Genomic DNA, 922,746 nt, shown 5'->3' with positions numbered 1-922,746 from the left:
CTACGGGGCGGATCTAACACTGCGTATCGCCCCGGAGCTATACCTCAAACGCTTGGTGGTGGGCGGCATGGGTGCCGTATATGAGCTGGGCCGTGACTTCCGCAACGAGGGTGCAGATAACACGCACAACCCCGAGTTCACAGTGCTTGAGGCATACCGACCCTACGCCGACTACACCGATATGCGCCACCTAACGGAGCGGATCATTAAAAACACGGCGCAGGCGGTGTACGGTCAGTGCGTGCTGCCGTTGGGGGCAAAGGGCAGCACAGACCGTACGCTGGATGATGTTTCAGGTGCCTGGCCGGTGGTTTCGGTGTGTGAGGCACTCTCAGCGGCGGTGGGCACCACCATCACCTTAGACACCGATTTTGAGACGCTCCTGGCCCTGGCTCGTGAGCATGAGATTCACGTACGGGACGATATGGGTGCAGGGGCGGTCATTGAGGAACTGTATGGTGAACTGGTGGAAGCAAAAACCGTGTTCCCCACGTTTTACACGGATTTCCCGGTGGAGACCTCCCCCTTAGCTGGTGCGCACCGCAGTGTTTTGGGGCTGGTGGAGCGCTGGGATTTGGTGATTAACGGTATGGAGATGGGTACCGCCTACTCCGAATTAGCCGATGCGCTGGTGCAGCGTGAGCGTCTGGTAGCGCAGTCACTGAAAGCGGCCGCCGGAGACCCCGAGGCCATGCAAGTGGATGAGGATTTCCTGTACGCCCTGGAGACGGGGCTGCCGCCTACCGGCGGGCTGGGGATCGGTATTGACCGGCTGGTCATGCTCATGGCGCAGACCCAGATTCGCGGGGTGCTTTCGTTCCCCTTCGTAAAACCGTTAAAGCACGATACGCGCTACCAGTGAGCCTTCTCCCCCGCTTCTAATTACTGCTAAGCCGAGGGCGCTTTCGGCGGGGGTGGCACACGCTGCGGTGTGCGTTAATTATTCGTTACAAATTCCCTGAAACCACTTATTGAGCTTGCTCACACGGGTACTGTACCGCAACAATAGTTACCTGTAACTTCCGGAAAAATATCTTTTTCCGTATGCGGGTGCTTAAGCCCCGCCCCTCCCCCGCAGTGACGCCTCGTACCGGGGGATTACTGTGTTCAATAACCCGATGGGAGCGCCCGTGGAGGGATTCGTACATTTTATTCAAGACGTCAACACCTATACCTCTGGCGCCACCAGCGTGGTTGACTCTATTCAGCAATGGGTATGGGAGAACTTCCTCTTCGTGGCGCTGATTGCCGCTGGTTTGTTCCTGACCATCCGCACCCGTGCGGTGCAGTGGCGTTCTCTGCCCGAGATGCTGCGCGTGCTCACCGACCCGTCCGGTCACGAAGCTGACGGCCGTAAGAGCATTTCCTCATTCCGTGCGTTCACGGTTTCGGCGGCATCCCGTGTGGGTACCGGCAATATTGCGGGCGTGGCGATCGCTATTGCGATGGGCGGCCCCGGTGCGGTGTTCTGGATGTGGCTTATTGCGGCGGTGGGCGGCGCATCCGCTTTCGCCGAGTCGCTGCTGGGTCAGCTGTATAAGGAGCGCGGCAAGGACTCCTATATTGGTGGCCCCGCCTACTATATGCAGCGCGGGCTGAACGCACGCTGGCTGGGCCTGATTTTCGTGGGCTTTATTGTGCTGACCTATAGTTTTGTGTTCTGCGCGGTGCAGACCAACGCGATTGTTGAGGCGGGCGCGAACTCGTTCAACATCAGCATTGAAGGCACGGACGGTATGGGGTTCCGCATCCTGGTGGGTGTGATTATTACGGGCCTGACGGCGGCCATTATTTTCGGCGGTATTCGTGCGATCTCCTCGGTAACCGAGTTTCTGGTGCCGTTCATGGCGGTGCTGTACATGGTTCTGGGCCTTCTGGTGGTGGGCTTGAATATTGGAGAAATTCCGAACGTTCTGCTCATGATTTTCGAGGGCGCTTTTGGTCTGCGTGAGTTTGTGGTGGGCGGCACGATGGGTGCCGTTATTTGGGGTATGAAACGCGGCCTGCTCTCAAACGAGGCCGGTATGGGTACCGCCCCGAACGCGGGCGCAACCGCGACTATCTCGCACCCCGCCAAACAGGGCTATGTGCAGGCGCTGGGTGTGTATTTCGATACGATGCTGGTCTGCTCTGTGACCGCGTTTATTGTGCTTCTGTCGAATCCTGTCTATGGCGATAAGACCCGCGGTGCGGGCCTGACTCAGGATGCGTTGGCCGCCCAGTTGGGTGGTTGGGCCACGCACTTCTTAACCTTCGCTATTTTCCTCTTCGCGTTCTCCTCGGTCATTGGCAACTACTATTACGGTGAGTCGAATATCCGCTTTGTGACCGAAAAGCGTTGGGCACTGACGGTGTTCCGCCTGGTGGTGCTGGGGTTTGTGTTCTTTGGCGCGATTGCATCGCTGAGCCTGCTGTGGACGACGGCGGATATGCTGAACGCGGGCATGGTGATTGTGAACCTGGTGGCGGTGCTGTGGCTTTCACCGAAGGTGGTTGCGGTTCTGAAGAACTATGAGACGCAGCGTAAGGCTGGGCTGGAGCCTATTTTCATGGCATCCGATATGCCCGAGATTAAAAACTTGGCTGCCTGGGATGGCACGGATGAGGTGACCACCCGCGAGTTCTGGGCTAAACGAGACTCGGATGCTGCCGCTAAGCGGGCACAAAAGACGGGTGTTTAGCTTAGTCTCCTCACTATGAAGCGGAGTTTTTACCGGATAAGTGCTACTCTCTGGTGAAAACTCCGCTTTTACTGAAAACCTTGGAGGGCCCCTCATGCCTAGCGGCGTGCTTGATGTACTGTGGACCGCGGTGTTTCTCGTGGGTATCGCATTGGCGCTGTACTGTCTGCTCACGATTCACCGCAGCCCGTACTTTAGTGAGGTGCAGAAGCTCAAGTGGCTCCTGTTCACCTTGGCGCTACCGTTTCTTGGCCCTATCGCCTGGATTTTACGTTCACGCGCCGAGAAGCGGGAGGCTGCGCAGCGGCCCTCACCCGATACGCAGAATACTCAGCCGCCCAGCAATGACGCCCCATAGGATACTAAACGCCGCAGGGCGTACATCACTGTTCGGTCTTGCTGGATGTTTATGCTGATGTTTGGCCCGCCGGGTGCTGCAGACACACGGGAAAGACGGGTATGACGGGTATAAAAAATCCCCGGTTCAACTGAACCGGGGATTAGTTGGTGCGCGAGGGGGGAGTTGAACCCCCACGCCCTCACGGGCACACGGACCTGAACCGTGCGCGTCTGCCTATTCCGCCACTCGCGCAAGTGTCTTACAACCTGTGGTTGCAGGCAACATATAGAACTATACGCACCCCTTGGCCCCCTGTCCAATCCAATTTTAGTAACCTTATTCACATCACATGACGGATTTTTACGCCCTATTATCGGGGTGTAACGGTATGGAACATCCACGCATGGTGCACCAGAATTCACCGTAGTGCCTCTTCAGCCCCCGGTTTTACTGCGAAAATAACCCCGATTCTGCATTAATCACCGCCTATCGCATAGAATAGCGTTGGGTGTGTGTATCTAACACACGCACAGCATATGCACAGTTAAAATCGCTAGACTGTACCTTTCGCGGGCCCGCGCGGGCTCACGGCAGTACAATCGGCACGGATCGTTAGGAGGAGGCGGCAATGAAGTTTATGGACAGGCTTGAGCGGCTAGAACAAGGCATTGGGCAGGCCGTTGGCTTCTCCAAAGGCTTCGGCACCTTCGAAAAAGCAGATATTGCAAACCGTATTCGCACGGTCATGGACGATGAATCCTACATCGATCCCAACGAGATGCTGATGGCCCCCAATATTTATGCGGTTAATTTCTCCCCCGCAGATTTTGACAGGATACGGGAGTGGGGCAACCCGTTTGCTATTGAGCTCTGCGACCTCGCCATTTCACACGCGCGAGCGCAGGGATACTCGCTCATTGGGGCGGTGCGCATCACCTTCCATTCCTTACCGGAGGTTCACCCCGGTGATTTCCAGGTGGTGCCCACGTTTGAGTACTTTTCCACCCCGCCCGCTCAGGGTGCCCTGCCGGTGCAGACACCGGTCAATGACGCCCCACCGAGCCCGCATGGGGCACCCTCCTACAGCCCGGTGCGCCCGCCGCGTGCACGGTCGCTGCCGACGCGCATCACCAAGCCGCAGGCCGCACCGGCGCAGCAGCCTCCGCAGGCTGCTCCGCCCGCCCCCGCCCCGCAGCCGCTGGTACCGCACCTTGAGATTGATGGGCAGCCCATTGAGCTGACCTCGTTCCCGGTAGTTATTGGGCGTGGCAGTGTGGCTGATATCCGTGTGGATGGTAAGAGTATTTCCCGCCGCCACCTGCAGATTTCGCACCAGAGCGGGGCGTACATTGTGACCGATTTGGGCTCCACTAATGGCACGATGCTCAACGGCACCGCCCTGCGCACCCCCGCAACTTTGCACGACGGTTCTCTCCTGCGACTAGGCGATACGAGCATCTTCTTCCGTATGATGCCCGCCGGGGGTGCTCTCTAGTGGCCTCTGAGCTTACCGTCATTATCCTGCGCTTCGCGTTTTTGGCGTTGCTGTGGTTCTTCGTGTTTCTGGTGTTGGCCGCAGCACGCCGCGACTTGGGGCTGGGGAAGAATTTCCGCACAGTCTCGGTGGATGCGTTCGCCTCCCCTGCCCTGCCGGCGGCTGAGCAGGCCCCTGTGGCTGCTCCCCCGGCGCGCCCGTCCCAGTTGGTGATCACTGAGGGCGCGCAGGCTGGTGCCATGATGCAGCTGGGGGATGAGCCCATCACGATTGGACGCGCAAACGATATTGAGGTTTCGCTTCAGGATGACTACGCCTCGGGACGCCACGCGCGCCTGTTCCCGCAGGGCTCCCGTTGGTTCCTTGAAGACCTTGGCTCAACGAACGGCACCTATGTGGACGGCCAGCGCCTTAGCCGTGCCACCGTCATTGAGCCGGGCACCGAATTTAGGGTGGGTGGCACCACCATGCAGTTGAGGGGGTAGTCGGTGAAGATTGCCTTCCGTTTCGCGGCACGCTCCGATGTGGGTGTGCGCCGCAGCAAAAATGATGATTCCGGCTACGGGGGCCGGTATCTTGCCGTGGTTGCCGACGGCATGGGCGGGCACGTGGGCGGTGACGTCGCGTCCGCCACAGCTGTACTTAACCTGACCCCGCTGGATCACCCCGATTTTGACGGCACCGCGGGCGTGTACCTGGCGGATGAGATTCAAAGCGCGAACAGCATCATTAACGATCTGGCGCATGAGGATTCGCGGCTGGCGGGGATGGGCACCACCTGCACCGCCCTGCTCATTGACGGTGACAAGATTGAGCTGGCGCATATTGGCGATTCCCGAGCCTACCGTTTGCGCCCGGGCCCGGACGGGCAGTTCGAGCAGATCTCGACAGACCACACGTTTGTGCAGCGCCTGCTGAATGAGGGGCGCATCACCCCGCAGGAGGCTGTGCACCACCCGCACCGCAACGTCATTATGCGTGTGCTTGGTGATGTGGACGCCTCACCTGAGCTTGAGCTGCAGACCCTTGATGCGGTGCCGGGAGAGCGCTGGGTGTTGGCTTCTGATGGGCTGGACTCGGTTGTTCCCGATTCCGATATTGAGGCGGTTTTGCGCTCCACCGACGATCTGGAGCAAATTGCTGATGTTCTCATCCAGATGACCCTGGAGCGCGGTGCGCCCGATAACGTGACGGTAGTGGTCGCCCAGGTGATTGACCGCAGCGTGCTGCCTGAGGATGAGCCGGTGGGCGAGTCTGCCGTGCCGGATGCGCCCAGCCTGCCGGCTTCTATTGCCCCGGCCGTGCCCAATGCCACCGGGGATGAGGATACGATGCGTATCCCTCCTGAAGACCCCACCGAGGTGAACCCCGCCGGTGGCGACAGCCCCGGTTCGGCGCATATTCGCCGCCGGTTCCGGCGTGCACGCGATTTAACCGGGTCTTTGCTGCACGAGGAGGAACTGCACAAACGCGGCGCGGTTGAGGTGATTCATACCTCCGCTGAGATTCTGCGTGGGCAGCTTGGGCAGCGCCCGCACCAGCTGGTGGGTTCAGCCGCTTCGGCGACAGAGACGGGGATGATCCCGGCCGTGGTGGACCGCACCCTGGAGCACCGCGCCACCTTGGCGCAGCGGGTGCCGCTGACTACTGAGGGTGAGACGGCACAGCTTCCCGAGGAGCTTGAGGCCATGCTCACCGTGGATGCGGCTAAGCACCGCCCACGCCGCTGGCCGCTGCGCATTTTCGTGCTGCTGCTGGTGGTTGGGGTGCTCTCGGCTGCCGCGTGGACGGGTATGCGCTGGATTAGCGGCCGCTACTATGTGAGCGACAGCAACGGCAAGGTGTCAATCTATAACGGTATTCCGCAGACCCTTGGGCCTATCCGGTTCTCGCATGTGGTTGAGGAAAGTAACGTGTCGGTTAATGACCTCTCGGACCATAACCGTGCGCTGCTGAAAGACACGATTTCGGCCGACAATATTGATGAGGCGCGCGTGGTGGTGAACCGTCTGCAGACGCAGGCGAACCTGAACGCGCACCCGAGTCCTTCGCCTTCATCTTCTTCTTCAGCCAGCCCGTCTGGGAGTGCGAAGCCTTCCGAGAGCCACAACCCGTCGGTGACCCCCACTCCCACCCCGAGCGCGGAGGAATCCGGTAACGCCACGGTTCCGTTAATGCCCGGCACCGAGGGTGCCGCTACCACGGAAGGGGACGTGGGTACCGTAACTGGTGAAGGGGGTGCGCATCATGGCTAGTTCCCTCTTCTCCCGACGCGACCCGAACGCCCCGAAGTCACGCCGGTTCATTGAGATTGTACTGCTGGTTTTAGCGGTGGGCATCAGCTCGGGCGCGCTGTACCTGCGGAACCCTGAAGAGGCATTTGGCAGCTCGTCAAGCGCCTGGCTCATGGGCACCGTTGTATTAGGCGTGGGCGCGCTGATTCTGCATGTGGTGCTGGGGCTTCGGGCACGGTACGCCGACCCGTTTATCTTACCGATCGTGATTGTGCTCAACGGTGTCGGTTTGGCCATGATTTACCGTATCGACTCGGATTTGAAGTACCCGGTGGGTGACTCGCAGCTGTTTTGGACGGGCCTGTCGATGCTCGCCTGCGCCGTGGTTATCTACTTCCTGCGGGATCACCGGGTGCTGCGTAAGGTCACCTACATTTCGTTGGCGCTGTCCCTTATTTTGCTGGTGCTGCCGCTGCTGCCGATTATTGGTCAGGAAATTAACGGTGCGCGCATCTGGATCTCCATTGCGGGCCGCACCTTCCAGCCGGGTGAGGTTGCCAAGATTACCCTGGCGATTTTCTTCGCCGGGTACCTTTCGACCCACCGTGACCTGATTCTTGTGGCGGGGCGGCGCATTGGGCCTATTCAGCTGCCCCGGTTCAGGGATTTGGTGCCGGTGTTTTTGGCGTGGCTGGCGAGCATTGGGGTGCTGGTGTTCCAGCATGACCTTGGGTCGTCAATCCTGTTCTTCGGCCTGTTCATGGCGATGCTGTACCTTTCAACGGGTAAAACCTCGTGGCTGGTCACCGGTGGTATTGGTGTGGTAGCTGGTGGGTTCTTGGCGTACCACTCCATTTCGCACGTCCACGACCGTATCTACGCGTGGGTGCATGCCTTCGACAACGATATTTACAACAGCTCCTACGGTGGTTCTCGGCAGATCCTGCAGGGTGTCTTTGGACTCTCCTACGGCGGGCTGTTTGGCCGCGGCTGGGGGCAGGGACGCACCTACCTGGTGCCGTACGCTAACTCGGATATGATCATCACCTCCCTCGGTGAGGAGCTGGGCCTGCTGGGTTTGGGCGCGATCCTCATGATGTACCTGGTGCTGGTCTCACGCGGGTACCGTGCCGCGCTGGGTACCCGCGACGGTTTTGGGAAGCTGCTAGCGGCTGGGCTGTCCACCGTTATGGTGCTTCAGCTGTTTGTGGTGGTTGGCGGTGTGACTCGACTGATCCCGCTGACCGGTTTGACCACCCCGTTCATGTCTGCTGGCGGCTCGTCGTTGGTGGCGAACTGGATTATTGTGGCGCTGTGGCTGGCGATTTCGCATTCGGCACGTGCCCCGCACGGCGTGGTCGATTTTGATGCCCCACGGGGTATTGACTACGGCAGTAACGATTACGAACCTGAAGGTGCGACCAGTGTTCTGGCGCGTATTTCTACGGCATCAACAGAAGGGAGCCAACGTGGATAGGGCGATTCGCCGCATGTGGATGTCTGCCGCGTGCGTCTTTATCTTGCTAATGGGCACCCTGAGCTATATTCAGTTCTTTGATGCGCAGATGCTCATGGAGCACAAGTGGAACACCCGTGCCCTGTACGATAACTACGGTTCGCAGCGTGGTTCGATCGTGGTGAACGGAACTGAGATTGCTTCCTCAGTGAAATCTAACGACGAGTACAACTATCAGCGCGTATATTCCGAACCTGAGAAGTATGCTGGTATTACCGGCTACTTCTCGTCGGTGTACGGTTCGACGGGTATTGAGTCGGCTCTGGATAAGGAGCTTTCGGGTACCTCGGACAGCCAGTTCTATGATCGTGTGGCGCAGCTGTTCTCAGGTAATTCCACACGCGGGGCCAGCGTTGAGCTGACTGTGGACGATAAGCTGCAGACCCTCGCCTACCAGCTGCTGCAGGGCAGGAAGGGTTCTATTGTGGCGATGAACCCGAAAACAGGGGAAATTCTGGCGATGGCATCCTCGCCTTCGTATGACCCGAATAAGTTGGCTGCGCATAGTGAGCAGTCGGTGATCGCCGACTACACGAAGCTGACCCAGGATCAGCAGTCCCCGCTGTTTAACCGTGCGATCGCGGGTAACACCTACTCACCGGGTTCGACGTTCAAAATTATTGATGCCGTGGCCGCGCTGGAGTCGGGGAAGTATGACGAGAAGTCTGTGATTGATAACCCGGCGCAGCTTCCGCTGCCGGGCACCAATGTGACCCTGCCGAACTTTGTGAATGGTCAGTGTGCCACCCGCACGCAGGCGACGATTGAGTGGGCGTTAGCGCAGTCGTGTAATACTCCGTTTGCGAATATCGCCCTCGATTTGGGGCAGGAGAAGATTTCTCAGACCGCCTCAAAGTTCGGGTACGGCCAGGATTTGTCGATCCCGTTGAAGGTCACCAAGTCGGATTTCCCCTCCGATATGACGAAGAGCCAGCTGGCTCAGGCGTCGGTGGGCCAGTATGACGTGAAAACCACGCCGCTGCAGGTGGCGATGACTTCCGCGGCGATTGCGAACGGTGGTGTGCAGATGAAACCTAATCTGGTTCGTTCGGTGAAGACCAGCAACCTGAGCACGTTGTCTGAGTTCTCTCCCGAGAAATTGCGCACCTCAACTTCCCAAAAAGTCGCCGATCAGGTGAAACAATGGATGGTGAACTCGGTCGATAATGGTATTGCGTCCGGTGCGGGTGTGTCGGGCGTGAAGGTGGCGGGTAAGACCGGCACCGCCGAGATTGGCACGACCGGGTTGAACAATTCCTGGTTTACCGGTTTCGCCCCGGCGGATGACCCCAAGATTGCTATTGCGGTCGTCTATGAGGATATTGATGTGTCCACGGGCGCGAAGCTTTCGACTAATGCAGGTAAACAACTCTTTGAGGCGGTGTTGAACAAGTGAGGCCTTCGGCTGATGTCACCTTGGGCGGTCGCTATACCCTGACTGAACGTATCGCTGTAGGCGGTATGGGTGAGGTCTGGAAGGCGCGCGATAAGGTTCTTGGGCGCATCGTCGCAGTGAAAATCCTGAAAGAGGAGTACACGGGTGACCCCGGGTTCTTGGAGCGGTTCCGCGCGGAGGCGCGCCACACCGCACTGCTGAACCACCCGGGTGTGGCGAACGTGTTTGATTACGGCGAGGAGGATAACTCGGCGTACCTGGTGATGGAGCTGGTTCCCGGGGAGCCGCTATCGAACATTATTGAGCGTGATAGCACTATCCCAGCGGATCGTATCCTGAACATTATTGCGCAGACGGCGCGCGCGCTGGCGGCAGCACACGCGCAGGGCCTGGTGCACCGCGATGTGAAGCCGGGTAACCTGATTATCACCCCGGATGACCGCGTGAAGGTAACCGACTTCGGTATCGCCCGGCTGGCGAACCAGGTTCCGCTCACAGCCACGGGTCAGGTGATGGGTACCGCCCAGTATTTGGCCCCTGAGCAGGCGACCGGGCAGACCGCGACCCCCTCATCCGATATGTATTCGCTGGGTATTATCGGGTACGAGGCGCTGGCGGGGCACCGCCCGTTTACGGGCGAGTCGCAGATCGCTATCGCTTTGGCGCAGGTGAATGATACCCCGCCGCCGCTTCCTGACAGTGTCTCACCGACGGCGCGGGCACTGATTATGTGCCTGCTGGCGAAGGACCCCTCAGAGCGTCCCGCGAGCGCTACAGCACTGGCGGCGGCGATTGACGCTATCCGCCGTAACGATGTGCGTGCGGCGTTGAAGGCCGTGCCCGCACTTAAACAGTTCATGCCGAAGTCGGCGACAGCTGCGACGGCGACGCAAACCCAGACTCAGGTGCAGCAGAGCGCTGCTACAGGTGCTACGGGAGCTATCACTGCCGCGGCTGCGCCCCGGTTCGGTTCAGGCGGGCGGTTCTCACCGAATCCGACGACCGCGCCCATCCCGCCGGTCGCTGGCACCGGTGCGCAGCCGGTGCAGCATGTTGATGATGAGGACGAGCCGGAGCAGAAGCGTTCAGGCATCGTTAAGTGGGTTGTTATCGGTGTGGTAATTCTGCTGGTGGTTGCCCTGGCCCTGTGGGCTGCCACTGCGCTGCAGGGTTCCCCTAAGAACGACCCAAGCGGCAGCCCGTCGGTGAGCGCCTCGGCGTCCCCCTCGGAGCAGGAGCCTTCGAGCAGCCCGGCTACGAATAACCCGGATACGCAGAAGCAGAATAATGTGACGGTGAACCCTGCCGAGTTCGTGGGCCGTAGCCTGCTGGAGGTGACGAACGAGCTGTCCCAGATGGGTCTGCAGGTTAAACCTGAGGGTGTTGACTCGAACGAGGCGAAGGACACGGTACTGTCGGTTTCCCCGTCAGGTTCGGTGGAGAAGGGTACAAGCATTATTGTGAAGTACTCGAATGGCCCGAAGACGGCGACTATCCCCACCGGGCTGATTGGCCAGGATAAGGACACCGCCTCTGCGGCGATCGTGAAATTGGGCATTAATGTGAATCAGATATCGGAGCATTCTGATACGGCGGCCCCGGGTACGGTGCTGCGCATTACCCCGCTGCCTGGCACTCAGGTTCCCCTTCATAGTAGTGTAGATGTGTACATCGCTGATGCCTCTTCCGGTCAGGGGTCCGGAGGAGCAGCCCCATCAGCAAATACCTCTACGAGTGCGAGCGCAAGCGCGAGTGCAAGTACACCACCGAGGCAGCCTACTTCCGCTCCCGCGAGCACAAGCGCTACCTCCTCCGCCAGCGCGGCTGCTGCTGCCACGCCGTCAGAGTAGTGAATGGTGCCCAGTATGTCGTGTCGCGCATGTATGAGCTAAGAGTTTAACTTCTGACCCTAGACCAGGAGATTGTATGGACCTGTTGGTTCCCGATATGGTAGATGATCGCTATAAGGTGCTTGATGTTATTGGCACCGGGGCGATGGCTACTGTCTACTCGGCGGAGGACACCCGTTTGGGCCGTAAGGTCGCGATGAAAATTCTTCGACCGGAGCAGGCCCAAGATCAGACGTTCCGTATACGTTTTAAGCGCGAGGCCGAGGCTGTCGCGTCACTGAACTACCCCGCTATTGTGGCGGTGTACGATACCGGTGCCTACTCACCCACCCCGACCACACCCCAAGAGTATGGTTTTGAGGGGGCCCAGCCCGGCGCTGAGGATGGGAGCATCCCATATATTGTGATGGAGCTGGTGAACGGCCGCACCTTGCGTGAGGTGCTGTCGTCAGGGGCGCATCTTCCGGTGCGTGAGGCTATGGCGTACGCCGATCAGCTGCTGGGTGCACTGCAGTACAGCCACGATATGGGCATTATTCACCGCGATATTAAACCCGCGAACATTATGGTTCTGCCGCTGACTGATGAGGATATTTCCTTGGGCCAGTCAGGGAAGATTAAGGTGATGGATTTCGGGATTTCGCGCGCCCTTGAGGAGGCAGGCGAGGCCCTGACGAAGGCGAATGTGGTGCTTGGTAGTGCCCGGTATATGTCGCCGGAGCAGGTGAGCGGCCACGAGGTGGATACCCGCAGCGATATTTACTCCGCTGCGTGCGTGATCTATGAGATGGTGGCCGGACGTACCCCTTTTGATGCCGAGTCGAATGTGGATTTGGCGGCTAAGCACCTGTCGGAGGCTCCTCAGCCGCCGAGCGCTTTTTCTCCGCTGCCGGTTCCGCCGCAGCTGGATGCTGCGATTATGCGCGGGCTGGCGAAGAACCCGAATGAGCGGTACCAGTCGGCGGATGAGTTTGCCCAGGCGCTGCGTGCGGCGTTCGGTTCTGCCGATGATGATGCTACGGTCGCCCAGCCTGCCTTGGGTGCGGCTGCTTTTGCACCTTACCAGGGTGAGAATACCGGGACGATGGAGCCGCCGCCTGATGAGGAGGCGGGGCTGAATGATTTCTTTGAGCAGGATTATTATGACGCCTGTGAGGAGGTTGAGCCGGAGACTCCCCGCAAGCGCGCCTGGCTGCAGGTGCTGATCGGTTCGCTGATTGTGGCCCTGCTGGCCTTTAGTGTGGGCTCGGTGCTGTACTACCAGAATAAGCTGAATGAGGTGCCGCAGGTTGCGGTGCCGTCGGTGGCTAACGTGTCGAAGGATGAGGCGGACACCCAGCTGCGTAACCTGGGTTTCACGCTGGAGTATAAGAACGCCTTCTCGGATACCGTGAAGAAGGGCGACGTGATTAGTGTCGACCCGACTGCGGGCACCATGATTGATAAGGGCGCAAAGGTGACTCTGACGGTTTCCAACGGCCCGAAGAAGCTGGTGATTCCGGATAATTTGCAGGGTCAGAGCGAGGCGTATGTGCGTAACGCTCTGAAGGAGATGGGCGTTGTGGACGGGCGTGTGACGACCGTTGAGAGCGCGACTGTCCCTGCGGGTATGGTGGTGTCGCTGACGAATCAGTCCGGTGAGGTTCTTGAGCCGGGCGCGGCTGTTGAGGCGGGCCAGACCGTCGATTTGGTGCTTTCTTCCGGTAAGGTGAAGGTCCCGTCGCTGGTGGGTCTGACGAAGGATCAGGCGGTGGCTGCCTTGACTGACCCGAATACGCACCTGAGCACGAATGTTGAGGAGGTGCAGACGAGTGCTTCCCCGGCGGGTACTGTGATCGCTCAGAGCGCTGCGGCGGGCACCCTGGTGGAGCAGAACAGCACCATCACTATCCGTGTGGCGAAGGCCCCGGCGCAGACTGCTACGGCGGCACCGGTTCCCTCGGCGTCGGCACGTTCGGGCACGTCCGGTAGCGGCAATACGTCCGGCGGCGGTGCCAATAGCGGCACCGGCACCGGCGGGAATACGTCTGGCGGCGGCGCGAATGCTGGCACCGGCACCGGCGGTAACCAGAACCAGCAGCCGACTGCTGCGCCGACGAGTGGCGCCTCAGCATCTGCGGCACCGGCGGCCCCGTCAGCACCTGCAAGCAACCCGGCAAATGGCGGGAATAATAACGGTAACCGCGGTGATACCGGGAACAACGGGAACAACAATAACAACGGGAATAACAATAATAATGGCGGGAATAATAACGGAAATAACAACAATAACCGCCGGTAGCCGCCCGGGCGTGTAAACGCTGAACGGCTAGTGGGGTGGGTTCTCCGGTTATCCGGGAAGCCCACCCCATTCCTATTCCTTTGCACCACACATACACGCATACGAAATGCCCCCAGCAGCCTGCTGGGGGCATTGTGGTGTTTGTATATTGGCCGGGTTAGCTAATGAGTGGAGAAAGCGTTTTTGCGTGCTGCGCGGCGCCTTGTACCCCGATTTCTTCAAGCCAGTTGCCGAGCATGAGGTAGCCGCCTTCTGTGAGCACCGATTCTGGGTGGAACTGCACACCGTGCATGGGTGCTTCGCGGTGGCGCAGCCCCATAATGATGCCGTTTTCGGTGGTGGAGGTAACCTGCAGCACCTCGGGCATGGTGTCGGGGACTACGGCAAGCGAGTGGTAGCGGGTCGCCGTGAAGGGGCTTGGGACGTCTTTGAACACCGAGTCGTTTTCGTGCACCAGGGTGGAGGTTTTACCGTGCATGAGCTCGGGGGCGTGGGTGACGGTGCCGCCGAAGGCTTCAGCGATTGCTTGGTGTCCCAGGCACACGCCCAGCAGGGGTTTGTGGGTGTTGGCGGCCCACTTGATGGTGTCGATAATGACTCCGGCGTCTGCAGGGGCACCGGGGCCGGGTGAGATAAGCACCCCGTCATGCTCTGCTGCGAGTGCGAGCACGGTGTCGAGGTCGTGTTCATCGTTGCGGATTACGGTGGTTTCGGCACCGAGCTGCTGCAGGTATCCCACAAGGGTGAAGACGAAACTATCGTAGTTGTCGATAACGAGGATGCGTGTCATGGTTTTCTTTCGGGTGGGGCTGCTAATGGTTAATGGTGACGTCGAGGTTGAACGGGCCGTACTGCGCGAAATTGGGGAAGATGAATTCCATGAGCACATAGACGACCAGCAGGATCAGCAGAATGGCGGTAATAATACGAACCCAGAGAGGTCCGGGCAGGTGGCGGAAGATCCATCCGTACATTGTGTGTTTTCCTCTCTTAAGCAGGGTTGTTGTTGGCTACTTTGGCGATTTCGGCGGGTGCCCCGGCGGATGCGGGCTGCCAGGACTCAAATTTGGCGTGCACAATGTACCGTTCGGTGTCGCCGTAGCGCGGGTGGCAGGTGGTGAGTGTCATAATCCGCTCGGTGGGGCTTTGCCCGGGATGCCCGGGCACGGGTTCAATGACGTCCACCTCGTGGGGCTGCACGATTTTCTGTTCGTACACGGTGTACGTGTAGTAGCCGTCTTTGGTGCGCACATAAATGTGGTCACCGTTTTGGAGCAGGTCAATATCGTTGAGCACTTTACCGCGGGTTTGGCGGTGCCCGGCGAGTGAGAAGTTGCCGACGCCTCCGGGCATGGCGGAGCCTTCGTAGTGGCCCAGCCCGAGGGCGTCGATCACGTCGTTGCTGCTGCCTTGGGCGGCGGGGCGCTGATAGTCTTCCCCGAAGCGGGGGATGTAGACCACACCAAACGCCTGCCCGTGCGCGGGTTCTGCGAGCGGTTCGGGCGGGTTTTTGGGGTCCCAATCGGTAACGGTGCGTGATTCACCGAATTCTTTAACGAGGGAATCGACGGCTTGGGCTTGGGACCGGTCGGCGGCGATATTGGTCCACCAGAGCTGCCAGGCCACGAAGAGCAGCAGTATAAACCCTGCGGTGATCAGTAGCTCGCCGAGGATTTGCACGGTCCATTGTAGGCGTGTTTTACCGGGCGCGTGCGCCTTGGTGGGGGTGTGACTCATGCTGTCCTTTGTGGTTTATGTCTTCCGTGTTTCTTTAGGCTCAACGCGGGTGAAAGGTGAAATCATCCCGGGAGTCTGCAAAGATAGTTTCTAAGGTACATAATAAGGCTACCCACTGAGTGTTATGCGGAGGAAATTATGTCTGGTTCGGCCAAGGCAAAAAAGAAGAAGGGCAGCGCTTCTAAGAGCAGCGGCGCTAAGGCTAAAGACGCTAAGAAGAAGCAGAAGGCGGAGCAGAAGAAAGTAGTCGCCCGGGATACGTTGAATGAGGAGCGTCTGCGCAAGGTTGCGGAGGAGATGGAGCAGGGTCAGCCGTTGAGGGACCAGACTCCGCTGTGGTACCGGGTGATTATGTTCTCGTTTTTGGCGGTGGGCCTGCTGTGGATTGTTGTGTACTACATTTTTGAGGGTCTTTACCCGATCGCAGGCATTGGCATGTGGAATATCACAATCGGGATTGGTGCACTGATGGTGAGCATGCTGATGATGACGCGTTGGCGGTAGCCGGTATGGGTGAGCAGCCGTCTGACTCCGCTGAGACCCCCAAGCCGGAGGTGACAAACCCCGCGAACCTGGCGCCGGTGGATCCGCAGCAGCCACGGGAGAAGCGTGAGGATATTCGCGCCGCCATTTTTGAGACAAAGCTGCGACGGTGGGCGCTTATTGGGTTTGTGGCTGCTGGCGCCTTGTTTTGGGTGGTGACTTTGCTGCTTCAGCGTTAGGGCGGGGCAATGAGGCCTCTCACCGTTACACCGCAGGCTGGTTGAGGTTGCCGCACACGGTTCCACGCTGAAAGATACTCATGAGCATGGTGAGCATCAGGAGCTCAGCCATGGTGTGGGTGAGCGCGACGGCGGGCGTACGGCGTGCGGAGTATGGACGGTGCGCAGCGTGTCTGAAAACGCACTAATGATGGGGAAGATTGTGAAGACAATTCGGGTGATAGTGCTTTCCAATGGCCCTTTCCAGTAACATCCAAAACCATTATTTTATAATATTCCAATATATACATAAATACTGGTCAATATGAATATTAAGAGTATGTGAACTCTATATAGTCATAGAGGTATAGATAAGCAGACTACAGTAGTTGCTCCCGTGTACCTGAGAAATCACTACATAGTGCAACATGGGGGCAAGCAGCACAATAGCCGCTGTGACTCCTACCGGGATCCTAGATGTACCGCTTAGTGTTGCGGCACATGCACCGAAGTAACGACATGCGCATATACAGTCCGCTTTGATGCCCGACACCCAGCGGTCATTTATGAGCTTAAAAGTCCTGTTTTGGCGGCCTCAGCGACCCTGCGGCTCACGGTTTCTAATACGGGTGAGTTAATGTTCCAGTGCTGCCAGTACAGGGGGAATTCAACAGGTTTGGTGGAAAGCTTCACCAGCGTATTGGTGGCAAAATGTTCACTGCACTGAGCTTGCGGTAACAGTCCCCAGGCAACCCCTTCATAGACCGCGCGGGCATAATCAGGTGAGGAAGGAATATATATGGTGGGGCTCTGTTCAGGTTCGAGGCTTGGCGGCAGTTTCATATCTTCCTCTATGAGGACACGCGCCGCTTCCTGCACAAAGTCTTTGCGGTCGTATTCCACCACAGGGGCACGGTTGAGTTCTTCACGAGTGGTAGCGGAGGGGAAACCTGGCAGGTAACGGCTCATATATTCCGGTGCTGCGACGCACCAGTAGCGTGCCACACCCAGGTAGTCGACTGAACATCCGGGGATTTTTCCGGGCCGTGAGGTAATAGCAGCCATAACCTCCCCGGATCGAAGCAAGGCCGATGAGTGGAATTCACCTTCACGGCGTAAGTCGCAGAAGATTTCGTCTTCGTGGGCGAGCATACGTACCGCCTCCAGGAACCATGTTGCGAGGGAATCGGCGTTCAGGGCTATGGATACAGCCTGAAACCCGCCCTCACCCACCAGTTCCCGTTCTAGTTCCAGCTGCAGAAACTCGCTCTGCCGGGCAATGCGTAGTACGCTTTGCCCGGCCTGGGTTGGGGTTACCGGGTTGGTGCGCCGCAGCAGAACCTTGCCCGCGAGCTGCTCCATGACTTTGATGCGCTGTGATATTGCGGAGGGGCTTACTCTCAAGGCTTCAGCTGCCGCATCGAAGGTACCGTGCTCAATGACTGCTGCGAAGGTTGTGAGGTGGTCGGTCGTAAAACGTTTCATAAGCATATCTTACGTAAACCCACATAACTTAGATAGCCTTATGAGGCTGCCGGATCTTTAATGCCTAGCTTCATGCCCGTGTTCTATTTGGTGCACACCATTTTCACCATGGACACTCACCTCTAAGATAAAAGCAGTGGGGCTGTCGCCCTCCACGCCCTCCAACGTGTCTATGCTGTCACCTACCTGCCCGAAGGAATCTCACATGGTCAAGCCACCATTCATTGAAATCACATGCCCCGTTTGTTCTAAGCCTGTGAAGACTTTAGAACGTTACCCTCGCTCGCTCTGTTCCCAATGTTCTGCACGGGTGACCGATCGGTCTGGCCGCCCGGTCGTTTTCTACGATATACAGGCGCTGCCGGCTCCCAATAGCTCGGGTGTAACGCTGATTGGCGGATTTTATGGATATTACGCCAATACCGGACTGCAAGAAATCTACCCCAGTTCAACCTGCTATGTTGATGGAATAACCTGCGAGGCGAAGAATGCCCGTTTTGGAGGTATTGTGATTGAGGCGCTCACCGCCCAACCCTCGGAGGACGATGAGCGGTAATTTGTGTTCGGTTTCCCAGGTGTACAGCCGCTCCCCAAACGGAGAAGCCTCTGGGAAGCCATCACAGACCCCCATATAGTACAGACCATATAATTGGCTTCTCTGGCCCCTTATTGCTCTCTAGGGGTGTGTACGTATGCTTAGCACCCAAAAACATAGCTGTGGAACCGAGCAGGAATATGTGCGCGTTGCCATTCGAGTTCTTCGGTCAAGAGTTTCCCCGAAAGCGCTTTGCGCGTGTAGCGCCCAATATTGCGTGCATGGGCACCCATATGGGCCGTTGCCACCGCTTGCCCACAGGCGCGGGCTACAGCCTGAGCGGAGCGATCTGTGCACTCACGAGCCGCAGCGTGGCAGAGGAAAGCCTGCTGACGCATAGCACCAACAGATAGTGTTCCTCGCTGAAAATACTCAACCGCTTCAAGTGCATCATGAAGTCGACGGTCTAAAGGGCGATGCTTCTCAAAGATAGGAAGGAGCCGACGGACGCAGCGTGCGGCCCAGCCAATGAGTTCTTTCCGGTCTTCTTCTAAAAGCGTTAAGTCATTCATGGATGGGGCTGTTTGAGAAGTAGTCATACTCTCAACGTACCAGCAGACCCCACAGCAGAATAGTGCATCGAGGAAGATCTTCGGGTGAGCAGAAATATGACGGGTATGAGGCGAATCCCTTCCGAGTATAGATAAACCATAGGATCTCTTTCGCGGCAATACCAATACCCTATTAAACAGAAAAAGACCCCGAAGGGTCTTTTACCTGTTGCAACCTACCCTCTTTACGGGGATTACCCCCGTAAAGAATGGTTTGTTGCCTCAAAACTGTACAGTGAACACAAACACACAAAAATGACTATATTGTAAGCCTTCGGTCTATTAGTACCAGTCAACTCCACACCTTACAGCGCTTCCATACCCGGCCTATCAACCCCGTCATCTACAGGGAACCTCACACACCCAAAAGGTGCCAGGAGAACTCATCACGAAACAAGCTTCCCGCTTAGATGCTTTCAGCGGTTATCCCTCCCGAACGTAGCCAATCAGCCATGCACCTGGCGGTACAACTGACATACCAGAGGTTCGTCCGTCCCGGTCCTCTCGTACTAAGGACAGCCTTTCTCAATTCTCCAACGCACGCAGCGGATAGGGACCGAACTGTCTCACGACGTTCTGAACCCAGCTCGCGTACCGCTTTAATGGGCGAACAGCCCAACCCTTGGGACCGACTCCAGCCCCAGGATGCGACGAGCCGACATCGAGGTGCCAAACCATGCCGTCGATATGGACTCTTGGGCAAGATCAGCCTGTTATCCCCGAGGTACCTTTTATCCGTTGAGCGACAGCGCTTCCACACGCCACTGCCGGATCACTAGTCCCTGCTTTCGCACCTGCTCGAGCCGCCACTCTCACAGTCAAGCTCCCTTGTGCACTTACACTCAACACCTGATTGCCAACCAGGCTGAGGGAACCTTTGGGCGCCTCCGTTACACTTTAGGAGGCAACCGCCCCAGTTAAACTACCCATCAGGCACTGTCCCTGAACCAGATCATGGCCCGAAGTTAGACGCTCAGATTGACCAGAGTGGTATTTCAACAACGACTCCACCACCACTAGCGTAGCGGCTTCACAGTCTCCCACCTATCCTACACAAGCCAACCCAAACACCAATACCAAACTATAGTAAAGGTCACGGGGTCTTTCCGTCCTGCTGCGCGAAACGAGCATCTTTACTCGTACTGCAATTTCACCGAGTTCATGGTTGAGACAGTAGGGAAGTCGTTACTCCATTCGTGCAGGTCGGAACTTACCCGACAAGGAATTTCGCTACCTTAGGATGGTTATAGTTACCACCGCCGTTTACTGGGGCTTAAATTCGCAGCTTCGCCCCCAAAAGGGCTAACCACTCCTCTTAACCTTCCAGCACCGGGCAGGAGTCAGTCCGTATACCTCGTCTTACGACTTCGCACGGACCTGTGTTTTTGATAAACAGTCGCTTCCCCCTGGTCTCTGCGACCCCTACACGCTCCCCACCGCACGGGCAGATCACGCTCAGGGCCCCCCTTCTCCCGAAGTTACGGGGGCATTTTGCCGAGTTCCTTAACCATGATTCTCTCGATCGCCTTAGTATTCTCTACCTGATCACCTGTGTCGGTTTCGGGTACGGGCAGCTCAAACCTCACGCCGATGCTTTTCTCGACAGCATAGGATCACCAAATCCCCCAACAACGGGGTCCCATCACGTCTCAGACACACAGCTGGCGCATTTAACAACCAACCATCCTACACGCTTAGACCACGACAACCACCGCGTGGCTTGGCTACCTTCCTGCGTCACACCTGTTAACACGCTTACCTCCAAAGCCTGGGTCCCACACACCCCACAACACACCACCCAAAAGAGCAGCACACTGTGTTCGGCATGGTTAGCATCACAATATCAGTATGGACGGTTCTTCACTGGTACGGGAATATCAACCCGTTATCCATCGACTACGCCTGTCGGCCTCGCCTTAGGCCCCGACTAACCCAGGGCAGATTAACTTGACCCTGGAACCCTTGATCATCCGGCGCACGGGTTTCTCACCCGTGATTCGCTACTCATGCCTGCATTCTCACTCCCACACAATCCACCACACACTCCCGTGGCAGCTTCACCTCATGCAGGACGCTCCCCTACCCAACCAGCCACAAGGACTGATTGCCATAACTTCGGCGGTGTACTTGAGCCCCGCTACATTATCGGCGCAGAATCACTTGACCAGTGAGCTATTACGCACTCTTTCAAGGATGGCTGCTTCTAAGCCAACCTCCTGGTTGTCTCAGCAACTCCACATCCTTTCCCACTTAGCACACGCTTAGGGGCCTTAGTTGATGGTCTGGGCTGTTTCCCTCTCGACAATGAAGCTTATCCCCCACTGTCTCACTGCTACACTCTCACTTACCGGCATTCGGAGTTTAGCTAACGTCAGTAACCCTCGCGGGCCCATCAGCCATCCAGTCGCTCTACCTCCGGCAAGAAACATGCAACGCTGCACCTAAATGCATTTCGGGGAGAACCAGCTATCACAGAGTTTGATTGGCCTTTCACCCCTATCCACAGCTCATCCCCCCAGTTTTCAACCTAGGTGGGTTCGGTCCTCCACACGCTCTTACACGTGCTTCAACCTGGCCATGGATAGATCACTCCGCTTCGGGTCTAGATCCTGCCACTACAACGCCCTATTCAGACTCGCTTTCGCTACGACTACCCCACACGGGTTAACCTCGCGACAAAACACTAACTCGCAGGCTCATTCTTCAAAAGGCACGCCACCACCCCACACAACGGGGGCTATAACGGCTTGTAAGCACACGGTTTCAGGTACTCTTTCACTCCCCTCCCGGGGTACTTTTCACCATTCCCTCACGGTACTGATCCACTATCGGTCACTAGAAAGTATTTAGACTTACCAGGTGGTCCTGGCAGATTCACACGAGATTCCACGAGCCCCGTGCTACTCGGGACAAACGCCACGCGGTCAGAACAATTTCAGCTACGGGACTCTCACCCACTCCGGTCGGCCTTCCCAGACCATTCACCTACCATCCTGAACATCACGCCAACAGCCGGTCAGAACTGCCACGACGCCTCCCACAACCCCCATGATGCAACCCCCGACCGGTATCACACACCACAGGTTTAGTCTCTTCCGCTTTCGCTCGCCACTACTAACAGAATCATTATTATTTTCTCTTCCTGCGGGTACTGAGATGTTTCACTTCCCCGCGTTCCCCCCAACTGGCCTATACATTCAACCAGCGGTCACTCACCATAACAATGAGCAAGGTTTCCCCATTCGGACATCCTCGGATCAACGCCCAGTTATCGGCTCCCCGAGGCTTATCGCAGATTCACACGTCCTTCATCGGCTTCTAGTGCCAAGGCATCCACCGTGTGCCCTTAACAACTTACAAACAATCAAAGAAAAAATCACAGAAAACTCACCACACACCCACACACAAAACAGGCGGGTGCACAGCACAGCTTCCAGAAGATGCTCGCGTCCACTATACAGTTCTCAAACAACAAACCACACCACCACCAGCACCAGAGAAAACCCCCAGCACCAGCACCAGCCAGTCACACAGACCACACAGCGTGCAGCCCGAAAACCCAACAGCGCACCTCAATGGCCCCACCACAAACCAGGAAACATGACATTCCACCCATGAGCAAACCACCCATCCGACACTCGCAGATGGCATGGCCAACCAATATAGTTGAGCTCCTTAGAAAGGAGGTGATCCAGCCGCACCTTCCGGTACGGCTACCTTGTTACGACTTAGTCCCAATCGCCAATCCCACCTTCGACGGCTCCCCCCACAAGGGTTAGGCCACCGGCTTCGGGTGTTACCAACTTTCGTGACTTGACGGGCGGTGTGTACAAGGCCCGGGAACGTATTCACCGCAGCGTTGCTGATCTGCGATTACTAGCGACTCCGACTTCATGGGGTCGAGTTGCAGACCCCAATCCGAACTGAGACCGGCTTTAAGGGATTAGCTCCACCTCACAGTATCGCAACCCTCTGTACCGGCCATTGTAGCATGCGTGAAGCCCAAGACATAAGGGGCATGATGATTTGACGTCATCCCCACCTTCCTCCGAGTTGACCCCGGCAGTCTCCTATGAGTCCCCGGCCGAACCGCTGGCAACATAGAACGAGGGTTGCGCTCGTTGCGGGACTTAACCCAACATCTCACGACACGAGCTGACGACAACCATGCACCACCTGTACACCAGCCCCGAAGGGAAACGCCATCTCTGACGCGATCTAATGCATGTCAAGCCTTGGTAAGGTTCTTCGCGTTGCATCGAATTAATCCGCATGCTCCGCCGCTTGTGCGGGCCCCCGTCAATTCCTTTGAGTTTTAGCCTTGCGGCCGTACTCCCCAGGCGGGGCACTTAATGCGTTAGCTACGGCGCGGAAAACGTGGAATGTCCCCCACACCTAGTGCCCAACGTTTACGGCATGGACTACCAGGGTATCTAATCCTGTTCGCTCCCCATGCTTTCGCTTCTCAGCGTCAGTTACAGCCCAGAGACCTGCCTTCGCCATCGGTGTTCCTCCTGATATCTGTGCATTCCACCGCTACACCAGGAATTCCAGTCTCCCCTACTGCACTCTAGTTAGCCCGTACCCACTGCAAAACCGGAGTTAAGCCCCGGCCTTTCACAGCAGACGCGACCAACCGCCTACAAGCTCTTTACGCCCAATAATTCCGGACAACGCTCGCGCCCTACGTATTACCGCGGCTGCTGGCACGTAGTTAGCCGGCGCTTTCTCTGCACCTACCGTCACTTTCGCTTCTTCGATGCTAACAGAGGTTTACAACCCGAAGGCCGTCATCCCTCACGCGGCGTCGCTGCATCAGGCTTGCGCCCATTGTGCAATATTCCCCACTGCTGCCTCCCGTAGGAGTCTGGGCCGTGTCTCAGTCCCAGTGTGGCCGGTCACCCTCTCAGGCCGGCTACCCGTCGTCGCCTTGGTAAGCCATTACCTCACCAACAAGCTGATAGGCCGTGAGCCCATCTAAAACCACTCCATAACGCTTTCCACCAACACCCCATGCAGAGATTGGTCGTATCCGGTATTAGACCCAGTTTCCCAGGCTTATCCCAGAGTCAAAGGTAGGTCACTCACGTATTACTCACCCGTTCGCCACTAATCCACGGTGCAAGCACCGCTTCATCGTTCGACTTGCATGTGTTAAGCACGCCGCCAGCGTTCGTCCTGAGCCAGGATCAAACTCTCCGTTACAAAACAAAAAGCCTGACAACCCGATCTCAAACACCAACACAAACCGTACACGGGGGTGCACGATCCACGCTGACACAATTGAAACCACAAACGGTCATCAATCAAAAAATAAATAAAATAATTGGTATCACATTTCCAAACAAAAACAATTTGCTCGAAACCAAAAAAGCACACTATTGAGTTCTCAAACAACACACCACCCCAGGACACCACCACACACCCACAACAGGCACGCAGAAGCCCCCCAGACAGTCATCATTCAGAGCCAACCACAACATCAACAGCACCCCTTCAGGGCCCCTCGCCGCGGCGACTCATACAACTATACACACCCCCCACACAACACGCAAATCCACACACCATGAACTACACCACACATAACAGCTGCAGTCTGGGAGCCCTGGTGTACCCGCGTCAGCACGGTCGTTTACCCGCACATAAAGCGCCAGTGCTACCCCTCGTACTGCGGGGGCGCATCGCTAAAGGCCATATTGGCAAACCGCGAATACTTACCGCTAAACGCCAACGGAATCGTGCGGGTCGGACCGCCACGGTGCTTAGCGATCATCATATCCGCCTCACCCACGCGATCGGTATCGGGGTTATACATATCCTCACGATGCAGCAGAATCACCATGTCTGCATCCTGCTCAATTGACCCCGATTCGCGCAAATCAGAGATCATGGGGCGTTTATCGGTACGCTGCTCCGACCCACGGTTCAGCTGAGACAACGCAATCACCGGAACCTCAAGCTCCTTCGCTAAGAGTTTGAGACTACGAGAAAACTCCGACACCTCCTGCTGACGCGACTCAACCTTCTTTCCCGAGCTCATCAGCTGCAAATAATCCAGCACCACCATCTTCAACTCATGGCGCTGCTTCAGACGGCGGCACTTCGCCCGGATCTCCATCAGAGTCATATTTGGAGAATCATCAATAAACAGAGGCGCACCATTAATCTTGCCCTGCAAATTCGCCAGCTGGGTCCACCCGTCCTGGTCAAGATCACCCTTCTTCAGTCGCGACATCGAAATAGTTCCCTCAGCCGAGAGGATACGCATCGCAAGTTCAGTGCGGCTCATCTCCAGCGAGAAAAATACGGTGCACTGGTTATGGTGAATCGCTGCAGAACGCGCAAAATCAAGAGCCAACGTAGACTTGCCCACACCCGGGCGGGCCGCAATCACAATCATCTGCCCCGGATGCAAACCACCGGTGAGCTCATCAAACTCAATAAAATCCGTGGGAACCCCATACACCCCGTCGGGGCGGTTAGCGTTCGCGTCAATCTCATTCACGGTCGCCTCAAGCGCCTCAGAAAACGTCACATAGTCTTCGGCAGTATTACCATCAGAAACCGCATATACCTCGGCCTGCGCCTTATCAACAAGCGCATCGACCTCACCATCGCTCGAATACCCCAGCTGCGCGATCCTTGTGCCTGCCTCAACCAGGCGACGCATAATCGCGTGCTCCTTCACAATATCCGCGTAATACTGAGCGTTTGCTGCGGTAGGGACGGCGGCGATCAACGTATGCAGGTAGGTGGCCCCACCCACGCGAGTCAGTTCCCCACGCTTCTTCAACTCGTCAGAGACAGTAATCGCATCAGCAGGCATACCATGCCCATACAGCGAAATCACCGCCTCATAGATAATCTCGTGGGCTGGCTTATAAAAATCGGTGGACCGCAGGGTCTCCACCACATCCGCAATAGCGTCCTTCGAAAGCATCATGCCACCCAGCACAGACTGCTCCGCCACATCATCATGCGGTAGGGTGCGGGAACCATAATCAACGGGTGTTTCAGACACGTCTCTCCCTGAACGTTGAGGACAACCTTCTGCCTCTTGACGGTTACGCGCCAAGCGCCAGCTCACTCAAACAGTGTACGAGAGAGTACGCTCAAGATGCACCTTACACTCAAAGACCCTGAACCTGGGTGCGGTAGAAATCAAGCAAACGATGGGTGCCGGTCGTCTCTCCCACACAATCATGCGTTAAGCCCCACAGCATAAACGATAAAGTATCGGCCACGCGCGGTTTGATAAGTCCGATCCCCTTCACTGCACCATCTGCTAACCGGGGCGGAATAACCGTGATCTTCGTGGGGCGCCCCACCGCCTCAAAAGCGTACTGCGCCACCTCGCGCCATGAGAGGACCTCGGGACCGCCAATATCGTAGGAACCTTCCTGGCCAGATTCCACCTTATCAAGGCAGTATGCGGCAACATCCGCCCCATGAATGGGGTTTACCTGCCCCTGCGGCCGCAGCAGATACACCCGGCCACGGCGCGCCATCTGTGCTATAGAGCTCATATCCGAGAAGTACCCGCTCGGGCTCACCACCTGATGCGCCAGCGGCGACTGGATCAGCGCCTGTGCGAAAGCCGTCTTCGCCCGCGTGAGCTGTGAACGAATCAACTCGGCGTGTATGGCGTTCACATAGCAAAAACGGGTGACATTATGGGCGCGCGCAGACTCCAAAATATTCAGGTTCGCACGGTAGTCAATATCCCACGGGTCGGCCTTCTGCCGGGTCACCCCCAGTGCCGAAATAACCGCATCAGCGCCATCGCACACCCCTGCCGCCCAGGAACGGTCGGTTACATCACCAACCGCCCATTCATCTACCATGTTCGTCAGCGATGGTGCACCCCACGCCCCAGCACTCTCGGCCCGAGCCTTATCGCGCACCACGGCACGTACCCGATGCCCGCGACGATGTGCCTGCTCCACAATATGGCGCCCCGCATAGCCCGACGCTCCAACAACCACAATATTCATCGTTTCACCTCGCTGTGTGTTCTGTGCATAAAGTTTCGCTGTTTTACAGGGGATGACGATTTCTCAGATAGTCCTCAATCACCTCAACGGCGCAGGTTGAACCGTCCATGCCGCGCATTGCCTCGCCAAGCTGCCGTGCCTTGGCACGCATGGCCTCGTCTGAGAGCAAACGGTTCAGGATGTCGCGCATCTGGCCTCGGTGCACATCATGTTTTGTAAAGCGCAGGGCGTTGCCGTACTGCACACATTCCTCAATATTCCAGCGCTGTTCGGCCTGCATGGCGATACCAGCGAACGGTACCCCCGCCAGGCACGCAGTCTGTACGGTTCCTTCACCACCGTGCGTTATTGAGGCATCAATGTGCCCGGCGAGCAGATGAGCCGGAACAGTTCCCGCGCGGTGGATATTATGACCCAGCGAACGCGCATCCACATCCGATAACAGCATCCCACCGCCGAGCAGCACATCCACCGGTGCTGAGGAAAGCTGCCGAAGCACCGCCGCCAGGATGTGCGCAGACCCGGACGAGCCCATCCCCACGTAGATCAGTGGTCGCTTTTTAGGTTCCCGAACAATCGGCGGAAGCCCGCCGGGGGCACGGTAGAAGATCGGCCCCACGCTGACATCCGGTGCCCTTAACGGGTCGCCGCGCAGCTCGGTAAAAAGAGAACAGATAAGGTTTACGTCGGCGCTGAGCATATCGACGGTACGGCGCGGCAGTTTCAGCCCGTACTCACGCGCCACGGCTGTAAACGACGCCGGTTTATAAGAAATTACCTGCGCCAAGGCACGCACCCACCCCGGTGCCGCAGCCCTCTCCCTCTCGGGGGCAGCCGAAAAATAGGTGGTGGAGTATGCGTAAGGGCGCGCATAGAATAGCGGTACCCCTGCCACACGCGCGGAGATGAGCATCGTCAGGTTCGAACCAATCACCACAGCATCCGCTTTAAAGGTACGAATGGCCACAAGTTCAGCGGCAACCCTGCGGCGCACCTTCTCGGTAGTGAAAGGATGCCGCACTCCCCTGCCCTGATCCAGCGCCATGAGCTGATCCGCTTCGGCCTCAGACATGAGAGGTTCGCTCAGGCACACCGGCAGTTGGGCGTCCTCTATAAGTTTCAGGTGTCGGGGTGAATAGACGTGGAAAAGAACCTCATGTCCGTGTTTTACAGCGGCGCGCGCTATTTCGATCCCCCTGGTGGTCTCGCCCATATTGAAGCTTTCAGGCGAGAAGAGGATACGGCTCATCGTCCCACCTCCCGTCATAACCTATAGTTCACCGCGCCGCAGCAGGCACGCGCTGATGAAGTAAATATGAGGGTGAAGCCGGGCCCGCCTTTACCGTAGTGAGTATTTAAAGACTCCCCGGCCCCACCATATGTGTGTGAATCTTGCGGAGAGGAAAGACCGCAAGCTTCACTTTTATTTCTTACGCAGAATCAGCCCAATAGCGCCCATGTGGTCGGCGTGGCGGCGGAATACGCTGCGCATCCCCAGCACACGTTCGCGAATCTGCGGTTTGCGGGCAAGGTTAAACATAATCTTGGCAACCCCACCAATACCTTCGTCGGCGATCATGCGTTTGGGCTCTAGCAGCGCCATCTCGGTCTGGTACACATCCAGCACCTCAAATCCGGCTTCTTCTGCGATTCGTGTCCATTCCGCAACAGTCAGCGGGCGGGCATTCACGCGAATGCTTCGTGCCAAGTCCTTCTGAATTTCTTCCTGCACTTCGGGACGCAGGTAGTCGGGGGTTAGCGACAGCTCGTGAATGGCGTAGTAGCCGCCGGTGCGGAGGATGCGGGCGGCCTCCTGCATAATCTCAAGCTTGTGCTTATCGGTCTGCATGGTCAGCATGGCCTCCCCCACCACCACGTCGTAGCTGGCATCGGGCAGCCCGGTCTCCTGAGCCCCGGCGTTCACGACCGTGTAGTTGGGGTTATCACCAATGCGTCCACGCACGATCTCGGCCGCTTTGGGGTCAAGATCTACGCCGGTGTAGGTCTTGGGTTGACGTTTAATGATTTCGGCGGCGGTAATCCCCAAGCCGGGGGCGAACTCAACTACGTCAATCTGTCCACCGAGCGCGCGTCGTAATAGCCAGTTAGTGGTTTCGCGTCCCCCAGGGCGCAGCACTTTCTTGCCAAGCTGCGCAAGAAGCCAGTGTCCAGCGGCTTTTTCAGCGGGACGATCAGTACCGGGAACATTCGGGGTCTTGGACACAGCATTTCTCCTTAAAGCCTTTATTTCGCATTAAATACGCAATATTTATATGACTTTATTCTACACCTGTCATCGTATCCTATGGGCCACACATTATCCGCAGACGATCTCCCCTCTTGCCCTTGCGTCTTACGGCAGGGAACAGCATGTTAAAAAGTTTGGGCGGCGCCCAAAGGTACCGCCCAAACTAATCACACACATACATACGAAAATCAGAGCCACTTCCGCAAGGAAATTCCAACTTTCAGTTAGTCCTCTCGAACCAACTATTACAACTATGGGTTACAGCCCTTTATTCCCCGTTAGCCAGAGCTGAATAAAAACTGTGAATCAGAGAGTTAGCGGTGCACCTACTTTATCCGCAGGTGAGTGGGACGATAAAGCGTACAGTCACCGGACATATGGGTATTTCAGGGAGACTTTGAACTAGAACTGAAAATATCAAAAAGTTGAAAATTATTCATAAGGATGTGATTTTTATGCACAACCAACAAAGGCCCCCTGAGCCTCACCTAAAAACTAATACTATTCATAAAGATGTATATATCACCACTTCCGGTGTTCTCTTCAACGCACCGAAACCTTCAGCACACTGAGAAGTCTTCATGATGCTGACATACAGGGCTGTGCGACTCATTTACCCCACCACCGTATCCGCGGCAGGAACTCACAATCCCGGCGTTGTGCATACCGGTGCTTTACTCAGTATTTTCCCCAGAAAATAGCGGCCAGAGCTCTTCATAAAGTGTTAAAAGAAAATTGGCGAGACCGCCATGGTCTCGCCAATTTCTTTTCCGATATAGCGGTTCAGCATTCCCGCTATAACGAAACACACACATTCACATCGCAGTCCTCTCGAACCAACACTTAATAGTAAACACTAGCAACCTTGGCAGACCATGAGGTTTTTCTGAAAAAATGCTGTGAACCGGCCCGGCGGTTGCTGAGAAATATAAACCGTCAAATCGTTAGCTGTTCTGCGAAGTAAGAATAAACCCTAAAGTGAGAGGGTTAATAACGATCGACACCAGCGCCAAAATAATATTGACAATACGGTACCTGGCAAATTTAAAAAACCCGACCATGGCACAGATAAAGGCGATACTGGCCGTAATAATCCCCAGCACATTTGCCACCAGGAAAAGTGCAAGAGCCGTCTCAAAAGAGCCGATTGGAGCCCATGAAAGCACCAGCAGGCAAACAGTGGCAACCTCCAGAAACACGGTGGTCATAAGCAGCTGGGTGCTAGGGAACAGTTTTTTACGGACGCGCGTCTTCGTTTCAGGCATAGTTCTAGGGTATATGAAATCCTCACCATTCAAGCCACCACGGGCGAAGCCGCACCCCGTGCGGGTACATAAACTGGTTGCCGCGACCCGTGATAAAACACCGGGTACGCGGCAACCAGTGAGGCACATACAGCACAGAGAGCTCCACAGTACTAGCTCGGGAATACTTCGTATTTACCCGTCGGAGAGTTTAAAGCGTATCCAGCCCGCCAGCAGCGGAACAATACCCCACAAGCTAAGAATCAGGCACCGCACCTCATAACTGGGGTCACCCTTAATCTTGTCCTTGTGGTAGATCATCACATCGTTACTGAGTGAAGACGGCAAATACTTCATCGCGTCATCTACCCAGTCCTGGCCCGTTACCTTAAAGATGCCCAGCACAATACTCGCCACAAAGAGGATGGCAGCCACCAGCACGATAGCCCCAGCGCTATTACGCAAAAGCGCACCAAAGCCAAAACCCATCCAGGCCAGTACCACCAGGTAGAAGCCAAGCATCAGGCTAATACGCAGCACCCCGGTATCCATCGAAACACGCAACTTTTCCGTAAGCATCATCTGCCCTAAGAAGAACGCGACAATGCCACCCAGCGTACCAACCAGAAAAGCCACAACAGAGGCCACGAGCGCTTTAGTGAAATACAGTAGGGACCGGCGTGGCACCGTCAGCTGAGTAATCTGGATGGAGCCAGTAGCGTACTCGGTAGCGATAAAAACAGTCGCCATTGAGGAGAGGATAATACCCGCCAGTGAGGCACCCACAACCCCAATAGAGTACGAAGACTCCTTAATCTGGTTCACAACCTCAGAGCCGCTCACCACCTCACCGTTTACAATTTGCTGGCCAGCGTGCTTCTCATAATCCGCCAGCTGCAGGTTCAACATGGGCGCCAGAAGCATCGTAAGGCCCAGAAGAACAACGATGGTTACCACAAACAGAATCTGTTGTGACCGCAAGGAACGCATTTTCAGCCACTCCGAACGGGCAACCCCGATAGGCGATAAATTCTTAGCCACCGGGGCGGTCTTTGCTGTACTCATGGGTATTATTCCCTCCCTATATTCTCGGCGCCATTACCGTTTGCGGGCGCAGACGACCACGGAGTGTTCGCTGGGGCTTGCGTGTATTGGGGTTGCTGCTGAACGAATTGTTGCCCCATCTCCGGGGCGGTGTACGGGGCTTGCGGTGCCCCACCAGTGGGATCCATAGCAACGGGCTGCTGACTGTTCACCGGTCCGGAACCAGCAACAGCAGTTGATGCATACTCCACCTCAGAACGAGTAATCTCAAGGTACACATCCTCAAGGCTTGCCTCTTGCGGGGCGAGAGTGTACAGCAGAATATGCTCATTAAAGGCCAGTTCTGCTAGGGCGCGCGCATCCGCGCTCACCAGCAGCCCGTCGGTATCGACGGGAGTATGCTGAATGGAATAGTGGTTCAGCAATTGCGCGTACCGTTCCCGCTCGTCGGTGCGCACCAGAACACGGTGCCCTCCCACCCGGGAAAGCAGCTCACTCAACGAAGTGTGCTCCAAAAGGCGACCGCGGCCAATAATAATAAGGTCATCGGCAGTCTGCGCCATCTCACTCATCAGGTGCGAAGAAATCAGTACCGCCCGACCCTCGGAAGCCAGGTGCTTAGCAAGCTGACGCACCCACACCACGCCTTCCGGGTCAAGGCCGTTCACGGGCTCATCCAAAATAACATTGTGCGGATTGCCCAGCAGCGCCACCGCTATTCCCAGACGCTGCCCCATACCGAGAGAGAATCCGCCCACTTTGCGTTTAGCGACCGCGTTCAAGCCGGTCATTTCAATTACCTCGTGCACGCGAGCGAGCGGAATATTATGCGTGTACGCGATAGAACGTAAATGGTTGTATGCGCTGCGGCCGGGATGGGTTTTCCCTTCCAGAAGCGCACCCACAGAACCCAGCGGGGATTTAAGGGAAGTATATTGCGAACCATCCACCAGCGCCGTACCGGCAGTGGGGCGGTCAAGCCCCACAATCATGCGCATCGTTGTGGATTTACCGGCTCCGTTTGGTCCCAGAAACCCGGTGACTTTACCGTCGGGAACCGTGAAGGAAACATCATTAACGGCAGTCTTTTCGCCGTACCTCTTGCTGAGGTTTTGAACTTGTAGCATGCGCCACCTGCCTTCCGCAGAGTCAACTATGAAAACCTGCACTTTAAGTCTAGGGTTTATAGAAGAAGATGTGTAGGATTTATTTACCCTTTAACAGCTGCAGAGACTCTCTCCCACAGGCCTGCTCGCAACGCAGCTTTTGCTATGTTTCACGTGAAACATTGGAGAAATATCCTGATAAATCAACTTTTTAACGTTGAGGAAAAGGGCTAGTAATTGAGTAGCGGTGAACCACTCGGCGCCATAACACGGCACGAACCGCTACGAGAACAACGAAACAGCTCAGCGAACCCTCAATCCCGAAGGAGCCACCAGTTATTAGCCAATTTCCCTGCTCTGTGTGCAGCGTCAAAAGGTGAACAGGTTGAGTGGTTCCGCTAACCACCCCGCCCAGGATAATACCCAATGTAAAATTCCAGGCCGCATGTACGGCACTCACCAACCACACATTTGCACTCAGCCAGTACAGCGATGCCAGTACCGTACCCGCTAGAAACAGGTTAATAAAAGCAATAATGCTAAACCCCGCATTGAAAGTATGGGACAGAGAGAAAAGCGCAGAATTCACCAGAATACCTGCCACCATGCCCCACCGAGAACTCATGACATTTAGCAGATACCCCCGAAAAACAACCTCTTCAGATAGTCCTTGTACGGCATACACAAGAGCGCCTAAGAGAATGGGGGCAGCAGAAGATACGCCGCCCCATGAGAGATGAGCGGCTCCCAACAGGATCAACCCGACTAATACCACTGCAATAAGTCCTGCCCCACACAGGGAACCAATCACCCAGGATACAAACACTTTCTTCTGCGTCAGGCCCAGGTCTTTAAGCGAGAGTTTATCCATAGTCCGCGCCCACACAAGTATCCCCGTAATGGTTAATGCGGAGGGCAACAATAATCGGGCACTGGAGAACAAAGGATGATCACCGGCACTAACGGAGGGGTACAGGGTGAAAATACCCTGTGTAATCAGGGGCGAGATCACCAGAAGGATAAGAAAAGCAATAAACATACTCACCCAAGGATTCACCCTCAGGCGGTAGAATGATGAGTATTTTTCGGAGTGTTTCACAAAAAACACCGTCCTTACTATTTCCGTGTCACACGGTGATACGGAGAGCTTCCGCTCACCGTTGTTCCTCAGCCTAACACTGAAACCGGTGTTGCGGGGACGTCAGTGGATTACTGACTTCAGAAAAGACCGCCTGCACACCAATGCCTATTCGGTTCTTTTGGGGTGGTGTACCGGTACAGGCGGCGCTATTGTTGTATGAAGCAGGCAAGAGAGTTAGGGTACTCATGGGTGGCGATTTTAGCACCTCATTAAGGCGGCAGACAGGTTCACAATGGGGTAAACGTATTCTCGGTGGAATGGCTCTCACCACCGCTGCATACCTGGGAGTTCAAGGCATACGATGCTACCGGGCGGTACACAAGGCCGCAGCCAAACTAGCATCATATCCGGTACAGGTGGCACATCTTAACTACGGCGAGATGGCATACCTCAATATTCCACCTGCAACTACTTGCGCGAACACGTCTGCGCCGATTATCCTCTCCCTTCACGGACTTTACGGAGGATACGACCAAGCCACTGAAAATGTGAAGGATTTCTCTAAACCCTACAGGATTATCGCCCCATCACGTTTCGGCTATCCAGGCAGCAGTATCTCCAAAAACGGAACTCCGAAGGAACAGGCCGCCGCACTTCTTGAACTTCTAGATACTTTAAATATTGAAAAAGTCTATGTTCTGGGAGCCTCAGCCGGAGGAACACCCGCTATTCGCTTCGCCCTTGATTACCCAGAACGTGCCTCAGGCCTTATTCTTCTCAGCTCCGCCCCTGTCTGGGATAAAAAGCCACAAAAGCTGCCCGGGCGCATGGGGCCTGCCTCTGTAGTAAACCGCAACTACCTAATGTGGTTGCTGTCCCCCTTCTTTCAACTGATCTTTGGGCTGCCTTCAAACACTATTTATGGGATGCTCCCACTACGTGAACGGCAGGCAGGAATAGATATTGATGCCACGATCACGAATCCAGATATGGCGGTACATTATGAACATTACCCTGTTGAGACGCTAAAACCACCCGTTCTTCTTCTCCACGCAAAAGATGATCGGGTTGTTCCTTTCGCTCCCCCACAGGGGCAGGTACAGGCGTCTCTGCACCGATACCCGAATCTCACCACGGTCCTCTTTGACACAGGTGGTCATATGATTCAGGGACATCCCGGGAAGGTACATCACGCCATTACTCAATTCATCCGCGAAACATCGTAATGGTGAAGATGTTTCACGTGAAACATTCACCCACAACCTATGGTGGGCACTCATTACAGGTGTTTTACCGGGATTTTAGTTGACGGACCGCTTATTAAGGTGCGGGTGGTTACAATAGACTATGGATGTCTTCACCGCAGCGCAGCAGAAAAGTTTCGACGACTTCATGACCGTCTATCGTAGCGGAGACGAACATTCTCACTACGGCGGACATTCACTTCTCTTCTATGCGCTCGCTAATTCCAATAGCGAATCTCGCTACCGTATAGCTACTTTTCTGCTTAATCAGCATGCCGACCTTGGTGACGTAGATAGTCATAAAAACAATCTTTTACATATTCTTTTTCGTGGTTTTAACCAGGAACATCATGTTGCAGAAGATATCGAATTGGCGCAACGCCTCATCAACCGGGGAGTGGATGCAGCAGCTCCCAATAGGGCCGGAACAGTTCCATTGATGCACGTCCTGGCCGCCAAAGATTTTAAACCCCAAGACCATGAGCCCCTCATAGATCTGTGGCTGGAGCAACCACACCCCGGACTCAAGCATTATTCAACCGAATACGGCGGTACCGCTTTAGATATTGCGCTACGTAGACCCTACTGGCTTGATACCGCAAGTCGTATTAAGGGGCGCCTCATGCTCGCTGACGGTTTGGTAGCTACCGTGTCACCCCATCCTGTGCTAGCCCAACTGGTGTTTATACTGACAGATGCGGGAATTGGTGTAACCATTAAAAATAGGGTCTTATCTATTGGCCGCGAACAAAATGTGCGCAGTGTACTGTTCTGGAGTCAGGACGAGCTGTGGCATGTGGGGTATCACAGTACCCGGTTCACCGATGGGCACACTGAGAACCTAAAAATTGCTACGCTCTCCACCCCGGATATTGAGGTGGCCTTGCGCTGGCTTATCTGCCGCACCGCTAACCAGTACCGCACTCACTCAAAACGCTGTTGGGCACAGCTGCTCCCCCTACGAACGGCAGGTAGGTTTGCTTCAGGGTGGAGTGCCGAACAGGTGAGCGTGAAGGATTCCCATGCTGGCACGGTTGAAGCGCGCCTTATCCAACCTAACGGGCTCCCGCTGCACATGCGCATGGCTACCGCCCTTCCACATACTATTGAGCTTGCGGCCCTTTCCCACCTCATGGAGTTCTCTCCCCAACAGGTACTGGATGCTTATCTCGACCCTGATGGCAACCCACTGCCGGTGCATCTTCTGGAACGGGGAACCCCAGACCGGACTATGGGTGATGATTTCTACCGTTTGGTGACGGCACGAGGCAAAGCCTGGCATTACCTGGACGATGAGATACAGCCACCGGGCAGTTTCGATCGAGTCCCTCATTTCTGGTGTGAAGACGGATGCTGGCACTACGGCCATACGGAGCGCGGCGAACTTCGCTCCCCCGATGTATCAAGCCCGCATTTCGCGGTGATACTGCGCTGGGCCGCGTACGATGTACTGAATGATGCACGTGCGGATAACGGGTGGCCGATGCTGCTCACCAGCTACTGGAAACCTCAGCTGGCCCCCGGATGGGCCACACACTCTCCACAAGAACACCCTGGCTGCGTGTGCCTGATAACTCCCACCGGCTCCATTCTCAACACGGTAATTCACAGCGCAAACGAGAAAAATGCCGCAGCACTCTCCCATCTCATGAGCCTTAGCCCAACAGAGGTGATTGACTGCTTTATTCAGGAGACCGGCGGAAGGTTTCATAAACAGCTCGATCCGGGTCCATCTTCAACACCAAGCAGAACGTAATCAGCGATGTTTCACGTGAAACATTATTGCAACACATTCAGTTTTTATTACGAAAATCAACCTTTATAATTTATTGGTAGGGATAAACTGACGAACGGAGGAGCCCCATGAAGTACATGCACAAGAATAAACTTGTTCCCCCAACCAGCACCTACGGACAAGGCAATCATGCCCCTACTGTGGAGGAAGCAACTGATGTATTCATTGCCTGGCTAAAGCATCGCAACCCCACACGGGAATTAGGCAACACCCCAGATAACTGGTCCATTCACCCCTACGAAAATGCGTTTACTGTCGTTCCCAGCGGCGGGCGGAGGAGCAACTACATGTACATCCTACGCGGCGATATTTGTCTTGGCTTTACACAATCTATGGTGTCGTTTAAGACGGCTTATGCCGAGGCTCAGAACGATACTGGGGCAATATCCTGGGAGGATCAAAAGAGTTATGAGGTTCGCGGCGACTAACCCCCCTCATTGTTGAGTTCTTAGCACAAAAATAACGATGTTTCACGTGAAACATCGCTCACAAATACCGCCGCCTTACAAACTAACAGTCATCTCGCAACGGTCAAGATCTAAACTATGGGTGGCAGCTCCTCCGAAAGGCCATAAAGCACAAAGGCAAAAGGCGCCACTCCCCTCCCCCATCAAGGAAGAAGAGAAGTGACGCCTTCCGGGCCTCTTATAGAGCCCTATAAGCCTTGTTTAGGCAGCCGCTACAACATCAAGGGTAACGTTAGCGACAACATCCTGGTGCAGGCGAGCAGTCACCTGATACTCACCGGTGCGCTTAATAGCGGAACCCAAGTGGATGGTGCGCTTATCGATCGAACCAATGCCAGCAGCCTCAATGGCATCGGCAATGGCATCTGCCTTCACGGAACCGAACAGGCGGCCATCAGCACCAGCCTTGTGGGCAACAACCACCGGCTTAGCCGACAGTGCAGCAGCAAGAGCCTGTGCTTCTTCGAGGGATGCCTTAGCGCGCGCCGCACGGGCTGCACGGATGGACTCAACCTGCTTCTCGCCACCAACAGTCCAGGTGACAGCGAAACCGCGGGGAAGGAGGTAGTTACGTGCGTAACCGTTCTTCACGGTGACGATATCGCCAGCGGCACCCAGACCGGTTACTTCCTGAGTGAGAATAATCTTAGCCATGGTACTGTACTCTCTCCTTCTTTTTAGCGGCCAGCGCCGGAGTAGGGCAGCAGTGCAACCTCGCGGGCGTTCTTAATAGCCTGAGCGATCTTACGCTGCTCCTGAACGGTCACACCGGTCACGCGGCGGGCGCGGATCTTACCGCGGTCGGAGATGAATTTACGCAGAAGCGCGACGTCCTTGTAGTCGATAACGGTGACGTCAGCAGCCTTAAGCGGGTTCTGTTTGGGTTTGGGCTTACGGATTTCAGCCTTAGCCATCGTGGTGCTCCTTCAAGTTTGGGAGCCCGCGGTGAGTAAACCGCGGGATGGATGAATAGTTTTATTGGGTGAGAAGGCGAGCGGTTTAGAACGGGGGTTCGTCGTCGCCTGCGGTACCCCAATCATAGTTCCCACCAGCCTGCGAGCTCCACGGGTCAGCCGAAGGAGCCTGCTGCTGTTGCTGCTGGGACTGGGCCGGTGCCGCACCAGCGGCGGGCGCGGATGCGCCGTAACCGGAATTATTGGAGTAGCCGTTGCCGCCGCCGGAGTTACTGTTGTACCCCTGCTGAGGTGCGGCATTATAGCCGCCAGCCTGCTGCTGACCACCGAAGGTATTGCCACCATAATTATTGCCCTGCTGGGCTCCCCCACCGGAGTTACGGTGTGAGCGGGTGACCTGTGCGGTAGCGTAGCGCAGCGCGGGACCGATCTCATCGAGATCAAGTTCCATTGAGGTGCGGCGTTCGCCTTCTCGGGTTTCATACGAGCGGGACCGCAAGCGGCCCTGAGCGATGACACGGGTACCCTTCTTCAGGGTTTCCGCAACGTTCTCTGCGTACTCGCGCCAAATAGACGCACGCAAAAACAGTGCCTCCCCGTCTTCCCACTGGCCGCTATTACGGTTGTAGGTGCGCGGAGTGGATGCGATCGTGAAGTTAGCAACGGCCACCCCGGCGGGGGTGAAACGAAGCTCAGGATCGCTGGTGAGATTACCGATGACAGTTACAACGGTTTCGCCGGCCATGAGATGCCTCCTCGTATGGGTATCAAGTATGTTGCTTCTAGTGAAACACAAGCCCCTGACAATTTAAGGGCTGCATTCCGCCTGGAGGAACTACTTGGCGGAGATCTTCTGCTCTTCCGGGCGGATGATCTTGGTACGCATGACGGACTCGTTCAGGTTCAGAACGCGGTCAAGCTCAGCGGAGGTCTCGGGGGTTGCGGTGAAGTTAACAACCGCGTAGATGCCCTCGGACTTCTTCTGAATTTCGTATGCTAGGCGGCGTCGGCCCCAAATGTCCATATTGTCAATAGTGCCGCCAGCGTTGGTGACGATCTCAAGGAACTTAGACAGGGACGGCTCAACCGCGCGATCCTCAACCTCGGGGCTGAAGATCACCATCAGTTCGTATGCACGCATGATTAGACCCCTCCTCTGGGCTAAACGGCTATGGTATTTCCATAGCAGGAGATTCATGGTGTGGTCCGGGCCCACTCGGGGTGAGCGCACAGACTTTCTAAGTTTACACGAAACCAATACCGGCACAACAGTTGCTTTATCTTATTTTTTATAAATCGTGCCGGGATGCTATAACACCGTGTTCCCTACACCTTCTTACCAAGGTATAGGGAACACGGCCGTATTTCTACTGAAAAAGCTAGAACTACTTACATGGGCCGGGTTGGTGCTACAGCCACCACACCGTTGAGCTCATTAATCCGGTTGGGCATAGTGCAAGCGTCAATAATCCACAGTACGATCCAGGCTATAAGCATGGGAACACCAATGAGCGCACCAATCAGGGTAGCTGATAGTATTATGCCCCCGATCCACAGAACCAGCATTACCACGCCCATAACCGCTTGCTTTAGATAAAATTTATGAACGCCTAAACCACCTAAGAAAAACCACAGTACATAGGCGACTCCCACGGATACGGGTTGCTGAACCATAACTACCGCCGGTGTAGCTACTACGGGTTGAGGCTGTAGCTGACCGGGCTGAGAGGGGTACTTGTTGGCCTCGTGGTTCTGCTGATTTACATGAGGTTCCTGAGACATCTGAGGTCCTTTCGGTGACTGTGCTATAAGGAGCAAAACACGCTCACAGAAAATTTTACGCGTAAATCCCGCATTATGATGCTATTTCAGGTTGCTACGCAAAATTTTTATGCGCTCTGTTGCTCTTTCCACCAGGTCAGTAACCTCTCCGTGACTGCTTCCCGACCCAGTTCCCCCTCGTCCAAACGCACATTGAGTAAGAACCGGTATGCCTGCCCCACCACCGGGCCAGGTTTTACCCCCAATACCGCCATAATCTGCTCACCATCCAGCTCGGGACGCATTGCATCCAGCTGCTCCTGCGCGGCCAGCTCTTCAATACGCCGCTCCAAATCGTCATACGCCTGCGCCAGCGAACGCGCCGTACGCTTATTGCGGGTGGTCACATCCGACCGGGACAACCGGTGCAGGCGCTGCAGCTGCTCCCCCGCATCCCGCACATACCGGCGCACCGCAGAATCAGTCCAGCCAGCCTCACGGTAGCCGTAGAAACGCATGTGAAGCTCAACCAGGCGCGCCACCGCACTAATAGTGTCGTTGTCAAAACGTAGGCAGCGCATGCGCTTCTTCACAAGTTTCGCACCCACCACCTCGTGGTGCAGAAAAGACACCGACCCGTCTTTCTCAAATCTGCGGGTTTTAGGTTTACCAATATCGTGCAGAAGAGCCGCAAACCGCAGCACAAAATCAGGTTTCGGGCAGGGACCATCAGCACCGGTTTCTTTCTCAATCGCCTGCTCCATCACCTTCAGCGAATGCCCGTACACGTCCTTATGGTGGTGCGCCGGGTCGATCTCCATACGCAGCGCGGGCAGCTCTGGGAGCACATAGTCTGCAAGCCCACTTTCTACCAGCAGGTTCAGCCCAACCCGCGGGTAGTCGGCACAGATGAGTTTCACCAGCTCATCACGGACTCGCTCCGCCGAAATAATCTCAATACGCGACGCCATCTGCCGCATCGCCTCAAACACGTCCGGCGCCACCTGCAGATTAAAACGTGCCGCAAACCGTGCCGCACGCATCATCCGCAGCGGATCCTCCGAAAAAGAATCCTGAGGCGAGCGCGGGGTACGCAGAACACCCTCCGCCAAATCTTTAGCGCCACCAAAGAGATCCACCACCTCACCTGAAGGCAGTGAAGCTGCCATTGCGTTCATCGTAAAATCACGCCGCACCAGATCGGCGCGTAAATCCGTGCCAAACTCGACCGTGGGTTTGCGGGAGTCAGAGGCGTACACCTCCGCCCGGTAGGTGGTCACCTCGTACACGGCCCCATTCTTACGGGCGCTTATAGTGCCGTACTCCTTACCGATATCCCACACGTGTTCACCCCACACTCGCAGGATCTGTTCACTTTCGGCGGGGGTGGCGTCCGTGGTCAAATCAAAATCCGTAAAATCACCGGGGGTATCACGCAACTGGTCACGCACAATACCGCCCACCAGGTACAGTTCAAAACCCGCCCGGCGGTACAGCTCACCCAGCTGCGCGGCATCCGGGAACTTCGAAAGCACATCAATTTTCTGCGACATAGTCTCTTAATCCTGCCAGATAAACCGCCTCACCGCCTCACCGCGGGCGCGAACAACCCAAAAAGCCCCCGTATCGGTTAAGGTAGAACCATGAGCTTTCCCGTACCGCGCGCACCCAAGATGCGAACTCTGTTAACCGCGTCTTACACGCCGGTACACCGTGAAGTATCCGCTGGAGGCATCATCATAGACTTCGCGCGCCAGAGTCTGCCTGCTGCCATTATTGCGCGCATTAACCGTGCCGGACGCGTCGAATGGTGTCTGCCCAAGGGGCATATTGAAGAAGCAGAAACCCTTGAAGAGGCTGCACAACGCGAAATTGAAGAAGAAACCGGGATACGTGGTGATATCCTGCACTCACTCGGTAACATTGAATATTGGTTCACCTCTTCCGGGCAGCGCATCCACAAAACGGTGCACCACTACCTGCTGAAGGCAACCGGAGGGGAAATCACCATCGACAACGACCCCGACCACGAGGCCGTAGATGTGGCCTGGGTACCGTTCACGGATCTTAACCGCAGGCTATCGTTCGCTAACGAGCGGCATATTGCCGACCTCGCCCGCGAATTCATCCAGTCACGGCTCTAAACCTACGCTACGCACAGGAGGCACCAGTTGGCACGAACAGACGCGCTCGCAAGCGCGATCATGGCTGCCGGAACGCTCGTATCCCGAGTGCTCGGACTAGTCAGGACGGTTCTTATTACCGTCGCCATCGGCTCCCTCTCAACCGTCGGCGACGTGTTTGAGGTCGCCAACACCCTCCCCAACCTCATTTACGTGCTGGTTGCCGGGGGCGCGTTTAACGCCGTGCTCGTGCCGCAGATCATTAAAGCCGCCAAAGCCCAAGACGGTGGGGCGCTGTACATTTCGAAGCTGGTAACACTCACCGTCACCGCTATTGGGCTGATTACGGTCATTATGGTCGCCTGCGCGTGGCCCATTATTGATGTGATGGGCTCCACCTGGACACCGGAGCAGAAACAATTAGGGGTCATTTTCTCGCTCTGGTGTTTGCCGCAGATCTTCTTCTACGGCCTGTATACCGTCATCGGGCAGGTGCTGAACGCTAAAGATGCGTTCGGAGCCTACATGTGGTCGCCGGCGCTGAATAACGTCATCTCCATCATCGGCCTGCTGGTGTTCATTGTTATGTTCGGGGCGCAGAACACCACCATTAACCCGCCGCTGCACTCGGTTGAGAACTGGACCAGCGCCCAAACGGTTGTGCTTGCAGGTACTACTACCCTCGGCATCGCCATGCAGGCCCTCGTGCTGTTTATCCCCCTACGCCGCCTGGGGATGCATCTGCGCCCCAATTTCGGGTGGCGCGGCATTGGACTACGTGAACCCGCTAAACTCGCCGCTTGGACGCTTGCAGCGGGCGCTGTGGCTAACCTTTCCTTCATGTACATGAACCAGGTTGCTGCATCTGTGGTTGGTGAACGTGCCCGCTATGCGGAGATGGGCATCCAAATCCCCGGCCTGCAGGCCCTCAACTACGCCTCAATGCTGTATATCCTCCCGCACGGTGTGATTGGTATGTCCATCGCTACCGTGCTCTTTAACCGGATGAGCGCCTCCGCCAGCGCCGATGATAGGGACAGCGTCATCCACGCCGTCTCTCACGGGCTGCGTACCTCCGGGGTGGCCACCATTTTCTGCGCCGTGGCGCTTATTGTCCTTGCCGGGCCGGTCGCTATCCTGTTCAGCGGCGGCGACCGGGTGGCGGCCACTATTATTGCCAAGCTCATTGTCATTATGGCGTTAGGCACCCCCACACTCACCGTCACATTCCTGTACGGGCGTGTACTTTACGCCCGTGAAGACGCCCGCACCCCCTTTAAAATCCAGTTGTTCTCGGCCTCCATCATGGTAGTGATGAGCTTCAGCGCCTCCCTGTTGGATGCCCAGTACACCGTTTACGCGTTGGCGTGTATCTATCCTGTGCACAATATTTTGCTCACCGGTATTAGCCATTACCTGGTGAAACGCCGCCTTGGCTATTACGGGCAGAAACGTATCTTGAGCGTGTACGCCCGCGCCACCTTCGCAGCTGTTTTCGCTGCCGGGGTGACCGCCGGGGTCCTGTGGCTGCTGGGCGGGTACAGCGCCAGCGGTTTCGCCTGGGCATCGAAAATCAGCGCCATTATTACCCTGATTGTGTGCGGGCCGGTCATGCTCGGCTCTTACATGGTGGGGTTGCGGGTTTTCCGGGTGAAAGAAGCCGACGCGCTTTTCGCACCCATCACACGTAAACTGGGAAGATTAGCACGCCGTTAGGTCGGCAAAACCGCTGAAAACCCACAGAACCCGTTAAGCCGGGTAAACTTTTGATAGAGAACAGCCCTGAACTGGGCGTACGAGCGAAAATTCGGGAGAGCACTTGTCTCAGCAGATTCCGGTAGGCACGGTACTCGGTGGCCGCTACGAGATCACCGCACAGATTATCGTTACCGCCGAGACAGATATGATTCTCGACGGCATGGATCAGATTCTCAGCCGTAAAGTGTCGGTGGTCGTTGCGTCCCCGGCACGCAGCAACCTGCTTGAGAACAACTCGCGTGTGCTCAATGAGAGCAACCCCTACAGTTTCCAGATGCTCGATATGGGTATCACCCCCGAAGGCAGCAAGTACCTCATTACGTCGTACACCGCCCCCTCAGTGCTGTTGGATGCGCTGTTGACCGAGCAGCGCTCACTTTCGGACGTGTACGATGATGAAGCCGCCTTGGGTACCGAAATTTTTGGTGCGACCGTGCCGACTCAGCCCGCCGCAATGGAGGTTATTGGCGCCATTAAAAGCTGGGATGGTAACCCTATTCAGCCGGAGATGGGCGGCGGCATGTACCCCGGCGGGGACCTGTACGACGATGATGAGGACGATGAAGATGACGGCCGCCGCGGTACGTGGGTGATCGTTCTCGCCGCCGTACTGCTGCTGCTGATTGTGGCCGGTGCCGTGCTGATTTCGCTCACGGGTATTGGGTCGTCTAAAACCGCGGAGCCAAAGCCAGCCAAGTCTACATCCGCCTCAGCCTCGGCCAGTGAGGGTGGCGAGAGCCCCTCCCCCACTCCCAGTCCGGAAACCACCTCAAACGCCCCAGCGAAGATCGCCACCGTGGCCCGCCTAGTGCCGAATAACCCCACGTTCATGTCTGAGACGGATGCGAACCTACCCAAGCTTGCGGACAATAACCCCGCTACCGTGTGGATGAGCTACGGCTTTGGGAGCGGTAAGCTGGCTGTTCCGTTCGCGCTGTCTGCCAAACTTCAAACTCCCACGGTTGTTTCTAAGGTGACGATGCAGCAGAACACTGGTACCGGCGGGGCGTACACCGTGTACGTGAACAACCAGAATTCCCTCAACGGGGCCACCGAGGTGGGTAAGGGAACGTTTAATGGGAAAGACGCCGTGGTTGAGCTGGATACTTCCAAGCAGAGCGCAGATAAGGGCGGGTATGTGATTATTCAGTTCACTGAGGCCCCGAAGCTTTCACAGCCCATCTCAATCTACCCGTACGGGCTGCGTCTGGCCGAGTTGAAGGCTGAGTAGCCCAGTCTCTTTTCTCTCCCCTTATGCCCCGCAGGGATGCTCACACCGTTGAGCGTCTCTGCGGGCTTTTGTATGCGCCGTAGTGCCCCAGTGTGGTGTTGGCGGGCTGAGATGCCTAAGTCTGTTAGAAAACGTAACGTATGGCATACCGAGGCCCGAAATGGAATAATCAAAGGAACTATCACGTTTATGTGGCACGATATCAATAATTGGGACGAAAGAGAGAAAAATGAGCACCAATACAACAACCGGTGGCCTTTTTGGTAATGCCGCGCTTGGAGGTGTACGTCTTGGCGCCGCATCAACGAAACCTGAGGGTGCGAGCACATCTGCCGCCGAGCAGGGCGAGCAGACGGTGCACAATGTCATTATTGTGGGTGCGGGCCCCGCAGGGTATACGGCGGCAATTTATGCCGCCCGCGCTAATCTCTCACCCGTGCTGTTTGCCAGCTCCGTATCCCCCGGTGGTGCTCTTATGAACACCACCGAAGTTGAGAATTTCCCGGGTTTTATTGAAGGTATTCAGGGCCCCGAACTCATGACGAATATTGGTGCACAGGCTGAGCGTTTCGGCACAGATATTCGCTACCAGGATGTTGAGAAACTTGACCTTACCGGCGAGGTGAAAAAAGTAATCCTCGCGGATGGTTCGGTGCATCTGGCAAAGACTGTAATCCTCTCAACCGGTTCGGAATACCGCAAGCTCGGCGTTGAGGGTGAGGATCGTCTTTCCGGCTACGGCGTATCCTGGTGCGCAACCTGTGACGGTTTCTTTTTCAAAGAAAAGGATATTGCCGTGGTAGGCGGCGGCGACTCAGCACTTGAAGAGGCACTGTTTTTGACCACCTTTGCCCGGAAAGTCTATATTATTCACCGCCGTGATTCGTTCCGCGCATCCGATATTATGCAGAAACGTGCTTTTGAGAACCCGAAGATTGAGGTCCTATGGGATTCTGAGGTCAGTGCCATTGACGGTGATTCGAACCTTGAGAAGGTAACTCTGAAGAACACGAAAGATGGTTCTGAGCGCGAGCTGCCCTTGAACGGGCTCTTTATAGCCATCGGTTCAGACCCCCGTGTTGATATGGTCAAAGATCAGCTCACGCTCAGTGAGCAGGGCACGATTGAGGTTCAGGGACGTTCTTCAAAGACTTCTGTCCCGGGCGTATTTGCTGCCGGGGATGTTATCGACCCGACATATCGTCAGGCAATTATCGCTGCGGGCTCCGGTGCCGTGGCGGCGCTTGATGCGCAACACTATATTGAAAATATGTAAAGAGGAGGCAGAACAATGAGCTCGGTTAAGCAGGTTACTAACGCTACGTTTGACGCTGAGGTGCTCAAAAGCAGCAAGCCCGTAATTGTGGATTTCTGGGCTGAATGGTGCGGGCCCTGCCGCCTAGTGGCTCCGGTTATTGAGGAGATTGCCGCTGAATATGAAGGTAAAGTAGATGTGGTGATGGTAGATGTAGAAGAAAATGGTGATATTGCACTGAAGTACAATATCACTTCCATCCCCGCAATTCACCTTTTCAAGGACGGCGAACTCGTCAAACCGACCGTAGGTGCTAAGGCTAAAAAAGCTCTGCTCGCAGAATTTGCAGAGTACATCGACTAAATCTCTTCGCACGTTGGGGGCGGATGTTTCACGTGAAACATCCGCCCCCATTGTGTTTCTAGCACTTTACCCACACCTATTCAGTTCTGGGCACATGATATGCACAGGGGATAGATATACGGTCTACTGCAACAGGAAGCCCCCATCCCCCGCTTCTCCCGTTCTGGCAAGGACTGCACCCTGCAGAAGGCCAGAGTGATCAGGTGTGGTTATCTTCTGCCGATATTGTTCTTAGCTATGTCCAGTTCACTCCGGTCTGACACGTTAGCGGAGGTAATCTCAGAAGCACCGTATCAGCACGACGATTAAAAACAGAGGTGGTGATGTTTCACGTGAAACATCACCACCGGCGCTGACTACACCTAGTTTTCGAAGTTAGTATCCAGCGTCTTAATAATCCGGTTCAGATCATCGACATTGGCGAATTCGATTGTCATCTTTCCCTTACGTGCACCCAGACTTATCTTTACCGAGGTATCCAGCTTATCGGCAAAGGCATCGGCGATATAGTCCAGACGCTCCCGATGTTTCTGCGGGCGAGGTTCCTTCCGCTGTTTCTTGTCCTCTGCGCCGGATGCTGCGGCTACCAGTTCTTCAACAGCACGCACCGATAGGCCCTCATTAACGATCTTCTGCGCCAAAGTTTCGATCTGTGCTTGATCTGTGAGCATGAGCAGAGCGCGGGCATGACCGGCTGATAAAACGCCGGCCGCTACACGACGCTGTACCAATGCAGGAAGCTTAAGCAACCGGATGGTGTTGGAAATCTGCGGACGTGACCGACCAATACGCTTAGCCAGCTGATCCTGGGTGGTACCAAATTCCTCCATCAGCTGCTGGTAGGCGGCTGCCTCTTCAATGGGGTTCAGCTGGCTCCGATGCAGATTTTCAAGGAGGGCATCACGGAGCAGATCGTTATCCTGGGTATCGCGCACAATCGCAGGAATTGTAGGAAGTCCCGCCCGCTGGGTTGCCCTCCAGCGACGCTCCCCCATCACCAGCTCATATTTCTCGTGGCCTTTTTCCCGCGATGGACGCACGACTATGGGCTGTAAAACCCCAATCTCTTTCACCGAATGAACGAGTTCATCCATATCATGTTCGTCAAAATCAACGCGAGGTTGTTTGCGGTTTGGATGAATATCCGAAATATTGAGGATCGCGAACTGCGCACCCGGAACAGGTACCAGGTCCTCAGAAGAGCTGGGGGTCTTCACTTCTTCACCAAAGAAGAAGTCAACAGGACGGCGGGTAAGAGTCGTATTACGAAGTGCCTGTCCCATATCGAGACGCTGTTTCTTTTTCAATGTTTCACGTGAAACATCCTTTGTATCGGCCGCCGGTTGAGGCGTTTCCTCAGTTGGGGCTGATTCCTGAGAAACAGCTTGGGAGGGTACCGGCCGTTCTGATTCTGCGGGCAGTTCATCGAAAAGATCATGCTCTGACGCCGATTTTTTCCCCAACGAATATGGTGCGGAGGCGGTTTTATCCTCAGCAGCTGGCGCCTTCTCCCCTGCCGCCGTGGTGTCTGCAGCAGCCTTTTTATCCGCCAAATCTGCGGCTGCTGCCGAAATTTTGTCCTTAATAGCAGACTGTGCTTTGGTGCCCTTTTCCTTCTCTTGCGTGTTATGAGGCGCCTCTTCCATCTTCTGATCGGTTGGCACAGGCAGCACTTCTTGATCGAGAATATGTTTACGGCCCAATCCGCCGCGCACCGATGAGGACTTTTTAGGAGCAGGAAGCTTCGCTAAAGAGGGTGAGGATTGTTGTTCCGTGGTCTTCTTCTGGACAGTACCGGTCTCTTGACGGCCCATACCTGCAGCCCGTTTTTTTCCTGCGGCTGCTGAGGGGCTCGTGGATCCACCTTTTTGTGTACTGGATACTTCCTTCTGCTCGGATGCGGGTTTGGTGCTATTGGGGATAAGCGCCCCTAACCCCCTACCGAGGCCCCTTCGTTTTTCAGCCATCTTTCCTCCTCATTAACGTATTCCCTCGCATATGTTCGGCAGGTTTTGGGTTACTCACTGGGTGTGCCCTTTTACTTTCCACACCGCTATTTCTGCCGTATATGAAACATACAATCAACCTTAATCGTATGTTTTTATGTGTTTTTAGTGTGCCTATCGCATGGCTACCTCGCGCGCAGCTTCCCGATACGCCTGCGCACCTGTCGATGCCGGGTCATAGGTAATAACGGTCTGCTGGTAGCTGGGAGCCTCAGAAATACGAACTGACCGAGGGATGAGGGTCTGCAAAGTTTCTGTAGGAAAATGCTCGCGCACTTCATCAGCCACCTGTGCTGCAAGATTAGTGCGCCCATCATACATGGTAAGCAGAATGGTGCTAATCCTCAGACGCGAATTCAAGTGTTTCTGAATCATCTCGATATTCTTCAGAAGCTGGCTCAAGCCTTCCAGCGCATAGTATTCGCATTGGATGGGAATTAGAATCTCGTCAGCCGAAACAAATGCATTGACGGTAAGCAGCCCCAGGCTCGGCGGGCAGTCGATTAATACGTAATCAAGGCGCGGCAGGTTATGGGACTCACGCCACGTGCTGTAATCTTCCAGGGCACCTTTAAGACGGGTTTCACGCGCCACCATTGAGACCAGTTCAATTTCAGCCCCGGCGAGGTCAATATTGGCCGGGGCGCACCACAGCCCTTCTAGATCGGGGCAGGTCTGCACAATTTCATGTAGAGGTTTGTCATCAATCAGCACGTTATACATGCTGGGGGTTTCCACATCGTGTTCAATACCGAGTGCGGTCGAGGCATTACCCTGCGGGTCGTTATCAATGACCAGCACATTCATTCCAGCCTCAGCGAGCGCTGCCGCCAGATTCACGGCGGTACTGGTTTTACCTACGCCGCCCTTCTGGTTTGAGATAGTGAGGATGCGGGTGTGTGCGGGCTTCGACAGGGTGTAAAGCGAACCGTTATCGGTTGCTTGTTCGGTCATTTTTTCTCCTCGGCGTCATGCAGTCGGGTGCCGTTTAGGGATGCGTATCGGTCGATGTTTCACGTGAAACATTCGGATTATTCCCCTTTTTCAGGCGCCGTGTGCGCGCCTGAAGGTGGGTCTCCGTCTTTTTCACTCTCTATAAGATTACCCGTAGATTTCTTTCAACACCACGCGCAAGGGGTTAAACACCGAGTATTACCCGTGAAAGTTTCACGTGAAACATCGAGGAATGGTGAAACCTGCACTCGTGACCACAACAGACAATAAAAATGGCCCCTCCCACATTGGGGAGAGGCCATCAAGTTGAGAAACAGTACCCGACTATAACTGGATGCGTACCACGGTGGTGGGCTCGTCTAACAGCCCCTCCCCCACCGTAAGAATCTCGGTCTGCCTGGCACCATAACGGTTGAGTTTTTTCTTCGTTTTTGCCACTTCCTCAGCAGCTGAACGTCCCTTGAGAGCCAGCAGCTCTCCAGTGCCGCGCAGGATCGGTAGAGTAATATCAACCAGTCCCACAAGCGCAGAGACGGCGCGAGCGGTTACCACATCGGCTTCCACCGCACCCACAGCCTGTTCAGCGCGGGAACGAAACACCGTTACGTTTTCAAGTCCCAAATCTTCCACGACCTCATTGAGCCAGTTAACGCGGCGTTCCAACGGCTCAATGAGAGTCAGTTTCAAATCGGGCCGGGCAATCGCCAGACACAGCCCCGGCAAGCCCGCACCAGAGCCAACATCCACCACCGAAGCGCCCTCGGAGATAAGTTCCTGTATTACGGCGCAGTTCAACACGTGACGCTCCCACAGGCGCGGCACCTCACGCGGGCCAATGAGTCCGCGCTCAATACCGCTGGTGGCCAGATGCTCTACGTAACGCTGTGCCAGCGGCAAACGGTCACCAAAGATTTGTTCAGCGGCAACCTGGTTTTTCCCATCCAGGGGTGTGTGCTCCATTTATACCTCCGGGAGCGAAATAACAACGTGACGGGACGGGCCCTCCCCCTCAGACTCACTGTAGAGTCCCTGCTCAGCCACAATATCGTGCACAATTTTGCGCTCATAGGCGCCCAGCGGGTTCATATGGTAGTCTTCCCCGCTTTCACGCACCTCTTCCACGGCCTGGCGGGCCGCATCAGCCAGCTGTTCACGGCGTTCTGCACGGTACCCTGCCACATCAAGGATGAGGCGGGAACGGTTACCGCTGGCGGCTAGCACCGACAGTCGCACCAGTTCCTGCAGGGCCTCCAGCACCTGCCCATTACGGCCAACCAGTTGGCGGAGTTCTTCATTGTTATCTTCGTCGTTAAGAACCGCCAGGTACGTGCGCTGGTTACGCACCTCAATATCAATATCACCGTCAATATCGGCGATATCCAGTAGTTCCTCCAAGTAGTCGGCGGCGATGTCGCCTTCTTCTTCAATATTTTCGAAGGTATTGGGACGTTCGGTGGGGGTTTCTTCGTAGGTTTCGTTTTCTTCAGTAACGTCAGTCATGGATCGGATGTCCTTTACGTGGTTGTGCGGTGGTGATGCGATGCGGCGGCTAACTCGATTTTGGCTTCTGTGAGCCGCCCGAAGAGCCTTTCTGCCCGCCCTTGCCTTTAGCGCGCTGCTGCTTTTGACGCTTCTTACTCATCGGCTGCTGACGCTGGCCTGCATTGGCACGTTCACGTGCCTCTTCCAGCTCTTTCTCGTGCTGCTCTTTAGTCTTGCCGACCGGAGGCAGACCCTTAGCGGCACGGCGCTCATTGAGTTCCTTTTCAGCCTGAGAACCTGGGGTGGGGTTATTGCGGATCACCCACCACTGCTGGCCCAGTGCCCAGAAGTTTGAGACGGTCCAGTAGTACATCACACCAAGAGGGAAGTTAATGCCCGTCACCGCGAAAATAATGGGGAAAATGTACATCATCATCTGCTGCTGACGGAACATCGGAGAGTTCAGCGCTGCCTCCGACATGTTCTTCACGCTCAGCTGCTTCTGAATAAAGAACTGGGTACCGCTCATGAGCAGAATCATGACGATTGCCTGAATTACGGTGGCGGTGTGGTTACCGTCGCCGGGGTTCATCATGGTCGAGAAAATGGGGGCGCCGAAAATGTGGGCTTCGCTGAACTGTTTCACCAGATCGGCAGGAAGCATGAGGATGCCTTCATTCGCTGCTGCCGCCCCGGAAACTCCCATGAGCACCTGGTACAAACCGAAGAAGATAGGCATCTGGGCAATAATCGGCAGGCAGGAGGCAAACGGGTTGGTGCCGTGTTTTTTGTACAGCGCCATCTGCTCCTGTGCCATCGCCTGGCGGGACAGCTGGTCTTTCTTCCCCTTGTATTTGGCCTGAAGCTTAGCGATATCGCCCTGCATGGCGCTCATACCGCGCATCGCTTTAATCTGTTTGACGAAGAGAGGGATGGTGAGGGTACGCATAACCAGGGTCAGGCAGATAATGCACAGCACCCAGGTCAGGCCTGAGGACGGATCCATACCAATGGCGGTAAAGAGGGAATGGAAAACCCACAAAACCGCCGACACTGCCCATTTAAAGGGCCAAAGAATAAGGTCAAAAATATTTGGCACGAGAGTTTTTCTCCTTTTGACTCGGCTAAGTCAGCGAAGGCCCTAGTCAGCCTTGTTAGGGGCTGGTGGGCGGATGGTTCAGAAGTACAATTTTAGGTTCTTCACCCGGGGTGAAAACGCGTTTTCCGGGTGGTACAGGGTCGATTCCGCCGGTCGCCCACGGGGTGCAGCGTAGAATGCGCCGCACTGTCAGGGAAAGCCCACCAATGGCCCCGTGGGTGGTGAAAGCTTCCAGCCCGTAGGCGGAACAGGTTGGGTAGTACCTGCACACGTCCCCGTAGAGCGGGGAGATTACTTTACGGTACGCCTTAATAAGCCCAATAAAAATATTTTGGGGCAGCGTGTACAGAGCGTGCAGCACAGAGACAGGCCGCACGAACTCGTGGGGTGCGGCATGTAGAAGAGCATCCGGGTCGCTGTGTGCGTGGTGCGTGGCGCTGCTGTGCTGGTGGAACCGTTCGTCGCGGCGGTTTTTACTCATGGTTTTGCCCCGCCCCGCGTGGTTTATGTTCTCCCGCTAGTTTCGTCAGCGCCGCTGTGAGCGCCTGCGTGTAGTCATGGTGCAGCTGCTGGTAGGTGGCGTTTTTGGATGCGGGTAGTGCCCGCACGGCAATGTAGTAGCCGTGCGGGTGGGTTTTCACGGTATCGGAAGCTGCTTCACGCAGACGACGTTTAACGCGGTTGCGGACGACGGCATTTCCCACGGCTTTTGAAACGATAAAACCTATGCGGGTTGTTTCTCCGTTTTGTTTTGCCGCAGATAGAACAATGTTCCGACGCCCTGAGCGGACACCGGAACGGATTGTCTGCGAGAATTGGACGCCCGTACGCATCCGGTGCTGTAAGGGCAGCACGTGATTCCCTTCGTTGTGGCAATCGCCCGCTAACGCTGGTGTGCGGTAGCGGGCGATTATATGGTTCGTTAGGCCGAAAGCTTTGCGCGGCCTTTGGAACGACGGCTCGCCAGGATAGCGCGACCAGCGCGGGTGCGCATACGCAGACGGAAGCCGTGTTTTTTGGCGCGGCGGCGGTTATTCGGCTGGAAAGTACGTTTGCTCATACTTTTCTCCTTGTTCTGGTGCGGGATAACCCAACATCATGCAGGCGGGTTTCCCTAAGATTTTTGTGTACAGGGGTACCCTGACTCTTCGGGGTAGGCGGTACACATATAACAGAACAACTTTAGAAGAGCTGGCGGTGTCGGTCAAGTTAATGCGGGCGTGCCTCAGGTGCGGGTGTGCATGATGCGCGCTCTGTGTATACAGTGGATAGAGGGCATCCACAGAATGTGACTTTTCAACAACCCGCACGGGTTGTGGATTTTTTCCACAGCTTTCGTATACACCGGTTTTCTCCCGTATTTTCAGGGTTTATTCCGGTTCGATATATTTTGTCCACACATAAAACCACTGATTCTACACAGGTTTTCCACACTGTGGATAACGCCTGTGGATATTGGTGTTAATCTGTGTATAGTGTGGGTAAAGTCTTAATCACCGATCGGAAGGAACCACCTGTGGGCGAAACAAATAATGATATGGTGCAGCGGTGGGCTCATGTAGTGAGTCTGCTTCAATCCGATCATCAGGTGGGGAACCGGTTACGCGGTTTCGTACATTTAGCTCATCCGCAGGCGTTGGTAGGGAACGTACTCCTTATAGCGGTGCCGAACGAATACACACGGGACACATTCCAGTCGAAACTGAAAGAGCCGTTGAAACGAGCGCTACACACCGCTTACGGGCCCGAAATTTCTGAAGCTTTTCTGATTGATGAGTCGCTCTCAGCTACCGCGGAAACATCCCCTGAAGAGGCACCTTCAACTGTTGTTAGTGCCCCGCCCGCGCACCCTCTTCCAACTGTTTCCGGTTCGTCCGAACATAGCGAACATACTTCCGGCTCTGCCTCCCCATCCCACGGGGCAGCAGAGTACGGTATACCGTCGTATGATTCTGTTTCCGGTGCTGCGCCGCGACATGCTCAGGTGCCAGCCCCCTCTGGACAGCATGTGCACACTTATGAGGCGCACCCCTATAAAGCCCCCGAGCCAAGCGGTTTTGCGGAGGTCTCCACCACTCCCCCACTGCACGAGGTAGAGGCGGAACGGGTGGGCTCAACCGATACGGCTTCTCATCACGCCACTACTGACTCGTACGTCGCAGCACCTGAGGCGCCCGCTGCTGTGCCGAATGCTGGCGGCGGTATTTTTCCGGACCAGTTACCGGCAGATCAGGCTATGCCGGATCCCTCAGCGCCTCCCGCAGCCGGTTGGGAAAGCTCAGCGCGGCTCAACCAGAATTACACTTTTGATACGTTCGTTATTGGTCAGTCCAATCGTTTCGCACATGCAGCTGCGTTTGCAGTCTCGGAGTCCCCAGCGAACGCCTATAACCCGTTGTTTATTTACGGGGATTCGGGACTGGGTAAAACCCACCTCCTGCACGCGATCGGACACTATGCTAAACACTTATACCCGTCACTGCGTGTGCGGTACGTAAATTCTGAGGAGTTCACGAACGATTTTATTAACTCGATTCGTGACGATGAGGGTTCCTCTTTCAAACAGATTTACCGCAATGTCGATATGCTTCTGATCGACGATATCCAGTTTTTGGCGGGTAAAGAGCATACGCAGGAAGAGTTCTTCCATACTTTCAACGCCCTGCATAATCACCAAAAGCAGGTTGTGATTACTTCTGATTTGCCGCCGAAGCAGCTCACCGGGTTTGCCGAGCGGATGCGTTCACGCTTCGAGTGGGGCCTGATTACTGATGTGCAGCCTCCCGAGTTGGAGACTCGTATCGCTATTTTGCGGAAGAAAGCACAGAGCGAATCGCTCAACGTTCCCGACGATGTGATGGAGTATATTGCATCGCATATTACGGCGAATATCCGCGAGCTGGAGGGCGCGCTCATTCGTGTAACGGCGTTCGCCTCGCTCAATAAGCAGCAGGTGGATTTATCGCTTGCTGAGGTGGTGCTCAAAGACCTGATTACGGATGCTGGGGGTGCCGAAATTACTGCGGCGCAGGTTCTGACGACCACGGCGGCGTATTTTGATGTGTCGATTGATGATTTACGCTCAAAGTCACGCACCCGTACGCTTACAAATGCCCGGCAGATCGCCATGTATCTGCTGCGTGAGCTAACAGATATGTCTCTGCCACGGATTGGGCAGGAGCTGGGCGGGCGCGACCACACGACGGTCATGCATGCGGTGCGGAAGGTCAGTGCACAAATGCCGGAGCGGCACGTGACGTTTAATCAGGTGACGGAGCTGACGAACAAAATCAAACAGGATCAGCGGCAGAACCGGTAAAAACAGGGATTTTCGCCTGTGGATAGGGTGTGTTTTAAACACCGCTACACTGTGGATATTAAGTGAATGATTATTCCGTGGGTGTGGAAGACCCAGAATGTATAAATATCCATGCACAATGCATCCTCAGTGTGGCATCGATTCGTCCACGTTTCATCCACAGGGAATTTCCTTGGATTTTCGCGGATTTCTAGGTTTTTCCACGATTTCCACAAGCGTTATTAACACTACTGTACTTTAAGAAAAATCCTCTTCACACAACATGATGTTCCCGTCCATCACGAACACTGCCCAACGGGTGTGACTCGAAAAACGGGTCACTATGTTCTGAGGACTTTCCGTCAGCTTACAAAAGATGTAATTACAAAAATCCTTGAGTCTTCTACCTTCTTCCACTGTTCCCGGTACACCTCATCTGAGCTTGTAATTACATCTTTTCCGGTAGGATGGAAGAGGTGCCCTTATCGGGGACCACCGCACTTGTTTAGGACTTTCTTCAGCTACTTCTGAAAGGCGCCTCATGAAATTCACCATCGACCGCGATGTATTGGCCGAGGCCGTAGGCTGGACCGCACGTTCACTACCGGCACGGCCCACCTCCCCAGTACTCAGTGGGCTACTGATTACTGCAGAAAACGGTGAGGTAGCTATCGCGGGATTCGATCATGAAATCAGCGCCCGTCAGGTAGTTGAAGCGGATATTGAGCAGGACGGCACCTGCCTAGTGCCCGGTAAGATGCTCGCCGACATCTGCCGTTCTCTCCCCAGCGCACCGGTTGAGTTCGCCGCATCTGACTCCAAGGTGTTTATTTCATGTCGTTCAGCAAAGTTCCAGCTGGCTGCTATGCCGCTGGTTGACTACCCAGAACTGCCGGAGCTGCCAGAGGTCTCGGGTACCGTTGACGGTACTGAGTTCGCGCGGGCGGTTTCCCAGGTTCTGGTGGCCGCATCAAAAGATGAAACTCTGCCGATCCTTACCGGAATTAGGCTGGAGGTTCAGGGCGACACTATGACCCTGTTGGCCACCGACAGGTACCGCCTGGCGATGCGTGAACTCACCTGGTCGCCCACCAACCCGGAGATCTCAGCACAGGTACTCATCAAATCCAAAACACTTGCCGAAGTAGGCCGTACTTTGGCTGGTTCAGGTGAACTATCGATTGCCTTACCAGATGCACATGAACTCATCGGTTTTGAGGCTGCTTCACGCCGCACCACAAGCGTGCTCATGGATGGGGATTACCCAAATATTCGTGCCCTATTCCCGGAAGAAACACAGATTCACGCTGTTATTCGCACCTCTGACCTAGCTGAGGCGGCCCGCCGTATTTCTCTGGTGGCCGAGCGTAACACTCCCCTGCGGCTGGCTTTTAGCGAGACGGGTGAGGTTGTAATTGATGCAGGCCGCGGTGACGAGGCTCAGGGGTCTGAGACGCTGCAGGCACATCTTTCGGGGCAGGAAGTGACTGTTGCATACAACCCGGCTTATCTTTCGGAGGGGCTGGGGGCATTCACTACGGAGTTTGTGCGGTTCTCATTTACCGAACCCACTCGCCCGGCTGTGCTTTCGGGACAGGACGAGATTCTGGGCGATGACAGTACCGAATACCGGTACCTGCTCATGCCGGTACGGCTGCCCGCCGACTAGTAGTGAGCATCGGGCCACTATAGCGGTGTGCCACTGTAACCGTGTGAGGGGGTAGAGATGTTTATCGACCACGTTTCGTTACTCGATTACCGCACCTACCCCCTGCTGAGTCTGCCGCTGTCATCCGGGGTGACGGTATTTTTGGGGCCAAATGGTGTTGGTAAAACCAATATTGTGGAGGCCATTGATTACACCGCGAATTTGTCCTCTCACCGGGTGAGTAATGATGCTCCGCTGGTGCGCGTGGGTGCTTCACGGGCCTATATTCGCACCCGCACTGTGCGCGGATCGCAGCAGACCGTCACAGAGTTTGAGGTGGTTCCAGGGCACAGCAATAGGGTGCGGATTAATCGTGCAGCCCCGGTGCGTGCCCGTGAAGCGCTGGGCATTGCCCGTACGGTACTGTTTTCACCCGAAGATTTACAGCTGGTGAGGGGAGAACCAGCGGCTCGCCGTCGGTTCGTGGATGATCTGGCGGTATCGCTGCGGCCCGCTGTTGCCGGGTACCGGAGCGAGTACGAACGTATTCTGCGGCAGCGGAATTCTCTGCTGAAATCAATGCAGCGCCGTCGTACAGGTGCCGCCAGCGCCGATGAGAACGCAATGAGCACCCTCGCAGTGTGGAATGAGCAACTTGCTGAAGTTGGTTCTCAGCTTTTAGCTGCTCGTTTCCGGGTGCTGCGTGTCCTGCTCCCCCAGCTTAAACGTGCCTATGCAGGACTCACCGATGGTTCTAAAGACGTCTCATTGACCTACGAGTCCACCGTTTTCCCGTCTGTGACTGAGCGGGGTCTGGAACATGCTGCACGTATGCGCCCTGAGGAGTTTAAAGTGGCGATTCTGCGCTGCTTTGAGGAGCGCCGCAGCGAAGAAATTGAGCGGGGAATTACCCTGGTGGGGCCGCATCGGGAAGATATAACCCTGCTGTTAGGGGGCCTAGCTGTTAAACAGTTCGCCTCACATGGGGAAAGCTGGTCGTTTGCCTTAGCCATGCGGTTGGCATCATGGTTTGTGCATTTGGAGGATGACCCGTCGCCAGGCTCCTCGCCAATACTTATCCTTGACGATGTGTTTGCTGAGTTGGATGCGGCACGCAGGCACCGGTTAGGGGCTTTGGTGCGTGAAGCGGAGCAGGTACTTATTACCTGCGCAGTACTCAGTGACATTCCCGAAGAACTTGGCGCATACCGTATCGTCACTGTCTCACCCGGTACCGCAGGATATGCGGGTGAGCAGAATCTGTCGGACGGGAAAACCTATGAATAAGGAACACCCCCGACTCAATCTCTGGGAAAAACAACCCTTTGACAGTGATACAACAGATGTTTCACGTGAAACATCGGAAGTTTACGGTGAATATTATGTGGATGAGGTCGATGCCCCCGCAGCGTTATTAGAGAGGATGCGCGCCGCCGCCAACGCCCGTGGTGAAGGGCGACTTAATGCCTACTCCGCTAAGAAAATTATGCGTGAGTTTGGTGCTGCCATGAGTGCCGAGCCGGGCCAACGCAAGAAGTCTCAGCGTGCTCAGGGGTGGGATCCGCGAGTCATGGGCGGTTACACGGGACCGGGTGAGAGTACCCGAGATCCTAAACCCCTGGGGGGTATTGTTGGGCAGTTGATTCGCTCACGCGGGTGGAAAGAACCCGTTGCGGTTTCCAGTGTGCTTGCGCGATGGGACGATTTGATGGGGCCCGAAGTCTCAGCTCACGCACAGCCGGTTCGGTTTGAGAACTCTATAGTGGAGGTACGCTGCGACTCAACTGCGTGGGCAACCCAGCTGCGTCTGATGCAGAGGCAGATTGTGCAGATGTTTGACCGTGAACTGGGTGCCGGTGTCGTTAGCTCAGTGCGTATTTTTGGCCCCAATAACGGGCGATGGAGCTCGCGCGGGCCGAAACGAGCGCCGGGTGGTCGCGGGGTGCGCGATACCTATGGGTAGCAGGCCGACAGAGAATGAGCTGACAAGCGTTTTTGCCCGATAACCGCTTCGGGCCTATGGTGGGTATCCCCTCACTAGGGTTGGGGGTGTGAAGCCCCCGCGGCACCTTAGAAGGCCGTAGAGCGGAAAATACTCCCTGAAAACGACGGAATAATCTCCGTGATGGCGAATATTTCGGTAGAATATTAAAGAATATGTGCCGTCCGCACCCCAACGGATGCGGAACCCGCGACAAGCAGCACGGCTCATACCAATTCAATCCGAGGAGTTTCGCACCAGTGGCAACTGAACAACCCCATGAGTACGGCGCGTCCGACATTACAGTCCTTGAAGGGCTAGAAGCGGTACGTAAACGCCCCGGTATGTATATTGGTTCCACCACTGAGCGTGGCCTGCACCATCTGGTGTACGAGGTGGTCGATAACTCTGTCGATGAGGCCCTTGCGGGGTATGCCAGCCGCATTGAGGTAACCATCCAGGCAGACGGTGCGGTACGTGTTAAAGACGATGGCCGCGGCATTCCGGTGGATGAGCATCCTACCGAACATAAATCCACCGTTGAGGTGGTTATGACCGTGCTTCACGCAGGCGGTAAATTTGGTGGTGGCGGGTACTCCGTCTCAGGTGGTCTGCACGGTGTGGGTATTTCTGTGGTGAATGCACTGTCATCCCGTGTAGTAACCGAGGTGCACCGCCAAGGTTATTCCTGGCATATTTCCTTTGCCAACGGTGGTATCCCCGACGGTCCGCTTCGTCGGGGCGATACGTCAGATATTACCGGCACTATTCAGACGTTCTACCCCGATCCCCAGATTTTCGAGACTGTAGAGTTCGATTTTGAGACCCTGCGGGCGCGGTTCCAGCAGATGGCGTTCCTCAACAAGGGGCTGACCATCACCCTCACCGATGAACGGGATCAATTTGAGGGTGATGAAGTAGCTGCCGAAGATGAAGAGAAAAAGCCTCTGCCGCTGAACCAGGTCGGGGCCAACGAAAATGGGCACCGCACCGTCACCTACCGGTACGATAATGGTCTTTTCGACTATGTGCATTTCCTGAACGCGGGGGCTAAGACCGTGGTGAACGAAGAAATTATCTCGTTCGAAGCCGAAGACACCGACCGCAATATGACCCTTGAAGTGGCAATGCAGTGGACCGGTGCCTACCGGGAGTCGGTGCACTCATACGCGAATACTATTAACACTCACGAGGGCGGCACCCATGAGGAAGGTTTCCGTGCTGCACTCACCTCCCTGGTGAACCGGTATGCCCGCGAGAATAAACTGCTGCGTGAGAAGGATGATAACCTCACCGGTGAAGACGTGCGCGAGGGTCTGACCGCCGTCATTTCGATTAAGATTTCTGAGCCGCAGTTTGAGGGCCAAACGAAGACAAAACTGGGTAACTCGGAAGCAAAATCCTTTACTCAGCGCGAGATTAACGATCACTTAGCGGACTGGTTTGACCGTAACCCGGCAACCGCTAAGGACGTGGTGCGCCGTGCAATTACCGCAGCGCAGGCGCGTATTGCTGCACGTAAAGCGCGTGAAACCACTCGGCGTAAGGGTCTGCTGGAAACCAGCTCAATGCCCGGCAAACTCAAGGACTGCGCCTCGAAAGATCCTTCAATTTCCGAGATTTATCTGGTGGAGGGTGATTCTGCGGGTGGTTCGGCGGTGCAGGGCCGAGACCCGAATACGCAGGCGATTCTGCCTCTGCGCGGCAAAATTCTTAACGTCGAGAGGGCTCGGCTTGATCGTGCCCTGTCGAATGCCGAGATTCAGGCTATGATTACTGCTTTTGGTACGGGTATTGGCGACGAATTCACCATTGATAAGGCGCGTTACCACAAGATTGTGCTCATGGCCGACGCGGACGTGGACGGCCAGCATATTACGACCCTGCTGCTGACGCTGCTGTTCCGCTTTATGCGTCCGCTGATTGAGGCAGGGTATGTATATTTGGCACAGCCTCCGCTGTACCGCATTAAGTGGTCAAACGCCCCGCACGATTATGTTTTCTCGGATGCTGAACGCGATGCTGCCTTGGAACGCGGTCAGGCAAATAACCAGCGCCTGCCAAAGGAAAACGGCATTCAGCGGTATAAGGGTCTGGGCGAGATGGACTACACCGAGCTGTGGGACACTACGATGGATCCGCAGCGCCGCACCCTGCTGCAGGTAAAAATGGAAGATGCCGCAGCTGCGGATCAGATTTTCTCGGTGCTGATGGGCGAAGATGTTGAGGCTCGCCGTGAGTTCATTCAGCAGAATGCAAAGGACATCCGATTCCTCGATATTTAGCAGAAAAGAAATATTTCTAATACGGAATATTCTTGAATGGTTATATAACCGAGTGAGTCTTTGAGGAACGAGAAGGTAATGAGCGAAGAAAACCAAAGCGAAAACCCTGACGTCGATATCGAAATTGACACCAACCAAGGTGAGATCGTGGTCGATAACCCGCACGGAAATATCGAACAGATTGACCTGCAGACCGAGATGCAGCGCTCCTATCTGGACTATGCAATGGCGGTTATCATCGGCCGTGCACTACCGGATGTGCGAGACGGTCTGAAGCCCGTGCACCGCCGCGTTATCTACGGCATGTACGATGGCGGTTACCGCCCCGACCGTTCCTTCAATAAGTGCGCGCGCATCGTCGGTGATGTGATGGGTCAGTTCCACCCGCACGGCGATAGTGCTATCTATGACGCACTGGTGCGTCTGATCCAGGGGTGGACAATGCGTTACCCCCTCGCACTTGGGCAGGGCAACTTTGGTTCTCCCGGTAATGATGGGGCTGCTGCGCCGCGTTATACCGAGACGAAGATGGCCCCTATCGCCATGGAAATGGTGCGGGACATTAACGAAGACACCGTAGATTTTCAACCGAACTACGACGGTAAATCTATGGAACCAACTGTGCTGCCCGCACGTATTCCCAACCTGCTGGTCAACGGTTCTTCGGGTATTGCGGTGGGTATGGCCACCAATATTCCCCCGCATAACCTCACCGAAGTTGCTGAGGGCGTGAAATGGTTCCTGAAGAACCCGCAGGCCACGAACGAGGAACTGCTGGATGCGCTGATTGAGCGTGTCAAAGGCCCAGATTTCCCCACGGGTGCCACAATCTTGGGTACGAAGGGAATTGAGGACGCCTACCGCACCGGACGCGGCTCCATTACAATGCGCGCCGTGGTGAATGTTGAAGAGATTCACGGCCGTACCTGCCTGGTGGTGACCGAACTGCCGTATCAGGCGAACCCGGATAACCTGGCTATTAAGATTGCCGACCTGATTAAGGAAGGCAAAATCACCGGCATCTCGGATTTGCGGGATGAGACTTCGGGCCGTACCGGTCAGCGCCTTGTGATTGTGCTTAAGCGCGATGCTGTGGCTAAAGTGGTGCTGAATAACCTGTATAAGCACACTCAGCTGCAGGAGAATTTCTCGGCTAATATGTTGGCTATTGTGGATGGGGTTCCGCGTACCCTGTCGCTGGATGCGTTCGTGCGCCACTGGGTAAACCACCAGATGGACGTGATTGTGCGCCGCACCCGCTACCGTCTGCGTCAGGCGGAGGAAGAGGCACATATTCTGCGTGGGCTGCTCAAGGCCCTGGACGCCTTGGATGAGGTCATTGCCCTTATCCGCCGCTCCCCCACCGCTGATGATGCGCGCACGGGCTTAATGGAGCTGCTGGATATTGATGAGGCGCAGGCGCAGGCTATTTTGAATATGCAGCTTCGTCGTCTGGCGGCTCTGGAACGTCAGAAGATTCAGGACCGCCACGATGAGCTGATGCGTCTGATTGCCGAGTACAACGCGATTATTGCTTCTGAGGATCGTCAGCGCGAGATTATTTCCGAAGAGCTGGGTGAGATTGTGAATCGGTACGGCGATGAGCGCCGCACCAAGATCCTGCGCGGTTTTGACGGGGATATGTCGATGGAGGACTTGATCCCCGAAGAGGAAATGGTGGTTACCATTACTCGCGGTGGGTATGTGAAGCGCACCCGCAGCGACCAGTACCGCAGCCAGCATCGCGGCGGTAAGGGTATTCGGGGCGCCCAGCTGCGTGGGGATGATGTGGTGGAGCATTTCTTTGTGACCACCACCCACAACTGGATTTTGTTCTTCACCAATATGGGCCGTGTGTACCGTACAAAAGCTTACGAGCTGTTGGAGGCCGGGCGTGATGCGAAAGGCCAGCATGTGGCGAACCTGTTGGCTTTCCAGCCGGGTGAGACTATTGCGAAGGTCATGGAGCTGCGTTCCTATGAGGATGCTCCGTACCTGGTGCTGGCTACTAAGGGCGGTCTGGTGAAGAAGACCCGCTTGAGTGATTACGATACGAACCGTACCGCCGGGCTGATCGCGATTAACCTGCGTGAGGGCGATGAGGTGGTTTCCGCTTTCTTGATCTCTCCCAATGAGGATATTCTGCTGGTTTCCCGCCAGGGCATGTCTTTGCGGTTTAACGCTAATGATGAGGCACTGCGCCCGATGGGCCGTTCCACCTCGGGTGTGACCGGCATGAAGTTCCGCGATGGAGACGAGTTAATCTCGGCGAACGTGGTGACTGAAGATTCATTCGTGTTTGTCGTCACTGAGGGCGGTTATGCTAAGCGCACCAGTGTCAATGAGTATCGCGTTCAGGGCCGTAACGGTTACGGTATTAAGGTCGCTAAACTGGTTGAAGACCGCGGCGCTCTTGTCGGTGCTCTCATCGTGGATGAGGACGACGAGGTGCTGGTTGTTATGCAAGGCGGTAAAGTGGTGCGTACCGGGGTGAGCGAGGTTCCTGCTAAGGGCCGAGACACGATGGGCGTGATTTTTGCAAAGCCCGGCAAGGGCGATAGCATTATCGGCGTCGCCCGAAACCAGGATCGTCAGCTTGACGAACCAGATGAAGCGGACACGGACGCTCCCGGTGGGCAGTCCGCAGACCCTCAAGTGAATGAGAACCAGGACGGTCAGCAGGCTGTCACCGATACTGCTGAAGCACACGGAGGTAAGTAATGAGCATGAACCCACAGGGGCGGGTACAGGTCGGGCAGGGCGCGAGGCGTCAGGCCCCGGCGAGGCGTGCCGCGCCCGCTAACCGCCCCGGCGCACGGTCTGGTTCGAACCAGCGTCGCCCCAGGCGTAGCGCCCCGCCGCAACAGCAGCAGGGCCGGCGTAAACGTCAGAATCTGGTGCGTCGTACGAAGGTGCGTCGCGCTGACCTTGTCATCGCTAAGGTTGATACCTGGTCGGTGGCGAAGCTGGTGTTCTTGCTGTCCATTGCCGTTGGTATTGTGACCGTGGTGGCCTCTATGATCCTGTGGCTGTTTTTGCAGGCTACAGGCGCCTTCAATGGCTTGAACCAGCTGCTGAGCTCCTTGGGTACCGGTGGTAATAGCTCAATTGATATTGCGCAGATGGTTTCGCTGGGTCAGGTGGCGTTGGCGACGACCGTTATTGCGGTGATTAATACCGTGATTTTCACGCTGCTGGGTATGATCAGTGCGATCCTGTATAACCTGGCGGCGAAGCTGGTGGGTGGTATTACCCTCACCATGAAGGATGAGTAATCCCGGTTAAACTCCGCCACCAACAGCGAAATATGTGTGTTATAGAACACCTTATGAAGATTTGGTTATGGGGGCAAGTGTCTGTATAGTTATATTTCGTCCTAAGGGGAAAGCCCCTTGGAGGCGGTGAGGGCGTATAGCTCAGGCGGTTAGAGCGCTTCGCTGATAACGAAGAGGTCCCAAGTTCAAGTCTTGGTACGCCCACTGCACGATGGGAAGGAAAAACGATGAAGAAACTACTGATTCTGCTCCTCCTTTCGGGTGCTGCTTTCCTGGGATTCAAGAAGTTCCAGGGGAACCAGGTTCGTCAGGCCTGGCAGGAATCCACGGATTCTATTTAGAATTACATAGCGATTTTCCGCTGATGCGGGGGCGTGGCGCAATTGGTAGCGCATCTGCTTTGCAAGCAGAGGGTTAGGGGTTCGAGTCCCCTCGCCTCCACGTTTCGGTGATGATAGTGAAAGGGAAACGCCTGGTTCCATTCCGAACCCAGTAGCTAAGCCTTTTTGCGCCGATGGTACTGCACTTTGATGGGTGTGGGAGAGTAGGTTGTCGCCGGACTAGTTTTTACGGAGGGGTTTCAGATTAGCCTGAAACCCCTCCTTTTTGTATTAGTGTTGGGCGGGTAGGTAAATATACAGACCGGGTAGGCACAGAGGCAAAAGATGTCTGTTTGAGAGAACCAATATGCCACGATATAAGTCTTGAAATCATCGACTGGGTACTTTCGTATTAAGGTTCATTAACCCCTATCCAGCTTTGAAAATGAACAATAGATGAACGTCCTATAAATCCCGTATTTCGCACGTCCTGACGGTGTGCTAACTCGTGAGATAAAACCACATGAAGCAATAAAAAATGGTCTGCTTCTATCATGAGAACCGAGCTTGGAAACCCCTAAAAATAGCGGTTATCCCCGTTAAACCAGTGAGACGCTTAAACTTCTGCTGTGAATCACCTATTTAAAAATGTGGTTTTATGTGTTATTCATGATTTGCTACGAACACTTTAGATTTCGCCCCATCCGTCCCATAATCATGGTGTGACTACAGAACTGATTATCCTCGTGATCGTGGTGTTGACGGCGCTGGCCTTTGACTTCACGAATGGTTTTCACGATACCGGTAACGCGATGGCTACTTCCATCGCCACGGGCGCGCTTAAACCTAAAACAGCGGTTGCCCTGTCGGCATCGTTGAACCTCGTCGGTGCTTTCCTCTCCGTCGAGGTCGCTAAAACCGTTGGTAAAGGGCTGGTAGATCTAGATCAGATAGACATCAAAAAAGACGGTTCGGCGCTTATGCTCATAGTGTTCACCGGGCTTGTGGGTGGTATCCTCTGGAACGTGCTGACCTGGCTATTGGGCTTACCATCTAGTTCTTCGCATGCGCTGTTTGGCGGGCTGATTGGTTCGGCGCTTGCCGCTCTAGGGTTTTCAGGTGTGCAGTGGGGCGGTGTGCTCTCTAAAATCGTGATTCCGGCAGTTATGTCACCTCTGGTTGCCGCGCTTGTCTCAACTGTGGGCACATGGTTGGTATACCGTATTGCCTCCCCCGTCTCGGACGAGAGGAAAACCCGTGGCTTCCGATGGGGGCAGGTGGGAACCGCCTCCCTCATGTCGCTGGCGCACGGTACGAATGACGCCCAGAAAACTATGGGCGTGATCTTCCTGGCGCTGGTTGCCTCCGGTAGCGTGAACGATAACGACGCTATCCCCTTCTGGGTCAAGGCATCCTGTGCTATTGCCATTGCTTTGGGCACCTACCTGGGCGGCTGGCGCATTATCCGCACTCTTGGCAAGGGTATTGTCGAAGTTGACACCCCCCAGGGTGTAGCGGCAGATGGGGCATCCGCAGCCATTATTCTTACTTCTTCACACTTCGGTATGGCGCTCTCTACCACGCATGTTGCCACCGGGTCGATTCTTGGCACCGGCCTAGGCCGTAAAGGTGCCGAGGTGCGCTGGGGTGTGGCCGGGCGCATGGTGGTGGCCTGGGTGATTACACTCCCCGCCGCCGCAGCAATTGGTGCCACCACCTGGATGATTGGTGCGGGGCTGAATTCCCTAACCAACACCCAGTTCGTGGGCGAACTGGTGGTTTTCGCTATCCTGGTTGTCTTCTGCCTCTGGATGTGGCGCCACTCCCAGAAGGACGCTATTGATGCTTCCAACGTGACCAACAGCTGGGACGGTGAAGCCGTAGCCGCTGCTGAGGAATCCTTGACCGCAGATGAGGCACCGATGGATGACTCCGCTAAGAACCATCAAGAAGCCCTCCCGCAGAAGGCAGGTGCATAATGTCCCTGATTGAACTTCTCGAAAAAATCATTCCTGTTATTCTTGCGGGCTTGTTCTTCGGGGCCGGTCTGCCAGCACTTTACGCCTTTGGGATGCGCCTTTTGTCTGGGACTACCGAGTACACGGCTGATGGGCAGCTGATCGAAATTGAGCCGCCATCAACGGCTTCACGGATGGCTGCCACCGTAGTATTTGCTATTATCGTAGGAATCGTGTTTATCGGTATCCTCTGGGTCGCCAAAGATTTCATCTACCACACCTTCGGCTGGAATGTTTTCGGTGTAACCGGTGGAGGGCACTAGAATTATTAGGACAGCTCATAACCTATGAATGTGTGAAGGAGGTGTTAGATGCCCGATAAAAACATCATATCCCGCGTAGTCGACTGGCTTAGCGTCGGCTACCCTAAAGATGTGCCCGTGCAGGATCGTGCTGCCGTGATGGCTATTTTAAAGATGCGCCTAAACGATGAGCAGCTGCAGGAAGTGGTGCGCCGCCTCATGCAGTCCCGTGCCGCCCGTGGTGAGGCGTACGTGAGCGACCAGCGCATTAACGAGTACATCCGGCGTGTTGTGGACCATGCGCCGACCCCGCAGGATATTGACCGAGTAGCTAAAATCCTCGGTGCGCACGGCTTCCTCATCTCCGAAACCCACGTGAACGACGACGTGGATGCTGACGGCCACCCGGAGTATGTGGCCTATGAAGACCCCACCACCGGGGAAATCAGAATTGCTGAGCTTGCGGCGGCGGGTGTTACCTTGCCGAATGAGGCGCTTGAGAATGCCGCAGAGAAGCAGGAGACCGAGAAAATCACCGAACAGGCCAGTGACTCGGCGTAGGAGCCTCAGAGAACACATGGTGGGCGGAAACTAAGATGTTTCCGCCCACCGTGTGTTAACCGGCTTATACCGTACTGTATGTAGCGGTGCACTCGGTGCACTCTTGAACGATCTTCAGATTCTGAGTGGGCTATCACGCCCATTTCTGCCGCGCTGAAAAGCGTAGTTCTCATACAATGGAACCGTATCACCTGCGGCGATTTTTACCCTCATGCAGAGGGGATTGCCGACACTATGCACCGATTCTCACACCTAGCCTTCCGCTGGGTGCCTGACCGAAGGGAAACGGCCTGTGCCTTCCACCCCGAAAAACCGTCCACGGCGTATGAGCCGCCGCTCCCTGCTGTTGGGAGGCGGGTGTGTGGCTGCGGCCGGATTCGTTGTGTTTTTACCCGCGATTGCTTCCACCGGGGTGCTTGGTGAGGAAGCCGCAGCTACCGCATCAAACAGTAAACGTTTGGCTAAGTGGGAGCGTGAGATCCGCGGGAACATTAACACCGAATACCTGGTGCTTGAAGACATCGGTCGTATCTACATTGGGGAGAGCGAAGATGAGGATTCCCAGCGTTTAGTGGCGCGTATTGGGCTGACCGATGCCGGGCAGGACGATATATCTGCTGCTGCGGCCGCACTTGCCGCCTTAGGCGAGTATGGGCGTCCGCATCGGGTGAGTATTGTGCAGGACGAGGAAACCCCTGTCATTGACGTGTACCGGTTTGCGAGCATCACCGAGACCGAGTGGGGTAAGATCCTGCGTGCGGCACAGTCATATAAAGGCAAGTCATCCGATGCTTTAGAAGCCACCACCTCCACCGAAGAAGGGGTGGTAGTGACCGCCCGTATCACTACCGGGCCTTGGACGGAAGGCATCAAACGGTTTAAAGACCTCAAAACCGTGAAACTACCCGAGCAGGTTACCGCCCGGTACCGCCTGAACCTTAAGGACACTCCCCTGCCTTCGGGGGCAAACGCAGAGGTTCGGGTAGATGTGGTGGGTACCGAGCATGTTCCATCGGTAGCAGGCGCTTTAGAAGCCGCCGCGAAACGGGGTGATTTCCGCACCCTCACCAGTTTCTCCTTCGTGTGGCTGGGTGATACGGCGCAGCAGAAGGACCGTGCATTGCGGCTAGATTTTAGACGCGATAATGAGCCGAAGAACCTCGCTGCAGGGTGCAGAAAATACTTGTCAAAATGGCTCTCAAAACTGCCAGCTGGTACGGAGGCATCCGCCTACCACGGCGGTGCGAAGATAGACAATAACAGTGCACAATAGCCGTAAAAACCGCATTACACCAAGGAAAACGGCCTCTGCGGGGGTACGTTTTGCATCGGTACGCGCAATAGTATATAGTTGTAGAGCACCGCGGGGGCGTGGCGCAATTGGTAGCGCATCTGCTTTGCAAGCAGAGGGTTAGGGGTTCGAGTCCCCTCGCCTCCACGTTTCGGTGATGATAGTGAAAGGGAAACGCCTGGTTCCATTCCGAACCCAGTAGCTAAGCCTTTTTGCGCCGATGGTACTGCACTTTGATGGGTGTGGGAGAGTAGGTTGTCGCCGGACTAGTTTTGTAGGAGCCTCAGACACAGCATGTGTCTGAGGCTCCTTTTTTGTGGCATAAAAATATGAGAGCACAAAAGCTGTTTCAAACATTAAAAGCCGCTTTCTAACCTGAAACCACCTACAGGGCGGTAGTCGGCCAGAAAGCGACTTTTAGCCAGATACAAAAGAAAAGAACCTAGGCGCTCTTCCAGGGATCCTCCACCGGGCGTGCCGCATTGTAAGCAGCCACCACGGCAACCCCCAGAGCCAATGCTAGGCCAAGAAGAGCCAGAGCCTTACGGGGGCGGCGCTTACCGCCACGACGCTCAATCCCCTTCAGCTCCTTCTGCGCCTTACGGGCGGTTTTCGCGGCCACCTTACGTGCTTTCTTCATCGCCTTGCGATCACCGGTGAGCTTTTCTGCAAACAGCTCAGCCTTCTGCGGCACATTCAAATCATTAGCCTTCTCGGCAACAGCCATAGCTGCCACCACGGCCGCATTTTTCGCCGCTTTACGAGCCTTGCGTTTCTTGCAACAGAACATAGGTATCTCCCATAAATAGAGCCACGGGCACCCACACACAGCGAGAGCACCGCAACAAAAAGAATATTTACCTTTCAGCATAAAGAGTTTTACACCAAAAATCTTGTTTAAAACCGCCTCAACCACTAAAAAATAGGTTTTACTATACGGTTTTTCTCAACCGGCTAAATTTACTGAAGACCCACGCCGCGCGCCGTCCTAGCGCACAAGCGCGCGCCATGCCAAAATAGAGACATGACTAACGCAACCGCTAAAGCAACTATTCACACTAACTACGGTGACATCGTCGTGGACCTCTTCGGTTACGAAGCTCCACTAACTGTTGAAAACTTTATTGGTCTGGCAGATGGAACCCGCGAATGGAAACACCCGCGCACCGGTGAGCTGCAAAACGGCCCCCTGTACAAGGATGTTATCTTCCACCGCATCATTAAGGGCTTCATGATCCAAGGCGGCGACCCCCTCGGTATTGGTGTGGGCGGGCCTGGCTACCAGTTCAAAGACGAAATCCACCCCGAGCTGACCTTCTCCAAGCCCTACCTGCTGGCCATGGCAAACGCAGGTCCCGGCACCAATGGTTCGCAGTTCTTTATCACCACCGACGAAACCCCCTGGCTCAACGGCCGCCACACCATCTTCGGTGAGGTCGCTGACGAAGCCTCCAAGAAGGTCGTCGACGCAATCGAGAGCGTAGAAACCGGTCCGCAGGATCGCCCCACGCAGGATGTGGTCATCTCCTCCATCGACATTCAGAAGCTCTAAAAACCTCTGAACCGAACCAGGAACCCGCTCGGGAAACCGAGGGGGTCCCCTTCGCGTATATAAACCGCTTATCCCCTGGTGCGCCCAACGGCTTATAGGCGCCCCGAAAGGACACCCCATGAGCGAACCACCTATCAGCCACTCCCTCGGCCAACAGCAGGAACCCGTGTGCCCCCGCCACCCCGAAAGGGCCAGCTACGCGCGGTGCACCCGGTGCATGCGCCCAGCCTGCGGGCAATGCCAAATCCACCTGGAAGTCGGCATGATCTGCCCCGACTGCTACCGCGACGTTACCGGGCACTCCCGGCCGCAGCGGGCACGTACCAGCAATAACCCCAATATCACCTACACCCTCATTGGTATTAACGTGGTGGTATACCTGCTGCAGTGGATCATCCCTAACTACTGGGTCTATAACGAATTCGCGTACAAGGCCGACTGGGTCGCATACTCCCACGAATACTACCGTGCCATTACCAGCGGGTTCTTACACTCCCAAAACGACCCCAGCCACCTGCTGCTGAATATGGTCTCCCTGTACCTTTTCGGTGCCGCCATCGAAAAAATGATCGGGAACTGGCGGTACCTGCTGGTGTACCTCACCGCCATCCTAGGCGGTTCAGCAGCCGTGTGGGTGTTAGAACCACACGCCGTGGTGGTAGGCGCATCCGGTGGTATCTTCGGGCTCATGGGCGCCTACTTGACCATTATGGTTGCCCTCAAAGAACGCGATAATGTGCGCTCGGTGATGGTGCTGATTGGTGTGAACGTCATCTACGGGTTCATAATGCCCGGCATTTCGTGGCAGGCCCACCTGGGTGGTTTCATTGCTGGTGCAATAGCGACCCTGCTGTGTATCGCCCCGCAGCTTATGCGCTCACGCGGCCGCTAAACGGGGTGAACTGAGAGTACTGAATATAGCGGCTCTTCTGGGTGCTCCCGCCGTGGAGAAAATCAGCGGCGGGAGCACCCGAAAACCCTTTAAACACGCGGCAGAACCTATCTATCCACAGATGTTATCCACACTGTGAATAACTACAATGATGTAATTCCATCGGTGGTAGTACCCCATTATGGCCTGTGGATAAAAGGCTTAATCATCTCGAAATTACAGACATGTAGGGTTTTCCCCATGTTTATCCCCACCTGTGGAAAACTTAAGTCCCAGGGTGTGCAATGCATTATCTGTAATTACAAAAAATGGGTGCAGTCCGAACAACGAACTGCACCCAGAGGAATGCCTGTACAGACTAGTTCGCCTGCGCCTCAGCCTGAGCAATGTCATCAGGGCTAAGCGTGACACCCGTATACAGCCGGAACTGTTCAGCCGCCTGCAGAGCAATTACCTCGCCGCCTGTGATAACCTCACGACCGGCAGCGCGAGCGGCACGAATCAGCGGGGTTTCCACAGGCATCGCCACAACATCGAATACCACCGATGCCGCCTCAATCGTGGGTTGCGGGTACGCCAGCTGTTCGCTCTCGGCACCGCCAGACATACCGATCGGGGTAACATTCACAATCACCGGGGCGGTAAGATCGCCGGGTTCAGGCGCCCACGCATACCCGTACCGGTGTGCAAGCGCCGTGCCCGCAGCCTCATTGCGGGCGATAATAGTGCCTGCCCGGAACCCAGCATCATAGAAGGCACCCGCAACGGCTGCCGCCATGCCGCCCGAACCGCGCAGAAGAAACGGCAGCTTAGGATCAACAGCATGTGACTTCAGCAAGGAAGCTACCGCAATCACATCGGTATTGTAGGCGTGCAGGTACCCATCCGTATTGACGATAGTATTAACCGCCCCAATGACCTGCGCCGAATGATCGACCTCGTCCATGAGCGGAATAACCGCCTGTTTGAAGGGCATAGAAATGGAGCACCCGCGAATACCCAGGGCGCGCACACCCGCGATAGCACCCTCAATATCCGTGGTTGTCATCGCCTTATACAGGTAATCAAGGCCGTGTTTCTCATACAGGTAATTGTGGAACTTGATGCCGTGGTTTGACGGTCGCCCCGACAGGGAAATGCAGACGGTCGTGTTCTTATTTAAAGCCGGACGCACCGGAGCCTCCTTGTAAATGGCGGGCCAAAGGGTGGCTACGTGGCTACTGCACAGCCCCTTCCATGGCATTCCTAATCAGCTGAGCCGCCTGATTACGGGACTTCACATCGGCCACCACAAAGTGCACATCCCCCGTGTCAAGGGTAGGTACGACGGCGTTACCGTTGTTGAGGCTTTTCACATGCTCCTCAGCCTGAGGATCCTCCCAAATATTCACCCACGTGGCGTGATCGCCCAGCTCGCCCAGCTTAGAATCAAGACGCTCACAGAACGGGCACCCGGGGCGCCAATAAATCACCACACCACCATCGGCCATAACCTGCCGTGCCTGCTCCTGGGTGGACTGCTGACGTTCAAGCATTAAAGTTGCTCCTCAAAAATAGTTCTCAAAACCGGTGAAGCCACCATTGTGACCCTCCCATCCGTACCGCACGGACCAACATAGAAAACACGGGGCGAAACCTAAAAATTCCGCCCCGTGTCCCCAATACAGTTTACTTACCGAACTTATCGGTCAGCTTCTGCACGTTCTCGTTCACAGCCTCGCTAGCCTTATCGACGTGCTCATCGGTGACAACTTCCTTGCCAGCCTTATCGTTCACAACGTCCTTGGCCTTATCCAGGCCCTGATCAACGGTGCCCTTAATATCAAAGCCCATCGTGAGGCTCCTTTCTGTGCGGTGCCGCCCCTCGGTGTGAGGACGGTGCGGTACATAAGTACCGTGGATTATTCTACCTTCTCAGCTACCGAAAATCTTCAGCGCAGTGCTTTAGCCCGCTAACGGGTACAACACCCGTGCAGGCTGGCGGCTAACCCCCGCAGGAACAGCCTTTGAGAGTATCCCCCTCACGCCCTAACGCGCTGCTGTGCTCAGGCCAGTCATGATCCGCCGCGAAACCAGCCACCATCGGCAAAAAACGCGGCTCGGCGAACCCATGCTCAGCATACGCCTGCGCGACCGCCTGGGCCGCCTCCCCCAGCCGGTCGGTAGGTATTAAAGCCATCACCGCTCCCCCAAAACCACCGCCGACAATGCGTGCACCAAGCGCCCCATGTGCCAGGCACGCATCCACCGCCACATCAATCTGCGGACGCGAAACCCGCAGCTCATCACGCATCGATACAAAAGACTCCGTGAAAATACGGCCCGCCTCACCAAAAGCCGCCGCACCCAGAGAATCCGCATTTTTCAGCAGGTAACTAGCCCGCCCCACAAGGGCCATATCGTGAAAGGCATGCCGCACCCACCCGCGCGGGAAATCAGCTGGGGTGCCGCGCTCCTCAAGCGCCGCCAATGCACGGTTCACCGAAGAATCCACCAGATCCAGGCGCCACTGTTTCGCTGCACGCTCCCCCAGCCCGGCACACGACAAATCCTGCGGTAGGGCATCCCGCAAAAAACGCAGCCCCAGCGCCTGGGCACACGATTCGGAGGCGGCACGCCGCACCGCGAACCCGCCGTCAGTCAGTTCGTGCGGGGTTTTCGTATCAATCACCAGAAAGCTCAGCCCATTCTCGGCGGCATTTACCCGCACTGGGTCAATCGAAAAATCACGGAAATCCACCACCAGCGCCTGCCCCGGCTTAGACCGCAGCGACGCCGTCTGATCCAAACCCCCAGTATGTGCCCCAGCCACCTTATTCTCGGCGGTAATGCACACCTGTGCTAGACGTGCCCGAAGTGCATCATTCCCCGGTGAACGGTCTGAAGGGAGCTCATCAGCCTCCGGGCACCCCGGCCGTAAAGGGCATGAAAGATCCAGCAGCGCCAGCGCCGTTGAGCACTCCAACGCCGCCGAGGAAGACAGCCCGCCGCCCACCGGCACCCGTGAATTAATCAGCAGGTCAGCACCGAAATCGGGTGGGAGAACAATATCGCGCCCACCCTCATGGTTCATTGCCCACGCAACCCCCGCCACGTATGTGAACCATCCCTTGAGGTGACCCGGCTGAATATCACGCACCACCACGGTTCGTTCATCACCGGGCATCTGTAATGATGAGGCCCGCAGCACGCCGTCACGCCGCAGTGACCCCGCCACATAGGTGCGGTACGGCAACGGCATGGGCATGCACGAACCGCCCAGAAAATCAATGTACTCCCCCAGCAGGTTCAGTCGTCCCGGTGCCGACCACACTCCGTCAGGTTCTCTGCCGTAGGCTTCAATAAATGCCTCACGTACGCGGCGCACCTCCTGAGCGTGAACCGGAAGAGTGTCCCATTGGGGGGCAGCGGTGGTGGTCATAGAACCTCCGAGACGGAACTGAGTAGGAATGTGACTGGGATGTTAAACATTGTAGGAAAACAAATGGTTCTTAGTGGGGCACACGGCACTTCTGCTGCCACCGTAGTGCCGCCCAACACCCCACCAATATATATTATTTGATGCATACATACTGGTCGGGGTGGTTTTGCAAGGGTAATTAGAGAGATTTAGGAACTATAAGCCAATTATAGAATCCACGGCACACTGCATATCCTCTCTGTACCGTTCCAATGCCTCAGAATATGTGTGTGCCCCCTCAGGATCCAGCAGCGGCAGAGTTTGCGCCTCCTCAATGAGGCTCAGCACAAGATGAGCTAATAGTCGGGCCTGACGCTGAGCCCGCTCCCCCGAAAAACCCAGCAGGTGCAGATCCGCGCTCAGCACACGCACCAGAACAACCGAGCCCGGATGCAACGTGAGAGCCAACCGGATCACTTCCGGGCACTCCCGAATAGGGTACAGTACTGAAAACAGGATCTCTCCGCGACGCATAAGACACGAACGCACCGCATCGGCTGAGCCAGCAGAACATGGAGCGTGTAACTGGTCTGGGGCGTGCGCTAGAATATAGTCGGACAGCAACACCAACAGATGCTGCTTCGAGCGCACATGATAGTACAAGGCGCCGGGTGCCACCTGCAGCTCGGAGGCCAATCGGCGCATCGACAAATCCGCCAAACCGTAGGTTGCCAGCACCTCGTAGGCGGTGTGAAGAATCTTATCGCGCGAAAGAGCCACACCCAATATTCTACGGGCCCCACACCCGCCGTTGAAGCGAATCATTCGCGCCTGAAGGTAATATTCGACAAATGAGCGGGAGAATAATCGCCGCTGGTGGCGTAACCCGGTGGGCACACACACTGAACGGGTGTTTAATATTCGGTATGAGCACTACATATTCCGAACTTGCCGAACGCATTATGTCCGGGCAAACCCTGAGCCGGGATGAAATACACGAACTAATCGTCACCAGCGACGGGCAAGACTTCGCCCTTATTGAGGCAGCCTCAGCTATCCGACGCCACGAATTCCGCAATATGATCGCGGTGCATACTGATGATGAAGAACTAGCGGCCGCGCTCGGCACTCGTTCTATCGCCATAGGCGGCTACGAAACACTGGATTTAAGCGCCGATATTGACTCTGAGGTGCTCGCGGATAAACTGGCGGAGCTCGGCGCGGGCAGCGCCACAGGTATTACCGTGAAACTCCCCGCTAACGCCGTACCTATGACCCTCATGCGGGTGCTTGCTATTACCCGCATGGCCGCCCCCGATAAAGTTCTTCATCTGCCCGACGGCTATGAAGAGGCGCTGCGTTCCCTCTCGTCACTGGCTATGCATATTGTTAGTGCCATCACGATTAGTGACGATATTGAGCGTTGGCCCATTATTAACGAAACCCTTAAAGCCATCAAACACGGCGGTATTGTGATTGCTGGTGCCAGCGGGCAGGATGCGCTCGCTGGGTACCTGCGGTATCTCTCTGAGCTGGGGGTGGATTTAATGGGGTACCGTGAGGCCCGCGGTTCCGCGTGCGGCTCTGTCGATGGTGGCGGGTGCTGCGGTGGGCATGATCATGCTGAGTCTTCCGCCGAGTCTTCTGCGGGTGGTTGTGGCTGCGGCTCTGAAGGATGCGGGTCTTCCGCTCAAGCCTCTGAATCTGTTGAAGAGCCGCAACCTGCTGCGGCTAGCGCATCGCATGGGTGCGGCTGTGGTTCTGGCGGGTGTGGGGCGTAGGGGCAGTATCACACACAATAAATAGCTAAAAATGCATATATTTCCCCTCTGGATTAGGTATACTAATTTAGAGGGGAATAGCTATATTTTCAAAAAGCCATTTTTAGTATATTTCTAGCAAGACATATTTAGCTTGTGTGTGGGTTTGACTCAAGCGTGCGAGGCGGCAAAACCTTCCGCTGAACCTCCTGTACGCTTGAGCTAAGCACACACTTTAAACTCAAGGGGTTGATACTCGGGCCGATGCTATATCTATCCATCATTGTGCTGATCCTACTCGCCACCGTCATTATGGTGGGCGTTGGTGATCGGCTTAATTTGCCTTGGCCCGTTATGATGACAATCCTCGGAGTGGGTGCCCTGCTGCTACCTGACAGGCCGCACCTTGAGATTGACTCCGAAATTATTCTTCCGATCTTTCTGCCCCCGCTTCTGTGGGCTATTGGCGTGAAATTCTCGTGGGGAACTCTTAAACGCCGCTGGCGTTCGGTGCTTCTGTACTCGGTTTTGCTGACGACTGCCTCCGCCCTTGCTGTCGCCGGCAGCGCCATGTGGTGGGTTCCCGGGATGACCGTTGCGATGGCCCTGGCTATTGGTGCCGCAATCGCCCCGCCGGATCCGGTTGCTGTTGAGGCTGTAGCCGAGCCTGTTGGCATCCCCCGCCGCCTGATTGGCACTCTGCAGACCGAGGGTAGTTTTAACGACGCCATTTCTCTGGTGCTTTTTCACGCGGCAATTCACGCCATTGACCACCATGAGAAAGTGGACCCGCTGAAGGTTCTGTGGGATTTCTCCTTTGGTGCTGTGGTTGCTGTTGTGGTTGGCTATATTTTTGGTTGGCTTGGCGGATATGTGCGGCAGAAGGCTCACGGGACTGTGGCCCGCAGCGCTGTTACTCTCGTTATTCCATTTGGTGTGTACCTGGTTGCTGAAAGCGTGCATGCCTCGGGCGTGATTGCCGTTGTGATCGCCGCTGTGCAGTTTACGAGCACCAAGTATCTGGTGGCTCTGGAAGCCGAAGATCGCCTCTCAAATGCATCATTTTGGCAGGTTATTGAGCTGCTGCTGACCGGTTTGGCGTTCGGACTTATCGGTCTGCAGGCGAGCGAAATTATTTATCAAGCCGACTCCACCCGGCTGCTGAACCTGTTCTGCTACGGAACCCTCATTTCTCTGGTTGCTATCGCGGTGCGTCTGCTGTGGTTTGCTGCTGTTTGGATGCTGGGAAACCTGAAGAAAACCCCTGTGCATGAAGGGGCGCCGGGCACATTCGCTGAGGTTATTGTGATGACCTGGTCGGGGATGCGCGGGCTGGTAACCCTCATTTTGGCTCTTTCTATCCCCACTGTTGCGGGCACCGAGGAACTTCGTGCCGATTCGATTGTGGTGGTCATTTCGGTGCTGTTCTTCACGATGGTGCTGCCAGGCCTTACCCTGCCGTTCGTGGTGAATGTTTTGGGTGTTAAGGCGGATCATTCCGAAGATAACGCGGTCCCCGAGCTGTTGGAGCTGGCCCAGCACGCTGCCCTTGAGGTGCTGCAGGAGGAGGCCCGCGCGGCAAGCCCTGAGACATACCGACGGGTGAAAGATATGTGCACCGCAATCACCCGCCGCGACGACATTATTGAAAACCTGCCGGACGAATATAAGCCGAAGATGCAGGCGCTGAAGAACAGTCGCGAGGAGTACACGAGGCTGCGCGATGTGGCCATGACTGCCGCCCAGCACGAGGTGCTGTCCGCACAAGACCGGTACGACCCGAACGATGTGTACCGCGTGATTCGTAAGCTTGATATCCTCTCGCAGGCCGATACCATCCGCTCCAACAATAATTTTGTGCTCCCGGCGATGCCCGCCGGTGCGGTCGCTTTGGAACGTTACCGGCTTCTGCGGGAACATTTGGGCACCTCATCCATTCCGTTGGTTGAGAATGCGCCGTCATCACCACTGGTGACGAGCGTGGATTCCCGCGAGAAAAACTAGGTGGGGAACCGGCCAGAACCTCCCCCGGCGTCTTTTGGGCTACGCCCACGGAAATATTGAGGCGTCAGGGGCGATTTAAGCATTCAGAATCACATAGAATGAGAGAGTACGGTATGTCACCGAGTACCGTTGTAGCCCCGCTGTGAAGTTTGTGGAAAGTAGACATGGATTTTAAGAACCTCTCACCCGCGTACCTTAGCTCACTTGGCGCCGTCTTGGTGAGTGCACTCATGATTGGTTCCGGCGTCTCCTGGATGCTGTGGGTGGGGTGGCTTCTGCTGTTGCTGGCTGTGGGGCTGAATGTTTTTGCGCACCTGGTGACGGTTTCAAAGATGAAGGGTGAGCCAGCACCCGCGATGCTGACCAACCTTGAGCAGCGTTTTGAGGCGATGCGGGAGAAAGCCGCCGAACGCAGCGAAGAGCCGATTGAGGGGGAGCCCGATTTTGACGGTGACCCGCTGGATTCGGAAGCCACGGTTGAGCTGGGCTCTGAGACTCCAAAGAAGAAAAGCGTTTTGCCGTCGAAGATTGAGGATTCTCAGTCGTCGTCCCGCCCCACTGTGCGTTAGGGGAGCGGCGTGAACACTAGATTCCTGATTTCTCCCGCATATCTGCTCTCTATTGCATTGCTGGTTGCTGGTGCGGTTCTGAGCGGCAGCAGGTATATGCTTATCGGCTGGATGCTGTTCCTAGTTGGTGTGTTCCTGAACGCCATGACCCTGGTGATTTTGACAAATCGTGAGCAGCTGCGCCAGATTCGCCAGGCGCACCAGCATCAGAAGGAGCAGGCAGAGCGTGAGCAAACGGGGGAGAGCCCGCGTGAACCTTCTGCTAAAGAACTTGATGTTGATCCAGAGTCTCAGAAAGAAGATGCGGCCGAGCAGGATAATACACCGCAGCAGGGGAGTGAGTCTGAATCTGCATCTGATGTTAGCGCCGTAGCGGATGAGCCGCAGGATACCAACGCCGCGGATCATGAAGAGACCTCGCCACAGGAAAGCACTGCTGCGGCACAGGAGCAGGCTGATAGCCCAACTGACCGTGCGGCTGCGGCAGAGCAGAGAACAGCAGGTAATGCTCAGTCAGCACAGAATATGAGACGGTTAAAGAGCTCCCGCAAATCCCGTAAACCCCGGAAGAAATCGAGACGGTAGCAGGGGGCGGTCAGTAAAACCCCTTATCAAAGCACATATATTCTTTGTATTGAATTAAAAAATTAAAGAAAGAAACGGTGGGTGAGATGAGCGTGGTTGCTTATTTCACCCACCGTTGTCTGTGTGCTGGCGGCGGCTCTAAAAACTGGTGCTGCATTTCTTCCGAGGGCTGATCGATCCACTAGGCGGAGTGGCGATTGAGGGACAGGGGGAATCCCCATTCTTGCTGTACAACTGTAAAAGTATTCGTTATTGTGGTTCTTTTTTGTAACTGCTCGCGGTTATGCAGCTGTTGGGGCTACTCAGTACCTGAACCCTGGATTATGGGTGAGCTTCTCAAAACCAGGATTGAAACACGTGTTTCTGTGCATCCGACCTTGGATTCTTATCTGGAATCTAGCGAAAAGCTGAAGCTAGAACTCCCAGAATAGTTGCTGCAGTTATTACATATATGTAATATATAAAGTATGGTATGGCTGGATGTTGAGAAACTTGCGGGTGAGCAACACGGACTGTTCACTTCGGCTCAAGCTGTCAATCTCGGGGTAAATCGCGCCATGATAACCCGTAAAAAGCAACAGGGTGCTATAGAACAAATACGGTACGGAGTGTATGCTCTAGCCTCTGCGCCCAGTGACCCTCATCAAGAGATACGTGCCGCGTGGCTATCTCTTGAACCCTCGCAAACAGCTGTTCAACGCATTGTGAATCATGAAGGCCCCATCCTATGCGGCACCGTTGCCGCTGAGATTTATGAGGCGGGAGTTTTTTATACCGAGCGATACGATTTTTACTCTTCAACACGAAAACAGAGCCGCGATGAACATATCCGTGTACGACTCCGTAATCTTGAGAAGGAAGATACAGAAACGGTTGATGGGATGCTGGTGGTCTCTCCAACCGTTCTTGTCTGTGATTTTCTCGAAGAATACTACGACCTCAATGATGTCACGACTCTCATTCGTGACCTGGTGGATTCTCGGCGGAAAATCAACTGGAATCGTGTAGAAGAGACTGCACAGAAGGTCTCAGAAGGATACGGTATTCCTACAGAAGAAATATTTGAGCAACTATTTGCTCCTGCTCTTGAGGTTTCTTCTGCGATAAAATCTACGGACCCTAATAATGAGCAATATCTTCCTGTGGAAATGAATAAATACATCGTGGAAAACTGGAGTCAGCGTATGCAGGAAATTAATAGGTCTCTTCGCGAGTCTCTGAAGCCAATTATTCAGATGCAGATACCTAAAATTAATGTGGATGTACGCGCCCTTACTGAGACACGAAAATCTCTTGATGGTATGGTTAAAAATCTTGCTCCTCAACTTTCAGAAATAAGTAAAAGGAGTAAAGAAATTCAGGATAATATGCATCCCACGTTAGTACGCATGCAAAAGAGTGTTGAAAATAACGCATTATCTACTTCCAGTCCTAATAATGCTAATTCGTCACGTAAGGATGTTAAAGTATGATCCGTGGTTATGAACCCGGAAAATAATCAGCTGTGAATGGCAAAGCGTACAATGGTGTTCCTAAGGAACATCGTGTTGATCAGTATCATCGAGATATTGTAATGGCGCGAGCTACGAGCGGTGCCAGCGGAATCTGGTTTCTCAAAGGCGGTAACGCCTTGATCTGGCGAGACCCAGCAGCTCGTGCAACAAAAGATCTTGACTTATATAATCGGGCATCTCAAACTATCCAAGAAGCTATAAAAGCTTTTATAGATTCTGTGGAGAGTAATCCACAAGATATACCACCTCTCGATGTTCAGATGAGGGTAGAGATTCTTGGCGAGCCTCATCGAGAAGGTAAACGTGAATCGCAAGCTTTACGGGTATTTATAATACCTCCACACGGCGAAGGCCAGGTGAGAGTGAATATTGATTTAGTAGTAGGATGTTGTATTACCGGTATTCCTGACCTAAGAGATAATAGGTCACTGGCTGATGTCCTCGGAGTTGATATTAGTAACCTTCCTCAGGTGAATCTATATCCAATCGTTGATCATATTGCAGATAAAGTTTCTGCAACTATGCAGTCATATTCCAATAATCGCATGAGTTCTAGGGTAAAAGATCTTGTGGATATTATTATTTTATCTAGGCAAGGGGCTATCAATAATATACAATTTGTTGATTTGTTTACAGCAATAGAATCGGAACGTCAGCAGCGCAATATAAAACCTTATCATCATGGTTTTGTGGTGCCGGAGAATTGGACAGAAAAAATGTATCACAAGGAGAGTAAAAAAGTTCAGGGAATTCCAAATAAACTTGCAGATGCAGTGCTTGAGGCTCAGCAATTTTTGAACCCGGTTATTTCTAGGGAGGCTCAAGGAAAATCCTGGAACGGAAAGAAATGGGTGTAATATCTGGTGAGCTGGATTGATGTTATGAAATTAGCAGGGGAGTAAGAGGGGCTATTTACAATTGCTCAGATCCTGGTACGAGGTATGACGCGTTCAGATATAAACCGCAGATAAACAGGGGTACATAACGCAAGTACGTCATGGGGCGTATCTTCTCATTAGTGCCCTGCTGACATGTATCAGGAAGTACTCGCCGCCTGGATTTTGTTTGACCCCGCAAAGACTGCACGGTAAAGGTTGCAGAACAAAAAACAGTGCCTAAGAAGCATCGTGAAGCATACGAAACACTCGTCGGAGTGCCCATGAAGACATGCTAGCCGTCTTAGAGAGATTGTGAAACGGGGAAGCGTGGGTTTGAATTAGGAATCAATACTGCATTTATTACATATATGTAATAAATGCAGTATTGTAATCGGTGAGGAGTCATGAAAGTATCCTGGGGTATGCACTTTAGCAGGGCAGAATTCGTGGGTTACGCTTCTACCGAAAGCAATATGCGGATGAGGTGGTCAAGCGTATAGCAGCCGATGTTTTCTTCAGAAAACACGAAAGGAAAGCCCTATTCCCTCTACACCGCAGAAGCACTTTCTGTTGGCGACGCGCGCAACGGCCAAGCATACCTTGCCGACCGCAGCATCGACCTCAAAATGTCCGTACCCAAAGAAATGGGTGGCGCGGGCGACGGTATAAACCCCGAATAGTTCTTTGCACTCGGTTACACCGTATGCTTCCACTCGGCACTAAACTGGTTGCGGGTAGAGCCAAGGCAAACACCACCGATTCCACCGTGGGTGCTCGCGTCTCCCTCGGTTCCAACGATAACGGCGGGTTCCAGCTCGCCGTCGTTCTTGAAGTTTCCATCCCGAACGTCTCTCTGAACTAGGCGCAGGAACTTGTGGATGCGGCACACAGGTGTATCCCTACTCCAATGCAACCTGCGGTAACATCGACGTGCAAGTCAAGGTCGTTGAAGACTAAAAGCTAAAATTTTTTCTCTAGACCAGCGAAATATCCCCAATCGAAATTACGTAAGAGCTAAATTTTCGATTGAGGATATTTATTTTGGGAGGATTTTAACCCTAACAAGCTTCCTGAACCTCTTGGAGTAAAGGAAGGATTTGAGCCTGAATCCCCGGAGAAATCATCTTGACATAGTCATTAAGAGACAGTGCTGTGAGCGGTTTAAACTGGAAAACATACCGTCCGGCTACTGCACCGAGAAGCTGGACGCCGATAGCAGCCGCTTGCGCACGCATTGTTGGGGTAATGTGCTGTTTGGGTAAAATCTCTTCCAGGAGCCCGCCTTCCATGAGTCGGTGCAGCCTATCTGAAGCACTTGCACCAGTAGCTGCCGACAGGTACATCGCCCTCAACTGGGGACCGCTGGTTGGATCTTCCCAGGCTAAAAACCAAGCTTTTGTTATATGCTCTGCCTGCTCCTGGAGGGGCGCCTTCAAGGCGGTGCGGAACCTCTCAACCATCCCTTCCGGTATTTCCAAGCACGCATCGAAGAGGTCTATCTTAGACCCAAATAATCGGATGACAAGCGCTTGATCAACACCCACATCACCCGCAATCTGAGCGATCGTTGTACCCATGTAGCCTTGGGTTGCGAAGCGCTCCCGTGCTGCAGCCAGGACTTTAGGGCGGTTAGGGCTTCGTAAGGCACGCCGCTGGCGCGGTGGCGATGCCGCTTTCTCTGTGTCGGATGATAAAGTGTTTGTGTTATAGTCAATGTTCATTGACGTTAAGAATATCATAAAAGTGGATATCTCGTCTTATAGGTCTGCGAGAAACGAATGTTGTGAGAATGAGGCCAGTAGAAGGGAGCCAGTTATGCTTCAGGCGTGGACGCATAAAGGGTGGGCGTATGTTTTTTATGCTCTGTCGGCTGTCAATACCGTAATAACATGTGCCGGTTGGGGCGGATGGGACTGGGATAGGCGCCTGATTGGAATAGCCTTTATAATTTTGGCGGTGCATGTCAGCGAAGAATGGTACTTTCCCGGAGGATTTCATGTACAGTACAACACGATGAGGGGTTCCAGCCGAGTCGATCGTTATCCCATGGACCGGTTGACCGATTCCACCACTGTATTGGTAGCGATGGCCCTGGGACTGGTATTTATACCACTTGGCGGTGGCATCATCATGATTGCCATAATGGCTTTTGCCCTGTTTGAGGTTATCGGTCATACCCTTATGGGGATCCGTATGTACCGGGACCTGGCTATCCATGGAAAGAAAACAATATATGGACCTGGAACGACGAGCGCCTACGGACTCTACTTGCCGTTAGCGATAATTATTGCTTGCTATGCAGTGCATACCGGAATGGGAGTGGGGGAGTGGATTCTTGGAATTCTGTGCGGCTTAGCCTGTGTGGCCGCAGCTGTTATTATCCCCGAACTGGCTATGCGCAATGAAAATAGTTTGTACCCTTACACAGATCCTGGTTATTATCGACGTTATCCTGAGGCCCTCCGCGGGGCTGCTTATCCGCTGAACTCCTGAGTATATTGTCGGCAAGTTTATATGCGAGACGAAGCGTATTCGGCGTATTCCTGCACACGTTTGCGCGCATCCTTGGTCAGCGCCTTATTCTCCCTCAGGATGCGCCCGGCATTCTCCGCCATAAACTCTAAATACTGCTTATCGCGGGTTTTGCGCCAGGCCGTGCACGCCGCATCCAGCTGCTCAAAATCGCGGGAAATCTGCCGCTGCATGGTGTAACGCACCCACATGAGCACCAGCACCACACCCAGCGGAATCAGGCACAACCAACTATTCCACAGAGCGTAAATACCTATAGCCAACGCGGCGAGCGCCAGTTGAATCGGGGCAATAGAAACAATATCGCTGGAACGCTCGCGCTGATTCTTCACCAAAGACTCACGGGCAGCCTGCCGAAAAGCACCGCCAAAACTCTCGGGATTGCGCCCTTTATTCGTTGAAGACATTCGCCATCTACCCCATTTTAACAATCTATAGACGTTGTTTTCGCAAAAAGTTTCACGTGAAACGCAGAACCTACGCACCCAATGAAACGTCGATAAATTCCCACGCACGATCCACCGAAACCTCGGTGCGCGCCTTCACATCATCCGGGGAATAGCTGAACGACGCCGCATGATCCGCCCACTCGTGCATGGGTACATCGTTCCAGGAATCCCCAATCGTATAGGTTTCATACTCGACAGGTTTCAGATACTCCACAAGCCACGCCAGCCCGGTCGCTTTTGTGCACCGCTGGGGCACAATATCCAGAAAATCCTGGTTCTTGTGACAATCCACGGCATCACCGAACTCTTCAAGAATCCAGCGGTAGGCGCGCTCGCGGGCATCATCCTCAGGAATCCATAGGGGTACACCCACATAATCTTGGGTATCAATCTCGGACTCTGCCAGCGGCAGGAACTCGGGCAGAATATTAGTTGAAGACCCCACATTATCCGCCAGACGATAGTCATGGGTTAAAGTCGTGGCAAAAAGAGCGACCCCTGGCTCCTTTGTGAACCGCTCATAGCAGGCGCGCACCACCGCAAACGAAAGAGTCTGTGCATGGAGGATATTGTACTCGGCATCGGTCACAACCGCACCGGTGTACAGCACGTTGTAATCGAAGGTAACATCAGCTGTATCAAGGGCAAGTTTCGTGGCGAAAATACTTTTCCCGGTCGCGCACACCGCAATATTCCCGGCCTGCTGCCAGCGGTGAATAGCCTGCACATTCGCGGGCTCGATCTCCCGGTCAAAGAGCAGAGTTCCATCCAAATCGAATGCCATCAGTTTTTTCATGGGTGTCCTTCGGTCTGGGGGCTAAAAATCACGGGATGCACGCCCGGTACAAAAGTCTACCGGAGCGCGCATCCCGCTGGTTGGCTTGTGGTCACTCGGGTTTACTGGGGGAGTGCTAAGAACCCAAGGTAGGCACCAGCAATACCGACGGCGAAGAGGCCGAAGATAATCCAGATGGCGTTAACCCTCTTGCGCAGCAGCCACATGCACAGGAAGCATAGGCCCAGTGCCGCAAGTCCCGGCAGCAGCTGGTTGAGGATAGACTGGACGGTCACATCCACGTGTGTACCGTCAGCTTGTTCGTATTCCGTGAGTTTGAGCGGAATGTTGATGCTCGTCCACCGGTACACCAGTGCACCCATCACGAACAAGCCCATGACCGATGCGCCTTGAGTAATTTTCTGCAGCGTGTTTCCGCCTGCATCGCCCACGATTTGGGTGCCCTTTTCGTAGCCGTACTGGAAACCGTACCAGCGGGTGGCCCAGCGGATCGCGGTCATTCCGAAGAAGAAGATGAGCGGCCCCAGAATATTGCCCGAAATTGCGAAGGAGGCGCCGATAGCTGCCAGCACGATGCGCGCGGTACCCCAGTAAATCGGGTCGCCTACGCCCGCGAGCGGGCCCATCAGACCAACCTTCACGTTGGTGATGGCGGCATCGTCAATGCCTTCTTTACCGGCTGCTTTTTCACGTTCCATTGCGGCAGTCACACCGATAATGGGGGATGCCACCCACGGCTGGGTGTTGAAGAATTCCAGGTGACGGGTGAGCGCTTCCGCCTGGTCTTCTTTCTTGGTGTAGAAACGCTTAATTGCGGGAATCATGGAGACCGCGAACCCAATGGACTGCATGCGTTCGAAGTTAAACGAGCCGAGCAGGAAGGTGGAGCGGATGTACGTATTAATCTTGTCGCCTTTGGTGAGGTCGGGAACCTCGGTGGTGACTTTTTCTTGAGTGTTCTCAGTCATGGTTCTCTCCTACTCAAGCTCGTTGTCGAGGTCGTTAGCTGGGCGTGCGGCTGCCGGTGCCGCCTGGCTCTTATGAAATATGGGGTTGAGCTGGGTGTACAGCAGCCCCAGGCACGCCCCGATAATGCCGATAGCCACCAGGTCAAGCTGCGCCTGGCCGGTGAGAGTAGCGGTGAGGTTTCCCATGACGTCGGTATTGACACCATTGAGTTTAACCGTCTGAGAGACGGGGATAGCGGCCGCTGTAATGAACCCGAGGAAGAAGAACGGCATGAGGGCTTTTGACCTCATCATATTAATAACCATGGCGAAACCAACCACCGTAATCATGCCGCCAGCGATGCGCAGGCCCGTGGTAATTTCACCCGGGATGGAATCCAGCCAGCTTTTAATAGTGTCAGCGTTAATGAGAGAGACCACTGCGGTGGGAATAGCCACACGCAACCCTTGCAGCGCCATGCCGCTCATGTGCATGAGCTCAATACCGCGGAAATTCGCTGTCTGCGCGAACCTGTCGGCTTGGTGCTGAAAGAACACGGTAATGGTGCGCACGAAAATGGTGAGCACCTGCCCGGTTGCGGCGATCGGAACGGCAACAGCGATACCTTGAGCCACATCAAGGTGACCGTGAATCACCACAACTGCTGCGATGGTGGAGGCTAGGGCTGCATCGGGTGCCATTGCCGCACCCACGTTCATCCACCCAAGGGCGATTAGCTCAAGGGTGCCGCCCACGATAATGCCGGTGCCCGGGTCGCCCAGCACAAAACCCATGAGGGTACATGCCACTAGGGGACGGTGGAACTGGCGTTCATCCACCACGGATGCGACACCCGCAATGAACGCCACCACAATGACGAGAATAAATGCGAGGGGACTCATGAGGCGAGGCCTTTCTCTTTCAAAATTTTTGCCATATCGACGGGGGAGTGGTTAGGAAGCTGCTGCACGTACAGCTTGACGCCGCGTTTGAGAAGCTCACGGTACGCTTCGAGGTCTTCTTCGGATGCGTAAACCGCCTCAGAAAGCTGCGTCATACCGGTTTTGTAGGTTACGCCGCCAACATTGACCTCTGGAATTTCAACGCCTTCATCTAGCAGACGCACCACATCGACCGGGGATTCGAGCACAAACATGGTCTTCATACCGGTGTACTTGGGGTTGTTGTATACGCGCCCCGCTTTAGCAATATCGAGCACATTAGTTTTAACTCCGGCGGGCGCCACCTGCAGCAGCAGACTCTTGCGGAGCTTGTCGTGGGCGGCTGCGTCCGAGGCGGCAATAAAGGTTTGCGGTGCCACATAAGGAACCCAGGTGCCCGCGACCTGCCCGTGAATCAGGCGGGAGTCGATGCGCGTGAAAATAGCGTCCATATGCCCGCCTTCAACCTGCTGTTCTGCGGGTATTTCCGGTGCCACCGGTGCTTCGGCGGGTTTTGTCTCTGCGGCAGGTTTTTCGTCCTGTACCGGTTGGTTGGCCTCTTGAAAGGAACGAATACCTTTCACGCCCGCCTTATGGGCTTTGGCGACCAGGCCCTTGAGAGTCGCATTTTTGCGACCGGCGCCGCTGATGACTTCGATGAGCATCGGCACGTTGACGCCCGCGACAACATCAATATTTTCGTGCTCCGCCGCGAATCGGGCACCCGCATTGTAGGGACTGCCGCCGAAGAGATCGACGAGAATAAGGGTTTCTTCAGATCCTGCTTCCGCAACGATGCGCGTGTACTCTTCGATCAAATCTTCCGGACCTTGCCCAGGAAGAAATGTCACCGGATACACGTTATCGAGGTTTCCGAGGATCATGCTGGCGGTCTTCAGAAGAGCGGGCGCTGACTCCCCATGTGCCGCCACAATGATAGTGACCATGATAGCTTTCTTAATTGAACGAACAGTGTGTGTTGTGCCCCTTGTGAGGGCAAGACCCTTTCAGAATATCACGGCATATCATCAAAATGAGAGATATAGCATAGTGGTACGCCGGTATTTTTAATGACATAATGTCACATATTTAATAATAGTCTTTTAGACTGGAAGACGGGGCCTCTAGCCCGCCGTGTAGGCGATGTTGCTGGGGAGCATGGGCCTGTTGGTATTTATCTCTACACCCACTTCACCGTAGATATAAAAGTAAAATATACATTTTCTATATCATTTCTTATAAGTTTAATAAAATCTATCTAATTAATAATATTGTTTCTCGAAATAAGCTGATTATTATCCGTAATGTATAGAGTTTTATTCATTGGGAAACAGACCTTGCCCATATAAATCACCGTTCTGTTCATTCTGCTGAGTAACAGCTTGATGTTGGATAACCCCTGACCCACCCCTCACGCCCGCTCTTGCACAGTAGCCCTGAAGGCTATGCTGCTCTATCTGCTGGAATCTGAAGAAAACCTCAACCTGAGCGCTTCGGGGCCTGACCGACCAGTTAGCTGTACTATACGAGGACTGATACAGCACCGCTGAAAGTTTTAGGTTCTTGGGAGGATCATACTGTGCTACACAGTTCGTATATCCTTTAGTTATTACCCTCTTCAGCTTCACCAACTAGTAATAGGTCTATTTTTATTCTTCCAAAAGGGTAATAAAGACTGATCGAAAAAATATATAGTTTTCATATCGTGAGTAATAGCAAGACCTAAGTCAACAAAAACATACCCCATAGTTCTCTCTATATATTTTTCATTTTTTATTAGCTCGCCTAAAACATCTTTAGAGAATAATTTTAAGTCATTATAAAGTATAGAAGTGTTTTTATTACTTATCACGACTTGAGTTAATTTATTTTTGTCAAATCTCACTAAAATATTTTCATCAAACTCAATAACTTGTTTTGCTGAAATTTCTTTTGGAATATTAAAATTATTTTCTTCTGAAAATAGTTGAGGATCTGTTCCAAATTTAAAATTTCCCACAGCTGTATATGGAATAAAGTATAGGTTATGAGCAGCTCTTTTTGTCGTTTCCCGCTGATTCTCTTGGATTTTTTCATACGTTAAGAACGAACTTTTTTCATATTCTCTTTTTAATGTCTTATCATAAATTAGAACTTCGTTAAATATTTTCCTCTCCCAGTCTATATATAAACTTAGATTATACTGAGGAAATATATAAAATGAGTTATCCTCAACCAATGGGTTTTCATCCTCTAAGAAAGAAATTAGGCTCTCAAATGATACAACCTTGCCGTTTATATCAAAAGATTGAACCTCCCTCATAGAGACTGTAATGAGTATTGACTCTGACAATACTTTATGTTTTCTATCAAACTCCAAAAAATATACGGGATCATTAATTATTGATTCTGCTAAGTCCTTCTTGTTTCGTCCTACCTGTATGCTGTTTAAAGTATTTTTCCTGATTTTTAACATTTTGTATACTGCCTTTTTAATTGATTGCACTCTTTAAATACATTCTCATTAATGGTGCAATAAATTATCTATATTATACCTTGGCTATATATTTTCCAAATTTTCATTGAATATTGCGAATATTTAATTTTATGGTCTTTACAAATTTACTTTTCTTTACGCACATCAACTATATCAAATTTCAAATTAATTCCCTGTATTTTAAAACCTTTGTTTAAGAAACTATTAATTACTTCTTTGGTAGATTCTAAAAAATAGTCCTCTAAATCTGTAAATCCCTTAGTGCTAAATTCAGTAAGAAAAAAATTATTAGGATTCGCTTTAGGCCTATGAAGGTACCTTTCCTCCGGTAGCCCCCAAGATATTTGATTGCTATTAGGAATTGGTATGATAACTGAAAATATTTTCCTCTTTATCTTGGGGTAGGTAATACCTCTTTTATATACCCCAAGAAAGCTCTTACTATATTCTTGAGTTTCAAGCCAATAAATATTAGTCGGGTTTATGTGAAACTCTATGACCCAATCATCTAGTTGTTCGTGAGATAATCGTGGTTTAATGTGATTAAAAAAATTCTGAAGGTTCTGCTGTAAGATATGACTATACGGAAAGTCAATAATGGTTCCTGTAACTGAAAATTTTAATTCCACAATATAAATAATCCTTATCAATAAAATTAAAAGATACATTGTAATTAGTTCTTAAGCTACAGTTTGCTTATTCACGAGGATAATTTACTCAAGTAATTTAGACATATTATTAATAAGGTCGGCAACATAAGGTACGCAAACAATTTCAGAATGAAACGTATCACTATTTTTCAGGTGGCAGGTAATTTGCTTTCCATCAAATTGGACATCAGCGACTTCATCCCTCTGCCACGGTCGGTCAGGTTCCGAGACAATTAAATAATAACGGCCTTGTTCTTCAAATAAATCAATAGCAAAAAATGAATCATTATCTCTTGTTCGGTACAACTCAAAACTTCCTAATTTGTCTCCATTGGTTACTATTTTTAGTTTGTCATCTCCCCAATTACGTGCATTAAACTTTTTAAAATCTCCAATTATCTTTTTAAACAGGTAGTTACCTGTTTTAAAGTGGCTTATCACATTAACAATGTCTCCAGAATTCAACCAAACCTTCAAAGAATTTTCCGCTAATAACTCAATACTAGATACCAGATAATCTTCCGCTTCAGGATCCATGTTTTCAACATACAATATTCCTTCCTCAGTTAAAAAAGGTAATTCACATATAATATGCATATAGCCCATTCGTGGCACATACTCGATTGCAACGCCATCTAATAACATTATTTCTTCCATAATTTATTCCCGTCTAACACTTGCTATATTTAATAACAGTAATGGTTTTCTGTACTTTGCCCTCTATAAATTCTCGATAAAATTTATCTGATTAGTAATATTGTTCTTCGTGAAAATAAGCTGATTATTATTTTTGTCTGTAACATGTATAATGTCTTTGATTTTTGTGCTGGGCTGACCTAAATCTCCAATAATAAAAAATGTTAAAATATTAGTTGTGTAAAGATCTTCATTCGTTAACTCCCACACCATCTCAGACCCCGAGACATGGAATATGTCCGATCCGGCGGTATTTCGGATTCTCCACCCGTGCTCCAAGAGAAGATCCATGAATCTGTTCATCTCTTCATCATTCATAGTTAGTAACCTTTATTTCTATGGCAACTGGAGGGAAACAAGTGCTAATGCTTATTCCTTATCATCCACAGCGAATGCTTGATAAAAATACCGGAGAAAACAAGTTCAGCAATGGGTACAGCGAATACAAGCACAAGAATGAGTACTTCACCGGCGGCACCCGTCGGGAGAGTTGAGTTAATGTTATCCAGAGTTGGCAGTATATAAAAAATAATCCCCAGAAGAGAAAAAATAAACCCAAATATATTAATAATACAAACCCACACAGGGCGCAGATTATTTTTTACAGATTTCCATCCAAAAATATGACAGAAAGGATACAACAGATATATAAATAGTATTGCGGCGGTCACAAATACCATAAGGTACTCTAGCGAATAGAATAAATCATCGGAGTACTTACTGTTGCTATAGGATTGCACATCGTTCATGAACGCCAGCAGCAGTATAATAGCGCCCACTATGTGCAATACAATAAGAGGTCCCACGGTGCAAAGGCGCACGAGATAAAAGCGGGAGTATTTTTGAACTATCGCAGCATACGTTGACGGCTGTGCCTCAAGGGCAGCCGACGCTAAAGGCTGCGAAAAATTTGGTGACGGGGCCATATGCTGCGGCGGGTCTGTGTTCATTCTGTGTGCGCTCTTTCATCCAGGTTCTCCCGCTACTAGTGTATACAAAAAGGTGAAACCAAACTATAGATTTGGTTCCCGCCGAATAGCCTCTTGACCTGCCTATACACCGCCTGTACAGTCACAGAATAACCGTGCTCACTAATTGTAAGGAGTCTTTATGCGTGCAGACTACTCTCAGCTTGCCCCCGAATCTTTCAAAGCAATGATGGCCTTGGAAGGTACTCTGACCCTAGATACCACCATTAAAGAACTCGTTAAACTGCATATCTCACAGATTAACGGGTGCACGTTCTGCACGGATATGCACGCCAAAGAAGCTAAACTTCACGGCGAGCGGGAGCTGCGCCTGTACCATCTGCCGGTTTGGCGCGAATCACCGCTTTTTACGGATAAAGAACGTGCTGCGCTGGAGTGGGCCGAGAAACTCACCCGCCTTGAAGGTTCACATGTGAGCGATGCCGACTACGCACAGGTGAGTGCACAGTTTGACGAGAAGGAACTGGCGGAGCTGACCTTTGTTATTACCGTTATTAATGCGTGGAACCGCCTCGGGGTGGCCTATGCGACCGACCCCGGAAGCATGGATAAGATGATGGGCCTTGACAAAGCCGGGCTGCAGTAGCCCACACCCTATACGCTCAGGTACACGCTAAAAGACCCGCAGGGTCGTAGGGCGAAAGAATGAAACATGAATAACCCACCCGGGCTATGGAGGAACTTGCCCGGGTGGGTGGGTCTATATAAGGGGCGTCGCAGCAGAGAATGTTGCAGAGGCCCGGTTGTTATCGCACCAGTACTTCCCGTGAAGGTAGGTTAGTGCTGCTGGGGTGCGGGGGCGGCATACGGCACGATTGCGCGCACCGACGTTGGTCCTTCCGCTGGGCTGCTGACAAACATTTCCCCGTCGAAAGTGGCGAGCCTGCGGCGAATGCCTTCCAACCCGCCGGATGCTTTGCTGCCCAGCGCATCCTGAGGGATACCGCCGGTGCCGTCATCCTGCACTTCCAGCATAATGAGCGATTCACCCTGCGTAATACCCACGGTAATCTTCTGGGCGTTCGCGTGTTTGACGGCGTTCGTGACCAGCTCCGCCGCAGCGAAATACAGCGCGGTCTCCAGCGGTTCGGGCAGACGCCCGGTCAGCGTGCTCGTGAACGTGGTCGGAACCGAGGTGCTGGTGCACAGCGAGCGCACTGCCTCATTCAGCCCGCGATCCGCCAGCAGCGGCGGGCGAATACCCCGCACCAGTCCGCGCAGCTCCTGCAGGGCCGTCACCGAACTGTTCTGCGCCTGGGAGAGCATCTGCTGGGCGCGTTCGGGGTCTTCTTGCATGAGCGCGGCAACCTCGTTGAGGGTCATGCCCATGGAGACCAGGTGCGCCTGAACCCCATCGTGAAGGTCACGTTCGATGCGTGAGATTTCGTCCTGCTGAAAGTCCAGGGCATCGTTGCGGGTGTCGGTCAGGTGGCTGATGCGCTCACGCAGCACCAGTTCGGAAGAGCGGCCCAGCACAAGCTGAACCCAGTAGCCATAGGTCCGTAGCAGAGGTCGGGCAATGATGAACGCCAACAGGATCTGGATAATACCCAGGGTTCCGGCATACCAGTACGCATTGGGGGTGCTCATATCAAGGAACATGTAATGTGATCCGCCGGGATCCATGTAATGTGATCCGCCGGGATCAACAACAAATACAGGGACGAAATAATGCTGCCCCACCATAAGCGCAACGCCCCACACGCCGCTGAGAAATAGAGATGTTGGTATAACCCCAAGGAATGTACCCACGAAGACATTCACAAAGTGCCAGAGAATATCGCGCAGCACCAGGCTGTCACCCAACCGGGCGAGGTTCCTTGCGGGGCTCAGCGGGTTTTTACCGTCTTCTACGGGTTTGTACCCTCCGATCACCTCGACCCCGGCGCGGTGACGTGCGGTATTGCGCTCTGCCTCCGCATCGAACTTCATCAAGTTCAGGATGAACGGCAGGAACACGAAACCAATCCCCATCAAGCACAGGCTGATGACGATGCAGAACAGGGCGAAAACATAAACCTCGTAGATGGCGCGAATGTAAATGCCCGCCATGAGAAGAATAGTTTGGCCGCGCCCGGGTGGGTTGTAGTCCTGCCCGGAGTTCTGGGTGCTCAGCGGCTTGAGGTGGGAAGGCCGCGAACTCATCGGCTCCGGGCTGATTGGTCCCGGGTGCGTGGGTGCGGGACCGGGCTGAGGTACAGAGCTAGGTTGAGGTGCGGAACTCGACTGCGGGTCCGTGTACATCCGCAGGATTGGTTCGGCGACGTTTTCGGTGGGCATCGTGCCGTCTCCTGTCGGTAATCCGTGGTGGTGTGGTTGCGTTTCCATATAATTAATAGTGTCACCGAAGGGCTGGCTCCGTCATGGGTGCTGGCACCACCTTTTTCCGCAACGTTGCATCGGAGGGCGGATGCGCATCGTCATAGCCGAAGACCAGTTTTTGCTCCGGCAGGGGCTTGAGAACCTGTTTACCCGCCACGGTTTTGAGGTTGTTGCCGCCGTGGATGATGGGCCGTCGCTCACGGATGCGGTGCTCATCCACCGCCCGGATGTTGCGCTGATCGACATTCGCATGCCGCCGACCTTCACGGATGAGGGTTTGCGTGCGGCGGTTCAGATTCGCAAGCAGATTCCGGGGCAGCCGGTGCTGATTCTTTCGCAGTATGTGGAGCGCCTGTACGTGGACGAGCTGCATATGGACGGCGGTTTGGGAACCGGCTACCTGCTCAAAGACAGGGTGTTTGACGATGCCGGGTTCGTGCGCTCGGTCAAAGCGGTTGCCGCAGGCGGCGTGGTGGTAGACCCGGAGACCCTCAAGGAGCTGATGGAGCATCGGGCGGTGCAGCAGCGCTTGGAGCGGCTGACCTCCCGTGAGCTTGAGGTGCTGACCCTCATGGCGGAGGGCCTGCCAAACGGCGATATTGCTGAGAAGCTGTTCGTGGCGGAAAAGACCGTGGCAAAGCACATTAACACCCTTTTCGCGAAGCTCGACCTGCCCGATACGAACAGCAACGCCCGCCGCGTGCAGGCCGTACTGCACCTGCTGCGGAACGGGTGAGGCGGCTGCCCTATGCGGGGGCAGCACCCCACAGGTCTTTCGCCAAGCGGTCAATATGAATCGTCAAATAGGTCAGCTCATCCTGGGTGAGCGGCTGCTGAAGCTGCATCTCAAGAAGCAGCAGCACCTTCTGCGCGCACGCGTAGGCGCGTGGCGCATCCGCGCGTAAAGCCGCCAGCAGGCTCGGCTGCGAAATCCCGGCACCTGCCGCCCCGATCTTGCCCTGATCGGCGCGCACAAACAGGTACCGCAGGTGCGTAATGAACCGTGCCGCGGACATGGAGGCCGGGTCGATAGCGCGCCTGTACGCAACCTCAATCACCTCAAAAACCTGCGCAAACACCTCCGTCATACGGAATGCCCGCGACATGTCGGCGGTCGCAAACTGGGCGTTTACCAGGTGCAGCGCCAGCGGGATCGCCTCGTTCGTGTTCAGCTCCACGCCCATGCGCTTGCGCACCAGGTTCAGGGCACGGTGGCCGTAGGTCACCTCGTGCGGGTACAGCAGGTTCACCTCGGGTGCGAGCGGGTAATCCACGCGCAGCCCGTCACGGGCGCGTATGACCGCGTAGTGCAGGTGGTCTGCGAACGGGATAATGAATGAGTTTGAGAGCTCAATCTCGGTGTCGTTGCGGGTGTCGCCCTCTATTTCGGTGGCTATCGCCAGAATATCGGCAGGAATTTCGGACAGCGACCAGCTGAGCCGCTCCGCCGAGATACCTTGTTCAGGGACGAAGGTCTGCTCAACTTTCGCGGGGTCAACCATGTCCCCTTTGCGTTTACCAAACGCCAGCCCGCGGCCGATCACCACCGCCTGCTTACCGAAAGTATCGACGGTGAGGGCCACATTATTGTTGTAGATGCGGCTGATGCGCATGGTCCTCTCCTTCCGTCGGCTCTCGGGTATTTCCTCAAATTTTACCGTCACCCTCAGCTATAAGAGCCTGCCGCAGCGGTTCATTCCCGCAAAAAGGCGGAAAGTTCAGGGGGAAGGTGCCGAAAACCGGCAGCGTGCGACGCGCTGAAGGGGCGTAAGCACCGGTACTAGGTGGTGAAAGGTGCGCGTTACAATGAAACAAGGGTGACCAAAACGTCACCACCATGATTACCGATAAATAACGAGGGAGTTATATGTTTAAATCCCGCCGAATTGTGGCGCCGCTATGTGCCGGTGCCTGTCTACTTCTGGGGTTGAGCGCGTGCTCTTCGGCATCTAATAGTTCACCGCAGGCGGGTGCGTCGTCACCTGCTTCGGCGAGCGCCTCCGCCACTACACCGGATGCTGCTGACGGGAAGCTCCCCCTCGGTTTAACTGAAGATAATAAAGCTGGCGATAGCCGCCCCCGCTCGAAGGTGAAAGATGTTGCCACAGGTGCGACAGTGAACCCGGACGGGTCGTGGACGTACACCGCCTCCAACGGCACCGTTATGACCACTAACGCCGACGGCACCTGGACCTGGAAAAACCAGAAAGAAGGTACTGAGGCCACCCTGCACGCTGACGGCTCGTGGGATCACATTATGAATAATGAGATGATCCACCGGCAGGTGCATGTTAACGCTGACGGCACCTGGACTATGGATGACAGGAAAGTGGGGCATTTCGAGACGCACACTGACGGCGGCTGGAAACACACCCACGGCACCACCGAAAACACCGGCAACGCCGACGGGACGGCGGTAAGTAAGAGCGCGTCGGGTCAGCGTCAGCTCTCCCGTAAGGAATGGCCCGTGGTGCCTCCCGCCCCCGCAATGGTGGTCTCTGAGGACGGGGTGGGCGGTGAGAGCGTGCTGCCGTTGCAGCCCCGTAAGGGCCTGAAACCGGGTACGAAAGTGATTTACGTTGTCCCCGGCTCTGAAGAAGACCTGAAAGCCACCGCCGAGCAGGAGGGGCTGCTGCTGACCGACGACAATAAGGCGGGCACCGAACGCCCACGTTCAAAGCACAAGCTCAAAGCAAATGCCACGGTGAATGAGGACGGATCGTGGACGTACTCTGATGCTAAGGGCGTCACCATGACGGTTGCAGCCGATGGCACCTGGACCCAGAAGGACGCTAACGGTAACACCTCCGCGTTGCACGCTGACGGGTCGTGGGATGAGTATATTGCCTCCCGTGATGAGACTGTGCACGTTAAAGCCGATGGCGGCTGGAGCTGGGAGTATAAGGGCGGTGCCGAAGACCTGGTGAAAGGTAACCATAAGATCACGGTGAACGCGGACGGCTCGTGGCGTAATGAGACCGATTCGTTCGTGCTGTACGGTACCGCAGAGGGCAAGGCGTACCAGGAGAAACCTGTTGCGCGTGAGCTGTCGAAGAAGGATGCACCGAAGGGCATTCCTAGCGCCCCCACCGTGCTTGAGCCGAACGGCCCGGGCGGCGGCGGTGTGGTGCCGCTTAAACCGCGCACCCCGTTGAAGGCCGGGCAGAAAGTGAGCTCGTAGCCCGGCGGTTCCCTGATAGCCCCGGCGGGGCGGCGCCTTCACGCGACGTTTCGCCGGGGTTCTTCTACGATTGCGCGGGAGACACCGTGATGCGTGCCCTCACCCTCAAAGGTGGCGCACGATAAAATTTAAGGGAACAGGTGCCCTACCTTCCGGAGGCTGCCGTGGCGCCTGAAACTATCGCCGGTGAAAGAGAGAACACATGTTTACGCCCCGTTACCGTGTGGCGCCGTTATGCTCTGGTGCCGTCTTATTGGTGGTGCTAAGCGCTTGCACCGCCAACCCCACGTATGAGGAGCGGGCCGCCACTCCGGCCCCGTCCACCTCAACAAGCTACACCGTGCCTGTGGGCCAAGTGGACGAGTATAAGGCGGGCAGGCCCCGGCCGAGCGCATCCGGTGGGACTACCCCGGCGGGCGCAAAAATTAATGGTGACGGGTCGTGGGAGTATAAGGACGCGAATGTGAGCATGCACGTGCACCCGGACGGCACCTGGGAGTGGTCCAATAGCGGCGGGGATAAGGCGAACCTGAAAGCTGATGGCACGTGGGAGAGCTATATCGCTAAAACTAAGGAACGCACCCGGGTGAACCCGGACGGCAGCTGGATTCGGGTGGTGGATCATGTGAGCTATGACCTGGTCCCGTCTGGGCGGGGGATGGCGGTGAACACGGACGGTTCATGGCGTCAGCAGGCTGAGCATGTGACCCTGTACGGCACATCGGACGGGAAGGTGTACCAGCAGAAGCCGGATATGCGTGAGGTTGGCCCGGACCGAATACCCGATGAGACCCCGGCGGTGCCCACCATTTATGGGCAGGATGGTGTGGGGGATAAGAGCATCATCCCGCTGCGCCCGCGCACCCCGCTGAAGGCGGGTCAGAAAAACGTCCCCTAACTGGTGATAGGACATTACAAAACGCATAAACATGTAAAACTATGCATAGCGGGTATTGGGTGAAGATATGGCTGGTTTAGCCAGCAAGGTACACTTAAAGATGCTGCACAACCCACACTGCTGCATATTCACTGAAGTGGTGTTGTGGGGCATTATTATTCACCGTTGAAAAGAGAATGCATATGTTGACGCCCCGTCGTTTCGCCGCGCCACTATCGGCCAGTGTTGCCTTGGTTTTGGCGCTGAGCGCCTGCACCACTAGCTCCGTGAAATCGCAGGAAAGTTCCCCGACTATGAGCGAGTCTTCCGCAGCCGCCGCTACGAGCGAGTCCTCCCCGGTGAACACGGCGGCTGCCTCCGAATCGGCGGACGATAAGCTGCCCGTGGGCCTGACCGACGACAATAAAGCCGGTAAACCGCGCCCGCGCTCATCCATGAAAGACACCCTCAAAGGTGCAACCATTAATGAGGACGGATCGTGGACATACGATAAGCCCGACGGCACAGTCATGACCACTAACGCGGATGGCACCTGGCACTGGAAGGACGAAAAGAACGGGCAGGAAGCCACCCTGCACGCCGACGGCTCATGGGATTATTCCACCCACAACGAGTATGTGAAGAAAACTATTCACATGAACGCGGACGGCACATGGAGGCAGAAAAACGAGAAGACCGGTGACTCCACAGAAACTCGTGCCGATGGCAGCTGGGAAAACCACGAAGGCGGCGGTAAGTACGTAACCACCGGCACAACGGAGGGAACCGCGACGAAGAAGAACACGGCCACCGGGGAGGAACGTGAAATCCCTAAGGAAGGTTTCCCCGTGGTTCCCCCAGCGCCCCATACGCAGGTGACGGAGAACGCTGTGGGCCCCAATAGCGTGGTTCCGCTCAAACCCCGTGCTGGCCTCAAGCCCGGTTTGAAAGTCACCTATGCTGTCCCCGGATCTGAGGAGGATAAGCAGGCCTCAGCTGAGGCGGACGGTACCGCCCTGACCGACGACAATAAGGCCGGTAAACCGCGCCCGCGTTCCACCGATAAATACCCAGAATCCAACGCCACCATTAATGAGGACGGCTCATGGACGCACACCACCGTCGGTGGCGTGGAGGTCAAGGTGAACGCCGACGGCACCTGGGAGTGGAAGAGCACAAAAGACGGCTCGTCTGCCGCCCTGCACGCTGATGGTTCCTGGGACTTTGACGACGTGAAATATCAGCAGAAAATTCATGTGAACGCTGACGGCTCGTGGACCTGGGAGGATCAACGGAACCAATCCGTTACTGTAACCCACGCGGACGGCTCGTGGCGGTACGAGGACGACAGGTCACTCGATACCGGCCTGGCAGATGGCACCGCCCACCACGTGGATAAGCAGCACAGCAACTTTAACCGGGAAATCAAGAAAGAGCACTTCCCGGCGAAAGTACCCGGATTCCCCACCTCTTACGTCTCAAAGAACGGCGTGGGCCCCAATAGTGTGGTTCCGCTCAAGCCCCGCACCCCGCTGAAAGTGGGGCAGAAAGCCGTTTCGTAGCTGAGCCGGTTCGCCACTGGGGCCGCGTGCGGTACCTGCTGTGGGCGAGAAATACCCGGCACCGTGCAGGCCGGATACCCCCGTTGTGTGGGGAGCATCCGGCCTGCACGCGTCTTTAAAGCTGGGGGTTTACTGGGGGAACGGTGGGAGCTGGCTACGGGTTCTCTGTACATCGTAACGAGCACCGGTGAGGTGCCGCCGCAGCCACTGCCCCGGTTCATATACTGAGGGTAACGGCGCCCGGTGCGCCGCACACCGACATACGTTATGAAGAAGGAAAACTCCAATGAAGAAGACCAGCCGCAACCGTATGGCAGCCCCCGTATCGGCCTCATTCGCCCTCTTGCTGGCACTGAGCGCCTGCTCATCATCCGGGGTGAACCAGGGAGGGGGCGCCAATAACTCAGGGTCGTCAGAGTCCGCATCCGCCCCAACAGAGGACGGGCGGCAGATAGTTGGTCTGGGAGACGACAATAAGGCAGGAAAACCCCGCCCCCGCTCCGAACGTGAAACTCGTGGTAATCAGAACCAGGTGAAATCTGATGGATCGTGGACAGAGAAAACCTTGTCTGGCCAGGAAAAAATAACTGTGAATGCTGACGGCACTTGGGTGAATAAAACTGGTGAGAAGGAATTTACGCTTCACGCCGACGGCTCGTGGGAATCCACCGAAAAACTGTCTAATTCAAAAACTGTAATCCACGTTAACCCTGATGGCTCGTGGAGCATTCAAGAGCAAGGCAAAGAAAATAAAGAGCCTTCAAATAAGGCAGAGGTTCGCGCCGACGGCACCTGGGAGGTAGACGAGCTCGGCGTTAAATATGTTGGTAAGGCTGATGGTACAGCCACCAAGAAAGACTCCAAAGCAGATGAAGAGAAACCTATTTCTCGCAGCGAATGGCCTGATATTTTCCCCAAGTACGTGGCATCGCTCTACAAGGAAGATGGAAGCTTGGTAACTTCCGTCCCGAAAGACGGTGTTATTCCCCTGAAACCGCGTACCGCCCTGCCGTTGGGCGTCTCCGCTAAAAAAGCTGTACCCGAAACTGATGAATACCGCAGGGACCTTGCTGAGCTTGAAGGCACACTTCTGACAGATGAGAATAAAGCCGGTAAGCCGCGCCCGCGCCCTGAACGTGAAGTAAACTCGCAAGCCAAGGTTAACCCTGACGGCTCATGGAGCTGGAACAAAGGGGACACTGAGCTGACTGTCGCCACCGATGGCACCTGGGTTCAACATGAGAAAGCGGTGGGGCAGAAAACAACGACCCTTTACGCCGACGGCTCGTGGGAAGAGAAAGAAACTAAGAGTGGCGGTGAGGAAGCTGTCACGCACGTTAACCCTGACGGCACTTGGCGTACGACTGAGGGTTCTAAAAAAGAAGAACTGCATGCTGACGGGACGTGGCGCTCAGAGAGCAGCGGCGGGTTCGTCACCTACAGCGATGTCAACGGCAAAGTGTACATGGAAGGCTCAAGCGGTAAGCCGTTCGAGATTACGAATGAAACGTATACAACTGTGCGCACCCCCAGTGTTCCATCACCCAGGGTGGGGTATGGTCTCGGCATTGGTGGGGGAGGCGTCCTGCCTCTGACCCCGCGTAAACCGCTGTACCCCGGTCAGCAGGCCGTCTCATAAGAGGTTATAAGGAGGTTGTACAATGAAAAACTTTCGTTATCACCGTGTTCTTGCGTCCATCTCGGCAGGTGCCGCGTTAATGCTGGTTTTAAGCTCGTGCACTACGTTCTCTGCGAAGAAAGAGGACTCCCCGGAGCACCCGTCGGCCTCCAGCTCGCATAACTCGTATAACAGCCACGGGATGCCTGAGAAGCCGGAAAAATGCCCGGAGCCCGGTAAATTTCCGGCTGAGGCTACTTCATCGTCATCGGTTTCACCTAGCGCCACCCCGTCAGCGTCTGGCGGCGAGGTACGCACCGTTGGTTTGACCGATAATAATAAGGCCGGTAAGCCCCGCCCGCGCCCTCAGGGGAAGGTTATTAACGATGTGACGGTGAACGAGGACGGCTCCTGGAAATATCACGCCGGCAGCGATGATCTGACCGTGAATGCGGATGGTACTTGGTCGTATCGATCAAAGACCTTTGGGCAGCGGGAAGCTACACTTCACGCCAACGGGTCGTGGGATATTACAAATAACGAGTACAGCAAACAGGAGAAAATGCACGTTAACCCTGACGGGTCGTGGGATAAAGTTACTAAATACGAGGCCAAAGAGGGGAAGGCGGCCGAAGAGCACCATGAGCAGGTGCGCTCTGACGGCAGCTGGGAGCAGAAAGGCCCCTACCAAACCATTGTTGGCAGCGCGGACGGCACCGTCACGCTCACATATTCGGATGGAAAGCAGGGCAGCACCTTCTCAAGCTCCGAATGGAGCCTTGTGGAGCCTTTCGACTACAAGGAATTAATTTTTGTGCAGAAGGACCATAACATTAAGTACGGTGTGGGAGACGGCGGTGTGATCCCGCTGATGCCACGTGCGCCCTTGCCCAGGGGTGTAAAGGCTGCGCAGGCACCCGTTGGGTCGGAGCAGGAACGTATTGCCCTGGCACAGCAGCAGCGGCTTGTCCTCACCGATGATAATAAGGCGGGTAAAGAGCCGCGCCGCCGGAAAACAGAATCCTATGACCAGGGTCTGGACAACGTAGACCTCAAAGATGATGGGTCCTACTCGTATTCCACTAAAGAAGGAGATGCAACCGCTGAAGTTGCCGCCGACGGTACGTGGAAAGCCAAAAGTAGTGACGGTAACACCGCAACATTGAACGCGGACGGGTCATGGGACTCCTACACCGAAAAACCCACGGTGAACACCAAAGAATCCAAGATGAATGTGCACGTGAATTCGGACGGCACGTGGGTGAAGAATTTTGGGAAAAACGTAAGGGCGCAGATGTTTGCCGACGGCTCATGGTGCTACGATCTCAGGATCGGCGACGGCGAATCATCCGCCTACTACGGTGCCTACTATGGCACCCCCGAGGGTAAAATCTACGGGCTCGGTACGGACGGTGAATGGCATGAAGCCGATTATAAAATGTGGGATGAACGGCGCGACTATGAATACATAGAACCCCCACACGCCGCCACCGTGGTGTCCCCTGTTAAAGATGGTGTTGTTCCCCTGATGCCGCGTGTCGCTGTAGCCGCCGGGCAGAAGGCCTTCTCGTAGGAGAGAGTGTAAGGAATCTGGCAATGACAATCTTACGCTATCACCGTGTTCTTGCATCCATCTCAGCAGGTACCGCGCTGACACTGGTTTTAAGCTCGTGTGCCGTGTTTTCCGCAAGGAAAGAAGAAACAATACCGCGCGCCCCAGAACGCCCGGTGGCTTCCAGCTCATACAGCCCATACAGCAGGTACACCGAACCCGAAATGCCAGCCTGCCCGGAGCCCGGCAAATTCAACCCGGCTGAGGCCACCTCATCCGCCACAGCCTCTGCGTCCGTGTCACCCAGCGCCACCCCGTCAGCATCTGGCGGCGAGGTGCGCACCGTTGGTCTGACCGACGACAATAAGGCTGGTAAACCCCGCCCGCGCTCGCAGGGGGGAACCAGCAAGTATGTGACGGTGCATGATGACGGCTCTTGGAAGTATTCCCCTGATAAAGACCGGGAGCTGACCGTGAACGCTGACGGCACCTGGTCATATCGATCAGACGGTTATCGTCATCAGGAAGTTACACTTCACGCCGACGGGTCGTGGGATACCGTGGTAAATAGCAAATCCACGCAGGAGAAAACGCACGTCAACCCTGATGGGTCGTGGGATAAAGTTACTAAATATGAGGCCGAAGAGGGGAAAGAAGCTGTAGAGGTCCGAGAGCAGGTGCGCCCTGACGGCAGCTGGGAGCAGAAAAACCGCTACCAAACCATTGTTGGCAGTGCGGACGGAACCGTCACAATCACCGATTCGAAGGATGGGCAGCAGAGTACCTCAGTAAGCTCCGAGTGGAGCCTCGTGAAGCCCTTCGACTACGAGCAATCGTCTATCGTGCAGCGGACAGAAGATATTAAATACGGTGTGGGAAGTAACGGCGTCATCCCGCTGATACCGCGTACACCCTTGCCCAGGGGTGTAAAGGCCGTACAGGCACCCGTTGGCTCCGAACAGGAACGCGTCGCCATAGCGCAGCAGCAGCGGCTTGTCCTCACCGATGATAATAAGGCGGGTAAAGAGCCACGCCGTCGGGAAACGGAGTCCCATGATTGGGGGCTAAGCAATGTTCACCTCAAAGATGATGGGTCCTACTCGTATTCCACTAAAGAAGGAAAAGGAACCGCTGAAGTTGCCGCCGACGGTACATGGAAAGCCAAAAGTAGTGACGGTAGTACCGCAACATTGAACGCGGACGGGTCATGGGACTCCTACACCGAAAAAACCATGGTGAATATGCATGTGAACCCGAACGGCACGTGGGTGAAGAAAACTGGGGAATCCGCAAAGATACAGATGTTTGCCGACGGCTCATGGTGCTATGAATACAAGGACAGCGAAATCACCTACGGCACCCCCGACGGCAAAATCTATGAGGGTGTTTCGGATAAGAAATGGAGGGAAGTTGCACAAAAAACTTGGGAGAGCCGGGGTGGAGATAAAAGCATAAAAGACTTGGACACCCCCCGCGCACCATTAACTGTTAAAGATGGTGTTATGCCCCTAAGGGCGCGTAACCCCATAGCCGCAGGGCAGAAGGCATTCCCATAAAACACAGCACCGCTAACACTGTAACCGGTGAATACAGCAGTACCCGCCCGCTACGGTTCGCTCCGTATGCGGGCGTTGCTGTACCCGGCTGCGCTGCCTCCGGAAAGGGCCTTCGCGTTAAATGTTAAAACGCCTGGCGTTAAATAATTACCCGACAGGGGATTCTGAAAACCTTGAAATATCAAGGGAAAACGGCTATCACCGTTAAATATCAGATTTGTGCCTGTTAAATAATGCTATTTGGGAAGTCTCAGCCGGTGACGTGAAAGACCTGCTTCCCGGCTCCTCCGCAGTGCGCAGTAAACAACTGAAAAGCCTGCTTGACCGCGACCTGCTCTACCGGCCTGAAGGCACCCGCAAATACAGTTCACGGACGTGGGGTAACGACCTGAGTATCCACCTGGTGCGCAGGCTCGACGAGTTGGGGATGCTCCCATCAATCCTGCGGGACGGGCTATAGACAAAACCCACAAAGCCGCAATAGCGGATGGGATGAGAGCACAGCGAAAAGGATCCTGCATCCAGGGGCGTGTTTTAGCGGCCTCAAAAAAGTCTAAAGGGTATATTAGAAGAGGAAAACGCCCATAAACCCATAATATTCACCGGTAAGGAATTACTATGCATAAGCTTCGCATACTTTCCGTAGGCGCGGTCATGGTTCTCGCACTCAGCGCCTGCACAGCAGCCTCCACCTCAAGCTCATCCAGCTCAAAATCACAGTCCGCCAGCAGCAGCCGAGCCTCAAGCGCAGCATCATCAAGCTACACGGCATCCGCCACCCCCACCCCAAAAGAACAAATTGACGCCAAAGAACTCATTGAACACCCCGAAAAAGCGCGGGAATATAACTTCTTCACCGACGTAAAATTCCCCATCACCTGCCCAGCCCATGAAGTCGGCAAAAACCCCGACAAAGTTCCCTTCGAAAGCCATAGTGCCCCCGGCGGCTCAGCTGCTCTCACCGATGATAATAAGGCCGGTAAACCGCGCCCGCGCCCGAACGACCCCATCAGCAGCTCCGACAAACCCTGGGTAAAAATTAACGACTCCGACGGCTCCTGGACCTACATTAAGCGCGGCAGTGACCATATTGAGGTAAAAGCCGACGGCACCTGGACCGCAGAAACAGGGATGAAAAACATACAGCTGAACCCCGATGGCTCCTGGGACATGACCGTTAAAGAAAACGTGGGATACGGTACTAGGCAGGTGATCCACGTGAACCCCGACGGCACCTTCCGGTACATGAAAGACAAAGAAGTAAAAACCGTGACCTGTGCAGACGGATCGTGGGTTGAGATTACCCCCGACAGCGTGAGTGTGGGGGATAGAAATAAAGAGATTACCACCACGGTGTCCTCCGACGGGAAGATCAAGGACGAAGGATTCTCCGGCCCACGAAATACCCGCAACGATTTGAGTGTATCCGGCTACGGAGCCCCAGGTGCTGGCGGGGTGAAACCGCTGGAACCTCGCCGTATCCTCAAGGGCGGGGTGCGCCTCTAACAGGGTAGGGCCGCAACGCCTGACCACTACTCGCCCACATCCCTAAGACACTGTGACGCCAAGGGAACTCCATTCCTCATCTGGCGTCACAGTGTCATTATTATGCGGCCCTGCCGGTAAGCACACAGGGGCGGCATCTTTGAACGACCCCAGGATGCGGGATACTGTGCTGTTGCTGTGCGCGGCTTATGCATCCACTATGTTGTGCGAGAAAAACGGGAAAAACCGCCACTGCACCCCCAAACTCCCGCTACCCTTTAAAACATGAGTAGCAAAGCAACCGAAATCGCTAAAAATCTTCCCACCCTTGAGCACCCAGACGGCAGCCCCATCCGCGCCCTTGTCGCTGACGACGAAGAGATGCTGAAAGAACTCGTGAGCATGGGCCTGAAAATGATCGGCTGGGACGTGCGGTCTGCCACCGACGGGCCCACCGCGCTCGCCATTGCCCGTGACTGGCGGCCAGACGTGCTGGTACTCGATATTATGATGCCCGGCTTTGACGGCCTGGAACTGCTGGAACGCATCCGCAAATTTTACCCCGAGGTGCCGTGCCTCTTCCTCACCGCTAAAGACTCCGTTGATAACCGTATTGAAGGGCTGGCGGCGGGTGCCGACGATTATGTGACTAAACCATTCTCAATGGAGGAGGTGATGATTCGCCTGCACCGGCTGGTGCAACGCTCGGGTGTGGCTGCGGTTGATGACGCCGAACTAGTGGTGGGGGATTTGATCCTGAACCAGGACACCCGTGAGGTGAGCCGTGGCGGCGACCCCATCACGCTTACCGCAACTCAGTTCGATTTGCTGCGCTACCTCATGGAGAACGCTAAACGCGTGGTCTCTAAAAGCCAGATTCTTGATAACGTGTGGAACTATGATTTTGGCGGGCAAGCAAATATTGTGGAGCTTTACATCTCGTATCTGCGTAAGAAGATTGATGTGGGGCGTGAGCCTATGATCCATACAGTACGCGGCGCAGGTTATGTTATACGTCCAGCTGTATAAAAACAGCAGTAAAATTTTAAAAATCAAGGATTAATCCTCGCAAATACTGCATATAATAAATTCCGAATGTGGCATGGAAGGGTGGTTGAATGAACGTAGCGCAGAGCACGCACACAGCACCACCCCAACCCCAGGTACCCGCTAAACGCGCACGACGAAACAAAAAAGTGCGTTACTCCCCGCGTCTGCGCACCCGCCTTATTGCCATCCTCGTAAGTATGCTCGGCGTTGCCTGCATTATTATCGGCAGCTCAAGCTACGTTGCTATTCATAACTCGCTACTGGGTCAGGTTATAGCTAACCTCAACGGCACCTCCCTGCGTGCGGGTGGCGGCCCCGAAGGGGGAGAATCCAGTGGGAACCTCGCGTGCCCCACCTCGGACAATAATGCCACCGGCAAAAACCCGCTACTCATTCCCGGGCAGGTGCCTGGCACACTCGGCATGTGCTTTGACCGAGACGGGCAGACCACTTTCGCAGGCATCCTCGACAGCAAAGCGCATACTCAGGGGATCTCAGACTCCGATAAGAACCTGCTCTCTGCTATCCGCCTGGGTGCCCAAGACGGCGTACCCGTGGAGGTTGAGTTGGAAAGCGGAGGCCACTACCTGGTGCAGGTCTCAAAAGGTAAGCCAGGCTCAGGAAACCTGCTGGTTGGTGTACCCATGGGCGATATGCACCAGACCCTAGCCGCCACTATCACTGTGATGGTGATCGGATCCGTGGCTGTTATGATGCTGGCCGGGATGCTTGGCTCCTACATTATTCGCCGCACCATGCGCCCGCTGGAGCGTGTTTCGGCGGTTGCCACCGACGTGGCGAACCTAAACCTGGGTGAACACACCATCTCCCAGCAGGTGAAGGTCATGCCCAAAGACGCCGACCCCAGAACCGAGGTGGGTGCGGTCGGGTACGCTCTGAACCAGCTGCTCGATAATGTGAGTTCGGCCCTTGAGGTGCGTGAACGCACCGAACAGCAGATTCGCGCTTTCATTGCGGATGCCTCCCATGAGCTCCGCACTCCCCTGGCTGCCATTAAAGGCTACTCAGATATGATGCGCTGGACAGAGGCAATGAGTGAGAATGGGCAGTCGTCGCTGGCGCGCATCGACTCGCAAACGGTGCGCATGTCGCGCCTTGTTGAAGACCTGCTGCTGCTGGCACGTTTGGATGAGGGGCGTGAGCCGCAGTTTGAGCTGATTGACCTGACGGAACTGCTGATTGAGTGCCTGTCCGATATGCAGGCGGCGGCCCGCACTCACGTGTGGCGGCTGGATGTGCCGGATGAGCCGGTTGAGATGATTGCTGACCGCTCACAGCTGCAGCAGGTGATTCTGAATCTGCTGTCAAACGCCCGTAAACACACGGATGACGGCACCACTGTGATTGCCGGGTTGCGGGTTTCAGCGGATCGCAGCCATGCCCTAATGACCGTGGTGGATAACGGGCCGGGGATTGACCCGCAGTTTGTGGATAAGATTTTTGACCGTTTCGCGCGCGCCGATAAGGCACGTTCCGGTTCGGACGGAACCACGGGGCTGGGGCTCTCGATTGTGCAGGCGATTGTGCGTGTGCACGGCGGCACGATCTCGGTTAAATCCCGGCCAGGCCGCACCGAGTTCATGGTGCGTTTGCCGTTGGCGAGTGCGGCACCTGCGCAGGCTCGGCTGAGCGTGCAGAAGGGGACAGGCGGACACTAGCGGGCTGCTGCTTCTTCTGATACGGCGGGCATCCACAAGGATGCCCGCCATTTGTGGGTAGCGTGAAGGAACCGTGTGCTCAATTTGCTGGTTACCGTGTGCGTCCTGTGTTGGTTCTTGGGGTCGAACACCCCTGCATATTTGCACTCAGTGCAAAAATATGGGCGAGCTCACAGTGCTAAAACTTGCACTTAGTGCAATATTGCACTTAGTGTAATAACTGTGTGTATTGCCCAAAAGATTGTAGACAAACGCTCCGCGCGCAAAGCCGAGAACCGCATCGCCATTATGGATGCGGCCGAAAAGCTCGTACTTGCGGGCGGCCTTAAAGCGCTTACGGCGGATACGCTCGCCAAAGAATCCGGTGTATCCCGGCGTACCATCTTCAACCATTTTTCCTCGGTTGAAGCCGCCGCCGTTGAACGCCTGAACGAGTACCTGGACCGTATTTTTGAGGTCATCCCTGACTTCTGCACCCCCACCGGCCCGCATCTTGAACGGGACATGCTCGACGGGGTGCGCGCCGCATTCACCACTGAACGCCTCGCCGAACATGTGGAACCCCACGCGCGGCTGCTATTCGCCCTCCACGACTACTCGGTTGACAATAAGTTCAACGAATACAGCTCAACCTCCTATTTGAACTCCATCGAAATGGTCGTTGACAAGCTCTGGCAGCAGCGCCAAGACATCCCGCGGATGCGCATCGCCATTTTTGGGAACCTTATCGCCTCCGCCGTCTGTGAGGGCATCGCGGCGTCCTTCTATGACGCCGAAGGCAACCCGCAGCCCCCCGAAGACGCCGAGAAAATGCGGGACAGCATAGAACACTGCCTTGGCTATGTTGAAAAACTGCTTGGCGGTCAATACGCATAGGCGCAGCGAATACGCGCACCATATCAATCAACACAGAGATTTTTGAGGAGGACCGCAGTGGCTAAATGGCTTTACTCTATCGGTAGCTTTGCCGCTCGCAAAGCCTGGGCAGTGATTGCTATCTGGGTGCTTGTTATTGCCGGTGTTGCCGGTACGTATAGTGCATTCCATGGGCAGCTAAAGACCACGTTCACCATGCCCGGCACTGAGACGCAGCGGCTCACCGATGAGCTGGCCTCACGCTTCCCGGACGCTAACCGAGGAACCGGCCAAGTAATCGTGACCACCGGTGACGGTTCACGCATTACCGATGAGCAGAAACAAGCCTTCGTGAACAAGCTGAATAGCCTTAAGAACGAGAATTCGGCGGTTGACGATGTGAGCGACCCTTTCGCCACCGAGCAGCAGATTGCCGACGGCAAGAAGCAGCTTGAAGAGGGTAAGCAGAAGCTAGATGCCGCCCCGAAGCAGATCGAGGATGGCAAGAAACAGCTGCGGGATGCTCAGAAGAAAGCAGATGACGGCAAAGCGCAGCTGGAGGCGGCACAGAAGCAGCTGGATGCGGCCCGCGAACAGGCTCGAGCAGCTGGTGCTCTAGAGTCTATGCGTGAACAGCTTGGCTCCCAGCAGGCGCAGATTGACGCTCAGCGTGCTCAGCTGGCCGAATCCCAGAAGCAGCTGGATACAAAGGCCGCTGAACTTGCCAACTCTGAAAAGAAGCTTCCCGAACAGCAGGCGGAGCTCGCCCGCAAATCGGCGCTTCTGGATCTGACGAGCGACTATCGTACGGTCTCTGAGGACGGCTCGACCGCGGTCGCCGGGGTTTTCTTCAAAATGAAAAGCTCGGAAGCCCCGCATGCTGATAAAGAAAAGCTCATGGAGCATTTCAAAAACGCGGATTTGAAGGGCCTGACGGTCAACTTTGACCAGAATGTCGCCGAATCTCCCGATGTGGGTATGGGTGTTGGCGAGATTGTAGGTGTTGTGGTGGCCCTTATGACGCTCATCGTTTTGCTCGGCACCCTCATTGCCGCTGGACTGCCCATTCTCATGGCGATTGTGGGCGTGATTGTGGGCATCCTGGGCACCCTCTCATTCTCGTCCCTGGTTGATATGAGCTCAACCACCTATATGCTGGGCATGATGCTCGGCCTAGCGGTGGGGATTGATTATTCGCTGTTCATCCTCAACAGGCACCGCTCCAACCTCATGGACGGCATGCCGCTGCGAAAATCTATCGCGGTCGCTAACGGCACCAGCGGTAACGCGGTGGTGTTCGCGGGTGCCACCGTGATTATTGCCCTGCTGGCCCTGAATGTGACTGGTATTCCGTTCCTGGGATACATGGGTGATGCTGCGGCGCTGTGCGTGTTTGTGGCTGTACTGATTTCGGTGACCCTAACCCCCGCCATGCTCTCGCTGATTGGCCGTAAAGTCATGTCAAAGAAGGCATGGGCGTCCGTTGATACTCCTGAGAAGATCGCGGCACGCCACACCGAACAGGAACAGCGTGAGGAATCCCCGCACGGCTGGCTGAAAATTGTGCTCGCCAAGCCTGTGGTGACCATCCTGCTCTGCGTGGTGGCGTTGGGTGCTATTGCCATTCCGATGGGTCAGATGCGCATGGGCCTGCCTTCGGCTGAAAGCTCACAGACTGAAAGCACTGAATATAAGGCCTACCAGATTGTTAAAGACAAGTTTGGTGAAGGCATGAGCGGCCCCGTACTGGCGGTGGCGCACACCCCCTCAGGCATGAGCGAGGCGCAGGCTGAGCAGGCGCAGATCGATATTGCTCGTGCGATTGAGGCGAAAGACCCCGACAACGTGAAAACCGTGGTTCCCGCCGGGCAAACCGACGATCACACCGTGCAGATTTTCCAGGTGATCCCCAAACACGGGCCGAGCTCGGTTGAAACTGTGAACCTGGTTGAGCAGCTGCGTGAGGTTCACGTGAACGTACAGGGCACTGACGTGAAACTGGGCGTGACCGGTCTGACCGGCGGCAACATCGACGTCTCCAATACGCTGGCGCAGAAACTGCCGCTGTACTTGGCGGTCGTCATGGGTCTGTCGTTTATCGTGCTGATTCTGGTGTTCCGTTCAATTCTGGTGCCGCTGGTTGCTTCGGTCGGGTTCCTCTTCTCGATTCTGGCAAGCTTCGGTGCGGTGGTTGCGGTCTACCAGATGGGCTTCATGGGGTCCCTCTTCGGGGTGCACGACCCCGGTCCGATTCTGGCGTTCCTGCCCACCCTGATGATCGGTATCCTCTTCGGGCTGGCGATGGACTACCAGGTGTTCCTGGTCTCTGGCATGCGCGAAGCGTATGTGCACGGTAAGGACGCGAAAACCGCTGTAGTTGCCGGGTACAACCATGCGGTGCGTGTGGTGATCGCCGCCATGATCATTATGATCTCGGTGTTCGGCGGGTTCATCTTCGCCGAATCCGCAATGATCCGCCCCATCGGTTTTGGCTTGGCGTTTGGGGTGCTGGTGGATGCGTTCGTGGTTCGTATGACCATCACCCCCGCAGTGTTGACCCTGCTGGGCGATAAAGCCTGGTGGATGCCAAAGTGGCTTGATAAGCTCGTTCCAAATATGGATGTGGAAGGTGCAACCCTTCTGGACACCCTGGAAGAAGAGGCCGAACAGCCCGCCGATCACGATGAACAAGCCGAGACGGCTAAAAGCACCGTGGGAGCATCCTCCTAGGCGGCGCGTGCATGATGCCGCACAGTATGCTGGGATAAAACCCAACAATACATACTGTGGCTGATACAACACACATTAATATGTAGCTCCGCACCAGTGACCCTACTGGTGCGGAGCTATTTTCTTTCACCCATGAATTTTTATCCGCATAATCTGTGGGTTTTATAAGAAACCCACAGATGCTGCATTTGGGTAAAACCTGCTTCTTGGGCGGAAAGACAGGCTAAAAACGCTCTGCGGGGTGGGTGCGGCGCATAATAATTTAGCGTAAAAGTGGGGTTCAACATAGTATTTCTTTGCATATTAAGGGGTTTACAACAGCGCTAAAAGATGAAAAAATGCGCCTAAAAAATAGTGGAGCAAATAACCTGAGATAATATTTTTCTTAGTCCTAAAAACCTGCACCTTTACCGCATATCAACCAAGGGAGAACCACAGTGGCCAAATGGCTCTACTCCATCGGCGACTTCGCAGCCCGCAAAGCCTGGGTAATTATCGCCATCTGGGCCCTTCTCATTGGCGGGGTGAGCGCCAGCTACGCCGCATTCCACGGGCAGCTGAAGAACACGTTCACCATGCCCGGCACCGAAACCCAGCGGCTCTCCGACGAGCTGTCCTCACGCTTCCCAGATGCCAACCGGGGCAGCGGTCAGGTGGTTGTCACCACCGGTGACGGTTCACGGATTACCGATGAGCAGAAACAGGCGTTTACAGCCTCCCTCAAGCGCCTTAAAGGGGAGGTGAGCTCTGTAGATGCCGTCAGCGACCCGTTCGAGACTGAAAAACAGCTCACCGACGGGCAGAAACAGCTGACCGAAGGTAAACAGAAAGTAGGCGGTGCCCCCGAGCAGCTCGAAGACGGTAAAAAACAGATTGCCGACGGTCAGCGGCAGATCGATGAGGGTAAAAAGCAGGTTGAAAGCGGGCAGCAGCAGGTTGATAACGGTAATAAGCAGGTAGAGGCCGCCAAAAAAGATCTCGATAGCTCCCAGACGCAGGTAAACCAGGCGAAACAGCGGGTAGAGGATGCGCAGAAGCAGCTTGATGTGAGCAAAAACCGGCTGGCCGAAGAGCAGGCGAAACTAGATGCATCGTTCTCCCAAGCCGAGGCGCAGGGGTCTCAGGCCTCCGTCATGGCCCCGCTGAACCAGCAGCAGGAGCAGCTGAACGCCCAGCGCTCCGAGCTGAACGAGAAACAAACAGACCTGAACAATAAACGTGCCGAAGCCGACGCATCACAGGCGAAACTAGACGCCACCCGTGCCGAAACCACCGCTAAACAGGCGGAACTTGAAAAGAACCAGGCGGCCCTGAACGCCAAAAAGAAAGAGCTCGAAGACGGGCAGAAACAGCTTAACGAGAAGAAAGCCGAGCTGGCGAAAGCTGAGAAGGACTTTCCCACCCAGAAAGAAGACCTCGACCGCAAAGAGGCCCTTTTTAACCTGACGAGCGGCTACCGCACGGTCTCCGAGGACGGTTCGACCGCTATTGCCGCTGTAACCTTCAACGCCAAGAACGAGGAAGTCTCTGCCGCAGACACCACTAAGCTCATGGAGCACTTCAAAAACGCGGATTTGAAGGGCCTGAAAGTCTACTTTGACCAGAATATTGCTGAGACCTCCAGCGGGGGAATGGGTGCTGGCGAGATTGTAGGTGTTGTGGTGGCGCTTATTGTGCTGCTTATTATGCTCGGCACCCTCATCGCCGCCGGGCTGCCCATTCTTATGGCCCTGGTGGGCGTGGTGGTGGGTATTTTGGGTACCCTTTCGTTCTCGTCCCTGGTTGATATGAGCTCAACCACCTACATACTGGGTATGATGCTCGGCCTAGCGGTGGGGATTGATTATTCGCTGTTCATCCTCAATAGGCACTGTTCTAATCTGATGAATGGGATGCCCATGCGCGCCTCCATTGCACTGGCTAACGGCACTAGCGGTAATGCGGTGGTGTTTGCGGGTGCCACCGTGATTATTGCCTTGCTGGCCCTGAATGTGACCGGTATTCCGTTCCTGGGCTATATGGGTGATGCTGCGGCGCTGTGCGTGTTTGTGGCTGTACTGATTTCGGTAACTCTAACCCCGGCGGTGCTTGCCCTTATTGGTCGCAAGGCGCTACCGAAAAAGGCGTGGGAGTCGATCAGCACCCCGCAGAAAATCGCGGCCCGCCGTGCTGACGAGCAGAAGCGTGAGGAATCCCCGCACGGCTGGCTGAAAATTGTGCTCGCCCGCCCTGTGCTGACCATTATTGCCGGTGTGCTGGTGCTGGGTGCTATTGCTATTCCGATGGGCCAGATGCGCATGGGCCTGCCGTCGGCTGCAAGCTCGCCGGTTGAGAGCACACAGTACCAGGCGTACAAACTGGTGAAGGATAAGTTCGGTGAGGGTGTGAGCGGCCCCGTGCTGGCGGTGGCGCACACCCCCTCAGACATGAGCGAGGCGCAGGCTGAGCAGGCCCAGATCGATATTGCCGACGCCATTAAAGCCAAGGGCGGCAATAATGTGAAAGCCGTTATTCCTGGCGGGCAGACTGATGACCGTACCCTGCAGATTTTCCAGGTGATCCCCACCCACGGGCCTAACTCTGCCGAGACCGTCGCACTGGTGGATCAGCTGCGCCAGGTGGATGTGAACGTGCAGGGCACCGATGTGCGCCTAGGCGTGACCGGTGTGACCGGCGGCAATATTGATGTTTCAAATGTGCTCGCGCAGAAGCTGCCGCTGTATCTTGCGGTGGTGATGGGCCTGTCGTTTATTGTGCTGATTCTGGTGTTCCGTTCGATTCTGGCGCCGCTGGTCGCATCTGCGGGGTTCCTCTTCTCAATTCTGGCGAGCTTCGGTGCGGTGGTTGCGGTCTACCAGATGGGCTTCATGGGCACGCTTTTTGGGGTGCACGACCCGGGGGCGATTCTGGCCTTCTTACCGATTCTGATGATCGGTATTCTCTTCGGGTTGGCGATGGACTACCAGGTATTTTTGGTCTCCGGTATGCGTGAGGCATATGTGCACGGTAAGGACGCGAAAACCGCTGTAGTTGCTGGCTATAACCATGCGGTGCGTGTGGTGATCGCCGCCATGATCATTATGATTTCGGTGTTCGGCGGGTTTATTTTCGCTGATGATGCGGCAACCCGCCCCATCGGTTTTGGCCTGGCGTTTGGGGTGCTGGTGGATGCCTTCGTGGTGCGTATGACCCTCACCCCCGCAATAATGACCCTGCTGGGTGATAAAGCCTGGTGGATGCCGAAGTGGCTCGATAAGCTCGTTCCGAATATGGATGTGGAGGGCGCAACCCTTACCGGCCCCCTATCCGAGGGTGAAGTGGAGAATGAGTCACCAAAAACGGTGCGTTCAGCCACCAAAGCGGAGGGTGCTAAACTGCTGGCGGGCCGCACCAAGGACGTGACCCGCGTGGGCGGGGTGGCTGTTCTTGACAGCTCCACTTTCACCGGTGCTATCCCCATTGTGAAGCCCGCAACCGACGGCAGCCGTGCGGCAGAAACGGGTAGTGATAGTGCGGATAATGCAGATGATACCGCCACCACCATAGTGGACACCCCCGAACAGGCTGACGGCCCCGAAATCACGGAGGTTGTGGACTTTGAAGTTGCCGCAGGCAAACCCGCCACATCCACTATTGAGGGTGCCGCTGAGGATAGCCCCCACGCCGATGAACCTGCCTCAGCCGATCAGACCGTACCGGCAAGTGTTGAACTTGAAGCTGGCGGGCCCAGCGACGGTACCTACGAGATAGAGATATTCGTCGCCAAGGACATTAAAGCCGCTGATGAGACGCCCGAGGCTACGACATCACCCAGCAGCTCCGTGGCTTCCGAACCGGATGCTGCGGCTGCCGCCGAAGCTGAACCGGAGAACCTCGAAACACCCGAGAGGGCGCAGGCACCTGCACACGAGAACGCCCCGGTGGTTACCAAGGATATCGAGGTTCTCAATGAGCCTGAGGTGCCCGGAACCTCTGATGAGAACCAGGAAGATATCACTCGTAAAACCGTTGAGACAGGTGAACTGGCCACTGCTGTAACCGATGAGCCCGCAGAACCTGAAACGGCAGCGGATATCACCGTCACTGGTGGGGTTAAAGAGCCTGCCGTCACGGATGATTCTGCGGAGGATAACGCGGAAACAACCGAATGTGAAGAGCCCGCCACGGGTACCGCCAGCAGCCCTGTGACAGCAACCTCTGCCGTTAGGGGCGTCCGCCCGCACACGCTGCTTTCCGATTTGGGGGTGAAGCGTCTGGTCGCCGAGAAGCTTGGGCGCAGGGGCGGCTCTGATAAGTCTGAGCGTGCCGCTGCCAAACCCAGTGAGAGTGCAGCCGATGCAGCCGCCTCCGGGGCCGCTCCAAAGGGGAACGACGATAGCGTCAAAACTAAAGGGGCGCTGAAAATGAACCTGTGGAAGAGGCGGCGCGGGCCAAAAATCGATAAATCCGAGATCGGCGAGTACAAACGCCGCGGCTAGCTGCCGATCAACGGAAGGCAGGGAACCCGCGCGGGTAGTACGGTGAGAGCAGGCTACCCGCGCGGATTTTGCCTTAGACAGGTGAGGGGGCGTTGGTGCGGTTAGTGGTGTTCGGAGTATTCTACGATAGTAGTTCTGTACCGATTAGGATTTTGTGCGCACCATGGCGCGTAATGCGAGAGGGGGCTGAGTGTCTGCGAGGCGTTCCTCAGCACTGAGCAGAATCCCCGCGCCGCTGCTGGTGTTTATAGGCGGCGGGGTCGGCTCACTCTGCAGACTATACACTCCAAGTTATATTTATGTTGCGAATGTGCTGGGTGCGTTTGCGCTTGGGGTACTTACCGCATGGTGGTCCCGGCGCGCCGCCCGGTACGGAGATGAGGCGGTACGCCCACAGCGGCTACTGTTCGGTACCGGCCTGCTGGGCGGATACACCACGTATGCTGCCCTCATTGCGGCACTCAATATTTTCGATGAACATAACGGTACTGGTGATGCGCTCATAGCGCGCCTGGTGTGGGCAGCCATGCTCGTGTGTGTTGCAGGTTTGGCCGCCAGCGGTGCCGGGCTGTGGGTGGGGAGCAAGATTCCCAGTGCACCCGGCGGGCGTCAGCGGATATAGGGGTATAGATGGAGTGGATGAGCGCGGCAGCCGTTTGTGTGGGCGGCGGCCTGGGAGCGGTGCTGCGTTACTATCTGGAGCGGTTCTTGGCACCGCGCCGCACCTCCGATGCGCTCATCAGCGCGGTGTTTGTGATTAACGTTCTGGGTTCTCTCGCGCTGGGTATTGTGGGTGCGGCGGTGAACGTTTTGGGTGGGCAGGATGCCGTTGCCTATGCGGGGCTCTCCCTGGGACTGTTGGGTGGTTTCACCACGTTTTCAACCGCTATGGTTGAGGCGGTGCAGGCACTTCTTGCGGGCAGGTACGCGCGTTTTGTGATGCTGTGGCTGGTGCAGCCAATGCTTTCACTGATTGCCCTCATCGCGGGGTATACGGCTGCGGCGGCTGTGCTCTAGGCGGTGTTTTCGGCGAGGTGATACGCATACAGCCATTAAGATTTCTGGGTGTGCGGGCACACCTTATGCACGTGCGATTGTCATTCACTGGGAATTCTCAGGTTATCTCGGGTGGGCAGCGTAAATTTGCCGGGTATCCTTATGAGAACAGCATAACGCAAAATATTTTATTCGGGGAATATTTCCAAAAAGGTATATTAGGGGTTGGGTGTGAGAAACCTCGTATTTAACGAGCAGATGGCCGCTATTTTCGCTGCGGAAATTGGTATTGCCCTGCTCGTTCTTTTTACGGTCGGGGTGATCGCCATGCATCTTCGGGTGCGCCACCTTAACCGCCCCGTCACTATCCGCCACTACCTTGTCACGGGCGCATTCTCGGCGTTTATTGCGTGTATTCTTGCGTTCACACTTACCCCCATCCGGGTGGATGGGCAGCTATGCAACCCCAACCTGTACTATCCGCGCCTGTATGCGGGCTGGAGCTGGGGCCAAGCCCTGGAGCAGACAAAAGGGATGGGGCTGAGCCGCTTCACCACCGGGGTGTTCGCTCAACTATTTTTCAATATTGCGATGTTCATTCCGTTGGGGGTGCTCACCGCCGGGTGCCTGCGGTGGGGACTGCGCGCATCCACCCTGGCGGGGTTTGGTCTTTCACTGTTCATTGAGCTGAGCCAGCTCAGTGGTAACTGGGGGCTGGCACCCTGCCCGTACCGTACCTTCGATGTGGATGATTTGATTAATAACACCGCTGGGGCGCTCATGGGGGCGCTGGTGGTGATGCTGTGGCGCCTGCTTCGTTCTCGCCTCCGCGCCCGCCGTGCCGCCCGCGTCGCCACAGCGAACTGGTAGCAGCACTGCGCCCTCTGCGGTTCAGTGGATGGCGGGTAGCTGTACGACGTAATGCCCGAAAACGCAGGAGCCGCCCGTTGATTGTTTATCAACTGGGCGGCTTCGTGCCGTGCGGGCAGAAGCTACTGCTGGTAGGTTCGCTTCTCGATAATCGGGATGGAACCGGTGGCGGTATAGGTTGCCGCAGCTTTTGCCGCCGTCGCAAAAGTATCCTCGCCTTGGGGAATCACTTCAGCACTGGGTGCACGGTACAGGTGGCTATTTGCCCAATACGCGAACCCTAAAAGCACGGCGGCGCATGCCGAGGAGATAACAACCCAGAGGGTGAACTCACTCTCGTAATAGAGTTTGAAGAATGCACCGCCCATAAAACCGCCCACAAGCGGGGCAAAGATAGGAACCCACGAGTAGAACCAGCGTGAGGTTCCCTTGCCATGAATAGGCAGCAGAGCGTGCATAATGCGCGGACCCAGATCGCGCGCCGGGTTCAGGGCGTACCCGGTCTGCCCGCCTAGCCCGACCACGAGCACAGCCACCATAAAACCGAAGGCGAGGGGCTTGAGCACATCGTTGAGGTTCAGGGAGAGTTCCACGCTGCCGGTGGTAATCGTGGGCTTGAAATTCACGCCGGTGTACAGCGCCGAGAAGACGAGCATGAAGGTGCCAATAATTTCAGAGAGCGCGTTCGTGAAGTAGTTGTGAATGGCGGGAACCGTGGAGAACACGCCAAGCTTAATCTTCTGGTCGGCGGTGGCCTTCCAATGCGGCAGGTAATTCAGGTACACCAGCCCCGCGCCCGCCATAGCCCCAAGAAGCTGGGCGATCACATACCCGGGGACCTTGGCCCACTCAAATTCGCCAAAAGCCGCCAACCCTACCGAGACCGCGGGGTTCAGATGCCCGCCGGAATACGGATGCGAGGCGTAGACACCGAAAGCTACGGCAAAACCCCAGCCGAAGGCGATAGTGAAGAAGTTATCGCCGTGCCCTTTGGAGCGTCGCAGCTCGACGGTGGCGATGGAGCCGCACCCGATAGCGCACATAATGAGCGTGCCTAAGAATTCGGCGAGGTAGGGGCTGATGGTGTGCACGGAACCCTCCGCTTGTGTTTATGTTGGAATATTTGGTTTTGTCTGTGATTTATATAAGACGTGATACGGCGTAAAATAGCAATACTTTGGGATAAGGTAACCCAAAGACATAAGCGGTATTCATGGGTTTATGTGGGAAAATGGGGTGTGTATCACACGCGGTTTTTACGTGCTGATACGGCGCTGGCTATAAGGGGTGGCTTAACCCGAGTATCAGGGGAAACTTGCTTGAGAGCATCGGGGGCGGTTCATTACGGTGGCGTTGAAGGAGTATACGCAGATTGGAGTGGACACTATGAGCCAGCGACTTCCAGCAGAAGAACTAACGGGAATTCCCGGTGGCACCCTCATCACCAAAACCCCCGAAGAAGGGCGGCAGCTGGCGATGCTTATCGCACGGCACACCATCCACCAGATTCAGCCTAACCCGGATGCCCTCAAAGCGGGACGCCCGGAATACGCGGTAGACCCGGACTCACTGACCGCAGCCGCCCAGGTGGTAGCCATCGAGTTCCAGACTATTGCGGCAGCCAATAACTACTGGCGCTAACTCTCACCTGGATTGACCCGATAAAAAGTGCCTTTATGCGAATAAAGCGGATTTTTTAACGCTTTATTCACATAAAGGCACTTTTTACGCGGGATGCTAGAGAATAGAAAATAAGGATGCATGGCACATGGGACCCTCTTCCATATTCGCGTCCTGACTAGCTATAAAAATCAGGAGAAACAGGTGAGCGCCACATGCCCCGCACGTCGGATCGTCTGGTCGAGCAGATCCCTAGTCCCCATGGCGCTCGCCATGATTGCTGCCGGATTTGATTTCTATGTGCCGGTCAGCGCGTTCTTCCTGGAAAGCCGTGGGTTATCGCTCACCGATATTTTCATGCTGGAAAGTGTTTTGGTCGCTAGTATTTTGGTGGCTGAAATTCCTGCCGGGGTTATTGGCGACCGTTTCGACCGCCGGAGACTCGTAGGTGCCGGTTTTGTGTTCAACGCGATTGCTGAGATTCTTTTTGCCACTGGCACAAATTTCTCCATTTATGCTCTTTCATTTGTGATGAGTGGGCTGAGTATTGCCATGCTTACGGGGGTGCAAGACGCCTATATTTATGATTCCCTTGGCGATGATGCTGATGCGAAAGCGGTTGGCGCGTGGGGGCATCTTAGCGCCCTGATGCTCACCGCGGGGGTAACAGGTTCCGTGGTGGGTTCTGCGTTGGGGTCCGTCGATATTTCACTGCCCGCTCTGTTATCGGCGGCAATGGCCGTAGTTGCGGCAGTTTGTGTGGCGTTTTTGCCGCAGCAGAACCCGAAAACTCACGATAAACACCCTGAAACTTCGTGGGTTTCGCTAAAAATAGGCGTGAAACTACTTTTTACCTCACCGCTTCTGCTGTACGTTGCGGTAGGTTCGAGCGCATCCTTTGCACTTTTCAACGCGGTGTACACGCTGAACCAGCCGCTTTTTGCCGCACAAGATGTGCCTATTGCAACATGGGGTGTGATCGCTGGTGTCGGTCAGCTCCTTGCGGCAGGGTATAACTATGCGGCGGGGCGTATCGAGAAGCGGGTAGGGCGCAAAACCGCGCTTCTGCTGGCCATGGGGTATGGTGCTGCGGGCTTCTGCCTGATGGCGGTGCCGCATGTCCTTGCCGTAGTATCGGGGTTCTTACTCGTGGTGGTGGGTATTCACGCGCGCGGGCCGATCACCTCTGCTGTAACCAATAAACTGATTCCTGCACATCGCCGCGCCACAGTGCTGAATGTGGCAAGCTCTGTCGGGAGCCTCGTGGGTATTGTGGTGAACCCGCTCGTAGGTCTGGGTGCGGAAACGAGCACGCGCCTCACCGTGCTGGCGATCGGCGGGGTGTTGCTGGCACTAACCCTCACCTGGATTCCAATTGCTAACCGTTACTTGGGGGCAGATGAGGATGCTGACATGACGGAAGCCCACGTTTTGTAGGCTATTGCGCATGCGGTGACTTAATAACCCGCGAAATGCACAATAGCTCGCCGAATAGACAAGCGGGGGAGGGGCCTACTGTGAGGCCCAGCCCAGGATTGCCTCAAAGAAGCGCTCGCAGTCCCGTAACTGTTCAAGCTCAACCCACTCGTTCGGTGAGTGGGCTTGGGCAATATCGCCGGGGCCGCACACGATGCTCTCAACCCCGGCGCGCTGGAACAGCCCCGCCTCCGTGCCGTAGGTGACCTTCTGCGGTGCCTCGGTTAAGCCTAATAGTGTATTTGCCAGGCGCACCAGCTCAGCATCGTCCGGGGTCCCCAGACCGGGGACGGCCGCCAGCAGCTCATGCTGCACCTGCACCTGTGCCGTCAACGACCCCGGTTCGGCGCCCGCGAGCTCCTCGGCGCGGGCCGCGCGGGCGTGCATCCTCGGCAGGATTGCCCCAAAAAGCTCGTCCTCAAGACGCTGCACCACGGACTCCGTGGTCATTGACGGTAAGATGCGGAAATCATACTCCAGCACGGCGCGTTCGGCCACGATATTGTACTGCACGCCGCCGCGCGCGAAATTCACCCCACCGGTTGCGTGCGGCACCACGAACGCCTGATCGAACGGGCCTTCCTGCTCCCAGCTATCAGCCAGGCGTGCGAAGAACGTAATGAACTCCCCGGCGGCATTGACGGCACTCACCCCGTGCGTGGCCAATGAGGCGTGTTTGGCGACCCCGGTGATGCTGACCCTGCCGCGGTGCGCACCCTTGTGGGCTGAGATGACGCGCATTGAGGTGGGTTCACCCACCACGCAGAACTGCGGGTGAACGCCGCGGTGTGTGAACTCCTCAATGAGGGCGGGCGCCCCAACACACCCGACTTCCTCGTCGTAGGTGAACGCAAAGTGCAGGGGCACACGCAGTCTATCCTGCCGGATGCGTGGCAACAGCCACAGTGCCGCCCCCAGGTAGCCTTTCATATCGCACACACCCCGCCCGTATGCGCGGGTTCCCTCAACACGCACCGTGAACGGGTCAGAGTCCCAGATTTGCCCCTCCACGGGTACCACGTCGGTGTGCCCCGAAATAATAATGCCCCCGTTCACCGTGCCGTCGGCTGCCGGGATGGTGATGAAAAGGTTGGCCCGTGTGCCGTCTTCACTGTAGCTGCGGTGCCCAGTGTGCCCGTGGCGGGCAAATTCGGCCTCAATGTAGTCAATAATGTCTAGGTTGGAGGTTTGGGCGATACTGGGGAACGCAATCAGGCGGCGTGTGTACTCCAAAGATTCAGGCAGCAGCGGGGCGGAGGCGCTCTCTGCGGGTGCGGCGGCGGCGGTCACGGGGGTTCTCCTTCAGGTGTTGACCTGTGTGGTTTTATGTTGTTCTACCTATTTAACCCTAGTGCGCCTCGTAATCCCAGTGCTTTTGCCCGCAGGTGCCGGGCGTCTCTTAATGGTCGGCAAAACGTGGCTTTTCAGCGCACATCAGCGCCCTATGCGCCGCTTCTGGGCCGAAAAGCCACGTTTGACGCCTCGCAGCGGCGTATTTTAGATAGCGTAATTGACGGTGGAGTGCTCCCCCAGCGCATGGAATTCCCGTGAATGGTACACGAGCGGGGTGCCGGTGAGGTCGTGGCGTACGAACTCTTCCACCTGGGCGGTGAAGACTAGGGCCGGGCCAGCTTCCACCCGGCTGAGCGGGGTTGCGCGCAGTACCCGGCGGATATCGTGCACCAGCGGCTCACCGGTTGCAATGAACTCCCAGGCGGAGGTGTCCGCAAAACGAGGGTAGCCGTGCGTGGCGAAATTACGTGCTATCTGCACGTTTTCGGCATCCAGCAGGTGGATGAGGAACGAGTCGGCGGCGGCGATTTTCCCGGCCGACCCGCTGTCTGCCTTGAGAGAGAACGCCACAATGGGCGGCTCTGCCGCAATGGAGGTGACGGAGGAGGCGGTGAAACCTGCCGGTTCGCCGTTCTCATCGGTTGCGGTAATGACGGCGACACCTGCGGGGTGATGCCCGAACGCCTGCTTAAAGAGCTCGGTGGTGTCTACAGTTCGGTAAGCGACCTCGGTCATAGTAGGTTCTTTCTCTGCGGCTGCACTCGGTTTAATCTACCTTTAGGGTAAATCTCGGGTGGGCGTAGCGCCTGTTTTATGTCCCAATATTTCTAAGACTTACTTTTTGTGAAGCGCCGGGCGCAATGTTACGTAACATTGCGCCCCCCTGAGGCGGGCGCATCCGGTGAATACTGCGCGGCGCGCTGAAGGCAAGAGTCGCCGGGATGCGGGCCCGCACGGGGCGCCAGAAAAGACGAGTGGGTTCGGGGCTCGCTGACGGTGCGGGCAGACCCACGCCCCACGGTTAGGGTGCGCTACTCTTTGCGGTTAATGGCGGCCGCCATGGCCCCGAAATCACGCAGCAGCTGCGGCATGTCATCCCGGTCGGTGACTACCTCAATAAATACCGCCTTATCCCGTGTTTCGCGGGCGGTTGCGCAGGCGGTGGCCAGCTCATCCACGGTCGCCGCCCGCAGCACCAGCACCGTCTGGTCGGTGCCCCCGAACGCGGCCGGGATTTTCTGCCAATCATAGGTGGCGATGTCGTTATAGGTGGCGTTAGGGCCGTGGATGGAACGCTCAATCGTGTACCCGTCGTTATTAATAAGAAAGATCACCGGGGTGAGCCGGTGCCTGAAAATGGATCCAAGCTCCTGCACGGTCAGCTGCGCCGAACCGTCACCAATGAACAGCACCCCGCGTGCCTGCTCATCCGCCAGGGCCGTCCCGAGCAGGGCTGGCAGCGAGTACCCGATCGAACCCCACAGCGGCATACCAATAAACCTGGTCTGGGCGGGGAATGACTGCTGCGCCATACCGAAGAACGACGTGCCCATCTCAACCACCACATTATTGCGGGAATCCAGGTGCGAGGGGATGATGCTCCACAGCGCCTGCTGGGTGAGCGGCCTGTCGCCGCAGGCTGGCACCCCGGTAGGTTCAGGCTCACCGTAGTCGGGCAGGGTGGTGCCGTGCGCTGGTACGGTGTGCTCGGCTGGGCGCACCCCGGCATCCAGCGCGGCTTCTTTAAGGATGCGCAGGGCATCCGTGAAGGCTAAGGGAGCGAAAATTTTACGCCCAATCTGGGTTTGTTCGGCATCAACGGTGATGGTGCGGGCCGCGTCAATCTGGTGGGTGTACAACCCCGAGGTGGTGTCGGTGAACTGCACACCCGCCAGGATGAGCGCCTGGGCCTCTTCAACGGTGGCGCGGGTGGTGCTTGCGGAAAGCCCGCCAATGTAGACACCGGCGAACTGCGGGGAGGTCTCATCCAGGATGGACTTGCCCCAGATCATGGTGGCGAAGGGCAGCCCGGTGCTTTCCACAAGGTCACGCAGGTTTTCGGTGGCGCCAAGGCGTTCGGTCATAATGTCCGCCAGCACGGCGGCCTTTTTGTCGCGCAAAAACTCGGTGGCAGCGACCCGGAACTCATGCTCAACGCTGGGGGAGGAGACGCGCAGGTTTACGTTCAGTGGCGCGGCGGGCTTTGCGGCGGCGGCAACAGCCACATCCACGGGCAGCATAATGTACCCCGGCTTGTGGTGCAGCACGGCATCACGCAGCACCCGGTCAATGTCGCTGGCGGCGGTGGCGGGCTGCAGCACCGCCGTTGCGGCTGAAACTTCGGCGGCCATGCGCACAAAATGCTGGAAGTCGCCGTCGCCGAGGGTGTGGTGCATGCGCAGGTGCGCATTTTGGGCGGCGAGCGAGGGCGCACCCACAATGTGGATGACAGGCACGTTTTCGGCATATGAGCCAGCGGTGGCGTTAATAGCGGATAGTTCCCCCACCCCGTAGGTGGTCAGCAGCGCGCCAACCCCTCTGATGCGGGCGTACCCGTCGGCGGCGTACCCGGCGTTGAGCTCGTTGGCGTTACCCACCCAGCTAATATCCGGGTGGGCGAGTACGTCGTCGAGGAACTGTAAGTTAAAATCGCCGGGCACACCAAAAAGGTGGTTCACGCCCAGTTCAGCGAGGCGGTCAAGCAGGTAGTTTCCAACGTTATAGGTCATGAGGGCCTCGCTTTCAAGATGCAGTGCTGTGCGCGGTGACCGCGCACCTTGCGCACCTATTGGTGGGGGGAACGGGGGTGCTGTATCAGCTGTCGTGCCAATATTGCAGTTTTATGTGTCATAAAACATAGTTGTCTTTCATCATAGCTTGCCGTCCCAGCTTCACGCACCAGATACCCTTCATACCGCGCCATACCGGCGATTTCAGCCCCTGCAGCACAGCAGAATATGCGCCCCTATATTGTGACTTCATATATTCCCACTACTATTGAGAGGGAGAACCGTCTGATTCCCACCAGAACGCAGACACCCGCAGAGTAAGGCTTAACGGCTAGGAGAACACCGAATGGAAACGACCTGGGCATCGCTCACTATTCCGCTGATAGTGGGTGCTCTGATACTTCTCATCCCGGGTCTTATCGTTGCCGTAGCCTTACGGCAACGCGGCGTGGAGGCGCTGGGTCTAGCCGCGCCTATCTCCGTCGGAATTTTTGGTGTGAGCGCAATTGTGGCCTCTAAAGCGGGGATACGTTTCTCCCTGCTAGTTCCCCTGGGGTTCGCGGTTATTGTGGCGGCCATCCTGTACGCGCTGTGCTGGTTTTTGGAGCGCCGCGGCTGGCTGGATGCGCCCGCATCCGCTCACCCGGTAGATAGCGGCCGGACGGCGGACGGCGGGGCCTCAGAGAAACCGTTGAACCGTGTGATTCGCGGCTGGTTCTCGCGGGAGATGCTCATCTGTTACGCCGGTGTTCTTATCGGTTTTGTGCTGCTGTACTGGAGTATTGCCCGCGCCATTGGGCGCCCCGAATATATTTCACAGACCTACGACGCGAACTTTCACCTGAACGCCATCCGCTACATAGCGGATACGGGCGATGCCTCCTCGCTGACTATTGCCAGCATGACCTCCGGCGGTGAACCCCCGGCATTCTACCCCGCGGCGTGGCACGGCGTCGCAACAGTTATCTACCAGGCGACGGGTGTGAGCGTGCCAGCTACCGCGAACCTGGTGAGTGTGCTGGTGGGGGCCGTGATCTGGCCGCTGTCGCTCATGTACCTGGTGCGTTCCACGGTGCGGGTGAGTGCCCCAGCTCTTCTGAGCGTGGGTATTATTGCCGCCTCATACACAGCGTTCCCGATGCTTCTCATTAACTTCGGGGTGCTGTACCCCAATAGCCTGGGTATCGCGGCGCTGCCGGTGGGTCTGGGGCTTTTCGCCCAGCTGCTGCGCACGGTGCAGATCCGGCGTATTGAGACCGTGCCCGCCCTGTGTGCAGGGTTTTTCGTGGCGCTAGGTATCGCCTTGGCGAACCCCAACGTTGTTATGGGGATGCTCGCCTTCGCGCTGCCGATCGTGCTGGTGCGCATTGTGTTGCAGGTGCGCGCCGTATGGCGCAGGGAGCTAAAACCGCTAATATTCGCGGTTCAGCTGGTGCTGCTGGCCCTATTCCCCGTGATTCTGAACTTTTTGTGGGGTGTGGTGCGCCCGCCTAAGGCTGCCGGGGGCTGGGAGCCGGCCACACGTGATAGCACCGCTATCGGTGAGGCACTGTTCAACGGTCAGATTTATAACGGGCTGCTGTGGACTGTTTCGGTGCTCGCGCTTATTGGCGCCTACTACCTCATAAGCCGCCGCAGCGTGGGTATTTGGCTGGTGCTCAGCTGGGTGTACGCCATGTACTTTTACGTTGCCAGCCGCTGGATGACTTGGGATGAGGGTCGCGACTGGGTGCTGGGCATCTGGTACCACGACCCGTTCCGTTTGGCCGCGAATGTTCCCGCGCTGGCAGCCCCCGTAGCGGTGATGGGTGTGCACGCCGCCTACCTGTGGTTACGTGCAGCCGTGCGCCTTGTGGGTGAGCGCATCACCCCGGTGGGGGAGCGCCACGCCATTATTTCGCCTCTGCTGGCGATTGTGCTGTTGGTGCCTTTGGGGTTCAATACGCAGACGGACCCCAATATGCAGCGGTATATTGAGGTCACACAACAAATGTACCTGCCGAAGGATCATGCGCTCCTAATATCGATTGATGAGCGTGATGTGATCAACCACCTGCACGAGTATGTTCCAGCCGGTGACACTGTGGTTGTGCAGCCGTGGACCGGCGGTTCGCTCGCGTACGCTTTGACCGGTTATAAGGTCACTGCCACGCACCCCCAGTACACTGCCACCTCAAATGCTCAAGAAATATATCAGCACCTTAATGAGGCTACCCCCGATTCAGCGGTCTGCTCGGCAATCCGTAGCGAAAAGGCGTACTATTACCTGGATTTTAAGGGCGCTGAAATTAATGAGCATATTAGGGGAGACCACCGCGCACAGTACCCCGGCCTGCAGGACCTTAAAGATAAGAATGTAGCGGAACCGGTGTATTCAAAGGGGGACGCAACCCTGTACCGTATTACGGCATGCAACTAAGAAAACCGGCCTGTATAAAGATACGCAATCTTATGATGAGCTAACTCTCAGGTCTATCTTGTATTTTTAGATTGGCTAAAAAGTGACTGATAGAATGTAAAAAATCACACGCTCAGTCTCAAGTTTTTGACGCCCGGAAGGAATGCCCTGCATGGCCCAAGAGAGTTCGCCGCACGAGCCGCGTACGCTCATCATTATGCCCGCGTGGAATGAGGAAGAAGTGATCGGTGGCACTATCACCGAGCTGTTCCGCATGATGCCCGAGGTAGACCTTGTGGTGGTCAACGACGGCTCTACCGACCACACCTCAGAGATTGCCCGCGCCGCCGGGGCGTTCGTCATTGACCTGCCCTACAATATGGGCATTGGCGGGGCGCTGCGCACCGGGTATAAGTATGCGCGCCGCATGGATTATGACCGCGCCATTCAGGTGGATGCAGACGGCCAGCATGACCCGAAGGGTATCCGTACTGTCTTGGCTGGTCTGGAAGACGCCAATATTTCGATTGGGTCGCGGTTCGCTCAGGCAACCAACTATAAGGTGTCGGGGCCGCGTAAATGGGCGATGGTTGTTCTGGCGCGCATGTTCACCATGATTTCGGGGGAGAAGTTCACGGATGCCACCTCCGGGTTCCGTGCCGCCGACCGCCGCGCCATTAACCAGTACTGTGAGCACCTGCCCGCCGAATACCTGGGGGACTGTATTGATGCCTGTGTGATGGCTGTCCGTGCGGGGCTGACCGTGAAACAGGTTCCCGTTGAGATGCGTGAACGGCAGGGCGGCACCCCCTCGTCAAGCCCCATTAAATCCGCAATTTACCTGGTGCGTTCGTTCTTCTCGTTCGGCATGTCGATGACCCGTAAGAAGACTTCGGTGGAGGGTAACTAGACGTATGGCTGCAAATATTTTTTTCCTCATCATCGTCATTTTCATGGTGTGCCTGGTGCTCATGCAGGTGCGCAACCAGAACATGAAAGAGAAGTACGCGGCGCTGTGGCTTAGCGTCGGCGGCGTCATGATTGTGCTGGCGCTGTTCCCCAAGTTGCTGGACTGGTTCTCGTCCCTGGTGGGTATTGAAACCCCCGTGAACCTGCTGTTTTTGATTGCCATTGTGATGCTCATGGGCATTAGCCTGCACCTGACCCTTGCCATCTCAAAACTCACTGATGATGCGCGCACTATCGCCGAAGAAGTGGCGATTATGCGCGCCCTGCAACGCCAGCCGGAGGGTGCCGCAGGGCGCGGGAACACCCCGGCCTCCGAAACGAACACCCCCAAATCCTCCAACTAACTTTCCCCCTCACACTCACACCTGGGAGCCACTATGACCGTAGATATTCTTTTCCCCTACTATGGCGATGTTGAACTCATGAAGCAGGCCGTCCGCTCGGTGATTGGGCAGAGCAACCCCGACTGGCGCCTGATCGTGGTTGATGACGGCTACCCGGACGAATCAATCCCCGGCTGGTTCGCCTCACTCAATGATGAGCGCATCACCTATATGCGCAACGAGAAGAACTTGGGCGCGAACGGCAACTACCGCAAATGCCTCACCTTCGTGGAGAACGAGCTGGTCACGGTCATGGGCGCTGACGACGTGATGCTGCCTAACTATGTGCAGTGGCTGGTTGATGCGGCGGCGGCCCACCCGCAGGCGAGCGTCTTCCAGCCGGGCGTGGTGGTGATTGACGAGCATAATGCGGCCTCAAACACCCTGGTGGAGAAAACGAAGGCGTTCTACCGGCCGAACCATTCCACACTGCTGCAGGGTGAGGACCTTGCGCTGTCGCTGCTGCGCGGCAACTGGTTCTACTTCCCCTCCCTGGGCTGGCGTGCTGATGCGATCACCCAGACCGGGTTCCGGCAGGGGCTGAACGTGGTGCAGGATATGGCGCTAGTGCTCGATATTGCGATGAACGGCGGCGCCCTGTTCTACGATAAGACCCTGGCGTTCATGTACCGCCGCCACGGTGGTTCTGACTCTTCGTGGCGTGCCCTTGAAGGGACCCGTTTCGACGAGGAGCGCACCTATTTCACCACGATCGCCGCCGAACTGGAGGCCCTGAGGTGGAAGAAGGCAGCGAAGGCGGCACGCATCCGGTTCTCATCCCGTGCGCACGCGCTGACTCTGCTGCCGAAGGCTGCGCTGGCGAAAAAGTGGCGGGGCGTGAAAAACCTTGCTGTTCATGTGGTGAAGTAGCTGGGCTGCCGGTGATGACGCATAGCGATAACACCCCGACCAGCGGTGCCGTGAGCACCGAGAAGGAGGCGGAGCCTGACGGCACCGTCACCCGCTACCAGTCTTTTGCGCTGCTGGGGGCTTCTATTCTCGCGGCGGTGGCGACGCTGGGGGCCACCATGATCGCCCAGCGTTCTTTAGGGAGCGAACAGCTGAAGGAGTTTCTGCTGTTCTGGGCGGCGCTGTTTATGGTCACCGGCATTATTACGGGTATTCAGCCGGAGGTGACGCGCGCAGTTGGTGCGGCTCGGCGTGATGGCGTGTACCGGGTGCGTGTGGTGTATGTTGCTGGCGCGTTCGGTGCGCTCGCCGGGGCGCTGGTTGTGTGCACCGCCCCCTTGTGGGCGTCTAAGCAGGTTCCTCTCAGCACCCCGTGGGCGGTGGGCGCTATCGCCGCCGGGGTGTTTTTTTATGCGTTGCAGGCCATGATGAGCGGCGCCAGCGCTGGGCGGGATAGCTGGTACCTGTTCGCCAGCATTGGCGGGCTGGAATCGGTGGGTCGTCTTACGCTGATGCTGGCCGCCGCGTTCACGGTGCCCACGCTTGTTGGTCTTGAGGTGGCCACCGTCGCCCCCATGATGCTGTGGATACTGTTGGCGCTTTTCGTCCCGGGCGGGCGTAAGGCGTGGTCTGCGCGGGCCGACATTGACGTCAAACAGCTCAGCCTGAACCTGATCTGGTCTTTTCTTTCTTCAGCCGCGGCGGCGGTGCTCATGATGGGGTTCCCCAATATTCTCAATGAGAGCGAGCCGAACCAGGACGAGCACACTAAACTGGTCATGGCGGCACTGATTCTGGCTATTTCTATTACCCGCTCACCGATTATGATCCCCCTGCAGGCGTTTCAGGGGGTGGCCGTGTCGGCGTTTTTGAAGCAGCAGCACCGCCCGGCGGCGGCGTTCGTTAAACCTGCGGCGGCGGTTCTGGGCATTGGCGCGGTGGGTGCCGCGGCGGCGTACCTGATTGGCCCCCTGCTGTTTAAACTCATATATCCGCCTAAGGGTGATGCGCAGGCAGCCTACGCCGAGGTAGTGACCGGCACGGTGCTGGGGGTGCTGGTGTTTGCCTCCGCCCTGCTGGCGTTAATGACGCTCTCAGGGAATATGGTGCTGGCCATTAACCGGCACCGCGCCTACGTGGCGGGCTGGGCCGCGGCGGCGGCGGTTGCTGTTGCGGTTGCGTTCTTCGCGCCGCTGCCTCTGGTGCCTCGCGCTATTGCGGCGCTGTGCGTGGGCCCGGTGTGCGGGTTCGCGGTGCACCTGGCGGCGATGATGGTTCACGCCCGCTCGGTGCAGGCCCTCAGTGAAGGCGAGGCGCTGCGTGAGATGCTGGTTGAAAACACCGTGCGGGGCGAAACCCACTAGCGCCTTGGCGCGCGGGGAGCCGGGGCCTCCCGCTAAGAAGAGACGCACCTGTGTGCCGTGAGTTTTTGCTCAACGATAACCTGTCCCTAGCCGATGAGCTGAGGCACCCCCGTGCCGTGAGCTTTTCTTACCGGATAGGGGGCAGTACGGGGTGCGCTGCGGGTTTTACACGGTTCGTATCAGCGGTTGCCGGGGTGCCCTGCGGTTCAGGTTCAGGGGTTTTAGGCGCACAGGGTGCGGCGGCGGACTGCGGTGCGGCGCGTTTGGCCCCCGTAACCACGGGGTGCCGTGCCAGGTTCATGGCGGGTTTCTCCACGAGTTTCCACGAAAGCCAGGCAACCCCGAAAGTCAGCACCACATCCAGCACAATATTGGCGGCAAGACCTAAGGATACGCTGCCTAGCAGAACCAGGATCTGCTGCACCGGCCAGGCGTAAACGTACACACCGTAGGAGATATCGTTGGTGCGCCCCAGTGGAATGTTCATGACGCATCCGAGGGTTATCACACCGTACGCGAGAATCAGCTGGGTCCACTGCATGATGTTGGCGTGCGGCACCAGCCAGGTGAAGTAGAACCCGGCGGCGGTGCACACCACGGCGGCCACCGCAGAAATAATGGGGTAAATTTTGATGCGCCGGCTGAGCATATAGAGCAGAGAACCCGCAAAGAAGAAAGGGTATAGGCGCGCTGAAGCGTTCAAATCGCGCGGGTGCATACCGAACGCCTGGCTCATGAAGTCATACCCCAAGTACTGGTTGCACAGGTAGTAGCTGAGGCTTATGGCATACGCCAGCGGAATAAAAACCTTCAGGTGCTTGCGAACAAACGGCAGGTAAAACAGCGGAAGCAGAAGCAGGTAGCAGAAAAACTCGTATTCTAGGGTCCAGACTGAGCCGTTCCAGGAGGGGCTGTCAAAGGGAACATTGGCGGGGCCGCCGAAGAGCGGGTACTGCAGCGCCATCAGGTCATAGTTTCTGCGGATGTAGCTGATAGCGTCTGCCCAGTTCCAGCCGGTTGCGGCGTGCCCGGTGAGTATTGAAAGCGGCCCGCCGATTGCGACCACGAAAAGCAGCGAAGCCCAAAACCCCGGAAAAATGCGGAGCACACGTTTCACAAGGTACGACCCGGCGCCACTGCGGTAGGCGCTGTGGGCGATTAAGAACCCCGAAATGCAGAAGAAAGCGTTAACCGCGAAATCTCCGAACACATAGAACTCGTGCAGCAGCGGGTGAGCATCAACCTTCGCCCCCATCACAATGTACGGTGTGTGCGAGAGAATAACGAACGAGGCGAGGACTAGTCTTAGGAAGTTGAGCGAATTCGCACGCTCAAAGACCGCTTCATAGAGCGTGGGGTATCGTCTGACGGCATGATGATGCGGCACGTGGTTACTCCTGAGCTGAGATTGGTCTACTGTGACCGTGTGAGTGAGTGCTTCCACCTAGAGTTTATCGCAAGGGGTAGCTATCAGCGGGTAAGGTGAGCCCTTATGACGAAAGATAAAGAAAATAAACGGGCGGTTCTGCCTCATGTGCCAGCTGTGTTAGACAGGGTGTGAAGAGGCGGGGCCGCACACTGCCCCCTAATGGCGGCCCCGCTCCGTCGTGTTGCGTGGCTGACCTGTCGACTCAGGTCTGCATATTTATCAGCAAGTTCCCGGCGCCTCAGGTTGTGCTTAGGCTGTACCGGGGCTATGGTGGGCGGGGTAAAACACCTAGTCAGAGCCTAGTATGCGGGGAGCTGGGGTGCCAGTAATGAGTGTTCCACTGCCTCTTGGAGTTTTTCTAATTTTCAGGTTAAGGTTTAAAAATAATGTATATGTTCACGCCGAAGGGGTAACTGCACAGTATTCCTGGCACGCTTTACCACTGTAATCTTCTCTGGCGTTGTGGGGGTACTGGGGCTGACTTTATCTAGGCGAGGTGGCGTATTAATGACTAATGTGATGAAAAAGGACAACGGTTCTTCCCGTGCGGCTTTAGGCCTAATGGCCGTGGCCATTGTGGCGTTGGCTGCTACCGGCTGGATAGCCGCAGTTGTCACATCGGATGATCCTGGAATCAGTCGGTTAGAGCCATGGTGGCGAGGATTTTCTGCTATTTCTGTGCTGCTGGCCTTGTTGTGGGCTGCGCATATCTTTCTATCGCGCCGTGTTCCGCTCATTGGCTCAATAGGTCTGGCGGTCGCATCCATGATAATCATGGTCTACGGTGTTGCGTTCTTCCGGCCTCTCGGCTGGGGGGAGCTCCTGTGGGTGGTGGTGGCGCTATTCCTGTTGATTGCTCTGGTGAAACTCCTAGAGCCTGACGCGCCCGCCCGCTGATCGTGCAGCCCCTGTAGACGCCATGTTGGGTTCTGGGCTGGCTCAGCATTTACCGTGTTCTAGAAAGGCCGCATCGATCAGGGCAGGATCCAGCGGCGTACCGGCGGGATAAGCCGCAGCGCCCAGACAGTCACCACGGATAGGGCCCACACGAGGAGCGTGTAGGGAATCTCCCACCGCACATCGGTGAGAGGGAATTGAAGGGTGTGCAGTATCTGGATGAGCAGCAGGTGCACCAGGTAGATCCCGAAGGTGAGCGCGGCAAGCTTCTTCAAAATGCCCTGTGTGGTGGGTGAAGCCCGGTTGATACGCGAATATTTACAGAACACTAAGACTGCGCTCGCCCACAGGATGAGCGGTATCGACAGGTACTCACGCGCCAATGGTTTAAGGGCGGGGTGCTCCGCAATCAGGTAGGCGCCGCCAAGAATGTAGCCCGCTAAACCTGCCGCGCCCAGCGCATAAATGACCAGACGCCACCTGCGGGAAAGTTCCGTGTGGGCGAGCGCGTACCCGAGGAGGCAGAACCCAAGATACCCGGTGAGAGGCGCAATAAATTCGGGCATAACCCGGGGGTTTATGAGGTGGGCGGCGTGGGTGAGTACCGGAAGGAGCAGACCCAATACCGCCATGAGCCACAGGAACTTGGTGCGTGAGGCGGGTGCCTGGTTCTGCCAGGCACCGTGTATGGCGTAGGAGAAAATTGGGAGCGCCAGGTATACCCCCACCAGGGCCTCAAGATACCAGAAGGTGGCGGCTTCAGAGCTGGGGGCCAGCAGCGTTCGCAGAATCTGGTGGGCATCAGGGAATGGGGTGGAGTCCGTCCAGATGTGGGCAAATAGGTAGATTTGTGCCCACAGAATCATGGGGATGAGGATCTTGGTGAACCGTTTACGGTAGAACGTGCCCACAGATTCGCGGCGGGTAAATTCGAGCAGGTTAATGCCGGTTGCCATGAAGAACAGCGGGACGGCCGCACCCCCGAAACCAGAAAGAATGTTTTCAACCCACCACGCCGAAGAGGATGGGTTATCCGGGATGATAAAACGCACATGCAGCAGCACCACCCACACGATTGCGACCGTGTTAATGAGGTCTAGGTATACGAGGCGTTGCCTTGGAGCGGTTTTGCTTTCAGATGTGGTTGTTGGGGGGTGCACGGCAGTGACCATTGAGAGGCTCTCCATATTCACGGCGGGGCATATGTCATACCACCCTATCAAAGGGGCGGTTAGCACGTCCCGTGAACGCGCTGAGCCGAACTATATCCCGTTAAAAAACCACTCGGTTGCCTTAGAGAACGCAAATACCGCCACACCTGTGCTGCTCAGCATCCCAGCTGAGGCCGCGTGCTCTATAGCCCGTAGGTTCGTTTAACGTATGCCCCGTACAGCACCCGGTAGAGAGCCGGAGAGATTTTCAGGAGCGCGCCAGCAGCCCCATATATCACGCGGGTTTGTACGGTATCAAAAACCTGCGACCAGGAGAACTCAGACCTGCACTTTTTAATAACAGCTTCCGCATCAGGGCCACCAACGATGAGCGCCTGCTGAGCGTTATTGAGGAAAGTGAGTACATGGGAGGTAGACATGGCTTTTCGGCCGCGCGGGCTGGATGTCAGCCCACCAGCGGCGTCCCGCAGGTACGCAACAAGCCGCACGCTCTCGTCAACGGGGGTGATTCGACCCCAAGTGAGGCCACCGGCATCAACTGTGTAATCGTACAGAAAGTCGCTAATGGTCACTACCTGTTGCGCGTTGGTGAAGGCCGCCGTGACAAAGTAGGCGTCTTCGGCGCGGTGAATATCGTGAGGGAACCGCGTTTTGGCAATAGTGCTGGTGCGAAAAATCTTATCCCACAGGTAGGGGGTCATGCGGTCTTCAAGAAGTTTAAGCGCGGCCTCTTCGCCCCTGAACGCCCCGAGAGGAAAACGCCTTCTGGGGGTGCGCCCTGTGTTTGGGTCAATCAGGGTATGCCCGCACACTGCAATATCGGCATCGTGGGTGCGTGCCGCCTCGTGAAGTTTTTCGAGGAATTCGGGGTGGTAAGCATCATCTGAGTCGATGAACGCTACCCAGGTGCCGTGAGCGTTGTCGAGTCCTTGGTTGCGTACAGCCGAGACGCCCTGGTTATTGGGGTTATCGAAGACTCGGATGCGTTGATCGGGGTGCTGCGCCACGTAGTCATTAATGACTTGGGCGGAGTTATCAGGGGAGCCGTCAATCATGACGAGTAGTTCGAAGTCAGGGTCTGTCTGCGCAAGAACAGATTCAATAGCGCGCACAACGGAATCAGCGGTGTTGTAGACCGGCATAATAATACTGGTGTGGGGGGTGGTCATAAAGCTCTCTGTCATAGTAGATGATTCGCTACTCATGCTACCGCATCCTGTGGTGGCTCTATCTAGAAGACTTTTTTGCATTCAGAAGCGTATATCTCTTCTGAATGCAAAAAAGTCTTCTAGATAGAACGTGGAGGAGGGGGCAGCCCGGGCTGTGTGCATGCACAGGGGAAGTCACCTTTTCCCTCGCTGTTCGGGACAAGAAGGGCTGTTATCTGTACGGGGGGTTTGCGTGGCACGTTGTTGTAGCCACACCCGCAGCACAGTTATTGCCAGGGCGACCCAGGCGTTTACCTGCTCCCCGGTCAGTATTCCGTACGCCTGCAGGACAGTTATCAGTGCAGGAAGAAAAGTGACGAGGTGGCCCACCCATCGCAGACGGTGAGGGGAATGTTGAGATGTGTTGTTTAAACGTGACATATTGCTCTCCTTGGTGATTGACATAGTGCGTTCTCTGGAAGGGGGCGGGGCGAACCGGGTGCTGATGAGCCGCGGGGTGTTGGGCAGGGTGCTGGAGCCAGCATCCAGCATACCCGACTTGAAAGAAAAAGTCATGCATTGCGGTAGAAAAATTCTTGCATAAAGGGGTGAAAGTCTCAAATATTCGGGCGGTATGCCTGAAAACCCAGGGTGTATGACACGCAAAATGAACCACTCTGTTACACTGGTGGCATGGCTATCGGTGACTACATTAAATACAAGACAGGACTCTCCCAGCGGGCGCTCGCCGCCGAACTCGGCATGAACCACAACGCTATTCAGCGGCGCTTCTCTGGCGCGGGAGTTATGGATGTGGAAACCCTCGTTAAAATAGCCGACCGCTACAGCCTCGACCTGCTTGACCTCATGGTAGAAAGCGGGCTCATCACCGCCGACCGCGCCAACTCCCTGCGCGTGGGCGGCTCTATCCGAGACGTCTCCAACGAAGACCTCATGGGCGAAGTCCTGCGCCGCATGAACACCACCCCAGTATCACCCGCCACGCCGCAACCCGCCGCAGTACCCGCCAGTGCGCAGCCCACACCCCCAGCCCCCACCGGCGGCGGTGCACCCACCGCAACAGAGAACGAATACACCGCCGACAACTACGCCCTCGCGGCAAAACGCGGCGAACCCTACGACAGTGAGGAGGGATTCTTCGGTGCCTAACTATGACCCCTACACGCACGCACACGCGCTCGGGGTAGACATTATCTGGGGAACCCCAGGGCAGGGGATACTCGGCCGTTACGATCACGCCAGCCGCACCATTATCCTGCGGGAAGGCATGCTCACCCGGCAAGAACGCTCCGTACTCGCCCACGAACTTGTGCACGCCACCCGCGGCGACGAACACGACGCCTGGGACGCCTTATACAGCGCCCGCCGCGAACGCGCCTGCGACCTGAAAGCCGCCGAAAACCTTATCGACCCGGTTATACTGCGCCGCGCCGCCGCGTTCTACCCAGATAACCTCTCCGCGCTCGCCTATGAGCTGGACGTGACCGACGAACTGCTCGCCATCTACCTGGATGCGCACCCGTTCACCGCAGCCCACGCCTAACACCCACCTGCCCTGGTTGAGGCACCCTTCACCCTGCCCTATCTTCTTCACGGGCAGAGGATAGTAGCCCGAAAGAGGGTATTTTCTTCGCTGCTCGGACCAAATACCCGCTGCCTGCGGAATCTGGCTCGTTGGCCCACACCTCAAGTAGGATATAAAGGACGACGATTGGGGCTAACCCAACTTATTTCAGAAAGAAACTAAAAACCCATGCTTATTCTTGTTGTGAACGCAGGTTCCTCATCTCTCAAATACCAGGTGCGTGACACCTCCGCCCCCGAAGCAGAGCAGATGCTCACCTCCGGTCTCATTGAAAACATCGGTACTGACGTTCCCGACCACGAAGTCGCCCTGCATATGATGGCTGACAAGCTTAAAGACGTTTTGCACGGCCGCGAACTGCAGGCTATCGGCCACCGTGTGGTGCAGGGTGCCGAGAAATTTACCCACCCCGTGCTGCTCAACGAGCAGGTGATCGACGAGATCGATGCGCTGTCCCCGCTCGCGCCGCTGCACAACCCCGCGCACGTGAAGGGTATGCGTGCCGCCTTCCACACCTGGCCCGACCTGCCGCAGGTTGCCGTGTTCGATACCGCGTTCCACTCGACCATGCCTGAGCACGCCTGGCGCTACGCTATTCCGTACGACCTGGCTGATAAGTACAGCATTCGCCGCTACGGCTTCCACGGCACCAGCCACGAATACGTCTCCCACGTTGCCGCAGACATGCTCGGCATTGCCCGCGACGAGTTCAACGGTGTGGTGGCGCACCTGGGCAACGGCGCATCCGTGACCGCTGTGAAGGGCGGAAAGTCCGTGGATACCTCAATGGGCTACACCCCGCTGGCTGGCCTAGTGATGGGCACCCGCTCGGGCGATATTGACCCCTCCGCGCTGACCACGATTCTCACCCGCGACCCCGAGATCGACGCGGAACGCCTGGATACCATCCTTAACAAGGAGTCCGGTCTGCTGGCACTGGCGGGTTCCAACGATATGCGTAAGGTGGTGGAGTCAGCGCAGTCGGGCGATGAGCGCGCACAGTTGGCCCTGGACATGACCGCATACCGCCTGATGAAGTACATCGGCGGCTACAACCTGGTGGTTGGCGGCGCGCAGGCGCTTATTTTCACTGCGGGTATTGGTGAGAACTCCGGCGACTTCCGCAAGCTGGTGCTGGACCGCCTGGCACCGTTGGGCATTCGCTACAACGAGGAAGAGAACATGAAGCGTTCCCCCGAACCGCGCCTGATCTCAACCGAGGATTCGAGCATTGCCGTGTTCGTCATCCCCACCAATGAGGAGAAGGCGATCGCCGAAGCCACCGAAGAACTGGTACGCGCATAACCGTAACCTTGTAGCACACGTATAAGCTGCTGACAAGCGAAAGCTGCCGCAGTGTAGCGTGTGCGGCCCCGGCTTGAAGCCCGGTGTCTCCCCGCAGAAGGGGAGGCACCGGGCTTTAAACGTATAAAGTTTTAGTGAATACCCCCGCACTATATTCCGTGGCAACTATGATTAAATATTCTTGAGAATGCTATTTTTATTTCTAAAAAATGAATACTTTATGGGTAAAATATTCCATTTTTTACGGTATTTTGTGGTGTAAAAGTAATAAATATTCTGCATATTTACACATTCTGTATGTTTCGTTATTCCGACTGGGGTGGTTCCCCTAAAGTCGCGGTATGACGGGGGAAAGCCGCCCAAAGCCCCCGCGTGAAGGCCCTCTAAAAATATTTAGTGATACCGCACATAGAATGCACAAAACGCAAAAAAGCGAAGAATTATACTGCTAGACTAAAGGGGTCAGATGCGGCAGATAATGCACTAGGGCAGTATCCGCAAGAAAGCGGAACCCCCGACCTCGTTACACTTCATGTATTATCAGCGGCCGCAATAAAAAAAGTAGCGCCGATAGATAAGAGAATACGGATGAATAACAATATTTCACGCCGCAAACTTGTGGCAGGGGCAGCGTGGTCAGCTCCGGCAGTGCTAGCCACCACCGCAGTCCCGGCGTATGCATCATCTACCGAGTGCCTGCCCGACCAGAGCAAAGGCGGGCTGAAAAAACACGAAAACTACGCACAAGAACTCGTGTGGGACGTCCCCGCAGACGCCAAAGAACTGCACTTTGAAGTCACCGGAGCCGCAGGCGGCTCATTCAGCGACGACTCCACCGGCATCACCGGTATAGGCGGTGCAGGTACAACCATTAAAGGCATCGTGCGCCTTAACGGCACCGGAAAATTCACCTTTATTGCTGGCGAAGGCGGAGGCTACAACCGCGGCAACAGCGTAAACCCCGGCAAAGGTTACGGCAACGGAGGCGCCCACGGGCCCTCCCTCACCGACAGGGCCGGTGAAAACGCTAAAGAATTCTTTGGCCCCACCGGTGGCGGCGCATCCGCCATCCTCTTCAATAACGAGCCCCTCGTGGTTGCTGGTGCCGGTGGTGGCGCTGGCATCCTCATTAACCAGCGCTCAAACGACAACCAAGACCTGTACTGGCAGATGAACGAGCCGATCTACGGCGGCTCGGGCGGTGAGAAAGCAAACGCAGCAGCCAGTACGGCAGCAACCTTCGTCAACGACACCTCGGCAGCCATCCCCGCCAACGGCGGTCAGGGCGGTGAGCCCACCGGAGACGGCGGCCAAGGCGGCCCCAACCCGACGCTGCGACTCCCCAGCGGCGGGGCTATCCACGCCGAATCATCCCAAGGGGTGAGCATCGTCAATAACACCATTGCGGGCCAGAAAGGCGGCAAAGCCGGCGACGACCGCAAAGCTGACGGCGCGCAAAGCTCCGCACAGTACTCCAGCGTGACCCTCGGCGCTGAAACCCTCGCCACCATTGTGCACTCCGGCACCGGTGGAGGCGGCTACGGCGGCGGCGGGTCAGGGTCAGTGGCCGCACTGGCCGCATACCAGGGCGAAGGCGGAACCGCACCCGGCGTATCGGCCCCCGAAGAAACTAAAGACTCGGCGAAAAGCACGCCCACAGAGGACCACGCCAAAGGTGAAACCAGCAAAGGTATCACCCGGCCCACCGGAGCGTTCAGCGCGGGCGCATTCGGCGCAGGCGGCGGCGCGGGCGGCAGCTACGTGGATAAAACAGTCGAAAAAGGCGTGATCGCGCCCGGAGAAAACCGGGGCGTGGCCGGCCAGCGCATCCACGGCGCCATTAAGTTCTGGTACTGCTAAACAAGCAGGACCAGAAGTTATGGGGGTGTAATGGAGCGAGTGTTGTAGTAGAGCGAGAGTGGTACAGGGTTGTAAGGTGCCCTGTATTCTTCGGAACATCCCCATAACTTAAAGGCTAGGGGCGGTTCCCGCCGGTGAGGTAACGAGCGCCGGCGGCGGGCCGCCCCTTGTGCTGTTCATATGCGGCCGCACCACACGCTTGAAACCGCGCACACCTAGTCGCACGGTACGCAGTGGGAGGCAGCGAATGCGTGCAGCTCACCCGAAGCTGCCCCTGCCCCAATGAGTGAAAGGCACCGCAGCTGCGTGGCGTACTCGCGGGCTAGCGCGGCATCTGACGCCGCCTCACCCTGCGGGTAGTGCAGAAGATCCACGCTCTCTGCGAGCTTATCGCTGCAGTACAGCGCGTACACGGGGTTAGGGTCAAGCACAAAATCGTATAGGTACGACAGCGCAATCAGCGCGTTCTGGGCCAGTACCGCCGCATCATCCGGCACATCGTCAGTATCGGGAATGAGGGCGAATATTTTCTCACGAATACGCATATTCTCTGGTGGGGATGAGAAGCTGCCGTGCTCAAGATACCCAAAAATCCTGCGCAGGAACGCATCGGCGTGCTCATAGCACCCCGGTGCCCGCCCACAATCAGCCAATAACCGGTCATAGGAGGCCACGCACCGAAGCATCCGCTTCACACAGCACGCACCAAACAGCAGCTGCTGTTCAGGGGCCACGGCGCGCAGGCGGGCCTCTACGCTGATTCTCTGAGCATCCACCCTTCTACCCTACCCGAGCGGCCGCACCCACCGCGCGGTCATGGCCGGGTAACACGCCCCGGTGCGGCCCACCCTAAAGTGCCGTGAGAGAGCCGCCAACCGTGTACCCGCCCTCAAAGAAACACGGTACAGTTGGGATAAAGACAAAAAGACACCAAGAACTGGACTACTGCATGACCCAGCACGGACCGGACCAGCCGAACCCCGCCAGCGGGGGCGGCCTGCCCAACGACCTCAGTCAAGGGTGGCTGCCCGAAGACAAACGGCAAACCCCCACCAGCCCGCTACCCGCCCCTAAATTCTGGGGATTTCAAAGCCTGCTGCCGTATAAGGCTGTCAACGGTTTGCGGCACCCCGGTGAGCTGCCCTGGCTCATTGCCGCCTACTCGTTTACCCTCATCTCGTACATTGGTCTGATCGTTTTCATTATCGAATCCTTCCTGCTCGTGATAGACAGCAGGGACTCCCTGAGGGATTTCGGTGATTACCCGCGTACCGGATCCGCCGAATACTACATGCAGGAGTACCTCCAACAGTTCGTGGTGCTGCTGGTGCTGGGGCCGCTGCTCATCTACATTGCGCGTGCCATACTCTACGCACAGCAGCGCGTGCGCGGCATCCGCATGTCTCCCACCCAGTTCCCTGAGGGGTACCAGATGGTCGTTGAGGCCGCCCGTGCCGCCGGCCTGCGCCGCGTCCCCGACGCCTACGTTATTAGCGGCAACGGCACGCTGAACGCCTTCGCCGCCGGCCACGGGTTCCGCCGCTACATTTGCGTATACTCCGACATGTTCGAGGTTGGCGGTAAAACCCGTGACCCCGAGGCGCTGCGCTATGTCATCGGGCACGAGGTGGGGCATATCGCCGCAGGCCACGTGAGCTATTTCCGGCTGCTGTTCACCAATAGTTTCATGCGGCTGCCCGTTGTTGGGCAGGCGCTTTCACGCGCGCAGGAGTACACCGCCGACAACTTTGGTTACCGCCTCTCACCCGATGGCGCCAGGGGAGGCATGAAAGTGCTCGCCGGCGGTAAGTACCTGAACAAGCAGGTGAACTTTGACGAGTTCGCCGACCGCGCCGTCACCGACGGGGGACTGGCCGTATGGTTCGTTAACCTCATTTCTTCCCACCCGGTGCTGACCTGGCGCGCCCACGCGATCCGTAACCGCCAAGAACCGGGGCGTCTCTTCTGGCGGCCCACCTACAACCCGCCCTCGGTGCCCGCGCTCATCCCCTCCTCCGAGCCGGTGCCGCTGTGGCCCGACCCGCTGCAGGCGGATGCGTTTATGCAGGAACAGAAGCCTGCCTGGGAGAACTACAGCCTGGACACCGTGCAGCTGCACACCCCACCCAACCCCGAGGGCGCACCGAAGTTCGAGGGCACCCTATACACCGGGTGGCAGGATGCGGCTGCCCGCGCCGCCTACGCCTCCCGGTGGGAACAGTACGCCGCCAGCGGCGGGCAGCAGCCCATGTGGCAGCCGCCCGGGTACGGCCCAGCACCGCAGCCGGGGCAGCCTCAGCCGTACCAGCCAAACCAGGCACAGCCGCAACCGCAACAGTACCCACAGCCTCACCAACCCGCACAGCCCGGGCCGCAGCAGGGCACCTACGGATACTATGTGCAGCCCGGGCAGCAGCCCGGCGGTGCTCAGCCGGGTACTGCACAACCAGGTGCACAACCAGGCGGCGCTGGGCAGATGCAGCAGCCGTACGGCTACGACCCCGGTTCGCAGGTTGCCCCGAGTCGCCCCGGTCAGCCGCAGCAGCCTCAGCCTGGGCGGGGCTACGGGTACTATGTGCCAACGGGGCAGGATAGCTCAACGGCACCGCAGCACGATAGTGAAAGCGCACAGCAGCAGGCCCACGTTCCGTACGGTATTGACCCGCAGGCAGGCTCTGGACCCGCCGAACCAGAAACCCCAGCTGAACAAACCCCGGCTGAGCCTGATGCCACGTGCTCAGGCACCGACGCGCCCGCCGATACCGGCGACTCTGCGGGGGACTCCTGCGCAGGCTCTGCCGCAGATTACGATTCAGGGTCCAGCTCGGACGTCAGTACGGATAGCGGGTCAGACTCCGGGACGGATTTCGGCTTTTCAACGGATTTCGGCGGATCCTCCACCGATTAAATATTCTAAAAACTGAATATAACGTTTTGCCCTGATATTGCGGGGCAGCGCGTGGCCGCCTTGCAGGTATTGTGAGGCGGCCGCCGCGTACCACAGCGCATAAACGCCTCGGGTAACACCGGGGCGCTCGGTGCGGTATACACGGCTGGGAAAGCGCCGTGTGAAGGCGCCGCGATGCAGACACACCGGTGCGTTCAGGAGCTCTAAGGCGCCTGGGGTGCGAGTAGAATGGGGTCATGCTCAGCAAACTCAAGGGAAAACGCCCCGATGCGCTTATCGTCATGCTCATCACCGCCGTGATACTGGCAATTTTTATCCCGGCACGCGGGGACTTCGCCGCATGGTTCAGCACCGGAACCAAGTTTGCTGTGGCGCTGCTGTTCTACCTGTACGGTGCGCGCCTTTCCACCAGTGAGGCCCTCAAAGGGCTGGCGCATTGGCGGCTTCACGCCATGATTCTCACCTGCACCTTCGTGCTTTTCCCCCTGTTCGGGCTGGCGCTTTACCCGCTGCGGTTCGTGCTTGGTGACGGGCTGTACCTGGGGCTGCTGTTTCTGACGCTCGTGCCCTCAACGGTGCAGGCATCAATCGCCTTTACGTCCATTGCCGGTGGGAACGTGGCGGCGGCGATTGTCAGCGCGTCCCTCTCAAGTATTGTGGGGGTGCTTGCCACCCCGCTCTTAGCGATGCTGCTTATGAACAGCGACCATGTGGCGATCTCCGGCAGTGTGTTCCTTGATATTGCTATTCAGCTGTTCCTGCCGTTTCTGCTGGGGCAGCTCACCCGACGGTGGGTGGGGGAGTTCGCGAAGAAACCCACCACCAAGTGGCTCGATAAGTTCTCGGTCATGATGATCGTCTATTCAGCGTTTTCAGCCTCGGTGGTGCAGGGGGTGTGGACGCGCGTGGACTGGTGGCAGATTGTGCTGCTGGTGGTTATTACGGCGCTCATGGTTGCGTTCATGCTGTGGGCGACCGACGTAATCGCCCGAAAGCTCGGGTTTAACCGTGCGGACCGCATCACCATCCAATTTTGCGGGTCGAAGAAGTCACTGGCGGCGGGCCTGCCCATGGCGATTATTATTTTCGGTTCCGGATCGCTCGGGTTATTGATGCTGCCGCTGATGGTATTCCACCAGGTGCAGCTGATGATGTGCACCTGGCTCGCAACCCGCTACAGCCGCACCCTGGGGCTAGCCTCCTCATAATTATGGGCACCCACGGCGTGGATTCCACCATGTGAGAGGCTGGCGGTGCACTGTATATTTCGGAGCTGAAATATGGTGCTGTTCTTCGCCCTGAGCTAGAAAATTCGGGGACTAGTCGTGCATTTTGCAGAGAATACAGGCAGAATAGGTATAAGCTTGAGTTAGGTTACACGCGCAAGCGCAGATAACAGACACACCGTCACAGTGAAGTGATAGAACTTCGGAGGCATACCTTGTCAGTGAGTGACAACGCTATGGGACGCTACTCTGGCGCCGATGCATGGATAGAGCAATACTTCCACAACAGCCCGGACACCGACCGCGAAGGCTACACCTCGGCGCAGTTGGAGGCGCTGGCCCGCACGCATCGTGAGCTGGCGCAGACACGCGCACCCGGCACCCCCCTGATTGAGGTGCACGATACCGAACATTCCACCATGGTGCTCATCGTAAATGACGATATGCCGCACCTGGTAAGCTCCATCACCGCCTATGTTTCCTCTGAGTTCGGCGGTATCGAGTCGATTTTCCATCCCCTCTTCGTGGTTGAGCGCGGCCCTGACGGTAACCTGCTGGTTGTGCGCGGCACCGGAGTTGATAAGCCCGTGGCCAGCGGCGACACCGCCACCTTGGGGATCCCCGCCCTGAAACTCTCAGAAGACGCCCCGCCCGGTTCAAGCGTGGCCGTGGAGTCGTGGATTGCGTTACGGCTGACCAGGCACCTGAGCGCCGAACGGGTTCAGGCGCTGCGTGAGGGCGTGACGAAAACCCTCTCCGACGTGCACGCTGCTGCCCGCGATAACGAGAAAATGGTCCTGCAGGTCAATAACATCATCACCTCCATGGATGCCCTGCGCGGGGTCACCCTTGGTGACGGGCAGGAATCGTTCAACGCCCACCCCGGCGGGAACGAGCCAGCCGCGCGGGTTATTGCCTGTCAGGAGTTCCTGCGCTGGCTGACCCGCGGGAATTTCCTGTTCCTCGGCGTGAAAGAGCGCGTGCTCACCTCGGGCGCTGCAGGGTTTGAGCTTGTTGACAAGCCCGGCAGTGCCTTGGGTATTCTGCGCTCCACCGAGGGTAAGCACAGTATCCCCCTCTCCGGGAAGGCGCTGGACCGCGCTCTTATGCCCCGCCCGCTGTACGTGACGAAAGCGAACACCCGCTCCACCGTGGGGCGCACCGACTACCTCGACTATGTGGGGGTGCGCCGTTTCGATGCCACCGGCCGGGTGGTGGGCGAGTACGTCATCCTGGGGCTGTTCTCCCGGCAGGCGTACTCACTGCCAGCTGTTGAGACGCCGCTGATTCGTGAGCGGATCGCCATGGTTCGCCGCCGTCTAGGGTTCCACCCCGGCTCCCACTCCGATAAGGCGCTGATTGGCGCTATTGAAGACTACCCGCGCCTTGAGCTGATACAGGCGTCGGTGGATTTCCTCACCGAAACTTTCAAAGGGATTATGGGGCTGGAAGAGCGCCGTAAAACCCGGTTGTTTTTGCGTGTGGACCGGTTTGAGCGGTTCATTACCGCGGTCGTGTACCTTCCGCGTGATCGGTTCAACACCACCGTGCTTAACCGCATCCAGCAGGTGTTCCGTGAGGAGTTCGACCTGCAGGCCATCGACTACCAGATTTACCTCTCGTCGTCGTCGCTGGCCCGTATATTTTTCCGTATCCGGCTCACCGACCCCACGGCTGTGCCGGAAACGGATATTAGCGCTCTCGAAAAGCGGCTGCAGACGGCCACCCGCTCCTGGGCGGAAGCCACCGCCGCCGCACTTGAGACGCTCAAACCCGGCATTGAGGGCCGCCGCCTGGCCGCCGCGTGGGCGGAAGCCGCACCCATGGCCTACCGTGCCGAATACGAAGTAGAAAATGCAATTGAGGATATCGTGACTTTTGAATCTCTAATGGCTGAGACCACTAAGCCCGCCGCTATCAAAGTTGAAAACGGCGCAGGCAACGTCACCCGCCTGAAGACCTACCTGACCAGTCCCCACACCCTCACCGAGCTTCTGCCCGTCATGCAGAACATGGGCCTGATCGTCGCCGATCAGAACCCCTCCGAACTCACCAGGGAAGACGGTTCACGCGTCTACCTGTACGACTTCGGTGTGGAATTCCCCGAGGGCGTGGACCCCGAGGAAGTCGCCTCGCTCTACGAGGACGCGCTGAACGCCTACCTGCTGGGCCAGCGCGAATCTGACACGCTCGATAGGCTGATCTTGGTAGAGGGCCTCACCTGGCAGGAGGCGAGCCTATTCCGCGCCTTTAACCACTACCTGATTCAGCTGGGCCTGGGGTACACCCCCTCGTTCATGTCGAACACCCTGCTGGCGAACTCCGCCGTCACCCTGCTGCTGGTGGACTTCTTCCACACCAGCTTTAACCCGAAGAACGGGCTCACCGATGAGGCCCGTGAGGCTAAGCGCGCCGAGCTGATTGAGCGCCTGCGTGAAGAGCTCAATAAGATCCCCACCTTGGACGCCGACCGCTACCTGCGGTCACTGACCCGCGTGATCCGCGCCGTGCTGCGCACCAACGCGTACCTTAACCGTGAATCCTTGGCGTTTAAGGTCGCCTCCGAGGAACTCATTTTCGCGCCCCTGCCGCACCCCAAGTACGAGATTTTCGTGTACTCCCCGCGCGTGGAGGGCGTGCACCTGCGCTTCGGCGACGTGGCCCGCGGCGGCCTGCGCTGGTCGGATCGCCGCGATGACTTCCGCACCGAGGTGCTGGGCCTGGTGAAGGCGCAGATGGTGAAGAACGCCGTGATTATTCCCACCGGCGCCAAGGGCGGCTTCTACCCCAAGCAGCTGCCGGATCCGGCCGTGGATCGTGACGCCTGGATCACTGAGGGCCGCGAATCCTACAAGGTGTTCATCCGCTCCCTGTTGGATGTGACTGACAACCTTAAGGTGTCTGCTGACGGCACCGAGACCGTGGTACGCCCCGAAGGTATTGTGGCCCGCGACGGGGACGACTACTACCTGGTGGTCGCCGCCGATAAGGGAACCGCCGCATTCTCCGATACCGCGAACGCGATCAGCGCCGAGTACGGGTTCTGGCTGGGCGATGCGTTCGCATCTGGCGGCTCGGTCGGGTATGACCACAAGGCGATGGGCATTACCGCCCGCGGCGCGTGGGAGTCCGTCAAGCGCCACTTTGCGGAGCTGGGCCATGACTGCCAGGCGGAGGAATTCACCGCCGTCGGTATTGGTGATATGTCCGGCGACGTGTTCGGTAATGGCATGATGCTCTCGCAGAAGACCCGCCTGGTTGCTGCCTTCGATCACCGCGATATTTTCCTTGACCCGAACCCGGATGCGGCGATTTCGTTTGAAGAGCGCGTGCGCCTGTACAACCTGCCACGCTCCTCATGGCAGGACTACAACCGTGAGCTGATTTCCGCTGGCGGCGGCGTGTACTCGCGCAGCGCCAAGTCGATTGAGATCACCCCGCAGGTTCGTGAAGCCCTGGGCCTGGGCGAGGACGTGACCGAACTGGCGCCCCCGCAGCTGCTCGCGGCGGTTTTGAAGGCACCGGTTGACCTGCTCTACAACGGCGGTATCGGCACCTACGTGAAGGCATCCACCGAGGACAACCTGCAGGTGGGCGATAAAGCCAACGACGCGTTGCGCGTGAACGGCAACGAGCTGCGCGCCAAGATCGTGGGTGAGGGCGGCAACCTGGGCTTCACCCAGCTGGGCCGTGTGGAGGCCGCCGAGAACGGCGTCATCATTAATACCGACGCCATCGACAACTCCGCCGGTGTGGAGACCTCCGACCGTGAGGTGAACATTAAGATCCTGGTGGATCGCCTGGTGACCGGCGGTGAGCTTGCCGCTGAAGAGCGCGCCGACTTCATTGAGTCCCTGCGGGACGAGGTGGGCGCTAAGGTGCTTGAAACCAATATTGAGCAGAACGTGCTGCTGCAGGGTGAGTTCCACGAGACGTTCCTGGGCATTAACGTGTACAAGCGCCTGATGCGCCACCTGGAGGCGAACGCAGGGCTGAACCGCAAGGTCGAATTCCTGCCCACGGACAAGCAGCTGCAGGCGCGTTTTGAGGCGACCGGGCTGGGCCTGACCCGCCCCGAGCTGTCGGTGCTGGCCGCCTATGTGAAGATTTACCTCACGCACGCCCTGGAGCAAACCGATTTCGCGGACGACCCCTACCTGAGCGGGGTACTGCACGAGTACTTCCCGGCAGCCCTGGTGCAGCGTTTCGGCGAGTACCTGGAATCACACCCGCTGCGTAAGGAGATTATCTGCACCCGCGTCGCCAACGAGATGGTGAACCTGGGCGGTATTACCTTCGCCTACCGTGTGACGGAAGAGACCAATGTTGGTGTGGACGCTGTGGCGCGTGCCTTTATTGTGGCTCGCGAACTGTTCGAGCTTGGCAAGGCTGCCGCGCTGCACCGTGCACTGCCGGCCACCACCGCCCTGGAGGCATGGTACACGGTGCTGCGTGATAACCAGCGTGTGCTGGACCGCGTGGTGCGCTGGCTGATTGCTGAGCGCGGCGTGGTTGCCGGCATCAGCATCGGCCAGATGCTGCAGAACTTCGGTGAGGTCGTCTCCCTGCGCCACAACCTGCCCGAATACCTCTCGGAAGCTTCCCGTGAGCGGGTGCGCGCTAAGCGTGTACTCGGTGAAGAGTGGGGCCTGCCGGAGGATCTTATCGTCATCTGGATTCGCGGGTTCGAAGGTTACGCCCTCATGGACGTTATCCGTTCCGCACGGGACAACAGCCTGGGTGCAACCGAGCTGGCGCCGATCTATTTCGCATCCTACGACCGGTTCAAGGTGGATCAGCTGCTGGGCCTGATCAGCGAGCTGCCGCGTAATGACCGCTGGGAGACCCTGGCACGTCAGGCGATGCGCGGCAGCCTGTACGAGACCGCCGCCGAGCTGGCGATCTCTGTGGCCTCTGAGAACGGCAAGCATGAGACGCACACCCCCGCCGGGGCGCAGCTGGCGCTTCAGGAATGGGTTGAGAACCACCCGACCCGTGTGGGTAATATTGACCGTGTTCTCGCTGAAATCCGTGAGGCTGAACCGGCACCAGCCGGGCACCCGCGTCTGGCCGTGATTTCGGTGGCTCTGCGCACGCTCTCTAGCGCATCCTAGGGGCGTTACCGCCAGATAAGGCTGAAAAGGCCCGGTGCTCCCACTCGACAGGGCGGGGGTGCTGGGCCTTTCGCTGTGCTCCGCGCCCAGTTTAAGGGGTTTGAAAGTGCACTGTGGGCCGGGAAGGCACCCCGCGCCCGCCTTCGGGTGGTGCAGGCCATAAAAATGTGGTTTTTAGTGTGAAACCCCACACATAGTGAGGGATTTATTGGTAATCTTAATTTGACGTACCACGGGGGTATGGGGGCATTATTAAACGTCTGGAGATTGTTGCCGCAGGCAGTTAGCACGGTGTTTTACACAATACGTCAAACAAACGTGACGCGAATAATATTTCATTTTATTCGCCGTTAAGCGGAGATTTAAATACACCACGCCGAAGGAAAAATACTCTAGAAGTCAAGGTAAAACCCGCAATTACGCGGAAATAACCCCGACGATAAACGCGCGCATTTATACCGGTTAATGAATACCATCCCGGTGTGCGCTAATATCATGTACAGACTGAAAGTTAACGTAAGCCTATACCTTGAGGACAACATGATGGAAAGGCCCGCCCGCAGCTGGCTCAGACGCAGATAAAACAATATTTAGGCGAGACAAGCACCAGCCGCCAACACTACACACATTGCACGGTGCACCCACCCCGCACGGGGTGTGAAGGTCTCGCTCACAATCACCGTAGACTAGTACTATAACCAGCCACACCCAACCACTACCCCAACCACAAAGGCATATTCCCTTGGCACCCACCGACGCACAAGAGGACGCCACGCGTAAAAAACTGCGTCTTCTTTACAACTTTTTACTCTACGTATCGCCCGTCGCCCTGCTGATGGTCGTCTTCCCGGTTGTCACACCAGAGCTGGGCAGGTACCGTCTCGGCGACGTACCCCTCGTACACGTTATTCTTGCAGCATCCATTACCGTGCCCTGGCTCAGCCAGGCCGCCTGTATGCCCATCTACCGCGCCATCGAACTAGAACACAAGCGGGTCGCAAAAAACCGTCAAGAACTCACCGAAAGACTTGAGACGGAACTCAAGGAAGGTACCGTCGAAAAAGTTCGCCAGCTCAAAGCCCTCCTCAAAACCCCCGCATACCAGCGCGTGAGTGACGTAGCCGCGTTCGCCCGCAACTGGCCATACATTTACCTGACCACCCTGCCCCTCATTATCCTCTTTGCGCTGCCGCTGATCTTCATCATGCACTGGAGCGCATCCGCTGTTGCCTCCTACCTCATACTCAGCGTGCTTAACCTCGCCTTCGCGCAGCTGCTCGTGCTGCCGAGCCTGGCTAAAAACCAGGTGGACTGGTTCTTCGCCTGGCTCGGGTACGCGGCGGCGCTGCTGTTCTTCCCCATCTTCTGGTTCCTGCCGCCCACCGCAGGCATTATTGTGCTGCTGCTGTGCCTGCGCAAGAACATTCGCCAGCTCAAAGTATTCAGCCGCACCCCCATTATTCATGTGGCCCAGGATGCGCTGCGCGGGTTCCTCACCGGCTCGGTGCTGTGGGCCGATAAGTACGTGCTGTTCGTCGCCGCCCACGGGCAGATTAACGTGGTCGCCATCTACATCAGCCTCATCCCGTGCGTGCTGGCCTACAACTACTTCTTCGTGGCCGAAGCAGACCGGGTGAACCTCGTCATTAAGAAACTGTGGAGCACCTTCGAAGAGAAACCCTTCGCCCAGGTCACCAACACCGCCAAAGAAGCAACCCACGTGTCGAACTACGCGATGGTTCGCAGCCTCACGGTCGCCATTTTCGCCTCGGTCATTACCGGGCTGATCATGCTCGTCGCCATCCCGCACGTGTTCCCCGTAGGGTTCGCCGGCATTATTGCCGCCGGGCTGTTCTTGGTGGTTACCCTGTGCAACTACCAGATCGAATTCATGGGCCTGTACCGTATCTCTCAGCTTATCGGTGTGGCGCACCTGGTGCTGGTATGCATCATCTTCGCCATTATGCCCAACGAGGGCGGCTACTTCCCCCTTATCCTGGGGGAGGCCATACTCGCCATTATCGCCTACACCTTCTACCGCCGCGCGTGGGCTTCGCCGGAGCATTCTCTCTTCTGGCGTCGCGCGCTCGCCTGGTAGCTTTCCCACTAGGAACACCACATGCGAAACGTCTATGAACCTCTGCGCCGCCCAGCACCGGCGCCGCGCACCCCAGACCCCGACTACCCGGATGTCGATGTCGCTATCGTCATGGAGTCCACCTACCCGTACCTTAAGGGTGGAGTGTCGTCGGTGGTGCACGACATTGTCTCGGAGAACCCGGATCTGACGTTCGGGATTATTCACATCGCCTGGGACTCAAACTCCCCCCAAGAAGACCTCTACGGCGTGCCGGAGAACGTTAAATGGGTGCGTGTGATCTACCTGAGCATGGAGGAGTTTAAGGAAGAATTCGCCCACGACTGCGACCCCACGCACCTGCGCATGAACGCGCGGCAGCGGAAAAAGCTGGTGCGGCGCATCCTTGAGGCGTTCTCCGCGCTGGTGAAGGGGGACATGAACCCGCTGTGGGACCTGTACGATGAGGGGATTAACCCGCGCACCCGCTCCTTCCCGCTGTTCTCGGTGGTGGGCAGCCGCGAGTTCATGGAGGCGATGGGCACCTGGGGGTTCCTCTCCGAGATTCCGCTGACCGAACTGTTCTGGAAGGTCCGCGATTTCACGTCTTTGCTGTACGCCCTGCTGCGCCAGAACATGCCGTACGCCCGCGTGTACCACGCGCACACCACCGGGTACGCTTCGCTCATTGCGGCCGCCGCTGCGCGCGACTACGGGTCGAAGTTCCTGCTGACCGAACACAACCTGTATGTGCGCGACACGGCGAATACGAAGCTTGAACGCCCAATGGATAAGCCGGTCACGGCCGACTATAAGCTGTTTATGGAACGCCCGGTCACCTTCGACGAGCGAGTCTGGGTCACCTGGTTCGTTGAGATGGGCAGGTTCTGCTACCCGAGCGCCGACATGATCACCTACCTGTACCCCAAGGCCCTGGAAGAGGCGCGCGGTTTGGGTGCGCCCATCGACCAGCTGAACCCCGGCGATCGTGAAGATCACGCGATTATTTTGCCCAACGGTATGCTGATTGAGAGCGTGCACTCGGCCCTTGAAGCCCGCATGGCTGCGCGCATGAAAATCTTTGAGGACGCCCGCAACCACGTGTGGCGGTTCGTGTTCATTGCGCGCGTGGTGCCGATTAAGGGCTTGGCGGATCTGATTCGTACCCTGGCACAGATGCGTGATGCTGGCATCATGAACTTTCACCTGGACGTGCTGGGCCCTACCGACCACCGCATCGACTACTACCAGCAGTGCCTGAACCTGATTGAAGACTTGGGGATGGGCCAGTTCATCACATTCCACGGGACGGTAAAGGTGCGCCAAATGCTGGCGAACTACGACCTGCTGCTAATGCCTAGCTATAATGAGGGGCAACCCGTCGTGGCGCTGGAAGCGATGGCTGCGTCCATACCGCTGGTGAGTACCGATGTGGGCGGCATGTCGCAGTTGATCGACGATATTTTGGACGCCTCCGACGGGAAAGAAATTGGTAACTGTGGCATCTTAACTGTTCCGGGGGATGTGACCGGTTTTGCCCGCGCCTTGCGCATCATTATGGAAACCCCTGGGCTGTATGAGCAGTATAGCCGTAACGCGTATGCGCGCGTGGAGAAGTTTTTCCAGTTGAGCCTGGTGATGGAGCATTACAACCGCATCTACCGTAAGCTTGGTGGGCTGCCCGCACGACCGTCAAAATATACTGAGGAATGATTAATAATACAGCTCTGCGGGCTGGTGTGCCCGGCCGTTTTGGTGCGTGGATACGCTACGGTGGGGACCCGATCACCCGGAAACAGCTAGAGTTTGCTGTGCAGAACTATTCGGTTGCTATTCTGCAGCCCTGGGAGCAGGACGCGGCACTGTACCTGAAAAAGAATGCGCCGGATATGGTGGTACTGGCCTATAAATGCCTCTCCTCCACCCGCTCCTACGAGCCGGGGCCCATCTACTCCTCCGGGGTCTCCTGGGATACGGCGCAGCAGGCGCTGCAAAACGGCAAAGACCTGTACGCCCGCCGTACGGACGGCTCACTCATTGAGTGGCGCGGCTACCCCCAGCACTACCAGATGGCGGTATGGGACTCCGACTACCGCTGGTACTGGATGGACTCGGTCGTCAAAGAACTGCGTGACTCGCCATTTGACGGGGTGATGGGCGATAACGATATTGAGAGCGACTACTACGGGCTGAACCTGCCTATCCGCAACGTCGACTCCATGGCGACTGTACGCGCGGGCCTAGACCACCTGATCGAGTACGCGGGCGCCGAGCTGAACAAGGCCGGTAAGATTCTGGTGCCAAATATTGCCGAGGCCCGCCTGCGGTGGGGCAAATGGGAGGCGCACAGCGCCTACGGCGGCGGTTTTGAGGAAGTCTGGTTGGGCTGGGGCGCCCAAGAATTTCTGGACTCCACCTACGCCATGCTGCAAAGCCGCCACATTGGCCGCGGCGCCCAGGGGCAGGTGCGCCTAGCCTACGACGAGGGGCTTCAGCGCGCCGATCGGACAGCGCCGAAAGTGACGATCCTGCGCACCCCCTCCGGCGGCCCGAAAGCACCGGTGACGGGCACGGACGAGAACCTGCTGTACGGGCTGGCGGGGTTCTGGATTTTCGGCGGCGGGCGGTTCACGGGCATTGCAGTCACCGAGCATGATAGCTACAACGGGACCCCGTTCTCCCCAGAAATGTCGTACGATCTGGGCACCCCCGCCGAGGCGGTGAAAAGCGACGGGGCGGTGCATGCGCGGGCGTTTACACACGGCTGGGCGGCCATTAACCTGGGCACCACCTCCCGCATGGTGCGTGTGCCCAGCGGGCTCAAAGACGCCGCCGGCAATACCCCGCCCAGCACGCTGACACTTCAGGCACACCGCGGGGTTCTCTACCGCAAGTAGGGGTCATGCGCGAGCGCTGCCCGACGGAATTATGCTGCACTCAGCGGGGTGCTGGGCCGCCGGGCACACCCGGTCATTGAGGCCCCAAGCGGGGTGCTGCGGTTAGGCAGGTTAAGAAACGGGTCGTTTTTTGCGGTGCGCATCGGTAGGCTGTTCAGTGAGTACCGGTTTGAGCGATTAAGGAGCGAACACGTGAATATCCTACTTTTGGACGGCGGCAAAGCATTCGGCCACTCGGCGGGCCGCCTGAACCACACCCTGCATCAGACCGCCCGCAGTGCCCTGCAGGCTCAAGGGCACCACACGCGTGAAACCGTCATTGATGAGGGGTACGACCTGCCGCAGGAGGTAGATAAGTTCCTGTGGATGGATGCGGTGATCTGGCAGATGCCCGGCTGGTGGATGGGCCCACCGTGGACCGTCAAAAAATACGTGGACGAGGTGTTCACCGCTGGCGCGGGTATGCTGTTCGCCAATGATGGCCGCAGCAGCGCCAGCCCCACCGAGGGGTACGGCACCGGCGGTCTGCTCACAGGCCGTCAGCATATGCTCTCACTCACCTGGAACGCACCCCTTGAGGCGTTCACCCGTGCCGGTGATTTTTTCGGCGGTGCGGGCGTGGATGCCGTATACCTGCCGTTCCATAAGGCTAACGAGTTCATCGGCACCTCGCAGCTGCCCACCTTCATCTGTAATGACGTCATAAAAAACCCGCAGGTTGAACAGTATATTGTGAACTATATAGCCCACCTGGAGAAGGTGTTCGGCCCGGCCTAGCGGTGCGGCCGAAAGACTGCGGGCGCCGCCAGTATTCCTGCAGCCCGGCGAGATTCTGCGTATTCAGCGGGTCAACCCCTGAGATAATGGAACGGTCACAGTTTTGACCGTGTAGAGGACATGCCATGGACGCCGCACAGTTCGGTGAGTACCTTCACCTGATAGGGTTTAAGCCCACCCGGTGCGACCTTACCGCACTGAAAACCCTGCTCACCCGGCACATGGCGGCATTGCCGTTTCAGACCCTGAGCACCGTCCTGGGCGAGCCCGTGCCGATTGATAGCGGCAGCATCTTCCGTAAGCTCGTTGCGCAGCGGCGCGGCGGCTACTGCTACGAACTGAACCTGCTGCTGCTTGATGCACTCACCCTGCTCGGGTTTGAGGCCCGCCCGCTCACCGGCAGCGTCATCCCCAATAACCGGCTGGAGGAGGCTGGGGCGCGCACCCACATGCTGCTTCAGGTGACGCTTCAAGGACAGCCGTGGCTGGTGGATGCGGGGTTCGGCGGGCTGGCCCCAACCGCCCCGCTGCTGCTTGAGAGCGAAAAGACGCAGCTAACCCCGCACGGGCAGTACCGCCTAAAACCGCACCGGGACGGCCTGGTTTTATGCGCTGTCACCGGTGCCAAGCAGCAGCTGCTGTACACCTTTGACCGCCAGCCGCAGCGCCGCATTGACCTTCAGGTGGGTAACTGGTTCGTGTCCACGCACCCGCACTCGCCGTTCCGCACCCGCCTCATGGCGGCCCGCGCCGTCCCGGACGGCAGCCGCCACACGCTGCTGAATACCCGCTACACTCTGCACCGCCCGGACGGCTCCCGCAGGGTGCGCACCATCACCGACGCCGCTTCGCTGCTGGATGTTCTGCGCTCATGTTTTACTGTGAGCCTGCCGCAAACGGACGGGCTGTCCCGGCGCCTCCAGCAGTTTTTAGACACCCACAGCGATGGTGACGCCGGTACACAGTGCACTAGGGGAGAAGGGCAGGTACAAGAGCCGCATGTTTGATTTTTTCGTGAAAAACCGGTTGAGTCCGCAGGAATTAGCGGCTTTTATCGCCGTCGCCCTGGGCTGCCCGGCAAAGAACGTGCTGGTGGTCACCTCCAGCGAGCTGCAGGGCATCCCACCGGTGGAGCTCAACGCCCTGCGCTGCCTGTGCCTGTACTGGCATGTAACGGGAGACGCGGCGCTGCTGGTGAGCCTTTACCGGGTGGAGGCAAGCCCAGAAGAGATACAGGAGAAAGTGGTCGCTGCATCACGGGCCGCAGGGGTTGTGTGCTACGTGCCGAACGATAACTTTAACGGGTACCTGCTATGCGGTGAGGCAGAACCCGTGCAGGTTTACGAGGATGAGGCGGCATCATCCGATGAGGGCCTGCACCATATTTTCCGCAGGTGAAGGCGTGAACGTCTGCTGGTGCAACGTGCGTGCCAGCCTACCGACAGGAAACAGCGGCGTTCCCAGGTCTTCCTTGTTCCCGCCGCCAGATAACTGCGTTCCCGCTCCCGAAGGTGACCTCATGAACACCAGCAGGCACACTGAACTCACGGTCAAAACTGCCCGAATACACGCCGTTTGAAAGCCTCTGGCGCAGAATAATATTGACGCGACCGCCGTGGGTACGCACCGTCACCGCGCAAATCCCCAGTGCACTATTGCCCAGCAGCCCCGACAGCCTGATGCGCGCCCCGCCGCTGCCGTCTGTGACGGCCACACGGAAATCGTTGAGTTCTTCCTGCCTAACCTCCCGCGACACCCACCGGGTGCATGACGAAAGCAGCTTGCGTATCCTGCCCGTCACGGGTGCCTCCGGGTGCCCTGCAGCAGCGCCAGGTAGTCATCCTCAATATCCACCAGCTGCCGCCCGAGCGTGCTATCGAGCGGCCACGAATCAACCACCATCCGGCTCATGAGGGCGTGTGCGCCCGCGGCGGGTGCGGTGCGGTGCCGCAGGTGGGAGGCCATGCTGGTCAGCTGCTCCCGCATAAATATCAGCTGGTCCCGGCTCGTATAGTCGCGGATGCTGCCCGCGTCTAAGATGCCGTCAATAAGGTCTATGGCGTTCACGATTCTGCCCGTGAGCGTTTCCGCCCCCATAGTTGACCTCCTTCGCGCGCCGCAGCGGATACCCGCAGAGAACGCTGCGGCGTCAAAAGAGCAGCCTAAGCCGTCTTTTGACGCCGCAGCACTTATGCCGCTACTCGCCGGTGTGCCGCCGAGTGCGCAGGCCGCAACCTACTGTGCGGGGTATGACGGTGCCTCTTCACCCACCAGGCGTTCGAGCACGCGCACCACCTGGCAGGAGTACCCGAACTCGTTGTCGTACCAGACGTACAGGATTGCCGAGTCGTCGGTGACGACGGTGGCAAGCGCATCCACCACACCCGCGTTGCGGGAACCCACAAAGTCGGTGGAGACGGCCTCATGCGAATCGGAGTAACCAATCTGGCGGCGAAGCTCACCCTTGAGGGCAACCTGGCGGAAGACCTCGTTCAGCTCATCCTTAGACCCGGCGGGCTTAGCCAGCTTCACGTTCAGAATAGCCATCGAAACATCCGGGGTGGGAACGCGAATAGCGTTACCGGTCAGCTTGCCCTCCAACTGGGGGAGTGCCTTAGAAACAGCGCGCGCCGCACCAGTTTCGGTAATCACCATGTTCAGCACCGCCGAACGGCCGCGGCGATCACCCTTGTGGAAGTTATCGATCAGGTTCTGATCATTCGTGAAAGCGTGCACGGTCTCCACGTGACCGCGTTCCACACCGTACACGTCATCAAGAACCTTCAGTGCGGGGGTGATCGCGTTGGTCGTGCAGGATGCCGCCGAAAGAATCTTATCGTCGTCGGTAATGATGTTATCGTTCACGCCGAAAACAATATTCTTCATATCGCCCTTACCGGGGGCAGTCAGCAGAACGCGCGAAATGCCGGGGCGCTCAAGGTGCTGGGTCAGGCCCGGAACATCGCGCCAGCGGCCGGTGTTATCGACCAGAAGCGCATCCTCAATACCGTACTCGGTGTAATCCACAGTGGTTGGATCCGAGGAGTAGATGAAACGAACCGGAAGACCGTTAGCAATAATGGTGTCGTTCTCGGCATCTACCTTAATCGTGCCCTTGAACGGGCCGTGCACCGAATCGCGTGCCAGCAAAGAAGCACGCTTCTCAAGGTCGTTCTCGGTGTTCTTACGCACCACCACCGCACGCAGACGCAGGTTTGCACCCAGCGATGAGGAACGCTCCAGCAGAATACGCGCCAACAGGCGGCCAATGCGTCCGAAACCGTAGAGCACCACATCCTGCTGCTTGACGGTCTCGCCCTTCTTGCCAACCGATGCGCCAACCTGCTCGGGCAGCCACATGGAGAAGTCGGGGGAACCCGCATCAACATGCTGACGGTGCAGGGACGCAATATTAATGGAGCAGGGGCCAAGGTCAAGGTCGGCCAGGGCCCGGACCAGCTCAAGGGTGTGCGCGGGATTCAGGGGCGCGCCGTCGATCTTCGCGGCACCATCATGCAAACGCAGCATCTGAATTACGGATTTATTGACCAGGCTGCGGCCGTGAATATTCAGCACCACGCCGTTCTCACGGTTAAGCTTACCGATGAGGGGGATTAGCTCCTCAGCCTCGGTCTCGCGGGCAATCCACTGTGCGTGAGTGTTTTCGGGAGTCGTCACTCTTGACCTTCTTCCTAGGTGGACATCGTCGTCAGTAATATACTCGCCGCACCCCGGGATGCCAGGGGCGGTTCGTGCCGGTCTGTGCTGACCGCTTCACCTCAAGTCTAACGGGTAATTCTGGTTTGTGCGCTCAGAACCGCCCGGGAATACGCGCACGTCACACGCCCATTTGTGATACGAGCGCAACAACCCAAACAAACCCTCGCAAAGGAGGAAGAATCCACGGCAAAAACCCACAAAAAGACAGGTAAGAAGGTGGTGTGCGGACCGCGATGCAGGCCCGCCCGCAGGTAGAATTGAAAACATGCTAACAGTGATCGGTGAAGCCCTCGTAGATGTCGTCCACAAACAAGGCGAACAAACCCACACCTACCCCGGCGGGTCCCCCATGAACGTGGCGGTCGGGGTGAGCCGTTTAGGCCACCCCACCCAGTTCGTGGGGCACTACGGCGCCGACGACTATGGCCGTGCCATCAGTGAGCACCTGGAGGCCTCCGGTGTGAACGTGCCATTTGCCCCCACCGCTGCGCGCACCTCCACCGCACAAGCCCACATTGGGCAGGACGGTGCCGCAGAGTACGAGTTCAATATTGACTGGTCGTTGGATGCGCTCGCCGACGAGCTGGTGGAACTTGCCCGCACCTCCCAGGCGCTGCACACCGGATCCATTGCGGCGATGCTCGAACCCGGTGCGCATGTGGTCGCTAACGCGCTCACCGCCGCCCGTGAGAGCGCGCTCATTAGCTACGACCCGAACTGCCGCCCCAGTATTGTCAGCGACCGCGCTGCCGCACAGGAGTGGGCTGAACGGTTTGTGGGGCTCGCCTCTGTGGTGAAGGCCAGCGATGAAGACCTCACATGGCTGTACCCCGACCGTTCCCTTGCGGAGACAGCACGCGCCTGGGTAGCACTTGGGGCAGAGCTGGTGGTACTGACCCGCGGCGAGAGAGGGCCAATCGCCTACACCCGCACCTACCCTGAGGGTATTGAGGAGCCTGCGTACCGTGTGCAGGTAGCCGATACTGTGGGCGCGGGCGATTCTCTCATGGCGGCGCTCATCTGCGGCCTGCTCGATCGCGGTATCGCTGGCTCAGGTGCGCGTGCGAAGGTGGCGGCGCTTGAGCGTGAAGAGATTTCTGAGCTGCTGCGTTTTTCGGCGACCGCAGCCGGTATTACAGTTTCCCGATCCGGGGCGAACCCGCCAAACCGCCACGAACTGCTTGCCGTGCTCAACGGCTAAAGATCCGCGTTATAGCGGGCTAAAAACCTTCATTCCGAATACAGAATATAAGGAGAGTAGCTATGCCCGACTACACCCCCACCAGCCACGCACCCCTGCCCCGCGACCCCTACGAGGGTTTGACGAAACTGCCCGAATTTACGCTCACCTCCACCGACATTACTGATGGCGGCACGGCGCCGACAACAATGCTGTCGGCGCTGTTCGGCGTGCCCGGCGGGCAGGACCTTTCCCCGCAGCTGTCGTGGAGCGGCTTCCCCGCAGACACTCAGTCGTTCGTTATCACCTGCTACGACCCGGACGCCCCCACCCCCAGCGGGTTCTGGCACTGGACCGTATCAAACATCCCGGCCGCTGTTACCTCTCTTGAGGCGGGCGCAGCCGCACCGCACGGTGCGCTCACCCACCGCAATGACGCCGGTGTTCCCGGGTTTTTGGGTGCGGCACCTCCGGCGGGGCACGGGCCGCACCGGTACATTTTCTGCGTGACCGCCGTGGACGTACCCGAACTTGAGGTAGACGAGAACACCTCACCTGCCGTCGTGAACTTTAAACTCTTCTTCCACGGCATTGCGCGCGCCTTTTTGACTGTCACCTACGAGGAAAACTAGCCGTTACCGCATGATTAGACTAATCGCCAGCGACCTTGACGGCACACTCATTGGGAAGGATTTCCGGTTCCGCCCCCGCACCCTGCACGCCCTTCAGGCTGCGCGGGCGGCGGGCATCCAGATCGTGTTCGTGACCGGGCGCCCCAGCCGCTGGCTCACACCCATTAGGGAACAAACCGATTTCGACTCCTACGCCATCTGCTCGAATGGGGCGGTCATCTATCACCTGGGGGCTGACGAGGTGGAAGCTGTGAACGGGGCCCCGGCGCACGCTATCCGCAGCGCCCACGAGCTGCTGCAGCCGGTTTTTCCCAACGCCACATATACCCTTGAAACCGTCGATACCGTCTACATTCAGGGCCCGTATGAGGGCGGGGAAGTGCTTGAGGGTGCGCGCGTGGTGGAGCAGCATCTGCTGGGCGTGCTAGACGGGTTTGCGGGGGAGCAGGTGATTAAATATTTGGTGCACGTGCCCGGCATGGACCCAGATATTCTGCAGGCGCGCGTGGCGCAGACCGTGGGCGAGCTGGTGTCGGTCACGCGCGGGGTTGTGGGTGAGCCGCTGATTGAGATGGGCTCGAAGACCGTGAATAAGGGGTACACTCTCGCCCAGTTTGCCGCACGGCACGGTATTGAGGCGCACGAGGTGATGGCCTTCGGCGATATGCCGAACGACGCCGAGATGCTGTGCTGGGCGGGCCGCGGGTATGCGATGGCATCCGGGCAGCCCGCACTGATTGAGAAGGTGGGGCGCACCTGCCCGCCCTTCGGGGAAGACGGCGTGGCGCAGGTGATCGAGGCAATGCTTCAGGAACACGAAGAGGCAGAGCCCCGAACGGTGTAGCCTTCGCGCGGCTGCGCGCCGTGCGGTCTCATCCAAATCCTCATCTAAATTTTGCCTCTCATCTAAAAATTTTTGGATGAGAGACAAAAATTTAGATGAGGGAATCCCCGAGAGTGCGTACTGGGCATAAAACTTTCATCTATATAGAAATAATTCTTTCTATTATCACCTATAAGAGAAATAGTTCTTTCTATATGAGGGTATAAAGATTATGGCGTATATTCCCACCAAGGTGCGCCGGGCCGCGCGGACGATAGGCGAGCAGCTGCGCATCCAACGTAAACTGATGGGTCTGACCGCGCAGATGGTTGCGGAGCGTGCAGACATTACGACCGTGACCCTGCGGCGCATTGAGCAGGGCGAATCGGTGCGTACCGACGTGCTTTTTCGTGTGCTGCGGGTGCTTGGCATGCTGGATGCGGTCGTCACCGCTACCGACCCGTACCTCACGGATGTTGGCCGCCTGCGTGCCGGTGAAAAACTCCCCAAGTCGGTGCGCATCCCCAAAAGCGAAATGGGCTGGTAACTATGAGTGAAACAGTTAATTAACTGAATTTATAGTGCTGTTGCGCATTTATCAATGCCCAAGAGCTGACCCGTCACATCTAGCGGTTTTGCTGATTATCTTCTGTGCCGTTCCCTTTAAAGATAGTGAACAATTTGGGGAAAACGATCAGCATGATGATGAGGATTATTGGAACCGTTATATATTCGATTTTCATGTGCCGATCCAACACGTCCACACCGAAGGTGATAATCAGAAAGACCATAAGGTAGTTCGATTTTGTCTTCATCTTTCCTGCTCTAACATTGCCGAGTGCAAGAATTCTTGCACCCTATCAGCTTTATAAAGCTATATAAAGCTGATAGGGTGGTGTGTATAAGGGAAGGAGCGCATCATGCCTAAGAGTTTAGCGACCGAAGAGTTCATCACAGGTGTTCTGCACGATACTGAGCGGCGCATCCGTGAACAGATCGATCGGGGTGAAATCACTCCCACTGCCGAGTCTATGCAGGAGCTCTCGAACGCGCTCTCGCATACGGTTGAGGTGCGCAAGGGCGCGCGGGGGTCTGGGAAATATATTGGCAAGGTGAAAGATAGCCGCAGCACCCGCGAATACCTTGGCGGCATCAGTCTGCAGGCCCTCAACGATAGGGTGCGCAAGAACAATATTCTGCGCCTCAAAAACAAGGCGGGGCGTAACGGATATCCGGTTTTTCAGTTCAAAGACGGGGCAGTGGATCCGCAGGTTCGGCAGATTATTAAAACCCTATTAGACGGAAAACTGACTGAGTGGGAAGTTGCTTTTTGGCTCGCTGTACCGTCGAATTTCTTTGATGGCCGCCCCGCAGTTGAGTACATGAAGGATTCGGAAGAGAACTTCAAGTTTGTGCTGGCATGTGCAGTTCAGGATGCTGCTGACCGGAGGGCAAACTACTGATGCCAACAGAACGTCATGAATCAACCCTGCTCCCACCGAATCGTCCCTTAGATCTCTCTGGGATTCCTGCAATTTCAGTAGGGTACGGGGGTGAAGAACCTGGCACATGGTACCGGTCGTATCAAAAATATGTAGATGATACTGAACGAGATTGTCGATATTTTTCTCCCGAAAGGGGCAGATTCGATCTTAATATGCCTAACGGGACGCTTAATCTTGCAAGTACTCCTGAGGCTGCACTTCGAGAACGCTTAGGTCCTCGACTTATTGGTCTTATAGCGCTCCCCATGAACAGGTTCGACGGCGTTTATGTGGCTCGTGTTCAGCTCCCGCGTGTGTTTAAAGTTGCTGATTTTCGTCAAGCATTTGGTGGCTTTGCGCCCGGGGATATTTCTTCTGCGTTGTCCCACGCTGAGGGCTATTCTGTTACTCAACAGTGGGCAGAAGCGGTTCGGGAAGCAGGGTTAGAGGGGATTATTGCACGTTCTAGGTTCAGCAGTGGAAGTGCTCTATACCTTTTTGGAGCCAGTGGCGAAAACCGGGAGTTTGGCAGCATCGGCGGCGAAGAGACAGCACTCAGCGTAGCGCGCGCTATACCCTTCTTCCCTGAGATCGTGAGTGTTGAAGAGGAAGAGTTCGAATTCGAGTAATGAGTACGGGCTGCATCTTCATACTCATATGACATCTAAAAATGCCTTGGCGCACATAGCGTGTTATGTGCGCCAAGGCATTTTGGCGTCCTCGGAAGGAAAACTTTTGCCGGTCTAGTGTCCTAGCTCGTCGTGGTCCTTGTCGGTAAAGGGGTCGAGCGGATCGCCTGCAGCCTTCGTGCGTTTGGCGATGAACGTCATCAGGTGGAACACAATCAGGGTCGCTGCCGTACCGAGTGCAATACCCGCGAACGACAAGCCTGAGAATTCCCAGGTGTAATCCGCAATGCCCACAATCAGTGCCACAGCTGCGGTCGTCAGGTTAATCTGGTTTGAGAAATCCACGCGGTTTTCGCTCCAAATGCGCACGCCGAGCATCCCGATCATGCCGTACAGCACGGTTGCGGCACCTCCAAGAACACCCGCCGGAACGGTCGCAATCGCCGCGCCGAAAGCCGGGAAAAGCGAGAGAGCGATCGCGAAAATCGCAGCCACCCAGTATGCCGCCGTCGAATACACCTTGGTTGCCGCCATGACACCGATATTCTCGGCGTAGGTGGTCGTACCGGAACCGCCGCCAAAACCGGCGACGGTGGTCGCCAGACCGTCCGCCATGAGAGCGCGACCCGAGTAGTTATCCAGGTTCTCGCCCGTCATGAGCGCTACCGACTTCACGTGCCCAATATTCTCGGCAACCAGCACCAGAATCACGGGGATAAACAGCCCGGCAAGCTCCCAGTGGAACTCGGGGTTCTGAAAATGCGGCAGGCCGATAATGCCCTGCTGCTGCACGGTCTGCTCGATGGTCGAGAAGTCTACCTCGCCCCGCACAACCGCAGTCACATACCCGATGATCACGCCCAATAGAATCGAGAGGCGGCCAATAATACCCTTGAACAGCACCGAAATCAGGATAATCGAGATAAGGGTTACGAGCGCGGTGATGGGCGCCTTCATGAAGTTTGCTTTCGCGCTCGGTGCCAGGTTGAAGCCGATGAGCGCCACGATCGCGCCGGTTACCACGGGCGGCATGAGTTTCGTCAGCCAGCCGGTACCCGCAAACTGCACAATAACGCCCACCAAGAAGAGCGACAGACCCGCCATGACGATACCGCCGAGCGCACCCGCCGGACCGTGCTGGTTTGTCGCCGCCGCTAGGGGTGCGATAAACGCAAAGGAAGAGCCTAGATAAGAAGGCACACGCCCGCGCGTGATCAGCAGGAATAAGACGGTGCCCAGGCCCGAGAAGAACAGCGTGGTTGCGGGTGGGAACCCGGTCAGCAGCGGTACGAGGAAGGTTGCGCCGAACATCGCCACCACATGCTGGGCGCCGATGCCGATCGTAATAGGCCAGGCGAGGCGTTCGCTCGGTGCCACGACCGAGCCGGGTTTAATGCTTCTGCCGTCGCCGTGCAGACGCCAGCCGAAACCGGATTTCTGTGTGCTCATGGGATGCGATCTCCAGGTGAAGGTGAGGATAAAATTCCCAGTAATTCTACACCCGTTGAGCCTGGTGTGCGCGTTGTAAAAAGGCTCTTTATGTGAATAAAGCGTTAGAAAATCTGCTTTATTCGCATAAAGAGCCTTTATTAGCGGGGAGGGGAAGCCACTACAGTGCCGCCTGCAAACCCTCCGGGTGGTCATGCTTCGCCAGTTCGTACCGCAGGTGCCCCTCGGTTGGCGACTGCACCGGCAGGAACGTGACCTCACGCACTCGGCGTGCCGTGGGTGAGCCTGCCACGTACCCGGCCCCGCCCACGGTTTGCAGCTCACAATGGGTTGCCGCCGTCGCCAGGTGCGAAACATCCAAACGCAGCTGCAGCAAGTCACGTTTTTGGGCGTTCTCAGGTTCAGCTGCTAGACGCAGCAGAGTGTCCCGCAGGGTACGGTACGTACCGAGAAGCCCCTCAAACTCCTGTTTAAAGATGCCGCCCGACACCTGAAGATGCTCCGCCGCACTCTGTAACGCCCCGGCGGCAAGACCCAGGCAGAACGCGGACTGCACCAGCAAGAACGGTGCGGTTATTTTCGCTAAGAACCCCGCAAAGTCCTTGGTCAGGATATCCTCGGTCGGCACAAAAACATCCTCAAAAATGATCGTGCCAGACTCGGTTCCGTTGAGCGCCAGCAGGTTACGATGGTAGGCAACCTTCAGCCCCGGAGTATCTTGGCGAACCGTCACAATATACCGGTTCGGATGCCCCTCCTGCGCATTCTGCACCGCCACCGGCAGCACAATCACACCATTCGGGTACAGGTTAGAAGCCCACGACACCGTGCCGTTAAGCTTCACACCGCCTTCTACCAGGGTGCCCAGTACCTTGATCGGGCCGATACCTGCGGCCTCTTTATAGGCGGCGGCCATTGCGGTGGTGCCGCTTGTGGTGGCCTCAGCCAAACCCTCGGGCAGCTCACGGTTCACCGCATCAAAGAACGCAATCGTGGAACGATGCGCCCACAGCGAGAACCCGGTGGAGGCATCCTGCGAGGCAAGATCATACGCCACCGCAGCCTGCGGTACGAGGGAGCCGGTGCGTCCCAGAGTCAGCAGACCATCCTTCGCGATCTCGCGCAGATTCTCAAATGGGGAACGCTCACCGGCATCGACGGCATCTGCGTGTTCGGCGGCAAGGGCAAGCACGCGCTCACGTTCGGGATAGCTGTGGAGAGGCTCAATCGTCACATTAGACATAGCAGGCTCCTTGCACGTTTATGCGTGTAGCTTGAACAGGCGGTCGATGGGGGTGCTCACGGCTTCGCGGGCGCGCACCACCGCATCCTCATCGGGTGCGTCGTAGAAGCACAGGCATTTGGCGGTATCCTCACGCACATAGGTGCGCAGGAAGGAAACCTCGGGTACCTCGGCGTACTTGGGTGCGTTCGCCTTCTTACGGGTCAGGTACTGCTCCATCGTGATTTCGGCGGGAATATCCCACTCGACCAGGTAGTCTGCATCTTTCTTGAGTTTCTTGATGTCGTCGAGTTCTGCGCCCACCAAGCGAACCTCGTCGGGACCAACCACGGATGCGCGCTCGCCAATAGCCGCGGTGAGGGCGGGTGCGAACGCGGTGTTTTCAGATTCGATGATGGCGAAGATCAGCTTGTGATCGGCGGAAACCTGGGTTTCGATGAGCTCCGCGCCTTCGCTTAGGGAGTTGGAAACGGTTTCGATGAGCGCGGTTGCCTCATCCTTTGAGGCGGTCGTGGGGGTCAGCTCGATCAGGTACAGTGCCATGTCTGTTTTCTCCTTAGATAGAACGTTGTCTTTTACCCGCCTGTGCGGCGGGTCTGGCATATACCCTAAACCGGTCGCGGGCACGGCACCTAATGTTTTTCGCTATAAGTCCTAAAACGAAGGTTTAAGAACTTTTAAAGCGTCACATGAGGTCACGAATCTACATAAATCGTCATCTTGCCGGTGGCGGGAATATTCATCCGCCCCTGGTGTTCGGGGAAGGTTTTGGAGGGTAGCGGGTTAGGAGCACTGAGGAGCAGAAACTGACTTTTGGTAGCGTAAACACCTGACTTTTGGTAGCGTAAACACCTGACTTTTGGTAGCGTAAACACCTGACTTTTGGTAGCGTAGGTGTATGAGCTACTTGAAAAGAAGCCTAGATTTAGAGCTTGATGAGCTTTTCCCCTTCGTTCCTGCCATTGCAATTGATGGACCTAAAGCAGTTGGGAAAACTGTTACTGCTCTCCGAAGGGCTGATCAAGTCTACTACCTCGATAACGCAGCGCAGAGAGAATTCCTACAGGCTGATTTCCTTCTTGCGTCGTTACCTTCTGGAACAGTTCTGTTGGATGAATGGCAACAGCTACCTGAAATCTGGAACTCAGTTCGCCGCAATGTAGATGAAGGAGCTCCCTCGAAACGTTTTCTCCTGACTGGTAGTGCTACTCCCGTTGACCAGAGCGGAACCCATAGTGGGGCGGGCAGGATTTTATCGGCTCGCATGCGGCCTCTAACGTTTTACGAGCGATACCGACCTTCAAATCCGGTTAGTCTCCGCAGTCTTTTGAAAGGCGAACAACCTGTTATAGAAGGCTCTACGGACGTATCGCTCAATGACTATGTGAAGGCCATCGTTGAAGGGGGTTTTCCCGCTACGTTAGGCCAGCCTGATAGGGTCTGCCGTGCCTACTTAGATGCTTATGTGCAACGTATTATCGATAGGGACATACCCGAGCTTGGGCGTTCTGTGCGATACCCCGAAACTTTAAAACGTTGGATGCAAGCGTATGCAGCTGCCTCATCTAGCACCGCATCGTATTCACGAATTTTAGATGCTACAACGGCCGGGGATGGTGTACAGCCTGCTAAGACCACTACTAATTTGTATCGTAATTTCCTCACAAAACTGTGGATATTAGATCCAGTACCAGGATGGGCTCCCGCTAGCAACGAGTTTACTCGTCTTACAGTATCTCCCAAGCACCAGCTGGCTGATCCGGCCTTGGCTGCACGTCTTCTGCAGCTTTCGGCATCAACACTGACCTCTTCACAGGGAGCGCATATGTTGGGGCCGCTCTTTGAGTCTTTGGTTACTCTCAGTGTGCGTGTTGCTGCGCAGGCTGCAGAGGCAACGGTGAGTCATCTGCGCACTAAGAACGGTGATCACGAAGTAGATTTGATTGTGCAGGGTCCCGAGGGGGAGGTCTTGGGCATAGAAGTGAAGCTGGCGCCAGTTATTACCGACACTGACGTACGGCACCTGCTGTGGTTGCGGGATAAAACGCCCGATAGTGTTACAAACTTGGTGGTTATTACAACGGGAGCCCAGGTGTATCGGCGTGCGGATGGGGTGCTCGTTCTGCCCTTGTCCCTGCTGGCTGAATAGCGTGCAGTAGCTTGCCTTAGTGAGAAATAAGGACTCTATGCTCTCAATAAGAGCCTTATTGAGAACATAGAGTTCCAGATTCTCATCAGCTGCCTGTACTTTCCTCATTTTTAGGGTATTCCCTTACGGTACAGATGGTGGAGCAGAATACGTCTGTGGCACCGAATGGGCGTTCTAGTTCACTCCGCGCATGAGTTTCTGCACGGGTGCGCGGCAGAGGAAGAGGACAATACCAGCAATAACCGAGACGGCACCCACATAGGTGAAGTAGGGAACCTCGGTGTCTTGGCTGTAGAACTGTGCGCACCAGCCCGCAAATGCGTTCCCCATCGCCAGAGAGGTCCAGTAGAGCGCCATCATGTTCACCTTATAGGTTTCGGGCGCGAGCCGGGTGGTCAGCGCCATGCCCGTAGGCGAAATCGTAAGCTCCGCAACAGTAAAGATAAACATGATGATGACCATCCAATAGACCGCCACTTTAGGGACACCCACCTGTGTGAGGAAAACCCAGTATGCCGGGCCGATAGTCACGAGTGCGAGCGAGAACTTGGTGGTTGTGCGTGGCTGTCGGTCGCCCAGCTTGGTCCACATGGCGGCGAACCCTGAGCCTAGAAGAATCACGAAAATGGGGGCGAGAGAATTGACAAGGGTCGGGGGCAGGTCACTGCCCAGAATATGCCAGTCGAGCCGCTTTTCGGAGTATACGGGAATAAACGTAAACTGCTGCTGGTAGAGCGCCCAGAAAATAGCATTGGCAATCCAGAGGGGAATGAACGCCCACACCCGTGAGCGTTCGTCGCTGGTCACGTTCTTGGCGGTGAGCAGCTGAACGAAGAGGGCCACCGCACCAATGCCAACGGCGCTCACCACCCACGTGGAGATGTTGCTGGTGGTGATCCACCCCATGGTGACCAACAGGAATATTATGAGAGCTATACTCAGCAGGGTGCCCGCTAGAATACCGTTCTGACGTGGGGTGAAAGGGGCAGTCACTTCGTGCACCGATTCGGGCAGGTTCTTGCGGGTGAACGCATACTGGATGAGTCCTGCCGCCATGCCGATAGCCGCAATTCCGAAGCCGAAGTGAAAGCCTAACCAGCCCCACCCCCAGCCGGTCAGCGCCGGGCCTAAAAGCGCACCGATGTTGATGCCAATATAGAAAAGCGTGAACCCTGCTTCGCGTTTGGGGTCGTCTTTGTTGTAAAGCGAGCCGACCAGAACCGATGCGCTGCTTTTGAGGCAGCCTGAACCGATCGCGACCAGAAGAAGGCCTATGAGTACGCCAGTTGCCCCGGGTATGGCGGCGAGGGCAATATGGCCCGCCATAATACCAATCGCGGAATAGAAGAGGGTACGTTCGGGGCCCAGGACGCGGTCGCCCAAAATACCGCCGAGGATTGCCATGAGGTAAACGGTTGCCCCGTACGCTCCCATAGCGCCGGTTGCCGCTTCTTCGGGTATCCCTAACCCGCCTTTATCAATGGAGTAGTACAGGTAGTAAATGGCAAGGGCCTGCATGCCATAGAATGAGAATCGTTCCCACATCTCCACGGTGAAGAGGCTGGCAAGCATCGGTGGATGCCCGAAGAATGTTCTATTGTGCTGCTGATGTTCTGTGACGGGTGCAGTGGCTGACATGGCTCACCTCCCGAATAGGTTCCCGGTCACAACCGGCTCTATTACCTGAATTTTAGAGTATGCCTTAGAAAATGTATATAGTTTCGAGAATAAAAATTCTGCTGCTCACAGTACAAATATACCCCTCCACAAGGGGATTTACAGGCTGCGAGCGGGGGTGGAGTAATGTTGCTGGAAGAAGTATTTTTTACCTAAAAATAGCTTGGAATATACTCCTTTGCACAAAAGCATTTTTTCGCGCAACCCCAATTATCAGGAGTAGAATAGATAAATAATTGAAATACAATCGACACCGGAAGTTAAGGAGAAAATCATGAGTGATGTACCCCAGGTAAACCCCACTAATGTGCCCGCAGGAGCCACGATTATTGATGTTCGTGAAGACTACGAATGGGAAGCTGGCCATGTTGCGGGTGCGCAGCATCTTGTGCTCAACGAGCTCCCGGAACGCTTGGATGAGCTTCCCAAGGGTGAGGACTTCTACGTTATTTGCCACGGTGGTGGGCGGTCCAACCGGGCAGCAGAGTACATGCGTGAGAACGGGTATCAGGCAAACAATATTGCCGGAGGAACGACTGCCTGGTTTGAGGCAAACCTGCCCATGGATAGTGAAAACGGGAAGGATCCCGCTGTCGTTCACTAATGACGCTATATCATAAAAGTTTGGAATATATGCGGTTTGACTAGTGTATATAGCTAAAACTGTATATAAGGATGCGGTGCTCCCAGCCCCCGAAACGGCTGCCGGTGCCGCATCCTTTGTATTTGGGTCAAAGCCACACCGCTCAAGACCAACGGCAACGCACTCTACAATAGGAAACGTGATTCTTCAGCCCGATCAATACCCAACATTGCACGTGCGTGCCCTCGACTTTGAGATAACGCCCGAGGCCGCATACCCCGTGATTGCTGCGGGTGCTCGGTACGCCTATTGGCTTGATTCTGCACGAGAAGAATCGCCTATGTCCCGTGTCTCGTATGTGGGTGTCGTCCCGCACTGGGCGGCTGTGCTGCGCATCGAAAACGCATGCGAGGCAACAAACACGACTCCCTGGGATGCTCTCGATACTGCGCTTGCCAGTATGCCTGAACCCGATGACATTGCCGAGCTGCCTGAAGGTTTGCGCGGTGGTTACGTGGGTTATTTCGGGTACGAGGCGCGCGCCGCCCTGCACCCCGGGCGTATCGGATACACGCCCCGGCACACGGCGCAAACCCCGGATTCTCTCTGGATGCCCGCCGTGCGGTACCTGGTCTATGAACATGAAACCCACCGCGCGTGGCTGCTGGGTGATAAACCCTGGTTTGAGGAAATCGAGCCGCGTTTGCGCGAATTGGCGCGGGATTCTTGGCGTGAGATACCGGGCGATAATGCACATGACGGCGATAAACCGTTGAGTCAGCATGTGGAACATCTGCACTTTGAAGCCCCTGAGCGCGAAAGCTATTGCGCAGATATTGAGCGCGCACAATGGCATATTTACGAGGGGAATAGTTATGAGGTCTGCCTGAGTGCTGAAAGCACCGCGCGGGTAGAACATCCTCTCACGCCAGATCAGCTTTTTGAGCTGTACCGCACTCAGCGCAGGCACAACCCCGCACCTTACGCCGCCTATTTGCGGTGCGGTGACTTCTCGGTGCTTTCTTCGTCTCCTGAGCGTTTTCTGATGGTTGATATACAGGGGAACGCCGAAACGAAGCCGATTAAAGGGACGTGCCCGCGCGGTGCGAATCCTCAGGATGACGCCGCTGCGGCTCACTGGCTGCAGCACGATGCGAAAACCCGTGCCGAGAATCTGATGATCGTCGATCTTTTGCGCAACGACCTTTCGACGGTGAGTGATCCCGCGAGCGTTCAGGTTCCTGTACTCATGGGGGTGGAAAGTTATGCAACGGTGCATCAGCTTGTTTCGACCGTCACCGCGCGTCTTAAACCCGAAATTTCCGCGGTGCATGCCAGTGCGGCGTGCTTCCCTGGCGGGTCTATGACCGGCGCACCTAAGCCCTCAACAATGAATATTATTGAGGATCTGGAGGCGCGCCCCCGCGGCGTATACTCGGGTGCTCTCGGATTCTTCTCGGCGGATGGCGGCGCCAATCTCTCTATTGTCATACGCACCTTGGTCGCGCACGATAACGGGCTTATAACCCTCGCCGCCGGCGGCGCTATTGTCGCCGATTCAGATCCGAACACCGAGTACGAAGAAATGCTGACGAAACTGCGTGCGGCGCTTCCACCGAGCGTGGGGCACATCGTTGAAAAGGGCGTGCGTAAGCAGAACGTTGCCGCAATAGCCGACCGAGAAAGCCCAGGAATATTATGAATTTTGTCTTCGATATTGACGGCACCACCAGCTTTAACGGCATGGTGATCGAACCCGCCATTGAGCGCGAAATTTATGCGCTGCTGCAGGCGGGACACCGCGTAGTTTTTGCCTCTGCCCGACCGGTGCGCGATATTCTGCCCATGCTCTCTGAGGATGTGCGCACGCATAGCGGGTTGGCGCTGATCGGTGCGAACGGTTCACTGTTGTATCGGGACGGGCAGCTGCGGGCGCGGGAACACCTAGATACGCATAGTTATGCGAAAATTCGGGACCTTATCAAACGTCACGGGCTGCACTATATCGTAGACTCCCTGGATTCTTACGCCTTTGATTTGCCCGATGCGCATGTGCTCGTGGAACGGTTAAACCCCGAGGGAACGGACCGCCTAGTTTCCTTGAAAGACCTGGATAATCCGGTCAAAATAATTCTGCTCGACATCAATAATCCGCATCTTTATACCGAGCTCGAAGAGACTATTGCGAGCCTAAACCTGCATGTGACTAAGCATCAGGATGCCACCACGAGTATTGACCTGGCACCCGGGGGAGTGCATAAAGTTTCGGCTCTCCCGCAGGCGCTTGGCGCGCACCCGGGCGAAAAACCCGACCCCTATATCGCGTTCGGCAACGATATGAACGATGCAGGGCTGCTTGAGGGTGCTCAGTATGCGGTCGCGGTGGGCTCGCATGAGGCCCTGCTGCCGCTCGCAGATCTGACGGTGGACCCGCATCCGGATGCGGTCGCCGCCGCCATCCGCGCCCTTGCGGAGGATTTCTGATCTTCCCGTATCAACCCTAAAAAACAATTATCTTCTTGTATAAAGGGATAATGATTGCAGGGAAATGCATGATGTACCATCATATGAACCTAATGTAGGTTATGCTCAATATGCGACTTCATTACAGCGAATAGCTGTTATACATCAAAAGGAGCATCACCGATGAGCCAATATCACCTACCCGATCCTGCGGGGCAGCCAAGTTATCCGGCGCCGCAGAATTCCCCTTACTACAATCAGGCCCCTGCACACCAGCCCCCTGCATATTCGCAGCCTCCTGTTATGCCCTATGCTCCGGTGTATGCGGGTGTGCTTCAGCCTGCTCCGGTGGCCCGTCCTAAACTCACGATCACGCCCATTATCACGCTGATTATATGTGCCATATGCATCGTTCTGCGGGTGTCGGAGCTTATTGCATCCACTCGGATGGTTAACTCTTATAACAACCTCATGCATCAGCTCTTCACAGATTTACATATGCAGCAGGATCATGATATTACCTCTTTTACTAATGGTATTAACCACGTTCTGCAAGTTCTGAATATCTTATTGCTGATAAGTGTTGCCATATACTTTACACTTGGTATTTTTGTCTACCGTGGGCGTAACTGGGCTCGTATTCTGATGGCTATTATCGCTATTTTTGGGATGCTAGGTAGCACCTTGCACCTTCTCTACATGTTGAACATTCAGCACTACATGGTTGAGGAGGGAAAAGAATTAATTCAGCCAGGGCTGCCGGTGCCCCACTTTGAGTTTGAGTCTATGATTCCTGTCCTAGTATTTATCTACGCATCACTGATTATCACGAATTTTTTCCTTCTGGTATTTTTGTGGCTGCCCGGCACTAACGCCTTTATTCGCAACTCTAAGATATACCGCCTGGTGCAGAAATCTATGGCTTAGCCAGAGATGAGGCAGCGGTGCAAATAATGGTTCACAGGCTCCCAGCGGCGGCAATTACAAAACATGGATGTGTGGCCATGATGTTCTTTGCTAGCGTTAGTTTCGGCTATGCTTATGTGCAATGACTCGATGCCCGAGTTTCTGTGTGCCACTACATCTATGAAGGAATGTACACCATGAGTGAGAGTGCGACTACCGACCACCAAGACCCGCAGAAATCTGTACTTCTGAAAATATACACATTACCTCAACAGACTCAGGCTTTTACTCAACAATCCACACCGGCAGTGTATGCGTTCGCAGTACCGGCACCGACTGCACGCCCTAAAATCACGGCTACGGCCAAGACCGCTTTTATCACCACACTGCTATGTGCGCTGCTGCGCATTGTGGAGTTCACGATCATAATAGTCACCATAAACTCTCTGCACTCCGCAGGCGAGATGACTGATGATCGGTATAGAGGTCTTGGGTCGTCTTTAATCTTCATGTCTACCCCATTGTTCCTCAGCGTTATTCTGTATATTGCGTGTGGTTTCTATATTTTCCGGGGCTACGACTGGGCGCGCGTGGTCGTGAGTGTTATGGTCTTTCTGGCTTTTACCAGCGTTTACATATATATACTTTACATACAGGGGTTGATAAGCGGATTGAGGGAAGAACGGCTGGCAAGGACGCCCGGAATTTCCGCTATTCTATACACGCTCCTGATAATTTACATAACGCTGTTTATTGTGAACATCGTTCTGTTTGTGCTCCTGTGGCTGCCCGGAACCAATGCCTTTATGTTCAACTCTAAGGTGTATCGTCTGGCACAGAATCCCTTCGTTCAGCCGGTAATTGTGCACCCACAGCATGTTCAACCTCAAAAACCGCACCAGGAGTAACACATATATACCCTTCCCTGTTAGAGGTCTTTGCAGTACGGGGCGGAGCACGACGCAGCGGGTCTGCCCCCAGCACACCCCTGAATCGTAGGGTCACCCGCTAAACTTGGAATATGACTAAACTTTCCGAAACCCTGCCTATTGAAGAAGCCCGCGAACGCCTGCGCCAGCTCATCTCCGAGCTTGCCGTGGTGCGCGGTAAAGTGACTCTTGCCTCCGGGAAAGAAGCCGACTACTACGTCGACTTGCGCCGTATCACCCTGCATCACGAAGCGTCGCGCCTGGTCGGTCAGGTGATGCTCGATCTGCTCGACCGCAACGGCATCGAGTTCGAGGCCGCCGGAGGTCTAACGATGGGTGCCGACCCCGTTGGATCCGCAATTATGCGCGCGGCGGGCGACCAGGATCGCGCTATCGATTCGTTTGTGGTGCGTAAGGCGCAAAAGTCCTACGGCATGGGTCGCCAGGTTGAGGGGCCCAGCGTTGAGGGTCGCCGCGTGGTCGCCGTTGAAGATACTTCCACCACCGGCGGGTCCGCGTTAACCGCCGTGGATGCGCTGCGCACAGCGGGCGCCGAGGTCGTTGCCGTCGCTGTCATCGTAGACCGTGCAACCGGGGCGAAAGAACATATCGAGGAGGTTGCCGGGGTCCCCTGCTTCTACGCCTACTCCAAGGATGATTTAGGGCTCGACTAAGGCTTTGTAGATGCCCGCGCGTGCTGGCAGTTAGCGGCGTGCGGGCATTTCCGCACCGCCCCGCCGCCCAGATTCCTTTGCCGCGCATCCGGCACTATATGTACGCGCCATCAGAAAGAAACCATGAGTTCCCCAAGCCGTCAGACACCCCTTGACCCCTCAGATTCCGGGCAGGATTCCCGCGTGAACGAGTCTGCAGAGCCGCAGAATACACCGCAGGAGTACCCCGAAAGCGAGGCTTTCGGAACGCCCCGGTTTGAGGTTGGCGTCGGCCCCTGGGAGGGCGAGTGGCCCGAGGGTGACCATTGGGATGAACAGCTTCTGCGTGAGGGTGACCGCCGCAATGTGGTGGATAAATACCGTTACTGGAGCATGGAGGCGATTATCGCCGACCTTGATACGCGCCGCCATGATTTTCATGTCGCGATCGAGAACTGGCAGCACGATCTGAATATCGGTACCGTGGTGCGCACCGCGAACGCCTTTTTGGCGAAGGAAGTGCACATTATCGGTAAGAAACGCTGGAACCGACGCGGCGCTATGGTGACCGACCGGTACCAGCATGTGCGGCATCATCCCACGATTGAGGATTTTGTGGCGTGGGCGCAGGGCGAGGGCCTGGACATTATCGGCATCGATATTTTTCCGGATTCGGTGCCGCTTGAAACCTACGATCTGCCGAAGAACTGTGTGCTGGTCTTTGGGCAGGAAGGCCCAGGGTTGTCGGAGGAAATTCACGCCGCCGCACGCGATACGCTCTCGATCGAGCAATTCGGTTCAACCCGGTCGATGAACGCGGCAACTGCCGCCGGGATCGCGATGCACGCCTGGGTACGCCGCCATGTTTTCGGACAGAAACCTTAAAGCAAATACACCGCGAGCAGGTAGGATTTTGCCGAAAAGGTAGGAAAATCCTACCTGCTCGAACCAAAAACCACCTGCTCGCGGTGTTGTGTAGAGGAGTAGACCCTAGCCCACCGGAACGTTCACGTTCACGAGCGAGAAAAGATCCTTCGGATCGTCCGGATTCGCCACCAGGTCAATGAACTGCTGCAGATCGGTGCCCTGAGTTGCCGCGCGCGCATAGCGCAGACCTGAGAAGTCGGCGATCGCAAAGCCCACCGAATCGAAGAGAGTAATCTGCTCATCCGAGACGCGCCCGGGCTCCTCGCCGGTCAGAACCTTCCAGAACTCCACCACCGGGAAGTCCGGGTCCTTCTGCTGAATTTCACCCTCGATGCGGGTCTGCGGTGGGAACTCCACAAACACAGTCGAACGATCCAAAATCTCGCTCTCCAGCTCGGTTTTGCCGGGGCAGTCGCCTCCAATAGCATTCAGATGCACACCGGGCTTCACCTGCGAGTTCAGAAGCACCTTTGCCTGCTGTTTATCGGCGGTGCAGGTGGTAATAATATCGGCGTCTGCAACAGCCTCGTCCACGCTGGATGCGGCATGAATCCTGAACCCTAGTGGCTCCAGATTACGGCGGAACTTCTCAATAGCGGCGGGATCAACATCGTACACCGCAAGGTCCTCAATGCCGAGGACGGCGCGCATCCCAAGGGCCTGGAACTCGGACTGTGAACCCGTGCCAACCATCGCCATCTTCCGCGAATCCTTGCGTGCCAGATGCTTAGCCACCATGGCAGAAACAGCGGCGGTACGAAGGGCGGTCAGCAGGGTCATCTCTGCAAGGAAGACAGGGTAACCGTTATCTACATCAGCCAGCAGGCCGAACGCGGTCACGGTCTGGTACCCGCGTGCAGGGTTTGAGGGGTGCCCATTCACGTACTTGAAGGAATAGGTGACGTTATCTGAGGTGGGCATTAGCTCAATCACGCCGAAGGGGGTGTGGGATGCCACGCGCGGAATCTTATCGAAGCTCTGCCATTTCTTGAAGTCTTCTTCCAGGAAATCCACCATTCCGGCGATGATGTTCCCAACACCGTCTTTCTGAATCCACTGTGCCATAGCTGCAACATCCACGAATTCAACTTTGTGATCGCTCATTAATTCTCCTTTATTCGGCGGTAGTAGCGGGTGCTCGTGTCATTATAGCAATGCATTTTTACCCGGCGTACGCGGCTTAAAAGTTTTCCCAATCACAATGATGATTTTATGTCTAAAGCTTATAAAAGTAATTCACATCATGTGATTGTATTGTTTTATGTTGGGAGTGTTGGGGTGGGCGGCGTGCTGGGTAATCCCGCAGAATTGGCCGTTGAACACACCGCCCGCCCCTACTACAGGCTGCTACTTATCGTTGTCTTTCGGCTTGTCATCATGCCGGTGGCTGCGCGGTGTATCTTCAACGCCCAGTCCCTCAATATCAACGTGTATGCGCGGCTCGTGCACGAGTTTGCGCACCACAGGGCGCTGAGCCACGATCGGCGCCGAACCGGTGTAGCCCTCACGCACACGAGCAATTTCGTACACGCGCTTACGAACCGTGAACCACCCAATAACCAGTAAGGGAATAAGGATGGTCAAGGATGCGAAAGTGTAGGTACCTACAGGGTAATTGATCGCTAGGAGTACGACCACAAATGCTATGAATGCTATGACTGACCAGTCAGCAAAGCGCCCGCCGGGGGCTCGGTAGCTGGGACGTTTGTACTTGCCTTCTCCGACCAGTTTGAGAAATTTCTGGTGGGAGAACGCGATGGCTGCCCACGAAGCCATGGTTCCGAATGAGGCGATATTGACAACCACAGAGAAGGCTTCTTCGGGGATAAAGAAGTTTAGTACCACACCGAAAAGCCCTACTACGCCGGTCAGTAGAATACCCGCCACCGGAACGCCGGATTTAGAGACCTTGGTGGCAAATTGGGGTGCCGAGCCGGCAACACCCATGGAGTGTAGAATGCGTCCGGTTGAGTACAGGCCTGCGTTCAGTGAGGAGGCGGCTGCGGTAATCACAACCAGCTGCATAATCGGGGCTGTTCCTGCCACGCCGATCTTGTCGAAGAAGGTCACGAAGGGGGATTCGGTATCACTGTAGACGGTGTAGGGCATGAGTAGGCATAGTAGTGTAATCGATCCTACATAGAAGATGGCGATGCGCCACACCACAGCATTAATGGCACGCGGGATGACCTTTTGTACGTCTTTTGTTTCGCCGGAGGTGGTACCCACCAGTTCAATACCGGCATAGGCGAACACCACACCCTGCACCACGATGAGTGTTGTGAGGGCATCATGGGGGAATAGCCCATCGCTACTCGTGATGAGAGGCAATCCCGGCTGCACGCCATCAATAGGCTGTCCAAAGAAGAGATACCAGATACCAACCGCCATAAAGGTCAACAGTGCCAGAATCTTAATGAGGGCGAACCAGAATTCAAGCTCACCAAAGATCTTGACCGAGATTAGGTTGAAGCTGACGGTTATAATCACCACAATAAACGCGGTGAGCCACTGCGGCAGGTCATAGAAAAACTGGTTGTACCGACCAAACCAGTTGACGTAGATAGCAATTGCGGTGGCGTCTGCCACGGCGGTTACTGCCCAGTTGAGCCAGTATAACCAGCCGGAGACGAACGCTGCTTTCTCGCCGTAGAATTCGCGGGTGTATGAGACAAAAGAACCTGAGGACGGTCGGTGCAGGATGAGCTCGCCAAGGGCTCGCAGAATTAGATATCCGAAGAAACCGCAGGCTGCGAAGATAAGGGCCAATATGGGGCCTGCCTTTTGAAGACTTTCTCCAGCGCCCAAGAATAGACCAGTGCCAATAGCCGATCCGATGGCGATCATCTGGAGCTGTCGTGCCCCTAGCCCCTTGTGCAGTCCTTCCTGCTCATGGGCGAAGGCGTCCTCTTGGGGAGGCGCTGTGGTTGGTGCGTCCGTAGACTTTTGGGCGCTCATTGAAACCTCATTCCTATTTGGATTGCGCAGTGCGGGGTCGGTGATCCCCGTGCGGCTTTGCAACCTGTGCAGCGCAACGCATAAGCAGCGGATCGCACCACAAGTTTGTGGCGCAACCCACGAGATAGTATGTCAATGACTATAACAGAAAAATTCTTAGGATGTAATTGAGGACACCTCTGATGTAAATACATAGAATATTCATTTTGAGGCGTGAATCTCAGCCGAATATATTGGTCGATAAATTACGCAAAACCATACCACAGGTGACCTTGAATGGCATGATATGTCGGAGAAAGCGAGGGCGTTTAATTGCGCTTCGCGCGCTTGCTGATTTTGTTCTCCAGGCTTTTCTTGCGGCGGTTTAACCACCACCAGCTGGGCAGGTGGAGCACAGATTTACGGCCTACATCCACCACTGACGGCAGTTTTTTCTTGTGGAGGGTGGTGTCTATCTCATGGTCGGTAGCGCCTTCGGCACGCATCTTCTCGATAATCGCCAACGACTGTGCCATGGGGCCACTACCGAAAACGTGCGCGTCAATACGTGCCTGCACCGTGTTTAATTTGTGGTGAAGCGGCGACGGGGGCTGGGTGTTACTGTCTTGGGTACCCATAGTGCGGGGTCTCTCCTTAAGGTGCGATTACACCTTACTTTACCTGTGTTTGAGCGGAAAAACCGCCTATTTTGCTCTCTGAAAATCGGGCTGCCCTTGCTAAAATAGAGGGTGCAGGTGGCGCATGAGTGCGCCAACAATATGAGCCGCCCCTGAAGCGGGTGGTCGAATCCTAATCAAGGAGTCAGCATGGCTATTGCAACCCCCGAAGTCTACGCAGAGATGCTGGAGAACGCGAAGGCTAAAGGCTTCGCCTACCCGGCAGTGAACGTCACCTCTTCTCAGACTCTTAATGCCGCTATTCGTGGTTTCGCTGAGGCTGGTTCTGACGGTATTGTTCAGGCATCCACTGGTGGCGCAGCGTACTGGTCGGGTGCGTCGAAGAAGGATATGGTTGTTGGCTCCCTGGCGTTCGCCGCATACGCTCGTGAGGTTGCAAAGCAGTACGACGTGAACATTGCGCTGCACACTGACCACTGCCCCAAGGACAAGCTGGACGGCTTTGTTCTTCCGCTGCTCGCCGAGTCTGAGAAGGCTGTGGCCCGCGGCGAAGACCCCATCTTTAACTCCCACATGTGGGATGGTTCCGCTATTGATCTTGACGAGAACCTCAAGATCGCAGCTGAGCTGCTGGAGCGCACCAACAAGGCAAAGATTGTGCTTGAGGTTGAGATCGGCGCCGTCGGTGGCGAGGAAGACGGCGTTGAAGGCGCTATTGACGACACCCTGTACACCACCGTTGATGATGCCGTGAAGACCGTTGAGGCTCTGGGCCTGGGCGAGAAGGGCCGCTACATTGCGGCGCTGACCTTCGGCAATGTGCACGGCGTGTACAAGCCCGGTAACGTGCACCTGCGCCCCGAACTGCTCAAGCAGATTCAGGACGAGATCGGCGCTAAGTACGGTAAGGAGAAGCCGTTCTCGCTCGTGTTCCACGGTGGCTCCGGTTCGACCGCCCAGGAGATTGCGGATGCGGTTTCCTACGGTGTGATCAAGATGAACATTGATACCGATACCCAGTACGCTTTCACCCGCCCGGTTGCCGGTCACATGTTCAGCAACTACGACGGTGTGCTTAAGGTTGACGGCGAGGTCGGCAACAAGAAGACATACGACCCCCGCGTGTGGGGCGCTAAGGCTGAAGAGGGCATGGCAGCTCGCGTGGTCGAGGCTTGCCAGCAGCTCGGTTCGGTAGGCACCTCACTGAACAAGTAGGTAATTCTCAGCCGGATTGCCCCGGCATCAAAAGGCTCTTTATGTGATAGCTGTAATGCCTCTATCACATAAAGAGCCTTTTTAGTATGTGCGGAGAATTTGTTGTACGAGTCCTGCGAAGAGGCAAAAATAGTGGGACGTGAAAGATATACATGGTAGTTTTGAATTTATGAGCGAGCAATCATCGAAAGACAACTCTGTCGAACAGAACCCGCAAGATGCGGTAAAACCTTGGGCGACGTCGCAGTCTTCCGGTTCTCAAGCTTCGACGGTGCCGGGGCAGTATGCATACCTGGGAGCCGCGAACCAAACGGAAGCGCCCATAGCCGTGACAACGGTATACCCTAAATTTCCGCTCCGTTGGCTTTATGGGGTGCGTATTGCGTTCATGATGGTGAGCCTGGGGTTGTCCGTGTGGAGCATATATAACATTGTGGAGTTTATCGCTGAGTATGGATTCAAGTATTGGGACGCAGAATATTTTCTGCACGTAGTGTTGACATGTGCATTTCTGGTATATCATAGCCTTCAGATACTCGCCGCTATCTTCTATCTCAAGTCTAAAGCGCTGGGATTTATTCTGAGCATCAATATTATTGGTCTGATCCTTCAAGCTCTAGAAATAACAACGCTAATTAATGTGATCACCCATATGGATGACTTCTTCCGGTACGCCATTGGCTTGACGTACCTCTACTGGGCTCTATATTTCATAGACATAGCCCTCTGCATCGTCTTTATCTTCGTGACGGTTCGAGAATATTCTCGCCGTCGGACGAATAAAACGGTTTGGGTGCAGGGAGGAGCACAGGCGCAAACCGCACAATCTCAGCCTGTACGGCCTCAGAACCCGCCTGAGCAGCCCCTAATGTAGCCGATACTCGCAAGCTGTGAAAATACATGAGTGCCCCGAACTATGGACGGTTCGGGGCATACGTATTTTAGCTACAACGGGCCTTCTTGATGCTGCTTTCCGCTTTTTGCGCCTTTGCCCGGAGAACTGCCAGCAAATACAAAGACTGAAGCCTTCAAAGCGCGCCTGTTTTTAAGTCATCCTTCAGATCTGCAGAATACCCTGAAAATATCAGCTCATCGTAAAAGCTGCAGACTGGCAAGGAGCGCACATGTCAAAACATAATGAGGAATTACACGCTGTACCTTCACTGCTTGAGCTGGCTGAGCAGCTTGAGAACAAAGCCGCTGAGGAAAAAATATGGAAGCAAACGCAGGACAAAGAAGACGAAGAAGAAGCTCGAACTGCGCAGCAAACAGGGAAGGGCACCCAGCCAGAAGACACGGACAAAAACGATCAGGCGCCTCAACCTGCGGATGAAGATACGCGCCGCAACGACCATGCGGAGCAAAGCACACACGGGGAGCCGGATGAGACCTCCGAAAAACCCGCACCTGCTAGCGAGGATGCTAAGCAGACAAACCGCGTGTCTGCTGGTGTTGCATCCACTGGAGGTGCGTCAGAAACCTCTATCGTTCCTCCCAAGACTAAGGCTGAGGCGTACACGCTCGCCAAGACCGCACGCACCTTTAAAGTCGTCTTTATTGGAGTTCGGTTCTTTTTTCTCCTGCTCCCGCTTCTTGCACTATTGGTTGCTACGGTATCTGGGGTGGTGTTTCCTGCACCTACAGTCTTCGCGTACCCGATTCTGCTTTTACTGAGCCTAGGCCAACTTGATAAAGGACGTGTTGCCGTAAACGTCGCGGCTAATATCTTAACGTTACTGAGCCTGCCCTTTTTGTGGGGAATCACCATGTCGCTCTACAAAATATTTATGACTCCGGGCATTATGCTGTGCGCCTTCGAGCTATTTTGCGCTGTATACAGCTTGGCGCAGGCGCCCAAAATCTCCAAAGGTTATATCCAGTTGGGGGAGGGCGGTCGGCATCTCTATGAGAAATACTTAACTGCTGAGGACTTACCCCGTGAAATGTCGTTAAGCAATATAACGCCCCCTGCACACCCGGATACCCCAGAAAAACCTGTCGAAAACCCTGAAGGAGGCGCCAAATCCTCCAGTAATACTGTGCCTGAAAGCACGGAATCGACCAGTACCGATGCTCCCACAGAGACGACAGTGCCAGCCGTCACTCAGAGCGATGAGCCTGAGACAGAGATTCCGGAAACCCATGATAAAGAACCCGCCTCGAGCGACTCGGGCGAACATAACAGCCTTCTCCCCGGTATCCCGGTTGTATCTGAGCATCTGGTGCAGCAAGCCCAAAGCTCTCAACTGCGGCCGCAATCCCACCCAAGTTCCAAGCAACATAAGACCCACGATCACTAAACGCCTGCATATCGCATTGTGCGGGTGAGCACTGGTTGGCACCGGCCCGTTGTAAAACCTTGGGAAACAGCACATCATGCCACCCGTGTGTTAGTAATCTAGTGGAGGGGTAGCGGGTTCGGAGAAGACGCAAATTTCTCACTATTTGATATTTTGGGTTGATATTTGATGTTTTTTAATAATTCCACGCCAGATTGTCAGCTTACCTTCAGGTTGGGTGTTTAGGATGCCTACATGAGCGCCGATAACATATTTCAGCAACGACACACTGAAGAGTCTGTGTACGATGTAGATCACCTCCCCTACTCGCTGTTATACGAACAGCCTCAGGCACCGGTGCAATCATCGCATACGGTGCACCCTTATGGGCCAGTCAATCAGCAGACTCAGTATCAGTTTGTATCGCAGGGAGCCGAGATACCGCCTCCCGCCTATGCTCCACCTGCTTTTCCAGCCGCACCGCTGCCGCCGCAGGGAGCTATGTCGCCGCCTGTTGTAGAGGTCTCACCGCTTAAATATGTTGCCTTATACTGGGTGCGTGCTTATGTACCAATGGTTATTATGCTTCTGGGCTTATGGTGTATATATTTTAACTTTCTTCGCGGTGCAGAAGAATATTACTTTATTGTAACCATCCTGTTTGTTGTACCCAATATAACATATATGGTGAACATCATATTGCAGGCTTTCTGTGCTTATTTTTATAGTAAAGGAAAGTTGTTAGGTGTAGTACGGGCCATTAATATTTATGGATTCGTGGCCTGTGGGTTACCTATGGTTGTAGCTTTTGCGATAAACCCGTTTATTTTACCGTTCTTGGTGTTTGACATTGCTATGGGAATCTTTTACATGTTAGAAATAGCAAGCCATCAGCGGCAGGAAGAGGCGGAACGTATGTTCGCCTCGCAGCCGACGTACCCCAATAACGGCGTGGTACCGCCGCAGTTTGCCTATCCGTCCGCTGCCCCCATCCCGCCAACTCAACAGGCGGTGCAGGCTCCCTATCCGCATCCACCCGCTGTCCCGGACGTACACCTTAATAATTGAGGAGCGCACCCAATAGATAACACTGTCATAGTGGCTGGTAGTGCATAGTTGCAGTTTTTTAAAATTTTAAGGATACAGACCGTATGAATAATTCTGGATTCCCACAGAATCCTTACATGGGAGTGCCCCCTCAAGTGCCCCCGACCGCCGCAGTGCCGTATGGGCCGAGTGCGCAGAAGCCCAATACTATATATATTGTTTTTTACTGGCTGCGTTTTATTGTGCATGCAGCACACATTGGTTTCTGGATTTTTATAGTCACAACTCTTAGATCAGGGTCGACCGACTATGAACAAGGTTTGGGCATGGTCATCGGTATCATGCTTTTGATCTTAGGTACCCCCTATATTTTGTATATTATCCTGCAGATTATTAGCGCTATTATGTATCAGCGCGGAAAACTTTTTGGCCTGGCCATGGGTATAAATATTTACGGTGCGGTACTTGCGGGAATCGCTGTTTTCTTCCTTTTATTTTGGGGGATTGAGGGCGGAGAAGTGGAATTAATTAGTGGTGGTCTTATGTCTTTGTTGGGGATGACGGTCTGCATTCTCTACTCGGTAGACTGTGCACGGCATATGCAGGACATTAAGAGGCAGCGTGAATATCAGCGGCTAGCCATGCAGCAAGCAGCTGCAGCCTACCCTGCATATGGGGGCGGGATGGTGCCGCAATACACCCAGGTAGGGTACGAGCAGCAGCCACCGCATTACTACCAGTAGCAGTGTGGGCCTCACCCGTGAAGGGTGAGGCCCACGTTTTGGTGTTAAATATTTAGCTGCTGGTTGATGGTGGGCTACTTGCTGCCACACCCGCAGCCACCGCATCCGCAGCCGCCGGACTTGATGGCAACAGAACCCTCTGTAGGAATGCCGTCACCGGTATCCCCGCCCATGAGATTCACGCGGTTACCAATATCGGGACCACCCACCACCTGTGGCTTCTTCCCGGCAAGAGTGGCCGCGAACCCGGCGGGTTCACGTAACCCGCCCGGCGATAAGTCAGGCACCGGGCTGCCTGCGCCCCCGGTTGGTCCACAGGCAGCAGCAGCCGCATTAACCTTCGGATTTTTGACCGTGTGTGCTTTTGCAAAACGTTTCAGCTGCTCAGCGGTGGGGTACATGAATGATACTTTTACTTCGCCATTCACCAGCATAATAGGCAGAACCTCAAGGCCGCTCATAGCAATCTGCTCCGCCACCGGTTCGCACTCCTCAAATGCTGAGGGGTAGGTGTCGGTGGCAAACACCTCAATATCAACCCCGTCATCCAAAGCCTGCTGCGCTGCGCCTAAAAAGGCGCTGCGTTCCACATCGCCCGGGTCGTTGGGGTTCTCTCCTGGACCCGGGATGAAGACCTCAAGAATAGTGCCTGTTGGCTGCTCTTCGCTCATACCCACTCCGCTGTTGTTTATCGATGCACCATCATGTGCCTGAACTTGCTCCTAAGTTTACTCGCGTTGCATCTGTGCTGACAGGGGGATGCAGCAAGGATGCGCGCACGGCTTAACCGCCCTAACCCCAGGCAGGGAAACCTATAAAAACGAGTGGTGCGGCACATCTTCCACAATACGTCATGGGGTTTTGGCCACACCCCTCACCCGCTGAATACGGTATCCTTGATGCAGAAACGTGTTCCAGATCGCCACTGGGGATCGCATCGGTTTCATGACCACCCCACTGAAGGAGATTATATGTTTGGATTCGGCAAGAAAAAAGAAGCTGCAGAACAGCCTGCCGCCGAAATTTATGTAGCACCTGTCAGCGGTGAATACCTGCCTCTCGCCGAGGTTTCAGACCCTGTTTTTTCGCAGGGCGTGATGGGTGATGGCTACGCTGTGGACCCCACCGATGGTGTTATCTGCGCCCCCGTGAGCGGCGAGATCGCACTCATTCAGGACACCCTGCACGCATTTATGATTCGCACCCCTAACGGTGGTGAGGTGCTGGTGCACATCGGCATTGACACCGTAGACCTTGGTGGTGAAGGGTTTGAGGGTCTGGCTAAAGTCGCCGATAAGGTTGATGCGGGCGACCCCATTGTGAAGGTGGACTGGGCCGCAATTGAAGGGCGCATCCCCTCAAAAGAAACCATGGTGATGATTACTAATACCGCGAAGTTCAATATTTCTAAGGAATCTGACGCTCGCCGCACCGTTCAAGCTGGCGACCGCGTTGCTGAAGCCACCAAGAAATAGTAAATTTCACTTTTCCGCACCTAATCTCGCCCGCCGTCGCGTGTATCGGGACCCTCCGATACCCGCCCGGCGGGCTATTTTTATGCGTACTTTGTGTATTTATGGGGTATTGAAGGCCCCGTTAGCCGCGTAATGCTCTGGATAGAACGGCTGCTACCCGAAACCATTTTATGCTCCTGACTAGGGGCTTTATTTTCTGCTGCAAAAAACACGCATAAATCTTTAGAAAACAGAGACAGACAGCTTAAAAATAGATATGCTACTTAAAGCATAAGTTCACTACAAGTAGGGCTTAATGCACACACATAACACACGTAAAACTGAATTAACAACGAATGAACGAGGGAGACTACCCGATGACAACATTCAACTTTAACTTGAACCGTCGTGCCTTTATTGGCGCCGGAACACTAGGAGCAGCCGCAAGCGTCTTTGGGACGGCAAGCAGTGCATCTGCCGCAGAAGCGAGGCAAAACGCCGCCCCGCAGGCGCAGGGGACACTCCCAGGTGCCGTATCAACTGCTGCACACAACTTTATCCGCCGTCAGGAATTCTTCATCGCCCACCGTGGCGCAGGAGATGTAAACCCCGAACACACCGCCTACGCTTACGCAGAATCCGTGCGGCGCGGCGCGGAAGCTGTCGAAATCTCAGTGCGCACCACCTCCGACGGCAGGCTCGTGTGCATGCACGACGAAACCCTGCAGCGCACTACGGGGTCAAATATGGTAGTGCGCCACAATACCTACGTGCGGCTGCGCAGCGTATACGTGAACATGCGTGAAACCCTCGGTGAAGGTGCCCCGCTTGAGCTGATTCCCACCCTGGATGAGGCACTGGATTCCATCGATGCCATTAACCGCAACACCATTCTGTTCATTGAAGCGAAAGACGGCCAAGGCCAGCGCCTGCTGCTTGAGACGATTAAGCGCCGCAATCTTGCCGCCCGCACCGTCGTAAAAATCTACCGTGACGGCAATGGCAAATACGACCCCAACTCCCGCTTCCTCACCCAGGCCAAAGCAGCAGGATGCCAGACCTGGTGCTACTTCGACGCCAATGACAGCCAGCCTGGAATCCAGCGCATGGCTGCCTCCGCCACTGTGGACGCTATTGGGGTACCCTTCTATGAGAACACGCGCGGTACCGCATCCGGCACCATGTCTGTGGAGAATGTGCGCAAGGTGGTAGGTTACGGCAAGCCCGTAATTGTGTGGGAGATTCACCGCCGCAGTGTGCACCAGCGTTTCCGTGCCCTGGGTGTGCGCGGGTTTATGTGCCCGGACCCGTACTGGATTACCGGCGGTAACCTCGACCCCAACCTAAAGCTGGGGGAGGGGCGCCGCCTGCACGGGATGATTCCGGCTGAAGTTACGAACCCACGCGATATGCCCGACTATTCCCGTGGGGCTCTTGTGCACAGTCAGCCCCATGACGAGTCGGTGCTGCTGGGCCCGCTGGTGAGTATGACCATGCGCCAGAACTACACCCTAGACTTTTCGATGCGTTGGGAAAACAGGCTGCCCTCCACCACCTGGCAGTACGGCTACTTAGTCTTTGGCCGCGAGCACGACGGGCCGTTCGGCATTGCCTCAAAATTCCGGGGTGAAGCCACCGATGGGTGCTATATGCTGACGCTGCGCCCCGGCGGCCGTGTGCGTGATGAAAACGGCAAGTACCTCAGTGGAGATATTGCACAGGTGCTCCGTTATGATCCGGCCAAACGTGGCAAGGAGCCGGTGGTGCTGCACACCATGAAGCTGGAGAAGCCTCTAGCGGCCAACCGCAATATTGACGGGAAGATTATTGTGAAGAAGGATTTCTTCTACTACGTGATTAATGGCCAGTACTCGCCGCGGCTGAATGACACCGCATACCGCGGCCCTTATGTGCACTTCGGCCGGTACCACGGTAATAGCAACGGTGGTCCGTTGGCGCTGACCAGAATGGTTGCGCGCGAATCGTGGGCGTAACCCCTGACGGTTGGACAGCATCTGCTGTAGCTAATCGGTGAATGTTTCACGTGAAACAGCAAAAAAGTAGTTGTTAGCGGTTGCTTTTTGGGGATATAAAGGATGCGGGGTGCCGCCTAAGGTGTAGGCGGCACCCCGCATTTGCATGCTTTGCGCAATATTTTCTGCACGGTATTCTCTCGTATCACTAGGTTATTGTGTGCGAAGTTATGATGCCTACTGGTGTGACGAAACCACGAGCCAGCACACAGCAGAGCTTGTACACTGAGGGCATGAGCCAAGAAATTACTGAAGAAACCGCTACCACTTGGTATAACCATTGTCTTACCCTTGACCCACCCGTGCCCGCCGAATGGGGCGTCGATCAAGAAACGCGTGAGGCGATTGAGGGAAGCATTCGCTCCCACCTTGCGATGGGAGTGGGGGACCCCGAACAGTACACAGAAATGATCCTAGATAGTATCGACTATCTGCCTGATGACGATCGGGATACTGAAGAGTCGTCTTGCCCCACTGAAGAAGCCATTAATGCTTATGCGCGCCAAGTGATTGAACGGCACCGCAACCTGGCTCAAGAGCTCGGCATTACCCGTGAAGACGGCAACCTCGAGCGTGCCTTTGCACAGCTGGCGGAAGAAGGAATTCTGGGGCGCAGCAACTTCACCTGCTGCGGCACCTGCGGCAACTACGAAATCGTTGATGAGCGCGATAGTTCCCGCACCTGGTACGGGTATGTGTTCTACCACCAGCAAGATGCCGAAGCCATCCCACAGGGACGGGGTGTTTTCCTGGGGTATGGCATATTTTGGCCTGCTCACTGCACGAAAGAACAGTTCGAAGCAATGAGCGAGGAAGAAAAAGACGAAATATACGAGCGTCTGTCTGTCGCTATGATGCGCGATAAAGTGGTGCCTGTTTTAGAGCGAAACGGGATGCAGGTGGACTGGAATGGTGATTTCAGTCGCCGCCCCTATATTCATAATGTGTGGGCATTTGAGGTGCCCTAGAAGCTGGTGTGATACGCCTATAGTGGCTGAGGCGCAGCGAATACCGCGCCCGGGCAGGTGGTTTCCTGCCCGGGCGCATACTGTTAACTATCGAACCTAAAACCCCGTAAACAATCTCTGTAGATTGCTTTTCTATTCAGGCAGCAGGTTCAGTGCAATGTTGAAGAGATGCTCCCGATTGGTTGAGGCTGACAGGGTTGAGCGCACCATAAACCCCTGGAAAGTGAGGATGAGCGCATCCGCTGTGTCGCTGACGAAAGAATGCAGTTCGTCGGCAGAAGGTTTGCGTTTATTTTTCGCCTTGAGATACTGCTGACCCCAAGGGGTGAGCGACTGGGCAACAATATCGTGCAGGGTAGTAAAAAGCGTGTTGGTGGATTCTTGCACCTCGGGAACAGTAAAAGCTTCCAGGCGGATACGCAACATTGAGGTGAAGTTCGCTTCGACGGCTGAGGTGCTAAAAATCATGCGCATAATATCGCGTGGTGAGGGAGTATTGAGTTCCTGGTAAGCAGCGGTGATCATATCGATACGCTGTTGAACAGTGGCATGCAGAATATCGCCTTTGCCGTCAAAGTGCGAGTAGATGGAACCCGAGGAAAGCCCAGATTCTTTAATAATGTCGCTCATGGAGGTATGGGTGTACCCCTTGGCGGTAAAACACGTGAAGGCGGCGTCGATAATTTGGCGTCGACGTGCCTGTTTAGTGGCTTCGGTCAGACGTGGCATGCCTTAAGACTATACCTTTCCGAGGAGTTTGCGCTAGATAAAAATAGAATGTTTATTCTCTGTTGTGAGATTATAAACAAAATGATTATTGTGTTTGCATCTGGTCTTTATGCAGAGTAGAGTCTTAGGTGTTAATAAACAAAACATCTATTTTGTTTGGAGAGTTTCATGGCACGCACACCGGAGGCGATTACGCCCTCATCCTGGCGTAAAGTTATCGCCATCGCCACGCTGGCATCCGTCATCGTCAGCATCGTGATTCTCGCCTTCACCTGGCCCACTAAAGCCATGGAGACGAAAAACCTACCCGTCTCCATCGCGGGACCGGAAGCAGCCGTCAGCCAATTCGAACAAGGACTCAAAGACCGGGGTGTGGAAACCTTCGAGTTCAAACAGGCATCCTCGCGCGAAGACGCCGAACGGCAGATCAAAGAACGTGAAACCTACGGCGCGATCGTCTTCACCGAAGGCGCAGCACCCGAAGTCATGACCGCGCCCGCCGCAAACGCATCCGCAAACCAGATGCTCACCGGCGTAGCCCAGCAGATGAACGCTCAAGTACAGCAGCAAGCTACCGCAGCCAAAACTCAGGCACTGCAGCAGGCCGCCCAGGCGGGCGGGCAGCAGGGCGCTATCGCCACCCAGCAGCTCGAACAGCTGAAAACCGAGCAGGAAAAACTGCAGCAGGCGCAGGTTAAAACCACCGCAGTCGTACCACTCGGCGAGGGTGATCCCAACGGTATGGGTCTGGCGGTTGCCGCATTCCCGCTGGTGATGGGCGGCATAATCGGCGGGGTTCTCAGTATCTCTCTTGTCAAAGGAACCGTGCGACGCTTCGCGACTGCAGGACTCTACGGGATTCTTGGCGGACTCTTCATGACCCTTATTCTAGGAACCTGGTTCGGGTTTGTTCCCGGCGATTTCGGGGCACTGTGGGCGACCTTCGGCATGACTGTTTTCGCGACGGCCTCCTTCATGATCGGAATGTCCGCGTTGTTTGCCGACGCCGTCGGTATCGGTCTTGGCGCCGTGATCTCCATGTTCATCGGCAACCCGCTCTCCGGGGCAAACATGCCGCGGCAGTTCATCCCCGCACCCTGGGGCGCCCTCGGGCAGCTGATGGTGCCGGGCGCATCCAACACGTTGTTGCGGAATATCGCCTATTTCCCGGACGCTTCAAACTCCCTGCCATGGGCTGTACTGTTGGGATGGGCAGGGTTTGGCCTTCTCGCCGGGGTGATCGGCTGGGCGTGGAAAGAACGCCGAGCAACTCACATGAGCGCAGAGGATGATACCGCGAGCGTTCGCGCGAAAACCGAGGCGAACGCAGATGTGCCGGACAACGTTGAGATTCCCTGGAAAGCGGCAAACGTATAGCGACCTCGCCCCCAAGTAGATCCGCGAGCAGATAGTATTTTCAAAATACTATCTGCTCGCGCCGCATGGGGGAGATTCCTAGAATGGGAAGTATGAGCGAAGAGATCACCAGCGCCCGCATCGACGTCTGGCTGTGGTCGGTGCGCATCTTCAAAACCCGCGCACTCGCAGCCGACGAATGCAAAGGCGGGCACGTGCGCGTGAACGATGCATCCGCAAAACCCTCACAAAAACTCAAACGAGGCGACATTGTGCGGGTGCGCTACCCCGGCTGGGAACGCGTGTTTAAGGTCGAAAAACTCATCACCAAACGGGTGGGCGCGCCGATTGCCGTCACCTGTTACGAAGACCTCTCGGAGCCGCGCCCCGCGCACCTGTCGATGCCGCCGGTCGCCAAACGTGAACGCGGCACCGGGCGACCCACCAAGAAAGAACGCCGTGCCCTAGACGAGCTGCGGGGGCGAAAAGGCTAAACCCAGTTCCGCTTTCTCTCACCCCGCGGGCGTCGTTAAGAACCGCGAGCAGGTAGGATTTGGTCGAACAGGTAAGATTTTCCTACCTGCTCAAACCAAAAACCACCAGCTCGCGGAATAAGAAGCGGTCATAGCATGAGACAGATAAACACATCGCTGACGTGCCATACGTGCGGGAGTAGGCTGTACCTATGAGCAACAAGGCCTCAGAACCCAACACATCAGGCGCCGCGAACACAGCCGACGGCACCGCCAGCACGCACGAACCCCAAAACCTGCTGGATGCGACCCCGCGCACCGGCAGCATCCCCCTTCACCTGGGGGAAGGCGAGGCGGAATCCGGGAAAACCCAACCCGAAAAATCGCTCAACAGGCGTATTCTGGCGCTCGCCGTACCCGCCTTCGGCGCACTGATTGCCGAGCCGCTGTTCGTGCTCGCCGATTCCGCACTCGTGGGGCAGCTGGGCACCGAAACCCTGGCGGGCATGAGCATTGCGGCAACCCTCATCACAACCGTGGTGGGGCTCATGAACTTCCTCGCATACTCGGTGACCCCGGCGGTTGCGCGCGCGTTCGGGGCGCATCGGCTGGCGCACGCCTACCGCATCGGCGTGGACGGCATGTGGGTTGCGCTTGGACTCGGCCTGCTCATTATGGGTGTGGGTTATATCTTTGCCGACCCTGCGCTGCGCGGCATGGGCGCGAACGACGCAACCATCGGCTATGCGCGCGACTACCTGCACCATTCGCTGTGGGGCATTCCGCCCATGATGATGATTCTGGCGCTCATGGGCACCCTGCGCGGGCTGCAAGACACCGTGACCCCGCTCAAAGTTGCGGGTGTGGGCACCGTGGTGAATGTGGCGCTGAACTGGGTGCTGATATACCCAGTCGGCTGGGGCGTGGCCGGTTCGGCGACGGGCACATCGCTCACGCAGTGGGGCATGGCGCTCGCACTCGGTATATTTATTCATCTTAAGATGCGCCCGCAGGGCGTGACGTGGCGACCCGATATTGCGGGGATGCGCGGCGTGCTATCCCTCGGTTCCTGGCTGATGCTGCGCACCCTCTCGATGCGCCTGGCACTGCTGTCTACCGTATTTGTGGTGGCTCGCCTGGGCGACGAGCAGACGGCGGCATATCAGCTGGGCATGAGCGTGTTCAACCTGCTGCTCTTTGCCCTAGATTCTCTTGCAATAGCGGCGCAGGCACTGCTGGGCAAGGAACTTGGAGAACGCGACCTGACGGCTGAATCCGGGCGTGCGAAAGTGCGTGAGCTCAAGAATCGCCTGGTGCGTATGAGCCTGGTGTACGGGGTTGTCACCGGCGTTGTTGCGCCCGTGATTGGCTTCTTCGGAAACTGGATTTTCACGCAGGATGCGCCCGTCGCCACCCTCTTTGCGTGGGCTACCCTCGTGATTGGCGTGGGGCAGCCGATAGCCGCATATGTATTCGTTCTTGATGGTATCCTCATGGGTGCTCAGGATGTGAAATACCTGGCAATTGGCTCATTTGTGATGCTGGTTGTTTATGCGCCCGTCATTTTCGGGATCTACTGGGCGGTTTCCGGTGGCCTGCTGAGCGCCACGGTGGGGTACCTGGGGCTCTGGGCGGCGTACATCCTGTGGTACCAGGGCGTGCGGGCGTTCATCTTCGGCCGCCGTGCCGCCTCGGACGTATGGATTAAAGCGTAATTTTTCCGGGGTTTACGCAGAATTCAGGCGTTGAGGACACAAGTTTTTTCACGGTCTTCTAGCTCACGCATCGCGTTGGCATGACTGGTGGCCCCACGGCATCTATGGCGAACGGACTATACCCTTAGTGGTATGTGTGCCCCTGAAACGGAGACGGTTCTGCGATGTGCATCGTTAGATAAGGGACTGTACTCGCACCCTCACCTGAGGCTGGGGCTTGGAGCCTGACCCCGAAGCGCCACCCTCTCGACTTGCTTGCGACAGTAAGCGCAGAACCGCCTCTTGAACATCGCGGACAATTTCTTTGACCGCACGAGAGCCGTCGATTCCAATCTCGATAATGACCTTCTGCCCGCCCGACTCGATGATAACCCCGAATCGAGCGGCCGCAGGGTCGCCGCTCATACGGCTGCCGATAGCTTTCAGCGTGGAGCCGATCCCCGGCTCAATGCCGCGCACTCCAGGAACGGCCGTGACTACATGAGTCAATTCGGCTGCTGAGAGGTTAATCGTCATCGTGCAGATCCTCAATATGAATATTGACGGTTGGGGACAACTCTAGGTTCTCATAACACGCCTGGCGCACAGCATCACGAACCTGCTGCGCAAGCTGGGGGAGGCTACTGGTTGTAACATGTGCAGAGATACGGCAGAAGATCGTATCCGGCATTCCCAGCCCCCGATGACCTTCAGGGGCTGGGGCATGTTTGAAAGAAGACCGCAACGCGCGAGCGCCGGGTACGGAGTCTACGCTGCGTCGCACTAGGGCGCGTAGGGAGAACTCAGACATGCTATAAGGCCCTAAGTCGGTCGGCGGCATCTCTATCTGAGCGCCATGACGGGTTTCGGCGATTACCGCATCCATCATGTGACGCTGAGGCATCACCGATGCGCTCGACTGTGATTCCAGTGTGTCCCAAGTCTTGTGGAGAGAAGCAATTAGACGCAGATATTCCCGTGTGGAGGCCTCATCAAGCTCATGAGCCTGAGACAGCGAACCGGCCGACTGTGCGTGCTGCGGTTCTGCGTGTGGGATGCGGGTGCTGGAACTCATTCCCACTCCTTCATGTGGCGCATCACGAGGGAACGGGCGCGTGCCAGCCTCCCCCGGACTGTGGATTCGGTTAGGTTCAGGGTTTGGGATATCTCCTCGTAGGACATGTCATCAACCTCTCGAAGCACCCAGACGATACGCAGCTCTTCGGGAGCAGATGCCAACAGTTTGGCTAATGCTTCCATCTGGGCGTTGACTTCGCTGGACTGCGCCGGATCACCGGCCGCTGTCGACGTTGTGTCAGGGAGGATGCTCGCGCTCTCAAGACCCTCTGAATCGTAAGGGTCAGTGGCCCGGCGCTGGCGCTGACGAATGCTGCTGGTGGCCTTATTCGTACAGATGCGCATGAGCCAGCCCCGGAAGGCATCAGGATCCCGAAGCAGATGAAGGCTCCGCCACGCCTGAACAAGGGTCTCTTGGACGATGTCCTCACTGTCGTGGCGGTTGCGCACGATCATGTAGGCGGTGCGAAACAGGCGCCCCTGATAACGTTCAACGAGCTTTCCGAAAGCGTCAATGTCGCCGTCCTGAGCTCGCAGCACCAGGTACCTGTCTTTGCCCTGGGACGCAGTGTTCGGATGAGGCACATGCTCGGTGGGCGGACCGGTGGACTGCCCTGCATCGCTGCGCTTTTCATCGGTCATGATTATCAGAACCGCCGCTTTCTAATGAGTGTTTGCCAGCCACAGTGTGGGCTGCACTCTGGGGCTTGGTGGCTTGTTCTAGGCGCAGCAGTACGTCGATCTGACGAGCGTGCTTTCCCAGAGAGGAACTAACGTCTTGGTCAAGTCGGTTCCTGAGCTCGCTCACGGTCCATGCAACCTCGCTGTTCTTTGCTACGGTGACGGTTGCCTGCACCCACAGGTTGCTGGGTGAACCGGTGACCCATACTGAGCACCGCTGAACCCCCGGGACGTCTTCGGCCCGCTCAGACAGCGCTTGGGCTATGACATCGGGGCTGAGTGTGGCCAGAAGTGTGCCGTCGGAGCCTGTCAGACGCAAGGGGGACGCGGCAGCTTTACGGGGCACCTGCTTAATGAGCAGAACCAAGCCAAACGCGATGAGAAGAACCGACCCGAGGGCGGCGGCTGGCAACAGCCAGTGCGCCTGGGGCCCGGCCCAGGTACCGACCCGGGTGTCAGCTTTGGCGAGAACTGAGCTAAGCGTGGGCCATGATTGATCCAAACTTATGCCGGAAGCCACAACCCAGAGGGCTGCCGCGGTGATCAGTAAACCGCATACCGCAAGGACTATCCTATTGAGAATTCCAGATACTGAACGCATGGTTTTCTCTCTTTCAGCTCGTGTGCTGGATACGCACTCGGCTGTGTGCGGTTCCGACGGGTTTCAAGGTTTGTATAGCCTGCTCAGCTGCCTTCTGTGCTGCCTGTCGCACAGGTTCGAGGTCATCCAGGACGCTGAACACTGTCACATTCACGCGCGTTCGACGGACTCGAACCTTGGTGCTGTGAACACCATCGACCCGCTCGACATGGGCTTGTACCAGCCTTGCTAGGTCACGACGTGAAATGGCTGTCTGACCGGGTACGTTATCTGCAAGAACCTCAGTGCGTTCAAAAGCCCCCGGCCACAGGGCAAGAAGAATCATGAACAGACCACATACGGCCACAAAACAGGCCGTTGCTAGTACCGCTGGCGACCCGATGATCGTGGAGTCGAGCCTGCTGACTGCTGAGGATATTTCATTCGGCCATGCTCCGTTCAGGAGCCGGTTTCCCAACGCCCAGATTCCCAGCCCTCCTACGATGAGAAGCAGTAACGCCAGGACAATGACAGGTGCACTCCGCGACGGGCGCCGGATGAGATTTTGTACGGGGGTTTTCATCGCAGAGCCCTCCTTGCCTGGCTGCTCGGATTGAGCCAGGAGATCTCAATGTTGATCTTCTCAACCTTCAACCCGGTGAAGTGCTCGACACGCTGGCTCACATGCTCACGCAGCTGTTGCAGGGTTGAAACCAATGCTGTGGGGAAGGTCAGGCCGATATCCAGGTGCAGGACTGCAACCTGACCGTAAATATCGCACTTTGCCTCGGGGCGCGAGTGGAAATTTCGACGTGCCCCGATCCCGAGCAGCCCCCCGGCGTTCGAGCCCACATTTGCGCTCTCGTAGGCGGCTTGGGCCGCGATCTGCGCAACAACCTGGGCGGGAATGACGGTGACGCCACGCTGCTCCTGCCAGGAACTCTCTGCACCGGCAGCAGCGGGCTGTGTGCTGGTCTCCGTCATTACTTCCTCCATCGATTAAGGATGCTTTGGACATCGACCCGGCCCTCCAGGTAAAGACCCACCACCGTGCCAACCAGGCCGCACAGTGCCACCAGGATGAAATCGGTGAAGGAACCGAAAGCAAGAATTGTTCCCAGGAATAGGCCCACCAAGAGGGCCAGGTGTGTTGTCTTCATAAAAGATCCTCAGATCGTGGCTGGTTACTTGAGGTCGGCGGAGTCAGCAGAATTGGAGTCGTCGTCGGGCAGGTGAACGTCGGTGACGTCGATATTGACCTCTACTACCTCTAGCCCCGTGGTCCCCTCAATCTGTTCGATAATGTTGCGGCGGATAGCATTGGCTACTTCCACAATGGAGACTCCATATTCGACCACGACGGTGACATCTACGGCTGCCTGGGTCTCGCCCTTCTGGACGCTAATACCGCCAGCAACATTGGTCTGGGCGTTGGGGATGCGGTCGGTCACGGCGCTGAAGGCGCGGCGTACAGCATTGCCCATATCGTACACACCGGGAACTTCGCGGGTTGCCATGCCAGCGATTTTGGCAACAACGTTCTCTTCAATGGTGGTTACACCGTGTGAAGTCTGCAGGGGGCCGCGAGGGGTTTTGTCCTGTTTAGTCTCCTTGTTGTTTTCGCGCTCGCGCTGCTGGCCGGTTTGGGGGATGGAGTTGTCGCTCATAGGAGCCTCGTTTCATGTGTTTTTCCGCTGCGCGGATTATGATGTTTGATATGTGCGGCACGCATCGACGGCTGGGGGAGTTTGGGCGCTACCCACGCCCTTTATCCGTTCTTGCAGTCGATGGTGACGCTACTATAAAGACGCTTGAGGTACCGAATTCCTCACGAATTAAAATAGTGGTATATATCACATTATATTGGCGGGTGTCCGCAACCACGACTGTTGCCCGTGTTTGCTCGGCTCAGCTGCCTATCGCGCGAGTAGTCCTCATATGGAACTAAGCGGTTTATGCAGAAATTCCGAGTTTCTGCATAAACCGCTTAGTTTTGTTTCTGCGATGCTGAAGCGACGCAAGGATATGGGCTACTGGTTCTTCCTGCCGGTCACGCTTAGGTATACGGAGATTGCGATAATGGCGGCAATAACGGATAGGATCCAGCGAATCCAGTCGATACCGGCGGTATCTGCAACACCGAAGAAGCTGGCGATTCCTCCTCCTACGAATGCGCCAACAGCACCCAGGATGATGGTCCACAGCACCGAGATGTTCTGGTGGCCTCGCATAATGAGGCGGGCCAAAGCGCCAATAATGGCGCCAGCAATAATCATTCCGATGAGTCCAAGCATGATGTTCTTCCTTTGTGAGTATCCGCCATAGCACGGGCGCGCCTGAGCGGATGTTGGTATGGGGTCTTAGCGCGCAGATCGGTGAGTTTCTGTCTGAAAGTTCAGTGGTAGCCGGGGTTCCAGTTGCCGTTACTGCCACATATTGTGTGATCCGACAGGGCTGTCGCCGCCTGCCGTCGTCTCTCAAAACTTGCGGCGCTGATATGAAGACGCCATGGGCACGCAAATCCTCACGTACTTAACAAGTGTTTTGCATCACGTATGTGTTGGCGGATTTTTCTTCTGCCGCCGCGCCGCCCCAGACGTGTGGACCAAAAAGTAACCGGTGCCTTCAGAGAATCCGGCCGCATGTCCTAAAAAGATGTAACGGCCACCCTCTGTTAGGCTTGAAACTTCCAGGAGTTTTAGGACCCCGAGGAGGAACCCGCATGTACATAAATCACCTGTACTATCACAGCAGCTCTGCAATCACCCACACGCTCACGCATATCCTAGCGAACGCCGTTAAACATGCTGATGTGCGCGCTTACCTGTTTTTCAGTGCAGATCGTGAAGCAGAATTTGAGGAAACGGCTGCGCGGATTTCGGGAAAAGTGGTGTGGGTCCACAGCGTCGCAACAGGACCTATGGGGTTTCTTGCTGAACGTGCCTTCATTGGGCTGATCGAATTTAATGTGCCAGCTGGTGGTGCCGGTGCGGTAAGTGCCTTCTTTGAAGAAAGCGGTATTGCTGAGAAGGACGGCCAGGTGCTGCTTGTCAAAGACCCCGCCTCACCCGAGAATCTTCGTGACATCCTCCTGCGTGAGTATACGCCGCATGACGAGAGGGCGAACACCAATTTTCCTTCGGTGGATGCACTCATGAATGCGGGTACCGCCTTGTTGTATTACCGCGATCTTGCAGGTGCCGCCTACGATAGCGATTCCGGGGAGACTCTCTCCTGCTGTGAGGTGTTTGTTGATGCTGAGTGGGAGCATCTTGTTCCTGAACCGCCGCAAGATGCAACCACCAATGAAGGGTCTTTTGACACCGCAGCTGGTGAAGTAAAGTTTACCGTCATAGAACACCTATAGGGCAGCAGACCCAAGGGCGCTTTGGCGGGGCAGCTTGTTCGGCTGCCCGCTAGAGCTATGCCTTCACCGGGGGAACACGGCTGATAAAAAGCTGAAAATTAACCTTTAAAGGTTGTTTTTGTTCAATATTCTGTTTCGTTGCAGACCGTTCTCGCACCAAGAAAAAGACCCGAATAACGCATCATTAGGCGTATTACCCGCCCCTAGAAGGTATGTAATACGCCTTTTGGTGCGTTATTCACCGAATATCTGAACCGCTACATCTCACCACGTGCTCGTTCAGGGACGTGATAATGGTTTGAAGCTGCACGCAGCTGCTGGATCGCCTCAAAGAAACTCGGGTCCAACTCTCCCAGCTCATCAAGCCAAAACCAGTCGTCAGAGCTGAACTCATGCTTATAGGTCATAAGTTCTCCTCTTTTAGAAGACATATAAAGGTGGGTTGGGATCCTTCACTTCGGCCCGCCAGACTCTAAACCCTACGGTACACCTCGTTGAAGGGCAGGCGGAAGCGCTCGCCCCAGATACCGTGGCCGGGTTTGCGGATACCGCAGGCGACCACCATGTTAATCTCAACATTGCGCGGTAGGCCGAGGAGTTTCTTCACGCGATGGCTGTCGAAGCCTTCCATCGGGCAGGTATCGTACCCCGCCTCGGTCATCGCGAGCATAAACGTCTGCGCCACCAGGCCGCAGCTCTTGTGCACAACCACGCGATAATCGTGCTCCGAAACCTCACGCATCATCGGAACGAATAGGCCCGCACAATTCGCCATTGCCGCGCGGGATGCGCCCAGCAGACCAAAGCAGCGCGCGTACACGAACGGCATAGCCTTGGTGTAGTACATTTCCCAATTCTTAATGCGGTCTTTCTGCTTCTCAGGCGGGCTGTTACGCTCAACATTGCCGCGCTCAAACTCCAGCGCGGCTTTCGCGCGGCGGCGGTGCAAATCCTGGCGGGTCACGAACACCACCATCTGCTGCGCGGTCTTGGCGGCCTGCTGGTGCATGCACGCAGCGGCGAGTTTATTCAGGACGGCGGGATCAGTCACGTGGTAGAGCTCGTACAGCTGCATATTCGAACTTGTGGGCGCCAGCTGAGCCGCACGCAAACACTCTTTGACAACATCGGCATCAATAGGCTGGTTCTCGTCGTAATGGCGCACCGAACGGCGGCGGTTCAGCAAATCTAGCAGGGACATTATGCAGCTCCTCTTTCACGGCGGCGTTTCGAAGGTGTGTCAAAACAACCCTCACCTTTAAGGCTAGCGTTCGCGGGCGCGGAATTCACGCATAATTTTTCGGCAGTAATACTCAGCAGGTCAATAGCCGCACTTATGTATGGAAGCTATCGGGTGAGCCAGTCCGTGGAGGGCAGGCTACTTGGCCCACACGACGAGCTCATCGAGCGGCTTGCGCGGCTTCGGGTCGATCTCGCGTGAGCGGTAGCCAAAGGTTGCGGCAACGGATACGCCGTAATCCTCAGGATCGAGAAGCCCTTCCTCGGTGAGGAGCTGGGTGACCACATCGTAGTCCATGCCTTCAACGGGGCAGGAATCGATGCCGAGCATCGCTGCACCCGTAAGCATATTCGCCAGCGCAATATAAGTGTTCTTCCTAGTCCACTCGAAAAGGGAACGCTCGTCGTCGGCGATCTTCATATCGTGTACCTGGAACTTTTTGTACCTGTCCAGCGCCATCTGCATCTGGTCTTCGGGAAGGTTGCGCTTCGCGAGCGCCTGCAGCAGGAAATCGGAATCGTAGCGGGCGTTCTTCTTCGCCACAATAATCACCACGTGGCTGGCGTCATCGAGAGTGTTTGCCATACCCCAGGCGATAGGCTTGAGCTTCTCGCGCAGCTCTTTATTCTGTATCACAAGGAATTTCCACGGCTCGGAACCAACCGAGCTGGGGGAGAGACGCCCAAACTCAAGGATTGTGTTGAAGTCTTCATCGCTGATTGTACGGGCAGGGTCGTAGGAGCGGGTAGAAACGCGACGCTTGAAAATTTCGAGTGCTTGTTCACGAGTGAGAATCATGGTTTTCCTTTTCTGTGCTGGGGTTTTATGACGGAATTTAGTATATCGAGCAGGGATGCGCCTCCCGCTGGTTTTTTCGCACAGCGTGACTGTGGGAGAAGCCCCGTCCTTTTTAACTTACCCTTCAAACTGGTGTAGCCATATCGGTAATTACGCCACTTTCACGGTGTATTCCAGGGCCTTGTGCGGTCGCAGAGTCGTTGAGACGTATCCGTTGGCGGGGGTGCGCACATAGTCGAGGTAATCCTGCATGGACGGGCTGAACCCCTCAACATCATCTACGGCAATCACGGCGCGGTCGGCAAGATGCGGCTCCAACAGCTGAAAGACGGGATGCACCAGGTCAGGCCACCCGTCGAGAAGTACAAAATCGGGGCTGAAATCCAGGTCTTGCAGGGTCTTCAGCGCATCGCCTTCGCGCAGCTCGATATAGTCCGCAAGCCCCGCCCGCTCAAAATTTTTCCGCGCGGCCTCCGCCTTATGAGGCACGTATTCGCAGGTGATCACGCGTCCGCCATTGCGTTTTGCGGCGGCGGCAAGATACAGCGTCGAGATGCCGTAGGATGTACCGAACTCAACGATATTCCGCGCGCCGCGCGCCAGCGCCTGCATATACAGAAACTCTCCCTGCTGCGGGGTGATGGGGATGTATTTATCGGCGTAGAAGTCCTCATCTTCAGTCCTCCAATCGATCCCCTTACCTAAAAGCTGGTGGATTTTCGGCAGAAAATGCAGGAACATGCGTTTGCCCTGCTTGAGCGTGGCGTCGTAGAGATCATAGAGTGTGTCTTCGACCGGCGGGTCGTTGAGGAACGTGAACATTTGCGGGGTTAATTTGGGCATGTGAATCTCCCGGGTGCTTCGCTGCGCAGCATATCTTTGCGCCGCAGTTTCAGGTGTTTCTCTGAAGGGTAGCGCGGGTATCTGGATTCTTTTATCATGCCAGCGTCAGCAGGGGAGAACAAGAGATTTGTACGAAGACACACAGAAGCCGAAGCTCGCCGCCGCAAACCGGGCTACCGCTCAAATCGGGTGAGGCGCATCGAATTGAGTACCACAAACACCGAACTGAACGCCATGGCCGCGCCCGCAATCATCGGGTTCAGCAACCCTGCCGCTGCGACCGGCACCGCGATAGTGTTGTATGCGAACGCCCAGAACAGATTCGACTTGATGGTGTGCAAAGTCGCTCGTGAGAGCCGCAGCGACGTGGGGATTGCGTGCATATCCGAGCGCATCAGCACAATATCCGCCGCCTGTACCGCAACATCCGTACCCGAGCCCATCGCCATGCCCAGGTCCGCGCGGGCCAGGGCAGGCGCATCATTCACGCCGTCGCCAACCATCGCCACCCGGTAGCCTTCATCCTGAAGCTGCGCAATAACCTCGGATTTACGTTCGGGCGTGACCCCCGCAAAAACGTTCTCCGGATTAATCCCCACGCTGGATGCAATAGCCTGGGCAACCTCGGGGGCATCACCGGTCAGCAGTACGGGTTCTAAGCCCAGTTCGTGAAGCTCGGCGATAGCCTGCGCCGACTCGGGTTTGGGGGAGTCTGCCAGTGCGATGAGCCCCACAGGCTGCGGATCCTTCGTGCCGGTCGCGCGAGCTACAGCCACGGTGGTCAGCCCTTCCGAGCGCGTTTGCTCAAGCATCTGATGCTGCTTCTCGGTGAGTGCAACGCCCGCCTGCAGCAGGTATTCGGGGGTGCCCACCAGCACCAGGCGGCGGGACTCCCCGTCGGTATCGGCGGGCACAAGCTCACCGCGCACACCTCCGGGCACACCCTCAAAACCCTCGACGGACCCCAGAAACGCCCCATAGTTTTCTGTCGCAAAACGCGCAATAGCGCGGGCTATTGGATGCTCACTCAGTGCCTCCACGGCTGCGGCATCGCTCAGAATAGATACAGAACGTTCGCTCTTTGAAGAGGCGTTGTCGTCTGTGACTTTGGTGAAATCGTCGAAGGTCCCGAAGCGCGCCACGCGCATTGTGCCTTCGGTGACGGTCCCGGTTTTATCCAGCACGATGCGGTTCACCGCATATGTAGTTTCCAGCACCTGCGCGTTGCGAATCAGTATGCCCAGCTGCGAGCCACGCCCGGTACCCGCCAGCAGCGCCGTGGGGGTCGCCAGACCGAGCGCACAGGGACAGGCGATCACCAGCACCGAAACCGCCGCATTGAACGCACGCGGCACATCGTGCGATACAACCAGCCACCCGATGAGGGTCAGGAGCGAAATCACCAGAATCGTTGGCACGAAAATCGCAGAAACACGGTCGGCAAGGCGCGCGATGGGTGCCTTCGTTTCCTGGGCGGCGGCAACCAGCTCACCCATTTTCGCGAGCGTCGTCTCAGACCCCACGCGGGTTGCGCGCACCGTCAGCGACCCGGAGGTGTTCAGGGTTGCGCCGGTGACCGCATCGCCCACCGAAACCTCGACAGGCACCGATTCGCCGGTCAGCAGGGAGGCGTCCACGGCGGAAGACCCCGCAATAACCGTGCCGTCAGTGGCGATTTTTTCACCCGGGCGCACCAGAAATTCGTCTCCCGGAAGCAGGTCCTCAACCGGAATCTGCACCTCGCGCGTGGTTCCCCGCTTATCGGTACGAAGCAGGGTCGCGGTGCGTGCCCCCAGGCTCAGCAGGGTGCGCAGAGCCTCGGAAGAGCGGGTTCGTGTGCGGTGCTCAATTGCCCGCCCGATCAGCAGGAATAAAGTCACCATAGACGCCGAATCAAAATACAGCGGCGCATGGTGCCCGCTCAAGAACATGTCGAGAATACTCCCGTGCACGGGGTGAACATGCTCGGTCAGCCCGGGGTTCATGAACAGCTGCGCGAGCGAATACAGGTAGGCGACAATCACGCCGAGAGAAACCAGCGTGTCCATCGTGCTGCTGAAGTGGCGTGCGTTCGTGAGAGCGGCGCGGTGAAACGGCTCGGCGCTATAGACCGCAACCGGCAGCGTGATAAGCGCAAGCACCCAGCCCCAGTGCGGGAACTGGAATGTGGGGAACATTGAAATCAAGAAAATCGGCACACTCAACAACAACGCCACAACGATGCGCCATCCCAAGCCCCCGCTGCGCGCGTTGGTCGTCTCTTCGGACTCTGTCTTGTGGCCCTTGGTTTTGAGCGATGCCGTATACCCGGCGTTATTGACCGTTTCAATGATCTGCTCATCGGTAATATCGGCGGGAACGATCACGCGCGCAGACTCCAGCGGCAGGTTCACGGCGGGATCAACCCCCGGGATTTTGCGGAGTTTACGTTCCACGCGGCCCACGCAGGATGCGCACGTCATGCCCTGAACATCCAGGTGGATAATGCGCGTCTGCCCGCCATTAGCCGAGGAATCGAAAAGAGAACGCTCGTTCTCAGTTGTGGTGGATGCTGTTTGAGTTGAGTTACCCATGTTCTTCGCCTCTGTTCTTAATGCTCACGATGCTGTGCTGTCTTCTGGCTTTGCCTGCCGCAGTCCGCCCTGATCTATACTTCGCCTTCGTCCGGCAGTCCATCGGCACGGTTGCTGCGCGGTCGCTGCCCGGTTAGTTTCGGGCCTCGATCGTTCACCCCGCGAACCCGCGTGACGGCAGCACGCCTGAATGTGCGGCGTTGAGCGAGGGCGTCGTATGCGGTGCCGTGCACACCGGGATGCAGATTATCGCCGGTGCCGTCTGCGGGGGTATTCGCCGCATGATCCTGTGAGGAATGTATACGCGATGCGCCCCGCCGCTTCAGCCCGCGCTGATCCTCGCGCGCCGTGTAGGGGGTGGAGTCGCGCACCCACGCATCCAGCAGATCGGAGTCGAGTCCCATCTGCCGTGCCACGCGGGAAATCGCCTCGGTCAGGTGAATGTTCTCGGTGCCTACGAGTGCGCGCACTGCCCCGACCGCCATTGCCTGGTACTGCGGAGAATACGCCATGATTAGACGGCGGGAGTGAAGCCAGCTTCGACGATGGCGTCCGCTACGGCTTGCGTGTTAAGGGTGCCTTCGTGCTCGATGGTGACGGTCGAAACGCCGTCTTTGACCACGTCTACGTTCACGCCGGTGACGCCCGGAACTTCGCCGACTTCTTCACTCACGCTCATGGCGCAGTGGTTGCAGGTGAGGCCGGTTGCTTTGACGGTGGTGATTGCCATGATGTTCCTTCCGAAAATTTTTGGAATTAAAAAACTTGTGGATGCGCCGCCCGCGTGTCAGCTGCGCATCATGCGGGATATAGCGGCGGTTGCCTCTTTGATTTTCTCATCAACGATCGTCGCATCACCTGTACGTTCGGATTCAATCGCGGCGTTGGTGACGCAATGCCCCATATGTTCTTCGAGCAGGTTGAGAGAGACCGCGTGGAGTGCTTTGGAAACCGCCGCGACCTGAGTAAGCACGTCAATACAGTACTTGTCTTCCTCGACCATGCGGGCGATACCGCGCACTTGCCCTTCGATGCGGCGCAGGCGCTTCAAATGCGCCTCCTTATTTGGGGTGTACCCGTGTGGCTGTGCTGAGGAATCATGCTTTGTCATAGATTCAGTGTATACCCTAGGGGGGTATATCTCAAGAGGTGGTGAAAGTGATTTGATATATTGGCTTTATGCGTGCACCACACCCTCAATCGGTCTATACGCTTCCGCACGAGCAAACGGTGCTCAATACCCTGCGGAAGTATGGGGTGGTTAAAGCGCACCTATTCGGCAGCGCGGCACGCGGCGAGCTTACCCCCGCCAGTGATCTTGATTTTTTGATAGAGATGAAAGACTCCCCAGATTACGGCGTATTACTGCGGTTATCTGAGGAGCTTGAGCAGATTACAGGGTACCCGGTCGATGTGCTGACCTCTATTAAGCCTGTTTTTCGCCCCTACATCGAACCCGACTTGACGGAGCTGCCGTTGTGAAAGTTCCAGACCCCTACATCATCGGTTGAAACAGAAAAACCCCGGGGCGCAGAAACACTGCTGCACTCCGGGGTTTTATCTGGTTTTTGCTGAAGCGTTCGTGGTGTTTAACCGCGGCTTACATCCCCTGCGCCTGGATGGCGGTGATCGCCACCGTGTTAATGATGTCCTCCACGGTGGTACCGCGCGAAAGGTCGTTCACAGGCTTGCGCAGACCCTGCAGCACAGGACCAACGGCGGGGGCACCCGAAGACTGCTGCACAGCCTTGTAGGTGTTGTTGCCGGTGTTCAGGTCGGGGAAAATAAACACGGTCGCCTGGCCCGCCACCTGGCTGCCGGGCAGCTTAGTGGAAGCGATCGACATGTTCGAGGCCGCATCGTACTGAATCGGACCCTCCACCGCGAAATCCGGGTTAGAGGCGCGCACAATCTCGGTCGCCTCACGCACCACATCCACATCCGCACCAGAGCCGGAAGTACCGGTCGAGTACGAGAGCATAGCCACCTTCGGGTCAACCCCGAACTGGCGCGCCGTCTCGGCGGAAGCCTTCGCAATATCCGCCAGCTGCTCGGCGTTCGGGTTCGGGTTCACGGCACAGTCGCCGTACACCAGCACGCGGTCTTCCATGAGCATCAGGAACACCGAAGACACAATCTTGGTGCCCGGGCGGGTCTTAATGAACTCCAGCGAGGGACGAATCGTGTTCGCGGTCGTGTTAATAGCGCCCGAGACCATGCCGTCCGCAATACCCTTGTACACCAGCATCGTACCGAAATACGAGGGGTCGCTCATGCGTTCACGCGCGGCCTCAATGGTCATGCCCTTGTGGGCGCGCAGTTCGGCGTAGGTTGCTGCGAAGTCTTCACTGTACTCGTTGTTCTCAATGTCGATAATACGGATTGAGGCGGGCAGGTTAATGCCCTCAGACTGACAGATCTCCGTAATCTTATTGGGGTTGCCCAACAGAATCAGGTCACAGAAATCGCGGCGCGCAATCATCTCGGCGGCACGCAGAATACGCACATCGTACCCCTCTGGCAGAACCACGGAACGGCGGTTTGCGCGGGCGGTCTCAATCAGGTTGTGCAGGAACCGCAGCGGAGTCATCGAGGCCGGGCGCTCAAGCTCAAGGCGCGAGAGCAGCTCTTCCTGGTTCACGTACTCGTCCCAGCCGCCGAATGCGCTCGCAAGTTTGCGGGCCTGGCCGCTGATCACACTGCCGTGCACACGGGAGACGGCGCGCGCCGACTTGAAAGTGTCACGCTCGGTAAATAGCACCGGGAAGGGGGCGTTATCGAGCAGGCTGCCCACGGCGGTGTGCTTCCCGGGAAGCTCGTTGAGCCCGCCGGTGAGCAGCAGACCCGACGGTGCCGGGAACGTGGGGGAGAGCGCGGATGCGAGGGTTGCGGCCACAACGTCGGCGCGGTCACCGGGAACGATCACGAAGTCCCCGTCGGTGAACTGGTTCAGGAAGTTTGAGACGGTCATTGCGGCGATCTTGACTTCGCTAATATCGCGGTCAAGGTCTTCCTTCTTCAGGTGCGAGCCGTCAAGTTTGAGGGCTTCAACAACTTCCGCGATGGTGGGCTTACCCAGTTCGGCGATCTCGGGCAGAACGTAGACGGGGAACTTGTGCTCGCCCAGCTTGACGTTCTTCTCAATGCTCTCACGCAGCTCGGGGTCGGCGCGGTTGACGATAATCGAGAACAGATCAACCTTGGCCGCCTTAAGCTCGGAGCGGGCCACCTCCACGGCGTTGGTTGCCTCTTCGAGGGATGCATCGTTTGCACCCACAATAGCGATTACGGGCAGGCCCAAATCGCGGGAAACCTGGGCGTTGAGGTCGAACTCGACAGCGAGCGCGTTCTGTGCGGTCAGGTATATGCCGTCCACGACCACAACATCGCTGTGGGCGGCGATTTCTTCGTAGGCGGAAACCGCGCGGGCCGAAATTTCTTCGGTGTTGCCTTCCGCGATGAACTCTAGCGCCTCGGTGAGGGAGACGCCGCCGCCTACCTGCTTGTCGGAGAGGTTGAAGTGCTCCTTCATGAGGCGAATCATGGGGTCGTCGTGGGCGGTTTCGCCCTTAAAGATGGGGCGGAAGAAACCTACCCGGTCGGCGCGTTTTACGAGGGAGTCGGCGAGGCCTAGGGCGATCAGGGATTTGCCTGAATCCTGGGTCATCGCCGAGAGATAAATGCCGGTGGTCATAGTGCTCCTTTGGCGTTGAACGTTCGGCGGGGGCGGCCCGTCTATGGGGTGTGGGCGACTCTCGTCGAGTTTGTGTTGTCTTTTCCATTCTAAGGATGCTTCCGGGGTGTGGCACACATTATATGTTGTGGTGTGTGGTATTTCATGGGGTGTTGTGGGTGTGGGTTGTGTTCGTGGCTAGGTTCGGGGCCTGCACGGGGTGCTGCCGGGGGGTGTTCCTATCTTCTGGGTTCGCACTACCATGGGAGTATGTTGTTTGCTTTTTCTGTAGCCCCCACTGTTAGTGACCCTGACGGGTCGGTTCACCGTGCTATCGCCGATGCGGTGGCGATTGTGCGCGCATCCGGGCTGCCGCATCAGACCGGGCCCATGTTTACCACGATTGAGGGGGAGTGGGACGAGTGCATGGATGTTATTAGGCGCGCCACGGAGGTTGTGGGCAAGCATGGCCCGCGCGTTTCGCTGGTGATTAAGGCGGATATCCGCCCCGGCCATGACCACGGGGAGATTGAGGGGAAGGTGCAGCGGCTTAATGCCGCCATAGAGCAGCTGGATTCGGGGAAGTAACCACTCTGCGAGGGTTCGGCGCACCTGCTTCTTTGGGGCCTGTGAGCCTCTATGTCGGCCAGTGATGCGACGAGGGGCAGCTATAGCTATGCGTGCACCCCGCCAGCCTGTAGGGTTCACGCGGCTGCTGCGGGGTCTCGTATCTAGGCTTCTTGATGGTTGCCCACCCGGGTGTTGCCTGAACCTGGCGTAGGCTTATGTGCATGGCGAAAAAGAAAACCCGCAGCGCTGCCTCACGCCGCGCTGAGCGCTCCGAGTATCCGCACACAACAGGTGCAGTCGCCGGTGTGTACCCCATTTCGACCGGTGAAGCTGAGCTTGTGCCCGATGGCTACCACGCTGATGGTTGGCTTCTGCTCATTAACGGTGTGCAGTCTTCGCATGTGATAGTGGGGCAGCCGCGCATGCTCGATTTTGAGTACATGCGCTGGATTGCTGCGGTTCTCGACTCGCATATTCAGACTCACCTTAATCCCGACAAGCTGCGTATCACCCATCTGGGCGGCGGGGCGTGTTCTCTAGCGCGCTACTGCGTGGACGTATACCCAAATTCACGCAATACCGTTGTGGAGCTTGATGCCAAACTGGCCGAATATGTGCGTGAGTGGTTCGATATTCCTAAGTCGCCGCGCGTAAAAATTCGGGTGGGCGATGCGGGCACTGTCACTCGCTCGTTTGCGCCGGCATCGCGCGATGTGGTTATTCGTGATGTGTTCGCGGTAGATAAAACCCCAGCGGAACTTACAAGCGTGGATTTCGTGCGGACGGTTGATCACTCTCTGGCGCCTGGTGGGCTGTATATTCTCAACTGCGGGGATGGCCCCTCATTGGATGGGGCGCGTGCTGAGGTGGCTGCCCTGTTTGAGGTGTTTGAGCAGGTGTGCCTGGTGGCTGATGCCGCGATGCTCAAGGGCAGGCGGCGGGGCAATATTATTATTGCCGCATCGCACAGTCCGCTGCCAGCGGCAGGCTCAGCTGAGGCGGCGGCTATCTCGCGAACGCTCATGGGCGGCGGTGTGCCGGCGCAGTACCGGGATTCGGCACAAACCCGGCAGTTTGCCCGCCTGTAGCTTCCACTGATAGGGCATCGGCCGCTTACGGCCACATAAAATAGAACGCACGCTCTACTATGGAGGTTTCGCCCCGAGCCATCCTGCGCTTATGAGGCGCCTGCCGCAAGGGTTGCTGGTGGGGATGGGGCTACGCCGAATCTTGGGGTATCCCGCATCCCGAAATCACCTGCCTGCCCGGTTCGCGCTGCGGCGCCTCGCGCTAAGATTGAACCCATGCGATACACCTACCTTGGACCCTCAGGCACCTTCACCGAATCCGCCCTGCTTTCCGTGCCCGGCGCGGTCGGTGCCAAACGCATCCCCGCCACCAGCGTGCCTAATGCGCTTGAACGTCTTCGCAGTGGCGACGTGGATGCCGCCATGGTGCCGATTGAGAACTCGGTCGAAGGCGGGGTGAGCGCTACTCTTGATGCGATCGCGGCTTCCGAGGGAATGCGCATTATCCGCGAGGTTCTGGTGCCCATCAGGTTCGTGCTGGTCGCGGCGCGTCCGCTCGCGATTGATGAGATTAAAACCGTTTCAACCCACTCGCATGCCTGGGCCCAGGTGCGGCAATGGGCAGATGAGACTATCCCCACCGCCGAGTACCTGCCCGGTTCCTCCACCGCGGCAGCAGCCGTGGGTCTGCTTGACCCTTCCTGCGCGTATGATGCCGCGATTTGTTCCCCCGCACTTTTGGCAACTCACCCCAACCTGCATGTGCTTGCCGAAGACATTGGTGATAACAAAAATGCCGTCACCCGGTTTGTGCTTATCAGCAGCACCGCAGATATTCCAGATCCTACCGGTGCCGATAAGACGACGCTCACGATCCCTCTGCCCGAAAATCGAGAGGGCACTCCCGAAAACCGTTCGGGTGCGCTCTTGGAACTGCTCGAACAGTTTGCATCGCGCGGCGTGAACCTCTCACGCATCGAATCGCGCCCCACCGGCAGGCAGATGGGATCCTATATGTTCAGCGTGGACGCAGACGGGCATATTTATGAGGCTCGAATGCGCGATGCCCTGCGCGGCCTGCACCGCATAGCACCCGGCATTAAATACCTGGGATCGTACCCGCGTGCCGACCGGCAGCCCACCGTTGCGCCGCGCATCCACTCCGAGAATTCGTTCGATGCTGCCCACGCCTGGGTGGAATCGCTCTTCCCAGGTGGGCGACCGGCGCATCTGAAACGCTAAACCGCCCCCCGCGACCGTATAAAAAGAACCTTTATGCGAATAAAGCGTTGGGAATCCCGCTTTATTCGCATAAAGGCTCTTTTTACGGCTGGGGGCGACTGGGTACTATTGATATGTGATTGATATTAACCTCCTCCGCGAAAACCCCGAGATTTTCCGCGCCTCCCAGCGAGCACGCGGCAAAGACGAAGCCCACGTAGACCGTATTCTTGAGGCGGATGCCGCACGCCGCGCCTCGATCGGCACCTACGAGAACCTGCGCGCCGAACAGAACGCCTTCGGTAAACAGGTGGCGAAGGCACCCAAGGAAGAGAAACCCGCCCTCGTAGCCCAGGCGAAAGAACTCGCCGCCCGAGTCGCAGAGGCAAAAGCGGAATCTGAGGCGAAAACCGCCGAATATGAAGAGCTGCTAAGCTCCATCGAAAACCTGATTATCGACGGCGTACCCACCGGCGGCGAAGACGACTTCGTGGTGCTCAAAGAAGTCGGCACCCCCCGCGATTTCGCCGCAGAAGGTTTTGAACCGCGCGACCACCTGGAAATCGGCGAACTCGTCGGCGGTATCGACATGGCACGTGGTGCCAAGGTCTCCGGCTCGCGCTTCTACTTCCTCAAAGGGCAGGTTGCCCGCCTGGAGCAGGCGCTCATGTGGATGGCACTCGATCTGGCGACAGCCAATGGCTTCACCATGATGACAACCCCCACCCTCGTGCGCCCCGAAATCATGAACGGGACCGGGTTTAACGTCAAGCACGACGATGAAATATACCGCCTTGAACGTGATGACCTGTACCTGGTCGGCACCTCGGAGGTGGCGCTTGCGGGCTACCATATGGACGAAATACTCGACCTTAGCGACGGACCCAAGAAATACCTGGGATGGTCATCCTGCTATCGCCGTGAAGCCGGTGCCGCAGGTAAAGACACCCGCGGTATTATTCGCGTGCACCAGTTCAACAAGGCCGAAATGTTTGTCTACTGTCAGGTGGAGCAGGCGGAAGAAATACACGAGCAGATGCGCGCCCTCGAAGAGGAAATGCTGCAAAAATGCGGCCTTGCGTATCGCGTGATTGATACCGCCGCAGGGGATCTGGGCACCTCTGCCGCACGCAAGTTCGACTGTGAGGCGTGGGTTCCCACCCAGGGCACCTACCGCGAGCTGACCTCGACCTCGAACTGCACCACCTACCAGGCACGCCGCCTGAACATACGCGAACGTACCGCAGACACCGTAGACGATGCGGGCAATGTGCGTAAGGGGCGCACCCGCGCGGTCGCAACCCTCAACGGCACCTTGGCGACTACCCGTTGGGTTGTGGCGATTCTGGAGACCCACCAGCAGCCCGACGGTTCGGTGCGTATTCCTGAGGCGCTGCGTCCGTATATGGGCGGTGCTGAGGTTATTCCTGTGGTGTAAAAACGGGTGCTTCGCCGAGCTGCTAAGCCTGCCGTTTCATCGTGTGGGAACCCACTAGCAGCCCAAGAGCGGTGTGTTAACATGGGGATATTACTGAAATGGAAAGCTACATATTTTATGTATGTAGCGGAGAGGCTCGGCGGCTTGCAACGACCGAACCTCCCCTTGCGAGTTGATACTACTTCAGGTTGCGGACAACAACCTTGAGAGTATCAAGAGCGTTTGAAACAGCCTGAGCTGATCCATCGGTAAGGATGAGACTTACCAGGATTGCTTGGGCTGTTTCCATGAGTTCGAAGAACATCATGGCTCTACTCACCTCCCCTCTGCCCCAAGAGTCGACCGCAGGGATTTACTGAAATGGATGTGCTGCGGCGCACCCCGGGAAGAGGGCAGTACTAACTACCGTACAGTGTTATTTCAGCTTCTAGTGTGCGTTTAGGTCTCTAAAAAGCGTTACTCTTAAAGTATGTCCATTTCGCGTTCTAAACTTATTGGCGCATCAGCCTTGGCTGCAACAACGGCTGCGCTGGTGGCGCGTGCCCGTTCACATGCGCAGAAAATTGTGGCCCCGCTTGGTATCTGGCGAACAATCCCCACCGGCGATATGCGTCGCGTGGGCGTGGTGTACAACCCAAGTAAAGGCGGGGCTAGCGCCGCTGTTGGCATTATTGAACGCACCATTAGAGCGAACGGCTGGCCCGCACCTATTACCCGCACTACCCGCATTGACGAGCCCGGTGGGGAAGCCACCCGTGAGGTACTGGCTGAAGGCGCGGATACCGTGATCGCCGTTGGCGGAGACGGGACGGTTCGTGCCGTAGCCACGGCGTTGCAGGGGTCGCAGGCGACTCTTGGTATTATCCCGTTGGGCACCGGTAACTTGCTCGCCCGCAACCTGTACCTGCCGGTGGGTGATGTTGCCTCCTGCGTCAATATTGCGCTTAACGGGGTGCAGCAGCCGGTAGATGCTATTAGGATGGTGACCGACCCCGGCAGCGACGAAAAAACCGAACATACGTTCTTTGTTATGAGTGGTGCCGGGTTTGACGCGCTGGTGATGAACGATACCACTGAGGAGCTTAAAGCTCGTATTGGGTGGCTCGCCTATGTGCGCACGGGGCTGCGGCATATGATGGGGCATTCGCATATGGTGCGGCTAAAAATGGATGATGAGCCAGTGATTGAAACCCGCGTGCGGTCGGTACTGATCGCTAACTGCGGGCGGCTTCAGGGTGGGCTGCAGCTGACCGATATGACCGATTTGGACGACGGTAACCTTGAGGTGATTGTGGCGTCTCCGCGCACGGTGCTGGAGTGGGGGCTGCTCACCGCAAAGGTTATGCGCCGTACCCTGTTGGGGGCACCGCGTGTAGAAATGCCGATGATCCGCCATTTTGTGGGGCACAAGGTTGAGCTTGAGATGCTGGACGAGCCTCAGCCTGTGGAGGTTGACGGCGACCCGGCCCCGTCCGCGTCGCATATATGCGCGCATATTATTCCTGCCGCTATTCACGTTAATATTCACCCGGATGCGCACCGGCTGACATAACTTACTCGGGGGTAGGGCTTGTGGCCCGATATGCGGTTAGTCTGGGTAATTTATGACGGCAGCAGTGCCGACGGTTTACACGATAGCTCCTAGAAATATATGGGCGAAGGTCAAAAAATCTCTGTATACGCCTGCCTTGCCATGAGAAAACCGATAATTGCAGCTATCCATAGTATGGCTCCATCGGCGTTACGGGTTGCTAAGCTAACAAAATGGTCAAGCTTAGGTGTGATCCATGATGAAGCAAGACGGCGTATTACCAAGAGAGTAACAGCAGGGATGAACATTATGAGGCAATAACCCATCAGCACTATGAGCTTAGTGATAATAGTGGAATCCCAGGTGTTAAGCATGCTGATGGCGGCGAGGTAAGGGAGCATAGTTGCAGCTTCGAGAACCCCAGCGAGAAGCGCGATAAAGATTGCTGCGCGCGGATTGGTGACTTTTTCGAGACGGGTGCGCCATTTTATTTCGCTGGCGCGGCTGTCAGGGCTGGGTGAGAGGATACCGTATGCGAAGAGGATAGCCCCTAGAATCAGCTGAATCCAGTAGCGTCCTTGGGATGAAAAGATAGGATGGTTCCAAGTGATAGCTTCTACACCAAGTAGAAGAAGGGTGCCGAGTGCCGTGTAGAACAGCCCTAACGTGAAGCAATAAAGGGCTAGTGTGCGTACCTGAAATCGTGGTTGCGCCAGAAAAATAAGCGGTATAACTAGTGTTCCTGTGCTAAGGGAATCAAGAAGAGCCAAACTGAGAAGTGTCATGAAAAACAAGAGCAACCTCCTAAGAGCAGAGTGATGGTTTTAGTACGACTGTGTTATTAAAATTAGCATACAGTTTAGACGGAAGACGTAAGATAGACATGTGCCGAAAAATGTTGATCATCAGCAGCGTCGAGATGACATTGCGCAAGCTACCTTTGAACTCATTGCTCGTAATGGTCTGATGAACGCCAGTGTTCGAGCTGTCGCCGACTATTCTGGGTATTCAGCTGGATCAATCCGACACTATTTCCCTGTGCATGATGAGCTTCTGCGTTACGTCTCAAGCTACCTGACGCGACAAATCGGAAATCGTATTTCAGCTATTGCACAAGATAAAAAACTTACGGTACGGCAGCGTGTGGAGCAAGCCTGCGAACAGCTTCTTCCGCTTGATGCTATGCGTAAACGGGAGATCGTTGCCTATGCGGAGTTAGGCCGTCTTGAACGTGCTCGACCAACAGGTCGCCTAGAGGAAGGGCAAGAAATCGCTAAGGTCTGTGAGGCTTCGCTCGATGCTTTGGACGTGCATCGCGTCCTTGATAAAGCACGTCGCGCACAACTGGCACGTCGGTTACACTGGGTGCTTGACGGATTGGCTGCGCAAGAAATTATCTATCCTAGTTACATAAACCCTGCGGATATTCAGGAAGAATTGCGCCAAACTCTTGACGATATCGAGCGTGAGATTGCTGATTTAATACCACAAAAATAATTTGGAAGTCTAACAGGGGAGCACACGCAGAAGAGCGTCAATGTCACGTTCGCGTTGTAGGATGCGTTGCTGGGCATCAACGATGTCAGTGGTAGCAACGTAGAAGAGCTGATGATCACCCACCATAAAGTCCGCAGTGTAAGTGGAGTAGCCTTCGAGGCGTCGGGCGAGTTCAGTGCTCGCGGCAGCTTGTCCGCGTTCACGAAAAATGCTCTTGAGAGTACGATACTTTGCAGGTTGTGATGCGCCAGCCGAGGCCATCGAGTGTCCCTAAATAGAAAAAATAGCGATTTTTTCCATTTACAGGCCTTTGCGCAGGGGCATATTGGAAGAAACAGCCGTTTTTTCCAATATGCTGTGTAAAGAGTGCTCTCCGCTCCAGCTTCGGAAGGGCGGTGCGCGGCTCGTCAGATCCGAGTCATTTACCGGCGAAACTTTCACCGTTGCCTGGCAGGGCGCACACGGTAAGCTGGTGTACATGAAGATTGCTACCTGGAACGTGAACTCCATTCGCGCCCGCGCCGACCGCATCGAGGACTGGCTCGATAAAACCGAGGTCGATGTGCTCGCCCTACAGGAAACCAAAACCAAGGACGAAACCTTCCCCTTTGAGCTCTTTGAATTCCTGGGGTACGAGGTGGCGCATTACGGGCTGAACCAGTGGAATGGGGTAGCAATCGCATCCCGCGTGGGGCTAGACAGCGTCGAACGCGCCTTCCCGAACCAACCCGCCTTCGGAAAACCCGGAGACCCCGCCGAAATTGAGGCGCGAGCCATCGGTGCCACCTGCAACGGCGTGCGTATCTGGAGTCTATACGTGCCGAACGGGCGCGGGCTCACCGACCCTCATATGCCGTACAAAATGGAGTGGATGCGCCAGCTGCGCACCAACGTCAACGGCTGGCTGCACGCCGACCCCGCCGCACAGTTTGCGCTCGTCGGCGACTGGAATGTGGCGCCCGAAGATACCGACGTGTGGGATATCGACTTTTTCCGTGAGAACGACCTCACCCACGTTTCCGCCCCCGAACGCGAGGCATTCTATGCCCTGCTCAATGATGAAGGGCTCATCGATCCGGTGCGCCCCTACACCCAGGGCGAGTACACCTACTGGGACTACAAAGCCGGGCGGTTCTCGAAGAATGAGGGGATGCGCATCGACTTTCAGCTGTGCTCCCCGGCGCTCGCCGCCCGTGTGGAAAACGCCTGGATCGATAGGGAAGAGCGCGAAGGGGACGGTGCGAGCGACCATACCCCCGTGGTGATTGAGCTTGCTGACTAGAGGCTAAACATGTGATGTGAGGAGACAGTATGAGTCGGAACCTTACCTCTGAACCGGTGGCGACGGGCAGCGCAGAAACCCGAATCGGTCTGCTTCGCTGGCGTGAATACGGTGGTCCCCGTGAAGCCGCAGGCGAGAGGACCCTGTTGTTTGTGCATGGGCTGCTGACAAATTCGGATGTCTGGGGCGAGGTGGTGCAGAACCTCTCCCAAGATTTTCGGTGTATAACCCTCGATATTCCCTTGGGGAGTCACACTATTCCCGCCCGAGAAGATGCAGCCCTCAACGTTGCCGAGCTGGCGCAGGCCGTGAACGAAGCGGCAGAACAGCTATGCCCACACGGGTTTACCCTCATTGGCAGCGATACCGGCGGAGTGGTTTCTCAGCTGGCGGCGGTGCAGGAACCCACAGGGCTCAAGCGCCTAGTGCTGCTCTCGTGCGATACCGAGAAGAACTTCTTGCCCCTGCCGTTACGCTACCTGCAGTATGTGGCGTACATTCCGGGAACCATGCAGGCGCTCCGAGCTGCCCTGCATCTGGGGTGGGTGCGCCGCCTGCCGATTGCCTTCGGGTGGCTAGTGAAACGTGAGCTTGATGCTGCCGAGTGGAACAGCATTATTGCGCCGCTGAAAAATGCCGGAGTCCGCCGTGATTTGGCGAAAGTGCTGAAGGGTATTTCTGTGAAATATACGGTGCAGTCCGCGCGGGATTTGGAGCGGTTTGAGCATCCAACCCTGTTTTTGTGGGCCGATACCACGAAGCTGTTCCCGATCGAGAATGCGCGCCGTTTAGCCACCCGCATGCCGGATGCGCACGTGGTTCCCGTGCCGGAAAGCTACGCATTCAGCCAGCTGGATCAGCCCGAATTTGTGGCGAACGCCCTGCGGGAAGAACTGGCCGGGTAACCCGTACACTCCCCCAACCCTGCACTGAAGAAGGAGGAATAATGACGACCGTTTTTTATCGTGGTGAGCGCCGCGACGTTAAGTCGTTTACTCCCGAGGAGCGCCAGGATTACCTGGATAAGAAGCAGCACACGATTAATGAAGCCAAAGAAGCCATTGCAGGTATGAAGGCTCGTATTGCCGAGTTGGAGCGCATTCAGGCGATGAACCCAATACGCCGCTGGTTCTACAAAACCTTCCATATCTAACAGGTTTTTTAGCAGAATGCCCGCACGGGCCGCCAACGATGGCGCGTTTCGTGCGGGTTTGTTGTGTGCGGATGACCAACCAGCTACTTCTGAGCTGCCGGAACGCCTATGCTGGAAGGGAATAACCCGCATTAACGCAGAAAGAAGCATCTGTGAAAGCCTACGATATTGTTTTCGACCACACTCCCGAAGGCGCGACGGAGCGCGTGTGGTCATATGACGCGATGAACCGCGACATGGACTCCACCCCTGATAAAGTAACTGAGAGCGGCTGGTTGGGAAATGCTGGCCCGAATATCCCAGATAACCAGTGGCCGCGCAGCTCCCATTCGGGGCTGCCCATGCAGCATATCTTTACCCTGCACCTGCCCGAGGAGTACCGCACGCAAGGCCCCGAATATGTGGCCGTCTCATTTTTCGCTGGGGATGGGCAGTTCGCTGAGCTAGGTGAACGGGCCGTACCCGACCCGCATAGTGACGACCCGTTCCTGGTGCAGCTTGCAGAGTACACCCCGCACCCGAAGTGCCGCATTCTCACCGATATTCTTGATAGTGAGTACGCGACAATTTTCCTTACCGAGGCTGAGTTTTCGGGGCGTTCGCATGGCCCGGAGGATGTGCGCCGTCAGGGTGAGCACCGGGAGGACGCCGAGAGCTATAGTGCCTACAGCACGTATACGCGGCAGAAGTGTGAGCGCACCCTGGGGCTGGTGGAGCGTATCGACCCGAACGCCGGGATTGCGCCGGTGTATGAGTACACGTCCGATCCGGACGGTGAGATGACCCCGAAGGATGTCTGCTCTAACGGGTACGAGGATCCTTACGACCCAGACACGCGCGATGACAAGCCGTGGGCAGAGCCGCTGTACGGGCGGTGCCACTTGGGCGGTACCGTGTTCTGTGTGCAGAACATGCCGGAGGGGCTGACTGCTTGGTACATTGAGTTCGAGGAGATGGACGTCATGAATTTCGGCGGCGGAAACGCTCAGCTTGACCTTGAATCCAATACCTTCGACTGGGCGTGCGGTTAAACATTCACCCGTTACAAACGCCCCGCGCATCCACCGTAAAGGTGAATGCGCGGGGTGTTACCGCGTCTGAAACCGTCGCACTGACTAAACGGTACGCCTAGAACTACTGTGCCAGCAGCTCCGGGTCGGTGGTGACGAGGATCTTCACAGCGGTCTCGTTGTGGTTAATCAAGGTGTCGAAGCCCTTATCAATCAGGTCTTCCAGGGCGATCTTGCCGGTAATGAACGGCTTCAGATCGAGCTTGCCCGACTCGACGAGAGCGATGCTCTCGGGGTGGTTATTCACGTAGGCGATGGTGCCGCGCAGGTCGATCTCTTTCAGCACCAGCTTCTGCACATCCAGCGAGGCAGGCTTGCCCCAGATGGAGACCACCACGACCTTACCGGTGGGCTTAATGGCATCCAGGATCAAATCGAGCGCGGGCTGAACAGAGGTGCACTCGAAGGCAATATCCACGCCACGGTCATTGGTGAGCTTCTGAATTTCAGCGAGCACATCGGTCTCGGCGGGGGAGAAGGTGTAGTCTGCAACCCCGGAGTCGAGCGCCTTCTGGCGACGCAGCGGTGACAGCTCGGAGATAATGACCTTAGCGCCCTTTGCCTTAAGCACTGCGGAGGTGAGCAGGCCGATCGGGCCTGCGCCGGTCACCAGCGCGTAATCGCCCTCATGGATTTCGCCGGCGCGCTCAACAGCGTGCACACCCACGGTGAGCGGCTCAATAAGTGCCGCCTCGTCAAGGGGAATGTTCTTGGAGATCTTGTGGACCCAGCGGCGCTTGACGCTCACAACTTCGGAGAGCCCGCCGCCACGGCCTGCCAGGCCAATAAAGTTCATGTTCTTTGACAGGTGGTAGGTCTTTGAGTCGGGGCCAACATCCACTGCGTCATCAATGATGTAGGGCTCAACAACCACATGGTCGCCGACTTCCAGGTCGGTGACGCCTTCGCCGAGTTCTTTCACGACGCCAGAGAACTCGTGGCCCATGGTGACGGGGGAATCCTCACCCGAGATGGGGTGCGGGTGCCCGTGCTGGGGGCAGAAGATGGGGCCGTCGAGGTATTCGTGCAGGTCGGTGCCGCAAATGCCGCACCAGGCGACCTTAACGAGTACTTCACCGGGGGCTACTTTGGGGGCCGGGATGTCTTCGATACGAATATCGTTGCGGTCATAGAAACGAGCTGCCTTCATGGGAGACTCCTTAATCTGGGGCGCTGGCCCCTGTGAGTGGTTGGGGTGAGAATCGCATGCTTCTCACCTTTTTAAGGTACTCCGATGTGTCTAAAAAGCCTAGATTTTAGGCGTATTTTTGCGTATATGACGCGCAATGATGCTATTAGGAATTATTCTCAATAGATTGTGCAGTTCTGTGTTCTATAGCGTTCTGTAGGCTTTTTCTTGACGTTGAGTGGAGCCTTAATTTTTTCCATGCCATGCCGCCTAAGTTGTAAAGTTCGCCTAGGCGAACTAATGTTAATAGCATCCACAAAGTAGGTGGTTTTCACAGTCGCAGAACCACCCGCGCAAAACGCAGACACTACGAAGTATCAGCACATCATATAGAAAGACAACCGATGTTTACTCCACTGGCTTTCATTACACGGCATAACACCCACAATGCCGCCCGACGCATCCGCATCGCAGCCCTTGCAATGTTCAGCGTGTTCATTCTCTTATTAACCGCCTGCTCAGGTGCGGGCCCCGCATCGTCCGGAAATGGTAAGAAGACCGTGCTCACCACCTTTACCGTGCTGGCTGACATTGCTAAGAACGTAGCAGGCGACCACCTAAACGTGGAGTCACTTACCAAACCAGGGGCTGAAATCCACGAATACGAGCCCACCCCCAGCGACATTAAAAAAGCCCACAGCGCCAATTTAATCCTCGACAACGGGCTTAACCTAGAAACCTGGTTCGCTAAGTTCGTGCAAGAAGCTAACGCCCCGCACGCCACGGTCTCTGAGGGCGTTACCCCCATGAATATTTCTGAGGACGCCTACGCGGGCAAACCCAACCCGCACGCCTGGATGAGCCCCAAAAACGTACAGAAATACGTGGATAATATGGTGACGGAGTTCAGTAAACTCGACCCCGACCACGCCGAAGATTTCAAAAAGAACGCCGAAAACTATAAGCGGCAGCTGCAGGACGTACAGGACGAACTGTCCAATGAGGTGCGCACCCTGCCCGAGAACCAGCGGGCGCTTGTCACCTGCGAAGGCGCCTTCTCGTACCTGGCCGCAGACGCCGGGCTGAAAGAGAAATACATTTGGGCCGTGAACTCTGAGCAGCAGGCAACTCCCTCCCAGATTAACTCCGCTATTGACTTCGTCAAAGCCAATAAAGTGCCCGCCGTATTCTGCGAATCCACTGTCTCGGACAACCCCATGAAACAGGTGGCTGACGCAACCGGCGCAAAATTTGGCGGGGTACTCTACGTGGACTCGCTCTCAGACGCTAACGGGCCGGTACCCACCTACCTGGAGATGATCCGCCACGACGCAAAAACCATTGTGAAAGGCCTGACCGGTAAGCAGTAATGGGTGTAGGGCAGAGTATGGAAACGCTACTGAACGTCGAGAACTTGGGTGTGAACTACGGTTCGGTACAGGCCTTGCACAACGCCACATTTAGGCTTGGGGCAGGAAGTATCTGCGGGCTTATTGGCATGAACGGCTCGGGAAAATCGACCCTGTTCAAAGCGATTATGGGCGTTACACCCGCCCACACCGGATCCGTTGAGATCGCCGGAGGTGACCCTGCCGCCGCCCGTAAAAGCGGTGTTGTCAGCTACGTGCCGCAAAGCGAGGAGATCGACTGGAGCTTTCCCGTATCGGTGCGCGATGTCGTGGCGATGGGCCGCTACCGTACCCTGGGGCCCACCCGCCGTCTGCACAGTAAGGACAAGCAAGCACTCGCTCATGCGTTAGAGCGTCTGGAGCTCACCGACCTGGCAGCGCGGCAGATCGGGGCACTATCAGGTGGGCAGCGTAAGCGGGCCTTTGTGGCCCGCGCTATCGCCCAAGGCGCACGGCTGCTGCTGCTTGATGAACCGTTCGCTGGGGTTGATAAACGCTCCGAAGCGATGCTCATTGACGTTCTCAAACAGCTGCGTGATAGCGGCGCCTCGGTGCTGGTGTCAACCCACGACCTTGCGTCGCTTCACTCCTTCGCTGATGAGGCGGTGCTGCTGCGTAAAACTGTGCTCATGCACAGCACCCCCGAGGCGGTACTCGCCCCAGAAAACCTGGTGCAGGCGTTTGGTATGCACATTAATACCGGGCACAGCCCGTCCACACCAGAGAAAAACACAGCGAACAATACCGACGAGCAGGTGAAAAGGGTAAATAACAAATGAGTATTCTGGATTATTTGACGGAGCCCCTCACCCTGCCCTTTATGATGCGCGCCGTCCTAGTCACCGTGGCCGCCGCGGCTGTCTGTGCACTGCTGTCCTGCTGGCTTATTATGCTTGGCTGGTCGCTAATGGGGGACGCGATATCCCACGCCGTGCTGCCGGGGGTGGTGCTCGCCTATATCGCCGGTGCCCCCTTCGCCGTGGGGGCGGTTATTGCAGCCCTCGTGGCGGTCGCGCTCATTGGTGCGGTACAGCGCAGCGGGCGGGTGCGCGAGGATGCCGCGATCGGTATCGTTTTCACCACCCTCTTTGCTTTCGGGCTGATCCTTATCTCTGTAACGCCCTCAAATACTGACCTTAACCACATTCTTTTCGGGAACGTGCTGGGGGTATCGTGGCTGGACGTGTGGCAGGTGCTTGCCCTTGCCGCAGTGGTGGGGGCTGTTCTGCTGGTGAAGCGTCGCGATTTTGTGCTGTACGCCTTCGACCCAGGTTTTGCGCACGCAATCGGTCTGCGGCCGCGCCTGCTGGGCGGTATGCTGCTGGTCATGTTGGCGCTCACCAGTGTGGTGGCGTTGCAAATTGTGGGAGTGGTGCTGGTGGTGGCGATGCTGGTGATTCCAGGCTCAACCGCGCGTCTGCTCACCGACCGGTTCTCCATGATGCTGGCGATCTCGGTGGGTGTTTCGCTATTGGGCACCCTTATTGGCCTCTACAGCAGCTACTACATGGATGTTTCCCCCGGTGGTGCTGTGGTGCTCACTCAGGGGGTGCTGTTCCTGCTGGCGTACCTATTCGCCCCGCATCACGGGGTGTTGGGACGGGCCCGCGCCGCCCATCGTGCGCAGCAGAGCCCTGCCGTACACGGGTAGCAGGCGCGCATCGTTGGGCGGTTCTTCAGGGGCGGGAGATGAAAAGGTCGGTTGCGGCAGCTGCCCCCAATGGCACGGTGGTCTGCGGCGGGGCAGCAGGGGTTTGGGCGGATGCAGTGCCTGCATCCGCTGGTGCGACAACACGCACATTAATGGCCTCGGAGAACGGGGCGCCTTCTTCGATCGCCAGGTGCGCACCGGGAGTGAAACCATGCTCGGACAGGTAGCGCAGCAGCTTGGGGTCACTGTCGTTAATGCGTTCCAGTACAACGGTCTCGCCCGGTTCGCACTGGCTCAGCGGCACCGTATGCGGGAATGAGATGCGCCCCGAGGCGTCTGGGATGGGGTCGCCGTGCGGGTCGCGGCTGGGGTGCCCAAGTACCGTGTCGATGCGTTCAATCATGAAGTCTGAGACGGCGTGTTCGAGCACTTCGGCCTCATCATGCACCCGGTCCCAGGTGTACCCCAGGGTTTCGACGAGGAAAGTTTCGATAAGGCGGTGGCGGCGGATCATCGCCACCGCATAGGTGCGCCCCAGTTCGGTGAGTTCGATGGTGCCGTACCGCTGATGTTCAATGAGGTCAGCTGCCGCCAGGCGTTTAAGCCCGTCCGAAACTGAGGATGCCCGTAACCCCATGCGTTCGGCGAGCGCTGATGCGGTGGCAGGCATATTGGACCATTCCTCAAGGCTCCAGATAGCTTTGAGGTAGTTCTGGGTGCTGGCGGACAGTTCTGACAATGGCATAGGTCAAGTTTACCTAAGTTGGTGTTTGTGGTGCGCTGCGGAAAGTCATATGGGGGTGCTACTGCTGTGTTTACGCCCTAATAAAAACATTCAGAAGGTACCTGTTGAATTTTTCAGAAGGGTCCTGTAGTATTTTCTTACAGGGTCCAGTAAGAAACTTGGGGCCCGTCATTGACGCCCGGTGAAAACCGTAAAACCCCGGGCTATTCGCCCGCTGAGGCGCATATGGGCGGTAGAACTCCGGCCCGTAACTCACCAGGGCTCACAGCATGACACAACACAATATGGAAGGTGCAGCCATGAACGCACAGAATAATACGGGCGATAATACCTCCCAGAACGAACAAGAACACCGCAACCACCCTTGCGGGGAGCCGTCGCCCACCCGGGAGCTCTACAAGAAGCTGGGGCATATTGGTCGCCTCACTCACCTGTGGGCAGCTCAGCAGCGCGAGCGTACGGGCCTTGGGCGCATCGACACCACCCGTGGGCAGGGGCGCATCCTCGCAGCCTTGAAACTCAAAGACGGCATCGCAACCCGCGAACTCGCATACGTGCTGGGAATTCGTGTTCCCTCGCTGAATGAGGCACTGAGCAAGTTAGAGAACGCCGGGTATATTGTGCGGGAGCCCGATCCGCGTGACCGCCGCGTGCAGCTGATTACGCTCACTGATTCGGGGCGGGCTCTCACCGGGCAGCTGGGGGAGGGGGAACCCGAGGGTGACAATATTTTTGAGGTGCTGACCGAGCAGGAACGCGCGAACCTGAGCGACTACCTGGATAAGCTGATCGCCCGCATGCACGAAGATTTGCCCGACCTTGAAGCCGACCGTCAAGAGTGGGAGAAGGCTGCCCGGGAACGCATGGGGGATGATGCGTTTGAAGCGTGGGCAGCACAAGCCCAAGAACGCGGCGGGTTCGGTGCCCTGGCTGGCTTCGGTCCGCTGGGTGGGTTTGGCCCCGGTTTTGGACCTCAGGGCTTTGGCCCCCGTGGTTTTGGCGGCCCGGGCGTTGGCCGTGGCCGCAAGCGTCGTCGTCACGGTGGCCCCAAATCTCGTGGCGAGCGTGGCGAGTTCCCCAAGGGGTTTGAAGGTAAGCATCACCGCCACCCTTCACCGTGGGCATCTTGGATGATGTGGTGACAATAGAATACCGGTAAAACCAAGCGGGGCGGCACCTGGGAACCTGTGGTGCATAATGGGGGCGTGAGTACTTCGCCCTCCTACCACTCTCGCGGCACAGATGAACCGGTGCTGCTGTATGACCCTGACTGCGGTTTCTGTGCGGCAGCCGCAGATATGCTTGCGCGTCTGGGGCCGCAGGTGCGCATTATGGCCGGAACCCCCGCGGCTCTTGAGTACTACGGGGTGTGCGCTGATAGGTTTGCGCACGCCATTCCGCTGGTGAATGCGCGCCACCACGCCATTTTCGGGTCGGATGCTATAGCGCTGGCCCTGCGCACCCACCGTGCACCCCTGCTGCGGCTGACCGGCTGGATGCTTTTGCGGGCGCCGGTTCGGCCGCTGGCACACCGCGCCTACAGGTTTATTGCGGAGAACCGCCCGCTCATTTCCCGGGCAGCTGCGAAGGCCGGTGCTCGCTGGGGTGAATCATGCTCCATTTCACCCCAATAGAGTCCTGAAATAGCAGGGAATAAAAGAATATATTTACATTATGCGCATATTATGCTTCTTTTATTGCCGCTGCCATTTCGGGATATTAGATATGGGGCAGCCAATAACCGGATAAATAAAGTGTATATATGCATTCACTCCGCGGAAAACCAAGAGAATAGTAATGCAAAAATATGCGAACCATCGGGCGGGTGCAGTAATGGGCCGAGCATTAGCGGGCACACAAAAATGAGGGCACCGAGTACCCATAACGCTCTAGATAAACCGCGAGAAAAAATAGACTACTCGGCTGCAATAACCGAGGGCTCAGCAACATCCATACGGTCCAGCAGGTTCACCACCGTGGCCCGCGCCGCCTGCTCCTCATGCCACAGTGAACGCACAAGGGCGCGGCTAACCGCCTGGGTAGTAATACCAAGAGCCGCTGCTGCTGCCTTCTGTTGGCCCCGCACCCCCGGGACGAGCAACCGTACCACGCGCCATTCAGCCTCCGTACGGTCAGCACATACCCGGTACAGCAGCCGCGCAGACCCTGTAGCCATCTCGGCAAGAGATCGGTCCCTGGCCATCACCGCAATACCGCGTGAGGGTGCGCCCCCACGGGCGTACTCAACCGCCAGCCGTGAAAACTCCAGGGCGTCCCCCGTGCAATCCGTAATGTTCAGCGCACCCAGCGCCCCGGCAAAACGAGGGAAAGTAAGCTCACCAGCGCCAATGCCCACCCAAAAACCGTGGGCATGTGCCGCTAAAAGAGCCGCATGCAATGCATCAGAGGCGCTCTCAAAAGCCCCCTGAGCCTCATCAGGATATGTTTGTGCGAATGTGACCTGCGGATTAAGCTTCTCTAGCGATTCAAGAAGACTTGGAACTGATGCAGTATCAGATCGTTGTATAAAAGTTAGGACGAACACACTACCATTATGCCGCATACCCCTCCGGAAATGCGGGAGCTCGAAGGCCCAAGATAACGACATAATGATTTCGTAATATTTCGCCAGACCGAAAATATGCATAAAACCCACATACCACGCGGAAAGAACGGCCGGACACCTCATCAGAGTCATTCGCCACAGAAACCCAGATGCCCAGATGCTGGAACACGTCAACGCCCCAAAAACGAAACTCTAACCTTCCACTTGAGAGCTAATAATCACTGAGGTTGCACAACACCATGAAATCACCAAGAACCGCCAGCTGCTGCGCCGTGGCGGGCACAAACCGGTGGATCGTACTCGAACACACCAGCACCGAACACCACTGCCCGCGTGAAATCGCCACATTCAGCCTGTTCGGCGACAGCAAGAACTCCGCCCCACGCCCCGAAGCCCCAGCATTAGAAGCCGCCAACGACACCACCGTCACCGGCGCCTGCTGACCCTGAAACTTATCAACCGTACCCACGCGCACACCGTGCCCCTGCGCATCCCGCAAACCGGCGCGTTCCAGATGCTGCACAATCGTATCAACCTGCGCATTGTAGGCGGCGACCACCACAATATCATCGCCCGTTAACGCCCGGACAGCCCCATCGCCAGCATCCCACCTGGCACCCACAAACTCCTGCGCCAGGCGCACCACCTCAGCTGCCTCGACCTCCGAACGCACCGTACACCGCCGGTGAGACACCGGAACCACCTGCAGCCCCGGATCCCGACCCTCAAGATGCCGCAGCGCAGCAGCCGGTGCCGAGGCCAGGCGCCCACCATAGCTGAGCCGAGACACCGGCGCACACAGCTGCGGATGCATCCGCCAGCTCACCGGCAAAAAATACCCGAAACGCTCATCCACAGTGGGAGCATCACCCGAAAGCCAGCTGAGAGTCGAAATATCCACCGGGTACGGGTGCGGGGCAGACGACACCTGCGGCAGCTGCTGCGGATCCCCCAACAGCAGTAGGTTACGGGCCGAACGGGCAACCGCCAGCGTATTCGCCAGCGAAAACTGTCCCGCCTCATCAACCACCAGAAGATCCAAAGACGCCTGCTCAAACAGAGAAGCATTCGAAAAATTCCAGGCGGTACCACCGAATACGAAACCCTCCCCGTTAGCGCCGCCCGCGCACCGCTGCTGAACCGTGGCGCGAGACCACTCAGCCCACGGAAAATCCGGCCTCTGGGAAGTCCCCGCCAATTTAGCGACCCGCTCAGCAGGGAACAGCCCGCGCTCAACCACTGCCGCGAGCATATTCTCAACCACTGCATGCGACTGCGCCACCACGCCCACCCGCCAGCCAGCAGCCACCAGAGACGCAATCACATGCGAACCCAAGAACGTCTTCCCCGAACCAGGCGGGCCCTGCACCGCCACATACGAAGAGTCCAGCGCACACACCGCCGCGTGCACCGCCCGCACCATCGGTAAATCCTCACCCGAAAAATCAGCCTCAGTCGGCAGAGAACCGCCAGTCACAAGGCGCGGCGGGCGGCGATACAAAATATCCAACGCCGCCGCCGAGACGCCCCCAGTCGCAGGCTCAATAGCCTCACCCGGTGAACCCTCAACCCCCACAGCCTCTGAGGCTGGAAGCACATCCGGCAGAGACGCATCCACAGAACGCGCAAAATCCTGCAGCGACTGCTCCAACGCCACCGTAGGAACCGTCGCCGCAGGAGCCAAAGCCACCGGCAGTGCCTCATGCGGTTCATCCTTCACCCGAATGCGCTCCTCAACCACGAGCACCACCCGGGCCAAACCATCCGCGCTCACAGGCTCTTCGGCAGGGGCCGCCTCCAGCAGGTGCGCCCCGAAAAACCCCACCCGCGCCACAGTGCGCGGCACATACGCACCCGGGTTAGCGTGCCGGAACGTGTTTACCTGCGACTCCATCGCATCCACCGCCCGGGCGGGTGCGTGGGCGGCCTCATACATCACATACAGCGCCTTATCACGCCCTACTTTGAGTGCGCTGCCCTCACCCACAAGAGCTACCGCACGCAAAACCCGCACCTGCCCTGAACCGACCGTGGCCTTCTGCCAATCAGAAGTCACCTGAACCGACTCAAATACCGCACAATCCCGCGAACCAGCCCACGACGCCACCGGCTCATACAGGCGCCGCATATGCTCACGCCAGAACGGGGCGCGCTCACGGCGGTGATAGTTCGTCGCAGCCAGGGCAAACGCCAGAGTACGCTCATCCTCCGTGAAATGGGTTGGCTCTTTCGCTCTTTCCAGCGCCTGCAGGCGCTCATCCAGCTGCTGCTGGATCAGGTGCCACTCATCCTCCGACTCAACCGGTGCGGGTACCGGGTAGCCGCCCTCGAGAGCCTCAGTGGTGCGATCGGGTTCTGCCGTGTCGGGTTCGTCTGCCTCAACCTGCTCAGGGGCGGGCAGCTGAACCTCGGCGCCTTCCAAACGGGCGCAGGCATCACAAGTGCCGCAGGCAAACACATCCGGGATATTTTTTGAGTCTGCACCCTCACGAATGGCGCGGGCCAGCTGTTCGAGACGGGCGAGCATCCCACGAAATATCGGCAGGATACGCGCCGCCGCAACGCTCTGTCCCGAACCGTCCTGATCCGCAGCGTGAATCTCAAAAGTATGCGGGGCCGGGCGGCTGCCCAGCTCGGGGGCGTTACGCAGTAAGTGCAGCAAGGATGCGGCACCCAGCAGGTCACGTACCTCGTCCCCGCTGTGCTCAAGACGCAGCACGTCGCCCGGTTCCGTACCCAACACCCGGTTCACGGCCTCGAAGGTTTCATGTTTGCGGCGGGCGAGCTCATCCGCGCCCGGTGCGGGGCGTGCCCGTATGTCCTCATAAAGCGCGATTTCGCAGATATGGGTGCGTATCGCATCGTCCAGAGAATACGTAAATGGTTCACTCGCTGCGGAGAACAGCCACAGGCTCACGTGCTACTTCCCCTCCGTCGGTGCCGGTTCGCCAGCGGGCGCCAACGTAACAGGAGCGTTCGAGGTGGACGTATCGGTGGCCTTCGGGGACTCTGCGGGCTTGGCGGACTCAGAGGGTGAGTGCTCCCCAGCGGAGTGCGAAGAATCCGAAGGGGACGGGGAAGGCTTAGGCGCCCGGTCGCTAATGACCGCAGCGGCAGCATCTGCCACCTTCTTCGCCTGCGGCAGCCCACCGATGCTGTCTGTATCGTTCAAAATCAGCGCAAATATAAGGCGCGTACCGTCTGGGCGGGTAGTGTACCCCGCCAACGCAACCACCGTGAACAGGGTGCCGGTTTTTGCCCGCACATGCCCGCGCGCATCCACAGCGTCGGGCTCAGTAAAACGTTCTTTGAGGGTGCCGGTTTTACCCGCCACCGGCAGCCCCTGCAGCAGCTCCTCGTGCCGGGGATGCTCTAACAGCTTGGCCAACGCCTGAACCAGCATGCGCGCCGTCACCCTATTCTCCAGGGACAGCCCGCACACATCCGCCTGTTTCAGATGCTCGGTAGTCACCCCGGCGGCCTCAATTTTTTCACGCACCAGCTTCTGCGCCTCCTCAGCGCTGCCCTGCCGGCCCGCCGCGATCGCCGCGTTCCGGGTGAGCGCCTCAGCGAGGGTATTATCGGATTCGAGCATCATGTGCTGCGCTTGCTGAAGAGCCGTCGCCGATTCGACGCTGGCAATTTCGGTGGCATCCGATGGTTTAGTCCGCTTATCTTTACGCTCAAACGAATAACCATGCGGTTCGCCCGCTTTATTTAGTGCATCCACAAACGCCTGCTGCGCCGCCGAGGCCGCATCGGTAGGCCGTGCCGGTGTGCCGTAGGGGCCAGACTTGCCGGCAATAGTGTGAGAATCCAGCGCAATTGGCGAAATCCCGGTTATTTGACCGGAATCAATATCTGGTTTCTCCCACCCCGGGTTCAGTTCAGGACCCGTATAGATGGAGGTATCCAGAAAGACCGGGAACTTACCTTTTTCGGTCTTGGCAGACCGCAGGCTCTCAACGCACGCCCCCGCGAGCGTCCCCAGCCCCGCATAACCATTCACTGCATCCTTTTTGGAGTCACCCGCGCCCAGCATCGTATCCCCGCCCGCGATGAGAGTAAGCTCGTTTCCGTTACGCGCCACACTTGTTTTAAAACGCGTCCCCAGATCTATGCTGTGCGCCAACGCCAGATACGTGAGAACCTTCATAGCTGATGCGGCCGCACGCGGCTCGTTCTCGCCCTCGCCGTACACTATGTTCCCGTCGGTGTGTGTGACCAGTGCCGAACGATGCGCCCCGGCACGATCCGCTAAAAGCTTCTGCAGCTGAGGAAACTCCGGGGCAGCGGCGGAGGCCTCAGGGGCAGCCGACTCCGCGGTGTTTTGAGGCGACTGTTCGGGCTGCTCCTCACGGGCGCATGCCGCCAGGGCTGCCAGCGGCACAAGGGAAAAAAGAACGGTGCGGCGGGTAGGGTGTGAACGGAGTGTTTGACGAAAGCGCATCTTTAGAGCATAACGCGCGCGGTACAATAGGTACGATTCCGGCGCACCGAGCGTGACGGAAAACAGCAAGAACACAGTAAGAGAGAGGTTCCCATGGAACTCGACGTCACCATTGAAATCCCCAGCGGCTCGCGCGTGAAATACGAAATAGACCACGAAACCGGCCGCCTGCGCCTGGACCGTGTGCTATTTACCTCAATGCAGTACCCCACCGCATACGGCTACTTTGAGAATACCCTCGGCGAAGACGGGGATCCGCTGGATGCGATGGTCATGATTGATGTTGACGTTCTGCCCGGTGTGATTGTTGAGGCGCGCCCCGTGGCCGTGTTCAATATGACCGACGAAGCCGGTGGTGACGCGAAGGTGCTGTGCGTGCCCTCAGATAAGCGCTACGACCACATTAAAACCCTGGCGGACGTGCCCGAGCAGCTCAAAGCCGAGATTCAACACTTCTTCGAACGCTACAAGGACCTGGAACCCGGCAAATGGGTCAAGGGTGAAGGTTGGGATGATTTGCCTGCCGCGGAGAAGATGGTTCAGGAGGCAATCGACCGCTTCGCCGCAGAGTGCCACTAGGTCTCACGCGCGTTCCTCATAACTTCGGGGGCGGAAATCTGCAGTCGCTAAAGGGCACGCCCGCTGCAGATTTCCGCTCCTGCTTTTGTGCGGGTGTTTTCCATTTGCCACACCTTGCATTTTTCCGAAGAATAGTTCGGATTTACTGTATTTTTAGTCTTCTCGTGGTGTAAAATTCTTAAAAACCGAACTATTATTCGTATTTTTAAGGGGGCTGCGGCCATCACGCCGCACACACGATGGCTTTCCACGCAGAAGAGTTTGCTCAGAACTTCGGGCAGCGAGTGCGGCGCATCCGTAAGGAAGAACGGCTGACCCAGCTGGAACTTTCCTATATGGTGGGTGTAAGCGATAAAACGATTCGTGATATTGAACGTGGTAAATCGGGACCATCTTTTGGGTCTGTGCTCAAAACCGCTGAAGTGCTGGGTATATACCTCGTTGTAGAAGGTGCAGATCATGCTTAATCGCGAGCTCCTCAGGGCAGACATCTATAAAGCGGGACATCTAGCCGCGCGGCTCACACGGCACAGTGATTATTCTGTTCACTTCGCTTACTTGCCGGGATATACAGGTGAACCTCTTGCTTGGTCTTTACCTTTAGGCATAGAGCGGGTGACACCTCAGAGCACTCTTCCTAATTTCTTTACTAATCTCTTGCCGGAGGGATACCGCCTGAACGCCCTTGCAGCGAGCCTAAAAACCAGCAAAAGCAATGAGTTAACTCTTCTGTTAGCTCTGGGATCTGATGTGCCAGGGGACGTTCAGATTGTTCCCGAGGGGAAGCCCCCTCAAGAAGTTCCTGCCACGCTTGTCGAGGATGTTGAAACAGTATCATTTCACGACCTAATGGGAGTTATAGATCGTAAAAGTTTACCTGGTGTGCAGACAAAATTCAGTGCCCGCGTAAGTACTTTAATGCGGACTCTGCCCGTGAATTGGCGCAGTGAAGAAGCTCTTCTGAAGGTAAGCCCTGAGCGTATACCTTACCTAGTCGAAAACGAGTATGAACATTTACGTGCCGCCTCCAACCTCAAAATCCCTGTGGCTCAGAGCACTCTCATCTATGATCGGGAGAATACACCAGGGCTTCTCATCTCGCGGTTTGATCGTGGCCCTCAAGGGGAACGTTATGCTTTGGAAGACGCAGCTCAGATTCTTGATATTCCTCCCGCCGCCAAATATAGTGCAGACGGTGACGTTACCAGTGAATCTCTTCTGACAGCAGTGTCAGAACGCGCGGCATCCCCTGCGCTTGCTGCCCGTAATATATATGTGCAATTTCTATATGCCTGGCTTACCGGTAATGGGGATTTGCACGCCAAAAATATTTCTCTGCTCAAAACACCAGAGAAAGGGTGGCATGTCTCTCCCATGTATGATGTGCCAAATTCGTGGGTTTATTTCAAAGACGATATGGCGCTCAGCGTAAATTCACGTGTTAAAAACTTGAAGAAACGCGATTGGGATGCACTTGCTCACTGCGCAGGAATCCCCGAAAAGATGCAGCGGTCTCTGCACAAAACCGCTCTGAAAGCGGCAGCTGGAGTGTTGTGGGACCGGCTACCGTTTACCGGCTCACAACGGTATGGGGTGGAACGGGAATTGAGCCATCGTCGGTGGGAACTTGAGAAGTATCTATGATGCCTCGGGCGTGCGCTCAATAGGCTAACCTGTGAGCAGATAAGATTTTCCTACCCCCGAGTTCAGTTTTCTTGCTCACCATTGTTAGGGGAGCGGGGCGTGTTGTTGCTTCCTGAGAAAAACACGCTCGCCGTGAAACTGTTGGCACCAGCACCGCCGCAACCAGCGGCGGCAACTACACTGTGCATATGAGTGAGAACAGCATCCAAGACCTGTTGAACCCCGAGGCAGTCACCAAAATTGTAGGCACCCTAGCACCCGCCGGGCCGCGCATCGCCCCCGACAAGATGCGGCAGGCGGTAGAATCTATCCGCGCCGCAGCCGAAGTGTCCGTCGATCACGTGCATCGCATCACCGGGCTTGAAGCTGCTCACAACCTACGCGACTCGCAGGTGCTCGTGACCGACCGCAGCACCTGGGCGAAAGCTAACGCGCAGGCGTTCTCGGTCATGCTCGAACCCGTCTTACGTGCCCCGCTGGAAAAAATAAGGCAGAAAAACCCTGCCGCGCTCAGCATCACCAGGTACGGTATCGCCACCGAAGTCGGCAGTATCCTTGCGTACCTTTCAACCCGCGTGCTCGGACAGTACGAGCCGTATGCGGCACTCGCCGGGTATGGTGCTGCGGGCGGGCGTCTGATGCTGGTGGCACCGAATATTCTGGCGGTTGAAAAAGAGCTCAATGTTGAGCCCGAAGATTTCCGTCTGTGGGTGTGCCTGCACGAGCAGACGCACCGGGTGCAGTTCGCCGCCGCGCCGTGGCTGCGTGACTACTTCCTGAACAAGATCGCGCAGCTTGGTGATAGCGTGAGCACAGGCTTGAGCATTAAAGACGCGCTCGTCGCCTCCAAAGGCGCCCGCACCGATGAGGCTGATAACGAGCCGCAAATTGGTGAGCAGCTTGCCGCCCTGGCAAAAACACCCGCCCGTGCCAAACAGATCGCCAGCGAGATCACTGCCGTCATGAGCCTCCTGGAGGGGCACGCGAACGTGATCATGGATGCCGTTGACGCCGAGATAGTGCCGACCGTCAAAACAATTCGCCGCCGGTTCAACCGGCGCTCCGAGACGCAGAAACTCGTAACCCGCCTCATTTCGCGCCTGCTTGGGCTGCACCGCAAAGCCGCGCAGTACCGCGATGGGCAGAAGTTCGTGCAGCATATTGTGGATGCGGTCGGCATGGAACGCTTCAACGTCGTGTGGGAGCGGCCCGAGAACCTGCCGACCGAGCGGGAGATTCACAACCCGGACGCCTGGATGAAGCGCGTGCTGGATGAGGGGTCAGAGGTGACCAGTGCGGTTAAACATGGAGAAACCACCGAGTAGTCCCAGGGCGGGTTATGCGACAAAACCGCGCGACATCTCAATATACCGGCGTGCTTGATAATGCGTAATTCGCTGCTGCGTCTGCCGCGAGGATCAAAGGGATTTGCGAATAGATTTTGTCGTAGCGGCATGTACAACAGAGAAGGACAACACATGCAACATGGACGGCAGGGGCGGCTGCATCCGGGGGTGGGGAAGGCTCGCCGGGAACTGGCTCGCGCGCTGACGAACCTGCTGGGTGAAGGCACCATCAAGGGGACCGGGCGTGCGCGGCGAGACTCGACCGTATCGCAGCAGGGCGCAGAAACCGAGAAACCCCTCGTGCTGGTTGCATGCAGCGGTGGGCCAGATTCGCTCGCGCTCGCCTGCATTGCTGCGCATTTTGCGCGTCGTTCCGATGTGCGTGTGGGCGCCGTCGTGGTCGATCACGGACTGCAAGCCGACTCCGCCGAGGTTGCCGCATCCACCGCAGAAACCCTCACGAACCTAGGGCTGCACCCTGTGCTCACGGAGCGCGTGCAGGTTCCGCAGGGCACCATGGGCCCCGAAATGGCGGCGCGAACCGCCCGGTACGGCGCCTTAGAACGCGCGGTGCATAATACCGGCGCACGGGCTGTTCTGCTGGGTCACACCCTTGACGACCAGGCGGAAACCGTGCTCCTGGGGCTTGGGCGCGGTTCGGGCACACGCTCCCTCGCAGGAATGCCGCCCGTGCGCATCGAAAACGGGGTCACTTACCTGCGCCCCTTCCTCGCGCTGCGCCGCGCCGACATGCTGAATGTTTGCGAAGCCGAAGGTGCCGCCCCCTGGAACGACCCCACCAACACCGACCAGACGCTCATGCGCGCGCGTATTCGGCACACTATCCTGCCGTTCCTGCAAGAGCATCTTGGCGGGGATGTGGCACTCTCCCTGGCGCGAACCGCTGCAGTTGCCGGGCCTGATGCCGAATATTTGGATGCGCTCGCCGCGGCCGAGTACGCCCGCCTGAAGCTGCCCAACGGGGTTCATCTGTCGGATATTCCCGGGGCTGATACGGTGCCCGGCGACCACTCCACGGAGGCTGTCTCTGAGAAACCTGCTCCCACAGTTATTGCCCTGAACCGTGCGGAAACGGCAGCACTGCACCCTGCCCTTCGGATGCGCGTGCTCGCCCTGGCGACCCGCGCCGCGCAGGGGGAGAACCCCGGGTTTGAGCGGCTGCAGGCGCTTGACCAGTTCGTCGCCGAGCACGCCACCGCCGGTCCAGTGCAGCTGCCCGGGCATGTGAGTGCCTACCGCCGCCGTAGGGTACAAGACCCCCGCACCGGCACCCGCGTGGATGCGCTCGTGCTTCTGGGGCGAAGCGCCTTGTGAGTGGCTCATCGGCCCCGCCCAGGTAAGGCTTTTCGCTGCGGAGGTTGGGGAATTTGTACACCCTGAAGATCATGAGTGGTTATACCTTACACTTTGCTGACGGTGGCCCTACCAGCCAAGCCCTGGTACTTGGCGTGTTTGGCGAGGTGTGCTTAACCAGTAGGGTTTAAGTAATACTTAAAGCGAACCAAGAAAATATACCCACCTTGGGGTGCAACCTCCGGGCGGGTGCGGCGTGAAGACGCCCCGGCGAGAAAGAAGAATCCGTGCAGGCTCAAGACGTGCAGGACGATCTGAAGAACGTACTCTTCACCAAGGAAGAGATTAATGCGAAAGTTGCCGAGTTGGCGGCGCGCATCGACGAAGATTACGAAGGCAAAGACGTGCTCCTTGTGGGGGTTCTCAAGGGTGCCATTATGGTGATGGCAGACCTGTCCCGCGCGCTCAAGGGGCACTACACGATGGACTGGATGGCGGTTTCCTCGTATGGGTCCGGCACGAAATCCTCAGGTGTGGTTCGTATCCTCAAAGACCTTGATACCGATCTGACCGGTCGGAACGTGCTGATTGTTGAAGACATTATTGATTCCGGGCTGACGCTGGCGTGGCTGCAGCAGAACCTGATGTCCCGCGGCGCCGCATCCGTTGAAATCTGCGCCCTGCTGCGCAAGCCGAAGGCGGTTAAGACCGACGTAGAGGTCAAATATGTGGGCTGGGATATCGACCCCGAATTCGTGGTTGGTTACGGGCTTGATTTCGCTGAGAAGTACCGCAACCTGGACTGCGTGGCGACCCTGCACCCGCACGTATACTCCTAAACCCTGATCGTGTGCGGCGTGCGCACAAGAGCTTTTGGTGCCCGCGCATCCTAATGAAATTCTGGATGCGCGGGCACGCTTATGTCTGCACGCAGAGCTTCTTGAAACTGTGCGTCACCGCTTAGCCAATCCGCAGCCAGGGGTAAAGGTCTCCCTTGATGAGCTATGAGTTAGAGTTCGACCCGCGTGCTCTTCAAGAATGGCGGAAATTAGATTTCGTGTTTGTGCGCATACCCCATCCCCGAGCCCTTTTAGCCTTGAGGGGAACTGCCGCTGATGCGGGCGTTCCTTGACGGGGGTACGGTACATTTAAAGTTGCATCTTTTTACCGTCACGGAATGCTCCGGTATGCTGTGGCGCGTACACGGCAGCCCTAGCACATGTAAGGATTAAGCGTTGGCGCAAAAACCCAATAATTCCCCTGAGAATCGGGACGGCTGGCTTAATAAGCTGATCTTCACCCCATGGTTGTGGGTGATTGTTGGTGCCCTCATTCTTGTCGCGATTTTCGCGCCGTCAACCTTCGGCTCGGGGAGCCGGCAGGTTGATACGAACGTGGGTATTCAGCTGTTAAACGAGCACAAGGTCAAAAGCGCAAAAATTTATGATGGCGACCAGCGCGTAGACCTGCAGCTGCATGAGGACTACAAGCAGGGCAGGGATAACTACGGTAAAACCGTCAAGTTCTACTATGTGCAACCGCGCGCCCATGACGTAGTGAACGCCATGAACGGTGCCGGGCTGGAAAGCTACACGGACCAGCCGGTGGAGAGTAATTTCTTCGGTTCTCTCCTCTCCCTGTTCGCGCCTCTGCTGATTTTTGGTTTATTCTTCTGGTTCATGGCTGGGCGCATTGGCGGCGGCTCATCGGTGCTGTCGTTCTCAAAGTCGCGCGCGAAAAAGTTCAACAAAGACAACCCGACCGTGCGTTTCTCCGATGTTGCCGGTGTTGATGAGGCACTGGCCGAGCTTGAAGAGGTGCGCGAGTTCCTTGCAGAACCCGAAAAGTTCACCCGGCTAGGCGCTAAGATCCCTAAGGGTGTGCTGCTGTACGGCCCTCCCGGCACCGGTAAAACCCTGCTCGCGAAAGCTGTTGCGGGCGAGGCCGGGGTGCCGTTCTACTCGATTTCCGGTTCTGACTTTGTGGAGATGTTCGTGGGTGTGGGTGCATCCCGTGTGCGTGACCTGTTCAAGGAAGCGAAGTCTAACCCCGCTGCGATCGTCTTCGTGGACGAGATCGACGCTGTCGGTCGCCGCCGCGGCGTCGGCATGGGCGGCGGCAACGACGAGCGAGAGCAGACCCTTAACCAGCTGCTTGTTGAGATGGACGGCTTCGACGGCAACTCCAGCGTGATTGTGATTGCCGCGACTAACCGCCCGGATGTGCTCGACCCCGCCCTGCTGCGTCCGGGGCGTTTCGATCGCCAGATCGGTGTGGATGCGCCCGATATGAAGGGCCGCCAGCGCATCCTTGAGGTGCACGCCGCCGGTAAGCCGATCGACCGTCGCGTCGATTTGGGGCAGGTCGCTAAACGTACCCCCGGTTTCACGGGTGCAGATTTGGCGAATGTGATGAACGAGGCGGCCCTGCTGACCGCCCGCGATAACGGCAACGTGATTGATGACCGCGCTATTGATGAGGCTATCGACCGTGTGATGGCGGGCCCGCAGCGTGCTTCGCGCATCATGAATGAGCACGAGCGTAAGGTGACTGCGTACCATGAGGGCGGTCACGCACTTGTGGCTGCCGCCCTGCGCAACTCCGCGCCGGTTACCAAGATTACGATTCTGCCGCGTGGCCGTGCACTGGGTTACACGATGGTAATGCCGCAGGATGATAAGTACTCGACCACACGCCACGAGCTGCTGGACCAGATGGCCTATGCGATGGGTGGCCGTGCGGCTGAGGAAATCGTATTCCACGATCCTTCCACGGGGGCTGCGAACGATATTCAGAAGGCGAGCGATACCGCGCGCAAGATGGTGACCGACTACGGTATGAGCGCCCTGCTGGGGTCGGTGAAGCTCGGCAGCGACGACACCGAACCGTTCATGGGCGGCGACCCTTCGGCGGCACGTAACTACTCTGACGCGACCGCCTACAAGATCGACACCGAGGTGCGTAAACTTCTGGAAGAAGCTCATGATGAGGCTTTCCAGATTCTCGTGGAAAACCGCGATGTGCTTGACCGCCTGGCGTTCGCCCTGCTGGAGAAAGAGACCCTGCTGGAGAACGAGATCGCGGAGATTTTCAAGGATGTGCGTAAGCGCCCTGAACGCGAGCACTGGTACTCCAAGGAAGGCCGCGAACGCACCGACATTCCGCCGGTGAAAGCCCCGAGCGAGCTCAAAGCCCAAGCGGAAGCACAGCAGAAGCAGCAGGAACTTACCGGCTCTGCCCAGGAGCCTCCCACCGCCCCCACCAAACAGGCGGCAGCAGGCGACACGCCGGTGACTTCAACCGCGCCAGCAGACACCCCCGGGCCGGATAGCTCACCGGAAGAAGACCCGACCGTGGCCATCCCCCCGCAGCGTGGACAGGGCCGGGGCGGGGTGTCTCAGCAGCCCCCGTACCGCAGCCCGTACAACCCGCAGAACCGCCCCGGACAGAACGGTCCGAACCGGCAGAACCCCCACGGAGGCTCAGATGAGCGAGGCTAACGGCTCGGCTGTGGATAAGCCGCGCATTGAGGCGGCGGTGCGGGAAATCCTGCTGGCAATTGGTGAAGACCCGGATCGTGACGGTTTGCAGGACACCCCGGCGAGAGTGGCTCGCGCCTACGAGGAGTTTTTCTCGGGTCTGCACGCCGACCCGGCCGATGTGCTGGGTACGACCTTCGATATTGCCCATTCCGAGATGGTGCTGGTGAAGGATATCCCGTTCTATTCCACGTGTGAGCATCACTTGGTGCCTTTCCACGGGGTGGCGCATGTTGGGTATATTCCTGGGGCTGACGGCAAGGTGACGGGGCTGAGCAAGCTGGCGCGGGTGCTTGAGGTGTATGCGCGTCGCCCCCAGGTGCAGGAGCGGCTGACTACGCAGGTGGTGGAGGCGCTGGAGGAGCACTTAAACCCGCGCGGTGCGATCGTTGTGGTTGAGGCCGAGCATATGTGCATGTCGATGCGCGGTGTGCGCAAACCCGGTGCGAAAACCGTCACGAGTGCGGTGCGCGGGCAGCTTAAGAACGCGGCAACTCGTGCCGAGGCGATGAGCCTGATCTTCTCGAAGCAGTAGCTTTCGACCCAGCTGCTTCGCTCATACGCGGGCAGGTGAGGTGCTCCGAGCCTTTCGGACACACCTTACCTGCCCGCGTCAAACTTTGGTGGGTTGGTAATCCCAGCTGTGTCGGAATATAAAACATGGGTGGGCATCTTCGGAGTATGTGACGATGTGGAGGGCACACACCCTAAAAATCCTTTACTATTAGGGAGTGAGTTCTGAGGTATGGTCTGAGGAAGGAGGAACTTATGGCTACTACTGATAAGAAGGATAAGGATAGAGAAAAACTTCGAGCGTATAAGTTCCGTCTTGACCCAAATCAAGCTCAGACTACCGCTCTCTATCAGGCAGTCGGTGCGGCTCGGTATACATACAATATGCTCACCGCATATAACTCAGAAGTGAATAGACTTCGTGATGATTATTGGAAGAAACGCCATGACGAGGGTATCTCCGACGCAGATATTAAAAAAGAACTTAAAGCGCTTGCCAAAGAAGATAAACGCTATAAGCAGTTAAAATATGGAGCGTTTAGCACCCAGTACTTAACACCTGAAAGAGATCGTCATAAAGATGCTGCTCTCCGTATCAAAAATGGCGAAGATCCGTCAGTTGTGTGGAACCAAGAGACGGAGCGATCGGCTAATCCGTGGCTTCACACCGTAAATCGCAGGGTGCTGGTGAGCGGTCTGCAAAATGCGAGTGATGCTTGGGACAATTTCTGGGATTCCCGTATGGGTAAACGCGCTGGGCGTTTGGTGGGTACACCGCGTTTCAAGAAGAAAGGTGTTTCGCGGGATTCTTTTACGGTTCCAGCAGCGAAGGAAAAGGAAAAGATGGGCGCTTACGGCGCCGCGTATCTGCGAGGGGAACCTGCCTACAAGCAGGGGCGACGTAAGATTACAGACTATCGTCATGTGCGGTTATCTTATCTAGGTACTATACGCACCTTTAACTCGACCAAGCCACTAGTGAAAGCGGTTGCAGCTGGCGCTAAGATTCGTAGCTATACGGTCTCCCGTAATGCTGACCGCTGGTATGTATCTTTCTTAGTGAAGTTTTCGGAGCCTATACGTCGTTCTGCAACAAAGCGTGCTCGTGCTGCTGGTTCTGTAGGTGTTGATTTGGGAGTTAAGTACCTGGCGTCACTTTCAGATTCTGAGGCTCCACAACGTTTCCCGAATCTAAAATTTGTCGAAGGACTGCCTAGCCTTGAGAACCCGCGCTGGAGTGGGACAAGCTCGCGACGGCTGCGTAAGCTACAGCGTGCTCTAGCACGTTCTCAGAAAGGGTCGAATCGACGTTCCCGTTTAGTGAAGCAGATAGCTCGGTTGCACCATATGACGGCGTTGCGTCGTGAGTCGAATCTGCATCAGCTGACGAAAAAACTTGCTACCGGGTATACCCTGGTAGGGTTTGAAGATTTGAATGTTTCCGGTATGACCGCCTCTGCGAAGGGGACGGTTGAGAATCCGGGGAAGAATGTTGCCCAAAAGTCTGGTTTGAACCGGGTAGTTTTGGATGCGGCATTCGGCGTGTTCCGTAACCAGTTGGAGTATAAGGCTGTCTGGTATGGTTCTGCGTTTGAGAAGGTTAACCGTTATTTTGCTTCGTCGCAGACGTGTTCGGAGTGCGGGAGGAAAGCGAAAACCAAGCTGACTCTGCGCGACCGTGTCTTCGACTGTGTGTACTGTGGGAATATGATGGATCGTGATTTTAATGCGGCCGTCAATATTTGCCGTGAGGCGCAGAGGCTTTTTGACGAAAAACTCGCCTCAGAAGATGGGGAGAGTCTAAACGGACGTGGAAGTCGAGGCGCTCTTCGGGGTGCTAAGACTGTAGAAGCGTCAAGACCACCTGCGAGTCATCGTAGAGGGTCACCGTAGATGAGTAATCGTCTACCCATCCATTGCATTATGCACGCAACTGAATAGAGTTTTGCAGACATGCGGACGTTATACCTAGTCAGCAAGCGTCTGCCCCGCGTGTGCATGGGTGGTTCCATAAAGCCCGCTTGGGATTTGGCGCTCAATGCGTCTGCCCCGCGTGTGCATGGGTGGTTCCTCATCAACGGCCAGCAACCAGGGCGCTTCGGAGTCTGCCCCGCGTGTGCATGGGTGGTTCCTAGAGGCTAAGGTTCCTGGGGGGCCGGGCGGCGTCTGCCCCGCGTGTGCATGGGTGGTTCCGGTCGCCGCTGCCGCCAAAACTATAGCAATTTGTCTGCCCCGCGTGTGCATGGGTGGTTCCTTCCAGACCGCAGGCACCAACTACGAGGCTGCGTCTGCCCCGCGTGTGCATGGGTGGTTCCCCTCTCATCAGTGACCATCTCAGGAATTTTGAGTCTGCCCCGCGTGTGCATGGGTGGTTCCGAATTCACGGCCTGCTTTCCACAGGTCAGAGTGTCTGCCCCGCGTGTGCATGGGTGGTTCCATCTACGTTATCCGCGGAACACGTCAGCAACGGTCTGCCCCGCGTGTGCATGGGTGGTTCCAAGCCGCACGATCATCCGGGCGGTTTCGCGTTTGTCCTTCGACATCCGACCCTCACCCCCCTTCCCGCTATAAACCCCTCACGCGACTAAACAATAGGAACGTGAGATGCGGGGGTATTTATGGTGTACAGCGGCTAAGGGTGCAGGTGTGCGGGCAGCTCACGAACGTAACAACCCGCGCATCCAGGCGATGCGCCTAATCTTCTCCCTGAGCTTTCGCGTAAAATGAGGTAGGTAGAAGATAGGTGTTGGGGGAGTGCTGATGTCTCAGAGCGATATGTTTGATCTTGATAAGCGGTGGCCTGATCTTTTTGACAGGCTTGACCCCGCGCAGCGCCGCTCAGTAATACAAACCTTGGCGAGTTCCTGGCTTGAAGGTCGTAGGCCAGATCGTCAAGAGGTCGAAAATTTAGTGGATGAAGCATGCGGTGCCATCAGTGAGGAAGAATACCTCCGGCGAGCACTGGAAAAAGCGCGTGGCCTTGAACCCGAGAATAAAGTAGAGAAATTGTCGTGACAGTCTTTGACAGCTGGGAATCCTACTTCTACCCACCACCCAATAATGAGACGTTAAGGAATCTTAAGGGGATTCTGAACCCGCGTGATTTAGCAGCCTATGAGTACGCGGCTACAGATTTACGTAATCGACAGCTGAAAACTGACCCCTCCCTCATTGAGCACACCTATGATGCTGACCATGTGCGCGCTATCCATAGGTACCTTTTTCAGGATGTGTATGAGTGGGCTGGGGATTACCGCACACAGAACATGTTTAAGGGTGGGCGGTTTGTCCCGTTCGCAAGCGTGAACGGGGGAGAAATAGACCGGTATCTCAACACAACGCACCACATTGTTACCACAACTGACTGGGCCCAGCTAGATCGTGACGAGTTCAGCCACGCAGCCGCCGCAGTTTTTGCGAACCTGAACCAGGCGCACCCTTTTCGGGAGGGAAACGGCCGAACGTCACGGGTTTTTATGGACCATGTGGCGCAGAACTCTAAGTTCGATTTGGACTATTCGCGTGTGAGCCCTAAAGACTGGAATATGGCGTCTATGTTGAGCGGCCCCGACTTGGGTAAGTATGAGGTGGTGCCGGGATCACTGGTTCCTGTTTTTCAGGCGATAGCTACTAGGCGCGAGCCGGAGGTTTCCGCACCGTCCGAGACGAGCACCGTAATGCGGCAGATGCGCTCGAAAATAGGTGAGGTGAAGAAAGGGTATGCCCCATCACCTCAGGGCCAACCGCAGAAAAACCAGCAGCGCCAGACCCCGCAGCAGCCGTACCGGCCTAAACGCGGGTATGGTGATCGGCGTCCAGGGATGGGGCTATAGGAAATAGGGGCCTAGGGGTCGAATAAAGGGCACTTTAGAGGTGTTTTAGGCACGCGATCAAGGAGGTCTTATGAATCAGAAGCTAGATGAGCTGTACGGTTATATTCAGGTGTCAGCTCCTGAGGTGTTTCACGAGCTGTTCCGTGCTGAAGAAAATCCTGAGAAACGGGAATTCTATTTGGCGTTGTTCAACTATAGTTTGCAGTCGCGTCAGCGGCGGATTATTGCTGAAGAAAAGTTTGTAATATAGTACGGTAAGCCCACAGTATATTATTGTTGCTGGCGTTAATGGAGCTGGTAAGAGTTCTCTATATCGTGTGTACCCTCACCTGTTTTATCAAACCCGTCGCATAAATGCTGATGAGCAGCTACAAGCTAACAATGGCGATTGGCACAACCCTGCAGATGTCGCAAAAGCTATGCGCGATACTCTTCAGGATTTGCAGCGATCTCTCGCAGATAGAGAATCTATCCACCAAGAGACCACCTTGGCAGGCTCGGCAAAATCGCTGGAAATAATCGGCGATATAGCCACAGTGAGCAAGTTACGCCAATAAGGGCGGGCACAGCTTAGAGGCAGATAGCCATTTCCTGCTCATGTAGCTCCGGCCCAAAGGACCGGTCTACCTTTGTTTCACCCGTTAGCTGCCAGCCCTGCCGCTCGTAGAAGCTGCTGGCGCGGGAATTTCCCTCTAAAACCCAGAGATGCGCGCGCTTGCATCCCCACGCGGTAAAGGTGCTGAGCGCATGGTTCATGAGGGCGTGTCCAATACCCTGGCCGAGGGCATCCGGACCCACATAAAGCGAGTGGAGTCTTCCGACCATCTCCCCGCCCGGAGTAGTCCTTCCGGGGCGGTCAGCATTGTTGGGTGCCGCACTGAAATGGCAGAACCCTAGCACCGCATCGTCGCGTACCGCGAGCATAAACGACCGTTTTTCACCGTCGTTCGGTCCCTGCACGGACGCTATATTATTGGGCGGCAAGTTTTGGGGAAGCTGACTGAGGTACCCGCACATCCGCTCGGTGTCTTCCGCGACGTTGAGCGAATCAAGGTAACCCTGCGGTACCAAACCCTGATAAGCGAACCGCCACCCCAGAACACGGATGCGCGCTACTTCTTGCGCATCGTTAGGGGCGGCGGGTCGAATTGTGAAGGCATCCGGCATGGCTTAATCCTAACGGATGTGAAGATCCGCCTTCCCAAGCTGCCATAAAATGAAAGGCCCCAAGATGCCGAATAAATCACCGTGCCCGGGGCCGTCATCAGTGCTTAATAATTGCATGATTTATACGGATTTAGTTTTGTTGTTTCTGCGGTGAGAGTATGCTGGGATTATTCGCGCCCGGCGCGGGTTTTCCGCTAACCGCGCCGGGGTGCGCATCACATGTGTACGTACAAGGGAGAATGCTGTGACTATGAAGACCGGCGCCTGGGTTTTAGCTCTATTCGCTATTGCGGGGCTGATCGCTGTTGTGCTCATTGACGGGCCGCTACGCTGGCTTGCGTTCGGGGAAACCCTCATGACCGGGTTTATTGCCCTGGGGCTGGTAGTGGTTTTGGCGCTCGGCTGGGGCGAGAATAAGCCCGCAGAAATCAACGATTAAGCGCTTGTTTAGGCCGCGAGAGGCGGATATTATGCCGATAGAGGTGGTCGGCTGCATCCGCTTCTCGCATGATAGCTGAAAGCGGGGGGCGGTTGGTGCGCATCCGTTAGGATTGAATCATGCACGCAATGATGAGCCCGCAGCCCCCCGCACACCTGCCCTGCGACGCCGCAGCCGCAGAGCGAACCCTGGTGATGGGAATCCTGAATGTCACCCCCGATTCTTTCAGCGACGGCGGTGAACACTACACCGCGAACGACGCTCTCGCCCACGCGCAGCGCATGATCGCCCAGGGCGCAGACATTATTGATGTGGGCGGCGAATCCACCCGGCCCGGTGCGGTGCGCATCAGTGTTGAGGAGGAACTTCGGCGTATTCTGCCCGTGATCGAGGGGCTTGCCGAAACCGGTATCACCATCAGCGTAGACACCATGAACGCAGCGACCGCCCGCGCCGCCGTAGCCGCCGGGGCGCACATCATTAACGACGTTTCAGGCATGAGCGTGAGCGATGAGATGATACAGACCGTCGCCGAGCTGGGCGTACCCTATATTCTGATGCACGCGCGCGGCACCTCAACCACAATGGATGCGCTCGCCGCCTACCCGCGCGGTACCGTCACCGAGGTGCTGGACGAGCTTGCCGCCCTGCGTGATCGCCTAGTTGCCGCCGGTGTTCATGGCGAGAACATTATTCTTGACCCCGGGCTGGGGTTTGCGAAGGGCGGTATGCAGGATTGGGAACTGCTCGCCGCCCTTGGGCAGCTGCACGCGCTGGGGCACCGGGTACTAATCGCCGGTTCACGTAAACGTTTTCTGGCGAATGCGCTGAACGCGGCGGATGCGGCGCGCACCAAAACCCAGAACCCCGCCGCGGGCGCGAACACCGCGCCCGACCAAATGCCGCCAGCACGCGCCCCCGAAGACCGTGATGCCGCATCCGCCGCTCTCTCTGCACTCGTGGCGGCCCAGGGAGTGTGGGGGGTTCGGGTGCACAATGTGCCCCCCACGGTGGATGCCGTGACCGTAGCGAATACTTTACGCACTGTTATCCGCACCAAACAGACCTAAAATTATGTACCAGTATTCACATCAGCTAAGGAACACCATGCCAAACCAAGCCCACGCTTATGCCTCCTGCGACCGTATTACCCTGACCGGTGTTGCCGCCGTGGGGTTTCATGGAGCGCTTGATTTTGAGAAACGTGAAGGTCAGCCCTTCATCGTAGATACGGTTTTATACACCGACTTCACGCAGGCTGCCGCAACCGATGACCTCGCCCAAACCACGAACTATGCGGAAGTTGCCGAGATTATCCGCACGCATATTGTGGGGGAGTCCCTCGATCTGATTGAGACTCTTGCCGTGCGTATCGCCCAGAACGTTCTGGACGAATGCGCATATGTGCATGCGCTTGAGGTGACCGTCAACAAACCGAAGGCCCCGATTGAGGTGACCTTCGGGAACGTGGCAGTGACCGTATTCCGGGAGCGCGAAGGCACGCAGTCTCAGGGCGGAAAGGGTGCAGGCGCGCGTGGGTAATGTACCGAACACGAACCAATCGCACCACGCGCCCGGCATGGACGCGTTAGCGCATACGGCGGTGCTGGCCCTGGGGTCAAACCTGGGCGAGAGCGAAACCACCCTAGAGCAGGCCGCCGCCGACCTCGTGCATCTTAGCGGGGGTGCAGTGCGGCTAGTAGGCGCCTCCGGGCTGTATGTGACGGAACCGGTAGGCGGTCCCGCCGACCAGCCGGACTATATCAACGCCATCCTTGAAGTGCGCACAAGCCTTGACCCCTACGCGCTGTTAGTGCTGTGCCAGCAGGTGGAGGCGCATCATCACCGGGTGCGGCTTGTGCGATGGGGCCCGCGCACTCTCGATATTGACGTTATTACCTATGACGACCTCGTCAGCGACGACCCGGTTCTGACGCTGCCGCATCCACGTGCGCATGAGCGTGCTTTCGTGCTGGTTCCGTGGGAGCAGGCAAACCCGCAGGCGCAGCTGATGGTGCGCACCGCATCCGGCTGGGCTAATAGGGCGGTTGCGGAGCTGGCGCGTGAGGTGAGTGCGGCTGACTCGCACGCCAACGTTAATGCTGTCAAACTGCTGCGGCCCATGAATTTTATGCCGGAGGAAGCCTGAACCCCCTCAGACGGGCTACCCTTAACTAAGGAGAGTCGCCGCCTAGAGATGAAAGTGAGGGTCTATGAAGCCTATCCCTCTGCGGATTATTCTGCTGTGCGCGGCGCTGGGAGTGATAGCTGCCGTTGCTGTGAACAGCATGCTTGTGAGCTCCGGCGGCGGTGAGATTGTGATGTCGCCGGTGGTGATCGTGGTGTGCCTGTGCATGGGCGGCGGCGCCCTGTGGCTGGGGTTTCAGGTGGCCCGCTGGCGCAATATTGAAACCCGCGCGAAAGCGAAAAACATGAACCCGGTGGCGGCTGCCCGGGTGCTGGCGTACGCGCAGGGCTCAATTCTCACGGGTGCCTCTCTCACCGGGTGGATGCTGGGGCTTCTCATCTATCAGCTTTCGCTGGTGAGTGCGCGCGGGGTGACGGGCGTTTTGTGGGTGACGGGCGCGAACCTTGTGGGCGCCGCAGCGCTTTTAGCGATGGGTATTTGGGCGCAGTACCTGTGCCGTATTCCGCCGGATGATCCGGACGGTAATTCGTCTTCGGGCGGGTCGAATTCGGGTAAGCTTGCCGCCGACGGGTACTCCCGGGTGAGCGATCAGCAGTAGAGGGTATGTATGGCGCAGCTTCCGCACTTTGAGAGCGATTCTTCCACGCACGAGGGCGAAGGAATGGTGACCGCGACCGAGGGCGAGTAGGCTGGTGCGTCTGACGATCTGCACCGCCGGGGTGGCCGCCTCCTCAGCGCCTTTGAGCCGCCAATAATGTGTGTTTAGGAATATCACTGGCACACCGTAAAAATCAGTGAATATACTTGATAGTGTGACCATGAACCATCTCAAACCCGCACGCTTGGGTATCGGTATTGTCAGTGCCGGCAAAGTTGGTGCGGTGCTCGGTGCTGCCCTGCGCTCGGCGGGGCACGCCATTGTCGGTGTGCGCGCCGAGTCTGATGCGTCGGCTGAGCGCGCCGAGAACCTGCTGCCGGGCATACCCGTGCTGCCTACTGAGCAGATTATTGAACGAAGCGAACTTGTGCTTCTGGCTGTTCCTGATGATGCGCTCCAACCTGTTATTGAGGGTATCGCCACGGGGGGCATGGTCAGCCCCGGGCAGCTGTTTGTGCACACCTCCGGGCGGCACGGTGCCGGAGTGTTTAAGCCACTCACTGAGCAGGGGACTATTGGTCTTGCCGTGCACCCAGCCATGACGTTCACGGGGCTTTCCCTCGATGTGCAGCGCCTCAACGGGGCCAGTTTTGCGGTGACCGGCCCGGCTCCTTTTATCCCTATCGCCCAGGCGCTCGTCGTTGAGATGGGCGGTGAACCCGTGCATATTGCCGAGGCTGACCGTGCCCTCTACCACGCCGCTTTAGCGCACGCCGCAAACCACCTGGTGACCATTATGGGGCAGTCCCAGCAGGCGCTGGCATCTATCGGTGTTGAAGACCCATCCCACTATTTGGGGCCGCTGGTGCGTGCCGCCCTTGATAATGCGCTCGCGGCGGGTGAAACTGCGCTCACCGGGCCTGTTATTCGGGGCGACTCGGGGACCGTTACCGAACATTTGCGGGCCCTGCGGGAGTACGCTGAACAAGAAAATACGCGAGATATAGCTGACTCTTACGCGGAATTGGTAAAATCGACCGCAAAAAGGGCGCATAATAGAGGTTTGTTAAACGATGAACAACTGGGGCGGGTTGAAAGCACCTTGACTGAGCATACCTCGTTCATGGATACCACCGACCCCGCCCCTCAGACAAGGAGTTCTCGTCATGACTGAGATAACGAAACCCCTGGTAGTGAAGACCATTGCAGAGTTTCGCGCCGCTATTGCTGAGGCGCTGGTTGCTGCGCAAGAGAAGCTGGATGCGCAGGCGCGGGCCGCGGCCGCCGAAAATGGTACTGTGGTTGAGTACACGGATGCGTCGCTGGGCTATGTGCCGACCATGGGTGCCCTCCACCACGGCCATGCTAATCTGATGCGCCGTGCCCGCGAACAGAACGAGGTGGTCGCCATCTCCGTATTCGTGAACCCACTCCAGTTTGGCCCGGACGAAGACTACGAGAAGTACCCGCGAACCCTGGAAGCTGATGTTGAGCTTGCTGCTCGTGTAGGCGTCGATATTGTGTTCGCCCCTGAGGTTGAAGAAATGTACCCGGATGGTGAGCCGCTGGTTCGTATTTCGAGCGGCGAGCTGGGGTCACGGTTTGAGGGCGCGACCCGCCCCGGCCACTTTGATGGTGTGCTGACTGTGGTTAATAAGTTCTTCAATATTATTGGTTCAGCGACCGGCGGCCACAGAGTGAACGCCTACTTTGGTCAGAAGGATGCGCAGCAGTTCTTGCTGGTTCAGCGTATGGTGCGCGATTTTAACCATGATGTGACCCTGCGGGCGGTCGCTATCGTGCGTGAGGATAATGGTTTGGCACTGTCCTCCCGGAATGAGTTCCTCTCGGATGATGAGCGTGAGGCGGCCCTGGTGATTTCCCGTACCTTGGCACTGCTGCGTGAGCACTCGCTCAACCGCGGGTTTGAGGGTATTGACCTTGACGGTGCCCGGGAACGCATTAACGCGACCCCCGGGGTGCGGCTGGATTATTTGGAGCTGGTGGATCCGAATAACTTTAACGCCCCCACCAGCGAGTCTGAGCGGGTGCTGGCCCTAGTTGCCGCATATGTTGGACAGACTCGCCTTATCGATAATATGGATTTACGGTAGTTCAGTTTTTACCGCATCAGCCCACACAGCCCGTGTGGGCGCTTCGCGGTTTAAGACGCAATATTTTCAGCAGAGATACAACAGGTAGGTATTCCCCTTGAGTAACGAGCAGAACGCCGCACCGGCGATCGCAGATATGTCAGACCAGATGCAGATTCGCCTTGAGAAGCGCGCTAAGCTGCTCGAATCCGGGCGCCAGGCGTACCCTGTGGGCCTGTTGGATGCTCAGGGCGGGCGTATCGCACCGGACCATATTGCGGATGTGCGCGCCGAGTACGACCCGAAATTAGAAGCCGGCGAGCTCACCGCAGGGGACGAGACCGACCACGTAATGAACGTTGCGGGCCGTGTGGTGTTCGTGCGCAATACCGGTAAGCTCTGCTTCGCGTCCCTGCAGGCGGGTACGAATGGTGACCGCATTCAGGCGATGCTCTCGCTCAATGAGGTTGGTGAACAGTCGCTTGCCGACTGGAAATCCCTGGTGGATTTGGGCGATCACGTGTATGTGACCGGTCGTGTGGTGGTCTCTCGCCGCGGCGAACTGTCGATTATGGTGCGTGAGTGGAGGATGGCCGCGAAGTCGATTCGCCCCATGCCCGTGCTGCACAAGGATTTGAACGAGGAAACTCGGGTGCGCCGCCGCTACCTGGACCTGATGGTTCGTCCCGAGGCACGTGAGCTGGTGAAGAAGCGCGCCCTGATTACCCGCACCGTGCGCCGCGTACTGGAAGATCACGGCTATATTGAGCTGGAAACCCCGGTGCTGCAGCTGGTGCACGGCGGCGCGACGGCTCGCCCGTTCCGCACCCACCTGAATGCCTTCGACCAGCCTATGACGATGCGCATCGCCACCGAACTTCCGCTCAAGCGTGCCGTGGTGGGCGGTATTGAGCGCGTCTACGAAATTGGTCGCGTATTCCGCAACGAGGGCGTGGATTCAACGCACAGCCCCGAATTTACAACCCTGGAATGCTACGAAGCCTACGCCGATCAGTACGTGATGGCCGAGCGTATGCAGGAGATTATCGTTGCGTGTGCACAGGAGCTTGGGGTTACCGCGATTGAGACTGAGGACGGCACGATCGACTTGGGCGGCGAGTGGGCGTGGCTGAGTGTCTACCCCGGACTGTCTGAGGCCGTGGGTGTTGAGATCACCCCGGATACTCCTGCTGAGACGCTGCGCGAGATCGCCGCCAAGCATGATGTTGAGGTGAATCCCGCCTGGGATGCAGAGAAGCTTGTGATTGAGCTTTTCGGCGAAATCGTGGAGCCGACCCTGCTGAACCCGACCTTCGTGTATAACTACCCGCCAAGCGCCCAGCCTTTGGCGCGGCCAAACCGCGATGGTTCCCGCACGATTGAGGCGTGGGATCTGATTATTGGCGGTATGGAGCGCGGTACCGCGTTCTCAGAGCTGATCGACCCTGTGATTCAGCGCGAGCGTTTGACCGAGCAGTCCCATAAGGCCGCTGCGGGCGATGACGAGGCGATGGAACTTGATGAGGACTTCTTACGCGCCCTAGAGCACGGTGCACCGCCGATGGGCGGTCTCGGGCTGGGTGTTGACCGTCTGATTATGCTTTTGGCCGGTGAACAGGACCCTGAACGCCCTGGAACCGTGGTGCGTCAGCCGGGTATTCGTGAAACTATTCTGTTCCCGCTCATGAAGCCCGAAGCTTAAATTATAACTTTAGGTTTAATATTTGATTGAGCTCACATTCAGGGCGGCATTAATCCTGGAATGAGCGTTCTTAAACCGCCCGCACGAAATTTTGAAGACGTGCGGGCGGCTTTTTCTTGTGTGTGCGGGTATTCTGGACTCTAGAAAGCCAGATGAAGGGAGAGGAAATATGGATATTTTGATTGCGTTGGTTCCCCCGATTTTCGCCGGGATTGCCCTGTATTTTATATTGCGGTGGATTAATCGTGCGGACCGTTCGGAGCGCGCAGCGCAGCGTGAGGCCGAAAAAGATGCCCAGCTTTGGTATGAGCAGGTAAAAAGTTCACGGGGGTCTGTTAACCCATTTACTGATGATAAACCGTAGTTGTATAAAATATTTCCCGCGAAAGTATTAAAATATATTTCGGAACCTTTATCTTTAGCGTTAAAGTCTGTTACTATGTATGTGCGATAGAAAATGTTTCATATAGAATTCTTTATATTTGAGTTTTCTCTAGCGCGTTCACATAACTACTAAGGAGATAACTACATGGCACAGAAAGTGCGCATCATTCTTGAAGACGATCTCGACGGCGGCCCCGCAGACGAGACCGTACGATTTGGCCTTGATGGTGGCCAGTATGAGATTGATTTGTCGAATGCTAATGCCGCTCGCTTGCGTGATGCTATCCGCCCGTTCGCGTCGAAGGCTCGCCGCGTACAGAACACTTCGGGGTCCGGCCGTGCAGGTCGTGGCTCGCGTGGCGCAGCAACTGCTGTGAAGCGCAACCCCGAGACCGCTGCTATCCGTAAGTGGGCTAAGGAAAACGGTCATGAGGTTTCCGACCGCGGCCGTATTCACCAGGAGATTCAGGATGCGTACTACGCAGCACTGAAAAAGGAACAGGCATAAGCTACGTTTCTTAAATAAAAGACGGGAAGGCTTTTGAGCCTTCCCGTCTTTTATTTATGTCATTTTTCTGTCAAAGTGAATCTTGCCAGGTTGATTTGTGTATTGTGGTGGGCGGAGCGATAGGGTGAGGCTCTAAAGTGTGGTGGTGAACCCCCGTAAATTTGGTGTGACGAGGTGGTCTCCAGGGTGCATATATTGGTCTGTCCACATCAACTGTGGAATGTACGGCACATGTTAGTTGTGTAGGTTAATCTCACGGTCATAATCGGTTGTTGTGAAGATGTCGAGAAAATATCCGCGATACCCCATCTCTATTTGGTATATTTCATGCATATTTTGATAGTTGCATTTTTGGAAAATTGTTTGAAGTGTTTTATTTCCTGCCCTTTGAAATGGATAGTACAGGGCGGGCTATTGGGTGGCGTAAGGAATAATTTCGGTGTGCCGAAAACATGCATATGGTTACCACTTAGAGAGAATTCATTCTATATTTTCCTGGTAAATAGTTGCAGTTTCTATAAAATAAATCAAGCCCTTGAGGTTTATTGTCGGGATTAAACGAAAGTTAAACTTTATTTAAGTCTCGTATATACATAAGGGTTACCGAAAGGTAAGCATTAGGTTTTCATAATCCCTCAGAATCCTCGTGCCACCGAGCTCGCTGCGGCAGATGATGCGCACGTGACCCCAGCTGCGGGCCGGTGCGACCTTCGTCTCGCTAGTTCTTTCGATGGCGAACAGTCCCCACGCGAGGGGTAATACCGCGTAGTCTTGTATCAAGTAGAAAATCCTAGGAGTACGCAATGTTTGAACGCTTTACCGACCGAGCTCGGCGCGTAGTGGTGCTTGCCCAAGAGGAAGCACGCATGCTCAACCACAATTACATCGGTACTGAGCACCTACTGCTCGGCCTAGTTCACGAGGGGGAGGGCATTGCGGCCCGAGCCTTGGAGTCGCTGGGTATTACGCTCAACAGCGTACGTGAACAGGTGCAAGACATTATTGGCCCGGGGGCAAACGCACCCAGCGGGCATATTCCCTTTACCCCGCGCGCGAAGAAAGTGCTGGAGCTTTCGATGCGCGAGGCTATTCAACTTAACCACGGTTACATCGGCACCGAACATATCCTGCTGGGTATGGTGCGCGCGAACGAGGGCGTGGCAAACCAGGTGCTGGCCAAACTCGGTGTGGAACCGGCTGCCGTGCGCCAAGCCGTAATGGACCTTATCTCTGGGTACCCCGGTAATGGCGACTCGAAAGAAACAGCCGGTGTTGGCGCGGGCAACTCCCGCGAGGGCACCCCGGCGGGCTCGACGATTCTCGACCAGTTCGGGCGTAACCTCACCGCCGCTGCACGCGAAGGTCAGCTTGACCCGGTGATTGGCCGTCACCACGAGATGGAGCGTGTGATGCAGGTGCTCTCACGCCGCACCAAGAACAACCCCGTGCTTATCGGTGAACCCGGTGTCGGTAAAACCGCCGTTGTTGAGGGCTTGGCGCAGGCCATCGTACACGGCGATGTTCCCGAAACTCTTAAAGATAAGCACCTGTACACCCTGGATTTGGGTTCGCTGGTTGCGGGCTCCCGGTACCGCGGTGACTTTGAGGAACGCCTCAAGAAGGTGCTCAAGGAGATTCGCACCCGTGGCGACATTATCCTGTTTATCGACGAGATTCACACCCTTGTCGGGGCCGGTGCCGCAGAGGGCGCTATCGATGCGGCTTCTATTCTGAAGCCGATGCTGGCTCGCGGTGAGCTGCAGACCATCGGTGCCACCACCTTGGATGAGTACCGCAAGCACATTGAGAAGGACGCCGCCTTGGAGCGCCGCTTCCAGCCGATTCAGGTGGACGAGCCTTCACAGGAGCTCGCTGTGCAGATTCTTAAGGGTGTGCGCGATAAGTACGAGGCTCACCACCGCGTGACTATCTCGGATGAAGCAATTGAAACTGCCGTAAACTTGGCGGCGCGCTATATCTCTGATCGTTTCCTGCCCGATAAGGCTGTTGACCTGATTGACGAGGCGGGCGCACGCCTGCGTATTAAGCGGATGACCGCCCCGCCCGAGATTAAGGTGCTGGAAGAGAAGGCAGGTAAGCTCAAGCGCGCGAAAGAAGACGCTATTCGGGAGCAGGACTACGAGAAAGCTGCCGGTCTGCGGGACGAGGAACAGAAGGTTCTTCAGGAGAAAGACCAGAAAGAGAAGGCATGGCGTGAAAACGGTGACGCCTTCGGTGAGGTGACCCCCGAGGTTATTTCAGAGGTTCTGGCGTCTTCAACCGGCGTTCCGGTGTACAAGATTACCGAAGAAGAGTCCTCGCGTCTGCTCAAGATGGAGGACGAGCTGCACAAGCGTGTGATCGGGCAGGAGCACGCTATTAAGGCGTTGGCCCGCTCGATTCGCCGTACCCGTGCCGGGCTGAAAGATCCGAACCGTCCGGGCGGCTCGTTCATTTTCGCTGGTCCGACCGGCGTCGGTAAGACCGAGCTTGCGAAGGCTTTGGCAGAGTTCCTCTTCGGCGATCAGGATGCACTGATTACTCTGGATATGTCGGAGTACCAGGAGAAGCACACCGTTTCACGCCTGTTCGGTGCCCCTCCCGGGTACGTGGGCTATGAAGAAGGCGGTCAGCTGACCGAGAAGGTACGCCGTAAGCCGTTCTCGGTGGTGCTGTTCGACGAGGTTGAGAAGGCGCACGCCGACCTGTTCAACTCGCTGCTGCAGATTCTTGAAGATGGCCGCCTGACCGATTCGCAGGGTCGTGTGGTGGACTTCAAGAACACCGTGATCATTATGACCACGAACCTTGGCTCACGCGATGTGAACCGCCGGGTTCCTGTGGGCTTCCAGGCAATGGACGATAACGCCGCTGACTACGAGCGTATGCAGGCCCGCGTCATGGAGAACCTCAAGGAGCACTTCCGCCCCGAGTTCCTGAACCGTGTGGACGATATTATTGTGTTCCCGCAGCTCTCCGAGACCGAGATTCTGCAGATTGTGGACCTGTTTGTTGGTCGTTTGGCAAAGCGTCTGGCGGATCAGGATATGTCGATCGAGCTGACGAATGCGGCGAAGGTTCTCATGGCTTCGAAGGGCTATGACCCGGCGATGGGCGCCCGTCCGCTGCGCCGCGAGATGCAGCGCAATATTGAGGACGCCTTGTCGGAGAAGATCCTCTTCGGCGAAATTAAGCCCGGTGAAAAGATTACCGTGGACGCTGAGGGTGAAGGGGATGACGCGAAGTTCACCTTCTCCTCCCAGCCGATGAAGGAATTATCCAGCGAGTACCTGAAGGATCTGGATTCGCAGTCGGTCGCTGAGGAAGAAGCGGTTGAAGAAGCCGAGCAGATCACCAATAACGCTGCCGAGTAGCTTTCAGCCTCGGTTAGTGATCAGGCTCAAATGAGCGCAGAGCACCCCCAGTCTCCCGTATGGGAGGAGCTGGGGGTGTTTCTTTATGGCCTGTGCCCTGCATGTTTGCCTGGAAGGGGCGCGCTGGTGTCGGGCGGGATGCGGCGGAGGGATAGTATGCTTAGTACATGCCCGCATCATCGAAAAAAACTCAGTCTTCATTGTCTCGTTCACGACCGGAACGGGGGCAGGACGCCTACCGTGCCGAGGTTCAGGCGCGGCTGGGGTTTTCCATTAAACGTGCCGAGCAGGCGATGATGGTGGCAAAATCTAAAGCTTTGCGGGAGTACGATCTGAGCGTCGCACAGTATGCCGCCATGCTTTCGCTCTACTATGCTCCCGGACAGTCAGCGGCGCAGCTGGCACGCGCTGCGGCGGTGACCCCGCAGACAATGGCTACTGTTCTTGCGCGTCTGGAGGCAAAAAAACTGATTACCCGCGTGCCTTCAGAAATCCATAGTCGCGTGAATGTGGTGACCCTAACCCCGGCGGGGGAGGAGCTGGGGCTGAAAGCTGATGAGAAGGCGCGTGCCGTTGAGGACCTTATGAGCAGTGAATTCACCCCGCAGGAGCAGGAACAATTACGCGATTTGCTGGGCCGACTCGTTGAGGTTCTTGAGGGGTAGATTCTGCCCCGTTGACGTGCGGGTGTTTATAGGCGCCCGCAAATAATCCGCTGCCTGAGGCCCGGGAATAACACTACCCTTAATAGCAGATGTCTGTTATAGTTCAGTGTGCGACTATAATTAAGGAGTATGATGATGAAGGCTGTCCAGATTACCAGCTACGACGGGCCCCTTGGCACCTTAGAATACGGTGAAACATCCGACCCAACCCCGGCTGCCGGACAGATCGCTATTAACGTTCACTACGCAGGCGCTAGCTACGTGGAAGCACTGTTTGCAGGCGGATTCGTACCGACTATCCCTGTGCCCTGGGTGCCGGGGCTTGAGGCATCCGGCACGGTTCGAGCCCATGGCGAAGGGGTCACGGAGCACGACGGCCTTGAGATTGGCACTCCTGTTGCCGCCTTTACGGTCACTGACAGCGGAGGGTACGGGCAGATCGCGGTCACTAACGCCCACCTGGTTGCGCCAATACCAGAGGGGCTAGATGCTGCCACCGCAGCCGCTGTACCCGCAAACACTACGGCTGCGCTCATAGCCCTGGAACGGCTGGCTCAGGTGCAGTCGGGGCAGAGCGTGCTGGTTCAGGCCGCCGCAGGTGGCCTTGGGTCTCAGCTTGGGCAGGTGGCACGGTATCTGGGTGCTTCCCGCGTGGTGGGCGTTGTTGGTTCTGAACAGAAGCGGCACGCGGCATTAGAACTGGGGTATGACGAAGTAATCTTACGCGATGATCTAGCAGAGCAAGAGCCCGACCAATTCGATATTATTGTCGACCCGGTGGGCGGCCCAACACGCGCTCGGTGCGTGGACCTGCTCCGTGTAGGTGGTCGCCTGCTTGTAGTAGGCGACGCTGCTCAGGCGGGGGATCAACTCATAAGCAGCAATGACCTGTGGCTCGGCGGTAAAAGCGTCATGGGATTCAACCTAGGGGCTTTAACGGCAGCACAGCCTGAGCTTGTGGGAACATACCTCCGGCGCGCGCTGCAGCTGGTCGCCGATGGGGAAGTGAAGGTGCAGGTGACGGACGTCGTGCCTATTACCCAGGCCCCCAGCGTCCTGGCGAGGCTGCGGGCCGGAAGCACCGTCGGTAAAACCGTCCTTAAACACGAAGCGCTATAGCGACGCGCTAATAGTGAGACCCTCCCTCCCGGCTGATTAAGGGCCGGGAGGGAAGGAAAGCCGGGTGATAGATGGGGCTTATTCAGTGGTTAGCCAGTCATTGAGTGTGGTGGGGTCGGTACGGTCTGCTGGGTCAGGGATTAACCCGCCTTTAGCGATAGCCGAACCAAGGTATGGCAGCTGCCACACCAGCTTGGGGTGTTTGCCGCCGATTTCACCGCGCGCCGCGAGGATACGCTTCACAAACTCGGCTGCCGTCCCTTCTTCGGCGCCGCGAATCGAAATAACGCCTGAATCGGGGATATTCATCTGCCCCTCAGCAATATCGCAGGCTAGCTGAGCCACCGGCGCAGCCGGTAATGGCGACATCTTCATAGTGGGCAGCACCGATACGGGCCCAAAAGTGACCTGCTTTACGAGGGTGGGCAGAATCTCGAACCACTGCGCGGAGTGAATAATCACAGTTTCCACCGGTGAGGCCTTATAAGTGTTTTCCTGCACGGCCTTGCCGCTGTAGTAGCCGTATCCGCGGCATACTGCCGCATCCTGCACACCGGCAATCGAAATGCACACAATGCGCTTCACCTGGTTCTCTGCCGCTGCCTGCGCAATATTGCTGGCGGTGAGCTTAAAGAGTTCCTCGGCCTTGCGACGATTCATGACCGTGTGGTTCAAGGCATCAATGACCACATCCACCCCGGCGAGAGCTGGGGTGAGGCTCTCAAGCACTGAGGCATCTACCCCGGTGGAGCGGCTCAACGGCACCACCTGGTGCCCTCGCTTCTCAAGTTCGGTGCAAATTTTCGTGCCAATGGTTCCGGTTGCCCCTGCAACTGCTATTTTCATGAGTATCCCTCTTGAGTGAATAGTTGGTATTTCAAATACGTATTTTCTATTCTTCCAAAAGTTGGAAGCGAAAACAATAAGTTTCTGAATAAAGTATCTAAAAAATTTATATACTAAATTGTTATAAAAGCATAAAATATGTCTAATACTTATGCGCTATAGTGAAACTAAATCATCTTTTTCACTCGCCAGACCGTCAGCAAGTAGTCCCTCATAGCAGCGTTGGATCTGCTCTTGAGAAGAGCCTAGCGTACGCAGCGACTTCACCACTGTTGACAAGTTTTTGGGTGCCACAATATCGGGGGAGAAGTTGGTAATAAGTTCCTTAGGGATGGGGTGGTGGGCTTCTCGAAGAACCGCCATCATTGCCCCGCGTAACTGCCGGTCTGTGCCATGCCAGCTTTGACCCTGAGGGGTGTACTCAGCCTCTGGTTTACCAGCAGCAACCCAGGCACATAAATGCCTAATTGGGCATATACTGCAGGTTGGAGATTTTGCGGTGCACACCAGTGCCCCAAGCTCCATTGTGGCGGCATTCCATAGGCAGCTAGCCTGCTCATCGGTGGGCATCAGCGCCTCGGCGAGGCGAGTTTCAGCCGCATTAAGCGACTTGTTCGGCAACCCTTTGCCGCTGATGGCACGCGCGTGTACCCTGCGAATATTTGTATCTATTACAGTTGCACGCCGCCCAAATGCGAAGGAAGTAATCGCTGCTGCAGTGTAAGAGCCAACCCCCGGTAAGGCCAGCAGCTGCTCATAAGTGCCGGGAACATCACCATGATGCTCTAACACAATAGCCTGCGCCGCCGCATGAAGGCGCTGCGCCCGACGCGGATACCCCAACCTGCCCCAAGCACGCACCGCCTCGGCGGACTCTTCAGCTGCTAAGTCTTTGGGGGTCGGCCAGCGGCGCATCCATTCTTCCCACACTGGAAGAACACGTTTAACCGGAGTCTGCTGAAGCATAAACTCGCTCACCATCACACCCCACGCGGAGCACTCTGCGCGGCGCCACGGCAGATCGCGAGCATTGGCGATAAACCAGTCACCCACCAGCTGGTGCAGCTGCTCTGTCTGTGCACAAGATACATGGGGTGCTGTAGAAACGGCCCTTGGGTGGGGAGTGCGTGGTGAAGAGGTCATTGAACTAGGGTAAAACACCCGCAATATATTCCAAAAATAATATATATGCATAATTCCCGTTAAGGAATAAAACGCTGTATTCTTATATGTATGTCAGAAGATATGGATTTGCCCCCTGAAGTATATCGCCGTCGACGCATTATTGCGGCAGTTGCGGCAATTATTATTTTGATACTTCTTATAGTAGGTATTACCTGGGCTGTTAATACCATTCAAAACCGTAATACGAATGAAGCAGTCCCCAGTGCTACAGCAACAGCAGAGGCATTCCAAAACTTCAGCGCCCGAGCGGATGTGACCGCCTCACCCACCGGCTCGGCAAGCGCCAACCCCTCACAAGCAGCCGACCCCAGTAAAAGCCCCGACCCGAGCGCATCCACCACCTCGGCTGCTGTAGCTGCCTGCTCCGCACAGAACCTTAAAGTGACCGTAGCTCCCTCCAAAAAGCAGTATGCTGCGGGGGAGGCACCTTCTTTTACCGTCACCTACACCAACACCTCTAAAACCCCCTGCGCCATCGGCGGAGATAAAGCAGAAAACGGCATAGAGCTGAACATTACCTCCGGTGCGGCACAAACCTACTCAAAGAACAAGTGCGCCCCTGCGCCGTTGAAAAAAGCTGAGCTTGAGCCGGGGAAAGAAGCCACCGGTGAGATAGCCTGGGACCGCAAATCCAATGCGTCAGGGTGCGAAAAAACGAAAGACGCCGAGAAGGGCACTTATTCGGTGGTTGCAAGCGTGAACGGTGTTGCCTCACAGGCGGTAAACTTTACCCTCGCCTGATAGTAACTATCGCGGCATCTGCGGTGCTGCCCTGCGGGAGGGGGCTATAAGCCCGCTCCCTCCCGGCCGGGGGAGGCCGGTAGTTTCCCGTACGTGAAGCCGCCTCCAACAATGCTTTGTGCAGGCTGGTGCGTGGCTTACAGGTACTTTTCGAGGGTGCTCTCAGCCATGCGGGAGAGCGACTCACGCAGGGTGCGGGCGCGGTTGCCGCCGACCCCCTCCACGGCCCGCAAATCCTCAAGGGTGGCCGCCATAAGCGCCTGTAAAGTGCCGAAACGTTCCACTAGGCGCGAAGAGATAATATGCGGGATGCTTTGAATACCATCCAGCAGACGGTATCCGCGCGGCTGAAGCGGAGTGTCTAGATCATACCCCTCAAAGCCGACCACCTGCGCAATAACCTTCAAATCGACAATGTTCATATCGTCCAGGTTCTCCAGAGCCTCAACAGCATCCCCAATGTTCCTCGGGTTGGGGTTGGGCAGGTAGTCGAAGAGAATAATCTCGCTGCCGGGCATGTCGGGACTGCGCAGTTCCTCAAGCTGAAGCGCCACCAGGCGGCCATGCACACCCAGCTCAAGCACATAGTGGCTAACCTCGGAAATAATACGACGCACCATCTCCATGCGCTGAAGGGTGGCGGCCACATCTCCCAGGGTCACGTGCGACTCAATTTCTAGAGTCGAGAGCGTCCCCAGCACTTTACGCAGACGCTTCTTGTAGCTTTCAAGAGTCTGGATGGCCTGGTTAGCGCGGCTCATGAGGTACTGGGTGTCCTGCACCGTGTAGCGGGTGCCATCCACATACACCGAAATCACAGACATAGAGGCGCTGACCGAAATCACCGGAAAACCAGTCTGGATAGCGATACGTTCGGCGGTGCGGTGGCGGGTACCGGATTCATTCGTCTCAATGAACGGATCAGGCATGAGCTGCACAGCGGCTTTGAGGAGCCGGGTGGCATCCCTATCGCAGATAATAGCGCCATCCATTTTGGCAAGTTCGCGCAAACGGGTGGCCGAGAATTCCGTATCAATATCGAACCCGCCGGAAGAGAGCGCGGCAACGGTGCGGTCTGAACCGAGCACAATGAGTGCGCCGGTACGTCCGCGCAGGATGCGCTCCAGCCCCTCCCGCAGTTCGGTACCGGGGGCGATGCGAGCGATCGTTTTGAGAAGGAGTTCGCTATAGTCTGTTTGCACGTGCTCCATTGTAGCCTGTTTATAGTGTTATTTCGCCTTTGAGGGTTGAGCGCAGGGGGCGCGTAGTTACACGGAAAAATGCATAAATAAAGAGTATTCGTTCTGTTTTAAGCGGTGGTTTGCCGCCAGCGTACGCCCTGACCGGGGTGCATCGTCGGTATGGTGCCTTATGGGCAGCTGCAGGTCTTAAACCGTCAGGGTCGCCCGTACAATAAAAACCATGGCTGCACGCACAAAAACCACTAAAGGAACCCCCGCCTACCGCTGTACCGAATGCGGCTGGACTACCGCCAAATGGGTGGGTCGATGCGGTGAGTGCCAAACCTGGGGGTCTGTTGAGGAATCCGCCGGGGGTACCGTGGCGCGCACCCGTACCGCATCCAGCGTGCAGAAACCGGCGCAGGTGATCGGCGAGGTAGACTCGACCGTCGCCGCCTATATGAGCACCGGCAACCCCGAATTCGACCGGGTACTTGGCGGGGGACTGGTGCCTGGTGCCGTGATTCTGATGGCTGGCGAACCCGGTGTGGGCAAATCTACCCTGCTGCTGGATGTTGCCGCCACCTTCGCGCGCGGATACACCCCGCGAACCCCCGCCGCTGAGCGTGCCCGCGCGAAAACCCGCGACGTGCTGTATGTGACCGGTGAGGAATCCGCCGCGCAGGTTAAGCTGCGTGCGGACCGCATCCACGCCGTTGCCGACACCCTGTACTTAACGAGCGAAACCGACCTGGGGACCGCGCTGGCGCATATTGAGCAGGTAGACCCGGCGTTGTTGGTGATCGACTCGGTGCAGACCCTTGCGTCCGCAGATGTTGAGGGCAGCGCCGGGGGTGTTACGCAGGTGAGGGAGGTTGCCGCATCGCTGATTGCCGCCGCGAAAGCACGCAATATGTGCACCCTGCTGGTGGGGCATGTGACCAAAGAAGGCACGATCGCCGGGCCGCGACTGCTGGAACACCTGGTCGATGTGGTGTGCCAGTTCGAGGGCGATAAACACTCCAATATTCGTATGCTGCGCGCTATCAAAAACCGGTACGGGCCCACCGACGAGGTCGGTTGCTTCGATATGCACGAGGACGGGATTGCGCCCGTGCTCGACCCGTCCGGCATGTTTGTTTCGCGCACGCCGCATCCGGTGGCGGGAACCTGCGTGACCGTGACGATGGAGGGGCGCCGCCCGCTCCTTGCCGAAGTTCAGGCGCTCTTGGATCAGGCGGTGGCACCCGCGCCCAGGCGCACGGTGGCGGGGTTGGATTCGGCGCGCATCCAGATGCTTTTGGCGGTTTTGCAGCGCCGTGCCGGGCTGAACGTGGGCAAACTCGACTGCTATGTTTCCACAGTGGGAGGCGCTAAAATCGCCGAGCCTGCCGCCGATCTGGCGTGCGTGATGGCGCTGGCATCGGCCGCGCAGAATAAGCCTCTGCCGCGTAAACTCGCGGTGTTTGGCGAGGTCGGCCTGGCCGGGGAGGTGCGTGCCGTGCCGGGTATTCGCCAGCGTATTGCCGAGGTTGGCAGGCTGGGGTTCACGCATGTGCTGGTGCCCGCATCCCCAACGGGCGTGGGGCAGGTGCCCGATGGGGTGACCGTGCGCGAGGTCGCCACCTTAGGCGAGGCGCTGAACCTGCTCTTCCCGCAGGATAAATAACTGCCGCACATCGTGACGTGAACCGCGAGCAGATAATATTTCGGCGAGCAGACAGCAATTCGTTGTCTGCTCGCCGAAATATTATCTGTTCGCGCAGACTAGGCAGTTAGCTCTGCACTTTCTCCTCCGCACGCACACGCACATGCTTGGGGAGGAAAAAGGCAGCAAAAGTTCCCAGCATCATTACTGCCGCACCGGTCAAAATGGCTGGGGAAGCTGCCTCCGTAAACCCTGTGGGCGTAAGGGTGCCGTCAAGGGCCGTAAAAATTGCGGTGAGAGTGGCAATCCCCAGCGCGATTCCTATTTGCCGCACGGTCATATTAGTTCCCGAGGCGGTTGCCCTGTCTTCAGGTGCCATGCCTTGCAGGGTTGCGGTGGCGATGGGAGCAAAAACCATGCCCATACCCACACCGGCAGCCATGAAGGGAGGCACAAAATGGATGTATTCAACACTGGGATCGAGGATTGCACCGCTCCAGAACAGCCCAATACTCATGAGTGCCATGCCGACCGCAATCACCGGGCGCGTGCCGATCCTGGATGTCAGCAGTCCTGTAAGCGGTGAAACAACGAGGGGCGCAAGAGTCCATGGCATGGTCATCAGCCCGGCTTCAAGTGGGCTTGCCCCTTGGACCACCTGCAAGAACTGAATCAAGATAAAAACAACCCCAAAGATACCGAAGAAAAAGAGGAACCCCACAATATTCGCCATACTAAAACTTCGGTTGCTAAAGAGACGCAGCGGAAGCAGCGGTGCGGCGGCGCGTGATTCCCACCAGATGAAAGAGACTAGGATGAGTACTCCACCGATTAGGGCGGTGAGGACTTCTAGGCTAGTCCATCCGGCATCATTGCCGCGCACGATGCCGTAAGTTATGCCGAACAGCCCTATCCCCACGAGGGCCAGCCCAGGAAAATCAAGCGGTTCGGGGCGACCGCGGGATTCCGGGATCGTGGTCCATACCAGGGGGATACAGAGCAACCCGAATGGTACGTTAATCCAGAAAATTGCGTGCCAGTTCATGCCTTCTACTACGGCACCACCGATAAGGGGGCCGAGTGCTACACCGAGTCCAGCGACTCCTCCCCAAATACCAATAGCAGTAGCACGTAGCCGCTCGGGTACGGAAGTGCTCAGCAATGCAAGGGAAAGAGGCATAACGGCAGAGCCGCCGATTCCTTGAAGAGTACGGGCCGTGATGAGGGCGCCGATATTATCGCTGATACCGCACCACGCAGAGGAGGCAGTAAATATAAAGACTCCAAGTAGGAAGACGCTGCGGCGTCCAAACCGGTCGGCCAGTGCCGAGGACATGAGAATGCAGGATGCAAAGGTCAGGGTGTAGGCGTTTACTGTCCAGGTGAGCTCTTCCAGTGTGGCTCCCAGATCTGCCCGAATGACTGGAAGAGCATTGGTGACGACGAGGTTATCGAGGGAAGCCATAAACATAGGAATGGACAGCGAGATGATGATGAGCCATGCGGGATGGGTGCGGGGTTTTTCTGCCTGTTGGGTCTGTTTCATGGGAAGGTCCGTTTCGTCTAGCTTTAAGTAATCAATTGATTACTTAAAGCTAGGTTATCGGGTGATAACATGTCAATATGGCTGAGAAAAAACCTGCACCTGGGCAACGACTCCCCGCCGCCGAGCGTCGTGAACAGATGCTAAACGCAGCCAGTATTGTTTTTGGTGAGCGCGGCTACACCGGAGCTACCACAGATGCCGTTGCCAAAGCGGCTGGAGTAAGCCAAGCGTATATTGTGCGCACCTTCGGCTCTAAAGAAAATCTTTTCGCAGAAACAGCCAGCCGTGCTGTTGATAAAACTATTGACGTGTTTCGCACAGTCGCTCAAGGCGTAGAAAGCCCTCAGGAACTCTTGAGGGAGATGGGGCATGCCTACGTAAAACTTGTAGCTGACCGGGGAATTCTGCTGACCATGATGCATCTCTTCACGATGGGGCATCATGAGCGGTTTGGTCAGCTCGCTCGCGACGAATTTATGCGTATATACCGAGTACTGCACCACGAAGTAGGGATGAGCCCTAAAGCAACCGAAAAGTTCTTGGCAAAAGGTATGCTCATCAACACAGTTTTAGGGATGCGATTAACCGATGTCATGAAGACCGACCCCGATATACAAGGATTCTTGGCATGCACATTCACGCAGGAGGAAGCCGAAAGCCTGGCGGAACTCGCCAAACACCACACACCGCTGCCTCCTGCGGCACGGGGACGCACATCATCCTAGCGATGCGCGCAGCCGCCGCCTGATTGTCTTCCGGTGAGGCTACTCGGGGTGCTTCTCAAGCTCCTGATCATGCAAGATAATGTTGATCGTGCGGCTCCGCAAATCTTCCTGCTCATCTTGGTTGCTATTAGCCTGCACGATTGGAATTTCGGAGGTGCGCGGTGCGTGCTCCGTGACGGCTTCACCCAGCTTCACCAGTGCTGCGGATGCCTGCTCGTGCCCCAGGCCGGTGGCTTCAAGCATATCCACCGTCATCAAGCGCAGCATGAGCACCAGCGACTCACCCTCAAATGAGGCCACACCCATCTGCCTCGGCTCCAAGGTGCCAGCGAGATCCACCAGACGTTCACGCGCAACCTGCATATAATGCGCCCGCTCCTGCTCGGTACCCGAATACATGCCCAACCCCACGCTCTGGGTGGCAAGCGCCAACGACTCCAAGGCCGCCGCTAACGACTCCAGGGCGGCTGGGCGCAGCTGCACGTGTGCAATCGTTGAGGCCATACGCCGGTTAAACACGCGGTCGTTACGGATCGCTAAATCAACGGCGTTGAGGGTCTGCGCCAGCCGGTCAAGTTCAGCCCGGCTCTTCTTACCCACCCACGAGAGCTGAGCCATGCCACGCGCCGTCACCAGGTCGTTGCGGCACGCATCGTAGAGCGGCTGCAGCTGGCGGGCGTCCCGTAAACTCTGGTACGCCTTCTCGTAGTTATACTCGCGGATCGCGCTTGCAGACAGAAAAAACACGTCAGAAAACGCGCCCATGAGCGCTTCGGCACGCTCCCGGGGGCTATTGCGGGGGTCCTTAGGCATGAGGAACATCATCAGAAACGCCGCCACGCCGCCCACCACGCCATCCAGGCTGCGGGTAAACGGCAGATCGGAGGTTGGCGGCAGCAAAATCACCAGGCACGACTGGGCGCTCATCTGAATCGTAAAAATAATGCCGTTATCAATAAAGCGGGCCAGAAGCACCGACAGGAACAGCGCCACCGCCGCCTGCCACGGCCCGCGACCCAACGCCATCAGCAGCAGTTCGCCCACCAGAATGCCGCACGTGACCCCCAGCGACACCTCCAAAATACGGCGGGAATGGGTGGACCCGCTCACATACCCCAGGGACACAATGGCGGCTGTCGCAGCGAAAATGGGTTCCTGATGTCCCAGCACATAGAACGAGAAAAAGTACGCACCAATCCCCGAGATCGTAATCTGCAGGGACTGAAAAAACCCCGTGCGCACACGGCGGGCACCCTCACTCAAATAGCTGCGGGTGTGCTTTCTCGCTGAGGTATACATGCCGGCCATATGTTTAGTGTACCGGCGTGCGGCCTGCTGTACAGGCCCACAAGGGGGTGGGTGTCTCATTCTGCACCCACCCTCGGCCGGGCTAACCTACCTGCGCAGGATACGCTTCAGCAGAGACCCCTGATACTCAGCCAGCTTACGCTCGGCAGCCTCAGCGCGCTCACGCAGCCCGGCTATCTCGCGGTCTTTCTCCTCAATCTCGCGGCGGCGGGCGTCCTCCCACGAGTGCATACGATCTGATAAGGCCCACTCATTTCCGGCCTCTAAAGAGGTGCGCCTCAGCAGCCGCCGCGCCGCACGGTTCACCCCGCGAAGCGGCTCGTTCAGCGCCTCCACCTGGTGCACCTTCGGCAGGTTCTGCGGCTCGCGTGCCTCGTCGTTGCCGCTAATACGCTCCCACACGTACTGGCGCCACTCGGCCAAAGCGCCCAGCACCTCGGCCCGGCGCGGTGCCTGCAGCTCGGTGAAGGTGGCCCCCAGCTCGGGGTCGTTCAGCTGCACCGCCGCATCCAGCAGCAGGGAAGGGATGGCGGTGCCGAGCATTTCCAGCGGGGTGATGAACTCACCCACACCGTAATGTTTCATCACACCGGTGAGCCGCATTTCGGTGAACGCATCCGGTACCAATGCCACCACGGGCACCCCCACTGCCAGGCCGAAAACTGCCGGGTGGTAGCGGCTGGTGAGCGTTAGCGCAGCCCCCCGGTGGATGCGCACGGCGGCGTCTGCGTGCGTGATTGGTACTAGGGTCGCGGGGGTGTGCATCTGTTCGGCGATGCGCGCATGCACCTCATAGTCCCCGCGCTCACCCGCAACGGCTGCCTGGGCGGGGTTGCCCATGTGGCTGAGGAACACGGTGCTCAGGCCGTGCTCCTGGTAGGTGTACTCCAGCAGCTCCGCGAGGTTCTGGGCCTGCTCGTCGTCAGCATCATTAATGGTGACGCACACGTACCGTTGGGGCAGCTCAGGCACAGTCACTGACTCGGGGTATTCCAGCGTAAGTTCGGGGGAGTGCGGGGCGTAGTCGGTTGCGTCGTCGGCGCCAGCTAAGGCCTCAATGCCGCGTTCGGTGCACCAGGCGTATGAGCCGCGCTCACGTACCGCCACCGCCACCGCGCTGCGGAGCATACGTTCAAGCACCTCGGCATCGGTGTTCGAAAGTACCGGCCCAAGCGACTGGCCCGAAATAAACAGCGGAATCTTACGGTATTCGGCGACGAGGGCGATAGCCGCCCGCTCGTACAGCAGCCACCCATACCGCGAGTTGAGGTTGCCGCCGCCGGAGATCACCACAGCATCTACCGCGCAGACCCCCTCAACGAAAGCCCGTATTTTCGTGGCATCCGGGGCGAACTCGGGCAGTGTGGGCATTACGCTGCTGCGCAGGTACTCTTCCAGTAACTCTAGGGTCTGCTCCCGCTGCGCCGGTGCCCACGGAAACAGCAGGTACGGCAGGTACTCGTACTCTTCACCCGCCGTCCCAGCGCCAATGAGCTGACGAGAATGCTCCTCATCGCGGGTTGCCAGGACGATGCGCGCCCCGCGTCCGGCAAAAAATGTGGCGGACGCTACCGTCATTGCTTCGTCGCCCACATGGTAGACCGGCTGGCCAATATCGCCAGCCACCAGAACCTTAGTCATTATGCACTTACCTTATTGTTGGTGTTTTTAACCGCGCTTAAAATATTTGGTGATGCGTTCGGCCCGTTCCCGCCACGATAAGGCCCGCTCGACCCGCAGCAGCCGCTCGTTCTGCTCCTGCTGGGCGGCCTCAATACGTTTCAGCTGTTCGCCCTGTTCCCGCTGGGTTGTCTCGATACGGCCTAGTGTTGCCAGCACGTCCCGGAGCAGGTTGTGGTTTTCAAGAATACGCCCGTCTAGTTCGTTCGCCAGGTGCGCCTGGTACAGGTAAGGGCCAGCCGAGGAGCCGGAGGCAATATCCTTACGGATCTCTTCGGCGCGCACCTTCGAATCGTAGTAGCGGTGCTCAGCTTCACGGCTCACACTATTGGCGGCGGCGCCAGTGGCTTCGGGGCGCTGGCACCAGTACGCCAGCGGTTCGTCAATCGTGATGATTTCGCCTTCTGCGGCGGCGCGCATATTAAATTCCCAGTCGCCTACCACGGCCAGATCGTCCCGGTAGCCACCAAGCCGGGTGTGCAGGTCGCGGCGGTAGATCACGCCAATGGGTACGGCACGGTTGGTGCGGTATAAAAACTGCAGCCCAACAATGGGCAGCCCCTCATGGAAGATACGTTCGTTGAGCACCTGGAACCCGTTGTCGGTTTCACGTTCGAACCGTTCAACAATGCGCACGGTGCACATATTCGCCCCGGTCGAATCGAGGGCGGCGACGGTGTGTTTAAGAAATTTGGGGGCCCACAAGTCGTCGTCATCGTGCACGGTCACGTAGGTTGATTCGCTTTCACGAACCCCCAGGTTGGAAGCGGCTTCCATGCCGATGCCGTCGGTGTGCAGGAGCGTGGTTTTATCGGCCACCGGGCTTGCGGTAACAATGCGTTCCGCCTCGGCCCTGTCACCACCGTCGTTGACCACGTACACGGCGTAGTCCTGGTAGGTTTGCTCCGCAATATTGGCTAGGGCGCGGGTCAGAAATTGTGGTCGGTTTTTGGTGCGCACAATAATGGCGACAGTGGGCGTCATTATTCTCCCATTCTCCCGGAAAGTGAGGCCGTAAGGCGCACATGCGCACGGCATGGTTGAGGCGTACCTAATTATTGTACGGGCTTTTTGCTACGCACAGTTTTAAAGCTGTTGGTTGGGCGGCAAATCCGCTGGTTTTCACTCGAAGAATAATCCGGTGACGCTCATCAGAGCCACCGCCAGCAGGAAACAGGCGGGAAAAGTAATCACCCAGGTGAGCAGGATTTGCCGCACCACGCGGGCGCTGACGGATGCGTGCCGCTGGTTCACCCCCGCTCCGAGTGCTGAGGCGACCGCCAGATGCGAGGAAGAGAACGGCAGCTGCAGCACGAACTGCCCTGCCGCGAGCACCGCTGCGGTTGTTCCCTGGGCGATAGCCCCGCGGAGCGGGTCAAGGCGCACCATACGGTGGGTGAAGGTATACCCGATTCGCCACCCGCCGGTCAGGGTACCCGCCGCGAGAATGGCAGCTACCAAGACGGCGCATACGATCATGAGAGTTGCCGGGGCTTTATCGAAACTGACTGCGGATGTGAACGGGGCGAGCACCCCGGAAAGCAGCAGAAGCAGCAGGTAGCGCTGGCCGACCTGCAGCCCGTGTAATAGCGAGATGCCAGCAGTTGAGACGGCGAGAACTTCGCGGGAGGTACTATTGACCCGGTGCGGTGCGGTGCGTAACGCCAGCCGGTAGAACGGGAATACGAGCACCCAGGAGAGCAGGAACGTCAGCGGCGGCAGCAGCAGTAGCGGGGCAAGGGCGGTGGTGAAGATGGTGTGCACAAACCCGTAGTTTTCGAACCCGTCGGTGTGGGCGTACCAGGCCACCCCGGCGAGCGCACCAATGAGCGCGTGGGTTGCGGAGGAGGGCATGCGCATCGCCCAAGTGATAGTGCCCCACGCCGCTGTGGTGGTTAGGGCGCACACGATACCAAGGAGGGTGGGTGTTCCTCCTGGGACAACAAGCCACGACGCCTCATATTCTTTTATCAGCATATACGCGAGGATGACCCCAGCACCGTTAAAAAGCGCACTCACCACCAGCGCCGCCACGGGTGTCATGGCACGGGTACGTACCGGCACCGCGATCGCATTCGAGGCATTATGCACACCGGTGACAAAGATCGCGGCACAAAACGCCGCCACGCACAGCAGATACAGCAGGGTAGGCACGAGCTAGGACTCCTGCACAATAATGCGCCCAATTTCGGCTGAGACGTCGCGCATAGCGTTCGCGGCGGCGCTGAGGCGCGTAATGAACTTGGTGTAGCGGCGGTACCGTTCCATAGGGTAGCGGGCGGCCAGCTGCGCGTCGTACTCTTCGGCGGTGCGCACCGCTTGGCGGGATATGCGCAGCATGTCCATCCAGTAGGTGTCCAGCCCCCTGACGTCAATAAGTTTAGGGATCACCGCTTCGGTGAGTACCGCCTGCCGCTGAATAATGTCGAGAATGGCGGTGCTGTGCGTGGCGAACCCGTCAATACGGTGTAGATAGAGGATGTGCGCGGCACTGGTGAGCTCCTCCACCGCACTGGTGAGTTTACGGGCGAGCGTGTACAGGTCTTCACGCGGTAAAGGGGTGGCGAACGAGCTGCGCACAGAGGTGAGGGTCATAAAAAATAGTTCGGTGCAGCTGGCCTCGTGGGCGAGCATCCGCTCGAATAGGTCAGGGTAGTCGCTGGTGGGGGTGCCGACCATTTCCGAAAGGAGCGCCGCCGCGCCCGCAACCTGCGCCGAAATCTGCGCCAGTGACTGCAATGAACTGTTTTCTTGCGGGAAGAGGCGTTGAAGCATATACCGATTCTATCTCTGTTGTGAACTTCGGTGGCTGGGTGTGGGTGCAAAAGAAGAGGCCAACGAATCCGCTGACCTCTTCGATACGTATGGGATGTCGGGTTGGGAGCGCCTCTCGGCGGAAGGCCGCTCGAAGCGGCAAATGATTTGGAGCCCGGGGCTACCTATTAGCAACCCGACATCTTGTAATCATTATCCCGCCCGTGCGGGGGCCTGTCAATGCCCAACACCGGTTTGCGGCGCATCGGGAAGTCTTACCTTTTTATGCTGCTAGCACCGAAAAATCAGCGTGCACGACCCGAAAAATATTAAAATCCTTCAAGTCCCCCATGTTGACGCCACAGCAGGGCCACAGCTTCTAAATCTTCAGCGATTTGCCCCAGCCTGCGCACTCGTTCGGGGATGCTTAACATGCGGTTCACGCCCTCGCGGCGCACCTCATGGCTGGGGGCGAGCGGCACATGCACTCCGGCGGCACGGGCTATGTCACCTGCGGCGTACTCGGCCTGTAAACCGAGCGCCACCACCCGCGCGAACGCGGCGAAACGCTCCAGGGCTATATCAACCTCACCTTCGTACACCCCCGCTAGGATACTGTCTGCTGTGGCCACTACCTCCCAGGCGCTGGGCGGGTCGGGCACGCCCGCGAGCACGTGTGAACGGTAGTCGTCCTCGAGCCCTTTGGCGAAGGCGCGGCTAACCGCTGGTGCGTCACGGTGCACCGCATCCCGTAGCGAGTACATGCGCCACAGCGCCCCCGGCAATGACTGGGCGGGGGCTGAGGCCCACATGAGCGCTAACGTTTCAAGGCCGTACTCGTCGGTGAAGTCCACGAGGCGTTGGGCCACCTGCGGGTCTGTGTTGGCGCGCCCACGGGCCAGTAAGACGCGCGCTGAGGCGTACGCCGCCTCATGCTGGGCGGCAGGGTTTTCACCACCGGCCTGGCGCTCAAAAATTTCGTGAGAAGCCAATACGGGCCGATGATAGCTGCGGGGTGTTGAAGGAACCATAGGTTCCTCAGTCTAACGCCGCAGCCACCGTGCGAACAGGGTCTTCGCTGACTGAAAACCTCACCCGGGGCCGTGTTTAGGGTTCGTCTGTGTGTAGTGTATAGTTGTACTGGAGCGCCTTTAGCTCAGTTGGTAGAGCTACGGACTTTTAATCCGCAGGTCGTGGGTTCGAGCCCCACAGGGCGCACTCTTCACCAGAGATAGTCTGGCAGGTCGCCCCTTTCGGTATGAAACTGATAGGGGCGACTTTTTTCTTGTTCTTTCCTCCAACATAGGAGGGAGTAGGCGGCTTCATGCTGGCAATAGCCGTTGCCCGCAGGCTCACCCAACACACAGTTGATAATGTCCTCGGTCTTTCTGTCATGTTCATAGACTTGCGCCATAGCGAGGAACCTTTGACAAAATGTGCATGCGAACACTACGGTTACAGAACAGATAAAACGTCGCGATAGGTACCAGAGCAGATCATCCGGTTGGGTGCACGAATGGAGAAGCCGCTCGGGCGGGCCTCAGGACTAATGGCTATTGCCAGTTCTGAGGCATCTTTTTATTTATGTGTTTAGTAATACAGCTAGTGCCAAACCTAGACGAGTTCTTTTTAGGGGGCGGCAAAAACTTTTTTGCTGTTTTTGTTGCGTTTTTCGCCTCCAAAAGCGGATTACTTATGAGACCCCCATCAGGGGTATTCACAACATTCTCCGAAAATCCCGCGGGTGGGGCAGACACACTCGCGCCTCCCCACCCGTCTAAAAACAGGTAGAAAGGAAAATTTTTGTGATGCTCAACCTCCACATACGGCAACCTTCACGCAGCGAGAAGAACTGCAAGTTCCTGTTACTGAAGTTTTCCGGCTTGAAGCAGATAGCCCCTACGGAAAACTTCAAAAACGCTTGGGAAAGGCACTGTTGCTTGAACGCATATTTTTCTCGCTCTTCTTGTAAGCGTGAGTGTTGAATTTTGTTCAGCTGCCCCCAACACACTACAAGCTACTAGATCTTTTGAAAGGCCGGAAAGGAACTCTAATGGAAAAATATTCCGCAGGCCGAACCACAGATACTGCTGGGGAAACTTCCTCGCACTCCCGAAAACTTTTTAGCGCAAAATATGGTGGGAAGGGCTAGAAACCAATGGAAATCTTAAATCTTGTGTGGTCAGACCCCAGGTTGATTTTGTGCGTTGGTATTATCGCCTTTTTATGGCGGCCCATCGGGAAGGAACTTCGCTGTTGTGCGGCTGTTGTGTGAATGCGTAGGGTGTATGTGTAGAGCGCAGATCTTGCCATTCAGGTTCTTTATAATGGCTTCAGCCCTACCCGACTACGACGCACCGGCAGGAGAGCCTTGTGAGCAGCATCAGAAACCCCGAAAAAGTGACTATTCTGGCCACTGGCGGCACGATCGATAAATTTTATTCAGTTGCGGGTACCCTCGATATTGGTGCACCGGCGGCCCAGGACCTTCTGGATCGGGTGATTACTGATATTAAGTTCGAGATCCGCCCGCTTATCGGTAAAGACAGCCTGGATATGACGGACGCAGACCGCGCGGAACTTGCCGCCGCCCTCAACGCGGTCCGTGGTGAGCAGGTGATCATTACCCACGGCACCGACACGATGAGCGAAACCGCCCGTTACCTTGCGGAGCATGCGGATGTGGGGCAGAAAACCGTGGTGCTTACCGGGGCTATGCAGCCAGCCGTTATGGCCCGTTCGGATGCCGGTTTTAACCTGGGTGCGGCACTGTCTGCCGTGAACCTGCTGCCGCCTGGCGTGTACATTAGTATGAGCGGACGTATTTTTCCCGCCGCGAGTGTGCGCAAAGACCGGGCCCGCGGAATTTTTGAGGGTTAAACCGCCGCACCGATGAGGCACCGGTAGGGAGGACCATGGCTGAGAACCCGCCAAGAATAACCCCGCCACAGGGAAACCCCGGGCGTACCTCACTTGATGAGGGGCTGTACGTGTTCCGGGTGGTACTGTTAGCTGGCCCGGCCCTAATCATGGCGTGGCAGGCCATCCGTTTGGCTGTGCCCATTATTGCTGCTATTCCGTTAGCGTACCTGGTGGGTCAAAGCTGGTGTGCGTGGGCGTACCATAAGGGGCGTTCGCCCAAGATCATTATGGTGGCGAACTATTTTAGTATTATTGCCGCTCTTGTCCCCATGGCTCCGGTGGGGGCTCTGCTGCTGTCTCCTTCCGCCACGCAGGTTGTTCTTAACTACCTGTGGAGTTCGCCGCTGCTGGTGCCTTTGACAGTGGTGTGGATTCTTATAGAGCTGCCTATTGAGACCGTCTTTTCGTTATTTTATGCCCGCCGCAGCGGGCGCAGGCTGAGCATTATGGCTGAAGCGTCGGCTGCGTAGATTCGGTTGTTCAGGGGACGTGAACTCGGGGCTGTGCCGCGCCTCAAAGGTTGCTGTGTGTGGCCGCAATAGTGCCACGTTAAGGATACTGCCCGTGGTAGGGTAATGAGCATACGACGGCCTAGCGCCGTGTGAGGATGCTATACGAAAGGGGCGAGGGTGAGCGAAAACCCGCATTCCCATAATGATGAGGTTCAGGACTCCTCAGCCTCCGCCCCTGTGCATTCTACTGAGTATTCCCACGATGAGCAGACCGATGCGACCGTGCCGTTAACCCCCGAGTATGCTGCTGAGCTTCGGGAACCTAACGTCCCGGCCGATGCGGACGCTGCCGAGGTGACGGTCCCATGGGGCACCCACCCAAGCGCCGACACCGCCGAGCGTAAGGGGGACGAGGAGCCGGGCAGTGAATCCGCTGAGCTGGATGCAACCCGCCCGATGCCTCCGCTGCTGGATGATCCGCAGTCTGGTGAACGTGACGAGCTGGAACCTACCCGTGTTCTTCCCGCCGATACGAGCCTTGAGGACGTTGAGGCTGAGGCAACCCGGGTGCTTCCTGCGGACGGTACCCAGCCCCCGACGGACGCCACGAGGCCGCTGCCGCCGCACGGGCACCCTGACAGCACGGTAAACGGTGAGCTGGAGGGGCCTGCCGTAACGGGGGATCAGAATCAGGCACCTACCCGCTATCAGGCGCCGGTGCGTCTGACGACCCCGCCACCGTTGCCGCAGCTGCCAGCGCCGATCCCGCCGCACCAGGCGCCGCCGCCACAGCAACCGTATGTGCAGCATCCAGGGCCGCCGCAGTATATTCCGATGGTGCCGGTCATACCGGTGGTGCCCGTTATGCCTGTGGCGCAGTACCCTGCGGCGCTGCCGAACGTGTCCCCGCAGGCGCTTGCCCGCGGGCAGCGGGGGTTACGGAACACCCTGTGTGTGCGCCTGCTGGTGCTGGCCGTGATCGCCCTGATTGAAACCTCAATTATTGCCCAGTACACGCGTGAGATGGCAATGGCCTTTGGGGTGCTTGCCGTGCTTTATGCCGTGGTGCAGGTATGGCCCCTGATACGCCCGCCCCGCAATAACTCTGATGCCTCCGTATATATTGCGTGGGGTGTTTTCTCAATGATTAGTTTTGTGGGGGTGGGGCTGCTGCTGGCGCCCATTACGCTGATGCTTTTAGTGCTTGACTGGAGGGGTATTTCGCTGGGAATGGACCCCATGCTGATACTGTGTGTCTTGGCCGTGCTGTGGCTTCTTGAGGTGATCCTGTTATCGGTAACCCTCTACCGTTTCGGGAGCCTGCGCATGATGCTCACCCAGCAGGCGCCGCTCATGGACTACCTTAATACACACGGGCGGTAGATGCGTGCTCGGGAATCTCTCAAGTTATATAGTATTGAACACAACATAGTGCATGAATCCGTATTTTCGGATGTCTCTTGTTCTGTAGCCGCACTCTGTTAGAGTGAAAAGGTAATCATCTATAGGATGTGAGACGTATTCTGTACTCTATAAGAACCACGTCGGGATCGGACAGATCCCACACACCGCGAAAAGCACCGAGAAACCGGGGCTAAGGAGAACAACACCGATGAGCGAACAGTACGGCCAGGGCTCTGGCTCCCAGCAGTATGGGAACCGGGGCCAGTATGGGCAGCAACCATCTCAGTATGGGAGCCAGCCCCAGTACCAGCAGCAACAGCAGCAGGGGAACCAGGGCGCAAATAGTGGGTACTCCCCGTACGCCGACCAGCCGACAGTGCCGCTAAGTTCCTTCATGTCGCAGGGGAACCAGGGGCAGCAGCCCCAGCCGGGTTCTGGCCAGCCCCAACAGCAGGGCCAGGGGTATAACGCGTACGCATCCGGTGCGGGCGCCAATAACACTAATAAGCCGTACCAGCAGTCTCAGCCTTCGTATGCGGGGAACCAGCAGCAGGGCTACCAGCAGTCTCAGCAGGGGTCTGGGCAGCAGCAGAACCAGCAGGGCCAGTTCGCAGCCTCAGCTTACAATGCTTCTCCCGGCGCTTCGGCTTCCCCGACGGCACCGCCGCCGTCAATGCCCGGCAGCGTGAAAATGGCACGCACGTTTGGGTTTGTTGCGGCTGCCCTGGTGCTGGTAGACATTATTTTGGGTGTTGTGCTCAATACGATGTCTGCTTCATCAATGTTCATTGTTTCGCTCCTTCTGAATATTGTGGCTTTGGGCGGCCTCGTTGCTATGGCCGTGATGCTCCGTACCGCTAACCCGCTGATTCGGATCGGGTTGAGCGTGCTCTCGGGTATTATCGCGGGCGGGAGCTTGGTGAGCCTCATCATGGCGTTCATGAAGATCGGTGAGGTCAGCAACGCCTCGAATGAGGGGTTGCTCCCTGATGGTTATATGGCCGTGGCATACGGCAGCCTGGGTGTTGCGGTGCTCATTGTTTTGGCGAACATCGCGGTAATTGCGATGCTGTGGGTTTCTGGTTCTAGCGAGTTCTTCGCCCAGGGCGCGGCACAGAAGGCCCAGGCCCAAAACGCTGCGCAAGCTCAGAACGCGGCACAGCCTCAGCCGGGTTACCCCAACCAGCCGGGTGCCCAGTACGGTCAGCAGGGCCAGGCTTCTTCGCCGCAGGGCGCGCAGGGGCAAAACCAAAATGCGGGTGCACAGAGCCAACAGAGTTCCGCTCAGCAGCAAGGTTTTGCTGCTCAGCAGGGCACCGCGCAGCAGCAGTATGGCCAGTCGGGTGCAGCGTCGTCGGCGCAGCAGTCTAACCAGGCTTCACAGCAGTACGGTCAGCAGCAGAACCGCTACCAGGCACCTTCTCAGGGGGCCCAGCAGTACGGTCAGCAGTCATCATCTTCCCAGTCTTCGCAGGGGCAGTACCAGCCGCAGGGTCAGGGTGCTCAGTCGTCCCAGTCTTCTTCGCAGAGCGGGTACGCTGGCGGTTATGGGCAGGGTTCCTCCGGGCAGTCTCAGAATGCTCAGAGTTCCTCTTCTCAAAACACCCAGTCGCAGGGGTACGCTTCCCAGGCGCAGTCCCAGCAGCAGTATGGCCAGCAGGGACAGTACTCGGGGTACCAGAAGCCGCAGACTTCTTACCAGCAGTATCAGGCTCAGCAGGCGCAGTCAGCTTCGTCCTCACCCGCCGCTTCAGCCCAGTCAGCTGCCGCTCAGGACGATCCGGACGCGACCGTCCCGCTGAGCCAGAAATCGTATGAGGCGTACACCTCTCCTCAGCAGTCGTCCTCTTCGTCCCAGCCGCAGGATAAGAACCCGTCCAAGCCGCAGGCTGCTGCCGAGTCGTCTTCCTCCTCATCGGCGCAGCAGAGCCAGGGTGAGGATCAGCCGTTGGATCCGGAGCCGGAGACTTCTCAGGTGCCGCTGCTCTCCCAGGGCTCCTCATCTTCGCAGAGCTCTGAGTCTTCCCAGAGTTCTTCGCAGTCGCAGCAGTCCCAGCCGCAGCAGCCACAGAAGGACTCAGTATCTGCTCTGGATGCTGACTCGGATGCGACCGTACCGCTGAGCCAGAGCTCCTATGACGCTTATAACTCCATTACCCAGCCGCACGCCGCTCCCCGGCAGTCAGCGGGTTCTTCGCAGGGACAGTACCAGCCGCAGGCTCAGAACCAGGGTTCGGCCCAGCCGTCGCAGAACGCTCAGAGCCAGAGTTCGCAGCCTCAAGCTGCTCAGGGGCAGTCTTCTCAAGGGCAGCCGCAGCAGCCTTCGCAGAGCGGCTATCCTGCCGGTTACCAGCAGCAGGGGTACGCTGCTGCACAGCCTCAGCAGAATATGCAGGGCTACCCGGCGGGTCAGCAGGGTGCGCAGCATCAGCAAGGCTATGCTTCGGCGGCACAGCCCCAGCAGCAGTATGGCCAGCAGGGGCAGTACCAAGGGTATCAGCAGCCGCAGCAGTACCAGCAGCAGGCCCAGGCGCAGGCTGGTTACTACCAGCAGCCGTACCAGTACCAGGCACGCCCTCAACAGGGTCAGTTCCAAGGGTACGGCTACCAGCAGCCGCAGAATCCGCAGCAGCCCGGTTCCCAACAGGAGCAGAAGAGCGGTGACACCAACCAGTCACAGCCCCAGCAGCCTGGGCAGACCTCTGCGCAGAACAACCAGTCGCAGGGTAAGCCTGAGAACGGCTAGTATGCGCGAAATAGCGTAGCGTCTTACTTTCCCCGCCCGTCGGATAACCGATGGGCGGGGAAATTTCGTGTTGTTAGGCAATAAAAGTATCGATAGTAGACATCGAATTGGTACCCTAACTAACAGTCAGGGTATACAGAAACCTTAAGGAGTGGAGCGGTGCCGAATACGCAACCGGCTCAGCAGCCGGTGAACCCCAGCGGTGGAGGTCTTGAACGAGTCTACGCTTTACTTCCCGCGCAGCGCCCGGCACCGCTGATCCCCGTGTACCTTGCTGCAGCACTCATCGCCTGCCAGGTGGTGATGTGGCAGGTGCTGGCCTGCAATATTCTTTTCACAGTGCAGTACCCCATTAATGCTCTCTCCGAGAGTCAGGCGAAGGCCATGGAGCAGATCCAGCAGTATTACCCGGCACTGGTGACCGGGCTGGGCATTATGTTTATCACGGGCATGCACATGTTTCTTCTGCTGAAGTACCTGCAGGGTCACCGCTGGGCTGCTCTGGTGCTTACGGTTCTTGAGCTGCTCGGTATGCTGTGTGCCCTGTCGATGGTGCTCATCGTGGGTGTGCTCATGTCTCAGCTTAACGGTGCCTCGTCTGAGCAGGTGGATTATTTGCTGGGGTCTTCGTCCCCGCTGTACCTGCCCGTGTACGCCGGGATGCCGTACCTGGTGATGAGCGTTATCGCGCTTGCGCTGCTGTGGAGCAGGGCCAGCCGCGCTTACACCGATGCCCGTAGTGCCTGGCGGCTGCGTCACCGGCTGCGTGAGCTGGAGGAACAGTGCGACCTTCTGATGCAGGCGCAGGCTGCTCAAGCTGAGATAGCTAAAGATACGTAAAGATTTAAAACTATTTCAAACAATAACGTTAATATTCATGTGTTTAGAATCTCTCTGGTGGTAAAGTAAAGAAGAACGTACCGCCCGTTGTGACTTTGTGCGGTATGCCCAACCAAGGAGAAAATACATGAGCGATCAATACGGGAACTTCCAGGGGGTGCCGCAGACCCCGGCACCCGCACCCTACCACAAACCACCGCACGGCAGACTGGATCAAGGCTACCCTGCAGCTGCGCAGAAGCCGCGTCCTGGTATTACCGTTATGCTGGCTCTTGCGGCCATACTGATCTTGGTTGCGCTGCGAATTGTGGACTTCTTCCTTGCTGCGTCTATAGATTCTCTTGACGCATCAAGCTGGCGCTCTCTTCTATTCACAATTTTTTACATAGCATGCGGTTGCCAGGTGTATCTGGGGAGGCGTTCGGGCTCTATTGTCCAGACAATATTATCGGCGCTTGCAATCGCCGTGAATTTAGCCTACCTGCCTGATGCGATAAAGGCTAAAGAAGCGATAGACATGCTCGCTCCCAAATATTCCGGCACGGTAAATATGGTTATTCTGCTGACGATTGTTTCTACGGTGTTCAGCGTTATTGCCATTGTTTTGCTGTGGCTTCCGGGTACCCTTCAGTACTATAAAGAGACTGCTTTGTACCGCCAGGCCCAAGCTGGGCAAGCAGCCCCGCAGTTTCCTGTGCAGCCGCAGCAGCCAATGCCTCCGCAGCAGGGGTATATCCAGCAGTACGGGCAGCAGCACCCGAACCAGCCGCTTCAGTATCCTCAGCAATAATCTCACTATACAGGTGTGTAATATGCTCACACGTGGGCGCCGCCCTCATGCACAGGGCGCCCACGTGTGGGGCTATGGCGGTGTGCACAAGCATAGGGTGATATGCAGGGGTGCAGCTGACATAATGAGAAGAGAATCCCCTGCTGCCGTTGTGCACGAGTGAAAAGGAAAACTTTTGGAACAGCACCCTCCCCAGCCATCGGAATATCAACAGTACGCGCCGCAGAATGTTTACGGGTACCAGCAGGTGGTGACCGAAAAACCGGAGCGCAATAAGACCGTTAATATTGGGCTGATGCTCCTGTACATCTACATAGGGATAACAGTTCTAAGCACCGCTCTTGAGGTAGTTATCTCGTTCGCCACCAACAGGTATGAGCATCTGGCTGAGCTTCAGAACTATGACAGTTATAGCAGCGGCGTCACCATTGATACTGGCACCTATACAGCTATGGTAATTACTATAACCATCATTATGCTGGTCGTTAAGGTCAGCCTGATGGTTCTGTTCACTCTCATGTACCGTGCTGGGCGCACATGGGCGCGCATATTGAGCGCTGTCCTTGCGATTCTTGCCGCATTGCAAAGCTTGTGGGGGTTAATCTCTATCCCATTTCTTGCCGCTGTTGACCCCGGCATTGTACCGGACTACATGCATTCTGCGGTGGTGGCGGCTAGGGACACTGCTATTTTCACTTTTGCTTTCAATGCTGTGGGCGGTGCCAACGCAGTCGCAATCGCCATTTTCCTGCTGAAGAAAGAAGCCTCTGAGTACACCGCACAGTACGCAGCATGGCGCACCTACCGCAGGAGCGCCACCGAGCGCGCTATCTACGGGTCGCAGCAGATGCGGTACTAGCAAGCGCCGAGTCTTCTGCCGGTAACCGGCGGAAGGAGCTTCGCAGCTTTTTCGGTGCTTAAGAGAAGCACTGCGGATGCTGGCTGCGCACATCTTGGCGGCAGGTACCTGCCTGGCCCAAGAGGCAGGGTTTGGTACGGTGGTAGGGAGAGAACCTGTAGCACGTTCATAAGGAGAGAGTCATGAGCCACGACTTTCCCAACCCGCAGAATCCTCACCCCCAGGCTCAGCACCACAGGGGCGCAGCGCCCCACGGTGCTGCCGATTTAAGTGCTCTAGGCCCGCACGGGACACCGGAACATTACGAGACGCATCAGGTTTATGAGCACCTGCCCACTGAGCCTTCGCGGCCTTCCGCCCAGGTGCGGCTGGGCATAAAACTCATCTATGCGCATGCTGTACTCATAGTGGTGCACGGCGTGGTGAGTTTCTACCGTGACACGATCCCCACCAGCACTACAGTGTACGCCCAGCACGGCGCCGCAGCCATGGACGTCACGATTGGGAAGATTGCCGTTTTGTACGCGGTCATCACCCTCGTGCTGGTGGCCACCAATATTCTGGTGGGAGTGTTCTACTCGCGGGGGTACACGTGGGCGCGTATTACTGCGGCGGTGCTGGCCATACTTGGTGCCATGAATAACCTCCTCCTTGGCCTGCTGACCCTCATTGGCGTGTTCGAGCTTTTTGCGGCGCTTTCGCGGGCGTCAGATTCGGCAGACCCCGGGTACATTGAAGCGTACCGTTACGCCACCATTTTTGTGGTGGCTTCGGCGGTACTGTACTTGGTGGGGCTGCTGCTGTGCATCATTATCGCCGTGTACATGTTCAAGCCGCAGGCGGCGGCATTTACTACGAACTGGGGCATGTGGCGTGCCTACCAGAAGAACCCCAGCATGTACGTTCAAATACCGCCAGCGCACTTCTAATACCTGGCGGGGCGGCAGCTAGGTGGGGTGTCTTCGACCCTGCTCTCACGGTGGCTGCGGTATCTGGTTTATGCATATGGGGCGTTATTTCCCCTTAGCGCGGCGGTATTTTTGGTAGGGTGGAGACGACAGTCACTACATTTACCCCGTGAAGGAATACACCATGAGCCAGTACCCGCCGCCTTCCGGTCAGCCTCAACAGCAGCTGCCGAGTTATGCTCAGCCCCCCGGGTCTTCCGGGTATTATGGGGCACCGATCGGGCAGCAGCAGTTTCACATGCCTGTGCCGGATGAACCGCCGCAGAGCAATAAGAAGGTGAACTTCGGTGTGCGCCTTATCTATATCTATGTCGGGTGTCTGGTAGTGGGCCTGATCGTGGATTTTCTGCCCGGCTACCAAAACGATGGTGACCGGGTGGGGGAAGTAATATCACGCGGGGCGCCGCTCGTCGTTAATATGCTGATAACTGCGGTGTCGATTACAGTGGCGATTGTGGTCGCCACGTTCTATAAGAAAGGGTATACGGCGGCGCGGATCACAGCCGGAGTGCTCGCTATTGTGCAGGGGCTTTTCCTGCTTATGCAGGTAGCATTGGCTACAGTGGCGATTCTTGTGGCGTGGACGCTCATCTCTGACGCAGATAAAGACAATGTATTTAGGGTAGCATCCGAGAACCCCCTGGCTGTTGCTGCCTTCATAGCAGCGGTACTGCTGATGCTGATAAAACTGGTGCTGTGCATCATGATTACCTGCAGCGTGTTCAAATCTGAGCCCAGCAAATTCACTGCCGACTGGGGCGCATGGCGTAACTACCAGAACAGTGTGGCGCTCACCCAGCAGGTTCAGGCATACGCTCCGCAGCAGCCCACCGCACCCGGGTTTTCTGCCCCTGCTGCGGCAGCGCCTAACCACTATGAGGCGTACAGCCAGCAGAACAGCCGTCATGAGAGTGACAAGAACGAGGGCCCTAAGCTCAACTAGTGCTTGTACGCCTGCGGGTTATCGCAGGTGAGGTGTACCGCCTCCACACCCGCAACCGCTGAGTGGCTGGAAAAGGCATCAAAAAGGTGGCCTATATCGCCGGTGAGCACCCACTGACGGCCCAGATGACCGCACAGTTTAAGAAGCCCATACACGTGGTGCTCCCAGCTGTGTATGGGTTGCTGAATTTCAAAAATATTCTTATCCCGCGCGGTGACAGTCAGGTTCAGCTCCGTGAGTTCTCGCCGTACCCTATTCAGCACGCGTTCGGCGGCCGCATCGGATGTGGCCGCTAGGAAGAACGTCAGCCGGGTAGTCGCTATCATCAGTGGCCTTACATCTGCGCGCGGCCCCCCACTGAGGAAATAACGAGAAAGTAATTCCCAATAGGGACCGCCGCAAGTACAGCAGCAGCGAAAACTATTCGCTCAGAGCCTTCTGCTCTTTCTTACGGCCACGTATGTACTCAATAGCCACCGGAACCACCGAGACCAGCACAATAATCACGGCCAGAAGCTCAATGTTCTTGTGCACAAACTCGATACCGCCCAGCAGCACCCCAGCGGTCCCGATCAAGCCGATCCACAGTACCGCACCCAGAATATTCCACAGATTAAACTTACGGCGCGGGTACGAAGAAATACCGGCCGCCAGCGACACGAACGTGCGCACAATCGGCACGAAACGCCCCAACACCAGCGCCACCCCGCCGCGCTTAGCGAAAAACTCCTCAGCCGCGTGCAGGTTCTTAGTGCTCAAAAACTTCGCGTCATCCTTGAACAGGTTACGTCCGTAACGGGCGCCCAACTGGTACCCCACCTCGCCGCCAGCGACGGCGGCAACAATCAGCACCGGGAACGCCAGCCACAGCGAAAGCCCCATACGGTCATGCAGCATGCCGAGAGCAAAAATAAGCGAATCACCCGGCAAAACCGGGAACAGCACGCCGGACTCAATAAACACGATGATCGCCGAGACCACCAGCACCCACGGGCCGGTGCTAATAAGAATATCCTCAAGATTAAAACCGAGAAGCGCCACGGGCATATGCGCAACCAGCGCAGAGGCGAGAAGAGACATCACAATCCTGAAACGTAAATAGGTCTATAAAAGTCAGTGTGCGCGGTGCGCAATAGCAACAGCCTAACCCCCGCACCTGAGGAACGGGTAACGGCACACTATGCGGAAGCTGTGTAACACTGTGCCCAATTCTACCTGTAGCGAGCAGGAAAACACATAACCAGTGTCCTGCCGCCACCGTGATACGCACCGCCTCAGACACAGCCAACCAGCTGACCCCCGAGCGGTAAAGACTGGTGGTGCTGGAAGCAGAACCCCGCACCAGCACCAGCCCATCAGCAAGATGCTGCCCTGCGCCCAGCAGACAGTACCGGGCACCAATACCACTACAATAGAAGCCTTTTCTGACATGATGGAAAGACAACCGTGAACCCGCACCCCAAGAAGGCACCGTGAACAGTAACCACCTTGCGAGCCCACAGGCGCAGCCTCTGCCCACGCGCGCCCGCACCCTCCTAGCTGCGCTCACCAACAACCCACACGCCGCCTTCCATACCGGGCAGTACCAGGCGATCGAAGCGCTCGTGGCACACCGCCGCCGCGTGCTCGTCGTCCAACGCACCGGGTGGGGAAAATCCGCCGTCTACTTCATCGCCGCCCTGCTGCTGCGAGAACAAGGGGCCGGGCCAGCACTCATTATCTCCCCGCTGCTCGCCCTCATGCGCGACCAAGTAGCCGCCGCAGAACGCGCCGGGGTGCGCGCCGCCATGCTTAACTCCTCCAACGTGACCGACTGGGACGACATCCACACCCGCCTAGAATCCGACCAGATCGATGTGCTCCTCATCAGCCCCGAAAGGCTCAACAACCCCGCCTTCCGCGACGAATGGCTGCCGCAACTCGCCCCCCGCCTCGGGCTGCTCGTAGTGGACGAGGCGCACTGCATCTCAGACTGGGGGCACGACTTCCGCCCCGACTACCGGCGCATCGGTCGGCTCATTGACGACCTGCCGCCGCGCATACCCGTGCTCGCCACCACCGCAACCGCCAATGAGCGCGTGGGCGCAGACATCGCAGAGCAGCTTGCCGCGCATCCGCCAACCGGTCGCACCCCAGACCCAGACAGCTCCGAACCGCAAAAAGTACTCACCCTACGCGGCCCCCTCACCCGCGACTCCCTCCGGCTGGGGGTGCTGCACCTGAAGGAGCCCGCAGAACGCATCGGTTGGCTCATCGCGCACCTGAATACCCTGCCCGGCTCCGGCATTATCTACACCCTCACCGTATCGGCGGCGCAAGACACCGCCCGCGCACTGGCTCACGCCGGGTACCGGGTTTTGCCCTACACCGGCGGTATGGACGCTGAAGAACGCATTACCGCCGAAGAAGCACTCAAAAACAACCAGGTGAAAGCCCTCGTGGCGACCAGCGCCCTCGGCATGGGGTTCGACAAACCCGATTTGGGGTTCGTGGTGCACCTGGGGGCGCCCTCCTCCGCGGTCAGCTACTACCAGCAGGTAGGGCGCGCCGGCCGCGGGGCCATTAACGCCGACGTGCTGCTGCTGCCCGGCCCCGAAGACACCGCCATCTGGGAATACTTCGCCACCGCCTCAATGCCGGACGAAGCCAACGCCCACGCCGTGCTCACCGCCCTCGCTGAAGAACCTGAGGGGCTCTCAATCCCCGCCCTGGAATCCCGCGTGCAGCTGCGCCGCACCACCCTGGAGCTGCTGCTTAAAGTGCTCAGTGTTGAAGGGGCCGTACACAAAAATAAGTCGCGGTGGGCCAGCACCGGTACGTCCTGGGCGTACGATGCAGCCCGCTACGAGGCGGTGGCACGCGCCCGAGTGGCCGAGCAGAAAGCCATGCTCGCCTACGAAAACACCACCACCTGCCGTATGGTGTTTCTCGCCCGTGAGCTTGACGATAACACCGCAGAACCCTGCGGCACCTGCGATACCTGCACCGAACCCTGGTATCCGCGCACCGTCCCGCAGGAGGCGCTCACCGCCGCCACCGGCTCCCTCACCGCAGCAGGGGTAGAGATCACTCCGCGTAAACAGTGGGCTTCTGGGCTGAGTAAGCTGGTGGGGGATACCGCACCCGCCGGAACCCGCATCCCCGCCGATGAGCAGGCAAACACAGGGTATGCGCTGGCCCGCCTGAGCGATCTGGGGTACGGGGCGCAGCTGCGTGAACTGTTCACAACCGACGCCCAGGGCACCCCGCATGATGCCCCCACACCCGCGCCCCTCGGTAAGGCGTGCGTGAATGTGCTCGCCGCCTGGGACTGGGGCGACACGGGCCGCCCCGTCGCTGTGCTGACCGTGCCCTCACCGGTGCGCCCGCAGCTTGTGCGTTCACTGGGGGAAGGACTGGCAGGTGTGGGGAAACTAGCCTACCTGGGAGAGGCCGTGCTCACCGATGCTCCACGGTTTTTCGGCGGCAATAGTGCGTTTCGGTGCGCGGATGCCCTGCGCTGTTACACGCTGCCAGACCGGGTGCGTGACTACCTGCATGAGCATCAGGTGCCGGTGCTGCTGGTGAGCGAGCTGGTGGATTCGCGCTGGACCTCCACGGTGCTTGCCCGCGAACTGCGGCGTGCGGGCGCGAGCGCGGTGTACCCGTTTGCGCTCGCCTACAACGGGTAAAGCCTATCGGATAGGGGAGTATGAGCTGTTATGGATGATGAAGAGTACGCGGTAGATGCCGGTGATTCCGCTGTTCTTAGCGATGCCCCGGCCCTGCCGGAGCATCAGCGGTGGATGCACCTGGCCCTGGATGAGGCCCGCGCCGCAGCCGGTGAGGGTGAGGTGCCGATTGGGGCGGTAGTTATTGACCCTGCCGGGCGTGTTATTGGTTCGGGGCATAATATGCGTGAGCGGCACCATGACCCCAGCGCGCATGCTGAGGTGCTTGCTATTCGTGCTGCCGCCCAGCAGCTGGGCACGTGGCGGCTGCAGGGGTGCACCCTGGTGGTGACTGTGGAGCCGTGCCTCATGTGTGCTGGGGCGGTGCTCATGGCGCGTATCCCCACCGTGGTTTTTGGGGCTTGGGAGACGAAGACGGGCGCGGTGGGGAGCCGGTATGATGTGCTGCGTGATGCTCGATGTGCGCCGCCGGTGCGGGTGTATGCGGGGGTGCTGCGGCAGGATTGTGCGCGTGTCATGAGTGGTTTCTTTGCCCGTAAACGTGACTAGTGCGCGGGGCGGCTGGGGGAGCGGGCCTCACGGTGGGGCTGCTGCGGTTCGTGTGTGGGCTTTGAAGCAGTTAGCCCCCACGGTAGCAGTCTAATAGTATAGAGGTAATAGTACTCACAGGAGGGGAGGGCTTAGCGTTGCAGCGTCCCGTTGCCGAGGCCGCGACTCGTCGCCCCGGCCGCACCAGCAAAACCCAGCTGAAGCTTTTTAACGCGGCCATGGAAATCATGGGACAGCGGGGGCCAGAGTTTGCAACCGTTGAAGAGGTTGCGCAGCTTGCTGGCGTTTCGAAGGGCACCGTCTACTACAATTTCGGGTCGAAGAAAACGATGATCGACCAGCTTTTGCAGTACGGAACCGACCTGCTACTGCGCCAGATGGAGGCCGCCGCTCAGATGCATAGCGACCCCCGTGAGGCGCTGAGGGCCAGCATCTACACGGCACTGAAATACCTTGAGGACCGACCGGGGTACGCCCGGCTGTGGATCGCTGAGGTGTGGAAGAGCATGAACGACTGGTCGGAGAGCATGATTGATAGCCGTCAGAGCCTGCTGGACTTCATCGAGGCCAGGGTGGCTGCCCTGAGCAAACGGTACATGATTGACAGGGCCCAGGATGTGCGTTCCACCTCGGTCGCTATTTTTGGTGCCGCCTATATGCTGTCAATGGACCGGGTGATTCACAGTTCGCCCCGCACCGCTGAAGACGCCACGCGCGCGGTCATGCAGGTGGTGGACGGGTACATCCGCCGGTAGCCAGAGAGCCGCCCACTCGCAGGCGCAGCAGGGACGAAAAACAGACCGCTATAGCGCGGCCAGCCCCATAGGCCCTGGCAGCTGTGGGGGTCTGAGGGGGTTTTGCGATGCCCCAGACGGTGCGTTAGAATAGCTTAAAGCTGGTGGTGTGTCCGAGCGGCCGAAGGTGCATCACTCGAAATGATGTTTGGTGTAAAAGCCAACGGGGGTTCAAATCCCTCCACCACCGCTTCTGAACCCGCCGGGTGTCTCGCACTTATGCGAACCCCGGCGGGTTTCTTGTACAGAGTGTCCTCCCGGGAAGTTTGGTGGGCACCGTGTTTCTACACATGCCTTTGTGGCAGCAGAAGACATGATTTTAATACCTGAAAAATTTGTTTGCATGGGTGAATCAAGGCTTATTGGAGAGAATGTAACAGTCTCTCCCCCCCGTCTCTGCGCCACACGATGTATGCGCCCTGAAGGGTCCCTCTTAGTTTGGTAAATTGATACGAGTGGCTTAGATGATGATGTGAAGTATGTTCCAAATAAATCTGGATACAGAACAATTTAAGCCTCTAAAAGAATGGCCTTAGAAAGATATAAGCAGGCCTTTGAACTTCTAAGACGTAAGCCCACAAAAACGGATTCAATAATGCTCAGTGATTATGATAAAAAATTATTATCAGGAATAATAAAAAATCAGGAAACATCTCTATTGGAGATTAAGGAGTATCTAATTAATCTGCAAAATAAGAATGTATCCCAAGATGAATTATATTCATTTCTAGAAGAACTTCGCTCCGATGCAAAAACAGAAAGCGAAGAAGACCGCATTTTAGAAATAATGGATTTAGTATGCGGATGGTGTTCTTGGGGTTTACAAATTTATCCGCAAAAATGATTGAGTTGAAAATTTGGAGGCTCTGGTTCGCAAAAATAACCCAGGAATACCTGGCGTATGCTCAAACTGGCATATTAATATACAATAGTTCTGGACTCAGATGCTATAAAATATTGACCACACACATACCTGGAGGCTTCTATGGATTTATCTCAAATAATTAAACACTATAGAAACTGTTTGTCCGCACTGCCTGACGCCCCTTTATATGGAAATATTCCTCAAGGGGCTGATAAAGTGAGTGGGCAATTAGACTCTTTTTTGACGTTGGAACATAAACAGTTTTTATTATTGTGCAACGGAGGGTCTTTTGGGGATATAGAGTTGTGGAGCGTGGAAGAAATATTGGATAAACAATACAGGGTGCCAAAAAATTTACAAGATTCTATGTATGAAGCGGGACAAGTTTTATATGAACCAATTTTTTTAAATAGAATCAATAACCAGGTAACATTTAATATTGATGGCGAAAAAAGCGTCCCTTTCTCTTCGTTCATTGAGGAATACGTGTTTGGGGAAAAATATAAATATATATTTGATGATGCTGATATAGATGATATGTGGTACTTCTTCCTGCAAGGCAACCCTATTTAGAATCTAATCGCTCAAGCCATAGTCCTCATCCCAAAAAGGCAGTGCGTGCGGAACACACGCACATGGTTTCCTGCTTTTCAGGCGGCTTCCCTCCCTCTATGGGCCTCTGAAACCGAAACAAAAGACGATTTCCGACATGCTGAATGGGCGAGCAGTAAGGCGAGGAGCGAGACGCCGTGTCATAAACCGACACAAACGACACATTGCTACGCGCACTTGGCACGCCCCTGCCTGCTGGCACAGTATAGGGTTGAGTACCTCTGTTCCTCGACCTTGGCGCATCATTCGGCTGCGCTAAGCCAACCAGGAGTCATGCATGGCTGAACATACTTTCGGATTCCGCACCCGCGCCCTGCACGCGGGCGGCACCCCGGACGCTGAACACGGCGCCCGCGCGGTTCCTATCTATCAGACCACCTCGTTCGTTTTCAAAGACACCGACGATGCGGCCAATCTCTTCTCACTGCAGAAGTACGGCAACGTCTACTCGCGCCTATCGAACCCGACCGTTGCCGCGCTGGAGGAGCGCATCGCATCCCTAGAGGGCGGTATTGGGGCGGTGGCGACCGCATCCGGCATGGCCGCCGAGTTCATCACCTTCGCCGCGCTCTGCCAGGCGGGCGACCATATTGTGGCATCTTCCCAGCTGTACGGCGGAACAGTCACCCAGCTGGATGTCTCCCTGCGCCGGTTCGGCATCGAAACAACCTTCGTGGAAGGCACCGACCCCGCAGATTACAAGGCGGCGCTGACCGAGAACACCAAGGCAATCTACACGGAGGTTGTCGCCAACCCCTCCGGCGAGATCGCAGACCTTGAAGGGCTCGCCGCTGTAGCCCATGAGGCGGGAGTCCCCCTCGTTGTGGATGCCACGATCTCAACCCCGTACCTGATTCGCCCGCTGGAACACGGGGCTGACATTGTGATTCACTCCGCCACCAAATTCCTGGGCGGGCACGGAACCACCCTCGGCGGCGTGGTTGTTGAGAGCGGACGGTTCAATTGGGCGAACGGCAACTTCCCGCTCATGACCGAGCCGGTGCCTTCGTACAATAACGTCTCGTGGTGGGGGAACTTCGGCGAATACGGGTTCCTCACAAAACTGCGCTCCGAGCAGCTGCGCGACTTCGGTCCCGCACTCTCACCGCAGTCGGCATTCAACCTGCTTCAGGGCGTCGAAACCCTGCCGCAGCGCATGGATGCGCACCTCGCCAACGCGAAAAAGGTCGTGGACTGGCTGGTTGAGGATGCGCGCATCGCCTACGTGAACTACGCAGGCTTGCCGGGGCATGCGCACCACGAACGCGCGAAAAAACTGTTGCCGCTGGGCGTTGGGTCTGTATTCTCCTTCGGGGTGAAGGGCACCGAGAAGGCGAGCGGCCGCGTGGTTGGCGGCGAGTTCATTAGCGCGCTCGTGCTGGCATCGCATCTGGCGAATATTGGCGACTCGCGCACCCTGGTGCTGCATCCGGGTTCGACCACGCATCAGCAGCTTTCCAGCGAGCAGCTTGCTGCTGCGGGCGTGGGCGAAGACCTGATCCGTATTTCGGTTGGGCTTGAGGATGTTGAAGACATTATCTGGGACCTTGACCAGGCACTCACCCACGCGACTGGCCTGAACCACGCGGGTGAGCGTGTGGGTGAATCCAGTGCCGATAAGCTCGTTGCGGCGCAAGAGGCTCTCGCCGCCGAAGAGGCTGACCCGCAGCAGGGCGCCGCCTGCGCACTGCCGAAGAGCACCGCAGCTTCGGGCGCCTCAGAGTCCAAGGATGCACCCGCGAAGGAGGGCAACTAATGACTGAGAAACGTACCTGGGTAGGCCCGAGCGCCCCCGAGCGGCTGAACATTCTGCGCAATACCCGCACTATCGCGATTGTGGGGATGAGCGATAAGATTTCGCGCGCCTCAAACTTTGTGGCAACTTACCTGCTGTCTTCGTCGCCGTATACGGTGTATTTTGTGAACCCGATTCTTGCGGCGAAAGGTAAGACCGTGCTGGGGCAGCCGGTGTACGCCTCGCTTCAGGATCTACCAGAAGTGCCCGATCTCGTCGAGATTTTCCGCCGCAATGAAGACCTCCCGGGTGTGGTTCAGGAGGCGGTTGATCTGGGCGCGAAGACCGTGTGGATGCAGCTGGGCTCGTGGAATGAGGAAGCTGCCGCTATCGGTGAGGCAGCTGGGCTGAACGTGGTTATGGACCGATGCGTGAAGATCGAGCACGCACGCTTCCATGGTGGACTTCACCTTGCGGGCTTCAATACTGGTGTGATTTCCTCGAAACGCCAAGTCACGGCGTAACTCGGCGACTGTCACAGGCCTAATCTTCACAGCGGCGGCTGTTTGGGAGTAATAAGCTTCCGAACGGCCGCCGCTCTCGTGTGATAAGGTGCGCATCTTCCTGCCCTACAGAAATGGGGGGCGGTATGTTCCGCATCTGGGGTGCTTGGCTGGTCATCATCACAACATCTTCACAGCATCATTACAAAAAGTTGTGATGATACTGGGATGACCGAACAGCCGCAAAAACCTTGAAATATCAGGGGTTTTGTCTTTTAAGAGGCAGCGAAAACAAGCGTCATAACAACATCTTCACAAAAAAGTTGTGATGATATTGAGAAGATATTGTGATGATGCTGTCCCTCTGCCAGCGGAAGAAGGCTGGATAGGTCAGGAGGGCAGAAAATAGGGCTGGTTGGGGTGTTTTAGTACGGTCGTATCGCTGCCGCAGCGGAGCCTATCCTTAGAAAATGGTGGGCATACGGGGTATGCTAATACGAGTACCTTGCGGCTAAAGGATTTCGCGGCGGTCGCAGGGTACTTCTGTGGCGGCGGGGCGTTTGGCACACATGAACACCCCGCCGTCTTTTAGTTTTCGGGGCTTAATATGACGGTGTGCCTCTTCACGGCGTAAAGGTTTACGGTTTACCGCCGGGGCTTTGAGCGGATCGGTGGCTAGTCGCCGCGTTGTTCCCGTTCACGGTGCAGCTGCTCGCGGTACGCCTGAATCTGGTCCTCTGTAATCACATCCAGCTGGTTTGTGAGCGGCGTGCCCGGCGCCCAGCCTTCGTTCTCAAGATGTTCGTGGTCGCGGCGGAATACATCCAGCAGGCGCGGGCGCTGAACCTTCAGCGTGGTAGGCATCGGCAGCCGCCAGTCGCGCCACCGCGCCACAATCCCCAACACCGTGCAGGTGAGCACAGACACTGCGACCGCCACGTTAGGGCGTTCCAGTATCTTGAAACAGATCGCGGTCTCGGCGGCACCCACGAACGCCACCGTGGCGTAGAGCGAGTTCCCGCCGAAGATCGCCGGGATGCGGTTGACCATAATGTCACGGATCACCCCGCCGCCAACCGCCGTGGTCACACCCAGCGCAATAGCCGGGAGCCAGTGCAGCCCCAGGGTAAGGGACTTGATGGTGCCGGTAGCCGCCCAGCAGCCCATGCCCAGAAAGTCCACGACCACTAGGGCGCGGGTGGCCCAGTTCGAGCTCAGATCCAGCACATACGCCAAAGCCGCCGAGGTGATGGCACCCACCCAGTACCAGCCGTCGGTGAGCGCTATCGGAAGCCCCGCGTTCAGCAGCACGTCACGGATCATGCCGCCGCCCATGCTGCAGACGACCGCCAGCAGCAAGAAGCCGACCATGTCAAACCGCAGGGCGCGCGCCACCGCGCCGCCGAGCAGGCCGTTGGCCACCACGGCTGCAATATCTACGACGCGGAACAGCGTCTCGGGCTCGATGGTGCTGAGCACGGTCTGACTCCTTTCGGGGTGAGGTACGGGGAATAATATAGGTCGCATAAGGACGGATACGGCCCGCAGTTTTAGGCGCAACGTCTGCTATCTTACCGCGTGTGCTGCCGCTACGATACCCGCAGGTTTGTGGCGTGCCGCATACACCAGAGCCGTGCGAGACAATGGAAGAAAGTAAACGCAGGTTGAAAGTGCTGAGAGGAACGCAATGGCGGTTTCACGTGAGCAGGTTTTTGAGGTTCTTCAGCGGGTGCATCAGGCACTAGAGCATGGTCTGCCTGGCTGGTCGGTGCGCCCAAATATTACGGGAACCGGCGCGGTGGGACTGTATCTTGACGGCCCCGAGCTGCCGCTGATGGGCGTGAATCTGGCGGGCGAGCCCGTGGCACGGCATCTGTGCGGGACGGTTCAGAGTGCCGATCGTGGGCTTCCCGGCGAGCTGGATCAGGTGCGGTATCAGTACATTTTGGGCGTGAGCGTGACCGAGCGTGACGAGGAATATCCCGAATTGACCGACCTGCCCAAGACGGGGGAGCCCAGCTGGGTTGATGCTCTGCGGGTGTTGGAACGGCAAGTCATCGCAGAAGCCCGGGACGAGTTTTTCATCAGCCGCGGCGGGTATGTGCCTGGTCGTCGGGCTTTGGGGAAACGCCGGGTGGCGCTGCGGCGCGAGTTCTTCCCCGGCAAACCCTGGCTGGGCTTGGGCACGATTGACTGGTGCGCGGGTGTGCGGTCCACTCCTGTCTACGCCGGTGAGCTGGATGCGCTCGCCACCGCCGCGGTTCGCCTCGCCTCCACCTGGGATGCGGCGCTCCGGTCGGCCTAAAATGCACCTGACAAGAGGTTTTATACGTGACATGCTCACGTTATACATAAGATTCACGAATTAGGCATATTGCCCACAGAGGGCAGCGGGCGAGTCTTCCGCACTCAACGCCCACAGTTTTCACCTGTGTGGATAACCGATAACCCCTAAAGCGCTCTTAGTCCCTTCCCGTTCTGCGGCGTGTGCTAGTTTCTAAAACACATACTTCGCGAGGGTCACATATCCTACGCCCGCGCACTAAAAGGCTCTTCTCCCATTAGCTTGCGTCAAAGACGCCGGTTGGTTCGGGAGAAGAGCCTTTTAGACGAGATATCTGCGCTGTGAGGCCTGTGGGGGACCTGTGTGCTTAGCCCAGCGCTTCAGCCAGCTGGATACCCTGCGCCACGCCGCCCAAGGTTGCCGCAATGCGGATCAGGTCATTAACCTGCTCCTTGGAGGCGCCCTCCTCGCGGATGGTGTGCTCGTGGGCAGCCACGCAGTGCGAACAACCGTTCACGGCAGAAACTGCGAGCGCCAGCATCTCAAAGTCGAGCTTGTCGATACCGCCATTTTTACCGATGATCTGCATGCGCAGGTTTGCGCGCTGATCGTCGTAGGCGCCGTCGAGGAAGCCACGGGTGCGGTAGAAGATGTTGTTCATCCCCATGATGGTTGCCGCGCCGAGTGCCGCATCGAAGGCGGTGTCGCTCAGGTGCTCTTTCGCTTCTGCTGCGATCTCAACGATAACGGAATCAACCTTGGTTGCCGCCGCGGTGGCCAGGATTGCGCCCCAGAGCTGCTGCTCGGTGAGCGAGGTGATGCGCGGCAGCGAAGACAGGTTCAGGTTCATGTCCTTCGCGTAGGAAGGCAGCGCGTTACGCAGGTTCTCGATGCTCATTACTTCATCTCCTTGAAGGCGTCGATGGTTTCTGCACCCTTCTTCCAGTTGCAGGCGCACAGTTCGTCGGACTGGAGCGCATCCAGCTGGCGGAGCACTTCGTCGGTGTTGCGGCCGACGGAATCTGCGGTAATGGACACCGACTGGATGGTGTTGTGCGGGTCGATGATGAAGGTTGCGCGGTCTGCCACGCCGTCCTTGTTGAGGATGCCCAGGGCGCTGGTGAGCTCGCGCTTGAGGTCGGATGCCATGACGATGGGCAGATCTACGAGCTCTTCGTGGGAGCGGCGCCATGCGTAGTGGGTGTATTCGTTATCCACGGATACGCCGATAACCTGGCAGTCGCGTGCCTCGAATTCGTCGGCGAGCTTGCCGAATGCGGCGATTTCGGTGGGGCAGACGAAGGTGAAGTCCTTGGGCCAGAAGAATACGACGCGCCAGGTGTCTTCGTCCAGACCCTCGGAGGAAACGGTGGTGAAGTAATCTTCGGGCTTGTTTGCCTCAATCTCGGCGAGCTTGCCGGGAACAACGCCGGTCAGCTCGTAAGCGGGGAACTGGTCGCCAATGGATAGTACAGCCATTTATGCCCTTTCAGGTTGTGGTGTGAAGCTCCCGAACGATAGTGTGCGGTCTTTCGGAAACTGTATTTTTGGTGCCCTCGAAGGGGAAGTAACTCCATATTATTATGAGTAATTCATAATTACAAGGTGGCAAGGGCCTCTGAGTATGTGTTTTGTATCACTCTATGGTGTGTGTATACTCGTGCCATGAAAATTCCTGAACTCATCACCGAAAAATTCACCCTCAGGCCCCTGCGTGAAGCTGACCTCGACGAACTGGTGCAGATCTGCACCGACCCCGAAACCGTGCGCTGGACCACCGTCCCCCTGAACTACACGCGCGACGACGCGCAAACCTTCCTCACCTTCACCCAGCGCGCCGCAGCCGCCGGGCGTGAACTCACCTGGGCCATTGATGACAGCGGGGTGCTCGCAGGGGCTATCTCCCTGCGCCTGCCCGAAGGCTCCGCAAACGCGCCCGGAACATATGCAGACTTAGGGTTTTATACGGCTGCCCAGATGCGCGGGCGCGGCATTATGACCGATGCGGTACGCACCGTCCTCGGCTTCAGCTTCGACCCGCTCGGGCTGGGACTAGACACTATCGGATGGGCGGCACTGGTGGGAAACGCAGCATCCGAACGGGTGGCGGTAAAAGCCGGGTTTACGAATATTACCGACGAAACCAGCACCAGCGCGGCCCGCCCCGATAAGTACGGCAACCGGAAGGCTGTCGCCGTGCGGCAAGCAACCATGACCCGCGCCCAATTCGCCGAAATCTGGCGTGATTAGGCGTTGGGTGTACGTATCCTGGCCTCTCTCGCCGTTTCCGCCGCGTAAAAAGGCTCTTTATGTGAATAAAGCGGAGTTTCTAATGCTTTATTCACATAAAGAGCCTTCTTATCATTGTCTACTTTCAGCAGGGCGGCGTAGGAGCACCGCCCACAGCACAACCAACACCACGAGCGCCAATGCTGGAATTGAGGTCACAAACATAACCGGCTGCTCATCCGCCGCCCGCAGAAGCAGGGTATGCGCATCCATCCCCGGATACCTGCCGGTAAATGGGTAAAAATCGACACGCCGCCAGAAGCGCACCACGAGCTTTCCCCAGTCCAGAAGCGTATTAATCAGCATGAGAGAACTCAGCGCATAGCACAGATAACACAGGATGCGCCCCGCACGAGAACGCCACCGTGCCACCAGCGGCAAGAAATCGACCGCCGCGCACACCATAAAAATCGGCAGAATCACGGCGTGATGGAACCAGCTGATTGGTGAGATAAACACTGGCACAAGAATCGCCAACGAGATCTGCGATAGATAGAGGTTGTGCTGCTCCATCTTCCGCAGGGCGTACCCTATCACCGCAATTAGCGCGATTGCCGCGATCCCGTACAGCGCCTTCAGTACGGTACCATCCTGAAAGGTCATGCGCCCTAAAACGCCTTGAATCGCCATGCTATTGCTCGATATCGGGTTGCCCACGCGTGACGGGTCCCAGATGACGCTGCCCCAATAGGTGAGAGACTGCTGCGGAAGCACAGCAAACCCCGCCGCAATGGTTCCCGCAAACGAGACCCCCAGTGCAATAATGGATTTCCACTCTTTACGCACTAGAAAAAGAACTCCTATGGCGAGCGGAGTAAGTTTAATGCCCGCAGCAATACCGATAAAAACGCCGCGCGGAATCCTGGTACCCGGCCGCAGAAGATCGTAGAGAATAAGCACCAGCAGATACGGATTTATTTGACCGTACAAGAAATTATTGCGCCACGGCGCTGAAAGTAAGATAAGCGCGGCACACAAAACAATAAAGGAAAAAGGCGAAAGATATTTCTCAAAAAGCAGCCGAGAATTGCGCTTTGCCAGATAGTCACGCAGAACCTTGGCGCAATAGAAGGCAATAGGTACGAAAAATGCCAGATGAAGGCCAATTGCCACCCGCAGGGGCAAGAACGATGCGGGAATAAAGAGGAGCGAGGCAAACGGCGGGTACGTAAACGCAAGCCACAGGCCGCTGTCGCCGAAAATATATCTAAAGTTTTCTGCCCGCACAGTTTCACGAAGAATATCGAGATCATAGAGGTTACTGGGGTAATCAAGAAACCAGTTAACGCTTTTACCCCCGGCATAATAGACAAGATAATCATATGCCAGAAATTCGCGCAGGTTATAAACAATAACTCCAGCTAAGAAAAGAATGCAGGCACCGGTTATGCCCCAGCGATAGCGTGTCATCAAGGACCTCCATGAACTACGTGAATGATATGAGTGCGTAGACCATTATTCCACGTTACCGGGTATTTGGGGGCATACTGCGGGGTGCATCGGGAGCATAAAGAGCCTTTTTAGCATGGGGAGTGGAGGAGCGCTACCGGATCCCGAACCCCTTGAACGTGCCCTGCGGATCGCTGAAGGTGGCATCCACAAAGTCCACATGCCCAGCCGTATCACCCGAGTTGAGCGCATCCAGCAGGTGCTCGCAGGAGGCGCGGGTTCCCTGCGCGATAACCTTCACACGGCCATCGTCCAGGTTCTCGGCGTACCCGCTCAAACCCATCGGTTTGGCGGTGCCAGCGCACCACCAGCGGAACCCCACCCCCTGCACCCGCCCGCTCACGTACGCGGTGAGCTGCGCCTCGGCAGGTTCGGGAGCTGTTTTATCGGTGAAATAGCTGAAGAAGCCCATACGGACGCCCCTTTACCGGTCATTACTCGTGCTCATAGCCATTATCTAAAACTGCGGCCCGGATTGCACGAATCCGGGCCGCCGCCTGCCACACATACGGGGACTGTACTAGCGCAGCTTATTGCTGTTAGGCGCCGATGCGAGAGCCTGAGCGATCGGGGTGGGCCCGCCAATAAACGGGAGCGCCTTCCCAACCGTGGACGGGTCCTCAAGAACCGCCGCCAGCACCTGGGCAACGGTGGCCCGCGGAGTATTAGATTCGGCGCCGGGCGTGTGGGCGGGCTCAACCCCCAGGGTAATACCGCCTGCCTCCTCAAGGGTGAGCATCCCCGGCCCCAGGATCGTGTAATCCAGCCCTGAGCCGCGCAGGTGTTCATCGGCGATCGCCTTCGACTCGGCGTAGGCGTAAAAACTGTTATCAGGGTCGATGCCGTGCCCGGAACCCGCGCCCAGGTACGATACCATCACGTACCGTTTAATACCGGCCAGCCGTGCCGCGTCCATCGACCGGATCGCGGCGTCACGGTCAACCGCGTAGGTGCGTTCCGGCCCGCCGACGCCGCCCGCACCGGCGGACCACACCAGCACCTCGGTTCCCAGCTCAGTCAAAAGCTTCACCATCTCCTCGGTGCTCAATGCGGTAATGTCAGTGACCACCGGGTTCGCCCCGCGCGTGACAATATCCTCTGACTGCTCCGGCCTGCGAATAAGCGCATTGACCGTGTGCCCGCGCTCCACCAGCAGCGGCTCGGCCAGAAGCGCAACTTTCCCGTGCCCGCCAATAATCGTTACAACAGCCATCGTCTCCTCCGTATGTTGGTGAAAATAGCCTACATATTCAGGCTAGGTGCGCTGGGTAGTGATGTCTACACGCGCGTCTTCCGCGTAAAGAGAAAACGGGCGGGTGCGGCCTGCGCACATTGGAACAGCAGACTCGCTGCCGCGGGCGCGGCACGCCAGAAAGCACGTCTTCACCGGGAAGGCACAGCTGCGAGGATCACCATCGCCTACTCGTTCGTGAACGCAAACAGAGCTATGATGAAGTGCTAGGTTTTTATCGCTCGGCGGTACCGCACAGAAGATGAGGCAGGGGATTTATGGCTGAAGAAGCCGCGCCGAAGAAGCGCCCACACACACCATCCATCGAACACGCCGCCGAGAAACCGTGGGTTGCCATGTGGTCACTCGTGATCGGGTTCTTTATGATCCTGCTCGATACCACTATCGTCACCGTGGCGCTGCCCCATATGCAGAATGAGCTCAACGCCTCGCTCTCCGCCGTGATCTGGGTGACCAGTGCTTACCTGCTCGCCTATGCGGTGCCGCTGCTGATTACCGGCCGCCTGGGCGATAGGTTCGGGCAGAAGCAGATGTACCTGCTTGGTATGGTGGTTTTTACCCTCTCCTCGCTGTGGTGCGGGCTCTCGCCCAATGTGGAGATGCTGATTGTTGCGCGCGTGGTGCAGGGGATAGGCGCCTCCCTGATGACCCCGCAAACCATGTCGATTATTACGCTCATGTTCCCGCCGCATAAACGTGGGGTGGCGATGAGCGTGTGGGGTGCGGCGGCCGGTATCGCATCGCTCGTGGGCCCTATCGCTGGCGGTCTGCTCGTGGATGGCCCCGGCTGGACGTGGATCTTCTTCATCAATATCCCTATCGGCGTGATCGGCATCTATCTGGCGGTTCGGAATATCCCGCATTTTCCCTCCAAACAGCACAACTTCGACTGGCTGGGCGTGGTTCTTTCCGCTATCGGCCTGTTCCTGATGGTCTTTGGTATTCAGGAGGGTTCTACCTACGACTGGGGCATTATCACCGAGTCGCTGTGGGGAACCGGAATCCCGGTGAGCGTATGGGGCATGATTATCGCGGGCATCATCGTGTTCACCCTCTTTATCGTGTGGCAGGCTGTTAACCGTAAAGAGCCGCTGGTGCCGCTGGGACTGTTTAAAGACCGCAACTTTTCGGTGTCTAATATTGCTATCGCGGCGATGGGCGCGCACACCCTGACGCTGGCGTTCCCAACCACTATTTATTTCCAGCAGGTGCGCGGTATGAGCCCCACCCAGGCGGCACTCATGACCGCCCCGCTCGCCCTGTTCTCGGGTGCTCTCTCTCCGCTGGTTGGTAAACGTTTGGGCACGTCAAACCCCAAATGGTACGCCGTTTCGGGGTTTGCCCTGCTGGTGGTTGGATTTATTGTTCTGCGTGCTTTGATGACGGCGGATCAGTCCCTCGCGCTTCTGCTTGTACCCTTTGCAATTTTGGGTATTGGCAACTCCATGATTTGGGGTCCGCTGGCGGTGACCGCAACCCGCAACCTGCCGCCTCGTTTAGCGGGTGCCGGGTCGGGCGTGTATAACGAGACTCGCCAGGTTGCCAGTGTGCTTGGTTCGGCGGGTATTGCCACGTTCATGGGCGGCCTGATTACCGAGCAGGTTACACAGGCCATGCAGCGGATGCGTCCCGCAGGTGCCGGTGCAGGCGGAGGCGCTATGAGCGCCCCCGCCGTCAGTGGTGAAGGGATGTCCGGCGGTCAGGTTCCCGATTTCCTGCGTGAACCTATTGCCACCGCGATGAACGACTCACTGATTCTGGCGCTGGCTCTGGCCGCCGTGGGCATGGTCGCGTGCCTCTTCTTCGCCAAGCCGGTGGATAAAGGTGCGTGGGCATCCGGGCAGAACGTTTCGGATGCGCCCAGCAGCGAAAACACCAGTACCAAAAATAGCAGCGCCGAAAACCCCGGCGAGGTCTCCAGCGCGGAAGGCTCTAAAGCCACCGGCGAATCGGATCCAGAGCCCTCTGATAAAGGGGCAGAAACAGGCTCAAAACCCTAACGATACGCAACAAGACGAAAGTGGGAGCGGTTCCTCCATCAAGAAACCGCTCCCAATATGTAATGCGCTCGTTTCTTATCCAGTATGCTCTCGAAAGAGGGTGCATACCGCTTGGCGATGCGCTCCCTACGCTGCCGCCTGCTCTTCGGTGAACGCATCCGGGTTTACTCGCCCGGTGTCTACGAGTACCTGTGCGATAGCGCCGAGCGCCTCCTCATTCTGAAGCGAAGAAATATCGCCCAGCTTATGCCCCTGGTAGAGCTCGCCCAGCAGGCGGCGGGTAATCTTCCCTGAACGAGTCTTAGGAATATCGGCGACCGCGACCACATCCTTGGGTTTAGCGATAGGACCAATATGCTCGCGCACATGCTCGGTGAGTGCCGCCTTCAGCTCATCTTCGGTCAGTGCCCGGCCTTCGTCGGTGAGCGTCACATAGGCGACTGCCTGGTGGCCGGTTAGCTCGTCCTCCACGGGGCACACGCCAGCCTCCACCACGGCCGGGTGCGTCACGAGCGCAGACTCAATTTCGATGGTCGAAAGGCGGTGCCCGGAAATGTTGATCACATCGTCGATGCGCCCCAAAATATACACGTTGCCCTCATCATCGACCTTCGCGCCGTCACCGGCGAGGAACCAGCCGCGCGTACCGTAGTGCTTCCAATAGGAATTCAGGTAGCGTTGCGGGTCGCCCCAGACAGTGCGTGCCATGGAGGGGCCGATCTTATCGACCACAATGAAGCCCTGTTTGCCGGGCTCAACGAGGTCACCGTGCTCGTCCACCACGCGCACCGAGACGCCGGGGACTTCGCGGGTGGCGCATCCGGGAAGGGGAGTGCAGTGCGGGGTGCCTTCGGGGAAGGTCCCTTCGGGTGCGAAGGCGGGGTCGTGTGGTCGCGGGGAGCAGATGGTCGAGCCGGTTTCGGACTGCCACCACGTATCGATAAACGATGCGGTACCCCCGCCCACGTGCTTGCGCAGCCACTTCCACGCCTGAGGGTTAATGGACTCGCCCACAGACCCGAGCAGACGCACAGTTGAGAAGTCGTATTTTCCGGGTTCGGGGCCGTCAGGAAAAGCCCCCATGAGGGAACGAATCAGGGTGGGCGCGGTGTAATAGTTGGTGACGCCGTAGCGTTCGATAACCTCGAAATGACGGCCGTAATGCGGAGTATTGGGGGTACCCTCGAAAATAACCTCGGTCACCCCATTCACAAGCGGACCATAGATTTCATAGGTGTGTGCGGTCACCCACGCGAGATCGGCGGTACACCAGTGCACAGTCGATTCAACCTTCGCCGGGTCGTTCACGGCAGACAGTTCATCGGGGCGCAGCACCCCGTCGTCATCCACATAGTCCGGCAGCAGATCGTACAGCAGTGCGTGGGTGTATGCGGTTTGCACCAAATACCCCGCCATTGTGTGCACCAGGCCTTTGGGTTTGCCCGTGGTGCCGGAGGTATAGATGATAAACAGCGGGTCTTCGGCATCGTGCAGCTCGTACTCGTGGGTATCGGGCTGATCGTCCACCAGGTCGTGGTACCAAATATCGCGCCCGGCCGTCCAGGGAACCTGCGCGTGCGCCACGGGGTCTGCGGCGCTTGTACGGTCCACCACGATCACATGCTCGATATTGTTCTCACCCGAGCATGCTTCATCGGCGTTCACCTTCACGGGCACGACCTTGCCGCGGCGGTTCTGCCCGTCGGTGGTGATCAGAACCTTCGCGCCGGTGTCTTCCACCCGGAACTTCAGTGCCTCCGCCGAGAACCCGCCGAACACGAGCGAATGAATTGCGCCGATCCGCGCGCACGCAAGCGTGAAAATAATGGTTTCGGGAATAACCGGCAGGTAGATTACTACACGGTCGCCTTTACGCACGCCGAGTTTGAGCAGGCCGTTGGCGGCGCGGGCGATGCGTCGCTGCAGTTCGGCGTAGGTGATAGCTTCACGATCGCCGGGTTCACCCTCGAAATAGAGGGCCACTTTGTCGCCGCGGCCCGCCTCCACGTGGCGGTCCACGCAGTTGTAGGCGACGTTAAGTTTGCCGCCCTCGAACCACTTAATCTCGGGTACGGAGTATTCTTCGATGCCCTCAGCATCGGTTCCGATAACCTGCGGTTTCTGGAAGGTATGTGCGTTGTCCCAGGCCTTGCCCCAGCTTAGGCGCTCGGCTTGTTTTTCCCAGAACGCTACCCGTGCCTCATCAGATTCATGCGCGGGGTTGGGGGTAGGGGCTAGCGGGTTTGTGAACGAGAAGGGGCTGGGCAGTCCCACAGTATCTCCCATCGGTTGCTGGCGTTAGCACCTTCGGCGTTATGAGGGCGCATGATGCGCCACCGCAGGCGAGGTTGCTGCGACGTCGTCGAGCCAGGTCTCTCGGTCGCTCTAGATGGATTACCAATCTAGTAAACCCTGTAGCTGGCGCAGGTGCAAAGACACCCCGTCATATTGCGCGTGTGCACACCATGTTCGTAACATTCCGCAATATTTGTTTGATCCCGCACCCAGAGATTAGCTCTCGCGTCGCATACACCCCAGGCGTACAGCCGGCCGGGCGGAGAAACTCTAACCCGCAAATCTAATGAGCTTTAGACTTAAACCCGTTCTTAATCTTGCCCCGTAGGCTTGCATCTCTTGATAGGCTTCATCGTAAGTGCCTGAAGATTGAGCCAAAATAAAACACTCACGGAAGGGGCGTCTGATGGCTGTTAAGCGTATCGTTACTAATCTTGCCGCTGATAAACCTGAGTCAGCTGCTGCTTTTTACCGGGACATCCTGGGCCTGGAGCTGCTCATGGATCACGGATGGATACAGACTTACGGCAATGCGGAAACTACGACTGTGCAGGTCAGCATAGCTAGTGAAGGCGGATCAGGTACCCCGGTGCCTGATTTATCGGTTGAAGTAGATAATCTTGATGAAATCCTCGCCCGCATTCATACGGCAGGTATTACGCTTGAATACGGTGTTGCTGAAGAGCCCTGGGGCGTGCGGAGGTTTTTTGTTCGCGATCCGCTGGGGAACCTGGTGAATATTTTGCAGCATATGTAGCGGATATCATCAAAACTATCACCAGAAGATGGGTTATTAGACTGCTATAAGAGCTGCTGGAAGCGCAGGGGCAGGCATTATCCTACAGAGATAAATATTTGCAGCCTATAAAATTTGCGGGTAAATAATTGTTTTTTGAACTATAAAATAATGTAAAAACTCTTGTGTGGTGCAGGGAATTTAAGCTACGCTACACCACAGTAGGCTAGAAGAGCCTATGTCCAAGAAATTTGGGCTTATGATGATTGGATAATGCAATGTACACCAAAGCAACGTTCACTAAAATTACCTCTTTCCAGGCCGCTACTCATGGATGGTACTGGGGGAATCGTCGTGATATTTACGGAGCCCTCCGGTACGCTAATAAGTAGCATCTTTGCCTTTGGGTAGAACCGGAATAACATACATTTTATTTAGAAACTTCTGGAAATTCATGCACAGTTGTGTAATGCAATATATTCCACATATTGTTTGAGGGGCATAATGTATATTAAGCCAGAATTTAAAAAGATTTCCTCTTTTGCGCATATTACCCGTGGCTGGCTCTGGGGAAGTTACCGTGATGTTTACGGGGTATGGCATGGCCCCAGGACTAATTTCAACGGTGCCGGAGGCTCAAGCGAGTGGTAATAGAGGATAGGTTGAGGTGAAATTCTATGTACACCAAAGCGCAACTTACTAGGCTTGGCTCCTTCGAGGAAGCTACTCACGGCTGGTTCTGGGGAAGCTATCGAGATATTTTCGGTGCGCTCCGTGGACCTAACTCTGGGTTCGAAGGCGGCGGTGGCTTCACCGGCGGAGGCGTCAGTGGAGGCTCATGGTAGCTTCCCGCCAAGGCTTAAAGTGGGTGCCTCTTCTGAGGCACCCACTTTTCTATTGAGTTGCCAACCAATGTTTGCAGAGCCCGTGCCATTCACAGCCCACCTTTTCACGCATCGGGTATCTGCTATGACATTAATTGCTTCTGCTCATATGCGGGAATTACCGGCGCTGCTGGTGGTGGGCAGTTCGTGTAAACCTGCTATTTTAAGCAGAAATACTTTCAGGAAAAATTAAAATAATCGTGAGAATCCCTTGCAAACCATGCAATTTACGGGTTAGGGTAAATCTGTGTAGATAATATATGTAATTTGAGAATTTTAAAATATTTAAGAAAAGGGGAAGAATATGTATATTAAGGCACGTTTTATGAAGATGAACTCTTTTGCAGATTGCACTCACGGCCTTATATACGGGAAATACCGGGATGTTCTCTCCGGTGCCCGGCTTGTGACTCCCCCTGAAGTTGCTCTATAAATAGCGCCCTGCGCGCCAGGTGACTTGTTTATTATTCGCAGAAATCCGCATAAAAGTGGGATGCGGTAAAAACAATAATTAAACGAGCCCATATTTTTAATGTGGAAAGTGACGATAAGGAATCCTGTGGCAGAGCTATACACAACATCCGGTAACGTGCAGAAGATTTCTCACTTTCTTCGTAGCAGCTCGAATAATATAACTGTTCGCCCGTTACCCACTCATGAGGCTTCCGCATCAAACACCGACTCCACCGCAGGTAGCGAGCTGGTATCTTCCGTCTCGCGGCACCGCAGCGTGTACCGTTCAAAGCTGGGGCCGGTGGATCTTCTGAGCACATCAGTAAAACCCCTAGTGGATGCCCTTAATCCCGCTATTAATATGTCTCGGGTGGCCCTCGGGCTATGCCGTAACCCGCCGGGGTGGGTGCGCCGCGTCTCCTACTGGGAGAACATTATGGCGCTGCCCCCAGCCACCACCGTATGCGAAGACGAGCACGGGTCTGTGCAGAACACCTCGTACTTCGCAGATGCCCTCAGCCTGCAGGACAGCACCCTATCTTTTTCCGATGTGTCACAGCACGTATACACCGTTTTGAACTCGGTTCTGAGGCGGCTGGCTGAAGGGCGCACCCACGTATCTGCCGACCTGTCCGGCGGCGTGGACTCCACGGTCATATCCGTGCTCCTCGCAGCGCAGAATGTTCCCTTCACCGCGTTTCACGCCGGGACGGACGATAAAGACAACCGCGATACGCAGCTCGCCCAGAAAATAGCCGAACACTTCGCCATAGACCTCATTAAGCTTGACTCATTTACGAAAAGCACCGCAGGTTTCACCATCCCGGACGAGCTTCGCGGGTTTTCCGAGGCGCCCCGCGCATGGCACGCTAACCTTCCGCACCTTACCGCCCTTGTGCGCAGCGCGCGGGAACGCGGCTCCAGCATCCACTGCCTGGGAATTGGCGGGGACGAGCTGTTTGAGCCCATGCCTGTTCAGGCGCTGCTCTACTTCAAACAGGGTGAGAAAATGCGGGCTATTAAAGCCATTAGCTCCGTTGCGGCCGCCGCCCGCTGGCCGAAAGTATCGACATTACGTGCCGCTTTCTCCCCAGAAACGAAACAGCGTGAGCTGCAGCGGCGCCTGACCCGCCGGGGCCAGAACATCCCTGAAAACATCGATGCTTTCTCCTGGTTCCCGAACTTTACGCTGCCCTCCTGGCTATCCGAAGAAGCTACCGAGCAAGTCATTGAGCTCATGAGGGCGACCCCCATCCCGCCGGAGGAAGAAGAACTGGATAAATACCGGTTCCACATCTACGGGTCCCTGGAATTTCAGGGGGAAGTGCTTCGGGGCATGAACGAGTATTTCAGCGAAACCGGCCTGGAATTTGCCGCACCCTACCTTGAGGACGACATGATCCGCTCCTCCCTGGTGTACCCGGGTGTTCTGAGCGGGCACGGGATGAGCAAACCCGTCATCCTGGAAGCCATGAAAGGCACCCTGCCCGAGTTCTTCTACCGGGACATCTACAAAAGCGACTACAGCTTCGACCTGTACCAAGACTACGAACGCAGCAAAGAAAACTTCCTGAAAATGATCGGCGACAGTCTCCTGGCGGAGCTGAACCTTGTGGATATAGACACTGTCCGCACGATCGCAAACAGCCCCCTGGGCAGCTCAGAGACACTCTACGATTTTGAACGTATGACCCACATGGAGGTATGGCTACGTGAAAACTATGTATAAACGCTACGCGTCACTGCCCGAGAGGTTCTGCATCGCCGATGGCGTCAAAATTTCGGGCACCGAGTCCGGCATCGTGGTTTTTGTGCCCACCCGAAGCGCCTATTTTCAAGGAAACAGCACCACAGAGCACATCTTGGACCTCGTGGAGCAGGGGCGCCGCAACTCAGAAATCATTGACTCTTTCATTCGCCAGTACACACAATCCGACCCGGACGAGATTCGGGAGGACCTTGAAGGCACCCTGCGGGAACTGTGGACGATGGGTGTCCTAGAGAAAGGCGAGGACCATGGGTGATAACCCCACCACCGCAACAGACGCGCACACCGTCAGCAGTATCAAAGCGCGCCTGGCGGTGTGTGCGGCAAAGATTATTGCGCGCCTGCCGGTCACCGTTATTGTTCGCCTGCTGAAAATGTTCCGGCCCCTGCAGAAAAGCTCATCCATTCAGCAGGCGCTCGCGGTTGATGCGAAAGTGCGTGAAGTTTCCCCGCTGTGCCGTGGGGAGCGGGGGTGCCTGGCACGGTCCATCTCAACCTACCTTTTGCTTTCTCTCATGCGCCGGAAAGTGGTGTGGGCTTCCGGGTTCCGGGTGAAACCGTTCCTTGCGCACGCATGGGTCACCGTCGAGGGGGAACCCATTAATGAGCACCACGATGTGCAGGGGTTCGTGACTGTCGCATCCACCAACCCAGAAGCCCGCTAACGCCGTAACCATTCAGGCAAAAACAGGGTGAGGGCGGCGGCACCCAAGAAGTGAGGCGCATGAGACTATGGTGAAAGCTAAAAATAATGGGAAGTCATCCTGGGGGGTAGTTTTTTCGTATCTATCCCCCTTTAAAGGGCTGCTGACCGTTATCTGTTTAATGAGTCTCACAAGCTCAGCCGCGTCGCTTTTGCAGCCGTTAATAGTGAACGATCTTGTTGATTCCGCAGGATCCGCCCAGGGTATTGGTTACCTGCCGGTTCTCATTATTCTGGTGCTCATTATCGGGGCCATCCTCAACGGTGTTCAGCAGTACTTTATCCAGAAAGTCGCCGAATCGGTGGCCCGTGACGCACGCACGCAGCTTGTGCGGAAAATACTCCGCATCCCCCTGGACGCCTTAGAGAAATACACCAAAGGAGACGTCCTTTCCCGCGTCATTAATGACACGATGCTGCTGCGCCGCTGCCTCACGGAAGGGTTCGTGCAGTCGTTCGTGGGTGTTTTCACGCTCATTGGGGCGGTGATCGGGATGTTCTTCATCGACCCCCTGCTGCTCGCTATTTCCGCCGTCATATCCCTGCTGGCGGTCGTGTCCGTCACGATGGCAACCTCTAAGGTCGAAAAATCCAGCGCGCAAATGCAGCAGGCGGTGGGTGAGCTGAGCTCGGATGTGTCCAGCGTGTTGGAGGCCTCCTCACTCGTTCGGACGGAGAACGCGGCGGGGCACCAGTTTAAGCGGCTGCAGCAGAAAGTCGATAATGCGTGGCTTAAGGGGATCGGAGTGGCACGGCTTGTCGCCCTCATCACCCCCATCTCTGCGGTGGCCATGCAGATCACGTTCCTAGTGGTTCTTGGCGTTGGCGGGGTCAGGGTCGCGAACGGGATAATTACCGTCGGCAACCTGGTCTCGTTCGTCATGTTCCTGGTTATGATGATCATGCCGCTGGGGTACATTTTCGGCACCATGAGCAATATTGCCGAAGCCAGCGGAGGCATTACCCGCATCCAGGAGATCCTGGGCATCCCGGACGAGTACCCCGAACAGCTGGACACATACCACGAAAACCGTGATATCCGCTCCATCCTGCTGGATAACGTCAGCTTTAAATACGGTGCCGAACCTGAGGAAGGGGCCTCACCCTACCTGATTTCCGGGATGACGCTCAGCATCGCCCCGGGGGAGAAGATCGCCATCGTGGGACCCTCCGGTTCGGGCAAGAGCACCCTGCTGCGGCTCATCGCCCGGCTTTACGAAATCTCAGGCGGGAACCTCCTCTACTCCGGCACCGCAAGCTCAGACATTTCCATCCCGGCTGTGCGCGCCAAAATCGGCCTGGTGCAGCAGGAATCCCCCCTGATTCTGGGCACGCTCCTCGATAACGTCTACATCTCGGGGCGCGGCACCGATAGCGCTGCCGCGCACCGCATCCTCAAAGATTTGGGGCTGGAAAAAGTGCTAGAACGTTCAGGGCACGGCGTGGACCTGAACATTGGCGGCAGCGGCACGTCCTTATCCGGGGGTGAGAAGCAGCGGCTGGCCATAGCCCGCGTGATCCTGAAAAACCCGCAGGTGTACCTGCTGGACGAGTTCACCTCCCAGCTTGACGGCATTAGCGAAGAGCTGGTGGTGTCTGTGCTGAACAATAACGCCGCCCCCGAATCAACCATGATTATGGTTGCCCACCGCATGTCCACCGTCGTTAATGCGGACATGATTTACGTGATGGATCACGGCAGGATCGTCGCCCAAGGCACGCACGACATACTCATGGAGTTCTCACCCCTCTACCGGGAGCTTGTCTCTAATCAGCTCATCCATTAGCGGCGTGCGCAGGGCCTACGCGGGGGAGTGGGTGATAGTGGCACTGGCGGAAAGCCCCGCAATATTCTGCTCGGACGGGGCCGCACTGTTCACCGGCTCCAGCAGCAGGGTCGCATCCACCACGGTCACGGTTGTTCGCAGGCTAAACGACTCACCCACCTGGTCGTAGTACACGGGCACCTGGCTCAACAGCACCTGGTTAAACACCTGCATCCCCTCAGCTGAGGCCACCGCGTCCTCAGCGGTGACAATGTCGAGGGTGCCGCGCCACTCCGTCCCGTAGCTGTCTGATTCCCGGAATACCGCGGTGAAACCGGCCCCGTTGAACGCCGCAAGCCGCGGGTTGTTCGAGCGGGCACCACCGGCGCTTTGAGCGAGCGCAGCCACCTGCTGCTGTTCCCCGTCCTCCCACAGCAGGGGCGGGCGGGTCTGTATCTCGTCGGCGAACGTGAACGTGTACTTGATGCTGAAACGTGCCCCGGTGCGCAGGGTGGTGGTTCCCGTGTATTCGCCGGATGCTGTGTGCGGGGCGGCGAACCATAGCCCGGCACCCCCGTAGAGGCCGTTGCCGACGCTGCCGCCGGGGGTGAACGTGCCCCCGCCTGCGGCGAGCAGGCCCTCCCACTTGGTGGTGCGGGATGCGCGCGTGTCGGTGAGCTGCCCGTGGTACGAGTCGAGCCCGAAGAAGGTGCTGTTGGGGTTATCCATGGTGGTGTTAAACGCCTGAGTGAATACCCCGTAGTCGACGGCAACTACTTGGTCCGAGGCTGCGTAGGCTGGGGCCGTTGCGGATGCGGCGACGGCGGGGGCGGACCATGCGGCGCCAGCGAGTGCGCGGCGCCGCGTGAGGCCGCCCCTGAAGGGTACGTGGGTCACGTGGACTCCTGTATGTATTTGAGAGAGTGTGAATGTATGCGATGTGAGTGAATACGACCTATCCAGTGTAGTAGACAAGTGTGCCTGCGCGCTGTAATGGCGCTATTATGTGTAGGAAATATTTGAAAATTTGTGCACTTCAACCCCGGACATAGCGGATTTTTATGCATTTTCGTGCTGGTGCGCGTCGCAGCGCGCCGCGCGTACCGCGTGTCGGGGGTGGTTGTGGTGCGCCAATTAGCTGTATTTCATTCACTCAATTCACAAGCATCCTAGGAGCCACAGTGGCATTCATGAAATCTGCGCGCCTTTTTGCCGCGACCGTAGTTTTAATCGCAGCCGGTGCCGTCCCCGCCAGCGCAAGCACCATCAACACGTATGATACGGACGGTGACGGTATCCCGAACGCATGGGAGATCAGCGGCTATGACGCCGATGGCGACGGCACAGTTGACGTTGACTACCCGGGTATGGGGGCCAACCCGTACCGTAAAGATATTTTTGTTGAGATGGACTACATGCCCGGTGAGCTCGCCACCGAAGCCGACCTTGACCGCATTACCGAGGTGTTCGCCTCCCTGCCGCTACGTAACCCTGACGGTACGCGGGGTGTGAGTATCCACCTGGATGCCGGGCCCGCCCGCAGCGCGAAGTACAACCTGGGCGGCGGGAACGAGATTCCGCATCAGAAGCTTAACGGTATGGGGGACTGGGCGGCACTGAAAAACCGTCATTTCGCCTCGGCCCGTGACGCTGGTTTTCACTACATGATCTGGGGCGACTATTACGGCAATACGAGCTCTTCGGGGCTGGGTTTCACGGGCGCTCGCGGATTTATTGTGACCGTTGGGCACACCTACTGGCGGGGTGCCAGCAGCGATATTAGGGTGGGCACATTCATCCACGAGCTGGGGCATAACTTGGGGCTGCGGCACGGTGGGGCCGATGAGGAGAACTACAAGCCGAACTATCTGAGCATTATGAACTACGAGTACCAGCTCAGCGGCGTGCCGCGCGCCGGGGGTAAGAACTACTTCGGGTATTCAACGCACGAGCATATGCCGCTGGATGAGAAGAACCTGGATGAGCGGCGCGGGCTTGGGGCGAACGCCTACGGGTACTTGTGTAAGGGCAAACCTGCGCACCGTAACGTGGATTTTAACAAGAACGGCGTGATTGATGCGCAGCCGGTCGCCGCTGATGTGAACGGTAACCGGCGCATGAGCACGCTGCGGGCGAAGAGCGATATGAAGACTCTACGGTTTGCGGCCAGCGCGACGTCCCAGGGTGTGACGAGTACCCCGCGGACGGACCCCGATGAGGTTGAGGTGGACTATAACGAGGTAACCGCTGAATTCGCGCGGGAACGTGGCCTGCTGCCCTAACTGCTGTAGAGGATAGGCAGCTGAGTGGCGCCCCGGAAGGAATATCTTGGTCTGTACTTCACCAAGGTTTCCTTTCGGGGCGCCGCACGGCTAAGGCGCCTAGTTGCTGGGGTATTTTGCCTTCACCCAGCGCTCAAACACGCCAATGAGCGCATCTGTGAGCTTACCCAGCACCGCCAGCAGCACAATTGCCAGCAGCAGACGGTCGGTGCGCCCGTTGTTCTGCGAATCTGTGAGCAGGTACCCCAAGCCCATGGAGGCCCCCAATAGCTCGGCAGCCACCAGGAACAGCCAGGCCTGCGCTAACGCCAGGCGCAGACCCGACACCACAGACGGCAGCACGGCGGGCAGCTGGACGGTAGTGAAAAGCTTAACGCCCCGGTACCCGAAGGCGCGTGCAGCCTCTACAAGTTTAGGATCCACGTGTGCCAGTGCCGCCGAGACGGTGGTGTACACGGGGAAGAACGCGCCGATTGCCACAAGCGTTACTTTAGAGTTCTCGCCGATGCCGATCCACAGCAGCAGCAACGGAACCCAGGCGAGCGAGGGCACGGCGCGTAACGCCCCAATGGTGGGCGCTGCGGCGATGCGCGCGGGCCCCCACAGCCCGATAATCGCCCCCAGAAACAGCCCCAGCACCGCGCCGATGCTGAACCCGAGCACCACCCGCTGGGTGGAGATTACCAGGTGGGTTGCTAGCTCACCGCGCTGGGCCAGCTCGGTTCCGGCGGCTATGACGCGGGTGGGGGCGGGCAGCTGCACCGCGGTGAATACCCCGGCGGTGCTCAGCACATACCACAGCATGATGAGCGCTGCAGGCAGGATAAGCCCCACATAGTGTTTAGCACCCAGGGGCAGGGCGCGCCTTGGCCGGGGCTGGCCGCGGTGGGAGCTCGCCAATTGGGTGCGCCCGGCAGCGGTGCTGGCAGCTGCCGTGCGGGCTGCGGCGGTTTCTGCGGCTGCGGATTTCGTGTGTTTGGGGGTATCTGAAAGTTCCGGGGCGTTGGAAATTTTGTCGAGGGTTACACTCATGGCTAGCTCACCGTCTTCTTCACGTTCTCAACGGCGGCGCTGTCGGCTTTCTTGGCGTATGTGTCGTCCACGATGCTGCTCAGCGCCTTATCAATGTCTGACTGGTTGGGGACGTCCCCGGATTCGACGAGGATCGGGCCAACACCTTTGAGCACCTGCACCTGCTTGTCCCCTGGGATTGGGTCAATATTCAGGTGGGTTCGTTCCATCACGAGTTTGGCGGTTTCTAACTTAATACCGGACTCGTCGGCGAGAATCTGGGTTGCTTCAGCAGTGTTTTCCAGCGCCCATTTGCGTGCATACTCATACACGTTCACGATGGTTTGCGCCGCGTCCGGGTTGTCTGTGAGGAACTGCTCGGTGGCGTTGAGGAACCCGTACGTATTGAAGTCTAGGTTGCGGTAGAACAGTACGTCGTGGCTTTCGATTTCCGCGCTGGCCATAATCGGGTCGAGCCCGCTCCAGGCGTTGACCTGCCCGTTATCGAGGGCGGTCCGCCCATCGGCGTGCTGCAGGTTCTGGATGGTTACCTCTTTTGCCGCGATGCCTTCCTGCTTGAGCGCTTGGAGCAGCAGGAAGTACGGGTCGGTTCCTTTGGTGACCGCCACCGACTTACCCTTTAAATCTGATACTGCATGAATATTCGAGTTTTTGGTGGTGACCAGCGCCGACCATTCGGGCTGCGAGTACAGGTCAATCACCTTAATGGGTGAGCCGTTCGCGCGGGCCAGCAGCGCGGCAGAACCGGCAGTTGAGCCCACATCAATGTTTCCCGAACGCAGAGCCTCATTGGCTTTGTTTGACCCGGCTGATTTGACCCATTCCAGTTTTTTACCTTTTTCCTGAAGGGCCTTCTCTAACCACCCTTTCTTTTTAATAACAAGGGAGAGCGGGTTGTAGGTGGCGTAATCCACGGTCACAGTGTCTTTGCCTTTTGCGGATCCCGCGCCGGGGTTTCCTGCGCCTTCTCCGGCGCATCCGGCAAGAACGGTGGTGAGGGCGCTGAAGGCCAGCAAGCCCTTAAGAGCTTCAGCTCTGGTGATGGCTGTCATGGGTAATCCTTGGGTATCTGATGGGGTGAGAAAAACAGTAAGAAGATGAATAATTATTCACCAAGAGGGGGTGAAGGCGTGCGGCGGCCCTAGAGCACGCGGGAGTCAGCGCCCTGTTCTAGGCGGGAACCAAGGCGGTATCGGCTTTTTCCACGCCGAGCTCTGTCAGCAGCTCAGCCCGCAGGGCAGTTAGCTCTTTGCTGGCCCTATCACGCGGGTGGGCGTCGCTAATGGTGACTACACGTGTGATCGTTGCGGACGCATCGGGCGCGGGCTTACCAAGCACAATCACCCGGTCTGAGAGGTACAGCGCCTCTTCCACATCGTGGGTGACCAGCAGAACCGTGGTTGGGTCCTGTCTGTGAATATCCAGCAGCAGATCCTGCATTTTAATGCGGGTCAGCGCATCAAGCGCCCCAAACGGTTCGTCCAGCAGCAGCACCCCGGGTTCACGCGCCAGCGCCCTCGCCAAAGAAACCCTCTGAGCCATTCCGCCGGAGATTTCTTTGGGACGGTGCGTGGCGTAGTCGGCGAGCCCCACCAGGCGCAGCAGCTCGCGGATGCGCTCCTGCGCTCGTGTCTTTGGGGTGCCCTGCGGCAGCCCAAGCGCTACATTATCGGCGACGGTGCGCCAGGGCAGCAGGCGCGGCTCCTGAAAACCGATTGCCACCCGCTGATCAAGCCCGCTCACCGGGGTGTTGTCGATGCGCACCTGCCCGCCCGTAATGCGGTTCAGTCCGGCGGCGGCCCGCAACAACGTTGACTTGCCGCATCCTGATGCGCCAATGACCGAAATAATTTCTCCCGCGGCGGCGGTAAAACTTACTTCGCGAAGCACCTCGTGCGTGTTCTTGCCGGACTGTGGGAACGACTGGCTGACGGCGTCGAAAGTGATCGTCTGGGCGTTGGCGGGTAGCTGGGTGTGGTGATTCTGTGTCATGTTACTTCCATCGGTCCTGGCGTTAGCACCCGCTAGGGGTTGCTGCGACGTCGTCGAGCCAGGTCTCTCAGTCGCTCTGGATGGGTTACGCCTATAACCCTAGAGGAGGGCGCCATTGCAGCGAAAACACATGACGTACCGTGACTAACGGTGACTAAATATTGCATGATTCATGCGAAATATTACGGTGCGGAGTCACAAAAATTAATGTTCGTCATATACTGTTCACCCCATCTGCGAGGGGATACACTCAGAACGCAAGGATTATGAGTCCCGGCGTAAAGCTCTGGCTAGCCGGGCGGCAACCCTCTCCCGTAGCGGGGTGCCCCAGATGATGATCTGGCTTCAAGGAACACGAAGCAAGTACGGCGCGAATGCGCCACCTGCACAACTTGGAACACCAAGAAGGCCACCACCTATAAGGAGGCGGCGCGCGGGGTGCAGGAACACCCGAACATTCGCGAAAGGAACGTAGATGGCTGAGCAGAAGAAGCGCATCGCAGTTAACGCATTCGACATGACCTGTGTGGGTCACCAAAGCTTTGACCTCTGGCGCCACCCCCGCTCCCGCGCTACCGAGTACAACACCATCAAATACTGGACTGACCTGGCACAGATCCTTGAGAAGGGCTTCTTTGACGGCGTATTCTTAGCCGATGTTGTGGGCATCTACGATATTTACAAGAACTCCGCCGCACCTGCTATCGAAGGCGGCGCTCAGGTGCCCGTGAACGATCCGTTTATGCAGATCTCCGCAATGGCCGCCGTGACCGAGCACCTGGGCTTTGGCGTGACCTCAGCTGTCACCTACGAGCAGCCTTACACGCTTGCCCGCAAGTACGCTTCTCTTGACCACCTCACTAACGGGCGTGTGGGCTTTAACGTGGTGACCTCATACCTGCCTTCCGCCGCCGAATGTCAGGGCCTCGAAACCCAGATTGAGCACGACACCCGATACGAACTCGCCGAAGAGTTCCTGGACGTCTGTTACAAGCTCTGGGAAGGCTCCTGGGAAGACGGCGCGGTCGTCAAGGATCGCGAGAAGGGCATCTACGCCGACCCTGCTAAGGTGCACCCGATTCAGCACAAGGGCAAGTACTTCAGCGTGCCTGGCGCGGGGCTGACCGAGCCCAGCCCCCAGCGCACCCCGGTGATTTTCCAGGCGGGCGCATCCAGCCGCGGGCAGAAGTTCTCGGGCAAGCATGCCGAGGTTGTGTTTATCGGTGCGCTGCGCCCCGATCTGACCCGCATTATTACCGACCGCATTCGTGACCGCGCAGAAGAGAACGGCCGCGGCCGCGACGAAATCAAGGTTTTCGCGATGCTCTCCATTATTGTGGACGAGACCGAAGAGAAGGCGAAGGCAAAGTACGAAGAGTACCGCAAGTACGTGAACCTGGAATCTTCGCAGGCCATTATCGGCGGCTGGTCTGGCGTGGATCTTTCCCAGTTCGACGAGGACGAGGTTCTCAACTATGTGAAGACCGAGTCGATTCAGTCCTTCCTCACCCCCTTCACCCTGCAGGCCAAGGATAAGCAGTGGACGCGTAAGGATATTGCCGAGCACTGCACTATTGGCGGTATGGGCGAGGTTATTGTGGGCGACCCGCAGCAGGTGGCTGACGAACTCGAACGCTGGATTGATGAAGGCGGACTGGACGGTATTAACCTGGCATACCACGTTTCGCCCGGCTCCTTCGAGGACTTCATCGAGTTCGTGGTTCCTGAGCTGCAAAAGCGTGGACGCTACCGCACCTCCTACGAAGGTGAGACCCTGCGCGAAAGCCTGTTCGGTAAGGGACAGACTAAGGTTGCAGACTCCCACCCGGCCGCGAAGTACCGTGGCGCCTACGTGGGTAAGCCCTCCACGGCAGATACCCCGGCACGCGCTATCGCAAACTAAACCCGCTGCGCCTGTGCGCATGGTTGCAAAATGTCCCCTCCTAGGGCAATAAAAAGAGCCTTTATTTGAATAAAGCATTAAAAATGCCGCTTTATTCGAATAAAGGCTCTTTTTCACGCACGTTTAGAATGGGGTGCATGAGCGAAACAATCCTGTATGATCCTCAAACCCGCTGCTCCTGCACAAGCGGCGAGATATACGGTGCCTGCTGCGGGCGGTACCTGGGCGAGTTTGCCGCATCCGGAACCCTGAACGCGCCCACACCGCTGGCCCTGATGCGCTCGCGGTTTACCGCTTTCGCCCTGCACGATGCTCCCTACCTGCTGGCGAGCTGGCACCCGCATACGCGCCCCGCAGAGTTAACGCTGGATGAAACGCTGCGCTGGTACCGGCTGGATATTCTGGGCTCTTCGGGCGGTCCCTTCGATGCGGCGGGCACGGTCGAGTTTGCGGCGTACTACCGCTCGGTTCCCGGCACGCCCGCCAAAGAACATGTGAAAGGCACCATGCAGGAAAAGTCCCGCTTCGAGAAAGTCAACGGCACCTGGTACTACCTAGACGGCGAGGTCGGGTAGGTAAATTTTCTACATAAACTATATAAATCTGTGATACTGTAGTATGCGTATCATTCTATTTGAAAATTTCTGTGAAAGGGTTTTTATGTCTTGGTTTGGTAAGAAGCAACCTAACAGTAAAATTACGTGGGAGGGATTGACAGAATTTAGTGTTCCTGGAACAAATACTGGTTTAGATCTTCACCCGCACTTTTTAGCAGCACAAGTTGCTGAGAATCGGGGATGGCGATTTGATTATAATGGCAGTATATATGAGGAACAAGACAATGGGAGTCCACTTCTTGTTGCGGAAGATATTCATGAATTAGCTTCTTTCGGTGAGAAAAATAGTTGGTTTAAATATTCGGATCGCGGGAGCCGCTTTATACATTGGTCTCTTGTAAGTGAATCCTTGGAAGCGGCTAAATATCCTCTAAGTTGATGTGAGCTTTGAGGATTATTTACGAAGGTAGCTTACTATCCTTAACTTATATGTGAAAAAAGCTTTTTATATATGCTGTTATAGCGGTATGAGTTACAAAATTTACGCCAGTAATCTGTTCTAATGGAAATGCAGCTTGGTATTATTATCTTCGTAAACTATACTTTTAAAAGTTGATTATAAATCAATGTACTTATTTTATACATGTTGCAAGACCCAGCCATGACTCAAGCTCCGGTCCGCTGGCATCAATTCTAATGATGCGGCTCATGCAGAACCTTCCCTAGAAGCCGTTCAGCCTCGGACCGACTGCGTGCATCGCGTAAATCCAGGAGATCTAACGCGATGTGAAGGCTATAAATATGAGGCAATTCTTCAACTTCACGGAGTAGCACGTTCGCTTCTCGTACCGATAAACGCGGCTCTAACCTGTATTTGTAGACCACAGTTTCAAGATCCCACGTCTTAACATAGGCATCAGTAAAAGATGAATAAACCTCCGAAATGTCGTGGCTTACCCCCGTCATTTGCAGCGCAGATTCATGGCGTAATTTCTCAAGATTGCTAGGATCTGCACGGAAGTAATGAACTTTCATCCCGCTACGTTCTTGGTACCGCTCTAAAGCTTTAAGACCAGTATGGGCGAGGACCTGCGCTCGCTCTTTAGCGCGACGTCGAGCATCTGGAGAAATAGCGATCGTACGATCGTCGATATAAGCCGCAAGTTGGTTGAAAGAGTTCATAGAAATCTTGCGTCCGCTCAAAGAACGATGGTTCCGAGGACTATCCAACACCATCCAGCGACCAGCAAATTTTTCTCCGCTCAAAGACCCACGTTCAAGGCGCGCCCGAACGCTACGAGAACTAACCCCAGCATGTTTTGCGTAATCTGATACCGACTGCATGGCAAAATAATACCGAAATAGGATTATTTTTGCCATATATGTCGATCGTGAGAGGTAAAGCAACCACGGATTATTCTGTGTTTGCTATGTTTATGCCATGAGTGACGTTATCTCGCAGGAATCTTTCGACGAGCTCGCCCTCTATTTCAACGGGGGAGGGCACCTGCTTACCCCGGATGCGCGCCGCATTGCCGCCGAACGCGCCCGCATCCTCTGCGCTTGCGGGCTTGATACACTCCGACAGTACACGCGCCGCACCGGGATGACCGTGCACTACTATGTGGCACCCTACGATACGAGCGACTTGCTGCGAACGGGTGCGGATGCGCTCGCGCTCACCGGGGTTCGGCACGAGCTTTCAAGGATAAAAACCCCTCTAATAGACGCCTATATTCTGTCCGGTGACCTCACAAAATTTGCCCCGAGTTGGGGTTTGGAACCTGCTCCACCCACGCGGGCGAATGTGATTCTGCGTGAGGTTTCTGCCCTTCCGCGGGTGCTGCGCCTGCATGTGGCGGCAGATGCGCTGCACGCCTATGAGGCTGGCGCCGCTGGCGAGAGCGCCCGAAAAGCAGCCCAGCGCATCCTGAGCGAGCTGTGCAGTTCTTGAAAGCTGCTGTCGGTTTTTGGCGGGCACCACCGGGTAAATAGGGGGATTTACCGCGGAAATAATGATTACCCCGCGAACCTGCTTCGGCTCTGAGAAAAGTTTTGGAAATTATGATGAGGACCTATTGCATACTTCCCCGGTGGTTTGATACAGTTGAGGGGCTAGCCAGAGTCGCAATAAGTTTATTACAGGGACGAGAACTTATTGTGGGTGTTCTATTGAGGATGCAAAGAATGGATAGCATCGAGAGCTTCCGAAAGCTGATATTGGGCTCCTATTGTGTGATAGGAACAGTTTTACACTCTCACATATCCTAAGTTTCCATTTGATGTCGCACCACTTTGTGATGTGGTGGCCGTAGTATAGCGCTATTAATGCACAGAGCAAGTGTATTGTGGCGTGGTAGCTAGGTGATAGGCATCATCGTAGAGGAAATATACTTTGCTGACAAATATAGAGAGCTTAACTTTTTCTAGCGAACTCATTCTTCAAGTCTTTTAAAGATTAAGCGGCAATTATTTTCTGCTGCAATTTTTAATAGCGGAATATTTTGGGGAACTGCTGGCTAGGTCTCTATTCTCGACCACCCAAAATGGTCATTAAAAACTCTATAAGTTTCCTTTTGAGGGGGGTGCACCCCTGCAATAAAGGAGGTGGGTTCCAAGCTGTCACCTTTGGAACGTTGTCATCTTGGAACCCAGCCAAAGTTTGATGGAAAACATCAAACTATTGATTAACCACAATCATTCCTGAGGCTATTCAGGAATTCATAAGGAGGATAACCATGGCTAAGGATACCATGTTCATGGAAGAACTGACCGACCAGGAGCTGGAGCAGGTTAACGGCGGCTGTTACAGCAGCTGTGGATACTACGGTGGCAGCTATGGCGGTAGCTACGGTGGCAGCTACTGCGGCAGCGGCAGCAGCTACTACGGTGGCGGCTACTACTACGCTGCTGTTGGGTACGGCTACTCCTGCTAATAACAAAACATAGACAAGGGGAATACTGAGTGCTAATCAGGGAACTTCTTCCTGAGCTGGATGATGAACAGTTCCAGCAACTGGTGTCAGATGTGTCAGACGTTTCTTTACTCGACCGGTTAGACACCACCTCAGATTCCCCACCTGTTGGGCGGCCGTCAGCTCCAGTGCCTTCAGCACTGGGGCCGACGGCCGAACCTGCTATGTTTTACACGCTTTTTGCGTGGCTTTTTGAGAGTGAATATAAGCGCGTAGTACAGGCTGTTCGTGCCTCACACTATGTTGATAAAGAACACTTCCCAAACATTGTTGGTGGGCTCCTTGATGAGTTCACGGTGCGCCTGGCGAATTTCTATATTCGGCCGCTGGTCGCCCATATTAAGAAAGTTTCCTCTGAAGGGCTGCTGCAAGGGGACACCCCGGAAGAGCGGTACATAGACTACTGCCGCCGCTGGCCTAAAGATTTCATGGATGGTTTCTATACGAACTATCCTCTTCTGCGGCGGGTCCACAGCATTATTGTGCACCAATTCCACGCTATAGCGGCGGAGCTTTTTGAGCGAATCCAGGCCCAAGAAAGCGGCATTCGTGAGCTTTTAGGGGCGCAAAATGCTGAGCCCCTCACCCTTGAGTCCCTCACCATGGCGGGTGACTACCATAACGGTGGACGCACCGGCTGCCTGCTGGTGTTTAGCCAGGGGACGGTGGCTTATAAACCACGTAGCGTTGATGGCGAACGGGCGTTCTACAGGATCGTTCAGAAACTTGCGGAACAGGGCGCCCCCCGCATGCGTGCCGCCCGGGTCGTTCAGGGTGAAGACTACGGGTTCATGGAGTTTATTGAGAGAGAAGACGTAGACTTCACGGCCGAAAAATTCTTAGAGTCTTCGGGGCAGCTGTCAGCTCTTTTCTACGCTCTGCTGGGCAAAGACATGCACGAGGAGAACCTCATCCCAACGAGCGAGGGCGCTGTCCCTATTGACCTCGAAACAATACTGCACTGCTCACACCTTCTGAACGATGGTAAAGCAGACATACCCGACAACAGCGCTTTGTTACATAAAGAACGCGGTATTTGTACCAGCGCTTTACTGCCCACCCGGCTGGTACGTAAAGACCCCTCAAAAGGGTATGTTGATATTGGCTTTATCCGGGGTGAGCAGGGGGCAAACCCCTTCAAAGGTACGGTCATTGAGCAACCTTTCCGGGATGACGCTATTGTCCGGTCTGTCCGGTACTCTGACCTCGGCGGCCCCCAACAGGGCACCGATCCGGATACCCACACCCTTGAGAAACGGCGCGCCACGGAAGTTGCCCGTGCCCGCGGGTTTGTGCGCGGGTTTGAGCAAATGTACCGGTGGGTGTGTGAGCACCGTGACGCTATGCAGGAGCTGGTACGCAGCGAATGTGCTGCGCTGACTCTTCGGGCCGTGCTGCAGCCCACCATGCAATACGAGCAGCTGGTACGGATGCTCGGCAGCCCCGAGGCATTATCCTCTAAAAGTGTTTTTGCGACAGTGGCGCTACGTACCGCAGCCTTTGACGACGATCGTTCCCTGGAACTGGTCTTAGCAGAAGTAGAGTCACTGTGGCAGCTCGATATCCCGTTCTTTAAACATCGGGCCGATCGTACCGCGATCATGACACCCGACGGGCAAGAGGTGGGCTTGGGCATTAAAACCAGCGCTCTTGAGGAGACTCTTAACCACATTTCCCACATGGATGAAGACGACCTTGACGAGCAGCTGAACCAGATCTGGTCTGCTTTTATCTCCCCGTACCCCGCGAATACTCTAGCGGATGAACCGGCAGACATCCGACAGGGCCGTGGGGGAGAGCGGGAAGAGCGTGAACTCAGCACCGCGATCGCCGACCGGCTGGCGGCTACGGTTCATTCAGGCACCGCCCCGGAGGATCCGTGGACGTGGGTTAGCCCTGTCCCGAGCAGTCAGCAGCACCATCATGGTATTTGGAATACTGATGTTTTGCAGACGGATCTCTACGGCGGCTCAGTGGGTATTGCGTTGGCGTTAGCGCAAGCAGCACACGTGCTGGGGCACCAAGAATATGCTGAGACTGCTCACCGCGTATTCGACCCGCTAGCTGAGACTATTCTTTCGGGGGAAAAATCGCTTAAGCTGCCTGAGTATATACGCGACATGGCTTTTGCCGGTGAACCCGGTATCGCTTTCACTCTTGCCGGTGGCGCCCGCTACCTTGGTGACACGCGGCTAAAAGATGCCGCTCTTGAGCTGGGGAACCAAGTGGCTGCACGTATAGCGAAGGTGGAGCACCCAACCCCCGGCTATCTGAGCGGCCATGTGGGCGCGGCAACTCTTCTGCTGGGGCATGAACTGGCCACTGACCGTCAGGCGCCGCTGGCCGTGTTAGACCGGCACGCCCAGGACATTATTGCTGGCCGTATTGATGATGCGTGGTGGGCACAGAGCGGGTTTGCCACCGGCATGAGCTCGTCAATTTTCGCCCTCAGCCGGTGGAGCCAAGACATGCCCTCACCAGAGCGTGCCCGGCAGGCAGTCGCCACTTTGCTGAACCGCTTGGATGAGCTTGATAACGGGGAATACTGGCAGATGCGGGTACCTATTGGGGAGAGCGCCCACGACGGCACCTGGTGCCACGGTAGCGCGGGTGTCGCCTTAGCCTTAGCGGCTGTGCACTGTTGGCTCCCTGAACTTTCTAACCGCGCGAGCCTTGACCGTGCAGTCCGGCGTTCCCTGCAGGAGGGAACCAAGCGTAACTTCACCTCTTGTCATGGTGCCCTGGGAACCCTTGACGTCCTTGAATGGGTGGTCTCGCACGTTCCCGATGTGTCCAATGCAGAGGCTGTCCATGATGCCGTCAAGAACGGTTATAACGTTTCCCTGCTGCGTGAGACGCTGAACGATAAATCTGTTCGTTACTCTCTGACGCCTTCTCTGATGGTGGGCACCTCCGGGGTGCTGTTGTGGTTGACTCGCCGGGCAGGGGATACCCACCTATATACCCCCATAGTTCCTGACTCGGCCGAGGCTCACTAATAGGCAGTGCTCGGGGTTATTTTGGTGTAACGGATAACACCTCTCATTGAGGGTGGAATACTCTGATTTTCCCAGAAAATCTATTGCACCTACCCCGGGGATTTGTTATAGTTGAGTAGCTAACCAGAAACGCAATAGATTTATTACAGGGACGAAAATTTATTGCGGGTATTCTATTGAAGATGCAAAGAATAGGTAGCGTTGAGAGCTTCCGAAAACTGATATTGGGCCCCTAAATTTGATAGGGAAAGTTTTACACTCTCAAGCATCCTAAAGTTTCCACATGACGTAGCGCTACTCTACTGTGTGGCGGCCATGTTGTTGCGCCAAAATAGTGCAGACAGCATGTACGACGCAGTGTGTGGCGTGATCTGAAATTGGACTTTGCCTTACTGACGAACACATTTACAGATCTTTAGAATACCTATTTCCGCTGCACATTTCTTTAGCGATGAAATGTTGTCAGAGGTGACTGGTTAGTTTATACCTTAAAACCCCACTGGGGAATTAAAACTTTACAAGTTTCCTTTTTGATTGGGTTACCTAACACCCAGATGAAAAGGAGGTGGGTTCCAACGTGGCGCCTTGGAACGTTGTCATTGCGGAACCCAGCTAGAGTTTGATGGTAAAACATCAAACTGACACCGATAATACTATTCCTGAAATTGGTTCAGGAATACATAAGGAGGATAACCATGCCCAAGGATATCACGCTTCTGGAAGAGATCTCCGATCAGGAACTCGGTCAGGTTAACGGTGGCGGCTCCCACGGTGGCGGCTACTACAGCTCCGTTGGTGGCGGCAGCTACGGTGGCGGCTACTGCGGCGGCGGCTGCGGCGGCTACGGCTACGGCTTTGGCTTCTGGGGCGGCAGCTTCTCCTAAATCCAGAGGATAAGTAAATACGATAGATAAGGAGAATTCAGGTGTTAATCAGGGAACTTCTTCCTGAACTGGATGAGGAACAATTCCAACGCCTAGCATCTTACGTATCTAGCACTTCGTTACTAGAACGGATAGGCACCACCGCATCCGAAGCGCCTGACTCCGATTTTATTGTACGGTTGTCGGCTCCGGTGTCTTCGGCACTGGGGCCGACTGCTGAACCCTCCATGTTCCACGCGCTCATCGCCCAGCTGGCGGAGAATGAACGTGGAAACGTCGAACACGCCATCACCTCATCGGGCTACGCTGTAACGTCGCAGATCCACCGTTTAACCAACCAATTCTTGGATAACCTAACGGCGCGTTTAAACAATTTCTACCTCAGACCACTGGTTGCCCACATCAAAAAGGCCTCTGCGCAGGGGCTATTGCAGGCAGACACACCGGAAGGGCGCTACGAAGACTACTGCCGCCGCTGGCACGAAGAACTAAGCGATGACTTCCACGCAAGCTACCCACTTCTGAACCGTATCCACCAGGTGACGGTGCAGCAATTTCACGCGATGATCGCCGAGATTTTCGAGCGTGTCCGCACCCACGAAAACGATATCCGTGAGCTTTTGAATACCACGGATGCCGCACCACTTCAGCTTGAATCTTTCGGGCTGCCCCGAACTCGTTACGGCGGCGGGCGTGCTGGCTGCCTCCTTAAGTTCACGCAGGGCACAGTGGTCTACAAATCACGCAACGTTGAGGGCGAGCGAGCATTCTGGCAGATCGTTCAAGACCTTACTCAGCAGGGGGCACCCGCTATGCGTGCCGCCCGGGTAATCCAGGGTGAGGGTTACGGCTTCATGGAGTTTATTAAAGCTGAGGAGGTAGATTTCTCAGGCGAAGACTTCTTAGAAGCCTCCGGCCGGCTAGCGGGTTTGCTCTACGCATTGCAGGGCAAAGATATGCACGCCAAGAACCTGATCCCCCTGGCCACCGGGCCCGTGCCGATTGACCTTGAGACGGTGCTTCACCCCATATACATCCTCGCCGATGACACCCCTCAACCGCCTGAAGGCAGCGCCCACCTGCGAAAACTCCGTGGGATTTCCAATAGCGCGTTTCTGCCCACCCGTATTACGCGCCGCGACGCCTCCCTGGGGTACCGTGACGTCGGCTTCCTCCACGGGGAGCAGGGGAATGACCCGTTTAATGAGGTCATTGTTGAGCGTCCCTTCCGGGACGATGCTGCCGCCCGGATGAACCGCGAACCGGCCCCAGCCCCAGAGGAGAACCAAGAAGCGGCAAGCATGGTGGCACTCGTCGGCGACGAATCTAGTGTTGAGGTGCTGGAAGAGCGGCGTCTCTATGAAGCTGCCCGTGCCCGTGCCTTCGCCCGAGGGTTTACGCAGATGCACCAATGGATCTGTGAGCACCGCGAGGCGATGCTTGAGGCGGTTCGCGCGAACTTTACCGGGCTGATGCTTCGCGCCCTGCTGCAATCAACCAGGTTTTACACCCAAATCCTTAAGATGCTCAGCAGTCCCGAGGCGCTCGCATCCCAAGAAGTGTTCGCCACGGTAGGGCTGCGCGCCGCCACCCTAAGCCACAACCGCCCCCTGGATATGGTTGCGGCTGAAGCGGAAGCTCTCTGGCGGTTCGACGTACCCTTCTTCATGCACCAGACGGATGGCTCTGACATCGTATCGTTTGAGGGCAAACCGGTGGGGCTCAGCATTAAAGGCAGCGCCCTGGAAGAAACCCTGCGGCATATTGCCACCCTTGACGAGAATGACCTAGAGGAGCAGCTCCAACAGATCTGGGCCGCCTTCATCTCACCCTACCCGGCGAACACCCTGGCCAATAGCCCGGCAGAATTACTCTCCGCCGGGGAAGACGAACAGCACGAACGGGAGCTTTGCGCCGCGATCGCAGACCAGCTGACGGGCACTCTGCGCCTAGGAGGCAGTGAGCAAGACTCCCGGACGTGGCTCGCACCTAACCCCGGGCTCTGGCAGCAGCATATTGGTGCATGGCAAACCACGGTTCTTGGGATAGACCTGTACACCGGGTCGGTCGGGCCTGCGATGGCCCTAGCCCAGGCAGCACACACGCTAGGAAACGCGGAGTACGCTCAGGCTGCGCACCGTGTGTTAGACCCGATAGCGCAGGATGTCTTCGATAAGAGGCTCTTTAGCATTCCCCCGGAGACCTGCGACGGTGTCTCAGGCGGTGAGGCGGGTATCGCGCTCTCACTTGCCAGCGCCGCAGAGTACTTGGACGACCCCCGGCTGAAAGAAGCCGCCATTATGCTTGGCGACCGGGTTGCCGCCCGTATGGAGCAGGTGGAGCATCCGATGCCGGGGTACCTGGATAACCAGGTAGGCGCCGCCACACTACTTCTGGGGTATAACCTCGCCACCAACCGCGCCGCCCTGCTGGAGGTGCTCGAAAAGCACGCCCTGGATATTGTTGCTGGCCGGGTTGAGGAGAACTGGTGGAATGTGAGCGGGTTCGCCTACGGTGTGAGCGGGTCAATTTTTGCTCTGGCCCGCTGGGGACAGGAGATGCCCACACCTGGGCGCGCTCAACATGCCGTGAAGATTCTCCTGCAGCGGCTGAACAGTTTCAGGTGCGCGGAAGGCTGGCGGGCCCAGCTCTCCGAACGCAGCGGCACTGGCGACGCACACACCGGCGGCACATGGTGCTCTGGCTCTGCGGGTATCGCTCTTGCACTCGCAGCCGTACACGTGTGGATGCCGGAGTTCTCCCCGCGTACTGAGCTCGACCGGGCGGTGCAGTACGCGTTCCGTACCGGAACTAGGAGTAACTTGACGTTGTGCCACGGGGACTTAGGAACCCTGGAGGTGCTCAACTGGATTATTGCTCGCGTTCCCGATGTGCCCGACGCCGAGGATATCCGTGCAGCCGTCAAAAACGGGTACGGCCCCTCAGTTATTCGCGCGACACTTGACGATAAGTCTTCACGGTACTCACTGACCCCGTCACTGCTGGTGGGTACCTCCGGGGTGCTGTCGTGGCTGGCTCACCGTTTAGGGGGAGGGCGTTTATACACCCCCGTCATTCCTGACGTGAGTGAGGACCGGTAAAATATGGGGTTTCCAGCGGTTCTCCAAGCGGCTGCTACTGAGTGCGGGCTAGGTGTCGGCGCGTCCGTATTGCAGCATTACGGGCGGTATCAGACGATATCTGATCTGCGCCTCATTGCCGAACCCGGGCGTGAAGGCCTGAGCATGCTCCAAGTGCGCAACCTTCTCATGGCAGAAGGTATGGACGTCGGGGCGTACAAAGCTAACTCGCTGGAACAGTTGCGCGATATCGGCAAGCCAGCTATCCTGCACTGGAACAACTCCCACTATGTGGTGCTGGTACGCATCCGTAAAGACCGCGTACATATTATGGACCCCGCAACGGGGATGAAAGTTATCCCCCTTCAGGAAGCTGAAGGCTCTTTCTCCGGTAGCGTGCTGGTTCCCACCCCCCGGAAAGACTTTAAAAAGAAATCCCGAAAAGTCTTCCAAGACTGGCAGCTGAACACGTTCTTCACGAAAAAGATGTTCGCCCAGTACGCGGTTTTCGTGGTGCTGCTGGTGATTACCTACAGCGTTACGTTCGCCGTGCCGGTGGTGATCCAAAGCGTGGTGGACGCCCAACTCAGAGGCCATGAAGACGCCATCCTCGTCGCAACTATCGGCGTGGTTGTTGGCGTGGCGGGCTACTACCTGGTGTCCATCGCCCGTGCCGCGGCTTTGGCTAGTATCGTCTCGTCCATCGGGTACCAGCTGCTGGGCGGGATGTTCAAAAGGCTGCTGAAGCTGCCGCTGACCTACTTTGCGCTCCGCTCCCCGGGCGATATTCTGTACCGTCTTTCCAGCGTCAATACGCTGCGGAACTTTCTGTCCACGAACCTGACTGAGCTCGTGATTAATATCGGTACGATGATCGTGATTCTCGTCTTCATCGCCCAGCAGTCACGCGAAATCCTCATTATCACCTTCGTGGTACTCGCCGTGCTGATGCTGATCTGGTTCGTGACGGCACGCCCCACCTCCCAGGCGCTCGACGCCGAATATGCGCACGCCTCAGAAGCCCAGGTGGTCGAACTTGATGCCATTAACACCGTGGCATCCATGAAAATGACTGGTTCGGCAAGCTCCACATATGAGACGTGGCGTGAGGCGTACAAACAGTCGCTTGCCTCAATGCGCCGCCGCATGGTGCTGCAGCAGGGTGTGCTTGGTTCCGCAGCTTCCGTGGTGCAGCTGGGCGGGCCGCTGATTCTGCTGCTGGCTTCGCTTCCTCTGGTGAATCAGGGCGTGCTCACGCTCGGGCAGGCTATCGCCACCGAGGGTATTTCTGCCATGCTGTTCTCCTCTATTTCGTCAACGATGTTCGGCATTATGAACATTATTGCCGTGGACCGGGCGGTGGCGCGTATCGTTGATATTCAGCGTTACGACCCTGAGCAGGATGGCGGCACCATCACTAAGCTTGCCAGCAGCGATATTGAGCTTGAGAACGTGAACTTTACTTACCCCGGCGGAACGCAGCCCGTGCTTTCTGAGGTGTCTATTACGGTGCCAGAGGGGCATGACATAGCCCTTGTGGGCTCATCCGGGTCGGGCAAGAGCACGCTGGCTATGCTGCTATGTTCGCTGTACAGCCCGGTGTCCGGCACTATTCGGATGGGCGGGATCAATGTGCAGGATTATTCCTTGGATGCGCTTCGCTCCCACATTGGGTATGTTCCGCAGCAGCTGCAGACAAGGGGCGGCACCCTGTACGAGAATCTCACGGCGGGGCTTGATGATGGCCGAACCCGCGAGGAGATCGAAGCGGATGTGCTGAGCATGGGTATTCTGGATTTTGTGAAGGGTCTGCCCATGGGGTTTGACACGATCATGTCCAGTGATGGTGAGAACTTCTCAGGCGGGCAGCGTCAGCGCATCGCCATTGTGACGGCGCTGCTGCGGCGCCCGCGCATCCTGGTGCTGGATGAGGCAACGAGCGCGTTAGATACCACCACTGAGCGTCAGGTGACGGAGCTGATTGCACGGTATAAGTGCACGAAGGTTGTGGTGGCGCACCGTCTCTCCACTATTCGCAACGCCCAGCGGATTATTGTTTTGGAGGGCGGGCGCATTATCCAGAGCGGAAGCCATGATGAGCTGATCCGGGTCCCTGGCCGCTACCGGGATCTGTACTACCTGGAGGACCCTGAAAGCATCGCACAAGAGATCCGTGCCCATGAGGCACCGCAGGCTCAAGGGAAGCCGCAGGCCCAGGAACCCCAGGACGAGCAGCGGGAATACGAAGAAAGCCTGTATGACCATATGGCGTGGGTGGGGGTTGAATCTGCCCCGCGGTTTAGGTGCAGGACCTCATTCTGGAGCAGCGGCTCCAGGTACCGGGAGGCTACTGCGGCCAGGATGCATAAGGCCGCCGATAACTCCCGGTGGCTGGGGTAAGCCTGCCTTCCGGCGAAGAAATCGGTATGTGCAGGAATCTGCGGGGCATGTCAGTGAAACTTAACGATACAGCTGCCATGGCATGACGGGTAAAACATGACGGCACATGCTCTCTAAACTGTGGTGAACAACCTCTATGGGGGGGGGTATTTCTGTAGCTTGGTCGTGTCTTCATGCAGCTTAGTCGATACCCATCCTGCATAGGTTCGCCGCATGTTAGGCTGTGCATGAGGTGATGTGGTGAAGCTGAGATTATGCGAGGATCCTGCCTATCAGGAACCCGAGGTGAGTATCGTTTATGCCCAGAAGGATGTGCGGGTCAGCCGCATCGTCGATTTTGTGGAATCGGTGGAGCAGCGGATTAAATGCGAAAACGGAAGCACCGACATCATGGTGAACGCTTCAGATATTTTCTATTGTGAAAGCGTTAAGAAAACAACGTTTGTGCACGTAGCAGGAAATACGTATAGGACCGACCATAGGCTCTACGACCTTGCGGAGAAACTTCAAGATTGTGGATTTGTGCGGGTGAGTAAGTCATGCATTCTCAACATTAACGTTCTTGAGAGTGTTAAACCGCTTTTTAATAGCCGCATGGAAGCCATATTAACAACCGGCGATAAAGTCTATATAAATCGCACATACCTCAAAAACGTCAAACAAGCGTTGAAAGGATACGGTGCATGAGAAAACTTGCTGTTAATATTTGTGCGACCACGGGTATCTCCCTCATTTTACTGGCCGTCATCGGTCTGTTATCAGGTGGAACGTATCTTTACCTTGTGGGAGTCTTCCAAGTTCTCGCGACCAATATGATGATTCATGTGGGTATGCTGCTGGTTTCGCGCATGGCACTGAAATATCCCCTGCTGGAGGCGCTTGTCGATATAGCCCTTATCCTCGTCATGATCTGCGGCAGCGGGCTGGCGTTCGGCTGGTTTTCCAGCACCCCGCTCTGGATCCTGTGCATTCTGGGAATCGTGATGTATGGCGCCTCAACCGCCCTGAATATTTTGCATATGCGCCGGGAGGTTCAGGAAATAAATATGCTCATTGTTCGACGAAAATTTACTTAAAACCACTATCTCTGAAAACAAAATATTATTTTTGCGGTAATTTTTTGCGCCCTAAAACCACTATATTTTGTGGAGTATTTCGTATGCGTCTTGAAAAAATTAATGTTTTATACTGTGTGCTGGCCGTGTATTGTGTATGCTTTATTTTTCGTATATATGAGTATTTTGTGCTTCGTACCGATCAGAGTTTTTGGGGTGAAGCCTTCGTTCATAAGCTGATCGGTATAGGAATTTTAGGGTTGGTGATGCAGGCCTGCTCTCTTGGAGCCCGCAGCATTGGATTTACCCGTGAGCACATAATGCGCCCTATCCTTGCTGGGCTGGGTTTCGGCGCAGTAGTTTTTGCGATTGCCTATGTCGCTGAGATAGCGCTTTTACCGCCCACCGAATTTCGCTCCCTTGACGTTTATGTGAGCACTTACGCGGTCAGCAGCAATACGGGGCATCAGACAGCGCTCATATTCTTTGTGATCTGTCTGGCGGGGAACGTGATCAACGTGGTCATGGAAGAAGGAGTTTTTCGCGGGCTTTTTCAGAAACTTCTGGGATTCCGTTACTCGTTTATGGGTGCTGCAGCCATTTCTTCGGTGCTCTTTGGTCTGTGGCATGTGATCGCTCCCGTACGGAACTATACGGACGGAACCTCAAGCTTGGGCGGAGCGGTCATGAATGCTCTGATCCTGATGCTGACATCAGCCGTGGTCGGATTTAAATTTGCGCTGATGACGCGCCTGACGGGCAGCCTCTATATGGCGATGGCAAACCACTGTGCAAATAATGTGATCGTGAATCTTGTGCATGTAACGTCGGTTTCCGGGGAGGATACGCTGATGTTCGTGCGGATCTCCATAGCGCAAGGGCTATCATTTCTCGTGGTGGCAGTATGGTACCTGGTGGCTTCACGCCGCGGGAGTCTTCCTGCGGCAGGGATTGAGGGGGCGCCCGCGTCACATCCGCAGCCGTGAAATTTCTGACGTTTTCGAGCGCATATCTACCCCCCCATAGGTGTATAAAAGGCTCTTTTCGAATAAAGCGTAGTTTTCCGCCGCTTCTCTTCAAAAAGAGCCTTTTTACACCCGATATATACCCGGGATTTCAGTAAACGCTAGTGCGTGAAACCGTTAATAATACCCATGCCGAAGTAGATGACGAACACCGCCGACACCACGTACATGAGCCAGTGCACCTCGCGCCCGCGGCCCTGAACCAGACGGATGAAGGCGTAGGAGACGAACCCTGCACCAATACCGTTAGCGATCGAGTACGACAACGGCATGAAAATGATGGTCATGAACGCCGGGATACCCAGACCCCAATCTTGCCAGTCGATATGCACGGCCTGGCGCACCATCAGGAACCCAACAACCACCAGAGCGGGGGCGACGGCCTCAAAGGGAACAATCGTCACCAGCGGCGAGGCGATAATCGCCACCAGGAACAGCACGCCGGTGACGATATTCGCCAGACCCGTGCGGGCACCCTCACCAATACCAGTTGCCGACTCCACAAAAATCTGGTTCGCAGAGCCGGATGCGCCGCCGCCGACCACGGAACCGACCGCATCCACGAGCAGCACCTCGTTAATGTTCTCGACCTTGCCGTCCTTATCGATGGTGCCCGCTTCGGTTGCTAAGCCCACCGAAACACCCATGGCATCAAAGAAAACCGAGAGCAGAATAGCGAACACCAGCAAGGATGCACCCAGCACGCCGATAGCGCCGAACGCGCCGAATCGTGCAGACCCGATAAGCGAGAAATCGGGGGCTGAGAAGGAAAAATTATTGAGCGCGGGAACGTTGAGCGACCAGCCGGTCGGGTTCCCTTTGCTGCTGCCAATATGGAAAACAGCTTCTAGGATGATCGCCAGTACGGTAGATGCCACCACGCCAATGAGGATAGCGCCGCGCACATTGCGAATAAACAGGGCGATGGTGAGGAAAAGGCCGAAAATAAACACGAGAGTAGGCCAGCCAAGTAGGTGACCGCCCACCCCGAGCGAGACGGGAACGGTGGTTCCTGCGGCATCCGGCATGCGGCGGATAATCCCGGAATCAACCAGCCCGATAAAGGCGATAAAGAAGCCGATTCCCGCCACGATCGCGGTTTTGAGGCTCTCGGGGACCGCCTCGAATACGGCGGTGCGGAAGCCGGTGAGCACCAGCACGGTCATAATAAGACCAGCGATAATCACCAGGCCCATAATATCTGCCCACGTCAGCCCGGGAGTGGTTGCGATCGTGGAGGCCAGCAGTGCGTTCACACCCAGCCCCGCCGCCATCGCGAAAGGTTGCTTGGCTATAACACCCATCAGGATGGTCATTACGCCGGCGACGAGTGCGGTGACCGCGGCGACCTGCGGCACGCCAAGGGTATTTCCCGCCGAGTCTGCGCCGGTGCCGATCACCAGGGGGTTGAGGACGACGATATAACTCATAGCGAAGAACGCGGCGAGACCGCCACGAATCTCGGCTGAAATAGATGAGCCTCGTTCAGTGATTTTGAAGTAACGGTCCAGTGCGCCGCCCGATGCGTTGGGCTTGTGTGCCTGGGGAGCCGCGGTGTTCTCAGAAGACATTTCGTTGAATCCGTAGATACTCTCGTGGGACGTGGGCGCGGGTTTGCGCCACAATAAGAAAAGCGCCGAACCCCGGCGGGATTCAGCGCTGGTGTTACCACCCTATTCTAGGTGTTTTGTTTTTCTCCCGCATCCACCTGCCGAAAAGCCGCCGGGGCGCCTAAGCCCCCGTAACGGACTTTCCGGCAGATGGAATGCTGGGAAGCTGCCTTTACCCGTGGGTGAAACCGTTAATGAGTCCGGTGCTGAAGAACACCAGGAAAACAGCCGATACCACGTACATGAGCCAGTGCACCTCGCGCCCGCGACCCTGCACCAGGCGGATGAAGACGTAGGAGATGAACCCTGCACCAATACCGTCGGCAATGGAGTAGGCGAACGGCATGAAAATAATGGTCATAAACGCCGGGATACCCAGGCCCCAATCCTGCCAGTCGATATGCACGGCCTGGCGGATCATGAGGAACCCCACGAAAACCATGGCGGGGGCGACCGCCTCGAAGGGGACGATGGTCACCAGTGGAGAGAGGAAGACCGCGCCCACAAAGAGCGCGCCGGTGACCACGTTCGCCAGGCCCGTGCGGGCGCCAGCACCAATACCGGTTGCCGATTCCACAAAAATCTGGTTGGCCGAGCTGGAGGTGCCACCGCCCGCAACTGAGCCGAGCGCATCCACCAGCAGCACACGGTCGATGTTCTCAATTTTGCCGTCTTTATCAATGGTGCCAGCTTCGGTGGCTAGGCCCACGGTGGTGCCCATCGCGTCGAAGAACGCCGAGATGAGGATGGTGAAGATCAGCATCGTGGCGGCCATACCGCCGATGGTGCCGAACGCCCCAAACATATCTGCTGAGAACAGCAGCGAAACATCGGGTAGGGCGCTGCCGCCGCCCCATGCGGGTACGTTCAGTGACCAGCCGGTCGGGTTGTCTTTGCTGCTGCCAATGTGGAAAACGGCCTCTAGGATTATTGACAGCACGGTGGAGGCAAGCACACCGTATAGGATGGCCCCGCGTACTTTCCGAATAAATAGGGCAATGGTGAGGAACAGCCCGACAAGGAACACCACGGTGGGCCAGCCAAGCAGGTGCCCGCCCACGCCGAAGGTGACGGGGACGGTGGTGTGCGCGGCGTCTACGGTGCGGCGGATAATACCTGCGTTGACCAGCCCGATAAAGGCAATGAAGAAGCCGATACCCACCACAATTGCGGTTTTGAGGCTCTCGGGGACCGCCTCAAAGACGGCGGTGCGGAAGCCGGTCAGCACGAGGGCAGTCATGAGCACACCCGCCCACACGACCAGCCCCATAATTTGCGGCCAAGTGAGATTGGGGGTGCTGAGGATAGTGGTTGCCAGTAGTGCGTTCACGCCCAGCCCTGCCGCCATTGCGAAAGGCTGTTTCGCGTAGATACCCATGGCGATCGTCATGATTCCGGCGATAAGCGCGGTGACAGCGGCCACCTGCGGCACGCCGAGCGCGTGGCCGTTGGCGTCTTTCACGAGGCCGATAATGAGGGGGTTTAGCACCACGATATAGCTCATGGCGAAGAAGGTCGCTAAGCCGCCGCGAATCTCGGCGGAGATAGTTGAGCCTCGTTCTGTAATTTTGAAGTAACGGTCCAGGGCGCCCTGCGTTGTGTTGGTTTGGGGTGCCTGGGGAGCCGCGGTGTTCTCAGAAGACATTTCGTTGAATCCGTAGATACTCTCGTAGGGTGCGTGCCCACCGGTCGGGGGCGCGCATAAGAAAAGCGTCAGCCGTGCGGGGCGTGACGCTCTTGTTACCTCATTATTCTAGGGGGTAGCAGCGCGTGTGCGCTAGTTGCTTGATGAGGGGCGGTAGTACAGCCTGTGAGTGGGCGCGCGGTGGAGGTTTTGGGCTTTACCGCAGTGGGGTAGTGAGGGTGAGGCGGGGCCTGGGCTGGCTGGTAAGATGAGGAATACCTTAACTTCCGTATTGGTAGGGCTACTACCGAGAATTTGAGAGGTGAATTGTGAGCGAGTATCCTCCCGCTGAGTCTTTGCCTGTACGCCAGCGTGCCGTGGTTGCTACTGAACGCCCAGCCCGTTATGTGAAACAGCTAGGTTCGCATATGGGCCGTAAGATTGATACCGCCGAACTGCCGGGCGGTCTGCGGCTGACGTTTAACCGTGATGGTATTTTTCGTGGCTATGGCGATCTGCTGATTGATGAAGCTAATAACGCCCTCATTATGGAGGTGCGTGCTGAGGATGAGGAGAAGGCCACTAATATTGCGGGTGTGCTGGATCGCCACCTGGTGCGCTTTGGCGAACGTGACGAGCTGGTGGTTGAGTTCCGAAGGGTGTAGGCAGACGTTTTATATACTGCGGCACCTCCGTGGAAAAATGAGGGCGGATACCCCAGATATTTTCCCTAGTGCACTTCACATTCGCTATTTTCTTTGCGGTGCTCTACTGTGTGGTGGCTGAATATTGGCCCAAGATTAAGCTCTGGCAGGGTGTGGCTTTCGGCATTGTGCTTGATATTCTTTTCCACGTCATCATTATGCCCGCAATGGGAGTTGTGCCCGCCCCGTGGAACCAGCCTTTTGGGGAGCACTTCTCTGAGTTCTTTGGGCACATCCTCTGGTTGTGGTCGATTGAGCTGGTCCGCCGCGACCTGCGTAACCGCATCACCGGTGAACCCGATGCAGAGTACCCGGTGACTGCCCGCTAAATCACTGAGTGTATCGTAACCGGTATACGGCTGTGCCCCGCATGAGCGTCTCATGCGGGGCACAGCCGTATTGCCATATATAAGGAATAAAAATATATGAGCTATTGCTCGCTTTCCCTCTTTTTAGCCCATCCTAACCGCTGTGCCCGGTAGAATGAACGAGGACTAAAAAGAGAGCTCGCCGCCGCACCAGCCTGAACCGTGTACCGGGGCGAACTTTGAAAGGAAAAATACGTGTCTGAAGCTACCCGCCCCCTGCGCGTCGCTGTTATTGGCGCAGGCCCCGCTGGCATTTACGCCGCTGACCTCATCACCAAATCTGAGGAAGTACGCTCTGGAGCCGTTGAGGTTTCTATCGACATTTTTGATCGTTACCCCGCTCCCTTCGGGCTGATTCGTTACGGTGTGGCGCCCGATCACCCGCGTATTAAGGGCATTATTACCGCCCTGCACAAGGTGCTTGACCGCGGTGATATTCGATTCTTCGGCAATGTCGAATACGGTAAGGATTTGAACCTTGCCGACCTGCGCGAGCACTACGACGCCATTATCTTCGCGACCGGCGCTATTCATGACGCGCCCCTGCCCATTAAGGGCATCGACCTGGATGGTTCCTATGGTGCCGCCGATTTCGTCTCGTGGTATGACGGTCACCCCGATTACCCGCGCACCTGGCCGCTGAACGCGAAGGAAATCGCGGTGCTTGGTAACGGTAACGTGGCGTTGGATATTGCGCGTGTGCTCTCTAAGCACGCCGATGATCTGCTCGTCACCGAAATTCCCGAGAATGTGTACGAAGGGCTGAAATCTTCGCCCGTGACCGATGTGCACGTCTTTGGCCGCCGCGGCCCCGCGCAGATCAAGTTCACCCCCTTGGAGCTGCGCGAGCTTTCACACTCCCGCGATGTCGATATTGTGCTCTACGAAGAGGACTTCGAGTTCGACGAGGCTTCGGATGAGGCTATTCAGACGAATAACCAGGTGAAGACCATGATGAAGACCCTCACCACCTGGCTTACCGACCAGGAGGAGGGCGAGCAGACCGCATCGCGCCGCCTGCACCTGCACTTCCTGCAGTCCCCGCACGAGATTCTGGGTGAGGACGGCAAGGTTGTGGGCATCCGCATGGAACGCAATAAGCTTGACGGTAAGGGCGGTATCGAGGGCACCGGCGAGTTCGTGGACTACCCCGTGCAGGCTGTGTACCGCGCGATTGGTTATTTCGGATCTGAACTGCCCGAGGTCGGCTACGACGCTGATAAGGGCGTGATTACTAACGTTGAGGGCCGTGTGGTCGATGAAAACGGCGAGCACGTGCCCGGCCTGTACGCTACCGGGTGGATTAAGCGCGGACCGGTGGGTCTGATTGGCTCCACCAAGGGCGATGCGCTTGAAACCATCACGCACCTGTTGGAGGACCGCGAGAACCTGTACACCGCTGCCGAACCGGATGCTGAGACCTTCAGCGATTACCTGGACTCTAAGGGTATTCGCTACACCACCTGGGAAGGCTGGCACCGTCTGGACGATCACGAAAAGGCGCTCGGTGCGGCATCACAGGATGCAAAGGGTGAATCGCGTGAGCGTGTGAAAGTCGTTGACCGTGATGAAATGATTCGCATTTCACGTGGTGAATAGTTAACGGTAAACCATAACAATTCCCCCGCCCCTCAAATGCTGAGGATGTGGGGGAATTTTATGTTAAATATACGCTGCACATGCATAAAATATCGACTTATGGATACAAAAAACCCCGCATTTATCATAAAATGCGGGGTTCCGTTGCAGTTGGTTTTATATTGCCCACTGGGAAATGATGCTCGCAAGGAGAGCAGCATTCTAAGCGTGCACCTGGCAACTACGCCTAGGTTTTATGGTGAACTTACCATTCCTAAAAGTCCCGATATGCTCCTGAAGTTTTTAGTTACTTCGGTAGCCTCATCGGTAGCGTCCCGGCTGGGAGACGCGCGGCCCTTGGCGCGCCTTTTGAGGACGCAAACAGGGGGATTCTTCAATAGAATCGGTGTGTTCACTTATCGGTGATATATATGTGCGGTGACATTACCTCAAGGGGCGGAAGATCCCCTCTTTTTTGGTTCCCTGGAGAACCTCACATCCCATATCTTAGGCGCTTTTTTAGGCTGATTTCAAGCGAATTTAAGGGGGTTTTGAAGGGCTTTCATATAATCCCTAGTCAATCCGATGAGGTATATGAAATCTTTATAAAACTTTTTCTGAAGGCTATAAAGCTACTCTTGCACCTTCGAAGAGAATCCCAATAAACCCACAAAAATACCCATATGCACTCAATATATAGAAGATAAAAAGCATAAACATAAGATGCATAATTATTTCGACACTCACATCTCAGTGCCTGCCGGCCCCGTGTTTATATCTGTACGTCGCAGGGCGTCGCTGGCGGTCCTCCTGCTCTTGAAGGTGCCTGGGCGTGTGTAAAAAGCCGCTGCAGTGAATAATAAACCCACATGGGTTGTTGGAGGGGCCTTGTTGAGATGGGGCTGGGGGTATTGCCAGCGAAGAAAAGGCCTAGCTGGGTATACATTCATAAAAATATTAAAATTTTTCTACCGCATGGAAACCCTTTGTATAATGCTTTGACAAGGAAAAACACTAGTGATGTACAACCCATTAAGGGGGTTTGTGAGACCCCGGGCACGCGGGAATCTCAAAACCGGTTTGCGCACCCCTCAAATCTGTCATAGACTAATTGAGGTTCGAACAACGGGATGAGAAATGAACCCGTTCGCATCGACTAGGCCCCCATCGTCTAGCGGCCTAGGACGCCGCCCTTTCACGGCGGTAGCACGGGTTCAAATCCCGTTGGGGGTACTTGCAAACCTCATGTTTGCAAAGCCAAGTTGAAGAAGCAGATACCTGCCGAATCCAACAAGGCCCCGTAGCGCAGTTGGTTAGCGCGCCGCCCTGTCACGGCGGAGGTCGCGGGTTCAAGTCCCGTCGGGGTCGCACAGGCCGCGTATTCAGATGATTTATCATCACGAAGCACGCGGTCATTGCGTATCTAATACGCAAGGCTCTGTAGCTCAGTTGGTAGAGCGTGCGACTGAAAATCGTAAGGTCACCGGATCGACGCCGGTCGGAGCCACAATCCGCCCTCCAGGCTTCTACAGTGGGGGCGGATTTTTTCTTTAACCACGGGCTGCTCCCAGTCCACGCACCCTATAGTCTGATGCCCGCCCTCGTACATGGGCCCGTGCCCTTCACCCTCAGCTCACAAGGTTCTTTATCTGAACGACACGGCGAAAATACGCCTCATCCTAAGGCTCTTTTGCCCCGAAGAGGGGAGAACCGCGCCAGGCAGACGGGTAAACACGCCGATTCGTTTCAATTTCCCGGAATTTTCGTTAGGGTGGAAACGTTGTGTTAGTTAGACAACACTTATACACACGGCGGCAAAACCGGCGCATACGGAAGAGATCGAATGCCAGCATCCACTCCCCAAGACACCATACCGTCGAACTCCGCGCAGGCAGCATGCACTGCGGGAATCGAATTCTCCCAGGTCACCAAACGCTACGGCGCTAACACCGTGGTCAATAACCTGACTCTGAGCATCCCCGCCGGTGAAACCACTGTTTTCGTCGGTTCCTCAGGATGCGGTAAAACCACCACCCTGCGCATGATCAACCGCATGGTAGAGCCACAGGAAGGCACAATCACCATCGGCGGGCAAAATATCGCAGACCAAGACCCCTACAAGCTGCGCCGATCCATCGGGTACGTCATGCAAAGCGGCGGGCTGCTGCCGCATCGTACCGTGCTTGAGAACGTTATGACCGTGCCCCTGTTGAACGGCACCCCCAAACCGCAGGCGAAAGAACGCGCCCTTGACCTTCTGGGTACCGTGGGTTTGGATGCGTCCCTAGCGCAGCGCTACCCGGCCCAGCTTTCCGGCGGGCAGGCACAGCGCGTGGGAGTCGCGCGGGCGCTCGCGGCGGATGCCTCCATTTTGCTCATGGACGAGCCATTTTCTGCGGTCGATCCGATCGTGCGCACCGAACTGCAGGAAGAACTTTTGCGCCTGCAGGGCGAGCTGCATAAGACCATTGTTTTCGTAACCCACGATATTGATGAGGCCCTATTCCTCGGCGATAATATTGCGGTCTTCGCCCCCGGCGGCAAGCTTGCCCAGTACGGCGCTCCCGAAGAGATCCTGACGAATCCCGCCAATGATTTTGTGGAATCTTTCGTTAGCCAGTCTGTGGGTGCCTTGCTGCCTGCCGATGTGATGCGCCAGGTGCGGTATATTCGCCGCGAACGCTACCGCCGCACACGCGAAGCCGCAGCATCGGGCGAGGGCGCCGCATCGACCTCTGGGCGGGGATAGTATGAACCTGTTGCTGGCAGATTCGATGCACTGGGACTGGTTGGGAAATAACATCCAGCGCGTCCTTGATTTGACCCTCAATCACCTGTACCAGGGTATTATTCCGGTACTTGTGGGAACCGCCCTGTCGATTCCGGTGGCGCGGTATGCCAGCCGCCGCCGCGCACGGGAAGACGGCGCGAAAACTTACCGGAGTGGTGCGCACGCCCTGGTGCACGGTTTCGGGCTGCTCTACACAATCCCGTCGATCGCGCTTTTCGTGCTTATGCCGCTGATTCTGGGGACCAGCATTATTTCGCCGGTGAACGTGCTCGTGGCCCTTACGATCTACACGATGGCGCTGATGGTGCGTTCCGGGGTAGACGCTTTTAACGCGGTTCCCGAGCACGTGGTGGAGTCATCGCGCGCCCTGGGGTACACCCCGGCTCGTGCGTTTTTCACGGTGGAATTACCGCTCGCTTTGCCCGTGCTTTTTGCCGGTATCCGCGTGGCGACGGTGGCGAATATTGCGATGGTTTCCGTGGGCGCGGTTATTGGTGTTTCTTCGCTCGGCACGCTTTTTACCGACGGGCTGGCGCGTAGCATCCCCGCCGAACTTATCACGGGCGTGGTGCTCAGCGCCGCCTTAGCCTACCTCGCCGATGCGCTTCTTGCCTTCACGGCACGGCGCCTGACCGCCTGGAGGACCGCATGAATGTTATAGAACGTACCTTCGCTTTTCTGGGTGATGGCGCCAACTGGCAAGGGGCTCAGGGCATTCTTGCGCGCACTGTCGAGCACCTGGGCATAACCGTGTTTGCGGTTGCGATTGCCCTGGTGATTGCCGTGCCTTTGGGGCTGTGGGCTGGGCATACTCGCCGCGGCGGGCACGCTCTGCTGGGGTTTACCGCCGCTTTGCGCGCCCTGCCTGCTCTGGGTCTGCTGACCCTGCTGGCTCTCTGGTTTGGGGTTAACGCGATTCCGCCGCTCGTGGTGCTCGTGATTATCGCGGTGGCGCCCCTGCTGGCGCATACCCTCGAAGCCGTGACCGGGATTGACCCGGATGTGGTGGATGCGGCACGCGCCCAAGGCATGACCGAAGGGCAGATTCTTCGCCGGGTTGAGATTCCTCTGGGTCTTCCGGTGTTTATGGGTGGTCTGCGCAGCGCGGTGCTGCAGGTGATCGCGACCGCAACTATTGCCGCCTACATTAATGGGAATAACCTGGGCCGGTACCTTTTTGATGGGCTCGCGGTGCGGGACTATCCGCGTATGCTCGTGGCAACCCTGCTGGTAGCGATACTCGCCTTCGTGGTGGATGCGATCATGGCCCTAGCGCAGCGAGCCGTGACCCCCGTGCCCTTGCGGGGTGGAGGCGCATCCAAACCTCATGGGCAACCGAAACACGAGAGCGCACTGGATGCGGCAAACTCGCACACGGAAGGGGCGCACGCATGAACCTGGTACATCGCCGAAACACGAACGATCGTTCTTTTCTATCCGGAAAGAGCGCGAAAAGCAGCGGAACGGCCGAGACTGGAATGGCACGCGGTGTTACCAGGCGGCGGGCATTGGGTGTCGTTGGTGCCCTTGGGACGTTAGGAGCGTTGAGCGCCTGCGGGCTGAGCGGCGAAAACGTTTTCGGCGGTGAACACGACGGTATTATCGTGGGGTCAGCAGCGTTCGCAGAGTCGCAGATTCTCGCCGAAATATACTCCCAAGCGCTAAATAAAAACGGGTTTAAATCGAGCACCCAGCTGGGGATTGGCGCGCGTGAAGCCTACCTGGGGGCGCTCACCTCCGGGGCTATCGACGTGATCCCCGAATACTCGGGCAACCTGCTGCTGTATCTTGACGAGAACTCCACAGCGCAGACCAAACAAGAGATTCTGCAGGCGCTCGGTAGGGTGCTTCAGGACAACCTCAAGGCACTGGACGCCTCGCAGGCGGAAAATAAAGATACCTTAGTCGTCACCCAGCAGACCGCCCAAAAATACAATCTGCGCACTCTGGATGATATGGCGAAGGTCTGTACCGAACTGAAGATTGGGGCCGCTCCCGAATTTGCCGAACGCGCCTACGGAATTCCGGGACTCAAAGATAAGTACGGGTGCGTTCCGGCGGAATTCGTCTCGCTTGCGGACGGGGGAGGGGCACTCACCGTCAAAGCCCTGCAGGATAACACCGTGCAGGTTGTAGATTTGTACTCGACCACCCCGGCAATTACGCAGAACAATTTTGTGATGCTCGAAGACCCGAAAAACATGATTCCGGCGCAGCAGGTACTCCCCATCATCAACACCAAACGGGTTCCCGAGGATGCGCATGCGGTACTGAACCGCATCAGTGCGGTGCTGACGACCGACGATTTACGCTCGCTCAATGACGAGGTATCCGGCGATAAGAAACTGGACCCATCCACGGCAGCGACAAATTGGCTCAAAGATAAGGGGCTGTTGTAGCCTTTCTTCCTTTTCTGCGCTGGACTCTGAATGCCGCTAGGTTCTGGTGCTCAGCATATGCGGTTGTGGAGATGAACGGAGAGGAGTCTAAGCGACCGGGAGTTCCGTGAGGGAAAGGCCCACCCGCAGGTCACCGAGCGCATCCGTCAGGTATTCGATGCCAGCCTCTAAGGAATCCAGCACATCCTCGCCCGCGCTAGAGACTACCACCGACGTCACAATGCGCCAGCCCGCCTCACCCTTCGATGGCACGCTGAACCTGCCTGAATCAACAGTCTGTGCTCCCTCATGGATCCCGGCGAGCGCCACCCTGCCCCGCCCGGATGCGGGCACCACGCCCACCGTAAACCCGCCCGCATAGTAGGGGCGCGCAAACCCCAAATCTGGGTCAAGCGTGAGTCCATCAGCGGAGTCGTCACGAGTGAGGGAGCACAAGAAGGAGCGTACTGCATCCAAAATCTGCCGTTGGGATGCGCCGCCCGGCACCCGCGCCACGTCAATCCGCACGCTCAGAAGCAAGTCAAGGTCGGCACGTTGGAAGGTTTCGGAGGGCATGTAATCAAAACTCATGCTCCCACTTTAACTGCGTTTTAAACCGCGAGCAGGTCGTTTTTTGCCGAACAGGTGGAAAAAACACACCTGCTCGCGCATGTAACCATACCTGTAAATGCCCATGTAACCGAGCAATTAATCTGGCGAGCTAAGAAGAAACGATGGGCTCTTCCACGATCAAAGCCAGCGATTCGTAGGGACGCAGCGTAACCTCAACCTTGCCAGGATCGGAGCCAGAAACACTGGAAGCACCGCTACTTTCCGACGTCTCAGAAACACCGCTAACACAACCGAGCGGATTCTTGTAATTACACAAAAGCACCCGCGCAGACTGCGCTTCCGCTGGAACTCGTGAGCCTTCACTGCCAGCGACTGCGTCCAGAACCTCGCCCGGCATGAACTCGGCAGGAACACCCACCGCCGTCTCGTCCCCAAAGAAATTATTGAGCACCAACAGCCGCGTGCGCGTGCCTTTAGCGATATGTTCACGCAGGTACCCGAAGACCCGCTCATGGTCGAGCGTATAGGGCGCGTAACTGCCTTCAGAAATCACCGGGTACTGCCCGCGCAGGCGAATCAGCTCGCGATAGTACGGCAAAATAACGCCGTCACGTTCCTCATCCGCCACCGAAATACCTGCGCCGGTTGCCGCATCCACACTGGGCGCGGGCGCCAGCCAGGGGGCGGCGGTACCAAATCCAACCGTGCCGCGTTCCCCACCGGAACCAGACTCCCACTGCATGGGAACACGCGAATTATCCCGTGCCTTGGCGCGCACAACCTCAAGCGCCTCGACCTCCGAGAGACCCCGCGCACGCAGGGTCTTAAAAGCGTTATGAGCCTCAACGTCCACGTAGTCGTCAATCGAAGAATACACCGGGTCAATCATGCCGATCTCTTCGCCCTGATAAATATAGGGAGTGCCGCGCAGCAGGTGAATCACGGTCGCCAGCATGGTCGCAGATTCCGCCCGATACCGCTGAACGTCACCAAAACGGTTGAGCGCGCGCGGCTGATCATGATTATTCCAAAACAGCGCATTCCACCCGCCGCCCGCCTGCATACCCAGCGCCCAATCGTTGAGCAGCCCCTTCAGCTCAGCAAAGCGGAACGGCACCTTCGACCACTTCTCGCCGTCCTCATAATCCACCTTCAGATGGTGAAAACTAAACACCATGTCGAGCTCGCGGTTCTCGGGGTTGGAGTAGCCCACGCAGTTCTCGATGCTCGTCGAGGACATTTCACCCACGGTCACGGTATCCCCATACCGCCCGAACGATGCGCGGTTCAGCTCCCGCAGACACGTATGCACAATGGGCGTATCGGTATACAGGGTCTTATCGACAACCCCAGCGGGCGCATCCTCAAGCTCCTCGGACTTGCCGATCACGTTAATGACATCGAAGCGGAACCCGCGAACACCCTTGTCATACCAGAAATTGACGACCTTATAGAGTTCCTCACGCACGGCGGGGTTGTACCAGTTCAGATCAGCCTGTGTGACGTCGTAAAGGTGCAGATAGTACAGCGGTGCCCCCGATTCGTCCCGATAAACCTCACCCGCCGTATCGGTGAAAGGCTCCCAGGCTGAACCGCCGAATTTCGATTCCCAGTTCGTGGGCGGAACCACCGTGCCGTCAGGCTGAACCCGCCCCGGGCGAAGATAGAAATAATCCCAGTACTCGCGCTCGCCCGCCTGCGCCCGCCTAAACCACTCGTGCTCAGTCGAAACATGGTTGAGCACCATATCGAACATGACCCCGATGCCGTGCTCCCCGAAAGCGGCGATCATCTCCTCAACATCTTCCATCGTGCCCAGCTCGGGGTTAATGGCGTAGTAGTCGGAAATGTCGTAGCCGTTATCGTGCTGGGGCGAGGCGAAGAACGGGTTGAACCACACCATGCCCACCCCCAGCGATGCCACATAGGGCACTTTCTCGATAATGCCGCGAATATCACCGGTTGGCCGCCCGTGCGTGGAATAGAACGACTTCGGGTAGATCTGGTAGATCACGCTGTTACGGAATGACATGACGCCTCACGTTATTATCTGCATTAGAAGGCGGGGTGCTGAGCCTGGGCACCAATTTCGCCGGATTTAAGGGGCTGCGCGTTCACCCTGTGAAAACTCTGGTGCCCACGATTTTCCCCTACCAGCTTAGGGGGCATAATAGGTAAACATCTGAGAAATACGGGGTGGTACCCGAAAATGGGGAAATCTGCCGCAGATCCGGCATCGCCTCACCCGCACACCAGGGCACCTACCGCGCCCGGTGTGCAGATGCGCCCCACGCCCGCTCTGGCTGCAAACCAAAGCTACCCTTCGCTGAAGAGACGTGCAGTGCGGGCGTAAAATCTATTGATGCATCACAACGGAAGGTAGAGACAATGCCCGAATTACGCTCACGCACCTCAACTCACGGTCGCAATATGGCCGGTGCCCGTGCCCTGTGGCGCGCAACCGGCATGGGTGATGATGATTTCGGCAAACCGATTATTGCGATTGCCAACTCTTACACCCAGTTCGTGCCCGGTCACGTGCACCTGAAAAATATGGGCGACCTGGTGGCTGGCGCTATTCGTGAGGCTGGCGGCGTGGCGAAAGAATTCAACACCATCGCGGTTGATGACGGCATCGCGATGGGCCACGACGGCATGCTCTATTCCCTGCCCTCACGCGACCTCATTGCCGACTCGGTCGAATACATGGTGAACGCTCACCGTGCGGATGCGCTCGTATGTATCTCGAACTGCGACAAGATCACCCCCGGCATGCTCTTGGCGGCAATGCGCCTGAATATCCCCACAATTTTCGTGTCGGGCGGTCCCATGGAATCCGGCGAGGGCATTGAAGGCGTTGTGGAGCACCGCCTGGATCTGGTGGATGCGATGGTCATGGCGGTGGACGATTCCGTGAGCGATACCGCGCTCGCCCAGATCGAGAAGAACGCCTGCCCCACGTGTGGTTCCTGTGCGGGCATGTTTACCGCAAACTCCATGAACTGCCTGAACGAGGCGATCGGTCTGGCGCTGCCCGGCAACGGTACCACGCTTGCGACCCAGATCGCGCGTAAAGAGCTGTTTTTGCAGGCGGGTAAGCGCATCGTTGGCCTGGCGAAGCGCTACTACGAGCAGGATGACGAGTCTGTTCTGCCCCGTTCGATCGCCACCAAGGAAGCCTTTGAGAATGCTATGGCGCTGGATGTGGCGATGGGCGGTTCCACCAACACCGTGCTGCATATTCTGGCGATTGCCCACGAGGCGCAGGTCGATTTCACCCTGGACGATATCGACCGTATTTCGCGGCATGTGCCCTGTCTGGCGAAGGTTGCACCGAACTCTACGAAGTATCACATTGAGCATGTGCACCGGGCAGGCGGTATCCCTGCGCTGCTGGGTGAGCTGGACCGTGCCGGGTTGCTCAACAAGAACGTTCATTCTGTTCATGCGGATTCGCTGGACGAATGGCTTGCCGAATGGGATATCCGTTCCGGTACCGCGAGCGAGCAGGCTCGCGAACTGTACCTTGCCGCACCCGGCGGGGTGCGTACCACGCAGGCGTTCTCGACCGCGAACAAGTACGAATCACATGAGACGGACGCCGAAAACGGGTGCATTCGTGCTGTGGAACATGCCTACACGAAAGACGGCGGTCTGGCGGTTCTGCGCGGCAATATCGCCCAGAACGGTGCGATCATCAAATCCGCCGGTATTGATGAAGAACTTTTCCACTTCGTGGGTAAGGCATTTGTGGTTGAGTCGCAGGATGAAGCTGTGTTTGAGATTCTGTCGAAGCACGTGAAACCCGGCGATATTGTGGTGATTCAGTATGAGGGCCCGAAGGGCGGCCCCGGTATGCAGGAGATGCTGTACCCCACCTCGTACCTGAAAGGCCTGGGTCTGGGCAAAAGCTGCGCACTCATTACCGACGGGCGTTTCTCGGGCGGTACTTCGGGCATTTCGATTGGTCACGTTTCGCCGGAGGCTGCCGCCGGTGGCGCTATCGGCCTGCTGGAAACCGGCGACGAGATCGAGATCGACGTACACAACCGCATCCTGCGGGCGAATGTGCCGGATGAGGTTTTGGAGGCGCGGCGCAAGGCGAAGGGCGCCCTTCCGTGGAAGCCCACTAAGCCGCGTGAACGTCAAGTCTCGAATGCGCTGAAGGTTTACGGGATGCTGGCCGCCTCTGCCGATAAGGGCGGGGTACGTATCCTCCCGGAGGGGTACTAAGTCCCTTAGGCGTTGGATAGGATTACCACAGAATAAACAACGTAGAGGGGGAGTAATTTCTAGGTTCTAGAAATTACTCCCCCTCTACGTTGTTTATATTTTAGATTATATAAATAAGGGGAATAATCATAATAAGTATTTTTACCGCTTATATGCGTTGGGAGGGAGTTCTCCAGATTGAACAACCTGATGAGTATTACTATCCCAGGTGAAATAAGCAGTAGCTACGCCAGATGCTTGAGCACTTGACTCACCTTCTTTAGGGTATATATACCGCACCTCAATTTTATTCTTAGAAACGCGTGATATCTTGGGCATAGCGCCAATCTCTTTAGATGTTGCAGTCCCAACATATTCACCATGGTGGAAAAGTAAGATTGGAGTCGGTTGCATAACTGTGCAACAGGGGCCCTCAGAAATAGTAATCCAAGACAGTTCTGCACATGGAGAGTAGTTGTCTCCGTTTGTTGTGACTTCCTGCCAAACGGTTTTACGATTTTGCATGCTTATAGCCAGATCTACGGCTTCAGCTCTTGTTTTGGATGTGCAGCTAGTATTTGGGGTAGCTGATACGGTAGGTGATTGCTGTGTTGGCTCTACAGTAGACACAGTAGGGGTAGAAATGGTGCTAAGAGTAGGTTGTGGGGATGCGTAAACAGTAACAATTGATTGTTGTGGCGCAGGACTGTTTGTTGTTGCGTGTGTTGCGCTTGGCGAAGAAGAATTTGATTCTCCTGGCTGAGCACATGCAGATAAAGCGATAGTTACTGTTACCAGGAGTATAATTATTTTTCGAATTCCCATGGGCTATCTATAACTCCTTAAATCTTTGCCAATTAGTGTTTGTGATCAAAGAATGTATTTAGGTCTGTTTTGTTTATATTGTAAGTGAGGGAGCTTATGATAGATTTTTCTATATCTTGCACAATTGATATATCTCGTGAATCTATTCCAAGTATTACGGGTTGTGTTCCAAATTGTTGTATTGAAAGGGTTGCCTGCAAAGATTTCATAAGTATCATAATTCCTAATGAAAATAAAATTAGATGTAGTGCAGTATATCCTGTGGTTGAAATAAAAAGTTGTATAAGTATATAGAATGCAAGAGATATAAGGATTATGTATTTTATTCCAGGGGGATTTAGCTTAGAACTTGAGAAGGAATGCCCGTATATGAATACAGCTAAGAGAAAATAGATTATTGCTACGAAACATAGCGTAAGGGTGGTGGTTAGTGAAATCCCGTATGCTAGAGTTTGTAGTCCCGGAATGGTGGTTAGCACAGACAGTAGTAGAAAAAATGCTCCTTGAATAATAGAATTCCTGCGATATCGAAGCCCAGAAGAAACTAACGACAGAGTTTGTAGAGGAAGGGTCTGGTTCTGTTTTCTTATGCGGAATATACCAAAGAGGAAATTGGATCTTTGTATAGTAATAAATCTATTATCTATAGTGATGGTTCCACTTTGTGTTTTTGAGTTAAAAGTATATTGGGTGGACATGTGTCCTCCTGTTGAGAGTGATGCTTGTGTGTACCTTCTAGACTAACCATAACTAATATGAAGAGCAAGCATATGAGGGGTATTTATCAGAGGAATCGCCTTACATAACACGACGATCCCTAATTTGCAAGGTACATGATGGTGAGAAGCCAACCACCGATCACTTGCACAGGTAGAAACTAGTGTTTGCTCACCGTAGAGCTGGACTTAACGCAACACAGTTCGCACCTTTTTGGATAACGTTCTTCTCTGGAACCGGCTCAATATTAAGCCCATGCTCTTACGGCGCAAGGCGAAGGGCGCCCTTCCGTGGAAGCCCACTAAGCCGCGTGAACGTCAAGTCTCGAATGCGCTGAAGGTTTACGGGATGCTGGCCGCCTCTGCCGATAAGGGCGGGGTACGTATCCTCCCGGAGGGGTACTAAATAGCCTCTCCCGATTGGACATAAAAAGAGCCTTTATGTGAATAAAGCGGCGAAAAACTCGCTTTATTCGTATAAAGGCTCTTTTTAGCAGGGGGAGCGGAGTTACATCTCGAAGATGCGCACATCCAGCTCTGCGGCGAGCAGCGGCTCCCAGGTTTTCACGGCGGTCCCGAAATGCTCGGTCGCCATATGCGCTTCGAGTGCCTGCTGTGATTCCCAACGCTCAATAAAAGCGAAGACGCGCGGTTCGCCCGCAGGGGTCTCACCGGTGGCGGGGCCGAAATCGTAGCTGATATTGCCCGCATCCTTGCGTGATGCCTCCACCAAAGCGGGGGTAGAAGCCAAAAACTCTTCAACATGCTCAGGCTTAACGGAAACACCTGCGTAAACACCAATCATGGGGTTCTCCTTCATGTGATAGCACAAAGTGGTTGTCCCTCAACTGTACCCTGTTTACGACATTGAAGCTGTTACCCCCAGGCATAGATGAGGGAAAGACACTTCGGATGTTTTCTATGGGGAGTCCCTAGTATAGGTAACTCATATTAGTTCTAAACCTTCAGGCCATGGGTGGGGTAATTATCTGTGAACACCTCCAGGCCCGATTCGCTCACCGTAAAACCCTGCCCTGAACGTTTGCGTGCCCGAATCGGGCGACGATATAAAGGAATAAAGATACACGAATACCTGAGGGGAGAATCATGAGTTTAGGGGGTGTGGGCACATGGCTATTACACCAGCGAACATTAAGCGGTGCACATTAACGTGGGATGCGCCGGATTACAGTACGTCGTACCCCGCAGGGTACACAGAGCGCGGGGTGGCGGTGATCGCTGTTGCGGAAGAAGCCCAACAGGCGCAGGGGTTTTGTTACAGCTCAACCGCGACCTTAGTGTATGTGTCTAAAGAGAGCGGGGAACGTATCCCCCTGAATACTGAACCGATCTTGGGTGAGCACGCCCATTCCCTCATGGAACCTTGCGAAGTGGTGCACACCAAAATGCTGGGCCGTGCGGTGCTTGAGGCGTGGGAGCTGATCCCCCCGCCGCTGACGGAGAACCTGGTGACGGTTGCAGCGGAGAGGCGCTACCTGAAGCAGCTATTCCGTCAGTTTGACCACCTTAAATGCATCCTGGAATACCGTGCGTTTGAGAAGGTTCTTGACCCTTACGATAACCACTCCTTAGGGGAGGTTCATGTGCGGCTCGCGGGCACTGCGGCGGGTAAGCTCATGGAGGGCTTTATTGAGGTGGCCAGGGGCAATACGGAGCGTATGCTTACTGACGCGCTCACCGAGAAACCGGAAGAGCAGCTGGTGGAGTATAACGTTTTCACGGACTGTTCGTTCCGTTCCACCCATAATAAGAAGTACTCGCGCGGCGGCCGGATGGGTATTGCGGGCGTTAGTGAAGACGGCTTCTATTTTCATACTCATTATGACGCGGTGAACATTATGACCGGGGAACTTTCGGCGATGCTCACCGCGTTTCACGTATTTTATACGGGCGGACGCCGCCTGGTGATTAATACTGATTCACTGGGTGCGCTCACGTTTGTGCTGCGGCTGGCTCATAGCCGCTGGAGCTTCGAGAGGTGGGCCCGTGAGGGGATTCAGGATGAGCGGGTTATCACTGAGATGACGCGCCTGACTGAAGCGATCCGCTCACGCCGGGTGATTGTGAAGCACGTGCCGGGCCATACGGGTCATGGGCTGCAGGAGAGCAGCGATTCAGTGTCGAAAATGCACCGGCATTTTCCGGGTCAGGTGGTTGATAAGCGGCATATCCTGGAGTTTAACCAGCGGTGCGAGTCGATCATTACGGCCCTGTCTGGGTGCGATAAGGCTGTACGTCTGCCCAGTCCCGAATGGCTGTACGTGCGCCCTTCAACTATTCACATGGGTAACCGCTTGTGGCGTTAAGCTGACACGCCGTGCAGAACGGGAAATCGGTGTGGCGGGTCTGTGCTGCGGTGTGATTACAGCAGCGATGACCAGAGTCGGCAGATATTTTCGGTGACCTTAATGCGCTGAGGGCGTGAGGACCACGGGCCGTAACGCAGTTCCGTGCAGATACTTTCGTAGGTTCGCGCGACGTCGGCGAGCGCATCCACCATAGCGGCGTCTGCGATAAAGGTTGATACTTCGAGGTTGAGCGAGAATGAGCGGGGGTCCATATTTGATGAGCCGATAAACGCCATTTCGTCATCTACGTACATGAACTTGGAATGCAGTACTGTGGGGCTGGGGTATTGCAGAATGCGCACCCCGGATTGCAGCAGCGTCTCGTAGTAGGAGCGCTGCGCCATATTGGGGAGGAACTGGTCGCCTTTTTCGCAGACGATCACGGTGGTTTCGATGCCTGAGAATGCTGCGTTGGTGAGTGCCTGCAGCAGGGTTTCGTCGGGTACAAAGTAGGGTGAGCAGATGGTGATGCGTTTTTCTGCGTTGTAGATCATGTAGTTGATTAGGCGCAGGTTGTTTTCCGTCTCGAACCCGGGGCCGGAGGGAACTACTTGGGCGCGCATCGATCCTGGAACGTAGGGGATTTTCGCCTCAATTTCTTCGAGGATCAGCTGGTTTGTTTCGGAGTACCAGTCGGAGACGAATACCGCGTTGAGCTCTTCGACGATGGGACCGGTGCATGAGAAGGTGAGGTCTTTCCACTCCAGACTTTTACGCACGTTTTCTTTGAGGTCGTAGGAGCGGTGAATGGCGTTTTGCGAGCCTGAGAATGCCACTGCGCCGTCTATCACGAGGACTTTGCGGTGGTTGCGCAGGTCGGGGCGCTGCCATTGTAGTCGCCAGGGTTTGATGGGCAGCATCAGGCGCCATTCGATACCCGATTCGTTGAGCATTTTTGTCAGCTGCCGGTATGAGGGATATTTGCGCGAGCCGATATGGTCGATGAGCACACGCACCCGCACGCCACGTTTTTGGGCGGCGAAGAGGGCATCCCAGAGTACTTTGGAGGCTTCGTCGTAGGCGGTGATGTAGAACTCGAAGTGAACGTACCGCTGGGCTTTGTTGACTTCCTGCGCCATGATGCGCATGGCTTCATGGTTGTCGTTGTGCAGGGTGAAGGAGTTTCCGCCGACGAGGGGGAGCGAACCGAGCTTGTAGTTGAGTTGGCTGGCGACCAGGGTTGCTTCGTTGAGCCCGTCGGAGTCGGTGAGCTGTGGGGTGCCGCCGGTGGTCTCGCGGATCAGGTCGTTCATGGCGTGCTGCCGGGCTCGCCGGTATTGCGGAAGGTGTGAGGACCCGAAAATCAGGAAGGCTAGGAACCCGATGAACGGGATGAAGAAGATAGCCATGAGCCAGCCGAGTGCGACCACGGGCTTGCGGTTGTAGGGCAGCCAGAATAGGGACAGCACACGGATGCTCAGGTCTGCGAAGAACAGAATAATCCTGAGCCAATCGGGTAGGAAGTCGAGGTATCCGGTTGAAAAAAAGTTCACCTTACCTATTATGCCTAGCATCTTGTCTTCTGTGGGGGAGAGGCAGGACACGCTGCATCGCCCGCATAGTGCAGTTGTGCAAAAAATGCAGAAATGCAATAATTGCAGTTATGCAAAAATCTGAGCCGAGTCGCACCGAGACAAGCCTGCGTGAACGCCGCCGTGAACGCACCTGGGTGAACATTCACGAAACCGCCCTGCGCTTAGCCCGCCAGCACGGCATGCGCGGCAGTACCGTCGAAGACATCGCGGCGGAAGCCGGAATCTCGCCCCGCACCTTCTTCAACTACTTCGGAACTAAAGAGGATGCGGTGCTCGGCCTGCGCGCCCCCGCCATCACCGACGAGCTGCTCGCCAGCGACCGGGCGCACGAGAACGACAACCTCATCGTGCGTATCACCCATCTGCTGCTGTACATCGTGCGGCACAGCTTCAACTTTGCCAATCACGCGAAATTCCGGGAGCGCATCGACGAATTCCCCGAATTCAGGCACCGGCTGAAGGTGCACCATATCAACTGCGAACAGGTGCTCATCGACTACCTCAATACCGTCGATTGGGATGCCTTCAATGCCGCAGGAAGGCGCGGCCCTTTGATAACCCGCCCCGAAAATATGCCGCTGACAGAAACTGCCGAAGAACGCACCCGTGCCACAGTCCAGCTTGCATCCGCGGTGCTGCGGCAGCTGCACTTCGCCAAGGATATTGCCGACGACAACGAGGTCGAGCGGCGCATCCACAACACCGTCAAAACTTTTCAAGCCCTGCTGAAGGAAAACTAGGAATGACGTCGCACTCAGACAAACCCGCTGAAGCCGCCACGGCTGAAGCTAAAAAACATCAAATAGCGCTCATGTTCTCCGGCCTGGTCATCGTGATGCTCATGTCGGCACTGAACCAAACCATCCTCGCGCCCTCCCTGCCGACCATTGTGGGCGAACTGCATGGCGTGGAGCATATGAGCTGGGTGATTGCCACCTTCATCCTGCTCTCCACCATCACCATGCCGGTGTACGGCAAACTCTCCGACCAGTTCGGGCGTAAACCCTTCCTGATTTTTGCCATCCTCTCCTTCATGACGGGATCTATCATCGGTGCGCTCGCTCCCGATATGACCTGGCTGATCGTCGCCCGCGCGCTCCAGGGAGTCGGCGGTGGCGGCCTCATGATTCTCTCCCAATCCGTGGTCGCAGATGTGATCCCCGCCCGCGAACGCGGTAAATATATGGGTATTATCGGCGGTGTCTTCGCCTTCTCCTCGGTTGCTGGGCCGCTCATCGGCGGGTGGATCACCGAGGGTCCCGGCTGGCGTTGGGCATTCTGGCTTAACCTGCCGCTTGCCATACTGGCAATCTTTGCCGTCATTTTCCTGCTCCCGCACACCGCGCTCAAAGACCGCGAAAAGCGGCAGATCGACTACCTGGGCAGTATTATTCTCATGGCAGGAACCAGTGCGCTCGTGCTCGCCACCATCTGGGGCGGCAACCAGTACGCCTGGAACTCCCCGCAGATTATTGGGCTTCTCATCGCATCCGTCGTCGCGGTTCTGATCTTCATCCCGGTTGAAAACCGCGCCGCAGAGCCGATCATGCCCATGTACCTCTTCACCAACCGCAACTTCCTGCTCACCCTGGGCGCATCTCTCGCCCTCGGTGTTGCCATGTTCGGGGCCGTCGAGTACATCCCCACCTACCTGCAAATGTCCCTGGGCGTGAGCGCAACCGTGGCGGGTCTGCTCATGATTCCCCTCATGGGCGCCCTGCTCGTGGTCTCCATTATTACCGGGCGACTGGTCTCCGCACGCGGCAAATACAAGGCATACGTGGTCACCGGCACCGCACTCGTGGCGCTCGGGCTCTACCTCATCTCCACCATCACCCCGAGCACCCCCACCTGGATCTTCTGCAGCTACATGGCGGTCATGGGTGCGGGCCTAGGCATGTCGATGCAGTTCCTCACCCTCATCGTGCAAAACGCCTTCCCCGTCACCGTCGTAGGAACCGCCACCGCGGCAAACAACTTCTTCCGCCAGGTCGGCTCAACCGTGGGTGCATCGCTCGTGGGTGGTCTGTTTACCTCACGCCTGAGCAGCCTGCTCAGTGAACGCCTGCCCGCGCAAGCGGCAGCCTCGGCGGGGGAACACGGAACCTCCTCCCTGACTCCCGAGCTCGTCAGCCGGATTCCCGAGCCGATTCACGGCATTATCGTGAACGCCTACAATGACGCTCTGATCCCGCTTTTCCTCTACCTGGCACCGCTCGGGCTAATCTCTGCGCTTCTGCTTCTCTTCATCCGTGAGGACGCGCTCGCCACCACCATCGAAACGCACCCCACCACCGATGTGGCGCGTTCGGCAACCGGTGCTATCGCCGTGATTACGCCTGAAATGGCGGCGAAAGATGCCGAATGCCTGAAGAAAATGCAGGGTGAAGCGCACACCGTGATCGACCCGGAACTTGCTGATAGCACATCCGATGCACCGGCGAAAACCGAGCTTCGTACCGAGGGACAAAAGAATACGGATGATCCTTCGCGCGGCACCAAGCCCTAACGGCTTCTTAGGTAACCCTATACAGTTATTCCCCTCTCACGCTATGCTGGAGGGGAATAACTGTTAACCCCCTCACACGGGATGCGGGTCGCCTTCGTCGCTGAACGCCAGCCCGCATGCGCCATCCACAGGAGGACCTATGAAGATTCTGCTCCCTACCTCAATTACGCTCGACGAAGAGAAACTAGGGCTTGAACCCGGCGATATTGTGCGGCACTACAACCCCACGGAGCCTATCGCCGAGGAAGATACCGATGCCGAAGTTCTGATTGCCTGGGCGAATACTGCCGATCAGCTCGCGGATTCCGCCCGCCGTATGAAGAATGTGGGGCTTATCCAGGCACTTCTTGCGGGGCCAGATGCGGTACGCGCGGCGGGATTCACCCCTGATGCCGCCATCTGCGCAGGTGTGGGTCTGCACTCGAAGACCGTTGCGGAACATGCGCTCGCACTGACCCTGAACTTCGTGCGCTTCTTGCCGACACTGGCGCAGGCAACGGTCGAGCATCGTTGGGCTGAGGAGCTCGGCGGCGCGCAGGAACTTCACCCGAAAGACCAGGTCACAACCCTGCTTGATGCCAATGTGCTTGTGTGGGGATTCGGCTCGATTGGCCAAGAGACAGCGCGGCTCTTCAAGGCTTTCGGCGCGAACGTAACCGGCGTTGCGCAGAGTGCGGGGGAGCGATCCGGATTCCCGGTGATTGCGACCGAACAGATCGATGAATACCTGCCAACTACGGATATTCTCGTGATGGTGCTTCCCACCAGCAATTCGACCTTCAAAGCGCTCGATGCCCATAAGCTGCAGCTGCTGCCCAAGCGCGCCTACCTGATTAACGTCGGGCGCGGTACCACTGTCGATGAGGATGCACTCGTCGCCGCCCTAAACTCCGGCTCGATTGCGGGTGCGGCACTGGACGTGACGGCAACCGAACCGCTCCCCTCCGATTCTCCTCTCTGGGATGCGAAGAATATCGTGATTACCCCGCATGCCGCCGGTGGGCGCCCCGTAAACCCGGAGGAGCTGATCGCCCACAATATTCGTGCCCTCCGCACCGGTGCTGCTGCGAGCGAGTACCGTAACCGGTTCTGAGTTCACTGCTGGGAAGTACAGCCCCGTAGACTCTGCCCTACACCGATGATGAAGAGTTTACGGGGCTTCCCATATCTTAGGTTCTCCTAAATTTCAAGGGGTATGCTGTTACAGTGTCGTGGTTTTTCCCTTTTTTAAGTGGGAATCGGTGGATTTTTGGGGTGTTTTGGACCTTAAGACACGCTTTATGACGGCCGAAAACCCGCAATATGCATTATTGTGTAAATTTTTCGTAACAATTTTTAACTCCGCTAGTTCTGTGGGGAAAATCGTTGCTGCATCACCCGAAGAAGCCTCCGAACACTGCGGTGGCGGTGTAAAACACAAATGTGGGTTTGGTGGATAGATAGAGGACTATATAAGATAAAGTAACTGTAATCCTAGTGACAACAGTCACGGGGTTATTTTGACATTGGAAGTCATTACACACATGCCTACGACACCGAATATTCGAGGAGGGGAGCCGTCCCATGTTTAGGTACGTCCTCCAACGCTCGCTCACATATCTCGTCATGGTGTTCATTACTACCACGATGGGCTATTTCGCGGCGGTTATTACCCTTCAGCCTGCGCTGCTTGAACAGGAAAAAATTCCCAGGCCGACCCCAGAACAGGTTCAACGTAACTTTGCCTCTTTAGGCCTTGACCCGAGCAAAAGCGCTTGGGACCGTTATATCGAGTGGTTGACCAATGTTGTGACCAAATTCGATTGGGGCCGCAGCCCCAACGGCGCGTATGTGAACGAAGAATTCGGCCAGCGCGTCTGGGTTTCTTTCCGCCTGATGATTGCCGCAACCATTTTGACGATTGTTATTGGTGTGGCACTTGGCGTATTCACGGCAGCTCGCCAGTACAAGCTCTCTGACCGTGTGATTACCAGCTACTCCTACCTGGTGTACATTATTCCCGCGCCTGTGGCGTACTTTTTGGTGCAGACCGCTGCGATTCAGATTAACCAGTCCGCAGGGGAGACCATTTTCTACGTAACTGGTATTTCCTCTCCCGGGGTGACGGGCTTCTGGAATACCACCATTGATTTGGCGGAACACTACGCGGTACCCACCTTCTGTATGACCGTGTTGGGCTGGTCAGCCTACCAGATCGCTCAGCGCCAGTACCTCTTGGATAACGTCAATGCCGACTTTGTCCGTACTGCACGCGCGAAGGGTTTGACCCGTAACCAGGCGATTACCCGCCATGCCCTGCGTGTGTCGTTTATTCCCGTCGCACAGTCCATCGCCTACCAGGTACCCGCGATTTTTGCCGGTGCTTTCTTCGCCGAGACAGTCTTTGCTTGGCCCGGTATTGGTAAATGGTCGATTGACGCCATTAGTCAGCAGGACGTGAACGCCGCAACCGCGACGTTGGCTTACGGTTCCGTTCTCTTCGCCATCGGCGCTATTATTGCCGATATTGCCACCAGTATCGTTGACCCCCGAGTGAGGATCTCATGAGCCAGGTAACTGAAACTCACGCCATTCCGGTGGTGAAAGGCGATGACTTTAAAGTCATCAATAAGAAGGTCATTATTCTGCGCCGTTTTATGCGGAACAAGCTGGCGGTGTTTGGCCTGGGGCTTTTCGTGTTGATGTTCCTGTTCGGAATGTTCGGTCAGTACTTCACCTCGTACACTCCCACCCAGATTGACTATCTGGCTTTGGGGGAGGAGCCCAGTACTACCCATTTCTTTGGCACCAACGCAGCTGGCAACGACCTCTACGCCCAAATGGTTGAGGGTGTTCGTGTTTCGCTCTTAATTGGTGTGGTTGTGGGCACTACCTCTATCGCTATTTCTGCAGTGTACGGCTGTATTATGGCGTACTTTGGCGGTTGGATTGATAAAGTCATGCTTTTCATTCTGGAAGTCATGATTATGGTTCCTTCGCTGCTGATTCTGGCAATTGCGATGAACAGTGGTATCGGTAAAGAGATCCAGAAAAATGTTCCCGCGTGGATCGTGCTCTCTGCTGTGCTCATTATCTTTAACTGGATGTCCCCGGCTCGTCTGATTCGTGCAATGGGCCAGTCTTTGATTGGGCGTGACTACGTCAAGGGCGCTCGTTATATGGGTGTTCATCCATTCAAAATTGTGATGCGCCACCTCATCCCGAATATTGGTTCGCTGCTGGTGCTCGAATTTACGCGTGGCATTATGTACGCTGTGCTGGCTGAGGTTGTTTACTCCTTCATTGGTATCGGTATCCGTTACCCCAACTACTCATTGGGTTCACTCATTTCTGAGGCATCTCAACAGATTAATACTCTGCCGCACATGTTCTGGTTCCCCATTATTTTCTTCTTCCTCATTGTGGCCCCGTTGGCGTTCATGAACGACGGTTTGCGTGATGCCTTCGACCCGACCTCCATGTCTGTCGGTTCGATTAAGAAAGAGAAGAAAAACAAGAAAGCTAAGAAGGTCGAAACCGTAAAACCGGCTGAGTCCCTCACCACAGCAGAACCCGATGCTTCGGAGTCTGAGGCCAAGAAAGAGGAGGTAAAGAACTCATGAGCATCTCTCCCGTTCTGAGTGTCAAAGACCTCAACGTCCGTTTCAATACCGAAAACGGCGTGGTGCACGCGGTACGCGGCGTGAATTTTGACTTGTATGCCGGTAAAACCCTCGGTATCGTGGGTGAATCCGGTTCGGGCAAGTCGGTCGCATCAATGGCGATTATGGGCCTGCACCCTACAACAGCTGATATTACCGGGTCTATTAAGTACAACGGCAACGAGCTGTTGGGGCTGAGCGATAAGGAAATGTGTGAGTACCGTGGCAAGCACATCTCCATGATTTTTCAGGACCCGCTCTCATCGCTCACCCCGGTGTATACCATTGGGCAGCAGATCGCCGAGGTCCTGAAGATCCACAATAAGGGCATGAGCAAGCAGGCGATTAAAGATCGCTCGATCGAGCTGATGCGTCTGGTGGGTATTCCTTCCCCGGCAGATCGTCTGCGTTCGTACCCGCACGAGTTTTCGGGCGGTATGCGCCAGCGCATTATGATTGCAATGGCTATTGCGAATGACCCGCGTGTTCTGATCGCCGATGAGCCCACCACTGCACTGGATGTGACCATTCAGGCGCAGGTGCTTGAGGTGATAGATAAGGCGCAGGACGAAACGGGCGCAGCAACCATTATGATTACCCACGACCTGGGTGTCGTTGCCGGTATGGCGGACGATATTCTGGTGATGTACGCGGGTAAACCGGTGGAAATCGCGAAGGCCGAGGACCTGTATAAGTACCCCAGCCACCCGTACACCATTGGCCTGCTGGGTGCGGTCCCACGTGTAGACCGTTCGCAGAAGATGTCGCTGGTGCCGATTGAGGGCACCCCGCCGAACCTGATTAACCCGGTGGAGCGTTGTTCGTTCCGCGACCGCTGCCCTGTGGCTAAAAGTGGGGGCCAGTGCTGTAAGGATGAGGCTGGCGAGCCCGAGCTGATGCCGCTTGACGGCGCGGGTGAGGGGCACCTATCATCGTGCAGCATATCCCAGGATCTGATCAGTAAGACAGCTGATGAGCTGTACTCGATCCCTGAGACCCCCGTGTCGAAGTTTGACGGTGTTCCGCGTGAAGAGCGTGTTCCGGTGCTTGAGGTACGCAACGTGAAGAAACACTTCCCGCTCATGAAGGGCTCACTTATTAAGAAACGTGTGGGCACCGTGAAAGCGGTTAACGGCGTTACCTTCGATATCCGTGAAGGCGAGTGCTTCTCTATTGTGGGCGAGTCGGGGTGCGGTAAGACTACCACCCTGCTGGAAATCATGGAGTTCAGCAAGAACACTGACGGCGAGATCCTGATTAACGGCACCTCCACGAAGGATAGTAAGTCGGCTAATGAGATCCTGAAACTGCGTAAGAACCAGCAGATGGTGTTCCAGGATCCCACCGGAGCACTGGATCCGCGTTTTACGGTGTACGAGGTGCTCGCTGAGCCCCTTGAAAACCAGGGGATGAAACGTGCGGATATTAAGAAGCGCGTGATTGAGCTGATGCGGACTGTGGGTCTACAGCCAGACCATGTGAACCGCTTCCCGAACCAGTTCTCTGGCGGTCAGCGTCAGCGTATCGGTATTGCCCGTGCGCTGGCGGTGAACCCCAAACTGGTGGTATTGGACGAGCCTGTTTCGGCGCTGGACGTCTCAGTGCAGGCAGGTGTTATTAACCTGCTGGAGAAGCTCCGTGCCGAGCTGGGGCTCAGCTACCTGATGGTGGCCCATGACCTTGCGGTGATCCGCCACGCCTCTGATCGTGTTGCGGTCATGTACCTGGGGCGCATTGTTGAGATTGGTAGCGTGGATGAGGTGTTCGATAACCCGGTTCACCCGTATACCAAGGCTTTGCTGTCGGCTATCCCTGTGCCAGACCCAGAGGTTGAGGCGAAGCGTGAGCGCACCATGCTGGAAGGCGATTTGCCGACTCCAGTGAACGCGCCGGTGGGCTGTGGATTCTCTAGCCGTTGCCCTGTCTTCAAGCTGTTGCCTGAGGATAAGCAGAAGGTGTGCCTTGAGAAACTGCCTGAGCTTGAGCCTATCGAAGGTCAGGACCACGCATATGCTTGCTACTTCCCCGAGGGCGTTTCTCAGGTATCTCCTGAGGACGTTGCTCAGGCGGCGTAGCTTTAGAGTCGGCTTTGTCGTAAGCCGCATGTGAGCCGAGGGGCGGCCACCATCTGGTGGTCGCCCCTCGGTGCGTTTTCAGCCTGAGAAGGGAGGAGACGCACAGAAATGATGGTGCTGTGACGATGATTGAGCGTTCCTTAGGCCCGCTGCGAGCACCACAAAGCAGCAATAATTACATCATAAATGCTGATAAAACAGGATTCTTGTGAATATATATGCGTAATGAATATTTTTTATCTACTAAAATGCAATCCTTGTTCCCTCAGAGCAAAAATGTGGTGTAAGATACTAGACTAAGACCAGGTACTGTAGTTCAGCACACAGAACGTGCATCTGGTTGATTCATCAGGCACTTGATGGTACGAGTGCATTAGTGAAAGTTGGGCGATAGCTATGGAGAAGCAGTATATCTTCAACCGCCGCACCCTGTTGAGCGGTGCTGTAGCAGTCACTACTATTGGCTTGCTGGCAGCCTGCGGTGGAGGTTCAAAGAAAGAAGATAAGGTTAAAGCACCCGGTAAGGGGGCTAAAGCCGAGGAACTGTATAACATCAATTCGCATCCGGTGTCCGACTTGAAACAGGGCGGAGAGCTCCGTATTCCGGTGACCGCTATTGGGCCAGATTTCAATATATGGAGTCAAAGCGGTAGCAGCTACTCTACCGCCAAGGTACTTAGCACCATGCGTACGGCTCGCCTTTATAAGGTCACTGCTGATGGTGCGTATACACTTGATAAGGACTATTGTGAGAAGTTCGAGGTTGGCAAGAAAGGCAACAAAGTAGCTGTTGCTATTAAGATGAACCCAAAGGCCAAATTTAATGATGGTACCCCCATCGATATTAAGGCATTGCGTGCCACCTGGAAGATCCACCAGGAACCCGGTGGTAAATACAATATCGTAACAGCGGGGCCTTACCCTCACATTGAAAGCATTGAGCCTGAGGGCAAGGATGGTGTCATTCAGGTTGTCTTCAAGAATCCCTACTACCCGATTGAAGATCTTTTTGCTTACATCGCACACCCTGCGTTAGAAGATCCGGAGGTCTTTAATAAAGGATTTGTTGATAAGCCACGCCCAGAGTACAGCTCGGGCCCGTTCACTGTAAAAGAAGATGGATGGAATTCCTCATCTAAAACTTTCACGGTGGTAGCAAACGAGAAATGGTGGGGTGAGAAGCCCCTTCTAGACCGTATTATTTTCCGTGCGCTTGAGGCAGGCGCTTCTCGCGCGGCATTTAAGAACGGTGAAATCGATGCCGTTGTTGCCTCTACTCCTACCGCATATGCTGAACTTAAGGATACTAATGGGGCGCAGATTCGTCGCGGACAGCGTTTGTTCTCTGGTGGTCTGAATCTGAATCCAAAGCATATTAAGGATGCGAAGGTCCGTAAAGCAATTTTCGTTGGCACTGACCGGCAGGCTCTGGCAAATGTTAACTTCCAGGGGCTTCCTTACGAAGAAGATGTTCCCGGTTCAATGGTTCTTATGCCGTTCTCTCCGTTGTATGAGGATAACTTCCCGAAACCTGAAGGCGGCGATCGTAAGGCTGCTGCCCAGAAGATCCTGGAGGAGGCTGGGTACACCAAAGGATCTGACGGTTTCTACGAAAAGGACGGTAAGAAGCTTGAGTACCGTGTAACTGTTTTCAGTGATGACCCCACCAGTAAAAATGTTGGGCAGAACTTCGTCGAAATCATGAAGAACATCGGACTGCACATTGAGCTGAACCCTGAGGCTGGTCTTAACTTCAACAAGGTGATTAGCAACAAGGAATATGATATTACGTTCTCGGGCTATAGCGTGGGTGCAGAACCTACGGCGGGAACCCAACAGTTCTACTATTCCAAGGATAACGATGGTGTAGGTACCCCCGAGATTGATAAGCTGATCGAAAAAATTCTAGTTGAGCCTGACCCTCAGAAGCGTGCCCAAAAGTGTAATGAGGTTGAGAAGAAGCATATGAGTGAAGTGTGCACTCTGGGCACTGTGTATAACGGACCTCTGTACACAATGTGTAAGGAAAAGCTGGCAAATTACGGCACTTTCCTTTATGACGAAAGCAATATCGACTGGGCAAAGGTTGGCTGGCTGAAGTAAACATCTAATAGCCCTATCTTATAGAGGGTGTGGTTTCCCGTTTTCTGGGAATATCACACCCTCTTGTGGTGTCTTGAACGTGTACTTTCTGCAGAAGTGTGTGCGGGAAGAAGGCGGTTCTTCGGTTGCCCGGAGGGCAGAAAAGTCAAAATATGCATACAATGAATATTGTAAATAAAGGAATATTACGTATAAATATTCATATACACTGTTAAATATCCCACAAAATCTGCTTTTTCTGCCACAACCATAAAATGCGGGTGTAAGGTACTGAGATATAACCTGAACTTATAGCTTAACTTTGGATAAGTCCAAACCCGTAAAGCGTATAAGCCGGGTGACGCACCGGAGCACTTGGTGCAGCAAATGAACTTGTAGACGTGAGGCAATAGCTATGCAGAAGCAGTACATCTTCAACCGCCGCACCTTGCTGGGCGCTGCAGCCGCAACGACTACCGTGGGCCTGTTAGCTGCCTGCGGCGGCTCGAAGAAAGAGGATAAGGTTAAAGCGCCCGGTAAAGACGCTAAGTCTGAGGAACTGTACAATATCAATTCGCATCCGGTGTCTGACTTGAAGCAGGGCGGTGAGGTGCGTATCCCCCTGGGATCCCTTGGGCCGGATTTCAATACCTATTCAACAAGCGGAGATTCCTACGACACGCAGATTGTGATGAGCTCAATCCGTGCAGCGGGACTGTGGAATATTACGCACCTAGGAAAATACGAGCTGAATAAGGATTTTGCCCTCTCCTTCAAACCTGTAGAAGAGGGTGGTAAAGACGTCGTTTACATTGAGCTGAATCCCAAGGCAAAGTTCAACGATGGCACCCCTATCGATTACAAAGCGTTGCAGTCCACCTGGAAGATACGCAAGAGTTCCGACGGTGACTACAATATCATCAGCTCAGGTATCTATGAGTATATTGAGAGCGTCGAAAACAACGGGGGTAACTTTAAGGTAAAGGTCACTATGGCCAAACCATACTACCCGTTAAACGAGATGTTCGATGCGATTTTCCACCCCGGCATGGAAGACCCGAAAGTTTTCAATGACGGGTTTGTGAATAACCCGCACCCTGAATTTGGGTGTGGTCCGTTTAAGCTGGCTGATAAAGGCTGGAACTCTACCGAGAACACCTTCACTATGGTGCCGAATGAGAAATGGTGGGGCGAGAAGCCCGTGCTTGACCGGGTGATCTTCCGGGGCTTGGAGGAAAGCGCGAAGGTTGCTGCCTTTAAGAACGGGGAAGTAGACGCGGTTGAGTCACGCACCTCCACATCATATGCCGAACTGAAAAATACTGCGAATGCTGAGTTGCGCAAAGGTCAGCTGCTGTATGCGGGTGGTCTGAATTTGAACCCCAAGCGGATTGAAGATGCAAAAGTGCGGAAAGCAATTTTCCTGGGTATTGATCGGAAGGCTCTTAGTAATATTGCCTTTCAGAATTTGCCGTACGAGGAAGACCCATCCGGCTCAATGTTGCACCTACCGTTCGAGGAGTATTACGAGGATAATTTCCCGAAGGCAGATGGGGACGCAAAATCTGCTGCCCAAAAGCTCTTAGAAGAAGCCGGATACACGAAGGACGGCGAGTACTATGCTAAGGGTGGTAAGCAGCTGCGGTATAAAATCACCGTGTTTGGCGATGACCCCAGTAAGAGCAGCATGGCGCGTAGTTTCGCTCAGACGATGAAGGAGATCGGCATTAACTTTGAGGTCGAAACTCGCGGTTCTGCGGAGTTCTCGAAAGTTACCGGCTCTAAAGAGTACGACATTATAGTATCGGGCTTTAGCCTCAGCGGCGCGGATGGCACCGCTGCCACCAAGCAGTTCTACTACTCTAAAGAGAACGACGGTGTGGGTAATGCCGAGATCGACGCAATGATCGAAAAGATGGCGGTCATTAAAGACGACGCGGAGCGGAACAAGATGTGCAACCAGATTGAGAAGAAGCACATGGCTGAGGTCTCGACCATCGGCACGGTGTTTAACGGCCCCGACCTGATGGTGTGCAAGAAAGAACTGGCGAACTACGGGCCTACCCTTTTCAAACCCATTGAATGGGAAAAGGTCGGTTGGCTCAAGTAACAAGCTGTGTATTGCTTTTCCTGTAGGGGCGGGCTCTTCACCCATAGAAGCAGTCCGCTCCTACAGGTTTAACCTTTAGGCAGCTAGCAGTTACTGAGGTGCAGCCCATTGGTGCGGATGCGGTTCCACATTGTTTCATTCCAAAATCACCGAAGCTACTCTCATTAGCTTCTGGCGGGAGGGGCCTCTCAGTGCCGTGTGAACAGCGGTGTGCGACCCATACGGTATATTAATATGCGCCTTGCTATGAACCTAAAGTAAACATTAAGAAAAAAGTTTCTTAAACAAACCAAAACACAGTAAAGCGTATTTTATGCCCTTAAGATATGCATGGTTGTGTGAATAAATCGGCAGCCTGTGTGCGCCACAGGTCACTTTACGGCTAAAATTGCCGCTATAATTAACTCCAAGAACTCTACTTCTTTGGGGCACCCCGCCCCACATCAGGCTATCTGTGTCCTCAATGATGACAGGCTCAAAGTAGCTAGCAGATGCCTTGCCCTATTTCGAACGCTAGGAGATTCGATGACGAACATGTCACTCAATCGGCGCACCCTGCTCACCGGCGCGGTTGCGCTGGGAACCGTCGGTTTGCTTGCCGCATGCGGTGGTAATAAAAAGAACGAGACTAACTCTGCGCTTGGTGCTGGGGACGATATCTCGAAGGCCGTATCATTTAACCCCAAAGACCGTTCGGAACTCAAAGAAGGCGGCGAGCTACGTCTTGCTTTCGAGGGAATCCCTAAAAATTTTAACCCCTTCAACACCAACGGCTATACTTCAGGCGCCATCGCTATCCAAGCCGCTATGAACTCAGCGTACGCTGGCGGGTACAAGTATGACTATACGGGTAAGCCCAGCTTAAACACTGATTACATTACGGAGTACAAGGCTGAAACTAAGAACGGCGTTCAAACCGTTACCTTCAAGATCAACCCCAAGGCAAAGTTCAACGATGGTACCCCCATTGACATTGAATCGGTGCGTGCAGCCCACAGGATCTTTACAGCCCCTGCTGGTGAATACCAGGTAACCGACGCTCCCATGTGGAAGCAGGTAAAGAGCGTTGAAGAGAACGGTGACAAGTTCTCGGTCAAGGTCACTATGGAAAAGCCCTACTATCCTATTGACGGGGGATTCGTTATTTCCACCTTTATTCACCCTGCGCTGGTGGATAAGAAGCTTTTTAATGACGGGCTCGTCGACAAGCCTCTCGATAAGTACTGGGCAGGGCCTTTTAAGGTTGAGAACTGGGATGTTTCTCAGAACTCCTTGATCTTGACACGGAACGATAAGTGGTGGGGGCAGAAGCCTCTGCTGGAGAAAATCTCTATTCGTTCTCTGGGTGAGGCAGCCTCTTTGGCAGCATTCAAGAACAGCGAAATTGACGTAATTTCTGCCAGCTCGCATAATGTCTACGCCGATGTATCAAAGATGTCAAATATTGATATCCGTAAGGGTACTGCGCTGGGTGTTTCAGACTATGAACTTAACCCGGATAAGATTCCGCTGCCCGTCCGCAAAGCAATTGTGGCGGGTATTAACCGTGAGCAGATTCAGAAGATCCGATTCGAAAAGATCGGGTGGAACGAGAAAGCCCCCGGGTCTATGTGCTTCCTGCCCCTGCAGGAAGGCTACAAGGACAGCTACCCCACGGAGATTGGTGAGGACGTGGCAAAGAAAATCCTGGAGGACGCTGGCTATAAGAAGGACGGCGATTTCTACGCTAAGGACGGCAAGAAAGCGTCGTACGAGCTGTTCACCTTTGGGGATGACCAAGACGTCAAGACGACCTCACAGTTCTTCTCGGATCAGATGAAGAAGATCGGTATTGAGCTGAAGATAGTGAATCGTGCCAATTCTGAGCTGACGAAGGTCTCAACCGAAAGGTCCTACGGTATTAAGTCTGCCGGGTACGGCATCACCACCAACCCGGTAGATTCCGCGTACTATTTCTACCGGTCCGAGATTAATAACGGACACGGTAAAGAACTCGATTCCCTTGCCGATAAGATGATGGCTACGGAAGATTATAAGAAACAGCTTGAGATAGCAACCGAGCTGGAGAAGCGTCACCTCGCTGAGGTCGCTATCTACATCCCTGTCTCTAACGGCCCCAACTACCAGGCGTGCAAGAAGGGGTTGGCAAACTACGGGCCTCGCCTGTTTGCTACTTCTGCATATGACCCGGATGTATGGATTAACGCTGGTTGGGAGAAGTAGCCTTTAGGCTAAGCACCTAAAACCGGCCAAGCGGGGTTCCACCATGTGTACATGGTGGGACCCCGCTTTATAGTGGGCCATTATATTCTAAGGAGGGCACTAGCGACCTTCTGGGATTTCTTGAACGATCTCCACCCACGAATAACACCTTGTAAACCAACCCCGTGCGGCACAAGCACTTCCGTATCCTGCGTTGTGTGAGGTGGGAACCTCGGCTGCGATATGATAAGGATTTACTGCACATTCGGTTATCGATTCTCTGGGTGCTTCACAAGGCCTAGTAAAAACAGAAAAAGCCCCCGGCCCTCCCCAACGGTAGGGGAAGGCGGGGGCTTTTATCGGGTCCGTAGGGCTACTTTGTAGTCACCCGAATAACTGTAGACTCAGGCGTTGCTGCGCCAGGCAAGCCCTCAACATCGGCGAACTTATTCGTATTCGTGATCAGTACCGGGGTGATGAGCGGATAGCCCGCCTCTTTAATGACGGCCGGGTCAAAGGTCAGCAGCTCTTGGCCAGCCTTCACGGAATCGCCCTTAGCAACTTTCACCTCAAAGCCTTTACCGTCAAGCTGAACGGTATCCAGGCCCACATGAACGAGCATCTCAACACCGTTCTCGAACTTCAGGCCCACGGCGTGGCCCGACGGCAGAGTGGCGCTCACCTTTGCATCAGCCGGAGCCACCACGGCGGTACCGGTCGGCTCAATGGCCACACCCTTACCCAGCTTACCTGAGGCAAATACCGGGTCAGGCACCTCTTCCAGCGCCACAGCCTTACCCTCCAGGGGGGCAGTCAGCTCATACACAGTGCCGGACTCAACCGCAGGCTTTGCCGGGGCTGCCTTTGCGGCAGCTGCTGCTGCGGTGTCAGTCTTTTTCGCGGTGTCTGACTCATCGGCGCCAGCGGCCTTAGGTTCACCCTCAGACCCGGTCTCGGCAGCGGCCTGCCCGTCTTTCTTTGAGCTCGACTCATACCCAAACAGCAGCACGCCGGTCATTGCACCGAAGAAAGCAATTGCCAAGCCCAGAGCATACAGGGCGGAAGGCTGCATCGCGGGGATCGACAGGAGCGAGGTGAAGGCGAAAGCGTGCGACTTGACCCCCAGCAGTGAGATGGTAGCACCGCCGACCACAGCCGGTACCAGAATGAGGGGGATAACCCGCTTGTAGCGCAGAACCACACCGTAGAGGGAAGGCTCGGAAATACCGCCGAGCAGACCGGACATAGAAGCACCCACCGCAGTCTGGCGAAGCTCCTTATTCCGTGAAGCCCGAATAGCAACACCGGTGACCGCGCCGAAGACGGCGAAGTTGTACGCGCCCATGGGGGACTGGATGAAGTCGGTGCCCAAGGTCTGCAGGTTATTAATCATCACGGCGTTCAGCGGCCAGTGCAGGCCCAGCGGCACCATGAACAGGTACAGACCCGCGATCAGCGCACCCACAGCCCCCGGAGCTACATCGTTAACATTCTTCAGGAAGTCAGAGATGCCCATAGCCACGCCAATACCGATGGGGCCCACCACGAAGGCAGTTACGGGCACCAGAATAATAACGGAAAGCATGGGGACGAAGACCATCTGCAGCATATTCGGGATGATCTTCTTCAGCAGACGCTCCAGAGGTGCCAAGAGGGCAACCGCCAGCAGGGGCGGGAACACCTGGCCGGTGTAATCATAGGCGTACAGTGGCAGGTGCAGGCCCATAATGGGCACATCAAGCATCTTAGTATGCTCGTCAGCAAGTTTGGTGAGGTTCTGGAAGGTACCGGTCATCAGCGCCGCCGGAATAGCAGCGCCAACCCACATATTCGCGCCCAAACGCTTTGCGGCGGTTGCGCCAAGCATAATGGGCATGAAGTTCAGTACCGACAGCGCGGCCGCCTTGATGATATACCAGAAAGCGAACTGCTTCATCCATTCGGCTTCGAGCGCCTTAATGGCGTCTTTATCAGAAAGGCGCGGCCCGTTCACAATATCGATGTTCACACTCTGACCGGTCAGGTCAGTGTACTGACCGAAGAAGCCGAACTGCTGCAGGAACACGATCAGGGTCAGAATCATGGAGGTGCCCAACAGCGCCCACAGCAGGGGACGGAAGGAATCGGAGAGCACATCGAAAACATTCGTCAGCCAGCCAGCCTTTTTACCGCCGGATGATTTAGCCTTGGAGTCATCATCCTCACCCAAGTTCTTCATACCCGGTAAGGTCAGCATCTCGTTATAGACCGCCTCAACGCGGTCACCAAGTACCACCTGAGTCTGACCAGACTGCTCAATAATCGACAGCACCCCGGGCAGGTTCTCAATCTTGGTGCGGTCCACCTTCTCATTCGAAGATGGGGTAACACGCAAACGTGTTGCGCAGTGCGTAAAATGGGCGATATTCTCGGGGCCGCCTAGGCCCTGAAGAATCTTCTCGCCAAGCTCGTGGTTCTTCACGGTTCATCCCTTGGATAATTAGCGATATTGTCTGTGCGGGCTGTTGTCAAAAGATGCAACCTGGAAAACAAAAAAGACCCGAGTCAGCTCCTTCACCGTGCGCAACACCCGTATAAGGGTGCCCGAATACACGGGTGCCACCAACGTAAAATACGCCCAGCAGCGGAGTAACTCAGGTCTTGCCTGCCAAACCAGTAACAACCCTGTGCTAAAGGCTGTTCAAAACAACCTTAAGTTTTATTCAGTACTGTAATCGGTTTTGCCTCAGAAAGCAAGAAGAACCAAAAACTACACACAGACCCACAGGCGCGGCAAAATCCAGACACGCCGTGCATCCGTGCACCCGCTAAGATGCACAAACACACGGCGTGCTCACCAAAGCCCCAGTTGCTACTTCTGCGGGAAGAACCGCAGAGGCGCCACCTCAAGGTCTGGGTAATGACGCTTCTGCCAGCGGCGCGAGCGGTGCGCATTCACCTCAATCAGCACCGCCCCTAAAACACCAGCACCCACCGACAGCCACAACAATAGCGCCGACGGAGCCTCAAACTGGTGGTACCGCACCAAAACCGGAACCAATAACGCCGCAAAGAATACGGCAAGCAGCGCCCCAAACAGCAGGATACGTGCCTTGTTAAACGGCCTAGCCACTGCCGCAAGGTTCCACAATCCCATAATCACCAGGGTGATAAAAGAAGCAGTCTGCACCTGCCGCATATCGGTTCCCGGGAACACCAGAAGCGCCGCCAAATTCACGGTCAGAAGCATCGCCACCACGATAATAGAGTTCGGAACCGTATAGTTCAGAACACGGTGCAAAAACCCCGGAACATAGCGGCGTGAATTCGGCAGCAGTGCCAGCGCGAAAGAGGATGCCCCAACAATCAGGAAATCCGCGGTCGAGTATTGGCGGGGTAAGAACGGGAAGATCAGGCCCATCAGACCGAAGACCACACCCAGCAGGATCGCAAAGCCCGTCTTGGTCAGGAACAGGTTCGCCACCATTTCAATGTTCGCAATCACCTGGCGGCCTTGCTCCAAGGCGGCGGGAAGTGAAGAGAACTTGCCGTCCAGAAGCACCAGGCGCGAGACGGCTTTCGTCGCGGGTGCCGCGTTACCCATCGCAATACCAAGGTTGGCGTGTTTGAGGGCAAGCGCATCGTTAATACCGTCGCCGGTCATTGCCACGACGTGCCCTTGCTCTTTGAGCGAGATCACCATGTTCTTCTTCTGCTCAGGCGAAACACGGCCAAAGATATTATGGGTTGCGGCAGCCTCGGCGAGTTCGGGACCGTCTTCCGGCAGGGTAGAGGCATCAATCGCGCCCGCAGAAATATCCATGCCGGCGGTCTTCGCAGCTGCCTGCACGGTGTACGGGTTGTCACCGGAGAACACTTTGAGGGTTACGCCCTGGCGCCCAAAATACTCCACAATCTCGGGGGCATCAGCGCGCACATTCTCACGGAAAATCACGAACAGCACAGGCGTGTGATCGGTCGGTATGCGCTGCACCGGGTTGCCGTCATCGTTACGCACCACTGCGGAGGCATGCGCCAAAACCATAGTGCGCAGCCCCAAAGACGCCAGCTCAGCGGCGCGCTCACGCTCAATAGTGCCCTGATCCAAAAGCGCCTCGGGGGCGCCCAGCAGCCACGCCCCTGATGAGGTGAACTCAACCGCGCTAAAACGTAGCGCCGAAGAAAACGGAACCACTCCGCTGGTCTTCTCAGCAGGCGCATTCGCAAAACCGCCGGTGAGCGCTTTTGCTGTAGGGTTCGCGTTCTCGTCGGCACCGAACCATGCCAGCGCCTCATCCCAGCCCTTCGGCAAGGACTCGCGCCACTGGTCGCCCTCCGGTGCCTCGGTCTGGGCCGGGGTGCTCAACGGGCGCACCGAATCGAAAATCACGCCGCCCTCAGTCAGGGTCCCAGTCTTATCGAAGCACACCGTATCCACGCGGGCGAGCACCTCAACAGCTGGCTGCTCCTGCACCAAAATATTGTGTTTACGTCCCAGCGCCACCGCCGCCGCCGCGAACGCCAGGGTGGTCATGAGCGCCAACCCCTGCGGAATCATTGACGCCACCGAAGAGACCACCGCGATAGCGACGTTCTCCCATAGCCCATCACGGTTCACAACTTCAAGGCCACCTGCGGCACGCACCTGGCCCCACAGCACGATCGGGATAATGACGGCAAGGCCGAAAGTAATCCACCGCACCACGCGGTCGAGCGCATCACGCAGCTCAGACTGGATGCGGGAGAACTGGCGCGCCTCATCAGAGATTTTGCTCGCCCGCGACTGAGCCCCCACAGCCTGCAGCAGCACGCGGCCGGTACCGGCCAACACACTGGATGCTGAGAGGACCATATCGCCAGGACGTTTAGCAATCGGGTCATTCTCGCCGGTGAGCAGAGACTCATCCAGCTCCATCGAATCAGAGGTCAGCACCACCGCATCTGCAGGCACCTGGTCTCCACGTTTGAGCACCACCACGTCGCCCTCAACCAGGGTCTCCATAGGGACCTCGGACAGCTTGCCGTCACGCACCACAGACACCGGGGCACGATCCAGCAGAGAAATCCGGTCAAGCTCAAGTTTTGCCTTGTACTCCTGCACAAAGCCAATAATGACGTTCGCTACCACCGCGAATAAGAACAGCAAATCTGCCCAACGTTGGTACAGAATCACGACCAGCCCGCACAGCCCCAGCACCAGGTTAAACACCGTAAACAGGTGCGCCCGCATAATACTCCACAGGGTGCGGGAAGACTTATTGTTCTGTGTGTTTACCTTCCCTGCTGCGACGGCACGTTCAACCTCGGCCGTGCTCAGCCCACAGGATGCAAGCTCCGCAGAGCCATTATGGGCATCCGCCGAGTACTCGGGAACAAAACCTGCGGTCGCAGAATCCGCTGTTGATGTACTCTGCGGCTTGGAACTCATGAACCAGTACTCTCCTTCAAAGGCCACGGGCCTCTACCGACCCGCTACTCAGGCGGCAAAGCTTATTTTTCAGTCTATCGGTTCAATGGGCATAAAAGGTAATCCCGCTCCCTGTGTGTTTCCTGAAAACACGCGGGAAGTGGGGGATATTCCTTATGCAGAATAGATAATGTGGGGTGGGCTCCTGCTACCTAAGCGGCAGAATCAACAAACGCCCCGTCACAGGATGCTTCAAAACCTCAATCGGATATCCATAAACCTCACTCAACCGCTGCGCCGTACACACCTGCTCAGGGGAACCAACACACACCACCCGGCCCTGCTGCAAAAGCACAATACGGTCAGAATATGCAGCGGCAACATCCAAATCATGCAGCACCGTCAACACCCCGGCCCCTTCCGACGCCAGGTCACGAGCACTTTTGAGAGTCTGCTCCTGATGCCTAATATCCAGTGCCGCCGTCGGCTCATCCAAAAGCAGCAGGGGAGTCTGCTGCGCAAACACGCGCGCCAGATGCGCCCGCCCGCTCTCACCGCCAGAAAGAGTCGTAATATCCCGCTCAGCGAACTGGGCCACCTCTGTGCGGATCATCATCTGCTCAATAACAGCTTCGTCCTCATCAATGCGGATGGTGCCGCGCCACGGAGTGCGGCCCATCGCCACCACCTCACGCACCGTATACGAAAACGCCACCTGAGTCTTCTGCAGCAGCACAGCTCGGCGACGCGCCAGATCCCGTGGAGAATACGAACTCGTCAAGGCGCCATCAAGCTGCACCACCCCAGAATCCTGTTTCACATCCCCAGCAATTACCGACAACAAGGTAGACTTACCCGCACCGTTCGGGCCAATTAGTGAGACCACCTCGTTCGCGTGCACCTCAAATGAAATATCCTCAAGGATGCGCCGAGACCCCACCGAGTACGAAATGTTTTCGACCCGCAGCATCACACACCGCCCTTACGCATCGACCGGCGGAGCAAGAAAAAGAACGTAGGCCCACCCACCAGTGCCGTGAAAATACCGATCGGCATATCGGAGAACGGGATAAGCGTGCGCGCCACCAAATCAGAGAGAGACACCAGCAGCGCCCCGCCCAGTGCAGAAGCCGGCAGCAGCACCCTATTCGACGGCCCCAACAGCAGCCGCAGCAGGTGCGGAATAATCAGGCCCACAAACGCAATAATGCCCGAATGCGCCACCGCCGCACCCGTCAAAAGAGCTGTTGCCGCGATAGCCAGCATTCTCAGACGCTCAACATTCACCCCCGAATGCTGTGCTGCGCGCTCGCCCAGCGCCAAAAGGTCAAGTTTCCCGGAGATCATGAAACAGGCCAGTAGCGCCGCGACCACAACAAACCACATATTCGATAATGATGTCCAGCTGGCTCGGTTCAGCGACCCCATCTGCCAGAATACGATCTCGTCACGGCTGGTGCTGTCAGCAACATAAACACAGAACGCGATAGCCGCGTTCGCAACCGCTGTTACCGCAATACCGGTTAGGATCATTGACACCACCTGCGAGCGTCCACCCGAGCGGGAGAGAACATACACCAATACTGTGGCGGTTAGCGCCCCAACGAAGGCGAAGGTCGATACCGCAAACGTGTCCCTCAACTGGGGGCCCAGCACAATAGCCAGGCAGGCACCCACAGCTGCACCTGAAGAAATACCAACCACTCCCGGCTCAGCCAGCGGGTTGCCAAACACCGCCTGCATAACAGCCCCCGAGCAGCCCAATGCAGCGCCCACGAACAGGGCTAAAAGCACGCGCGGGAAACGCACATTCCACAGGGTGCTGTCAGCGATCGCCCACTCCTGCTGTGGCGGGATGAAACCCCATTTGCGGGCGAACGAGGCAAGCACCTGGTCGGTGGGAATATTATATTGGCCCAGCCCGGCTGACACTATGGTGACAGCCACGAGGGTCACAACCAGTACCGAAAGCGTCACAACCGCGCGGGTACGTCGGGGGTTCGTGTATTTTGGGGCCCCAGCACCCACGGGTTTCTGCACCTTGGTGAGGTCCACTTCGTCGGCTGGCCGCTGCCGGGCTGTTTCTGAGGTAACCGCTAAGTCCTCTGCTACGTGTTCCACTACTGTCCTTCTGGGGCGTAGATGGCTTTCGCCAGCGATAGCAGGACTGCTGGGGTGTTCGGGCCAAACGAGAGGATCTGACCGTCATCCATATCTACAATGCGCCGGTTCTTACCTGCGGTGGTCTGCTCCACTCCCGGGCGGGACACCAGCCCGTCCACGCCGCCAGTGGATTTAAGGCCGCGGCTCATGACCAGAATAAGGTCTGGGTTCAGCTTTACCAGTGCCTCAGCGTTGGCCATTGTCATCTCTTTAATCCCGTTCTCGGCGGCAACACCTCGACCGCCTACGGCAGTGATCAGCTCATCTGCGCCGTAGCCGTCTCCAAGCACGAAGAACACTCCCGAGTTACCGCGCACATACAGAAAAGCCATCGACAGGCGCTGATCTCCCTGCGGCGCGACTTCCTTCAAAGTGGTGGTTGCGTAGTCAAGGTCTTTTTGGATGCGTTCAGCCACCGTATTCCCCGCCTCCTGCACGCCGAGGGCCTGCGCCACCAGCTTGAGCTGGGGAATAATGAGGTTCATTTTACGATTCGTGTCGGTCAGTACCACCGTAATACCGGAGCTTTCCAGTTTCTGCGCCGCATCACGTGAAGAAGCTGACGAGTCGAGGAACACCACGTCTGGTTTGGCGGAGAGAATAGCCTCAACGTTGAGATCGTGCCCGTTCTGAGTCATAACCGGAAGCTTCGAGAGCGACTGCTCCGTGTTAGAGACTGTACGCCCCACCAGTCGTCCGCCCAAGCCGAGAGCTATCACATCCTGTGTCAGAGTCCCGTACGTATCGAGGGCCAGGATGCGTTCCGCTGACTTAACAGTCACCTCTTTACCGGTGTAGTCCTTAAAAGTTACCGGCAGCTGCGGGGTGGGGGTGTCCACCATTGCCTGCACCTCGGGGGTGTTCTTTGCGCTTGAGGGGCCGGTCACTTCTTTCGGGTGAGCGGCCTTGCCGTCTTTAAGTTGTTGGGCTAGTTCAGCGAGGACAGCGCTGCTTTGTTCCTCACTAACTATCGTCTGTGATGAGGCGGCATTATTCGGGTTCTGGGTACCGATGCCGCACGCGGATAGGGTGAAAAGCAAAGCCGCCATCATGAGGGCAGCAATTTTCTGTGAGAAACAGCTGGGGGCTTTGATGCCGCTCACTAGTGAATGGATAAACATACGAGTTCACTCTCAAAAATATTGCGAATAGTGTGAATAATGATGCGAAATAAGTTGAGGGGTGCGGCGGGCTTCTTCACCTTCACCGCACCCCAAGCAGTGCACGCTACGCCCTAGTTATCGGATGTCTGAGCACGTGAACGACGCACATAGAACAGCGCACCCACCCCGGTGAGCAACGCTGAGACGCCACCGGCAACACTGCTCTGCACGCCGCTAGCACCCGTATGAGCCAGAGGCTTCTTATCGCACCCTTCACCCTCATACACGGTTTCGGTGATGGTCTTCTCGGTCGGCTGTGCTGCAGCGGGTGTGCTCAACTCACCGCTCTTTGAGAGCGAAGCGTTGAAGCTCAGCGGGGACATGTCCTGCCCAGCGGAGTAGAAACCGGCGAATGATTTAGCCCCCGCCTCCGTCAGTTTGGTTGATGCACCCTTGACGGAGACCGACCCGTTAGAGGTCTGCAAACCGCTCAGGTCAACATCCAGTAAGGCAACTTCCCCGTAGCTGTTGGATTTGCCTTCCATATTGTTGCTGGTCAGGGTCGCGTACAGGACGCCCTTAGAGCCGTTAATGTCAAGGCGCGGGTTGGCAATTGTGCTGTCGAGTATGCCATGGTGGCCGGTGAAATGGATCGAACCAGTAAACGATACTGAGCCCTTACCGTCTTTCACCGTTCCGGAGCCGCTTGACCAGTTGAACGTATTATGAGCAAAAGTGGTTCCGCTCAAATCCCAGTTACCGTTGGCGATACCGCCGCGCACATAGGAACGGAAAGAATCTTTCACACCCCAGCCCAGTTCAGCCGTGACGACCTTACCGTCTGAGGCGGACGCCACGTCTTTTGCTGCGGTCGTTGGGGCGACCGCAACCTTACGGGTTCGGGTGACGGGCACGCATACCGGCTGGGCCGGGTTGGTGGAGACGGTTGTGCCCGAGCCTGAGCCGCCGCTGCTTAGGGTACTACTGGAAGAAGCGTCGCCACTACTTGAGGAGTCGGAAGAAGATACCCCCGAACCGCCACTGGCTGTGCTATCGCTATTATCACCAGCACCGGGTAGCTGCGGGGTATTGCCGCCGCCCTGATTAGCTTTGGCGATGTCAGGCTGACTTACGTTAAGATCCGTCAGCTGCTCCCCAAGCTTCACCGACAGGTTCAACGGTGCCATGGCGCGCTTATCAGCGTCGCTGTACTGGCCCGCAAAGAGAGCATTCGAACCGGCAACAGTCACGGTTACGGCCGCGTTTGAGAGCTTAAAAACGTTGTTCTCGTAGGAGGCACCGCTCAGATCCACCTCGGCCATTATGAGGTCTTTGAACGTATTGTGTTCGCCCTTGAGGTTTAGTGCCTCGGCATCCACCACCAAATAGCCCTTGCCGTTGACAGCGACAAGACGGGTGTTGCTGAATGTGCTGTCGAGCTGCCCGTGATGCCCGGTGATATGCACCTCGCCAGCGAACGAGATCTGGCCGGTTTGGGTGGCCGGATCGAAGGCCCCGGATGCCTTGGTCCAGTTCAGCCCGCCAGCATTGGTTTTCTCCATACCGCTGACCTGGATGCTGCCGCGTGCGAGAGTTGACAGGTAACGCAGGAAGGAATCACGGATACCCCACTGCATGGAGCCGGACTCAACCACATGCCCTTTGGCGGTGTTCGTGCTGTTATTGGGCAGGGCCGGGGCTGCGGGTGCTGTGGGCGTTGGGGCTGCGGGTTTCTCTTCGGCCTTGGGGGCATCGGCAGCCGGTTGCTGGTCGGTTTTTGGCGCTTCCGGCTGAACGGTGTTCGTCTTAGGAGCCGGTGCCGGTGTGGTGGGCTTCTCGCTGGGTGATGGCTGGGCGGGAGTCTCTGTGGACCCCCGAGCGATACGCCCACTGAACGAGATAGCGTCTAGTTTCTGCCCTGCATCATAGAAACCAGCAAAAACAGGGGTAGCCTCTTCGGCGAGGATTACTTTGGTTTTGTCGCTGGCGGCAAGAGAAATGTTATTGCCGTCGTGTTTGAGGTCTGAAGCGTCGAAAGTGCCCAGTTTAATATTCTGGTATGACTTCAGCGGCTGCGGTGTTGTGCCTTCGTAGGGGCGGGACTGAACATTGGCGCGCACCTCACCCTTGCCGTCTTTGCTGATAATGATGCTGAAGTCGGTGATGATGGTTTCCAGCACGCCGTGGTGCCCGGTGTAGTGGATTTTGCTTCCGGTGTAGACGATCTCATAGCCGTCGTCGGTGACTCTGCTCTTGGAGGCGTCAAACTCGCCGAAAGTGTATTCACCCTTGGGGTTAGTGCCGACTCTGGCTAGCTTTTGGGTGCCTTGGGCGACTCCTCTCAGCAAGTAGTCGCGGAAGGAATCTCTGAGCCCCCATGTTGTTTCTGCTTGGCTGAAAGAATCTGCGGCGTTGTGCACCTGCGTTTGAGAGGCTACGGATGTGGTTGTGGTATCTGCGAATGCGACGGGTGTGGAGACGATACTGCCAAGGCCGACGACGGCACTGGCTAAGAACGCCCAGGAGCGCTTGGCACTGGGTGAGACAGACATGTGACTACTCTCTTTTCGAAAGGGTGATGTGATGTTCGCTTCCAGTCTAGACCTATTAGAGAAGATTTGTGTAACGTAATAGGTGTCTAGGGCGGCATGCGAGCTCTCTAAGGGTTACCTTAGCAGAAATTTTGGTAGGAGTATTGCCAAAACCAAGTTTTAGTGACAATATGTCATTAGCGAAACTTGATGACACGGTGTCAGTAAAAAATTTGGCGCCGCAAACCCTCAAACTCAACTAAGGAACCCGCTATGACTACTACCTGCGCACCCGAAACAACCAACGAACGTTTCTCTGCCCGCCTCAAAGCGGGCACCAAAAATGTGCACGACAATGCCGAGCACTCCACCTTCATGGAAGACCTCATGGGAGGTAAACTCGATACCGCCGCCTACCTGCGCCTGATCAACCAGTACACCTACATTTACGAGGCTCTGGAAGCGATCTCCGCAAACCTGCGTGAGGCAGGCAACCCCATCACCGACCCCTTCACCATTGAAGGGCTCGACCGCGCCGCGAGCATCCGCAACGACATCCGTGCACTAGGGCAGCAGGATATTGACGCGCCCCTGTCGGCAACTATCGAATATGTGGAACGAATTAACGCCACCGCCAACGTTCCTGAACGCTTCCTAGCGCACCACTACCTGCGCTACTTGGGGGACCTGTCGGGTGGTCAGGCAATCGCTGCACTGGTGGCGCGGCACTACGGCATTCCCGCCAAGGCGCTGAGCATGTACCGGTTCACTGAACTGCCCAAGCCCAAAATTTTCAAAGATGGTTACCGGGAACTGCTCGATAACGCGCCCCTGACCGAAGAGCAGCGGCAGGCCCTCATTGACGAAACCGTCGAAGGCTTCCGCATTAATGCATCACTCTTTGCGCAGCTGGGCCGCCTGTCTTAGCGGCAGCTAATAAAACAGCCTCCGCTGAGCCCATAAAATACCCGCCCTTCACGGGGCAGTTCGGGCTCGTGCGGCACCGCCGGTAGTGCGCTAGTTCGCGGGCGCGCCACCGGCGTATTTCATACCTGCAATGCTCCATCTTCTGCTCCACACCATTGCATAGCCCACCGGCAGATAGGTTATTAAAAACACGTCAGAATTACGGTTCCCCGCCGAAATATGACATAAAGACATGCTGCACATTGAAGGCTTGAGGGCCGTCCACAAGATAGGGTGTCGTGGTGTATAAAGTCAGTGCGGCTATAGCAGGGACCTGCGCCGGTTCTTCAAAACTTTGAGAAGCTCCTTCATGTGGTGTGAATCGAATGGCAACTCTTCACGTGCTTGTTCGGCTAGGTGTTCGGTGCCTGTAAGAACTTCTTCAAGCACATGCTCGGCAACCCTGGATGACACACCTATATTATGTGCAAATGTCAGAAACCTACGTCGCGATAAACCATCTTTTTTCCCGCTTAGAAGAAGCGCCATGCTTGTGTCCCCGTACGGGGCGGTTGAAGGGATATCGTAGATGGGGGATAGCTCATACTGCCCTTTACGATTCTCCACAATTGACAGGTTTTTGGCATGCAGATCGCCGTTTCCGGTAAGCCACGCATAGACAAACTGGCGGAAAACCTCGGGAGCTGCAATGCGGGGTGAAAACACCTGGGTCAGTAGGGCTTCAGAACATTGTTCTGCGGTTAAAAGGTATTTGTCGGAGGGGTAACGATTACTGAGTTGACATGCGTCTTCGGCTGCAAGACGATGCGCTATACCATGCTCATCAATATAACGGTCAAAACGGCGTATTAGAATTCCTGAGCGGCCCGTTGCATCATGTACAAGACGGTGAGAGACGACTTGAGGAGAAGCGTGAATGCGGCTTGCTGCTTTTAGAAAGAAAGACTCATTTTCAGCTACTTGAGGGTATTCTGGAGGAGAAATTTTAAGAAGGTAGAAATCCTCACTGCTACGTAGTGGAAGAGTAAGCATCTTTCCAGAGACCTTGTCTTGAACTCCCGGTATGGCCGCAGGGTCAATAATACTATGCCGATTTATTAGTATAGCGAATGAAAAGCTGGATTTTTTGAGTCAATCGGTAAAATATTGCCGATTTCAAGGTATGGGGTGACTGGCAGGGAGGCTAAAGCAGGTTTTCGGTAATATTCTGCCGTTTTTGCAGGGGCGTTGAGGAAAGTCTTTCTCCGGCACAGACTAAAGAAGCCCCTTGAGGCTCAAGGCAACGGTGCAGCCCGGCGCTATGAGCCCCAAGGGGCATGTTGCAGGTGCTCTAGCCCTGCGCCACCTCACCAAAGTGAGCTGCCATGGTGCCTTCGTGAGCGGCACGCAGCTCATCAAGGTTGATGGAGACTTCGTTTTGGAAGTCCAGCGCGTTCGAGAGCGCATCCACTACGCCGATGCGCGCGAACGGGAACTGCCGGGCGGTGCACATATCCTTGAAACGTACCTCCTCAGAGCGCGGTACGGAAACTACCACGCGGCCTAAGGATTCCGAGAACAGCAGGGTGAACAAATCGAGCCCGTCGCGTTCGGCAACTTCGCCCAGCCCGATGCGCGCCCCGGTGTTGAAACGCAGGCAGGCTTCCGCGAGTGCTGCGGCAAGACCACCGGCGGCAACGTCGTGTGCCGCATCGATCATGCCGTCACGCGACATATTCACGAGCATATCGCCAAGCTGACGTTCAACCGCCAGATCAACCTTCGGGGGCAGACCACCCAGGTGACCTTTGAAACGCGCCCATTCTGAGCCGTCCAGCTCATCACGCGTGGTACCCAGCAGGTAGATGGCCTGACCGTCGTGTTCCGGCGCCCAACCAGAGGGGGTGCGCCGGGTAACGTCGTCCATTACGCCCATCATCGCGACCACAGGGGTCGGATTAATGGCCTTACCGCCGGTCTGGTTGTACAGCGAAACATTGCCGCCGGTGACCGGAACACCCAGCTCCATGCAGCCGTCGGCAAGACCGCGCACGGCTTCGGCAAACTGCCACATGACGTCCGGATCTTCGGGGGAACCGAAATTCAAGCAGTCCGAAACCGCGACCGGGCGGGCACCCACGGTTGCCACATTACGGTAGGCCTCCGCCAGAGAAGCACGCGCACCCTCATACGGGTCAAGGTAGGTAAAACGTGGTGATGCGTCAGTCGCCAGCGCGACCCCCAGGTTGGTGTTCTCGTCCACACGCACCACGCCCGAATCGTCCGGCATAGAGAGGGCTGTGTTGCCCTGCACGTAGCGGTCGTACTGGTTGGTAATCCAGGACTTGGAGCACATATTCGGGGACGCCATGAAAGCCTTGATAGCCTCGCCCAGCTGTTCGCCGCGCGGGCGTGCATCGTCGGCAGCGGAGCCTGTGAAATGGTCTGCCTGGAGTGCATCCTGACCAGCCGGGCGCGCGTAGGGGCGCTCATAGGTGGGACCATCGTGCGCCACAGTACGCGGGTCTACATCAACGATCACCTGGCCGTCCCACTCAATGATCAGACGGCCGGTATCGGTCACTTCGCCCAAGAAGGAGTACTCCACGCCCCACTTCTTCATAATCGCCTCAAAACGCTCGACGTTCTCGGGCGAAACGACCGCCATCATGCGTTCCTGCGATTCCGACATCAGAATTTCGCCGGGGGTTAAGGTGGGGTCGCGCAAGAGTACTTTGGTAAGGTCTACGTGCATGCCGCCCTCGCCGTTGGAGGCGAGCTCACTGGTTGCACAGGAAATACCGGCAGCACCGAGATCCTGAATGCCTTCGACCACGGAACCCTTGAAGAGTTCCAGGCAGCATTCGATCAGAACCTTCTCGGCGAAGGGATCGCCTACCTGCACTGCGGGTCGCTTGGATGGCTTGGTATCGTCAAAGGACTCTGAAGCTAGTACGGATGCGCCGCCAATACCGTCGCCGCCGGTGCGTGCCCCGAAGAGTACTACCTGATTGCCCACGCCGGATGCGTTTGCCAGGCGAATATCTTCGTGGCGCATAATACCGACTGCCAGGGCATTGACGAGTGGGTTTGCCTGGTAGCAGGCGTCAAATTCGGTTTCGCCGCCAATATTGGGCAGACCTAGAGAGTTGCCGTAGCCGCCGATGCCCGCAACCACACCGCCGACCACGCGGGCGGTATCCGGGTGGTCGATAGCGCCAAAGCGCAGCGGGTCCATAACCGCGATCGGGCGTGCACCCATCGAAATAATATCGCGCACAATACCGCCCACTCCGGTTGCCGCACCCTGGTAAGGCTCAACATAGGAGGGATGGTTGTGTGACTCGATCTTGAAGGTTACCGCCCACCCGTCGCCGATATCGGTTACGCCAGCGTTCTCGCCGATGCCGACCATCAGGTCTTTTTTCATCTCATCGGTAACCTTGGCGCCGAATTGCTTCAGGTGCACTTTCGAGGATTTGTAGGAGCAATGCTCGGACCACATGACCGAGTACATGGCCAGCTCGGCCGCGGTCGGGCGGCGGCCCAGAATCTTCTTGATGTCTTCGAACTCGTTTTCCTTTAACCCCAGCTCTGCCCAGGGGAGTTCAGTATCGGGGGTTTCCGCCGCGTGCTCGACGGTATCGAGGTTAAACTGCTTCTCGCTCATCGCTTGTGTCTATCCTTGTCGTCGTGCGTTTAGCGGGCGTTGATCAGGTTGGAAAGAACGGAGGTGAAGACGCCCAAGCCGTCGGCACCGCCTCGTAGTGAAACATCACCGAATCCGGAGGATGAGGGACCAAAACCGGGCTCAACCGCGTGTTCTGGGTGGGGCATCAGACCGACGACATTTCCGCGTTCGTTGCTGATACCGGCAATATCGTGGCGTGAACCGTTCGGGTTGAAACCCACGTATCGGAACACGACGCGATTCTCGGCTTCGAGCGCCTCTAGGGTTTTGGCGTCCGCCACATATTGACCGTCCTGGTTCTTGAGCGGAACCACAATCTCTTGCCCAGGTTCGTAAGATCCGGTCCACGAGGTGGCGTTATTTTCAATGCGCAGGGTTTGGTCACGGCAAATGAACTTGCGGTGATCATTCTTAATCATGGATCCGGGGAGCAGATGCGACTCGGTAAGAATCTGAAAACCATTGCAGATACCCAGCACCGGCAGGGGAGCAGAGCCCGATGTCCCCGCCGCGTTTGCTGCTGCGATGACCGAATGCATGACGGGTGCTTTCGCGGCGATAGCGCCCGCACGCAGATAGTCGCCATAGGAGAAACCGCCGGGAATGATGACGGCATCAACGTTTTTAAGGTCTTCGTCGTCATGCCAAAGTTCGACGACGGTTCCGCCCGCTAACCGTACTGCACGCGCCGCATCACGGTCATCAAGGGTGCCGGGGAAAGTAATAACGCCGATGCGCGCATCAGCAAAGTCGGGGTTGGATGCCGAGACGCTGAAGTCACCAACAAGGGGAACTTCGTGTGCTGCGAGTGATTCTGCCATGCTCTTAGTCCTCCAGAACCGAGACATTCACAACGTCTTCGATGACGGGATTTGAGAGCAGCTCTTCTGCCGCTTGGCGTGCCTGCGCAAGATGCTCTTCGGTAGCTTCGCCTTCGACGGTCAGCTCAAAACGTTTGCCTTGGCGAACGTCAGTGAAGGAATTTAGACCGATACGGGGCAGCTCGTGAGCGATAGCTTTACCCTGCGGGTCAAGAATTTCGGGCTTGAGCATAACATCAACAACAATACGGGCCATGTGTGGGCACTCCTTGGGTGCGTGAGTTTTGGTTGAGCCGTCTTTAATGGTACCGCAAGCCTTGAAGTGCCGCCGTGAAAAAGCGCGCGACATAACTCTATTTCACGGGCTGGTACGGCACGAGAACACCGGCAAAACTGCTTTCACAACAATGCCTGGCAGGCACCGCCAACACACGGGGCCGGGATGCAGCTAGATGTAAACGTGTAATTACAAGAATGTATTTATGGTGGTCAGCAGACGTCGCCGCAGCGCCACTGAACGTTCCGACAGCTCGCGTTGATACTGCACATACTCGGCTTTACCCTCGGGGGTCTCTACCTTAATAGGCTCATAGCCCCAATCGAGAAGGTCGTACGGTGCGGCTCGCATATCGAGTTCACGCGCATCCCAGGCAAGCTCAAAACAGTCCATCACGAGTGCTGAATCGATGAGCGGGATCAGCTTATACGCCCACTTATAAATATCCATATTGGCGTGCAGGCAGGCGGGCTGCTCCATGGTGCGCTGTGTTTCACGGGTGGGCTGCAGCTCGTTCATGGGTGCCGCCTGAGGCATGAAAAACCGGAACGCATCGAAATGCGAGCAGCGGATGCGGTGCGACTCAACCACCCGGTCGGTGCCTTCAGCACCCAAACGCAAATCCAGGTAGTCGTGACGAATATTGTTCTGAACCGATTTATACGCCATCGCCCACTCGTGCATACCAAAGCACCCGAAGAATGCCTTCTTATCGGCTGTGTTACTCAAGATTTCGCGGGTGAACGTGAGAGCGGTACCGCGTTTGTCCACGAATTGAGGTATGTCCACGAGAATCGCGTCACCGCGTTCGGCATGGGTGTGTGCATCGTCGGGGGAGAGTCCGGCTAAGACGAGCTCGTCTTCGGTTGCCGCACGGTAGAATTTCCAGCTGACACGTTCGGCGGCCTCCAGCAGAATGACACCAGCCCCAGGATGCCAGCGTTTGAACTGACCGGGCTTGAGCGTGTAGTACGTAAACAGAAAATCCTCAACCGGATGCGCCTGCCCCTGCTCGCGCCGCCGCACAAACGGGTCAGCAAAACGACCCGCCCGGCGCTCATGCACCCTCGCATAAGTACGCCACTGCGGGCCATTAAGAACCTTCAATACCTCAGCCATCCTTCTAGATTAAACTATCCGCTAAATACGCTACAGACAATACAAAATTACTGGCTATAAAAGGCAACGCTCACCAAGTGTCGTGTATGGGGGTGTACTGCATCCAGAGGAATTTCGACTGAGAGTCTTCGGATGCCTGAGAGAACCTCGGAACAGGATAAAAATAGAGATGCTAAGAAAAACTTGAAGTTTTTCTTAGCATCTCTATAGATCGGTAGAACCCAGGTTAGCGCCCGGTCCCGCCGTAGACGGTGGCTTCTCCTTCGGTGTCTAACGCGAAGGCGGTGTGCACGGCACGCACCGCATCATCAAGCTTCGACAGCTCAGTAATCACCGAAATACGGATCTCGGAGGTGGAGATCATCTCGACGTTCACACCCGCGTTGCTGAGCGCCTCAAAGAACGTGAACGAAACACCCGGGTTGGTTTTCATGCCCGCACCCACGAGTGAAAGCTTGCCAACGGCCTCGTTGTAGATGACCTCTTCAAAACCAATCTCTGCCTGCGCCTTCTCAAGCGCCTGCAGGGCCAGCGGCCCGTGCGCCTGGTCCAAGGTGAACGAAATATCGGTCACGTTCGGGCGGTCCGTAGAAACGTTCTGCACAATCATGTCGATATTGATCTTCGCCTCGTTAATCAGGCCAAACACGCGCGCCGCCGAACCGGGCACATCCGGTACGCCAACAACGGTAATCTTGGCCTGCCCGCGGTCGTGGGCGACACCAGAAATCAAGGGCTGTTCCAAGGGGATCTCCTTCAGATGGGTGGGGGTGAGCTCCGCCGAGTTCTCCGGGATAACAATAGTTCCTTCAAGCTCAGAGAACGACGAACGTACATGCAGTTTCAGGTTAAACCGTCGCGCATACTCCACACTGCGCAGGTGCAGAATCTTCGCCCCGTTAGCAGCCATCTCCAGCATTTCTTCGCTAGTGACGGTGTTTAGTTTATGCGCTGTAGGGACAATACGCGGGTCGGCAGTGAACACGCCGTCCACATCCGAGTAAATTTCGCACACATCGGCGTTTAGTGCGGCCGCCAAGGCGACAGCGGTCGTATCTGAACCGCCGCGGCCTAAAGTGGTAATATCCCTGCTTTGACGGTTCATGCCCTGGAACCCTGCGACAATCGCAATGTTCCCGGCCTCAAGCGACTCGCGGATGCGGTCCGGCTTCACCTCAACCAGCCGCGCCGCACCGTGCACGCCGTCGGTGATCATGCCAGCCTGCGAGCCTGTGAACGATTTCGCCTGAACACCAATATCGTTGATTGCCATCGCCAGCGCCGCCATTGAGATGCGTTCCCCGGCGGTCAGGAGCATATCAAGCTCGCGTGAGGGGGTGACTGCGCTGGTTACTTCTGCGGCGAGGTCAAGCAGCTCATCGGTGGTGTCGCCCATTGCGGATACGACCACAACCACATCGTGCCCTGCCTTGCGGGTGTTCGCCACGCGGCGCGCCACACGCTTAATGCTTTCGGCATCAGCAACGGAGGAACCGCCAAACTTCTGGACGATCAGGCTCATTAAAACTCCCCGGGTGAGGTATGCAGTGTAAACGCCGGGGTGGTCCCGGCTCCTAATCCATAGTAGACGCGTGCGGGACGCCATGTGAATTATGTGGGTATGTGTATTAGAACATGAAATATGACGCAGTGTTACAGGCTGGGGGTCCATAAACACTCCTGTGCCTACCGTCACCTTTAAAAAAGTTTATACCGCAGCAGTGAACGCACCGTACGCCCCACCACTGGTAGTGGTTGTGTACGTGATGGCTGCGCTCGCCATGTTCTGCGCGTGGGTAGTAATGCCTAATATTTGGGGTCTGCTGGTGGGGCAGGCGGTGCACGGGGTGATGTACGCGCACATGATGGTCGCCATTGTCACAGCTGAGGGCGCTAAGAATAAGTCTGCTGAGCTGAGCAGCCACCTGGGGACCGGGCAGCTTCTCGTGGTGGCGATGTTCCTGATCTGTGCTGTGGCCGGGGTCCGGCGGATCCGCGCGGTTACGGTGGAGAAAGCCTCGGCATAAACACCTGCGTGCGCTGCTCATTCATAGAGACTCTTAATTTCACGGGGTGTCTTCACTGCAGCTTATGGGGCTGAGAGCAGGCTACTCCCACGGGTTAACATATTTAGTGCCCGGCAGAGGCGGCACCTGAGGGGTGGGGGTGCGCAGTGGCTCCTCCTGGATTTTGCGGATACGCTCCTCATAGTCCGCTGAGCGGTATGCGTCGGCACGTGTTGTTTCGACAGGAATTTCGGAGGTGCCACCCTCTGGTTTGGGGGCATGATTCTCGGCGGAGTCTTGCAGCACCTGCTCTATGAGAGCCTCATTAACGGTGGCCTGCTCGCCGTGCGATGGAGGGGCAGCCGACAGAGAATTATTGTTTTCTCCCTGCTGTTCATCAGCATCTTCAGGGTTTGAGGGGCCCGCCCCGTCCTGAGTATTGTCAAGGTCGTCGAACATGCTCCCGCTCCAGCGTTTACGCGGCGCCTTCGGCTCAGCAGCCGCACGCTCACGCTCCGCCTGCTCTTCTTCAACCACCTGCTCAAAATCTTCAGCAGCATTCGCCTGAGCGATACCCGCGCCCTCACTGATTACGCGGCGCCCCTCAAGCGCGCGCCCGAGCGTAATCTCATCCGCATATTCCAGGTCGCCGCCAACGGGCAGACCGGAAGCCAGCCGTGAGAGGCGAATGCCCAGCGGAACCAGCATCCGTGAAAGGTAGGTTGCGGTCGCTTCACCCTCAAGGTTGGGGTCCATCGCCAGAATAATCTCTTGAACACGCTCATCCGCCAGGCGCGAAACCAGCTCGCGAATACGCAGCTGCTCGGGGCCAAGCCCCGCCAGCGGGTTAATAGCCCCGCCCAGCACATGGTAGCGCCCGGTAAAGGAACGGGTGCGCTCAATTGCCACCACATCCTTGGACTCCTCAACCACGCAAATCACGGCCGGGTCACGCCGATCATCGCGACAGATAACGCACTGCTTCGTCTCCGAAACGTTGCCGCATGTTTCGCAAAAGCTCACGCTCGATTTGACTGTTGAAATCGCCGTGGTCAGGCGCGCCATGTCTGAGGCGTCAGAGTTGAGAATATAGAAGGCGATGCGCTGCGCCGACTTGGGGCCCACCCCCGGTAGGCGACCCAGTTCATCGATGAGGTTTTGGACTGCGCCCTCGTACATGTTTCTCCTCTTATGACGCGCGTGGCAGGGGCAAAAACGCGCCCCGTAAACCCGTACCCGTACAGCATAGGGGATATGCTGCTGCTGGTGCCCGCTTAACCGTCATTCTTCGCCGCAAGCTTTCCCTATCGTGCGGGAGCTGCCACCGCTTTCATCTGGTCAGTTTGCGGGCTTTGGCAAGCTGGGTGCATCTATAGCGGCGTTTCGTCGATTAGCTTACCGCCCAAGATTTTTTCAACCGCTTTGAGACCCACATGCACACTGGACTCTACCTGCTCATCATCCGCTGAGGTTTCAAAGTTTTCTTCCTCCTCAAAGGCGGTCGTAAATACGCTTTTAGATGCCGGGGCCGTCGAATGCTCAGGCTTGCTGGGCTGCCCGTTGGTGGTTTCATCCTCTGAAGGCTCGGAGGCCGCCCCGCCGGGGAGGGTCTCGGCACCTACAGGGGCCCAATCCTGCCCGGGCTCGGGGGTGGAAAAAGAACCGAATGCTTCTTCTTTTTCTTGTTCTTCTGCCCTGTTTTCCTGAGGTTCATCGGCTTTCTCGGCGTGCACACCAGCAGGGGTGGAGGAGGCGAAAGAATCACGCTCCCCGAACGGCTGCTGCGGCTCTTGCCCGGTATCCTCGGGCGGGGTTTCAGCCGGTTCCTGCGGCCCCTGTTCTTCAGAGGGGTCTGAGAGCGGGGGTACTGCGGCATCGCCTGCGCTGTGAGCGCCTGCACCATGCACGTCAGGGTCGGGGGCTGGCGGAAAGTAAGGGTCTTCGGGGGGAACATCGTGTTCGTTGAGCACGGGGTATTCCGCCGGGGAATCAGCGTAAGCTGACTCGGTGAAACTCTGAGAGGCCCTTTGAGCAGCCTGCTGGGGAGTAGTTCCCTTAGCGGGGTTTTGAGTCTCTTCGCCCCGCATACTCGTGGAGGCTGCGGTGGTAGGGGTCTGCGTATGTGCTGCCCGGTTTGGCGCGGTATTGCCCGTATTCTTGGGGTGTCCCTCTGCCGCACCGGGCTCTTTAGGGTTCTCAGGCTCGGGGGCGGGGCTTGCCGGATCCTCCTGTGGGATGGGCGCCACCTGCCATGCCGATAGAGGGTCGTCTACGCTGGTTGCCGCCGGCTGGTCTTGTCCGTTGCCCTGCGGCTGCACGGGCTGGCCGTGGCGGCGCCAGGCATCTTCACCCCCGCGCGGGCCGTCAGCAATCGCAGAGGTATCAGTACTTGTGGGCGTCGCAGACGGCACAGCGCCTTGGCTGCTGGGCGCAGCAGGACTGTTCCCCGTTTGGTTGCCAGCCGGTTTTACATCGTCACGCGGCGTTTTCTTGGCGACCTCAGCCCGCACCCGTACTTTCACGCGAAGGAATTCACTCACGCGCTCACTGAGCTCAGTGACCGAAGCTTTGACGGCACGCAGAGTGGGCATATCGGCGCGCACATACAGCTCCCCATTGGTGTAGCGCACCGGTTCGAGGCGCAGCAGCTGTTCGGTTACGGAGCGGTCACTCACACGCCCCACGATCACACGCCAGTTGCCGCGAACCGATAGTAACGGGTCGGATACACCCTCACCGTTACGGGCGGTCTGACGCTGCTGGGGGGCACCCGTGGTACGGTGGGCGGTTCCTTGATCACCCTGCGCCTGCATAGGACGTGGGGGTTGTGGGGTATGCGTAGTCTGTTGCTGATGCTGCCCGTGGGATGGGGCGCTACCCGCCGTGTCCGCACCATCATGTGATGTGCCGGGCTGGGGCTGTTCATCGCTCGGGATGGGGCTGCTAAAGACCGGGCCGGTGTGAACCGGTGCCTGCGGAGTGGCGGGCTGAGGGCTCGTGCCAGATGGGCTGTTTGCTTGCTGTTCGGTGGAACCCGCGGTGCGTCCTGTGTTGTTCTGCCCGGGGGGCATAGCCCGGTTGGGTGAAGGGACAGCGCCCCGCTGTGCGGCGGGGGAGCTGCCGGTACCGCCTGCTGCTATGCGCTGTTCCAGGGATTCAAGACGTGCTATGAGGCTGGTGGTATCTTCTGCAGGAACCAGCAGCCGCGCGCATAGCAGTTCAAGCTGCAGCTGCGGGTTGGTGGCACCGGTCATAGAATTAAGCACCTCGTTAACGGTGCTCGCCGCGCCGGTTAGCTGAGCCGTGGCGAAGGCTTGCGCCTGCGTTTTGAGGCGTTCTATCTGGTCGGCGGGAACGCCCTGCAGAATCTGCGCGGCATTCTGCGGTACCGCCTGCACCACAATCAAATCACGCAGGCGTTCGAGCAGGTCTTCGACGAAACGTCGAGGGTCTTGCCCGGTCGCCACCACCCGCGAGACCGCCTCGAAGAGGGAGGGCGCATCCTGGGTGGAAAACGCATCAATCACGTTGTCGAGAAGCTGGGCGTGCGTGTACCCGAGCAGGGCGACCGCGCGGTCGTAGCTAATGCCGGATTCGGTGTTGGCACCGGCGATAAGCTGGTCAAGAATGGAGAGCGAGTCGCGTACGGAGCCGCCACCAGCACGGATGACGAGTTGAAGCACGCCGGATTCGACGGGCACGTTCTCTTCGCCGCAGAGCTTTTCGAGGTAGGGCAGAAGAACTTCGGGCGGTATCAGCCGGAACGGGTAGTGGTGGGTGCGTGAGCGGATGGTTCCGAGAACCTTATTTGGCTCTGTGGTGGCGAAGATGAATTTGATGTGCTCGGGCGGTTCTTCCACGATTTTGAGCAGGGCGTTGAATCCTTCGCGGGTGACCATGTGCGCTTCGTCAATGATGAAGATTTTGTAGCGGTCGCGCACGGGTGCCAGGGTTGCACGTTCACGCAGGTCACGGGCGTGGTCTACGCCGCCGTGGGATGCCGCATCCATTTCGATGACGTCGAGGGAGCCGCCGCCGTCGCGGGAGAGCTCGCGGCAGGAGTCGCATACACCACAGGGGGTAGGGGTTGGTCCTTGGGCGCAGTTGAGGCAGCGTGCCAGGATTCGTGCGGAGGTGGTTTTGCCGCATCCGCGCGGGCCTGAGAAGAGGTAGGCGTGATTGACGCGGTTATTGGTGAGCGCGGTAATGAGCGGTTCGGTGACGTGTTCTTGCCCGATGACTTCGGCGAAGGTCTCGGGGCGGTAACGGCGGTAGAGTGCTGTGCTCACGGGTGACCTTCTGGTTGACGATGCGGGGTTCTACACTATTTTAGTTCACGGATGCACGCATGGGGCCTGGTTTCGTTACCGGCGTGGGACTGAAGCCGCGAAGCGTGGGTGCGCTATGACGGTGTGTTTCTGCTGCGAATGTTTTTGGGCATAAAAAACCTCTTACGCACCCGTCATAGCTCGAATACCCTTGCTACCTTCCGGTCCTGGGGGAGTTTTCCAAGATAACGCCACGTAAGAGGCACGTACCAGTCTACCTGATTTTGCGGTGCTTGTGAATTTGGGTGTGTGGGGCTGGTGTGGAGGAGTTGAGGTTTTCGTTGTGGGTAGTGTATTCTATTATCCGTTCGCCTTTTTGTAAGGTGTTCAGCTGGAGGATTCGCCTAGCGGCCTATGGCGCACGCCTGGAACGCGTGTTGGGTTCACGCCCTCGGGGGTTCAAATCCCCCATCCTCCGCTCTTCCCCCGGTCTCGGTTTTCGAGGCCGGGGATTTTTCTTTCTGGTGCTTGGGCGCGGCAGCTGTAGGAACCGCAGCTTTTCCTTGTGAGTCTTTGTCGTGGGCCGGTGCGAGTTGCCATGCTTGTTGCGGGGCAGTTAGGGGGAGAACGAAAACGGACTGCTGTTCCGTGCCATTGGCGTAACGCACAGCGAACACACAGTATTTCCCCGTAAAATAGTGGGTATGATTTTCAAGAAAGTGGGTGCCCACCGGCCTTACCCCCAGCACGGTATGTCGAATGCCGACTGGGGGAGTATTCCGCCGCAGCAGGTGAGATTGGATTGGCTGACCACTACTCAGAAAACACTTGATCTTGAGACTCTGCTGGCGGAGGATTCCACCTATTTCGGTGACTTGTTCCCGCACGTGGTTAAATGGCAGCAGGAGCTCTACTTGGAGGATGGCCTGCATCGTGCTTTGCGCACTGCGTTGCACAGCCGGTCTGTTATGTACGCGCGTATCCTTGACTTGGATACGCTTGACCCCAGGCTGTTGCCGCAGGGTGCTAATGCGCAGAACGGCTAGGCGACTAGCTTCCCTATAGACTCAAAGAACCCCCGAGACCTTGCGGCGGGGGTTCTTTGCTATCTGCTGTCAGTAGGCCGGAAAACCTGCGAGGGGTTTACAGCTCACGGTTCGGCTAGGCTAGGCAATACTTAGGTGTATCGACTCACTGCTTGGCTCGTCGTCAGAGTGAGCGTTGGCGGGTGCCTGGGGTGCACCGTCTAGCTTGATGGGTCGGCCGTCTGTGTCGAATCGTGCACCCAAGCCCATCTGGATGAAGCGGATGGTGCTTTGGATCTGCCGTTCACGGGTGTCTTCGTCGGGGGCGTCTTCGGTGCGCCCTGCACTGGAGGAGAGCGAACCGTGTACGAGCATCGCTAGTTCCCTGATGTCGTTTTCGGGGATGTAGTGTTCGGCGATGGCCGCTGAGAGGATATTTGCCAGTACCATCTGCAGCTCCCGCACGTGCTTGCCGAGTTTCGCGTAGGATTCGGGGGAAAGCATGGAACGCATGGCCGGCCCGGGGGGTAGGTGGCGGCGTGCGAGGTCTTCAATCTGCAGCCGAATATAGACGGCAAGCTGGTCGATAGGGTTGTCGACGCCTTCGAGCCCTTCATCAAGTTCTTTAATGAACCTTTCGGTCTCGTCTAGGGCGTAGGCTACCAGCAGTTCGCCCATGTCGGCGAAATAGTTATAGACTGCGGTGCGGCCAATGCCAGCATTTTTGGCGACATCGGTCATGGTGAGGCCCGGCAGACCGCGCGAGTATAGGAGCTTGCCAAAAGATTCGAGGATGGCACGTTTGGTGTTTTCACGCTGGGCGGCGTTGGTGGCTGCAGAAATACGAGGCATAGTGACACTTTACCGCAATGCGTCAGTAAATAGCGAATGGGTGAAGGTTTTTAACCTAAAAAGTTTAAAAAACCAGCAACTTTAGGGTAAATAACGGGAGTATTACGTTCATCATCTGTGTCCTGTAAAGCTCGCGACACACCATGCGGGTGAGCCGCACAATGAAATCAGCAGCGGGCTTGCGGACAAACTATGAGGGGCTACAGGTACCCCAGGCGGGTAGCCATCGCCAGGTCATTGCGCACCAACTGGGTGATGGGGTAGTTCCGGTGCCCTTGCCCCGGCATAACGTGCAGGGCAGTGCGCGCACCAAGCCTCGCATAGAACTGGCCGCCTTCTTGCGCTGCAACCTGTGCCGACCACAGCCCACCGGATCGCGTGTCGTTCAGAAGCCTGGGGGAGCGGCCGTCCTTATCGCCCACATGCCAGCTCAATAATAGGCGACTGAGGGATATATTGGGGGCGCGGTGCTGGGTTGGGATGCCGTCCGCACCGCCGCCACCAATGAGGGTGGCGCCTCCTCCTACCATTGCGTCGGCGGCGTGTAATAGCAGCTCGTAGGCAATGAACTCTGCGCCACCGGAGTAACCGGCAAGCCACACGCGGGATCGGTCGTACCCGTATCTCTCATGCAGATCTGCAGCGAGGGCGCGGAATACCCGGCCGTTTGCGCGGGCACGCACCCACCAGTTCGTGGTTGCCTCACGCAGCACACCCTCATTAACGGTTCCCGGTGCCAGCACGGGCACCAGAAGCATGCGGTGCTGATACGCGATATCCGATAGTTCTTCTCGCAGGGTGGAGGTGCGCCGCAGCAGGCGGCTGCCGGAGCGCAGCAGATAGTCGCCATCAAAGAAGAAAAGCACACCGGGAGAGGAACCTGCGCCTTCCAGACGGTGCGCATTCCCCACCCGGTAGTGCAGGGTACGCCCGTGCGCAGTAAACGGCAGATATCCCACCAGTTCGGAGGAAGAAAGCAGAGCTGGCTCAAGCATACGGCCCGCACGGCGTGCGGCGCGCATAGCGGCACTTAGAGAGGATGGCAGACGGGGGATATGCGCGGTATTTGTGTGTTTGCGCGGTTCCCTCTTGCTCATACCCCTATTTTACCGGGTGAATTGGAGGCATCGGCCAGAGTGCACTCCACGTTCGTGCCCTGCGTTAGGGGCCGTATCAAACCGCTGAACTTTCGCGCGGATTCTGAGGTTTACCCCCTAAGATTGGTGTGTAACACCTGCGATGCCGGGTGAGAACCCGTCCACTCTTGCTGCTCGCGGGCCCTGTCGGAGAGCGAATAGAACCATTTAATGTGCTCACATACGCGCTCATAGGCGGACTCTTCATCACGAGTGGAAATCGCCTCATAGATTCCCCGGTGCTGATCTTGCAGAGTCTGCTTAACCGTAGCCCAGTCCCGCAGCAGCGGAACCGCCTCCTGCACGTAACTGATAGTGGCCATATGCAAAGAATCAATGACCGTATCGAGCACAATATTGCCGCTCAAGCGGGATAGCTCGTAGTGAAAACGTGTGTCGCAGAAATGGAACCGCTCATTGGAAATATCTGGCGAATCCATCTCCGCCAGGTGCTCGCGGGCGTTCTCTAAGGCGAGGTCACGCTCAGCAGAATCCGGGGCGTTCGCGGCGGCACGTGCAGCAGGCCCCTCCAGCAGTAAACGCGTGGAAACCACGTCTTTAACGGGCAGGTTGCGGGTGGCAATGTGCATGCGAAGCGCCCAACTGAGCGCATCTGAGGGCTCAGAAATAACGATAGCGCCGGATTTTGGGCCCGAACCGGTGCTGGAACGAATCAGCCCCAAAGCCCCCAAAATACGCAGGGCCTCACGCACCGATGGGCGTGAAATACCGTACTGTTCGGCTAGGGTGCGTTCGGATGGTAACCTATCGCCCACACGCAGCTCCCCCAGACGCAGCCTGCGTTCAAAGTTTTCGAGCAGGATGCTGTAACTACGCTCTTGCATGATCGTCCCTGAGCCTGTTGTGCGCGTCATGAGTATGTCCCATTTCGTGTGAAATCTGAAAGTGACTTTTAGCTTGTGCAACTCTCCAGGGTGCAAAACCCTGTGGGTGGGTGCCTGAGGGCGTGTACGCCGCCTGGGTGGGTTCGTCACAGAACCACGCCCAATGTTGTGCTCTGCAAGCCTACAGTATTTTTATGATGCCCGCACTGCCTTCCGGTAGTGCAGCGGCGGGGCGGCGCACCCTGTGGCGCCCCGCCCCGCCAGCTCTCGCTCGTTACGGAACCCTAAGGGCTAGGGAACGAGGAACGAGAGGATATTGGTCTGCAGGAAGACCAGCAGGCAGACGACCACGAGCATCGCAAACGACCAGGGAACCACGGCCTTGAGGATGTCGGATTCCTTGCCCTCCATATCCACAGAGGTGGCTGCAATAGCCAGTGACTGCGGCGAGATCATCTTGCCGACCACACCACCGGTGGTGTTTGCTGCAAGCATCAGCTCGGGGGTAGCACCGCTCACACCAGCATGCTGCAGATTCTCGGCAGCAGATACCTGTAGCTTGGAGAAGAGCGCGTTTGCGCTGGTATCCGAGCCGGTCACCGCAGTGCCGATCCAGCCCAGCACCGGTGCCAGTACTGCGTAGATGGTACCCAAGCCCGCCAAGAAAGTACCCATTGCGACGGTCTGACCCGAGAAGTTCATGACGTATGCCAGTGCCAGCACCGAGGCAATGGTCAGAATCGTCCAGCGCATACGGTAGATGACCGAACCGAACTCGGCGAAAACGGCTGGGAACTTGAAACCATACCGCCCCTTCTCGTTGAAGAAGAAGTAAACAACCGCAACGATCAGGCCCGAGATAATCAGCAGAGTACCGGGGTTTGAAAGCCAGGTGAAGGTGTAAGGGGCGTCCTTGACGGGTGTGCCGTCCTTGGTGACCAGACGGGAGCTGAGCGCGGGGATATTGATTTTAATAGCCACGGTCTTCAGCCATGCCTTCAAACCGGCATTGAGGTTCACGATGCCGAAGATAGCGACCACAATCAGGTAGGGCAGCAGAGCCATCCACACGCGCACTGCGGGCAGTGCCTCTTTCTCCTCAGACTGTGAAGGCAGGCCGTAGCGTTCACGCACGCCCTCAACACCGCGCGGCTTCCAGAAGCGCAGGAAGAGCACCGCAGCACCCATCGAAACGATACATGCCACCACGTCGGTGAGGTTGTAGGCGGGAGTTGCGGCGGTAATCCACTGCGCAACAGCGAAGGAAATACCGATAACGAAAGCCGGGAGCCACGCATCCTTAACACCCTTCATACCGTCAAGGATGAACAGCAGAATGACGGGGACGAACATCGCCAGGAACGGTGCCTGGTGACCGACGATAGTTGCAATAACGTGTGGGTCTTTGCCGCCAACATCGCCTGCAGTCACAATCGGGACGGCGACGGCGCCGAACGCCACGGGCGCGGTATTAGCAAGAAGCACGGTAATAGCGGCCTTGAGCGGCTTCACACCGAGAGCAAGAATCATGGTCGCGGTAATTGCCACGGGGGCACCGAAGCCAGCCAGAGCCTCAAGCAGGCCACCGAAGCAGAACGCAATGAGGATTGCCTGGATGCGCAAATCACCGCCGCCGAGACGGTCAAAGGTGCGGCGCAGATCTTCAAAACGCCCTGAGAGCACGGTGATCTGGTAGAACCAAATAGCCCCCAGAATCACCCAGCAGATCACCAAACCGTAGATAGCTCCACGCAGGGCGCTAAGACCGGCCAGATCGAACGGCATCGTGAAGCCGAAGGAGGCAACAAGAATGGATGCTGCTAGCGCGACAAGGGCCGACCAATGGGCGCGAGCTTTGACGACCAGAAGCATAATGAAGAACGTAAGCAGCGGTATGGTCGCCACAAGCGCGCTCAGTGCGAGGCTTCCTCCCACGGCATCGGTGACGGCAGTGAACTTATCCACTGGTAACTCCTTTGGTACAGGAATAGATGTGTGGTCAGACCATTACCCGGTAAGGTAGCCCGCTGCTGTTCTATAGACCGCAGGGGTATGTGGTCAGACCAATAAAGTGCTAGTTTGAAGGTTACATGATGCTGCTCACGTGGGGCAAGTAGGGTGGGGTGGTTGCAGGGTGTAAATGCTGGTAAAACTGCGCTATGAGAAGCATATGGAAAATATTTCACGATTCGGCACGCGGCTTAATGTGATTGCAAGGGGCGGGGGAAATACCCTCGTTAGTCTGGGGAGTGCCTGTTTCAAGACGCTGGCAGTCAGGAAGAAGCGGTAGGGGTTTAGGCCCCGCTGGTGCGTTTGGGGGAGAAAATCTTAAGTCCCACCCTCAGAGGTAGGGGTGGCATGACCTTAAAAAGGGTGTGGCAACCCTAAAAATAAGGTAAACCTTAAAAATAATTTGGTGAAAAAAATGTGCGGTATTTAAATTAAAGAAATGCCCGACCGATAGTGTTAAATGTACTGTAAGAAAGAAAAGTTTAACACCTAAATTTTTCCGCCCCGCCTGCCTCTGTGACCCGGCATATCAAGGAACGCTAACACCTAGCAGCTATGCTGCCGCGCTGGTGCGAAACCGCCGCTGCAACAGCAGGCGTCTTCCCACTTAAAGAGGCGGCGAGAAAAATTTAATTAACCAGGAAAGGAGCGGACAATAAACATGCGCATCGCACTTTTCTCAACATGCATTGTAGACGGCATGTATCCGCGCGTGGCACGTGCGACCGTTGAAATCCTTGAACGTCTGGGGCACGAGGTGGTATACCCTCCCGGGCAGACCTGCTGCTCCCAGATGCACGTGAACTCCGGCTACTTCGACGACGCCTACCCCATTGTCAAGAACCATGTTGATGCATTCTCCGCCTGGGACTGGGACGTAGCTGTGGCGCCGTCTGGCTCCTGTGTGGCTTCTCTGGGGCACCAGCAGCCCATGATCGCTCGCCGCAAAGGTGATGAGGCGCTTGCTGTCAAAGCCGAGCAAATTGCAGCCCGCACCTTTGAACTGTCCCAGCTGCTGATTGACGTTCTGGGCATTACCAACGCCGCCGAGCAGCTTGGTTCTTACTTCCCCGAGCACGTGACCTACCACAGCTCATGCCACGGTATGCGCCTGCTGCACCTGGGAACCCGTCAGCAGGATCTGGTGCGCACCGTTGAAGGCATTAAGTACACCGAAATTGAGGACCTCGACCAGTGCTGCGGCTTCGGCGGAACCTTTTCGTTCAAGAACGCCGATGTTTCCGGTGCGATGGTTGAAGACAAAGCAACCAACGTTGAGAAGACCGGCGCATCCGTATGCACCGGCGGCGACTGCTCCTGCCTGATGAATATTGGCGGCGCTCTCTCCCGTAAAGGCTCACCCGTAAAAACCATTCACTTTGCCGAAATCCTCGCCTCCACTAAAGCGAATCCGCTGAAGATTGACGGCAACGTAGAACTCGCCTTCGCATAGAAAGTAGGTTGATGATGACTTCCACCGCAATCCCCCTGGGTATGCCGAAGGTCGTGCACTACGGCGAAGGCAATATCTTTGAGAACGAACCGTTCCCCGAATACGCCAAGCGTGAGCTGAAGAATGACCAGCTGCGTAATAACCTGCGTTTCGTGACCCACGCTATTCGCAATAAGCGTGCCCGCGTCACCAGTGAGCTGCCCGACTGGCAGGAGCTGCGCACCACCGGCGAAATGGTGAAGAACTATGTGCTCTTCAACCTGCCCCAAATGCTGGAACAGTTCGAACGTAACTTTACCGCGCGCGGCGGCCATGTGCACTGGGCGCGCGATGCTCACGAGGCAAACCAGATCGCCCTTGAGCTGATTCGCGAACAGGGTGTGGACGAGATTATTAAGATCAAGTCCATGGCAACTGCCGAGACCGGTCTGAACGAGTTCTTGGAAGAGAACGGCATTAACGCCATTGAGACCGACCTTGCGGAAGAAATTGTGCAGCTCGGCGAAGATCGCCCCTCGCACATCCTGGTTCCGGCAATTCACCGTAACCGCCGTGAAATCCGCGATATCTTCCTCAAGAAGATTGAAGGCATTAACCCGGATATTACCGATGAACCCGCCGAGCTTGCGGAGGCATCGCGTAACCGTCTGCGCGAGAAATTCCTCTCGACTAAGGTCGCCGTTTCGGGTGTGAACTTCGGTATCGCTGACACCGGCACCATGACCATCGTAGAATCCGAAGGCAACGGCCGTATGTGTCTGACCCTGCCCGATACCCTCATCTCGTTCATGGGTATTGAGAAGCTGCTGCCCACCTTCCAGGACTACGAGGCATTCCTGCAGCTTCTGCCGCGTTCCTCCACCGGTGAGCGCATGAACCCCTACACCTCCATGTGGACGGGTGTAACCCCCGGTGACGGCCCGCAGAACCTGCACGTAATCCTCATCGATAACGGCCGTACCGCCGTGCTGGCCGATGAACTGGGACGCCAGGCGCTGCGCTGCATCCGCTGCTCCGCCTGCATGAACGTGTGCCCCGTGTACGAACGCGCCGGTGGTCACGCCTACGGCTCCACCTACCCCGGCCCGATCGGTGCGATTCTTTCGCCCCAGCTTTCCGGTATTGAGGCGGCGCACAATAACTCGCTGCCGTACGCATCTTCGCTGTGCGGTGCCTGCTACGAAGTGTGCCCCGTGAAGATTAACTTCCCCGAGGTGCTAGTGCACCTGCGCGGCAAAGACGTGGACGCCAAACACGCTGCGGGCGAATTCGCGGGCCGGAAGAAGCACGCACCCACCCAGATGGATGCCATGATGTACGGCGCTAAGAAGCTGTTCTCCTCGGGTAAGATGATGGCAGTCGCCGAGCGCGGCTTGCCCATGTCACGCCTGATTACCGGCAAGAAGCACAAGATCTCTAAACTGCCCGGTATTGTGGGCGGTTGGACCGAATACCGCGACATCCCCGAACCGCCCAAGGAATCGTTCCGCAACTGGTGGCGTAAAGAAAAGTCAGGCGCACCCGCCCGCGACAGCGCCCAGCGCGTGGATATTGCAGCCCTCATTGAAGCGAATAAGGGCAAGGCCGCTGAGGCTGCCGCTAACGCCAAGGCCGCGATGGACGCTCAGGCAGCGCATGACCCCAAGGAGAGTGCATAAATGTCATCAGCTAAAGAAGACATCCTCGCCCGCATCCGTACTTCCCTCGCGGATGCGCCCGTGGCGCCGGAACCCCAGCGTAACTACCGCCGGGTGAGCCACCTGAACCAGGAGCAGACCATTGAGATGCTCGTGGACCGCCTCATTGATTACAAGGCGAACGTGTTCGAAGCGACCGAAGCGAATATTGCGGATGTGATTGCTGAGCGGCTGGGGGAGACCTCGCACTATGTGGTTCCCGTGGGCCTGAACCGGCAGTGGCTGCCGGAAGACACCCCCACCCGCACCTGTTTCACCGACTCCGGCAGCACCCTGGAGCCGGGTGCCCTGACGGTGCACCAGCTGGATGCTGTGGATGCGGTGGTCACCTCCTCAACCGTTTCTTGCGCTGAGACCGGAACGATCTTCTTGAACTCCAACCAGGACGAGGGGCGGCGCGCAATCTCGCTGGTACCGGACCACCATATTTGTGTGGTGCCCCGTTCTACCGTGGTTGAGCTGGTGCCTGAGGCGATTGATCGCATCACCTATGAGCGCCCGGTGACCATGATTTCCGGCCCTTCGGCAACCAGTGATATTGAACTGATCCGCGTGGAAGGTGTGCACGGCCCGCGTACCCTGGACGTGATTATTCTCGACCAGTAAGCCCACAAGGGACACTCAGTAAAGTGCTTGTCATCCCCCTGCACCGTTCGGGTGCAGGGGGATGACTCGTACGCATATTTATACTATGCGAATGGTTATCGGCAGACCGTGTTCGCGCTGTGCATGGATAGCTAAAGTGAGTGGGAGAGACCTCGAAACAACAGCATAAAAATAAACTGTTATGAGTACAGAAGTGTCTCGAAAACCGCTACATTGACAGAAGAGTACCAACAAGAATATCCTGTTATGTTCCACAAAAACGTGGAACGTGCACCCCCGTACACCCGTAATCCGGTATGGGCGCGGGGGAAGCGCCAGCCACCTCCAGCAAGGACTGGGGTCCAGTAGAAAGACAGCACCAATGGCACAGTTGCAGCAGGTCATCCTCCGCCGTACCGGCATTTACCCTCTTAATAGCGTCCTCGCGTCCGACCCTGTTCCGCAACATGAGCTGCATCAGCGTGTGCGTGTGCTCGCCGAGCTGGGGATGGTCCTCTCCACCGAAAGCCAGAAAACCCTCATGCGCATGAGTGAGCATGAGTTGGCCGATCTTATTGCAGATTGGAAACACCTGCACGGCGGTGACCGGGGTGGGTGCGCCTTCCGTAAAGACTTCGATATTATCGAGCCCACCCTCACTGATACACAGAGGTACACGGAGCAGATGCTTCACTACGTTACCCGGTTTATGGGCCGCAGAGAAATGGCGAAACACTTGTGCCTGTACACCGTTGCCTGCCCCTGCTGCGACGCGATCTGGTGGTTTGCCAATAACCAACCCTACGGTGATATTCCCGATGCGCAGGTCATTACCGATTTCCGCCCATACGACTGGCAGCTGGCGTGCGAGCGTGGGGAACTGTCCCACAGTGAACGGGATCAGCGTGAGGTGGTGCTGCTGCGCGGTGAAGGGCGCATCGTGCCGCTAATATGCTCGCTCTTCACCGAAATTGCAACCCAGAACCAGGTGTACAGCGAATTTGACCGGGCCGATCTGCTTACCCTCGCTACCCACCTGGTGTTTTATGATGCACTGCCCACCCTAGAGGGACCGTTTGCATTCCGTGAGAACCTGGCGTTTCTGGCGGCCGCAATATCCACCGATTACGCCCACCAAGCGCGCACCCTCAATGAGGTGCTGCGCATTGCGGTGGCTCTTAGCAACATTAACCTGCTGGGGACTGAAGGAGATCTGGGCCTGAGCGAACCCAGCCGGTTTAAGCTACGCCGCCATCAGCGCACGTTCATAGCCCGGCTCATTAATACCCTCTGCGAGCGCGACTATGAGGCCGCCTGCTACGACACCGCCACGCACGCGGAGCGTTTTAAACGGCTGGCGCGCACTATCCACCCCGGGGAATACCCCTCCCTCGTGTACCTGAATGTGTGGGCTGATGCCCTCTACAACGGTGAAATGCGCAGTTATGAGTCTGAGGTGGATGCCGCCTACCGCAGCTGTGACGTGGATGAGGTAACGCGGGTGCTGTCCCGCCGCCCCGGGGTGTTTGCGCGTCAGCTCAACCGGGCCTTGCGGTACTTCAGCGGCGATCAGCAGCAGGTGGCTGACGCGTTCTGCCAGGTGGCGCCGCGTGTGGCTGCGCCTCTTCTGGTGCAGATGCACAATATGTACACGAATATAGCTGCTGGTTCGGGGCAGCACCGCCTCGTGATTGATAAGGCAGGGGTGGGGTCGGTGGTCCCCGCTGGCTCGTACACCCAAAGGCAGCTTGAGTTGGGTCTGCACGCCGTGAAGAGCGGTTTGTCGGGGCGGCTGAGTGGGGTTCGTGTGCATGTTCCCCACGATGTGGGTTCCTTAGCCATGCCTCTGGGTAACCGTAACGCCAGCGAGTCTCTGCTGGGGCTGAGCCGCTACAACCGTGTGCGGCTTGACCCCCAGGCGATGCAGGCGAAAAGTCCCGCTAAGAACAGTGTGATTCGGTTGTTCACCTACTGGAACTCACCCGCCGATGTTGACCTTTCGGTGCTGCTGTACGACGCGAAAGGTGCGCTGCTAGACCGCGTGTGGTATGGCAGTCAGCGGGCTAAAAAGTACTGCTACCATTCGGGGGACGTGACAAACGGAACCGGCGGCGCGTGGGAGTTTATTGACCTGAAAATTGCGCAGGCCCGTGAGGACCGGGTGCGGTACGCGGTGCCCACCGTGCAGCTTTACGCAGGGCACAGCGGGGAGAACACTCTTGCGGATGTGAACGACCTGTTCGCCGGGTTCATGCTTTTACCGCGTGTTGGCGTGGGTAAGAATGTGCATGAGGTGAGTCAGGTGCGCACCAAGTTCACGCTCACGTCGCGGGCGCGCGGTTCGCTGCCGCTGATTTTGGATCTGAAAGAGCGCACCATGACGATTACGGACGTGGGTATTCGTTCCGGGGCGAATGTTATAGAGTCTGGCCCCGTCGTGAAGGCCATGTTCGAGCTGTTCGCCCACTATGCACCGTTTACGGTGGCTGACTACCTGAACCTGACCGGTGCCACCGTGGTGGGGGAAGATGAGGAAGCCGATATTGTGCTTCAGCCGACGGTTGCCTCGCTCAGCCAGCTCTACCGGTATAAAGGGCTGTAACACAATAGCCCATGGGTCATACCGGGACTTCCCTGTATGGAGCGAAAGCTGCACATAGTGAGCGAGTTTCGGGGGTATTGAGTACACACAAGATCTGCTGATGACCGCGTGAAAGCGCCCCGTGTGCCGGTACTGTGACCGGCGCACGGGGCGCATTATTTTCACCCAGTTGGGTGCCTGCCATGGAACAAGCAGCAGGTAATATTAGGCGCGTGCGTCGAAGTGCTGCAGGCCGGAGTCTTCACGGCTACCGCCCTGGCCGTCGCCAACGTCGCGGTAATCGCTGATCCATTCGACCTTCTGCACCCACTTGACCATCTTGTAGCCGTGCATGGAATCTGCACGCAGGCGCAGGGGGCCGCCGTACACATCCGGCAGGGGCTTATCGTTCATGCCCCACGCCAGGATGGTTTCGTCCTCCATTGCCATGGAAATGTCCAAGCACTCGTAGTAGGGCTCGGTCGGGCGGCCATCGTAGGTGTGGCCCACGTGCCCGTAGGAGGTGACCATCACGTACCGGGCGTTCTCGTCTTTCTCCACGAGGGCAAGTACGTCGCGTAGGCGCACACCTTCCCACTTGGCGATGCCCGTCCACCCCTGCATGCAGGTGTGCATCGTAATGTTCACTTCTTTGCCGAGAGCCTTCAAGTCGTCGATACTCAGCGACTTCGGCTCCTTCACCAGCCCGCCTAGCTCTAGGCGGTAGTCCACGAATTCGTTCTCGCGCAGGCGGTTCCATTCGGTGCTTTCACGCTCTGTTGGCGGGCGGGTGTTCACCCAGTGGAACGGCGAAATATCGGCATCCGTGAAGGTCTTCTTCTTTACCTGCCGGGAGGTGATGCGGTCAAGGAATACGTTACGGACCGGCTGGGTCAGGCCCCAAATGAAGGTCTGGGTGAACCGCAGATCACGCAGCGACCAGTACGAGGCGCCTAGCCACAGGGCCACGGCTGCGACCACGCCAACGATCAGCATGGTGACTGCCTGGGCGAATTGGGCGGCGTCAATCTCGTTGTAGCTCTTATTCAGCATCATGTGCGCAATGTTGTATTGCGGGTGCACGATGAACACCAGTGCTACGTGCATGACTGTAAAGACGCAGTAGAACGCCATGCCCAAGAAGTGGATGGAGCGGGCGGTCTGGCGGTTGCGGAACAGCCTGACGTAGCCGGGGAAGCGGCCGCAGAACGCGGGGCTCATAATGGGCCCGGTGGCGATCATCAGCGGCGCCACAATGAACACCACGGTGAAGTACATGAGCTTCTGAAGGGCATCGTACGGCTGGAAGTGCTCAATGGAGGGCACTTGGAAGCCCGCGTAGATTGTGAGCGAGTGCCATGCCTCGGGGAAAATCTCCCAAGAGGTGGGTACGATACGCCGCCACTGCCCGGTTGCGAACAGCAGGGTCACATAGATCAGGCCGTTCACCACCCAAATAACCGTGGCTAGGGCGTGCCATGCGCGTCCCAAACCGATCTGAGCCTTACCGGGTAGCGAAATAAGAGGGGAGAGGCTTCGTTGATCGTCGCGAGCGGTGTATTCGCCGGGGACGGTCGAAACCTTGTCTTTTGTAAAACGGAGCCATTCGGAGCCCGGGGTGCAGTGATTATTCCAGTAAAAGCGCGGGTGGGAGGCGATAACTTCCCAGCCTGAGCGGATGAGGAACCCCATCATCAGAAAGTTAATGAAGTGCGTGATGCGCAGCCAGGCGGGAAAGTCCAGCTCAACACCACTCGAACTCACCATTAAAAGAGTGGTATGCATTTTTCTTCCTTCGATAAATGTACGTGTGTGCAGTGGTGTACAGGTGCGAGCGAGGGAACGGGACGGGGCTTGGTGTGCCCCGGAAATCTGTTTGTGTACCGCCTCCTTTCAGCCGGTGTTCTGCCTTGAACTTTATGTGGCCTGGGGAGGGTTCCTGCGCGGGGTGCGCGATGTTTAGGCGCACCCCCGAACTGGTTATGGTGCAGGTCACAAAACCCGTATCGAATAATAGTACGATGCGGTTTTTATTCCCCATGTGCCCTTACATCCATATACTAACTGACAGGTTGTCAGTTACGGAAGATAAGCGTCGTAACACGCCGTAAAATTTGCTTTTAAGACGCGAATTTTTAGAATTTTTATAGGGTTATAGAGACATTAAGGCAGATTTATTAAGGATATCCTTATTGTGTGAGATAAGGTATTTTTATATTTACTTCATAAACTATTGCAAGTGTAAGTTTTTAATATTCCTGTGGTTTCTTGTGGACTTGAAACTTTATTCAGAAAATATAAAGATATGCTTTATTCTATAGCAGTAAAAATGTATATATTATTATATTTCTTGCCCATAACCCACAGTCAGAGAAGACACCCGCACGCCCTAAGCCACAGGATATACGCCGCCTACAGCCCCGGGCAGGAGGAGCCTGCGTCAAGCCACACAAAACACCACAGGTTCGGCAGCAGTGACCGCCCCCGGCGTATCCAGGCGAGCTGAACCCTATAATGAACGAGACACCGCCCCGCCCACCCTCTAGGAACAATAAATGAGCAGCGAAAAAGACCTCCGAGCTTCTTTCAAAACCTTCATACAGGACCTGCCCCAGCTTGTTGCAGAAAAAGGCCTTGAACAGGTATACGACCTCTACAAAGCCAACGGTTATGACAGCTTAACCATAGGGGACAGCCCCCAAAGCCAAGTGGACCTTCTGGCAGGGGCCATGATCCACTGGCACAATAACGGGTTCTTCCGGCTGGCCGAGCTCTACGACGGGGTGCAGCTGGAACACAACGACGACTACTTCCTGGCGCTCATGAACCTTAACACCCCACTGCGGCAGGCACTGCTACGCCACGACCAGCAACTACGCGACGAACTGCTGTGGCAGCTGCTCACCGTAGAAGGCACCCCCGAGAACTCGCTCACGAATATAGATAAGTTCATGCCAGGAACCACCTGGCAGGAAGATTTGCTCACCGCCACCCACGAAGGGCTGATCCCCAAAGAACGCCTTCTAGATGCCTGCCTTGACGCATTAGCGCGGGACTTCGCCGCCTACCGTGCCGGATGGTTCTCCCGCATGTACACTGCCCTGACCCCCACCGCCGCAGAATCAGCCCAGCGGCAGGGTGCGCTCGTGAACCTGCTCGGCTCATCTGTGGGAGCGACCGTCACCCTGGCGGTCAAACAGCTCTTAGCGGTGCACCGGGCAGGGCTTCTTGACACGGATCGATTCATCCACGGATGCGCCCCGGCGCTTTTAACAACCAAAGCGAACGCATTAGCGGTACTAAAAATCCTGGAATCCGCATGCGCCACAGGCGGGGACGGGCCGGTCACCGAACTGGCCCTTACCGCGCTGGGACACACCCACCCGCAGGTGCAGGTGGCCGCCGCACAACTACTGGTACGGTGCAACGCAGCCGAAACACTGCACCAGCACGCGCAGAGCCTCAGCCCGGTGGCCCGGCAGGAGCTGGAAGAGGCCGGGCTGCTGACAAACACAGAAGAAGAAACCGCGCAGCATACGGCGGGTCTCGAAGAATCCTATCCGGTGCCTGCCTCACCCGCGCAGCCAGTAACCCCATTCAGCCAGCAAGACGCCTACGCGCGCACCCTGCACGCCATGCAAGAGGCTGTGCAGGGGCTGGAGAGCGAGCTGCTGTTCCACTGGCTCATGAGTGAAAACCGCGACACCTCAGTGCTGAAACCCCTCACCCGGCAGGCGGAAGAGAGGATACGCGAGCACCGTGCAGGGCATCAGATCGCATACCTCATCCTCAGCGCCCTAGAGCCGGAAAACTCAGCTGTACAAGAATATGAGCAGCACCTAGCGCATGAAAAAACACCCGTGAACCAGCGCATCCGGGAAATCGGTGAGCGCCTTCGCCAAAAACGCCCATACGCCCTGCTGGCCACCCCCACAGACACCCACGGGTGGGTAGACCCCACAATATTTATGCAGCGGCTAACCCACAATATTTCTACCGGCGCAGACATCCTGGAACAGGATTTTACGCAGGCAATGCTGCGCCTGAACCAGGGCGATCAGGCGACGCACCAGACGCTCATAAACGCCCTGGAAGAAATCAAGCGCACCGCCGATGCTGCGGGCCGATACGCACCATACTTTGCCCGTGCCCGTACCACACTCAAAGACGCGGGGAAGCCTCCTCACATTCTTGAGAACATCAAGGTGAGCTGGAGCTACCGTGAAAGCGACACGAAACGCCCCAGCGGCAAACCCGAAGTCGTGTGGTGGAGCCCCACCGTACACCTGCCCAAAGTACGCGAAGAGCACACACCGGAAGAAAAATATCTGCTCACCCTGCACTACGCAGTCATGAGCTGCGAACAGCTGGCCCTCACCTGCCCCTCCTCCACGGCACCCGTGGCAGTCGGCCTGCTAGAACAGTGGGTCTTCTTCGACGAAGAAGACCACTATATGCACAATATGGCGCGCCTTCTGAGGAGCCACCCGGGCACATGGGACTCTTTGAGTGCGCAGGCGCTTGCGGTACTGGCCAACTCAAAACACCAGGTAGACCGTGCCGGAGCCGCAGAGCTGCTGGCGGACACCCTCGGCGACCGGCTCTCCTATCAAGACGCCATTGCGGGGTTCGCGCAGGCGGCCCCGGCGCTAATGTTCACCCGGTGGGCGCATACCTTCGAGGACATGGCGGCGCTAACCCCGCGCATCACCCTGCGGTTTTTAGACGGGCTGCTGCCGCACTGTGAGCGCACCCAGCACGGGATGGGGAAGCTGCTGGGAGTATACACACAGGAATACTTACGCGTTCACGGCGCGAAGCATAGCGCGAATAAATCCCCGCAGCTAAGCCCCGAGATGATCGCATGGTTAAACGGTTTTAAGGGTTCCTCGCAGGCGGCGAAACACGCGCGCACAATCCTTAAAGCTGCTGACTCATAACCCCCGCCTTGCGGAATGAGGCGCAGCCGCGTGCCGTAGATTAGCCCGCCGACGGTTGTTGTGCGGCACCGGGGGACCCGTCCTTTGGTGCGGTGCTTTTAGCCTCCTGTGCTGGCGGCACCACCGGCAGCATACCTGTTGTCAGACGCACCTGCGCCGTTTTCCGGGCCTTTAATGCTGCGATCTGCTCCTTCTGCGACGGCTGCTGATCAGCCGATGCGCCCTGCCGCCGGAACGCCCTCTTAATGGCCGCCGCCCACAGCGGGAACAGCAGCACCGTAAACGCCCCACCGGCCACCAGCAGGGAAGCGGTCGCATCCTCAAGCAGCCCACTACCGGTAGCAATAGTTGTTACCGCCACAATAATGGGCAGGCCCGCCGCCGAATACAGGGCCAGCTCAATCTTCTCACTGGTAGAACGCAGCTCCGAACCGGTATCCGTGAAACGCTCAGCCACAAACACCGGCAGCCCGCGGGCCAGCAAAATACCCGCCACAACCAGCAGCAGCACCAGCGGGAAACGCGCCACCACCGACGGGTCAATTGCCATGCCGCTCACCACAAAAAAGAGCGGAATCAGAAACGAAAACCCCACCGTCTCAAGGCGGCGCGTCATCAAATGTAACGCCCCCACCGGCGTGAGCGAACGCAAAATAATGCCCGCCGCAAAGGCCCCGAGCACCGCATCCAGCCCAAAAAGCGCCGCGAACATGATGAGGGTGGCCAGCAGAAACATGGCCAGACGCAGGATCGTCTGGCTGGTCGTATTCGCCTCAGCCGCCATAATCTGCCGCAGCCCCGGCACCTTCTCAAACAGGCGGTGCGGAACAATGGCAGTCACCACCGCAACCGCCATAAACCCCAGCAGAATCAGAATCGCCAGCCCCGGTGAATGAGAAGATAACAGCAGCGACATCGCAAAAATAGGGAAAAGCTCGCCAACGGCACCGTGCACCAGCACCGCATTACCCACCCGGGTACCCGCCGCACCATGCGACTTAAGCATAGGCAGCAGCGTACCTAAAGCCGTGGAACTCAGCGCAATACCCACCGCAATATAGGTGTTAAAACCCTTAGTGAAACCGGTAATAAGCGCCGCCCCCAGCACCCCCAGCCCAAAACACACGCACCAGGTGGTGATAGCACTGCGGCCCTGCCGACCGCGCAACGATTTCACATCAATCTCAAACCCGGCAATGAGGAACAGCATCCCCAACCCCAGCTCTTTCAGCAGCGGAATACCGCCGTCACTGCCGGAAGCCAGACCCAGCACATTAGGGCCGATCAGCATCCCAAAAATAAGCAGAAACACAACATCCGGGATGCGTTTGCCAATCAGCCGCGATATAACCGGGGACACCAGCGCCACAAGAGAAACCCAGAAAATAGAAACATACTGGGCGGTACCCTCAACACTGGTGCTTTCGGCGGCGGCACCAGAAGCCACCAGCACCTGCGAAGCACCCGTGACGCCGTGCGCAGCAACACCGGCGGCGAGCGAACCGACCGAGCCAAGCAACCCAGTAACGCCGAACAGCACAGACATGAAACCTCACAAGAAATAGGGCAGGGGGCAATCAGCCAGCCTTAAGTGTGGCACAGCCCCGGCGAGCATGCATATTTACGGGTGCCCCACAGCAGCCTTGCGCATCCGCTGAGACGCGGATATGCCTCAGGATGCTGAGCTAATATATCCTGACTAGTATCTTTAACCTTTAACCCGACGCGCAGCACACACAGCGCACCGGGCTGGGCTGAGGCTCAGCATCTACGTTCTGATTCGACTACGCAGGCACACAGGAGGCAATATGCCCGCAGAAACCACCGCCAAACGCGAGGCTGGTGTAGATTTAGCTCGCGCATTCGCCCTGCTGCTGCTGGTGATGCCCGTGAGCGTAGCACTGAACCTGGTGCCGGAGAACCGGCTGCACTGGCTGGGCAGCGTGCCGCCCGCCGCGAATACGCTACTCGCTGCACTCCTTGGCATTAGCGCATACCTGTACGCCAGGAGGGTGACGTTTCCCCAATTTTTTGCCAGCACCGTGGTGCGCGCCATCGCATTCTTCGTGCTCGGGTGGCTGCTCGCCCAAGGACGCGCCTACCAGCCGATGGCAGCCCACGCCGAATTCCCGATCCTATACGACCTGCTCATCCCGTTCGCCGTGCTGACCCTGCTCACCACACTGTTCGTATACTCGCCGCTGTGGGTGCAGGCTGCGCTGACAGCACTCGCCAGCCCCGCCATTCCCTTCACCTACGAGCAGCTGGTAAACCGGGGCTGGGCCGCCGACGACTGGCTGAGCCGCACCATCCCCGCCCTGTTTAACGAGTACACCGGCACCGTGCTGCACAGCGGATTGAAGATGCTCTGGCAGGTGGGGCTGGGCATACTGCTGTGGCGCGCCTACGAGAAGCTGGGCCCTAAAATTGGGGTGCCCGTCGGCCTGCTGGGGCTGGGTGCGGCAGTGCTGTTCTGGGTGAACCCGAAGGCACAGTCGGGGGTGCTGGCGTGGCCTACAACATTGAGCATTGTGGGGGTGGCCGGGGTGCTGTACGTGTGCGCTGAGGCGGCTCGGGTGCTTGCCGGGCGCGGTGCGATACTTGAGCCGTTCGCACGGGTGGGGCGCATGAGTCTGAGCGCATCCATTGTGATACTTCTGGCGGCAGTGCATGGAGGCACCTACCTGGTGCAGCTAGTCGCCGGTGCTGAATACCGTGCCCCGCTGGAAGGCACATGGCTGACATACCTGTACTGGGTGGGGTTCCTAGCACTGGCCTGGGGTGCGGGTGCGCTTTTCACCTGGCTGTGGCAGAAGCTGCTGAGCAACAGCACGCTCTCACGCGGACCGATTGAATGTGTGCTCGCCCTCATGAGCGGGCGGGGGTAGGGTCCGAACTCGGCGGCTACAGCCCCGACGACCTCAGCCTCGTTCGCACAGACTGACCACACGCGCCCTCGACCCACAAGAGACCGAACGCCTCGATTCATCTGGATGGACGCCCATACAGCGAGGCCACTACGAGCACACCGTTACCCTCCGCCCAGGGCGATGACGAGCGTTGCTGCTGCCAGCAGGAGGCAGGTCGTCAACCTCGCCGAAAATAGGCGGCCCGAGATGTGTCGACGAATGCATAAATATCTCGAACACGGCCCATCTCAACGGCCCAATTTGCTGTAACTTTCAATATTTTTAGCGGTTCAAGGCCAGCGCAGCACAAAAGGGTTATTCACGAGGTGTAGGTGAAGATGTGTCCCGCGACAAATGGATCTGTCCAGATGCCGTAGAACCCATCCCAACACCCTTAGTGCCAAGGCTACGGAAGCCTGGCACCATCGACACCACATATTGTGAACGCTTCACCACACCGATAACCTAAAAGAAAGATAAATGATCGAAGCATCATCCCGAACACACCTTGAGGGACACGAGAAGTTGATGAACGCATTCACACGTGACGATTTTGTGGCGTCGTTCAATGCCACGCTCAAGAATGAGAGGGTCCATCGGATGGTGTACCTCACGAAGGATAAGGCGGTTAGGGATATTGCCTCGTGGATAGAGCTGAGATACAACCATGTCTGCCTTCACTCAGCCCTGGGATATCGCACCCCGAACGAAGTCGAACGCGATTTCCTGGACCTGAAGAAGGCAGCCTGAAGCACAAAACAAGCACCGTCCGAAAAACACCCAGCAGTCCATATTGTGGGTCACCAGTTCGGTGGGCCACCGGAAGAGATCAACATGGTCGCGATGCTGAAAGAGGTCAACCAGAATCCGCGCCACAACACAATGGAATCTTACAAGAAGTTCGAGCAGGAAGTGGCGGACAACCCAGACGGATTCAATAACCTGGTTATTGAATTCCAGTACCCAGACCCCGCTGACCCCACGAAGCTCACCAAAACCGAACGAGTCCCAGAAAAGTTCGAGGTAAAATGGACGACTGCCGCTGGAGAGGCGGACTCGAGGCCATTCGAGAATCTTCCGCCACAGAAACGGGTAGGGGTAAACTGATGTCAATTACGCAGGGTAACCAGGGCAATTCGGTTGTTTTGAAATTTGAGGGTTTGTTGCGTGACTGGTTAGTAGATGAAGGTGGAGTCCGGGTCGATATTGATTATCATGCGACCCACCGGACGGGCCGTGTGAAGGTGTGGCTGATGTGCGGAGAAGAGCGAAAGTCTGTTCATCTCCCTCGTGAGGTGAGTTTCGCGATGCATGATATTCGTGGTTCTCAGGTGGATCAGCATCGGGGTGCGTGGTTGTACTCGCATTTTTGGATGGAGGCTGCTGAGGGGGTGCTGCATCAGGACGCGGACTGGATGCGTGAACCGGTCATTAGTGCGAGTCCGATTGTTGGTGCGGATGCGGTTGTTGAGCTGGAGTACTATCCGCGGGATCCGGAGTGGATTCCGGAGTGGATGACAGCCAAGATAGCGGAGTATCACGAGGAGGAGGCCCGGGAGTGCCAGAAGACCGACACTGAGGCTGCCCAGGCTGAGGGCAATGGCGCTGGTGAGCCGAGTTCGGGTAGGGGCGGCCGCTCTGCTATTGAGTGAGCGGGAGAATTACGTGAGTGAGGCGCGGGAGCCCGATGCCGTAGCGTCCTCGGGTGATTACTACACGATGCTGGAGTCGGCGCCGGAGGTCGATCCCGCCAGCGGGGTTAGCCTGGCGGCGTGACGAATACGCTGGCACACACGGTGTCTCTCCGATAATCTGGTGCCTACCAGCCACCAACAGAGAGAAACCAGCCCGTGAAGTACTTTGCATACATAGTAGTGGGAAGGACTGGATATGACGGATTCGATGTCCCCCAAACTCCGCAGTCTTTCGCCGATGATACCGAGCAGCGCCTTACTGAGCCCGACTTTTTGGAGGGTTATAAACGTTATGCCCTCGTGGTGTGGGCGCTGCCTGAGGGTGTGGATCATGTGGATGATGTTCCACGTGACTCTGTTGCGCTCTCCAACTATATGCAGTGCGGCGGTTCCACGCAGGCGATGACGGTTGAGGTGCGTGTGACCCAGGAAGACGGGTCTTATGAGCATTATGTGGTTGCGCGCAAACCCGTGGCAGACCCGGATGCGTGGACCACTATCACGTATAACAATACGCCCTTACAGGTGCACCCTGAGGAGGTTTTCACCGGCGAGCAGGCGGCACCTGTTTTCCGCGCCTATATTGAGGACGGCGTGATTCCGCCGCGCGAGTTGCTGCGTACACTGGATATTTAGACTTTCGACTCGGCCCAGTGGGGACCCGGGCAGAAGGCACATACAGCAAACCCCCTGAAGATTACTCTCAGGGGGTTTAGGGTTGGTCGGGATGACAGGATTTGAACCTGCGACCTCGTCGTCCCGAACGACGCGCGCTACCAAGCTGCGCCACATCCCGGGGTTACTTCTCGGTACAGCACCGTAAGCAACTCAATAAGGATAGCCCATACCCTCGTCAAGCGCAAACAAAACAGCAACCCCAGGACGTGAGACAGCGTGAGGCTACTTCATGCCGCGAAACCGGTACACAAACGCCGCCATTGCGTCGCGGTGAATCGGCTCAACCGGGCGGAACGTCCCATCACCCCAGCCGCGCGTAATACCTTTCGACGCCAGCCACGTAATCTCCCGATAGAACGGGTCGGAGGGGCGGACATCCCTAAACGGTGACTGCTGCGGGGCGTTAAACTGTGGCGAGTTGGCGTAACGGTAGAAGAACGCCGCCATCGCCTCACGGCTCACCGGCTCGTGCGGGCGGAACGTCCCGTCACCCCAGCCGCGCGTAATACCTTTTGACGCCAGCCACGTAATCTCCCGATAGAACGGGTGTGACGGGTCCACATCCTTAAACGGAGACACCACCGGAGGCGTGAAATCGGGTGCCCCCGCCATACGGTAGAAGTAGGCGGCTATCGCTCCACGCTCAATATTCTCCCCCGGGCGGTAGGTGCCATCCGGCCAGCCCCTGGTGATGCGCTCAGCAGCCAGCCACTCAATCTCGGTGTAGAACGGGTGGGCCGGGCCCACATCCCTAAACCGGTGAGAAGCCGGTGGGGCGGGGGCGGGGTTTGACGGCCCAGCCGAGCCGCTCCTCGCCTCAAGAACCTGCGCCCGCTGAACCCGGGCGGAGGCCACCTGCGAGGTGTTCTGCGCCGCGGAAGTCGAGGGGTTATGCAGATGCAGCAGCAGCATCTTCGCGGAGGTGCCGCTGCGCAGGTGAGCCGTCACGGGCGCATCCGGTGAGTCCACGAACAGGGACGGGCCGGTGCCCTGCCCGCCGTCAAACCACAGGTTAGGGGTGTACGGGTTAAAACTCACCCAGTCGGTCTCGGAGACCGTCTGCCCCAGCAGCGGCAGGCTCGTGAGCACCCGGTACTGAAGAGGTTCAGAACCCTGCCGGGCCAGCCCCAGTGAAGAAGCGGCAACCGGTATGACTGCAACATTCGTATCGAACGTATTGGTGTCGATATCGCCCCACACACCATTGACCGGCAGCGCATCCACCTCACGGCTGGCACCCGCGCGGCGGGAGGAGAGCACCGCCACCGGGTAGTCCAGGCCTATCTGCCGTTTCACCTGAACCGAGTAATCCGCGTAGCCGTCGCTGTCCGTGTCAATCTCAACCTCAATACCGTAGGCCGGGGTGAGCGCATCCCAGTTGCCTCTTGTGGCCACGCCGAAAGAAATGACACCCCGGCCCTGGGAACTGCCTGAGGCACCCAACGCCGGAAGGTTAGACGAGGCACCCACGTACTGTACCGCCATTGCCCGCGCAGATGAGCTGCTGGGAGCCGGGCCAGACTCCTCATACCCCAGTTCGAAGGCGCCCAGCTGCGAAACGTACCCGTTACGTCGTACCGGTGTGCCCTCCGGCTTAATCCGGGCCGTCTGGGAGGTGCCAAACGTTAAGGAAGCTGAAGGGACCATGAGTTCCGACACCGGTTTTGGCGCGGCGTGCAGCGGCACCACCACGGTGGAGGAGCTGTCGGTGAGCGTCACATTGCCGCTGACTGAGCTAAGGTACTGGCGGTACCGGCCGCCCTGGTCCCGGGCCGTGCCCGCATCAAGAGTCTTCGCCAGTTTCTCGGGGTCAACCGTCACCGACACCCTAAACGTGGCCTTGGCGCCAGCGGCAACACTCACGCTTTCGGGGGTTTTGACCTGCACCCCGGCCGTGGTGGTGCGCGCATCAAAACCAACCCGGAACGTGCGCTGCTGCCCGCCTGCGTTCTCCACGGTCACCTCTTTCGTGACTGTTTTCGCCCCGGTCCCGGGGGCCACCTCAATCACCCCAAAAGATAGAGAGACCTGCTGGGGGTTCTGGGTGTTGTATGCGGTGGTTCGCTCATTGACGGCCGCCTGCGCATCCACCCGGCCAGCACCCACACGGTCCACACCCAGCCGTTCGCCCGAGATGGTGCGCACCTCCTGCGAGGCGGTGTTCATGATGCGCGCCTTCACCTGCTGCTGAGACAGAAACGGCTCTTTGCTCAGGATCTGCGCCGCAATACCGGCCACATGCGGGGTTGCCATGGAAGTACCACTCAGACGGAACGGCTGGTTGCCGCTACCCGCACCTGCTGAATAAATATTCGTTCCGGGGGCGGCAACATCGGGTTTCACGAACCCGTCAGAACCGTGCACCCCGCGGGCGGATGAGGCCGCCAACATATCCGGGCCCTTCGCGGTAAGAGCCGTATTACGCCAGGCCGCCCCCAGCTCAATCTCCAGGGTTCCCGCCTTCACCGCCGGGTATAGTGTCTGGGCTGTTGCACGGCTTATCAGCACCCCCGGTATGGTGGTGCTTCCCGCGATGGGGCGGTCATCATTCTCTGGGGCCACCATGAGCACGCCTTTACCGTTAGCGGCGGCAACATTCGCGAACCGGCGGGCGGAATCGCATGACGGATCGGAGCCGGAAGCCTCCCAGTGAAGCATCACCCAGCGGCCGCCGAAATTCGTGCCCGTGAACGGTGCGCAGCCGGTCTTATTCGACTCGGGGGCCGCCGTGACGGTGCCGCTCACGCGCGCATTATTGGAGGCAAACGTATACAACGTGGAGTAGCTGCCCGCATAGGCCCCGGCAACAGCGGAGGGCCCCTTCACCTCAAACCTGTCAGAGCGGGTGAGGGCACTCTCCGAATTCGCCACAGTTAACGCCGAGGGGTTGTTCGCGGGCGCACCCATAATCGAGTACACGTCCCCCTGACTCAGATTCGCCTGCGCGTTACCGGCGGCAACCACCGCCAGCACCCCCTTATCAATCAGGCGCTGCAGCATCGTGTTTTCGGGGTCATCCACCGTTGAGTAGTCGCTGCCGAGGGAAAGGTTCACAATGTTCGCACCATCCGAGAAGTCCCCGTCATTATTGGGGTCCAGGGCCCTATCTAGCGCCTGGCCGGTCATGGAGGAGCTGCCGCTGCACCCAAAGATACGCAGCGGCATCAGGCGCGCCTCGGGTGCGGAACCTGGCCCGATGTGCAGCCGCTGCACATCCGCAGATGAAAGCTTGGAATATTCGCCCCGGAACGTCTTGCCGTCCGCACCCACACCGTACCCTGCGGCGGTGCCCGCCACATGCGTGCCGTGCCCAGACTCGCTGCAATCCATGGGGTTACTATCGGGTGCGGGGGCGTTATACCCGTTATAGGCATCGCCGACCAGGTCGTAGCCGCCCACCACTTTCTGCGGGTCGTAGGAGCCTGCGGGCATCGTGGGGGAGGATTTTGCTTTATCGTAGGCCGCCTTGGTGCCTGGGCCGCCAAAATCGGCGTGCGTATAGTCCAGGCCGGTGTCAATCACCGCGATCGTCACGCCCTGTCCGGTCGCCCCCGTGCTGCGCCACGCCTCAAGCGCACCTGTGCCCACCACGGAGATTGCGTTCATACGCTCCTTCGGCACGATACGGGAGATACGCACCACATCCGGGTGCCCGGCGAGGCCCCTGATCGCCTGCGCATCACCGGTGAGCGCCACACCCCGCTGCAGGTTATGCGTAGTGTACAGCACCTGCGAATTAGAGGAAGCGGCTAATGACTGTGCGTTTGTCACCACCTGCGACTGCACGTGGTGTGCCGCAGCAACACTCTGCGCGGTGGGGGACGCCTGGCTCATCGGGCTCACCCGGCGCCCACCCCCATCAAGAGCTAACCCGTAGGCACCCTGGCCAGCCAGCTCCACATAAGCGGTGACGGTTCCGGTGGCCTCTTTCATGGAGGCGGTGACCACCTCACCCTGCCTAGCCCCCTCCACAGTGTCCTGAGTGGCGGGGCCCGCGGAGGCGGGGGCGGGCTGTGCCGGGGCCGCTAGGGTGGCTGGTGTGCCCAGCAGGGCGGTGCATACGCTGAGCGCGGCCACGCCCAACATGCGCGCACGGTGCGCGCCGTGTGGTTTGAACATCATGGTCCTTGTGAATAGGTATGAACTGGGTGAATGATTGGGGGCCAGCATGTTGTTGCGAAAATTCTACGGTGAATACCCCCGATAGAGAAGATTACTCCGCCCGCCTCCAAAATGCATCCGCGCGCCCGGTACCACCCGATAATGCATAAATATGTGAGCAGGGGGGGGGCAAGGGCAATGCACCACACACGCTCTTCGGTACGCCCCAGCTGGGAGACTATTGTTCGTTATTGAGTTCGTCCCATGAGGCGCGCATCGTCGCAAACCGCCCGCCAGTGGCCGTTAGCGCCTGCGGGGAGCCGTCCTCAACCACCTCGCCAGCATCAATCACCAGCACCCTGTCGGCGGCTAGCACCGTCGATAACCGGTGGGCAATAATAAACGCGGTACGCCCCGACAGCAACGTATTCAGCGCCCGCTGCACCGCCCGCTCACTCGGAATGTCCAAGGAGGCGGTGGCCTCATCAAGAATCACCACATTCGGGTCCGCCAAAAACACGCGCGCAAACGACACCAGCTGCCGTTGACCCGCCGACAGGTTCGTTCCGGCGCGGCCCAGCATCGTCTGGTACCCCTGCGGAAGGGCACTAATAAACCCGTGCGCGCCCACCGCCTGCGCCGCCGCAACAACCTGCTCATCGGTGGCGTTCGGGTTACCCAAACGAATGTTCCCGGCGATCGTGTCAGAAAACAGGAACACTTCCTGAGTGAGCATCACCACTTCCTGCCGTAGCTGAGCGTCTGAGAGCCTGCGAATATCAACGCCATCAAGCAGTACCCGCCCATCACTCACATCATAGAACCGCGACAGAAGCTTAGCGATCGTAGACTTGCCCGCGCCCGTAGCACCCACCAGCGCCACCCGCTGCCCCGCCGGTACGCTCAACGATGTGCGCTGCAGCGCCGGAGTGCCCTCCACATAGGCGAACTGGGCGTTTTGAAACTCGACCGCCCCGCGCGCGGCACCCTCAAGAACCTGCCGCTGCACGGGGTGCTCAGCCTCACGCACCTGCGGACGCTCCGCCAAAAAACCGGAAATCTTCTCTAGTGCCGAGAACGCCGACTGGAACAGGTTATAGAACTCGGAGAGCGTCATAATCGGCTCAAACACCCGGTTCGCATAAATAATGAGCGCCAGCAGGGTGCCCACCTGCATAGTCCCGCCCAGCACCGCATACCCGCCAATCACCAGCGCCGCCGCCACAAACACATTCCCGAAAAGCATGAGAGTGGGGGAGTAGATGCCGAACATCTTAATAGAGTCCATCACGCTCACCCGGTACCGTTCGGCCACGGCGGCGTACTCTGCACGCGCCGCCGCTTCCGCGCCGAACCCCTTGACCGCGCGAATACCGGTGAACGTCTCAACGAAGCGGGTGGTCAGCTGCGCAGACTCGTTCCGTAAAGACCGGAAAATACGCGAAATACCGCGCTGAAACCAGCGGGTCAGCAGGTAAATCGGTACGCCCGTAAGCAGCAGAAGAACCCCAATACGCCAGTCCAGCACAAAAATGGCCACCACCGAGAACAGCATGTTCAGCAGGGTAGTCACCAGCTGGCTTAAACCGCTGCCCAAGAACGTGGCGATCGTCTCAACGTCGTTCGTCAGACGCGATATGACCCTGCCCGAAGTGTACGACTCGTGAAAAGAGACGCTCAGCGCCTGCGAATGTTTAAACACTCGGGTGCGTAAATGCAGCAGCACCCCTAAGGAGACGCGCACCGTATACGCCACATTCGCCCATGTGGCGCCCGCATTTACCAGCACACTCACCGCAAACACCGCTAAAAGTGTCAGCAGCGGGCCGGTGTCGCCGTGCGTGACCGGGGCAATCGCCGTGTCGAGCACCCGCGCTATGAGCACCGGCTGGGCTGCTGCCGCAACAGCCGCCACCAGCACCGAGACGACCGAAGCCGCCAGCGCCCCCATGTACGGCCGGAGCATCTGCCGCAGCAGCGCGAAGGAGCGTTTCCGCGCCTGCTTCTGCTCCTTAGGGGTCAGGTCCGTGCGCTCGTGCGGGGCTTTAGCCCCGGTTAGTTTCATTGGGTGCCTCCGCCCTCCCCGGTGGGGGAGCCCTCACGATTCTGCGTGCTCTCAGCGGCGGCGGATACCTCACTCTCGGCAATCCCAAAGAGCATGTCCGCAATATGCGCCAGAGACGCGGGGGCCTCCGGTTCGGCGCTCATTAACGCACGGTATGCAGGGAGTTTCATCAGCTCGGTGTGCGTCCCGTCGGCAACGATTTTCCCGCCCTCAAGCAGCAGAACCCGGTCTGCTAAGGCCACCGTGGAGGGCCGGTGAGCCGTCAGCAGGGTGGTTGCCCCGCCCAAGTTCCCCTCACCGCCGCGCAGGTTCGTGATGATGCGCTCCTCCGTACCCACATCCAGCGCCGAGAACGGGTCATCCAGCAGAAGCACCGCCGGGCGTGCCGCCAGCGCACGCGCCAACGAAAGGCGCTGCCGCTGACCACCCGAAAGGCTCAGCCCCTCCTCGCCGATGACGGTATCCACGCCCTCAGGCAAATCCGCCACGAAATCGCAGGCGGCAAGTTCAAGAGCGCCCGTTAGGGTCTGCTCCAGCTCCTCATCGCTGTATTCACCGCGCACACCCATCAGCACATTCTGGCGCACCGTACCCGAGAACAGCACCGCCTCCTCAAACACGAAAGCGGTCTGTGCGCGCAGCACCGGCAGGGGCATGTCGGCAATATCTTCACGCCCCAAGAGGATGCGCCCGCTGGTGGGGGAGTAGAAACGCGGAACCAGCGTCAGCGCCGTGGACTTGCCGCTGCCGGTGGCACCCACCAGCGCAACCACCTCGCCCGCGAACGCCTTAAAACTCAGCCCCTCAAGCACCCCGCCCGGTGCGGGCGCATCGATGGCGTGTTCTTCGGGGCTGTGTTCTTGGGAGCTGGGCTCTTGTGCGGGGTCGTAGGTAAAGTGCACGTTATCGAACGTCACCGATAAAACACCGCCGGAAGGGATAGGAGCCTGCTCGGCTGCCTCGTCGGTGAGTACTACTTCTTCATGCCCGTTTTCGCTCATTACTTCAACATGCCTTTCCATAGCTACCCGGTAGTTCAAATACGAAGAAATCAGTGTGGTTGAACGCAGAACGTGCCCCAGCACCACGGTCAGCACCGCAAAATAGGCGGTGAGCGACCCTAACGAAACCTCCCCCGAGGCCACCTGCGGAACCCCCACCCACAGGGCGATGAGGGTGCTCACCCCAACAATAACCCGCTGATAAAACGCCACCAGCGCCACCAGCATAGACCGCCGGTAATCCAGGGAGTTCAGCTCCTCAACGGCTGCGGTGTACTTCTGAATTTCTTCCTGGGAACGCCCTAAAGCTTTAATGACGCGGATGCCGCGCACCGACTCCTCAATACGGGTTGATACATCCCCGGTGAGCTGCTGAAGCTCCTTAGTGTACGCATTGTATTTACGCACATAGCTCACCAGGGACACCAAAAGCACGGGTACGGTCACCACGAACACCACCGCCAGCTGCCACGAGGCACCGAACATGAATGAGCTGCCCACCAGGAACATGACCGCCACCGAGATCAGCTGCACCAGCGCGAAGGAGAGCCACCGGCGGATCGTCCCCAGGTCAGACATTGACCGGGTGAGCAGCTGCCCGGATGACCAACGGTCAATCATTGACAGGGGCGCGCGCAGCAACTTGTCGAAGAAGTTCATGCGCATCCGCATTTCCATCGTGGAGGTCGGATCCACAATCAGCCACCTGCGCCAGTAAGCCAAGGATGCCTGCCCCACACCGATGAGCAGCACCAACGACCCGCCAATCCAAATGCCTGTCTCGGTGGCGTTGCGGGTCAGCTCATCAACAATGAACTGAAGCATCTGCGGAACCGATATTTCAAGTACAGCAGCGCCGATCGCAACCACCAGACCCACCGCCCACCGGCCGCGTATGGGCTTCGTGTACGGTGCGAACTTTAGGGGTGCCCGCTCACCGGCCGCGTAGTCTACGGGCGCCGGGATGGGTTCGGGAGCGGTCTCAAGGAACGGGTTGCGCCGCCGGGAGGTGCTGGTGGCATGTGTGCGAGTCGTTGCCGGTTCCTCCTGATCGGTTGCGGGGTTGTTACCCCCTGCTGTTTATGAGCGGATGCGCCGCATCGGGCGCTATTGGTGATGTGAGCCTGAGGTTTCTATTATAGACAGCGGCCTCTTGCCGTCTGCCGCGGGCTTGCTCTGCTGTGGGGTGCCCGCCCGAGATCCCGGCCGACAGCTGGGTGTTTATTCGCTCTTGGCTGTGAGGGTGACCAGCACCGCCTCTGGGGGGCAAAAAAGCCGCACCGGCGCGAACCGTGAGGTACCCAACCCCGCCGTGACCTGCACCGGCACATCCTGCTGGTAGCTTACGCCCTTAGCGCGTGAAGGCGGTAAATCGCAGTTGCTCACCAGTGCCCGCCCACCCGGTAAACACACCTGCCCGCCGTGCGTGTGCCCGGCGAAAATTGCTTGCGCGCCGTCAGCGACGAACCGTTCAAGGGTGCGCATATAGGGGGCGTGCGCAACCCCGATACGCACCCGCGGGGTGGAGCCGGTATCAAACGCTTCAGGGGCGAACCCGGGGTGCTGATCGTAACGCAGGTGCGGGTCGTCAACCCCCGAAAACTCTAGGCGCAGCCCGCCGATGCTAATACTGTCATACCGGTTAATAAGTCCCGTCCAGCCGCGTGACTCAAAAGCATCATGCATTTTCCCAATAGGAAGCGGCACGCGTGAGCCTTCCTCAATTTCTTGGGGGGTGCGTGCCTGCCACAGGTACCGGGCCGGGTTCTTGAGCACAGGGGCGAAGTAGCAGTTCGACCCCGGCACGAATACGCCCGGGAAGTCCATGAGCGGGTCTAAAGCATCCAGCAGGGGCGGCAGCCCATTAATATGTGAGAGGTTATCACCGGTATTGATCACCAGATCGGGGCGTAACCCCGCCAGCGAATGCATGAACTCTCTTTTACGTGCCTGCCCCGGAATCATGTGCATATCCGAAATGTGCAGGATACGCAGATCTGCCGTCCCCGCTGGGAGAACCGGCAGCCGCTCGTGGCGTACCACAAAATTATTCAGCTCAATAAAGTGGCCGTACGCTGCTGCGGCGACCCCCAGAACAGCACCGGCGGCAACGGTCTTTTTCAGTACCGAACCGGTGCGTGCTGCAGGAGCCGCCGCTCGGAGCATACGGCGGGACGGGGCGGAATCACGCATTCCATCCAGCCTTTCGCTCATTCAGTTGTATGATTCACTCACCCGTAACCTTAGTTGGCGGTTGAGAGCACCTTCGCGCTGGGTTGGGTGAAGTTGTCGGTGTTGTACTTCGGTGCGACCGCCTTCATGTACGTCTGCCATTGCGCACCCGCGTAGGTTGCGCCGTCCACGTACTCACGTACCTGACCGTTAATTGCCAGCCCGTTCATGGAGCGGAAGCCCTTTGCCACGTTACCAACCCAGGAGGTGGTCACCAGGCCGCGGGTGTAACCGGCAATCCAGGTTTGTGACGAGTTATCGTTCGTACCGGTTTTCGCAGCGGACCCTTCGGGCAAACCAATCCCTCGGGTGGGGGCCGAGCCTCCCTGTTGGATCACGCCTTTAAGCACCCAGCTCACACCGTTAGCGATGTCCGGGTCAAGAACCTGTTCACACTTGGCCTGGTATTCCTTGAATACCTCGCCGTTGTTCTTGGTGACCTTGTTCATCGGGCGCGGCTCACAGTACTTCCCCTCGTTCGCAAAGACCGCGTAGGCTGAGGCCAATGTCAGCGGGGACACACCGTTTTTGGTACCGCCAATGTCAGTACCCAAATCGGGGATGCTGTGAAGCGGCTCTCCTGTGCCGTCGTACATGTGCAGGGTTTTAGACATTTCGTGCACATCGCACAAATCCAGCCGTGAGAGCATACCGTACAGGTATGAGTTCAGCGACTGCCGGATACCGTATGCCGCCGTGTTGTACCCCAGACCGCCGTTTACGGCGTTCTTGAAGGTCCACCCTTCCGGCTGGTTGCGGTAGTAGTATTTGCCGCCTGTCTCGTCGTAGCATTTGGCGTTCCACGCGAAACTGGTGGGGTACGACAACTGCGTACCATTGACCATGCCGTTGACGCCCTTGCCGTCCTTAATCCACTGGGCAAGGATCACCGGTTTGAACGTTGAACCGGGCTGGAAGCCATTGGTGCCGCCGTACTTGGCATCAACGTTGTAGTTGAACTGCGAGACCGAATGGTCATTGGCGTCCTTGGGGCTGCCCCATTCTGTGTTCTGCGCCATCGCCACCACATTACCGTTGGAAGGCTCGATGCTGGTCAGTGCGGTGTTAATGTCATTAGTGTTGGTTGCCCCAGGCTGAGTGGATTCAACTGCCTGCTTCGCAACCTTCTGTGCCTCCGTGTTCAGGGAGGTGTAAATCTTCAAACCACCGCGCTGCAGCATGGCATTGCGCTGAATATCGGTGGCACCGTAGGACTCATCCTGCAGGATATTATTCACCACGTAGTTGCAGAAGAAGGCGTACTCGCCAGCGTTGCTGCACCCCTTCTTCACCGGGTGAATGTCCAGGTTTACTTCGCTGGCCACTGCCTCGTCGTACTCTTGCTGAGAGATCTTCCCGTCACGCAGCATGGTGGAGAGCACCACGTTACGGCGTTCAACTGCGTTATCGGGGTGCTCGTCCGGCCGGTAGGTGTTGGGGGACTGCACCAGCCCGGCCAGCAGCGCTGACTGGGCAACGTTCAGGTCCTTCGCAGGAATACCCCAGTAGTACTGGGCTGCGGCCTCAACACCAAAGTTTGAGCCGCCCATGTTCACGATGTTCAGGTAGCCTTCAAGGATCTCGTCCTTGGACTTGTTCTGCTCCATCGAAACGGCCAGCTTCATTTCTTTGATCTTGGCGAAGTAGTTCTTGTTCCCGCCCAGGGTGGCGTTCGCGTCCTCACCGTTCTGCTCAGCAGCGTTAACGATCAGGTTGTTCACGTACTGCTGGGTGAGGGTGGAAGCACCCTGACGTTTGCCGGGATTCATCGCGTTATTGAAGAACGCACGTCCAATACCGACGGCAGAGACCGCGCCGTGGCTATAGAAATCACGGTCCTCAACCGAAATGATGGCGTTCCGCATATGCGGGGAGATCTGGTCGAGCTTCACCTGTGTACGGTTCTCTTCGTAGAAGGTGGCCAGCTCGGTCTTACCATCTGCGGCGTAGATCGTTGAGGGACGTGCCAGGGGGCCCTCTGAAATCTCATCCGGTAAGTCTTGGAACCAGCTCATGGATGCGTTCACCACTGAGCCAGCGCCTACGACGGGCGGCACAACAATGACCGCCACCAGAAAACCTGCAATGACGCTGTAAGCAATAAACTGCAAAAGGTCGCGGCCGCGACGTTTCTTAGGAGAAGCCATTCCCCCAGTTTAGCGGATATAACTGGGAACTGTAGCCGCCCACGTCAGCCCGCTTTTCATGCCCGGCATGCCGCCGAACAACCTCCTTAGGGTGTCTTAATATTTGGTGTTAAACATGAAGGTGCCCGCTGTATTCTGTCACGTACCCGTGAAATGACCGGTGATATTGTACAGTACGCCCCCGAAGGACTACCCTAGGTGTATGAAGAAATGGGAATACGCAACTGTGCCTCTGATGATCCATGCTACTAAGCAGATCCTCGACAGCTGGGGCGAAGATGGCTGGGAGCTTGTGACGGTACTCCCCGGTGCCTCCGCACCTTCCGGCCCGAACCCTGCAGGTAATATGGTCGCCCCCACGCAGGGCAACCCCATCGCCTACTTTAAGCGCGAAAAGGCGCAGTAGTATACGCACCGCCCGGTGACCGCCCCATCTAGGGGTCGCGGCACCGGGTTTAGCGTCTTTTGCTTGTGCGGCTGCGGACAACCCCGCGAAAATATACCGCTTAAGGGCATCCTTAAACCAATCGCCGATCCCTTACCCACGGAGAGAGCATCATGACCGAACCCCGTATAGAACAACGTATCCGAGACCTTGGCTACGAGCTGCCTGAGGTTGCTGCGCCTGTGGCCGCTTATGTTCCGGCTGTTGTCTCCGGCAGTTACGTGTACACTTCCGGGCAGCTGCCTTTTACGAAGGGGGAACTGCCGGCTATTGGTAAGGTATCTGCCAGCGGGCAAGCAGGCTTTGTGGCACCTGAGGACGCTAAAAAATACGCCGCCATTTGTGTGCTTAACGCCTTGGCTGCCGTAAAATCTGTGATTGGCGATCTTGACCGGGTGCGCCGCATTGTGAAGGTTGTCGGTTTTGTCTCTTCTGAACCGAACTTCACCGGTCAGCCCGGCGTTATTAACGGTGCATCCGAGCTGCTGGGCGAGATTTTCGGTGAGGCTGGGCAGCACGCCCGTTCGGCGGTCGGCGTACCCGTGCTCCCGCTCGATTCCCCCGTAGAAGTTGAGATTATCGTCGAATATGCGTAGCGAACTGTACACCGGCGCTATCCCCGTGGCGGGTTCCCCTCGCGTTTATTCCGGCAGGAAGAGCGCCCCCGCCCCGCGTACCGAACAGGTGCAGCGGCTGTACACTATCCCAGACTTTATGCGCACCGCCGCGGAGACGTGGGCGAACGAGCATTCCGGGGAGGCAGCCGGTACTGCCGAATCCACCGGGTGCGCCCTCAAGCATGCGGCCTCCGTCATTTTTGTGCGTGATGGCGACGACGGGCTGGAAACTATCCTTACCTACCGGCCCGGCTGCTCTCCTTTAGGGATTGTTGCTTTTCCCGGCGGTATGGTCACCGCAGAAGATGCACAGAATATCCCCTGGTGTGGCGCTGATGCGGAGCATTGGCAGCGCACCTTCGCGTTCGGTGACGCAACGATAGCCCATAAGGTGGTGGTCGCTGCGGTGCGTGAAACCTTTGAAGAAACCGGGCTGTTATTGGCTGGTGAGGACGAGGGGAGCGTAGCTGAGTACACCGCTGGCAGCGACCAGATGAACCACCGGGAGGCGATCTCGGACCGCGACGAAACCCTCAGCAAATACCTGGCGATGAGCGGACTAAAAATCCGGGCTGATCTGCTGCGCCCTGTGGTGCGCTGGCAGTCGCCGGACTTCTGCCACAAACGGTACGATGTCGCGTATTTCACCACCGCCGTGCCTGTCGGCCAGCAGGCAAGCCTGCTGAAGGATAAAGGTATTTGGGGTGACTGGGTGAACGTGCGGGAGCTGCTTGCAGGCCGGGCCACCAGCGACCTCGGCGACCGTATTAACCAGCCCGATACCGCCGGTAAAACCCTTGATGAGCTGGTCACCCCCGGGGTCATGTGTACCCTTGAATCCCTGGCGAAGGTCGGTACGAGCGTGGCCTGGTTGGCTAAGAAACGAACGGTTGAGGTGAAAAAACCCATCCTTGTTAAGAACGACGGACAGTGTATGCTCTCATTCACTGAGGTGGTGAAGGCTGCCCCACGCACCGGAAAGTTTGGTGCGGTGGCTGCACCAGCAACCTCAGCCATTCCTACAGTCACCCCTTCATAAAAACGTGGAAGGCCGGATTTCCGCACAGCGCGGAAAATCCGGCCTTTGTTGTAGGCAGATAATCACAGTGAAAGGAGGAACCTCATGATTCGCAAAATTCAGCATAACGCTTATGGCGATCCCAGCGTTCTAGAAATGGTTGAGACAGATGAGCCTACACCGGGCGAAGGTGAAGTCCGTGTGAGTGTCAAAGCGGTCAGCCTGAACCCCGTGGATCTGAAAACTTTTGAGGGGTATAAGCCGCTTCGTATCGCAGAGACGAGCAACCGTTTGCGTCACCCGTCCTGGTGGTTTGGCCGCGGTCCCGCACGTTTTCCGAAGGGCGTGGGGCGTGACTTTTCTGGTGTGATAGATGCCCTCGGTCCCGGTGTGAACAATATTGCTGTGGGCGATGCGGTACTGGGAACCCTGCGCAGCGCTCCCGGCTCCGGCGTGACGGAAGGCTCCCTGGCTGAGAAACTGGTGACTTCTGCCCAGAATATCGTTGCGAAACCTGAAAACCTGAACTTTGAGGTTGCCGCAGCCTTGGGCGTCGCCGGGGAGACCGCGTGCGGGGCGTTCCGTGCAATCGATCTGAAACCCGAGGATGTGCTGGTTATCAGTGCCGCATCCGGCGGTGTGGGAGCCGTGGCGGTTCAGCTTGCGGTGCATCGGGGAGCAACAGTTATCGGTATCGCATCGGAGAAAAACGCGGAGTTCGTACGCTCTCTGGGGGCTATTCCGGTTGCATACGGTGACGGTTTGAAAGAACGTATTCTCAAGGCAGCACCGACCCCGGTTACGAAAATACTTGACTGCTACAACGGTGACTACATCCCGTTAGGGGCAGAGCTCGGCCTGAAAAAGGACGCGATGGGCACACTGATTCCTACGCCGAAGGCAATGATAAAAGGCGCGCAGTTTACGGGGGCGCGGCATGCGCAGCCCGGTGACCTGAAAGAAGTCGCCGATCTGGTGGCATCGGGAGATATTGACGTGACCTTAGCGCATGTGTACCCGTTCAAACTTACTTCCATCCGTGACGGCTATAAGGAACTGGGCACGGGGCATGTGCGCGGTAAACTTGTGGTCACTATTCCCTAACAAAAGTCGAAAACTATGAAAATTTTAGTATCCGGTGCTACCGGAAACGTGGGCCGTTTGGTCGTGGAACAGGCACTTGCGCGTGGCCATGAGGTAGTTGCACTTGCCCGAAACCCGCAGAATCTTCAGCGTGAACACCCGAACCTCACCACGGGCGCTGTAGATATTCTTGATGCTCAGGCCCTCAAACCCTGGCTTCAAGGCGTAGATGCGGTCATTAGTACCGTAGGGATTGGCACCTCGAAAACGCCGACAACCCTTTACTCTGCCGGGACAAAGAATCTTCTGGACGCCATGCAAGAGCATGGGGTATCACGTTTGGTTGTGATCTCTTCGGAGGTCGCCGAACATTGGGCTCATCAAGGGCTCTTCAAGCTCTGGGTGGTATTGCCGCTGCTGCAGCACTTTTTGGGTGCAACCTACGATGATATGCGGCGTATGGACGTGGTTTTGTGGGAAAGCACCGCGCAGTGGACGGCGGTGCGTGCCCCTCGCATTCAGCCGATGAAACCCAAAGGCTCTTATCGGCTAGATGCCCACAAGCCGCTTCGACGCGGCTGGATGATTACCCCGGCAGATATGGCGACTGCGTTGCTCGATATTGCCGAACGTGAGGATCTGAACCGGCAGCACGTCTACGTTGCTAACTAGGGGATACCTCACGGAGAAAAGGGCACCTGTTATCGCATGCGTAAATGTGAGGGGGAGCGGGTATACAAAAACCGCATCCGAAACCGTCGAATAACACGACGTATCGGATGCGGTTTTGTGTGTGAAGACTTCAGATGTCCTCAGAGAATTTAGCGTGAACGCTGACGCAGACGCGGCAGGTCGAGAATGACGACCGCGCGTGCCTCCAAGCGAATCCAGCCGCGGGAGACGAACTCGGCCAGAGCCTTGTTCACGGTCTCACGGGACGCACCCACCAGCTGCGCAAGCTCTTCCTGAGTGAGCTCGTGGGCCACGAGGATGCCGTCGGTTGCGGGGCGACCGAAACGATCCGCCAGATCCAGCAGGGCCTTAGCGAGACGCCCGGGAACATCCGAGAACACCAGGTCTGCCAAGGCCTCATTTGAGTGGCGCAGACGGCGTGCCAGGGTCTTGATGACCTGGTCCGAGATGCTGGGGTCCTGCTGCTGGGCGCGTTTGAACGACTCGTGCTTAATAGCAGCCAGGCGGGTCTCAGAGACAGCCACGGCATTGGTAGAACGCGGGGAGGGATCAAAAAGTGCCATTTCGCCGAAGACATCGCCGGGGCCCATGATAGCGATCATGTTTTCACGCCCATCGGCGGCGGTGCGGCCAAGCTTAACCTTGCCGGAGAGTACGGCGTAGAGCTGGTCGCCGGGGTCTCCTTCGTAGAAGAGCACGGCGTTACGGGAAAGGTCGATTTCGGTAATATCGTCGGTGAGCAGCTTGAATGCGGCGTCATCGAGGGTCGCGAACAGCGGCGAGCGGCGCAGGATATCTAGATCCATTGTTTTGTTCTCCTTGAATATGGGTGGGGTGCGAGCACCCCCTTGTGTGAGCATTCCGGCTGGTGCACCTGCTCGAACCTATGAGCTGAGGGGCCCAAGAACCGGATGTGATATATTCAACTTACTGTTATTGAGATTACCTCAAAAATCTTATTTATGCATCTGAAAACGGTTGGCCGAAAGCAAAACTTCCCTGGGAATTTTTTAAAAAACTAAAGATTTTCACAGCTTAACCCTTTAGCATCAGTACATGAGTGCGGCGTTTTCCACGCCATCATTCATTATTTCTTTATATTTCAAGAGAGGAACGCTTGTGTTTGCTAACCTGAGCCCCCTCGACATTATTATTCCCATCATCCTCGTGCTGTATTTCCTTATGGGCTTACGAAGCGGGTTCTTTACCACGCTCGGAACGTTCTTAGGGTTGGCACTGGGTGTGTGCGCCGCCGCATGGCTGGTGCCGCTGGCGGTTGCCGCCGTCAGCCCGCAGTGGATGCTTCCCACCGCTATCGGGCTTCTTTTGCTATGCCTGGTGATTGGGCAGTGGCTGGGTGTCATTGCTGGCAGGAGTATCCGTAAAGTAACAGATGTCACACCTATAAAGGGTGTGGAGAGGTTCTTCGGCGGCGTGCTGAACGTAGCCGCCTGCGCCCTCGTACTCGTCGTCATCACCCTATCCATGCGCACGGTGCCCATCCCGTCAGTAAACACGGCGCTGGGCGAATCGAAAACCCTCACCTGGATGGTTGAAGCAACCCCATCTGCCGTGAAAGACCGCATCGACAGCGTCCGCAACGATGTACTCACCGCAGGCAGCATCCCCGAAGTCAAACAGCTGCTCTACCCCGAGACGAACGCACCCACCCAGCAGGTTCAATCCGATGCACTTGAGAACGCCTCATCCTCGGTAGTGCAGATCCTGGGTGCCGCTGAGCAGTGCGGATACACCTCCACCGGCTCCGGGTTCGTCGCTGGGCAGGACCTCGTAGTCACCAACTCGCATGTGCTTTCCGGAGTTACCTCACCCACCGTGCAAGACTCACGAGGACGCACCTACCCCGGCACCGTGGTCTACAACAACCCGGCGCAAGATCTAGCGTTCATTCGTGTGCCGCGTTTGCCTATCCAACCGCTGCAGGTGGCCAACACTAACTCCGAATCCGGCGAAACCGTGACCTTCATGGGCTACCCGAAGGGCGGCCCGTTCGCCGCGAAACCCGCCACCGTACAGGGCGTGGGCAATATTCAGACCATCGACTCTGAAACCGGTAAAGCCAACCCCACCCGCCAGGTGTACCAGATCGCCGCAGACGTGCAGCACGGTAACTCCGGCGGCCCGATGCTCACCCAAGACGGCACCGTAGTGGGTGTGGTCTTCGCAAAAGCAACCGAAGGCCAGACCGGCTATGCGATAACCGCATCCACCCTGAAACAGGCGTTGGCTGCCAACGGCAATAACACCACGCCTGTCTCAACCGGCCAATGTAAAGCACGCTAGGGTGATCAGCACACCCTCATAACCCGCGTACAGCGGACTAAAACGGGGCGCCCGGTACCGAAAAGGTACCGGGCGCCCCGTTCGCTGGTGCGAGGCCCCGTTAAATATCGTCTTTAAGGTACTCGGCAATAAAATCAATAGCCATCACATACCCATAAGCACCCGCACCACTAATCACGGTGGTTGCCTGCGGGGACACATACGAGTGATGCCTGAACTCCTCACGCCGGTAAATATTCGACAGGTGCACCTCGACGACGGGCAGTTCGGCGGCCTCCAGCGCATCGTGAAGCGCCACCGACGTGTGCGTGTACGCTGCCGGGTTAATCACAATCGCAGCCCCACGGGTGCGGGCCCGCTGAATCTCATCCACCAGCTTCCCCTCATAGTTTGTTTGCATAAACTCCACATCAAACCCGTGCAGGGCGGCACGTTCACGCACCGACAACTCAATATCAACCAGGGTGGTGTGCCCGTAAATTTCGGGGCGGCGGTGCCCCAGCAGGTTCAGGTTAGGGCCATTCAGCACAAAAATAGTTGCAGACATGCTTTTAGTGTGGCACATTGAAGCGTCCCCGCGCAGGATGCACGCCCACCAAACCACCCCGCCACCACTATTTAGGTTCGTGAACCAGCCGCTTCGGCATCCCTAGCTGGGAAAAGCAGACAAAAAACGGTAGGCTCGCGCTATGAGCGCATCCGCACCGAAAAGCACCACCGACACAGCCCCAGATCTACAGCTCACCGAGGAAGAACGTGAGCTGCTAAGCATCCGCACCGTGCCCGAGTTTGAGGCGGCACAGGCGGCACGCCGCCGCGCGAAAGCACTCACCAAAGCCCCCGAAAGCCACCTTGCCACCGTGCGCCGCGCCCGCAAAATCAACCGTATCCTGGGTGAAACCTACCCCTACGCTGTGGCTGAACTCGACTTCACGAACGCCTTTGAACTGCTGATCGCCACGGTGCTCTCGGCACAAACCACCGATGTGCGCGTCAATCAGGTAACCCCGGCGCTCTTCGCCCGCTACCCGGATGCGCCCGCCCTCGCCGCCGCCACCGAAGAAGAGGTCGAACCCTATATTCAATCCCTCGGGTTCTACCGCGCCAAAACGAAATCTATTGTCAAACTCGCCCGCCAGCTCACAGACGACTACAACGGAGAAGTGCCCGGAACCCTCGATAAACTGGTGAAACTGGCAGGAGTCGGGCGCAAAACCGCAAACGTGGTACTCGGCAACGCTTTCGGGGTACCCGGGCTGACCGTCGATACCCATTTCGGCAGGCTCGCACGCCGCATGGGATTCACCACCGAAGACGACCCCGTCAAAGTCGAACACGACGTTGCCGAACTGATCGAACCGCGCGAATGGACCAACTTCTCACACCGCATGGTCTACCACGGGCGGCGCATCTGCCACGCCCGCAAACCCGCCTGCGGAGTCTGCCCCATCGCCGACCTGTGCCCATCCTGGGGTGAAGGCGAGACGGACGAAACCAAAGCGCGTAAACTCATGAAATATGAAATGGCACCCGGTCGTGAACGCCTGCACCTGCGCTTCCTCACCGGTGCCACACGCCGCCAACTGCACGCCGAAGGATACCCGCTGAGTGCTTAACACCCTGAACACCGCCGCCGAACAAGCCCGCGATGCACTCGCGAACCTTGCCGCAGGAAAACTCGATTTCAAGATAGACTCCCTCATGCGGTACGCGTCCAACAGTAAGCTCTCCAAAGAGGCGGCAGTGCTCGTTCTCTTCGGGGTACTCGATGATGAACCGAGCGCATCCGCAGACTTTGACGGATGCCCAGAGTGCGTGGGAGAGAACCTGGACGTTCTGCTTCTGGTGCGGGCGGATACTCTGCGCTCACACGCCGGTCAGCCTGCATTCCCGGGCGGCAAAATCGACCCCGAGGATTACGAACTGGCGCGCCAGCAGAGAGTTCCGGTGGGGCGCATCGCCGCCCTGCGTGAGGCCGTGGAAGAGACCGGGCTTGACCCTGCGGGTGTTGAAATTCTGGGGGAGCTGCCGACCCTGCCGCTTGCCGTGAGCGATTTCAGGGTGACCCCGGTGCTGGGGTGGTGGGCTTCACCCACGCGGGTTGGCGTGGTCGATACGAACGAGTCTGCCCTGATTGCGCGGGTGCCCGTGCGAGATTTGCTCAACCCCGCCAACCGGCATACGGCATATGTGAAGCGCGGGCGCATAACCCATAAAACCCCGGCGTTTGAGGTCGTGCACTCTAGCGGCGATGCGCGGGTCGAGTTCACCGTGTGGGGATTCACTGCGATCGTGCTCGATAAGATTTTTGATGCGCTCAGCTGGACGGTCCCGTGGGATGACTCGGTGCTTAAACCTGCGCCCGCCTTAAAATAAGCGGGCCGGGTACGCAGAAGGGCCTGCTCCCCAGAACCGCACAATGCGGGGAGCAGGCCCTAGCTTATGAGTATTCGCAGCCGGTATTAGTGGCTGGGAACCACCGGAGCGGGAACACCCGGGTCATCCGGGTAGTCCTTATGCGAACCGCTCGGGTCGCACCAGATCACCTTAATACGGCCGTGGCCGTTGGTGTCATTGGTGCCGAAAGTACGGTTATTGTGTGCCCAGAACTTCTTACCGTTGGAATCCCACATTTCGATTCCCGGTGCCAGGTAGCTGCCGCCGGCACCGCCAGCACCAGCGGATGCGAAAGCACCCGAGTACCGGAACTTGTTCGAGCTGCCCTCAATATCCTGTTCCTGATCCGGGGCAGTAACACGCACACCCTGACCAATGACGCTGCCGGAGCCGCCGCCGCCGTAGCCGCCGCCACCGCCGCCGGAGACCGCGTACACGTAGTAGTTGGCGTTGTCGTACCCATCGGCGTAGTGACCGTCGTAGGTCTGAACCGCACCCCAGGCACTCACACCGTCAGCACCGTTAACGGGCTCGGTGGGGTTGGAGGTGCTGTTGCCCTCTGCGCCTTCAAAAGCGGAAGCGAAGATATTGCCATCGTCTGAGTAGTTAATGTATGCACCCGTCGGTTGATCGAATTTGGCGTAGCTCAGGTATTCCTGGGTGACCCGGTCCTGATCTGCTGCGGGTGCTTCACCGCCAGCGCCACCGGTTCCGTTGCTGCCGCCTTCTGCGGTGCCGCTGCCCTTACCGCCGTAGACGGTCTGCTCGTAGTCGGGGTAGTTCTCCAGGGAGGTGCTCGCGTCGCCGCCGTCCATGCTGTCCACATGCTGCACTACTGTGACGGTCTGGCCCTCAACGCTCTGGGGGCTCTGCTGCACCTGCATACCGCCGCTGCCCTGCTCACCGATGGTGAGGGTGGCAGTCTTGTAGCTGCCTTCTTTGGTGCGGGGGTAGTCGTTGGTGTTGTGCTGCACGGTAACACCCGCGCCGCCGCCGCCGCCAGCAATAGCGATAACTTCCTTAATGGTGAACCCATCGCTTTCCATACGAACAATAGCGGATGCGCCACCACCGGAGCCACCGTACTGGATCTTTGCGGGCTTCAACTTATCAAGGATGAACTGCGCCTGGTTATTGCGAATACCTACCTGAGAGTCGGTGGGAAGAGCAGCTGAGGAACCGCCGTCACCAAATCCTTTACCGCCTTCAGCGGGGGTACCGTCGAAGTTTGCGGTACCAGCTGCGCCGGTCACGAAGGTAAGGGTTTCGCCGGGGGTCACATCAAGGTAGCCGGCTACCTCGGCGCCAGCGCCGCCGAAGCCGCCACCGTACTGGTCTTCGTGAGTGGAGCCACCGGCGGCACCGCGCACATAGAACTTGATCTGGTGCACGTCGGCGGGGACTGTCCAGTGGTCGTAGACCTTTTCGCGGGTGTTGCCGCGCGGGGGCTTAGCGTAGTGCTGCGAGTTAAACGTTTTATCTGCTACACAGGGCTCGACCGGCGATGTGGCGAACGCCGGGATGGAGCTAGAAGCCATGACCACGGGTGCCGCCCAAGCCGCGCCGGTAACAAGCGTGCGGCGTGAGAGTTTATTCTGCATGTTTATATCCTTGCGAAGTACTGATATACACACGCCGGTGCCCAGTACCGTGCCCGCCCCTAGCGGAAAAAGGGCGGGGTACGTGAACACAACGAGCGTATATTGAGTGTTGTGATGCGCAGTAGAACCGCGTATACGGTGAATATTCTACTCGTAAAGTCTTTCATCTTCCATATATTCATGCATGTACTGAATGCCTTGCTGTAACCCTGAATCTCAAGCTATAGCTCAAAATTTACCGCGCGGTTCCCACATCAATAAGTGAATAATTATTCTATAAATTATGTATTTTGATGCATTTTAATCATTTCGTAATAATTGGGTCATGCGATGCACCGCAGAAATATACGCTCACCCGGCACTCAGGCACTCAAGCACCCTGGAAAGAACTCTAAGGCACCTTCTGAAACTTAATTGAAGCGTTAAAAATGCCAAAATATTTTTAAGAGGCCCAAATCATAAAACGACACAGAAACTAAGTTTAACCTTATAAAATACTCACCTAAGACTCAGTATCTCTTCTCTTTAAGAAGACACTACTTCGCCTCCGCATAGTTCCTCGTAACCGTCACAGACACTGGAAAGTCCACCGGGACCCCGCCAAAGAGCAGCTGCGCAGCCTGCTGAGCAGACTCCCGCACGATCGCCTCAACACGTTTCGCCTCAACAGAGGGGCCGCACAATACAAGCTCATCGTGCAGAAAATACACAATCTTTGTGCGCATCGGGCTGCCGAAAACTGTTTCACTCAGCAGGCGCGAACGCACCCTGCCCATCCAGCACAAAGCCCACTCCGCCGCCGTACCCTGCACCACAAAATTACGGGTCATACGGCCCCACGCACGAGACGCAGAAACCGCCCGGGCCTCCGCAGCACCCGTTGAACGATCCGCCACCGTGCGCCGCCACGCATCGGAAGGGGCAGGGGAGGTGCGACCTAAAAACGTGGTGACCTGCCCGCCCTGCTCGCCAATACGCGCCGCCCGCTCCGTAAACTCCATAGCGCGCGGAAAAAGCTGCGCAATATGCGGCAGCAGCGCCCCAACCTCGCCGCTGCGGCCCCCATACATAATGGCCAGCAGCCCCACCTTCGCCTGCGCCCGCTCAGTCAGCGCCAGCCCGTGAGAACGGCTCAGCTCGGCAATGCCCTCGTACAAGTCGGTGCTGTGCCCCGCAACGCCACGTCCCGCCGCAGCCAACGCCTCATCCCGGCTGAGCGCCGCCAGAATACGCGGCTCAATCTGTGACCCATCGGCCACCGTAAACACTTGATGCTGCGGGGCTATTATTGCCGAACGGATCTCCGCAGGCAGCTGCAAAGCACCCCCGCCGGAAGCACCCCACCGTCCGGTTGCTGCACCGCCCACCTCAAGATGCGGGCGGAAACGCCCCTGGTGCACCCACGTATCAGCCCAATTCCAGCCGTTAGCAGTCCATATCCGGTACAGCTTCTTATACCGCAGCACCGGGTCGATCATGGCGTGCCTTTCCTGGGCCCGCGCCGGGTTCTGCTGCGCCCACGCCTTCAATTTCCATGAACGGGTGCTCTCAACCTGCGCGCCCGCACGCTGAAGCGCCCGCAGCAGATCCTGCGGGGAATCCGGGTTCAGCTGCGGAGCGAACAGCACACGCCGAATATGCTCAGCAAGCTCAACCATTTTCGCCGGATGCTCGCCCTCACCAGGGCGCGGCCCCAACAGCTGCTCCAGATTTTTATGGTGCTCCTGCGCATCGAACGGGATGCCCCAGTGCCCGATCTCCGCGGCAACAAGAGCACCGGCCGACTCCGCATGAGCCAACAGAGAAAGCCGGTCAGGGTGCGCGGCAGCGGCAATAGCGTGCAGCTGCGCCGCGAACTCGCCGAACGTCGCGGCAATAAGCGGGGTACGTGATGCTGGGGAACTCGCATCATCGGAACGCACGGCTGGGCTGGCAGAATCCGCTGAAGACTGCTGGGCAGCGGAAAAACTCAGATCATCAAAGAGCGCCTGCTGATCGCTCACCTGCCGAGCGGGCGGCAGGTACCCGCGCGGTGGTTCGTGGTGCGGTTCGTGCATCAGCTCAAGCACCGGCGAATAACGAACATACCCGCCGGGGTGGGTTGCGGCAGCACTGAGAATACGCTGCACCAGCCGCAAATCATGGCATAGATGCACCCGTACCTGCGCCTCTAACAGGAGGGGGCCAAGCACACGTGTATCGGCCCACACCCACCGCACCCGCGCACTCTTGCGCGCATCAGCGCGGGACTCAACCTCACGCACATAGGCGGGCAGGTTCTCGGCGCTCACCCTGTGCCCACGCACAATACGTGGGGCCGTACCGGGGGTGCTGGAGGTGACCGTTTCTTCCCCCGCACTGGCTGGCGCATCAGCAGAGTCGTTGGCGTGGGCCTCGGCGGCAGTCTCCACATGGAAAACACCCCAGTATGCGGTGGATGAGCCTCCCGCAGGGTTCTGAAAATGCACAGGTTCCCCGCTGTTTGCAGCATCGTTCACTGTGTTGCGCACAGAGGTGGCGCCGGGGTTCTGGGCGTCGGCGTTATCTGCGGGAACAACGAGAATGTACACACTCCTATTATCGGTGAGAGAACCCCGAATATGCGAAGGTGACGGTGAACGAACCTGCATGTCAGGGCGAATTCGATGACAACAATCTATGTCCAAACCCCGCCGCGGCAGATATTCTAAGAAGATAGAAAAGCGCTTTTCCGCTGAGACTGGATAAGGCGACAATCGGCACGAAGCACGATTAAGGCGGTGATTGGGCGATGACAACCCCACACAAACAAGAGACGACCGCGTTCATATCCTGGTTCCGGCGAGGTCATCCCTTCGGGGACGCTCAGGTAGTCAGCGTCGGCGGCAAGGGCGCCAACCTTATAACGATGCATCGCGCCGGTCTGAACGTGCCGCCAGGATTTTGCATGACAACCGACGCCTACAGGGCAGCCGTCGCACCGATTGCTGAAGATATTATTCACGAGGCAGCCGGTACGAACTCTCACGCTGCACGAGAGCTGATCCTGAAGCAGGAAGTCCCGCGTGCCGTGCGAGATGCCGTCGTAGGGGCTTATCGGGCGCTGGGATCGCCGGTTGTGGCGGTACGTTCATCAGCGACAACGGAAGACCTGGACAGCGCGAGTTTCGCGGGGCAGCAGGATACCTATCTCGGTGTGCAGGGAGAAGACTCTGTTGTCGATGCCCTAAGGCGATGCTGGGCATCCCTCTGGACGGATCGAGCGGTGGCATACCGCACAGAAGCCGGGTTCTCCCACGAATCGGCGGAACTTGCCGTGGTGGTGCAGGAAATGGTCGCTGCAGACGTGGCGGGCGTCTTATTTACGGCAGATCCTATCTCTGGCATGACAGACCGGATGCTCATCAGCGCCTCCTACGGTCTTGGCGAATCCGTCGTCGCCGCCCACGTCAACCCGGATACATTTACGCTGGACTCACAGGGGCACGCCGTCGAGACGATCATCGGGGATAAAGAAACGCGCATCGACCTCGACCACACCGGCGGGACTAAGAGAAGCCCGGTTCCACCGGATGATCGTACGGCTTCATGCCTGTCAGACTCCGATCTTCGACGACTTCACGCTCTCGGGCGGCAGGTATCCGCCTATTACAACGCACCCCAAGATATCGAGTGGGGTATATGCGGCGATGAGCTCTACCTCTTGCAGACTCGACCGATTACATCTTTATCGAATCCGTCGAAAACCGACTCGGGACACGGACCTGCACAGTCAAAGATTCTACAGATGATGCGTGATGACCTGATCGAGCATTATCCCGCTCCGTATCCCCTGGATATCATGCCCGTGCGCAAGGTACAGCAGGAAGTTCAGCAAGTTCTCGGTTCTCTCGGGGTGGATACACCACCCGTTGATCGTGTTATCCGCATCAGCGATGACGGGATTGCGAGCATACATGCAACGTGGCCACGTGTTTCGCCGCGCATCGTAACGCACTTGCCGCGCACGATTCGACAGGCTTTTTCGGCGGCGAATCCCGACTGGGATGCAGACTCGCTGGATTGGAAACATGAACTTGAAGCATTCCAGGCGGATAATCGGGCACTTGAGAGTATCACCAACTGTGATCTGATTGCGCGGAGCCACCGGGCGGTTGACGCGGCAGCTGAGCTTACGCGCGCTCGCTTCTCGCGCTACCTCATACCGCTAATGTTCAAACGTGCTGAGGCGGATATGATGATGAAAATTGCGCGGCTCGGCCCGAGCGTCACCACCGAGGATTTATTCGCGAACCTCGATTTTGTGACGGCACATATCGACCGTGAGATTTCGCGTCTCTGCGAGCGCGCCCGCGAACTCGGTCTCGATGACGTCCTTGTGGACACGGATAACGCGGTTGAATCTCTCTCGAAGCGTCCCAATGGGTCGACGTTTCTCGAAGAGGTTCAGCAGACGCTGTCGCGGATTGGGGCGCGCACACCGCGCATGTACCTGCCCTATTCAAGCAGGTCTTGGGGCGAGAACCCCGAGGCATTTTTCACGCTGATTGCCGCCGGTATTCGCGGCAGGCACACCATGGATGCGGAACGGGCCGATAAACGTCAGCTTGTGCGCAGCCGACTGCCACGGTTCCTGCATAAACGTTGGGATAAGACGGTCACCGCGCTGCGGGCTCTGCATGTCGCACGTGAAGGCTCTCTGTATCTCATCGAAGAATGGTTTGTTGAGGCTCGTAGGGTCATGGACGAGATCGCACATCGACTCGTTGAACGCGGCGTCTTGGCGAATCCCTCAGATGTAACCTATGCGCTGTTTGATGAGGTGGAATCTGCGCTGCTTGCAGAAGAACCATCCTCCGATCTTCAGCAGAGGATTTCGCGCCGAAAGCAGAAGCGCACAACCGCTGAGACTCTGTGGTGGGACCGGGGGAATCACCGGTCTGAGACGGACGGCATCAAAGGAGTTGGCGCGAGCCCAGGGGTGACGATGGGCACGGCACGGGTCATCCACGGGCCGGAAGAGTTCGGGCTGTTGGAACCGGGCGAAGTGCTCGTGTGCCGGTACACCGATCCCACCTGGACCCCGCTGTTCAATGTGGCTGCCGCCGTGGTGGCTGATACTGGAGGTCCGCTTTCTCACGCGGCTATCGTTGCGCGCGAGGTCGGGATTCCCGCTGTACTCGGCACTCAATCCGGTACGCAGGATATTGTGTCGGGTCAGACGATTCGGGTCGATGGGAACACAGGACTGGTTACACCGGTCGAAAGTGAGTGAGGGCAGATGAATCGTCGTCACTGGTGTCTGGCAGCCGTGCTCATTGGTTCTGCTTCGGCTACGCTGATGCAGAACTTTATCACGGTCAGTTTGCCGACGATTGCCTCCGAGCTCGCTGGTCACAGCACCGTGGGGTGGGTTGTGGGTGCCTACATGTTAGCGTCCACCGCTGTGCTTCTGAACAGTGGTCGCTGGGCCGACCGCCAAGGACCGCGAAAGGTTTATGTTGTGGGTACCCTGCTGTATGCGGCAGCTACAGTGTTGACTTCGCAGTCTCAGTCGATGGTGCAGCTCATTATGTTCAGGGTTATTCAGGGGCTTGGCGCTGGCATTATTGTGCCCGCGAGTATGGCGGCTGTGACCCGGTACTGGCGTGATAAACGTCTTGGTAGGATTATTGGTCTGCTGGGCTCAATGCAGGTTGTTGCGACACTGATCGGGGCACCTCTTGGGGGCTGGCTGACCTCAGTTCTCGGCTGGCGTGTGGCGTTCGCAAGCCCCGCTCTTCTATCTATCACGGCTCTTGCCCTCTCGTTGAGCCTCCCCGGAAGCCGGCTGCCGAGTGAACCCGCTGAAGCGCGAAGCCTCCTGTCTGTACTGGCTGAGCCGGTACTCGTGCGAGGACTGATCAGCACGGCGGGTTTGTCGAGCCTTGCCTTCGGTGCCGCCGTCTATCTGCCCATGTCAATGGCCCATACGCTGCAGATGGATGCCGCAACTTTAGGATGGCTGGTACTGCCTCTGGTGGCGGGAAGCGGAATCGGCTCCGCAATCGGCGGACTGCGCGCGCATCATGCACGCACAGAGGTAATCGGGTGGCTGACGGCGACTATCGGCGTCCTGACGTGCCTGGTGCCTCATATCTGGTCGCTGACTGTGGGAGGCGCACTCGTGGGAATTGGTGTCGGCATCGGTATGCCCGCGATCTTCGTGAGGCTCCAGGGTGCGATCGGCGGCGGAAATGAGGCCGTGACAAGCGGGTTTGTTCAATTCGCCAGGAACGCCGGTGGTGCTTTGGGGGTGCCCCTCTACGGAATCGGGTTGATGCTGCCCGTGGTTCTCTCCGTCTCTCTGCTGCTGACCTTCTCGTTCATGTCTGCCGCCGCGATTGGCGGACTTATCCTGTGCTGGGCGGGAATCATTGGTGTTTCTGCATGCAACCCGGTACATGAACCGTTACGTAAAGACAGGGTAACAGAGTAAGGCGATAAGAACCCTTTCTGGTGGTAAGGGCACTGTACCTTTATTTCTTTCGCAGCAGTACCTATAAACAGTAAAGAATACTAAAAGTATGATAAAAGAATTTATGACTACTTAAACTCACAATACACTGCTTCATAAAAAGTCATAGAAGAGCTTCATATGTGAATAATACGTATGAAACACTGTGAAAAAACGTGTGGAAAGCCGGGGGCACGGCCCAAAATGAAAAGTTATCCACAATATCGCAGAGCCCCGCCCCGCGTACGCGCAAAACCCGGTGAAATAGTGCCATGAACACCGCGCACCCCATGACAGCACCGAGTAACACCCCGGCACCGGCCCGGGCCGCTACCCACGCCGGTCACCCCGCGGCGGCCCCCACACCCCGCCCTCACAGCTTCGCCGCCCCTGCCGCACCAGGTGCGGTAGGTATCCACACAAGTAATGACCTATCGCCCCTCGCCCCGCTTCTGGTAAGCTCAGCCACCAGCGACCCCAGTACGGCCGCACCCGCTGGAACCATTACAGCCGCCCAGCCCACTACCCAAAACCCCGAAGAACCGGCGGCAGAATCCCGCAACATGCCCGCCATCATAGGCACCGCCGAAAACCCCACCGCCCGAGAGATAGCCCTACGGGCAATGCGTATCCTACTGGGCGAATCCTCAGAATACGGACGTGAAGCCTGCGAAAACGCGCTGCAGACCGCCATTGACGAGCGGGAAGAAAGCATTAGCGCCACCGTGACGCTCGCACCGGAACGCCCCGCCTCTTCCGAGACAGCGCAGGAACCAGCGCCGTCAGCCCACCCCGAAAACCCGGACGATACCCCCAGCAGCACCCTGCACGACACCGCCCTGCGCTACCTGCACCACGAGCTGCACGGCATGGGGGCACTCGAAAACCTGACTGGCATACCCCACCTGAGCGATATATACGTTAACGGCCCCGCCGACATTTGGGTGCAGGCCGCCGGGCAAACCCAGCCAACGGCACTCACCCTCGGAAACGAGGCGCGGGTGCGTTCCCTCGCCCAGCGGCTTATCCGCGCATCCGGCGGCAGGCTCGATGCGGCCCACCCCGCCGCCGATGTACAGGATACCCACGGGCGGCGCATCCACGCCGTTATACCTCCGCTGGTGCCCCGCACCCATCTGTCGGTGCGTGTGGCGGCTTCTCGCAGGCAAACCCTTGAAGACCTAGAGAAAACGGGTATGTTCGACGCCGGCACAGCCGCAGAACTGCGGAGCATTATTGCCGAGAAGAAAAGCTTCATCATTAGCGGCGGCACCGGAACCGGAAAAACCACCCTGCTCAACGCGATGCTTGCCCTCTGCCCGGCTAATGAGCGGCTTCTCACCCTCGAAGACACCCCCGAATTAGCACCCTCCCACCCGCACGTGGTGGCTATGATGACCCGTGCCGCAAACACTGAAGGAACCGGAGAAATCAACCTGGGGGAGCTGATTGTTCAGGCGCTGCGCATGGCCCCAGACCGTCTTATCGTGGGGGAGTGCCGCGGGGCAGAAATCACGCACCTGCTCACCGCCATGAACACCGGGCACACCGGTGCAGGTACCAGCCTGCACGCCAACTCGGCGCGTGCCGTACCCATGCGACTAGCCGCCCTTGGGGCGCTTGCCGGGCTGGACGCCCGCACTGTTGCTCTTCACGCGGCCACCGCATTCGACCGTATTATCCACTTGCAGAAAGACGGGCCCACCCGCCGGGTGGAGGGGATCTACGAGCTCGCGCTCGACCGTGAAGAGCTTACCGTCCGGCCTGTACCCTCCCACGCGGTACCAAAAATACAACTTTCAGAGTTTGAACTTCCGCAATACACCCCAGTCGGTATTCCTTCACCTGCCGGTGCAGACACTACCCCTCACCTGAAACTTGCCACCGCCGAAGACCTCGCTCCATCCGAGCCTGTTATGGAAAGGCGCCTCTATGTTGCCTAAACAGCCCACCCCAGAAGAACTTCGCCTCTGGCCTGATGCCCTGCGTGCCATTGCCGTTCAGCTTGATGCCGGGCTGAGCCAAGCCCAAGCTATCGCCGGTGCTCTCACCCGTATTGCCTCCGACCGCGCAGAGCACTCACCGGCCGCCCCCGCTCAGCTGTCCTGGTTTGCACGCCGCGGATACCGGCAGGCGACACAGGATATTGCCACTCTATTCACCGCCCTGGGGGCCAATGCCGAACTGGGGCTGCCTCTATCTCAAGCCTGTCAACAGTGGGTTCACACCCACACCGGCACCGCCCGCCAGCACAGTGTGCAGCGTGTTAACGAGCTGCTGGTATGTCTGCATTTGAGTGAGGCAACCGGGTCCGCACTGTCGGCCACCCTGCGCCGTGCCGCCGAGCACGCTGAAGAAAGCATTGATGCGTTGCTGGGGCGAGAAAGCGCGCTCGCCGCACCTCGGGCCACGGGCCGGATCCTCTCACTGCTGCCCTTTATTGGGTTGGGGCTGGGGGAGTTAATGGGCACTTCACCGGTGAGTGTGCTGACTGGTTCGATTGCCGGGGCGTGTGCCGGATTAGTGGGGGTTGGGCTTGCGCTTGCCGGAAGACGCTGGACGGCGGCCCTAGTGCACGCCGCAGAAACTGAGACCTTCTAAAACACCAAAGAACTGCCGGAAAACCGTGAAAGGAGTGAAACATGGATGATCTGCTGATAACCGCCAGCCTATTCGCCCTGTGTGCGGCCTGCGCCCTGTCGATTGCACGCCGTATTATCAACCGCAGAAATGTTCAACGTGAAACAAAAAAGAATAAGCATTCTTTATTTTCTGCTGGGGTTTCCCGCTCTCACACTACGGCGCATCTGGACTCGCAGAGTGTAAAAACCCGTCTGCCGTTACTCACTAAACGCACCGGGCAGACTGCCGCAAAAAGCGCAGGGCCCCGTATCGACACGGCTCTTGCTCTCGAAATACTCGCCGCTCAGCTCGACTCCGGGCTGGGACTACACCAGGCACTCACCGCCTTAGCCGATGCGCTGCCTGACACCCCTCCGCAGACTCAGCGAAAACGTAAACAGCGTTCTGATAATGCCGCACCATCGCAGCCTCAGGGAACGCCCGGGCGGCTGCGCAGCATATGCGCTGCCCTCACCCTGGGGGCAGACTGGGATACCGCGTGGGCACCGCACACTACCGACCCGCTCCTGGGTGAATTGGGGCGCATCCTCGCACCGGGTTACGCCTCCGGGGCACCCAGCGCCACCCTGCTCAGGCACCAAGCCGATGCGCACCGCACCGGCAACCGCCGTGCCGCCGAACGCGCCGCAGGGAAACTCTCCGTAGCTCTCGTGCTGCCGCTGGGGCTGTGCTCGCTACCGGCATTTATCTGCCTGAGCATCATACCGATTTTGGTGTCGCTGCTGCCTACCTTGGCAGGGTAAGACACCGCAACCTAATAAAAATCCATGAAAGGAAATAACCATGACCGCCGTATACCCCTCCCTTACCGCACTGGCAAACCAGGAATTTTTGGCGACCCACGACACCGGGTGCACCACCGAAATGTGCACACCCCTGTGCCGCCAAGCCTCCCAGTTCGCCCAGCTGCCAACCGGGATGATCGACACCGACCGTATTACCGCCGCATACACCGCCACCGGGGCTAACACCGCCGCCCACGCCCCGGTGGGCGACCCTGAAGAAGGTGCCAGCACTGCAGAATACGGTATTGTGATGCTCGCCGCCGTCGGTTTCGCGGGGCTGCTGGTGGCCATCCTCAAATCAGATGAGGTACGTGAAATGCTGCTGGGGGTAATCCGTAATGCCCTCTCCATTGGGTAGAACTATGCGCCGCCGCCCGGGTGTTCCCCCTTTAGCTGGTGCACCCGGGGCGGTGTGTGATTTCCTGCTCTACCCGGTGGGAATTGCACGCCTTGGCAGCCGTAATACATCAGTAAAGAGTGAATAATCATGCGTATATATTCGCCGTGGCGGGTGCGTGAACCCTCCTCAGCACCCGGCCCCTCAAAAATACGTTCCGCAGACCCCTCTGACGCTGAGCACGGGGCAGTAACCGCCGAATTCGCGGTGGTGCTGCCGGGGGTAACCCTCGTACTGGCCCTCTGTTTAGGTGCCGTCGCAACAGGGGCGGCACAGGTTCGGCTAGAGGACGCTGCGCGGGCTGCCGCACGCGCCGCCGCCCGGGGAGATACCGAAGCCAGCATCCACACGGCCGTCTCCCAAACGGACCGGGATGCCGCCGTGAGCATTGCCCGCGAAGGGAACACGGTGCGTGTGAGCGCCGAACGGAAAGCACCTGGGGTTATCGGCGCAACCACCGGCTGGACGCTCCGCGCGCAGGCAACCGCCAGCGTCGAAGGATCCGAGGGGCTGCAAGATACTGGGGAAGCCGCACACCATGAAGAATAAACATTCTGTACTACGTGCTAATGCTCCCACACCCCGCACCGCCTCGGCTGGGCGTGCCACAGAAGAAGGCAGCGGCACCGTGCTTGCCCTCACCATTATCGCCGGGGTGCTTATCCTCACGGTACTCACGCTCGGAGCGGCGGGCGCCTACGCCGCCCACCGGCGCGCCGCCACTGCGGCTGACCTGAGCGCTCTCGCCGCCGCCGACACGCTCAGGGGCCTAAGCGAAGGAGAACCGTGCGCGAATGCTGCGCGCATCGCCCAGGAAAACGGGGCGAACTTAGCCGCCTGCACCGAACCTTCCCGCCCCGACACGATGGATGTGCGCGTCAGTGTTCCCATTACCGGCCCCTTCGCGTTCCTGGGCGACGCAAAAGGCCAGGCGCGAGCGGGGGCACCCGATGACACCGGTGACGAGTAGCCATGTGCGGGCCATAACGGACCCTGCCGCAAAGTGTTCACGGCACCTCGGTGCTGTATCAATAATGGCGGCGCTAGGGTGAACCACCACCCCAAAACGGCACCTAGTAAAGGGCACGTCTGCCCTCACCGCGCCGGTGCCGCTACCCGGCCTCATCGAGTGAGTGCAGCATTGCCCGCAGCAGGTTTTGTGCGCCCGCCTTGGAGAGCGGTTCGTTGCGGTTGCCGCATTTGGGGGACTGCACGCAGGAGGGACAGCCACTCTCGCATCCGCAGGAATCAATAGCATCCAGAGTTGCGCCCAACCAGGTGCGAACCGCCTCAAACCCGCGCTGGGTAAAGCCTGCTCCGCCGGGTGCTGCATCGTACACGAAGATGGTGGGGCGTTCCGTATCGGCGTGGTACAGGGTGGAGAGTCCGCCTAAATCCCAGCGGTCGCAGGTTGCAATCAGTGGTAGTAGGCCGATGGCGGCGTGTTCTGCGGCGTGCAGGGTGCCGGGTGCATCAGGCTCAGCCACGCCGGCGGCAAACAGGTAGCTCGGGTCAAAGGTAAACCAGATAGCCTCGGTCATCAGGATGCTCGGCGGCATCTCCATCGGCTCATCGCCCAGGTACTCACTGCCGTACACCGAAAACCGTTGAAAGCCCATAACCTGATCGGTCACCTGAACCCGCCCGCGGTGCATCGTCAGACCAGCAGCACCGGGCTGGGCGCCGTCGAACCCGTACCGCACACCCGCCTTTTCCTGCAGAATCTTCACCTCGGTCGCCTCAATCGCCCGCGTGTAATAGTCGGGGTACACTCGCGAGAGCAGGATAACGCGCGCCGCTTCATCCAAGGACTCCACCAGGTATTGGGCGTTCTGGTGAATATAGATAGCTCCCGGGTGTCCCTGAGTCATTGCCTGCGCCGAATCCATCGTGCCGATTAGCGAACCATCCTCGGCATCAATCAGCTGATAGGGACCACCGCCGGTGGCACGCAGATCCACCAGATTCGTGGCCGACTCCGCGTGCGTCCAATACCAGCCGTCCGCCCTGCGGCGCAGATAATTCTGCTGCACCAGCCGGTTAAGCAGAGCCTCAGTATGCTCGCCGAACAGGGAAAGCTCCTCGGCACGTAGCGGAGACTCCGCCGCGGCAGCGCACAAATGCGGCGAAAGCACGTAAGGGTTCGTTGGGTCGAATACGGTAGCTTCCACGCTCTGCCCGAAAATCGCCTGCGGATGATGCACCAGGTACGTATCCAACGGATCGTCCCCGGCGATAAGCACGGCGAGCGCATCCTGACCCCCGCGACCGGCGCGCCCAATCCGCTGAATAAAGGATGCGCGGGTTCCGGGCCAGCCCGCCACGAGTACCGCATCCAGCCCGGAAATATCGATACCCAGCTCAAGCGCAGAGGTACTTGCCAGCCCGAGCAGTTCGCCGGTGCGCAGCCGATGCTCAAGCTCACGGCGTTCCTCGGGCATATACCCCGAACGGTACGCCGCCACCCGATGCGCCAGCCCCGCCTCCGTCTCATCAAGGTAGCGCTGCGCTCTCTGAGAGATCAGCTCGGCACCGCGCCGCGACCGGGTGAAGGCAAGCGTGCGGGTGCGTGAGAGTACCAGGTCGGTGAGCATCTGCGCGCCCTGTTCGATAGCGGAGATGCGCTGTGGTGCCTGCTTTTCTGCCTCGGAACGGGTGTCGAAGGCGCTCGCACCGGCGGCGAGTTTATCGGTCACCTGCGTATCGGGCAGGAACTCCGGTTCCCACAGGATGACGGTGGATTCTCCGCGGGGTGCGGTCGATGCGGTAATCGCGTCAACGTTCCCCTCGGGCACTCCAATGAGCTTGGCGAAAGACTCGGCAGGGTTCGCGCTCGTGGCGGATGCCCCATAAAACACCGGATTTACGCGGTAGAGCGCGCAGACTCGGCGTAGGCGGCGCAGCAGATTGGCGATATGCGCGCCGAACACGCCGCGGTAGCTGTGCACTTCGTCAAGCACCACATAGCGCAGCCCGCGCAGGAAGTTCGCCCATTGCCGGTGGTTGCCCAGAATTCCGTAGTTGAGCATATCCGGGGTGGTGAGCACAAAATTAGCGTGTTCGCGCACCCACCGCCGCTCCTGCGCCGGGGTGTCGCCGTCATAGGTGGCGGCGTTGAGCCCGGGAAGATGATAGGCGGTGATGGCGTTGAGCTGGTCGGCTGAGAGTGCCCGCGCCGGTGAAATATATAGAACGTTCGCTCTCTGATGAAAACCTGTGGAACCTGCATTAGTGGCCGTGGCGCTGAGCGGTTCACGGCGCGCCCCGCGGTAGAGGGCATCGAAAGCGGGCATGAGGTAACTCAGCGATTTTCCGGATGCGGTCCCGGTCGCCACAATCACATGCCGCGCCGTTGTACCCGACTCATCGTGCCCCTGCCCGGAAGCTCGCCCGAAGGAGAGCCGGTGCGCGTCTTCGGCGAGTGCAGCATCGAATGCACAATGCGCTGCCTGTGCCGCCTGCACCTGGTGGGTGTACGGTTCGTGCACGCCCAGCGACTCGAAAGCCTCAATCACGCGCGGGTGCAGCCAGTGCGGCCACGGCGAATACTGCCCTTCACGTGCGGGGATGCGGTGCACATGGGTGATTTGCGGGGGCAGCAAGCCGTCGCCGGGGAGCTTGGGCATAAGCCTGCTCAGCTGTTCGCGAAGGTTCTCGTCGGGGCGCGAGGCAGAGGGGAATCCGGGGTGCTCATCAGCCGGGGAGTCGCAGGAAGGTTCGGGGCGCATCACACCATTGTAAAACCTCGGGTACGGTAAACCGGCGTGGGCAATCGCAGGGCGCCCGGCATGTTCCACTCGCCCCGGCAGGCAGGTCTTCGCCGTGAGAAAACGGCGAAATCAGCCGGTGCAATGGGGCAGAAAAACGACGAGACATACCTCATGGTGAAGAAACCACATGCACCCCATCATCGCGGGCGCATCTCGCAGGAGAACAAGGATTATCGGCCACATTACGGGACGAGCGCTACCGCCACGGCACACACGATGTACCCAGAAAGCGTAAAATAGGAGGGTGGCTCAGAATCGAATTATCTTGTATTACCAGTTTGCCCCCATAACCGACCCCGTGGCGGTCATGCTCTGGCAGCGTGCCCTGTGCGAGAAGCTCGGTTTGCGCGGGCGCATCCTCATTTCCAAACACGGCATTAACGGCACGCTCGGCGGCGAAATCAGCGCGGTTAAGGCGTACACCAAAGAGACCCGCCAGTACCCCGGTTTCAAGAACATGGAGTTCAAATGGTCTGAGGGCGGTGCCGAAGATTTTCCCCGTCTGTCGGTCAAAGCGCGCGATGAAATCGTGGCGTTCGGCGCTCCCGACGAGCTCACAGTAGACGAAAACGGCGTGGTCGGCGGCGGCGTGCACCTCAAACCCGAAGAGGTGAACAAGCTTGTAGAAGAACGCGGCGATGAAGTCGTCTTCTTCGACGGACGCAACGCATTCGAGGCTAAAATCGGTAAGTTCAAGAACGCCGTGGTGCCCGATGTTCGCACCACCCACGACTTTATCCGCGAGATCGAATCCGGTAAGTATGACGATCTGAAAGATAAGCCTGTCGTCACCTACTGCACCGGCGGCATTCGATGCGAAATCCTCTCCGCCCTTATGAAGAACCGCGGATTTAAAGAGATCTACCAGATCGACGGCGGTATTGTGCGCTACGGCGAAAAGTACGGCGATAAGTCCCTGTGGGAGGGCTCGCTCTACGTGTTCGACAAGCGCATGCACATGGAGTTCACCCCGGATACCGTCACGATCGGCCAGTGTGAGCGCTGCTCGGCGCCGTCCAATAAGTTCGAGAACTGCTCGAATGAGAGCTGTCGCGAACTCGTGCTTCTGTGCCCCGAATGCGCCACCGATGATGCGAAACGCCGCTGCGTGCCCGAATGCGCGGTGGACCGCCAGAGCGCCCACGCGGGTATCTCATGAGCGAGTCCGTACAGGCGCCCGTGACTGTTTCACCCGCGCGCATTGAAAAACACGGCTCTTTGCTGGTGGCGGGAGTATCCCAGGTGTATAAGCTGGGGGACGATTTCACGCCGCTGTGGGATGAGCTGAATCAGAAGGCATCCCCGGCGATGCTCGATATTCTGGCGGTCACCCAGTACATTGGCGTGTGCACCCAACCCAGTACCGATGGTTTCGTGCGCTACACGGCCGGTATTTTGGTTGATGACCGCGCCTCGGCGCATAAACTTGGGCTGGGTCTGCTGGAACTTCCCGCGAGCACCTACGCGGTGGTTGAGGTTACCGGGCCGATTTCGCGGTCTATTCCGGCAGGTTTTGAGAGCTTTGAGCGTGAGTTCTTCCCGTCGCATCCGCAGTACCGCCCGTTAGGCGGCCTGGAGGTGTACGGTCGCGGCGATATGCAGGCGGCAGACTACACGATGGAACTGTGGGTTCCGCTGCTAGAGGTTCCTGCCTCAGCATAAAGCGCTCCGACTAGAACTCCTTAGTCTTCTCCCAAGCCTCTATTTCGCCGGGGACTACCTCGAACACGGGGTGCACCGCGGGCTTACCGGCCTGGGTGAATTTCGCGAGACGCTCGGTAAGAATAGGCTCCCAATCGGCATCTCGCCCGGCAACTTTGTGCGCCAGAAAGCTCAGCTCGTAGGCAAGCTGGCCCTCGGTCACGGCAATAGGCTCCAGGTTCTTACCCCGCTCAGCGGTAATCAGCGAACGGTTGAAGGAGTACCCGCGCAGCTGCGCCTCATCGGCGAGCCCGTGCAGATAAGCCCCAATAGCCTCTACCGGCTGAGAATGCGCACGAAACCGAATGAGCTGCGGATGATTCGTGTACCCTCGGGTGAGCCCGCGCAGCACTTTCTGCGCAAGCAAGCTCTCACGCCAGCACGCGATCAGGGCGCGACGGTCAAGAAGGGACGGGTGGGCAGACCAAATACGCATCCATCCACTATACAGCCGCAGACCTGCGCTCTTAGGTAAAACAGCAGCGGTCTGCCCAAAAATATTGAGGCAGAATGCACCTGTGGGGCGCTCGCATCTGAACAGGATGCGAGCGCCCCACATTAGTGTAGGTACCCTCTATGCTACGAGTTCCGCGCCATCCATTCTGGATCTTCGGGCGAGGTAGGCTCCGGATCGGGCTGCTTATTCGGATCTGAAGGGCAGAAAGAATACCTAATCATACCGTCTGTGGTTGATCCCACCACTACGGATGAGCCGCCTTCAGCGGTAATATAGGGATCGATTACGTCAGGGGAAACAAAGTTTCCGCCGCCACCGCCACCACCGGAGGCAACACCCACAAACGCGGTATCAGACTTGAGACTTTCGGATGCGACAGCCACCGCCGAACCTGACCCGCCTCCACCGTAGCCCGCGCCACCGCCGCCGGAAACAATGTACCCGGTAGCATTGCGGTCATCACTCGTGTTGCCTACGGTACTGAGCGCGTACCCATAGGCGACAACGCCGTCAGCCCCGTTGCCGTTGGGGCCTGAGCCACCAGATTTGCCCGCAGAGTTTCCGGTACGAATCTCTGTTCGCGCAGTAGAGTCAAAGATCAGCTCTTTATCTCCCGTGACGGTAGCTAGGGCACCGCCAGAGCCACCGATCGCGCTGCTGCCGTTCGATCCGGAGGGAATTAGAACCTCGGCGTCGTAGTGCTGGTGGTAACGTTCCTGCCCCGAGAATCCCAAGCCTTCTGGCACATAGTCATCACCTGCGGAACCGCCCCGACCAATATGCAGATTAGGGCTTTCATAGAAGGTTGGGTCGTCTGTTATCCATGTTCCTCCCTCCTGGGTAGCGTGTGTGAATCCGCGTGCGCCCGCGCCTCCACCGCCTCCGGCAACGGCGAGTACGGTTTCTTGGGAGGTTTGTGCATCGACCATGACGATTGCTGAAGAACCGCCGCCAGAGCCCGAATAGACCGTAACCTTATTGCTGTGGCTGTTCAGTTTACCCTGTACGTCTGACCCCAGTTCGGTGGGCAGTGCCGCAGACGAACCGCCATTACCGTACCCTTCGCCGCCTTTGGCGGGGCGGTCATAATATCCGACGCCGCTGGTACCCACATAGAATTTGATGCGCTGCCCGGGTGTTACCTTGACGGTTCCCTTAATGTAGCCGCCGCCGCCTCCAGTACCGCCGGTTCGGTTAGGTCCTGTGAACTCCGAGTATGGTGCAATAAGGGTACCGCCTACACCGCCGAGTAGATCAAAGCGCATATATGAGGCATAGTCGGGAACCACAATTTCTTCATAGCCTTTTTCACCGGCTGCACGATTTTCCGCCGCCATGCGCATATCCTTGGCAAAAATCTCGTAGCTTTTATCGGGGTCTAGGCAGGGGCCGTCGTCGGCAGATGATGATGCATACGCCGGAATAACGGCGGTGCTCAGCACAAGCGGCGCAGCCCATGCGGTTCCGGTCACCAGATCTCGGCGAGAAATGCCTCGTCTCATAGAAAATATCCTTGTGTTTGAAATTGTTGTGAGTGTTTACCGTGCACAATGATCCCCAAGGAACAATGCGCTGCACCGCCAGGTTAGGGCTGATGAGGCTTCACAATGCGGGCGCGATGTCATAGCCAGCGGGGCTATCGTGACAGAGGCAGATACGACGGTGGAGGTGAGGACGGCTGGTGCCGCCCACGCCGCACCGGCGACGAGTTTTCTGCGTGAGATACCCCGTGTCATGTGTGATGTAGTCCTTGGGTTGGTCTTGTGTTTGAGCTGAGAGCACCCGGCGCTTATGCGCCTCTCCCACGTAATGGGGGAGAGGCGCAATGGGGCTAGACTACTGTAGCTGAGTGAATACTTGAGTCTGCCGTACTGCCGCAGCAATGCGACCGGCGCTCCTTCATAAGTATGCCACATAAGCCCGATATTTAAGAATATATATGCATTTATAGTGCGGTGTGATGTTGACTTACTAAACTGTAAAGTCTAGCTTTATAAAGACCTTTTGGGGTGTTTAAGAGAAAATTAAGCCACTGGTCTTCGAATGCATTTTTATCCACCCAAGGTGGTGGGAAGGGGTAATAAATAAGCCGCACGGCACCGCGAACACCCAAGAGATAAACCCTAAAATAATCCCGGGTGTCCGCGCCGCCGTGCGACACGCTTATATATTTTTAGGCTAACCGGCCGATACGGGGACCGGATCAGCCGCTACTTGGAGACGCAGAATGCGTACTGGCCAATACCGTCACGGGACTCGCCGCGAACCGTGCCCTGCCCGCTTGAGCGCTGGAAGGTGGGGTTGATGACGTCGGCAGCGACAAAGCTGCCGCCACCGCCACCGCCACCGGCGACCACACCTGCACTCACTGAGTAGGCATCGCTTACGGTCTTCCCATCTCCCAACACGTTAATAGTCTGTGCGCCAATAGCTGCTGCTGCGCCTGAACCGCCGCCGCCGTAGCCGCCACCGCCACCGCCAGAAACAGCGTATGCGGTTACGTTGAACTTGTAAGGGCTTCCGCCGTCGGGCTGGTCGGTTTCTTTGGTACTGATCGAGTAGGAGTATGCCACCACACCGTCGGCACCACTAGCTTTCGCGCCTGAACCGCCCGCAACACCTGCTACGGTGCTGGTGCGGATATTTGACTCGGTGGTGCTGGAGAAGGAAAGGTCCTTAGCGGTGCTGTAGGTGGCTTTGCTGCCGCCTGCGCCGCCGTTTGCGCCGCTGCCGGGGTTACCGCCGCGTACAGTTACTATTGCGGAGGGGTATTCGCTGTACACCTCGGTGCCGTTACTGCCAGCCTGCGGGAAGTCGCTCGCATCGCCGCCATTACTGAGTACCGGGAAACCACCGTCAGTCTTCCAGCCAGCCAGCTTGGTGCCGTTCAGAGTCTCACGTGCTGCCTGGGTCATAGCGCGGGTGCCACCGCCGCCACCGCCGCCAGCGACGGCGAGCAGTTTTTCTTCCGAAGATCCCTTATCGCTAATAAGCACGGCGCTTGCGCCACCGCCTGAGCCCGAGTACACCACAATGTGGTTGTAGGTGGGGCTCTGCATTTCATCCAGGTCAGATACTTCTACGCCGGTTTCAAGAAGAGTGTTGGAGCTACCGCCGTTCCCGTAGCCTTCACCACCTGCGGCAGGCTTGTCGTAGAGGCCAAGGCCGCCAGCGCCCACATGGAACTTCACGGTCTGTCCGGGGGTGACCTTAATGGTTCCCTCAATATCTGCGCCTGCGCCGCCATCACCGACGTTGCGGTTAGCATGGTCGACGCCGCCGCCGTAACCGCCCTGGATCTTAAACCACATGTAGGTGGCACCTTCGGGGACAGTTATTTCTTCGTAGCCCTTTTTATTATTTGCACGACCTGGGGCAACTGTCTGGCGTGCTTCGAAGTCATTGAGGTTTTGGCAGGGGTTAACTGAAGATGCATACGCGGGTATAGCTGTAGATGTCAGCACTGCGGGGGCGGCCCAAGCGGCGCCTGCCACGAGCGACCTGCGGGAAATATTCCTGGTCATGGTCTGCATGTCCTTGAGTGTAGTAGTTCGAGTGTGAACGTGTCACTGCGTGGGTATTGGGCGCGTGGTAGCCACAAGAGGGTGAATACTGCGTGCGGGAAATCAATACCTACTGATGACAGTTGAAAGCTGAGCGAGTACTACGGCACCTGAGAAGGCACCTCCCCTCAGTGTGCCCGCAGGACTCATAAAACTCAAGTAAATATTGACGATTGGGTAGATTTTTTCTTGAAAATATGATAAACAACCTATCCAGGTTGCATATACTCTACTTTTTGGTTGTACTTATTCCACCCCTTGATACGTTTTAATGTTTTACCGGTGTAGTAAACCGGTGACAGGTGGCTATTTTATGATGCGCATCGCATAAAAAACAGGTTTTTCGTGATGGAAAACACCTTAAAAATAGTGTCTTGGGAGCCATGAAAAGACAAAAAACGAACCCTCTCATTTGAAAGTTAAACATTCAAACGAGAAAGTCCGTTGCTCCAACTATAGGTTTATATAAAGCTTTACCAGAAGCTCTATAGTCCGCTGTATTTCAGGGGAATCAAGGGGTGGGTGAACCCCAAGTAAGCAGCTGCATTATTGCTGCTGTGCATCTGTTGCTAGGTGTGATGCTCCTGCTGTGAGGTGGGGTGGAGAATATGCACCGCTCCACTATTGACCGCGCCACCGCTAAATGCATAAATATAGGCTGTTCCAATCATGCAATCAGCTGCAAAAACACTAGCCAACACCGTCCGCCGGCAGTGTGAACATCGGTACTGATGGCGTAGAACACGTCATTGGTGTATACCCGTATTTCATGCCATTGGCAGGGCATGAAATACGGGTAGGATTGAGAGCTTCACCTGTGTGCGGCTGGAAGCCGCAGCTAGGGGTGCGCAGAGAGGCCTATAACCTGGTTTTATGACATAAGTTCATCATTAGACCTAGGCGGGGAAACAGAAACCATATTCCAGGTACCCCGGCTCAAGATCAGTAGATGCTGTAAAGTAGGTTCCACCTATGTCTGGAGAAATATAAGAATCGCCGCCACCGCCGCCACCCATCGTGACCCCCATGCCAATGGCGTACACTTCGCCGCTGTGCTCATCATACTTTTGCATTCCAAGTGCGAGAACACCACCTGAACTGCCACCGCCCCAGCCAGCTCCACCACCGGGTGAAACCGCATACCCAGAGACGGCATGCACATATTCTGAAGCATTAGCGTCATCACCATAAAACTTATGGGTGCTGTAGGCATACCCATACGCTGCCACGCCGTCCGCTCCGTGAGCACGCAGACCGTCGCCTCCAATGCCCCCGGTGGTGCTCATGGTGCGGATGGTGACAGGTGTCTGTTCGACGCTCTTGAAAACAAACGGGTCAATAGTGGGGAGTTCGGCGGGTTCTGAGCCTTTACCCCCTATTCCACCGTATCCTCTTTTGCCTCCATGTACGAATAGTTGTTTCCCCTCGTAGAATCCGTAGTAATTACGGTAGCCGTAAAAGTTTCCGTCAACGGACCAACCATCTCCACCGTAGTGTAGTGGATGAATTGAGTCTCCTCCCATCCCCATGTAGGGGGAACCGTAATTCTCCCATGAGGCATCCCTCTTATGATCAGATGTATTTCTGGAATCATCTGCGGTACCTCGGAGACCGGCGCCTCCGCCGCCGCCAGCAACAACAAGAACTGTTTCTTGTGCAGGATCAGCAGGATCAACCCTCACAATTGCTGATGACCCGCCGCCTGATCCGCCGTATATCACTACGTTGTCTGCTTTAAGGTCTGTCAGGATCTTCTGTTCTTCGGCAGGTATAACCGATGAGGGAGAAAGCTTAGAAGAACCGCCTTTACCGTATCCGGCACCCCCTTCTGCCGGTCGGGTACCGAAAGCCTCGCCAGAGGAACCCAAATAAATTTTAAAGATCTGACCGGGGGTCACCTCAAGAGCCCCCGAGACCTTTGCTCCATGTCCGCCGATAGCATACGATTCCAGGTACCCGCCTGCGCCTCCAACAAGCTCGAAGTACAGACTGGCTGCCCCATCAGGTACAACAATCTCGTGATAGTTTGTTTCTGCGGCGGTAATCCTACTGCTTTTAGGGCAGATGAGACGTGTCGATGATGCCGCATAGGCGGGTACTGCTGTGGAAGCTAACACTGCAGGTGCCGCCCAGGCGGTACCAACCACGACTCTCCGGCGTGAAATCTCTTGGGTCATCGTATGAAATTTTCCTTGTGTTTAGGTGAATGTGAGTGAGCGTCCCGCCCAAGGCGCACAACACGCTGTGCGCAGCATATACAGCAGGTCATGCGGCCCGCCACGCAGCGGAATGCAAAAATATTCTTGCCCGTATGATAAGTCGGTCACGTAAGAAACGCCTTGAAGAGACCTGTTTATTATTCCACAGCAGAGGCAGTATTGAATATTTTCTAAAACTCAAGTGAACCGTGAAAGATACCCCTATATGCTGGCGCTTAAACCTGCCCTCTGAAAGCCATTGGCGCCCAAGAGAAAACCACCACTAAACCTACCTATTTGGGGATAAAAATTATCTGGGCCCCACACGCTACACCCACAATTAGCGTATGGGGCCCAGATAAGTCTGTGTGCTGATCGCTCGTAAACCTTGGTTAAGGCCAGGGATACATTTTCCCGTCATGGTCGATCTGGTTGTTGCGTGACGGGCAGAACGAGTACTGTGCCGTACCGTCCGTGAACTCTTCACGGTTCTTGCCTCGGCTGTACCCAACCATCTCAACATGTGCGTCAAGCACATTGCTGTTCACATAGTTGCCGCCCGCGCCGCCAGCACCAGAAACAGCACCGGCGCTCACCGCGTACGTTTGCGGTTTGGAGTTATTCGCAAGCTGGTCGGTGGTTTGTGCACCAACCACCACGGCCGCACCCGAACCGCCGCCGCCATAGCCGCCGCCACCGCCACCAGAGACAATGTACGCCGCCACGTTATAGTCGTAGGTTTGTGCGTTTTCCGGCAGGGTAGCGGCAATATTCGTGACATACCCGTAGGCGGCCACACCGTCACCGCCGTGCCCGAAGTCGCCGGTGCCACCAGCGGCCCCTGCGACACCACGTGAGCGGATCTGCGACTGCGGTGTGTTTGTGAACGAGAGCCCGCGGGCGCTTCTGAACGTGGGGTTGCTGCCGCCGCGTGCGCCTCGGCCGATGTTCCTGCCTGCGGTAGCTCCTGAGGGGGCAATAATTCGGCCGGCGCCGTACTGGGCGTATACCTCTTCAGCGTTTTTGCTGGGTTTGCTGGCCTTTGATTCACCGCCGTCGCCGCCGTTACCCAGGTAGGGCGGGCTGTAGCGCGGAGCCCATTTGGGAACATCGGGGTCGAACTGCCGCCAGGTGGGCATTTTCGCCCCATCGGGCAGGTTCGTGCGGGAAGTGGCGATAATGCCGCGTGCCCCGCCTCCGCCGCCTCCGCCGGCAACGGCAATGAGGGTTTCCGCGTCACCATCAAGCAGCACCAGCGCCGATGAGCCGCCGCCCGAGCCTGAGTAGATGATCAGGCGGTTGTAGTCTGCGCTGGTCATGCGCTCCTTATCGGAGTCTTCGTACACGTACTCCGGCATGAGCGCCGATGAGCCGCCGCGGGTGTAGCCGTCACCGCCGTCGGCGGGCTCATAGTAGTGGCCGATACCGCCAGCCGCCAAGTAGAAACGGTACTTCTGCCCGGGGGTGACTGCGATAACTCCGCTTACTTCTGCGCCGTAGCCGCCTGAGCCGCCGGAGTAGTCGTCCATATCAACCCCGCCGCCTTGGCCGCCTTCAATGTAGAACCGCATGTACGAGACACCGTCGGGGATGGTGATGTCTTCAACTGCGCGCTCGCGCGGGGCGCGTTCTGGGGCGACTTCGTGCATGTACTGGCGCAGACCGTAGGCGGAATCTTCACCGGGTTCGAGGTCAAAATGCAGACAGGGAGCGAGGTCCATGATGGAGGCGGAGTACGCCGGGATCGCGGTAGAAGCTACCACCGCGGGGGCAGCCCAAGCGGCCCCTTTAACAAGATTTCTGCGAGAAAATCCCCGGGTCATGGCATGTGTCCTTGAATATGAGCGTGAGTGATATGAAGGGTGTGAAAACTCAACACATTATTGCTGGCGCATATCTATACGCAACGTCGATAGTGTTAATAGGCGCGTGCTCTTCGGCGGGCGTCTGAGTATTCACCCGTCATTCTGCCATACGAAGGTGCAGAACTACTATTTGGTGACATTCAACTAGACATTTATTTTTATTTCAATATTTATGCGCAAATCCTTGAAAATCAACCGCGCAAAGTTGTATAAAAATAAGTAGTGTGATGAATATTTCGCGGAATATTTTTACTGTGGACACAAACCTTCATAAATACTTGACTTGTAAAGTAATTGGGTTTAGGGTAGGTGGGCATAACCGAGAATTAGACATCCTGTGATAACAGCACACGGAACACACGGAAGGCAGCGAACAATGAATGCTCACAAAACAACTCCCACCCTCGAACACCTCCAACCGGCGCCCGGCACCAGCAAGAAGCTCGGCTTCCTCTCCTTTGGGCACTGGGCCGAAATTCCCGGCTCGCGTGTGAACAGCGCCTCCGACTCGCTGCACCAGGCTATCGATTTGGCGGTAGGTGCCGAAGAGATTGGTTTGGACGGCGCGTTCTTCCGCGTGCACCATTTTGACCAGCAGCAGGCCACCCCGTACCCGCTTCTGTCGGCGATCGCCGCTAAAACCAGCCGCATTGAGCTGGGCACCGGCGTGATCGATATGCGCTACGAAAACCCGCTGTATATGGCCGAACTCGCCGCAATGTCCGACCTGATTTCCGCCGGGCGCTTGCAGCTGGGGGTCTCACGCGGCTCGCCCGAATCCGTTATCCGCGGTTTCGAGAGCTTCGGCTATTACCCCGCCGAAGGTGAAGATGAGAGTGCGATGGCACGCCGTCACCTCGACCTCTTCATGAAAGCAATTCAAGGTGAGGGCATGGCACCCTCTGTGCGAGTACAGGGCAAGTACGCCCCCGTGCAGCCGCAGTCGCCCGGCCTGAGTGAGCGCATCTGGTGGGGTGCGGGGACCGACAACACCGCCGTATGGACAGCGCAGCAGGGCCTGAACCTCATGTCTTCAACGCTGATGCTCGAAGATAAAGGCATGCCCTTCGACCAGCAGCAGGCCGAACAGATTCGCCTCTACCGCGAGGCATGGGTCAAAGCGGGGCATACCCGCGTGCCGCGCGTGTCGGTCTCGCGTTCGGTGATCCCCATTATTGATGCCGAGTCGGCGCGTTATTTTGGCCGCCGCGCGGAGGAAGATTCGCAGGATTACACCGGTATTATCGACAACACCTTCTCCCGGTTTGGGCGCAGCTACATTGGCGACCCCAACCTAATCGCCGAAGAACTAGCACGTGACGCGGCCGTTCAGGCAGCAGACACCGTGCTGCTGACCGTGCCGAACCAGCTGGGCGTGGACTTCAACCTGCGGCTGCTCGAATCCATTGTGAAGGACATTAAACCCGCGCTGACGGTGAAGGCGTAACGCGGCTGAACGGTTGAACCCCCTGCCTGTGTGGGCCCCCGGCCTGCCCCGGCAGGGCACGGCTGGATAGTAAAGGATGGCTAGATAACGCCTTTGCGGTGGAGCTTACGCTCCACCGCATCGGGGCGATAACGCACATCCGCCCAAGTGAGATGCACAAAATCCCAGCCTTCGCCACGAATCGCCTCTTCGCGGGCTTTCTGGGCCGGGGTATCTTGCGGTGAAACATCCTGCGGCGGGGCGTGCCCCGGTGCGCCAACAACCTCAACCACCACACCGTGCTCAACGAGTGCCGCACCCACCCGGAACGTCTGCAACGGGGTAGAAATCTGGTACTGCTGCACCGGCTCCAACCCGAGGTTCAGAAGCGCCACCCGTGCCAGCGTCTCGGCAGGTGAAGCGGATAAGGAGCTCATAGCAGCCGCCACACGGTGCGCATTCTTAGACCCCCGGCTTCTGCGCACCGCCATGAGGCTATCGTGCAGCTCAGTATGCGTGAGCTCGGGGAAGGAACGCAGGGCGCTTTCGGCAATCACCATGGCCTCCGCGAAATTCGTATCGCGCACGCTCCCAATGGTCGCGGCCACGGGGTCAACCACCCGCAAACCGCCGGGTCCGGTCAGTATGGTGGCGCGGTGGCTGGGCTCATCCTGCCGGTACTGCAGGCCACTATTGGTTGCCCCGCCGCTTCCTAGTACCTGGAGCTTATCGGGGACGCTCAGCGTTTGTATACCGTGAATAATGGCTGCGCTGCGGTGACTAAAGACGGGGTCACGCAGCACGCGGGCGTGCGCAATAATACGCGCCAAATGCTTATCAGCAGGGTTCAGCTCAGCCCACTCGGGGGCGCTCATGTACTGCCCCTGGGCGAGCCGAACCGTATCGCCGCCGCGCTGCCCACCGTGAAAAAACTGGGGGTCAGGCCCTTCACTAAGACCAGTTTTTATATTTTTTATTTTATTAGATAGTATTTCATGCTTTTCCATACTGTTTATAAAAGCATTATGGCCTAAGGTTCGCTTCCCGGCGTACCCTAGCCTGTGGATAATAGCGGTTTAAACGGAAATATCCACAAGCTGAGCATAAAAACCCCGTCACGGCGCGTCACATAATCCGCCCGCACAAGACACCCGACCCAGACACACCAGCCCCGGGGCAACTAATAGAAACCCAAGAGAAAAGCACCCCATCTGCGCCCGCAGCATTTTATAGAATGGGGAGCATGGCTGATGAACTGTACTCCCGCATCCCCGACACCCCCATAAGCGACGATACCGCCCGGCTTGAACGCATCCGGGGTGCCCTTGAGAAGCTTAACTACAGTTACGACGGGGTGCGTGAACTGCTGGGGGAGCGCGCCTTTGAAGCGATGGCGCGCGACCAGGTTGTGCCCGGCACCTGGCGGGTACAGAACATCCTTGATGATGCGCACACCACCGACCCCGACCGCCGCCTGGCGCGCATAATCGGGTTTTTCCTGTTCGCACGCACCCTAACCCGCACGGAACTTGCCGATGCGCTCGGCGGCGAACCCGCGCTGAACGACCTTATCGCGGCACACCTCGTGGAACCGACGGAGTCAGAAAATACCCACACCCCCGAGAATCCCGGCGAAGAACCGCATTACCGCGCCGTGTTTGACCTGCGCCCGCATTCGGCTGATGACGGCACCGAGCTGTGGGTGGCCTCCGATTTGGGGGCGCATCAGCGACCCGGGGTGCTGCGCAAGGACCACGTGCTGGGTATCGGGCAGGCATCCCTAACCCTGGCGCAGATTACCGAGCGCACCCCCGTGGCGCGTGCCCTCGACGTGGGAACCGGGTGCGGTATTCAGACCTTCCATCTGCTCGCCCACGCAGACCACGTAACAGCCACCGATATTTCGCCGCGCGCCCTCGCCTTCGCCCGATTTAACCTGCTGCTGAACGCCCCCGCCCTGAAACTCGACCCGCAGAACCTTGAAGCACGCGTCAGCCTCCGACAAGGCTCTTTGCTGGAACCCGTGGCGGGGGAGCAGTTCGACCTTGTGGTCTCAAACCCGCCGTTCGTCATTACCCCGCGCCGCGCAAACGAAAGCAGCGACGACCAGTTCACGTACCGCGACGGCGGGCTGCCCGGTGATGATATTGTCAGCACGCTTATTCGGCGCATCCCCGAGGTGCTGGTACCCGGCGGGCGCGCCCAGATGCTCGGCAACTGGGAAATTCACCGCGACAACACAGGCGAAGCGCAGCCCTGGGATGCGCGCCTGCGCACCTGGTTCGCCGAATCCGCCACCGGCACCCCGAGCGAAGCGTGGGTAATTCAGCGCGAAGTGCTCACCCCCGAATCCTATGCGGAAACCTGGCTCAAAGACGCGAGTGAAAACCGCGACCGTGACCACTACGAGAGCACCTACCGTGCCTATCTCGACGACTTTAAAAACCGGAACGTTCATTCTATTGGGTTCGGGATGCTCTGGCTCCGCCGCCCGGCACACACCACCGAAACCGTACCCCTGAACCGGTTCGAAGACATCACCTACCCCATAGCCCAGCCCATCGCGCAAAGCATCACCGAGGCCGTGGCACGCTTCGACCGCCTCACCGCCCTGACCGATCAGGCGCTCACCGAAACCCACCTGGTGGTCGCCGAAGACGTGACCGAAGAACGTCACGGTCGCCCCGGCGCCGAGCATCCGAACGTGATCCTGCTGCGCGCCGGATCCGGGCTGTGCCGCACAATCCTGCTCTCAACCGAAACCGCCGGATTCGTCTCCGCATGTGACGGCGAGCTGAGTATCGGGCAGATTCTGGGGGCGCTCGCCATGCTCCTGGGCTGGGAAGACTACACACCGGATGCGCACGCCGCCTTCGGCACCGAGAACGAGCATCCGCGCGACACCCTGCTGGTCGCTGTCCGGGAACTCATCGAAAAAAGCTTCCTACACTTCGCAGACGAAAACGGCTAACCCCACCTGCCCCATGCTAAAAAGGCTCTTTATTCCAATAAAGCGTTAAAAACACCGCTTTATTGGAATAAAGAGCCTTTTTATGCCCCGCCCGGCACACCCCCTACACTAAAAGAATGAGCATACAAGAGCACAACCAGATGATGAGCACCGAATCCTGCTGGGAAACAATACGGGAAAACACGCTCGGGCGCCTCGTCATCACCGACGGCCAGTTCGTAGACGTACTACCAGCCTTCTACGGGGTCACCGGCGACGAAATCTACCTGCGCACCACCCGCGGCGACAAACTCTCCTCCGTGGTGGTCAGCCGCCGCGTAGCATTCGAAATCGACGAACCCCTGCCGGAAGGCATACGCACCGTCATCGTCCAAGGGGTGGCGCACTGGCTGCCCAACGAAATGACCCCGGATGTGGTGCACACTCTAGGGTTGCGTCATTTTAGCGACGGCAATAAGATGCAGTGGGTGCGCATTGAGCCGCGCAAAGTATACGGCCGCGAATACCGGCTGGTTGAAACCGACAGCGGGCAGTAGACACAGCCCACACCACGGGCACCAGCCCGCAGGGCGAACCCGGCGCGCTGCCCCACCGCACCCTAACTTGCGCCCGCCACATTAATGGCTTTACATAGAGGGAACACCCGGCGCGTTGCGCCGCCAATGGGAGTTTCGGGCGCACTATGCGCTATTGTTGAATCGCATCTAGACTGAAAACCACCCCACACGAGGAGAGCCGTGCCCACCAAGGCAAAGAACGGAAAAGCCCTACTGATCGTTGAGTCCCCATCGAAGGTGAAGACCATCAGCGGTTACTTAGGCGGCGAATTTCTGGTGGATTCGTCCATGGGACATATCCGCGACCTGCCGCAGCCTTCCGAACTGCCCGAAAACCTGAAAAAAGGCCCGGTCGGCAAGTTCGCGGTCAATATCGACGACGATTTTGACCCCTACTATGTGGTCAACCCCGACAAGAAGAAAAAAGTCGCCGAACTCAAACGCAAACTCAAAGACGTTGATGCCCTCTACCTCGCAACCGATGGTGACCGCGAAGGTGAGGCAATCGCCTGGCACCTCAAAGAGGTTCTGAAACCCAAGGTTCCCGTCTACCGCATGACCTTTCCCGAAATCACCCGCGAAGCCATTGAACGCGCCTTCGGGGAACTGCGCGATATTGACCTGCACCTGGTCGATGCCCAAGAAACCCGCCGTATCCTTGACCGTATCTACGGTTACGAAATCTCACCCGTGCTCTGGCGCAAGGTCGGCCGCGGGCTATCTGCGGGCCGTGTACAGTCCGTAGCAACCCGCCTCGTTGTTGAACGCGAACGCGAACGCATGGCCTTCGTCGCCGCCAACTACTGGGATCTGACCGGGCATTTCATCACCACCAGCAACGAGGGCTTTGACGCCAAACTCGTGGCGGTTGACGGCACCCGAGTTGCCACCGGCAAAGACTTCGCCGACGACGGCACCCTCACCTCCACTAAGGTCACCCACCTCTCAGAGGCGGATGCGCGTACCCTCGCCGAAGCCCTCACCGCCGCCCCCTTCGCGGTGCGCTCGGTCGAAACCAAACCCTATAAACGCCGCCCCGCCGCGCCGTTCACCACCTCAACCCTGCAGCAGGAGGCGGCACGTAAGCTGCGCTTCTCATCGCGCGTAACCATGCAGGTTGCCCAGCGCCTCTACGAGAGCGGCTACATTACCTACATGCGTACCGACTCGGTGGCACTCTCAGACCAGGCCGTGAAGGCGGCACGCCGCCAAGCATCCGAACTCTACGGCACCGAATACGTGCCCTCCGCGCCGCGCACCTACGCCTCCAAGAGCAAAAACGCGCAGGAAGCGCACGAAGCAATCCGCCCCGCAGGCGACGCCTTCCGCACCCCCGACGCCGTGCGCGGCGCGCTCTCCAACGACGAATACCGGCTGTACGAGCTGATCTGGAAACGTACCGTCGCCTCGCAGATGGCAGACGCCACCGGTTCGACCGCATCCGTGCGGTTGGGAGCAACCGCATCCAACGGGCGCGACGCCGAGTTCGCAGCATCCGGCACCGTCATTACCTTCCGAGGCTTCCTCGCCGCCTATGAGGAAGGGGTGGACGCAACCCGCCTGGCAGAACGCGACGCCAAGAACGCCGAGAAACGCCTGCCCGCGCTCGCACAGGGTGACCCGCTCACCGCCAAGAAACTTGAAGCCGCCGGGCATGAGACCCTGCCCCCGCCCCGCTACACTGAGGCTTCGCTCGTGAAAACTCTTGACGAGCTGGGCATTGGACGCCCCTCCACCTACGCCGCCGTGATTTCAACGATTATGGACCGCGGCTATGTGCAGGTGCGTTCCGGTTCGCTCGTGCCTTCGTGGACCGCGTTCTCGGTGGTGCGGCTGCTTGAAAACAGTTTCGGCCCTTACGTGAACTACGAGTTCACCGCGCAGATGGAAGAAGACCTTGACCGTATTGCCCGCGGCGAGGAGTCGCGTGTGGAGTGGCTGGGTGCCTTCTACTTTGGTGGCGGGGCGCAGAAAAAGCGCGGGCTCAAGCCGATTGTGGATAATCTGGGCGATATTGATGCTCGCGATATTAACTCGATCCGCATTGCTGACGGCATTGTGTTGCGCGTGGGTAAATTCGGCCCTTACCTTGAGGCTGAAGGCACCGTCAATACCGAAACCGGTGAAGTTTCTGACCCCGTGCGCGCTAATGTTCCCACCGATTTGGCGCCTGATGAGCTGACCGCTGAGAAGGCGAAAGAGCTGCTTGAGCAGGGCAAATCCGATGGGCGCGTGCTCGGCACCGACCCGGCCTCCGGGAACCAGATTATCGCCCGCGACGGGCGCTACGGCCCGTACGTTACCGAAGTTATCGAAGAGATGACGGAGGAGCAGATTCAGGCGTACCTGGATGCGCAGCCCACCGAATACTACAAGAACGGCAAACCCAAGCCGAAGAAGAAGCCTAAGCCCGCTAAACCGCGCACTGCATCGCTTTTCAAATCTATGGATTTGGCGACCGTAACTCTAGAGGATGCGCTCAAGCTCTTGAGCCTGCCGCGCGTGCTCGGTACTGATGCGGAAGGCAACGAAATTACCGTGCAGAATGGGCGGTTTGGGCCGTACCTGAAGAAGGGTACCGACTCGCGGTCGATTGGGTCTGAGGAAGAGATCTTCACGATCACCCTTGAACAGGCGCTCGATATTTATGCACAGCCTAAACAGCGCGGACGTGCCGCCGCTAAGCCCCCGCTCGCCGAACTCGGGGTAGACCCGAACAGCGAAAAGAATATCGTGGTCAAAGACGGGCGGTTCGGGCCGTACATTACCGACGGCGTTACCAACATTACGGTGCCGCGTTCGGAAACCATCGAATCGCTCACCCATGAGCGCGCCGTCGAACTGCTGGCCGAGAAGCGCGCTAAGGGGCCTGCGAAGCGTAAGACCGCGGCGAAAAAGACAACCGCCAAGAAGAGCACCGCGAAAAAGACAACCGCTAAAAAGTCCACTACTGCAAAGAAGACTGCGGCTAAGAAGGACTAGTCCGTCTGACGCTGGATGAGTGCGCAGTGTGCCAGACTTAACGGAGTTGTATATTATCTCGGCACCTGCCGGGGGATAGGAGCGCGCTGTGCGCCTTGGAGTTCTTGACGTGGGGTCGAACACCGTTCACCTGCTGCTTATTGACGGGCACCCGGGTGCCCGCCCCGAACCATACGCTTCGCATAAGATTCCGCTGCAGCTGGTGCAGTATTTGACGCCGTCAGGTGATATTTCTGACGAGGGCCGCGCCGCGCTGACCGAGTTCGTGAAGTCTGCCCGCGATTTCGCCATTGAAAACAACGCCGAGGACCTGCTCGCCTTCGCGACCTCCGCTATTCGTGAGGCCGGTAATGGTGCCGAGGTTCTGCAGCATGTGCGGCGGAAAACCGGGGTGAGCCTGAGCGGGATTTCAGGCGACCAGGAGGCGGCTATCACCTATTTCGCGGTGCGCCGCTGGCAAGGGTGGGGTGCGGGGCGCATCCTGAATTTTGATATTGGGGGCGGCTCGTTCGAGTTTTCCACGGGCACGGATGCCTTACCGGATGCGGCAATGTCGGTGCCGCTGGGCGCTGGCCGCCTGACCCGCGAGTTTTTTGAGGAGCAGCCGCCCGCACCGAAGCAGACGAAGCGGCTGCGCGGGTATGTGCGTGAGCAGATTGAGCCGGTGGCGCAGCAGCTGCTGGCATTCGGTGAGCCGAACATGGTGGTGGGCACCTCGAAGACGTTCCGGTCGTTGGCGCGTATCTGCGGGGCAGCACCGTATTCTGCGGGGCCGCATGTGAAGCGTGAGATGCATGTGACGGATTTGCGCCTGTGGACTCGCCGCATGGAGGCCATGGCCCCCGCCGAGCGCGCTGATTTGCCCGGTGTTTCCCGGATGCGCGCCGACCAGGTTCTTGCGGGTGCGATGGTGGCTGAGGCCGCGATGGAGATGTTCGGCGTGGAAACGATGCGTGTTTGCCCCTGGGCGCTGCGTGAGGGCCTTATTTTGAGGCGCCTGGAGCACCTGGCGGAGGGCACCAGCACCCCGCTGGACCCGAAGACCCTGGTGGGGGAGTAGCGGCGCACTGCGGGCCACGAAGCGAAGGCTACTGCGCAGCCGGGCTAATGAGCCGCTCCACGAGGGCTACCATAAGGTCCTTTTCTTTCGGGCTGCTCATGGCGACCATTAGGGTCATTGCCGCTAGGGCGTTGTTTGAGACGAGCGGTGTGCCATCGGCCGAAAACAGCAGGTTATTCTGGGCCAGAAACTCAATGAACAAGGCCGCGGCGCTGCGTTTATTCCCATCAACCAGCGGGTGGTCTTTGACCATGAGGTACAGTAAGTTCGCTGCTTTCTGCTCGGTGGTTGGGTAGAGGTCTTCGCCCGCGAAGCTCTGGTAGATGGTTGCGACAACCGACTTGAGTTTATCCCCGTTTTCGATCCCGAACAGCCTATCTTGCGGGAATTCGCTGCGGGCGCGGGCAATGATCGCCTGCGCTTCGGCATGAGTGAGCTGCCACACCGGCGCGTTCCCGGTGGATTCGCTGGCAGAGAGCGTGCCTTCGTCGTAGTCGCGCAGGGCTTGCAGGCTCGGTAGATAGGCTGCGAGTACTTCACCGGTACCGGCCACAAGATGGTTATCTGCCCGTGCCATGACTTCTACGATCTGCCCGAGCTGTTCAAGCCGCTGTTGGTTAATGCTGTACCCCTGCACCAGGTATTCGCGCAGGCGCTTGGTGGCCCAGATGCGGAACTGCGTGGCCGTGGCTGATTTGACCCGGTAGCCCACGGAGATAATGGCATCAAGGTTGTAGTGGCGCACTGATCGCCGAACCTGCCTGGTCCCCTCTTGACGAACTACCGAGAAATCCTCGGTAGTTGCCTCTTCTAGGAGCTCACCCTCAGCATAGATATTCTTCAGGTGGAGCCCAACATTGTCTGAACTGGTATTGAATAATACCGACATCTGCCGCTGGCTGAGCCACACAGTTTCGCCTTCTATCTGAACATCAATAGCGGGCTGATCAGTATTTGGCTGGTAAATAATGATGGAGTTATTAAATTCGTTCATGTGGCACTAATTGTAGTTAAAGTGGATTTATATTTAATTATTGCATGAATTCAGCCGGAATTGAATACGCATAATCTGCCCGTACCTCAATGACCGCCAGGATAGAAACAGTTACGGCTGTGCAGTAGCATGTAAAAAGGCTCTGTGCTGACTTGTGAACTGGACTATATCTATATTGAGGAGTTTCTGTGCCTATCTATACACCTGAAGAATACCTGGCCGTGATCGAGCGTATTAAGACTAAAATTGCTCAGAAGAATATCAGCATGGGGCCTACCATTTCGGAGACGGAAATTGCTGCTTTTGAGAGTGCCTGCAACACCCGCCTGCCGCAGGCGTACCGGCTGTTTCTGCTGGAGGTTGGTGACGGCTGGAACGACCCTGCGGCGGAGAGCATTAGCGCCAGTCCCATTCACCGGCTCGCAGAGATTGAGCACAAAGACCTTTCCCTCCCCATGACGCTCACGGACGGCTGGGTTTGGGAGGATGAGGAGGACGAAGAGCAGCTTAGCGACGAGTCCTTTGAACGTAAGCTGGGGAACCAGGGTATTGAGCTCATGGATGAGGGGTGTGGCATGACCTATGAGCTGATTACCGCCGGGCCGTGCGCCGGTGAGGTGTGGAGCTTCTCGGATGTGGGTGTTAGCCCCTGCTGTGAGCGCCAGGACTTCCTGGGCTGGTTTGAGCTCTGGATAGACAGCGACGGTGACCCTGACTATTTCAAGGATTATGTCTACGAAGAAGACGAATAGCATATGCCGCAAGGTTTTACTGGGCCCTGTGTGAGGGGGCAGGTTTTGATGCGGTTGGGGCGCCTGGTAGAGGCGCTAAGTACGCCGCTGAACCTGAAAACTTTGGCGGGTAAGTAAGGAGGAGCAGCTGCATAAGCTGCCGGTACTTTCGTTCAATAAAGTTTAGAACTGTAGAGTTTTGGGATATTTGTCGGTTATAAACTATCCTAGAACACCATGATAGGTTGGTTAGTCTTCTATACTTTCTATTGTGCTGTTTTCTAATTTATACTGTGGTAACTTCCTCCCGCCATTTGTGGAGTTCTTCGTTTAGAGCTTGCAGCTTTTTCGAAAGTTCTTCCTTCTCTTTGAGATCTTTCACCTCAAAAAGTTTATTATTTATTTTTTCTATTTCTTGGAATTTACCTTCAAGGTATTCTTTCTGTTCCAAGGTGAGAAATTTGCATTTTAGAGGTATACCTTCTGGGTTTAGATAAATAGGATGACCTTTATCATTATCTACCGTAAAATTATTATTAATTGAACCAAAAAGTGTTTTCTGATAATAATTTTTTTGATAGAAATTAGGGGTGTATTTTGTGAAACAGGAAGAGCTACCGTTTTCATTATTTTCGCCAAAAGAAACGTCACTATAGAAAATAGACCCGATGAATACAGTCCTGCCTTTGTAGGTGGAGCCGTTGAAGATAGCCTTACTCTGGTAGGTAGAGTTGCGGAAGTAAGCCTCGCCCTTGTAGGTAGAGCCGCTGAAGTCAGCCCAACTCGTGTAGGTGGAGCCGCTGAAATTAATAGGTTTTGCGTAGTAAGAGTTCGTAAGGTCTATTGGGTAGAAGAAGGTGCTTCCCGAGAAATCGTATTCAAAGTCTGACCACGCCCCCGGTGTGTTTTTGTCTGAGTCTTGTAGACGGTCGTGAATTTCTTTAATAATTCCTAGACGAACGTCTGTTTCAGAATCTAATGTTGCTTTGTCTGCATAGAATTTTTCTTTTTTATCTTTATATATTCCTTTAGGCGTGGGGTTAGATAACTCATTATAATGAGAAGCGAGAGTGAATGGGGAGCGTATATAAGCGCAGAGGTTATTGATAATAACCTGTCCTTCTTTGAGCCTGTCCTCATATTTGTCTATAGACTCGTCTTCAAGCCATTCATCCACGAGTCCAACGAGTGTGTACACGCCGCCCATACGAATAGGAGCTTTCTCATCACCTAGCTGTTCTACCGCTTTGGTGTACCGTTCTCTGCGTCCTGCCCTCACCTGTCGCAGATGGTCTCTGTCATTTTTCTCTTTTTCCTGATCGGTCTTGAGTTTTTCGTTATTGTTTTTGCGAAAAGTTTCGATAAGACCCATCACCGCGATAGCCCCACCGGTGATATAGAGAAAAGCTAACCGGAGGTTGCTCTGAGCTAGTAAGACAGGGGCGCTCTTATCGTTGGCTGGTTCTCTAGGGGTTTCAAAAACTCGTTGCGGGATAGATAGAGCACACGCTAGCCCGGCACTAGTAATCAGCAGAATAGCAATAGGCAGCCACCACCGTTTTATCCATAACCATATTTTATGCGACCGCCTAGGCTGTTCTGCTTCCTGCTGTTTTTTATCGCTCATAGGTAAGTAGACTCCTTACGGTGAGTGTGCGCAAGTACCACCCTACCGCATCTTCAGCTCGCCTTTCAGGTTTTCCTGAATTTTGGCTCAAGGTTTACCTGCAAATCTTTGCTGAGCAGGCAGATAACAGCCCGGCCCTGCGCATATTCAGAGGTCGTTGCGGGTTAAATCCTGTGGTCGAAACAAACCTGCCACGTCAGAGCAGGGTCAAACTCATAGGGGTAAACAGCACCGTAGAATCTTAGTGCTCTTATACGGCAGGAGGTGGAGACCGCGAATCCTTTGGGGCGGCTAGTTATTAGTTATCTTCCTCTTCGGGCGCTGTATCCTCCGCTTTTACCGTGGTGGCTTCCTCCCGCCATTCATAGAGCTTTTCGTTAAGAGCTTGCAGCTTTTTCGAGAGTTCTGCTTTCTCTTTGGGATCTTTTACCTCACGAATTTTATTCTTCGTTTCGTCTATTTCTTGGAACTTATCTGTAAGGTATTCTTTCTGCTCTGCGGTGAGAAAAGCACAGCCAAGAGGTAAGCCGTCAAGGTTGCGGTAAATGGGGTAGCCCCTGCCGTTTTCGACGGAGAAGTCATTATCAGGTGAACCAAAAAGTGTATTTTGATGGCTATTCTCATTATAAAACTGAGGGGTGCATTCTGTGAAGCGAGAAAAGTTACTGTTGTATCTATCTTTGCCATAATAAACGTCACCGCAGAAAATAGACCCACTGAAGTTGGCCTTATCTTCGTAGGTGGAGCCGCTGAAATAAACCTCATTCTGGTAGATGGAGTCGGTGAAACCAGCCCGACCCTGGTAAGTGGAGTTGCGGAAGTCAGCCCAGCCTCGGTAGGTGGAGCCGCTGAAATGAGCCCACTGGTAGGTAGAGTTGTTGAAGTAAACCTCACCCTGGTAGGTGGAGTCGGTGAAACCAGCCCGACCCTGGTAAGCGGAGTTGCGGAAGTCAGCCCAGCCTCGGTAGGTGGAGTCACTAAAGTCAGCCTTGTCCTGGTAGATAGAGTCGCTGAAGTCAGCCTCACTCTGGTAGGTGGAGTAGCTGAAGTAAACCTCATTCTGGTAGGTCGAGCCGCTGAAGTCAGCCTTACCCTTGTAGGTAGAGTCGCTGAAGTAAACCTCACTTTGGCAGGTAGAATTACTGAAGTCAGCCCAGCTTTGGTAGGTGGAGCTCATGAAGGTAGCTCCGTTCTGGTACGTGGAGGCGCTGAAGTCAGCCCAGCTTTGGTAGGTGGAGCAATTGAAGCCAACCCAACCTGTGTAGGTGGAGCCGTCGAAGGTAGCCCAACTCTTGTAGATGGAGCTACCGAAGTCAGCCTCGTCCTTGTAGACAGAGCCGTCGAAGCGAACCTCGTCTTGGTAAGTGGAGCCACTGAAATTAACGGGTTTTTTGTAATAGGAGTTTGTGAGGTCTATAGGGTAGAAGAAGGTGCTTCCCGAGAAATCGTATTCAAAGCCTGACCATGTTCCCGGTGTGTTTTTGTCAGGGCTTTGTAGGCGATCGTGAATTTCTTGAATAATGCTCAGGCGAATATCTGCCTCAGATGTGAACTCTGCTTTATCAGTGTAGAATTTCTGCTGATTATCTTTATAAAACCCCTCAGGTGTGGGGCTGGCCTGAGATAACTCATCATAATGAGAAGCAAGAATAAACGGGGAGCGAATATAGGCGCAGAGATTATTAACAATAACCTGCCCTTCTCTGACTTTTTCAGGCTCAGACAGATTTTCTTCTTCAAGCCATTCGTCCGCGAGCCCAATGAGCGTATACACACCACCCATACGAACGGGGGCACTCACATTACCAAGCTGTTCTACCGCTTTGGTGTACCGTTCTCGGCGTTCTGCTTTACGTTCTTTGAAAGCATTTTCGTCGAATTGCCGGATTTGTTCTTTGAGAACTTCCGCTTGGTGCTCTTGGTTTTTAAGGGCGGCTTTAATGTCTGCATTCGCTTTAGCGCGGTCGTTAGTATTCTTGCGGTAGGTTTCAAGTAGGACAAGCGCTGCCCCACCAGCCAGCAGCCACGGAAAAGCCTTCTCAAACCGTGCCATAAACTTGGTGTGCCGATATACCTCCGGGCTAGCAGATAATCTAGACTCTATAGTTTTGCGTTCTTCTGGCATTGGCGTTCTGCTCCTTAAAGTGATGGTGCGTGTTCCTTTTTACCCTACCGCATCTTCAGCTTAACCGGGCGGCTAGTTATCTTGCTCTCCGGATGTTGTGCCCTCCGCTTTTACCGTGGTAACTTTCTCACGCCAAACACGGATCTCACCGTTAAGAGATAGCGGAGTGTTGACAAATATGGCGTTCCCCTCGGTATCTTTTACCTCACGAAATTTATTCTTCGTTTTTCCTATTTCATGGAACTTATCTTCAAGGTATTCTTTCTGTTCTGCGGTGAGAAAAGCACAGCCAAGAGGTAAGCCTTCAAAGGCACGGTAAATGGGGTAGCCCCTGCCGTTTTCGACCGTGAAATCATTGTTATGCGAGCCAAAGAGCGTGTTTTTATGGTTTGTCTCGTCATAAAACTGAGGGGTGCAGTCTGTGAAGCGAGAAAAGCTACTGTTGTCTCCGTCTTGGCCAAAATATATTTCACTACAGAAAATAGACCCGCTAAAGTTAGCCTCGCCCCAGTAGATGGATCGGCTTAAATTGGCCCCTTCCTGGTAGATAGAGTTACCGAAGCCAGTCCTGCCCCGGTAGGTAGAGCCGCTGAAATCGGCCCCACCCCAGTAGACGGAGTCATTAAAGGCAGCTTCGCCCCGGTAAGCGGAATCGCGAAAGACAGCCCAGCCTTGATAAACGGAGCCGCCGAAAACAATCTTGCCCCAGTAGGTAGAGTTGCTGAAATCAGCCCCGCGCCGGTAGGTAGAGCCACAGAAATCAGCCTCTTCCCGATAGGTAGAGCCATTGAAAACAACCCAGCCCCGGTAGACGGAGCCACGAAAGAAAACTTCACCTTGATAAGTGGATCCGCTGAAGTTAGCCCCATCCTGGTAGGTGGAGCTGCTAAAGACAGCCTTGTCCTGGTACGTGGAACCGGTGAAGTTAGCCTGACTCTGGTATGTAGAACTGAGGAAATCAGCCCCACGCCAGTAGATAGAGCCGCTGAAATCTGCCCCGCCCTGGTAAGTGGAACCGCCGAAGCGAACCTCGTCCTGGTAGGCGGAACCACTAAAATTAACAGGCTTTGCGTAGTAAGAGCGTGTGAAATCTATGGGGTAGAAGAAGGTGCTTCCCGAGAAGTCATATTCAAAATCAGACCATGCCCCCGGCGTGTTTATTTCAGGGCTTTGTAGGCGATCGTGAATTTCTTTAATAATGCTCAGGCGAATATCTGCCTCAGATTCCAGCGCTGCCTTGTCAATGTAGAATTCTTGTTCTCTATTTTTGTAAAGACCTTCAGCTGTTGGGCTTTCCTGAGCCAGCTCATCGTAGTGAAAGGCGAGAGCGAAGGAGGAACGGATATAGGCACAGAGGCTATTGATAATAACCTGTCCTTCTCTGACTTTTTCTGTGTAATCCAGGTTTTCGTCTAGTAGCCACTCATCCACGAGCCCAACAAGCGTGTATACGCCACCTATACGGACAGGGGCTTCTTTGCTTCCGAGTTGTTCCATCGCTTTGGTGTACCGTTCTCGGCGTTCTACATTATGTTTTTCTGGCATTGCTTATCGGGTCCTCTGCGCTGTGGTGACTTTTTCACGCCATTCATTGAATTCTTTGTCAAGAGGTTGCCGCTTTTCTATGAGCCCTTTTTTCTCTTCATCATTTTTCACGGCAAGGATTTTATCGCTGGTTTCTTCCATCCTGCGGAGAATACTCTTCAGGTATTCCCCCTGATCGGGTGCCAGGAAAGCACAGTTGAGGGGTAATCCCTCAGGCGTGAGGTAAATGGGGTGGCCCCTACCGTTTTCGACCGTGAAATTATTCTTATGCGAACCAAAAAGTGCGTTTTGATGGTTTGTCTCGTCGTAGAACGCGGGGGCGTACTGCGTGAAACGGGAGGAGCAGCTGCCGTCTATATCTTCACTAAAATAGATTTTGTCGTCAAAAATAGACCCGTTAAAGGCTGCTACACCCTCATAAGTGGATCCGCTGAGATTAACCCAGCCCTGGTGCATAGACTCGCTGTAGTCAGCATTTCCCTGGTAGGTGGACTTACTGAAATCAGCCCAGCTCCCATAGGTGGAGTCAACAAAGTTAGCCCACCTCTGGTAGGTGGATCCGCTGAAGGTGGCCCATTCCCGGTATTCTGAGCCGCAGAAGTCAGCCCCAGCCCGGTAGGCTGATCTGCGGAAGTCAGCTGCACCCCGGTAAGTGGAGTAGCTGAAGTCAGTGAGGGCTTGGTAGGCGGAGCCACTGAAATCAGCCTCTTGGTAGGTGGAGAAGTAGAAGTGAGCCTCATCCTGGTACCTGGAGCCGCTGAAATTAGCCTTGCCCTGGTAGGCGGCACGGCTGAAGATAGCCCGGCCCCTATAGACGGAATCACTGAAATCAACTGTACCCGTGTAGCTGGAACCACGATGATACGCCTCACCGGCGTAGGTGGAGGCGCGGAAATCAGCCCTACCCTGATAGGTGGAATAGCTGAAATCGGTATCATCCCCATAGTCTGAATTGCTGAAATCAGCGTCACTTTTGTATGTGGAGGGAGAAATGAAATCGCTAAAAACAGCTTTTTGCATGTAGGTGGAGCGGCTAAAGTCAGCCCGACCCTGATAGGCGGACTCCCGGAAGTCAGCTTCACCCTGATACGTGGAATAGCTGAAATCAGTATCACCCCCGTAGTCTGAGTAGCTGAAATCAGCGTCACCGCAATAGTGGGAGCCGCTAAAATTAGCCCAGTCTTTATACACGGCATTATCGAATGCGGCAGGTTTTGCGTAGTAAGAATTTGTCAGATCTATGGGGTAGAAGAAGGTGCTTCCCGAGAAGTCGTATTCAAAATCTGACCATGCCCCCGGCGTGTTAATCTCAGGGCCTTGTAGGCGGTGGCGAATTTCTTGAATAATGCTCAGGCGAATGTTTGCCTCAGATTCTAGCGCTGCTTTGTCAGCGTAGAATTCTTGTTCTCTATTTTTGTAAAGGCCTTCGGCTGTTGGGCTTTCCTGAGTCAGCTCATCGTAGTGGAAGGCGAGAGCGAAGGAGGAACGGATATAGGCGCAGAAGTTGTTAATAATAACCTGTCCTTCTCTAACTCTTTCTAAGTATTCCAGGTTTTCGTCTAGTAGCCACTCATCCGCGAGGCCAATAAGCGTATACACACCATCCATACGGACAGGGGCTTTCTCATTGCCCAGTTGTTCTACTGCTTTTACGTACCGTTCTCGGCGTTCTGTATTATGTTTTTCTGGCATCGCTTATCGGGTCCTCTGTGCTGTGGTGACTTTTTCACGCCATTCATGGATTTCTTGGGTGAGAGACCGCAGCTTTTCTGAGAGTTCTTTCGTCTTGTCTGGGGTGTGCGGGGTATGAATTTTATTGCTGATTTCTTCCATCCTGCGGAGAATACTCTTCAGGTATTCCCTCTGATCGGGTGCCAGGAAAGCACAGCCGAGGGGTAAGCCTTTAAGGTTGCGGTAAATGGGATAACCTCTGCCGTTTTCGGCTGTGAAATTATTGTCGTGTGAGCCAAAGAGCGTGTTTTGGTGGTTTGTTTCGTCGTAGAATTCAGGGGCGCATTGTGTGAAACGGGAAGAGCTGCCGCTGTTTGTGCTCTGGCCACAATAAATTTCGTTGCGAAAGATAGACCCGCTAAAAGCAGTTTCGTCCTCATAGGTGGAGTTGCTGAGGCCAACCTGACCCTGGTAGATGGAGCCACTGAAATTAGCTTTACCCCGGTAAGCGGAGTTGCTGAACCCTATCCCGCCGACGTAAATGGAATTGCTGAAATCAACCTCACCCTGGTAAATGGAGTTGCTGAACCCGCCCCCATTCCAATAGGCAGAATCACTGAAACTAACCACTTCCTGGTAAGTGGAGTCGAAGAAGCTAACCATATCCAGGTAGGTGGAGTCGGTAAAACTAGCCTCATCCTGATAGGTAGAATCGTAGAAATCAGCCCAGTTCTGGTAGATGGAGCGGTCAAAATAAACAAAATCTTGGTAAGTGGATTTATTAAAACAAACCTCACCCCTGTAAGTTGAGTCACTGAAGTAAACCACATTTTGATAGGTGGAGCTATTGAAATCAGCCCGACCTTGATAGATTGAGCCGCGGAAGTCAGCCCAGTTCCGGTAGGTAGAATCGTTAAAATCAGCCCGACTTTGGTAGATAGAGTTACTGAAGTCAACCCAATCCTGGTAGGTAGAGCCGCTGAAATTAACGGGTTTTGTGTAGTAGGAGTTTGTGAGGTCTACGGGGTAGAAGAAGGTGCTACCTGAGAAGTCATATTCAAAATCAGACCACGCCCCTGGAGTGTTTTCATCTGGGCCTTGTAGGCGGTGGCGAATTTCTTTAATAATGTTCAGACGAATATCTGCTTCAGATTTTATGGTCGCTTTGTCTATATAGAATTCTTGTTCTCTATTTTTGTAGAGACCTTCGGCTGTTGGGCTGTCTTGAGTTAGCTCATCATAGTGGGAAACAAGGGCAAACGGGGAGCGAATATAGGTACACAGGTTATTAATAATAACCTGTCCTTCTCTAACTCTTTCTAAGTATGCCAGGCTTTCGTCTAGTAGCCACTCATCCGCGAGACCAACGAGCGTATATACGCCACCTATACGAACGGGGGCACTCGCATTACCAAGCTGTTCTACCGCTTTGGTGTACCGTCCTCGACGCTCTGCCATACGTTGTCTGAAAACGCTTTCAAGGCATTGCTGGGTCTGTTCTGCAAGAATTTTTATCTGGTTTTCATGGCTTTCAAGAATATCTTTAATAACTACATAAATCTTGGCGTGATCATTGCCGTTTTTTCGATAGTCGTCAAGTAGGGAAAGCGCTTCTCCACCTGCTGAGAACCATGGAACCTCCTCCTCAGCCCGTTTCAACTTGGTCTGCTGAGGTGTTCCTGTATTATTCGGCGAGTTGGGCGGTAATGCGGTAACTTTTTCACGCCAGTCGTGGAGTTCTTGGGTGAGAGACCGCAGCTTTTCTGAGAGCTCTTTCTCCACTTCATGATTCTTCGCGGCAAGGAACTCATCATTCGTTTCTTCTAGCCTGTGGAGGGTATTCCCCAGGTAATCCTTCTGGGCGGTTGATAGGAAGCGGCAGTCAAGGGGTAATTCGTCAGGGGTAAGGAGAATGGGGCAGCCCTCGCTGTTTTCGGCGGAGAAGTCATTATTGGGTGCGCCAAAAAGTGTGTTTTGCTGGTTTGCCTCGTCATAGAACGCAGGGGCGCATCGTGTGAAACGGGAAGAACCGCCGCTGCCTGTATCTTTACCAAAATCGATTGTGTCCTGAAAGATAGACCCGCTAAAAGTAGCCTCATCCTCGTAGATGGAACCGCGGAAGTTGACCCTACCCCAATAGATGGAGCAGCTAAGATCAACCCCCTCCTGGTAAGTGGAGCCGGTAAAACTAGCCTCATCCTGATAGGTAGAATCGTAGAAATCAGCCCAACTTCGATAAGCAGACTCGCTGAAGTTGGCATCACCCCAATAGGTGGATTCGTGAAAGTCTACCCAGTCTTGATAAACAGACTTGCTGAGATCAACCTCAGCCTGGTAGATGGACTCGTGGAAATCGGCCCCGCCCCGATAGGTGGAGCCGCTAAAATCAGCCCGACCCCGGTAGGTGGAGTCGCTGAAACCAACCCAGGCCCGGTAGGTGGATCCACTGAAATTAGCCGAACTCCAGTAAACGGATTCACTGAAATGAACGGGTTTCGTGTAGTAAGAGCGTGTGAGGTCTACGGGGTAGAAGAAAATGCTACCTGAGAAGTCGTATTCAAAACCTGACCACGCCCCTGGGGTATTTTCGTCTGGGCCCTGTAGGCGGGCGTGAATCTCTTTAATAATGCTCAGGCGCACATCTGCTTCTGCTTGAAGCTCTGCCTTATGAATATAGAATTCTTGTTCTCTATTTTTGTAGAGACCTTCAGCTGCTGGGCTGTCCTGAGTCAGTTCATCATACTCAGAGGCGAGGGTGAAAGGGGAGCAGATGTAGGCGCAGAGCTTATTAATAATCAACTGCCCCTCTTTAATTTTTTCGTCTTCAGATAGGTTTTCTTCGTGAAGCCACTCATCCACAAGCGTAACAAGTGCGTGTACGCCGCTCACGCGCGCAGAGGCGTCCTTGCTGCGAAGCTGTTTTACCGCTTGAAGATACCGTTCCTAACGCTCTGCCTTATGTTTCTCAAACGTGGTTTGGTGAGATACCTCTGAATTGTTCTCTACATTTTCGGGTGTATGCGGCATTGCTTTTAACGGTTCCTCACAGGTGAGTGGAGCGGCGTTTATTTCCTCCCCATCCTACAGCAGATACCCCGTATATGTAGGGGAAAGCGTCATCTGCTAGTTGCCACCAGGCAGAGCAGTAGCTTCTTTCCTCCACGCTCGTATATCTTGGCTTAGGCTCTCCATTTTCTCCCGAAGGTCTTGCCGCTCCTGCGGCACCTGCGAGTCATGAAGATGGGTCCACGTCTCGTGTATCTTTCGGAACTTTGCCGCGAGATAGTCTGCCTGTTCTGTAGACAAAAAGCTGCATCCCAGCGGAAGACCGTCAGCGCCGAGAGCTATAGAGTAGCCGCTGTTCGCAACCACAAAATTATTGCTAGACGAGCCAAATAACGTTGCCCGCGCATTCTTTTCAGCAACAAAACAGGGCGCACTCTGAACAAACCGCGAAGGATACGATTCCCCGAAAAAGTCGGTACCAAAATTCAGGGCACCGCAGAAAACAGACCCGTACAGGGAAACCTCGCCAGCAAAGACAGAATCATTCACAAAAACTGAGCCTTGGTACAGAGAGCCGTCGAACCCGGCCTCGCCCCGATAAGTAGAGCTATAGAATAAAGCCTCATCGTAGTAGAGAGACTGGTCGAAGAAGACCGATCCACCGTAAACAGAATCGTGGAAGGAAACCTCACCATAGTAAACAGACCAGTTGAAACGCGCCGAATCATGGTACGTAGATCCGCTCCACTGGGCTTCACCACAATAGGTTGAGTTGTTGAAGAAAACCCAATCGTAGTACGTAGAATCGCAAAAATAGGCGCTTCGTTCATAGGTGGAACCGTTGAATTCGGCACTGGTGTAGTATGTGCACCTGCTGAAATCAACGGAATTCTGGTACCAGGAATCCTTCATATCAACCGGGTAGAAGAAAACACTATTCGAGAAATCGTACTCAAACCCAGACCACGAGCCTTCTACATAACTCCTTCTGTCGTCCTGAGGAAAATGGCGCAACCGGCGGTGAATTTCCTGCAAAGCCTGCTGACGAACCTTTGCTTCTGCCAGAAGCTCCGCTTTGTGCATATAGAAATCTTGGTGGTTGTCCCCGTATACGCCGTGCTGGCTGGGCTTATTCTGCGAGAGTTCATCGTACCGAAATGCCAGCTCAAAAGGGTCGCGGATGTAGGCGCAGAGAACATCAACGATGCGCTGGCCCTCCGTGTGCTTTTCTTCTGCGGATAAGGATTCATTGGCAAGGTATTCATCCGCCAGCCCCACGAGTGCGTGCACCGCGCCCAGCCGTGTGTATGAGTGGGCAGAGTCAAGCAGCTCGACGGCTTTTAGATAGCGATCCTGCCGTGAAGCATTCAATGTGCTCTTGTTGCTGGCGGTCATGGCGGGTGACTCCTTGCCTGGTGGTTGGAGGCGTGCCCCTTCACCCTACCGCAGCCGATCAGCAATACCAGGGATTTCTTGGTGCAGAATGTGAAAACTAGGCGTGTACCCGTAAACGTGGTTGAGCACCCGGCGGAACCAACAAACACCGGGTGCTCAACTTTTCTCTATGGGATTATGGAGGACTCTACCCAATCCTCCGTGCGGTGTACACGTAGTATCCAATGCACGCCGCGAATTCCAGGGGAACACCAATCAGCGCCCACAACGCATCTGGCGAATTAGCCCCTGACATTATCAAGTTCACCCACAGGGGAGAGACCGCCACACACAGCACCGCGCCCACACCATTTACGGTGCGAACCAGGGCGCCGCCGCGGCGGAAGTTGAAACAAATATTGGCGGTCACATGCGCCAGTGCATACGCCAGCATGAACTGCCCAATCGGGTGGAACATCACGTGTGCCCACTGCGAATAAAGGTCTCCACCCAGCACCGCTGCAAACGTAAATACGTACGGTAATGCCAACCCAATCACGCGCGCCGTGTACAGGACTGACAGTATCTTGGGGGAGGTGGTACGGTGACCCGCCGAAACCTTGGAAGCGCTGAACGAGGCTCGCAGGTTCGCCGGGCCGTCGCTGATACGGCCACCACCGATCTGGGCTGTTCTTACCTGTGTTGCGCTATTGCTCATTGCGTGCTTCCTCAGTTAGTCGAATTTCCAGCATACTCTAAGGTTTTTTGAAAACTGTCATACTTTCGGATTATTTATCAAATCTTTATATTGCTATGACGCGGAACAACACGAAAAAGCGAATAGGTTGCTGTGTGGGATAAGCCAAAAATGGGCCTTCTTTTTCTACCCGGTAAGCGCCAAGAAGCCCCAACTGTCTAATAATGACGCCAAAAACTGGGGGTTAACCCTCAAAACTTTGAACGTGTTTTGACGGGAAGGCCCTCCAAGAGGGCAGAAAGAGGTGTCCAATATATGAACAATATGCTGGGTTATATGACGATATGTTACAAACCAACCCTTCACGGGTGCGTTACATCAAAGAAGGCGGAATCTGCACCAGCAGACCCTGTGGGTGGGTTGGCTGCCTGGCAGAACTCCGCCTCCTGCGATGGGCGCAGAACGACCTCTACTCTTCCTCTTCGTCCTGCCAGAACTGTGTATGCTCCGGGGCTGCGGCTGTCTTTGGAAAATTCTTAAACGTCAAATAGAACAGGAACCCGCTGGTAATCAGCTCGGCAAACGGCACGGTGATCGTCCACCACCCCACAAAGGTTTCCCGCAGGTTCTGCGACCACGGCATGAACTGGAGCACAATGCTCATAAACACCACGGAGAGCACAACACCAGCCAGGTAGCGGCCCAACAGGGCAATAAATGCTGGCTGCTTTCCGCTGTTAAACCACAGCACACTCAGTATCTCAAACAGCACATACAGGAGAAGGAAAAGCCCCACCGGGGAGAGCAGATCGGGGAACGCGTCAATAGTGATAGCGCGGCGCTCAACCAATAAAAAGAAAAGTGCCAAAGGAATAACCGTGTAGAGAGTTCTGCCCACCGCCAGGTATTTCACCAGGTTTTGGGTTTTACGTTTTTTAGCTGCTGCTTTTTCCGCCGCCGTTTGAACGCCCGGCACCCTCACAATCGGAATCATATTAGTGGGTGCGGGCAGGGTTGACGGTGTGCTCTCGCTTGGATTTTGCGGCTCCATCGCAACTGGCCTCTCTACTTGTCGGGTATAAGTAAGTATACCGTTGCCAATGGGGGAAAAGCGCTAGCTGAAGGAACGCTGAGGTTTATCCGCAGCTTGCCCAATGCTGCATCCCAAGGAATATGCGAGTGCACATAAAACCGAAGTAAAGATTTTCTATGCAGATAAAACTTCATTTTATAGGGGTGACTATGGATATATATAGAATTTTTATGCTTCAAATATTTATGAGATGGGCAGAATGAAACCGGTCATTCGTCACTGTTTTTATCCGATAACACATACTCACAGAGCATTAGAAAAGGCTGCACCGTCACCCCGTGGCACCATCCGGGCCGCCCCAACCGTCAGGGCACGATCAGCTCAATAGGCGCAGAAACCTAACTATGCGTCCTATTAAGGACAGCCAGCCAAACCGGTACCGTACCCAGGAACGGCTGGTACCCTGGGGCACACCCGAATCCGCTTCCACATAATAGGGAAAGCCATGAACGTAGAGTACCCGAGTGAAAACGACTGCTCACGGCTACTGACTGCCGCTGCACGCGCACGGCTGCAGCTGCAGCATATGGCGGAATCACCCCTGCAATCTGCCATTATTGAGAGTTTTTTCCCCGAGGTTATGGAGCACACACAGATTAAACGGGTAGTAGCCAGCGGATATATAGACTACTATCGCATTTTTGTAGACCGTCCTGTTTTCTCTGATCCCCCCAGCCTGCTAAAAGCCATGAGAAAAGTGGCCCACTGCCTGGGGTCCGCCCTGACAGTCTTAGACGGTATGCGCGCTGTCCCACCGTTTGGTGGGTCATCCCAGCGGGACAGTATTGCGCGGGCATGCGAGAAACAAACACACCGTGCGCAGCAGCTAACAGAGGACGCGCGGGCGCTTCAGCATCGAGTGGCGGGGGCGAGAACCACCGCAGCTGCCCTCGGGCGCGCAGGCACCCCGACTGCTACAGTGCCGCCGACATTCATTACGTACGCTGCGGCAGCCCAAGAGCTCGCCCACCGCGCCCTCACCCTCAGCGAGTGGGCAGACAGAAGGCTGGATGAGGAAAAATACGGCAATGGCGCATCCGGCCAGACGGAGCAGCTGTGGCACCTTTGTCTTCAAGCTGATATGTACTCCGATGCCGCCGCGCGCCTTATAAAACCAGCGCTACAGTACGTAGAGGAGATGGAAAAACATCTGACTGCAGAAACATATTTCAGCTGGTATGAGTACGCGCAAAAAGTGGTACGGACAATACGCACAAACCTGACGCACCGTAACATTCCGATCATGGACAGGGTGTTAGAAAAACTTAATGCATTAGAGGCATCCTTATCTTTGAAAGGTGCCAATGCGGTGCCCGCAGCCGTACTTGTTCAGGAAGCAATCCTCCTAAGCGACGATGTATGCTACTGCATACTTCCCGATGACCCGTCCGACGCCCTCATTGACTATATCTTGGATTCTTGCGCTGAGGACGATTCTGACTCTTTACAAGCCAAAGAGCGAATCACCTACAGGGCGAACGATTGGTTGCCCCTGCCGCCACGATATCAAGGGCGTTTAGAGTGGCTTCGTCAAACCGCCTTTGACCGGCCTGTACTGCCTATTCTATTTCAAAATGTTTGTGAATACCGGCTAGCGGACCAACAGATACGTGAAAGCCTTCACGCTGCCTACCCGCAGATACACGCCAGCGGTCCAGACTCCCCGCAGGCCGTGCAGGCCCTCACCGAGGCAATACAAGCCCATATTTTCTGTCCGCTAGAGGCCCTCCGCCATGAGCACCTCCGGTTTATGCGCAAGTACAGCTAATCCTCACCAATAAGCTCACGCGCCCAACGGGCGAACTCTTCCACCGCCTCCTCAGAGACCTGGTGCGGCAGGTGCGCATACTCCGCAGCCGGGCCGGGGCTGGCCGGGGCCACAAAAGCCGTGGGGTGAAGCACCTGCCGGTGTTCCTGGAGCTCATCAAGTTCATCAAACTCCAGCGCGCGGGCACCCAGCGGAAGTTTCCCACTAAACCGGACAGGGGACTGGGCAGCACCCCGGCCGGTAAAAACATTCCGGGACGACGGGTTAAAGACGCAGCCCGTAAAAGAGACAGAAGCATTCCCCCAGCCAACACTGGTGAAGAGCACACCATCGAAGAAACCCGAGGCATCAAAAATAACGGAGCCGGTGCTCTCGCCATACATTGAGTTACTAAAAGACACCTCTGCCGCATATATGGAGCCAGAATAATTGACCGTACCGCCAGTAAAAGAACAGCCCGAAAAATGCGCGGCACCATAATATTCACACCCGGTAAAACTGGTTCCCTGAGCAAAAGCGGAGCCTGAAAAATCCGCATCAGCCCAGCAGACAGAATAGCTGAAATCGGCTGCAGCCGCGTAGGAGCACCCATCGTGACGAACCGTATCAGCGTACCGGCCAAACCTAAAATATGCGGCGCCCTCAAAAACGGACCCGCTGAATATGGCCGGGCAGTCATACCCGGCACCGCCGAACTCGGCACCCGCACAATACACACTATTACTGAAATCAGCCACCGTACCGCTGTAGGTGGACTCATCATACAGGGCCAGCCCCTTATAGGTGCACCCCCTGAACAAGGCATCACCACCGTAGTAGGTGTCTGTAAACTCAGCCAGCGCCCCGAACGTGCACCGGTCAAACCGCGCCCCGCCCTTAAACGACGAAAAACCAAAAGAGGCGTCACCATAATATGCTGCACCAGAAAAATCGGTGCACTGAGCAAAATACGCATGGCTAAAGCAGGCTTCTTCCAGGAAAATACAGTCCCTAAAAGCCATTTCTCCCATGCAATATGACGCCTTCAACAGCACCGGGTAGAAAAATACGGCACCCGAAAAATCATAATCCAGCCCCGACCACCGGCTGCCCTCCGCCTCCTGCAGATCGGGGGTGCCCCCGGTGCACGGGGGAGTGCCGTAGTCTGACTCCTGCACGAATCGGTCATGGATAGCCTCAAGGATGCACCCGCGTACCAGCGCCTCAACCGCCAGGGCGGATTTCTCCGCCTGAAACTGCTCACGCTGCGTGCGGGACAGGCCTTCCGGGGCGTCACCGAGCAGACGCATATAGTACTGCGCCAACTCTGTGCGGCTTGAGGCGCTACCCGCCGGGAAAGGGGAGCGGATATAGGCGCAGAGCTCATGAATAATTGCTTGCGCCTCACGGGCAGGCTGGTTTGGGTTGGGGTGCTTGCTGGTGATCTGGTCTGCGGCTGGGGTGGTGAGCCATTCATCAGCCAACTCTATGAGGGCCAGTGCCCCAGCCAGCCGGGTATCGGCATCAGCACTACTGAGCTGGCCGGTCGCCGCGATGCGCCTCTGCCCGCGCCCCACACCCACACTCTGCACGCCCGAGGGCTGGGCTGATTCGGGATACTGAGCTGATTCGGGATACTGGGCTGCGGGTCTCATACGGTGCCTCTCTCAACAGGTCGGGCAACCCGGCAACGGGGAGCAAACATTTAGCATATGCGTGCACAAACAGCAGGCGCTCGCCCATCACCGGCACAACAGACACACACCCACATATTCACATGCGGGCGCATACACGCGGTGCACCTGAGGCTACACCGCTACCGGCTGCGCCTCCTCCTTCGGGGAGTTAAGGCCGCGCACCCACCGCGTGAACCCTTTATCCTCCGGGCCCACATTCGCTAGATGCTCCAGCTCAGAGACAGTCAGCACCCGCGCATTCTCGGGGTAGCCGTCCACCAGTTTAATGCTGTACTCGCTCTCGTCAGCGGTCGTAAAATCATTCGCCCGATCCGGGTTAAACACGCACCCGGCAAACGAAGGGGCCTGCTCCGAGAACCGTGCGCCCGCCACCGTCACATCCCCAAAATATGCGGCGCTGCTAAAATCCGGGTACTTCTTATACACGCACCCGCCCAAATTCGCCTTACCGCAGTAAATCGACTCATAAAAATTCGTGTAATTCGCGTAGGTGGAGCCGCTGAACGAAACAAACCCACGGTGCAGGCACTCGTTAAAGTAGGTGTACCCCTGGTAGTCGCACGCCTCAAACACGGCCGAGCCCTCATAGGTGGACTCGCTAAAATCGGCGTCGCCCCGGTAGCAGCAGCGGCTCAGGTTCACATTACCCCGGTAGGTATTTCCCGAAAGGTACGCACCCATCAGGTAGGTGCACCCGCTCAGGTTTGTCTGCCCGCCGTATACGCTATCACCCAGCACAACCGCCTTGTGGTAGGTGGAGCCGCTGAAATCGGTGTCCCGGTTAAATGTTGAACCGCCAAAATCGGCGCGCTCACGGTAGGTGGAGCTGGCAAAGTTCACGTTCTTGAAATACATGCACCCCGTCAGGCGGGCCTTACCGTGCCACACCGACTGCGAAAAATCGGTGGCACCCTCATAGATAGAGCCCGCCAAATCGGCGTTCTCACGGTACACGCACCCGCTGAAATCCGCGATATTACCCCGGTACTGGCACTCGCGCAGGCTCACATCCGCCGCATACACGCACCCGCTCAGAAGCGCCTGGTCACGGTACACGCACCCGCTCAAATCGGCGTGCAGGCCGTAAGTGGAGCCGCTCAGGCGCACCCGCCTCTCATAGGAGGCATTGGCGAACGTGACGCTGCCACGGTAGGTTGAGCCGAAGAAATCGACGTCCCCATCGTACTGAGAATCCTCAAACCGTGCTTCACCCCCGTAGGTTGAACCGGCGAAGCTCACATACCCGCGGTAGATGGAGTCGCTAAAACGCACCTGCTCACCGTACTTAGAGCCGCTAAACACAGCATCGGCGGCATACAGGGACGCCCCGAAATCTGCGTCAAAACGGTACGTGCACCCACGGAACGACACCTTCTCACCCCACGCCGACTCGCTAAAATCCACGGGGTAGAAGAACGTGGCACCCGAAAAATTGTAGGAAAGACGCGACCAGGCGCCGGTGAGCATATCGGCCTCAGCCGGAACCCGATGGGAACCGCCCGCACCGTCCCGCAGCTGCCAGCGCACCCTGTCATGAATCTCAGAGAGGATACGTTCACGCACCTGAATCTCGGCCTCAAGCTCGGCCTGCTCCGCACGGAACCGACGCATCTGCTCCAGGTCTTCGGGGGCATCCCCCAGCAGGCGTTTCTGCTCAGCCGCCAGGGGGAACGGGGAACGCACATAGGAGCACAGCATGTCAATGACGGTCTGCGCTTTGCGGCGGCGCTGGGTTTTCGTCAGGTGCACCGCCTGCAGCCACTCATCGGCCAGCTCAATAAGCGCCAGTACGGCGCTCATGCGGGTAATGGGCTGAACATCCCCAAGCTGGCTTGCCGCCGCTGCGTACCTATCGTGCCGCAGCGCATCCTCAAGAAGGCGAGAGTCGCCAAGCGACGAGCTGGGTGTATTCATGGTTTACTCCTGCGTAAAAAGATGCGTGGCTGGGTGTAGGCTTTCAGCATACCCGAGGCGTGCCGGGCAACGCACACACTAATAACGAAAATAGATGAGTATAATGCGCAGCGAATATCTGCAGAAAACAAATAATAGACAGCCGGTGCGGTGACCAGAACAAAGCTTTTACTATTTAATACGGGGGCGGTTTCTGGCTGTTGACATGCCGTATTTTTAGGGTTGTTCAAGTGGGCGGGTGTAGTCTGCACGGTGACTGGTGCGGGCGCGCCGTTGGCCTATCGGCGAGCATATTATGCGCTTTTTACCCCGATATTATCACGGTACGGCGGGTGTGCTCGTGGGGTGCGGTGGCGGCAGAACAGCTGCCGCGGGCCGGTGACGGGTGCGGTGGCAGAGCCATCACCGAATACGTTTATTAAAAGTTATGGGGAAAATATTCAAAAATATGAGGGGTAAAATGTATTTTTTATCAATGGTGAGAATACTAAAATAATGTTTTATGATATGTGCCACTGGCGGCCGGGGTGAATGTAACACTCATGTAAAGATTGTGGTATAGGACACTGGTATTACGGGTGTTTACGCGTGTAGGGGCGGCAGCGGGCAAGCATGGGTGCAGTAAAAAGCCGTTAGTGAAGTACTGCATATGAAATATGGGATCAATGGTTGGGGTTTTAGAGGCTCATTCTCTATCGAAGAGTTAACCGCCCAAAAGGCATAACTGTATACCCGGTATCAATAATGTAATGGATATTTCCCAATATCACAGGCATATTCCCAAGTCACCGTATTGATAACCTGGGTCGGGCGGTCGAGAGCACAGCTATATTCCTCTGATCTTTTCAAACCCGGGATGCTGGTAGCGCGGGTCTTGCATGGCGAAAACCCAGGCGTGCAGCTGCTTCTTGAGAACCCGCACCCGCTGGCGGGCAGCCTCAAGCACCTCCGGGTCATCAACCGCCGGGTGGGTGAACGCCTGAACCTGCTGCCGGAAATAGTCGAGCCTGCGAACTTCCCAGAGGGCAAGCACCCGCGACCCCGCCGGGGGAGAGGTCACCGGCTGCGGGAAAGCATACTGCTCACCCGGGGTAAAGATACACTCCGTGAACCCCGGAATCCTGCCGCTAAAATCGGCGGCACTAAAATCCGTCGAGGCTAAAAACGCGGACTCATCAAATATGACCTTCTTGCGAAACACCGTCCCGGTCAGCGTCACAGGCCCTGTAAACACCGAGCTGGTGCAGTACGACTTTTTACCGCACTTCGAGCCGCCAAAATTAACCGGGCCGTGGAACGCCGACCCCGACACCGACAGCCCGCGCCGGTACACGCAGCCTCCAAAATCAGCGCCACCGTAATAGGCGGAGCACGTAAAATCCGGGTGATAGCAGAACACCGAACCCGCATAGTTCACGTCCCCGTAGTACACGCTGGCATCGAACCGCGCCTGCTCACCCGGGCACTCAGTAGCCGCAGCCCGCCCGTAGTAGGTGCAGCCGCTCATATCGGCGTCCCGCTCATACACGCACTCCCGCATGAACGCCGCCCCCTCATAGGTGCAGTGATCCAGCGCCGCCCGGCCACCGTACCGGGACCCCTGAAACATAGCATCCCGGCGGTAGAGGCAGTCGCTAAACACCGCATCAGCACGGTACGTGTTATCGGCAAAACTGGCCCACCCACGGTAGATGCTGCCACTATAATCAACCGTATTCTTATGCGTTGAGCCGTGAAGCCACGCCTCATCAGCATAGGTGCAAAAACGCCGGTTAACCGGCCCCTTATAGTGCCCCTGGGAGAAATCCGCCACACGGTTAAACATGCACCGCTCAAAACTCACTTCACCCCGCCAGGCGCACCCGGCAAAGCGTGCCTTCCGGCGGAAAAACCCGCCCGAAAAATCGGCGGAACCATAAAACACACACCCCTCAAAAACCGCCCTCCGGCCCCAGTACGCCCCCGAAAAATCAACCGGGTAGAAGAACACCGCACCGCTGAAATCATAGGTGAGCGCCGACCACGAACCCGGCGCACCCCCGTGCTGCTGCGGCGTTTTCCCACCCGATACCGGTGCCACCGTATCGGGGGTGCGCAGGCGCGCAGCAATGGCCCTCAGAATACCGCCCCGCAGGTGCGCCTCGGCTCGGAAAGCCTCCAAAGAGGCCTGCAAGCGGCGCTTCTTCTGTGCAGACCATGAACGCCGCACCGTACCGTGGGTGAGGCGCTGATACCGTTTAGCCAACCGAAACGGGGAACGAATATACATGCAGAGCGCATTAATGGCGGCCTGCGCCTGCCGGAGGCGCTGCTTTCTCGGCACCGAAGCATCAGCCAGCCACTCATCGGCCACCCCAATGAGTACTTCTGCAGCCTCCCGCCGCGCCGCAACCTGCGCATCCTGTAAGGCAGCGGCGGCGGCCGTGAACCTAGTGAGGCGGTCAGCCTCCACGGAAGCGGGCAACACCATAATGGAGCTAAGCCGCCTCAGTAAACACGCCCGCAGAATCTGCCTCAGCCTCATCCGGGGCGCTGGCTATCTCATAGCGAACCCAGCGGATCAGCTCAGAGCGGGGCTGCTCAAACTCCCGCGCATTGGTCTCACGCCCCGCCCCGGCAGCCTGCAGCCGCTCAGCAAGCACCTGCCTCTCGGCGGCGGTCAGGGCCCGCGCCCCCTGCGGGACCCCGTCCGCTAAAGGAAGCGGCTGCTTGCTCTTCGCTGAAACCTCAAACACGTTCTCTGCGGCAGCGTTAAAAACACCGCCAGTGAACGCCGGAACCCGTGCGAAAGATGCACCCGAAAAATCGGCGGCCCCCAGCAGGCGAGCCTCCTCAAAATCGGTTTTCTTCTTAAACTTCACTCCCGAAAAGTCGGCCCCGCCGAACCATACGCTGTTATCCAGCCACGCCTGCCCCGCAAATACGCACCCGCCAAAATGCGCCGCACCCCAGTAGACGGTGAACGCCAGGTTAGCGGTGCGGCGGAACGCCGAATCCCCCAGGTACGCGGCACTGTGGTAGATAGAATCCTCAAACCTCGCCCCCCGAGAATAGGTGCAGTGCTCCAGGTTCGCGGTGCCGTAGAAAGTGCTCTGCCAAAAATCGGCGTCCCCACGGTACACGGAATCAGCCAGGTACGTGTACCCGTAATAGGTGCAGTCGCTCAGGTACGCGGCGCCCTCCCACGTGCAGGCGCTCAAATTAACGTTCCCCTCATACACGCAGCCCACCAGGCGCGCATCAGCACCCCAGACGCATTCGCTCAAGCCAGCCCCCGCACGGTACACCGAATCGCTCAGAAACGCCTCACCGTGGTACACAGAACGGTCAAACAGGGCATCGGCCCCATAAATGGAGCGGGTAAAACGCGCCTGGTCGCGGTACGTGCACCCCCGAAAATTCGCGCCCGCACCCCAATACGACTGGGTGAAATCCACGGGGTAGAAAAAGACAGCCCCCGAAAAATCAAACCTCAGGTGCGACCACAACCCGGCGGTAACCTTCTCCGGGTCCGGGGCCGTGTTCGTGGCGGGCTGCCCGCCATCAGACGGCTCCCAGCGCACCCGGTCGTGAATCTCAGTCAGGATGCGCCCACGCACCTGCGCCTCAGCCGCCAGCTCGGTTTTCTCAGCCCGGAACCGGCGCGCCTGCTGCGGGGGCAAACCCTGCGGCTGATCGCCCATAAGCCGCTCATAGTCGTGGGCGAGCTGGAACGGGGAACAAATATAGGCGCACAGGGTGGTGATAATCGTCTGCGCCTTGCGGCGCCCGTACTCCTGAGGGTCGGTCTCATCGGTGAGCCAGTCATCAGCCAGCTCCACGAGGGCGAGCGCCCCACCCAGCCGGATAATCGCCTCAGGGCTGCCCAAAAGAGCGAGGGCAGCTGTGTACCGGTCATGCCGCTGCTGGTGGCTCACAGAAGGGTGCGCAGTTGCTCCGGGGCGAGGACTCGACGGGGAAGGCGTAACAGGGTGCATGATGGGGTGTTCTTCCGGTGAAAGGTCTGTGTCTTGTTATGGTTCGTGCAGTTCTTGAGACGGTATCGATAAATCTATGTAGGTTGATTGCTTTAGTGTACCCCGGTTTGCTGTGCCGCATCAGTCTGCTGTGAGCCCGTGTGCCCACCTGGCGAATGCCTCATGCGCCTGCTCCAGTCGCCGCGCCGCCCGCCGGTGCGCGGCCGAACCGACCGGTTTATCCGCGAGCTGTTCGCGCCGTTGCGTCACCTTCTGCCGCAGTTTAGCGAGCCGGGCCAGCTGGCCCGGGGTGAGCAGATGCGACCCCACCGGGAGGCCGCCTTCTAACACAATGGGGTGCCCCTGCTCGGGGGTGCGGGTGAACTCCTGCACGCTGTGGGGCGAGAAAACGCACCCGCGCAGCGATGGGGCGCAGTTCACAAAAACTGCGTCGGTAAAAATGGCGTCCGCCAGGTACGCGGCGCCGCTAAAATCAGCCGCACCCTCAAAGACTGACCCCGAAAAGACGGTGCGGCCACCCCACGAGCCGCCGCCAAGCCACGCATCCGCGAGGAACACACACCCGCGCAGGCTAGCGGGACCGTAGTATGCTGAAGAGCTCAGGTCGGCATCCCCAGCAAATGTGCACCTGGTGGCGGTAAACGCGCCGCGGTAGGCGCTGTACATCATCACCACGGTACCGGCGAAAGAACAGCCGGTAAAGACGGTATCTGCCCCGTAGCGGCACCCCAAGAAGTAGGCGCCAGCACGGAAAGTACATCCCGAGAAGTTGGCGGCCCCACCCCATGTGCAGCCGCCAAAATACGCCGCGTCCTGGTAGAGGGACTCGCTGAAATCCGCCAGAGCGCGGTAGGTGGAATGGGCGAAGTTAGCGGTACCCGCAAAGGTGGAACACGAGAAAAGAGCGTCACGCATAAAAATACAGTCGCTGAAATCTACCTCATGCTCCCAGCGTGAACCGGTGAAATTCACGGTGCACACAAAAACCGCGCCCGAAAAATTGAACGCAAAACCCGACCACGCGCCCGCCAGGGAAGCGCCCTCAGCGGAAGCTACCGGGTGCTGCACCCGGCGGTGAATCTCCTCCACAATAGCCTGCTGGATGCGCCCCTGCGCCCCGGCACTCTCACCAGCAGGCCCATTGTCGGCTGCAGTATTGAGCGGGGAACGAAGATACGCGCACAACCGGTTAATCACCCCCTGAACGTGCCCGCGGCGCACGCCCACCGGCAGGGACGCTTCACCCAGCCACTCATCCGCAAGCTCCACCAGCGCATACACTGCACCCAAACGCCCCGCCAAATCACCGCCCGTCAGCGCCGCGTACGCTGCATCCCGCCGAGCTTCACGGCCCCTGCCCAAAGCCATACGCATCCCTTTGCCTCCCGCACCAGCTGCTATGACGCCATCACATCGTGCGCCGCCCACGCACCCCAAAACCACCGCCTAGCATAACGGAAACCAACCGCCAGCCACCAACAGCCCCGCAACTCCCGAACGCTACGCCCCCGCAAGCACCCGGGCACGGTGCGCCTCCCACAGCCTCTTCACACCCCACGCCACCCCAACAGCTACCGCGAGCGGCACATACGCACCCCAGCTTTGCCCCGTAAAACCAACCACCAGCGCCACAGAACTCAACGGAGCATCCATCGACAACGCCAAAAACACTGCGGCACCCAGCACCCCCGCCGCGCTCAACAACCCCGTCACCCCCAACGGAAACCCCGAAACCCACGGGCAAACACACACCAGCGTCCCAGCCACCACAAACCCGCCCGAGGCGCCCAACGCCACCCCCGGGGTGAGCGTGCCGCCATACGACCCATGCCGCAAAGCAGCCACCACCAGCACCCCCTTAGCCACAAACAACCCCAGCGTGTACAACAAGGCGGGCACTGTGAACGACCCCACCAGCTCAGCCCGGTTAAACGTCTGCTGCACCAGCGCCCGGCCATTACCCATCACCTCCGGCAGCACCATTGACACCACACCCACCGCCGCAAACACCAGCGGAACCCGCCACAGCACACCCCGGTTTGTGGCCCTACCCCGCTGCGCCCACCCCAGAAGCCGCCGAAACCACAAGGCGCCAGGGGCCAACACCACACCCAGCAGCACCGCCAACGCAAGCGACTCCCAGCATGTTTGCACCAGCACCACCGGGTACGTAGCCTGATCAGAAATCGTCAGATGCGCCGTCGCAGTAGCCACCCCAACAGTGAACGCACCCACCAGAACATTCTTCACCGACAGGCCCAGCCCCAGCGCCTCAAACAAAAACACCACACCCGCAACCGGAACCTGATAATCCGCCGCCAAACCAGCCGCCGCCGCAGAAGCCACCAGCGTGCGCCGCGTACCCTCCGGCAGGCGCCCCCAATCCGCAATACGCCCCGCAAACAGCGCACCCAGCTCACGCGGGGCAACCTCCTTACCCACCGGCGAGCCCGCACCCACCGCCACAATCTGCACCAGCGCATGAACACCCTGCCGCACAAACCCCGGGCGGCGCTCAGCCAACGACTGCGCCCGCACCATAGACTCCACCGAAGCCAACGGCCCGCCACCCCACCGCCGAGACTGCAGCACATACCAGGTAACAGCAACACAAAAACCCACCACAACCAGCGCCACCACGCGCCGAGGAGTAGAAGAATAATACGTAATAATCGGGTGCAGCGTCTCATCATGGCCGAACGCCACAACCTCAATAACCCCCAACACCCAATGCAGCACAATAGCCCCGCACCCCGTGGCCACACCAACCAGCACAACCCACGCCAGAAGAACCGTATAACGCCGAAATGCTCTCATCATTCTCTTGCCGCCGCGCCTCATAACCACGTTGTGCACAAACGCCCGCAGGTCCCCGCGCACCATAGCGCTCAACAACCCGCCGGTTGGGGCAACCCGCGCCCCCACAGCCCGGCACACAGCACCTCGTGCGCACAAGCTTCTTCGGATGCTCACGGCGTCGATTCGGGGCGTAAACCCAAGAACCACGTACACGCGGGCTCCCTACCCCCATTTTACTCTCGCGCAAGCCCACCACCCCTCCCCAGTAGGGCGCAGGTGGCTCATAATAGCCGGGCTGTATGCTAGATAACAAACCCTGTGGCGCGGGCGGCATGCGCCCCGCGACACGAACGAAGCAGACAGTAAGGATCGAAGATGACCGAACATATAGCGTTCCTCGGCACCGGCTCCATGAACGGTTCCATCGCAGCCGGGCTCATCGCGGGCGGGTACCCCGCAGAAGCTATCCGCGCCACCGTGCGCAGTAAAAACTCCATAGACCGCCTGCGCCATCAGTTAGGGCCTAACGGGCGAGATGCCGTCGTGATCGGGTGCGAGCTCAATCCCGAAGCCAACCGTGAGGCGGTCAGCGGCGCATCCGTAGTGCTTCTGGGGGTTAAACCCTATGGAATCGTCGAGCTGGCGCGCGAAATTTCGCCCGCTCTCGCCCCGGATGCGCTCGTCATTTCGGTGGCGGCAGGAGTCACCCTCGATACGCTGCAGAAGGCTCTTCCTGCGGGGCAGCCGGTTATCCGCTGCATGCCCAATACGCCCTCAAGCGTGGGTAAAGGCGTGCTGGCGATCTCAGTGAGTGAGGCCGTGACCGAGAAGCAGCTTGCGCTCGCCGAGAAGATCCTAGAAACCGTGGGTCTGGTAGTGCAGGTGCGAGAAGACCAGATGGATGCGGTCACCGCCGTTTCGGGATCCGGCCCCGCCTACGGGTTCCTGCTGGCGGAGACTATGGCGAGTGCCGGTGTGAAGCTCGGTCTGGATGAAGAGACCGCACAGAGGCTCGCATCCGCAACGATTGCGGGTGCCGGGTACCTGCTGGATAGTAACCCGGATGCCGCCGCTCTGCGCAAAGCGGTCACCAGCCCGAACGGAACCACTGAGCGCGCCATCAATACCTTTATTGACAAGGGACTTTTCGATCTCACCGAGGATGCAATGCGCGCCTGCGCCGCCCGCTCCGCAGAGCTGAGCGAACAGTACACGGCTGACTAGCCCCCGCCTCCTGCTTATTCCTCCCCGCGCTTTCCCTGCGTCACCTGCCGGTGTTCACCCCACCCCCTCATAAAAAGAGCCTTTATTTGAATAAAGCTTTAAAAATCCCGCTTTATTCAAATAAAGGCTCTTTTTGTAAATGGGGCGGGGAAGTACGAGGACGCGATAACTATATAAGGCCAAAGTTGCGAAGCGATTGTTCCAACACTTTCGGGTTTCCGCCATTTACATGCTCCCATCGCAGCCTGATAAGCCGCCACCCGGCACGCATTAACGCGTTTTCCCGCTCTTTCTCGCGGTCAATCGCCCAGCCATCAGGATTCATCACCCGGCTTGTTTGCTTCACGCGCCCGTCGAACTCAACAATCACCCGCTGAGCTTCAAACGCGAAGTCACCTAAAAATTGACCCATCTCCGTCGTAATCGGGTATTGCTCAGTGGGGGATAACCCATACTCGTAGAGCCGCAACCGTGTGAGGGTTTCTCCCGGAGAATCAGATTTATCGCTCATTAACCGTGCCACCTCGCGCGCCTTTGCAGCACCTTTTCGCGGAGAACTGAGAAGCGCATCCTGAACCTCAGAATAGTCCAAACGCGCGCCTTCCTGCTGACGGCTCAGAGCGCCATCTGCAATAACAACCGCATCATCAAGCGGAAGCGTGCGCGCGCATCCAACAACCGTCTCTAGCCGGTTCACAGCGAATACCTTGGATAACACATGTGCGTGAGGGGCTTCCTTCGTGTATCGGTCTTCGTGTACGCGAATATCCGGATGCTGAATGCCGCCGCCAGAGCGCATATGCACTTCGCGAGGGTAATGCAAAACCGGAATGCCGTAGGCGCAGGCTGCGCTTTGGTGACTGAATACGGCAGACTTCAGGCGGCGTGAGAAGGCGGTGATACGTGCTGCATGCTGCTCTGCCGGATTAAGGGCACTCCAATCTTGGGCATATATGTACTGGTTTTGAGCCAAGGGAATGAGTACACCAGACGCATACATTTACTTAACTTTTCTGGCGCTGATTCCCGTATCGGTAAGTTCGGCAAAACTTTTAATGAGCGGATATACCCGCTCCAGAGGCTTCATGAGAGACATAATGGCAGTACATCATGAACGAGGCCCCTGCCAGACTGCCTATGCTACTTTCTGTGGATAAAATAGCGTACCAGGACACTCTGCATAGTTATCCACAGGCCCCTCCCTGTATAAAAAGGCTCTTTATTTGAATAAAGCGGGGTTTTTAACGCTTTATTCAAATAAAGAGCCTTTTTATGACGGAGAAGAGGGGGAGGGAAGCGGTAGGGCAAAAACGGCAAGGAGCGAGAGAGGCGCGAGGGAAACCGCAGAACCTACGGGCGGGCAGCAAAACGCTCGATCAGCTCCACCTGCCCCGAGACGATAAGAATATCCCGAGAGTGAATGCGCGTGGAGGGGTCTGCGTAGGTGAATTCCTCCCCGGGGGATTTAATGCCCACCACAGACACCCCGTATTTAGCGCGGATATCCGACTCCGCTAGGGTGAACCCGTGAGTTTCCTTCGGCGGGCGCATCTTAGCGATGGCGAAATCGTCGTCGAACTCAATGTAGTCCAATAGCCGCCCAGACACCAGGTGTGCGGCGCGGCGGCCCGCATCCGCCTCCGGGTAGACCACATGGTGCGCACCGATACGCTCCAGGATTTTGCCGTGTGAAGGGGTGATTGCTTTCGCCCAGATACGTTCAACCCCCAGGTCAACGAGGTTCGCGGTGATAAGCACGGACGCCTCAATCGAGGTGCCGACGCCCACAACCGCGGACCCGAAGTCGTTTGCGCCCAGCTGCCTGAGCGTATCAATGTCGGCGGCATCGGCGGCTACCACGTGGGTGAGCAGGCCCGACCATTTCTGCACCAGCTCGGGGTCTTTTTCAACGGCGAGCACCTCCTGGTTCTGGGCGTGCAGCTGCGCGGCGGTTGAGGCACCAAACCGGCCCAAACCGATCACGAGCACGGGCGCATTGTGTGTATTAGCCAATGATGGGCCTTTCTTCGGGGAACTTGTAAAGGCGGCGGCGGGAGCGCAACGCCAAGGCGGTGGCGGCGGTGATGGTGCCAATACGCCCAATGAACATGAGCGCGCTGAGCGTGTAAATACCGGCGGGTGACAGCTCGGCAGAGAGGCCGTCTGAGAGTCCGCACGTGGCGTAGGCTGAGATCACCTCAAACAGCACCCTGCTCAGGGGCTGGTCGGTGAGCATCAGAATAACACCGGCCCCGGCAACCACGATACCGGCGCTCATCATGGTCACCGAGATGGCGATGCGCAGCACCGTGTCAGGGATAGTGCGGTTGAACGCCACCACAAACTGGTCGCCGCGCGCTTCCGCCATAATCGCCAGCATAATCACTGCAATGGTGGTGACTTTAATACCGCCAGCTGTTGAGGCTGAGCCACCACCAATAAACATGAGCACGTCGGTAATGAGGCTGGTCACGGGGCGGATATCGTTCATATCAACCAGGTTGAAACCGCCTGAACGGGTCATGACGGAAGCAAAGAGCGCGCTGAGTATTTTATCCCCCGGGTTGTTCCCTCCGATAGTGCGTGGGTTATTCCATTCGGCCGCACCCCACGCGGCAGCGCCCAGTACGAAAAGCACGCTGGTGGTGACGAGTGTGAGCTTCGCGGTGAGCGTCCACCGGCTGGGTTTAAGCGGGTGCTGCTGCAACGCCATGAGCACCGGGAACCCCATAGCCCCCAGAAATACGGCGATACACACGGGGATAATCACAAAAAAGTCGTGGCCGTACGGCACTATCCCGTCGGAATGCGGCGTAAACCCGGCGTTATTAAACGCCGAGATCGCGTAGAAAATACCGTACCACAGGCTGGTGAGCGGGTCTTCGCCCAGCATCAGAAAACGCGGGGTCAGCAGTAACGCTATGAACGCCTCAATACTGGCGGAGGTGTAGGCGACGGTGCGTACCACGCTACCGACCTCACCTAGCCGCCCAATATTGAGTTCTTCTTGGGCGATGAGCTTGGACCGCAGCCCCATTTTCCGCCCGGTTGCCAGGGCCAGCAGCGAGGTGAGGGTAAGGGTTCCCAAGCCACCAATCTGGCAGGCGCACAGGATAATGACCTGCCCAAACATCGACCACTGTTCGGCAGTTGAGACGGTGGTGAGGCCGGTGACGGTCACGGCGCTGGTGGCGGTGAAAAATGCGTGATGCAGCGGTGCCATTTGCCCGTCATTTGAGGCGATCGGCAGTAAGAGCATGAGCGTGAAGAACACGATAACCAGCAGGAAGGTGCTGATGGCGGTTCGTGCGGGGGAGGAGAGCACTTTCGCGTCGATAAAATCGCGCAGGTTCTCGTAGGTGCGGGCATCAAGCAGTCGCGGCTGGTGCGTGCTTGCCCCCGGTGCGGACGCCTCAACGGTGAGTGCCCCGCGCCGGGCGGTGCCGGTGTGGGTGCTGCGCGCATCTGTGGTTTTTCGGCCCGGCAGCAGACTATCGAACAGACCGTGTTTTGGGGGCGCGGGGGTGGTACGGGAACTGGGTGCGCCGGTGAACGGGGTGATGTCGCTGCTGTTCTGCTTGGGCAGGCGCCACCTGCGTAGGGTGTGCTGGCGTTTGAAGAACTCACGGGAGGTGCGCAGGGCCTCGCGTTTACGGTGGCGTTTGCGCCAGTGTGCGCGGATGCGCCGGGCGAGGCGTCCCATGGGTTCCTCCCTTCATGGTGTGGGTGGGTGCCGGTGTTAGGTGCGGGGTTTGGTCCGTGTAGTTTATGTGGTTGGTGCAGGCCCCTGAACGTGATGGTACGGCCTCCTCTAGTGTATCCCCGATGGTGGTATTCGGTGGTGGTGTGGGGCGGTTTTTTCGCCCGCAACCTTCAACATGCAGTAAAACACATATTCTGTTTCAAGAATTTAATGGGCCGGGGTTGATAATGTCCAGTTAAGTGTGTGGTTTGGCGGCTATTGGGAACTGGCAAACTAGCGTATATATGACATAATCGATATATGCATGCAGATGTTTTTTCAGTGATTGCGGATTCGACCCGCCGCCGCATCGTGCGGCTGCTCGCCGAACAGACCCACACTGTTGGTGCGGTTGTCGAGAAACTGGGCATGAGTCAGCCAACTATTTCTAAGCACCTGAAAGTGCTGCGTGAGGCCGGTGTGGTGTCGGCCGTGGTTGAGGGGCAGCGCCGACTGTATTCGCTGAACCCCGAGGTTTTCACTGAGATTACAGACTGGGTGGATGAGATTTTGGAGGCTGCCCGCGCCTCAGCGGCAGCTCACGCCCCTGTTGCGCTTCCCGGTGGGGAGAGCTTTTCCCCCGCGTTCCCGGGCAGTTCCGTGGTGGTGGGCGGATTTACCGGTGCGCACCAGCATGAGGTGGTTGAATCCAGCGAGAAACTCGACATTCCAGCCGAACTGCACATCCCATCCGACGCTGAGGAAGACAATGATGAGGAACCCAGCGCGGAAGATAATGACGATACTGCCGCAGGCGGAAGTGAAGAGCTTCAGCGCCGCGTTGTGTCGTTGAGCTCGAATAACCCCAATACCCTGGCTGAGGACGAGCCCGCTGTGGAAGAAGGTGCTGACTCGCACCCCGATCCGGCTGTGGGTGTTGTGCTCAGCGCGAAAGCCCCCGAAGAGCCTGCCGAAACGGCAGAATCTGAGGGCCTGGATGAGGAGTTGGCCGGGAGCGAACAGAACGCCAGTGCCACATTTGCTGGCACCGGTGAAGTGAGCGAAGGCGTGGTGCCGATGCGCCCCTTCACCCCCTCCGCCTTTGCCTCTGACGAGGTGTCGCAATCTGATGAGGATAAAACACCTGTTGAAACTGCTGCGAAGGATTCCGCGAACGAGACCCAGTCGGTGGCTCCTGTGGGGCAGGGTGAAGACGATGAGGCAACTGAGTCCTCTGCTGGCGTGAGCCCCTGGAGTTCGGCAGGTGACGCCTCAGTCAAGCCTGCTGTATCGAATGAGCCTGCCCGCGGTAAGCATGAGGCTATTGACACCGACCCCGCCAATGAGCAGCCTGCCAAGAGTGAGCCTGTAAACGTTGAGTCTCAGGATGCCGTATCGGCGGCAGCTGACATGACCTCCACCACCGAGGATGCGCCCACGAAGAAGACGCACCACCACGCGGGTGAGGACACGGCTGCCAGCGCCACCGAGTCTCGGAGTGAGCAGAAGACCGCCGGACTATCCGAGGCAAAGACCTGGCAGGATGCTTCCGATAGCCCGCGTACCGAGGCATCAACGGCGGAAGCAGACCGGGATGCCTCATCCGTGGAAGCCGCCGCCGTGTCTAAGACCGTGAAGAGCGATGAAGCAGCCCTGATGGCTGCCCCCGCTGACGGCCCGGACGCTGATGAGGATGTTGCAGCTCATGCGGATGATGCTGAACCCAAGAAGACTTACGCGGAGGGGAAGGGTGCCGACCCCGAAGCGTCTGAGGACACCGAGGCAGCCGACACCGACGGCGCCTCAGTAACCGATACAGCCGATGCGGGTGCTGAACCCGAAACGGCCCAGACCGTAGAGCCCAAGGAGGCTCCCGAACCCACTGAGGAGCCGGTGTTCCGGCCGATCCCTCAGCCTGCACCGTATGAGCAGGTGACCGTTAAGGAGGAACCTCGTGGCCTTCTGGCGCGTGTCTTTGGTCGCCGACGATAGCGTGCCGCACCGGCGGCACGCTGAGAGATAGCGAATGGGGCGGGGCGTGCGCCCGTGTTCGCTTGATCATCAACTCATACACCTACCCTGATAAACCCTAATTTCCCGAAAGACGGAATCTACGTTGGCTATTCACCGTAAAATCCTCCGCTGGCTCGAGAACGAGCTCACTGAGGGCAACCTGCAGCTTGGCCAGGACTTGCCCGACGATCAGCGTATTGCCCGCGCGATTGGCTTGGGAAGAAGCCGTACCCGCGAGGGCTTGAAGACCCTCGAAGACATGGATCTGGTGCGCCTATACTCCGGTAAGGGCAAAGAGATCATCGCTCACCTGAATGAGGAGCCGGCGATGGCGGCAGCCGAGCCTCTGCGCCTGCACATGGCTGTTTCGCGCTACCCGAAACGTGACCTGGTGCAGACCCATATGCTTCTTGAAGGCTGGAGTGTTGCCAATATTGACCCCGGCGTCGCTGATTTCGGTGAAGTGGATGAGCTGCTGGAGGAGATGCAGGAGGGTGGGCACCCTATCCGGGAGTTCCTTGACCTGTACCTGGACTTTCACCTGGAGCTGAGCCGCCTCGCCAATAACGAGCTGATCGCTGGGCTGCTGATCGCTATCCGTCAGCCAACCTTCGATGCTCTGCTGTCGCTGGCGGGGCGTGTGCCGCTGTGGAGCAGCACCATGGAGCGCCTGAACGCTGAGAACCGCGCGGTTCTTGAAGCCGTGAAGGACGCCGATTCCGCGACCGCCCGCAACCTGATGATGAACCAGATGCGCGGCCTGTTCGATGAGGCCGGGGTGGATTTGGACGAGTCGGCGGTGGCGCTTACGGGTATGCCCGGAACCTCGGATCTGCGCATGTTTGAGCCGGTTGATATTGAGGACGATTTCGGCCCGTTCCCGGAGGAAGGCCCCAGTTTCGGGTGGGGCTTCGGTGCGGAGCGGTTCGGCAACGCCCCCGGCGGCGCGCCGGTGCCTTCGTCCGGCTCTCAACAGGCTCGCCGTGATACTTCGCAGCAGTCTCAGCAGCACTATGACGGGCAGCAGGGGCAACAAGAGCAGCAGTCTAATCTGCCGTTGAGCTTTGGTACAGCCTCCGGTCGTGCGGCGGCGGCGTTTACCCGCCCGTCTGAGGGTGCCCCCGCTGCTCAGACCGGTAACAATGGTGCTTCGCAGCCCCCCGAGAACACATCCGGGCAACCGTATGAGGCTGATAATGCTGCCTCTGCACAGGCGCCTGACCAGTCAATGCAGCACGGCCCTGTGCCGGGTGGTGAGGAGCAGGGCGCAGCTCAGCCTACACCCGCCCAGGAGGTGCTGATTCAGGCCACCTCCGCGCTTCCGCTTCCGATTCAGCCGTTGCCAGTCGATCCTGATGCGTCTCAGCCGCTGCGTTTGACCGATGATGAGCCGCTGATTCAGGCCACGGCCGCTATTCCGCTGGATATGCGGGTGATTCCTGCTCAGGGTCTGCCCGAGAAGAAGCCTCAGCCCGCGGCGTCGGGTGAGGACGCCTCGAAGGGGGCTGCTAAGCCCGGCGAGACGCCCGCAAAAGCTGAAGGTGAACAGGCCGATAAGGTATCTGAGGATTCCCAGAAGCAGGGGTCTGCGACGAAGGACGCGGGCAAGAAAGACGCCGAGGACGTTCAAGCTCAAAAGGCTAAGGGCGGGGCGCAGCCCGCAGCCGGTGATGCTCCGGCTCAGCCTACCCCCGGTGAGGACAAACACACCGAGGGGCAGAGCGGTAAGGACCAGCAGGCCCAAGATCAACAGTCTCAGGAGCAAGACCAGGCTAAGCAGCCCCAGAGTAAGCAGACTGGCGGCAAGCCGGGCGGCTCACCAGCGGGTTCCGGGCAGAAGGCCGATGCCGCTAAGGACGAGCAGAAGAGCTCGGCTGAGGCTGCCCAGTCGCAGCCTGCACAGGGTGAGCAGAAGGGGCAGGGTAAACAGTCTGCCGATTCCTTGCCGCAGGGTCAGAAGAACCAGTCTGACGGTGCGCAGCAGGCTGATAGTTCCGCGCCGCTAAAGGATGGTGACGCGCCCAAGGATGCAAAGGCTTCGGCGGCCCAAAAATCCGCTCAGCCCGATGCCCAGAAACCTGATGCTCAGACGTCTGAGACTCAAAAGGCCGAAGCGAAGTCTCCCAAGCAGGGTGCTCAGGACGATCAGCAGAAGGCCCAGGACGCTCAGAAGCAGAGCGGTTCCGTCCCCTCTAAGGGCAAGGACGGGCAGAACGGTCAGCAGGCAACCGACAAGTCGGGCGGTTCGTCTGCTGCGCAGCAGAACTCTAAAGGGCCTGGTGCTGCGCAGAAAACACCGCAGCCGGATGCTTCAGGGGTGAACGGCTCCGCCGGTAAGGATGCTGCTTCCCTCAAGAGCAGCGAGCAGAAGGCCGAGAAGGCAGGCGAGAAGGCCCAGGGAACTTCAGCGCAGGAAAGCTCAGCACAGGAGACCCCGGAACAGGGGGCATCAACGCCTGCAGCAAACGGATCTGTGAAGAATGCAGGTTCTGCCCCGAACTCTGACTCAGCCGCACCTGTTCAGGGTCCGGCACAGCAGAAAGAGCCAGCGCAGAAAGATTCGGTGCAGAATAAGCAGGACGCTAAAGCTGCACCCCAGAAGCCTGCCGGACAGGAACCTGACGCGCAGGGACCTAATAGTGCCGCACCAAAAACTGATAATGGTGCGGGCGACAACCGTGCGGATACTGCCGCCCAGAACGGTGTGAAGCACAACCCCGGCCCGCGCGATGAACAGGGCAGTGCTGAAAAAACCGGTGCTGCGCAAACTGATGCCGCTCAGGCTAATACTGCGCAGGGCAGCTCTTCACCGCAGGGCTCCGCCCAACAGGGCGGTCAGGCCCAAGAGCCGCAGTCCGCTCAGCCTGCTCAGGCCGGGAATCCTGACGGGAAGCCGCAGGAGTCTGCCTCGGGTAATGCCCAGCCTGCCCCCTCACCTGCTGAAGACCCGAACGGTCACGCTGGTTCCGCAGGCACGGCTAATACCCAAGGGCCCGCTGCGAACGAGCAGACCGGGCCGCACCCTGTAGCGGGTCAGGGCACAGCGCAGGAGCAGCCTCAGCAGGAGGTGCTGGGAGCTGTGCAGTCGCTTGATGGGCAGCAGGCGCGCCCCATTTCGTCGCTGGAGAATCCGCAGGCTATACCCGCCGCACCGGATAACGGTAACGGGCAGGCTCAGCCGGATGTGCCGCAGCAGGTGCAAAACCATGCCCCCGTTCAGGAGGCACAGGGCCAGGAAACCGCACCGGACGCGCACAACCCGCAGAATCACTGGGATAGTGCTGCCCCGCGCACCGGTTCCACACCCGCCCAGCAGCCCCATAGTGGGCCTCACACCGGGCAGTTTGGGGTAAGCGGGCCTGCCTCGGCTGGTATCCCTATTCAGGGGCGTACCGGTCCGAAGCCCAAGCTTCCCGAAAACCCTGTGGAACGTAAGGATGCTGAGCAGCGCCGAGTGGCTGAGGAAAACTTGGCGCGCGCCGCTGAGGAGCGGGTGAAGGTGATTCGTGCCCATTCGCCCTCAGGGGTGGGCCGCCGTCACGGCCAGATCATTACGCCGGTGCGTGCTGCTGTGGCGTCTCCCTTTAGCCGCCCGGCCACTGGGCTGCAGTACCCGAGCGCGGTATCGTCACAACCGCAACCGCAGCCGCAGCCGCAGCCTCAACCCCAGCCTGGCCCCGCAGCTCCGGCTGCTGCCGACACCGGTAATGCTGAGGCCCCGAACGGCGCTGTGAACAGCACGCCAGCTGATGCTCTTGGCGTTGAGCACGCTCCGGAGGCTCTGGCGGAGCGGCCGCTGCCGCCGGTTGAGGTGCTGGCGACCACTCCGATTCGTATCGTTCCCGCGAATACGAGCGGAACCCCTATGGTGGTCAAGGATGAGCGGTCCACGGATGAGCGTGCGCCTGAGGAGCACGCCAGCGCTGAACGTAAGCAGGGCTGGCTTAGCCGCATGACCCGCTATTTGGGGTTGAGCTCGCGCGAGCAGGAGCAGGCTCTTCAGCAGCAGAATAACCCGCAGGATTCGGCGCATCAGCAGAACACTGCGAACCACAATCAGCATGTGTCTGCCTCCCCGCAGGGGGCTGCGGCAGATAACTCTGAAGGCGGCGCCTCAGATGCCGCTAACCCTGCTGATGCGGGCCAGCACAGCCAGCAGTAGCTGGCGCAGGCAATAACGCAAACACGCGGGCGTACCCTCAGACTGGGTGCGCCCGCGCAGCGCGTTAATGCCCGGGCATACCGGCATATTCTGGGGGGGGAGGTGCGGGCGTGCGGGAAAATCTTCTTGCGTGTGCGCAGGGGGTACCGCCTCTGCGGGGTCTTTGGGGGATGGCTCCTCTTCTTTGGGTGCGTCGGAATGGTGCAATGCGGTGTTTCCTAGTACTCTAGGAAGGTAGCGTTCTCAAAACGCTGGGGCACTGCTGTGCCTAAAATGCCTTTTAGAGCGTTTATACCGGTATAAACACCCCGGGTAGCTACCGCACCGAATGGGTGCGGCCGGGTCTAGCAAAGTGAGGAAATCCTATGGGTTCCGTTATTAAGAAGCGCCGCAAGCGCATGTCCAAGAAGAAGCACCGTAAACTGCTTCGTAAGACTCGCCACCAGCGCCGCAATAAGAAGTAAACAGTAGCTTCTGTGCCCCGTGCCCGGTAAGGGTTGCGGGGCATTGTGCGTTAATGAGGGCTGACGTGGGCTATTAGCGGCGGCTGTTGAACGCTAGTAGACTGGGAGCCATGCCCCCAGCTACACCTGAACCACCCGTTATTGAGCTTTTGACCCGCCCCGGCTGCCACCTGTGCGATGCTGCACGGCACACGGTGGCGCAGGTATGCGCCGAATTTGGGGTGCCCTACACCGAGCTGAACATTGAGCTGTACCCGCAGCTGCTGCAGCGGCACGCCACCGAAATCCCGGTGCTGCGCATTGACGGGCAGGCGAAGGATTTTTGGCGTATTAACCCTAAACGGATGCGTAAGCTCATTGCCGCACGCATGCCTTAGTATCGGCCGCCCCCGCTTCTGGCGAATTAGGGGCTATATGCGGCGCCCCTCGTTTTGGGGTAGCGTAGAAAATTTGAGAGACTGAGAGAATGACTACATCGGCTAAGGTCACGGTTCACCTGATGCGCCACGGCGAGGTGCATAACCCCGACCGCATCGTCTACGGGCGGCTACCCAACTACCACCTTTCGGAGAAGGGGCAGCAGATGGTGCGCATGAGCGCCCAGGAGTTTGCCCGGCGTCGGGGTGAAGGCGCGAACATTGTGCACCTGGTATGCTCCCCGCTGACCCGCACCCGCGAATCGGCCGAGCCGATCACTGAGCTTCTGGGGCTTCAAGCGCACCCCGATGCGCGCGTGGTTGAGGCCGATAACTATTTTGAGGGCCTGCACGTGAACCGGCAGGAGCTTCTGAACAACCCGCGCCACTGGACGAAACTGTACAACCCGCTGCGCCCATCCTGGGGCGAGCCGTACATTGTGCAGGTGCGCCGCATGGCTCAGGCCATTAAGGATGCCGCCCGCACCGCGTACCAGCAGGGCGGGGACGGGGCCGAGGCCATCATTGTTTCGCACCAGCTGCCCATCTGGGTGACTCGCCTGGCGCTTGAAGGTAAGCTATTGCAGCACGATCCGCGTGCGCGCGAATGCAACCTGGCGTCGATTACTTCGCTCACTTTCGATAACCTGTTATCGGGGAACCCGCCGCAGGTGAGCGGCTACACGGAGCCCGCATCGCCCCTGTATTCGGGAGTGATTCAGCTGCCCGGCAGCTAAGACGCGGGTGTCTGCCGTTCAGCACCCCCTTCGCACACACCACCGGAAGGAACGCATGACTCCCACCCATAACCACACCCGCCGCACCGCCCTGCGTGCGGGTATTGCGCTGTGCGCGTCAGCGGCCGGGGCGGGCCTGCTCGCTGCGTGCTCTGAAGACACCTCCCTGTCAAAGCAGGCGAATTCGGGTGATAATAAAGGCTACATTGCCGGGGACGGGTCGGTGACCGAGTACCAGGAGGCTGAGCGCGGCGAGCCCGTTGCGTTCACCGGTGAACTATTCGACGGCACCAGCGTGAACGCTGAGTCGTTGCGCGGCAAACCTACGCTCTTGAACTTCTGGTACGCTGGGTGCTCTCCCTGCCGTGCCGAGGCCAAAGACCTGCAGAAGCTCTACACCGACTATAAGGACAAGCTGGGGTTCTACGGTGTGAACGTGCGGGATGAGAAAAGCACCGCCGAGGCGTTTGAGCGTAGCTTTGAGATCACCTACCCCTCGTTTAAGGACGCCTCGGGTAAGGTACTGCTGTCATTGAGTAAGTATGTGCCCGCTCAGGCGGTACCGACCACCGTAATCCTGGATTCGCACGGTAGGGTGGCGGCACGCATCCTGGGTCAGGCGAACCCGTCGGTGCTGAAAACCCTGATTGAGACCGCTGTGAAGGGTGCCTAGCGTGCCTGCTGGAACCGGTATGATGCTCACCCCCACCGCTGCGGCTGCCACGGCGGGCGCTGCGCCGTTGGCGAGTATCAGCTCAACCGTGCTGGATGGTTCCCTGTGGCTCTCCATCCCGTTGGCGGCGCTGGCGGGGCTGGTGTCGTTCGCTTCACCGTGTGTGCTGCCGCTGGTGCCCGGCTACCTGGGGTATGTGGCGGGTCTTGCAGGCTCGCAGCCGCAGGCACCCGAAGGCTCCGCGGCCGCATTGTTCCAGGGGAAGAAAACGGCGGCGGCACATAACCCCACACTCCAAAAAACCGCAGAAAACACCAAAAACCCGCCCGAGGCAACATCGGGGGTGGCTGTGGCGGCCGCCCCCACCGACCCAAAACCCCCAGGTTCGCAGCCCGGTAAGGGGCGCCTTCACACGCAGCAGACCCGCCGCCACACCCGCCGGATGCTCGCCGGGGTGGCCCTGTTCGTACTCGGGTTCTCCGCAGTTTTCGTCACCCTATCGGTGCTGCTGGCCCAGGTGGGTGCCGCCCCCTGGCTGAAAGGGCAGGCGTGGGTGAATATTCTGCTGGGTGCACTCGTGATCCTCATGGGCGTTGTGTTCATGGGGCGGCTGAGCATCCTGCAGGTCGATAAACGGTTCCACACCCGCCCCGGCACGGGCCTGTGGGGTGCACCGGTGCTGGGAGTCACCTTCGGGCTGGGGTGGGCGCCGTGCATTGGACCCACCTTCGCCGCAGTGCAAACCCTCGTGTTCACTGGCGGGGCCGCAACCTTCAAGGCTGTGGTGCTCACCTTCGCCTACTGCCTGGGTTTGGGTGTGCCGTTCCTACTGGTCGCCTATTTCGCGGCGCGCGGGGTGAATACCACCGGGTGGGCGAGCACGCATAAACGCGGGATTCAGCGTGCGGGCGGGGCGATGCTCATCCTGATCGGCATCCTTATTTTGACGGGCGCCTGGAACCACCTCATGGCCTGGGTTCAGGCGGCGCTACCGGTTTACGAACTACCAATCTGACGGGGTACATATGGCACGCACACACACTGACGCCCCGGCGCTGGGAATCACCGGGATGCTCCGCTGGGGCTGGACGCAACTAACGAAAATGAACACCGCCTTGCTGCTGCTTCTGCTGCTGGCGGTTGCGGCAGTTCCCGGGTCGATGTTTCCGCAGCGCATTCAAGACCCCGCGAAGGTGACGGACTACATTAAAACCCACCCCGGCTGGGGCGAGTTCGCCGATAAGATACAGCTGTTTGATGTTTTCTCCTCCGGGTGGTTCTCGGCCATCTACCTGCTGCTGTTTATTTCCCTGATCGGGTGCGTTACCCCGCGCGCTATTAAACATGCCAAAGACTGGCGTAAACCGCCTGCGCGCACCCCCAAGAACCTTTCCCGCATGCCCGTGCACCGCACGATCGATATTGACGCGGATGCGCTCACCCCCCAGGCCGCGATAGAGGACGCCGCGGCGATCCTTCGTAAACGCCGCTACCGGGTGCAGATCCGGGATGAAGGAGGCGGGCAGTACTCGGTGGGGGCCGAACGCGGCTACCTGCGTGAGGTGGGGAACATCCTGTTCCATGTGGCGATGATTGGCATCCTGGTTGGGGTGGCGGTCGGCTCGCTTTTTGGGTACCGTGGCCAAAAGATCCTGGTGGAGGGGGAGACGTTCGTGAACTCCCTGATCGGCTACGACTCGTTCACCCCCGGCACGAACTATAACCCCGACTGGCTGAGCCCGTACGCCGTGACGCTCAATAACTTTCAGGTGCGCTACGACAGGCAGCGCGACAGCCACACCTACGGGCAGGATCTGGACTATAACGCCCAGCTGACCGTGCAGAACCCCGGCAGCAGCCCCGAGCAGAAAACCCTCAAAGTGAACGAGCCGGTTGATGTGGGCGGCACCAGTGTGTTCCTCTCCGGCAACGGGTACGCCCCCATTGTGAAGGTGACTGACGGTGAGGGGAAAGTGGCGTATGAAGGCCCCGTGGTGGCTCTGCCAACTGACGGGAAGTACACCTCGTCGGTGGTGCTGAAGGTGCCCGATGCCCGCCCGGCCCAGCTGGGGTTTATGGGCATGTTCCTGCCCACCGGCAGCTATGAGCGTGGGGCGGGCATCCCGCATTCGGTGGATTCAGCCCCGGCGAACCCTATGCTGGTGTTGCAGTCCTATTCGGGGGATTTGGGTTTGAACTCAGGCCAGCCGCAGAACGTGTATGTGCTGGACACCTCTAAGCTGACCGCGTTGAACAGCATGGCGAACCAGAACGGTATTGTGCTGGATGCGCAGCACCGCACCGCCACCCTGCCGGAAGGCAACGGCACCATTGAGTTCATGGGGTATAAGCGGTACGTGGGGATGGAGGTGCGTCACGACCCGGGGCAGAATATTGTGCTGTACTCGTTTGTGGTGGCTTTCGTGGGGCTGATTGTGTCCCTGTTTGTGGCGCGCCGCCGCGTGTGGGTGCGTGCCAGCACCGATGAGGGGGTGCTCACCGTAGAGTACGGTCTGCTTGCGCGCGGGGAGGACCCGCGTCTTGCCGCCGAGGCTGAGCGTATTACGGATGCTTTCGCCGCCCGGTGGGGGCTGGAATTTGCTGAGGAGCCCTCATCCGAGGAGCCGACTGAGAAAACCGAGGGGAAGTAGCCCATGCTGAACGAGACATTAGCGCGCTACAGTGAGCTATTCATGTATATTGCCGCGCTGATTTACACCGTGGTGTTCGTGGCGTTCACCTGGGATGTGGTGAAGAATTCGCGGGTAACCCGCCGCCTGGAGGGTGCCGCGGCGCCTCGTGAGGCGGAGTTAGAGGAGGAACAGGCGGCTGAGCCTGTTACCGCGGGCGCGGCCAGCTCCGTTGCGGGTGCGGAGAAAACCGGCGGGAAAACCGCCGCGAAGTCGTCGGTTAAGATGAGTGCGAAAGCCACCCGTGTTGAGCGCACCGGCGGCGCTGAGACCGGCACGGGCGAGCGGGGCGCCGGGTACCGGGGCGCGGCGGCACGCGCGCTTGAGGGCCATGTGGCGGACTCATCAATGCTGTACACGGGCCAGAGCCGCCCGGCGGCGCGCATCGCCGTGATCGTTATGCTGATGGGGGCGTTGGTGCACGCGGCGGCGGTTATTATGCGCGGCGTGGCTGCGCAGCGTGTGCCCTGGGGGAACATGTACGAGTTCTGCACCACGGGCGCGCTGGTGGTGGTGGCCGTGTACCTGGTGGCGCTGATTTTCCGTGACCTGCGGTTCGTGGGCACGCTCGTGTCTGGGCTGGCGCTGATTATGATGTGCGCCGCCACCATTAGTTTCGCCACCCCCGTGGGGCACCTGAAACCGGCGTTGCAGAGCTACTGGCTGGTGATTCACGTGTCGATTGCGGTGCTTGCCTCCGGGGTGTTTACGATTACGTTCGCGATGGCGGTGCTGCAGCTGGTGCAGACCCGCCGCGAGCAGCGCATCCTGAACGGTAAATCGGGCGGGTGGGCGTTTATGCGCCTGGTTCCGAGCGCCCAGGCTCTTGAGAATTTTGCGTTCCGCCTGAACGCTTTGGCGTTTGTGATGTGGACGTTCACGCTTGCCGCTGGCGCTATTTGGGCGAGCCAGGCGTGGGGCCGCTACTGGGGCTGGGACACTAAAGAGGTGTGGACTTTCGTGATCTGGGTGGTGTACGCGGCGTATCTGCATGCGCGTGCAACCCGTGGCTGGGCTGGCCCGCGTTCGGCGTGGCTGTCTATTATCGGCTATTTGTGCATTATTTTTAATTTCACGGTGGTGAACATTTTCTTCTCGGGCCTGCACTCGTATTCGGGGCTGTAAACCCGCCCCGTAGAACTGCCTGCGTCCCTGTGCCTGTGCGCGCCGCAGCGGCCTAAAGCTAACACGCAGCCACAAACGGTTCAGCCATAAACATGTGCTGGTGCAGCCAGCCCAGGGAACGTGACGATAGGGGGCCGCCCACAGTATGTAGACGCTTTCCCGCCAGGGAAGCGAGGGCAAGCGCACACAGTGGGGGAGTGCCTGAGGTTACCCGGGGAGCTGCCCAGTGGTTGATGGTGTCTGCCAGGCCGGGGCTATTTCTCGCCGTCAGTGTCGTCTGTGGCGTCGTCGCGGGATTCTTGCCGCTGCCTGTCTCGTTTTTGCCGTTCTGCTTTGGCTTTGAGCCAGCGCAGGTACTCTTCATCGTCGTCGGGGGCTTTCGGCGCGGGAGGCACAGCACCCCGCCTGCCTTTCAAACCCCGGCCCGTGTCCGCAGCGGGCGGCTGCTCGGCTGCACTTTTTTCGCTGCGGGCCCTGCCGAAGAACAACCAGAAAACCGGCCCCACAACGGGGAAGAAGATGATGACAATAATCCACAGCCACTTGGGGAGGGTGCGCGCATCGGCGGCCGGTGTGCGGGCGGCATCCAGCAGGGTGTACAGGCTCAACCCAATCACCAGCGCGAACGCGCCGATTATCATCATCGCTCGTGTCATGCTCTAAGTCTGCCACAGGAATCTTGGGGGCGCATCCATGCTGCGGCTAGACTGGTGGGTATGAACTTCTTCAAGTACACCCTGGTGCGTTTCGGCTTGCTCGTGTTCTTCTTCTACCTGTATGAGCTGCTGGGGGCTGGGATTCTCGTCTCGGGGGGTTGCGCGATTGTTTCGGCTTTTGCGGTGGCGTATATTTTCTTTCCGCGTCTGCACGCGGCCGCCAGCCAGGATACGGCCCGGTTTTTTAAGCGCACCCCCAAGGTGAAAAATAAGGAAGAAGAGGAAAACCGCGCCATTGAGGATGAGCTGGTGGAGTCGCAGAAAAAAGAATCTGGGGAAGACTTCTAAACAGCTCCCGGCCTCTGCATACGTGACGGGCCGGGCCCGCCGCGTCCTTGCCAGCAGGTAGTGTGTACCCGCTGCTGCGCCCAGTCCACAGCACACGCAGAAGGCCAGGTCTCTTATTCTGCTTAGAGAACCTAGCCTTCTGCGGACGGTGCGCCAGCCTACCCCTGTGCCAGGTATTCCAAGAACTGGTGGGTCAGCTGCGCATCGTGCGCCAGGGCGGTCCCGTTAAGCCGTGTGACGGGTGCGAGCAGCCGCACCGAGGATGAGAGCCACACCCCGTCAGATTCAAAGAGGTCCTGCGGGTACAGCGGGCCGTAGCCCAGCTCCCAGCCGTCGCGCCTGGCCGCCTCAAAAATAGCGCCCTGTGTGGTGCCGGGCAGTATCCCGTGGTTCGGTTCGGGGGTGTACAGCATTTTCTTCCCGTGCTCAATGCGCGCCATGAGCACCGATGAGGTTGCCCCTTCCAGAATGCGGCGGTTGTCGGTCATAAAAATCGCGTCGTCCGCGCCGTGGGAGTGAACGTACCGCAGCACCGCCATATTCACCGCGTATGAGAGGGTTTTCGCGCCCGCCAGCAGCCACGGGTATGCGGTGTTGTCGGCGGGGTCGTGCCCGCGCGGCAGCAGCATGGCCTTCACCCCGTTCTGCCGCTGGTTCACGGTAGTTTCGGGTACCGGGGACGCGATTAGCAGCGTGTACGGCCCGGCGGGCATTCCCGCAGAGGCATGCGGCAGCCCGCGCGAGATAATGATTTTGACGATATGCTCTTCGCCGATTTCCGTGTGGGCGCCGGGCACGGCCTGGTCGAGGAGGCTCGCCAGCGCCTCCCGCAGCTGGTGCAGGTCGGGTTTGGGCAGGTCGAGCATACGCGCGGAAGATTCAAACCGGGTGAGGTGCATATCAAGTTTTCGCACCCGCCGATTGACGGCGAGCATGGTCTCAAAAACGCCGTCACCACGGGTAAATCCTTGGTCTTCCACGCCGATAAGCGGCTGGGCGGGGTCTACAGCAACGCCTTGCGGGTTCTCTGAATTTAGGAGTATCACGGAACTAGTCATGTTTCCAGTGTAGTGGCTCACGTGCCTTCACAGCAGTGTACGCCGAGCGGGCCCAGCTCCCAGGTGGCGTTTTCGGCGATAAAGTATATGTCTGCTTCGGCGATGTCCTCGAAGGTTTCGGGGTTGTCGTTGTCCCCCTCGATGTCGAGCCCGATTTTGCCGTCCCGTTCGAGAACATGAACTCCGCTGCATATGCTGATGAACGGGCCTTGCACCCGGTAGTCCGAAATATCTTCCAGGGTTACGGTGACGTACCGCCAGACGTCGTCGGTAGCGGCCTTCTCCCAGCCGCCGTCTACATGGTTCCGGTCCACCGCGCAGAATCGCAGACGAACAGCTGTTCCCTTTGCATAGGTTATGGTGATCGAATCCAGCCAGCAGTCGTAGAAGTGGTTGAACCGTTTGATGATCTCTGCACTTGTGAGGTTTTCGTTAGTGCTCACGGTCAGCCTCCTTAAAATCTTAGGATTTATCAGGATACCAGCAGCTAGGGTGATTACGAGGAGAAGCGGATTTTCGCTCGAAAAGGTGATATTTTCTCATCTTCTCGGCAAAACCCGCTTCTCACGCATCAGCGTGTTAACACGTGCAATGTAAGGAGAGGGCTAGTGCCCGCCCGCGCCGCCGTCTGCCGCGTAGTCGGAGTCTTTGCGTGGGGTTGAGAAGAGGGTGATCCCGGTCAGTACCGCAAACCCCAGAATTGAGAACGCCATCGGCAGGTAGGCGCCCTCACCGCCCAGCGACACTAAGGGCGCCGCAACCCCGCCCAGAAGCGCCTGAATCGTGCCCATCACAGCGGATGCGCTGCCCGCCATGTGGCGTGCCTCGTTCAGTGCCAGCGCCGAGGCGTTACCGAACACCAGGCCCACCGAGCAGGTGAGGCAGAACAGCAGAACCAGGGTGGGCCACAGCGAAATCCCAATGAGGAACGAACCGGTGAGCAGCACCGAAACAACCAGCAGGGCGCTCACACCAACATTCACGATGGTGCGCTGGGCGACCTTCCCCACCAGCGCAGTCGCCAGCGAGCTCATGGCCACAATGCCCAGGGAGTTCACACCGAACGCGAGAGTGTACTGCCCGGCGTCAAGCCCCAGGATTTTCTGCAGCACAAAGGTTGAGCCCGAAATATACGAGAAGAGCGCCCCGAACGCGAAGCACATGGTCAGTGAGAACCCCATGTACCGGCGGATCCTGAATACTTTAGGGATTTCGGAGTACACGCTCAGCGCGGTGCCTTGGTAGCGTTTTTCGGCGGGCAGGGTTTCACGCAGAATAAAGATGACGGCGAGCATAAGGGCACCGGTAATAACAGTCAGCACGTTAAACACTGAACGCCACGTACCCCATGAGAGCACCCACCCGCCGAAGAGCGGCGCCAGCACGGGGGCGAACCCGTTAATCATCATCATGATGCCCATGAGCTTGGCGGTGGCCAGCCCCTTCGTGGTGTCGGCGACGATGGAGCGGGCCAGTACCGCGCCAACTGAGCCGCTGAAGCCCATCAGAAAACGTGCCGCAATGAACACCTCAATGGTGGGGGAGAAGGCGCATAGCGCCGTGGCGGCGAAGCACACGGCTGAGCCGATCAGCAGCGGGGAGCGGCGGCCGGTTTTATCGGAGAGCGGGCCGATTATAAGCTGCCCGAGCGCCATGCCAACCATGAAGGCGCTGAGGGTCATGGAGGCGGCGGCCTCGGTGGTGTGCAGCTCCTCGGCAATGGTCGGCAGAGAGGCGATATACATGTCGATGCCCAGCGGGGCGATGGCGGTGAGCGCCGCCAGGGTGACAATAGTTGCCGGGGAAAGCCCGAATGAGGGCTTCGCGTGGTTGGGGTGCTGAGTATTGGTCTGTGACGTAGACACTGGTGTACTGTATGCTTTCTAAATTTTGGGGATGCGTAACGGCGCCGGGGCCTGCCTGCTGCTTCGTGGGGCGGGCGGGTGCACCCGGCTAGAAACGCACTCATCCAGTCTAGCGGCGGTCACTCATGCACCGTAAGCCAGTGGATGCGTGACCTGCACCTCTTCCGGCGTGGGGGGTAGAGGGCGGAACCAGCCTAAGCCGGTTCGCTACCCGGTGCGGTACACCCAGTTGGGCCCCTCAGCCCAGCCGGGGCTGGTGATGTAGTACGAGCCGTAATCCTCGAATAGTTGTTCTTCTTGCGCGGCCCACATGTTCCAGTAGGGCCGGTAGGTTTCCCCGTCGCGCGCCATCGCCCGCTCATACCGCACCCCGGTATCGGCCTGCACCAGCACACCGTAGTTGAACGCCCCGCAGAGCGCACCCACCCCTTCGCACACGATCACCGGCGCGGCATCCGGGGGCACAGTGACTGGTGAGGCCGGGCGGTTCTGCTCCCAATCCCAGGGGGTGTAGCTGCCGGGCGTGTGCTCGGCCAGGCTGGCGCTGAGCCGCACCCACTGCTCCACTCCGGCCTCCAGACCGTCCCAGCCGGGGTACATGTTCTCAAGGGATAGCTCCAGCACCGTCAGCGGCCCGCCCTGCGCCGGGTGCTGCCGCAGGGTGGCGGCAAGGCGCCGCGCGAGAGTGGTTTTACCGCTGCCGCTGCGCCCGTCCACAGCAATAATGTACGGGCGCGGGCCGCTGACGATGCGGGGCAGCAAATCATCCGTGAGGCCCCGGAACTGGTCGCTCACGCGGCGTCGCCCTCGGCGGCAAGACCCGCGATTAGTGCCCGCGCCGCGGTGTCGATAAGCTCGGTCGTGTATTCGAAGTCGCGCATCTGCCCATACCAGGGGTCGTAGATGCCCAGTTCGTTCAGGTTTTTACCCGCCATGGCGGGGTCGAAGGAGCGCATCATACGGATTTTGGCTTTGTCGTCCTCGGTGCGCGCAAGCTGTTTCAGGTGCAGGTAGTGCGGGGTGTCCATCGCCAGAATCAGGTCGTAGCGGTCAAAGTCTTCAGCAACGAATCTGGATGCGCGGTGCCCGCTGGGGTCGATGCCGCGCGCGGTGAGTATGCGGCCGGCGCGGGTGTCGATGGGGTTGCCGATTTCGTAGTCCGTGATAGCGGAGGACGCGACCTCAACCTCAAGCCCCGCCTGGCGCGCGTGCTCACGAATCAGGTACTCGCCCACGGGGGAGCGGCAAATATTTCCGGTGCAGACAGTCATGATGCGGTACATAGTTTTAAGTGTATGCCAGCGGCACCGGAAAGGCAGCGGTATGAGGGCTGCCTGCCGAAGCGTCGTTTCTATTCAGAAGAGTTTTTTGCATTCAGAAGAGCTTATCGCTTCTGAATGCAAAAAAATCTTCTAGATAGGCAGGCAAGTTTTGGCTTTTACACCTCAAAACGGGTTTTAGCCTCGCGCAAGTACGCCTCCCACAGAGCATAAAGTTTGTCGATGTTCTCTTGACGAGTGTACGTTGAAGGGTCATAGTCGGTCGGGGGCATGTATCGCACGAATGGGGTCACGTCCTCGGGGTAGCCAAAATCGGCGTGAAGAATTTCTACCTCGCCCAGCGGGTCGTCAAAGTTCTTGCGGTGCTCATACACATGTTTGAGCAGCAGGTACAGCCAGAGTGCGTGGCGGGGGTCGGTGCTTCCGGGGTCGGGGTCGGTGAGTTCAGGGGAGTCTTCGTGTTGCGCGAGTTCGGCCAGAATCCCATCAATCCGGTAGGTGTGGTCGGGTTTGCACTGGTAGAGCTCGTATTCCAGGTCGCTGGAGTCTTCCTTCAGCCGGTCGGAGGCATACCGCAGAATGTCTGCGCGGCTGATGTATCCCTGCGCGAGTCCCCAGCGTAAACCCTGCCAGGTGAGGGCACTCTTTCTGATACCTTCATAGCCTATGTAATACGTGCCCAGCATCATAGCGTTCACCTCCCATCTTTGTAGCCCCACGAATAACGCAGCATCTGGCGTATTACCTAACCCGAGAGGGTGGGCGATACCCCTAAAGGTGCATTATTTGAGTGAGTCCTGTGACGTACCCGAAGAATCCTGCCCTGGCGCGGAATTATCCTTCAGCTTGGGCCAGAAAATGTAGGTGAATATGGCGCAGATGGTTGCAACAGCCGCGCCTGCCGCGAACCCCCGCCCGGCGCCAAAACCACCGAACAGGAGAGTGCCAATCGGCAGGGCGAACATGAACACGATAACGGAAGTGTAGTAGCGGGTCATGGTGATTCTTTCTTGGTGTGTGCAAGGGGGTGTTGTATGATCGGCGTTACCTCAGATGGTACTAGACATCCCGCCGCGCCGATAGCCTTAGCCGCCACTTCGGTACCATCGCATATTAGCGCTCGCCCAATATCCGCCTGTACCCTAGCTCCGAACGCACAAGCCCCAAGTGTAATAGCCAAGGTACGTTAATTGAGGAGATCCGTCTCTGATGGTTTAGTGGATATGTTGCAAGGGAGAAGTAATAGAAATAGGTAAGTATTTTATTTATAGAAATACTCGGGAATATGTGTCATATGTTACAATTGGAAAGAGGTGGTTTTTATGGCTGTAACAATATATATTATAATATCTATTATATTTTTGGTGATAGTAATGGCAGGTGTGGCGCGTTCTTATGTGGAGGAAGAAGATGCTCCTCAAAGGTATAGGTCACGTTGGTTTCCAAAATACTTATGGCTTATTATATCACTGTTCTTAATTCCTATTAATATAGGAACTGCTGTGTTGGTATTCGATGGGAGTGGTAGGCAGAATATATTTGCACTAATCATTTTGATGATAATTACTTGTCCAATTGTCTACACTTATCTATCGGAAGAATTTAGTTATTTTGAAGTTTACGATACATATATCATAGTTAATGATTTAGGGTATCCTAAAAAGATTATATATTATCAAGACGTGGATGGTTGGAAGTATTTAGGATATTCAAGTAGTAGCCGTTCAGAACAAATTCAGTTTTGTGGATCAAATGGTGAGTACTTATATAATTTCTATATGTATTCAGATGATAAATATGTTTCTAAGCTGCTGTCTCCAATTATTTATCGCATAGAGAAAGGTGAGTTTCCCTCTTGGGATATTCAGGAAGAAATATATGGTAGCCTTTGTGCAGATCACCCTGAGTATGCTGCTTGTGAGACAGATGCTGAGATTGCCATTGAGTATCTAAAGCGACATCCTGCAGTATCAGGTCTTACAGGAGAGGGCACATGTGTATCGCACGATGAGGCCGAAGGCGAGAAGCAGTAATATTTTAGGTATTATAGCTCTGCCCACGCAAAAGGATTATCCGGATCAAAAAGCATTGCGCCCTCAGGGATGATGAACTTAACGCCGTTATGTTCTTGTTCCCTAGTCTCAATTTTGTAGGGGCTTTTTGCCGCTGTCTTAAAGCTATAGTCCGCTGGGGCAGCCTTGTGAGAGAACTTCGCTTTATAGTTTTTATCCGGGGTATTTGCGAATTCTGGCTTACTGTGAAAAATGGTTATAGAAAAATTAGTGGGTCCGTTGAATTGTGCCCCAGAGAAGCGTGTTTTCTCGGCAAATTTTGTTTTGAAAAAGTTAGCGCTGCTGGAGAATTTTACTTCGAAGAAACTAGCGTGTCCGCTGAATTTTGAGCCGGAGAAGTCTGCTTCCTTGGTGAAGACCGTCATAAAGAAGTTAGCTTCTTTACCGAATTTTGCTTTGGAGAAGGTCGCGTTTCTCATAAAGAGCGCCCTGGAGAAGAGAAGGGGGCCATTGAATTTCGCTTTGTAAAAGGTTCCGTCTCCGGTGAAAGTCGCCTTGAAGAATTCGGTACCTTCGGTGAAATTTGCCCGGGAGAAGTTTGCGTCCCCGGTGAATTTCACTTCAGAGAAGTCTGCTCCCTGAAGGAACGCCCCATCATAGAAAACAGCCTCCCCGTCGAAGGATGCCTTACAGAAATCAACGCGCTTGGTGAATTTTACGCCGTAGAAATCGGCATCCTGAATGAAAGCCGCCTTGGAGAAGTCAGCCTCTGCCGCAAATGCCGCCATGAAGAAGTCAGCTTTCTCCGTGAATGTCGCTTGAGTGAAATCTAATGAAGCACCAAAATGGCTGTCACTAAAATCTACAGGGTAGAAGAAATATGCGTTTGAGAAGTTGTAATCAAAAACCGACCAGGTGCCTGGTTCTTCGGCATCGAGTAAGTGCTCGCACATCTCTTTAATAATGTTTTGGCGTATCTGGCGTTCTTCTTCTAACACGGCTTTATCTCGGGTAAAAGCTCGCTTGTCTGCATCAAATTTTTCTGTATCCCCACGGAAGTCGTTCTGCAGGTCTTTTGTGTATTCCCCATCTAGCTGTTCGGCGCGTTCTGCAAGGGGAAACGGGGAGCGGATATAGGCGCAAAGACTGTTAATAATGACCTGGCCTTCTTTGCGGCGTTCCTTATCGGTGAGAAGGGCACCATCTGCGAGCCATTCGTCAATCAGGCCAATAAGCGCATAAACACCACCGAAGCGGGTTGTGGCGTTTTCCCTGTTGGAAAGCTGCTCGATTGCTGCGATGTACCGGCTGCGCCGCTCAGCATGTACCTGCCGTATATGGTTCTGCTCGTTTTTGGCCTTGTCTGCCTCGATTTTTTCGCGCTCTTTTGCGATGGTTTCATTGAACTGACGGGCTTGTTCGCTGAGTGCTTTAGCCCTGTCCGTCGTATTTTTATGGCGTGTTTCCACGAGCCCCAGAACGGCAATAGTGCCGCCAGTAACGTAGAGGATGTGGAGGCGAAGATTCGTATCGGCCTCACCAGTTATACCTGCAATGTAGAGCAGCCAAGGTACAAGGAATGCTAGAGCTCCGCCTACAGCGGCGATCCCCACTAGAATCCGTACAAAGTGCTCACTGACAAAATTCTCAAAGGAACTAACAGGGGCAGAAGAGCCGACTCCCGTATTGTTTCTTGATGCTTCCGCCATACTTGGGATGCTCCTTTACACAGGCAACCAGGTTTCTTTGTTTGCAAGTATAGAGGCTCTAAAGCGTCATTTTGCGTCTAGGAAAATTTTAGTTGCCGCCGTTGTTGCCCTACTCGGAAGATTCGTCGGGGTCAAAAAGTTCTGTGCCCTTGGGGATTATGAATTTAGCTCCGTTATGCTCTTGTTCTTCGGTTTCGATTTTGTAGGGGCTAGCAGGCGAAACTTCGAAGTTATAATCTTCTGGGTTAGCCTTACATGAAAACCTCGCTTTGTAGGTTTTATCGCCTAGCGCGCGTTCAAATATTGGTTTTTCTTCAAAGGTTGCTCCGGAGAAGTTAGCGCTGGTGAATTCCGCCCCGGAGAAGTGAGCGTCCCCGGTGAATTCCGCCCAGGAGAAGCTAGCACTATCGGCGAAAATTGCGCTGGAGAAATGAGTGCTCCCGGTGAATTCCGCCCCGGAGAAGCTAGCACTATCGGTGAAAATTGCGCTGGAGAAATGAGTGCTCCCGGTGAATTCCGCCCAGGAGAAGTCAGCGTGCCCAGTGAATTTCGCCCAGGAGAAGTCGGCGTTCTGGGTGAAGGTCACCCCATGAAAGTATGAGAAAGCGTCAAAGTGGCTAAACATAAAATTGGTAGAGTAGAAGAAAAGGGTGTTTGAGAAATCATAGTCAAAATTTGACCAAGGGCCTGGTGCGCCGAAGCCTTGTAATCGTTCGCGTATCGCTTTGATAATACTTTGTCGTACCTGACGTTCTTCTTCTAATGTAGCTTTATCTTGAGAAAAACCCCGCTTGTCTGCATCAAATTTTTCTGTATCGCTACCGAAATCCTTCTTCAGATCTTTAGCGTAGGGCCTATCTAGTTGTTCAGCGCGTTCTGCAAGTAAAAAAGGGGAACGGATGTAAGCACAAAGATTGTTGATAATGACTTGCCCCTCTTTGCGGCGTTTCTCAGGACTAGGGGTAGTTTTTTCGTCTGATAACCATTCATCCACCAACCCTACGAGAGTGTAGACACCGCCAAGACGGATAGAAGCTTTATCACTGGACAGTTGCTCAACTGCTGTTGTGTACCGGCTGCGCCGCTCGGCGTGTACCTGTCGTAAATGGTCTTGGTCGTTTTTGGCCTTCTCAAGACTATTCTTGCGGTGATTTTCACCTAAGGTAATAACACCTAAGACTCCACCGGTGGTGTAGATAAGCATCTGGCGCAACGCTGCGCCGTCACCGTCCTTACCGAAATCAGCATTAATAGCTAGTGGAAAGAGGAAAGCCCAAGCCCCACCAAGAACGGCAAGTACGCCAATCCAGACGTAGAACGATCTTACTTTTTTGAGCCCAAACCATCTAAATATCAGGCAAAGAACAGCAATTATTGTAATAATTCCCAGAATAAAAGCAGGCACACACTGAATGTCCACTGTAATCAACTCTTCCAATAGTCTAAACCAAACACTCACCCTCCATCATAGGGCGAGGATGACCCTATGTATCGGATTTTCCGTTGTTAACCTCACACACTGCGTGGGGTGGGGCAGAAGAACCCCTAGTGATCGCGCGGATTATCACCCGCAAATCCCTTAGTTTTCCTGTCTTTTCGCCCCAGAATCATCAGCATCTCACTCCTTGCCATCCACCCCTAACTCCCACCCACTACAAAAAGTTGAGTCTTTTTCGCTTAACTCTGTTGACATTCATCTATCCATGTGTAAAACTTGAGTACATGAGGCTCAAGGGGGTCACTCGCTGGGCAGCAATCCAAGCACACTTTCTACCGTGCATGCGCTCGGCCTAAAACCTCTCACGCCCCGAAAATCTAACCAAGGAACCCGCCTCGCCAAGAAGCGGGGCATAACACTAAGGAGTACAAAAACATGGCACGTGCAGTCGGTATTGACCTCGGCACCACCAACTCGGTCGTATCCACCCTCGAAGGTGGCGACCCCGTAGTTATTGCAAACGCTGAAGGTGCCCGCACCACCCCCTCCGTCGTCGCATTCTCCAAGGACGGCGACGTTCTGGTCGGTAGCGTGGCAAAGCGCCAGGCGGTCACCAACGTTGACCGCACCATCTCGTCCGTCAAGCGCCACATGGGCACCGACTGGACGACGGAAATCGACGGCAAGAAATACACCCCGCAGGAAATTTCTGCACGTATTCTGCAGAAGCTCAAGGGCGACGCCGAATCCTACCTGAACGACAAGGTGACCGATGCGGTTATCACCGTCCCCGCATACTTCAACGACGCTGAGCGCCAGGCCACCAAGGAAGCTGGCGAAATCGCAGGTCTGAACGTTCTGCGTATCGTGAACGAGCCGACCGCAGCAGCACTGGCTTACGGCCTGGACAAGGGTAAAGAAGACGAACTGATTCTGGTCTTCGACCTTGGCGGCGGTACCTTCGACGTCTCCCTGCTTGAAGTTGGTAAGGACGAAGACGGCTTCTCCACCATTCAGGTGCGCGCAACCAGCGGCGACAACCGCCTGGGCGGCGACGACTGGGATCAGCGCGTTGTGGACTGGCTGCTTGAGCAGGTCAAGTCCAAGACCGGTGCAGACCTCTCCAAAGACAAGATCGCTCTGCAGCGTCTGCAAGAGGCAGCTGAGCAGGCTAAGAAGGAGCTCTCCAGCGCATCCAGCACCAACATTTCGCTGCAGTACCTCTCGGTAACCCCCGAAGGCCCCATTCACCTGGACGAGAAGCTCACTCGCGCAAAGTTTGAGGACCTCACCAGCGACCTGCTGGCACGCACCAAGAAGCCCTTCCAGGACGTTATTGCGGAAGCAGGCATTAAGGTGTCTGACATTTCCGAGGTTGTGCTCGTGGGTGGTTCCACCCGTATGCCCGCCGTGGCTGAGCTGGTGAAGGAACTCACCGGCCGCGAACCCAACAAGGGTGTTAACCCCGATGAGGTTGTGGCAATGGGTGCAGCCCTGCAGGCTGGTGTGCTCAAGGGCGACCGCAAGGACGTTCTGCTGATCGACGTGACCCCGCTGTCCCTCGGTATCGAAACCAAGGGTGGCGTGATGACCAAGCTGATCGAGCGCAACACCGCTATCCCGACCAAGCGTTCTGAGACCTTCACCACCGCTGAAGACAACCAGCCTTCCGTGTCGATTCAGGTGTTCCAGGGTGAGCGCGAATTCACCCGCGACAACAAGAACCTGGGTACCTTCGAGCTGACCGGTATCGCCCCCGCACCGCGCGGCGTACCCCAGATTGAGGTCACCTTCGATATTGACGCCAACGGCATTGTGCACGTCTCCGCGAAGGACAAGGGCACCGGTGCTGAGCAGTCCATGACCATCACCGGCGGCACCTCCCTCTCGAAGGACGACATTGACCGCATGGTCAAGGATGCCGAGGCTCACGCAGAGCAGGATAAGGCACGCCGCGAGGCAGCCGACACCCGCAACGCCGCCGAGTCCGTGGCATACTCCGTCGATAAGCTGCTGAAGGAGAACGGCGAGAAGCTGCCCGAAGACGTCAAGACTGAGGTTCAGGGCGATGTCGATGCTCTCAAGAAGGCTCTTGAAGGCGATGACGACGATGCCGTGAAGTCCGCGCTGGAGAAGCTGCAGGCATCCCAGACCAAGCTGGGTGAGGCCCTGTACGCTTCCGCACAGGCAGAGGCTAACGCAGACTCCGCTTCTTCCTCCAAGGATGATGAGGACGTTGTAGACGCCGAAGTTATCGACGAGGACGAAGACGAGAAGAAGTAATCATGGCTGAACACGAAAACACTGCGGGCGACCCGCTGGAGGAGGCATTCAACGCCCCCGCCGCCGAAGGTCACCCCGAGGCCGAGGAAGCCCCTGCCGCAACCGATCAGGCTGCGGCGGGGGAAACCCCCGAACCGAGCGAGGAAGCACCCTCAGAGGATGCGAAACTCGCGGCAGAACGCCTGGACAGCCTGCTTCGCCTGCAGGCGGAGTTCACGAACTTCAAGAACCGTGCCGCCCGCGAGAAAGAGCAGCTTCGGGAGTTTGTAGCGAGCGATATTGTGAGCCTGCTTCTGCCGGTGCTCGACGATATTGACGCCGCACGCAAGCACGGCGACCTGAAGGAAGGCCCCTTCGCTGCGATCGCCACCAAGCTTGAGGAATCCCTCAAAAAAGAAGGCGTGGAACGCTTCGGCGAGGTGGGCGAGCCCTTCGACCCGAATATTCACGAAGCGGTCATGCAACAGCCGACCAGCGAGGTAGAACCAGACCACATTTCGATGGTTCTGCGCTACGGGTACCGCGTGAAAGAGCGCGTGGTACGCACCGCCCAAGTTGCGGTGGCTGCCGCCGAATAAACACTCCGTAGAGCACACAACGGGCGGGTTCTTGAGAAATTGAGAACCCGCCCGTTTGCCGCATATTTCCGCGGATTTTCTGGGATTTCTCTTCCAAAATTGAGTCTAGTAGACTAAACTTTATATAGGATTAAAAACTAAGGTTGTGCCCCTTTGGACGGGGCGTTACAAGAACCCCGGACGACGGGAAAGGAGAACTACATGGCAAGCGAAAACTGGCTGTCAGAAGACTTTTATAAAACCCTCGGCGTGAAAGAAGACGCCTCCGACTCCGATATTAAAAAGGCCTACCGCAAACTCTCGCGCAAATACCACCCCGACCTGAACCCCGGGAACGAGACAGCCGAGAAGAAATTCAAGGAAGTCTCCGAAGCCTACGACGTGCTCTCGGATAAGAAACAGCGCGAAGAATACGACCAGATCCGCAAATACGGCGCCGCAGGGTTCGGCGGCAGCGGTTTCGGAGGCGGCGCATCCGGGTTTGGTGGCGCTGGCGGCGGCTTCGGCGGCCAAAACGTGCACTTCACCACCGGCGGCGGTGGCGAAGGCATCAACATTGAAGACCTGCTCGGCGGGCTCTTCGGTGGTGGTGCTGGCGGCGCTGGCGGTTCACGCCGTACCGCAGGGTTCACGAGCGCCGACTTCAGCGATGCCGGGTTTGGCGGCGGTGGCTTCGGCGGTGGTGGGCGCAAACGCGCCCCGCAGGATAATAACCTTTCCACCAGCACCCGCATTACCTTGCCGCAGTCGTATACAGGCACCACCGCGACCGTGTTCCTGCCGGACGGCACGAGCACTGAGGCGCGCATCCCGGCGGGCGTGAAGGACGGGCAGAAAGTGCGTGTGCGCGGCAAGGGGCGCCCCGGAACCGGCGGTGACCTGATCGTGACCGTGCGCGTCTCGGATGACCCGCACTACAGCCGCGAAGGAAACAACCTGGTGCTGCGCGCCCCCGTCACCCTGGATGAGGCAGTCAACGGCGGTGTGCTGGAGGTGCCCGTACCCGGCGGTAAAACCGTCAAACTGCGGCTGACCCCCGGCAGTGTGGGCCGTAAACTGCGTGCGAAAGGACGCGGGTTCACAACCAAGTCGGGCACCGGCGACCTGCTGGTGATCCCCGAGGTGCACCTGCCGCAGAACCTGAGCGATGAGGCGAAGGAAGCCTTCGAGAAATTCATTGCCCTGGCGCCGCAGGAGAACCCCCGTGAGGACCTTTTGAAGAAAGTTAGGTAGCTTATGAGTGCCCATAATAAGCAGTCGTCGGCATCTGCCTACAGTGCCGACCGGCCGGTTTTTGTGATTTCGGTAGCGGCGGAGCTGGCGGGCATGCACCCGCAGACGCTCCGCCAATACGACCGCCTGGGGCTGGTGCAGCCTTCGCGTGCGCCGGGCAAGGCCAGGCGCTATTCGCAGCGCGACGTTGATTTACTTCAGCGTATTCAGCAGCTCTCGCAGGAAGGCGTTTCGCTTGAGGGAATCCGCCGGATTATTGAGCTTGAAGAGATGGTGGAGGAACACCAGGAGCACATCGCCCGCCTGCAGGCCCAGCTTGAGGATGCGCACGCCAAACTGGGCCTGGCGGAACGAGTGTTCGCAGCCAGCACCCGCGGGGATGTGGTGAACATCCAGAGGGGGCAGCGCCCGGCGCCGCGCAAACGCTCCTCGGCGGTGGTGCTGTACCGGCAGAAATAGGGCTGACCGCCCCAATACCTGCCGCTTTAAAACGGCAGCTGCGAGTATTTACTTACGCCTATACGTCAGGTCGTGGGCGCGCCTTCCTGCCTCCCGGGCCTTCCTCTCAAAGCTGGTCAGGATGCGCCCCTCCCAGCGTGGTGCCCACCCGCCCACGGGGTCGTCCTCGGTAGCGCCTTCACCGGCGTGCAGATTCTCGAAATCGGGGTGCGCCTCCATAACATCGCGCATCACGTGGGCGTATTCTTCCCAGTCGGTGGCGAGGCGCCAAATTCCGCCGGGTTTGAGCACGCGCGCGACCTTATCGGCAAAAGCGGGGGAGACTAGGCGGCGTTTGTGGTGGCGTGACTTGTGCCAAGGGTCGGGGAAGAAAACCCAGAGCTCATCAACCGAGTTTTCGTCCAGCATGTTATCGAGCAGTTCGGGGGCGTTGGCCTGAGCGACGCGCACATTCTCAACCCCGGCCTGCCCCATCTTAAGCAGCAGATCCGCAATGCCGGGGGTATAGACCTCAACGGCAAGGAAGTTTGCCTCGGGTATTTCGGAGGCGCGGTGCACGATTGCTTCACCCAGCCCGGAACCGATCTCGACCACCTGGTAGGCTTCGCGCCCGTAGATTGTAACCGGGTCGAAGGTGGCTTCGGGGGCTACAGAGGTATCTGCCCGCAGCCGGGGTATGTCGAGCACATGGGTGGGGGAGTAGGTGTCCCATGCTTTTTGTCGGCGCGAGGTCAGGCGGTCGCCGCGGCGCACGAAGGAGTAAGGCTGGCGGAAGAACTCGGGTGGAACCTGCTTCTTACCGGGATCCTGCGAAGTTTCGGGTTCTAACGATGCGCCTGCGGAGGTGTTCTGCTCTTGAGATGACATACCTATCAGGATAACGTAGCGGCGCGCGGCGGCGGGTACTGTTAAAAATTCTGGGGACTAAAAGTTTCGGGGGCAGTTTCTTCATGCGAATGAAGAAACTGCCCCCGTTTGGCCTTTATGACCGCGAATTCGCCGTGCAGGTTACTTTTTCTTGCCGGAGAACAGCAGTGCCAGACCCGCGCCGAGCATCACGATATTGTTGGCCAGCTGCTGCCCGTCCTGGGTGGGGCGGAAGGCTTTATCGTGCATGTCCGGGTTGCGGAAGTACATGGTCATGAGGTTTGCGCTGAAAGCGGTTAGCCCGGCACCCGCCAGGCGGCTGGGGATGAAAGGGGTCAGCAGGGTGGCGCCGAGTGCGGTTTCTGAGTATGAAATAAGTTTGCCGAAGGTTTTCGGCTCCAGCTTGGCGACGGCGGGCACACCGGATGCGGCCATCTGCTGTAAGAATGCATAGGCGTTCTCGTCTGCGCCGAGTTTCTTAACGCCTGCATCAAGAATGAGCGCGCCAGCGGTCAGGCGCAGTGCGGTGTTTGATAGTTTACCCATGAGTGTGTGTTCTCCTGATGTCTGTGATGGTGTGAGTGATGCGGTGTTTCCGCACCGGGTATTGCAATTGTAGCGGCAAAGAACAGAAAAATTTGTTGATTTGTAAAGTTTCTACATATTTTTGCCGTAAGCATTATTCTTCAGTGCTATAGCAGGGGAGAGGGTGCGTTGGGAGGGGTGTTATCGGCATGTTGCAGCCCCCTCCCGGAAACCTCAGGAACAGTCAGTTTATGCCGAGAGCGACGAGAGGTGAAAAAGATCCAGCGGTGCAGGTGAAAATGAAGGGGCAGTCAGTGTATTGCTGCTGGCAGTACCGTGTGTGGGTACTGGGGCTGCCTCTGGGGTACTCATTAGGTTGAAGTTGCCCCAAGAAAGTGTATTATTATTCTGATGAACGAATGAATATTTTTAAGTGTGCCGCAGGTTAGCGTATCATGTGAACCTTCCACTTGAATGTCTAATGTATCTCAATGTGTGGAATTACCTCAGGGTCCCCTTGCTTTTCGCGGCACTAAAGGCTGTCTGTGAAATCCTTGCCATGACTTGCGACACCCCGCATCGTACCGTGTATGATATAAGACATAGATTTATAACACTCAACTTAAAAATAACTACTACATGCCGAATTAGTTATGTAGAATATATATTCAAAACATTTGGTAGTTTCCTACACATCATGGGTTGTAACACCAAAGTTTGCCCCGAAAGTCGGGGCTGTCCCACGCCGAACCGGGATCCAACCACGAAAGAGGAACTGTGATGCAGCAACCTCACGAAAACGCCGCACCGGCGGCAGAGAGTACGGGCCAAGCTGAAGAACTGCACCGCGGGCTGAGCAACCGGCATATTCAGCTCATCGCCATTGGTGGTGCCATTGGTACCGGCCTATTCATGGGCTCGGGCAAGGCAATCTCCAAAGCCGGGCCCTCTATCCTACTGGTTTACATTGTTATTGGCGCCGCCATTTTCCTTGTGCTGCGCGCGATGGGCGAGATCCTTCTCTCGAACCTCAAGTACAAATCATTCTCCGACTTCACCGCCGACCTCGTGGGGCGACCAGCAGGGTTCTTCCTCGGCTGGTCGTACTGGTTTATGTGGGTGGTTACGGCGGTGGCGGATATTATCGCTATCGTAGATTACAGCCAATTGTGGTGGCCTAATTTACCTAAAGCAGTACCTGCACTTATCGTCATTATCGCGCTGCTGGCACTGAACCTGCCCTCGGTGAAGAACTTCGGTGAGATCGAGTTCTGGTTCGCCATGATTAAGATCGTCGCTATCTGTGCACTCATACTGGTTGGTATCGTGATGGTAACCACCAGCTTTACCGCGCCCAACGGTTCTCATGCACAGATCGCTAACCTGTGGGAGCACGGCGGGTTCTTCCCCAACGGAGTCTTCGGCTTCCTCGGCGCCTTCCAGATCGCTATCTTCGCGTTCATGGGCTCGGAGCTAGTGGGCACCACCGCCGCAGAAACCCAGAACCCCACCGTAACCCTGCCCAAAGCCATTAACTCGGTTCCGGTACGTATCATTATCTTCTACGTGGGTGCACTTCTGGTGATCCTCATGGTGAACCCCTGGAACGAGATTGATCCTGCGAAAAGCCCCTTCGTGACCATGTTCAGCCTAGCTGGGATCGGCATCGCCGCCCACATAGTGAACGCTGTGGTGCTCACCTCGGCAACCTCATCGGCGAACTCGGGTATTTTCTCCACCTCACGCATGGTGTACGGCCTGGCGCAGGAAGGCGACGCCCCCAAGTCACTGGGTGTTCTCTCAGCCCAAGGCGTGCCCCGCAACGCACTATTCCTCACCTCCACGCTGCTGCTCTCAAGTATCGTGCTGCTCTACGCGGGCGACTCCATTATTGGGGCGTTCACGCTGGTGACCACTATGGCGGCTGTGCTCGTGATCTTCGTATGGTCCATGATCCTCATTAGCTACCTGTGCTACCGCCGTAAGCGCCCCCAGCTGCACACCCAAAGTGTGTACCGCATGCCCGGCGGCGTGGTGATGTGCTGGGTTGTGCTGGCGTTCTTCGCATTCTCCGTCTGCATTCTGGCAACCGCCGAAGATACCCGCGCAGGGCTTATGCTGATGCCCATCTGGTTCGGCGGGCTCGCGATCGGTTGGTTCGTGAAGAACCGGCTGCACCCGGAGGTCCCCGAGACCAGTATCACCCAGTCCAACCCGATCGTGGATCTGAAACAGACTTCAGACGGCAAGAAATAGGGTTATAGCGCTCAAGCGCTCATAATGGCGGGGCTCGCGTACCTATCAAGGGATGCTCTGGCCCCGCCATTAGTGTGCTCTGCAGCCGCCGCTCACCCCCGGTGCACCGCAGAAACACGCCGAACACGCCGCCTCAAGTGGCAGAGAACCCCGCGACGGTGCGAAACTAAAAGAATGAGCGCACAACGCCCCCATCCGAAACCCGCAAACAGCAGCAACCGTGACGGTGATGCCGCACCCCGGCCCGCACCTCACAACCCGGCGGGCGGTCAGGGGACAACACCGGCACCAGCACCGGGGAACCGCAGCCACCCACACAGCCCCCAGCCCCGCAACGGCACCCCGAACACATCCGGGGCAGGGGAAGAAGCGGAAAGTATCGCCGCAGAACTGCACCTCGCCCCGGCGAACGTTAACGCCGTTATTGCCCTGCTCGACTCCGGTGCCAGCGTGCCCTTCATCGCCCGCTACCGTAAAGAAGCCACCAGCGGCATGAGCGACACGAACCTGCGGGCCCTTCACACGCGCCTCACCCAGCTGCGCGCACTCAACCAGCGGCGAGAAGCCATCCGCACCGCCCTCACCGAACGCTACACCGAAGGGGCTATCGACCCGCTCACCTACGAGCAGCTGCTCGCTGGGCTTCGCACATCCCGCACCAAAACCGAGCTGGAAAACCTCTACGCCCCCTACCGCAGTCAGCGCATCACCAAAGCCCAGCAGGCACGCGCCGCCGGGCTGGACGCGCTCGTTGAAGACCTGCTGGAGGTGCCCCTCGCCGGTGTGTACGATATTGCCGCTGCCTACGTGAACGACACCGGGGAAGGCGAAGAATACGCCGTTACCACAGTTGAAGAGGCGCTTGAAGGGGCACGCGCCATTCTGATCGACCGCGCCGCCACAGACCCCGCACTCACCGGGCGGCTCTACGACAAGCTAGTCGCCACCGGCACCATCTCAACCCGGCTCATCGCCGGTAAAGACAGTGAAGGCGCAAAATTCGCCGACTATTTCGACTTCTCAGACCGCATCCGCAGCATCCGCTCCCACCGTGTGCTTGCGCTGCTGCGCGCACGCCAGGCGGGAATCGTGAAACTCAGTATTGACGCAGCCACACCCCCGCCGCCGCTCAGCCACCTCAAAGGCGAACAGCGTGAAGCCGCCCGTGCAGCCGCCGAAAACTACAAGAACGCACGTTCGGTATATGAGCGGGAAGTAGCCGCAGCCCTGCGTATCCCCGTGCAGGTGCTCAACACCGTCGACAGTGAAGACCGCGTGCTCGGCTGGCTCGCCGCCACTGTACGCGCCGCCTGGCGCAAACGCCTGCACCCACGCCTGGCCGAGCGCATCCGTGAAAACCTCTTTGAAACCGCAGAACGTGAAGCCATCGACGTATTCACCTCAAACCTGCGCGACATTCTGCTTGCCGCACCCGCCGGGCAGCGCACCACCCTGGGCCTAGACCCCGGCCTGAAACACGGCGTTAAATGCGCCGTCATCAACGGCACCGGGAAAGTGCTTGACGCCTTTACCATCTACCCGCACGCACCCCGCCACGACTGGGATGCTGCGCTCACCCGGCTTAAAAACGCCGTGCGCACCCACGGGGTTGAGCTTATTGCCATCGGTAACGGTACCGCCTCACGCGAGACGGACAAACTCGCCGCTGAGCTGCTGGCCCGCCTGCGTGCTGGCGGGTACGAGAAAGCACAAAAAATCACTGTCTCTGAGGCGGGCGCATCCGTCTACTCGGCCTCCGCAACCGCCAGCGAAGAACTCCCCGAACTGGATGTGACCCTACGCGGCGCCGTCTCTATCGCCCGGCGTTTACAAGACCCGCTCGCTGAACTTGTCAAAATCGACCCGCAATCCATCGGCGTGGGCCAATACCAGCATGATGTGAGCGTTACCGCCCTGCGCCGGGGGCTTGATGCGACCGTCGAAGACTGCGTGAACGCCGTGGGTGTGAACCTCAATAGCGCCTCAGCCCCGCTGCTGGCTCGCGTAGCCGGGCTGAACCGAACCGTCGCCGAAAATATTGTTGCCTACCGCAACGAGAACGGCCCCTTTACTTCCCGAACCGAGTTGCTTAAGGTGCCCCGGCTGGGTCCTAAAGCCTATGAGCAGGCGGCCGGGTTCGTGCGTATCACAGGCGGGGTGGAGCCTCTGGACGCCTCCGCCGTGCACCCCGAATCGTACCCCATTGCGCGGCGTATTATTGCGGATGCCCTCGCCCGCAACGGCGCCGTGTGGGCCGCCGGGGCGCTCACCGTGCCGGGAACATCAGAGAACGAGAAAGCGCTGATGGGGATGCGCCCTGCCGACTACATCACTGATACAGCGGGCGACTACACGGTGCGTGATATTTTTGCGGAGCTGCTGCGCCCCGGCCGTGACCCCCGCCCGGAATTCCGCACCGCACAGTTCTCAGAAGCCATCTCACGTATCGAAGACCTCGCCCCGGGCATGGTACTTGAGGGTGTGGTCTCTAACGTGGCGGCGTTCGGCGCGTTTGTCGATATTGGGGTGCACCAAGACGGGCTGGTGCATATTTCGCAGATGAGCCGCCGCCGCGTGCACAACACCCATGATGTGGTGCGCAGCGGCGACATTGTGCAGGTTCGCGTGGTTGAGGTGGATGCGCCCCGTAAACGCATCTCGCTCTCGCTGCTGGTGGACGATACCCCAGATACCGAACCCGGCAGGCAAAAACAGAAAAAGAATAAGCGTTCTCGATAGGGTGGGTTTTGCCGTAGGGGTACGGGCTGTCTCCAGAGCAGAAGGTTCCCTTGCTGTGAGAGGCCATGTACCCTCTCAGCGCAAAGGAACCTTCTACATGGGGGTGCGATCATTGGGGCTGCTAACCCCAGCTGCTAAAACTCAGGGTTCTGCGGGTCGGGGCCTATGCGACCATCCTTCCGCGTAAGCCCATCAATCGCCGCAATGTCTGCCGCATCCAGGGTGACATTAGCGGCTGTAAAGTTCTCGGCAATGCGCGCAGGAGTAACCGACTTCGGGATCGCCACGATCCCCTTCGCCAGATGCCAGGCGAGCACAGCCTGCGCCGGAGAGATACCGTGCTTACCCGCAATCTCAACGATCACCGGGTCCTTCAGAATCTCGCCACCCTGACCAAGCGGCGACCAAGCTTCAGTCACAATACCAAGCTCTTCGTGCACCTTACGCAGCTCTTCCTGCGAGAAATATGGGTGCAGCTCAATCTGGTGAATCGCCGGGGTCACGCCAGTGTCGGCGATAATTTCGCGTAGCTGAGCCTGCGGAAAGTTAGAGACACCAATCGAACGCACCTTACCCTGTTTTTTCAGTTCGATGAGCGCCCGCCACGACTCCAGATAGGTGCCCTGCTGCGGCATAGCCCAGTGAATCAGATACAGATCCACATAATCGGTGCCGAGCCGCTCTAGCGATGCATCAAGCGCGGCAATAGCCTTCTCAAAACCCTGATCCGAGTTCCACAGCTTGGTGGTGAGAAAAATATCCTCACGCGGCACGGAGCTGGTCACAATACCGCGCCCCACCCCAACCTCGTTCCCATAGATGGACGCAGTGTCGATGTGACGGTACCCCGTTTCGAGAGCCGTGCCCACAGCATCGGCGGCACCATTATCTTCAATCTGCCACACACCATACCCAAGCTGAGGGATGCTGTTGCCGTCGTTGAACGTGATGTTTTTGACCATTACTTCTCCTGAAATTTAATGGGGACTGACGCTTTCAACGGTACTCCCGGATGCGCTCGCACGCTAGAGCAGTGGGCGAATCCAGTCCAGCGCGAAACTGGGAATCCCCTCCCAGGAGCGTAAAAAGAGCCTTGATGTGAATAAAGCGTGAAAAATCCCGCTTTATTCGTATAAAGAGCCTTTTTAGTGAGAGGAAATTAGGAACCGGTCGGGGAGAACAGCTGTCGCACCTGCTCAGCGCTGACCTTCGTTGAAGCAAACGAGCCGTCATTGACGACCGCCTCAAACAGGGCGGCCTTTGACTCTTTCAAATCCATGACCTTCTCCTCAATGGTGCCCTGCGCCACCAGCCGGTGCACGTGCACGTCACGCTCCTGCCCAATACGGTGGATACGGTCCACCGCCTGCTGCTCCGCCGCCGGGTTCCACCACGGGTCCATAATGAAGCAGTGATCTGCCTCCGTCAGGTTCAACCCAAACCCGCCAGCTTTAAGCGAAATCAGGAATACCGGTGCCACACCGTCAGCAAAATCCTTCAAAACCTGCGGGCGGTTGCGGGTTGCCCCATCCAGGTACAGGTGCTCTATGCCTTCAGCCTCAAGCCGCCGCGAGATAGTGCGCAAATACCCCGTGAACTGGCTGAACACCAGCACCCGGTGCCCTCCCGTCAGCAGGTCGGGCAGCTGCCCCAGCAGGTACTCCAGTTTGGCCGAGCCCACCCCCTCATACTCCACCGGGTCGATCAGTGCAGCATCCAACGCCAGCCGCCGCAGCAGCGTGAGCGACTGAAAAATAGTGAACCGGTTTTTATCCATGTCCTCCAGCAGGCCCAGCACCTTCTGCCGCTCACGCTGAAGCCGCGTATCGTAAATACGCCGGTGCGTGGGATTCAACGGAATATCAATGCGTACGTCGTTCTTCTGCGGCAGCTCAGCAGCCACCACCTCCTTGGTGCGCCGCAGCATGAGCGGGCCCACCCGGCGGCGCAGGCGCGGCACCGCATCGGTGTCCTCCCCAGACTCGGCCGGGCGTGCGTACAGGTCACGGAACGCCCGGGCGGACGGGAACAGCCCGTCAGCCACAATCGCCAGGATCGCCCAGAGCTCCATGAGGTTGTTCTCCATGGGGGTGCCGGTGATCGCCAGCTTAAAATCGGCTGGAAGTGCCCGCGCCGCCTTCCACGCGCGGGTGGCTGCGTTCTTCACAAACTGCGCCTCATCCAAAACCAGCGCGCCCCACCCGGCGGGCGGCACGCTGGCGGTTTCTTCGGTGGCAGCCTGCCCGCTGCGTTCCTGCAAGAGCTGCCCGTACTCGGTGTAGCCCGCCTCATCAATCCGAAAGAGGGCGTAACTGGTGACCACCAGGTGCGCGCCAGCAACCATTTCAGCGATGCTTTTCCCGCTTTTCGCGGTGGACGCGCTCACCACTGCAACCTTCGCGTCGGGAACGAACCGTGCTGCCTCATTCGCCCAGTTACCCACCACGGAGGTGGGTGCGACCACCAGGAACGGTGCGAACGGCGGCTGCTCGCCATCCTGCGACCGGCCTGCCGTGGCCTGTTCGGCGTGCTCCTGCATGGCGTGGGCTAAAAGCGCGAGGGTCTGCACGGTCTTGCCAAGGCCCATCTCGTCCGCCAGGATGCCGCCGAGGCGGTGCTGCCGCAAAAACGCGAGCCACCGGAACCCCTCCAGCTGGTAGGGACGCAGGGTCGCCTCCAGCCCGGCGGGTGCCTGAAGGTTCAGCGCCGAGAAGGCGTATTCCCGCACCGCCCCGGGTGTAGAATGCTCATTCTTTTTCTGGCTGTTCTGCGCTGTTTTTTCGGGGTTTTCCGTCCCTGAGAGGTCTTCTGGTGTATCCGTTTGGGCCTCGTCTAAAAGGCTGAGCAGGTTACGCACCTGCGCATCCCAGGAAGCCACCGTATTCACATGCGACGCCAGGGACTCAAGCTCATCCCACAACCCCACCTGGCGGCGGTTAATGCGCAGCTCAGTGCCGGAATCGTTGAGGGTGCGTGCCTCAGCAATGAGCGCCCGCAGCGCCGTGAACTCCGGGCGGTTCAGCGAAAAATAGGTGCCGTTACCCAGAAGAATCCTGTCTTGGGCGCGATCGAGCGCCTCAAAAACCTGCGAGAACGGAACATTCCAGTCATTCACGCGGATAGCGATACCCAGCCCGAACCAGTCCCGTGAATTCCCCTCGGTCACATTCACCTCAATGAGTGCGTCGGTGGCCTCTGTAAACTCGGGCACAGTGCCCAGCAGCCGCACCCGAACCCCGGAAATCCGCCGCAGGGCGGGCAGCACGCGGGTGAGAACATCGCGGGTTTCCCAGCCCTCGGTACGTCCGCGCGTCAGCTCAATAGTGCCGGGCAGCGAGCGCACCTTACGCAGCACCCGCGCCTCAAACCGGGCGTCACGAATGTCCCCGCCGGGTTCACCCGCATAGCCAAACACCGGCAGGCGCGTGTACTGTTCACCGGTGCCCGTTTCGCTGTCGGGCGCATCTTCGGCGGTGGGGGCACCGAGCGGGTTCAGCGGGTATTCCCAGTACCAGTCGGTGGTTGCATCGTGTGCCACCTGCTCATTAAAGGCCATCTCAAACACCAGGTGAGGCGAACGCACCTGCGGCAGGTTCAGCGCAGGGTCCGGGGTCAGCGCCGGTACTGTACGCGCTAGGGCGGGCAGGTATTCGCGGTGAAAATCTTCACGGGAAGCCCCGGGGACCTCAATAGCGCCGGTGGTGATGAACGAGTCGGTGGCGGCATCCAGCGGCTCAGTGAGGGGGATGAAGGCCAGCTGCAGTCCGTCTGGAATCTGCGGTATGTCGTCGTGGTGCTCCGCAGGTGCGGCACCGGCAAGCTCGGGGATCAGCTCACCCGGGGTGGGGCTGCCTGCCTGTGATTGTTCCGCCGCCGCAGGCTGCTCCGCCCCGGCGGCTGCGAATTCGGCGCGGCACACGCGGTCGAGTGCGCCCTCGCGGGTTGTTTTCCACCGCACCTGGGCTGCTGCCTGCTCGTACACCTGCTGCGCCAGCCCGCCAAGGGCGAAGAACCCAATGCAGCAGGTGCCCGCCCCGGCCCCGTTGTAGCCGCTGTTCGGGGTGCCCAGGGGGTGAGAGTTCGCCGCATCCACCCACACCTGCCGGACGCGCCCGTCCTGGCGGGTTTCCCAGCCGAGCGTCGGCTCAAGACGCAGCCCGCCCTCCGCCGGGTCGCTCAAGGAGGTGCCGGGGAGCGTTGTGGCACGCATTTTTACGGTGGCTGGCGGCAGCACCGTCAAGTTTATTTCGCGCCCTTCAAGCAGGATCGGCAGCCCGATGCGCTGGGCGCGTGCGAGCACATCCCACAGCAGGGCGCTGCCGGATGCGCTGAGTGAGACCCAGTCTCGGTGCGAGGTGTACATGGACTGCCAGGGCCGTACCACCGAGTAGAGCTCAGCAAACCACCGTTCGTGTTCGGGGTATATTTCGTGGCGCAGCACCGGCCCGCCTACGGATGAGGCGAATGTTTCCCAGCTGAGGCCGCCCTTGACCCAGCGCCCCGTGTTGGAGCGCATGAGGGGGCGGGCGAGCAGGTTAATGCGGGCGGCGGTTTCTGTGCTTGATGGGCCGAAAGACCGGGCGGGTGCCACACTGAAAGATAGATCTAATGCCCCGGATACCCGGGCGGAGTCAATACCGGTGGGGGTGCCGCCCGCGGCGAGCACATGGGAGAGGTCGCGCCTCCAGGCGGGGATGCGTGAGGGCGCACTCTGCGGGGTGTCGTCAGGGTGAGGGCTGCCGGGGCGCTGTGCCGCCCGATGGGTGCGGGTGCTGTGCTGTGGGGTGCGGCTTTCACCCTTGACGTCGGTTATTTTTGGGTCAGTCTCACCCATTGTGGCTGCGGTGCTCACCTCAAGCCCGAGCCCTTGCAGGTCTCGCACAAGGTCTTTAACCTGCTCGGGCACCTGCGGCCCGTTATCTTCGGATTCTATCCCCAGGGCGATACGGGATTGTTCCGCCCGGTCAATGGCGGTGAGCATGAGCGCGGCGGCGTGCTTACAGTTGAGGTCTACCGGGCAGGTGCAGTGCGAGACGAAGTGATTATTGGTGGGGCCTTTGGGTCGGGAGAAGCGAACATATACTTCGTAGGGGGAGGGGGTGTTGCCGTTGACGAGGCCGTGCAGCTCGTTGGCGGCCGCGTCGTACCGGTAGCGTACAACCATGCCCTTGGCGGCGTAGGTGCGGGCGCGTTGGAAGGTTCGTCCGCCGACTTGTTCGAGTATCTTGTCTTCGGTGATGGGGATGCTGGGGAAGGGATTCGGCTCGATCACCGTTCCATTATCTCAAGGGTGTCAAAGCCTTGAGGCTGTTTTCGTCACTGCTGCTTTTCGGGCGGCTGCTTGTGCTGATCTGCCCTGAGTCGCCTGAGCTGTTCTTCCCGTATTTTCTTGTCTTCACGCACGGAGGTAATGATTTTTAGAAGCGCAGCAATAACCCCTAGGGGGATACCAATGCCCAGGCACCGGTAGCTAAGGTCAGTAGTTGCTCGCACCAGCGGGCTTGTCCCTCCGGCGTCAATACTGCGCCACTCAAAAGCATGGTATTCCACCAGCGACCCCCAGCCCCCAAGGACAAATAGAATAACGCCAGCACCTAGGAATATAAGGGCTGCTATTCCGATAATACGTAGGGTGAGCTTCATATATAGCACCCAGCTTTCTGCCGAATCTTTACTGAAATAAAGGTAGAAATAGTCCCTTAAAATCCCAGCCTATAAGGTGCTGCCCCGTCCGTCCACTATGAAATTTGGAATTCTTAACTGGCGAGAAGACAGTGAAAGTATTGCATACGGGTGAAATACTTAAAAAGTAAAGTAGGAGAGATAGGTGGCTGTCAGCTTGGGGTGCTGTGCAACCACAAGAATAGTGCACGCGACCAGTGACCGCCCGTTGGTGCGAAGAGCGGTCCGCACGGGCTATCCCATGCGCTTGCTACTCAATATCCTCAATATTCATATTGGCTGACATGATGCCTTCTTGTGTCTCTTTAAATAGCTCACCAGTGTCACTTACAATATAGGATTCTCCCCGTGAATATATTAGATTATAAAGCCCCTCGTAAAACTTACCTCCAACATAATAAATATCGCCGGAATCGGGGATCTCATAGATTCTTCCCAGCTCATCAATTAAAATATCTCGACCCTCTTTAAAACCAAAATTTCTTATCTTTTTATCAATGAGATGTGGGCAGAAGTAGTCCGAGCTATTTTCCTCTAACGAGTAATCTATTAATTCTTGGGTTGTTTCCCCAAAAGTATAAACCTCATTGTCAAACATAAACATTTCATATTCAACCGGAATGTACATATCCTTGGCTACTGAGATATACCATATCTCCCGCAAAAATTTCTTCACCAGATCAGGCAGCTCTTCCAGGTGAGGCGGTAATTTTTCAAGCAGCACATCTCGTTCAAAATACCAGCCGGAAGATGTCATCTTTTTGAAAAAATCAGAACTTATCTCATACGGTTGCTTCATTCCAATACCTCAAGTCTCCTAATATTACCTATTTACTTTTAGTCTTTCCGGGGTACGGGTGCCCACCCCATATCCACAGCTGTTTCTGCAAACGTGTGGGGTGATAGAGCTACCAGCCCCTACTCATCATACGGACAGAAAACGGGGGAGAAGGGCCTCCTCTTGGCGTATAGCAAAAGAAACAGAACACTTTGTATGTAATGTAAATCACTATAGCTTCCTTGGGGTGGTCGTTTACAGCCGCGCGGAATCTGCTGTAAGCTGTACTCAGCTTCAAGAGTTTCGACTGATAAGCTCCGACTATGGTCGAACGCCAACCCCATGTTCACGGGTGGCTCGGATGACGAAGCGGTTTGTATTCACCGCCCCGCACACGCGGGTCGGCAACCGGTACAGGCAAGAGCAACGCGAAAGGAACGCGCATCGGCGCATGGTTGTCAATGTACAACAGCTCTGCAGCATCTAATCACCTCACCCCCACCCGCACCTACCAGGAAAAACTGCGCGCCGCCGCAGTGCCAGCACGCGGAGGGTACACCGCGGTGAGCATCCAAGACTACACGCGTATCTCATCCCAACGCGATGAATTCCTCAACTTTCTGCTGCTGCCCAACCCCGAAGGCATCCCCGCCGTTGAATATGCTGGTTTGCGCGTAGCATAGAGCGTATGAAAACCTCAGGCATACTCCTCGATTCGGATGTGCTCGCCGAAATACGCAAAGCCACCCCAGACCCCAGGGTCGTCGCTTTTCTGCGCCGCCGCGCCTGGAGGCACATGTACATTTCCGTGCTGAGCGTGGGCGAACTTAAAGGCCTCTACCCCTACCCGGAGACCGACCGGTGGATTGCTGAGCTCCTGGAACGATTCGCGGATCACGTGATTACTATTGACGCGAAAGTCAGCCTGGAATGGGCCGGACGTAACGCCCCAATCGGCTACCACAGTGTGGGCAGAGCCGACGCCGCGCCGCTGCCAACTGCCGCCTTAGAGGGCCTGATCTGTGCCAGTGCCCGAGCCTATAACCTTGAAATTGTCTCTTCTAAAGCCGAGGTGTACCGCAGGTGGGAAGCGGTTGCCACCAACCCCTGGACCGAGGAATAGAGCGGCGAAAACACATACCGTGCGGGGGCCGGCCCAGGCCAGATATAGGGGCGTAATGGGGCTTGACTAAGATTCATGGCATGATTGAAGGATAATGAAAAGCTTCTCCCCCTTCTCACGGTACTCGGTCCCCATGCCCCTGTGGATGCAGGGCGCGGTTGAAATGCTCATCACCGCCCTCATCTCATTCGGTGCGGTATTCGTGCTGCTGCTGGCCGTCTGGCTTAATAACGGTTTCGACAGCGTCGATATTGCGGCGCTTTCCCGCCTGTCGGTGCACCTGTGGCTGCTCATCCACGGGGTTCCGCTGCATCTTTCCCAAGCATTCGGGCCCGCCGCGCCGCACGGGCTCATGACGTTCATACCATTGGGGCTCAGTATCGCCCCGGTGCTGCTGTGCTTCAGGGCGGGGCGGCGGCTGGCCCGCGCCTCCTACGAGGGGGAGTTCTTTATCCCGGTGGGGGCGGGGGCAGCCACCTACAGCCTGCTCTCTGCGGGCGCCTTCGCTTACGCCAGCGCCGAACACAACCCACTCAGCCTGCTCGCGGCGGCTCTCATACCGCTGGGATTCGTGCTGACGGGGCTTATCTGGGGCGGCTACTATGAGGCGCGGTCACTGGCCCGCATGGTCGGGGTTGATACAGCTGAACAAATCTCCCGCATGAGCCAGTATTCCCGCTGGGCTGGATCCTACGCGTGGGCGGTGGTGCGGGCATCCGCGGTTGCCGTTGTCGCCTTCGTAGCAGGCGGGGCGCTGCTGCTGTTCGCCTCAATTATGGTGAACTGGGCGCGGATTGTGAGCATCTACCAGAGCCTGCACGCCGGGGCGGTGGGGGATTTCGCGGTCACCATGCTGCAGCTGGGGTATATCCCCAATATGGTCATGCACTCCATGGCTTGGTCCACCGGTTCCGGGCTGTCATTCGGGGCGGGAACGAACGTGGGGCTGGCGCATTCAACCGTACAGGCGCTGCCCCTGTTCCCCTCGGTCGGAGCCATACCCCAGAACCTTGGGCTCATCGGGTACGGGGCGCTTATTGTGCCGGTGGGGGCAGGATTTTTGGCCGGGCTGTGGTTCTTGCGCGAAGGTGAAGACCACTTTGACGAGTGGGTGGCCCTCAAAATCCGGGTGCGCGCTCTTTCCCTGCCAGTATCCGCGATAGGGCTGGGGGTGCTCGTTGGGGTGTTCACCGGCTTCGTATCGTTCATACTGGGCTGGCTGTCCAGCGGGTCGCTAGGGGCCGGGCCGTTCACCGAGATCGGGCCGCACCCCGCTAAATTCGCAATGTACACCATGATCCTGGTTGGTGCCGGTACCGCAGCGGGGAACATGATATCGCGCCTATTTGTCTCTGACAGCAGCCGGGAGCTCTCACGCTTTGCCGACGAGAAACCAGCGGTAAGCGAGCGCGTCAACGCCTACTTCGGGTTTGGGGCGCATAAAACCCGCGATGTAGCCCGGCAGGATTCCGCAACGGATAGCCACGAGCCGCGCGCCGACAACCCGCGCCCGAAAACCCGGCGCAGCTGGGCTCTTTTCGGGGACGAATCTGATACCGCTTCCCGCCCCTCTGCCAACGATGAACCTGCTACCGGTGGGCAGCCGGCAGGCAAAGCGGCCAGCACCGATGAAGAGGTCCCCGAGCAGGAGAGTAAGGCCGCTGCGACGGTTGAGGACGCCGTCGCCGAGCCCAGCGCCGAACCCAAGAAAAAACTGTTTGAGGTTGATTATTCGGCTCATGATGCTGCAGAAACAACCGAGGTCATAGAGCCGGTGCGGGACGAAGAGGCCGGTGAATCCGGTGACCAAAACCACCCGCATAGTTCACCGATGGCCGCAATGAACCGCATCTTGGGCCGCCATAAAGACAAGGGTCACCACAAGAGCTAGGCGGGCTCATGGTGCCATTGGTTCTCCGCTCCGGGGGATACCCCGGAAGGAGGCTACGGGGATTGAGTGCCCAGCTGGGTGGCCTGCCGGTAATAGGTGTCCTGGCAGGTCTGCTGGTCGCTAACGGTCAATGACTGGTGCAGACAGTCCCGGTACTCCCAGTACGCGGGGGAGATCAGCATTACCAGGCACATGATGAGCAGGAAAAACTCGGTCAGAATCCCGAAGCTGGCCAGAACATAGAACACAATGGGGGAGCGTGTGAGCGCGGTGCGCACAATCACCACAATATTGAGCGCCAAACCCGCCAGCAGCACCACGGGCGCCAAAAGGAAAAACGGCATGGGGTAGGTCAGGCACACCAGCCCCAGGAAGGTGGAGACAACGGCTAAACCCTGGGCTCGGGCGATGCGCATTACGGTGCGGCGGCGTTCTTCGGGGTCTGGCGGCTGAGGCGCCCCCAGACGGTTCGGGTGTTGAGGGGCCGTGGGCTGCTTAGTTGGCTGGGGCGGGTTCTGCATACCCTTAAGGGTACTGCTTCTTCCGGTGGTGTTTTCGCTGGGCGCGTATCCTACATGCCCCTGTGGCGGTGCGCTAAACTATTGCTGTGCGAATTGTGATAATGGTCTCCGGGTCCGGTACTAACCTGCAAGCTATTCTCGACGCCGTGAAGGCGGGCGAGCTGAATGCAGAGATCGCCGCCGTAGGCGCTGATAAGCCCTGTACTGGTCTTGATCGAGCCGCCGCAGCCGGGGTTGAAACCTTTCTGATCGAACCGGCAGACTATGCTGACCGTGAGCAATGGAACCGCGCTCTCGAAGAGAAAATCGCCTCCTACACCCCCGATTACGTTGTATTCGCCGGGTTCATGCGTATTGTGGATGCGCAGCTGGTCGCCCGCTTCGAGAACCGGATTATTAACACTCACCCCGCGTTGCTGCCCGCATTCCCCGGGGCGCACGGTGTGCGGGATGCGCTCGCCCACGGCGTTAAAATCACCGGGCTGACGGTTCATTTCGTGGATTCCGGGGTTGATACCGGCACGATTATCGCCCAGGCTGCGGTGCCCGTCGAGGCTGGTGACACCGAAGAAAGCCTGCATGAGCGCATCAAGGTGCAGGAACGCTGGCTCTTGGTGCGGACCCTCGCAGAATTCGCCGCACTTCCTAACCCCCAAAACCCCTAGAACTTCCTGCCCGCACGGCGCCGCATCCCGGCGTATGCGGGCAGTATTAATACCCCGCCACGGGGTACCACCCATTCACCGAGCAAGAAGCAACGGAGTAATTAGTGTCTATGAAGAAGCTCGATCGTCTGCCCCTGCGCCGCGCCCTCATTTCCGTGTACGACAAGACTAATCTGGCGGAGTTCGCCCGCGGTCTGCACGAGGCGGGCGTGAAGCTGGTGTCTACCGGTTCGACCGCATCCACGATCGCCGCCGCCGGTGTGCCCGTCACCGAAGTCACCGAGGTTACCAACTTCCCCGAGTGCCTGGAGGGCCGCGTGAAGACCCTGCACCCGCGCATCCACGCCGGTATTTTGGCCGACCGCCGCAAGCAGGAGCATATCGACACCCTTAACGAGCTCGACGTTGAGCCCTTCGACCTGGTGGTCGTGAACCTGTACCCCTTCGCAGAGACCGTGGCATCCGGCGCCGACCAAGACGCTATTATCGAGAAAATCGATATCGGCGGCCCCTCAATGGTGCGCGCCGCCGCGAAGAATCACGATGCGGTCGCCATCGTCGTAGACCCCAAAGACTACGAGCGTACCGTAACCGCCGCTCAAAACGGCGGGTTCTCCCTGGAGGAGCGCCGCCGCCTGGCTGCTGGCGCCTTCGCCCATACTGCCGCCTACGATACCGCCGTCGCTACCTGGACCGCCGCGCAGTTCCAGCAGGATGAAGACGCTAACTTCTGGCCCCCGTACGCCGGTTTGGGCTTTGAACGCAGCGAGACCCTGCGCTATGGCGAGAATCCGCATCAGCGTGCGGCTCTGTATGTAGACCCCGCAGCAGCCCCCGGTATCGCCCAGGCTGAGCAGATCCACGGCAAGGCGATGAGCTACAACAACTATGTGGATGCCGACGCAGCCCTGCGCGCAGCCTACGATTTTGACGAGCCCGCCGTCGCCATCATCAAGCACAACAACCCCTGCGGTATTGCAGTTGCAAGCCCTGATGCCGCAGACCCGATTGCCGATGCGCACGCTAAGGCTCACGCCTGCGATCCGCTGTCCGCCTATGGCGGCGTGATTGCCGCGAACCGCCCGGTCACCAAGGATATGGCGCAGGCCGTTAAAGATATTTTCACCGAGGTTATCGTGGCACCCGGATACGAACCGGAAGCCCTCGAAATCCTGGAAACCAAGAAAAACCTGCGCCTGCTGGTACTTCCCGACGGGTTCGGGCGTGAGACTATCGAGTACCGCTCGATTTCCGGCGGCGCGCTCTTCCAGGAAGCCGACCGACTTAACGCCGAGGGTGATAACCCGCAGAATTGGCGGCTGGTCGCCGGTGAACCTGCCGACGAGACCACTCTGCGAGATCTTGAATTCGCGTGGCGCGCCCTGCGTGCCCCCAAATCGAATGCGATTATGCTCGCCCATAATGGTGCCGCCGTGGGTATCGGCATGGGGCAGGTTAACCGCGTGGATTCGTGCAAACTCTCGGTTGAGCGCGCCAATACACTCGGCGGAGAAGGCCAGGAGCGTGCCCGCGGTGCGGTTGCCGCATCCGACGCTTTCTTCCCCTTCGCAGACGGCCTGCAGGTTCTTCTCGACGCCGGTATCCGCGCGGTCGTGCACCCCGGCGGCTCGATCCGTGATGACGAAGTGATTCAGGCCGCGAAGGATGCGGGCGTCACCATGTACCTGACCGGAACCCGCCACTTCTTCCACTAATCTTTGACGTTTCCCGCGCCATACTGGGGTAAAAACCGGGTCAAGCCGCAACAATAACGAAGCGCACTTTATGTGAGTCATATCATATAAAGTGCGCTTTGTGGCGATAACCCACAATGCGCCCTCAGATTCGATAGGATTAAGACGTGCCTAAAGTCAGCGAAGAATACAAAAAGAATCGGCGCTCGCAGATTATTGACGTAGCTCGCGAGTGTTTCATTAAGCATGGCTACCAGAAAACTTCGATGAACGAGATTATCGCCGCCACGGGGCTCTCGGCGGGCGCAATCTATAACCACTTCGGATCTAAAAACGACATTATGCTTGAGGCGGCACGCCTGGATTTAGCCCCCTTCACGCGGGTACGCGCCGATAAGCCCTGGGACTATGTGCTGGGGTGTCTGCGGCTGCTGGATGCCACCAAAACCCGCAGGTTCCTGCTGGCCACCTGGGGTGAGGCTGTCTCATCCCCCGATATTTCCGCCGTCGTCACGGAACAGCTCACCGACCTGCGCGATATGGCACTTGACCGCTACCGTGAATGGGGTTCACGCGAACTAGACTTCACCGAAGAAGAACTCGACGGGTGGCTTGATGTTATTGGCGCGGCGGTGCTGTCCGTACTGACGGGGTATGTGGTGCAAACCCAGCTTCTGGGGAAAGAAAAACGCGACGCATATCTTGAATACGCCTCCGCTATTCTCACCCAGTCATAAACATATGTACCCGGTGCAGGCGCGAAACCAATGCCCACACCGTGAATACACCCGCAATATTATCTGCTGATGCGCCCGCTATCCGGTACTATGAGAGGCACATCATAAATATCTAGACAGTGGTGCACAGCACCGCACCCCTAGGAGAAAAAGCATGACCGAACGCGCAACCGTGACCCTTGAGGTCCCCCTCGCCGAGCTTGACCCCGAGGTCGCCGAAGCACTCGATTTGGAGCGTAAGCGCCAGCAGAACACCCTGGAAATGATCGCCTCCGAGAACTTCGTGCCGCGTGCCGTACTCCAGGGGCAGGGGTCGGTGCTGACCAATAAGTACGCGGAAGGCTACCCGGGCCGCCGCTACTACGGCGGTTGCGAATTCGTCGATATTGTTGAAGACCTGGCTATTAAGCGGGTCAAGGAACTTTTCGGTGCCGAGCACGCCAACGTGCAGCCCCACTCCGGCGCCCAGGCGAATAACGCCGTCATGCACGCCCTGCTGAACCCCGGTGAGAAGATTATGGGCCTTTCACTGGCGCACGGCGGGCACCTCTCGCACGGTATGAAACTGAACGTCTCGGGTAAGCTCTATGAAGTTGTCGCCTATGAGGTGGGCGACGACGGTCGGGTTGATATGGAGCAGGTGCGGCAGCTTGCGCTCGCTGAGCGCCCCAAGGTTATTATTGCCGGGTGGTCGGCATACCCCCGCCAGCTGGATTTCGCGAAATTCCGTGAGATCGCCGATGAGGTCGGCGCCTACCTGTGGGTTGATATGGCTCATTTCGCCGGTCTGGTGGCGGCGGGCCTGCACCCCAACCCGGTGCCGCACGCCCACGTGGTTTCCTCGACCGTGCACAAGACCCTAGGCGGCCCCCGCTCCGGGTTTATCCTGTGCACCGAAGAGCTTAAGAAAAAGATCGACTCGGCGGTATTCCCCGGGCAGCAGGGCGGCCCGCTCATGCACGTGATTGCCGCGAAAGCGACCGCCTTCAAGATCGCCGCAACTGAAGAGTTCAAAGACCGCCAGAAGCGCACAATTGAGGGGGCGCGCATCCTGGCTGAGCGCCTGACCCGCCAGGATATGCGCGATGCGGGCGTTTCCATCGCCACCGACGGCACCGACGTTCACCTGGTGCTGGTCGATCTGCGCCACCACGAGCTCACCGGTAAAGAGGCGGAAGACCTGCTGCACGATGCAGGTATTACCGTTAACCGCAACGCGGTGCCGAACGATCCCCGCCCGCCGCTGGTGACCTCCGGGCTGCGTATCGGCACCTCAGCCCTGGCAACCCGCGGTTTTGACGCGGCAGGCTTTACCGAGGTCGCCGATATTATTGCCTCAGTGCTGCTGCCGCAGCACGATATTGCGGCCCTGCGTCAGCGCGTGAGCGTACTGTGCGAAAAGTACCCGCTCTACGTGGGAAGCGAAAACTGGTAGACCTCTTAAAGACCCCGCCACGGCAACTCGCCGGGTGGGGTCTTTGAGCACGCACACACAACCAGCTCGCCCCGGAGTCACCCGGGACGGAACAAATAACCAAGGCACCGGCCTGCAGGCTGGTGTATAACACCGAGGAAGGAACTCATCATGCCACAGATTCTCGACGGCAAAGCCACCGCCGCGGCCATTAAGAATGAGCTGACTGAGCGCGTTGAGGCGCTTAAAGCTCGCGGCATCACCCCCGGTCTGGGAACAGTACTCGTGGGGGACGACCCCGCCTCCCACTCCTATGTGGGCGCCAAGCACCGCGACTGCGCCGAGATCGGTATTAACTCGATCCGCGTGGATTTGCCCGCAGACATCACCCAGGAACAGCTTGAGGCCGAGATTGATAAGCTCAATCACGACCCCGCCTGCACCAGCTACATTGTGCAGCTTCCCCTGCCTAAGCACCTGGACACTAACCGTATTTTGGAGAAGATCGCGCCCGAGAAAGACGCAGACGGGCTGCACCCCACCAACCTCGGCAAGCTGGTGCTGAACGTCTCAGAGCCTCTGGACTCGCCCCTGCCGTGCACCCCCAACGGCGTGATTGAGCTGGTGAAGCGCCACGGCATCGACTGGAACGGTAAGAACGTGGTGGTGCTTGGACGCGGTATTACCGTGGGCCGCCCGCTGGGGCTGCTGCTGACCCGCCGCGAAATCAACGCCACCGCAACCCTGGCGCACACCGGTACCCAGAACCTTGACGAGGTGCTGCGCCAGGCGGATGTTATTGTCGCCGCCGTGGGTGTGCCGCATGTGCTCAAAGCGGACCAGGTGAAGGACGGTGCAATCCTGCTGGATGTAGGCGTCTCCCGCGCCGAAGACCCCGAAACCGGTAAGAAGAAACTCTTCGGTGACGTTTCCCCCGAGGCAGCCGCGAAGGCGTCCTGGGTGTCCCCGAACCCCGGTGGCGTGGGCCCCATGACCCGCGCGGAGCTGCTCGTTAACGTTGTGGAGACCGCAGAACGTCAGGCAGGCTAACTGCCTCGCCGCATCACTCAACAGTTGTTCCTGCGTAATACTCCCACGGCCGGGGTACACAGCCCCCGGTAACGGGTGTTACGCAGGAACAACGTGTGTGAGGGCTCTGCCGCCTACAAGCTGCGGCTGCGAAGAAGCTAAAGAATCATCTCGTAAAAATACGCTGCGGACTCATAGAGGGTCACGCTGTACTCTACCGGTTCGCCTTCACCGGTGTAGCCGGTGAGCGTCACCTGCAGCGCAGCGGCACCCACCGTGGGGAAGCCATTAAAATCTGCGGCATCCTGCTCCGAGAACAGGGACGCCTCAATGCGCATCCGCCCGTGCTCCACCGTGTACTCCGAGCCTTCCTCCTGCGGGGAACCTCCCGCAAACGCCTGCGACACCGTCGGATCCAGCACCGTGCTGGCGGCATCAGGCACCAGGTAGACCCGCTCAAAGCCGATCGGGGTGCCATTGGCCAGCCGTAACCGCCGCGCATACAGCACCTGTGAACCGACCGGCACCAGCAGATTAGAAGAAATCCTCTCATCAGCCTCAACCCAGCGGGTAGCGATCATGCGCGTAGACGACTCCATGCCGCGGCGGCTCATATCTTCAGCGTACGAGCAGATACGCGGGATAAAGCTGGCCTGTGAATGGTCCGCCACATACGTGCCGGAACCCTGCTGGTTGTAGATCAGGCCCTTATCAAGCAGGTATTTGAGGGCATTACGCACCGTCTGACGGCTCACCCCAAACTGCAGCTGCAACGCCCGCTCAGTGGGCAGCTTATCGCCGGGGCTGCCGGGGATAATGTAGCGCTGCTCCAGCAGACGAATCACCTGCTCATACTTCGGCCCGGGCACGGGCGGCAGTGCCTGAGCCAGCAGGCCCGCCTCGTCGGGGTGTACAGGGTGCTCAGCCTCATCCACCGGGTGTGTGGTTTCGCTGTCGTGGGGGTCTCTGCCTGCGCCGAGGGTTTCGTTGGCGTCAAAGCTGCTGCCGGAAGGGTTAATCGGGATCATAAAACATAGTCTACCCTCCCGGGCAAATATTTACCCGTACAGCATCACGACAAAAATTGCTGCCCGAACCGGATGCACCGGTGCATTCCTGGCATAATGAATACTATGCTCACACACGACGCTCACCCCGATGCTGCCTCACAGGCATCTGAACGTAAAGCCATGATCGGTGCGGGGGCGGGTATGCTCATCCTTGTGGTGCTGTTGGGTGCCGCCATCGCAGCCGCCGATTCCGTGCTCGGCTGGGTACTTGCCGGGCTGATTCTTGGGTGGCTGGGGCTGGCATGCTACCTGGTGGTGGGGGTTCTCTCCGCGGTACGGGCGAATCGTGCCAGCTATAAGGCGCTGGCACACGCTCGCGCTGAGGAGCAGGATGGGATGCTCGCCGATAAACTGTCACATAGTTTTCAGATTGTACTGGTACAGTCCCGAGAAATCAGCAAATACCTGAACGAAGACGGGGAACAGTCCCGCGCCATGATTGAGCGTGCGCTGGATACTATTAACACCACAGCATCCAACGGGATGGGAATGGTCAACGACGAAATGAGGGGTGAAGAATGAGTCGCGCCGCTAAAACTCTGCGCGTCGCCAGCGTAAACGTCAACGGTATTCGTGCCGCCTACCGGAAAGATATGGCCACATGGCTCGCTGGCCGCGACGTTGATATTCTCTGCCTGCAGGAGGTTCGTGCCCCCGATACGATCGTGCGCGAACTTCTCAACGAAGACGACTGGCATATTCTGCACGCCGAAGCCGCCGCCAAAGGACGCGCCGGGGTGCTGGTGGCAACCCGCAAACACCCCAACGCGAACGGTGAGCTTCTGAAGAACCAGCCTGTCGCCACCCGCTCCACGATCGGCGACGACTATTTCGCGGACGCTGGCCGCTGGGTTGAGGCGGACTACACCCTGCCCACCGGCGAAACCCTCACCGTCGTAAGCGCCTACGTGCACTCCGGCGAGGTTGGAACACCCCGCCAGGATGACAAATACCGCTTTCTCGACCGTATGCTCGTGCGCCTGCCCGAACTCGCTCAGCACTCAGATCACGTGCTCATCGTGGGAGACCTCAACGTGGGGCACACCGAGCTCGACATTAAAAACTGGAAAGCAAACCAGAAACGCGCCGGGTTCCTGCCCGAAGAACGCGCATACTTCGATAAATTCTTCGGCGACATCGGCTATGAGGACGTGGCGCGTAAACTCGCAGGTGAAGTGCCCGGGCCCTACACCTGGTGGTCCTACCGCGGCAAAGCCTTCGATAATGACGCCGGGTGGCGCATCGACTACCATATGGCTACCCCAGCGCTCGCCGCGAAAGCCGTGGAAGCGACGGTTGATCGTGCCGCCTCCTACGATGAGCGGTTCAGCGATCACGCGCCGCTGGTGGTAGACTACCAGCTCTAACCCTGTACCCGAACCCCGCATTTTCACCCCAGAAAGCTACAAGGATGACCATGGAAAACCTGCCTGAGGGCGCCACGCCTCATACAACCAATATCCCCAACGCGTCTGCAGGACGCACCCGCGTGTTTTCGGGGGCGCAGCCCTCAGCGGATTCCCTGCACTTGGGCAACTATATTGGTGCGGTCGGTAACTGGGTGAAAATGCAGGAAGACCCGAAGAACGAATGCCTGTTCTTCATCCCCGATATGCACGCGATTACGGTTCCGCAGGACCCAGCGGCGCTGCGTGAGCGCACCCGCGTGACCGCCGCGCAGTACATTGCTGCTGGCATCGACCCCGCGCGGTCCCCGTTCTTTGTGCAGTCCCATGTGCCTGAGCACGCCCAGCTGGCGTGGGTGCTGAACTGCATTACCGGCTACGGTGAGGCATCCCGCATGACCCAGTTCAAAGACAAAGCGCAGAAACAGGGGACCGACAACGCCTCGGTGGGGCTGTTCACCTACCCGGTGCTCATGGCTGCGGATATTCTGCTGTACCAGGCGGATGCGGTGCCTGTGGGTGAGGATCAGCGCCAGCACCTTGAGCTCACTCGTAACCTGGCGCAGCGGTTTAACTCGCGGTTTGGGGAGACGTTTGTGGTGCCCGAACCGGCGATTCTGAAAGAGACCGCAAAGATTTACGATTTGCAGGAGCCCACCTCAAAAATGTCGAAGTCGGCAACAACGGAGAAGGGCCTCATTAAAATACTGGATGACGCTAAAACCACCACGAAGAAAATCAAATCCGCCGTCACTGATGATGGTTCCGTGATCGCCTACGATCGTGAGACGAAACCCGGTGTGTCGAACCTGCTGTCGATCTACTCTGCACTGACCGGTGAGAGCATTGACGCGATTATTGCCCGGTACGAGGGGAAAATGTACGGCCATCTGAAAGTCGATCTGGCTGAGGTGGCAGTTGAGAAGCTATCGCCTATGCGTGAACGCACCCTTGAACTTGTGGCAGACCCCGCTGAGCTGGATCGTCTGCTGGCTATTGGGGCGCAGAAGGCGCGTGAGATAGCGACCGTTACCCTTGAGAATGTTTATGACCGCGTGGGATTCCTGCCCGCGCTACGCGGCTAACCACGCAACCGGTTAATACGTCAGAAACCGAAGGAGCCCGACCGTGACCGCCGAATACACCGCCAGCTTGAGGCGTCCCTCACCGACGCTGAAAGAGGGGCAGCGCTACCTGAGCCTTATTGCGCATGTGCCCGACCCCTTGGCATCCCGCCTGCTGGGGTGGAAGCGTGAGCAGGACATCGCCGTGGGGCTCAGCGCACACGTGACCGTGTATGTGGGGCAGCTCAGCGAGCAGGTTGAGGCCGGGTTGCGGTCGGTAAAGTTTGCGCAAGCCCTGGGTGATACCGGCACGGTCAGACTGCAGGTGGGTGGGGTGAGTACTTTCCGCCCGGTGACTGAGGTGGATTACCTGTCGATTGACTACGGCGCGGATGCGCTGCACCAGCTTCATCAGGTGTGCGTGCGGGAGCTGGGGGAGTGTGCCACGCCGTTCCCGTACGTGCCGCATATTACGCTGGGCCAGAACTTGTGCCCCGGGCAGGTGGCTGAAGCAAAAACTGTTTTTGATGCGCTTCCTGCTGCTGAGCGTTCTTTCGCGGTGGATGCGTTGCACGCCTACACCTATGACGGGGCGGAGTGGGAACTGCTGGGAAGTATTGACCTGGCCATAGAATAACGGCTTCTTAGAACGTGGCGTAAAGAGCGGAAATATATTAGTCAGGCACGGGCGCATGCGCCCGTGCCTTTTTGGTGCCTTACCCTACAGCCATTTATGAGAGAGGTGGACCACTGTATAACCGTTTAGAAGAATGGTTCTCATTTATGTTATGGTGGTTCACATGCGCAACACACGTACAAAATTTTTAACATCCCTTAGTTGTTTCGGGGCGCTGTTTACCCTGGTAGTTAGCGGATGCTCCTCAGGTGCTAGCTCCACTAGTACCAGTGCCTCCAGCTCGGAAAGCTCATCGGCAAGCGCCAGTGCCTCCGCAGCCCCCATCGTCGAAAGCAAAGGCCCCTCCAGTCGTGTAGCTATCACCTATGACGGCGGCGTACTCGTATACGACGCTAAAGATATGAAGCTGCTGCAGGACATTAAAAAAGACGGGTTCCTGCGTCTTACCCCCGCCGGGGATAACCGTCACCTCGTGGTTGCTGATGGCAACAGTTACGCGTTCTTAGACACGGGGGCATGGTCGGTGCCGCACGGGGACCACTCGCACTACTACACGACTACCCCCACCCTCAGCTCCCTGTCGTTGGCTGCGGATCATACCGGGCATGTGATCACCGATAATGGTAAGAGCGCCGCTTTTGCCGATGGCACCGGCACCTTCGAGGTGTATAGTCCCTCCGACTTGACCGTGAATAAACGCACCGCCTCCGAGCTGAAAACCCAGCAGGTGAAACTGCCCGCACCGCATCACGGGTTCGCCATTCCGCTGCCGGATGGGCATTACCTAGTGTCGGTAGGGGATGAGAAGACCCGCACCGGTGCGGCTGTGGTAGACGCTCAGGGCAAGACTATTACTGAGAATAAAGAATGCCCGGGTGTTCATGGCGAGGCTATTGCCAAAGACGGTGTGATTACCGTTGGGTGCACCGATGGGGCGCTTATTTACCGGGATGGCACGTTCACTAAGGTGAACAACCCTGAAAACCCGTACTCGCGTTCCGGGAACCAGGCAGGCTCGGCCGACTCGCAGTATGTTTTGGCGGACTATAAGACCGATAAAGAAGCCAAACTGGAACGCCCCGAGAAGTTTGCCATTATCGACACTGTGGCGAAAAAACGCACCGTATACTCCCTGCCGCAGGGGGTAAGCTACACGTTCCGGTCATTGGGGCGCGGGCCTCAGGGGGAGGCGCTGCTGCTAACTACCGACGGTAAACTGCGTATTTTTGACCCGGCCACCGGCTCTGAACTCGGGTCGGTACAGCTCATGGATGCCTGGAGCGAATCTGAAACGTGGCAGGATCCGCGCCCGGCCCTGTGGGTGGATGGTAAGACCGCCTATGTGAGCGACCCGGCAACGAAAAAGCTGCACGCGGTGAATATTGCAGATGCTAAGGCCCCCAAAACCCTGGTGAGCGTTGAGCTGCCGCAGACTCCAAATGAGCTAAGCGGTACATCATCCTCGAAACCGGCCCCGACTCAGGACCACGGGCACGGTGAAAGCCATGAGGGCGATCATGGCCATTAGCCGCGAAGGCACTGACTGAACACAATAAGCTGAAGGCTCCCGCATCGGTTGATATGACCGATACGGGAGCCTTATGCATGTGCCGCTGGCAAAAGCGCGCGGGCACCCCGCACTGCTTTTCGGGGGGGGGTACCTGGGCGTGTTTTACTGAGTACGCTTTAGCCGGGCATACTTTCCCCGCGCACTTTTGCCGGTGAGATTTTAGAGCAGCTCGGTGAGTCCGCGCTCCTTGAGCTCGCTCACCGCCTCCTTGACTTTCTGCGCCTGCGAACGCGGGGCGACCAGCAGTGCGTCATCGGTGTCTACCACCACAATATCGTCCAGCCCAATCACCGAGATTTTACGGTCCGTTGTTGAGACGACAATACCGCTGCAGCCCTGGTTAAGAACATTCTGGTTATCGCCAAGGATGGTGAGATCCTCACCGGTTTTCTCCTGGTTAAGGCGCGCCACGGCGTCGAAATCTCCCACATCATCCCAGCTGAATGAGCCGGGTACCATGGCAACATCGCCTGCTGCGGCTGCGGGTTCTGCCACCGCGTAGTCAATAGCGGTTTTCGGCAGGGTGCCCCACACTCGTTCCATAATGTCTTCGCGCTCCGGGCTGTCCCAGGCGTTAGCAATCTGCATAATACCCGCATGTAGTTCGGGCTCGTTGGCTGCAAGGTGTTTGAGCATTAACTCGGCGGGGGCTACGAACATGCCCGCGTTCCAGGCGTATTCGCCGGAGTCCAGGTACTTCTGGGCGGTTGCCGCATCAGGCTTCTCAACGAAAGAATCCACGGCGAGGGCGTGGGGTGCCTGCTCAATCCCCAACGACTCCCGGGCGTGAATATACCCAAAAGCGCTTGAGGGGTGGGTGGGGGTGATGCCAATGGTGACAATTTTGCCGGTCGCGGCGGTCTCTACCGCTTCAATGACGACCCGTTGGAACTCGTCGACGGGGCTGATCACGTGATCAGCGGCGAAGGAGCCAATGATCGCATCAGGTTCGCGGCGGTGCAGGATAGCGCAGGCTAACCCAATGGCGGCGGCGGAATCGCGCGGGGAGGGTTCAAGAACCAGATCGGCGGCGCGGAGCTCGGGAATCTGCTGAGTGACAGCGTTTGCGTGGGCGACCCCAGTGACCACCATGAGCGAGCCATTGCTCAAATCAATGAGTCGGTCATATGTTTCCCTTAAGAGGGAACTACCCGAATCCGTTAAATCGAGCAGAAATTTTGGGGCGTGTGCTCTGGAAAGAGGCCAGAGACGGGAACCGACGCCCCCGGCTGGAATGAACGGTCGAAAACGCGAAAGTGTAGTATTCATCAATTACAGAATATCGCGGGATGCGTCATGTTCTCGTTTCTTAAACCTTTTTGCCAGCTGCTGATAGTAGATTTTTATCACATAAGGTTAAGGTTAGTTCCGCATGAACTCGCCGCAGAACAGGATATCGCTAAAGAGATATGACCTAATTAACCTGTCTAATATAGTCGACATTGTGTCAATAAGCCCTGCGCGAACCTGGTATCTTGTAAGCAACAATATGATTTCACGGTTGTCGCTGGGAGCGCTTCCCGCTGAGGTTTCACACAGACCCCGATGCTCTCCAGCGGTCTACAGGAGGTTATTCAGTGCCGAATATGTCTAAGGGCACCCTATACCGCGGCCGCTATGGAATGTGGTCGTGGGTGGCCCACCGCGTAACGGGTATCGCCATTTTCTTCTTCCTACTGGTTCATGTGCTCGACACCGCCGTGGTGCGTATCTCCCCTGAGGCATACAACAGCGTGCTGAGCCTATACAAGAACCCCATCATGGGTTTGGGGGAGATGGCCCTCGTTGCGGCTATTGTCTACCACGCGTTCAACGGTATCCGCATTATCCTCATTGACTTCTGGGGCCCGGCCACCAACTCGAAGGTTGAGCACATTCAGAAGCCAAACAAGGATGGGATTATTGAGACCTCCGAGAAAGCAACCTACAACCACATTAAAATCCTGTGGGTTGTGCTGGTGCTGTGGGTCATTTTTGTTGCCGGTTTTGCAGTACGCCACCTGCCGAACGTTTTCGCCCACATTGGAGGTCACTAAGCCATGGCTACCCCGCTAAAATCCCGCGTTGCCATCCCGCGCATCCGCGATAACAAGATTGATGGCGTCAAGTACAACCGCTCCTCCTCTAAACGCAATAACTTTGAGATGTTCGCCTGGTTGGGGATGCGCCTCTCAGGTGTTCTGCTGGTGGTGCTGATCTTCGGCCACCTGTTTGTAAACCTCATGGTGGGGGAAGGTATCCACGCCATTGATTTCGGGTTCGTGGGCGGTAAATGGGCCAACCCGTTCTGGCAGGTCTGGGACCTGCTGCTGCTGTGGCTGGCGATGCTGCACGGCGCCAACGGTATCCGCGTGGTGATTGATGATTACGCCGAAAAAGACCGGGTGCGCGTGTGGCTGAAGATTATTCTGTTCCTCGCCTCGGCGTTCGTGCTTCTGGTGGGAACCCTCACGATCTTCACCTTCGACCCCTGCCCCTCGGGCGCGGCATCCCACCTGCTGCCCAGCTTCTGCGCCGCCCGCTAACGACGGCCAGCACACGTACAGAGTTTTCGATACAAGAAAGAACATCATGCAGGTACATAAGTACGATGTAGTGATCGTCGGCGCCGGTGGTGCCGGGATGCGCGCCGCCATCGAAGCGGGCCAGCGAGTTCGCACCGCCGTGCTGACCAAACTATACCCCACCCGCTCCCACACCGGCGCCGCCCAGGGCGGTATGTGCGCCGCACTGGCTAACGTCGAGGAAGACAACTGGGAGTGGCATACGTTTGACACCGTCAAAGGCGGTGACTACCTCGTCGATCAGGACGCGGCAGAGATTATGGCGAAAGAAGCTATCGATGCTGTGCTCGACCTTGAAAAAATGGGTCTTCCCTTCAACCGCACCCCCGAGGGGCGTATCGACCAGCGCCGGTTCGGCGGTCACACCCGCGACCACGGTAAAGCAGCGGTACGCCGCGCATGCTACGCCGCCGACCGCACCGGCCACATGATCCTGCAGACCCTCTACCAGAACTGCGTGCGCCACAATGTGGAGTTTTACAACGAGTACTATGTGCTCGATTTGGTGATGGTCAAAGATGAAGAAGGCCGCCCCCGCCCCGCCGGGGTTGTCTCCTACGACCTGGCAACCGGTGAAGTGCACGTCTTCCAGGCAAAATCTGTGGTGTTCGCCTCCGGCGGCTGCGGCAAGATCTTCAAGACCACCTCGAACGCGCACACCCTCACCGGTGACGGTATGGCAATCGCCCTGCGTAGCGGCCTGCCGTTGGAGGACATGGAATTCGTGCAGTTCCACCCCACCGGGCTGGCCGGGCTGGGTATTCTGGTGACGGAAGGCGCCCGCGGTGAGGGCGGCATCCTGCGTAACTCTGACGGTGAGCGTTTCATGGAACGCTATGCACCCACCATTAAAGACCTGGCTCCCCGCGATATTGTGGCTCGTGCAATGGCGAATGAGGTGCGTGAAGGCCGCGGCTGTGGACCCAACAAAGACTATGTGCTGTTGGACCTGACCCACCTGGAACCCTCCCACATTGACGAGAAGCTGCCGGACATCACCGAGTTTGCCCGCACCTACTTGGCGGTTGAGCCGCACCACCAGCCGATCCCGGTGTTCCCCACCGCGCACTACGCAATGGGCGGTATTCCCACGAATAACGAGACCGAGGTGTACTTCAACAGCGAAGAAACCGTACAGGGTCTGTACGCTGCCGGTGAGGTGGCCTGCGTGTCGGTGCACGGCGCGAACCGTCTAGGCACCAACTCGCTGCTGGATATTAACGTGTTCGGTAAACGTGCGGGCCGTAAAGCGGCAGAATACGCCGCATCCGCAGAGTTTTTGCCGGTTCCCGATGATGCTGCTGACCGCGTGCTGGGTCTGCTGGATACCCTGCGTGAAAACAAAGGTACCGAGAAGGTCGGCGCTATCCGTGCAGACCTGCAGAAGACCATGGACGCCGACATGCAGGTGTTCCGCACCGAAGAGACCATCCGCCGCGCCCTGAAAGTCATTAGTGAGCTGGAGGAGCGCTACGAGAACATCTCCATCCAGGACAAGGGCAAACGCTTTAACCTTGATCTGCTGGAGGCTGTGGAACTGGGCTTCCTGCTGCAGCTGGCGAAAGTCATGTCGGTAGGGGCCCTGCACCGCCAGGAATCCCGCGGCGGCCACTACCGCGAGGACTTCCCCAAGCGTGACGACATGAATTTCATGAAGCACTCCATGGTCTACCTTGACCCCGAGTCTGAGTTTGAGGGCGTGAAGGGCCTGCGCTTCGACACTAAGCCCGTCATTTACACCCGCTACGAGCCCAAGGAGCGTAAGTACTAAAATGGCTGAAAACGAACTTCCTGAACCGGAATCCGTCAAGCTTTTTGAAGGTATGACCGGCGGCGACGGCGGCGCTATCCCCACCTACGACGTGACTATTCGGGTGCGACGCTACAACCCCGAGGTCTCCGACGAGGCGTACTGGGACGACTTTAGGCTGCAGATGTACCGCACCGACCGTGTGCTGGATGCGCTGCACAAAATCAAGTGGGAACTGGACGGATCCGTCTCATTCCGGCGCTCCTGCGCGCACGGCATCTGCGGTTCGGACGCAATGCGCATTAACGGGCGTAACCGTCTGGCGTGCAAGACCCTGCTGAAAGACCTCGACATGACCAAGCCGATCACGGTCGAGCCGATTAAGGGCCTGCCCTGCGAGAAGGACCTGATCGTGGACATGGAGCCTTTCTTCCAGGCATACCGCGAGATCATGCCGTTCTTCATTAATGACAGTAACGAGCCGGAACGTGAGCGTCTGCAGACCATTGAGGATCGCGCACGGTTTGACGACACCACGAAGTGCATCCTGTGCGCCGCGTGTACCTCTTCGTGCCCCGTGTTCTGGACGGATGGTCAGTACTTCGGTCCTTCCGCGATTGTGAACGCGCACCGGTTCATCTTCGATTCCCGTGATGACGCCGGAGACCTGCGCCTTGAAATCCTCAATGACAAAGAGGGCGTGTGGCGCTGCCGCACCACCTTCAACTGCACCGAGGCATGCCCGCGCGGTATTCAGATTACTAAGGCCATTGCTGAGGTGAAGCAGGCCATTCTGGCACGCTCCCTATAGGCGCCCTCACCCAGTCCGATGCGCGGCACCGGGTGGGAAGAAACAGCCCCGCTGCGGGGTGAAAGTTCTTCCTACCGGTGCCGCGAGGTGTTTAATAGTAAGTATGGTTTTCGCTAATTCACGTTACGATCTTTCAACCCCGGTGTTTGACGAGTGGGTTGCGCGCATGATGCCCACCCTGACCGAATTCCGTCGGCAGGTGCACCGCAACCCGGAGCTTTCGTTCCGTGAAGTGAAAACAACCGAGCGTATTATGAATCACCTGCGTGGTGCGGGCATGAGCCCTGTGGCGTGTGAAGGAACCGGCTGCTATGTGGATATTGGCAACGGCCCGTTCGCCTTAGCGCTGCGAGCCGATATTGATGCCCTGCCCATTGAGGAACAGACGGGCTTGGAGTATGCCTCAGCCGTGCCGGGAGTGATGCACGCCTGCGGGCACGATATTCACCAAACGATTATGCTCGGGGTGGCGCTTGCTCTGCACGAACTGAACGAGCGCACCCCGCTGGGCCGCAGCGTGCGCATCCTATTTCAGCCTGCCGAGGAGCAGCTGCCGGGTGGTGCGGTGCAGATGATCGACCAGGGCCTGCTGCGGGGTGTGCCGCGTGCTTTTGCACTGCACTGTGATCCGAAAGTTGATTTGGGGCAGATCGGCACACGTATCGGGGCGATCACCAGTGCCTCGGATACGATCAAAATTCATTTGAGCGGCCACGGCGGGCACACTTCACGGCCGCATCTGACGGAGGATTTGATCTACGCGATGAGTCAGATCGCGGTGCAGGTGCCCGCAGTGCTGACCCGCCGCACCGATGTGCGTTCGGGGGTTCTGGTCGCCTGGGGGCAGGTGAACGCCGGGGTGGCCCCAAACGCCATCCCCGCCGAAGGGTATTTGGCGGGAACTATGCGCTGCCTAGACGTTGAGGTGTGGCGCCACGCCGGGCAGCTGCTGGATGAGGTGATTGAGCAGGTCGCGGTGCCTTTCGGGGTGAACGCCCGGGTGGAGCATATTCGCGGGGTGCCGCCGGTGGTGAACACCGACACTGAGACGACCATGATTGAGAACGCCGCCCGGGCTGAGCTGGGGGAGGACTCAATCGTGCTGGTGGAGCAGTCTATGGGCGGAGAGGACTTCGCCTGGATGCTGCAGGAAGTTCCGGGCTCAATGTTCCGGTTGGGTACCCGCGCCCCCGAAGACCCGACATATGACCTGCATCAGGGGGATTACAACCCCGATGAACGCGCTATCGGCGTGGGCGTGCGGGTGATGGCTGCGACCGCTTTGCGTGCGGTGCGTTTTGAGCTGGCAAAAGCCGCGAAGGCCGCAAACCCGGTACGGGATGAGGCCCGGTAGAGTATATCCACTTGTCCTAGTGGGCGGGCGTTTTAACGGTGAGGATGCCCCACTGGATTCTCTCACGGAACCAAGAACATATCAGAAAATAATTGCGGTTAATTATATTTTATGATGAGCTTTACCTTGCGCCGAAAAATAAATTATTTAAAAATATTTAATGAATTTAATTTTACTCAAGAGATTATTATATATACTCGGGGAGCGGCGGGGAAAACACTCATCTTTACTTAAGTCCTGAACACATTAAACTAATTGCTGACATTGATACATGTTTATCAATAATTCATTATAATTAAAACTGGTATTGTAAAATACCCTGGTGCTATGAAGGTTATCCGTTAGAGGGTAGGCTTCTGCACATGCACCGGTCAGGAACCCACAAGTGACCTGCACAGATATATGTTGAGCTCCGGATAGGGCGGCATGTTCGTCTTATGGACTCTCATATGAAGGGGTAATGGGTGCAGAGAATATTACTGAATAAGCATGGGATGTGTCAGGGCTACCCGAGTTTTTATTAAGAGGGTGAATTGACCAGTTAGCTTTTTGCTATTTTCCCGCGTGATAAAGGTGAACTATTTAAGGCTCGTGATAGTGACAGCACGGTAATAGCAGAACGTATCATAAGTGCCGCAGGTGCTGGGTCTGTAATGTGCGGGAGTACGATGAATGAGCATGGGTGCGGCAGAAGATGCTGGCCTCCATGTAGCAAGAGATTCTCAAAACCCTGCCAAACGGCACATGCCCCAAGGATATGATGATCTTGAGATCAGACACTCGGCCCGTAAGGAGCTAAAGTGTTTACACGCTCAACTGCTTGAGTAGGCAAAGCTGCGAAGCGCCCTTTTCTCAGCTCTAGTCTAAAGACAATGAAAACTTACCGGTTTTGAGAATAGCTTCAGGCAGTTGCCCGACCGTCATTATGCTGAATAACAATCGTGAGGCGGTTTTTGTTCGTTTCATAGTGATGAACGCGCTGTCAAATTTGCTTCGGTGTGCATGGAGGCGGGTACTCCAGGTATGGTTTAGGTATTCCATTTATTGTATAAAATCCCACCCGGGGCGTGCCTCATAAACGGCATGTGCCGCACCATTGAGCGGTTTTGCCCGCAGAAATACGGCGGTTCACCCGCATTTCTGCGGCCCTGATATACCGGGTAGGCGATAGAATGGGATGCAGACACACCAGACACACTCAGCTCTCGCCGTGTCCGCCGGGAGCGCCGACAAGAACTAGTGGAGGGGACCACAGTGGGAATCTTTGGAATCGGCAAGAAAAAATGGGAAGCACAGGTGCGCGCAGCTGAAGAAGCAGCCGCGGCGGAGGCGGAAGAGCGAAGCCTGAGCGAAAAAGTGATGGAACAGCAGCAGTGGGAGGAATCCCTCCGGAAATTTGTGCGCACCGAAAGCCAGCGGTCCCAGGGTCAGCGTGTTGTCGAAGAAAACGCACGCCACACCGCTGCATCTGAAGACTTCTTCGAAGAACACGACCAGGACTCCACCGACAGCGCGAACCTGGTGCACCCCGGCGCTGAGGAACAGGAACTAGAAGCCACAACCAGTGAATCCAGCACCCAAACGCAGGAACCCGAAGACGACTACGACACTGATGACGCGCCCGCCCAGGATCCCTACGATGATGAGGGATACGACGCCTCAGCTGAGTACGAAGACGACTATGATGACGAAGACGATGACTACGATGATGAGGACGAAGACGAAGAGACCCGTCAGGCGCGCGTAAAAGACTATATGACCCGTCTCGGGCTAACTAACGATGATAACGACCCCGAGCAGAAGATTGAGCTGGTCACCGACGAGACGGTGCTGCTGCACCTGCCCGACACCCCGGAAGAAGACGCCCACACCACCGTAACGGAACCTGAGACGTACGCGGGGGCGCTGCCGGTTATCTCGGCTCAAGATACGGGGGCGTCGGTGCAAGAAACAACCGATACCGGGCAGGTTGCTGAGGCGGACGATAGTGAGAACAACCCCGAAGACATCGAGCACTATGTGCCTGCAGGGCAGGAATCAGTAGCTGGTACAGGCGCAGCACACCAGAGCCCCAGCATCGCCGATGAAGTTGCCTTTAATGCATCGGATAGCCCCGCCGAGGCCCCTGAGGGAGCCGTGGACAATCATCGTTCGGCGCGCCCGGAGAATGAGGTTGAGCGGTTCGAGGAAGTCCCCATGATCGAGTTTGCCCCGATTCAGAACTCCCTCAAGAAGCCCAGTGAGAACCCCGTAGCGAGTGCTGAGGAAGAATCGTGGGAACCGCATCATGATGATGCTGAACCTCACGAAGAAGACACCCGAACCCCGGAAGATTCAGCCGCTGAGGCTGCTGGTGCAGACCCGTTAAGCAGCACCCCCACCCCTGAGCCTGCTGCCGTGGCCGCAACAACGGGCGCGTCTGCGGCTGTAGCAGACTCTGCGGGTCTTAGCGGCACCAGTGACGACACGCATCACGCACCGGAGCCGATATTTGATGCTCCTGATGCTGAAGTGTTGACTCCTGACAACCCGCTCTACACGCTTATTGAGACCATGCGCGAGCACGGTCATGGGCAGCTCACCTTTGACCTGCACCAGGTTAATGACGATATGAACTACCGCCTGTACTACCAGGGGGATGAGATTGAAAAGGGCGTCGTAGTGCCCGGAACCATCTGGTTCGATTCTGTAGCGGCGCTTTATGTTGCGGCACAGGACTCGGGTACGGTGTGGACCCGCGCCCTCGTGGCGGCCAGCCCCAGCCTGGGCGGGCGTGTGGCGGTGCAGGCCTCGTACATGAGCGCTGCGGATTCCACGAACTGGGATAAGAACTATATTTTCCCGGCAACGGAGCAGGATAACGACGCTGCGGACACTATAGCGGAGGCAGCACCCGCCACGGCCTTTGCGGAGGGCACCGAACCCGGTGCCGCCCCTGAATCGACGCACGACTACGACGCTGACCCGCTGATGCGCGCCAACGCCGAAAGTGAGCGGGACGAAGCACCCGGCGAGAAGACGCAGGATGGCTTTGAAACCGCCGATGAGGCAGAGCCTACGCATGATGCGGTGTCGGACGAAACGGCAGACGCTGCGCCTCTGGCGGGCCTTGATGAGACTCAGGCGCCGGAAGAGCAGGAGACCGCGCTCCGTGAAAACACCCAGGATGAGCCTCTGCCGTTGGGTGGACACCCCCTCAACCTGGTCAAGGCAGATGAGGGCAGCGATGAGTCTGATGAGGCTATGGAGCTGCTGAGCGAGGCTTCCGAGCGTGATGAAATGCCTCAGCCTGCAGTCGAAGATGCTGTGCTCTCCACCGAAGAGCCTGCGGACTCCTTCACCGAGGACCTCTCCGGTGAGGATGTTTCCCGTCAAGACACGCAACAGGACAGCGCCGAGCTGGATGACACCGAGCTGGATGACACCGAGCTGGATAATGCCAAACTGGACGGCACCGAGGAAGACAGTATTGCAGCCACCACCGATACCGACACGTCTGGGGACCGCAACCAGCCGGGTCAGGCGGGCCACGTCAGCCTTACCGCACAGAGTCTAGCTCCGCACACTGACACCACTGCTGAAGCTGAGAACACCTCTGAAGCCGCAGACTCCGGGGCCGAAGAGGAAGACATTGATGGGATGGCCGCTGCGCTCGCGGCGATTGTGGCCAGCGCCGAAAGTAAACTTCAGAAGCCGCAAACTCAAGCACCTCTCGCTGAGGATTCTGCGAAGGACAGCACCCCCGCCCCAACGGTGCACGAGACGGTTGCCGCCCTCAATGAAGGTGCTGCGGCCCCTGACCTGGGCGAGGACGAGCCGGTACAGGCCCCTGACGACGGTGCGGCAGTTAACGACGATACCGGCCCTCTGCCCGCAGTCTCTTCCGACGCCTCTTGGCAGCAGGACGAGCTTGAGGACACCGCGGCAGGGGAGAAGGATAAGGAAAACACTGCCGCTGGTTCCAGCAAGATTGTGAACGTCACCTCTGCTGTTGCGGCAAATGATGCTTCAGCTGAGGCCGCCGCCGGGTTCTTACGCCCCGCCGATGCGCACACGACGAATCTTGTCGATGCTGCCGCTTTCACCCGCGCAGCGGATACCGGTGATGCTGGTACCGAAGCGGACCATACTGTTGATCCTGAAGCACAGGCCCCCATGACGGGCGCTGCGGACTTGGATACTGTGACTGCCGCAGCCAGCGAGGGCACGGCCCATCGCGGCCCTGAACTTCCCGAGCATGTGGATGATGAGGAGCTGGTACCTGCGGTTGAGAAGGAGTCTTTACTGGCTCCCGTGCAGCAGACTGCTGCTGAGACGGAGACAGAGCAAAAGCCTGAATCCACGTGCTCGGATCCCGATACGCCCACGGTCTGCGCTGATCCGGATACCCCCACCGTACAGCCTGCCGCAGATGTGAGTGTGCTCTCCGATACGAAGCTCGCCGAGGGGAACCTGACTCTCACCGAGGCGCAGGTGGCGCATCGTCTGGCTCCCGTGGTTGAGGCCTTGTTCGGTGAGGGCGGCACGGCTACGGATGCCACTACGGTGCTGATTCGTGTGCGTGCCCTTGGCTCGTACTATGACGCCCTGACGCATGTGCGCCGTAACGGGTTCTGGGAGCAGGTGCGCACCTTCGACTTGGTGCCTGAGGAGACCCTGGATATTCCGCGGCTGAAGACCGATTCGTATAGTGAGGGTGAGGGGTCGCCACTGGCGATTAGTCTCACGTTCACCCCGGGGGTTCCGGTACAGGCGGCGTTCGATTATTCGAGTGAACAGGCGTTTGTGCGGTATCCGCGCCAGCTTGAGGCGGAGCGTTATGTGGAGGAGCTGCGCATGTTCCCGCGCCTTGGCGCTAGGATTCCTGCGCATATGGCGGCTGCGCTGGCGCACTGGAACCTGTAACACCCACTGAAATCTATAGGAGAATCTGCCTGTGAATGAAGATAAAGCGTCCGAGAAGGACGTAGCTGAGGTTGCCGCACGTGCGGGGAGAGCCTTCGAGCGTTTAGTGCACACGATGGCGACCCTGCGCGCGCCCGGCGGGTGTCCCTGGGATACCGAGCAGACTCATCAGTCCCTCATCCGGTTCCTGATTGAGGAATCCTATGAGGTTGTGGAGGCTGTCGAAGCACCCGAAGGCACAAACCTGCAGCTTTTACGTGAAGAGCTGGGCGATGTTCTGCTTCAGGTTCTCTTCCACGCCGATATTGCGGCAGCAGAACCGGGCGGCTTTACGATTGAGCAGGTGATTGAGGGCCTGGACACAAAACTTCACGATCGGCACCCGAATGTTTTCGGTGATTCTTCGGGCGAGTCCCGGATGACCGCCGCCGAGCAGCAGGTTTTCTGGGATGAGCTTAAGAAGAAGGAGAAATCCGATCGGGGTCCGCTTGACGGCATTCCTCCTCATCTGCCTGCGCTGGCCTTAGCGGCGAAGGCGATTGCTAAGGCTCGCAAGGCCGATATTGTGTTGCCGCCCGAGCCTACCTCCTTAGACGACGATCTTCCGTTTACCTATAGTGAAGAAGATTTTGGTGAGCTGCTTTTCTCCCTGGTGTGCCGCGCACGGCAGAATGGGCTGGATGCGGAACGCGCCCTGCGTACCTACACCCGTAAGTTCATTGAATACAATTCGTAGACTGTGGTAGAGCGAACGACCCGTCTGCGCCGCGTAAGCGGCAGCGGCGGGTTGTTCTGTGCTGCCATGAGCACTTTCTGCAACGTACCCCCCACTAAAGGTGTTGGATACCTTCATGAATCGCAAAAATTCCTGTTGTAACCGGTGTGTTTATGTGGGAGTTTTGCTAAAATTTTAGTTGTATACGACTTGAGCAGGCCGCGCCTATCCCGGGCGTTGACGCCGAGTGAGCCGTCCACATCCTTTACATTTTCAAGGAGCATTTTCATGGCTGTTATTACCGCTGTTCACGCCCGACAGATTCTAGATTCCCGCGGCAACCCGACCGTTGAGGTTGAGGTTCTGCTCGAAGACGGCGCTTTCGCACGCGCTGCTGTGCCTTCGGGCGCATCCACCGGTGAGTGGGAAGCGGTTGAGCGCCGCGATGGCGACAAGTCCGTATACTTGGGCAAGGGTGTTCTGGGTGCTGTCAAGTCTGTCATTGAAGAGATTTCGGAAGAAATTATCGGTATCGACGCCGCCGATCAGCGCACCGTCGATCAGGCCATGATTGCTCTGGATGCCACCAATAACAAGGGGAAGCTGGGCGCTAACGCAATTCTGGGCGTTTCTCTGGCCGTTGCTAAGGCTGCCGCAGAGTCCGCAGACCTTCCCCTCTACAAGTACCTGGGCGGCCCCAACGCCCACGTGCTTCCCGTTCCCATGATGAACATCCTCAACGGTGGTTCTCACGCAGACTCCAACGTTGATATTCAGGAGTTCATGATTGCTCCCATCGGTTTCGAGAACTACTCGGATGCGCTGCGCGCCGGTGTCGAGGTCTACCACTCGCTCAAGTCCGTGCTGCACGACCGTGGCCTTTCCACCGGTCTGGGCGATGAGGGTGGTTTCGCACCGAACCTTGAGTCCAACGCTGCGGCTCTTGACCTCATTATTGAGGCAATCGAGAAGGCTGGCTACAAGCCCGGCGAGCAGGTTGCTCTCGCACTGGATGTGGCATCCTCCGAATTCTACAACGACGGCGCCTACGAGTTTGAAGGTAAGAAGAAGTCCGCCGAAGAGATGAGCGCATACTATGCTGATCTTGTGGCGAAGTACCCGCTGGTTTCCATTGAGGACCCGCTGGATGAGAACGACTGGGCAGGCTACAAGACCCTGACTGAGCAGATCGGTGAGAAGGTTCAGATCGTCGGTGATGACCTGTTCGTGACCAACCCCGAGCGCCTTGAGAAGGGCATTAACGAGGGTGCGGCAAACGCTCTGCTGGTGAAGGTTAACCAGATTGGTTCGCTCACCGAGACCCTGGACGCTATGGAGTTGGCACAGCGCAGCGAATACCGCTGCATGGTTTCCCACCGTTCCGGTGAGACTGAGGACGTCACCATTGCCGACCTCGCTGTGGCAACTAACGCGGGTCAGATCAAGACCGGTGCACCCGCACGTTCCGAGCGTGTGGCCAAGTACAACCAGCTGCTGCGCATTGAGGAAGAGCTGGGCGATGCCGCTGTTTATGCTGGCAAGTCCGCATTCCCCCGTTTCAAGAAAGCATAAGTGCTCGGTAGCTTATAGGCTCATGTAGTAAGAGGGTGGCTATTCCCCGTGCGGGGGTGGCCACCCTCCGCCGTTGCCTGCACGGTTACTGCACGTAGCGGCGGGTACAGGATGCGGTGCCCGCCGGTAGAATAGAATGGTTACGGTCAGCGCGGTGAAGGGAGAGAGCAATGTCAGAACGGGACCGACAGAAGGATTCAGCTGCCTCGGCTTCTCGGGGCACACGACGCCCCGCTGGGGCACGTCAACACGCGGCGAAAAACCGGCCGTCCCGTTCCGCCCATACACCCGGCACCCCAAAAAACCGTGGACTGCGTAAACGCACCAAGTCGTCTCAGGCGAAGGGAGCAGGAACCTCCCGGAATAAGCAGGAGCAGCAGGACACGCAGCGGTCTCCCAGCACGGTAGGCACCCTCACCAGCGCCGTCATTGGGGCGGGCCGTTCTCCTCGGCGCGGTAAGGAAAGCCCGCAGTTAGCGCGCCAGAGGCGTATGATTCGTGAAGGCAGCAGTGATCAAGACCCGGATGAGCTGACGCCGATTGCTGCGCGCGGTTTTTCGGGTCAGTTCCTGGTGGGGGCGATTATTGTGGTTGCCCTGCTGGTGGGAACCTACCCGACGCTTAATAACTATTTCACGCAGCTGCGGGAGATCGAATCAACCCGTGAACACATCTCGCAGCTGCAGCGGGAGAACGCCCAGCTGAAGGTTGAGAAAACCTGGTGGGATGACGAGAACTATGTGCGTCAGCAGGCCCGCAGCAGGCTGTTCTACGTGAATGAGGGAGACACCCCATATGCGGTGACCGGCATTGACTCGAATAACACGCAGGTGGACGACACCTCTGCCTCGGCGAAAAACGCCCCCGATGATTCGTGGACAAATAAGATGTGGAACTCGGTGGAGAACCCGCAGGGTGCACAGAAGAAGCGGCAGTAGATTTTTAGTATTGAGGATAAATGAGCACTAAAGAAGACCTGATGAACCGTGTCCCTGAAGGGGTTGGGGTGACGGTTCAGACCCTCGTCCCCACTGAGCAGGATGTGCGGGTGCTATCGGCCCAGCTGGGCCGTAAAGTGCGGGATGTGGTTGAGGTTCCGGCACGGTGCGTGTGCGGTAACCCGCTGGTGGCAGCCACCGCCCCGCGATTAGCAAACGGCACCCCATTCCCGACCGTGTTCTACCTGGCCCACCCGGTCATTACTGCGGCGGCCTCTCGGCTGGAGGCTGGCGGTCTCATGTACGAGATGACCGATGAATTGGCGCAGAACCCGCAGCTGGCGCAGCAGTACCGTGCCGCGCATGAGAATTATCTGGCCGAGCGTGAGCGTATCCGCATTATTAGCGGCACTGACGAGGTTCCGGAGATTGATGGGATTTCGGCGGGGGGTATGCCTACCCGCGTCAAGTGTCTGCACGCCGTCATCGGCCACACTCTTTCGGTGGGGCGCGGGGTGAACCCGATGGGGGATAGGGCTTTGGATGCGATCTCCCCGTGGTGGACCCCCGATACGTGTGCCTGCGACCCCGCGTGGCGGCACGCTGATTAGCCGCCAGCTGCTGTGCATACCACCTGCAACGCTCAAACCCGGCAAAACCTAGATTGGAGCCTGAGATGCGCATTGGCGCTATAGACTGTGGCACGAACTCGATCCGCCTGCTGATCGCGGACGCAGCCGTCGAAACTGATGAAAACGGCAAGGAAACCACCCGCCTGAAGGATGTGGTGCGGCAGATGCGCATCGTGCGGCTGGGCCAAGGGGTGGACGCCACCGGCTGGTTGGCGCAGGAGGCGCTGGACCGCACTTTTGAGGCTGCCAGAGAGTACGCTCAGTTGCTTAAGGAGCACGGTGCAGACCGGGTGCGGTTCGTGGCGACCAGTGCCACCCGTGATGCCGGTAACCGTAAGGTTTTTATGGAGGGTATTCAGCAGATCTTGGGTATTGAGCCCGAGGTGATTAGCGGCACTGAGGAGGCCTCACTCTCATTCGCGGGTGCGATGCGTGCCGTTGGTGCGGGGGATAAGAACACGCTGGTGTTTGACCTAGGCGGTGGCTCTACCGAATTCGTGCTTGGCGGCGGCAGGGGAGCTGAGGCTAAGGTGATTTCCTCCCGAAGCGTGAACGTGGGGTGTGTGCGCCTGACCGAGCGGCATATGGTGTCCGCGCCAGTCACCGATGAGCAGGTGCGGCGGGTTGAGGCCGATACGGACGCCGCCATCGAAACCGTTGTAAGCTCTGTGCCGTTGAGCACCGCCACCCGCGCTGTGGCGGTGGCCGGTACCGCGACCACTCTCGCGGCTGCGGCATTGGGCTTAGAGACCTACGATTCCGAGGCGATTAACGGCACCTCATTGTCTCTTGAGACTGTTCAGTGTACCGCCCAGATGCTCCGTAGCATGACCCGCCAGGAGCGCGCCGAGCTGGGGTATATGCACCCCGGGCGGGTGGATGTGATCGGCGCTGGGGTGACTATTTATGCGAGGATCCTCACGCGTCTGAATGAGATTACTGACGGTGTGATTAATTCCGTAACAGTAAGTGAACATGACATCCTTGACGGCATTGCGCTTTCACAGTTATAGAGTGCAGAATACTTTACAAGGAGATCTAATTATTTAGGGAGGGACAATGGCGACTCACTGGAATAAGCGGCACGATGCGCAGCGGCTGGGCGCGGCACAACACGCCGAGACTCCCGCCTCAAAGGCACCGCTCCGGTTAGCGCACAGAGCTTTCGCCGTTGTCGCCTCCCTCACCCTAAGCGTTGGGGTGGCTGCCTCCGGCGGGTTTAACCCGGCTTTGGCGGCCCCCACACCGGGTTCCTCTGCAACCGCGTCCCCAACCCCTTCGAAATCGGCCCCAACCGCGCCTGAGGCCTCCGCACCGGCGGCCATAAACAGCACCAGCGCGGGGGATGATGTGCGCCAGCGCGAGTACTGGATTAACGATTACAAGTTCCCTGAGCTCTGGAATCAAAGCACCGGGCGCGGAGTGACTGTGGCAGTGATCGACACCGGCGTGGACGGCACACACCCTGACCTGGAAGGGAACGTCCTGAAAGGCCATGACGCCTCCGGCGTTGGCAGTTCAGACGGCTGGACAGGTTTGGGAACCGAGCCGATGCACGGTACCGAGGTTGCCTCCCTGATTGCCGGGCACGGGCACAACACCACAGGTGTGGCCCCTATCGCCGGGCAGCCGGGTAAACCCGCCGGCATCATTGGTGTGGCCCCGGAGGCAAAAATCCTGCCAGTATCCCTGAGCATGGGCACCGGCGGCGGTAAAAGCATTGATGAGCAGCTGCCGGAGGCGGTACGCTACGCCGTGGATAACGGGGCGCAGATCATTAACCTGTCGATCGGCTCTAATAAGGCGAGCTGGCCACGCAGCTGGGATGACGCGTTCAAGTACGCTGAGGAGAAAGGCGTGCTGGTGGTGGCTTCTGCCGGTAACCGCGGCAGCGGCATCACCCAGGTGGGGGCGCCAGCTACTATTCCGGGTGTGCTCACTGTTGGTAGTGTTGATAGCTCCCGGCGGGAATCATGGTCTTCTTCCTCTCAGGGGATTTCAATCGCTGTTGCCGCGCCCGGGGTGAATATGATCGCTGCCGCCCCGAACAATAAGTACATGCTGTGGTCGGGGTCGTCGGCTTCTGCGCCGCTGGTGTCGGGTTTGGCTGCGCTCATTAAAGCGAAATACCCTGAGCTGTCGGCCGCCCAGATTATTCAGCGTATTATTACCAGCGCCGATGATGCCGGGCCTGCTGGCCGTGACCCGTTGTACGGGTTCGGCATTATTAACCCTACGGCGGCGCTCGCAGAGGGTACGTCGTCGAATGCTGCGGAGAACCCCCTGGGGTCGATTAGTAACTGGATTGCGATCCACCGCAAGCAGGAGGTGAGCGCTCCGGAGCCGACGAGCTCCGAACCGGTGCACGAGGATGGGGAGAATATTCCCCAGGCTAAGGTGCCTGAACCGAGTGTTCCTCCTGAAGATTCGGGTGTTGTTCCGCCGCTGATTGTGGGTGGGCTGGCGCTGTGGTTATTGGCGATTACCAGCTTCACGGTGCACCGTCTGCATAAGATGCACCGGCATGTGCGTCGGCCGCATGTGCGGGATGAGAACTAAAAGTCGTCATAATTTTTTCGATTTGCCGTTTATTACAGGTTCATAAAGTGTGTGTTCACCTTATCAACCGCGTAGAATGATAGGTAAGTACAGAGCGCAAAATACGTACACCCGCAGGTTCTGTATTGTGATCCTGCGCTGTTAGGTGCATGTGTTTTTGGCTTGTCTCGTGCGATGCGCTATGCGGCGTGGCGTACGGGGTCTTTTCGTAGCCAGACCGCCTGCGCGCGGCGGCAGAATATAACCTAGGAAGTAGCATAATATGGCATTCACTAAGTTGGCTCAGGATCGTCCGCGTATCCTCATTGTCGGTGGCGGCTACGTCGGCTTCACCGTGGCGAAGAAGATTCAGAAAGCGGTCAAAGCCACCGGCGGGGTAGTGACCATCGTTGAGCCTAACCCCTACATGACCTACCAGCCGTTCCTGCCCGAGGTCGCTGCAGGTTCAATGGAGGGTCGTAACGCAACTGTTCCCCTGCGTCAGCATCTGCGTGATACTGAGATCATTCCCGGCCTTGTGGTTTCTGTGAACCATGCGGCGCGAACCGCTGTAGTTGAGCCCATTGATAGTGGTGAACCGTTCGAGCTGCAGTATGACGAGATTATTCTTGGTGCTGGTTCCGTCACTCGTGCTTTCCCGATTCCCGGCTTGGCTGAGGTCGCTATCGGTATGAAGACCGTTGAAGAGGCCGTTTCGGTGCGTAACTGGGTGCTGGAGCGTATTGAGGTTGCCTCCGTTCTTGAGGACGCGGATGCCCGCCGCCGCGCCCTGACGTTCGTTATTGTCGGTGGTGGTTTCGCCGGTGTTGAGACCATTTCTGAGCTTGAGGATATGGCGCGTGAAGCGGTCAACCGTAATGACCGCCTGACCCCCTCAGACCTGCGCTTTGTGATGATTGAGGCAGCCCCGCGCATTATGCCCGAGGTACCTGAAGACCGCGCTGAGAAGGTTGTGGCCGAGCTGAGGGCCCGCGGCATTGAGATTCTGCTCAATACCTCCCTCTCGGATGCTACTGGCGGTAACCTGCAGCTGATTAATATGGCTGATAAGTCTCCCGCTGGTGAGATCGATACCGATACTTTGATTTGGACCGCTGGTGTTGCTGCTTCCCCGATGCTGAAGAACACCGACTTCCCGATTGATGAGCGCGGCCGTGTGCGTGTGAACGCAGACCTGCGTGTTGCCGGGGACGCTGGTGTGGTTGAGGGCGCTTGGGCTGCTGGCGATAACGCCGCCGTACCTGATCTCTCCGGCGGCGGTGTGGGCGGTTTCTGCGTGCCGAACGCGCAGCATGCCTCCCGCCAGGCGCTGGTGCTGGCTAAGAACATTCTGGCGGCACGGCGCGGTGAGCCGCTGACTGACTACTACCACGAGACGATCGGTGTGGTGGCTGGTCTGGGCCTGTGGAAGGGCGTGGCGAACTTTAAGGGTAAGACCTTCGCCGGCCCGTTGGCGTGGATTATGCACCGCGGCTACCACGGCTCTGCGATCCCCACGACTGAGCGTACTGTGCGTGTTATGACTACTTGGGCACTCAACCAGCTCTTTGGCCGTGATACCACTACGATCCGCCGCCAGCGCACCCCGCGCCTGGCGTTCCAGGAGGCAACCGGTACCGCCCCGGCAAAGACGAAGGCCCACCTCTAATACGGTTTTCGGCGCCTAGGATTTGATACTGGCCCTCACTTCGTGCGAAAGTAGTGAGGGCCGGTTCAGGCCCCTATAGCCCAATTGGCAGAGGCAGCAGACTTAAAATCTGCCCAGTGTGGGTTCGAGTCCCACTGGGGGCACTGCTACTATGCAGCACATAAGCCCCACACGTACCGCGGTTTACCGTAACGTGTGGGGCTTTGCTGTACCCGGTCGGGGCCTGACCTGAGCCGTCTTTATGAATCAGTTTCTGCCCGGTCAAGATATACTGGGATGCTTGTCGTATCACCAGGCCTCTTGTATACGCTTTGGAGGCATAGCAGCGCCCTGCCAGCGGTGAGCGGCAGGGCGCTTTTAGGTAATAAAAGTGGTTTGTGAAGGTTGGTGGGTGTGCCTTGGCGCACCCGGCTTAAAGGGGGCTAGCTCTTCTTGGTGCCGCGGTGGGGCAGGAGCGCATCAATGGAGTATTTGCCGCCGCCGACGAGGATAAACATAATGGCCGCCATGCCCAGTACAAAGACGTACTCAAAACCGGCTCCGGTTTTCGGGTCGATGATGAAGGGGGCATTGACGTGAACAAAGATGTAGGCGCCCGCCATGGCGATGGTGATGGCTGCTGCTGCGATGCGTGTTCCGATACCCAGCAGCAGCATAATACCGCCGATGAGTTCGGCACCAATAGTGAAGTAGGCCGATAGTTCAGGGGCTGGAATACCCATTTTGGCGAAGATTGCTCCTTGCGCGGTGGGCCCATTGAGGAAGGCTTTTTGGAAGCCGTGCATGATGAATGTGAAGCCTAGTGCTAGGCGGAAAATAAGAAGACCGAGTGATGCAGTGCTGTCTTTAGTCATGAGAGTACCTTGCCAGAAATTTACTTTCCTTATCAAGTAAATATGAAAGAAAGGCCTCTGAATACAGATTATTCACAGCTAAATCACAGGTTTAGCGTGATGTGTATCTCAAAAATGGTGCGTGTATGAAGAAGCATGACATTTCATGAATAGTCACTCATGAGAGGCCGGTTCATACACGCACCAAAGAAGCAGCCGGTACTTTAGTGTTTCGTTGTCACCTCACAGGCCACACCATCACCATCTCGATCCAGCGCCGCCCGGTATCCCGGCTGTCCACGCCGAATAGGAGCTGCCCCGGCAGCCTGCGCCTCCGCACAGGTCTTGTAATACGTTCCTGCAGAATCGGGTTCCTGTGTAGGCGCTTGCACCCGAGCCTGCGGCGTACCCCGCGTGGGCTCAGTAATAGGGGAGGCCACGGGAGTGTGCTCAATGGTGCCTGAGTTTTCCGAGCTCACACAGTCATTGAGCATCCGTACCATTGCTTCCTTTTCGGCTGCCTTAACCCACAGCCCATACTTCGCCTTAATGCGCACCTGCTTCTCCACATAGATGCACCGGTACGCCTTATTAGCTGGCAGCCAGGTAGCCGCGTCCGCATCGCTCTTCTGCTGGTTGGCCGCCCCATCTACAGCGAGCAGATTATCGGGGTCATTTGCGAGTTCAATGCGCTGCTGCTTCGACAGCTCTTGCGCGCCTGTCTGCCACGCGTCAGACAGGGCTACTACGTGATCGATCTGCACCGCGCGGGAGGTGTCTTTTCCGCGTCTAAAGTGGATGCTTACCCCCGTATACGGATCCTCCAGGGTGCCGCTGAGCACTGTGCAGGCGCGTGTGCCTGGTTTAACCGTCACCTCGTACAGATCACGGCGCAGAATATCGTTGCGGGTATCGCATCCGTTACGGTCGGTGTCTGTCCAGGCATGCCCGAACTGATCCCGCGAATACCCGGTTTTGGGTGCGCGGCCCTTGACCGGTAGGGACTGCAGGGTTGTTAAGGCGCTGGCTGCATCTGATACATTCGCAGCTGGCAGTGCGGTTACGGGGTTGGTTTCCTGCTCGGGAGAGATTCCGGTATCGTGCGTCTGTTCTTCGGCGTCCTCTTCCTGGGTTTCAAAGGCCGCGGCTGGGCTGACATAGGGGGTGCTGCTGGGTGAAGATAACTGGTTGTGGGTACTTGCTGCAGTGGGTGAAGCGCTTGATGCTGTGGGTCCCTCCACTGTGACAGTTTCGGTGGAACACCCGCTTAGTATCAGTGCACATAGTACAGCGAATGAAGATATGGCTATAGTGGCCGGTTTTTGTGTGCGGCGAAAGCGCGCAGGCATAAGTTTTCCTTGAGTGAGTGAGCTATTGAGTGAGAGTGAGCTGGATGCCGTTCGCACCTGCGTGAGTTATCGGGTGATACAACAACGTATCGGTGCTAAAACATCCACATATATTATATAAAACCGACCCCGGCCCCACCGGCGAATTCGGTCACATGCGGAAGCTATTTTGCGTGTATCTGAACACGCATGAGTACCGTAGTGGGGAGTGCGTATAAAGCAGCGGTGCACAAATGACGAAACGGGATGTTTTTAGCGGGCTAAAGTTCTGATGGTAGCTTTCTTCATCGGCGAGAAACGGGTTATATGTATGTTTTACGCGGGGGTCCAGGGGCGGGGTGAGACTCCCTGCGGGCACGTAAGAAACAGGGCAAAAGCACCGGGTTTTGGTATCGCCGCTATTAGCCGTTGGTGGTGGTGATGTGAGAGCCTTAAACTTATCCACCCTTCATGGAACGGAAGAACTAGTATGCCCGAAATCTTTGCTGCCTCCTCGTCCGCGAACCCCAGAGTCACCCCGCGTCTAATTGCTGTTGATATGGACGGCACTTTCCTGACGGACGCTAAAACCTTCGACACCGACCGGTTTGAACGTATTCTGCCTCGCTTGCAGGCACACGGTATCTATTTTGTGGTGGCCAGCGGTAACACATACACCAAACTCATCGACTATATGAAAGGGTTTGAGAACCGGGGCATTATCTATATTGCTGAGAATGGCGCCTACCTTGCCGATGATTCGGGAGAGCTGGCCGTTCACCCTTTCAAAGAGGCAGATGTACCGCATGTGTATGAGGTGCTGGATACCCTGCCGCAGATTGGTGTGATTCTCTGTACAACTGAGGGTATTTTTATACCGCGCAACCGGCAGGGCGCTGTCACCAGTATTGTGCAGGACTATTTCGCTGCTCAAGGTCAGCCGGTTCCGCAGGGGCTTGACCCCTATTCTTTTGTTCTCATGTTCTACCCGAGTGCTGAGCGCATCACCGACTACTCTCAAGTGCGTGGGGAACTTATTAAAATCTCGGTGCAGACTGTTCGGGCTGATACCTACAGTGTGCTTGAGACTCTTCAGCGTGAGCTGCCGCCTCAGGTTATCCCTCTGGCCAGTGGCTTTGGCGCTATTGACCTAGTGCGTGAGGGAGTGAATAAGGCCGGTGGTCTGCGTGATCTATGCGAGCGTCTGAACGTACATCCGCAGGAAGTTCTAGCCTTTGGTGATGGCGATAATGACCGTGAGATGCTGGCTTTTGCCGGCACAGGGGTGGCGATGGGTCACGCGTCGCAGGCGCTGCGGGCGGTAGCAGATGAGGTTATCGGCTCGCATAATGACGGTGCTGTGCTGACCTACTGCGAAGAGCTGCTCGATGTTTTAGATGTGCAGAGTCTGCCTCAGGCTCCCAGCTCATGAGCATAATTCTTGGGGGGTGATCCCGCCGCCTCTTAGGAGAGGCAAGCTCTTATTACTCTCTTTGAATTCGCCCAGAACGTACTATCTGGTAACTTCGGGGAAGCTATTGGTAGGTTCTTTAGGTAAAATAGAAAAAATCTATATTTACCGGAGGGAAGAACATGGCGGGTAACCCGTTCATTAACTCAATTATTAAGAAAAACCGGCAGGGCGGTGACCCCCGCTTTGGCCGTTTTGGTGCCGGTGGGCAAGCTGCGCAGCAGAACCAGTACCCGCAGGGCCAGTACCAGCAGAACCCGTACGGGGCGCAGTATTCTAGCGAACCCCAGCAGTACCAGGGTGGCTACCCGCAGGGGTACGGCCAGCCTGAATACCAGAACCAGCCGGGATACGATCAGCAGTACGCTCAGCAGCCGGGCTACAGCCCGGTTATTGAGGGCGAACGCCTGACCATGAATGATGTCATCATGAAGACCGGGCTGAGCCTGGCCGTCGTGGTGCTTGGTGCAGCGGTGGGCTGGTATATGCCCATTCTCCTGGTTGTGGGCCTTATCGGTGGTCTGGTTCTTGGGCTGGTTAACGGTTTCAAGCGTAAGGTGTCGCCGGTTTTGGTGCTGGCATACGCTTTAGCTGAGGGTCTGCTCCTTGGCGGTCTTTCCGGCCTGCTCAATGCGCGGTACCCGGGTATCGCTCTTCAGGCTGTGATTGCCACCGTCGTGGTGTTTGGCACGCTTCTGGCACTGTTTGCAAACGGCAAGATTCGGGCCACCCCTAAACTCACCAAGATCTTCTTGGGCGCTTCGCTGGGGTACCTGGCGTTCTTCGTTGTCTCGTGGGGTGTCTCGCTCTTTACACACACCTCCCTCATGAACACCAGCGTTGCTGGCCTGCCGCTGGGGCTCATCGTGGGCGTGTTTGGCGTGGCTCTGGCATCGTACTCGCTGGTGCTTGATTTCACTAACACCACTGAGGCTGTTGAGGCGGGCCTGCCCGAGCGTGAGTCGTGGCGTTTGGCTTTCGGCCTGACCGCCTCCCTGGTGTGGCTGTACATTGAGATCCTGCGTATCCTCATGTACCTGGCAAGCATCTTTAGCGATAACTAAATAAGATGTTCAACCGGCGGTGCTTACCCCAAGCGCCGCCGGTTTTTCGTCTAAAGAACCCTGGTGGGGTACGGTTTATGGGGAGGGCACACCGTTCCATGATGTGCCCCGCTTGCGCTTTCGTGTAGCGAAATAATTGAGGAGAGCCGATGGGCCAAACACCCGATACGAACGATACAGCACCTACGAAAAATACTACGGTTCCTTTTGCCCTCGAGACCGCCGCCGCCTGGTCGTGGCGGCTGCTGGTGGTTGCCGGGGCAGGATGGGTTCTCTGGCAGGGGCTGGCGAAAGTATCCCTGCTCGTTATTTCGCTCATGGTTGCGGCTTTGCTGGCGGCCCTGCTAAGCCCCGCCGTGTACGCCCTGCGTAAACGCGGCGTACGCGCAGGTGCGGCTACCGCCATCGCCGAAATCGGCATGATTGTGGGTCTGCTGGCGCTGGTGGCGCTTACCGGGCAGCAGCTTGCCCAGGGGTTCGTCTCGTTATGGAGCAAAGCCCTCGAAGGGTACAACGAGCTGGTGCACTGGCTCGATAATATGGGGTACTCGCTTGGGGCGGAGCAGCTGAACCAGCTGCTGGAGCAGGGCAGGAAACTAGCCTCTGAGAACCCCAGCTCCATTGTCCGCGGGGTCTCTGAAGTGGGCAGCACCGCCGCCGAAGTGGCGACTGGAACTCTTATCACCCTGTTCACCCTCGTGTTTTTCCTCATGGAGGGCGAACGCATCTGGCTGTTTATTGTGGGACTTCTCCCGCGGCGGGCACGCGACGCTGTTAACGGTGCAGGGCGCGCTGGGTGGAAGTCCCTGGGCGCGTATGTGCGGGTGCAGATTCTTGTGGCCGCTATTGATGCGGTAGGTATCGGCATTGGTGCCGCAATCTTGGGCGTGCCGCTGGCCATACCATTGGGTGTGCTCGTGTTCCTGGGGTCGTTCATCCCCGTGATTGGTGCTTTACTCTCTGGAGCGGTGGCGGTTCTTCTGGCGCTGGTGGCCCTGGGACCGGTGCAGGCGCTCATTATGATCGGCATTGTGCTGCTGGTGCAGCAGCTTGAGTCGCACATCCTGCAGCCGCTGATTATGGGCAAGGCGGTGTCTTTGCACCCGCTGGCCGTGATCTTCGCGGTGGCCGGTGGGTCCATGATTTTCGGGGCTACGGGTGCGCTGTTCGCGGTTCCTGTGCTCGCTGTGGTCAATTCCGTGGTGCGGTACTTGGCCTCTCGCGGCTGGGAGAACGATCCGCAGCTACGTACCGAAGAGTTCCTTTTCCCGCACGAAGTGCGCCGTCGTGAAGCTGCCAAACGCCGCCGCGGTGCGGTTGAGGACGCTGCTGAGCGCGTTCGGGGGCGGGCACGCACAGCTGCTGGCCGTGACGAAGAACCCGCCGAGGAGCCTGCACTTGCAGAGCCTGCCTCCGCAGAAAATACTGATTCGCCCCAGGGTAAGAAACCCTCCCGGAAGCAGGGCAATAAGTAGCCGCTATTGTCGTGGTGTGGTGAGGCTTGTTCCAGTACTAAGCTGGGATGGGCCTCACCGTTTTATGCGGCGCAGGGCACGGTTTTATGTTCTCCGAATACGGTATGCATCCACTAAAATAGTCAATAGATGTGCCCACCTGCGAATGGAACGGACTGAACGTGAACGCACCCCTTGATGACCTGCCTGTAACCCTATCTGAGATTGAGTCAGCAGCTGAACTGCTCACGGGGGTTATTGAGCGCACACCGGTGGCGCATTCGCGGGCTTTAAGCCTCAAACTCGGTTCTGAGGTGTTCTTCAAATGCGAGAACCTGCAGCGTTCCGGCTCGTTTAAAGCACGCGGCGCGTATGTTCGCATGGCTAAACTTAGCGAGGCTGAGAAAGCACACGGTGTGGTGGCTGCATCGGCGGGAAATCACGCTCAGGGGGTGGCGATGGCGGCCGCTAAACTGGGCATTAAAGCGCGCATTTACATGCCGCTGGGCGCTGCCCTCCCCAAAATTACTGCCACCCGCGACCACGGCGCGGAGGTTGAGCTGCACGGCACCACCGTGGATGAGGCACTGGCCGAGGCAAAACGCTACGCCGAGGCAACCGGCGCGGTGTTCGTGCACCCCTTCGATAATGAGGATATTATCGCCGGGCAGGGCACCATTGGGCTTGAGATCCTGGAGCAGGTGCCCGACGTAGACACCATCATTGTGGGCGTGGGCGGCGGCGGCCTGCTGGCAGGGCTCTCCACGGCGGTACGCGCTAAAGAAGCCCAACTGGGTAAGAAAATCCGTATTATTGGTGTTCAGGCTGAGCACGCGGCCGCATACCCGCTATCGCTGGCAGCAGATGCGCTGGTGCCATTGAAGAAGGTCTCTACCATCGCTGACGGTATTGCGGTGGGGCGCCCCGGCCAGCTGCCGTTCTCCATCATTAAAGAGCTGGTGGATGATGTGGCGACGGTGAGTGAGGACGACATCGCCCGTGCCCTCATCTTCCTCATGGAACGCAATAAGCTGGTGGTGGAGCCTGCCGGGTCGGTACCGGTGGCGGCACTGATGAACGGCAAACTCAAGGAAGAATACGGCGAGCTGGGCACTGTAGTGTGCGTGCTCTCGGGCGGTAATATCGATCCGATGCTCATGCTGAAAGTGATTCAGCGCGGCCTTTCGGCGGCAGGCCGGTACATGACAATTAAGATGATGCTCTCCGACCGTCCGGGCGAGCTGGCAACAATCTCACGCATTATCTCTGAGAACGATGCGAATGTCACCGGTGTGGACCACACGCGAGTGGGCGGATCCTTATCAATGGGTGACGTTTCAATCACGATCGATATGGAAACCAACGGCACTGAGCACTGCAACCGCGTCATTTCGGCCCTTGAGGAGGAGGGCTTCCGCCCGATTATCGTCTACTAAAGACCCGGGCGTGGGCTGCCCCCACACTATACCAACCGGTACCGTTGTGACCCTGTCGGTGCTGCAACGGGGCGGGGCTTGCATCCTGCCCGGGTGCCGCCGTACTAGAGCAGGTCAAGAACTTTCACACTGTCCGTATCGCGTACAGTGAGGTCCTCCACCGGGACTTCCTTAAGGTAGAGCTTGTTCCCGCCCCGAATCTCGTACTGATACATTCTGCGGTTGAGCGCATCAAAGACATACCCCAGATAGTGCCCTACCACATGATCCCGGGTGTCTTCGATGAAGTCTGTAATGAACAGGTGCTGTTTCTCCACCCCGATACGTGCGGCCATTTTAGCGAATTCCGCAGGAAAATCCTCCGGAAACAGCCGGGTGAGGTCCATAATATCCTGCAGAAAAATCTCGAGGGGAATATCATCAAAAGCTACAGGTTCCATAGTTTTCCTTAAGAGGGGATATTGCAAGTGATACGCCCGAAACGGCCAGGGGAGCGGGCACTTGAAGGTGGGCTATAACGGTTACATAAAAACCCGGACTAAACGAGTAGCCCGGGTTTTCGTCTGAAACCTTTTTGCGCCCAGAGCTTAGCCCTGGAACGGGGTGACCGAAATAATTTTAGCCACCAGATCGTTGCCGTTGGGTGCCTGGTAGGTGACCTCTTCACCCTGCTTGTGCCCCAGGATAGCCGCGCCCATGGGGGACTTTTCACTGAACACCTTCAGGTCACTGCCTTCTGGCAGGGTGCTTTCAACCTCGCGGGAGCCTAGCAGGAACTTCATGGGACGCCCAGCAATCTCTGCCTCGATCACCATACCGAGCGCAACCACCCCGTCGTCGCTGGGGGCCTCACCCACGTTAGCGTTCTCTAGCAGGTGGGTGAGCTGCTTAATGCGGGCCTCATTCTTGCCCTGCTCGTCGCGTGCGGCATGGTAGCCGCCATTCTCACGCAAATCTCCTTCGTCGCGTGCGGCGGCGATGCGCTCCACGATCTCCTGACGGTAAGGGCCTGAGAGGTGGTCAAGTTCTTCTTTTAGGCGGTCGTAGGCATCCTGCGTCAGCCATGCACCATTGTTCTCGGTTGCTGCCATTGTTTTCCTTCGGTTGTGCGCCGGGCACGCCGGTGCGGGTGTGGGGCATACAGCCCCCTTTCGACTCTAGCCATTCTAAGACAGATGTGAGTCAGAGCTAAACCGGGGCACTTTCCCCACCCCTAAATCCTGCAAGAAATGATGTGCTGGTTGGGATAGCTAGGGGAGTCAGAAAGTACGCTGGCGGCTACTTCTTACGGCACGAATCCACGGTCACGGTGGTCGCCTCAGAAAGGATACGTAAACTCACGCTGTGCCGGCTCACCCGCTCATTACCCTGTTCGGCAGTATTCGGCGGAATCTCAACTTCAGTCCAGCCCACCGGAACACGCGAAGAGTTCAAAGCTTTGACCGAACAGATGGCCGCATCGTGCGGGTTTTTTGAGAGTTCAAACTCGCCGGATGCCTCATCGTGACTCACCAGCGTGAACCCCATGTCGCGGGCGCTGGGGCGTGCGGCGGCATCCGTCTGAACCCAAAACACGAAAGCCCCCGCCAGCAGGGTCACCACAGCAGCTAGGGCCACCCACAGGCGGGTGGGAACTGTGCGGCGGGGCCTGGGGGAGCGGCCGTAACGGTCAGCCAGGTTTGGTGATGCCGGTGCGCCCGTAGCGGAAATTTTCGGGGTTTCCTCAACGGCGGGATGATGACGGTGAGCGTCTGCGGTCATAAATACCTCCCAGCCGGTGCATTAACAGTCATTGACGGGTTTCCTGTAACAACGGTTACAGCCGTTCATAAAGCGTCACGAGTACTAGGCACACGACGCGAATCTTCGGTACTATGTCACAACGAAGCGGTTATGTGCCTCTTCCATTTTAGTCCCTGAGCGGATACCACACAGACGGCACTAGATACTTGAAGGAACACACACGTGAGCGACGCTGTAGCAAGACTAAAAGCCCAGCTCCCCGAGCACCCCTCGGTGGATGAACTGACCCCTCTCGCAGATGATTACACAGGCCTGCGTATCCTCGCAGTTCACGCCCACCCTGACGATGAGTCGTCTAAAGGTTCTGCCTCAGCAGCCGCATACACCGATAGGGGCGCCCGCTACATGGTCGCCACCATGACCGGCGGTGAACGTGGAGACATCCTGAATGAAGAGATTAAACACAGCCCCCGCGACCACCGTGACCTTCCAGGGATGCGCCGCAGCGAAATGGCTGCCGCCGCGAAGGCGATCGGTATTGAGCACCGTTGGATGGGGTTTGTGGATTCTGGCCTGCCCGAGGGTGACCCTATGCCTCCGCTACCTTTTGGGTGCTTTGGGGTGCAGCCCCTTGAACGTGCGGCGGCACCGCTGGTGCGCCTGGTGCGCGAGTACCGCCCGCATGTGATGATCAGTTACGACGAGATCGGCGGGTACCCGCACCCCGACCATATTATGAGCCACAAAGTCGCTGTTGAGGCATACGAGAAAGCCGGTGACCCCGAAGCATACGTGGGGGAGGGGCAGCCGTGGGCGCCCCTGAAACTCTACTACGACCGTGCGTTTAATCCTGAACGGTTGGTTGCGGGACACGAATTTCTCATGGCTCGTGACGGGCAGAGCGTATTTTCGGGGTGGATAGAAAACCTGGTTGATCAGGTCAGTACAGAAGGAATCCGTCACGAAAGCACCACGCGTATCCCCAGCTCCGCCTATTTCGACCGGCGCGACCAAGCGATGCTGGCCCACGCCTCACAAATCGACCCGAACGGCGCATTTTTTGCGATTCCTACAGAGGACGTGAAGAAGGTATGGCCGTGGGAAGACTACACGCTGATCGCCTCACGGGTGCCGGTGGACCTGCCGGAGTGCTGCCTCGCCGACGGGCTGGATTATAAGGCGGCTGGCTAAAAGAGCCAGCGGAGGCACCCGCCCCAATCACGCCGCCCAGTACGAGCCACCGGGGTATTGAACTTCAGGTGATGCGCCGTTCGCCGCGCCGTCTGCCACCGGCTAACCCGAACCCTATTTTGGGGTTATTCCCAGGTGCCATATGTGCAGGATAGCTTGTGCCGCGCAATTGAGCGCGTAGAATGAAAGCTTAGACTTTATCCGCGCCGCACGGCTGAAGGTAACGCAGGAGAACCATGAGCCTTTTCGTTCTGAACGCTCTATTCGACGTCACACATGCCGTTCTGCAAGCTGCCCCCGAGGTAACTCCAGCTTCGAACCCTGACGGCAGTCCCGCCGGTTCCCCCGGTATCGGCGGATTTTTTGCGACCGCACTTTTGAGCCTGCTCGTGGTTGCCCTCGGCGTTGATATGACCCGCCGCACCCGCCGCCTCAGGTACCGTGCCCAGTACGCCGCCGCCCGGGAAGCGGAGCTAGCTGCCGCATCAGAACACGAGGGGGAAACACCCAACGAACCAGCTAAAGCTGGGGAGGATACCGCAACGGTAACCAAGGATGAGGTGGCCCGTGAGCGCCACTAATACCGCCATGATCCCGGTCATCACCGTACACGGTATAGCCGCCGAACCGGGCGTGACACCCGCCCCGAGCGTTTATGAACGTTCCCTCATTGACTCTTTAGCAGCACAGTCGCTGCCCGAGCACATTGGGGTGCTGGTGGACGGCAACCGCCGGTGGGCGGCCCAACGCGGACTGAGTACCCGTGAAGGACACGCCGCAGGGGCAGAACGCATTATTGATTTTTTGGGGTGGTGCACCGAGCTGAACATCCCGCGAGTAACCCTTTACATGCTCTCCACCGAGAACCTCAAACGCCCCGCCGGGGAACTGAGCGGCTTAATCAGCGTGATTGACGAGTTCCTTAACCGGCTGGTGGCCAGCCGCGTAGGCCCCGTGAACGCGGTAGGAAACATCGCCATGCTACCGCAGAGCCTGCGCGCCACCTTAGAACAGGCTATAACAGCCACCTCAACGCTGCCCGGGGTGCAGGTAAATATTGCGGTTGGTTACGGTGGGCGCCAAGAGATCGCCGATGCGGTGCGTGAGCTGCTGCGTGACGCCGCCGCCGCAGGAACCTCCGTGCAGGAGCTGGCCGCCTCCCTGAACGTCACCGACATTAACCAGCGGCTGTATACGCGCGGAATGCCCGACCCCGACCTGCTGATCCGCACCTCGGGGGAGCAGCGCCTCTCGGGGTTTATGACCTGGCAGAGCGCATACTCAGAACTGTACTTCTGCCGTGCCCTGTGGCCCGATTTCACGCGCGTGGACTTTCTGCGGGCGCTGCGCGACTACGCGGGCCGTAACCGCCGGTTCGGATCCTAAGTCAGCTGCTGCCTGACTCCGTCAGGGGCTGTTCCGTACCGTTGCCAAGCATCAGGTACCGTTAATGGTTAGTGAGGTCATACCAGGGTAAGGCGGGCGCATGTACCAGGAAATCACCACCCTACTGCACGGCGGCGGCTGGTTAACCGTCTCCGCTGTGCTGCTGATACTGTACTGCCTGCACACCCTCATACAGGGGATACGGCTGTGGCGCGTGGACGTGCGTGAGCACCGCCTGCCGCGCAGTATCGTGTACTCAATGGTTCTGAGCACCTACACCGCCCTTCCCCTCGTGCTCCTCATGAAAGGGGATGCAGGTGCTATCGGCCGGGTATTCCTGGGTGGGGCGGTACTGTGGGTTTTCTACCTGCTGATGCGCGTCCTCTCGTTTGGGGCTCTCGGGCGCGGAGATGTGCGGCTCGCTCTTGCACTTGGTGGGGCGCTCGCCTATTTTTCGATGGTGAACCTGGTGTGGGCTTCGCTTGTTACCTTCATTGTGGGTGGGATGTTCTCCTTGGCGCTGGTTCTGTTCGGTATGGCCCGCAGCGGCACGCGTGTAGCGTTCGGGCCGTTCATGCTTTTAGGGGCGCTCACCGGGTGGGTGTGGCCCGCCTACACCCTGTTCTAGGCGGCGCAGTAACCGCCGTACTATCGAGTTAAGAAGGAGGGGCATTAAGTGCCAACCCCCGAATACATCCTCACTCTGCGGGAGAAAATCGGTCATGACTACCTGTGGCTTTCGGGCGCTACGGCTGTTATCCGCCGCGACTCTGACCACCGTGTGCTGCTGGTGCGCCGCAGCGACAACGGCGCGTGGACACCCGTGACGGGTATCGTGGACCCCGGCGAGAACCCCGCACTGACATGCCTTCGGGAGGCGCATGAAGAGGCGGGGGTGAAGATTGAGGTGCTTGCGCTCGCGCAGCTCAAAGCCGACCCCGCCATGCGGTTCGGTAACGGGGACCGGTGCCAGTTTCTGGATCACACGTTTTTGTGCCGCTGGGTTGCTGGTGATGCGCGCGTCAATGATGACGAATCCACCCAGGTGCGCTGGGCGGATATGACGGACCCGACCGAGCGGGCCATGCTCTCAGAAAGGATGCTTGACCGTATTGATGCAGCCTTAGGCTATGACGGCCACTGCAGGTTTGGGTACGAATCGGTGTCTCCGAAGGGGTAAACGGCACCATCTTAGTGCTACACGGGTGATTCGGTGCGGAACAACACCACTGAAAACTTTCAGGTAATAGTTTCAAAAATCCTTCATTAAAGATTTAAAGTTTGGTAGGTTGGGAATGCAAGCACACACCACATCTGAAGGACACTCATGCGCCTCGAATCGTTCAAAAACGCTAAGAGTTCCCTGCCCAGCCGCCGTTTAGCCTGCGCCTTAGCCCTCACCGGGGTGGCGTCGTTGCCGCTGACCCCAGTGCTGGCCGAACCCGAACCCCTCAACGGCCCTGGGGACGACACTCAGAGCTTCTTACCGAAGCTAAACCTTTCCCTGACCGAGAACGTCAACCCGTACATTCCGTGCACCATCTACGTGGAAGGCACCGGGTTTTACGGGGTGCAGCTTGGTCAGCGGGTGAGCGTCTATGTGGGTCTCACCGAAGACACCAGCAAACCCGAGTATTTTCCCGAAACCATTGATGACACCCACCTAGGTTTTGTGCACGTACCCGCCGAACGCATAGAGGATGGGGCGTTTAAAACGGAGCTTGTCACCGGGCAGCTCTGGTACGGGCAGTATCGTGCAGGGCTAGAGTACGCGGTGAAGACCATGATTAGCTACGCCGAAAGCACTGAGGAAGGGCATCGCACCTCCGAAACCACCAAATACGATACGCAGACCCCCATTACCGTGCTGACGGAGAGCCCTCGGCTTGACTTCGATAAGAACCCCAGCGCCGCTGGCGGGAGCATCACGGTACACGGTACCGGATTTGAAAGCCGGTACATTCCTGCCGGTGCGAGGTTGCGGCTATTTATTAACCGCGCTGGGCTGGGTGAGCCCGGGCATTTAGCCCCCGACCCAGTTTCCCTCATTACCGTGGGCCCCGAGAAGATCAATAACGGTGCTTTTGAAGTGAACATACCGTATGTTTCCGGCCTGGATACCACCAAAAAATACACCCTTGGGGTGCAGATTATGAGCAAAACGGGCACTCTCGCCAACGACGCACTCACCACGGCTGAAACGTTCATGTTCACTGCATAAATAATGAAAAGCATCTCACGAGATGTAAATTATGATTCGCCGTTTGAGAGGGGAATAAAACTTCTACTTAAAGTGAGGAGCTGGTTAAGAGGATGAAAAATAGCGGCGGTAGCGCAACTGGTTGTACATCTGTTTCCTCAACGGAAGAAGCGTAAAACCAATGAACGCCTCCAATAAGCAGATATGGGCCGGGCGTTCTCGCCCGCTCACGCTAAACCTTAACGGCATGCTATACCTGTGTTACCGGGTAGCCGTGCTATCTCTGCCGATTATCGTGTTTGCCTTTCTCCTAGTTATAGGCGGGCTGCTGGGGGACCAAGGGCAGCACATTTATTTCACCCCGGGCAGGGTAGAGATGCGTGAGGGTAAATTGGCCGCAGGATTAGTAGTGCTGGGCCTGCTCATCATGTGGTTGGTAGTAACCTGCGCACTAATACCGGCCGTTATCCATGAGCTGGGGCACGCCCTGGCGTTACGGTACGTCGCAGGTGTGCGCCATATTCGCATCGAATCGACCCCTTTGCGGTTCTCTCTTCTCACACCGCACGAGGATCTCACCCCTAAATCCTCTCTGATGGTCGCTGTAGCTGGCCCAGTAGCCGCTTTTATTGGGGGCACGGTGTGGCAGCTGATGGGGCACAGCTTCATAGCGTTTTGGTGGTATATGCACCTCATAATGCTTCTGCCTTTATTCGGCGATGGTAAAGAACTTGTCAAAGCAATAACCGCTATACGTGCTCCCGGGGCATAGCTGGGTTAGTTGTGCGCACCTGCTTATGTATAAACGTAAATCCCCGCCCAACCCATAATTGGGCAGGCGGGGATTTACACTGTGTTATCGAACTCCTGCAGTTACAGGAGAATACTTGGGATACGCTGCTTGAGGTTAGAAATCACCCAGCATCTTGGTGACATCCAGAGCTTCGTCGAGCTGAGCCTCGGTTACCTCACCGCGTTCAACGTAGCCTAAAGCTACCACGGCATCGCGCACGGTGACCTTGTTCGCCACGGAATACTTGGCGATCTTCGCGGCGGCCTCGTACCCAATGAGCTTATTCAGCGGGGTCACGGTCGAGGGCGATGCTTCCGCTAGGAAGCGGCAACGCTCCACATTGGCGCTCAGGCCGTCGATCATCTTCTCTGCCGCCACGCGAGAAACGTTTGCGAGCAAACGGATGGACTGGAGCAGGTTAGCTGCCATCACCGGAATACCCACGTTCAGCTCGAAGGCTCCGTTGGTGGAGGACAGCGCGATGGTCGCATCATTACCAATCACCTGTGCCGCAACCATAATGGCAGCCTCACAAATCACCGGGTTTACCTTGCCGGGCATGATGGACGAGCCAGGCTGCAGATCGGGGATGTGCAGCTCGCCTAAACCAGTGTTCGGGCCTGAACCCATCCAACGAATATCGTTGCTGATCTTCATCAGACCGTAGGCGAGGGTACGCAGCTGACCGGAAACCTCAACCAGACCGTCGCGGTTTGCCTGCGCCTCGAAATGGTTACGCGCCTCAGTCAGGGGCAGACCGGTTTCTTCAGCAAGCAGCTCAATCACACGTGCCGAAAAGCCTGCCGGGGTATTGATACCGGTACCCACAGCGGTGCCGCCCAGGGGAACCTCAGCCACGCGGGGCAGGGAAGCGTTCACACGTTCGATGCCGTAACGCACGGTAGCGGCGTAGCCAGAGAATTCTTGGCCTAAGGTAATGGGGGTAGCATCCATCAGGTGGGTGCGTCCGGACTTGACAACGTCCTTGAACTCGGCGGACTTCTTTTCCAGCGATGCAGCGAGAACCTCAAGGGAAGGGATCAGCTCTTTGACCAGTGCCTCGGTCACGGCAACGTGCACGGAGGTGGGGAAAACATCGTTGGAAGACTGGGAGGCGTTCACATGGTCATTGGGGTGAACCTCAATACCTTGTGATTCCAGGGAACGGGTTGCCAATGTTGCCAGAACCTCATTAGTGTTCATATTCGATGAGGTACCCGAACCGGTCTGGAAGACGTCAATGGGGAAATGCTCGTCGTACTCACCGGTTGCTACCAGATCCGCCGCTTCGCGGATAGCCTGGGCGCGCTCAGCGTCGAGCACCTGAAGTTCCTCATTGGCGGTCGCGGCGGCCTTCTTCACGAGGGCAAGAGCGCGAATATGGGCTGATTCGAGGGTCTGCCCCGAAATCGGGAAGTTATCGACCGCGCGCTGGGTCTGTGCACGGTAGAGTGCGTTGGCGGGCACGCGAACTTCGCCCATGGTGTCATGTTCAATGCGGTATTCAATATTTTCAGCCATACCTCTAGGATAGGCGCAAAAATCATGCTGCCACTGCGATTTTGAAGATATTACATCCAGAAAATAGGGCGAAATTTTCCGCCTCAACCTTCAGAATGTAACGCCCCGCACCCTAAACGTTGGAACGCAATAGGGAGCGGGGCAAAGCCACAGAAAAATATGTGCTTATGTGGGGTTGTACACGGATGCTTGGGGTGCGGTACGCACCCGATCGCGGGCACCCGGCAATAGGCTCACAACCCCCAGGGGGAAGCCTCGCCCCACGTTTCAGCGAAGACGATACGCGGCTGCTGTTTAACGCTCACCGGCAGGGAAGCGGTGGTCGGTGACTGCCCCTCGCCGGTGGGGGTATTGGGCAGCGTCAAGTCCTGGGAACTAAACACCAGTTCCGCTTTACCGTCACGCAGGTGATAGAACACCCCAATTACGGCAACCTCGCCGCTGAGCACCGCATCCGAGACAATATGGGACTGCTCAGTAATACGCATGGCTGTTTGCCGGGTGTGCTCACGCACCATATCGTTCACGTGCGCGTGCGGCGGCAGGGAGGGGGCAATCACCGACGGCAGAATACGCTCCACCAGGTTGCGAATAAACCCCGGCGGCATATCACCTGTCTGGGCTGCGTTGCGGGCTGCCGTGACCGCACCGCACGAATCATGGCCCAGCACCATAATGATGGGGGTTTTGAACTCCTCCACCGCGTACTCAATGGAACCGAGCACACCGTTCTCGATCACCTGCCCGGCTGTGCGCACCACGAAGGCATCCCCCAGGCCCAGGTCGAAAATGATCTCAGCCGCTAGACGAGAATCTCCGCACCCAAAAATGCACGCAAACGGGAACTGCCCGCCTGAGAGCAGAGTCCGCCTGCTGGAATCCTGGTTAGGGTGCTCACTGATGCCCTCCACGAAGCGCTGGTTACCATCTTTAAGACGTTTCCACGCCTGCGCCGGGCTTGGCTGAACCTGATCCTTGAGAGAACCCACCTTGCACCGTCCCCTTTCACAGTCATCCGCGGTTATTGCGGGGCCCGAACGGGACCCCGTTGAGAAACTACCTCTAGTGTATGCGCTCAGGCATCTTTTCGACGTACCACATGCCCGTGTCATCTCTCTGTTCTGCGAAAGAGGCGCCAGTCATCCGCTTCCTACTACCACGCTCTCATACAACAGCGCGCTTGAACACATAGGGTCTTTACCGAATGGTGCTACCCGTGCCGCTGGGGTCAGCCGTAGCGGTGGGGTTCTTCAAATAGGCGCTAGCCGCATCTGCCAGCTGGGAAAACTCCGCGGGGTCGGCGGCTCCGCTGAGGATAATCGTGGTGCTCTGCCCTCCCGCAGAAGGCACGTGAGCCACATATGAGTACACACGCTCATTATTTTTCTTTGAGGTAGCCGCCCGTACCTCCCACTCCACCCCGGCTATCTGCTCGGTGCCCTGTTTTGTGGCGTTATCAGTCTGCTGAGCCACCCACGTGGGGTTTGTATCTTTCGCCTGGGTTAGCTCAATAAAGTGGTTCTTCCCGGTAACCTGGCCGCTTTTAAAAAACCCAATATTATCCGGTGTATTACCATTCCACCGGGCATAGTTATAGTGCCAGCCTTCCAGCTGCGGCACAGCCACCGGAAACCCTGCCTGACGGCTCGACTCAAACGCAACCTGCGCCACATTTACCTGCGGGCGGTACGGGGTTTTATCCGGGCGTGGCATAAGCCATAGCACCGGAATAAGGATCAGAATCATCGCAACCATCGAAATAATCATGTTGCGCGCCGGGGCGTTAATACGCTTCGACTGTTTAACGGTAATCTGCGGTGTCACCGTCTGCTCACCGTCCGGACGCTCGGCTGCAGTAAGGTCCTGCGGTAGCTCGGCAGCGGAAGAGCTGGAGGATGCATCACCCAGCTTCCTCGTACCGGCGGGTGGGTTCTCGTCCTGGGGGTTGTGTGCGTTATTCTGAGAATTTTCCACAGTGTCTATTCTCTCACACCGCTGCTGGAGCACCCGAACCCAAACGGCCACTCTATACCCCCCCAACACGCGCCGGACGCACCCCGTGCCGCACCATTCACGTGAGCTGCGCATCCTTGCAAACCGCTAATAACCCAGCAGAAAAACCGCTCAAAAGAACCACACAGTAAACAGCCCGCGTTATGCTAGATAACGTAGAGACCGCCAAACTATACGGCCACCCGGCCGGCTGGCCCAATCAACCCTCGAAGGTGAGTAATGACTGAGAACAACAATAACCACGGTAGCCGTAACCTCGCACTGGAGCTCGTGCGCGCCACCGAAGCCGCCGCCATCGCCGCAGGCCCCTGGGTGGGGGCAGGAGATAAGAACGCCGCAGACGGCGCCGCAGTGGACGCAATGCGCTACCGCCTCTCCTCCGTGAACTTCAACGGCACCGTCGTCATTGGCGAAGGTGAAAAAGACAAGGCCCCCATGCTGTTTAACGGTGAAGTCGTTGGTGACGGCACCGGCCCCAACCTCGACATTGCGGTAGATCCCATCGACGGCACCCGCCTGACCGCACTCGGCATGAATAACGCCCTCTCCGTGATTGCGGTGGCCGATGGCGGCTCAATGTTTGACCCCTCCGCCGTGTTCTACATGGAGAAGCTCGTAACCGGCCCCGAGGCCGCAGACTTCGTAGACCTGCGCCTGCCCGTGAAACAGAACCTGCACCTGGTCGCCAAGGCTAAAGGCAAAAAGATCAACGAACTGACCGTGTGCGTGCTTGACCGCCCCCGCCACGCCAAGCTGATCGAAGAAATCCGCGCCTGCGGTGCCCGTACCCGCATTATCCTTGACGGTGACGTCGCCGGCGCTATCGCCGCCTGCCGCGAAGGAACCGGTGTTGATGTGATGCTCGGCACCGGCGGCACCCCCGAAGGTATTGTTGCTGCCTGCGCTATTAAAGCCACCGGGGGCGTTATCCAGGGCCGCCTGGCACCCACCGATGACGCCGAGCGTGAGAAGGCGCTCGCCGCTGGGCACGACCTTGACCGGATCCTCACCACTGATGATTTGGTCACCAGCGATAACTGTTTCTTCGCCGCAACCGGTATTACCGACGGCAAGCTGCTGCGCGGTGTACGGTACGGCAAGAACATTGTGACCACCCAGTCGCTGGTCATGCGCTCCTCCTCTGGCACTGTGCGCACTGTTGAGGCGGAGCACCGTCTGCAGCGTATGCAGGAAATTCTCGCGCACACCCACTAATAGCTCCCGCCCTGTTTCACAGGGTGTAAGACAATGCGGGGGAAGGCAGCTTCATCTGCCTTCCCCCGCGTTGTCTTGGCCGCAATCGGCTACTTCTGCAAAACCTACGAGACTCTGACAATGAGATGGGAGGGAGGCAGGATACACAGAACCCGCTCAAGGCGGGGAGCATCCCGCTTAATATCCTGGCCCCGGCACAAACGAATTATTTACGGGCGTGAGATCGGTACGTGCGTGTCATGACCGTCGAATAGTTTCACCACACTATTCCATAGGCTGCGCCCTTGATACCCCAGTACCAGGTCATCAAGAATCCCGTATATGTTTTCCTGATCGTTAAGGTAAAAAGTCATGGGGCCTGAGGGCATGATTGCCACAGGAACCAGCCCGCTCACGTGAAGTCGTTCCTCGTACCAGCTGATGTGCGCGCGGGTATTTAAAATATTAGTTTTTGCAGACTTACCCAGAACGTCGCGGAGGCAGAAGCTTATTTCATACGGAACATCCCCTCTGGCGGGGATAGACCCGTTCCGGTACTCAAGAACCCTATCACCCACAACACCCATGAGCTCAACCACGCGGTCATTAATGGCGATACCAAATTTCTGGTAGAGGGCCTTAATCTCATTAAGCTCATAGTCCGAGACGGCGTACCGATGCGAGTACCCGGAGCTGTCCAGCACTTCTCTAACCCTGGCCGGTAAAAATATCATAATGTGCCCGTATGTCCTTATTTCTGTGCGTATACAGCAATACGGTGGGGTGCTCAGAGTGCTGCAGCTCAACAACCCCGCACCGTGAAGATATTCACGTGGCTAACTCCGCCCGCAAACACCTATACGACTGAATATAAAAGTGTGTACGGCGCAGTCCCGGCTGTTTGGGGCAAGGCCATAGCGGCGCCAAACAGCCGAAACCCAGGTGGTACGGTGGGCCGTTAAAACTTTTACGTAACGGTTTTATCGTTTCAAGAGTTTCTTCAAACGTGCGGGGGCGTCCTTCACGAGTTCTTTTGCCTGAGCGAGCGCCTGCTGTGCCTTCGGCCGCGCCCGGTATGCGGCGTCGTACACCTTGTAGCCCGCAGCGTTCACCGGAACATCCCATGTGCCCGGGTAGGTGACTGACTCACCACCAAAAGATTTTTTAAACTTCGTAAACCCGGCCCACTCGTGGTTAGGCTCATCCTCCGGGGCAATGCCGAACAAATCCACGTACTTCAGACCTTTAGCCTTCGCGTCTAAAATCAGGTTCGTCACCACCGGAATGCCTGCTGAAAGCTTACGGTGCTCAAATGAGGCCGCCGCGTGGGCGTAGGTGCGGGTATCGTCTGAGTCGTAGACGAAAGCTGCGGCAATCGGCTCCACCGTGCCGTCCTCATGCGTGAGACGGGCAATATACAGGGAGGCAGCCTTAGCGGGCATGAGCACCCGTGCCACCTGCGACAGGTATTCGTCTCGCTGGCGGTTAAAACCGTTCCGGTCGGCAGTTGCCTCCAAGAACTGATACAGCACCGTCATATCCTCAGGATCCTCAGACACCTCAATGCTCACGCCTTTCTTGTGAATATTGCGGTGCAGGTTGCGGTTATTCGATTTCATCCCCTTGAGGATTTCATCGTCACTTCCCGAAAGGTCAATGATCTGCGTGTGTGCGGGCTGAACCTGGCGGGGTGAAAGCACCGCCTGGCGTGAGGTCAAAAATGCCGCCGCATCACGTTCACCCCAGATCGCCGGGTTGGTGGGCTCGATTCGCACGAACAGGCACTTGTGTGCCTTCGCCTCAGCCTTCAGCGAGGTGAGGGCGGCGTCAAATGTCTGTGCATCTTCGGCCACCGGCCCGTACGGGCTGTATAGGTACCTGCCGGTTTTACCGCCCTCAACGGTGGCGATATACGACCAACCCTCGCCGCTACGGCGGATGACGGTGTGCCCGTTTGACTCTTGAAAACGCGCCCAGATCTCTGACTGAAGAATATTGCTCATGGGCACCATTCTATAGGGTTCACTCTGCGGCCGATGTGTGCTGGGTCAGTGCTCAACCCACCGAAACCGCAGGTTTTTACGGGAAAGAGTATAAATAAACACGCAGTTGCCGTGTACCCCGTGCACTAGGCGTTCATAGGGTGCGCAGCAACTGCGTAATCATAAACAAAAAACCGAATGGGTTTTCTGCGTACTGTGTTTTTACGGGACGTAAGCCTGCGGTTCGCCGGGGGTGGGCTGCTTAGGCTGGGTCGGCTCCGAGCTGCGGATGGTGGATGCATCATCCTGCTGCTCCGCACGGCGCTCCTCTAGCTTGGCCCGCAACGCAGCGCCCTTATCGACCGCGCTCTGACGCAGGTTCTTTGAGAAATCCAGCAGATCGGAATGCACCTGCTGTGCGAAATCATCGGTGCCGCACCCTAAAATACGCAGAGCCAAAAGACCTGCATTGCGCGCCCCATCAATCGAAACGGTTGCCACCGGAACCCCGGCGGGCATCTGCGCAATTGACAGGAGGGAATCCATACCTTCCAGGTTCTTTAACCGCACCGGCACACCAATCACCGGCAGAGCGGTCACCGAGGCAAGCATCCCCGGCAAATGTGCTGCACCGCCAGCGCCAGCAATAATCACGCGAATACCGCGGGTGTGCGCCTGCTGGCCGTAAGCGATCATGTCTTCAGGCATGCGGTGTGCCGAAACCACATCGGCTTCATAGGGGATGCCGAATTCTTCAAGTACCGTCGCGGCTGCTTCCATAACGGACCAGTCGGAATCGGAGCCCATCACAATACCCACTACGGGGCTGTCAGAATCGTACGGGGAGGTCGTCATTCTCTTTCTCCTTCCACAAGGGACACATCTAAACCTATAGCGGCCTGCCATCACGCAGAATAGAGGCAGCATTCGCGGCAATATGACGCAGCTGCTCAAGTTCATGCGCACCGCCGGTAACGTTTACGTGACCAATCTTACGCCCCGGCCGGGGTTCTTTGCCGTAGAAATGTATTTTTGCGCGTGGCTCCGCACTAAAAGCCAGCGGATACACACCGAAAATGTCATCATGTTCCCCGCCCAGATAATTCTTCATCACACTCACTTCAGCAAGGGCAGATGCATCACCCAGCGGTAGGTCAAGCACCGCACGCAGGTGCTGCTCAAACTGGCTGGTGACTGCACCGTCTTGGGTCCAATGCCCCGTATTGTGGGGGCGCATCGCCAGCTCATTAATATAGAACCCGGATGCAGAGCCGGGAACTTCGAACAGTTCGACAGCCATTACCCCGGTCACGCCCAGCTCTGTGGCGATGTGCACCGCCGCCTCAGATGCGGCTGCGGCCACCTGCGCTTCAAGGTTCGGGGCGGGGGAAATCACCTCATCGCACACCGAATGTATTTGGATTGTTTCAGCCACAGGCCAGGGGATAACCTGCCCGCTCTCACGGCGGGCCACCAGTGCCGACAGCTCGCGGGTAAACGGTACTTTCTCCTCCGCCAGAAGTGAGGAAAAATCGGTGCGTGATTCCAACTGGTCGAACCAGCTGGCGGCGCGTTCACGAGCGTCCCCAGCAGATTCGAGCACCAGCACACCTTTGCCGTCATAGCCTCCGCGCGGGGTTTTGAGTACCACCGGCCAGCCGGTCGCATCCCCGAACTCAAGTAGTTCGGTGAGTGTACTCACTTTAGCCCATCGGGGGTTCGGCAGCCCCAGCCGTTCGATCGCCGCGCGCATGAGCAGCTTATCTTGGGCGTACTGCAGGGCTTCCGGGCGTGGCTGCACATTCACGCCCTCTGCAATAAGGGTGTGCAATAGTTCGGTGGGAACGTGCTCATGGTCGAACGTAATCACGTCTTTACCGGCCGCGAACTCACGCAGGGTGTCAAGGTTTTTGTAATCGCCTACTACGGCGGTACGCACCGCAGCTACGGCACCCACCTGAGGGGTTTCGGCGAGGATATGCAGATTCAATCCGAGATTTGTTGCCGCCGGTGCCATCATGCGGGCTAACTGTCCGCCACCGATCACGCCAACTACTGGTCCAGTTACAGGGTAAGTCACATCACCTAAGTCTAGCGGTTAGCCAATAACAACGGTAGTAAGCTGCACATAGGCTCCCATAAAACTGGGAGTTGACTTGTAAAGGGGCAGCTGAGAAGGCATATTCGTATGTGGTGTACTACCATTTCAAGGTAGGTAGAAATACATGCGGCCCAGTGAACTATCCTCACCGGGGGCAAAACAAGAAGGTAAACATGAGTTCACTTCCCAGCCGAATCAAAGCGATTTGGAACACGTACGGCATTGAGATTGCCAAATTTTGCACTGTTGGCGGCGCCGCATTCGTGGTGAACTCTGTGGTGGTGTGGACGCTGATGGTGACCATCATGCACGACTCCCACACTAAAGCCAAGGTGATTGCCAGTGTCGTAGCCACTATTTTCTCGTGGTTAATGAACCGGCTGTGGACGTTCCGTGAGAACCGCTCCGAGAACTGGAAGCGTGAGGCAATCGAGTTTGCGTTCGTAAATATTCTGGGAATCCTTGTTGAAGCCGGGTGTGTGGCTTTCAGCACCTACATTTTGGGGTTGCGAACTGCGCAGGCCTCGTTCATTTCGGGCACGATTATTGGCACTATTTTGGGTACTATTCTGAGGTATTTTCTCTACCGGTTCTGGGTGTACGGCAAACACCGCAAACAGGTTGCTGAGGGTGGGGCTACCGAGCATGAAGAGCTTGGCCATATGCTGGAAGAAGCAACCGAGATTATGACCCACGACTCTGAAGCAGAAGCTGTTATAGCGCAGGAGTCAGCTGCTGAGGCTGAAGTCTCGAACGGCAATAAAAATTAATGTATGACGGAATATGAAGGTGGCGGTCTATGATGTGTGGGCCGCAATCTTTATTTAACGCTGTACAGTGCAGCTTCGTAGGTGCTACCGCGTGGCTTCGTCAACGCAGCAGTGTAGCTAATCTACTGCTGCTTAACCTGTAACAGTTATTTCCCCTGGCGGCGGGTATCTACAGCCCGTTCACTTGCAAGAATCGGTGCTATCTCTGCTGGGGTAAAACCTGCTGTGGGGTCGGTGATGAGTACTGCATAGCCAGCTACGAGAGCCCCGAGTACCTCGCAGACAATGGCGAGAGCATTTTCGGGTGTGCCAAAACTATGCTGAGAGTTAAGCAGGACTGCAAGGGCTGGTTCTCCGCTGTCAAGCCGCACCTGATGGGAGTCAAAGCTGCGGGCCTGCTTGAGTATTTCTGCGAGCACATCCGCATTGGTGACTCCGGCGAGCACCTCTGTGGTGGGGTGGGGCGGCATGCCCATGAACTGATCCGCTTCGCTGCGTACCAGGGCGCAGAAATCCAGGATTTCGCCGTCGTAAACATTAAAGACAGCTTCGGAATCACCCGTATAACGCATGGCCAGCGGCCCCCGGTCAATGAGCAGCAGAAAATCCGGGGAACGAGTAAAGCGTGCTGCGGTGGCAGCGTCTAACGCTACGCCAACCTGCGGTTCATTACTGTTCAGCAGCGCACCTGCCCTTAATGCCGCCAAGCAGAGAGCAACACAGCGCCAGTGCACATCGGATTCTATGTGCAGGGTGCTGCCTTCTTCGACCTCGCACTCATTGAGGAGCAGGTTTGCGCTTTTATCAACCCAGTTCATGAGCACCCGCCCCGAAAGCTCGATCCGTTCCCCGCTGCGCGAATGCCAGATAATGGCTGGTGTTTGTACTGCAGCGAGAGCATGAAAAACCTGGTTGAGAGAGCGTGCGGTTGAAAGTTTGGGGAGTAGATTTTCTGCCATTCCTCAACCATACCTTAGGCTCTTATTTGTACCCAGAGTACGAATATTTATTTGTTTTGTAAACATTTTTCGTATCTTTTGCATGTATTTGTCGGTATAAAAGATTTATTTGCGACTATTCGATATATGTGGAATGAATTTATCAGCTGTAACCGCTTACTTGAGTTCCATGAGATGTTTACACCTTTTGCAACATTAAGTCCAGTTTGACGAATAGGGCGTGTCGCCCGTCTAATGAATAGGTGGGGTTACTTCCGCCGATAGCGCAACCCTCCCGCAAAGCGCTATTTCTTCGGCATTCAATCCCACAGACCAAAGGCCAGTCACCCCAGTGTGTTGGAGACTGGCCCCGCAGACTCATTCACATGATGAGAACACGGAAGGGACGACCATGGGTTCATGCATCAGCCCCGAGATGTAAAACACTCGGGCTGGTGCCAGCGGCGACTGCCCGGGCTGAACCCAGCTCTACACTATGCAAACAATCCACGCAGTGCAATCACTGGAAGAACAGGCCAATGTGTTCCTTGCTGCCGCCGAGCTGAGCCTCGGCGCCGATATCGCGCCCGCTGCAGAATGCAGGGCAGCAACAGGGCTGCTGGCTTGCCCCGACGGTGGCACCGTCGACATTTGGGAGGCCGCAGCCGATATTTACGGCACCGGCGGCGAAGAAGGTGAACTTGCCTGGCAGGCTGAAGCACTTTGTGCCCAAACGGACCCCGAAGCCTTTTTTCCTGAGAAGGGCGGCTCCACACGTGACGCTAAACGCGTGTGCGGGGTCTGCCCTGTGCGCGAAGAGTGTCTAAAATATGCTATGGACAATGATGAGCGTTTCGGAATCTGGGGAGGACTCTCAGAACGCGAACGCCGGAGGCTGCGCAAGCAGGCAAGCTAAGGCTAGGAAGGTTACCCACCATGCAAACCGCACGACTGTGCTCTCGACAAACATGCAAAAGAGAAGCAACGGTTACGCTCACCTACTCCTACGCCGATTCAACGGCCGTCATAGGGCCGCTCTCGGAACATCGCGAGCCTCACGCCTATGATTTGTGTGATCTGCACGCTGAACAGCTGACCGCCCCACAGGGGTGGCAGGTGGTGCGCGTGCCGAGCCGTCCGCGCCCTTATAGCGGCGCATAGGTGCCACGCTGCGTGGGGGTTATCATACCGCTCATACTACGAACCTTCTGCAGCAGTACAGCAGAAGGTTCTTAGTATGTGAGAAACTGTGACATAGCAAATCTTTACAACGCACTCACTCAATTTATTCACCCGGAACGAGAACACCTACATGTCAGAGGATCGCCAGAACGTCGATACGGCCGCCGAGCCTGATGAGAAAGGCTGGGAGGCGCTACGCCCCGCCGTTAAATACCCCGTGGCTGAGGGCGCTTTAGACGAGGCTCCTGCCGCAGATTCGCCGCAGGAGGACGTGCAGGACACCCAGCCTGAGACGCAGACGGGGGCGTTTGCGCGCATCCGGGCCGAGGCTCCAGGTACGGCGGCTGAACCAGATGTGGCCACCGGGGCTGTACCCATTGCTCCCGCACGGAGCAAATTGGGGGAGCGGGGCGTAGGGCAGCGTGTGCGCACGTACACGAGTGTCTCGACCGGGTTCATCCCGTTGGTGCGTGAGGTTCATAATGCCCCCAAGAGTCCTACCCTGAGCGCGTTGAGCCGGGATGCGCGCCAAAAAGAGCAGGAGGAAGCGCTGGCGGCCGCCCAGTCGGTTGAAGAAGCTGAGGCTACTGAAGCGGCGAAAGAAAAGCCCCGCCAGAAGGAATACCGCACTGAGACGACCACCAGCAATAAGGTGGTGCGCGTCGCTGCGGACCCCGATGAGGTTGATATTCCCAAGGAATATATTGACGTTCCCAAACCGGGTAAAGCCGAAGCAGTCAAGGTTGCCCCTAAGGCTGAGCTGATAGTGCTCGATAAGCCGCCTCTTCTTCGTCTGCGGTCAACTATTATTACCCTCGCGGTGCCGATTCTGGTGATAATGATCGCGGTCCGTGCGGTGGCTTCTGACGCATTCCTGTGGCTTGAATACCACCGCCCCGGGTTCCCGGCAGATGCCTACGGGTTTGATACCGCTGAACGGATGCGGTTGGGCTCTTACGGACTTAACTATGTGACGAACTTCGCACCCCGCTCATATTTGGAGAGTATCACCACCGGAGCGGAGCATAAATCTGCGTTTTTGCCCGATGAAGTGGGGCATATGCATGATGTAAAACTGGTCATCCTGTACTCCACCGCCGCGGCGGTACTGATGCTCATCCTAGCGTTCATCTCAAGCGCAACCCTGCGGGAGCGCGCCCCCGGTGTTATCCGCCGCAGCCTTTTCACCGGTGCGTGGCTGACGGTGGGGATTCTGGGCGTACTTGCTGCCGTTGGTATTTTCAGCTGGGATTGGCTGTTTACAACCTTCCACACCACGTTCTTCCCGCAGGGTAACTGGCAGTTCCATTTGAACGACACACTGATCCGCTTGTACCCGCCGCAGTTCTGGGTAGATGCGGCCATTGCCGTTGCGGCCCTGAGTATGCTGATTGTGCTCCTGCTGATGGGCTACACCTGGCCCACTCGCTACCGTAAACAGGTGGCCCTGCGCCGCAGTGCCGAACGGTTCGCGGCACTTCAAAAAGCTGATGCTCAGGTGCAGGAGGCAAAGCAGGTGAGCGCCTCCCAGCAGGCTTCCCGTTCCAACGGATAGGCCCATAATCCTTCGAGGAAGTATGCGGCGCCGACCTCAGCTATATGACGGGGTCGGCGCCGCACTTATATGCTTAACATCCGCAGGAATTACCTAGGGCTAGGAAAGCATGGAAAAGAATCCTAAGGCTGACTCCCTAGCTCAGTGCCCCTCCACCGAGGATAGTGCTCCAGTGCGCTCACACGGAAGTTTCTTCTCATAAGCAAGGTAGGTTGCGGCAATACGGCAGGTACGAAAAAGCGGGGGTGGAAAACCACTATTGGTTTTCCACCCCCGCTTCATATGACGTGCATTAAACGGTATCTCACGCGGTTCGGTGACGAACAGAACAGGCTTTGACAGCGAACTGCTGGTGCCCTAAATCCAGAAAGAGAACCACATATGGTGCAGCCACTCGTTATAAGGGATAGTCTGCCCCGTCCATAGCGGCCAGAAGTAGGCACTCATCAGCAGTACCGCCACCAGGTACACGCCCGTAAAGTACAGGCCCACCCGTTTGCGTCGCACTGAGCTGCCCGAATGGCCCAGCACCAGCCCCAGCACACCGGCAAGTATCAGAATCAAAAACGGCTCGAACGAGAGAGCATAGAAGTAGAACATGGTGCGGTTCGGGTAGAGGAACCACGGGAAGTAACCCACGGCAAAAACGAAGAGCAAAGATGTAAACCGCCAGTCACGGCGCACAATGGTGACGATCAAGGCCACCAGGATCGCCGCAATAAAAGCCCACCAGATCAGCGGGTTGCCGATATTGAGGATCGCCTCAGAGCAGGAAGAGGCGGTGCACCCCTTCGACCCCATCTTTGGCGACTCATAGTAGTACGAGGTAGGCCGCCCCAGCAGAAGCCACTTCCACGCGGGAGACGCATACGAATGGGGGCTATCTAGCTTGGAATGGAAATTAAACGCCGAAACATGGTACTCCCAGAGCGAACGCAGATCGGTCGGCAGCCACTGAACCCCCTGCCCGGGATTATCCTGCGCCCAATGCCGGTAGAAAGCGTTCGATGACTTAAACCAGCCCGCCCACGTGGACAGGTACACAATAAGCCCCACACCAATCATCTGAACGAACGCGGGCAGGCCCTCACGGAGCACACCCACAACCGCCCAGTTCTTCAACCCCAGAATACGGCGTGCGTTCACATCCCAGAACACGGTCAGCAACCCGAAAGCAGCGATAAAGAACAGCGAATTCCATTTCACGCCCACAGCCGCACCGGCGCACACGCCAGCGGCCAGCCTCCACAGATGCCACCCCGAACCAGGACCAAACACAAGCTGAGGCAGCGTGCCGCCGTTCTGCTGGGCCAGAGCCGCCACTTTACGTGCCAGCACCCGCCGCGATTGCTGCCGATCTAAGAGCAGGCACACAAAAGTCGCTAAAATCCAGAACATCTGGAAAATATCCAGCAGTGCCAGACGGGACTCCACAAACATGAGCCCATCCACGGATGCGAGGATCGCGGCGATAGTAGCCACCGTCATAGAACGGAACAGCAACCAGGCCGCATACGCCACCAAGGCCACCGACAACGTACCAATCAGCGCCGCGCTAAAACGCCACCCAAACGGGTTATTATCCCCAAAAATCGCCATCCCGGCGGCGATCATCCACTTACCCAGCGGAGGGTGAACCACATACTCGGGGGAATCCGTCAGAAGACCTGAAGGGCTCCCCGCCACGAAGGTTCCGTTCGCCTCCTTCGTCCAGTTCAGCTCATACCCGTAATGCAGGTACGAGTAGGCGTCCTTCGCGTAGTACGTCTCATCAAAAACAATCGCGTTCGGGTGTGCCAAATAAACAAAACGCAGTATGCCTGCGAGCACCACCATCAGGGCGGGTACAACCCATGCCCAGCGGGGCGCAGACACGCGGGCCACACCCAAGCGGGCGAGCATACTCAACTCATTAAAACGCTCGGACATTGATGAACGGCCCGAGCCTACGGGGGAAAGAATACCGGTTTGTAACGTCACCTAAACATCGTAGAGGCTAATCCCCCCAGAAAGCCATATTTCGGGCAGGTTAGGGGATTATTCCGCAAGAAATTTTATTCCGCCCAGCCCCGAACCATGGCCTACACTGGGAAGGTGAGCCGCATGAAACCACACAATAAAAACAACACCCCTATGCCCGAGGCTGAAACACCAGACCAAGCACCTGCTGAACACACCGGGCCGCACGCAGCAGCACATGGAACTGGCGGCGGTGTCCTCATCCTCGGCGGGACCCCCATCGGCAACCTCTCAGACGCCAGCGACCGGTTACGGCAGGCACTCGCTACCGCCGACGTAATCGCCGTCGAAGACACTCGAAAGCTCCGCACCCTCGCCTCCGGGCTGGGGGTGCGCACCACGGGGCGGGTTATTGTGAACCACGACCATAATGAGGAATACCGCAGCACCCAGCTCGTGCAGGCGGTCAGCGACGGGAACACGGTTCTGCTGCTCTCAGACGCCGGTATGCCAACCATCTCAGACCCCGGCTATGTTGCAGCATGCGCCGTTGCCGACGCAGGCCTGCCGGTGACCGTGATCCCCGGCCCCTCTGCGGCCTTGACCGCGCTCGCGCTCTCGGGACTGCCCACCGGGCGGTTCACTTTTGAGGGGTTCCTGGCCCGTAAAGGCTCGGAACGTACCCGAAGGCTAAACTCCCTGGCGGCGGAAGAGCGCACCATGATTTTCTACGAATCGCCGCATCGTGTAGCCGCCACGCTCACAGATTTTGCCCGGGTTTTCGGGGGCGAACGGCGTGCCGTCGTATGCCGCGAACTCACCAAACTGCACGAAGAAACCCTGCGCGGCACCCTGAACGAACTCGCTGGCTGGGCGCGCGCAACCCAGGTGCGCGGAGAGATCGTGATTGTGGTCGCTGGCGCCGAGCCTGCCGAAACTCCACAGGCGCAAGATATCGTGGGCCTCGTCCTGGAACGGGTGGACGCAGGCGAACGCCTCAAAAACGCGTGCGCCGCTGTCGCCGCTGAAACGGGTGCCTCCAAACAAGAGCTCTACGCAGCTGCCATTGCTGCCCGAAACGTCAACCCCTAAAACACACTTCAACACAGCCCGCAGGAGAATACCGTGTGCCAGAGCCGCCCCGAGCAAACCGAACTCACCCAGGAATATCTAGATTCCCTTGCCACCCTGGCACACTCTACGGTGCCGAACGAACAAGAGCTGAGGGCGAGCGCCCTTCCACACGGTTGGCAGGTTGAAGAAGGGCAGACCCCCGCACCCTACCGCGCCGAGCTTTACCGGGACGAGACCGGGGGAGGGATAGCGCAGGAACCTTCGGGCGAAGGAACCCGACGCCGTTCCACAAAGGGCGATAACGGGCGGTCCCGTAACCTTGTGTTCCCACCTGCGCCCGAGCCTCTGCCGTATGCCATCGTCGATAACCACACCCATATGGATCTGCTCGATGGCGAAGTAGAAATTACTGCACGGGACGCCCTCGATACCGGGGAAAAACTCGGCATAGGTGCTATCGTGCAGGTCGGCTGCGATATTCCCTCCTCGCTGTATGCGGTTGCCGCCGCCCGCGCCGACCGGCGGGTTCTGGCGGCGATTGCTATTCACCCCAATACCGCTCCCGAACTGGATTCCGCCGGTACCCTTGATGAGGCGCTGGAGACCTTGGATGCACTTGCCGCCGAGCCGCGCGTGCGAGCTATCGGCGAGACTGGGCTCGACTACTTCCGCACCGGAGAAGAGGGCATTGAAGCCCAGCAGCGTAGCTTTCGTGAGCATATTCGCCTGGCGAAGAAGCACGGGTTGGCGCTTCAGATTCACGACCGGCAGGCGCACGATGATGTGGTGAGCCTCCTTCTCGAAGAAGGAGCACCCGAACACACCGTGTTTCACTGCTACTCGGGTGGGGCTGAGCTGGCGCGTATCTGTAATGAGCAGGGCTGGTATATGAGCTTCGCCGGAACCGTGACCTTTAAGAATTCGAAGGATATTCAGGAGTCGTTGCGTATGGCGCGTCCCGAACTGATCCTTGCCGAGACGGACGCACCTTTTTTGACCCCGCACCCGTTTAGGGGCCGCCCGAATGCCTCGTACATGACGAACTATACGGTGCGGTTCATGGCGGCGCACCGTGAGCAGAATCTAGAGGACCTGTGCCAAATGATCCGCGCGAACTCAGCGCGTGTGTACGGCAGCTGGGGAATTGAGGGGTTCTAGATAATGGTAACGATCAGTACACACGACTAAGTAGCTTTTGTGCCACCTTTACCGAAGCCTGTACGAGCTATCACATGTATATGCTACTATAGTAGACGCTGTAGCTCACCTTAAGGCTTTACCTCAAATTTTCTGGAGCACATTTTGCCTTTGTGTGATGCGGCATCCCGATAAATAGCTTTCTGTCCCGTGACGTATCAATAGCATACTAATGTGAGAGAACTAGGGCAAAGCTGTGTCAATCATTTCTTTTTCAAAAAAAATAAAACATTATATATGGCTTAATTATGTCAAAGATGGCGCAGGGGTAGATAAGATACGCAGTTGGTATTCGCAGAAAAGCCCATACTCTTATGATATTGAAAAATATACTCACCGTATTAAAAATACTGCAATGCCTAACTCTAGTACATTTATGGTTAATCATCTATTCTATGATTCTCAACTTCCGGAAGACAATCTTCAAAACGCCCCTAATCAGATATTTATTGTCTGGTTGGGGGATAACCAGATAACTCCGGCTCGTCAGAAATCTATCGACCTTATTCGTTCCGTTAATTCTGAAAGTAAAGTTATTCTGATAACCTCGGATAATCTTGCGGATTATGTGCTTCCCGAACATCCTTTACACCCTTCCTACGAAAAACTAAGTTATATTCAACGCTCTGACTACCTGCGTGCCTATCTGATGCACCATCACGGTGGTGTGTATATGGATATAAAACCCATGGATAAGCCCTGGTTGCCTCTTCTTGAGGAACTTAATGCTACCCCAGATATGTGGGTTATTGCGCCGCACGAAATAGGGTCTTGGAATTCGTCATCAGCAAGCGGGGTATTGGGGAAAGATCAACGTAACTATTATAAATCGGTCGTGAATATGTCTGCTTTTGGGTGTAAACCGTATAGTAGGTTTACCGATGAATGGATTGCTGAAGTAAACCGCAGGATGGACTATTTTTCATCCTTGTTGGAGAGTTACGGAGATCCTCAAGCTTTTGGGTATATGCCGGAGTACCCTATTCCATGGCTTGAGTTGGCGGGAAGGATCACAAGCCCCTTAAGCCTTAAATATATTGACCGTATAAAAATTGTTAAAGATATGCAATTTGGGACATACCCTGGTGGGTATCGGTAAATCATTGCCGTTTCAAGTATAAAGAGGAAAAATGAAAAAATATGTTGTTGCTCTTAAAGGCGAAAATCGTCTTGAGCAGTTCTTCAATGCCCCGGGGAGTGCAGGTTTCTATATATTTTGGGGAGTAGATGGGCGTGCTTTGCCTACTCCTGGTCAAAGCCCTGAATTTGATGCTGCCTATTTTGAGAAAAGAAAAGGCCGTCTGGCCCGTCCTGGAGAAGTAGGATGCGCCTTGAGCCATACATACGTGTGGCGTGATTTTCTAGAAAGCGGGGAAGAATGGGCACTTGTTGCTGAAGATGATGCGTTGATCCACCCCTCCATTGATGAAATTGTCTCTCGGGTTATTGAAAAATCCCGCAGCATTGGTGTGGTGAATTTTGCGGATGGTTGGTCCACCCAGATGGGTCGTATGAACCCCCGCACCCCTTACCCCCGGTTGTCGCTGTTGTCTCCGTTTATTTGGGGCCGTCACCGTTTAGGATACTGCGCTAATGACTGGACCGCCTGCACAGGACTGTATCTGATCTCTCGGTCGGCGGCACAGAAAATTATTGAGCAGATTGATGCGCGCGGCTCACAGTACTGGCTAGCAGATGATTGGCCTCTTTTCGCCGCTGATTTTGGGGTGGATATTAAGGTGATGCAACCAGGGCTGTGCGACTGGACAGGAAATAGTCTTATTGAGGAAGATGGGACACACTTTGTGTACCGTAAAGCAAATCAGGCAAAAGGCCAGCCGCTCCTTAATAAGCTGCGGATTTACGCTGCCCCCAAAGCTCGTTTAAAGAATGCCCAAAACATCGTCACATCGACTCTCTGGCAGGTACGGAAGAAGCGCAGAGTTCTCAAGTAACTACCCGCACCAGTGAGCGGCGTCCTTCGACCTAATCCTGCAACCTTCCGTAGAATAGGTAGGGTGAGAGAAAATCTGAACGATAAACCCCTGCTGGGCCCCCAAGAAATCCGTGACCTTGCCGCGCAGCTGGGCATTCGCCCCACGAAAACCCTGGGGCAGAACTTCGTGATTGACCCAAACACTATTCGACGCATTGTTGCCGCAGCGGATATTACTGATGATGAGACTGTGCTTGAAGTCGGTCCCGGGCTTGGCTCTCTCACCCTGGGGTTGGCAGATGCCGCGCGGCAGGTTGTTGCGGTTGAAATCGACCCGCCGTTGGCCCGGCAGCTACCGCATACTATCGCAAAATTCCGCCCTGACAAGGCACAAAATGTTCATGTGGTGCTCATGGACGCCCTCAAGGTGACTGAGCTTCCCCACATGCCGGATGCGCTGGTCGCCAACCTGCCCTATAACGTGGCGGTTCCGGTGCTTCTGCACCTTTTCGCGCAGTTCCCGAGCATCCGCCACGCCCTCGTGATGGTGCAGGACGAGGTCGCTGATCGTCTGGCGGCAAAACCCGGATCTAAGAATTACGGGGTTCCTTCGGTGAAGGCAAGCTGGTACGCTGAGGTCTTTAAAGCGGGGGTTATCGGTAAAAACGTATTCTGGCCCGCCCCGAAGATTAACTCCGGGCTTGTGGGATTCAGGATGCGCCCGCAGCCGCTCGCCGATATTGACCGCGACGAAGTCTTTACCGTGATTGACGCGGCTTTCGCCCAACGGCGGAAAACTCTGCGGGCCGCGCTTGCCTCATGGGCTGGTTCCGGCGCTCGTGCCGAAGCAATCCTGACCGAGGCGGGTATTACCCCCACTGAGCGTGGTGAAAAGTTAGATATTCACGGGTATATTCGGATCGCCCAGGCGGCGCATCGGGTGCCAGCTCTAGCGGCCGATGAAAACTAAGATTAAGAAACCGGGGACGGAAAAAGAATGCATGTTCTAGAAACTCAGGCAAAAGCGCCCGGAAAAGTAAATCTCTACCTCGCCGTGGGTAAACCCCGCGAGGACGGTTACCATCCGCTGGCCACACTCTTTTCTTCGGTCAATATCTACGAAACCGTCACCGCCCGCGACGCTCAGGAGCAGGGAATTACCCTGAGCCTGAATATTGTGCCCGACTCCCTGGTCGATCAGCAGCACCGCGCCGGAGAATTTGACCCCGCCGAGGTGCCGTTGAACGAGAAGAATCTGGCGTATCGTGCAGCCGTCGCTATGGTGCAGGCACACAGGCTCACCGTGAACGATCTCAACCTGCACCTGCATATCGATAAGGCCGTTCCCGTGGCCGGGGGCATGGCGGGCGGCTCGGCAGATGCCGCCGCCGCGCTTCTTGCGGTCGACCAGTATCTTTACGAGAAACGGCTGACCGAACGCACCCTCGGACTTGAAGAGCTGCTTGCCTTAGCTGCGCCGTTGGGGGCCGATGTTCCCTTCGTAGTGCGTGCCGCGTTCCCGCTGGGCGGGTTAGCCGTGGGGGAGGGCACCGGAACCGAGCTGAGCATCGTAGAGCTGCCTGAAGATATGATTCCGCTCGACATTGTGCTGGTCGCTGCCTCAGAGGGGCTCTCGACCCCGCAGGTATTTAGTGAGCTTGATGAGGGACGCGCCGCCGGGCGTTACCCCGAAGCCGGTGAGCTGCAGGTTCCCTCCGGGCTGTTGCACGCGCTGACCCAAACAGAAACTCCCATTGCACGTATCCACGAAATTGGCAGGCAGCTTCGCAACGATTTGCAAGGGCCAGCCGTGACTCTAGCACCCAGTCTTGAAACTATTTTGACCATGGATAATGAGAGCATAGTTGAGGCGTTTGTCTCTGGCTCAGGGCCTACCGTGGCTATTCTCGTTGAGGACGCACCCGCAGCCGATGAGCTCGCCGCAGCACTTCGCCGCCGCGGCCGCCATGCTGTTGCCACCCAAACTCCGGCAATGCTCTAATGTTCACTTTCGTGGCATAAACTCCGGGTTGCGAAAAGAGCCTTTATATGAATAAAGCGTAATTTTCGCTACTTTATTCAGATAAAGGCTCTTTAACACCCCTACAGGGCTGAGGCAACAGTGGATACAGGCGCAGTATCCAGTCGCAGCGGTTTCGGAATACGTTTGAGAACGCGGTACTGAAGAATACCTTCCAACGCTCCAAGGTTGCCGCCCGCCAGATACGCCGCTCGAAAACGAGTCGCAGGGTTTATGAGTTTAGGAACCTGCCGCAGAATCTCCAGGATAGATGCTTTCGTGCTGGGGCCGCGCATCCCATACTGTCGATAGTGCACCCACAACAGCACCTTGTATTTTTGGTAGGCGCGCTGCTGGTGAAAAATGCGTTTGGGTTTATCCCGCAGAATATAATGCAACAGCGGTCCGTGTGTGAACGCCGCTGGTATGCCCGCAAGCTGCACGCGCCAGGCAAAATCGGTCTCTTCAGAACTCTTATACGAAGAATCCATGCCCCCGGCATCAAGATATACGCGACGAGGAATTGAAAAATTCCCCCCAGCAACCGTCGGCAAAAAGCCGGCATAGGGGGTGAGCTCATCGTCGTAGAAAATCCTGGTGCGTGTGTTCAGAACCTTCTGGTCATCGCCGGGTTCAAGACCGTAGGCCCTCAGGACTTCACGAGTATTGGCCCGATCATGAAGCAGAGACCCGCTTGCTATGACAGGGGAATATAGGTTTTGTACGTACAGATGCGAAGCCACCCAGTCGGGTTCTACGAGATCATCGCCATCGCAGAAGATAAGAACATCGCCCATGGCCTGTACCGCCCCCATATTGCGGGCGTGACTGGCTCCGGCGCGCTGGGATGCATCTACCACCCGCAGGGGATAGGAAGCATTGTAGCTTTCGACCACGGCGCGAGTGTCATCGGTACTGCCGTTATCGCACACGAGTACCTCAAAACTGGGGTTACCTGTTTGAACGGCGAGGGCATCAAGCTGCTGCATAATATAGCTGGCACCGTTATACACAGGGATAATAACGGATGCCGCGACGGACTTGGGATGAGTCACGACCGTTCTCCTTCCACCTGTTCGGTCACTGGGTATGAATTTCCTTCGGCGTTAAGATCACGAATGCGCCGCGCCGGAACGCCCGCATACACGCCATGAGGCGCACAATCGTGCACCACCACAGCACCGGCGGCAATCACGTATCCTTTGCCGATCGTAACCCCGGCGGTAATGACAGCGTTTTGCCCCACCCACGTACCGTTTTTGATGTGTACAGGACGAGTAATATTTGCGCCCGCGCGCTGAGCAGCGGAACCAATCTCATGGGTGTCGGCAAAAATGGTGACGCGCGGACCCAGAAAAACATTATCTCCCAGAGTCGTATGCGCACCCACCAAAGTTTCTTTATTGACAAAACAATTCGTGCCCATCATGACCTTAGGCATAATGGTGGAACTAGGATCGCAATATGTTCCGGCACCAAAAATAATGCCATTCTTGGTGAGTTCACGCCGTTTTTGAGCATTCGTGCGTTCTCGCTGCATAAGATGCAGGCGGTATTTCAAATCTTTGAGTTTCTGAATCATGAGAATTCGTGTGAGTGAGTGTGACTAACGCGGCTCTACCACCGTGGCAAGCCGGTCTGAAGCTATTGTAGCCTACTTGGCTCTGGTGCGCTGGGATGTATCTACCACCTGCAGGGGCTGGGGGCGTGTAGCTTCCGGACATGGCACCGGCGTCAACTGTACAGTTGCTATCAATAGTGGCGTCTGCAATCTATAGAAACGCTCTGACTCAACCAAGCGCTCTTTCTACTGGCGATAGGTGTCTCCACATTGGCTCTAGCGCATTGATAAGGAGACCTATTCCGTGGGTCGCAGCGCCTGAGAGTTATCTGTGGGCCTATATGGGCTTGGTCGCCCACGTGGACGGCATAGTGAACGAAAACATCATGACTCAGCCAGTAGTCTGAAGAGAAGAAAGAGACTAGGGAAGAGCGTCATGTAGATAGCTGTTGGTATACTAGATGCTCTAGACTCGCTCAAAATTATTCTGTGTGCTCTATAAGTTTTAGAGGTTTCTTCCTCAGGATTCCCTGCTCAAGTGTTGCACGTTGTTGGAGAATTTATGACTTCTGCGGATATTATCCTTGCCGTTCCATCAGGGCCCGGGTGGGCGCCCATCCATGAGATGGCGCGCCTGATGGCATCGTACTTGGACGCGCGCATCGTCACCCCTGACCCGAGCGCATCGCTCAAACCTGCCACCAAAATCTTGGCGCGAGTGCCGCGTATTCGTGGCAAAGGACGTACCGCGATCGTTATTGCCAGCGATCCCGGACAGCTTTACGCCATCGCGCAGCCGCGCCTAGTCGCCCGGCGTTATGCGGAAATCTACGGATGGGTTATCGATAGCTTCTGGGACGACCGCATACCCGCTATCGCCACCAACAGCACCTATAACACCGTTTTTGTGGCGGATCGCGATGACGTGCACGATTGGCGCAGTGTTGGGGTTAAAAACGTGCGAGTGCTCCCCTGGGGCGCAGACGTGTGGAGCAGATTTGAAGAGCATCTGGCGCATCCAAAAACCACTGATTTGCTTCGGGTGGGGCGCCAACCAGCCGCCTATGAAGACGATGAACGCACCGCAGAATGTGCCCGGCAGACGGGAATAACTTTTGCGGGCCGCCCTCCGTTCGGTGCCACCGACCGCGAATCTGTCGAGTCTTTACAACGAGCACTTGCGGATGCCAAATTTTTGCTAGCTTTTAGCACTTTGGTGAGCCCGGCATCGTACACGCATCCAAATAAGGAGTACATCACTGGACGCTGGACGGATGCGCTCGCCCACGGGGTAACCGTAGTGGGGCAGGTACCTAAAACCGAGAGCACACGCGAGATACTGTGGGATGGAGCGACCGTCGATATTGACCCGCAGGATGCGCGCGCCGGGCTGGATGCGGTGGCTCAGCTTGTGAACGAATGGACGCCCGAGCAGAGCCGAAACCAGGTGCGTATGGCGCTGCAAAGACTGGACTGGCGGCACCGCTTCGCCGAACTATTTCAGGTTGCGGGACTGAACAGTCCCCAGCTGGATGCGGACCTCATGGCCATTGCAGCAGCACTTGCGGATATCTCCCCCAACTCATAGAAGAACCTTTCCATGAGCTTTATTCAGGGTATGTACAGAAGAATAACCTCCAATAGGATAGGACAGTAACTACTATATTGAGACGGCACAGGAGCACTCGCCATACTCTTGAAAGTATTCGCTGTCCCTTACAAACCCGACAATAGTCTGCTTGACGGTACATTGGCACAGATGAGCGTGCTTTGTTGAACTCTCGCTGTGCTTTGAGCGATTTTTCTACCCACGTTCCCACTGGGCGGATTAGCAGGGAAGAAAGGGCCGGGCTCGAGCTGCGCATCGTGGGTCTGCCTGAAGACATGATTCCTCTCGGCATCGTGCTGGTCGCCGCCTCAGAAAGGCCCTCGACCTCACAGGTTTTTGGTGAACTAGATGAAGGTCGTGCCGCTGGGCGTTATCCTGAAGATGATACACTTATAATGCCTTCGGGCTTATTACACACACTCACTCAAAATGAGGCTCCTATTGCACATCTGCACAAGATTGGCTGGTAGCTGTGTGACGATCTGCAAGCACCAGCTGTGACTCTGTCTCCAGATCTTCAGATCCTTTTAACAAGGGATACTGAGAATATTGTTGAAATATTGTCTCTGGTTCAGGGCCTACTATGGCTATCCTTGTTGAGGACGCACCCACAGCTGATGAGCTCGCCGCAGCACTTCGCCGCCGCGGACGTTTTGCTATAGCAACTCAGACCCCAGCGGAGATTGCAGAGGAGCTTCCCTATAGTACATAAGGATATAGGTCACTATGAAAATGCTGTCAGTACTAGCAGAGCCGTTCACCCGGTACCAAGGGGAAATCTATCTTACAGATAGGACATTACAAAGTTTGGCGGAAACGACCAAACATATGGAGCTGTTAGTGACCTCCTCACAAGGGGTACAAGAATATGACAGCCCTACGCTTCCTCGTAACCTGGATAAGGTAAGTGATTACCTTCCAAGCAACTCTATTTACCTTGAATTACCTACTTCCGGTTTAATAGAAAAATTATCTCCTGATATTATTAGCACTTTAGGAACTCCGAGTGTAAAACCAATTGAAGCTCAGAATATTCCTGTATGCTACAGTATCGAATTTACCTCAAAAACTCGTTTAGACGCATATTATTCACAGCCAAATATCAGTCTTATTAATAAAGCTCGAATTTATGTTGGGGAGAAGCGGCAAAATAAAAAATTTAAACAGCTTATTTATAACGCATCAGGAATAGAGATTAATGGTGACGGTGCATATAAAGAATATGGTTCCATTAACCCGCGTACTATTCGATATTACGATCACCGTATATATCAACATGATCTAGATAGCGTTCAGATATCTATGCAACCTAAGAACGGTGCAGGGATTACAGTAGCGTTCTCAGGGCGATGGACTGCTATTAAAGGGACTGATCTTTTTCTGGAGATCGCAGCACAGACACACGCTCTGAACCCTGATATACAATTCGTTATTATGGGCGACGGCGAATACCGTGATCTGGTACAAGAATACCAGTACCCAAACCTGCTGAATTTAGGATTTATAAAATTTGACCCTGAGTGGAAAAAATATGTACGTGATTATGTAGATATAATGCTCTTGCCGCACCGCCAGGGTGACCCATCCTGCACATACTTTGAAAGCTTAGGGATGGGGGTCCCGGTTGCAGGATTCTCCAACGATACTCTCACTCCTTTGGTAAAACGGGGAGTGGGCTGGGAATTTTCACGTTTTGACGTATCCGCCGCTGCTCAGAAAATAGTTGAGTTAAACCGTGATTACGCCCAAGTTACCCAACGAGCTTTACAAGCACATAAATTTATGTCAGATAAAAGTTTCGAAAAAACTAACCGCATGCGTGCAGAGCACATGATGAATGTGGCTCGAGGGTAAATATATTTTGTATGACAGATAATTCATATATATAGGCGTCAGCTCATGGCCATATAGAAGTATGAAAGTGACGAAAATGTTGCTGAACTTAATCCAAGATACAAGGAATGCTTTTGCTGGGCGCTACCTTTTAGTGCCACTGTTCAGGAGCTCATAGAGTCACCATTGAGTGTATTCGTGGACACCTTCCTTAGTCTGGCAAAAAGCCCTTGATGTAAATAAAGTGTTGGAAAACTTGCTTTATTCGTATAAAGAGCCTTTATAGTCAGGGGAGCGGGCTATCCGAGGAGTTCCGAGAGCTCCAGCCAGCGCATCTCAAGCTCGTCGATCTCATCCTGAAGCGCCTGCTGTTTTTGCCCCAGGTCGGCAAGCCCGGCGTAATCGGCAGGGTCGTGCATGCTCATCTGCTCAGAGAGCTTACTCTGCTCCTCGCCCAATTTTCCGAGGCGACGCTCGATTGCGGCGGATTCCTTCTGTGCTGCGCGTGCCTGAGCCCCCGATATTTTCGGTGTGCTCTTGGGGTCAGGGTTCGTTGGTTCAGCCTGACCGCCAGAAACCGAAGAATCATTCTTTTTTATTGGGACAGATGCACCGCCCGTAATACCGGCGGCAGAACCGCCCTGACCCGCTGCAGAAAGCGCCAAATACTCGTCTACTCCACCGGGCAGATGCCGGAAGGAGCCGTCGATCACCGCATACTGCTGATCGGTCACACGCTCCATGAGGTAACGGTCGTGAGAAACCACCAGCAGGGTGCCGGGCCAGGTATCGAGCAGGTCTTCCATTGCCGCCAGCATATCGGTATCAAGGTCGTTGGAAGGTTCGTCCAGAATCAGTACATTCGGCTCGTCCAAGAGAATGAGCATGAGCTGCAGTCGTCGCTTCTGCCCACCCGACAGATCCTTCACCGGGGTAGAAAGCTGTGCGCTCGTAAAACCTAGCCGTTCCAACATCTGCGACGGTGACATCTCTTTACCGTCGGCAATATAGCTGCGCTTCTTGCGGCCGATCACATCAGACACGCGGTCGTTCTCAACCTCTTTCAGCTCATCCAGCTGCTGGGTGAGAGTGGCAACCTTGACGGTCTTACCGCGTTTCACACGCCCCTCGGTCGGTTCCAAAGAGCCGGTGACCAAGGCAAGCAAGGTTGATTTTCCGGCACCATTCACGCCCAAAATACCGGTGCGCTCACCCGGCGCAATCCGCCAAGTTACGCGACGCAGCACCTCACGTTTGCCGTCGGGCAGCGAAGAATCCTCAAAGGTGACCGAGACGTTCTCAAGATCCACCACGTCCTTACCCAAACGGGAAACCGCCATCTGCTTGAGTTCCACGGTATTACGTACCGGCGGGACATCGGCAATCAGCGCATTCGCCGCATCAATACGGAACTTCGGCTTCGAGGTGCGCGCCGGGGCACCGCGACGCAGCCACGCCAGCTCTTTGCGCATCAGGTTCTGGCGCTTTGCCTCCGCGGCGGCCGCCTGCCGATCGCGCTCCACACGCTGCAGAACGTAAGCCGCATACCCGCCTTCAAAAGGTTCCACGATATTATCGTGAACCTCCCAGGTGTCGGTACTGACTTCATCGAGAAACCAGCGGTCGTGAGTGACCACCAGCAGACCGCCCGCGTTCTTGCTCCAGCGGCTTTTCAGATGATGCGCAAGCCAGGTAATTGCCTGCACGTCCAGGTGGTTGGTGGGCTCATCCAGCATGAGCACATCCCATTCCTGTATCAGCAGAGCAGCCAGCGCCACGCGGCGACGCTGCCCACCCGAGAGCGAAGAAACCGGCGCATCCCAGGGCAGATCAGACACCAAACCCGCAATAACATCACGAATACGCGGCTGCGAGGCCCACTCATACTCCGGAGTATCGCCCACCAGGGCATAACCGACCGTGTGAGAATCGTCGAGAACATCGGACTGATCCAGATACCCGATGCGCGTGCCGCCGCGCGCCGTCACGCGCCCGGAGTCCGGCTCAAGACGCCCCGCCAGAATCTTCATGAGCGTGGATTTACCGTCGCCGTTACGGCCCACAATGCCGATACGGTCGCCCTCATTAATGCCGACGGTCACCCCCTCGAAAATAGTGCGGGTAGGGAACTGAAGGTGCAGCGCTTCGCCGCCAAGTAAATGTGCCACGTATCCAGGGTACCGCCACCAGCGGCTGAACGTATCCACCCCTGCACATAAGAGCACACACCAGCCTGCTATCTCTAGGACCGGTGGGGGCTGATACGTCCCGTGTTGGGATGCGACGAGTAAAGGTATTTTTGCTACACTTATGAGTGCCCCTGTCCCAGGCCGTAAACACGGTAACAGCGGGGGAAGATTCCGCCATGGTGTAATGGCAGCACACCGGCCTTTGGAGCCGTTTGTCTAGGTTCGAATCCTAGTGGCGGAGCGCAAAGCTAACACGTCGATTCAGCAGCGGCGCGTGGGCGGCAAACACCCCGTAAAGGAGTTAAATTAGGTGAACGCAGAGCTTGAGGGTTCCGAACATAAGGTACCGTCCGCGGTGATCGTCCTAGCAGCGGGTGCTGGTACCCGCATGAAATCCGCAACTCCCAAGGTGATGCACAGCATTGGTGGGCGCTCCATGGTGGAGCACGCCGTTGCTGCCGCCCGAGACCTCACCCCCGAACGTCTCGCTGTTGTGGTACGCCACCAGCGCGATAAAGTCGCTGAGCATGTACTCGCCTTCGACGAGCACGTCACCATCGTAGACCAAGACGACATCCCCGGAACCGGGCGGGCTGTTGAAGTGGGGCTGCTCGCACTCGATCAGCAGAGCCTTGTGGAGGGCACCGTGCTCGTCACCTACGGGGACGTGCCCCTGCTGCGGCCCGAAACCCTCCGCGAACTCATCACATTCCATGAAACCGACTCTAACGCCGTCACCGTACTCACCACCCATGTGGATGACCCCGGTGCCTATGGTCGTATTGTGCGCAACCAAGCTGGTGAGGTAACCTCCATCGTCGAAGCGAAAGACGCCACTGACGAAGAGCTCGCCATCGACGAAATTAACTCCGGTATTTACGCTTTTGACGCCACCGTACTGCGTCAAGCCCTCGCGGAAGTAACCACCAATAACGCCCAAGGTGAGAAGTACATTACCGATGTGCTCGCTATTGCCCGTTCCAAAGGGTACCGCACCTCGGCGCTCGCTATTGAGGACCGCTGGGAAGTTGAAGGCGCCAACGACCGGGTACAGCTCGCTCAGCTGGGCCGGAAACTCAATACGCGCATCCTTGAAGCACATATGCGTAACGGGGTGAGCATCATAGACCCGCAGAGCACCTGGATAGATGTGACCGTCACCCTTGAGAACGACGTGACCATCCTACCCGGGACCCAGCTGCACGGCGCCACTAACGTAGCCACCGGTGCGGTTATCGGCCCCGACACCACCCTCACCGACGTCACCGTGAAAGAAAACGCCACCGTCACTCGTGCGCACGGGCAGGGAGCCATAATTGGTACAGGAGCCACGGTAGGCCCGTTCGCATACCTACGCCCCGGCACCGTACTCGGTGAGGACTCGAAACTTGGCACGTTCTGTGAAGCGAAAAACTCCCAGATTGGTGACGGGGCGAAAGTACCGCACCTAACCTATGTGGGGGATGCAGAAATCGGCGACGGAGCGAACATCGGCGCCGGGTCTGTTTTCGCAAATTACAACGGGGTCACCAAGAACCGCACTGTTATTGGTGCGCACGCCCGTATGGGGTCCGGCGGTATCTACGTTGCCCCCGTGACCGTAGGCGATGGAGCCTACTCCGGTGCAGGCGCGCTTATCCGCAAGGACGTTCCAGCAGGTGCGCTCGCAATCTCTGAATTTTCCCAGCGCAATATCGAGGGCTGGGTGCTTAAAAACCGTGAGGGAACCGAACCGGCAGCGGCCGCGCAAGCCGCCAACGGGGCAGGGGATCACTGACAAGAAAGCGAAAAACCATGAGTCACGAGATTACCAATCCGGGTGTGCGTAAACTTGCGGTGGTTTCCGGGCGTGCGCACCCCAAACTCGCGGAAGAAATCGCCGCAGAGCTAGGACACCCGCTGCTACCAACCTCCGCGTACACATTTGCTAACGGCGAGACGTACGTACGGTTTGAAGAGTCGGTGCGCGGTGCCGACGCCTTCGTCATCCAATCCCACCCGGCCCCCATTAACGAGTGGCTCATGGAGCAGATCATTATGATTGATGCGCTCAAACGCGCCTCAGCCCGCTCCGTTACCGTGGTGTCACCCTTCTACCCGTATGCTCGCCAGGACAAGAAGCACCGGGGGCGTGAGCCGATCTCGGCCCGACTGATCGCTGACCTGTACAAGACCGCTGGTGCTGACCGCCTCATGTGTGTGGACCTGCATACCTCCCAAATTCAGGGGTTCTTCGACGGGCCGCTGGATCACCTATTCGCCATTCCTGTGCTCGCTGAGTACATTAAGAGCCGCGTGGAAAACCCCGAGAATGTGACCGTTGTTTCCCCCGACACCGGTCGTGTTCGGGTAGCCGAGCACTGGGCCACCCTGCTCGGTGGCGCGCCGCTGGCATTCGTGCACAAAACCCGTGACATTAACGTGCCTAACCAGGCGGTTTCAAAGACCGTGGTGGGTGAGATTGAGGGGCGCTCCTGCGTACTGATTGACGACATGATCGACACCGGCGGAACCATCGCCGGGGCGGTCAACGTGCTTAAAGAAAAAGGCGCTAAAGAGGTCATTATCGCCGCGACCCACCCGGTATTCTCCGGGCCCGCCGTTGAACGGCTATCTGGGTGCGGCGCATCCGAAGTGGTAGTCACGAACACCCTGCCCGTGCCGGACGATAAACGGTTTGAGAACCTCACCGTACTGTCTATCGCCCCGCTTGTGGCGCGAGCCATCCGGGAGGTCTTCGACGAAGGGTCAGTGACCAATATTTTCAACGACCACGCCTAAGATCCAGGCTGTGAAAAAGCCGCTGGCCCTGAAAGATCGAGGCTAGCGGCTTTATCCAAAAGGGACGTCCCGTGCACCACCGGAATAGGGGTACACGGGACGTCCTTATTGCTGTATTAAAAGCCTTGGGTTACACGCGGGCCCGTACCAGCCACGGCAGAATCACCTGAAGCGACTGCTCCACCTCATCCACCGCAACGCGGCAGGCTGTGCGTCCCCGCCGGTACGGGTCAGCGATGCTGTCGGTATCGTGCGCCGCCTCAGTGTAGCCGTAAATAAACGAGATCGGCTCGGCACGGCGGCTGGCTTTCTCCCGGATACGCGCCACCTGCTTCATCAGGTGCACCTTCGTGTGGTACTGCGGCCATTCCCGCAGAATCCAGTCCGCGTGATCCTGCTCAGCCACCAGCAGCAAGGTGGCCCGCTCAATCATGTCAGCGGTAAGCTGCTTGGCCCGGAATTGTGAAGGGTTATACCCGCGCCCTTCAAGTTCGTTGCCAATGTACTTATAAATAGGGGAGCCAGCCAGAGCTGCTGTCCCTGCACTGGTAAACACCCAGTTATCCTCCAGCCCGTATTGTGAAGCGAGAGACTGCGCGATCACTTCGGCGCTGGCGCTGCGTGCTACATTGCCGGTGCACACGAACACGGCCTCAAGAGGGCCAGCGCCCTGTGCCGGTGCCGAGACCCGGTTCTTCGCCTCACCCACGGACTCAGGGGATAAGCTGAACGACGCGGTGGTCACCTTACGGGGCTCCTGCTGGTCGGCGTCCTTCTCCTGAATGGGGGGCACCGGGGTAGCATCAGCAGGCTCAGACTCAGCCTCAGCGGTGGTTTTGGTTTTTTCGGTTGCCGCTTTCTGCGCCGCTCGTTGAGCTTCCAGAGCCTCCCGAACGTGGATAGGGGCCAGCTCAACGGTTTCTTCTCCCGCGAGCATGTCGTACTCACGCTCTTGTGATGAGAGCTGAGGCACTCCGGTCTGCTGCTGATGGGCTGCCGCAGGCTGAGCATGCTGGCCTGGGAAATCCTGCCGGGCAGCGGAACTGTCAGCGGTTTCGGGCACATCTAAACCGTAGACGCCACGCACCAGCGCTGGATCGGGTGTATCGGTATCGTCCTTCTGACCTGCGTGTCGATTATTGGGACTGGAGGTCGCAGATGCGGTGGGGGAGGGGACGCCACGGGCGGGAGCGTCCAGGTTCTCCCCGGCTTCCTGAGGAACGTCCATCCCGTATACCCCCTGCACCAGGGTGACTTTTTCCGGGGTCTCCCCGTCTGAGGCTGCTGTGGGAGTCTCAGGCGCTTTGGAGGGTATCTGTGAGGTGTAATGATTAGTCGCCATCTCAGAAGTCATCACGTGCGGGGCCCGATGAGGTGCAGCCTCCTGACCAGCGGCTTTGGCTTTAGACGCTGTATCGTCGGGAAGATCAACAGAGTCGGTATCTGTTGGGGGAACATCCAACCCGTACGCACTAGGCACCAGAACCACCCGCTTATCGGGTTCACCATCTTCGGTGGATGGTTCGGAGGATACTATGGCGCCCAGTACGGGGGCATCGTCACCAGCAGCCGGTGCCTGATGCTGGGAATCACCCTGAGTTTTCTGAGCATTATCCTTCGAAGAAGTCTTGCGTGGGGGCTGGGGTTCGTCTGAGCTATGGTGCTGATTCTCGGACACAACATGGGCTGGGGCATCTGCAGGCTCATCCTGCGGGGCAGGCTCTTGGGCGGCGGTGGTGTTATGGTCAGCTGCGGTGGGTACGGGGGCGGTATCACCCGTAGGTTTAACAGTCACCACCTCAATGAGGTCGGTACCAGCGGCGGTGCTTTGCTCCAGCAGGGTCTGCACATCCTCCCCGACCCTTTTCTTCGGGTTCTTCGGATCCTGCGGAGGACGATCAGGCGACGTCTCCTGGTGGAAACTTGAATCACGGATCGCTGCCAGGCGCGACACGCCGCTTTTAATAGTTGGGTCCTGCTCGTTCGCCGAGGGCTCTTGCCCCTGCCGCTTCTGGGTAGACTCAGTCGGCCCATTAGACAGATACCTGTCTTTGAGCGATTTAATGTTGAAAATTCCCATGTTTGAGCCTTCCTGACCTTCCCGCGCCGGAAGTAGTGACCTTTAAGCTGATGTGTCCATCCTTTATTCTACCCACTTTACAGGGTAAACCGTGATAGTTTCGCGTACACCTTTGATGAAGAGCAACCTCACGTTTACCGTCGAAGGGCCGGGGCAAGACTCAGATACCAGCCTCCGCCTGTAACGGGGGCCTGCGTGGTAGAATCTTACACTGTCTACTATCTGTAGTTACCCGGTGCGGTATCTGTTGCGCCGTATTTTGAAAGCACATTCATGAAAATCCTCTCAGCTCTACGAACTGAACTTGGGCAACTCAGTTACTCGTTTAAGGCCCGCATCTCGGCAGAATTCTGTGGAATGTTCGCTGCAGGAGCACCCCTCAGAAGCCTTGACCGACCCCAGAACTATCTGAGGGGAGCGTCGTCATGAAAGAGGCTTACCATAAACTGAGAGTCTTCTTCCCCGGTAAGAAATTTAACCTACTGATCCTTAACCTGGTGGGTCTTTTTACAGTTTCTCTTTTCGAGATGCTGGGGGTAGCTGCAGTGCTGCCGATTGTGAACCTCGCTATGGGCGCCCCCATTGAGGGTTACCTGAAGCAAGTTGCAGAGCTTTTTGGTAATCCCGACCGCACCGCCCTCATTATTATCTTCGGTGTGGTGCTTGTGCTGGCGTTCATCCTTAAAGGAGCATTCTCGCTCATTATTAAACGCTGGAGCCTGGGGTTTGTCGCAACACAGCAGAGTACCACTTCGGTTAATCTACTGAACCGGTATATGCGTGAACCTTATCTTGCCCACCGTAAACGGGGAACTGCAAATATATTAGTTTCTGTTAATGATTATGCGCATCAGGCTTACGCCGCTTTTGTTAATGGGGTCATCAATTTCATTGGTGAACTGCTCTCTATAACAGTGCTTATGGTGATGCTTATCGCCATTATGCCCATTCCTGCGCTACTCGCTTTTTCGTACTTTGGGCTGGTCTCGTACGGTCTGCAGCATGTACTTCGCAAGAAAAACCGAGAACAAGGCGTGATTGTGGTGGAAGCAACCCGAGGCGCAGCCAGCGCTACCATTGACGCTGTCGACGGGTTTCGGGAAATTCGCATGCATAACGTCACCGACCGGTACCTGTATCGCTACCAGACCAAACGCATGGATGCGGTGAACGCTAGCATGCGCAGCACCTTTTTGCAGGACTTCCCCAAGTACTCCCTTGAGATTATTTTCATTATCGGCATTGCCGGACTACTCGCTTTTATGAGTATCACTTCGGGTGCCCAGAGCGCCCCCTACCTTCTTCTCTTCTGCGGTGCATGTATCCGTATTCTGCCCAGCTACGTTCGAATGGTCGCATCTTTGGGTAATGTTCGGGCGGGGGAGAAAGCCAGCAATGAACTTTTGCGGGAGATCTCTGAACTGGATGAACAAGGACGTAAACTACAGATGCCACCTGCTCCTGTGGCCCCTAAGAACCCCGAGTACATTAATAAGACTATTGCGCCTGTGCGCATCCAGCTGGAGAACCTCACGTTCAGCTACCCAGACAGTGATTCGCCGGTGCTAAAAAATATTAACCTGGATATCCCCATGGGCACCTCCATGGCATTCGTCGGTGGCTCCGGCTCCGGGAAAACAACCCTCATAGACTTAATCCTGGGCCTCTTCGCCCCGTCAAGCGGGCGGGTTCTGCGCAACGGTGAGCCGGTGCAGGACGATCTGCCGGGGTGGTTTCAGAGTATCGGATATGTGCCGCAGGATGTTTTTATTGCGGACTCAACGGTTCTTGAGGCGGTCGCATTTGGCCTTGAACCACACGAGATTGATGAGGAACGGGTGCGTTACTGCCTAGAGATTGCAGAGCTCACCGAAGTGGTGGAATCCCTGGACGAGGGGATTATGACCATGATCGGGCACAACGCGGTGCGACTCTCAGGAGGGCAGCGCCAGCGTTTAGGTATTGCCCGCGCCCTTTACCGCAACCCCAGTGTGCTCATTATGGACGAGGCAACCAGCGCCCTTGATAATGAGACCGAGCACAAGATCACCAAGGCGATTGAGAAGATCTCGAAAGATATTACGGTGATTATTGTGGCGCATCGCCTCTCAACTGTACGCCACGTGGACCAGCTGGTGTACCTATCGCACGGTGAGATCGTAAGCTGCGGCACCTTTACCGAGGTGCAGCAAAAGAACGAAGAATTCGCGAACCTGGTGCGGCTGGGGCAACTGCCTGAATAATCCCAGGGAGCACCACAGGATTAGTTTAAATTACTACACACATACATATCAGTATCTACCTCTCAGCACTCCAACCGGGGCGGTGTACGCCCCAGCAGAAAGCGGGTTTTCGTGTCTCGCACGATGAAAGTATCAGCTGTTATTCCCCACTACGGCGACCCTGCGCCCACGCTCACCCTCATTGAGGCTTTGCGCGCCCAGCAGGGTATTGCCCCAGATGAATTGGAGATTATCGTCTCAGATGATCAGTCTCCTGTGCCTTTCCCCGATACCAAGGGTGTGCGCGTGGTGCGCCGTGAAACTAACGGCGGGTTCGGCAGCGCCGTAAATTCTGGTGTTGCCGTGGCTACCGGGAAATGGTTGTTTATTCTCAATAGCGACCTGTCTATTACGGATACGTTCGTGGCCGATATGCTCTCACATATTGAGCACCGCACCCCGGCCCTGGCCAGCCCCCAGGTGGTGGGGCATGACGGTAAGCAACAGTGGGTTGCCCGCAAATTCCCCACCACCGCCCATATCGCTTGGGAATGGTTCACACCGCTGGCCCGCTTTAAACCCTCCGGCTGGTGGCACAGGGGAGTGGGGCATGATGTTGCCGCCTGCACGTCTCAAAACACTGTGGAAACCGACTGGGTGATAGGTGCCGCCATGGTGGTTCCCCGCGACATTTACAACCGGGTTGGCGGCATGGATGAACGCTTCTATATGAACAGCGAAGAGGTGGATTTCCAACGCCGGCTAGCTGAGGCTGGTGTGCCTCGCCTCCTCGTACCCCAGGTTCGGGTAGAGCATGAAGGCGGAGGCTCATCGCCCTCGGCACGCCGCCGCCAGTGGCTCACCACCGCACGGTTCACCTATGCCGATAAGTGGGGGGATAAAGCCACGCTCGGACGCACTCTTAAAGCCACCAGCTACGCTAACTTTCTGGTTAACACTGTGCGGGCTGCCCGGAATAAAGAGGTGAATGCGCAACGCACACTGCGTGAAGAGCTTGCATACGTCAAACGCGGCGAAAACGGCGAGAATTAGAGCTTTTGCGGTACGTTTCATGAAAGAAAGTATGTAGCGACACATCAACCATAAGGTGTGTTGTTCTGAGCTCTCTAGTACACTGTAAGTGCATAGGGCATACTGCGATGACCTAGCATTCACACATTCTTACGACTCCCCGGAGCCGTTATCTCTGCTCAAGCCACGCCAAAGAACCGGCGTACGGTCACAGACATGCTGTGTGGCCACACGCTGGATAGAACACGAATAAACCATATGACTAACCCTAAGCTTCTGCTCCTATCACCAGCTTTCCACGGGTACTGGAAGGCTATTGAATCCTCCTTGGAAATCAGCGGTTACCAGGTGCGCACCCACATCTATGACGCCCCTGGCGGTGTGGGCGCACGTATCCTCAACAAGCTTGCTCATGAGTTGCCTGAGCGGTTCCGCCCTGAATCTCTAGCCGCACAGGCTACAGATAAAGCGATCGCTGTGTTTAATGATTACCGGCCTGATATTGTGCTTGTGATCAAAGGCGACAAACTGGGCAGCCGCTGGTGGCAGGTTCTGGAAGAATCCGGGGTACGCTACGGCACATGGCTTTACGACGAGTTACGCCGTATGGAATATACCGACGACGATCTGCACCGGTTAGGTGCCTTGGCAAGTTACAGCCCGTTAGATGCTGAACATCTGCGGTCTAAAGGGTTTGACGTGCTAGATATGCCTAACGCTTACGACTCTCACTGCCAGGTGACTCCCACCCCAGAAAATGCTATTAGTTTTGTGGGGGCCCGCTACCCTGGGCGGGAACAAACCCTGCGGGAACTGTATGCTGCTGGTCTTCCCGTGCGCGCGTACGGGCGGGCCTGGTCCCGCCATCCGTGGGACATGGCCCGTACCTACCAGTTCAAAGACCCCGGTGTGCCTTCAGCTGGCGATATTGAGCGGTCTGTCGCCTACGGGGTAATGGCATCTTCACCAGCCACCTTGAATATTCATGGGGATCAGGACGGTTTCACCATGCGTACTTTTGAAGCCCCCGGTGTGGGAGCATTACAGATTATCGACCGTCCCGACGTGTCACGCTACTATGAAGTCGGTAAAGAAGTTCTCGTATATGAGAGTGTTGAAGAGCTTATCGATATTTGCACCCGCGTTTTCCGCGACCCGCGGTGGGCGCACGCTATCCGCGAAGCCGGACACCGGCGCACCCTCGCCGAGCACACCTTCGATCAGCGCGTAAAAATTCTGGAGCAGCTATGGGCCTAAACTATCCGCTAGACATTGATGCCTGGGCGGCGTGGCAAAAGAAACAGAACGCCCTGCGCTGGGCTAAAACTGAGGCTGCAGGGTTTTTCCGCAGAAACCGCGGTAATACTCAGCAGGGCCCAGCCAGCGGGCGCCTATACGTTCGAGGCTCCGTGCCGCGCGTATTGATTGTGCTCGACTCGTTCTCACCCACCAGCTGCAGCGCCCTGCTGGAGCCCCTCAAATACCTGAGCATTATCGGGCTGGCCATCTGGTGCCCGAATACTAACGGCACACCTGCCGCACTCGCCGAATACTTAACGGATGAGTGGGAAGAGCGCAGCCTATCCGCCACCGAACTAACCAAAACCCTGCCTGGGGTGCGCATTGTGCTGTCTTTGGGACACTACCTTCAGCTGGGGCGTGCCGCCTACCAGTATGCGCATACTGTTGGTGCAGAATACTGGGTGGTTCAGCACGGGCTGCTCGTGCCTGCTGCGCCGCCCCTGCCTGTGGGATGCACCCTGCTCGCGTTTAGCGACGCAGACGCCGAATTCTGGATGTCCGGACGTCGCGATGTGCGGGCCTTCACCGTCGGTTCCCAGCTGCTCTATAACGCAAACCAGAAAAGCCTTGGTGTACCCGTCGAATCCTCTGGCGCCCCCATTTTCCTGGGGCAGATGCACGGGGCAGAGTTACCGCGCTCATCATACGTTAACGTCTCCTACAGATTCATTAAAAAACACAACGCCATCTACCGGCCGCACCCCAGCGAAACCGATAAGCTCTCAACCCTCACTCATGCGCTGTGGGAGCGCCAGGGCATCCCCATTGACCGTTCCGGGGTGCCCCTGAACGAGCTGCCCAATCCGGTAGTATCGATCTTCTCAACCGGCGTGCTTGAAGCCGCGATTCGCGGTATTCCTGCCTGGGTGTACCACCCGAACCCGCCCGGCTGGCTCGAAGAATTCTGGAACCGTTACGGCATGGGCCGCTGGGGTGAAGACCGCACCCCCGCACCACCGCAACCTGATATTGAGCCAGCTCGCCGCATCGCCGAGCTCATTATTGAACACAGTCTGGAGGCGTAATGCGTATTCTGTGCGTTATTCCCGTGCGCGGCGGATCCAAAGGCATACCGCGTAAAAACCTGCGTGAGATCGCCGGAAAACCGCTGGTCGCGTGGACTATTCTGCAGGCGCTTGCCGCCCGTGACGAGCTGGCGGGGGAGCATGAGCTTCGGGTTGTGGTATCGACTGATGACCAAGAACTCGCCGCTATCGCCCGCCAATACGGTGCCGAGGTTCCGTTTATGCGCCCCGCACATCTTGCTGAAGATACCACCGCCACCGAACCGGTGATCGAGCACGCCATCGACTTCTACACCGGGGAGGGCTGGGCACCGGAGGCGGTCATGCTGCTGCAGGCCACCAGCCCGGTGCGTCTGCCGGGCACTCTCGCGCGGGCGGTACGTCAGTTCGTTGAGAACGGCAAAGACTCAATGGTGGGGGTGATCCCCATGGGGCCGTTCGTGTGGAGATGGTACCCGGATGCTGAACCCACCGCCGAATTTGAGGTGATGGCTCGCCCACGCAGGCAGGAGCTCACGAAAGAAACCTACCGTTACCGGGAGAACGGCTCCATGTATATCACTAAAACCCGTGTGTATACCGAGCATCACAACCGCTTGGCGGGGTATCCTGGAGGTAGCATTGATCTGTTTATTCTCGATGAGATTGAAGGCGTCGATATTGATGCCCCCATCGATTTCTCAGTTGCCGAGCATCAGCTGGCGCAGATTCTAGAATCTTAAAATCTAGCTCACTCAACTCACTCAAACACAACACATCGCAATTTAATAGGAACTACATACCGTGATTATCGAACGCAATATCGCGCCCTATGTGGTCTTCGCTGAAGACCCGATTCTGACTGCGCTTCACAAAATTTCTGCCAACGGTCAGCGCATTATCTTTCTCGTCAACGAATCCGGCATCTTGCGCGGTTCGCTCTCGGATGGGGACTTCAGACGCTGGCTGATCGCCAACCCCACCGCATCCCTAGAGACCAGCGCATTGGCGGCGGCGAATACGAACCCGCAGACCGCCCCCGCCGATAGCGACCCCGAATCTTTGCGCAGCTATTTCGCGCGCGGCATCGAGCATATTCCGCTCATTGACGAACGCGGTCATCTGGTGGCGTTAGCAATGGACGAGCAGAACGTGCTGCGTATTGGAAAGCACACCATCAGCGAGGATGCGCCCGCCTTTATCATCGCCGAGATCGGTAATAACCACCAGGGGAGCGTGGACTTCGCGAAAGAGCTGGTGGACCTCGCGGTGGAATCCGGTGCGGACGCCGTGAAATTCCAGCTGCGCGATCTGGATGCGCTCTACCGCCAGCGCGGCGGCGCCACTGCGGGCGAAGACTTGGGTGTGCAGTACACCCTGGATCTGCTCTCACGGTTCTCGCTGAGTGTTGAGCAGATGTACGAGGTATTCGACCATGTTAAGGAGCATGGTCTGGATATTTTGTGCACTCCCTGGGATGCGCCTTCCGTGCAGGCGCTCGTCGATTACGGTATTGCTGGCATGAAGATCGCTTCCGCAGACCTGACGAACCATGAACTGCTGCGTGATGTTGCATCGCGCGGGCTGCCCATGCTGGTATCCACCGGTATGAGCCGCGAAGAAGAAATCCTGGACTCGGTGAACCTGCTGCGCAAGGCGGGCGCATCCTACGCCCTGCTGCAATGCCAATCCACCTACCCGGCACCCTTCAAAGACGTGAATCTAGCGTATATGGACCGTCTCGCCGAGATCGGCCAATGCCTGGTTGGCTATTCCGGGCATGAACGCGGCTACCATGTGCCCGTGGCCGCTGTTGCGCGCGGTGCGAAGATTATCGAGAAGCATTTCACGACCGATAAAACCCTGGAAGGCAACGATCACACTGTATCGCTGCTGCCCGAAGAGTTCGCGGCGATGGTGCGGCAGATTCGTGACATTGAGGAATCCATCGGCACGGCCGCGCCCCGTGAAGTTTCCACCGGTGAACTGATGAACCGCGTGAACCTGGCCAAGTCGCTGGTTGCGACCCGCAGCATTGCCAAAGGTGAGGTAATCACCGAGGCGGATGTGACCGTCAAGTCACCCGGACGTGGCTTGCAGCCGAACTACCTGCCGCAGCTGCTTGGGCGTACCATCCAACGCGACGTTGAAGAAGGGTCGTTCTTTTTTGAGGGCGATCTGAAGGACGACCTCGTAACTCGCCGCGATTTCACCTTTGAACGCCCCTGGGGTCTGCCGGTACGCTACCACGACTACAAACCTCTGATCGAAGAGGCAACACCGGATTTCCTCGAATTCCACTTCTCTTACAAAGACCTTGATATCAACATTGACGAGGTCTTTGAGAAGAAACTGCCCATGGGCTTCACGACCCACCTGCCCGACCTCTTCGCCGGGGACTTCCTGGTCGATCTGGCCTCCCGCGACCTCGAAGTCTGGGAACGCTCCATCGCCGAGGTGCAGCGCACCATCGACATTACCCGCGATTTGACCCGCTATTTCACGGTGGACGAAGAGCCCGTCATGGTTGTTACGATGGGCGGCTTCACCAAAGATAAGCACATCCCGGCGAGCGCCCGTGCCGCAAAGTACGAGCGCATCGGCGAAGCCCTGGGACGGTTGGATACCGCCGGGGTGCGCCTAGCGGCACAGACTTTGCCGCCCTACCCGTGGCTGATGGGCGGGCAGCAGTACCATAACCTCTTCCTTGATCCGCAGGATACCGCCGAATTTGCGCGCGCCTACGACAGCGCTCTCTGCCTGGACATTTCACACACCATGCTCGCATGCAACTTCCTCAAAATTCCGCTGTCGGAAGCGGTAGCACAGCTGGCGCCGCACTCCATCCACCTGCACCTGGTCGACGGTATCGGCGTAGACGGCGAAGGCGTGCAGGTAGGCGAAGGCGATGTCGATTGGGCTGCGCTGGGCAAGCAGCTGCGCGAGCTGGCGCCGAAAGCATCGTTCATCCCCGAAATCTGGCAGGGGCATATCAATAACGGCGAAGGTTTCTTCACCGCCCTAGACCGCCTCGAAAAGTGGTTGTAGGCCGGTTATGAAGAAGATAAGAACAATTCGGCGCACCCAAGAGCATAACGAAATACTTGATAATAGCTTTATCACCCCCGGACGGTTCCGCGAACTTGATGGGCTGCGCGGAATCGCTGCATTGTCCGTTGTGGCCTACCATTTCGGGTACCCCGCCGTGCAGAACTACCCGCGCATCGCCCCCGCCCCGTACTCTATTCCGCTCGGAGAGCTAGGGGTGCAGCTTTTCTTCATCATCTCGGGGTACGTGATTTTACTGAGCGCTATTAAAAGCGGCTCGGCCCTAAAGTTTGGTATTTCGCGTTTCGCCCGCCTGTACCCAACCTACTGGCTGGCGCTTGCGGTTGCCGCAGCTGTGTACTTTTTCTACGGCAATCCCAGCCGGAATATTACGGTAATTCAGACGCTGATTAATGCGACGATGATACAGCGTTTTATGCTGGTTGATAATGTCGATCAGGTGTATTGGACGCTCGCTATCGAGTTGCAATTCTATCTGCTCATGGGGTTCTATCTGGCTTTGCGGCGCGGAAGAATATATCGCCGTGAGATCACGATCGGTATTTTTTGTTGGACAACCCTAGGGTTGCTTATCTGCTGCGTTTTTCACCCGGAGACGGCCCTGAGCGGTGCCCCCAAAATGCTGGTGTGGGGTGTAGTTGCCGAGCACGCGGCCCTGTTTAGCCTGGGCATGGTGTTCTTTATGTACAGCCATGACCGCAAGTTTACCTGGCTCATGCCGTACTGCGCCGTGATTGCTTCTATCAATGCTTTCCTCATGCACGATAGCGCCCACGGGGTGGGAGTCGCCATCATATGTGCGGTGTTTTTCGCCGTTATTTATGCGCGCCATGTGCCGTTTTTGGCGCGCGGACCTCTGCACGCGCTCGGCACAATATCGTATCCCCTGTATCTGGGCCACGCGATGCTTGGCTATATGCTGATCGATATGTTCTACCCTTGGGCGGGGGCTTGGGGTTCGCGCATTGTGGCTCTCGCACTGGTCCTACTCTGGGCGTGGTGTGTACATACTACAGTCGAGACACGAGTTTCTGCCGCTTTGCGCAACGTTCTAACACGAAAGCTGATGGGCCCATGAGCGCAGCAACCTCGACCGCACTCTGGGTCGTTCCAGTCCCCAACTTCGGGGGAGTGGCGCGGCACACTCTCGATATGGCGCGTGCCGGTATTCCAGGTTATGAGCTGGTGGTGCTCGCCCCTGCGGGGGTGCTCACCGAGCGGCTTAAAGAACTGGGCGTGCGCGTTATAGAAGCTGAGTTCGGTCCACATGCCGGGTTTAAACGCTCATTCACCTCGCTACTACGCGCGATTGAGGACGAAACCCCCGCAATCGTGCACAGTCACCTTGCCTACGCGGATGTTCTTGCCGCAGCAGTGGTGAACTCGCTCAAAATACGGCGAGCATTAAACCGTTCGTTGGTCATCCCTAAACTATTCACGACAGAACACGGCATTGCTGGTGACGACTCCGTGTATCACGGCACCTCGTGGCGCTCTAAACTCATGGAGCAGGTACACCGGGTACGCTTATGGGGTACAGATACAGCAATCGCGGTCTCGGCCTCCACTGCGGAGCAAATGCGCCGCAAATGGGGTGCCCGAACCGTCGAACTCGTATACAATGGTGTGGATATTGATGCGGTTCGCGCGCAGGTTGACGCCTACCGTGTACCCGCTGAACCGGATGCGCCACGCATCCTATCCCTCTCGCGGCTCTCACCCGAGAAAGGGATCGACGTGCTCATTGACGCCTTCGCAAGGCTGCATGAACACTACCCGAAGGCCCGCCTAGAAATCGCCGGTGACGGTGAGCTATCCGCAGCTTTGAAGGAACAGGCACAACGCCTCAGTCTGGGGGACTCAGTCACGTTCAGCGGTTTTATAGACCCTCATCGAGCGATGGGGCGCAGCGATATGGTGGTGCAGCTCTCCGTATGGGAGAACTGCTCTTACACTCTGCTGGACGCCAAATCTGCTGGGCTAAAAGTTGTGGCAACCGCTGTGGGAGGCAACCCCGAGGTCGTCTCTGCTAGGGAACTGGTAGAGCGCTCATCCCCGAACCTGACCGAGCAGGTGTTTAACCGGATGCACGCCCTGCTCTTGGAAGGACCCAGCGAACAGTTTACCTGGCCTAATAATGCAACAATGGCACAACAGACAGCCGCCCTATACACGAACAAGCTACCGCGAGGAGGTACCCGGTGAGCGTCACAAGCTCTAAAGTCGCTAACGGCCAACCCGCATCTGCCGCCGAGCGGATCCAGAACCATCTGGGCCAGGGGACCGAATATCTGCGGCAGGGGGCGGGGAAGATACGTCTTCCCGAGTTTATTATGTTTTTCCTCATGATCTTCGGAGAAGCTGTGCCGGGTGTAGGGCTTCCCTATCACCAAGTTGTCATTATTGTGATTGTGCTATACGCCCTCATTAAACAACCGGTGTACGAGCTGGGAAAATTTCAGAATCTGGCGTTTGCTACCTTTGCGGCGCTGGGGTATTTGGCGTTTGTGTCCCTCACACATGAGTCTAGTTCTGGTGCTTTTGACTGGCAGCGCCGCTTGCTGCGTCTACTATTAGCGACTCTTTTGATCTGGATTATTGCTTCCGGTCGTATCCATATACGTTCGGCGATTGCTGGGTATGTCACTGCCCTATTAGTAAACGTTCCTCTCTATTATGCGGGGCTCACCCCTGATAACTACAAGGGTTATTTGACTGGTCATTTGCTTGATAAGAACGTCTCCGGTCTTGCGTACTGTATTTTTGGTCTTCTTGCCCTCGCTCTCGCGCGCCGCCGGGCCGAGATCATCCTAACGATTATTGTTTTTGCTGCTTTTTTGTGGCTGACAGGCTCTCGCACGTCAATGGCCGCCTTCGCGATGGGGATTATTTGGATTGTACTGGCTAAACGCCTTCCCGCGTGGGGGCGCCTTATCCTCGGCTTGCTCATCTACCTGGCCCTTGGCATTCTCACCGAGGATTATTCACAGTCATCACAGTTTGGGAACCGCGCTGGCAGTGACTGGTTCCGAACCCAAATCGATGCGGCATCTCAAGTAAAAGTAGAAAATACCGGTATTTTCGGCCGCGGTTTAGGCGAGGCCTACGTGTATCTTCAGCATGATAATAAAGTCTGGCTGTTCCATAACTCTTACTGGTCTGCACTGGTGGAAGGCGGCTGGCCCTGGATGCTACTCGTAGTTGGCATCTCCGTTTTTTGTCTGGTGCGTCCTTTCAGTAATGCTTCACAGTGGAGCCGTGATGAGGTCTATATTCAGGGTGCAGGCATTGCTTTGTTGGTTTGCGCCCAACGCCTGGGTGAGGTGTTCTACACCTGGATGTGGGCTGTCTGCGTGGGGTACGCGATCCGGGCCATCATTATTTCACGGGCGGTAGGTACCATTCATGAGCATCCGGGGGATAAAGACGGGATTGACGGGCGTATTCCTCTCACAAAGAAAACGCTTCTTACCTCACCGGCAGCGGGTGCACCAGAGGTTACTCGGTAAAATCAAACAGAAGGGTTCAAGGTCATGGCGCAGGAATTGTATATTGCAACCAATAATGGTGATATGGGCGGCGGCGAGGTCATGCTGCTCAATATTGCACGTGCCGCCCGTTCCCTTGGCTACCGAGTCACTGTTATTGGCCCGGCGCATCCGCCGCAGCTGGTTGAGGCTGCCGCCGATGAGGGGTTTGCCCGTGTAGTGCTTCCCGCTCGCACCCGTTCCCAGTACATGATGCAGCTTCGCGCCTGGCACTCCGCCCATAAGAAAGTACTACTGTGGTGCAACGGGCTGGTGCCCGCTGCCGCTACCGGCGGGCGTAAGAACCGGATTGTGCACCTGCACCAGATTCCAGAGGGACTCAACGCAAAACTGGTCCCCTTTGCGCGTCGTAAGGCGAGCGCGACCCTGGTGCCCAGCAACTTTATGGCCCGGCAGATAAATGGTGCACAGGTTTTGAGCAACTGGGTTTCTGAGGTACCTACAGACCTTAAACATGACAATACTGATGTCATACGTGTGGGATTTATTGGACGGCTGAGCCCCATTAAAGGTATAGTTCCGCTGTGTAAGGCTATTGCTACTCTCACCCAGGGAGGCGGTGCGTACCGCCTGGTGGTAGCAGGGGAACCCGTTTTCACCTCTGAGGTGGAGCAGGAACAGGTTGAACGTTCCCTTAGCCGTATTGCAGAGCACACCGAGCGTTTGGGGTGGGCCACCCCTGAGGCGTTGTTTAACAACGTCGATATGCTGGTAGTTCCCTCACTAGTTGCCGAGTCTTTTGGGCTTGTTGCTGCTGAAGCAATGAGCGCCCGTGTGCCTCTTATTGTCTCCGATTCGGGGGCATTACCCGAGATCGTGGGTGAAAACTACCCGTATATCGTCCCCAAAGGTGACGAGGCCGAGCTGGCGCGTACGATCAGCATCGTCGCGGAACAGCTGAGCTCAGACTCTGAGAAGCTCACCAGCACCGTATCTGACGCTTTCTGGCGTTGGCAGGAACTGTACTCTCCTGAGGCCGGTAAAGAACGCGTGCGTGAAATCCTGGAACAGCATATTTCACCCGCATAATATCCCTCTACGGCGGCGCGAGCCGACCGGAACACAACAGAATCACATCATAAAAGCATATCGTCATGACTCACCTTACACATCACGAAGCTCACTCACACAACGCCGACCACTACTACAAAGCGGCCGTCGTTATCCCCTCCAGAGGCGGTGCACACCTGCTGCACTACCCGCTGGAGGCCTTACGCGCCCAAACAGAAAAAGACTTTCAGGTAATCGTTGTGCTCGATGGCGACATCGACAATAGCGAGGCTGTCCTGAAAAAATATGCTGCCGAGGGCGGGCTGAACCTAAGCACCATTATTTTCCCCGAAAACCGGGGGAGGGTAGCAGCCCTGAACGCCGGGCACCGGGCCGCCAACGCCAAGGTACTTATCCGCTGCGATGATGACCTGCAGCCGGACGAACATTACGTAGCGAACCACCTTCGCCTGCACCAAGAGTACGACGGGGTTATCGGCACCCTTAACAACGTATTTCCCGAGACCCCCTACTCGCTGGTTTATGGCAACTACCGGGATAAAAAGTTCAAGCAGGGAGCGCTCAGCGTACCCCCACACGAACGTTGGCATTACTGGAACGGTAACTCGTCCGTATCAGCCGAGTTCTTCCACAAAGTAGGGGGATTCGACCCCGCCTACCGCCTCTACGGCTGGGAAGACGTCGATATGGGGAAAATGATCGCCGACGCTGCGGGAAAAATTCTTATCTCTTCCGAGGTAGAGGCAAAACACCACGCTGAAGCAACCACCACCTCCGTACGCGCTCTGCGTGCCCTGCACTCTGGGGCGGCACGCTCCATTTTCGTGCGAAAACACGGCGAACAGGCACACACCGCCCCAAACCCGGGCGGGGTGTGGGGTGCAGCGGTCAAAACACTCGCATTATTCACCACCGAACGAACCATTAAAACAGTGGGGGACGCCAGCGATAGAATCCTGCTCAAACTCCCGGTAAAGCTCGCCGAGAAAATTGTGGCGCTACAGGTTGAAGCAGCCTCCTACGCGGGTGTGAAATACCCGCGCCGCGCCCAGAAAGTATTCTAGGAACCACATCATGTTCGCACACGCACATCATCTGCTCAGCGGAGCACAGAAAACCGCTAAAAAATGCCTGCCGTTCTGGCGGGTGCAAGCTACTGAAGAAATCGCTATCGCGCACGACTACCTCACTCAAAGAGGAGGGGCCGAGCGGGTGGTACTTGCCATGCACAAGGCTTTCCCCGAGGCGACGATATACACCACCCTTTACGACCCCGAAGGCACTTTCCCCGAGTTTAAAGATGCAAAAATTGTCACCAGCGGCATTAACCGCATTGGGCTGTTCCGCCATAAACATCGTTTCGCGCTGCCGCTGTTGCCATTCGCATCGTCCCTGTTGAAGGTACCCGCCCGGAAGGCGATTATCTCAACCACCGGCTGGGCGCACGGGTTCAGGTACGCCGGGCAGAGCTTCGTCTACTGCCACTCCCCGGCGCGCTGGCTGTACCTGAGCGACCAGTATTTGGGGAAGAAAAAAGACGGTGTTGCGGGGATTGCTTTGCGCACGCTCAGGCCCGCGCTGACCCGGTGGGATCAGCGGGCCGCCGCAAAATCCGAGAACTATGTGGGCAACTCCACCATCATTAGGGAGCGGATCCAGAACGTCTACGGTAAAGAGGATGTACCGATTTTTTTCCCGCCGCATTCGGTAGATATGGATTCCCCGGCCGAGCCGATTCCTGGTTTGGAGAAGTTCATGGCTGACGGCGACTATTTCCTGATCGTCTCACGCCTGTTGCCGTATAAGAACATAGAACACGCGGTGGAGGCCTTCACACGCATGGGAAAGAAACTACTGATTATCGGCCGGGGGCCGGAGAAAGATAGCCTTCTAAAACATGCCGGGCCGACGGTGCGTATCGCCTCAGATCTGCCGGATGCGCAGCTATGTTACGCCTACCGCAACTGTGTGGCGCTGCTGGCGATTTCACACGAGGATTTCGGGATTACCCCCCTGGAGGCAGGTGCAAGCGGTAAACCTGTGATTGCGTTCCGTGCCGGCGGTTTCCTTGACACCGTCGTGGAAGGGCGTACCGGTGTGTTTATTGATGAGCCAACCCCTGAGTTGATCGAGTCTGCCGTGTCCTCATTTGACCCGGCACAGTGGGACCCCCAGCAGATTCGCGCCCATGTTGAAAAGTTCTCTGAAGAGAGGTTTATCGCCCAGCTGCACGAGTATGTGGCCCAGCTGGGATAACGCTAACGCTGCACGATTTGGCTGTATTCACCGCAGTATTACGGGAAGGGCAGGTGGGGGAAGTTTCCCGGAACATGCCGCCTGTTTACAGCTCTTCCAGGTACTCGCGGGACACCAAATCGGCCACAAAATCCTGCACCTGCTCGGCGATAGCCGCAGGGTCCTGTTCCGCAAGCTCCGCGATCTCTTCAATAGCCTCCGGGAGAGTCAGCGGAATCTCAAACACGCCCCAAATAATGGATGCTGACCCCTCTAAGACCGCGATGCTGCTGGTGCGCAAATCAGCAAGATAGCTGGCGGTGGGGCTGTACTTGGCGAATTCGTCGGTGTGCACATAGGCGATATGTTCGGGGATGCGGTAACGCAGCTGAGCCATTATTTGCCGCCTTTCGGAAATTTAATGCCGAAACGGCTGAAGAACTGCCGCCATATTTCGCTCCGGCTGGGTTTATGCCCCAGCGTCATTGCCAGGTGGTCTTCGTTTACCAGCGCAATATTCCTGATAACTCGTGCCTTCTCGGCAATACCGCGTGCTGAGCGTACCCGTGCAAACCACAGCAGGTAGGGGGGAACTTTCGTCGAGACAGCCTTCCACAGCAGGTAGTCGCGGTGCCCCCTGTAGGCCGCTAGATGGCCCATTGCCGCCGCGTAAGCAATGCCGGAGTGCAGCTCTAAGGCCCTATCGTGTACCCGTTCCCATTCGCTGTAGCTCATGATTTCGTTAAGGTATTTGAGGTCGCTGCTGTATTTCGCGGCGGCTCGTGCACGGTGCAGCACCACAATAACTCGCGCATCCAGCACAGACGGTACGGTACAGGGCCGGTGCGCTATATCGCGTGTGGTTCGGGCCAGCCACAGCTGCTCAAAAACCCGTTCATGGTTCTCGCCCAGGCCGGGGAAGAACCGGTGTATGTCGGTCAGCCCCCACGCATCGTGGTGAAGGGTCATGGCGTGTTCAAATACTGAGCCGGTTTCAAAGTGCGCTTGGATACTCCACCCCTGAGCTATAAGCGCCTGCACGAACCGGTCCACATGTGAGGGGCGTACCAGCAAATCCACGTCGGTGCTGTGCCGCTCGGGACGGTACACCTCTGGGCCGAATGCGTACCCTTTAACGTGCAGAATATCTATGCCGTTGGCGTTGGCGACGCGCTGAAAGTAGGCGTGCGCCAGCATAATACGTGCTTTGAGCGGCGCTGAGGCGGCCTGCCGTTCAGTTTTTTCCACGGGGTGTCTTCCAGTTAGTTTTTGAAGCGTGTGCTGTAGCTACAGTATAGGGCGGGGACAAGGCGCAATGTCTTATCCCCGCCCCGGTTTACTGCTGCGGGCGGTAAACCTATTTCTTGGCTTTCTTCCGAGACTTCATTTTTTTCTTCGTGCCGTCTTTTGAGTAGCCGTAGTAGGTTGCGTACCCCACGTAGCTGTTGGCGTAGCCGAAGCCGTAGTAGGAGTTACCCAGGCCCTTACGCGGCGCGCGGTTCAGCACCAGACCGAAGAGGTTAGCATTCACCTTGTTCAGGTTATTGGTTGCCTCGGTCATCTGCTCGCGGTGGCTCTTACCGATCGAACCAACCATAATCACGCCATCTACCGCGTAGGAGAGCAGTGAGGCATCGGTGACGGGCAGCAGCGGTGGGGCATCCAGAACCACCACGAACTCTTCGGATAGTTCCCTGACCAGCTGGCGCATCTTATCGGAGCCCAGCAGTTCTGAGGGGTTCGGGGGGATACGTCCGGCGGTGAGCACGAACAGGTTGGATTCCTCCAACTGGTACACGGCCTCAGCAATATCGACCTGACCGGCCAGCACCTGGGTGAGACCGACCTTCGCATCAACGTTGAGTTTCTTCGCCAGGGTGGGGCGGCGCAGGTCGGCATCAATGAGGATGACAGCCTGACCAGACTCAGCCATGGAACGCGCCAGCGACAGCGACACGGTGGACTTACCTTCGCTGGGAACCGCGGAGGTGACCAGGAACGAACGTGGCGGCTCGTCAATATTGACGAAACGCAGGTTGGTGCGCAGCTGACGAATTGACTCTTGAGCGATATGGTCGTTGGAGGAGCCGGTAACAATGTTTTCTTCAGTGAGGTCATCACTGGTGGGCAGCACACCAAGGATGCTGCTGCCGGTGGCTTTCACGGCGTCATCACGGGTACGGATACGCTGGTCCACGGAGCGGCGCAGGAAGATCACAACGTACACAAGAACGAGCCCGGCGACTGCACCGATGAGGGTGTTACGGGTGTAGTTGGGGGATACCAGCGGAGGGTTAATACTTGCGTTATCGAGAGGGATCACGCGGATATTATTCGCGGCGTTACCGCTAACAGCGGTGTTCGCGCTAGCACTAGCACCTGCAGTGTTGCCGTTCTCAGCATTGGGGGTGGCGTTATTCCCCCCATTGCTGTTGGCGGCGTTGCCGCTACCGCCGTTATTGCCTTCAATATTTTTAATGTATTCAGCGGTGGCGTGTAGCGCCGAGTTCGCCAGAACCTGCGCCTGCTCCGGTGTGGAGGCGTGGGCGCTGACTTTAATCAGCGAGCTGTTTTCGTCAGTGGACGCGGTAACGCTGCCGCGGATACCGCTGACGGTCATCCCCATATTGGGGTTTTTCTCTTGAATGATTTTCGCCACAGCCTCGGAGGAGACGATAGCGGAGTAGGAACGGGCGCGGTCTTTCGCAGCCGATGAGCCCGAGAGCACGTCAATGGTGCCGCCACTGCCAATGGTGACGTACCCGGATGCGCTGGCCGCATACACCTTGGGCTGGGTGAGGGAATAGCCGACGCCTAAGAGAGCACCAATAATGATGCCGAGGATAAGCAACACGAGGTTTGCCCTCGTGGTGCGCACAAAGTCCAGTATGGTCATGGTCTGTGATTACTCCAGAATGCGTATGTGATGTATTTGAGCTGAGTGTAGTCGACCCGTGCCCGGGCACAGTTGAGCGAAGACGCCACCTTACCGTAGCAGGTTGAGAAGGTATTCGCCGTAACCGCTCTTAACGAGGGGGCTTGCAATCTTGCTGAGTTCCTGATCGCTGAGCCAGCCTGCGCGCCACGCAATTTCTTCGGGGCATCCAATGGAAAGACCCTGACGTTTTTGCACGGTGCGGATGAAGTTCGTGGCATCCGCGAGTGAATCGAAGGTGCCGGTGTCGAGCCACGCAGTGCCGCGCGGAAGAACCTCCACTTTCAGTTTACCCTGTTTTAGGTATACACGGTTAAGGTCGGTGATTTCCAGTTCACCACGCGGTGAAGGTTCAAGTTCTTGTGCATAGTTAACCACATCCCGGTCGTAGAAATACAGGCCGGGGATCACATAGTCGCTCTTGGGTTTTTCGGGCTTTTCCTCAATGGAGAGGGCGTTGTTGTTCTCATCGAATTCGACCACACCGTAGGCGCGCGGGTCAGCCACCTGGTAGGCGAAGACAGTTGCGCCGTCCTTCTGTTCGTATTTGGCCAACTGGGTGCCGAGCCCGTGCCCATAGAAAATATTGTCGCCAAGCACGAGGGCAACGGGGCTATTACCAATAAAATCTGCACCAAGAATAAATGCTTGAGCCAGCCCGTCAGGGGAGGGCTGCACCTTGTATTCGAAGTGAACCCCGAATCTTGAGCCGTCCCCGAGCAGCCTTTGGAACTGCTCCTGGTCGGCAGGGGTGGTGATAATGAGGATATCCCGGATACCCGCCAACATGAGTGTTGAGAGCGGGTAATAGATCATCGGCTTGTCATAGACCGGGGTGAGCTGTTTGCTAATGCCCTGAGTGATGGGGTGAAGGCGGCTGCCGGTGCCGCCAGCTAGAATGATTCCTTTCATAGTTTCTATATTGTGTCACGATTCTCGCCGTTTGTATGCATAAAAATACGGGTGTCGGGCGCTAAAATCTAACGTATGGCTCACATTCTTGTTACCGGCGGCGCCGGTTTTATTGGCTCAAACTTTGTTCATCACCTGTTGGAGCGCACTCAGCACACTGTCACAGTTCTCGACAAAATGACGTACGCCGCGAACGCGGCTTCCCTTGCGGGGCTTGATGAATCCCGCTTTAAACTAGTGGTTGGCGATATTGCAGACCGTGAACTCACCGACGAACTCGTAGCGCAGGCGGACGCAGTCATCCATTACGCCGCAGAGTCCCATAACGATAACTCCCTGGCGAACCCAGAACCTTTTATTCACACCAACCTAATTGGCACATTTACCCTGCTGGAGGCGGTGCGCAAGCACGGAACCCGCTACCACCACATCTCAACCGATGAAGTTTTCGGCGATTTGGCGCTGGATGACCCCGCAAAGTTCACCGAAACTACGCCCTACAACCCCTCCTCCCCGTACTCCTCCACCAAGGCAGGCTCCGATCTGCTGGTGCGCGCCTGGGTGCGTTCTTTCGGGATTGAGGCGACCATCTCGAACTGCTCGAATAACTACGGACCGTATCAGCACATCGAAAAATTTATTCCCCGGCAGATTACGAATATCCTCTCGGGGCTGACCCCTAAGCTCTACGGCGAGGGTCTGAACGTGCGCGACTGGATTCACGCATCCGATCATTCTTCGGCGGTGCTGCGCATCCTTGAATCCGGAAAAATTGGTGAGACCTACCTCATCGGTGCAGACGGTGAGGAGAATAACATTACCGTGCTGCGCACTATTCTTCGCCTCATGGACAAAGACGAGAACGACTTTGAGCACGTGATAGACCGGCCCGGGCACGATATGCGGTATGCCATTGACGGCACCCGTCTGCGCGAAGAACTCGGGTGGGAACCTCAGTTCACCAACTTTGAAGCGGGTCTTGCCGATACCATCACGTGGTACACCGATAACCGCTCCTGGTGGGAACCGCTCAAGGCAGAAGTTGAGGCTAAATACGCGAAGGTGGGGCAGTAAATGACGAAAGAACTGAACGTGAGGGCGACCGATATACCGGGGCTGCTCGTCATCGATCTGCCCGTGCACGGCGATAATCGCGGCTGGTTTAAGGAAAACTGGCAGCGTGAGAAAATGCGTGCCGCCGGTCTGCCCGATTTTGACCCGGTGCAGAATAATATTTCTTTTAACACCTCGGTAGGCACCACACGCGGTATTCATGCCGAACCCTGGGACAAATACGTTTCGGTGGCAAGCGGCCGAATTTTCGGTGCCTGGGTAGACTTGCGTGCGGGGGAGAGCTTCGGACGGGTCGTGACCGTCGAACTCGGCCCCGACACCGCTATCTTCGTTCCGCGCGGGGTTGGCAACGCCTTCCAAACCCTGGAGGAAAACACCGCCTACACCTACCTGGTGAACGATCATTGGTCAGCGGATGCTCTGACCGCCTACAGCTTCCTGAACCTCGCGGACGAAAGCGCCGCCATCGACTGGCCTATCGACCTGGCGCAGGCTGAGCTTTCAGAGAAGGACCGCAAACACCCGCGCTTACATGAGATCACCCCGCTTACCCCCGACCCTCTTCTGATCGTGGGTGCAAGTGGGCAGCTCGGGCGTGAACTCGTTCGCCAGCTGACTGCGAAGAACATCCCTTTCGAGGCGGTAGACCGTGACCGGCTCGACCTTGGAACCCCCGAAAAATGGCGAAACGCCTTCCGCTGGCGGTCATACCGCGCGGTCATTAATGCCGCCGCCTACACCGCAGTGGATAACGCCGAAACCCCCGAGGGGCGCCGCGAAGCCTGGGCCGCCAACGCCCACGGAGTCGCCGCCCTAGCGAGCGTCTGCGAAGAAGCGAATCTTCCTCTCGTGCACGTTTCCACCGACTATGTCTTCGATGGAACTCTGCCGGTAGGGCAAGAATACTCGGTGGAGCATCCCATCTCCCCGCTGAGCGTATATGGCGCCTCCAAGGCGGCGGGGGAGAGCGCCGCGACCGCGTGGCGCAAACACTACCTGCTGCGCACCAGCTGGGTGGTTGGCGAGGGTAAAAATTTTGTGGCAACTATGGCATCGCTGGCCGAACGCGGCGTGGATCCTGTCGTCGTGGCGGATCAGTGGGGGCGCCCCACCTTCACCCAAGACTTGGCGGGGGCGGCACTACATCTGCTGTTTACCGGCGCACCCTACGGCACCTACCATGTGTCAAACAGCGGCGAGGTTATCACTTGGGCAGATCTTGCCCGAGCCGTATACACCGGCACCGGTCACGATGCCGCCCGAGTAAGCGACACCACAACTGCGGAATACTTCGCCAACGCCCAGGTCTTCGCCCCGCGCCCCGCCAACTCTGCCCTGGATCTTTCAAAACTTATTGCTGCCGGATTCACCCCACGCGATCACCGCGATGCGCTCGCCGAGTACTTAAAGGTTCTTTAACTGGCATGTGCTGAAGACTTGTTGTGAGCGGTGTACTTAATTAATACCGTTCATGTGCCCCGGCGAGTTTGGAATAGTAAAGGGGCAAAAAACACTCACATACTCACATATACTTTGGGGAATAGCATAAGGGCCTTAGGTGTCTTTTGAGATGGCTTGGATTCCTTTCAATGAAAAAGATTTTTGCACTTACGGCTCTCTGCGTTGCTTCCCCTTTGTCTTATACGGAATATGTCGATGAAAGTCTGCATATTTCGTAGGAAAGGTAGACAGCATGACAACTGAACATGCGGAGGTAAATAAGGAGACCGATGTCGTACGGCGAGATGCATCTGTTGACATCCTCAAAGGTGTTGCAATTATTGCGGTTGTCTTTGGGCATGTGTACCGCGGGATGTGGAGCGCTGGCCTTGGTAGCTCTGAGTTGCTGCCCGGGAAGCAGATTATCGACAATAGTGTGTACTTTTGGCATCTGGTGATCTTTGCGTTTTTGAGCGGAATATTTGTTTCTCGCGGGATTGCGCGGGAGGGAACTAAAAAGTATTTTAAAAGCCGAGCCACATTATTTCTTTGGTTGTATATAGTCTGGCAGATAATTCAGGTAGGCATTAAATTTTTTGCCTCTGCCAATGTAAATACAAAGGTTTCTCTCGTGGATGCCTTCGCCTTTTGGAAGCCTGAGGGGCAGCTATGGTTCTTCCCCTGGATTATTATTGCTCTCGCGGTTTCTATTCTCCTAGGTGTCTGGCGTAGGTCGCGTCTGTCTTGGCTGGGTTTGTTGTTGCTGGCCCTGCTGAGCGTTGCCAGCTGGGGGTATGACGGAGGATACGTTGGAACTCAAGGATTGTCGCTTATCTTCTTCTATGCTCTTGGGATATATCTGGGGTACGAGCGTTTCTCAGCTCTCTTGATGAGTGTCTCTGTCTGGGTCCATGGCGTCATTGCCTTTATTGGTCTCTCGCTGTATGTCGTTGGCTTATTTACTCTTCCTGCCATTACCCCAACGGTTCAGTCTGCCCACCCCAGAAGTTTTATGATAATCGCCTCTGGGATTTTGATGACGAGCCTATCCTCTGTCTCTCTGATATCCCTGGGGTATCTCCTGTCTAAAATTTCTGTGGGTAAAATTTTTGCCTTTATCGGGCGATACTCTCTCGAGATATTCATTGCGCACATTGTTTTTGTATCGATCGTTCGCATGGTAATGACTAAGGGCGGCGTATTCTCGATCCCGATATACCTTGTTGCGGGGGTGGTTATCGGTGTCATACTACCGATTCTTTTAGGAAAGTTCGTCAGCCGATGCGGAATTCCTCTTTTCTCCATACCTCGGTTTTCTAAGGGCGCTAGTTAAGGGTGAAGATGGTGCGCACCGGGGCATGTTCTGCCAACTCTGCCCTGGATTTTTCAAAACTTATCGCTGCCGGATTCACCCCTCGCGATCACCGCGATGCGCTCGCCGAGTATCTGTCACACATAACATATCCTGCGCTATAAATAGCAAACATGGATATTTATCACATTTACAATCCGTAATTTCTCAGGAACTATGAAAACAAAATATAGTGAACACTCTTTAAAGAGTTTTGGTAGTATTGTAAAAATTGCTATTTCTGTAGTATTTTTTGTCACCGTTTATTTTTTGACTGCTAAATCTGCCTTGTATCAAGATTTTCAGGTGTATTACTCTGCTGGTTCCAGCGTAAATCCTTTTATCTCATACGACTATTCGTTGTATGACCAAGACTTAACGGTGGGCACCGTTCGTACATACGGGTTGGTGGAATACGTATTCTCTCATTCAGGGCTGCATCTACCATTTACCTATCCCCCCTTTGCGGCATTACTCTTTTTACCTATCTCAGCATTTCCCTATAGTATTGCTGCGTTTATTCACGCATGTGTGTATGGGGCGTGTGCCATAGCTGTGGCTTACCTGGCAGCTTGCATGCTCTCGAAACATGAATGGTTTACCCGTCGTATTAATATTATGACGCCATGGTGGGTTATGATGATTGCAGCTATTTTTGTAGTGACTTCTGCCTGGCGCGGTGGGACAAACTATGGCCAGATTAATCCCATAATTTTTCTCTTAGTTTTGTGGGATTTTGTGAGACCTGCGCATCGGATACCTCGCGGGTTTTTCGTGGGCATTGCAGCAGGAATAAAACTCACCCCGCTTGCTCTGATGCTGGTATTCCTGGCGCGGCGAGAGTGGACGTCCATTCTAACAACGACGCTCACCTTCCTTGGGACAGTTGTTCTTGGGTTTATTCTTCTGCCTTCACAATCCGTACAGTTCTGGACGAGTGCAATTCAAGATACTTCAAGGGTTGGTCGTGTTCGCGAACTGGGGAATATATCATTCCAAGGGATTATTTCTACCGTGGTTCCTGAAGGGGTATTGCTTAAAGCATTATATATTCTTGCGGCAGTAGCATTTATTGTTCTGATTTATGTATTTATTAGATTGTCAGACAAAATGTATGATGCGTATGTTTCGAACTATATTACTGCCTGTGCGGCCCTGCTTGTATCTGCGTTTATATCACCTATTTCGTGGAGTCACCATAGTGTATATATACCGCTTATCATTATCTGTTTTATTGTTTTCGGATTTTCATTGGTTCAAAAAACTTTTGGGAAGCTAGGAGGAGGTATTGCGATAAGCTTGATCCTGTTAGCAGGATTTACTTTGCTCTTTACCCCGATTGAAATGTCAAAGTTTATTAGTAGAGTCTGGATTCGTCTTAAGATGTTCCCCTTTACAGATATTCTCCGAAATTCCTCCACCCTAGATGAGTCGTTTAAAATCGCGGTTGAATCAACCCCAGTCATGTTTGTCACCTATATCCCGTATATTGCGATGGTCCTTATCTACTGTGTATGGGTATTAGCCTTAGCGCGAAGGAATAAAGATAAGAAAGGACAATCAGGGAATCTAACGTCGCGTTCTTCCCATTTGGGAAACGATAAGCTTGCGAAAGACAGCATGGGTGTGTAAGCGGAAGCCTGCCTCTCAGGGGCGGGTATTGCCAGATAACGATCAGTACGTATAATGGTGTGTGGCCAAGGCGAGGGCAGACTCTGCCGTTATCGACGAGGTGGCGCATGGAATCCCATGATTCGCGCCATTATTCTCTTGGCGCATTACCCATTATGTATAGAGTGGAGATTACCATGTCAGAAATTAAGATTACCGCTGAGCCCCGCCCCGATTTTGGGAAGGGCTACGCACGCCGCATCCGCGCAGCAGGCAACATTCCCGCCGTTATCTACGGCAACGGCAAAGAGCCTAAGCACGTGATCCTGCCGGGCCACGAGACCACCCTGGCTGTGCGCAACAAGGATGCCGTTCTGGTGATTGAGGTTGACGGCGAGCAGTTCAAGACTCGCGTGCAGGATATTCAGCGTCACCCGATCCGCCCCGAGCTGCAGCACATCGACCTGCTGTTTGTGGACTAATCCAATAGGCGGCAGATAACCGTATTGGGCGCGACCCGCACACGAACCTACCGGGCTCGGTGCGGGTCGCACCGTATCTGCCGGAACATTTCACACCCACAAGGGGGCTGATTTGTCACTACTCACACGATTCTTGAAGGGGCGGGCTGATATGTCTGATGCGTGGCTCATCGTTGGTTTGGGAAACCCCGGCCCGCAGTACGCTAAAACACGCCACAATATTGGGCAGATGGTGCTTGACGAGCTGGCGCGTGAGGTAGGCGGAACCTTCAAAAAACATCCTAAAGCATCCGCTGTCGTGGCTACGGGCCGTCTTGGTATGGGCGGGCCCAAGGTTGTGCTCATGAAATCGCTCGGGTACATGAACGTTTCGGGCGGTCCTGTCTCAGCGGTCGCAAAGTTCTACGGGATTGAGCCCGACCATGTGGTGGTGGTGCATGACGAGCTGGACATCCCCTTTGACACCATCAAACTTAAACGCGGTGGAGGAGAAGGCGGGCACAACGGCCTGCGTGACATTACTAAAGCGTTCGGCACTAAAGAGTACTACCGTGTGCGTGCTGGTATTGGCCGCCCGCCCGGTCGCATGAACACCGCAGATTTTGTGCTCAAACCGTTCTCCACGGCCGAGGCGAAAAACCTGCCTTTCCTGATCTCTAATGCGGCGGATGCGGTGCGTATGCTCGTTGAGAAAGGCCTAGTTGCGGCTCAGCAGCACTACCACTCCGCCTAGCTGCCGGGTACTGCGGCGGTGCTTTGGGGCGCGTGGTTGCTCACACCTAACTATCCTTCACCCCGGGTGGAGGAATAAGCTAGAAAAGTATGACGTTATGCCCCTGCCGGGTGCTTGCGCGCTGTGCGCCACACCCGGTTTTGGGCGTCCTAGACGCTTAGCATCCTTAAACTGGGCGTGCCCCACACGAGAGAAGAAGGTTACCGTGGCAGAATACTCGACCCCAGCGAACACGCCGTTGAATGACCAGCTGGTGCGCGATCTGCGCGCCGATTTCCCTATCCTCGGTACGCAGGTGAACGGGCACCCGCTGGTGTATCTGGATTCGGGGGCCACCAGCCAGAAACCCCTGCAGGTGCTTGATGCCGAACGTGACTTCTACCTGCACGCGAACTCTGCGGTACACCGGGGGGCGCACACTCTCGCAGTTGAAGCCACCGACTTGTTCGAGGATGCGCGAGCTACCGTTGCTCGTTTTGTGGGCGCCACTGACAAGGAACTCGTGTGGACCTCTAACGCTACTGAGGCATTGAACCTTATCGCTTACGCTATCGGGAACGCCTCTCAAGGGATTGGCGGGGAAAAAGCCGAACAGTTCGCCCTGGGTGAGGGTGATGAGATTGTCACCACCGAGGTGGAGCACCACGCCAACCTGATTCCCTGGCAGATCCTAGCCCAGCGCACCGGCGCAACCTTGCGCCACATTCCGGTGACCTCCGACGGTCAACTCGACTACGAGGCTGCTGAACAGATCGTGGGGCAGAACACCCGTATCTTAGCGTTCACGCATGTCTCTAATGTGACTGGTGCGATCACGGACGTGCCGTATATGGTGGCGCTCGCGCGGAAAGCGGGCGCACTCACTGTTCTTGACGCCTGCCAGTCAGTACCGCATATGCCCGTTGATTTTCCGGGTCTTGGGGTGGATTTCGCCGCATTTTCGGGGCATAAGATGCTCGCACCCACCGGTATCGGCGCACTCTATGGCCGTGCCGAGCTGCTGGATGCGTTACCGCCATTCCTTACCGGCGGTTCCATGATCACCCGTGTGGGGCTGGAAGATGCCGAGTACATGCCCGCTCCCATTAAGTTTGAGGCGGGCACCCAGCGGGTTTCGCAGACTGTGGCTTTTGCTGCCGCCGTGCGTTACCTTGAGCATGTGGGGATGGCCAATGTGCAGGCGTGGGAGCATGAGCTGGGGCAGCGCCTTGCTGCGGGTGTGCAGCAGATTGAGGGGGTGCGCCTGCTCGGGCCCGCCGACCCTGCCCGCCGCGCCGGGCTTGTGTCTTTGGCGATTGATGGGGTGCATCCGCACGATGTGGGTCAGCTTCTGGACACCTGGGGTATTGCGGTGCGAGTGGGGCACCATTGCGCCCAGCCGCTGCATAAGCTGTCGGGGGTGACCGCCTCCACCCGTGCCTCCGCCTACCTGTATAACACCACTGACGATATTGAGGCGTTCCTGGCTGCTTTGGCGAAGGTGCGCCCCTATTTTGGCCTGTAACCGCGCCGAACGCGCACCGTATCTACCTCTACACACTGCCGCAGAAATGGATGGATTATGTCTTTAGAATCGTTGTACCAAGAAATTATCCTGGAGCACTCCAAACAGCGTTCGGGTGAGCACCTCGTGGAGGTCCCTAACGGGCGTTGCAGCGCCGATAACCATCAGTACAACCCCACCTGTGGGGACGAGATTAACCTGCGCCTGGTGCTTGCCCAGGAGCCTCAAGACGGCGAGCAGGTGATCGAGTCAGTCTCATGGGAAGGTGATGGCTGCTCTATCTCAATGGCTGCGGCGTCGGTGCTTTCAGAGATGGCGCCGGGCATGACTGTGGGGGAACTGCAGCACCACGTGGATGCGTTCCGCCAGATGCTGCGTTCACGCGGTCAGATCACCCTGGATGAAGAAGAGTACGGCGATATGGCGGCATTCTCGGGGGTCTCAAAATTCATGGCCCGCGTCAAATGCGCAATGCTCTCCTGGGTTGCCGCCGAAGAAGCAGCCCGGGAGGCTGCAGGAAAACACGCGTAGTACGTTCTGGCGATGCCAACTGGTCAGCGGGGAATTTCTACCCCGCTGTATCAGTGGTGTATCTCTTGGGCACATACCAAACTGTTGCTTATGCTTTGGCGGTTTCATACCCGGACGATAGGAGCAGTACGGCAATCGAAGGTGCCTACTCGTTGAATAAATTCCACGCGTGGGGTGAGGGATCGTCGTAGAACATAAAATGATCTAATTCTTCCACCTCTATATTTTGGCAAAATAAACTGGTGTACATAATTTCAAAAAACTCTTTATAGGTGATTTTACTGTTGGGGGTTGGAAAAATACTTCCGCTATAAAAATTTAGTAAATCTTCCAACTGCGTCTCACTGCAGTTCGTAGTACAGTACAGAAAACTTAGCCGTATCTTATGCTGGTTTTCTGGTGAATAGTGCAATAGCTCAGGCCGTAGCAGGTCTTCGAGAATGATATTTCTGTCTTTCTCCGTGGATATATCCAAGTCAGCATACTGAGTTGTGGGTGTACCCGCGCATTCTAGAATTTCCCCGTCAAGTATAGTGAGTATATTAAGCGCGTAGAAGGTATTTATACGATTCTTTTTCATTGTAGAAGTCCTAGGTGCATAAACTGCTCATGGGTAAATGGTGATTATCCGAGAAAACTTTTAAGGTGCCGCTTTTTTTGGGGGGGGGTAGTTTAAGGATTTTTGGAAAATTCTCACGCATATAGTATGCCGATTGCATATCGAAGTTATTCACACTATCCCCTTCATTATTACCATAATTCTTAGTTTTTATGAGGCGAGTCGGCAAAAGATTACCCTAACTTCCTGCTGCTTGTGCTGTGACTGCTGACTAACAGAGGCCAATGAAGAGCGGGTATCCTCCCGGGGTGATTGGCGCGACCTTCACGATAAGCCTGCCGCGGAACTGAGCGGTGCTAGAATTAGGCTGGTGCCTGCAGATCACGGCTTTTCCCTCCCTAAATGCCCCTTGTTTTCATCCAAGAAACAGGGAACGGACAAGCGCTAGAGGTGCCACCAAAAATTTCATTATTCAGTCACCCACGAGAGAACCCCATGACCATCGGATACGCCGCCGGCGCCTACGACCTTTTCCACGTCGGCCACCTGAACATCCTGCGCCAAGCAAAAGCGAACTGCGACCACCTCATCGCCGGGGTGGTTCACGACGACGTGCTGGAACAAACCAAAGGCCGCCGACCCGTCATCCCGATTGAAGAACGCGCCGAAATCGTCAGCCACATTAGCTACGTGGACGAGGTGCATATTGAGACTAACCCGGATAAACTACATACCTGGTCTCAGAAGCCCTTTGACGTGTTCTTCAAAGGCGACGACTGGAAAGGCACCGAAAAAGGCATAGCCTTAGAAAACCGCTTCGCCGAAGTGGGGGTGCGTGTACACTACTTCCCGTACACCGAGCACACCTCAAGCACCAAGCTTCGTAAAGTTGTAGACCTGTTGGAGGCAGAACACGACGCAATCGAAGCTCTCGGGCGCATTATGCGCCTGCTGGATGATGAACAGCAGCACGGGGCCAGCATCAAAAGGGGTCTCATCGCTCAGGAGAACGACTAGCCGTCCAAAGCTCTCACCTGCTGGGGGAGGGCTTCTCTAAAAACTAAGCGGCAGGTGCACCACGCAAGGGGTGCACCTGCCGCTTTACGGTGCTACACGGGGTAAGCCGATGTGGGGCGGTAACCGCCCGAACACCGTCGTAGAACTAGCGTTACTGCTGTGCGGTCCACTTCTCAGCCGAGGTGCCCAGCACCTTCAGTACGCGGCCAACCTGCGGCTCAGCGGAGGCAGCAATCTTCTTGCCCACCAGCGGGATCGAGCAGGAAACCTCGCCGTTCACATCCACACGGGTCTGCTCGCCCTGGGATACCAGTGCCTGCGAAGCCTTAGCGTTCACCGGCATGCCGTTCACCTTCACCTCGGTATCCACGGTACGGGAACCATCAGCGGCGGGGGCGCTTACGCGGTCAACCTGAGTCATATTAACGCCATTGGACACAAATTTACGGGCAATATCGGGCACACGGTCCGAGGGGATGGTGCGCACAGTAGTTGCGGTGAACTCACCGGAAGCGTCGCCCTCAAGGGAGAAGCTTTCAAACTCAACGCCGACCTCAGAGCACACGAATCGCGCAAAGTCCTCGCTCGCGTAAGCGGTAGCGATCTGCTCAACGGTCACGTTAACTACGGTGGATTCCTGAACTGACATAGTTTTCCTTTCCAACAGTGCGCGGGTTATCCCAAGACGCACAAACCATATACAAGGCTACCGCGCCTCGGAAGTCAAAAGAGACCGGCGGCGGTAAAAATAGCTGAGAATATCCTGTGAGCTTCGTAGGCTATAAATTTAGAATACTGCTTATTTTGGGCACGGCAAACCAGGGCGGTGTGAACTTAAAAACACAATCCTAAGCATTAGGAGTTAAAGAGCTAATCCGAGCCATTTCACGTTTACCCAAAAAATGCGCCCGGGCAGCATTTTTAAAACGAGTCACATAACCCTCGGTGCGGTGCGAACGACCCGTAAGAAGGTCATGAAGAGCCTCAGAAAGCTGCTCAGCTGAGACCTCAGGGGCAGCAACATACGGTTCAGCAGAACGGAACAGAGAAGGATTAGCCAACGCCAAATTAAGCTTATCGAACAGCTCCGCGCGGCTATTGACCACCACCGCGTGGCCACGTTTTTCCATCAGATCAGCAAAGGGAACCTGGTGGTTATCGACCACCTCATCAAACTCCGCGCGGCGTGGTACCACCAGCGGAATAGCACCGGTACGGCGTGCATCCTGAATCGAACCGGGGCCGCCCTGAACAACCACCACAGAGGCCGTAGCATAGTAGCCCATGAGATCCCCAGCAGGCATGAGCCTTACATTCTCGCCACGCTCAATAGGTGCGGTATGGCCGTGCTGCACCAGGCAGCTAAGATGCGGGTTCTCCTTAAGATACGCATCAACCCAACGCAGAAGCCTATCAAACCTGTGGTAATCAGTACCTAAAGAGATGACAAGGTCATATGTTTTAGTGGGAATATTAACCGGATCTGTATTAGGTGTGAGAACGGGCACGCCAGAATTAGCGTCGCTGACGCTAACATCCGGGAAATTGTGAATAGACATAGCCTATTCCTCTCTATGCTTTTATCGGTGAGGGTACTCAGCAAGCACATCCGGAAAATGCGCCGGTTTAGCCGAGGCGGAAAATAAAACCGGGTGAGGCAAGTACCCCACAGCTACGGTATATGTGTAGCGTCCTTTAAATATACCCCTAAAAAGGAACGAGGACGCGGATTAGCGGCGGCTCAACGTGTGAGACGCGCCAACCCCCTAAAAGATCGGGTGAATCACCCGTGAATCGGGGAAATTCTTCTGCTGCTCATCGCTTTGAACATTGAAATCATCCGCGAGCACGTACAGCATTTTTCCCGTCATCGTCGGCAGGGTGGGGCGGTCGTAGCACTCAATGTAGAGGGTCTTAGCCCGGAAGAGCTTAGCCGCCACAAAGAACGGAACCGCCACCCCCGCCCCGGCAGAGACCACCACATCGGGCCTCTCCCGGGGGAAAATCTTGAACGCCAAAAACAGGTTACGGATGGCATTCTTCACGTTGCGGGTGGTGGGGTAGTAGGCCCAGTACACCTTCTCCTCCGCCAGCGCAGACTCAACATCGGGCTGCTTAAAACTTACCCACACACGCTCATAGTTCTGCCACGCATCAAACGTGGCCGTCAGATGCTTCAGATGCCCACCGCTGCTGGAAACAAGCAGCAGCTTCGAGGGCTTCTTACGCAGTCGCTCCATCAACCTTCTCCTTCTCAGGGTCGGTGTCCATAAAGATCGCGATACTCACGGTGTTTTCCAGGGTCCGCAGGTGCGAGAACAGCTCACGAACCTGTGCCCGGGAGCTCAGCTCACCCACCGGCACTAAGCACACGCGGCATGCTTCGGATAAACGCAGCAAAGTAGACAGGGGCGCCTCATCGGCCAAGTTAATGACCATCGGAATCTCATTACTCTCAATAACCTGCTCGGGCGAGTAATGCTCAAGCACCTTGCTCAAAGCCGGGTAGTCCGTAAAGTACGCCTTACCGCTGGGGATAGTACGGTATAGCTGCCGGTGCAGCTGATCCGCCAACGCAGGAGAATCCGAGACAATCACAATGCCCGAAATATTAGAAGCCCGCAGGTTGCCGTCAGGCGAGCCGATACGGCGCATCAGCAGCAGCGTATCCTCATCAGAGGACCGCGGGCGCACCGTCTGCACCGGAATCCCCAGATCCTTCAAACGATCTGAGTACCCCACAGTACGCATCATACGGTCGTACACGTACGCGATGAGTACGCCCAGCAGCAGACCCGTACCCACACCCGCCAAGGCAGTCTTCCTGTGCCCCAGCCCGGTGGCTTTCTTCGGCGGCTGAGCCTCAGTCAGCACACGCCCGCCGACCGTGGAGGTCAGCTGGATCTGGTTACGACGCTCCCGCATCTGCGAAATTTTCGCAGAGTTCGCGTTTCCGTTATTATTCTTATCCTCATCTTCAAGCTGCTTAATCTGAGCGTCAAGCTTCTTCACGCTATCGGTGATGGTTTCCTTCAGGTTATTCTGACGAACCTCCAGGTAGGCCTTGGCGATAGCATTCGCGTACTGCGCGGAACGCTTAGCGTTGGAATCGCTCACCTCAATGTCAAGCACCGCAGTCTGCGAGGTGGGAACCACCTTAGTTGAGTTCATCAGCTTGTCGGTAAGCTTGGAGTCATTATCAACGCCCTCAGAGCGCAGATTATCTGCGGCCTTATCAGCCACCTCACGCGACCCAGCCGCGCGGGACTCGGTAGAGATATCCACCTTCAGAGAATTTGCGTTACCACCAGCAGCGGGATCGGTCACCAGCGGGTTCACCAGCACGCTCGACTTAGCGGTGTACTTAGGCGGAGCGAGGAAGCTAAACGCCACCGCTATGAGAGTGCAGACCACAATGGTGATAATCACAATCATCTTGTGGCGCCACACCCGGTGTAGCTGCTCCCGCAGGGACACCGCGGGGGCGTCCGTAGTTGCGGACAGTTTACTCATAGTGTTCTCTCCCTGTATCGATAGTTGATGTGCCAGCGCGGAACGCGTCCCAGCGCCCTTACCCCCGCCCTTGCGGGAGGCCAGGAACCGTTCAATGCCCAGCTGGGTTCGAAAATAGTACAGAAGCGCGACGTATGAAGGGGCCAACAATATCACATAGAGGACAAGCCCCAACAGGCCCTGGCCCACAATCGTTAGCACCACAAATGAGCATCCCAGCGGCACCAAAGCCCCTAGGGTGAGGGCAGGTGCCATCTCCGTCAGGCTGGTGCGGATGCCCACCAGGCGAAACACCTGGTAGCTCGCCAAGAAAGTATCAATCAGAAGCGCTGAAGCCCACGCCGTCACCGCGCCGTACAGGCCCCAGAGCGGAACCAACGCAACGTTGAGAATGATCGCCACCGCCAGTGAAGACAGCTTATTGAGCAGCTGCCAACGGCTTTTACCGCTCATCAGCAGAATAGACTGCACACCGCCAGCGCTCATTGAGAGCATCGCTGCGGGACAGATAACCCACAGGATGCCGGCCCCCTCTTCGAAGCCCTTCCCGAAGAACCCCAGCAGGGTGGGGCCAAACGCCGCCAATGTCAGGTAAAACGGCCAGGAAATGGCGGTGAGTACGCGGGTGGTAGCCAGGAAGATCTGCCGCGCCCGATCAATGTTCTGGGTGGCCAGCGCTGCGCTAATGGACGGCCCGGTAACGATGCGGCCCGTGTGCTCAACCATCGTACCCACGCGTACACACCGGTTCACCGCGCCGTATACACCACCGGCGGCAGGCCCCAGAACGGTGGTGACGGTGAGTACGTCAATCCATTCGAGGATGGTCTCAACAATGGTTGCCACTCCGCGCGCAGAACTGAACGTCCAAAATGAGTGGGCGCTCTCCTGCGGGGTGGTTGCGGCAGCCTCAGACTGCGGACGATCTTTACTGCGCGGCATATAGGATTCAACTACCCACAGAGTCAGCAGCGCCGTAGCCGCCACCGGAAGGGTCCACGCAAACACCAGATCCAGCAGGTGCCCTGAGGCGAATACCACCAGCGCGATTGCACCGAAGCGTAGGGTCGGCAACAGAACGTTCTGCATGACGGTAAACGTGACCACATGGTTCAGCCCGCGCAGCGCCCCAAAATACACCGACATTACGGCCGCGACGATCACGAACAGAGCACTCATCCGAAGCGCCACTGCATACTCGTGCGGCATCGGTACCGCCACCGAGTAGATGCACGCCACGGCGGTGATGCCCAGCGACAGCGCCAGAGGCGGCAGCACCGCGTAACGGATCAGTCGGGGAATAGCGGAGTACCTGCCCAGTGCGTTCTGCGCCGAGATAGTACGCACCAGCCCCGTGTCGGCACCGAAAACAGCCGTTGAGGTAGCAATAGCAAACAGCGCCATGAGGCGAAAAAACTCGCCTGCCCCAGCCGGACCAATACCGTTTGACACCACCAGGGTCGTCCCAAACGCGATCGCGGCGCCATACATGACGCACAGCGAGGACAGAGAGCCGCTGCGGGCCAAGGACTTGGGCTTAGTCGCCGTCACAGTCCCTCCCCGTAATAATTCGAGCGCACACACAGCGCTGAACTCAGCAGCAGCACGCTCAGCTGAGTAATATCAAAACTATAGAAAATGAGCACTACAAAGCAGCTAACCGGAACAGCATGAAGCCAGTACCCGGAGGCAGTGCTCACCCGAAGGCCTGAGAACACTGCGCTTGATAAGAAAACAAGGAACAGGCCCAGGCCCACAAAGCCAAAGCAGAACATGAGTGTCCACAGGTAGCCCTGGGTGCCCATCGAAACCCCCACGCTGGGTTCCATACGGGGGGTGCCGTAGCCTACGATGGGGGATTGCAGGGTGGCCTCCCACGTGGATTTATACAGTGCGGCACGTCCACCGGTGGAGTCGGAATAGTTCTGGCGGCCCAGAATTTCGGCGACAGTACCGGTAGCAAAAAGCCCAATGACACCCACAGCAACCACGCCTACGCCGAATGCCACGGCACGCCAGTTACGAGCAAATAGCTGCCGCAGCAGAACATAGGCAACAACAATTCCTAAACCAATGAACATGCCTCGGTTACTGGTCTTCACCGCTGGGACGGTTGAGAGCAGCAAAGCAACCACGAGCCCTACCTGGGCCCACCGGTTCCGCAGACGCAGCAGGTACGCCAGCATGATTGGGGTCAGCAGCGTGTACGCCAGGCCCCAGCTATTTGCGTAGGGAAACGGTGCGGAAGGGCGGTTATATGCTTCGGGGGCACCCCACGGGCGCTGCACCTCCGCAAGTGGGGGAAGCATGTAATCACGCGCCAGAGGGTTCTGCAGAATTGAGGCGGGCATGATGAAACTCATGGGGGTTTGCAGCCTAAAATTAGGAAAAAGCACCCCACCCCAGCCGAGGATCACAAGAGTGACCCAGAGGGTCACCAACCCGCCCAGCAAACGATCCGGAGTGATCGCGGCGCGCGCATTGAAGTAGTAAAGCGTAAAAACACCCGCGCAAAAAACACCCGAGAACCGGAACCCCCACGCAATAAGGTCTGTGGGCTCTACCAGCGACACCGCACAGACAACCACCCAGAACGTGAGAGCACCCCACACCCACAGGGCAGGGTAGATACGTACCGACCCGCGCACCAGCATATAGCCGAGCATCACAAAGGCAAGGATAATCGGGGCAATCTGCAGCAGCCCAAGTGCCCAGATGATTGGGAACCCATACAGCAGGGTGAGCAGCGGCCACGCTGGCAGAGCCGGGGCGTTCTGATTATTGGGTAGGCCACGCCCGGCGGACATCGTCTCAATGTCCGCCTTTTTCAGAATCGTCAGGGCGGCCGTAACTGTGTTGGGCACGGTCTAAAGGCCCCTGCCTGTTTTCTGCACCGCATCCAGCAGGGTCTGCGGTTTTACAACACCAAGAGCCACCGGGTATGCGGCCCAGGCGCGCAGCTGCGTCTTATCGCGGTGCAGGGAAGAACGGGCAAACGCAAATGCCTCTTTCTTATGGCCCAGCGCTGCGTGCGCGAACGCCACCTGCCCGGCCACGCGCGCCACACCCTTGGGGTAACGCTCAAATTCAGGGAACTTACGCAGCAGGTAGGTGAGGCCATCAGCAATGTACTGCCACTGACCGGCAAAAAAGGACGGCCGATCCCACAGCACCCTAACCAGCGGTTGGGGTACGGAAAGAATATCGCCGTGCTTGGTAGCGCGCAGCAGCAGGTCATAGTCTTCCCCGTAAGAGGCAGGCAGCTGCTCATCCACCAGACCGACGGGGCCATCCACCAAGTCAGAGCGGGAGTACAGCATTGCGGAGGGGTGAACCTCGGTGATCCGTGAGCGCAGGAAGTCATCGAAAGTAGCGCGTTCGGGGGCTAGGCGCACGATGTTCCGCCCGTCCGAGCGCACCGTAATACCAGATGAGATACCCACCGCATCCGGGTTAGCTCGCCACAATGCCACCTGTTCGGTGAGTTTGCCCGGCATCCAGGTGTCGTCATCGTCACAGAATCCCAGGATTATTCCTGTGGCCTCCAGAATGCCGCTATTGCGTGCGCCAGCTAGCCCACCGGTACGTGTGTTTTCAATAATACGTAGTGACCGATTCTCGCTGATTTCAATATCGGAGAGCGGGTCAGGGGTGACACGGTCGTAGACGATCACCACCTCAACGGGGCCCGGGTACTGCTGATCGAGAATTGCGGTGACTGCGGTGCGTAAGCTTTGCATGCGTTTTCCATTGGTGGCAATCACAACGCTGACGGAGGGGATGCGGGATTCAAATTGAAGCATAGTGACTCCTACTGGGCGGGTGTGGTTGGGGTTGAGAGAGTAACGTACTTGCGGCGCATTGAGAGCAGCACGGTTGCGGCGTTCGCGGCGAAAAGCAGGGCGTAGATGACCACGAAAAGCGGCCCGAAGCCCCACACGATAAAAATCCAGCAGAGGGTACCCGCGTCCATGTGCAGGTTAATGAAAGAACGCATTGTGCCACCGGTTGAAGGGGCAGCAGTTTTACGGTTGTTCCGCAGCTGTTCGGCAAGGATCTGGCTCATGAAATGCCCTGCGGTCAGCACGGTGAACGCCATGGGCAGCCACCATAGGCTCCAGCCGGAGGGGAAACCATCGGCAGCTCCGGTCAGGGAAAAATGCTGGGGGTAACGAATGAACCCTACCAAGGCGGCAAGGTGGATGCAGGGTACACGGATTGAATCAACCACATGGTCAAGCCATTCCCCGGCGGGGGAGGACGCCCCGGTTACGCGGGCGACCTGCCCATCGGCGGAATCCAGGCCGTACCCAAGGGCAAAGAGCAGCGCCACCGCTAGTGCTGTTAGCGCTGTGGGAGGAGCCAGTAGGAGAGTGAGAATACCCGCAGCCGAGCATACGGCACTAATAGCCGTCACACCGTTCGGCGTAATACCCATTGCAACGGCCGCGGCTGCAAAGTAACGAGCAACGCGGCGATTAACCCAGCGGGTGTAGGCGGGTACGCCGTGCCCCGGCTTCTGGGCGCGCTCAAGCGCGGTGAGGGTTTCAGCGAAACCCGGCCTGGTTGCAGGGCGAGCCGGCGTAGACATGTGTAAGTGTTCCTCTATATCGGTGTGACATTGTAGCTATGGGCGGTCACACGGCACGCCCTTATGTGCGCATCAACGGTACGCTAATACGCACATAATAAAAGCACAGTGCGGCCGGGGAAGGCACAAACTACTAATCCAACTATATAGATAAAGGACGCATGGAACAAAGAAAAGAGGCTTAGATAACCGGAATCACATCAATGATAGGGTGAGTGTAAAAATATTAGTCTTGTGGTTATTGATACATGCCTGAGGAAGTGCCTTACCCTTACCCCCGTCTGACGGCAAGAGAGTGTGTTGTCAAAAAACTTCACTATACAACGAATGGCTTATAGATATTCCACAAAAGGAACTCTATAAGCCATTCATTAATGGGGGTATAACCTGCCTGCAACCGTGTTATAACACCTAGCAGTTAGCGTTATTTGGCCAGTCATGTTCGGCAATTTTCCACTTGCCGTCCACCTGCACCAGCGTGTAAATATTCAGAGACCGTTTAGGCGTATTGTCGGAAGGAAGCTCCTTGCCGTCTTTATCAACTGTTTTCACGTTGGAAGAGTCCACGCACACTTCCAAGAGGCGTGCAGGCTGACCCTTGTAGGTGGTTTCGGTCATGCGCGGGTTACCCACCACAGTACTCGTGCCTTCGGTGTGCGTGCCGGTCATTGCATGCTCGGCAGCTGAGGAGGTGTACTCACCAGCGGCAGCACCAGTAGACATCTCTTCAATGGCTTTAATGGTGTCGTCATCAAGGGCCTGGCGGGCCTGTTCCTTCTTGCCGTTCTCATCGTTGCTGCCCTCTTCATCGCCCTGCTGCCGCTGCGGCTCAGGGGCAGGTTTTACCTTCGCGAGGGTATTTTCGTAGGAGGAACGCAGGTTATCGAGTTCTTTCACCTCAGGGGAATCAGCCGCAACGGTGGGGGCATCCTTAATCTTCTCAGCGCCTGCATAGTTCTCGTCTGGCTTGGGTCCGTTATCTTCCGGCTCTGCCGACGGGGTAGGCTCCGCCGACGTAGTAGTAGCGGACTCGGTAGGAGACTGCGAAGGGCTCTGAGAGGTTGAAGTGGCTGACGATGAGCTGGAGGAGGTACTGGCACTGGCTGAGGACGAAGAGCTCTGCGCCTCATTGTTGTTATTGTCTGTGTTGGAGCACGCCGCCAACGCAAGCAAAAGTGAACCAGATACAAGCACGCTGGTGAGCGCACGGCGAGCGGATAGATTTGTGGTGGGCATAGTAAACCTTACATCGGTGACTGGGATAACGCCCTGACGGGGCGCCTAGTGAGTGAATACAGTATGAAATTATGCGGCGGATGCCCCCAGCCTAACACAGCTGCATGGGTGCCGCCGACGGTAAAAACCACCCCGCCCGCCAAAGCGACGGGCGGGGCGATCTTACCGGCGCACAGTGGCGCGTGAACCCTGATTAGACGCGGGCTTCAGGGCTACCAGCCGAGTAGTTATCCGAGGCGTCAACCGCACGCACAGAGTAACGTGCGCCATCCTGGTGTGCTACCGAGTAGTTGGTGCCCGTCACGGTCGCAATGACGCGGCCGTTACGGATCACCTGGTAGCGTGCACCCTGCTCGGCACCCGACCAGCTGAGCTTGTCGTTATTGCCCGAACGCTGTGCCCTCAAGCCCGAAGGGGCTGCGGGAGGAGTCACATCGCGCGGTGCGTAACGTGCGAAGCCGACGGTACGCTGCTCGCCTTTCTCGCCCAGGGAGCGGTTAATATCGCCGCCAACCCACAGGTTGCCGCGGGAATCCACGAAGGACTCCCACACGCCGAAGCCGCGGGCACCCTTCAGAATGGGGTTGAACTCGCCCAGCATCTTGCCGCTCTCCCGGTCGAAAGCAGCTACGAGGCGGATATTGTGCACCTGAGAGTAATCCTGCCAGTAGCCGTAGTAGCTCTGCGAGCCCTCAAAGATGGAGTCGCCGCAGTGGCAGGCACCGTAGACCACATCACCGTTCAGGTGCAGATCCTGGAAGTCGCCGCCTTCACGGGTAATTGCGCTGCTCTTACGGGCGTAACCGTTCTTGCTGTACTGGGCGATCATGTGCTCAGTACCGCCGGTCCACACATCAGCACCGGTATCCTGAACATCGAACTGGAAACCCCACATGTAGCGGGCACCGGGCTGTGCCTCCAGAGACGGCTTCCACTCCCAGTTAATGGGGGTTGCGTCAGCACCGTTCAGGGCTGCAAGCCGGAAAGCGCTGGAACCGCTCACCTCGGAGAAGTAACCAGCCGCGTGCACCGTCGAGTTATCGGCGGCGGCGTTAATGCCGTTCACAGTGCCGTTGAACTTAGGACGCCACTTCCAGTCGACGGAGCCGTCGCTGAGCTTAATGCGGGCACCGCCACGAGCGTAGGCGGCGTTCTTAGACGTATTACCCTTCACGTGGGTGAAGTTACCGCCGATGTACAGGTAACCGTCCTGCACCTGCAAGGTCTTCACCTGTGCTGCGGCGGAGCTGCGACGTTCGATCTGGATATCCCAGGTCTTGTCAATCTCGCCGGTGGTCGCATTCAGGATCACGAAGTGGTTAGCGGGCTGCCCGTTCACCTGGGTGAATTCGCCACCCACGGCCAGGCGGTTGCCCGGCAGAGCCTCAATAGCCTTAATCTGGCCGTTGAACTTGGGTGCAAACGAACGTACCAGCTCGCCGCTATCAACGTTATAACCAGCAAGGTACTGCTGGTTTACACGCTCACCATTGGCAGACTCAACATATGCGAAGTCGCCGCCGGTGAAGACGGTGTCACCCACCTGAGTAATAGCCTGCACGTAGGTGTTCATCTCGCCCACCTTACCGGATGCGGTCTGCTCGCTGGTGCGCCAACGTACCGGCATGGAGTAGCTGTTCGGCAGGGCGCGACGGTTACTTGCTGCCGCACCAACCTGGCCGAAGTTCAAATCACGCTGGGTCAGTTTAGGGCGCAGATACACCTGGGTGAAGGGGATCGCATTACCGTAGCTGCCGTTCTTCTGGTAAATGTACGAGCTGGAGCTCTCATTACCGCGGGTCACATCAGCACCATAGGCGAAACCAATACGCCACCCCTGGTCGCGGTTAGCGAAGAAACGTACCGCCGAGGTGCCGTATCCGGGGGCCATCTGGCTCGGCTGATCCCGAGGGGTGTATGAGTTGTTGCCGCCCGCACCCGAGAAGGTGAAAGGGCCCCAGTGCTGGGCGTAGCTCATGGCCCACGACCACTGTGCGGTCTGCAGGCGCGGGGTACGAACCTCCTGCCACTGCGTGCCGCTGGGATCGTAGGCACGGCGCAGACGCATACCATCGGGAAGATCCTGCGGTTTCGTGCCGTTCAGCAGAGCATCCACAGTATTTGAGGAAAGCTGAACCGGTTTAAACGCCGCAGAACCGGTGGGATTCTTGTGCAGCTGGTCAGCGTTACCAACACCACCGTAGGATTCGGTCCAGCCCTCACGGCCGCGACCGACCATTACCCAGCCGCCGCCATCAGTTTCCTGGTCGCAGTAGAACTGCTGGGGTGCACTCATCTGCGGGGTGTACAGCCAGTAGGCACCCGACTTCGCGTTGGGATTCACCTGTTTAACCTCGTAGCAACTAGCTGCCGCTTTATCGCTACTGGTACCGTCGTGGGAGGTGTCGGCAGCTGAAGCCGCCGGGAAGGAAGACATCGTCAAAACGGTGCTTAGGGCTAGGGCTATAGAAGCCCAGCGGGTTTTGTGTGAAGTGGTTCTCATTGGTTTTTTCATATGTTCTTTCCAAAACCGGCCCCCAACGGTGGGTGCCAAAGATTGTGGTGAATACTGAGGTACCACTCGATAAAACCACTATCGTATGAGATAAGGGAGGTAAAACCTTGGGGTTTCACCCCCGGAAGCTATATGAAAAGTGATATATCGGTGTTAGTGAAAGGTTACCACGAAAAGGTTTTAATATTCGGGGGTATAGGCCGAAAAATACTGTTATATCCGCGACTTTTTATGTGCTTACCTGAAAAGCACACCGCATCCAGCATAAACCTGGGAATATGTCTAAAAGTTGCTGAGTGCCGCTGCGCACACCCCTTAACCCACGTCAAATACCGCTTAGTCGCCCCGTGCTGGTACTAAAATAATGGGAGGCCCTATAGCCGGGCCCTCTGCACGCGCCAGTACGTAGATACTCATCACATCAAGGTAGAAGGAGCCACAGTGAAACTAACCGGCCTGAGCAGGACGCTCTTGGGGTACCCCTCCTACCGGAACGTAGTTGCCGCCGCGCAGCTGCCCGCTACCGAACGCAGCGCCCAGACCCTCATCGGGGCGGTTCCAGGGCTGCACGCCCCGCTCATCGCAGACATTGCCGCCGCAATCCGTAACTCCACCCGCCGCGAGGGAGCCGGCAAAGAGCCCCTGACTCTCGTTATTACCCCCACCGAGCGGCAAGCCGAAGATACTGCCCACGCCCTCGGCGCCTATCTGCCCGATAACGACATCGCGCTCCTGCCCGCCTGGGAAACTCTGCCCCATGAGCGGCTCTCACCCCGCAGCGACACCGTCGGCCGCCGTCTCGGCGTACTGCGCGCCATCACACAGGCAGGGGAACGCACCCCGCTCGTGCTTGTTGCACCTGTACGCGCCGTGATCCAACCCATCGTGGCAGGCATCGAAAAACTGGTGCCCGTCACCCTCACCAGGGGTGAAGAATACTCCTTCAAAGAAGTCATTAAAGGCCTCACCAACGCCGCCTACTCGCGCGTAGACCTTGTGGCTAAACGCGGTGAATACGCGGTACGCGGCGGCATCATTGACGTCTTCTCACCCACCGCAACCAATCCGGTGCGCCTGGAATTCTTCGGTGACGAACTTGATGAGATCCGCTACTTCTCAGCCGCCGATCAGCGCACGCTCACCGGCGAAGGCTCCCAGCCCGACCGCCTCACCCTGCCGCCCTGCCGGGAACTGCTCATCACCCCCGAGGTCATGAGCCGTGCCGCCCGCCTCGTCGGGGACTACCCGACCGCCTCCGCCATGCTCGAAAAAATTGCTGGAGGCATCTACGTTGAAGGCATGGAATCCCTCACCCCACTACTGGTTGAGCGCATGAACACGCTCATCTCTCTCCTCCCGAGCGGTTCACTGGCGTTGAGTGTAGAACCTGAACGAATCGCCGCCCGGGCAGAAGACCTCGTAGCAACCAACGAAGAATTTCTCACCGCCGCATGGGACACCGCCGCTGAAGAGAACTCAGCAGCCCCCATCGACCTTGGGCAGCTGCGCATGAGTGAGGCAGGGTTCCACACCATCACCGCCACCCGCACAGAAGCACTCGATGCGGGCATCGGCTGGTGGGAAATCACCGAACTGATCGCCAACGCCGAGCTTGCCGCACCCGTACCGGATGACCCTGCGGAAACCGATACTGCAACCGAAAAAACGAGCGCTCATTGTGCGCTCGCAGACGCCGTAGCGGATGGGGTAGACACCCTGGTGGTGCGCGCATCTGCGGCTGCATCGTTTACCGGCTCGGTGCAGCGGATGCTTGAAGAAGTAGGGGCACTGGTCAAAGACGGCTGGCGGGTGCTGGCGCTCACCAACGGGCGGGGCTCCACCGATCGGCTTATTGAGCTCTTTAACGATAGTGAAGTGCCAGCATCACGCCGCGATACCCTGGATAAGGGAATTGAACCCGGCATTATTGAGGTGTGTGAGGCCCCTGCGTCTGCCGGGTTCCTGCTGTCTCAGGAACAGTTGGCGGTCTTTACTGAAGGTGAAATCCTGGGCAGGCGCGGCACCTACGCCCCGCGCGGAGTAACTGGTTCAAAACTCAAAGCCCGCAGGCGCCGCAACGCGGTAGACCCACTCTCACTCACCCCGGGCGACTACGTGGTGCATGAACGGCACGGCATTGGACGGTTCATTGAGATGACCTCACGGCCAGTGGCGGGGGTAAAACCCGCCGCCGGGCAGAACGTGCCCATGCGCGAATACCTGGTGCTGGAATATGCCCCCTCCAAACGTGGAGGAGCCCCCGACAGGCTGTTCGTGCCCTCCGAACAGCTGGATATGATCTCACACTATGTGGGCAGTGAAAAACCCACCCTGTCGAAGATGGGCGGCAGCGACTGGGCGAAAACAAAAAGCCGCGCGCGCAAGGCCGTCAAAGAAATCGCAGCCGACCTGATTAAACTGTACTCGGCACGGCAGGCCTCGCGCGGGCACGCCTTCACCGAAGACACCCCGTGGCAGCGGGAACTGGAAGAATCATTCCCCTACAACGAAACCCCCGACCAGCTGAACGCCATCTACGAAGTAAAAGCCGACATGGAGAAAGAACTCCCCATGGACCGGCTAATCTCCGGCGACGTTGGGTTCGGTAAGACCGAGGTGGCGGTGCGTGCCGCTTTTAAAGCGGTACAGGACGGTAAACAGGTGGCGGTGCTGGTTCCCACCACACTCCTGGCACAACAGCACTACGAGACATTCACCGAACGGTTCTCTGGTTTCCCGATCAAAATTAAAGTGCTCTCACGTTTCCAGAAACCGAAGGAATCACGCCAGATCACCGAAGAAATAGCCTCCGGCGCGGTGGATGTGGTGATTGGTACCCACCGTATCCTCTCGGAGAGCATCAGCTTTAAGGACCTGGGCCTGGTCATTATTGATGAAGAACAGCGTTTCGGGGTGGAGCATAAAGAGAAACTGAAACAGATGCGCACGAATGTGGATGTGCTGGCAATGAGCGCCACCCCCATTCCGCGGACCCTAGAGATGTCGCTGACGGGTATTCGGGAGACCTCGACTCTGGCAACGGCCCCGGAGGAGCGGCACCCGGTACTCACCTTTGTGGGGGGCCGCACCGACGCGCAGATTACCGCCGCTATCCGCCGGGAACTGATGCGTGAGGGGCAGGTGTTCTTCGTCCACAACCGGGTGGCAAACATTGATAATGTGGCTGCCGAACTCGCCAAACTAGTGCCGGAGGCGCGCATCGCCACCGCTCACGGGCGCATGAGTGAGGCCCGGCTGGAGCAGATTATTGTAGATTTTTGGGAACGCCGCTTCGATGTGCTGGTATGCACCACAATCGTCGAGACAGGCCTGGATATTTCGAACGCAAACACCCTCATTGTTGATAACGCCCAGAATTACGGGCTGAGCCAGCTGCACCAGCTGCGTGGGCGTGTGGGGCGAGGGCGTGAACGCGCCTACGCCTATTTCCTGTACCCGCCGGGTAAGCCGTTGGGGGAGGTCGCGCTGGAGCGCCTGAAAGCGGTGGCAACCCATAACGAGCTAGGCGCGGGTTTGCAGCTGGCCATGAAAGACCTTGAAATTCGCGGTGCGGGGAACCTTCTTGGCGGGGAGCAGTCTGGACATATCGCCGGTGTGGGGTTTGACTTGTACCTGCGCCTCGTGGGGGAAGCCGTGGCAGACTTCAGGGGAGAGAAAGACGAGCGTGACGTTGAAGTGAAGGTGGACCTTCCGGTAAACGCACACATCCCGCACTCCTATATTGATGCTGAGCGGCTACGGCTGCAGGCATACCGGCAGATTGCTGCTGCCGACACCGAGCAGAAAATGGCTGAAGCCCGCGAAGAGCTCACCGACCGTTACGGTGAGCTGCCCGAGCCGGTGCAGAACCTCTTAGCCGTGACGGCGCTGCGCCAGCGTGCGCGTGCGGCAGGTATTCGGGAGATCGTGGTGATGGGCCCGAAGGTGCGCGTAGTAACCGACGAGCAGCTGCCGGATTCGCGGCAGATGCGGCTGGGGCGCGTGTACCCGGGATCCTCGCACACCCAGCCGAAAGGACTGCAGACGTGGCTGACCCTGCTGCCGCGCCCAAAGAGCAGCCCAGTTGGCGGCATAGAACTGGTAGACGCGGCGATGCTTGAATGGTGTCAGCAGCTGATCGACACGATTTTCGCGGACGTACCGGGTGCATCACGCTCCGCACCGGAGTAGGGTAAAAGAAACGGGCTGTGCTGGCAGCGCCCACCCGCGTGGCGGTGCGCAGACATAGCTGACAATGCGTAGAAAGAGGTAGTGATGATTCCGTTATCTCGCCGGGTACTCACCCCGCGCACCCCCGGCGGCTGGGCACTGTTTATGGGGCGTATCGCTGCCGCTGTGCTGCTGGTACTGGTGACGTTGGGTGCGTGCGTGTGGGCTTTCTTCGGGCAGGACGCCTTCATGGCGTACCTGGCAGTAGCGGTTTTTGCTTTAATTGCCGCCGGGTGCGGTACCTACGCGGCGGTATTCTTCCTCGCCCACCGCACCAAGGTGCGGAAAGGAGAATACGGCATGAGCGGCCCAGTACAGTTCCGGCGGGGTAGGTAGTTGGGTCAGCTCTCCCGCTAAAGAATATGTTTGAGATAACAATAAAGGGCGGGCAGCTGTGGGAACCCCCAGCAGCTGCCCGCCCCATAAGACCCTCAGAGGCTACGCATAGTAATGCGAGAGCCTGGCGGTGTAAAAGGAGCTAGTCCTGAACCTTGTTCACGTCTTTAATGACGCGGGTGGTCTTTGACGGCAACACGTGAAAAACAAGCCCGAAAAACAGCCCGTAGCACACTAGTGCACCGGCATACCAGAACCAGCCGTCATGTTCGCTAAGAATACCCAAGCCATCCGGGTAGGTGCCCAGCAGGTAGAGACCCAGCAGCAAGAACACGAAACACCCGATGAAAAGGACCGCGTTTTCAAGATGTTTACCCTGCCCCGAATAGGTATGCACAGTTTTTTTCTCAGACATTATCTTCCTTATAGTTGGCGGTTAGCACCGACCGCTGGTGTGTGCTTAAGGATTTCCTGCCTCCAAGTATAGTTCGGTGCACCGACAAATGCACGGCCATATCGGTGCTGCCCTTGTGAATGTGGGAAGTTACGGCACATTGTGTGAGCTTTTCCGCTTGAGTCTGCCAGGGATATAGCTCACAATGAAAGTGTGACTTCATCAGTAAATTACGCATCGCAGCGAATCGTGATACTCGGCGCGGGACCAGGTGGCTACGAGGCCGCCCAAGTCGCGGCATCTTCCGGAGCAGACGTAACCCTCATTGAGCGGAATTCCATCGGTGGCTCCGCAGTCCTTACCGACGTCGTACCCTCAAAAACTCTCATTGCCACCGCAGATATGATGACCCGCTTCTCAGACGCCGGGCGTCTAGGCATTGAAAACACCAAAGGCAAAGCCCCCATTCTGCAAGTGGACATGAAACGGCTCAACGCCCGAGTCCTTGAGCTGGCCCAGCAGCAATCCGCCGATATTAAACGGGCACTCTCGGCGGCGGGTGTAAAAATTGTGCAGGGCACCGGGAAGCTCCTTGACAGGCACACCGTTGAAGTGACCGACGAGGCGGGCCTGACCTACAACCTGCACGCCGACTTCATCCTCCTCTCTGTCGGTACGCACCCGCGCGAAATGGCGACTGGGCGTCCCGACGGGGAACGTATCCTCACCTGGACGCAGCTATATAACCTGCAAGAAGTCCCGAAAGAACTCATCGTTATTGGCTCTGGTGTGACCGGTGCCGAATTCGCCTCCGCCTACGAAGGGCTGGGGTCGCAGGTCACCCTCATCTCATCCCGTGATAGGGTGCTGCCCGGCGAGGATGAAGACGCCGCCCGTGTGCTGGAGGACGTTTTCGAGCGGCGCGGGGTGCAGGTGATGCCGCGCTCGCGCGCAAGCGCTGTGGAACGCAGCGAGGATGGGGTGGTTGTCACCCTCTCGGACGGGCGTAAAGTGGCCGGAACCCACTGCCTTGTCGCTATCGGGTCTATCCCCAACACGGAAGGGCTTGGGCTAGATGCCGCCGGTGTTGAAGTGAGCGACTCCGGGCATGTGGTGGTTGATGGGGTGTCCCGCACCTGCGTCAACAATATTTACGCTGCGGGGGACTGCACAGGCGTGTACCCGCTCGCCTCGGTTGCTGCGATGCAGGGGCGCATCGCTATGGCGCACATTCTGGGGGATGCGGTCAAGCCGCTGCGCACCGACCGGGTGGCGGGCAATATTTTCACCACCCCCGAAATTGCCACCGTGGGTGTGAGCGAGAAAGACATTGAGGAGGGCCTGTACCGGGGTGACACGGTGATGCTTTCTCTCACTACCAATCCGCGCGCTAAGATGATGGCGGTCAGTGACGGGTTCGTGAAGGTTTTCGCGCGTAAACACTCAGGCACTGTTATCGGTGGGGTAGTGGTGGGCCCGCGTGCCTCCGAACTGATTTTCCCGATCTCGCTGGCTGTGGAAAAGAAACTAACGGTGGACGATCTGGCTGAGACATTCACCGTGTACCCCTCCCTATCCGGGTCGGTGTCTGAGGCGGCACGTAAACTGCACACCCGTGGTTAGCTCTGTAACAGCTGCGACCGTTTAACGGTTTAGGGGCACGGCTCTCATGCAAGAGCCGTGCCCCTAAACTGTGGGGAGAGCCGTTATTTCTTGGAACCCACCGCGTTCATATCAACGTCGCGGGTCTCGTGGGTGAGCAGAATGAAGACGACGCTCAACGCCGAAGCTACTGCCAGGTAAACCCCAACGGCGCCCACGCCGCCGAGCTGGTTCAGCCATACCGCCACGAACGGGGTAAGCGCCGCACCCAGAATAGATGCCATATTGTAGGCAATCCCGCTGGCAGTGTACCGCACGTTGGTGGGGTACAGCTCAGGCAGGTAAGCGCTCATCGAACCGAACGAGAGGCCCATTAGGCACATGCCGATAAACATGAACACGGTGACCGCAGTAGTATTAGCTGATGCCCCGGTGCCCACCACAGAAGGGGCGATCATGAGTGTGAACATGCACCCGAAAAGCGCCATGCCGATCGTGGTCCACAGCTGCTGCTGGCGGCGTCCGAACCTATCAGCCAACCAGCCCGAGAGCGGAATGAAAAGGGCGAAACCGGTAATGGAGATCAGCTGAATAACCAGGAAATCACGGTACGCGATCCCCAGGCCGCCGTTTTCGACCTTGCCGATACCGTATGAGAGGATCCAGGCGGTCATCAGGTAGAACAGCACATAGCAGGCCACCATAATGAAGGTGCCTTGGATCATGGGCCACCAGGCCACCTTGAACGCCTCAACCAGGGGCGCCTTCACTTTCTCATCGTTCTCCACGGCCTTAGCGAACACGGGGGTCTCTTCAAGCTTGAACCGCACATACAGGCCCACTGCGACCATCACGATGGAGAGCAAGAACGGGATACGCCAGCCCCACACCAAAAAGGGGTGGTTCAGGTTTTTGCCGTCCACAGTGGAGTTGAACGTGATCCAGCTGGTCAGCAGCAGCATGAACCCATTGGCGAAAACAAAGCCGATAGGTGCACCCAGCTGGGGCCACATGGCGGCGCGGGCTCGTTTGCCTTCCTCCGCGTACTCGCTGGCGAGCAGGGCAGCACCCGACCATTCACCGCCCAGCCCAAGGCCCTGGCAGAAGCGCATAATCGTCAGCATTGTTGGCGCCCACAACCCGATCTGGTGGTAGGTGGGGAGCAGCCCAATGAGGAAGGTTGCCAGACCCATCGTCAGCAGTGCGCCCACGAGAGTTGCTTTACGGCCGATCTTATCGCCGAAATGCCCGAAAACAACCGACCCGAGAGGCCGGGCGATGAAGGCAACACCGAAAGTGGCGAATGAGGCCAAAAGCTCGGTAGTGGGGTCTTTCGAGGCGAAAAACAGTGCCGGGAACACCGCGACTGCGGCGGTCGCATAAATATAAAAATCGTAGAACTCGATAGTGGTGCCCACCAGGGACGCCAAAATAACGCGACTGCGTGGTGTAGCGTTAGCTAACGAGGTGGTATCCGGTGTCCTTTTGACGGGTTCGCCGGAGGCAGCGTGTGCTTGCGCGCTCAAAGCTGTACTCCTTAGTACTGTGAACGAGCCACACCCGATACTGCGGGTGTGTGATAAACTCAACTTTTTACTGTACGCCTGTGGTGGTTACCTTGGCTAGGCGCGACCAGTATTCGGACCATCACACCGGCCTGCTGGTGGCGGTGGTACTGCCCACAGCACATAAATAGCCGGTGCGGCCGCCCCAGGGGGGCAGCCGCACCGGCTGAGAAAATGTGGTTATTGCCCGAGGCAGCCGTTACTTAATGGTTGCCAGCACCTGACCGGCAGTGACCGTGTCCCCAGCCTTCAAGGAGAGGCCCGATACCTTACCCGCCTTATGCGCGGTAATCGGCTGCTCCATCTTCATGGCCTCAAGCACCAGCACCAAATCACCCTCAGCGACAGTATCCCCATCAGCCACGGCAACCTTCACGATCGTGCCCTGCATGGGGCTGCTCAGGTCATTACCGCCAGCTGCGCCACCTGCACGCGAGGAACGGGATTTACGCGGCTTCGTGGAAGTCTTCGCAGCAGACTTACCGGATGCGGCCCCCAGATCGGGCAGCACAACCTCCAGCCGTTTGCCGTTCACCTCTACCACCACGCTCTGGCGCTGTGCCTCATCATCCACATTGCCGGGGGCGCCCTCATAGGGTTCAATGGTGTTCTTAAAGTCGGTCTCAATCCAGCGGGTATGAACCGTGAAATCACCGCCCGGGGCGGGGGCGTAAGCGGGGTCATCCAACACTACGCGGTGGAACGGAACCACTGTGGGCATCCCCTCAATCTGCAGTTCCTGCAGAGCGCGGCGGGCACGCTCAATCGCCTGTTCACGGTCTGCGCCGGTGACAATCAGCTTAGCGAGCATCGAATCGAAGTTGCCGCCAATCACATCCCCCTCGACAAATCCCGAATCCCAGCGCACACCGGGGCCGGAGGGCACCCGCAGCTTCTCTATAGTGCCGGGGGCGGGCATGAACGAGCGGCCCGCGTCCTCACCGTTAATACGGAACTCAATCGAATGTCCGCGCAGCTGCGGGCTGTCGGGGCTGATCTGCTCACCGCGGGCAATACGGAACTGCTCACGCACCAGATCAATACCGGCGACCTCCTCGGAGACCGGGTGCTCAACCTGCAGACGCGTATTCACCTCCAGGAACGAGATGGTGCCGTCCGGGGCGAGCAAAAACTCGCAGGTGCCCGCGCCCTGGTAGCCAGCTTCGGTGAGGATCGCGCGGGATGCCTCATACAACCGTTGTGTCTGCTCCTCACTCAAGAACGGGGCGGGAGCCTCCTCAATGAGTTTCTGGTTGCGGCGCTGAAGCGAACAATCGCGGGTAGAAACCACCTGGACGTTTCCGTGGGCATCCGCCAAACACTGGGTCTCAACGTGGCGCGGGGAATCCAAGAAACGTTCAATAAAGCACTCGCCGCGGCCATAGGCAGCAACCGCCTCACGTACCGCCGACTCATACAGCTCGATCACGTCGTTACGATCACGCACCACCTTAATGCCGCGCCCGCCGCCGCCGAAAGCTGCTTTAATGGCGATGGGCAGGCCGAACTCGTCCGCGAATTTCAGCACCTCATCAGCGGATTCCACCGGATCTTTTGTGCCGGGCACTAGCGGCGCCCCTACTTTCTGCGCAATATGGCGTGCGGCTACTTTATCGCCGAGCTGCGTGATTGATTCGGGGGAAGGGCCAATCCAGGTTAGCCCCGCATCAATAACCATCTGGGCGAACTGCGCATTTTCAGAGAGAAAACCGTACCCCGGGTGCACCGCATCCGCGCCGGCACGGATCGCAATCTCAAGAACTTTCTCCATGACCAGGTACGAGGTGCCCGCTGTAGCGCCGTTAAGGGCGTACGCCTCATCGGCAAGTTTCACATGCTGGGCGTCACGATCAGGCTCGGCGTAGATGGCGACGGTCTCTATGCCCTCGTCGCGGGCGGCACGGATCACTCGCACCGCAATCTCTCCGCGGTTGGCAATCAGGACTTTGCTGACCGGGCCCGTGTGGCGATTTGGTACCGCCGTAAATTTCTTCTTATCGTCTGCCGGATTAGTGGTCATGGGGGTGAGCTTCTCCTTATTTATCCTGCCGAAAGCATAGCGAGAAACGGCTGGGATAGCGAATATATTGTGCGCCTTGACGCGAAAAACGTTAGAAAATCATGGAGTGAAAGGAACACGGGCACAGGTGCCTACCCCGCAGGTTCGGCCCAGAGGGCGCTCAGCGGTACCCCAAGCCGAGAGAGCATGTCTTTGAGCGCGTTCACTGACAGGCCGATCACCGCATGCGGTTCACCGTAGACACCGCGAATAAACGCCGCCCCGTAGCCGTCTAAAGTGAATGAGCCTGCTACCTGTAACGGCTCACCGGTAGCCACATAGTCCTCAATCTCCTGCTCGCTCATCTGCGCAAAATGTACTCGTGCGCTGCGAAGCTCAGATTCGTGGGGGATCATACACGCCTCACACGGGTCGGCGTCTTCAGGGGCGGGCCGCAGATCCACTAGATAATGCCCGGTGTGTAAAGTTCCCATTTTGCCGCTCATCGCCGTAATCCGTTCACGCGCCTTCTGCGGGGTGTACGGTTTACCGTAGGCGGTGCCCTCGAACTCGAACACTGAATCGCACCCCAACACCAGTGCATCCACAACGCCTTCGTCTTCTAACTCGTGCGCAACAGCCCGCGCTTTTGCTTGGGCCAGCAGCTGCGCAGCCTGCGCCGGGGTGTGCTGGTCCCCATCGGTTTTTGTGGCGCGGACAAGAACCGCGTCCTCATCGACATGGGAGACGCGTACCTCAAAGACAATACCGGAGTCTTCTAGAAGCTTTTTGCGGGCCGGAGAAGCCGAAGCCAAAACCAGGCGTGGGGTGCATGCCTTAGCAGCGGAAGCATCGAGTGGTGCGGAAGTCATACCCACCATTCTAGCCGTCTGCTCCGTACCGCCCTAAAACGGGTTACCGCATGCGTGCTGGGTTCGGCTGGGAGGCAACGAACAATGCCGCTAAAACTAAGGGGTGGGCTCACACACATTTTCAGTTTGACCCCGTAGGATGGAGACAGACACAGACTTTGAAAGGCCCCAATATGTCATCATTATCTGAACCTATTGGCCGCCTCTACCTGCGGCCTATGCACCCGCGAACTCCGGGGGATAAAGCGCGCGCGGCATCAGCCGTGGAGCTTTTTTCAGACCTAGTTTTTGCCACCGCAATCCTGTTCGCCGGTTCACAAATACACCATGTGCTTGGGCAGGGTAACTTCGGCCATGGTGCGGTCAGCTATCTGCTGGTTATGTTCTTCATCTGGTGGACGTGGGTGAATTTCGCGTGGCTGTCCTCATCGTTTGAGGTTGACGACTGGCTCTACCGTTCCCTAGCCGCCATCCAGATGCTCGGTGTGCTGGTGGTCGCCGGGGGAGTGGAGCAGACCTTTGGGGGCACCGTCAATGTGGCCCTCATCGGCTATATCACCATACGCGCGGCACAGATTGGCCAGTGGGCGCGGGCCTCCCGGTGCGGCGGGCCGGCCGGCCGTGCGGCGCTTATCTACGCAGTGGGTATTGCCGTGCTGGCGGTGCTGTGGGTTGTGTGCGCACTGTGGGTTCCATTCTTAGCGCTTCCCCTGGTTGTTGGGGAACTGGCTGTGCCCATTATTGCCGAACGTATTGGGCACACCCCCTGGCATGCGCCGCATATTACCGAACGGTACGGGCTGCTGACCCTCATCGTATTGGGTGGCTCGCTCAGGGCCGCAGCTATCGCGGTCTCCCGTGCTCTGGGTGATCATGTGCCGGCACTCTTCGGGGTCGCGGTTCTATCGGTGCTGGTGGCCGGGGGTATGTGGTGGATCTATTTCTGGGCACCCCACCGGGATGTGATAAACCCCAAACGCTACCTTTCCCCGCTCAAATACGGGTACCTGCACTATTTCATATTCACTGCGGCGGGTGCTTTTGCTGCGGCCGTTGAGGTAATTATTGACCTATTGGCGCACGATAACTACCTGATGGAACATCAGGCGGGTCTGACCCTGTCTATTCCTGTGGGGGTTTTTGTGGTGGCGGCCTGGCTTGCGGTGCTTCGGGAACACGCGCCGCTTCCAGTGAGTATTTCCCTGCCTGTGGCCGGTGTGCTCATTGTGCTTGAGGGGTTTCTGCCGTTCCCGTTCATCTTTATTGCCCTGACCGTGGTGATGCTTGTGACTCTGCTGGTGCTCTACCAGCCGGTTCCCTCGCGCGCCACCGAAGACCATAAAAGTGTTGAGGACACCGCCGACGTCAGCTGATGCGGCGGCCATTAATGTGTGAGATAAACATTCATCCCGCCCCGTAACTACACGGGGCGGGACGAGTTATCTAGGGGGCTTTTTAGGCTCCGGTTGGCTGCTGTGAAGCAGCGGAAGGAACCGGTTCGGTGTGGACGGCGTCCACCAGCGCTTGGTCGACGAACCCGTCAGCGCCGCGCGGGGCGTTATAAAGCTGCTCGTTCAGAATGCCCTCACGTTTAGAGACAATCGCGGGAACCAGGGCCTGCCCGGCCACGTTCAGAGCGGTACGTCCCATATCAATAATCGGGTCAATCGCCAGCAGCAGGCCCACCCCGTCAAGGGGAAGACCCACAGTCGAAAGGGTCAGAGTGAGCATCACGATAGCGCCCGTCGTACCTGCCGTAGCGGCAGAACCCAACACCGACACCAGAATAATCAGCAGATACTGCGAAATATCCAGGTGCACTCCGTAGAATTGCGCCACAAAAATAGCCGCCAGCGCGGGGTAGACGGAGGCACATCCATCCATTTTGGTGGTAGAACCCAGCGGCACCGCGAAGGATGCGTATGCACGCGGCACGCCGAGGTTACGTTCGGTAACGGCCTCAGTCATGGGCATAGTGCCCATCGAAGACCGCGATACAAAACCAAGCTGCACTGCGGGCCATACGCCCGAGAAATACTGTTTCACAGAGAGCCCGTTGAACTTCACGATCAGGGGATACACCACCAGGAACACGAGGAGCAGACCCGCATACAGTGCCGCGATGAACTTCACCAGCGAGCCCATGGATGTCCAGCCGTAGGCATAGACGGCATGCCCGATCAGCCCGATCGTGCCCAGCGGAGCGAGGCGAATAATCCACCACAGCACCTTCTGAATAATGGCGAGCGCGCTCTTGACGATATCGATAAAAGGCTTAGCCGCATCGCCCACCTTCAGAGCCGCAATACCGATAGCCCCCGAAATCACGAGCATTTGGAGCACGTTAAAGGAAACCGAAGAAGTTATACCGGAGCCGGTGGTTTTCGTGGTGACCTCAAGCCCTAAGAAATTGGAGGGAATAATCCCGGTCAGAAATGCTGTCCATGACCCCCGGGTGCTGGTACTGCCCGAGGCGCTAACCTCTGCACCCACACCAGGCTGAACGAGCAGCCCCAGTACGATACCGATGGAGACCGCAAAAAATGCTGTAATAGCAAACCAGATAAGAGTCTTAACCGCTAAGCGCGCCGCATTCGTCACCTGCGAGAGATTCGAGATTGAGGCAACGACGGCGGTAAACACCAGCGGGATCACCGCAGCCTTAAGGAGAGTCACATAGGATGTGCCGATGGCGTCCAGAGTTGCCATGAGCCAGTTGGGGTTATTTTTCGCGTCGCCGCCAAGAGCTGTGGCGGCAAACCCTAACCCAATACCAATAAGGAGGGAAGCAATAATCTGGTTGCCAAAAGAGGCCGCCCAGGAGGGAAATCTAAATGTTCGTGTGTTAGCCATGGCGCTTACTGTAGACCTGTTGGGCGGGGCGGTCGAATTTAGATGACGAAGTATTGCGGTGATAAAGCTTCGAGTGGTCCTTCAGGCTCCCATTCTGCCTTGGTATGATGGGGTGTGCCCCCGTAAATCCGCGACTGTAGGGTGTATAGCCCTGAAGGAGACACCTCATGAGCAGTACCTCAGGTAACGAGAGTGCCGCCTCAAAACTAGCGAATACGGCTGGTGAGGCTGCTGCTAATATCCCCAGAACAGGTGTTAGCGGTAAACGGTGGCTGGCTATTCTGGGGGCGGGTGCCCTGATTGTCAGCGGCAGTGTGTTTGCCTATAACTCATTGCATAAAGAAGAAGAGGCGTTTACCGCTGACGGCGGTGAAGAGTTTGCGCAGGTTTGCCAAGACGCAAAAACTGGGCGTCGGGTTGAAGACTCCGAATGTGAGAAGGCAGGTGAAGCCGCTAACTCCAGTGACTCCTCATCCAGCTCGAATAGTAATAACAGCAGCCACAATAACAGCGGGTCAAACTCAAACTCTGGTACGCACAATAACCAGTCCCATGTCACCAACGCGTTCCTGTGGTACTACATTGGCAGTCAGGCTGGCCGGAACGCGAGTATTCCTGCAGTAGGGTCGTCGCTGACGGGCGGCAGCACCTCCCGCCCGTCGTCCGGCACGGTCTATAGCGGTGTATCTTCTAAGGGCGGCGGGTTTGAGTCGTCTTACCGCAGCGCCAAGAAGACCAGCACGGTCGCTGGCGGTAAGGTCACGTCCACCACTAGCGGCGGTAAGAGCAGCAGCGCAAAGTCTGGGTCGAACCCCGGTTCGCGTGTGGGCAGTAATAAGTCGGGCAGTAACTCCGGCGGCTCCAAGTCAGGAAGCAATTCCGGGTCCAAATCAGGTGGCTCTAAAGGCGGCTTTGGCGGAGGCTCCAAATCGGGCGGAGGTACCTCCGGCGGCTAGGACCCGGCCCCTGAGCAAACTCACCATTATCCCTTCATGAGCGAACGGACACCATGCGACGCGAAGAATTCCCTGCCCACCGCCCGGGGTGGGAACAGACGATTGATGAGGAAGGCCTCACCTACAGCATCGATTTCCCAGGCGACACCCATTACTGGAACGAGTACGCCGCCTACGTGTTCACCCCCGACGAGATGGACAGCATCAGGGTCCAGTCGGAACAGATACATAAGATGTGCCTGAACGCCGTAGAATACATGGCCTCCGGGGCATTCGGCACCCTGGGGCTACCCGAGCCTGCGTTTCAGCTGGCTATTGAGTCGTGGAACCAGCAGGACCCCGATTTTTACGGCAGGTTCGATTTCACGTACTCCGGTATCCCCGGGGACCCCCTGAAACTGCTCGAATACAATGCAGACACCCCCACCGGCATTATTGAGGCGGCTATCTGCCAGAAAACCTGGTATCAGCAGCAGCGTCTTGACGCGCAGGGCTACGGGCACTGGGGCGAGATAGGGGAGGCGTTTACCGAACGGTGGCGGCAGATCTTCGCGGCTGAGACCACCCCGCAGCTTCACCTTGCGCACGTGAACGAGAGTATTGACCCCTACCAGGAGGACTACAATAACGTGTGGCTTATCGCCCACGCCGCCCAGCTGGCCGGGGTTAAGACCAAGCTCATTCCCATTGACGAGATCATTTTTAATGAGGACACCAAATCGTGGTCTGACGCGGACGGTAAGCCCATTAATAACCTCTTTAAGCTGTACCCGTGGGAGGACCTGGTGACGGATTCGGAGTCCGGGTATGATAAGCTGCTCTTCGCCTACCACGGCTCGATCCGCCGCTGGGTTGAGCCAGCCTGGAAAATGTTCCTCTCAAATAAGCTGCTGCTGGCCGCCCTGTGGGAGATGTACCCCAACCACCCCAACCTGGTGCCCGCCTACGCCGGACGCTCAGGCGGGCTGACGAACTGGGTGCGTAAACCCATTTTTGGGCGTGAAGGCGACGGCATTGAAGTGCATGCCCCGGATCACGGCATTTTCTCCCGCGATGAGGAGGATGAGCATTTCATTCATGCCCCCGAGAGCGAGTTCGTGTACCAGCAGTACATTCCCGCGCCCCTGTATTCTGGCCTCATGCAGCCCACCAACCACCCGATGCTGGGTGTGTGGATGGTGAACGGGCGGGCCGTGGGCATGGGCATCCGCGAATCGGACGGGCCGGTCACCGACTACTACTGCCGTTTCGCCCCGCACCTCGTCAAAGAGTAGAGCAACGGTACGGGGCTGATGGTACAGGGCGCACCTCAAAGCTGCATATGCTGTGCGGTGCGCCCTGTGCTGTTTCGCTGGGTTTAGTCGTCTTCGTCGTCCTCTTCGTCATCGGCCATGACCTCGTCGCTGAGCGCGCGGCGGAGCGTATCGAGCCCCACCGAGCCGAGCATGAGCGCCCGTGTGTGGAACTCCCGCAGCGTATCGCCCTGAGCCAGCGCCGCCTGCCGCAGCTGCAGCCAGATACGCTCACCCACCTTATAGCTGGGCGCCTGACCGGGCCAGCCCAGGTAGCGGATGAACTCGAACCGGATAGTGCCTTCGGAGCCTTCCAGGTTCTGCACCAAAAACTCGTACCCCAGTTCGGGGGTCCACACGGTTCCCGGTTCAACACCCAGACGCGGTGCCCACTCATCGGGTACCGGCAGTTCACAGTGCACACCGATATCGAACACCACGCGGGCTGCGCGCATCCGCTGGGCGTCCAGCATCCCCATCCGGTCCCCGGGGTCCTGTAAGAAACCCAGCTCGTCCATGAGCCGCTCGGCGTATAGGGCCCAGCCTTCACCGTGGCCTGAGGTCCACATCATGCTTGCCCGCCACTTGTTCATAGTGTTCGCCATCGCCGTAGCCACTGAAATCTGCAGGTGGTGCCCCGGCACGCCCTCATGGTACACGGTGGATGTTTCACGCCAGGTGGCGAAGGTGTCATCCCCCTCCGGCACGGACCACCACATGCGGCCCGGGCGAGAAAAATCGGGGGAGGGCCCGGTGTAATAGATGCCGCCCTCGTGGGTGGGGGCGATTCGGCACTCAATGTTCAGCATCGGGCCGCCAATATCGAAATGGGTGCCCGCCAGCGCCTCAACGGCGGTATCAGCGTGGGTCTGCATCCACTCCTGCAGCGCCTCGGTGCCGTGCAGGGCCCGCACCGGGTCCATATCCAGCAGCTCTTTGGCACGTTCTATGCTGGCGCCCGGTTCGATCTCTGAGGCAACAGTGTGCTGTTCAGTAATAATCCGCTCCAGCTCCTGCACGCCCCAGGCGTATGTCTCATCCAGGTCGATACTAGCCCCCAGCGATTCACGCGAGTACAGGGTGTAGAGTTCCCGGCCCACCGCATCTTTGCTGGGGGCTTCGGGCAGCAGGGTGTCGCGCAGATATGTGATGAGGGCACGGTAACCATCCTTAGCGGCCTGGGCGCCTTCGCGGGCTTGCTCCGTGATAGCGGGTGCTGCGGCGGTGATCTCCGCGCCCAAAGCATCAAAGAACCCGCCGTCGGCAATGTACGCTTCGGCCTGCTCGATCACGATCTGCACCTGGCGGCGTGGGGAAACTTTGCCCTCCGCACGTGCCGCCTCAAGAGTCTGAATAAACCCGTCGATAGCGCCCGGAACGTTCGCTAAACGCCCGGCAATGTGCGCCCAGTCCCGCTCGTTCTCACGGCTCATAAGGTCGAATGAGGTACGGATCTGTTGGGGTGCACTGAAGAGATTATTCAGCTGCCATCGCCCCAACCCTGCACGACGCATTTGACGGGTAAGCGTGAGCCGCTCCTGCATGGCATCTAGAGTCACCAGGTCTGTGTCATCAATGGGGATGACCTTATCCAGCTTTTTCAGGGTTTTTTTGACGAGCTTCGCATATGCTTCTTCACCAGCGGGGGAATAGTCACCAAAGAGTGTTTCAACACCTGTACGGCCGTGCTCGGTGGCAAGAACTGGGTCTAAATCAAGGGATGCTTCATAGAATTCATTAGCGATGCGATCAACGTCGGTCTGCGCTCGCTTAATGCGATAGATAGCCGGAAGTTCGTCGTAGATAGTCATGGTCTAATCCTATCCCAGAATGTGTTTTCTGTCGCATTTAGCAGGCGTTGCATTTGGCAGTACTCAGGGCCGTACTCACCCGCCAGCGCCGAGTCTTACCCTCTAGAATATCCACTGGATACCCCGAAATACTCTGACATATGTCATGTACTGCTGCTGAAAATGGCCCGCACATCGGTACGAGGTTCATCTGGGAAGAGTCATTTAAGAAAGAACCGGGGCAAGCTCGAATCTGCTTACCGTACTGCCGCCAGAGCGCGTGCAACGATACAGGCTGAAGGGACGTTGCTGTTACATAGGCCGTGCCCGACGCCATGACCCCGGCCCCGGTTTAAGGGAGGCACCCAGCCACTGGCGGCGGTTAAGCAGGCGGGAAGCCGTAGCCAAAATCGGGTTCTGCTCCTGGGCGGATGCGCCCGCCTGCATTGCATACACCAAGGCGGTCAGCGCGGCGACTTCCTCATCTGTGGGGTTACCCTTTACGACCCGCAGCAGCGGTGCAGGGCTCTGCTGTGCAGCATCCTCAGCTTGCTGGTGCACAACCGGTGCCGCCGTACCGGCTGCCTCAGGCCCACCCGGTAGCCCCTGCTCGGTACTGCCCGCCGCCGCAGTTTCGGGTTCGGTGTTGGGGTTGGAAAGGGATGCGCCCTCCTCCTTTTTCTTACCGAACGAGAAGTAGCTCAACGGGTTATAGGCCGCCATGGGCCCTCCTTCATACAAGTCGTCACTTAATACCCGGCTTAGAAGGCACGGATCATCTCAAGCCGTACCAGTGCACAACACCTACAGCGGAATATTCCCGTGTTTCTTCGCGGGGGTGGCTGCGCGTTTATCGTGCAGCGCCCGCAGGGATGAAATAATGCGCACGCGCGTCTCGTGCGGGGCGATTACCTCATCCACGTACCCCAGCTCCGCAGCCTGGTACGGGTTCAGCACCTCAGCCTCATACTGCTCAATCAGTTCGGCGCGGTGCGCATCAACATCTTGGCCCGCCTCCGCTGCGGCCGCTAAATCTCGACGGTACAGAATGTTCACCGCGCCTTGGCCGCCCAGCACACCGATCTGGGCGGTGGGCCAGGCCAGGTTAATGTCGGCACCGAGCTTTTTAGAGCCCATCACAATGTACGCCCCACCGTACGCTTTACGGGTAATAACGGTCACCAGCGGCACGGTTGCTTCAGCATAGGCGTATAACAGTTTGGCGCCGCGGCGAATAATGCCGTTGAACTCCTGATCGGTGCCCGGCAGGAACCCAGGCACATCCACAAACGTCAGAATCGGCACGTTAAAGGCGTCGCAGTGACGCACAAACCGTGCCACCTTTTCGGAGGCGGCAATATCAAGGCACCCGGCAAACTGCATGGGCTGGTTTGCCACGATTCCCACGGTGCGCCCCTCAACGCGGGCGTACCCGATCATGGCGTTCGGGGCGTACAGTGCCTGCATCTCAAGGAAATGCCCGTTATCCACCACCGACTCGATAACAGCCCGCATATCGTAGGGCTGGTTTGCGGAGTCGGGGATGAGGGTATCTAAATCAAGGTCGTCCACGGTGACTGCCGGCTCTTGGTCGTGATCCAGCGGCAGCGCCTCAGATAGGTTATTTGACGGCAAAAACTCCAGTAGTTCCCGCACAAAGTCGAAGGCATCTTCCTCATCTTCGGCCAGGTAGGTGCTGGTACCGGTCACCGCATTATGCTGGCGGGCACCACCAAGAGTTTCCATATCCACCTGCTCACCGGTGACAGCTTTAATGACGTCCGGGCCGGTAATGAACATGTGCGATGACTTATCGACCATCACAATATAGTCGGTCAGGGCGGGGGAGTAAGCGGCACCGCCGGCACAAGGACCCATAATCACCGAGATCTGCGGAATCACCCCGGAGGAACGCACATTCATGCGGAAAATATCGGCAAACATTGCCAGCGACGCCACACCCTCCTGGATGCGTGCGCCGCCGCCGTCATTAATACCGATGACGGGGCACCCGTTCTTCAACGCGAACTTCTGCACCTTCACGATCTTCTCGCCGTTCACCTGCGAGAGGGAACCGCCGTACACCGTAAAATCCTGCGAGTACACGGCAACAAGCCGCCCATCAATAGTGCCGTAGCCCGAAACCAGGCCATCCCCCAGCGGCTTCTTCTTATCCATGCCGAAGGCGGTGGTGCGGTGCCGCGCCATTGCGTCAAACTCCACAAAAGATCCCTCGTCCAGAAGCATGTCAATACGCTCACGCGCCGTCTGCTTCCCGCGCGCATGCTGTTTTTCGACGGCTGCCTCACCGCCGGGGTTAATGGTCTGCTCGCGCCGGGCAAAGAAATCGGCGAGTTTACCGGATGTGGTGCTCAGGTCAAATTCCTGCTGAGTCTGCTCAGACATGTGTTCCTCAATTCGGGCGGCGCGCAGAGAGGTCTTCTGCGGTTCTGGGTGTGCGCACAGGCGCAGCAGGCTCACCCAAGCTACGGCGAACCTTACCTTACAACTATAGTGTGAACGAGTATCCGGTGCCAGATAGGTTCCGGCGCGGCGTCATATTCGGGTGTGGTCTCCACGCCCCATTAGCTGATTGGCAGTGTACTAATGGTGCGGCACCCGCAGGAGGGAAAACGTATCGCCTTACCCGCGGCAGCTCACCCTACCTACCACCGGACGCCGCACCAAGCGAAGCGGTTAGCGGATGCTGCCAATCACCGGGTTCCACTCCTGCACTGTGTACGAGAGCACCGCCCCGCCAGTGTTCATAGGATCTTCTTGCACCAGAGCCTCGGCAGCATCAGCGGAGTCTGCGTTCACAATCAGAAGCGCCCCAGCGGCGGAACCGTCCTGCATGAGCGGGCCGGAGACAACCAGCGGCCCCGACTCGGCCTGCTCGGCCAGGTACTGCCGGTGTGCCGGGCGGTGCGCATCCTGCTGCTCGGGCGCGGCATAAACATAGGTGATTGCGTAATAAGCCATTCATCGGCTCCTTCCGGACGGGTATCGGGGTGGGAGTTACCTCCCGTTCCCCTTAAATCTACCGCACCCGCACCGTTCCACACCGGCTGCACATCTATATAATCGGCCCCCAAGGAATAAAAATTACAGTGAATACACAGCCAACAGCAGGTACATTCGGGAAGAAACCGGGGTGCATCCGTATTACCCTATAGTAGGAGGGCTGCCCGTGCTCAACACCATCACACAATGGGGCGGTCTAAGGGACGCAGCACCGGTAGCACCCGCCTGCCCTTGGGCGTAACCGGCGGCGAAAGAACGAATCCTAGGGTGAGAATAATGGGTAATAACACCATGAACCAAGAACGCGTACACAACGCGGCCGCACAGCACGGGTACCGTACCGTGCGCGTGTTGGAGCACACCGGATCAACGAATGATGACGCACGCCAAGTGCTCACTGACCCAAACCCCAGCGTACGGGAGCAGCTGGGGGAGCTCTCCGTCTTTGCCACGGACGATCAGCGCGCCGGGCACGGTCGGCTAGACCGAGCCTGGGTAACCCCTCCAGGTACCGCGCTTGCGGCCACCGTTGTGGTGCGCCCCCACGCCGGGATAGGGCAGGGGATGGCCCCCGAAAACTACCACTGGCTCACCCTCATAATGGGGCTAAGCGTGCGCGAGGTGCTGCGTGAACTCGGCGTAGACTGCGACCTGAAGTGGCCAAATGACCTCATCGCCGGAGGCAAAAAATGCTGCGGGGTGCTCGCCCAGCTCATCCTTGAGCCCGCGGGGACGAACCCGGCCGGTACCGCAGCAACATCAATGAGCGTGCTGGTGGGCGCCGGAATAAACCTGAACATGCTCGAAGAGCAGCTGCCCACCGAAACCGCAACAAGCACTCGCGTGCTGCTGGGGCACACAGTAGACACCGAACAGGTACTCACCCACCTGCTGGAGGTTTTCGCCCGTCGTTACCGTGCCTTCTGCAGTGCAGGCGGAGACCCCGAAAGCCCCGGTGGCGGCGAGCCGTCACTGCTGCAGCAAGCCCGCGAGCACACTCTCACCCTGGGGGCGCACGTGGCCATGCACCTGCCGGATGGACGGGTCATTACCGGTACGGCGGAAGATATTGACGATCAGGGGCGCATTCTGGTGCGTTCAGACGGGGCTCTGACCGCCTACTCGGTGGGCGATATAGAACATCTACGCGCCGCCGACGGATCATACCTGGCGACCCGACCACCACAGGCCTAGCCCTTTACCACCGCCCCGTTACGCTTTCGAGAACATCACCGCCCGAGAGGACAACCCATGAAATTCAGGGGAAAACTACTACCGGCAGAACGAACGATCGTCATCACCCGAACCCACCCCATTAAGCTGCTTCCCGTGCTGGGGTACGCTATGCTCGCAGCCTGCGCCTGGAGCTTCGGCTCGGCCGCACGTTCATCGAACCTGCTGGCGTGGCTGGGCGTTATTCTCAGCTTCATAAGCATTATTGTGGCGGTGCGTAAGCTGCTGTACTGGCTGGGTCGGCGGTACATTGTCACCACCCACCGGCTTATGATGACCAACGGACTGCTGAGCATGCGCGCCACCCAAGGCATGCGGCTCGACCAGATGGGCCGCCGCTGGAAGAGGCAGGGGCAAATGGGCAAATGGCTGGGATACGGGTCGGTGCAGGTTGAACTGCTGGGCACCAGCATCCCGCTGACCTACGTCCCCGAGCCCGACAAGTTTTTGCGCATTATGGAGCATTCAGTGCGCACCTACTATCCGCTGCGAGCAGGGTATATGCGCCACGGCTAAACGGGCGTTATCTTCCGGGTAGTTGAAGGCGCCCGCCGTTCAGGGGGCGGGTGCAGGCCCGCAAGCAACAAGAAAATATCCATCGTTCTGCGGGTCTATTAAGGCGGTTGCCGCATAAACCGAGTATCCTATAGTGTGAAATAAGGCACGTGACACCGGTTTTACTGGGTGTCAACCACCAGTACATCGCCGAAAGGAGGGGATGCAATGGTCGATAGGAGCGCTAGCACCAGCTCTCTGCCCGTAACCCACGGACCAGAAACACAGATGCTTAACCTGAAAATTCTGCAGAACCTATCACAGAGCAATATTTACCGGGACGAAAAATCCAAAGAAGGCGTGCGTTCCCTCGAAAAAACTCTTCTGGGTGAAGGCCCTCGATACACCCACCGGCAGGCCGCCTTAGCCGCCGGCATGGACCCGCAGAAAGCCCGAAAAATCTGGCGTAATATGGGGTTCTCAGACACCCCCGCAGAAGAACACTACTTCTCAGACCGCGATGTGCAGCTGCTGCGTACCATTGTTGAACTAGAACGTGAAGGCGAAGTTACTTTTGAAAGCGCCCAGTCGATCGTGCGCTCAGTAGGGCAGCTGACCGACCGGATTGTGGCCTGGCAGATCGAAAGCCTTGTCGACGATATTGTCGCCCGCGAAGGCGTCAGCGACGCGCAGGCACGCCGCACCCTGCTCTTTAAACTGCCTAAGCTGATGCCCGCCCTCGAAGAGCTCGCCATGTACGGGTATCGTCGTCAGATGTACTCTGGTGTGCTGCGTCTGGCCCTGCGGGAAAACCGTGACCCCGGTGAATCACACAAACTGCCGCTCATGCGCGGGGTGGGGTTCGTCGATATGGTCTCGTACACTTCGTTAGTGCGCTCGCTTGATAAAGGCGAGTTGTCGCGTCTTATTAACCATTTTGAGCAGAGCTGCCTGGATGTGATTGTGCCCCGCCGCGGGCGCATTATTAAAACCCTGGGGGACGAGGCGTTTTTCCTCACAGAGTCCCCCGAATCGGCTGCCGAGATCAGTTGCGAACTGGTGCGCTCATTTGACCGTGACCCACAGATCCCCGGGGTGCGTGTGGGGTTTATTTGGGGTGAGGTGCTGGCCAGCCGTGGCGATGTGTACGGTTCGAGTGTGAACCTTGCCTCACGGCTCGTGTCTATCGCGGAACCTGGCACGGCCCTGACAGATTCGGTAACCGCTGACGTATTACGCGAATCAGAGACTTATTTCAGGCTTACGGAACAGGGCACCAAAAATGTACGAAGTTTTGGAAATATTGGTACCGTAAGTGTTAGTCTCGGTAGCAATAATACGATGGAGAGTACACAGTAATGAGCACTAATCTTCACATGCGCACAGGCAGCGCTACTCATCGCGGCGTGTACCGGGAGAATAACGAAGATTCCATGATTGTGGCCGGGACGCTGTGCGTGGTGGCCGATGGTATGGGCGGGCATGAGGCAGGTGAAGTCGCTTCGCGCCTGTGTGTGCGGCAGCTGGCGTACTCTTCTTTTTTTACCTTGCCCGGGGGCATGAGCCCCGAAGAGCAAGAAGACTATGAGCGCCGCGTTCACGATGAGAACAAGGGCAAATCTAACCGCCGTAAAACCAGTGAACTGAACAATGAGATTTTGCGTACCTTAGAGCGGCTACGCAGCCTGATTGGTGAGGCAAATGACCAGATTAAGGGTGCACTCTCTAAGGCTGGGGGCACCACGGTTACAGGCGCCTGGCTCACACGTATCGGGTCTCAGCAGCTTTGGGTGATCTTTAACGTGGGGGATTCCCGTACCTACCGGCTGGTGCGTGAGCAGGAGGGGTTCCACCACTCCGAGATGGAAATGCTGCCCGGTAACGCTGGCAGCGCCTCGCTGGAGCAGGTGACTGCCGACCATTCGGAGGTGCAGTACCTGGTGGATGAGGGGCAGATTACGCAGCTTGAGGCACTAACCCACCCGCGTCGTAATGTGATTACCCGAGCGTTGGGTACAGGCAACTATTGGGAGCCTGACTTCTGGGTTTTCCCGGCGCATGAGGGCGACCGCGTGATGCTGTGCTCGGATGGGTTATCGGGTGAGCTCTCGCATGAGTATATGGCGCGGGTGCTCACGTCGGTGCGGCACCCTCAGGATGCTGCGGATGTGCTGCAGTATGAGGCACTACGTTCGGGCGGGCGGGACAATATTACGGTAATCGTGGCTGACGCGATCGTCCCGGATGAAGACTGATAAACTACGCTATCGCACGGCGCCGGTGGGTTTGTGGTTCGGTGAGCACAACCTGCCAGCGCTTACACACTCAACGCTTATAGCCTGAGAATGTTGTCGCATGACCGCGGGCCTCTCACAGGCTGAATCCAGCGGCTAGACTTGTTGGTGTGACTGAAAAAAACTCTTCCATTAGCCCAGAACCCGCGTCCGCTGAGGTGTCTCTCACCCCCGAAATCCGTGATGAGTATGCGCAGCTTATTGATGATGTGCGCGATGCCCGCCGCGCCTACTACACGGATGATGCCCCCACGATTTCTGATGCCGCGTACGATGCCCTCTACCGTCGTCTTGAAGAAGTTGAGGCGCTCTACCCCGAACTGGTGGCGAATGACTCTCCCACCCAGGAAGTGGGCGGGGAGGCATCCTCAGCGTTTGCACCGGTGACTCACCGCGCCCGCATGTACTCGCTGGAGGATGTGTTCTCAGACGAGGAACTGCGTGCCTGGCTCACGAAGGCGCAGGAAAACTCGCAAGCTATTTCGGGCAAGAACCCCACCTGGCTGACCGAGCTGAAAATTGATGGGCTTGCGGTGAACCTGCTGTACCGCAATGGTGCCCTAGTACGCGCAGCAACTCGCGGGGACGGCACCACGGGCGAGGACGTGACGCACAATGTGCGAACCATCGCCACCATCCCGCAGCGGCTTTCCGGGCAGAACCACCCCGAGGAGATCGAGATACGCGGAGAAGTGTTCATCTCGTCCGCCGATTTTAAAGCGCTGAACGAAAAGATTGTGGCTGAGGGCAAGAACCCGTTTGCGAACCCGCGTAATGCGGCGGCGGGCTCTTTGCGGCAGAAAGACGCGGCGGTTACCGCCCAGCGACCGCTGAGCATGTATGTGCACGGCATCGGGTCCTCCCAAGGGCTGGGGATTGAGACCCAGTCTGAGGTGTATGAGCTGCTTGCTTCGTGGGGGCTTCCGGTGAGCCCGTACACCGAGACCTTTACGGCAGTGGAGGATATTTTTGCCTATATTGAACGGTATGGGCAGCAGCGTCACTCACTGGTGCACGAGATTGACGGTATCGTCATTAAGATTAATGATTTCGCTACCCAGCGGCAGCTGGGGTACACCTCGCGTGTGCCGCGTTGGGCGGTGGCGTATAAATATCCGCCGGAAGAGGTAAATACTAAGCTGCTGGATATCCGGGTGGATGTGGGACGCACCGGCCGGGTTACCCCTTACGGTGTGATGGAACCTGTGCTCGTGTCAGGCTCAACCGTCGAGCACGCCACCTTACACAACCAGGATGTGGTGAAGGCTAAGGGGGTGCTCATTGGTGATACCGTGGTGCTGCGCAAAGCTGGCGATGTTATCCCCGAGATTGTGGGCCCGGTAGTGGCCTTACGCGACGGCAGCGAACGAGAGTTCGTGATGCCCACGCTCTGCCCTTCCTGCGGTTCACCTCTTGCCCCGGGTAAAGAGGGAGATGTGGATTTGCGGTGCACCAACCTGCAGTCTTGCCCGGCGCAGCTGACCGAGCGTATCTACTATGCTGCCTCCCGCGCGGCTTTTGATATTGAGGCGCTGGGGTTTGAGGCAGCTAAAGCACTCACCGCTCCCGCAGAGCCGGCAGAGCCGCCGCTGCGCAGTGAGGCGTTCCTCTTCGACCTGACCGAAGAGGACCTGCGTGAGGTCAAGATTGAGCGGGAGAAAAAAGTGAAGGGGGTAGGAACCGGCAAAACTGAGCTGGTGCCTTACTTCTGGAGTAAAGGGACCGCAAAAAGGCCCTCCGCACCGACGAAGAACACCCGCAACCTGTTTGTTGAGCTTCAGAAAGCTAAGCAGCAGCCGCTGTGGCGTGTGCTTGTTGCCCTGTCGATCCGGCATGTGGGCCCCACTGCGGCACGCGCGCTTGCCACCGAGTTTGGGTCAATGGATGCGATCCGTGCGGCCGACCGCGACCGTCTAGCGGCCGTAGATGGTGTGGGCAGTACGATCGCCGACTCGATTATTAACTGGTTCGCGGTGGACTGGCACGCCGAAGTAGTGAACCGTTGGGCACAGGCCGGGGTGCGCATGCAGGACGAACGTGATGAGTCCATCGAACGTACCCTTGAGGGTGTGACTGTGGTGGTTACCGGAACGCTGAACGATTTCACGCGCGATAGCGCCAAGGAGGCAATTATTGTTCGCGGCGGCCGCGCTTCAGGCTCTGTATCGAAGAAAACTCATTTTGTAGTCGCCGGAGCCTCGGCAGGTTCCAAGCTTGATAAGGCGGAATCGCTGGGGATTACTGTGCTTGATGAGGATGGGTTTAAGAAACTGCTAACGCAGGGCCCGAGTGCTTTTGACTCGGATACTGAACAATCGTAACGGCGGCGGTTAAGACAGACGCCTCTTTATCGCAGTTGAGCCGTCGGGTACCTGCGCAGTGGATAGCTTGTGAGCTGTCATTGTGCGGGTCCCGGCGGCTTTATGCTGGTGCTAAAACGTCCCAATTAAATTGGTACGGTCCCCGAACGGTAAAACAGGGCAAAAATCCCCTTAAACTTAGGTAACCCATACCGTATTTTGCACTTAAAAACGTTAAAAACATGCTCAGGGCGAAGGGTTAAAAAATTTTTAAAAATTTTTTTGGCGGCTATATAAGAGGATAGGTGGGGTGCCCAGCAACGATTTAAAAGAAGAATCTTTCTATAGCACTTCCCTGCCATAGCAGTTCAAAACCCGGGGGCAGGGGAGAGGTAAATGTCTAATTGAAACGAGTAAATAAGAACCTGGGAGTTTGCTGAAAGAATCTGAAATGTTCGCTGAAAGCGCTCAGATCATCGTTCTGAGGTTGGCATCTTAAGGTTTCTCCGTTATCTTTGTTTATCAGAAAGATTCTTTTCGGGATACGTTCCCGAACTGATGCCAGGTTCTACCGCACACCCCCATCGGGGAAATGCGTCCGACCCACAGGCCCATACGGGCATCCGGGCGCATGGAAACGATGGAACGCCATTCACGGGTAGGACCGCACAATGAGTAACCGACGTTAATCAAGGGTGAATGGCAACGCGTTAGAACTCCGGGGACGGAGTGAGCGTGGGTGGCCCTCTTGGAGCATTATGAAGAACACTTCCACCGTACGCCGTACCGCTGCCGCTCTTGCCGTTGGCGGTGCAGTCGCAGCAACCATGTCTGTTCCCGCAGCAAACGCAGCAGATTCCGCTACCTGGGACGCACTGGCACAGTGCGAGTCCGGTGGTAACTGGTCCATCAACACCGGTAACGGCTTCTACGGCGGTCTGCAGTTCACCCAGCAGTCCTGGAACGGTGTCGGCATGGCCGGCTCCCCCAACGGCGCTTCCCGTGAGCAGCAGATTCAGGCAGCAGAGCGTCTGCTCGCTGTCCAGGGTTGGGGCGCATGGCCCGCATGCTCGGCTAAGCTGGGCCTCTACGGCAAGGCTGGCGCATCCGCTACTGCACAGAACTACGAAGCACCCGCAGCTCAGAGCCAGGTAAACACCCAGGCACAGGCACAGGAGAGCTACACCGCTCCCGCTGCGCAGGCTCCGGCAACTCAGGCACCTGCTCAGCAGGCTCCCGCAGCACCCGCTGCTGCTGAGGCACCGGCTGCACAGGCTCCTGCCGCTCAGGCACCCGCAGCAACCTACACCGCTCCCGCAGCACCCGCTGCAGCAGCAGGTACCTACACCGTTCAGGCTGGCGACACCCTCTCGGGTATCGCAGCAGCATACGGTGTGCAGGGTGGCTACAACGCAATTGCTGCCGCTAACCCCGGCACCATTGTGAACGTAGACCTGATCTACCCCGGCCAGGTGCTGAACATCCCCGCATAAGGCAGGGACACTCAATAAGCTTCAGGGGCTAAGCCCCAAGCATTAATTGGCTCTCATCTTCCCCTGTGGAAGGTGGGGGCCAATTTTTCTGCTGTAAACCCTCGTATAATGTGCCCGATTAAACACCTGCACCCTGCCGGGCTACACTACACTAGAGAAGAGAATAAACCCCAACCCCTATTTGGAGAACTATGTCTGCCATCACCTTTGAGCAGGTTAAGCACCTGGCTGAGCTGGCACGCATCGAAATGACCCACGACGAGCTCACGGCTATGGCTACGGAGCTCGATATTATCGTTAGTTCGGTGGAAAACCTCTCAGAGATCGTTACCTCTGACACCCCGGCAACCAGCCACCCCATCCCTCTGACAAACGTTTTCCGTGAAGACGTAGTGGGGGAAACCCTCACCCAAGAAGAGGCGCTCTCGGGCGCACCCGATGCGCAGGACGGCAAGTTCCGCGTGCCCGCAATCCTCGACGAAGACTAAGGGAAAATAAGTGAACGAACTGATTCAACTTACTGCCGCTGAAGCCGCCCAGAAGGTAGCCTCGGGCGAGGTCAGCGCGGTAGAGCTCACGCAGGCACACCTGGACCGTATTGAAGCAACCGACGGTAAGGCATTGAGTGATAACCGCGCGGACGGCAAAAGCGGCCTGAACGCTTTTCTGCACATTAACGCTGAGCAGGCGCTTGCCGAAGCAGCCGCCGTGGATGCGGACCGTTCCGCCGGTGAAACCCTCCCGCCGCTGGCTGGTGTGCCGATCGGCGTGAAAGACCTGATCGTGACCAAAGGACAGCCCACCACCGCAGCATCCCGTATGCTGGAAGGCTGGATGAGCCCCTACGACGGCACCGTAACCCGCAAGGTGCGCCAGGCGCGTATGCCAATTTTGGGTAAAACTAACCTAGATGAGTTCGCGATGGGCTCATCCAACGAGCACTCCGCGTTTGGTGTAGTGCGTAACCCTTGGGACCTCACCCGTGCCCCGGGCGGTTCTGGGGGCGGCTCAGCAGCTGCTGTGGCTTCTTTCCAGGCACCCCTGGCGCTTGGTACTGACACGGGCGGTTCTATCCGTCAGCCAGCCTCCTTCACCGGCTCTGTAGGCATGAAACCGACGTACGGTTCGGTTTCTCGCTATGGTGTAATCGCCATGGCCTCGTCTCTAGACCAGGTGGGCCCCTGCGCCCGCACCGTACTCGACACCGCGATGCTTCACGAGGTTATCGCTGGGCATGACCCCATGGATTCCACGTCCTTGAACGAGCCTGTGGGAGCTTACGCTGATGCGGCACGTGCCGGGGCGAACCCCACCTCCCTCAAAGGGCTGCGTGTGGGCGTTATTAAAGAGCTGGGCGGCGGATCCGGTGAAGGGTTCCAGGACCGTGTGATTGGCAGCTTTACCGATTCGTTGCGGCTTCTGGAGGAGGCTGGCGCCGAAATCGTTGAGGTCTCCCTGCCCTCGGTGCGTGAGGCAATCAGCGCCTACTACCTGATCATGTCATCCGAAGTGTCTTCAAACTTGGCGAAGTACGACGGTGTGCGCTACGGCCTGCGTGTGGTGCCCGAAGACGGTCCCGTCACCATTGAGCGCGTCATGGCGGCAACCCGTGAAGCCGGGTTCGGCGATGAGACCAAACGCCGCATTATTCTGGGAACCTACGCCCTATCAGCCGGTAACTACGATGCCTACTATGGGGCGGCTCTGCGGGTGCGCACCCTCATCCAGCGTGATTACGCTGCCGCATTCGAAAAGTGCGATGTGCTGGTGTCCCCGACCTCCCCCTCTACCGCGTTCCGGTTGGGGGAGAAAACGAAATCCGACGACCCCATGGCAATGTACCTGGGTGATATTGCCACCGTCCCCGTGAACCTTGCGGGTGTTCCCGCTATTTCCCTACCCGCCGGACTTGACCACCAGGACGGGCTGCCCGTGGGTATACAGTTCACCGCTGCGGCTCGGCAGGATGCGCGCCTGTACGGAGTGGCTGCGGGCCTTGAGACGCTTCTGACCGAGAAGTGGGGCGCCCCGCTCTACACTCGTGTTCCCGACACCGAAACCCTGATCCGCGACTTTGACTTTGGGGGTACCAAGTAATGAGCGAAGAAATCCTCAGCTTCGAAGAAGCAATCGAAAAGTATGACCCGGTGCTCGGGTTCGAGGTGCACGTTGAGCTGAACACCAAAACCAAAATGTTCGACGCCGCCCCGAATGAGTTTGGCGATGAACCCAACACGAATATTTCCCCCGTCTCGCTGGGGCTGCCGGGTGTGTTGCCGGTGGTGAATAAGGCAGCGGTCGAGTCAGGCATTAAACTGGGCCTGGCTCTGGGATGCGATATTGCGCCGCTGTCATATTTTGCCCGGAAGAATTACTTCTACCCGGACACCCCGAAGAACTTCCAAACCTCCCAGCATCGTGACCCCATTGCTGAGAACGGCAAGCTAGATGTTGAGCTGGAAGACGGCACCGTGTTCACCGTCGAGATTGAGCGCGCCCACATGGAGGAAGACGCCGGTAAGCTCACCCACGTGGGCGGTGCCGACGGGCGTATCCAGGGCGCGGCGTTCTCGCTGGTGGACTACAACCGTGCCGGTGTGCCGCTGATTGAGATTGTGACCCGCCCGATTGTGGGCGCGGGCGAGCGCGCCCCCGAGCTGGCACGCGCCTATGTTGCGGCGATCCGTGACATTGTGAAAAGCCTAGGCATTTCGGACGCTCGCATGGAACGCGGTAACGTGCGATGCGACGCGAACGTGTCTCTCATGCCTAAGGGAGCTGAGAAATTCGGTATCCGCTCGGAGACGAAGAACGTGAACTCCCTGCGCTCGGTAGAGCGTGCGGTGCGGTACGAGATTCGCCGCCACGCCGCTATTTTGGAGCGTGGCGAGAAGGTGCTGCAGGAGACCCGCCACTGGCATGAGGATACCCGCGAAACCTCATCGGGCCGCCCCAAGTCGGATGCCGACGACTACCGGTATTTCCCGGAGCCCGACCTGGTTCCGATCGTGACGAATACCGAGTGGATTGAGAAGCTACGCGCAAGCCTGCCCGAGCCTCCCGCGGAGCGCCGCCGCCGCTTGAAGAACGAGTGGGGGTACTCGGATGAAGAGTTCCGTGACGTGGTCAACGCTGGCGCTCTTGACGTTATTGAGCAGACTATTGCCGCCGGGGCGAGTGCATCCGCTGCCCGCAAGTGGTGGATGGGCGAGATTGCCCGCCAAGCCAAGCAGGCCGAGGTTGAGCTGACCGCGCTGGGTATTGAACCTGTAACCGTGGTGGAGCTTGAGACCCTGATCGCCGAGGGCAAGATTAACGACAAGATTGCCCGTAAGGTGCTGGAGCATGTGCTCGCTGGCGAAGGTAAGCCTGCCGAGATCGTTGAGGCTCGCGGTCTTGCCGTGGTTTCTGACGACGGTGCGCTCACCGCCGCCGTTGAGGAGGCTTTGGCGGCCATGCCGGATGTTGCCGATAAGATTCGTGCCGGTAAGGTTCAGGCGGCCGGTGCGATCGTTGGCCAGGTGATGAAAGCTACCCGAGGCCAGGCGGATGCGGCTCGCGTGCGTGAGCTTATTCTGCAGGCCTGCGGCGTGGAAGGCTAAAACCGATCCAACCCAGATAAGGCTCTCTGTTTGAGGGCTAAAAAGGCTCTTTATGTGAATCAAGCGTTTGAAACTCCGCTGTATTCACATAAAGAGCCTTTTTACGTTGCAGCATGGGGCAATAGCAGATATGCGGTGCGTTTACCCCTATACGGTAAAGTAGTGATGAACAACATAGTGGGTGCAGGGAGAGGAACACCAATGAAGGTTATGCGCAGCCTAAGACCCAGAGCCCTTGTCATGCTTACAGCGTTGACCCTTATCTTGTCGGCCAGTTCGGTTCTTGAGAGCGTCATCATCAAATACTTGACTGATGCGGTCACATCTTATGACCGCGTCCTCTTTGCGTGGATGCTTGCGGCTGTGCCCACATATCTTGTTGTTGACGCGTTTCTCCATTATGTACGCCAGTACCGTGCCGCTCTTGCTGGGGTGCAGATTCAGAATAATCTGCGTGCAGAGCTGTTCCGCCGCATCGGGCTTTCTCCCGTAGCGCGGCTGACGGGCAGGAGCTCCGAATACTATTTTTCGCAGTTCACGAGTCAGCTTGAAAGCATTAAAACCAACTATATTGACGTTATTTTCTGGGGCGGGTACCTCACCGCGCAGCTTATCTTCGCCATTGTGGCTGCTTTTATTCTGAACCCGTTCATGGCGTGCGCCGTTCTTGCGCTGAGCCTGCCGGTGGGGTTGATGCCGGTGTTGACTCGAAAACGTATTGGTGCCGTGACAAAAGCTTATGCCTCTCAGACCGACGTGTTGAATGAGATCAGCGGTGATGCGCTCCGCAGCGCTTTGGGGTGGAAGATCCTGGGCGCATACTCATTCGTGGCTAAACGCTTTTCTGAAGAATTGAGTGAATGGTACGTGGCGGCGCGGAGCTATCAGCGCACACAGGAGCGTGTAGACGCCGTCAATAGTATGTTCACGAAACTTCTGTATTTGGGGACGTGGCTTGCCGGTGGGGCGTTGGTGCTCTCGGGGCTATCGAGCGTGGGCGAGGTGGTCGCTTTTGTCCAGCTGACCGGTATGATTTGCATGCCGCTGTTTATGTCTACAGGTTTGCTGACCCAGTATTATGCAGGTCGTGAGATTATCCGCAAGATTAATGCGGAAGTACCCGCTGTGGAAGATGACCGACCGGGCGAGCCTCTCACACTGGACGCATTTACCTATCGTGACGTCAAGCCGTTGGGCGAAAAGTCGGCGGGGTATGGTGTGAGTTTCATATTTGAGACTGGTAAAAAGTATCTGGTGATTGGCGCATCCGGCTCGGGCAAATCTACGCTTTTCAAACCTCTTTTTGGAAATCACCCCGAATATAGCGGAACTATTGAGGTGCACGAATCGGCGCAAGTGCGCGATCTGCGTGAGATTGCCGAACAGGATATGCACGCTTCCTTGGGTCTGCTTGCGCAGGACAGCCATCTGCTGCACGATAGCCTGCGCGAAAATATTCGCCTGTACGATCCGTCGGTGCCGGATGTGCAGATTCTCAGGGCTTGTGAGCGTGCAGGTCTGGGCGAGTGGGCTTCCGTGAGGGGTCTTGATTATATGCTGAGCGACGATTTGAGGTCGCTTTCCGGCGGGGAGAAACAGCGTATCTTGCTTGCGCGTATGCTCCTGCACGAACGCTCTTTCTACATTGTGGATGAGCTCACCACTGGGCTGGACCACGCTACGGCGGGACGGGTTGAGCGTGCTCTTTTCGAGAGCATGGAAGGGTTTGTTTACATTACGCACCGTACGGTTCCCGAGGTTTTGGCGGCGGTCGATGAGGTGCTTGTCATGGAAGACGGCGAGCTTGTAGCCTCCGGAACCTGGGATGATGTGCACGCGGCCGCCCTAGAACGCGGGCTTGTGGGGCATCCCTAGTGCTAGCCAATTGCTAAAAAGGCTCTTTATTCGAATAAAGCGTATTATTTGCCGCTTTATTCGAATAAAGAGCCTTTTTTTGTGCCCCGAGGAAGAGGACACATCGGAAGGGTATACCCGCTTATTTGGTAATCCCTAGGTGTGTGAGGATGAAGGCGTAATCCCACGCGATCTCACGCCAGCGGGCTGGAGCATGCAGATTCCGAGCGCGCGAGGTACCAAATCTGCGTGCGGAAGGGTATACCCGCTTATTCGGTAATCCCCAAGTTTGTCAGGATAAAGGCGTAATCCCACGCGATCTCACGCCAGCGGGTATACCGCCCGGAGCCCCCTCCATGTCCGCCGGTCATGTCGATCTTCAACAGTGGGGTGGGGGATGATGGGTCGATGGTTTCGCGCAGTTTTGCAATCCATTTGGCGGGCTCCACATAGAACACGCGTGTATCGTGCAAGCTGGTTACTGCCGCGATGGCGGGGTAGCGCACGGGGCGAATGTTCTCGTAGGGGGTGTAGGACTTCATGTACTCGTACACTTCCTTATCTTCAATGGGGTTGCCCCATTCTTCCCATTCCAAAGCAGAAAGCGGCAGGTCAGGGTCAAGGATGGTGGTGAGTGCATCCACGAAGGGAACCTGGGCTATTGAGACCGCATATTTCTCAGGAGCCAGGTTCAGCACGGCACCCATGAGCAGCCCGCCCGCGGAACCACCGTAGCAGGCGATACGCGCAGGATCCGCCCACGGCTTGGTCGCTAGGTAATCGGTGACATCCACAAAATCAGTGAATGAGTTCTTCTTGTGAAGCTTCTTGCCGTTGAGGTACCAGGTGCGCCCCATCTCGCCGCCACCGCGAATATGCGCAATCACGTACACCACTCCGCGGTCCAGAATCGACAGTGTGGGGATGGAGAACATGGGGTCCATCGAAATTTCGTAGGATCCGTAAGCGTACTGAAGCACCGGATGCGGCTGCGTCAGGTCAAGATCGGCGCGGTGAATCACCGAGATAGGGATGAGGGTTCCATCGGCGGCGGGTGCCCAGTCACGGTAGGCGCGATAATCCTCACGCTGATAACCGCCAAGCACCGGGGTCTCGCGGCGCAGAAGCAGGGTCTGTGACATGGGGAAGTAATCGTATACACGGCGTGGAGTTAGGAATGAGGTGTAGGCGATACGGATAACCGGGGAATAGTTCTCGGCACGCAGCACGCCAGCGGTGTACAGTTCCTCATCGAACCCGGCAGGCTCCATGAACGTGATGCCTGCGGGCTTCTTGCGGCGCCACTGCACGGGCAACTGCTCCCGCGGGGCAAGGAACAGGCGTGTGGTCGTATCCGCGCGGGCGGTCACCACCAGGTGGGTCGCAGAGAGCGTGAACCCTTCAAGACGAACATTTTCGCTGTGACGAATCACCGGAACCCAACGCTTCGAATACTCCTCTAAAGATTCGCCGTCCTGCGGCATATCGGCGAGCACCAGCTCCGAGTTCAGTGCCTTATAGTCGTGCTGAATCAACAGATGGGTTTCACCGGCAATCGTGATCGGCTCCGCCTGGTACTCAATGCGCGCATCCCTCGGAATAATCACGCGCGGCGTGCTCTTCGGCTCGGCAATAGGCACCAGGCTAACCTCGGTAAACTCGGAGTTGCCGCTGGAGAGTACAATGGATGAACGGTCGGCGCTCATCGCAGAGCCCAGCCACATGGTGGGGTCAGTTTCCTCATAGATCAGGTGGTCTTCGGTACCCGCCCCAATATCGTGCACATACACACGGTAGGGCCGCCACGAATCGTCCGGCACAGTGTACACAAGCTGCTGCGCATGGTTAATGAAGAACGACCCACCGCTAATATTCGGGATGGTATCAGGCAGGAACTCGCCCGTTTCCAGGTTAAGGAAACGCTGCTCGTAACGTTCGTCGCCTTTCTCATCAACCGAAATGCTCAGGAGCTTACCGTTACGTGAAGGCTGGAACACGCCGAGTGCGAAGAACTCCATGTCTTTGGCGTACTCGTTACAGTCAAGCACCACCGATTCGCCTTCCAGCGGCTCGCCGGGCTTAATAACCGGGGGAGTGTAGCGCACCACCTCGTCGCCCTCATGCAGGGCAGGGTAACGGTAGAAAATCGGGTACTGACCGCCGGGAACCATGCGGCTGTAATACCACCAATCACCGATGCGATTCGGAACCGTCAAATCCGTCAGCAGGGTGCGGGACTTAATCTCCTCAAAGATGCGCTCGCGTAGCGGCTGCTGATCCGCTGTGACGGCGGCGGTGTAGTCTGCCTCCGCGTTCAGGTAGTCGAGGACTTCCTGATTTTCTTTATCGCGCATCCACTCGTAATGGTCGATAAAAGTATCACCGTGATACTCACGAATATGCTCAACCTTTTTAGGGACGGGGACGAGGGGAACTTCTTCTGCCGGTGTGGTGTTCGATGCGTCGCTCATGGGGCTCTTTTCTCGTAATAGTCCTGGATAAATATGCTTGCTATCTAGTGTAAGCGAGGCAGCGCACATATCGCCCTAGAAATCTCCGAATTGAGGTAGCCCGCATGTCGGGCTGTCTCAGCCTGTGTGGCTGATTTCCTTGAGATTAGGGGAGCATATATTTATCCCAGTATCCTGCGGCAGGTTCGATCTGTTCGACAATATCTACCCATAATCCTGAAGGGTCCGAAAACCCAAAACGGCGCTGCCCATACGGCTCATCGGTTAGAGGATAGGTTATGTCGAGTCCTTGAGTTTTGAGATCGTTATAGGTGGCGGTGGCGTCTTGAACTTCAAGCTCAAGACACATCCCAATTCCAGTGAAAGTTTCTGAGCCGGGAGGCGCAGAAGGATGATCGGGCGTCATGAACGCGATAGATGTGGCTCCGTCTTGAGAAGCAAGAAGAGTAAACCACGAGCTGTCAAAGATAATCTGGAAGTCAAAATAAGACGTCCAGAAGTCTCGGGAAGAGTCTTTCATGGGGGTAACGATGAGGGGGTAGCGGTCGATGAAATTCATGTATTCCTCCTACATATACGGGTAATTAGGATCCAAAAAGTTTCACATACTCTGAGTATGTTAAAAATATCTGGCATACTTTGGGTATGTCAAAATACAAGGGGAGAACTGTGGAAGGACAGCGTGCCGCCCAGCGTGAAGCTACTGTCTCAGCGCTTGTAACCGAGGCTTGCCAAAGGTTTGCTCGTGATGGCTATACCAGCGTGCGGATAGACGATATCGTCTCTTCGCTTGGTATCACTAAAGGGGCTCTATATCATCATTTCAAAAATAAGAAAGACCTATTCCGTGCTGTTGTCTGTGAGGTGCAGCAGGATGTAGGGCGTCAGATTGAAGATGCAGCTCGGTCGTGCGCCACCCCTTGGGAAGAGTTAGTAGAGGGCAGCAAAACTTTTATTCTTGCATCAATAGAACCAAATGTGCGGCGGATCATGCTAGTAGATGCGCCTGCCGTTCTGGGGTGGCATGAATGGCGGGCGCTCGATGAATCGTCTTCAATGGTGCTCTTGGCTGACATCCTCAAGACCCTTATGGAACAGGAAATTATTGCAAAGCAGCCGGTGGAGCCTCTTTCACATCTGCTTTCTGGCGCGATGAATGAGGCAGCGCTGTGGCTGGCCGAAACCGACTCCCCAGATGCTTTAGAAGACACGATGAAAACCTTAACGAGGCTTCTTGAATCGCTACGGATTTCAGCTTGAAAGTGTCCTGCGTGATCGTTCTGCTAGATTGCGTCAGTTGATCTGAAAGAGCAGATTTGTGCAGCAGTATGATGGTGCGATTCACTATTCAGTCTGCCGCAGCAGGCGAGCCCCGTGGAGCCAATGCCTGCGCTGGACATAGAAATCTGCAGCGGCTTATCTGTCGATGCCATTCTGGGGATGTGTGCAGTGCCCCTTGATAGACAGCTCAACTTTCGTTTCACTATGCTGAAAGGTGATGCTGAACTTTCAGCGTCTTTCACAGCTCATACAAGGAGGAAAAATGGCACAGATTGCTCTCGTCACCGGCGCAAGCCGCGGTATTGGTAAAGCCACCGCGGTTCGACTAGCGCAGCTGGGGTATCACGTGATTGCACAGCACCGCGCGGAGAACCCGGACTTCAGCGAGGTAGAGGCTGCCGCATCCGAGCACGGAGTAAAAGTAACACCTGTACAAGCTGATTTCTCAGACCCGCAGTCCGTTTCTGCCCTCTTAACTCACGTGAAGGATGTGCTGGGTGGGGATACCCTCGACGTCGCTGTGCTCAACGCAGGTGTTGGCACGCAGGGAACCTTCCAGGAACTCAACGGAGAGGCTCTGCGTAATCTGCTGCAGATCAATACGGTTGCCCCCTACGAACTTGCTGCCGGGCTGGTGCCGCTTATGAGCGCACCGGGCGGGCGTTATATTTTCACCGGGTCGGTGCTGACTCGCTACGCGTTCCCTGCCATGACGGGCTACGGCATGAGTAAGATTGCACTGGAGTACCTGGTGCGTAATATGGCGGTTGAGCTTGGACCTCAGGGGATTACGGTGAACCTTGTGGCGCCTGGCGTGGTCGATACCGATATTAACGCCGCCTGGCTGCGCGATAATGCGGAGGCAGCCGAATTCGTGAAATCCGGCAATGCGATGAAGAAGGTTACCCAGCCTGAGGATGTCGCAGAAGTAATTGGTCTGCTGACTCAGAACGCATCGCAAACAATTACCGGGCAGATTATTGACGTCTCGATGGGCGATAAGCTCTAAATCCTGACGCCCGCGAGCAGGTAGGATTTGACCGAGCAGGTAGAAAAATCCTACCTGCTCGTACCAAAAACCACCTGCTCGCGGCAAAACTTTATGGTGTGAGAAGCACACATCTTGAGGAGTCACACATGTACGACTTTAAACGCGAGGGTTTTCCCGGTTTTCCTCTAGGGCAGAAGATTGAATTCTACGGGCAGAAACTCCCGGAGCCGAGGATGGTAGTTACCGATCTGCCGGGCACAGACAGGAGCATCCGTACACTTCATAGTCGTCTCGCTCTTGAAGGCTCAGAACATAGTAGTATCGCATGCCAACTTGGAGAAGACGACCTTGTTTCTCTGATTGAAATTTCATGGGCTGATGGCGATGAATTCTCTTTTGAGGGGCTGCCTCTGGCTGGGCTTTCTGCCGAAGAACTCGTGGCTCAGCTGAGAGAACGGGGCATAGCGGCAGAGGTTGGTTCCGTGACGGTGGAACTGCCGGAATTTAATATTTCTTTCTTCTTTTTCGAGGATGTTCCCCGCACGATCTCCTGGCAGACGCCTGAGGCTTTCTAGCATCTCTCAGTACTTTTGCGTATCCAGCTGTGCGCGGTGTCTATACCCTCCCGAGCAGGTAGGATTTGACCGAGCAGGTAGAAAAATCCTACCTGCTCGTACTAAAAACCACCTGCTCGCGGGTTATGACGGGTTTTATTCGCCAGTTTCCAGAACTCGTTTGAGGCCTGCCAGTACAAACGACCAGCCGCGAGGTGAGGCCACATTCTGCGCCGTAACGGGAGAGTCTTCTAGGCGGTCGTGGGTGACCGTGAGTTTCGTGGCGCCATCCGTCCACGGCTCAAGCTGCCAGGTAACGCGGCTTGCCGGTTCGTGTGCCGCATCGGGAAGATAAAGCGAGCGCCACTCTACGACGAGAAGCCGCGGTGGGTCAGACTCCAGAATCGCGCCGTCTCCCCAAACTTCCTTCCCATCTGGGGAAAGGTAGCGCAGGCGACCCGGCTCGTCCTCGGTGACTTCAACTCGTGAGCCAAAGAAATACTGGGAGGTGAATTCGGGCTGGGTGATCGCCTCCCACACGCGCTGCGGCGGGGTGTTTTGAATAATTACCGAGCTGATAATCCTCTGGGGACGTGGGGGAGTGTTTGGGTTATCGGCGGTGCTCATGATTCTTCCTCCTCTAAATTCTTCTGCAGGTCAAGAAGTGCTGAACTTTGGTGGGCGGTGTATTTATCGATCCAACGGTCGTGGATGCGGCGAATCGGCACAGCGTTGAGGTAGTGGAGCTTTTGGCGGCCTGAGCGCTGTGTGATCACAAGGTTTGCTTCTTCGAGGATGCGCAGATGCTTGGCCACTCCGAAGCGAGTCATTCCCAGACCTTCTTCAAGCTGTCCCTGGGTGAGGCCGCCGGTGGTGTAGAGCTTATCGAGCAATTTTCTGCGGGTGGGGTCTGCGAGAGCTTTGAAAACTGCGTCATCATCCATAACACGAGAATACGTGACTATATAGTCACCTGTCAAGGGTGGGGTTATTTCGGGTACGCACAAGCAGCAGATTTTTGGTCGAGAAGGTGAGAAAATCACCTTCTCGACCAAAAATCCGCTGCTCGCGGGAGACATAATGCCTCAGAGTAGGTTCGTGCGTGCACCCGAGCGGATGCGTCGCGCAGCGGCATGCACTAGGACAAGCCCCGCGAGTGCCCAAAGTACGCAGACTAGCACCTCAGTCACAACTGTTGAATCCACCATTTCAGAAGAGCCGCTCACCAAAGCAATCGTTCGTCCGCCTGGAACCAATGTACACAATGCCGCCAGCCACGCCGGGTATGCATCTACCGGCACGATCACGCCCGCACTGATAGGCAGAAGCGCTCCTAAGATAGTTCCTCCCAGATATGGGTCGGAGAGATACAGTCCCAGCCCAGCGGCAAAAACACCCAGACATACGCCTGCCATGAGAGCCAGGGGTAAGAGCGTCACAGAACGCACAAGCATGGACAGGCTGCCTTCAAGGGAACCACCGAAACCGGCATAGGCAGCTGCAACACCCAGGTTCGTGATGCCAGTGATCAGAGCTAAAAGCACGGGCATTGCAGAGACTCCCAGCCAATAAGCCGCATCAAACCGTCGGGCCGTGCACACCTGCTCGAACACTCCTAGCCAGCGGTCGGTCGCCGCGCGTGCCACAACGCCAACCGCCACGCCGAGTGCCACGCTTGCCAGGGCAGAGGTGCATGCGATCCGCACAGGATCAGGTGCGGAAAGATCACGTCCTAGTAGAACGCTGAACAGCACGCTCAGCCCCGGCACGATCACGAGGGTACTGAGCGCCGTGCCAACTGTGGCGAAGGTGATGGATGAAGACCACCCAACCTTGGCGGTACTGTTCAGACGATAGAGAAAGTTCGTTCGTTTAAACACCGCAGCCTCCTAGATTGCACCCAGAGTGCCATGCACCGTTGCCGCACGCAGCGCTCGCCTGCCTAACAGATACCCCGTGAGCATCCAGAAGGCTGTGACCACACAGGTTTGCAGTACCACGCCCAGAAAATCACCGAATGAGTTCACAGGCATCTGCCCGAGCAGAACCTTCACGGGTGCCTGAATCGGAATCAGCGTGCCGAGCGCATCAAGCCAGACAGGCGCGGAACTCTCGGTAAAAAGCACCCCGGAAGCCACGAAAACCGGCACGAGCAGCAGCTCCTCATAGGCGATAGCGTTCGGGGTCGCCACAAAGAACCCTGCAATCACGAAGGTCACTGCCAGACACGAAACCCACAGCAGCGGAAGACCCACCAGATAGCGTGCACCCACCTGAGTAAAGTCCGTAAAATCTACCGAGAAGGTGCACAGCGCCCAGAAAACCCAGGCCAATGGAAGGGCGGCAAGCCCAAAAATGGAGGCAGTCGAGACCACCGCTGCGAGCGCACGCAGCGGGTTCACGGCACCATTGAGCAGATACACGAACGTTCCCCGGTAGCGCTCAAAGTTGAGGATCCCGGCGGCAACAATGCACATGTTCCAGGTACCGATAATGCCCGCGCGAGTCCAGGCGAGGGTCGCATCCACTGGCCAGGCACCGGCGGCGAGCGCCTGCAGGGCCGTTGCTCCGAAGGTGCTCAGCAGCAGTAACTGCAGGAAGTAGGGAACCGTGAGGAATTGGCGTAGGGAAAAGGACATTAGGCGAAGCTGCCGGTTCATCGTTTCAGTCCTTCCGCCATGGCTAGATATGCCTCTTCGAGGGTGGCTGGGCGAGTATACAGCGGTGTGAGCATCTGAACCTCACGCTCAGTGAGAATACGGGTCAGTAGAGCCTCTGCGTGTTCGGTGCTGAAGGGGCGCGGCCCTTCTGAAGCAGAACGTTCATTCCAGTACACGGTGATCTCCCACTCGCTGCCGCGCGGGGTCAGTAACACTGTTCCCGCATCGCCCAAAGACCGGGTAAGTTCTTGAAGCACCGGCCCGGCATTCGCGCCCACACGCCCAACGGTGGTAGCGGAGATCCCGGCGTGCGTGGCAACATCTGCCACCGTGCCCGAAACCGCTACACGACCGGCACCGATGACTGTCACTCGATGCGCTAACTCCTCAATCTCGCCCAGCAGATGGCTCGTGAGTAAAATAGCGGTGCCGTCATCAGCGAGGGAGCGAATTAGCTGGCGTATCGTCAGCGAAATATCTGGGTCAAGCCCGCTCGTCGGCTCATCCAAAAGCAGCAGTTTCGGCTCGCCCAGCAGCGCCCGTCCGATGTGCAGACGTTGTTTCATGCCGCGGGAAAACTCCTGTACCTTCTTCGCGGCGACATCGGCAAGATCAACCCGTTCCAAAGCGCTCGCCACCTGAGTGTGGCGTTTGCGCGCGCTAACCCCGGCAAGGTCAGCGAAGAAGAGAAGATTATCGCGGGCGGATGCTCGCGGATAGAACCCGGTATCCCCGCCGAGCGCAAGCCCTAGGGATGCGCGCGCACGCTGGGGGTGCGCAATTGCATCCACCCCGTCGATGCGAACAGTACCGCTCGTGGGGGTCAGCAGTGTTGCGCACATCTGCACAATTGTTGTTTTTCCCGCCCCGTTGGGACCGAGCAGAGCATGAATTTCGCCGGAGCTTATACTAAGCGAAACATTATCGACAGCGGTGAAAGCGTGTTCACCTTTGCCAAAGGTGCGGCATAACTGCGCCGCGTCAAGAATTGTAGACATTGTGATAAAACCTTGCGGTGCTTAGTCACCCGAAGCCTCTTGAGCATGGTGTTCGCACGCCTGCAATACGTGGGACGGGTGAGATGAATAGTCGTGAGAGAGGCACTACGTAGTGTCTGAATAATCCCAAGTCACCGGCTGCAGGTGCGGAAGGTATAACAATAAAACCCTCAGAACTTTGGTGTCCCAAGCGCTCACTATGCGCTTCTGAAATGTATCAAACCAAAGCAGGGTTATTTCTGAAATTTTTAGAGCCCACCATCTGGGTGGGCATTCCGCGAGCCGGTGCGACTTTAGCGGGAGGTCATACCTCATCACTCCTAGATTCAAGGTTTCCATCAGTGTAGCATGGCTCACGATTGCCTACACTGATGGTAATTTAGCGACGGCTAACGGCAGAGCGCATGGCTTGAGCGGTTCAGGTATAACATAGGCACGGTCACACGCGCATAAGTACCGGTGTTGCTCTCAAACACAGGCTGGCTCGGAAAGCAATTCACAAAACGTCATCTTTGCAACAATGCGCCGAAAACATGCACCCCGCTTGACCGCGCGCGCCTCCTGTGAAACTCTAGATGCAGGTCATGAGAGCCAGTGATAAGCCCCAGCTAGCTGGTCGGCAACCCTCCTCCGCGGTGGGGTGCCCTGGGTGAGGACCAGGCGTTACACACAAGTGCAGCGCAAGCGCGGGACCGATGTGCCCGATACCCGGTACATCGTTTTTTCGTTTGCAGAGAAGAAAACACAAGAACTCTGTACCGAAATCGGCATGCGGCCCCATAGTTACAAACCTAGGAGCCTCGCATGAGCAACAACACCGTCCCGACTCCCGCCAACCCTGCCGGTTGGAAATTTGAGACCCGCCAGATTCACGCGGGGCAGGCACCGGATGCCGCAACGGGAGCACGGGCGTTACCCATCTACCAAACCACCTCGTTCGTTTTTGAGAACGCGGAGCAGGCCGCTAACCGTTTTGCTCTCGCCGAGCTCGGGCCTATTTACACCCGCCTGAACAACCCCACCCAAGAGGTGATCGAGAACCGCATCGCATCGCTTGAAGGGGGAGTGGGAGCGCTGCTGGTGGCTTCGGGACAGTCTGCCATCACCTACGCAATTCTGAACATCGCTGGGGCGGGCGACCACATTGTTGCCTCCCCCTCCATCTACGGTGGCACCTATAACCTCCTCAAATACACGCTTGCCGACCTCGGCGTTGAAACCACGTTTATTGAGAACCCGGACGATTTGCAGCAGTGGCGTGAGGCGGTGCGCCCCAACACCAAGCTCTTCTTCGGCGAAACCGTCCCCAACCCCCGCAACGATGTGCTCGACATTGAGCTCATCGCCCAGATTGCGCACGAGGCAGGTGTGCCGCTGATCGTCGATAACACCGTACCTACCCCATACCTGGTGCGCCCCATCGAATTCGGCGCGGACGTGGTGGTGCACTCCGCCACGAAATACCTGGGCGGGCACGGCACCTCCATTGGCGGCGTTATCGTAGACTCCGGGAATTTCGACTACGGGGCAGACCCTAAAAAATTCCCCAAATTCAACGAACCAGCACCTAGCTACCACGGCCTAGTCTACGCACGTGATTTGGGTAAAGACTCCGCGTTCGGTGCGAACCTCTCCTATATCCTCAAGGCGCGAGTTTCTCTTCTGCGCGATACCGGGGCCGCGATTTCTCCGACTAACGCCTTCAATATTGGTATTGGGCTGGAGACCCTTTCCCTGCGCATCGAACGCCATATCGAGAACGCCACCAAGGTCGCAAACTGGCTGGAGGAACACCCGCTGGTTGATCGAGTAATTTGGGCCGGTCTGCCTTCCTCACCCTGGTACGAGCGAGCCCAGAAATACCTGCCGAAGGGGCCGGGTGCCGTCGTGGGATTCACCCTTAAAGACGCCGACCTGGAACAGACCCGCACCTTTGTGGACGCCCTGCAGCTGCACTCCAATGTGGCGAATATCGGTGATGTGCGCTCGCTCGTTATTCACCCCGCGTCCACCACCCACTCACAGCTTTCCGAGGAAGAACTAGAGGCAATCGGTGTGAGTAAAAACTTTGTGCGCCTCGCCGTAGGGATCGAGAATATTGACGATATTATTGCAGACCTAGAATTGGGCTTTGCAACCCTGCAACAGTAGATACGGCGCAAGCCCCGCCCCGTGAACCAGCCGGGGCGGGGCGAACCCCGCTGCACCCACCGGCGCCCCGCCCGCAACGCTAAGGAGAACCATGACCGGCACCCCCGAGACCGCCCAGGGTATCCTGCGCCACCACAGCATTGGTGATTTGCGCCTAGAGAACGGCATCACCCTGCCGGAGGTGCGCATCAGCTACGAAACCTGGGGCACCCTCAACGAAGACGGCGACAACGCCATCCTGATCCTGCACGCCCTTACCGGGGACACTCACGTCTCCCGCGGGAGCGCCCCCGAAGGCACCCCCGCCGATGTGGCCGCCGAAATTGAACGTGACGGCTGGTGGGAAGGCATCGTTGGCCCCGGCGCCGTGGTAGACACCAACAAATACTATGTGGTCGCCCCCAATATCCTCGGCGGATGCTACGGCTCAACCGGGCCTGCCAGCCTCATCCCTGCCGGGTACCCCGGTGAAGGGCAACCGTGGGGCGGAGCGTTCCCACAGGTGAGCATCCGCGACTCGGTGCACGCCGAGGCGCGACTAGCTCAAACCCTGGGAATCACCAGTTTCCGTTACGTGATTGGCGGCTCACTCGGCGGGGCCCGCGCCCTCGAATGGGCAGCCACCTACCCGCACCTGGTGCGCGGATGCGCAGTGATCGCCTCCGGGCCAGCCGCCACCGCCGAACAGATCGCGTGGGCGCACACCCAGAACGTGGCTATCCGATCCGACGCTAATTTCGCCTCAGGCGACTACTACGACGGGCCCGCGCCCACGGCAGGGCTGGCGCTTGCGCGGCGTATCGCCCACACCACCTACCGCAGCCCCGCAGAACTGGAGCATCGTTTTGGGCGCAGCGAAAACCCCCATGAAACTGTTACCGGCGGCACGCTCGGGGCCCCACGCGGCCGGTACGCCGTCGAAAGCTACCTAGACCACCACGGGGATAAGCTCATAGAACGTTTCGACGCGAACAGCTACCTTGCCGTGAATGAGGCGCTTATCTCCCACGATGCTGCGCGCGGGCGCGGGTGCCTCACCCACGCGCTGGCGTTCAGCAACTGCGAGTGGACCATTGCCGCTGTAGACTCCGACCGGCTGTTTTTCCCGCATGAGGCGCAGCTGCTGGCCGATTCCCTCCCCGTACCCGCTGAGGTTCAAATCATTGAATCCGAGCACGGGCACGACGGGTTCCTGATTGAGGCGGCGCAGGTAGAACGTATTCTCGCGCACGCCTTGGGAGAGAAACCGCAGAGCACCCCACCCAACCTGAGCACTATAGGCGATAAAGAGCCGCTACCTGCAGCCAGCTCGCTCGCCCTCTAGCTACCCCGTAAACGGCACGCATCGGCCGACACCTCAAGGCGCTGCACCCGATTACGCAAAGTAAGTCGCAGAACCTCACCTTCGTGGGGCCAGAATTTTTGCCGCACCCGCTTGACCCTCACGCAACGTCAGGGCCTACAGTGAAACCATGGACGCAGAAAAACCCCAAGAATACAGCGTGGGCGAGGTCGCAAAAATGCACGGTATCACCGTGCGAACCCTGCACCATTGGGAGCAGAAGGGCCTGATCACCCCCGAGCATGACCCCGTCAACGGATACCGCTACTACCATGATCGAGACGTCGAGAAGGTCACCGCGATCCTTGGGTACCGCGCCATCGGCATGAGCCTTGACACCGTGCGCACCATCATGAATGAAGGCGCTCGCAATAGCGTGGAGCATCTACTCACCCAGCGTGAAATGCTGCACAAGAAAATACGGTGCTACAAGCACATGCTGCAAACACTGGATCAACTGCTGGAGGATGCAATGGCACCGACCAATGAACGGCTGACGGCCGCCGAAAGGGCCGAAATTATGGGGGAGGCGTTTAACCCCGAGCATGAGCGTGAGGCGCAGCAGCGCTACGGGCACACCGACGACTGGGCGGAGTACCGGCGCCGCACCGACTCCATGAGCCGCGCCGACTGGGCAGCCGCCAAACAGAACCTTGACGATGTTGAGCACGCACTTGTTGAGGCGTTCACCCAAGGGGTGAAGCCCGGCAGTGCAGAGGCGAACGCGCTGGCTGACCGGCACCGGGCCTCCCTGTTTTACTTCGACGTCACCCCCGCAAAACATGTGATTCTGGCGCGCGGCTATGTTGAGGATGCGCGTTTCGCTGAGCACTACGAGAAACTGGCTGAAGGGCTGGCCCAGTGGCTGCGGGACATTATTACCGAGAACGCCCGCGCTTATGGGGTGAACCCTGAAACCGTTACCTGGGGGTAGTACCTGGGGAAGCTGCAGCACCCATATGCGTTCAGCAGAGCCTCAGCGCTCACCCACAAAGTATTGTGCGCAGAAAGTGACTTTTCGGCACGGAAGACAGCATGTGCTTTCGGCTGGAAAGTCACTTTTTGTGCGCCCAATGGTGTAAACCCGCAGGAGGCGACATCGGTAATATGGGGTGTATGAGCGAAAATACGTACATTGTCGAATATTCCCGGCCCGAGGATGAACGCGCCGGAACCCACCTGGTGCTTCTGCTGCACGGGTACGGTTCGCATGAGAAAGACCTGCTGTCGCTGGCTGAACATCTGCCGCAGGAGGGCATCACCTACGCGGGGATGCGCGCCCCGCAGCCGGTAGGCACCCAGTTTTCGGCGGACGCAACCGGCGCGCACATTCCCGACGAGGCCATAGGTTACCAGTGGTACCCGCTGGATCAGCAGCTCAACGCGGATGTGCGGACCATAGAACAGGCCAGCGACTACGTGCTGGAATGGGTTGAGCAGCACGAATCACACTATGCTTCAGTCTCTCTGGTGGGGTTCTCGCAAGGCATGGCGGTGGCGACTTCTATGGTGCGGCATCGCCCAGGAAAATTTGCTGCACTGGTGGGGCTCTCCGGGTATGCGGTCGAATCAGACTCTCCTTACTTCAAGGACGACGAGCTCAAAGCCACCGAGCTGCCCGTTTTCTTCGGCAGGGACCAGGAAGACCCTATTATTCCTCAGCCTTTCGTGGATTACACCTACGAGTGGATTCGCGCGTACACTGACGGCATCAAAGTTCTGTATGCGGGTGCCGGGCACGGGGTAAGCGCCCTGGAAATTCGCCATGTGGGCGAGTTCATCGACGTGAAGGTGCTGGGAAACGCGCCGCGCATCCGTGCCGAGAAGGTTGCGGATGCCGCAGATAATGCTGGGGTGTCAGAGCAAGAGTCTGCTGACTAAAAGAACCTGAATAACGCATCTTGGGTTGTATAACGCACCGCCGGAAGGTGCGTTATACAACCCAAGATGCTTTAAGGGGAGAGAGGGCGGGACCCTAGTCCCGAGCCACCTGCACGCTCACCCCGTTGAAACTCACCGTATCGCCCGGATGCAGCTGTTTGCCCCGCGCCTCCTCAATCTGCCCATTGACCTTCACCAGCCCATGCTGGATCACCTCGCGCGCCTGCGCACCGTCTTCGACCAGATTAGCCAGCTTCAAAAACTGTCCCAGACGAATCATCTCGTCACGAATATAGATTTTCTCCATGTCACCAGTGTATCGGCGCCCAGAAACTACACGGCAAGACGGGTACGCAATGATACCCTAGTATCTTGTACTTGTGACCGTATATCCCGGCGCTTACCGCGCGCGGAAGAACACTGAACTCACGCACGCCACAGCCGGTGGCGGGGCATAAAGGAGTAAACATGGCAGAAAAGTCCACTCTCGACAACGTTATTGCGCTTGCTAAGCGCCGCGGCTTCGTCTTCCAGGCGGGTGAAATCTACGGCGGTTCCCGCTCCGCATGGGATTACGGTCCCCTTGGCGTGGAACTGAAAGAGAACATCCGCCAGCAGTGGTGGCAGCGTTTCGTGCGTTCACGCGCAGACATGGTTGGGCTGGACTCTTCGGTAATCCTGCCGCGCCCGGTGTGGGAAGCATCCGGGCACGTGGCAACCTTTATGGACCCGCTGGTGGAATGCCTCTCGTGCCACAGGCGCCAGCGCCAAGACCACCTGATTGAGGCATTCGAAGCTAAAAAGGGGCGAGCACCCGAAAATATGGGTGAGGTTGTCTGCCCGAACTGCGGCACCCGCGGCGAATGGACCGAACCGCAGAACTTCTCAGGCCTGTTGAAAACCTACCTGGGGCCTGTCGATAACGAAGAAGGGCTGCACTTTCTGCGCCCCGAAACCGCGCAGGGCATCTTCGTGAACTTCAACAACGTGGTAACTGCGGCCCGTAAACGCCCGCCCTTCGGTATCGGGCAGATCGGTAAGGCGTTCCGTAACGAGATCACCCCCGGCAACTTCATCTTCCGCACCCGCGAATTCGAGCAGATGGAGATCGAATACTTCGTGCACCCCGACGAAGCAGATAAGCACTTTGACGCATGGGTTGAAGACTGCTGGAACTGGTTTGTTGACTTGGGCATTAACCCCGAGAACATGCGCCAGTTCGATGTTCCTGAGGACGACCGCGCGCACTACTCGGCGGGCACCATTGACATTGAGTACCGTTTTGGTTTCCAAGGCGGCGAATGGGGCGAACTCATGGGTGTGGCAAACCGCACCGACTACGACCTGGGCGTGCACAATGAGCACTCGAACGCGAAGCTCGAATACTTTGATCAGGCCAGCGGCGAACGCTACGTACCCTACGTCATCGAGCCTTCCTTCGGCCTGACACGCTCCATGATGGCGTTCCTCGTCGATGCCTACGTTGAGGATGAAGCCCCGAACACTAAGGGCGGCGTCGATAAGCGCGTGGTTCTTAAACTCGACCCGCGTCTGGCGCCCGTGAAGGCCGCCGTTCTGCCCCTATCGAAGAAACCCGAACTCTCCGGGCCCGCCCACAAGCTGGCAGAGGAACTGCGTGGCGTCTGGAATATCGACTACGATGAGGCGGGGGCTATCGGCCGCCGCTACCGCCGCCAAGACGAAATCGGCACCCCGTTCTGCATTACCGTAGACTTCGATACTTTAGAGGACCAGGCGGTCACCATCCGCGAGCGTGACACCATGAGTCAGGAGCGCGTGGCACTTGATCAGGTGAAGGCATACTTGGCGGCGCGTCTGGTTGCCTAAGCCTTTTTTTACCATGTACATGGGCGGGGTTCTCTGCAATGGAGAACCCCGCCGGTATTTTCACGCAGTCACTAGGATCTGGTGCAGAACCTAGCCGATACGTACAATAGTGAGAACCCTATCCTCGCGGTAAAACCCGCGTATTCTGCGGAAGAAAGGCACCCCATGAACACCTACGAATTTCGTCCCTGGCGCGAAGGCGACGATTTGGAACTTCTGCAGGTGTGGGGGGATCCGCGAAGCGAGCAGGAGGCGCAGCAGCGCGCATCGTTCGGAGAGGCCTCGGATGCCCCTTTTAGCCGAACCCTTGTGGTCACCGACTCTGGTGTGCCGATCGCCGCTGGCGTGGTGACCGCCTCACTTTTGCACCCACAACGCCTGTGGACCTATCTTGAGGTTGCCGAAGGGCACCGCCGCGCCGGGTTAGGTACCGAGCTTTTAGACCGGCTGCGTGAGATCGCCGCCGAAAACGCGCAGGTTCCGAACGTCCGCGTGAAGCTGGCCCCATTTAGCACCGGCGAAGAATTTGCCCAGGCGAAGGGCATGAAAATGATTCAGCGCTCGCGTCTGGTTCATATTGATGCGGGCGCGATTCCGCCGGTTTCTCTGCGTGAGGATGAGAACGGCAAACCCACTCAGGCGATTGAGGATTTGGCGACCGGCTCGGTTGAGCTGACCTCGAAGCTCTGGGAGTTCTACCGCAATTCGCATGATTGGGATGTTCCTGCCGAGGTCGGGTTAGGGACCGTAAACCGGTATTTCCTCTCGGATGAGGCACGCGCCTTCGGGGCGCTGGTACTGCGCGATAACATTCAGCAGGCTGAGAAAGAGGGGAAGAAAGGCGAAATCATTGCCTTTGCGGTGAGTTATCACCCCTTTGAGACCGACCCTGCCGCCGCGCTGGTCGATGAGAATACCGCGACTGAGATTTTGCTCGGATATGACATGCAGAACGAAGGCGCGGTCGAGGCCATTATGCAGCTTCTTTCGCTGTTGACGGCGCAGTACCCGGTGGTGGTTGAGGTAGACGACTCGATGACCGCTCTCGTAGAGGTGACCGACGTTCTTCTGCGTGCTGGAACCGCGAGCGTGGAAGGCGACCCAACCTATATTTACGCCAGCGATTATCCGGGTGCCGCCTCCTAAAGAACAAGGCGCCCAGAAGAGGCCCCAGAAAACCCGCACCGTGAGGGCGTGACAACTTTGCCCAACGCTGACCGGTGCGCCTGTCGTGAACCGGGGTAGGTGCATCCGTGCCGATTTGCGTGTGTATGCCACAATATAGAGGTGAATTCTGAAGCCTCCCACCTGAAATTACCGCCGCTGAAACTCGGTAAACTGACTGTTGAAACGCCTGTGGTGCTCGCCCCGATGGCGGGTGTGACGAATAAGGCGTTCCGTCGTCTGTGCCGCGAGTACGGCGGCGGATTATATGTGACTGAGATGGTGACGGCGCGCGCCCTCGTGGAACGCAAACCCGAGTCGATGCGCATTATCGAACACGACGCGGACGAGCAGATCCGCTCCATCCAGATCTACGGGGTAGACGCGGTTAACGTGGGTAAGGCTATTCGGCTGGTCGTAGAGGAAGACCGTGCGGATCATATCGACCTGAACTTTGGGTGCCCGGCGCCGAAAGTCACAAAACGCGGCGGCGGTGCGGCGCTTCCATGGAAAACCGATCTCTTCACCGCGATTGTGCACACGGCGGTCAAAGAGGCTTCGCGTAACGATATTCCCCTGACCATCAAGATGCGTAAAGGCATCGATGATGACCACATCACGTTCCTTGAATCCGCTAAGATCGCCCGGGATGCGGGTGTCGCCGCCATAGCCCTGCACGGGCGTACCGCTGCCCAACACTATTCGGGAACAGCGGATTGGGACTCCATCGCGCAGCTTCGCGAGGCGATTCCGGACGTTCCCATCTTGGGCAACGGCGATATTTTCGCCGCCGAAGATGCCGTGCGCATGGTTGAACAGACCGGTGTGGACGGCGTGGTGATTGGGCGCGGCTGCCAAGGGCGCCCGTGGCTTTTTGGCGATCTGCAGAATGCTTTTGAGGGTAGTTCCGAGCGTATCCGACCTACTCTGAGTGAGGTTGCCGCAATGATTTACCGGCATGCCGAGCTGCTTGTTGAGACCTTTGCGGATGAGTACAAGGGACTGCGTGAGATCCGTAAACATGTTGCCTGGTATTTCAAGGGTTACCCGGTGGGCGGCGAGCTGCGTGCCAAAATGGCAACCGTACCCGATTTAGAGACTTTCCGTGAACTACTGGGGCAGCTTGATCACAGTATCGGGTATCCGGGGGCCGCGGTTGAAGGTTCCCGCGGCCGGGCCGGGAGCCCGAAGAAGCCTCATTTGCCGGATGGGTGGCTTAACTCCCGTATTTTAGGGGATGCTGAAAGGCTTGGACTCGTGGAGGCAGAACTGGATATCTCGGGCGGATAATTGGGCGAGGTTTATCGTAGCCTGATAAAAACATTGCGTCTGGGCAAAATAGTGCTTATATAGGTAGTAGAAAGACACCAACCGCACCGGAAGCAGGAACGGAGGAGTGATGACTCGCCTCGCCGAGGAAGGACAGGAACGCTGGGAATGGAACCTGCCCGCAGGGTACACCCCCGACGACTCAGAACGCTGGGTGCCCGAAATACACCCCTTCCAGGACCGCACCCCCTTTGAACGCGATCGTGCCCGTGTGCTTCATTCCTCCGCGCTGCGGCGGCTAGGCGCTAAAACCCAGGTCATGAACCCGGATACGGACGATTTCGTGCGTACCCGGCTCACACACTCCCTTGAAGTCGCCCAGGTCGGGCGCGAAGTGGGCCGGATGCTCGGCTGCGACCCAGACGTAGTTGATACTGCCTGCCTCTCTCACGACCTGGGGCATCCGCCCTTTGGACATAACGGCGAACGTGCCCTAAACAAGATCGCCGCCCATATGGGCGGGTTCGAGGGCAACGCCCAAACCCTGAGGCTGCTCAGCCGCCTTGAACCGAAAGTGATCGCCGAACATGACGTATCTGCGGGGCTGAACCTGACCCGCGCATCCCTGGACGCAACCTGCAAATATCCGTGGACGCGCACAGACGCACCACGTCGCGCAGACGGCACCCAAACCCACAAATTCGGTGTTTACGAGGATGACCTGCCGGTCTTCGAATGGTTCCGTGAGGGCGCACACGACGCCGGGGTAGAGCCTCAGCGCAAATGCCTGGAAGCGCAGGTTATGGACCTAGCCGACGATATTTCATACTCGGTGCACGACGTTGAAGATGCAGTCTTCGGCGGGCACGTGCAGTTAGAACAGCTGCGCGAAGCAAAGCACCGGCAGGCCGTCTTCGACATGACCCGCCAATGGTATCTTCCAGCCGCTACTGACGAACAACTGGATGCGGCACTCAGCCGGTTGGAGACCCTGAACCGGTGGGTTCCGTGCATGACCGGTTCGCGCGCTTCCCTAGCACAGTTCAAGGGGCTCACCAGTAAACTTATCGGTCGCTTCGCCTGGAGCGCCGTGGAAGCAACCCGCGAACGTTACGGGCGAGACACCCCGCTAACCCGCTATAGCGCCGAACTGATCGTACCGGAAGACACCCGAGACGAAATCGCCGTCATGAAGGGAATCGCAACCGCATTCGTTATGACGGTGCGCGACGCCCAACCCCACTACGAACACCAGCACGAAATACTGGGCATCCTCGTCGAAGCGCTCTACGAAGATTCCCAGCGCGCAAACCCGCAATACATCGACAGCATCTTCAGAACGGACTACGCGCAGCTGGGGGCTCATGACGACGACGCGCGCCTGCGCCTCGTCATTGATCAGGTGGCATCCCTAACCGACAGGTCGGCGGTTGCGCTCTACAAACGCATTAACGGGACCCCCTGGATGCTGGGGGAGAAGCCCCTATGGTAGCGCCGCCTTTCACACGGCAAAGACAAGACAGAGACCCCGTGCATAGACGGGCATGAAATACCTTCTAAAACTGCTATTACAGCACGGTGCAGCAGAAATGAGACGATGGCTGGACTAATCCGCAAAGAAGACATTGATGAAGTACGCGCCCGTACCGACATCCGCGAAATCATTGAGGGATATGTAACCCTCAAAGGTGCAGGTATCGGCGCGTACAAAGGGCTGTGCCCATTCCACGACGAACGCACGCCCTCCTTCAATGTGCGCCCGCAAATGGGAACCTACCACTGCTTCGGATGCGGAGAATCCGGTGACGTCTACTCCTTCGTCATGGCGATGGAACACACCGGGTTTACCGAAACCGTTGAACGCTTAGCGGCGCGTATCGGCTACACCCTGCACTATGAAGGCGGAAACCCGCGAGACAGGTATGAAGCAAGCCTGCGTCGTCGACTTCTCGACGCGCACAAAATCGCCGCAGAATTCTTTGAACGCAGCCTCTACTCAGCGAACGCGGGGGAAGCACAACGCTTTCTCGGCGCTCGCGGATTCGACCCAGCCGCCACCAAAACCTTCGGAGTCGGATACGCCCCCCGCGGCTGGGACAACCTGCTCAAACATCTGCGTTCCCAAGGCTTTACCGACGAGGAACTGCGCGCTACCGGTATGTTTTCTGAAGGAAACCGCGGCCTCTACGACCGTTTTCGTGGGCGCCTCATCTGGCCCATCCGCACCGTAGCAGGCGAAACCATCGGATTCGGGGCACGCCGTCTTTTCGACGACGACCAAGGCCCCAAATATCTCAACACCCCCGAAACGCTGCTGTACAAAAAATCGCAGGTGCTCTACGGCATCGACCTTGCCAAACGTGAGATGACCAAAACCAAACAAGTCGTCATCGTCGAAGGCTATACCGATGTTATGGCGGCACACCTAGCAGGCATTAAAACCGCCGTAGCAACCTGCGGCACCGCCTTCGGTGCGGGGCACATCAAAGTGGTACGCCGCATGATCACCGATGACGGCTCCGGCGGAGAAATTATCTTTACCTTCGATGGCGACGCCGCGGGGCAGAAAGCCGCGCTCGCAGCGTTTGAGGAGGATCAGCGTTTTGTGGCACAAACATACGTGGCGGTCGCCCAAGAAGGCATGGACCCGTGCGATCTTCGCCTGCACAGGGGCGATGCGGCGGTACGATCCCTCATCGCCTCTCGCCGTCCGCTCTTCGAATTCGTCATCGACACAACCCTCAAACGCTTCGACCTGACGACCCTAGAGGGGCGTGTGCTGGCGATGCGCGCCATCGCGCCCATTATCGCCGGAATCAGGGACCGCGACCTGCGCCCGGCCTATATGCGTAAAGCCTCCGGACAGCTCGGTATGGAACTTGAGGAAATACAGCGTGCGGTCGCCTACGCCCAGCGTAACCCCAGCGGCAGGCGTTCCAACTACAATCAACGCAGAAACGACTCTCCCTACCAGAACGGCGAGACGCAGGCCCGACACCAGCCTGGGCCCACCGGTGCCGCCCACGCCCAGCAGTCGGCGCAGAACGCACCCACAACAGAACCTCAGCAGGAAGCTCCCCAGCCCGAGTTCTTCACCCCCAACCCCGCAGACCCCATTGCCCGCCTTGAACGCACCTGCCTGGAAATAGCGCTGCAGCACCCCAACCTCATGAGTGTGCCGCAATGGCAAGAATTTGCGCGTGTAAGCTTCCGCTACCGCACCCACCAAGAAATTGCCCGAGGTATTATCCACGCAGCCTCTCAGATAGCCCCGGCCCCCGGAGTCGCATGGCTCAACTATGTGCGTGCTGGATCCGCCGAGGAAGTCCACCACAGTATTGCCGAGCTGAGCGTAGCCCAGCTCCCTGTTGCCACTGCTGAGAAACTGCCGTACTACATTGAAGGAGTGCTGAACAGCCTCTTTGAGCACCAGATCTCACGCCAAAAATCTGACCTTATGATGCGCCTTGAACAGCTCAGCTCCACTCCTGACTCTGAAGAATACGGGCGCATCCAACGAGAACTGCTCGACTTAGAAGTGCGCCGCCGCACCATGACGCGCCACTAAAAGCAGAAAGTGTGATATATCACAAGATGGGGATTTGCGAACCCCACAAACCGCCGGTATAGTTATTATTCGTTGCAAACAACACAAAAAACAACATAATCCCCCGTAGCTCAATTGGCAGAGCATTCGACTGTTAATCGAAGGGTTACTGGTTCGAGTCCAGTCGGGGGAGCATTTAAAAGCCTCAGAGTAAAGCTCCGAGGCTTTTTTGTATGGTGACTGGACTTGAACCAGTAACCCACTTCGCTCTGCGGAGGCGCTGGGGCGCCTCCTATCGGGCTTCGTCTATTTCGAGTCCAGTCGGGGAGTATCTCTAAAGATTTCTTAGGCTCCATCTGTAGGGTGTCCTGGCTGTGTCGTCTTGAGGGCTCTTGCCGCAGCCGCCTTTGCTCAACAGTGAATACAGGCGCGCTATCCTCCTCCCGGTAAGCCCGCCCGCACCCGCGCCCACCAGTGAAAACCCGCAGAAACACTCGGAACCAAAGGTTCAAATTCAAAACTACGCGATTCAGTGGATAATAGAGATAGAATAGTACTTTACGGAGTGAAGTAAACTCCACGCATCAAAGTCTTGAGAGGTGGGCATGGCCACTAACACTAATCCCAAAGGCATTCGCGCCAGCCTAGTGGGGATTAAGAACGGCGTCATGAGCGTCATTGACGCTGGTAAAGTCTTCTCAACCTTGGGTATCAACCAGGTCAAAGACGAAATCCAGATTGCTAAACACGAGCTCAAAACCAAAGGCATCGCCGTTGGTAAAGGCGCGGCATTCCTAGCCATCGCAGCGTTCTTCGCGGCCCTATTCATTATCGCCATCGTCGGCGCTATTATCCTGGGTCTCGGCGAAATCATGAGGCCCTGGCTCGCCGCGCTCGTAGTAGCACTCATCTTCGCTATCGTAATCCTCATCACCGGCCTCATCGGGTACAAGAAAGTCAAAGCACAAATGCCGTTCGCCCCCGAATCGGCAGTCTTCGGGCTGCTCTTCGACCTGGGTGTACTGCGTGAAGGCAGCGCTATGACCGCGTCCCGGCTGAAAAAAGAACAAGCAGAACGCGCCGCCCGCAAACAGGCAGAGCGCGAAGCTGCTGCTGAGCAAGCTCGCCAAGAGGCCGAAGAACGCAAAGCACGCGGAGAATCCGAACCGCAGCCACTCACTGAAGAGCAGCTTAGGCAGCGCACCAAAGAACGCCGCGAGCACCTGGCCGCTCTGCGCGATGACATGCAGAAATACAGTGAAGGCGTACAGGCAAACGCGCAGGGCATCATTGGCTCTGCCAAAGCTAAAGCGCAGCAGGCCCCCACAGAGGCCGTCAATGTTGGTCGCGGCTTGGCTGAGAACATCACCCAGCCCAACGTCGTCAAAGCACGCTGGAAATCATTCGCCGCACTCGGCGCTGCACTACCCGCGGCCCTGGTGTTCCTCCGCAGGTTCCTGCGCCGCTAAACACCACCCCCGCCGTACGGCGATGCGAAACACCGCGACTTGGCCCGCCACCTTCCGAAGGTGGCGGGCCAAGTCGCATCACCCCAACGCCCCCACCCATCACCAATACGCCGCAAACTCACTGATTCTCAGAGAACTCTAAGGCTACCTACCTTCTTGTTAGGCTCAAGTAACGCACCCAAACCGATAAAATAGTTGAATTGGAAAAATCACCTCACACCCTGTGCCCCGTATCACCCTACGAGGCTCATAATGACCAAGGAGTAGAACCGCGATGAAGCAGGCCCACACCATCCTCATCGGCGCCGAAACCTACCCGCCAGACATTAATGGGGCCGCCCAGTTCGGTCATCGCCTTGCCACCGCAATGCTTGGGCGCGGGCACGAAGTGCATGTGGTTGCGGCCAGCCCCATGCGTGGACCCAGCTACCGCACCACTGTTGAGGGCGGTATTGTCGAGCACCGGCTGCGCTCACACTTACCCCCTACCCATGACACCAACCGCATCTGCATCCCCTGGGAAATCCACTTCGAAGTGGGGCATATTCTTGACGAAGTGAAACCAGACGTTGTGCACGTACAATGCCACTACATTATTGGGCGGGCCCTCATCACCCAAGCCCATAAACGCGGTATCCGGGTGATCGCCACCAACCACTTCATGCCGGCGAATCTCGATCCTTTCCTGCCGGTCCCCACGCCTATTAAACGCGTCATCTCAAAAGCCACCTGGATCGATATGCGCCGCTGTTTCTCACGGGCCGCAGTCGTCACCACCCCCACCCAGATCGGGGCTGACGCCATGAGGGACCTTGGCGGCTTCACCCGTCCTGTCATGCCTGTCTCCAACGGTATTGAAATCGGGGACTACGAACTTGCCGAAGGGGCCACCATTGATAAGGCCCCCGGTGAACTTCGCATCACCTTCGTGGGGCGCCTTGCCCAAGAAAAAAATATTGATGTGCTCATTGAGGCGCTCTCTCTACTGCCGGAGCACCTGAACCACGTGATTCTTGATATAGCAGGTGGGGGAGAGCTGCGGGAAGAACTAGAGAAAAAAGCCCATGACTGTGGGGTAAGCGAACGGGTCGTATTCCGCGGCTACGTGCCTGATGAAGACCTACCCGGGGTGTACCAGCGGGCCGATATTTTCTGCCAGCCCGGCACCGCCGAACTGCAGTCTCTCGTCTCCCTGGAAGCAATGAGTGCCTCAAAACCTGTGGTGCTTGCGAACGCTCTCGCGCTACCGCACCTTGTGGAAGACGGAGTGAACGGTTACCTCTTCGAGCCGAACAATGCCCGCGACCTCGCCCACAAACTCGCGGCGATCCTTTCACTTCCCGCCGCTGAACGTGAGCAGATGGGGCGTGAAAGCCGCCGCATCGTCGACTTCCACCGGGCTGATAACACGTGGCGCACCTTCGAAGAACTATACGTAAGCGATGCCCCCTACGACCGCTTCCGCCACAGCTGACGCCCCTATTTTCCTAAACCCGGTTCGTCAGGTACTCTGGTTAAGGTTCGTGTAGCACATAAGCCGCACAAGCCGTGGGGGGTTAGCTCAGCCGGTTAGAGCAGAGGACTCATAATCCTTTGGTCGTGGGTTCAAGTCCCACACTCCCTACATACCCCCGCTCGGTATGACTCTGTCTAGTAGTCGCCGAGCGGGTTTTAGTATGTTCATAGTGGTGTAGCTCAGTGCGGCAGAAATAAAAATAAGCCGGGTCAATCTTCGTTAAACATGACTGAATACATGCCCCTTGGACGCAGTTTTAAGGTACTGTAAAGGGTAGTCTTCTGGCGGTCTAGTTTTAGCACCGCAGAAGGTTTGAATGCATGGCGCAACTGATGCGTCTACCCCCTTGAGACAAGGACCGATGATGAGCGATAACCTTCCGCAGCAGCCCGGGCACAACGGGTATGATCAGCAGGACCACACACAGCCCTACGGTATATCCCAGCAGCAGGGGCAACAAAATACTCCCTATCAGCAGAATCAGTACCAGCAAAACCCTCAACAGGGAATGCAGCAAGGTTACGGGCAGCAGGGCCAGCAGAACGTACCCTATCAGCAGAACCAGTACCAGCAAAACCCTCAACAGGGCTATGGTCAGCAACAGCAGCAGTACATGCCCCCACAGAACCAGCAGGATCAGTACCAGCAGAATCAGCAGAGCCAGGCTCCGGCCGCCCCTAATCATTTTGCGTTGGCGTTTAAGGGGGTGTGGGGGGCTTTCCTAGATATTTTTAAGAGCAACCCCACCGGCGCGCACGACCGTATGCAGCAGCACCCCCTGTGGGGCTGGCTTATTGCCTGCACATTACAGTCGGTTGTGGGTGCCCTGTTCGTTATGGCGTTTTTGAACACCTATGCCGGGCAAATTTTCCGTGTCGTGTTTGTTGTTACAAAAGATACAGCGAAGTACACTTCGGGCGCGTACACCGCCGCTGAGGGGTTCCTATTATTTCTTATTTTCCTGATTGTGATTTTTGGCGTGCTCGTGCTACGCGGGGTGGGGCTGATGCTTACCGCACGCATCGGCAAGTCGCAGATGGGGTTTAACTCCGCGATGGATATTGTGGGTACTGCTGTGCTACCGCAGATTCCCGCTTTCCTAGTTCTGTTCTTCCTCTCATTCTTGCTGCCACATGCAAGTACTATGACCGATACGTACGCCGCGTCGCAGCGCCCCATCTTGGTGATGATGATAGTCTTCGCGGTATTTAGCGTAATCGTTGGTGAATCCCTGCTGTACCTGGGACAGGCGAAAGTTGCCAACACCGAAAAATCGGTGTTCTTCATGTACGTGGTGTTGAGCACCGCATTCGTGCTTGCTGGGATTCTGGTGCTGTACTTCGGCTTCAGCGTATTGGCCCCGAACCCCTCCTCCTCCGCCCACTAGTGGAACATCTCTGATGAACATGACACGTGACGGCGCTCAGGCGACGCGCACCCCCATGCGTGCGTGTTACCTGGGCGTCCTACTGGTTTTGGTGGCGCTCGTACTTTCAGCGTGCGGCGCCAGGGTTGAGACGGATCTGGGGCTGGAGAACGCCGAGAAAGGCTCCCGAACGATGTCCATCTCCTTCAATATGAAGGACAATAAGGACTACGTGAAGGGCGACATTAACTCGATTGATTCGTCGATTAAGAAGCACTTACCTTCTGAACTGTCTTATGAGGGTATACAGACCGACGGTGATAAGGCGCGTGCCACCTTCAAACTCTCGTTTACAAGTATCAGCGAATACCGCACAAAAGTTGAGAACCTTCTGAAGCTTTCAGGATCCTCCACAACCCCCACTATCAGCATCTCAGACAGCACCACGGGGCTGGTCCAGGGTGTACAGGTGTCGGAGAACTTCAGCTCCAAAGAACTGCTGGGATGGGTTCCCGAGAGCTTGGTAGTCGATGGTGTTATCGAGTCGAAGCGCAAAAGTAGTGTGCTTGGAACAGAAGATAAAACCACCGTCAAAATGGGCGATAGGGAGCTGAAAAACTCCTCCTCATCGACCCCGATCTCAGTGAAAGATATTAAAGATAACGGGTTCGGCTTTGTTCTGGTGGATGCGCAGGTGCAGCAGAATGGCTCGTACACTGCAAAAATATTTTTTGTTGCAAAAGATATTATGGAGCCTGATAAAGCTAAGGCTGTAGACTCTTACCTGCAGTCGGCCACCCCCGAGGGCGGACAGGTATCTAAGGGTGTGGATGAGGCGAGCATTAAGAGCTACTACACCGTCTCTTCCAAAGCCAGCACCTCCGCTGGGAAAGAAGAACTGGGGCGTACCCTCACCTTTGAAGCCAGCAACTTAGAAGACATGAACTCGAAGCTGCAGAAAATCTTCGGGAATAAAAACACCGAACTGAAGCACGAGCAGGAAGTGAACGATACCTCCGGCAAGCTCATGGTGAAAAATCATGTCAGTGGCCAGGTGGACTGCTCGATTGTGTGCTCACCGGAAGGTAACGGAGCCCTTTTCAAGCTCTCCGGCAGTAACGGTGTATACACCGAGCAGGGCGGCTCCTCAAATAGCGGATCGTCTAAGAACATCGTGCAGAATGTGGACCTTAGCTCCACGCAGGAAATTAAGGTTCAGGATGCCAGGACTTCTGTATCTTTGGGCATGGACGGCTCTGTTGAGGCTCGTTTCGAGTACTCAGTGAAGAACTCCGATGCGGCTTTAGCATCAGAGGCCCTTAAAAAGAAGTTCTCTCCCGGCGATGATATTGGAACCTTAGAGGAAGGGAACGACGGCGACAATACCGTCTATTCCACTGTCATTAAGGGAAAAGACTCGGCTGATTTTAACAATCGTTTAGAAGGCTATCTGCCCGGGTCGACATTCACTATCACTCACCCCGGCGGTTATAACCCCTTCGGCACCTCATACACGGTGGAACCAGCGTTTAATCTCAAATCACGAGTGGGGGATGGCTACTCAGGCAGCTACAGTTTCTCATTCAACGCACCGTTTATGAGCACGGTGGATCAGAAAAAGTTTGAGACGCAGAACTCTCTGCCTGAGGGGGCAAAAACTGAGGCTGAAGGGCGTAACCTGACGGTCAGCAACGAGCACGGAACATTCACTCTGAGGATTCCGGCCGCTGGCCTAACAATGAGCGATATGGTGATTGACGGCGTCATCGTGCTTCTGGTGCTGCTGATCGTCATGATCCTGTTGCTGTTCCGCAGGCGCATCAGCTCCTCACTCCGTAACTCCCGTGAACAGCGGGCAGCCCTCGCAGCCGCCCAGCAGGCGCAGGGGTACGGTCACGGCGGCAACCCTGAAGCATATTTTATGAGCCGCTCTGGCGGAGGCCACCAGACCCAGGGGTATAACCCAGCCCAGCCTGCCTACTCGGAGGAAGGGACCTACCAGCAGGATCAGTATCCCCCGCAGAAGTCGGGGTATGGCGAACCGCCAACTGTTCCTATTAACGATATGGGCTCAAACGGTGCCTGGGACGATGAGACCCACCCGATGCCCCAGTATGCACCGCAGGAAGGCATAGGAGAACCCACAGCGCCTATGTCTTACCAGCAGGTAACGTATGAGGAACCTACTCAGGCGATTTCCGGGAACGGTGCAGTTCAGCATGAGCCTCCGACTCGACCGGTCTCTGAACCGCCCCGTTCGGGCAGCTCTTCACAGCGCGAACAGGACTACCTGAAATAACCTGGGTGCCTCTGCGCGCGAATAAGCCGCTGGCTTACACCGCTTCTGCGGTGGAGCCAGCGGCTTTGCTGTACGCCCACTACACGCTAACCTGCGGTAAAGCTCCCATCAACAGGCAACAGGATGCTGGGCCGTTCGCGCCCCAGCAGGGTGAGCGGGTTAATATATTCGGCATTTTTGCCGCTTCCGTCTTCTTTATCCCCGCCGCGTCGCACGCCCCAGTGCAGGCACGGCCCCTGCTCACAGTGGTGTATATCGGGGTCTAATGTTGCGATAGTCTGCCCGGCGGATACTTGTGTCCCTTCGGGAAGAGGGTCTTTTACTGGTTCAAAGCTAGACCTTAAGCCTCCTGGATGTTCCAGCACGATCACGGTGCGATCGACAACTTTGCCGGAGAAGACGACGGTTCCAGCAGCGGGGGCCTGCACCTGCGCATTGTCGCTGTCGGTAGCTAAATCAACGCCGCGGTGTCCCGCGCTCCACCGCTGGGCTGGTTTACTGAACGGTTTGAGCACGCGCACTTTGCCGGAGGCGGGTGACCGCCATTTACTGCGAGATGCCGATACCTGCTGCACAGTGATGGCCTGGGTGGGTTCGGCGGCAGAGACGATAATGGGCGGGGTGAACAATATAAACGCAACACATGCAGCTATTGTTGGTAAGGTCTTCGACGCATGCGCGGTAGGGGAGAGAGGCATTATGTTTTCTCCTTAAGCGATTTTCTTGGGTCGGGGATAATACGTAGTTCTTTTGAGGAAACCAGAAAATTCTCAGTCTTGGGGCGTCGTCTGCCAGAACTGTGGATAAAGACGGGGCGCAGTCACCTAATGGTGCTATCCACAGATGCGCAGCGACAGTTCTTTTGTAAGTACGATCATGTGGCAGTGTTGTCTGTATCTGAGTCAACGAGGCGAGGGAAACGTATTAGCTGCCTGGAGCATGGTGACTGTCCAGTAGGGACAGAAACAAACTGCCTCATAAGTGGAACTGCCACTGGGGTGAGGTATTGAGGGCAGGGGCGCGGGCACGGTGAGAGAGCCGAAGCAGAAAAACCTGCGTCAATAGGGTACAATTTCGTATTGCAGTGTGCGCTTTTGCGTACTCTGACTACGCGCGGCGTGAGCGTCCGGTATCACAAGCCGGACGATAAGGAACCTTCGGTCCGCCCCATAAACTAGGCGGTGAGGGTCTGAGGCCCGGGGCTACCCCTGGCTTAAGCGCCGCTAGGAGAAACCGATAACTACTATGCGCGCGTGCGGCTAGCCCGAGACGGGAGGTCGGCGCGGCACCCAGAAAAAGGAGACGACATGCCCGTCGTAACTATGCGTGAGATGCTGGATTCCGGCGTTCACTTCGGCCACCAGACCCGTCGCTGGAACCCCAAGATGAAGCGTTTCATCCTCACCGAGCGCAACGGCATCTACATTATTGACCTGCAGCAGTCCCTCGAATTTATCGACAAGGCTTTTGAGGCTGTGAAGGCAACCGTCGCACACGGCGGTAATATCCTGTTCGTGGGCACCAAGAAGCAGGCCCAGGAAGCTATCGCTGAGCAGGCTACCCGCGTGAACATGCCGTACGTGAACCACCGCTGGCTCGGTGGTATGCTCACCAACTTCTCCACCATCGCTAAGAGCATTGAGCGCATGAAAGAGCTGGAGCAGATCGACTTCGACGACGTCGCGGGTTCACGCTACACCAAGAAGGAACTGCTGCTGATGCGTCGCGAGTTTGAGAAGCTCGAAAAGACCCTGGGCGGTATCCGTAACCTGACCAAGGTTCCCTCCCTGGTGTGGGTTGTTGACACCAAGAAGGAGCACCTGGCGGTTAACGAGGCTCAGAAGCTGGGCATCCCCGTGGTGGCTATTCTCGACACCAACTGCGACCCCGACGAGGTGGCATTCCCCATCCCCGGCAACGACGACGCAATTCGCTCCGTGAACCTGCTCACCCGCGTGGTGGCGGATGCGGTGGCAGCTGGTCTGCTTGAGCGTAACGCTAAGAAGAGCGGCAAGGCGGAGACCACCGAGGAGCCCATGGCTGCTTGGGAGCGTGAGCTTCTGGAGCAGCACGAGGCCGCTAAGACCGAGGAATCCGCAGAAGAAGCTAAGTAAGCTTTAGCTCACCCGGTAACGGGGAGCTCACGGACGGTACCCACCCGCTCAGGGCGGGTGCCGTCTGCTCATAACTCATGGGCGTTATTGCGCCCACATCTTATAAAGGATAAAGAGGAGTTCACATGGCGAACTACACCGCAGCCGACATTAAGGCACTGCGTGAGAAGACCGGCGCAGGTATGCTCGACGTTAAGAAAGCCTTGGACGAGGCAAACGGCGACCAGCAGAAGGCCGCGGAGATCATCCGTGTTAAGGGCCTGAAGGGCATCACCAAACGTGAAGGCCGTGCGACCGCTGAGGGTCTGGTTGCTGCCCGCGTGGAGAATGGCGTTGGCTACATGGTTGAGGTTAACTCCGAGACTGACTTCGTGGCGAAGTCCGACCCGTTCATTGCGTTCGGTCAGAATGTGCTGGAGGCTGCTATTGCAGCTAACGCGTCCACCCTGGAAGAGCTGCAGGCTGCATCTTACGAGGGGAAGACCGTTGAGGAGCTGACCACTGACGCAGGTGCGCTGCTGGGTGAGAAGATTGTGGTGCGCCGCGTGGCCCGCGTGGAAGGCGAGAACGTGGCAGTGTACCTGCACAAAACCTCCAAGGACCTGCCCGCACAGGTCGGTGTTCTGCTGGCTGTATCCGGTGCTAACACCGAGGAAATCGCACACGATGTTGCTGTGCACATTGCCGCTATGAGCCCCAAGTACCTGGATTCGGCGTCCATCCCTGCTGACCAGGTTGAGACTGAGAAGCGTGTGGCCCGTGAGACCGCGATCGCTGAGGGCAAGCCCGAGCAGATTCTGGACAAGATTGTTGAGGGCCGTCTGAAGGGCTTCTACAAGGAGAACACTCTGCTGGATCAGGACTTTGCTAAGGATCCCAAGAAGTCCGTTGCCCAGGTGCTCTCTGAGGCAGGCGCAACCGCAACCGGTTTCGCACGTTTCCGTGTGGGCGCATAAAAATACGCAGCCACTAATTTTAGTGCTCCCCTAACCCGGTGAAACCTGGCGGCGGGGGCGAGAAAACGAGGGGAGGTCGTCACACGGCGGCCTCCCTTTAACGTATCCTTGATAAAGACTGATGGGGCATACCCCGACCACTACTAACTAACCGTTGGAGGGTTCTATGAAAGAATCGATCGCACACCCCCTGTACGAGGACAGCAACCGGCATCGACGCCGTGTTTTACTCAAACTTTCCGGCGAAGTTTTTGGTGGCGGTGAAGTGGGTATTTCCACCGAGGTGGTGCGCAATATTGCTCGGCAGATCGCGGCAACCGTGGGTGAGGTAGAGACCTCCATCGTGATCGGTGGCGGCAACTTTTTCCGTGGCGCCGAACTTTCCCAAGCAGGGATGGACCGTTCCCGTGCCGACTACATGGGCATGTTGGGTACCGTCATGAACTCTTTGGCACTTCAGGATTTTCTGGAGCAGGAGGGTATTGATACCCGTGTGCAGTCTGCTATCACTATGCCGCAGGTTGCCGAAACTTACATTCCACGCCGCGCGATTCGTCACATGCAGAAGGATCGCGTGGTTATTTTTGGTGCTGGTGCGGGCTTGCCGTACTTCTCAACTGACACCGTAGCCGCCCAGCGCGCCCTGGAAATCCACGCGGATGAGGTGCTGGTCGCTAAGAACGGTGTGGACGGGATTTACACCGCCGACCCGAATAAAGACCCAAATGCTGAACGTCTGTACAACCTCACCTACGATGAGGCGATGCAGCGTAATATCCGGGTGCTGGATCAGACCGCGTTTTCCTTGTGCCGCGATAATAACGTGACGATGCGCGTGTTCGGCATGCAGGGTGAAGATAACGTGACTCGCGCCATTAAGGGTGAGAAAATGGGCACTCTGGTGACTCGCTAGGTGCCGCGCTATTATACAGCGGCGTCTTGCCCCATCGCACCGACACACAGGCGCAAAGAGTCGCCGCGAAGGCCGTGGGGCGACTAAACTATAACTACAGGCATTGCTCAAGTACCCGGGCACCATCGTAGAGCCCGCCCGTACCGCTGGAAGCCGCCACGAAAATAATGTTCAGATTCGGCTCGCGCCGACTTCACCCCCAGAAGGAGATCCGAAGTGATCGAAGAAACCCTTGCCGAAGCCGGCGAGAAGATGGACAAGACTGTTGAAGCTGCTAAGGCTGAGTTCGCTAAGGTGCGTACGGGCCGCGTAAACCCGGGCCTGTTCAGCTCGCTCACCGCCGATTATTACGGGGCACCCACCCCGCTGCAGCAGCTTGTTTCGTTCAATGTTGAGGACGCCCGCACCGTGAAAATTGTGCCGTTTGACGTGACCGCCCTCGCCGCTATCGAGAAGGCGCTACGTGACTCGGATTTGGGTGTTAACCCCAGCAACGATGGGGCGGCTATCCGCGTGGTGATGCCAGAAATGACCGCTGAGCGCCGTAAAGAATACACGAAACTGGTGAACCATAAGGCCGAAGAGGCCCGCATTTCGGTGCGTAATATCCGCCGTCACGCCAAGACCACCATCGATAAGTACGTCAAGGACGGTGAAATCGGTGAAGACGACGGGGCACGTGCCGAGAAGGAACTGGACGCCCTCACCAAGAAACATGTTGATACCATTGACGAGCTGTACAAGCACAAGGAATCCGAACTGCTAGAGGTTTAGCGGGAGCCGGTACCAACGATGACAGCAGAACCCGAAAGCACCGGGGAATCCCCCTCACTACCGCAGGTAAAGCCCACGTCAAAGGCTGGGCGGGACCTGCCCGCCGCCATTGGTGTGGGGGTGGCTTTCGGGGTGCTTCTTCTCTTGGGGCTGTTCTTCCCGCCCGTGATGGTTTTTACTGCCGCGCTAACCGCTGGGGTGGGTGCATGGGAAGTCGCTCATGTTTTGAACGATAAGCGCGGGCACGGCATCCCCGCCGTCGCGACCGGGGTGCTGACGGTGATGACCGTTGTCGCCTCATATATTCATGGGGTGCTTGGGCTGGTTATATGTACTGCGGTATCGGCAGTTATTCTGCTGGTGTGGACCCTGCTTCTGAGTGGACGTAGGCGCACCGCAAACATCCCGGCGGCCACCTTCGGGGTTCTTGGGACCCTACTGTGGGTGCCGGTGCTGATGAGCATCCCCATTGTCTACTTGGGGAGTGTTGAGCGTGGCTGGCTGGGAATCCTGATGATCCTCCTTATGGCCATTAGCAACGACACGTTCGGCTATATTGCCGGGGTAAACTGGGGGAGGCACCCCATGGCCCCGAAAATTTCACCCAAGAAAAGCTGGGAAGGGCTGGCTGGCTCTATTATCGGGTCGGCCCTGGTAGCCATTGTCACCCTCATTATTGTGGGACAGCCGTGGTGGTACGGGCTGCTCGTAGCCCCTGTGATGGTGGTCGCATCCACGGCTGGGGATTTGATGGAGTCGGTGGTAAAACGTCGGCTGGGTGTGAAAGACATGTCGAACATCCTGCCCGGTCACGGCGGCATGATGGACCGTTTGGACTCAATTCTTTTCGCGGCTGCCGCCGGGTGCCTGATTTTTGGGACCGTGATGCCGCTGTAACGAATACCGTACACTAGATGTTTAGCCGCGCTGCAGGTTATTGAACGCCAGTACACGAAGGAGCGTCCTTTTGGCAAGGAAAAAAATTAGGCCCGCCCGTGACGGGGGCTTCTCCCGTACCGCTGAGACCGTTGCCGGGTACCGCCGTGTGGAGGTAGACCGCCTATTTACCCGCCTTGCCAACGACTACGAGCACCTCAGCAGCGGAGCAGAAGTGCCTTCAGACATATACACGTCACGTTCCATCCGGCAGGTGATTTTTCAGGCTGAGCCCGGCGGATACAATCCCGTGGAAGTGGACCGTGCCTTGGAGCAGGTGGGGGAGAGGTTCGCCAAACTGGAACGCAGCCGCTATATTCAGCGGTATGGACTGACCGAATGGGAGCGTTCTTTACGGTCCACTGGTGAGTTGCTGGCGGGGCGTTTAGAGCGTCCTCGGGGTGAGAAATTCCGCCGCCCTACTAAACGCAAAACGGTTGGCTACTTCATTAGTGACGTAGATGAACTGTGTGACCGGGTGCTTGCCCAGCTTAACAGTGAGGAGCCGCTGGATGCTGGTGTAGTGCAGCGCGCCTCGTTCCGGCCTGCCACCGGGTCTGTCTGCTATGACGAAACTCAGGTGGACGCGTTTTTGGACCGCTGCATTGAGCTGCTGCAGGACTTAGCCTAAGGCGGCGTGCTTTCTCTCTGAGGCGCCAACGTTACGGGTCCGTGCGTAGCCGCTGACTTTCCGCAGGCGATACTGGGGTTCGCAGCTGTTGACGGGCGGGAGTAGTCCGCTTCTGGTTCTAGCCTCGGATAGGGGATACTTATAACTATGAAATTTGGTTCCTCCGCCCGCTTAGATGCCACGTCCCCCACCCTTACTAATACGTTGAAAAGCCTTGTGCGCACACCCTCACGTGTCACTCTTCTAGGTTCTACCGGTTCTATCGGCACCCAGGCAATACAGGTTATTGAGCATCTTGCGCGTCTTGCAGGCACCACCGTCGATGCTGAGGATGCACCGCTGAAGGTTGCAGCTCTCAGTGCCGGTTCACGCTCCCTCGAATTATTAGCACAGCAGGCGGTGCTGGTACGGGCCGAGCTTGTTGCCACCAGCGGCACGGCGCAGGATGCACAACGGTTGCGAGAATACCTTGATGCGGCTGCCCGCAGCACGGGCATTAGCGGGTACAGTCCGCGCATCGTCTGGGGAGAACGTGCCAGCGTTGAGGCGGCGGCGCATCCGGCGGATGTGGTGCTCAATGGCATTACCGGATCTATCGGTTTAGAACCCACACTGACCGCCCTCAAAGCGGGGTACCGGGTTGCCCTTGCGAATAAAGAATCTCTGATTGCGGGTGGTCCGCTTGTGCGTGCCGCCGTCGATGCCTCACCGTTAGAAACCCCGATGGTTCCGGTGGATTCGGAGCATTCGGCTCTTGCCCAGGCTCTAACCAGCGGTACCGACGCCGAGATAGACCGGCTGATTCTCACGGCCTCAGGCGGGCCCTTTCGCGGGTACACGCGTGAGATGCTTCACGATGTTACCCCACGGCAGGCGCTGGCGCATCCTACCTGGGATATGGGGCTGGTGGTCACAACCAATTCGGCAACGATGGTGAATAAGGCCCTTGAGGTATTAGAGGCACACCATCTTTTTGGGGTTGATCTTGACCGCATTGATGTTGCGGTACACCCGCAGTCGATTGTGCATTCAATGGTTCAGTTCGTAGACGGCGCGACTATCGCCCAGGCGTCCCCGCCGACCATGCTTCTGCCTATTGCTTTGGGACTGACGTGGCCGCATCGTATTCCGCAGGTAGCGGCCCCTTGTGATTGGACTCAGGCGCAAACATGGACTTTTGAACCGCTTGATGCGACGGCTTTCCCTGCTGTGCAGATGATTAAAGAGGCGGGCAAGCGGGGCGGAACTTTTCCCACCGTTTTTAACGCCGCTAATGAGGAAGCGGTTAGTGCTTTCCACGCCGGTAAAATTCGGTTTACCGATATTGTGGATTCCGTGGCGCGTGTTTTGGAGGCACACACCGCCAGCGGCGAAGCCGTGACAGACACCGAGATGACCCTAGACGCAGTGCTTAACGCCGAAACCTGGGCGCGGACACAAGCCCGTGAATTACTGATTCTGTAGGCGGGATTGTAAAAGCACATGCTGTAGACCCAATAGTGGGGTCAGTCAACTTTGGCTCGGCTCCTGTGCTAGATTCCCCCGCTCCTGCGCCTGGACCGAGCCCGGTAGAGCCAAGCAGCGCCGGGGCAGATGCTTCGGCTCAGCCTATTGATTCAACTTACACCCCCTCACCGGAGAAGTCTTCGAGCGCCCCGAACCCGGAGCCTTCTGCGGCGACAGTGGCACCGGATCCGAGGAACCCATAGCGGTATCGTACAAGGAAGGGTGCACGGTGAAGCGCGCAGGGCAATTCCCCGTTTATTAGTTGTTCAGCAGAGGAGAGGGAAATATCGGTTATGGGTGGGTATGGTGAGGAGCCGCGTCATGCGTTGGAGCCGTATTTTTGTGAGCGGTCTGTGGGGCCTGTGTCTGAGGAGTCGCGGGGCCGGTGGGGGACGTGGGATTGGGAGCCGGGAGAGCTGGGGCGGTATTTATTACGGCCGATATTGGCGATGGTGTTTGTGGTGGGTCCTGCAATGTATGGTGCTATATATTTGGGGCTTCATGAACCTACTGCGCCTCCGGTGTTGTTTTATGTGTTGGCGGTGTTGGCGCCGGTAATTTTTACGGGGTTAACGGTGGTGCGGTATGTGCGTCGTCGGGGGAGGATGCATGGTTTGTGGGAAGGAAATCTGTTTCTGATAGGGATGCTTATTCCTAATTTGGCAGGTCCCCCGTATAAGTTGTTGACCACGGTGTGTGCTGCTTCGTCTTTGGTGGCGACGTTTTGGGCGTCGGTGGTGGTGACGTTTTGGGCGCAGTATCGGGGGTTGGATCCGAATTATTATTTACGGTATGTTCCTCCGGCGCCGGTGGCGAGGAAGGAGGGGGTGCGGGGGTATGTGCAGTATGTGCGGGGTGAGGCGTTTTTTATTTTTGTGTGCCTCGCAGGGTTCCCTGCGTTCTTTTTCTTGGCAATAGGTATTTTTGTTCATGATAATGATCGGGCTATCTCTGAGTTTATTATTGCTATGGAAAGTTTTGCTGTGGCAATATTCCTGTGTTTGATTCTTCGGGGTATTTTTAAGGTGCATTCGCGGTGGCGTCGTTTAGGAGTAATAGCGGTAGTAATTTTTTTGGTTTTTCATCCGGCAGGGTTTAATCCGTTGCTTACATTGTTTTATGCTATTGCGGGGGATGTTTCAGGTGGTATGTTCTTTCCTTCTGTTTCTCGGGGGAAGAACGCTGAAGAGGTTGAGGGTGCTTAGCTTGAGAGATTCGGTGCTGCCTTCAGCAGGTTCACAGATAACAGGAGTATCCTAGAGGCTTTGCGGTATCCCGCACACACAAGCAGTCCGCTCTGAAGGAGAGACGTGGAGATTCTGTACTACGCCGCTGGCGTGATTATTATGGCGTTTGCCATCGCGGTATCCATTGCTCTGCACGAGGTGGGGCACTTGGTGCCCGCTAAACTCTTCGGCGTGCACGTACCCCAGTATATGATCGGCTTCGGAAAAACCATTTTCTCGTTCCGCCGGGGCGAGACCGAGTACGGGTTTAAAGCCATCCCGCTCGGTGGGTACATCTCTATGATTGGCATGTACCCGCCCGCCGTCCAAGAAAAAACTGATGCTTCAGCCGAAGAGGATGCTTCGACTGAACGTGAGAAGGTCACAGCGTCCGCGGCCGCAGGTACCGTGGCGGGGCAGGCAGTATCTGAAACCGCTGAACTCACCGGTGATACTGCAGAACCAGCCGAAAAATACGCTGTACCCCAGCGGCAGGTGCGTTCCGGGAACACCAGCCTGCTGGCATCGCTCTCTGCTGCTGCCCGTGAGGCGGATGCCGAACGTATCCAGCCTGGCGATGAGAACCGTCTCTTCTATAAGCTGCCGGTGTATAAGCGCATTATCATTATGCTCGGCGGGCCGTTCATGAACCTGCTGATTGGGGTTGTGTGCACCGCAATCCTAATTTGTGGGTTTGGGCTGCCCACCGCCACGAATAAGGTCAGCTCTGTGTCGGAGTGTGTGCCGACGGTCAGTATGAACACAGATTCCATCACCTATGAGGAGTGCAGCGCTTCTTCTCAGCCGTCCCCCGCGAAAACTGCCGGGCTGCGTGCAGGGGACACGGTGCTGGCGGTGAACGGTACTGAAACCAGCAGCTGGACGGCGGTCTCAAGCGCTATCCGCGCGGCAGGGACCACCCCCAGTGAGATAAAGATCATGCGGGACGGGCGTGAACAGACCCTCACCATCACCCCGGTGCAGCTGGTGCGGCCCGTGGTTGATGAACAGACCGGCCAGTACGCCCGCAATGAGGACGGGTCCTTTAAAACAGTCAGCGGCGGGTTTGTGGGTATTTCTCCCACCTCCGAGCTGAAGCCTGGTAACCTATCCGATGTGCCGCCGAACGTGGGGCATACCCTGGCTCGTATTGCCGGGTCCATGTGGTCGTTGCCGCAACGGGTCTGGGATCTTGGGGTAACTCTCGTTACCAATGGTGACCGCGACGCGAACTCGCCGGTTTCTGTAGTGGGGGTGAGCCGTATTGCGGGGGAGGTCGCCTCTACCGATCAGATTGACCGCACCTCTAAGGAAGCAACTCTTGTCTCCCTGGTGGCCAGCATGAACTTGATGCTTTTCGCGTTCAACCTTATTCCGTTGCTGCCCCTGGATGGCGGGCACGTGTTTGGGGCACTATGGGAGGCTACTCGCCGTGCCTTCGCCAAACTTACCCGCCGTGAAGACCCGGGTCCCTTCGATCCCATTAAGCTCATGCCGCTTACCTACGTGGTGGCTGGAGCATTCATCCTCATGTCCGTTATCCTTATTGCCGCAGATATTATTAAACCGATTAGGTTGTTCTAAATGTGCGGCTCGTGAGAGCCGCAACCTACGGTTTGGACGCCCCATCCTTAACGCCCTGTGATTTATCACGCGGTTAGGGTATCCGTATTAGTGAATCGCCGCGCGGCGGTGGCACAATAAGAAGCTGAACGGCGCACCCAGCGCCACCTCAACCCTTTGGAGGAATACCTTGTCGGTTAGCCTCGGCATGCCCGTACTTAAGCCCGCACCCCAGGTTCTTGCGCCGCGCCGCAAAACCCGCCAGTTCAAGGTTGGTACTGTAGGCATCGGTTCCGAATCGCCCGTCTCGGTGCAATCCATGACCACCACCAAGACCCACGATATTGGTTCTACCCTGCAGCAGATTGCCGAGCTCACCGCCGCCGGGTGCGATATTGTGCGTGTTGCGTGCCCCACCGATAAGGACGCTGAGGCGCTGCCGATTATCGCCAAGCAGTCCAATATACCGGTGATTGCCGATATCCACTTCCAGCCGAAATACGTGTACGCCGCCATTAAAGCCGGCTGCGGTGCGGTGCGAGTGAACCCCGGTAACATTCGTAAGTTTGACGACCAAGTAAAAGAGATCGCCGAGATGGCATCCGACCACGGCACCTCTATACGTATTGGTGTGAACGCCGGTTCACTCGATAAACGGCTGCTTGAGAAGTACGGTAAAGCAACCCCTGAAGCACTGGTTGAATCAGCCGTCTGGGAGGCTTCCCTGTTTGAAGAGCACGGCTTCCGGGACTTTAAAATCTCCGTTAAACACAACGACCCGGTGATTATGGTCGAGGCGTACCGACAGCTTGCCGCCAGCGGCGACTGGCCCCTGCACCTGGGAGTGACCGAAGCTGGCCCCGCATTCCAAGGCACCATTAAAAGCTCCGTCGCGTTCGGCACCCTGCTCTCACAGGGGATTGGTGACACTATCCGTGTATCTCTTTCCGCCCCGCCGGTTGAAGAGGTAAAAGTTGGTACAAAAATCCTTGAATCGCTGAACCTGCGCGAACGTAAACTAGATATTGTTTCGTGCCCCTCGTGCGGGCGCGCCCAGGTGAACGTGTGGGAACTGGCCGAGAACGTGACCAAGGGCCTGGAAGGCATGAAAGTTCCGCTGCGTGTGGCCGTGATGGGGTGCGTGGTGAACGGCCCCGGTGAGGCGCGTGAGGCCGACCTTGGGGTGGCATCCGGCAACGGTAAAGGCCAAATTTTTGTGAAGGGTGAGGTCATTAAGACTGTGCCTGAGGACCAGATCGTAGAAACCCTCATTGAGGAGGCGAACCGTATCGCCGCCGAAATGGAGGCACGCGGTGAATATGTCCCCGAGGGAGCCGCCCCCGCCGTCACCGTCAAATAGTTTTCAGCGCCCCGCACCCGTGTGCGGGGCGTTTCGCCCACTCGCCGCCCAGCACCTTACAACCTTTGGACGTCACAGTGTTACCTAAGCTCTTCACCGCCGCAAGCGCATCGCAGTCGGTGCCCCGCCGCGCTATCCCGCTGGATGTGAGGCACGCGGATGCGCTGGAAGAGGCATTGTATTCGAGTATTGTGGGTAACCTGTATGCCGTTGATTTTTACGAGCAGGTCGGTCTGCCCATGGCCGGGTCGGTGGGTGATAAAGTACCGTCTGGTTACGCTGGTTTTGTGGGTATACCGGCTGAGGGAGACGAAAGAGACGGTGCGCAGCAGCCGAATTTGAGCAGCATTATCCTGTTGGGGAACAATACGGTTCCTGTGGTTGTGGCTAATAGTGATTACGCTGTATTGGCAAAATGTATCCACCGCAGCAAGCGCCGCCTTGACTCTATTTTTGGGCCTGCGGATATGGTGAACCCGCTGTGGCACACCCTTGAGAGCCGTATGCCCGCGCCGTCTTCGTACCGCCCGATTCAGCCTCTGCTGTACCTGTCGCCTGAGGTCGATCTCACTGAGCATATTGATGCGACACTACCGCGTATCCCTACGCACCTGCCTCCGCTTGCTACCACCGACCTGTATGACCAGCAGGTGGGGCATTACGTGCGGTTTGCTAATAGCGCCGACTATAATGCGTTGCTGCCCGCAGCGGCCGCCATGTTCCGTGAGGAGGTGGGCCTTGACCCGCTGGAGCGGTATGGACAAGGGTACCGTAACCGTGTGCATACCCTCAGCGCGCAGCAGCGAACCGTGGTCGCTACTAATGTTGAGGGGGCGGTAGTGTATAAGGCAGACGCAGGCCTTACCAGCCTGGACACTGCCCAAATACAAGGGTTGTGGGTGCACCCGGATTACCGGGGTTTGGGGCTGGCGGCTTCACTGACCGCCGCGGCGTGCGCCCTGCTACGCCGCCGCTACCGGCATCTGAGCCTGTACGTGAACGACTATAATGCCCGCGCCCGTGCCCTGTACGCACGCCTGGGGTGGGAGCCGGTGGGTGAATACGCCACCGTCATCTTCGCGCGTTAACCCTGCGAACAGATAGACTAGAAAGATGGCACAGCCTGTGCCTGGTTTTTGTGTGCCCGCACCGTTTACGCGCCTTTGTGCGCGAACAAGACTATTTCAACCGATTGCAGGAGGCTTCCCGTGGTACTTCGACTGTCCAACCTCTTCGTGCGAACTTTGCGCGAAGACCCTGTAGACGCTGAGGTGGCCAGTCACAAGCTGCTGGTGCGCGCAGGTTATATTCGCCGTGCCGCCCCTGGCGTGTACACGTGGCTGCCTCTGGGGCTGCGGGTCCTGCGCAAGGTCGAGAATGTGGTGCGTGAGGAAATGAACGCGATTGGAGCCCAAGAAGTTCTCTTCCCGGCGCTGCTGCCGCGAGAACCCTATGAGGCAACCAACCGGTGGGAAGAATACGGCGATAATCTCTTCCGCCTGCAGGACCGCAAAGGCGCCGATATGCTGCTGGCGCCCACCCACGAGGAAATGTTCACCCTGCTGGTGAAAGACCTGTATTCCTCCTACAAGGATCTGCCGCTGTATATTTACCAGATCCAGAATAAGTACCGTGACGAGGCGCGACCCCGCGCCGGTCTGCTGCGTGGGCGCGAATTCATCATGAAGGATTCCTACTCTTTTACTGTGGACGACGAAGGCTTGACTGAAGCCTACGAGGCCCACCGTGCCGCTTACCAGCGTATTTTTAACCGCTTGGGATTAGACACCGTCATTGTGACCGCACAATCGGGTGCTATGGGTGGTTCCCGTAGCGAAGAATTCCTGCATCCGACCCCTGTAGGTGAAGACACCTTCGTGCGTTCCGCCGGTGGCTACGCCGCAAACGTGGAGGCAGTCACCACTGTTGTGCCCGCAGACATTGATTTCACGGATACGCCCGCAGCTATCGTGCTCGATACCCCCGAATCTCCCACGATTGAAACCCTCGTAGCCCAGATGAACGACCTGCACCCGCAGGTGACCGGTGGTGAACTCACCGCAGAGCAAACGCTCAAATGTTTTGTGGGCGCAGTCATTACCCCTGCCGGGGAGCGTAAGCTCTTTGCTGTGGGTGTGCCCGGTGACCGCGAAGTCGATCTGGGGCGCGTCGAGGTTAACGTTGGTGCACTCCTGGGTATCGGCGGCGAGATCGAGGTTGAGGCTGCCTCCGAGGAGGACCTAAAGAAATTCCCGCAGCTCGTCAAGGGCTATATTGGCCCGGGTCTTACTCTTGATCAGCCTATGCTGGGTGAGAATACCGAAGAGCGCCACACCGCTACTGGTATTCCGTTCTTCGTTGATCCGCGCGTGGTTCGCGGCACCTCGTGGGTGACCGGCGCTAACGAGCACGGCAAACACGTGGCAAATCTCGTGTACGGGCGGGACTTTAGTGCAGACGGTGTTTTGGAGGCGTGTGAAGTACGCGAAGGCGACCCGGCACCGGATGGTTCCGGACCGCTTATTGCTGCACGTGGTATTGAGATGGGGCATATCTTCCAGCTTGGCCGTAAATACGCCGAGGCGCTGGGCCTGAAAGTACTCGATCAGAACGGTAAACTCCAGACCGTGACGATGGGGTCTTACGGTATTGGTGTAACCCGCGCGCTTGCCGCAATTGCTGAGGGCAATCATGACGAGAAGGGTCTGATCTGGCCGCGTAACTTGGCACCCGCCGATGTGCACATCGTCATCACGAATAAAGACACTCAATCCCACGAGTACGCAGAAACCTTGAGCACGGAGCTTGAAGGCGCCGGGGTGCAGGTGCTGTTGGACGACCGTCTGAAAACCAGCCCGGGCGTGAAATTCGGCGATGCAGAGCTTCTGGGCGTACCCACCATCCTAGTGATTGGCCGCGGGTTCAAAGACGGTACTTTGGAGCTCAAAGACCGGCGAAGCGGCGAAGCACGCGATATTGCCGTATCGGATGCGGTACGCGAGGTCCTGGCTGAAACTCGCCCTTAACTGTTCTGGGTGTGGGATAGCAGGAAAGAAGGGATATCTATGGCGTACAAACCTAAACGTTCGGGCGGTAAGAAAGGCGGTGCCTCCAACGCTCGTGCCCGGCGTGCCGCCTCACGAGCCGCAAGCGGCGTCTCACGCGCACCCGCCGAGAAGGCTCCGCAGGCTCCAGTGGGTACCCGCCCTCTTCATGCCGATGAGGTGCGGGCTGCGATCGAACCAACCCTAGCGGAGTTCTCCCTTGTGGTGGAGAGCATTAAAATTACCGGCCCGGCACAGAACTGCACCGTTGAAATTACCGTGGATTACACGGAAGACCGCGCTGATTCGCTTTCTTTGGATACGATCGCCGAGATTTCGGGGGTATTCTCTGCGGCCCTAGACCGTGCTGATGCGAACGATGAGTTCTTCCCGTATTTACTGGAGGTCTCCTCGCCGGGGGCAACGCGTGAACTGTCTGAACGCCGCCACTGGGTGCGAGCCCGAACCCGACTCGTGGCCATTACCGAGACTGATGGCTCCGAGTATGTGGGGCGCCTTGATGAAGTTACGGATGATGGCCCAGTTCTGCGGCGGAAGAAGCAGACTAAGAAGGGGCAGAAACCTTCGTACCATGAGCCGCAGACCCTGCCGTGGGAGCGTATCGCCAGTGCTCATCTTCAGATTGATTTCAATTCCACAGCCGATTCGGTAGAATAGGAGTCAAAGTGGGCTCTTCACCGTTGTTGCCTATTTTTAGGTGGTGAAGGGCATACCGTCCGGTAGCCGGGGCGCCCAGAGCGTCCCGGCGCTGTGCTACAGGGAAAGGCTGATGAGCGTGGACAATAATATGACGATTGACCTAAGCGTTCTGAGCACGCTTGAGAAGGAACGCGGGATCGCTCTGGAAGAACTGTTTGCGCTCGTCGAGAATGCGCTACTGCTGGCGTACATGAAGCAGCCGGGCGCTATTAAAGGTTCCCGTGCAGAGATTGACCGTAAGAGCGGTCAGTTCGTCATTTTAGCCCCCGAACTTGACGACGATAACCAGAAGATCGCCGAGTTTGATGATACCCCCAATAACTTTGGCCGTATCGCCGCCGCGACTGTGCGTCAGGTGCTGGCGCAGCGCCTGCGAGACGCCGAGGACGCCAGCGTGCTGGGGGAGTTCCGTGACCGTGAGGGCACCCTCGTCTCTGGTGTGGTGCAGCAGGGCAATAATCCGCGTATGGTGCAGGTCGATCTGGGAACCGTTGAGGCGGTGCTGCCAGCTAATGAGCAGGTGCCGGGAGAGAAATACCCGCATGGCGCGCGCATCCGCGCATATTTGGTGGAGGCACGCCGAGGCCAGAAAGGCCCCTCAATTGTGCTTTCCCGCTCCCACCCGAACCTAGTGCTGCGTTTATTTGAGCATGAGGTTCCCGAGATTTCTGACGGGCTGGTGAAGATCGCCTCGATTGCCCGTGAAGCGGGGCATCGTTCGAAGATCGCGGTGCACGCCACCGACCCGTCTATTAACGCAAAAGGTGCCTGTATTGGTGATATGGGTGCGCGTGTTCGTGCTGTTGCCGCGGAGCTGAATGACGAGAAAATCGACATTGTCGATTATTCCTCAGACCCCGCCGAGTTTATTGCCGCAGCGCTTTCCCCCGCGAAGGTGACTGAGGTCATTATTTTGGATGCGCGTGAGTATTCGGCCCGAGCCGTTGTACCCGATGACCAGCTGTCGTTGGCTATTGGTCGTGAGGGGCAGAACGCCCGGCTTGCCGCTAAACTCACCGGGTGGCGTATCGATATTCTCTCGGAATCGAAGTATGCGCAGCTAAAGGCTGAAGAGGAAGTGGCGGAGCGGGTTTCTCGCGCTTTGCACGCTGACAACGAGTAATATTCGTTCATAGCCGCAATGGCGGCTCTGAAAATACCGGCATACCGTATAGAATATAAATGTGCGTTTGTGATCGCGTGCCTTAGTGCGCCCTCAAACGAGGGTAATTGATGTTGGGACGATAAAGGGGGAAACTTATGAGCCTACCCCTGAGGACCTGCATCGGTTGCCGTGACCGCGATACCCAGCGGAACATGCTCAGGATCGTACGATCCTGCGGCGGTGACGGGCCTACCTCCCAGCGTATTCTTGTGGATGCGCGAAGAGATATGCCTGGGCGCGGAGCGTGGCTACACCCCAGCGTGCAGTGCCTGCAGCAGGCAGTACGCAGGAATGCTTTCGCCCGCGCCTTCAAAACTGTCTGTGGCGCTTCGCAGGTGCAGGCTTTTGCCGAGCAGCTTCAACAGCGTCTGGAGGCGGAGGAGAGAACCGCAGGCCCCATGTAAGTCAAACAAGTTTGACGGCTTCTTAACACTGTATGAAAGCGAGTCAGAAAACTGATGGATATCTAATGAGTGCCGCAGAATGAGTACTTACCTGTGCTCAGAAAACGGCTGTCTAATGCCACCGTGCGCCGTAGTGCGCACACCCATACATCACTAGAGCCCGCGCCGTCCTGGCGCGAGCCAGGACAGGAGAAAATTGGCTAAGCCTCGTGTACACGAGCTCGCTAAAGAGTTTGGCGTCACCTCTAAAGAAGTTATCGCCAAACTCGGCGAGATGAATGAATTTGTTAAGGGTCCTTCCTCGACCCTAAACCCCATGGTTGTCAAAAAGCTGCGTGAGGCGTTTCCCGCTGCAAAACCTGCAGCTGAAGCAGCTCAGAAACCTGCCGCATCCCAGAAAGCAGCCTCCGGTGCCTCTGCCGCGCCGAAATCTGCAGCAAAGCCTGCGGCGCCGAAACCTGGGCCTAAATCTGCCGCTCAGAAACAGAGCGGTACAAAGGCCGCTCCGTCGGCGGGGAAGGCTGCTGCTGCGCCGAAGCCTGCAGCTCCTAAGCCCGGTCCGAAACCCGGCCCGCGCCCGGGTAATAACCCGTTCTCATCGCAGCAGGGCATGAAACGCCCCGATGCGCAGTCCGCAGCACCGAAACCCGGCGCCCCCAAGCCTGCCGCGCCAAAGCCTGCGGCTCCTAAGCCCGGTCCGAAACCCGGCCCGCGCCCGGGTAATAACCCGTTCTCATCGCAGCAGGGCATGAAACGCCCCGAGCGTGGTGAGCAGCGTTCCGGCGGGCCGCGCCCGCCGCGTGGTGGACAGCGTGGTGCTGGTTCCGGCGGCCCCCGCCCCGCAGCGGGCTCACGCCCCGGTGGCGGCCCCCGTTCAGGCTCAGGCGGCGGTTCACGCCCCACCCCGTCAATGATGCCGAAGGTATCCAATGTTGGGCCCGGATCGCCTTCAGGCGGCGGTAACTCCGGTGGCGGCGGTGGCTCCCGTCGCGGCGGCGGTGGCTTTAACCGTGGCCCGGGCCGCCCCGGCCCCGGCGGTCGCGGTAACGCCCAGGGCGCTTTCGGACGCGGCGGTTCCAAACGTAAAAACCGCAAGTCGAAGGCGGCACGCCGCAGCGAGCAGGAGCAGCTTAACGCACCAGCACCCGGCGGCGTGGTCGTGCCTCGCGGCGACGGCTCAACCGAAATCCGTATGCGCCGCGGCGCCTCCATCATGGACTTTGCCGAGAAGATTGGCGCGAACCCCGCAGCCCTGATTACGGTGCTCTTCCACTTGGGTGAGATGGCAACTCAAACCCAATCCCTGGACGAGGACACGTTTGAGCTGCTGGGTGCCGAGCTGGGGTACGTTATTAAGATCGTTTCCCCCGAAGACGAAGAGCGTGAACTGCTGGAGTCCTTCGACATTGACCTTGAGGCCGAAGCGGCTGCTGAAGGCGATAAAGAGCTTGAGGTGCGCCCGCCGGTTGTGACCGTGATGGGTCACGTTGACCACGGTAAAACCCGCCTGCTGGATGCCATCCGTAACACCAACGTCATTGAGGGCGAGGCCGGCGGCATTACCCAGCACATCGGTGCGTACCAGGTACACACCACCGTTGAGGGAGAAGACCGTGCTATTACCTTCATCGATACCCCCGGTCACGAGGCGTTTACCGCTATGCGTGCCCGCGGTGCGAAGGTTACCGACGTCGCTATTCTTGTGGTCGCAGCGGATGACGGCGTGATGCCGCAGACCGTTGAGGCCCTGAACCATGCCCAAGCGGCTAACGTGCCGATCGTGGTTGCGGTTAACAAGATCGATAAGGAAGGTGCCTCGCCCGATAAGGTCAAGGGCCAGCTGACCGAGTACGGTCTGGTACCCGAAGACTACGGCGGAGACACCATGTTCGTGAATGTTTCTGCCCGCAACGGCACCAATATTGACGAACTGCTGGAGGCTGTGACCCTCACCGCCGACGTCCTAGAACTGCGTGCTAACCCGAATAAGGAAGCTCGCGGCGTTGCCATTGAAGCGAACCTGGACAAGGGCCGCGGTGCGGTCTCCACCGTCCTGGTGCAGTCCGGTACCCTGCATGTGGGTGATGCGATTGTTGCCGGCGTGGCACACGGTCGCGTGCGTGCAATGTTCGATGAAAACGGCCAGGCAGTGAAAGAAGCCGGCCCGTCCCGTCCCGTGCAGGTTCTGGGCCTTTCGACGGTGCCCCGTGCGGGTGATACCTTCCTCTCGACCGAGGAAGAACGCACTGCACGCCAGATCGCTGAGAAGCGTGAGGCAGCGGACCGTAACGCACAGCTTGCGAAGCGTCGTAAGCGCGTAACCCTTGAATCCTTCGATGCCGCCGTGGCTGAGGGCAAGATGGACACTCTGAACCTGATTATTAAGGGTGACGTCTCCGGTGCTGTTGAGGCCCTGGAAGAGTCGCTCATGAAGATCGACGTGGGCGGCGACGAGGTTCAGCTGCGTGTGATCCACCGCGGTGTGGGTGCTATTACCCAGAACGACGTGAACCTGGCAACCGTGGACAACGCGGTGATCATTGGCTTCAACGTTCGCCCCGCAGAGCGCGTCTCGGAGCTTGCCGACCGCGAGGGCGTCGAGATGAAGTTCTACTCGGTCATCTACCGTGCGATTGAGGAAATCGAGCAGGCCGTTAAGGGTATGCTCAAGCCCGAGTATGAAGAAGTTGAGCTTGGTTCAGCTGAGATCCGCGAAGTGTTCCGCTCCTCCAAGTGGGGCAATATTGCCGGTTCGCTGGTCAAGAACGGTATTATCAAGCGTAACTCCAAGGCACGCCTGGTACGTGACGGGTCCGTGGTGGCTGAAGACCTCACCATTGAGTCGCTACGCCGCTTCAAGGACGACGCCACCGAGGTTCGTGAAGGCTACGAGTGCGGTATTGGGCTCGGTTCCTTCAACGACATTAAGGAAGGCGACGTTATTGAAACGTGGGAGATGCGCGAGAAGAAGCGCGTCTAAGGCACTAAGGCCGTCTGCTTCCCAGCCGCAGTAGGGAAGCGGGCACCTCACATACCGTGCGGGCCGGTCCTTATGAACGGGAGTTTATAAGGACCGGCCCGCGCCGCTGTGAGGCCAGTGTCAGCGATGCACCAGCGGCATCGTACCTTGCGAGCAGAAAATATACGGAAGAACTATCGCGTCGCCCCCGCGCCGCGTATCACCTACAGAGGAGAACAGCATGGCTGATGCAGCCCGCGCGGCTCGCCTAGCCGACCGCATTAAAGTGATTGTGGCACAGGCGTTAGAGCGTCGTGTCAAAGACCCCAGGCTCGGGTTCGTGACCGTCACAGACGCCCGCGTCACCAACGATCTGCAGCACGCAACCGTGTACTACACGGTGTACGGTTCCGAACAGGAGCAGGCTTCGACAAAGGCTGCCTTGGAATCCGCCAAAGGTATCCTGCGGTCGGAGGTGGGGAAGAACATTACCGCCCGCCTGACCCCAACCCTCACCTTTGTGCCTGATGAAGTCCCCGTAAACGCCTACCACCTGGAGGATTTGCTCCGTAAGACCCGTGAACGCGACGCTCAGCTGGCCGCCGCCGCCACGGGCGCGCAGTATGCGGGGGAGGCCGACCCCTATAAGAAATCCGCCGACGATAACGAGTTCGGCGAAGACACCACCGGTGAGGACACCGAATAAGTGGCTAAAACGAAAGGGGACGGACCCAGCGGGCTGGTAGTGATCGATAAGCCCGAGGGGATAACCAGCCACGATGTGGTGTCGAAACTCCGCTGGATTGCGGGCACCCGTCGCGTTGGTCATGCGGGCACCCTTGACCCGGCGGCCACCGGGGTGCTGATTCTGGGGCTGAATAAGGCGACGAAACTGCTGACCTACCTGGTAGGGCAGGATAAGACGTATCAGGCCACGATTCAGCTGGGCATTAGCACAGAAACGGACGACGCGCAGGGCCGACAGACCGGAACTTGCCCGGAGGCTGTGGAGGCACTGACTGAGCAGCGCATTCTTGAGGCGGTCGCAAGCTTAACCGGCGATATTATGCAGGTGCCTTCTGCGGTATCTGCCATCAAGGTTAATGGGGTCCGCTCTTACACTCGGGTGCGCAGCGGTGAACAGGTAGAACTAGCTGCCCGCCCGGTGCGGGTGAATGAGTTCACGGTGCATTCCATACAACGCACTATGACCAGTTGGTGTGTTCTCGTTTCTCAGCAGGAACTTGCCGAGGCGGGGATCGACGCGGCTGGAACACACGGCGAGCTGTCAGATCCCACTACTGCGATCACCTCGGTGCCGGTGATCAACTGTGAGGTGACGGTATCCTGCTCCTCAGGCACCTATATTCGTGCCTTGGCGCGGGATCTGGGTCAGATGCTGGGCACCGGCGGGCACCTCATACGTTTACGCCGCACCCGGGTGGGAGGAACCACCCTTGCAGACGCCGCTGCTTTGCCGGAACTGCTGGAACGCCGGGAGGCGGCGGGGCAACCGTTGACGGATATGCCGCTGCTGAGTTTAGAGGAGGCTGCGCGCCGTCTCTTTAAGGTTCGTGAGCTATCGGCGCAGCAGGCCACAGATGTGTCTTTTGGCCGCCGCATTAGCCCGAACGGGGACGGGACGGTGACTCTGCGGCAGGCCCACGCAAGTACCGGTGACGGAGGGGAAAAGCAACACGCTACTACCGAGGGCGTGTACGCGGCTTTTGCGCCGGATGGCACGCTGGTGGCGTTGCTGGAGAACTTAAAACAGCGCGGTAGCGTGGTGGCTGCACCGACCCTGGTGTTCGAGGCTGGGACTGATTTTTCCGGAACATTGGAGAAGAGCTCATGATTGCTGGGCTGGACTGGTGGTTTTGGGTAACTGCCGTACTGGGCTCCCTCTCAGCGGCTGCAGCACTGGTGCAGTATGTGCGCGGGTACGCCCCGGATGATTATTCGCAGGGCCCGGTGCTGCTGCTTGAGGCGTACCTGGTGGTGTACCTGATAGGGTCGATTATTATGCAGGCGGTTGGCCCGGGACCTCGCGGTGACTGGCTGGAGTACTACGGGTATTTGCTGACGGCTATGGTGATCCCGGCGGGTGCGTTTTTCTACTCGTTGAGTGAACGCACCCGGTGGGCTACGCTTCTGTTGGCGGTTCCCGGCCCGGTGCTGATTGTGATGGTGCATCGGATGAATATGTTGTGGTACTACTACTGAGCCGGCCGCAGTGACCTTCTGCCGCACACACTTTTGGAAGGAAACATGGGTAATAATCTTCAATCCGCCTCCGGTGGGCGGCCTCAAAACCGCAGCATGGGCTCCTACCACGCCTCGGGCCCGGGGAAGCTGATCGCCGTTTTGTACGGTGTTTTTACGTTGTCGGCTGGGGCGCGGGCGGGGTACCAGCTGGTGCGTAAATTTGATGAGGCTCCGCTGGCAATCCTGCTGTCTTTGCTGTCGGCTGTTATTTATGCTGTGGCTGCGGTTGCTTTGGCACGGCGCGGGGAGCGGGCGCGGCGAGTTGCCCTTGTGACTATTTCAGCTGAACTTGCGGGTGTGCTGGGGGTGGGGGCGTTGTCTCTGGCTGCCCCGCACCTGTTCCCGCTGGCCTCAGTGTGGTCGCATTTTGGGCAGGGGTACGGGTTTATTCCGCTGGTTTTGCCCGTTGTGGGCCTGTGGTGGCTGTTCCACTCCAGGCGTGCCTAGGCGCTGGGTAGCCGTGGCGCAAATTATTGAATTGTACACATTATGTGAGGAGAGAATATATGAATGACAAGACCTCAAAAAACGAGGCTGCGAGTCAGGGCGACCGTGAGGAATCTGCGGGTTTCCCCGCCAGTGAAGCGGGTACTGCGGGTCGGCCTGAAAAAGAGCCCCAGGCCCTGAAACCGGCCCGAACCACACCAGAGAACGGTGAGACGGTAAAGCAGCCTGCACCGAAGAAACCCGAGCAGAAAACGAAACTGGAGCAGAAGCCGCAGACCCTTGAGGATGCGGCAAAACCCCAAAACCGTGGGCTGTTCCGTTCGGTGGTGGGGCTGTACGGCGTGGCGATTATTGCCTACGCGGCGTGGCAGGTGGTGGCGGGTACGCAGGCTGCCCCGGACTCCGCTGCGGTTGCGGTGAACCCGTCAATTGAGTCGAACTATGCGTTTCTTGCCGCCGTGTATGCGGGGGTGGGCATCGCGTTCTTGTTTATCGCCTGGAAGTTTAAGTGGGCGAATATGCTGGTACTGGCGTGCCTGGTGGTGTTCCTTGGCGGTGTGGGGCGCATTATTTCGTGGGCTTCGCACGGTACCCCGCACTGGTCGCTTATTGTGCTGATGGTGACGGATTTGGTGATCCCGCCGTGTCTTCTGGTGTGGTACGCCTGGATTAATAAGTCGAATACGATCCGTCAGCAGATGCTCAGCGCCTCCCGCGTTTAATCGGGGCTTTGGACGGGCTCGCCGTACCGGGGTGCACCCCGTTTTAGGATTCAGCATCTATGCCCGCGCTGGTCTAGGATGTATAGGTACAGTATTTTTTATGCAGGAGAGCACGTGACCCTCTATACCGAGCTGAGCGATATTCCGGCGGATTTTGGGCCGTCGGTGGTGACTATCGGCAACTTTGATGGTGTGCATATTGGTCACACCCGCGTGATTTCGCGCGTTGTCGAGTTGGCTGAGGAGCACGGGCTGGCCTCTGTCGCGGTCTCATTCGACCCGCACCCAATGCAGGTTCACCACCCTGAGCTAATGCACCAGGAGATTATGGGGCAGGGTTCACGCCGCTATTTTATGTGTCAGCTGGGCCTGCAGAATTATGTGCTGCTTCACTACGACCTGGAGTTTGCGAAGCAGAGCCCCGAAGAGTTTGTGAAGAGCGTTTTTGTGGATACCCTGCACGCCCGTTACGTGGTGATTGGCGATGATGTGCGTTTCGGGCACCGCAACTCTGGTGACCTTAACACCATGCGTGAGTTGGGCGAACAGTACGGGTTTGAGGTTGTGGTGGTTGACGATCTCATGGCTGATGACGGCACCAGGTGCTCTTCTACGCGTATCCGCGAACTGCTGAATACGGGGGATATGGAGGGTGCCGCCAGATTGTTGGGCCGCCCTCACCTCATGTACGGGGAGGTGGTGCACGGGTTGGCTCGCGGGCGTGAGCTGGGGTTCCCCACCGCAAACCTGGAGCTGGAGGCGCGCGGTTTTATTCCGGTGGATGGAGTGTACGCCGGGTGGCTGACAGACGAGTCGGGAACACGCCACCCGGCGGCTATTTCGGTGGGAACGAACCCAACGTTTGACGGTCTTGAGAACCGGCAGGTTGAGGCGCATGTGATTGACCGGCCGCAGGAGCGTGTCGAGGACTTTGACCTGTACGGTCAGCATGTGGTGGTGGAGTTTGTGAAGCATCTGCGCCCGATGGTGGCGTACCACGGGGTGGAGGCCCTGGTGGAGCAGATTAACCAGGATGTGGTGCAGACTCGGGAGGTGCTGGCCGCCGCGTAGTCCCTGCGAACCGGGCGTACCGTGTTGAGGGACGCGCCCGGTACCCGTCTGCACCGCCAAAGGTGTGGGCATCTATGCGTGCAGCTTTTTGGGTTACATTACTCAGGTTTTAAGCGAGAATGGAACCATGGAAAAAATGAATGTTGAGTCCTTTAACCTGGACCACCGCGCTGTCGCTGCTCCCTATGTGCGCATTGCGGACCGTAAGATGCTGCCGGGCGGGGACACTCTCATTAAGTATGATGTCCGTTTCACTCAGCCAAATACTGCGCATCTTGACATGCCTGCTGTGCACTCTATTGAGCATTTGAGCGCCGAGCTGATGCGCAACCACACCGATAAGCTCATTGACTTCTCTCCCATGGGCTGCCAGACCGGCTTCTACGCTCTCACTCTAGGTATTGAGCCGCAAGAATTTATGCCCATCCTTGAAGCAACGATGCGCGATATTCTAGAGGCTACCGAAGTTCCCGCCGCAAACGAGGTGCAGTGCGGCTGGGGGGCACACCATTCTCTGGGTGCTGCTCAAGAGGCCGCCCGCGGTTTCCTAGCCGCCCGCAGCGAATGGGAGCAGGTGATGGCGTGAGCGATTCTCCTTTTGCAGCGGCGCAGATGAATCCTGACGAGGTTTACACTGCCATGCTTGCTGACCTCGAAAACCTTAACGATCTGATGCTGAACTTCTCCAACGCCGTCATTATTCAGGTGGCTATGGACGAAGAAATCGCGCCGCTTCTTAACGCCACCGCCTGGGCGCAGGAACCTATTGATGAGGGCGCGGCGGTCTTTCATCCGCGCACCCTGACCGTTAACCAGCGTGAGGTGCCTCTGCTGCTGGTGCGTTCCAAGATTGGGCTGGTGAACGCCGCATCCGCCGTGACCGAGGCATTGAGCTACGCCACCGACTGTTCTGGCGTGATAAGTGCAGGCACCGCTGGCGGGCTTGCTGCCACAACGAACGTGGGGGATGTGATAGTCGGTACAGAGTACACCTACACCGATGCTGATGCGAGCGCTTTCGGGTATGTACGTGGGCAAATCCCCGGCATGCCCGAAACCTATGGCGGCCCGGATTCCGACGTGGATGATGCGGTTGCCGCCGCCGTCGAAGCTCTTGATGCTGAGCAGGCAGAAGGCGGCTGGCAGGTGTGCCGGGGGCTGATGCTTGCCGGACATTCATTCGTGACCGCCCATAATGTCAAAGACACCCGTGAGGCGTTCCCCGCCGCGTTAAGCACCGATATGGAAACCACAGCTATCGCCCAGGTGTGCCATAACTATGAGGTGCCGTTTGTGGCGGTGCGGTGCGTCTCTGATTTGTGCGGCCCCGCCGCGGGGCAAGATTTCCACCTTGGTGTGGAGGTGGCTGCTGCCCGCTCAGCCCAATACGCCTTGCGGGTTGCCGCGCACCTGTGGTTCCTGCGCGGATACACGGATGACACCGAAGACACAGAACAGGAATCTAAGGCGTAATACGGGCTGCAGCTGCGGCTATGCCGGTGCTGCGCGGCGCTCACTTGCTCTCTGCGGACCCTGCCTAGTGGCGGTTCGCAGCGGGGTGAGGATGCATTTGTGGCGCACATGCAGTATGGTTATTAGGCAAGAGATTTTTCGGACCCCAGGAGAAACCCCATGAAGGTTTGCCCCACCCTCGCATCTGTCACCGGTCTGCTCGGTGGCTACAAGGTGGCTTCCACCACAGGTAACCGTCCCCTCGGCGGTGCTGTGCTGGGTGTGTGCGGCATTATTGCCTTTATGAACTGGAAGCGTAAGGCCGGGGCGCCCCGCGCTACCTTCCTGACCGGTCTGTACCTGGGTGCTTTCGGTGCATCTCATCCGCTCGCCAAGAAGATTGGCGCGTGGCCTTCGGTTTACACAGTGACCGGAATAACCGCTCTCGCTTCGATCCTTATTGGTCGTAAGCGTAAGAAATAAGTCTTAGAAAAGACGGCGGGTTGGCTTCGTTGCCAGCCCGCCGTTTTTGCTTGCGTCCCTCACGCACCGGGGGTTGCGGGCATCACGGTATACGGCGGGTGCGGCAGCCTCCGGCGTTGGCTTATCCCCTGCGGGGAAACGGGCCTAGCCTATCCAATCCGCTTAGCCCACCGTCCCGCCGGGCCCCGCGTAGCAGGCGCCTGGCACCCCAACCCAGTGAGGACAGTATGAAAAACACGGACTCAACGGACCGTAACCCCACACCGGTAGATACCGCTAAGGTGCAGCCGGGCACCCCGCACCTTCAGCGTGTCCTGACGCTGCGTCACATTATGTTCATTGCCCTTGGTTCGGCGATTGGTACGGGCCTTTTCTACGGTTCAGCATCTGCTATCCAGTTGGCTGGGCCTTCGGTGCTGGTCGCCTACATGGTTGGCGGCGCAGCGGTGTTCATGGTGATGCGCGCTATGGGAGAGTTAGCGCTTGCCAACCCGGTTTCGGGGGCGTTTTCGGAGTACGCTACCCGTTACTTGGGGCGCTGGGCGGGTTTTGTGACCGGCTGGAGTTACGCCCTGGAGATGGCGCTGGTCGCTATTGCGGATGTGACGGCGTTCGCCGTCTATATGCAGTTCTGGTTCCCTAATAGCCCCGCCTGGGTGTGGATTGTGTCGGTGCTTCTGATTCTGCTCGCCATTAATCTCACGAAAGTAAAAGCGTTCGGGGAGGCAGAGTTCTGGTTCACCCTAGTGAAAGTTTCGGCTATTATCGCCATGATTATTGGTGGCGTGATTCTGCTGTTTGTTGGGGTTCAGGCGCACGATTCTGTCGCACCGTCGGTTACCAACCTGTGGTCGCTGGATGGCGGTTTCATGCCGAACCAGTTCACCGGCTTCTTGGCCTGCTTTACCGTGGTGATGTTTTCTTTTGGCGGTATTGAGACTATTGGTATTGCGGCGGGTGAGACGAAAAACCCGCGTGTTTCCATCCCTAAGGCAATCCGCACCGTGCCGGCCCGCATCATGATTTTCTATGTGCTTACCCTGGGTGTGATTATGTCCCTGTACCCCTGGTATTCGGTCAGTAAAGAGAACTCGCCGTTCGTGCAGATTTTTAGTTCTTTGGGTATACCTGCGGCAGCTGGCATTTTGAATATTGTGGTGATTACCGCCGCTGTTTCGGCCATGAACGCAGATGTGTACGGTGCCGGGCGTATGCTGTACGGTTTGGCGCAGCGCGGGCTGGCCCCCGCATCGTTCCGTAGGGTGAGCCGTAACGGCGCGCCGTGGATGACCACTTTGCTCATGATCGTGGTCATGGCGGTGGGTGTGATTGTGAACGTGCTCTTTAAGGATGCTTTTGAGGTGGTTGCCTCGCTGGCCACCTTCGCCACGGTGCTGGTGTGGGTGATGATTCTGCTGGCGCACATCGCCTATAAGCGCGGCGGGTATGACACCGAGAAGCAGCCTGTGCGCCTGCCCCTGTGGGTCAGCTACCTCACGTTGGTGTTCATGGCGTTCGTGGTGGTGCTTCTGGGGCTCTTTGAGAGCACCCGTTTGGCGCTGGTGGTTGGGGGTGTCTGGTGCGTGTTCCTGCTGGGGTACTACCTCCTGGTCTTGCGGGGTAAGCAGCCCGGCGTTACCGTCAAATAGCGGGTATATTCCCCAAAAACACGGCTTGTGCAGTAGAATAGTAAGGATGCGTGTCTGCGGTCCGCGGTTGACACGCTGAGGGCTTTTGCCCAAACCCCGCGCAACAACACTATTGTGCGGGAGGTACGCGGCACTAACTCCAGGAGTTAACTTTCATGGCACTAGATCCGGCAATCAAGCAGGAAATCATCAAGGAATACGCAACCCACGAGGGCGACACTGGTTCGCCTGAGGTGCAGATTGCTGTTCTGTCTCGTCGTATCTCCGACCTGACCGAGCACCTGAAATTCCACAAGCATGACCACCACTCACGTCGTGGTCTGATGATGCTCGTTGGTCGTCGTCGCAACTTGTTGGGTTACCTCAAGAGCATCGACATCGAGCGTTACCGTTCGCTCATTGAGCGTCTGGGCCTGCGTCGATAAAGGGCTTATAGTGCGGGCGTGTCAGTCTCTCCACAGAGGCGGGCACGCCCGTAACTGCAACCTGGGGAGGGGCATGGGGTGGCAAGCAGCAACACTTGGCCGACCCCGGTTGTCTCATGATGCAATGAGCCGCAGGGGAGTGCCCCGCAAATGTGCCACGCATCGAACACAGTGAAATATTAACCTGAGGGAGCGCCCCGCGCGTTTAGGTGCGGTCCTCGGTAGCGAATTACGGGCCCCCGCCCGGGAGCGGGTGCGGCCGTGGTTTCCTATCGAAGGCCGATAGTTAGAACGCACGGTGTGCCGACCTCACCAACACAGAAAGAAGGAACCGTGGAAGGTCCCGAAATCCAATTTTCCGAGGTCGAAATCGACAACGGTGTGTACGGTAAACGTCATGTGCGTTTTGAAACTGGCCGCCTCGCCAAGCAGGCGGCGGGCTCCGTGCTTGTCACCATTGACGACGAAACCACCCTGCTCTCTGCAACCGCTGTGGGGAAGTCACCGCGTGAAGGCTTTGACTTCTTCCCGCTGACTGTGGATGTTGAAGAGCGCATGTATGCTGCCGGTAAGATTCCCGGCTCGTTCTTCCGCCGTGAAGGGCGCCCCGCAACTGAGGCCGTGCTCGCTGCACGTCTGATTGACCGCCCGCTGCGCCCCGCCTTTACCAAGGGTATCCGCAATGAGGTGCAGGTTGTCGTAACCGTTCTGACCGTTGAACCGGACGAAATCTACAACACCTTCGCCATTAACGCTGCTTCCGCCTCAACCTCGCTTTCGGGCGCACCGTTTACCGGGCCTATCGGCGGTGTGCGTATGGCTCTTATTGACGGGCAGTGGGTGTGCTTCCCCAAGTACTCTCAGCTGGAAAACGCCGTATTCGATATGGCTGTGGCCGGTCGCATCGTGACCAAGGCCGACGGCAGCGAAGACGTTGCGATCATGATGGTAGAGGCAGAGGCAACCGATAACTCCTGGAAGCTCATTAAGGAAGACGGCCATACTGCCCCCACCGAAGAGATCGTAGCCGAAGGTTTGGAGGCTGCGAAGCCCTTTATTGCTGCTCTGTGCAAGGCTCAGGCTGACCTTGTGGAGCGCGCCGGTAAACCCGCCCTGGAGCTTCCCTACTTCGGCGGACACGGTGAAGACGTTGATACCGCCGTGAAAGACTTCGCGGGCAAGCGCCTCGTGGAGGTTTACTCCATCGCGGGTAAGCAGGAGCGTGAAGCCGCTGCCGCGGAGCTTGAATCCGAGCTGATGGAAGCCCTCACCGGGGAAGGCAAAGAGTTTGAGGAGCGCGCTAACGAGGTTTCAGTAGCGTTTGCGGCTCTCACCAAACACACCGTGCGCCAGCGCATCCTCACCGAACAGGTGCGCATTGACGGTCGCGGGCTCACCGATATTCGCCAGCTGACCGCCGAAGTTGAGGTGCTGCCGCGCGTGCACGGTTCGGCAATTTTCGAGCGCGGCGAAACCCAGATTATGGGCGTGACCACCTTGAATATGCTCAAGCTGGAGCAGCAGCTCGATTCACTGCACCCGGTCAAGTCCAAGCGGTACATTCACCACTACAACTTCCCGCCGTACTCCACTGGTGAGACCGGCCGTGTTGGTTCGCCCAAGCGCCGCGAAATCGGCCATGGTGCGCTCGCAGAACGCGCACTGACCCCGGTGCTGCCCTCGCGTGAGGAATTCCCCTACGCGATCCGCCAGGTCTCTGAGGCCTTGGGCTCGAACGGCTCCACGTCGATGGGGTCGGTCTGCGCTTCAACCCTGTCGCTGCTCAATGCCGGTGTGCCCCTGCGCGCACCTGTTGCGGGTATCGCAATGGGCCTTGTCTCTGACGAGGTTGATGGCGAAACCCGTTACGCCGCGCTGACCGATATTCTGGGTGCTGAAGATGCCCTGGGCGATATGGACTTCAAGGTCGCCGGTACCAGCGAGTTCGTGACCGCTATTCAGCTGGACACCAAGCTTGATGGTATTCCTGCATCGGTGTTGGCAGGTGCACTGACCCAGGCACGCGAGGCTCGCCTGCATATCCTGGAGGTGCTCACCGCAGCTATTGATGCACCCGATGAGATGAGTGAGTTCGCGCCGCGCATCATTTCGGTGAAGGTTCCGGTCGCTAAGATTGGTGAGGTGATCGGCCCGAAGGGTAAGACCATTAACCAGATTCAGGAAGATACCGGTGCCGATATTTCCATTGAGGACGACGGTACTGTGTTTATTGGCGCGACCGATGGGCCCTCTGCTGAGGCTGCCCGCACGGCGATTAACGCCATCGCGAACCCGCAGGTTCCCGAGATGGGTGAGCGCTACCTGGGCACCGTGGTGAAGCTGACTGATTTTGGTGCGTTCATCTCTCTCACCCCCGGCAAGGACGGGCTGATGCACATTTCTGAGATGCGTAAGCTCAACGGCGGTAAGCGCGTGGTAGACACCGAGGATGTGCTGTCGGTGGGGCAGAAGGTGCAGGTTGAGATCACTAAGATTGACGACCGCGGCAAGCTTTCGCTCTCCCCAGTGGTTGATGACGCCCAGTAGTATGCCCGCTGCGGCACTCTAACTGGCGAGGATGCGTCTTCCGCACGGCGCCCCGGGTTCGGGGCCCGGTGGGAGGCGCATCCTTCGCGTATATTTGTGTGTGGTTCATATTGTTCGTGAGGTAAGGACTGACTTTTTCATGGCTATTAGCCTTCCTGTGGTGCCCGGTGAAATCGCTGAGGAGCTTGATTATGAGCGTGGCCGCCTGATTTTTGCTGGTGCTGATTCGAATGAGGTGCGCCGTTCCATCCTGCCCGGCGGGGTGCGTGTCATCACCGAACGTATGCCGGGCACTCGGGGCGTTTCGATCGGTTTCTGGGCGGGGGTTGGTTCTCGGGACGAGGCCCCGGGCATGTTGGGGTCTACCCATTTTTTGGAGCACCTGCTTTTTAAAGGCACGGCTTCGCGCACGGCGCTGGATATTGCACAGGCGTTTGATGAGGTGGGCGGCGAGTCAAACGCCCTCACCGCGAAGGAACACACCTGCTACTATGCGCGCGTACTTGACGACGACGTGCCAATGGCGATTGATGTGCTGGCGGATATGGTCAGTAACGCCCTGCTGGATCCTGAGCATTTGGAGCAGGAGCGCGGGGTGATTCTGGAAGAGCTGGCGATGGATCAGGACGACCCGACCGATGTTGCCTTCGAGAATTTTGTGGAACAGCTGATGGGTGATAACCCGCTGGGCCGCCCGATTGGTGGCACTCCGCAGGAGATTATGCAGGTTCCGAGGGAGGCGGTGTGGGAGCATTACAAGCAGTATTACACGCCGGATCGACTGGTTGTTTCAGCGGCTGGGTCGCTGGAGCACTCGCGTATTGTGAACCTGGTACTGGATGCGCTCACCCGCTCCGGCTGGAACCTTCGCGAGGGTGTGGCTCCGGCGCCGCGCCGTGTGCGCACCGAAAGCGGTATCGTTCCGTTCTCTGAGCTGCGTGAAGTCCAGAAGGGCTTCGAGCAGACCAATATTGTGATGGGCTGCCCGAGTATTATTGCGGGGGATGAGCGACGCTACGCGATGAGCGTGTTGTCGAGTGCTTTTGGGGCGGGTATGTCTTCACGGCTTTTCCAGGAGATCCGCGAGAAACGCGGGCTGGCGTACAGCACGTTCGCGTTCTCAGGTGCCTACTCCGATGCGGGGTATTTCGGCATGTACGCCGGGTGCCTGCCCGCTAAAACCGAGCAGGTGTGTGAGCTCTTGCAGTATGAGTTTGATAAGTTGGTGTTCGCAGGAATTACCGCAGAAGAACTCAGCAAAGTACGCGGGCAGCTGGCTGGTTCAACTGTTCTGGGCAGTGAGGACTCGGGCTCCCGCATGTCCCGTCTGGGGCACGCGGAACTGGAGTCGGGCCGGTTTACGAGCACTGATGAGTTACTTCAGAAGATCCGCGCGGTCACCCTTGAGGATGTGCACGGCCTCGCCAGGTATCTGGGGCAGCAGCAGATGATCACCACAATTGTGCGCTGACAGATTTTGCTGTTCCGGTTGGTTGAAGGACGCCTATAATTTTTTGGTAGCGAGAGTTTGGTGGGAGCAGCTGGTGTCATGATTGAGCCTCACTCCATAGAGTACAGCCCCTCAAATGAGGACGGGTTGGCGTACGTTTATTTCTCGTATGGGCAGCACGAGTACTTCACACTTGCACGTACTCCTGAGGAGGAACCCGTCATCTACTTAGAGCGTAATGACCAGTCGCTCGCTCTTGAGAGCAATAACGTGTCCTACACGCTCAGCGGCAACACGGTGGTGTTCACCATGGGGGAGGATATTCAGCAGGCGCTGCAGGTTGGGTCTGTCCTGGAGGTGCTGGTGAATCTTGACGACCGGCACCTGCCGGAATTCCGTAGGGCGCTGGCCGCTATTTTCCCGGTGGCGCGCTCGTCGCAGGGCGCCGAGCATCCCGACCGATAGCCGATAGCGGGTCAGCCTCACCTGCTGGAAAGACCGGATGTCAGCAGGCTATGGTGTGGCTAAGAAATCCAAAAGCTGCCGGTGCAGTGTCTCGGCGGGGTACTCGTCCGAGATGAGGCGCCGTAAGGCGGCAAGGATGCGTTCCTGCGGCTTTCGACTAAAGAACAGCTCGTACTGTGCGCGGGCAATGCGGGCAGCAAGATCAACTTGAGAGTATGCGGGACTGCTTAATTCACCAAGCGTGTCTGCGAGAATGCTGTACTTCTGCAGGAGCTGCTCGCTGTCGCTGAACACATCATTCTCGTGGGTACGGTACACCTGGTGCCACCCCAGCCGGGGGAGAGCAACCGGCTCCACTACGGTCTCTGAGCCTATTTCCTGAAGGAAAGAACGCAGATCATCCACGGGCCAGGTGACGTGTTCAAGAAGACGTACACCAAGGTCTGTGAAGAACGCCAGATCTTTACCCCGATCCGCCAGCTCGCGGCAGAGGTCCCGTAGTTTAAGCAGACACGCATGCCGATCAAGGTAATCTTGAAGATCACCTGTGAGGTCTTCAACCGAATAATCTTTTCCCACAAGCCCCTCAACCGCACAGGTAACACGCCTGCGCGGGTCTGGCTCAAAATACGAGCTGTAGTGGGCATTGACGATTTTCCACAGGATGCGAAGATCATATCCTGTCAGGGTCGTATCTTTTGGAGCGGCAGTAGATATGTGGCGGGAAGTTACCGCCTCATCGAAAGCTTCCAGAAGTATGGAATATTTGCCCATGAGCCATTCGCTTTCCAGAAACTTTGGGTTTGTGCGGAGCTTGGCAGGATCGCGTGGGGCTGCCATATCTTCGGGCTCTAGACCCCGCATAAAAGCCTTAACATCCCAACCGTGCTGTGGAGACCGCGCAAGCAGACGAAGACAGAGACTTATGTAGAAACTAAAGTCTTCTTCATGCTCTACAAGTTCTTGAAGGAGAGACTCCAATATATCGTGTGATGTTTCCTGCTGTGGCTCCATAGAATCCTTCTGATATTGGGTGTAGGGGTGGTGCTTTGCAGAGAGTATCGTGTGCAGTTTTCACGAGTTTCTCATGCGAAGATTCCTCCCTGCTTCACTTTACCCTTGTGCTAAAGTTGAGGGAATTCGCGAAAGGAACCCCCGCTATGTTCACTATCGTTGTCCCTCCCGACTACGCCGAAGAACTACAGCAAATCTGCACTCTAGATGCATCACAACGTGAGAAACTCATCAGCCTTTTAGCATTGGCGTGGCTTGACTGGAAACGGCAGCACCTTTCAGCGCTTGAGGTGGCTGAGGATATTGTGCGTATAGTGCGTGAGCAAGAAATCTTCTCCCACCCCGAACGTCTCCAGCAGTGGGCAGAGCACATGGACGAGATGTACCTTGAGGAGCTCGACGCCGATAAACCGTACGATATTGTACAACCGCTTTTCTACCGTGCCCGGTTTGCCGCCTCTTTATCGTATGCTCAAGACGCTCTTACGGAGGATAAAAGCCTGGATTATCTGCTCTACGAATACTCCTTCTCACAGGAGACCGGCACCGATCACCTGATGCTTCATGCACTTCACACCGTGCGCGGCTAGGCACCCTATTTTCACCGCCCCACACTACACACAACACCCACCGCGTATACTGGGGCCTCATGAACCTGTTGCCAGAAGCTAACCTGCTGTACCAGGAAATCAACGACGCCACAACGAACGCTGAGATGCGCGCCAAAGGGTACACGCCGGTGTACACCGCTACCGCAGCAGCACGCATTATGCTGGTGGGGCAAGCACCCGGCAGGATTGCGCAACAAACCCACAAACCCTGGAATGACGCCAGCGGGCGGCTGCTGAGGCAATGGCTGGGTGTTACTGATAACGAGTTCTACAACCCGGACCTTTTCGCGCTTACCCCCATGGACTTCTACTATCCGGGTAAAGGCAAACATGGGGACAAACCGCCGCGCAAAGAATTTGCCCCCACCTGGCACCCGCGGCTGCGTGAGCTCATGCCGCAGGTGCGGCTCACCATTCTCGTCGGCTCGTACGCGCAGCGCTACTACCTTGGTACCGGCGCTAAGAAAAACCTGGCCGAAACCGTCGCCGACTATGAACAGTACCTCCCCGCCCAGCTGCCGCTGGTGCACCCCTCGCCACTGACCATTGGCTGGCGCAAACGCAACCTGTGGTTCGAAGACGAAGTGATTCCCGCCGCGAAAGAGCTGGTGCGCAGCATCATTGACCAGTAGCGGCGGCGTTGCCTGCCATCACCTGCCGGTGAAGCCCCATACTACGGTGGGCGGTGCGGCCCCTGATACATCCGATCAGTAAAGCCGAACCGCCCACACCTTTAAGCTTGTCCTTTAAGACTGTGCTTTTGCTACCGCCTCAGTTATCACGCGCGCATAGATAACCTGCCCCGACAAATCCGGATGCACCCCGTCGGAGGTCATGAGCGTCGGATTTTTCTGCAGCTCCTCACGGATTGTGCTGTTCCAGTCGGCCAGCACCACACGCGAAGAGTTCTTCTGGGCAAACTCGCGAATGATACTGTTCGAGTTTTCAATCCACGTCAGATTACTAGGGCCGAACCCTGTCACCACCACCAGTTTGCTGTCCTGCGGCAGGGTCTCAAGAATCTGCTCCAGCTGCCCCGGGGCGAACGTTGAGTTAGCGGCCACAGAAATTACCACGGTCTTGCGCAGCTGACCGTTGGAGGCCATTGACTTCACTATCGGGATCACTTTATCAATGGTGCGGCCTTCTTCAGCGTCCACCTGAGCATCGGGCATCGTATCGTATAGGTCGGGTTGGGTTGCCACCACAATCGAATCACCAATAATGGTGACCTGTGAAGAATCAACCTTCGGCTGCGAATCCCCGGAAGGTCCGGGGGAGGGCGCCGCGGAAGGATCCTGCGACTGCTGCGGGTCGGCCGCGGCGCTGGCGGAGGCAGACGCACGGGCCTCCTTCTTCGCCTGCAGCCGCTCCTGGGCGGCCTTCTTACCGTTCTCCACAGCGGTTTGTGCACTGGTCATCTGCGGTGCACTGTGCACCGCCATTGCGGTGCTGGCAAAGCACGCTCCGATCACGGCCACAGTAATAGAGAGCGGTACAAGTTTCATCCGGTCGGTGCGTAGCCACTGCCACACCATGCGTGCACACCCGCGGAACCCATAGCGGCGTACCGGTGTCTCAACAAAACGGTACGACAGCTCTGCCACCGCTAACGTCAACGCCAGCACCAGCAGATTAATCAGGGGAGAACGATCGGGCCCATACAAGTAATGAGCAATGACCGCCAGCGGCCAATGCCACAGGTACAGCCCGTACGAACGCTGGCCAATCCACAGAAGCGGCGGGAAAGACAGCACCTTACGCAGCAGCTCAGAGGCGCCCGCCACCATATCGGGCAGCATCCCCTGAATCACACCGATCGTCAGCAAAGAAGCGCCAAACAGCCCCCAAGGGATGAAGAACTTCGCCGACTCGTGAGCGAGCACAGCATAGGGGATGAGCGCAAATAGGCACACCCAGCTGATGAGCACCCGCGCAAACGTGACCATGCCGTAAGGGCGGGACACCGTGTAGAGCACGTGCTTATCCGTGGGCGGGTACAGCGACCAGGGCACCGCAAACGCCAGCAGAACGCCGCTGAGCAGACCGTACATGTGGGTGTCAGTGCCGTAGTACACGCGACTCAATGGCGCTTCGCCAGCAGCCAGCACCGTGCTGATTGTCAGCGAAAAAACCACTAGGACCCCCACAGCAATGGCGAATAAGCGCCACCTGCGCTGAAGGATAAGGGCCATAGCCACCAGTAATAGCGGCCAGATTACATAGAATTGTTCTTCAACCGCCAGCGACCAGAAGTTTGTGAACAGCTGCGGGGAAGTCTGCGTAAAGTAGTCGTTGCCTGAAAGGATAGAGAGCCAATTAGAGGAGAATGTGGCCGCGCCCAGCACCTGACGGTCAAGGGCCACCCGAATATCGCCCTGCATAATCTGGGTAATGGGGCCCATGAGAAGAATTACTAGTGCAATAGCCGGGAGCAGACGTCTGGCACGGCGTTTCCAGAACTCCAGCAGGTTAATACGCCCGGTGGTGGCTCCCTCACGCAGCAGCAGGGCCGTGATCAAATACCCGGAGATGACGAAAAAAATGTCTACACCAATCATGCCCCCGGGGACTACCGTGGGCCATAGGTGATACACGATTACCAGAGACACTGCGATGGCGCGTAAACCATCTAGCCCAGGTAGTATGAACTTTTGATTCCCCTCTTCGGGGGCAATAGCGGAGGCGAAAAGCTGCTTCATTGACGGTGACTACTCCGGGTCAGGTGATGGCGCAATAAATTACTGCTTAATTATAGGGTCGGTTCGTGCGGTTCTTTGCGCTTCCCCCAAGTTTAGGCCAGCTTTAACGGCTAATATTAAAAATATTAAGGGTACGGGTGCAGTATTTCCTGGGTAACGCCCATAAATACTGTGAGAGAAGGAACAAGGCAGGTAGACAGTGGTACAACATACCGGTGAGATGACGACTAATAAAATATGGCGCGTGGCGGTGCTCGGTGCGAAAGGACGCATGGGCTCTGAGGCCGTGCGGGCGGTTAATACTGCCGCCGATATGGACCTTGTGGCAGCGCTGGGCAGCGCAGACCCGCTCACGAAACTACTTGATGTTAAAGCCGACGTCATCATCGACCTCACCGTGCCCACCGCAACTGAAGCAAATGTGCGTTTCGCTGTGGAACACGGAATACACGCAGTGGTGGGAACCACCGGGTGGGATGAAGAACGGCTCAGCTCACTGAAGCAGCTTCTGGGCGAGCACCCCGGTGTGGGCGTGCTCATCGCCCCTAACTTCGCTATCGGCTCGATTCTCGCCACCGAATTTGCGGCCAAAGCCGCCCGGTATTTTGAATCGGCTGAAATCATTGAAATCCACCACCCAAATAAAGTGGATGCGCCCTCCGGCACCGCCGCACACACCGCCCGGAAAGTGGCTGCCGCTCGAGAAGCAGCCGGGGTAGGGGCGTCCCCCGACGCGACTGAAACTGACCCGCTAGGATCACGCGGGGCAAAAATTGATGGTATTAGTGTGCACGCGGTGCGGCTGCGGGGCATGGTCGCTCACCAGGAAATCCTGTTGGGAGACACCGGGCAGCTTTTGACGATCCGGCATGACTCGTTTGACCGTGCCTCCTTCATGCCCGGGGTGCTGCTGGGTGTGCGAGAGGTTGCCTCCCACCCGGGGCTGAGCGTGGGCCTGGATAACTACCTGGAGCTTTCATGAGCACCCCTGTGCCCTCTTCCGGCACGGATTCCTCTCGCCGCTCACTTTTTTTATCGTTGCGGCTCTGGAGTGCGCTCGCCTGCATCCTCTTAGCGGCTACAGTGCTGTTGCTGCCCGTGCCGTTTGGTGCCCGCGCTTTCATACTGGGAGTGTTGCTCTTTAGCGGTGTATTCTTGGTTGTCGATGCTGGCGGTAAAGGGAAAACCTTCGCGGCTCTCACCGTAGCGCTACTGGGGTTGTATCTGCTCTTTACCGCACAGCGTGGGGTGATGCTGATCGTCTCAGGCAATATTGCGGGAACTGTTCTGGGGGTTGGGCTGCTGCTGTTGCCAGCGGTGGGGGCGTGGGCGTTGGTGCGTGAAATTATTTTTGGTGCACGCATCCAGAAGCTCGCCGATGAGCTGGCTGCTGCCGGTAAACTCCCTGAAGACACCCTGCCGCGCAGCCCCTCGGGGCGGGTGGACAAGTCCGCTGCCGCACAGGAGTTCGAGAAATTTGCGCTTGCCGTTGAAGACGCCCCTGACGACTGTGTCAGCTGGTTTAATCTCTCCTGCATGTACGATGCGTGCGGCGAGCGCAAACGCGCCCGGGCCGCCATGCGTAACGCGGTGAGTCTGCACCGGGGGCGGCCCGCCAAGCCTATGGTTTAGCCCGCCTGCCGTAACGGATAAGAAAAGTGGGCGTGACGCGCGACAAATAAAGCTGGGAGTAGTAGGGTAGTTAGTATGTCTGATAGCGCAGTGAACACCGAAACCTCCAACCGTCCCGTGAACAGTGCTGGCGGGCTGAAAACCCCGCATAACCAGGGTACGTTCGCCACACCGATTTTTGGCCGTCTGCTGACCGCCATGGTTACCCCATTTGCCGCCGACGGCTCCGTGGACGAGGCGCAGACCGTGAAGTTAGCCGAGTACCTTGTCGACAATGGGCATGACGGGCTAGTGGTGTGCGGCACCACCGGCGAGTACTCGACCATGACTGATGATGAAAATGAACGCGTGTTCCAGATCGTCAAAGATGCCGTGGGGCACCGGGCTAAGATCGTCGCGGGTGTTGGCTCGAATGACACTGCGCACACCATTGAGCTGGCTCGCCGTGCCGATAAGGTGGGCGTGGACGGGCTGCTGGTAGTTACCCCCTACTACAATAAGCCCACCCAGGCGGGCGTGTTTGCGCACTATCAGGCGGTGGCGAAAACCTCTGACACGCCTATTATGGTGTACGATATTCCCGGGCGCTCCGCCATTCCGATTGAGCCGGATACCTACCGCCGCATGGCAGAAATTGATAGTATTGTAGCGGTCAAAGACGCGAAAGCTGACTTTGGCGCCGCGTCCGAGGTTATGGCAACTACAGACTTGCAGTACTACAGCGGTGATGATGGTTTAACTCTGCCCTGGATGTCGGTGGGGGCCGTCGGGCTGGTATCTGTTACAGCGCACGTTGCCCCGCAGCTATTCCGTGAACTTATTGATGCGGTCGTAGCCCAGGATCTGGTGACTGCCCAGCGTGTTCACCTCCTGCTGACCCCGATCGTGCGTGCGACAATGAGCCGTGCCCCCGGGTGCGTCTCCGCTAAGCAGATTTTGTCGTGGCAGGGTGTTCTTGGCACCCCTGTGGTGCGCCTGCCGCATGTGCTTTCTGAACCTGCCGTGGTGGAAGCGATGCGTTCGGATTTGCGTGACTCGGTCATTGCGCACAGCATTCAGAATTCTTAGCTGATTCTGTCTCCTTCACGGGCCCGCGTGAGTACCCTGCACTATTGGGGTGCGAACGCCGGGTCCGTTTCGATGCATTCAGGTGTGTCCAAGATAGCGGGCCGCCAGCACAGGTTAGAGAGGCAGCAAAGCAACTATGAGTACAGACAATAGAAAACAGTAAAAACCTATAAAGGAGAATAGATTGAGCGTATTCGAGGCGGATCTGCCCGCCCCTCCGCCGTTGCAGAAAGACACCCTGCGAGTGGTGCCGCTTGGCGGTCTGGGCGAGGTCGGCCGCAATATGACCGTGTACGAAATTAACGGCAAACTGCTGATTGTGGACTGCGGTGTGCTTTTCCCCGAAGAGTCACAGCCCGGTGTTGATCTGATCCTGCCCGATTTGAGTTACGTGGTGGGGCGCATTGACGACGTGGTGGCCATGGTGCTCACTCACGGGCATGAAGACCATATCGGTGCAGTACCTTACCTGCTGAAAAAACGCCCGGATATTCCCCTCATCGGCTCGGAGCTGACCCTGGCCCTTGTGGAGGCGAAACTTGCCGAGCACCGCATTAAGCCGTACACGCTGGCGGTGAAAGAACACCAGGTGGAGCGTTTCGGCCCGTATGAGTGCGAATTTATTGCGGTGAATCACTCTATCCCGGATGCCCTTGCGGTCTTTATTCGCACCGGTGCTGGCACCGTGCTGCACACCGGCGACTTTAAGATGGATCAGTTGCCGCTGGATGGGCGTATCACCGATCTGCGCCACTTCGCTAAGTTGGGTGAAGAAGGCATTGACCTGTTCCTGCCTGATTCCACCAATGCCGAGGTGCCCGGGTTCACCCCGACCGAGAAGAATATTGGCCCCGTTATTTCCAACGTGTTCCGGGACGCAACCGGGCGTATTATTGTGGCATCGTTCTCGTCTCATGTGCACCGTGTGCAGCAGGTTCTGGATGCTGCTGCCGAGCGCGGCCGCAAGGTGGTGCTGGTGGGCCGCTCGATGGTTCGTAATATGACGATCGCCGAGAAGCTTGGTTATTTGAAGGTTCCCGAGGGTATCCTGGTGGACCTGAAAAAGGTAGACGAGTACCGTCCCGACGAGATTGTGATGATGTGTACCGGCTCGCAGGGTGAGCCTATGGCTGCCCTGTCCCGTATGGCAAATGGTGACCATAAGGTGCAGGTTGAGCCAGGGGATACGATTGTGCTCGCTTCCTCCCTCATCCCGGGGAACGAGACCAGTGTGTACCGTATTATTAACGCCTTGCTGAAGCTGGGGGCGAACGTGGTGCATAAGGGTAACGCGAAGGTGCACGTTTCGGGGCATGCTGCCGCGGGGGAGCTGCTGTACTGCTACAACATCCTCAAACCCAAGAATGTGATGCCGGTACACGGGGAGGTACGCCACCTGATCGCTAACGGCGAGCTGGCGCAGGAGACCGGCGTTCCTGCGGAGAACGTGCTGCTGTGCGAATCCGGCACTGTGGTCGATATGAAGGATGGGGTGGCCCGCATTGTGGGCGAGGTGCCCTGCGAGTACCTGTACGTGGATGGCCGTTCCGTGGGCGCAGTCACCGAGGACGATCTGAAAGACCGCCGTGTGCTTGGTGAGGAAGGTTTTGTTTCGGTGGTGAGCGTTATTGACCGTGCCGCGAAGCGTGTGGTGACTGGCCCGGATGTTCACGCGCGCGGTATTGCTGAGGACGACTCGGTGTTTGACGAAATTACCCCGAAGATCACCGCCGCCCTTGAGGATGCGCTTCACCGCGCACCGCAGAAGGTTCACACCACCCAGCAGCTGCAGCAGATTGTGCGCCGTACCTTGGGCGCCTGGGTTTCGCGCCGGTTGCGCCGCAAGCCAATGATTGTGCCCGTTGTGGTGGAGCACAAGAGCGGCCCGGAAGCCGCTAAGTAGCCGGTGTATGCGCCGTGATGGGGGTCAACCGCTGTGTTCGGTTGGCCCCGTTACGCTTTCAAGGTTCTTTATGCGGTTGTTCCGCATGGTACAGCGGTTTTTCGGCCGGTTAATCTATGAATGAGAGAGAAGGTTGTTACTCTAGTAAGTATGGCTTCACGGACTTCTAAAGGTCGCTCGACCTCAGCCAAAAAGAAAACTTCGGGTTCTTCACGTTCCCGGAGCTCATCGGCGCGCCAGAATCAGGTTCCCGCCAATGCTTTCACCCGTTTCGTCTCTACGGTGTGGTTGAGTATTGCGCACGCCCTTGGCGGTATTGTGCGTTCTATCGGAACCGCACGTACCGATTCTGACCCGCAGCTGCGGCGTGATGGCGGCGCTCTTTTTATCGCCCTTTTTGGCCTGATAACTGCTGGGGTGGAGTGGTACAGCTGGAGGGTCATGACCGGTCCGGCTATTATTCACTGGCCGCTATCGGCCTGGCACGTGATGCTGGGCGGTATTTTTGGGCAGGGGGCGCTGCTGGTTCCAGTGCTGTGTTTTGTGCTGGCGTGGTGCGTGTTCCGTGACCCTGAGCGGGTTCAGCGCAATAACCGGGTTACTTTCGGGCTGTTTGTTCTCTTGGTGACAGCCTCACTTTTCTTCGCCCATATTGCCGGGTACCCCAGTTTCGCTGACGGCTTCGAGAAAGTCTGGTCAGGCGGTGGGGTGATTGGCGCAACCGTGGGGGTTTTGCTCTCGCGCGTGGTGGGCCAGGTGCCGTTCCTTGAGTGGCTGCTGCTGTTTGTGCTGTTTGTGGTGGGGCTGATGGTACTGACCGGTACGACGGTGCGTCAGCTGATACCGCGTATCGTGTACCTGGTGCGGTTGGTGCTGGGGGAGAAATCTCCCGGGCCTGCGTGGGAATCTGCCCGCGCTGAGGGCTCTGGAACCGCCGAGACCCGTACTGTTGATTTGGGGGCTGCGGAGCATGACCGCAGTTACCTGTATGGGGATGAGCCTACCGCACCCCAGAAGAAGCAGGGTTTCTTGACCCGGATGCTGGGCGCATTAGGGGTTATTCGCAACGAGAATGATACGGATGCTTCGCTTGACGAGTATGCGGGCGATGAGGCGTTTGTGAGCCCCGTTGTTTCGTCCGACCGTGCTGGTGAGGCGCACGATTCGGATGCTACTGCCGTGCACCCGGTGCAGCAGACCACGAAAAAACAGCGCGGTAACGGTAATGGTCGGCTTAGCCGCCTGCCCGGTTACCCGCATGGGGGTGAGCAGCCCTCAGCAGACCCGTTCGATGTGGAGGCCTCAAACGCCCCCGCCACGCGCCTGAACCAGGTGCAGCAGGCGGCCGTGGAGCATGGGCGAGTGAACCCGAATGAGGCCACCCTCTTTGATGTGGAGGCGTACGAGCAGCCGCAGAAGCCAGCGGCCCAGACGAAGCCCCAACCTTCCGTGCAGGAGCGGCCTAGTCAGGGGCGTGCACCTGAAGGCGCGGTCCCTGCCGCCGCAGCGAGCGCACCCGTGAAGCCTGCATCCGGCGGGACAGGCGTATCCCGCCCGCTGCAGAATAACACTCGTGTGGCGCAGACTGAGCAGGCCCGCCCGGCGCAGACTGTGGAATCTTCGCGAGGTAACTACACCTTGCCGTCTGAGCAGATGCTGATCGCAGGCCCGCCCGCGAAGGAATCCTCCGAAGTGAACGAGCAGGTGGTTCAGGCGCTCACGAGCGTGTTGGAGCAGTTCAAGGTGGATGCGCAGGTTACTGGGTTCTCGCGCGGGCCGACCGTGACCCGTTATGAGATTGAGCTGAGCCCCGGCACGAAAGTTGAGCGTGTGACGGCGTTGAGCAAGAACATCGCCTATGCGGTGGCGTCTGAAGAGGTGCGTATCCTCTCACCCATCCCCGGTAAATCGGCGATCGGTATTGAGATTCCCAATACCGACCGTGAGACGGTTGCGTTAGGTGATGTGCTCCGCTGCCCGCAGGCGCATTCGAACCCGCATCCGATGGTGATGGGCGTGGGTAAGGACGTTGAGGGCGGTTTCGTGCTGGCGAATTTGGCGAAGATGCCGCATATGCTGGTGGCGGGTGCAACCGGTGCCGGTAAGTCTTCGTTTGTGAACTCAATGATCACCTCTATTTTGATGCGTTCCACCCCGGACCAGGTGCGCCTGGTGATGGTGGACCCTAAACGTGTGGAGCTGACCGCCTATGAGGGTATCCCGCACCTGATTACCCCCATTATTACGAACCCAAAGAAGGCTGCTGAGGCCCTGCAGTGGGTGGTTCGTGAGATGGACGCCCGCTACGATGACCTGGCGCATTACGGGTTTAAACATGTGGATGATTTCAATAAGGCGGTGCGTGAGGGCAAGGTTCAGCCTGAGCCCGGCAGTAAACGTACCATCCACGAGTACCCGTACCTGCTGGTGATTGTGGACGAGCTCGCCGATTTGATGATGGTCGCCCCGCGCGATGTTGAAGAGGCAATCGTGCGTATTACCCAGCTGGCTCGCGCCGCCGGTATTCACCTGGTGCTGGCCACCCAGCGGCCTTCAGTGGATGTGGTGACGGGCCTAATTAAGGCGAACGTCCCTTCACGTATGGCGTTTGCGACCTCTTCGGTGACGGATTCGCGTGTGGTGCTGGATCAGCCCGGTGCGGAGAAGCTGATCGGCCAGGGCGACGCCCTGTTCTTGCCGATGGGTGCCTCAAAGCCGCTGCGTGTGCAGGGTGCTTGGGTGTCTGAGTCAGAGATTCACGAGGTGGTTGAGCACGTGAAGCAGCAGGCCCCGACCGTGTACCGTGAGGACGTGGTCTCTGCCGCATCGAAACGTCAGATTGATGAGGAGATCGGTGACGACCTGGACGATCTGCTGCGCGCAGCGGAGCTGGTGATTAGCACCCAGTTCGGTTCTACCTCTATGCTGCAGCGTAAACTGCGGATGGGATTTGCGAAGGCGGGGCGCATTATGGACCTGCTGGAATCCCAGGGCGTGGTGGGTCCCTCAGAGGGTTCGAAGGCGCGTGACGTACTGGTGCGTCCGGACGACCTGCAGCTGACGTTGGCGCGTATCCGTGGCGAGGATGTTCCAGAACCGGCCGCCGAGCCGGAGGCCAGCCCCGACCCGTACGCCAATGCGGTGGATGCCGGTGAGCCGGCTGCTGACTATTTCGACGGTGAGGATGAACAATCTGAGGACGCCTGGCAGCTGACCGGGCGGTAGGGGTCCGGCGGGCGTTGAGCCGTTGTCTTGCTGTAAAAACTATAGAGTATGCGCCGTGCGCACCGTAACCAGCAGGTTTACGGTGCGCACGGTTTCTTGTGTGCGGTTTTTCGCGCAGTTCCTGTGGGGCGGGTGCATTCTATAATGGAGGGACTTGCCCGGTATGGGGCCGGGAACACGACGAGTACGGAGCGATAGAGCATGAGCGAACAGGCCGGTGGCGCCGCACCTACCGCATCTAACTGGAATTTGCCGAATGCGTTGACGGTGGTTCGTATTGTGATGGTGCCGTTTTTCGTAGTGGCTCTTATTGCGGGAGGCGTCTATGGCGCCGATAGTTTAGGTGCGCGGTGGGCGGCGCTGGCACTTTTTGTTGCCGCAATGATTACGGACTGGGCGGATGGCTACTTGGCACGTTCGCGTCAGCTCATTACCAGTTTCGGGAAGATCGCGGACCCTATCGCCGATAAGCTACTCACCGGTGCGGCTTTTATAACGCTTTCATGGCTGGGGGAGCTGTGGTGGTGGGTGACTGCGGTGATTCTGGTTCGTGAGTGGGGTATTACCGTGATGCGCCTGTTCGTGATTAAGTACGGCGTGATGGCTGCGAGTAAGGGCGGTAAGGTGAAGACTGTGCTGCAGACCGTGGCGCTAGTGGTGATGCTTGTGCCGCTGGGGCTGTGGGGCACGGCGTGGTTAATCCCCGGGTGGGCGCTGATGGCGGCGGTCACTGCGATTACCGTGTGGACCGGGCTGGTGTATGTTCGTGATGCGCGTGAGCTGCGTAAAAACTGGTTAGCTCAGCAAAATAAGGACTAAAAGGGGCAGCACGGGCTGCTGCGGTATCAGGGGTGCAGTCAGCAGAACATAGGCAGAGAAAGGTGCATGATGGGTGAGGGTATTCGCATGGTGGGGCCAACTGAAGTTGAGGAGGCTGCCCGTTCTCTGCATGATGCTTTGGCAGGGACTGGGCGAACAGTTGCCACCGCTGAGTCCCTAACAGGTGGGGACGTAGGCGGGGCTATCTGCACTATTGCGGGGGCTTCCGAGTATTATTTGGGCGGTGTTATTTCGTATGCGAGCGCAGTCAAAGCAGCTGTGCTTGGGGTGGATAGGGGGCTGTTAGAGCGGTGCGGTTCGGTGGATGCTGAGGTCGCCGTGCAGATGGCTGCCGGTACGGCTCGAGTGTGCGGGGCCGATTACGGGGTGTCAACAACCGGGGTGGCGGGTCCTGAGCCTCATGATGGTAAACCGGTGGGGACGGTATTTATTGGTGTGTTCGGCCCCGCCGGGTCGGCGGCGCATGAACGGCATTATACGGGGGATCGAGCGCAGATTCGGGCTCAGGCCACCTATGATGCGATCCTGCTTCTGCAGGCGGTGGCATCGGCCTAGCTGCGGTATTCGGGTAGCTATTTCTGGTGTTCGTGGGGTAGGATAAGGCGGAGTGTAAACTTTCTAAGTAAAGCTTTAGGGGGCTCTCAGCTGCTATTCAGCTCAGTGGGAATAACCGCACAGTTTTATGAGTTTGAATAGTTACAAGCCAAATGAGAGAGGTTCTCTAGCCTTGAAGCGAAAAATAGGTTAGGCTTAATCGAGTACATACCCGCGTGTCGGGTGCAACTACGCAATAGGAGAACAAGGCATGACCAAGCAGCGCGTTTCAATCAATGGTATTACCAGGTGGAAGGAAGTAGACGCCACACCTAAGAAAGCGGCTCCCGCCGTTGAGGAGGCGAAGGTGGTTCCCCTCCGTCAGGCTATCGGCGAGGTTTTGCGCGATATCCGTCAGCGCCAGGGCCGTACCCTGCGTGAGGTGTCCCAGCGTGCACGTGTTTCTCTTGGCTACCTCAGTGAGGTAGAGCGCGGTCAGAAGGAGGCGTCATCCGAGCTTCTAGCGTGGATTTGCCAGGCTTTGGAGACCCCTATGTACCAGATGCTCCGTGAGGTCGCTGACCGCATGGCTATTCTTGAGGGCGTTCATGTTCCCGATACTGTTCCCGCCGAGCTGGCCGAGCAGTACAGGAATGATTACGCAATGGCTTCCCTCTAAACGAGGCTCTTGTGGGCGGGTCGTACACCGGTGGGTGTGCGGCCCGCCCGCTTTGTGTCCGTTTTGCAGGTGGGGTGCGCGAGCAGGTGTGGGTTTTGGGCACTGCGTGCTGGTTATAAGCGTCATAGTCTGTCATGTAGACGGTGGGATGAGGAGATCCGCGTGAAGCTGAGTGAATTTTGGCTGTGTATGGAGCATGAATTCGGTCGGGGGTACGCCCGGGTGCTTGCCGCAGACCTGGTGCTGGGGCAGTTGGGGCAGCTGACCGCCTTGGAGGCTCTGGAAAAAGGCGTTGATCCGCGCCGTGTGTGGCTGGCGATTTGCGATACGCAAGACATTCCCTTAGAGCGCAGGCTGGGGCCGGATATTAAGCCAAGTAGTTAGAGGCGAGGCGGCGTTTTGGCGGCATTGTGGGGTGGGCTGAATGTAGCGCAATATAGGGGTACTGTACTCCTTATCGAAAGCCTGTGCTATTTTCTAGAAATTTTGTTCGATACATGGTAGGCTTATCCACGAAGAAATTTTTGCAGACCTTTTGACGGACTTATCCACAAAATCCGCAAACCGGTCTTAAACCGTCAGGGGCGGCCCCTACAGTGGTGCACGAAGGGGATAACCAGCATCCCCATAAGTGTTAGAACCACGCAGAGAAAACGAGGTAACAACCGTGGCAAAGAACAACAAAGCTGAGAGCGTATCCCGCGTTCCCGAGGAGGGCCGCGCCAAGGCTATCGAAGCCGTCATGGCGAAAATCGATAAGAACTACGGTAAGGGTGCCGTGATGCGCCTAGGGGATAAAGAAACCACTAAGACTGAAGTAATCCCCACCGGCGCCATCGCTCTAGATGCGGCTCTGGGCATCGGTGGTTTGCCGCGCGGGCGTGTTATTGAGGTGTACGGCCCTGAATCCTCCGGTAAAACCACTGTGGCACTTCACGCTGTAGCGAACGCACAGAAAGCTGGCGGGGTGGCTGCATTTATTGACGCCGAGCACGCACTTGACCCGGTGTACGCAGCTAAATTGGGTGTTGATACTGATGCCTTGCTGGTCTCCCAGCCGGATACCGGTGAGCAGGCGCTTGAGATTATGGATATGCTGGTTGGCTCCGGCGCCATCGACATTATTGTGGTGGACTCTGTTGCAGCATTGGTCCCGCGCGCCGAGATTGAAGGCGATATGGGTGACTCGCATGTAGGTCTGCAGGCACGCCTCATGAGTCAGGCGCTGCGCAAGATTACCGGGCGCCTGTCAGCAACCGGCACCACCGCCATCTTCATTAACCAGCTCCGTGAAAAAATCGGCGTGTTCTTTGGGTCCCCCGAGACCACCACCGGCGGTAAAGCCTTGAAGTTCTATGCTTCAGTACGTATTGATATTCGCCGTATCGAGACCCTCAAAGATGGCGCAAACCCGATTGGTAACCGCACGCGTGCCAAGATTGTGAAGAATAAGATGGCCCCGCCCTTCAAACAGGCTGAGTTCGACATTCTCTACGGTGAAGGTATCTCGGTTGAAGGCGGCATTCTTGACTTGGCGGTGGAACACGATATTGTGAAGAAATCCGGTGCCTGGTTCACCTATGAAGGGGAGCAGCTGGGGCAGGGACGTGAGAACGTGCGTAAACTGCTCAAGGACAACCCCGAACTCACCGAAGAACTGCAGTACAAGGTACTGGTGAAACTGGGAGTTATCGAGCCTGAGGAAGAGGAAACCGCTGAGGAGGCCGGTGCCGCCCCCGAGGTTGATCCCTTGGACGAAATCGCTGAGGAAATCTAATAAGTATGCCGAGCGTGTGCCGCGTAACCCGCATCAGGGTACGCGGCACACACCGCATAAGTGCTGTAAAGACATCATGGTATTCAGCAGGAACTAAACATTACAGGGTGTGGGAAAGGAAACGAATGAGCGACTGGTTAGCGGACGCCTGGGGCGAGAACCCTCTGCTGGCCTCCGACCGTGCACAAAAGCAGCGGCCGCAGCAGCATTCAAAACCCACCCCGCCTGCCCAATGGTGGGGGAATGCTGAGGTGAAAAACACTCCGGAGCCTCCCTCAGACACTCCGGGTCTCCGCCAGAACGATAACGAAAAGCAGCGGGAAGAGAAACCGAACAGCCAGAGGGCTCACCAGAGCACAGACTTTCCTGAGTGGCACCCGGCCGCCCTTGGGATTGACGAAGATGCACTGGGTATAGGTTCGGGCATCGGCCCAAGCACATTATCTGCTGACGCAATACCTCCGCATACTACCCCAGCAGAAGAGACAGCACCGGGGGTGGGAACAGACAATACCTCACGCCCTGCGGCGCGTTCTGCGGGCAGGACGCACAAGGCAGAAAATACCAGTCAGCCAGCACGCACGGCCCGCCGTTATAATCCCGACAGGAAAAAAGGGTTCCGTCGCCCCCGCAATAACAACTCTCCGTTCGCCCCAGCGATCGGGGCTCAACGCTCGTCAGAACAGGAAAATTCACGCACCCACAACCCGCAGCAAAAAGCTGGAACCCGGCGTCTTTTCCGTGAAGGGAGCGCCTTAAACGATGCACTCACCCCCGAAGAGGAGACACTCATTCGGGGTATCGCGGCGGAAGAAAACCAGAAAATCCCTGGGACTCGTGGGCGCGCCGCGAGCACTCAAGCACGTCGAGAAGAAACAGACCCATATACGCGGGCGAAAACCATTGTCTATAACCAGCTGGCGTATTCGGCGAAATCCCGCGCGCAGCTGCACAAAAAACTGGAATCTAAAGGGTTTGAGGCTGAGCTGATCGAACCACTCCTCGACAAATTTGAGGCGGCGCACCTGATTGATGACGCCGAGTACGCGCGTTCCTTCGTAACCCAGCGAGGCACAGGCAAAAAGCTTTCCCGAAGCGCCCTGCGCCGTGAGCTCAAAGAGCGAGGAATTACCGGCGACCTTGCCGAAGAGGCACTTGCTGCACGCACCGATGAGGACGAACGCCGTGACGCCGCCGAATTAGTGCGCAAAAAACTGCGGCCCGCCATGAACTTCTCAGACCGTACCGAGAAGGAGAAAATCATGCGTCGCCTGGTAGGAATGCTAGCCCGCCGCGGGTATTCTTCGTCGGTGGCTTTCTCGGTGGTGAAAGAAGAAATCGAGAGGTACTGCAGCGAGTGGGAAGAAGACAGCTGAGCTGTCTCACAAGAGCCGTGACCGATACGAGATCATCTATGCAGCCGTTACAAGAACTTCGTGCCAGGCGTATGATCGCCCAGCTCCTCGCCCCAAGCGCAGCGCATCGCGATATAGGGGTAGACGCTGACACTCTGCGGCAAGAGACGAACGCTGCGGTATATGCCTTAGACCATCTCTACGCTGTTCAGGGGCAAAACTATAACGCCGGTGTGCGCGCCATTGCGCTACGAGCTGGGTGCAGTACTGACACAGTTCTTGAAGGCATTCACGACTACAGCATTGTGCGTTCGTGGCCCATGCGCGGGACACTCCACTTTTTGACTCTCAATAGTGCAGATTCGCTGTATGCTGCTGTCGCCGGCCGAGGCGCGAAGCCTCAGCCCGCCTATATGCGTCAATGTAACTTTACGCTCAAAGACTTCGAACGGTGGCGTGAGCACCTTCATGACGCTTTACAAACCAGGGGACATCTTGAGCCGCTCACCCGCACTGATCTCTACACCATTCTGTGCGAATACGGCTATAGCGGGCCAAGATCGCGGCGCAGCCACCTCATTCGACTCTACGGCGGTGAGGGCACGGTTCTCCAGGGGCCGCTTCGGGAAAAAGAAGAAAGCTTCGTGCACCGTGACTCCATACCTGTGCCCCGCACAAAATACGAGCGAAAACAGGCACTGGCTGAACTGGGTACACGTTATATATGCGGTCACGGGCCAGTGACCGCGGAGGATCTGCGCTGGTGGGCTGGGATTACAATAACCGATGCCCGGTATGCATTTAAACATGCTCGCCGTACCCAGACTATTGTGCTGGGTGGACAAGAATATGCGGTAGGTTCCTGGCAAGAAGGCGTTACCCGTTCGGAGCTCAGAGATGCGCTCAACCGCGAGCTTAGTCTCCCGGCCTTCGACGAGTATCTGCTGGGGTACGCCGATAAGAGTTTTGCATTGCGTGAGGAACTGCGTCCGCAGGTTCTCACCTGGAACGGAATGAGCTGGGATTTTACGCTTGCCGCCGGTGAGGCAACCGGGCGAGCCAGCACATAAGTGCCATCAGCCTCAGAGGTCCAGCAGCATCTTCTGCCTATTTGACATTCCCCAGGCGTTTGGCCAGATCAACCAGCGCCGTATCCTTCGAATCTCCGGTGCGTAGGAGCAGCATCATCAGCTCGGCACTTTGCCGCCGGATACGCCCCAGCAGATGGGCGCGCTCGCCGTGAGAGTACAGCTCCATGAGGGTGCAGGCTGTCACGGCGGCGCATACCGCCAGATCTTCCGCTAGGTGCGTATCCAATGGGGTGTCCCCAAAGAGCGCCGCGAAGAGGCGGGGTACGGTACGTTCCCGGTTCACCTCATAATTCGGGTACCCCGGTGAGGACGGGAACCCCAGCATCGCCTCCACAAAGGGGAACCCCCGGTGGTGGATGCACGCCCCTTCCGCGTCGAAAGCCCGCACCGTATCTCGCGCCGAACCAAACAGCACATTGTGAGGGGAAAAATCTCCCGAAGAGAACATGTACACCTGCCCGCGGTTCAGCGTGAACTGCTCAGGCACCGGGGGGCGTTTCGTAAAAAACGGCTGAACCACGCGGCGAAACCGGTAGGCCATTTCGATGAGCGTCTGCTGCTGTTCACCCAGTTCCTCAAGCTCAACGTCTTCGGGAACCTGCAACCCGTCAGCCTCGGGGTATAGCGACGCTAACCCGTTCTCAGCGAGCGCGGGGGAGGGCATAGCACCGGGGTGCTGAGCTTTCCGGTCTGCCTTCGCCAGTGCTTTACGGTACCGTTCAACGGCGCGGGGCATGACTCCCGCTTCCGCTAGTGCGTTCCACACGGACAGGTATGAGTCTACTGCGAACGCGAGATATCCGGGTGGGGTTTGGGCTGTGCTTGGCAGGAGCGCATCACCCACGGCACGGGCGTCGGCAAACGCCACGTCTTCGAGGGCCACGCACCGCAGGGCATTGTCGGCGCCGTAGAGGTGGGGGAACACCCCGGGGGCCAGCTCCCCAAGAGCCACCAGCCCGTGACGTTCCCGCAGGTACCCGAAACCACCCGAGTTTTTCGCCGAATCCTGCCGCCGGTACCATTTTAGAATCATAGTGGAGGGGGCATCACCCGCTGCCTCGTACCGCACCCGCAGCACCACCGAACGCATACCGGTACCCAAAATGGTCACGGCAAGCGGCTCCCTGCCTGTGAAGACTGCCAGGGAACAGGCCCAGAGGATGGCTTGTGCGGCGTCCTCGCGGAAGGTACCGGAATCGGCGGGGGCGTGGTTTTTTGCGGGGGAGTAGGTGTCGATGGCTGATTCGATCAGCCCGGTCACTATACTTTCTATAGAGTCGGGGGCCATTGAGTCACCGGTTGAAGAATTACTAAGGGGTACCTGCATAGAGCCATTATCCCCCATCCGTTACCCTAAAGGCGTGAGCATGACCATCAGCGAAACCACAGAATCCCCTCAAACCAGCCTACGCACCTACGAAGTGCGCACATTTGGCTGTCAGATGAATGTGCACGATTCCGAGCGGATGGCGGGCCTTCTGGAGGCGAGCGGGTATGTGCGTGCCGCTGAAGGTGAAGAGCCTGACCTCGTGGTGTTTAACACTTGCGCGGTGCGCGAGAACGCATCGAACCGTCTCTACGGGCATTTGGGGCAGTTGGCCTCTGTGAAGCGACGCCACGAAGGCATGCAGATTGCTGTGGGTGGGTGCCTGGCTCAAAAAGACCAGAACACCATTATCGAAAAAGCCCCCTGGGTGGATGTCGTGTTCGGCACCCACAATATTGGCTCGCTCCCCACGCTCCTTGAACGCGCCCGCCACAATCATGAGGCGCAGGCGGAACTGCTTGAATCGCTTGAGGTGTTCCCCTCGACCCTGCCCACGAAACGCGATCATGTGTACTCGGGCTGGGTGTCAATCTCTGTAGGATGCAACAACACCTGTACCTTCTGCATCGTGCCGTCACTGCGCGGTAAAGAGAAAGATCGTCGACCCGGTGATATCCTTGCCGAAGTTCAAGCGCTCGTCGATGACGGCGCGATCGAAGTAACTCTGCTGGGGCAGAACGTGAACTCCTACGGCGTGGAATTTGGGGACCGTCAGGCATTCTCTAAACTATTGCGCGCCTGCGGTGATATTGAGGGGCTGGAACGAGTACGGTTCACCTCACCGCATCCGGCTATGTTCACCGACGATGTGATAGAAGCGATGGCAGAGACCCCGAACGTCATGCCTGTTCTGCATATGCCGCTTCAATCGGGATCGGATAAGGTGCTCAAAGACATGCGCCGCTCATACCGATCCAAGAAATTCTTGGGCATTTTAGAGAAGGTGCGCGAGCGCATTCCGCACGCTGTCATTACCACCGATATTATCGTGGGGTTCCCCGGTGAGAGTGAAGAAGACTTCCAGGATACGCTGAACGTAGTGGAGCAGGCGCGGTTCTCATCAGCGTTTACCTTCCAGTACTCGATTCGCCCCGGCACCCCGGCGGCAACTATGGAAAACCAGATTCCAAAAGATGTTGTGCAGGAGCGCTACGAACGCCTAGTGGCTCTGCAGGACCGTATTGCGGGCGAAGAGAACCGTAAACAGTTGGGCAAGACTGTCGAGCTGATGGTTGTCGCCGAGTCTGGACGTAAAGCGCAGCAGACGCATCGTCTGGCGGGCCGCGGACCGGATCAGCGCCTCGTACATTTTTCGGTGCCCGCTGGATGCGAAAAGCCTCGCCCTGGAGACATGGTGACCGTTCCTATCACTGAAGCAGGGTCATTCCATCTGATTTCAGATCCCACCGCTGAGCAGTATCAGCTTCGCCGCACTCGCGCCGGGGACGCCTGGGACCGTTCGCAGGCCGAATCCTGCGGTGCCGGAACTACCCAAGTTTCGGGCGGCCCGGTGGGGCTTGGTATGCCCACTATCGGCCCGAAGTAAGGCGGCTCAGCCCCCACATTGTGGGAGTGTCGTTCCTGATCCGGTGGCCGAACTGCCGGTAGTATATAAGTACATCCTTTCTGTTCACGAGGTGGAGCCTAATCTGCTCCACCTTGTGTTTTATATCACTCATAATGGTTTCTCGGTGGGGAAGAAACTTTCCCAGCCCCACCTTAAAGAACTTGCCTAGCGGCAGCACATTCTCGCAATAGCCAATGAACCCGCCGGTAGAATGGTGCCCATGACCTCACCAGCACCGGCTAAAACCCCGTCTCGTCCCATTCTCGCTGTCGTTGGCCCCACCGGCACCGGAAAAAGCGCTCTGGCCGTTGCGCTCGCCAAAAAACTGGGGGGTGAATGCATTAACGCCGATTCCATGCAGTTCTATAGGGGTATGAACATCGGTACCGCAAAAATTACTCCCGCCGAAACCCAAGGTGTTGCGCATTATCTGATCGATATTATGGACCTCACCGAAGAGGCGTCCGTTGCCGAGTTTCAGGCACACGCTCGTGAAGTTATTACCGACATTACCAGCCGTGGAAAATACCCCATCCTGGTGGGGGGATCGGGGCTTTATGTGCGTGCTGCCCTCGATAAACTTGAACTGCCCGGTACCGACCCTGCGGTGCGTGCCCGCCTTGAAGAAGAAAGCAGGGCCCACGGCATCGGGGCGCTTCGGGCACGCCTGGCGGACGTAGACCCGGACTCGGCCGCCAAACTGAACGATGAACGGCGCATTATTCGGGCACTTGAGGTGTATGAGGTAACGGGGCGCCCCTTCTCTGCGTTTATGCCCACCCGCGAGTACGTGAGCGACACTTTGCAGATCGGGCTGAACATGGACCGTGCTCGTCTGCACGAACGGCTCCACGACCGTGTGGTGGCTATGGAAAAGGCGGGGCTCTTGGCGGAAGTTGAGCAGCTTGTTGATCGGGGGCTACGTCAGGGTAAAACAGCCTCCCGCGCCATCGGGTACGCCCAGTTTTTACGCGCCTTTGAAGCCCAAACATCCGGGGCAGATCAACGATACACGGTGGCGCAGGCGATCGAAGACACAACTGTTGCTACCCGCCAGTTTGCCCGCCGCCAGCTCACCTGGTTCCGGGCCGACCCGCGCGTGCACTGGTTCGACGCCGAATCCCCGACCCTCCTTGAGGATACGCTCACGCTCATACAGGGCTATATTGCAGGTTCTGCTAACCTAGCCTAAACCACTACTCAACCTGTAGGGTTTGTTACAGAAGCCCGTCGGCACATTAGAATTTAGGAAGCAGCTCAACTCAATAAACCCTAAGAAGACTTATGACCACACTGGAAGCCCACTCGCCGCCCACCCTGCGTGACGCATTACTGAGCCGTGAGAACTCCCTAAATTTCATACGATTAATGCTGGCGGTTGCGGTGATTATCTCGCACGCCCCATACCTGGTTCTTGGGGTGGAGGTAACCAGCGCAATACCTGTGCTGAACCTCAGCCACCTGTTGGGTGACTATGCGGTGAACATGTTTTTCTGCATCTCTGGTTTTCTGATCGCCCATAGCGCCCAGCGCGGCACCTTCGGTGGCTACCTGAAACGGCGTATACTCCGTATTTTCCCGGCCTACTGGGCCTCAATCCTGTTTGTTGTATGCATTGGTGCACCACTGGCGAACTATACCGCGCACTCAGGTAGCCCGTGGACAGCACAGGGGGCTTTGGAGTATGTGGGCCACAACTTCGACTTATTCTTCCTGCAGTATTCGCTTTTTGACGGACCCTCCCATTTGCCCTACGAAAACTCCTGGAATGGCTCGGCATGGACACTCAGCTACGAGTTCTTGGGGTACTTGGTGCTCATCCCAATCTTTTACCTGCCCGCGTTGAAACGAAATTCTCACAGGGTGGTACCCATGGTGTACCTGTTGAGCCTGCTGCCGTTTTTTATTTTTACTGCCGCTGGGGCGACAAACAATACGTTTTGGGAGGTGGCACGCCTGTACCCCATGTTTTTTGCGGGCGCACTCCTGTACGTTTGGGGGAATAAAATCAGGCTCCACCCGCAGGCAGCCTTAGCGTGTTTCTTGGTTCCTTTTGCCCTGCAGTTCGTAGCCCCTAGCGTGGTGTTACAGCTTATCCAGCCCGCCTACGCGTACGGTATCTTGGCGTTGGGGGCGCTTATCCGTGTCCCGCTGTGCCGCCGGAATGACATCTCTTACGGCATGTATATCTACGCGTGGCCGGTGCAGGTGATCCTTCTCATGCTTGGCAGCGAGCCGCTGGGGTGGGTGCTCAATGCGCTGCTGACCATTGTCGTGACCGTGCCTATTGCCTGGTTCTCGTGGCGGTATATCGAAAAACCGGCTATGGCGTTGAAACACTGGCAGCTTATCCCCACTAAGCCCGTTGACCGCCAGACGGAAGCGGGCGGCACCGAGGCACACCCCGTGCTGGTGCAGGTAAGCACACCCCAGAAGCGGTAGAATTCTCACAGAGACACCGCACAACTACGAAGGGGCAACGAACGCATGAGCGAGAACGCATCAGCCTGGGCAGATCTTACCGGGCGCACCCTCACCAAAGGGCAGGGCACCGGTAACGATTTTATTTTCATCACTGACCCCAAAGCCGAGGCGGTGCTTGACGCCGATCTGGTGGCGCGTGTGTGCGACCGTCATTTCGGGCTGGGCGCCGATGGGTTTATTCGCGCTGCGCATACCGAAACGTTCTCTACGGGGCAGAAAATCCTGGAAAAACACCCCGAGGCCACCTGGTTCATGGATTACCGCAACGCCGATGGCACGATCTCAGAAATGTGCGGGAACGGTGTGCGCGCCTTCGTTGAGTATCTGCGCACCGAGGGGCTGATCAGCCTTGAAGTGGGAGAACACGTGAGTATTGGCACCCGCGCCGGGGTAAAAACTGTGGCCCGCACCGACACCGGGTATGCCGTAGATATGGGCCCCTGGAGCTTTATCCACGGTGATGCCGCGCGTGAGGGCGGTGAAGACTCGCAGGTTTCCGCACGCGGGCTTAAGACCCCGCGCCCGGCTTTATCCATCTCTATGGGCAACCCGCACACCGTGGTCATGCTCGGCAGCGACGGGAAACTCGACGGCTTAGACCTAGGCGTCGCCCCAGTGGTCACCCCCGCCCCGGAGAACGGCACGAATGTGGAGTTCGTGGTGCCTCTCGAACTGGAGCATGACTCCGGCGATATTGGGGTCTTAGGGGAGCAGTCTGAGGTGGGAGCTATTCGTCTGCGTGTGCACGAACGTGGTGTGGGGGAGACCCTCTCCTGCGGCACAGGCGCGTGCGCAGCTGCCGCAGCCACCCGCTTCTGGGGAGGGGAGGACGCACCCGACGAGTGGCTCGTACATGTTCCTGGAGGCACCCTCGCGGTGACCTTCGTCTTAGGCCCCGACGACCTAGAGCACGTGGTCCTCGCTGGGGGCGCACAGATGGTGTATACGGCGCAGCTGAGCTAGCCGTACCCCACGCCCCGTGCGCCTGTATGCGCCGGGGACGGAAGCGGGTTAGGAGCGAAGAACCTCCAGCACACGGAACCCTTTAGAAGTAGCGTACCTGCTTACCGTGAACTCTCCCTCGAACCGCTCTAAGAAGTGCGCATCCAGCCATTTCTGCAAAGAGTCAGACCCCAAATTCTTTTGAACCACCAGATAGGCTGCACCACCGGGAGCGAGTCGCGGAAGCCACGTGAGCAGAATATTGTGCAGAACCTCTTTACCCACGCGAATTGGAGGATTGGACCAGATAGTATCGAAACGTAACGTGGGATCTACCTCATCGGGGGTGCTCACCGAGACGTTCTGCAGCCCCAAAGCTCGGGCATTCTGTTCGGTGAGCGAGAGCGAACGGGAATTCACATCTACCGCATGAACCTCAGCCTGCGGGGCGAGCATCGCTAAAGATAGCGCGATGGGCCCCCAGCCACACCCAATATCGAGCATATATTTCCCGTGCGGGGCAGGTGCCTGCCCCAAAAGGACAGCGGTGCCTTTGTCTATTCCCGAAGGACTAAAAATACCGTTAGCGGTCGTTACAGAAACTTCACGACCCGCCAGCTCAACTTGAACCGTGCGCGGCTTGAACTCGGTTTCAGGGGACGAGGAAAAATAATGCTGTTCGCTCATGCCTACCAGTGTACGGGACGTATTACGCCCACGCCCCGCAGCAGCCCGCTCCTACCAGCCACCGATTCCAGCGCACTGACTGTGCTGCGGGCATGAGGTAACGGAACACCGCGACAGCCCCGCATCCGCCCGGTAGAATAGGAACCACCTATGAATTCAATGCAAAACACTGAGAACACCACAAATAACCCCGGCGAAAAACTGCCCAGTGATGAGCAGCTACGCCAAACCGTAGAACGAGTCCTCGGCCGTGCAGACGCAGCGGCCCAGACCACTATCTACCCCGAAAGCACCGGCAGTCCCGCACAACGCCGCGTGCTCGACACCCGTGCCCGAGAAATTTCCGATAATCAGCGGGAACACTCAGACTTTGACGGCGAACAGGAAGACCTCGCCGAACGCCGCGCACTACGCCGAGTCGCCGGGCTCTCCACCGAACTCGACGACGTGACCGAAGTCGAATACCGTCAGCTGCGTCTAGAGCGCGTGGTTCTCGCCGGGCTGTGGACCGAAGGAACCGTCGAAGACGCCGAGAACTCCCTGCGAGAACTCGCCGCGCTCGCCGAAACCGCAGGATCTGAAGTGCTGGACGGGCTAGTTCAGCGCCGCCTCAAACCAGACCCCGGAACTTTTCTTGGGTCCGGAAAAGCCCTCGAACTCAAAGACATTGTGCAGGCGACCGGTGCCGATACCGTGATCGTCGATTCTGAATTAGCGCCCTCACAACGACGAGCCCTCGAAGATATCGTCAAAGTCAAAGTGATCGATCGTACCGCCCTGATTCTGGATATCTTCGCTCAACACGCGAAGTCTCGTGAAGGCAAAGCACAGGTCGAACTTGCCCAACTTGAATACATGCTCCCGCGTCTGCGCGGCTGGGGCGCGTCCCTGTCACGCCAGGCAGGTGGGCGTGCCGCATCCGGTGAAGGCATTGGTTCACGCGGACCCGGTGAAACCAAAATCGAGATGGACCGCCGCCGTCTGCGTGCTCGCATGGCAAAACTCAAGCGCGAAATAGCCGCTATGGCGCCCGCCCGTGAAACAAAACGTCTGAACCGTAAACGCAACAGGGTACCCTCGGTCGCTATCGCGGGGTATACAAACGCCGGTAAGTCGTCGTTGCTGAATCGCCTGACTGATGCCGGTGTCCTGGTGGAGAACGCACTCTTCGCAACTCTGGATCCGACCGTGCGCAAGGCACAGACTCCGGACGGCATCGGCTATACACTTTCGGACACTGTAGGATTCGTGCGCTCGCTGCCCACCCAGCTCGTGGAAGCATTCCGTTCCACGCTCGAAGAGGTAGCCGATGCAGACGTGATTTTGCATGTGGTAGACGCATCTCACCCAGACCCTGAGGGGCAGATTCGCGCCGTGCGTGAGGTTATCGCAGATTTAGATGCTCGCCGTATACCCGAGATTATTGTGCTCAATAAAGCGGATGCGGCTGATCCTTTTATCCTCGAACGCATGCGCCAGCGTGAACCAAACCACATCATTGTCTCGGCGCGCACAGGGGAGGGCATTGACGAACTCAAACAGAAGATTGCGGATACGATTCCGCGCCCTTCCATCCTGGTGAAGCTTCTCGTCCCTTATGATCATGGGGAGGTCATCTCCCGCCTGCACTCGTGGGATGCCGAGATTAAACGCACCGAGTTTGTCTCCGATGGCACTTTTATCACCGCACTGGTACGTGAGGATGTCGCCGCTGAGCTTTCAGAATACGTTATTAGCGGGGAACTGCTAGAGGTGCTTGAGTCGGAGCTTGCGGATGCTGCCGCAACACCGGTGGCCGCTTCGGGCAGCTAGGGGTTAAAGTGCAAGAGAGCGTGAGCGCCCCCACCGGTGCTGAACCCGAGACCCTACCGGGGGCCCAGCCTGTGCTTCGTCTGCTTGACGAGGTGATTGAGGCAACGGGTGGTCAGCGACGTGAGGGGCAGCGGCTTATGGCGGCCCATGTTGCTCAAGCTTTCGAGCTTGAGCGGCATCTGCTGGTGCAGGCTGGCACAGGAACCGGTAAATCTTTGGGGTATCTCATCCCCGCACTCCACAAGGTTGGCGACAGTAACAAACCTATTATTGTGGCGACCGCAACCCTCGCTTTGCAATCGCAGATCGTGAACCGCGATATTCCTCGTCTGCTTGCGGCACTTGAACCGCGCCCCGAGTCGCAGGCCCAGGTGGCGATTCTTAAAGGCCGCAATAATTACCTGTGCCTGCATAAGCTAGAAGGTGGGTACCCTGAAGAGGAGCCCGAGGCTCTCTTCGAAGCCCCTGGATCTTCTGGGGCGTCGTCTCGCCTGAGCGAGGAGGTGCAGCGTTTGCGTGCCTGGGCGGGATGCACCGAGACTGGTGATCGTGATGAAGTGCGCCCCGGTGTCTCAGATAGGGCCTGGGCGCAGGTGTCTGTGAGTGCCTCAGAATGCTTGGGACGGCGCTGCCCAATGGTTGAGGAGTGCTTCAGCGAAATGGCGCGTACCCGCGCCAACGAATCGGATATTGTTATCACCAACCACGCGCTGCTGGCCATTAATTCGTTTGAAGGGCTGGGCGTGCTGCCTGAGCATGACATTGTCATTATTGATGAGGCGCATGAGCTTGCCGATCGGGTGACTGGCGCAGTCACCGGTTCCCTGTCGGCGGCGATGGTGCGCCGTGCCGCTCAGGGTATTCGTAAGAACTCAAAAGCTAGCCCGGCCGCTTTGGAGAACGCGGCTTCATCCCTTGAAGAAGCGTTTCTGGGGGTTCCGGAAGGTTTGCTGAAGGGCCTTGACGGGCGCCTACTCACTGCTGTGTCGGCTGTGAATGACGCCGCCCGAGGTGCACTGTCGGACTCTAAAACGGATTCGAAAGAGGTGGACGCTGGCCTGCAAATGGCACGTTCGCGTGTTTCTGAGGTGCATGAGGAAAGCGGGCGTATCCTTGAAGCTTTCGAGAACCGGGAGGTTCTGTGGGTTTCTCGCCCCCGGGTGTTTGAGAACGGCCGTTACCATGATGCGAATGATACGGACCCAGCAACTTTGCATATTGCGCCTTTGAGTATTGGTTCTCGTCTGCGGGAGGGCTTGTTTGAGGATCGCACGGTGATTCTTACGAGTGCCACACTTGCGGTGGGCGAGTCGTTTGACGCTGCTGCCGGTGCGCTTGGGCTGATGGGTACGGGTGCTCCGCGCTGGGAGGGGATTGATGTTGGATCTCCTTTCGACTACCCCAAGCAGGGGGTCATGTATGTTGCTGCGGATCTGCCTAAACCTGGTTTTGGGGTGAGCACCCCGCAGCTTCAGCGGCTTCTCGAATTGTGTGAAGCAGCTAATGGCGGCGCGTTGGGTTTGTTTTCGTCGAAGAGAGGGGCCGAGCAGGCCGCAGAGTATGTGCGTCAGCACAGCGACTTGACGGTGCTTCTGCAGGGGGAGTCGTCCCTGCGGGCGCTTGTTGACGAGTTCACGGAGGATATGGATGCGTGCCTGTTCGGCACGATGAGCCTCTGGCAGGGTGTTGACGTTCCCGGAGATTCGTGCCGGTTGGTGGTGATGGACCGGATCCCGTTCCCACGCCCAAACGATCCGTTGGTGCAGGCCCGTACTGAGGCTGTTCAGGCGAACCGAGGTAATGGTTTTATGGCGGTTTCGGCGTATCATGCTGCGATTCGTATGGCGCAGGGGGCTGGGCGCCTGATTCGTTCTGTGACGGATAGGGGCGTGGTTGCTGTGCTTGATTCGCGTTTAGCGACTCAAAGCTATGGCGGGTATATTATGCGTTCGATGCCGCCCCTATGGGCTACCCAGAAGAGGGAAGTGGTGCTGGGGGCACTGACTCGCCTGTCGCAAAGTATCCGTAACGGATAGCAGATGCATTTGTTTCGGGTTGAGCTGTGGGGCTGGTGTCCGGTAGCCGCGGTACATACTGGGGGATACTAGGGTGGGGCGGCAGTTCCAAAGAACTGTCGCCCCACCCTAGTGTTTTATTTCACGCGTATTTGAGGTTACTGATTAGTGCAGATGTTCTTAAACCGTCAGGGTGGGGGCGCATCCTGTAGCCATGAGGACAACACGCAGGATGAAATTACAGGCTCCGCAGCACCGAGACGACCTTACCCATAACAGTTGCTTTATCTCCCATAATCGGCTCGTACTGGGAGTTGCGGGGCATCAGCCACGTGTGCCCGTCTACCTGACGGAAAACTTTCACGGTGGCTTCTTCATCCAGCAGGGCCGCCACGATGTCCCCGTTATCGGCGGTGTGCTGTTCGCGAACCACCACCCAATCGCCGTCACAGATGGCGGCGTCGATCATCGAATCTCCTTTGACGCGCAGCATAAAGAGCTTGCCGCTGCCAACCAGCTGTTTGGGGAGGGAAAGCACATCCTCAACGGATTGCTCTGCCGTGATGGGCCCGCCTGCCGCTATGCGGCCTACCAGGGGGATAGGCACCATATCCTCGTCGCTGACTTCAAAGGTAGGCAGTTCCGGAACTTTGGGCGCTTGGGTATTGGCACGTTGTTCGGAGTTTCCTGAGGCGTCCAGCACCTCAATTGCTCGCGGCAGTTTAGGGTCACGGCGAATATAGCCCATTTTCTCAAGTCGCCCCAGCTGGTGCGTCACCGACGAGAGGGATGCAAGGCCCACCATATCGCCGATTTGGCGCATTGATGGGGGATATCCTTTCTGCTCAATCTCGGTGCGAATAGCGTCCAAAATTTTCTGTTGGCGCGGAGTTAGGGCCGGGCGTGGGGTCTCGGGTGCCATGGGTGCCTTCTTTCCTAGACTGCGGCGCCTGCTGAAGCGACTGGTATGTGCGGCGTAGCGCCAATGGAACGATCGTTGATCCTATTTTAGAACAAACTTCCTCAAAAACCAAACATTTATTCTAGATTTCCCGTGAAACTTCGAAGAAATTTTTAGTACACATCTACTAGAATTTGGAATAGAGATTCGATATACTCGGTTCTACCTAAGGAACACATCTTCGAAAGCAGAGGTTTGCTCATGATTGCTCATACATCCAGTGCATGTGTGCAGAGTCTTGCTGATAGCCCGCGTCCGAAGAAACGGGATGATTCGTTACTCGTCCCATCACCACATCAACACCTTTATGACAACCAGCCAGTGAAAGGACTCGTTATGGATACCCAGGCAAGCCCCGCTATTCCTTCCGGTCTAACGGTTATTCACCCCGCCCGACGTAAATCATCGGCGGCCGTGCGACGGCTGGCTCGGGAACGCCAACAGGCTGAACGGGCACGTTCCACGCACCGCGGCGGTTCGGCTGAGAACCCGGCTCAACAGATCTCAGTGACTCAATCACCGCGTGACACTCGAGTACCTCAGCAGCAGTCTGGCGGGCGTATCTTTTCGCCCATTAAATATATTCACAGTCGTTTGGGCCGCAGGGGTATGCTCCTGCTGGGGCTGCCGTTGCTCACACTTGCGGCCCTCATTGTGCTTGGCGCCATCACCCTATTAGCGCCCCAGGGCGCACAGGCTGGAACATCACAACAGACTACGGCAGTTACTAAGGTGGTTACTGTCAAAGCAGAGCAAACCCTATGGGATATTGCTCATGAGGCGGACCCTGAGACAGACCCTCGGGACACGATTGTGCGCATCATTAAACTGAATGATTTACAGAACACCAAGCTTCAGGCTGGTCAACGGCTGGAGGTTCCTGCACGGTAAATAGTGGCTATGCGAAACATATTTTGTGGGTCGGGTGTGCAATAGCACCGTCTCAAAAGACCCTGTACCCTAGAAGTTGTGGGTTCAGTGCCTATGGTACAAAGCGATGAATCGGAGGAATGATGGCGCAGGAACAACCGGTCGTTGCGATCCTGGGGGAGCCTGGCACGTTCGGGGAACTAGCACAGGCTCTTGGACGCGCAGGGGCGCAGGTTCTTGTCACTAAAACCTCTAATGAATTGTTGGACGCTGATGGCATGATTATTCCTGGCCATACAAGCTCTATTGAGACTTATCGCACGGTGCAGTCTTTCGATGCTGAACGTGTGGTGGGGCGTCGTGTGGCTGGGGGACGTCCAGTGCTTTTTGCGGGGGCAGCTTTTGGCATGTTGTTCGAGACAATGGACGATACGACTTCAGCCGGTGCCGTCGAAGTTAAAGGTATGGGGGAGTGGCCCGGGCATGCCTGTAAGCTCGCTGCTGCTGGTGCCCCTCTCGGTGTACAACAGCTGGTGCCCGCACAAGAAAGTTCCCTGCTTCATAATCTGCCTGGAGCGCTGCGGTACAAGGCTGAAGACGGCGTGCTGCGGTGGGAGTTTGAGCAAAATATTGACTATATGAGAGCTCCTGCGGTGAGCTGGACACAGACTACGCCGCCGTACATTGCGGCGGTTGAGAATGGCCCGCTAACAGCAGTGCAGTTTTGTCCTATTGCATCGGGAGAGCCCGGTGAGGAGTTCATGCGCCGGTGGGTTGCCTCATTACCTGTGACGGGGCGGATGTCAGTAGTGGTTGAGAACAACGTTGAGGAGAATTAGTCGTCCATGAACCCAATGTATTCCGGTCTGATACTCATGACTGTGGGAGCCTTCTTCGCGGGTGGGGGAATATCGTTTCGTAAGCAGAAATTACCGTTAGTTGCGCAGGTTATTATGTGGCTTATCGCTCTGGCGCTTTTTGGGTACGGGGCGTATGTAGCTTTTACTTTTGGGTCATAAGGGGCTGCTTATGCACTCTCAGCATTTGGGGAAGCTTCAGCTGCTTCCCGCTGTTGATATTTCTGAAGGGCGGGCTGTACGTCCGGTGGGCGGGCAGCTGTTGGGCACTTCGCAGAGCATTGATCCCGTGGCGGCCGCCATTACCTGGGGTGAGGCCGGTGCTGAGTGGATTCACCTGGTAGATCTTGATTTGGCTTTTGGCCGCGGCACTAATACTTCTGTGCTGGAACAGGTCATAGATGAGGTGCGGGATAGAACCTCCAACCGTATAAAGATTCAGGTAAGCGGCGGCATTAAAGATCACCGCAGCATTGAGTTGGCTCTTAGTTTGAGACCAGATCGTATTAATGTCACCTCAGCGGCACTGGCACAGCCCAGTTGGCTTGAACAAGTTCTTGAGGAACATGGCGAACTACTGGCCCTTGGGGTTGATGTCCGTGATGGTGTGGTGGTTGCCCGCGGCACCGATTGGCGGGGAGACGCATTGGATGCGAGTATCATGTGGCTTGAGCGTGCGGGAGCTCAACGGTATGTTGTTACTGATGTGAGCCGTGACGGGGCGTTATCTGGGCCAGGCCTTGAGCCGCTGCAACACGTGTTGGCGCTGACCGGGAAACCGGTGATAGCTTCTGGCGGGGTGGCAAGCCTTAATGATATTCGTGTGCTGCGTGGTATGACAGCCCAGGGGCTGGAGGCCTTGGTGCTGGGCAAAGCCCTTTACACAGGACGCTTTACCCTTGAGCAGGCGCTACAGGTGGCACACGGTACTGCGGAAGGTGTTAGTGTGCAGGAACAACTGGCGTGGAAACCGCCAACAGAACAGGCAGAAAGCAGCGGCGAATGAGCGACGGAGGGAATCACCAACACCACGGTCCCCTGAGTCTTCACGGCAGGCTCCCGGCCCATATTGCTGCACAGCTACGTAGCGCCGGTCGTAAGACGGACACTGGAGGCCAGCCATGGAAAGGTCGCAACCTTGGCGATGGCACCTCACAGACCCACCAGTTTTATGGGGATAACGGGCTGACAGAACCTGCCCTTGGTGCAGCATTGAAAGCATTTGCAGCGGGTGAGGCGAATGAAACAGCAGTAGTGGATGCTCTTCGTGAGGCCCGGGTATTTGTTCCTGTGGTAGCACAGCTATCTCAGGTACATCTTACAGCTGAGGGGCTGGTCTCAGACAAAGAAACAGATATGGCGCTGGTGAGTATTCAATCACCAGATGGCCGTAGGGCATTGCCTGTTTTTACCTGTGTGGACTATTTGACGCAGTGGCACGCCCAGGCGCGTCCTGTGGCTGCCTCGATGCGTAAAACATCGTTGAGCGCGGTGGAAGATAATAATCAGCTGATCGTGGTGAACCCGGGGCAAGACCCCACATTTGTGGTGCGTCGACCGGCGATTTGGGCTATTGCTAAAGAACAACCGTGGGTGCCGTCATACAACCACGAGGCGGTCTCCCAGGACGTGCGTCAACTTATTCGCCTGATGCCTCAGGTTGAGGATGTGCAGTTAGCGGCAGCGGCGGGGGCTGACTCTCGTTCTGCTAAGGGGCGTATTCTGGCAGGGGGCGGTCATGGGCCAGAACTTGAGATAACGCTGGTGCTGAAACCAGGTATGACCCGGGAACAACTGGACACTACTATCACTGATTTTCAGCAGCGGCTTGCCGCTAGCGAGGTTATCTCGGAGCTAGTGGATTCGGTGCAGATAAAACTTTCACAGGCTTCATAGATAGTGGCTGCTGTGTTGGTTAAGGCGAGCGGCGTTACATCATTACCAGTGTTTAGTGTTTCAGAATTCTTGGCGTGTGGCACATTCTTCCGTGGCGTTAGTTCGGAAACACATGTTGTTAGGCTTCTGCAGCAACAATGTGACCGCTCATGTGGGACTGGTGTACCCATGTACTACTTCGATTATGCAGGGTACAGTATTGAGTTCATCTGCGGTGAAGATACTTATCGTCCCAAAGGCGAGCAGATTGAGGTGTATGCTCCGGAGCTGGTGCTAGATGCGGCTTTGTGCTCCATCCTAACGGTTGAAAAATTTAACCTCAGCCCTTTAAAAAATGCAGCCATTGAGGAGTATTCGGATGGGGACGAGTATGTGATTTTTCTGAGAAATGGGCTGAACCTGTATTACCTCTCTAACGGTGAGCAAAGTTTTTTCTTAGCAAAAATAATAAGCCAGCACGAGCCATCCCGTATTCTGGTGAGAAAAACAATGGCCTCTGCCCGGTAGCACTGCCGGGTGAGATTTACGTATAGTGGTGCTCCACAGCTCACAAGGGTGAATATATTTATTATCTAATTAAATAATTAATGAGTGGAACAAAGGAGTTTGGTACGTATAGGCTGCACTTGCTAATCCATTAAATCTGGAGTCATCCTGATAAAGCAATCATATAAATTTTTACCGATTAGATAGATATTTTGTAATTTTACTTCTTCAGGCATCGGTACACCAAAATCATCAATATAATCCTCTTCATCCCACTCATTTTCATGATCCCAGTAGAAAATTTGCCCAATTCTTTCCCCTTGGGTGCATAGACATATTAAGTCACCGAACTCATTACTTGATATTGGTAGAAAGTTATCCGGTATTCTATTTTTATATATTTTAAGTCTTTCGCTCATCGGGGAGAGTTGTCCACCACCCTTAACAGGTGCTATAAAAAATCCTAACCCGCCGCCACCCCATGCAATATTACCTCCAACAGGAGGAATAGCATCATCCGGGTAACAATATTCAGGAAGGTTGCTGTATGGCGTTAATTTATATTCTTTTATAAATCCCGTTTCCGCACCATATAATTCAAGGTAATCTAAATAGTCAGCAAATTCTTCTCTAGTAATGTCTAAAAATTCAGACATTGTTTCTCGAAGGGTAGGGGCTAGCGGTTCAGATGTAAACCTTGCGACTCCACCCATTTCTTCAACTAAATTTTTAATCCTCATTTTAGTATCTCTTTCGATGATTATACTCAAAGATAAATACTGTAACACCGGGGTGAAGCATCTGTATACCAGTAATGCTTCAAAGGCGATCTTTGATCTGATTACGTTTACCGTATAATATTTCAAAATTATAGCTCAGCGTCGCCTCTATGTAAAGATATTAATTTTCAATCTACCGTGAAGAAATAATTTTACATCTTTAATTCTGGAATTTATGTAGACATCAATAATTCCCCCTCCTCTAAATATTTAATTCAAATATTAAAATATTTCTTCTCATAAGAAATACTTATGCCATTTGCCATAATAATAAAAGAAGAAGATTCTAAATCGGTATTATTAAATCTTAGGAAAAAATGATTTTCTTGTTCCATGGGCAGATAGGTATATTCTTTACTGCTAATAATTTCTGCAGCAGTAGTGTTATTGTCGATATCTATAGTCCATGTTAAACTTCCGGATAAATATTTAGTGTTGTATAGGTCAATATTATAATTGAGATAGTAACTTGGATCGTAGCTGGCAATAATATTTAATTTGGTAAAATCAAATGAAGTGACTTGAAAATCCAGCCAGTCAAAATTTGTTTTTATATGATTATTAAATGTTGCTATTTCATGCTCTATAGATTTTTTCATTCTTTAAATCCCTACTGTGCAGTCACCGTTTCGCATGCATAGACCCATTCTTGCATATCGTCTACTTTTGAACGAAGTCATTCCCTAAAAGTTTTGTTGTTGCTACAGCCTGAAACCTTCAGAAGTCCATATGTGGTATCAGCAGTGATATTGCGAGCTGACTACTAACCCCGTTCTGCAGGCTGCAACTTGCTGTTTAGGCCAAATATTTAATATAACCTTCTGGGTATTTACCCTCCCATGTATAGGGGAAATAACCTTTTAGGTAACATTTCGCCAGTGAATCAATAAAATAGTCAACTTTATCAAAGGCATAATGTTTTATAAGTATTTCTGCATCACGCATTACCTCGTCTATAAAATAAGTATAAATATTATTTTCTGCACCTAAACCAGTAAGCTTTTTATCTATCGAAGCAAGTGTTTTGTCAAGAGACAGACCTATCTTGTCCTTATTACCTGAAGAAAAATATATTTTATTAATATTTTTCATATATTTATCTTTTAAATTCCCATAATATTTCTTGTCAGGTAGACGCTCTGAGAGTTTAATACCTTCAACGGGTTTTTCTAGATCAAGAGTCAGGAAAATATTTTCAATATACTCTATGCCATTTTCCTTTACGGCAACCTCTTCTTCAAGGGGAAGGTTTTTAATACACTGTGAAAAATATGTGAGAAGCTGGGCTTGATTATCCAGCAAGCTGTTCATTTCTACAATCAGGCCTGATCGCCAGTTGGGGACTAGTGATACGAATAAATCAATTATTTCTCTTTTTTGTAATACGCTGATATTTGAGTCTGTAATACTTTTAAAGATTAGGTTCTGTGCCTTTCCTACCTCATTTACTCTGATGTATTTCTTAATTATCTCTAATTTATTCATTTTACTATCCTCTGATTTGATATGTCGGAACTATTTATTAAATTTTAACAGGAAGTGCAGAGCTCTGGTGTTGCCCGTTAAGTCTATCCAGCTGCAGTAGCTGGCGGTACAGGGTGTACTATCGTTGCACATTCTATGAATAGTCTGGTGACGTTTTGAACGATAGGCCGTTTGAGCTACATATTATCCGTAATATATCACTCATAATTTATTGAGAATCAATCCAGTGATTTTTAATTAACCAATGTTTTAAATCATCCATGAAATAAGGGTTTATATCCCTTAGGGATGGAAATCTTTTTTCATATTTTTTCATGGCTTTTGGAAAAAAATTATAAAACTCTTGGCCTATTATTTTACGCTGTGCAGGAACGTTGTTTATATAGGGTTTGTAATCTATTTCTTGTGTGACAATGTCTATATATATAAAATTATCACTTGAATAGTATCTGGCACCGGATTTCCATCCGCTCCAACTGTCTAAACATCTCACGCAAATCCCTATATTTACGGGAAAATTACTAAATTTATTGATTATCTTTTCTATTCCCTCTAGTTCTTCCCTGAGCTGTGAAACATGAGTCCAAGAAGGAGAGTCTGAAGTTGTCTTAAATTCCACGATAAATAATCTTTTATGGATTGCACTTGTTGCTGAAGAGATACTTGTGCGGGGCAACCGCTCGTGTGGAATGCCCCGCGCTTAGAGATATAGGTAACGCAGCGACTGCTGGTTCTGGGTTGAGGTGTTATAACATGCTGCGCAGACTTAGCAGACCGGTCCAGTGAACTTTTCTCCAGGGCCCTGGCCAGGTTCGTCAGGGATAGGGGACGCTTCACGGAATGCCAACTGTAATGTGCGTAGCCCGTCGCGTAGAGGTGCGGCGTGCTGTGAGCCTATTTCGGGTGCAGCGGCTGTAATAAAGCCTGCAAGTGCTGTGATGAGTTTCCGAGCCTCGTCAAGATCTTTGAGGTCCTCAGCGTTCTGTTCGGCACCTAATCCGCATTTGATAGCGGCGGCGCTCATCAGGTGAACGGCTGCGGCGCCAATAATTTCGATGGCTGGAACATCCGCGATGTCGCGCATTTGGGCGTTGAGGGCTTCAAGCTGTTCGGCGTCCAAATCTGTGTGTCCGTGTACCGGTTTGCCGTGCTCCGCCTCGAATGTAAACTTCTGTGTTTCGTTAGTCATGCCTCTAAGAATCTCATAGTTCACAGGGTTTATAAAAGAAATATAGGTCTCTACAGCTCCGCGCTGTGATGGCAGGTGATGCGGGGCAGAACTGGTACTTAGGGGAATCAGGGTGTTGCGCACGAAAGCAGCCAGCGGTTCCCTTGTATTAGGCGGCAGCATGGGGTAAACTCTTGTACTGTTTGCAAGTGGATTGTACTCCCACCCGCATTCACCGGTTCGTACAGTCACCGTAGCGTGGCTAAAGGGACAAAAGTCACTAAGACTACGGTGGTCGGGTTTTAGAACGACCAACCGGTCGTAAGTGTAGCCTCCGCTTGTGACATGCGGGGGCTTTTTAGTTCCCGTCAACGGATATATTCACGGGGAAACCCACTATGTACAGGAGTTAGTCATTAGCGAACCGCGCATTAATGATCGAATCCGTGTTCCGGAGGTCCGACTTGTTGGCCCCGGCGGTGAACAGGTAGGCGTCGTGCCTTTGGCCGATGCCCTGCGCCTTGCAGAGGACGCTGAACTTGACTTGGTCGAGGTAGCGCCGAACGCAAAACCGCCAGTATGCAAGCTGATGGACTACGGCAAATACAAGTACGAAGCGGCTGTTAAAGCCCGTGAGTCCCGCAAGAAGCAGGTTAAAGCCGTTCTGAAGGAAATCCGTTTCCGGCTGAAGATTGATACCCATGACTACGAAACCAAAGTGGGGCACGCACGTCGTTTCCTTTCTGGCGGTGACAAAGTCAAGGCAATGATTCAGTTCCGCGGTCGTGAACAGCAGCGCCCCGAGATGGGTGTGCGTCTACTGGAACGCTTGGCCGAAGAGCTGGCTGAGGTGAGTACTGTTGAGTCTCGCCCCCGCCAAGACGGCCGTAACATGGTGATGGTGCTGGCTCCGCTACGCGGTAAGGCAGAAGTACGCCGTGGACAGGGCGGCGGTGGACGCAAGGGTCGTGAACGTATTGATACGACCAAGGCAGAGCCTGTAACGAACTCGCTGGCGGACGCAATGCCCGCCGAGTTGAAAGCGCAGGCTTCCGCAGAATAGAATTCGGTGGGAACACCCCGCTGGCGCATACATGCGGCGGGGCTATAGTCCTGCGGGTTCTGAGGTATGAATCCTCACTATTTCCGTACCGTGGGGAAAGTGTCCCTTTCCTCAGTAAAACTACCCTGTGCGTATGTGCGGGGGTGATTGTAAGGAGAACGGCAGCTATGCCGAAGCAGAAGACCCACTCTGGTGCTAAGAAGCGCTTCAAGCTCACCGGCAGCGGCAAGGTTAAGCGCCAGCAGGCGAACCGCCGCCACTACCTGGAGCACAAGTCCTCCCGTCTGACCCGTCGTCTGGCATCCGACCAGATCGTGACCGGTGGTCAGGCAAAGGTTGTCAAGAAGATGCTGGGTAAGTAGGCTACCGCTTACTTCTCGCTAGAGGCGGGTGCATTCCCGCACCGACGATGAAAGACTCGCTCCTACAGGCTGGTTCTGAGGCCTTGTAGGACATAAGACGAAGGAGACACACGTGGCACGTGTGAAGCGCGCGGTTAACGCGCACAAGAAGCGCCGTACTATTCTCGACCGAGCATCCGGCTACCGCGGTCAGCGTTCGCGCCTGTACCGTAAGGCTAAGGAACAGGTCACCCACTCGCTCGTTTACAGCTACGACCACCGTCGTAAGAAGAAGGGCGATTTCCGCCGTCTGTGGATTCAGCGCATTAACGCTGCATCCCGTGCGCAGGGTTTGACCTACAACCGTTTCATTCAGGGGCTCAAAGCTGCTGGTGTTGAGGTTGACCGTCGTATGCTCGCTGAGCTGGCCGTAAACGATACCGCAGCGTTTAACGCCCTGGTTGAGATTGCCAAAAACAACCTGCCTGAGGACACCTCCGCGCCGAAGGCTGCATAAAAACAGTTGTTACCCCCCCGTCATGTGCGGGGTAATTAAGAGCTTGAACGGCTGCCGCATATTGTATGCGGCAGCCGTTTTGCTGTACTGTGCCTTCCCGAAAGCATCGCGGAAGTGACGGGCATTGGGAGGGCTTTGCCTGTACTCTTGAAGAGTGAGTTTTCTTGAACGAATCAGTTCCCCAGTGATTATGTCGAACCCTCAGGCCGATCGTGTGCGTGATATTGCGAAGCTACGCACCCGTGCTGGCCGTAAACGGGGACAGTTTTTGGTTGAGGGCCCGCAGGCTGTTCGTGAAGCGCTGCATGCGCACCTGCGCCGCCCGGTGCTGGATGCAGTATACGTGACGGAAGAGGCGTTCGACCGCCACCCCGACATTGCCGAGCTATTAGAAGAGGTGCACGGCACACCCACACCCGAGCAGGGGCGCCGTGTTTTTATGCGTGTGGTGACGGACGACGTACTGCAAGCGATGGCCGATGCTCTCACTCCTCAAGGTATTATTGCGGTGTCGTTTAAACTGGATGCCCCTGCCGGACGACTGTGGGGTGAGGGGGCGCTGAACCCGCGTCTTATTGCGGTGCTTTCACGTGTACAAGATCCGGGAAACGCTGGTACGATCCTGCGGGTGGCTGATGCCGCGGGGGCTGATTTGGTGGTGGCGTCAAAGGGCACAGTGGATTTATATAACCCGAAGACAGTGCGGGCAACAGCCGGTTCGCTATTCCATGTGCCGCTGATTCAGGGTGTTGATCTTGAAGATTTTGCGGAGGACGCCAAATCTCAGGGAATGACGGTTTTGGCCGCTGACGGGTACGGTACGGTGGATCTGCAACAACTGGTGGAGTACTCTCTGGCACGCCCCGCTAATATCGAGACGCCCGTTCCGGCCGGGGTGAAAGGCTCATTCAACTTATCGAAACCAACTGTGTGGTTGTTTGGGAATGAGGCACAGGGGCTTAACAGCGAGGAAAAAGCGGCGTCGTCAATGCGCGTGGCGGTTCCTGTCTATGGGGCGGCTGAATCTTTGAACGTGGGCACAGCGGCGGCCGTGTGCCTGTACGCCTCGGCGATGGCGCAGAACCGCCCCTAGTGAGCGGCATGTATTTAAGTTTTGTTCTGACTGACCGATAGATGGAGAGCTATGTCTGCCAATTCTAGTCATTCCGGTTCCGGCGCGATTATTGCGGCGCTCGTGGCAAACCTGGGCATTGCGGTGCTGAAATTTGTGGCGTTTATTCTAACTCGTTCTTCTTCAATGCTCGCCGAAGCCATTCACTCGGTGGCAGATTCAGGGAACCAGCTTCTTCTGCTAGTGGGCGGGAAAGTATCCCAGCGTGCCGCTGACGAAGAGCACCCATTCGGGTATGGCCGTAACCGCTATATTTACGCGTTTATTGTGTCGATTATTATCTTTGCCCTAGGTGGGCTGTTTGCCCTGTATGAGGGGTACGAGAAATGGCACGACCCGCATGGCATTACCGAGTGGCAATGGGTTCCGGTGGCTGTGCTGGTGGGCGCCATTCTTCTTGAAGGCAACTCATTCCGTGTAGCGGTCAAAGAATCCCGCGAACTGAAGGGAACACAAGGGTGGTTCCGGTTTTTGCGCACCTCAAAAAACCCAGAGCTTCCAGTGCTTTTGTTGGAGGATGCAGGCGCCCTTTTGGGCCTGATTCTGGCGCTCCTTGGGGTGAGCATGACCCTGCTGACTGGTAACGGGCTGTGGGATGCTGCCGGTACTCTGGCGATCGGGGTGCTGCTGGTGGTTATTGCCGTGTTTTTGGCTTCCGAAATGAAGTCGCTGATCCTGGGGGAGGCAGCAACTCCCGAGGATCTGGCGAAGATCCGCGCGGCTATTGAGAACGGTGATTCTGACCGACTAATCCATATTAAGACCGTTCATTTGGGGCCCGAGGAAATTTTGGTGGCGGCTAAGATCCGCATCCACGATGCTGATACTGGTATTACTGTGGCAAACGAGATTGACGAGGCGGAGGCACGGATCCGTGAGGCTGTTCCGGCGGCCCGGGTAATTTATTTGGAACCGGATGTTTATCGTCCTGCGGAGGCATAGAAGCATGATGACGCATTACCCTGTGCAGGTGGTGGGCGCGGCAATTTTCGATTCGCTTCAGTCTCCTACCCGGCTGTTGGTTGCCAGGCGGTCAGCGCCTGAAGCATTAGCCGGGTTGTGGGAATTCCCCGGCGGGAAGGTTGAGCCGGGGGAGTCCTGCGAAAAAGCGCTCGCCCGTGAGCTTGCGGAAGAGCTGGGCGTGCAGGTTCAGCTGGGGCAGGAACTTACGGGGCCGCACCCCCAGGGCTGGGTGCTGAACAATAATGCGGCGATGAGGGTTTTCTTTGCAGAACTCACGTTGGGTGAGCCTCACCCTTTGCAGGACCATAGCGAGCTGCGGTGGCTTCCGCTGGGGTCTGACCATAATGTCTCAGCAGTGCTGAGTTTGGAGTGGATTCCTGCAGATTATCCGATTGTGGAGGCTTTATTGGCGGCGGTACATGCCGTTGGTTAGGTTTTTTATTCCAGCGAGCTGGTGTGTTCTGTCAAATTGTTACGTCGGTTAGCTGTTTTTCCTGCGAAACTGCGGTCAGCAAGCTTGCCCTCGACTGGGGAACGGAAACGTAACAGTATTCAAAAATACATCTTTCTATAGGTAACTTTCCTTTATTTTAAGGGGTCTATTAAAGGTAGTATGAATTATTATGCTGACGGAATGTAGCTAAAAGACAGTCACAGCCGAATCTGTCACCGGAGGCAAAAAAGTGTGTGTAGTGACACATCTCAGCTTGGGAGTCGTGGCACATGGATACTTTAGAGTGTTAATTAGAGAAGGAAACTCTAACGTTATGGTGATAAAGCTATGAACTTTTGGGCCGCATTTACAGGCAACTTCCTTATCGGGCTGCGCGAAGGCTTAGAGGCTGCACTTGTGGTCGGTATCCTCATCGCGTATATCCATAAAACTCAACGAACCCACCTCCTTCCCAAAGTCTGGGCGGGAGTAGCCTTTGCGGTCGTGGTATCACTAGGATTTGGGGCACTTCTCACCTACGGCCCTAAAACCCTCACCTTCGAAGCTCAGGAAGCAATTGGCGGTTCGCTCTCAATCATCGCGGTCGGTTTCGTCACCTGGATGATTTTCTGGATGGCAGAGAACGCCCGCGCGCTTTCCACGGAACTGCACACTAAGCTCGACGCGGTGCAGGGCAGCACCTGGGCGGTCGTTCTTCTCGCAGCCCTCTCCGTTGGGCGTGAAGGGCTGGAAACCACCCTATTTATCTGGTCGGCAACACAAGCCGCAACCGCAGAGCAGGACTCTGCCGATTCCGCACTGCCCGTTTATGGGGCGCTTACTGGAATCATCGTTGCAGTACTCCTCGCGTGGGCTATGATGCGCGGCATTATGAAAATTAACCTCGCCAAATTCTTCACCTGGACTGGTGCGTTCCTCATTATTATCGCCGCAGGTGTACTTTCCTACGGGCTGCATGACCTGCAGGAAGCAAATATTCTCCCCGGGATCAACAACATTGTTTTTGAATCCTACAAATACATTGACCCCGGCAGTTTCCTCGGCACTATGCTAAAAGCGGTCTTTAACCTTTCAAGCACTACCACCTGGATTGAAGCCATTGCCTGGGTGCTGTACGTCGGTATTATCATGACCCTTTTCTTCCGGGTGCAATTGCGCCACCGTCGCGTGCGCCAAAGCAGTGCGCCTAAGAATGTTGCCGCTGCGGCGAACAGTACCCCTGAAAATGGCGGTACTACTACAACACAGCCGCTATCTAACGGTACCCCCTAGATTTTCCCCTGTCCCCAAACAAAGGAAAACACACTATGCGAAAGTCACTTGTTTCCGCAGGCGCCCTGCTGTCGGTTAGCGCCATCCTGCTGACTGGTTGCACCGACAACCCGAAGAATAATGCTAGTTCCTCGAACTCCTCAGGCGGCACCTCAAACGACGGTAATATTTCTGTTACCTCAACTGATACCGCCTGCAAACTATCAACCACCGAAACCAAGGCCGGTAAGGTTACCTTTAAGGTCAAGAACGAAGGTACCAAGGTTACTGAGTTCTATGTGCTTGGTTCTGACGGATTGCGCATTATCTCAGAGGTCGAGAACATCGGCCCCAACCTCACCCGTGAGCTGGTGGTTGATCTGCCCGAGGGGTCCTACAAGACCGCCTGCAAACCGGGTATGGTCGGTGACGGCATTCAGGGAGACTTTAAGGTCACCAAGAACGAGAACGCTAAACCCGTGGCTGAGGACATACAGAAGCTACGCGATACCGCCTCCACCCAGTACGCCTCGTATGTGAAAGACCAAGTTGAGTCTCTGCAAACCAAGACCGAAGAGTTCGCAAAGCTCTACGCAGAGGGCAAGACCGAAGAAGCTAAAGCCAAGTACGCTCTCGCCCGCATTCACTACGAACGTATCGAACCTGTAGCGGAAAAGTACGGCACCTCCCTTGACCAGAACCTGGACGCCCGCGAGGCTGACCTGCAGGAAGGCAAGATCAGCGAGTGGAGCGGCTGGCACAAGATCGAGAAGGATCTGTGGCAGCCCAAGGCCGATAAGAATGACGGTAAGGAGTACACCCCCCTCACGCAGGATGAGCGGAAGAAAGTCGCAGACCAGCTGGTCAAGGACACCAAAGAACTGTACGACCATGTGCACTCCGAGAAGTTCGCGCAAGAGCTGAAGGTTGATGACATCACCAACGGCGCGAAAGAACTGCTGGACGAGATCGTACACACCAAGACCACCGGTGAGGAAGAAAACTGGTCGCACACCGACCTCTACGATTTCCAAGGCAATATTGACGGCGCTAAGGTTGCCTACGAAAACGTACGCCCCATCCTTGAGAAGAAGAATGGCAAGCTCTCCAAGAATATTGAGAGCAAGTTCGCGGCTGTGCAGACTCTGCTCGATAAGCATAAGAGCGGTGACGACTTCAAATCCTACAAGGAGCTCAGCGAAACTGAGGTACGTGAGCTTTCTGACGCGGTGGGTGCACTCGCTGAGCCGCTCTCCGAGCTGACGGCTGCTGTTGTTGACGAAACCGGCAATGACACGTCCACCGAGAATGAATCAGCGGGTGCTTCTGCATCGGCTTCAGCCTCGGCGGGGGCATCACATAGTGCGGGTGCCTCAGGTTCAGCTTCTGCTGGGGCATCAGGTTCAGCCTCGGCTACCGGTAGCTCTGGCGCATCAGCAGGGTCCTCGGCATCAGCAGGGTCTACCTCAGACGATTCGAGCGCCAGCGCGGCAGGCTCAGCCCAGTAACTACAACGGGTACGCAGTTTAGACAGAGCCAGCACTGACGACCCCAGCGGGGTGCAGAAAATCCCACACCACACCCCGCTGGGGTAAGCCGATAACACCGCATCAACACACACGCATGGCCCGTATTCCATAACTGAAACCCATTAGGGAGAAACCACATGCGCGAAGAAAATTACCCGGTGCCCCCAACAGATCAGGACACCACACCGCACGGAACTAACCGTCGTGCCCTCCTAACCGGTACCGCACTGACTGCTGTTGGTATTGCCGCAGCAGGTACACTCGCCAGCTGCGCTACCGAGCAGAAGCAGAACGACAGTAAAGATAATAAGAGTCAGGAGGTGAAAGATACCCACTCTTTCTTTGGGGAGCACCAGAGCGGCATTTCCACCGAAGTGCAGGATCGTATGTACTTTGTGGCTCTCACCCTCAAAACAACCGATAAAGAAGAAATCAAGAAACTTTTTAAAGACTGGACTGCCGCTTCCCAAAAGCTCATGGCTGGTGAAGTTGTGGGGGATGTCTCCACTTATGAGGCCCCGCCGAAGGACACGGGAGAAGCCTACGATCTTTCTGCCGCGCATCTGACTCTCACCTTTGGGCTCGGCCGGTCGTTCTTTGTCGATAAGGATAATAAGGACCGTTTTGGGTTTAAAGATAAGCTGCCTGCTGCGCTCGTCAATATCCCTAAAATGTCCGGTGATGCCCTTGACGATAAACGCAGCGGCGGGGACCTGTGCATTCAGGCGTGTGCCGATGACCCACAGGTGGCCTTCCACGCCATCCGTAATTTAATCCGTATTGCTGCGGGCCGGGCCGTGGTGCACTGGAGCCAGCTAGGGTTTGGGCGCACCGCATCGACTTCTACGAGTCAGGTGACGGCACGTAACCTTTTCGGTTTCAAAGACGGTACGAACAACCTCAAAATCCAAGAGCCGGAGCTGCTGAAGAAACATGTGTGGGCTTCCTCCGAGAACTCTGAGGGAAACCCCGACTGGATGAACGGCGGCACCTACCTCGCAGCACGCCGCATCCGCATGATTATTGAAACGTGGGACCGGTCCCGCCTGCATGAGCAAGAAGATATTATTGGGCGCACTAAAGTATCAGGCGCGCCGCTCTCAGGCGGAGAGGAATTTACCACCCCAGATTTCAATATGAAGGGTAAAAACGGCCCTATCATTCCCGATGATTCGCATATGCGGCTCATGCACCCGAACCAAAATAATGGTGTTCAGATGCTACGCCGCGGGTTTAACTACACGGATGGCTCCGACGGACTTGGACACCTGGATGCTGGGCTGTTCTTTATAGCGTTCGTCTGTGACCCGCGCACCCACTTCATCCCGCTTCTAGATACCATGACCCAGTCCGATGCGCTCAGTGAGTATCTTAAACACACCGGCAGCGCCGTTTTTGCGGTACCTCCCGGTATTAAAGACGAGAACGATTTTATCGCTTCTGGGTTGTTCTAAACCGCTGAGTATGCTTCTGATGGGCGCCCGGTACCAAGACGGTATCCGGGCGCTTAGGGGTCAGCGGTGTTTCGATAACCGTGGTCTGAACTATTGGGTTCTTCAGGACTTTATCGGGCATGGGAAAGGGGAGGAACTTCGTACTAAGGCATTTTAAAACAGTGATGTGGTATGCCTTGGCGGCGCGGTTTATTGTGATGTTCGGCTGAAAACCTTCGGCGGTGCGCGTCTAATTTGACTGCCACACCGCCAACGGTACTATTGAGTTAAAAATCACATACATATGGGAGACAATGATGACTGCTCAACCCCCCTCGTACGACCCGCAGAATTTTAGGAGCGACGCCGTTCCTTCTGATACGCAAGCCATTTATATTCAAGAAGGCGGAGACTCTGCAAGCAACCTTTTTAATCTGCCTTCTAAACATCCTAAAATTCTTCGTCTACAAGAAATTATGATTGTGTCGGCGATTATCTGTTTTATTCATGGGCTCATCTCGGCATTTGCGCCGGGTAACGCTAAACCTCTTGAGGGACTGCCTGAATTCGGGGTTGCTGGCGGCATTGGGTTGCTTGTTGTTTCGGCTGCCGTTTATCTCACCGTCTATTTCATGGTGCAAAACGGTAACCGGCTGGGCCTGACAATTGGGCTTATCTTCGCAATTTTGGGCGGGCTGATCGCTATTATGTCCCTTCTAGGTAACATTCTTGATACTCAACGCTACGGTTTTGTGCCGCTCTACGCTGGCTGGTTTATTGCCAATGTTCTGTGGATTCGCGCCGCTTTCGACCCGGCAGTGAAAGCTGCTCTCAAGTAGGTTTCCGTAACTTTTCGGCTGCACCGCGAAAGTAGCCTGCAAAACCGGCCGCACCCCGCCAACTGGGATGCGGCCGGTTCCTATATGTACTCTTCGTGCTGCAAAGCAGAAACGTGAGAGGGGCAAACGGTGAAAGAGCCCTCCAACTGCACTAAAATAGTAAGGATGGGCAGGCCCCTCAAACTTGTAGGGTGCGCCCCTAACCTCAGGAAGAACGCAGAGAAGAGTAGCAATGACCGATCCCGTGCAGGAGACCGAGAACGTGCCTGAATCGGCGCATACCCTCGCCAGCATCGCACAGATTCTCAATGAAAACCCCGAAAGTGGGCTTGAGATTGTGCGCGCCGCCTTTGACGCTGAGCGCGAGCGCGCACTGACCGCCCTCCGCGAACGTGCCAAAGATTTTGAATCGCTTAAAACGGTGCGCCTAGGCTTTTTCGGTGATAAGGGGAGCATGAGCTTGGCAAACAAGCAAATGCGTGACCTTCAGAATCAGCACAAGGGACCCGTGGGGAAACTGCTGGGGCAGGCACGTGCGGCGCTCACCGAGGCTATTGAGGCGCGTACTGCTGAACTGGAGGCCGAGCGCGAGGCGCGCATCCTAGAGGAAGAAGCAGTTGATGTGACAGCGGCTTCAGCGCGGCGTTCGCTGGGTGGGCGGCATCCTGTGGCGCTCATGCAGGAAAAACTCACCGATATCTTCGTAGGTATGGGCTGGGAAGTCGCTGATGGGCCGGAGCTGGAATCTGAGTGGTACAACTTTGATGCCCTGAATATTAAGCCTGACCACCCGGCACGCGATATGCAAGACACCTTCTATATCGAGCCACGAGAGGCACATTTGGTACTGCGCACCCACACCTCCCCGGTGCAGATGCGCGCCATGCTTACCCGTGAGCTGCCGTTATACGTTGTGTGCCCCGGTCAGGTGTACCGTACAGATGAGCTGGACGCCACACACACACCCGTATTCCATCAGATTGAGGGGCTTGCGGTTGATAAAGGCCTGACGATGGCTGATATGAAAGGCACTCTGGAGTATATGGCCCGCGCCATGTTTGGTGAGGAAGCTAGGATTCGTTTGCGCCCGAACTTCTTTCCCTTCACCGAGCCTTCCGCTGAGCTAGATTTGTGGCACCCGAACGCCAAGGGTGGCCCGCAATGGATTGAATGGGGCGGTTGCGGCATGGTAAACCCCAATGTGTTGCGTGCGGCCGGGATCGACCCCGAAATATATTCGGGGTTCGCCTTCGGCATGGGTATTGAACGTACCCTTATGTTCCGTAATAACGTCCCCGATATGCATGACATGATTGAGGGCGACATTCGTTTCTCTGAGCAGTTCGGGATGGAGATTTAAAACAATGCGAGTACCCCTATCATGGTTGCGTGAGTTCGCGCCTGTTCCTGAGGACGCGACGGCTGAAGACGTACTGGACACCCTCGTGAAGGTTGGGCTGGAAGAGGAGGCTGTGCACCGTCCGGCCGATGAGATCTCTGGCCCTATTGTGGTCGGTCAGGTGCTCTCGATAGAACCTGAGACGCATTCTAACGGTAAGACTGTGAACTGGTGCCAGGTGCGTGTTGTTCCTGAGGGGCAGCAGCAGACTCTCACCGGTAAAGGTATCGAAGAATCCGGTGTGCAGGGCATTATCTGTGGCGCCCACAACTTCAAGGTCGGCGACAAAGTTGTGGTGACCCTCCCCGGTGCCGTCCTACCCGGAAATTTCGCTATTACCGCCCGTAAAACCTATGGGCACAAGTCTGCTGGTATGATTGCCTCCACCCGCGAGCTGGGTATTGGTGAGGACCACGGGGGTATTTTGGTGCTCTCCACCCTGGGACTCGATCCGGAACTTGGGTCAGATGCGCTGGAGCTTTTGGGTCTGTATGACGAAGCAGCCGAGGTTAATGTGACTCCTGATCGCGGATATGCGTTTTCGATTCGCGGTATTGCCCGTGAATACGCGCATGCGACCGGAACTTCTTTCAACGATTTTGTTCTGGAATACGGCGCTCGCGCCCCCAAAGCGAACTCCGAAGGCATTCCGGTACGCCTGGAAGATTCTGCACCAATTCACGAGAACCCTGCAACCATACGCTTCGTCATGCGCCGGGTTAATGGTGTGGATGCGACCGCGCCGGTACCCACGTGGATGGCTTCGCGTTTGCGTTTAGCGGGCGTGCGTTCTATCTCGCTGCCGGTAGATATTTCCAATTACGTGATGCTTGAGACCGGTCAGCCGTTGCACTTCTATGATGCCGATAAGGTACAGGGAGAAATCGTGGTGCGCCGAGCAGTCGCAGGGGAGAAGCTGACGACTTTGGACGGCGTTGAACGCGATCTGCATCCAGAGGACATCGTGATTACCGATGATTCCGGCGTTATCGGTCTTGCTGGTGTCATGGGCGGTGCTTCTACCGAGGTTACGGCTGAGACGAAGAATATTCTGATTGAAGCGGCGCGTTTCGATGAAGTATCTATTGCGCGTACTGCCCGCCGCCATAAGCTGATTTCTGAGGCTTCGAAGCGGTTTGAGCGTGGGGTAGACCCACAGATTCAGCAGGCGGCAGCGCAGCGGGCGGTCGAGCTACTGACTCAGCTGGCCGGTGGTACAGCTGATGCTGGGGTGACCGATGCGGCTCTGCCGTATCACCCCGTAGTAATTGATCTGCCTTCCGGGTACACCGCTGGCCGTATCGGTGTGGACTACTCACAGGAGCAGATTGTTGCGTGCCTGAGTGAGATCGGGTGCGACGTTGAAAAAACTGGGAACGGTTATTCTGTGACGGTTCCTTCGTGGCGTACCGACCTGCTGGCGAAAGAGGACTTGACGGAGGAGATCGCCCGGATCGACGGGTACGATAAGATTCCTTCGTCTTTGCCGGTGGCACCAGCCGGGCGCGGGTACACCCCCGAGCAGTCGATGCGCCGCCGTGTTGTGGACGCACTTGCCGCGTCCGGTATGACTGAAGTTTTTGCGTACCCGTTTGTTTCAGCGGATGAAAACGCCCGCTGGGTTGCACCTGTGGCGGGGGAGCAGGTCGCTTCGGTGCGTCTGGTAAACCCGATTTCTTCAGCGCAGGGGTGGATGCGCCGCTCGCTGCTGCCGGGGCTGGTAGGGGTGCTGAAGCGTAATCTTTCGCGTGGGTTTAAGAACCTGGCGATTTTCGAGGCTGGACGTGTGTTTATTCCGCGCCCCCAGCACGGCTCGGCATTGAAACCGCCCTTGGGGCAGCGCCCCAGTGATGAAGTGTTGGCTGAGCTAAACGCCGGTATTCCCGAACAACCAATTCATATGGGTGGCTTGTTCACCGGCGCTGAACACGACCCGATGCCAGGCACGCAGGCACGCCCCTATGATTGGCGCGATGCATTGGATGCGGTGCGTCTGATTGCTGATGCTGTGGGCGTGGAACTGGTGATCGTGCAGGGCACACACCAGGCGTTCCATCCAGGGCGTACTGCGCGCCTGTGCACCGTTGAAGGCGAGACGGTCGGGTTTGCTGGTGAGCTTCATCCTAAGCTTTTGCAGACTGAGAACTTACCTGAACGTACCTGTGCGTTCGAGCTGGATTTCACTGCCCTATTGGATGTGAAAGCCCCTGCGCCGCAGGCAGCCCCGATATACGGCTTCCCCGCCGCCACCCAGGACGTTGCTCTGCTGGTGGATGCGTCGGTACCTGTCGCCGAGGTTTCTCGTGCGCTGCGTGAGGGCGCTGGCGAGCTTTTGGAGGATATTAGGGTGTTTGACGATTACCGCGGTGCGGGTATTGAGCCGGGGAAGAAGTCCTTAGCATTTGCGCTTCGGTTCCGCGCTCCTGACCGCACCCTAACGGCTGAAGAGGCAAGTGCGTCCCGTGAGGCGGCGGTAGCTGTTGCGACGGAACGTTTCGGTGCTGTAGCGCGCGTATAGGACTGATTTCGGTGCTGCTGACGGGGCGGGGGAGCGGTTGCTCGCCCGCCCCATTGTCTGGTGCAGGGTCGTTACAACGTATATTTGTTGTTAGATATGCATAATTTATACCTTTGATGGAATTAAAGTTTTGGGCCGCGTCGGCTTTCTCAAATGCGTTGTAGACCGGTACCCTAGACCGTAGAGAAAATACTAGGAGACACATTCATGGCTGAACGAGAATACGAGCACGAAGAATACGACGAAGTAGACGGCGAATACATCGAAGATATCGACGGCGGCGAAGAAGTCGTTGACGAAGATTTTTTTGATGAGGATGATGAAGTCGAGGAAGTAGACTCGGAATTCTTCGAGATGCACGGGGATGAGGAATACGAGGAATATTCAGAGAACCGCGCTAGCGTGAGCTGGGGCGCGGTGCTGAGTGTTGTTGCGGCTCTTATCCTGGCTGTTGCTCTGTGCGTTGTGGGTGGTCGGGCGTTGTTTGCGGCGCAGCAGGATACCGGTATTACCGGTAAAACGTGGGTGATAGAGGGTTCTTTTGTCGATGTTACCCCCGACCTGGAAACGAAAGATAATGTGGCCCGTTATAAGGGCACTTTGCCGGTTGATGAGCGTATTGATGGGAAAACATATCGTTCGAATCTGAAAGACCGTCAGAAAGTAAGCCGGGGTGAGGAGATTGAATTCCGTGGCTCTCAGACCGGTATGGTTTCCTCTGACTTCCCGCGTGAAGTGAGCGCGTTGTTGGTCGAAACTGGAGATAACCAGCTTGAGGTAATTCGCACTGGTGAAAAGGGCAGCCTGCATGAAGTAGATGAGGGTACCGTGGGCCGACAGAAACTGATTGGGTGGGCCAGCTTTATTGGTGCTTTGCTTGTTCTCATTGGTGGCGGTTATGTGGGTGTTATTTTGACTCGACGCGCTCGACAGCAAGCTCTTGAAAGTGAATATGAGGGTGAAGAAGATCTTGAACTCGATTAACCTTTAGAGTTGGCTCATATTGAGTTTTAGAGGCGGGTATCTGCGGCTGTTGAATGCCGCTGATATCCGTCTCTTTTCGTTACCCCTATCAATAATGGTGGTGAATAACACATAAATTTTGTTAGTGTGGATTGACAAGGAGAAAATAGAAAATATTTGAGTTTTTCACCCTAAATCTTTTTAAATTATTCTTCGCATAATACCTATTTTGAGCGAATATTTATGTGTGCGTGTATTATCTTTATGGAGGAGATTTTGCCGCCCGGTAACCTTCCGGTGTTCCGACGGCTGTACCTCCACGATAATGACCGAAGGAAGAAGAAGAGACATGCCTTTCCCCTCGACCAAAATCGCGCGTCAGGCTCGCATCGTTGAGCTGCTGCAAACCCGACGCGTACGTTCTCAGGCCGAATTGGCGCAGTACCTCATTGATGATGGTATGAAAGTCACCCAAGCTACTCTATCCCGTGACCTTGTTGAGATCGGTGCCGAGCGCATCCGTGATGAAGGCTCCGGGCTAATTTACGCAGTTCCGAATTACCCTGCCCGGCGCGGTGGGGGAGAAACCCCGGATGCGCGTATGATTTCTCTGTTCAAAGAACTGCTGATTACAGCTGAAGGATCTGGTAATACAACTATCCTTCGTACACCACCGGGGGCGGCACAGTTTTTGGCTTCCTCCATTGATCAGAGCGGTTTAGAAGCTATTTTAGGGACCATCGCTGGGGACGATACCGTTATGGTGGTAACACGTGACCCCTCGGGCGGTCAGGAACTTGCTGAAAGCTTCCTTGCCTGGTCGGCAGGTCAGTAGCTTTAAGAGTTTCAGGTAGAGAGCTAGTAGTATCAGCGGAGCCGCCGAACAATGGGTGTTCGGCGGCTCCGGTGCACTTTGAGGGACTGGCTCTTCTTATGAACAGTCTAATTAGCAAGTAGCTTCTGCATGCTTGGCAGATCAAAGAACTGTGCCACCTGGGCAGGGGTTTGTGTGCCGAGGTGAGGGTCAGCACCTGCTTTTAGCAGCGCCTGTGCGATGGGCTCATTATCGCGGAATACGGCGCATACAAGCGCGGTTTGTCCCCTGTCGTTGAGGCGGTTCAGATCAGCTCCGGCATCAATGAGGATGCGTACCATGTCTTCGTGTTCGTGGTAGGCGGCGAGAATAAGTAGGGTATCGCCGTTAGAGTTGGTGAGATTCACGGGTATACCTTGGTCAAGGAGTGAGGTGAGCGCTAGGGGCTTATTGTCGCGCACAAGGTCAAAGATTGAGTTGAGAAAATCAAGGTCTTGACTGGTGAGGTGTGTATCTTGAGAAGGTTGGGGTATTTGTGTGTTCATGGTTTCTCTTCCCTAATAGGGCGATTTATCGGTGTGGTACGGGGGAGTCTGCGCTCAAAGTACTTATTGTGAATTACTAAAAATATTGAAAAATGATTTTATCATAATAAGAAGAACGGGGAGGTGTCTCGGGGCCAGCCGCAGCCTCCCAAACGAGCCATGTAAAGGACTAAAATAGTGAGAACGTGCTGCACTATCTTATGCACCCCCATCAGGCGCATCTCATGACCCCTGCCCGCAAGGACATTACATGCCAACTAGCGAACCCCAACACCAACAACACTTCGCTGCACCCGCCGAGACGCGGAAAGACTCACACACGCACCTTCCCACAGTCGTGCCACAGCCACGCAATAATATCGCTGCCCTTTTAGCCGACAAAGCCCACAATAACGACACGGCACTCATTGTCCCCAGCGCTGCCGGTGGGGTAACCCATATTAGCTACCGTGAACTAGCTCAGGCAGCCGCCCGCGTACAAGACTACCTGCAGGGTATTGGTGTACGTGAAGGCGACCGCGTCGCACTTTCACTTCCCAACGTTCCCCTTATGCCCGCTATCTACTATGGTGTCCTTGCCGCAGGCGCTATCTGTGTACCGCTGAATCCGTTACTGAGCGCGGCCGAGCTGGAACACCACATTCAAGACAGCACAGCAAAAGTCCTCTTCGCCTGGGAGGGCACAAGGCTAGCCGAAGAAGCCCCACGTATTCCCCACATTGAGCGAGGCACTCTGCGCCTTGAAATACTTCGCGCGGTCACAGGCCAAGGCCCAGAAACCTGTTTCGCTCCTTTTCATATGAGCCCACCTGATAGCACCCAAGCGGTACTCACTCCATTACCGGTCTGTGGGGCAGATCCCGCGCTTATCCTCTACACCTCAGGAACCACCGGAAAGCCTAAAGGTGCCACTTTAACTCACGCAAATATCCTCAGTAACGCACATAGCTGCGCGGAGGTTTTCGAGTTCACTAACGCAGACATCATCTTTGGTGGGCTGCCGCTTTTTCATGCCTTCGGACAAACCGTGTCCATGAACGCCACATTTAGTGCAGGAGCCGCCGTTGCCCTTTTGCCTCGGTTCACTCCCACTGACGCGCTGTATCTCATTGAGCAGGCCCACGTGAGCGTACTCGCGGCGGTACCCAGCATGTACCTAGCGCTCGCCGATGTTCTTGAGTCTAATCCCGAAAGCTCAGCGTGCTTGAGGGGGCGTATCCGTTTCGGTATATCCGGTGGGTCACCTCTGCCGGAACCGGCGCATCGGAGATTTGAGAAACTGATCTCCTGCCCCATCTATGAGGGGTACGGACTGAGCGAAACGTCGCCGGTGGTCTGCTTTAATCGGTCGCAGTTTGGCCTGATAATCGGGTCGGTGGGGCGTGTGCTGCCCGGGGTGCGGATACAGGTACGCAAGCAGGACGGAACCCCAGCGCCCACCGGAGAGGCCGGGCAGCTCTGGATCTCGGGAGAAAACGTGATGGCAGGGTACTGGGAAAACCCAGAAGCCACAGAACAGGCTTTCGACGGTTCGTGGTTCGCCTCCGGCGATATTGCCAGTATCGACGCAGATAACAATATTTATATTCTTGACCGTATTAAAGATATGGTGCTGCGCAACGGTTACTCAGTGTACCCGCGAGAAATTGAAGATGTGCTCTACGCGCACCCTCAAGTGCGTACCGCCGCCGTGGTGGGAGTCCCCGACGAGCGGGTGGGAGAAGAAATCCTAGCGGTCATTCTTCCGCGTGAGGCCACAAATACCTCTCATCTGGAACATGAGTTAGACAGCTTGGCCCGCACCCACTTAGCAGCGTATAAGCACCCACGCCGCTACCTTTTTGTGAACGAGTTACCGTTAGGGCCAACCGGTAAAATACTCAAACGTGAGTTGCGGGCCGCCTTGGGACTCACCGAATAAAAGCGAGGTGCCGCTAAAACAGAGTAGAATTCTGTAGGCTACATTAGCACCATGCCCCCCGACTAAATGGGGTTGCACAGACACCTTGGATGCACAGCATCCGCCACCGGAAAGCGAGATATATGAGCGTCACCGAGCCTGCCCCCATGCAGCAGATCGTACCTGATGCGTGCACAACCATTGAGAATTATCCGCACGAGGGTATCCTTTTCTACGATGTGACCACGCTTTTTGCCAATGCCGAGGTATTCAAACAATGCATTGATGAGTTGGCCCGCCGGTTTGAAGGTACCTATGATGTGGTGGCCGGTGTTGAGGCGCGTGGTTTTTTGTTAGCATCAGCGCTTGCCTACGCCACGGGTAAAGGGATTATGACGGTGCGTAAGGCAGGTAAACTGCCGCGCGAGACATTCCGCGAAGAGTACTCCCTAGAGTATGGTACGGCGGCCGTTGAGATTCACTGCAATGATTTCCCAACGGGTACTCGGGTGCTTTTATTGGATGATATTTTAGCCACCGGAGGTACCCTGGTAGCTGCAGCGAAGCTGGTGGAGCGGGCACAGCTGCAGGTGGCTGGTATTGGTGTGCTCCTTGAGCTTGATGGCTTGGGCGGTCGTACCGCGCTTGAGTCGTACCATGTTGAGAGCCTTAGCGCGGTCACTGAGTAATTCTTCACTCACATTTTTGGGTTTTAGCTTAGGGTAAGTTTCCCACTCCTGTGTGAACCCTGTAAAATAGTTCACCGTATTTTCGATACCGCCCGGCGGTTCTCGCCCGGGCGGTATTACTGTTCTAAGGAGCCGCATTTGTCCGCAGATGACCAGCAGTACGCGAATGTAGAAGAGGCGGAACGCCGCAGGGAGCGGGTTTTCGCGGAGCAGCTCAACCTTGAGCGTGACTATGTTTCACGCCTGTATTCTCGTCTTGATACTTTGCGGCAAGAGACTGAGCAGAAGCTCGCGCAGGTGCGGAAAAACCAGGCAGTGGGTGGGCACCAGAACCGGTCGGAACGGGACTCATTTGCGGCCCACTATGAGGACCGTCTAGCGCAGCTTAACGCGGTAGATGCGCGGTTGGCGTTTGGTCGTTTAGATATGAGCCGCGGGGGCGAGGATGTGACCCGCTATATTGGGCGGCTGGGGATTACTGATGAGCAGCAGAACCGCCTGTTAATGGATTGGCGTGCCCCGGAAGCGGGAACTTTTTACCAGGCAACAGCGTTCACACCAATGGGGGTGCGTCGTCGTCGCCATCTCATGCTTGAAGGCCGCACCGTGGTGAACCTTGAAGATGAAGTATTTGACCCAGCCATGCTGCAGGATTCAGGTGAGTTACATGGCGAGGGTGCACTGCTGGCTGCGCTCAATCAGAAGCGTACGGGGCGCATGAATGATATTGTGGCGACTATTCAGGCTGAGCAGGATGCGATTATCCGCTCGGACCTGGCGGGCGTGCGCGTGGTGCAGGGCGGGCCGGGAACAGGTAAAACGGCAGTTGCTCTGCATCGTGCCGCATACCTGCTATACACGAATCGTGAGCGTCTCGCTAAGGCAGGCGTGCTGGTAGTGGGCCCCTCGAATTCGTTTATGTGGTATATCGAACGTGTGCTGCCTTCCTTGGGGGAGACAGGCGTGGTGATGGCATCGTTGGCGACCTTGTACCCGGGCTTACAGGCTGTGGCCGAGAAGAGCCGTAAAGCTGCTGCTTTAAAAGGTGAGCTGCGTATGGTGAAAGTGATTGAGCGTGCGGTTGCTGATCGGCAGAAGGTGCCGCAAGAGGCGCAGCAGCTTAACGTTGAGGGTACTGATGTTGAGCTGACTCCTGAGATGGTGCGTTCTGCCCGTGCTCGGGCTAGGGCCACAGGTAAGCCGCATAATGAGGCACGTGAGACATTCGTAAAAATACTGCTTCGTGAGCTGACCACTGCATTGGATGAGCAGTTGAATAAGGCGGCGGGCAGGGTAGTGGAACGCCCATATTTGCAGGATGATGTGCGCGGCAGTTTGGATGTGCGCCGTGCCCTTAATCTGGCGTGGATGCCGCTTTCTCCCGAAACGTTGGTGCGTTCTCTTTTTTCGAAACAGCACTATCTGATATCTGCGACACCTGATTTTACGGAACAGGAGCGGGCCCTTCTAGCACGTGAGGCTGATGCTCCTTTCACCGAGGCGGATGTGCCGCTGCTGGATGAAGCAGCCGAACTGCTGGGCGATTTTTCGAAGGTGACAGGCGCAGCGGCGGCGGCTCGCGCGGCGGCTGAGCATCAGGCGAACCTGGAGAACGCCGCTAAGGCACTGGAGAATGTGCATCAGTCTCTTGCCGATGTCGGGGCTGACGGAGTGGTCACTGCGGAGCAGATTGCAGCGATGAATGAGACTGTGCGTGAGCGCATGACAGCTGCGGCTGCGGCCCAATCTGATCGTACGTGGGCGTATGGGCATATTGTGGTGGATGAGGCTCAGGAACTTTCACCCATGCAGTGGCGTCTGCTAATGCGCCGGTGCCCCATGAAGTCTTTGACGGTAGTGGGGGATATTGCTCAGGCTTCTTCAGCAGCCGCGGCTTCTTCCTGGGAACAGGCACTTGAGCCATTTGTGGGGGAGCGTTTTACGCTTGATGAGCTGACGATTAACTACCGCACCCCGGCACAGATTTCTGATGCTGCTGTTGCTGTGGCCCGATCGGCTGGTTATGAGGTGTCAGCCCCGCGTGCAGTGCGTCAGGGTGACTGGGGGCCGCAGGTTCACCATGTTCCTGCGGAGCGTGTGGTGGCTGAGACGGTGTCTGTTGTGAACCGCGAGGTTGAGCACAGCGGCGGGGCACTGATTGGGGTTATCTGCCCACCAGATGAGTATATTGCGGTGGCACAGGCTGTGGGGCGGGCACACGCCGGGCGTACCGGTACCGCGCAGGACGCTCTTGAGAATCAGGTTCTAGTGCTCACCCCGTGGGAGGCAAAGGGGCTTGAATTTGATGTTGTGGTTATTGTTGAGCCGCAGCGTCTTATTGATGATGCGCTCGGGGCTGTGGGGGATTTATATGTGTCGATGACTCGGCCCACTCAGCGTTTGCATCTGGTAGGTGATCGTATGCCTGAGGGGCTTGAATAGAACCCGCTTGGGTCTGAACTGCTTAAAAGTCTGCGCGTAGCAGCAGCTGTGAGGCTGGGTAAGCGGGATGTTGAGAAAGCGCGTGCTCGGTTGCTACCTGCTAGGCTTAACCCTGTGTAAATCCTCTTGTGTTGCATCCGCTACCTGCGGCACGCAACCTCGACCCGTATGAAACGGAGAACCATGTCTGCCGACATCCTCAATGCGCAGCATAATGACGATACTTTTGAGAACATTTGGCAGGAGCTCAAGTGGCGCGGTCTTGTGCACGTGAGCACTGATGAGGAGGCGCTGGAGAAAGCGCTGAGCAGCGAGACTGTAACGTTCTATACCGGTTACGATCCTACCGCCGCGTCTTTGCATCTGGGGCACCTCGTGCAGCTATTGGTGATGCGTCGTTTGCAGCTTGCCGGGCATAAGCCGATTGGTTTGGTGGGTGGTTTTACGGGATTGATTGGTGATCCTCGTCAGACGTCAGAGCGTGTGCTTAATTCCCGTGAAGTTGTTGCTGGGTGGGTTGATTCGTTGCGTTCCCAGATTGAGCGGTTTCTCTCGTTTGAGGGAGAGAACGGCGCCCGGATGGTGAATAACTTGGACTGGGGCGGGCAGCTTTCCGCTATTGATTTCTTGCGTGATGTTGGTAAGCATTTCCGTGTGGGAACTATGGTGAAGAAGGAAATCGTTGCTAAACGCCTGAACTCAGAAGAGGGTATTTCTTACACCGAGTTTTCATACCAGATTTTGCAGGGGCTGGATTACCTTGAGCTTAATCGTCAGTACGGGTGTGCCCTGCAAACCGGTGGCTCTGATCAGTGGGGTAATCTCACCAGCGGTACTGAGCTGATTCGTAAGGTTGAGGGTAAAACCGTTCACGCTATTGGAACTCCACTGATTACCAATTCCGATGGCACGAAGTTTGGTAAGAGCGAAGGCAACGCAATTTGGCTGAATCCTCAGATGTGCTCACCCTATGCCTTCTACCAGTTCTGGCTTAATACCGCTGATGCTGATGTGGTGGACCGTTTGAAGGTCTTTACTTTCTTGACTCGTGCCGAGATTGGCGAATACGAGCATAAGGTTGAAACGGAAGCGTATAAACGTGAGGCTCAGAAACGACTCGCCTATGAGGTGACAGCTCTTGTGCATGGTGTTGAGGCTACACATCAGGCTATTGCGGCTTCGGAAGCTCTTTTTGGTAAAGGTGATTTTGCGGCTTTGGATGAAAGCACTCTTCAAGCGGTGATGAGTGAACTGCCTTCAGTTGAGCTCTCTTCAGATCAGCTGGATTTGATTACGGTGCTTACGGAGCTTGGTTTTGCTTCTTCCAAATCTGAAGCACGCCGCATTTTGAAAGAAGGCGGCGCCTCGGTTAACGGGGCGAAGGTTCAGGGGGAGGGGGCCGTGATTACAGCTGAGCAGTTGCTTCACGGTAAGTACGCGATTGTGCGTCGTGGTAAGAAAAACCAGGGTGCTATTACGGTCGTATAGAGATTTTGACTGTAGACATTGAAGGGGGTTTACTGCACAGCTTGTGCAGTAAACCCCCTTCTTTTTACTGCCGCGGGTAAAACGTGGGTGAAGACGCCATAGGCGCGAATGCGCTGCCATACCGGTAATTACCCTTAGGGAAGGGCCCTGCCGCACCCAGATACCAGAGTGCTGAAAAATTTTTGTGAGAATTTTTAACGGTCCAACAGGCCAGCAGTTCCGCGTGTTTTCAAGGAACTCTGAGGTGTGCGGGCCTCCGTATAGCTTGTTTACCCCCCAATACAGGCATATTTGTGTTGCAGAACACTCTAATCCGGGTTGCGTGTTGTGTGGGGGGTGTGTATAGTTGTATGAGTCGCCGCGGCGAGGGGCCCTGAAGGGGTGCTGTTGATGTTGTGGTTGGCTCTGAATGATGACTGTCTGGGGGGCTTCTGCGTGCCTGTTGTGGGTGTGTGGTGGTGTCCTGGGGTGGTGTGTTGTTTGAGAACTCAATAGTGTGCTTTTTTGGTTTCGAGCAAATTGTTTTTGTTTGGAAATGTGATACCAATTATTTTATTTATTTTTTGATTGATGACCGTTTGTGGTTTCAATTGTGTCAGCGTGGATCGTGCACCCCCGTGTACGGTTTGTGTTGGTGTTTGAGATCGGGTTGTCAGGCTTTTTGTTTTGTAACGGAGAGTTTGATCCTGGCTCAGGACGAACGCTGGCGGCGTGCTTAACACATGCAAGTCGAACGATGAAGCGGTGCTTGCACCGTGGATTAGTGGCGAACGGGTGAGTAATACGTGAGTGACCTACCTTTGACTCTGGGATAAGCCTGGGAAACTGGGTCTAATACCGGATACGACCAATCTCTGCATGGGGTGTTGGTGGAAAGCGTTATGGAGTGGTTTTAGATGGGCTCACGGCCTATCAGCTTGTTGGTGAGGTAATGGCTTACCAAGGCGACGACGGGTAGCCGGCCTGAGAGGGTGACCGGCCACACTGGGACTGAGACACGGCCCAGACTCCTACGGGAGGCAGCAGTGGGGAATATTGCACAATGGGCGCAAGCCTGATGCAGCGACGCCGCGTGAGGGATGACGGCCTTCGGGTTGTAAACCTCTGTTAGCATCGAAGAAGCGAAAGTGACGGTAGGTGCAGAGAAAGCGCCGGCTAACTACGTGCCAGCAGCCGCGGTAATACGTAGGGCGCGAGCGTTGTCCGGAATTATTGGGCGTAAAGAGCTTGTAGGCGGTTGGTCGCGTCTGCTGTGAAAGGCCGGGGCTTAACTCCGGTTTTGCAGTGGGTACGGGCTAACTAGAGTGCAGTAGGGGAGACTGGAATTCCTGGTGTAGCGGTGGAATGCACAGATATCAGGAGGAACACCGATGGCGAAGGCAGGTCTCTGGGCTGTAACTGACGCTGAGAAGCGAAAGCATGGGGAGCGAACAGGATTAGATACCCTGGTAGTCCATGCCGTAAACGTTGGGCACTAGGTGTGGGGGACATTCCACGTTTTCCGCGCCGTAGCTAACGCATTAAGTGCCCCGCCTGGGGAGTACGGCCGCAAGGCTAAAACTCAAAGGAATTGACGGGGGCCCGCACAAGCGGCGGAGCATGCGGATTAATTCGATGCAACGCGAAGAACCTTACCAAGGCTTGACATGCATTAGATCGCGTCAGAGATGGCGTTTCCCTTCGGGGCTGGTGTACAGGTGGTGCATGGTTGTCGTCAGCTCGTGTCGTGAGATGTTGGGTTAAGTCCCGCAACGAGCGCAACCCTCGTTCTATGTTGCCAGCGGTTCGGCCGGGGACTCATAGGAGACTGCCGGGGTCAACTCGGAGGAAGGTGGGGATGACGTCAAATCATCATGCCCCTTATGTCTTGGGCTTCACGCATGCTACAATGGCCGGTACAGAGGGTTGCGATACTGTGAGGTGGAGCTAATCCCTTAAAGCCGGTCTCAGTTCGGATTGGGGTCTGCAACTCGACCCCATGAAGTCGGAGTCGCTAGTAATCGCAGATCAGCAACGCTGCGGTGAATACGTTCCCGGGCCTTGTACACACCGCCCGTCAAGTCACGAAAGTTGGTAACACCCGAAGCCGGTGGCCTAACCCTTGTGGGGGGAGCCGTCGAAGGTGGGATTGGCGATTGGGACTAAGTCGTAACAAGGTAGCCGTACCGGAAGGTGCGGCTGGATCACCTCCTTTCTAAGGAGCTCAACTATATTGGTTGGCCATGCCATCTGCGAGTGTCGGATGGGTGGTTTGCTCATGGGTGGAATGTCATGTTTCCTGGTTTGTGGTGGGGCCATTGAGGTGCGCTGTTGGGTTTTCGGGCTGCACGCTGTGTGGTCTGTGTGACTGGCTGGTGCTGGTGCTGGGGGTTTTCTCTGGTGCTGGTGGTGGTGTGGTTTGTTGTTTGAGAACTGTATAGTGGACGCGAGCATCTTCTGGAAGCTGTGCTGTGCACCCGCCTGTTTTGTGTGTGGGTGTGTGGTGAGTTTTCTGTGATTTTTTCTTTGATTGTTTGTAAGTTGTTAAGGGCACACGGTGGATGCCTTGGCACTAGAAGCCGATGAAGGACGTGTGAATCTGCGATAAGCCTCGGGGAGCCGATAACTGGGCGTTGATCCGAGGATGTCCGAATGGGGAAACCTTGCTCATTGTTATGGTGAGTGACCGCTGGTTGAATGTATAGGCCAGTTGGGGGGAACGCGGGGAAGTGAAACATCTCAGTACCCGCAGGAAGAGAAAATAATAATGATTCTGTTAGTAGTGGCGAGCGAAAGCGGAAGAGACTAAACCTGTGGTGTGTGATACCGGTCGGGGGTTGCATCATGGGGGTTGTGGGAGGCGTCGTGGCAGTTCTGACCGGCTGTTGGCGTGATGTTCAGGATGGTAGGTGAATGGTCTGGGAAGGCCGACCGGAGTGGGTGAGAGTCCCGTAGCTGAAATTGTTCTGACCGCGTGGCGTTTGTCCCGAGTAGCACGGGGCTCGTGGAATCTCGTGTGAATCTGCCAGGACCACCTGGTAAGTCTAAATACTTTCTAGTGACCGATAGTGGATCAGTACCGTGAGGGAATGGTGAAAAGTACCCCGGGAGGGGAGTGAAAGAGTACCTGAAACCGTGTGCTTACAAGCCGTTATAGCCCCCGTTGTGTGGGGTGGTGGCGTGCCTTTTGAAGAATGAGCCTGCGAGTTAGTGTTTTGTCGCGAGGTTAACCCGTGTGGGGTAGTCGTAGCGAAAGCGAGTCTGAATAGGGCGTTGTAGTGGCAGGATCTAGACCCGAAGCGGAGTGATCTATCCATGGCCAGGTTGAAGCACGTGTAAGAGCGTGTGGAGGACCGAACCCACCTAGGTTGAAAACTGGGGGGATGAGCTGTGGATAGGGGTGAAAGGCCAATCAAACTCTGTGATAGCTGGTTCTCCCCGAAATGCATTTAGGTGCAGCGTTGCATGTTTCTTGCCGGAGGTAGAGCGACTGGATGGCTGATGGGCCCGCGAGGGTTACTGACGTTAGCTAAACTCCGAATGCCGGTAAGTGAGAGTGTAGCAGTGAGACAGTGGGGGATAAGCTTCATTGTCGAGAGGGAAACAGCCCAGACCATCAACTAAGGCCCCTAAGCGTGTGCTAAGTGGGAAAGGATGTGGAGTTGCTGAGACAACCAGGAGGTTGGCTTAGAAGCAGCCATCCTTGAAAGAGTGCGTAATAGCTCACTGGTCAAGTGATTCTGCGCCGATAATGTAGCGGGGCTCAAGTACACCGCCGAAGTTATGGCAATCAGTCCTTGTGGCTGGTTGGGTAGGGGAGCGTCCTGCATGAGGTGAAGCTGCCACGGGAGTGTGTGGTGGATTGTGTGGGAGTGAGAATGCAGGCATGAGTAGCGAATCACGGGTGAGAAACCCGTGCGCCGGATGATCAAGGGTTCCAGGGTCAAGTTAATCTGCCCTGGGTTAGTCGGGGCCTAAGGCGAGGCCGACAGGCGTAGTCGATGGATAACGGGTTGATATTCCCGTACCAGTGAAGAACCGTCCATACTGATATTGTGATGCTAACCATGCCGAACACAGTGTGCTGCTCTTTTGGGTGGTGTGTTGTGGGGTGTGTGGGACCCAGGCTTTGGAGGTAAGCGTGTTAACAGGTGTGACGCAGGAAGGTAGCCAAGCCACGCGGTGGTTGTCGTGGTCTAAGCGTGTAGGATGGTTGGTTGTTAAATGCGCCAGCTGTGTGTCTGAGACGTGATGGGACCCCGTTGTTGGGGGATTTGGTGATCCTATGCTGTCGAGAAAAGCATCGGCGTGAGGTTTGAGCTGCCCGTACCCGAAACCGACACAGGTGATCAGGTAGAGAATACTAAGGCGATCGAGAGAATCATGGTTAAGGAACTCGGCAAAATGCCCCCGTAACTTCGGGAGAAGGGGGGCCCTGAGCGTGATCTGCCCGTGCGGTGGGGAGCGTGTAGGGGTCGCAGAGACCAGGGGGAAGCGACTGTTTATCAAAAACACAGGTCCGTGCGAAGTCGTAAGACGAGGTATACGGACTGACTCCTGCCCGGTGCTGGAAGGTTAAGAGGAGTGGTTAGCCCTTTTGGGGGCGAAGCTGCGAATTTAAGCCCCAGTAAACGGCGGTGGTAACTATAACCATCCTAAGGTAGCGAAATTCCTTGTCGGGTAAGTTCCGACCTGCACGAATGGAGTAACGACTTCCCTACTGTCTCAACCATGAACTCGGTGAAATTGCAGTACGAGTAAAGATGCTCGTTTCGCGCAGCAGGACGGAAAGACCCCGTGACCTTTACTATAGTTTGGTATTGGTGTTTGGGTTGGCTTGTGTAGGATAGGTGGGAGACTGTGAAGCCGCTACGCTAGTGGTGGTGGAGTCGTTGTTGAAATACCACTCTGGTCAATCTGAGCGTCTAACTTCGGGCCATGATCTGGTTCAGGGACAGTGCCTGATGGGTAGTTTAACTGGGGCGGTTGCCTCCTAAAGTGTAACGGAGGCGCCCAAAGGTTCCCTCAGCCTGGTTGGCAATCAGGTGTTGAGTGTAAGTGCACAAGGGAGCTTGACTGTGAGAGTGGCGGCTCGAGCAGGTGCGAAAGCAGGGACTAGTGATCCGGCAGTGGCGTGTGGAAGCGCTGTCGCTCAACGGATAAAAGGTACCTCGGGGATAACAGGCTGATCTTGCCCAAGAGTCCATATCGACGGCATGGTTTGGCACCTCGATGTCGGCTCGTCGCATCCTGGGGCTGGAGTCGGTCCCAAGGGTTGGGCTGTTCGCCCATTAAAGCGGTACGCGAGCTGGGTTCAGAACGTCGTGAGACAGTTCGGTCCCTATCCGCTGCGTGCGTTGGAGAATTGAGAAAGGCTGTCCTTAGTACGAGAGGACCGGGACGGACGAACCTCTGGTATGTCAGTTGTACCGCCAGGTGCATGGCTGATTGGCTACGTTCGGGAGGGATAACCGCTGAAAGCATCTAAGCGGGAAGCTTGTTTCGTGATGAGTTCTCCTGGCACCTTTTGGGTGTGTGAGGTTCCCTGTAGATGACGGGGTTGATAGGCCGGGTATGGAAGCGCTGTAAGGTGTGGAGTTGACTGGTACTAATAGACCGAAGGCTTACAATATAGTCATTTTTGTGTGTTTGTGTTCACTGTACAGTTTTGAGGCAACAAACCATTCTTTACGGGGGTAATCCCCGTGAAGGTGTTGTTGTGTGGTTTTGCGGTGGTGATAGCCGGGGGGAAACGCTCAGTCTCCTTTTCGAACCTGGTTGCTAAGCCCTGTGGTGTTGATGGTACTGCATCTTGGTGGGTGTGGGAGAGTAGATGGCTGCCGCAATTTTTTTTGTGAGTGGGGGTCCCCTGTGTGGGGGCCCTCTCTTTTTTTGTGCCCCTAAGGGGGGTGCGTGTGTGGGGTTTTGGTTTTAGTGGGGGTGTGCTGCGTGTGTGGGGGTGTTTGGGGGTCTACACAAAAAAAGCCAGAGCATTTTTGTTGTTCAGTGCTTGAACCATACTATGCACTAGGCAGCCCGAGTAGGTTGTTGACGGGGTATATCTCGAAGAAGTATTCACCTTATGGGACCTCAGGTGCACATTCACCCAGTCTGTAATAGACTATAACGGAGTAATAGTGCGCCTATAACCCTGAAATGGCGTATCCCGCCCCAAGGAGCTTCATGTCTGAGAAACCCCGCCGCACATCCAACGCATCTGGCGATAATCGTCCCATGTACAAAGGTAACCGTACTGAAAAATCACGCGGTAAAAAAGGTGGCTACAAAGGTAAAGGGTTTAAAGACAACCGCCGGGATGGTAAGGGATACGATCGTAATGGAGCCTCCGGCCGCGGCGATAAAAAATTCAACCGAAATCACCAATCAAGCCAGCGTTCCAGCACTCGCAGGCAGCACAGTTCAGAAGACATGCCTCAAGAAGATGTGCGCACTATTGGAGGGCGCGCAGGGTACCGGCCCTCAAAAGCGAAAGCCCCTGAAATTGATAATGATGTTACTGGGCGGGAACTAGATGGGGCCACCAACCGCCAGCTGCGAGCCCTAGAACCTCGTAACGCCGAAACTGTGGCAAAGCACCTTGTTATGGCCGGGCGCTACCTCGATATTGACCCTCAGTTCGCCCTTGAGCACGCTATTGCAGCCTCACGGAGCGCTGGGCGCATCGCCGCAGTACGCGAAGCCGTGGGTGTTACTGCATATGTGGCCGAAGAGTACGAGACCGCGCTGCGGGAGCTGCGCACCCACCGGCGAATCAGCGGATCCAATGAGCATCTTGCACTGCTGGTCGACTGCGAACGCGCTCTGAATAGGCTCCCTAAAGCACTTGAAATGCTTAACGAAGCACAACGCGAAGACCTACCAACAGCGGTACGGGTGGAATTGGCAATCGTCGAATCGGGCATCTACATCGATCAAGGCAAAAAATCTCAGGCCATTGCTGTATTACGTATCCCTCAGCTTGACCCTAAACGTGCCTATCACTATAGCCCCCGCCTATTCACTGCTTATGCGGCTGCCCTCGCTAATGCAGGGAAAAAACAGGAAGCACAGCGGTGGGAACGACTGGCCCACATGGCTGAAGCAGCTCTGGGACAAGGCGACTATGCCGAACCCGAAATTTTCGACATCTATGGGGAATCGGATCTTCTGGAACCCGAAGAAAACCCCGCAACTGACGAACAACCAGATAGTGTAGAAACCGCTGATCTTTCCGAACAAGAGGAAGCGAAAACTACCTCAGAAAATACCGGTGTAAAAGAAACAGAGGCTAGTACTGATGAGCTGCATGGGGAGAATGCCCCAAATGTTGCGGACGAGGAGTCCGAAGAAGACAGCATCATTGACGTTGCGGAATCTGCGGAGAACAAGGTAAAGACCAACCAGGATACCCTCAACTCTGTGCGAGCACAGCAACAAACGGAACCTCAGTAAGAAACCGGCTCTTCAACTAACCCTGCAAAATAGCTGTAGAACCTATCCCCAACCCGCCTACAGTACTCCGGAGGGAAACCCCTGAAAGGTGCACCATGAGTGAAACCCTGCTCAGCGGCTACGACGCGCTGCTATCTGACCTAGACGGCGTGGTGTACGCTGGTCCTTTCGCCATACCCGGCGCCACCGAAGCGCTCAACCGTGCCGAAGACAGCGGTACCCCCGTGGTATTCGTGACTAATAATGCATCCCGTTCTGTGGACTCAGTCGCTGAACACCTACGCGAATTAGGCGTGAAAACCCGTGCCGACCGTGTGGTCAGCTCCGCTCAAGCTAGTGCAGCTCTTCTCGCGCAGCAGCTACCCGCAGGGGCGAATGTGCTCGTGACAGGCACAGACGCCCTCGCCAACTGTGTGCGGGAGGCCGGGCTCACCCCCGTACGGTCACAGCACGAAAACCCGGTAGCGGTTGTTCAAGGATTCAACCCACGCCTCATCTGGGAAGATCTGGCAGAGGCATCCTACACTCTTGTCGACGAACAGGTGCTATGGGTGGCGACTAATACCGATAAAACCATCCCCAAAGAACGCGGCCAAGCGCCCGGAAACGGGACTCTCGTCGCTGCTGTAGCGACCGCTACAGGACGTACTCCACAGGTGGCGGGTAAGCCTGAGGCAGCAATTTTTGAAACAGCGGCCGCATCGGTTAAAGCTCAGAAACCAGTGGTGGTCGGCGACCGGCTTGATACCGATATTCTGGGCGCGAACCGCGCCGGTATGCACGGGGCGATAGTACTCACCGGGGTACAAACCTACGCCGATGTGATTGCAGCTGTACCTGACCAGCGGCCAGTCTACATCCTGCGCACCCTTGACGACTTCTTTGCTCCCTACCCGAATATTGAGGTGGTGTTTGAAGGGTACGAGACCGCAGCCTACGGCCCCCGCTGGCAGGCAAATGTTCGTGGAGAACACATTCAGCTCACGGCCCCTGAAGGATTCAGCACGACTGCTGCGCATAAAAACTTTGCTGGAAGCGACGATGAAGCAGAAGCCTGGCGTGTAGCATGTGCCGCGTGGTGGGCTGCCCATCCCGATCGGGGAGGGATGCCCGAAGTACACGGGTTACCCAATGCGAGCGGTTCCGAGGGAGCCTCATGAGCGAAAAAAGCACCGGTGCTGAACTAACCCTAGAAAACGGCCCTGAAACACTGTTGAGTGATGAGGAACGCGCGGAGTATGAAGCCTTCGAAGAGAAGCTGGCCGCAGCACTCGCCCTAGATCCTTTGGAACGCATTAACGCCTATGGGAAACTCGTGGAAAAACTCACCGCTGAACTCGAAAGCTGAGCAGCGTGCGGTTAGACAAGTACCTCGCCCACAACGGGCTAGCAACCTCCCGCACACTTGCTGCAAAACTTATTGCTGCCGGTGCTGTGAGCCTCAACGGTAAACCTGTTCGTAAAGCATCCCTGGACGTGACACCAGGCGATAACGTGCAGGTGCATCGTAGCGAACTCACTGAATATGTAAGCCGGGCGGGGCACAAACTGGCGGGGGCCCTGAATGCATTCCCGCAGGTGCAGGTGAGCGGTAAACGCTGCTTAGATGCAGGGGCCTCAACCGGTGGATTCACTGATGTACTCTTACGCGCCGGCGCTGCTCACGTTGCCGCAGTAGATGTGGGCCATAATCAGCTGGTGCAGCAGCTGCGGGATGACGCACGGGTAAGCGTCTATGAAGGGCTGAACGTGCGCTACCTGAAGCCTGCTGATATTGGCGGGCAGGTTGATGTGACAGTTGGAGACCTGTCGTTTATTTCCCTCACTCTCGTCATGCGCCCCTTAGCGGAGGCAACAGTACCCGGCGGAGACCTGCTGCTAATGGTGAAACCCCAATTTGAGGTAGGAAAACACCGTATCGGTAAGGGCGGGGTAGTAGTCGACGCGCAGGCCCGTGCGGAGGCTGTGCAGGTTGTGCAGAACTCGGCGCGCGAGTGCGGTTTAACGGTGCGTGCCACCTCCCCGAGCCCGTTACCCGGGCAGGATGGAAATAAAGAATACTTTCTGTGGTGCACCAAACCGATGCGCTAAAAACAACAACTCTTATCGAAAAAATTTTCTAGAATTTGTATTCGTATTATTATTTTTTCGGGTAGACTTAGGAAAGATACCGCGCAGGGCAAAATATCTGAAAGGGATGTACATGGCAGAGGCAGAAAGCCGTAAAATCCTGGTGTTCGCCCACACCGGACGTAAAGAGGCACGTGAGGCTGCCCGCCAAGCGTGCACACAGCTGTATCGTGCGGGGCTCACCCCGGTCATGAACCGTTCAGATCTTGAGACCCTTACCGAAAACTGGGCGGATCCCGTGCCCGTGCAAGTGGTACACGAAAGCGTACCGCTCATTGATATTGAGCTGGGGGTAGTGCTTGGGGGTGACGGGTCGATTCTGCGTGCGGCAGAGATGGTACGCCGCACCACTATTCCGCTGGTCGGGGTGAATCTCGGACACGTGGGATTCCTCGCAGAATCTGAAGAAAGCGACCTAGGGGAGACCGTTGAGCGTATCGTAAGCGGAGAGTACACCGTTGAAGAGCGCATGGCGATCGAGGTTGAAGTCTGGCATGAGAGCAAACGGGTGCACACCGACTGGGCGTTAAACGAGGTCAGCGTCGAAAAAGGCAACCGCGAAAAAATGATCGAAGTCATCATTGAAGTGGACCGAAAACCCCTGAGCACCTTCGGATGTGACGGGGTGGTAATGGGCACCCCCACCGGTTCCACCGCGTACGCATTCTCGGGGGGCGGACCTGTTGTCTGGCCGGAGGTAGAAGCAATACTCATGGTGCCGCTTTCAGCACACGCCCTATTCGCCAGGCCACTCGTCGCGGCCCCCACCTCAATGGTTGCAGTCGAGATGATGCCTGGTAACGGCGCATCCGGGGTGCTGTGGTGCGATGGGCGCCGTACCGTGGATTTACGCCCCGGCTCGCGGATTGAGGTACGCAAATCAGAGAAACCGGTGCTGCTGGCCCGTATTCACCCGGCTCCGTTCTCTGAACGGATTGTCCGTAAATTTGAGCTGCCTATCCGCGGCTGGCGTGGCCCCCAGCATCAAAGCTAAACCCCTCGCTATTTTTACTGTTGCACCCAGCGCCGGAATACCACGGTGAATCCCAGAACCTGAGTAGATGAGGACCTTGCGTGATTGAAGAAATCCATATTCGTGACTTGGGCGTTATCACCGATGCGCGCCTGCCCCTACAGCCCGGGCTGTCAGTACTTACAGGTGAGACAGGGGCCGGTAAAACGATGGTTGTGACCGCTCTTGGGATGCTTCTCGGCGCCCGAAGCGACGCCTCTAGTGTGCGCAGCGGCGCTAAGAGTGCCCTCGCAGAGGCTGTGGTGCGCCTTCCCCATAACCACCCGGCCCTTACTCTCGCGCAGGATGCCGGTGGGTCGGTAGAAGAACTTGACGGTGAGCAAAGCGAGCTGCTGCTGGCGCGCACCGTGAACGCTTCGGGGCGTTCCCGTGCCCATATTGGTGGGTGCTCCGCCCCTATCGGCACCCTTGCAGATATTGGGCACACCCTTGTTGCGGTGCACGGACAATCCGACCAGCTGCGCCTCAAATCCGCTGCCGCTCAACGGCACGCCCTCGACTCGTATGCAGGCGAGGCCCTCACACGTCTGCTGGGGGAGTACCGCACCACCTATGACCGTTACCGCGCTGCCGCTGCCGAGCTTAAAGAAGTACGCGAAAACTCTCGCGCCCGCGCCTTGGAGGCACAAACTCTGCGCGGGGCGCTCGAGGAAATCGATAGTGTGGACCCGCAGGAGGGTGAAGATACCGCGCTTAAAGCTGAAAGTCTTAAGCTCATGAATGTTGAGGCGCTGCGTATCGCCGCCGCCACGGCTTCGGGGGCGCTGGCAGGCAGCGAATACACTGAAGGGGACGAGACGAACGTGCTGGGTCTGCTTGATACTGCCCGAGGGGCCCTGCAGCACCAAGCCGAGGCCGACGAAGAATTGGCCTCACTCGCTCACCGTTTGAACGAAGTGCTGATCCTTAGCACCGACATTTCATCTGATCTCGCCTCTTACACGGCCTCCCTCGACGGAGAAAGCCCTGAACGGCTTGCACACGTGCAGAACCGCCTGGCGCAGCTGAAAAACCTCACCCGAAAATACGGTGCAGATATTACCGAGGTACTTGACTGGGCGCAGGCATCCCGCGCCCGCCTGAATACTCTTATCGACGACCCCACCCGTCAAGAAAACTTAGAAGCCGAGCTGGTCACTTTACGCCAGAAGCTTGGGGAACAGTCGCAGACGCTTCTGGAAGCCCGCCGGGGCGCCGCCCGAACACTGGCCGAGGCTGTCAGCGAAGAACTTACTGCACTCGCCATGCCCAACGCCTCCCTCATCGTGGAAGTTTCCGAGGCAGAGAAGTTCTCACCCTACGGTAAGGACACCGTCACCTTCATGCTTGCCCCGCACAAAAATGCAGCCCCGCGTCCGCTGGGTAAAGGTGCCTCCGGTGGTGAGCTTTCCCGCGTGATGCTGGCCCTTGAGGTGGTGCTGGCTGAGGTGGACCCTGTACCCACCTTCATCTTTGATGAGGTGGACTCCGGGGTGGGCGGTAAAGCGGCCATTGAAATCGGCAGGCGCCTTGCGATGCTCGCCCAACACGTGCAGGTGCTGGTGGTAACCCACCTGCCGCAGGTGGCTGCGTTCGCTGACCAGCATATTCTGGTGCTCAAAAACGATGATGCTTCGCTCTCAAAAGTGCAGGTGCTCACCGATGAGCAGAGGGTAGTTGAACTTGCCCGGATGCTCGCCGGACACGACCAATCGGAGGCGGCTCAAGAGCACGCCCGCGAACTATTGCACGCTGGTGGTCAGCTGTAAAGAAGAACCATGCACCCATAGTAGGTTCGGCAGGCGGCGTTTGACCACCCAGTATTTTGGCGGTTGTGTGGGTATTCTTGGCGGGTTATTACACTGCGCCCTATTGGATAAGAAAGAAGAAAATGGTAAGCTTGAATTCCGTGGTGAATGAAAATATGAGCGCATCCGGCGCGTCTTCCAACGGCAAAGTAACCCGTCAAATCTTCGTAACCGGCGGTGTTGCGTCTTCTCTAGGCAAAGGCCTTTCAGCATCTTCTCTGGGGCAGCTTCTGCGCTCACGCGGTCTTTCTGTGACTATGCAGAAGTTCGACCCCTACCTAAACGTTGACCCCGGAACCATGAACCCGTTCCAGCACGGTGAGGTATTCGTGACTGATGATGGGGCGGAAACCGACCTCGACATCGGGCACTACGAGCGTTTCCTGGACGAGAACCTTGACCAGTCCGCGAACGTGACTACCGGTCAGGTGTACTCGTCGGTGATCGCCAAAGAACGCCGCGGCGAATACTTGGGTGATACGGTGCAGGTGATTCCACACATCACCAACGAGATTAAGGCGCGTATGCGTTACGCTGCCGAGATTGATAACGCCCCGGACATTATTATTACCGAAATCGGCGGTACCGTTGGTGATATTGAGTCCCTGCCATTTATGGAAGCCGCGCGGCAGGTGCGCCGCGATGTGGGGCGTCAGAACGTGTTTTTCCTGCACGTCTCCCTGGTGCCGTTTATTGGTCCATCTGGCGAGCTTAAAACCAAGCCCACCCAGCATTCAGTCGCCTCTCTGCGGGGTTTGGGGATTCAACCCGACGGGCTGATTCTCCGCTGCGAGCGTGACGTGCCAGCCTCACACCGGGCGAAGATCGGTAACGCCTGCGACGTGGATGTGGACGCCGTCATTTCGTGCCCCGACGCGCCGAGCATCTACGATATCCCCAAAACTCTGCACGGGCAGAAGCTGGACGACTATATCCTTGATTACTTTGGGCTTGAGGCCCCCGACCCCGATTTCACCCAGTGGGATCGTGTGTTAGGCGCCGTGCACAACCCTAATACTGATGTGAAGGTCGCGCTCGTTGGCAAATATATTGACCTGCCCGATGCCTACCTTTCCGTCTCTGAGGCCCTGCGCGCTGGCGGCTTCGCCAATAATGTGAAGGTCAAGATTAACTGGGTGGCGGCAGATTTGTGCTCCACCGATGAGGACGCCGAAAAGCACTTGGGTGACATGGACGCTATCCTGGTGCCCGGTGGGTTTGGCATCCGCGGCCTTGACGGCAAGATCGGTGCGCTCAAATACGCTCGTGAGCATAAAATTCCCACGCTAGGAATCTGCCTGGGGCTGCAATCTATGGTGATCGAGTATGCGCGTAATGTGCTTGGGCTATCTGAGGCCTCCTCGACTGAGTTTGACCCGGACACCACCGAGCCGGTGATCGCCACCATTGAGGAGCAGAAACAGTTCGTGCACGGTGCTGGGGATCTTGGCGGTACCATGCGTCTGGGCCTGTACCCTGCGAACCTGGTTCCCGGCTCTCAGGTTGCTAAGGCGTACGGTGCTACTGAGGTCGCTGAGCGGCACCGCCACCGCTATGAGGTAAACAATGAGTACCGTGGACGGCTTGAAGACGCGGGGCTGAGGATCTCGGGCACCTCACCCGACTCCTCACTGGTGGAGTATGTGGAACTGCCCGCCGAGACGCACCCCTACTATGTGGCGACTCAGGCGCACCCCGAATACCGTTCCCGCCCGACCCGCCCGCACCCGCTCTTTGCGGGCCTTATTGAGGCGGCACTGGCACAACGCGATATGTAACGGCTAAGGCAGCAACACCACGAGGCGGGGCCTGTTACATACTTTGGTGAAGGCTCCGCCTCGTGCCGGTCTGGTGCGGATAACTGTGATGGGCGTGTGATGCAGGGATGTTCAGTGTCATTCGCTAAAACCTCCGGCTGTCTGTGCCCTGACGCTGCACCGGGTACCCGCCTGGAATCCACGTTAGAATGGGGGATATGAGCACCAAACCGGCGGCATCATCGCTTAACCCAGAATACGCAGATATTGTTGACACTCCCTCTTTGCGGGAAGTTACCTCCCGCGAACATAAATACTGCGGGCATGTGCTCGATGTGACCGTTGAAAAATACTTGCTGAGTCCCCACGGGCCGGAACTGACCCGCGACGTTGTGGGTATGCCGGGTGCTGTTGCCGTGGCCACCCTTGATGAACACGACCGTATTCTGCTGCTTAACCAGTACCGCCACCCGGTGCGCATGAACCTGTGGGAGGTACCCGCTGGGCTTCTCGACATTGAGGGGGAAGACCCACTGGCGGCGGCCCAACGTGAGCTTGCAGAGGAAGCCGACTTAGAAGCTAAGACCTGGCACACTCTTATCGACTACTACACCACCCCGGGTGGGGCCGACGAGGCGGGCCGAATCTACCTGGCGCGGGGTCTGCGCCGCATTCCAGAAGGGCAACGCATCCCGCGCGGGGAAGAAGAAGCCGAGATCACCTACCGGTGGGTTCCTCTTGACGCTGCCGTACAGCTGGTGCTGGCAGGGCACATCCATAACGGGTTAGCGAACCAGGCGATTATGGCGGCTTACGTTGCATCCCAGGTGGGGTTTGCCAACCTGCGCTCGGCCACCGATAGCTGGGATTTTCACCCTTATCTGGGCGGGCGGCGCACCCGGTACCGGAATGTTCACTAAAACTGTGCGATGGTGTCTCCTGTGACTGGGCGCTCTTCCCGCAGCCACACCCGGCCCACCCCACTGCAGGCTGGTGTAGAACAGTACCTTACCTATTTACGTGTTGAAAAAGGCAGCAGCGACAATACGATACTTTCATACACGCGCGATTTGCGCCGCTACAGTGCGTACCTTGCCACGCGCGGTATTATCGCTCCCGAGCGCATCCGCACCGCTGATGTGCGTGCGTTTATGCGGGAACTCGCTAACCCCACCGTTCCACTGCCCGAGCCGCAGACAGCGCAAGACCGTAAAGCCGCTGAGCAGGACGCTCATGATGCCCTTGCCGCAACGATTTATGCGGGTGATAAAGCATCTGCTGCGCCCCCGCCGCACAATTCGCTCAGTGCACCAGCGGGGCAAATTCTGCCAGTTCCGCTGGGTCCTAACTCTATTGCCCGCACTATGGCAGCGGTGCGGGGCGCGCACGCTTTCTGGCATAGTTCCCGCACCACTGACACCGACCCGGCGGCGGCGGTGAAGCCTCCCAAAAACGTCAAACGGTTACCTAAGGCTGTCACTGTTGAGCAGATGCAGCGGCTTCTTGCGGTTCCGTCCCTGGAGACCCCTACCGGTTTGCGGGACCGGGCGATCTTGGAATTTTTGTATGCCACGGGTGCGCGCGTCAGTGAGATGCTAGCCGCTGATATAGACGATGTGCACCTGGGGGAGAGCACCACCGATGAGCACGGTGAAACTGTTACTCTACCCGGGTATGTGCGGCTATTCGGTAAAGGGGGGAAAGAGCGGCTGGTTCCGGTGGGGTCGTATGCGCAGCGGGCCCTTCAGAACTATCTGGTGCGTGCCCGCCCCGTATTTGCCGCACATGGTAAAGGTACCGCCGCGCTATTCCTCAATGGGCGCGGTAGCCGCCTGGGTCGGCAGGGTGCGTGGCTGATTCTTAAAAGCGCCGCCGAGCAGGCGGGGCTAACCCAGGATTTTTCGCCTCACTCAATGCGGCATTCTTTTGCTACACACCTGCTGCAGGGCGGGGCCGATATTCGGGTGGTGCAGGAACTTTTGGGCCACGCTTCTATTGCCACCACCCAGGTGTATACCAGGGTGAGCCCCGAGGGGATGATGGAGGTGTACCGGATGGCGCATCCGCGAGCCAACTACCCCACACGGTAGGAAATGTATGCGTGCGCCTTGGTGCACTGTACCCATCCGCTGCGCCGGTTCGCGCGCAAGGCTACCGAAAGATTCTGCGGTGCGCAAAATCATGTGTAATATTTATTCTTCGTGTTACAAAAATGTAAAAAATGTGTTTCTCCGTGTAAAACCCACCAAACCCACTAGGGTGGCCCGGTAGTATCGTGACTATCGCCGAATCGGCCGCGCCCAACCGCAACTATCCCAGAGCGTGGCCGTTCATGAGATTAAAGGCTATCTCAGGCGGTGCAGACGCACAGTATCGTGCGTGCTCCGAACGGAAGGGATACATGTTATGAGCACGGCATCAGCCCACAACTCATCACCCAAAAAAACGGTAGAAAAGAAGCCGTTCTATAAAGACCCCACCCACATGCTGTACCTCTCGGTGATTGCTGCCGTCATTATCGGCTGCGTGCTGGGGCTGACCGCGCCGGGCTTCGCTAAAGGTCTGGCGCCCATCGGTACCGGGTTTATCGCGCTCATTAAAATGATGATCGCCCCCGTCATTTTCTGCACCATCGTCCTCGGGGTCGGCTCCATCGCAAAAGCTGCGACCGTGGGGAAAGTGGGCGGTATGGCACTGCTGTATTTTGTGCTCATGAGCACCTTTGCGCTCGGTATTGGTCTAGTGGTTGGCAATATTATTGAGCCCGGCAGCGCCCTGCACTACGACCCTGCCACCACTAAATACACCCTCCCCAACAACAGCAGCGGGAGCCATGGCGGGGGAGATACCGTGAGCTTTCTGCTGGGCATTATCCCCACCTCCCTGCTTTCTGCACTGACAAACGACAACATTCTGCAGACCCTGTTTGTGGCTCTGCTGATGGGTTTTGCGCTGCAGAAAATGGGCCCGGTCGGCCAGCCCATCCTAAAATTCCTCACCTACTGCCAAGCGCTGGTGTTCCGCCTGCTCATGATGATTATGTGGCTGGCACCGCTGGGGGCGTTGGGTGCTATTGCAGCGGTTGTTGGGTCCACCGGGCTGCAGGCAATCTCGTCCATGTTCGTGCTCATGGCCGCTTTCTATATCACCTGCATCCTATTTGTCGTGGTGGTGCTGGGCAGCATCCTTAAACTGTTCGCAGGGGTGAACATTTTTAGCCTGCTGAAATATTTGGCGCGGGAATACCTGCTAATCTTCTCCACTTCCTCTTCCGAGGCGGCTTTGCCGCGGCTGATCGCTAAAATGGAGCACCTTGGCGTCTCAAAACCCGTAGTGGGTGTGGTTGTGCCCACCGGGTACTCCTTTAACCTGGACGGTACCGCTATCTACCTGACCATGAGTGCACTATTCGTGGCTGAGGCGATGGGCACCCCACTGGCGTTGGGTGAGCAGCTTTCTCTGTTGGTTTTCATGATTATTGCTTCAAAGGGCGCCGCTGGGGTCTCGGGTGCGGGTATCGCTACCCTGGCTGGTGGTCTGCAGTCGCACCGCCCTGACCTTGTGAACGGTGTGGGGCTGATTGTGGGTATTGACCGTTTCATGTCTGAGGCGCGCGCCGTTACGAACTTTACCGGCAACGCTGTGGCAACTGTGCTCATGGGTAAAGCCGTTAAAGAGATCGACATGGACAGGGTGCGTTCCGTCCTAAAAGGCGAACTTCCCTTTGATGAGAACACCATGGGGGATGCCTTACACGGCGACCAGTACGTGGATGATGCGGTGGCTCAGAAATCGCCAACCAAACAGATTCCCGTTGTGCCGCCCGAGAACATAAAACCGCGCACGCATATCGACTCTGGGCAGTAGCAGAGAGTTTGAACGCATCCGTTCAACCTCAACCGCCCCGTACCCCTGAGTTCCACCTCACGTTTAGGCTCTGGGATACGGGGCAAATACTGTAACCTTATAATCAACAGTAAATTTCGCACACGAAGGTGACATAGTTGACTGAAGCACCGGAACAAGAACTCGGGCCCACCGGCCGCCCCCTCCGCGAATACCCCGACCCCGCGCCCATACAACAGCACGGTCCCGCGCGCATCATCTCGATGGTGAACCAGAAGGGTGGGGTGGGCAAGACCACCTCAACCATTAATCTTGGCGCGGCCCTTGCTGAATGCGGGCGTAAAGTTTTACTCGTGGATTTTGACCCGCAGGGCGCGCTCTCTGCGGGATTCGGTGCGAACCCGCACGAGCTGGACTTGACCGTCTATAACGTCATGATGGACCGCAAGGTAGACATTAAAGACGTCATCCAAGGCACCGGTGTTGAGAACGTAGACCTGCTCCCGGCGAATATTGACTTGTCCGCAGCTGAGGTGCTGCTGGTGAACGAGGTGGCTCGTGAGCAGGTGCTGGCCTCTGCGCTCCGTAAAGTTCGCGACGAGTACGACGTAATCCTCATTGACTGCCAGCCTTCCCTGGGACTGCTTACTGTGAACGCTCTCACCGCCTCCGACGGCGTGATTATTCCCCTCATCTGCGAGTTTTTCGCCCTGCGTGCTGTCGCGTTGCTGAACGACTCAATCCAGAAAGTGCAGGATAGGCTCAACCCCGACCTGGACATTGTTGGCGTACTTGCCACCATGTTTGATGCACGCACCACCCACTCCAAAGAGGTACTGGCACGCATTATCGACGCATTCGGCGATAAGGTGTTCGACACCGTCATTAAACGCACCGTTAAATTCCCGGATGCGACCGTCTCATTTGAGCCGATCCTGAACTACGCCACCAACCACCCAGGCGCACAGGCGTACCGGCAGGTGGCGCGTGAGCTGATCTATAAGGGCGGCGCACCCTAGCCCTGGATGTGTTTCCCCAATACGTACGCGGATGCTGTAGCACGGTGCGGGACTGCACCGGGTACGGCGTCCGCGTTTTCACCGGGGTACCGGCGGACCGCTGTTGAGGCTGGGGCCGCCTGCCGCAGTGCCGTGTTGTTTAGCCTCCGCTGGACCCGGTAAAATATGTGACGTTAGGTTTGCCCCTGTAGTTACAGGTGGCGTGCACCTGCCCTAAGTATTTTGAAGCATCCAAGAATGGAGCATAGGTCACCCATGACCGAAACCGTCGCTGCCGAGAGGGTACCGACACCGACTGGGCCAAACAGCCCTACACCCCCGGTGCCAGGTGCCGGGTTCACTCTCACACTCACTAATTTTGAGGGCCCCTTTGATCTGCTGTTGACCCTCATATCGCGCCGTAAACTCGATATTACAGATATCGCGCTCGCTGAAGTTACCGACGAGTTCATCGCCTACCTGCATGCCCTCTACGAGCATGGCACCGCCGAGGCGCTGGATGAGGCGAGTGACTTTATGGTAACTGCCGCAACACTGCTTGAGTTAAAGGCTGCTCGTCTGCTGCCGCACCATAATGATCCGCTGCAACAGGATGTTGCACTTGTAGAGGCCCGTGACTTGCTGTTTGCACGGCTCCTGCAGTACCGCGCCTACCGTGAAGTTGCCGCTATTTTTGCTGCACGCTGGCAGGCGGAAAATCAGCGGTTTGCCCGCACCGTGGCCCTAGAGCCGGTTTTTGCGAAGGCACTTCCGGAGCTTGTGTTTGAGGAAGGGCCCGAGGAATTCGCACGTATCGCTGCGGCGGCGTTCGCACCTAAAACTCGTCCCGCTGAACCGGAGCCAGAGGTAATTGTTGAAGAACTCAACGAACACCTGCACGTTTCCACCACCACTATAGCCGCTGAGGAACGCACTATTTTAGATGCGCTCCTAGCGGGTGCACCTGCGGTACGGTCGGTGCGGTTCAGCGAGCTTGTGCGCGGGGCCGGTGAGCTTGAGACGGCAGTAGTGCGTTTTTTGGCATTACTGGAACTCTATAAAGAGGGGGCGGTGACCCTCAACCAGGACGCGCCTCTGGGAGAGATTTCGGTGAGCACAACCGCATTGTCCCGCGATTTTGTGCCCCACGACCCGGCCGACTCTACAATGGCAGGCAGCGAGACCGTACCCGCCGTAGCGGCGCCTGAGCTGCAGGCACACCCTGGGAAAGGGGAAGCATGAACACTAGCGCCACCGGCGGTAACCGTTTTGAGGACGAATTTACCGAATCAGACCTGAATATTGTGAACCTTGGGTATTGGGACCCCGGATCCGATACGGAAATAGCGCCGGACATCGAGCAAGAAGGCACAGCGAGCGGTGCTGACGCACCAGAACCCAACAACACTGTGGAGACACCGCCCCAGAGCAAAGGGCTTACAGTATCTAGCCTCCCCGATAAGGACGCAAACAAGACCCCGTCAGGGCAGCGAGCGCCCCGGCGCCCCAGCGGCCGAACCATGGGTGCTGCTGCTGTTGATGCTGAGGACGAGTTTTCCCGCGTGGAGCGTATACCGGGCGGGGTGAAAGCAGCGATTGAGGCTGTCTTAGCGGTCGCTGACGCCCCGGTGAGTGTGCGTGAGCTATCGGCTGCGCTGATCGTGAATGAGCGGGCGGTGGAGGCTGCCTTAGACGAACTGTACCGTGAATATAACGGGGACGAATCAGACTACGGTGATGATGGGCCTTCTCGGGAGCCGAGAGGTTTTGAACTGCGCCGGGTAGGGGGCGGCTGGCGTTTGTACTCTCGTGCCGATTTTGCGCCCTGGGTGGCCCGGTTTGTGACCCGCAGCCAGAGCGCCACATTGAGCAAATCGGCGTTTGAGACGTTGGCTGTGATCGCGTATCAGCAGCCGGTTACCCGGGCTCGTGTTGCAGCGGTGCGCGGCGTGAATGCTGATGCCGCGGTGCGGCAGCTGGTGCACCGCCAGTTGGTGCGTGAGGCTGGTAAGGAAGAAGGTACAGGGGCGGCCCTGTATGAGACGACTGAGCTTCTGCTGGCGAAACTGGGGTTGGACTCGTTGGATGAGCTGCCGGAGCTTGCCCCGTTTTTGCCGGATGATACGGAGGCGGCACTTTTGGCAGATGATGCGTAGATACTTATAACGGGCTCCGCAGATGGGTAATGCGTGTAATACTTCAGGCCCAGGGGAGTGCTGCTGAACGTGCGGGCAGTGAGCTCGGGATATAACAGATAAATTGTAGAAAATACTGACAGGATATTAGGAAAACTGATGGCATACGGAAAGAATAATTCCCGCCCCGGACATACGGGCGGTTCCAAGGGCGCGGGCCCGCAAGGCGGTGGCCGCAAGGCTAAGGGGGGCGCCCCCAAAAACTCGAAGTATGGCGCCTCACAGGCTGGCGCTTCCAGGGGCAAAGGCAAGGGGAAAGGTAAGTACTCTGAGCTACCTAAGCGTGAACGCCGGGCACCGGGCCGCCCGTACCGTTCGGGGGAGGCGTTTGCGCATGAGCGCGGCGAGTACCGGGCCAACAAATGGGCGGGGCCGCATCGCCCACGACGTCCGCGTGCTGCGCCGGTGGATCATTTCGATTTTTATGACGAGAACGGTGTGCGTCTGCAGAAGCTAATGGCCCAGGCCGGGGTGGCATCACGCCGTGTGTGTGAGCAGATGATCACCGAAGGGCGGGTCACTGTTAATGGTGAGGCCGTGACCGAGCTAGGGGTGCGTGTGAACCCTGCGGATGTTGTGGTTCAGGTGGATGGTATGACCGTGCAGACGAACGATAAGCTCGTGTACATGGCATTTAATAAGCCTGCCGGGGTTGTTTCAACAATGGAAGACCCCGATGGCCGCCCCTGCATTAAAGATTTTTTGCGGTCTTCAATGACGGAGCGGGTGTTCCATGTGGGTCGTTTGGATGTTGAGACTGAGGGGCTGCTGCTGCTGACGAATGATGGTGAGCTGGCGAATCGGCTGACGCACCCCTCCTACGAGGTGCCTAAAACATACCTGGTGCAGGTGCGTGGCCCGGTTGAGTCGGGCGTGGGTGCGCAGCTGAAAAAGGGTGTGCGTCTTGAGGATGGCGTGTCTCGTGTTGATTCGTTTAAGCTGGTGGATTCGGCCCCGGGGCATGTGCTGATTGAGGTGAGTATCCATTCGGGGAAGAACCGTATTGTGCGCCGCCTGTTTGAGGCTGTGGGGTACCCGGTGGAGAAGCTGGTGCGTGTTGAGATGGGCCCGGTACGTATTGGGTCGCAGAAGCAGGGTACGGTGCGTAACCTGTCGAAGGTTGAGATCGGGCATCTACTGGCAAGCGTGGACATGTAATGGGTTCTCAGGATATTTCCCCGGTGCTTACCGGCCCGGTGCTGGTGATCGGCACGGGCTTGTTGGGGGCATCTATCGGGTTGGGCTTGCGTGCCGCAGGAGTGCCGGTGTACTTGCAGGATATTTCGCCTACCGTGGAGGCGGTCGCTGAGGATATTGGTGCGGGTACCCGTTGGTCCTCTCTTGGGGAAGCTAAACGTGCCTCATGCGCGCCGCAGCTGGTGCTGGTGGCGGCCCCGCCGGACGTGGCTGGTGACCTGTGCGTGCAGGCACTCAATACATATGCGCCGCACGGGGATTACCCGGGGGCCACCGTCACTGATATTGCTTCGGTGAAGTCTTTGCCGCTGCGGCAGGTGCTTGAGTCGGGGGCTGATGCTTCACGTTATGTGGGGTCGCACCCGATGGCGGGGCGGGAGAAGTCCGGTCCGGTTGCTGCACGCGGAGAGCTGTTTCAGGCCCGACCCTGGATTATTTGTGAGCATGAGGCTGCCCGCGCTGAGTGCGTGAAACTGGTGCGGGCTTTAGCGGTTGAGCTGGGGGCTATTGTGACCGCCTTGAGTGCGTCTGAGCATGATGAGACGGTGGCGCTCATCTCGCATGTGCCGCAGGCGGTGAGTTCTTTACTTGCCACCCGCCTGCAGCACACACCGTTATATGCGCTGTCGCTGGCGGGGCAGGGCCTGCGTGATACGGTGCGTATCGCGGGGAGTGACCCGCGCCTGTGGGTGCAGATTTTCGCGGCGAATGCGGAGCCTATGGTGCGTACACTCTATGGTATACGTCAGGATCTGGACCGTCTGATTGCTACACTTGAGAACCCTACCGCCCCCGGCGCTCGCCTGGATTTGGCGCAGCTAATGAGTGAGGGGAACGCGGGGGTGGCTCGCATCCCCGGTAAACATGGTACGGTGCCGACCGCATTTGCCACGCTCACGGTGTTGGTGGATGATACCCCTGGGTCTTTGGCGCGGCTGCTGGCCGATATTGGTGAGCTGGGTGTGAATGTGGAAGATCTGCGTCTGGAACATTCAACCGGGGCAGATGTAGGCATGGCCGAGTTGTCGGTGAGCCCCGCTAAACATGATGAGCTGGTGACCGGACTGACCGAACGGGGCTGGAAGGTCGTCACCTAGTGGGTGGGGTGTCCCAATGTTTGCGGGGAGGAATAAACGCCCCAATCCCGTATGCTAAAAGCAGGTAAGTACCTGCGCATCACCATATGAAAGCGAATAAGCATGCATGAGAAACCTAAGTTAACGATTGCTATTGATGGCCCTTCCGGGTCTGGAAAGTCTTCAGTCTCAAAAGAGGTGGCGCGTCATTTTGGGTTGGCGTATCTTGACACCGGCGCCATGTACCGTGCGGCAACCTGGTATGTGCTGGAGCGGGGGATTGACCTGGCTGACGCTGAGGCTATCTCCCAGGCGGTGGTTGAGATGCCGTTGGTGTTTGGCACCAATATTAAGGAAGAAGAGATCCTGATTGGCTCTACCGATGTGCGTGAGCAGATCCGCTCTGAGCGGGTTTCGGCGGCGGTCTCAGCTGTGGCGTCCGTCCCGGCGGTACGTGAGCACCTGATCGGGTTGCAGAGATGGGCCATTGGGCACGCCGTGAATGGTATTGTCGCCGAGGGGCGTGATATTACCACTGTGGTGGCCCCGGACGCGGATGCGCGTATCTTGCTGACTGCTTCGGAAGAGGTGCGTATGGCCCGCCGCGGCCTGGAAAATACTGAGAAGTCGGGTTCTGCGGGCGATTTGACGCAGCAGATCTCTGAGCGTGACGCCAAAGACTCGAAGGTTAATAATTTTATGCAGGCCGCAGCTGGTGTTGAGCTGATTGATAGCTCCGAACTGGACTTTAACGCCACCGTTTCGGCTGTGATTAATGCGGTAAACGCGCAGGTGAAAGCAAAACGCGGGGGATAACCCACGCAGCAGTACGTAATGTGCGAACAGCCTGGCTCCCAGGCTCCTAGTGGGACCCTTATGGGAAGTGGTTCGGGTGTTTGCAGTGTAGAAAGGGGACGCGCATGGCTGAGAACGATGCTATCCGCGATGACTACGAAGACAAATATTTAGGCGGCGGTGAGGATGATGTCACCGAGCGTCTAGCTGATATTGACGATGAGACCGCCGAGGCACGTGCACAGGCTCTTCTGGAGGGGCTTGAGGACTATGATCTTGATGAGGAAGATCGTGCGCTCTTGGGTGCCTGGGGTTTTGAGCTTGACGAGGAAGAAGAACAGCTTGCTGACCCGGTGGTAGCGATCGTGGGGCGCCCCAATGTGGGGAAGTCCACGATTATTAACCGTATTTTGGGTCGGCGTGAGGCCGTGGTGGAGGATAAGCCGGGGGTGACCCGCGACCGTGTCTCCTATAAAGCTGAATGGTTGGACAAACGTTTCACCCTTGTTGATACTGGCGGCTGGGAATCTGATGCACGCGGTATTGACGCCCAGGTGGCGGATCAGGCGGAAATCGCGGTTGAGCAGGCCGACGTTGTTATTCTTGTGGTGGACGCGCGCGTGGGTATTACCGCCTCGGATGAGCAGATTGTGCGCATGCTCCGGCGCGTGAAGAAACCCATTATCCTGATGGCCAATAAGATTGATGACGCTCACCTGGAACCGGAGATTTATAACCTGTGGTCGCTGGGAATGGGGCAGCCTTTCCCGGTTTCGGGTTTGCACGGTCGTGGCCTTGCGGATGCCCTTGACGAACTTCTAGAGGTCATGCCCGAGCACTCCCAGTATGCGCAGCCGGATGCGCTGGGTGGGCCGCGCCGTGTGGCGCTGATTGGTCGCCCCAACGTGGGTAAATCCTCGCTGCTGAATAAGTTGGCTGGTTCTGAACGTGCGGTTGTGAATGACCTTGCGGGTACTACGCGTGACCCTATTGATGAGGTTATTGAGCTGGGCGGTTACCCGTGGCGGTTTATTGATACGGCGGGTATTCGCCGCCGCCAGCATATGGCGAAGGGGGCAGAGTTTTATTCTTCGCTTCGCACTCAGACAGCTCTGGAACGCTCCGAGGTCGCGGTTGTACTTCTGGACGTGTCTGAGCCGCTGAGTGAGCAGGACGTGCGTATTATTCAGACCGCTATCGATTCCGGTCGTGCAATGGTGCTGGCTTTCAACAAGTGGGACACCCTTGATGAGGAACGCCGCGAGATGCTCGAACGTGAAATTGACCGCGACCTGGCGCACGTGAAGTGGGCTCCGCGCGTGAATATTTCGGCGAAAACCGGCTGGCATAAAGATAAACTGGTGCCCGCCCTGGAACGCTCGCTGGAGTCCTGGGATTCGCGTATCCCAACGGGGCGGCTGAACGCTTTCTTAGGGGAGCTGGCTGCGGCGCATCCTCATCCTTTGCGTGGTGGTAAGCAGCCGCGTATTCTTTTCGGCACGCAGGTGTCGTCGCGCCCGCCGAAGTTTGTGCTTTTCACAACCGGGTTCTTAGACCCGGGGTATCGGCGTTTTATTACGCGCCGCCTGCGTGAAACTTTCGAGTTCACGGGCACGCCGATCGAAATTTCGATGCGCGTGCGTGAACGCCGCTCCTTGGGGGAACGTCAGGGCGGTAAGACGAAGAAGAAGGGGAAGAGCACCCGCAAACGGTAGTCCCCTGCCCCGTGGCGTACTGGGTGCCTTGTGGTGGTCTCGAAGAAGCCGCTGCGAGGCGCCCGTGCTGGCATGGTGACCCCTTATGTGAGCAGCTGAGAACGGTAGCGCAAAAATTTCTGTTCCTTAGTCTGTGCCAAGTTGCACGGGGTAAAAACCTGGGGTATAGTTTATCGAGTGTTCAGGGGAGGGTTCCCCGGAATCATCGGGTTGTGGCGCAGCTTGGTAGCGCACTTGACTGGGGGTCAAGGGGTCGCAGGTTCAAATCCTGTCAACCCGACGCAGAAAACGCTCTAATCGGTAGAACTATCGGTTGGGGCGTTTTGTTGTATCTGGTATTGTGCATCATAAGTTACTGGTTTTGGCGGTTGACACAATGTACGTGACCGCAGGCTAGCTATGACCGGAAGGCAGCGGTGCAGAATGCAGAAACTGTATAAGTTACTCGCCATGGTTGATGATGCCCTGATCGCCCCGGGTGCAACGAATACTGAACGCTTACTGGGTTACGGAGCCGGTGTTTGCGGTGCTATTTTTGCGGGAACAACCGGTGCGCTGCAGGGCATTTCAGGCTTCGGGATTGTCCTGCTGATTGTGGGCGGCTTCGACCTTTTCGGGGGAGCAGTTGTGAACGCAACCCCAGCGTGTTCACGGCGTTTCCACACGGGGAAACGATCCCGCGGGTCTGCTTTGGGGTTTATTGCCAGGCATATTCATACGCTGGTGTTAGCGGCCGTGCTGCCCACTGTAATGCCGTGGGCAACAGCCATTGTCGCCTATGCGGGTGTTCTACTGGCCGCAGCGCTTATCGTCTCTGTCCGCAGTCAGTACCGACCGCCGGTAGCGTTTGGGCTTGCCGTCGTCCTCATCGCTATCTGCCTCGCGATACAGCCGCTAAGCCCCGCCGCAGTATGGGTAATCCCCGTCTTGGTTATTAAGCTGCTGCTCTCACATCTTTTACCGCACCCAACCAACGAGCTATAAGCACAAGGCGCAGAAGAGCCCTAGCAATAACAGAAAATTTCACTCTAATAACAGGCAGCGACTTTAGCAGCCTCACGTGAGCGAATGCCGCTTATGCCTTCATCGTTGTCTCGCCGGCGGCACCGCGTAATGGTGAGTTAGCTGCCGCCGCTGGTAATAACAGCATCGCGGCCAATCCACTCAGCATCGAGGGCGGCACGGTACATAAAATGGCCCACATCGGCGCGGCTCACCTTTAGTACCGCGGAATTCATGGAAATATTCTCTCCCACACGGTAAGTGTCGGTGGCTGGGCCGTTTGTTAGAGCGGTAGGGTACACGATGGTGTAGTCCAAGTCGCTGGCGCGGAGCAGCTTTTCTGCCTCAGCCTTATTCGCATAAATATTGCGCAGTATTGTCTTATACACCGCTTTCTGGCTGAAGGTGGCCGAATCGTAGGTGTGCGCAACACCGAAAGACGATAACCACACCAGGCGGTGAACACCGGTGGCAGATGCCGCCTGCAGAATCGCCAAGATGGCGTCCGTAAAAAGGTTCTCCGCCCGCAGGGCTTTACCACGGCCTAGAGCGGAGATGATGACGTCCTGCCCGTCCATGGCTTTCGTTAGGTCCTCAGCTGAGGTGGCATCACCGCGAACAACCTTCACCTGCTGCCCGAACTGTTCCAGCGTTTCGGGGTGCCGGGCTAAGGCGGTGACGGTATCCCCATGTTCCAGGGCTTGCTGAAGCACTTGTTGTCCAGTGGGGCCGCTGGCTCCAAGTAAAAGGATATTCATCATTATTCCTCCCAGGCGGTATAGGCGCGCTCTGACAACATCTGCGAGTTTACTTAACAATGGTAGTAAAGTTCATGTAGAAGATAAATGTTTTAGGCGCACGGAATCTGCCCCCAAGTAATAGCCCTAAAGGCCGTTGATCTGTCTGGATATCCAACATGTTGAGGCGGTTAGCCAAATAATAACGCGGAGCGCAGTGAAATCTTCAGGTTGTGATGCAACTATGATGTTTCAGTCTTTAGGTGGGGATATTTGCGAACAAGTTGTCATGAAGTGGTACATTCATAAGTGGGACGGGGAACACATAAGCCACCGTAACCATCTGGCAGGCAGGTTTAGCGTTTTCTCCGTTTGAAAACACATCAATATGCTGCCGCCAAACCCACAGAAACGCAATACTACCGGTAAGGCGCTCGCTGAGGGAACGACGGCACAGCCCGCATAGAACCACTGCGGGCGCACTGCCGGAAGGACACACCCTCATGTGGCAACAGGTATACGACCCGTTACATTCCACCGTGCTATCAGCCCTCGTTGCGGCCATACCCATTATTTTCTTCCTACTGGGTCTTACCGTACTTAAACTTAGCGGCATTAAAGCGGCAGTCATTGCCCTGGTTCTAGCTCTGGGCATCGGAATCCTCGTCTTCGGGCTGCCAGCAGGTGCCGGGGCGGGTTCGATCCTTTACGGTTTCTTAGCTGGCATGTGGCCTATTGGGTGGATTGTGCTCATGGCCGTGTGGCTCTACCGCATTAGCGTGCGCGCCGGGAACTTCGACATCGTCCGTTCCTCCATCTCAGCTATCTCAACAGACCAGCGCATCCAGATGCTGCTGATTGCGTTTTGCTTCGGTGGGTTCTTGGAAGGGGCCGCCGGGTTCGGTATTCCCATCGCCATCTGCGCCGCGCTGCTGGTGAGCCTGGGGTTCAACCCGCTCAAAGCCTCCATGCTGGCGTTGGTTGCAAACGTCGCTTCCGGGGCGTACGGGGCCATCGGTATTCCTGTCAGCACCGGTGCCGAGAAAGGCAGTATTCCCCTTGCTGAACTATCAGCAGATATGATCCCTGTGTTGCAGATTTTTGCGCTTCTTACCCCTGTGCTCCTTGTGGTGATCCAAGACGGGCTGCGCGGTTTACGCGAAACAGGTCTGGTAGCGCTCATTGTCGGTGCCGTGTACTCCGGCGGACAGTCGCTACTGCTACAGGTGCTGGGCAACCCCGAACTGGTCGATGTGATCCCGCCGCTGCTGGCGCTTGTGGCGCTCGCACTAATAATGCGTGTGTGGCAGCCCAAAAATACTTACCGTGAACCTACCGCTCCCACACTCGAAGAGGTACAAGAGCAGGGGGCAGTGAAGCACACCGCCGGGGAGATCCTAAACGCCTGGAGCCCGTTCGTATACCTCTCCGTCGTTATTCTCTTGTGGTCCACCGTCCTCAAGCCGGTATTTGCTAAAGCCACCAAACCGGGGGAGAGCGACGGGCTGCTAGGATTCACCAATATCCCTGTTAATATTCCCGGTGTGCACAAGGCAATAGCGCAGGCAGCCCCTATCGTTCATGAACCCACCCCTGTGAAGGCTGTGTTTACCTGGAACATTTTGGGGGCATCCGGCACCGCGATTCTGGTGGCCGTCGTTATTACCGTGCTGTTCTCCAAGATCAGTTGGAAGGCCGCGTTCGAAGAACTCGGCGGCACCTGGAAACAGCTGCAAACTCCCATCATTATGATTTGCCTGGTCATGTCCTTAGCGAATGTGATGAACTACGCCGGAATGATCTCTTCCATCGCGCTGGCGGTGGCGGCCGCAGGTGCCGTGTTCCCGCTCCTATCACCCATTATTGGCTGGATTGGTGTGTTCGTGACCGGCTCCGTGGTGAACAACAACATCCTCTTCGCCGGTCTGCAATCAACCACCGCACACCAGATCGGTGTGAACCCCACTCTGTTGGTGGCTGCCAACACCTCTGGTGGTGTGATGGCAAAAATTGTTTCGCCCCAGTCAATTGCTATCGCTGCGGCCGCAGTGAACAGCGCCGGGCAGGAATCGAAGATTACCTCCATGTCCATTAAATACAGTGCAGGGCTGCTGATCGTTCTGTGCGTGTGGGTGTACCTACTCTCACTGGTGATGACGCACTAATCACCTCGGGCAGTTTCAACTCACATACCACCATAGCAGCCACTACAACCGGCGGGTTCCGCAACGGAAATAACCGAGCGGAACCCGCCAGTTTCATGTGTCTACACCGCAAGTCAGTGCCGCCTCATATGAGTCACTCCCCGCACTCATGGTACTTTTGAAAAGAAAAGGTTGTGTGTACCCTTATTAGTCTCACATGTCCACGTCTCACTACAGCAATGGGTACAGAGCGGGAATAACACCGGTACACACCACTGTTATATACACACAAATACAGATAAAACGCACGATGCCGCCCACACACCTGCCACACCAGTAGCAGGAACCGTGGCGGCATCACATCGTGAAATACCGAGCGGGAGCACACACAGCACCGCCGGGAAGGACTAAAAACTTATGTGGCAACAGGTCTATGACCCACTCCACTCGACTGTGCTTTCGGCACTGGTCGCAGCGGCGCCCATCATCCTTTTCTTACTGAGCCTTACCGTTTTCAAACTCACCGGCATTAAGTCTGCGCTCCTCTCGTTGGCGGCTGCGTTGGGTATCGGTATCTTCGTGTTTGGCCTGCCTGTCAGTGCTGGGGCGGGTTCGATCCTTTACGGTTTCTTAGCTGGCATGTGGCCTATTGGGTGGATTGTGCTCATGGCCGTGTGGCTGTACCGCATTAGCGTGCGCGCTGGGAATTTCGATATTGTGCGCTCATCGGTGTCGGCAATATCCACCGATCAGCGCATCCAGATGCTGCTGATAGCGTTCTGTTTTGGCGGGTTCTTGGAAGGGGCCGCGGGGTTCGGTATTCCCATTGCTATTGCGGCGGCGCTGCTGGTGAACCTGGGCTTCAACCCGCTCAAAGCCTCCATGTTCGCACTTATCGCTAACGCCGCCTCAGGGGCTTATGGCGCTATTGGTATCCCGGTCACTACTGCCGCCAACTACGGAAACATTGATCTAGCAGGTCTATCCATAGATATTGTTCCGGTACTGCAGATTTTCTCAATGCTTATCCCCGTGCTCATGGTCGCCATTCAAGACGGGGTGCGTGGTGTGCGTGAAGTTGGGCCTGTTGCCTTGCTTATTGGTGCAGTGTTCTCTGGTGGGCAGTCAGCGATTCTGTTCTTCCTTGGCAGTCCCGAGCTGGTGGATATTATTCCGCCGCTGCTGGCGCTTGTGGTGCTTGCGTTAATGATGCGCGTGTGGCAGCCCAAAAATATTTACCGTGAGCCTACCGCTCCCACCCTTGAAGAGGTACAAGAGCAGGGAGCAGTCAAGCACACTGCTGGGGAGATCCTAAATGCTTGGAGTCCCTTCGTGTACTTATCGGTTGCCATCCTGCTGTGGTCTACCGCCCTCAAACCGGTATTTGCTAAAGCTGTTAAACCGGGGGAGAGCGACGGGCTATTGGGGTTCTCCACCATTCTGTTTAACATCCCCGGCGTGCATGGGGTAATTGAGCAGGCTGCCCCTATCGTCACTAAGCCCACCCCTGTGAAGGCTGTGTTTACCTGGAATATTTTGGGGGCCTCCGGCACCGCGATTCTAGTGGCGGTGCTGGTGACCGTGTTGTTCTCTAAAATTAGTTGGAAGGCTGCGTTTGAGGAACTTGGCGGCACCTGGAAACAGTTATGGCTTCCTATCCTCATGATCTGCTTGGTGATGGCCCTGGCGAATGTGATGAACTACGCTGGGATGATTTCCTCTATCGCACTTGCGGCCTCAGCTGCGGGCGCGTTCTTCCCGCTTATTTCGCCAGTAATCGGCTGGATTGGTGTGTTCGTGACCGGATCAGTAACAAACAATAACGTGCTGTTCGCCGGTTTGCAGTCTGCGACCGCGCATCAGATTAATGTGAATCCCACTCTGCTGGTGGCCTCGAACACTGCGGGCGGTGTGATGGGTAAGATCGTTTCGCCTCAGTCGATTGCTATTGCTGCGGCTGCTGTGAATAGTGCTGGGCAGGAATCGAAGATTACCTCCATGTCTATTAAATACAGTGCTATTCTGCTGGTTTTGGTATGCGTGTGGGTGTACCTACTCTCACTGGTGATGGCCCGCTAAAGAGCTCCTTGCTCTTCGTCCAATACCTGTTGTCCGGCTCATCGGTACAGCGAGAAACCGAACAGGCACGTGGTGAGGCGAAGTATGTGCGTTATAAGTTACGGGCATGTATCTTCACTGGTCTGAGGGAGTAAAATTGTTCCTGTTTACCGATTGACACTACAGCAAGGAGAAGAACTTTATGCCAGCTATGCTGACCGTAGTCACCGTGTTCGCGTTTGTGGCAATTGCCATTCACGTGTATATCTGGATTCTTGAATCGTTTCTGTGGACCAAGCCAAAAGGCCGTGAAGTGTTCAATATGAGCGAGGAGTTCGCGGAGTCTACAAAAGATATGGCGGCAAACCAGGGGCTGTATAACCTGATGCTGGCTTGGGTTGCTGCCACCGGCCTGCTCGCTTTCTGGTTTGGTGGGCTCCCGCAGGTGGGTATCGCCCTCATGTTTGCTGGTTTGGGGTCGATGGCTGTAGCTGGTATTTACCTGTTTCTCACCTCAAAAGACAAGCGTAAGCCCGCGCTCATCCAATTTACCCCGCCGCTGCTGGCGCTGATTTTCCTGCTGGTGGTGATCTAGCCTCAGAGGTTTTTAATAGGATGCGCCCGCACCCGCGTATTGTAATACGCTGGTGCGGGCGCATCTTACTGTTTGCGTCATTCTATTGTGCGGTGTTTTCTGAGAAAAGTGTGAGGCGCCCGGTAGGGAGAGGTAACATAACCCCAAATATGAGGGGGCTAAAGTGCCTTGGGGGAGGGCAGGAGCCTGCCGTTTTCGTCGAAAAGCCCCATGACGCCCCTGCGATGAGAATCCAGCAGGTGCGCATCCACCATACCGATAGCGCACATGAGCGCGTAACAGCTGGTGGGCCCTAAAAATTTTCCGCCCAGTTTCTTAAAAGCCTTCGCCATAGCAGCGGACACGTCGTCCTGGGCGGGGACCTCGCTAAGTTCACGCGGGGTAATGGTGCGTTCGGGGAGGAAAGACCAAATGAAGGCTGGCAGCCCGGGCTCAACCCACTGACCATTTGGCAGATAAAAGCCAGCCAGCGAGGTGTCCCCAGCAGCCGCACGGTCACGCAGCTCGATGGTTAATAGCGCGTTAGAAATAGTAGCCTGTATTTTCAGGCGGTTGCGGATAATGCGCTCATCCTGCAACAGTCGTTCCACATCGTCGTTAGTGAACTTTACCAGAGCGTCCGGGACAAAATTTGCGAACAGTTCACGGAACGCCGGGCGCTTCACAAGAACCGTGTACCACGAGAGACCCGACTGGAAGCCTTCAAGGCAGACCCGTTCAAGCATTCCGCGTTCATCGGTAACGGGCACACCCCACTCGGTATCGTAGTAGTCACGTTCCAGATCGTTACGAACCCACGCGGGGTACTTCTCACGGGGCGCGTGATCCCCGGTGCCTATAGCCATGACTCTCCCCATCATCGAAAGTATCTATTGGAACAGCGCGTAGCTCTCAAATATACCAGTCTTTATCGGAAAAATATGGTGGAAAATTGGTGAGCACAACACTAAAACAACCGCCCGCTACGTATATCTTTAGGCTCTTCACGATCCAATAACCAACGTTTACGGTCAAGGCCTCCAGCGTATCCGGTGAGCTTCCCACCCGCACCGAGCACCCGGTGGCAAGGAATAATGATCGCGATTTTATTGTGACCAACTGCCTGCCCAACAGCCTGGGCGGGCGCACCAGGGCCAACCATCCGCGAGATTTCACCGTAGGTAACCGTATACCCGTACGGAACTGTTTTGAGATAGTCCCACACAGCCAGCTGAAAATCGGTGCCGTCGGGATCCAGCGGTACCTCAAAATCTGTGCGCCGACCCCTAAAATATTCGTCAAGTTCCCGCTCCGTTTGAGCGAGGATACGCGCCGGGGCCACATAGATGTGTTCGCCACGGCGTTCGGCATCGGCACCTATTGCCTGAGCCACCTCGTCGGCCTCAGCGACTAGACCAGCGGGGTCGGTAATACGTTCGCCCAGCTCATGGGGGAGCGGAAAATGGGCTTGCTCTTCATACCAAATGCCGGTCAGGGCGTTATCACTGGCTGCCATATACAGACGTCCCACTGGGCTGTTGATAATACTATGCCAACGCGGCGGGTACTGCCTCTGAAAGGCCCTCGGTTTGACGCTCATGGTCGCTCCCTGATCGTGAGGTTACTGCGAACCCGCCCATAACAGGGGAGAGCGCTATGGCGTGCCCGCATCATAATTAACCATCATATCGGTTAGCAGAAGATCTGGTTGAGGCGATTGCATAACCGATAGCGGGGGAATAAGGGGCAAACAGGTGATAAAACATGCGGGCTGTGTAGCGTTTCTTACCGTTATGTTTCCTGCGGTTAGCGTATCGGTATTCTCAATCAAGCGATACCTTGAACGTATCGACCCTGCCCCACGACAGGCAAAACCTGGGAGTATGATTTGAAAATCTTCAGGGGCCAACTGGCAGAGTTCAGAGGGTGCGGTATGCGGCTAAAATATTGTCTAATCACAGACAAACGCCGGGCGGCATCACCGCGCCCGTGCGCGGTAAATTTCAGCAAGGACGCCCTATGACTACGAATATGAATACTCAACAGCCCGACGACGAACTACAGCACTGGCGTTCCTCAGTGCAGGACTACATTAGCCGCAAAGATGACATTAACCTGTATATCGCTGCGCAGAACCTGAACCGACTAGCCCCCGCCGATCCGCTCGGGCTGTTCGGTCTTGCCAAGGCCCAGCGGCACAGAGGGGAGCTTGAGCCCGCCTACTTTAATATCACCCAGGCGCGCCAGCGCTCCGCAGAACCTGTTGAGGGGATGCTGTTGCTGGAGGCACAGCTCTCCCAGCAGCTCAACCAACATGCTGTCGCCGCAGACCGGTACGCTGAGCTCATTGCTCTTAATCCTCTTGAACCTGGTTACGTCACAGCCCGCGCCGAAGCACTCAGACTCAGCGGCCACACCGAAGAAGCCGATAAAGAACTCCGCAAAGGTCGCGATTTCTTTCAATACGACCAGACCCTACACGACTCAGGAGTTGAAGCCGCCGTAGCAACCGCAGAAAAAGACGCTATTAATATTAACCAGAAGCCCGCATACCTTACCGCCGAGGCTGCGAAAAACGCCCTAGAAATACTGCGTAAACCCGAGCCGCTTGAAAGCGTCAGAACTGCCTCAGCCCACCTGCGGGAACGCTACGAGAACCTTCAAACCGCCGCAGAATATGCGCTCAAGAGGCACTTCGTTTGGCGCGAATGGTGGCAGATGATCATTATCGGCCTGTTCCTGCTCTTCCTCATTCCTTTCGAATATGGTGTGCTGCATGGGGCAGTGGCAGGTATCCTGGAAACCCCGACCTTTACAGAGATCTTCGGAACGGTATTTGCAGTACTCGTGCTGCTGGGTATCCCGCTACTGCTGGGGTTTATTTTCTTCTTCCCTAAAGGCTATAAGATTAGCCGCTCAAAAGCCCGTAAGGCGGGGGTTCTTTTGTCACGTTAAAGCCCTCACAATATGTACTCATAGCATGGGATAACGGGTAGGATGTCATCAGAAGAAGCCGCTTGTTCCTAGGGGCGCTGTAATGCCTAATTTTCTGGTACTGCATAATGTTCCCGCATGTCTATCTTAGTAAAGCAAGAGCCCGCCATATATACTGAGGCTAGTAGTGACCTGCAATAAGCATCTTATGTATATTTGAATATAGGATGATGCCTGAAAAGACCAGCCACCACTGAGAGGGAATACATGGGGATCGCTATAGGAATAGATCTGGGGACGACGAACTCTGCGATAGCTGTTGTACGGCCTGATGGAAGACCAGAGATCCTTAAGAACCGTGAGGGGGCTGTTACTACCCCCTCTGTTGTCCTCTTTCAAGACTTTGGAGGTGGCGATGAGCCGTTGGTGGGAGAACAAGCTAAAAGGCAGGCGGGCATAAATCCTACTGACGTTGTGCAGCATGTGAAACGTTATATGGGGGATGCTTCGTGGAGGTTCGATTCAGAATCTGGCGCTCAGTATAGCCCTGAAGAAGTGTCCGCAATCGTTCTCAAACGGCTCAAAGAAGATGCTGAACTAGCCCTTGGGGCAAGCGTTACTGACGCCGTCATTACAGTTCCAGCATATTTTGACGACTCACGCCGCATCGCCACAAAACACGCCGGTCAGATCGCTGGGTTGAATGTTTTACGGGTGCTGAACGAGCCAACAGCTGCGGCGCTATCGTATGGAGTTGAAAATAACTCTGGGGGGCATGTGCTTGTCTACGATTTAGGTGGCGGAACTTTCGACGTCACTATTTTGCGTATTGCCGGGGCAGAGTTTGAAGTGGTTGCTACAGATGGCGATCGTAACTTGGGCGGGTTTGATTTTGACAATGCTCTGATGAACTACCTAAATGATGAGTTGAAAAAACAGGGTGCTCCTGACAGCTTTGAAGATGTTTCATTAATGGTGCAGCTGCGTGAACAGGCAGAAGATGTGAAAAAATCTCTCTCTACAGTTCCGGCCACGAATGCATATGTAACCATTCACGGCAGGAGCTACCGAGTGCCTGTGAACCGTGGAATATTTGATGCGCAGATTGCTGGGTTATTGCGTCGTACGGAAGAAATTTTGGAGGACGTCCTGCAAGAGGCACAGCTTACTTGGGCGCATATTGACAAGGTTCTTCTGGTGGGCGGTTCCACCCGTATGCCTGCTGTGCGGCAGATGCTTGAAAAGGTAACGGGTAAAACCCCAGAGTTAGGGGTTAACCCTGATGAAGCTGTGGCTCTTGGTGCTGCTATACAGGCGGCTCTGGAGTCTGAGCCTGAGGAAGAAACCATTGGGTTTATCGGTGGGCGTACAGCAGTTGAAGGGCTGTTGGGTGGTCCGGTACGGGTGAAAGACGTAACCTCGCAGGCATTGGGGGCAATAGTATTTGAGCATAATACGGATGAGAAGATTAATATAATTATTATTCCCCGTAATTCCGAAGTTCCAGCAAAGCATAGTCGAAAAGTTTGCACACGTTATGATTACCAAGAAAGTATTTTGGTTACAGTCACCCAGGGAGATGATGAAGATCCTGAATTTGTGACAATTGTGGGTAAAGGTGTTCTTGACATGCCAATAAAATATCCCAAGGGTGCACCGTTAGAATATATTTATAAGTACGATGTGGATCAGATTATCAATGTTGAAGTTATTGATTTAACTGCCAATATATCCTTAGGAACTTTTCAGATTGATCGTGTTGCTAACCTTACCCAGGAGCAGGTGGAAAAAGCGAATTATAAGATTGGAAGTATGATGATTATGTAGGTTGATGTATACAAAAATATACTTTCTATTGTGTTATAGATATTTTTAGTTCGATCTAAAATAGTTATTACGCTTAGATATAAGCTGTTTATCATGAACTATGGTTCTGCTGTCTGTGTAGATCCTATGTTCAGCTTATAGAGACGCTGCAATTAGCGGAAAAGGAGCATGTATGGGAATCGCAGTTGGAATTGACCTTGGCACCACGAACTCTGCGGTGTCAGTGGTACGTCCCACTGGTAAACCGGAAGTCTTGAAGAATAAAGAGGGTGATTCCATCACCCCATCGGTTGTTCTATTCCAATCATTTGGAGGGCCAGATGAGCCACTGGTGGGGGAGCAGGCTAAACGGCAAGCGGCGGCTTTCCCTGACGATATTGTGCAACACGTAAAACGGTATATGGGGGATCCGTCGTGGCGGTTTGACTCCTCATCTGGGGCACAGTATTCCGCTGAAGAAGTGTCGGCTATTATCCTCAAGAGGCTGAAAGAGGATGCCGAAATTGCGCTTGGCGAAGAAGTCACTGATGCTGTGATTACAGTTCCTGCTTATTTTGATGATGCCCGCCGAACCGCTACGAAACAGGCTGGTCAGATTGCCGGGTTAAATGTTTTGAGGGTTCTGAATGAGCCTACTGCGGCTGCGCTTTCCTATGGTATAGATGCGGATGCCAATGGTACGGTGCTGGTGTACGATCTAGGCGGCGGTACGTTTGACGTAACGATTCTAAAAATTGCTGGTACCGAATTTGAAGTGATCGCGACTGATGGTGATCGTAACCTAGGCGGATTTGACTTTGATAACGCCCTGATGAGCTACCTGAATGAGGAACTAAAAAAACAGGGCGCACCGGATGCTCTGGAAGATATTGCGCTCATGGCGTCTCTACGCGAAAAGGCAGAGTTTGCCAAGAAAGCACTATCCACTGTTCCTAAGACGAATGTACAGTTTTCAGCGAATGACCAGCACTACCGGGTGCCTTTGACTCGTGAAGAGTTTAATGAGGTTACTCAGTCGCTTATGGTACGCACCCAGGAATTGGTAGCTGATGTCTTAGAGGCTTCTAAGCTCACGTGGGATGACATTGACAAGGTTCTTCTCGTTGGTGGTTCGACCCGTATGCCAGCGGTGCGTGAACTTGTTGAGCAGATGTCAGGGAAGAGCCCTGAACTGGATGTTAACCCGGATGAAGCAGTAGCTCTTGGTGCAGCCATTCAGGCTACTCTGGAAGGGGATATTGAAGTCAGCACTGAACAGGTGGGCTCTAAAGCCACTGTTGAAAGTTTCCTAGGTGGTCCTGTGCATATTAGCGATGTTACGTCGCAGGCACTGGGTGTGATTCTCATAGAGGCTGACGGGGTGACCGAGTTCAACCAGGTCATGATTGAACGTAACACGAAAGTACCCGCAAAGACCGAACTGAAGACAAAGACTGCTTATGATCGGCAGACCGCAGTGCACGTAAAAGTGACCCAAGGGGATGAGCGGGATCCGCAAAATGTCACTATTGTTGGTGAGGGTCAATTGGAAATCCCTGTTTACCCTAAAGGTTCTCCGTTGCGCGTGAGCTATGAGTATGATGTCGATCAGACTGTTGTTGTTGAAGTGTACGACCTGACTGCTAATAAATCACTGGGGACCATTAAGATCGAGCGTGTCGCAAACCTGGGAGAAGGTGAGCTCGGGGAAATGGAGCAGAAGATCGGCGGTATGCAGATTAACTAGATAGAATCTGCAAAACATTAGGTGCCCGAGGTTTATCTTGCAGGAGCAGATTTTAGCTAGCGGGAGCACCTCGGGCACACATTCTATAATATCTTGGTTGTATTTTAGGTAGCTGTAATGAAAATATGTTTTTATTTCGGATTGCTACACTAAAGTAGCGGAGGAGAGATATGGATTTTAACGACTACTATGACATCCTTGAAATTGATGATTCGGCAGCGGAATCTGAGATTAAGGTAGCAATCCGTAAAACTCGTTCTCGTTACCGTAACCTAACGGGATCTCCTAATAAGGATCAAGCACGCAAAGCAGAACATATGATTGACGTGCTTGCTGAGGCAGAGAAGGTTCTCTATGATCCTGCTGCCCGAGCTGACTACGACCAGAAACTTGCTATTTATCGCACAAAGAAAATCCTAAACAATGATGAGAGGGAAGAGTCTTCCCTATCTGAAGAAGAAATTCGCCGTGAATATGAATTGCGGCTTGAGAAAGAGTGGCAGCGTCGGGAACGGAAACTCCGTGATGAATACAAGAAACGTAAAGAAGAACGGCACGATGACTCCATAATAGAGGAGGACATTAGTGACGACGAATTCCTAGACCGTTATGAAGAGCGTTTAGAACGGGCACGCCAAGAACGAGCTGCACGTGAGGAGCGTGAACGTCAGGAGCGTTTGGAGCGCGAGAGACAAGCTCGTGCAGAGCGGGAACGCCTCCACAAACTTGCACAGGAGAAACGTGCCAAGGAAGAAGCTGCGCGCTGGGAGAAACAGGTTACCAGCTATTTAGAGGATCAAAATCGTGATTATAAAGCTCTTCACTACGCCGCTCAGCAACTTACCTCATATAACTCTCGCAGTGCTATAGGGTGGCAGGCTCTGGCAATGGCCCAGTATGACCGTGGGGAATTTCCAGCGGCTGCTACATCAATCCGGCAAGCAAAACAGCTTTCGTCAACGCCCAGTGATGATCTGCTTTCCCTAGAAGCACTAATAGCCATTAAAAACGGAAACTATACCCAGGCGCTCGCGAATTATCGTCATCTTATTCAAGAGTATCCTGATAATCAAAAGTATATTGCCCAGTATATTCAAGCCCTTACCGTCAGTGGAGATCCACAGCATGCTGTTTCTGAAAGTGAGCGGGCTTTAGCTGTCCACCCTAATAGTTCAGAGATAAAGAAGCAATATGCTGTATCTCTTATGAGAGAAGCGCAGAGCTATTCTGTGCCATATGATGGATTATTGTATGTTGCTTCGCGGCAGCAGTTAAGAAACGCCCGTAAGGCTTTTGCAAAGGTACCCAAGCCTCATATGCTGCCTGAAGATATAAGGCCCATATATCATCAAGTGGCGGATCATATGAAGATTGCTACCAAGCGGCGGTGGACTGGAAATTTTCGGCTGATGTTCCTGTATTTTTTATTTTTGGGTGGGGCAATGGTGTTTATGCCGCTGATGACACTTATGGCTTTAGTAGATTCGATATCAAAATTTTATAGTGATATTTATGGATTTCTGGCTGATATAATCATCGCATTTATTGGAATGGGTATCTCAGTACCTGTGTGGTGGTTATTCTTTTACTGCTTCTATCAGCCAATGTGGCGTCACAATCGACGATGGCTATCAAGTATAGGAGTTGCTGTGCCGAGGTAATTTGCGTATAGAGAGCTAGCAGCTCTCTATACCCGCCATTGACCTTTAGTATGTATCCGTAGAAATGTATTTATAGTTATAATTTGAGGGAAATAATGTCAGACAATATACCTGAAACCTTGTATACCTCCCAGCCTGCCCTCCATGCTCGAGAGGGAGAACAAAATACTGAGGATAAAGCGGCAAACACCGATTATCCTCACACTGCGGATGGCTCTACCGCAACCGCTCAGCCTGTCCCCCAAGAGAACATCCATAGCCAGAGTGTGACTGTTTCAGCGTTCGTTACTCCAGGATTTGAAGAACGTGTGCTTGGAGAACTAGAAGAGTTACGTAACCGTTTTACCCATAAGATTGCTGAGGACCGTGCGAAGAATCAGCTGATTGTTTCGGTCCAACAGAGTTTACGTGAGCGTGATGAGACAGCTAGGGGAGAAGCATACCGCTCTATATTCAAGGAGATCCTCGTCGCCTTGGACCGATTGATCTCTCAAGAACCCTCAGCAGCTCTTACAGAATCAGTGCGGGAAGAAATCCTTGACATTCTCGCGCTGCGTGGACTGGAACGCATTGAGGCAAAAGGCCTCTACAACCCCGCAATTCATGAAGTTGCTGGTGTGGTACCTGCTGATGAGACGCATCCAGCGGGGAGTATCGTATCTGAGGTGAAGGAAGGTTTTATGCTTGCTGACCGAGTGCTCCGCCCTGCTTTGGTAACTGTGGCGCGTGCTGCTCAAGTTTCTAACGGCGTTCAACCTGAGACTACTTATACCGAACCTTCAGAGAACACCATCGAAGCATCCGGAACATTGCAGCCACATAACCCAACAGCTGTTCCCCAGGCAGAGCCTAACGAAACGCATCTGTCATAACTTTTCCTGATATTGTCTCAGGGGTGCCTAGGCCCTAGCCTAGACACCCCTGATATACGGTAGGCCGCAAATTTAAAGTTTATGCGGTGGGCACGTCCTCATCCACCCAGTCGAGGGTGCGCGCCACAGCCTTCTTCCAAAGGCGGTACTGGCGGTCTACCTCGGACTGCTCCATGGCAGGCAGCCACCGCTTATCCTCAGCCCAGTTCTCGACAACGTCTTTCTCGCCGTCCCAGAAACCGACCGCAATACCGGCTGCGTAGGCGGCCCCCAACGCAGTAGTCTCAATAACCTTCGGACGGATCACCGGGACCCCCAGAATATCCGCCTGGAACTGCATCAGGAACTCGTTCGCGGTCATACCGCCATCCACACGCAGCTCGGAAAGCTTCACACCGGAATCGGCGTTCATCGCGTCCAACACCTCGCGGGTCTGGAAAGCAGTCGCCTCCAGTGCCGCGCGCACAATGTGCGCCTTGTTTACGTAGCGGGTCAAACCTACGATCACGCCGCGCGCATCGGAACGCCAATGCGGTGCAAACAGGCCCGAGAACGCAGGAACCACATAGCAGCCACCCGAATCCTCAACAGAGGTCGCCAGCGCCTCAGACTCAGAGGCGTTGGTGAGCATGCCCAGGTTATCGCGGAGCCACTGAATCAGCGAACCACTCATCGCAACCGAGCCCTCTAGGGCATAAACGGGGTCGGTGTCACCAATCTTGTACGCCACAGTCGTCAGAAGACCGTTATCTGAGAACACGGGCTCATTCCCGGTGTTCATCAGCATGAAGTTACCGGTACCGTAGGTGTTCTTCGCCATGCCCTTCTCAAAGCAAGCCTGCCCGAAGGTTGCCGCCTGCTGATCGCCCAGGATACCGGCAATGGGTGTGCCGCGCATCAGGCCGGTCGGGCGCCCATAACCGTAGATCTCAGAAGAGGACTTAATCTCGGGGAGCATGCTCATGGGAATACCCATATCGGCAGCGATCTGCGGATCCCACTCAAGAGTACGAATGTTCATGAGCAGAGTGCGGGATGCGTTCGTCACGTCAGTCACGTGCACGCCGCCATCAACACCGCCGGTCAGGTTCCACACCACCCAGCTGTCGGTGTTGCCAAAAAGCAGATCACCGCGTTCGGCACGCTCACGAGCGCCGGGAACATTATCGAGAATCCACTTAATCTTGGGTCCTGAGAAGTAGGTTGAAAGATTCAGGCCCACAACATCGTGGTACTTGCCCACACCGTCATCGCCAGCGAGCTCATCAACAACTTCTTGGGTGCGGGTGTCCTGCCAGACAATTGCGTTATAAACCGGCTCACCAGTGTTCTTATCCCACACCACCGTGGTCTCACGCTGATTGGTGATGCCCACTGCGGCAATCTCGTGATGGTTTACCTCACCGTTTGCCATCGCCATTGCAACGGCTTTACGCACGTTATCCCAAATCTCAACGGGGTTGTGCTCAACCCAACCTGCCTTGGGGAAAATCTGCTCGTGCTCAAGCTGACCCACAGAAACGATCTTGCCCGCCTTATCGAAAAGGATAGCCCGGGAGCTGGTGGTGCCCTGGTCGATAGACATAATGTACTTGCGCTCAACATTCAGGGTGGCGCTGTGTAGGGGGTTAGTCATAGTGATTTCCTCACTGTTGTGGGAGACAGGCGGCCTGAAACACGCCAAACCTGTTATCTGACACGGAATAAAACTTTTAGGAGTAGAAACGGCAGAGGATACGCCGCCCGTCTCTTACATAACGGTGCCGGGCGGCGTATCACACCTCACCAATTAGAGCGCCAACAGCGCCGGAACAATCAGGCCAGCGAGCACACCACCGATGGTGGGGCCAAGCACCGGCACCCAGGAGTACGACCAGTTAGAGCCGCCCTTGCCGCGGATCGGAAGCACAAAGTGAGCGAAACGCGGGGCCAAGTCACGTGCCGGGTTAATGGCATACCCGGTTGCACCACCAAGGCTCATACCAATCACAACCACCACTAGGGCCACACCCAGCGGGCCAATCTGTGCAGGGGTCTTGCCCGAAGCAATAATCCACCCTACCAGCACGAACGTACCGAGGATCTCCGTCACCAGGTTCCAGCCGTACGACTTAATAGCGGGGCCGGTCGCGAAGATACCTAGGCGGTCGCCTTTCTCCTCATCAAAGTGTTTTTTGTACGCGAGGAAAGCCGCCACAGCACCGCAGAACCCGCCGAGCATCTGCCCGGCAATATAGATCGCAATATTAGCAGCCGAAGCGGGTACATTCTCGGCAAGGTCACGCCCGGCTGAGGCCAGCCCGAGAGTCACAGCAGGGTTGAGATGGGCGCCCGAAGGGAAAGACAGGTACACGGCGGTGAACACCGCAAGACCCCAGCCGAAGGTAATAACAACCCAGCCAGCGTTCTTAGCGTATGACTTGGGCAGGTTGACTGCGGCGCACACACCAGCACCGAGCAGAATCAGGATGAATGTCCCGAAAAATTCAGAGACAAACAGGCCTAACGTGTTGGCCTTACCGGCGGTATCCGCAAGGGCGCTACCGCCATCTGCGAGAAGCGTGCCGACGGCGGCAGCTAGAGGAATTGACATAATCGTCCTTTCAGCACTGCATTGTGAACTTCACATAACTATACGGGCAGCTAAAAACCTGCGGCAGTTAGCTGTGGTGCACATTGAGCGTGCGGCGGGGGGCCACAGGCTCAACGGCCTCAATCTTAGCGGATGCTTCGGCGTCGGTCGAGGCTGTCTCTGCCTGACGAATAGCCGCTACACGGGCCGCGTAGAGATCGAATTCTTTTTGGGCTTGTTCCGGCGACCAACCGAGTTCGGATCGCATAATCTCAAGGATCTCGGGGGCCGCAGCCAACCCGCGATCACGCTGTTCAAGGTCAAGACGCACGCGGCGAACCAGTACATCTTCCAGGTGCAGGGCACCTTCGTAGCGAACAGCGAATACAACGTCGGCGCGTAGGAACTGCGGTGCGTGTTTAAGAGGCGCACCAAGGTCCGGATCAGCATCAATAAGCGCACCAAGATCCTCAATCTGCGCGCCGTAGCGTTCCAGCAGATGGGTAATACGGTCTTCATCCCAACCATAGCGTTGTGCGTAACGGCCACGGCCGGCCTCAATAGCGCGATACCCATCAGCACCCACCAGTGCGATCGTCTCCGTCACCGATGGACGTTCCTGTGCACGATCACCGAGTGCAAAATCAACCGCATCCGCCGCCATTACACGGTAGGTAGTCAGCTTGCCGCCAGCAATAGCGCTCATACCGGGGGCAACCTCCGTAACAGTATGCTCACGAGACACCTTAGTGGACTGGGCACCATCACCCTTAACCTTCGGCTGCAAGAGAGGACGCAGCCCCGAATAGGTGCCGATGATGTCATCATGGGTCAACGGGTCAGCAATCAGCTTGTTCGCCTGCTCCAGCACGTAATCAATATCCTGCCGAGTTGCCACAGGGCGCTCGCGATCCTCGGTATACGGGGTATCGGTCGTACCAATAATCCAGTAACGCTGCCACGGGATAATGAAAAGTACCGATTTTTCGGTCTTTGTGAAAATACCGCTAGTAGCCTGAATACGATCACGCGGCACGACAATGTGAATACCCTTAGACGCGAGTACCTCAAGGCCGGCATCCGGGTTCGCCAGAGATTCAGACTCTTCGGTCCAGACTCCGGTGGCATTAATAATGTGTTTCGCTTTGACCGTGAGCTCCTGCCCGCTTTCCAGATCGGCCAGCCGCGCACCCACCACCTTGCCGGAGGTGTCTTTATCGATACCTACTACCTGGGTACGTGAAGCAGCCAGGGCACCATAACCGCTGGCGGTGCGAACAACATCAACAACTAGGCGGGCATCATCTACGCGTGCATCATAGAACTGAATAGCGCCGGTAAATGCAGAATCTTTGATATCGGGGAAAACCGTTTTAGTGCCCTTCTTCGTGAAGTGACGCTGCGAAGGAACTCCCTTTTTGCCGCGCGAACCGATGTACGCGAGGGCATCGTACATGCCAATGCCGATAGCGGAATAGGAGCGCTCAATAACGGGAGTCTTCAATGGCCACAAAAAGGGCTGCGCGTGCACGAGGTGAGGGGCAATTTTCTCGAGCAGCAGACCGCGTTCCTTGAGGGCCTCAGCTACGAGTTTGAAATCTAGGTTGTAGAGGTAGCGTAGGCCGCCGTGAATAAGTTTTGAGGACCAGGCGCTGGTACCTGCTGCCCAGTCTCCCGCTTCCACAATCCCTGTACGCAGGCCGCGAGTCGCCGCGTCGAGGGCGATACCGGCACCGGTAATACCGCCGCCAATGACAAGAACGTCGAGTTCGGGTCCTTCCGCCATATCAGCCAGTGCGCGTGCACGAGAGGAAGCGGTGAGGTGAGAAAGTTTATTGAACTGCTGAGAGCCCATTTGTGTTCTAATCCTTTTCTTCAGGGGCGTCTTTGTCGTCTGTGGTTGGGGAGGGAATAGGCCCACCTGTGCCGGGTGGGAACCGGCGCCAAAGCCAGCAAACTGTGTGCTTACACCGTTTTGAGGTTGCACTCAGTAAAACCTGGTGGTGAAATATTTACCAAGTATTATGAACGGATTTTCATGCGGGGGAGGGTGCATGTGAACGGACGAATCAATCAAGCCTATGAGGCCGCACAACTGTATTACGTACAAGATATGACTATGGACGGTATCGCTAATCGGCTTGGGGTTTCCCGCGCTACCGTCTCACGACTTCTCAAAAGCGCTCGTGAAACTGGCATGGTGCAGATTCGTCTGGATGATTCTTTCCGGGTTCGCAGCGAACTTGAGCGGCGCATTAGCGAACGATATAAGACCCGTGTAAGCCTAGTAAACACTCGGGCGGATGCTACACCTATCGCGGTGATGGGACAGGTGGCCCGTACTGCCGCCCAGCTTCTGGACTCTTTGATTGACGACGGAACAAGTGTTGGGGTGGCATGGGGTGCGACCGTCACTGAGGTGTCTCGGCATCTGCCGCGCCGCCCCCTCAATGGGGTAAAAATAGTGCAGCTCAACGGAGCGGGAAACGCCCACCACACCGGAATACCGTACCTGGACACCCTGCTGGGACGACTTGTTACAGCCTATGACGCATATATAGTGCATTTCCCCGTTCCTGCGTTTTTTGACTATGCCGACACGAAAGACGCTATGTGGCGGGAAAGGAGCGTGCAGGCAACTCTGCGGGCCCAACGCAAGGTTGACGTGGCGCTCTTTGGTATTGGTGCTTTCGGTGGGGCAATCCCATCGCATGTGTACTCTGGCGGGTATTTCGATGCTGCCGCGCAGCGTACACTGCGTGAGCAGGGGGTGGTGGGGGATATATGTACTATCCTGTTGCGAGAAGACGGCTCGTGGAAGGACCTGGAGATGAACCGCCGGGCCTCTGGCCCCACCCCGACAGAGCTAACTCATATTCCGCGTAGGTTGTGTGTGGCCTCTGGGGTGCATCGGGCAGCTGTGCTGCGGGCAGCATTGCGCACGGGGGCCATCACTGACCTGGTGCTGGATGAGCAGTTGGGGCGGGCCCTTATTGAGAAGTAAGAGCGAGGGCTTTTCGGTGTGGAGGGCAGCTGTTAAGAGTCGAACGCTTCACTCACCGCATACCGCATGGCTTCACGTACCATGGCAAGGGCGGGGGTTGTGACCGCATCGGCGCGTACCGCGGTAAAAATACTGCGGTAGGGGGCTCCCGGCAGATCCACTACCCGTAACCCTTCAGAGTTGGAGAGTGAAGCGAGAATAAAGCCGGGCACAATACTGGCGGCAAAACCAGCACGTACCAAGTTCACATTAGTGATCATGTCGTTGGCGCTGTATCGGATCTCGGGTTCGAACCCGGCGGCTCGGCATTGGTTGACGGCCCACCGGCGGGAGGTATTTTCTTCCCTTTCAAGAACCCACGGGATGTGTCGTGCCTCGTGTAGGGAGCGGATGGGGGAGTCCGCTGGAACGATGAGGCTCAGAGGGTCTTCAACCAGCAGCTCGGAGTGAAGTTCGGGGTATTCAGGGATGTAATGGTGTGGGTAGGATTCGGCGATTACCATGTCGTATTCGCGGCTTCTGGTCATTGAGATGCCGGTTTCCGGATCGATCTGAAGAACCTGCAGCACTAGACGCGGGGCGTGGTCGTGAAGGTAGGCGAGGGTGCGTGGCAATAAGGCGAATGATGCGGACTGGAAAATTGCTAGACGTACAGTTCCGGCTGGCTCTCCGGCGAGGGTAGCTACGCTGGTTTGCATGCGGTCTACTTCCCGCAGAATACGTCGGGCTGTTTCGATGACTACTAGCCCGGCGCTGGTAAGCTGCACACGCCTGCCTACGCGTTGGAGCAGGGCGGTTCCTGCTTCTTTTTCGAGGTTAGTGATCTGCTGGGAGACAGCTGATGGGGTGAGATTAAGTGCATGCGCGGCAGAGATGATGGTGCCTCGCTCGTGGATTTCAAGGAGCATCTGCATGCGGCGGATGTCGTACATGGCTGTCCTTCTGCTGGGTGAGATGGGGCTGCGACGTCTCTAGGATTTCAAGATTAGTATATAGAGATTAGCCTCACATCTACTCTAGGGTGATGAACCCCACTATTTTGGGGTATTTGGGGGAGTAAAGTAAGCGGCTGAAACCTCCTGCACTCCTGAAATGTGGCGGATTTTCGGGAGAAAACGATGCCACAGCAATTATTTAGAAATTTTAAACAATATATGGCACAAACATTTATTTTTTCTAATGAGGTATTTCCCACCCTTTTGTGGTGAAATAGAGACATCATTAAGCTTCGTGCGCATCGCGCGCACCGTAGTTAGTTAGGAGTCAAGGATGACGCATCCTTTCGCATCTGAGCACTACCAGAACATGGCGAACGAGGCTCGTAAGCTCGTCCGTCAGTGGGTCACTGAGGCGCAGAACGAGAAATCAACCTTTGCCGCTGAGCAACTCGCTGGCGTGCTCAAGGATCCGAATGGCCTGCCTTTTACTGTCGGTTTTGTCGACGGCGTGATCCGCCCCGAAGACGATAATGTCTCGGGTCGTAACCTCTCCCATATTGCATCTCTTGTTCCTTCCTTCCTGCCGTGGTATATGAAGTCCGCTGTTGGTATCGGCGGTAAGATGGCGGGTAAGCTCGCCTGGCCGACCGTTCCCGTAGCACGCCGAGTGCTCCGCGAGATGGTTGGGCACCTGATCGTTGATGCCTCCGACGAGAAGCTAGGTGGCGCAATTGCAGAGCTCACTAAGACTGGCAACCGTCTAAACGTGAACCTTCTGGGTGAGGCTGTGCTGGGTGATAACGAAGCAGAGCACCGCCTTTCCGAGACCAAGCGACTGTTGGCACGTGACGACGTTGATTATGTCTCCATTAAGGTATCGGCTGTCTCCGGCCCGCACCAGCACTGGGCGTTTGACGAAGTTGTTAATGAATCAGTCCGCCGCCTGACCCCGCTGTACGAACTGGCTGCCTCCACCAGCCCCACCAAGTTCATTAACCTGGACATGGAGGAGTACAAGGATCTGGACATGACCATTGACGTGTTCACCAAGATCCTGGATCAGCCGCAGCTGAAGAACCTCGAAGCGGGTATCGTGCTGCAGGCGTACCTGCCTGATACTCTTGCCGCTATGATCCGCTTGCAGGAGTGGGCTGCACGCCGCGTTGAGAACGGTGGCGCAGGTATTAAGGTTCGCCTCGTTAAGGGCGCCAACCTCTCCATGGAGATTGTTGAAGGTGTGATGCACGGTTGGCCCGTCACCACCTGGGACACCAAGCAGGCAGCGGATACTAACTACAAGCGTATCCTTGATTACGCCCTGCGCCCCGAACATGCCAAGAACATCCGCTTGGGTGTTGCTGGCCATAACCTCTTCGATGTGGCGTTTGCACTGCTGCTGGCTGAGGACCGCGGCGTTGCCGACCGTGTCGAATTTGAGATGCTGATCGGTATGGCCGAGCAGCAAGCAAAGGTTATTCAGAAGCGTGTGGGCCACCTGCTCCTGTACACCCCCGTGGTAAACCCCAAGGAATTCGATGTTGCTATCGCCTACCTGATCCGTCGTCTGGAAGAAAACGCATCAAGCGAGAACTTCATGTCGGGCATCTTTGACCTGGCAACTGACGAGGCTATCTTCAAGCGTGAGGAAGAACGCTTCCTGCGCTCACTGAACTCCGTCACTGACGAGATTCCCTCCGCTAAGCGTACCCAGGACCGTTCCCACGAGAACGCTGAGAACGTCTTCGTCCCTGCGGGTCGCTTCGAGAACACCCCCGATACCGACCCCTCACTGGCAGGTAACCGTGCATGGGGTCGTGCGATCCTTGAGCGTTCCAAGAGCACCCAGTTGGGTATTGATATCCTCAAGGAGAATGAGCTGACCTCTGTTGCTGAGGCGGAGGCACTTATTGAGGAAACCGAGCAGGCTGGCAAGGCTTGGGGTCGTCTCTCCGGTGCTGAGCGGGCTAAGATTCTGCGCCACGTGGGTAAGGGTATTGCTCTGCACCGTGCAGACCTGCTGGAGGTTATGGCTGCCGAAGCTGGCAAGACTCTTGAGCAGGGTGATACCGAGGTATCTGAGGCTATCGACTTTGCGTACTACTATGCAATGCTGGCTGAGGACCTCGATAAGATGGACGGTGCTCGGGCTAAGTCTGTAGACCTGACCCTGGTCGTTCCGCCGTGGAACTTCCCGACTGCTATTCCCGCCGGTGGTGTGCTTGCCGGTTTAGCCGCAGGTTCTGCTGTTATCTTCAAGCCCGCAACCATTACCGCCCGCACCGGTGCTCTGATTGCAGATATTATGTGGGACGCTGGCGTGCCGAAGGAAGTTCTGAAGCTTGTCAAGGTTGTTGACCGTGAGGCAGGTAAGGTACTCATTTCCCACCCCGAGGTGGATCGTCTGATTCTTACCGGCGGCTACGAGACCGCTGAGCTGTTCCGCTCCTGGCGCGATGACCTGCCGCTGTTCGGTGAAACCTCAGGTAAGAACTCCATTATTGTTACCCCGAACGCTGACATCGACTTGGCTGTGAAGGACGTCGTATACTCGGCGTTCGGTCACGCGGGTCAGAAGTGCTCTGCCGGTTCAACTGTTATCCTGGTTGGTTCCGTGGCTCAGTCTGAGCGGTTCCGTCGTCAGCTGCTTGACTCCGTGAACTCCCTGCACGTGGCGCACCCGCAGGACATTGAGTCTCAGATGGGCCCGGTGGCGCAGAAGCCTGAGGAGAAGCTACTCCGCGGTCTGACCACCCTTGGTCCGGGTGAGCGTTGGCTGATTCAGCCTAAGGAACTGGACGAGACCGGCCGCCTGTGGAGCCCCGGCGTTCGTGAAGGCGTCAAGCCTGGCTCTGAGTACCATATGACTGAGTACTTCGGTCCGATTCTGGGTATTATGACTGCTGACACCCTTGAAGAGGCTATTGAGCTGCAGAATGCTCCCGACTACGGCCTGACTGCTGGTCTGCACTCGCTTGATGCTGATGACCTTGAGCTGTGGCTCTCCAAGGTGCAGGCGGGTAACGTGTACGTGAACCGTGGTATCACCGGTGCAATTGTTCGCCGCCAGCCCTTCGGTGGCTGGAAGAAGTCTACCGTCGGTTCCGGTACCAAAGCTGGTGGCCCCAACTACCTGGTCGCACTTACCGACTGGGAGCCGGATCACGCAACCGCTACTACCGTTCCGCAGTCTGTGGCGGTACGCGAGGTACTGGCCACCGCTGAGGGCGCTAGCCTGTGCGGCGCAAAGGACTTCGAGTTCATTAAGCGCTCGGCATCCTCCGACGCTCACGCTTGGGAGACTGAGTTTGGTTACGGCCACGATCCCTCGAAGCTGGGTGTTGAGCGTAATATTCTGCGCTATCTACCCACCCAGGTGCTGGTGCGTGCCGATGAGTCGGCACCTGCGGCAGAGGTCGTACGTGTTGTACTGGCTGGTTTGGCAGCCGGTGCCCCGATCGCTCTGTCAACTGCACGGGATCTGCCGGTCGCCGTCCGCGGTGTGCTGGAGAACAAGGGCGTGAAGTACTCGATCGAGTCTGATGAGGCATGGCGTAACTGGCTCAAGTCCAACGCTAAGACCCCGGTTCGTGCCCTGGCTGGCACCCCTCTGGAAGGTACTCGTATCCGCTACATTGGTAGCGATGTAAAGTCCGTGTACACCGCTCTGGGTGGCCGCCCGGACGTGGCTGTGTACTTCCAGCCGGTGACCGAAGCCGGGCGTATCGAGATGCTGCCGTTCCTGCGTGAGCAGGCCGTCTCGATTACCGCACACCGTTTCGGTAACCCGAACCCCTTCTCTGAGAAGGTCATTGCTTCTCGCTAGAAGCTGTAAGTAACTCATAGGATGCGCCTTGTCTCCTTCGTGGAGGTGGGGCGCATCCGCCTTTAAAACAGCCTCGTCATACTGGTAATCAACGTGCTCTCGGTTACGTTATATGCGATAATCTAAGGTATACCGTGCGCGTTCCCCACGGCGCGAACGTGGCTCGCGTGGCTCACGCGGCCTGCAAGGAACACAGTGAAAGGAAACCACCGTTATGAGCAATGTTCCCGCAGAACTTTTGTACACCTCCGACCACGAGTGGGTTTCGGCTCTCACCGATGAGGGCACCGTTCGTATTGGCATTACCGACCACGCACAGGATGCTCTGGGCGACGTTGTGTATGTTGATCTTCCCTCGGAAGGCGATACTGTCGAAGCTAACGATTCTTTCGGCGAGATTGAATCCACTAAGTCCGTTTCGGATGTGCTTGCCCCGGTTGCTGGCGAGGTTGTGGCCGTTAACGAGGCTGTGAACGACGATTCGTCCTTGGTTAACAGCGACCCTTACGGGGAGGGCTGGCTCGTTGAGCTGCGCCCTGCAAATGCTGATGATCTCTCTGGTTTGCTCTCTGCTGAGGCATACAAAGCAGAGTTGGACTAGGGTGAGTACGATGTTTTAAGCCCTCGATTCAAAAATGAGAGCTTAATCTCGGTCGCAGCGAATGTGTAGAGGTGTTGGTGAGTTTCGAACTTGCCAGCACCTCCATTTTTCGAACAGGGTAGGTTCCCCTTAGTTCGGCGTTATTTCACGGGTAAAACGGCGTATTGGCTTCAACCCCGGCTTCATATTCGGGCGCTGAGGGGGCTAATTGGTATTCTTTCTCCCAGCGCTTAATAAAGTACTTTCTCTGTAAAAAATCATAAAATTTACCCAGAATCTTCGGGAGAAATGGCATTCTCTCGCTTAAAGCTATAAGATTGAACAGCAGGTTAAGTGTTTATCATTTCGTGATAATTCACGAGGGCCTGCTCTCACACTCAAACACAGGCGCTAAATAGCTGGCTACCGTGCAAGCCTCCCGGTCATGTACGTGTCAGGCGCTGGGGTACCTTGAGCGTACCCCAGCGTGTATTTAGCGAAAATCTATAAACCCGAAAGTTGTTCTCATGAGCTCACTCATTGATGAAAACCTCGCAAGGGCCGAGGCTCTCGTAGAAAGCGTCGGGCGTGGCGAAAACAGCCGCGACCCCCGCGACATTAAAAGCCGTACCATCGGTCAGGTTCTTAGTCAGCTAGACCTGGACTTCCCCGGCATTAGCGCTTCGAAGATTCGCTTCCTCGAAGAACGCGGACTGGTGTACCCCAAGCGTACTGACACTGGGTACCGCAAGTACTCCCAGACCGATATTGAACGCCTGCGGTACATCCTCACCATGCAGCGTGACTACTATATGCCGTTGAAGGTCATCCGCCAGCACCTTGACGACCTTGAAGCCGGACGCGCTATTAACGCAATCCCTGCGCCGGTCTCTGACGAGGTGCTGGACCAAGTACTCGGATCCTCCGACAACGCAAGCCGCAAGTACACCCTGCGCGAGCTGGCAGAGTACTCAGGGGCCTCAACAGAACTTATTGATGACCTGGTTGAATACGGCCTGATCGAGGCTAAGGACGGCGAATACACCGAGTATGATGTGCTGACCGCCCGCACCAGTGCTGAACTGACTCAGCACGGTATTCAGCCCCGTCACCTGCGTTCCTTCAAGTCTGCTGCAGAACGCGAGATTTCTCTGGTAGAAATCGCGGTAGCTCCACTGGCTTCCCGCCGCGATCCTTCATCGCAGTCTCAGGCTCAGGAGCGTGCGGATAAGATCCGCAAGCTGTGCCTGCAGCTGCATGCAACTCTGGTCGAATCGGCAATGCCCAGTTACGAATAATTCGGCATTATCGAAAACACTCTGTTATTCCGGCACCGGGACCGGGACGGGGCGTTTTCCCCAGAATCCGAGACACAATCAATAACCCCGCCGATGGGTTTATAGTGGATTCACTCACTCAGCATGAGGATGCGCGCCTCGCCCACTGGGCGAGGCGCGCATCCTCATTTAAGTCATAAAATTTTTTGCTGAAATACGTTCTTATTTAGGTGCGTTGTCCCGTGCAAACGTATCCTTCAGCCGGTACGATAGCTAAGTAGGATTCTCATGGTGCATGTCCTAACCGGACGGCCCCACCTCGTACCCTCACCGTGGGGAGAACGTAAGAGAACACAAAGAATAGGAAGTAACCTCAGTGGCGCAGCAATCCAGCCGTGGGCAGAACGCGAAAGGCACCGCATCCGCTGCGGATGCAGCAGACTCTACCCTTTCGCACCCGATGGATCAGCCGCTTGAAGGGTTCGGCTCTCTTTTTCCCACAACGCCACCTCCGCGCGGAGAACAGGGGGTGCTTTTCGCAGACCCTCTGTCCCTGGTAGATGAGAACCTGGGGTATCGTGGGTCGGTAGCCCGCAAAGCGGCGGGTATAAGCTACCGCCAGCTGGATTATTGGGCGCGTACCGAGCTAGTGGTCCCCACAGTTCGTTCAGCCTCCGGGTCTGGTACCCAACGTCTCTATAGTTTTAGGGACGTGCTGGTGCTTAAGATCGTAAAGCACCTGCTTGATACTGGTGTTTCCCTCCAGCAGATCCGTACCTCCATAGAGCACTTACGCACCCGAGGCGTGGAAGACCTGGCGGGAGTGACCCTTATGAGTGATGGCACAACAGTATATGAGTGCACATCCCCGAGCGAAGTGATTGACCTGGTACAGGCGGGGCAGGGTGTGTTCGGTATCGCCATTGGCCGTGTCTGGCGTGAGATTGAGCAGAACCTTAACGGCGAGCCGGGAGAAGACACCCTCGGCGGGGCGCATGAGCACGTAGACCAGTTGGCGGCTAGACGTGCCCGCAAGGTCGGGAACTAAGTCCCGGCCCTGCCTTGCAGGCTGCCCTAACCCACGATACAAGAGGCGGCAGGGAGGCAGTCCCTGAGAAAGAAGCCTACGCACTAGCAGGTACCCATAGTATTTTTGAATCGTGGGTTTCAAGCGTACCCTGCAAAAAGCCTCACCATTCGGTGAGGGTGCAGTTATTTCGCTAGAATAAGTTGTAAGCACTCATTCATTGGAATACTCAACGGAAATATACTCTCAATGCCTAGAATCGTCAGTATCAGTAGCCTCAAAGGCGGCGTAGGCAAAACTTCCATAACACTCGGTTTGGCATCTGCCGCGCTACATGGTGGGCTCAAGACTCTCGTAATAGACCTTGACCCACACGCAGACGCCAGCACAGGGTTGGACGTTGCCCCTACCACCCCCGATATTGCCTCCATCATGGATGGAGACGAAGAGGACGCGTTCACGGCCTCAGTCGGCCCATCTGGGTGGAACCGTCACGCCGGTGCCACTACGCTCTTAACCAGCCACCCCGCCACTACCGGCGAGATACAGGTGGCGCGCGGCTCTGCCCGGTCAATCCTCTTCGATACCCGGCAGCATGTCTCCTACAGTGAGCGGGTGCGGAAACTTATCCGCGCGACTGACGCTACCTACGATCTGGTGCTCATTGACTGTCCTCCTTTTATGGGAACCCTCACCTCGGTGGGGTGGGCTGCCAGCCAGCGGATACTTTCTATCGCGGAACCTTCCCTTTTTTCGGTTGCCGGAACCGAACGCACGCTACGCGGCATCGCCCGTTTTAAGGACAATAACGAACAAGATATTGAGGGGGCTGCGGTCATCATTAATAGGATGCGCCCTAATGACCCTGAGCACCTGTACCGCCGCGAAGAAATGCGTACCCTCTTCGGTGGTCTCGTGGTTGAGCCAACCCTGTGGGAAAGCTCAGCGGTACAACGAGCCCAAGGCGCGGCTTTTCCTATCCATTACTGGCCCGATGAGGAAGCCGTGGACCCGGCAACCCGTTTCACCCGCCTGCTCACGGGGCTTGTCGCCGCCCTGTAGCCGTTGGATATGAAAGAGCCGCAGAAAGTAAAGGACTTCTTCATGCCGCAGAACAGCAACTCGCCGCAGCGCCCAAACGAACATACTCTACACTCAAACCAGGATGATCTGGGGCCCACTATAGTGTGTGCACCGTTCGCCGGGTACCTGACTCTGCTCGTGGGTCAGGGCGAGCATGTGGACGCGGGACAGAAGCTCGCCATCGTCGAAGCCCTTAAAGTGGAAACTCTGGTAACGGCTCGGACGCACGGTCGGGTTGGGCGTATTACCCACACCGATGGCTCATACGTAACTGGTGGGCAGCTGCTACTGACTATAGTGCCGGAATAAAACCTAAGTCCCCGTGTTATAGCTACCGTTAGAATGATACGAAGGGCACCTGAGGCCCAAGAAACTGGCAAACCCGAGAACCGGCAGGCCCGGGACCACCACATGATAAAGGTAGGAGCGCATGAGCATTAAAGACCTCGAAGTCATTGACGGGGTGGCACAGTACGACCTTGTAGTGATCGGCTCTGGGTCGGGCAATAGCATTATTGGACCCGAGTGGGATGATAAGACAGTCGCCATTATTGACGGCGGTATATTTGGCGGCACCTGCCTAAACGTGGGGTGTATCCCCACAAAAATGTTTGTGTATCCGGCCACCGTGGCAGTTAAAACGCAAGAAGTTGCTGAGCTTGGCGTTGAAGCATCCGTGCAAAACATTTCGTGGCAGAACATGCGCGACCGCATTTTCCCACACCGAATCGATAAGATTTCTGAGGCTGGCCGCCAATGGCGTGCTAACCTGCCGAACGTTGACTTCTACCCAGAGTATGCGCACTTTACCGGCCGGCACACCCTGCAGACTGCATCGGGCCGGAAGATCCACGGTAAGCAGGTGGTTATCGCCGCCGGTTCACGCGCCACGCGCCCCGACGTGCCCGGAATTAACCTGCCGCAGGTGCTCACAAATGATACCGTGATGCGAATGGAACACCTACCGCAGCGTATGGTGGTGCTTGGCGGCGGGGTAGTGGCCGCAGAGTTCGCACATGTTTTCTCAGCGCTGGGCGTTGAGGTAACCCAGGCGAACCGGTCAGCCCGCCTGCTGCGCGGCGTGGATGAGGAGGTTGTGAACCGTTTCGCCCAAGCCGCATCTCAACAGTGGAATCTGCTGCTGGAGCACTCTCTCATCGAGATCCGTCAAAATGATGACGACTCAGTAACCGTGGTTCTTGAGAACGACGGCGAACTAGTTGATGTGGTTGCCGATAAGGTGCTGGTGGCTACCGGGCGGCGTCCAAATAGTGATAGCCTGCATGCTGAGAAGTTCTTTGATGTAGATGCCCGCGGCCTTATTGGTGTGGACGAGTATCAGCGGGTACTGTACAACGGCGCCCCCGTTGAAGGCGTTTTTGCGCTGGGGGATATCTCCTCCCCATATCAGCTTAAACATGTTGCTAACCACGAGGCGCGCATCGTGCAGCATAACCTGTCCCACCCGAATGAGCTACGCGCCAGCGACCACCGCTTTGTGCCCGCGGCTGTGTTCAGCCACCCGCAGCTGGCGTATGTGGGCCTCACCGAGGAGCAAGCGCGTGCCGCCGGTGAACGTGAAGGCTTTGAGGTGACCGTTAAAAGCCAGGAGTTTGGGGATACCGCCTATGGCTGGGCGATGGAGGATAAAGTGGGGCTGTGCAAGCTGATCGCCCGTAAAGATACCGGTCAGCTGCTGGGGGCGGCGCTGGTGGGCGAGGAGTCATCCGTGCTCATTCAGCCGCTCATTCAAGCGATGAGCTTCGGGCTGGGGGTGCGCGAGATGGCCCGCGGCCAGTACTGGATTCACCCCGCACTGACTGAAGTTGTTGAGAACGCTCTGCTGGGGCTTGAAATCAACGCATAGCTATAGCTGCAAAATATGCCGCAGGGCAAGTTTTCCCGGTTTGAGGAGACTCGGTGGGAAAGCCTGCCCTGCGGCATACATCTTCTGGGAAACATATACCTGGCAGCCGTCAGCGCACATTGCGTACATGCGGCACCCGACCGTTCCGGCCCAAGGCCGAACTTATTGCTCGTGGGAGCGAGAAGTGTCATCCTCTGCTGCTTCGATCACAGCGGTATCCTTGGGGCCGTCAGAGGTCACAGCAGTCGTCTCAACCTGCTCGGTACTTTCGGTTTTCTGCGCTCGCGCAGCCTGATACCCCTGCAGCCTCTCACTGGCCTGCTCCCTGAGCTCCTCAATGCGTTCGCTGGCCTGCTCCGCGTATTCGTGCAGTTTCTCGGACGCCTGCTCTTTTATCTCCTGCAGCCGCTCTAGACGCACACCCATATCGCTGGAGACCCGGCTGTACATATCGTCCACATATGCGGAGAAATCTTTCAGAATCTTTGAGCGTTTAAGCTTCTGCGATGGCGTCAGGTAACCGTCGGCTTCCGTCAGGTCTTTGTTCATGATGCGAAATTCACGCACTGCCTCTGCCCGAGACACCAGCAGGTTTGCCTCGTCAATAAACATCTGCACTGCCTCACGCACCTTCGGGTGCACCGCTGCCTCGGGGATGCTCATGGCACGCGGTAAGCCCAGGTGTTCCAGCTGCTCCGGCAGCGTATCCGGGTCAAGCGTCACCAGCGCGGCAATAAATGGTTTCTGATCTCCCACCAACATTGCCTGAGATACCAAGGGGGAGGTACGGATGTGATCTTCCGCCACGGACGGTACCACATTTTTACCGCCCGCAGTCACAATAATTTCTTTCTTACGGCCCACAATCGTCAGGTTGCCGCGTTCATCAAAGCGGGCCAGGTCCCCGGTTTTAAACCAGCCGTCTTCAGTAAATGCGGTGGCGTCTTCCTGAGGGTTCTTATAGTATCCATCGATCACACCCACGCCGCGCACCTGCAGTTCGCCGTCTTCGGCAATACGCCCCTGCGCTCCCGGTAAGAGCGGGCCGATGGCCCCGATCTGGAACTCGCTAATACGCCCCGCTGCAATCGGCGCGCAAGTCTCCGTGAGACCGTACCCTTCAACCACCCGGATACCTACAGCGTGGAAGAAGTGGCCTAGAGTATCGGATAACGGGCCACCACCCGAGACGGCGTACTTTAGCTGCCCGCCCATCGCCGCTCGCAGCTTCGCATACACGAGCCTATCGTAGAACGTGTACTGGGCCGCCAACGCGAGGGGAACCCGACCGGAAATTTTAGCGCGCGACCACTCAACAGCAACCTTCACTGAGCGGTCAAATAGGGCTTTGTTGAGCGTTCCGCCTTTAGCTGCTTTAGCCTTCGCCCCCTCATAGATTTTCTCAAACACGCGGGGCACTACCAGCAGCATAGTCGGTTTAAAACTGTCCAGATCGGCAGCGAGGTTTTTAATATTGGGGGAATGCCCAATCTGTACGCCCGCGTCCATCGCCAATATCTGAATCAGCCTGGCGAGCACATGCGCCAACGGCAGAAAAATAATAGAGGAATTATGGGGATTCGCAATCTCTGGTTCCGCCAGTTTGGTGTTTACGCTCAGGTTCAGGAAATGCCCGTGTGTTAGCGGGCACCCCTTCGGCCTGCCGGTGGTACCTGAGGTGTACACAATAGTTGCCAGGGAGCTGCAGGTGGCGGTGTCACGTGCCGTATACACTGCTTCTTCCGGCACGTTGAGCCCGGCCGTAATGAGCGCATCCAGGGCCCCGTTATTAATAACCCAGGTGTTTTCAAGGTGCAACGGCTCAATGCTGTTCGCCTGTTCGATAACACCAGCCAGCTTATCGTCCTCAACGAAAACTGCTTTCGCTTCGGAGTGAGAAAGAGCCCACGCCGCCTGGGCGGGCGCGCTCGTCTCATACACGGGAACAGAGACGGCTCCCGCATACCAGATAGCGAAGTCAATGAGAGTCCATTCGAACCGGGTGCGGCTCATAATGCCGATACGATCTCCGGGAACAATACCGGAGGCGATCAGCCCTTTAGCCACCGCCACCACCATGGCCCGAAATTCGCGGGCCCGCACCGGCTGCCAATTCCCCGGTGACATCTGCCAGCGATACAACAACGGGTTGGTAGTGTCAGCGCAACGGCGTTCTAAGATGCTGGTGATATTCAGCTGCGGGTCGCACATTACCTCTGCTGGAACAGAGAAAACCTTCATGAGTTACGCCTTCCACGCCCTAGCTTAAGGACTGTACAAATTTGTGTGTGAATTCTTTAACAAGCTCGGCATCGTAATCAAGGGTCGCCACATGGTAGCTACGGGTGAGCCATTTAAATTCTACCGATGCCGAGACATGTTGCAGAAAATAGCGGTGTGACGCGTCAGTAACGGTGTGGTCTGATACGGAGCGCAAGTACAGTACAGGTGCATGCAGTTTCGGCAGTAGCTCGCGGGTTTCTACCCCCAGCAGGTGCAGCTGCCGGATAGACGCGGTGGGAGTGCGTGCATATGCCCCTTCATCTACACCCGGCACGGCAATATCGGACCCTATTGAGCGCATTACCGGCAGCACTGGTGCCACCCGGTGGGCAATGCGCATGAGCGGGTTGACATCAACAAAGAACGGGTTAATAAGCACTGTGCCAGCAACCGGGCGGCGTGCCGCAAGGTGCGCGGCAAGGCATCCACCCATAGACATACCGATAACAATTACTCGATATCCCGCACCAGTGAGCCGCTCGTACGCCTGCTCAACACTATCTATCCAATCGGTGTAGTGGGTGACTGCCATATCACGCCAGTGAGTTCCGTGGCCGGGTAAGCGGGGTAACTCCACCGGGTACCCTTTCTCTGCTAAATACGCTGCTAACGGGTGCAGACTGTGCGGAGAGCCTGTGAACCCGTGCACGATGAGGATACCTAAGTCACCCGCATACTTTTTGGGGTCTGCGGGGGACGACAGCGGTTCGTGGTTAAAGTCCGGCTGCTGCGCAGGCACCCCACCTGTCTGTTGCCTCTCGTGTACTTTGCGGCGTATCCGACGCACCGGCTCTAACGAGTTCTCAAAAATATTCATACATCCCCCAGGAAGCTGTGTAACCCCACACTTAATATCTAGCACTATTATTGCTTTCAAGGTGAGATAAAAACTCACGCTATTGAGCTGTGAGCGTGATTTCGTGCGATTCACAGGTAACTGGCAGGTGAAAATGGGCTGTATAACACCCAATGGACCCCCTGGTACCCGGCTACAATCTACTAGGAAGGCACTCGCCCCTCCGATGACGCACACCGGTGTGAATTAATCGAACCGTGCCGCGTTCAATAACCGGAAACACTCCAGGAGAAAACTGTGGTCACACACCCCGCCACAACACCCGTATATGCGGTACTTAAAGCAATAAGCGACCCCACTGTCCGGCGGATCTGGCCGCATGAAGTCATAGGTGCTGAAAACATGCCCAATGGTCCAGCCATTATTGCCAGTAACCACTTAGCCTTCTGCGATTCGGTGTTTATTCCGCTTGCGGTTAAACCCACCGTAAATTTCTTAGCGAAAAGCGACTATTTCACTACCCCCGGCTTTAAAGGGCGTGCAATGGCAGCTTTCTTCCGCAGCGTGGGCCAGCTTCCTATGGATCGTTCGGGTGGGGAGAAAAGCAGGGCTTCTTTAGAAGCGGGTCTAAAGGTACTTCGTGCAGGGGGAGTGCTCGGCATCTACCCTGAAGGAACCCGCAGTCCTGACGGACGCTACTACCGCCCTAAAATTGGGGTGGCGCGTCTTGCATTGGAATCTGGTGCGCCCGTGGTACCTGTGGGTCAGCTGGGCACCGACCTAATACAGCCAGCCGGGACGAACAGGCCACGTTTTCGGCATAATGGGAAACCCATTACGGTACGCACTATTATTGGTAAACCGTTGGAGTTCGCGCATTTGCAGGATAAAGCTAATGACCACGCCACGCTCAGGGCTGTGACCGATCAGATTGCTGAGGCTATTCGCGCCCTCTCGGGGCAGCAGTACGTGCCTGTGCCCGCCGACAAAGTTAAACGGCTTATGGCGGCTCATGGGTGGAGCGCCCAAACCGCAGTAGCTAGTCTTCTCACACACTAACAGCCACATTTCGGTTGTACGGGCCGCTTTGTGGCGTGTGATTTCACGCAGCGAGATAAAAACATGACCGCTCCGTACCGTCTTGCCCATAGCGGGAGTACAATAACGTAGTACTGCCTCATGGTTTTAGCTATGGGGTACCGCAACCGCAGACAACCCAACCTGAGTGATAGAGCGAGACAACATACATGAGCAACACGATTCGCCCGCAACAGCCCAGCGACCATGGGCTGGATATTTGGCGCACCCTTAATGCTGACCAGCAGCCTACCTGGGCGGATCATCCCGACTACGCGCCCACAGTGGCAGAACTCGAAAAGCTGCCCCCGCTGGTCTTTGCGGGGGAAGTAGACTCGATGCGCCATCAACTTGCTGAAGTCGCTGAAGGTCGTGCTTTTCTGCTTCAGGGCGGAGACTGCGCCGAAACGTTCGCGGGAGCCACCGCCGATAAAATTTCAGGCCGTGTTCGCACCATCCTACAGATGGCAGCGGTGCTGACCTATGGGGCCTCTATGCCTGTGGTTAAGATGGGCCGCATTGCCGGGCAGTTCTCTAAACCCCGCTCCTCGGATGTGGAAACCCGTGACGGTGTTACCCTGCCTTCGTTCCGTGGAGAAACCGTTAACGGTCATGAGTTCACAGCAGAGGCGCGCACTCACGACCCCAAGCGGATGCTGCGCGGGTACCACACCTCCTCGGCAACCCTGAACCTGGTGCGGGCTTTCACGAAGGGCGGTTTTGCCGATCTGCGTTCCGTACACCAGTGGAACCGCGGGTTTACCGAAAACCCTGCGCATGCCCGCTATGAAGAAACTGCGCGTGAAATAGGCCGTGCCCTCAAATTTATGGAAGCCTGCGGGGTGGACTTTAACGCGTTGACCACCACCGACCTGTACGTGGGCCACGAGGCACTGGTGCTTGATTTTGAACGTGCCCTCACACGCATCGATTCGCGTACCCACCAACCGTATGACACGTCCGCACACTTTTTGTGGATTGGCGAACGCACCCGAGGAATTAACGACGCCCACGTAGACTTCCTCTCTAAGGTGCGTAACCCCATCGGTGTTAAGCTGGGCCCCAGCACCACCACCGATGACGCACTAGCTCTTATCGACAAGCTCGACCCTGAACGGGAGCCCGGTCGTCTTACTTTTATCACCCGCATGGGGGCAAAGAACATTCGTGAAAAACTTCCCGCTCTCGTTGAGGGGGTTAATGCATCCGGGGCGAAGGTCGTGTGGGTTACCGACCCCATGCACGGCAACACTATATCGGTTCCATCGGGGATTAAAACCCGCCGGTTTGACGATATCCTGGATGAGGTGCGCGGCTTCTTTGAGGTGCATGAGTCCCTGGGCTCTTTCCCCGGTGGCATCCACGTTGAAATGACTGGGGATGACGTCACCGAGTGTTTGGGCGGCTCAGACCCCGTGGATGAGGCAGCACTGGCTAACCGCTACGAATCGCTGTGCGACCCGCGACTGAACCATTCACAGTCTCTGGAGATCGCATTCTTGGTATCTGAGTACCTGAAGAGCCAGTACGTGCGCCAACTGGGTAATACTATGCGTTAAGCACACCCACATAACGTATGATGAGGCCGATGAGCCGTCCTAAAGAGGGCAGCCCATCGGCCTTGAACGTATGAGGTGTGGGGGATTAGAGCCCACCAAACATTTGTGACAGGTTAGCCCACCACGTGCTCTGTAATACCGACTGGGCCAGCAGCCACCCCACGAACCCTGCCAAAACTAGGGCCACCAAGAGTACGACCACTCCCGTCACTACTGTAAATGGTGACGGTGGCGGACCTAGCCGTTCAGCCGGGAGCCTCCTGTTACGGGGGAAAGGACGCGGGCCGGGCCGCGCTTGCGGATGCGATGCTGGCCTGCGCTGTGGGGAACGGTTAGGGCCCGGTGGGGTGCGTGGAAGTCCAAAGACATTATTCGGGGAACGCTGAGCAAGCTCTGGGCGCAGCGCGCCATAATGCATCCGCGCCGAGGAACCGTCCAAGGACCGCTGGCCGCCCAGAGGGATATCGCCACGCGCTAAAGCAGGGTTTACCGGCCGGGTTTCAGGGCCGATACCGATCGAGAGCGGAACGTATTCTTCCATGGGCAGCACAGGTTTTGCAGGCTGGGCCCGCCGGTTAGTGCCCACCAGCAGATCCTCAGCACGGCCAATACCACTGATGGGGCTGTTGTGCACCATCTGGGCCAACCCCGTAGTCTCAGCGATGTGTTCCACAGCCTCCCATAGCGGAACTTCAGGTTCCTCCACGAGGGGAGTGCGCCAGGCAAGCTCTTCCTCGCTCATGTGGGCCGTCACATCCCGCAGATCGGTTAGAACTTCAAGCGCGTTCTCTGGACGGTCTTCAGGCTGCTGACGGGTACACCAGCTAATGAGCCCCGCAAGCCCTGGATCTAGGCCGGGAGCAGCCTCCGCGACGGGCGGGATTTCGACGTTTGCATTGTAACGGTGAACCTCGCTGCTGTTGGCGATGCCATCAAACGGCAGATGCCCGGCGAACATGAGGTACATCATCACGCCCAAGGCAAAAATATCGGCGGGTGCACCCGTCTGCTGGCCTTTGACCAGTTCCGGTGCGGCGTATGCGGGGGTGCCCATAATCTCACCGGTGAGTGCCTGGTCGTCGCGGCGCGTCAACCCGAAGTCTGCCAGTTTCACCGTTTCGGTCACATCCAACAAAATATTGCCGGGTTTAATATCGCTGTGTACCAGCCGTCGCGCATGAGCCTCAGACAGTCCCTCCACTACCGGCAGTAGAATTTGCAGGGCTTCCCCCACAGATAGGGCACCGCGCTCCCGCAGCAGCTGGCCTAGAGTACACCCGTGCACGTACTCCATGACAATGTATCGTAGCTTCTGCCCGCGTACCGTCTGTTCACCTGAGGAAAGCACGCCGATCACATGTCCGCCGCCCATCTGCCGTAGCGATGACTCTTCACTGTAAAACTTGCGCTGATTCTCTGGCGAAGCAGCCAGTTCAGGTTTCAGAATTTTAATAGCCACCGGGGAATCGTTGAGCCATGTGTCGGTCGCATAATACACTTCGGCCATACCGCCGCCAGCAATGAGCGGGCCAGCCAAGTAGTGTTCATCGAAGATGATGCCGTTTAACCAGTCACGCCCCCGCGTCGCAGAACTCGCGGGGGAAGAAGATGGTGTTGAAGATGGGGGAGGATTCATTATCTACGATTCTAGGGGATATGTGGTGTCCATGCTGCATGGACAACTCTCACTGAGCAAAGATACAGCGGATTCATAGGTAAAGAGGGTAAAACCGGCCAAGTAATAGAGCCCGGACCACACACCATAACAGAACCGGCAATAATGGCGGCGCATAAGTAGGCAAAATTGGGTAGATTCTGGCACTCTTAAAAGGTGAGTAGCGAAAAAACTGTACAGACCTTTGCCCTTGTAGGTGACTGGGTCACTATTCCCGATATTGCCGAGGCACTTGATTTGAAAGTTACTCGAGTGCACAACCTTATCTCAGATGGCACTCTTGTAGCCCTGCGCGAACCAGACACGAATGTGCGTAAAGTACCCGCGCTTTTTCTCAACGGCGATCATGTGCTCGAATCTCTCAAAGGCACCTTAGTAGTGCTCAAAGACGCTGGTTTTAGCGACGAGGAAGCCATCACCTGGCTCTACACTGCGGATGATTCTCTGCCGGGACGTCCCATTGATGCGCTCATTAACGGGCAGAAGACGGAAATCCGCCGCCGCGCACAGGCCTTAGCCTGGTAAAACCCAAGTCCGATAAAACCGCGCGCCGTTGAGTACTTGGGCGCTTTTCTCAAACTAGTGACGGTGGAGGGGCCACCCGCATGATGGAGTGGTCCCCTCCACCTTTTACAGTTACGCGGCTCGATGCAGCGCTTTTGCTGCAATAGCTTCTAAGGCTTCCCGTACCTGCTCCGGTACCGGTAAAGCAGCCAGCGCCGTATCAATGGCAGCAGACTTGCGGGCAATGAGTTCCTCAAGCTGCGCCACTGCACCACAAGAAAGCATGAGACCACGCACCCGCTGAACATCGTGAACATCTAGGTTCGGGTTCCCCAAGCATGTCTCAAGCAGGGACCGTCCCGCCTGATCCGCATTCTTTTCCGTAAGTGCCACCAGTACGGTGCGTTTTCCTTCCCGAATATCATCCCCGGCAGGTTTTCCAGTGGTTTCAGGCTCACCGAACACCCCCAGCTGATCATCACGCAGCTGAAAGCCTTCACCCAGGGGTAAGCCGAAGCTGTGGTACGCATTAAGAATGGGGTGGTGCTGGTTCTGCTGTGCATCAAGGGCTAGAGCGCCGCCAAGAGTCAGCGGGTGCTCGCATGAATATTTGGCTGACTTATAACGGATCACGTTCTGGGCACGCTGTAGTGCCGCATCATAATCTTCGGAATCGATGACTTCCGAGAGCACATCCAGGTATTGCCCGGCCATGACTTCGGTGCGCATCGTATCGAAAACAGTTCGTGCGGTGCGGTCTGGTAGGGAGCCCACCCCCGTGCGCGCAAACATTGTCTCCGACCACGATAGGCACAGATCTCCGGCGATAATACCCCCCGTAAGACCATAGTTAAAAGTATCGCCGCGCCAGGCACTACTTTTATGCTGGTTCTCAAAACGCTTGTGCACAGCGGGTGCTCCACGCCGAGTATCGGAACGGTCAATAATATCGTCGTGGATGAGCGCAGCGGATTGAAACAGTTCAATGGCCACCCCTATACGCACCACCGACAGGGGCTTTGGGTCCTCAAGAATACTCACCCCACCTGCGCCGCGCCATCCCCAGTAGCTCAGTAGCGCACGCAGCCTTTTACCACCTGTGGAGAGCGCTTCAATGGCTGCTAACAGGCTGAGTGCATCTGGTGAAATATTGGAGAGCATCTCGCGCTGTTGGGTAAAAAAACGCGCCATTTCGGCCTCAACCTCTTGCAGATATGCCTGCTGTTCGGCCTGAATTTGCGTTTCAAACGCGCTCTGCGTAGCCATTGTTGCTCCCGTCGATATATATCTGGCGGTGGTCGATACCCATCTAGCTTATGCTATCTCCCATAATTCGCGGTATTTTCGCGTGGGGCTAGCCAACTCGATTTTTTATAGAACAAGAATACTATATAGAATATATATGCTATTATGGGGTGGTGGGAGGCTGAAGATACATCAAAGCTGAGGCACAATAGTCATCCAGGGCCTCCCTCTATCAAGGGGGTGGAATGTCTGAGAACGTAAAAAACATCTTTAATACATCTCGCTTCCAGCGGGGGAATACCGCTGATGACCGAAGCGAGAAGCCCCGCATCATGATGCATCTTGATATGGACGCATTTTTTGTCAACGTAGAGCTGCTGAATAAACCAGAATTACACGGAACTCCTATTATTGTGGCGCATGAGGGCCCGCGCTCAGTGGTATGTTCTGCTTCCTATGAGGCTCGAGACTCGGGTGTTCATTCGGGTATGCCGCTGGCACGTGCTAAACGCCTGAGCCCACAGGCAACTATTCTGCCTCTGCGGGGTGATTACGGCTTTTACTCTCGTGCGGTCATGCGAATACTGCGGGATGAAAGCCCGCTTGTGGAACAAGTAAGTGTTGATGAGGCATTCATTGATCTCACCGGTGCCACTGCCATCGGCGGATCCCCGGTTGCGATAGCACAGCGGGTGCGAGAACGTATTGCAGACGAGCTGTCTCTACCCTGCTCGGCGGGGATATCTATTAATAAGTTTCTTGCCAAAATGGCCTCAACTGGCAGTAAACCCAATGGGCTGTGGGTGGTGCCACCCCACAGGGTGCAGGAGTTCCTGGATCCTATGCCGGTTAATAAACTGTGGGGTGTGGGGGCGCGAAGCGCCACTTTGCTGAACGAATACGGAATCTACACGGTGGCACAGCTGCGTGAATTTGACGCCCAGTGGCTGTGCGGGCGTTTTGGTAATGCGGCAGGGAACCATCTCTATGCTCTTGCTCGTGGTATTGATCATCGTCCGGTGGTCACTGAACGTGTTGAGAAAAGTATGGGAGCTGAACATACCTTTGCTGCCGATACTCGCTGCGTCGCAGATATTGAGCGAGCGGTGCAGGGTATTGCTTTACGGTTGGGGCGGCGGCTGCGCGCAGCAGGGAAAACCGCCGGTGCGCTGACCATTAAATATCGTTATGAAGGTTTTGAGACACACACTAAATCTATACCCCTAACTGAGCCTGTAGATTCTGGGATGCAGATATATCGTATTGCTTGCGCCGCCCTGAGGGCGATGGGGCTTTTGATCAAAAGTTGTGATGGTCAAAAGGAACAAGCGTCACGGGCTTTACGGTTGATAGGGGTACGCGCCGAGCGGCTGCAACAATGCGCCTCTGGTGTGCAGCAGACGCTTTTTGCCTTGGACCCACAGGAAGGTGACGGTGCAGAGAAAGCTGACTGGGGTCGTGTGGAGCGTGCCCTTGACGGCATCCATACGCGATTTAGTGCAGAGGCGGTGCGCCCGGCCTCTCTGATGGGGTATACGGCGGGGCGAACACATATGCACAGGGTGCAGCATCGTCAGGGGTAAGGCAGGATGAGAGGCGTAGAAGTGCGAGCTTTTAAAGAATATACGGCTTAGAAATCCCCTGAGTGTTAAGCGTTGAGGCAGGTTCATGGGCCGCTGGGTACTCTGATGCATCCGCGGCAACGCAGGGATGTGGTGAGTGCGGCTTTTATTCTCAGTACATACACAGAGATTTAGCTCAAGAAAGAGTACCTATTGGGGGCCTAAAAGGGGTACTATGATGAACGTACGCTAGGCTACATGTGATGGTCTTGCCCCGGGGTGGATATGTGCCGACGGCAGGGCTTTTGGGCACGGTTTTAAGGAGAATGCTATGGCACTTTCGGAGCGCGAACAGAAAGTCCTTGATCAGCTTGAGGAGTTAATGCACGCCGAAGACCCGCAGTTTGCAAGTTCGATGTCTTCGACGGGCAATACCGCGCCCGTATTTAGCGCCCGCCACATGGTGCTGGGTATCCTGTGCGTGCTTGCTGGGCTGGGCATTATTATTGGGGCGGTTGCCTCAAAGATTATTCTGCTTGGTATTGTCGGCTTTATAGTTGCCGCCGGGGGCGTGTATTTTGCGACCACCAGTAAGAAAACCCCTATTGATTCGTTCTTAGGTGGTAAGGCTAAAGGTGCCTCCGCTGAGAAGGCGCAGCAACAGCGCAAACAATCGAAGCTCATGGAGCGCCTGGAAGAGCGCTGGGATGAGCGCGAACAGGGGCGTTAGTATATTTTTCTTCTTGTGATACGTCAGTGCTGGCGTGAGGTACCACCGTGGTAATAGGCTGGTACGTTTAAACCGTGTTCTACCTCAGACTTGGTGGTGGGGCGGGGCTTCCATAAGGGAGGCCCCGCCCCACTGTCCGTTAAAGGTCGCTGTACTTGCAGCTACTGTACATGCCACACCGGGGTGGTGGTACTAAGAGCCGGTATTTATCCCAAGCTAGCGTTAGCTTCTGATTATGGGTGTTTTCCCCACCGTAAGCGGTACTCACGCTGAAACTGAGGATGTTTCCTCCACTTTTCCCTCCACAATCCTCCACCGCCCCACAATAACCCGTGTAGCGGCGGGATTGTGTCTGCTGCCGCCAATAACTCTAAAACTGCCTGCGTGGAACGGGCAATGATGTGGTTTTTCAAAATATGTTGGCTATTCGTGCGTCGAATCAGCGGGTGGCGAACTCCTCAATAACGGTCCTATCTGGGGTGAAGCTGCGGGATTCAAGGGCTTGACGTGCAGGTTTATTAAAATTTGCGGGAAAATTTGGGTGCTTAAAAAGGGTTAAGTGGTGGAAAGTGGGGTAAAGTGGAGGGTAGCAGATTGTTCAAGTGCGCTGTGAGGGGGTGGGTACGTGTTTTTAGGGACGTATTCGCCTCGGTTAGACACCAAAGGGCGCATCATTCTTCCCGCGAAATTTCGTGAGGAACTTTCTGCTGGTCTAGTGCTCACCCGCGGACAGGAACGTTGCTTGTACGTGTTCTCTGCGGAAGAGTTTGAGCGTATTCACGAGCAGATGCGTTCAGCGCCACTGTCTTCACGGCAGGCTCGGGACTACATGCGTGTGTTCCTGTCGGGCGCATCTGATGAGGTGCCCGATAAGCAGGGGCGGGTCACCATCCCGGCGGCGTTGCGTGAGTACGCTCGGTTAGACCGCGAGCTTGTCGTCATCGGCGCGGGTTCCCGAGCCGAAATCTGGGACGCTCAGGCTTGGGACGAGTACCTTGCTCGTACCGAAGCTGAATTTGCACAACTGGATGAGGAGCCTTTCCCCTTCCTGTAAACCACCCCATCTGTTAGCGCATTCGCTGCGGGAGCAGATCCTAGTACGTGACCCTCAAGGAGCGAATATGAGCGCTAAGGAAAGCACCCACGCCGGTGCTCAGGGAGCGGTAGCTCCCGCACACACCCTTACGCTTACTGAAACTCCCGATGCGGGGCTTTCGAAGAAAGAAGCGAAAGAACGCCACGTACCGGTTATGCTTACCAGGTGCCTTGACCTGCTAGCCCCGGCCCTCGAACGTGAAGGGGCAGTGGTCATTGATGGGACGTTAGGAATGGGCGGGCACACCGAGGCAATGCTTGAACGTTTCCCCGAACTGCAGGTGATCGGTATCGACCGAGACCCGCAGGCGCACACTATTGCGGGGCAGCGGCTGGAGCGGTTCGGCGAGCGGTTCATCCCCGTGCACGCTGTGTACGACCAGATTGAATACGCCATGGATGTCGCCGGGGTGAATGCCGTCGATGGCGTCCTATTCGACTTGGGTGTCTCCTCTATGCAGCTGGATGAGCGTTCACGCGGGTTTGCTTATTCTTACGACGCTCCGCTCGATATGCGGATGAATAGTGAAGATGAGCTGACAGCACGCACCGTAGTGAACGAGTATCCGCTGGAGCGGCTGCAGAGAATTATCCGCACGTGGGGCGAAGAGAAGTTCGCCGCGCGGATTGCCGAACGGATCGTTGCTCAGCGGGCCGTTCAGCCGTTTGAGACCACCGGTGAGCTGGTAGCCGCTATCCAAAAGGCGGTGCCAGCAGCGGCACAACGCAAGGGCGGGCACCCTGCGAAACGCACTTTCCAGGCGCTACGCATTGAGGTGAACCACGAACTGGAGGCACTGGAACGCGCTGTGCCGGTCGCAATCGACTCGCTCTCCCTGGGCGGGCGGTTCGTGGCCATGAGCTACCACAGTTTAGAAGACAAGATCGTCAAGCGGGGCCTGAGTGCTGCCGCCACCTCTAAGGCGCCCAAAGGGTTCCCCGTGGAGCTTGACGAACATAAGCCAACGATGAAAGTTATCACGCGTGGCGCAGAGCCACCGACTGAGGCTGAAATCGCAGAGAATTCACGCGCCGCAAGCGCAAAATTGCGGGCTGGCGAGAAGATTAGGGTTACATAAATGAGCGTAACAACGAAGACCACCATGACGGGGGAGCGTAGGAACACGCCCAAACCCCCGGGTCGTAAAACACGCCCGGAAGGGACAGCTGCTGCGCCGGGCCGAGCAGGCTCCTCACACCCCGGGTCGGCTCGTCGTGCCTCCACAACTTCGACAAGCACCCGCCGCACCGCACAGAAGGAAAAAGTTGGTGCATCATCTCGGGCTGCTACCGCTGGCAGCACCACCCGAACCAGCACCCCCAGCCGGGCTCGAACAACCGAAACAGCCCGGTCTCAGGGCGCTGGTGCCATGCGCACCTCCCGGGGGGCGACCCTGCTAGACGCTCCTGCCCGTTTCTTGGCGTACACGCGCGGGGTAGCGGGAGTATTTGAGAAGCCCTCAACCGCGCAGTTCGAAGCGAATACCACCTCGGCGCGGCCTAAACCTGCTCGGGGCGGTACAGCTGGGCGCGCTGAAGTGCGTGAAGCCTCCGGTGCAAAAAAACGTGCGCCGCTGGCCCGTTCTTTACGTAAACCCACCCGCCGGGGAGGCATCATGAGCCTTCTGATGTGGGCGGTGTTTTTGGTGATCCCGCTATTTCTCATCTTTAACCTACTGATGAATATCCTAGTGGCTCAGCGTCAGTACGAACTGGTAGACATGCACGCCCAGGAGCTGGCTCTCACCCAGCAGAACGAGGCTCTGCATCAGGAGCTGGGGTACAACGAAGCTCCGCAGGATCTAGCGATCCGTGCTTCTCTGCTGAATATGTTCCCCAGCACCACCCCGGCAACTTTGGACGTGCAGAACGGTACGATTCAGGGCACCCCAACCCCAGCTGCTTCGCCCACCTCAGCTAATGGGACCCGCGGGAATCTGGTGCCAGCACCCGCGACCCGCGATAATGACCCCTCCGGGCAGAAGGCTGCGGATGCCCAGAAGCAGGCGCAGGAGAAAACCGCGAAGCAGAACCGTGAGCGGGAAGAGAAAGAGAAGCAGGAAAAGGAGAAGGCAAGTGCTGCCGCCTCGCCTTCACCCTCTGCATCTCCGCAGGGTTCACAGAGCCCGCAGCAGGCTCAGCCATCACAGGCTGCGCCTAGCGCCTCCGCGAATCGCTAATACAGTTCACACCCCGGGTAGGGGCGGTGGCGCCGATTGGTGTCACCTAATCTACTCGGGGTAGTGTTCTGTTCGGGGCAAGTTATAAGCTGCCCCGGCAGGTGCCAGAAGAGCCCGGCGATATAGGAACAACAATCCAGGAAATAGCGCAGGAATGTACCGGAAGGAACACTGTGGCCCACAAGAAAAAAGCGGTATCCTCACAGAGCGAGCGTAAACTCAGCCGACGTGGATTCATGATAGGCGCCAGCAGCACGGGGCTACTTGGCCTGCTGAGTTTACGTCTACTGTACGTTCAGGGGCTTGACCCGCAAAACCTGGCTGCAACCTCCCGGGATTCTCGAACCCGAACCCAGAAAGTTCCCGCAGTCCGCGGGCAGATTACCGATGTGAACGGGCATGTACTGGCCCGTAGTGTGCAAAGGTACAATATCATCGCGGACCAGACGATCGTGGCGGAATTTAAACGTTACGACCACTCCCAAGAGCGTGTGACAGTCACCCCCACCGAGCTGGTGTACGAGGTCACCGATATTTTGCGCACCGTGGACCCGACCATCACCGATGACTTCGTGAAGTCAAAACTTGAGGGAGACTCCCGGTATTCGGTCATTAAAACCAACGTAACCCCCGAAATTTACAATCGTATCGACGCATTAGGGGCGCCGTTCCTCTTCGGGGAAGTAATCAGCGAACGCCTGTACCCCGACGGGCCGGTGGGTGGTTCTGTGGTAGGTCGCTACCGCATCGTTGATGAAGCAGTTGAGGGTAAAGAAAACGAAACCGTTGAACGCAACCTCTCGGTAGGGATTGAGCGCACCTTCGAGAAGGAACTCGCTGGGGTGAACGGCAAACGCGTGTACGAGATCGGGGCCGACGGCGTGCGTATTCCTGTGACCCAGGAGCAGGTGAGCGAATCAGTGAACGGTAAAACCGTGCGTCTGACCCTCAACCGGGATATCCAGTACTACGCCCAGCAGGTTATGAAAGCCCGTGTAGACGAACTCAAAGCAGAATGGGGATGCGCCATTGTGATGGATGTACGCGACGGCTCAATCCTGGCACTTGCTGATTCAACAACGATGGACCCGGGCGCCGAAAAAGTTGAGAACACACAAGATATGGTGCCACGTGCCATTTCTCAGATTATTGAGCCCGGATCGACGGAGAAAATCCTCACCGCATCAGCGCTCATTGAGAAAGGCATTACCACCCCCACCGATACATATGATGTGCCCGCCACCCTCACCGTTAACGGGCAAACCTTCAAAGATGCTTTTGAGCACCCCGCGCAACGCCGCACGTTCTCGGGTATTATTACCGATTCGATGAACACCGGAACTGTGCTGGTTGGCCAGAAGATGCCCAAAGAAGAGCGCTATGAGTGGCTGAAAAAATACGGTATGGGCGAGTTCACAGGTATTGATATTGCCGGGGAGCAGCAGGGCCTAGTCTCCGATTGGAAAACCTGGGACGGACGCCAGGAATTCACGGTGTTTTTCGGCCAGGGCCTTGCACAGACCCCGCTTCAGACCGCTATGGTTTTTCAAGCCGTAGGTAACCTGGGGGTTAAAGTGAAGCCACGGATTGTGGATGCGATTATCGACCCCGACGGCACCGAGCATAAGGTTCCCGTAGAGGGCGCCCAGCGTGTGGTGAGTGAAAAAACCGCCCGAGACTGCCTGACCCTCATGGAGAATGTGGTGACTAAGGGGCAAGCGAAACTTGCCCAGGTCAACGGGTACCGTGTCGGGGGTAAAACCGGTACCGCAGAGGCGCCCAGCGAAAAAGGCGGCTATGAGGGATACACCACATCTTTCATTGGTGTAGCACCCATTGAGAACCCCCGGTTTATGGTGAGTATCACCCTGCAGCGCCCCAAAGGTGAGGTGGGAACTATCGGCGGCACCGGGCAATTCTCCCAAATCATGGAGCGAGTTCTGCACACCTACAATATTCCGCACTCCACCACCGAGCCACATATTATCCCCATTTTTGCGGATGGTAAGAACAGCGGCTAGTCTCGTGAGGGTGCCGAGCACCCGTTGGCTCATTACAATGAGAAGGTACCAATCGCCCCAGCCCAGCTGTGGCACATCACAAGACGATAAATAGGGCGCCCCATGCGCGAAGGAAGAAGGACAATGAACGGCGAACAGCCCGGTGAGAAACTCTCAGACGAAGCTATGCCCGGCGAAGAGCTGTTCGGCAAAGATGCCCAGAACTTACGGCCCCGCCTAACCACAGGCTACCCGCTAGATACGCTCATTCAGAAGCTGCAAAACCTTGAGGCACAGCCGCACCTAGCCCTATCCGGTTCCCGAAACGTGACCGGTATCAGTATGGACTCACGCTCCGTACGCGAGGGGGATCTATATGTAGCGCTGCCAGGTGCTAAAACACACGGAGCTAGTTTCGCTGCAGCTGCTGTAGCCGCAGGCGCAGCGGGTATTCTTACTGACGCTCAGGGGCAGCGCATTATTGCTGAGGCGCACCTTGATTTAGCAGATACTGCGCTTATTATTGGCACAGATTTACGCCGGGTGCTGGGTTCCTTGGCGGCTTTCATCTACGGTTCAAACGACTACCCGCAACTGCAGCGGTTCGCGGTGACCGGAACAAACGGGAAAACTACCACCACCTATATGCTTGAATCCGTTTTCCGTGCCGCTCTGGGCGTCAAAACCGGGTTGGTCGGTACCATCCAAATCCTTATTGACGGTGTGTCGATTCCCTCCGCGATGACCACCCCCGAATCTGTGCATGTGCACGCCCTGCTGTCTCTCATGGGCCAGCGTGGAGTACGTTGTGCAGCTATGGAAGTCTCTTCCCACGCCATTGATTATCGCCGCGTTGACGGGGTGCGTTATGCAATGAGTGGTTTCACAAACCTCACCCAAGACCACCTAGACCTACACGGTGGGATGGAAGAATACTTTGACTCAAAAGCACAGCTGTTCACCCCTGAACGTACTGAACGGGCCGTGATCACCGCAGACGATCCATGGGGGCAGCGGATGCTTGTTCGCGCACAACAGCAGCTGGGTGCGCAAAACACAATTCGGTTGCTGACCAATCACGGTGCCGGGTTAGAAGCGGTACCGGCAGATTTTGGTGTCAACGATTGGGCTGTCACTGAGGTGATGGCTCAAGGGTTAGGGCATACCTTCGTACTTGCTAACGGGGCTGGGGAGCGTGTTCAGGCTCGTACCGGACTTCCCGCAGATTTTAACGTTTCCAATGCGGCCCTGGCGGCGCTTATGGCCTGGCTCAGCACAAGCGAAGAAGAGAGAGAGCCGTTGGCGGCTGCGCTCGCCAGTGGGGAGGCACTCACCCCGGTAGTTCCTGGTCGAATGCAGCTTATTGGGCACAGCCCCCACACTATTGTTGATTTTGCGCATAATCCTGACGGGCTAATCCGTGCGTTAGAGGCGATGGACCGCCCCGGTGAGGGCCGAGTCATTATCGTGTTCGGTGCTACCGGTGAACGTGATCAAGGCAAGCGCCCCATCATGGGTGAGATCGCTGCCCGCTACGCAGATATTGTTATTGTGACCGATGACGATCCGCATGGGGAAGACCCGGCCCCCATTCGCGAGGCTGTTGCTGCCGGTGCGCAGCAAGCTATCGCCGCTGGGGCGCGGGCTCATGAAGTACATAATATTGCCCCGCGTGCTAGGGCTATTGCGCAGGCCATCGATATGGCCACCCCTGACGATGCCGTGCTCATTGCGGGCCGCGGCCATGAAACAGCCCAAGATGTAGCTGGGGTAGACGTGCAGCTGGATGACCGTATTGAAGTGGCCCGCGCCATGGTTACTCGCGGATTTGAGATTCTGCCAGATTATCGGCGTATGCTGGAAGAAAACGCTGAGGATAAGAAATAATGATTAAACTAAGTGCCGCCGAGATTATCCAGGCGACCGGAGGTGCCGCGCTCGGGCTTCAAGACCCCGAGACGGTCTTCTGTACCTTCGCCACTACTGATTCACGGGAAGTAGTCCCCGGTACCCTTTTTATTGCGAAACCGGGAGAAAGTACCGACGGGCACCGTTTTGTTGCCGCGGCTTTTAACTCTGGTGCTTCCTTAGCCCTTGTGGAGCGGCCCGTTACCGCTGAGCCTTCAGGTGAGCTGTATCCTGCCGTGCAGGTGGATGATGCGGTACTGGCGATGGGGCGCTTGGCGGCATACGCTATCGAGAAGATGCGTAGTCTTGGTCCCGTGGAAGTCATTGGGATTACTGGTTCCGCAGGGAAAACCACCACCAAAGACTTGCTGGCAGCTATTTTTGGTGCCGAGGGTGCTACGGTGGCTCCCGTGGGCTCCTATAACGGTGAGGTTGGGGTGCCGCTGACGGTATTCCGTGCGGATGAAACCACCCGGTACTTGGTTATTGAAATGGGTGCCGACCATGTAGGCAATATTGAGTACCTGGCGAATATCGTACAGCCGGACTACGGGGTTATCTTAAAGGTCGGTACCGCCCATGCGGGCGAGTTCGGCGGGGTAGACAATATTGAACGCACCAAAGGTGAACTGGCCGAAGGCATCCGCGCCGGTGGGGCGCTCGCCCTCAACGCTGACGATGAGCGTGTGCTGCGCATGGCAGCGCGTGCGTGTGTTCCCGTCACCTATTTCGGGGTGGGGGATAAGCCACAGTACGAGCGGTATGTGGCGGCCCTGAACTTGAGCACGAATGATGCGGGGTGCCCGGAATTCACTCTGCGGCTGCCCAACGGGCAGGAACACCTGGTGTCGTCACAATTAATTGGTGAGCATCATGTGCATAACCTGCTGGCGGCCGCAACTATTGCGTATAACGCTGGCATCGCGGGGGACAGGATAGCTCACGCGCTCAATACCAGCGGTGCTGTGTCTAAATGGCGTATGGCCCGCACCGACCGCTCTGATGGGGTGAGCATCATTAACGATGCGTACAACGCGAACCCGGAGTCAATGTCGGCTGCGCTACGAACTCTGGCGCAGCTGGGCCGCGGCAGCGAGCCGCGCCGCACCTGGGCCGTGCTGGGGGCGATGCTGGAACTGGGAGAAAGCAGCGTCGAAGAGCACGACCATATTGGGCGGCTTGCAGTGCGGCTCAATATTTCTAAGCTAATCGCCGTGGGAGACACTGCCAAACCAATCTACAATGCCGCGCACCTGGAAGGTTCCTGGGGTAATGAGGCCACCTGGGTACAGACCCCGCAGCAGGCATTGTCGGTGCTACGCGCTGAGCTGCGCCCCGGCGACATTGTGCTGTTTAAATCCTCCAACGGCGCCAAACTTGGGCAGTTGGGAGATGAGGTGGCATTCAGCAGTGACCGGTTTGGGTCCGGCTCTGAGCCTGCTCCTACCTGGTTGAGCGCTGGCGACTTTGTTGAAGTGACCGATTTGACGGGTTCTGTCGCCCCCACGGCGAGTGAGCCTGCAACCACCTCCAGCCCGGTGGCCACTACGGCCTCCGCTTCCACCACATTCACCGGCCAGGAAGGCACACGCTAGAGAATGATTACTGTGCTCATTGCGGGAGTTCTGGGTTTTGTCCTGTCATTTGGGGCGATCCCCCTGTTCATCCGCCAGATGCAGAAGCTGAAGCTGGGTCAGCTTATCCGTGACGAAGGCCCTGCTGCGCACCAGCATAAAGCGGGAACCCCCACCATGGCGGGGCTTGTCTTCATCCCCGCCGCCGTGCTCGCCTATTTCATAGCTCTGCTGCTGAGCGCCTGGTTCTACGGCACCTCCCCAGCACCCAGTGCAACAGCATGGCTGACTCTGGGGTTTACGGTAGGGATGCTCGCTGTGGGAGCGGCAGACGACATTATGAAATTCCGCAATAAGGGCAATGAGGGGCTGACGGAGATTCAGAAAACGGTCGGGCTGCTGGCCGTAACCCTGCCGTTCTCTTACTTGGCGTTCCAGTTCCCAAACTCCGCAGGGGTTACGCCCGCGTCCACAGCGGTTTCTTTTGTACGTGATTTGCCGCTGGATCTTATGGCCCCAGGGGCTATTGTGGGTACCCTACTGGTGATGGCGTGGATTAACCTGATCGCTCTCTCCGGCACTAATGCTGTGAATTTCACTGACGGCCTGGACGGCCTGGCTGGCGGGGTGATGATGACGATATTCACCGGCTATCTGGCAATGACTGTGTGGCAGTATTCGCACCGGTGTGTCTCGGCTGCTGGGGTCGGGTGCTACGACGTACGTGATGCTGGTGCCCTGGCCATGATCGCTGCAGCTTTTGTGGGGTCGCTGGGCGGGTTCCTGCTGTGGAACGTGTCGAAGGCACAGATCTTTATGGGTGATTCCGGATCACTGGCCTTAGGCGGGGCTCTTGTAGCGTTCGCTATTTTCACCCGCACCGAGCTGCTGCTACCCATTATTGCGTTGGTGCCTGTGCTAGAGGTTTTCTCGGTAATAGTGCAGAAGTTCGTTTTTAAATTTAGCCGTAAAGGCTCGGTGTCCCGCGGTGAGAAAGTTCCGCATGCACACCGTTTCTTCCGTATGACACCGTTCCACCATCACATGGAGAAGACCGGCGTGAATGGTATGTATTCTATTGATAAGAAGGGTATCGCACCCGGTACCGTCAGCAGCGGCGAGGTAAACTCGGTGTTCCGGCTGTGGGTGGTGAACGCTTTGTGCGTACTCATCGCCTTAGCCCTATTCTTTGGTGATTGGTTCTCGCAGAATACCGGGGTGATTAACTAGTGACGGAGCGGAACATGAAAACTGCTGAGCAGCTGGCCCGTATTGAGGCGAATAAGGACGCGGTAGCAACCAACCCCGTATTGAATAATCCGCGTCTTGCTGAGCTGACCAGTTGGGATGCTCCTTGGGCCGGACTTCGCGTGGTCGTGGTCGGTCTGGGGGTCTCTGGTGATGCCGCAGCTGATGTGCTGGCTCAGAAAGGTGCGCACGTAGTTGCTATTGACGCTAAAGACACCGCAGAGAAACGGGAGCGTATCCGCCTTTATGATCAGGCATACGGTCATGTGAGCGGCCTTTTCGGGCAGGAGCACATGAGCTCTTTACCCCTGGTTGATGGGCAGGAGCCGGACGTAGTGGTGGTGTCCCCAGGGATCCGCCCTGATAGCGATATTATGTTGGACGCCTATGAGCGCGGCGTTCAAGTGTGGAGCGAGGTTGAGTTGGCGTGGCGCTTAAACACGCGTGCTGGCCGTCGCAGCACCCAATGGCTGTGCCTGACCGGCACAAACGGGAAGACCACAACTGTTGGTATGGTCGATTCAATCCTCAAAGCAGCCGGGCGGCATAGCGCTCAGGTGGGGAATGTGGGCCTGCCTATTGTGTATGCTGTGGCTGATGATGAAGAGTACGAATTCTTCGCTGTGGAGCTTTCAAGTTTTCAGCTGCACTGGACCTATTCGCTTTCGCCCTTGGCTTCTGTGGTGTTGAACGTTGCTGATGATCACGTGGACTGGCACGGTAGTTTTGAGGCGTATAAGGCCGCGAAGGCACGTATCTACGAGAATACGCAGGTGGCCTGCATCTTCAACGAAGACCACGCTGATACGCGTCGCATGGTTGAAGAAGCTGACGTGGTTGAGGGTGCCCGTGCGGTGAGCATCAGCAGCACCGAGATCCCGAGAGTTTCCATGCTTGGTCTGGCTGAGGATATCCTCGTGGATCGGGCGTTTTTGAAGGACCGTTACCATCAGGCCCTTGAGCTGGGGGTGCTAACTGATTTAGCGCAGGCTCCCGGTCAGGTTCCCGCGCAGCACACGGTTGAAAATGCGTTGGCGGCGGCGGCGCTGACTCGCGCGGCGGGTATAGCCCCGGAGCATGTGCGTGAGGGGTTGCGTACGTATTCCCCAGGGGCGCATCGTAACCAGTTGGTGGCCTCAGCTGGCGGAGTGCAGTGGGTGAATGACTCAAAGGCCACGAACCCGCACGCTGCAAACGCCTCCATGAGCGCCTACCCGTCGCTGGTGTGGATAGCGGGGGGCCTGTCGAAGGGTGTCACCTATGATGAGCTGGTGAAGAAGCATGCTGAACGCCTGCGTGCGGTGCTTATTATTGGTACTGACTCTGCGGCGTTGATGTCTGCCTTGGCCACCCACGCGGGGCAGGTTCCTGTGTATAACCTCACTGCGAGTGTGGCGAACCCAACGGATGGGGTGGCTGCGATGGAAGCTGCGGTTATTAAGGCTCGCGAGGTGGCTGAACCTGGCGATGTGGTGCTCATGGCCCCTGCGGCGGCTTCCATGGATCAGTTTAAGAATTATGCAGAGCGCGGTAACGCTTTTGTTGAGGCTGTGCAACGAGCCGTTGGTGAGGGTATTTCAACCACCTAAGAGCAGGTGCGGTGTTGAGCTAGACCACAAGACGCTAAGCTAATAACTGGACGGGAGTAACGGAATAAACGGGGAGATTAGTGTGAGCGGTGCATCTGGCAAGACGCAAAACACGGCGGCAGACCATCGTAAGACGCGGCGTGTGTGGCGTGATGGCGTGCTGGCCAGGCGCTATGCTTCCGCCTATGCGCGTATTTCCCGCGCTGAACTGTCATATGTGTCCCGCCTGATCCTGCTGGTGAGTGTGAGCCTGACGTTCTTCGGGTGCATTATGGTGCTGTCCGCTTCGTCGGTGCGCATGATTTCGCAGGGTATGTCCCCGTTTAACCAGGGGGAACGACAGCTGCAGTACGCCGTCGGGGGTCTTGCCCTCATGCTGGTGGTGGGGTTCCTGCCGGTGGGGTGGTATCGGCGTCGGTGGGTGCTGAACACGGCCGTGGTGTTGGGTATCCTGCTGCAGGTTGCGGTGCTTGTGGTGGGTGTTGAGGTTGGCGGTAACCGTAACTGGATTGTGCTTGGCCCGGTGCAGCTTCAGCCTTCCGAACTATCGAAACCGATTCTTATCCTGTGGATGGCCCTCATGTTGGCTAGGCAGGGGGACGTTTCGAAGAACAGCTGGCGGGCTCTTCTCCCCGCGCTTTTTGGCTTTTTGCCGCTGGTGGGCACTATCATGTTGGGCCGAGACTTGGGTACCGCTATCGTCTACGGTGTCATCTTTATGGGGATGCTGTGGCTGGCGGGTACCCGTAACCGCACCATGTGGGTATTGGTGGGGTTCGCATTGGTACTTGCAATTTTTGCGGTTGTCATGAGTGAGAACCGTATCCAGCGTGTGTTTGGTGCTGCCGGCGTATGTGATGGGGCCACCTGTGACCAGTCGAATGCGGGTAAGGTTGCCTTGGCAACCGGTGGTTTATGGGGTGTTGGACTCGGGCAGTCCCGCCAGAAATACAACTACTTGCCGGAAGCACATAACGACTATATTTTTGCGATTATCGGCGAGGAGCTGGGTCTAGTAGGCACCCTCGCTGTGGTGCTTTTGTATTTGGGTCTTATCTACTGTTCTGTCACTATTATGGTGCGCACTTCGGACCGTTTTGTGCGCTTGGCGGCGGGCGGTATTACGGTGTGGATTACGGCGCAGGCGCTTATTAATATGGGCATGGTCACGGGTGTGCTCCCGGTGATTGGTGTGCCTCTGCCGTTTATTTCTTATGGTGGTTCGTCTCTTCTTGCATCAATGTTTGCGGCGGGGTTATTGTTCGCATTTTCGCGGCAGGCGCCGGTGTACCCGTTGCGGAGGGACCCGAACCGTAACCTTTCTCCGCGTGAGATTCGCCGTGAGAATGAGGATTGGCAGCGCCGCCTGGTTTTAGGGCAGGCAGTTGCTGAGGAGAACCGGCGTATGGTGCAGGCAGGCGGCGCATTGGGGCTTGATGTGTGGCATTGGCGCAGCCAGCTGCGGGATGCGATACATGGTTTGCTCGTATGGTTGGGCCTATCCAGTGAGCAGCGGGCGCGTGCGCATCAGCGTCGGGTCCAGCAGCGGGAGCTAGCTGTCCGTGAGGCACAGAAACAGCAGGCCGCGGAGCGTGAACGTGAGCTTCTTGAGAGGCAGCGGCTTCAACAGGCGCAAAAACAGCAGGCTCAGCGGGCAGAACGTACAGCGACCCGACGGCCCAGTGCGGCAACTTCGGGGCAACAACGGCCCACAGCCCAGGCCCGCCCAGCTAAGCAGTCTCAGGCAGCTGACAGGAGTCGGGGAGAACGGCAGCGGCCTGAGTCAAAACGCCCCGCTGCAACTGTTTCGGGAGGCGGTGCGGCTCGCCCTCGCACTGCTTCTGAGCAGCGGCCGGGTGCTGCACGGACCAAGACCCAAGGCACAGCGAAGCAAGGGGCGCCTCGTCGTCAGGATGCGCAGCGTACTGTTGCACGCGGCTCGCAGGTTCAGGGGCGTAACCGTACTCAGGGCAAAACTCAGTCCCAGGCGGCGCGTACGCGCCGTCCGCAGCGCACTGGTTCGCTCCCGGAGGGCCTGCGTCCGTTGCATGGGGGCGCTCCGAAGAATGCGGCGTCAAAGCCCCGTCATGGTTCCGGGGAAACCCCACGGGGGTCAGGCTCAGCTGCGGCGGGCCAGCGGCGCACCGTAAGGCAGGGCAGCAGCCCCCAAAAGCATGGCGGGTCACCCGGCGGGTCGAAAAATACTGGCCAAAGTGCACAGGGCAATCGTTCCAATCCTCGGCGCTAGAGAAAGCAGCGTTGGTGCTTTCACACCCGGTTCTATGTACGTTGAGAGCCGACAGTAAGGAGCAGCGTCGCGTTAAAATATAGGTCTGTTTTGCCGGATGAGGAGGGTGTATTGCATGTTGTACGGGGACGGTTTGTGCCGTGTCTGATGCCGTAGAATGGGGAAGAACCGATTTTTAGGGAGATTTTTATGTCTAAGGCACCTTCTGTGGTTTTTGCTGGGGGCGGCACGGCAGGGCACATTAACCCGATGCTTGCTATCGCCCGCGAGATCCGTAAGATAGAGCCAACTGCGAAGATTACGATGCTTGGTACGGCTGATAAATTGGAGGCCCAGCTGGTTCCGGCAGCTGGTTTCGATATTGAGTTCATCCCCAAGGCTCCGTTACCGCGTTCGTTGAATAAAGAGGCTTTTGCGTTCCCCGGAAGATTCTTGGGTGGTATTCGTAAGGCGCACGAGGTTTTTAAACAAGTGGATGCGGATGTCGTGGTGGGCGTGGGCGGGTATGTGTGCCCTCCAGCTTATATGTGTGCGGCTAAGGAGCGTATCCCGATTATTATTCATGAGGCGAATGCAGCCCCGGGGTGGGCTAATAAGCTGGGCGGGCGCTTCGCGGAGTTTGTGGGGGTGGCGTTTCCTAATACGCCGTTCCGCGGCGCTGAGCTGGTGGGGATGCCCATGAGTGATGAGATCGCGAACTTAGACCGTAAGACGCAGCGTTCTGAGGCGATGCGCAGGTTGGGGCTGGATGAGTCGCTGCCGACGGTGATAGTGACTGGTGGTTCCCTGGGGGCACTAACGCTCAATAAAGCGGTGGAGGCTAATATTGATGCTCTCGCCGACTGGGGGTTTCAGGTGTTGCACATTACGGGTAAGGGCAAAGCTATCCTGGATGAGCAGGGTAATCCGCGCACCGCGAAGAATTATCACCAGATGGAGTTTTGCACCAGCATGCAGGATGTGTACGCCGCTGCTGATCTTTTGGTGGTGCGTTCGGGTGCGGCGACCGTGAGTGAGGTTGCTGCCGTGGGGGTTCCTGCTGTTTTTGTGCCGTTGCCGCATGGTAATGGTGAGCAGAGTTTAAATATTCGCCCTCTTCTTGAGGAAGGAGCAGCTCGCCTGGTGGAGGACCAGGATGCCACCGCTGAGTGGTTTGCGAGCGAGATTCCGGCTTTAATGGCGGATTCGGCGTTATTAGAGCGGATGGCGCAGAAGGCGTATAAGTTGGGTATCCGCGATGCTGCGCGGGTTATGGCTGAACGGACATTGAAAGCGGTTAAACACAGTGACTGAGTTAATGAACCTTGATCTGGTGCTTCCTGCACCGTTGAATCCGCCGTTTCCTGAACGGGCACGGGTTGCTGATTTAGGGCGTGTGCATTTTGTGGGTGTTGGCGGCGCGGGGATGAGCGCTATCGCATTGCTAATGGCTCAGCTGGGTGTTCCGGTCAGTGGGTCGGACCGTGCCGAGTCGGCTAACCTTCAGTCGTTGCGACAGGCTGGGGTGCGTGTATCGGTTCCGCAGGATGCCGTGAATATTCATGACGTGGATACTGTGGTTATTTCGACTGCTATCCATGAGGATAACCCTGAACTGGTGAAGGCCCGTGAGCTGGGGCTGCCGGTTTTGCATCGTTCTGAGGCGCTTGCCGCAGTGATGGGGGACTCTCAGGTGGTCGCGGTTGCTGGTACGCACGGTAAGAGCACCACCAGTTCCATGATTTCGGTCATGTTTGATGGGCTGAATGCGAAACCGTCGTTTGCGGTGGGTACTGTGATCGCCGGGTTTGGCACGAATGCACGGCTGGGCGCCACAGGCCCCGGATCGTGGTTCGTAGCTGAAGCTGACGAGTCTGACGGCTCATTTGTACGCTACCGCCCGAAGGTTGCGGTGGTGACGAATATTGAACCGGACCATATTGATTTTTATGGCACTGCTGAGCGGGTGTATGAGGCGTTTAACCGGTTTGTGGCCTCAATGGTTCCTGATGGGGTGCTGATTACGTGCGCGGATGATGCTGGCGCTGTTTCGCTGGCTCAGCGCAGTCGGGCGGCTGGCCTTCAGGTGCTCACATATGGTGAATCTGAAGATGCCGATGTGCGTTTATCGCAGATTACAAGTCATGGTTCACAGTCGTCATCGGTGTTAAGCTGGTCGTTTGATCTTGCGGGGCAGCACTATTCGGGTGAGCAGGAGCTCAATCTGCAGGTTCCCGGTGTCCATAATCAGCTTAATGCTGCGGCGTCGTTTGCGACGGCGCTGGTTGCTGGGGCACGCCCTGCGGATGCTGCCAGTGCACTGGGTGGTTTTGTGGGTGCGGATCGTCGGTTCACACTGCGGGGAGAAATAGCCGGGATTAAGGTTTTTGACGACTACGCCCACCACCCTACAGAGGTGTTGTGCGCTTTGCAGACGGGGCGTACTGTTGCGGGTGGACATAATCTGTATGTTGTATTCCAGCCGCACCTATTTTCACGCACTAAGGAGTTTGCTCAGGAGTTCGCGCAGGCGCTGTCCTTGGCGGACAGGGCATATGTGCTTGATATTTACCCGGCGCGTGAGGAACCCATTGAAGGTGTAACGAGCGAGTTAATTACCGGTGCCGGGTTCTCTGAGGTGCACTACGCCTCTGATGCTACGGTAGCTATTGATGACATTGTGACGTGCGCTAGCGCGGGGGATATTGTGATGACGGTGGGAGCGGGCGATGTTACCGCACTCGGGGAGCGTTTCTTGGAGGCTCTCACCTCGCGTCATGGTGCCTCTGATGAAGGTGATGCTGGTACCGAGTAGAACGGATAGAGTGTAGCGGAAGGCTGGTATGGGCGAAGAAGAACAGAAACGGAAGGGACCGCCGGAGCATCGTAATGCCCCGGCGGGGGCTCCGCGTGTGCCTGTCCACCGCCGACTAAAAAAGAAATCGGCGGCAGACGGTTCGTCCCCTGCAGCACCTGCCGAGCAGAAACAACAGGCGAATAATCCCCGCCCTGCCTCTGCTGCATCCGCAGATTCTGTTGCTCAAAAGCGGAAGGTATCTGAGCCTGCTGCACCGGAAAGTTCAGCGGCTCAGCAACCAGCCGCACGACGGGCTGAGCCCATGCCAAAGCCCCGTAACCCTAGGGCTCGTGTTTTACCTCCTCATGTCATCGCTACGGAGGTGCAAGAGGGCGCCGCACAAAGGGAAGCTGAGACACCTGCAGAGGCGCCAGTAGGCAATGTAGCCTCTGGACGACAAAAGCCGTCTAGGGAGGCTTCACAGTCGTCTCAGAAGCATGAACCAAGTGATGCTCTCCCGTCCTTACCTGACGCCGCAGATGAATCCACCGGGAAACGGGAGCCTGCCGTCTCTCAACCCGAGGAGAAAAGCTCGGGACAGAGTCGTTTTGGTCGTTGGCGGGCAAACCGGGAGCAGCAGCGCGAGGCTGAGATTGCGCGTGAGAATGAGCGGGTGCGGGAACATAACAGGCGTGAGCAGATACGTCGCGATCCCGCTCTGGATGGTTTACGTGCTGAAGATAAGGTTGAGCCGGAGCGTGCTCCGCTCTCGCGTATGCGTAAGCTGGCTTATACCGCTTTGGCTCTGGTGCTGGTGGTGGCACTCTATATTGGCGTGGTATTTTTCTCTCCGTTGTTGGCGGTTGAGAAGATTACGGTGCGGGGTGCCTCTTTGATGGACAGCGCACAGGTTGAACAGAAGCTGAGCTCGCTGCGGGGGGTTCCATTATCACGGGTGAGCGAGGACCGGGTGCGTGAGCTGGTTGGCTCTGACGGGGCTTTGCGCGGGGTCCAGATGGAGATTCGCCCCCCGCATGAGCTGGTGGTGACGGTAAAGGAGCGTGTGCCGATCGCTGCGGTGAAACGTGGCGAGAAATATGCGCTGGTGGATAATGAGGGGCAGACCCTGCGCGAGGTTGATTCAGCACAGCAAGCCGGTGTTCCTATAGTTCAGGTTGAAGATGAAAATCTGTCGCAGAGCGCCGCGTTCCGCATTATCTCGAATGTGTTGGTGACCTTACCAACGTCGCTGTTAGCGGAGGTCTCTGAAGTAAAAGCTGACTCCACCTCAAGCATAACTCTCATCTTGAAGGATAAGGTTACAGTGCTATGGGGTACCTCACAGGAGAATGAAGTTAAAGCTAAGGTTTTAACTAAGCTGCTGGAAGCTACTCGGTCTGAAGATTCGCAGTCGAGCGGGGCGCAGGGACAGGGGAAGAAAATTTCTGTGTATGATGTTTCTTCACCGCTTCTGCCGGTGACTCGGTAGGTGCTATCTTCAAGTTGGGGTTTAGACAGATGTAATTTTTTGGCTAAATCCCCACAAATTTGGGTGTCAGTACACCCCGCAACTAGGAACCTGGTGAATCTGTTGGTATCCTTGCAAATAAAGCCAATTTGAGAGCGAGTATGTCTAAGGTTAAACTCGAACTTTGGACTTTTCTCAATAAATCAACGAAACAATTGAGGGATAAATGGACGCTGGAACTCCCCAGAACTACTTGGCAGTCATCAAGGTCGTCGGTATCGGCGGCGGTGGTGTCAACGCAGTCAACCGAATGATTGAGGTTGGTCTGCGCGGCGTTGAGTTCATTGCAATCAACACCGATGCCCAGGCGCTATTGATGTCTGATGCGGATGTTAAGCTTGACGTTGGTCGTGAGCTGACCCGCGGTCTTGGTGCTGGTGCTAACCCCGAGGTTGGCCGCCAGGCTGCAGAGGATCATGCGCAGGAGATTGAGGAAGTCCTCAAGGGTGCAGACATGGTCTTTGTGACTGCCGGTGAGGGCGGTGGTACCGGTACCGGTGGCGCTCCCGTGGTGGCACGTATCGCTCGCTCGCTTGGTGCTCTTACCATTGGCGTGGTGACCCGTCCGTTTACCTTCGAGGGCCGCCGCCGTTCAAACCAAGCAGAGACCGGTATTTCCGCTCTGCGCGATGAGGTTGATACCCTCATTGTTATTCCGAACGACCGACTGCTGTCTATCTCTGACCGTAACGTGTCCATGCTTGATGCCTTTAAGTCAGCAGACCAGGTGCTTCTGTCCGGTGTGCAGGGTATTACCGACCTGATTACCACTCCGGGTCTGATTAACCTTGACTTTGCGGACGTGAAGTCTGTGATGCAGGGTGCTGGCTCCGCGCTTATGGGCATTGGCTCCGCTGCTGGGGAGGACCGCGCAGTCAAGGCTGCCGAGCTCGCTATTGCCTCTCCTCTTCTGGAAGCTTCCATTGACGGTGCACACGGTGTTCTGCTCTCCATTCAGGGCGGGTCCGACCTCGGCCTATTCGAGATTAACGAGGCCGCACGTTTGGTTCAGGAAGTGGCCCACCCGGATGCGAACATTATCTTCGGTGCTGTGATTGACGACGCGTTGGGTGATGAAGCTCGTGTGACCGTGATTGCTGCTGGCTTTGATGCCGTGAACCCCGAGACAAATTCAAATGCATCCGCTGCCGCCGCAGTGCAGGCTCAGGCCCAGCGCACTCAGCAGACTTTCGGCGGTCAGAACGCACCTACGGCTGCTCCTGCTCAGCCTGATTACGGGTTCAACGCTCCCGCAGCTCCGGCATACCAGCAGAATGATGTTCCCGCATCAGCCGGGTTCGATGTTGATCTGCCTCCGGTGGTGGAAGAGCCTCCGGCTCGTCGCGATACCCTAGACGTTCCTGACTTTTTGAAGTAGAGCGTGTAGAACCGCATTTTGAATGTGGGAGTCGGTGCGCGGTACGTGACAGTGCCGTGCCCGGCTCCTTCCTTTGTGCCTTTATAACTTCTAAGGGGTGCTGGTTATGTTCCACCCCGTCAATATGTACTAAAGATATATCGCAAAATCATGGATAATACCGAACATATTTACCATACTAGTGCACCGCTATTGTTCTCATATCAGCTTTTTCGCTCTGGAGCGCATGAGGTAAATATTGCTTTTACCAGTGTGGCTGCGGGCAATGTAGGACTGCATGTTGATACGGGCGAACCGCAGGCGCAGACGCTACGCCATAGGTTACGTTTAGAGGGGATGCTGAGCACAGGTTTACCCTTTCTGTACCTGAACCAAGTGCACGGTACCACTGTGGTATGCGCTGAAGACTATGAGCCAGCACAGTATGCTCCGCAAGATTCAGCCGACGGATTTAGCGATACACACGCACAGCACCTGTTGGAGCAGGCGCCCGTAGCGGATGCGGCATATAGTACGAACGGTCGGCCGTTGGCGATTATGGTTGCTGATTGTATCCCTGTGGTGCTGGTGGGACAGCGTCAAGATGGTGAGCTGGTGCTGGCCGTGGCCCATGCCGGTCGTAAAGGGCTGCTGGATGGAGTGCTGCAACGCACTGTTGTGGCTATGCATGAGGCTGGAGCTGAGAATATATGTGCATGGCTGGGGCCGAGCATCTGCGGGAGCTGCTACGAGGTTCCCGAGCAGATGCGCACTGCCTCAGCTGAGCGTATTCCACAGGTTGCTGCGCAGACCCGCACAGGAACCCCAGCTCTTGATTTACCTGCGGGTGCTATTGCGATACTAGAAGATATGGGGGTTGAGGTATCCACCGAGCTTGCGGCGTGCACCTATGAGACCGGTGAGCTGTATTCTCACAGAGCGTTCACTCACGGGTCTCGACCCGCAGGGCGTATTGCAGGGCTAGTGTGGCTTAGCGCCGCATCGGAGGAGAAGGAAGAGACCACAAACTAGCTGTCTCTCAAGAGTATCTTTGCAGGCTGCTAGAGGTATAGGTACCTTCTGCAGGATATCTTCGGCCTATCTATTTCGGGTCATTGGGGAGGAAATAATGAGTACTAATTCTCTAACATATACTGCCGATCGTGCGGATCAGCTTGCCCGCGGTTACCAGCGGGTGGTTGAACGTATTCGGGCAGCTGAGCAAGATACTAGCGGTGCCCGCTCCGCCCAGAGTGAAACGGTGCAATTGGTGACCGTGACAAAGTTCTTCCCGGCCTCCGACGTGATGGCCCTCTACGATGCTGGTGTGCGGCTTTTTGGGGAGAATCGCGATCAGGAGGCTGCACCAAAGGCGGCGCTGGTGAGCGAATCCGTCCCGTTCCATGACCCGGCTCGTTGGGCTTTTATTGGCCAGCTGCAGACCAATAAGGCGAAATCTGTGGTGCGGTACGCCCAGCAGGTGCAGTCAGTGGACCGCCCGTCGTTGGCGGATGCCTTAGCGAAAGCCTATGCGCGGCAGGTAGAGCGCTTTGAGACTGAGCAGGCTCCTGCCCCCGCAGCATATAAGGCTGGGAAACTGGAATGTCTTATTCAGGTGTCTCTGGCGCAGGGACAGGCTACGGCGGGTCACGCCTCAACCGGTGCCCGCGGCGGGGCTGACCCTGAGCAGGTGTTGGCATTGGCCGAACATATTGAAAACTATGAACAGCTACACTGTGCGGGAGTGATGGCCGTTGCGCCTTTAGGATCTGAGCCAGATATGGTATTTGAGAAACTATGGAATATTTCTCAGATACTTCGAGAGTCTTTTCCCCAGGCCACCCAGATTTCGGCGGGAATGAGCGGGGATTTAGAAGCGGCTATCCGCTGGGGGTCGACATGCGTTCGAGTGGGGTCTGACATTATGGGGCCGCGCCCAAGCGCATAGTCCTGGTGATGCGTTCGTTACCAGCTGAGGGGCTTCCCGTACCAACTATTCAGGAACCATGGTTTTTGAAGGTGTCTGAAGCCTGCAGCGAGGTGTTGTAGCGCGCATCACTGGAAAAAACCAAGGTCTGGGCGCAATTTATGCGTAAGATACGCAAATCTATAAGGTTTAGCGGCACATCCACTGATAGAATAGTGAACAGCAACGCACCCGCGTGACGGAGTGCTCACCCGGCATCCGCCTCCTGGATGTGTTTTAAACGGGATTATTTCCATCTGACTGACTGCGAAGCGAGATTTATAGTATGGCTAAACAGGGCGGCGGTATAGCCCGAATTACCTCGTTCTTTGGTGTTGCAGAGTATGAAGGTGCTCATGAACATCAGGGGAATAGCGAGGCTGAGGGAGCTGCTACTTCCGCCCAGCCTGAAGAGTCGTCGGCACGTCTGAACGCTCTGCCCACCCCGTTAGATGGAGGGCATAAACGTCGCTACGCGCGTCAGGAGTCTTCCGCGGCCGCGGATCGGGGGTATGATAATTCCGCAGATAACCACTGGGAGGATGATACGGTGCAGGACAACGCAGAGGTCGAGTACACGCAGGATCAGTACGGCTACGAAGACGGCGAGCTGGCCGAGGAGTATCCCGAGGACTACGGTGCTGACGATTACCCCAGTGAGGAAGAAGAGGACGAATTGCGCCGCATCACTACTATTCACCCCCGATCCTATAATGACGCCAAGATTATTGGTGAGGCATTCCGTGAGGATATCCCCGTCATTATGAACGTTGATGATATGCCGGATGCGGACGCGAAACGCTTGGTGGATTTTGCCTCGGGGTTGGTGTTCGCGCTTAACGGCCGTATTGAGCGGGTGACTGCCAAAGTCTTCCTGCTCACTCCTTCTGACCTGGAGGTTCTCGGTATTACCAGTAGTGATGATATGCCGCAGGCCTTTGACGATGAGGGACTAGTTCCCTTCGACCAGGGTTAGAGGATCTTGCCCGATGGGTTATCTTTTTGCGGTGCTGACAATCGCCCTGTACGTGTTGTACATTGGGCTTCTGCTGCGCATGATGTTTGATTGGGTGCGTATTTTTTCCCCCACGTGGCGCCCACGCGGGCCAGTGTTGGTCGTGGCTTCTGCGGTGTACGGGGTGACTGACTGGCCAATGAACCTTCTGAGGAAGGTGGTGCCTCCGCTTCGGCTGGGGAACGTGGCCCTTGATATGGGTTTTTTGATTCTTATTATTGCGGTGAGTTTTTTGTTGAATGGGCTACAGTATCTGACGGCTATTACGTCGTAGGGGATACCAGTCCGATAGGGATCTTGAAATTTTGGACTTAAAACTCCTAAATCTTAAGGTGATATGCCTCTCTTTGACGGGTCAGTAAAAACCCTGGAATAGCGTCAAGTTTTGCTTTAGGTGTAAATGGTTTTCGCTTATCGGCCCGTTAAAGGCGATTTTGCCACCCAAAGGGGGGTAGAATAATTACGGTATACCGATTTCGTGCGGCCCATCCGTGCGGATTCATTGTTTAACTTCCGAGGAGAAACCCCAGTGGCTATTACCCCCGAAGACCTGATTAACAAGAGTTTCAAGGTCGTTAACGTTGGACCCAGCTACAGCATGAATGAGGTCGACGATTTTCTTGACGAACTGGTAGGCGAGCTGCGTCGTCTGAATGCTGAGAATAATTCACTCAGGCGCAAGCTTGAAGATTGTGAGTCGCGTAAGGGCGGCGCATCGACCTCCGAGACCACTGCAGCAGCGGCTGCCCCCGCCGGCGGTGGTTCTCAGGATGCTGCTGGCCTGCTGGCCATGGCTCAGAAGGTTCACGATGATTACGTGAGCCAAGGTGAGCGCACGAAGGCTGAACTGATCGCTGAGGCCGAGAAGAAAGCTAACCAGCTGGTAGTTGAGGCCGAGATTAAGCGTGAGAAAGCTCTGTCGGCTCTGAAGGAGGAGCAGGCAAATCTTAAGAGCAGCGTTGAGTCGCTACGTGGCTTTGAGTCCCGCTACCGTACTCAGCTCCAGGAGCACCTGAACAGGCAGCTAGACGATCTGCGTCACCTGAAGAGCATCGAGGCTGAAGCGAGGTACTAAAAGAAGAGGTACTGGTTACGGTACCTATGGTACCCGCGCCTCTTACTGTGACGCGTGGCGGCCGCCTGTGTTCCCTAACCGCCTTATGGCGGGCGAGTTTATGAATTGGGGATGCGGGCGGTCGGTTATATTCTGGTCAATGTTTTAAGCGGTTGAGCATTCTTTGTGCCGCACAATAGTGAATATTTTTTCGCCTGCTTCTATATGTAACCTTTATGTATACCTTAATCGTTGCTTAATGATACGTTCGAACGTTTTTAATGCACGATAATAAGAGAAAAGACTATTCTTAATAACCGTATTATATGCATTGCGAGAATGCTGCTGGTGCCAGACCTTATTAATAGCTCGCAGGTCTGTAAAGAATTAATAGGGGAGTAGCTATCTGCAGTTAGTATCTATATTGCTGCTGCCCGGACCCCTGAACTCTATAGGTTACTGGTGCAGTAGTTAAGATGCGATAAGCTAGAGGGTGCGGGGCCACCCCCGTCAGTTACTGAACGAGGAGCCGCATGAAGGACGAGCACACACACGCCGCAACCACCTCCAAAGAACAAGCCGCAGAATCCGGCAGCGGATCTACCGGCAGCCCGCGACCGCACGTCATATCCCGCCGCGTTTTTAGTACACGTAGTGCTTGGACGCTGGCCCTTCTTCTAGCAGCTACCGTTTTTATTATCGACCAGGGGACCAAATATTTAGTGGTAACCCGCATGGAGATAGGGGAGCGTACCCCCGTTATTGAGGGGCTGCTGTGGTGGTACTCAATCCGTAATTCCGGTGCGGCATTCTCGTTCGGTGAAGGGGCCACCTGGGTGTTCACCCTTATTATGGCTGTCGCAGCGGTAGTGGTGGTGTATACGCTTCGTAAAACCCGGGCTCTGGGGTGGGTACTGGCACTGGGAGGCCTGCTCGGTGGGGTCCTGGGAAATCTTTTTGACCGTCTTTTCCGTGAGCCTGGTTTTGGAACCGGGCATGTAGTGGATTTTATCTCAGTACCAAACTTCGCCATTTTCAATATCGCTGACTCCGCGATATGCGTATGCATGGCATTGATCGTGCTTTTGAACTTTAGGGGGATGACCCTCGCCGGAACTCGTGCCGAAAGCCCTCAGCGCACCACACCGGAACACCACACCGATGACACCCCCAGCGACCTGGAGGAAACGGCATGAGCGGTACAGGGCATATGCGAGAGAACGAAGAAGGCATTCACGCTGAATTTGAAGTGAGCGAACCCATCGCTGGAATGCGCCTAGATGCGGCGCTTGCGGGGGTCTTTGATGTTCCCCGCACCCGAGCCTCCGCATGGATCCGAGATGGGCATGTGCGTCTCACCCGGGCTCACCAGCCAGTTAAAATCGGCAAATCTCATAAACTGTCGGTGGGGGAACTGGTGAGCGTAAACGCCCCCGCACCGCGTGATTTGGCGGATATTCGCCCCGAAAAAGTAGACGGCTTCTCCATCGTCTACTGCGACGACGACATTGTGGTAGTTGATAAACCCGCCGGGGTGGCGGCGCACCCTTCGCCGGGATGGCACGGGCCAACCGTACCGTCGGCCCTGCTGGGAGAAGGAATTAGCGTAACAACCTCCGGTGCCGCCGAGCGGCAGGGCATCGTGCACCGGCTGGACGTGGGAACCAGCGGACTTATGGTACTCGCCCGCAGCGAGCGCGCCTACACCGAGCTTAAACGTGCCTTTAAAGAACGCACAGTGGAGAAGGTGTACCACACGCTAGTGCAGGGGCTACCCGACCCGCTGCGAGGAACTATCGACGCCCCGATTGGACGGCACCCAGGCAGTGAATGGCGGTTTGCGGTGGTAGAGGACGGGCGAGAATCCATCACCCACTACGAAACGCAAGAGGCATTCGGGCCGGCCACCCTGGTTGAGGTGCACCTTGAAACCGGACGCACCCACCAGATCCGTGTGCATTTTTCAGCGCTCCACCACCCCTGCTGCGGGGATCTCACCTACGGGGCAGACCCCACACTGAGCGCAGAGCTGGGGCTAACCCGCCAGTGGCTGCATGCCCACCGGCTGGGTTTTACGCACCCCGCCAGCGGTGAGAGAATGAGCTTTGAGAGCCCCTACCCGCGTGATTTGACCTACGCGTTAGAAGCGCTCCGTGAGGGGAATATTCGGCGAGGATAAGGTGACGAGTGCGGAACAGCCTCTGCGCCGCACGAACAACCAGTGACGTACTAGATAGCGAACGAACGGAGAGACCGTGGCGAAAAAAGGCTTCGCACACCTGCATGTGCACACCGAATACTCCATGCTGGATGGTGCCGCGCGACTGAGTGACCTCTTTACGCACACCCGTGAGCTCGGTATGGACTCCATCGCCACCAGTGATCATGGTTTCTTATTCGGCGCCTTCGACTTCTGGCGGCAGGCAAAAGCTAATGACGTGAAACCCATTATCGGGGTGGAAGCGTACCTGACTCCCGGAACGCATCGTAGTGACCGTTCCCGTGTGCGGTGGGGAGACGGTTCCCGCGATGATGTTTCTGGTGGTGGCGCATACACACACATGACCATGTGGGCGGAAACCACCGAGGGTATGCACAACCTATTCCGGGCTTCCTCTATCGCCTCCTTGGAAGGGCAGCTGTATAAGCCGCGCATGGACCGTGAGGTGCTGCAAACTTACTCCAAAGGTTTGATTGCCACCACCGGGTGCCCTTCAGGTGAGATTCAGACGCGTCTACGCCTGGGACAGTATCAGGAGGCGGTTGCTGCCGCCGCAGAATTCCGCGATATTTTCGGTAAGGGTAACTTCTATTGTGAAGTGATGGATCACGGCCTGTCTATTGAGAAAAATGTGGCTGCTGATCTGATGCGCCTCGCTAAAGAACTTGACCTGCCGTTTGTGGCAACTAACGATCTGCACTACACCAAACACGAAGACTACAATGCGCACGCGGCGCTGCTGTGCGTACAGTCAGGCTCAACCCTGGAAGACCCCAATCGCTTCAAATTTGATGCGGATAACTTTTACCTGCGTTCACCTGAGGAGATGTACTCCATCTTTGGCGATATTCCCGGGGCATGCGAGAACACCCTCGAAATCGCTGAGCGGTGCAACGTCGAGTTCAACACCAAAGCGAACTATATGCCGAACTTCCCGGTGCCTGAGGGAGAGAGCGAAGAATCATGGTTCGTGAAAGAAGTTGAGGCGGGGCTGCATTACCGGTTCCCCAACGGCATCCCTGATGAGGTACGTAAACAGGCGAATTATGAGGTTGAGGTTATTACCTCAATGGGCTTCCCCGGCTACTTCTTGGTGGTGGCGGACTTCATTAACTGGGCGAAACGCAATAATATTCGTGTGGGCCCGGGGCGTGGCTCCGGTGCGGGGTCGATGGTTGCGTACGCTATGCGCATCACCGAGCTGAACCCGCTGCGGCACGAACTGATTTTTGAGCGGTTCCTGAACCCTGACCGCGTCTCAATGCCTGACTTCGACGTGGACTTTGACGATCGCCGCCGCCCCGAGGTGATCCACTATGTGACTGAGAAGTACGGTGAAGATAAGGTCGCGCAGATCGTCACCTTCGGCACCATTAAAGCGAAGCAGGCGCTCAAAGACGCCTCCCGAGTGATGGGGTACCCTTACTCGGTGGGGGAGCGGCTCACCAAGGCAATGCCGCCGGATGTGATGGGAAAGAACATTGCCCTAGCGAACGTCTACAACAAAGACGATAAACGCTACGCCGAAGCAGGAGATTTGCGTGAGCTCATCGAAACCGACGACGTTTCGGGCAAGGTTTTTAAAACCGCTCAGGGCCTTGAAGGCCTAAAACGCCAGTGGGGCGTGCACGCTGCCGGTGTGATTATGTCCTCGGAGGTACTCACCGAAGTCATCCCTGTGATGCGCCGTGAAGCAGATGGGCAGGTGATCACCCAGTTTGATTACCCCACCTGTGAGGGGCTGGGCCTGATTAAGATGGACTTTCTGGGGCTGCGTAACCTCACCATCATCTCGGACGCTATTGAAAACATTAAAGCTAACCGTAATTTTGACCTCGACTTAGAGACGCTTGAGCTGAGCGATAAAGCATCCTACGAGCTGCTGGCGCGCGGTGATACGCTGGGCGTGTTCCAGCTCGATGGCGGACCGATGCGCTCGCTTCTGAAGCTTATGGAGCCTGAAGAGTTTGAGCATATTTCCGCTGTGCTTGCTCTCTACCGTCCCGGGCCGATGGGGGCGAACTCGCATACGAACTATGCGCTGCGCAAGAACGGTAAGCAGGAGATTACGGCGATCCATCCCGAACTGGAGGAGCCTCTTTCCGATATTTTGGGTACCACGTACGGTTTGATCGTGTACCAGGAACAGGTGATGGCGATCGCCCAGAAGGTGGCGAATTACACCCTTGGTGAGGCAGATCTTTTGCGCCGCGCAATGGGTAAGAAGAAAAAGGCTGAGCTGGATAAACAGTACGCCACGTTCCACGATGGCATGATTTCGAACGGATACTCTGAGGGCGCGGTAAAAGCCCTGTGGGATATTCTGCTGCCGTTTTCCGATTACGCGTTTAATAAGGCTCATACGGCTGCTTACGGGCTGGTTTCATACTGGACCGCATACTTGAAAGCGCACTACCCGCAGGAGTACATGGCTGCGCTGCTGACCAGTGTGGGCGATAACAAAGATAAGCTTGCCATGTACCTGAACGAGTGCCACCGTATGGGTATTACCGTGCTGCCGCCTGATGTGAATGAATCGGAGCTAACGTTCGCCCCGGTGGGTGACGATATCCGCTTCGGCATGGGCGCAGTCCGTAACGTGGGCGCGAACGTGGTGGATGGTATGATTACCGCCCGCAATGAGAAGGGCCGGTATGAGTCGTTCAGCGATTTCCTGCAAAAAGTGCCGTTGAGCGTGTGCAATAAGCGCACCATTGATTCGCTCATTAAAGCGGGTGCGTTTGACGATCTGGGGCATACCCGCCGTTCTCTTGCGCTCATGCATGAGGAGGCAATTGATGCGGCTGTCTCGGTGAAACGTAAGGAAGCCGCCGGGCAGTTTGACCTGTTCGGTTCCCTCGGGATGGGGGAGGAACTGGGCGAGGATCTGTCGGTATCGGTACCTGATGTTCCCGAGTGGGAACGGCGCGATAAGCTCAACTTTGAGCGTGACATGCTGGGGCTGTACGTCTCGGATCACCCGTTGCGCGGGCTGGAACGCGCCCTTTCCGATGCGTCCAGCACCTCGATTCACGACATTATGGAGGAAGAATCCCACATTAAAGACGGCGAGTTCGTCACAATCGCCGGGATGCTCACGGGCGTGTCACGGCGTATCGCTAAGTCAAGCGGTAACCAGTACGCCACTGCCGAGCTGGAAGACCCCTCGGGGGTGACGATCACCGTCATGTTCTTTGCCCGCACCTATGAGACGGTGGGTGGGGTACTCGCTGATGATTTGATCTGCTCAGTGCGTGGACGTGTACAACGTCGAGACGACGGCAGTGTGAATATTAGTGCCCAGGAGCTGACGATCCTGGAGCTTACCGAGGATGGGCGTACCGGCCCGGTGACGATCGCTATCCCCGAGTATCGTGCCACCGAATCGAACCTGGTGCACCTGCGGGATGTGCTGCTTGATCATCGGGGTTCGACGGATGTGCGCCTGGCCCTGCGCGGTCGGGAGAAAGAACAATTGGTGCTGTTGGAGGCTAAGCTGCGGGTGGAACCAAACCCCAGTTTATTCGGTGAGATTAAGACGATTTTCGGCCCCGGGTGCATCCGCCGCTAGGCTGTTGAGCCTTCATGAGGCAGCTGACGTGAG

General features: G+C 56.8%; 774 protein-coding genes, 16 tRNA genes, 7 rRNA genes, 1 other RNA gene, 2 pseudogenes, 1 CRISPR repeat array and 5 riboswitches (1 of these 806 running past the window's edge). Of the genes and pseudogenes, 526 read left to right on the top strand and 274 right to left on the bottom strand.

Annotated features, from left to right (window positions below; translation table 11 throughout):
• The 3 genes from lysX to I6I94_RS06395 form a co-directional block, all read left to right on the top strand.
• On the top strand, positions 1 to 862 hold the 3' portion of the coding sequence (lysX, locus tag I6I94_RS06405) for a bifunctional lysylphosphatidylglycerol synthetase/lysine--tRNA ligase LysX (RefSeq protein ID WP_201620516.1). The gene continues 2,465 nt to the left of window position 1, outside the view; only the last 862 of its 3,327 coding nucleotides appear in the window; its start codon lies off the left edge, out of view; the stop codon is at positions 860 to 862.
• A gap of 256 nt (positions 863 to 1,118) precedes the next feature.
• Positions 1,119 to 2,681 (top strand): alanine/glycine:cation symporter family protein, encoded by a 1,563-nt coding sequence (locus I6I94_RS06400; protein WP_242601035.1) that lies wholly within the window; start codon positions 1,119 to 1,121, stop codon positions 2,679 to 2,681.
• Positions 2,682 to 2,775: 94 nt separating this feature from the next.
• Entirely contained in the window at positions 2,776 to 3,039 is a 264-nt protein-coding gene (locus I6I94_RS06395) for a PLD nuclease N-terminal domain-containing protein (RefSeq protein WP_052186560.1), read from the top strand.
• A gap of 147 nt (positions 3,040 to 3,186) precedes the next feature.
• Here the strand turns inward: I6I94_RS06395 and I6I94_RS06390 are convergent.
• A tRNA-Leu gene (locus I6I94_RS06390) sits at positions 3,187 to 3,273 on the bottom strand.
• Between the two features lie 376 nt (positions 3,274 to 3,649).
• Here I6I94_RS06390 and I6I94_RS06385 point away from each other — a divergent pair.
• The 7 genes from I6I94_RS06385 (at position 3,650) to pknB (ending at position 13,793) form a co-directional block, all read left to right on the top strand.
• Positions 3,650 to 4,516, top strand: a complete 867-nt coding sequence (locus I6I94_RS06385; protein WP_128087247.1) for an FhaA domain-containing protein — start codon at positions 3,650 to 3,652, stop codon at positions 4,514 to 4,516.
• Positions 4,516 to 5,001, top strand: a complete 486-nt coding sequence (locus I6I94_RS06380) for an FHA domain-containing protein FhaB/FipA (protein WP_006886965.1) — start codon at positions 4,516 to 4,518, stop codon at positions 4,999 to 5,001. The genes I6I94_RS06385 and I6I94_RS06380 overlap by 1 nt, the downstream gene beginning before the upstream one ends.
• Positions 5,002 to 5,004: 3 nt before the next feature.
• Positions 5,005 to 6,771 carry a PP2C family protein-serine/threonine phosphatase gene (locus I6I94_RS06375; RefSeq protein WP_128087249.1) on the top strand — a complete coding sequence of 589 codons (1,767 nt, stop codon included), beginning with the start codon at positions 5,005 to 5,007 and terminating at the stop codon, positions 6,769 to 6,771.
• Entirely contained in the window at positions 6,764 to 8,227 is a 1,464-nt protein-coding gene (locus I6I94_RS06370) for an FtsW/RodA/SpoVE family cell cycle protein (protein ID WP_037233965.1), read from the top strand. Before I6I94_RS06375 ends, I6I94_RS06370 begins: the two co-directional genes overlap by 8 nt.
• Entirely contained in the window at positions 8,220 to 9,662 is a 1,443-nt protein-coding gene (locus tag I6I94_RS06365) for a peptidoglycan D,D-transpeptidase FtsI family protein (RefSeq protein ID WP_037233967.1), read from the top strand. Before I6I94_RS06370 ends, I6I94_RS06365 begins: the two co-directional genes overlap by 8 nt.
• Positions 9,659 to 11,512, top strand: a complete 1,854-nt coding sequence (locus I6I94_RS06360; RefSeq protein WP_006886966.1) for a protein kinase domain-containing protein — start codon at positions 9,659 to 9,661, stop codon at positions 11,510 to 11,512. The genes I6I94_RS06365 and I6I94_RS06360 overlap by 4 nt, the downstream gene beginning before the upstream one ends.
• A gap of 76 nt (positions 11,513 to 11,588) precedes the next feature.
• Complete coding sequence (gene pknB, locus I6I94_RS06355) at positions 11,589 to 13,793, top strand: Stk1 family PASTA domain-containing Ser/Thr kinase (RefSeq protein WP_128087250.1); 2,205 nt, start codon at positions 11,589 to 11,591, stop codon at positions 13,791 to 13,793.
• A 157-nt stretch (positions 13,794 to 13,950) separates the two neighbouring features.
• On the opposite strand, the gene I6I94_RS06350 is transcribed toward pknB, so the two are convergent.
• Genes I6I94_RS06350 through I6I94_RS06340 form a run of 3 tightly spaced genes read right to left on the bottom strand, consistent with a single transcriptional unit; the run spans position 13,951 to position 15,530 of the window.
• Positions 13,951 to 14,583 (bottom strand): aminodeoxychorismate/anthranilate synthase component II, encoded by a 633-nt coding sequence (locus tag I6I94_RS06350; protein WP_094758717.1) that lies wholly within the window; start codon positions 14,581 to 14,583, stop codon positions 13,951 to 13,953.
• 22 nt (positions 14,584 to 14,605) lie between these two features.
• Positions 14,606 to 14,767 (bottom strand): hypothetical protein, encoded by a 162-nt coding sequence (locus tag I6I94_RS06345; protein ID WP_037233979.1) that lies wholly within the window; start codon positions 14,765 to 14,767, stop codon positions 14,606 to 14,608.
• Between the two features lie 16 nt (positions 14,768 to 14,783).
• On the bottom strand, positions 14,784 to 15,530 hold the full coding sequence (locus I6I94_RS06340) for a class E sortase (protein ID WP_037233982.1): 747 nt from the start codon (positions 15,528 to 15,530) through the stop codon (positions 14,784 to 14,786).
• A 138-nt stretch (positions 15,531 to 15,668) separates the two neighbouring features.
• Here I6I94_RS06340 and I6I94_RS06335 point away from each other — a divergent pair, with 138 nt between their 5' ends.
• Both I6I94_RS06335 and I6I94_RS06330 read left to right on the top strand, forming a co-directional pair.
• On the top strand, positions 15,669 to 16,034 hold the full coding sequence (locus I6I94_RS06335) for a cell division protein CrgA (RefSeq protein WP_201620515.1): 366 nt from the start codon (positions 15,669 to 15,671) through the stop codon (positions 16,032 to 16,034).
• A 5-nt stretch (positions 16,035 to 16,039) separates the two neighbouring features.
• Complete coding sequence (locus I6I94_RS06330; protein ID WP_128087252.1) at positions 16,040 to 16,252, top strand: long-chain fatty acid--CoA ligase; 213 nt, start codon at positions 16,040 to 16,042, stop codon at positions 16,250 to 16,252.
• Positions 16,253 to 16,795: 543 nt separating this feature from the next.
• Here I6I94_RS06330 and I6I94_RS06325 read toward each other — a convergent pair.
• Complete coding sequence (locus I6I94_RS06325; RefSeq protein ID WP_201620514.1) at positions 16,796 to 17,716, bottom strand: ArgP/LysG family DNA-binding transcriptional regulator; 921 nt, start codon at positions 17,714 to 17,716, stop codon at positions 16,796 to 16,798.
• Positions 17,717 to 18,026: 310 nt separating this feature from the next.
• On the opposite strand from I6I94_RS06325, the gene I6I94_RS06320 reads away from it, so the two are divergent.
• Positions 18,027 to 18,272: a hypothetical protein gene (locus tag I6I94_RS06320; protein ID WP_236588824.1), complete on the top strand. Its 246-nt coding sequence runs from the start codon at positions 18,027 to 18,029 to the stop codon at positions 18,270 to 18,272.
• Positions 18,273 to 18,412: 140 nt separating this feature from the next.
• On the opposite strand, the gene I6I94_RS06315 is transcribed toward I6I94_RS06320, so the two are convergent.
• The 11 genes from I6I94_RS06315 to I6I94_RS06265 all read right to left on the bottom strand — a co-directional run bounded on the left by I6I94_RS06315 (position 18,413) and on the right by I6I94_RS06265 (position 33,369).
• On the bottom strand, positions 18,413 to 18,850 hold the full coding sequence (locus I6I94_RS06315) for a putative immunity protein (RefSeq protein ID WP_201620513.1): 438 nt from the start codon (positions 18,848 to 18,850) through the stop codon (positions 18,413 to 18,415).
• Between the two features lie 274 nt (positions 18,851 to 19,124).
• Positions 19,125 to 22,222, bottom strand: a 23S ribosomal RNA gene (locus I6I94_RS06310).
• Between the two features lie 319 nt (positions 22,223 to 22,541).
• Positions 22,542 to 24,067, bottom strand: a 16S ribosomal RNA gene (locus tag I6I94_RS06305).
• A gap of 451 nt (positions 24,068 to 24,518) precedes the next feature.
• On the bottom strand, positions 24,519 to 25,883 hold the full coding sequence (gene dnaB / locus I6I94_RS06300) for a replicative DNA helicase (protein ID WP_006887412.1): 1,365 nt from the start codon (positions 25,881 to 25,883) through the stop codon (positions 24,519 to 24,521).
• Between the two features lie 109 nt (positions 25,884 to 25,992).
• Positions 25,993 to 26,856 (bottom strand): SDR family oxidoreductase, encoded by an 864-nt coding sequence (locus I6I94_RS06295; RefSeq protein ID WP_128087254.1) that lies wholly within the window; start codon positions 26,854 to 26,856, stop codon positions 25,993 to 25,995.
• Between the two features lie 43 nt (positions 26,857 to 26,899).
• Positions 26,900 to 28,105 carry a glycosyltransferase gene (locus tag I6I94_RS06290; protein ID WP_128087255.1) on the bottom strand — a complete coding sequence of 402 codons (1,206 nt, stop codon included), beginning with the start codon at positions 28,103 to 28,105 and terminating at the stop codon, positions 26,900 to 26,902.
• Positions 28,106 to 28,279: 174 nt separating this feature from the next.
• Positions 28,280 to 29,080 carry a class I SAM-dependent methyltransferase gene (locus I6I94_RS06285; protein ID WP_126854434.1) on the bottom strand — a complete coding sequence of 267 codons (801 nt, stop codon included), beginning with the start codon at positions 29,078 to 29,080 and terminating at the stop codon, positions 28,280 to 28,282.
• A gap of 968 nt (positions 29,081 to 30,048) precedes the next feature.
• Positions 30,049 to 30,369 carry a hypothetical protein gene (locus I6I94_RS06280; RefSeq protein WP_023133388.1) on the bottom strand — a complete coding sequence of 107 codons (321 nt, stop codon included), beginning with the start codon at positions 30,367 to 30,369 and terminating at the stop codon, positions 30,049 to 30,051.
• Positions 30,370 to 30,543: 174 nt separating this feature from the next.
• Entirely contained in the window at positions 30,544 to 31,413 is an 870-nt protein-coding gene (locus tag I6I94_RS06275) for an ABC transporter permease subunit (RefSeq protein ID WP_128087256.1), read from the bottom strand.
• A gap of 5 nt (positions 31,414 to 31,418) precedes the next feature.
• On the bottom strand, positions 31,419 to 32,519 hold the full coding sequence (locus I6I94_RS06270; protein WP_006887414.1) for an ATP-binding cassette domain-containing protein: 1,101 nt from the start codon (positions 32,517 to 32,519) through the stop codon (positions 31,419 to 31,421).
• 190 nt (positions 32,520 to 32,709) lie between these two features.
• The gene (locus tag I6I94_RS06265) at positions 32,710 to 33,369 is read right to left on the bottom strand and encodes a CPBP family intramembrane glutamic endopeptidase (RefSeq protein ID WP_201620512.1); all 660 of its coding nucleotides are present in this window, start codon (positions 33,367 to 33,369) and stop codon (positions 32,710 to 32,712) included.
• Between the two features lie 455 nt (positions 33,370 to 33,824).
• Between I6I94_RS06265 and I6I94_RS06260 the strand changes: the two genes are divergently transcribed.
• The 3 genes from I6I94_RS06260 (at position 33,825) to I6I94_RS06250 (ending at position 37,046) form a co-directional block, all read left to right on the top strand.
• Positions 33,825 to 34,805 (top strand): alpha/beta fold hydrolase, encoded by a 981-nt coding sequence (locus tag I6I94_RS06260; RefSeq protein ID WP_201620511.1) that lies wholly within the window; start codon positions 33,825 to 33,827, stop codon positions 34,803 to 34,805.
• A gap of 121 nt (positions 34,806 to 34,926) precedes the next feature.
• Complete coding sequence (locus tag I6I94_RS06255; RefSeq protein ID WP_128087259.1) at positions 34,927 to 36,579, top strand: ankyrin repeat domain-containing protein; 1,653 nt, start codon at positions 34,927 to 34,929, stop codon at positions 36,577 to 36,579.
• Between the two features lie 107 nt (positions 36,580 to 36,686).
• Positions 36,687 to 37,046, top strand: coding sequence for a hypothetical protein (locus I6I94_RS06250; protein ID WP_201620510.1), 360 nt, complete (start codon positions 36,687 to 36,689; stop codon positions 37,044 to 37,046).
• 240 nt (positions 37,047 to 37,286) lie between these two features.
• Here the strand turns inward: I6I94_RS06250 and rplI are convergent, their stop codons facing one another.
• From rplI to I6I94_RS06220, 6 genes are all read right to left on the bottom strand, one after another.
• On the bottom strand, positions 37,287 to 37,739 hold the full coding sequence (gene rplI / locus I6I94_RS06245; RefSeq protein WP_006887421.1) for a 50S ribosomal protein L9: 453 nt from the start codon (positions 37,737 to 37,739) through the stop codon (positions 37,287 to 37,289).
• Between the two features lie 23 nt (positions 37,740 to 37,762).
• Positions 37,763 to 37,999: a 30S ribosomal protein S18 gene (gene rpsR / locus I6I94_RS06240; RefSeq protein ID WP_004005948.1), complete on the bottom strand. Its 237-nt coding sequence runs from the start codon at positions 37,997 to 37,999 to the stop codon at positions 37,763 to 37,765.
• Positions 38,000 to 38,084: 85 nt separating this feature from the next.
• A complete protein-coding gene (locus tag I6I94_RS06235; RefSeq protein WP_094758850.1) occupies positions 38,085 to 38,744 on the bottom strand; it encodes a single-stranded DNA-binding protein in 660 nt (219 codons plus the stop codon).
• A gap of 90 nt (positions 38,745 to 38,834) precedes the next feature.
• Complete coding sequence (rpsF, locus tag I6I94_RS06230; RefSeq protein WP_006887423.1) at positions 38,835 to 39,140, bottom strand: 30S ribosomal protein S6; 306 nt, start codon at positions 39,138 to 39,140, stop codon at positions 38,835 to 38,837.
• Between the two features lie 248 nt (positions 39,141 to 39,388).
• A complete protein-coding gene (locus I6I94_RS06225) occupies positions 39,389 to 39,781 on the bottom strand; it encodes a TM2 domain-containing protein (RefSeq protein ID WP_172425638.1) in 393 nt (130 codons plus the stop codon).
• Positions 39,782 to 39,888: 107 nt separating this feature from the next.
• A complete protein-coding gene (locus tag I6I94_RS06220; RefSeq protein WP_094758851.1) occupies positions 39,889 to 41,313 on the bottom strand; it encodes a CCA tRNA nucleotidyltransferase in 1,425 nt (474 codons plus the stop codon).
• Positions 41,314 to 41,403: 90 nt separating this feature from the next.
• Here I6I94_RS06220 and I6I94_RS06215 point away from each other — a divergent pair, with 90 nt between their 5' ends.
• The 5 genes from I6I94_RS06215 (at position 41,404) to trxA (ending at position 46,490) form a co-directional block, all read left to right on the top strand.
• Positions 41,404 to 41,904, top strand: coding sequence for an NUDIX hydrolase (locus I6I94_RS06215; protein ID WP_006887432.1), 501 nt, complete (start codon positions 41,404 to 41,406; stop codon positions 41,902 to 41,904).
• Between the two features lie 27 nt (positions 41,905 to 41,931).
• Complete coding sequence (gene murJ, locus I6I94_RS06210; RefSeq protein ID WP_201620509.1) at positions 41,932 to 43,599, top strand: murein biosynthesis integral membrane protein MurJ; 1,668 nt, start codon at positions 41,932 to 41,934, stop codon at positions 43,597 to 43,599.
• Between the two features lie 103 nt (positions 43,600 to 43,702).
• Entirely contained in the window at positions 43,703 to 44,872 is a 1,170-nt protein-coding gene (locus I6I94_RS06205) for a hypothetical protein (protein WP_006887417.1), read from the top strand.
• Positions 44,873 to 45,101: 229 nt separating this feature from the next.
• Positions 45,102 to 46,148, top strand: coding sequence for a thioredoxin-disulfide reductase (gene trxB, locus I6I94_RS06200; RefSeq protein WP_201620508.1), 1,047 nt, complete (start codon positions 45,102 to 45,104; stop codon positions 46,146 to 46,148).
• Positions 46,149 to 46,163: 15 nt separating this feature from the next.
• Positions 46,164 to 46,490: a thioredoxin gene (trxA, locus tag I6I94_RS06195; RefSeq protein ID WP_006887416.1), complete on the top strand. Its 327-nt coding sequence runs from the start codon at positions 46,164 to 46,166 to the stop codon at positions 46,488 to 46,490.
• A gap of 362 nt (positions 46,491 to 46,852) precedes the next feature.
• Here trxA and I6I94_RS06190 read toward each other — a convergent pair whose 3' ends face one another.
• The 8 genes from I6I94_RS06190 to rpmH all read right to left on the bottom strand — a co-directional run bounded on the left by I6I94_RS06190 (position 46,853) and on the right by rpmH (position 53,091).
• Positions 46,853 to 48,457, bottom strand: a complete 1,605-nt coding sequence (locus I6I94_RS06190) for a ParB/RepB/Spo0J family partition protein (RefSeq protein WP_201620507.1) — start codon at positions 48,455 to 48,457, stop codon at positions 46,853 to 46,855.
• A gap of 153 nt (positions 48,458 to 48,610) precedes the next feature.
• Entirely contained in the window at positions 48,611 to 49,450 is an 840-nt protein-coding gene (locus tag I6I94_RS06185) for a ParA family protein (RefSeq protein ID WP_006887405.1), read from the bottom strand.
• Between the two features lie 324 nt (positions 49,451 to 49,774).
• Entirely contained in the window at positions 49,775 to 50,410 is a 636-nt protein-coding gene (gene rsmG, locus I6I94_RS06180) for a 16S rRNA (guanine(527)-N(7))-methyltransferase RsmG (RefSeq protein ID WP_023133404.1), read from the bottom strand.
• Positions 50,411 to 50,950, bottom strand: a complete 540-nt coding sequence (locus tag I6I94_RS06175) for a Jag family protein (protein WP_006887424.1) — start codon at positions 50,948 to 50,950, stop codon at positions 50,411 to 50,413. It lies immediately after the preceding gene.
• Between the two features lie 49 nt (positions 50,951 to 50,999).
• The gene (yidC, locus tag I6I94_RS06170; RefSeq protein WP_128087265.1) at positions 51,000 to 52,031 is read right to left on the bottom strand and encodes a membrane protein insertase YidC; all 1,032 of its coding nucleotides are present in this window, start codon (positions 52,029 to 52,031) and stop codon (positions 51,000 to 51,002) included.
• A gap of 55 nt (positions 52,032 to 52,086) precedes the next feature.
• Positions 52,087 to 52,512, bottom strand: a complete 426-nt coding sequence (yidD, locus tag I6I94_RS06165; protein WP_006887440.1) for a membrane protein insertion efficiency factor YidD — start codon at positions 52,510 to 52,512, stop codon at positions 52,087 to 52,089.
• A complete protein-coding gene (rnpA, locus tag I6I94_RS06160) occupies positions 52,505 to 52,864 on the bottom strand; it encodes a ribonuclease P protein component (RefSeq protein ID WP_232018688.1) in 360 nt (119 codons plus the stop codon). Before rnpA ends, yidD begins: the two co-directional genes overlap by 8 nt.
• An 89-nt stretch (positions 52,865 to 52,953) precedes the next feature.
• A complete protein-coding gene (gene rpmH / locus I6I94_RS06155) occupies positions 52,954 to 53,091 on the bottom strand; it encodes a 50S ribosomal protein L34 (RefSeq protein WP_006887407.1) in 138 nt (45 codons plus the stop codon).
• A 456-nt stretch (positions 53,092 to 53,547) separates the two neighbouring features.
• Between rpmH and dnaA the strand changes: the two genes are divergently transcribed.
• From dnaA to rrf (I6I94_RS06070), 17 genes are all read left to right on the top strand, one after another.
• Complete coding sequence (gene dnaA / locus I6I94_RS06150) at positions 53,548 to 55,350, top strand: chromosomal replication initiator protein DnaA (protein WP_371518447.1); 1,803 nt, start codon at positions 53,548 to 53,550, stop codon at positions 55,348 to 55,350.
• 520 nt (positions 55,351 to 55,870) lie between these two features.
• Positions 55,871 to 56,998: a DNA polymerase III subunit beta gene (dnaN, locus tag I6I94_RS06145; protein ID WP_006887406.1), complete on the top strand. Its 1,128-nt coding sequence runs from the start codon at positions 55,871 to 55,873 to the stop codon at positions 56,996 to 56,998.
• Positions 56,999 to 57,055: 57 nt separating this feature from the next.
• The gene (recF, locus tag I6I94_RS06140) at positions 57,056 to 58,264 is read left to right on the top strand and encodes a DNA replication/repair protein RecF (RefSeq protein WP_201620506.1); all 1,209 of its coding nucleotides are present in this window, start codon (positions 57,056 to 57,058) and stop codon (positions 58,262 to 58,264) included.
• A gap of 97 nt (positions 58,265 to 58,361) precedes the next feature.
• On the top strand, positions 58,362 to 58,940 hold the full coding sequence (locus I6I94_RS06135; protein WP_037285784.1) for a DUF721 domain-containing protein: 579 nt from the start codon (positions 58,362 to 58,364) through the stop codon (positions 58,938 to 58,940).
• A gap of 278 nt (positions 58,941 to 59,218) precedes the next feature.
• Positions 59,219 to 61,243, top strand: coding sequence for a DNA topoisomerase (ATP-hydrolyzing) subunit B (gyrB, locus tag I6I94_RS06130; RefSeq protein ID WP_006887411.1), 2,025 nt, complete (start codon positions 59,219 to 59,221; stop codon positions 61,241 to 61,243).
• Between the two features lie 78 nt (positions 61,244 to 61,321).
• Positions 61,322 to 63,964: a DNA gyrase subunit A gene (gene gyrA / locus I6I94_RS06125; protein ID WP_006887409.1), complete on the top strand. Its 2,643-nt coding sequence runs from the start codon at positions 61,322 to 61,324 to the stop codon at positions 63,962 to 63,964.
• The gene (locus I6I94_RS06120; protein WP_128087266.1) at positions 63,964 to 64,518 is read left to right on the top strand and encodes a DUF3566 domain-containing protein; all 555 of its coding nucleotides are present in this window, start codon (positions 63,964 to 63,966) and stop codon (positions 64,516 to 64,518) included. Before gyrA ends, I6I94_RS06120 begins: the two co-directional genes overlap by 1 nt.
• Positions 64,519 to 64,648: 130 nt before the next feature.
• Positions 64,649 to 64,722: transfer RNA gene (locus tag I6I94_RS06115), tRNA-Ile, on the top strand.
• A 23-nt stretch (positions 64,723 to 64,745) separates the two neighbouring features.
• Positions 64,746 to 64,859: an SE2200 family small protein gene (locus I6I94_RS06110; RefSeq protein ID WP_006887422.1), complete on the top strand. Its 114-nt coding sequence runs from the start codon at positions 64,746 to 64,748 to the stop codon at positions 64,857 to 64,859.
• A gap of 27 nt (positions 64,860 to 64,886) precedes the next feature.
• A tRNA-Ala gene (locus I6I94_RS06105) sits at positions 64,887 to 64,959 on the top strand.
• 3 nt (positions 64,960 to 64,962) lie between these two features.
• Positions 64,963 to 65,079 (top strand): 5S ribosomal RNA (gene rrf, locus I6I94_RS06100).
• Positions 65,080 to 65,560: 481 nt separating this feature from the next.
• The gene (locus I6I94_RS06095; protein WP_023133416.1) at positions 65,561 to 66,817 is read left to right on the top strand and encodes an inorganic phosphate transporter; all 1,257 of its coding nucleotides are present in this window, start codon (positions 65,561 to 65,563) and stop codon (positions 66,815 to 66,817) included.
• The gene (locus I6I94_RS06090; RefSeq protein WP_006887400.1) at positions 66,817 to 67,119 is read left to right on the top strand and encodes a hypothetical protein; all 303 of its coding nucleotides are present in this window, start codon (positions 66,817 to 66,819) and stop codon (positions 67,117 to 67,119) included. The genes I6I94_RS06095 and I6I94_RS06090 overlap by 1 nt, the downstream gene beginning before the upstream one ends.
• Positions 67,120 to 67,167: 48 nt before the next feature.
• Positions 67,168 to 67,659, top strand: a complete 492-nt coding sequence (locus I6I94_RS06085; protein WP_128087268.1) for a DUF3349 domain-containing protein — start codon at positions 67,168 to 67,170, stop codon at positions 67,657 to 67,659.
• A 292-nt stretch (positions 67,660 to 67,951) separates the two neighbouring features.
• A complete protein-coding gene (locus tag I6I94_RS06080; RefSeq protein WP_128087269.1) occupies positions 67,952 to 68,932 on the top strand; it encodes a hypothetical protein in 981 nt (326 codons plus the stop codon).
• Between the two features lie 92 nt (positions 68,933 to 69,024).
• Positions 69,025 to 69,097 (top strand) — tRNA-Ala (locus tag I6I94_RS06075).
• Between the two features lie 3 nt (positions 69,098 to 69,100).
• Positions 69,101 to 69,217, top strand: a 5S ribosomal RNA gene (rrf, locus tag I6I94_RS06070).
• 175 nt (positions 69,218 to 69,392) lie between these two features.
• On the opposite strand, the gene I6I94_RS06065 is transcribed toward rrf (I6I94_RS06070), so the two are convergent.
• A complete protein-coding gene (locus I6I94_RS06065; protein WP_201620504.1) occupies positions 69,393 to 69,740 on the bottom strand; it encodes a hypothetical protein in 348 nt (115 codons plus the stop codon).
• A gap of 234 nt (positions 69,741 to 69,974) precedes the next feature.
• On the opposite strand from I6I94_RS06065, the gene I6I94_RS06060 reads away from it, so the two are divergent.
• Positions 69,975 to 70,502, top strand: a complete 528-nt coding sequence (locus tag I6I94_RS06060; RefSeq protein ID WP_006888592.1) for a peptidylprolyl isomerase — start codon at positions 69,975 to 69,977, stop codon at positions 70,500 to 70,502.
• 118 nt (positions 70,503 to 70,620) lie between these two features.
• A complete protein-coding gene (locus I6I94_RS06055; RefSeq protein WP_201620503.1) occupies positions 70,621 to 71,394 on the top strand; it encodes a rhomboid family intramembrane serine protease in 774 nt (257 codons plus the stop codon).
• 358 nt (positions 71,395 to 71,752) lie between these two features.
• Here the strand turns inward: I6I94_RS06055 and I6I94_RS06050 are convergent, their stop codons facing one another.
• The 5 genes from I6I94_RS06050 to I6I94_RS06030 form a co-directional block, all read right to left on the bottom strand.
• The gene (locus tag I6I94_RS06050; protein ID WP_128087270.1) at positions 71,753 to 72,568 is read right to left on the bottom strand and encodes a shikimate 5-dehydrogenase; all 816 of its coding nucleotides are present in this window, start codon (positions 72,566 to 72,568) and stop codon (positions 71,753 to 71,755) included.
• A 43-nt stretch (positions 72,569 to 72,611) separates the two neighbouring features.
• Positions 72,612 to 72,929, bottom strand: a complete 318-nt coding sequence (locus tag I6I94_RS06045; RefSeq protein ID WP_126499366.1) for a glutaredoxin domain-containing protein — start codon at positions 72,927 to 72,929, stop codon at positions 72,612 to 72,614.
• A 133-nt stretch (positions 72,930 to 73,062) separates the two neighbouring features.
• The gene (locus I6I94_RS06040) at positions 73,063 to 73,227 is read right to left on the bottom strand and encodes an Rv0909 family putative TA system antitoxin (protein ID WP_128087271.1); all 165 of its coding nucleotides are present in this window, start codon (positions 73,225 to 73,227) and stop codon (positions 73,063 to 73,065) included.
• 151 nt (positions 73,228 to 73,378) lie between these two features.
• Positions 73,379 to 74,815 (bottom strand): galactokinase, encoded by a 1,437-nt coding sequence (locus I6I94_RS06035; RefSeq protein ID WP_201620502.1) that lies wholly within the window; start codon positions 74,813 to 74,815, stop codon positions 73,379 to 73,381.
• A gap of 195 nt (positions 74,816 to 75,010) precedes the next feature.
• The gene (locus I6I94_RS06030; protein WP_037237202.1) at positions 75,011 to 75,574 is read right to left on the bottom strand and encodes a TetR/AcrR family transcriptional regulator; all 564 of its coding nucleotides are present in this window, start codon (positions 75,572 to 75,574) and stop codon (positions 75,011 to 75,013) included.
• A 146-nt stretch (positions 75,575 to 75,720) separates the two neighbouring features.
• On the opposite strand from I6I94_RS06030, the gene I6I94_RS06025 reads away from it, so the two are divergent.
• The 7 genes and pseudogenes from I6I94_RS06025 to I6I94_RS05995 all read left to right on the top strand — a co-directional run bounded on the left by I6I94_RS06025 (position 75,721) and on the right by I6I94_RS05995 (position 83,061).
• Positions 75,721 to 76,575, top strand: a complete 855-nt coding sequence (locus I6I94_RS06025) for a biotin synthase (protein ID WP_128087273.1) — start codon at positions 75,721 to 75,723, stop codon at positions 76,573 to 76,575.
• A gap of 243 nt (positions 76,576 to 76,818) precedes the next feature.
• Positions 76,819 to 78,558 (top strand): cation:proton antiporter, encoded by a 1,740-nt coding sequence (locus I6I94_RS06020; RefSeq protein WP_006888640.1) that lies wholly within the window; start codon positions 76,819 to 76,821, stop codon positions 78,556 to 78,558.
• 164 nt (positions 78,559 to 78,722) lie between these two features.
• Complete coding sequence (locus I6I94_RS06015; RefSeq protein WP_037237213.1) at positions 78,723 to 79,127, top strand: hypothetical protein; 405 nt, start codon at positions 78,723 to 78,725, stop codon at positions 79,125 to 79,127.
• 9 nt (positions 79,128 to 79,136) lie between these two features.
• Positions 79,137 to 79,712, top strand: a complete 576-nt coding sequence (locus I6I94_RS11440; RefSeq protein ID WP_236588822.1) for a hypothetical protein — start codon at positions 79,137 to 79,139, stop codon at positions 79,710 to 79,712.
• A 467-nt stretch (positions 79,713 to 80,179) separates the two neighbouring features.
• A complete protein-coding gene (locus tag I6I94_RS06005) occupies positions 80,180 to 81,184 on the top strand; it encodes a type IV toxin-antitoxin system AbiEi family antitoxin domain-containing protein (RefSeq protein ID WP_201620501.1) in 1,005 nt (334 codons plus the stop codon).
• A gap of 32 nt (positions 81,185 to 81,216) precedes the next feature.
• On the top strand, positions 81,217 to 82,083 hold the full coding sequence (locus I6I94_RS06000) for a nucleotidyl transferase AbiEii/AbiGii toxin family protein (RefSeq protein ID WP_128087275.1): 867 nt from the start codon (positions 81,217 to 81,219) through the stop codon (positions 82,081 to 82,083).
• A 527-nt stretch (positions 82,084 to 82,610) separates the two neighbouring features.
• Positions 82,611 to 83,061 (top strand): annotated as a pseudogene (locus I6I94_RS05995) (organic hydroperoxide resistance protein).
• A gap of 101 nt (positions 83,062 to 83,162) precedes the next feature.
• Here I6I94_RS05995 and I6I94_RS05990 read toward each other — a convergent pair.
• Positions 83,163 to 83,681: a TetR/AcrR family transcriptional regulator gene (locus tag I6I94_RS05990; RefSeq protein ID WP_172425711.1), complete on the bottom strand. Its 519-nt coding sequence runs from the start codon at positions 83,679 to 83,681 to the stop codon at positions 83,163 to 83,165.
• A 136-nt stretch (positions 83,682 to 83,817) separates the two neighbouring features.
• Between I6I94_RS05990 and I6I94_RS05985 the strand changes: the two genes are divergently transcribed.
• Positions 83,818 to 84,597: an HXXEE domain-containing protein gene (locus I6I94_RS05985; RefSeq protein WP_128087277.1), complete on the top strand. Its 780-nt coding sequence runs from the start codon at positions 83,818 to 83,820 to the stop codon at positions 84,595 to 84,597.
• Positions 84,598 to 84,614: 17 nt separating this feature from the next.
• On the opposite strand, the gene I6I94_RS05980 is transcribed toward I6I94_RS05985, so the two are convergent.
• From I6I94_RS05980 to I6I94_RS05940, 9 genes are all read right to left on the bottom strand, one after another.
• Complete coding sequence (locus I6I94_RS05980; protein WP_128087278.1) at positions 84,615 to 85,043, bottom strand: hypothetical protein; 429 nt, start codon at positions 85,041 to 85,043, stop codon at positions 84,615 to 84,617.
• Positions 85,044 to 85,113: 70 nt separating this feature from the next.
• Entirely contained in the window at positions 85,114 to 85,881 is a 768-nt protein-coding gene (locus tag I6I94_RS05975) for an HAD family hydrolase (RefSeq protein WP_128087279.1), read from the bottom strand.
• Positions 85,882 to 85,982: 101 nt separating this feature from the next.
• The gene (locus tag I6I94_RS05970; RefSeq protein ID WP_094758805.1) at positions 85,983 to 86,849 is read right to left on the bottom strand and encodes a PTS system mannose/fructose/sorbose family transporter subunit IID; all 867 of its coding nucleotides are present in this window, start codon (positions 86,847 to 86,849) and stop codon (positions 85,983 to 85,985) included.
• A gap of 9 nt (positions 86,850 to 86,858) precedes the next feature.
• Positions 86,859 to 87,731, bottom strand: coding sequence for a PTS mannose/fructose/sorbose transporter subunit IIC (locus tag I6I94_RS05965; RefSeq protein WP_023133431.1), 873 nt, complete (start codon positions 87,729 to 87,731; stop codon positions 86,859 to 86,861).
• Positions 87,728 to 88,717 carry a mannose/fructose/sorbose PTS transporter subunit IIA gene (locus tag I6I94_RS05960; RefSeq protein WP_128087280.1) on the bottom strand — a complete coding sequence of 330 codons (990 nt, stop codon included), beginning with the start codon at positions 88,715 to 88,717 and terminating at the stop codon, positions 87,728 to 87,730. The genes I6I94_RS05965 and I6I94_RS05960 overlap by 4 nt, the downstream gene beginning before the upstream one ends.
• A gap of 677 nt (positions 88,718 to 89,394) precedes the next feature.
• Complete coding sequence (locus I6I94_RS05955) at positions 89,395 to 90,255, bottom strand: hypothetical protein (RefSeq protein ID WP_201620500.1); 861 nt, start codon at positions 90,253 to 90,255, stop codon at positions 89,395 to 89,397.
• A gap of 116 nt (positions 90,256 to 90,371) precedes the next feature.
• On the bottom strand, positions 90,372 to 90,875 hold the full coding sequence (gene imm9 / locus I6I94_RS05950; RefSeq protein ID WP_201620499.1) for an Imm9 family immunity protein: 504 nt from the start codon (positions 90,873 to 90,875) through the stop codon (positions 90,372 to 90,374).
• 84 nt (positions 90,876 to 90,959) lie between these two features.
• The gene (locus I6I94_RS05945; RefSeq protein ID WP_201620498.1) at positions 90,960 to 91,553 is read right to left on the bottom strand and encodes a hypothetical protein; all 594 of its coding nucleotides are present in this window, start codon (positions 91,551 to 91,553) and stop codon (positions 90,960 to 90,962) included.
• A 401-nt stretch (positions 91,554 to 91,954) separates the two neighbouring features.
• A complete protein-coding gene (locus tag I6I94_RS05940) occupies positions 91,955 to 92,542 on the bottom strand; it encodes a hypothetical protein (protein ID WP_201620497.1) in 588 nt (195 codons plus the stop codon).
• A gap of 160 nt (positions 92,543 to 92,702) precedes the next feature.
• On the opposite strand from I6I94_RS05940, the gene I6I94_RS05935 reads away from it, so the two are divergent.
• Entirely contained in the window at positions 92,703 to 93,167 is a 465-nt protein-coding gene (locus tag I6I94_RS05935) for a carboxymuconolactone decarboxylase family protein (protein WP_128087283.1), read from the top strand.
• Positions 93,168 to 93,358: 191 nt separating this feature from the next.
• Here I6I94_RS05935 and I6I94_RS05930 read toward each other — a convergent pair whose 3' ends face one another.
• Complete coding sequence (locus I6I94_RS05930) at positions 93,359 to 94,861, bottom strand: sensor histidine kinase (RefSeq protein ID WP_236588820.1); 1,503 nt, start codon at positions 94,859 to 94,861, stop codon at positions 93,359 to 93,361.
• A gap of 130 nt (positions 94,862 to 94,991) precedes the next feature.
• On the opposite strand from I6I94_RS05930, the gene I6I94_RS05925 reads away from it, so the two are divergent.
• Positions 94,992 to 95,639, top strand: coding sequence for a response regulator transcription factor (locus I6I94_RS05925; RefSeq protein WP_128087284.1), 648 nt, complete (start codon positions 94,992 to 94,994; stop codon positions 95,637 to 95,639).
• Positions 95,640 to 95,649: 10 nt separating this feature from the next.
• On the opposite strand, the gene I6I94_RS05920 is transcribed toward I6I94_RS05925, so the two are convergent.
• Complete coding sequence (locus tag I6I94_RS05920; RefSeq protein ID WP_128087285.1) at positions 95,650 to 96,516, bottom strand: PRD domain-containing protein; 867 nt, start codon at positions 96,514 to 96,516, stop codon at positions 95,650 to 95,652.
• A 254-nt stretch (positions 96,517 to 96,770) separates the two neighbouring features.
• Here I6I94_RS05920 and I6I94_RS05915 point away from each other — a divergent pair, with 254 nt between their 5' ends.
• The 5 genes from I6I94_RS05915 (at position 96,771) to I6I94_RS05895 (ending at position 103,714) form a co-directional block, all read left to right on the top strand.
• A complete protein-coding gene (locus I6I94_RS05915; RefSeq protein WP_128087286.1) occupies positions 96,771 to 98,084 on the top strand; it encodes a hypothetical protein in 1,314 nt (437 codons plus the stop codon).
• Positions 98,085 to 98,286: 202 nt separating this feature from the next.
• Positions 98,287 to 98,982 (top strand): hypothetical protein, encoded by a 696-nt coding sequence (locus tag I6I94_RS05910; protein WP_126499378.1) that lies wholly within the window; start codon positions 98,287 to 98,289, stop codon positions 98,980 to 98,982.
• Between the two features lie 182 nt (positions 98,983 to 99,164).
• On the top strand, positions 99,165 to 100,523 hold the full coding sequence (locus tag I6I94_RS05905) for a hypothetical protein (protein WP_128087289.1): 1,359 nt from the start codon (positions 99,165 to 99,167) through the stop codon (positions 100,521 to 100,523).
• Between the two features lie 286 nt (positions 100,524 to 100,809).
• Positions 100,810 to 102,162, top strand: a complete 1,353-nt coding sequence (locus I6I94_RS05900) for a hypothetical protein (RefSeq protein ID WP_201620496.1) — start codon at positions 100,810 to 100,812, stop codon at positions 102,160 to 102,162.
• Positions 102,163 to 102,184: 22 nt separating this feature from the next.
• A complete protein-coding gene (locus I6I94_RS05895) occupies positions 102,185 to 103,714 on the top strand; it encodes a hypothetical protein (protein WP_201620495.1) in 1,530 nt (509 codons plus the stop codon).
• Between the two features lie 40 nt (positions 103,715 to 103,754).
• On the opposite strand, the gene I6I94_RS05890 is transcribed toward I6I94_RS05895, so the two are convergent.
• Complete coding sequence (locus I6I94_RS05890) at positions 103,755 to 104,036, bottom strand: hypothetical protein (RefSeq protein ID WP_143536387.1); 282 nt, start codon at positions 104,034 to 104,036, stop codon at positions 103,755 to 103,757.
• Between I6I94_RS05890 and I6I94_RS05885 the strand changes: the two genes are divergently transcribed.
• The 11 genes and pseudogenes from I6I94_RS05885 to I6I94_RS05835 all read left to right on the top strand — a co-directional run bounded on the left by I6I94_RS05885 (position 104,029) and on the right by I6I94_RS05835 (position 119,392).
• On the top strand, positions 104,029 to 105,249 hold the full coding sequence (locus I6I94_RS05885) for a hypothetical protein (RefSeq protein WP_201620494.1): 1,221 nt from the start codon (positions 104,029 to 104,031) through the stop codon (positions 105,247 to 105,249). The two genes, I6I94_RS05890 and I6I94_RS05885, sit on opposite strands and share 8 nt — an antisense overlap.
• A 217-nt stretch (positions 105,250 to 105,466) precedes the next feature.
• Positions 105,467 to 105,709, top strand: coding sequence for a hypothetical protein (locus I6I94_RS05880; RefSeq protein ID WP_145979651.1), 243 nt, complete (start codon positions 105,467 to 105,469; stop codon positions 105,707 to 105,709).
• Between the two features lie 158 nt (positions 105,710 to 105,867).
• Positions 105,868 to 106,755, top strand: a complete 888-nt coding sequence (locus I6I94_RS05875; RefSeq protein WP_201620493.1) for a hypothetical protein — start codon at positions 105,868 to 105,870, stop codon at positions 106,753 to 106,755.
• Positions 106,756 to 107,019: 264 nt separating this feature from the next.
• On the top strand, positions 107,020 to 107,763 hold the full coding sequence (locus I6I94_RS05870; RefSeq protein WP_201620492.1) for a response regulator transcription factor: 744 nt from the start codon (positions 107,020 to 107,022) through the stop codon (positions 107,761 to 107,763).
• A gap of 89 nt (positions 107,764 to 107,852) precedes the next feature.
• Complete coding sequence (locus I6I94_RS05865) at positions 107,853 to 109,463, top strand: sensor histidine kinase (RefSeq protein WP_201620491.1); 1,611 nt, start codon at positions 107,853 to 107,855, stop codon at positions 109,461 to 109,463.
• A gap of 222 nt (positions 109,464 to 109,685) precedes the next feature.
• Complete coding sequence (locus I6I94_RS05860) at positions 109,686 to 110,339, top strand: TetR/AcrR family transcriptional regulator (RefSeq protein WP_128087295.1); 654 nt, start codon at positions 109,686 to 109,688, stop codon at positions 110,337 to 110,339.
• A gap of 57 nt (positions 110,340 to 110,396) precedes the next feature.
• Entirely contained in the window at positions 110,397 to 113,048 is a 2,652-nt protein-coding gene (locus tag I6I94_RS05855; RefSeq protein ID WP_201620490.1) for an MMPL family transporter, read from the top strand.
• Positions 113,049 to 113,485: 437 nt separating this feature from the next.
• Positions 113,486 to 116,422, top strand: a pseudogene (locus I6I94_RS05850) (MMPL family transporter); the annotation flags it as partial.
• A 1,294-nt stretch (positions 116,423 to 117,716) separates the two neighbouring features.
• Positions 117,717 to 118,148 (top strand): CrcB family protein, encoded by a 432-nt coding sequence (locus I6I94_RS05845; protein WP_128087296.1) that lies wholly within the window; start codon positions 117,717 to 117,719, stop codon positions 118,146 to 118,148.
• Between the two features lie 8 nt (positions 118,149 to 118,156).
• Positions 118,157 to 118,543: a fluoride efflux transporter FluC gene (locus tag I6I94_RS05840; protein WP_128087297.1), complete on the top strand. Its 387-nt coding sequence runs from the start codon at positions 118,157 to 118,159 to the stop codon at positions 118,541 to 118,543.
• Positions 118,544 to 118,753: 210 nt separating this feature from the next.
• Positions 118,754 to 119,392, top strand: coding sequence for a VanZ family protein (locus tag I6I94_RS05835; protein WP_236588818.1), 639 nt, complete (start codon positions 118,754 to 118,756; stop codon positions 119,390 to 119,392).
• A 122-nt stretch (positions 119,393 to 119,514) separates the two neighbouring features.
• On the opposite strand, the gene I6I94_RS05830 is transcribed toward I6I94_RS05835, so the two are convergent.
• The gene (locus I6I94_RS05830; RefSeq protein ID WP_128087298.1) at positions 119,515 to 120,483 is read right to left on the bottom strand and encodes an MIP/aquaporin family protein; all 969 of its coding nucleotides are present in this window, start codon (positions 120,481 to 120,483) and stop codon (positions 119,515 to 119,517) included.
• Between the two features lie 295 nt (positions 120,484 to 120,778).
• On the opposite strand from I6I94_RS05830, the gene I6I94_RS05825 reads away from it, so the two are divergent.
• Both I6I94_RS05825 and I6I94_RS05820 read left to right on the top strand, forming a co-directional pair.
• Positions 120,779 to 121,033 (top strand): hexameric tyrosine-coordinated heme protein, encoded by a 255-nt coding sequence (locus I6I94_RS05825; protein WP_006888380.1) that lies wholly within the window; start codon positions 120,779 to 120,781, stop codon positions 121,031 to 121,033.
• A 183-nt stretch (positions 121,034 to 121,216) separates the two neighbouring features.
• Positions 121,217 to 122,449: an MFS transporter gene (locus I6I94_RS05820; protein ID WP_236588817.1), complete on the top strand. Its 1,233-nt coding sequence runs from the start codon at positions 121,217 to 121,219 to the stop codon at positions 122,447 to 122,449.
• A 75-nt stretch (positions 122,450 to 122,524) separates the two neighbouring features.
• On the opposite strand, the gene argE is transcribed toward I6I94_RS05820, so the two are convergent.
• From argE to I6I94_RS05805, 3 genes are all read right to left on the bottom strand, one after another.
• Positions 122,525 to 123,778: an acetylornithine deacetylase gene (argE, locus tag I6I94_RS05815; protein WP_128087299.1), complete on the bottom strand. Its 1,254-nt coding sequence runs from the start codon at positions 123,776 to 123,778 to the stop codon at positions 122,525 to 122,527.
• Between the two features lie 207 nt (positions 123,779 to 123,985).
• Positions 123,986 to 124,516 carry a flavin reductase family protein gene (locus tag I6I94_RS05810; RefSeq protein ID WP_006888600.1) on the bottom strand — a complete coding sequence of 177 codons (531 nt, stop codon included), beginning with the start codon at positions 124,514 to 124,516 and terminating at the stop codon, positions 123,986 to 123,988.
• 296 nt (positions 124,517 to 124,812) lie between these two features.
• Entirely contained in the window at positions 124,813 to 126,510 is a 1,698-nt protein-coding gene (locus I6I94_RS05805) for an alpha-keto acid decarboxylase family protein (RefSeq protein WP_128087300.1), read from the bottom strand.
• Positions 126,511 to 126,856: 346 nt separating this feature from the next.
• On the opposite strand from I6I94_RS05805, the gene I6I94_RS05800 reads away from it, so the two are divergent.
• The 5 genes from I6I94_RS05800 (at position 126,857) to I6I94_RS05780 (ending at position 132,533) form a co-directional block, all read left to right on the top strand.
• A complete protein-coding gene (locus I6I94_RS05800) occupies positions 126,857 to 128,929 on the top strand; it encodes a DUF6541 family protein (protein WP_128087301.1) in 2,073 nt (690 codons plus the stop codon).
• A gap of 151 nt (positions 128,930 to 129,080) precedes the next feature.
• A complete protein-coding gene (locus I6I94_RS05795) occupies positions 129,081 to 129,818 on the top strand; it encodes a glycosyltransferase family 2 protein (RefSeq protein WP_037236119.1) in 738 nt (245 codons plus the stop codon).
• 4 nt (positions 129,819 to 129,822) lie between these two features.
• Positions 129,823 to 130,221: a DUF2304 domain-containing protein gene (locus I6I94_RS05790; RefSeq protein ID WP_201620487.1), complete on the top strand. Its 399-nt coding sequence runs from the start codon at positions 129,823 to 129,825 to the stop codon at positions 130,219 to 130,221.
• Between the two features lie 33 nt (positions 130,222 to 130,254).
• Positions 130,255 to 131,130, top strand: a complete 876-nt coding sequence (locus I6I94_RS05785) for a glycosyltransferase family 2 protein (protein ID WP_128087303.1) — start codon at positions 130,255 to 130,257, stop codon at positions 131,128 to 131,130.
• Between the two features lie 14 nt (positions 131,131 to 131,144).
• Complete coding sequence (locus tag I6I94_RS05780) at positions 131,145 to 132,533, top strand: hypothetical protein (RefSeq protein WP_201620486.1); 1,389 nt, start codon at positions 131,145 to 131,147, stop codon at positions 132,531 to 132,533.
• 127 nt (positions 132,534 to 132,660) lie between these two features.
• Here the strand turns inward: I6I94_RS05780 and I6I94_RS05775 are convergent, their stop codons facing one another.
• Positions 132,661 to 133,920 (bottom strand): acyltransferase family protein, encoded by a 1,260-nt coding sequence (locus I6I94_RS05775; RefSeq protein ID WP_128087304.1) that lies wholly within the window; start codon positions 133,918 to 133,920, stop codon positions 132,661 to 132,663.
• 549 nt (positions 133,921 to 134,469) lie between these two features.
• Here I6I94_RS05775 and I6I94_RS05770 point away from each other — a divergent pair.
• Complete coding sequence (locus tag I6I94_RS05770; protein ID WP_128087305.1) at positions 134,470 to 134,859, top strand: hypothetical protein; 390 nt, start codon at positions 134,470 to 134,472, stop codon at positions 134,857 to 134,859.
• A gap of 77 nt (positions 134,860 to 134,936) precedes the next feature.
• Here I6I94_RS05770 and I6I94_RS05765 read toward each other — a convergent pair whose 3' ends face one another.
• On the bottom strand, positions 134,937 to 136,046 hold the full coding sequence (locus I6I94_RS05765; RefSeq protein WP_236588966.1) for an acyltransferase: 1,110 nt from the start codon (positions 136,044 to 136,046) through the stop codon (positions 134,937 to 134,939).
• A gap of 167 nt (positions 136,047 to 136,213) precedes the next feature.
• Positions 136,214 to 137,200, bottom strand: a complete 987-nt coding sequence (locus I6I94_RS05760; protein ID WP_201620485.1) for a glycosyltransferase family 2 protein — start codon at positions 137,198 to 137,200, stop codon at positions 136,214 to 136,216.
• A 672-nt stretch (positions 137,201 to 137,872) separates the two neighbouring features.
• Between I6I94_RS05760 and I6I94_RS05755 the strand changes: the two genes are divergently transcribed.
• The 4 genes from I6I94_RS05755 (at position 137,873) to I6I94_RS05740 (ending at position 141,950) form a co-directional block, all read left to right on the top strand.
• Positions 137,873 to 138,349: a helix-turn-helix domain-containing protein gene (locus I6I94_RS05755; RefSeq protein WP_201620484.1), complete on the top strand. Its 477-nt coding sequence runs from the start codon at positions 137,873 to 137,875 to the stop codon at positions 138,347 to 138,349.
• Positions 138,342 to 138,743 carry an ImmA/IrrE family metallo-endopeptidase gene (locus tag I6I94_RS05750; protein ID WP_006888560.1) on the top strand — a complete coding sequence of 134 codons (402 nt, stop codon included), beginning with the start codon at positions 138,342 to 138,344 and terminating at the stop codon, positions 138,741 to 138,743. The genes I6I94_RS05755 and I6I94_RS05750 overlap by 8 nt, the downstream gene beginning before the upstream one ends.
• A gap of 210 nt (positions 138,744 to 138,953) precedes the next feature.
• A complete protein-coding gene (locus I6I94_RS05745; protein ID WP_006888463.1) occupies positions 138,954 to 140,090 on the top strand; it encodes an acetate/propionate family kinase in 1,137 nt (378 codons plus the stop codon).
• A gap of 588 nt (positions 140,091 to 140,678) precedes the next feature.
• Positions 140,679 to 141,950 carry a glycine-rich protein gene (locus I6I94_RS05740; RefSeq protein ID WP_128087308.1) on the top strand — a complete coding sequence of 424 codons (1,272 nt, stop codon included), beginning with the start codon at positions 140,679 to 140,681 and terminating at the stop codon, positions 141,948 to 141,950.
• 215 nt (positions 141,951 to 142,165) lie between these two features.
• Here I6I94_RS05740 and I6I94_RS05735 read toward each other — a convergent pair whose 3' ends face one another.
• Positions 142,166 to 142,726: a hypothetical protein gene (locus I6I94_RS05735; RefSeq protein WP_201620483.1), complete on the bottom strand. Its 561-nt coding sequence runs from the start codon at positions 142,724 to 142,726 to the stop codon at positions 142,166 to 142,168.
• 173 nt (positions 142,727 to 142,899) lie between these two features.
• Here I6I94_RS05735 and I6I94_RS05730 point away from each other — a divergent pair, with 173 nt between their 5' ends.
• The 9 genes from I6I94_RS05730 (at position 142,900) to I6I94_RS05690 (ending at position 158,347) form a co-directional block, all read left to right on the top strand.
• Positions 142,900 to 144,858: a M48 family metallopeptidase gene (locus I6I94_RS05730; RefSeq protein WP_201620482.1), complete on the top strand. Its 1,959-nt coding sequence runs from the start codon at positions 142,900 to 142,902 to the stop codon at positions 144,856 to 144,858.
• Between the two features lie 236 nt (positions 144,859 to 145,094).
• Entirely contained in the window at positions 145,095 to 146,066 is a 972-nt protein-coding gene (locus I6I94_RS05725) for a bile acid:sodium symporter family protein (protein ID WP_201620481.1), read from the top strand.
• Positions 146,067 to 146,320: 254 nt separating this feature from the next.
• Positions 146,321 to 151,198 carry an NAD-glutamate dehydrogenase gene (locus tag I6I94_RS05720; RefSeq protein WP_408015305.1) on the top strand — a complete coding sequence of 1,626 codons (4,878 nt, stop codon included), beginning with the start codon at positions 146,321 to 146,323 and terminating at the stop codon, positions 151,196 to 151,198.
• A 742-nt stretch (positions 151,199 to 151,940) separates the two neighbouring features.
• Positions 151,941 to 153,296 (top strand): hypothetical protein, encoded by a 1,356-nt coding sequence (locus tag I6I94_RS05715; protein ID WP_201620479.1) that lies wholly within the window; start codon positions 151,941 to 151,943, stop codon positions 153,294 to 153,296.
• A 21-nt stretch (positions 153,297 to 153,317) separates the two neighbouring features.
• Positions 153,318 to 154,988, top strand: coding sequence for a GT4 family glycosyltransferase PelF (pelF, locus tag I6I94_RS05710; protein ID WP_037288749.1), 1,671 nt, complete (start codon positions 153,318 to 153,320; stop codon positions 154,986 to 154,988).
• Positions 154,988 to 156,172: a putative glycoside hydrolase gene (locus tag I6I94_RS05705; RefSeq protein ID WP_408015304.1), complete on the top strand. Its 1,185-nt coding sequence runs from the start codon at positions 154,988 to 154,990 to the stop codon at positions 156,170 to 156,172. The genes pelF and I6I94_RS05705 overlap by 1 nt, the downstream gene beginning before the upstream one ends.
• A 192-nt stretch (positions 156,173 to 156,364) precedes the next feature.
• Entirely contained in the window at positions 156,365 to 156,949 is a 585-nt protein-coding gene (locus I6I94_RS05700) for an NAD(P)H-dependent oxidoreductase (protein ID WP_128087310.1), read from the top strand.
• A 125-nt stretch (positions 156,950 to 157,074) separates the two neighbouring features.
• A complete protein-coding gene (locus I6I94_RS05695; protein WP_128087311.1) occupies positions 157,075 to 157,956 on the top strand; it encodes an arylamine N-acetyltransferase family protein in 882 nt (293 codons plus the stop codon).
• Positions 157,949 to 158,347, top strand: coding sequence for a hypothetical protein (locus I6I94_RS05690; RefSeq protein ID WP_128087312.1), 399 nt, complete (start codon positions 157,949 to 157,951; stop codon positions 158,345 to 158,347). Before I6I94_RS05695 ends, I6I94_RS05690 begins: the two co-directional genes overlap by 8 nt.
• A gap of 37 nt (positions 158,348 to 158,384) precedes the next feature.
• On the opposite strand, the gene I6I94_RS05685 is transcribed toward I6I94_RS05690, so the two are convergent.
• The 3 genes from I6I94_RS05685 to I6I94_RS05675 all read right to left on the bottom strand — a co-directional run bounded on the left by I6I94_RS05685 (position 158,385) and on the right by I6I94_RS05675 (position 160,627).
• Complete coding sequence (locus tag I6I94_RS05685) at positions 158,385 to 158,750, bottom strand: hypothetical protein (RefSeq protein WP_128087313.1); 366 nt, start codon at positions 158,748 to 158,750, stop codon at positions 158,385 to 158,387.
• Positions 158,747 to 159,046 carry a hypothetical protein gene (locus I6I94_RS05680; protein WP_128087314.1) on the bottom strand — a complete coding sequence of 100 codons (300 nt, stop codon included), beginning with the start codon at positions 159,044 to 159,046 and terminating at the stop codon, positions 158,747 to 158,749. Before I6I94_RS05680 ends, I6I94_RS05685 begins: the two co-directional genes overlap by 4 nt.
• A gap of 138 nt (positions 159,047 to 159,184) precedes the next feature.
• On the bottom strand, positions 159,185 to 160,627 hold the full coding sequence (locus tag I6I94_RS05675; RefSeq protein WP_201620477.1) for a glyceraldehyde-3-phosphate dehydrogenase: 1,443 nt from the start codon (positions 160,625 to 160,627) through the stop codon (positions 159,185 to 159,187).
• A 307-nt stretch (positions 160,628 to 160,934) separates the two neighbouring features.
• On the opposite strand from I6I94_RS05675, the gene I6I94_RS05670 reads away from it, so the two are divergent.
• The 4 genes from I6I94_RS05670 (at position 160,935) to I6I94_RS05655 (ending at position 163,851) form a co-directional block, all read left to right on the top strand.
• The gene (locus I6I94_RS05670; RefSeq protein WP_201620476.1) at positions 160,935 to 161,870 is read left to right on the top strand and encodes a carbohydrate kinase family protein; all 936 of its coding nucleotides are present in this window, start codon (positions 160,935 to 160,937) and stop codon (positions 161,868 to 161,870) included.
• A gap of 62 nt (positions 161,871 to 161,932) precedes the next feature.
• Positions 161,933 to 162,481 carry a YbhB/YbcL family Raf kinase inhibitor-like protein gene (locus tag I6I94_RS05665; RefSeq protein WP_006888648.1) on the top strand — a complete coding sequence of 183 codons (549 nt, stop codon included), beginning with the start codon at positions 161,933 to 161,935 and terminating at the stop codon, positions 162,479 to 162,481.
• A 10-nt stretch (positions 162,482 to 162,491) separates the two neighbouring features.
• Complete coding sequence (locus I6I94_RS05660; protein WP_128087315.1) at positions 162,492 to 163,325, top strand: HAD family hydrolase; 834 nt, start codon at positions 162,492 to 162,494, stop codon at positions 163,323 to 163,325.
• Positions 163,326 to 163,536: 211 nt separating this feature from the next.
• Complete coding sequence (locus I6I94_RS05655; RefSeq protein WP_128087316.1) at positions 163,537 to 163,851, top strand: helix-turn-helix domain-containing protein; 315 nt, start codon at positions 163,537 to 163,539, stop codon at positions 163,849 to 163,851.
• 79 nt (positions 163,852 to 163,930) lie between these two features.
• On the opposite strand, the gene I6I94_RS05650 is transcribed toward I6I94_RS05655, so the two are convergent.
• On the bottom strand, positions 163,931 to 164,119 hold the full coding sequence (locus I6I94_RS05650) for a hypothetical protein (protein ID WP_128087317.1): 189 nt from the start codon (positions 164,117 to 164,119) through the stop codon (positions 163,931 to 163,933).
• Between the two features lie 105 nt (positions 164,120 to 164,224).
• Between I6I94_RS05650 and I6I94_RS05645 the strand changes: the two genes are divergently transcribed.
• Positions 164,225 to 164,767: an XRE family transcriptional regulator gene (locus I6I94_RS05645; protein ID WP_128087318.1), complete on the top strand. Its 543-nt coding sequence runs from the start codon at positions 164,225 to 164,227 to the stop codon at positions 164,765 to 164,767.
• Entirely contained in the window at positions 164,767 to 165,417 is a 651-nt protein-coding gene (locus tag I6I94_RS05640) for an RES family NAD+ phosphorylase (RefSeq protein ID WP_201620475.1), read from the top strand. The genes I6I94_RS05645 and I6I94_RS05640 overlap by 1 nt, the downstream gene beginning before the upstream one ends.
• Positions 165,418 to 165,531: 114 nt before the next feature.
• Here the strand turns inward: I6I94_RS05640 and I6I94_RS05635 are convergent, their stop codons facing one another.
• From I6I94_RS05635 to I6I94_RS05625, 3 genes are all read right to left on the bottom strand, one after another.
• Complete coding sequence (locus I6I94_RS05635) at positions 165,532 to 166,866, bottom strand: uracil-xanthine permease family protein (protein WP_094758512.1); 1,335 nt, start codon at positions 166,864 to 166,866, stop codon at positions 165,532 to 165,534.
• Positions 166,867 to 167,026: 160 nt separating this feature from the next.
• A complete protein-coding gene (locus tag I6I94_RS05630; RefSeq protein ID WP_201620474.1) occupies positions 167,027 to 168,109 on the bottom strand; it encodes an acyl-CoA dehydrogenase family protein in 1,083 nt (360 codons plus the stop codon).
• An 18-nt stretch (positions 168,110 to 168,127) separates the two neighbouring features.
• Positions 168,128 to 168,652, bottom strand: coding sequence for a DUF4242 domain-containing protein (locus I6I94_RS05625; protein ID WP_128087320.1), 525 nt, complete (start codon positions 168,650 to 168,652; stop codon positions 168,128 to 168,130).
• A gap of 355 nt (positions 168,653 to 169,007) precedes the next feature.
• Here I6I94_RS05625 and I6I94_RS05620 point away from each other — a divergent pair, with 355 nt between their 5' ends.
• Positions 169,008 to 170,258 carry an ATP-binding protein gene (locus I6I94_RS05620; protein WP_128087321.1) on the top strand — a complete coding sequence of 417 codons (1,251 nt, stop codon included), beginning with the start codon at positions 169,008 to 169,010 and terminating at the stop codon, positions 170,256 to 170,258.
• 174 nt (positions 170,259 to 170,432) lie between these two features.
• On the opposite strand, the gene I6I94_RS05615 is transcribed toward I6I94_RS05620, so the two are convergent.
• A complete protein-coding gene (locus I6I94_RS05615; RefSeq protein WP_128087322.1) occupies positions 170,433 to 171,896 on the bottom strand; it encodes a peptide MFS transporter in 1,464 nt (487 codons plus the stop codon).
• A 313-nt stretch (positions 171,897 to 172,209) separates the two neighbouring features.
• Between I6I94_RS05615 and I6I94_RS05610 the strand changes: the two genes are divergently transcribed.
• The 7 genes from I6I94_RS05610 to I6I94_RS05580 all read left to right on the top strand — a co-directional run bounded on the left by I6I94_RS05610 (position 172,210) and on the right by I6I94_RS05580 (position 178,354).
• Positions 172,210 to 172,539: a rhodanese-like domain-containing protein gene (locus I6I94_RS05610; RefSeq protein WP_006888480.1), complete on the top strand. Its 330-nt coding sequence runs from the start codon at positions 172,210 to 172,212 to the stop codon at positions 172,537 to 172,539.
• Between the two features lie 178 nt (positions 172,540 to 172,717).
• Positions 172,718 to 174,220 carry an anthranilate synthase component I family protein gene (locus I6I94_RS05605; protein WP_128087323.1) on the top strand — a complete coding sequence of 501 codons (1,503 nt, stop codon included), beginning with the start codon at positions 172,718 to 172,720 and terminating at the stop codon, positions 174,218 to 174,220.
• A complete protein-coding gene (locus I6I94_RS05600) occupies positions 174,217 to 175,002 on the top strand; it encodes an HAD-IIB family hydrolase (RefSeq protein WP_201620473.1) in 786 nt (261 codons plus the stop codon). Before I6I94_RS05605 ends, I6I94_RS05600 begins: the two co-directional genes overlap by 4 nt.
• A 162-nt stretch (positions 175,003 to 175,164) precedes the next feature.
• The gene (locus I6I94_RS05595; protein ID WP_201620472.1) at positions 175,165 to 175,908 is read left to right on the top strand and encodes a hypothetical protein; all 744 of its coding nucleotides are present in this window, start codon (positions 175,165 to 175,167) and stop codon (positions 175,906 to 175,908) included.
• Between the two features lie 167 nt (positions 175,909 to 176,075).
• On the top strand, positions 176,076 to 176,795 hold the full coding sequence (locus I6I94_RS05590) for a C4-dicarboxylate ABC transporter permease (RefSeq protein WP_201620471.1): 720 nt from the start codon (positions 176,076 to 176,078) through the stop codon (positions 176,793 to 176,795).
• A gap of 113 nt (positions 176,796 to 176,908) precedes the next feature.
• A complete protein-coding gene (pyrE, locus tag I6I94_RS05585; RefSeq protein ID WP_013398063.1) occupies positions 176,909 to 177,490 on the top strand; it encodes an orotate phosphoribosyltransferase in 582 nt (193 codons plus the stop codon).
• Between the two features lie 123 nt (positions 177,491 to 177,613).
• Positions 177,614 to 178,354, top strand: coding sequence for a TrmH family RNA methyltransferase (locus I6I94_RS05580; protein WP_201620470.1), 741 nt, complete (start codon positions 177,614 to 177,616; stop codon positions 178,352 to 178,354).
• A 105-nt stretch (positions 178,355 to 178,459) separates the two neighbouring features.
• On the opposite strand, the gene I6I94_RS05575 is transcribed toward I6I94_RS05580, so the two are convergent.
• The 3 genes from I6I94_RS05575 to I6I94_RS05565 all read right to left on the bottom strand — a co-directional run bounded on the left by I6I94_RS05575 (position 178,460) and on the right by I6I94_RS05565 (position 181,971).
• On the bottom strand, positions 178,460 to 179,500 hold the full coding sequence (locus tag I6I94_RS05575; protein ID WP_006888350.1) for an ornithine cyclodeaminase: 1,041 nt from the start codon (positions 179,498 to 179,500) through the stop codon (positions 178,460 to 178,462).
• A 243-nt stretch (positions 179,501 to 179,743) separates the two neighbouring features.
• Positions 179,744 to 181,354, bottom strand: coding sequence for an amino acid permease (locus I6I94_RS05570; protein ID WP_201620469.1), 1,611 nt, complete (start codon positions 181,352 to 181,354; stop codon positions 179,744 to 179,746).
• A gap of 308 nt (positions 181,355 to 181,662) precedes the next feature.
• On the bottom strand, positions 181,663 to 181,971 hold the full coding sequence (locus tag I6I94_RS05565; protein ID WP_128087326.1) for a hypothetical protein: 309 nt from the start codon (positions 181,969 to 181,971) through the stop codon (positions 181,663 to 181,665).
• 189 nt (positions 181,972 to 182,160) lie between these two features.
• On the opposite strand from I6I94_RS05565, the gene fbaA reads away from it, so the two are divergent.
• From fbaA to I6I94_RS05540, 5 genes are all read left to right on the top strand, one after another.
• Positions 182,161 to 183,186 carry a class II fructose-bisphosphate aldolase gene (fbaA, locus tag I6I94_RS05560; protein ID WP_201620468.1) on the top strand — a complete coding sequence of 342 codons (1,026 nt, stop codon included), beginning with the start codon at positions 182,161 to 182,163 and terminating at the stop codon, positions 183,184 to 183,186.
• A gap of 169 nt (positions 183,187 to 183,355) precedes the next feature.
• The gene (locus I6I94_RS05555; protein WP_236588815.1) at positions 183,356 to 184,060 is read left to right on the top strand and encodes a hypothetical protein; all 705 of its coding nucleotides are present in this window, start codon (positions 183,356 to 183,358) and stop codon (positions 184,058 to 184,060) included.
• Positions 184,061 to 184,310: 250 nt separating this feature from the next.
• The gene (locus tag I6I94_RS05550) at positions 184,311 to 185,486 is read left to right on the top strand and encodes a prolipoprotein diacylglyceryl transferase (RefSeq protein WP_201620467.1); all 1,176 of its coding nucleotides are present in this window, start codon (positions 184,311 to 184,313) and stop codon (positions 185,484 to 185,486) included.
• A 234-nt stretch (positions 185,487 to 185,720) separates the two neighbouring features.
• Positions 185,721 to 186,533 (top strand): hypothetical protein, encoded by an 813-nt coding sequence (locus I6I94_RS05545; RefSeq protein ID WP_128087329.1) that lies wholly within the window; start codon positions 185,721 to 185,723, stop codon positions 186,531 to 186,533.
• 83 nt (positions 186,534 to 186,616) lie between these two features.
• Positions 186,617 to 187,255 (top strand): hypothetical protein, encoded by a 639-nt coding sequence (locus tag I6I94_RS05540; RefSeq protein WP_201620466.1) that lies wholly within the window; start codon positions 186,617 to 186,619, stop codon positions 187,253 to 187,255.
• Between the two features lie 74 nt (positions 187,256 to 187,329).
• Here the strand turns inward: I6I94_RS05540 and I6I94_RS05535 are convergent, their stop codons facing one another.
• Positions 187,330 to 187,926 (bottom strand): arsenic metallochaperone ArsD family protein, encoded by a 597-nt coding sequence (locus I6I94_RS05535; RefSeq protein WP_128087332.1) that lies wholly within the window; start codon positions 187,924 to 187,926, stop codon positions 187,330 to 187,332.
• A gap of 300 nt (positions 187,927 to 188,226) precedes the next feature.
• On the opposite strand from I6I94_RS05535, the gene I6I94_RS05530 reads away from it, so the two are divergent.
• The 3 genes from I6I94_RS05530 (at position 188,227) to I6I94_RS05520 (ending at position 191,710) form a co-directional block, all read left to right on the top strand.
• Positions 188,227 to 188,730 (top strand): PTS sugar transporter subunit IIA, encoded by a 504-nt coding sequence (locus I6I94_RS05530; RefSeq protein ID WP_006888337.1) that lies wholly within the window; start codon positions 188,227 to 188,229, stop codon positions 188,728 to 188,730.
• Positions 188,731 to 189,065: 335 nt separating this feature from the next.
• Entirely contained in the window at positions 189,066 to 190,703 is a 1,638-nt protein-coding gene (locus I6I94_RS05525; protein ID WP_172425641.1) for a glycerophosphodiester phosphodiesterase, read from the top strand.
• Positions 190,704 to 190,975: 272 nt separating this feature from the next.
• The gene (locus tag I6I94_RS05520) at positions 190,976 to 191,710 is read left to right on the top strand and encodes a DUF6891 domain-containing protein (protein ID WP_128087334.1); all 735 of its coding nucleotides are present in this window, start codon (positions 190,976 to 190,978) and stop codon (positions 191,708 to 191,710) included.
• A gap of 132 nt (positions 191,711 to 191,842) precedes the next feature.
• Here the strand turns inward: I6I94_RS05520 and I6I94_RS05515 are convergent, their stop codons facing one another.
• On the bottom strand, positions 191,843 to 192,439 hold the full coding sequence (locus I6I94_RS05515) for a TetR/AcrR family transcriptional regulator (protein WP_201620465.1): 597 nt from the start codon (positions 192,437 to 192,439) through the stop codon (positions 191,843 to 191,845).
• A 168-nt stretch (positions 192,440 to 192,607) separates the two neighbouring features.
• Between I6I94_RS05515 and I6I94_RS05510 the strand changes: the two genes are divergently transcribed.
• The 3 genes from I6I94_RS05510 to I6I94_RS05500 all read left to right on the top strand — a co-directional run bounded on the left by I6I94_RS05510 (position 192,608) and on the right by I6I94_RS05500 (position 195,983).
• Positions 192,608 to 193,816: an ABC transporter permease gene (locus I6I94_RS05510; protein WP_128087335.1), complete on the top strand. Its 1,209-nt coding sequence runs from the start codon at positions 192,608 to 192,610 to the stop codon at positions 193,814 to 193,816.
• A gap of 83 nt (positions 193,817 to 193,899) precedes the next feature.
• Entirely contained in the window at positions 193,900 to 194,289 is a 390-nt protein-coding gene (locus I6I94_RS05505) for an RNA-binding S4 domain-containing protein (protein ID WP_371518498.1), read from the top strand.
• Positions 194,290 to 194,480: 191 nt separating this feature from the next.
• Positions 194,481 to 195,983, top strand: coding sequence for an MATE family efflux transporter (locus tag I6I94_RS05500; RefSeq protein WP_128087336.1), 1,503 nt, complete (start codon positions 194,481 to 194,483; stop codon positions 195,981 to 195,983).
• Positions 195,984 to 196,157: 174 nt separating this feature from the next.
• Here I6I94_RS05500 and I6I94_RS05495 read toward each other — a convergent pair whose 3' ends face one another.
• The 9 genes from I6I94_RS05495 to I6I94_RS05455 all read right to left on the bottom strand — a co-directional run bounded on the left by I6I94_RS05495 (position 196,158) and on the right by I6I94_RS05455 (position 200,594).
• Positions 196,158 to 196,499 (bottom strand): transcriptional regulator, encoded by a 342-nt coding sequence (locus I6I94_RS05495; RefSeq protein ID WP_128087337.1) that lies wholly within the window; start codon positions 196,497 to 196,499, stop codon positions 196,158 to 196,160.
• Positions 196,489 to 197,037 (bottom strand): Asp23/Gls24 family envelope stress response protein, encoded by a 549-nt coding sequence (locus I6I94_RS05490; RefSeq protein WP_128087338.1) that lies wholly within the window; start codon positions 197,035 to 197,037, stop codon positions 196,489 to 196,491. The genes I6I94_RS05495 and I6I94_RS05490 overlap by 11 nt, the downstream gene beginning before the upstream one ends.
• Positions 197,034 to 197,681, bottom strand: a complete 648-nt coding sequence (locus I6I94_RS05485; protein ID WP_128087339.1) for an RNA polymerase sigma factor — start codon at positions 197,679 to 197,681, stop codon at positions 197,034 to 197,036. Before I6I94_RS05485 ends, I6I94_RS05490 begins: the two co-directional genes overlap by 4 nt.
• On the bottom strand, positions 197,671 to 198,321 hold the full coding sequence (locus I6I94_RS05480; protein WP_128087340.1) for an Asp23/Gls24 family envelope stress response protein: 651 nt from the start codon (positions 198,319 to 198,321) through the stop codon (positions 197,671 to 197,673). The genes I6I94_RS05485 and I6I94_RS05480 overlap by 11 nt, the downstream gene beginning before the upstream one ends.
• A gap of 13 nt (positions 198,322 to 198,334) precedes the next feature.
• Entirely contained in the window at positions 198,335 to 198,883 is a 549-nt protein-coding gene (locus I6I94_RS05475) for a DUF6286 domain-containing protein (RefSeq protein ID WP_128087341.1), read from the bottom strand.
• Positions 198,880 to 199,284: an Asp23/Gls24 family envelope stress response protein gene (locus tag I6I94_RS05470; RefSeq protein WP_128087342.1), complete on the bottom strand. Its 405-nt coding sequence runs from the start codon at positions 199,282 to 199,284 to the stop codon at positions 198,880 to 198,882. Before I6I94_RS05470 ends, I6I94_RS05475 begins: the two co-directional genes overlap by 4 nt.
• Positions 199,284 to 199,460: a hypothetical protein gene (locus I6I94_RS05465; RefSeq protein ID WP_006888452.1), complete on the bottom strand. Its 177-nt coding sequence runs from the start codon at positions 199,458 to 199,460 to the stop codon at positions 199,284 to 199,286. The genes I6I94_RS05470 and I6I94_RS05465 overlap by 1 nt, the downstream gene beginning before the upstream one ends.
• Before the next feature lie 24 nt (positions 199,461 to 199,484).
• The gene (locus I6I94_RS05460; RefSeq protein ID WP_037236574.1) at positions 199,485 to 199,967 is read right to left on the bottom strand and encodes an Asp23/Gls24 family envelope stress response protein; all 483 of its coding nucleotides are present in this window, start codon (positions 199,965 to 199,967) and stop codon (positions 199,485 to 199,487) included.
• Between the two features lie 363 nt (positions 199,968 to 200,330).
• Positions 200,331 to 200,594 carry a GlsB/YeaQ/YmgE family stress response membrane protein gene (locus I6I94_RS05455; protein WP_094758537.1) on the bottom strand — a complete coding sequence of 88 codons (264 nt, stop codon included), beginning with the start codon at positions 200,592 to 200,594 and terminating at the stop codon, positions 200,331 to 200,333.
• Between the two features lie 428 nt (positions 200,595 to 201,022).
• On the opposite strand from I6I94_RS05455, the gene I6I94_RS05450 reads away from it, so the two are divergent.
• Complete coding sequence (locus I6I94_RS05450; RefSeq protein WP_128087343.1) at positions 201,023 to 201,667, top strand: hypothetical protein; 645 nt, start codon at positions 201,023 to 201,025, stop codon at positions 201,665 to 201,667.
• A 257-nt stretch (positions 201,668 to 201,924) separates the two neighbouring features.
• Here the strand turns inward: I6I94_RS05450 and I6I94_RS05445 are convergent, their stop codons facing one another.
• The 8 genes from I6I94_RS05445 to I6I94_RS05410 form a co-directional block, all read right to left on the bottom strand.
• Entirely contained in the window at positions 201,925 to 202,074 is a 150-nt protein-coding gene (locus I6I94_RS05445; protein ID WP_128087344.1) for a peptidase associated/transthyretin-like domain-containing protein, read from the bottom strand.
• A 65-nt stretch (positions 202,075 to 202,139) separates the two neighbouring features.
• Positions 202,140 to 202,868: a nitroreductase family protein gene (locus tag I6I94_RS05440; protein WP_128087345.1), complete on the bottom strand. Its 729-nt coding sequence runs from the start codon at positions 202,866 to 202,868 to the stop codon at positions 202,140 to 202,142.
• 177 nt (positions 202,869 to 203,045) lie between these two features.
• Entirely contained in the window at positions 203,046 to 203,705 is a 660-nt protein-coding gene (locus tag I6I94_RS05435; RefSeq protein ID WP_128087346.1) for an NAD(P)H-dependent oxidoreductase, read from the bottom strand.
• Between the two features lie 150 nt (positions 203,706 to 203,855).
• Positions 203,856 to 204,548, bottom strand: a complete 693-nt coding sequence (locus tag I6I94_RS05430) for an O-methyltransferase (protein ID WP_128087347.1) — start codon at positions 204,546 to 204,548, stop codon at positions 203,856 to 203,858.
• Positions 204,549 to 204,721: 173 nt separating this feature from the next.
• Positions 204,722 to 207,121: a heavy metal translocating P-type ATPase gene (locus I6I94_RS05425; protein ID WP_201620464.1), complete on the bottom strand. Its 2,400-nt coding sequence runs from the start codon at positions 207,119 to 207,121 to the stop codon at positions 204,722 to 204,724.
• Between the two features lie 74 nt (positions 207,122 to 207,195).
• Positions 207,196 to 207,633: a hypothetical protein gene (locus I6I94_RS05420; protein ID WP_201620980.1), complete on the bottom strand. Its 438-nt coding sequence runs from the start codon at positions 207,631 to 207,633 to the stop codon at positions 207,196 to 207,198.
• A gap of 2 nt (positions 207,634 to 207,635) precedes the next feature.
• On the bottom strand, positions 207,636 to 207,851 hold the full coding sequence (locus I6I94_RS05415; RefSeq protein ID WP_004005811.1) for a heavy-metal-associated domain-containing protein: 216 nt from the start codon (positions 207,849 to 207,851) through the stop codon (positions 207,636 to 207,638).
• A 57-nt stretch (positions 207,852 to 207,908) separates the two neighbouring features.
• Positions 207,909 to 208,232, bottom strand: coding sequence for a metal-sensitive transcriptional regulator (locus I6I94_RS05410; RefSeq protein WP_070521596.1), 324 nt, complete (start codon positions 208,230 to 208,232; stop codon positions 207,909 to 207,911).
• A gap of 68 nt (positions 208,233 to 208,300) precedes the next feature.
• Between I6I94_RS05410 and I6I94_RS05405 the strand changes: the two genes are divergently transcribed.
• Positions 208,301 to 208,603: a nucleotidyltransferase family protein gene (locus I6I94_RS05405; RefSeq protein WP_013398023.1), complete on the top strand. Its 303-nt coding sequence runs from the start codon at positions 208,301 to 208,303 to the stop codon at positions 208,601 to 208,603.
• Positions 208,604 to 208,721: 118 nt separating this feature from the next.
• On the opposite strand, the gene pta is transcribed toward I6I94_RS05405, so the two are convergent.
• Positions 208,722 to 210,815 carry a phosphate acetyltransferase gene (gene pta / locus I6I94_RS05400; RefSeq protein ID WP_201620979.1) on the bottom strand — a complete coding sequence of 698 codons (2,094 nt, stop codon included), beginning with the start codon at positions 210,813 to 210,815 and terminating at the stop codon, positions 208,722 to 208,724.
• A gap of 249 nt (positions 210,816 to 211,064) precedes the next feature.
• On the opposite strand from pta, the gene I6I94_RS05395 reads away from it, so the two are divergent.
• From I6I94_RS05395 to serS, 4 genes are all read left to right on the top strand, one after another.
• Positions 211,065 to 211,382: a thiamine-binding protein gene (locus tag I6I94_RS05395; RefSeq protein ID WP_201620978.1), complete on the top strand. Its 318-nt coding sequence runs from the start codon at positions 211,065 to 211,067 to the stop codon at positions 211,380 to 211,382.
• 203 nt (positions 211,383 to 211,585) lie between these two features.
• Entirely contained in the window at positions 211,586 to 212,452 is an 867-nt protein-coding gene (locus I6I94_RS05390) for a spermidine synthase (RefSeq protein WP_128087348.1), read from the top strand.
• 216 nt (positions 212,453 to 212,668) lie between these two features.
• Positions 212,669 to 213,634 (top strand): prephenate dehydratase, encoded by a 966-nt coding sequence (pheA, locus tag I6I94_RS05385; protein WP_128087349.1) that lies wholly within the window; start codon positions 212,669 to 212,671, stop codon positions 213,632 to 213,634.
• A gap of 115 nt (positions 213,635 to 213,749) precedes the next feature.
• A complete protein-coding gene (serS, locus tag I6I94_RS05380) occupies positions 213,750 to 215,051 on the top strand; it encodes a serine--tRNA ligase (RefSeq protein WP_128087350.1) in 1,302 nt (433 codons plus the stop codon).
• Positions 215,052 to 215,229: 178 nt separating this feature from the next.
• Here the strand turns inward: serS and I6I94_RS05375 are convergent, their stop codons facing one another.
• Positions 215,230 to 215,358, bottom strand: a complete 129-nt coding sequence (locus I6I94_RS05375; protein ID WP_128087351.1) for a cell division protein FtsL — start codon at positions 215,356 to 215,358, stop codon at positions 215,230 to 215,232.
• 162 nt (positions 215,359 to 215,520) lie between these two features.
• On the opposite strand from I6I94_RS05375, the gene I6I94_RS05370 reads away from it, so the two are divergent.
• Positions 215,521 to 216,603: a diacylglycerol/lipid kinase family protein gene (locus tag I6I94_RS05370; RefSeq protein WP_128087352.1), complete on the top strand. Its 1,083-nt coding sequence runs from the start codon at positions 215,521 to 215,523 to the stop codon at positions 216,601 to 216,603.
• A gap of 110 nt (positions 216,604 to 216,713) precedes the next feature.
• Here I6I94_RS05370 and I6I94_RS05365 read toward each other — a convergent pair whose 3' ends face one another.
• Entirely contained in the window at positions 216,714 to 217,367 is a 654-nt protein-coding gene (locus I6I94_RS05365; RefSeq protein WP_172425642.1) for a GAP family protein, read from the bottom strand.
• A gap of 100 nt (positions 217,368 to 217,467) precedes the next feature.
• Between I6I94_RS05365 and I6I94_RS05360 the strand changes: the two genes are divergently transcribed.
• On the top strand, positions 217,468 to 218,079 hold the full coding sequence (locus I6I94_RS05360) for a TetR/AcrR family transcriptional regulator (protein WP_128087354.1): 612 nt from the start codon (positions 217,468 to 217,470) through the stop codon (positions 218,077 to 218,079).
• Between the two features lie 9 nt (positions 218,080 to 218,088).
• Here I6I94_RS05360 and I6I94_RS05355 read toward each other — a convergent pair whose 3' ends face one another.
• A complete protein-coding gene (locus tag I6I94_RS05355; RefSeq protein WP_128087355.1) occupies positions 218,089 to 218,340 on the bottom strand; it encodes a hypothetical protein in 252 nt (83 codons plus the stop codon).
• Between the two features lie 217 nt (positions 218,341 to 218,557).
• On the opposite strand from I6I94_RS05355, the gene I6I94_RS05350 reads away from it, so the two are divergent.
• The 4 genes from I6I94_RS05350 to I6I94_RS05335 all read left to right on the top strand — a co-directional run bounded on the left by I6I94_RS05350 (position 218,558) and on the right by I6I94_RS05335 (position 221,545).
• Positions 218,558 to 219,361, top strand: a complete 804-nt coding sequence (locus tag I6I94_RS05350; protein ID WP_201620977.1) for an exodeoxyribonuclease III — start codon at positions 218,558 to 218,560, stop codon at positions 219,359 to 219,361.
• A 29-nt stretch (positions 219,362 to 219,390) separates the two neighbouring features.
• Entirely contained in the window at positions 219,391 to 220,266 is an 876-nt protein-coding gene (locus I6I94_RS05345) for an alpha/beta fold hydrolase (RefSeq protein ID WP_128087356.1), read from the top strand.
• 41 nt (positions 220,267 to 220,307) lie between these two features.
• Complete coding sequence (locus I6I94_RS05340; protein ID WP_070555117.1) at positions 220,308 to 220,514, top strand: hypothetical protein; 207 nt, start codon at positions 220,308 to 220,310, stop codon at positions 220,512 to 220,514.
• Positions 220,515 to 220,666: 152 nt separating this feature from the next.
• Positions 220,667 to 221,545: a hypothetical protein gene (locus tag I6I94_RS05335; protein WP_128087357.1), complete on the top strand. Its 879-nt coding sequence runs from the start codon at positions 220,667 to 220,669 to the stop codon at positions 221,543 to 221,545.
• 103 nt (positions 221,546 to 221,648) lie between these two features.
• Here I6I94_RS05335 and I6I94_RS05330 read toward each other — a convergent pair whose 3' ends face one another.
• Positions 221,649 to 222,734, bottom strand: coding sequence for a 2,3-butanediol dehydrogenase (locus I6I94_RS05330; protein ID WP_006888352.1), 1,086 nt, complete (start codon positions 222,732 to 222,734; stop codon positions 221,649 to 221,651).
• A 383-nt stretch (positions 222,735 to 223,117) separates the two neighbouring features.
• On the opposite strand from I6I94_RS05330, the gene I6I94_RS05325 reads away from it, so the two are divergent.
• The 3 genes from I6I94_RS05325 to I6I94_RS05315 are packed head-to-tail and all read left to right on the top strand — an operon-like array spanning position 223,118 to position 225,773.
• The gene (locus I6I94_RS05325; RefSeq protein ID WP_128087358.1) at positions 223,118 to 224,083 is read left to right on the top strand and encodes a metal ABC transporter substrate-binding protein; all 966 of its coding nucleotides are present in this window, start codon (positions 223,118 to 223,120) and stop codon (positions 224,081 to 224,083) included.
• A 17-nt stretch (positions 224,084 to 224,100) separates the two neighbouring features.
• The gene (locus I6I94_RS05320) at positions 224,101 to 224,901 is read left to right on the top strand and encodes a metal ABC transporter ATP-binding protein (RefSeq protein WP_128087359.1); all 801 of its coding nucleotides are present in this window, start codon (positions 224,101 to 224,103) and stop codon (positions 224,899 to 224,901) included.
• On the top strand, positions 224,898 to 225,773 hold the full coding sequence (locus I6I94_RS05315) for a metal ABC transporter permease (protein WP_201620976.1): 876 nt from the start codon (positions 224,898 to 224,900) through the stop codon (positions 225,771 to 225,773). The genes I6I94_RS05320 and I6I94_RS05315 overlap by 4 nt, the downstream gene beginning before the upstream one ends.
• Before the next feature lie 25 nt (positions 225,774 to 225,798).
• Here the strand turns inward: I6I94_RS05315 and I6I94_RS05310 are convergent, their stop codons facing one another.
• Positions 225,799 to 226,518, bottom strand: coding sequence for a metal-dependent transcriptional regulator (locus tag I6I94_RS05310; RefSeq protein WP_201620975.1), 720 nt, complete (start codon positions 226,516 to 226,518; stop codon positions 225,799 to 225,801).
• Between the two features lie 299 nt (positions 226,519 to 226,817).
• On the opposite strand from I6I94_RS05310, the gene I6I94_RS05305 reads away from it, so the two are divergent.
• Positions 226,818 to 227,660: a MarR family winged helix-turn-helix transcriptional regulator gene (locus I6I94_RS05305; protein WP_201620974.1), complete on the top strand. Its 843-nt coding sequence runs from the start codon at positions 226,818 to 226,820 to the stop codon at positions 227,658 to 227,660.
• Between the two features lie 63 nt (positions 227,661 to 227,723).
• Positions 227,724 to 228,152, top strand: a complete 429-nt coding sequence (locus tag I6I94_RS05300) for a thiol-disulfide oxidoreductase DCC family protein (RefSeq protein ID WP_236588954.1) — start codon at positions 227,724 to 227,726, stop codon at positions 228,150 to 228,152.
• 281 nt (positions 228,153 to 228,433) lie between these two features.
• Here I6I94_RS05300 and I6I94_RS05295 read toward each other — a convergent pair whose 3' ends face one another.
• The 3 genes from I6I94_RS05295 to dacB form a co-directional block, all read right to left on the bottom strand.
• A complete protein-coding gene (locus I6I94_RS05295) occupies positions 228,434 to 229,063 on the bottom strand; it encodes a hypothetical protein (protein ID WP_037236636.1) in 630 nt (209 codons plus the stop codon).
• Between the two features lie 232 nt (positions 229,064 to 229,295).
• Positions 229,296 to 232,001 (bottom strand): DEAD/DEAH box helicase, encoded by a 2,706-nt coding sequence (locus I6I94_RS05290; protein ID WP_128087361.1) that lies wholly within the window; start codon positions 231,999 to 232,001, stop codon positions 229,296 to 229,298.
• Between the two features lie 3 nt (positions 232,002 to 232,004).
• The gene (gene dacB, locus I6I94_RS05285) at positions 232,005 to 233,534 is read right to left on the bottom strand and encodes a D-alanyl-D-alanine carboxypeptidase/D-alanyl-D-alanine endopeptidase (RefSeq protein WP_201620973.1); all 1,530 of its coding nucleotides are present in this window, start codon (positions 233,532 to 233,534) and stop codon (positions 232,005 to 232,007) included.
• A gap of 93 nt (positions 233,535 to 233,627) precedes the next feature.
• Between dacB and ppa the strand changes: the two genes are divergently transcribed.
• The 13 genes from ppa (at position 233,628) to I6I94_RS05220 (ending at position 246,859) form a co-directional block, all read left to right on the top strand.
• A complete protein-coding gene (gene ppa, locus I6I94_RS05280) occupies positions 233,628 to 234,113 on the top strand; it encodes an inorganic diphosphatase (protein ID WP_128087363.1) in 486 nt (161 codons plus the stop codon).
• 239 nt (positions 234,114 to 234,352) lie between these two features.
• Positions 234,353 to 234,580 carry a helix-turn-helix transcriptional regulator gene (locus I6I94_RS05275; RefSeq protein WP_128087364.1) on the top strand — a complete coding sequence of 76 codons (228 nt, stop codon included), beginning with the start codon at positions 234,353 to 234,355 and terminating at the stop codon, positions 234,578 to 234,580.
• The gene (locus I6I94_RS05270; RefSeq protein ID WP_201620972.1) at positions 234,573 to 235,757 is read left to right on the top strand and encodes a type II toxin-antitoxin system HipA family toxin; all 1,185 of its coding nucleotides are present in this window, start codon (positions 234,573 to 234,575) and stop codon (positions 235,755 to 235,757) included. Before I6I94_RS05275 ends, I6I94_RS05270 begins: the two co-directional genes overlap by 8 nt.
• A gap of 188 nt (positions 235,758 to 235,945) precedes the next feature.
• Positions 235,946 to 237,082 (top strand): zinc-dependent metalloprotease, encoded by a 1,137-nt coding sequence (locus I6I94_RS05265; RefSeq protein WP_128087367.1) that lies wholly within the window; start codon positions 235,946 to 235,948, stop codon positions 237,080 to 237,082.
• A 153-nt stretch (positions 237,083 to 237,235) separates the two neighbouring features.
• A complete protein-coding gene (gene tilS, locus I6I94_RS05260; RefSeq protein ID WP_201620971.1) occupies positions 237,236 to 238,438 on the top strand; it encodes a tRNA lysidine(34) synthetase TilS in 1,203 nt (400 codons plus the stop codon).
• A 266-nt stretch (positions 238,439 to 238,704) separates the two neighbouring features.
• Positions 238,705 to 239,256: a hypoxanthine phosphoribosyltransferase gene (hpt, locus tag I6I94_RS05255; protein WP_006888433.1), complete on the top strand. Its 552-nt coding sequence runs from the start codon at positions 238,705 to 238,707 to the stop codon at positions 239,254 to 239,256.
• Positions 239,257 to 239,652: 396 nt separating this feature from the next.
• Positions 239,653 to 241,917 (top strand): ATP-dependent zinc metalloprotease FtsH, encoded by a 2,265-nt coding sequence (gene ftsH, locus I6I94_RS05250; RefSeq protein WP_201620970.1) that lies wholly within the window; start codon positions 239,653 to 239,655, stop codon positions 241,915 to 241,917.
• The gene (gene folE / locus I6I94_RS05245; RefSeq protein ID WP_201620969.1) at positions 241,904 to 242,491 is read left to right on the top strand and encodes a GTP cyclohydrolase I FolE; all 588 of its coding nucleotides are present in this window, start codon (positions 241,904 to 241,906) and stop codon (positions 242,489 to 242,491) included. Before ftsH ends, folE begins: the two co-directional genes overlap by 14 nt.
• Positions 242,492 to 242,724: 233 nt before the next feature.
• The gene (locus I6I94_RS05240) at positions 242,725 to 244,362 is read left to right on the top strand and encodes an RNA-guided endonuclease InsQ/TnpB family protein (RefSeq protein ID WP_128087368.1); all 1,638 of its coding nucleotides are present in this window, start codon (positions 242,725 to 242,727) and stop codon (positions 244,360 to 244,362) included.
• Between the two features lie 88 nt (positions 244,363 to 244,450).
• Positions 244,451 to 244,967: a CRISPR direct-repeat array (repeat unit 29 nt; unit sequence GTCTGCCCCGCGTGTGCATGGGTGGTTCC).
• 262 nt (positions 244,968 to 245,229) lie between these two features.
• The gene (locus tag I6I94_RS05235) at positions 245,230 to 245,484 is read left to right on the top strand and encodes an antitoxin VbhA family protein (RefSeq protein ID WP_128087369.1); all 255 of its coding nucleotides are present in this window, start codon (positions 245,230 to 245,232) and stop codon (positions 245,482 to 245,484) included.
• Complete coding sequence (locus I6I94_RS05230; protein ID WP_172425645.1) at positions 245,481 to 246,302, top strand: Fic/DOC family protein; 822 nt, start codon at positions 245,481 to 245,483, stop codon at positions 246,300 to 246,302. Before I6I94_RS05235 ends, I6I94_RS05230 begins: the two co-directional genes overlap by 4 nt.
• Before the next feature lie 70 nt (positions 246,303 to 246,372).
• Positions 246,373 to 246,552, top strand: coding sequence for a transcriptional regulator (locus tag I6I94_RS05225; protein ID WP_128087370.1), 180 nt, complete (start codon positions 246,373 to 246,375; stop codon positions 246,550 to 246,552).
• A gap of 67 nt (positions 246,553 to 246,619) precedes the next feature.
• Positions 246,620 to 246,859, top strand: coding sequence for a hypothetical protein (locus I6I94_RS05220; protein ID WP_197702328.1), 240 nt, complete (start codon positions 246,620 to 246,622; stop codon positions 246,857 to 246,859).
• A 13-nt stretch (positions 246,860 to 246,872) separates the two neighbouring features.
• Here the strand turns inward: I6I94_RS05220 and I6I94_RS05215 are convergent, their stop codons facing one another.
• Positions 246,873 to 247,469: a GNAT family N-acetyltransferase gene (locus tag I6I94_RS05215; RefSeq protein WP_128087372.1), complete on the bottom strand. Its 597-nt coding sequence runs from the start codon at positions 247,467 to 247,469 to the stop codon at positions 246,873 to 246,875.
• 250 nt (positions 247,470 to 247,719) lie between these two features.
• On the opposite strand from I6I94_RS05215, the gene I6I94_RS05210 reads away from it, so the two are divergent.
• The 13 genes from I6I94_RS05210 (at position 247,720) to I6I94_RS05150 (ending at position 260,500) form a co-directional block, all read left to right on the top strand.
• Positions 247,720 to 247,908: a hypothetical protein gene (locus I6I94_RS05210; protein ID WP_006888629.1), complete on the top strand. Its 189-nt coding sequence runs from the start codon at positions 247,720 to 247,722 to the stop codon at positions 247,906 to 247,908.
• A gap of 119 nt (positions 247,909 to 248,027) precedes the next feature.
• Positions 248,028 to 248,978 (top strand): dihydropteroate synthase, encoded by a 951-nt coding sequence (folP, locus tag I6I94_RS05205; protein WP_201620968.1) that lies wholly within the window; start codon positions 248,028 to 248,030, stop codon positions 248,976 to 248,978.
• Positions 248,979 to 249,015: 37 nt separating this feature from the next.
• The gene (gene folB, locus I6I94_RS05200) at positions 249,016 to 249,450 is read left to right on the top strand and encodes a dihydroneopterin aldolase (RefSeq protein ID WP_128087373.1); all 435 of its coding nucleotides are present in this window, start codon (positions 249,016 to 249,018) and stop codon (positions 249,448 to 249,450) included.
• A gap of 37 nt (positions 249,451 to 249,487) precedes the next feature.
• The gene (gene folK / locus I6I94_RS05195) at positions 249,488 to 250,057 is read left to right on the top strand and encodes a 2-amino-4-hydroxy-6-hydroxymethyldihydropteridine diphosphokinase (protein WP_128088170.1); all 570 of its coding nucleotides are present in this window, start codon (positions 249,488 to 249,490) and stop codon (positions 250,055 to 250,057) included.
• A gap of 64 nt (positions 250,058 to 250,121) precedes the next feature.
• Positions 250,122 to 250,655, top strand: a complete 534-nt coding sequence (locus I6I94_RS05190) for a DUF3180 domain-containing protein (RefSeq protein ID WP_126854299.1) — start codon at positions 250,122 to 250,124, stop codon at positions 250,653 to 250,655.
• Positions 250,656 to 250,875: 220 nt separating this feature from the next.
• Entirely contained in the window at positions 250,876 to 251,829 is a 954-nt protein-coding gene (locus I6I94_RS05185; RefSeq protein ID WP_128088171.1) for a Rossmann-like and DUF2520 domain-containing protein, read from the top strand.
• Positions 251,822 to 252,769, top strand: coding sequence for a pantoate--beta-alanine ligase (panC, locus tag I6I94_RS05180; RefSeq protein WP_128087374.1), 948 nt, complete (start codon positions 251,822 to 251,824; stop codon positions 252,767 to 252,769). Before I6I94_RS05185 ends, panC begins: the two co-directional genes overlap by 8 nt.
• Positions 252,770 to 252,866: 97 nt before the next feature.
• A complete protein-coding gene (lysS, locus tag I6I94_RS05175; protein WP_371518511.1) occupies positions 252,867 to 254,450 on the top strand; it encodes a lysine--tRNA ligase in 1,584 nt (527 codons plus the stop codon).
• 169 nt (positions 254,451 to 254,619) lie between these two features.
• A complete protein-coding gene (locus I6I94_RS05170; protein ID WP_037236490.1) occupies positions 254,620 to 254,814 on the top strand; it encodes a hypothetical protein in 195 nt (64 codons plus the stop codon).
• A 165-nt stretch (positions 254,815 to 254,979) separates the two neighbouring features.
• Positions 254,980 to 255,342: a histone-like nucleoid-structuring protein Lsr2 gene (locus I6I94_RS05165; RefSeq protein ID WP_023133547.1), complete on the top strand. Its 363-nt coding sequence runs from the start codon at positions 254,980 to 254,982 to the stop codon at positions 255,340 to 255,342.
• Positions 255,343 to 256,145: 803 nt separating this feature from the next.
• Positions 256,146 to 258,716 carry an ATP-dependent Clp protease ATP-binding subunit gene (locus tag I6I94_RS05160; protein WP_006888502.1) on the top strand — a complete coding sequence of 857 codons (2,571 nt, stop codon included), beginning with the start codon at positions 256,146 to 256,148 and terminating at the stop codon, positions 258,714 to 258,716.
• Positions 258,717 to 258,916: 200 nt separating this feature from the next.
• On the top strand, positions 258,917 to 259,381 hold the full coding sequence (locus tag I6I94_RS05155) for a MarR family winged helix-turn-helix transcriptional regulator (protein WP_236588953.1): 465 nt from the start codon (positions 258,917 to 258,919) through the stop codon (positions 259,379 to 259,381).
• A 132-nt stretch (positions 259,382 to 259,513) separates the two neighbouring features.
• Positions 259,514 to 260,500 carry a quinone oxidoreductase family protein gene (locus tag I6I94_RS05150; protein ID WP_197702338.1) on the top strand — a complete coding sequence of 329 codons (987 nt, stop codon included), beginning with the start codon at positions 259,514 to 259,516 and terminating at the stop codon, positions 260,498 to 260,500.
• Positions 260,501 to 260,578: 78 nt separating this feature from the next.
• Here I6I94_RS05150 and I6I94_RS05145 read toward each other — a convergent pair whose 3' ends face one another.
• Both I6I94_RS05145 and I6I94_RS05140 read right to left on the bottom strand, forming a co-directional pair.
• Entirely contained in the window at positions 260,579 to 261,346 is a 768-nt protein-coding gene (locus I6I94_RS05145; RefSeq protein ID WP_006888636.1) for an SDR family oxidoreductase, read from the bottom strand.
• 156 nt (positions 261,347 to 261,502) lie between these two features.
• Positions 261,503 to 262,489 carry an HhH-GPD family protein gene (locus I6I94_RS05140; protein WP_236588952.1) on the bottom strand — a complete coding sequence of 329 codons (987 nt, stop codon included), beginning with the start codon at positions 262,487 to 262,489 and terminating at the stop codon, positions 261,503 to 261,505.
• Between the two features lie 102 nt (positions 262,490 to 262,591).
• Between I6I94_RS05140 and I6I94_RS05135 the strand changes: the two genes are divergently transcribed.
• A complete protein-coding gene (locus tag I6I94_RS05135; protein WP_232617558.1) occupies positions 262,592 to 263,272 on the top strand; it encodes a hypothetical protein in 681 nt (226 codons plus the stop codon).
• A gap of 137 nt (positions 263,273 to 263,409) precedes the next feature.
• Here the strand turns inward: I6I94_RS05135 and disA are convergent, their stop codons facing one another.
• Positions 263,410 to 264,483 carry a DNA integrity scanning diadenylate cyclase DisA gene (gene disA, locus I6I94_RS05130; protein WP_006888339.1) on the bottom strand — a complete coding sequence of 358 codons (1,074 nt, stop codon included), beginning with the start codon at positions 264,481 to 264,483 and terminating at the stop codon, positions 263,410 to 263,412.
• A 211-nt stretch (positions 264,484 to 264,694) separates the two neighbouring features.
• Here disA and radA point away from each other — a divergent pair, with 211 nt between their 5' ends.
• On the top strand, positions 264,695 to 266,122 hold the full coding sequence (radA, locus tag I6I94_RS05125; RefSeq protein ID WP_201620967.1) for a DNA repair protein RadA: 1,428 nt from the start codon (positions 264,695 to 264,697) through the stop codon (positions 266,120 to 266,122).
• 106 nt (positions 266,123 to 266,228) lie between these two features.
• Here radA and I6I94_RS05120 read toward each other — a convergent pair whose 3' ends face one another.
• Positions 266,229 to 267,647 carry a DHA2 family efflux MFS transporter permease subunit gene (locus I6I94_RS05120; protein WP_201620966.1) on the bottom strand — a complete coding sequence of 473 codons (1,419 nt, stop codon included), beginning with the start codon at positions 267,645 to 267,647 and terminating at the stop codon, positions 266,229 to 266,231.
• A 77-nt stretch (positions 267,648 to 267,724) separates the two neighbouring features.
• On the opposite strand from I6I94_RS05120, the gene I6I94_RS05115 reads away from it, so the two are divergent.
• Complete coding sequence (locus I6I94_RS05115) at positions 267,725 to 268,372, top strand: TetR/AcrR family transcriptional regulator (protein ID WP_128087376.1); 648 nt, start codon at positions 267,725 to 267,727, stop codon at positions 268,370 to 268,372.
• 39 nt (positions 268,373 to 268,411) lie between these two features.
• Here the strand turns inward: I6I94_RS05115 and I6I94_RS05110 are convergent, their stop codons facing one another.
• The 6 genes from I6I94_RS05110 to I6I94_RS05085 form a co-directional block, all read right to left on the bottom strand.
• Positions 268,412 to 269,680 carry an FUSC family protein gene (locus tag I6I94_RS05110; protein ID WP_037233044.1) on the bottom strand — a complete coding sequence of 423 codons (1,269 nt, stop codon included), beginning with the start codon at positions 269,678 to 269,680 and terminating at the stop codon, positions 268,412 to 268,414.
• 87 nt (positions 269,681 to 269,767) lie between these two features.
• A complete protein-coding gene (locus I6I94_RS05105) occupies positions 269,768 to 271,321 on the bottom strand; it encodes a polysaccharide pyruvyl transferase family protein (RefSeq protein ID WP_201620965.1) in 1,554 nt (517 codons plus the stop codon).
• Positions 271,322 to 271,348: 27 nt separating this feature from the next.
• The gene (locus I6I94_RS05100) at positions 271,349 to 272,344 is read right to left on the bottom strand and encodes a glycosyltransferase family 2 protein (RefSeq protein ID WP_128087379.1); all 996 of its coding nucleotides are present in this window, start codon (positions 272,342 to 272,344) and stop codon (positions 271,349 to 271,351) included.
• 138 nt (positions 272,345 to 272,482) lie between these two features.
• Positions 272,483 to 273,514 carry an inorganic phosphate transporter gene (locus I6I94_RS05095; RefSeq protein WP_006888595.1) on the bottom strand — a complete coding sequence of 344 codons (1,032 nt, stop codon included), beginning with the start codon at positions 273,512 to 273,514 and terminating at the stop codon, positions 272,483 to 272,485.
• A gap of 3 nt (positions 273,515 to 273,517) precedes the next feature.
• Positions 273,518 to 274,135, bottom strand: a complete 618-nt coding sequence (locus tag I6I94_RS05090) for a DUF47 domain-containing protein (RefSeq protein WP_006888432.1) — start codon at positions 274,133 to 274,135, stop codon at positions 273,518 to 273,520.
• A gap of 308 nt (positions 274,136 to 274,443) precedes the next feature.
• Entirely contained in the window at positions 274,444 to 275,145 is a 702-nt protein-coding gene (locus I6I94_RS05085; RefSeq protein WP_128087380.1) for a histone acetyltransferase, read from the bottom strand.
• A 114-nt stretch (positions 275,146 to 275,259) separates the two neighbouring features.
• Here I6I94_RS05085 and I6I94_RS05080 point away from each other — a divergent pair.
• The 10 genes from I6I94_RS05080 to I6I94_RS05035 all read left to right on the top strand — a co-directional run bounded on the left by I6I94_RS05080 (position 275,260) and on the right by I6I94_RS05035 (position 286,038).
• Positions 275,260 to 275,332: transfer RNA gene (locus I6I94_RS05080), tRNA-Lys, on the top strand.
• Between the two features lie 1,155 nt (positions 275,333 to 276,487).
• A complete protein-coding gene (locus tag I6I94_RS05075; protein ID WP_126926736.1) occupies positions 276,488 to 276,994 on the top strand; it encodes an asparaginase domain-containing protein in 507 nt (168 codons plus the stop codon).
• Between the two features lie 35 nt (positions 276,995 to 277,029).
• Entirely contained in the window at positions 277,030 to 277,506 is a 477-nt protein-coding gene (locus I6I94_RS05070; RefSeq protein WP_023133564.1) for a hypothetical protein, read from the top strand.
• A gap of 159 nt (positions 277,507 to 277,665) precedes the next feature.
• A complete protein-coding gene (locus tag I6I94_RS05065) occupies positions 277,666 to 278,871 on the top strand; it encodes a zinc metalloprotease (protein ID WP_201620964.1) in 1,206 nt (401 codons plus the stop codon).
• A gap of 229 nt (positions 278,872 to 279,100) precedes the next feature.
• Complete coding sequence (locus I6I94_RS05060; protein ID WP_128087384.1) at positions 279,101 to 281,638, top strand: APC family permease; 2,538 nt, start codon at positions 279,101 to 279,103, stop codon at positions 281,636 to 281,638.
• 159 nt (positions 281,639 to 281,797) lie between these two features.
• Positions 281,798 to 282,478, top strand: a complete 681-nt coding sequence (locus I6I94_RS05055) for a hypothetical protein (RefSeq protein WP_094758583.1) — start codon at positions 281,798 to 281,800, stop codon at positions 282,476 to 282,478.
• A gap of 127 nt (positions 282,479 to 282,605) precedes the next feature.
• Entirely contained in the window at positions 282,606 to 283,268 is a 663-nt protein-coding gene (locus tag I6I94_RS05050; protein ID WP_201620963.1) for a hypothetical protein, read from the top strand.
• Between the two features lie 175 nt (positions 283,269 to 283,443).
• Complete coding sequence (locus I6I94_RS05045) at positions 283,444 to 284,127, top strand: hypothetical protein (RefSeq protein ID WP_128087386.1); 684 nt, start codon at positions 283,444 to 283,446, stop codon at positions 284,125 to 284,127.
• A gap of 182 nt (positions 284,128 to 284,309) precedes the next feature.
• Positions 284,310 to 285,056, top strand: a complete 747-nt coding sequence (locus tag I6I94_RS05040) for a hypothetical protein (RefSeq protein ID WP_201620962.1) — start codon at positions 284,310 to 284,312, stop codon at positions 285,054 to 285,056.
• A gap of 148 nt (positions 285,057 to 285,204) precedes the next feature.
• Positions 285,205 to 286,038: a hypothetical protein gene (locus tag I6I94_RS05035; RefSeq protein WP_201620961.1), complete on the top strand. Its 834-nt coding sequence runs from the start codon at positions 285,205 to 285,207 to the stop codon at positions 286,036 to 286,038.
• Here I6I94_RS05035 and I6I94_RS05030 read toward each other — a convergent pair.
• Both I6I94_RS05030 and I6I94_RS05025 read right to left on the bottom strand, forming a co-directional pair.
• Positions 286,035 to 286,364, bottom strand: a complete 330-nt coding sequence (locus I6I94_RS05030; protein ID WP_128087390.1) for a hypothetical protein — start codon at positions 286,362 to 286,364, stop codon at positions 286,035 to 286,037. The two genes, I6I94_RS05035 and I6I94_RS05030, sit on opposite strands and share 4 nt — an antisense overlap.
• Positions 286,365 to 286,458: 94 nt before the next feature.
• On the bottom strand, positions 286,459 to 287,118 hold the full coding sequence (locus tag I6I94_RS05025) for a DedA family protein (RefSeq protein WP_006888429.1): 660 nt from the start codon (positions 287,116 to 287,118) through the stop codon (positions 286,459 to 286,461).
• A 392-nt stretch (positions 287,119 to 287,510) separates the two neighbouring features.
• On the opposite strand from I6I94_RS05025, the gene I6I94_RS05020 reads away from it, so the two are divergent.
• From I6I94_RS05020 to I6I94_RS04985, 8 genes are all read left to right on the top strand, one after another.
• Entirely contained in the window at positions 287,511 to 289,709 is a 2,199-nt protein-coding gene (locus tag I6I94_RS05020; RefSeq protein WP_201620960.1) for a RecQ family ATP-dependent DNA helicase, read from the top strand.
• A 30-nt stretch (positions 289,710 to 289,739) separates the two neighbouring features.
• Positions 289,740 to 290,258, top strand: coding sequence for a tRNA adenosine(34) deaminase TadA (gene tadA / locus I6I94_RS05015; RefSeq protein WP_128087391.1), 519 nt, complete (start codon positions 289,740 to 289,742; stop codon positions 290,256 to 290,258).
• Between the two features lie 137 nt (positions 290,259 to 290,395).
• Positions 290,396 to 291,013, top strand: a complete 618-nt coding sequence (locus I6I94_RS05010; protein WP_128087392.1) for a TetR/AcrR family transcriptional regulator — start codon at positions 290,396 to 290,398, stop codon at positions 291,011 to 291,013.
• A 142-nt stretch (positions 291,014 to 291,155) separates the two neighbouring features.
• Positions 291,156 to 291,242, top strand: a tRNA-Ser gene (locus tag I6I94_RS05005).
• Between the two features lie 336 nt (positions 291,243 to 291,578).
• Positions 291,579 to 291,896, top strand: a complete 318-nt coding sequence (locus tag I6I94_RS05000; RefSeq protein ID WP_201620959.1) for a hypothetical protein — start codon at positions 291,579 to 291,581, stop codon at positions 291,894 to 291,896.
• Between the two features lie 141 nt (positions 291,897 to 292,037).
• Positions 292,038 to 292,490, top strand: coding sequence for a hypothetical protein (locus tag I6I94_RS04995; protein WP_201620958.1), 453 nt, complete (start codon positions 292,038 to 292,040; stop codon positions 292,488 to 292,490).
• A gap of 316 nt (positions 292,491 to 292,806) precedes the next feature.
• Positions 292,807 to 294,285 carry an O-acetylhomoserine aminocarboxypropyltransferase/cysteine synthase family protein gene (locus I6I94_RS04990; protein ID WP_201620957.1) on the top strand — a complete coding sequence of 493 codons (1,479 nt, stop codon included), beginning with the start codon at positions 292,807 to 292,809 and terminating at the stop codon, positions 294,283 to 294,285.
• Complete coding sequence (locus I6I94_RS04985; protein ID WP_013398362.1) at positions 294,285 to 294,788, top strand: CoA-binding protein; 504 nt, start codon at positions 294,285 to 294,287, stop codon at positions 294,786 to 294,788. The genes I6I94_RS04990 and I6I94_RS04985 overlap by 1 nt, the downstream gene beginning before the upstream one ends.
• Positions 294,789 to 295,442: 654 nt before the next feature.
• Here I6I94_RS04985 and I6I94_RS04980 read toward each other — a convergent pair.
• Complete coding sequence (locus I6I94_RS04980; protein ID WP_006888541.1) at positions 295,443 to 296,246, bottom strand: trimeric intracellular cation channel family protein; 804 nt, start codon at positions 296,244 to 296,246, stop codon at positions 295,443 to 295,445.
• A gap of 208 nt (positions 296,247 to 296,454) precedes the next feature.
• On the opposite strand from I6I94_RS04980, the gene I6I94_RS04975 reads away from it, so the two are divergent.
• On the top strand, positions 296,455 to 297,072 hold the full coding sequence (locus I6I94_RS04975; RefSeq protein ID WP_128087396.1) for an L-alanine-DL-glutamate epimerase: 618 nt from the start codon (positions 296,455 to 296,457) through the stop codon (positions 297,070 to 297,072).
• Between the two features lie 346 nt (positions 297,073 to 297,418).
• On the opposite strand, the gene I6I94_RS04970 is transcribed toward I6I94_RS04975, so the two are convergent.
• Together I6I94_RS04970 and I6I94_RS04965 are read right to left on the bottom strand one after the other, a co-directional pair.
• Entirely contained in the window at positions 297,419 to 297,949 is a 531-nt protein-coding gene (locus tag I6I94_RS04970; protein WP_006888559.1) for a carboxymuconolactone decarboxylase family protein, read from the bottom strand.
• Positions 297,949 to 298,530 (bottom strand): peroxiredoxin, encoded by a 582-nt coding sequence (locus I6I94_RS04965; RefSeq protein ID WP_023133587.1) that lies wholly within the window; start codon positions 298,528 to 298,530, stop codon positions 297,949 to 297,951. Before I6I94_RS04965 ends, I6I94_RS04970 begins: the two co-directional genes overlap by 1 nt.
• A gap of 186 nt (positions 298,531 to 298,716) precedes the next feature.
• On the opposite strand from I6I94_RS04965, the gene I6I94_RS04960 reads away from it, so the two are divergent.
• Positions 298,717 to 299,301, top strand: a complete 585-nt coding sequence (locus I6I94_RS04960) for a GNAT family N-acetyltransferase (RefSeq protein ID WP_201620956.1) — start codon at positions 298,717 to 298,719, stop codon at positions 299,299 to 299,301.
• A 111-nt stretch (positions 299,302 to 299,412) separates the two neighbouring features.
• Here the strand turns inward: I6I94_RS04960 and I6I94_RS04955 are convergent, their stop codons facing one another.
• The 3 genes from I6I94_RS04955 to I6I94_RS04945 form a co-directional block, all read right to left on the bottom strand.
• Complete coding sequence (locus tag I6I94_RS04955; RefSeq protein WP_201620955.1) at positions 299,413 to 300,750, bottom strand: glycosyltransferase 87 family protein; 1,338 nt, start codon at positions 300,748 to 300,750, stop codon at positions 299,413 to 299,415.
• Positions 300,751 to 300,883: 133 nt separating this feature from the next.
• A complete protein-coding gene (locus I6I94_RS04950) occupies positions 300,884 to 301,201 on the bottom strand; it encodes an acylphosphatase (protein ID WP_128087397.1) in 318 nt (105 codons plus the stop codon).
• Positions 301,202 to 301,309: 108 nt separating this feature from the next.
• Complete coding sequence (locus tag I6I94_RS04945) at positions 301,310 to 302,002, bottom strand: SDR family oxidoreductase (protein ID WP_128087398.1); 693 nt, start codon at positions 302,000 to 302,002, stop codon at positions 301,310 to 301,312.
• A gap of 296 nt (positions 302,003 to 302,298) precedes the next feature.
• On the opposite strand from I6I94_RS04945, the gene I6I94_RS04940 reads away from it, so the two are divergent.
• Positions 302,299 to 304,041 carry an MDR family MFS transporter gene (locus I6I94_RS04940; RefSeq protein ID WP_128087399.1) on the top strand — a complete coding sequence of 581 codons (1,743 nt, stop codon included), beginning with the start codon at positions 302,299 to 302,301 and terminating at the stop codon, positions 304,039 to 304,041.
• A 126-nt stretch (positions 304,042 to 304,167) separates the two neighbouring features.
• Here I6I94_RS04940 and I6I94_RS04935 read toward each other — a convergent pair whose 3' ends face one another.
• Positions 304,168 to 306,315 (bottom strand): AMP-binding protein, encoded by a 2,148-nt coding sequence (locus I6I94_RS04935; RefSeq protein ID WP_201620954.1) that lies wholly within the window; start codon positions 306,313 to 306,315, stop codon positions 304,168 to 304,170.
• Positions 306,316 to 306,320: 5 nt separating this feature from the next.
• Positions 306,321 to 306,437, bottom strand: a riboswitch (SAM riboswitch).
• 305 nt (positions 306,438 to 306,742) lie between these two features.
• Between I6I94_RS04935 and I6I94_RS04930 the strand changes: the two genes are divergently transcribed.
• The 6 genes from I6I94_RS04930 (at position 306,743) to I6I94_RS04905 (ending at position 312,667) form a co-directional block, all read left to right on the top strand.
• Positions 306,743 to 307,093, top strand: a complete 351-nt coding sequence (locus I6I94_RS04930) for a VOC family protein (RefSeq protein ID WP_006888509.1) — start codon at positions 306,743 to 306,745, stop codon at positions 307,091 to 307,093.
• A 656-nt stretch (positions 307,094 to 307,749) separates the two neighbouring features.
• Positions 307,750 to 307,917 (top strand): hypothetical protein, encoded by a 168-nt coding sequence (locus I6I94_RS04925; protein ID WP_157769145.1) that lies wholly within the window; start codon positions 307,750 to 307,752, stop codon positions 307,915 to 307,917.
• Between the two features lie 598 nt (positions 307,918 to 308,515).
• Positions 308,516 to 310,138 carry an asparagine synthase-related protein gene (locus I6I94_RS04920; RefSeq protein WP_172425646.1) on the top strand — a complete coding sequence of 541 codons (1,623 nt, stop codon included), beginning with the start codon at positions 308,516 to 308,518 and terminating at the stop codon, positions 310,136 to 310,138.
• Positions 310,131 to 310,433, top strand: a complete 303-nt coding sequence (locus I6I94_RS04915; RefSeq protein ID WP_236588963.1) for a PqqD family protein — start codon at positions 310,131 to 310,133, stop codon at positions 310,431 to 310,433. Before I6I94_RS04920 ends, I6I94_RS04915 begins: the two co-directional genes overlap by 8 nt.
• Positions 310,426 to 310,842, top strand: a complete 417-nt coding sequence (locus I6I94_RS04910; RefSeq protein WP_128087402.1) for a lasso peptide biosynthesis B2 protein — start codon at positions 310,426 to 310,428, stop codon at positions 310,840 to 310,842. Before I6I94_RS04915 ends, I6I94_RS04910 begins: the two co-directional genes overlap by 8 nt.
• A 160-nt stretch (positions 310,843 to 311,002) precedes the next feature.
• Positions 311,003 to 312,667, top strand: a complete 1,665-nt coding sequence (locus tag I6I94_RS04905; protein WP_201620953.1) for an ABC transporter ATP-binding protein — start codon at positions 311,003 to 311,005, stop codon at positions 312,665 to 312,667.
• A 15-nt stretch (positions 312,668 to 312,682) separates the two neighbouring features.
• Here the strand turns inward: I6I94_RS04905 and I6I94_RS04900 are convergent, their stop codons facing one another.
• Positions 312,683 to 313,543, bottom strand: a complete 861-nt coding sequence (locus I6I94_RS04900) for a transcriptional initiation protein Tat (protein WP_201620952.1) — start codon at positions 313,541 to 313,543, stop codon at positions 312,683 to 312,685.
• A 293-nt stretch (positions 313,544 to 313,836) separates the two neighbouring features.
• On the opposite strand from I6I94_RS04900, the gene I6I94_RS04895 reads away from it, so the two are divergent.
• Positions 313,837 to 314,928 carry a C4-dicarboxylate ABC transporter substrate-binding protein gene (locus tag I6I94_RS04895; protein WP_236588962.1) on the top strand — a complete coding sequence of 364 codons (1,092 nt, stop codon included), beginning with the start codon at positions 313,837 to 313,839 and terminating at the stop codon, positions 314,926 to 314,928.
• A gap of 99 nt (positions 314,929 to 315,027) precedes the next feature.
• Here I6I94_RS04895 and I6I94_RS04890 read toward each other — a convergent pair whose 3' ends face one another.
• The 3 genes from I6I94_RS04890 to I6I94_RS04880 all read right to left on the bottom strand — a co-directional run bounded on the left by I6I94_RS04890 (position 315,028) and on the right by I6I94_RS04880 (position 317,952).
• Positions 315,028 to 315,960 carry an ABC transporter permease gene (locus tag I6I94_RS04890; RefSeq protein WP_128087406.1) on the bottom strand — a complete coding sequence of 311 codons (933 nt, stop codon included), beginning with the start codon at positions 315,958 to 315,960 and terminating at the stop codon, positions 315,028 to 315,030.
• Positions 315,961 to 315,962: 2 nt separating this feature from the next.
• A complete protein-coding gene (locus I6I94_RS04885; RefSeq protein ID WP_128087407.1) occupies positions 315,963 to 317,012 on the bottom strand; it encodes an aliphatic sulfonate ABC transporter substrate-binding protein in 1,050 nt (349 codons plus the stop codon).
• A 118-nt stretch (positions 317,013 to 317,130) separates the two neighbouring features.
• On the bottom strand, positions 317,131 to 317,952 hold the full coding sequence (locus I6I94_RS04880) for an ABC transporter ATP-binding protein (RefSeq protein WP_128087408.1): 822 nt from the start codon (positions 317,950 to 317,952) through the stop codon (positions 317,131 to 317,133).
• Between the two features lie 4 nt (positions 317,953 to 317,956).
• Positions 317,957 to 318,039: riboswitch (SAM riboswitch) on the bottom strand.
• A 175-nt stretch (positions 318,040 to 318,214) separates the two neighbouring features.
• Positions 318,215 to 318,324: riboswitch (SAM riboswitch) on the top strand.
• A 103-nt stretch (positions 318,325 to 318,427) separates the two neighbouring features.
• On the opposite strand from I6I94_RS04880, the gene I6I94_RS04875 reads away from it, so the two are divergent.
• From I6I94_RS04875 to I6I94_RS04865, 3 genes are all read left to right on the top strand, one after another.
• Complete coding sequence (locus I6I94_RS04875; protein WP_004006498.1) at positions 318,428 to 319,855, top strand: LLM class flavin-dependent oxidoreductase; 1,428 nt, start codon at positions 318,428 to 318,430, stop codon at positions 319,853 to 319,855.
• A gap of 137 nt (positions 319,856 to 319,992) precedes the next feature.
• Positions 319,993 to 320,430 carry a YchJ family protein gene (locus I6I94_RS04870; RefSeq protein ID WP_128087409.1) on the top strand — a complete coding sequence of 146 codons (438 nt, stop codon included), beginning with the start codon at positions 319,993 to 319,995 and terminating at the stop codon, positions 320,428 to 320,430.
• 43 nt (positions 320,431 to 320,473) lie between these two features.
• Positions 320,474 to 320,851, top strand: a complete 378-nt coding sequence (locus I6I94_RS04865) for a hypothetical protein (RefSeq protein WP_128087410.1) — start codon at positions 320,474 to 320,476, stop codon at positions 320,849 to 320,851.
• A gap of 254 nt (positions 320,852 to 321,105) precedes the next feature.
• Here I6I94_RS04865 and I6I94_RS04860 read toward each other — a convergent pair whose 3' ends face one another.
• Positions 321,106 to 321,594, bottom strand: coding sequence for a hypothetical protein (locus tag I6I94_RS04860; protein WP_236588951.1), 489 nt, complete (start codon positions 321,592 to 321,594; stop codon positions 321,106 to 321,108).
• A 259-nt stretch (positions 321,595 to 321,853) separates the two neighbouring features.
• Here I6I94_RS04860 and I6I94_RS04855 point away from each other — a divergent pair, with 259 nt between their 5' ends.
• The 9 genes from I6I94_RS04855 (at position 321,854) to I6I94_RS04815 (ending at position 334,791) form a co-directional block, all read left to right on the top strand.
• Positions 321,854 to 322,366 (top strand): hypothetical protein, encoded by a 513-nt coding sequence (locus tag I6I94_RS04855; protein ID WP_128087411.1) that lies wholly within the window; start codon positions 321,854 to 321,856, stop codon positions 322,364 to 322,366.
• A 784-nt stretch (positions 322,367 to 323,150) separates the two neighbouring features.
• Positions 323,151 to 323,348, top strand: a complete 198-nt coding sequence (locus I6I94_RS04850) for a class IIb bacteriocin, lactobin A/cerein 7B family (RefSeq protein WP_128087412.1) — start codon at positions 323,151 to 323,153, stop codon at positions 323,346 to 323,348.
• Between the two features lie 29 nt (positions 323,349 to 323,377).
• Positions 323,378 to 326,386, top strand: a complete 3,009-nt coding sequence (gene lanM / locus I6I94_RS04845; RefSeq protein WP_201620949.1) for a type 2 lanthipeptide synthetase LanM — start codon at positions 323,378 to 323,380, stop codon at positions 326,384 to 326,386.
• A 695-nt stretch (positions 326,387 to 327,081) separates the two neighbouring features.
• A complete protein-coding gene (locus I6I94_RS04840; protein WP_006888468.1) occupies positions 327,082 to 327,270 on the top strand; it encodes a hypothetical protein in 189 nt (62 codons plus the stop codon).
• 41 nt (positions 327,271 to 327,311) lie between these two features.
• Entirely contained in the window at positions 327,312 to 330,371 is a 3,060-nt protein-coding gene (gene lanM, locus I6I94_RS04835) for a type 2 lanthipeptide synthetase LanM (protein WP_201620948.1), read from the top strand.
• 3 nt (positions 330,372 to 330,374) lie between these two features.
• On the top strand, positions 330,375 to 332,750 hold the full coding sequence (locus tag I6I94_RS04830; protein ID WP_128087413.1) for a peptidase domain-containing ABC transporter: 2,376 nt from the start codon (positions 330,375 to 330,377) through the stop codon (positions 332,748 to 332,750).
• A 285-nt stretch (positions 332,751 to 333,035) separates the two neighbouring features.
• Positions 333,036 to 333,437 (top strand): LytTR family DNA-binding domain-containing protein, encoded by a 402-nt coding sequence (locus tag I6I94_RS04825; protein ID WP_236588950.1) that lies wholly within the window; start codon positions 333,036 to 333,038, stop codon positions 333,435 to 333,437.
• Positions 333,434 to 333,826, top strand: a complete 393-nt coding sequence (locus tag I6I94_RS04820; RefSeq protein WP_037288454.1) for a hypothetical protein — start codon at positions 333,434 to 333,436, stop codon at positions 333,824 to 333,826. The genes I6I94_RS04825 and I6I94_RS04820 overlap by 4 nt, the downstream gene beginning before the upstream one ends.
• Before the next feature lie 83 nt (positions 333,827 to 333,909).
• Positions 333,910 to 334,791: a CPBP family intramembrane glutamic endopeptidase gene (locus I6I94_RS04815; protein ID WP_128087415.1), complete on the top strand. Its 882-nt coding sequence runs from the start codon at positions 333,910 to 333,912 to the stop codon at positions 334,789 to 334,791.
• A gap of 140 nt (positions 334,792 to 334,931) precedes the next feature.
• On the opposite strand, the gene I6I94_RS04810 is transcribed toward I6I94_RS04815, so the two are convergent.
• Both I6I94_RS04810 and I6I94_RS04805 read right to left on the bottom strand, forming a co-directional pair.
• A complete protein-coding gene (locus tag I6I94_RS04810; RefSeq protein WP_126499528.1) occupies positions 334,932 to 336,401 on the bottom strand; it encodes an NCS2 family permease in 1,470 nt (489 codons plus the stop codon).
• A 211-nt stretch (positions 336,402 to 336,612) separates the two neighbouring features.
• Positions 336,613 to 338,085, bottom strand: a complete 1,473-nt coding sequence (locus I6I94_RS04805) for an NCS2 family permease (protein WP_201620947.1) — start codon at positions 338,083 to 338,085, stop codon at positions 336,613 to 336,615.
• Positions 338,086 to 338,393: 308 nt separating this feature from the next.
• On the opposite strand from I6I94_RS04805, the gene I6I94_RS04800 reads away from it, so the two are divergent.
• The 10 genes from I6I94_RS04800 to I6I94_RS04755 all read left to right on the top strand — a co-directional run bounded on the left by I6I94_RS04800 (position 338,394) and on the right by I6I94_RS04755 (position 345,904).
• Entirely contained in the window at positions 338,394 to 338,729 is a 336-nt protein-coding gene (locus I6I94_RS04800; RefSeq protein WP_006888504.1) for a DUF2218 domain-containing protein, read from the top strand.
• Positions 338,730 to 338,797: 68 nt separating this feature from the next.
• Positions 338,798 to 339,097: a DUF1440 domain-containing protein gene (locus I6I94_RS04795; protein WP_236588949.1), complete on the top strand. Its 300-nt coding sequence runs from the start codon at positions 338,798 to 338,800 to the stop codon at positions 339,095 to 339,097.
• Between the two features lie 234 nt (positions 339,098 to 339,331).
• Entirely contained in the window at positions 339,332 to 340,735 is a 1,404-nt protein-coding gene (locus I6I94_RS04790) for an FAD-dependent oxidoreductase (RefSeq protein WP_128087416.1), read from the top strand.
• A gap of 1,139 nt (positions 340,736 to 341,874) precedes the next feature.
• Positions 341,875 to 341,947 (top strand) — tRNA-Glu (locus tag I6I94_RS04785).
• 61 nt (positions 341,948 to 342,008) lie between these two features.
• Positions 342,009 to 342,082: transfer RNA gene (locus tag I6I94_RS04780), tRNA-Asp, on the top strand.
• 66 nt (positions 342,083 to 342,148) lie between these two features.
• Positions 342,149 to 342,221 (top strand) — tRNA-Phe (locus I6I94_RS04775).
• A gap of 336 nt (positions 342,222 to 342,557) precedes the next feature.
• Positions 342,558 to 343,463 carry an ABC transporter ATP-binding protein gene (locus I6I94_RS04770; RefSeq protein ID WP_128087417.1) on the top strand — a complete coding sequence of 302 codons (906 nt, stop codon included), beginning with the start codon at positions 342,558 to 342,560 and terminating at the stop codon, positions 343,461 to 343,463.
• Between the two features lies 1 nt (position 343,464).
• A complete protein-coding gene (locus tag I6I94_RS04765; RefSeq protein ID WP_128087418.1) occupies positions 343,465 to 344,157 on the top strand; it encodes an ABC transporter permease in 693 nt (230 codons plus the stop codon).
• Entirely contained in the window at positions 344,154 to 344,900 is a 747-nt protein-coding gene (locus tag I6I94_RS04760; RefSeq protein WP_128087419.1) for an ABC transporter permease, read from the top strand. Before I6I94_RS04765 ends, I6I94_RS04760 begins: the two co-directional genes overlap by 4 nt.
• A gap of 83 nt (positions 344,901 to 344,983) precedes the next feature.
• Entirely contained in the window at positions 344,984 to 345,904 is a 921-nt protein-coding gene (locus I6I94_RS04755) for an ABC transporter substrate-binding protein (RefSeq protein ID WP_197702339.1), read from the top strand.
• Positions 345,905 to 345,991: 87 nt separating this feature from the next.
• Here the strand turns inward: I6I94_RS04755 and I6I94_RS04750 are convergent, their stop codons facing one another.
• Both I6I94_RS04750 and I6I94_RS04745 read right to left on the bottom strand, forming a co-directional pair.
• Complete coding sequence (locus I6I94_RS04750; protein WP_128087421.1) at positions 345,992 to 346,474, bottom strand: hypothetical protein; 483 nt, start codon at positions 346,472 to 346,474, stop codon at positions 345,992 to 345,994.
• Positions 346,475 to 346,604: 130 nt separating this feature from the next.
• Entirely contained in the window at positions 346,605 to 348,488 is a 1,884-nt protein-coding gene (locus I6I94_RS04745) for an alpha,alpha-phosphotrehalase (RefSeq protein ID WP_128087422.1), read from the bottom strand.
• Between the two features lie 356 nt (positions 348,489 to 348,844).
• On the opposite strand from I6I94_RS04745, the gene ilvD reads away from it, so the two are divergent.
• Positions 348,845 to 350,689, top strand: a complete 1,845-nt coding sequence (gene ilvD / locus I6I94_RS04740; RefSeq protein ID WP_128087423.1) for a dihydroxy-acid dehydratase — start codon at positions 348,845 to 348,847, stop codon at positions 350,687 to 350,689.
• Between the two features lie 141 nt (positions 350,690 to 350,830).
• Here ilvD and I6I94_RS04735 read toward each other — a convergent pair whose 3' ends face one another.
• Positions 350,831 to 351,493: an LppP/LprE family lipoprotein gene (locus tag I6I94_RS04735; protein ID WP_201620946.1), complete on the bottom strand. Its 663-nt coding sequence runs from the start codon at positions 351,491 to 351,493 to the stop codon at positions 350,831 to 350,833.
• Between the two features lie 930 nt (positions 351,494 to 352,423).
• On the opposite strand from I6I94_RS04735, the gene I6I94_RS04730 reads away from it, so the two are divergent.
• The gene (locus I6I94_RS04730) at positions 352,424 to 352,615 is read left to right on the top strand and encodes a hypothetical protein (protein ID WP_128087424.1); all 192 of its coding nucleotides are present in this window, start codon (positions 352,424 to 352,426) and stop codon (positions 352,613 to 352,615) included.
• Between the two features lie 102 nt (positions 352,616 to 352,717).
• Here I6I94_RS04730 and I6I94_RS04725 read toward each other — a convergent pair whose 3' ends face one another.
• On the bottom strand, positions 352,718 to 353,014 hold the full coding sequence (locus I6I94_RS04725) for a putative quinol monooxygenase (RefSeq protein ID WP_094758633.1): 297 nt from the start codon (positions 353,012 to 353,014) through the stop codon (positions 352,718 to 352,720).
• 325 nt (positions 353,015 to 353,339) lie between these two features.
• On the opposite strand from I6I94_RS04725, the gene I6I94_RS04720 reads away from it, so the two are divergent.
• Positions 353,340 to 354,536: an RNase H family protein gene (locus I6I94_RS04720; protein WP_201620945.1), complete on the top strand. Its 1,197-nt coding sequence runs from the start codon at positions 353,340 to 353,342 to the stop codon at positions 354,534 to 354,536.
• A gap of 56 nt (positions 354,537 to 354,592) precedes the next feature.
• On the opposite strand, the gene cls is transcribed toward I6I94_RS04720, so the two are convergent.
• Positions 354,593 to 356,092, bottom strand: coding sequence for a cardiolipin synthase (gene cls, locus I6I94_RS04715; protein WP_236588948.1), 1,500 nt, complete (start codon positions 356,090 to 356,092; stop codon positions 354,593 to 354,595).
• An 89-nt stretch (positions 356,093 to 356,181) separates the two neighbouring features.
• Between cls and I6I94_RS04710 the strand changes: the two genes are divergently transcribed.
• The 9 genes from I6I94_RS04710 to I6I94_RS04670 all read left to right on the top strand — a co-directional run bounded on the left by I6I94_RS04710 (position 356,182) and on the right by I6I94_RS04670 (position 370,753).
• Positions 356,182 to 356,853, top strand: a complete 672-nt coding sequence (locus I6I94_RS04710) for a TetR/AcrR family transcriptional regulator (RefSeq protein ID WP_236588947.1) — start codon at positions 356,182 to 356,184, stop codon at positions 356,851 to 356,853.
• A gap of 2 nt (positions 356,854 to 356,855) precedes the next feature.
• Positions 356,856 to 358,622 carry an MDR family MFS transporter gene (locus tag I6I94_RS04705; RefSeq protein WP_128087426.1) on the top strand — a complete coding sequence of 589 codons (1,767 nt, stop codon included), beginning with the start codon at positions 356,856 to 356,858 and terminating at the stop codon, positions 358,620 to 358,622.
• Between the two features lie 139 nt (positions 358,623 to 358,761).
• The gene (locus tag I6I94_RS04700; RefSeq protein WP_128087427.1) at positions 358,762 to 359,715 is read left to right on the top strand and encodes a phosphoglycerate dehydrogenase; all 954 of its coding nucleotides are present in this window, start codon (positions 358,762 to 358,764) and stop codon (positions 359,713 to 359,715) included.
• Between the two features lie 470 nt (positions 359,716 to 360,185).
• Positions 360,186 to 361,169: an ABC transporter permease gene (locus I6I94_RS04695; protein WP_201620944.1), complete on the top strand. Its 984-nt coding sequence runs from the start codon at positions 360,186 to 360,188 to the stop codon at positions 361,167 to 361,169.
• Complete coding sequence (locus I6I94_RS04690; RefSeq protein WP_128087428.1) at positions 361,166 to 362,224, top strand: ABC transporter permease; 1,059 nt, start codon at positions 361,166 to 361,168, stop codon at positions 362,222 to 362,224. The genes I6I94_RS04695 and I6I94_RS04690 overlap by 4 nt, the downstream gene beginning before the upstream one ends.
• A complete protein-coding gene (locus I6I94_RS04685) occupies positions 362,221 to 364,338 on the top strand; it encodes an ABC transporter ATP-binding protein (protein ID WP_128087429.1) in 2,118 nt (705 codons plus the stop codon). Before I6I94_RS04690 ends, I6I94_RS04685 begins: the two co-directional genes overlap by 4 nt.
• A gap of 396 nt (positions 364,339 to 364,734) precedes the next feature.
• On the top strand, positions 364,735 to 366,441 hold the full coding sequence (locus I6I94_RS04680; protein ID WP_037235966.1) for an ABC transporter family substrate-binding protein: 1,707 nt from the start codon (positions 364,735 to 364,737) through the stop codon (positions 366,439 to 366,441).
• 394 nt (positions 366,442 to 366,835) lie between these two features.
• Positions 366,836 to 368,530 carry an ABC transporter family substrate-binding protein gene (locus I6I94_RS04675; RefSeq protein WP_201620943.1) on the top strand — a complete coding sequence of 565 codons (1,695 nt, stop codon included), beginning with the start codon at positions 366,836 to 366,838 and terminating at the stop codon, positions 368,528 to 368,530.
• A 525-nt stretch (positions 368,531 to 369,055) separates the two neighbouring features.
• Entirely contained in the window at positions 369,056 to 370,753 is a 1,698-nt protein-coding gene (locus tag I6I94_RS04670) for an ABC transporter family substrate-binding protein (protein ID WP_201620942.1), read from the top strand.
• Positions 370,754 to 371,105: 352 nt separating this feature from the next.
• Here I6I94_RS04670 and I6I94_RS04665 read toward each other — a convergent pair whose 3' ends face one another.
• The 6 genes from I6I94_RS04665 to I6I94_RS04640 all read right to left on the bottom strand — a co-directional run bounded on the left by I6I94_RS04665 (position 371,106) and on the right by I6I94_RS04640 (position 381,936).
• Positions 371,106 to 373,193 (bottom strand): glucose PTS transporter subunit IIA, encoded by a 2,088-nt coding sequence (locus I6I94_RS04665; RefSeq protein ID WP_128087430.1) that lies wholly within the window; start codon positions 373,191 to 373,193, stop codon positions 371,106 to 371,108.
• 390 nt (positions 373,194 to 373,583) lie between these two features.
• Positions 373,584 to 376,139 (bottom strand): HAD-IC family P-type ATPase, encoded by a 2,556-nt coding sequence (locus tag I6I94_RS04660; RefSeq protein ID WP_128087431.1) that lies wholly within the window; start codon positions 376,137 to 376,139, stop codon positions 373,584 to 373,586.
• A gap of 187 nt (positions 376,140 to 376,326) precedes the next feature.
• A complete protein-coding gene (locus tag I6I94_RS04655) occupies positions 376,327 to 377,088 on the bottom strand; it encodes a heme ABC transporter ATP-binding protein (protein WP_128087432.1) in 762 nt (253 codons plus the stop codon).
• Positions 377,088 to 378,239, bottom strand: a complete 1,152-nt coding sequence (locus I6I94_RS04650) for a FecCD family ABC transporter permease (protein WP_236588946.1) — start codon at positions 378,237 to 378,239, stop codon at positions 377,088 to 377,090. Before I6I94_RS04650 ends, I6I94_RS04655 begins: the two co-directional genes overlap by 1 nt.
• Positions 378,239 to 379,402 (bottom strand): heme/hemin ABC transporter substrate-binding protein, encoded by a 1,164-nt coding sequence (locus I6I94_RS04645; protein WP_128087433.1) that lies wholly within the window; start codon positions 379,400 to 379,402, stop codon positions 378,239 to 378,241. The genes I6I94_RS04650 and I6I94_RS04645 overlap by 1 nt, the downstream gene beginning before the upstream one ends.
• Before the next feature lie 113 nt (positions 379,403 to 379,515).
• Positions 379,516 to 381,936 carry an HtaA domain-containing protein gene (locus tag I6I94_RS04640; protein ID WP_128087434.1) on the bottom strand — a complete coding sequence of 807 codons (2,421 nt, stop codon included), beginning with the start codon at positions 381,934 to 381,936 and terminating at the stop codon, positions 379,516 to 379,518.
• A gap of 252 nt (positions 381,937 to 382,188) precedes the next feature.
• On the opposite strand from I6I94_RS04640, the gene I6I94_RS04635 reads away from it, so the two are divergent.
• Positions 382,189 to 382,842: a biliverdin-producing heme oxygenase gene (locus tag I6I94_RS04635; protein WP_128087435.1), complete on the top strand. Its 654-nt coding sequence runs from the start codon at positions 382,189 to 382,191 to the stop codon at positions 382,840 to 382,842.
• Positions 382,843 to 383,142: 300 nt separating this feature from the next.
• Here the strand turns inward: I6I94_RS04635 and I6I94_RS04630 are convergent, their stop codons facing one another.
• The 6 genes from I6I94_RS04630 to I6I94_RS04605 all read right to left on the bottom strand — a co-directional run bounded on the left by I6I94_RS04630 (position 383,143) and on the right by I6I94_RS04605 (position 390,251).
• Entirely contained in the window at positions 383,143 to 383,874 is a 732-nt protein-coding gene (locus tag I6I94_RS04630) for a type II toxin-antitoxin system HipA family toxin (RefSeq protein ID WP_128087436.1), read from the bottom strand.
• 298 nt (positions 383,875 to 384,172) lie between these two features.
• Positions 384,173 to 386,491 carry a phosphoribosylformylglycinamidine synthase subunit PurL gene (purL, locus tag I6I94_RS04625; protein ID WP_126854215.1) on the bottom strand — a complete coding sequence of 773 codons (2,319 nt, stop codon included), beginning with the start codon at positions 386,489 to 386,491 and terminating at the stop codon, positions 384,173 to 384,175.
• Between the two features lie 29 nt (positions 386,492 to 386,520).
• Positions 386,521 to 387,333 carry a phosphoribosylformylglycinamidine synthase subunit PurQ gene (purQ, locus tag I6I94_RS04620; protein ID WP_128087437.1) on the bottom strand — a complete coding sequence of 271 codons (813 nt, stop codon included), beginning with the start codon at positions 387,331 to 387,333 and terminating at the stop codon, positions 386,521 to 386,523.
• Between the two features lie 4 nt (positions 387,334 to 387,337).
• A complete protein-coding gene (gene purS / locus I6I94_RS04615) occupies positions 387,338 to 387,589 on the bottom strand; it encodes a phosphoribosylformylglycinamidine synthase subunit PurS (RefSeq protein WP_004006543.1) in 252 nt (83 codons plus the stop codon).
• A gap of 210 nt (positions 387,590 to 387,799) precedes the next feature.
• Positions 387,800 to 388,729, bottom strand: a complete 930-nt coding sequence (locus I6I94_RS04610) for a 3-methyladenine DNA glycosylase (protein ID WP_128087438.1) — start codon at positions 388,727 to 388,729, stop codon at positions 387,800 to 387,802.
• Positions 388,730 to 388,955: 226 nt separating this feature from the next.
• A complete protein-coding gene (locus I6I94_RS04605) occupies positions 388,956 to 390,251 on the bottom strand; it encodes an aspartate kinase (protein WP_006888570.1) in 1,296 nt (431 codons plus the stop codon).
• A gap of 199 nt (positions 390,252 to 390,450) precedes the next feature.
• On the opposite strand from I6I94_RS04605, the gene I6I94_RS04600 reads away from it, so the two are divergent.
• A complete protein-coding gene (locus I6I94_RS04600) occupies positions 390,451 to 390,756 on the top strand; it encodes a hypothetical protein (protein WP_128087439.1) in 306 nt (101 codons plus the stop codon).
• A gap of 81 nt (positions 390,757 to 390,837) precedes the next feature.
• Here the strand turns inward: I6I94_RS04600 and recR are convergent, their stop codons facing one another.
• From recR to ffs, 3 genes are all read right to left on the bottom strand, one after another.
• A complete protein-coding gene (recR, locus tag I6I94_RS04595; protein WP_201620941.1) occupies positions 390,838 to 391,914 on the bottom strand; it encodes a recombination mediator RecR in 1,077 nt (358 codons plus the stop codon).
• Between the two features lie 191 nt (positions 391,915 to 392,105).
• Entirely contained in the window at positions 392,106 to 395,024 is a 2,919-nt protein-coding gene (locus I6I94_RS04590; RefSeq protein ID WP_201620940.1) for a DNA polymerase III subunit gamma and tau, read from the bottom strand.
• A 150-nt stretch (positions 395,025 to 395,174) separates the two neighbouring features.
• Positions 395,175 to 395,271, bottom strand: an RNA gene (gene ffs / locus I6I94_RS04585) — signal recognition particle sRNA small type.
• A 125-nt stretch (positions 395,272 to 395,396) separates the two neighbouring features.
• Here ffs and I6I94_RS04580 point away from each other — a divergent pair.
• Positions 395,397 to 395,481 (top strand) — tRNA-Ser (locus tag I6I94_RS04580).
• Between the two features lie 226 nt (positions 395,482 to 395,707).
• Entirely contained in the window at positions 395,708 to 396,049 is a 342-nt protein-coding gene (locus tag I6I94_RS04575) for a type II toxin-antitoxin system VapB family antitoxin (protein ID WP_006888516.1), read from the top strand.
• Between the two features lie 120 nt (positions 396,050 to 396,169).
• Here I6I94_RS04575 and I6I94_RS04570 read toward each other — a convergent pair whose 3' ends face one another.
• The 4 genes from I6I94_RS04570 to I6I94_RS04555 all read right to left on the bottom strand — a co-directional run bounded on the left by I6I94_RS04570 (position 396,170) and on the right by I6I94_RS04555 (position 400,826).
• The gene (locus tag I6I94_RS04570; protein ID WP_201620939.1) at positions 396,170 to 396,880 is read right to left on the bottom strand and encodes a TetR/AcrR family transcriptional regulator; all 711 of its coding nucleotides are present in this window, start codon (positions 396,878 to 396,880) and stop codon (positions 396,170 to 396,172) included.
• Between the two features lie 200 nt (positions 396,881 to 397,080).
• On the bottom strand, positions 397,081 to 397,977 hold the full coding sequence (locus I6I94_RS04565) for a hypothetical protein (RefSeq protein ID WP_128087442.1): 897 nt from the start codon (positions 397,975 to 397,977) through the stop codon (positions 397,081 to 397,083).
• 110 nt (positions 397,978 to 398,087) lie between these two features.
• Entirely contained in the window at positions 398,088 to 398,891 is an 804-nt protein-coding gene (locus I6I94_RS04560; RefSeq protein ID WP_128087443.1) for a FadR/GntR family transcriptional regulator, read from the bottom strand.
• Positions 398,892 to 399,152: 261 nt separating this feature from the next.
• Positions 399,153 to 400,826, bottom strand: a complete 1,674-nt coding sequence (locus tag I6I94_RS04555; RefSeq protein WP_128087444.1) for an L-lactate permease — start codon at positions 400,824 to 400,826, stop codon at positions 399,153 to 399,155.
• Between the two features lie 706 nt (positions 400,827 to 401,532).
• Here I6I94_RS04555 and I6I94_RS04550 point away from each other — a divergent pair.
• From I6I94_RS04550 to I6I94_RS04535, 4 genes are all read left to right on the top strand, one after another.
• Complete coding sequence (locus tag I6I94_RS04550; protein ID WP_006888621.1) at positions 401,533 to 402,324, top strand: (Fe-S)-binding protein; 792 nt, start codon at positions 401,533 to 401,535, stop codon at positions 402,322 to 402,324.
• Between the two features lie 11 nt (positions 402,325 to 402,335).
• Positions 402,336 to 403,982, top strand: a complete 1,647-nt coding sequence (locus I6I94_RS04545) for a LutB/LldF family L-lactate oxidation iron-sulfur protein (RefSeq protein ID WP_201620938.1) — start codon at positions 402,336 to 402,338, stop codon at positions 403,980 to 403,982.
• Positions 403,983 to 404,627 carry a LutC/YkgG family protein gene (locus I6I94_RS04540; RefSeq protein WP_037235913.1) on the top strand — a complete coding sequence of 215 codons (645 nt, stop codon included), beginning with the start codon at positions 403,983 to 403,985 and terminating at the stop codon, positions 404,625 to 404,627.
• Between the two features lie 361 nt (positions 404,628 to 404,988).
• On the top strand, positions 404,989 to 407,208 hold the full coding sequence (locus I6I94_RS04535) for a TerD family protein (protein WP_201620937.1): 2,220 nt from the start codon (positions 404,989 to 404,991) through the stop codon (positions 407,206 to 407,208).
• A gap of 204 nt (positions 407,209 to 407,412) precedes the next feature.
• Here I6I94_RS04535 and I6I94_RS04530 read toward each other — a convergent pair whose 3' ends face one another.
• On the bottom strand, positions 407,413 to 408,972 hold the full coding sequence (locus I6I94_RS04530) for a molybdopterin-dependent oxidoreductase (RefSeq protein WP_006888523.1): 1,560 nt from the start codon (positions 408,970 to 408,972) through the stop codon (positions 407,413 to 407,415).
• A 770-nt stretch (positions 408,973 to 409,742) separates the two neighbouring features.
• On the opposite strand from I6I94_RS04530, the gene I6I94_RS04525 reads away from it, so the two are divergent.
• Positions 409,743 to 412,127, top strand: a complete 2,385-nt coding sequence (locus I6I94_RS04525) for a DUF6493 family protein (RefSeq protein ID WP_201620936.1) — start codon at positions 409,743 to 409,745, stop codon at positions 412,125 to 412,127.
• A 40-nt stretch (positions 412,128 to 412,167) separates the two neighbouring features.
• Here I6I94_RS04525 and I6I94_RS04520 read toward each other — a convergent pair whose 3' ends face one another.
• Positions 412,168 to 413,673 (bottom strand): cation:proton antiporter, encoded by a 1,506-nt coding sequence (locus I6I94_RS04520; protein ID WP_006888372.1) that lies wholly within the window; start codon positions 413,671 to 413,673, stop codon positions 412,168 to 412,170.
• 262 nt (positions 413,674 to 413,935) lie between these two features.
• Between I6I94_RS04520 and I6I94_RS04515 the strand changes: the two genes are divergently transcribed.
• From I6I94_RS04515 to I6I94_RS04495, 5 genes are all read left to right on the top strand, one after another.
• A complete protein-coding gene (locus tag I6I94_RS04515; RefSeq protein ID WP_128087446.1) occupies positions 413,936 to 415,015 on the top strand; it encodes a hypothetical protein in 1,080 nt (359 codons plus the stop codon).
• Positions 415,016 to 415,516: 501 nt separating this feature from the next.
• The gene (locus I6I94_RS04510; protein ID WP_126926684.1) at positions 415,517 to 415,786 is read left to right on the top strand and encodes an integrase core domain-containing protein; all 270 of its coding nucleotides are present in this window, start codon (positions 415,517 to 415,519) and stop codon (positions 415,784 to 415,786) included.
• 84 nt (positions 415,787 to 415,870) lie between these two features.
• Entirely contained in the window at positions 415,871 to 416,143 is a 273-nt protein-coding gene (locus I6I94_RS04505; RefSeq protein WP_408015303.1) for a hypothetical protein, read from the top strand.
• Entirely contained in the window at positions 416,143 to 416,688 is a 546-nt protein-coding gene (locus tag I6I94_RS11435; protein ID WP_236588944.1) for a hypothetical protein, read from the top strand. The genes I6I94_RS04505 and I6I94_RS11435 overlap by 1 nt, the downstream gene beginning before the upstream one ends.
• Positions 416,689 to 416,910: 222 nt before the next feature.
• The gene (locus tag I6I94_RS04495) at positions 416,911 to 417,366 is read left to right on the top strand and encodes an NTP pyrophosphohydrolase (protein WP_236588943.1); all 456 of its coding nucleotides are present in this window, start codon (positions 416,911 to 416,913) and stop codon (positions 417,364 to 417,366) included.
• An 83-nt stretch (positions 417,367 to 417,449) separates the two neighbouring features.
• Here the strand turns inward: I6I94_RS04495 and I6I94_RS04490 are convergent.
• The 6 genes from I6I94_RS04490 to I6I94_RS04465 all read right to left on the bottom strand — a co-directional run bounded on the left by I6I94_RS04490 (position 417,450) and on the right by I6I94_RS04465 (position 428,954).
• Positions 417,450 to 417,526, bottom strand: a tRNA-Pro gene (locus tag I6I94_RS04490).
• A gap of 104 nt (positions 417,527 to 417,630) precedes the next feature.
• On the bottom strand, positions 417,631 to 421,530 hold the full coding sequence (locus tag I6I94_RS11540) for a S8 family serine peptidase (RefSeq protein ID WP_201620935.1): 3,900 nt from the start codon (positions 421,528 to 421,530) through the stop codon (positions 417,631 to 417,633).
• Positions 421,531 to 421,747: 217 nt separating this feature from the next.
• A complete protein-coding gene (locus I6I94_RS04480; RefSeq protein WP_126926680.1) occupies positions 421,748 to 423,574 on the bottom strand; it encodes an ABC transporter ATP-binding protein in 1,827 nt (608 codons plus the stop codon).
• Positions 423,571 to 425,445: an ABC transporter ATP-binding protein gene (locus I6I94_RS04475; protein WP_330894762.1), complete on the bottom strand. Its 1,875-nt coding sequence runs from the start codon at positions 425,443 to 425,445 to the stop codon at positions 423,571 to 423,573. Before I6I94_RS04475 ends, I6I94_RS04480 begins: the two co-directional genes overlap by 4 nt.
• A gap of 351 nt (positions 425,446 to 425,796) precedes the next feature.
• Positions 425,797 to 426,768: a metallophosphoesterase gene (locus I6I94_RS04470; protein ID WP_201620992.1), complete on the bottom strand. Its 972-nt coding sequence runs from the start codon at positions 426,766 to 426,768 to the stop codon at positions 425,797 to 425,799.
• Positions 426,769 to 426,818: 50 nt separating this feature from the next.
• Positions 426,819 to 428,954 carry a transglycosylase domain-containing protein gene (locus I6I94_RS04465; RefSeq protein WP_128087452.1) on the bottom strand — a complete coding sequence of 712 codons (2,136 nt, stop codon included), beginning with the start codon at positions 428,952 to 428,954 and terminating at the stop codon, positions 426,819 to 426,821.
• A gap of 202 nt (positions 428,955 to 429,156) precedes the next feature.
• Between I6I94_RS04465 and I6I94_RS04460 the strand changes: the two genes are divergently transcribed.
• The 5 genes from I6I94_RS04460 to I6I94_RS04440 all read left to right on the top strand — a co-directional run bounded on the left by I6I94_RS04460 (position 429,157) and on the right by I6I94_RS04440 (position 432,789).
• A complete protein-coding gene (locus I6I94_RS04460) occupies positions 429,157 to 429,360 on the top strand; it encodes a hypothetical protein (protein ID WP_006888552.1) in 204 nt (67 codons plus the stop codon).
• Between the two features lie 152 nt (positions 429,361 to 429,512).
• Positions 429,513 to 429,995, top strand: a complete 483-nt coding sequence (locus tag I6I94_RS04455) for a RidA family protein (RefSeq protein WP_006888354.1) — start codon at positions 429,513 to 429,515, stop codon at positions 429,993 to 429,995.
• Positions 429,988 to 431,055: an NUDIX hydrolase gene (locus I6I94_RS04450; protein ID WP_128087453.1), complete on the top strand. Its 1,068-nt coding sequence runs from the start codon at positions 429,988 to 429,990 to the stop codon at positions 431,053 to 431,055. The genes I6I94_RS04455 and I6I94_RS04450 overlap by 8 nt, the downstream gene beginning before the upstream one ends.
• 84 nt (positions 431,056 to 431,139) lie before the next feature.
• The gene (locus I6I94_RS04445; protein WP_128087454.1) at positions 431,140 to 432,138 is read left to right on the top strand and encodes an NADP-dependent oxidoreductase; all 999 of its coding nucleotides are present in this window, start codon (positions 431,140 to 431,142) and stop codon (positions 432,136 to 432,138) included.
• A gap of 15 nt (positions 432,139 to 432,153) precedes the next feature.
• On the top strand, positions 432,154 to 432,789 hold the full coding sequence (locus I6I94_RS04440; RefSeq protein ID WP_128087455.1) for an NAD(P)-dependent oxidoreductase: 636 nt from the start codon (positions 432,154 to 432,156) through the stop codon (positions 432,787 to 432,789).
• A gap of 149 nt (positions 432,790 to 432,938) precedes the next feature.
• Here I6I94_RS04440 and I6I94_RS04435 read toward each other — a convergent pair whose 3' ends face one another.
• Positions 432,939 to 433,616, bottom strand: coding sequence for a Crp/Fnr family transcriptional regulator (locus I6I94_RS04435; protein ID WP_006888478.1), 678 nt, complete (start codon positions 433,614 to 433,616; stop codon positions 432,939 to 432,941).
• Positions 433,617 to 433,929: 313 nt separating this feature from the next.
• Between I6I94_RS04435 and I6I94_RS04430 the strand changes: the two genes are divergently transcribed.
• Positions 433,930 to 435,114 (top strand): MarP family serine protease, encoded by a 1,185-nt coding sequence (locus I6I94_RS04430; protein WP_006888467.1) that lies wholly within the window; start codon positions 433,930 to 433,932, stop codon positions 435,112 to 435,114.
• 100 nt (positions 435,115 to 435,214) lie between these two features.
• Here the strand turns inward: I6I94_RS04430 and aroQ are convergent, their stop codons facing one another.
• Positions 435,215 to 435,661 (bottom strand): type II 3-dehydroquinate dehydratase, encoded by a 447-nt coding sequence (gene aroQ / locus I6I94_RS04425; RefSeq protein WP_023133679.1) that lies wholly within the window; start codon positions 435,659 to 435,661, stop codon positions 435,215 to 435,217.
• Positions 435,662 to 435,803: 142 nt separating this feature from the next.
• Between aroQ and nth the strand changes: the two genes are divergently transcribed.
• Both nth and I6I94_RS04415 read left to right on the top strand, forming a co-directional pair.
• Positions 435,804 to 436,730: an endonuclease III gene (gene nth, locus I6I94_RS04420; protein ID WP_128087456.1), complete on the top strand. Its 927-nt coding sequence runs from the start codon at positions 435,804 to 435,806 to the stop codon at positions 436,728 to 436,730.
• Positions 436,723 to 437,490, top strand: a complete 768-nt coding sequence (locus I6I94_RS04415) for an NUDIX hydrolase (RefSeq protein WP_201620934.1) — start codon at positions 436,723 to 436,725, stop codon at positions 437,488 to 437,490. The genes nth and I6I94_RS04415 overlap by 8 nt, the downstream gene beginning before the upstream one ends.
• Before the next feature lie 86 nt (positions 437,491 to 437,576).
• Here I6I94_RS04415 and I6I94_RS04410 read toward each other — a convergent pair whose 3' ends face one another.
• On the bottom strand, positions 437,577 to 439,112 hold the full coding sequence (locus tag I6I94_RS04410; RefSeq protein WP_128087457.1) for a glycine-rich protein: 1,536 nt from the start codon (positions 439,110 to 439,112) through the stop codon (positions 437,577 to 437,579).
• Between the two features lie 536 nt (positions 439,113 to 439,648).
• Positions 439,649 to 441,682 (bottom strand): bifunctional 3'-5' exonuclease/DNA polymerase, encoded by a 2,034-nt coding sequence (locus tag I6I94_RS04405; protein ID WP_236588942.1) that lies wholly within the window; start codon positions 441,680 to 441,682, stop codon positions 439,649 to 439,651.
• Positions 441,683 to 441,882: 200 nt separating this feature from the next.
• On the opposite strand from I6I94_RS04405, the gene I6I94_RS04400 reads away from it, so the two are divergent.
• The 8 genes from I6I94_RS04400 to I6I94_RS04365 all read left to right on the top strand — a co-directional run bounded on the left by I6I94_RS04400 (position 441,883) and on the right by I6I94_RS04365 (position 450,382).
• Complete coding sequence (locus I6I94_RS04400) at positions 441,883 to 444,366, top strand: PEP/pyruvate-binding domain-containing protein (RefSeq protein ID WP_128087459.1); 2,484 nt, start codon at positions 441,883 to 441,885, stop codon at positions 444,364 to 444,366.
• Between the two features lie 6 nt (positions 444,367 to 444,372).
• Positions 444,373 to 445,569, top strand: a complete 1,197-nt coding sequence (locus I6I94_RS04395) for an MFS transporter (protein WP_128087460.1) — start codon at positions 444,373 to 444,375, stop codon at positions 445,567 to 445,569.
• Between the two features lie 290 nt (positions 445,570 to 445,859).
• Entirely contained in the window at positions 445,860 to 447,530 is a 1,671-nt protein-coding gene (locus tag I6I94_RS11420; protein WP_236588941.1) for an ATPase, T2SS/T4P/T4SS family, read from the top strand.
• Entirely contained in the window at positions 447,520 to 448,188 is a 669-nt protein-coding gene (locus I6I94_RS04385; RefSeq protein ID WP_006888264.1) for a type II secretion system F family protein, read from the top strand. Before I6I94_RS11420 ends, I6I94_RS04385 begins: the two co-directional genes overlap by 11 nt.
• Before the next feature lie 41 nt (positions 448,189 to 448,229).
• Positions 448,230 to 448,973: a type II secretion system F family protein gene (locus I6I94_RS04380; RefSeq protein WP_128087462.1), complete on the top strand. Its 744-nt coding sequence runs from the start codon at positions 448,230 to 448,232 to the stop codon at positions 448,971 to 448,973.
• Between the two features lie 40 nt (positions 448,974 to 449,013).
• A complete protein-coding gene (locus I6I94_RS11415; protein WP_006888047.1) occupies positions 449,014 to 449,373 on the top strand; it encodes a DUF4244 domain-containing protein in 360 nt (119 codons plus the stop codon).
• 129 nt (positions 449,374 to 449,502) lie between these two features.
• Positions 449,503 to 449,961, top strand: a complete 459-nt coding sequence (locus tag I6I94_RS04370; RefSeq protein ID WP_236588940.1) for a TadE family type IV pilus minor pilin — start codon at positions 449,503 to 449,505, stop codon at positions 449,959 to 449,961.
• A complete protein-coding gene (locus tag I6I94_RS04365) occupies positions 449,951 to 450,382 on the top strand; it encodes an Rv3654c family TadE-like protein (RefSeq protein WP_128087463.1) in 432 nt (143 codons plus the stop codon). The genes I6I94_RS04370 and I6I94_RS04365 overlap by 11 nt, the downstream gene beginning before the upstream one ends.
• Positions 450,383 to 450,524: 142 nt before the next feature.
• Here the strand turns inward: I6I94_RS04365 and I6I94_RS04360 are convergent, their stop codons facing one another.
• Positions 450,525 to 453,038: a DEAD/DEAH box helicase gene (locus tag I6I94_RS04360; protein ID WP_371518665.1), complete on the bottom strand. Its 2,514-nt coding sequence runs from the start codon at positions 453,036 to 453,038 to the stop codon at positions 450,525 to 450,527.
• Positions 453,039 to 453,426: 388 nt separating this feature from the next.
• Here I6I94_RS04360 and trhO point away from each other — a divergent pair, with 388 nt between their 5' ends.
• Both trhO and I6I94_RS04350 read left to right on the top strand, forming a co-directional pair.
• On the top strand, positions 453,427 to 454,341 hold the full coding sequence (trhO, locus tag I6I94_RS04355; protein WP_128087465.1) for an oxygen-dependent tRNA uridine(34) hydroxylase TrhO: 915 nt from the start codon (positions 453,427 to 453,429) through the stop codon (positions 454,339 to 454,341).
• Positions 454,338 to 454,844, top strand: a complete 507-nt coding sequence (locus tag I6I94_RS04350; RefSeq protein ID WP_070554536.1) for a GyrI-like domain-containing protein — start codon at positions 454,338 to 454,340, stop codon at positions 454,842 to 454,844. Before trhO ends, I6I94_RS04350 begins: the two co-directional genes overlap by 4 nt.
• A gap of 10 nt (positions 454,845 to 454,854) precedes the next feature.
• Here I6I94_RS04350 and I6I94_RS04345 read toward each other — a convergent pair whose 3' ends face one another.
• The 5 genes from I6I94_RS04345 to I6I94_RS04325 form a co-directional block, all read right to left on the bottom strand.
• Positions 454,855 to 455,319: a pyrimidine dimer DNA glycosylase/endonuclease V gene (locus tag I6I94_RS04345; protein ID WP_128087466.1), complete on the bottom strand. Its 465-nt coding sequence runs from the start codon at positions 455,317 to 455,319 to the stop codon at positions 454,855 to 454,857.
• A 143-nt stretch (positions 455,320 to 455,462) separates the two neighbouring features.
• Positions 455,463 to 456,842, bottom strand: coding sequence for a hypothetical protein (locus I6I94_RS04340; RefSeq protein ID WP_236588938.1), 1,380 nt, complete (start codon positions 456,840 to 456,842; stop codon positions 455,463 to 455,465).
• A 708-nt stretch (positions 456,843 to 457,550) separates the two neighbouring features.
• The gene (locus I6I94_RS04335; RefSeq protein ID WP_201620933.1) at positions 457,551 to 458,873 is read right to left on the bottom strand and encodes a hypothetical protein; all 1,323 of its coding nucleotides are present in this window, start codon (positions 458,871 to 458,873) and stop codon (positions 457,551 to 457,553) included.
• A 926-nt stretch (positions 458,874 to 459,799) separates the two neighbouring features.
• Complete coding sequence (locus I6I94_RS04330; protein ID WP_128087468.1) at positions 459,800 to 461,080, bottom strand: glycine-rich protein; 1,281 nt, start codon at positions 461,078 to 461,080, stop codon at positions 459,800 to 459,802.
• A 413-nt stretch (positions 461,081 to 461,493) separates the two neighbouring features.
• The gene (locus tag I6I94_RS04325) at positions 461,494 to 462,864 is read right to left on the bottom strand and encodes a hypothetical protein (protein ID WP_128087469.1); all 1,371 of its coding nucleotides are present in this window, start codon (positions 462,862 to 462,864) and stop codon (positions 461,494 to 461,496) included.
• Between the two features lie 478 nt (positions 462,865 to 463,342).
• On the opposite strand from I6I94_RS04325, the gene I6I94_RS04320 reads away from it, so the two are divergent.
• The gene (locus I6I94_RS04320; protein WP_201620932.1) at positions 463,343 to 464,413 is read left to right on the top strand and encodes an LLM class flavin-dependent oxidoreductase; all 1,071 of its coding nucleotides are present in this window, start codon (positions 463,343 to 463,345) and stop codon (positions 464,411 to 464,413) included.
• 80 nt (positions 464,414 to 464,493) lie between these two features.
• On the opposite strand, the gene I6I94_RS04315 is transcribed toward I6I94_RS04320, so the two are convergent.
• The gene (locus tag I6I94_RS04315) at positions 464,494 to 465,267 is read right to left on the bottom strand and encodes a hypothetical protein (protein ID WP_128087470.1); all 774 of its coding nucleotides are present in this window, start codon (positions 465,265 to 465,267) and stop codon (positions 464,494 to 464,496) included.
• Positions 465,268 to 465,635: 368 nt separating this feature from the next.
• Between I6I94_RS04315 and I6I94_RS04310 the strand changes: the two genes are divergently transcribed.
• The 4 genes from I6I94_RS04310 (at position 465,636) to I6I94_RS04295 (ending at position 471,962) form a co-directional block, all read left to right on the top strand.
• Complete coding sequence (locus I6I94_RS04310; protein ID WP_201620931.1) at positions 465,636 to 467,363, top strand: DUF7059 domain-containing protein; 1,728 nt, start codon at positions 465,636 to 465,638, stop codon at positions 467,361 to 467,363.
• 116 nt (positions 467,364 to 467,479) lie between these two features.
• Positions 467,480 to 467,899 carry a pyridoxamine 5'-phosphate oxidase family protein gene (locus I6I94_RS04305; protein WP_023133706.1) on the top strand — a complete coding sequence of 140 codons (420 nt, stop codon included), beginning with the start codon at positions 467,480 to 467,482 and terminating at the stop codon, positions 467,897 to 467,899.
• Between the two features lie 201 nt (positions 467,900 to 468,100).
• Positions 468,101 to 470,902 carry a type I DNA topoisomerase gene (gene topA, locus I6I94_RS04300; protein ID WP_201620930.1) on the top strand — a complete coding sequence of 934 codons (2,802 nt, stop codon included), beginning with the start codon at positions 468,101 to 468,103 and terminating at the stop codon, positions 470,900 to 470,902.
• Positions 470,903 to 470,990: 88 nt separating this feature from the next.
• Positions 470,991 to 471,962, top strand: coding sequence for a Ppx/GppA phosphatase family protein (locus I6I94_RS04295; protein ID WP_128087471.1), 972 nt, complete (start codon positions 470,991 to 470,993; stop codon positions 471,960 to 471,962).
• Between the two features lie 28 nt (positions 471,963 to 471,990).
• Here I6I94_RS04295 and rhuM read toward each other — a convergent pair whose 3' ends face one another.
• Positions 471,991 to 472,956, bottom strand: a complete 966-nt coding sequence (rhuM, locus tag I6I94_RS04290; RefSeq protein ID WP_128087472.1) for a virulence protein RhuM/Fic/DOC family protein — start codon at positions 472,954 to 472,956, stop codon at positions 471,991 to 471,993.
• Between the two features lie 188 nt (positions 472,957 to 473,144).
• Here rhuM and I6I94_RS04285 point away from each other — a divergent pair, with 188 nt between their 5' ends.
• A complete protein-coding gene (locus I6I94_RS04285; RefSeq protein ID WP_128087473.1) occupies positions 473,145 to 473,708 on the top strand; it encodes an SMI1/KNR4 family protein in 564 nt (187 codons plus the stop codon).
• A gap of 265 nt (positions 473,709 to 473,973) precedes the next feature.
• Here I6I94_RS04285 and I6I94_RS04280 read toward each other — a convergent pair whose 3' ends face one another.
• From I6I94_RS04280 to I6I94_RS04245, 8 genes are all read right to left on the bottom strand, one after another.
• On the bottom strand, positions 473,974 to 475,314 hold the full coding sequence (locus I6I94_RS04280; protein ID WP_236588937.1) for a hypothetical protein: 1,341 nt from the start codon (positions 475,312 to 475,314) through the stop codon (positions 473,974 to 473,976).
• 298 nt (positions 475,315 to 475,612) lie between these two features.
• On the bottom strand, positions 475,613 to 477,367 hold the full coding sequence (locus tag I6I94_RS04275; protein ID WP_236588936.1) for a hypothetical protein: 1,755 nt from the start codon (positions 477,365 to 477,367) through the stop codon (positions 475,613 to 475,615).
• 144 nt (positions 477,368 to 477,511) lie between these two features.
• A complete protein-coding gene (locus I6I94_RS04270; RefSeq protein ID WP_236588935.1) occupies positions 477,512 to 478,936 on the bottom strand; it encodes a hypothetical protein in 1,425 nt (474 codons plus the stop codon).
• Between the two features lie 51 nt (positions 478,937 to 478,987).
• A complete protein-coding gene (locus I6I94_RS04265; RefSeq protein WP_128087475.1) occupies positions 478,988 to 480,676 on the bottom strand; it encodes a hypothetical protein in 1,689 nt (562 codons plus the stop codon).
• Between the two features lie 3 nt (positions 480,677 to 480,679).
• The gene (locus tag I6I94_RS11410; RefSeq protein ID WP_236588934.1) at positions 480,680 to 483,544 is read right to left on the bottom strand and encodes a pentapeptide repeat-containing protein; all 2,865 of its coding nucleotides are present in this window, start codon (positions 483,542 to 483,544) and stop codon (positions 480,680 to 480,682) included.
• Positions 483,545 to 483,778: 234 nt separating this feature from the next.
• Positions 483,779 to 485,056 carry a hypothetical protein gene (locus I6I94_RS04255; protein WP_128087476.1) on the bottom strand — a complete coding sequence of 426 codons (1,278 nt, stop codon included), beginning with the start codon at positions 485,054 to 485,056 and terminating at the stop codon, positions 483,779 to 483,781.
• Positions 485,057 to 485,243: 187 nt separating this feature from the next.
• A complete protein-coding gene (locus tag I6I94_RS04250) occupies positions 485,244 to 485,753 on the bottom strand; it encodes a hypothetical protein (RefSeq protein ID WP_006888276.1) in 510 nt (169 codons plus the stop codon).
• 448 nt (positions 485,754 to 486,201) lie between these two features.
• Positions 486,202 to 486,783, bottom strand: a complete 582-nt coding sequence (locus I6I94_RS04245; RefSeq protein WP_006888034.1) for a hypothetical protein — start codon at positions 486,781 to 486,783, stop codon at positions 486,202 to 486,204.
• A gap of 487 nt (positions 486,784 to 487,270) precedes the next feature.
• On the opposite strand from I6I94_RS04245, the gene I6I94_RS04240 reads away from it, so the two are divergent.
• A complete protein-coding gene (locus tag I6I94_RS04240) occupies positions 487,271 to 488,593 on the top strand; it encodes a hypothetical protein (RefSeq protein WP_201620929.1) in 1,323 nt (440 codons plus the stop codon).
• On the opposite strand, the gene I6I94_RS04235 is transcribed toward I6I94_RS04240, so the two are convergent.
• From I6I94_RS04235 to I6I94_RS04210, 6 genes are all read right to left on the bottom strand, one after another.
• Positions 488,590 to 490,227 carry a pentapeptide repeat-containing protein gene (locus tag I6I94_RS04235; RefSeq protein ID WP_201620928.1) on the bottom strand — a complete coding sequence of 546 codons (1,638 nt, stop codon included), beginning with the start codon at positions 490,225 to 490,227 and terminating at the stop codon, positions 488,590 to 488,592. The genes I6I94_RS04240 and I6I94_RS04235 overlap by 4 nt on opposite strands.
• Before the next feature lie 153 nt (positions 490,228 to 490,380).
• Positions 490,381 to 492,183 carry a hypothetical protein gene (locus I6I94_RS04230; RefSeq protein ID WP_201620927.1) on the bottom strand — a complete coding sequence of 601 codons (1,803 nt, stop codon included), beginning with the start codon at positions 492,181 to 492,183 and terminating at the stop codon, positions 490,381 to 490,383.
• An 826-nt stretch (positions 492,184 to 493,009) separates the two neighbouring features.
• Positions 493,010 to 494,653 (bottom strand): pentapeptide repeat-containing protein, encoded by a 1,644-nt coding sequence (locus I6I94_RS04225; RefSeq protein WP_201620926.1) that lies wholly within the window; start codon positions 494,651 to 494,653, stop codon positions 493,010 to 493,012.
• A gap of 7 nt (positions 494,654 to 494,660) precedes the next feature.
• Positions 494,661 to 496,160, bottom strand: coding sequence for a pentapeptide repeat-containing protein (locus tag I6I94_RS04220; RefSeq protein WP_201620925.1), 1,500 nt, complete (start codon positions 496,158 to 496,160; stop codon positions 494,661 to 494,663).
• 120 nt (positions 496,161 to 496,280) lie between these two features.
• Positions 496,281 to 497,528 (bottom strand): pentapeptide repeat-containing protein, encoded by a 1,248-nt coding sequence (locus I6I94_RS04215; protein ID WP_172425654.1) that lies wholly within the window; start codon positions 497,526 to 497,528, stop codon positions 496,281 to 496,283.
• 132 nt (positions 497,529 to 497,660) lie between these two features.
• A complete protein-coding gene (locus tag I6I94_RS04210; protein ID WP_201620924.1) occupies positions 497,661 to 498,980 on the bottom strand; it encodes a chloride channel protein in 1,320 nt (439 codons plus the stop codon).
• A 354-nt stretch (positions 498,981 to 499,334) separates the two neighbouring features.
• On the opposite strand from I6I94_RS04210, the gene proC reads away from it, so the two are divergent.
• Entirely contained in the window at positions 499,335 to 500,183 is an 849-nt protein-coding gene (proC, locus tag I6I94_RS04205; protein ID WP_128087487.1) for a pyrroline-5-carboxylate reductase, read from the top strand.
• A gap of 169 nt (positions 500,184 to 500,352) precedes the next feature.
• Here the strand turns inward: proC and I6I94_RS04200 are convergent, their stop codons facing one another.
• The 3 genes from I6I94_RS04200 to I6I94_RS04190 all read right to left on the bottom strand — a co-directional run bounded on the left by I6I94_RS04200 (position 500,353) and on the right by I6I94_RS04190 (position 503,886).
• A complete protein-coding gene (locus I6I94_RS04200; protein ID WP_236588933.1) occupies positions 500,353 to 501,183 on the bottom strand; it encodes a DUF559 domain-containing protein in 831 nt (276 codons plus the stop codon).
• Positions 501,184 to 501,533: 350 nt separating this feature from the next.
• Positions 501,534 to 502,196 (bottom strand): potassium channel family protein, encoded by a 663-nt coding sequence (locus I6I94_RS04195; RefSeq protein ID WP_037232489.1) that lies wholly within the window; start codon positions 502,194 to 502,196, stop codon positions 501,534 to 501,536.
• Complete coding sequence (locus I6I94_RS04190; protein ID WP_201620923.1) at positions 502,189 to 503,886, bottom strand: TrkH family potassium uptake protein; 1,698 nt, start codon at positions 503,884 to 503,886, stop codon at positions 502,189 to 502,191. Before I6I94_RS04190 ends, I6I94_RS04195 begins: the two co-directional genes overlap by 8 nt.
• Before the next feature lie 300 nt (positions 503,887 to 504,186).
• Here I6I94_RS04190 and I6I94_RS04185 point away from each other — a divergent pair, with 300 nt between their 5' ends.
• The 9 genes from I6I94_RS04185 (at position 504,187) to ccsB (ending at position 516,145) form a co-directional block, all read left to right on the top strand.
• Positions 504,187 to 505,857, top strand: a complete 1,671-nt coding sequence (locus tag I6I94_RS04185; protein WP_201620922.1) for a metalloregulator ArsR/SmtB family transcription factor — start codon at positions 504,187 to 504,189, stop codon at positions 505,855 to 505,857.
• 124 nt (positions 505,858 to 505,981) lie between these two features.
• Positions 505,982 to 510,040, top strand: a complete 4,059-nt coding sequence (locus I6I94_RS04180; protein ID WP_201620921.1) for an FCD domain-containing protein — start codon at positions 505,982 to 505,984, stop codon at positions 510,038 to 510,040.
• 365 nt (positions 510,041 to 510,405) lie between these two features.
• Entirely contained in the window at positions 510,406 to 510,504 is a 99-nt protein-coding gene (locus tag I6I94_RS04175; RefSeq protein WP_005504750.1) for a 30S ribosomal protein bS22, read from the top strand.
• 110 nt (positions 510,505 to 510,614) lie between these two features.
• Positions 510,615 to 510,881: a glutaredoxin family protein gene (locus I6I94_RS04170; RefSeq protein WP_128087491.1), complete on the top strand. Its 267-nt coding sequence runs from the start codon at positions 510,615 to 510,617 to the stop codon at positions 510,879 to 510,881.
• Positions 510,882 to 510,970: 89 nt separating this feature from the next.
• Positions 510,971 to 511,657 (top strand): histidine phosphatase family protein, encoded by a 687-nt coding sequence (locus I6I94_RS04165; RefSeq protein WP_006888147.1) that lies wholly within the window; start codon positions 510,971 to 510,973, stop codon positions 511,655 to 511,657.
• A 55-nt stretch (positions 511,658 to 511,712) separates the two neighbouring features.
• Positions 511,713 to 512,330, top strand: coding sequence for a TlpA family protein disulfide reductase (locus tag I6I94_RS04160; RefSeq protein ID WP_006888252.1), 618 nt, complete (start codon positions 511,713 to 511,715; stop codon positions 512,328 to 512,330).
• Between the two features lies 1 nt (position 512,331).
• Positions 512,332 to 513,345 (top strand): cytochrome c biogenesis CcdA family protein, encoded by a 1,014-nt coding sequence (locus tag I6I94_RS04155; protein ID WP_201620920.1) that lies wholly within the window; start codon positions 512,332 to 512,334, stop codon positions 513,343 to 513,345.
• Between the two features lie 10 nt (positions 513,346 to 513,355).
• Positions 513,356 to 514,981, top strand: a complete 1,626-nt coding sequence (resB, locus tag I6I94_RS04150) for a cytochrome c biogenesis protein ResB (protein ID WP_201620919.1) — start codon at positions 513,356 to 513,358, stop codon at positions 514,979 to 514,981.
• A 3-nt stretch (positions 514,982 to 514,984) separates the two neighbouring features.
• On the top strand, positions 514,985 to 516,145 hold the full coding sequence (ccsB, locus tag I6I94_RS04145; RefSeq protein ID WP_128087492.1) for a c-type cytochrome biogenesis protein CcsB: 1,161 nt from the start codon (positions 514,985 to 514,987) through the stop codon (positions 516,143 to 516,145).
• A gap of 254 nt (positions 516,146 to 516,399) precedes the next feature.
• Here the strand turns inward: ccsB and I6I94_RS04140 are convergent, their stop codons facing one another.
• Entirely contained in the window at positions 516,400 to 516,801 is a 402-nt protein-coding gene (locus tag I6I94_RS04140; RefSeq protein WP_236588932.1) for a PLD nuclease N-terminal domain-containing protein, read from the bottom strand.
• Positions 516,802 to 516,861: 60 nt separating this feature from the next.
• Here I6I94_RS04140 and I6I94_RS04135 point away from each other — a divergent pair, with 60 nt between their 5' ends.
• The gene (locus I6I94_RS04135) at positions 516,862 to 517,149 is read left to right on the top strand and encodes a DUF4229 domain-containing protein (RefSeq protein ID WP_023133745.1); all 288 of its coding nucleotides are present in this window, start codon (positions 516,862 to 516,864) and stop codon (positions 517,147 to 517,149) included.
• Between the two features lie 158 nt (positions 517,150 to 517,307).
• Here the strand turns inward: I6I94_RS04135 and I6I94_RS04130 are convergent, their stop codons facing one another.
• The 7 genes from I6I94_RS04130 to I6I94_RS04100 all read right to left on the bottom strand — a co-directional run bounded on the left by I6I94_RS04130 (position 517,308) and on the right by I6I94_RS04100 (position 522,350).
• On the bottom strand, positions 517,308 to 518,207 hold the full coding sequence (locus I6I94_RS04130; protein WP_128087493.1) for an aminodeoxychorismate lyase: 900 nt from the start codon (positions 518,205 to 518,207) through the stop codon (positions 517,308 to 517,310).
• A gap of 17 nt (positions 518,208 to 518,224) precedes the next feature.
• Positions 518,225 to 518,650, bottom strand: a complete 426-nt coding sequence (locus I6I94_RS04125; RefSeq protein WP_126854134.1) for a regucalcin — start codon at positions 518,648 to 518,650, stop codon at positions 518,225 to 518,227.
• 162 nt (positions 518,651 to 518,812) lie between these two features.
• Complete coding sequence (locus I6I94_RS04120; protein WP_201620918.1) at positions 518,813 to 520,072, bottom strand: multidrug effflux MFS transporter; 1,260 nt, start codon at positions 520,070 to 520,072, stop codon at positions 518,813 to 518,815.
• Between the two features lie 207 nt (positions 520,073 to 520,279).
• Positions 520,280 to 520,867: a nucleoside/nucleotide kinase family protein gene (locus tag I6I94_RS04115; RefSeq protein WP_201620917.1), complete on the bottom strand. Its 588-nt coding sequence runs from the start codon at positions 520,865 to 520,867 to the stop codon at positions 520,280 to 520,282.
• Positions 520,864 to 521,355 (bottom strand): low molecular weight protein-tyrosine-phosphatase, encoded by a 492-nt coding sequence (locus tag I6I94_RS04110; protein ID WP_201620916.1) that lies wholly within the window; start codon positions 521,353 to 521,355, stop codon positions 520,864 to 520,866. The genes I6I94_RS04115 and I6I94_RS04110 overlap by 4 nt, the downstream gene beginning before the upstream one ends.
• Positions 521,356 to 521,510: 155 nt before the next feature.
• Positions 521,511 to 522,041 (bottom strand): DUF2247 family protein, encoded by a 531-nt coding sequence (locus I6I94_RS04105; protein ID WP_128087495.1) that lies wholly within the window; start codon positions 522,039 to 522,041, stop codon positions 521,511 to 521,513.
• Between the two features lie 93 nt (positions 522,042 to 522,134).
• Complete coding sequence (locus I6I94_RS04100; RefSeq protein WP_128087496.1) at positions 522,135 to 522,350, bottom strand: hypothetical protein; 216 nt, start codon at positions 522,348 to 522,350, stop codon at positions 522,135 to 522,137.
• Positions 522,351 to 522,674: 324 nt separating this feature from the next.
• Between I6I94_RS04100 and I6I94_RS04095 the strand changes: the two genes are divergently transcribed.
• The gene (locus tag I6I94_RS04095) at positions 522,675 to 523,385 is read left to right on the top strand and encodes a hypothetical protein (RefSeq protein ID WP_201620915.1); all 711 of its coding nucleotides are present in this window, start codon (positions 522,675 to 522,677) and stop codon (positions 523,383 to 523,385) included.
• An 11-nt stretch (positions 523,386 to 523,396) separates the two neighbouring features.
• Here the strand turns inward: I6I94_RS04095 and I6I94_RS04090 are convergent, their stop codons facing one another.
• Both I6I94_RS04090 and I6I94_RS04085 read right to left on the bottom strand, forming a co-directional pair.
• Complete coding sequence (locus I6I94_RS04090) at positions 523,397 to 525,073, bottom strand: pentapeptide repeat-containing protein (protein WP_128087499.1); 1,677 nt, start codon at positions 525,071 to 525,073, stop codon at positions 523,397 to 523,399.
• A 109-nt stretch (positions 525,074 to 525,182) separates the two neighbouring features.
• A complete protein-coding gene (locus I6I94_RS04085; RefSeq protein ID WP_201620914.1) occupies positions 525,183 to 526,511 on the bottom strand; it encodes a pentapeptide repeat-containing protein in 1,329 nt (442 codons plus the stop codon).
• 435 nt (positions 526,512 to 526,946) lie between these two features.
• On the opposite strand from I6I94_RS04085, the gene dnaK reads away from it, so the two are divergent.
• The 4 genes from dnaK to I6I94_RS04065 all read left to right on the top strand — a co-directional run bounded on the left by dnaK (position 526,947) and on the right by I6I94_RS04065 (position 531,064).
• Positions 526,947 to 528,794, top strand: coding sequence for a molecular chaperone DnaK (dnaK, locus tag I6I94_RS04080; RefSeq protein WP_006888157.1), 1,848 nt, complete (start codon positions 526,947 to 526,949; stop codon positions 528,792 to 528,794).
• A gap of 2 nt (positions 528,795 to 528,796) precedes the next feature.
• On the top strand, positions 528,797 to 529,372 hold the full coding sequence (locus tag I6I94_RS04075; RefSeq protein ID WP_201620913.1) for a nucleotide exchange factor GrpE: 576 nt from the start codon (positions 528,797 to 528,799) through the stop codon (positions 529,370 to 529,372).
• Positions 529,373 to 529,573: 201 nt separating this feature from the next.
• A complete protein-coding gene (locus tag I6I94_RS04070; RefSeq protein WP_023133755.1) occupies positions 529,574 to 530,605 on the top strand; it encodes a DnaJ C-terminal domain-containing protein in 1,032 nt (343 codons plus the stop codon).
• A gap of 3 nt (positions 530,606 to 530,608) precedes the next feature.
• Positions 530,609 to 531,064, top strand: a complete 456-nt coding sequence (locus I6I94_RS04065; protein ID WP_006888158.1) for a heat shock protein transcriptional repressor HspR — start codon at positions 530,609 to 530,611, stop codon at positions 531,062 to 531,064.
• A gap of 48 nt (positions 531,065 to 531,112) precedes the next feature.
• Here the strand turns inward: I6I94_RS04065 and trmB are convergent, their stop codons facing one another.
• Both trmB and I6I94_RS04055 read right to left on the bottom strand, forming a co-directional pair.
• The gene (trmB, locus tag I6I94_RS04060) at positions 531,113 to 531,931 is read right to left on the bottom strand and encodes a tRNA (guanosine(46)-N7)-methyltransferase TrmB (RefSeq protein ID WP_201620912.1); all 819 of its coding nucleotides are present in this window, start codon (positions 531,929 to 531,931) and stop codon (positions 531,113 to 531,115) included.
• A 141-nt stretch (positions 531,932 to 532,072) separates the two neighbouring features.
• Complete coding sequence (locus I6I94_RS04055) at positions 532,073 to 532,477, bottom strand: hypothetical protein (protein WP_128087501.1); 405 nt, start codon at positions 532,475 to 532,477, stop codon at positions 532,073 to 532,075.
• Between the two features lie 759 nt (positions 532,478 to 533,236).
• On the opposite strand from I6I94_RS04055, the gene I6I94_RS04050 reads away from it, so the two are divergent.
• A complete protein-coding gene (locus I6I94_RS04050) occupies positions 533,237 to 534,712 on the top strand; it encodes an amino acid permease (RefSeq protein WP_128088182.1) in 1,476 nt (491 codons plus the stop codon).
• 174 nt (positions 534,713 to 534,886) lie between these two features.
• Complete coding sequence (locus I6I94_RS04045; protein ID WP_201620911.1) at positions 534,887 to 537,451, top strand: Tex family protein; 2,565 nt, start codon at positions 534,887 to 534,889, stop codon at positions 537,449 to 537,451.
• Between the two features lie 134 nt (positions 537,452 to 537,585).
• Here I6I94_RS04045 and I6I94_RS04040 read toward each other — a convergent pair whose 3' ends face one another.
• The 4 genes from I6I94_RS04040 to I6I94_RS04025 form a co-directional block, all read right to left on the bottom strand.
• Complete coding sequence (locus tag I6I94_RS04040) at positions 537,586 to 538,413, bottom strand: aldo/keto reductase (RefSeq protein ID WP_128087502.1); 828 nt, start codon at positions 538,411 to 538,413, stop codon at positions 537,586 to 537,588.
• A gap of 197 nt (positions 538,414 to 538,610) precedes the next feature.
• Complete coding sequence (locus I6I94_RS04035) at positions 538,611 to 542,723, bottom strand: DEAD/DEAH box helicase (protein WP_128087503.1); 4,113 nt, start codon at positions 542,721 to 542,723, stop codon at positions 538,611 to 538,613.
• Positions 542,724 to 542,767: 44 nt separating this feature from the next.
• A complete protein-coding gene (locus I6I94_RS04030; protein ID WP_128087504.1) occupies positions 542,768 to 543,094 on the bottom strand; it encodes a hypothetical protein in 327 nt (108 codons plus the stop codon).
• 289 nt (positions 543,095 to 543,383) lie between these two features.
• Positions 543,384 to 543,932, bottom strand: coding sequence for a hypothetical protein (locus I6I94_RS04025; RefSeq protein WP_128087505.1), 549 nt, complete (start codon positions 543,930 to 543,932; stop codon positions 543,384 to 543,386).
• Between the two features lie 271 nt (positions 543,933 to 544,203).
• A riboswitch (SAM riboswitch) is annotated at positions 544,204 to 544,341 on the top strand.
• A gap of 31 nt (positions 544,342 to 544,372) precedes the next feature.
• On the opposite strand from I6I94_RS04025, the gene I6I94_RS04020 reads away from it, so the two are divergent.
• The 3 genes from I6I94_RS04020 to I6I94_RS04010 all read left to right on the top strand — a co-directional run bounded on the left by I6I94_RS04020 (position 544,373) and on the right by I6I94_RS04010 (position 546,925).
• Positions 544,373 to 544,594: a hypothetical protein gene (locus I6I94_RS04020; protein WP_006888132.1), complete on the top strand. Its 222-nt coding sequence runs from the start codon at positions 544,373 to 544,375 to the stop codon at positions 544,592 to 544,594.
• A gap of 5 nt (positions 544,595 to 544,599) precedes the next feature.
• Positions 544,600 to 545,034 carry a PIN domain-containing protein gene (locus I6I94_RS04015; protein ID WP_128087506.1) on the top strand — a complete coding sequence of 145 codons (435 nt, stop codon included), beginning with the start codon at positions 544,600 to 544,602 and terminating at the stop codon, positions 545,032 to 545,034.
• Positions 545,035 to 545,128: 94 nt separating this feature from the next.
• Positions 545,129 to 546,925 carry a cell division protein PerM gene (locus I6I94_RS04010; protein WP_128087507.1) on the top strand — a complete coding sequence of 599 codons (1,797 nt, stop codon included), beginning with the start codon at positions 545,129 to 545,131 and terminating at the stop codon, positions 546,923 to 546,925.
• 53 nt (positions 546,926 to 546,978) lie between these two features.
• Here the strand turns inward: I6I94_RS04010 and I6I94_RS04005 are convergent, their stop codons facing one another.
• Positions 546,979 to 547,446: a hypothetical protein gene (locus I6I94_RS04005; RefSeq protein ID WP_006888165.1), complete on the bottom strand. Its 468-nt coding sequence runs from the start codon at positions 547,444 to 547,446 to the stop codon at positions 546,979 to 546,981.
• Between the two features lie 101 nt (positions 547,447 to 547,547).
• On the opposite strand from I6I94_RS04005, the gene purN reads away from it, so the two are divergent.
• The 5 genes from purN to I6I94_RS03980 all read left to right on the top strand — a co-directional run bounded on the left by purN (position 547,548) and on the right by I6I94_RS03980 (position 553,006).
• The gene (gene purN / locus I6I94_RS04000; protein ID WP_128087508.1) at positions 547,548 to 548,111 is read left to right on the top strand and encodes a phosphoribosylglycinamide formyltransferase; all 564 of its coding nucleotides are present in this window, start codon (positions 547,548 to 547,550) and stop codon (positions 548,109 to 548,111) included.
• Positions 548,112 to 548,221: 110 nt separating this feature from the next.
• On the top strand, positions 548,222 to 549,826 hold the full coding sequence (gene purH, locus I6I94_RS03995) for a bifunctional phosphoribosylaminoimidazolecarboxamide formyltransferase/IMP cyclohydrolase (protein ID WP_128087509.1): 1,605 nt from the start codon (positions 548,222 to 548,224) through the stop codon (positions 549,824 to 549,826).
• A 146-nt stretch (positions 549,827 to 549,972) separates the two neighbouring features.
• Positions 549,973 to 550,542: a TetR/AcrR family transcriptional regulator gene (locus I6I94_RS03990; protein ID WP_006888056.1), complete on the top strand. Its 570-nt coding sequence runs from the start codon at positions 549,973 to 549,975 to the stop codon at positions 550,540 to 550,542.
• 154 nt (positions 550,543 to 550,696) lie between these two features.
• Positions 550,697 to 551,977 (top strand): serine hydroxymethyltransferase, encoded by a 1,281-nt coding sequence (gene glyA, locus I6I94_RS03985; protein ID WP_128087510.1) that lies wholly within the window; start codon positions 550,697 to 550,699, stop codon positions 551,975 to 551,977.
• Positions 551,978 to 552,127: 150 nt separating this feature from the next.
• A complete protein-coding gene (locus tag I6I94_RS03980; RefSeq protein WP_006888049.1) occupies positions 552,128 to 553,006 on the top strand; it encodes a bifunctional methylenetetrahydrofolate dehydrogenase/methenyltetrahydrofolate cyclohydrolase in 879 nt (292 codons plus the stop codon).
• A gap of 137 nt (positions 553,007 to 553,143) precedes the next feature.
• Here I6I94_RS03980 and I6I94_RS03975 read toward each other — a convergent pair whose 3' ends face one another.
• Positions 553,144 to 554,013: a GntR family transcriptional regulator gene (locus I6I94_RS03975; protein ID WP_023133773.1), complete on the bottom strand. Its 870-nt coding sequence runs from the start codon at positions 554,011 to 554,013 to the stop codon at positions 553,144 to 553,146.
• Positions 554,014 to 554,118: 105 nt separating this feature from the next.
• Between I6I94_RS03975 and I6I94_RS03970 the strand changes: the two genes are divergently transcribed.
• The 5 genes from I6I94_RS03970 to I6I94_RS03950 all read left to right on the top strand — a co-directional run bounded on the left by I6I94_RS03970 (position 554,119) and on the right by I6I94_RS03950 (position 558,690).
• The gene (locus tag I6I94_RS03970; protein ID WP_236588931.1) at positions 554,119 to 554,577 is read left to right on the top strand and encodes a hypothetical protein; all 459 of its coding nucleotides are present in this window, start codon (positions 554,119 to 554,121) and stop codon (positions 554,575 to 554,577) included.
• A complete protein-coding gene (locus I6I94_RS03965; RefSeq protein ID WP_128087512.1) occupies positions 554,574 to 555,422 on the top strand; it encodes an exodeoxyribonuclease III in 849 nt (282 codons plus the stop codon). Before I6I94_RS03970 ends, I6I94_RS03965 begins: the two co-directional genes overlap by 4 nt.
• A gap of 44 nt (positions 555,423 to 555,466) precedes the next feature.
• Positions 555,467 to 556,546, top strand: coding sequence for a tryptophan--tRNA ligase (trpS, locus tag I6I94_RS03960; RefSeq protein WP_201620910.1), 1,080 nt, complete (start codon positions 555,467 to 555,469; stop codon positions 556,544 to 556,546).
• 43 nt (positions 556,547 to 556,589) lie between these two features.
• Entirely contained in the window at positions 556,590 to 557,162 is a 573-nt protein-coding gene (locus tag I6I94_RS03955; RefSeq protein ID WP_128087514.1) for a 2'-5' RNA ligase family protein, read from the top strand.
• Between the two features lie 163 nt (positions 557,163 to 557,325).
• Entirely contained in the window at positions 557,326 to 558,690 is a 1,365-nt protein-coding gene (locus tag I6I94_RS03950) for a hypothetical protein (RefSeq protein WP_201620909.1), read from the top strand.
• Positions 558,691 to 558,891: 201 nt separating this feature from the next.
• On the opposite strand, the gene I6I94_RS03945 is transcribed toward I6I94_RS03950, so the two are convergent.
• Positions 558,892 to 560,001, bottom strand: coding sequence for a mannose-1-phosphate guanylyltransferase (locus tag I6I94_RS03945; protein WP_126854108.1), 1,110 nt, complete (start codon positions 559,999 to 560,001; stop codon positions 558,892 to 558,894).
• A gap of 308 nt (positions 560,002 to 560,309) precedes the next feature.
• Between I6I94_RS03945 and sdhC the strand changes: the two genes are divergently transcribed.
• The 14 genes from sdhC (at position 560,310) to I6I94_RS03875 (ending at position 578,323) form a co-directional block, all read left to right on the top strand.
• The gene (gene sdhC / locus I6I94_RS03940; RefSeq protein WP_080727397.1) at positions 560,310 to 560,768 is read left to right on the top strand and encodes a succinate dehydrogenase, cytochrome b556 subunit; all 459 of its coding nucleotides are present in this window, start codon (positions 560,310 to 560,312) and stop codon (positions 560,766 to 560,768) included.
• A 3-nt stretch (positions 560,769 to 560,771) separates the two neighbouring features.
• On the top strand, positions 560,772 to 561,257 hold the full coding sequence (locus I6I94_RS03935) for a succinate dehydrogenase hydrophobic membrane anchor subunit (protein WP_037232601.1): 486 nt from the start codon (positions 560,772 to 560,774) through the stop codon (positions 561,255 to 561,257).
• Positions 561,258 to 561,303: 46 nt separating this feature from the next.
• On the top strand, positions 561,304 to 563,067 hold the full coding sequence (gene sdhA / locus I6I94_RS03930; RefSeq protein ID WP_006888069.1) for a succinate dehydrogenase flavoprotein subunit: 1,764 nt from the start codon (positions 561,304 to 561,306) through the stop codon (positions 563,065 to 563,067).
• 1 nt (position 563,068) lies between these two features.
• Positions 563,069 to 563,857, top strand: coding sequence for a succinate dehydrogenase iron-sulfur subunit (locus I6I94_RS03925; protein WP_128087515.1), 789 nt, complete (start codon positions 563,069 to 563,071; stop codon positions 563,855 to 563,857).
• A gap of 103 nt (positions 563,858 to 563,960) precedes the next feature.
• The gene (locus tag I6I94_RS03920; protein ID WP_006888057.1) at positions 563,961 to 565,211 is read left to right on the top strand and encodes an amidohydrolase; all 1,251 of its coding nucleotides are present in this window, start codon (positions 563,961 to 563,963) and stop codon (positions 565,209 to 565,211) included.
• A 1,254-nt stretch (positions 565,212 to 566,465) separates the two neighbouring features.
• Positions 566,466 to 570,116: a hypothetical protein gene (locus I6I94_RS03915; protein ID WP_201620908.1), complete on the top strand. Its 3,651-nt coding sequence runs from the start codon at positions 566,466 to 566,468 to the stop codon at positions 570,114 to 570,116.
• 31 nt (positions 570,117 to 570,147) lie between these two features.
• Positions 570,148 to 570,852: a MazG nucleotide pyrophosphohydrolase domain-containing protein gene (locus I6I94_RS03910; RefSeq protein WP_128087517.1), complete on the top strand. Its 705-nt coding sequence runs from the start codon at positions 570,148 to 570,150 to the stop codon at positions 570,850 to 570,852.
• 267 nt (positions 570,853 to 571,119) lie between these two features.
• A complete protein-coding gene (gene eno, locus I6I94_RS03905) occupies positions 571,120 to 572,403 on the top strand; it encodes a phosphopyruvate hydratase (protein WP_128087518.1) in 1,284 nt (427 codons plus the stop codon).
• Between the two features lie 170 nt (positions 572,404 to 572,573).
• A complete protein-coding gene (locus I6I94_RS11405) occupies positions 572,574 to 573,341 on the top strand; it encodes an FtsB family cell division protein (RefSeq protein ID WP_236588930.1) in 768 nt (255 codons plus the stop codon).
• Between the two features lie 20 nt (positions 573,342 to 573,361).
• Positions 573,362 to 573,952, top strand: a complete 591-nt coding sequence (locus I6I94_RS03895; protein WP_023133788.1) for a DUF501 domain-containing protein — start codon at positions 573,362 to 573,364, stop codon at positions 573,950 to 573,952.
• Between the two features lie 65 nt (positions 573,953 to 574,017).
• Entirely contained in the window at positions 574,018 to 574,986 is a 969-nt protein-coding gene (locus I6I94_RS03890; protein ID WP_201620907.1) for a Ppx/GppA phosphatase family protein, read from the top strand.
• A gap of 46 nt (positions 574,987 to 575,032) precedes the next feature.
• Positions 575,033 to 576,532, top strand: a complete 1,500-nt coding sequence (locus I6I94_RS03885; RefSeq protein ID WP_128087519.1) for a S8 family peptidase — start codon at positions 575,033 to 575,035, stop codon at positions 576,530 to 576,532.
• A gap of 262 nt (positions 576,533 to 576,794) precedes the next feature.
• Positions 576,795 to 578,180, top strand: a complete 1,386-nt coding sequence (locus tag I6I94_RS03880) for an NAD(P)/FAD-dependent oxidoreductase (protein ID WP_126926621.1) — start codon at positions 576,795 to 576,797, stop codon at positions 578,178 to 578,180.
• Between the two features lie 69 nt (positions 578,181 to 578,249).
• Positions 578,250 to 578,323: transfer RNA gene (locus I6I94_RS03875), tRNA-Leu, on the top strand.
• A 279-nt stretch (positions 578,324 to 578,602) separates the two neighbouring features.
• On the opposite strand, the gene I6I94_RS03870 is transcribed toward I6I94_RS03875, so the two are convergent.
• The gene (locus tag I6I94_RS03870; RefSeq protein ID WP_037232623.1) at positions 578,603 to 579,034 is read right to left on the bottom strand and encodes a DoxX family protein; all 432 of its coding nucleotides are present in this window, start codon (positions 579,032 to 579,034) and stop codon (positions 578,603 to 578,605) included.
• Between the two features lie 203 nt (positions 579,035 to 579,237).
• The gene (locus I6I94_RS03865; protein ID WP_128087520.1) at positions 579,238 to 580,254 is read right to left on the bottom strand and encodes a GmrSD restriction endonuclease domain-containing protein; all 1,017 of its coding nucleotides are present in this window, start codon (positions 580,252 to 580,254) and stop codon (positions 579,238 to 579,240) included.
• A gap of 577 nt (positions 580,255 to 580,831) precedes the next feature.
• Here I6I94_RS03865 and I6I94_RS03860 point away from each other — a divergent pair.
• From I6I94_RS03860 to ilvA, 4 genes are all read left to right on the top strand, one after another.
• Entirely contained in the window at positions 580,832 to 581,773 is a 942-nt protein-coding gene (locus I6I94_RS03860; protein ID WP_128087521.1) for an HAD family hydrolase, read from the top strand.
• A 161-nt stretch (positions 581,774 to 581,934) separates the two neighbouring features.
• A complete protein-coding gene (locus I6I94_RS03855) occupies positions 581,935 to 582,876 on the top strand; it encodes a Bax inhibitor-1/YccA family protein (RefSeq protein ID WP_023133799.1) in 942 nt (313 codons plus the stop codon).
• A 149-nt stretch (positions 582,877 to 583,025) separates the two neighbouring features.
• Positions 583,026 to 584,351 carry an AI-2E family transporter gene (locus I6I94_RS03850; RefSeq protein ID WP_128087522.1) on the top strand — a complete coding sequence of 442 codons (1,326 nt, stop codon included), beginning with the start codon at positions 583,026 to 583,028 and terminating at the stop codon, positions 584,349 to 584,351.
• 161 nt (positions 584,352 to 584,512) lie between these two features.
• Positions 584,513 to 585,766: a threonine ammonia-lyase gene (ilvA, locus tag I6I94_RS03845; RefSeq protein ID WP_023133801.1), complete on the top strand. Its 1,254-nt coding sequence runs from the start codon at positions 584,513 to 584,515 to the stop codon at positions 585,764 to 585,766.
• Between the two features lie 104 nt (positions 585,767 to 585,870).
• On the opposite strand, the gene I6I94_RS03840 is transcribed toward ilvA, so the two are convergent.
• The 3 genes from I6I94_RS03840 to I6I94_RS03830 form a co-directional block, all read right to left on the bottom strand.
• Entirely contained in the window at positions 585,871 to 586,206 is a 336-nt protein-coding gene (locus I6I94_RS03840; RefSeq protein ID WP_128087523.1) for a hypothetical protein, read from the bottom strand.
• Positions 586,207 to 586,353: 147 nt separating this feature from the next.
• A complete protein-coding gene (greA, locus tag I6I94_RS03835) occupies positions 586,354 to 586,857 on the bottom strand; it encodes a transcription elongation factor GreA (RefSeq protein WP_006888257.1) in 504 nt (167 codons plus the stop codon).
• A 187-nt stretch (positions 586,858 to 587,044) separates the two neighbouring features.
• On the bottom strand, positions 587,045 to 587,527 hold the full coding sequence (locus I6I94_RS03830) for a DUF4307 domain-containing protein (protein WP_201620906.1): 483 nt from the start codon (positions 587,525 to 587,527) through the stop codon (positions 587,045 to 587,047).
• Positions 587,528 to 587,731: 204 nt separating this feature from the next.
• On the opposite strand from I6I94_RS03830, the gene mca reads away from it, so the two are divergent.
• From mca to I6I94_RS03795, 7 genes are all read left to right on the top strand, one after another.
• Positions 587,732 to 588,700, top strand: a complete 969-nt coding sequence (mca, locus tag I6I94_RS03825) for a mycothiol conjugate amidase Mca (protein ID WP_201620905.1) — start codon at positions 587,732 to 587,734, stop codon at positions 588,698 to 588,700.
• Between the two features lie 236 nt (positions 588,701 to 588,936).
• Positions 588,937 to 589,281 (top strand): hypothetical protein, encoded by a 345-nt coding sequence (locus I6I94_RS03820; RefSeq protein WP_023133805.1) that lies wholly within the window; start codon positions 588,937 to 588,939, stop codon positions 589,279 to 589,281.
• A gap of 7 nt (positions 589,282 to 589,288) precedes the next feature.
• Entirely contained in the window at positions 589,289 to 590,086 is a 798-nt protein-coding gene (gene uppS / locus I6I94_RS03815) for a polyprenyl diphosphate synthase (protein WP_201620989.1), read from the top strand.
• 100 nt (positions 590,087 to 590,186) lie between these two features.
• Entirely contained in the window at positions 590,187 to 590,714 is a 528-nt protein-coding gene (locus I6I94_RS03810; RefSeq protein WP_128087525.1) for a prepilin peptidase, read from the top strand.
• Between the two features lie 48 nt (positions 590,715 to 590,762).
• Positions 590,763 to 591,266: an NUDIX hydrolase gene (locus I6I94_RS03805; RefSeq protein ID WP_201620904.1), complete on the top strand. Its 504-nt coding sequence runs from the start codon at positions 590,763 to 590,765 to the stop codon at positions 591,264 to 591,266.
• A gap of 147 nt (positions 591,267 to 591,413) precedes the next feature.
• A complete protein-coding gene (locus I6I94_RS03800; RefSeq protein WP_201620903.1) occupies positions 591,414 to 592,307 on the top strand; it encodes a hypothetical protein in 894 nt (297 codons plus the stop codon).
• Between the two features lie 160 nt (positions 592,308 to 592,467).
• The gene (locus tag I6I94_RS03795; RefSeq protein WP_201620902.1) at positions 592,468 to 593,058 is read left to right on the top strand and encodes a hypothetical protein; all 591 of its coding nucleotides are present in this window, start codon (positions 592,468 to 592,470) and stop codon (positions 593,056 to 593,058) included.
• A gap of 135 nt (positions 593,059 to 593,193) precedes the next feature.
• On the opposite strand, the gene I6I94_RS03790 is transcribed toward I6I94_RS03795, so the two are convergent.
• From I6I94_RS03790 to I6I94_RS03780, 3 genes are all read right to left on the bottom strand, one after another.
• Entirely contained in the window at positions 593,194 to 594,600 is a 1,407-nt protein-coding gene (locus tag I6I94_RS03790) for a class II fumarate hydratase (RefSeq protein ID WP_037232654.1), read from the bottom strand.
• A gap of 233 nt (positions 594,601 to 594,833) precedes the next feature.
• Positions 594,834 to 595,589 carry a carbonic anhydrase gene (locus tag I6I94_RS03785; protein ID WP_006888076.1) on the bottom strand — a complete coding sequence of 252 codons (756 nt, stop codon included), beginning with the start codon at positions 595,587 to 595,589 and terminating at the stop codon, positions 594,834 to 594,836.
• Between the two features lie 208 nt (positions 595,590 to 595,797).
• Positions 595,798 to 596,574 carry a DUF4245 domain-containing protein gene (locus I6I94_RS03780; protein ID WP_128087529.1) on the bottom strand — a complete coding sequence of 259 codons (777 nt, stop codon included), beginning with the start codon at positions 596,572 to 596,574 and terminating at the stop codon, positions 595,798 to 595,800.
• A 258-nt stretch (positions 596,575 to 596,832) separates the two neighbouring features.
• Between I6I94_RS03780 and glpX the strand changes: the two genes are divergently transcribed.
• Positions 596,833 to 597,828, top strand: a complete 996-nt coding sequence (gene glpX, locus I6I94_RS03775) for a class II fructose-bisphosphatase (RefSeq protein ID WP_201620901.1) — start codon at positions 596,833 to 596,835, stop codon at positions 597,826 to 597,828.
• Positions 597,829 to 598,037: 209 nt separating this feature from the next.
• Here glpX and I6I94_RS03770 read toward each other — a convergent pair whose 3' ends face one another.
• The 4 genes from I6I94_RS03770 to I6I94_RS03755 all read right to left on the bottom strand — a co-directional run bounded on the left by I6I94_RS03770 (position 598,038) and on the right by I6I94_RS03755 (position 601,869).
• Positions 598,038 to 598,511 (bottom strand): hypothetical protein, encoded by a 474-nt coding sequence (locus tag I6I94_RS03770; RefSeq protein WP_128087530.1) that lies wholly within the window; start codon positions 598,509 to 598,511, stop codon positions 598,038 to 598,040.
• A 276-nt stretch (positions 598,512 to 598,787) separates the two neighbouring features.
• A complete protein-coding gene (locus I6I94_RS03765; RefSeq protein WP_128087531.1) occupies positions 598,788 to 599,810 on the bottom strand; it encodes a lipid II:glycine glycyltransferase FemX in 1,023 nt (340 codons plus the stop codon).
• A 201-nt stretch (positions 599,811 to 600,011) separates the two neighbouring features.
• A complete protein-coding gene (purE, locus tag I6I94_RS03760; RefSeq protein WP_128087532.1) occupies positions 600,012 to 600,644 on the bottom strand; it encodes a 5-(carboxyamino)imidazole ribonucleotide mutase in 633 nt (210 codons plus the stop codon).
• 34 nt (positions 600,645 to 600,678) lie between these two features.
• Positions 600,679 to 601,869: a 5-(carboxyamino)imidazole ribonucleotide synthase gene (locus I6I94_RS03755; RefSeq protein WP_201620900.1), complete on the bottom strand. Its 1,191-nt coding sequence runs from the start codon at positions 601,867 to 601,869 to the stop codon at positions 600,679 to 600,681.
• A 194-nt stretch (positions 601,870 to 602,063) separates the two neighbouring features.
• On the opposite strand from I6I94_RS03755, the gene I6I94_RS03750 reads away from it, so the two are divergent.
• The gene (locus tag I6I94_RS03750; RefSeq protein WP_094758219.1) at positions 602,064 to 602,660 is read left to right on the top strand and encodes a GtrA family protein; all 597 of its coding nucleotides are present in this window, start codon (positions 602,064 to 602,066) and stop codon (positions 602,658 to 602,660) included.
• Between the two features lie 146 nt (positions 602,661 to 602,806).
• Here I6I94_RS03750 and I6I94_RS03745 read toward each other — a convergent pair whose 3' ends face one another.
• Positions 602,807 to 603,619, bottom strand: a complete 813-nt coding sequence (locus I6I94_RS03745) for a TIGR03089 family protein (protein WP_201620899.1) — start codon at positions 603,617 to 603,619, stop codon at positions 602,807 to 602,809.
• 475 nt (positions 603,620 to 604,094) lie between these two features.
• On the opposite strand from I6I94_RS03745, the gene I6I94_RS11400 reads away from it, so the two are divergent.
• The 3 genes from I6I94_RS11400 to I6I94_RS03730 all read left to right on the top strand — a co-directional run bounded on the left by I6I94_RS11400 (position 604,095) and on the right by I6I94_RS03730 (position 606,335).
• Positions 604,095 to 604,514 carry a WhiB family transcriptional regulator gene (locus I6I94_RS11400; protein WP_023133822.1) on the top strand — a complete coding sequence of 140 codons (420 nt, stop codon included), beginning with the start codon at positions 604,095 to 604,097 and terminating at the stop codon, positions 604,512 to 604,514.
• Between the two features lie 20 nt (positions 604,515 to 604,534).
• Positions 604,535 to 604,759, top strand: coding sequence for a DUF3499 family protein (locus I6I94_RS03735; RefSeq protein WP_080727399.1), 225 nt, complete (start codon positions 604,535 to 604,537; stop codon positions 604,757 to 604,759).
• A 151-nt stretch (positions 604,760 to 604,910) separates the two neighbouring features.
• A complete protein-coding gene (locus I6I94_RS03730) occupies positions 604,911 to 606,335 on the top strand; it encodes a lipoprotein intramolecular transacylase Lit (RefSeq protein WP_126499682.1) in 1,425 nt (474 codons plus the stop codon).
• A gap of 357 nt (positions 606,336 to 606,692) precedes the next feature.
• Here the strand turns inward: I6I94_RS03730 and I6I94_RS03725 are convergent, their stop codons facing one another.
• The gene (locus tag I6I94_RS03725) at positions 606,693 to 608,264 is read right to left on the bottom strand and encodes a dolichyl-phosphate-mannose--protein mannosyltransferase (RefSeq protein ID WP_280927389.1); all 1,572 of its coding nucleotides are present in this window, start codon (positions 608,262 to 608,264) and stop codon (positions 606,693 to 606,695) included.
• A 174-nt stretch (positions 608,265 to 608,438) separates the two neighbouring features.
• Between I6I94_RS03725 and rsmI the strand changes: the two genes are divergently transcribed.
• The 6 genes from rsmI (at position 608,439) to I6I94_RS03695 (ending at position 614,503) form a co-directional block, all read left to right on the top strand.
• Positions 608,439 to 609,386, top strand: a complete 948-nt coding sequence (gene rsmI, locus I6I94_RS03720) for a 16S rRNA (cytidine(1402)-2'-O)-methyltransferase (RefSeq protein WP_201620898.1) — start codon at positions 608,439 to 608,441, stop codon at positions 609,384 to 609,386.
• Between the two features lie 33 nt (positions 609,387 to 609,419).
• Entirely contained in the window at positions 609,420 to 610,526 is a 1,107-nt protein-coding gene (locus I6I94_RS03715) for a TatD family hydrolase (protein WP_201620897.1), read from the top strand.
• A gap of 235 nt (positions 610,527 to 610,761) precedes the next feature.
• A complete protein-coding gene (locus I6I94_RS03710; RefSeq protein ID WP_201620896.1) occupies positions 610,762 to 611,664 on the top strand; it encodes a capsular polysaccharide synthesis protein in 903 nt (300 codons plus the stop codon).
• A 31-nt stretch (positions 611,665 to 611,695) separates the two neighbouring features.
• Complete coding sequence (locus I6I94_RS03705) at positions 611,696 to 612,520, top strand: glycosyltransferase family 25 protein (protein ID WP_201620895.1); 825 nt, start codon at positions 611,696 to 611,698, stop codon at positions 612,518 to 612,520.
• A 63-nt stretch (positions 612,521 to 612,583) separates the two neighbouring features.
• Positions 612,584 to 613,471 (top strand): 16S rRNA (adenine(1518)-N(6)/adenine(1519)-N(6))-dimethyltransferase RsmA, encoded by an 888-nt coding sequence (gene rsmA / locus I6I94_RS03700; protein WP_236588928.1) that lies wholly within the window; start codon positions 612,584 to 612,586, stop codon positions 613,469 to 613,471.
• A gap of 27 nt (positions 613,472 to 613,498) precedes the next feature.
• Entirely contained in the window at positions 613,499 to 614,503 is a 1,005-nt protein-coding gene (locus tag I6I94_RS03695; RefSeq protein WP_201620894.1) for a GHMP family kinase ATP-binding protein, read from the top strand.
• A gap of 101 nt (positions 614,504 to 614,604) precedes the next feature.
• Here I6I94_RS03695 and I6I94_RS03690 read toward each other — a convergent pair whose 3' ends face one another.
• Together I6I94_RS03690 and I6I94_RS03685 are read right to left on the bottom strand one after the other, a co-directional pair.
• Entirely contained in the window at positions 614,605 to 615,576 is a 972-nt protein-coding gene (locus tag I6I94_RS03690) for a glycosyltransferase family 2 protein (protein ID WP_201620893.1), read from the bottom strand.
• Positions 615,573 to 616,103, bottom strand: coding sequence for an acyltransferase (locus tag I6I94_RS03685; RefSeq protein ID WP_128087537.1), 531 nt, complete (start codon positions 616,101 to 616,103; stop codon positions 615,573 to 615,575). Before I6I94_RS03685 ends, I6I94_RS03690 begins: the two co-directional genes overlap by 4 nt.
• A 541-nt stretch (positions 616,104 to 616,644) precedes the next feature.
• Here I6I94_RS03685 and I6I94_RS03680 point away from each other — a divergent pair.
• The 4 genes from I6I94_RS03680 (at position 616,645) to I6I94_RS03670 (ending at position 619,545) form a co-directional block, all read left to right on the top strand.
• Complete coding sequence (locus tag I6I94_RS03680) at positions 616,645 to 617,670, top strand: glycosyltransferase (protein WP_128087538.1); 1,026 nt, start codon at positions 616,645 to 616,647, stop codon at positions 617,668 to 617,670.
• A 203-nt stretch (positions 617,671 to 617,873) separates the two neighbouring features.
• The gene (locus tag I6I94_RS11395; RefSeq protein ID WP_236588927.1) at positions 617,874 to 618,161 is read left to right on the top strand and encodes a hypothetical protein; all 288 of its coding nucleotides are present in this window, start codon (positions 617,874 to 617,876) and stop codon (positions 618,159 to 618,161) included.
• Positions 618,162 to 618,274: 113 nt separating this feature from the next.
• The gene (locus tag I6I94_RS11390) at positions 618,275 to 618,403 is read left to right on the top strand and encodes a cellulose biosynthesis cyclic di-GMP-binding regulatory protein BcsB (RefSeq protein WP_236588926.1); all 129 of its coding nucleotides are present in this window, start codon (positions 618,275 to 618,277) and stop codon (positions 618,401 to 618,403) included.
• Positions 618,404 to 618,417: 14 nt separating this feature from the next.
• Positions 618,418 to 619,545 (top strand): glycosyltransferase, encoded by a 1,128-nt coding sequence (locus I6I94_RS03670; protein ID WP_201620892.1) that lies wholly within the window; start codon positions 618,418 to 618,420, stop codon positions 619,543 to 619,545.
• A gap of 278 nt (positions 619,546 to 619,823) precedes the next feature.
• Here the strand turns inward: I6I94_RS03670 and I6I94_RS03665 are convergent, their stop codons facing one another.
• On the bottom strand, positions 619,824 to 621,692 hold the full coding sequence (locus tag I6I94_RS03665) for an ABC-F family ATP-binding cassette domain-containing protein (RefSeq protein ID WP_201620891.1): 1,869 nt from the start codon (positions 621,690 to 621,692) through the stop codon (positions 619,824 to 619,826).
• Between the two features lie 191 nt (positions 621,693 to 621,883).
• Between I6I94_RS03665 and I6I94_RS03660 the strand changes: the two genes are divergently transcribed.
• The 3 genes from I6I94_RS03660 to I6I94_RS03650 all read left to right on the top strand — a co-directional run bounded on the left by I6I94_RS03660 (position 621,884) and on the right by I6I94_RS03650 (position 624,494).
• A tRNA-Gln gene (locus I6I94_RS03660) sits at positions 621,884 to 621,954 on the top strand.
• A gap of 147 nt (positions 621,955 to 622,101) precedes the next feature.
• Entirely contained in the window at positions 622,102 to 623,490 is a 1,389-nt protein-coding gene (gene glmU, locus I6I94_RS03655) for a bifunctional UDP-N-acetylglucosamine diphosphorylase/glucosamine-1-phosphate N-acetyltransferase GlmU (protein WP_236588959.1), read from the top strand.
• 17 nt (positions 623,491 to 623,507) lie between these two features.
• A complete protein-coding gene (locus tag I6I94_RS03650) occupies positions 623,508 to 624,494 on the top strand; it encodes a ribose-phosphate diphosphokinase (protein ID WP_006888263.1) in 987 nt (328 codons plus the stop codon).
• A gap of 130 nt (positions 624,495 to 624,624) precedes the next feature.
• On the opposite strand, the gene I6I94_RS11385 is transcribed toward I6I94_RS03650, so the two are convergent.
• A complete protein-coding gene (locus I6I94_RS11385) occupies positions 624,625 to 626,574 on the bottom strand; it encodes an arsenate reductase/protein-tyrosine-phosphatase family protein (protein WP_236588925.1) in 1,950 nt (649 codons plus the stop codon).
• 425 nt (positions 626,575 to 626,999) lie between these two features.
• Between I6I94_RS11385 and I6I94_RS03640 the strand changes: the two genes are divergently transcribed.
• From I6I94_RS03640 to I6I94_RS03585, 12 genes are all read left to right on the top strand, one after another.
• The gene (locus I6I94_RS03640; protein ID WP_201620890.1) at positions 627,000 to 628,817 is read left to right on the top strand and encodes an ABC transporter ATP-binding protein; all 1,818 of its coding nucleotides are present in this window, start codon (positions 627,000 to 627,002) and stop codon (positions 628,815 to 628,817) included.
• A 111-nt stretch (positions 628,818 to 628,928) separates the two neighbouring features.
• Positions 628,929 to 629,849: a glycosyltransferase family 2 protein gene (locus tag I6I94_RS03635; protein ID WP_128087544.1), complete on the top strand. Its 921-nt coding sequence runs from the start codon at positions 628,929 to 628,931 to the stop codon at positions 629,847 to 629,849.
• A gap of 237 nt (positions 629,850 to 630,086) precedes the next feature.
• Positions 630,087 to 631,085, top strand: a complete 999-nt coding sequence (locus I6I94_RS03630) for a CgeB family protein (RefSeq protein ID WP_128087545.1) — start codon at positions 630,087 to 630,089, stop codon at positions 631,083 to 631,085.
• Positions 631,076 to 632,155, top strand: coding sequence for an RNA-binding protein (locus I6I94_RS03625; protein ID WP_126499697.1), 1,080 nt, complete (start codon positions 631,076 to 631,078; stop codon positions 632,153 to 632,155). The genes I6I94_RS03630 and I6I94_RS03625 overlap by 10 nt, the downstream gene beginning before the upstream one ends.
• Complete coding sequence (locus I6I94_RS03620; protein WP_126499698.1) at positions 632,155 to 632,877, top strand: acylneuraminate cytidylyltransferase family protein; 723 nt, start codon at positions 632,155 to 632,157, stop codon at positions 632,875 to 632,877. The genes I6I94_RS03625 and I6I94_RS03620 overlap by 1 nt, the downstream gene beginning before the upstream one ends.
• A gap of 61 nt (positions 632,878 to 632,938) precedes the next feature.
• A complete protein-coding gene (locus tag I6I94_RS03615; RefSeq protein ID WP_201620889.1) occupies positions 632,939 to 635,182 on the top strand; it encodes an N-acetylneuraminate synthase family protein in 2,244 nt (747 codons plus the stop codon).
• Positions 635,183 to 635,189: 7 nt separating this feature from the next.
• A complete protein-coding gene (locus I6I94_RS03610) occupies positions 635,190 to 636,281 on the top strand; it encodes an acyltransferase family protein (protein ID WP_201620888.1) in 1,092 nt (363 codons plus the stop codon).
• Positions 636,278 to 637,408: a glycosyltransferase gene (locus tag I6I94_RS03605; RefSeq protein ID WP_201620887.1), complete on the top strand. Its 1,131-nt coding sequence runs from the start codon at positions 636,278 to 636,280 to the stop codon at positions 637,406 to 637,408. The genes I6I94_RS03610 and I6I94_RS03605 overlap by 4 nt, the downstream gene beginning before the upstream one ends.
• Positions 637,405 to 638,712 carry an O-antigen ligase family protein gene (locus I6I94_RS03600; RefSeq protein WP_128087546.1) on the top strand — a complete coding sequence of 436 codons (1,308 nt, stop codon included), beginning with the start codon at positions 637,405 to 637,407 and terminating at the stop codon, positions 638,710 to 638,712. The genes I6I94_RS03605 and I6I94_RS03600 overlap by 4 nt, the downstream gene beginning before the upstream one ends.
• 24 nt (positions 638,713 to 638,736) lie before the next feature.
• Positions 638,737 to 639,780, top strand: a complete 1,044-nt coding sequence (locus tag I6I94_RS03595) for a glycosyltransferase family 4 protein (protein ID WP_128087547.1) — start codon at positions 638,737 to 638,739, stop codon at positions 639,778 to 639,780.
• A gap of 65 nt (positions 639,781 to 639,845) precedes the next feature.
• Positions 639,846 to 640,826: a glycosyltransferase family 2 protein gene (locus tag I6I94_RS03590; protein WP_128087548.1), complete on the top strand. Its 981-nt coding sequence runs from the start codon at positions 639,846 to 639,848 to the stop codon at positions 640,824 to 640,826.
• A gap of 10 nt (positions 640,827 to 640,836) precedes the next feature.
• Positions 640,837 to 642,018 (top strand): glycosyltransferase, encoded by a 1,182-nt coding sequence (locus I6I94_RS03585; RefSeq protein WP_128087549.1) that lies wholly within the window; start codon positions 640,837 to 640,839, stop codon positions 642,016 to 642,018.
• 85 nt (positions 642,019 to 642,103) lie between these two features.
• On the opposite strand, the gene I6I94_RS03580 is transcribed toward I6I94_RS03585, so the two are convergent.
• From I6I94_RS03580 to rfbA, 4 genes are all read right to left on the bottom strand, one after another.
• Positions 642,104 to 642,394 carry a PqqD family protein gene (locus I6I94_RS03580; RefSeq protein WP_128087550.1) on the bottom strand — a complete coding sequence of 97 codons (291 nt, stop codon included), beginning with the start codon at positions 642,392 to 642,394 and terminating at the stop codon, positions 642,104 to 642,106.
• Entirely contained in the window at positions 642,394 to 643,245 is an 852-nt protein-coding gene (locus I6I94_RS03575) for a nucleotidyltransferase family protein (RefSeq protein WP_128087551.1), read from the bottom strand. Before I6I94_RS03575 ends, I6I94_RS03580 begins: the two co-directional genes overlap by 1 nt.
• A gap of 109 nt (positions 643,246 to 643,354) precedes the next feature.
• Positions 643,355 to 644,893: a polysaccharide biosynthesis tyrosine autokinase gene (locus I6I94_RS03570; RefSeq protein WP_201620886.1), complete on the bottom strand. Its 1,539-nt coding sequence runs from the start codon at positions 644,891 to 644,893 to the stop codon at positions 643,355 to 643,357.
• A 90-nt stretch (positions 644,894 to 644,983) separates the two neighbouring features.
• Positions 644,984 to 645,844: a glucose-1-phosphate thymidylyltransferase RfbA gene (gene rfbA / locus I6I94_RS03565; RefSeq protein ID WP_037232715.1), complete on the bottom strand. Its 861-nt coding sequence runs from the start codon at positions 645,842 to 645,844 to the stop codon at positions 644,984 to 644,986.
• 75 nt (positions 645,845 to 645,919) lie between these two features.
• Between rfbA and rfbB the strand changes: the two genes are divergently transcribed.
• From rfbB to I6I94_RS03520, 9 genes are all read left to right on the top strand, one after another.
• Positions 645,920 to 646,918 carry a dTDP-glucose 4,6-dehydratase gene (rfbB, locus tag I6I94_RS03560; RefSeq protein ID WP_201620885.1) on the top strand — a complete coding sequence of 333 codons (999 nt, stop codon included), beginning with the start codon at positions 645,920 to 645,922 and terminating at the stop codon, positions 646,916 to 646,918.
• Positions 646,919 to 648,337, top strand: coding sequence for a dTDP-4-dehydrorhamnose reductase (rfbD, locus tag I6I94_RS03555; protein WP_201620884.1), 1,419 nt, complete (start codon positions 646,919 to 646,921; stop codon positions 648,335 to 648,337).
• A 274-nt stretch (positions 648,338 to 648,611) separates the two neighbouring features.
• Positions 648,612 to 649,691 (top strand): acyltransferase family protein, encoded by a 1,080-nt coding sequence (locus I6I94_RS03550; RefSeq protein ID WP_201620883.1) that lies wholly within the window; start codon positions 648,612 to 648,614, stop codon positions 649,689 to 649,691.
• 195 nt (positions 649,692 to 649,886) lie between these two features.
• A complete protein-coding gene (locus I6I94_RS03545; protein WP_201620882.1) occupies positions 649,887 to 651,341 on the top strand; it encodes a glycosyltransferase 87 family protein in 1,455 nt (484 codons plus the stop codon).
• Between the two features lie 176 nt (positions 651,342 to 651,517).
• On the top strand, positions 651,518 to 651,802 hold the full coding sequence (locus tag I6I94_RS03540; protein ID WP_128087555.1) for a 50S ribosomal protein L25: 285 nt from the start codon (positions 651,518 to 651,520) through the stop codon (positions 651,800 to 651,802).
• A gap of 151 nt (positions 651,803 to 651,953) precedes the next feature.
• On the top strand, positions 651,954 to 652,535 hold the full coding sequence (gene pth / locus I6I94_RS03535) for an aminoacyl-tRNA hydrolase (protein ID WP_126500835.1): 582 nt from the start codon (positions 651,954 to 651,956) through the stop codon (positions 652,533 to 652,535).
• A gap of 205 nt (positions 652,536 to 652,740) precedes the next feature.
• The gene (locus tag I6I94_RS03530) at positions 652,741 to 654,039 is read left to right on the top strand and encodes a SufS family cysteine desulfurase (RefSeq protein ID WP_201620881.1); all 1,299 of its coding nucleotides are present in this window, start codon (positions 652,741 to 652,743) and stop codon (positions 654,037 to 654,039) included.
• 57 nt (positions 654,040 to 654,096) lie between these two features.
• A complete protein-coding gene (sufU, locus tag I6I94_RS03525) occupies positions 654,097 to 654,570 on the top strand; it encodes a Fe-S cluster assembly sulfur transfer protein SufU (protein ID WP_128087556.1) in 474 nt (157 codons plus the stop codon).
• 1,054 nt (positions 654,571 to 655,624) lie between these two features.
• Positions 655,625 to 656,146 carry an adenylyltransferase/cytidyltransferase family protein gene (locus I6I94_RS03520; RefSeq protein ID WP_006888167.1) on the top strand — a complete coding sequence of 174 codons (522 nt, stop codon included), beginning with the start codon at positions 655,625 to 655,627 and terminating at the stop codon, positions 656,144 to 656,146.
• 151 nt (positions 656,147 to 656,297) lie between these two features.
• On the opposite strand, the gene I6I94_RS03515 is transcribed toward I6I94_RS03520, so the two are convergent.
• From I6I94_RS03515 to I6I94_RS03475, 9 genes are all read right to left on the bottom strand, one after another.
• Positions 656,298 to 656,795: a DUF2505 domain-containing protein gene (locus I6I94_RS03515; RefSeq protein WP_006888039.1), complete on the bottom strand. Its 498-nt coding sequence runs from the start codon at positions 656,793 to 656,795 to the stop codon at positions 656,298 to 656,300.
• Positions 656,796 to 656,994: 199 nt separating this feature from the next.
• Positions 656,995 to 657,705, bottom strand: a complete 711-nt coding sequence (locus tag I6I94_RS03510; RefSeq protein ID WP_006888214.1) for a glycosyltransferase — start codon at positions 657,703 to 657,705, stop codon at positions 656,995 to 656,997.
• Between the two features lie 207 nt (positions 657,706 to 657,912).
• Complete coding sequence (locus I6I94_RS03505) at positions 657,913 to 658,386, bottom strand: UDP-N-acetylglucosamine--LPS N-acetylglucosamine transferase (RefSeq protein ID WP_006888063.1); 474 nt, start codon at positions 658,384 to 658,386, stop codon at positions 657,913 to 657,915.
• Positions 658,370 to 661,150, bottom strand: a complete 2,781-nt coding sequence (locus I6I94_RS03500) for a Wzz/FepE/Etk N-terminal domain-containing protein (RefSeq protein ID WP_094758333.1) — start codon at positions 661,148 to 661,150, stop codon at positions 658,370 to 658,372. The genes I6I94_RS03505 and I6I94_RS03500 overlap by 17 nt, the downstream gene beginning before the upstream one ends.
• Before the next feature lie 56 nt (positions 661,151 to 661,206).
• The gene (locus I6I94_RS03495; RefSeq protein ID WP_236588924.1) at positions 661,207 to 662,523 is read right to left on the bottom strand and encodes an O-antigen ligase family protein; all 1,317 of its coding nucleotides are present in this window, start codon (positions 662,521 to 662,523) and stop codon (positions 661,207 to 661,209) included.
• A 3-nt stretch (positions 662,524 to 662,526) separates the two neighbouring features.
• Positions 662,527 to 663,462, bottom strand: coding sequence for a glycosyltransferase family 2 protein (locus I6I94_RS03490; RefSeq protein ID WP_128087557.1), 936 nt, complete (start codon positions 663,460 to 663,462; stop codon positions 662,527 to 662,529).
• A gap of 8 nt (positions 663,463 to 663,470) precedes the next feature.
• Positions 663,471 to 664,250 (bottom strand): CDP-alcohol phosphatidyltransferase family protein, encoded by a 780-nt coding sequence (locus I6I94_RS03485; protein ID WP_201620880.1) that lies wholly within the window; start codon positions 664,248 to 664,250, stop codon positions 663,471 to 663,473.
• Between the two features lie 411 nt (positions 664,251 to 664,661).
• Positions 664,662 to 665,486, bottom strand: coding sequence for a hypothetical protein (locus I6I94_RS03480; RefSeq protein ID WP_201620879.1), 825 nt, complete (start codon positions 665,484 to 665,486; stop codon positions 664,662 to 664,664).
• 193 nt (positions 665,487 to 665,679) lie between these two features.
• Positions 665,680 to 667,989, bottom strand: a complete 2,310-nt coding sequence (locus I6I94_RS03475) for a fibrinogen-like YCDxxxxGGGW domain-containing protein (RefSeq protein WP_236588923.1) — start codon at positions 667,987 to 667,989, stop codon at positions 665,680 to 665,682.
• Positions 667,990 to 668,442: 453 nt separating this feature from the next.
• On the opposite strand from I6I94_RS03475, the gene mfd reads away from it, so the two are divergent.
• Both mfd and I6I94_RS03465 read left to right on the top strand, forming a co-directional pair.
• Positions 668,443 to 672,192 (top strand): transcription-repair coupling factor, encoded by a 3,750-nt coding sequence (mfd, locus tag I6I94_RS03470; protein WP_201620878.1) that lies wholly within the window; start codon positions 668,443 to 668,445, stop codon positions 672,190 to 672,192.
• An 84-nt stretch (positions 672,193 to 672,276) separates the two neighbouring features.
• Complete coding sequence (locus I6I94_RS03465; RefSeq protein ID WP_006888179.1) at positions 672,277 to 672,567, top strand: hypothetical protein; 291 nt, start codon at positions 672,277 to 672,279, stop codon at positions 672,565 to 672,567.
• Positions 672,568 to 672,709: 142 nt separating this feature from the next.
• Here I6I94_RS03465 and I6I94_RS03460 read toward each other — a convergent pair whose 3' ends face one another.
• A complete protein-coding gene (locus I6I94_RS03460) occupies positions 672,710 to 672,982 on the bottom strand; it encodes a hypothetical protein (RefSeq protein ID WP_006888093.1) in 273 nt (90 codons plus the stop codon).
• A 192-nt stretch (positions 672,983 to 673,174) separates the two neighbouring features.
• On the opposite strand from I6I94_RS03460, the gene I6I94_RS03455 reads away from it, so the two are divergent.
• Complete coding sequence (locus I6I94_RS03455) at positions 673,175 to 674,584, top strand: NAD(P)H-quinone dehydrogenase (RefSeq protein ID WP_201620877.1); 1,410 nt, start codon at positions 673,175 to 673,177, stop codon at positions 674,582 to 674,584.
• A gap of 83 nt (positions 674,585 to 674,667) precedes the next feature.
• On the opposite strand, the gene I6I94_RS03450 is transcribed toward I6I94_RS03455, so the two are convergent.
• From I6I94_RS03450 to I6I94_RS03440, 3 genes are all read right to left on the bottom strand, one after another.
• A complete protein-coding gene (locus I6I94_RS03450) occupies positions 674,668 to 676,089 on the bottom strand; it encodes an MFS transporter (RefSeq protein ID WP_037232751.1) in 1,422 nt (473 codons plus the stop codon).
• Positions 676,090 to 676,327: 238 nt separating this feature from the next.
• Positions 676,328 to 678,148 (bottom strand): acetyl/propionyl/methylcrotonyl-CoA carboxylase subunit alpha, encoded by a 1,821-nt coding sequence (locus I6I94_RS03445; protein ID WP_094758237.1) that lies wholly within the window; start codon positions 678,146 to 678,148, stop codon positions 676,328 to 676,330.
• A 131-nt stretch (positions 678,149 to 678,279) separates the two neighbouring features.
• Positions 678,280 to 679,008, bottom strand: coding sequence for a Maf family protein (locus I6I94_RS03440; RefSeq protein WP_201620876.1), 729 nt, complete (start codon positions 679,006 to 679,008; stop codon positions 678,280 to 678,282).
• 164 nt (positions 679,009 to 679,172) lie between these two features.
• Here I6I94_RS03440 and I6I94_RS03435 point away from each other — a divergent pair, with 164 nt between their 5' ends.
• Positions 679,173 to 680,372: a low temperature requirement protein A gene (locus tag I6I94_RS03435; protein WP_201620875.1), complete on the top strand. Its 1,200-nt coding sequence runs from the start codon at positions 679,173 to 679,175 to the stop codon at positions 680,370 to 680,372.
• 82 nt (positions 680,373 to 680,454) lie between these two features.
• Here I6I94_RS03435 and I6I94_RS03430 read toward each other — a convergent pair whose 3' ends face one another.
• Positions 680,455 to 681,852 (bottom strand): dicarboxylate/amino acid:cation symporter, encoded by a 1,398-nt coding sequence (locus I6I94_RS03430; RefSeq protein ID WP_128087562.1) that lies wholly within the window; start codon positions 681,850 to 681,852, stop codon positions 680,455 to 680,457.
• Between the two features lie 167 nt (positions 681,853 to 682,019).
• Between I6I94_RS03430 and I6I94_RS03425 the strand changes: the two genes are divergently transcribed.
• A complete protein-coding gene (locus I6I94_RS03425) occupies positions 682,020 to 682,808 on the top strand; it encodes a hypothetical protein (protein WP_128087563.1) in 789 nt (262 codons plus the stop codon).
• Positions 682,809 to 682,861: 53 nt separating this feature from the next.
• Entirely contained in the window at positions 682,862 to 684,082 is a 1,221-nt protein-coding gene (locus tag I6I94_RS03420; RefSeq protein ID WP_128087564.1) for a glutathionylspermidine synthase family protein, read from the top strand.
• Between the two features lie 83 nt (positions 684,083 to 684,165).
• Here the strand turns inward: I6I94_RS03420 and I6I94_RS03415 are convergent, their stop codons facing one another.
• The 4 genes from I6I94_RS03415 to I6I94_RS03400 all read right to left on the bottom strand — a co-directional run bounded on the left by I6I94_RS03415 (position 684,166) and on the right by I6I94_RS03400 (position 688,872).
• Positions 684,166 to 685,911: a DUF885 domain-containing protein gene (locus I6I94_RS03415; protein WP_201620874.1), complete on the bottom strand. Its 1,746-nt coding sequence runs from the start codon at positions 685,909 to 685,911 to the stop codon at positions 684,166 to 684,168.
• A 291-nt stretch (positions 685,912 to 686,202) separates the two neighbouring features.
• Entirely contained in the window at positions 686,203 to 686,613 is a 411-nt protein-coding gene (locus I6I94_RS03410; RefSeq protein WP_201620873.1) for an acyl-CoA carboxylase subunit epsilon, read from the bottom strand.
• A gap of 81 nt (positions 686,614 to 686,694) precedes the next feature.
• The gene (locus I6I94_RS03405) at positions 686,695 to 688,296 is read right to left on the bottom strand and encodes an acyl-CoA carboxylase subunit beta (protein ID WP_006888128.1); all 1,602 of its coding nucleotides are present in this window, start codon (positions 688,294 to 688,296) and stop codon (positions 686,695 to 686,697) included.
• A 291-nt stretch (positions 688,297 to 688,587) separates the two neighbouring features.
• Positions 688,588 to 688,872, bottom strand: a complete 285-nt coding sequence (locus I6I94_RS03400) for a YciI family protein (RefSeq protein ID WP_128087565.1) — start codon at positions 688,870 to 688,872, stop codon at positions 688,588 to 688,590.
• A gap of 318 nt (positions 688,873 to 689,190) precedes the next feature.
• Between I6I94_RS03400 and I6I94_RS03395 the strand changes: the two genes are divergently transcribed.
• The 10 genes from I6I94_RS03395 (at position 689,191) to I6I94_RS03350 (ending at position 702,206) form a co-directional block, all read left to right on the top strand.
• Entirely contained in the window at positions 689,191 to 690,108 is a 918-nt protein-coding gene (locus I6I94_RS03395) for a biotin--[acetyl-CoA-carboxylase] ligase (RefSeq protein ID WP_128087566.1), read from the top strand.
• A gap of 57 nt (positions 690,109 to 690,165) precedes the next feature.
• On the top strand, positions 690,166 to 690,663 hold the full coding sequence (locus I6I94_RS03390; protein WP_006888105.1) for a YdbT family protein: 498 nt from the start codon (positions 690,166 to 690,168) through the stop codon (positions 690,661 to 690,663).
• A 207-nt stretch (positions 690,664 to 690,870) separates the two neighbouring features.
• Positions 690,871 to 692,001: an adenylate/guanylate cyclase domain-containing protein gene (locus tag I6I94_RS03385; RefSeq protein WP_006888126.1), complete on the top strand. Its 1,131-nt coding sequence runs from the start codon at positions 690,871 to 690,873 to the stop codon at positions 691,999 to 692,001.
• Complete coding sequence (locus tag I6I94_RS03380; protein ID WP_094758244.1) at positions 692,001 to 692,897, top strand: PP2C family protein-serine/threonine phosphatase; 897 nt, start codon at positions 692,001 to 692,003, stop codon at positions 692,895 to 692,897. Before I6I94_RS03385 ends, I6I94_RS03380 begins: the two co-directional genes overlap by 1 nt.
• Before the next feature lie 170 nt (positions 692,898 to 693,067).
• Complete coding sequence (gene ligA, locus I6I94_RS03375; RefSeq protein ID WP_236588958.1) at positions 693,068 to 695,257, top strand: NAD-dependent DNA ligase LigA; 2,190 nt, start codon at positions 693,068 to 693,070, stop codon at positions 695,255 to 695,257.
• A 737-nt stretch (positions 695,258 to 695,994) separates the two neighbouring features.
• Positions 695,995 to 696,729: a LysM peptidoglycan-binding domain-containing protein gene (locus tag I6I94_RS03370; RefSeq protein ID WP_006888052.1), complete on the top strand. Its 735-nt coding sequence runs from the start codon at positions 695,995 to 695,997 to the stop codon at positions 696,727 to 696,729.
• Between the two features lie 191 nt (positions 696,730 to 696,920).
• Positions 696,921 to 697,217 carry an Asp-tRNA(Asn)/Glu-tRNA(Gln) amidotransferase subunit GatC gene (gene gatC / locus I6I94_RS03365; RefSeq protein WP_006888268.1) on the top strand — a complete coding sequence of 99 codons (297 nt, stop codon included), beginning with the start codon at positions 696,921 to 696,923 and terminating at the stop codon, positions 697,215 to 697,217.
• A gap of 10 nt (positions 697,218 to 697,227) precedes the next feature.
• Positions 697,228 to 698,826 carry an Asp-tRNA(Asn)/Glu-tRNA(Gln) amidotransferase subunit GatA gene (gatA, locus tag I6I94_RS03360; RefSeq protein ID WP_037232795.1) on the top strand — a complete coding sequence of 533 codons (1,599 nt, stop codon included), beginning with the start codon at positions 697,228 to 697,230 and terminating at the stop codon, positions 698,824 to 698,826.
• Entirely contained in the window at positions 698,826 to 700,331 is a 1,506-nt protein-coding gene (gene gatB, locus I6I94_RS03355; protein WP_006888206.1) for an Asp-tRNA(Asn)/Glu-tRNA(Gln) amidotransferase subunit GatB, read from the top strand. The genes gatA and gatB overlap by 1 nt, the downstream gene beginning before the upstream one ends.
• Positions 700,332 to 700,571: 240 nt before the next feature.
• On the top strand, positions 700,572 to 702,206 hold the full coding sequence (locus I6I94_RS03350) for an ATP-binding cassette domain-containing protein (protein ID WP_236588922.1): 1,635 nt from the start codon (positions 700,572 to 700,574) through the stop codon (positions 702,204 to 702,206).
• Positions 702,207 to 702,454: 248 nt separating this feature from the next.
• On the opposite strand, the gene I6I94_RS03345 is transcribed toward I6I94_RS03350, so the two are convergent.
• Together I6I94_RS03345 and I6I94_RS03340 are read right to left on the bottom strand one after the other, a co-directional pair.
• The gene (locus I6I94_RS03345) at positions 702,455 to 704,656 is read right to left on the bottom strand and encodes a S9 family peptidase (protein WP_128087567.1); all 2,202 of its coding nucleotides are present in this window, start codon (positions 704,654 to 704,656) and stop codon (positions 702,455 to 702,457) included.
• Positions 704,657 to 704,801: 145 nt separating this feature from the next.
• Positions 704,802 to 705,215 carry a VOC family protein gene (locus I6I94_RS03340; protein WP_037237778.1) on the bottom strand — a complete coding sequence of 138 codons (414 nt, stop codon included), beginning with the start codon at positions 705,213 to 705,215 and terminating at the stop codon, positions 704,802 to 704,804.
• A gap of 110 nt (positions 705,216 to 705,325) precedes the next feature.
• Between I6I94_RS03340 and I6I94_RS03335 the strand changes: the two genes are divergently transcribed.
• The 3 genes from I6I94_RS03335 (at position 705,326) to I6I94_RS03325 (ending at position 707,503) form a co-directional block, all read left to right on the top strand.
• Positions 705,326 to 705,916 carry a TetR/AcrR family transcriptional regulator gene (locus I6I94_RS03335; protein ID WP_128087568.1) on the top strand — a complete coding sequence of 197 codons (591 nt, stop codon included), beginning with the start codon at positions 705,326 to 705,328 and terminating at the stop codon, positions 705,914 to 705,916.
• Between the two features lie 283 nt (positions 705,917 to 706,199).
• Positions 706,200 to 706,946, top strand: coding sequence for an SDR family NAD(P)-dependent oxidoreductase (locus I6I94_RS03330; RefSeq protein WP_236588921.1), 747 nt, complete (start codon positions 706,200 to 706,202; stop codon positions 706,944 to 706,946).
• 128 nt (positions 706,947 to 707,074) lie between these two features.
• On the top strand, positions 707,075 to 707,503 hold the full coding sequence (locus I6I94_RS03325; RefSeq protein WP_023133871.1) for a hypothetical protein: 429 nt from the start codon (positions 707,075 to 707,077) through the stop codon (positions 707,501 to 707,503).
• 135 nt (positions 707,504 to 707,638) lie between these two features.
• Here I6I94_RS03325 and I6I94_RS03320 read toward each other — a convergent pair whose 3' ends face one another.
• The 5 genes from I6I94_RS03320 to I6I94_RS03300 form a co-directional block, all read right to left on the bottom strand.
• Positions 707,639 to 708,109 (bottom strand): SRPBCC domain-containing protein, encoded by a 471-nt coding sequence (locus I6I94_RS03320; protein ID WP_128087569.1) that lies wholly within the window; start codon positions 708,107 to 708,109, stop codon positions 707,639 to 707,641.
• Positions 708,106 to 708,426 (bottom strand): ArsR/SmtB family transcription factor, encoded by a 321-nt coding sequence (locus I6I94_RS03315; protein ID WP_006888256.1) that lies wholly within the window; start codon positions 708,424 to 708,426, stop codon positions 708,106 to 708,108. Before I6I94_RS03315 ends, I6I94_RS03320 begins: the two co-directional genes overlap by 4 nt.
• A gap of 141 nt (positions 708,427 to 708,567) precedes the next feature.
• A complete protein-coding gene (locus I6I94_RS03310; protein ID WP_128087570.1) occupies positions 708,568 to 709,362 on the bottom strand; it encodes an ABC transporter in 795 nt (264 codons plus the stop codon).
• A 9-nt stretch (positions 709,363 to 709,371) separates the two neighbouring features.
• Positions 709,372 to 710,121, bottom strand: coding sequence for a hypothetical protein (locus tag I6I94_RS03305; RefSeq protein ID WP_236588920.1), 750 nt, complete (start codon positions 710,119 to 710,121; stop codon positions 709,372 to 709,374).
• Between the two features lie 17 nt (positions 710,122 to 710,138).
• Positions 710,139 to 711,140, bottom strand: a complete 1,002-nt coding sequence (locus I6I94_RS03300) for an ABC transporter ATP-binding protein (protein WP_201620870.1) — start codon at positions 711,138 to 711,140, stop codon at positions 710,139 to 710,141.
• A gap of 580 nt (positions 711,141 to 711,720) precedes the next feature.
• Positions 711,721 to 711,833, top strand: a riboswitch (SAM riboswitch).
• A gap of 111 nt (positions 711,834 to 711,944) precedes the next feature.
• On the opposite strand from I6I94_RS03300, the gene I6I94_RS03295 reads away from it, so the two are divergent.
• The 4 genes from I6I94_RS03295 to I6I94_RS03280 all read left to right on the top strand — a co-directional run bounded on the left by I6I94_RS03295 (position 711,945) and on the right by I6I94_RS03280 (position 716,514).
• Complete coding sequence (locus tag I6I94_RS03295; RefSeq protein WP_126854015.1) at positions 711,945 to 713,291, top strand: bifunctional o-acetylhomoserine/o-acetylserine sulfhydrylase; 1,347 nt, start codon at positions 711,945 to 711,947, stop codon at positions 713,289 to 713,291.
• Positions 713,292 to 713,382: 91 nt separating this feature from the next.
• Positions 713,383 to 714,615 carry a homoserine O-acetyltransferase MetX gene (gene metX / locus I6I94_RS03290; protein WP_128087572.1) on the top strand — a complete coding sequence of 411 codons (1,233 nt, stop codon included), beginning with the start codon at positions 713,383 to 713,385 and terminating at the stop codon, positions 714,613 to 714,615.
• Between the two features lie 148 nt (positions 714,616 to 714,763).
• A complete protein-coding gene (locus I6I94_RS03285) occupies positions 714,764 to 715,567 on the top strand; it encodes a MerR family transcriptional regulator (RefSeq protein WP_128087573.1) in 804 nt (267 codons plus the stop codon).
• Positions 715,568 to 715,749: 182 nt separating this feature from the next.
• Positions 715,750 to 716,514 (top strand): alpha/beta hydrolase, encoded by a 765-nt coding sequence (locus tag I6I94_RS03280; protein ID WP_128087574.1) that lies wholly within the window; start codon positions 715,750 to 715,752, stop codon positions 716,512 to 716,514.
• Between the two features lie 94 nt (positions 716,515 to 716,608).
• Here the strand turns inward: I6I94_RS03280 and I6I94_RS03275 are convergent, their stop codons facing one another.
• Positions 716,609 to 716,821 carry an RNA-binding S4 domain-containing protein gene (locus tag I6I94_RS03275; RefSeq protein ID WP_006888225.1) on the bottom strand — a complete coding sequence of 71 codons (213 nt, stop codon included), beginning with the start codon at positions 716,819 to 716,821 and terminating at the stop codon, positions 716,609 to 716,611.
• Between the two features lie 161 nt (positions 716,822 to 716,982).
• Between I6I94_RS03275 and I6I94_RS03270 the strand changes: the two genes are divergently transcribed.
• The 11 genes from I6I94_RS03270 to I6I94_RS03220 all read left to right on the top strand — a co-directional run bounded on the left by I6I94_RS03270 (position 716,983) and on the right by I6I94_RS03220 (position 730,992).
• Positions 716,983 to 718,362: a glycine--tRNA ligase gene (locus tag I6I94_RS03270; protein WP_201620869.1), complete on the top strand. Its 1,380-nt coding sequence runs from the start codon at positions 716,983 to 716,985 to the stop codon at positions 718,360 to 718,362.
• 81 nt (positions 718,363 to 718,443) lie between these two features.
• Positions 718,444 to 719,508: a GNAT family N-acetyltransferase gene (locus I6I94_RS03265; RefSeq protein ID WP_201620868.1), complete on the top strand. Its 1,065-nt coding sequence runs from the start codon at positions 718,444 to 718,446 to the stop codon at positions 719,506 to 719,508.
• A gap of 141 nt (positions 719,509 to 719,649) precedes the next feature.
• Positions 719,650 to 720,816: a tRNA dihydrouridine synthase DusB gene (gene dusB / locus I6I94_RS03260; protein ID WP_128087575.1), complete on the top strand. Its 1,167-nt coding sequence runs from the start codon at positions 719,650 to 719,652 to the stop codon at positions 720,814 to 720,816.
• A gap of 109 nt (positions 720,817 to 720,925) precedes the next feature.
• On the top strand, positions 720,926 to 722,287 hold the full coding sequence (locus I6I94_RS03255) for a deoxyguanosinetriphosphate triphosphohydrolase (protein ID WP_128087576.1): 1,362 nt from the start codon (positions 720,926 to 720,928) through the stop codon (positions 722,285 to 722,287).
• Positions 722,288 to 722,392: 105 nt separating this feature from the next.
• Positions 722,393 to 724,363, top strand: coding sequence for a DNA primase (gene dnaG / locus I6I94_RS03250; protein WP_128087577.1), 1,971 nt, complete (start codon positions 722,393 to 722,395; stop codon positions 724,361 to 724,363).
• Between the two features lie 99 nt (positions 724,364 to 724,462).
• Positions 724,463 to 724,535: transfer RNA gene (locus tag I6I94_RS03245), tRNA-Asn, on the top strand.
• Positions 724,536 to 724,947: 412 nt separating this feature from the next.
• Positions 724,948 to 725,811, top strand: coding sequence for a phage holin family protein (locus I6I94_RS03240; protein ID WP_094758267.1), 864 nt, complete (start codon positions 724,948 to 724,950; stop codon positions 725,809 to 725,811).
• A gap of 274 nt (positions 725,812 to 726,085) precedes the next feature.
• Positions 726,086 to 727,285: a glycosyltransferase gene (locus tag I6I94_RS03235; protein WP_037233309.1), complete on the top strand. Its 1,200-nt coding sequence runs from the start codon at positions 726,086 to 726,088 to the stop codon at positions 727,283 to 727,285.
• Between the two features lie 76 nt (positions 727,286 to 727,361).
• Positions 727,362 to 727,435, top strand: a tRNA-Ile gene (locus I6I94_RS03230).
• A gap of 256 nt (positions 727,436 to 727,691) precedes the next feature.
• A complete protein-coding gene (locus tag I6I94_RS03225) occupies positions 727,692 to 728,714 on the top strand; it encodes a hypothetical protein (protein WP_201620867.1) in 1,023 nt (340 codons plus the stop codon).
• Between the two features lie 13 nt (positions 728,715 to 728,727).
• The gene (locus I6I94_RS03220; protein ID WP_201620866.1) at positions 728,728 to 730,992 is read left to right on the top strand and encodes a flagellar motor protein; all 2,265 of its coding nucleotides are present in this window, start codon (positions 728,728 to 728,730) and stop codon (positions 730,990 to 730,992) included.
• An 86-nt stretch (positions 730,993 to 731,078) separates the two neighbouring features.
• On the opposite strand, the gene I6I94_RS03215 is transcribed toward I6I94_RS03220, so the two are convergent.
• The gene (locus tag I6I94_RS03215) at positions 731,079 to 731,690 is read right to left on the bottom strand and encodes a murein hydrolase activator EnvC family protein (RefSeq protein WP_128087581.1); all 612 of its coding nucleotides are present in this window, start codon (positions 731,688 to 731,690) and stop codon (positions 731,079 to 731,081) included.
• Between the two features lie 609 nt (positions 731,691 to 732,299).
• Here I6I94_RS03215 and rpsB point away from each other — a divergent pair.
• The 30 genes from rpsB (at position 732,300) to I6I94_RS03065 (ending at position 764,239) form a co-directional block, all read left to right on the top strand.
• Positions 732,300 to 733,106: a 30S ribosomal protein S2 gene (rpsB, locus tag I6I94_RS03210; protein WP_006889032.1), complete on the top strand. Its 807-nt coding sequence runs from the start codon at positions 732,300 to 732,302 to the stop codon at positions 733,104 to 733,106.
• A 125-nt stretch (positions 733,107 to 733,231) separates the two neighbouring features.
• On the top strand, positions 733,232 to 734,062 hold the full coding sequence (tsf, locus tag I6I94_RS03205) for a translation elongation factor Ts (protein WP_006888995.1): 831 nt from the start codon (positions 733,232 to 733,234) through the stop codon (positions 734,060 to 734,062).
• 166 nt (positions 734,063 to 734,228) lie between these two features.
• On the top strand, positions 734,229 to 734,975 hold the full coding sequence (pyrH, locus tag I6I94_RS03200; protein WP_006889002.1) for a UMP kinase: 747 nt from the start codon (positions 734,229 to 734,231) through the stop codon (positions 734,973 to 734,975).
• Between the two features lie 216 nt (positions 734,976 to 735,191).
• Positions 735,192 to 735,749, top strand: a complete 558-nt coding sequence (frr, locus tag I6I94_RS03195) for a ribosome recycling factor (protein WP_006889026.1) — start codon at positions 735,192 to 735,194, stop codon at positions 735,747 to 735,749.
• Between the two features lie 18 nt (positions 735,750 to 735,767).
• Complete coding sequence (locus tag I6I94_RS03190; RefSeq protein ID WP_128087582.1) at positions 735,768 to 736,646, top strand: phosphatidate cytidylyltransferase; 879 nt, start codon at positions 735,768 to 735,770, stop codon at positions 736,644 to 736,646.
• A gap of 70 nt (positions 736,647 to 736,716) precedes the next feature.
• A complete protein-coding gene (locus I6I94_RS03185; RefSeq protein WP_006889001.1) occupies positions 736,717 to 737,316 on the top strand; it encodes a DivIVA domain-containing protein in 600 nt (199 codons plus the stop codon).
• Positions 737,317 to 737,463: 147 nt separating this feature from the next.
• On the top strand, positions 737,464 to 738,780 hold the full coding sequence (gene dxr, locus I6I94_RS03180; RefSeq protein ID WP_236588918.1) for a 1-deoxy-D-xylulose-5-phosphate reductoisomerase: 1,317 nt from the start codon (positions 737,464 to 737,466) through the stop codon (positions 738,778 to 738,780).
• A gap of 404 nt (positions 738,781 to 739,184) precedes the next feature.
• On the top strand, positions 739,185 to 740,027 hold the full coding sequence (locus I6I94_RS03175) for a hypothetical protein (protein WP_201620865.1): 843 nt from the start codon (positions 739,185 to 739,187) through the stop codon (positions 740,025 to 740,027).
• Positions 740,028 to 740,132: 105 nt separating this feature from the next.
• The gene (locus I6I94_RS03170) at positions 740,133 to 741,632 is read left to right on the top strand and encodes a M50 family metallopeptidase (protein ID WP_201620864.1); all 1,500 of its coding nucleotides are present in this window, start codon (positions 740,133 to 740,135) and stop codon (positions 741,630 to 741,632) included.
• Between the two features lie 187 nt (positions 741,633 to 741,819).
• A complete protein-coding gene (gene ispG / locus I6I94_RS03165) occupies positions 741,820 to 742,971 on the top strand; it encodes a flavodoxin-dependent (E)-4-hydroxy-3-methylbut-2-enyl-diphosphate synthase (protein ID WP_023132850.1) in 1,152 nt (383 codons plus the stop codon).
• 77 nt (positions 742,972 to 743,048) lie between these two features.
• Positions 743,049 to 744,059 (top strand): GNAT family N-acetyltransferase, encoded by a 1,011-nt coding sequence (locus tag I6I94_RS03160; RefSeq protein ID WP_201620863.1) that lies wholly within the window; start codon positions 743,049 to 743,051, stop codon positions 744,057 to 744,059.
• A 120-nt stretch (positions 744,060 to 744,179) separates the two neighbouring features.
• A complete protein-coding gene (locus tag I6I94_RS03155) occupies positions 744,180 to 745,997 on the top strand; it encodes a proline--tRNA ligase (protein WP_128087584.1) in 1,818 nt (605 codons plus the stop codon).
• Positions 745,998 to 746,036: 39 nt separating this feature from the next.
• Entirely contained in the window at positions 746,037 to 746,693 is a 657-nt protein-coding gene (locus I6I94_RS03150) for a ribosome maturation factor RimP (protein ID WP_126499750.1), read from the top strand.
• A 130-nt stretch (positions 746,694 to 746,823) separates the two neighbouring features.
• Positions 746,824 to 747,858: a transcription termination factor NusA gene (gene nusA / locus I6I94_RS03145; RefSeq protein ID WP_037233353.1), complete on the top strand. Its 1,035-nt coding sequence runs from the start codon at positions 746,824 to 746,826 to the stop codon at positions 747,856 to 747,858.
• A gap of 137 nt (positions 747,859 to 747,995) precedes the next feature.
• Positions 747,996 to 748,304, top strand: a complete 309-nt coding sequence (locus I6I94_RS03140; protein WP_052029760.1) for a YlxR family protein — start codon at positions 747,996 to 747,998, stop codon at positions 748,302 to 748,304.
• A 196-nt stretch (positions 748,305 to 748,500) separates the two neighbouring features.
• On the top strand, positions 748,501 to 751,284 hold the full coding sequence (gene infB, locus I6I94_RS03135; RefSeq protein ID WP_128087585.1) for a translation initiation factor IF-2: 2,784 nt from the start codon (positions 748,501 to 748,503) through the stop codon (positions 751,282 to 751,284).
• A gap of 220 nt (positions 751,285 to 751,504) precedes the next feature.
• Positions 751,505 to 751,969, top strand: coding sequence for a 30S ribosome-binding factor RbfA (gene rbfA / locus I6I94_RS03130; RefSeq protein WP_037233244.1), 465 nt, complete (start codon positions 751,505 to 751,507; stop codon positions 751,967 to 751,969).
• Positions 751,970 to 753,118, top strand: a complete 1,149-nt coding sequence (truB, locus tag I6I94_RS03125) for a tRNA pseudouridine(55) synthase TruB (RefSeq protein WP_128087586.1) — start codon at positions 751,970 to 751,972, stop codon at positions 753,116 to 753,118.
• Positions 753,115 to 753,486: a hypothetical protein gene (locus I6I94_RS03120; protein WP_006889018.1), complete on the top strand. Its 372-nt coding sequence runs from the start codon at positions 753,115 to 753,117 to the stop codon at positions 753,484 to 753,486. The genes truB and I6I94_RS03120 overlap by 4 nt, the downstream gene beginning before the upstream one ends.
• 45 nt (positions 753,487 to 753,531) lie before the next feature.
• Positions 753,532 to 753,975, top strand: coding sequence for a hypothetical protein (locus I6I94_RS03115; protein WP_126499752.1), 444 nt, complete (start codon positions 753,532 to 753,534; stop codon positions 753,973 to 753,975).
• 59 nt (positions 753,976 to 754,034) lie between these two features.
• Positions 754,035 to 754,697 carry a DUF4345 domain-containing protein gene (locus I6I94_RS03110; protein ID WP_128087587.1) on the top strand — a complete coding sequence of 221 codons (663 nt, stop codon included), beginning with the start codon at positions 754,035 to 754,037 and terminating at the stop codon, positions 754,695 to 754,697.
• A gap of 114 nt (positions 754,698 to 754,811) precedes the next feature.
• Positions 754,812 to 755,768, top strand: a complete 957-nt coding sequence (locus I6I94_RS03105; protein WP_128087588.1) for a bifunctional riboflavin kinase/FAD synthetase — start codon at positions 754,812 to 754,814, stop codon at positions 755,766 to 755,768.
• A gap of 127 nt (positions 755,769 to 755,895) precedes the next feature.
• Positions 755,896 to 756,354 carry an S-ribosylhomocysteine lyase gene (locus tag I6I94_RS03100; RefSeq protein ID WP_128087589.1) on the top strand — a complete coding sequence of 153 codons (459 nt, stop codon included), beginning with the start codon at positions 755,896 to 755,898 and terminating at the stop codon, positions 756,352 to 756,354.
• Positions 756,351 to 757,241 (top strand): 5'-methylthioadenosine/S-adenosylhomocysteine nucleosidase, encoded by an 891-nt coding sequence (mtnN, locus tag I6I94_RS03095; protein ID WP_128087590.1) that lies wholly within the window; start codon positions 756,351 to 756,353, stop codon positions 757,239 to 757,241. Before I6I94_RS03100 ends, mtnN begins: the two co-directional genes overlap by 4 nt.
• 159 nt (positions 757,242 to 757,400) lie before the next feature.
• Entirely contained in the window at positions 757,401 to 757,703 is a 303-nt protein-coding gene (locus I6I94_RS03090) for a hypothetical protein (RefSeq protein WP_006888979.1), read from the top strand.
• A gap of 227 nt (positions 757,704 to 757,930) precedes the next feature.
• The gene (locus tag I6I94_RS03085) at positions 757,931 to 759,352 is read left to right on the top strand and encodes an amino acid permease (RefSeq protein ID WP_126499757.1); all 1,422 of its coding nucleotides are present in this window, start codon (positions 757,931 to 757,933) and stop codon (positions 759,350 to 759,352) included.
• A 155-nt stretch (positions 759,353 to 759,507) separates the two neighbouring features.
• Positions 759,508 to 759,777: a 30S ribosomal protein S15 gene (rpsO, locus tag I6I94_RS03080; RefSeq protein WP_006888961.1), complete on the top strand. Its 270-nt coding sequence runs from the start codon at positions 759,508 to 759,510 to the stop codon at positions 759,775 to 759,777.
• A gap of 333 nt (positions 759,778 to 760,110) precedes the next feature.
• A complete protein-coding gene (locus tag I6I94_RS03075; protein ID WP_126500841.1) occupies positions 760,111 to 762,324 on the top strand; it encodes a polyribonucleotide nucleotidyltransferase in 2,214 nt (737 codons plus the stop codon).
• Between the two features lie 139 nt (positions 762,325 to 762,463).
• Positions 762,464 to 763,795, top strand: coding sequence for a M16 family metallopeptidase (locus tag I6I94_RS03070; RefSeq protein WP_128087591.1), 1,332 nt, complete (start codon positions 762,464 to 762,466; stop codon positions 763,793 to 763,795).
• 78 nt (positions 763,796 to 763,873) lie between these two features.
• Positions 763,874 to 764,239 (top strand): RNA polymerase subunit sigma, encoded by a 366-nt coding sequence (locus I6I94_RS03065; RefSeq protein ID WP_128087592.1) that lies wholly within the window; start codon positions 763,874 to 763,876, stop codon positions 764,237 to 764,239.
• Positions 764,240 to 764,287: 48 nt separating this feature from the next.
• Here I6I94_RS03065 and I6I94_RS03060 read toward each other — a convergent pair whose 3' ends face one another.
• Positions 764,288 to 765,253, bottom strand: a complete 966-nt coding sequence (locus tag I6I94_RS03060) for a hypothetical protein (protein ID WP_128087593.1) — start codon at positions 765,251 to 765,253, stop codon at positions 764,288 to 764,290.
• Between the two features lie 146 nt (positions 765,254 to 765,399).
• Between I6I94_RS03060 and I6I94_RS03055 the strand changes: the two genes are divergently transcribed.
• On the top strand, positions 765,400 to 765,843 hold the full coding sequence (locus tag I6I94_RS03055) for a hypothetical protein (protein WP_236588917.1): 444 nt from the start codon (positions 765,400 to 765,402) through the stop codon (positions 765,841 to 765,843).
• A gap of 59 nt (positions 765,844 to 765,902) precedes the next feature.
• Entirely contained in the window at positions 765,903 to 766,496 is a 594-nt protein-coding gene (locus tag I6I94_RS03050) for a uracil-DNA glycosylase family protein (RefSeq protein WP_128087594.1), read from the top strand.
• 114 nt (positions 766,497 to 766,610) lie between these two features.
• Here I6I94_RS03050 and I6I94_RS03045 read toward each other — a convergent pair whose 3' ends face one another.
• A complete protein-coding gene (locus I6I94_RS03045) occupies positions 766,611 to 768,566 on the bottom strand; it encodes an acyltransferase family protein (RefSeq protein ID WP_201620862.1) in 1,956 nt (651 codons plus the stop codon).
• 220 nt (positions 768,567 to 768,786) lie between these two features.
• Here I6I94_RS03045 and dapB point away from each other — a divergent pair, with 220 nt between their 5' ends.
• The 12 genes from dapB to I6I94_RS02985 all read left to right on the top strand — a co-directional run bounded on the left by dapB (position 768,787) and on the right by I6I94_RS02985 (position 782,649).
• A complete protein-coding gene (gene dapB, locus I6I94_RS03040; RefSeq protein WP_094758334.1) occupies positions 768,787 to 769,548 on the top strand; it encodes a 4-hydroxy-tetrahydrodipicolinate reductase in 762 nt (253 codons plus the stop codon).
• Positions 769,545 to 770,198: a hypothetical protein gene (locus tag I6I94_RS03035; protein WP_201620861.1), complete on the top strand. Its 654-nt coding sequence runs from the start codon at positions 769,545 to 769,547 to the stop codon at positions 770,196 to 770,198. Before dapB ends, I6I94_RS03035 begins: the two co-directional genes overlap by 4 nt.
• A 198-nt stretch (positions 770,199 to 770,396) precedes the next feature.
• A complete protein-coding gene (dapA, locus tag I6I94_RS03030) occupies positions 770,397 to 771,266 on the top strand; it encodes a 4-hydroxy-tetrahydrodipicolinate synthase (RefSeq protein ID WP_232617575.1) in 870 nt (289 codons plus the stop codon).
• Positions 771,267 to 771,450: 184 nt separating this feature from the next.
• The gene (locus tag I6I94_RS03025; protein WP_037233211.1) at positions 771,451 to 773,169 is read left to right on the top strand and encodes a ribonuclease J; all 1,719 of its coding nucleotides are present in this window, start codon (positions 771,451 to 771,453) and stop codon (positions 773,167 to 773,169) included.
• Positions 773,170 to 773,319: 150 nt separating this feature from the next.
• Entirely contained in the window at positions 773,320 to 776,394 is a 3,075-nt protein-coding gene (locus I6I94_RS03020) for an FtsK/SpoIIIE family DNA translocase (RefSeq protein ID WP_128087595.1), read from the top strand.
• Positions 776,395 to 776,595: 201 nt separating this feature from the next.
• Positions 776,596 to 777,213 (top strand): CDP-diacylglycerol--glycerol-3-phosphate 3-phosphatidyltransferase, encoded by a 618-nt coding sequence (gene pgsA, locus I6I94_RS03015; protein ID WP_128087596.1) that lies wholly within the window; start codon positions 776,596 to 776,598, stop codon positions 777,211 to 777,213.
• A 69-nt stretch (positions 777,214 to 777,282) separates the two neighbouring features.
• Entirely contained in the window at positions 777,283 to 777,789 is a 507-nt protein-coding gene (locus tag I6I94_RS03010) for a CinA family protein (protein WP_006888958.1), read from the top strand.
• A gap of 250 nt (positions 777,790 to 778,039) precedes the next feature.
• Positions 778,040 to 778,447 (top strand): helix-turn-helix domain-containing protein, encoded by a 408-nt coding sequence (locus I6I94_RS03005; RefSeq protein WP_126499766.1) that lies wholly within the window; start codon positions 778,040 to 778,042, stop codon positions 778,445 to 778,447.
• Positions 778,448 to 778,609: 162 nt separating this feature from the next.
• On the top strand, positions 778,610 to 778,831 hold the full coding sequence (locus I6I94_RS03000) for a DUF3046 domain-containing protein (RefSeq protein ID WP_006888983.1): 222 nt from the start codon (positions 778,610 to 778,612) through the stop codon (positions 778,829 to 778,831).
• Between the two features lie 283 nt (positions 778,832 to 779,114).
• Positions 779,115 to 780,224 (top strand): recombinase RecA, encoded by a 1,110-nt coding sequence (recA, locus tag I6I94_RS02995; protein ID WP_094758297.1) that lies wholly within the window; start codon positions 779,115 to 779,117, stop codon positions 780,222 to 780,224.
• A gap of 125 nt (positions 780,225 to 780,349) precedes the next feature.
• Positions 780,350 to 781,600 carry a regulatory protein RecX gene (locus I6I94_RS02990; protein ID WP_236588916.1) on the top strand — a complete coding sequence of 417 codons (1,251 nt, stop codon included), beginning with the start codon at positions 780,350 to 780,352 and terminating at the stop codon, positions 781,598 to 781,600.
• A gap of 17 nt (positions 781,601 to 781,617) precedes the next feature.
• Complete coding sequence (locus I6I94_RS02985) at positions 781,618 to 782,649, top strand: DNA glycosylase AlkZ-like family protein (RefSeq protein WP_236588915.1); 1,032 nt, start codon at positions 781,618 to 781,620, stop codon at positions 782,647 to 782,649.
• Between the two features lie 37 nt (positions 782,650 to 782,686).
• Here the strand turns inward: I6I94_RS02985 and I6I94_RS02980 are convergent, their stop codons facing one another.
• On the bottom strand, positions 782,687 to 783,997 hold the full coding sequence (locus I6I94_RS02980) for a hypothetical protein (protein ID WP_236588914.1): 1,311 nt from the start codon (positions 783,995 to 783,997) through the stop codon (positions 782,687 to 782,689).
• 40 nt (positions 783,998 to 784,037) lie between these two features.
• Between I6I94_RS02980 and miaB the strand changes: the two genes are divergently transcribed.
• From miaB to dapF, 4 genes are all read left to right on the top strand, one after another.
• Positions 784,038 to 785,543, top strand: coding sequence for a tRNA (N6-isopentenyl adenosine(37)-C2)-methylthiotransferase MiaB (gene miaB / locus I6I94_RS02975; RefSeq protein ID WP_037233184.1), 1,506 nt, complete (start codon positions 784,038 to 784,040; stop codon positions 785,541 to 785,543).
• 241 nt (positions 785,544 to 785,784) lie between these two features.
• On the top strand, positions 785,785 to 786,756 hold the full coding sequence (miaA, locus tag I6I94_RS02970; RefSeq protein WP_201620859.1) for a tRNA (adenosine(37)-N6)-dimethylallyltransferase MiaA: 972 nt from the start codon (positions 785,785 to 785,787) through the stop codon (positions 786,754 to 786,756).
• Positions 786,757 to 786,848: 92 nt separating this feature from the next.
• Positions 786,849 to 788,006, top strand: coding sequence for an acyltransferase family protein (locus tag I6I94_RS02965; RefSeq protein WP_128087597.1), 1,158 nt, complete (start codon positions 786,849 to 786,851; stop codon positions 788,004 to 788,006).
• 45 nt (positions 788,007 to 788,051) lie between these two features.
• Positions 788,052 to 789,011 carry a diaminopimelate epimerase gene (dapF, locus tag I6I94_RS02960; RefSeq protein ID WP_126499773.1) on the top strand — a complete coding sequence of 320 codons (960 nt, stop codon included), beginning with the start codon at positions 788,052 to 788,054 and terminating at the stop codon, positions 789,009 to 789,011.
• A gap of 48 nt (positions 789,012 to 789,059) precedes the next feature.
• Here the strand turns inward: dapF and I6I94_RS02955 are convergent, their stop codons facing one another.
• Positions 789,060 to 789,677: a class I SAM-dependent methyltransferase gene (locus I6I94_RS02955; RefSeq protein WP_037233180.1), complete on the bottom strand. Its 618-nt coding sequence runs from the start codon at positions 789,675 to 789,677 to the stop codon at positions 789,060 to 789,062.
• Between the two features lie 159 nt (positions 789,678 to 789,836).
• On the opposite strand from I6I94_RS02955, the gene hflX reads away from it, so the two are divergent.
• Entirely contained in the window at positions 789,837 to 791,489 is a 1,653-nt protein-coding gene (hflX, locus tag I6I94_RS02950) for a GTPase HflX (RefSeq protein WP_006888997.1), read from the top strand.
• 20 nt (positions 791,490 to 791,509) lie between these two features.
• A complete protein-coding gene (locus I6I94_RS02945) occupies positions 791,510 to 793,525 on the top strand; it encodes an ATP-dependent DNA helicase (protein ID WP_201620858.1) in 2,016 nt (671 codons plus the stop codon).
• A 217-nt stretch (positions 793,526 to 793,742) separates the two neighbouring features.
• Here I6I94_RS02945 and lexA read toward each other — a convergent pair whose 3' ends face one another.
• Positions 793,743 to 794,426, bottom strand: a complete 684-nt coding sequence (lexA, locus tag I6I94_RS02940) for a transcriptional repressor LexA (protein WP_023132823.1) — start codon at positions 794,424 to 794,426, stop codon at positions 793,743 to 793,745.
• A gap of 375 nt (positions 794,427 to 794,801) precedes the next feature.
• On the opposite strand from lexA, the gene I6I94_RS02935 reads away from it, so the two are divergent.
• From I6I94_RS02935 to I6I94_RS02910, 6 genes are all read left to right on the top strand, one after another.
• Positions 794,802 to 795,356 (top strand): LysM peptidoglycan-binding domain-containing protein, encoded by a 555-nt coding sequence (locus I6I94_RS02935; RefSeq protein WP_037233172.1) that lies wholly within the window; start codon positions 794,802 to 794,804, stop codon positions 795,354 to 795,356.
• Between the two features lie 119 nt (positions 795,357 to 795,475).
• The gene (locus tag I6I94_RS02930; RefSeq protein ID WP_232018633.1) at positions 795,476 to 796,174 is read left to right on the top strand and encodes a type 1 glutamine amidotransferase family protein; all 699 of its coding nucleotides are present in this window, start codon (positions 795,476 to 795,478) and stop codon (positions 796,172 to 796,174) included.
• A 6-nt stretch (positions 796,175 to 796,180) separates the two neighbouring features.
• Complete coding sequence (locus I6I94_RS02925; RefSeq protein WP_023132820.1) at positions 796,181 to 796,354, top strand: hypothetical protein; 174 nt, start codon at positions 796,181 to 796,183, stop codon at positions 796,352 to 796,354.
• Between the two features lie 10 nt (positions 796,355 to 796,364).
• A complete protein-coding gene (locus I6I94_RS02920; RefSeq protein ID WP_128087599.1) occupies positions 796,365 to 797,198 on the top strand; it encodes a HisA/HisF-related TIM barrel protein in 834 nt (277 codons plus the stop codon).
• Complete coding sequence (locus I6I94_RS02915; protein WP_236588913.1) at positions 797,195 to 798,088, top strand: SseB family protein; 894 nt, start codon at positions 797,195 to 797,197, stop codon at positions 798,086 to 798,088. The genes I6I94_RS02920 and I6I94_RS02915 overlap by 4 nt, the downstream gene beginning before the upstream one ends.
• A 12-nt stretch (positions 798,089 to 798,100) precedes the next feature.
• Positions 798,101 to 798,595: a hypothetical protein gene (locus I6I94_RS02910; protein ID WP_201620857.1), complete on the top strand. Its 495-nt coding sequence runs from the start codon at positions 798,101 to 798,103 to the stop codon at positions 798,593 to 798,595.
• A gap of 122 nt (positions 798,596 to 798,717) precedes the next feature.
• Here I6I94_RS02910 and I6I94_RS02905 read toward each other — a convergent pair whose 3' ends face one another.
• From I6I94_RS02905 to I6I94_RS02885, 5 genes are all read right to left on the bottom strand, one after another.
• Positions 798,718 to 799,314 carry an SMI1/KNR4 family protein gene (locus I6I94_RS02905; protein WP_201620856.1) on the bottom strand — a complete coding sequence of 199 codons (597 nt, stop codon included), beginning with the start codon at positions 799,312 to 799,314 and terminating at the stop codon, positions 798,718 to 798,720.
• 254 nt (positions 799,315 to 799,568) lie between these two features.
• Positions 799,569 to 799,952, bottom strand: a complete 384-nt coding sequence (locus tag I6I94_RS02900) for a hypothetical protein (protein ID WP_201620855.1) — start codon at positions 799,950 to 799,952, stop codon at positions 799,569 to 799,571.
• A gap of 196 nt (positions 799,953 to 800,148) precedes the next feature.
• Positions 800,149 to 800,838 (bottom strand): hypothetical protein, encoded by a 690-nt coding sequence (locus I6I94_RS02895; RefSeq protein WP_201620854.1) that lies wholly within the window; start codon positions 800,836 to 800,838, stop codon positions 800,149 to 800,151.
• Positions 800,839 to 801,046: 208 nt separating this feature from the next.
• Complete coding sequence (locus I6I94_RS02890; RefSeq protein ID WP_201620853.1) at positions 801,047 to 801,457, bottom strand: hypothetical protein; 411 nt, start codon at positions 801,455 to 801,457, stop codon at positions 801,047 to 801,049.
• Between the two features lie 147 nt (positions 801,458 to 801,604).
• A complete protein-coding gene (locus I6I94_RS02885; RefSeq protein WP_023132813.1) occupies positions 801,605 to 802,027 on the bottom strand; it encodes a DUF1844 domain-containing protein in 423 nt (140 codons plus the stop codon).
• A gap of 394 nt (positions 802,028 to 802,421) precedes the next feature.
• Between I6I94_RS02885 and infC the strand changes: the two genes are divergently transcribed.
• The 14 genes from infC to I6I94_RS02815 all read left to right on the top strand — a co-directional run bounded on the left by infC (position 802,422) and on the right by I6I94_RS02815 (position 817,243).
• Positions 802,422 to 803,069, top strand: a complete 648-nt coding sequence (gene infC / locus I6I94_RS02880) for a translation initiation factor IF-3 (protein WP_037233162.1) — start codon at positions 802,422 to 802,424, stop codon at positions 803,067 to 803,069.
• A gap of 167 nt (positions 803,070 to 803,236) precedes the next feature.
• Entirely contained in the window at positions 803,237 to 803,431 is a 195-nt protein-coding gene (gene rpmI / locus I6I94_RS02875) for a 50S ribosomal protein L35 (protein WP_004006287.1), read from the top strand.
• Between the two features lie 112 nt (positions 803,432 to 803,543).
• Positions 803,544 to 803,927: a 50S ribosomal protein L20 gene (gene rplT / locus I6I94_RS02870; RefSeq protein ID WP_006888986.1), complete on the top strand. Its 384-nt coding sequence runs from the start codon at positions 803,544 to 803,546 to the stop codon at positions 803,925 to 803,927.
• 190 nt (positions 803,928 to 804,117) lie between these two features.
• Positions 804,118 to 805,020 (top strand): TrmH family RNA methyltransferase, encoded by a 903-nt coding sequence (locus tag I6I94_RS02865; protein ID WP_236588912.1) that lies wholly within the window; start codon positions 804,118 to 804,120, stop codon positions 805,018 to 805,020.
• Positions 805,021 to 805,071: 51 nt separating this feature from the next.
• Positions 805,072 to 806,001, top strand: coding sequence for a cation diffusion facilitator family transporter (locus I6I94_RS02860; protein ID WP_037233154.1), 930 nt, complete (start codon positions 805,072 to 805,074; stop codon positions 805,999 to 806,001).
• 4 nt (positions 806,002 to 806,005) lie between these two features.
• Positions 806,006 to 806,455 carry a (deoxy)nucleoside triphosphate pyrophosphohydrolase gene (locus tag I6I94_RS02855; protein ID WP_128087604.1) on the top strand — a complete coding sequence of 150 codons (450 nt, stop codon included), beginning with the start codon at positions 806,006 to 806,008 and terminating at the stop codon, positions 806,453 to 806,455.
• Between the two features lie 348 nt (positions 806,456 to 806,803).
• Positions 806,804 to 807,748: an iron uptake transporter permease EfeU gene (gene efeU, locus I6I94_RS02850; RefSeq protein ID WP_128087605.1), complete on the top strand. Its 945-nt coding sequence runs from the start codon at positions 806,804 to 806,806 to the stop codon at positions 807,746 to 807,748.
• A 35-nt stretch (positions 807,749 to 807,783) separates the two neighbouring features.
• Complete coding sequence (efeO, locus tag I6I94_RS02845; RefSeq protein ID WP_201620852.1) at positions 807,784 to 809,235, top strand: iron uptake system protein EfeO; 1,452 nt, start codon at positions 807,784 to 807,786, stop codon at positions 809,233 to 809,235.
• 158 nt (positions 809,236 to 809,393) lie between these two features.
• Positions 809,394 to 810,710 carry an iron uptake transporter deferrochelatase/peroxidase subunit gene (gene efeB, locus I6I94_RS02840; protein ID WP_128087606.1) on the top strand — a complete coding sequence of 439 codons (1,317 nt, stop codon included), beginning with the start codon at positions 809,394 to 809,396 and terminating at the stop codon, positions 810,708 to 810,710.
• A 296-nt stretch (positions 810,711 to 811,006) separates the two neighbouring features.
• Positions 811,007 to 811,528 carry an ABC transporter ATPase gene (locus tag I6I94_RS02835; RefSeq protein ID WP_236588911.1) on the top strand — a complete coding sequence of 174 codons (522 nt, stop codon included), beginning with the start codon at positions 811,007 to 811,009 and terminating at the stop codon, positions 811,526 to 811,528.
• 232 nt (positions 811,529 to 811,760) lie between these two features.
• Positions 811,761 to 812,888 carry a phenylalanine--tRNA ligase subunit alpha gene (gene pheS / locus I6I94_RS02830; protein ID WP_128087607.1) on the top strand — a complete coding sequence of 376 codons (1,128 nt, stop codon included), beginning with the start codon at positions 811,761 to 811,763 and terminating at the stop codon, positions 812,886 to 812,888.
• A gap of 4 nt (positions 812,889 to 812,892) precedes the next feature.
• Positions 812,893 to 815,445 carry a phenylalanine--tRNA ligase subunit beta gene (gene pheT, locus I6I94_RS02825; RefSeq protein WP_201620851.1) on the top strand — a complete coding sequence of 851 codons (2,553 nt, stop codon included), beginning with the start codon at positions 812,893 to 812,895 and terminating at the stop codon, positions 815,443 to 815,445.
• Between the two features lie 207 nt (positions 815,446 to 815,652).
• Positions 815,653 to 816,429, top strand: a complete 777-nt coding sequence (locus I6I94_RS02820) for a hypothetical protein (protein ID WP_006888977.1) — start codon at positions 815,653 to 815,655, stop codon at positions 816,427 to 816,429.
• A 328-nt stretch (positions 816,430 to 816,757) separates the two neighbouring features.
• Positions 816,758 to 817,243 (top strand): arginine repressor, encoded by a 486-nt coding sequence (locus I6I94_RS02815; RefSeq protein ID WP_023132807.1) that lies wholly within the window; start codon positions 816,758 to 816,760, stop codon positions 817,241 to 817,243.
• Positions 817,244 to 817,350: 107 nt separating this feature from the next.
• Here the strand turns inward: I6I94_RS02815 and I6I94_RS02810 are convergent, their stop codons facing one another.
• Entirely contained in the window at positions 817,351 to 817,767 is a 417-nt protein-coding gene (locus tag I6I94_RS02810; RefSeq protein WP_128087610.1) for an ankyrin repeat domain-containing protein, read from the bottom strand.
• A 250-nt stretch (positions 817,768 to 818,017) separates the two neighbouring features.
• On the opposite strand from I6I94_RS02810, the gene I6I94_RS02805 reads away from it, so the two are divergent.
• From I6I94_RS02805 to I6I94_RS02680, 26 genes are all read left to right on the top strand, one after another.
• Positions 818,018 to 819,688: an AMP-binding protein gene (locus I6I94_RS02805; RefSeq protein ID WP_236588910.1), complete on the top strand. Its 1,671-nt coding sequence runs from the start codon at positions 818,018 to 818,020 to the stop codon at positions 819,686 to 819,688.
• 122 nt (positions 819,689 to 819,810) lie between these two features.
• Positions 819,811 to 820,356 carry an adenine phosphoribosyltransferase gene (locus tag I6I94_RS02800; protein ID WP_128087611.1) on the top strand — a complete coding sequence of 182 codons (546 nt, stop codon included), beginning with the start codon at positions 819,811 to 819,813 and terminating at the stop codon, positions 820,354 to 820,356.
• 138 nt (positions 820,357 to 820,494) lie between these two features.
• A complete protein-coding gene (locus I6I94_RS02795) occupies positions 820,495 to 822,798 on the top strand; it encodes a HelD family protein (protein WP_128087612.1) in 2,304 nt (767 codons plus the stop codon).
• Positions 822,799 to 822,981: 183 nt separating this feature from the next.
• On the top strand, positions 822,982 to 824,286 hold the full coding sequence (tyrS, locus tag I6I94_RS02790) for a tyrosine--tRNA ligase (RefSeq protein ID WP_201620850.1): 1,305 nt from the start codon (positions 822,982 to 822,984) through the stop codon (positions 824,284 to 824,286).
• A 668-nt stretch (positions 824,287 to 824,954) separates the two neighbouring features.
• Positions 824,955 to 826,480: ribosomal RNA gene (locus tag I6I94_RS02785) — 16S ribosomal RNA — on the top strand.
• 319 nt (positions 826,481 to 826,799) lie between these two features.
• Positions 826,800 to 829,897: ribosomal RNA gene (locus I6I94_RS02780) — 23S ribosomal RNA — on the top strand.
• Positions 829,898 to 829,993: 96 nt separating this feature from the next.
• Positions 829,994 to 830,111, top strand: a 5S ribosomal RNA gene (rrf, locus tag I6I94_RS02775).
• Positions 830,112 to 830,448: 337 nt separating this feature from the next.
• Positions 830,449 to 831,717: a tetratricopeptide repeat protein gene (locus I6I94_RS02770; protein ID WP_236588909.1), complete on the top strand. Its 1,269-nt coding sequence runs from the start codon at positions 830,449 to 830,451 to the stop codon at positions 831,715 to 831,717.
• A 95-nt stretch (positions 831,718 to 831,812) separates the two neighbouring features.
• Positions 831,813 to 832,877, top strand: coding sequence for an HAD-IIA family hydrolase (locus tag I6I94_RS02765; RefSeq protein ID WP_128087613.1), 1,065 nt, complete (start codon positions 831,813 to 831,815; stop codon positions 832,875 to 832,877).
• Positions 832,874 to 833,065, top strand: coding sequence for a GTPase (locus I6I94_RS02760; protein WP_236588908.1), 192 nt, complete (start codon positions 832,874 to 832,876; stop codon positions 833,063 to 833,065). Before I6I94_RS02765 ends, I6I94_RS02760 begins: the two co-directional genes overlap by 4 nt.
• Positions 833,066 to 833,070: 5 nt before the next feature.
• Positions 833,071 to 833,808 carry a TlyA family RNA methyltransferase gene (locus I6I94_RS02755; RefSeq protein WP_128087614.1) on the top strand — a complete coding sequence of 246 codons (738 nt, stop codon included), beginning with the start codon at positions 833,071 to 833,073 and terminating at the stop codon, positions 833,806 to 833,808.
• Positions 833,809 to 833,920: 112 nt separating this feature from the next.
• On the top strand, positions 833,921 to 834,841 hold the full coding sequence (locus I6I94_RS02750) for an NAD kinase (protein ID WP_006887855.1): 921 nt from the start codon (positions 833,921 to 833,923) through the stop codon (positions 834,839 to 834,841).
• Between the two features lie 80 nt (positions 834,842 to 834,921).
• Positions 834,922 to 836,628, top strand: coding sequence for a DNA repair protein RecN (gene recN / locus I6I94_RS02745; RefSeq protein ID WP_201620849.1), 1,707 nt, complete (start codon positions 834,922 to 834,924; stop codon positions 836,626 to 836,628).
• A gap of 122 nt (positions 836,629 to 836,750) precedes the next feature.
• The gene (locus I6I94_RS02740) at positions 836,751 to 838,445 is read left to right on the top strand and encodes a CTP synthase (RefSeq protein WP_128087615.1); all 1,695 of its coding nucleotides are present in this window, start codon (positions 836,751 to 836,753) and stop codon (positions 838,443 to 838,445) included.
• 188 nt (positions 838,446 to 838,633) lie between these two features.
• Positions 838,634 to 839,344: an NUDIX domain-containing protein gene (locus tag I6I94_RS02735; protein ID WP_023133375.1), complete on the top strand. Its 711-nt coding sequence runs from the start codon at positions 838,634 to 838,636 to the stop codon at positions 839,342 to 839,344.
• A 21-nt stretch (positions 839,345 to 839,365) separates the two neighbouring features.
• A complete protein-coding gene (locus tag I6I94_RS02730) occupies positions 839,366 to 840,514 on the top strand; it encodes a site-specific tyrosine recombinase XerD (protein ID WP_126926549.1) in 1,149 nt (382 codons plus the stop codon).
• A 316-nt stretch (positions 840,515 to 840,830) separates the two neighbouring features.
• Positions 840,831 to 842,291, top strand: a complete 1,461-nt coding sequence (locus tag I6I94_RS02725) for a cation:dicarboxylate symporter family transporter (RefSeq protein WP_126926548.1) — start codon at positions 840,831 to 840,833, stop codon at positions 842,289 to 842,291.
• Positions 842,292 to 842,428: 137 nt separating this feature from the next.
• Positions 842,429 to 843,289 carry a ParA family protein gene (locus I6I94_RS02720; RefSeq protein ID WP_006887854.1) on the top strand — a complete coding sequence of 287 codons (861 nt, stop codon included), beginning with the start codon at positions 842,429 to 842,431 and terminating at the stop codon, positions 843,287 to 843,289.
• A gap of 255 nt (positions 843,290 to 843,544) precedes the next feature.
• On the top strand, positions 843,545 to 844,510 hold the full coding sequence (locus I6I94_RS02715) for a segregation and condensation protein A (RefSeq protein ID WP_126926547.1): 966 nt from the start codon (positions 843,545 to 843,547) through the stop codon (positions 844,508 to 844,510).
• Positions 844,507 to 845,424: an SMC-Scp complex subunit ScpB gene (gene scpB, locus I6I94_RS02710; protein ID WP_126926546.1), complete on the top strand. Its 918-nt coding sequence runs from the start codon at positions 844,507 to 844,509 to the stop codon at positions 845,422 to 845,424. The genes I6I94_RS02715 and scpB overlap by 4 nt, the downstream gene beginning before the upstream one ends.
• Before the next feature lie 138 nt (positions 845,425 to 845,562).
• Positions 845,563 to 846,621, top strand: coding sequence for a pseudouridine synthase (locus I6I94_RS02705; RefSeq protein ID WP_037236444.1), 1,059 nt, complete (start codon positions 845,563 to 845,565; stop codon positions 846,619 to 846,621).
• Positions 846,621 to 847,757, top strand: coding sequence for a prephenate dehydrogenase (locus tag I6I94_RS02700; protein ID WP_126926545.1), 1,137 nt, complete (start codon positions 846,621 to 846,623; stop codon positions 847,755 to 847,757). The genes I6I94_RS02705 and I6I94_RS02700 overlap by 1 nt, the downstream gene beginning before the upstream one ends.
• A 102-nt stretch (positions 847,758 to 847,859) precedes the next feature.
• A complete protein-coding gene (gene cmk / locus I6I94_RS02695) occupies positions 847,860 to 848,552 on the top strand; it encodes a (d)CMP kinase (RefSeq protein ID WP_201620848.1) in 693 nt (230 codons plus the stop codon).
• Between the two features lie 104 nt (positions 848,553 to 848,656).
• Positions 848,657 to 850,246: a ribosome biogenesis GTPase Der gene (der, locus tag I6I94_RS02690; RefSeq protein WP_201620847.1), complete on the top strand. Its 1,590-nt coding sequence runs from the start codon at positions 848,657 to 848,659 to the stop codon at positions 850,244 to 850,246.
• Positions 850,247 to 850,452: 206 nt separating this feature from the next.
• A tRNA-Pro gene (locus I6I94_RS02685) sits at positions 850,453 to 850,526 on the top strand.
• 143 nt (positions 850,527 to 850,669) lie between these two features.
• Positions 850,670 to 851,230 carry a hypothetical protein gene (locus tag I6I94_RS02680; RefSeq protein WP_128087617.1) on the top strand — a complete coding sequence of 187 codons (561 nt, stop codon included), beginning with the start codon at positions 850,670 to 850,672 and terminating at the stop codon, positions 851,228 to 851,230.
• Positions 851,231 to 851,367: 137 nt separating this feature from the next.
• On the opposite strand, the gene I6I94_RS02675 is transcribed toward I6I94_RS02680, so the two are convergent.
• Positions 851,368 to 852,009: an NAD(P)-dependent oxidoreductase gene (locus I6I94_RS02675; RefSeq protein ID WP_236588907.1), complete on the bottom strand. Its 642-nt coding sequence runs from the start codon at positions 852,007 to 852,009 to the stop codon at positions 851,368 to 851,370.
• A gap of 479 nt (positions 852,010 to 852,488) precedes the next feature.
• Here I6I94_RS02675 and I6I94_RS02670 point away from each other — a divergent pair, with 479 nt between their 5' ends.
• The 3 genes from I6I94_RS02670 to I6I94_RS02660 all read left to right on the top strand — a co-directional run bounded on the left by I6I94_RS02670 (position 852,489) and on the right by I6I94_RS02660 (position 856,782).
• Positions 852,489 to 854,150: an L-lactate permease gene (locus I6I94_RS02670; protein ID WP_128087618.1), complete on the top strand. Its 1,662-nt coding sequence runs from the start codon at positions 852,489 to 852,491 to the stop codon at positions 854,148 to 854,150.
• 396 nt (positions 854,151 to 854,546) lie between these two features.
• The gene (locus I6I94_RS02665; protein WP_128087619.1) at positions 854,547 to 856,208 is read left to right on the top strand and encodes an L-lactate permease; all 1,662 of its coding nucleotides are present in this window, start codon (positions 854,547 to 854,549) and stop codon (positions 856,206 to 856,208) included.
• A gap of 181 nt (positions 856,209 to 856,389) precedes the next feature.
• Positions 856,390 to 856,782, top strand: coding sequence for a DUF1304 domain-containing protein (locus I6I94_RS02660; RefSeq protein WP_006887864.1), 393 nt, complete (start codon positions 856,390 to 856,392; stop codon positions 856,780 to 856,782).
• A 158-nt stretch (positions 856,783 to 856,940) separates the two neighbouring features.
• Here the strand turns inward: I6I94_RS02660 and I6I94_RS02655 are convergent, their stop codons facing one another.
• Both I6I94_RS02655 and I6I94_RS02650 read right to left on the bottom strand, forming a co-directional pair.
• Positions 856,941 to 857,627, bottom strand: a complete 687-nt coding sequence (locus I6I94_RS02655) for a DNA-3-methyladenine glycosylase I (protein WP_128087620.1) — start codon at positions 857,625 to 857,627, stop codon at positions 856,941 to 856,943.
• Positions 857,628 to 857,728: 101 nt separating this feature from the next.
• Positions 857,729 to 858,361 carry a methylated-DNA--[protein]-cysteine S-methyltransferase gene (locus tag I6I94_RS02650; RefSeq protein WP_201620846.1) on the bottom strand — a complete coding sequence of 211 codons (633 nt, stop codon included), beginning with the start codon at positions 858,359 to 858,361 and terminating at the stop codon, positions 857,729 to 857,731.
• Between the two features lie 419 nt (positions 858,362 to 858,780).
• Between I6I94_RS02650 and I6I94_RS02645 the strand changes: the two genes are divergently transcribed.
• From I6I94_RS02645 to I6I94_RS02625, 5 genes are all read left to right on the top strand, one after another.
• Entirely contained in the window at positions 858,781 to 859,716 is a 936-nt protein-coding gene (locus I6I94_RS02645) for a tetratricopeptide repeat protein (RefSeq protein WP_128087621.1), read from the top strand.
• A gap of 246 nt (positions 859,717 to 859,962) precedes the next feature.
• Positions 859,963 to 861,522, top strand: coding sequence for an Hsp70 family protein (locus tag I6I94_RS02640; protein WP_201620845.1), 1,560 nt, complete (start codon positions 859,963 to 859,965; stop codon positions 861,520 to 861,522).
• A 172-nt stretch (positions 861,523 to 861,694) separates the two neighbouring features.
• Positions 861,695 to 863,248, top strand: coding sequence for an Hsp70 family protein (locus tag I6I94_RS02635; protein ID WP_037236421.1), 1,554 nt, complete (start codon positions 861,695 to 861,697; stop codon positions 863,246 to 863,248).
• A gap of 170 nt (positions 863,249 to 863,418) precedes the next feature.
• Positions 863,419 to 864,909 carry a DnaJ domain-containing protein gene (locus I6I94_RS02630; protein ID WP_201620844.1) on the top strand — a complete coding sequence of 497 codons (1,491 nt, stop codon included), beginning with the start codon at positions 863,419 to 863,421 and terminating at the stop codon, positions 864,907 to 864,909.
• A 95-nt stretch (positions 864,910 to 865,004) separates the two neighbouring features.
• The gene (locus I6I94_RS02625) at positions 865,005 to 865,781 is read left to right on the top strand and encodes a nucleotide exchange factor GrpE (protein ID WP_128087623.1); all 777 of its coding nucleotides are present in this window, start codon (positions 865,005 to 865,007) and stop codon (positions 865,779 to 865,781) included.
• Between the two features lie 79 nt (positions 865,782 to 865,860).
• Here the strand turns inward: I6I94_RS02625 and glpK are convergent, their stop codons facing one another.
• The 3 genes from glpK to I6I94_RS02610 all read right to left on the bottom strand — a co-directional run bounded on the left by glpK (position 865,861) and on the right by I6I94_RS02610 (position 870,208).
• The gene (glpK, locus tag I6I94_RS02620; protein WP_128087624.1) at positions 865,861 to 867,417 is read right to left on the bottom strand and encodes a glycerol kinase GlpK; all 1,557 of its coding nucleotides are present in this window, start codon (positions 867,415 to 867,417) and stop codon (positions 865,861 to 865,863) included.
• 153 nt (positions 867,418 to 867,570) lie between these two features.
• Complete coding sequence (locus tag I6I94_RS02615; protein WP_280926889.1) at positions 867,571 to 868,374, bottom strand: MIP/aquaporin family protein; 804 nt, start codon at positions 868,372 to 868,374, stop codon at positions 867,571 to 867,573.
• 67 nt (positions 868,375 to 868,441) lie between these two features.
• Positions 868,442 to 870,208, bottom strand: a complete 1,767-nt coding sequence (locus I6I94_RS02610) for a glycerol-3-phosphate dehydrogenase/oxidase (protein ID WP_201620843.1) — start codon at positions 870,206 to 870,208, stop codon at positions 868,442 to 868,444.
• 201 nt (positions 870,209 to 870,409) lie between these two features.
• On the opposite strand from I6I94_RS02610, the gene I6I94_RS02605 reads away from it, so the two are divergent.
• Complete coding sequence (locus I6I94_RS02605; RefSeq protein WP_006887875.1) at positions 870,410 to 871,357, top strand: sugar-binding transcriptional regulator; 948 nt, start codon at positions 870,410 to 870,412, stop codon at positions 871,355 to 871,357.
• 32 nt (positions 871,358 to 871,389) lie between these two features.
• Here the strand turns inward: I6I94_RS02605 and I6I94_RS02600 are convergent, their stop codons facing one another.
• Positions 871,390 to 872,289 (bottom strand): LysR family transcriptional regulator, encoded by a 900-nt coding sequence (locus I6I94_RS02600; RefSeq protein ID WP_037236404.1) that lies wholly within the window; start codon positions 872,287 to 872,289, stop codon positions 871,390 to 871,392.
• A 337-nt stretch (positions 872,290 to 872,626) separates the two neighbouring features.
• Between I6I94_RS02600 and I6I94_RS02595 the strand changes: the two genes are divergently transcribed.
• From I6I94_RS02595 to I6I94_RS02565, 7 genes are all read left to right on the top strand, one after another.
• Entirely contained in the window at positions 872,627 to 876,118 is a 3,492-nt protein-coding gene (locus I6I94_RS02595; protein ID WP_037236401.1) for a bifunctional proline dehydrogenase/L-glutamate gamma-semialdehyde dehydrogenase, read from the top strand.
• 214 nt (positions 876,119 to 876,332) lie between these two features.
• Positions 876,333 to 876,719 carry a glycine cleavage system protein GcvH gene (gene gcvH, locus I6I94_RS02590; protein WP_006887859.1) on the top strand — a complete coding sequence of 129 codons (387 nt, stop codon included), beginning with the start codon at positions 876,333 to 876,335 and terminating at the stop codon, positions 876,717 to 876,719.
• 506 nt (positions 876,720 to 877,225) lie between these two features.
• Complete coding sequence (ftsR, locus tag I6I94_RS02585) at positions 877,226 to 877,996, top strand: transcriptional regulator FtsR (protein ID WP_006887865.1); 771 nt, start codon at positions 877,226 to 877,228, stop codon at positions 877,994 to 877,996.
• A gap of 439 nt (positions 877,997 to 878,435) precedes the next feature.
• Positions 878,436 to 879,023, top strand: a complete 588-nt coding sequence (locus I6I94_RS02580; RefSeq protein ID WP_236588956.1) for a MerR family transcriptional regulator — start codon at positions 878,436 to 878,438, stop codon at positions 879,021 to 879,023.
• Positions 879,024 to 879,251: 228 nt separating this feature from the next.
• Positions 879,252 to 880,064 carry a ParA family protein gene (locus I6I94_RS02575; RefSeq protein WP_126853881.1) on the top strand — a complete coding sequence of 271 codons (813 nt, stop codon included), beginning with the start codon at positions 879,252 to 879,254 and terminating at the stop codon, positions 880,062 to 880,064.
• A gap of 9 nt (positions 880,065 to 880,073) precedes the next feature.
• Complete coding sequence (locus tag I6I94_RS02570) at positions 880,074 to 880,394, top strand: acetyl-CoA carboxylase biotin carboxyl carrier protein subunit (RefSeq protein ID WP_126853880.1); 321 nt, start codon at positions 880,074 to 880,076, stop codon at positions 880,392 to 880,394.
• Positions 880,395 to 880,515: 121 nt separating this feature from the next.
• The gene (locus I6I94_RS02565; RefSeq protein WP_128087626.1) at positions 880,516 to 881,952 is read left to right on the top strand and encodes a mycothione reductase; all 1,437 of its coding nucleotides are present in this window, start codon (positions 880,516 to 880,518) and stop codon (positions 881,950 to 881,952) included.
• 162 nt (positions 881,953 to 882,114) lie between these two features.
• On the opposite strand, the gene I6I94_RS02560 is transcribed toward I6I94_RS02565, so the two are convergent.
• Positions 882,115 to 884,193 carry an AMP-dependent synthetase/ligase gene (locus tag I6I94_RS02560; RefSeq protein ID WP_128087627.1) on the bottom strand — a complete coding sequence of 693 codons (2,079 nt, stop codon included), beginning with the start codon at positions 884,191 to 884,193 and terminating at the stop codon, positions 882,115 to 882,117.
• A 19-nt stretch (positions 884,194 to 884,212) separates the two neighbouring features.
• A complete protein-coding gene (locus I6I94_RS02555; RefSeq protein ID WP_126499823.1) occupies positions 884,213 to 885,052 on the bottom strand; it encodes an alpha/beta hydrolase in 840 nt (279 codons plus the stop codon).
• A gap of 276 nt (positions 885,053 to 885,328) precedes the next feature.
• Here I6I94_RS02555 and I6I94_RS02550 point away from each other — a divergent pair, with 276 nt between their 5' ends.
• Both I6I94_RS02550 and I6I94_RS02545 read left to right on the top strand, forming a co-directional pair.
• Positions 885,329 to 886,090 (top strand): lysophospholipid acyltransferase family protein, encoded by a 762-nt coding sequence (locus I6I94_RS02550; protein ID WP_006888851.1) that lies wholly within the window; start codon positions 885,329 to 885,331, stop codon positions 886,088 to 886,090.
• A 188-nt stretch (positions 886,091 to 886,278) separates the two neighbouring features.
• Positions 886,279 to 887,667, top strand: coding sequence for a class II 3-deoxy-7-phosphoheptulonate synthase (locus I6I94_RS02545; protein WP_128087628.1), 1,389 nt, complete (start codon positions 886,279 to 886,281; stop codon positions 887,665 to 887,667).
• A gap of 85 nt (positions 887,668 to 887,752) precedes the next feature.
• Here I6I94_RS02545 and I6I94_RS02540 read toward each other — a convergent pair whose 3' ends face one another.
• Positions 887,753 to 889,303, bottom strand: coding sequence for a serine/threonine-protein kinase (locus tag I6I94_RS02540; protein ID WP_128087629.1), 1,551 nt, complete (start codon positions 889,301 to 889,303; stop codon positions 887,753 to 887,755).
• 195 nt (positions 889,304 to 889,498) lie between these two features.
• Between I6I94_RS02540 and I6I94_RS02535 the strand changes: the two genes are divergently transcribed.
• Positions 889,499 to 889,867 carry an Rv2175c family DNA-binding protein gene (locus I6I94_RS02535; protein ID WP_006888853.1) on the top strand — a complete coding sequence of 123 codons (369 nt, stop codon included), beginning with the start codon at positions 889,499 to 889,501 and terminating at the stop codon, positions 889,865 to 889,867.
• Positions 889,868 to 889,978: 111 nt separating this feature from the next.
• Here the strand turns inward: I6I94_RS02535 and I6I94_RS02530 are convergent, their stop codons facing one another.
• Positions 889,979 to 891,112 carry a polyprenyl synthetase family protein gene (locus I6I94_RS02530; RefSeq protein WP_126926542.1) on the bottom strand — a complete coding sequence of 378 codons (1,134 nt, stop codon included), beginning with the start codon at positions 891,110 to 891,112 and terminating at the stop codon, positions 889,979 to 889,981.
• 224 nt (positions 891,113 to 891,336) lie between these two features.
• Here I6I94_RS02530 and dinB point away from each other — a divergent pair, with 224 nt between their 5' ends.
• From dinB to dnaE, 23 genes are all read left to right on the top strand, one after another.
• Positions 891,337 to 892,674: a DNA polymerase IV gene (gene dinB, locus I6I94_RS02525; protein WP_174232410.1), complete on the top strand. Its 1,338-nt coding sequence runs from the start codon at positions 891,337 to 891,339 to the stop codon at positions 892,672 to 892,674.
• A gap of 310 nt (positions 892,675 to 892,984) precedes the next feature.
• Entirely contained in the window at positions 892,985 to 893,383 is a 399-nt protein-coding gene (locus I6I94_RS02520) for a DUF3040 domain-containing protein (RefSeq protein WP_023134584.1), read from the top strand.
• 625 nt (positions 893,384 to 894,008) lie between these two features.
• The gene (gene mraZ, locus I6I94_RS02515; protein ID WP_006888897.1) at positions 894,009 to 894,437 is read left to right on the top strand and encodes a division/cell wall cluster transcriptional repressor MraZ; all 429 of its coding nucleotides are present in this window, start codon (positions 894,009 to 894,011) and stop codon (positions 894,435 to 894,437) included.
• Between the two features lie 67 nt (positions 894,438 to 894,504).
• Positions 894,505 to 895,557, top strand: a complete 1,053-nt coding sequence (rsmH, locus tag I6I94_RS02510; protein ID WP_126926541.1) for a 16S rRNA (cytosine(1402)-N(4))-methyltransferase RsmH — start codon at positions 894,505 to 894,507, stop codon at positions 895,555 to 895,557.
• Positions 895,558 to 896,658, top strand: coding sequence for a hypothetical protein (locus tag I6I94_RS02505; protein ID WP_126926540.1), 1,101 nt, complete (start codon positions 895,558 to 895,560; stop codon positions 896,656 to 896,658).
• Positions 896,659 to 896,831: 173 nt separating this feature from the next.
• Positions 896,832 to 898,679 carry a peptidoglycan D,D-transpeptidase FtsI family protein gene (locus tag I6I94_RS02500; RefSeq protein WP_006888847.1) on the top strand — a complete coding sequence of 616 codons (1,848 nt, stop codon included), beginning with the start codon at positions 896,832 to 896,834 and terminating at the stop codon, positions 898,677 to 898,679.
• Between the two features lie 123 nt (positions 898,680 to 898,802).
• Positions 898,803 to 900,545 (top strand): UDP-N-acetylmuramoyl-L-alanyl-D-glutamate--2,6-diaminopimelate ligase, encoded by a 1,743-nt coding sequence (locus I6I94_RS02495; protein WP_126926539.1) that lies wholly within the window; start codon positions 898,803 to 898,805, stop codon positions 900,543 to 900,545.
• Entirely contained in the window at positions 900,545 to 902,161 is a 1,617-nt protein-coding gene (locus I6I94_RS02490) for a UDP-N-acetylmuramoyl-tripeptide--D-alanyl-D-alanine ligase (RefSeq protein ID WP_094757988.1), read from the top strand. The genes I6I94_RS02495 and I6I94_RS02490 overlap by 1 nt, the downstream gene beginning before the upstream one ends.
• 3 nt (positions 902,162 to 902,164) lie before the next feature.
• Positions 902,165 to 903,370: a phospho-N-acetylmuramoyl-pentapeptide-transferase gene (mraY, locus tag I6I94_RS02485; protein WP_126926538.1), complete on the top strand. Its 1,206-nt coding sequence runs from the start codon at positions 902,165 to 902,167 to the stop codon at positions 903,368 to 903,370.
• A gap of 14 nt (positions 903,371 to 903,384) precedes the next feature.
• Entirely contained in the window at positions 903,385 to 904,977 is a 1,593-nt protein-coding gene (gene murD / locus I6I94_RS02480; RefSeq protein WP_201620841.1) for a UDP-N-acetylmuramoyl-L-alanine--D-glutamate ligase, read from the top strand.
• Positions 904,978 to 905,059: 82 nt separating this feature from the next.
• Positions 905,060 to 907,225: an FtsW/RodA/SpoVE family cell cycle protein gene (locus I6I94_RS02475; protein ID WP_052029880.1), complete on the top strand. Its 2,166-nt coding sequence runs from the start codon at positions 905,060 to 905,062 to the stop codon at positions 907,223 to 907,225.
• Positions 907,226 to 907,414: 189 nt separating this feature from the next.
• Positions 907,415 to 908,518: an undecaprenyldiphospho-muramoylpentapeptide beta-N-acetylglucosaminyltransferase gene (murG, locus tag I6I94_RS02470; RefSeq protein WP_006888831.1), complete on the top strand. Its 1,104-nt coding sequence runs from the start codon at positions 907,415 to 907,417 to the stop codon at positions 908,516 to 908,518.
• Between the two features lie 4 nt (positions 908,519 to 908,522).
• Positions 908,523 to 910,019, top strand: coding sequence for a UDP-N-acetylmuramate--L-alanine ligase (murC, locus tag I6I94_RS02465; RefSeq protein WP_186335923.1), 1,497 nt, complete (start codon positions 908,523 to 908,525; stop codon positions 910,017 to 910,019).
• Positions 910,020 to 910,047: 28 nt separating this feature from the next.
• Positions 910,048 to 911,490: a cell division protein FtsQ/DivIB gene (locus I6I94_RS02460; protein WP_236588905.1), complete on the top strand. Its 1,443-nt coding sequence runs from the start codon at positions 910,048 to 910,050 to the stop codon at positions 911,488 to 911,490.
• Between the two features lie 205 nt (positions 911,491 to 911,695).
• Positions 911,696 to 912,907 (top strand): cell division protein FtsZ, encoded by a 1,212-nt coding sequence (gene ftsZ, locus I6I94_RS02455; protein ID WP_006888936.1) that lies wholly within the window; start codon positions 911,696 to 911,698, stop codon positions 912,905 to 912,907.
• 150 nt (positions 912,908 to 913,057) lie between these two features.
• Positions 913,058 to 913,918, top strand: coding sequence for a polyphenol oxidase family protein (locus I6I94_RS02450; protein ID WP_037235661.1), 861 nt, complete (start codon positions 913,058 to 913,060; stop codon positions 913,916 to 913,918).
• Between the two features lie 97 nt (positions 913,919 to 914,015).
• Complete coding sequence (locus tag I6I94_RS02445) at positions 914,016 to 914,834, top strand: YggS family pyridoxal phosphate-dependent enzyme (RefSeq protein ID WP_172425657.1); 819 nt, start codon at positions 914,016 to 914,018, stop codon at positions 914,832 to 914,834.
• A 304-nt stretch (positions 914,835 to 915,138) separates the two neighbouring features.
• Entirely contained in the window at positions 915,139 to 915,828 is a 690-nt protein-coding gene (locus I6I94_RS02440; protein WP_006888949.1) for a cell division protein SepF, read from the top strand.
• Between the two features lie 13 nt (positions 915,829 to 915,841).
• Positions 915,842 to 916,141, top strand: a complete 300-nt coding sequence (locus tag I6I94_RS02435; protein WP_006888913.1) for a YggT family protein — start codon at positions 915,842 to 915,844, stop codon at positions 916,139 to 916,141.
• A gap of 255 nt (positions 916,142 to 916,396) precedes the next feature.
• Positions 916,397 to 916,942: a DivIVA domain-containing protein gene (locus I6I94_RS02430; RefSeq protein WP_006888900.1), complete on the top strand. Its 546-nt coding sequence runs from the start codon at positions 916,397 to 916,399 to the stop codon at positions 916,940 to 916,942.
• Between the two features lie 512 nt (positions 916,943 to 917,454).
• Complete coding sequence (lspA, locus tag I6I94_RS02425) at positions 917,455 to 918,117, top strand: signal peptidase II (protein WP_201620840.1); 663 nt, start codon at positions 917,455 to 917,457, stop codon at positions 918,115 to 918,117.
• Between the two features lie 14 nt (positions 918,118 to 918,131).
• Positions 918,132 to 919,100 (top strand): RluA family pseudouridine synthase, encoded by a 969-nt coding sequence (locus I6I94_RS02420; RefSeq protein WP_236588904.1) that lies wholly within the window; start codon positions 918,132 to 918,134, stop codon positions 919,098 to 919,100.
• Between the two features lie 76 nt (positions 919,101 to 919,176).
• Entirely contained in the window at positions 919,177 to 922,713 is a 3,537-nt protein-coding gene (dnaE, locus tag I6I94_RS02415) for a DNA polymerase III subunit alpha (protein ID WP_006888870.1), read from the top strand.
• Positions 922,714 to 922,746: the final 33 nt, after the last annotated feature.

Origin of the sequence: Rothia aeria, from assembly GCF_016726365.1 — a bacterium.
Classification (GTDB): Bacteria; Actinomycetota; Actinomycetes; order Actinomycetales; family Micrococcaceae; genus Rothia; species Rothia aeria.
This window is presented reverse-complemented; position numbering and strand designations above follow the sequence as displayed.

Excerpts from the sequence above, each read along its gene's own strand:
- I6I94_RS06400 (WP_242601035.1), top strand. The coding sequence starts at position 1,119 with ATGGGAGCGCCCGTGGAGGGATTCGTACATTTTATTCAAGACGTCAAC.
- I6I94_RS06395 (WP_052186560.1), top strand. The coding sequence starts at position 2,776 with ATGCCTAGCGGCGTGCTTGATGTACTGTGGACCGCGGTGTTTCTCGTG.
- I6I94_RS06385 (WP_128087247.1), top strand. The coding sequence starts at position 3,650 with ATGAAGTTTATGGACAGGCTTGAGCGGCTAGAACAAGGCATTGGGCAG.
- I6I94_RS06370 (WP_037233965.1), top strand. The coding sequence starts at position 6,764 with ATGGCTAGTTCCCTCTTCTCCCGACGCGACCCGAACGCCCCGAAGTCA.
- pknB (WP_128087250.1), top strand. The coding sequence starts at position 11,589 with ATGGACCTGTTGGTTCCCGATATGGTAGATGATCGCTATAAGGTGCTT.
- I6I94_RS06350 (WP_094758717.1), bottom strand. The coding sequence starts at position 14,583 with ATGACACGCATCCTCGTTATCGACAACTACGATAGTTTCGTCTTCACC.
- I6I94_RS06345 (WP_037233979.1), bottom strand. The coding sequence starts at position 14,767 with ATGTACGGATGGATCTTCCGCCACCTGCCCGGACCTCTCTGGGTTCGT.
- I6I94_RS06340 (WP_037233982.1), bottom strand. The coding sequence starts at position 15,530 with ATGAGTCACACCCCCACCAAGGCGCACGCGCCCGGTAAAACACGCCTA.
- I6I94_RS06335 (WP_201620515.1), top strand. The coding sequence starts at position 15,669 with ATGTCTGGTTCGGCCAAGGCAAAAAAGAAGAAGGGCAGCGCTTCTAAG.
- I6I94_RS06330 (WP_128087252.1), top strand. The coding sequence starts at position 16,040 with ATGGGTGAGCAGCCGTCTGACTCCGCTGAGACCCCCAAGCCGGAGGTG.
- I6I94_RS06325 (WP_201620514.1), bottom strand. The coding sequence starts at position 17,716 with ATGAAACGTTTTACGACCGACCACCTCACAACCTTCGCAGCAGTCATT.
- I6I94_RS06315 (WP_201620513.1), bottom strand. The coding sequence starts at position 18,850 with ATGACTACTTCTCAAACAGCCCCATCCATGAATGACTTAACGCTTTTA.
- I6I94_RS06295 (WP_128087254.1), bottom strand. The coding sequence starts at position 26,856 with ATGAATATTGTGGTTGTTGGAGCGTCGGGCTATGCGGGGCGCCATATT.
- I6I94_RS06290 (WP_128087255.1), bottom strand. The coding sequence starts at position 28,105 with ATGAGCCGTATCCTCTTCTCGCCTGAAAGCTTCAATATGGGCGAGACC.
- I6I94_RS06280 (WP_023133388.1), bottom strand. The coding sequence starts at position 30,369 with ATGCCTGAAACGAAGACGCGCGTCCGTAAAAAACTGTTCCCTAGCACC.
- I6I94_RS06275 (WP_128087256.1), bottom strand. The coding sequence starts at position 31,413 with ATGAGTACAGCAAAGACCGCCCCGGTGGCTAAGAATTTATCGCCTATC.
- I6I94_RS06270 (WP_006887414.1), bottom strand. The coding sequence starts at position 32,519 with ATGCTACAAGTTCAAAACCTCAGCAAGAGGTACGGCGAAAAGACTGCC.
- I6I94_RS06265 (WP_201620512.1), bottom strand. The coding sequence starts at position 33,369 with ATGGATAAACTCTCGCTTAAAGACCTGGGCCTGACGCAGAAGAAAGTG.
- I6I94_RS06260 (WP_201620511.1), top strand. The coding sequence starts at position 33,825 with ATGGGTGGCGATTTTAGCACCTCATTAAGGCGGCAGACAGGTTCACAA.
- I6I94_RS06255 (WP_128087259.1), top strand. The coding sequence starts at position 34,927 with ATGGATGTCTTCACCGCAGCGCAGCAGAAAAGTTTCGACGACTTCATG.
- I6I94_RS06250 (WP_201620510.1), top strand. The coding sequence starts at position 36,687 with ATGAAGTACATGCACAAGAATAAACTTGTTCCCCCAACCAGCACCTAC.
- rplI (WP_006887421.1), bottom strand. The coding sequence starts at position 37,739 with ATGGCTAAGATTATTCTCACTCAGGAAGTAACCGGTCTGGGTGCCGCT.
- rpsR (WP_004005948.1), bottom strand. The coding sequence starts at position 37,999 with ATGGCTAAGGCTGAAATCCGTAAGCCCAAACCCAAACAGAACCCGCTT.
- I6I94_RS06235 (WP_094758850.1), bottom strand. The coding sequence starts at position 38,744 with ATGGCCGGCGAAACCGTTGTAACTGTCATCGGTAATCTCACCAGCGAT.
- rpsF (WP_006887423.1), bottom strand. The coding sequence starts at position 39,140 with ATGCGTGCATACGAACTGATGGTGATCTTCAGCCCCGAGGTTGAGGAT.
- I6I94_RS06225 (WP_172425638.1), bottom strand. The coding sequence starts at position 39,781 with ATGTCTCAGGAACCTCATGTAAATCAGCAGAACCACGAGGCCAACAAG.
- I6I94_RS06220 (WP_094758851.1), bottom strand. The coding sequence starts at position 41,313 with ATGTCGCAGAAAATTGATGTGCTTTCGAAGTTCCCGGATGCCGCGCAG.
- I6I94_RS06215 (WP_006887432.1), top strand. The coding sequence starts at position 41,404 with ATGAGCTTTCCCGTACCGCGCGCACCCAAGATGCGAACTCTGTTAACC.
- trxB (WP_201620508.1), top strand. The coding sequence starts at position 45,102 with ATGAGCACCAATACAACAACCGGTGGCCTTTTTGGTAATGCCGCGCTT.
- trxA (WP_006887416.1), top strand. The coding sequence starts at position 46,164 with ATGAGCTCGGTTAAGCAGGTTACTAACGCTACGTTTGACGCTGAGGTG.
- I6I94_RS06190 (WP_201620507.1), bottom strand. The coding sequence starts at position 48,457 with ATGGCTGAAAAACGAAGGGGCCTCGGTAGGGGGTTAGGGGCGCTTATC.
- I6I94_RS06185 (WP_006887405.1), bottom strand. The coding sequence starts at position 49,450 with ATGACCGAACAAGCAACCGATAACGGTTCGCTTTACACCCTGTCGAAG.
- rsmG (WP_023133404.1), bottom strand. The coding sequence starts at position 50,410 with ATGGAGCACACACCCCTGGATGGGAAAAACCAGGTTGCCGCTGAACAA.
- I6I94_RS06175 (WP_006887424.1), bottom strand. The coding sequence starts at position 50,950 with ATGACTGACGTTACTGAAGAAAACGAAACCTACGAAGAAACCCCCACC.
- yidD (WP_006887440.1), bottom strand. The coding sequence starts at position 52,512 with ATGAGTAAAAACCGCCGCGACGAACGGTTCCACCAGCACAGCAGCGCC.
- rnpA (WP_232018688.1), bottom strand. The coding sequence starts at position 52,864 with ATGCGTACGGGCGTCCAATTCTCGCAGACAATCCGTTCCGGTGTCCGC.
- rpmH (WP_006887407.1), bottom strand. The coding sequence starts at position 53,091 with ATGAGCAAACGTACTTTCCAGCCGAATAACCGCCGCCGCGCCAAAAAA.
- dnaN (WP_006887406.1), top strand. The coding sequence starts at position 55,871 with ATGAAATTCACCATCGACCGCGATGTATTGGCCGAGGCCGTAGGCTGG.
- recF (WP_201620506.1), top strand. The coding sequence starts at position 57,056 with ATGTTTATCGACCACGTTTCGTTACTCGATTACCGCACCTACCCCCTG.
- gyrA (WP_006887409.1), top strand. The coding sequence starts at position 61,322 with ATGAGCGAAGAAAACCAAAGCGAAAACCCTGACGTCGATATCGAAATT.
- I6I94_RS06120 (WP_128087266.1), top strand. The coding sequence starts at position 63,964 with ATGAGCATGAACCCACAGGGGCGGGTACAGGTCGGGCAGGGCGCGAGG.
- I6I94_RS06110 (WP_006887422.1), top strand. The coding sequence starts at position 64,746 with ATGAAGAAACTACTGATTCTGCTCCTCCTTTCGGGTGCTGCTTTCCTG.
- I6I94_RS06090 (WP_006887400.1), top strand. The coding sequence starts at position 66,817 with ATGTCCCTGATTGAACTTCTCGAAAAAATCATTCCTGTTATTCTTGCG.
- I6I94_RS06085 (WP_128087268.1), top strand. The coding sequence starts at position 67,168 with ATGCCCGATAAAAACATCATATCCCGCGTAGTCGACTGGCTTAGCGTC.
- I6I94_RS06065 (WP_201620504.1), bottom strand. The coding sequence starts at position 69,740 with ATGTTCTGTTGCAAGAAACGCAAGGCTCGTAAAGCGGCGAAAAATGCG.
- I6I94_RS06060 (WP_006888592.1), top strand. The coding sequence starts at position 69,975 with ATGACTAACGCAACCGCTAAAGCAACTATTCACACTAACTACGGTGAC.
- I6I94_RS06055 (WP_201620503.1), top strand. The coding sequence starts at position 70,621 with ATGAGCGAACCACCTATCAGCCACTCCCTCGGCCAACAGCAGGAACCC.
- I6I94_RS06045 (WP_126499366.1), bottom strand. The coding sequence starts at position 72,929 with ATGCTTGAACGTCAGCAGTCCACCCAGGAGCAGGCACGGCAGGTTATG.
- I6I94_RS06040 (WP_128087271.1), bottom strand. The coding sequence starts at position 73,227 with ATGGGCTTTGATATTAAGGGCACCGTTGATCAGGGCCTGGATAAGGCC.
- I6I94_RS06035 (WP_201620502.1), bottom strand. The coding sequence starts at position 74,815 with ATGACCACCACCGCTGCCCCCCAATGGGACACTCTTCCGGTTCACGCT.
- I6I94_RS06025 (WP_128087273.1), top strand. The coding sequence starts at position 75,721 with ATGAGCACTACATATTCCGAACTTGCCGAACGCATTATGTCCGGGCAA.
- I6I94_RS06020 (WP_006888640.1), top strand. The coding sequence starts at position 76,819 with ATGCTATATCTATCCATCATTGTGCTGATCCTACTCGCCACCGTCATT.
- I6I94_RS06015 (WP_037237213.1), top strand. The coding sequence starts at position 78,723 with ATGGATTTTAAGAACCTCTCACCCGCGTACCTTAGCTCACTTGGCGCC.
- I6I94_RS06005 (WP_201620501.1), top strand. The coding sequence starts at position 80,180 with ATGGTATGGCTGGATGTTGAGAAACTTGCGGGTGAGCAACACGGACTG.
- I6I94_RS05990 (WP_172425711.1), bottom strand. The coding sequence starts at position 83,681 with ATGGGTACAACGATCGCTCAGATTGCGGGTGATGTGGGTGTTGATCAA.
- I6I94_RS05985 (WP_128087277.1), top strand. The coding sequence starts at position 83,818 with ATGTTCATTGACGTTAAGAATATCATAAAAGTGGATATCTCGTCTTAT.
- I6I94_RS05980 (WP_128087278.1), bottom strand. The coding sequence starts at position 85,043 with ATGTCTTCAACGAATAAAGGGCGCAATCCCGAGAGTTTTGGCGGTGCT.
- I6I94_RS05975 (WP_128087279.1), bottom strand. The coding sequence starts at position 85,881 with ATGAAAAAACTGATGGCATTCGATTTGGATGGAACTCTGCTCTTTGAC.
- I6I94_RS05970 (WP_094758805.1), bottom strand. The coding sequence starts at position 86,849 with ATGACTGAGAACACTCAAGAAAAAGTCACCACCGAGGTTCCCGACCTC.
- I6I94_RS05965 (WP_023133431.1), bottom strand. The coding sequence starts at position 87,731 with ATGAGTCCCCTCGCATTTATTCTCGTCATTGTGGTGGCGTTCATTGCG.
- I6I94_RS05960 (WP_128087280.1), bottom strand. The coding sequence starts at position 88,717 with ATGGTCACTATCATTGTGGCGGCACATGGGGAGTCAGCGCCCGCTCTT.
- I6I94_RS05945 (WP_201620498.1), bottom strand. The coding sequence starts at position 91,553 with ATGGAAGAAATAATGTTATTAGATGGCGTTGCAATCGAGTATGTGCCA.
- I6I94_RS05940 (WP_201620497.1), bottom strand. The coding sequence starts at position 92,542 with ATGAACACAGACCCGCCGCAGCATATGGCCCCGTCACCAAATTTTTCG.
- I6I94_RS05935 (WP_128087283.1), top strand. The coding sequence starts at position 92,703 with ATGCGTGCAGACTACTCTCAGCTTGCCCCCGAATCTTTCAAAGCAATG.
- I6I94_RS05930 (WP_236588820.1), bottom strand. The coding sequence starts at position 94,861 with ATGCCCACCGAAAACGTCGCCGAACCAATCCTGCGGATGTACACGGAC.
- I6I94_RS05925 (WP_128087284.1), top strand. The coding sequence starts at position 94,992 with ATGCGCATCGTCATAGCCGAAGACCAGTTTTTGCTCCGGCAGGGGCTT.
- I6I94_RS05920 (WP_128087285.1), bottom strand. The coding sequence starts at position 96,516 with ATGCGCATCAGCCGCATCTACAACAATAATGTGGCCCTCACCGTCGAT.
- I6I94_RS05915 (WP_128087286.1), top strand. The coding sequence starts at position 96,771 with ATGTTTAAATCCCGCCGAATTGTGGCGCCGCTATGTGCCGGTGCCTGT.
- I6I94_RS05910 (WP_126499378.1), top strand. The coding sequence starts at position 98,287 with ATGTTTACGCCCCGTTACCGTGTGGCGCCGTTATGCTCTGGTGCCGTC.
- I6I94_RS05905 (WP_128087289.1), top strand. The coding sequence starts at position 99,165 with ATGTTGACGCCCCGTCGTTTCGCCGCGCCACTATCGGCCAGTGTTGCC.
- I6I94_RS05900 (WP_201620496.1), top strand. The coding sequence starts at position 100,810 with ATGAAGAAGACCAGCCGCAACCGTATGGCAGCCCCCGTATCGGCCTCA.
- I6I94_RS05895 (WP_201620495.1), top strand. The coding sequence starts at position 102,185 with ATGAAAAACTTTCGTTATCACCGTGTTCTTGCGTCCATCTCGGCAGGT.
- I6I94_RS05875 (WP_201620493.1), top strand. The coding sequence starts at position 105,868 with ATGCATAAGCTTCGCATACTTTCCGTAGGCGCGGTCATGGTTCTCGCA.
- I6I94_RS05870 (WP_201620492.1), top strand. The coding sequence starts at position 107,020 with ATGAGTAGCAAAGCAACCGAAATCGCTAAAAATCTTCCCACCCTTGAG.
- I6I94_RS05865 (WP_201620491.1), top strand. The coding sequence starts at position 107,853 with ATGAACGTAGCGCAGAGCACGCACACAGCACCACCCCAACCCCAGGTA.
- I6I94_RS05840 (WP_128087297.1), top strand. The coding sequence starts at position 118,157 with ATGGAGTGGATGAGCGCGGCAGCCGTTTGTGTGGGCGGCGGCCTGGGA.
- I6I94_RS05825 (WP_006888380.1), top strand. The coding sequence starts at position 120,779 with ATGAGCCAGCGACTTCCAGCAGAAGAACTAACGGGAATTCCCGGTGGC.
- I6I94_RS05810 (WP_006888600.1), bottom strand. The coding sequence starts at position 124,516 with ATGACCGAGGTCGCTTACCGAACTGTAGACACCACCGAGCTCTTTAAG.
- I6I94_RS05805 (WP_128087300.1), bottom strand. The coding sequence starts at position 126,510 with ATGACCTATAACGTTGGAAACTACCTGCTTGACCGCCTCGCTGAACTG.
- I6I94_RS05800 (WP_128087301.1), top strand. The coding sequence starts at position 126,857 with ATGGAAACGACCTGGGCATCGCTCACTATTCCGCTGATAGTGGGTGCT.
- I6I94_RS05795 (WP_037236119.1), top strand. The coding sequence starts at position 129,081 with ATGGCCCAAGAGAGTTCGCCGCACGAGCCGCGTACGCTCATCATTATG.
- I6I94_RS05790 (WP_201620487.1), top strand. The coding sequence starts at position 129,823 with ATGGCTGCAAATATTTTTTTCCTCATCATCGTCATTTTCATGGTGTGC.
- I6I94_RS05785 (WP_128087303.1), top strand. The coding sequence starts at position 130,255 with ATGACCGTAGATATTCTTTTCCCCTACTATGGCGATGTTGAACTCATG.
- I6I94_RS05780 (WP_201620486.1), top strand. The coding sequence starts at position 131,145 with ATGACGCATAGCGATAACACCCCGACCAGCGGTGCCGTGAGCACCGAG.
- I6I94_RS05770 (WP_128087305.1), top strand. The coding sequence starts at position 134,470 with ATGACTAATGTGATGAAAAAGGACAACGGTTCTTCCCGTGCGGCTTTA.
- I6I94_RS05765 (WP_236588966.1), bottom strand. The coding sequence starts at position 136,046 with ATGGAGAGCCTCTCAATGGTCACTGCCGTGCACCCCCCAACAACCACA.
- I6I94_RS05760 (WP_201620485.1), bottom strand. The coding sequence starts at position 137,200 with ATGACCACCCCCCACACCAGTATTATTATGCCGGTCTACAACACCGCT.
- I6I94_RS05755 (WP_201620484.1), top strand. The coding sequence starts at position 137,873 with ATGGCTATCGGTGACTACATTAAATACAAGACAGGACTCTCCCAGCGG.
- I6I94_RS05745 (WP_006888463.1), top strand. The coding sequence starts at position 138,954 with ATGCTTATTCTTGTTGTGAACGCAGGTTCCTCATCTCTCAAATACCAG.
- I6I94_RS05740 (WP_128087308.1), top strand. The coding sequence starts at position 140,679 with ATGAATAACAATATTTCACGCCGCAAACTTGTGGCAGGGGCAGCGTGG.
- I6I94_RS05730 (WP_201620482.1), top strand. The coding sequence starts at position 142,900 with ATGACCCAGCACGGACCGGACCAGCCGAACCCCGCCAGCGGGGGCGGC.
- I6I94_RS05725 (WP_201620481.1), top strand. The coding sequence starts at position 145,095 with ATGCTCAGCAAACTCAAGGGAAAACGCCCCGATGCGCTTATCGTCATG.
- I6I94_RS05720 (WP_408015305.1), top strand. The coding sequence starts at position 146,321 with ATGGGACGCTACTCTGGCGCCGATGCATGGATAGAGCAATACTTCCAC.
- pelF (WP_037288749.1), top strand. The coding sequence starts at position 153,318 with ATGCGAAACGTCTATGAACCTCTGCGCCGCCCAGCACCGGCGCCGCGC.
- I6I94_RS05695 (WP_128087311.1), top strand. The coding sequence starts at position 157,075 with ATGGACGCCGCACAGTTCGGTGAGTACCTTCACCTGATAGGGTTTAAG.
- I6I94_RS05690 (WP_128087312.1), top strand. The coding sequence starts at position 157,949 with ATGTTTGATTTTTTCGTGAAAAACCGGTTGAGTCCGCAGGAATTAGCG.
- I6I94_RS05680 (WP_128087314.1), bottom strand. The coding sequence starts at position 159,046 with ATGGGGGCGGAAACGCTCACGGGCAGAATCGTGAACGCCATAGACCTT.
- I6I94_RS05670 (WP_201620476.1), top strand. The coding sequence starts at position 160,935 with ATGCTAACAGTGATCGGTGAAGCCCTCGTAGATGTCGTCCACAAACAA.
- I6I94_RS05665 (WP_006888648.1), top strand. The coding sequence starts at position 161,933 with ATGCCCGACTACACCCCCACCAGCCACGCACCCCTGCCCCGCGACCCC.
- I6I94_RS05660 (WP_128087315.1), top strand. The coding sequence starts at position 162,492 with ATGATTAGACTAATCGCCAGCGACCTTGACGGCACACTCATTGGGAAG.
- I6I94_RS05655 (WP_128087316.1), top strand. The coding sequence starts at position 163,537 with ATGGCGTATATTCCCACCAAGGTGCGCCGGGCCGCGCGGACGATAGGC.
- I6I94_RS05650 (WP_128087317.1), bottom strand. The coding sequence starts at position 164,119 with ATGAAGACAAAATCGAACTACCTTATGGTCTTTCTGATTATCACCTTC.
- I6I94_RS05645 (WP_128087318.1), top strand. The coding sequence starts at position 164,225 with ATGCCTAAGAGTTTAGCGACCGAAGAGTTCATCACAGGTGTTCTGCAC.
- I6I94_RS05640 (WP_201620475.1), top strand. The coding sequence starts at position 164,767 with ATGCCAACAGAACGTCATGAATCAACCCTGCTCCCACCGAATCGTCCC.
- I6I94_RS05635 (WP_094758512.1), bottom strand. The coding sequence starts at position 166,866 with ATGAGCACACAGAAATCCGGTTTCGGCTGGCGTCTGCACGGCGACGGC.
- I6I94_RS05630 (WP_201620474.1), bottom strand. The coding sequence starts at position 168,109 with ATGTCTAATGTGACGATTGAGCCTCTCCACAGCTATCCCGAACGTGAG.
- I6I94_RS05625 (WP_128087320.1), bottom strand. The coding sequence starts at position 168,652 with ATGGCACTGTACCTGATCGAGCTGACCCCCACGACCGCCTCAAAGGAT.
- I6I94_RS05620 (WP_128087321.1), top strand. The coding sequence starts at position 169,008 with ATGAGCTACTTGAAAAGAAGCCTAGATTTAGAGCTTGATGAGCTTTTC.
- I6I94_RS05615 (WP_128087322.1), bottom strand. The coding sequence starts at position 171,896 with ATGTCAGCCACTGCACCCGTCACAGAACATCAGCAGCACAATAGAACA.
- I6I94_RS05610 (WP_006888480.1), top strand. The coding sequence starts at position 172,210 with ATGAGTGATGTACCCCAGGTAAACCCCACTAATGTGCCCGCAGGAGCC.
- I6I94_RS05600 (WP_201620473.1), top strand. The coding sequence starts at position 174,217 with ATGAATTTTGTCTTCGATATTGACGGCACCACCAGCTTTAACGGCATG.
- I6I94_RS05595 (WP_201620472.1), top strand. The coding sequence starts at position 175,165 with ATGAGCCAATATCACCTACCCGATCCTGCGGGGCAGCCAAGTTATCCG.
- I6I94_RS05590 (WP_201620471.1), top strand. The coding sequence starts at position 176,076 with ATGTACACCATGAGTGAGAGTGCGACTACCGACCACCAAGACCCGCAG.
- pyrE (WP_013398063.1), top strand. The coding sequence starts at position 176,909 with ATGACTAAACTTTCCGAAACCCTGCCTATTGAAGAAGCCCGCGAACGC.
- I6I94_RS05580 (WP_201620470.1), top strand. The coding sequence starts at position 177,614 with ATGAGTTCCCCAAGCCGTCAGACACCCCTTGACCCCTCAGATTCCGGG.
- I6I94_RS05575 (WP_006888350.1), bottom strand. The coding sequence starts at position 179,500 with ATGAGCGATCACAAAGTTGAATTCGTGGATGTTGCAGCTATGGCACAG.
- I6I94_RS05570 (WP_201620469.1), bottom strand. The coding sequence starts at position 181,354 with ATGAGCGCCCAAAAGTCTACGGACGCACCAACCACAGCGCCTCCCCAA.
- I6I94_RS05565 (WP_128087326.1), bottom strand. The coding sequence starts at position 181,971 with ATGGGTACCCAAGACAGTAACACCCAGCCCCCGTCGCCGCTTCACCAC.
- fbaA (WP_201620468.1), top strand. The coding sequence starts at position 182,161 with ATGGCTATTGCAACCCCCGAAGTCTACGCAGAGATGCTGGAGAACGCG.
- I6I94_RS05555 (WP_236588815.1), top strand. The coding sequence starts at position 183,356 with ATGAGCGAGCAATCATCGAAAGACAACTCTGTCGAACAGAACCCGCAA.
- I6I94_RS05550 (WP_201620467.1), top strand. The coding sequence starts at position 184,311 with ATGTCAAAACATAATGAGGAATTACACGCTGTACCTTCACTGCTTGAG.
- I6I94_RS05545 (WP_128087329.1), top strand. The coding sequence starts at position 185,721 with ATGAGCGCCGATAACATATTTCAGCAACGACACACTGAAGAGTCTGTG.
- I6I94_RS05540 (WP_201620466.1), top strand. The coding sequence starts at position 186,617 with ATGAATAATTCTGGATTCCCACAGAATCCTTACATGGGAGTGCCCCCT.
- I6I94_RS05535 (WP_128087332.1), bottom strand. The coding sequence starts at position 187,926 with ATGAGCGAAGAGCAGCCAACAGGCACTATTCTTGAGGTCTTCATCCCG.
- I6I94_RS05530 (WP_006888337.1), top strand. The coding sequence starts at position 188,227 with ATGTTTGGATTCGGCAAGAAAAAAGAAGCTGCAGAACAGCCTGCCGCC.
- I6I94_RS05525 (WP_172425641.1), top strand. The coding sequence starts at position 189,066 with ATGAACGAGGGAGACTACCCGATGACAACATTCAACTTTAACTTGAAC.
- I6I94_RS05520 (WP_128087334.1), top strand. The coding sequence starts at position 190,976 with ATGAGCCAAGAAATTACTGAAGAAACCGCTACCACTTGGTATAACCAT.
- I6I94_RS05515 (WP_201620465.1), bottom strand. The coding sequence starts at position 192,439 with ATGCCACGTCTGACCGAAGCCACTAAACAGGCACGTCGACGCCAAATT.
- I6I94_RS05510 (WP_128087335.1), top strand. The coding sequence starts at position 192,608 with ATGGCACGCACACCGGAGGCGATTACGCCCTCATCCTGGCGTAAAGTT.
- I6I94_RS05505 (WP_371518498.1), top strand. The coding sequence starts at position 193,900 with ATGGGAAGTATGAGCGAAGAGATCACCAGCGCCCGCATCGACGTCTGG.
- I6I94_RS05500 (WP_128087336.1), top strand. The coding sequence starts at position 194,481 with ATGAGCAACAAGGCCTCAGAACCCAACACATCAGGCGCCGCGAACACA.
- I6I94_RS05495 (WP_128087337.1), bottom strand. The coding sequence starts at position 196,499 with ATGACGATTAACCTCTCAGCAGCCGAATTGACTCATGTAGTCACGGCC.
- I6I94_RS05490 (WP_128087338.1), bottom strand. The coding sequence starts at position 197,037 with ATGAGTTCCAGCACCCGCATCCCACACGCAGAACCGCAGCACGCACAG.
- I6I94_RS05485 (WP_128087339.1), bottom strand. The coding sequence starts at position 197,681 with ATGACCGATGAAAAGCGCAGCGATGCAGGGCAGTCCACCGGTCCGCCC.
- I6I94_RS05480 (WP_128087340.1), bottom strand. The coding sequence starts at position 198,321 with ATGCGTTCAGTATCTGGAATTCTCAATAGGATAGTCCTTGCGGTATGC.
- I6I94_RS05475 (WP_128087341.1), bottom strand. The coding sequence starts at position 198,883 with ATGAAAACCCCCGTACAAAATCTCATCCGGCGCCCGTCGCGGAGTGCA.
- I6I94_RS05470 (WP_128087342.1), bottom strand. The coding sequence starts at position 199,284 with ATGACGGAGACCAGCACACAGCCCGCTGCTGCCGGTGCAGAGAGTTCC.
- I6I94_RS05465 (WP_006888452.1), bottom strand. The coding sequence starts at position 199,460 with ATGAAGACAACACACCTGGCCCTCTTGGTGGGCCTATTCCTGGGAACA.
- I6I94_RS05460 (WP_037236574.1), bottom strand. The coding sequence starts at position 199,967 with ATGAGCGACAACTCCATCCCCCAAACCGGCCAGCAGCGCGAGCGCGAA.
- I6I94_RS05455 (WP_094758537.1), bottom strand. The coding sequence starts at position 200,594 with ATGCTTGGACTCATCGGAATGATTATTGCTGGCGCCATTATTGGCGCT.
- I6I94_RS05450 (WP_128087343.1), top strand. The coding sequence starts at position 201,023 with ATGTACATAAATCACCTGTACTATCACAGCAGCTCTGCAATCACCCAC.
- I6I94_RS05445 (WP_128087344.1), bottom strand. The coding sequence starts at position 202,074 with ATGACCTATAAGCATGAGTTCAGCTCTGACGACTGGTTTTGGCTTGAT.
- I6I94_RS05440 (WP_128087345.1), bottom strand. The coding sequence starts at position 202,868 with ATGTCCCTGCTAGATTTGCTGAACCGCCGCCGTTCGGTGCGCCATTAC.
- I6I94_RS05435 (WP_128087346.1), bottom strand. The coding sequence starts at position 203,705 with ATGATTCTCACTCGTGAACAAGCACTCGAAATTTTCAAGCGTCGCGTT.
- I6I94_RS05430 (WP_128087347.1), bottom strand. The coding sequence starts at position 204,548 with ATGCCCAAATTAACCCCGCAAATGTTCACGTTCCTCAACGACCCGCCG.
- I6I94_RS05425 (WP_201620464.1), bottom strand. The coding sequence starts at position 207,121 with ATGGGTAACTCAACTCAAACAGCATCCACCACAACTGAGAACGAGCGT.
- I6I94_RS05420 (WP_201620980.1), bottom strand. The coding sequence starts at position 207,633 with ATGGCGTATTCTCCGCAGTACCAGGCAATGGCGGTCGGGGCAGTGCGC.
- I6I94_RS05415 (WP_004005811.1), bottom strand. The coding sequence starts at position 207,851 with ATGGCAATCACCACCGTCAAAGCAACCGGCCTCACCTGCAACCACTGC.
- I6I94_RS05410 (WP_070521596.1), bottom strand. The coding sequence starts at position 208,232 with ATGACAAAGCATGATTCCTCAGCACAGCCACACGGGTACACCCCAAAT.
- I6I94_RS05405 (WP_013398023.1), top strand. The coding sequence starts at position 208,301 with ATGCGTGCACCACACCCTCAATCGGTCTATACGCTTCCGCACGAGCAA.
- pta (WP_201620979.1), bottom strand. The coding sequence starts at position 210,815 with ATGACCACCGGCATTTATCTCTCGGCGATGACCCAGGATTCAGGCAAA.
- I6I94_RS05395 (WP_201620978.1), top strand. The coding sequence starts at position 211,065 with ATGTTGTTTGCTTTTTCTGTAGCCCCCACTGTTAGTGACCCTGACGGG.
- I6I94_RS05390 (WP_128087348.1), top strand. The coding sequence starts at position 211,586 with ATGGCGAAAAAGAAAACCCGCAGCGCTGCCTCACGCCGCGCTGAGCGC.
- pheA (WP_128087349.1), top strand. The coding sequence starts at position 212,669 with ATGCGATACACCTACCTTGGACCCTCAGGCACCTTCACCGAATCCGCC.
- I6I94_RS05375 (WP_128087351.1), bottom strand. The coding sequence starts at position 215,358 with ATGATGTTCTTCGAACTCATGGAAACAGCCCAAGCAATCCTGGTAAGT.
- I6I94_RS05370 (WP_128087352.1), top strand. The coding sequence starts at position 215,521 with ATGTCCATTTCGCGTTCTAAACTTATTGGCGCATCAGCCTTGGCTGCA.
- I6I94_RS05365 (WP_172425642.1), bottom strand. The coding sequence starts at position 217,367 with ATGACACTTCTCAGTTTGGCTCTTCTTGATTCCCTTAGCACAGGAACA.
- I6I94_RS05355 (WP_128087355.1), bottom strand. The coding sequence starts at position 218,340 with ATGGCCTCGGCTGGCGCATCACAACCTGCAAAGTATCGTACTCTCAAG.
- I6I94_RS05350 (WP_201620977.1), top strand. The coding sequence starts at position 218,558 with ATGAAGATTGCTACCTGGAACGTGAACTCCATTCGCGCCCGCGCCGAC.
- I6I94_RS05345 (WP_128087356.1), top strand. The coding sequence starts at position 219,391 with ATGAGTCGGAACCTTACCTCTGAACCGGTGGCGACGGGCAGCGCAGAA.
- I6I94_RS05340 (WP_070555117.1), top strand. The coding sequence starts at position 220,308 with ATGACGACCGTTTTTTATCGTGGTGAGCGCCGCGACGTTAAGTCGTTT.
- I6I94_RS05330 (WP_006888352.1), bottom strand. The coding sequence starts at position 222,734 with ATGAAGGCAGCTCGTTTCTATGACCGCAACGATATTCGTATCGAAGAC.
- I6I94_RS05325 (WP_128087358.1), top strand. The coding sequence starts at position 223,118 with ATGTTTACTCCACTGGCTTTCATTACACGGCATAACACCCACAATGCC.
- I6I94_RS05320 (WP_128087359.1), top strand. The coding sequence starts at position 224,101 with ATGGAAACGCTACTGAACGTCGAGAACTTGGGTGTGAACTACGGTTCG.
- I6I94_RS05315 (WP_201620976.1), top strand. The coding sequence starts at position 224,898 with ATGAGTATTCTGGATTATTTGACGGAGCCCCTCACCCTGCCCTTTATG.
- I6I94_RS05310 (WP_201620975.1), bottom strand. The coding sequence starts at position 226,518 with ATGCCATTGTCAGAACTGTCCGCCAGCACCCAGAACTACCTCAAAGCT.
- I6I94_RS05305 (WP_201620974.1), top strand. The coding sequence starts at position 226,818 with ATGAACGCACAGAATAATACGGGCGATAATACCTCCCAGAACGAACAA.
- dacB (WP_201620973.1), bottom strand. The coding sequence starts at position 233,534 with ATGCGCTTTCGTCAAACACTCCGTTCACACCCTACCCGCCGCACCGTT.
- ppa (WP_128087363.1), top strand. The coding sequence starts at position 233,628 with ATGGAACTCGACGTCACCATTGAAATCCCCAGCGGCTCGCGCGTGAAA.
- I6I94_RS05275 (WP_128087364.1), top strand. The coding sequence starts at position 234,353 with ATGGCTTTCCACGCAGAAGAGTTTGCTCAGAACTTCGGGCAGCGAGTG.
- I6I94_RS05270 (WP_201620972.1), top strand. The coding sequence starts at position 234,573 with ATGCTTAATCGCGAGCTCCTCAGGGCAGACATCTATAAAGCGGGACAT.
- I6I94_RS05265 (WP_128087367.1), top strand. The coding sequence starts at position 235,946 with ATGAGTGAGAACAGCATCCAAGACCTGTTGAACCCCGAGGCAGTCACC.
- tilS (WP_201620971.1), top strand. The coding sequence starts at position 237,236 with ATGCAACATGGACGGCAGGGGCGGCTGCATCCGGGGGTGGGGAAGGCT.
- folE (WP_201620969.1), top strand. The coding sequence starts at position 241,904 with ATGAGCGAGGCTAACGGCTCGGCTGTGGATAAGCCGCGCATTGAGGCG.
- I6I94_RS05240 (WP_128087368.1), top strand. The coding sequence starts at position 242,725 with ATGGCTACTACTGATAAGAAGGATAAGGATAGAGAAAAACTTCGAGCG.
- I6I94_RS05235 (WP_128087369.1), top strand. The coding sequence starts at position 245,230 with ATGTCTCAGAGCGATATGTTTGATCTTGATAAGCGGTGGCCTGATCTT.
- I6I94_RS05225 (WP_128087370.1), top strand. The coding sequence starts at position 246,373 with ATGAATCAGAAGCTAGATGAGCTGTACGGTTATATTCAGGTGTCAGCT.
- I6I94_RS05215 (WP_128087372.1), bottom strand. The coding sequence starts at position 247,469 with ATGCCGGATGCCTTCACAATTCGACCCGCCGCCCCTAACGATGCGCAA.
- I6I94_RS05210 (WP_006888629.1), top strand. The coding sequence starts at position 247,720 with ATGAAGACCGGCGCCTGGGTTTTAGCTCTATTCGCTATTGCGGGGCTG.
- folP (WP_201620968.1), top strand. The coding sequence starts at position 248,028 with ATGCACGCAATGATGAGCCCGCAGCCCCCCGCACACCTGCCCTGCGAC.
- folB (WP_128087373.1), top strand. The coding sequence starts at position 249,016 with ATGCCAAACCAAGCCCACGCTTATGCCTCCTGCGACCGTATTACCCTG.
- folK (WP_128088170.1), top strand. The coding sequence starts at position 249,488 with ATGGACGCGTTAGCGCATACGGCGGTGCTGGCCCTGGGGTCAAACCTG.
- I6I94_RS05190 (WP_126854299.1), top strand. The coding sequence starts at position 250,122 with ATGAAGCCTATCCCTCTGCGGATTATTCTGCTGTGCGCGGCGCTGGGA.
- I6I94_RS05185 (WP_128088171.1), top strand. The coding sequence starts at position 250,876 with ATGAACCATCTCAAACCCGCACGCTTGGGTATCGGTATTGTCAGTGCC.
- panC (WP_128087374.1), top strand. The coding sequence starts at position 251,822 with ATGACTGAGATAACGAAACCCCTGGTAGTGAAGACCATTGCAGAGTTT.
- I6I94_RS05170 (WP_037236490.1), top strand. The coding sequence starts at position 254,620 with ATGGATATTTTGATTGCGTTGGTTCCCCCGATTTTCGCCGGGATTGCC.
- I6I94_RS05165 (WP_023133547.1), top strand. The coding sequence starts at position 254,980 with ATGGCACAGAAAGTGCGCATCATTCTTGAAGACGATCTCGACGGCGGC.
- I6I94_RS05160 (WP_006888502.1), top strand. The coding sequence starts at position 256,146 with ATGTTTGAACGCTTTACCGACCGAGCTCGGCGCGTAGTGGTGCTTGCC.
- I6I94_RS05150 (WP_197702338.1), top strand. The coding sequence starts at position 259,514 with ATGATGAAGGCTGTCCAGATTACCAGCTACGACGGGCCCCTTGGCACC.
- I6I94_RS05145 (WP_006888636.1), bottom strand. The coding sequence starts at position 261,346 with ATGAAAATAGCAGTTGCAGGGGCAACCGGAACCATTGGCACGAAAATT.
- I6I94_RS05140 (WP_236588952.1), bottom strand. The coding sequence starts at position 262,489 with ATGACCTCTTCACCACGCACTCCCCACCCAAGGGCCGTTTCTACAGCA.
- I6I94_RS05135 (WP_232617558.1), top strand. The coding sequence starts at position 262,592 with ATGGATTTGCCCCCTGAAGTATATCGCCGTCGACGCATTATTGCGGCA.
- disA (WP_006888339.1), bottom strand. The coding sequence starts at position 264,483 with ATGGAGCACGTGCAAACAGACTATAGCGAACTCCTTCTCAAAACGATC.
- radA (WP_201620967.1), top strand. The coding sequence starts at position 264,695 with ATGGCTGCACGCACAAAAACCACTAAAGGAACCCCCGCCTACCGCTGT.
- I6I94_RS05120 (WP_201620966.1), bottom strand. The coding sequence starts at position 267,647 with ATGAAACAGACCCAACAGGCAGAAAAACCCCGCACCCATCCCGCATGG.
- I6I94_RS05115 (WP_128087376.1), top strand. The coding sequence starts at position 267,725 with ATGGCTGAGAAAAAACCTGCACCTGGGCAACGACTCCCCGCCGCCGAG.
- I6I94_RS05110 (WP_037233044.1), bottom strand. The coding sequence starts at position 269,680 with ATGGCCGGCATGTATACCTCAGCGAGAAAGCACACCCGCAGCTATTTG.
- I6I94_RS05105 (WP_201620965.1), bottom strand. The coding sequence starts at position 271,321 with ATGACTAAGGTTCTGGTGGCTGGCGATATTGGCCAGCCGGTCTACCAT.
- I6I94_RS05100 (WP_128087379.1), bottom strand. The coding sequence starts at position 272,344 with ATGACGCCCACTGTCGCCATTATTGTGCGCACCAAAAACCGACCACAA.
- I6I94_RS05090 (WP_006888432.1), bottom strand. The coding sequence starts at position 274,135 with ATGCTTCAACGCCTCTTCCCGCAAGAAAACAGTTCATTGCAGTCACTG.
- I6I94_RS05085 (WP_128087380.1), bottom strand. The coding sequence starts at position 275,145 with ATGGTTCCTTCAACACCCCGCAGCTATCATCGGCCCGTATTGGCTTCT.
- I6I94_RS05070 (WP_023133564.1), top strand. The coding sequence starts at position 277,030 with ATGGCTGAGAACCCGCCAAGAATAACCCCGCCACAGGGAAACCCCGGG.
- I6I94_RS05060 (WP_128087384.1), top strand. The coding sequence starts at position 279,101 with ATGAGCGAACAGTACGGCCAGGGCTCTGGCTCCCAGCAGTATGGGAAC.
- I6I94_RS05050 (WP_201620963.1), top strand. The coding sequence starts at position 282,606 with ATGAGCGATCAATACGGGAACTTCCAGGGGGTGCCGCAGACCCCGGCA.
- I6I94_RS05040 (WP_201620962.1), top strand. The coding sequence starts at position 284,310 with ATGAGCCACGACTTTCCCAACCCGCAGAATCCTCACCCCCAGGCTCAG.
- I6I94_RS05030 (WP_128087390.1), bottom strand. The coding sequence starts at position 286,364 with ATGATAGCGACTACCCGGCTGACGTTCTTCCTAGCGGCCACATCCGAT.
- I6I94_RS05025 (WP_006888429.1), bottom strand. The coding sequence starts at position 287,118 with ATGTCTCTTCTCGCCTCTGCGCTGGTTGCGCATATGCCCGTGGCGCTT.
- tadA (WP_128087391.1), top strand. The coding sequence starts at position 289,740 with ATGGATGATGAAGAGTACGCGGTAGATGCCGGTGATTCCGCTGTTCTT.
- I6I94_RS05000 (WP_201620959.1), top strand. The coding sequence starts at position 291,579 with ATGGCCTTAGAAAGATATAAGCAGGCCTTTGAACTTCTAAGACGTAAG.
- I6I94_RS04995 (WP_201620958.1), top strand. The coding sequence starts at position 292,038 with ATGGATTTATCTCAAATAATTAAACACTATAGAAACTGTTTGTCCGCA.
- I6I94_RS04990 (WP_201620957.1), top strand. The coding sequence starts at position 292,807 with ATGGCTGAACATACTTTCGGATTCCGCACCCGCGCCCTGCACGCGGGC.
- I6I94_RS04985 (WP_013398362.1), top strand. The coding sequence starts at position 294,285 with ATGACTGAGAAACGTACCTGGGTAGGCCCGAGCGCCCCCGAGCGGCTG.
- I6I94_RS04975 (WP_128087396.1), top strand. The coding sequence starts at position 296,455 with ATGGCGGTTTCACGTGAGCAGGTTTTTGAGGTTCTTCAGCGGGTGCAT.
- I6I94_RS04970 (WP_006888559.1), bottom strand. The coding sequence starts at position 297,949 with ATGAGCATCGAGAACCTGCGTAACGCGCTGCCTTCCTACGCGAAGGAC.
- I6I94_RS04965 (WP_023133587.1), bottom strand. The coding sequence starts at position 298,530 with ATGGCTGTACTATCCATTGGCGACCAGTTCCCCGCTTACGAGCTGACC.
- I6I94_RS04960 (WP_201620956.1), top strand. The coding sequence starts at position 298,717 with ATGAAAATTCCTGAACTCATCACCGAAAAATTCACCCTCAGGCCCCTG.
- I6I94_RS04955 (WP_201620955.1), bottom strand. The coding sequence starts at position 300,750 with ATGACACGCTATCGCTGGGGCATAACCGGTGCCTGCATTCTTTTCTTA.
- I6I94_RS04950 (WP_128087397.1), bottom strand. The coding sequence starts at position 301,201 with ATGGGCTTCTTCAGCTATTTCACCGATAAAACAGCTCCCGAACCTGCC.
- I6I94_RS04945 (WP_128087398.1), bottom strand. The coding sequence starts at position 302,002 with ATGGCTGTTGTAACGATTATTGGCGGGCACGGGAAAGTTGCGCTTCTG.
- I6I94_RS04940 (WP_128087399.1), top strand. The coding sequence starts at position 302,299 with ATGGCTGAAGAAGCCGCGCCGAAGAAGCGCCCACACACACCATCCATC.
- I6I94_RS04930 (WP_006888509.1), top strand. The coding sequence starts at position 306,743 with ATGGCTGTTAAGCGTATCGTTACTAATCTTGCCGCTGATAAACCTGAG.
- I6I94_RS04925 (WP_157769145.1), top strand. The coding sequence starts at position 307,750 with ATGTACACCAAAGCGCAACTTACTAGGCTTGGCTCCTTCGAGGAAGCT.
- I6I94_RS04915 (WP_236588963.1), top strand. The coding sequence starts at position 310,131 with ATGTATAAACGCTACGCGTCACTGCCCGAGAGGTTCTGCATCGCCGAT.
- I6I94_RS04910 (WP_128087402.1), top strand. The coding sequence starts at position 310,426 with ATGGGTGATAACCCCACCACCGCAACAGACGCGCACACCGTCAGCAGT.
- I6I94_RS04905 (WP_201620953.1), top strand. The coding sequence starts at position 311,003 with ATGAGTCTCACAAGCTCAGCCGCGTCGCTTTTGCAGCCGTTAATAGTG.
- I6I94_RS04895 (WP_236588962.1), top strand. The coding sequence starts at position 313,837 with ATGAAATCTGCGCGCCTTTTTGCCGCGACCGTAGTTTTAATCGCAGCC.
- I6I94_RS04890 (WP_128087406.1), bottom strand. The coding sequence starts at position 315,960 with ATGAGTGTAACCCTCGACAAAATTTCCAACGCCCCGGAACTTTCAGAT.
- I6I94_RS04885 (WP_128087407.1), bottom strand. The coding sequence starts at position 317,012 with ATGACAGCCATCACCAGAGCTGAAGCTCTTAAGGGCTTGCTGGCCTTC.
- I6I94_RS04880 (WP_128087408.1), bottom strand. The coding sequence starts at position 317,952 with ATGACACAGAATCACCACACCCAGCTACCCGCCAACGCCCAGACGATC.
- I6I94_RS04875 (WP_004006498.1), top strand. The coding sequence starts at position 318,428 with ATGGCTGAGCAGAAGAAGCGCATCGCAGTTAACGCATTCGACATGACC.
- I6I94_RS04870 (WP_128087409.1), top strand. The coding sequence starts at position 319,993 with ATGAGCGAAACAATCCTGTATGATCCTCAAACCCGCTGCTCCTGCACA.
- I6I94_RS04865 (WP_128087410.1), top strand. The coding sequence starts at position 320,474 with ATGCGTATCATTCTATTTGAAAATTTCTGTGAAAGGGTTTTTATGTCT.
- I6I94_RS04860 (WP_236588951.1), bottom strand. The coding sequence starts at position 321,594 with ATGAACTCTTTCAACCAACTTGCGGCTTATATCGACGATCGTACGATC.
- I6I94_RS04855 (WP_128087411.1), top strand. The coding sequence starts at position 321,854 with ATGAGTGACGTTATCTCGCAGGAATCTTTCGACGAGCTCGCCCTCTAT.
- I6I94_RS04850 (WP_128087412.1), top strand. The coding sequence starts at position 323,151 with ATGGCTAAGGATACCATGTTCATGGAAGAACTGACCGACCAGGAGCTG.
- I6I94_RS04840 (WP_006888468.1), top strand. The coding sequence starts at position 327,082 with ATGCCCAAGGATATCACGCTTCTGGAAGAGATCTCCGATCAGGAACTC.
- I6I94_RS04830 (WP_128087413.1), top strand. The coding sequence starts at position 330,375 with ATGGGGTTTCCAGCGGTTCTCCAAGCGGCTGCTACTGAGTGCGGGCTA.
- I6I94_RS04820 (WP_037288454.1), top strand. The coding sequence starts at position 333,434 with ATGAGAAAACTTGCTGTTAATATTTGTGCGACCACGGGTATCTCCCTC.
- I6I94_RS04815 (WP_128087415.1), top strand. The coding sequence starts at position 333,910 with ATGCGTCTTGAAAAAATTAATGTTTTATACTGTGTGCTGGCCGTGTAT.
- I6I94_RS04810 (WP_126499528.1), bottom strand. The coding sequence starts at position 336,401 with ATGTCTTCTGAGAACACCGCGGCTCCCCAGGCACACAAGCCCAACGCA.
- I6I94_RS04805 (WP_201620947.1), bottom strand. The coding sequence starts at position 338,085 with ATGTCTTCTGAGAACACCGCGGCTCCCCAGGCACCCCAAACCAACACA.
- I6I94_RS04770 (WP_128087417.1), top strand. The coding sequence starts at position 342,558 with ATGCCAGCATCCACTCCCCAAGACACCATACCGTCGAACTCCGCGCAG.
- I6I94_RS04765 (WP_128087418.1), top strand. The coding sequence starts at position 343,465 with ATGAACCTGTTGCTGGCAGATTCGATGCACTGGGACTGGTTGGGAAAT.
- I6I94_RS04760 (WP_128087419.1), top strand. The coding sequence starts at position 344,154 with ATGAATGTTATAGAACGTACCTTCGCTTTTCTGGGTGATGGCGCCAAC.
- I6I94_RS04755 (WP_197702339.1), top strand. The coding sequence starts at position 344,984 with ATGGCACGCGGTGTTACCAGGCGGCGGGCATTGGGTGTCGTTGGTGCC.
- I6I94_RS04750 (WP_128087421.1), bottom strand. The coding sequence starts at position 346,474 with ATGAGTTTTGATTACATGCCCTCCGAAACCTTCCAACGTGCCGACCTT.
- I6I94_RS04745 (WP_128087422.1), bottom strand. The coding sequence starts at position 348,488 with ATGTCATTCCGTAACAGCGTGATCTACCAGATCTACCCGAAGTCGTTC.
- ilvD (WP_128087423.1), top strand. The coding sequence starts at position 348,845 with ATGCCCGAATTACGCTCACGCACCTCAACTCACGGTCGCAATATGGCC.
- I6I94_RS04735 (WP_201620946.1), bottom strand. The coding sequence starts at position 351,493 with ATGGGAATTCGAAAAATAATTATACTCCTGGTAACAGTAACTATCGCT.
- I6I94_RS04725 (WP_094758633.1), bottom strand. The coding sequence starts at position 353,014 with ATGATTGGTGTTTACGCAGGTGTTTCCGTTAAGCCTGAGCATGTTGAA.
- I6I94_RS04720 (WP_201620945.1), top strand. The coding sequence starts at position 353,340 with ATGGCTATTACACCAGCGAACATTAAGCGGTGCACATTAACGTGGGAT.
- cls (WP_236588948.1), bottom strand. The coding sequence starts at position 356,092 with ATGCTAGGCATAATAGGTAAGGTGAACTTTTTTTCAACCGGATACCTC.
- I6I94_RS04710 (WP_236588947.1), top strand. The coding sequence starts at position 356,182 with ATGCAAAAATCTGAGCCGAGTCGCACCGAGACAAGCCTGCGTGAACGC.
- I6I94_RS04705 (WP_128087426.1), top strand. The coding sequence starts at position 356,856 with ATGACGTCGCACTCAGACAAACCCGCTGAAGCCGCCACGGCTGAAGCT.
- I6I94_RS04700 (WP_128087427.1), top strand. The coding sequence starts at position 358,762 with ATGAAGATTCTGCTCCCTACCTCAATTACGCTCGACGAAGAGAAACTA.
- I6I94_RS04695 (WP_201620944.1), top strand. The coding sequence starts at position 360,186 with ATGTTTAGGTACGTCCTCCAACGCTCGCTCACATATCTCGTCATGGTG.
- I6I94_RS04690 (WP_128087428.1), top strand. The coding sequence starts at position 361,166 with ATGAGCCAGGTAACTGAAACTCACGCCATTCCGGTGGTGAAAGGCGAT.
- I6I94_RS04685 (WP_128087429.1), top strand. The coding sequence starts at position 362,221 with ATGAGCATCTCTCCCGTTCTGAGTGTCAAAGACCTCAACGTCCGTTTC.
- I6I94_RS04680 (WP_037235966.1), top strand. The coding sequence starts at position 364,735 with ATGGAGAAGCAGTATATCTTCAACCGCCGCACCCTGTTGAGCGGTGCT.
- I6I94_RS04675 (WP_201620943.1), top strand. The coding sequence starts at position 366,836 with ATGCAGAAGCAGTACATCTTCAACCGCCGCACCTTGCTGGGCGCTGCA.
- I6I94_RS04670 (WP_201620942.1), top strand. The coding sequence starts at position 369,056 with ATGACGAACATGTCACTCAATCGGCGCACCCTGCTCACCGGCGCGGTT.
- I6I94_RS04660 (WP_128087431.1), bottom strand. The coding sequence starts at position 376,139 with ATGAGTTCCAAGCCGCAGAGTACATCAACAGCGGATTCTGCGACCGCA.
- I6I94_RS04655 (WP_128087432.1), bottom strand. The coding sequence starts at position 377,088 with ATGCTGCGGGTCGAAAACATTTCGTACTCGGTGGGGTCTCGGCGCATC.
- I6I94_RS04645 (WP_128087433.1), bottom strand. The coding sequence starts at position 379,402 with ATGTTTATCCATTCACTAGTGAGCGGCATCAAAGCCCCCAGCTGTTTC.
- I6I94_RS04640 (WP_128087434.1), bottom strand. The coding sequence starts at position 381,936 with ATGTCTGTCTCACCCAGTGCCAAGCGCTCCTGGGCGTTCTTAGCCAGT.
- I6I94_RS04635 (WP_128087435.1), top strand. The coding sequence starts at position 382,189 with ATGACTACTACCTGCGCACCCGAAACAACCAACGAACGTTTCTCTGCC.
- I6I94_RS04630 (WP_128087436.1), bottom strand. The coding sequence starts at position 383,874 with ATGCTTACTCTTCCACTACGTAGCAGTGAGGATTTCTACCTTCTTAAA.
- purL (WP_126854215.1), bottom strand. The coding sequence starts at position 386,491 with ATGAGCGAGAAGCAGTTTAACCTCGATACCGTCGAGCACGCGGCGGAA.
- purQ (WP_128087437.1), bottom strand. The coding sequence starts at position 387,333 with ATGGCAGAATCACTCGCAGCACACGAAGTTCCCCTTGTTGGTGACTTC.
- purS (WP_004006543.1), bottom strand. The coding sequence starts at position 387,589 with ATGGCCCGTATTGTTGTTGATGTTATGCTCAAGCCCGAAATTCTTGAC.
- I6I94_RS04610 (WP_128087438.1), bottom strand. The coding sequence starts at position 388,729 with ATGGCTGAGGTATTGAAGGTTCTTAATGGCCCGCAGTGGCGTACTTAT.
- I6I94_RS04605 (WP_006888570.1), bottom strand. The coding sequence starts at position 390,251 with ATGAGCCTGATCGTCCAGAAGTTTGGCGGTTCCTCCGTTGCTGATGCC.
- recR (WP_201620941.1), bottom strand. The coding sequence starts at position 391,914 with ATGTACGAGGGCGCAGTCCAAAACCTCATCGATGAACTGGGTCGCCTA.
- I6I94_RS04575 (WP_006888516.1), top strand. The coding sequence starts at position 395,708 with ATGATTTTCAAGAAAGTGGGTGCCCACCGGCCTTACCCCCAGCACGGT.
- I6I94_RS04570 (WP_201620939.1), bottom strand. The coding sequence starts at position 396,880 with ATGCCTCGTATTTCTGCAGCCACCAACGCCGCCCAGCGTGAAAACACC.
- I6I94_RS04565 (WP_128087442.1), bottom strand. The coding sequence starts at position 397,977 with ATGAGCAAGAGGGAACCGCGCAAACACACAAATACCGCGCATATCCCC.
- I6I94_RS04560 (WP_128087443.1), bottom strand. The coding sequence starts at position 398,891 with ATGACGCGCACAACAGGCTCAGGGACGATCATGCAAGAGCGTAGTTAC.
- I6I94_RS04550 (WP_006888621.1), top strand. The coding sequence starts at position 401,533 with ATGCGCATCGCACTTTTCTCAACATGCATTGTAGACGGCATGTATCCG.
- I6I94_RS04545 (WP_201620938.1), top strand. The coding sequence starts at position 402,336 with ATGATGACTTCCACCGCAATCCCCCTGGGTATGCCGAAGGTCGTGCAC.
- I6I94_RS04540 (WP_037235913.1), top strand. The coding sequence starts at position 403,983 with ATGTCATCAGCTAAAGAAGACATCCTCGCCCGCATCCGTACTTCCCTC.
- I6I94_RS04535 (WP_201620937.1), top strand. The coding sequence starts at position 404,989 with ATGGCACAGTTGCAGCAGGTCATCCTCCGCCGTACCGGCATTTACCCT.
- I6I94_RS04530 (WP_006888523.1), bottom strand. The coding sequence starts at position 408,972 with ATGCATACCACTCTTTTAATGGTGAGTTCGAGTGGTGTTGAGCTGGAC.
- I6I94_RS04525 (WP_201620936.1), top strand. The coding sequence starts at position 409,743 with ATGAGCAGCGAAAAAGACCTCCGAGCTTCTTTCAAAACCTTCATACAG.
- I6I94_RS04520 (WP_006888372.1), bottom strand. The coding sequence starts at position 413,673 with ATGTCTGTGCTGTTCGGCGTTACTGGGTTGCTTGGCTCGGTCGGTTCG.
- I6I94_RS04515 (WP_128087446.1), top strand. The coding sequence starts at position 413,936 with ATGCCCGCAGAAACCACCGCCAAACGCGAGGCTGGTGTAGATTTAGCT.
- I6I94_RS04510 (WP_126926684.1), top strand. The coding sequence starts at position 415,517 with ATGATCGAAGCATCATCCCGAACACACCTTGAGGGACACGAGAAGTTG.
- I6I94_RS04505 (WP_408015303.1), top strand. The coding sequence starts at position 415,871 with ATGGTCGCGATGCTGAAAGAGGTCAACCAGAATCCGCGCCACAACACA.
- I6I94_RS11435 (WP_236588944.1), top strand. The coding sequence starts at position 416,143 with ATGTCAATTACGCAGGGTAACCAGGGCAATTCGGTTGTTTTGAAATTT.
- I6I94_RS11540 (WP_201620935.1), bottom strand. The coding sequence starts at position 421,530 with ATGATGTTCAAACCACACGGCGCGCACCGTGCGCGCATGTTGGGCGTG.
- I6I94_RS04480 (WP_126926680.1), bottom strand. The coding sequence starts at position 423,574 with ATGAAACTAACCGGGGCTAAAGCCCCGCACGAGCGCACGGACCTGACC.
- I6I94_RS04470 (WP_201620992.1), bottom strand. The coding sequence starts at position 426,768 with ATGCGTGATTCCGCCCCGTCCCGCCGTATGCTCCGAGCGGCGGCTCCT.
- I6I94_RS04465 (WP_128087452.1), bottom strand. The coding sequence starts at position 428,954 with ATGGCTTCTCCTAAGAAACGTCGCGGCCGCGACCTTTTGCAGTTTATT.
- I6I94_RS04460 (WP_006888552.1), top strand. The coding sequence starts at position 429,157 with ATGAAGAAATGGGAATACGCAACTGTGCCTCTGATGATCCATGCTACT.
- I6I94_RS04455 (WP_006888354.1), top strand. The coding sequence starts at position 429,513 with ATGACCGAACCCCGTATAGAACAACGTATCCGAGACCTTGGCTACGAG.
- I6I94_RS04450 (WP_128087453.1), top strand. The coding sequence starts at position 429,988 with ATGCGTAGCGAACTGTACACCGGCGCTATCCCCGTGGCGGGTTCCCCT.
- I6I94_RS04445 (WP_128087454.1), top strand. The coding sequence starts at position 431,140 with ATGATTCGCAAAATTCAGCATAACGCTTATGGCGATCCCAGCGTTCTA.
- I6I94_RS04440 (WP_128087455.1), top strand. The coding sequence starts at position 432,154 with ATGAAAATTTTAGTATCCGGTGCTACCGGAAACGTGGGCCGTTTGGTC.
- I6I94_RS04435 (WP_006888478.1), bottom strand. The coding sequence starts at position 433,616 with ATGGATCTAGATATCCTGCGCCGCTCGCCGCTGTTCGCGACCCTCGAT.
- aroQ (WP_023133679.1), bottom strand. The coding sequence starts at position 435,661 with ATGTCTGCAACTATTTTTGTGCTGAATGGCCCTAACCTGAACCTGCTG.
- nth (WP_128087456.1), top strand. The coding sequence starts at position 435,804 with ATGAGCGCATCCGCACCGAAAAGCACCACCGACACAGCCCCAGATCTA.
- I6I94_RS04410 (WP_128087457.1), bottom strand. The coding sequence starts at position 439,112 with ATGCAGAATAAACTCTCACGCCGCACGCTTGTTACCGGCGCGGCTTGG.
- I6I94_RS04400 (WP_128087459.1), top strand. The coding sequence starts at position 441,883 with ATGACAACCCCACACAAACAAGAGACGACCGCGTTCATATCCTGGTTC.
- I6I94_RS04395 (WP_128087460.1), top strand. The coding sequence starts at position 444,373 with ATGAATCGTCGTCACTGGTGTCTGGCAGCCGTGCTCATTGGTTCTGCT.
- I6I94_RS11420 (WP_236588941.1), top strand. The coding sequence starts at position 445,860 with ATGAACACCGCGCACCCCATGACAGCACCGAGTAACACCCCGGCACCG.
- I6I94_RS04385 (WP_006888264.1), top strand. The coding sequence starts at position 447,520 with ATGTTGCCTAAACAGCCCACCCCAGAAGAACTTCGCCTCTGGCCTGAT.
- I6I94_RS04380 (WP_128087462.1), top strand. The coding sequence starts at position 448,230 with ATGGATGATCTGCTGATAACCGCCAGCCTATTCGCCCTGTGTGCGGCC.
- I6I94_RS11415 (WP_006888047.1), top strand. The coding sequence starts at position 449,014 with ATGACCGCCGTATACCCCTCCCTTACCGCACTGGCAAACCAGGAATTT.
- I6I94_RS04370 (WP_236588940.1), top strand. The coding sequence starts at position 449,503 with ATGCGTATATATTCGCCGTGGCGGGTGCGTGAACCCTCCTCAGCACCC.
- I6I94_RS04365 (WP_128087463.1), top strand. The coding sequence starts at position 449,951 with ATGAAGAATAAACATTCTGTACTACGTGCTAATGCTCCCACACCCCGC.
- I6I94_RS04360 (WP_371518665.1), bottom strand. The coding sequence starts at position 453,038 with ATGCCCAAGCTCCCCGGCGACGGCTTGCTGCCCCCGCAAATCACCCAT.
- I6I94_RS04350 (WP_070554536.1), top strand. The coding sequence starts at position 454,338 with ATGAGCGAGTCCGTACAGGCGCCCGTGACTGTTTCACCCGCGCGCATT.
- I6I94_RS04345 (WP_128087466.1), bottom strand. The coding sequence starts at position 455,319 with ATGCGTATTTGGTCTGCCCACCCGTCCCTTCTTGACCGTCGCGCCCTG.
- I6I94_RS04340 (WP_236588938.1), bottom strand. The coding sequence starts at position 456,842 with ATGAGACGAGGCATTTCTCGCCGAGATCTGGTGACCGGAACCGCATGG.
- I6I94_RS04335 (WP_201620933.1), bottom strand. The coding sequence starts at position 458,873 with ATGCAGACCATGACCAGGAATATTTCCCGCAGGTCGCTCGTGGCAGGC.
- I6I94_RS04330 (WP_128087468.1), bottom strand. The coding sequence starts at position 461,080 with ATGACCCAAGAGATTTCACGCCGGAGAGTCGTGGTTGGTACCGCCTGG.
- I6I94_RS04320 (WP_201620932.1), top strand. The coding sequence starts at position 463,343 with ATGAATGCTCACAAAACAACTCCCACCCTCGAACACCTCCAACCGGCG.
- I6I94_RS04315 (WP_128087470.1), bottom strand. The coding sequence starts at position 465,267 with ATGAGCGCCCCCGAGTGGGCTGAGCTGAACCCTGCTGATAAGCATTTG.
- I6I94_RS04310 (WP_201620931.1), top strand. The coding sequence starts at position 465,636 with ATGGCTGATGAACTGTACTCCCGCATCCCCGACACCCCCATAAGCGAC.
- I6I94_RS04305 (WP_023133706.1), top strand. The coding sequence starts at position 467,480 with ATGAGCATACAAGAGCACAACCAGATGATGAGCACCGAATCCTGCTGG.
- rhuM (WP_128087472.1), bottom strand. The coding sequence starts at position 472,956 with ATGAACGAATTTAATAACTCCATCATTATTTACCAGCCAAATACTGAT.
- I6I94_RS04280 (WP_236588937.1), bottom strand. The coding sequence starts at position 475,314 with ATGAGCGATAAAAAACAGCAGGAAGCAGAACAGCCTAGGCGGTCGCAT.
- I6I94_RS04275 (WP_236588936.1), bottom strand. The coding sequence starts at position 477,367 with ATGGCACGGTTTGAGAAGGCTTTTCCGTGGCTGCTGGCTGGTGGGGCA.
- I6I94_RS04270 (WP_236588935.1), bottom strand. The coding sequence starts at position 478,936 with ATGGAACAACTCGGAAGCAAAGAAGCCCCTGTCCGTATAGGTGGCGTA.
- I6I94_RS04265 (WP_128087475.1), bottom strand. The coding sequence starts at position 480,676 with ATGCCAGAAAAACATAATACAGAACGCCGAGAACGGTACGTAAAAGCA.
- I6I94_RS04255 (WP_128087476.1), bottom strand. The coding sequence starts at position 485,056 with ATGACCGCCAGCAACAAGAGCACATTGAATGCTTCACGGCAGGATCGC.
- I6I94_RS04250 (WP_006888276.1), bottom strand. The coding sequence starts at position 485,753 with ATGAGCAATAGCGCAACACAGGTAAGAACAGCCCAGATCGGTGGTGGC.
- I6I94_RS04245 (WP_006888034.1), bottom strand. The coding sequence starts at position 486,783 with ATGGAGCCGCAAAATCCAAGCGAGAGCACACCGTCAACCCTGCCCGCA.
- I6I94_RS04240 (WP_201620929.1), top strand. The coding sequence starts at position 487,271 with ATGAACGTAGAGTACCCGAGTGAAAACGACTGCTCACGGCTACTGACT.
- I6I94_RS04235 (WP_201620928.1), bottom strand. The coding sequence starts at position 490,227 with ATGAGACCCGCAGCCCAGTATCCCGAATCAGCTCAGTATCCCGAATCA.
- I6I94_RS04230 (WP_201620927.1), bottom strand. The coding sequence starts at position 492,183 with ATGAATACACCCAGCTCGTCGCTTGGCGACTCTCGCCTTCTTGAGGAT.
- I6I94_RS04225 (WP_201620926.1), bottom strand. The coding sequence starts at position 494,653 with ATGGTGTTGCCCGCTTCCGTGGAGGCTGACCGCCTCACTAGGTTCACG.
- I6I94_RS04220 (WP_201620925.1), bottom strand. The coding sequence starts at position 496,160 with ATGCACCCTGTTACGCCTTCCCCGTCGAGTCCTCGCCCCGGAGCAACT.
- I6I94_RS04215 (WP_172425654.1), bottom strand. The coding sequence starts at position 497,528 with ATGGCTTTGGGCAGGGGCCGTGAAGCTCGGCGGGATGCAGCGTACGCG.
- I6I94_RS04210 (WP_201620924.1), bottom strand. The coding sequence starts at position 498,980 with ATGATGAGAGCATTTCGGCGTTATACGGTTCTTCTGGCGTGGGTTGTG.
- proC (WP_128087487.1), top strand. The coding sequence starts at position 499,335 with ATGACCGAACATATAGCGTTCCTCGGCACCGGCTCCATGAACGGTTCC.
- I6I94_RS04200 (WP_236588933.1), bottom strand. The coding sequence starts at position 501,183 with ATGTATGCGTCTGGTGTACTCATTCCCTTGGCTCAAAACCAGTACATA.
- I6I94_RS04190 (WP_201620923.1), bottom strand. The coding sequence starts at position 503,886 with ATGGGACGCCTCGCCCGGCGCATCCGCGCACACTGGCGCAAACGCCAC.
- I6I94_RS04185 (WP_201620922.1), top strand. The coding sequence starts at position 504,187 with ATGCATGCAGATGTTTTTTCAGTGATTGCGGATTCGACCCGCCGCCGC.
- I6I94_RS04175 (WP_005504750.1), top strand. The coding sequence starts at position 510,406 with ATGGGTTCCGTTATTAAGAAGCGCCGCAAGCGCATGTCCAAGAAGAAG.
- I6I94_RS04170 (WP_128087491.1), top strand. The coding sequence starts at position 510,615 with ATGCCCCCAGCTACACCTGAACCACCCGTTATTGAGCTTTTGACCCGC.
- I6I94_RS04165 (WP_006888147.1), top strand. The coding sequence starts at position 510,971 with ATGACTACATCGGCTAAGGTCACGGTTCACCTGATGCGCCACGGCGAG.
- I6I94_RS04160 (WP_006888252.1), top strand. The coding sequence starts at position 511,713 with ATGACTCCCACCCATAACCACACCCGCCGCACCGCCCTGCGTGCGGGT.
- resB (WP_201620919.1), top strand. The coding sequence starts at position 513,356 with ATGGCACGCACACACACTGACGCCCCGGCGCTGGGAATCACCGGGATG.
- ccsB (WP_128087492.1), top strand. The coding sequence starts at position 514,985 with ATGCTGAACGAGACATTAGCGCGCTACAGTGAGCTATTCATGTATATT.
- I6I94_RS04140 (WP_236588932.1), bottom strand. The coding sequence starts at position 516,801 with ATGACACGAGCGATGATGATAATCGGCGCGTTCGCGCTGGTGATTGGG.
- I6I94_RS04135 (WP_023133745.1), top strand. The coding sequence starts at position 516,862 with ATGAACTTCTTCAAGTACACCCTGGTGCGTTTCGGCTTGCTCGTGTTC.
- I6I94_RS04130 (WP_128087493.1), bottom strand. The coding sequence starts at position 518,207 with ATGACTAGTTCCGTGATACTCCTAAATTCAGAGAACCCGCAAGGCGTT.
- I6I94_RS04110 (WP_201620916.1), bottom strand. The coding sequence starts at position 521,355 with ATGTACCGCATCATGACTGTCTGCACCGGAAATATTTGCCGCTCCCCC.
- I6I94_RS04105 (WP_128087495.1), bottom strand. The coding sequence starts at position 522,041 with ATGATGCTGGGCACGTATTACATAGGCTATGAAGGTATCAGAAAGAGT.
- I6I94_RS04100 (WP_128087496.1), bottom strand. The coding sequence starts at position 522,350 with ATGACCCGCTACTACACTTCCGTTATCGTGTTCATGTTCGCCCTGCCG.
- I6I94_RS04095 (WP_201620915.1), top strand. The coding sequence starts at position 522,675 with ATGGCTGTAACAATATATATTATAATATCTATTATATTTTTGGTGATA.
- I6I94_RS04090 (WP_128087499.1), bottom strand. The coding sequence starts at position 525,073 with ATGGCGGAAGCATCAAGAAACAATACGGGAGTCGGCTCTTCTGCCCCT.
- dnaK (WP_006888157.1), top strand. The coding sequence starts at position 526,947 with ATGGCACGTGCAGTCGGTATTGACCTCGGCACCACCAACTCGGTCGTA.
- I6I94_RS04075 (WP_201620913.1), top strand. The coding sequence starts at position 528,797 with ATGGCTGAACACGAAAACACTGCGGGCGACCCGCTGGAGGAGGCATTC.
- I6I94_RS04070 (WP_023133755.1), top strand. The coding sequence starts at position 529,574 with ATGGCAAGCGAAAACTGGCTGTCAGAAGACTTTTATAAAACCCTCGGC.
- I6I94_RS04065 (WP_006888158.1), top strand. The coding sequence starts at position 530,609 with ATGAGTGCCCATAATAAGCAGTCGTCGGCATCTGCCTACAGTGCCGAC.
- trmB (WP_201620912.1), bottom strand. The coding sequence starts at position 531,931 with ATGTCATCTCAAGAGCAGAACACCTCCGCAGGCGCATCGTTAGAACCC.
- I6I94_RS04055 (WP_128087501.1), bottom strand. The coding sequence starts at position 532,477 with ATGGGTAAACTATCAAACACCGCACTGCGCCTGACCGCTGGCGCGCTC.
- I6I94_RS04050 (WP_128088182.1), top strand. The coding sequence starts at position 533,237 with ATGCAGCAACCTCACGAAAACGCCGCACCGGCGGCAGAGAGTACGGGC.
- I6I94_RS04045 (WP_201620911.1), top strand. The coding sequence starts at position 534,887 with ATGAGCGCACAACGCCCCCATCCGAAACCCGCAAACAGCAGCAACCGT.
- I6I94_RS04040 (WP_128087502.1), bottom strand. The coding sequence starts at position 538,413 with ATGGTCAAAAACATCACGTTCAACGACGGCAACAGCATCCCTCAGCTT.
- I6I94_RS04030 (WP_128087504.1), bottom strand. The coding sequence starts at position 543,094 with ATGAAGCTCACCCTACGTATTATCGGAATAGCAGCCCTTATATTCCTA.
- I6I94_RS04025 (WP_128087505.1), bottom strand. The coding sequence starts at position 543,932 with ATGAAGCAACCGTATGAGATAAGTTCTGATTTTTTCAAAAAGATGACA.
- I6I94_RS04020 (WP_006888132.1), top strand. The coding sequence starts at position 544,373 with ATGTACAACAGCTCTGCAGCATCTAATCACCTCACCCCCACCCGCACC.
- I6I94_RS04015 (WP_128087506.1), top strand. The coding sequence starts at position 544,600 with ATGAAAACCTCAGGCATACTCCTCGATTCGGATGTGCTCGCCGAAATA.
- I6I94_RS04010 (WP_128087507.1), top strand. The coding sequence starts at position 545,129 with ATGAAAAGCTTCTCCCCCTTCTCACGGTACTCGGTCCCCATGCCCCTG.
- I6I94_RS04005 (WP_006888165.1), bottom strand. The coding sequence starts at position 547,446 with ATGCAGAACCCGCCCCAGCCAACTAAGCAGCCCACGGCCCCTCAACAC.
- purN (WP_128087508.1), top strand. The coding sequence starts at position 547,548 with ATGGTCTCCGGGTCCGGTACTAACCTGCAAGCTATTCTCGACGCCGTG.
- purH (WP_128087509.1), top strand. The coding sequence starts at position 548,222 with ATGAAGAAGCTCGATCGTCTGCCCCTGCGCCGCGCCCTCATTTCCGTG.
- glyA (WP_128087510.1), top strand. The coding sequence starts at position 550,697 with ATGACCGAACGCGCAACCGTGACCCTTGAGGTCCCCCTCGCCGAGCTT.
- I6I94_RS03980 (WP_006888049.1), top strand. The coding sequence starts at position 552,128 with ATGCCACAGATTCTCGACGGCAAAGCCACCGCCGCGGCCATTAAGAAT.
- I6I94_RS03975 (WP_023133773.1), bottom strand. The coding sequence starts at position 554,013 with ATGATCCCGATTAACCCTTCCGGCAGCAGCTTTGACGCCAACGAAACC.
- I6I94_RS03970 (WP_236588931.1), top strand. The coding sequence starts at position 554,119 with ATGCTCACACACGACGCTCACCCCGATGCTGCCTCACAGGCATCTGAA.
- I6I94_RS03965 (WP_128087512.1), top strand. The coding sequence starts at position 554,574 with ATGAGTCGCGCCGCTAAAACTCTGCGCGTCGCCAGCGTAAACGTCAAC.
- trpS (WP_201620910.1), top strand. The coding sequence starts at position 555,467 with ATGACCATGGAAAACCTGCCTGAGGGCGCCACGCCTCATACAACCAAT.
- I6I94_RS03950 (WP_201620909.1), top strand. The coding sequence starts at position 557,326 with ATGCGCAACACACGTACAAAATTTTTAACATCCCTTAGTTGTTTCGGG.
- I6I94_RS03945 (WP_126854108.1), bottom strand. The coding sequence starts at position 560,001 with ATGAATACTACACTTTCGCGTTTTCGACCGTTCATTCCAGCCGGGGGC.
- I6I94_RS03935 (WP_037232601.1), top strand. The coding sequence starts at position 560,772 with ATGGCTACCCCGCTAAAATCCCGCGTTGCCATCCCGCGCATCCGCGAT.
- sdhA (WP_006888069.1), top strand. The coding sequence starts at position 561,304 with ATGCAGGTACATAAGTACGATGTAGTGATCGTCGGCGCCGGTGGTGCC.
- I6I94_RS03925 (WP_128087515.1), top strand. The coding sequence starts at position 563,069 with ATGGCTGAAAACGAACTTCCTGAACCGGAATCCGTCAAGCTTTTTGAA.
- I6I94_RS03920 (WP_006888057.1), top strand. The coding sequence starts at position 563,961 with ATGGTTTTCGCTAATTCACGTTACGATCTTTCAACCCCGGTGTTTGAC.
- eno (WP_128087518.1), top strand. The coding sequence starts at position 571,120 with ATGGCTGTTATTACCGCTGTTCACGCCCGACAGATTCTAGATTCCCGC.
- I6I94_RS11405 (WP_236588930.1), top strand. The coding sequence starts at position 572,574 with ATGTCAGAACGGGACCGACAGAAGGATTCAGCTGCCTCGGCTTCTCGG.
- I6I94_RS03895 (WP_023133788.1), top strand. The coding sequence starts at position 573,362 with ATGAGCACTAAAGAAGACCTGATGAACCGTGTCCCTGAAGGGGTTGGG.
- I6I94_RS03890 (WP_201620907.1), top strand. The coding sequence starts at position 574,018 with ATGCGCATTGGCGCTATAGACTGTGGCACGAACTCGATCCGCCTGCTG.
- I6I94_RS03885 (WP_128087519.1), top strand. The coding sequence starts at position 575,033 with ATGGCGACTCACTGGAATAAGCGGCACGATGCGCAGCGGCTGGGCGCG.
- I6I94_RS03880 (WP_126926621.1), top strand. The coding sequence starts at position 576,795 with ATGGCATTCACTAAGTTGGCTCAGGATCGTCCGCGTATCCTCATTGTC.
- I6I94_RS03870 (WP_037232623.1), bottom strand. The coding sequence starts at position 579,034 with ATGACTAAAGACAGCACTGCATCACTCGGTCTTCTTATTTTCCGCCTA.
- I6I94_RS03860 (WP_128087521.1), top strand. The coding sequence starts at position 580,832 with ATGCCCGAAATCTTTGCTGCCTCCTCGTCCGCGAACCCCAGAGTCACC.
- I6I94_RS03855 (WP_023133799.1), top strand. The coding sequence starts at position 581,935 with ATGGCGGGTAACCCGTTCATTAACTCAATTATTAAGAAAAACCGGCAG.
- I6I94_RS03850 (WP_128087522.1), top strand. The coding sequence starts at position 583,026 with ATGGGCCAAACACCCGATACGAACGATACAGCACCTACGAAAAATACT.
- I6I94_RS03840 (WP_128087523.1), bottom strand. The coding sequence starts at position 586,206 with ATGGAACCTGTAGCTTTTGATGATATTCCCCTCGAGATTTTTCTGCAG.
- greA (WP_006888257.1), bottom strand. The coding sequence starts at position 586,857 with ATGGCAGCAACCGAGAACAATGGTGCATGGCTGACGCAGGATGCCTAC.
- I6I94_RS03830 (WP_201620906.1), bottom strand. The coding sequence starts at position 587,527 with ATGACCGCAGACGCTCACCGTCATCATCCCGCCGTTGAGGAAACCCCG.
- I6I94_RS03820 (WP_023133805.1), top strand. The coding sequence starts at position 588,937 with ATGAGCCTTTTCGTTCTGAACGCTCTATTCGACGTCACACATGCCGTT.
- uppS (WP_201620989.1), top strand. The coding sequence starts at position 589,289 with ATGATCCCGGTCATCACCGTACACGGTATAGCCGCCGAACCGGGCGTG.
- I6I94_RS03810 (WP_128087525.1), top strand. The coding sequence starts at position 590,187 with ATGTACCAGGAAATCACCACCCTACTGCACGGCGGCGGCTGGTTAACC.
- I6I94_RS03800 (WP_201620903.1), top strand. The coding sequence starts at position 591,414 with ATGCGCCTCGAATCGTTCAAAAACGCTAAGAGTTCCCTGCCCAGCCGC.
- I6I94_RS03795 (WP_201620902.1), top strand. The coding sequence starts at position 592,468 with ATGAACGCCTCCAATAAGCAGATATGGGCCGGGCGTTCTCGCCCGCTC.
- I6I94_RS03790 (WP_037232654.1), bottom strand. The coding sequence starts at position 594,600 with ATGGCTGAAAATATTGAATACCGCATTGAACATGACACCATGGGCGAA.
- glpX (WP_201620901.1), top strand. The coding sequence starts at position 596,833 with ATGACTGAGAACAACAATAACCACGGTAGCCGTAACCTCGCACTGGAG.
- I6I94_RS03765 (WP_128087531.1), bottom strand. The coding sequence starts at position 599,810 with ATGAGCAATATTCTTCAGTCAGAGATCTGGGCGCGTTTTCAAGAGTCA.
- purE (WP_128087532.1), bottom strand. The coding sequence starts at position 600,644 with ATGACGACCTCCCCGTACGATTCTGACAGCCCCGTAGTGGGTATTGTG.
- I6I94_RS03750 (WP_094758219.1), top strand. The coding sequence starts at position 602,064 with ATGAGTTCACTTCCCAGCCGAATCAAAGCGATTTGGAACACGTACGGC.
- I6I94_RS03745 (WP_201620899.1), bottom strand. The coding sequence starts at position 603,619 with ATGGCAGAAAATCTACTCCCCAAACTTTCAACCGCACGCTCTCTCAAC.
- I6I94_RS11400 (WP_023133822.1), top strand. The coding sequence starts at position 604,095 with ATGCAAACAATCCACGCAGTGCAATCACTGGAAGAACAGGCCAATGTG.
- I6I94_RS03735 (WP_080727399.1), top strand. The coding sequence starts at position 604,535 with ATGCAAACCGCACGACTGTGCTCTCGACAAACATGCAAAAGAGAAGCA.
- I6I94_RS03730 (WP_126499682.1), top strand. The coding sequence starts at position 604,911 with ATGTCAGAGGATCGCCAGAACGTCGATACGGCCGCCGAGCCTGATGAG.
- I6I94_RS03725 (WP_280927389.1), bottom strand. The coding sequence starts at position 608,264 with ATGTCCGAGCGTTTTAATGAGTTGAGTATGCTCGCCCGCTTGGGTGTG.
- rsmI (WP_201620898.1), top strand. The coding sequence starts at position 608,439 with ATGAAACCACACAATAAAAACAACACCCCTATGCCCGAGGCTGAAACA.
- I6I94_RS03705 (WP_201620895.1), top strand. The coding sequence starts at position 611,696 with ATGAAAAAATATGTTGTTGCTCTTAAAGGCGAAAATCGTCTTGAGCAG.
- I6I94_RS03695 (WP_201620894.1), top strand. The coding sequence starts at position 613,499 with ATGCATGTTCTAGAAACTCAGGCAAAAGCGCCCGGAAAAGTAAATCTC.
- I6I94_RS03685 (WP_128087537.1), bottom strand. The coding sequence starts at position 616,103 with ATGATTCAGAAACTCAAAGATTTGAAATACCGCCTGCATCTTATGCAG.
- I6I94_RS03680 (WP_128087538.1), top strand. The coding sequence starts at position 616,645 with ATGACTTCTGCGGATATTATCCTTGCCGTTCCATCAGGGCCCGGGTGG.
- I6I94_RS11390 (WP_236588926.1), top strand. The coding sequence starts at position 618,275 with ATGGCTATCCTTGTTGAGGACGCACCCACAGCTGATGAGCTCGCCGCA.
- I6I94_RS03670 (WP_201620892.1), top strand. The coding sequence starts at position 618,418 with ATGAAAATGCTGTCAGTACTAGCAGAGCCGTTCACCCGGTACCAAGGG.
- glmU (WP_236588959.1), top strand. The coding sequence starts at position 622,102 with ATGAAATCCGCAACTCCCAAGGTGATGCACAGCATTGGTGGGCGCTCC.
- I6I94_RS03650 (WP_006888263.1), top strand. The coding sequence starts at position 623,508 with ATGAGTCACGAGATTACCAATCCGGGTGTGCGTAAACTTGCGGTGGTT.
- I6I94_RS11385 (WP_236588925.1), bottom strand. The coding sequence starts at position 626,574 with ATGGGAATTTTCAACATTAAATCGCTCAAAGACAGGTATCTGTCTAAT.
- I6I94_RS03640 (WP_201620890.1), top strand. The coding sequence starts at position 627,000 with ATGAAAGAGGCTTACCATAAACTGAGAGTCTTCTTCCCCGGTAAGAAA.
- I6I94_RS03630 (WP_128087545.1), top strand. The coding sequence starts at position 630,087 with ATGACTAACCCTAAGCTTCTGCTCCTATCACCAGCTTTCCACGGGTAC.
- I6I94_RS03625 (WP_126499697.1), top strand. The coding sequence starts at position 631,076 with ATGGGCCTAAACTATCCGCTAGACATTGATGCCTGGGCGGCGTGGCAA.
- I6I94_RS03620 (WP_126499698.1), top strand. The coding sequence starts at position 632,155 with ATGCGTATTCTGTGCGTTATTCCCGTGCGCGGCGGATCCAAAGGCATA.
- I6I94_RS03610 (WP_201620888.1), top strand. The coding sequence starts at position 635,190 with ATGAAGAAGATAAGAACAATTCGGCGCACCCAAGAGCATAACGAAATA.
- I6I94_RS03605 (WP_201620887.1), top strand. The coding sequence starts at position 636,278 with ATGAGCGCAGCAACCTCGACCGCACTCTGGGTCGTTCCAGTCCCCAAC.
- I6I94_RS03595 (WP_128087547.1), top strand. The coding sequence starts at position 638,737 with ATGGCGCAGGAATTGTATATTGCAACCAATAATGGTGATATGGGCGGC.
- I6I94_RS03590 (WP_128087548.1), top strand. The coding sequence starts at position 639,846 with ATGACTCACCTTACACATCACGAAGCTCACTCACACAACGCCGACCAC.
- I6I94_RS03585 (WP_128087549.1), top strand. The coding sequence starts at position 640,837 with ATGTTCGCACACGCACATCATCTGCTCAGCGGAGCACAGAAAACCGCT.
- I6I94_RS03580 (WP_128087550.1), bottom strand. The coding sequence starts at position 642,394 with ATGGCTCAGCTGCGTTACCGCATCCCCGAACATATCGCCTATGTGCAC.
- I6I94_RS03570 (WP_201620886.1), bottom strand. The coding sequence starts at position 644,893 with ATGACCATACTGGACTTTGTGCGCACCACGAGGGCAAACCTCGTGTTG.
- rfbA (WP_037232715.1), bottom strand. The coding sequence starts at position 645,844 with ATGAAAGGAATCATTCTAGCTGGCGGCACCGGCAGCCGCCTTCACCCC.
- rfbB (WP_201620885.1), top strand. The coding sequence starts at position 645,920 with ATGGCTCACATTCTTGTTACCGGCGGCGCCGGTTTTATTGGCTCAAAC.
- rfbD (WP_201620884.1), top strand. The coding sequence starts at position 646,919 with ATGACGAAAGAACTGAACGTGAGGGCGACCGATATACCGGGGCTGCTC.
- I6I94_RS03550 (WP_201620883.1), top strand. The coding sequence starts at position 648,612 with ATGACAACTGAACATGCGGAGGTAAATAAGGAGACCGATGTCGTACGG.
- I6I94_RS03545 (WP_201620882.1), top strand. The coding sequence starts at position 649,887 with ATGAAAACAAAATATAGTGAACACTCTTTAAAGAGTTTTGGTAGTATT.
- I6I94_RS03540 (WP_128087555.1), top strand. The coding sequence starts at position 651,518 with ATGTCAGAAATTAAGATTACCGCTGAGCCCCGCCCCGATTTTGGGAAG.
- pth (WP_126500835.1), top strand. The coding sequence starts at position 651,954 with ATGTCTGATGCGTGGCTCATCGTTGGTTTGGGAAACCCCGGCCCGCAG.
- sufU (WP_128087556.1), top strand. The coding sequence starts at position 654,097 with ATGTCTTTAGAATCGTTGTACCAAGAAATTATCCTGGAGCACTCCAAA.
- I6I94_RS03520 (WP_006888167.1), top strand. The coding sequence starts at position 655,625 with ATGACCATCGGATACGCCGCCGGCGCCTACGACCTTTTCCACGTCGGC.
- I6I94_RS03515 (WP_006888039.1), bottom strand. The coding sequence starts at position 656,795 with ATGTCAGTTCAGGAATCCACCGTAGTTAACGTGACCGTTGAGCAGATC.
- I6I94_RS03510 (WP_006888214.1), bottom strand. The coding sequence starts at position 657,705 with ATGTCTATTCACAATTTCCCGGATGTTAGCGTCAGCGACGCTAATTCT.
- I6I94_RS03505 (WP_006888063.1), bottom strand. The coding sequence starts at position 658,386 with ATGGAGCGACTGCGTAAGAAGCCCTCGAAGCTGCTGCTTGTTTCCAGC.
- I6I94_RS03500 (WP_094758333.1), bottom strand. The coding sequence starts at position 661,150 with ATGTATGGCGCCGCGATCGCGTTTGGGACGACCCTGGTGGTGTCAAAC.
- I6I94_RS03490 (WP_128087557.1), bottom strand. The coding sequence starts at position 663,462 with ATGCTTCAATTTGAATCCCGCATCCCCTCCGTCAGCGTTGTGATTGCC.
- I6I94_RS03485 (WP_201620880.1), bottom strand. The coding sequence starts at position 664,250 with ATGTCTACGCCGGCTCGCCCTGCAACCAGGCCGGGTTTCGCTGAAACC.
- I6I94_RS03480 (WP_201620879.1), bottom strand. The coding sequence starts at position 665,486 with ATGCCCACCACAAATCTATCCGCTCGCCGTGCGCTCACCAGCGTGCTT.
- I6I94_RS03475 (WP_236588923.1), bottom strand. The coding sequence starts at position 667,989 with ATGAGAACCACTTCACACAAAACCCGCTGGGCTTCTATAGCCCTAGCC.
- I6I94_RS03465 (WP_006888179.1), top strand. The coding sequence starts at position 672,277 with ATGATTCCGTTATCTCGCCGGGTACTCACCCCGCGCACCCCCGGCGGC.
- I6I94_RS03460 (WP_006888093.1), bottom strand. The coding sequence starts at position 672,982 with ATGTCTGAGAAAAAAACTGTGCATACCTATTCGGGGCAGGGTAAACAT.
- I6I94_RS03445 (WP_094758237.1), bottom strand. The coding sequence starts at position 678,148 with ATGACCACTAATCCGGCAGACGATAAGAAGAAATTTACGGCGGTACCA.
- I6I94_RS03440 (WP_201620876.1), bottom strand. The coding sequence starts at position 679,008 with ATGGTGGGTATGACTTCCGCACCACTCGATGCTTCCGCTGCTAAGGCA.
- I6I94_RS03435 (WP_201620875.1), top strand. The coding sequence starts at position 679,173 with ATGTCATCATTATCTGAACCTATTGGCCGCCTCTACCTGCGGCCTATG.
- I6I94_RS03430 (WP_128087562.1), bottom strand. The coding sequence starts at position 681,852 with ATGGCTAACACACGAACATTTAGATTTCCCTCCTGGGCGGCCTCTTTT.
- I6I94_RS03425 (WP_128087563.1), top strand. The coding sequence starts at position 682,020 with ATGAGCAGTACCTCAGGTAACGAGAGTGCCGCCTCAAAACTAGCGAAT.
- I6I94_RS03420 (WP_128087564.1), top strand. The coding sequence starts at position 682,862 with ATGCGACGCGAAGAATTCCCTGCCCACCGCCCGGGGTGGGAACAGACG.
- I6I94_RS03415 (WP_201620874.1), bottom strand. The coding sequence starts at position 685,911 with ATGACTATCTACGACGAACTTCCGGCTATCTATCGCATTAAGCGAGCG.
- I6I94_RS03410 (WP_201620873.1), bottom strand. The coding sequence starts at position 686,613 with ATGGCGGCCTATAACCCGTTGAGCTACTTCTCGTTCGGTAAGAAAAAG.
- I6I94_RS03405 (WP_006888128.1), bottom strand. The coding sequence starts at position 688,296 with ATGTCTGAGCAGACTCAGCAGGAATTTGACCTGAGCACCACATCCGGT.
- I6I94_RS03400 (WP_128087565.1), bottom strand. The coding sequence starts at position 688,872 with ATGGCTTATTACGCAATCACCTATGTTTATGCCGCGCCCGAGCAGCAG.
- I6I94_RS03395 (WP_128087566.1), top strand. The coding sequence starts at position 689,191 with ATGGGTAATAACACCATGAACCAAGAACGCGTACACAACGCGGCCGCA.
- I6I94_RS03390 (WP_006888105.1), top strand. The coding sequence starts at position 690,166 with ATGAAATTCAGGGGAAAACTACTACCGGCAGAACGAACGATCGTCATC.
- I6I94_RS03385 (WP_006888126.1), top strand. The coding sequence starts at position 690,871 with ATGGTCGATAGGAGCGCTAGCACCAGCTCTCTGCCCGTAACCCACGGA.
- I6I94_RS03380 (WP_094758244.1), top strand. The coding sequence starts at position 692,001 with ATGAGCACTAATCTTCACATGCGCACAGGCAGCGCTACTCATCGCGGC.
- I6I94_RS03370 (WP_006888052.1), top strand. The coding sequence starts at position 695,995 with ATGAAGAACACTTCCACCGTACGCCGTACCGCTGCCGCTCTTGCCGTT.
- gatC (WP_006888268.1), top strand. The coding sequence starts at position 696,921 with ATGTCTGCCATCACCTTTGAGCAGGTTAAGCACCTGGCTGAGCTGGCA.
- gatB (WP_006888206.1), top strand. The coding sequence starts at position 698,826 with ATGAGCGAAGAAATCCTCAGCTTCGAAGAAGCAATCGAAAAGTATGAC.
- I6I94_RS03350 (WP_236588922.1), top strand. The coding sequence starts at position 700,572 with ATGCTTACAGCGTTGACCCTTATCTTGTCGGCCAGTTCGGTTCTTGAG.
- I6I94_RS03345 (WP_128087567.1), bottom strand. The coding sequence starts at position 704,656 with ATGAGCGACGCATCGAACACCACACCGGCAGAAGAAGTTCCCCTCGTC.
- I6I94_RS03340 (WP_037237778.1), bottom strand. The coding sequence starts at position 705,215 with ATGAATTTCATCGACCGCTACCCCCTCATCGTTACCCCCATGAAAGAC.
- I6I94_RS03330 (WP_236588921.1), top strand. The coding sequence starts at position 706,200 with ATGGCACAGATTGCTCTCGTCACCGGCGCAAGCCGCGGTATTGGTAAA.
- I6I94_RS03325 (WP_023133871.1), top strand. The coding sequence starts at position 707,075 with ATGTACGACTTTAAACGCGAGGGTTTTCCCGGTTTTCCTCTAGGGCAG.
- I6I94_RS03320 (WP_128087569.1), bottom strand. The coding sequence starts at position 708,109 with ATGAGCACCGCCGATAACCCAAACACTCCCCCACGTCCCCAGAGGATT.
- I6I94_RS03315 (WP_006888256.1), bottom strand. The coding sequence starts at position 708,426 with ATGGATGATGACGCAGTTTTCAAAGCTCTCGCAGACCCCACCCGCAGA.
- I6I94_RS03305 (WP_236588920.1), bottom strand. The coding sequence starts at position 710,121 with ATGTCCTTTTCCCTACGCCAATTCCTCACGGTTCCCTACTTCCTGCAG.
- I6I94_RS03300 (WP_201620870.1), bottom strand. The coding sequence starts at position 711,140 with ATGTCTACAATTCTTGACGCGGCGCAGTTATGCCGCACCTTTGGCAAA.
- I6I94_RS03295 (WP_126854015.1), top strand. The coding sequence starts at position 711,945 with ATGAGCAACAACACCGTCCCGACTCCCGCCAACCCTGCCGGTTGGAAA.
- metX (WP_128087572.1), top strand. The coding sequence starts at position 713,383 with ATGACCGGCACCCCCGAGACCGCCCAGGGTATCCTGCGCCACCACAGC.
- I6I94_RS03285 (WP_128087573.1), top strand. The coding sequence starts at position 714,764 with ATGGACGCAGAAAAACCCCAAGAATACAGCGTGGGCGAGGTCGCAAAA.
- I6I94_RS03280 (WP_128087574.1), top strand. The coding sequence starts at position 715,750 with ATGAGCGAAAATACGTACATTGTCGAATATTCCCGGCCCGAGGATGAA.
- I6I94_RS03275 (WP_006888225.1), bottom strand. The coding sequence starts at position 716,821 with ATGGAGAAAATCTATATTCGTGACGAGATGATTCGTCTGGGACAGTTT.
- I6I94_RS03270 (WP_201620869.1), top strand. The coding sequence starts at position 716,983 with ATGGCAGAAAAGTCCACTCTCGACAACGTTATTGCGCTTGCTAAGCGC.
- I6I94_RS03255 (WP_128087576.1), top strand. The coding sequence starts at position 720,926 with ATGACTCGCCTCGCCGAGGAAGGACAGGAACGCTGGGAATGGAACCTG.
- dnaG (WP_128087577.1), top strand. The coding sequence starts at position 722,393 with ATGGCTGGACTAATCCGCAAAGAAGACATTGATGAAGTACGCGCCCGT.
- I6I94_RS03240 (WP_094758267.1), top strand. The coding sequence starts at position 724,948 with ATGGCCACTAACACTAATCCCAAAGGCATTCGCGCCAGCCTAGTGGGG.
- I6I94_RS03235 (WP_037233309.1), top strand. The coding sequence starts at position 726,086 with ATGAAGCAGGCCCACACCATCCTCATCGGCGCCGAAACCTACCCGCCA.
- I6I94_RS03225 (WP_201620867.1), top strand. The coding sequence starts at position 727,692 with ATGAGCGATAACCTTCCGCAGCAGCCCGGGCACAACGGGTATGATCAG.
- I6I94_RS03220 (WP_201620866.1), top strand. The coding sequence starts at position 728,728 with ATGAACATGACACGTGACGGCGCTCAGGCGACGCGCACCCCCATGCGT.
- I6I94_RS03215 (WP_128087581.1), bottom strand. The coding sequence starts at position 731,690 with ATGCCTCTCTCCCCTACCGCGCATGCGTCGAAGACCTTACCAACAATA.
- rpsB (WP_006889032.1), top strand. The coding sequence starts at position 732,300 with ATGCCCGTCGTAACTATGCGTGAGATGCTGGATTCCGGCGTTCACTTC.
- tsf (WP_006888995.1), top strand. The coding sequence starts at position 733,232 with ATGGCGAACTACACCGCAGCCGACATTAAGGCACTGCGTGAGAAGACC.
- pyrH (WP_006889002.1), top strand. The coding sequence starts at position 734,229 with ATGAAAGAATCGATCGCACACCCCCTGTACGAGGACAGCAACCGGCAT.
- I6I94_RS03190 (WP_128087582.1), top strand. The coding sequence starts at position 735,768 with ATGACAGCAGAACCCGAAAGCACCGGGGAATCCCCCTCACTACCGCAG.
- dxr (WP_236588918.1), top strand. The coding sequence starts at position 737,464 with ATGAAATTTGGTTCCTCCGCCCGCTTAGATGCCACGTCCCCCACCCTT.
- ispG (WP_023132850.1), top strand. The coding sequence starts at position 741,820 with ATGCCCGTACTTAAGCCCGCACCCCAGGTTCTTGCGCCGCGCCGCAAA.
- I6I94_RS03150 (WP_126499750.1), top strand. The coding sequence starts at position 746,037 with ATGGCGTACAAACCTAAACGTTCGGGCGGTAAGAAAGGCGGTGCCTCC.
- nusA (WP_037233353.1), top strand. The coding sequence starts at position 746,824 with ATGACGATTGACCTAAGCGTTCTGAGCACGCTTGAGAAGGAACGCGGG.
- I6I94_RS03140 (WP_052029760.1), top strand. The coding sequence starts at position 747,996 with ATGAGCCTACCCCTGAGGACCTGCATCGGTTGCCGTGACCGCGATACC.
- rbfA (WP_037233244.1), top strand. The coding sequence starts at position 751,505 with ATGGCTGATGCAGCCCGCGCGGCTCGCCTAGCCGACCGCATTAAAGTG.
- I6I94_RS03120 (WP_006889018.1), top strand. The coding sequence starts at position 753,115 with ATGATTGCTGGGCTGGACTGGTGGTTTTGGGTAACTGCCGTACTGGGC.
- I6I94_RS03115 (WP_126499752.1), top strand. The coding sequence starts at position 753,532 with ATGGGTAATAATCTTCAATCCGCCTCCGGTGGGCGGCCTCAAAACCGC.
- I6I94_RS03110 (WP_128087587.1), top strand. The coding sequence starts at position 754,035 with ATGAATGACAAGACCTCAAAAAACGAGGCTGCGAGTCAGGGCGACCGT.
- I6I94_RS03100 (WP_128087589.1), top strand. The coding sequence starts at position 755,896 with ATGGAAAAAATGAATGTTGAGTCCTTTAACCTGGACCACCGCGCTGTC.
- I6I94_RS03090 (WP_006888979.1), top strand. The coding sequence starts at position 757,401 with ATGAAGGTTTGCCCCACCCTCGCATCTGTCACCGGTCTGCTCGGTGGC.
- I6I94_RS03085 (WP_126499757.1), top strand. The coding sequence starts at position 757,931 with ATGAAAAACACGGACTCAACGGACCGTAACCCCACACCGGTAGATACC.
- rpsO (WP_006888961.1), top strand. The coding sequence starts at position 759,508 with ATGGCACTAGATCCGGCAATCAAGCAGGAAATCATCAAGGAATACGCA.
- I6I94_RS03070 (WP_128087591.1), top strand. The coding sequence starts at position 762,464 with ATGGCTATTAGCCTTCCTGTGGTGCCCGGTGAAATCGCTGAGGAGCTT.
- I6I94_RS03065 (WP_128087592.1), top strand. The coding sequence starts at position 763,874 with ATGATTGAGCCTCACTCCATAGAGTACAGCCCCTCAAATGAGGACGGG.
- I6I94_RS03060 (WP_128087593.1), bottom strand. The coding sequence starts at position 765,253 with ATGGAGCCACAGCAGGAAACATCACACGATATATTGGAGTCTCTCCTT.
- I6I94_RS03055 (WP_236588917.1), top strand. The coding sequence starts at position 765,400 with ATGTTCACTATCGTTGTCCCTCCCGACTACGCCGAAGAACTACAGCAA.
- I6I94_RS03050 (WP_128087594.1), top strand. The coding sequence starts at position 765,903 with ATGAACCTGTTGCCAGAAGCTAACCTGCTGTACCAGGAAATCAACGAC.
- I6I94_RS03045 (WP_201620862.1), bottom strand. The coding sequence starts at position 768,566 with ATGAAGCAGCTTTTCGCCTCCGCTATTGCCCCCGAAGAGGGGAATCAA.
- dapB (WP_094758334.1), top strand. The coding sequence starts at position 768,787 with ATGACGACTAATAAAATATGGCGCGTGGCGGTGCTCGGTGCGAAAGGA.
- I6I94_RS03035 (WP_201620861.1), top strand. The coding sequence starts at position 769,545 with ATGAGCACCCCTGTGCCCTCTTCCGGCACGGATTCCTCTCGCCGCTCA.
- dapA (WP_232617575.1), top strand. The coding sequence starts at position 770,397 with ATGGTTACCCCATTTGCCGCCGACGGCTCCGTGGACGAGGCGCAGACC.
- I6I94_RS03020 (WP_128087595.1), top strand. The coding sequence starts at position 773,320 with ATGGCTTCACGGACTTCTAAAGGTCGCTCGACCTCAGCCAAAAAGAAA.
- pgsA (WP_128087596.1), top strand. The coding sequence starts at position 776,596 with ATGAGCGAACAGGCCGGTGGCGCCGCACCTACCGCATCTAACTGGAAT.
- I6I94_RS03010 (WP_006888958.1), top strand. The coding sequence starts at position 777,283 with ATGGGTGAGGGTATTCGCATGGTGGGGCCAACTGAAGTTGAGGAGGCT.
- I6I94_RS03005 (WP_126499766.1), top strand. The coding sequence starts at position 778,040 with ATGACCAAGCAGCGCGTTTCAATCAATGGTATTACCAGGTGGAAGGAA.
- I6I94_RS02990 (WP_236588916.1), top strand. The coding sequence starts at position 780,350 with ATGAGCGACTGGTTAGCGGACGCCTGGGGCGAGAACCCTCTGCTGGCC.
- I6I94_RS02980 (WP_236588914.1), bottom strand. The coding sequence starts at position 783,997 with ATGCAGGTACCCCTTAGTAATTCTTCAACCGGTGACTCAATGGCCCCC.
- miaB (WP_037233184.1), top strand. The coding sequence starts at position 784,038 with ATGACCATCAGCGAAACCACAGAATCCCCTCAAACCAGCCTACGCACC.
- miaA (WP_201620859.1), top strand. The coding sequence starts at position 785,785 with ATGACCTCACCAGCACCGGCTAAAACCCCGTCTCGTCCCATTCTCGCT.
- I6I94_RS02965 (WP_128087597.1), top strand. The coding sequence starts at position 786,849 with ATGACCACACTGGAAGCCCACTCGCCGCCCACCCTGCGTGACGCATTA.
- dapF (WP_126499773.1), top strand. The coding sequence starts at position 788,052 with ATGAGCGAGAACGCATCAGCCTGGGCAGATCTTACCGGGCGCACCCTC.
- I6I94_RS02955 (WP_037233180.1), bottom strand. The coding sequence starts at position 789,677 with ATGAGCGAACAGCATTATTTTTCCTCGTCCCCTGAAACCGAGTTCAAG.
- hflX (WP_006888997.1), top strand. The coding sequence starts at position 789,837 with ATGCAAAACACTGAGAACACCACAAATAACCCCGGCGAAAAACTGCCC.
- lexA (WP_023132823.1), bottom strand. The coding sequence starts at position 794,426 with ATGGCACCCGAGACCCCACGCCCGGCCCTAACTCCGCGCCAACAGAAA.
- I6I94_RS02935 (WP_037233172.1), top strand. The coding sequence starts at position 794,802 with ATGGATACCCAGGCAAGCCCCGCTATTCCTTCCGGTCTAACGGTTATT.
- I6I94_RS02930 (WP_232018633.1), top strand. The coding sequence starts at position 795,476 with ATGATGGCGCAGGAACAACCGGTCGTTGCGATCCTGGGGGAGCCTGGC.
- I6I94_RS02925 (WP_023132820.1), top strand. The coding sequence starts at position 796,181 with ATGAACCCAATGTATTCCGGTCTGATACTCATGACTGTGGGAGCCTTC.
- I6I94_RS02920 (WP_128087599.1), top strand. The coding sequence starts at position 796,365 with ATGCACTCTCAGCATTTGGGGAAGCTTCAGCTGCTTCCCGCTGTTGAT.
- I6I94_RS02915 (WP_236588913.1), top strand. The coding sequence starts at position 797,195 with ATGAGCGACGGAGGGAATCACCAACACCACGGTCCCCTGAGTCTTCAC.
- I6I94_RS02905 (WP_201620856.1), bottom strand. The coding sequence starts at position 799,314 with ATGAGGATTAAAAATTTAGTTGAAGAAATGGGTGGAGTCGCAAGGTTT.
- I6I94_RS02900 (WP_201620855.1), bottom strand. The coding sequence starts at position 799,952 with ATGAAAAAATCTATAGAGCATGAAATAGCAACATTTAATAATCATATA.
- I6I94_RS02895 (WP_201620854.1), bottom strand. The coding sequence starts at position 800,838 with ATGAATAAATTAGAGATAATTAAGAAATACATCAGAGTAAATGAGGTA.
- I6I94_RS02885 (WP_023132813.1), bottom strand. The coding sequence starts at position 802,027 with ATGACTAACGAAACACAGAAGTTTACATTCGAGGCGGAGCACGGCAAA.
- rpmI (WP_004006287.1), top strand. The coding sequence starts at position 803,237 with ATGCCGAAGCAGAAGACCCACTCTGGTGCTAAGAAGCGCTTCAAGCTC.
- I6I94_RS02865 (WP_236588912.1), top strand. The coding sequence starts at position 804,118 with ATGTCGAACCCTCAGGCCGATCGTGTGCGTGATATTGCGAAGCTACGC.
- I6I94_RS02860 (WP_037233154.1), top strand. The coding sequence starts at position 805,072 with ATGTCTGCCAATTCTAGTCATTCCGGTTCCGGCGCGATTATTGCGGCG.
- I6I94_RS02855 (WP_128087604.1), top strand. The coding sequence starts at position 806,006 with ATGATGACGCATTACCCTGTGCAGGTGGTGGGCGCGGCAATTTTCGAT.
- efeU (WP_128087605.1), top strand. The coding sequence starts at position 806,804 with ATGAACTTTTGGGCCGCATTTACAGGCAACTTCCTTATCGGGCTGCGC.
- efeO (WP_201620852.1), top strand. The coding sequence starts at position 807,784 with ATGCGAAAGTCACTTGTTTCCGCAGGCGCCCTGCTGTCGGTTAGCGCC.
- efeB (WP_128087606.1), top strand. The coding sequence starts at position 809,394 with ATGCGCGAAGAAAATTACCCGGTGCCCCCAACAGATCAGGACACCACA.
- I6I94_RS02835 (WP_236588911.1), top strand. The coding sequence starts at position 811,007 with ATGACTGCTCAACCCCCCTCGTACGACCCGCAGAATTTTAGGAGCGAC.
- pheS (WP_128087607.1), top strand. The coding sequence starts at position 811,761 with ATGACCGATCCCGTGCAGGAGACCGAGAACGTGCCTGAATCGGCGCAT.
- pheT (WP_201620851.1), top strand. The coding sequence starts at position 812,893 with ATGCGAGTACCCCTATCATGGTTGCGTGAGTTCGCGCCTGTTCCTGAG.
- I6I94_RS02820 (WP_006888977.1), top strand. The coding sequence starts at position 815,653 with ATGGCTGAACGAGAATACGAGCACGAAGAATACGACGAAGTAGACGGC.
- I6I94_RS02815 (WP_023132807.1), top strand. The coding sequence starts at position 816,758 with ATGCCTTTCCCCTCGACCAAAATCGCGCGTCAGGCTCGCATCGTTGAG.
- I6I94_RS02810 (WP_128087610.1), bottom strand. The coding sequence starts at position 817,767 with ATGAACACACAAATACCCCAACCTTCTCAAGATACACACCTCACCAGT.
- I6I94_RS02805 (WP_236588910.1), top strand. The coding sequence starts at position 818,018 with ATGCCAACTAGCGAACCCCAACACCAACAACACTTCGCTGCACCCGCC.
- I6I94_RS02800 (WP_128087611.1), top strand. The coding sequence starts at position 819,811 with ATGAGCGTCACCGAGCCTGCCCCCATGCAGCAGATCGTACCTGATGCG.
- tyrS (WP_201620850.1), top strand. The coding sequence starts at position 822,982 with ATGTCTGCCGACATCCTCAATGCGCAGCATAATGACGATACTTTTGAG.
- I6I94_RS02770 (WP_236588909.1), top strand. The coding sequence starts at position 830,449 with ATGTCTGAGAAACCCCGCCGCACATCCAACGCATCTGGCGATAATCGT.
- I6I94_RS02765 (WP_128087613.1), top strand. The coding sequence starts at position 831,813 with ATGAGTGAAACCCTGCTCAGCGGCTACGACGCGCTGCTATCTGACCTA.
- I6I94_RS02760 (WP_236588908.1), top strand. The coding sequence starts at position 832,874 with ATGAGCGAAAAAAGCACCGGTGCTGAACTAACCCTAGAAAACGGCCCT.
- I6I94_RS02750 (WP_006887855.1), top strand. The coding sequence starts at position 833,921 with ATGGCAGAGGCAGAAAGCCGTAAAATCCTGGTGTTCGCCCACACCGGA.
- I6I94_RS02740 (WP_128087615.1), top strand. The coding sequence starts at position 836,751 with ATGGTAAGCTTGAATTCCGTGGTGAATGAAAATATGAGCGCATCCGGC.
- I6I94_RS02735 (WP_023133375.1), top strand. The coding sequence starts at position 838,634 with ATGGGGGATATGAGCACCAAACCGGCGGCATCATCGCTTAACCCAGAA.
- I6I94_RS02725 (WP_126926548.1), top strand. The coding sequence starts at position 840,831 with ATGAGCACGGCATCAGCCCACAACTCATCACCCAAAAAAACGGTAGAA.
- I6I94_RS02715 (WP_126926547.1), top strand. The coding sequence starts at position 843,545 with ATGACCGAAACCGTCGCTGCCGAGAGGGTACCGACACCGACTGGGCCA.
- scpB (WP_126926546.1), top strand. The coding sequence starts at position 844,507 with ATGAACACTAGCGCCACCGGCGGTAACCGTTTTGAGGACGAATTTACC.
- I6I94_RS02705 (WP_037236444.1), top strand. The coding sequence starts at position 845,563 with ATGGCATACGGAAAGAATAATTCCCGCCCCGGACATACGGGCGGTTCC.
- I6I94_RS02700 (WP_126926545.1), top strand. The coding sequence starts at position 846,621 with ATGGGTTCTCAGGATATTTCCCCGGTGCTTACCGGCCCGGTGCTGGTG.
- cmk (WP_201620848.1), top strand. The coding sequence starts at position 847,860 with ATGCATGAGAAACCTAAGTTAACGATTGCTATTGATGGCCCTTCCGGG.
- der (WP_201620847.1), top strand. The coding sequence starts at position 848,657 with ATGGCTGAGAACGATGCTATCCGCGATGACTACGAAGACAAATATTTA.
- I6I94_RS02680 (WP_128087617.1), top strand. The coding sequence starts at position 850,670 with ATGCAGAAACTGTATAAGTTACTCGCCATGGTTGATGATGCCCTGATC.
- I6I94_RS02675 (WP_236588907.1), bottom strand. The coding sequence starts at position 852,009 with ATGATGAATATCCTTTTACTTGGAGCCAGCGGCCCCACTGGACAACAA.
- I6I94_RS02670 (WP_128087618.1), top strand. The coding sequence starts at position 852,489 with ATGTGGCAACAGGTATACGACCCGTTACATTCCACCGTGCTATCAGCC.
- I6I94_RS02665 (WP_128087619.1), top strand. The coding sequence starts at position 854,547 with ATGTGGCAACAGGTCTATGACCCACTCCACTCGACTGTGCTTTCGGCA.
- I6I94_RS02660 (WP_006887864.1), top strand. The coding sequence starts at position 856,390 with ATGCCAGCTATGCTGACCGTAGTCACCGTGTTCGCGTTTGTGGCAATT.
- I6I94_RS02655 (WP_128087620.1), bottom strand. The coding sequence starts at position 857,627 with ATGGCTATAGGCACCGGGGATCACGCGCCCCGTGAGAAGTACCCCGCG.
- I6I94_RS02650 (WP_201620846.1), bottom strand. The coding sequence starts at position 858,361 with ATGAGCGTCAAACCGAGGGCCTTTCAGAGGCAGTACCCGCCGCGTTGG.
- I6I94_RS02645 (WP_128087621.1), top strand. The coding sequence starts at position 858,781 with ATGACTACGAATATGAATACTCAACAGCCCGACGACGAACTACAGCAC.
- I6I94_RS02640 (WP_201620845.1), top strand. The coding sequence starts at position 859,963 with ATGGGGATCGCTATAGGAATAGATCTGGGGACGACGAACTCTGCGATA.
- I6I94_RS02635 (WP_037236421.1), top strand. The coding sequence starts at position 861,695 with ATGGGAATCGCAGTTGGAATTGACCTTGGCACCACGAACTCTGCGGTG.
- I6I94_RS02630 (WP_201620844.1), top strand. The coding sequence starts at position 863,419 with ATGGATTTTAACGACTACTATGACATCCTTGAAATTGATGATTCGGCA.
- I6I94_RS02625 (WP_128087623.1), top strand. The coding sequence starts at position 865,005 with ATGTCAGACAATATACCTGAAACCTTGTATACCTCCCAGCCTGCCCTC.
- glpK (WP_128087624.1), bottom strand. The coding sequence starts at position 867,417 with ATGACTAACCCCCTACACAGCGCCACCCTGAATGTTGAGCGCAAGTAC.
- I6I94_RS02615 (WP_280926889.1), bottom strand. The coding sequence starts at position 868,374 with ATGTCAATTCCTCTAGCTGCCGCCGTCGGCACGCTTCTCGCAGATGGC.
- I6I94_RS02610 (WP_201620843.1), bottom strand. The coding sequence starts at position 870,208 with ATGGGCTCTCAGCAGTTCAATAAACTTTCTCACCTCACCGCTTCCTCT.
- I6I94_RS02600 (WP_037236404.1), bottom strand. The coding sequence starts at position 872,289 with ATGTACGACATCCGCCGCATGCAGATGCTCCTTGAAATCCACGAGCGA.
- I6I94_RS02595 (WP_037236401.1), top strand. The coding sequence starts at position 872,627 with ATGACGCATCCTTTCGCATCTGAGCACTACCAGAACATGGCGAACGAG.
- gcvH (WP_006887859.1), top strand. The coding sequence starts at position 876,333 with ATGAGCAATGTTCCCGCAGAACTTTTGTACACCTCCGACCACGAGTGG.
- ftsR (WP_006887865.1), top strand. The coding sequence starts at position 877,226 with ATGAGCTCACTCATTGATGAAAACCTCGCAAGGGCCGAGGCTCTCGTA.
- I6I94_RS02580 (WP_236588956.1), top strand. The coding sequence starts at position 878,436 with ATGGATCAGCCGCTTGAAGGGTTCGGCTCTCTTTTTCCCACAACGCCA.
- I6I94_RS02575 (WP_126853881.1), top strand. The coding sequence starts at position 879,252 with ATGCCTAGAATCGTCAGTATCAGTAGCCTCAAAGGCGGCGTAGGCAAA.
- I6I94_RS02570 (WP_126853880.1), top strand. The coding sequence starts at position 880,074 with ATGAAAGAGCCGCAGAAAGTAAAGGACTTCTTCATGCCGCAGAACAGC.
- I6I94_RS02565 (WP_128087626.1), top strand. The coding sequence starts at position 880,516 with ATGAGCATTAAAGACCTCGAAGTCATTGACGGGGTGGCACAGTACGAC.
- I6I94_RS02560 (WP_128087627.1), bottom strand. The coding sequence starts at position 884,193 with ATGAAGGTTTTCTCTGTTCCAGCAGAGGTAATGTGCGACCCGCAGCTG.
- I6I94_RS02555 (WP_126499823.1), bottom strand. The coding sequence starts at position 885,052 with ATGAATATTTTTGAGAACTCGTTAGAGCCGGTGCGTCGGATACGCCGC.
- I6I94_RS02545 (WP_128087628.1), top strand. The coding sequence starts at position 886,279 with ATGAGCAACACGATTCGCCCGCAACAGCCCAGCGACCATGGGCTGGAT.
- I6I94_RS02540 (WP_128087629.1), bottom strand. The coding sequence starts at position 889,303 with ATGAATCCTCCCCCATCTTCAACACCATCTTCTTCCCCCGCGAGTTCT.
- I6I94_RS02530 (WP_126926542.1), bottom strand. The coding sequence starts at position 891,112 with ATGGCTACGCAGAGCGCGTTTGAAACGCAAATTCAGGCCGAACAGCAG.
- dinB (WP_174232410.1), top strand. The coding sequence starts at position 891,337 with ATGTCTGAGAACGTAAAAAACATCTTTAATACATCTCGCTTCCAGCGG.
- I6I94_RS02520 (WP_023134584.1), top strand. The coding sequence starts at position 892,985 with ATGGCACTTTCGGAGCGCGAACAGAAAGTCCTTGATCAGCTTGAGGAG.
- rsmH (WP_126926541.1), top strand. The coding sequence starts at position 894,505 with ATGAGCGCTAAGGAAAGCACCCACGCCGGTGCTCAGGGAGCGGTAGCT.
- I6I94_RS02505 (WP_126926540.1), top strand. The coding sequence starts at position 895,558 with ATGAGCGTAACAACGAAGACCACCATGACGGGGGAGCGTAGGAACACG.
- I6I94_RS02495 (WP_126926539.1), top strand. The coding sequence starts at position 898,803 with ATGAACGGCGAACAGCCCGGTGAGAAACTCTCAGACGAAGCTATGCCC.
- I6I94_RS02490 (WP_094757988.1), top strand. The coding sequence starts at position 900,545 with ATGATTAAACTAAGTGCCGCCGAGATTATCCAGGCGACCGGAGGTGCC.
- mraY (WP_126926538.1), top strand. The coding sequence starts at position 902,165 with ATGATTACTGTGCTCATTGCGGGAGTTCTGGGTTTTGTCCTGTCATTT.
- murD (WP_201620841.1), top strand. The coding sequence starts at position 903,385 with ATGAAAACTGCTGAGCAGCTGGCCCGTATTGAGGCGAATAAGGACGCG.
- murG (WP_006888831.1), top strand. The coding sequence starts at position 907,415 with ATGTCTAAGGCACCTTCTGTGGTTTTTGCTGGGGGCGGCACGGCAGGG.
- murC (WP_186335923.1), top strand. The coding sequence starts at position 908,523 with ATGAACCTTGATCTGGTGCTTCCTGCACCGTTGAATCCGCCGTTTCCT.
- I6I94_RS02460 (WP_236588905.1), top strand. The coding sequence starts at position 910,048 with ATGGGCGAAGAAGAACAGAAACGGAAGGGACCGCCGGAGCATCGTAAT.
- ftsZ (WP_006888936.1), top strand. The coding sequence starts at position 911,696 with ATGGACGCTGGAACTCCCCAGAACTACTTGGCAGTCATCAAGGTCGTC.
- I6I94_RS02450 (WP_037235661.1), top strand. The coding sequence starts at position 913,058 with ATGGATAATACCGAACATATTTACCATACTAGTGCACCGCTATTGTTC.
- I6I94_RS02445 (WP_172425657.1), top strand. The coding sequence starts at position 914,016 with ATGAGTACTAATTCTCTAACATATACTGCCGATCGTGCGGATCAGCTT.
- I6I94_RS02440 (WP_006888949.1), top strand. The coding sequence starts at position 915,139 with ATGGCTAAACAGGGCGGCGGTATAGCCCGAATTACCTCGTTCTTTGGT.
- I6I94_RS02435 (WP_006888913.1), top strand. The coding sequence starts at position 915,842 with ATGGGTTATCTTTTTGCGGTGCTGACAATCGCCCTGTACGTGTTGTAC.
- lspA (WP_201620840.1), top strand. The coding sequence starts at position 917,455 with ATGAAGGACGAGCACACACACGCCGCAACCACCTCCAAAGAACAAGCC.
- I6I94_RS02420 (WP_236588904.1), top strand. The coding sequence starts at position 918,132 with ATGCGAGAGAACGAAGAAGGCATTCACGCTGAATTTGAAGTGAGCGAA.